The organism is Archangium minus, assembly GCF_044360475.1.
GTDB classification, from domain to species: Bacteria; Myxococcota; Myxococcia; order Myxococcales; family Myxococcaceae; genus Archangium; species Archangium minus.
The window spans coordinates 1,947,636-2,870,381 of record NZ_CP043494.1 but is presented as its reverse complement, the minus strand read 5'-3'; the positions used below and the strand labels follow the sequence as shown (position 1 = coordinate 2,870,381).

Sequence of the window (922,746 nt, the reverse complement as noted above, 5' to 3'; positions counted from 1 at the left end):
TTCTTCATCCGCGCCACCTGGAGGTTGCGGATGCCTGGCTCCAGCAGGAAGAAGAGCGCCGCCAGTCCCGCGCCCAGACGCAGCAGCCACAGGGACCAGCGCCGCAGGCGCGACGGCTCGCGCCGTACGCCCCACGCCGCCAGGCCCACTCCGAGCGCCACGCCCACGCCCAGAAGCACCAGTGCCCACACGGGCAGTGGCGAGAGGCTGACGAGCTTCCAGGCATTGAAGGGGGTGTTGTCCATGAAGTGAGCCAGGGGCCTCGTGTCAGCGGCGCTTGTTGAGGATGAGGGGCAGGTGGACGGCGTCGTCCTTGTAGTCCAGGCAGAGGGCGTACATGCAGAGGTTCACGCCCATCCGCACGGCCAATTCGCGCTGGGGCTCGCCACCCGGGGAGACGTCGAATTCGTAGTCGCCTGACTCGCTGCGGCTCCACGCGCCCGCCAGGTCGTTCTGCGAGTACATCACCGCCGCCCGCTTGCCGAGGTTCGCCGACAGCAACTGTGGCTTGTTGAGCAACCGGCCCGGCGCCGAGTCCAGCAGGAAGAAGCTCTTGAAGACGACGTGGGTGGAGGGCACCGGGGTGAGCGGGCTCTGCGGCAGCACCCGCGCCATCTCCCGGCGGAAGCTCGCGTCGAAGCCGTCCCCATCGCTGCCGTCATTGGCGTCCGCCAGGAGGAAGCCGCCGAAGGTGAGGTAACGTCGGAGGTTCTCCACCTCCGCCACTGTGAAGGGCGGGAAGCCTCCGTCTCCTCCCAGGTAGAGGAAGGGGTACTCGAAGAGGTCTGGGCTGGAGAGGGCGAAGGGGCGAGCATCTGGCACCACGTCCACCGAGGTGCGCCGCTGTAGCTCCCAGGCAATCCGTCGGAGCCCCGACAATCGGGCGTCCCAACGGCCTCCATGGCGGGCCACTGCGGGGATGAAGCGGCTCTTCTCTCCGAAGGCGGACGCGCGTCCAGCGAGCAGCGGAACGAGCGCCGCGCTCCCGAGCAAGAAGTGTCGACGGCTGAGGGGGCGCGGGGACATAGGGGTTCTATATACCGTCGACGCGCCCTTGCATTCCCCGCTATAGAGGGGGCCCATGGCGAAAGGCGGACAGACGCCGAAGGATCCTGCCTCCCCCCGGATGCAGGCGGCGTGGAAGCTCAAGGACTCGGGGGACGTGGTCGCAGCACGACACGAGGCCGAGCGCATCCTTGCGGACAATCCCAGTCCGCAGGACAAAGCCCAGGCCGAAGAGCTGTTGCGCCGCTCAAACACGCCCGTCGCGCTCTATGGCTTCGCGGCCCTGGCCGCCTTCATCCTCGTGCTGCTCGTGGTGCTCGCCGCCACGCGCTACTAGGGGGGACCGTCGTGGACGCGTACCTCGAGGCCCTCAAGGCCTATCAGAGCTTCAACCCCGCGGGTTGGGTGGCCATCTACCGGCTGCTGCCCATGTGGGCCGGCATTGTGAGCTGTGTGGTGGGAATCGTGCTGCTGCTCTTCGGCGGCGGCCGGCTCTTCCGCGTGCTGGCTGGACCCATGGGCGCGCTCATCGGCCTGGCCTGGACGGGCGTGCTGCTCACGAAGTTCGGCGTCTCCGGGGCAGATCCTCGCCTGGCCACCGCCGCCGCCGCGGTGCTCGCAGTGGTCGGCTTCCTCTTCCCACCGGCCATCGTCTACCTGGGTGTGGGCATCCCCGTGGGCCTGCTTGGTGGGGAGATCGCCGGGCCCAATGACTTCCTCATCGGCTTCGGGCCGGGCCTCATCCTCGGCGGCCTGGTGGCCGCGGTGCTGCACCGTCAGGTGGCGGCCATCCTCTCCTCCATGCTGGGGGCGTGGCTGCTCGTCATCGGCGCCATGGCGGCCCTGCACCAGTTCGGCGGGCTCGTCGCCGCCATGGCCAGCCAGCCCTGGGGCCTCCTCATCGCCGCGGGCCTGTTCGCGATCGCCGGCAGCGTCTACCAGATTGCCGTGCGCCCCTCGCCCGAGGAGGCCGAGCGCCAGCAGGCCGAGCGTCAGAGGCTGAAGGTGCGCCAGGCCGAGCAGAAGGCCCTGGAGAAGCGCTGGAGCGCCTCCCGGGGTGGCAAGTAGGCACTCGCGCGCGCCCTTTACCTCCACCGGGGCCGCGCGTAGATTCCGCGGCCCCCTCCACCCCACCCCCCTTGGGGACGAGCGACAGCAATGGGCCAGGCCAGACGCAAGGAGAAGAACCTCGAGTCCCGAGAGCCGCAGGGCCCTCGCGTGGAGGGCTCGCCCTCCGCGGACGCCGAGGCGGGTGCAACGGTCGCCTGGAAGAAGCCCGAGGGACTGTCGCGCCGAGGCTGGGCGGTGCTCGCCGCCGTCATCGTCCTCATCCAGTTCCCCCTCATCCACTACGCCCTCTTCCGGAGTGAGGCCGCCGCCACCGTCAGCGTGCCCTACCAGCAGGACTTCTCGGATCCGGCCGTGGTGCAGCGCGACTTCTTCTCCACCGGTGGCCACTGGCGCGTGGTGAATGGGCAGCTGCTCTCGCCCGGCGTGAAGAACAACCCGCTGTGGCTCCAGGCGAAGCTGCCTCGGGACGTGGCCGTCGAGTTCGATGTGCGCTCCGAGTCCCAGGAAGGCGACATCAAGGCGGAGATCTTCGGCGACGGGACGGATCACGCCTCCGGGTACATCCTCATACACGGCGGGTGGAACAACTCCCTGTCCATCATCGCGCGGCTGGACGAGCACGGCACCTCGCTAGAAGCGCTCCAGCGGCAGGCGCGGCGCGTGGCCGAGAAGAACGGCGGCACGAGCGCGGGCCTGGTGGAGACGGGGGTGTTCCGCAAGGGCACGCACATGCGCGTGGAGGCGCGACCCTACCCGGTGGAGATCGGCCGCACCTATCGCTGGCGTATCGAGCGCAGGGGCTCGCTGCTACGCTGGTTCATCGACGGTAAGCCCTTCATGGAGTTCGATGACCCCATCCCCCTCGAGGGAAAAGGTCATGACCGCTTCGGGTTCTCCAGCTGGGAGTCCCAGCTCTTCTTCGACAACCTGAAGATCGAGCCGCTGTAACCCCGTGCAATGGGGTAAGCACCGGCGGCCGATCAGGAATCAGGGGTAACAACGTGCGCAGAGTCGGAATCTTCGGTTGGGGAGTGGTCGCTCCCCGGTCCCGAAACATCGAGGCCTTCGAGAAGAACCTCGCATCTGCGGAGAGCTGGCTCTCCGCGTTCCAGGGCTTCGGGCCCAACAACTTCCTCGTCGGCAATCCCGAGTTCGACTTCTCGGAATACAAGCCGTGGATTGATGCGCGCTTCCCCGCCACGCGCTTTGCCCAGCTCGAGAAGAAGATGGGCATGCCCACGAAGATGGCGATTGGCTCCTTCATCCAGGCGCTCGGGCAGAACCCGGGGCTGGAGCAGGAGCTCCAGGGACTGGGGCCTCGCGCGCATGTGTACGTGGGCACTGGCCTGGGAGATCTGCCGACCATCCACGACATCACCCTGGGACTGCACCGCGCCCAGCGGCGGTGGGACCGGTTCTGGGCGGCCCCCGAGCGCAACAGCGCCCTGCGCCGCTGGCAGGAGACGCGCGAGCCGCTGACCGGCATGCCCCCCGACCCCGCCACCGTGGACCCAGCCGAGCTGGACGTGGCCGAGGAGGCCTGGTGGCACTTCTGGGCGGGTCAGTCTCCCGAGCTGCGCGAGTACCTCGCCGAGCAGAAGGAGATTGAGGGCCTGGGCGTCGAGGGCGGCAACGTGGAGTCCGCCAAGCTCGCCGTCATCAAGGAGAAGCGGACGCGCAACCAGCGCCTGCAGAAGAAGTGGAACGCGCCCGAGCCGCCGTGGAACGCGGTGCCGGCCGACATCCTCTGGAACATCCACAACACCCCCGCGTCGCAGATCTCCATGATGGGGAAGATCACCGGCATGACGTTCGCGCCGGTGGCGGCGTGCTCCTCGTTTGGCTACGGGCTGAAGCTGGCGCTCGACGCCATCCGCCGGGGCGATGCGAAGGCGGTGGTGATGGGGATGACGGATCCGCCCCCGCACGAGCTGACGGTGGGTGGCTTCTACAACGCGCGCGTGGTGAGCGCGGACGGCGCCGTGTCCAAGCCGCTCACGCAGCTGCGCGGCACGCACGTGGCTGGTGGCTCCGTGGTGTGGATCCTCGGGGACCTGGAGCACTTCACCGCCAAGGGCTTCAAGCCGCTGGGCATGGAGCCCGTCACCGTGGGCGTCACCGCGGACGCGGACCACATCATCACGCCCTCGAAGGAGGGCCCCACCGTGGCCATCCACGAGGCCCTCCAGTCCGCGGGCGTGACGCCAGCGGAGGTGGGTAGCTGGGATCTGCACGCCACCGCCACCCCGGGCGACTACCTGGAGATGGAGACGCTGCGCGCGGTACTTCCCGAGACGGTGCTGGTCACGGCGCGCAAGGGCACCTTCGGTCACGGAATGGGCGCCGGTGGCGGCTGGGAGCTGACGGCCCAGTACCTCGGCTATGCCCGGGGTCAGGTGTTCCCCACCCCACTGACCGAGGCGGAGCTCAACAAGGAGATCGGTCGCGTGCACGGCCGCTACGTCTTCGACAAGGCCGTGGCGGCGCCCCAGGGCTGCGCCGGCAAGCTGTCCATGGGCGTGGGTGGCATCAACGCCTGCGTCATTTCTCGCCCCTGGCGCTGAGCGCGGAGCGACCCTACCCGTATAGGGTCATGGCTCGCGTTCGCGCTCCCGCGGTGGCGGGGTCCTTCTACCCTGCCGCCGCCCCCCTTCTCGCCCAGCAGGTGGACCGTTGGTTGGAGCAGGCCCCCGCCTGTTCGAGCCCACCTCCTTCGGCGCTCATCGTCCCCCATGCCGGCTACATGTACTCAGGCCCGGTGGCCGCGAGCGGCTATGCCTGCCTGCGTAGGTTGAAGGGACAGGTGAGGCATGTCCTGCTGCTCGGGCCCTGCCACTTCGTCCCGATGAACGGGCTGGCCCACCCAGATGCCGAGCTGCTGCGGACGCCGCTCGGGGACGTGCCCGTGGATGAGGCCTTGCGCGAGCGCGCCGAGGCCACGCACCACGTCTGCGCCTCCGCCATGGCCCACCGGAGAGAGCACTCGCTCGAGGTCCAGCTCCCCTTCCTCCAACGCGTGCTGGGAGACTTCGACGTGCTCCCGCTCGTGGTCGGCTCCACCCGGCCCGAGGAGGTGGCCGAGGTGCTCGACGCACTCTGGACGGAGGACGTGCTGCCCATCATCAGCTCCGACCTGTCGCACTATCTGCCCTACGACACCGCCCGGACAGTGGATCGCGAGACGGCCGACCACATCCTCCGGCTCGACGGTCCGCTCGAGGAGGATTTCGCGTGCGGCGCCGCGGCCATCAATGGGCTGCTGCTCGTGGCGCGGCGCCGAGGACTGCGCGCCGAGCTGCTCGACCTGCGCAGCTCGGGCGATACGGCGGGAGGCAAGCAGGAGGTGGTTGGCTACGGCGCGTTCGCCTTCCACCCACGCACCTAGCCAATCCGCACGGCGTTGCCGTCGAGGCGAACCTTCTCGATGGTGAGCCCCATCCACTGCTCCAGCAGCGTCTTGGCCAGCTCGCGCGCCGTCTTCAGCTGCTCCGCGCGCCCCTTGTCGCGCCCTTCGTTGTAGAGCCCGCGGATGATGGAGCCCGAGAGCACCGCCGACTCGTACAGCTCCTGCTTCTCGCGATCCGACAGGCGCCGCTCCTTGAGCCGCATGGCGATGCACGCGTTGATCTGCCCCAGCATGCTCTCCCGCTGCTCCTCACTCAGCTCCTCGCCGTTCTTGAGCACGCCGTAGGAAGACAGGAAGAGGAAGTTGAAGGCCCCGGCGAGGTTGTTCTTCAGCCGCTGCTCGTCGTTTTGATCCAAGAGGTGCTCGTAGCCCTTCAGCAGCTCCAGCAGGGCCGCCTCGAGCTGCTGGCGCTGCTCCCCCACGAGGCCCGGCACGCCTGAGGCGATGCGCCTGGGCACGACGGGGTTGCCCACCGTGCGGAACGACGACACCGAGAGCGGCAACAACACCGGCGAGAGGGTGGGCGACTCCTCCGACGTACCCGAGGCCGCCGAGGGCTCACCCCACTGCCGCGGGAAGCTGAGCTTGAAGTTGCCGGTGATGAAAAGGCTGCTGCTGTAATGCCTGTATGGACTGAGGGGCTGCGCCCCCGCTGGCTCGCTCGAGCCGAGCAGGAGGCACGCCGCCAACATGGCGAGCAGCGCCCTTGAATCGTGGTTCATGTCCCCCTCCGTACGACTAGACGGAGGGAACATCCTCGGAAAGCACGCGAGCGGGCAAGTTCTGGGAGAATGCACTGGCTCCCTCCACGGCGGCCCTGGTAGCAGCACCCCCATGCGGCTCACCCTCCACCGTGGCGTCAGCCTCGCCGTTCTCGCCTCGGCGCGTACCGAGGCGGAGCACCATGAAGATTTGGGTTGCAGCATCCAGGGCCCCACCGCTCGGCCCGTGCGCCAGGCCCACCTGCCCCTGAAGGAGCGGCTCGCGGAGCTGGGCCCGGAGCGCTCCCTGAGCGAGGCCAAGGCCCTGGTGCGCTGGATGGAGGAGACGCCCCGCTACGCCGCGCTCTGTGACACGGGCAGGCGGCGCGGAGGACGGCGCCCTCTGCGACACGAGGTGCTGTTCCCCGACGCGGTGCAACATAAGCCGCGGATCCTCCACCTGCGCCAGGAGGAGCTGGGACTCGACTTCCCGGTGAAGGCTCGCGAGTGGCCGGCCCTCGCCGAGCTCTTCGCCACCCTCGAGCGTGGCGCCACCCGGGCCGAGCTGCGGGCGCTCGCGGCGGTCCCCGCGGTGGGCGAGCTGCTGGGAGACATGTCGGACGCGGGCTGGCTGGTGCGCCACGAGGGGCCAGTGGGGCTCCCTGGCCCCGGCGCCCTCTTCATCGGCCACAACACCGTGCTGGTGGCGAGCACCCAGGCGCGCGTTCTGGTGGATCCCTACTTCCGGCCCGCGAGCAGACTCGACAGGCCGGACTACCAGCCGATGCAGCCGGGCGACATCGGCCCGGTGGACGCGGTGGTCATCACCCACTCGCACGGGGACCACTTCCACCTGGGCTCTCTGCTGCGGCTGCCGCGTGACACGCGCATCTTCGTCCCGGCGGTAGAGCGCGAGAGTCTCTTCTCCACCGACTGCGTGCTGCGGCTGAAGCAGCTCGGCTACACCCGCGTCGAGGCCCTGCGCTGGGGTGAGGAGCGGCGGGTGGGCGACATCACCGTGCGAGCCCTGCCCTTCCATGGCGAGCAGCCCACGGATGGGGAGGGCCTCTACCCCCACCTCTTCAACGAGGGGAACACCTGGCTGGTGCGCACACCGGACTTCTCCGCGGCCTTCTTCGCCGATGCCGGGCATGACGTGCGCGGAGACATGCGCACCGTCTGCCGAGCCCTGCGCAAGGAGGAGCCGGTGGACGTGCTCTTCTGCGGCGTGCGTGGCTTCCGGCTCGAGCCGCTCTTCTTCGGCTACACCACGCTGGATGCCTACCTCGTTGATGTGCCCGTGGACGCGCTCGGCACGCCGCAGCAGCTCATGGCTGGGCCGGAGGAGGCGCTCCAGTATGGCGAGCTGCTCGGTGCACGGTACGTGGTGCCCTGTGCGGATGGCGGCGCGCCCTGGTACTGGCGCGAGGGCATGGGCCCGCGCTACCCGGGCTACCCCGGCGCGCCGGTGAGCGGCGCCAGCACCTTGGATGAGAATCCGGACGCGGATCCCTATCCCGAGCGGCTGAAGCAGGTGCGCCGCCGCGAGGGACAGGGACCCCAGGCCTTGCTGCTCCGCCCCGGCGAGGCCCTGGCGTGGCGAGGACGCCAGGCTCCGAAGCTCATCCAATACCCAGGCTTCCAGTGGCCGTTCGGCGGCATGCCGACTCGACGGGGTGCGTGATGCGAGCCGCGCAGCTTCACTGAGGCTGCCGAGGCTCCATGTCCCGCAGGGGCTCCTCCGGGAAGGACTTCATGTTGAGCAGGCCCGCCAGGACGTGCAGCTTCTCGTGCACGGACTCGTTGGTGAACTCGTGGAGGTCCATCAACGCCTGGGCGTAGTCCGTGAGCGCGCTCAGCCATTCGCGCAGACTCTCCGGGCTCGTCGGTCTGGCGCGAGCGTCTTCGATTCGCGCAAAGGCCTCATGCAGTCTGTCCGCGGCATCATCGACGTGTTTGGGAAGTGCCATCGTTCATCCCTCCGCTTCTCCCCTCCGCTTCACCATGGGACACCCCTGTCCTGGAGTGCCAGGGGAGCCGTCATGCCGGAGGGCCCGGCGGACACGCCTGGAGGCGCTCCCTCCAGTGCCGCATGAGAACCAGGCAGCCATGCTCGCTCCATGCGCCAGGCCGAGGGGCGAGCGTTCGAGCCCGCCCTACCCGGAAGTGGCATGCACCCGCGGCCAAGCAGACAAATTCTGAATCTTCATGACGCAAGCGGCCAAGGCCGCGACGAACAGGGAGGAGGTCGTCATGAAGGGACGTGAGCGCGTGTGCAAGAAGCACATCAAGCAGGCGGGCTGGAGCATCGCGAACGAGGGCCCACGGGAGCAGGGCTACCACCTGGAGCTCCATGGTCCTCGAGGAGAGCAGATGAAGGTCGACGCGCCCTCGAAGGCTCGCGCTTACCGCCATGCGGAGCGACAGGTGAACGGCTCTGAACCGGGGATGGCGCTCTGGGCGAGCCCAACCTGATTCCTTCTTGATTGGTCGGGAAGTAGCCGACCGGGCTGGAGCACTGCTCGCCGAACTGCCCCCGGCATTCCCCGACCCTAACCTACCTGCCAGGACACCGAGGGCGTGCCATGAACGTTCAAGATACCGACAAAACGCAGGCCGGCCAGGACAGCAGCCACTCCTCCGCCGACCTTGCAAAGAAGCCGAGCAAGGCGCCGCCTCCCATGCAGGCGGATCAACGCCCTCCCATTGAGCGGGGAGCGCACCTGCTCGCGCTGAGCACGCTCAAGAACGCGGAGATTCCCTTCGTGGTCGCGGGTGCCTACGCACTCCACCTCTACACGGGCATCTACCGCGACACCAAGGACCTGGACATCTTCCTCAAGCGCGAGCACGTGCAGCGAGCGATGGAAGCCCTGGGCACCATGGGCTTCCAGACGAGAATGCACGACCCGGTGTGGATCGCGAAGGCCTACGCCAACGACGAGTACTTCGCCGACCTCATCTTCAGCTCGGGCAACGGTGTGGCCATCGTGGACGACTATTGGATTGACCGGGCCCATCCGGGCGTCATCCACGGGCTGCCCATCCTGGTGGCGCCACCCGAGGACATCATCTGGTCCAAGGCCTTCGTCTGCGAGCGCGAGCGCTTTGATGGCACGGACATCAACCACCTCATCCTCGCCCGCGGCAAGCAGATGGACTGGAAGCACCTGATGATGCGGTTTGAGCCGCACTGGGAGGTGCTGCTGGCCCACCTCACCTTCTACCGCTTCAGCTATCCGGGACAGCGCGACCACGTGCCCCGCTGGGTTTGGGACGAGCTGCTTGAACGGGCCCGCAACCAGCACAACGAGCCCGAGAAGAAGAAGCTCTGCCGGGGAATGTTGATTGCCAAGGGGCAGTACAACGTGGATGTCGAGCACTGGGGTTACGCCGACGCCCGCATGGAGGAGGTCGCGACGTTCCGCGACTACAAGAAGGACTGAGGCGCACGGCGCGGCCCTTGCTCGGCAGGCCGTCCACCATTAGCAAGGGGGGCCCCTCGCGCCCCGGAGCCCGCGCCTCATGTCTCTGTCCACGCTCTGCCTTCGCTGCGGTCTGTGCTGCGATGGCACCCTCTTCACGCAGGTCCCCCTCCGGCAAACGGAGGTGGGGCCCTTGAAGGCCCTCGGGCTGCCCGTGAAGGAGCGCGAGGACGGCACATCCCTCCTCCCGCAGCGCTGTGCCGCACTGGAGGGGAAGCGGTGTACCGCCTATGCGGAGCGCCCCGAAGGCTGCCGCCGCTATCACTGCAACCTCTTCTCCGCGCTCTCGGAAGGTGAGGTGTCGCTTGAGGAGGCATTTGCAGTAGTGGACGGGGCGCACGCCCTCTTGCTTGCCGCCTCCGGGGACGCCGAGCGAAAGCCCGAGGTGGAGAACTACCTCGACCGTCACTTCCGGGGCCGGCATCGTCGCTAGACGGCGCAATCGCCGCCCGCTTCGTAGCGTGGGCAACGGAAGCGACGGTGGGACAATGGAGCCCCGAAAGGTGTCTGCCTAGCCTGCCCGGTATGCGTCACTGGCTCAGCCCCGTCGCCATGTTGCTGTGGTTATCCGTCTCCGCCTGCACCCAGTCCTCGAGAGGACCCACCGGCGGGGGAACAGACGCGGGATCGAGTCCAGCGCCCGTGGACGCGGGCCAGACCGACGCGGGCTCAGGTGACGCGGGCCAGGGAGGGACGGGCACTCCGCCCCCAGGAGCCAGCAAGCAGGTGCAGGTGAGCGTCCCCGAGGACCTGCGCACCGCCCCCTTTGACTCGCCGCGCACCCTCACGGTTCCACCCGGCTTCACCATCTCTGTCTTCGCGCGAGTGCCGGAGGCGCGCTTCCTGGCCATCGCCCCCAACGGGGACGTGCTGGTGTCACAGCCGGACCAGGGCACGGTGAAGCTGGTGCGGCCCCGTCCCGGACAGACGCCCGAGGTGTTCGACTGGGCCACGGGCCTGCGCCGCCCCCATGACATCGTCTTCCACACCCGCGGAGGCACCACCTGGGTGTACGTGGCCGAGACGAACCAGGTGACGCGCTCGCCCTGGCAGGCGGGAGAGACGCAGCGGCACGACGCCGCGGTGCTCGTGAGCGGCCTGCCCGACACGAGCCTGCCCGAGCTGCAGGGACGCTACGGGCACGAGCTGAAGAACATCGCCGTTGATTCGACGGGGCAGCTCTACGTCTCCATCGCCTCCACCTGCAACGTGTGCCTATCGGACACGCGGAGCAATCCCGAGCGCGGCGCGATCTACCGTTACGGGCCAGAGGGCGGCACGGGTCAGCTCTTCGCGCGGGGTCTGCGCAACGCCGAGGGCCTGGCCTTCGTTCCCGGCACGGACACCCTCTGGGTGACGGTGAACGCGCGCGACAACATCCCCTACCCGCACGACGACGGCACCGGAAGGTACGGGAAGGTGATTCCCGAGTACGTGGACAACCACCCGCCCGAGGCCCTCACCTCGGTGCGAGAGAGAGGCGAGTACGGCTGGCCCTTCTGCAACCCCAACCCGAGCACGTCAAACGGCCTGAAGCAGATGCCCTTCGACCGGGACTACGATTTGAACCGCGAGGGGGACATTGCTTGCGGAGCGATGGACCGCTTCGACCAGGGCATCCAGGCGCACTCAGCACCGCTGGGCCTGGCCTTCCTCAACGGCACGGCCTTCCCCGAGCCCTACGCTTCAGGCGTGGTAGTGGCCTACCACGGCTCGTGGAACAGCACGCGGCCCACCGGCTACAAGGTGACGTACTTCCCCTGGGACGCGGCAGCGGGCCAACCCACCCGGGAGCAGGACTTCGTCTCCGGGTGGGTGACACCAGATGGCACGAGCGTGTGGGGCCGCCCGGTGGACGTGGCCGTCACGGCTGACGGAGCCCTGCTCATCAGCGACGACCAGGCCGGAGCGCTGTACCTGCTGCGCAAGCAGTGAACTTCCCGACTCCTGGCGCATCATGTCCAAACCAGGTCCGAGCCCATCAACTCCAGGAAGGCGCGCTGGCGTAGGTCCGCTCGCCTCGGCCTTGCTCTTATGTCTCTCGGGATGCGCCACGGTGGAGGGGGGTCTTCGACCGGATCACTTTCAGTTCGTCGATGTAGTACCCAAGCGAGGTACGGGGGCGGGAGGCTGGCGAGCAGCATGTGTGCACGTAGGCATCAAGAAGACGGCCACGAGAGATCTGTTCCTCTGCAAGTTCGGTGTCGAGATGCCCATTGAGAATGGGAAACAGGGCTTCATCTCGGTCGAACGTGCACAGCACGCCGCCGCGAAGTGCGCCAACCTGGCCGCCAAGAACATCCTCGCACGAGCCAAGCCTGTCGTCGTCATTCCTCCCTGACTCCATGCCCCCATCGCTCGAGCAGCTGCTTTCGATTGTCCGGAACTATTGGCCCTCGAACGAGGACCACTATCTCCGCGGTGAGGCCAGCCCCGAGAACGAACGGCTCGACGCGCTGTGGAACCAAGAGCTCAAGAAAATGGACCGATGGTGGGCGCTCCTACATGACCTCGAAGGAGCGTTGCCGGAATTCACCATCGGGGACGCCACAGCGACAATCAACGCCAGCTTTCGTTGCGTCGCCTATTCAGGGAAGAAGGCCCCACACCGCTTCGCTGTCGTCGGTTGTGCCAGCATTCTCGCACCTGTGTTCGCCGTCTACGGTCTGGAATTCTCTGAGACCGAGGAGACACGCACCGTCAGCAGGACCTGCTTCGACCCCCTTCCGGCTCACATGCAAGGACCCGCAGGCCTCATCGCCAGGAAGATCGAAGCGAACTTTGGATTCGATGAGCTCCCACGCGAACTGGCTGATACCCCCGTCCCGCTGTTCGTGGAGTGGAAGAAGCCTCCTGACACGACGCTTTTTCATGCGCTCTTCGCGAGCGTCCCCGAAAGCGTGCCTTGATGCAGCCATGGCACCAGGGGTGAGGGCGCCTGCTGCGCCCTCCCCCCTCTGCGTCCCTCAACCCTTGGGCACCGCCACCAGGTCAAAGTCCGGGATGTGCTCGCGCATGTACTCGCGCATCCGGTTGATGAGCGCGGCCTCGATCTGCCTCGCTCGCTCGCGGCTCACCCCGTACTTGTCGCCAATGTCCTGCAGCGTCAGCGGCTCGTCGGAGATCAGCCGGTTCTCGAAGATGTAGCGCTCCTTGCCCTCCAGCGACTTCGCGAACTCCTGGAGCTTCTCCCGGAACACGGCCTTGAGCTCCTCGTTGCCCAGCCGCTCCTCCGCCCCCACTGACGACGACGGCAGGAACCGGTCCATCCGCGTCGCGCTCGAGTCATCGCCTCCCACCGGCGCGTCCAGCGACATCTCGTCGTGACCCAGCCGCTGGTCCATCTCCACCACGTCCTGCTCGGTGACGTTGAGGCGCTCGGCCAGCATCTTCGGCGTCACCTCGAAGCCCTGCGCCATCAACTTGTCCTGCTCCTGGCGCAGCTTGAAGAAGAGCTTCCGCTGGGCCTCCGTCGTCCCCAGCTTCACCATCTTCCAGTTGTCCATGATGTAACGCAGGATGTAGGCGCGTATCCACCACGCGGCGTAGGAGCTGAGCTTCACCCCCCGCTCCGGATCGTACTTCTTCACCGCCTGCATCAGCCCGATGTTGCCCTCCTGGACCAGGTCCAGCAGAGACAAGGGGTTACGGTGGTACTCGTGGGCCAGTTTCACCACCAGTCTCAGGTTGGCCGCCACCAAGCGGTAGGCCGCCTGCACGTCCCCCGTGTCCCGGAAGCGTCTGGCCAGCGACACCTCCTCCTCTCGGGTGAGCAGGGGGTGACGCTGAACCTCGTTCATGTAGGCCTGGAGGGGGTCCGTCCGGGCAAGCCCCGTCTCCCCGGCCTTCACCAGGGCCGCCGTGGGAAGCCCAGGGGACTCCTCCACCTCGGCCTCTACCTCCTCCAGCTCCTCGGGGGCGGGCTCCAGGGACTCCGGTTCCGGCTCGGCGGATTCTGCCTCCACCACCTCGGCATCCTCAGGGGGTGGGGCCGCCGCGGGCTTCTTCGCCCGGGTTCGGGTGCCCGTCCCGCCCGTTTTCTTCCTCCCATTCGCCATGGGCAGTTCCTTATGCAAAGTGAGCCGATTGTTGCCAGAGAGTAATGCAGGGGTTATGCCCCAGGCTTGATGAGCGACATCCAACCTCCGGAGCAGCCGGAAACCACTGCCGAAGCCCCGTCCCGCCCCGCAGAGTACGTCGCGGACGTCAGCTTCGATGACCTGAATCTCTCCGAGCCCCTGCGTCGCGGCATCGCGGAGCGCGGCTATACCCACCCGACCCCCGTCCAAGCGAAGGCCTTCCGGCCTGTCATGGAGGGCAGGGACCTCATCGTGCGCAGCAAGACCGGCACCGGCAAGACGGCCGCCTTCGGCCTGCCCCTGCTGGAAAAGATTCCCGCCGAGGACAAGGGGGTGCGTGCGCTCATCCTCTGCCCCACCCGCGAGCTGGCGCTCCAGGTGTCCGAGGAGCTCTCCGCCCTGGGCAAGCACAAGGGCGTGAAGGTGGCGGCCATCTACGGCGGCGCCTCCATGAAGCAGCAGGAGGACGCCCTCGAGGAGGGCACGCAGATCATCGTGGGCACGCCCGGCCGGGTGTTCGACCACATCAACCGCGGCAACCTCAAGCTCGAGTCCTGCTCGCACGCGGTGCTGGATGAAGCCGACGAGATGCTCAACCAGGGCTTCTACGAGGAGGTGACGCGCATCCTCGACCGCCTGCCCAAGACCCGGCAGGTGCTGCTCTTCAGCGCCACCGTCCCCACGGACATCCAGAACCTCATCGCCCGCTACACCACCAACGCGGAGACGCTGCTGCTCTCCGGCGACGTCTTCACCGTCGAGCACATCCACCACATCCGCTACGACGTGTCGGACGCCTTCCCCAAGCCGCGCAACCTCATCTACGTGCTGGAGGCGGAGGAGCCGCAGAACGCCATCATCTTCTGCAACACGCGGGATGACACGGCGCTGGTGACGGCGGTGCTCAACCGCAATGGCTTCGACGCGGAGCTGCTCAACGGAGACCTGCCGCAGAAGGAGCGCGAGCGGGTGATGGCCAAGGTGAAGCGGGGCGAGGTGGCCTTCATGGTGGCCACGGACATCGCCGCGCGCGGCATCGACATCTCCGGCCTCGAGTACGTCATCAACTACTCGCTGCCCGAGGACCCCGCCGTCTACCTGCACCGGGTGGGCCGCACCGGCCGCATCGGCAACAAGGGCACCGCCATCAACCTCTTCTCCGGCCGCGAGCTGGCCACGTACACCACGCTGGAGAAGAAGTTCGGCATCAAGTTCGAGAAGCGCGAGATGCCCGCCCCCGAAGAGGCCATGCGCCTGTGGGCCGAGCGGCACGTGCGCGAGATCCGCGAGGCCGCCTCTGGCGCCGTCTTCGAGGGCTTCCTGCCCCTGGCCGCCCAGCTCAAGGGCCGGGCAGACGCGGATGACCTCATCGCCTTCCTGCTGAAGTACTTCTTCAGCCACCTGCGCATGGAGAAGGCCAAGGCCGCCGAGGAGAACGAGCGCACCGAGCGCGAGACCCAGGCCAAGCCCGAGGGCCGCCGCCGCGGCGACAAGGAGCGCGAGCGTCCTCGCGACAGGGAGCGCGACCGGGAGAGGCCGCCCCGCCGCGAGGAGCGCCGGGAGGCGCGTGGAGAGTCCGAGTCGCGTGAGCGCGGTGAGCGGGGTGACCGGCGCCGCCGTGAGCGCGGTGACCGGGGTCCCTCGCCGATGGAGGCCGCTCCGGGCGAGGTGAAGCTATGGGTCAACCTGGGCACCGACGACGGCCTGGGCCCCGGCAGCATCGTCACCGCCCTGGAGGAGGCCGGAGCCCCCGCCAATAAGGTGCTCCGCGCCGAGCTCAAGCCCGGCTTCGCCTATGTCTTCATCGCCCAGGACGACCTGGCCGCCTTCGAGGCCCTCAACGGCAAGTCGTACAAGGACAAGTCGCTGAAGGTGGAGAAGAGCCGGCCGCGCGGCGAGCGAGACCCGAACCGGCCGCCGCCCTCGCCCGACGCCGGCCCCGGCGAGGTGAAGCTGAAGTTCAACGTGGGCATGGATGACGGCCTGGACGAGGCGAAGTTCATCGCCGCCCTGGAGGCCGCTGGCGCCCCCGCGGGCAAGGTGAACAAGGCGGTGCTCCGCCCCCACTACGGCTACGCCTATGTGCCCGAGGCCGAGGCGCCCGCCTTCGAGGCGCTCGACGGCAAGCAGCACGGCGAGAAGGCGCTGAAGGTGGAGCGGCACAGGCCTCGCGGCACCCGCGAGCGCCCGCCGCGTCCGCCCCGCCCTGAGCGTACCGAGACCCCCGAGGTACCCGGCCAGGCGCGTCTGTGGGTGGGACTGGGCCGCTCGGATGTCGCCGACGAGGCCGCCCTCACCACTGCCCTGGAGACCCTCGGCGCACCGGCAGGCAAGGTGCAGCGCATAGAGCTCAAGCCTACCTACGCATACGTCTTCGTCGCCGACGAGGATGTGGCCGCCTTCGAGGCCCTCAACGGCAAGCAGCACGGAGAGAAGGCACTCAAGCTGGAGCGGGCCCGGCGCAGCAGGTAACCGGCCGGCGCGGGGGGGCGGGCTCTCGTCCCCGCCCCGCCCTGAGCACCCTCACGCGGGATGGCCTAGAATCCTCCCGCAGTGTCCTACGACCGTTCCACTCCGCTTCCCAACGACGACGCCACCGTGGTGACGCTCCCCGGACGGCCGGAGGCGGGCGGCACCCCGAGCCCGACGCCGTCAGCGGAGCTCTTCGCCGGGCGTTACCGCCTCGAGACGCTCGTGGGGCGCGGAGGCATGGGCCGCGTGTACCGAGCGCGCGACGTGCTCGTCGGCGACATGGTGGCCCTTAAAACGTTGGACCTGGAGAAGGACCCCGGCATGAACGCGCTCGAGCGCTTCCGCCGCGAGGTCCGTCTGGCGCGCCGCATCTCCCATCCTCACGTCGCGCGCATGCACGACCTGGGCGAGCACGAGGGCCAGCATTTCCTCACCATGGAGTACGTGGAGGGGGTGGACCTGCGCTCGCTCATCGCCCGCGAGGGGCCGCTGGCGCCCGCGCGCGCCGCCCGCGTCGCCCTGGCGGTATGCGAAGGACTGGCCGCCGCTCACTCGGCCGGCGTGGTGCACAGGGATCTCAAGCCCGCCAACGTCCTCGTCGAGAAGGGTGGGCGCGTCGTCCTCACCGACTTCGGCATCGCCCGCGCCCTGGTGGATGAATCCGCCCGGAGCACCCAGGGCACCGCCGGCACGCCCATGTACATGGCGCCGGAGCAGCTCTCCAGCGGCGAGGTGGACGCACGCGCCGACCTCTACGCCGTGGGCCTGATGCTCTACGAGATGCTCACCGCGGCGCCGCCCTTCTCCGGCAACACGTCCATGGCGGTGGCCCTGGCACGCCTGAACCAGCCTCCGCCGGATCCACGGGCCAGGACGACGACTGTGCCGGACGCGCTCGCCGAGCTGGTACTGCACTGCCTCGCCCGCGCACCCGAGAACCGTCCCGCGAGTGCCGCGCACTTCGCCCGCTCGCTGCACACGTGGCTGGAAGGGCTCGGCGAGCAACCCCCCACGCTCGTGTCACTGCCAGCGCTGCCCACGCCTCTGCTTCCTCCTCCGAGCGAGCAGTCTACCCTCTCGCTGCTCCTCAACGAGACCCACGAGCCGGGCGTGGCCATCCTCCCGCTGCGCTTCCAGGGGCCCCAGGAGCGCGCGTTCCTCGCAGACGCGCTCACCGATGCGCTCATCGACACGCTGTCACGCACCGTGGGCATGCGCGTGCCCTGCAGCGCGGCCACCACGCGCTTCCGCAACGAGCGCGAGCCCCGCACCGTGGGTCGCGAGCTGGGCGTGGGCTTCCTCGTCGATGGCACGGTGCAGAGCGTGGGCCCCACGGTCCGCGTCTCTGTCCGCCTGGTGGAGACGACCCATGGCACCCAGCTGTGGAGCGGCCGCTTCGAGGACTCCTCCGCGGATGCCTTCGAACAGCAAGACCGGCTGGGCCCGCGCATCGCCGAGGCGCTGCGCGTCGAGCTGTGGGTCGCCTCCGAGCGCGACACCGCCTCACCGGAGGCCCTCGCGCTGTTCCGCCAGGGCTTCGTCCAGGGCTACACCTCGGGCACCTCTCCGGACGTGGCGATCGGCTGGCTGGAGCGGGCCATCGCGCTCGCGCCGGACTTCCTGCCCGCGCAGGCGCTCCATGCCATCCAGTGCATGCGGGCCTGGTTCGTGGGCGGCTCGAGCACCCAGCGCGACTGGGGGGACGAGGCCCGCGCCAGCGTCGAGCGCCTCGAGCAGCGGGCTCCCCAGCTCGCCGAGACGCACCTGGCCCGGGGCATGCTCGCCGCGCAGGAGGGAGACTGGCGCGAGGCCGTGATCTCCGCCCGGGCCTCGCTCGAGGCCGCGCACACCTTCCCTGTGGCCATGCTGTTCCTCGGAAGCCTTCAGTGCGAGGCCGGACGCGCCGATGAGGGGCTCGTGCTCCTGCGCCGGGCCTTCGACCTCGACTCGCGGCTGGGCCTGTGTCTGTTCGAGATCGCCCGCTGCAGCGCCCTGCGAGGGCGGATGGAGGACTACCACCAGGCCAGCAAGCGGCTCGCCGCGTTCACCTCCCATCGCGTCCCGAGCCTGATGCTCCGCCTGCGCGTCGCCGCCTGGGCGGGTGACCTGGAGGGTGTTCGGCGGTGCAAGCTCGCTCTGGAGGACGAGTCGCCCGGCGCGGCGCTCACTGGCCTGCGCTACGCCGCCGCCGTGCTCGGCGAGGTGGACCCCATCGCTTCGCTCGCCCCCCTAGACGCCATGCTGGAGCGCCGGCTCAGTCCGCGGTTCGCCTCGCTCATGCGCCAGCTGGCCACCGAGCAGCTCTGCCTCACCGGACATCCACGGAAGGCGCTGGACTACTTCCTGGGCGCGGCCCACTCGGCGCTGATTGACCTGGAGTGGACCGACCACTGCCCCGCCCTCGAGCCCCTGCGCGCCCTGCCCGGCTTCGCCGAGGGCCGCCGCGAGGTGCGCACCCGGGTGGAAGTCATCTGGGACGGGTAGCGCTCCGAAGGAGGCCCCGTCACTCCGGAGGCTGACCCGCCTTCGCCCTCCGGGCCCGGTGGTAGTGCGCCACGCACAGCTCCCTCGCCAGCACCGGCCGCTCGCAGCCCGGCTCCTTGCAGCGAGGAGCATCCTCGGATGGCACCTCTCCGGTCGTGCGTTCGACTCCGAACATGGCCTCCGCCACCGCCAGCAGCCGGTCCACCTCTGCCCGCGTCAACCGGCGCGCCCGCGCGAACTCCACCAGTCGGCGTGCTCCCGCCGCCTCGTCCTCCTCCACCCGGAAGAGCTCCGCCAGGGACACCCCCAGGGCCGCCGCTACCTGCACGAGCGTCTCGTAGCTGGGGCTGCGCTCCCCCCGCTCCAGCAAGGAGGCGAAGCTCACGGAAATGCCACACCGCTCGGCGAAGTCCTCCTGCCTCAGGCCCCGCCGCTCGCGCAGGGTGCGGATGCGTCGGGCGAGCCCCTGCAGGTGCCCGCTCGCATCCTGGGCTGACGGGGAACTGGAGCGCATCGCCAACCCATGCTAGCGCACATCATCTGTTAAGGTCTCGCGCCGTCGTGGGTCGCCCCCCACGCCGGCCGCCCTAGGAGAGCACCTCGGCCATGCACGCCGTCGAAGGGATCCACCACTACTTCCGCAAGGCCGCGCGCATCATGGACGTGGGCGAGCGCATCGAGACGCTGCTCGCCACGCCCCTTCGTGAGGTCAAGGTCCAGGTCTCCATCGAGCTCGACAGCGGGGAGATCCGCACCTTCCACGGCTACCGCATCCAGCACGACAACAGCCGCGGTCCCATGAAGGGCGGCCTGCGCTACCACCCCACCATCACCCAGGACGAGTGCGTCGCGCTCGCCTCGTTGATGACGTGGAAGACCGCTGTGGTGAACCTCCCCTACGGCGGCGCCAAGGGCGGCATCGCGGTGGACCCCACCCAGCTGTCCTTGAAGGAAATTGAGCGCCTCACCCGCAAGTACGTGGACCAGATTCAGGACGTCATCGGTCCCACTCGCGACATCGCCGCACCCGACGTCAACACCAACCCCCAGGTGATGGCGTGGATCATGGACCAGTACTCGCGCTACCACGGGCACTCGCCGGCCGTTGTCACCGGCAAGCCGCCAGAGCTCTACGGCTCCAAGGGCCGTGACTCGGCCACGGGGCGCGGGCTGCTCTACATCACCCGCGAAATCCTCCGGGACGTGGGCCTGCCCATGAAGGGCACGCGCTTCACCATCCAGGGCTTCGGCAACGTGGGCAGCCACACCGCGCAGCTGCTGTGGCAGGACGGCGGCGTGGTGGTGGCGGTGTCGGACGTGTATGGCGGCGTGTACAACCCGCAGGGCCTGGACATCCCCGGCCTCTTCGAGCACGTGAAGCGCACCGGCACCGTCACCGGTTTCGGCGGCGGCCAGGCCTGCTCCAATGAGGACGTGCTCGCCTCCGACTGCGACGTGCTCATCCCCGCCGCGCTCGGTCATGCTTTGAACCGCAACAACGCCAACGCGGTGCGCGCCCGGCTCATCATCGAGGGAGCCAATGGCCCCACGGACCCGGAGGCAGACGAGATTCTGGAGAAGCGCGGCGTGCTGGTGGTGCCGGACATCCTCGCCAATGCGGGCGGTGTGACGGTCAGCTACTACGAGTGGGTCCAGAATCTCCAACACCTCACCTGGGAGGAAGACCGGGTGAATGCGGAGTTGGAGAAGACGATGAAGGAGGCCTACGACCGGGTGGCCCAGGTGGCGCGCTCGCGCAAGGTGACGTTGCGCACCGCAGCATTCATCCTGGCCATCGGGCGTGTGGGCAAGGCCACGGTACTGCGCGGCATCTGACGAGCGGGCGGACAGCCGTCAGCCCGAAGTCTCCTCCTCTTTCGCGCGGGCGGCGCTTCAGTTATCAGGCGCCACACAAGCCCATGGTCACACTCCAGCAAATCGAAGACGCCCAGCAGCGCATCGGTGACGCCGTCTACCGCTCGGCCTGCGCCAGGTCGGAGCAGTTCAAGGAGGTGACGGAGTGCGCAGCGCTGTACTGCAAGCTGGAGAACCTGCAGCGCACAGGCGCCTTCAAGGAGCGTGGTGCGCTCAACAAGCTGCTCACCCTCACGCCGGACGAGAAGGCCCGAGGTGTCATTGCCGCCTCGGCAGGCAACCACGCGCAGGGGCTCGCCTACCACGCGGGCCGGCGCGGTGTGAACACCACCATCGTCATGCCGGAGCGCACGCCGCTCATCAAGGCCACGCGCACGCGCTCCTACGGCTCGAAGGTGGTGCTGCACGGCAGCAACTTTGACGAGGCCTACGCCGAGGCCCTGCGCATCCAAGACCGGGAGAATCGCGTCTTCATCCACCCGTTCAATGATCCGCTGGTCATCGCGGGCCAGGGCACCATCGGGTTGGAGTTGCTCGAGCAGTGCCCGTACATGGACATGGTGGTGGTGCCCATCGGCGGAGGCGGACTCATCTCCGGCGTGGCGTGCGCGATCAAGGAGACCAACCCGCGCATCAAGATCATCGGCGTGCAGGCCGCGGCCATCGCGAGCATGAAGGCGTCCGTGGACGCGGGGAAGCTGGTGGAGCTTCCCGCGGGGACCACGATTGCGGACGGCATCGCGGTGAAGCGCCCCGGCGAGTACACCTTCGAGATGATCCGCCGCTACGTGGACGACATCGTCACGGTGGACGAGGAGGAGATCGCCAACGCCATCCTCCTGCTCCTGGAGCGGGAGAAGACGGTGGTGGAGGGCGCGGGCGCGGTGGGCATGGCGGCGCTCCTCCACGGGAAGATTCCCTCGGCGCGCGGGCGCAAGGTCGTGATGCTCATCTCCGGCGGCAACATCGACGTCAACCTGGTCAGCCGCATCATCGAGCGCGGCCTGGTGAAGGACGGGCGACTGGTGCGGCTGGTGGTGCGCATGCCGGATCGGCCGGGCATGCTCGCGCGGCTCACGGCGGAGATCGCCCAGCAGGGCGCCAATGTGGTGGAGATCTACCACAACCGTGCCTTCTCGAAGGCGGGCCTGGGCGAGGTGGCGGTGGAGGTGACGCTGGAGACGCGCGGCCGTGGCCACATCGAAGAGCTGATGGGCAGCCTGAGTCAGAATGGCTGGCAGGTCGCGGAAGAGACGTGACGTCTCCGTAGAGCCCGTCTGGACAGCGGAGAGCAGCGCCCCCTTCGCCCGGGCTCACCGGCTCGGCCATACTGCGCGCCATGCGCGCACTGCTCCTCGCCGCCCTGCTCTCCGCCAACCCACCGCCCACGCCCGCTCAGGCCCAGAAGCTCGCCGCCCAGCGCGCGTGGGAGGACCTGTACCTCGCCTGGTCCTCCGTGGACCCCAAGGGCTACACCCCGCCCCAGCGCCGCACCATCGCCGCCTCGCTCATCAAGGGCTGCGAGGCCCTCGCCGGCGACGACGCCGTCATGGCGTTCTCACTCGGCGAGCGCGCGGCACTCTTCGAGGAGACGGCGTCGGGCCTGCGCTGTCTGGCTCGCACCGCGCTCGCCACCGACCAGCGCGGCGCCGCCGAGGACGCCCTGCGCCACGGACTGGAGCGCTTCCCCAAGGAGGGCCACTTCGGTCTGGAGCTCGGGCGGCTCCTCCTGGAGGACAAGGATCCGCGGGGAGCCCTCGAGGTGCTGAACAAGGTGCCCCCTCGCTCGCCCGAGGCCGCGAAGGCTCGCACACTGATACAAAAGGCCCGCAGCGAGTCCGCCGAGGAGAGCGAAGCCCGCGCCCAGGCCCGCGCCATCGAGCGGCGCTTCAACGGAGAGACCGATGACAAGGGCTCCGTCCAACCCGCCTCCGCCTCCTCCGGCCTCTCCTACGAGTCTGGCGTGGGCGCGGACGGCATGCGCACCCGCTCCAACAGCCGCTTCGTGGTGAAGTACTTCAACAACGCACGCGACTTCGGCCAGCGCGCTGAGTACGAGGGCCGCATCGTCGCCGCGCTTGATGAGGCCCATGCCCACACCCGCCAGGTGCTCGGCGAGGCGCGCGAAAACCCCGTGGACGTCATCCTCTACACCCGCGAGGAGTTCCGCACCCACCAGGGCGCCGCCCTCGCACGTGCAGTGGCCGGGCTCTACTCGGAGGGTGCCATCCGCATCAACGACGCCGCCGAGCTCACCCAACAGACCAAGGCCACGCTCGTCCACGAGTACGTGCACGCCGTGGTGGATGATCTGATCCGCGCGGAGCAGGGCGGCCAGCACGTCCCCGTCTGGCTCAACGAAGGACTCGCCGAGTACATCGAATGGCGCTACCTGGGCAGTGACAAACCCCCTTACGCGCTGGCCACCCGCCTGCGCGCTGCCGCCCAGGCCGGTCAGCTCCCGCGCCTCTCCGACATGTCCGGCCAGGCCCTCATCACCCAGAGGGATCCCTCCCTGGCCTATGGGACCTCGGCCATCGCCGTCCGGGAGCTACTGGGCGAGGGAGGGCCCGCCAAGCTGCTCGAGCTGATCCGCGAGGTAGGCCAGGGCACCTCCTTCGAGCAGGCGCTCCGACAGCGCTATGGCCGGAGTGTCTCGGAGTTGGAAAAGGCCGTAAAGGCCGCCCTCTCGCGGAGGTGACAGGCAGGCGGAATCCGCGTTCGCGAAGTTTACCCCTCCTCCTGAGTCCCCTACACTCGCCCACGGAAATTTTTTGCTTTGGCGCTGCGGCTGGAGCCCTGGCCCGGGGTCCGCAGCAAGGTGACGGATGTCGGACACGCGTGCGGCGATGAGGGAGTTTCGCTTCCTGGATGAGAAGCGGACGCGGGGGAATCTTTCCCCCTCGGAGGAGGCTCGTTGGAACGAGCTGCAGGGGCACCTGGTCAACCAGGCCATGCCCATGCAGGAGCCTGCCGCGGCCATGGATCCCGCGCAGCAGCCCCAGGGCTACTACGGCGCCGATGGCCAGTGGTACGCCTACCCTGCCGGTTACGACCCCAACCAGGGTTACGATCCCAACCAGGCCTACGATCCCAACCAGGCCTACGCGCAGCAGCCCCAGGGCTACTACGGCGAGGATGGCCAGTGGTACGCCTACCCTGCCGGTTACGACCCCAACCAGGCCTACGATCCCAACCAGGGCTACGATCCCAACCAGGCCTACGCGCAGCAGCCCCAGGGCTACTACGGCGAGGATGGCCAGTGGTACGCCTACCCTGCCGGTTACGATCCCAACCAGGCCTACGATCCCAATCAGGCCTACGCGGCTGACGCCACCCAGGGTTACGACCCGAACCAGGGCCAGGATCCTTACGCCGCCACGCAGAGCCAGCCCTACGCGGCCGAGTCACAGCCAGCGACCAGCTACGCCTCGCCAGTGCCTGGGTACGTGCCGCAGCAGCCGCATCCGATGCCGGATCCGGTCAAGCTCAGCCTCGAGAGCGAGAACCTCGAGGTCCCCGCGCTGAACGAGCCCGCGCCCTGGGAGGAGCCCACGCCAGAGGCACTCGCCGAGCCCGAGCCCGAGCCCCAAGCGGAGCCACTCGAGGCCGCAGAGCCCAGCGCCGATGATGTCTTCGAGGTGACCGACACCGACGTCTCGCCCGTCAGCGAGATCACGCCGCTCCCCGAGAACGTTCCCGAGTCGGTCGACATGAGCGACTGGAACGACGTCACTGCTCCTTCCGCGACCACGCTCGCGGCGCAGCAGCCCGTGCGCGAGGCCATGCCCGCGGAGCCCGCGGGGCCCATCGAGCTGGGCGAGGACGATTTCTCCGCGCTCAACTCCGACCTGGAGGCGCCTCCCCATGCCTCCGCGCCGCCCGTCGCCGAGCCGCCGCTGACGCCTCAACGGACCATCGAGATCAGCCCCTCCGACATCGAGCTGCTCGAGCCTGAACCCGACATGCCGCTCCAGGCTGAGCCCATGTTCGCCGAGGAGTCCGCCGCCCCCGTGGCGGATGAGTGGGCCGCCGTGCCGCTCGCGGTGGATGCGGAGCCGGACGCAGCAGCTCCGGACGTCGCCCTGCTCGACGAAGAGAACCCGATGGAGATCACCGCGTCGTACGCGTTGCCCGCGTACGCGGTGAAGCAGCCTGCCGCGGAGCCTGTCTCCACCCTGGACGCGAACGACTTCCAGTCCGCGGCCGGCGGGACGCCCACCTTTGATGTCTCGGAGCTCCAGGCCGCGCCTGAGCCGGATGCGACCCCGGCCATGGAGACGCCGTGGGAGACGACTCCTCAGGAGATGGAGTCGTTCGACGCAAGCCCCGCTGGAGCGGAGCAGCCCACTCTGGATGCGGGTGAGCTCGGTGCCGAGATTGAGCCTTCGGCCTCCGATTCGGGCGTGCCATTCGCGGACCACGTGCCCACGCTGGAGCTGAACCCGATGCAGGTCGCGCCCGACCTGCGGGCAGACACCATCGAGGTCGCTGACTCGTTCGATCCCGAGGCCACGCGGCCCGAGGAGTGGGGCAACGCGGGCGATGCCGTCCCGCTCGCCAGCGCTTCGGACTTCCTGGGACACGCGGACCAGGCCGGCACGTCTGTGTCGGACGAGCCCATCCCGCTCGAGACGACGGGAGCTGACGTCAGCTGGAGCGCAACCGAAGACACGAGCACCGGGGAGAGCCTCCCGTTGGAGAGCGCCGCGGAGTTCATGAGCACTCCGCAGTTCACGGAGGCCAGCGCAACCTGGGGCCACCAGCCCGAAGGCGAGCCGTCCGCAACGGAGGCAGCCGGGACCGACGTCGAGAGCACCACGGCGTATGGCAGCCCACTGAGTGCAGACGAAGCCCAATCGGATTGGGCTTATTCGGCCGGGCCCACCACCACCATCGAGGTTCAGCCAGAGTGGGCCGCTGCCGCCGAGGCTCAGCCCGCCGCCGAGACTCAGCCCGAGTGGGCCGCGCCTGTCGAGGAGCAGCCCGCCGCCGAGGCTCAGCCCGAGTGGGGTGCTGCCGAAGAGCAGCCCGTTCTGGAGGCCCAGCCCGAGTGGGGCGCTCCCGCCGAGCCGTCCGCGACCACCGAGGCACAGACTGAATGGGCCGCGCCCGTTGAGGAGCAGCCTGTCCTGGAGGCCCAGCCTGAGTGGGGTGCTCCCGCCGAGGCTCAGCCCGAGTGGGCCGCGCCTGTCGAGGAGCAGCCTGTCCTGGAGGCTCAGCCTGAGTGGGGTGCTCCTGCCGAGCCCCAGCCTGTCATCGAAGCGCAGGCCGAGTGGACGACCTCGGAGCAACAGCCCGCCGAGGCTCAGCCCGAGTGGGCCACTCCTGCTGAGGAGCAGCCCGTCCTGGAGGCCCAGCCTGAGTGGGGTGCTTCCGCCGAGCCCCAGCCTGTCATCGAAGCGCAGGCCGAGTGGACGACCTCGGAGCAGCAGCCCGCCGAGGCGCAGCCCGAGTGGGCCACTCCTGCTGAGGAGCAGCCCGTCCTGGAGGCCCAGCCCGAGTGGGGTGCTCCCGCCGAAGCGCAGGCTGAGTGGACGACCCCGGAGCAGCAACCCTCCGAGGTGCAGCCCGAGTGGGCCACTCCCGCTGAGGAGCAGCCCGTCCTGGAGGCCCAGCCCGAGTGGGGTGCTTCCGCTGAACCCCAGCCTGTCATCGAAGCGCAGGCCGAGTGGACGACCCCGGAGCAGCAACCCTCCGAGGTGCAGCCCGAGTGGGCCACTCCCGCTGAGGAGCAGCCCGTCCTGGAGGCCCAGCCTGAGTGGGGTGCGCCCGCCGAGCCCCAGCCTGTCATCGAGGCGCAAGCCGAGTGGACGACATCGGAGCAGCAGCCCGCCGAGGCTCAGCCCGAGTGGGCTACGCCCGTCGAGGAGCAGCCCGTCCTGGAGGCCCAGCCCGAGTGGGGCGCTCCCGCCGAGCCGTCCGCGACCACCGAGGCACAGACTGAATGGGCCGCGCCCGTTGAGGAGCAGCCTGTCCTGGAGGCCCAGCCTGAGTGGGTGCTCCCGCCGAGGCTCAGCCCGAGTGGGCCGCGCCTGTCGAGGAGCAGCCTGTCCTGGAGGCTCAGCCTGAGTGGGGTGCTCCTGCCGAGCCCCAGCCTGTCATCGAAGCGCAGGCCGAGTGGACGACCTCGGAGCAACAGCCCGCCGAGGCTCAGCCCGAGTGGGCCACTCCTGCTGAGGAGCAGCCCGTCCTGGAGGCCCAGCCCGAGTGGGGTGCTTCCGCTGAACCCCAGCCTGTCATCGAAGCGCAGGCCGAGTGGACGACCCCAGAGCAGCAGCCCTCCGAGGCGCAGCCCGAGTGGGCCACTCCTGCTGAGGAGCAGCCCGTCCTGGAGGCCCAGCCCGAGTGGGGTGCTCCCGCCGAAGCGCAGGCTGAGTGGGCCGCGCCAATGGAGGAGCAGCCCGTCCTGGAGGCCCAGCCCGAGTGGACGACGACGGAGCAGCAACCCTCCTCCGAGACACAGCCCGAGTGGGCCGCCCCTGTTGAGGAGCAGCCCGTCCTGGAGGCCCAGCCCGAGTGGGGTGTCCCCGCCGAGCAGCAGCCCGTCTTGGAAGCTCAGCCTGAGTGGGCCGCGCCTGTCGAGGAGCAGCCCGTCCTGGAGGCCCAGCCCGAGTGGGGTGCGCCCGCCGAGCCCCAGTCCGAGTGGGCCACGGGAGGCGCCGCGCAGGACTGGAACGCCGCGCAGGCCGCTGATCCGCAGGCCAGCTGGGGCGCCCCTGTCGAGGAGGTGCAGCCCGAATGGAGCGCCGCTGGCACGGACTCGCAGCCGCTCGCTGAGGCGGCCCCCGTTGATCAGGGCGCGGCCTGGGGCGGTGAGACTGCGTCCCAAGGCGAGTGGTCCAACGCACCCGCGGAAACAGCCTGGAACGCGCCCGCCACGGACGCAGCGAGCTGGGAGGCGCAGCAGGCCAGCGGCACGCAGACCGACTGGAACGCGGCGGCCTACGACGCCGAGCCCATGAGCCCCGGCCGAGATCCCTCCCTGTTCGGCACGAGTGACACCTGGTCCTCTAGCGAGCCAACGGCCGATGCACAGTCGGACTGGTCCGGCCAGCAGCAGGAGTCGGCGTGGGGCCATGATCCGCTCGCCGAGCACACTCAGGAGCAGTTCAGCCCCGAGCCGGCCGCCGCGTACGCCCCACCCCCAGCACCCGAGCCCGACCTTCCCATCATGGAAGCCGAGCCCGAGGTGGACCTCCCCGTCATGGAGGCCGAGCCCGAGATGCCGGAGATCGACCTCTCGGAGGACATCGTGGAGCCGCCTCCTGCGGCGGCGCCCGCCATCGTTCCGCCTCCGGCCCCCGTGGCCCCCGCCCCTGTGGCTCGAAGCGCGGCGCCCGTGCCCCCCCCGGCCCCCGTAGCGGCCCCGGCCCCTCTGGCGGCGGCGAAAACTCCCATGCCGACTGCCGCCACCATCGCGATGGGTGCGGTGATGGTGCCCGGGGCGCCACCTCCTCGCGCGACGCTCAGCGGCCTTGCGGCCGTGCAGTCCACCGCGTCCGTCGGAGTCCCCCTCACCCCCGTCAATGCCTTCATCGAGGGTGAGCACCGGGTCATCATCCACACGGTGGAGGGCCAGGTGAAGCGCGGCGCCATCCGAGACGTGGACCTGCTCGATGAGGCCATCCCGCTCGAGCAGCAGACCGGCTTCGCCCCTGAGCGCATCCCCATCCAGCGCGTGAAGGCCGTCTTCTTCATGCTCGCCACCGGCAGCCGTCCGCCGCAGCCGGAGGGGCAGAAGGTGCGCGTCACCTTCACGGACGGACGCCAGGTGGCCGGCTTCTCCAACGACTACAAGGGAAGCGGAGAGGGCTTCTTCGTCATCCCCGCGGACACGCGCACCAACACCTCGCGCATCTTCATCTACCGCGCGAGCGTGCAGGCCGTCGCCGAGGGCTGAGCCACCCCGCTCCACCGCTGGCGCGGCTCCTCGCGCTGGCGGTGCCCGCAGAGGGTGCCCGCAAATGAAAGAGGGGCCTCGTCTCCGAGGCCCCTCCGGGCAACAGCCCTGTCCTGCTCAGACGACTACTTCGCGTCCTTCGCCGCCGCAGGGGCCGCCTGCTTCTTGTTCAGCTCGAGGTCGAGGGTGATGGAAACCTCCTCACCCACCGCCACGCCGCCGGTCTCGAGGACGCTGTTCCAGCCCAGGCCGAAGTCCTTGCGGTTGATCTTCGTGGTGGCCGTGCCGCCGCGCTTGATGTTGCCCCAGGGATCCTTCGACTCCGTGGTGAAGCCCTCCACGTTCAGCACCACCGGCTTGGTCACGCCGTGCATGGTCAGGTCGCCGGTCACCTTCAGGTTCGCGCCGGCCTTCTGCACCTTCGTCGACTTGAAGGTGATGGTGGGGTACTTCGCGGTGTCGAAGAAGTCCGCGCTGCGCAGGTGCTCGTCGCGCTTGGGCTCGTTGGTGTTGATGGTGGTGGCGTCGATGGTCGCCTCCACGGTGGACTTGGTGATGTCCTTCTCATCGATGTTGGCCTTGCCGGTCACCTTCGAGAACGCGCCGCGCACGTTCGACACCATCATGTGCTTCACGGAAAACTGCGCGGCCGAGTGGGCCGAGTCGATGTCGAACTCGGCGGCGAACGCGAACGACGGGGCGGCGAGCACGAGGGCGGCGATGGCGGGCTTCAGGGACAGCTTCATGGTGGTTCTCTCCGTTGGGGAACTGCTGAACAGCGTCACGCGGAGACTTCATAGCAACCCCCAGGCCAGGGAAGTCAACCCTCCAACCCATTGGAATCACTTACCCCAGGAACTTCAACTCGCGCCGGGTCTCTCAAAACGATAGATAGAGCCATCATCCTGAGAGGAAGCCCCCATGGCGCCGAGGCTGGAGCTGGACCTGAGAGAGCTGCTGTCCTTCGAGCCCAACGGAGGGCTCATCCACTTCGCGGGCCAGCGGGTGCTGCTGTTGGATCCCGTGGTGTTGGGGCTGCTGCGCAAGGAGCTCATCTCGACCGTGGGGATGACGGCGGCCAGGGGCATGCTCACTCGGCTGGGCTTTGCCCACGGCTGGCGGACGGCGGAGACGATGAAGACCGCCTACCCCTGGGAGGATGAGGCGCAGTGGCGCCGGGCGGGAGGGCGGCTGCACACGCTGCAGGGACAGGTGGTGCTGGAGCGGGTGGAGCGCAAAACGGAGGACGGCCCGGAGCCCTTCGCGGAGGCGCTGTGGCACGACTCATACGAGGCGGAGCAGCACCTGCTGCACATGGGTAAGGCGGAAGAGTCGGTGTGCTGGGCGCTGACGGGCTTCGCCAGTGGCTACATGAGCTACTGCAACGGCAAGTCCGTGTACTGCCTCGAGACGCGCTGCGTGGGCAAGGGGGACCCGGTGTGCCAGATCATCGGCAAGCCGGAGGAGGAGTGGAGCCCCGAGTGCCGTGAAGCGCTGCGCTTCTACGAGACGCAGTGCATGGAGGGAGCGCTGGCGCAGGTGACGGAGGCGCTGAAGCAGGCCGAGCGCAAACTCAGGGCGAAGCGGCAGACGCTGGCGCGGGTGTCTGGCGTGCCGGAGGATCCTGCGGGCATGGTGGCGCGCACCGAGGCCATGCAGCAGGTGCTGCGCCTGGCGCGGCGGGCGGCGAAGGTGGACTCCACGGTGCTCATCACCGGAGAGAGCGGCGTGGGCAAGGAGCGGATCGCCCAGCTCATCCACGAAGAGTCGAGCCGGGCGCACAAGGCCTTCGTGGCGGTGAACTGCGCGGCGGTGACGGAGAGCCTGCTGGAGAGCGAGCTGTTCGGCCATGCAAGGGGCGCCTTCACGGGAGCCACGCACGACCGGCCGGGCTTCTTCGAGGCGGCACACGGAGGCACGCTCTTCCTGGACGAGGTGGGCGAGGTGCCCGCGGCGATGCAGGCGAAGCTCCTGCGCGCGCTGCAGGAGAAGGAGGTGCGGCGCGTCGGAGAGAACCAGAGCCGCAAGGTGGACGTGCGGGTGGTGGCGGCCACCAACCGGAACCTTCCGGCGGAGGTCGTGGCGGGCCGCTTCCGGCAGGATCTCTACTACCGGCTCCGGGTCATCGAACTGAGGGTGCCGCCGCTGCGGGAGCGGCGCGACGACATCCTGCCGCTGGCGAGGATGCTGCTCGCGGAGGCGACGGAACGGCTGGGGCGCCGGGTGATGGGACTGTCACCGGAAGCGGCGGACCAGCTCCTGCGCTACGGGTGGCCGGGCAACGTGCGCGAGCTGGGCAACGCCATCGAGCGCGCGGTGGCGCTGTGCGAGGGCACGCGGGTGGAGAAGGACGACCTGCCGGAGGAGGTGCGCGCGGCGCCGCCGAGCCTGCTGCCGGGAGACTCCCCTCGGACGCTGGAGGAGATGGAGCGCGAGTACATCCTGGCGGTGTTGGCGAGGAACGGAGGAAACCGGGCGCGCACGGCGGAGCAGCTCGCCATCGGAATCGCCACGCTCTACCGGAAGCTGAAGCAGTACGGCGAAGGCGAGCACCCCAACTAAGCCCCCTCCCCTGTCCCTCTGGGAGAGGGACAGGGTGAGGGTATGCCGCTCTCGGGACGTGCCCTTGAGCCCCGGGTGACTAGTTCAGGTACCTGTCATCCGGCCGCTCGCGCGAAATGACGCGCAGGTGCCGCGAGCGCCCACGCAGCTGCCGCTGCAGCCGCCAGTGCTGGAGCCGGAGCCACAGCTGCCGGGGGCTGCCACCGCGCACGGCGACGAAGGTGATGCCGAGCGCGAGCACCTCGGGCACCTGGCTGATCCACCCGGCCGACAGCCCGTTGAACACGACGAAGCCGACACCGATGGCGGCGAAGACATTACCGGTGATGGGGATGCCCCAGAAGTTCGTCTGCCCTCGCCCGATGGACAGGCCATAGGCCACCCAGGCGATGGTGCCCATCACCCAGCCGCCCGTATACAGGGAGGCGCGCAGCAGCGGGAAGAAGAGAGACAGCACCACGGTGAGGATGCCCGCGAGCGCCGTGCCGCCCCACACCACCCACAGCATCCGGCGCGAGCCCCAGCTCATCTCCAGGCCGCCGCCAATGGAGTACAGGGCGAAGGCACCGAAGATGATTCCCATCGGATTCGTCTCGACGAAGCCGTAGGTGAAGGGCTGCCACAGCATCAGCCCGGGGAAGACCGCCTGGGGAGAGAGTAGGAGCAGCAGACCCACCGACTCCCGCAGTAACAAGGCCACGAACGAGCCTGCCACGAGCCCGATCGCCAGCTTGGCCGCCGTGGATTGCACGCTCGGAAAGCCGAATCCGCCGCCGCCAAAGCTGCTCCGCATCGGTCGCATCAAACCTCCTCCACTCGGGACACTTGAGAGTCGTCCAAAGGTGGGGGAACGCGGCCCGCTTCGCAACCGTTTCGTCCACTTCCTGGCGTCTCAAATGGCGAAGGGCGCCCATCCCCGTCCTTGGGGAGAGCGCCCTTGGCTTGCCGTCACCTGCCGGAATGTCCGGCTCAGGACTTGTGGCGGTAGAACAGGGTGATGGTCAGGCAGTGGAACTCCTTGTCGGAGGACTGCGTGACAATCTTGTCCACCACGTCCAGGTTCGGGTTCTCCTTGAGCCACTTCGTGATGTTCTCACCCATGTTCTCGCGGTCGCGCGCGAGCGTGGTGGAGAACACCTTGACTCCCGTGAAGCTGATGACGCCCATTCCGACCCTCGTGTAGCCGAAGAGATTCCGCAGGTTTACCGCGAGTCTTGACGGCCTTCAAGAAAAGGGCCCGAGATTCCAGCCCTTCCACTGCTCTCTACGAGACATCCCCATCCTACCCCCCAGGGTGGGCGGGCGGCTCGGGACGTTCCCGGCCGCCCCAAGGGCGTGAGGCTTAGCGGGAGGCCGCGGCCTGGCGAGCCTGGCAGGTGACCTCGTCCTTGCACGAAGGCCCGATGCCCTCCGGGTGGGGCCCCAGCGGCGTCTTGTCACTCTCCTCTACCCCACACACCACGCACTTGCGCTTGCGGTTACGGCGCTCGGCCCGGCGCTGCTCGGCGATCGCCTTGGCCCGCTCCCGGGCCGCCTTCGCGTCCAGCTCATTGCTCATCGTCATAGGTCCGTTTGATTCGTCGGGAGAGCGAAAGGTTCAGAGCGCCTCGATGAGGAGCGCGATACCCTGGCCCCCACCGATGCAGGCGGAGCCGATGCCGTAGCGGGCCCCCCGGCGCTTGAGCTCGTAGGCGAGCGTCATGGTGATGCGCGCGCCCGAGGCCCCCAGCGGGTGGCCCACCGCGATGGCACCGCCATTCACGTTCGTCTGCTCGCGCGGCAGCCCCAGGTCCTTCTCCACCGCGAGGTACTGCGGCGCGAAGGCCTCGTTCACCTCGAAGAGCTCCACGTCGCTCAGCTTGCACTGGGCGCGCTCGAGCAGCCGGCGGATGGCCGGCGCCGGGCCGATGCCCATCACCTTCGGATCGCACCCGGAGATGCCCCAGTTGACCAGCCGGGCGATGGGCTTCAGGCCGTGCTTCTCCACGTAGCTCCGGGTGGCCATCACCATGGAGCCCGCGCCGTCGCAGATGCCGCTGGCCGCGCCCGCGTGCACCACGCCGTCCTTCTTGAAGACCTTGGGCAGCTTCTTGAGCCCCTCCACCGTGGTGTCCGGCCGGTTGTGCTCGTCCCGGGCGAACTGCGTCTCGCCCTTCTTCGTCTTCAGCGTGACGGGCGAGAGCTCCTGCTCGAAGCGGCCGGACTCCTGCGCGGCGGCGAAGCGCTTCTGCGTGAGCACCGCGTACTCGTCCACCGCGTCCTGGGAGATGTTGTAGTCCACCGCGAGCTGCTCGGCGGTGAGCGCCATGGGCTGGCCCGTGTAGCTGTCCGTGAGCGCGCTCCAGAGCATGTCCTCCATGCCGCCCTTGCCCAGCGGAATGCCCCAGCGCGCGCCGCGGATGACGTGGGGCGCCTGGCTCATGGACTCGGTGCCACCAGCGAGCACGCAGTCGGCCTGCTCGGTGAGCATCATCTCCGCCGCGGTGATGAAGGCCTGGAAGCCCGAGCCACACAGCCGGTTGACGCCCAGCGCCGGCACCGGCACCGGCACGCCCGTGCGCAGGCCCACGTGCCTCGGCAGGTAGATGGCGTCCGCGCTCGTCTGCACCACGTTGCCGTAGATGACGTGCTGGATGGACTCGGGGGACACCTTCGCCTGCGCAAGCGCGGCCCGCGCCGACTCCACGGCCAGATCGGTGGCGCTCAAGTCCTTCAACGAGCCGCCATACGTACCGAACGGGGTACGCTTACCGGACAGGAAGTAGATCTCTTCGCTCTTGGACACGCTCTTCATCGCGGGACGGCTCCAAACGGGCTGAAAAATTGTACTCTTCCTACTCTCAATGGGGGCGCAGCGCACGCCCAAGGTGCATCAAGCCGAGCGCCCGCCACCCAGGAAGAGACTGGCGACGATGGCAAGGGCCACGAAGGTCCACAACACTCCTGGGAGGTTCTGTCGTCGAATCTCCCTTTGACCGGCCCCCCGGTACCATGCTTGCCCCGCTTGTAACCGCGCATCCCAGGTGAAGTGTTCCGCGGGAGTAAGGCCCTGGAGCCGCTCGAGGTGGGCCTGGAGCAGGCGCTCGGGAGACGCATCCGGAAAACCCCCTGAGCGATAACGACCGGGGAGCTCGAAACCCGGCCGCTTGTAACCGGCGGTGAGCACGAACCCCTCGGGAGCGAGCGGGGTGAGCAGATAGAGGCGGGGGAGGCCCTCGGAAGCGAAATGAAGGGTGGCGAAGGTGCGCTCACCAGCGTGTGCGAAATCGTAAGAGCGGGTGCCCCGATGGAAGCGGGGCTTCTCCACATGACGCCCCAAGGGAACGAAGCCGAGGGCGCGAAGCTGGCCCGCCAGGGGAGCGAGCTCCGCGGGCAGGTCCATCTGCTCGGCAGGAGCCTCAGGCCGGACGCGGACGCTCGAGGGAGAGAAGAAGAGGACGGCGCGCCAGAAATTGAGGAGCAGCAACTTCACGGCGAACCCCAGCACGACGAGCACGAGCACAAGCTCGACGAGGGCATTCATGACGAGGCTCCCGGAGACATGGGGCGCGCACCCTAGCCCGCGAGCACCCGCTTCGTCTCGTGGTCGCATGCCTGCTGAGCGGACCTGCGGGAATACCGTCTGTCCAGGCATGCACATCGTCAGTCCCAGCGGGGCACCGACTGCGCCGCGGGAGGACGGGGATGCGTGCGATGAGGCTCTCGAGGCTGGCCGGAGTCCTGGCCGTGACGGCGCTGGCGGCCTGCGGCGCTTCGAAGAAGCAGGAGGAGCCGCCCGCGGACTTCCGCGTCGGGGCGGACTTCCGCGCCCTGAAGGACGCCACGGTGACGCTCTTCCCGGGCCACTGCGCGGGTGTCGTCGTCGCGGATGGACGCCATGCCCTCACCGCCGCGCACTGCATCGACGTGGCCACCGGCGAGCGTCAACCCGTGGTGCTGCGCAACGGGCACATGCTCAGCGGCGTGGTGAAGCTCGTGGACCCCAGGAGGGACGTGGCCGTCATCCGCTTTGACGAGGCGGCCCCGGTGCACCCGCTGGCCGTGGCCACCACCCTGCCCATCCCGGGACAGGAGCTCCTCTTCGCCGGCCGCAATGACCGTCCGAGCGAGCCGCAAGCGGTGGAGCTGCGCAAGCTGGGGCGCTGCCCTTCCCTGCCGGGCGTGCCCCAGGCGCTCTTCACCAGCCTGCACGGAGAGAAGGGGGACTCCGGCGCGCCCGTGGTGGATCGCCACCTCCAGGTGGTGGGCCTGGTGCATGGAGGCGCGGCCTGCAGCGTCGCTGCTCCCACGGCCGAGTTCTCCTCCGTACTGGACACACTCGTCGCCGAGGTGGCCCGGCCCGACGCCGAGCAAGGCATCGGCGGCAGTGGAAGCGCTGGCCAGTAGTCCCCTCTCGCCCAGGCGGGCAGCCGGGCCCCGGCGTGCCGGAGAGGTTGTCCGGTGCGCCACCGTGTCGAAGTTGAGTCGAGCAGCATCAGGCACGCAGACGACGGAGACACCCATGGCCGACACCCCCAAGATTCCCACGGGCAGGACGAAGGAACCCACGGACAAGGGCCGGGACGCCCCCGAGATGACGAACGTCGGCGACGATCAGTACGTCCCGGATCAACGCGGGCAGAACTTCCAGCCACGCAACGCGGGCGCGATGGAGGACTCCATCGACCAGGCGGCGGCACGGGTGGCGCGGGACATCAACGAGCGCGCTCGCGCCGATGTGAATCCCGGCCCCTCGCAGGACACGGCCTGGGAGGCTCGGGTGGAGGAGGGAGAGGAGTGGGAGGAGCAGACGGACAAGGACCCCGTCCGCAACCACGACATCAACGAGGACGTCTACAAGCGCGAGGCTCCGGCGAACGAGACGCGAGAAGACCCCTCGGGCAGACCCGGCCGTCGGTGAGGCCCCCTCCCCGCGCGGCCGGCACCCGTGCCGGTGTCAGCCGCGCGCGAACAACGGGCCTTCGCGCTCGCTCTTCTCTGTGAACCGGAAGAGGAGGAACAGCGCGGCGAGCGTCAGCGCCGTCATTGCGAGCTTGACGCCCTCGTGCCACGGAGCCTCGGGGAGCATCACCCGTCGCAGCACTCCGCCCTGCGCATCGAAGCCGTCATACAACCGGTACACGACGTTGCCGCCCCAGTGCAGACCGATGCTCAGCCAGAGTGAGCCGGTCCGCACCAACGCCAACGAGAACATCACCCCCAGGAGCCCCAGGTACAGCGAGGACTCCAGCGTCAGGTGCACGTACCAGGCGTGGTTGATGACGTAGACGAACGTGGTGAACGCAACGAGCGCGCCGGCAGACAGAACGCCCGAGAGGTGACGGACGAGGTACCCGCGCACGAGCACGTCATCCGTGGCGGACGAGAGGAGCATGGCCAACGCGGCCTGCAACACCAGCCCCGAGATCTCCCCAGCGGGACGCGCGCCCTCGATTTGGAAAGCCCCCAAGGCCCACAGGACAACGTATTTGAGCGCCCACAGCGCCGAGCAGAAGACGAAGCCCAGCCCCAGGTTGCGAGCCCAGCCCCGGTGCGGAGCGAGCCCCAGCGCGCCCAGTCCTCCCGCTCCAGTCCATCGCCCCACCGCATGGGCCAGCGGGAAGAAGGCGGCGTAGAGCCCCAGCCACGCCACGGGTGCGAGCTGCACGAAGTTGGGGACGTTCAGGTACACGTCCATCACGGCAAAGCCCACTCCCATCCACAGCAGGCGCACCCCGAGCGGGCGAGACACGACAGGAGAATCAACCGAAGCGGCGCTCGGAGCGTGGGAGTGCGCGGAATGCATGGACGCGCGCACTCTAGACGACGTTCATTCCGCGTGCAGACCCACCCGGACCCGCACCTTGCTGGCCCGGTACTCCGCCACCTTGCGCCGCACGTCGTCCATGTCCAGCGCGCGCGCCTGACGGATGAGATCTTCCAGCATCGGCGCCAGCAGCGCTCCGACATGGTTGAGCAACAGGAAGCCGTCGCGGAACACCATCAACGCGGGCAGCGCCTGCACTCCGAGCACTTCCACCAACTCGGGCTGTGCGTCCACATCCACCTTCGCGAAAGTCACATCCGGGTGCCGCCGAGCCACCTGCTCGAAGCCGGGACCGAAGGTGCGCGAGGGTGCGCACCACGACGCCCCCCAGTGAATGAGCAGGATGCCAGGCCTCGCCAGCGCCGGTCCGAAGCTCTTGCTGTCCAGGGACACCACCGACATGGGACTCCTCCCGAAGGACCAAACCGCGCCGATCCACCCCTAAGGTAGGAGTACGGAAAACAGGTCCAACCCCCTTCCTTATTCAGGCAAATCGAGCGAAACTGAACAGGTTCGCTGGAAGAAATAGGACAGCGGACACCCCCGGTGAAAATGACCCGGAAGCAGCCCCCTTGACGTGGAGACCGTTGTGAAACCCAGAGTCCTGATCGTGGATGACTCGTGGTCCATGCGCCAGACGCTGAGGCTCCTGCTGTCCCCAGATTTCGACTGCGCAATCGCCGAGGATGGAGCGTCCGCGCTCGAGCTGGCCCGCGAAAATCCGCCCGACATCATCGTGTCGGACGTGAACATGGAAGGCATGGACGGGTACGAGCTGTGCCGTCGGGTGCGGGCCGAGCCCTCGCTCGAGAAGGTCCCCTTCGTCTTCATCAGCGGCCACGCTCCCCGCCCGGGTATCCCCGAGGCAGGCGACGCCTACCTCATCAAGCCGGTGCAGCCCGCGGTCCTCATCTCGCAGCTGCACCAGATGCTCCAGCCGAGGATGCTCGCAGCCGTGGCCCAGGGCCAGGGCTAGAGGACATCCCCTCTCCCTCTGGGAGAGGGTCAGGGTGAGGGTATTGCCGACCTAGGGGTTCCACCACACGGAGCCCTTGCCCTCCATGGCGCGAACCGCGCGTCGGCGCACATCCACCATCTGCTCGGTCGTGAGAGGCCGAAAGGCCGAGGCCGCGAGCAGCGCGGCATCCTGCTCATTGGGAAAGCTCATCCCCAGCAGCGCCACGTCCGGATCCAACGTGAGCGTGTAGCGCACGCACTCCTCCACGCCGAGGTGCGGCAGCGAAGGCGCCGCCGTCTCTTCCCCGCCCGAACTCACCTTGCCACGCGGACGCACCTGAAGCGGCCGCCCATAACCCTCGGTGTCTCCGAGCAACTTGCCGGCCCCGAAGGTCTTGAAGCACACCGTCCCCACGCCCCTCGCCTTCGCCAGCGGGAGAATCTCCTCCACGTAGCGCGGGTGGACGAAGGGCCCCACGGGGAACATCACCACGTCACAGCGGCCGGACTCGAGCGCGGCGCGCAGCACATCCGGGTGGTGGCTGGAGATGCCCCGGAAGCGGGCCTTGCCCTGGCGCACGCAGCGCTCCAGCTCCTCCAGACCCCCGCCTGGCGCGGCGAGCCGCTCCCACGTCTCCAGCTTCGAGAGGTTGTGGAAGACGAAGAGGTCCACCGCCTCCAGCTGAAGCCGACGCAGGCTCTCCTCCACCTGCGGAGTCACCGGCTGATCCAGGAAGTCCACCTTGTCGATGACGAACATGCCCTCGCGCCGACCGCGCAGGGCCTCGCCGACGATCTGCTCGCTGTAGCCGTCCTCGTACCCGGGAGCGGTGTCGATGACGTTGAGCCCCGCGTCCATGGCGCGGTGCAGCGTGGCGACGCACCGCTCCAAAGGCACCGAGCGGTCCGCCAGGTCCCCAATGCCCACCGATGTGGCGAGGAAACCCGTGCGCCCGAGCTGCCGTCGGGGCTGGAAGCGGGGAAGCGGTCGTTCGTCAGCCATGTGAAACCCTCAGTCTGGGTGATGGATGTGATGTTCGGCGGTATGGGTTTTACATACCTCGAAGGTTCAACCGCCGAAACGAAGGGCTATGCTCCGCCGCCCTTCAGCCTTCCCACCGAGGTGCCCCGCGTGATCAACGCCAACGTCCGCGTCCCAACGCCGCAAAACGAGCCCATCCTCTCGCACGCGCCCGGTACCCCCGAGCGCGCCGAGCTCCAGGCCACCCTCAAGCGCATGGCCTCCGAGCAGATCGAGATTCCCATCGTCATCGGCGGCAAGCGCATCAAGTCCAACAAGACGGACACGGTGCGGATGCCGCACAAGCACTCGCACGTGCTGGCCACGCTGCACGAGGCGGACGCCAGCCACGTGGAGCAGGCCATCCAGACCGCGCTGTCCGTGAAGGACGAGTGGGCGCGGATGCCCTTCGCGGAGCGCGCGGCCATCTTCCTGCGCGCCGCGGAGCTGCTGGCCACGAGGTACCGCCCCATCCTCAACGCCTCCACCATGCTGGGCCAGTCGAAGACGGCGCACCAGGCGGAGATCGACGCGGCGTGCGAGGCCATCGACTTCCTGCGCTACAACGTCCACTTCGCGCAGGAGCTGCTGAGCCAGCAGCCGGTGAGCCCGGCGCAGACGTGGAACATGATGGACTACCGTCCGCTGGACGGGTTCGTGTTCGCGGTGGCCCCGTTCAACTTCACGTCCATCGCGATGAACCTGGCGGTGACGCCGGCCCTCATGGGCAACGTGGTGCTCTTCAAGCCCTCGAACACGGCGGCCTACAGCAACTGGTACGTGATGGAGCTGCTACGCGAGGCGGGCCTGCCCGACGGCGTCATCAACATGCTGCCCGGCGACGGCCCCACCGTGGGCAACCCGGTGCTGGCCAGCCCGCACCTGGGCGGCATCCACTTCACCGGCTCCACGCCCACCTTCCAGAGCATGTGGCGCACGGTGGGCGAGAACATCGCCCGCTACAAGCAGTACCCCCGGCTGGTGGGCGAGACGGGCGGCAAGGACTTCATCTTCGCGCACCCCTCGGCGGCGGATGACCTGGACGCGCTCGCCACGGCCATCGTCCGCGGCGGCTACGAGTACCAGGGCCAGAAGTGCTCGGCGGCCTCGCGCATCTACGTCCCCGAGTCGATCTGGCCGAAGCTCAAGCCGCGCCTGCAGGAGATGATCGCCGAGCTGCGCATGGGCGACATCACCGACTTCCGCAACTTCATGGGCGCGGTCATCGACGAGAAGTCCTTCAAGCGGACGTCCTCGTACATCGAGCTGGCGAAGAACGGCGGCTCCGAGGCCACCATCCTCGCCGGCGGTGAGGCGGACCGCAGCGAGGGCTGGTTCATCAAGCCCACGCTGGTGCAGCTCAGCAACCCGCGCCACCGCATCATGCAGGAGGAGATCTTCGCGCCGGTGGTGGGCCTGTACGTCTACCCGGACGCGAAGTTCGAGGAGACGCTGCGCGAGTGCGACGCGTGCGCCACCTACGCGCTGACGGGCGCCGTGTTCGCGCGTGACCGCAAGGCCATCAGCACGATGATGAGCGAGCTGCGCCACACGGCGGGCAACTTCTACATCAACGACAAGCCCACCGGCGCCGTCGTGGGCCAGCAGCCCTTCGGCGGCTCGCGCGCCTCGGGCACCAACGACAAGGCGGGCTCCATGCTGAACCTGGTGCGCTGGACGTCTCCGCGCACCATCAAGGAGAACTTCGTCCCGCCCACCCGCGTGCCCTACCCGTACATGAACCCGTAGCACCCGGAAGCAGGACGCTCCGGACGTGAGCCAGGGCTCGGAACCATGAGGGTTCCGGGCCCTTCGCTTTTCGAGAACGCCACGGCCGAAGTGTGCCACCCCGGCCCTGTCAACCAACCCACAAGCCGGAGCCGTGCGCTTTTGGGGCGAGCGTCTGACCCATGAATAATCCGGAGCACGTCGAGCCGTGCCCCCCCACAAGGGAGGAGCATCATGGCAGTCGTCTTCCGTGGACGCCGCGTCCGCCTCGAAACAGGCGCCCCCGCTCCTGAAATCCCGCGCTGGGAGCCGCCACCGGACCCGTGCGCCCACTGCGGCAAGGACAAGAAGAGCCATCCGAGTATGGAGGGAGGAGGCACCTCCGTGGACTCGAGCATCGCACTGGCTCGCAACATCCTTCGGGACGCCTCGCGAGAACAGCACCCCTGGTACACCGGCGTCTTCTCGCTGGCCGCCCACCACCTCATCTGCGGCGAGGCCATGGACGATGAGTTCTGGCCGGAGGTGTGCTCGCGGTTCTCCTACAGCATCAACCACGCGAACAACGGCGTCATGCTGCCACACGACATGGAACTGGCGTGCCAGCTAGGCGTGCCGGTGCACCGGGGCAGCCACAAGGCGGGCCACGCCAACGAGCCGAGCCTCTCGTATCCCGACGGCGTCAAGTACAAGCTGCGAGAGCTGGAAGAGAGAGTCCGTTCCGGGGAATTCTGCATGAAGCCCGGCAGGGTACGCGCGCTGCTCGACAGGCTGAGCCGGGACATCTTGCGAGAAGTGAGCGCGTTCCGTTGGACGCTGACGTGGGATGGCGAGGACTACGGGCCAGGAGGTGCTGGTTGCGGCGGGGTGAAGTCTCTGCGCGCCAAGAAGGAGGCGAACGAGCAGAACAAGAATCCCTGCTGCCCACACCAGCGGCGTCATGGGCTGCGACATGCGCGAACGAACAAGGAGCTACCGCCTCACGACATGCCCCTGGAGCTCGGAAAGTGAATCACACCTATTACGTCCACGGCCGCGCCTCCAACGACTCGCATCCTCTTCTCGCCTTCGCCGACAATGGCCCCGCTCGTCATTCACTGCACACGAAGCAATTCGTGGAGCCGGAGTCGACTCCCGTGCGCTTGCGGCTGGGCCGCCCCGAACCCCGCAACCCCATCATGGCCGACCACCTCTCACTGCCTCTTCCCGTCCTTACCCGGAAGGTGGCCCAGGTCATCGAGGCGTTGCAGCTGCCAGACGTGCAACTGGTACCCGCCGTGGTGGAAACCCCCACGCGCGAGTACCCCTACTTCATCCTCAACGTCTGGAACTTCATCGCCTGCGTGGACAGGGCCGCCTCGGACATCACGGAGGACGAGGAGGATTCCCGATACCTCCTGAGCATCCGCCGGCTCGTACTGGACATGAAGGCCATTGACGAGGTTCCTCCAGAGCGGCGGCTGCTGTTCCGCCTGGCCGAGTCCTCGTCCACCTATGTCTTCGCCCAGCCCGTGGTGAACGCCATCCTGGCCACCGCCCCCGAGGGCATCCGCTTCTGGCCCGCCAACGGCTGGGGCGAGGGCCACGCCTTCCGCCGGGGTGCCTGAACCCCTGGCTCCCGCGCGGAACTCTGGAGGGGCTATGCTCCGCGCCATGCCTACCCCCCACATCTCCGCCGCACCGGGAGACTTCGCCGACGTGGTCCTCATGCCCGGCGACCCGCTGCGCGCCCGCTACATCGCCCAGCGCTTCCTCCAGGACGCGCGCGAAGTCACCTCGGTCCGCAACATGCTCGGCTTCACGGGCACCAACCGCGGCCGGAAGATCTCCGTCATGGGCCATGGAATGGGGATTCCCTCCATCTCCATCTACGCCACCGAGCTCATCCAGCAGTACGGCGCCCGCGTCCTCATCCGCGTGGGCAGCTGCGGCGCCCTGCGCCCGGACGTGAAGCTGCGCGAGGTCATCGTCGCGCTCGCCGCCGGTACCGACTCCAACGTGAATCGCATGCGCCTGCAGGGCTTCGACTTCCCCGCTGTGGCCGACTTCTCCCTGGCCCGCCTGGCGGTGGAGTCCGCCGAGCGCCGCGGGAAGGTGGTGCGCACCGGCTCCGTCTTCACCTCGGATCTCTTCTACGGCCCGGCCCATCAGACCTACGAGGTCCACGAGCGCATGGGCATGCTCGCCGTGGAGATGGAGGTGGCCGGCCTGTACGGCGTCGCGGCCGAGTTCGGCGCCCGCGCGCTCGCGCTGCTCACCGTCTCCGACCACCTGCGCACCCACGAGGCGCTCAGCCCCGAGGCGCGCCAGACCTCGTTCGACGAGATGATCGAGCTCGCCCTGGACGTGGCCGTCGCTCAGTAAGCGCCGGTGCGCCGCAGCACAGCCGGCAACGTCTTGAGGAGGATCTCCAGGTCCAGCCAGAGCGACCAGCGGTGGATGTACTCGCAGTCGAGCCGGACCACCTCCTCGAAGTCGGTGATGGAGCTGCGGCCACTGACCTGCCACAGGCCGGTGATGCCCGGAAGGGCCCCCAGCCGGCCGAAGTGGTGCTCGTGGTAGTTGGCCAGGTCCGACTCGAAGAAGGGCCGCGGCCCCACCAGCGACATCTCCCCGCGCATCACGTTGAAGAGCTGGGGCAGCTCGTCCAGGCTCCACTTGCGCAACAGGGCGCCCACGCGGGTGACGCGCGGATCATTGGGAATCTTGAACAGGCGCGCATCGCCGCTGGTGTTGAGGTGGGCCAGCTTCGCCTTCTCCGCGTCCGCCCCCACCCGCATGGTGCGGAACTTGAGCATGCGGAACGTGCGGCCGCCCTGCCCCACCCGCTCCTGAGCGAAGAAGACGGGGCCGCGCGAGTCGAGCTTGATGGCGATGGCAATGAGCGTCAGCAGCGGCGAGATGAACAACAACCCCAGCCCCGCGCACACCAAATCCATGCCCCGCTTGACCCACAGTTGCTGCGCGCGCAGCGAGGGCACCGTCAGCTCCATGAAGGACAGCGAGCGGTAGGAGATGGGCGAGGGGCGCACCCAGCCGATTCGATCGTAGCGGGACACGGCCAGCAGCCGGACGCCGGCGGACACCACCGCCTCCATCAGCAGCTTGAGCTGCTCGTCGTCCACCAGGCTGCACATCACCACGGTGTCCACGGAGTTGTGCTGCAGCACGTTCCAGAGGTCATCCACGGAGCCGAGGATCGCCTCGGTCCGATCCGGGCCGGGCACGTCGGGGAGGACGGGCACGTGGGGAGAGACCCACCCCACCACCTCCAGGACGCCGAAGTGCTCCAGGCGCTCGCGCACCCTCTTGCAGGAGGGGTCGTCCGGGTCCCCCACCAACATCACCCGCTCCGCGGGCGAGTGGAAGGCGGGCATGCGGATCAGCCGGGCGATGATCCGATCCAGCAGGGCGCGCGACACCATGACGGAGGCGCTCAGGCCCACCACCGCGGTGACGTAGTGGAAAATCACAGGCGCGATGCCACGCAGCCACAGGTCGCGCCAGAGCACGAGGCCCACGGCGAGCAGGACACCGCTGAAGATGCGCCGCGACGAGCGCCAGTCATCTCCCGAGTGATAGGCGCCCGCGATGAGCAGGCCCACCACGAGGGCGGCGCCCATCTGCCAACCACCGGCCGAGCCAAGTGGGGGCACGGCCCAGCGGGTGGCCGCGTCGAGGGGCTCCAGCTTGTGGCTGGTCTGCACGACACCCAGCGCCAGGCGGGCCATGAGGAAGGCCGCGACATCCGTGGCCAACAACAACAACACACGCGAAGTGGCCCTCAGCGCATGCATCAGCAACGTGCGGGAGGCACGGCGCTGCAAGACGACCCGAGGAGGTACCAACCAAAGGGGTTTAACCGCGAGGAAGCGGCCCGATGCGGTGGTGGTCCCCGGGGGAGGGACAGGCGAAGCAGGGGGGCTCACTCTCTCATAGTGACACCCTGATTCAGGGTGAGTCCAATCCCCGGCCAGACTCGGCTGCCCCACCTGTTCGGTTGGTGGCTGCTGACGCTCGCTCGGCTGCTTCATGGCCAGCGGCAGCTCCCTTCCGTGACCCATCCGCCATAACGGACGTCCTGTATAACGGATGTCTTGACACCATGGCGGATACGGGCCATGTTGCAGCTCGCAATGACCTTCGCGCCCTTCGCCCATTGTCGAATGTGGATGCCGAGTGGTGGGCTTCCGCCCGCCGCCGGTTGACAGACGTCCGTCGACCCGTGGCGAAAGAGCGGAGCCCACCCTACCCGCGAGGGTCGGTGGGCTCTGTCGCATCAGGCCCCCCGGTGCCCTCGTGGCGACTTCAGCCCACCCGAGGAGCACCCCATGAGCACTCCCCCGTCGCAGTCGAAGAACTTCGAGACGCTGGCCCTGCACGCGGGCTACGAGCCGGACCCGACCACCGGCTCGCGCGCCGTGCCCATCTACCAGACGACGAGCTACCGCTTCCGCAACGCGCAGCACGCGGCGGACCTGTTCGCGCTCAAGGAGCCGGGCAACATCTACACGCGCATCATGAACCCCACGACGGACGTCTTCGAGAAGCGCATTGCCGCGCTCGAGGGCGGAGTGGGAGCGCTGGCGGTGGCGTCGGGCCAGGCGGCGGAGACGCTCGCGCTGCTCAACATCCTCAAGGCGGGTGATGAGTTCGTCACGGGCACGAGCCTCTACGGAGGGACGTACAACCTCTTCAAGGTGACGCTGCCGCGGCTGGGCATCCAGGCGCGCTTCGTGGATGCGAACAACCCGGACTCGGTGCGCGCGGCCATCGGGCCGAAGACGAAGGCGCTCTACATCGAGGCCGTCGGCAACCCGCGCCTGGACGTGCCGGACTTCGAGAAGCTGGGGGAGATTGCTCGGGCGGCGGGCATTCCGCTCATCGTGGACAACACGGCGCTGTCGCCGGCGCTCTTCAACCCGCTGCGCCACGGGGCGAACATCGTGGTGCACAGCGCGACGAAGTACATCGGCGGCCACGGCACGTCGATTGGCGGCGTCATCGTGGACGGCGGCACCTTCCCCTGGAACAACGGCCGCTTCCCCGAGTTCACCGAGCCCAACCCGAGCTACCACGGGCTCATCCTCCACGAGGCGCTCGGGCCGGCGGCGTACATTGGCAAGGCGCGGCTGGAGGGCCTACGTGACCTGGGCCCCTCGCTGAGCCCGTTCAACGCGCACGCCTTCATCCTGGGACTGGAGACGCTGAAGCTGCGCGTGCAGCGCCACTCGGAGAACGCGCTGGCGGTGGCGAAGTGGCTGAAGAATCACCCGAAGGTGGAGTGGGTGCGCTACCCGGGCCTGGAGGAAGATCCGTCCTTCGCGAACGCGAAGAAGTACCTGCGCAACGGAGCGGGCGGCCTGGTGACGTTCGGTGTGCGCGGTGGCGTGGACGCGGGGCGGAAGCTCATCGATGGCGTGAAGCTGTGGAGCCTGCTGGCGAACATCGGCGACACGCGCTCGCTCATCATCCACCCGGCGAGCACGACGCACCAGCAGCTGACGACGGAGGAGCGGCAGAGCACGGGAGTGTCAGACGGACTGGTGCGGCTGTCGGTGGGAATCGAGCACATCGACGACATCATCGCGGACCTGGACCAGGCGCTCTCGGCGGCCTGAGTCCCCACTACCCCTCTCCCTCTGGGAGAGGGACGGGGTGAGGGTAAGCGTCCCCGTCCTCACCCCCTGTTTCCCCAAACGAATCCCCAGCAGGAACTCCAGCCATGACCCCCCCACCAGGCGTCTTCGATCTCCCGCTCCCTGACCTGCCGCTCGAAGCAGGAGCCCGTGTCACGTCCCACGTTGCGAGAGGCTGGTGGTGGGGACCCGAGCAGGACCTGCCGTGGCTGCGCTCGCGAGCCCACATCCTTCCCGAGGAGAAGGTGCGCGAGAACACCCTGCGGGTCGTGCGCCGGACGAAGGAAGAGCTCCAAGCGCTCGCGGAAACCCCGCGCCCGAACGGGCCCGCGCGTCCAGACAACTCGGTGCCCACCGTCCTCCTGGTCCACGCGCTCACGGGAGACATGCGAGCGGGAGGCGCGGGAGGCTGGTGGGAGCCGGTCATCGGCCCGGGCAAGGTGTTCGACCCGGAGAGGGTGCGACTTCTGTGCTTCAACAACCTGGGCTCCTGTTACGGGAGCTCGGGCCCGGCGGACGAAGGCTTCCCGCGGCGCGTGGACGACAGCCGGTTCAGCCCTCCTGAGCCGCTGGCCAAGGGAGACCTGCGGCTCAACGAGCACCAGCTCCCGGCCACCATCACCCCGTGGGACCAGGCGCGCGCCATCCTGCAGGCGCTGGACGCGCTGGGCATCGAGCGGGTGTCACTCGTCACGGGCGGCTCGCTGGGAGGGATGATCCTCCTGTGCCTGGCGGTGCTGGACCCGGAGCGCTTTGAGCGCATGGTGCCCATTGCCGCCGCGGCGGAGGCGAGCACGTGGGTGGTGGGATGGAACCACGTCGCCCGACAGGCGCTGCTCCTGGACCCGGAGTTCCCAGAGGCGCCCGCACGAGGCCTGGAGCTGGCGCGGCAGCTCGCCATGCTCACCTACCGGGCGGAGCCGGGCCTGGACTCGCGCCACGGGAAGAACCCGGGCTGGTCCTCGCGCGCGCTCTATCCCATGCAGAGCTACCTCGAGTACCAGGGCCAGAAGCTGCGGGCGCGCTTCGACGCGCAGTCGTACCTCGCGCTGCTGGGAGCCATGGATCACCACGACCTGTCGCGCGCGCCCCAGGGTGAGCCGGACGGGACGTGGGGCATCTCACGCATTCGGGCGAGCACCCTGGCCGTGGGCATCGACAACGACCAGCTCTTCTACCCCGAGCACATGAAGAAGCTCGCGGAGCGCCTGCGTGCCCAGGGACAGCACGCGGAGTACGCGGAGATCTCCAGCATCCACGGACACGACGGCTTCCTCATCGAGTGGGGACGGCTCGACGCGCTGCTGCGGCGTGCACTCGCCCTGCCCCCAGGGGGCGGTGGAGGCTCCCGCGCGCAGGCGGTGGAGCCCCTCACGGAGGTGAACCTGCTCCTGCTGGGGCGGGGCACCGTCGGAGGCAACCTGCTGGAGCAGCTCCGCTCCCAACAGTCCGTGCTGGCGCGCGAGCACGGGGCGCAGCTCCGCGTGACAGGCATTGTCGACACCCGGCACCTGCTCTTCGACACGCGAGGCGTCCCGCTGAACCAGTGGCGCGAGCGGCTCGACCAGACACAGCGAAGCGGCTCGGGGCCTGGGGACGTGCTGGACGTGCTCGAGCGACTGCGCCGGCTCCCCACGCCGGTGCTCGTGGACTGCACCGCGGCAGATGGAATGGGCTTCCTGTACGCAGAGGCCTTCAAGCGGGGCATCCACGTGGTCACGGCGAACAAGAAGCCGCTGGCGCTGCCCTGGGAGTCGCGGGAGCAGCTCTTCAGCACGGCCCGGGCGAACCAACGAGCCTGGCACTACGAGACCACCGTCGGCGCGAGCCTCCCCGTCATCCGCACACTCGCGGACCTGGTGCGCACGGGGGACCGGGTGCGCCTCATCGAGGGCTGTCTGTCCGGGACGCTGGGCTTTCTGTGTGACCAGCTCACGCAAGGCCTGCCACTCTCCAAGGCGGTCCGCCTCGCGCGTGAGCGCGGCTACACCGAGCCCCACCCGCGCGATGACCTGCTGGGGCTGGATGTCGCGCGCAAGGCGCTCATCCTCGCGCGAGAGCTGGGGCTCGTGGTGTCGCAGGAGGACGTCGAGGTGGAGCCCTTCGTCCCGAAACAACTGCTCGCGGAGGACGACGTGGAGCGCTTCCTGACGTCGCTGGAGGCGTGGGACAAGGCGTTCGCCTCTCGCATCGAGGGCCTGCGCGCCGAGCGCCGCGTGCTGCGTTACCTGGCGCGCGTCGAGCCCCCCGCGAAGGAGGGACAGCTTCCGGTGCTGAAGGTCGGCCCCATCGCCGTGCCGCAGGAGCACCCGGCGGCGCGACTGAGGGGCTCGGAGGCCTTCGTGGCCTTCACCACCGAGCGACACACCGAGTGGCCCCTGCTCGTGCAGGGCGCGGGAGCGGGAGGCGCCGTCACCGCCGCGGGCGTGCTCGCCGATGTCCTCGAGGTGGCTCGCGCGTCCACTGGGAGGGCCCTCGCCCGGAGCGCCTGAGCAGAGCCGAGGCCCTCAGGAAGCGGAGTCGAGGCGCTGGGAGTAGACGGGGGCCTCCAGCTCCATCGTGTAGGCCCGGAGCTGCCGGTAGTCCTTGTACTCGGCCTGGAGGGTCAGCGCGTCCCCCACCTGGATGCGCGTCTCGCCGGAGGGGTGCAGCCACTCGTCGCGGCTCCCCTGCCGGCGCATGGACAGCGTCAGCGCTCCGAAGCGATCCCTCACCTCGGAGATGGTCATCCCCGGCAACCCATCGCGCGCCTCGAAGACGGACACCACCATCAGGTGCGTGCCGATGCGGAACGAGTGGATGATGCGGGGATCCAACGCGGCCAGCGCCATGGCGGGCGCCGCGAGCGACGAGCTGCTCAGCGCCTCGGCCTTGAAGGTATCGCGCACCTTGGCCACCAGGTCGTCGTCGAAGAGCCGGATGACCACGCGAATGTTCGGGTTCATCCTGCGCGCATCCAGTGCGATGTTCAGGTTGGCCAGGTCATCGTCCGTGGCGCAGACGATGGCCGCCGCCTTGTTCACATTGGTGCGCGGCAGGCACTGCGGGCTGCGGATGTCGTCGATGAGCAGCGGCACCTGCTCGTCGCGCAGCACCGACACGAAGGCCGCCTCCTCGCGCTTCTCCACCACCACCACGTCCTTGCCCAGCGCGCGCAGCTGCGTCACCACCCGGTACCCCACCCTCCCCGCGCCGCACACCACCACGTGGCCCTTCATCGTCTCGGCGATCACCTCGAACCACTCCTTGTCCTGCCTGTGTCTGGCGAAGAAGAGGTAGGCGAAGCGCACGACGCCGTCGACCAGCACCGCGATGCCCACCGGCGGGATGACCATGTCGAGCAACATCAACAGGCTGTCATCCACGTCGAGCGAGGGCTGTCCGTAGAGCAGGAAGTAGACGTGACGCAGCGCCTTGCCCAGGCTCACCCGGCTCCCGTCCAGCGGGGCATGGCGCCAGCGGTACACCAGCGGCATGCAGCCGAAGAGCAGCACCGCCATGAGGACCGTCGTGCGGAAGCGGCGCAGCAGCGCACCGAGGTAGCGCACGTTCATCGCCAGGCGGTGGCGGGGGTTCACCATCACCCCTCCCCTGCTACCATGCCCGTGACACCTCGGCCATACACGGCAGGAGCATTCCATGGAGGCGCACGACACCGTCCCCCACAAAGACAGACTCCTGACCTACTTCAATGGGCTGGGCTTCGAGCGCTGGTCGGCCATCTACGGAGACTCCGAGCTCTCCCGCGTCCGCCGGAAGATCCGCGAGGGGCACGCGGCGATGATGACCCTGGCCCAGCAATGGCTGGTGGAGACCCTGCGCCCCGATTCCACGCTCCCTGGGCGAGGGAGCGTCCCCCGGGTGCTCGATGCGGGCTGCGGCACTGGACTGTTGGGCGTGGCGTTGGCACAACGGGGCCTGCACGTCACGGCGGTGGATCTCGCGCCCCGGATGGTCGCCGAGGCCGAGCGGGCAGCGAGTGACGCCGGGGTCCGCGAGCGGATGGCGTTCCAGACGGGAGATCTCGAAACCGTGGAGGGCCACTTCGATGCGGTGGTCTCCCTGGACGTGCTGATGCACTACCCACGGCCGGGCTTCGCACGGCTCTGCACCCGGCTGGCCCGGCTGAGCCGCGGCCCGCTCCTGCTGACCTACTCGCCCTGGACGCCTCTGTTCGCGGTGCTGCACTGGCTGGGCGGCCACCTTCCGCACCACCATCGCCGCCCCGACATCCATCTGCTTCCCACCCGATTCGTCGAGCACACCCTGGCGCAAGCCGGGATGCGCATCCAACGCAGCGCGCGGATCAGCCACAGCTTCTACCACGTGGTGCTCCTGCAAGCCGGGCGTGAGGGCTGAGGCTCGTGCTCAGACGCCTGTCGTCGGGGTGATGCCCGTCTCGGTGTCCTGCTTGCCGCGCCTGCGCTCGATCATCCACACCGCCAGCACGCCCATCTCGTAGCAGAGCAGCATGGGGCCAGCCATCAGCGACAGGTTCACCACGTCTCCCGTCGGCGTCAGCACCGCTGCCAGGATGATGCACACCACGAACGCGTGCCGCTGGTACTTCATCAGCCAGCCCGCCTTCACGATCCCCACCAGGCCCAACACCGCCATCACCAGCGGTAGCTCGAAGATGACGCCGAACGACAGGATGAGCAGCAGCACCAGCGACAGCTGCTCGTTCATCGTCAGCATCGGCTTCGTCCACGCATGCGCCACGTAGCGCGCCTTGCCCAGCGCCAGCTCCTTCTCCAACCGCCACAGCCCCGCCAGCTCCTCGGCGCGCGTCGGCGCCACCCCGGCCAGCAGGCTCGCCGCCTCGTCCATGGCCTTCGCCGCAGCCGCGTAGTCTTCCTTCGCGTACGCCTCCACCGCCTCCGCCCGCTTCTCCACCGCCCCGCGCAGCACGATGCGCGCCGGTCCTCCGAAGCCGTCCGCCGCCGCGTCCACCAGCCGCCCCAACCCCGCCAGCCGCGCCTCCAGCTCCACGCTCTCCGACGGTGGCCGCGTGGCCTCCGGCGTCTGCCCTCCGCCCTCCGCCTTCAGCGCCGCGCTCGCCTCCTGGGCCAGCTTCCCCGCCCGCTCCGCCTCGCCAATACTCAAGAAGCGCAGCGCGTCATCCGCTCGCAGCCGTCCCACGTCCAGCCGCTGGGAGATCGCCAGGCTCTCCTCCTCGTTGAGGAGGAACTTGAACATCGACGGCAGCACCGCGAAGTAGCAGAACATCGCGCCCAGCAAGAACGCCAGCGAGCCCATGAACACGAAGGGCCCCGCGTAGCGGCGCTCCTCCGGGAAGAGCCCCGGCGACACGAAGCCCCAGATCTGCCAGAGGATGACGGGCGTCGTGAGGAAGATGCCGCAGTAGACGCCCACCTTCATCAGGACGTTGATTTCCTCGATACCCGAGGTGTAGACGAGCGCGCGCCCGTCCGCCGGCAGCGCGTCCAGCACCGGCTTCACCAGGATGCCGAAGATAGGCCTGGCGAACACCATCGACGCGGCGCCCAGGACGAACACCGCGGCCGTACACTTGAGCAGGCGAGAGCGGAGCTCCGTCAGGTGCTCCGCCAGACTCATCCGAAGTTCGTTATCCACGGTCGCGAATCTCGAGGGCTATCCACCGCTCTTCGGGGTGGGAGCGTTGCGCGCCACCGTGCCCGGGATGGGCTCCAGGCGCGGAAGGGCCTCCGCCTCCGCGGCGAGCGGCTCGGAAGGGGAAGACGCGGTCTCCACGGGCACCGCGGCCGCGGCCATGGCCGGCGCGGCGGACTCCGGGGTGGCCACGATGGCCTGGGCCTCCGGGAGGGCGGCCGGCGTCACGGGGGGAGCCACAGGCGCCACCGAGGGCATTGCCGCCGGGATGGGTCCGGGCACCTTGGGGCGCGGCTCCTCCTGGAACTCCTGATCCATCTTGTAGAACTCACGCTCCACCACGGTGCGGACCTCATCGGTCTGCCGGCGGAAATCCCGCACGAACTTGCCGATGGCCCGCGCGAACTCAGGCAGCCGCTGCGGCCCGAGCACGAGCAGCGCCGCCACCAGGATGAAGATCAGTTCGCCTGCGCCGATGTTGAACATGAGCGAATGGCTCCAGAAAAACCGCCTCGGGGTTATCGCGCCCCCAGCGGCGGGGTGCAACCCGATTGGACCGCCCCTTGTCTGCCTGCCGCCGTGGAGAGCAGGACAAATGGCCCCCTCCTCGCCCGGTATGCACTCACGGAGGGGTCCCTCCGCCCCCCGCCCCCAGGGTCAAGGCCGCCCCCGCCGGCCCGGGAGTAACGAGCGCCCGGTCGCGTGCCTGCACCTGGCGCTCCACCCAGAAGAACAGCCCCGGGAGGGTCAGCGTGAGGCCCATGGACAGCAGCACCACGCGGTCCATCCCCCCCAGCTGCCCACTCGGCAGGTCTGTCAGGAGCTGAGAGGACAAGAAGGCCCCGGCCGCGGCTCCCAGGTGCTGCACGGCGGACTGGAAGGACATGAAGCGCGCGCGGATGGCCAGCTCCGGCACGCGCGAGTTGAGCGTGCTGTAGGCCACGTTGCGCACCCCGTTGGCCAGGAAGAAGCACGAGAAGATGACCACCAGGGGGACGCCGGCCGGCAGGTGGATGAAGGCGAGGTAGAGGACGCCGATGAACATCACCGCCCCCGCCGAGCCCACCCGGAACGAGCCCAGACTGTCCACCGCCTTGCCCGCCAGCCGCAGCGTCACGAAGCTCACCAGGCCGCCAACGAAGTAGATGAGCTCCAGCTCATCGGGCGGATAGCCCAGGTTGTGCTGCACGTAGCTGGCGATGTTGGGGATGATGAGGAAGCCCGCCGCGTTGAGCACCCCCGTCAGCGCATAGGAGGTGAGCACATCCGTGCGGGTGAACAGCGTCCGGACGCTCACGACGTGGGTCTGCTCGCGCTCCAGGTGCCCGCGCATGGAGGGCAGGAAGAAGATGGCGCCGGCCACGACCAGCAGCCCCATGCCCGCCACCACCAGGAACGGCAGACGCCAGTCACCCCACCGGGCCAGCTTCAGGGCCATGGGGACCCCCACCACGGACGCCACGGAGAAGGCCCCCATCACCGAGCCCATGGCCCGCCCGCGCCGCTCCACCGGAATGAGGTCCGCGATGATGGCGAGCGCCAGCGACGTGGCCGGTCCACCGAACAGGCCCGCCGTCGCCCGAGCCACCAGGAGCGACGTCAGCCCCGTGGCGAAACCACCCGCCGCCGTGCTCACCACCAGGCCCAGCATGACCACCGCCAGCGCCTTGCGCCGGTCGAACCGGTCCAAGAAGTAGCTGCCTGCCACTCCCGCCACGCACCCCGCCGCCGTGTACACGGCGCCAATGGTGCCAATGTGGCTGGTGGCGATGCCCAACCCCGCGGCGAAGCTGGGGCCCAGCGGCATCACCATCACAAAGTCGAGGATGTTGACGAACTGGACCGCGCCGATCAGGAAGATGATCGCGCGCTCGGAAATCACACGGGTGGACATGGCATCCCTCCCCTAGTCCACGGGAGCTCCGAGCGCACGCCAATCCTCGTGCGCGCCCTCGCTACACCTTGAAACGCCGGGACTCGGCGCGCAGCACCTCGGACTGACGCTGCAGGCTGTCGATGGCCTCTTCCAGCGCCTTCACCGAGCGCGTCTGGTGCTCGGACACGCCCTTGATGGCCTCCACCGCCTTGAGCACCTGCTCGCTGTTCTTCGTCTGCTCCTTCTGAGCGCGGTTGAGGTGGGTGACCATCTCGTTGATGTTCTCGATGGAGCGGGTGATCTGCTTGCTGCCGTGCGCCTGCTCCTGGCTGCTGCGCTGCACGTGGGCGGTGATGGCCTTCATCCGCTCGGCGCTGTTCATGATCTGCTCGCCGCCCTTGGCCTGCTCGTTGGAGGCCTTGGAGATCATCTGCACCGTCTCGGAGATGCGATGGATGGCCTGCGTCACCTGCTTGCTGCCGCGCGCCTGCTCCACCGTGGCCCGGGCGATGGCCTTCACCATCTGCGTGGACTTCTGCGCGCTGTCGTTGATCTTCCGCAGGGTGCCCTCGGCCTCGCGGCCCAGGTTCACGCCCTCCTCCACGTTGCGCACGCCCTGGTTCATCACCTGCACCGCGTTGCGGCTCTCCTCCTGCACGCGGCTGATGAGGTCGGCGATCTCCTTCGTGGACTTGCCCGTGCGGTCGGCCAGGTCCTTGATTTCATCCGCGACCACCGCGAAGCCCTTGCCGTGCTCGCCTGACTGCGCGGCGATGATGGCGGCGTTGAGCGCCAGCAGGTTGGTCTGCTCGGCCACGTCGTCGATGACGTTGAGGATGTTGCCGATCTCCGAGATGCGCCGGCCCAGGCTGTCGATGACGCCCGAGGCGCCCCGGGTGGACTCCTTGATGCGGTCCATGCCCTGCATCGTCTTGCGCAGGGCCTCCACGCCCGTCTTCGCGTCCTCGGACACCTGCTCGGACAGACGCGCCGTCTCGTTGGCGTTGGCCTCCACCTGGCCGATGGCGTTGTCCATCTGGCCGATGGAGGTGCTCGTCTCCTCGGTGGAGTCACGCAGCTCGTCGATGTTCTTGGCGACCTCCTTGATGGAGAAGGTCATCTCCTCGATGGCGCTGGTGGTCTCCTCCACGCTGGCGGCCATGGCCTGGACGTTCTCGGCCACCTCGTCATTGGTGGCCGCCATCTCCATGATGGAGGAGCTGCTCTCCTCGGCGCTCTGGTAGAGCACCTCCACGTTCTCCGCGATGCCGCGCAAGCTGGCCAGCATCTCCTCCATGGACGAGGACGTCTCCTCCACGCGCCCCTGGATGGTGGTGGCACCCGAGGACACCGTGGTGCCGGCGCGCGAGAGCTGCTCGATGACGTTGGAGACCACCTCGGACACGCCGCGCACCTGGCCGAGCGTCTTGCGCAGCGACTGGCCAATGCCATCGAGCGCCTCGGCCAGCTGGGACAGCTCGCCCGCGCCGTCCACCGAGACACGGCTGGTGACATCTCCCTCCGCCATCTTGCGAGCCACCGCCATCATCCGGTCCAACGGCCGGAGGATGAACTTGTTCGTGACGACGTAGATGAGGAGCACCACCGCGGCCAGCCCCGTGACGAAGGCCACCAGCAGCAGCAGGGAGAGCTCGCTCAGGATGTCGCGCAGGGGAGCGAAGTTCACCACCACCACGACCCGGCACGCCCCGTCTCCACACTGAGGCCCCTTCGCCAGCTCGGACACGACCCTGTCCCCGTTGGCGAGCTCGAAGGACGAGGAGGTCTCATGGGAGAGCTGCCCGAACAACGCGGAGAAACGCTCGGGCTGCCCACTGCTCTCCAGGAGGATGGAACCATTGCTGGTCACAATGGCCACGTACGTGAAGTCCTGGTCCGCGCCCAGCGAGCCCATGGCGCGCATGGCCTGCTTATCCGCGTCCGGCAGCTTCAGGAGGCTGGCGAGCTCCACGGCTTTGGCGCGGCCATGATCCATGAGCCGGGTCTCGAGGTAGTTCGAGACCAGCCAGGAGAGGGAGAATTGCAGGCCCCCGAGGATGACCACCAGGGGCACTGTGAACGAGGCGAACAGGGCGACCCGGAGACCGGGCTTCTTCTTCAGGCGTCGGAGCAAGGCCCGAGGACTGTAGGAAGGTTGACCCTCGAAGGGCAAGAAACCGGCGGTCCTGCCCGGGGGGCCCTGCCTCCCGTCCCTCGCTCGGGGAGAGAGAGGGCGGGCGTCGCGGCTTCGTTCGCGCCATACTGGTTGGGTGGGAACCCACGCCATGACCCAGACGCTGCTGCTCACCGATCCTCTCTTCCTCCGGCACGACCCGGGGCCGGAGCACCCGGAACGAGCCGAGCGCCTGGCCCGCATCCTGGATGTGCTCGAGTGCGAGCCCATCTCGGGAGTCGAGCGTCGGGCCCCTCGCTCGGCCACCGAGGAAGAGCTCGCCGCGGTCCACACCCCGAGGCTGCGCGAGTACCTGCGGGGGCTGCGAGGCCGTACCGAGCTCATCGACCCGGACACGGTGACGTCACCGGACAGCTACGAGGCGGCGCTGCGGGCGGCGGGGGCGTCGGTGCAAGCGGTGGAGGAGGTGCTGGCGGGACGAGCGCGCAACGCCTTCGCGCTGGTCCGGCCCCCGGGACACCACGCCGAGCCGGATCAATCCATGGGCTTCTGCCTCTTCAACAACGCGGCCATCGCCGCGGAGGCCGCGCGCCGCCAGGGCGCCGAGCGGGTGCTGATCTTCGACTGGGATGTGCACCACGGCAACGGCACGCAGGCGGCCTTCTGGGGCCGGCGGGACGTGCTCTACATGTCCGCGCACCAGTTCCCCTTCTACCCGGACACGGGCGCCCCCACCGAGGTGGGCGAGGGCGCGGGCGAGGGCTACACCCTCAACTGTGGCGTGCCGCCAGGCGCGACGGACGCGGACTACGGAGCGTTCTTCCAGGATCTCTTCCTCCCCGTGGCGCAGGCCTACAAGCCGGACCTGGTGCTGGTGTCCGCGGGCTTTGACGCGCACCGCAAGGATCCTCTCGGCGACCTCGAGCTCACCGAGCGGGGCTTCGCGGCCATGGCCACCGAGCTCAAGGCGCTGGCAGAGAGCGCATGCGGGGGACGGCTGGTGCTGCTGCTAGAGGGGGGCTACTCGCTGGAGGGCCTCTCGCAGTCGGTGCACGCCTGCGTGGAGGTGATGGCGGAGGACATCAAGGACCGCTTCCCGGAAGGGGTCTCACGGGGAGCGGCGGAGGCGCTGCGGCGCAGCCGTGAGGCGCACAAGCCCTACTGGTCCGTGCTGGGCCGGTGAGGCACGCCTGAGTCGAGACCTGGACGACATTCACAGGTGGTGGGGTGAGACGTGGATGCTGAAGCCGTGGAGAAGTTGCAGCGCGCGGGCCTGAAGGTGGACCAGCCCGAGATGCTGCGGGTCGCCATCCAGCGCGACGAGAATAAGAAGATAGTGACACCGCGCGGGGAAGTGGCGGTGATGGGCAACGAGGGCCTGGTGCTGACGGCGCTCAAGCCCATCTCGCAGCTGTGGACGGGCTCGACGGTACCGCCGGATCTATCGCGGACGCCGCCGCTGCAGTACCAGCCCTTCTTGCTGCTGCTGGAGTCAACGGCCGCCAACTACTGCGCGGCCATTGGCAAGCCCGAGACAGATGACGAGTTCGAGCGGCTCTACCGCCAGCTGCGCCGCAGGCCGGATGGGAGCGACCCGCACCCGCTCTTCGCGTACCTGCAGGGCGCAGCGCGGCTGTACATGTCGCTACGGGACGTAAGCCAGGCCGAGTTCGAGGCGGTGGTCAACCGGCTGAGCCAGTCGGCGAAGTGGCATTCCTCGCACGTGGGCAGTACCAACTACTACCGCGAGGTGCTCCAGGGGCTGTTTGGGGCCTGAGCGCCCACCAAAAAGGAACCTGCCGATGATCGACCTGTACACGTGGATGACACCCAATGGTTACAAGGTATCCGTCACGTTGGAGGAGCTGGGACTGCCGTACACGGTGCACCCCATCGACATCAGCAAGGGGGTGCAGAAGCAGCCCGCGTTCCTGAAGATCAACCCCAACGGGCGCATCCCGGCCATCGTGGACCGCGAGGAAGGGAACTTCGCGGTGTTCGAGTCGGGCGCCATCATGCTCTACCTGGCGGAGAAGACAGGGAAGCTGATGCCCACGGACCGCAAGGGCCGCTCGCTCGTGACGCAGTGGCTGATGTTCCAGATGGCCGGCGTGGGCCCCATGCAGGGGCAGGCCAACGTCTTCTTCCGCTACTTCCCGGAGAAGATTCAACCGGCGATCGACCGTTACCAGAACGAGACGCGGCGGCTCTACACGGTGCTCGACACGCGGCTCGGGGAGAGCGAGTACCTGGCGGGGGACTACAGCATCGCCGACATCGCGAACTGGGCGTGGGTGCGCATCCACGGGTGGGCGGGCGTGTCCGTGGACGGCCTGCCGAACCTGCAACGGTGGCTGGCGGCCATCGAGCAGCGGCCCGCGGCGCAGAAGGGAATCACCGTGCCGCAACCCTCGAATATCGGCACGTCCCCCGCCGCCCAGGCCCAGGCCATCCAGTCGGTCCAGAGCATCGTCCAGCGGTAGACCTGGAACGTGCCGCACCGCGCCATTTGTGCTCCCCTCCCCCGCCCTTCCGTGGCAGGAAGGGCACCGACATCCGAAGGGAGCACACATGGCGGAGATGAGCTATCGGACGGCGCTAATCACAGGGGCCTCGAGCGGCCTGGGTCGTGGGCTGGCGCTCTGGTTCGCCCGGCGCGGCGTCAAGGTGTACGCCGCGGCCCGGCGCCGTGAAAACCTGGAGGCGCTCGCCAACGAGGCCCGCGCGGCCGGCGCCCACATCGAGCCCGTGGAGTTGGACGTCGCCGACGAGGAGGCCACCCTCACCCGCATCCGCGAGCTGGACGCCGCCTGCGGCGGGTTGGATCTCATCATCGCCAACGCCGGCTTCGGCCAGGAGTCGTCCGGCAAGCGCATCAACTGGGAGACGGTCAAGAAGACCATCGACGTGAACGTCACCGGCGCCGCCGCCACCCTGTGTGCCGTGCTGCCCCAGATGGTGGAGCGCAAGCGGGGCCACATCGTGGGCGTGGCCAGCCTCGCCGCCTGGCGGGGATTGAAGCGTCAGGCGGCCTACTCCGCTTCCAAGGCCTTCCTCTCCACCTTCATGGAGAGTCTGCGCGTGGACCTGAAGACAACTGGCGTGCGCGTCACCTGCATCTACCCCGGCTTCGTGAAGAGCGAGATGACGGCGCAGAACAAGTCCATGCCCTTCCTCCTGGAGACGGAGGAGGCGGTGGAGCTGATGGGCAAGGCCATCCTCCGCGGAGAGGCCGAGTATGCCTTCCCCTGGCAGACGGCCAGCCTCATGAGCCTGATGAAGGTGATGCCCAACGTCCTCTTCGACACCGCCATGCGCAAGCTGCGCTGACGCACGGCGGTGCCCGGGGCGCGTCGCTACGGCGCCCCCATGAGGAATTCCTGCGTGCCCACCGAGCCCTTCTCGGGGGTCACTTCCGCCGGCGCGGTGCCCTTCTTGAACCAGATGTTGACCGCGTCCTTGGTGCCGGACGAGGCGATCTTCCCCGTCTTCTTGTCCACGCGCTTGAGCACCAGGTTCTCGTTCAGCCACTGGGGCGGCCAGAAGTCGGACTGGGGACGCGCGGCCAGCGCCGTCTTCATGTAGTTGAGCCAGATGGGCAGCGACGCGCGGCCACCCGTCTCGTAGCGGCCCAGCGGGTGCTCGTTCTTGTCGTAGCCCACCCACGTCACCGTCACGAGGTCGCGCGTGTAGCCGGCGAACCACGTGTCGAACGAGTCGTTGGTGGTACCCGTCTTACCCGCCGCCGGCTTGCCCAGCTTCTGCGCCGGCGCGCCCGTACCCTCTTGCACCACGCCGCGCAGCATGGAGGTGAGGATGAAGCCCGTCTCGGGGCTCATCACCTGCTCACCCGGCTCGAACAGCCGCGCGTAGCCCGCGGCCACCCGGTCCTGCAGTGGCGCCCAGGCGTCGTCGTAGGCCGTGTGGTCCTCCAGCGTGCGCCCGAAGCGGTCCTCAATCTTGCGCACGAAGTACGTGGGCTTCTTGCGGCCGTAGCGGTTGAAGGTGGCGTACACGTTGGCCAGGTCGTACGGGTACACGCACGAGGAGCCCAGCGCCGCGGAGAAGTCCATGTTCATCGGCGTGGTGAGGCCCAGGCGCGTGGACCACTCGGCCATGTTCTTCACGCCCACCGCCGCGAACGTCTTCACCGCGGGGATGTTCATCGAGTTCACCAGCGCCGTGCGCAGCAGCACGTCACCCAGGAACTCGTCGCTGTAGTTGTCCGGCTTCCAGGCGACGCCGTTCTCCGGGTCGTGCTCGACGATGGGCGAGTCCACGATGATGGTGGCGCCCGTCCACCCGAGCTGCTCCAGCGCCGCCGAGTACACCAGCGGCTTGAAGGAGCTGCCCGGCTGGCGGCACGCCTGGAAGGCGCGGTTGAACTCGTTGGCGTCGAAGTCGTAGCCGCCCACCATCGCCGTCAGGTACTGGCGGTGGGGATCCACGGACACGAGCGCGCTCTGCAGCTCCGGCTCCTGCTCCAGCCGGAAGAGCGGCACGCCCTCGGGGATCTCCTTGTCCATCTTCCGGTCGAACTGGACGTTGTCGTCCGTGAGCTCCTTCTTCACCACGTGGCGCACCACGACGACGTCGCCCACGGTCAGCGCCCGCTTCACGGAGGTGAGCATGAGCCCCGGGTAGAAGCCCTCGGGGTTCACCTTGCGCGCCCAGCGCATGCCCAACAGCGGCAGCAGGCCCTTGTGCGGACCCACCCGCACCTCCGCGCCCTGGCCGTCCGGATTCACGCTCGTCACGAGGGCCACGTACAGCTTGTTCTCCGCGAGCTTCTCGTCGCCCATGACCTTGGTGGCCTTCTCCAGGAAGGCCTTGCGCTCCTGCTCCGTGGCCAGCTGCAGCACCGGCCCGCGGAAGCCCTGGCGCTTGTCGATGGCCAGCAGCCCCTCGAGCACCGCCTCCTGCGCGCCACGCTGCCGCTCGCTGTCCATGGTGGCGAAGATCTTCAGACCCTCGTTGAGCAGCACCTTGTTGGTGTAGCGCTCCACCACGTCACGACGCACCTGCTCGGTGAAGAAGGGCGCGAACTCGTGGAAGACGTCCTCCACCGGGTACACGCGCACCGGCTCCGCGTCGGCCGCCTCGCGCTCCTGCGCGGAGATCATTCCCTCGTCGAACATGCGCCGCAGCACGTACGAGCGGCGCTTCTTCGCCGCCTCCGGCCGCAGGAAGGGCGAGTAGCGGCTGGGCGCCTGGGGCAGACCCGCGATGAGCGTCATCTCGCCCAGCGTCAGGTCCCGCACGTCCTTGCGGTAGTAGTTCTCCGCCGCGCTCTGCACGCCGTAGCTGTGGTGCCCGAGGAAGACGTTGTTGAGGTAGAGGTAGAGGATCTCCTCCTTCGTCAGCGCCTCCTCCAGGCGCCGGGCGAGGATGGCCTCACGAATCTTGCGCGTGAGGTTCTTCGCCGTGGCGCTCTCGTAGCCCTCGGCGGCGATGAGTACGGCCTTGGCCGTCTGCTGCGTCAGGGTGGAGCCACCCTGCATGCTGCCGCCCAGGCCCAGCTTCTTGCGGATCGTCTTGAAGCCGGCGCGCATCGTGCCCAGCACGTCCACGCCCTGGTGGTCGAAGAAGCTGGAGTCCTCGCTCGCGATGAAGGCCTGCACCAGGCGCTTGGGGATGCGCTCGTAGGGCACCACCTTGCGCCGGTGGTGGTAGAACTCGCCGGCCAGCACCGCGTCATCCGTGTACACCTCGGTGACGATGGGCGGCCAGTACTGGTCCACCTTGGGGATCTCCGGCAGCCCCTGCGAGAAGTGGTAGTAGATGCCAAACGCCACGACCACCACGGCGGTGGCCCCCGTCAGCGTGGCCCACGCGGTGAACTTCAGCAGGCCCACCCACCAGGGGCGCTTCGGAGGGACACCGTCGAGCACCAGCTTCGACTGGGAGCGATCGGTCTTCTCGTTGGGATTCGTACTCATGAGGGTTCCAGCGCGGCGCGCTTCAACACGTCCTTCAACTCCGGGGGCAGCTTCGCCTCCACCTCCACCTTGCCCCCGTGAGCCGGGTGGGGAAATTCAATGCGCTCGGCGTGCAGGAACAGCCGTTTGAGACCCCAACGGGCCCGCACGTCCCGATTGAACGCGAAGTCACCGTACTTCTTGTCGCCCGCCACCGGATGCCCAATGGCGGTCAGATGCCTTCTTATCTGATGAGTGCGTCCGGTCTCGATGACGCAGGAGAGGAGGGCTGCCTCGCCCGACTGCTTGATGACCTTCCATCGCGTCACGGCCTCCTGCATGTTCACCCCACGACGGGCCTTGGACTCGGCCGTCTGCTGGTGTTCAGCGAGCGGGAGGTTAATGACCCCTGAGTCGCGCGGCATCTTCCCTTTGACCAGTGTCAGATACCTCTTGCGCGGATGTCCGTTGGTGAAGAGTTCCGTGAAGTGGACCATCGCCGGCCGGCGCTTGGCGACCAGGATGACGCCGCTTGTCTCCCTGTCGAGCCGGTGAGCAGGGCTCGCCGCGAAGTCGTTGCGCACCGCCTTGGGCCCCAGGTAGGCGCGCACGTAGTCCACCAGCGTCCCGCCGGTGATGCCGCTGCCGGTGTGGACCGCCATCCCACTCGGCTTGTCCACCGCCATCATCCAGTCGTCCTCCATGAGGATGATGAGCTCACTGGGGTCCACCGGAGGGGGTGGAGGGGGTTTACGCTCCTCGGGGTTGGCGGGGGCGAGGAGCTGCTCCTCGGTCCCCCGGATGGAGATGGTGTCGCCGGCCGCCAGGGGCTGCTCGGGCTGGGCGCGCTTGCCGTTTACCCGCACCTTCTTCACGCGAATCATCTTGAAGAGGTGAGAGGTGGGCACGTTCGCGAGCTTCTTGCGGAGGAACTTGTCCAACCGCATGCCCGCGCTGTCTTCCTCGATTCGGAACTCGATCATTTGACTGGCGTACGGACCTCACCACACCGATAAATTCGGATCCATGCCGAAAGCCCCCACGATTGAACAGCTCCTACAGAACGGAAGCGCCGAGTGGAACCGCCTGCGCAAGGCTGGCAAGGTCCCCACCGAGCACACGGGCGCGACCTTCTCGCAGCTCTTCTCCGCCAATACCGACTTGTCGGGTCTGGAACTGGTGGGCAGCGAGTGGGAGCGCTGCGACCTGTCCAAGGTGAACTTCCGCGACACGGACCTTTCCAACGCCTACTTCCACGGCGGCCGGCTCCAGGACTGCGACTTCCGAGGCGCGAACCTGGAGGGCGCCACCTTCGAGAAGCTCAAGCTGCTGCGCTGCGACTTCACCGGCGCCAAGGGCTTGGACGAGGCGGACTTTGACGAGGTCGACATGGACCGCGTCACCGGTCTGGATGGCGACGAGCCGCCCCCGCCCCCACCGCCCCCCGTGCAGGGCATCACCGCCTTCACCCGCGAGCAGCGTGACAAGGTGATGGGCCCGGCCGCCGTGCTCTCCATGTCCTCGCCCGAGCAGCAGCCGGCGGAGAACGAGCTGCCGCCCTTCAAGCCCCAGGACAACCCGGGCCAGCTCTTCTTCCGCGCCCTCAAGCGCCTGGGCGCGCCGCCCCTGTGGGTGCTCGATGTGCCGGGCCTGCGCCCGCTGCTGCCCCCTCGCCTGCCGCCCGGCTCCTCGCTGGAGACGCTCTACCGCGAGGCGGTGAAGACGCGGCTGGAGAACAAGAAGCCCGCGGCGGACCCCGGTGCCGTGGAGCGCGCCCAGCGCTCCCTGCGCCTGGGCGGCAAGGACTCCAACCTCGCCGCCATGTACCTGCGCGAGGTGGGCGTAGTGCCCTCCTTCCGCTTCTCCGCGGCCAAGGTGCTCAAGGGCGCCCTGCGCGAGGAGCTCCAGGTGGATGACATCACCGGCTCGGTGGACCCGCGCACCACGGGCGCCCTGCTGGAGCTGCGGCTGCCCCACGAGGTGGTGGAGCACACCCACGAGGTGCGCCGCCGACTTGCCGCCACCCAGCTCTACACCGCGCTGCTCGAGGCCGGCTTCAACCCGGAGAACAACTGGGAAGAGGCGCTCGAGTCGGCCGACGCCGCCATGGAGCTGGCGCAGCTGGCCACCGGCGAGGACCGGCAGGCGCTGCTCGAGGGCTTCCAGGTGTTCGCCGCCCTCCCCGACGAGGCCCGCCTGCGGCGCCTGGCGTACCTGGCCGAGGCCCTCTCCCATATGGAGCTCATCGGCCGGCTGCCCGAGGGTATGGAGCCCGCCTGGCTCACCGGCCCCGAGACGCGCGAGTGCCACGACCGGGAGATGACCTACGTGCAGTCGCTGCGCGCCGAGGACATCCCCCGCAAGGTGCCCGTGCTCGCCAAGGCCGAGCTGGGTGTGCCCGAGGGAGAGGTGCCCGAGGAGAGCGAGGAGGACCTCTTCGTCCACCTGCGCTGCGACGTGTGCGGCAAGGAGAAGCTCATCGTCCAGTCGCCTGGCGAGGAGTGACGGGCGGCCGCCCTGCCCGGGAAAGGGGGAGGTGAACGGTCCGGGACACTCCCCCTGTCCCATCTGGTACACCCGCCGGGCCCCTGGTGCCCTGGCGGGCCTGATTTCAAGGGGTTAGCTCGCGGCATGGGGAGTGCTTTGGGAAGGACACGTGAGCCAACGGGCTCATGAAGCCCTCCTTCGCAACCCCGGAGCACCCCTATGAAACGCCTCCAGCTTCTCGCGTTCAGCCTGTTCGCCATCGCCTTCGGACTCGTCACCTCCGGCTGCGGCGGCAACGACAGCAGCGTCACCATCAAGCTCACCGACGCCCCGGGCGACTTCAAGGCGGCCGTCGTCACCATCTCGGAGGTCTACCTCCAGGGTGAGGGTGGCAAGCTGGTCCTCAGCAGCGAGGCCACCACCACCAACCTGGTGACCCTGGCCAACGACACGAAGGACATCGTCAAGGACGCCGTCGTCCCGGCCGGCACGTACAGCGAGCTGCGCTTCGTCATCTCCGGCGCCTACATCGAGGTCGAGCAGGAGGATGGCAGCACCCTCATCTACGCCACGGATGAGAACTACGAGGGCCTGCCCGAGGGCGCCCAGGTCGCGGGCACCCTGCAGACGCCCAGCTTCAGCTCCTCCGGCCTGAAGGTGAAGTTCGACGGCGACGTCGAGGTGTCCGGCGAGCAGAAGGTCATCCTCGTGGACTTCGACGTGTCCCAGAGCTTCGGCAAGGAGCGCGGCCAGAACGACAAGTGGGTGATGAAGCCGGTCATCAAGGGCGCGGACATCACCTTCAGCGGCAGCGTGAACGTCACCCTGGCCAAGGACGCCGCTGTGGTCCTCCCCGAGCTCGAGGGTCAGGTGCTGACGCTGGCCGACTTCAAGGCCACGCTCAAGCCCACCGAGGCCAGCGCGGATGGCGCCGCCGCCCCGGCCGCCGAGGAGATCGCCCTGACGGACGCCAACGGCGACGGCATCTTCGAGGCCAGCTTCAAGTTCCTCGTCCCCGGCAGCTACGAGATTGGCTTCACCGGTCCCGAGGGCATCAGCTTCACCATCAACCCGGCCGTGCCCTCCCCCATCGTCATCGTCTCCGGCCAGGACCAGACGCAGGCCTTCGTGCTCACCTCCGCGTCCATCAGTGTACGTTAACGGAGTGTAATAAAACGAAGCCTTCTGGGGCTGCTTGTAGTATAAAGGCCTCCCCCTAGTAGTACCCCCCTAGTAGTACCGGACGGGGATACGGCACGGCACCGTATCCCCGTTCGGTCTTTTTTGGGCCCAGGTGGAATTCGAGCCCGGAACCTGGGCTCAGAGAAGCGCGAGCTGCTTGGGCTGACCGAGCGCACGCGCATCCAGGCCCTCCCCGCGCAACACCTCGGCGAGCTCCTCGGCGAAGCCGTGCAGGGTGATGACGTCCCGGGCACCGGTGGCCTTCACGTAACGCACGAGTGACGGACAGTCGGCGTGGTCCGACAGCGGGAAGGCCACGTCCGCGCCGTAGCGCCGCGCAGCCCCGCCTCCGTCGAGCGCCCAGCCCGTGAGGACGGCGGTGGCTCTCGGCCAGAAGGGAGCAAGCGCCCCACCCCGCACCAGGTGCGGAGGGAAGAAGAGCACCTCGCCCGGCTCGACACGGCCCTCGAAGCGGCGCAGCGGCTCGATGGTGACACCAAACTCACCGTAGAGCTTCGTCACCTCGTAGATGGAGGGGTGAGCCACCAGCGGGAAGCCGCGGTTGGACAGGTACTTCATCGCCTCCTGGCTCTTGCCCAGCGGGTACGCCAGCAGCACCGGCACCGCACCGCGCTCCAGGTGACGGCGCACCCAGGACTCCACCGCCCCCAGCACCTCCTCACGCGGCGGGAAGACGTAGCGCGGATGGCCGAAGGTGGACTCGATGACGAGCGTGTCACACTCGGCGACCTGCACGGGCTCGGCGGTGAGCGAGGGCGCGAGGTTGAGGTCCCCCGTGTAGACGATGCGCTTGCCATCCTCGCGGATGACGCGCAGCTGGGCACTGCCGAGGATGTGGCCCGCGGGCAGCAGTTCCAGCATGAGCGAGCCCAGCTCAAAGGGACGGCCATAGGGGACCGGCAACGGGGCGCTCACCTTCCCCAGCCGGTGCGCCATGAAGCGCAGCGTGGCGGCGGTGGCGATGGTGCGCTCGTGCCGGGCGATATGGTCCGAGTGCGCGTGGCTGACAAAGGACAGGGGGGACTTGCGGGTGGCGTCCAGGGACAGGGGCGTCCCGGTCAGGTGCAGTCCGTTCCTTCGCAGCTCGACGCTCATGGGGAACGCCGGGTATAGCGTGTCCCGGTGGGCATGCACGTCTTCTGCTCCCCCGGCCAGCTCGAACGTCTGGCATGCGCGGGAGCGGGCGCTGGGACTAGCCGACGCTGTCCGGCACGGCGGACCTGCCCGCCCGCAGACGCTCGAAGAGGTGCCCACCGAGCTCGGCCACCAGCACGCCCAGCACGATGAGGCCCCCACCCACCCACTCGCGCACGCCGAGCTTCTCGTAGCCGAGCGCCACCGAGAACACGCCCGTGAAGACGGGCTCCGTGGAGCAGATGAGCGCCACGCGCACGGCGGTGGTACGCGCCTGGGCCCACGTCTGCACGCAGATGCCCATCGCGCTGGCGAGCAGCCCGCAGTAGAGCACCGCTCCGAGGAAGGCCGGCGTCCACTCCACCCGGACCTGGGTGAAGGGCAGGCAGAGCGCGGACAGCACGGCCACCACCCACAGCTGCACCGCCACCAGCGCCACCACGCCCGTCTTCGGCGCGTACCGCTCGGTGAGGAGGATGTGGACGGCGTAGGCCACCGCGCAGCCCAGCGTCAGCCAGTCACCCGAGGACAGGCCCCCCACTCCCAGCTCCGCGCCGGTGAGGTAGCGCAGGCCCACCGCCGCCAGCACCACGCCCACCCACGAGGAGACGCGTGGCACCCGCCGGAAGAGCGCCAGCCCCAACACCGGGACGAACACCACGTACAGCCCGGTGATGAAGGCCGAGCGCGAGGGCGTGGTGGACACCAGTCCCACCGTCTGCAGCACGAAGCCGAGGAAGAGGAAGACGCCCAGCACCAACCCGCGGCGCAGCGTGTGCGGGACGAGCATCTGGCGTCGGGCCACGGCCGTGAGCGCCAGCGCGCCCAGGCAGAAACGCAGCGCGACGAAGGAGTAGGGATCTCCATCGCCGAGCGCCCCCTTCACCACCAGGAAGGTGGTGCCCCAGAAGGCGGACATGAGGGCCAGGGCCCCGTCCGCCTGGAGGCGCGCGCGGCCCGCCGGGGAGGGTGGAGTGTTCGTCGTCGGGGGGGAAGAGGAGCTGCTCACGGACTGCGCTTCTGACCTACCCATCGGGCCGATGCAAGGGGACGCACCCCACGCTTCACCGCTCGCCACGCCCCGCGGACACGCTCGTGACGCCACAGCCACCGGAGCAGACGGTGGGAGAAGAGAAGCGGACTCCGGGCGGAACGAGGCACGGGGAGCTGGAGCCGCCCACGTTTCACCGCCGTGACACGGCCGAGCACCCGTTCGACTTCATCTGAAGCCCCGAGGAAGGCCCGGGTCTCCAACGGGCCGGTGCGCGCCACCACATGAGCCGACAGCCGTCCGTCCCGACGAAGCACCAGGGCGATATCCCCCGCCGCCAGCGCGTCCTCACCGCAACGCAGGACACGCACGCCGTCACCCGGCCACAGGAGCGGCACCATGCTGCGTCCCAGGCCCGTCAGCCAGAGGGAGCGGCCCTCGGGAAGGGCCTCCAGCAGCCGGAGGACCTCAGCGGGCCGCATGGTCCTCGCACCAGTGCCGCAGGAACCCACCCGCCTCGGGATGGTTGCGGAAGGAGAAGCGATACGCGGGGAAATGAGAGGCCAGCCCCGCCACCCGCTGGAGCAGCTCGGCCTGGGTGAGCCCGTCCGCGGGCGCACGGAAGGCCTGGGAGAGCAGCAACGACACCCCAGCGGCGGGAGCGAGCGGCTCGAGCGACTCCGAGGAGGCGTGCACCAACGAGAAGAGCCCGCCCAGCAGGGCCTCGCGGGCCGTACCCACCAGGTCCGGATCCGAGCGGAAGGGTGTTCCGAGCACCCGCCCATCCGGTAGCAGCGCCACCACTTCGTCCGACAGCAGCGCTCCGCCCGCGAGGCGCGCGAGGCGCGCGAAGGTGGACTTGCCCGCGCCACTCGGCCCCACAGCCACGAGCGCCCTCCCACTGAATGCCACACTGGAGGCATGGAGGAGCACCCCCCCCTGCCTCACAGTGGCCAGGAGGAAGGCGGCTCGTAGCCCGAGCTCCGCCGCCAGCACACTCTGCGAGCAAGCGAGACGGATGAGGTCTCCCTCCACCTGGTAGCTGCCGAGTGTCGGGTAGCGGGGATTGAGGAGCTGACCGGTGGACAGCGTGGGGACGCGCTCCAGGCGGAGCTCGGGCATGGACCGAGGCTCCTCCGAGGGGCTCTGGAAGCGCTCCACATCACACCGGGGAGCAGCCAGGACGAGGAGCGACGGCTCGACCTGGATGCTCCAATCCCCCAGGCGCAGGCGGACCATTCAGCGGGTTACGCGCCCGACGAGCCCGGCAAGAGGCCATCGCACGGGTCGAGCTCGCCCGGCACGCAGTTGGTCGGGGTGAAGAGGTCAGGGAGCAGGATCTTCACCGAGCGAACCTTGGGACGGCGATAGGGCTTCTTGGGTCGTTCCATGGCGTCCCCTCAATACCAGACTTCCACCTTCGCGGGGGTGCTTTGACTGTCGCCCGCCGCCACGTCAGGCAGGCCGTCGCCGTTGAAGTCGCCAGACGCGATGCTGATGCCCAGGGCCGTGCTCGACGTCAGGCGGGACTGCATGAAGCCGCCCAGGACCGCGGAGTCGAACTCATTGCGCGTTCCGCCCTGGTTGTAGAAGACCCAGGCCGAGTTGTTTGTCGTCTGGTTCTGTCCGATGAGCAGGTCCTGCAACCCGTCGCCATTGAAGTCGGCCACCCGCAGACCCAGGCCAAAACGCACGCCACCGGAGATGCGCAGCGGCGTCGCCGTGAAGCCCGAGGGCCCGCCATCCGGGTAGATGTACACCGACTGCTTGTAGGGGTTGGCCACGACGAAGTCGACACCCGCGCCACGGATGAGGTTCTTCCCGCCCACGGCTTCGGTGCCGAGACCCGCCACGGCCGTACCTGTATCCGGGGTGGCCTGGAGGAACTGGAGGATGTCCGCTGCCCCCGTGGTGAGCGTCGCGCCCGGCGTCAGACGATTCCCGGAGTAGAGCCACACCTTGTTGGTGTCCACACGCGAGGCCACCACGCACATCTCGGGAGCGCCGTCTCCGTTGAGGTCTCCCAACGTGACGTTGCCGCGGTACATGCCGAAGGAGGGAGTCCCCGGCTCACCCACGAACGTCACATCCGCCGCCGAGGCGGGGATGATGCAGGCCCCCGTGGCAGTGGTGCAGGCGAGCCCCGCCGAGTCCTTCCCCAGGGCGTGCCACTGCGCGACCGGACGACCGAAGAACAGATAGGTCTTCACCTCGCCCGAGGAGCTGAAGACGAGTTCCTTCAGCCCATCTCCGTTGAGGTCGTCGATAATGCGGGTGCTGCCACCGAATCGAGCCGCGACGCCCAAGGGGCCCTGGAACTCGAGGTAGCGCGTCTTGTCCACCTGCTGGTCCTTGCGCCCGAAGTAGAGGAAGGCGCGCCCGCGCTCGAGCGTCCCCCCACCCGCCCACCGCCACGCCCCCACCACCAGATCCGCCACGCTCTCACCGGCCTCGTCGCCCACGTTTCCGAGCGAGAAGTCGATGCCGTACGACTGGGTGAAGGTATCCGGCGGGAGGAAGTCCTGCCGGACGGCAGCCGCAGGGTCCGCGGAGCCGTAGTAGACGAAGACCGAGCCCGGCTGGAGATCCGAGGCCCCCACCACGATGTCGTCCTTGCCGTCCCCGTTCAGGTCCCCCCCGGAGGCCATGGACTTGGCGAAGCCGTTGCCCGAGCTGGAGCCCGCGGGGTTGGACAGACTGGCGCGCCGCCAGAAGTTGGGGATGGGTGCCGTCTCCTTCTGGAAGGGGGAGTAGTTCCCCACCTCGTCACTGGCGCGCACCTGGATGGAGTAGCTGGCCAGCGGCGGCAGCTTCAAATCATAGGCGAGCGTGTTGGACGGCAGCAGCTTGCCGGTCTCCTGCTTCACCTTGAGCGTGTCGTGGAACTGGGCGTTGTCCGCGATGACGTCCGGCACCAGGACGTTCGTCGTCCAGCGCAGGTCGTAGCCCTGGACGATGCGCGAGAGACCATCATCACCCACGGGGTCCCACCGCACCTCGACGATGGCCGTGCGCACGAGAGCGGGCGGGAGTGTACGCCGGACGAGGGGCGCCGCGGGGGCAACCACGTCCACGATGGCCTGCGCCGTGTACGAGACCTGATTGCCGGACGCATCACTCACGCGGATCTCCAACGTCCCCGTCGAGTCGTGCGGCAGCGTCACCGTGCGATCAATCGCCGTGACCTCCGTGGTGGGATTCACCACGGGGCTCACCTCGGAGCCGTTGTAGAAGAAGCGCACCTGCCCGCCCTGCGCTCCCGTCACGTCGAAGAGGAGCTGCACCTGTGCCCCCTCCTGGTCCGCCCGCAGGTCCGCCACGTAACCCGGTACCGCCTTGAGGACGTTCACGTTGTCGGAGGCAGCCACCAGGAAGAGTCTCCCGGAGGTGTCCTTCTTGGGCTGGGTGACGGAGAGGGTGGGCGAGGAGATGTCCGCGGAGGCCTCCAGGAGATCCACCGTCGTATTGCCCACGCTGTCCGTCATCTCCACGCGGAAGCGAGCCGTCTCGCCATCCGCGAGCGTTACGGGGAAGGAGAAGCGACCCGCGGCGTCCACGTTCGCGGTGGCCTCGGCGGGGACCGTGTCGTTGCGGAAGAGGGCCACTGCGAGCCCCTTGCAGTCCGGCGCCTCGCCCACGAGGGTGTACTGCAGGCCGGGCAGGCTTGCGTTCCGATCGTCATGCGCCAGCAAGTGCACGGGACTGCCTGCCGGGTCGGTGAAGCGCAGTTGGCACCCGGGGGCGTCCACGGTCACGTTGGCCACCGTCGCCATGCCGAGGTTGCCCGCCGCATCCAGCAACTCCGCGCTGAGCTGGTAGGTGCCCGGTGTCAGCGTCACGGTGGTCCGGGCGGAGAACGTGTCATCCGCCGCACGCGTGACGGTGGCGCGGCCCACCTTCTCCCGAGCTCCCGAGACAGGCTGGGCGTAGAAGTCCACCTCGCGGCCCTCCTCGCCATCCACCGAGAGCTCCACCGTCAGCAGGGAGCCAACATGGTTGCTCCCCGCCACCGGTTGCGTGAAGGCCAGCGTCGGAGGCGCCAGGTCCACGGACACCTCGAACGCCTCAAGCTTGCGATTGCCCAACAAATCGGTGGCGGAGAGCTCGAACCGCGTGACACCCGACTCGACCGTGAACATCTGCGTCACAGTCGTGCCCGTCCGGGTCTGCGGAGCGCTGGAGCCAGGCGTCGGCGTGGCAACGATCGCAATGCCATCCGGTCCCACGTCCACGGAGGTGTCGAACGAGACGAGGAGCTGGAAACCAGGCGCCGCCGGGTCCGCATCATCCGCGGGCCCGAGGCTCAGCTTCGCGGGTGAAAGGATGTTGATGTCCGGAGGCTTGCGATCCAACCGGAGGCTGAAGAAGGCGGCATCGTTGCGTGGATCCAACGGCCGGCCCTCGCCAAGGTTGTTGGTGTTGCCCGTCTGATCCGTCGGGCGCACCGCGAGCTCGAGCGTGACGTCCTCCGCGCTCGCCAGCGCATCCAGGACGACGCGAACCTTCCCGTCCTCGATGTTGGCCGTGCCCAGGACGGACTTGCCCACCTGGTTGATGACCTGCACCACGCTGCCGTTCTCGAGATCCGCCGTGGTGACCTGCACCGCCGGCGCTCCGGAAGGCAGCTCGTCCGAATTCAGGATGTGGTCCCCCAGCGCGTCGCCCTCGAGCTGGACCGACACCACACGTGGGCGCTGGGAATCCACCGACATCACCACCGGAGCGGAGCGGGTGAGCGCACCATCGTCGAGGATGGCGTAGAGCGAGTAGCGCCCCTCGGGATAGGTGAAGAGCGCCGTATTCATGGGCGCATTGGACACCAGGGTGAACCCTTCTCCGTCCCGGCAAGGCGTGGCACCCGTCAGCAGCGGGACGTCAGAGCAGATGTCCACCGTGTACTGCGCGGACGTGGTGGTCACGCTGTAGTTCAACGGACGCTGGATGCCAGGTGCATCCAGTTGGAGATCCTGGCTCACGTTGTAGATGACCGATCCCGACGCGGATTGAGGCGCCGTGAGCACCACCGACACCGGAGGCGTGTTCACGACGAAGAGCCCCGTGACACAGGTGATGGCGCCACCGGAGCCCACCAACTCACCGCGCAGCACGTTGATCCCCTCGGTGAGGAGGATCCCCTCGAACGTGTACTCGGTCTGGTCCGCGGTGACGGAAACATCCCTGAGCACCGTCGTCCCCCGCTGCAGCCGGAGAACTCCCGCCCGGCCCGGCAGGGACACCTTGACCGGAATGGCGAGCCCGCCGCTCGGCTGCACCGCGCCGCTGTCACGGCCGAGCGTCGAACCCGCCACCGGGGAGACGAACTCCAGGGAGCCCGGGTCCAGGTTCAGCACCAACGGCTTCTTCAATGTGACGGTGTTGCCCGCCAGGTCCGTGGCCGTCAACGTCAGCGTGCAGGCGCCAGAGCGAGGCACCGTCACCTCGCGGAGCAGGGCCATGCCCGAGGTATCCGCCTTCGCGGAGACAGCCGCCGCCAGCTCGCACCCCGTCACGCTCACCGTGCTCTCTGGCTCGGTCTGCGCCTCGACAATGAGCTGCGTGCCCGGAAGCACCGAGGTATCAGTCGTGTTGCCGTCCAGGGTTCCAGTGTCATCCGGAGCTCCGCGAACCCGCGCCGCGAGCGCCGGGGCCTGGGTGTCCAGACGAACGTCGAGCGCCTGGCTCACGCCCCCCGGGCACTGCGCGACGAGCTCGAACTCTCCATTTCCCGGAAGGGTGGAGAGGGACACCGTGGTGGTGCCTCCGGAGACCGTCCCTGACACCTCCACCACTGGAGCCAACACCCCAGGCTTGAAGGCCCGAACGGTGACAGGACCCGACTCCGCTTCCACCTGGACGGAGAGCGGGAGGTCCCCCGCGCCACGCACCGCATGGTCGCGCGGGGACATGATGCGGCAGGCCTTGCGACCCGTCGCCACCACCACCGTCTTCAGCAGACACGACTCGAGGCCCGCGACGTTACGGACGCAGGCGCGCAGGGTGTTCTCCCCTTCGGCGAGGTCCGCGGTGAAGTCGGCCACGAGCATTCCGTCCTCGCGCCGGGAGTTCACGCGCACCGGCAAACCGAGCCGGCCATTGACGGACTGCCAGAACTCCACCGGGGTCCCTTCCGAGACACCCTCGACGGTGGCGCGCACCGGGAGCTGCACACCGTTCGCGGGGTTGGCATCTCCATCCTTGTTCACGGACTCCGCCGCCGTCAGCGCCAACAAGGGCGCGGTGTTGGCCACCGCCACGGAGAAGGACTGCTGCTTCACGTTGCCGCCAGAGTCCGCCACGCTCAACGTGAAGTCATGCGTCCCCGCCCCTGGCACCAACACGGACGGGAAGGACACACCACCAGCCTTCACGTCCGCGGTGAGCACCTCCCCGCCCTCGCGAGACAGCGTCGCCGAGGCCCCGTCCTCGCAGCAGCCCACCGCCGCCTCCACCTTGAAGGTGGTGGTGGCCACGGGCGCCACGGGCCCGGACACCTCCACGCGCGGCGCCACCGTGTCCACGGAGAGGGCACGCCGGGGACTCGTCACAAGCCTGTCTCCAAACTTCACCACCGCGTAGCAGTCGGCCACCTGGGCCTCGCACGCAGCCTGGGTGAGCGTCACCGGCACTTCGGTGGTACCCCCCGGCGCGACAACGAAGTCCGTCGGCGGGAGGCCACAGGCCTTCTCACACACCAGCGTGCCCTCGCGGCCCGCCAGCCCCGCGGTGCGCAGCTTGAAGCGCACCTGGTAACCCGGCATGGCGGGGTCCGCGTCATCCGACTCACGCAGCACCTGGCCCTCGGCGGGGCTGGTGAGGTCCACGCTCCACGTCTCCGCGCCCACCGTCACGCTCTGACTGCGCGTGGCCGTGCGCTTGGAGCCCTCCTCCTCCACCGTCACCCGCAGCACGGTGGTGCGCCCCGGCAACGTCACCCGGGGGAAGCGCACGCGCCCGCCGTCGAGCACTCCCGCCGGGCCCTCGTGCCACGACGACTCTCCCGGCAATTGCACCTCGAGCGTCGCCTTCCCCAGCGTCACCGCTCTCCCGGCCGAGTCCGCCGCCGCCGCCACCACGTCGTATTGGAAGCCCTCGGTCGCGGGGTCCGCGTCATCGCCCATGGCCAGGCGCTGTCCATCCACCGGCTGCTCGAATGCCACCGTCAGCTCGGACTCCACCGGCGGCTCGCAGCCTTTACACCCCGCCACCCACAGCGCACACACCGCCAGAAGCCATTGCCATCCCGCTCGATGCATGACTGCCTCTCGATGTACCGGTACAGGCGCCACCGGGCTCATGGCCCGAGCACCAACACCTTCTTGTCCACCAGGAGCTTCACGAAGGTGACCGTGTCCGCACGGCATACCTCGGGCTCCACATCAAACTCGTCGCACAACGCGGCCACGATGCCGCCCACCGTCCGCCGTCCATCCACCAGCTCGAGGATGCGCTCGGCCACCTCGGACACCGCGCCGTCCTCGTCCTCGAACGTGTGCAGCGTGTCGTCGAGCCCCACCGCCAGCATCCGGTCTCCCACGCGCTGAAGGCCTGCGTCCGGGTGGAGGCGCGGCACCGCATCCATCACGTCACCCATGCGCGCGCGTCCTCGTTGGTCACCATGACGGCCCCCTGTCCCTCTGGGCAACCGGGCCTCCCAGCCCTGTGCGAAGCGGCACGATGCTACAAGTCCCCCTCCCCCCGAGCCAGAAACCGCCGCCAGTCTGCTCGCTCCTGTTGTCCACTACTGGGGAACAGTTATGACGAAGGCGCGTCGCCGCCCACGCGCGGACGAGGAGCCAGGAAAATTCCATGAACACGATGACAGAGGGCCAGATGGCGCCCCAGCAGAGCTGGTGGGGCCGCAATTGGAAGTGGGTGGTGCCCACGGGATGTCTGGGATTGCTGCTCTCCTGCGGATGTCTGAGTGCCCTCATCTTTGGCGTCACGTGGCAGGCCCTGCGAGGCACGGGCGTCTTTGTGGAGGCAGTGACCCAGGCGAAGCAGTCGCCCGAGGTTCGTCAGGCGCTCGGCGAGCCCGTCGAGGCGGGCTTGATGCTCCAGGGCTCCATCCAGTCCCACAATGATCAGGGCTCGGCGAACTTCTCCGTGCCGCTCACGGGCCCGAAGGGCGAAGGCACCCTGTACGTCGAGGCCTACAAGAATGGGGAGGACTGGAAGTTCACCACGCTGCGGGTAGACATCCCCGGGCGCCCGGGCATCGATCTGCTCGGCGGAGCTCCCGCGCCGCCTCCCGATACCATCCCGTTCCCCGACTCGCCCCCGGAGCTCCCGGACGTCGAGCCCCTCCCCGACGAGGACGAGCCCTCCGAGCCCGAGGAGCCTCGCGACGAGCGGCCCACGGAGCGGAAGAAGGAAGACATCGAGCTCTGAGCCCCGCAACGCGGAAGGGGCGGCGCCGAGGAGTCCTCCCCGTCACCGCCCCTCCTGGAGGCCAGGGCTCGGAACGCGCCGAGCCCCGCTGTCCGACGGACTAGCCCTTGGCCTTGTGGATGGCCTCGCGCAGCGCAGGCAGCACCTTGAAGAGGTCTTCCACGAGCCCGTAGTCCGCCACCTGGAAGATGGGGGCCTCGGGATCCTTGTTGATGGCGACGATCGTCTTGGAGCTCTTCATACCGGCGAGGTGCTGGATGGCTCCGCTGATGCCCGCGGCGATGTAGAGCTGCGGCGCCACGACCTTGCCCGTCTGACCCACCTGCAAGTCATTGGGCACCCAGCCGGCGTCGCACACCGCGCGCGAGGCGCCCACCGCGGCACCCAGCTCGTCGGCCAGCGCCTCAATCTCCTTGAAGTCGCCCTTGGTGCCACGACCGCCGGAGACGACCACGCGCGCCTCGGTGAGCTCGGGCCGCGCGCTCTTGACCTCCTTGAAGTCCACGAACTTCGTCTTGCTCGCCTCCACCTTGGGCGAGAAGGCCTTCACCTCGGCAGCGCCCTGACCGCCCTGGACGGCAGGGAACTCGGTGGCGCGCAGCGTGAACACCTTCACCGGCGTGGTGAGCTTCACCTCGGCGAAGACGTTGCCCGCCCACATGGGCCGAGTGAAGGTGATGTCCGCGCCACTGCCATTGAAGCCCATGACGTCCGTGGCCATGGCGGCCTGCAGACGGGCGGCCACGCGCGGCATCAGGTCCTTACCCTGAGCGGTGGACGCCATGCCCACGTAGTCGGCGCCAATGGACTTCGCCAGCTCGGCGATGGCCGGGGCATACGTCTCGGCCAGGTAGTGCTCGAACTCGGGAGCCGCGGCGGTGTGCACCACCTTGGCACCCAGGCCCTTGAGCTCCTCGGTCACCTTGGAAGGGTCCTTGGAGAGCAGCACCGTGTGCAGCTCCGCGCCCGCCTTGTCGGCGAGCTGCTTGCCCGCGCCCAGGGCGTTGAGGGTCGCCTTGCGCAGGTTCCCGTCCGGCTGCTGCTCCGCAACGATGAGAATGATCGGCATGTTCAGCTCCAATTCTCGAAGAAGAAGGGAAACAGCGTCCCCGTCAGACGACCTTGGCCTCGTTGCGCAGCTTGTCCACCAGCGTCGCCACGTCCGGCACCTTGATGCCCGCCTTGCGAGGAGGAGGCGCCGCCATCTTCAGCACCTGCACCTTCGGGGTGACGTCCACGCCCAGCTTGGCCGGCGTCAGCTCCTCGATGGGCTTGCTCTTGGCCTTCATGATGCCCGGGAGGCTGGCGTAGCGCGGCAGGTTCAGGCGCAGGTCCGTGGTGACCACCGCCGGCAGCGCGCACTCGAGCGTCGCCAGGCCGTTGTCCACCTCGCGCACCACGCGCACGCTCTTGCCGTCCGCGCCCACCGTCAGCGCCGGCACCTTGTTCTTCTCCTGCTCGCTCTCGAGCGACTCCACCTTGGAGGCGAACGTGGCCTGGCCCCAGCCCAGGAACTCGGCCAGGTACTGGCCCACCTGGTTCTGGTCGTCATCAATGGCCTGCTTACCCAGGATGATGACGTCCGGCTTCTCCTTCTCCGCCACCTTCTGCAGCAGGCCGGCCACGCCCATCTGGTCCAACGAGCCCGTGTGGTTCACCCACACCGCGCGGTTGGCGCCCATGGCCAGCGCATGCCGCAGCTGCTCCTGCACTTCCTTGCCGCCGATGGAGACGACCACCACCTCGCCGCCATGCTTGGCCACGAGACGCAGTCCCTCCTCGACGCCAATTTCGTCGAAGGGATTGATCTTGTACTTGAGCCCCTCCTGAACGATTCCCGAGCCGTCCGGCTTCACCTTGATCTTGGACTCGGGGTCTTCCACGCGCTTGGCGGTGACGAGGATCTTCACGGTCGTCCTTCTCCTTAGAGCGGGTACTCCCAGAACTATCGGAACGGGCGCATTCTCATGACGCAATGCGCCGCGTACGGGGCGTTGATTTACGCATCAACGCCCCGGTCCGGCAACCGGGAAGAGCAAGGAGCGGACAGTTTTTCTTGTTTACTTGAACAGCTCGCGCGCGATCACGAGGCGCTGCACCTGGCTGGTGCCCTCGTAGATTTGGATGAGCTTGGCGTCGCGCATGAGCTTCTCCACCGGGTACTCCTTGATGTAGCCGTAGCCGCCGTAGATTTGAACGGCGTCGGTGGCGACCTTCATGGCCATGTCAGCGGAGAAGCACTTGGCGTAGGACGACTGCAGGGAGGCGCGTTGGCCCTCGTCGAGCAGCCAGGCGCTCTGGTGGCATAGCAGCCGCGCCGCCTGGATGTTCATGGCCATGTCCGCGAGCATGAACTGAATGCCCTGGTGCTCGCGGATGGGCTTGCCGAACGTCTTGCGCTGGGCAGAGTACTCCAGCGAATACTCGAGCGCGGCGCGGGCGATGCCCACGGAGAGGATGGCGGTGATGGGACGGCTGTTGTCCAGCGTCTCCATGGCGATGCGCCAGCCCTCGCCCTCCTCGCCGATGCGGTTGACCACCGGGACGCGCACGTCCTCGAAGGTGAGCGCCACGGTGTCGCTGGCGCGCTGACCCATCTTGTTCTCGTGCTTGCCCACGGTGAGGCCCTTGGGACGGCCCTCCACCACGAAGCACGTAATCCCCTTGTGCTTCTTGGCCTTATCCACGGTGGCGAACACCGTGTACTGGTCCGCGTGGCCACCGTTGGTGATGAAGCACTTGGAGCCGTTGAGCACGTAGTGGTCGCCGTCGCGCACCGCGGTGGTGCTCATGTTGGCCACGTCCGAGCCCGCCTCCGGCTCGGTGAGGCAGAACGAGGCGAGCTTGAACTTCTCGGTGAAGGGCGTGAGCAGGCGCTTCTTCTGCTCGTCGGAAGCGCCCACGATGATGGGCAGGTTGGCCAGGTCATTGGCCGTGATGGAGGTGGCCATGCCCGCGCAGCCCCAAGCCAGCTCCTCGTAGGCCAGGAGCTGATCCACGTGCGACAGCCCCACCCCGCCGTAGGCCTCGGGGATCGCCATGTTCAGCAGGCCGTTCTCCCAGGCGGAGACGATGATGTCCCGGGGGAACTCCGCGGTCTCGTCGTGATGGGCCGCCTTGGGGCGGATGACCTCACGCGCGAACTTGCGAGCCATCTCCTGCAGGGCGCGCTGGGATTCATTGAATTGGAAGTCCATCGGGGTTTCCTCGCGAGCTCGGGGTGGGCACGGACACGTCTTGAGCAGAAGATTCCAACACTCCAATCCACTGAGAACGCGTCATGCTTGTGTTGTTTGACGAATACCCCGCTGGCCAGAATACTGCCAGCCGTCAAGTATCGGGCCGGAACCCTGTTGAGGGGGAATCAACTACATGCATCGACTGTTGAAGTTCGCTGGCGCCCTGGCGCTGGTGTTGGGAATCGCCGCTTGCCCAGGGCCAGACAAGCCGGAGGGCGAGCCCTTTCTGTCGGTGAGCGCCAAGCCGCGCGCCATTGACGATCAGGGCCAGACCGCCACCATCAGTGTGAACGCCACTGACGCCCAGGGTGAAGCGGGAACGGGCACCGTGGAGCTGACCGCCTCGGCCGGCATGTTCGAGGATGACCAGAAGACCACCACGCTGACGCTCTCGGGCGGTAGCGCCACCGTTGAGTTCAAGTGCCCGAAGGCCCAGGACTCGGCCTGCAAGGGCGCGGTGACGATCGACGCGAAGTGGAACCAGACCACCGCCAAGACGACCCTCCAGGTGGGGGGGACGGTCATTGACCCGGGCGATGGGGGCACCGACGGAGGGACCGACGGAGGTTCTGACGCGGGTGACGGTGGAGACGGAAACCCCTCCTCGAAGTTCAAGGTCAGCATCCAGAGCGACAAGCCGGCGCTCGTGGCCAACACCGGCGATCGCGTGATCATCACCGCGACGGTGACGCGCACCGCGGACAACAGCCCGGTGGCGAACGGGACGCCCATCACCTTCGCCACGGACAAGGGCTCCTTCCAGCCGGAGGCAGGATTCCAGAACACCATCGTCAACACGGTGGACGGCAAGGCCACCGTGTCGCTCTACGTGGCCGGCGCCGGGGCCGGCAGCGCGCGCGTCACCATCACCGTGGAGAACGAGACGTCGGCGATGACGTATCCCTTCATGGACGTGTCCTCCATGTCCCACGTGAAGACCACCACCACCAAGGATCAGCTCGGTGTGGAGTCCTCTGGCCGTGAGACCACCACGCCCATCGTCTTCAAGCTGATCAACGCGAGCGGGCAGCCCGTGCCGAACGTCGACGTGAGCTTCTCGGTGTCGGGCGCCGCGGGTGCGAGCGTCACGCCGAGCGCGACGACGGATGCCTCGGGACAGGTGACCACCACGCTGCGCGCGGGCAACTCGGTGGGTGTGGCCATCGTCAGGGCTGTGGTTACCGCCACGCGCGACTCCGTCCGGCCCATTGATGCCAACCACCCGGGTACCCCCATCGTCGGTGGCAAGCCGTCCGACGACGGGTTCCTGGTGGACTGCGCCAAGAAGAACCTGGGCGCGCTCCACGCGAGTCCCGTGAAGCAAGTCACCACCACCTGTACCGCCAAGCTGGTGGATCGCTACGGCATCCCCGTGGGCCTGAAGACGTCAGTGCAGTGGTACCCCGAGGCGGGCTCCATCAACAGCCCCGTGGAGTCCAAGCCCCAGACGACCAGCACTCCCGCTGCCGACACGGGCGTGGCCACCACCATCTTCAGCACTACCGGCTACTTCCCTCCCTACCCGGTCGAGCCCCTGCCGGGAGAGAGGGTGCACAATGGTCGCAACCCTCGCGACATGGCGGTGACGGTCATCGCCGTGGTGGCGGGCGAGGAGGACTTCACCGACGGCTCCGGCCCCGATGGCAAGCTCAACGGTCAGTGGGATCCCGGCGAGTGGTTCGTGGACCTGGGTGAGCCCCTGGTGGACCGCAACGACAACGGCGTCTGGGATCCGGGCGAGTTTTTCATCGACACCGAGCGCATCGACTGCGCCGACCCGAGCAAGCCCGCGACCCGCAACGACAAGTGGGATGGACCCAACGGCTGCTGGGACGGAAACACGCAGATCTGGCGCGCCATCCACATCGTCTACTCCGGCCCCCTGGATCCGACCAACTTCGAGCTCCTCACGCCCCCGGATGCGGCGCCGGCCGTCTACAATGTGCCCCTCAACTCAGTCCGGGATGTGTTCTTCCGTTGGGGCGATGCCTACTCTAATCAGATGTCATCGGATGCCGCGGGATTTACCGTGCAGCGCTCGGGCAATCGCGGCCAGGCCGTGGTCTCGCACACAGCCATGACGGTCGATTACGGTGGGTTCGACATCAACTACACCCGGCGCGTGGCCACGACGCAGCCGGACGGCAGCCTGAAGATCGAAGGGCTGTGCGATGACGGTGCACCGACGCCACCGGGCTCTGACACCTCCCCGGTCAAAACCCGCTGCGTCCACTCGGTGGACTACAGCTTCAACCGCAATGTGGACGGAAACACCGGCTCCGTCCGCCTGACAGGGGCGACCAGCGCGACGGGAGGCCCGGTCCGCAGCGACATCGAGCTCAAGGCCAGCCACTCCTTCTCGCCGACGATCATCCTCAAGGTCTTCGAAGCGATCTTCCAGTAACGAGCGCTCCGAGCCGTAGATAGCACGAGGCCACCGCGCCAGGACGGGCGGTGGCCTCTGTGTTTCTCGGGCAACTGGCCCGGGAGCAAGCTACGGCTTGGTGGCCTTGGGCACCTTCTCCCAGTCGGCCAGGAACTTCTTGATGCCGATGTCGGTGAGCGGGTGGTTGGCCAGCTGGGTGATGACGTTGTAGGGCAGCGTGGCCACGTCCGCGCCCATGCGCGCCGCCTGCAGCACGTGCACCGGGTTGCGCACGCTCGCCACCAGCACCTGCGTGGTGAAGTCGTAGTTCTGGTAGATCTCGATGATGTGGGCGATGAGCTCCATGCCATCCTGGGAGATGTCGTCCAGGCGGCCCACGAACGGCGAGATGTACGTGGCGCCCGCCTTGGCGGCCAGCAGCGCCTGGTTGGCGGAGAAGCACAGCGTCACGTTGGTGCGGATGCCATCGGAGGTGAGCGCCTTGACAGCCTTGAGGCCCTCCACGCCCATGGGAATCTTCACCACCACGTTGTCGTGAATCTTCGCCAGCCCCTGGCCCTCCTTGATGAGCTCGGGAGCTTCCAGCGAGACGCACTCGGCGCTGACGGGGCCATCCACGATGGAGCAGATCTCCCGGATGGTCTCCTCCAGGCCGCGGCCCACCTTGGCCAGCAGCGACGGGTTGGTGGTCACGCCATCCAGCACGCCCATCGCGTGGGCCTTGCGGATTTCCTCGACGTCAGCGGTGTCGATGAAGAACTTCATCTCGTACACTCTCCAGGTTCAGGTGGTAGCGCTAACAAGCCTGTCCTCAATGAAATCCACGCTCGCAGGGCATGCGCTCCAGTCTGCCCGCCAGGCGAGAAGGCGCGTAGCCGATGCCCTCCGGTGCGTCAAGCTGGCAGGCCCGCCCAGGCCGGGGGTACAAGGGCCCCCATGGCCCGAGTCCCCCGTAACACCGCCCGAAAGCCCCGCCTTCGCGCCATCCCAGGCCAAGCCACGCCCGCTCCCACGCCCTCCCAGGACGAGCGCGAGGCCACGCTCGCCTATGCGCGCAGCGTACTCGAGGCCGAGGCCCAGGCGATCCTCGGGCTGACGGGACGGCTGGGGGACTCCTTCCTGCGAGCGCTGGAGCTGGTACGCGACTCGAGCCAGACCGTGGTGACGGGCATGGGCAAGGCGGGCCTCATCGGCCAGAAGCTGTCCTCCACCCTGGCCTCCACCGGCATCCGCTCTGTCTTCCTGCACCCCGCCGAGGCCGTGCACGGAGACCTGGGTCGCGTGGGCCGGGGGGACGTCATCCTCGCGCTCTCCAACAGCGGTGCCAGCGAGGAGCTGGTGCGCCTGCTGCCCTCCTTCAAGCGGCTGGGTGCCCCCGTCATCGCCATCACCGGCGACCCGGAGAGCCCCCTGGCCCGAGGCTCGGACGTGGTGCTGGACATCGGCCGCATCGAAGAGGCCTGCCCCATGGGCATGGTGCCCACCGCCTCCACCGCGGCCCTGCACGCCATCGGGGACGCGCTCGCCATGGCCGTGCTGCGCGCCCGGCCCTTCGGCTCCGCCGAGTACGCCCTGCTCCACCCCGGTGGGAAGATTGGCCGCTCCGTCATGCGCGTCTTCGAGCTGATGCGCTCGGGCAACGCCAACCCCGTCGTCCGAGACAGCGCGAAGCTCTCCGAGGCCGTGGTGGTGATGACCAACACCCCGGGCCGGCCCGGCGCCACCAACGTCGTCGACCGCCAGGGGCGGCTCGTGGGCATCTTCACGGACGGAGACCTGCGCCGGCTCGTCGAGCAGGGGCGCACGGACTTCGACCTGCCCATCCGCGAGGTCATGGGCAAGCGGCCCCGGTGCGTGGGCCCCGAGGTGCTGGTGCTCGAGGCCACCAAGCTCATGCGCGAGTTCCGCGTGGACCAGTTGCCCGTGGTGGACGCCGAAGGCAAGTGCGTGGGGCTGCTCGACGTTCAGGATCTGCTCGCCGCGCGGTACTTCTGAGTGCCCTAGGATGCGCGCCATGCGCTTCCTAACCCCCTGTGTCCTCCTGCTGGCCGTGGCCTGCGCGCACACGCCAGCGCCCTCCTCCACCTCCACCTCCACCCCCGCGACGACCGCTCCGGCCGCCACCACGCTCCCCTCCATGGAGCCCCCGGCCACGCCGAAACCGGGCTGGCTCATGGTCTACCGGGCCGACACGCTGATGCGCCAGGGGAAGCACGCCGAGGCGCTCCCGCTCTACCAGCAGGCCTGGGCCGCGGGGAATCGGAAGGGGGACACCGCCTACTCCGCCGCGTGCGCCGCGGCCCTCGAAGGGCGGAAGGACGAGGCGATGACCTGGCTGGAGCGCTCCGTGGAGAACGGCTTCCGCGACGCGGAGTGGATGAAGCAGGACGAGGATCTCTCCTCCCTGCGCGAGCTGCCGGCCTTCACCGCGCTGCTGGCCAAGCTTCCCACGCTCCCCCCGCACGCGGAGGAGGGCGGCGGCGGCAACCCCGAGCTGCAGCGGCTCATGGCTGAGGACCAGGCGGATCGCCGTCCCCCGGCGGGCCCCATCACCCCCGACCACTGGAAGCAGATCGCCGAGCGCGACCAGCAGCGCCGCCAGCGCGTGAGCGAGCTGCTCGACGCGGGGGCCGCGAAGACGGGAGCGGACTTCTTCGCCGCCGCGCTCGTCTTCCAGCACGGCAACGCGCTGGAGGACTACGCCCGAGCGCGTGAGCTGGCCGCCGAGGCTGCCCGCCGAGGCCACCCGCGCGGCCTCTGGCTCACCGCCGCCGCGTGGGACCGGTGGCTGATGAAGGCCGGCCAGCCCCAGCGCTTCGGCACCCAGTACCAGCTCGACAAGGCCACGGGAAAGATGAGCCTCTACCCGGTGGACCCGGCGGTGACCGACGCCGAGCGTGAGCGCTGGGGCGTGCCGCCTCTCGCGGAGATCCGTCCCCAGATGTAGCGCCCGAGGCCTACCCGCCGAAGACGTCGGCGAGGTAGCGCCCCTGCGTCTCCAGCTCACACACCCAGGCAGTGGCCTGCTCCGCGGTGCACCCGGTGCGCTCCTGGTGGATACGCGCCACGGTCTCACGCACCGCGGGCGCCATGTAACGACCATCCCCGCAGACGTACAGACGCGCGCCCGTGTCGAGTAGCGCCCCGACTCGCTCCCGCTCCTCCCACAGCCGGTGCTGCACGAACTTCACCCCCTCGCGCTCCTGCCGGAAGAAGGCCGGGTACACCTCCACCACACCCTGCCGCTGCCAGGCCTCGAGCTCCTCGCGGTAGAGGAAGTCCACCTCGGGGTGATCGCACCCGAAGAACAGCAGCGCCTTGCCGAGCTGAGTCCCCCGCTCCGCCAGCCGCGCCCGCTCCTGGATGAACCCACGGAAGGGCGCCAGTCCCGTGCCCGCGCCCACCATGATGACGGGAACACTGGGGTCCTCGGGCGGCCGGAAGGGGGAGTGCGGCTCGCGCAGCACGGCGTGGATCCGCGTGCCCGGCTCCACACGCGTGAGGTAGCTGGAACACGCCCCCTTGTAGCGACCACGCCCCGACCAGGCCGGCGCATCCACGACCGCGACCGTGAGCGTGCACCGCTCTGGCGCCTCGAGGGGCGAGGACGAGATGGAGTAGCGGCGCGGCTTCATCGGCGGCATCAGCTCGAGGAACACCCCGAACGGGAGCTCGCACGCGGGGAACTCCTCGAGCAGCTCCAGCACGCTGAGCCGCTTCTCGAGCACCTGCGTGCGGTACACCTCCGGCTCCGCGCCTCCCTCGCCCGCGAGCGCGAGCAGCCGCTTCTTCTCGGGAGGGCACGCGGTGTACTTCGCCAGGAGCTGGAGATCCCTCCGCGTGGCGGGCGTCGACAGCTCGACGTAGCGGCCCAGCAGCGTGCGCACCGTCACGGGCCTGTCGAACGGCAGCGTGCTCGGCTCCTCGCGGGTGCGGCGGATGAGCACCGTCTCGTCCGGGCTCAACTTGAAGCGCCGCGCCACCCGCTCCACCTGCTCGGGCGCGTTCTCCGGGAGCACCGCGAGGTGATCGCCCGTCCGGTACGACACCCCGTCCGGCAGCCGCACCTCGAGGTGGCGCTTCGAGCGCCCGAACGGTGACGACATGTCCACGAGCTCGCGGTTGGCCACCACCTCCACCGGCATCACGCCGTGGGCGGCCTCCAGCGGATCCGCCGCCTGGTCGAGCCGCTCCACCTCGTAGCGCGGCGCCTGGTTCGCCTCCGCGGTCTCTACCCCGAAGGCCTCACCGAGCGTGGGCCACACGCCCTGGTACCAGCCGTCGAAGTCGCCGAAGAAGTCGGCGCGCGCGTCCGCCTCACCCCGGGTGAGCATCCGCTGCGCGCCGGCTGCGGCCAGCCGCTCATCCACGCGCTTCGGCACGGCCTGCCAGGTCGCGGCCCAGTCTCGGTTGCCGCAGCCGAACACGGCGTAGCGCACTCCGGAGAGCGCCCCGGGCTGGAGCCCCTCCAACCACAGGCAGAACGCCCGCGCGTTGTCGGGAGGATTGCCGTTGTACGAGGCGGTCACGATGACCACCGCCCCCTCGGGAGGCAGACGCCCCACATAGGAGTCCATCGTCCCGAGCGTGGGCACGTACCCCTGCAACACCGCATCACTCGCGATGCGCTGGGCGAAGGCCTCCGACGAGCCCGAGTTCGAGCCGTACAGCACGAGCAGCGGCGTGCCGTGCTGCGCCACGGGGCTGGACGTCCACTTCGGCTTCTGGGGAACCACCGCCGCGGCAACCGGCCGCAACTCCACTCCCGTCCGGTCCGCATCCGTCCGCGCACGCACGCGCATCCGGAAGCCCTCCGGCTTGAGCGTCAGCGTCTCCTTGATGTGGAGCTGGTACCGGGTGTGGTCGATGAGCTGGAAGCGCTGCAGGAGCATGCCCAGCACCAGCAAGGCCTCCTGCATGGCGAACGGGCGGCCGATGCACGCGCGCTGTCCGTTGCCAAAGGGCTTCCAGGCATTGAGCGGACGTGCCGCGACGGCCTCGGGGCTGAAGCGCTCTGGCTCGAAGCGCTCCGGATTCACCCACACCTCCGGATCTCGGTGCAGCATCGGCGTGAGGACCATCACCGACTCGCCCTTGCTCACCGGCCACGCACCGCCGAGCACCGTGTCCTCGCGCGCATACAGACCGAAGGCGGGCGCCGTGGGCCACAGGCGCAGCGACTCGCGCAGCACCTGGTCCAGGTAGGTGAGCTTGCCCAGCACCTCGAACGTGGGGCGTCGCGAGAGCTCCCTGCCGAGCACTCGGTCCACCTCGGCGGTGGCACGCGCGAGCACGTCCGGGTGCTGGAGGAGCTGGTAGAGCGTGAAGGACAGCAACCCGCTCGTCGTCTCGTGGCCGGCGATGAGGAAGGTCACCACCTGGTTGCGGATGTTGTGGTCGTCCAGCCGCTGGCCGCTCACCGAATCCACGCCCTGGAGCATGAGGCTGAGCAGATCCTTCCGCGTGGCGGCATCCCCGTTGCGGCGCCGCTCGCGGATGACCTCGTCGACCACCTGGTGCATGTACGCGATGTCGCGCTGGTACTGCTGCTGCGTCATCAGCATCAGCCGCGTCTTCAGGGGCAGGCGCCGCGCGCGATCACCCGCCTCGGCGAGGCTGCGCACCATGGCGTCCACGAAGGGGTGCATCTCCCGCTGGTAGAAGCTGTTGAAGCGGTACCCGAACCCGCAGAGCGCGATGGTGTCGAGCGTCAACCGCGTCATGTTGTCCGTGACGTCGAGGTCCGCGTCGGGCCCGAGCCGCTCCCACTTCGTGAGCAGCTGCTCGGCGATGTCGAGCATGAAGTCGAAGTAGTCACGCATCGCCTGGGGACCGAAGGCCGGCATCAGGATGCGGTGCGCGAGTTCCCAGTTGGGCTCGTCCGTGTACGCGGTGAAGAGCCCGTCCCCAGCGAAGTCTCGGATGTTCTTCAGCGCGCCGCCCACGGACTTGTCGAAGCGCCGCTCGTCACACACCTCGTCCACCAGCGCGTGCGAGCTGACGACGAGCACGGACCTGCCCGGAAACGTCAGCCGGAAGATGGGCCCGTACTCCCGGCTCAGCTGCATCAGCGACTGGATGGGCGTCTCCGACTCCACGTCGGGGATGTTGCCCACCAGCGGGCGGGTACGAGGCTGCGGAATGGGCGCAGAGGTGGAGACGGCGCGCATGGGGATGCTCCTGTCCCAAGGGACTTATAGCTCAATAAGGCTTATTGAGTAATAAGCACCTCCACGCACCGCGTCAACCGCACGCGGAGTGTCAGTCTCGTGTCCGGGGTGTCAGTCTCGTGTCCGACGCGAGGTGGAGCCCTTCCGAGGAGTCGGGCGGTCTGCCGCCTCAGGCGAGGACTCGTCGGGAGGGGAGGACGCCTGAGGAGAGAGGAGCCCGCGCAGCACCATGTCCACCACGAAGTCCGCGTACCGCGCGATGACGCGCTCGTCCCTCATGTCCAGCTCGAAGGAGCGCTGGGCGGCCCGGGGCTCGGCGAAGGGCTGGGTGATGGCGCCGATGAGGGCGAAATAGGCGAATTTCGAGTCGATGGGACGGAGGGTCCCCTCCTCCGTCGCGGCGGAGAGCTCATTGAGGAGGAAGGCCATCGGGCCCTTGCGCCACTTGTCGAAGATGACATCAAAGGCCTCACCCCCGGCGCTGCTCTCCGTGCGCACGAGCCGGGAGAACTCCGGACGGCGGCCACTGAAGAACACGGCGGTGCGCAGCAGGTGAGCCAGCCGGGTCCTCCGGTCCAACCCCTCCACCTCTCGCAGCGTCTCCTGGATGAGCGTGTGGAGCTCCTTGAAGAGCTCCTCGATGACGGCGTCCCAGAGCCCCTGCTTCGAGCCGAAGTGGTGGTGCACCAGGGGCTGGGTGACGCCGGCCAACCGGGCAATGCCCGCGGTCGTTGCTCCCGCGTAGCCGCGGTCCGCGAACTCCTTCGTGGCCGCGGCCAGGATCTCCGCGCGGCCACTCCCTGAGACGTGACGAGTGCTCACAACCCCATCGTGCGGTCTCGCGAGCGCCCTGGCCAGTCCTCAAACCACGCGAGCTGACTATTGGTCCAGCTTGGCCTGGAGGGAAGCCCGGGACGCGTAGTCCGGCGCGGAGGCCGCCAGCTTCGTCCACAGCGCCTTGGCGCCCTTGAGGTCGCCCTTGGCCTTCAGCGTCTCGCCGAGCTGATCCACCGCCGCCGGATCCGTCCCCACCGCCACGCCCCACACCCGATCCGCCGTCGGCTTGCCCAGGCCAATCAGCGTCCACGCCAGGCCCGCCTTCACCCGCCCGTCCGGCCGCAGCGGCATCACCTGCCGATACGCCGCCAGGGCCTCGTCGAAGCGACCCGTCGCCAGCAGCGCCTCGCCCTGCTCCACCGTCTTCGTGAGCTGGGCCTCCATCTCCGGCGTGCGCTCGACGTTCTCCATCGCCTGCATCGTCTCTTGCGAGAGCGTGGGCGCCGCCGTGTTGTCTCCACCGCCCGCCATCGGCCCCGCCTGGCCGCCCGCCATGGGCTGACCGCCACCGCCGGCCATGGGCCCGCGCGCCATCATCGGCCCCGTCGAGAGGTTCAGCGAGGAGGCCCGGATGCGCCGATCCTCGGCACGCGAGGCCAGCCACTTCTGCCTGCCGCCAGCCTTCACCGCCTCGTCCGCCATGCGGCCCAGCTTGCGCGCCAGCGGCGCCCGCGTGGAGTCCGGGTGCGCCGCGAGGAAGGCATCGAAGCCCTCGCGCGCGGACTGCAGCGCCTTCAGGTCCTCGCCCCGCGTCTCGTACAGCACCGCTGAGCGCCCGAAGAGCGCGTCCGCATACGTGGGCGACACCTCCAGCACCCGCTCGTACACCTTCACCGAGCCGTCCGCGTCCCCGGAGAGGAAGAGCGCGGTGGCGCGCATCGACTCCACCTCCAGCACCGGCTCCAGCGCCGCGCGCGCACAGGCCGCCGCACCCGCGGTGTCACCCTTCTTCGCGCGCTCCGCGGCCGTCGCCGCCATCTGCTCCACCGGCGTCTCGGCCGTGAAGCCGCAGTTGGCCTCCGCCGGGCTCTTCACCGCGGCCTTGCCCAGCTTCTTGCGCTGCGCCAGGAACAGCTCGCGCGCTGCCTTCGCCCGCTCCTCGGCCTGGAGGAAGTACGGGATGGCATCCGCCGGCCGGCCGTTCGTGTAGTAGAGCTTGCCGAGCGACGAGGCGATCTCGAACGTCTTCTCCCGCTCGCGCAGGCCCTGCATCCCGTCCAGCTGCTTGAGCAGCTCCTCGGCGGTGGGCGGCGACCGGCCCGTCATCGGCGGGTGCCCCTCCATCACCGCTCCCCCGGACGCAGGGGCCGTTGAGCCCGAACCGATGGTCGGGTGGCCCTCGGGCAGCGCGCCCGTGTTGGGAGAGGAGGCGGCCGGGGCCTGGGTCCCCGCGCCGATAGGCGGGTGACCAGAGGGCAGAGGAGAGGGCTCGGCGGCGAGCAGGGCCGCGGTGGCCAGGGCGAGGGAGAGGGTCATTACTCGGTTACCGGGAGAAGGGTTTCGGGCCACTGGGTGGCCACGCACCGGCGCACATCCTGCGGCGCGAGCTGAGTGAGCAGCTCCGACACCGTCATGCGAAGCACCGGGTGCTCGGCATCGGGCGCGAGCTCGGCCAGGGGCTCCAAGGCGAAGCGTCGCTTGTGCAGCTCCAGGTGGGGAACCTGGAGGTTGGGGTCCGCCACCACCTCACCCTCCCAGAGGAGGATGTCCAGGTCGATGGGGCGTGGTCCCCAACGCTGACCGGCCGGGTGGCGGCCCATGTCGCGCTCTATCTGCTTCAGGATGCAGAGCAGCCGCTGAGGTGGCAGCGAACACTCCAGCTCCACCACGGCGTTGAGGTAATGCGGCTGGGGCGGACCCACGGGCGCGCTTTCGAAGAGCGACGAGCAGCGCAGAACCGCCACTGCATCGATGCGGGACATCGCCTCCAGGGCGGAGACGAGTTGGGCTTCGCGGTCTCCCTCGTTGGAGCCCAGCCCTACGTAGACGGTGGCGCTCAAGGCTCCATCTCAACAGGGTTGGACAGGGTCCCGATTCCCTCCAGCTCCACTTCCACCGTGTCCCCGGCCACCAGCCGGCCCACACCCGAGGGCGTCCCCGTGCTCACCAGGTCGCCTGGCAGCAGGGTCATGATGTGGGAGATGAAGGACACCAGCCGAGCAGGCCCGAAGATCATGTCGGACGTGCGGCTGTCCTGTCGCACCTGTCCATTCACCCGGCAGAGGATGCGCAGGTCCGCCGGGGACAGGCCGGTGACAATCCACGGCCCGGCACAGGCGAAGGTGTCGTAGCTCTTGGCGCGGGTGTGCTGCACCTCGCGGCGCTGGATGTCGCGGGCCGTCACGTCGTTGATGCAGGTGAGGCCCCAGATGGCCCGGGCAGCGGTGGCCTCGTCCACGTTCTTCAGCCGCTCGCCAATAACGAGCCCCAGCTCCGCCTCGTAGTGCACCTCCTGGCTCGCCTTCGGAATCTGGATGGGCGAGCGGTGCGCGTTGAGCGCGGTGGAGGGCTTCATGAAGATGAGGGGCTCGGGAGGAACGGGCTTGCCCATCTCCTCGGCGTGCTTGCGGTAGTTCTGCCCGATGCACACCACCTTCGAGGCCTCCGCCGGCACGAGCAGCGACACGCCACTCAGCGCCACGCGCCGGCCCGTCTCCGTCCCGCCCGCCCAGGGCGCGCCGGAGAGCACCACCACCTCGTCACCTTCGATGCGGCCGTACTGCGCACGCCCCTCGTCCTGGAAACGGCAATAACGCGTCGTCATGACGTCCTCTGGAAGCCAAGCACGTCGGCCATGTCGTAGAGCCCTGGTGAGCGGCCCGTCACCCAGCGCGCGGCTCGCAGCGCCCCGAGTCCAAACTGGTCCCGGTTGGTGGCACGGTGGGTGAGCTCAATGCGCTCGCCCTCGCCGAAGTAATACACAGTGTGCTCGCCCACGACGTCTCCGCCGCGCAGCGTCTGCACGCCGATCTCCTGCTTCGGGCGCGCGCCAATCTGGCCCTGCCGAGCGAAGGTCAGGTCCTCCTGCCCGCGTCCCAGCGCCGAGGCGAGCACCTCGGCCAGCTTCAACGCCGTGCCCGAGGGCGCATCCTTCTTCATTCGGTGGTGCGCCTCGAGCACCTCCACGTCGTAGCCCTCGCCCAGCACGCGAGCAAACTCGGCGGCCATGCGGATGACCACGTTCACGCCCACGGAGGTGTTGGGGGCCAGCACCACGGGGATGGACTTCGCGCTGGCGGCCACCTCGGCGCGGGACTCGGGGGTGAAGCCCGTGGAGCCGATGACCATGGCCACACCGCGCTCGGCGCACAGACGCGCGTGGGCCACACTGGCCTCCGCGCTGGTGAAGTCGATGAGCACCTGGGCTCGCGCTGACTCGAGCACCCGGCCCAGGTCGTCGCCCACGGAGACACCGAGCGTCCCGAGGCGTGTGGCCTGGCCTGCGTCCTGCCCCACGGCAGCGGAGCCCTTGCGCGCGGTGGCGCCAGCGAGCTCCAGGTCCTTGGCGTCATGGACGAGGCGCAGCAAGGTGCCGCCCATGCGGCCGGTGACTCCGGTGATGACGGTGCGGATCATGGTGTCCTCGGTACCCTCACCCCGACCCTCTCCCGGAGGGAGAGGGAGTTGTGTTGCCCCCTCTCCCACCGGGAGAGGGCGGGGGTGAGGGTATAGCGCTTCCCGGGTTCAGCCCTGAACCAGGCCCAGCTTGCGCAACTCCGCCTCAAGCTTCTTCGCATTGGGCTCGGTCATCGGAACCAGCGGCAGACGCACCTCCGGCCCGAACAGCCCCAGCTTGTGCAGGGCCCACTTCACCGGGATGGGGCTGGACTCGATGAACAGCAGCCGGTGCAGCTCGTTCATCCGCACCTGAAGCTCCCGGGCCTTCTCCAGCTGCCCCGCGCGCGCGGCGGCCACCAGGTCCGCCATCATGCGCGGCGCCACGTTGGAGGACACGGAGATGACGCCCTTGCCGCCGCAGGCGATAAAGGGCAGCACGGTGAAGTCATCCCCGGACAGCAGCGTCAACCGCTCGCCGCACTTCTCCACCAGGTCGATCGCGCGGGCCATGCTGCCCGTGGCTTCCTTGATGGCCACCACCTCGGGGATGTCACACAGCCGCAGTGCCGTCTCTGGCAGCAGGTCCACGCCGGTGCGACCCGGCACGTTGTAGGCGATGATGGGGAAGCCCGGGTGCGCCTTGGCCACGGCCCGGAAGTGCTCCACCAGACCCGCCTGCGTGGGCTTGTTGTAGAAGGGCGTGACGATGAGCGAGCCGTCCGCCCCGGCCTCGCGGACGCGCTTCACACCTTCGATGGTCTCCGCGGTGCTGTTGGAGCCCGCGCCACCCACCACAGGAACCCGACCCGCGGCCTCTTCCACAGCCACGCGGGTGGCGCGGAAGCGCTCCTCGGGGGACATCGTCACCGCCTCACCCGTGGTGCCCATGGGGATGAGCACGCTCGTCCCTCCGGCGATCTGCTGCCGAATGAGTGCACGGTAGGCTGCTTCGTCGAACGCCCCCTCCCGGAAGGGAGTGGCGAGCGCGGTCATCGAGCCTTCGAAAGTCCTCATGAGGCGGCTTATATGTTCAGGGCCGCTCACCGCGCCAGAGGTCCTCGACGCTCTCCCGCTCACGGACCACCCGCCAGGCCGCCCCGTCCACCAGTACCTCGGCCGGCCGGGGCCGCGAGTTGTAGGTAGAAGCCATGCTCATGCCATAGGCCCCAGCGGTCATCAGCGCGTACAACTCCCCCTGCTTGGGGAGCACCACCTTGCGCTGGCGGGCCAGCACGTCCGTGGACTCGCACACCGGCCCCACCACGTCCACCTCCACCTCCTGACCGCGCCGTTGGACAACCGGCTGCAGACCATGGTGGGCGTCATAGAGGGCGGGACGCATCAGGTCGTTCATGCCCGCATCCACCACGACGAACTGTCGGGCAGCCGTCTTCTTGCGGAAGAGCACGCGGGTGACGAGCACCCCGGCATTGCCCACAACCAGACGACCCGGCTCGAAGATGATCGTCGCGCCGGTGTCGCCCACGGCGGACAGTGTGGTGCGCGCGTACTCGGCGGGAGTGGGGGGCGTCTCCTCGGTGTAGGTGATGCCCAGACCGCCGCCGACGTCCAGGTACTGGAGCGCGTGGCCCTGGGCCTTCAGCTCCTTGTAGAGCCCGCCCACCTTGCTGAGCGCGGCCTTGAAAGGCGCGGTGCGGGTGATCTGCGAGCCAATGTGACAGTCCAGCCCCACGGCCTGCACGCCCTTCATCCGCTTGGCGCGGGCGTAGAGGGCCACGGTCTCCTCAAAGGGGACGCCGAACTTGGACGTCTTCAGGCCCGTGGAGATGTGGCGGTGGGTGCGCGCATCCACGTTGGGATTCACACGCACGGCGAAGGGAGCGCGCTTGCCCTGGGCCCGGCCCACGGCGTCGAGCAGGTCCAGCTCCTCGGGGCTCTCCACGTTGAAGAAGAGAATGCCGGCGGAGAGGGCCTGAGCCATCTCGTCAGCCGTCTTCCCCACGCCGGCGAACACCGTCTTGCCCGGCTCGCCGCCAGCAGCCTTCACGCGGGCCAGCTCACCGCCGGAGACGATGTCGAAGCCACTGCCCTCCTGGGCCAGCAGCCGCAGCACCGCCAGGGTGGAGTTGGCCTTCACCGCGTAGCACACCAGGTGCGGGTGCGAGCCGAAGGCCTCCGTCACCACTCGGAAATGCCGGCGGAGCGTGGCCGTGGAGTAGACGTAAACGGGAGTGCCCACCGCATCGGCAATGGCCGACAGGGGCACCTCCTCGGCGTGCAGCACACGCTTGCGGTAGGAGAAGTGATTCACGGAGTTCCAGCGTCGGAAGGGGGAGCCGAGGGAGACAGCGGGCCGCGCGACACATCCGTCGGCGGAGGCGACTCCCCTGCGGCGGGACGATTCGACTCGGGCGGACGGGGCGGGCCCTTGATGCCACAGGCCGCCCCCCCCAGCGCGAGTCCGAGCAGCACGACGAAAGCGCGCGGCCGGTTCATGACGTCTTCCTAGAAGCGGATGCCCAGCGTGCCGCGAATGGCGTGGGCCGTGGCCAGCTCGCGCTGGTTGATGACCTCCAGCTCCTGCAGGCCGTTGAGCGGGAAGAGCACGGACCAGTCCACGCGCGCCACGAAGCCATCCTCCGTCTCGTAGCGAGCGCCCACGTTCGTCTCGAAGCCCAGGGGCCGGTTGCTGCCGGAGGGCGTGGACTCGGGGTAGATGGCCTGCGAGTAGATGACGCTGCCGAAGAGATCAAACCCCTGGGTCAGCGTGTAGCGGATGGTGGGCTTGGCGTAGAAGGCATCGGTGACGGTGCCGACGAGCTCGCGCCAGAGGATGTTGTCCACGCGGTAGGCGCGGTTGAAGCGGAAGTTGCGGATGAAGCTGTCGCGGCAGCCGCCCAGGCCGCAGTTGTACTGCGGGCCGTCGAAGTCACCCGGCTGGGTGAAGAAGCCCGCGCGCTGCGGACGCTGCCGGCCCGGATAGGCCCCGAAGCCCGGCGCCCGGTCACCCGAGGCGAAGCCCAGCTCCACCTGGATGTTGAGCTGCCCGTTGAGCAGCCGGTACTCACCCACCGCCGCGCCGCCGAAGGACACGATGTCCAGCCGCTGGTTCTGGTTGACGTCGGTGGACTCGGCCAGCGTCAGCGCCCGGTTGTTGATGAAGCCGACCTGGGCGGCCAGCTCGAACTCCACGCGGAACTTCTTCTCCTCGTAACGCAGCCACACGTCCGGGATGTAGAGCGTGGCGCCGCGCGGGATGAAGCCCTGCGTCGGCCCCACCGTCCCGTCCGGGTTGTACGTGGGCGGGCTGCTGTAGAGGCCCGAGGCCGCGTAGCGCTGGGTGCGCCAGCTCAGGTGCGCACCGTAGTTGAGCACGCCCTGGTTGTTGTCCAGCTTGGCCTTCACCTGCTGCGGGGTGTCGCGGCGCGCGACGGCCAGCACCACACTGTAGCTGTCATCCGCGTTGGAGACGTCCACCGGCTGGCTCTGCAAGCCATTGGGGTAGGCGTACTGGCCCTCGGAGTTGAACTCCAACATGGGCGTCACATAGAAGCCATCGAAGGGCTCCGTGACGAACATGACACGGTCCACCACGTCGCCGTAGTCACACTCCAGGCAGTTGCCGTCGTTGCGCAGCAGGCCCAGACCCCAGTGCGCCGTCATGCGGCCGAAGCGCAGCAGACCCACCGGCGTGGACACCTCGCCGTAGGCCTCGCGCACCATGACGGAGTCCTTGAGCGCGTTGAGGGCCGACTTCGGCGCCACCTGCGAGTCGTTGAAGATGTCGAAGAGGTAGAAGCCGTCGCCGGGGAAGCTCCGCGAGGGCGTGGAGCCCAGCAGCACGTTGTCCAGCACATCAATCTGGGCCTTCACCCGCACCTCTTCCGAGATGTTGAAGGTGGGCTCCAGCCGCAGGCGCATGTCGGCGCCCGACTGGGTCTTCTCCGTGGCGCGCGGCGACGGGAAGAGCCGGCGGTCCTGAACCTTGCCCAGATCGAACTGGTGGTAGAGGTTGGGCCGCAGACGGTAGTAGCCGTCCATGGAGAAGATCTCCAGCTTGCGCTTCTCCTCCACCCACTCCTCCTGCCAGTCCGTGGCGAGGGACTGGGTGGCGAGCTGCGCGCGGATCTCCTCACGCATCTCCTGCTTGGCGGCCTCCACGCGCTTCTCCACCTCCTGGCGGATGCGCTCCTCGGTGGAGTCGGCGGTCTCCGGGGTGGCGGGAGCAGCGGTCTCCGGGGCAGGGGCCGGCGTCCCGGTCTGGGGCTCCGGCGTCTGGGCGGCGGCCGTGGCGGAGGCGACGAGCAGGGCCGCCAGCAGGGCGTTGGACGACATAGGGGATTCTTCTCCGGTGCCGCGCGAGTGCGGCGGGTGCAAAGGGCGGGCGAGTCAAGCGGAGTGCGCCGGGGGTGTCAACGACGGCGAGCACCCCGCTTCCCACGTCCGTCCGGGGGTTTACGGCCAGGGTGCTTCGGTTGGCAGTGGGGGCAGCAATGGGTAGTGCGGCCCCCCTGGGCAAAGGATTCCACCGTCGTCCCGCATTGGGCGCAGGGCGTCCCGGCGCGACCGTAGACAAGGAAACGGTTCTCCGCGCCGTCCTCCAGGTACGCGGGCTCCTCGCCCTGCTGCTCCTCGAGGCCGAAGGTGATGGAGGCGTGGATGGCGTCGGCCAGCCGCTGCCACTCGGCCTCGGTGAGCGTCGCGGGCTTGCGCGCGGGGTGGAGACCGGCGCGGTAGAGCGCCTCGGCGGCATGGATGTTGCCCAACCCCGTCACGCGCCCCTGGTCCATCAGCGCCACCTTGAGCTCCTGGCGGGAGTCCCCCACGGCCTCGCGCAGCTGTTCGGCGGTGAGACCATCGGCGAGCGGATCCCTCCCCAGTTCCTTCACAGCCTCCAGCTCATGCAGGCGAGAAGCGGCACAGGGCTCCATGCGGCCAAAGAGGCGCGAGTCGGCGAAGTGGATGACGTCCCCGGAGTCCAGGTGGAAGCGGGCCCGGCTGTAGGGCACCACGGCCCCCTCGGGGCGACGGACGAAGCGGCCCGTCATGCCCAGGTGGGCCAGCAGACCCCGGCCACCCTCGAAGGTGAAGAGGAGGTACTTGCCGCGTCGCTCCAACGACACCAGGCGGCCCTGGAGTGAGGCGAAGTCCTCCCGGCGGGCGCCGCGGAAGACGCGCGAGTCATCGGCCTCGGCGCGCACGACGCGGCGACCGTCCAGCCAATGGACGAGGTTGCGCCGGGCGATTTCGACTTCGGGAAGCTCGGGCATGGCGGCGTGCGGAATTACACCCTTCGCGGGCGCGGCGCATGTCCAACGTGTTACCGCGCTTACATCCGCGTGAAACAGCCCCCCGGAAGGCGGATTCCCCCCGTACATAGGGACGCCTTCCTTCACCCTCCTCTTCCTCTCACTCGGAGGCCTCACATGGCCGACATGCCGCAGAAGAAGTACACGCCCATGCAGTTCACCCACCTCAAGGGGCTCAAGGGCATCAGCGACGCGGTGCTCGAGTCGCACTTCAAGCTGTACGAGGGGTACGTCAACCGCACCAACAAGCTGACCGAGCTGCTCTCGGGGATGCAGGCCAAGGGAGAGGCCGCGGGTGCCAACCCGGCCTATGCCGAGATGACCCGCCGCATGGGCTTCGAGTACAACGGCATGGTCCTGCACGAGTACTACTTCGGCAACATGAAGCCGGGCGGAGCGACCACGCCGGGCGGCAAGCTGAAGCAGGCCATGGAGCAGAGCTTCGGCTCGTATGAGAACTGGCTGGCGGACTTCAAGGCCGTGGGAACGGCGCCGGGCATCGGCTGGGCCATCACCTTCCAGGATCCGCGCACCGGCTGGCTCTCCAACCACTGGGTGACGCTGCACGAGAACGGCAACATCGCCGGCTACACGCCCATCATCGTCATGGACGCGTGGGAGCACGCCTTCGTGCCGGACTACAAGCCGTTCGAGCGCGCCAAGTACGTGGACGCCTACTTCCAGAACATCGACTTCGAGGCCTGCGAGAGCCGCCTGAAGAAGTAATCCCTCTCAAGTCGTTATCCCCGGCGGCGGATGGGTGCCACGAGGCCCATCCGCCGTCGTCGTTTGGGCGGTTACGCCATCTTCCTTGTGGTCCTCCTAATCGGCCTCTCCAGCCCAGTCCCCCTGTGGGTGATTCCTGGCTGGAGCCGGTCTTTTGTTCCCGTAGCGCCGCTCCGCGCTGGGGCCCAGCCCCTTGCAGAGGTACCCGCTGTGTCCTATCACCCTCAGCCAACCCGGTGGCTTGACGGGCGCGCCTGTATTTCCGTGTAATTCCAGAGCGACAGCTCTTGGCCGCGTCGCTTCCGAAGGTGCGCCGTGTCTACCCGTCTTCCTGGCGCTCGCCCTACTGGCGCACGCTCAGGCCCCTGCTCTCGCGCCTGGGCCCTCATCGTCCTCTTCCAGTTTGCGTGTGCTACGGGCCCCTCCCATGGAGGCATCCTTGCTGGCAACCGCCACAACTCGCTCACGCCCCCGCCAGCTCCTAGGGAACTTCTGGCCGCCACGGGGGAGCCCGGGCTCGAGTCCGCCACTGTGTACGTCGTGGATTTCATGGAGCCCGGTGCCGTTGCCACGCGGCCGGTGCCCCTCCCCAGGGCCGAGTTCCAGCAAGCCTTCCAGCGGCTCGCCCACGACGTGCGGCTGGGCGCGAAGACGCCCCGGCGGGCTGCCCACGAGTTGCTGAGCCTCCTGGCGACGCAGCCAGACGCCCCCACGGTGGCCGTAACGGGTTATTGGAAGTTGGAGCACCACCGCGGCGCGGCCCTTACCTGGATACCGGAGCGTCAGGAGGGTCCGGTTGCTCTCACTCCCCAGGCCGAAGAAACCCTGAAAGAGAAGTACCTCAAGTGGTGTGAGCGGCAGGGTCGCGGCGACTGCCTGGGCCTGTTGGACGACGAGCCCTATCTGCGCGCAGATGACCGGCGGGTGTTCGCCCTGGCGCTGGCCTTCGGCTCGGTGCTCGACGAGACGCGCGACGCCCTCACGCACGAGCTGCTGGACGTGAGAGCGCTCGTCTCCATAGTCGTCTGGACGGTGGCCCTCTACTGCATGATGTGGGTGGTGCCCGAGCCGACCACCAAGGCCCTGGCCGCCGGCATGACCCTCCTCCTCATGGGCTACCTGGGCCTCGAGACGGTGTACGGGCTGATGGACGGGTGGGCCCGCCTGGCCGACACAGCGCACCACGCCACCACCTTCGAGGAACTGCGCGCAGCGGGTGCGGAATTCGGCAAGGTGCTGGGCGAGGACGCCGCCCGGGCCATGATTCTCGCCGTGGCCACCCTCAGCGGGCACACGCTGGGGCAGGTGGTGGCGCGGGTGAAGTCGCTTCCGCGCTTCAATCTCGCGGGGGCGCAGTTCGAGGCACAGGGCGGCGCCGCCGTCCTGGGGCGCCTGGAGGTGACGGAGGCGGCGCTCGCGACGGAGGGGGCCCTGGCCAATGCCTTGGTGGCGGCGGAAACGGTAGCCACCTCTCCGCAGGGCCCTATGGCCGTGGTGATGCTCAAGAAGGGGACGGGCAGTGGGCCGGGACAGGCTCCAGGGGGCCGCTCCGCCGAAACCGTCGTCCGTCACCGGGGCGGCAACCGACAGGTGGAGTTGAGCGACGGCCAGCGCTGGCACTTGCCACGCGGTAAGTCGGCCGTGGACATTCCTGGCGAGGACAAGGTAGGCGACATGCTCCAGGATACCGTCACCGAGGCCGCGAAGAAATGGAGGCCCGACAGGCTCTCGCGCAACGAGCGAGACGCCATCAACGAAGCCCTGAAGAAGGGCGAATACTGGCTGGCGCGACTGCTAGAGCGCGAGGCCCGGGGGCGGTTCGTGCACGAAGAGGTCAAAGCCCAGTTGCGAGGGAGCCTTCGGTACAAACACCAGGGAGTGGACGTGTTTGACCTGAAGACGGGCCGCAAGTACGAGATCCTCTCCGGCACGGAGTCGAATCTCGCGCGTCATGGCAGGCGAATGGCGGGGGAGTTCTTCCGGATGCTCACCTTCTGAAAGGAGCAACCATGGGGTGGCTCGAGAACGTCCTCATTGAGGACAGGGAGATTGCAAACGAGCGGCTGGAGTTGACGGACAAGAATTCGCTCTATTTCCTTGGCCCCAACCTGTCGCTTAGAAACTGCACTGTCACCCTAAAGGTCTCCGCCAGGAACCTGATCATCGTTGGGGCACGGTTCATTGACTGCACCTTCGAGGTGAAGCAGGAGCTAAAAAACCACCAGCAATGGGTGAAGGCATCCCTCAAGGGGTGCCGCTTCAAGGGGCGGCTGACCGGGTGCGACTTCGGGCACTGGCCCGACTACGGCACAGGTTGGGAGCACGGGGCCATCGAGGACTGCGACTTCACAGAGGCCCGTCTGGATGGCTGCCGCATCATGGGCTCTGACCCTGCCACCATTCGGTTTCCCAAGTGGCCCTGCTTCACCCTCCTGGACCCCATCGGGCGAGCCCGCGAGCTCAACAGCGTTCAGTGGCCGGGAGGTTTTCGCCCGATCATCGTGGAGGGGCAGTACAGGGATCCTCCCTGCACAATGGCCGTAACGTTCTACGCTCCGTCCCTCGCCAAGCGACGCGAGACCTCCGAGGAAGCACTCAGAGTGGTCGTTGAGCAGTTCGACTGCATTGTTTACTGACGGGGCGGTGCGGGAAGCCGCCTCCTTCGAGTCGTTCTCCCCGGCGGCGGGTGGGTTCCACGAGGGCCCATCCACCATCGCCTTTTGGGCGGTTACGCCTTCTTCATTTTGGCCCAAGGAGGTCCTACGCCGTGTGCTCCACCCCCTTCCGCAGTGCGGTCGACCTCTCGCTCGCCGCCGGTCCGATCCGCCTCCACACCGCGGGCAGCGAGGACGCGCCCCCCGTGCTGCTCCTGCATGGCGCCATGCTGGACACCGCCGTGCTCACCTGGTGGCATGTGGCACCCATTCTGGCATCGACGCACCGGGTCCTCGCGATCGACCTGCCCCGCCATGGCGGCAGCCGTCCTTGGACGCAGCCGGTCACGCAGGAGGTGTGCGAGCGAATCATCGACGAGTTGCTCGAGCATGTCCGCATCCAGCGCATCGCGCTGGTCGGTCTGTCGATGGGCGCGGGGGTCTCGATTGGTTATGCGTTGAACCATCCGCACCGCGTCTCGAAGCTGGTGCTCTCCGCGCCTGGCGGACTCGATGCGAAACGTCCAGCGCAGTTCCTCACGTGGCTGATGCTGCGCATGCCGTTCGCGCTGCGGTGGACAACCAAATACCTGGCCTCCAGGCCCTCGGCGCTCCGCACGATGATGGCAAAGAACCTGACGGCCGGTGACCGCACGCGTGACTTCGAGCAAATCCTCGCGCTCGTTCAGGAGGAAGCCGAGGCGAAGGCCCGCCACAAGGAGCAGGCCCTCGATGACTGGCAGATCCTCTCCTACGGGCCGTGGGCGATGCGGCTGAACCATCTCCCCCAACTGCACCGCCTCTCGGCCCCCTCCCTGTGGCTGCGCGGCGACAGCGACTCCCTCGTCGGACAAGCGGAGATGGAGCAAGCGGTCGCCGCTGCTCCGATGGCCCGGCTCGAAACCATCGCGAACGCGGGGCATCTCCTGACACTGGATCAGCCGGATCGCTTCAACGAGCTCGTCACCGGGTTCCTTCTCGACGGCCGGAGCTCAGCCCGTCCGGACGCCTCGGCCGCGAGGTGAGCCGCCCAGAAGGGATGCGATGACGACCGCGCTCCTCGACTTCCTCGCTCCGGAGCGAGGCCGGCTCCAGGTGCCCGGACAGCGCCACGGACGGTCATGGTGTCAGAGGTGGAAATGCCCTGACGCCTCGGGTTGGTACGGCACCGCGACAACGCGGAGCCTCTTGGTACGTCCGCCCGGGACTGGCCACTCGATGGACTGGCCCACGGACAACCCGAGGAGGGCGCTTCCAATGGGGGCAATAACGGAGATACGGCCCTCGTCGCTGCGTGCATCCCGCGGGTAGCAGAGCGTGACCCTCCGGAGTACGCCCGACTCCTCGTCCTCGAAGACGACAGTGCTGTTCATCGTCACCACATCGGAGGGAATGTCTTGGGAGCTCTTCACCTCGGCCAGGGCCAGCTCTTGCTCCAGCATCTCGACAAGCTCGGCGGTGCGCCCGTCGCTGCACAGCTCGATGAGGCGCTGGAGACGCTCGAGGTCGGTCTCGGTGACGAGGACGTGTCGCGCTTGGGTCATTGCCATGTTCCTCATGGGGAAGTGGCCGCACCGCGGCCGGAGTGATTCGAGGGAGGTCAGGGAGCGCGGACGAGGGAGGGCACTCGTGGAGCCACTTCCGCGTCGCACGGGCGGTCAGGACAGGGGCCCCCTAGCGCGAGCCAGGAAAACTCCCTGAGGGACAGGACGCCGCGCGCCAGGCTTAAAGCGAGATGCGCGCGGCGTGGGACTCAAGCCAGGCTGTTGCCCGGCCGTGGGCAAGTAGAACCTGGCGCACCACCGCCCAGCGCGTACCGGACTGCATCGGGACTGGGTAGAGGGGCACCATGAGTTCCATCACCGGGGTGTACGCGCGGCCTCGCGCGCATATGGCATACAACTATAGCCCCGCCTTCTCTTCATGCAACCGCCGGTGGGCGCCAGCAAGGCGGGTCTCCCGTGCCTGCGGAGCTCTCGTTGCCCCTGTGTTGCCCTCGAGCTGGAGGAAGAAACCCGGCGTAGCAGCGGTTGTCCAAAAGACGGTGTGGACTGAGCATCGTCATGCACCCAGGAGAGCCGAGATGAGCATGCTGCCGCCCCCAGCCCACAACAAGAGCGAGACGCCTTGGGCTGGGCTGTGCCGGCGCTCGTGCGTGCTCCACAGGGCCGCAGCCTGGCTCCTCGCCCGCACCGCGGCGCCGCTCGTCTAGAGGCGCAGGCGGTCGTTGAACGAGGAAGAGTCCTCATCGGGTACGCCTTCACTCACAATCTCAAACGCCCCGCACAGGTCCGGAGTCCCGGCCTGTCCCGGTAGGCGTCCGCGTTGAGCGCACGAGAGACCGTGAGACCAGGCGCTGCGGGATGAGCCGATACGGAAACCTACTGCGGAAAGGATGATGTCATGTGGGTACGAGACGTGATGCAGCGAGACGTGGCCGTTGTCGGGCCGGAGACCGCCCTCCACGAAGCGGCGAAGAGCATGTGGAAGTCTCGCTATCAGCTCCTGGTCGTGGGTGACGAGCACGGCATCTACGGCCTCGTGACAATGCGAGAGCTGGTGTTGGGCGCCGAGGCCCAGGCTCAGGGCGGCCCCGTTGAGGGAGTGGGGGACATCGCGAGCCTCAACTTCATCTTCACCCATGAGGACGAAGCGCTGGAGCAACTGGCGCGGCGAATGATTCACGCAAGGGCGCGACGGGCAATCGTCCTCGACGGAGGGCTGCACGCGGTGGGCGTGGTCTCTCCCATGGAGCTGGCGAGTCCCGATGTCGTCGAGCGGGCCTCCGAGGAGTCCTTCCCCGCCAGCGATGCCCCTTCCTGGACGGGCACCTCGGCTGGGTGACGGTGTCCCTTCCCCTTCTCTCACCTCATCAATGGGCGCTCGATGATTGGGCGCGGAGACATGTGGACTGAGTTCCTGAACATCCTGCTGCGCGTAGGCATGGCTTTCGTGTTGGCATTGCCCCTGGGCTGGGAGCGCGAGGTGGCGGCCCGGTCCGCGGGGCTGCGGACCTTCCCGCTCGTGGCGCTGGGCGCATGCGCCTATCTCCTGATTGGACAGCACGCCCTGGGGGATAGCGCCGAGGCGCAGGCGCGCATCCTCTCAGGACTCCTGACGGGCATTGGCTTCATCGGCGGCGGGGCCATCCTCAAGGGAGAGAAAGACGTGCGCGGAATCGCCACCGCGGCAAGCCTATGGAATACGGGTGCTATCGGGGCAGCAGCCGCCTATGGCCGTTACGAACTGGGCCTGATGCTCTCGCTGGGCAACCTTCTCACACTCCATCTGCTCAGGAGGGCGCTCCATCGCCGCCAGGCGCCCCCTCCTCGCTAAGCAGAACTTCCGCTTGCTGCATCCTTGTCAGGACCGCCTCTTCCCCGCGCTCGAGTCCCCCTTTTTGCCGCGAGTCCTCGCCGGAGTGCCCACCGGCTTCTGGCGGGGGGTCCGCTCCCGCACCTCGCGAGCCGCCTGCGGGCGCAGCCGCAACGAGCCCCGCGCCGGGATTTCACTCACCTCACCGCGCACCACCTCGGGAGCCCGCACCACTCCCCTGCCCTCCCGGTTGGCGAGCGGTGCCTCTTCCTGCTCGGGCGTGGGAGCCTCGGGAGGCACCTCGCGCAGCCCGTGCTTCCGGGCCCGCCGCTCCAGGAAGGCGAGCAGCCGCTCTCGGTGCATGTCCTGGTAGCGCTGGGGCTCGAAGGCGACGGTGCGCGCCTCGATGGCGCTCAATACGGCCTCCACATCTCGCTCCGCGGGACGGGGGCCGGGCAGGGACACCTCGGAGAAGCTCTCCTGGGAGATGACCTCGTCCGCGTAGTGCAGCGTCGAGAGGACGAGCCCTCGTCCATGCGGCCACACGACGCACAGGTGCCCCTTGAGGTGCATCACCAGCCGCCCGATGCCCGCGCGGCCCGAGGCTCGCAGCGCCATCGCCAGGGTGGCATACGGCTTCCACGCCTTCTCGCCCGGCATCACGTGGTACGTGGTGTCGAAGAAGATGGGGTCAATCTCGGAGAGCTCGATGAAATCCTCCAGGTCCACCGTGCGGCTCGCCTGGGGATCGAACGCCTCGAGCTCGCCGCGTGTCACCTCCACATAGCGGCCCGGGCGAATCTCATAGCCCTTCACCACGTGCTCGAAGGGCACCTCCTCGCCATCGGCCGAGCACACCCGCTTCTGCTGGATGCGCGCACCGTCCGCGTCGTGCAGGAGGTTGAACTGCACCTGCCTGGGTGACACGGCCGCGTAGAGCCGCACCGGGACATGCACGTGCCCGAAACCCAGCGAGCCGGTCCAGACGGGTCGAGACATGAAGGGCCTCCCTGGCACCCGACGGGGCGCCGTCTCCTAATTTCCGGACTGTCCTGGAGAGCGACAAGGCACTGCGCGCACGCGACCGGGGGCCCGCAGGGACGGTCGCCCGGGAGTCCATCCGGAACACCTCTGACACGGAGGGCTTGCCGAGTGCCCGGAACGCTGGGTACGACGCCGGGTCATCCCAGCAGCGCAGCACCAGGACAAGGAAGGCGAAGCATGAAACGGATTCTCTCGGCGGTACTGACTCTCTCAGTGGCCATGGGGCTCACGAGCGGTTGCGCATCCGTCAAGAAGATGAACGTGGGGCGCACGGCGGCGTCCATCCTCATCTCCGACGAGCAGGAGGCGCAGCTCGGCGCGCAGGTGAAGCAGGAGCTCGAGACGAAGGAGAAGATCAAGTACGTCGAGGACTCGGCGGTGGTGGATTACGTGCGCAACCTGTCCACGCCCATCCTCCAGCAGGCGAACAAGGATCGTCAGGGCGTGAAGTGGAAGATCCACGTCATCGATGATCCGAAGACGGTGAACGCGTTCGCCACGCCGGGCGGCTACCTGTACGTGTACACGGGGCTGCTGCTCGCGGCGGACAACGAGGCCGAGGTGGCGGGCGTGATGGGGCACGAGGCCGGCCACGTGACGGGTCGGCACTCGGCGCAGGCGCTGATGCTCCAGTATGGCCAGCAGGCGCTGATCGACGCGGCGCTCGGGAAGAACTCGGGGACGGTGTCGCAGATCGCCGCGAGCCTGGCGGGCAGTGGCACGAGCCTGGCGTTCAGCCGCGGCAACGAGACGGAGGCGGATGAGCTGGGTGCCAAGTACACGTCGGGGGCGCGCTACGATCCGCGCGGGCTGGTGACCTTCTTCCAGAAGCTGGCCGCGCAGGAGGGCAAGACGCCGGGCTTCATGAAGTGGCTGAGCACGCACCCGCCGAGCGCGGATCGCGTGAAGCACCTCAACAGCTATATCTCGTCCAAGGGCCTGTCGGGCTCGGAGCTGGGGGCGGATCGTCTGGCCACCATCAAGGCACGCCTGCGGAAGTAGGCCCGCGCCTCAGTGCAAGGAGGAGTGCTCTTCGCGCTCCTCCCTCCTCGAGCCCTCGTCAGGAGACTCCTGAACCTTGGCGGGCGGCTCGACCTCGGGAGAGGCGCGCTCGGCCATGCGCCGGCGCCAGCGCCAGAAGGCGAGCCGCTCTCTTCCCGAGCCCCGCTCACGAGGGACCCCCGCCACAAGGTGAGGCGCTTCGATGGGCGAAGGCTTGCCGGCCGCCTGGGCTGCCTCGGCCTCGGCGTGCTCGAGGACGGCATTCACCTCGCCACCCAGAATGAAGATGAGGCCGGTGAGGTAGAGCCACAGCAGCAGCACGACGACGCCGCCGATGGAGCCATAGGTGACGTTGTAGCGGCCGAAGTGCTCGACGTACTGCGTGAAGCCCCAGGTGGTGAGGAGCCACAGCACGCTGGCGAGCACCGCTCCGGGCGAGAGGAACTGGTAGCGGTGCCGGACCGCGGGCAGGCGCCAGTAGCACAGGGCCAGCACCAGCATGACGAGACACGCGGTCAGGGGCCAGCGCAGCCACGACCAGACGACGTGGTAGACGTTGAGCACGTGGAGGTGCTCGGCGGCCCACTCGCCCACGCGCCCGCCCAGGAGGAAGAGGGCGAAGGCCAGCGGGATGACCAGCGAGCCCGCCACCGTCATGACAATGGCGAGCCCCTGCGTCTTCCAATAGGGCCGGTACTCGGGGACGTCATAGGCGAGGTTGAGCGCCCGGCGGAACGCGTCCACGCCGCGCGAGGCGGACCAGAGCGCCACCAGGAGGCCCAGGGTGATGAGGCGAGGCTGGCTCTCGGAGACGAGCGACTCCAGGTGTCCCCGCACCAGTTGCAGGGCGTCGGCCGGCATGAGCGGACCGAGCCGCTCCACCATGGCGTCCACGGCCCCCGGGGCGAACGGCAGGTACGCCGCGAGCGTCACCAGGAAGAAGAGGAACGGGAAGAGGGAGAAGAGGAAATAGAAGGCGAGCTGCGCCGCGCACTCGGTGACGGCGTCCTCCTCGATTTCCACCCAGAGACGCCTGAAGAACTCGCGCCACGTCAGGTGCCTGGGCTTGCGGAACGGCATTCCTTCCTCCGCGATATCCCGGGTTGAAGGCCGAAAGGTGGGGATGGAAGGGCCGTCGTGCAGCGAGCAGCCGAACAAGCCCTCCCCCTCCTCTCCCCTCCCCTCGCCCATGCCTGCTAGCCTTTCCCTCCACCATGCATCCGTTACCGCTCGTCGTCTTCCTGACGCTCGCCGCTGGTCCTGACCGAACCATCCCCGTGGGGTGCCGCGAGGACTATGGGACGTGCCGGGAAGACTGCACCATCGACTACGGCGGCAGCACGACGAAGTACCGCCAGCTCACCCAGTGCCTTGAGCGCTGTGCGAATGAGCAGAGCGAGTGCACCAACCGGCACTACACGCTCCGGGACGCGAACATCGACCTGCAGCCCACGCGCGAGGCAGACCCCGCGATGCGGGAGCCCCAGACGTACGACGACGACCTGCGCGAGGATGACACCGCGAAGCCCGCGTCGGGCACCAGGCCCTCCGACGGAGTGCGCCGCGGCGTCTACCGGGCCTCGGAAGAGAGCCCCCCTGCTCGAACGGCACCGCCCGTGATGAAGGAGCCGGAGCCCGAGACTGAAGCCGAGCCGGCGCCGATGCCAGCGGCCCCAGCGAAGCGAGCACCGGAGCCTGCCTCGGTGAAGAGCGAGGACGTCCGCATCGCCGACGCGCCCGAAGAGGAGGAGGCCGAACCGGCCCCTGCCCCGAAGCCCGCGCCGAAGCCGGTGGAGCCGCTGCGCCCGAAGCCTCCGCCGGAGCCCAAGAAGAAGGACATCTCGGAGTGGGACCCGAACGGGGACTGAGCGGCTACGACTCTTCCACCGGAACCGGCCCCGCGAGCGGAGGCGCGCTCTGCGTCAGCCTCACGCCGGCGAGCACCAACCCACCCCCAACGGCCAGCTCCCAGTGAAGCGACTCGCCGAGCACCAGCCACGCGGCGAGCGCGGTCATCGCGGGCTGGAGGTTGGAGAAGATGGCGACGCGCGACGCCGACACCTTGGTGAGGGCGTAGTACCAGATGAGGTACGCCACCACCGAGGTGAGGACGGCGAGGTACGCGATGCTGGCCAGCGCGGGCGAGCTGGCAGACAGGGTGCGCGTCGGCGCGAGCGCGAAGGGCGTCACGGGCACCAGGAGCAGAGCGGCGGCCACCATGCTCCACGAGGTGGAGCGCACCGGGCCATAGGCAGCAGCGAAAGGTTTGCCCTCGGTGGTGTAGACAACCCAGGCGCTCACCGCCGCGAGGATGAGCAGGTCCCCCAGGAGCGAGCCTCGCGCCGAGGCCAGTCCGCGCCCGAGCAGCAGCACCACCACACCGGCCAGCGCGGTGAGGATACCGAGCGTGGAGCGAGAAGAGGCCCGCTCGTGCCCGCGCGCGAGGCTCAACAGGTACACGCCGAGCGGGGTGAGCGCGTAGAGGAGCGCCGCGTGGGCCGCGGTGGAGTGGGACAGCCCGTAGAAGAACAACATCTGGTTGATGGGGCCCGCGAGCAGGCCGAGCATCAACACGCGACGCCACTCGGAGCGAGGCGGAAGCTTGGGGCCGGGTGTGAAGGCGAGCAGCAGGCAGAAGATGGTGGCACTGAGGAGGAAGCGCCAGAGCACCACGGTGACGGGAGGCAGTTCCTCCATGGCCCGCTTGCCGGCCAGGTACGTGCCAGCGCTGATCATCACCTGCAACAACAGCGCGGCGTAGACCCCGCCGAGTGATGCCTGACGAGAAGAAACAGCTTCGGAGGTGGATGCGCCCATGGACCGGCGCCACCTAGCAGACTGGCCGATGGACCGGAACGCCCCTCGACATCCGAGGGAGCGCGTCACACGCAGTTCACACTACGCGTCCAGGTGCCGCAGCGCCCACTGTGCGGCATGACGTACCTGCTCACTCGGATCTTCGCTCAACCGCTCCAACAGGGGCCGCGCCTCGGTCTGCTTCGTGGCGCCCAGCGCGTACACGGCATTGCGGCGCAGACCATCGTACTTGGCCCGAGCGAGCGCAGTGCCTGGGATGAGCTGCGCGTACTGCTCGGGGGTGAGCGCGGCCAGCTCCATCACCCCGAGCTCCGCCACCGCCCGGGGCGCGAAGCGCTCGTTGGGTGTGAACACGGGGCTCCGGTTCAGCGGACAGACGTCCTGGCAGATGTCGCAGCCGAAGATGATGTTGTCCATCTCCACGCGGAAGGACTCGGGCACCTCGGCGTGGCGGTTCTCGATGGTCTGGTAGGAGAGGCAGGCCCGCGCGTCCACGCGTCCCTGGCCCAGCAGCGCACCCGTGGGGCAGGACATGATGCACCTGCGGCAGTGGCCACAGCGGTCCTCGGCGGGACCACCCGCGTACGCGTCCACCTCGGCGTCGAGCACGAGCGCCGACAGCAACACCCACGAGCCATACGGCTCGGTGATGAAGCACCCGTTCTTGCCCACGTAGCCCAGGCCCGCGCGCGCGGCCCACACCTTCTCCATCAGCGGGCCCGAGTCCACGCTGCCGTAGTGATGCACCTCGGGGTAGGCCTCCGAGATCAACCTGCGGAAAGCCTTCAGCTTGTCGCGCAGGGTGGAGTGGTAATCCCGTCCACGCGCGTAGCGGGCAATGGGCGAGCCCGATGAACGAGGCTCATCGCGGTAGTAGTTGGTGGCGAAGGCGATGACGGTGCGAGCGCCTGGGAGGAGCAGCGAGACGTCGAGACGCTCGGCGGCCCGCGTGCCCAGCCAGTCCATGTCCGCGGCGCAGCCGGCCTCGAGCCATCCCAGGAGGAAGTCGGGAGGAATGGGCTCGGCGCGTGCGAAGCCCACGAGGTCGAAGCCGACCTGCTTGGAGAGTTGGCGAAGATGTGCGGTGGGCAGCGGACTCACGGGCTCATACATAACCGCGTCGCCGCCCCAGGGGGGCCCTGACGTGCTACTTCGCGGGCTTCTCCGGTATCCACTTCACATCCTCGATGCCCACCCGGTGGTTGGCGACCCGCGCCATGACGAAGAGCAGATCCGAGAGGCGGTTGAGGTAGGCCACCACCTCCTGCTGGGCCTCTCCCTCGCGCATGGCTGCGACAACCCGACGCTCGGCCCGGCGGCACACCGTCCGGGACAGGTGCAGCGCGGCGGCCGCCTGGCTGCCTCCCGGGAGGATGAAGTGCGTCATGGGCGAGAGCTCGGTCTCGAAGGCGTCAATGGCCTTCTCCATGTCCGTCACCCACTCAGGCTTGAGCCTGGGGATGTGCTCGGAGGCCTTGGTGCCCACGGGCGTCGCCAGCACCGCCCCCACGGTGAAGAGCTGGTCCTGCAGCCGCAGCAGGAGCGCGTCCAGATCCGTGGGCATGGACAAGGAGCGCGCCAGCCCCAGCGAGGCGTTCAGCTCGTCCACCTCTCCGTAGGCATCCACGCGCACACTGTCCTTGCGCACCCGACCTCCGCCGAACAAGCCCGTCTCTCCCGAGTCTCCGGTCTTCGTGTAGATCTTCATGGCGCGCCCCTTCTAATGGTCTCCCCTCCGAGACTTCCACCAGAAGACGGACTCGCGGTGTACGGCGGGCTCGTACCGCGCGCATTCGTCGGAGATCCAGCATCCCCCCTTCCCGATTTGTCGCGCGGCCCACATCACTTGGGTTAGATGCCGCTCCCCGTTTTGCGCCCGCGAAGGGCCGAGTGGATCGATCCGACCATGAAACAGTACCTCGCCCTGCTCGAGCACGTCCTTCACCACGGCACGAAGAAGAGTGACCGGACTGGAACCGGAACACTGAGCATCTTCGGCCACCAGATGCGGTTCGACCTCACGCAGGGGTTCCCGCTGGTGACGACGAAGAAGCTGCACCTCAAGTCCATCATCCACGAGCTGCTGTGGATGCTCGCGGGCGGCACCAACGTGCGCGACCTGCAGAAGCACGGTGTCACCATCTGGGACGAGTGGGCGGACGCGGAGGGCAACCTCGGCCCCATCTACGGGCACCAGTGGCGCTCGTGGCCGAAGCCCGGCGGCGGCTCCATCGACCAGCTGACCCAGCTCGTCGAGCAGCTGCGCAAGAACCCCGACTCGCGCCGGCACATCATCAGCGCGTGGAACGTGGCGGACCTGGAGGCGATGAAGCTGCCGCCCTGCCACATCCTCTTCCAGTTCTACGTGGCGGAGGGCCGGCTCTCCTGCCAGCTCTACCAGCGCAGCGCGGACATCTTCCTCGGGCTGCCCTTCAACATCGCCTCCTACTCGCTGCTGACGATGATGGTGGCGCAGGTGACGGGGCTCCAGGCGCACGAGTTCATCCACACCACGGGTGACACGCACCTGTACCTCAACCACCTGGAGCAGGCCCGCGAGCAGCTCCGGCGCGAGCCGCGTCCGCTGCCGAAGATGACGCTCAACCCCGAGGTCCGCTCGCTCTTCGACTTCAAGTACGAGGACTTCACGCTGAGCGACTACGAGCCCCACCCCGCCATCAAGGCGCCGGTGGCCGTATGACCCTCTCCGCCATCGTGGCGATGGCCTCCAATCGCTGCATCGGCAAGGACAACACCCTGCCCTGGCGGCTGCCCGCGGACCTCAAGCGCTTCAAGCAGCTCACGATGGGGCACACGCTCATCCTGGGCCGCAAGACGTACGAGTCCATCGGCCGGCCGCTGCCCGGCAGGACGATGGTCGTGGTGACACGCCAACGGGACTACGCGCCCGAAGGCGTGCAGGTGGTGCACTCGCTGGAGCAGGCCCTGGAGCAGGCGCGCGGTGATGACGAGCCCTTCATCGCCGGAGGCGCGGACCTCTACCGGCAGTCGCTGGAGCGCGTGCAGCGGCTGTACCTCACGCGCATCGAGCGCGAGTACGAGGGCGACGCCTTCTTCCCCGAGGTGGACCTGTCCGCCTGGAGACTCCTGGCCGAAGAGCACCACCCGGCCACCGCCACCGAGCCGCCCTTCTCCTTCCTCACCTACGAGCGGTAGCGCTCCCTGCCCGCGAACTGATGCCTATTGTCTTCAATCATTTTGATTTTGATTCGCAGAATTGAAACAATAGGAGGGGGCTGGTACATGGTTGGATGTGAAGCGCCCTGCCTTATTGCTCCTGTCCCTGCTGATCGCGGCCCCCGTTGCCTTCGCCGCCGATGACAGTGCGTCCGAGGGGCGCACCTGGCACCGGCTGGTGGGCATCCTCCAGTATCTCCAGGCGGACTACCCGATGGCGGTGGAGTCGAAGTCTGACTTCGAGCTGGCCGAGCAGCGCAGCTTCATCGCAGAAGCCACCGAGGCGGCTGGTGACCTGGGTCCCCGGGGCGAGGCCTTCCTGCCGCGCCTGAAGGAGATCAAGGAGCGTGTGGACAAGGCCGAGGATCCCGAGGGCGTCAGCCGTGACTGCGGGGCGCTCGTGGAGGACCTGGTGCTCGCCGGCGGTCTGGCGCGCAGCCCGCGGACCCCGCCGGACCTGAAGCTCGGCGAGCAGCTCTTCCAGCAGAACTGCGCGGCGTGCCACGGCGCGGACGGGCGCGCGCAGGTCTCCATCGCCGAGACGATGGAGCCCAAGCCCGCCAACTTCCACGACCCGGACATCATGGCCGGGCTCACCCCGTACAAGGCCTTCAACACCGTGGGCTTCGGCGTGCCCGGTACGCCCATGCCTGGCTTCCCCACCCTCTCGGAGGAGGAGCGCTGGGCCGTCGCCTTCTACGTCTTCACCCTCCGCCAGCCCGCGTGTGACGGCAACCCGCCGCGCGCCTCGCTGGAGAAGCTCGCCAACTCCACGGACCCGGAGCTCGTGCAGGCCCACGGGCAGGAACACCTCGCGTGTCTGCGCCGCAAGATGCCCGACGTGGACGAGGAGCGCGGCCTGCTGACGGCGCGCAACCTCGTGGAGCAGGCCCTGAAGCTGGGCGCCGGCGGGGATTCACTCGGGGCTCGCAACGCGCTGCTGGATGCCTACCTCAATGGGCTTGAGCCGGTGGAGGCGACCCTGCGCGCCCGGAATCCGGATCTGGTGCTGAAGCTGGAGAAGGCCTTCCTCGACACGCGGCTCGCCGCCGAGCAGAAGAGCCCGCACCTTCAGGACGAAGGCCGCATCCTGCTGTCCCTGCTGGACGAGGCTCGCCGCAGCAGTGGCACCACCGCGGGCTTCATCTCGGTGATGTGGCTCACCCTGCTCATCCTCCTGCGCGAGGGCTTCGAGGCCACCGTCATCATCGCCGCGCTGCTGGCGATGCTGCGCAAGATGCAGGCCCCCACGTATGCGCGCGTGGTGCACACCGGGTGGGTGTCCGCGCTGGTGGTGGGCGCCCTCCTCTTCATCTTCGGACGGCACCTGCTGGGTGGAGCGAACCGCGAGATGCTCGAGGGTGTGGCTGCGCTCGCTGCAGTGGTCATGCTGCTGTACGCGGCCCTGTGGCTCAACGCGCGCGCCAACATGAGCAAGTTCATGGGCGAGCTGCGCCAGAAGATGCAGGGCGCGCTCGGAAAGGGCAGCGGCGCCGGCCTCTTCGCCATCGCCTTCTCCGCCGCGCTGCGCGAGAGCGTGGAGACGGCCATCTTCCTGCAGGGGCTCGCGCTCGACTCGCTCTCCGGCGTGGCCTGGGGCTGCGCCCTGGGAGCCGTGGCCCTCACCGTGCTCGTCCTCTTCATCAACCGCGTGGGCTACAAGCTGCCCATGAAGACGCTCTTCAAGGCGTCCACGGTGCTGCTGGTCGTCACCGCCATCATCCTGCTCGGCAAGGGGCTGCGCGCTCTGCAGGAGGTGGGTCTGGTGCCGCTGCGGCCTCTGCCCCTCTTCACCTTCGAGCCGCTCGGCATCTTCCCGGATGCCATGACGCTCATCCCGCAGCTGGTGCTCACGGCCATCCCGATCATCGTGTACTTCATCAAGCGCCGCGGGGGCACCACGCGACTGGCGGACGTGTCGTCACAGGGGTAACCCCCTTCAGGGAAGTAACCGAAGCGAATCAATGCCCCCTCTCCCCTCGGGAGAGGGTGGGGGTGAGGGTAGCCGGGCCCGTCCTTCAACCCGTGGTCCGCAATGGGGACAGAGGGTTCAACCCGAGTTCACCCGATACCCTCACCCCGTCCCTCTCCCAAAAGGGGAGAGGGGATATGGCCGCGGTTATCAGCGCAGGTTCCCAGGGGCACTTCTTCACGGGACTTACCTGAAGAGGCTCAGGTCGGCAGGTAACGGCCGGAGTCCTCGCGCATCCGGCCCTCCTCCACAAGCTTCAGCAGCACCGCTAGGGCGCTCCGCTCGGCCACGGGAAACAAGAACGGCGGCGTGTCCGCGTACGCGCGCTCCAGCACCTCCGGGAGCGTCGCGCCCTCTGGGGGCACTGCCGCCACGATGCGCGCCTCTCGCGCGGCCCGGTGAGCCAAGTACTCCTGCAGCTTCCCCGGTCCGTCCGGAATCGCCGTCCCGTGCGCCGGGTGCAGCGTCGTCACCGGCAGGTCCCTCAGCCGCGCGAGCTGCCGCAGGTACTCGCCCATGTCTCCCTCGGGCGGATCGATGACGATGGTGCCCACGCCAGCCACCATGTCACCCACCACCGCCGCGCGCGTCCGCTCGTCCACGAGGCACACGTGACCCCGCGCATGGCCTGGCGTGTACAGCACCCGCCAGCGCTGCGGCGGAGTCCCCGCCAGTTCCAGCACCTCACCGTCCTGCAGCAACCGATCCGTCGGCACGTCCACACGGTCCGCCGTCCGCGCGTGGCACCACAACGGCACCTTCAACCGCTCTTTCACCGCGCGCACCCCGCCCACGTGGTCGCCATGGTGGTGCGTCAGCACGATCGCCTTGACGCGGCCCCCGTCCTCCACCAGCCCCTCCACCAGCGACAGCAGCCGCGCCACCTCGGCCTCGTCGTCCGCGCCCGGGTCCACGATGAGCAGCTCGCCGTTGCCCAGCACGTACGCATTGGTGTGCGTGGCCGGAGGCAGCGTGGCCGTGCGCAGCGGGAACACCCGCACGCCCTGCTGGAACTCGATGCGCTGCGCGATGAAGTCCGGGCAATGCGGCTGCTCGCGCAGGCTCGCCAAGGCCCGCGCCGGGGTGTCGAAGCTCGCCATCACCCGCAGCACGTGCAGCGCGGGCGGGTGCAGCAACGCCGTCCCCTGCTCCCAACGCGCGAGCGCCTCGGCCGGCTTCACCCACGCCGCCTCCGACAGCTCGCCGGGCCACCACTCCGCCTGCGCGTGTGCGGGCGCCTCCACCAGGTAGAAGAAGGTGTCGAAGCGCACCGGCGCGAACTCCGGCGTCACCCACCGCCCCGCGTCCGGGAAGTCCTCCGCCCGCAACATCAGCCCGTACCGCTGGAGCAGCTCCGACCACGAGCTCCGCTTCTCCAGCAGCGCGCGGCGCATCTCCCGCATCTCGTCCGCGGACACCCGCATGGCGCCCTCGGCCACCAGCAGTCCGGTCTCTTCGAAGAGCTCGCGCGCCGCCGCCACCCGCAGCGCGGCCTCCTGCCCCGAGGCGCCTCGCACCGGCACCAGCGCGTCTGTCTTGTCCACCTTGCCGCCGGGGAAGGCGTAGAAGCCCCCAGCGAAGGCGAGCGCCTTCTCCCGCTTCACCCAGAAGACCTCCACGCCCTCGGGTGTCCGGCGGTAGGGCACCGCCACCGACGCAGGCCGCGTCTCCGCGACGGGAGGCGGCGGAGGCATACCGGGAAACGCTTCGCTCATGGCTGCACCGCCTGTCCGAGCAGCCGCGCCATCATGTTGCGCGCGTCCTCGATTTGATCCGGCCGCACATACAGACGAGACAGCCGAACCGCGCCGCTGTAGCGCTGGTAGAGCGGCGTGTAGCGCGCCACCTCCGTCAGCCGTCCGGTGGACACGTCGACGATGAAGAGGCTCGGGCCCGAGCCCTCCGAGAAGTACTTGGAGAGCACGCCCTTCGACTCCACCGTGAAGTGCTCGAAGCCTCCCGTCACCAGCGCGCTGCGCAGCACGTCCAGGTCGTAGCCCACGTCCCGCTCGGTGAACTGCGCCAGCAGCTTGAAGCCATTGCGCGTGTAGATGCGCTGCGCCCACCGGTTCTTCGAGCGCCGCAGCGTGTGCCACAGCGCCACGTCATCGCAGAAGAGGAAGGCCTCGGGGTCGGAGGGAATCTCGAACTCGCCGGGCGCCTCCTCGTAGTAGCGCCGCAGCATGTAATCGAAGTTCACCGAGGTGTGGTGGTAGTAGACGGAAACGAACATGTGGTAGCGGCTGAGGAGGAAGTCCTCGAAGGCGAACGCCGCCGCACGGCTCAGCGCCATATAGGCGCGCCCGTCCTTCACCGCCGGGTTCAGGTTGGAGACGATCCAATCCATGTCATACCGGCCATAGTTCACTCCCGTATAGAAAGAGTCGCGCACCAGGTAGTCCATCCGGTCCGCGTCCAGCTCGCCGGACACGATGGCGCGCAGGAACGGCGTCCAGTCCACCCCTCCGTGCGAGAAGCCCGGATCCTGCGGTGGCCGCGCCCCGGTGATGAGCCCCACGGCCGCCATGGGGGTGATGCCCATCGGCCCGTAGTGCTGCTCGATGATGGGAGTGAGTGAGCTGTCCAACAGGAGCTTCGCGGTGAAGTCCTCATGGGTCGCCTGCTCGCCCTCCGCCACGGCGTCCAACCAGGAGGGCAGCCGCAGGGAAGCTCGCGGGGGCGCGATGCGTTCCGAGGCGTGGGAGAGCGGCATGTGCCCCAGGTCATGACACAACACAGCCAGACGCACCGCGGCACTGAAGCGCTTGCGAACGTCGTCGGGCAGACTGGAGCGGCTCGCCACGGCGTGGAACACCCGCGAGGCCACGTGCATGGCGCCGAGCGAGTGGGCATGCCGGGTATGGGTGGCGCCCGGGAAGGCCAGGTCGCCGAACCCGAGCTGCCGCACGTGTCGCAGCCGCTGGTAGTACCGGCTGTCGATGACGGCCTTCTCCTCACCACTCACATCGATGGTGCCGTGGATGGGGTCGCGAATCCGCATGGTTCTCCTCTCATACTTCCGGGAACTGCTCGGCGGCCAGCCAAACGGCCTATATGTGGACTGTCATCCCCTTGGGGGACGTGCTAACCCTGCCACCGCACTACGCATGCACATCGCCATCCTGTACAACCGAGACCATGAGCTGTTGGAGGACGACCCGGGTCGGGAGGCGCGAGAAGACGTAATGCGCGTGGCCTCGTCCCTGGCCGAGGCCCTCTCCCATGGAGATACCCACGCCGAGCCGCTCGCAGTCGAAGGCTCCCGGCTGGACTTCGTGGACGCGCTCGCTCGGATGCAGCCCGACCTGGTCATCAACCTCTGCGAGTCCGTGGCCGCGGACGCTCGGGGGGAGATCATCATCCCCTGCCTGCTGGACATGCTCGGGCTGCCCTACACCGGCTCGCCGGCGCTCTCCCTGGCGCTGGCGCTGCACAAGGACAAGGCCAAGGAGCTGCTCAAGGCCCGCGGGGTGTCCACACCTGGCTTTGCGCGCGTGGACCGGCTCGAGGACGTGAGCCTGGTGGACCTGCCCTTCCCCCTCATCGTCAAGCCCGCACGCGAGGACGCCAGCGTGGGCATCACCCACGACTCGGTGGTGCACGACCGGACGGCCCTGGGCCGCACGGTGGAGGCGGTGCTGCGCACCTTTCAACAGCCCGCGCTCGTGGAGCAGTTCATTCCTGGACGCGAAATCTACGTGCCGCTGCTGGGCAACAACCCGCGCCGGGCGCTGCCCCTCACGGAGATCCGCTTCGGCAAGCTCTTCGAGGACCGGCCCAACATCGTCACCTACGCGGGCAAGTGGGAAGCCGACTCGCCCGAGTACCAGAACACTCCCTCGGGGCCCTGCCTGCTGGAGGACCCCGCGCTGGAGGCCCGCCTCGTGAAGACGGCGATGGATGCCTTCGCCGCCCTCGAGTGCCAGGACTACGGACGCGTGGACCTCCGGGTCACTCCGGAGGGCGTGCCCTACGTCATCGACATCAACCCCAACTGCGATCTCCACCCCGAGGCGGGATTCGCCAAGGCCGCGCGCGCGGCCGGCATCGACTACTCCGCTCTGGCCAGGCGCCTGGTGGAGATCGCTCTAGAGAGAGCCCATGGACATCCGACCGCTCGAAGGAAAGGACCGGGAGCCCCTCGCCTCCCTGATCCGTCGAATCGAAACGTTCTCGCCGGAAGAGGTGGAGTGCGCAATCGAGCTCGTCGATCTCGCGCTTCAGCCGAATAACCGCGACTACAAGATTCTGGTCGCGGACCGGGACGGCAAGCTCGTGGGCTACGTCTGCTACGGCCCCACGCCGATGACGGAGGGGACGTACGACCTGTATTGGATTGCCTCGGACCCCACGGTGCGTGGCCAGGGCATTGGCGCCTCGCTGGTTGCCGGCATGGAGGCGGACCTGCGCCGTCAGAAGGGTCGGCTCATCCGTGTGGAGACGAGCGCCACGGAGGCCTATGGTCCCACCCGCGGCTTCTACGCCTCCATGAAGTACATGGAGGAGGCGCGCATCCGCGAGTTCTACAAGGCCGGCGACGACCTCATCATCCTCTCCAAGCGACTCTAAGAGTGCGACTCTCCCGAAAAGCCCTTCCCTCTCTGGGCGCCGCGCTGCTGAGCCTGGCGCTCGTGCAGTGCAAGAAGCAGGAGCCCGCGCCCGCGGCGCCCCAGGCCCAGCAGGCCCCGAGCCAGGCGCAACCCGCCCAGGCTCCGGCCACCGTCTCCGACGTGCTCAAGGCGCGCCGTCCGCAGGGCGGCGAGTACCTGGGGCTGTACCTGGTGGACAAGAAGGTGGGCTACGTCTTCAACGACCTGGGACTCGTCCCGGGCCGTAACGACCGGGTGCGCAGCATCAACGAGCTGCACTTCAAGGCGCAGGTGGGTGCCCGGACGTCCGAGCGCATGCACCGGGAGGAGCGCATCTACGAAGCCGGGCCCGGCGGGAGGCTCGTGGCCTTCACCATCCAGCAGCGCGGGGATGGTGGCACTCAAACCTTGGTGGGCACCGTCACGCCCACCGGAATGAGCGTGGTGCGCAAGCGTCCGGGGATGGCGGACGAGACGGTGAACCTGCCGCCCACCACCGAGGTGGTGGAGGACGCCGATCAGGTTCGCGTGGCCCTGCTGCGCCAGGCGAACGTGGCCGGCAGCGCGCTGGATGGGACGGACCTGGGCACCTACAAGCTCGTCACCACGGTGCAGCCCGCCGAGGAGCGACTGGTGAGCGGGGTGAAGGTGAAGGTTGGCAAGGCCGTCAGCGTCTCGGACAAGGAGAAGGTGCCCGTCACCGCCTACGTCGCCGAGGACGGACGGCTGCTGGAGATGGAGTACGGGCAGACGATGAAGGCCCGCGCCGAGCCCGAGGCGATGGCGAAGCGGCTGGACGTGGTGGAGGTGTTTGGCCTCACCCGCGTCGTGCTGCCCAAGCCGCTGCCGGCCGAGGCTCAAGCCATCCCCGGCCAGGTGAAGCTGGTGATGGAGAACCTGCCGGAGAAGTTCCAGCGCGACACCTACCGGCAGAAGTACCAGCCGCAGCCGGACGGCCGCGTGCTGGTGACGCTGTCGGCGCAAGCGCCCGAGCCCAAGAGCCTCAAGCCCCGGCCGCTCGCGGACCCCGACGGTGGCAAGAACCTCGAGTCCTCCATCATCGTCGAGAGCGACAACCCGCAGATCCGCGACCTCTCCAAGCAGCTGGTGGGCGAGGAGAAGGACGCCTACACGGCGGCGAAGGCGATCGTCGGTTGGGTGGCGAAGAACCTGCAGAAGGACTACGGGGCGAGCGCGGACCGGGCCACGGACGTGCTGCGCCAACGCAAGGGTGACTGCACGGAGCACTCGCTGCTGACGGTGTCCCTGCTGCGCGCGGCCGGCATACCCGCACGGCGAGTGGATGGCGTCATCTACATGGTGAACCAGGACGGCGTGCCGGCGCTCTACTGGCACGAGTGGGTGGAGGCCTTCGTGGGCGAGTGGACCCAGATGGACCCCACCTTCAACCAGGTGGTCGCGGACGCCACTCACTTCGGCGTGGGCCAGGAGGGAAACGCGGAAATCACGCCTCTCATCGGGAGCCTGAAGGTCGTCGAGGTGAGATAGAAGGTGCCAGGGGGTACACCCCCCCTTGGCAAGATGTCGTGAAGTCGACTATGCAACCCCCGCCTTTGTGGCATGTGTACCGGGGGTTTCATGCATAAGTTGACTCAGAAGTTTCTGGTGGCCTCGCTGCTCGCCCTCGCGGGCTGTGAGCATGAGGCCAACAGTGGCCGACTCGTGGGCTTCATCGTGGACGGCCAGACCGGACAGCGCCTGAACTTCTTCCAGGCGGACGGCAAGAAGAACAACGTCGACGACGAAAAGAATAGCCAGAGCCAGGTGTACGCGGTCATCGACGGCGAGTTCCGTCGCGCGGTGCCGTGCGGCAGCGGCGACCTGACCGAGGAGAACGCCATCGAGGCGGACGGCTGCTATCAGATCGACGGAATCCCCGAGGGGATGATCGTCCCCATCTTCGCGCAGGCCCCGGGCTACGAGCGGTTCGTGGGCGAGTTCACGTACCCCCTCCTCTCCAGGGACCAGGAGCACGCGCAGTACGTGGGCAACATCCGGCTGTTCCCCAAGGGCTATGCCACGGACTACCGGTTCAACGTGGAGTTCAACGGCCAGCCGGTGGCGAGGGCCCAGGTCATCTGCCAGTACATCCATGACGCCACCAGCTCGCTGGGGGTCACGGGCGATTTCAACGACTTCCTCGTGCCGAAGAACACGGGTACCACCACCCTCAGCGCCACCTCGGGTGATGACGGCGTGGCGGTCATCCCGGGCGCGCAGCTCGTCAACGGCGCCCGCTACAACTGCGAGGGTGTGCTGAACCAGGCCCTGGACGGTCGGACCCTGGCGGGTCAGAGCGTCATCGTGGCCGGCGTGACCCAGAGCGAGCAGCGCATGCAGCTGACGACGGCTGGCTCGACCGACAGCCTGCTCTACGCGGTGCGCTCCAACGTGGATGACGCCTACAAGCTGGTGGGCGCGGACGGCAAGCTCGTCGTCACCTTCAACCGCCCGGTGGAGATCGTCCCCGGCACGGCGGATTGCCAGACGGCTGCTGAGGCCATTGGCAATCCTGATGCCGACACCACTCAGGGCAAGCTCTACGGAAACACCCCCGACAACTCCGTGTCGGAGCAGGTCACGGCGGAAGTCTCCGGTGACGGGCTCACGCTGACGGTGGGCTACAGGGCGGAGATCGCGTTCGATCAGGATGACCGCAACACCACCATCTCCTTCAATGGAATCGTCGTGCGCCCGCGCGGTGTCACGGACTCCCGTCAGGTTCGCGCCATCGGCTCCGCGGCCGGTTGCCGGACGATCGGCGTGGACGATGTGGCGGCCGTGAAGAACCTGCGTATCGGCGGCGACCAGAGCAACACCATCCGGCTCTTCTAGGTCCGTCGGTGCTGTTCCCGGGGCGCGGGAGCTGAACCCCGCGCCCCGAGTGTCTCAAGTGCCCGTAGGCACCAGGGCCAGCTTCCTCGCGAGGTCGCCCGGCTCCTTGATGGGCGGCTCGCAGGCGAAGTGGCGGCACAGGTAGGCGGCGGCGTGGCCACCCACCGGCTCGCGGCCCTCGAAGGTCTCTCGCATCGACGGTGGTACCGGCGCCCCCGGCTCCTTCCATGAGAAGGCGAACGTGGGAGCGTAGGTCGCCCGTGTCACGGACAGCAGGGACTTCACCGCCTCCTGTGCCCCAGAGAAGGTGACGCTCGGCGCTCCTTCCACCAGCGCATCCGCGGCCAGTCCCAGATGCCCGTAGCCCATCGGGTTCTGCCGGAGCTGCTCCTTCATGCGCGACACGTAGCGCTCCGGCAGCTCCAGGTACTGCTTGTTCCCCGTGAGCGCCGCCAGCGCCACCTGCGCCTCCGTCAGCGTCGAGGCCCCCGAGGGGAAGGCGTTGTCGAACGTCGCGTAGGTCGCCACCACCAGGTCCTGCTGCGCCCTCGGCGCCGTCAGATACGCCCGCTTCTCCCCATCCCAGAAGAGCGCCTCCGCCGCCTTCACCAGCGCCTCCGCGGCCTCCACGTACTTCGGCTCGAAAGTCGCCTGGTACAGCGCGGTCAGTCCCGCGGCCAGGTCGCCGTAGTCCTCGAGGAAGCCCGGGATGCGCGCCTGTCCCTCCTGGTACGAGCGCAGCAACCGCTGACCATCCCACAGCTCCGACAGCAGGAAGTCCGCCGCTCCACGGGCCAGGGCCACCCAGTCCGATCGATCGAAGACGCGTCCCGCGAAGGCCAGGCCCCGGATCATCAGCCCGTTCCACCCCGCCAGAATCTTGTCGTCCCGCCCCGGCTTCACCCGCTTCTCCCGCGCCTCGAAGAGCCGCCGCCGGGCCTCGCCCAGCCGGAGCTCCACCTCCTCCACCGTGAGCTTGAAGTCACTGGCCAGCGTCTCCACCGGCACCACCGCCTCCAGCACCGTGGCCCCGTGCTCGAAGTTGCCCGCGGGAGTGATCCCAAAGTGGCGCAGGGCCAGCTCGGCCAGCTCCGGCGGCAGCACCTCCCGCACCTGCTCGGGCTTCCAGACGAAGAACTTCCCTTCCTCGCCCTCGCTGTCCGCGTCCTGTGTGGCGTAGAAGCCGCCGCGCGCGTCCGTCATCTCGCGCCGCACGTACTCCGCTGTCTCCTCCACCACCTTGCGCCACAGCGGCCTCGGCTGCACCTGGTACGCCTCCGTGTACAGGTGCAGCAGCTGCGCGTTGTCGTACAGCATCTTCTCGAAGTGGGGCACCGTCCACCGCTCGTCCACCGAGTACCGATGGAAGCCGCCCCCCAGCTGATCATAGATGCCGCCCAGCGCCATCTTCTCCAAGGTCAGCAGCGCCCACTTCTTCAACGCCTCGTGCGCGTCCTTGCGCCGCCACGCTCGCAGCAGGAGCGCGACGTTCATCGGGTTGGGGAACTTGGGTGCGCCACCAAAGCCACCGTTCACCGGGTCCACCCGGTGCAGCATGGTCTCGCCCATGGCGACGAGGTCCTCCGGCTTCAGCGCCGCCGACGCGGCGTCCAGGCCGTAGCTGGCCAGCTCGCCCAGGCCCTCGCGGAATTCCTCCGACTGGCGCCGCACCTCGTCGCGCTTCGTCTCCCAGGCGTCGTGGAGCGCCTCCAACACCCGCGGGAAGCCCGGCCGCCCGTACTTGTCCTGCGGCGGGAAGTAGGTGCCTCCGAAGAAGGGCAGCAGCTCCGGCGTCAGGAACACCGTCAGCGGCCACCCGCCCCCCTGCCCCATCAGCTGCACCACGCCCTGGTAGATCTGATCCACATCCGGCCGCTCCTCGCGGTCCACCTTCACGTTGATGAACCACTTGTTCATCAACCCGGCGATGGTGGGATCCTCGAAGGACTCGTGCGCCATCACGTGGCACCAGTGGCAGGCCGAGTACCCCACCGACAGCAGGATGGGCTTGTCCTCCGCGCGAGCCCGAGCGAAGGCCTCGTCCCCCCAGGGGTACCAGTCCACTGGATTTGACGCATGCTGCCGCAGGTAGGGCGATGGCTCTCGGGCGAGGCGGTTGTTCGCACCGGAATGCGGAGTCTGGGCCATAGGAGGTTCCTCGAAGTAGGGCGACTTCCAGTGTGATAGGGGACACCCGTAGCGCGAGCAAGCTGCTCGGAAGGTGCGTGTCCTCCGGTATGAGCCGGAGCGTTCAGGGACATGCAGAAAGGTGCTGGGCAAAGGCCCGTATTTGCGCTTAGTCCAGGCCCGTGGCCGAGTCCCTCAGCTCCCGAGCCCCCAACCCCATGACGCTCTGCCTGGTGCTGCTGGCGGTGAGCGTGGGGGTGCGGCTCGCGCTCGCACTGGGCACGGACGTCTACTTCGACGAGGCCTATTACTGGCAGTGGGCCCAACACCTCGACTGGGGCTACTACGACCACCCGCCGCTGGTAGCCTGGCTCATCTCCGGATTCGGCATCCGACCCACGGCCGTGCTGTGCGGCCTGGGCACGGTGGCAGCCGTGTGGGGCTTCGCCCGGGACGTGTACGGCCAGCGCGAGGCGGCCTGGCGAGCAGCCGCGCTGTGGAGCCTGGTGCCCGCGGGCATCCTCGCCGGCGTGTGGTCCACCCCGGACACGCCCCTGCTGCTGTGCTGGGTGCTCGCGCTGTGGGCGCTCTACCGTGAGCGGTGGGTGCTCGCCGGGCTGGCCTGTGGGCTGGCGCTGCTGTCCAAGTACCCGGGCGTGCTGCTCGCCGCGGCCTTCGTCGCCGCCTGCGTGCGCGCGCGCCGCCTGCCGGCTGGAGCGTGGCTCACCGCGCTGCTTGGGGTGCTCCTCTTCCTGCCCGTGGTGGCGTGGAACGCGAATCACGATTGGGTGGGCTTCGCCTTCCAGCTCAAGCACGGCCTCGGCGGCACGGGCGGCTGGCGCACCTTCGGCGAGTTCCTCGCCGGCCAGCTCGCAATGGGAGGCCCGGTGCTGCTCGTGCTGACGGGGGTGTACATCCTCCGCGGCCCGAAGGAGCAGTTCCTGTTGCGCGCCGCCGCTGCCGCGCCCCTCCTGCTGTTCGGCTACGCCTCCATTCGGACCCGGGGCGAGGCCAACTGGCCGGCCGCCGCGTACCTCTCCGCGTGCGTGGGCATCGCCGGCATGCGTCCCGGGTGGTTCCGCGCCGCGGCCCTCACCAACCTCGTGGGGGTGCTCGCGGTGGGCTCGCACCTGCTCTTCCCCCTGTTGCGCTTCGAGCGCGACGTCCCCCTGTCACGCACCCATGGCTGGGCCGAGCTATCCCAGCTCTCGGAGCCCTCGCGGCTCTTCCCCGGCCTCGTACGCAAGGACGTGGCGGTGGTGTTCGCGCCCAGCTATCAGCTCGCCTCCGAGGTGGCGTACTACACCCGGCTGCCCACGGACACCGCTGGCGGGGCCCGCCGCAGTCAATATGACCTCTGGCCGGAGCCCCTGCTGGCACCCGGGAAGGACGCGCTGTGGCTCTCCGAGGGCCGCACTCCACCCGACGAGCTGACCGCGCGCTTCTCCTCCGTGGAGGGGCCGGTGGTACTGCCCGCCGACTTCCGCGGGCGCCTCGTGCACACCTTCTCCGTCTGGCGGCTGCGCGACGCGAAGCCCTGACGGCCGAGCGCACCGGGGGGGTACACGGCCTCCGCGAGCCTCGGAGTATGCTTCGCGGCACTCCCCGTACCTGGGAGACCCCTCTCACATTGGAGAACTCTATGTGGCGCAGTCGCCTCACCCTCCTGTTGTGTCTGCCGTTGGCTCTGGCCGCGGGCTGTGACGAGCCCAAGTGCAAGGGCACGAAGTGTGGTGGTGACAGCCCCGACTCTGGGGTGGTGGTGGAACCCGAGGCGGCCGAGGCAGATTGGGCGGTCACGGGCCCCTACGCCAATTGCCACTTCAAACAGGGCACCACGGGCACGCAGTGCGGAGAGCTCAGCAGCTTCGACCTGTCCGCGTGTCAGCGCACCACGCTGGGCAGCATTGGCAAGGAGGGCGTCTTCACCACCCACGGCCGCATGGAACTGAGCGATGGGGGCGTGCGCTACTTCAAGCAGAGCCACTCGCTCCGGGAGGACGGTGGGACCGAGACCTTCAACGGCTGGAGCACCGACAGCGACAACATGTACCTCACCAAGTACCTCTCGGACGACACCTGGTTCGTCTCGAGGCACACCGAGGGCAGATTCGCGGACGGCGGCGTTGCCAACGTCACGGTGGGCTATGCCGGCTGCTCGGCCCAGGACTCCGAGCACTTCACCGGCTGCTACGCCGTGTGCCTCAATGGCCAGGCCTACGAGAAGGGCACCTTCAAGGCCGCCCGCATCACTCCCGCCCGGGGCGAGAGCGAGGCCAACGGGCTCACGCTCGTCTCGGAGACGCCCATCCTCAACCAGGATGGCTCCGACTACTTCTTCGGCCTGCCGGTGGACGTCTACGTCACGAAGAACCGCGCGTACGTCGTCTCCATCGAAGGTACGTACCAGGGCGTGGGCGGCCTGACGGTCATCGACGTGAGCGACCCCGCGAACCCGCGCGTCACGAAACGAATCTCCAGCGAGAGGGGCTACTGGAACGGCGTCTGGGCCAAGGGTGACGCGCTGTACGTTGCCAGCGGTAACTACGGTGTCGTCACCTTCGACATCACCAACCCCGATGACCCCGTCCTCACCCCCGTGCAGGTGCAGGAGAACGCGGATGCCCACACCGTCTTCGTGGAGGGCAATCACCTCTACGCCATGGGTGACCCGACGCGCATCTACGACATCTCCAACCCCCGCGCCCCGCGCCTCATCGGCCGCTACGAGCCGCCCGGCGCCGCCTCCTACCCCGGCGCCTACGTGCACGACGCCTTCGTCTACCAGGGCCGGATGTACAGCTACTACTGGTCGTACGGCATGCAGATCAGCGACGTCTCCCGGGTGGACGAGCAGGAGCCCACGCATCTGGGCGCCTACCGTTATGGCGTGGACTCCAAGGGCAACCCGACGCTCAACTCCGCCCACAGCCACGCGGGCGCCGTGGGCACCTTCGGCGACAGGCTCATCGCCTTCGAGGGCGGTGAGGACTGGGGCTCGCACCTGCGCGTGCTCGATGTCACGGACCCCGCCCACGTGAAGCTGATCACCCGCTACCGCCTGCGGGAGGAGGTCTCCATCCACAACATGATCCTCGACGAGGCCCGGAAGCGGCTCTACATCGCCTACTACCATGAGGGCGTCCGCGTCCTTGACGTGGCCAACCCCGCCCAGCCTCGGGAGCTCAGCTACTTCAACACCTTCCGCTCCGAGGACCCGATGCGCGGCCTGGGCTTCTACGAAGGCGCCATTGGCATCCGCGTCCCCAAGGTGCCGGATGTCTCCGCCGCCAACGCGGGGCTCATCTACGTGGTCGACACGTCCCGCGGCCTGCTCATCCTCCGCGAGACGAAGTAACGGCACCAAACCGGGGAGGCAGGTAGACTCCCTCCCCGTATGAACCTGATCCTCGTCGCCGTAGGGCTGTCCAAGGTGCTCTTCGGTGGACTGGTGGCCGCGCTTGGCATCTGGCTCGCCTTCCGCGGCCTCAACCGGCTCCTCGACACGGATCCGACCCGGGACCTGCGCGAGGGCAACATCGCGGCCGGTGTTGTCCATGCCGCCAGCCTGCTCGCGCTCGGGCTGCTGGCGCAGAACGCGGTGAACGCCACCTTCGACGCAATGGACCTCACCTTCCGCGGCTCCTTCCCACGGCCTGGAATGCTGGTGCAGCTCATTGTGTTCGCCCTGTTGCACGTGGGCGTGTCCCTCTTCGTAGGCACGGGCGTGCTCGCCCTGGGAGTGCTCCTCTTCGACAAGATGACTCCTGGCGTGGACGAGCTCGCCGAGGTGCGCCGCGGCAACGTGGCACTCGCGCTCGTGCTGGCCGCCGTCCTCCTCGTGATTGCCCTGCTCACCGCGCCGGGCCTGCAAGCCACCCTCAACGGCCTCATCCCCTTCCCCGAGCTCCCGCCCTCGACGTTCCGCGCCCCTGCCTGATTCCGTGGACACCCCACCGCCCAACAAGGGGAAGACGTTCCTCGAGCTCTTCCTCGTCTTCTTCGCCGCCGTGTGCTGCTGCGGCTTCCTCGGGCTTTACTGGCTCGCCTCCCGGGACGTGCACTCGCACACGCCCCTCACGGACACGGAGCATCCCCTCGAGTCCATCGGCGCCCGGGGTCTGCACCTGGGCATGGTCCTCCTCCCTCCCTCCACGCCGCCGAGCGAGGCCCAGCTTTATGAGTGGCGTGCCGAGGCGCTCGAGCCCCCGGAGTACCGGCTGGGCTACGGTCTGGGCAGCGCCCTCGCGAGAGAGCTCGAACGCGAGCACCAGGCGTACGGCCGCAAGATGCATTTCCGCCAGCTCAGCCGGGCCCGCTTCACCTACCAGGCACCACCCGAGTGCCAGACAGACATGCGCTGCATCTACGCCGAGCTGATGCGCAGCAACGCCGACCCCGTGCGCGAGCTCGGCAAGCGCTTCGTCCAGCACATCCGCACGCAGCGGCTGGACCCGGTGGCAGCCGCCGAGCTCATCATCACCTTCGTCCAGCGCATTCACTACGTGGAGCCCGAAGGCCAGCCCTTTGGCATCCTCCCGCCAGCGCTCGTCGCCGCACAGGACCGAGGCGACTGCGACTCCAAGGCCGTGCTCGCGGTGATGCTGCTGCGCCAGGCGGGCATCGACGCGGCCATCCTCTACTCGGACCCGCTCTCGCACGCCGCCGTGGGCGTGGCCCTGCCCGTGCGCGGCCCTCCCATCCGGCTGGGTGACCGCATCTACCGCTACGCGGAGCTCACCACCGAGGGCTGGCCCCTCGGGATGATTCCGCCCCAGCACGACAAGCCGCACCTGTGGAAGGCCCTGCCCCTGCCAGAGCTGCCCGACGAGTCCGACTCAGAGTGGGAGGCCACCGAGTAAGGGGCTCACGTGGCGGGGGCACGCATCCGCTCGAGGACGTAGGCGTCGTACTCCTCCTTCATCGGGAGGGACTCGTCCACGCGCAGCCGCTGACGCCAGGCGCTCACCTTCTGGCCGTTGCGTGGATCCACTCCCTCCTTCTCGTACCGCTCCCAGGAGAGGCCCGTGCCCCGGCGCTGCCAGAGCGGCAGCTCGTTGAAGTTGATGCCCCGCTGGAAGAGGAGCTCGTTCTTGAATCCCACCGACTTGCCGTGCAGCGCCCGAGTGGCCTGCGCCACGCTCTGGCCCTCCTTGCGCAGCGTCCAGTAGCACCAGCCGTTCAGCGCGCAGCGGGTTGCGTCCGCCTGCCGCCAGCGGAAGTAGTCCACCACCGCGCTCTCGCCCACGCCCATCCACACCCGGCTGTCGAACACTGCCGGCACTCCCGCCACGTGCGTGAAGGTCGCGCTCGCCAGGCCCGCGGAGATGGACACCAGCTTCTCCACCTCCCGGTCAAAAAGCGACCAGTCCGGACGGAAGAGGACGGAGATCTCATCGCTCTCGGTGTACGCGTAGACGCCCCGCAGCTCCTCCACCAGCGCCGAGGCCGTGCGCACCATCTGCTGGTGCAGCGTGACATCGAAGGGCTTCTCGTAGCGCGACTCGGTGAAGCGCGAGAAGCCCCGCCCATCCACTCGCAGCACGCACCACGCCCCGCGCAGCAGCCGCAGCGAGTGGAAGAACTCGCCCTCACGCATCCGGGCTTCGAAGTCGTTCGGATTCATCTCCCTCCCTCCATTCCCGCACGTGGAAGCCGCCCCGCGGGTCGACCCGCACGTGAAACAACACATCAAAGCCCTCGGCGTACGAGGGCCACTGCAATTTCCGGCGGGTGATGTAGAGCGCCTTGTCCGGCACCCGCGCCCGCCCCACTCGCCCCGCGTTGCGCGCAAGGCACGTCTCCAGGTCCGACTCAAAGGCGTAGCCCACCACCCGCGCCCCCTTCTCCCGACCGATGGCGATGAGCGGCGCCCGCTCAGCAAGGAGCGGGTGGGTGTTGTCCACCACCACCGAGCGCCCCTGGGCCAACGCCTCGGCAATGAGCCGCCGCTGCCGTGCCTCGCGTTTACGCGCGTTGGGCCACAGGTCCTTGCTCACGTGCACGTGCGTGGCCGCGAAGCGCTCCCGGTAGAAGCTGCTCTTCCCGGAGCCCTGCAGACCGATGAAGAGGACGATTTCCATGGCGCGTCTCTCCTCTGACGGTGTGCACTCCGGAGCCCTGACGTCGAGGGCGGCCGTCCGCTCCCCTCTTCACACCGAGGGGCTCCGGCTCCTCAACCGGGCCGCTTCTTCCACTTCGCCCAAGGACTCCAGGATGGCGGCGGCACGCCCATAGTTCGTGGCCGCCTCCGCCCGTCGTAGGTGAGACTCTTCCACCTGCGCCGCAGCCAGCAGGAAGGGCACAGCACGCCGGGGCTCGCCGCCGTCCAACCAGTGCTGGGCAATGACCCCCGGGGCTGCCCGCCTGAGCTCCAATTGATGAGCCAGGCGCCGATGCAGCAGAGCCCCCAGCGCAGAGGGAAGGGAGCTGCGCACGGCTTCCAATACCAGGTCGTGCGTGAAGCGCTCGCCCCGGAGGATCTGCGCCGCCTCCAGCTCACGCAGCGGCTGGGCGAATGACAGCGGGCTGACCTCCAGCACCTCGCCGGCCAACTCCAGGTTGAACTCCATGAGGGCCAGCGCCGCCACCTGGGCCAGCTGGAGTGCCAGAGGCGACAGCCGCTCCAGGCGCTGCTGAATGAGCTGGCGCACCCGCCCTGGAGGCGGCAATCGCTCCGGCCATCCCCGCTCCAAGCTGCCTGACTCCATCAGGTGCTTGAGCGTCTCCGTGATGAAGAGGGGGTTGCCTCCCGTGTAGCGCGTTAGCTCCTTCGAGAGAGACTCGGCATCCGGCAGGTCGAGGCTGCTCAGCAGCTCGCCCACCGCATCAGGCGAGAGAGGCTCCAGGTTCAGGGTCACCGCCAGGCCCGAGGCCTCCAGCCGTTGATGGATGACCTGCGCCTCGCCATTGAGCTCACCGCGGCGGCAGCAGTCGATGATGACGGGGAAGGTGCCGGCTGTGTGGAAGCGGGCATAGGCATAGGCCCCCATCTCCAAGCTGGCGGAGTCGGCGAACTGCACGTCGTCGGTGATGAAGCACGCCAGCCCCTCGGTGCAGCGGCGGAGCACCTCGCTGTAGGCATCCAGGCAGCGCACGCGCTCCCCCTCGTTGCGCATGGGGGGAACCTCCTCGCCGGGCGCGAGCTCGGGCATCAGGCGCGCCAGCTCCCGGCGAATCCACGGCTCCAAGCCCTGTGGAATCTCAGGCCGCTCGGAGAAGATCTCCCGGATATTCCGAACGAACAGCGAGTAGGGCACGTCCACGTCTCCAGGCCGGGCCGCGAACACCGTGTAGAGCCCCTTGGAGGCCGCGAAGTCATGCGCGAGGCGCGTCTTGCCCACGCCCGGCTCCGCCAGCAGCAGAATGAGCTGCCTCGACTCCCACGCTGCCTCCAACTGCGCCCACTCCCATGCGCGGCCCACCAACACCGGAGGACGGAGGACCGACAAGGGCAGGGTCCGGCTCGGCGGGCTCCCGGGAGCACGAGGCCGCACCTGCCCACGCTCAATGTCTCGCACCAGCGCGAGCGTGTCCGGGTGAGGCGTTGCGCCGTACTCCTCGAACAACATCTTCCGGCAGCGCTCGAAGAGGTTCAGCGCCGCCATCCGGTCTCCCGACAGGTAGAGCAGCCGCATCAGCCGTCGGTAGGCCTCCTCGGAGAGCGGATCCAACACCAGCAGCCGCTCGGCGAAATGCAGCGCCCCCGCCAGGTTCCCCTGCTGCTCGCGGGTGTCCGCCTCGGTACGGGCGGCGCGACACCGCAGGGCCTCGAGCTGCTCGCGGGCGCGCAGCACCCACGCCTCGAAGTCCGGGCAGTCGTCGAAGTCCAAGGTGCCCAGCAGCGAGCCCGCCAACGCCAGGGCCCGAGTGTGGCGGCCTGCGAAGACATGGGACTCCAGCTCCACCGCGTCGGTGGACACCCGCTCGGAGAGGGAGACCACGTCCCCTCCGAGCACCAGGTCCGCACCGGTCGCCACTCGGAGCCGGCGCAGGAGCTGGCGCATGTTGTTGCGCGCCGTGTCCTCACCGGAGCCAGGCCACAGCAGACCCGCCAGCCTGTACTTCGGCGTGGGCCCCTCCAGCGCCAGATATGCCAGGACCGCGGCCACACGCCGCTGCAACTCCAAGGGCTCCGCGAGACCCAAGAGCCGGGCACCTCCGAGAACTTCCAACCGCCAATCCGCCACGTGTTCCCCCCTGCCGCCCGGGAGAACAACCGACGCCCTTGGGTCTCGTCAGCGAGTGCCCTCAGGTCCAGAAGCCCGTCGGCTGTCCAAGGAGGGCGGCCCCGGCCTGGCCAAACCACCCCTCAGCGGCGGACGCATGCTGCCTGAAGGTGTAGATGTCGCGGAAGCGTCTCTGTAGGGATGAGCCATCTTTGAGCGCGTGGGCTCCCCCGGCCCGATAGCAGGTTTCCACTACACTGGCCGCTGTCTCCGTCACCCAGACCAGCGTGGCCGACATGCGCGGCGCCAGGGAGAGAACGGAGGCGGGCTCATTCACACACGCGGACCAGAGCTCCTCCACCGTGTCGCGCAGAAGCGCGCGGGCGGCGCGCACACTCGTCTCGGTGCGGCCGAGCTCGAGCTGGAAGACGGGAGACTCGATGAGCGGGACGCGGGCGTACAGCCGCCGCTTGCCCTTCGTGACGAGCTGCACCACGTCATCCACCGCGCCCTGGGCGATGCCCAGCGCCACCGCCGCCATGTGCAGGACGAAGTGCAGCACCGGCGCGACGAAGCCCGGACTCTGGATGTTGGACGCGCCAAAGAAGATGTCGAAGGAGTTCTCCTCGGGGCAGAAGGCGCCCTCGAGCGCGACGTCATGGCTGCCCGTGCCCTTCAGGCCGAGCACGTTCCACGTGTCGATGATGCGCACCTCATTGGCCTTGAAGAGCATGGCACGTGTCTGGGGTGCACCCGGGATGAGGCCAGGACGCGGCTGGCCGTTCTCCAGGACGACGCAGTTGGCGAACATCCAGTCACAATGCTCGCAGCCGCTAGCGAAGGCCCAACGCCCGGTGACGCGATAGCCGCCCTTCTCGACCAGGGCCTGTCCCTGCGGGCTGAAGGGGCCGCCCATGATGACGTCCGGCCCGGCCGAGTAGATGGCGTCGAAGCGCTCGCGAGGCAGGAGCGCGAAGAGGTGCGGGCTCTCCATGCCGATCATCGTCGTCCAGGCGGCGGCTCCGTCCACGCGGGCCAATGTTTCCAGGAGCTCACAGGAGGTCCACAGGTCCGCCTCGTAGCCGCCGTGGCTGCGGGGTACGAACATTCGGAAGAACCCTGCCCGCTTGAACTGCTCGAGCAGATCCAACGGTAGCCGCCGCCCCGACTCGATGTCGGCGGCCCGGGCGGCAATCACCGGGGCCAGGTCACGCGCGGCTTCCAGCACCTTCGTTGCGTCAGCGTTCTTCATGCTTCACTCCTGGTCGGGGTCGCAGGAGTTCCCCCCCATGCGCCAATTCCGACGGGAGTGAGGTTTACCGCCAGGGGTGTGACCGGCGCGTGACGAGGCTCACGGCACTCCCAAAACCCGAGAAACTGCGGACACATAGCGCCTCCACGTCTGCGTCTCGGCCTTCAGGTGCTCGTGGCCCTCGGGGGTGAGGCGGTAGAACTTCACGCGGCGGTTCTTCTCCGACAGGCCCCACACCGACTCCAGCCAGCCCCGCTTTTCCAGCCGGTGCAGCGCCGGGTAGAGCACGCCCTCCTCCACCGTCAGCTCCTGTCCACTTCGCGTGTGCACGGACTCGGCCACGGCGGCGCCATGCAACGGGCCCCACGACAGGCTCTTGAGGATCAGCATGTCCAGTGTGCCCTGCAACAACTCCAGCGGCTCGTCCGCCATGTGGCCCTCCGTACGGGTTGTCATACCCCACCCCCCATGGAAACCTGACCGTTGGACTCCAGAGAGGGGCGCATGGACATCATCACCATCGACAAGCAGGGCGAGAAGATCAGTCTCGACGCAATCCCCACGGTCCCTCCAAACAAGACGGACAAGAACGAGGCGAAGCGGGAGCTGGACGTGCTCGGGGAGGAGCTCTTCGACCTGCAGGACTTGCTGTGGGGCGCGCGCATGAACTCCGTGCTCATCGTGCTCCAGGGCCGCGACACGGCCGGGAAGGATGGCACCATCAAGCACGTCGCGGGCTACCTCAACCCCCGGGGCGTCAGCGTCGCCTCCTTCGGCGTGCCCTCCGAGGAGGAGCGGGAGCACGACTTCCTCTGGCGCATCCACCAGCGCACCCCTCGCAAGGGCGAACTCGCCATCTTCAACCGCTCGCACTACGAGGACGTACTCGTCGTGCGCGTGAACAAGCTCGCCCCGGAGTCACTCTGGAGGGAGCGCTACGGGCACATCCGCGACTTCGAGGAGATGCTCGCCGAGCACGGCACCATCATCCTGAAGTTCTTCCTCCACATCAGCCGCGAGGAGCAGGAGCAGCGCCTGCTGGACAGGGAGAAGGAGCCGCGCAAGGCCTGGAAGATCAACGCCGGGGACTGGGAGGACCGGGAGCACTGGGACGACTACACCCAGGCCTACGAGGAAGTCCTCGCGCGCACCTCCACCAAGAAGGCCCCGTGGACCATCGTCCCGGCGGACTCGAAGTGGTACCGGAACCTGGTGGTGGCGCGCACGCTCGTCGAGGCCCTCCGGCCCCATCGCAAGCGCTGGCAGGAGCGGCTCGACGAGGTGGGCACGCGCAAGAAGGCGGAGCTCGAGGCCTGGCGCAAGGGCAAGTAGGACCCTGTACAGTGCGGCGGCATGCCCGTCCGAGAGCTGTGGATTGAAGGCTACCGCTCGGTCCAATCGCTGCGCTTCCCGCTCGCGCCGGTGACGGTGGTGGTGGGCCCCAACGGGTGCGGCAAGACGAACGTCTACCGTGCGCTGCAGCTGCTGCACACCGGCGCCGAGGGAACCCTGGCGCGCTCGCTGGCCGAGGAGGGCGGGCTGCCTTCCGTCCTGTGGGCGGGCCCTCGCAAGAAGGGAGCGCCCGCGCGCCTCACCGTGGGCGTGCGGCTGGAGGACCTCGCCTACGAGCTGTCCTGCGGAGTCGTGCCGCCCCCCGAGGGTCCCTTCAGCCTGGACCCTGACGTGAAGGAGGAGACGGTGTGGCTCCACGAGGGCAAGCGCCGGCACGTGGTGGCCGAGCGCCGCTCCCGGAGCGCCTTCGCGCGCGACGCGGAGGGCCACCGCACCACCTTTGGGGCCGAGCTGTGGGGCAGCGAGTCCGTGCTGGCGCAGATCTCCGAACCGCACCGCTTCCCGCTGCTGAGCGCGCTGCGCGGAGAGCTGCTCCGCTGGCGCTTCTACCATCACTTCCGGACCGATCCGGCGTCGCCCCTGCGTCACGCCCAGGTGGGCGTACGCACGCCCGCGCTGGCACACGATGGGAGAGATTTGGCTGCGGCGCTGATGACCATCGACGACATCGGCGATGACCGGGGGCTGCACGCGGCGGTGGAGAGCGCCTTCCCCGGTTCGAGCCTGGAGCTCTCCAGCGAGGAGGGTCGCTTCTCCTTCCGCATGCGCATGCCCGGGCTGCAGCGCCCACTGGAAGCATCGGAGCTGTCCGATGGGACGCTGCGCTACCTCTGCCTGCTCGCCGCCCTGCTCTCCCCCCGGCCGCCCCCCTTCCTCGCGCTCAACGAGCCGGAGAGCAGCCTGCATCCCTCGCTGTTGGAACCGTTGGGACGCCTCATCGCCGCCGCGAGCCGCCGCGGCCAGGTGTTCGTCACCACGCACGCCCACGAGCTCGCCACCGCGCTCGAGGAGCACGCCGGAGCCGCTGTCCTTCCCTTGCACAAGGATGGGGGCGCCACGGAGCTCATGCAGGGTTCAATTCCTGCTCAGGATTGACAATGGGCGCTGATGCTTTAAATATGTCCGCGTCATGAGACCCGTCTCCACCATCTTGGGTGTGCCGTCCGTGCGCGTGCTCGCGCCGATGGCGGACGTTCGTCTCGACTCCCGCAACAAGGTGCTGCTCGACATTTGAGCAGGCGGACCGGGGACTCCTGGTACGCGGGTTGGCTGGTTCCCGTGTGCCGTAGGAGCTCGGTTCCGCCCCTGCTCCGTCTCGGGCCTTCGTGTGTCCTCGCGCCGTCCTGAGCGTCCCTGAGGGGCCGCTCCCGGGCATGCGTGCGCGCGCCGACGCACTGACGCGCCTTATCCCTCTCAACCAGTGTCTGTCTTTCAACCCGCGGGTGACGCCACCCGACGGGAACGGGAAGTCTTTATGTCTCGCACTACTCGAATCGAGCGCTACCGCAACATCGGCATCATGGCCCACATCGACGCGGGCAAGACCACGCTCACCGAGCGCATCCTCTACTTCACCGGCCGCATCCACGCGATGGGCGAGGTGCACACCGGCTCCACTGAAATGGACTGGATGGTGCAGGAGAAGCTGCGCGGCATCACCATCACCTCGGCGGCCACCACCGCCACCTGGAAGCCGATGCGGGGGCCCTTCGCGGGGCTCTCCCACCGCATCAACATCCTGGACACGCCGGGCCACGTGGACTTCACCATCGAGGTGGAGCGGTCCCTGCGCGTCCTGGATGGAGCGGTGGCGGTGTTCGACGCCAGCCAGGGTGTGGAGCCCCAGTCCGAGACGGTGTGGCACCAGGCCGACCGGCATGGAGTGCCGCGCATCGCCTTCCTCAACAAGATGGACAAGGTGGGCGCGGACTTCGCCATGTGCCTGCACTCCATCCGTCAGCGGCTGGACGCCAACCCCGTGCCGGTGCAGCTCCCCATCGGGGCCGGCCCGGAGTTCCGCGGCCTCATCGACCTGCTTCGCATGCGCGCCTTCTTCTTCGACGAGGAGACGGGGGAGAGCAGCGAGCCCCGGGAGATTCCCGAGCCGCTGCGCGCGGAGGCCGAGACCTTGCGCCTGCGCCTCATCGAGGCCTGCGCGGAGGTGGAGAGCACCCTCCTCCAGAAGTACGTGGAGGGACGGCTGGAGGACATCACGGAGGAGGAGCTGGAGCTCGCGCTCCGCACGGGCACCTTGCAGCGACAGCTGGTGCCGGTGCTCTGCGGGGCGGCTTTCAAGAACAAGGGTGTGCGGACGCTGCTGGATGGAATCATCAACTACCTGCCCGCGCCGTCGGATGTCACCCGTGCGTCCAGGGACGAGGAGCCGCTGTGCGCGCTGGTCTTCAAGCTCATGCACGACAAGGCCGTGGGGAGCATCGTGTTCCTACGGGTCTACTCGGGAACGCTGCGCACGGGAATGACCGTGCTCAACACCCGCCAGCAGCGCCGCGAGCGCGTGGGACGACTCATGTTCATGCATGCCAACAAGCGCGAGGAGGTGGACGAGGTGCACGCCGGCGACATCTGCGCGGCGCTGAACCTGCGAGGGGTGCGCACGGGCGACACGCTGTGCGCCCTGGAGGCTCCGGTGGTGTTGGAGACGCTCCACTTCCCCGAGCCGGTCATCCAGCTCGCCGTCGAGGCGCGCTCTCGGACGGACCAGCAGAAGATGGAGGAGGGGCTGACGCGACTGGCCGCGGAGGATCCCTCGTTGCGAGTGGAGGTGGATCCAGAGACTGGACAGCAGCTGCTGTCCGGCATGGGAGAGCTGCACCTGGAGATCGTCGTGGACCGCTTGAGAACCGAGTACGGCGTGGAGGCGAGCGTGGGACAGCCGAAGGTGGCGTGGCGCGAGACGCTGCGTCAGCGCGTGCGCCAGGAGTACAGCCACATCCGGCAGACCGGAGGGCCCGGGCAGTACGCCCAGGTGGTGATGGAGGTCGGACCCGCGCCGAGAGGCTCGGGGCTCGTCTTCGTGGACGAGACACAGGGAGGCGTCATCCCGAAGGAGTTCATCCCCGCCATCGAGAAGGGGGTGGCCGGCGCCATGCAGCGCGGCGTGCTCTCGGGCCATCCCGTGGTGGACGTGGAGGTGCGGCTGGTCGATGGGAAGACGCACGTGCGTGACTCCACACCGCAGGCGTTCACCGTCGCGGGCTCGCTGGCGTTCCAAGAGGCGGCTCGCCGGGCGGGCGTGCAGTTGTTGGAGCCCGTGATGGATGTGGAAGTCACCACGCCGGAGGAGTTCCTGGGCGATGTGCTCGGGGACCTGTCCGCCCGGCGCGGGCGCGTGCGGGGGATGGAGGGCCATGGCACGGTGCGGCGCATCTCCGCGCTGGTGCCCATGGCCAGCCTCTTCGGCTACGTGACCAGCCTCCGAGGCCGCACGCAGGGCCGCGCTTCGGCCACCCTGCGCCTGGCCACCTACGAGCCGGTGCCCGACGCGCTCCAGGCGTCGGTGCTGGCGGCGGCTCATCCGTAGTCAGCAAAGAACAGGGCCCGGGGCAAGGTGAGCCCCGGGCCCGCGGAGGACACTACGCCGCCCGCCGCATCGGCTGCGGGCCCGCCGACGGCGTGTACGCGTCGCCGCCCACGTACTCCGCGTCACCGAAGGCCAGGAGCAGGAAGAAGATGGGCGAGAGGAAGATGAGTCCGAGCGCGAAGCCGATCCCCTTGCCGAAGGCCTTCGCCAACCCCGCGTACACGATGAAGCCCACGATGGCGTTGACGAGCGGGATGAAGAACAGCACCAGCCACCACGTCGGCTTGCCGACGATCTTCAGCAACACGATGATGTTGTAGATGGGAACCAGCGAGGCCCAACCCGGCTGGCCCGCCTTGGTGAAGATCTTCCACATCGCGACGAGGAAGACCGCGGCGAACGCGAACACCACCAGCATCCCAAAAATGCCACCCGACGCCGCAGCAGCGGCCTGCTCCTGCGTCATCTCGTACTGAGCCTGCTCCATGTGAAAACCCCCTCTTTCGGGGCCCGCTCCGTGCGGACCCTTCAGGACGCGGGAAGTTACGTGGGATGTTCACTGGAATGCAATTGACCCTTTACGTTCACCACGCGCCGCGTCAGGTCGTGCCCCCGTGAAAAATCCACGAGGCCGTGTCAGAGCGATGACGTGGCCTGGGTTGAAATGGGGGCATGTTCCTTCATGCCCTCGGACACTTCCACCCGGAGAACCTCATCACCAACGCGTTCCTCCAGGAGATCGGCCTCGAGACGAATGACACCTGGATCATCGAGCGGGTGGGCATCCGCACCCGGCACACGGTGCTACCGCTCGACTACATCCGCGAGACTCGCAACCGCGATGTCCGCGGCGCCCAGGAGGCGGCCCTCTACTCCAACGCGGAGACGGGCAAGCGCGCGGCGTTGATGGCGCTCGAGCGCGCGGGGCGCAGCGTGAAGGACGTGGGCATGGTGGTGGCGGGCGGCTGCTCGCCCGACGAGTGCATCCCCGCGGAGGCCTGCCGCATCGCGGAGGCGCTGAACATCGACGCGCCCGCGGTAGATCTCAACGCGGCCTGCTCCTCCTTCTGTGCCCAGCTGCACTTCCTCGACAGCATGAAGCCCGAGCGCCTGCCGGACTTCATCCTCGTGGTGAATCCGGAGAACTCCACCCGCGTAGTGGACTACTCGGACCGCTCCAGCTGCGTGCTGTGGGGCGATGGCACCAGCGCCGCGGTGCTCAGCCCACGCATCCCCGGCCCCTGGCGCATCACCCAGACGCTGCTTGGTGGGGACCCCTCGGGGGCGGACAAGGTGAAGGTGCCTCGCGCCGGGCACTTCACCCAGCAGGGCGCGGCGGTGCAGACCTTCGCCATCAAGCGCGCGACCGAGACCTTCCTCACGCTGCGTGAGCACTACCTGGCGGCGTCCCCGGAGCGCACCGCGGAGGGCCTGAGCCTCATCGGACATCAGGCCAACCTGCGCATGCTGGAATCAGTGCAGCGGCGCACCGGGGTGGCCGATGCGCGCCACTTCTACAATGTGGATCGTCGCGGCAACTGTGGGGCGTCGGGAGCTCCCACCGTGCTCTCAGAGAACTGGGACGACCCACGACTGGGAGACGCGGTGGCGCTCGCAGTGGTGGGCAGCGGCCTCACCTGGGCCGGAGCCCTGCTCGAGCGGACTCCTGCTGGAGCGTGAACGTGTAGAGAAGGGGGGGTAAGGCCGGGGGATTATCGGGAAACCCGAAAAAGAGTTTCCTAGGCACCGGCCGGCTCACACGCCTCGATGCTGGCGGGCTCGCGGTTCGAGGCGGTAGAACGCGCCCCCATGAAATCCCTCCACGTCGCCATCGTCGGTGCGGGGCCCGCCGGCTCATCCGCGGCCACATTCCTCGCGCAGCAGGGTGCCCGGGTGACGTTGCTCGAGCGCGGACGCTTCCCCCGAGACAAGATCTGCGGAGATGGCTGCACGCCCCGGACGCTGTGGATGATGGAGCGCTTGGGGCTCGGGACGCTGCCCAGCACCGAGGCCGCGCCGGTGGACGCCATCTACGCCATCTCCCCGGGAGGCGTGGTGTTGGACATGGCCATCCCAACCCGGCTCTTCGGCGGCAAGGCGTGCGTCATCCCCCGCCAGGTGCTCGATGAGCGGCTCGTCCAGCGCGCGGTCCAGTCCGGAGCCGAGCTGCGTGAGGGCGTGCGGGTGGAGGGGCTCGAGCGGGAGGCCAACGGCATCGTCCTGCGTTGCCGGGACGGAGAGGACCTGCGCGCCGACATTGTGCTGGGCTGCGATGGCTCGCCCTCGGTGGTGCGGCGCGCGCTCGGGGCGCCCGACTTCCCGGACCATGAGGGCGCCTTCGCGGTCCGCGCCTACTACGAGAACGTCCGCCTGACCCGTCCGCGGAGCATGGCCTTCTATTGGGAGAAGGATCTGCTGCCCGCCTACGGGTGGATCTTCCCCCTGCCAGATGGGCGAGCCAACGTGGGGCTGGGCCTGCGAGCGGACCAGCTCGCCGCGTCCGGAGTGAAGCTGCCCGAGCTGATGGAGCGCTTCTGCGCGAGCCCTCACGTGGCCGCGGAGCTGGCCGGAGCCAGGCGCGTGGGCAAGGTGAAGGGGCACCACCTGCCCTTCGGCTCCTTCGCCCGGCACACCCACTTCGATCGGGCGCTGCTGCTGGGAGACGCGGCCGGCTTCGTCAATCCGCTCACGGGCGAGGGCATCGAGTTCGCCCTGGAGTCAGGTGCCTTCGCCGCCGAAGCGGTGGCCGAGGCCGTGGCGGCGGGGGACTTGTCGGAGCGGGGACTCGGTGGCTACGCGCGGCGCTGGCAGACGCGCTTCCGCACCGCGTTCCAGCTCAACCGCAGGCTGATGTTCGCCTTTGAGCGACCCCGACTGCTGGACCGTACCTTTCGCGCGGCGATTCGTAACGAGCATGTCCGCGACGAGCTCGCGGACGTCATCAGTGGAGAGGCCTCGCGCATCTCGTGGCGCTTCCTCGCGGGCGTGGCACTCGGGCGCTGAGCGCTCCGTCTCCCTCGCGTGACGCACGGATGACGGGTGCATGGCGATGTGCGTGGGAGACAACCATGCACGGCCCTGCACGCACTGGTGAGTGTTCACCAGCAAAGCAGGCGCCAACCCCACGCAGCGCGTTACCACACGCCTCTGACGCGTGGATGACGTCTCCCCACGGAGCCCACAGAACACTGTCCCGCCCCCTTGCACGCCCTTGGCGCGTGGGCACATTCTTCCTCGTGGGACGGCCACACAGGGGAGGTCGGCATGCTTTCCATCCACGAGCACGCAACGCTGGAAGACGCGAGCACTGAGCTGCTCGATTTTGCTCTCGCACCGTCCAACTGGACGACGGCGCTGCCGGCCGATCAAGCGCCGGCCTCGGTGCATGGGGACGTGCAGTATCAGCGGCGCGTGGGCTCGCTGCGCATCTACACCGTCGTCGAGGTGGCCTCCTCGCTCGACGTGTTCCTGCGCGTTGCCTTCCGCGCGCCCGGCCTCACGCCGGTGAAGGCGGCGGACCTCTTGGAGACCTTCCTCAAGCAGCGCCTGCCGCTCACGCCCAACAGTGAGTGGCAGGTGGAGGTGGACGAGCGCCGGTGGATCCACTTCGTGCGGCGCTACGCGGCTCAGCGCCTTCAGGCCTGAGCCCGAGCGGGCTCGCGCGTCCCACCCGGGACGTGCTTCTGCCCGCCCACCACCTGGCCGTCCCTCACCTCGATGAGCCAGTAGCCCTCGCGACCCGCCTGGGTGGATGAACCCGCGCTGAAGATGTGCGGGCGCTCGGCGGTGGCTGGGTGGTGGTAGCGGTGATGAATGTGACCGTGCAGCACTGCGTAGCGCGGCCCGGGCAACAGCCGGAAGAGCGCCTGCGCGTCCTTCAAGCCATGCAGCAGGCTGTCCGCCCGGCCCTTGTGGGTGAGCGGCGCGTGGTGCACCACCACCAGCACGGCTCGGCCCGCCAGCCGCGGATCCTTCACCAGCTCGGCGAGCCCCTCCAACTGCGCCGGGCCGATGTAGCCATGGGCAAAGCCCGGCACGAAGGGCACCCGCGCGGACAGCAGGCCCACCACGGCAGCCCCCTTGCCCACCAGCCGCACGAAGGGGAAGGCCCCCTCGCGGCGGTACTCGGGTAGGTCGCTCTCCAGGAGATGGCCGAAGTGGCGTGCGAAGCGGCCCGCGCGGTGGCTACCTGGGGTGAAGACGTCGTGGTTGCCGGGGACAACGGTGCAGCGGCCCGGGTCCTCGGCCAGCGCGCCGAGCGAGGCGCGCGCCAGCTGGAACTCTGGATCCAACGCGTACGCGGTGAGATCCCCGGAGAGGATGAAGTGGTCCACCCCGTGCTGCTCCGCGTCGCTGGCGATGGTGGCGAGCGTCTCGGGAGCCCGTGCATAGGCCTTGCTGCGCCCGCCCACGGACAGCTCGGCCATGGCGATCCACCGCCGCCAGCCGAGCTTCAGCAAGGGCAGGGAGAGGTAGTTGGCGGTGATGTGGACATCGGAGCAGTGGAGGAAACGCATCGAGGTCATCCAGGGCACACCAGTCAGCACGGGCACGCACCCTCGCCCGGTTTCGGGACGGGACTAACCCGCCGCGAGGTTGGTGGCCATGGAAAGCTGCGCATGGTTAGTCTGCCGCACACCCCATGAGCTTCCGCGGACGCTTCGCGCCCAGCCCGACCGGGCGCATCCACCTCGGCAATGCCCGCAGCGCGCTGCTCGGCTGGCTCCAGGCCCGCGCGGCCGGAGGCCAGTTCCTGCTGCGCATCGAAGATCTCGATCGCGCACGCTGCAAGCCGCAGTTCCTCGAGGACCTGTACCGGGACCTGGAGTGGCTGGGCCTGGACTGGGACGAGCCGCCCCTCATCCAGAGCCAGCGCGATGACGTCTACCGGAACGCCCTGGAGACGCTGGAGCGGACGGGCCGCGTCTACCCGTGCTTCTGCACGCGCGCGGAGATCGCCCGGGCGGCGAGTGCCCCCCATGGCTTGAGTGAGGAGGGACCGCGCTATCCCGGGACGTGCGCCCCGCTCTCTCCCGAGGCCCGCGCCGAACGGGCCCGCGCGCGAGTCCCCGCCCTGCGCTTCCAGGCGGCACCCGGCGAGTGGTGCTTCGAGGACGGGCTGCACGGCCGCTACTGCCAGGACGTGGCCACGGTGGTGGGGGACTTCGTGGTGCGCCGCAACGATGGGGTGGCCAGCTACCAGCTCGCCGTGGTGGTGGACGACGTGGCCAGTGGCATCACCGACGTGCTCCGGGGGGACGACCTTCTGTCCTCGACGCCCCGACAGCTTCAAATCTACGAGGCGCTCGGCCACGTGCCTCCGCGCTTCTGGCACGTGCCCCTGGTCCTCGGGGAGGATGGCAAGCGACTGGCCAAGCGGGAGGGCGCCTTCGCGGTGGCCGAGCTGCGCGAGCGGGGTATTTCAGTCGAGCGGGTGCTCGGGCTGCTGGCGGCATGGAGCGGACTGGGGGACGGCGAGCCCGTGAACCTGGAGGAGCTGGTGCGGAGGTTCCGCCCCGAGCTGCTCCCCCGCTCGCCTGTCGTCGCCCGGGAGGGGCTGTTGAAGACGGCGCTGGGCCTCGACTGAAGGCACGAAAGGGCCCCATGGGGACGCGAGTCGCCAAGGCCCGGGTTGAAGGTGGACATGTCGGGTAGAGCCGTCTTCCTCTGGGTGGTCCTCCCCTTCGTGGCCTTGAGCGCACTGGCGCTCTGGCTCACGAGGGACACGCCGACGCACGTCGAGACCGTGGCCGTGGAGGCCCCCACCCCGCCCGAACCACCCAAGCGGGCACCCCCTCCGGCACCGACCCTCGCGCTCCCGCCGGAACCCACGCCCCAGCCCCCCCTGCCCTCCCCGCCTCCGCCACCGGAAGACGAGCCTCTCGAGGACCCCCCCCCAGGTACCTGGAGCAAGGAGGAGATCCGCGTGGCCCTCCGCGCCGTCCAGCCCTTGGTGCGCTCGTGCCTGGCCGACGCCTCGGTGCGCCACCCGGGCTCACACTCCGTGAAGCTGCGCTTCACCCTCGATGCGCAGGGGGCACACGGCCGGTTCCAGCGCGGCGAGGTGGTGGAGAGCAGCGTGCAGGACCCTTTCGTCACCGCCTGCCTGCTCGATACTCTCGCCGACACGCAATTTTCCGCCCCGCCTGGGAAGCCACCTCTCACCCTGACCCACCCGTTCCACTTCAGACCCCGGTAAGCTCGGAGTCTCTTGAAAGCCCCGGCGGGGCCTGTGGTGTACTCGCGAGCGCGCAACATGCCCCCCGTCACCGTCCAACAACTCGTCGCCAAGGACACCGATGCGCTGAGGGCGCTGCTCGCGAAGGACCCCGCCCACAACCTCTATTTGCTGGGGCTGCTGCAGGAGTACGGCATCGCGACGGCCGACAACCGGTGCAGCTTCAGCTACTGGGGGCGCTTCGATGGGAAGACGCTCACCGCGGCCGTCTTCGTGGGAGGCTCGGGCGGACTGGTGGTGCCCTCGGCGAGTGAGGGCGCCTTTACCGGAGTCATCGCGGACGCACTGGCCGAGCGCGTGAGGCTGAAGGGCTCCGTGGGCGAGAAGCCAGCGGTGGACGCGCTGGTGCGCAGCCTGTGCGTGGGCAAGCCCCGGCTGTCGAAGACGTACCGCCTCTTCTCCGTGTCGGCCGATGACCTGGGCCCCTTCACCAACCCGCTGCTCCGGCTGGCGCGCGAGGAGGACGTCCCGCGGCTGGTACCGTTGGCGGCGGGGGCGATCCGGGAGATCCACGATCGGGACGCGCTCGCGGAGGATCCGCACTTCGAGGCGCGGGTGGCCCAGCGCGTGAGGGCGCGGCGCACCTACGTGCTGGAGGAGAACGGCGAGCTGGTGTTCAAGGTGGACATTGGCAGCCGCTCGCAATTCGGAGCGGAGCTGGAGGCCCTCTACACGGTGCCCTCTCAACGGGGGAAGGGCCACGCCACGCTGTGCCTGGGGCAGATCTCCCGCTTCCTGCTGTCGTCGCTGCCGAGACTCACCCTGCGGATAGAAGAGAAGGACGAGTCCCTGGCGCGAATCGCTCGCAAGGTGGGCTACCTGGCCGGCCGGACGCAGCGCCTGGTACTGACGGAGTAGCATCGGCGAGCGAGACGGTTACACTCCGCGCCCTTCGGAGTGCACCATGTCTCGTCCCACACCTGAACGCCGTCCCCTCTCGGGAGAGGGCCCCGTCATCCTCCGCGTCCCCAGCGATCCGCGCTGGCTGCCCCTCGCGCTCGAGCGCTTCGACGAGGTGCTGGTGGACCATGCCCACTGCGAGAAGAAGGCGGCGGCCAACGCCCTCTCGATGATCCAGGTGTACCCGGAGCTGCCCGGCCTGCCGGCGCAGATGGCACGGCTGGCGCGCGAGGAGAGCGCGCACCTGGCCCGCGTGCTGGAGATCATGGCCATGCGGGGCCTGACGCTGGGGCGCGACACGGGCGACCCCTATGCCCAGGGGCTGCAGAAGGCCATCCGCACCTCGGCGGAGGGTCGCAAGGTGGACCGGCTGCTCGTGGCCGCGGTCATCGAGGCGCGCTCGTGCGAGCGCCTGTCCCTCCTGGCCGAGGGGCTCGAGGACCCCATGCTGCGCCGCTTCTACGCCGAGCTGGCCCAGTCCGAGGACGGCCACCAGTCGCTCTTCTACCGGCTGGCCGTCACCGCGACGAACGGGGATGAGGCCTCGGTGCGCGCCCGGCTGGACGAGCTGCTCGTCCACGAGGCCGCCGTGCTCGAGCAGGTGGGCCTGCGCGCCGCCATCCACTAAAGCGCGGCCCGCGGGTCCTGCCCTACGCGCTCAAGCGCTCATTTCGCTGCTGAGGCGTAACGGGCAGCTCCAATGTGAACGTGGCCCCCTGCCCCGGCCCATCGCTGTGAACGGTCAAGGAGCCTCCCAGCTCCTGGGCCGCCAGGGCACTGGAGTGCAGACCAAAGCCGTGCCCCTCCTTCCGGGTGGTGAAGCCGTACTGGAAGATGCGCGTGAGCATCTCCGGCGCGATGCCCACGCCATTGTCCCGCACCTCGATGAGGATGCGGTCGGCGGAGGGACGCACCAGACTCACGCTCATGCGCCGCTGCTCCTCGGGCACCGCGTCCATGGCGTACTTGGCGTTGCTGATCAGATTGACGAGGATCATCAACACCTTGTGCTTCTCGGTCAGCACGGGCGGCACATCCGACAGGTTCTTCGCTACCGCCACCGCATGACGGCCGAGCGCGGCCTGGTTGATGCGCAGGGCGTCCTCCACCAGCTCACTCAGCTGGACCGGCTCGAAGAGCTGCTGGGGCGTGCGGGCGTAGCGCTGCTGCAGCTTGACGATGGCGCCAATGTGCTCGGTGTGTCGGCTGACATCGCCCAGCAGGGTCTGAAGCTCCTGCCGCTCCATCAGCAGGTGCTTTCCCAACTGGTCCAGGAAGGGCAACACATTGCGCCCGCGCTCGTCCTGGGTGAGGAAGGTGGACAGGTCGGCCTTGTGCTCCTCGAGCAGGTCCGCCACCCGTGCCACGTTCTCGAGCTTCAGCGCGGCCAGTCGCTCCCGGGCCAGCATCGACGAGGTGAGGACACTGGTCAGCACGTTGCCCACGTTGTGCAGGACGTTGGTGGCGATCTCCGCCCGGCCCACCTGCCGCGCGGTCTCCACCAGTTGCCGGTGCACCTCCTGGAGCTCCCGAGTGCGCTCCTCGACCCGATGCTCCAGTCCCTCGTTGGCCAGCCGCAGGGCCTCCTCACGCCGCTGGACCTCGCTGGCCATCCGCTGGAAGGCGAGCGCCAGTTGCCCCAGCTCGTCAGCGCGTGAGGTGTCCAGCCCCACGTTGAACTCACCCGCCGACAACCGGGTGGTCGCCTGGGTGAAGTCCAGCAGCGGATGGGAGATCTGCTGCTTCAGCACCCAGTACATGATGGCCAGCTCCATCAGCAGCGACAGCACGCCGAACAACAGGACATAGCGCGCCGCGCGAATGGCGGCCGACGTCACCACCTGCTTGGGCATGACCGTGACGAAGTTCCAGCCCGCGCCCTCCAGCCGCGCCACGGCGATGTACTCGTCGAACTCCGGCACCTCCAGCACGACCTCGCCAGGTGCGCGGGCCTCCACCCGCTTGAATATGGCGCGCAGGTGGGCTCGCTGCCGCTCGGTGATCGCCTGCGTGAAGACCGCCTCCGGATTCCGGGTGTCATTCAGGATGTTGTAGGCCTCCGCCCCGCTCTTCATCTGCAGCTTGGGGTGGGCGATGAGATGACCATCGTCACGGAAGAGGATGTTGTAGGCCCCGGGCAGGTGGTCGCTGAGGGTCCGGCCCATCAACTCGTTCAAGAGCACGTCGTGGGAGAGGGTCGCGACGTGACGGCCGTCCAGGTCCAGCGGGGTCGCGACCGTGACCATCCAGGTCTTGGTGGGCGCATCCTCGAAGACGCCGGTCCAGGACGACTCCCGCTTCGGGTTGTTCTCGGGGAGGGCGAGCGTGAAGTACTCGAGGTTCAGGACGGAGAAGCTGGGGTCGAGCTCCAGGAAGTAGTTGGGCCCCTCCGGCCAGTACCCCACCACCACGCCCTCCGGCAGCATGACGCCGGTGTTCATGAAGCGGACGTGGAAGGCCGGCCCATACTGGATGACCACCTCGTACGCGGCCAGCAGCCGACGGCGGAAGTCGGCATCCACCGTCACGCCCCGGGGAACGTAGACGCCCGGCATCTGCGTCCCATCGAAGCCCTGGGGGTTGTTGCGGATCGTCCCATCCGGGCGGGACACGAAGAGCCTGTCGAAGAGGGGCTGGGGATCCTGCTCGCGCCAGAACCGGAGCCGCTCCTCCAGCGCCTTCTTGAGGATGGCGTGGTTGTCCTCCGCCAGCACGAAGATGGCCTGCTCCCGCTCGCTGCGATCCACGACACTGCGCTCCATCGTCGCGCGAGTTTCCGCGAGGAGGGAGTTGTAGATGTGGAGGTAGCTGAGAAGGGTGGTCAGGGCGATGATCACCGCGATGCGCACGCCCATCTTGATGAGCGTCGAGCGAGCCAGGGATGACCGGGCCGGGGATGGGAAAGCGTGCTGTGGGGTCATGAAGTGGCTGCTCGAGAGAAGGGCCCGGTCCCGCGAAGGACCGGGCCACACTCAGCTGGGTGACTCAGGGGGTGCTGAGGGGGTCCGCCGGATTGCACCCCGCGGCCCGCTCATCGCCGTCGAGGTGCCCATCGAGGTCGCGATCAATACCCATGCGCTGGCCCGAGCCCGGGGGCGCACAGGTAAAGGTCACCGCACCACCGGTCGTGGCGACGCGCTGACGGAGGGTCGAGTCGGACGTCAACGGATGGGAGAGCCGATCCGCCTTGAACTGCCCGCTCCCCACGTGGAGGAAGCCCACGTCGGTCAGGCCGATCCGGCCCGTCACCACCAGGTCGCACTCGCCGGCGTTCGCGCGTGCCAGCAGGAGCTGGATGCGAGGCAGCACCACGGAGGCGTTGCTGGCCGTGAGCGTCACCTGCTGGCCGACGATCGGCGCCAGGTTGCTGTCGAAGGCCAGGAGGAACTGCTCCATGTTCTTCTTGGCCAGGACACCCTCGGGTCCATCCGGGATGCCCACCGAGTTGAAGATCGGATGGAAGTCGAAGCCGCTGTTGAAGCGGAACAGCGTGTCGATGGAGCCGTCGCTGTTGAAGCCGAAGCCGCGGATCTGATCTCCCATGTGGGCGTCCGCGGGCATGAAGCCAAAGTCGTAGCCCACGCCGAACATGCCGACCTTCTGGTACAGGTTGCGCAGCTGCGGGTTCTTGGGGAAGAGCGCCGTCGCGACGAAGGACGACTTGCCGTCCGAGCCGAAGAGGCCCTTGAACTGGCCCTCGCTGGGGTTCGCGTTGGGATCCAGCCGGTGGCACGACTGGCACGAGCCATGGAAGAAGCTCGTGGTGTTGAAGTAGAAGTCCCGGCCCGCCTGCTGCGCTGGCGTGAGCGAGTTGTCGAGGTTCCGGACCGGGTTCGGCGGGTACATGATCTGGAGGACGAACTCCGAGAACCGCTGCATCTCCGCGGGCGTGAGCTGCGCGTCTCTCCCGAGCAGCTCCATGAACGCCGGGTTGAACTGATTGAACGCCGCGACCTCGTCGAACGCACCGTCGTTCGGCTGGGCGCTCGCCTCGTCGTTGCCGCCCGTGCGGTCTCCGCGCCAGTGCATCGGCCCGTGGTTCGCCATTCCGCGCAGGCTCTGGGTCGCGAAAGGACCCTTCACCGGATGGAAGTTGGGATCCTGTCCGAAGGTGGGATCGTTGCCGAACTCGGGCGGCACCGGGGTGATGGGGTTCTGGTTGACCTTGTACGCCGCATCCGGGTTGCCCAGGTCCCAATCCAGACCGTCGAAGTCGCCGAAGATGTGGCAGCTCGCGCAGGACGAGTCACCGTGGCTCGAGCTCTTGCGCGCGTCATAGAGGTACGGACGTCCCGCCACCACGTTCGCCGGCTCGGGGTTGTACATCTTCAGGTGGGCGATCTCCTGGCGCGTGGAGGTGTTGATGACGGAGACCGCGTTGTCGAAGCGCGTCAGCACGTACATGCGACCGCGGACCTCGTCCAGCACGAGCCCGCTGGGGCCACCGCCGCTCACGAGGATCTGGTTCGCCGTGCTCGGGACGAAGGTGTCGGCCTCGAGCGCCGCGGTGGAGTAGACGCCGATCTTCGAGGAGCCGAACGCGGCCACGTACAGCGTGGCGCCGTCGGAGGTCACCGCCATGCCGAGCGGCTGCGCGAGGCTCTTCTCGTTCTCCGCGTTGGGGATGGCGGCGCAGCAGACGCCGTAGTTGATGTGCTTGTTGAGGTGCCGCGGAGCAACGCCCGAGGAGCCCAGCACGGTGATGCGGCTCTCGTGCAGGTGCCCGCGCAGGCTGCTGCCAGCGAAGGTGCCCGGCCCCTCGAAGCGCAGGTCGTTACGCGCCTCGGTGTTGCTGACGTACACCTTCCCGTTCACCGGGTTGACGGCCATGTTGAACAGGGTGGTGCCCACGCCGGAGTAGAAGCCGGCCGAGCCCGCGAGCTGCGCCGGCGGGTTGGCGGTGGCGTCGATGACGAACACGTCCTTGTCCGGCAGGGAGAACTTCACCTTGTCCGTCCACGAGCGGCCCAGCACGTCCACCCAGTCCTGGCCGTTGAACCGGACGAGGACGCCAACCTCGGGCGCCGGCACTCCGGCCGCGTTGGTATTCGGGCCCGGGACGCCGCCCGCCGCCTGGCCCCCGTTGGGCACGAGGATTTCATGGACGATGGAGCTGCGGTTGCCTGAGTGGAACGCGGCGGCATAGACGCGCGAGCCGTCCGGCGTCGCCGCGAGCGCGCGCGGGGTATCGCTGAAGAGGGTAACGATGGAGAGCGGGTTGCCACCGAGCGAGGTGCCCAGGTTGTTGGCATCGAAGACCCAGACGTCGGCGCGGCCGATGCCCGGCGTGGTGAACTGCGGATCAAAAGGAACGTTCTGACCGCGGTGCGCGGCGGTGATGAAGGCGCGGCTCTTCCCCGTCCCCGCGAAGACAATGTCGCGCGGCTCGTCGCCGACGAGCAGCGTACGGACCACGAGCCCGGTGATTCCACTCAGGGTGGGGGTGAGCTTCACCACGCTCACGCTGTCGGACAGGTGATTGACGACCCAGACCTCCTCGTCGCTCCGCGCCGCGACCGCGACGGGCTCGAGCCCCACGGGGATCGACGTGAGATGGGTGAGGCCACTCGACTCGACCTTGAAGACCTCGAGGCGGCCGTCCGGGGTGTTGACGGCATAGAGGTACTTGCCCGTCGGAGACAGCGCGAGCGGCCGGACCTGCCCGCTCTCAAAAAGCGTAAACGGCGCCGCGGAGACATCCTGGCCCACCGCCAAGATGACGAGCAGCACTGCGGAGAGAATCGCTCTCCATGTGGTACAGCGAACCACCACTCCCTTTGCTTCCATGCACCCTCCTCGCGAGGCGCTCACTCCGTGCTCGCGGCCACAGCGAAGTATCAGGAATGTTCAGAATCGTGCGCTGTGTAGCTTGGACTGTAAAGGCCGAGCGGATTTTTACAAATGAAACGGATCTGCCCCGGGTTGCTCGATTTCCACCCCCCTCGGGGATGGGCGTCCAACAGTGGCGTGGCGCTCGACGTGGACAAGGCCACTCGCGAGGCGCGGTCGCCCACGGTGTGCGGCAAGGCCTACGCGCCCGATTCGAAGATGCTCAACGACGACGACGGGGAGCGCGGCACCACCCAGTACAGCGGCTGAGCCAGGACCCTCGTCAGGCGGAGACGTTCCGCCGCGACGCGGGACGGGGCGCGGACCCGGCCTCTCCGGCCGCCGCACGCGCCTCGTCCAGGGAGACAGGTGTGGCCCCCGGTGCAGCCCTGGGGGTCGGCTCGAGGAGCCCGAGTTGGAGCAGAAGCTTCTGCACCTCGGTGTCGGCCCAGTCGTATGCATAGCCCAGCAGGAAGAGCGCCAGCAGCGTCTGGCCGCGCACGGCGATGGCCCGGGAGAGCCGCTCCGACGGCGACTCGGGCAGCAACCGGCGCAACCACGTGGGGACGCGCTGGAGGAACTTCTCCGGATGGATGAAGTCTTCGCCCGAGAGGTCTGCGCGCTCCTGGTCCCGGAGGAAGGGCAGCTTCCAGAGCTGCGGCACGGGGGCCGCGAGCCGCACAATCGCCTTGAGCGTCGGCACGCGGCGGCCGTGTTCGAGGCGCCAGCGCGCGCGCTCACCGATGCCCGCCTGCAGGCGTCCCTGAAGCTCCCGGACCCGCTCCGGTGACAGCCAGTGCCAGGGCTTCGTCTGGGAGTAGAACATGTGCCGCGAGAGGTACTCGCGCAGCTCCCGCAGCTCGGGCGTCTCGCGGCGCGTGTCGCCATCCGTCTCCACCAGCCAGCGCGCGATGCGCGTGCGGGAGGCTCCCGCGGACCAGAAGATGGCCAGGTCGAGCATGTGCGAGAGCACGAAGAAGCGGCTGTCCGCGATGGCCGGCGTGTACTTCTCGCGGATCATGTTCCGCATGATGTGCCAGTCCTGCCGCGTCGCCCGGTTCACCCGCTCGAGGTACTCCTTGTCCATCCCCCCGCCCCGCAGATCCTGCTCCACGAGGTTGGCGATGTGCCACGAGCTGACCAGCGCCAGCGAGATGCCCTGGCTGTAGTAGGCGTCCACGATGGAGGCCGCATCCCCCATCATGCCGTAGCGCCGGGGACTCACGAAGGTGTCGGTCATGTACTGCACGTCGCGGTACATGCGGAACTCGAGCATCCGCTCCTTCGAGAGCACCTTGGCCAGCGGCGGATGGCGGTTGAAGAGCGCCCACATCTGGGCCTCGGGCGTCTCACCCGGCGGCGGCTTGCGCTGGTCGAACGTCGCCCCGACGCTGATGCGCTGCTTGGACAAGCGGATGACCCAAATCCAATAGCCCTCGCCCCACAGGTGGAGGGTGTGGAGATCTCTCGAGGTCTGATCTCCATCGGCGTACGTGTGCACCCACGGCTCACCGAAGAGGTCGTCGGTGATGCCCTCGAACTGCCCCCAGACGGCCGTCGTCTGGAAGCCGTCGTTCAGCTCGACGGTGTGCTTCTGCTTCTTCGCCAGCAGCCGGTTGCGCCCCGAGCAGTCCAGCACCCACCGGGCCCGCACCGTCCCCTCCTCCCGCGTGGCCTGACAGGCCCAACGCAGCTCGTGAGGCCGGCCCTCCTCCTCTTGAATGACCACGTCGCGGACCTTCACGGTGTCCAGGAAGCGCACGTTCGGGAAGGCCCGGAGGGACTCGCGCATCACGTCCTCCGCCTCCGGCCGGACGATCTGCACGTCCATGAGCGCGGCCCGGAAGTAGCGCTTGTCCGGAGCCTGCTCGTACAGGTAGTGCGGAGGATCCGCGTGGACGCCCCACTCGGACGTCGCCTCGAAACGCTGCGAGTGCTCCAGGCCGTAGGTGAACCACACGCCGTGCTTGGGAAAGCACTCTCCGGCGAACGCATCCAGCCCCCCCACCGTGCGCAGGAAGGGGTTGGTGAAGATGAGGAACGACTCGCCTACCTTGAAGCTGCGTTTCTGTCCCCGCGCGTTGTCGAGCAGGATGACCTGGAACCCCCGCTTCGCGTACTGCAGCGCATTGAAGAGGCCGACGATTCCCGCGCCGATGATGGCGACGTCCGCCTCAGCGGCTCGCACCTGTCCCTGAGCAACCTGCTCCATTGCGTGCACCTTCCGCTCGCGACGACCTGTCTCGCGGGGAAGGGTGACGTTAGCGGAATCTGACAGGCCGCACGAGCGCTCACGCCGCCCCGCTTCGCGCCTCGCGCAGCGACTCGATGAACGCACTCAGTTCGTCGACGTCGATGGGCTTCACGAAGTGCTGACGAAAGCCCGCCGCATGACTGCGTGCGCGATCCGCCGCCTGACCAAAGCCCGTCAGCGCGGCGAAGACAGGGCTCGCCGCCCCCAGTCGCTCCCGGATGCGCTCGGCCACCCCGTACCCATCCACGTCAGGCAAGCCGATGTCGAGGATCGCCACTTCCGGGCGGAACGCCTCGGCCTGCGCCAGCGCCCCTGGGCAATCGTGCGCTACGACCACCTCGTACCCGCTCAGGCCCAGCAACTCGGCCAGGGCCTCAGCGGCATCGACGTTGTCGTCGACGACGAGAACGCGCACGGGGCCTGCGGGCACGGCCTCGACCGGTGGGGAAACAGGCGTCCGCCGCTCCTCCTCGGTGAGCGGCTTCTCGGCCAGTGCGTGTCTCGGCAGCCATACAGTGAAGACGCTGCCACGACCGGGGCCGTCGCTGCGTGCCTCGACATGGCCCCCATGCGCCTCGACGAGGCTGCGCACGAGCGCCAGACCAATGCCGAGTCCCCCCTCGCTCCGGTCGAGTGAGCGCGGCCCCTGGACGAACGGCTCGAAAATCCGAGAGAGGATCTCCTGGGGCACGCCGTGACCATTGTCTTCGACGACGAGCGCAATGCCCCCCTCCTGGTCGTGGGCACGGAGCTGGATGTGTCCACCGGGAGGCGTGTACTTCGCCGCGTTCGTGAGCAGGTTCGCCACCACCTGCGTCAAGCGATCGGGGTCCGCCAACACGAGCAGACCCGAGGGGGGCACGTCGACCTGAAGCGAGTGCCGTCGCTGCTCGATGAGCGGCGAGGCCGCCTCCACGGCCCGGGCGACCACGGACACGAGCTCGAGGGGTTCGCGGTGCAGCGACATCTGCCCGCGGGTGATGCGCGACACATCGAGCAGATCATCCACGAGCCGGACGACGTGCTTGAGCTGCCGCGTGATGACCTCGTGCTCGGGCGTCTGCGCGAGACCCCGCCTGCGCAGCAGCTCCAGCGAGGTCACGATGGGCGCGAGCGGGTTGCGCAGCTCGTGTCCGAGCATCGCGAGGAACGCGTCCTTCGCCCGCGTGGCCGCAACGGCTTCAGCACGTGCCGTCTCGGCGCTGGCGAGGTGCGCATCCCGTTCGCGTTCACGCTCCCGCAGCAACAGTCCGGAACGCTCCAGGGCCTCGCCGAGCTGCGCCAGCTCGCGCACGCTGGAGGGGGCCATGCGGGGAGAGTGGCCCTCGGCGAGGGAGGCCGAGGCGGTTGCTGCCTCCGAGATGGAGCGCTCGAGCCTTCGGGAGAAGATCCATGCGCCGCTCGCGCTCACGAGCAGCAGCGCGAACCCGAGCCCACCGACGGCGAACATCGAGCTGGTCACGGGCGCGTCCAAGACCCACCTGGGAGTGACGATCGCCGCGGTCCACCCCGAGGGTTGCGAGCGGCTGAACGCCACGTAGGTCGACGTACCGTCCATGGACACGCTGGCGAACACGCCTTCGTGCGAGGCCCGGGTCCGCTCCAGGAACAAGGACGTCGCCGACCGTCCGACGAAGCGCTCGGGGTCACGGGTGCGGGCCACTACCCGGCCCTGAGGATCCACCAGCACGCGCGTCCACTCCTCCTCATGGGACGACTGGCTGGAGACCACGCCCGTGAGCGCATCCGGCGTGATGACGGCCGTGAGCACATACCGGAGAGCGCCCTCACGCAGCACCGGAACCCGGACGGGAAAGGCGAGCTGCTTCGCGGCGCCTCGGCCCACCGCGAGGCTCCCAACGGTGGGCCGGTGCGACTCGAGGATGCGCGCGAAGCTCCCCTGCTCGGCGAGAGGCGGAGGAGAGTGGCTCACTGGCAGGGCGGTGTTCACCAACAACTGCCCGTCCGGCGAGAGCAGCAACACGGTCTTCCACGAGGACTGCGTGCGACGCACCCGCTCGCACTCCACGCGGAAGGACTCCAGGTCGCCGCGATCGAGCTCCTCGGACTCGGCCAGCGCATGGAGCGTCTGGATGGAGCCGGACATCTCACGTTCAAAGGCCGCAGCGAGCGCGCGGGCCGAAGTCACCGCGCGCCGCTCAACAGACCTGCGCTCCAGGCGCGCCAGTTGGAAGACCACAATCGCCGCGAAGGCAATGGCGGGCAGCAGCGTCCCGACCACGAGCCGGACGAGGTGCCAACGGAGCGGGAGGGCGTGGGCGATTCGGGAGGGCAAGGGCGGCTCGCGGACACCGTAACGAAGCGCCACGAGCCACGCAAACGTCCATCAGGGCACAAACACCCGCTCGCTCACTGGCTCGCGGGCCCGGGACGGCTCAGCACCCGCCTTATGGAAGGGCCACACCAAGGGCACCATCGCCACGAGGAAGGCGAGCAGCAGCGCCGTCAGAGGCGTACCGAGCCGGAAGAAGTCCGTGAAGCGGTAGTGGCCGGGGCCGTACACCAGCACGCAGCTCGGCTCGAGCGGCGTGATGAAGGAGCAGCTCGCCGCCAGTGTCACCCCGATGGCGAAGGGCCGCGGGTCCACCCCGAGCTTCGCGGCGGCGCCAACGGCCACCGGGAGAATGACCAGCGCCGCGGCCTGGTTGCTCATGGGCGCCGACAACACGATGGTCAACGCCATCATCAAGAGCAGCACCGTGCGCGGACCTCCGTACTCGCCAGCCCTTGCCGCGAGGTTGCCCAGGAACCGCCCCGCCCCGCTCTCCTCCATGGCCACGCCGAGCGCCAACATGGAGCCGATGAGCAGCACCACGCGCCAGTCCACGCGGAAGGCCCGCCGCGCGTCCACACAGCCGGTGGCGATCATCGCCAGCATTCCCGCCAGTCCCGCCACGGACAGCGGCACGACATTGAAGGTGCCCAGCGCGAGCGCGCCGAGGAAGAGCACCACCGCCAGCAGCCACTTGCCGTAGCGCGGTGGCTGGTACTCCACGTCCCCGAGGATGAGCAGGTTGACGCCGTCCGACAGCTCCTGGACCTTCTCCCGGGGGCCGCGCAGCAGCAGCACGTCACCCACGGACAGCGGCAGGGCGGACAGCGACTGCCCGCCGAAGAGCCGCCCCAGCAGCTGCAGCTTCGTCAGCCGTTGGATGGCGGGCTTGCGGTGCAGCGCCAGCGCTACCAGGCCATAGCGCTCCAGGAAGAGCGTCTCCTTCAGGCTCCGGCCGATGAGCGGGCTGCCCGTGGGCACCGTTGCTTCCACCAGCAGCGTGTCCTGGGGCCGCAGGTCCGTGTCCGACAGCCGCACGTCCGGACGGATCTCGATGCCCCGCAGATCCTTCACCCGGAGGATGTCCTCGCGGTTCCCCTCGACGATGATGCGCTCGTCCCCCATCAGCCGGTAGGTCGGCACCGCCGGCATCGACTCGCCCTCTCGGACGAGCCCGATGACGCGCAGCCCCAGGCCCTCCGTGATCTCCGCCAGCTCCTTGCCCACGTAGCGCGAGTCAGGGGGAAGAATGGCCTCGGTGAGGTAGTCGCGCAGGACCCAGTCACCCACCGCGCCCTTGCCCACGCGGGCCGGCAGCAGCAGCGGCCCCAGGAACACCACGACGAGGATGCCAATCACCGCCACCGGAAACCCCACCGGCGACAGCTCCGCCACCCCGATGGGCTCCAGCCCGAAGCGAGGGAAGGCCGCGGATGCCACCAGGTTGGTGGAGGTGCCGTACAGGAACACCATGCCGCCCAGCATGGAGGCGTAGGCCAGCGGCAGCAGCACCTTGCTCTTGGGCACCTTCGCGCGGTTGGCCGCGCCAATCGCCACCGGCAGGAAGGCCGCCGTCGTCACCGTATTGGAGACGATAGAGGAGAACACCGCCACCACCACCATCATCGCCAGCACGAAGGTCTGGTGGCCGAAACGCGCGAAGAAGGCGAGCCGCTGCCCGACCAGCTGCACCACGCCCGTGCTGGCGAGCCCTTCCGTCATCGCCAGCAGGGTGAAGATGAAGATGACGGTGTCGTTGCTGAACCCCTCGAAGGCCTGCTCAGGCGTCAACACTCCGGTGACGGCCAGCAGGCACACCACAACCAGCGAGCTCACCTCGATGGGAACCACGTCGATGGAGAACAGCACCAAGGCAACGAGCACGATGCCGAGGACAATTGCGATGGCCATGAACGCCTCGAACCTGTGCCCAGGTGTGCCAGAAGGTGAGGCCTCCTCTTTCGAAAACGTCTCCTACTGGATACTGGAAGACCAATAAGTGGAATTAAAGGAATGTGAGAGTCCAGGGACGGCCTTCACCTGGGGGCGCTGTTGCTTTTACAGGGGGCAGTCAGGAAGGTTGCGCCCACCAAAAATCAGGAGACTCGCGAATGGCTTCGACCCACACCGCAGGGCTCCAGGGCAACGCTCCCACGAAGAACGCGGAGCTGCTGGCCTGGGTGACGAAGATGGCGCAGATGACCCAGCCGGACAGCATCGTTTGGTGCGACGGCTCGGAGGAGGAGAAGAAGCGCTTCACCGACCTGGCGGTGAAGGAGGGCATCCTCATCCCGCTCAACCAGCAGAAGCGCCCCGGTTGCTACCTGCACCGCTCCAACCCCAACGACGTGGCGCGCGTGGAGCACCTCACGTTCATCTGCACCACCAATAAGGAGGACGCCGGCCCCACCAACAACTGGATGGAGCCCGAGGCCGCCTACACCAAGCTGACCCACCTGTTCACCGGCTGCATGAAGGGCCGCACCATGTATGTGGTGCCCTACGTCATGGGCCCGCTGGGCAGCCCCTTCGCCAAGATTGGCGTGGAGCTGACCGACAGCGTCTATGTCGCGCTCAACATGCGGATCATGACCCGCATGGGCAAGGCGGCGCTGGACATGCTGGGTGACTCCAACGACTTCAACCGTGGCCTGCACAGCACGGGCGATCTCAACCCGGACCGCCGCTACATCTGCCACTTCCCCCAGGACAACACCATCTGGAGCTTCGGCAGCGGATATGGCGGCAACGTGCTGCTCGGCAAGAAATGCCTCGCGCTGCGCATCGGCAGCTACCTCGGCCAGCACGAGGGGTGGCTCGCCGAGCACATGCTCATCCTCGGCGTCACCAGCCCCAAGGGTGAGACCACGTACGTGGCGGCCGCCTTCCCGTCCGCGTGCGGCAAGACGAACTTCGCGATGATGGTCCCGCCCAAGGAGTACGAGGGCTGGAAGATCGAGACGGTGGGCGACGACATCGCCTGGATGCGCGTGGGTCCGGACGGGCGCCTGTGGGCCATCAACCCCGAGGCCGGCTACTTCGGCGTGGCCCCCGGCACCAACTACAAGAGCAACCCCAACGCCATGGCCTCCGTGGCCAAGGACACCCTCTTCACCAACGTGGCCATGACGCCTGACGGCGACGTGTGGTGGGAGGGCATGGACGGCGAGGTGCCCGAGGAGCTCATCGACTGGCAGGGCCGGCCCTGGAAGAAGGGCAGCACGGAGAAGGCCGCGCACCCCAACAGCCGCTTCACCGCGCCCGCGTCCAACAACCCCGTCCTCAGCCCCAAGGTCAACGACCCGATGGGCGTGCCCATCTCCGCCATCATCTTCGGCGGCCGTCGCTCCAGCACCGTCCCGCTGGTCCTCCAGGCCTTCAACTGGACCCACGGCGTGTTCCTGGGCGCCACCATGGGCAGCGAGACCACCGCCGCCGCCACCGGCAAGGTGGGCGTGGTGCGCCGCGACCCCATGGCCATGCTGCCCTTCTGCGGCTACCACATGGGTGACTACCTGCAGCACTGGCTGAACATGCAGAAGAAGATCACCCACCCGCCGAAGATCTTCCAGGTGAACTGGTTCCGGCAGGACAAGAACGGCAAGTTCATCTGGCCGGGCTTCGGCGAGAACATGCGCGTGCTCGAGTGGATCGTGAACCGCGTCCACGGCCGCGTCCCCACCGAGGAGACGCTGCTGGGCTGGGTGCCGCGCGCCGACCAGGGCCTCAACCTCAAGGGCCTGGACATCACCCAGGAGGCCGTCGCCGAGGTCACCTCCATCAAGGAGGACGAGTGGAAGGCCGAGCTCAAGAACCAGGAGCCGTTCTTCGAGTCCCTCGGCCTCAAGGCCCCCGAGGCGCTCACGCTGCAGCGCAAGCTGCTCATCTCGCGCCTGGGTACCTGAGCTGAGCCACGCGTCGGCCCTCCGGGGCCCGCTGTTTTCACGGGGCCGTCCCGCCGTCAGGGGGGCGGCCCCGCCGCTTTGGGGCCCCCTTCGCCGGTAGAAAGTTCAGGAGTAGGCTCCACAACCATGCGATTGGTCTTGGTTTTGTTGGCGGCCCTCCTGCTCGTCCCCGCCCCGGCACAGGCCCAGCGTGGCAGCCCACGCACCGCGAAGGAGCTCATCAAGCAGGCCGAGCGCCTCTACGACCAGAAGAAGTACCTGGAAGCAGCCGCGGTGCTCGAGCAGGCCAATGAGCTCAAGCCCGACATGCGGCTCATCTACAACATCGCTCGCGCGTACGATCAGGCCGGCAAGGAGAAGGAGGCGATCTCCTACTACGAGAAGTACCTGACCGACGGAGAGGACGCGCAGCTGCGCAAGCGCTCCCGGTCGGCCATTGATCGGCTCCGGCTGCAGCAGGAGAAGGAGGCGGCGAACGCGGCGGCGGCGGCGGCCGAGCGCAAGCGGCTCAAAGAGGAGGCCGAGTCGGCCAAGCGGCGTGCAGAGGCGGAGCGAGAGGCGGCCCGGCGCGCCGAGGAGACCAACCAGCTGCGCCTGAAGGCAGCCCACGAGGACGCGCTGGCCTCGCGCAAGCGCATGCAGGTGACGTCCATCGCCCTGGGCGGCGTGGCACTGGCGGGTGCCGGCGTGGGCACCTTCTTCGGGCTGAAGTCCCGGAGTGCACGCTCGGACTTCAACAACGCCCCGGACCTGGAGAGCAAGCTGGCGGCGAGGGACGCCACCCGGGGCAACGCACTGCTGGCGGACATTGGCTTTGGGGTGGGGCTGGCGAGCGCGGTGGCAGCCGTCCTGCTGTATCCCAGGGAACCCGCACCCAAGCCCGGCAAGGCCCGGCTGACGGCAGCGCCCCAGGGCAGCGGGGCCGGTGTGGAGGTGAGCTTCTGATGCGCGCGCTGATGCTGACGGGAGTGCTGTCCGTGCTCGCCACCGGGTGCAGCTTCACCACGGCGGCGGGGCTCGACCAGTGCGAGACGAGCGCGGACTGCGGTGGCGATCAGGTGTGCACGAGGGGCGTCTGCCTGCCGCAGCCCACCGGCTGCGGGACGCTCCACGGCTCCACCGACCCCAACGCCATCCAGATGGGCGCCCTGGTGCCCCTGCACACCAGCACGGAGGAGAACGCGAGCATCGACGAGTCCGATGAGCAGGCGCTCAACGCCGTGCTGCTCGCGTTGGAGGAGGTCAATCAGCGAGGCATCAGCGGCAAGCAGATCGCCCTGCACTTCTGCGACACCGGCAACAACGCGGAGCGCACGAAGAAGCAGGCCGAGTGGCTGGTGGACAACAAGAAGGTGGCGGCGGTGCTGACGGCCGGCAGCAGCCAGACGCTCGCGGCGGCGGCGGTGACCGTGCCCAGGGGCGTGCTCACCATGAGCTACAGCGCCACCTCTCCGGAGCTCACGTCGCTGCCGGACACCAGCGGCGGCCCCGTGGGACTCGTGTGGCGCACCTCGGCCTCGGACGCCATCCAGGGCAGCGTCATCGCCGACCTGCTGCGCTCCGACAGCCGCCTTGGCGCCCCGGCGAAGGTAGGCATCCTCTACGTGGACGACCCATACGGACAGGGCCTCTTCAACATCATCTCCGAGCGGCTGAACACCGGCCCCACGCGGGTGGCCCACCGAGGCTACGCCTATCCAAGGCGCGGGGATGTGAGGTCAGCGCTGGAGCAGCTCGACATGACGTATGACCCGGACCTCACCGTGCTGATGGGCTTCGCGGACGACGCGACGACCATCCTCAAGGAGGCGTCCACCCGGACCAACCTCAAGCGGGAGAGCGGCCACCGGTGGTTCTTCTCCGACAGCGTGAAGGACAAGGCCCTGCTCGAAGACACTGTGGCAGCCGGCCAGGCGCAGGGCTTCTACGGCACGGCCCCAGCGCAGGGCACGGGACAGGCCTTCAACACCTTCAGCTCGCGCTTCAGCGACAAATACAAGAAGAACCCAGCCGAGTACTCCTACACCTCCAACGCCTATGACGCCATGTACCTGATGGCCCTGAGCGCGGCCTATGCGCAGGGCACAGCCAACGCCGTCACCGGGGCGAAGATGGCCGAGGGGCTGACCAAGGTGTCCAGCGGCACGAGCGATACCAACACCCAACTCACCAACTCCAACTTCACCTACTTGTCGGCGGAGCTCGCCGCGGGCCGGAGCGTCAACGTGGACGGCACCAGCGGCCCGCTGGACTTCAATGCCGCCGGCGAAGCGTCCGCCCCCGTGGAGCTATGGCAGGTGCAGGACCAGAGCTTTGTGACCATCACCAACGTTCAGCCGCCGCAGTGAACCGGTTCTTGGACAGAGTCGTGTTGAGCATGCCCCCTCTCCCCCTGGGAGAGGGCGGGGGGTGAGGGTCTTCACCTTCGTGTTCCTCACCCCCATTCGCATCGCAGCACCCCAAGCCGGAGGCCTTCAGGGACCAGGCGCCGGCTGCTCGCTCTCGACGCGGGAACTAAACAAGGCCGTGGCCGGCAGCCCGGGGTGCTTCTCGAAGAAGATGATCGTCTTTCCTTCGGCCCCGTCCTCAATCTCGATGCAGTCGATGTTCCCGGAGTCGTCCACCATCAAGTAGACGCGGGTTGGCTCATTGATGTGGTGCATGAAGTTCTGGTCGGCGTCGCCCACCGTCACCTCGATGTCACCCACCTCCGAGCCCTTCGTCTCCAGGTCGATCCCCACGAGGGGAAGCCTGCGTGCCATCTCTTGATCGCCTATGTCTTGGTTCTCCACTTCGATCCGGACCGGATAGGTCTGCGCTTGCCGGCCGAGTCGCTCGAAATAGAGGGCCCAATTCTCTCGCGGAATCTCAATCGTGTTGGCCATGGCTACCTCCGCAAGGAAGGTAGGTCCGGGGGCGCACGCGCAACGCCCCCAGCCGCTCGCGAGGAAACGAGAGTTCCCCATTCGGCCGGAACCCAACCAAGGTGTCATTCGGTGCGCGCTCCTCCCTGATTGGACCGCAGGGCAACGGGGGCGTCTCGGCTCCGGCTACCTGCTCGCCACGGAGTCCTTCTGGAGATCGCGTGACGAGATGTCCGCGTCGACCCCCTCGCCGCCGGACACCCCGTCACCCCCGTAGGAGGTGACGAGGGGCTTGCCGCCCTCGTACATGTACACGTACTCGTTGCCCCATGGATCCTTGGGCATCTGCTCCAGGGTCTGTGTCTCCACCAGCGCGCGCAGGCCCGTGGACGTATCGGGGTAGCGTCCCTTCTTCGCGTAGTAGAGCTTGAGCGCGTTGTGGATGTTCCCGATGTCCATCTTCGCCGTGTCCCGCTTCGCTTCGTCGAGCCGAGGGATCACGGCCACCCCCACCGCGGCCATGATCAGGCCGAGGATGGTGATCACCACCATGATCTCAATGAGGGTCATGCCGCGCTGACGGCGGCGCTGCGGACTGTGCGTCTTCTTCAGGCTCATGTCGGTGCTTCTCCCCTGGCCCTTCGTCGGGCCACCGAGCCGCCTGTGCAACCCCCGCGCCCACCCTCGAGACACGAGGGGCCCCGAGGGAGAACGGTCCACCGCAGGTACGTCCGGCGGCCTCCCGCGTCAGCGTGTCGCGGGGGTCGCTCGGAGGCGTGACACACCGTCAGCGAAGGGAGGCCACACACCGCTGCTTCATACGGCTACAGGTTGGGTGATCGCCCACCAGGCAGCCGACCAGCATGCTCCCTGGCCAGGCGCTCATGGGGGAATGTCCCCCCTACGCATCCCGCCACCACCTCTTTCACCCCGTGGTAGGATTGGGCTCCTCCGAGGTCCTTGCCTACATCCCCTGGGTTCGACCCGGTCACATAGAGAGAACCTGAATGGATGCCATCGCCGTGGTGGGATTGGGTTGCGTCCTGCCGAATGCCCTCCGCGTTTCCGACTTCTGGGCCAGTGTTTCCACCGGCAGGGTGTCGCTCTCGAAGGTCCCCGCCCGCGCCTGGGACCACTCGCTCTACTACCATCCGGATCGCACCCGGCCCGATCGAGCCCACGCCGAGCTCGGTGGCTTCATCCACGACTTCGTCTTCGACTGGCGCAAGTACAAGGTGACGCCGGCCGATGCCCAGCAGGTCAACCCCTTCCAGTGGATGATCCTCGAGGCGGGCACCCAGGCCCTCTCCGAGGTGCGCGTCATCCCCCGGGACACCACGGGCATCCTGCTCGGGGCCACCAGCCTCGGATGGCAGCGCGACAGCGGGATGCACATCCGCCTGGAGGACATGCTGGACGCGGTGCGCGCCACGGACGAGTTCCGCGCGCTGCCCACCACCCGGCAGCAGGAAGTGCTGGAGGTCACCGCTCAGCGGCTGCGCGCGCGCCTCAAGGAGTGCAGTGACGACAACGTGGTGGGCTCCTCGGCCAGCGTGGCCGTCGGGCGCATCAACATGCACTTCGACCTCAAGGGGCTGCACTACTCGGTGGACGCGGGGTACTCGTCCTCGCTGGCGGCCCTGGATATCGCCGTGCGCGGGCTGCGCGATGGAGAGTTCGACCTCGCAGTGGCCGGCGGCGTGAGTGAGATGCTGACGCCGCTGGAGTTCATCGCCTTCTCCAAGCTGGGCGGGCTCTCCGTGAAGGGCCAGGTCCGTCCCTTCTCGGACGAGTGCGACGGCACCCTGCTGGGCGAGGGCGTGTCGCTGCTCGCCCTCAAGCGGCTGGAGGATGCGGAGCGCGACGGGGAGACCATCTACGCGGTGCTGCGCGGTGTGGGCGGCTCCTCGGATGGTCGCGGCAAGTCGCTGGTGGCACCGCGGCGCGAGGGCCAGGCGTTGGCCATGCGCCGCGCCATCGAGGACGCGGGCGTGGAGCCGGACTCCATCCAGTACGTGGAGTGCCATGCCACGGGCACCCCGGTGGGGGATGTCAGCGAGGTGCAGGCGCTGGCGAGCGTGTACGGCAGCGCACCGAGCGGCGCCATCGCGCTCGGCTCGGTGAAGGCCAACATCGGTCACCTGCGCGCGGGCGCCGGCGCGGCCGGACTCCTCAAGGCCGTGCTCGCGCTGCACCACGGGCAGATTCCCCCGCAGCCGGGCGTGGAGCGCGTCAACCCGAAGCTGGAGCTGGAGCGCACGCCCTTCTACGTCCCACGCAAGGCGCAGCCGTTCCGCCCCGGCACCACGCCCCGCGCGGCCGTCAGCTCCTTCAGCTTCGGCGGCAACAACTTCCACGCGGTGCTCGAGGCCTACCGGCCCGGCGGTGAGCGCATCAAGACCCCCTCACGCCGCCGGCAGGAGGAGCCGCTGGCCATCATCGGCATGGGCGGCATGTTCCCGGGAGCGCCCAACGTCGAGACCCTCTGGAAGAAGCTGCTCGAGGGCCACGACGCCACCCGCGAGGTCCCCAAGGATCGCTGGAAGGTCGAGCGCTACACCCACCCGGACCGCAAGGACCGGACGTACACCAAGCTCGGCTGCTGGTTGGATCAGCTCCCCTCGCCGACGATGGAGATGCGGATTCCTCCCGCGGCCTGGGCCTCGTTGGACCCTTCGCACGTGGTGACGCTGCTCAGCGCGGAGCAGGCCCTGAAGGACGCGGGGTACGTGCCGGACAAGTGGAACCGGGACCGCGTGGCGCTGGCGCTCGGCTTCCTGCCGTACCAGGGCATCAAGTTCCTCGCGGACACGCGCGTGCGCTGGGCCGAGTTCGCCAAGGAGCTGCGCGAGACGCTGGAGAAGTCCGGGCTGCCGGAGAACCTGCGCCTGGCCATCCTCGACAACGCGGAGGAGCGCTACAAGGCGGGCCTGCCCCCCATCAGCGAGGACAGCCTCACCGGCTACCTGGGCAGCCTCAACGCGGGCCGCATCTCCTCGCTCTACGACTTCCACGGGCCGCACATGGTGATGGACTCGGCGTGCGCCAGCTCGCTCGCCGCGCTCCATGCCTCCTGGAAGATGCTGCAGCACCGCGAGGCGGACGTGGTGCTCACCGGCGGCGTGTGGACCGACATGTCCCCCGAGTTCTTCATCGCGGGCTGCCGCTTCAACGCGCTGTCCAGCAAGGGGAGCCGGCCCTTCAACGCGAACGCGGACGGCTTCGTCCCCGGCGAGGGCGCGGGCATCCTGGTGCTCAAGCGGCTCTCCGACGCGGAGAAGGACAAGGACCGCATCCACGCCGTCATCCGCTCCATCGCGGGCTCCAGCGACGGCAAGGGCCGCTCCGTGCTGCCCCCCAGCGAGATGGGCGAGACGCTGGCCATGCGCCGCGCCCTGACGGCCGCCAACGTGCCCCCCGCGAGCGTGGACTATGTGGAGTGTCACGGCACCGGCACCGCCCTGGGTGACGTGGTGGAGACGAAGTCCACCCACAACGCCTACTACGGCGAGGGCCGCCCCCGGCCCATCCTCATCGGCTCGGTGAAGTCGAACATCGGCCACCTCAACGCCGCGGCCGGTGTGGCAGGGATGATCAAGGTCGCCCGCTCGATGCAGGAGGGACTCATCCCCCGCTCGCTCAAGAGCGAGCCGCGCAACCCGAAGATTCCCCAGGGCGTCGAGGTGGTGACGGACAACCGCGAGTGGCCCGCCCCTCCCAGCGGCACCCCGCGCCGCGCCGGAGTGAGCTCCTTCGGCGTCGGTGGCTCCAACTTCCACGCCATCATGGAGGAGTACAGGGCGCCGCCCTCGCGCCCGGAGAAGAAGGAGAGCGAGCCCGCGGACGGGGAGCCCAAGCTCATCGCCGTGGCTGGCGCGGACGCGCGTGCGTGCCTGGAGCAGTTGAGCGCGCTGTGCGAGCAGCAGGGACCGCTGGAGGATACGCGCCGCACGCCCGAAGGCCCCTGGCGCGTGGCGGTCACGGCGCGCAACCGCGAGGAGCTGCGCAAGAAGCGGGACTTCCTGCGCAAGGCAGTGGAGACAGGTGGAGACCTGGAGCCGCTCGGCCAGTCCGGCATCTTCGCGGCGGGCCCGGACTCGCCCCTGCGCGGCGCCAAGGTGGCCATCACCTTCCCCGGCCAGGGCGGCCAGTACGCCAACATGCTGCGCCCGCTCGCCCGGGCCTATCCGGTGGTGGCCCGCACGCTGGAAGAGGCGGACCGCGTCTACCTGCGCCTCACCGGGCGCACGTTGACCGGAAGCTTCTACACGGAGGACGCGAAGAACTACCGGCAGAACGACGAGGACATCCACGCGGCCGTCTTCCTCGTCAACGTGGCGCTCTACCGCCTGCTGGTGGCCCACGGCATCCACGCGGACCTGCTCATCGGCCAGAGCGCGGGCGAGCTGGCGGCGCTGGTGGCCGCGGGCAGCCTCACCCTGGAGGAGGGCCTGCGGGCCATCCACTCGCGCACCGTGGCCGTGCTGGAGATGCCCACCGAAGATCCCGGCCAGATGGCGGCGCTCGCGTGTGCCTCCGAGCTGGTGCCGGAGCTCATCGCGGGCCTGCCCGGCTACGCCACCCTGGCGGCGGACAACGGGCCGCGCGCCTGCATCGTGTCCGCGGATCGCCGTGCCCTGCCCGTGCTGGTGGAACGTTGCACCGCCCGGGGCATCGAGTGCACCGTGCTCGCGGTCTCCCACGGCTACCACTCGGAGCTCATCGGCGCGGCCCGCCCGGCCTACCAGCGCGTACTGGACGAGCTGTCGTTCCGCGCGCCCTCCGTGCGGCTCATCTCCACCATTGACGCGGCGGACTACGGCAACCGGCCGCTTCGCGAGTACCCAGTATTCCTCACCAGTCAGTTCGTCGAGCCTGTACGGCTGCGGCAAGCCATCGGCGAGGCGCACCATCAGGGCGCCCGCATCTTCATCGAGGCCGGTCCCAAGTGGTCCCTCACCCAGTTCACCCGGGAGATCCTCAAGGGACAGCAGCACGGGGCCATCGCATCGATTCATCCCAAGGTAGGTGACATGGAACAGTTCAAGCGCGTGGTGGGATACTCATTCGTGAATGGTGTCGGTCAGCTCTCGGCGGATGCCGGGACTGAGGTGGAGCAGCTGCTGCTCCAGCTCCCCCTCGAGGGACTGCTCGAGCCCGCCACCGCCCTGAAGGTGGCCATCGCCCTGGGCAATGAGTTTGGCGTGGACGCCTCCGTGGCCCAGCCGGAGAACCTGCGGACGTTCGAGGCCATCATCGCCCTGGTGGAGCAGCTGCGCACGGGCCAGGCCGCGACCGGTACCGTCGCTGCCTCCGCCGCGAAGGCACCTCCGGCCGCCCCGAAGGCCCCTCCCGCTCCGGCCGCCCCGGCCGCGCAGCCTGAGACCACGGTGCTGAAGTCCATCGCGTTGGAGAGCGAGGTGCGGCGCGTGCTGATGGACACCGTGGTGGCCAAGACGGGCTACCCGGAGGACATGCTGGAGCTGGACCTCGACCTGGAAGCCGACCTCGGCATCGACACCGTCAAGCAGGTGGACATCTTCGCGCGCACCCGCGAGGCCTTCGGCGTGTCGCGTGACCCCAACCGCGCCCTGCGTGACTTCAACACCCTGCGCAAGGTCATCGATCACATCGTCGAGCGCGTGCTCTCCGCCAGCGGCGCCTCCGCCCCGGCTCCCGCCGCCGCGGCCCCCGCCCCAGCACCCGCGGCCCGGCCCACGCCTCCGCCCGTTGCCGCACAGGCCCCGGTGGCGCCCCCCGCTCCGGTCGTCCCCGCGGCGTCGAACCCGGCGGTGCCCACCGCCATCGCCGCCTCGCTGAACCTCACCGCGCAGGTCCGTGAGGTCCTCATGCGCAACGTGGTGGAGAAGACGGGCTACCCGGAGGACATGCTGGAGCTGGACCTCGACCTGGAGGCCGACCTCGGCATCGACACCGTCAAGCAGGTGGACATCTTCGCGCGCACCCGCGAGGCCTTCGGCGTGTCGCGTGACCCCAACCGCGCCCTGCGCGAGTTCAACACCCTGCGCAAGGTCATCGACCACATCGTCGAGCGCGCGCAGAGCACGGGCGCCGCTCCGTCCGCCACCGCCACCACCACCGCGGCCTCTGCGCTGGCCTCCGCCGTGGCCGCGGCTCCGCCCCCTGCCGAGGAGCCCTCGAAGCGCTCGGGTGGCGGGGGTCCGCGCTCCGTGCGCGACGCGCTCCTGTCCATGGACCTGCGGCAGGCGGGCGTGAAGAACGAGGAGCTGCGCAAGCTGGGCGAGGCAATGTCCTCGCACCTGGGAGTCGCCGCACCTGATACAGGGAAGGTCCGCTCGCTGGGCGAGCTCGTCCAGCACCTCATCAAGGATCGCTAGTCCGTGCAGCCCGACACCTCACAATACCCCCTGCTGGAGGATGTCGCCGAGGTCTTCCGAGGCGAGAGCGCCGTCGCCAAGCGCGACGTGCGCCTGCCCGCGGAGCTCGACGCAGAGACGCGGCCGTTGTCCGCGTCGATGGAGCTGGAGTTCCTCGCCGAGGTCGGCGCGCTGGTGTACCCGGATCGCGTGCTGGTGGGGATGAGGGACGTGCGCTGGTTCCTGCGCGCCTCAGAGCCCTCCTCGTCCGCCGCGCGGCTGGTGGGGCGCGCCCGCCGCGAGGGAGATGGTGAGGTGTCCGTCTTCCTGTCGGTGGAGCCGGTGAGCACCGGCACCAACACGGGGGGCAGCAGCGAGGAAGCCACCGAGGAGCCCATCCCCGTGTGCCGGGCCATCCTCCATTTCGAGCAGAACTACGGGCCCGCCCCGTGGCCGCAGCAGCAGCGGATGCTGGCGCCCAAGTCGGAGAACCTCCAGAACGGTCGGCAGCTCTACGCGTCCGTGGGAGGCCAGGGCGACCGCGTCCCCGAGTCGCTCCAAGTCGTTTCCTGGGCCCGGCTGTGTGAGCTGGGCCGAATTCAAGGCGGGCTCATTCACCCCCGCGCCATGGCCAAGGTCCTGCCCGCCAGCCGCATTCAGGTGGCACCCGCTGCCCTCGAGGGCGCGCTCCACCTGGTGAAGTGGCTCTGGTACTCCTTCTCGGGCGAGGGCTCGCGTGAGATGGCCATCTCCGAGGCCACCTGGTTCCGCATGCCCCGGCGCGACGAGCGGCTGATGTGTGACGCCCGCCTGTCCGGCGCCAGCAGTGGACTGGCCTCCTTCGATGCCCACCTGCTCGGGCAGGACGGCATTCCCGTGCTCGAGCTGCGCGGCATTGCCATGGCCTCTCTGCCTTCCGAGGACCTCGCCCCCACCCTGCCCCGTCTGTCCTGGCAGTCGTTCGTCAAGAGCCTCTCACCTCGATGACCTCTCCCACGCACATCCCTCTCGCCATCGTCGGGCTCGGGTGCCGCCTGCCCGGAGCCGACACGCCGTCGCGCTTCATGAACCAGTCCCTCGAGGGGATGCGCGCCCTGACGCAGGCCCCGGAGGACTGGGGGGCCGGGCTGAACCTGAGCCATCCCCTGTGGGGCGGCTTCGTCCCCGAGGAGGCCAAGGACTGGAAGCAGTTCCGCCTGCCGCCGGCCCACGTGGAGAAGATGCACCGCATGGAGCGGCTGCTCCATTTGACGCTGCTCCAGGCGACGCAGGACGCCGGCTACAGCCCCGACAAAAGCCCGGGTGGCCGGTGTGCCATCTACCTGGGCTCCACCGGCCTGGGCGTGGACCTGAGGACCGATCAGGCCTTGCGCCTGCGGACGCCGGAGCTGCGCGAGCACCTGGCGGCCATCCTCCAGGGACGCGCCGACAGTGCCCAGTTGCTGGAAGCCGTGGACCAGCTCGTGGACCAGCTCGCTCCGCCCATCATCACCGAGTCGGTGCCCATGACGGCCACCATGGTGGCCAACCGCCTCTCGAGCCTGCTGGACACACGCGGTGGGCACCTGGCGATTGACGCGGGCACGGCCTCGTCGATGGCGGCGCTGCGGATGGCCACGCTCTCGCTGCAGCTCGGGCACTGTGACGTGGCGGTGGTGGGCGCGGTGGCGCCGCTGGTCAGCCCCTCCTCGTTCGGAGTGCTGGCGGCACGCGGCTGGCTGGCGTCGCAGGAGCTGCTCGCGCTGGATGGGCGCTCCGCGGGCACGCTGCCCGGCGAGGGTGCTGTGGCGCTCGTGCTGTGCCGGTTGGACGACGCGCTGGCGGACAAGCAGCGCATCTACGCCGTCCTTCATAGTGTCACCGCGGAGGTGAACCTCAAGCAGGGCATCTCGCGGCTGTCGCGCATGGTGGACAGGGCCGCGCGCGCCTGCCTGGACCAGGCGGGCGTGGAGGCCGAGCAGGTGCGGCACGTGGAGCTGCAGGCCTGCGGTGTCCCGGGCCTGGAGGACCAGGAGATCATCGGCCTGAAGTCCGCGCTCACCGCGACGCGCACCGAGCCCCTGACGTTCTCCACCGCGACGCCCCAGGTGGGCTTCCAGCACGCGGCCAGCGGGCTGGTGTCGCTGATGCGCGCGGCGCTGTCGCTCCATGGCGGAGTGCGCGCGCCCGTCGCTGGCCTCACCTCGCCGCGGCACGCGACGGACGGGCTGATGGAGTGCCTCACGCGCCCGGAGAAGCTGCCGCCCCGCAGCTACGTGGGCGTCAGCTCGCTGGGCTGGAACAACATCGCCTACCACGCGCTGCTCGGGCCCGCGCCCGCCCGCGAGGCCTGGGCGGACATCCGGCCCGTCCGCCCGCCCACCCAGAAGTTCGCCATCGTCGGCATGGGCGCCCTCGCGCCGGGAGCGCCGGATGCGCAGGCGCTCTGGACGAACATCACCTCCAAGGCGGACGCCATCGGTGACCTGCCGGCCTCACGCTTCGACGTCAACCGCACCCTGGGCGCGTTGATGAGCAAGAACGAGGTCGTGCCCCGGCTGGCCGGTACCGTGGATCTGCCGGTGGCCGATCCGCGCTGGCTCAAGCTGCCTCCCGCCCAGGCCCAGGCGCTCGACCCGGGCGTCGTCATCTTCGTCAAGGCCGCGGAGGAGGCGCTCGGCCAGGCGGGCTACGAGCCCGGCACGTGGAACGGGCGGCGCGTGCAGGTGGTCGTAGGCCAGCTGCCGGTGCGCGCCAAGGAGTTCGAAGTCGAGCTGCGCTTCGTCTGCGAGCGCTACCTGAAGCTGGCGGCGCAGGCTCTCCAGGCCCGGGGGATGACGGCCGGACAGGTAGCGCCCCTGATCGACGCGGTCCGCCAGCGCGTGGTGGGCACGTTGCCCCCGCTCGACGAGAACACGTTCCAGTACTACTCCGGGCTGTCGTGCGCGTCGCGGCTGGCCGCCCTGCATGACTTCACCGGCGGCGTGATGACGGTGGACGCGGCCTGTGCCAGCTCCATCGCGGCGCTGCATGCCGCCATGCTGTCGCTGGCCAACCGCGATACCGACGTGGCGGTGGTCGGCGGTGTGGCCTTCAACCTGGTGCCCGAGTACGCCGCCGCGCTGGCCGTGCTCGGCATCCTCTCCCCCCGAGGCACCTTCCCCTTCGACGATCGCGCGGACGGCTTCGTCCCGGCCGAGGGCGCAGGTGCCGTCGTCATCAAGCGGCTGGAGGACGCGGAGGCGCAGAAGGATCGCATCATCGCCGTCATCTCCGGCATCGGCTTCTCCAGTGACGGACGGGGCACCTCCCTGTTCGCCCCCAACCCCAAGGGCCAGGCCCGAGCGGTGGAGCGGGCGCTGGAGGACGCGAAGATCCACCCGGATCAGGTGGGCCTGCTCGAGGCGCACGGCACGGGCACGAAGGTGGGCGACAAGGTGGAGGCCGATGCCTACGGCGAGGCCTTCCACACCCGAGGCCGCGACAACCCGGTGCCCATGGGCACCCTCAAGTCGCAGATTGGCCACACCTCGTCGGCCTCCGGCTTGCTGGGACTCATCAAGACGGCCTTCGCGGTGAGCGAAGCCTTCCTCCCCCCGATGAACGGAGGCGAGTTCCCCAAGGCAGACATCCCCTTCGACAAGCTGCCCATCGCCCTGTCGCTGGAGGGCCGCCCGTGGCCGGCGCCTCGAGAGGGACGGCGGCGCGCGGGGTTGAGCTCGTTCGGCGTCGGCGGCACGAACTACCACGTCATCCTGGAGGAGCACGACAACGCCCACCGGAAGCCCCAGCTGGGGGATCCGCTGAGCGCCACCGCCAGCTACCCCATCCCCAGCCGCGGGCTGTCCGCGCAGCGCTGGCGCGTGGACCTGGTGCCGCTGTCGCTCTCCTCGGAGAAGCGCTACCCGCTGCCGGGCAAGAAGCTGCTGCTCGTCGGTGACGAGCCGGGCCTGGTGGCCGCCTTCAGCCGGCTGCTCGTGGGCAAGGGCGTGCGCATCGCCACGGTATCGGTGGCAGGCCTCACGGACGCCATGGAGGTGGAGAAGCGGGTGCGCCGCGCCAGCGACGACCTGGGTGGTGCAGACGGCGTCATCGACCTGGGGGCCTTCGGGCCGCTCGAGTATTTCCTCACCCTGGGCAGCGCCCGCTTCGCGCGCCGGATGGCGGAGACCACCGCGCGTTGGCACGGCACCGGGCGCGCCATGTACGAGCGCCTGCGGGACGCGAAGGGCCGCAGCGCCTGCTATGTGGCCGTCACCTCCATGGGCGGCGACTTCGGCTTCGTGGGTGACGGCGGCAACGTCATGGGCGGCTCGCTCGCCGGCTTCCTCAAGGGGTTGAAGCAGGAGCTACCGGGCGCGGTCATCAAGACGATCGACTTCGAGCCACGCGCCTCGCACTGGGTGGTGGCGGAGACAGTCGCGCGCGAGCTGGAGGAAGGCAGCGACCGGACGGAGATCGGCTACATGGCCAGCCGGCGCTTCGTGGTGGGTCTGCGCCGGGCGGACTTCCCCAAGGAAGGCAGCCAGGTGCTGCGCCGGGTGGACCCGAGTTGGGTGCTGCTCTTCGCCGGCGGTGGGCGCGGCGCCGTCTTCGAGGTGGCCAAGGCCGTGGCGCGGCTGGGCCCGAAGGTGATCGTCACCGGACGCACCCCTGCTCCCACGGGCGACGAGCCCTACCTGGCGCTGGACGACAAGGACTTCGAGACCTACGAGAAGGAGGAGATGATCCGCCGCAAGAAGGCGGACCCCAGCCTCACGATGGTGAAGTTCAAGGCGGCCTTCGAGCCCTTCGTCCGGGCCCGCGAGCTGTGGCGCAACCTCCAGGAGGTCTACGCCCAAGGCCTGTCCATCGAGTACGAGACGTGCGACATCCGCAACGCCACGGACGTGCGGGGCATGGTGGATCGTGTGCGCGAGTACCACGGCCACATCGACGGCATCGTCCACGGTGCCATGGTTGAGGCCTCCAAGAGCCTGCCGGATAAGACGCCGGGCATCGTCGCCTCCACCATGGAGGTGAAGGTGCTCGGCCTCATCAACCTGCTGGAGGCCACGCGGCGCGACGATCTGAAGCTCATGATGTGCTTCGGCTCCGGTGCAGGCCGCTTCGGCAACAAGGGCCAGACGGACTACAGCGCCGCCAATGACCTGATGAGCAAGTGCGCCATGGCGTACGCGCACCGAGCGCGCCCGCACATGCGCTGCGTCACCATCGACTGGACGGCCTGGGAGAGCGTGGGAGCCGCGGCGCGCAACCGAGAGGTGGTGCAGAACACCGGCGTCTCCTTCATCACCCCGGCCGAGGGCTCATACTGGTTCATCAACGAGCTGCTGCTCGGCCGCACCGAGCGCGAGGTGGCCATCTTCGAGGAGCGGCTCTTCCGTGAGTGGCCCTTCCTGGGCGCCTCCGCCGACGGCCCGGACGCCCGCACGGTCTACGACGACCGGGGCTTCCTGCTCGTCCCCTCCGACTACCCCATGCTCGACTGCGTGGAGCGGCACGACGCGGAGGGCCTGGTCGCCACCCGAACGTTCGATCTGACCACGGACCCGTTCGTGCTCCAGCACCAGCTTGACTCGGTGCCGATCATGCCGGGCACCTTCGGCTTCGAGATGCTGGGCGAGGCGGCGGCCCTCTTCCGCCCCGACCTGGCCGTGCTGCGCGCGGAGAACCTGCGCATCGAAACTCCGCTCAAGTTCTTCAAGGCCTCGGAGCGGACCAAGAGCAAGCCCGTCCACGTCACCCTCACGGCCAAGGTGATCAAACAGCAGGGCGATGAGGTGACGCTCTACGTCGAGTCCAGCAGCGACCTGGCACTGGGCGGCCGCTCCGACCAGACGCAGCGCCGCATCCACCAGCAGGGCATCTACGTGCTCGGGCCTCCTCCCCCCGTGGAGCCGGGAACCGGCAAGCTGCCCGAGGCGCTTCCAGGCTCACGCGCGCGCTCCATCTTCCACCTGGCCAAGGAGCCGCTGTACCTCGGCCCCCTCTTCTGCCGCGCGGAATGGGTGTACGTGGGCGAGCGCGAGGTGGAAGGCATCATCCGAGCCCCGCGGCAGCGGGAGATCTTCACCCACGTGGCTCGGCCGCGCTTCCAGTTGGATCCGCTCCTGCTCGACGCCGCCTTCCAGGTGGCGGCCAACTGGGACGGCCACCACAACAACCTGGTCTCCGTGCCCATGGGCGTGGATCAGCTCACCCGCGGACGGCAGCGGCGCCTCGGGGAGTCCGGACACGTGAAGGCGCGGATGACGAAGGTGGAGGGTGACGACGTCATCTACGACTTCGAGGTCCGTGGCGAGGACGGAGCCCTGCTGCTAGGCGGCACCGGGCTGTGGTTCCGTCGGTTGCGCCGGGGTGAGCGTCGGAGTGCGGAGACCTGACCGGTTGCTCCTGCCCAACGGGCGGGAGGTGGTGCTCGGCTGGGGCGCGGTGGGGCAGGAGGAGGACTCCGCCCTCTCGCCCCTGGAGCGGGAGGGCCTTGCCCGGTGCAGGACGGACAAGCGGCGGCGGGAGTTCGTCGCGGGCCGGCTCGCTGCGCACCGCGCCCTCGCACTGCTAGAGCCGGGACTCCGTGCGGAAGTGACGGTGCGCGAGGACGGGTGGCCAGACTCGGGACGTCCCCTCTTCTCGCCCGAGCAGGGGCTCGCGCTCTCCATCTCTCACTCCGCGGGGCTGGCGGTAGCGGGGGTCGCTCGCGGAGGTCCGCTGGGTGTGGACCTGGAAGGGCGAGTGGAGGCCAGTGAGGCCTTCCTGGAGGAGGCCTTCGCTCCGGACGAGCGCGAGGGCTACTTCGCCGTGTGCGAGGGAGGGATGGACCCGACCACCGCCGCCTGGGCCATGAAGGAAGCGGTGCTCAAGGTGTGGGGAGTGGGGCTGCGCGCGCCCTTGCAGAAGGTGGCGGTGCGGCCGGTGCGGCTCCACGTGAGCGAGAACCAGGTGTCCCTGAGATTGACCCTCGAGACGTGGGAGCTGCCACCCGGACTGGGGGAGCCGCCCGAGACACTGGCCGCGCTCCTGGTGGAATGGCCACCCGGAGGAGCGCTAGCGATCGCGGGTTGAGCCCCTTATCCAACTTCCCACGGCCATTTCCCCTCTCCCTTCGGGAGAGGGACGGGGTGAGGGTATCGGAAGAACCTGGGTTGAACCCCCGGTCCACACGGTGGGCCACGGGTTGAAGAACGGGCTCGGCTACCCTCACCCCAACCCTCTCCCGAGGGGAGAGGGAGACAGCGCCAGGACGACTACTGATTCGACGGCGTTTGCGTCTGCCAGTCGTACTCACCCACGAAGACGCTCACGCGCTCGGCCACCATGCGCATCTGATCGGCGGCCTCGTCGCTGGTGCGCAGGCTGGCCATCGTCTGGTCCATGATCTTCGTCAGGTCGTTCACCGCCTGGAAGATCTGCCCGATGCCCTGGTTCTGCTGGGTGACGGCGGCGGAGATCTGCCGCACGGAGCTCACGTTATCGCGCACGATGCCGGAGAGCTGCTTGATGTTGTCACCGAAGGACCGCAGCTGCTGCACGCTGCCCTGCACCTTGTCGGAGCCACTCTCCGTCATCTCAGCCGTGGTGCGGATGGCCTCGCTGAGATCCTGCAGGATGCCCTGCACGCTGTAGGTCGCCTTGATGGACTGATCCGCCAGGCTGCGGATCTCCCGCGCCACCACCGCGAAGCCCTTGCCGTGCTCGCCGGAGCGCACGGCCTCGATGGCGGCGTTGAGCGCCAGCATGGTGGAGCGGTCCGCCAGGCTCTTCACCGTGGTGGTGATGTTGGCGATCTGCCGGGCGCGCTCGTCCAGGGCGCGGATGCTCTGTGCCATCTGGAGCACCTGCTTCTGGATGTCGTGCATGCCCGTGAGGCTCTGCTCCAGCGCGACCTCACCCGCGCGGCCAATCTCATCGGCGCGCTCGGCCTGCTGCAGCACGTCCTCCGCCTTCTGCGCGGCCACTATCGACGTCTGGCGAATCTCCTGCGCGGTGACCTGCGTCTCCTGGAGCGCCGCGGCCTGGACGGAGAGCGACTCCGTCTGATCCTTGTGGGAGCTGCCGAGCCGCTCGGCGGACTGGCCCAGCATCTGCGCCGAGTCCGTCAGCGAGGACGAGAACGTCCGCAGCCGCTCGAAGGCACCCGTGGTGGCGAAGGAGAGATCGCCCACCTCGTCCGTGGACACCCACGCCGGGAGGGAGGGCTTGCCCGAGGCAATCGACTCGATGGACTTCTGCACGGAGCTCGTGCCCGTGCTCTGGTGACGGGCGATCTCCCAGGCGCACCACGCCGCCGAGAAGATCATGAAGCCACCGACGCCAACGATGGGCATCACCAGATCGTCCAGGATGCCGCCGACCCGCTCGCGCACGAGCGCCAGCACCGCCGGGGCCACGTTCATCAACTCGGTGTACAGCGCACCAAAGCCACTGCCGGTCTTCTTGCTGACGATCATCGCCGTCACCGTCAGCGTGGCGAACACGAAGAGGGCGAAGCTGTAGGGCAGGAACCAGCGCTGCTTGGGCCACAGGAACCCGCTCTCGTCCGCGATGCGCAGCTGCGGATACTTGTGGAGTTCCTCCACCGCATGGGGACGCAGGACCCGCTCCATCCGCAGCGCCATCCGAATGCCGACCACCATCGCCAGCAGACCGAAGGCGACCACCGACTGGGGGATGATCCACGGATCCAGGTCGTACTTGACGACGGGCCACACCGCCCAGGTGACGCACGAGCCCTGGTAGGCCAGCATCACGGCGATCTCGATCTTCCGAGGCGCCTTCAGGATGCGTCGGAGGCGATCCCCCGGCAGATCATTGGGCCGCGACGTGACGGCGTCCTTCACGAAGTGGCGGATCAAAAAGAACGTGATGACGTTGCCGAAAATCGGGGTGTTGCAGGTGGCGTTGATGAGGAACACCTGCAGCGCCAGGTCTCCCTCCAGCCCCATCACCAGGGTCAGCAGATAGGCCACGGGAAGCAGCGCGGTCATCATCGCGAACTGCTGTTCCAGGTAGCAACGCAGGACCAGACGCTTCAACTCAGCCTTGTTCATCGCGCGTCCATCCTAGCACTGTTCGTCCGTAGCGCCTTTTTCCAGCCGTCATGAGAAGCCGTACAACCAGCAAAACCGCTTCCTCGGCCGGTCTCCGGGCAGACACCCCATGGCATCTGATTCAGAGCTCCGACCCAGCAGGGTGGGCCGAGGTGCAGCCTGCCGTCCCATTCTCTTAAGAGAAGGGAACTACCTCATGAGGTAGCCGCCGTTGACGCCCAGCGTCTGGCCCGTCACCCACCGGGCGTCATCCGACGCGAGGAAGGCCACGGAGCCGGTGACGTCCTCGGGACGGCCGACCTTGTTCCCGACCAGCGTCTGGGAGGCGATCATCTGCCGGGCCTTCAGCGGCACCTCGGACACCATGTCCGTGGCCACCAGGCCGACGAGGAGGGCGTTGACCGTGATGTTGCGCGGGGCGAGCTCAACCGCCGCGGTGCGGGTGAGTGACTCGACGGCAGCCTTGGTGGCCGCGTACATGCCGCTCCAGGCCTGAGTCTTGTGCACGGTGACGGAGGAGAAGTTGATGATGCGCCCCGAGTCCGCCATGTGCTTGCCCGCCAGACGGCAGCCCACGATGAGCCCCCAGATATTGACGTCCACGAGCTGCTGGAACGTGGCCCGGTCAATGTCCGCCAAGGGGCCCCATTTCAGAGCGGCCGCGTTGTTGACCAGGATGTCCAGGCGCCCGAAGCGCTGGAGCGTCGTGTCGAAGAGCGCCTGCATCTGCGCCTCATCCGCCACGTTCGCGCGGCAGGAAATGGCCTCGCCACCCAGGGCTTGGATGGAGCTGACCACCTCCGCCGCGGCCTGCTCATTCTGCGTGTAGTTCACCACCACCTTCGCGCCCTCCTCGGCCAGCCGCCGCGCGACGGCGGCACCGATACCGCGAGAGCTTCCCGTGACGATGGCCACCTTCTGCTCGAACCTGCGCATGAGCGTTGCGTCCTCGTTCGCTGTTGGGAGCCCCAGGCTACCTCGCCCCTCCCGTGCGAGCAGTTCTTCAATACAACCAGCGAATCATTCTTCACTCGGGCCGGATGGTCCTTCACTCAGGCCGCAGGGTCCTTCACTCGGCGCGGGGGTCATTAACCGCTCAGCTCCCAGCTCGCGTATCGTGTGAGCTCCGGAAGTTTCGCGGAGACAGTTCATCGGGAGGGAATCGGGTGCAATCCACCAAGCGCGGATTCGGACAGGCATTGATCATCGGCGGCAGCATCGCCGGTCTCTTGAGCGCACGCGTGCTCTCAGAGCACTTCGAGAAGGTGATCATCCTGGAGAGGGAGCCGATTCCAGAGGGTCCGGAAGCGCGTAAGAGCACGCCACAGGGTCGCCACATCCACGCCCTGCTGGAAGCCGGGCTGAAGACGCTGGACGGCATGTTCCCCGGGATGGTGCAGGAGATGGTGCGTGAGGGAGCGGACCTCATCGACATGGCCCGGGATGCCGCCTGGCTCCAGTCCGGAAGCTGGAAGGCTCGCTACGAGGGCGGCCCCCAGTCGATCCTCGTCTCCCGCCCCTATCTGGAATGGAAGGTGCGCGGCCGGGTCACCGCGCTGCCCAACGTGGAGGTGCGGCAGGGGTACGGGGTCGAGGAGCTCCTCACGGACGCCTCGCGCACGCGCGTCACCGGGGTGAGGGTGAAGGGGCCACAGGGCGAGCAGACCCTCGAGGGAGAGCTGGTGGTGGACGCCAGCGGCCGCGGCTCGCGGGCCCCGCACTGGCTGGAGCAGCTCGGCTATGGCCGTCCGGAAGAGGAGCAGGTGGGCATCGACCTGGGGTACACGAGCCGGTTCTACGAGCGCCCCGCGGGCTTCGACGACTTCAAGATCATGGTCGTCAATGGCCGCGCGCCCGAGTCCCGGCGCTCGGGCTTCATCTCGAACGTGGAGGGCGGACGGTGGATCGTCAGCCTCAACGGCTACTTCGGAGACCACGCGCCCACCGACGACGAGGGCTTCCTGGAGTTCGCGCGGAAGCTGCCCGCCCCCCACCTCTATGAGTACATCCGGAACGCGAAGCCGCTGACCCAGCCCGTCACGCACAAGATTCCGTCGAGCCGGTGGCTGCACTTCGAGACGATGGCGCGCTTCCCGGAGGGGTTCGTGCTCCTGGGTGACGCGGTCTGCGCCCTCAACCCCGTCTTCGGCCAGGGCATGACGGTCATCAGCATGGGGGCGAAGATCCTCGGGGAGAGCATCGCCCGGGCGCGCACCTCGCCGAGCGGGCTCCATCAGGGGCTGTCGCGGAGCTTCCATCAGGAGCTTGGCAAGCTCATCGGGGCGGCCTGGTTCCTGACCACCACCATGGACCTGGCCCACCCGGAGGCCCGAGGCAAGCGGCCCGCCGGGCTCAAGGCCCTGCTGTGGACCATCCAGAACATGATTGACCTCACCTCGGTGGACGCGAAGTCCTGCCACCAGTTCTACGAGGTGCTGCACATGCGCAAGGGGGCCGAGGGGCTGCTGCAGCCGGGGTTCGCCGCGTCGCTGCTGGGCTACAGCCTCAAGAGCCTGCTCATCCCGAGGGAGCGGCGCGCGAACCTGACCACGCTGCCCCCCACACCAGGGAAGCAGACCCGGACCGGCGACAAGTCCCTGGGCGCCGCCGCATAGCGTCACGCCTGGCCGGGCTCCGGCTCCCGGACGGCCCATTTGGAGGACCGGGGAGGTAGTTGTAGAACACTCCCCGACACGGCCGTCCCCCACCACGGGAGCCCCCAAAAATGCCCGAAACAGCCAAGACCGAGGCAGCTCGGAACGATGTTGTTCCGACTGGCGCCGCCTCGAGCGAAGTCGCCCAGACAGCAGCCGAGTTTCAGCCGTACATCCCCTCCGAGCGCACCGACGTCGCCGAGTTCACCCCGAAGGCCATCGGCATCGGCGTGGTCTTCGGCGTCATCTTCGGCGCCGCGACGGTGTACCTGGCCCTGAAGGCAGGCCTGACCGTCTCGGCCTCCATCCCCATCGCGGTGCTCGCCATCTCGCTGCTCAAGAAGCTGGGCGGCTCGACGATCCTCGAGAACAACGTGGTGCAGACCATCGGCTCCGCGGGCGAGTCCATCGCCGCGGGCGTGGTGTTCACCCTGCCCGGCTTCCTCTTTCTGAGCACCGACAGCAAGGGCTCCAGCTTCTTCGAGTACTGGACCATCTTCACGCTGGCGCTGCTGGGCGGCGTGCTGGGCACGCTGATGATGGTGCCGCTGCGGCGCTCGCTCATCGTGAAGGAGCACGCCAACCTGCCCTACCCCGAGGGCACGGCGTGCGCCTCGGTGCTCATCGCCGGTGAGAAGGGTGGCGACCTGGCGAAGATTGCCTTCCAGGGCGTGGGCTTCGCCTTCGTGTACGCGCTGCTGCAGAAGATCGTGAAGCTCATCGCCGAGACGCCGGCGCTGGTGACGAAGCAGACGAACAAGTTCTTCCCGTCCGCCACGCTCAACGGCGACATCACCCCCGAGTACCTGGGCGTGGGCTACATCGTCGGTCCGAAGATCGCCGGCGTGCTGGTGGCCGGTGGCGTGCTGGCGTGGCTGGGCATCATCCCGCTGCTGGCCTCAGTGGTGCCTCCGGACACCATCGCGATGCAGCTGGTGAAGCTGGGCGAGCTCAAGAGCATCACGAGCCCGGGCAGTTCGGGTGGGTGGGATCCGGTGACCCACACCTTCTCCAATACGGCGGTGGCCATCTACCGCGCCTACGTGCGGCAGATTGGTGCGGGAGCGGTGGCCGCGGGCGGCTTCATCACGCTGCTCAAGACGCTGCCCACCATCGTCGCGGCCTTCAAGGAGAGCCTGTCGTCGTTCAAGGAGGGCGCCGCGGCGGTCGCGCAGAAGCGCACCGAGCGGGATCTGCCCATCACCGTCGTGCTCTTCGGCAGCGTGGGCCTCGTGCTGGTGATGGCCGCCCTGCCCTTCCTGCCGGGCACGGTGTTCGGCCGCCTGCTGCTGGGCATCCTCATCGTGGTGTTCGGCTTCTTCTTCGTGACGGTGGCCTCGCGCATCGTGGGCATCATCGGCTCGTCGTCCAACCCCATCTCCGGCATGACGATCGCCACGCTGATGGCCACGTGCCTCATCTTCGTGGGTATCGGCTGGACGGGTGACGTGTACCAGCCCATGGCGCTGTGCGTGGGTGGCATGGTGTGCATCGCCGCGGCGAACGCGGGCGCCACGTCGCAGGACCTGAAGACGGGCTACCTGGTGGGCGCCACCCCACGGGCGCAGCAGCTCGGCCTGATGATTGGTGCGGTGGCGGCGGCGATCGTCATCGGCCTCACCATGAAGCTGCTGGACACGCCGACGGAGGCGATGCGCGCGCAGGGCGTGGAGCACATGATTGGCACCGCGGCGTTCCCCGCGCCACAGGGCACGCTGATGGCCACGCTCATCAAGGGCCTGCTGTCCTTCAACCTGGACTGGCAGTTCGTGCTGGTGGGCGTCTTCCTGTCGGTGACGATGGAGCTGTGCGGCGTGAAGTCGCTGTCCTTCGCCGTGGGCGCGTACCTGCCGCTGTCCACCACCGCGCCCATCTTCGTGGGCGGCGCCATCAAGGGCCTGTCGGACTACATGGCGGCGCGCAAGGGCGAGCACGTGGAGGAGTCCGAGCTGGGGCCCGGCAACCTCTTCTCCACGGGCCTGGTGGCCGGCGGCGCGCTGGCGGGCGTCGTGGTCGCCATCCTGTCGGTGAACGAGGGCGTCAGCGCGGCCATCTCCAAGCTGTCCGTGGAGCAGGCCCTGCACCACACCGTGGGCGAGAGCGGCTACCACCTCATCGGCGTCCTCGCCTTCGCCTTCATGGGCTTCGTGCTGTACCGCATCTCGCGCAAGCCCTCGCAGGCGTAGCACCCGGACTTCGCAGTCAGTCGTAGCTCGAAGCGCTCGGCGTGAGTCCTTCCGTCGAGCGCTCCTTTTTTGTCTCGTGATGCGGAGAGAAGGGCCCGCCCTCCGGCCGCCTGCCCGCTCCCCCTCCGAGACCCGCTTCCTATCTCCCGGCCCGAGTCAACTCTCTCGTGGGCCCACCAGGGACTCCTGTCCTCCACCGGTCATTTCGGCGTGGAATTTTGTTACCATTCTCTCAATGCACGAGCCGGCCCTGCGCGCCCTCCACCCGGTGGCGGCCTTCGTTCCAACGCCATGACCGCCACGCCCCTCTCGAACGAGCTCTCCGATGAGCTGGCCGAAAGTCTCTTCCAGGCCGAGCACCACCCCCTGCTGCGCACCATCCTCGACAACTCCATCGAGGGTCTGGCGATCGTCGATGCACAGGGCAAGCAGCTCTACATCAACGCGCAGGGCCGCCGGATCCTCGGCCTCGGGTTCACGGACGCGCTCCCCGACACCTGGAGCGAGCGCTACGGCATCTTCTACCCGGACATGAGGACGCGGTGCCCGTCCGAAAAGCTCCCGCTGTACCGCGCCCTCCAGGGAGAGGAGTCCCCCTCGGAGGACCTCTTCGTCCGCAATGCCATGCTCCCGGACGGCCAGCACTGCCACGCGAGCGCCAGACCCGTACGCGACCGCCAGGGCACGCTCCTGGGGGCCACCCTCCACCTGCGCGATACCTCGGGACAGCGTCATGCCGAGGCCGAGAGGCGCCGCATCCAGCAGCGCTTCCAGTTCATCGTGGAGTCCGCCCAAGAGGGCATCTGGACGGTCGATACGGAGAACCGCACCGTCTACGTCAACCGCTACTTCGCCCAGATGCTGGGCTACTCGGTTGAGGAGATGATGCAGAAGACCCTCTTCGACGTCATCCGCAAGGAGGACATGGCGCTCATGGAGCGCTACGTCGAGGATCGGCGCCAGGGCAGGTCCGCCCTCCTCGATGACTTCCAGCTCGTGCGCAAGGACGGGACTCGCATCTGGACCATGGTCTCGACCGGGCCCATCCTCGACGACAACGGCAACTATATCGGTGCGATGGCGATGATCACCGACGTCACCCAGCGCCGCGAGGCCGAGGAGCAGGTGCGCCGGCTCAACGCGGACCTGGAGCGCCGCATCGCCGAGCGCACCGCCCAGCTCGAGTTCTCCAACCGCGAGCTGGAGGCCTTCGCCTACTCCGTGGCCCATGACCTGCGCGCCCCGCTGCGCAGCATCTCCAACTTCACCCTCGCGCTGGCCGAGGACTGCACGGACAAGCTCGATGACATGGGCTTGGACTACCTCAAGCGCATCCGCGCCTCCTCGCAGCGGATGTCCGAGCTCATCGACGGCATCCTCGCGCTCTCGCGCGTCAACCGCACCGAGTTCGTGGAGACGGAGGTCAACCTGTCCGCCCTGGCACGCTCCATCGCCGAGCAGCTCCAGCGCTGGAAGCCCGAGCGCACCGTGCGCTTCCAGCTCCAGGACGGGCTGGTGGACCGCGGGGACTCGCAGCTCTTGCGCCTGGTGCTGGAGAACCTGATGGGCAACGCCTGGAAGTTCACCCGCGAGAAGTCCGAGGCGGAGATCGAGTTCGGGATTCTGCCCCCGGAGGAGGGAAAGGGGCGCGTCTACTTCGTCCGGGACAACGGGGCTGGCTTCGACATGGAGTACCAGAACAAGCTCTTTGGCGTCTTCCAGCGGCTCCACACGCAGCAGGAGTTCGAGGGCAACGGCGTGGGGCTGGCCACCGTGCAGCGCATCGTCCGGCGCCACGGGGGCCGCGTCTGGGGAGAGGGCCGGGTCGGACAGGGCGCCACCTTCTTCTTCACCCTCCACGACTGAGGAGACACCGCTATGTACGACCCGAGTCAACGCGTCATCTTGCTCGTCGAGGACAACGCCGATGACGAGCTGATGACGCTCCGGGCGTTCCGCAAGAGCAACTTCCACAACCCGGTGGTCGTCGTGCGCGACGGAGCCGAGGCTATCGACTACCTCTTCATCCAGGGCCGGCACGCCAACCGCGACCCCGCTATCCGGCCCCAGGTCGTCCTGTTGGATCTCCACCTGCCCCGCATCGACGGCCTGGAGGTACTGCGGCGCATCCGCGCCCACGAGCAGACCCGCACCCTGCCGGTGGTCGTCCTCACCTCCTCCAAGGAGGAGCGCGACCTGGTGGAGAGCTACCAGCTCGGAGTGAACAGCTTCGTCCACAAGCCCGTGGACGTCACCGCCTTCTTCGAGGCGGTGCGTCAGCTCGGCATGTACTGGCTCGTCCTCAACGAGCTTCCCACCCAGAGAAGGGGCGCATGATGGCCTCGCCGCTGCGACTGCTGCTCATCGAGGACTTCGAGGACGATGCCCTGATGGTGCTGCGCGAGCTGCGGCGCGGCGGTTATGACGTCTCGCACACCCGTGTCGAGACAGCCGAGGCCCTGGAGCGTGCGCTCGACGAGGGCCCCTGGGATGCCGTCATCGCCGACTACGCGTTGCCCCGCTTCGACGCGCTGGCGGCGTTCGCCATGGTGCAGCGGCGGGGGCTGGACATCCCCTTCCTCATCGTCTCCGGACAGATTGGTGAGGACACGGCCGTGCGGGCGATGAAGGCCGGCGTCCACGACTTCCTGCTGAAGGACCGGCTGGGCCGGCTGGGACCCGCCGTCGCCCGCGAGCTGCGCGAGGCCGCGCTCCGGGCCGAACGCCGGAAGCTGCAGGAGCAGCTCCTCTTGTCGGATCGGCTCGCCTCGTTGGGGTTGCTCGCCGCCAGCGTGGCGCACGAAATCAACAACCCGCTCGCCTCGCTCATGGCCAACCTGGACTTCATCCTCCACCCCGAGGATGCGGAGGGGCCGGTGCCCGTGTCGACCCTCTCCATCGAGCACGAGCAGGCGCTGCGTGATTGTCTCCTGTGCGCCGATCGCATCCGGGAGATCATCCGCGACATCAAGGTCTTCTCCCGGCCGGACGACAAGCAGCGCGGCCCCCTGGATGTGCACCGGGTGCTCGACTCCTCGCTGCGCATGGCGTGGAACCACATCTTCCACCGCGCCCGCATCGTCAAGGACTACGGCACATGCACGCCGGTGCTCGGCAGCGAGGCGCCGCTCGGGCAGGTCTTCCTCAACCTGCTCGTCAACGCCGCCGACGCCATCCCCGATGGCCAGAGCACCACCCAGGAAATCCGCGTGGTGACGCGCCAGGAGGGGACCAGCCACGTCCGGGTGGAGATCCACGACACCGGTCGGGGCATTCCCCCGGAGCTGCGCGAGCGCATCTTCGAGCCCTTCTTCACCACCAAACCGGTGGGCGTGGGCACGGGACTGGGGCTGGCCATCTGCCGCCGCCTCGTCACCGAGATGGGAGGGGAGCTCTGCGTGGAGAGCGAGCCGGGGCGAGGCAGCGTGTTCCTCCTGCGCCTGCCCACCACGGAGGGTGTGGCCGAGCATTCCCCTCGGGTCACCGACAAGCCGCTCCCCCAACGGCGTGTCCTGGTCCTGGATGACGAGGTCATTGTGGGCCGCGCCGTCCAGCGGCTGCTCGGCGCGCACTGCGAGGTCTCCGTGCTCTCCCGGGGCGCGGAGGCGTTGGCGCTGGTGGCCTCGGGCCGGCGCTTCGACATCATCCTGAGCGACCTGATGATGCCGGAGATGAGCGGTCCCCGGTTCCATGAGGAGCTGTCCCGCCTGGCACCGGAGCAGGCGCAGCGCGTCATCTTCATGACCGGAGGGGCCTTCACAGAGCAGTCACAAGCCTTCCTGGCCAACAACGGCCTGCCCTGCATCGACAAGCCCATCGACGCCCAGCGCCTGCGCGCCTTGATGGCGAAGATGCCGCCGCTGGACGCCCCCGAATGAGTCCAGGGCTCGAGCGTGGACTTTCCACCACTCCCCAGCCCTCGCCGGGAGGGGATTGCGAGGTGGAAGACGCTTGGCCCCCTGCATGCATGCAGTTGGAGCGAGCCGTCCTCATCTCGTCAGGCGCATCACGAAACCGCGTCAGGCATCTCCAAATAATGGAATGAGACGGGCCCACACCGAGCCCCTGGGGAGGAGCCGATGAGCACAGCCCTGGCAAAACGAGCGTTGGAGCGCGCCGAGGAGGCGCGTGTCCTGGAAGCACGGGAAAACCGCAATAAGGTGCGCCAGGAGCTTGCCCGGAACATGTCGGGCCGCTCGCTCGTCGAGCTCTCCCTGGACGTGCCACGGGGAGCCGCGTCGAACGAGGACGCCGAGCGCCTCTTCCTCTCCGGGCTCCAGCAGATGGAGGCGGGGCTGGGTGTACCGCCCACGGAGATGCTCGAGGATGCCGCGGGGTTCTACGGCCTCTTCGTCACGGAGCTGCCCGCGCTGCTGGCACGGCGCAGGGCCAGCCGCATCGAGGAGCAGACGGCGTGGGACAAGCACCTGTGCATCGAGTGCTACGGCCTCGCCGGGAGCTTCGGCACCACGAGCAAGGTCCCCCGCGAGCTGGTGGGGGCCCCGGCCGCACGGTAGTCCCGAAGAGCCCTACCCGCTCGTGGCCAGCACGCGCACGAGCGGCTCCAGCGCCGCGGTGAAGACGTCCGGTGGAGGGAGCAACGACAGCACCAGGAAGGCCCCGCGGGTGAAGTCGTAGAAGTAGCCCGGCTGCACCACCACGCCCTCGTCCAGCAGGGCCAGGCACGTGGCCTCCTCCCCGGGCTCCAGGGGAATGCGCAGCACGGAGCTCCACCCTCCTTGGGCAGGCACCACGTCCCAGTGGGCGTCGCTCGGGCGGGCCTGGCGCAGCAGCCTCCGGTTCTCCGTCACCCGTGTCAGCAGCGCCTCCTGGAAGCGGGGCGCGTGGGACAGCAGCCCAGGCAGGGCGAGCTGCACGGGGGTATTCACCGACAGGTACGTGTCCGCCACCAGCTCCAACCGAGCCAGGGCCTCGTCACGCAACGCGTCAGGCCCGCCCACGTGCGTCCACCCCAGCTTGAAGCCGGGCAGCCCCGCCACCTTCGACAGGCCCGACAGAGAGAAGGTGAGCATGGGCAGCTCGCGCCCAGCCACCGTGGGCACTCGGCCCGGCTCCTCGTCCCAGGCGAAGTCGGAGAACACCTCGTCCGAGATGAGCGCCAGCCCGACCTCCGCGCACAGCCTGCCCAAGGCGTCCAGCTCGCCCTCTCGCAGGTAGTGCCCCGTGGGGTTGCCTGGGTTCACCACGAGCACGGCACGGGTGCGCGCGTCCCTCGCAGCGGCCACCGCCTCCACATCCAGGCCGAAGCCGTGCGCCCGTGGCAGCCGGTAGGTGCGCGTCTCCACGCCCTCCAGCCGCGTGAGGTACTCGAAGAGCGGGTAGCTGGGCGCGGGGACGAGGACGTTGTCCCCGGGCTCGCACAGCAGCTTGAAGAGCCAGCCGTAGGACTCGCTGGTGCTCGCCGAGAGGACGAGGTGCGCAGGTGAGACGTGGGCACCGCGAGAGGCCAGGTACGCGGCCACGGCCTCACGGGCTGACAGCAGCCCCTGGGGCTCGGGTGCGTAGCCGAGGGCCCCCGGGTGCGCCAACAGGGCCAGCTCGGGTGAGGGCAGGCCCACGCGGGTGGGGTTGGTCTCGGTGAGGTCCAGCAGGGGGAGGCCGCGGTCCCGGCGCTCGGCGAGGGCCCGCGCCAGGGGATTCCAGGTGCGAGGGAAGTCAGTGCGCGCGGAGAAGCCGCTCACAGTCCCGTCTGAAGCATGGCCGAGGCGACGAGGCGGATCAGCTCGCGGCGGATCTCCCGCCGGCAGTGCTCGACGGCCTTCGGGTGAGGAGTGGGCAGCTCATCGGCGCGCATGCGGATGGCGGTGCGAACCACGAGCTCGACCTTGGCCGGCTCGATGTGGAAGAGCCGTTGGCCGTCCTTCTGAAGGAAGTAGGAGAGACCACGCGCGTCGAGGAGCTTGGAGAAGTACCGCCTGGCATCGGCGAGGAGCGAGAGGTCGATGATGTCCGCCATTCGTTGGGCGTTCTCGCGCAGATCGAAACATGCGTCCATTTTCACGGCCGAGTGACACGAAAACTTGCACTCGCGCGCATGTACCGGATCGCTCCGGAGGCCGATTTATCGGCCTCGCGCGCGATTGGAGCGCCCTGTAGCGAGCGCGTTCTGCACCAGCGGTGCGAGCGCCTTTCGGAAGGCCGCGTGACGTCGGCGAGGATCCACCAGGTAGGGCACGGGACCGAGAACCTGGACACGGTGGCGCTCGGCGATAAAGGCCGGGTTGTCGCGCTCAGAGGGGTCGCGCGAGGAGGTGCTCCGAGAGAGGAGCACGGCCGCGACAGGGATGTTGCGCGCGGCGAGGGCCTCGAGGGACAGGGCGGTGTGGTTGAGCGTGCCCAGGCCAGCGCGGGCGACGAGCAGGACGGGGAGGCCGAGCGTGGAGATGAGGTCGATGACGTCGTGCGAGGAGTCGAGGGCCACAAAGAGCCCCCCGGCCCCCTCGACGACGACGGAGCCGTGCCGGAGGCGCTCCCAGGCAGCGAGGGTGACGTTCCAGTCGGGCTCGCGACCCAGACGGCGCGCGGCGATGCCGGGAGCCAGGGGAGCGCGGAAGCGGTGCGGACAGACGATGTCGAGGGGCAGGTCGCTCCGGGCGGCCTCGCGCAGGGAGAGCGCGTCCGCGGGTGCGGAGAGGGAGGCACACCCGCTCTCATAGGGCTTGAAGCCCTGGGGAGAGAGCCCTGCATCAGCGAGCAGGGACAACAGGGCACGAGAGGCCTGCGTCTTACCGACGCCCGTATCCGTGCCCGTGACGAAGAACCGCGGCCAACGCATCTCGGAAGCTCGAGTTGCCAAGGAATCTCCCACTCAGCAGTCCGTGAATCAAAGATTCAGCGAGCGCAGCCCCTCGAGTGCCAGGTCCACATGGCCCTCGGTGTGCGCGGCGGAGAGACAGAAGCGGAGCCGGCTGGTGCCCTCGGGGACGGTCGGAGGCCGGATGGCCTTGACGAGCAGCCCGCGGGCGCGCAGCGCACGAGCCGCCGCGACAGCGCGCTCGGGCTCCCCGACGATGACAGGGAAGATGGCGCTCCGGGGCTCCGCGACGAACCCGAGCGAGCGCAGTCCCGCGGAGAAGCGCCGGATGTTGCGCCACAGCCGGGCACGCAGGGCCTCATCGTGCTCGACGATGTCCACGGCGGCCTCGGCGGCGGCGCACAGGGCAGCAGGGAGCGCCGTCGAGTAGACAAGGGGCCGAGCACGATTGAGCACGAGTTCCACGACAGGGCGGGAGGCACAGATGTACGCCCCCAGTCCGCCGAGGGACTTGCTCAAGGTGCCCATGCGCACGTCGACAGCGTCACAGAGCCCGAGTTCCTCGCACAACCCCGCGCCTCGGGCCCCGAGGACACCTGTGGCATGGGCCTCGTCGACGAGGAGCGCGGCACCGTGAGCCCGGCAGACACGAACAATCTCCCGCAGGGGCGCATGGTCTCCATCCATGGAGAACACGGTGTCGGTGACGACAAGCCGACGGCGAGCGGGAGTAGAAGCCAGGGCCCGCTCCAGCGCCTCGACATCGGAGTGCGGATAGACGACGACCCGAGCGCGCGAGAGTCGACAGCCGTCGATAAGCGAGGCGTGGTTGAGGGAGTCGGAGAAGACAGCATCCTCGGGGCCGACAAGGGCCTGGAGGGTGCCGACGTTGGCGGCATAGCCCGAGTTGAAGAGGAGAGCCGCCTCGGAGCGCTCGAAGGAGGCGATCCGAGCCTCCAGCCGCTGATGAACGGTGGAGTCCCCCACAACGAGCCGGCTGGCCCCAGAGCCCACCCCATAGCCCTCCAGAGCGGCGGCAGCGGCAGCGCGCACAGAGGGCGAGGCAGCGAGACCCAGGTAGTCGTTGGAGGAGAAGTTAACGAGCGTCTCGTCCCCCACGCGCACGAGTGGACCCTGAGGAGAATCAAGCGGCTCCAGCACCCGCTTCAACCCGCGGGAGACAAGAGAGTCCAACTCAGCCCGGGCCCACGCCGTGCAAACCCCCTCTCCCTCCGGGAGAGGGCTGGGGTGAGGGTATCGCGTATCCGGAGCCATTTACCGCGACGTATCCGGTTCCAGGGGACGGATACCGGCCTTCTCCAGGAGGGCCATGTCCTGGGTGTACTCAGGGTTACCGGTGGTGAGCAACTTCTCGCCGAAGAAGAGCGAGTTAGCACCCGCGAGCATGCACAGGAGCTGAGCCTCCTCGTTCATCTGCATGCGGCCGGCGGACAAGCGGACCATGGCCATGGGCATGAGGATGCGAGCGGTGGCGATGGTGCGGACCATCTCCACGGACTGCACGGGCTTCTGGTTCTGCAGGGGAGTGCCCTTCACGGGGACGAGCGCGTTGATGGGCACGGACTCGGGGTGGACCTCCTGGTTGGCGAGCGTGAGCAGCAGCTTGCAGCGATCCTCCACGGACTCACCCATGCCGATGATGCCGCCGGAGCACACGGAGATGCCGGCCTTGCGGACGCGCTCGAGGGTGTCGAGCCGGTCCTGGTACGTGCGAGTGGAGATGATGTCGCCGTACTTGTCCTCGGAGGTGTCGAGGTTGTGGTTGTAAGCGGAGAGGCCGGCCTCGCGCAGCCGCCGGGCCTGGCTCTCGGTGAGCATGCCGAGCGTGGCACAGGCCTCCATGCCGAGCGACTTCACGCCGCGGACCATCTCCAGGACACTGTCAAACTGGGGCCCGTCCTTCACCTCGCGCCAGGCAGCGCCCATGCAGAAGCGGGTGGCGCCGGCGGCGCGCGCCTTGGAGGCGGCGTCCAGCACGGACGACACGGACATGAGCTTCTCGGCCTCCAGGCCAGTGTCCTTGTGGTAGCGCGCGGCCTGGGGGCAGTAGCCGCAGTCCTCGGGGCAGCCGCCCGTCTTGATGGACAGCAGCGAGCACAGCTGCACCTTGTTGTCCTGGAAGACAGCCCGGTGGACGCTCTGCGCCTTGTGGATGAGCTCCAGCAGGGGCAGCTCGTAGAGGCCTCGCACCTCGGCGAGCGTCCAGTCGTGGCGAACGACGACACCCGGGGGCGGCGTGGCGAAGTGGGCGTGACCGTGGAAGTCGTGGGCGGCGGAGTCGGACATGGGCTCCTCAGGAAGTGGGAGCGCGCACGGTGCGTGGACGGCCAGCCCTTGTCAACCACGCATCGCGGCCGGGTTGACGACTTCCCGGCCCCGGAACAGCACGGGGGGCCCGGGAGGCGGGAATGCGAGGTTCGCACCCCTCCCCTACCGGGCCCCGGACATCAGGCGTGGATTCGACGGCCTCGGCCCGCCCAGCCCACGAGGAGTAGGACGACGATGGAGCCGACCACGGACATGATCAATCCCGAGGGGTTGAGGTCCAGAACGCTCCGGCCCGGAGAGAAGAGCGCGCCGATGAAGCCACCCACGAACGAGCCCACGATGCCCAACAGCATCGTCGCCACCAGACCCATCGACTGCCGGCCCGGGAGGAGCGCCCGAGCGATCAGACCCGCGACCAGACCCACCACGATGAACCAGATGATGCTCATTACCGTCTCCCTTCGTAGAGCGCCGCGACGTGCGGCCCTAGTTGGGAGCAACGTGGTGAGCCCTCCCCAGAAGCACAACTTGACGGGGACCCGGAGTTTACTCCCCCGCCTGGCCGCTCGCCCCCCGGACGGACGCGGCGTCAGGGCGGGCAGGCGTGCGGGAAAGCAGGGAAACGGAACCGTCCTGAGCTAGACAAGAGGCTCCATGGCGAAGGCGAAGACGCACTACACGTGTCAGGCATGCGGGTACCAGTCAGCGAAGTGGTTGGGGAAGTGCCCCGACTGCGGCGCGTGGAGCTCGCTGGTGGAGGAGACCGAGGCGAAGGTGGACGAGAAGCGCCCGGCATGGGGGGCCTCGGGAGGGGCGTCCAAGCCGGTGCGGCTGCGCGAGGTGAGCGGCGAGCAAGAGGAGCGTCGACGCACGGGCATTGCCGAGTTCGACCGGGTGCTCGGAGGCGGAGTGGTGGACGGCTCGCTGGTGTTGCTGGGAGGAGACCCAGGCATCGGCAAGTCCACGCTGCTGCTGGCGGCGCTGGACAGGCTGGGGCGCTGGGGCCCGGTGCTCTACGTGTCGGGCGAGGAGTCGCTGCGGCAGACGAAGATGCGGGCCGAGCGGCTACGGGTGGAGAGCGAGGCCATCCACCTCTTCGCGGAGACGGACGCGGACCGGGTGCTGGCGGTGGCAGAGGGCCTCAAGCCGCGGGCGCTGGTGGTGGACTCCATCCAGACCATGTACCTGCCGGAGCTGGGCAGCGCGCCGGGGAGCATCTCGCAGGTGCGCGAGGTGGCGGGGCGCTTCATGGCCTTCGCCAAGCGCAGCGGGGTGCCCACGTTCCTGGTGGGGCACGTGACGAAGGAAGGCTCCATCGCGGGCCCGCGCGTGCTGGAGCACATGGTGGACACAGTCCTCTACTTCGAGGGCGAGCGCGGCCACCCCTTCCGGATTCTGCGTGCGCACAAGAACCGCTTTGGCTCGACGAACGAGATTGGCGTCTTCGAGATGAAGGGCGCGGGGCTGGTGGAGGTGCCGGATCCGTCGGCGCTCTTCCTGGCGGAGCGGCCCGCGGGCAAGGCGGGCAGCGTGGTGACGTGCACGCTGAACGGCACACGGCCGCTGCTGGTGGAGGTACAGGCGCTGGTGGCGCCCACGGGCTACGGCACGGCGAGGCGCACGGCCATTGGCGTGGATGGCAACCGTGTGGCGCTGCTGGCGGCGGTGCTGGAGAAGAAGGAGGACATCCCGCTGGTGGGATGCGATCTCTTCGTGAACGTGGCGGGAGGCATGCAGCTGTCCGAGCCGGCCTGCGACCTGGCGGTGTGCGCGGCGCTGGTGAGCAGCCTGCAGAACCGACCGCTGGAGGCGCACACGCTGGTGCTGGGCGAGGTGGGCTTGGCGGGCGAGGTGCGCGCGGTGGGCCAGGTGGAGCCGCGACTCGCCGAGGCGGCGAAGATGGGCTTTCAGCGGGCCATCATTCCGAAGGGGAGCGCGCGGCGACTGGAGGACACGAAGCTGGAGGTCGTGGGCGTGGAGACGCTCTCCGAGGCACTGGGAGCGATGTTCGACTGAGCGGGCTGCCTACTGCAGCCCGAGCTCGCGGTCCCAGTCATGTAGCAGCCCGATGAGCTCCGCCGTGCGAGCGCCAGACGCATGCTCGAAAGCGCGCGGGTCCAGAGTAGCGAGACGCTCGCGCTGGAAGGTGGGGGCGGCCACTTCGTCCCGGTACTTCAGCTTGCCGGCATGCGCGAGGGCGCGTGGCATTTCCCGGAGGATGGCCTCGATGCAGTCCTCCCGGGTCGCTCGTGACATGCGCTCCGCCACCATTTCCAGGCGCGTGCGTACTGGGGCATCTCCAGCCTCCGGGCACCACGCATCCATGGCCCAGTCACAGGAGGCCACCATCAGCTCCTCCAGGGAGAGCGCCGCCCCCAGGGTTTTGAAGAGATAGCGCGCAGACTGGAGCGGCTCCCAGAAGCGCAACACCGCCCGCAGACGCACCGCCGTGCGCTCGGCGCTCACTGGGCCCATCTGAGCAAGAGCGAAGAACAGCGCCCCCCAGGCCGTCTCACGGAAGAACGCCTCGTAGGCATCCCTCACGGCGATTGAATTCTGCCAGTCCAGGGTCTCCCACAATGCGTTCATCACATCCGATACCATGTACAGGCGCCAGACCGGACGCTCGTGCTGGAAGTCAGCTACCCCCTGTGTCAACACCACTTCGCCAGGAGTCACCTCCAGCATCTGGCTGGGAGCGGAGAAGAGTCCGGCTTGCCTGTACTGCTCGCCGCACCGCAATCCTTCTTTTTGTGCCTTCTGCAGAACCGAGCGGTAGGTGCCATGCAGAAAGGACGGCAGTTGCAGCAAAGAAGTCTGTCCAGGCGCCATGGGGCGCGTCCTATCAAAGCGTGTCCTCATTGAGGAAGAGACATGCCCGCTGCAGCGGGAACCTGCGCTGGGGGTGCTGTGGGTGGCGATCGAGCTGGAAAAGGGATGACTTGTGCTCCACCCCCTTGGGTGGGGGGCTGACGAACCCCCGAGCCCATCTGACCGAAGATCGCACCTGAGAAGAAACCCGTCGCGGCGGTGCCAACAACCTCGATGACGATGCCCACGGCCCCGCTGAACGAGGCAAGCCGTTCGCGCCGACTGACCATCCCCTCCACGGCCTGTCCCACCCACCCACCGTACTTCTGCAACTCCTGCACGGTGAGCTCTACCCACTGCCCGGCTTCATACGCCGCCACCTCGGATTCAAAACGCCGCTGGCTGCGGGTCCACTGGTACAGGACCACACCTGGCTCGGTAGTCCGCCACTCCAGGCGCCAAATGTATTGCCCCCGGGCAAACCGAATCAGGACTTCACCCTGAAAATCCGTGCCTCCGGTGAAGCGCTTGCCAAACAAGAGGGTCCGGTTCAATGCAGCCAGATAGGTCCGCGCCTCCTCGCGGCCCTCTTGCAGCCCCTGGTCATTCCAGGGTTTGATTTCAAAAAGGCTCCGAATGAAAACATCGGTGATGTCCGGACGTAGGTTGCTCTCTTCCGGGAGCAGCCGGGACGCATCCCCGAATCCGGTTTTCGTCACGATGGCCTGAATCCTCTCGGTGTTGTAGTAGACAACACTGCGCGGGTGGTTCACTCCGTACATGTATGCAATGAGGCGGTGCGCGGCGTTGCCCAGGAAGAACTCCCAGGGCATCTGCGAATCCGGACTCCTGCCGGGGACGTTGTAGCCCCGGAGCGTCGGGCCGGTAGGTGCCCCACCCGTTGGCGGACCGTCGCTCATGGCCAGGAGGACTCTCGGCGACGAAACGGAGTTCGGCGACGCGCTGAACCGTGGCACCTCCTGGCCCCTGACTGAAGAAACCCCCGTGGTGCAGCCGAAGAACACCAACACGAGCAACAGGGCCGCCCCACACCGCACGGCCTGGGACATGAAGGGACTGCCGACGGCGGTACGCACGGGCACCTCCCGCTCCGCTCACCCACTCAAGCGCGGAGTCAGGACGCAGTAGAGGCCGAGCACCCCGGGAAACCCAGGCCCTCCCCAGTAGGGCAAAGCCGGGCAACAGCCTCTGGGCCATCGCAGTGTCCACCGCCGTCAGGTCAACGACGAAGTGGCCCCCCTCGCTCCGAACGACGAGCTCACGGGGACGCGCACATCGCGCCAGGTGCCTACTGCAACCCGAGCTCGTGGTCCCAATTGACCAACAGCCAGATCAGATCTCCCGTACGTGCGGCGGACACCCGCTCGAAGAACCGTGAGTCGAGCGTGGCGAGACGCTCGCGCTGATAGGCAGGGTCGGCCAATATTTGCCGGTGCTTCAATTTGCCCGCGTGCGCGAGAGCCTGGGGCAATTGCCGGAAGATGGCCTCGATGCATTCATCCCGCGTCGCCCTCGCCATGCGCTCCGCCGCCACCTCCAGGCGAGAGCGCACCGAGGCCTCTCCCACCGGGCACCATGCATCCATCGCCCAGCCACTGGAGGCCTTCATGAGGTCCTCCAGACTGAGCTCTGTCCCCAGGGTTTTGAAGAGGTAGCGCACAGACTGAAGCGGTTCCCAGAAGCGCAGCACTGCCTGGAGGCGCTGCGCCGTTCGCGGCGCGCTCACCGGACCCATCTGCTCGAGCGCAAAATACAGCGCCCCCCAGGCCGTCCCGCGAAAGAACGCCTCGTAGGCATCCCTCACGACGATTGAATTCTGCGAGTCCAGGGCTTCCCACAGTGCGCTCATGACATCTGACACCATGTACAGACGCCAGACCGGACGCTCGTGCTGGAAGTCGGCTACGCCCTGTGTCAACACCACATCGTCAAGACGGACCTCCAGCATCTGCGAGGGGGCGGAGAAGACGCCGTCCTTCTTGTATTGCTCGGCGCACCGAAGGCCCTCCATCCGCGTCTTCTGCTGAATCGAGCGATAGGTGCCATGCAGGAACGACGGCAGTTGCAGCGAAGAAGTCTCTCCTGGGGCCATGAATCGCGTCCTATCAAGGTGGGCGCTCATCGAGGAAGGGACATGCCCGCCGCAGCAGGCACCTGCACCGGGGATACGGCAGGAGGCTGTTGCGTTGGAAAGGGGATGACCTGCCCACCTCCCTGGGTGGGGGGCTGCCTCGCACCGGTCCCCGACCCCATCCGACCGAAAATCTCACCCGAGAAGACAGCCGTCGCGGCGGTACCAACGACCTCGATGACGATCCCCACGACCCCAGTGAAAGTGGCAAGCCGTTCGCGTCGGCGGACCATGTCCTCCACCGCCTGCCCCAACCACCCGCCGTATTGCCGCATCTCCTGCTCGGTGAGTTCCACCCACTGCCCGGCCTCATACGCCGCCGCTTGCGACTCGAAGCGCTGTTGACTGCGGGTCCATTGGTACTGAATCACTCCTGGCTCGGTGGTCCGCCACTCCAGACGCCAGATGTACTGCCCCCGCGCGAAACGAATCAGGGTTTCTCCCTGGAAGTCCGTGCCACCTGTGAAGTGCTTGCCCACCAAGATGGTTCGGTTCAGTGCGGCCAGATAGACCCGGGCCTCCTCTCGTCCCTCCTGGAGACCCTGTTCATTCCAGGGCTTGATTTCAAAGAGACTCAGGACAAGCCGACGAAACGGAGTTCGGCGACGCGCTGAACCGTGGCACCGCCTGGCCCCTGACTGAAGAAACCCGCGTGACTGGAGCCGTGGCGCAGCCAACGAACACCGACACGAGCAACAGGGCCGCCCCACACCGCACGGCCTGGGACATGAAGGGACAGCCGACGGCGGCACGCACGGGCACCTCCCGCTCCGCTCACCCACTCAGGCGCGGAGTCAGGACGCAGTAGAGGCCGAGCACCCCTGGAAACCCAGGCCCTCCTCAGTCGGATCATGCGATGATTCCCTCCCGCTGCCGTCACGTTCGCCGCATGCCCACCCCGCTCCCCCTCACCTCCCGCTTGAAGGACGCGCTGGGCTCGCTCTCGGCGCGTCTGCTCGTGGCCTTCCTACTGCCCACCCTGCTCTTCCTCGCGCTCACGGGCTCGTCGGTCTACGCCCTCGCCCGCTCCATTCTGGAGGACGAGCTGGGCAACAGCCTCTCGGCCATCGCCGCGGCCACGGCCAGTCAGGTCAACGGCGAGCGGATGCTCACCATTGAGCCGGGCGACGACATCTCGGAGACGCGCACGTGGCGCAACCTGGTCCGCCTGCTCACCGAGGTGCGCGACGCGAGCGGCGTGCGACGGGTGTTCGTGGTGGACACGCAGGGTCGGGTGCGCGTGGACGTGGGCGGAGGCCTCCCGGTGGGCACAGAGGCACCCGAGCTCGCGCGCGACAGGCTGGAGCTCTCCCGCGTCTTCTCCGGCCAGCGCGCGGCCAGCCAGGTGCTCTTCCAGGGCACGGATGGGCGCCTCTACAAGACGGGCTACGCCCCGGTGCGCCGCGAGTCCGACGTCGTGGGCGCGGTGGCAGTCGAGGGCAGCGCCGCCTTCTTCGGTCCCCTCGCTCAGCTGTCCCGGAGCCTCGCGGCGGCAAGCGCCATGGCGCTCGGCGTGCTGGGGCTGGTGGCCGTCCTCACGGCGCGAGGGCTCGCACGCCCACTGCGGCGGCTGATGGACTCGGCGCTGCGCATCGGCCGGGGCGACCTGACGACGCCCGTCCCCCCGGAGCCCACGCGCGAGATCGGCGTGCTGGCACGCGAGCTGGAAGTCATGCGCGGGGCGCTCGAGAGCCGGGATCGGCAGCTCAAGCTGATGCTGGCGGGAGTGGCCCACGAGGTGCGCAATCCCCTGGGTGGCATCTCCCTCTTCTCGGGACTTCTCGCGGAGGACCTGAAGGCGGGCGCCCACGCAGAGGCAGCCGGGCACGTGGCGCGCATCCAACACGAGGCGGAGTACCTCCAGCGCATCGTCGAGGACTTCTTGGCCTTTGCCCGCGAGCAACCCCTCTCGCGCGAGCCCGTGGCGGCACCGGATCTCCTCCACGAGGCCAGCGGCCTGCTCGCGGCGGACGCAGCGGCTCGGGAGGTGACGGTGGAGGTGGAAGCCGAGCCAGCGGTGCTGGAGGCGGATGGCAGCCTGCTGACCGCGGCGCTGGTGAACCTGGTGAAGAACGCGGTGCAGGCCTCGCCCCAGGGAGGCCGGGTGCGGGTGACGGGCCGAGGCGAGCGCGAGGGCTACGCCATCCGCGTCCAGGACAGCGGGCCTGGCATCCCAGAGGCTGAGCAAGAACGCATCTTCGAGCCCTTCTTCACCACCCGTGAAAAGGGCACAGGCTTGGGGTTGCCCCTGTCGCGAAAAATCGCCCGGGCGCACGGCGGAGACCTGCGGCTTGTCCCGTCCCCGGGAGCCACCATCTTCGAGCTCACCCTCCCGCTGAACACGGCTGCGATCGTCCGCTAACCAACCTGCCGAGCAGGCCCTTGCCTGACGTTCTCCACCCTGGGAAATGCACCCCCCGGAATGACCTGTTGCGCGGACGACAGCCCGTCTGCCGTGCCGAACAAGAGGACACGGAACGAAGTAAGAGAATTGGGAGTGCCAGACAGGCGGAAGGAAGATAGCTGCCCGGCAGATTTCACCTCCTTGGCCGATGGAGGCTCACTCGACGTGTCCCGCCAGTCCGACGGCGATCTCAACGCGTATGATCCCCTGCACTCCCTCTTCGGAAGCACGGGCTCGGAGCAGCGACTCGATACCGAGCGCGAACAGTTCCGCATGCTCGCCGAGGCCCTGCCGCAGATCGTCTGGACGGCGCGAACGGACGGCATCCAGGACTACCTGAACCGGCGCTGGTACGAGTACACCGGCATGTCCTTCGAGGACTCGAAGGGCGAGGGCTGGAAGCAGGCCTTCCACCCCGAGGACAGGCCCGAGGCGGACAAGCGCTGGAGCCACAGCCTGGCCACCGGTGAGCCCTATGAGGCGGAGTACCGCTGCCGCCGGCTCGACGGCGTGTGGCGCTGGTTCCTCGGCCGCGCCATCCCCGTGCACGACGCCCAGGGCCGCATCGTCCGCTGGTTCGGCACCTGCACGGACATTGATGACCAGAAGCGCACCTCGGACGTGCACGGCTTCCTCGCCGAGGCCAGCTCTCTGCTCGCGCTCACGTTGGACCCTGAGGAGACCGTCCGCAACCTCACCCGCCTGGTCGTGCCCCGGTTGGCGGATTGGTGTGCAGTGGATGTGGTCCGGCCAGACGAGACGGTTGAGCGCGTCTCCGTGACGCATACCGACGCCAACCGGGAGACGTTCGCCTGGCAGTTCGCGCAGCACGAGCCCGTGGACCTCCACAACGCCGCGCACGGGCCCGGCTACGTCATGCGTACCGGCGAGTCAGAGCTGCTGGAGGTCATCTCGGACGCGACGCTCGCCAGCATTCCACGAGACGCCGAGGGCCTGCGACTACTCAGAGAGCTGGGGCTGCGCTCCTCCCTCATCGTGCCGATGGTGGTGCACGGACGCACGCTCGGCGCCATCACCCTGGCGCAGGCCGGGAGCGCCCGGAGCTTCTCCGCGGCGGACCTGCCGCTGGCCGAGGAGCTCGCGCGCCGGGCCGCGCTCGCGCTGGACAACGCGCGCTTGTACCGGGAGAGCCAGGAGGCCGTCCGCCGAGCCCAGCACGAGCGGTACCTCGCCGAGCAGGCGCGCGCCATGCTGGACACGCTCCTGGACGCCGCGCCCGCGGGCATCGCCCTCTTTGATCGAACGCTGTGCTTCGTGCGCGTCAACCGCACCCTGGAGGCCATCAACCGGCGGCCCGCCGAGGACCACCTGGGCCACACCATGCCCGAGGTGCTCGCCGCGCAGCAGACGCCCGGCGTGGACATCGTGGTGAAGTCCCTGCGGCGAGCGCTGGAGACGGGTGAGACGCAGACGGTGGAGTCCTCCACCAGGATGCCCAACGGGGAGGAGCGGGCCTGGCTGGCGCGCTATGCGCCCGTGCGCTCCGCCGAGGGCACCACGCTGGGTGTGGCCACGGTGGTGCTGGACATCACCGAGCGTAAGCGCGCCGAGGCCGAGCGCGAGCGCCTCATCGCCGCGCTGGAGCGCAGCAACCAGGAGTTGGATCAATTCGCCTACGTGGCCAGCCACGATCTGAAGGCCCCGCTGCGCGGCATCGCCAACCTGTCGCAGTGGATTGAAGAGGACCTGAAGGACGTGATGACCGACGAGACGCGCGAGCAGATGAAGCTGCTGCGCGGACGGGTGCAGCGCATGGAGGCGCTCATCAACGGCATCCTCGACTACAGCCGCGCGGGCCGGATGCGCAGCCGGCCGGAGCGGGTGGACGTGGGCCGGCTGTTGAGCGAGTGCGTGGAGCTGCTCGCCCCACCGGCCGAGGCCGTCGTGCAGGTGGAGCCCGGCATGCCCACGCTGCGCACCGAGCGGGTGCCCCTGCAGCAGGTGTTCCTCAACCTGTTGGGCAATGCCTTCAAGCACGCCCGGAGCTCCGACATGCGAGTGCACGTGGGCGTGCGCCAGGTGGACGCATTCTGGGAGTTCTCCGTGGCCGACAACGGCCCGGGCATCGCCCCCGAGTACCACGAGCGCATCTGGGGCATCTTCCAGACGCTCCGAGCCCGCGACGAGCTGGAGAGCACCGGCATTGGCCTGTCGGTGGTGAAGAAGAGCGTGGAGGCGCGCGGGGGACGCGCCTGGTTGGAGTCCGCGCCTGGCCAGGGCGCCACCTTCCGTTTTACCTGGCCCAAGCACATCCCGGACGAGGGGCGCTGAGGGTGTCCGTGAAGATGCTGAACATCCTGCTGGTGGATGACGACTCGGTGGACGTGATGAACGTCCAACGTGCCTTCAAGAAGAACAACGCCCATAACGCGCTCTACGTCGCGCGGGACGGACGCCAGGCACTGGAGATGCTGCGCGATGGCACGGTGCCAATGAACAACCGACTCGTCCTGCTGGACCTCAACATGCCGAGGATGAATGGCATCGAGTTCCTGCGAGCCCTGCGCTCCGACCCGGAGCTGAGCACCACCCCCGTGGTGGTGCTCACCACGTCCAACGATGATAGAGACCGGGTGCAGAGTTATGCCCACCATGTGGCTGGATACCTCGTCAAACCCGTCACCTCCCCGGCTTTCGTGGAGTTGATGGCCGCACTCAACGCATACTGGATGCGGGTGGAGCTGCCTTGAGGGCCGAGGACCAAATGGAGGAGCAACCGCTGCGCCTGTTGGTGGCGGACGATGACGAGGTGGACCGGCTCGCGGTGCGGCGAGCCCTGCTCAAAGCGGGGTTGAACGCCCAGCTCGTCGAGGTCAGCGATGGTGCGTCCGCGCTCTCCGCCCTGATGGAGCAGTCCTTCGACTGCGCGTTCCTCGACTTCCAGATGCCAGGCGAGGACGGACTGTCGGTGCTGCGCCAGGCTCGCGCGGCGCTGGTGGAGACGCCCATCATCATGCTCACCGGCCAGGGCGACGAGCACATCGCCGTGGAGCTGATGAAGGCCGGCGCTACCGATTACCTCGGCAAGTCGGCGCTCACCCCGGAGCGGCTGACCCACCTGCTGCGTCAGGCCCAGCGCCTGCACGAGGCGGAGCAGCAGTACCGCACGCTCGCCGAGGTGCTGCCGCACACCATCTGGACGAGCCGACCAAACGGGGAGCTGGACTACATCAGCCGCCGCGGCTTCGAGGACTCCGGCATGGCCCCGGGGGATCCCTCGCAGTGGCCCAAGGCCGTCCACCCGGAGGACATGCCCCGGCTGATGGAGCGCTGGCATCACAGCCTGCGCACCGGAGAGCCCTATGAGGTCGACGTCCGCATCTGGCGGAAGTCCGATAGCACCTGGCGCTGGCATCTCGTCCGAGCCCTCCCTACGAGGGATGCACGTGGCCGTGTCGTCCGCTGGTTCGGCACCAACGCGGACATCGATGATCAGCGGCGTGCCCAGGAGCGCGCCTCGCGTCTGCAGGCCGTCACCGCCGCGCTCTCCGAGGCCCCCACGCCCCGGCAGGTCATCGAAGTCATCATTACCCAGGGAGTGACAGCGCTGGACGCCCAGTCGGGAGCCGTCTGCCTGATGGCCGAGGACGGCCAGTCGCTCGAGCTCGCGAGCGCCACCGACAATGTACGGACCATGACGCGGGGTCTGGAGCGCATCCCGCTCGATGCCCCCCTGGCGGTGACGGAGGCAGTCCGCACCGACCGGCTCGTCCTCTTCGCCAACCGCGAGGAGCGGGACCGCCGCTATCCCACGGTCGCGCGGTTGGATCTGCCCTACGAAGCCGCGGCGGTGATGCCCCTGAGAGGCAGCCGGGGCGTGATGGGCGCCCTGGTGGTGAACTTCTTCCAGCCGCGCACCCTCTCACCCCACGAGCAGGAGTTCTGTCTCTCCCTGGCACGTCAAGGAGCACAAGCGCTGGAGCGCGCCCGCCTCTACGAGGCCGCGCAGCAGGCGCGCACCGCCGCGGAGGAGAGCGAGGCCCAGCTGCGCAGTGTGCTGGCGGAGCGCGAGCGGATGGAGGCCACACTACAGGAGCGCGACGAGCGGCTGCGCGCGGCCCTGTGGGCGAGCGGCACCGGCACCTTCCGCTGGGACATCCGCACCGGCGCGCTGGAGTGGGACGAGAACCTGGACCAGCTCTACGGTCTGCCCCCGGGGCGGACGGTGCAGACGATCGAGGACTTCTACCCCCTGGTGCACCCGGAGGACCGGGCCGAGGTGGAGCGCCGGAACAGCGCGTGCGCGCGAGAGGGCGCGGACTTCGAGTTGGACTACCGCGTCGTATGGCCGGATGGACGCGTGCACTGGCTCAGCAGCAAGGGCAAGACGTTCGTGGACGCGAACGGACGCCCGCTCTACATGACGGGCGCCTGCGTGGACATCACCGCCCAGAAGCGGCAGGAGGCCGAGGCGCGCCAGCTCGCCGAGTTCGAGCGGCAGATCCTCGGCATCGTCAGCCACGACCTGCGCAACCCGCTGAGCGTCATCCGCATCTCCGCCTCCATGCTGCTCGCGCGCGAGGGGCTGGACGAGCGGGCCAGCAAGAACCTCACCCGCATCATCTCCGCCTCGGACCGAGCCACCCGCCTCATCCGCGACCTGTTGGACTTCAGCCAGGCGCGGCTGGGCGGCGGCATTCCGGTGGAGCGCAAGCGGATGGACCTCTTCGAGCTGGCCCGCGGCGTGGTGGAGGAGCTGGCCGCCAGCCACCCGGAGCGGCAGATGGAGATGGCGCAGGAGGGCGAGGGCGCGGGCGAGTGGGATGGAGATCGGCTCGCGCAGGTGCTCGGTAACCTCGTGGGCAACGCGCTCCAGCACAGCCCGCCGGAGACGCCGGTGCGGGTGAGCTGCCGGGGCGAGTCCGGGCAGGTGCTGCTCGAGGTGCACAACCAGGGCTCGCCCATCGAGGCGTCACTGCTGCCCGACCTCTTCGAGCCCTTCCGAAGAGGCCGGCACGCGGGGAACGGGGCGGGCAGCGTGGGGCTGGGGCTCTACATCACCCGGCAGCTGGTGCTGGCCCATGGCGGCGGCATCACGGTGACCTCGCGCCCGGGAGATGGGACACGCTTCACGGTGCGGCTGCCGCGCCGGGCTCCGACGCCCCCACCCTTCCAGGAGGCCTGAGCGGCACCTCAGCGGTTGACGGACTTCATGCTCGCCTCGGGGTAGCGGGTGCCGGCCGCCACTCCCTTGGGCGCGATGGCGTCGAGCTCCCGCAGCTCCTCGGGAGAGAGCCGGATGTTGGCCGCGGCGATGTTCTCCTTGAGGTACTTCACCTGTTTGGTGCCAGGGATGGGGACGATGTCCTCTCCCCGTGCCATCACCCAGGCGATGGCGAGCTGCGAGGCCTTCACCTTCTTGCGCGCGGACAGCTCGTTGATCTTCTCCACGAGCTGGAGGTTCTTCGTGAAGTTGTCGCCCTGGAAGCGCGGGCTGTTGCGGCGGTAGTCGTTGGGCGCGAAGTCCTCGGGGCGGCGGTAGCGGCCGGTGAGGAAGCCGCGGCCCAGCGGGCTGTAGGCGACGAAGCCGATGCCCAGCTCACGCACAGTGGGGAGGATCTCGTCCTCCGGCTCACGGCTCCAGAGCGAGTACTCGGTCTGGAGCGCGGAGATGGGGTGCACCTTGTGGGCGCGGCGGATGGTGTCGGGAGCGGCCTCGGACAGGCCGAGGTAGCGGACCTTGCCCTGCTTCACCAGTTCGGCCATGGCGCCCACGGTGTCCTCGATGGGGACAGAGGTGTCCACGCGGTGCTGGTAGTAGAGATCGATGTGGTCGACGCCCAACCGCTTCAGCGAGGCGTCGCATGCCTTGCGCACATAGTCAGGCTTGCCGCTGATGCCGAGGAACGAGCCATCCTCGCCGCGCACGTTGCCGAACTTGGTGGCGAGGATGACCTGGTCCCTCCGGTCGGCGATGGCCTTGCCCACCAGCTTCTCGTTGGTGAACGGCCCGTACATGTCCGCCGTGTCGAGGAAGTTCACCCCCAGCTCCAGGGCCCGGTGGATGACGGAGATGGACTCCTTCTCATCACCCGAGCCGTAGAACTCGCTCATCCCCATGCAGCCCAGGCCCTGGGCGGAGACCTTCAGCCCCTGCTTTCCGAGCGCCCTCTGCTCCATGACGTTCCTCCTGTGGGTACGGACGCCGGTGGGCCGGACGCCCGTATGGGCCCCCTTGTTAGCCACCCGGGCCCGCCGGGACCAGGGGAAGAACGGCCGTCGTCCACATTCCGACTCAGCCCGCGCGCACCACCGCTCGGGCCTTCTCCAGCATCCGACGCAGCGGCGCCTCGTCCGCCCAGGCCAGCGCCTCCTCCCACGTCAGCCACCGTGCCCCGGAGGACTCGCCCGGATCATGCGCCAGCGCCTCGGGGTTCTCCGCCACCACCAGGTAGCGCACGTCCAGGTGCAGGTGCTCCGGCTCGTCCTTGCGCGCGGGAATCGTGTGGACGTCTATGTCCAGCGGCCTCGGCGCGCGCGCGTGCAGCCGCACCTGGCACCCCGTCTCCTCCCGCGCCTCCCGCAGCGCCGTGGCCTCCATGCTGCCCGCGTCCAACGCCTCCGCGTGCCCACCGGGCTGCAACCACCGCTTCAGCTTCCCGTGGTGCACCAGCGCCACCCGCTCTCCTGCCGGGTCCACCACCACCGCACTACCCGTGAAGTGCGCCCGCTCCTGCTTTCGGGAGAAGGGCTGTTCCAGCTCGTCGGCGAACGTCCGCATCCGCGCCAGGTCTTCGCGCTCCTTGTCGTCGGTGGGAACGTGGTGGGCCAGCAGCTCATGCAGGGAAGTCGGGGGGGCAATCATGGGCGCGCATTGTGCACTGATATAAGGTCGCGTCCATGGCCCGCATCCTTGTCATCGACGACCACGACACCCTCCGTGAGGGCATGGCAGTCACCCTCACGCGCTCGGGACACACCGTGACCGCCGCCCGCTCTGGGACCGACGGTGTCGCCGCCTACAAGAAGACGCCCTTCGATCTCGTCGTCACCGACCTGAAGATGGATGGCATGGACGGTATCGCCGTCACCCAGGCGCTCAAGTCCCTGGACCCGGCCGCCGTCGTCATGGTCGTCACGGCCTTCGGCACCATCGAGACGGCCGTGCAGGCCATGCAGCAGGGTGCCTACGACTTCATCACCAAGCCCTTCACCCCGGACGTGCTGCGCGCCAAGGTGGAGAAGGGCCTGGAGCTGTCCTCCACCCGCCGCCAGGTGGAGCGCCTGTCCGCCCGCACCGAGGCCCTCGAGTCCGACGCCGCCCTCGCCCACGGCAACCTGCTGGTGGGCGACAGCGAGCCCATGCAGCGACTCGTCACCCTGGTACGCAAGGCCGCCGCCACCGACGCCACCGTCTTCGTGCGCGGCGAGTCCGGAACCGGCAAGGAGCTCGTGGCGCGCATGCTCCACCAGCTCTCTCCTCGCAAGGACGGACCCTTCATCGTCGTCCACTGCGCGGCGCTCGCCGAGACGCTCCTGGAGAGCGAGCTGTTCGGCCACGAGCGCGGGGCCTTCACCGGCGCTGTGAAGCGCAAGCTCGGCCGCTTCGAGCTCGCCGACGGCGGCACCCTCTTCCTCGACGAGATTGGCGAAATCCCCCACTCCGTCCAGACGAAGCTCCTGCGCGTCCTCCAGGAGAAGGAGATTCAGCGCGTGGGCGGAGAGGAGACGCTCAAGGTGGACGTGCGCGTGGTGAGCGCTACCCACCGCGACCTCCAGGCCGAGGTGAAGGCCGGCCGCTTCCGCGAGGACCTCTACTACCGGCTGCACATTGTTCCCCTGCTGATTCCTCCCCTGCGTGAGCGCCCCGAGGACATCACCGCGCTCGCCCGACACTTCGTGGCCAAACACTCGCAGCGGGTGAACAAGCGTGTGAAGGGCTTGGATGACAGCTCCCTGCGCGCGCTCACCCGCTACGCCTGGCCGGGCAACGTGCGCGAGCTGGAGAACGTCATCGAGCAGTCGCTCGTCTTCGCCGAGGGCGAGACGCTGCTGGAGTCGGACCTGCCCACGCACCTCACCGGCACGGCGCCCCGCACCGACTCCGGCCTGCCCGTGCCCATGGGGGACAGGCCCCTGCCGGACATCCTCGAGGACCTCGAGCGTCAGCTCATCGCCCGCGCCTACGAGAAGGCCGGCGGGGTGAAGACGGAGACAGCGCGGCTGCTCGGCATCAAGACGTCCGCGCTGTACTACAAGCTGGAGAAGTACGGCTTCATCTCCAAGGGAGAGCGCCCCGAGGAGTCCTGAGCAGGGCACGCGCCGGATGGCTCTCGCAGAGAGGGGCGGTTTGTCGACCCATCGTGTTGGCACGGCCCTCTTGGCCCTGGTGGCCTGGGTGCTGCTGGGTGGATGCGCCACGGGATATCCGCGTGGGAGCTCGCTGAGCGGCTTTGGCATCCACCGGGGAAGCGCGGGAGGCTTCCCCGGACTGTCTTCCAGTCAGGAGGCGCTCGCCCCATTCCTGGCGTGCACCTCCCCCGCGGAATTCATCGAGCTCCAGCACCGAGTGGACATGCCCCGTCTGCTGGAGGCGTTGGATGACTGGTCCGCCGTCCGACTTGGCGCCCTGGGACCTCTGCGCGCAGGCGCCCACGTCCTCAACCGCAAGCGCGCTGCATTCCTCGTCACCGCCACCCGGGAATATGGCGCCGCACGCGCCGAGCTGTTCGCTCTTTTCCTCGTCCACTCGGCCTTCACCAACGACCTGCACGAAGTGCTGCTGGCGCGAGACAAGCACCTCGAGGAGACGCTGGGGCGAATGGGCGCCGCCCGCGAAGCACTGCGGCAGCGAGGCCTGAACCTCTACGAGGGCGGCAAACTCCAGCCCAAGGACCCCAGGGTGCAGGAGACAGCCATCAACAGGGTCAAAGCGGATGTCGAGGGAGCGGAGGTGCTGTTCCAATGAAATTGCTGACGCTTCAGGATTTGAATGTGGAGGACAGCCTGAGGCTCTTCTTTGACGGAGCTTTCAACCCTCACGCTGAACTCGAGCGCGAGTTGGAGCCATTTCTTCAGGCACTCGAGAAGTATGCGGTCGAGTGGATGCCGAACCTCGTCGAGGGCAAGCGACGACGCAAATACTCCCGCACCGCCGTTTGGAAGGCTCTGGAGGAGACGCGCGACGAATACAGCTCGATCATCGGTATCTACCGCACGACATCGCCTGCCGTGGCGTTGACACTCAATCTCGGGCTCACGCACCGCCGACCCGAACTGGGTACCAGCCTCGAGGTACAGCCACTCTCCTTCTTTGCGGAGGCAGAACGCTGCCGAAAGTTCGTGGAAATGGTCCGAGTCTGGGCCTCACGTTATCCGGTCCCCTACGCCGCAGCCCACAGCATGGCGGATGACCAGTTGTCTGGCGCCCCCTACTTCGGCCGCGACGACGAAACCACGCGGCGAGACGGATTCGACAAGGTCTACGAGGTGTGCTGGCTCAACGTCTTCGGCCCGAAGCTGGTGGAAACCGTCGGCCGCGAGCGCATGCTGTCCACACCAGCCCACCGGGTGGAGGAGCTCCCCAACGGCTCCGTCCTCCTGGTGACCTGGCCCACCGCCGCGGACTTCGCCACCGAGGACGCGCGCCAGGCCCAGGCCCGGGCGCTCGTGCATCTCCGGCCGGACCTCGACTTCACCACCGTGCTGCGCACCCTGCGCGAGCGCAGCGCCACGCTCGCTCCCGTGGAGCCCCACTTCCACCCGGACGTGGCTCCGCTCCTCTCACGCGTCGTGGACGACTTCGCCATCAGCAAGCGCCAGCGAAAGATCGCCGAGCTCAACGACTGGCAACCCCCCGAGCCGGACGAGTGGCTCCCCGCCGAATCCGCCCTGCTCCCGGACGTGAACGACCAGGACCTCGTTCGCAGGTACTACGCGACACTCTCCGAGCACCTCGTGGCGCTCCTGCACTCCAAGGTGCCCTCCGTCTTCAAGGAGACGCCTGAGTCCCTCACCGAGGTCGACGCCCACTTCTGGTTGGAGAACTTCCCGGAGGTCTTCGAGCGGAAGAACATCGACGAACACGCGGTCCCCGCCGTGGGCGCGTACCTGGGACAGGTGCTGGTACGCAACCTGGGAGGGCAGTGGATACCGCGCAAGAAACTTGGGGAAGCCCAGGTCCTCGTCGGCCAGCGCGTCTGGCTGCCCATGGTCCGTGCCCGCAGATACATGCGCTCGCGCCAGTCCTTGCTCGACTACTCCCTCACGCGGCTCTACCGCGAGGCCGAGCGCCACCGCTCCTGAAACGCGACCTCCCTCGTGGTGGCCCGAGGCAGAACCTGGGAACGCGCCGTGCCGGGATGCAGCCAGTGGCGGAACATCCCCTCTGGCTGTAAAAAAGAAGCAGCAGCCCTCGAAAATCTACCGTCCCCCCGCCCCCCCTCGTGGTTTTCCGTCATTGCCCACGCCCCCTCTCCTGGCGCCCCCCTGCCCGAACTCCCCGGAACCGCTTGGGTTTCGTGGGCAACGGAGCGCTCCATCACCCAGTAGCCCTGGCATCCTGCTTGCTGTTAGGTGGGGCTTGATGAAGCGCGTCCTGCTCGCCCTCTTGCTGAGCTTCTCCCTGGGTATGCCCGTGTGGGCTGCCTCGGGACTGGACGCGCTGCGGAGCGAGGCGCAGCTGGGCCGGGCCCAGGTGCGCGAGTTGCGCGAGCGTCAGCAGTCGCTGCGTGCGGAGCTGAACACCCTGGCCGGGCGCATCGAGCAGCTCAAGGCCGAGCAGCGAGGCCGGCTGGTGGCGGGCCCGGAGCTGGAGGCGGCGCTGCAGCGCTCGCAGGAGCTCTCCGGCCAGCTCACCGGTCTGGCCCAATCGCTCGCCGGGGCCGAGTCCGAGGCGGAGCGGCGCAACCTCGCGTTGCACACAGCCCTCTCCGACGAGCTGGCCCGGGTTCGAGCGGCCTGGGATGCCACGAGCGACCGCGAGGCCCGCTCCCGGCTGGTTGCCCGGATGCGGAACCTGCGCGCCGAGCGCGACGCGGTGCGCTCCGCGCTGCCTCCCTCGCGAATGCCAGCGTTGAACCCGGCGGGGGCGAGCGATGACCCCGAGGACTTGCTGGAGCAGGCGGATGCGCTGCGCGACTCCGAGGACAAAGTGCGCCAGCGCCTGCAGGCCCTCCGCTCTCGCATCACGGAGGTGCGCGAGGAGCGCGAGCTGGACCGGCGCATGAACGACTTCCTCGGGGAGGAGTCCATGTTCGACGAGCAGGATCGACACATGCGCCTGCGCTTCGACTCCTCCACCCGGTCCATCTCGGTGGAGCGCTCCGCGCGCACGGGGAGCTTCTTCTCCGCTCCGGGGGGTAGCCTCGGGGCTGACCCACAGGGGACTCCTCCTCCGACGACGGAGTCCCCGACGCCGGGAACCGACAGCCCGGAGCCGTCCATGCCCTCCCCGACCCCCTCCCCATCCCCGGGCGACTACCAGCCCTACAGCCGCCGCGCCACGGACAACCGGCCGCAGGTGGGCACGGTGCGCGCCCAGGCGCTCGCCAGCGGCAACCTGGACGATCTGCGCAGCCTGGAGCAGGAGGCGAAGCAGCTCGAGTCGCTCGCTCGCGAGCTGGACTCCCGCGCGGACTCGCTGGAGCGCCGGGCCCGAGAGCTGCGCTAGTCGTTACAGCCGCACCTCCACGTCCAGCTGCACATCGGCCCGGAGGCGCACGTCCTTCGAGGGCTTGCGACCCCTCCCGCGCACGCTGATGCTCATGGAGGGAGCCGTGATGAACGGCTGGAGCTCCACGTCCTCCAGGTCCATGGTCAGCACCGGGTTGGGCGCCTTGAGGCCCAACGAGGCGATGTTCTTCTTCTGCGCCACCAGCACCTCCCGGTCCCCTGTCTTCGCGTAGAACTCCAGCGTGTCGAGGAAGGAGAAGTCCTGGTCCGCCGGAGCGATCACCTGGAGCTGGAGAGACCGCAGCCTGGCGGAGGACACATGGTCCTTGGTGACGCCCTGGTTCTGGAAGTCCTGGTTCTGGTTGAAGTCCAGGTTGGTGAAGCTCCCGATGGCCGGAAAGGCATCGAGGAGGGTGGAGATACCCGTCGGATCCCCCTGCACCGTGGTCTCGCCCTTCACCTCCGCGACGAAGCCGGGGGGCGCGCAGGCCAGCAGAGAGGACAAGGCATACACGGAAAGCAGGGAAGCGAGTCGCATAACACGCATTCTACCGGCCGTCCGGGCGCGCCGTCACCGACCCGCCGAGCCGGACGCCCTCTCGTGGACAGGGCATGCGGACAGGGCCCGGGGTATGGTGCGCCCGTTGAAACGGCTCTTCTCCGCGCTCGTGGTCGTCCTCTTGGCGCTCGCCGGCGGCGCACATGCTGCCGACGTGGAGGGACAGCTGCGCGTGACGGGCAGGCTGATGCTGGACGGGAACGCGCCGCGCGACTTCACCAAGGGCCTCACGAGCACGAACACCTCGGACCTGGTGCTCAGCCTGCTCGCCGTGGGCGAGGGCCGCTACACCGCGGACCGCTGGCAGGTGGTGGGCCGCTATGACGGAGGCGGCCGGAAGTACCTGAGCTACCCCACCGAGGATGCGCTGGTGCAGGCCGCCTCGCTGGAGGGCTCACTCGCCCTGGGCACGTCACTGGGAGTGGGCCTGGAGGGACGCGCCAAGGACCGGCGGGGCGGCTCCCGCGCGTACACGGACCTGGCGGCGTCCGCCTTCGTTGAGTACGCCCCCGACACCCAGCTCTCCCTGCGCCTGCGCGCGGGCGCGCACCGCTTCCTCTACCACCGGGACACCTCCGCGAACTTCGGCAGCCCCGAGGTGGGCTTCCTCGCGCGCTATCGCCTCTCGCGCCGACATGCCCTCACCGTCTCCGGCGAGTACGGCTCGCGCCGCTACCACACGTCCGTGAGGTACCCGCCAGGAACCACGCCGGAGTGGACCGGACGGCGCGAGGACGGGGCCCTGATGGCGAGCATGGGCTACTCCTACAAGGGCCCGCTGGCCTTGGGGCTGTCGTACTCGTACCAGGAGACCAGCTCCAACAGCTTCGGCGAGTCGGTGCAGCGCCACCGGCTCAGCGGCACCGCGGGGGTGCGCCTGCCCTGGAAGCTGACGTTGTTGGCCCAAGGCGCGCTGGGCATCAACCGCTACCCGGACGGCGTCTACCTCTCGCCGGAGATCATCCTGCTCGAGGATGACGAGGCGCAGAACACGCTCTCGCTGAAGCTGGTCCGGCCGCTGAGCAGCCAAATGGACCTGGAGTTCTCGTACGCGATGTACGGTACCCGACTGCCTCGCAACGATTTGTTCTACTTCCGCCAGGTGGCAGGGCTGGGCCTCACTTGGCGGCCGTAGCGGGCCTCAGTCCAGCCCGGACAGCCGCTCGTCAATCTCCTCGGCGAGGCTGGCGTGGCTCTGGGCGAGCGCCGTGTCGCGGGCGCGGGTAAGCACCTCGCGGGCCTTCTGCGTCTGCCCTGCCCCGGCATAGGCATCCCCCAGGGACACCAGGGCCGCGGCGTACTGGGGATCCAACCGCACCGCCGTCTCCAGGGCCTGGGCCGCCTCGGCGTACTGCCGACGCTCCAGGTAGGCCTTTCCCAGGGAAAAGTGCGCCATGGGCGCATCGGGGAACTCGGCGGCCATCTGTTTGAACTGTTCCAACCGGGCGTCGCTCATGAGGCGGTGATAGAGGAGAGACATGTCCGTTGCCAAGCAAGACGTGCGCTCCCTCGCCGAAGCCGCCCGAGCGGCCTCCCGTGTGCTCGCCACCGCGCCCACCGGGCAGAAGGATGAGGCCCTCCGACTCATGGCCCGCCACCTGCGCGAGGCCATTCCCGCCATCGTCGCCGCCAATGAGGCGGACATGGCCGCCGCGCGGGCCTCGGGCAAGGGCGGGGCCTTCCTGGACCGACTGCTGCTGAACGCCTCGCGGGTGGAGGCCATGGCCCGGGCGGTGGAGGAGGTGGCCGGCCTGAAGGATCCAGTGGGTGAGGTCACGGAAGGGTGGGATCGGCCCAATGGCCTGCACGTGAGCAAGGTGCGGCTGCCGCTGGGGGTGGTGCTGATGATCTACGAAGCCCGCCCCAACGTGACGAGCGACGCGGCGGCGCTGTGCCTCAAGAGCGGCAACGCGGCGCTGCTCCGGGGCGGGAGCGAGGCGGCGCGCTCCAACGCGGCCATCGCGGCGGCGCTGGCGGCGGGCGTCACCGAGGCGGGGCTGCCCGCGGCGTGCATCCAGCCAGTGCCCCCGGGCGAGCGCGAGACGCTGCTCGAGCTGCTGAAGCTGGAGGGGCTGATTGATTTGTGCATCCCCCGGGGCGGAGAGGGCCTCATCCGCTTCGTGGCGGAGAACGCGCGGATTCCGGTGGTGAAGCACTACAAGGGCGTCTGCCACGTGTACGTGCACGCGGCGGCGGACCTGGACATGGCGACGCGCATCACCTTGAACGCCAAGACGAGCCGCCCGGGGGTATGCAATGCCGCCGAGTGCCTGCTGGTGGACCGCGCGGTGGCGGAAGCGTTCCTGCCCCGAGTGGCCCGGGAGCTGGTGGCCAAGGGGGTGGAGCTGCGCGGGGACCCGGCCACGGTGGAGGTGCTGTCACGCGCCGGAGTGGCGGTGACACCGGCGACCGAGGAGGACTGGGGGCGGGAGTTCCTGGACCTCATCCTGGCGGTGCGCGTGGTGGACGGGCTGGATGCGGCGCTGGGACACATCGCGCGGTACGGAAGCGAACACACGGAGGCCATCGTCACGGCGGACGCGGCGGTGGCGGGGCGCTTCACTCGGGAGGCCCAGGCGAGCGCGGTGGTGTGGAACGCCTCCACCCGCTTCAATGACGGGGGCGAGCTGGGCCTGGGCGCGGAGATTGGGATTTCCACCAGTCGATTGCACGCTTTTGGTCCCATGGGGTTGCGAGAACTGACGAGTCAGAAGTACGTCATCCACGGGCAGGGTCAGGTGCGCTAGGGTGCGCCCCAGGACACATATGGCGACGAAGAAGACCACGACGAAGAAGACAGCGGCGAAGAAGAGCGCGGCGAAGACGCCGACCGCGCGCAAGAAGACGGCGGCGAAGAAGGGCGCGGTCCGGAAGCTGCCCGCGCGCAAGAAGTCGGCCGCGAAGAAGAAGGCGCTCACCCCCGCGGCGGCCCCGGCCCCCCGCGCGGAGAACCCACGGGCGCATGCGCTGGCGCGCAAGATTGGCAACCTGCTGTCGGACAAGAAGGCGTTGGACATCGTCATCCTCGATGTGCGCGGGATGACGTCCTACGCGGACTACTTCGTGGTGGCCTCGGGAGAGAGCGACCGGCAGGTGTCCGCCATGGCGGAGCACGTCCTGACGAACCTCAAGCAGACGGAGGACCTGCGTCCCATCGGCCACGAGGGCATGGAGACGGGCCAGTGGGTGCTGCTGGACTTCGGCGAGGTGGTGGCGCACCTCTTCCACACCGAGGCGCGCGCCCACTATGACCTCGAGGGCCTCTGGGCGGACGCGGCGCGGGAGAAGGTGGCCTGAAGGTCCGGCTCCTCTCCATTGGCAAGGACCGCTCGGGCCTCTACGAGCCCGCGGTCCAGGAGTACGCCTCGCGCCTGGCCCACTACACCCGCTTCGAGCTGATTGAGTTGCCCGAGGCGGGTGGGAAGAAGGGCAAGGCCGGGGACGCCAAGAGCGCCGAGGCCGAGGCCATCCTCGCGCGCCGCAAGCCACAAGACTTGCTGGTGGCGCTCGACGAGCGAGGCAAGCTGCTGGACTCCGTGGAGTTCAGTCGCTACGTGGGCCGGGCTCGGGACGGCGCGAAGGACCTGCTGCTCATCATCGGCGGTGACGAGGGACTGGACGAGCGGGTGAGGCAGTCCGCGGACCTGGTCCTCTCGCTGTCGAAGATGACGCTGCCGCACCGGCTGGCGCGGGTGGTGCTGGTGGAGCAGCTCTACCGCGCCTTCACCCTCCTCAAGGGCGAGCCGTACCACAAGTAGACGGCCGGGCGGCTCCGTCAGGCGGCGGAAGCGACGCGCGTCGGAGGGGACATGAACTCGCCCACTCCCCACGTCCGTGTCATCGCCTCGCCCCAGTCGTGGGTAGAGGGAGAAGCCATCCGCCAGCTCGAGGCCGCCTCACGACTTCCCGGCATGCGCTCCGCAGTGGGCCTACCCGACCTGCACCCAGGCAAGGGAGCACCGGTGGGCGCCGCGTTCGCCTCGGAGGGCATCTTCTATCCCTTCCTGGTGGGCAACGACATCGGCTGTGGGATGGGGTTGTGGGAGCTGGATCTGCCCGCGCGCAAGGCAAAGCCGGAGCGCTGGGCGACGAAGTTGGACCTGGATGGACCGTGGGAGGGCAACACGGACGCGGTGCTCGCCGACATGGGCGTGAAGCCCTGCGGCTTCGAGGCAGCGCTCGGCACGGTCGGCGGCGGCAACCACTTCGCCGAGGTGCAACGGGTGGACGCGGTGCACGACGCCCAGACCTTCACCGCGCTGGGGCTGGAAACGGATCGCCTCCTGCTGCTTGTCCACTCCGGCTCACGAGGGCTGGGCGAGGCCATCCTGCGAGCACACGTGGACCGGCACGGCACCGGAGGGCTCGCGGAGGACTCGGACGAGGCGCGGCGCTACCTGGAGCGACATGACCATGCCGTGGCCTGGGCGCGAGCCAATCGCGCCACCATCGCCGGACGGATGATGCAGGGCATCGCGGCGGGGGGACGACGGGTGCTCGATGTCTGCCACAACAGCGTCACCCCGAAGGAGTACGAGGGCCACACGTGCTGGCTGCACCGCAAGGGCGCGGCGCCGTCGGACCAAGGGCCGGTGGTGATTCCCGGCAGCCGTGGCGCGCTGAGCTACCTGGTGCTGCCGGTGGGCGATGGCACAGGCCACGCCCACAGCCTGGCACACGGGGCCGGCCGCAAGTGGACGCGCTCCAGTGCCCGCGAGCGGATGCGCGAGCGCTTCACCCCCGACGCCCTCACCCGCACCTCCTTCAAGAGTCACGTCATCTGCGAGGACCGCGACCTGCTCTTCGAGGAGGCACCTCCCGCGTACAAGGCCATCGACCGCGTGGTGGGAGATCTCGTGGAGGCCGGGCTCGTCCGGGTGGTGGCGACCCTCGCCCCCGTGCTCACCTACAAGACGCGAAGCCGACGCGAGTGAGGTGGGGCGTATTGCCGCACCCGCCCAGAATGCCGCACCCCTGCTGACCGTACCTGGGGCGGAACGCCACACCCGGCGCACCTGGAGTCCCACCAGGCCCGAGGCAAACGCGCTGGCACGCTCATCGCAGTGCTGCCCGTGGGACGGCATGAAGGCAGCCACGGGGCCGTCCCGTACGCGAGGTCAGCGGGATGAACGCGCAAGTTGAGAGAAGGTCGTTCACGGTCATCGACGGCAATGAGAGCTCCGAGCGGGAGATGCGCCGCTACAACGCCCTGCTGGAAGAGACCGTGCGGCAGCGCACGCTCGAGCTGGAGCAGACCAACGCCCGGCTCACCGAGAGCTTGCGGCAGCTCCAGGCCACTCAGGCGCAGCTCCTCTTCGCCGACCGGCTGGCGACCATCGGCCAGCTCGCAGCGGGCCTGGGCCATGAGATCAACAACCCGCTCGCGTTCATCATCGGCAACCTCGACTACGTGCAGCAGCAGCTGGTCCGCACGGCGGGAACCTCCACGCCCGAGGAGCACCAGGAGTTGCTCGAGGCGCTCGCCGATGCGCGCGACGGGGCCGAGCGCGTCCGGCTCATCGTGCGCGACCTCAAGGTGCTCTCCCACCCCAACGACATGGAGCGAGGCCCGGTGGACATCGTGGCCACCCTCCGCGGCGCGGTGAAGGTCGCGGCGCATGAGCTGCGCGACCGAGCCCGGCTGGTGGAGACGCTGGACGCCGTGGCGCCGGTGAACGGACACACAGCCCGTCTGTGCCAGGTGTTCCTCAACCTCCTCATCAACGCGGCCCACGCCATCTCACCGGGACGAGCGGAGCAGAATGAGATCCGCCTCTCCGTCCGAATGTGCGACGCCCACCGTGTTGTCGTGGAGGTGAGTGACACGGGATGCGGCATCCCGCCCGAGCACCTGGACCGCATCTTCAACCCCTTCTTCACCACCAAGCCCGTGGGCGTGGGCACGGGGCTGGGGCTGTCGGTGTGCCACGGCATCGTCACCGCGCTGGGTGGGGAGCTCTCCGTAGAGAGTGAGCAGGGCCGGGGCTCCACCTTCCGCGTGCACCTGCCCGTGTACGAGGCTGACGAGCCACGCGCACGAGCAGAGCCCTCGCGCGCGGCCTGACATCCGCCCGACGAGTGAGCGGGTTGCGCATGCTCCCTCTCCCTCTGGGAGAGGGCGGGGGGTGAGGGTATCGGGTGAACCCGGGTTGAACCCCCCTGTCCACTCTGTGGGCCACGGGTTGAAGAACGGACTTGGTTACCCTCACCCCGACCCTCTCCCAGGGGGAGAGGGAGTATCAATCCCCTTCAGTCACTTCCCTGAAGGGATTAGCGCGCCGGACCACCCGTGGGCTCTCCCGGGTTGACGACGGTCCCGAGCCCCACATCGGCGGCGATCCGCGGCTCGTCCTTCACCAGGTGGAAGAACTGGTTGCGGAAGGTCTCCGGCGTGAGATGCGCAACCGCCGCGAACCGGGCCAGTTCCTCCGGCTTGTCGAAGTCCTGCCGCTTGAGCCGGAGCATGAAGCTCCGGGCAATCTTGTAGCGGTCCGAGTCGATGTCCACCATCCGCACCCGGGGCCGCCCCGTCGCCGGATCCTTCATCTCCTGGAAGGTGATGGGGTGGAACCGCCCATTCACCATGGAGACCACCGCCTCGGTGCCCCCCTCGATGATGTAGCGGGCCGCGCAGTGGCCGAGGTCGCGCGTGTACTCCATGTCGAAGGGGATGGGGTCGGCGCAGCGCACCTCGTAGCCGATGTACTTGGGAATGAGCGTGGCCTTGATACCCAGGGCCGCGAGCCGCTCCTTCACGCCCTTCTCGAGGATTTCGCCCAGGTTGATCTCCGCCACGTGGATGTTGCCCATGTGGTCTCGCGGCAGCTCCGTGTGCCGAGCCAGGTCCTCGGGGTCGATGCAGTCGGCGAGGCCCTCGGCGATGAGGGCGATGCCATCCGGGCGGCCGTAGGACAACCGCTTGATGACCGAGCCGGCCAGGATGTCCACGGCGGTGGAGAACGGAATCCGCTTCCCGCGGAACTCCTCGGGGATGAGGGTGACGGTCGCCCCCACCGCCTTGCCGATCGACAGGGCGAGGTGCCCTGCCTTCCGTCCCTGGGCGATGACGAAGTACCAGCGCGAGGTGGTCTTCGCGTCAACCATGAGGTTCTTCACGATCTCCACGCCGACATGGCGCGCGGTCTGGAAACCGAAGGTGCTCGTGTCATCGGGCAGATCAATGTCGTTGTCGATCGTCTTGGGGACGTGGACCACGCGGATCTTCCCCCGGGTCTTCTCCGAGATGATCTGCGCCAGGGTGGCGGTGCCATCACCCCCAACGGTGATGAGCATGCCCACGCCGAGCCGATCCAGCCCATCGAGCGTGCGCTGGAGGTGCTCGGGAGAACGGGTGGGGTTGGCGCGGGAGATACCGATGTACGAGCCGCCGCGGAAGTGGATGCGGCTGGTGTCCTCGATCGTCAAGGGAACGACATGGGAGCTGTCCCCCTCGGCGAGCCACTTGAACCCGTCCTGGATGCCGATGACCTCCACTCCCGAGAGCCGGGCCCGGATGGTGGCCGCTCCAATCACGCTGTTGATGCCAGGGGCCGGACCCCCGGCGACGACGATGGCGAGCTTCTTCATGTGTCCATCCAATGGTGAAGTGACCTGCGCTTGGCAGGCGGCGTGCACTCTGGTCTCTCCAGAATCTAGCCTCCTGCGTCATCGTCGCCACCACCATTCATCCGAGGGGGGAACCAACCGTGCTCCAGGAGTTGCTTGAGCTGCTTTACCCGCCCGCGTGTATCGCCTGTGCGAAGGTGATGCCCGTGCGCGCACCCTTCTGCGAGACCTGTGATCTCGCCGTGGAGCGGCTCCCGACCTCGCGCTGCCGCACCTGCGCCGAGCCCGGCTCCTTCCCCGGAGACACCTGTCCGCGCTGCCGCACCTCGCCCCCGCCCTTCTCGCGAGCCTGGGCCCCCTTCGCGCACGAGGGCCCCGTTGCTCGCGCCATCCACCGCTTCAAGTACGAGGACCACCCGGAGCTCGCCCCCACCCTCGCGGAGCTCCTCGCCTCCGAATGCAGGCAGTTCCTCGCCCAGGCACCCGGCCTGCTCGTCGCGCTCCCCCTCCACAACAGGCGCTTTCGCGAGCGTAAGTATGACCAGGCCCAGCTCCTGGCGGGCGGACTGGCCCAGGCCACTGGCCGCGAGGCCCCCGTGGGTCTCCTCTCCCGAGCCCGTGAGACCCGCCGACAGGTGGGACTCTCCGAAGCCGAGCGCGCCCACAACGTGGCTGGTGCCTTCACCGCCTCCCCGTCCGTGGCCGGCCAGGACATCCTGCTCGTGGACGACGTGCTCACCACCGGCGCCACCGTCCGTGCCGCCGCCATCGCACTCCGTGAGGCCGGCGCCACCCGCGTCGAGATCCTCACCCTCGCCCGCGCCTTCTCCCTCACCTAGGCGGGGAGGACCTTCCAGTACCGTCGGCCATCCGGCGAGCGATCGATCAAGCGTGCGTCGTAGAGGTCGCGGCGCAGGAGGGCCCAGTCACCGAAGGTGTGCAGGGCCTTCAGCAGCTCATTGAGCTCCCGCTCGCTCCACTCCGTACCGTCCGGAAGGCGGGACGTCAGGTAACGCAGGGCCTCGAGTTGAGCCGTACGCCTGGAGGGCCAGCCCTTCAGCCGTCCCTCGGCATCCAGGTAGCGGGCGAGCTTCTCGGAGACTGGGAGCGTCAGTGGGTTCATGGCGGATGCTCGCATCCTATGCCTGGCCCGAGCCCGCCTGCCTGGATGTGCGCCCCCCTTCCCGTGGATTCCCCTTCTTCCGTCGCCTGCTCGCCGGTGGGGTACCTCCCTCGTCCTGCCTCCGACATTTCAGTTGCTTGTCCGCCCATGACGGCGCATGCAGGGGAAGGCTCTCCGAAGCTCGGCTGTTCACCGGCGCCGGCACTCACCCCCGGCCCCCCTTCTCCGACGGACGAGGAACACGGATGTCCCGTACCCCACGGCTCGCCGCGCTGTCGCGCACCACCTGGCTCGTCGCCCTGCTCGCGTTCGCCTGCCCACTGCTCACCCGGGCCGCCTCCGAGACCAGCGCCACCATCGCCCGGGAGCAGGCCGAGGAAGCCCTGAAGCTCGCCCCGACCCCGCGCGGCACGGCGCAGCTCCTCCGGCTACACGCCCTCGCCAATGATCTCGAGGACCTCACCCCCCTGGTGAAGACCTATGGCGAGGTCATCTCCCGGCGCACCAGCGACTCCGGCGCCCGCGCCACCGCGCACTTCCTGCTGATGGACCTGGAGCGCTCCCGAGGCCGGATGCAGCGCGCCGGCGAGCTGCAGGACGCCCTGGGCTTCATCGGCGACTACTACGTCGTCGGCAGCTTCGACAACGAGGGCAAGTCCGGGTGCGACAAGGACTTCGGCCCCGAGGCGGCCACGCTGAACCTGTCCGCCACCTACCCGGGCGCCAAGGGCCGCGAGGTGTCCTGGCGCCGGCTCGCCGTAGGCCCCACGGAGGGCTACGTCGATCTGGGTACCGCCGTGCGTCCCAACCGCGAGGCCGTGGCCTATGCCCTCACCTGGCTGGAGGCCCCGGCCGAGACGCGCGTGGCGCTCGGCGTGGGTACCTCTGGCGCCTTCCGTCTGTGGGTGAACGGGGAGAAGGTCGCCACCAGCGACAACTACAACGTGCCCCGGCCGGACCAGTCGCGCGTCTCCGTGCGGCTGCGCAAGGGCCTCAACCGCGTCCTCCTCAAGGTGTGCCAGGAGTCGGGCCCGCTCGGCTTCTACCTGCGGCGAGATCCCCCCGCCCGCCTGCGCGTCACCCTGCCCACCGCTGTCCCCGCCCTCACCAAGGGCCCGTCCGCCGCCCCCCAGGTGCTGCCCACCGTCACCTCCGCCATGAAGGACGCGGTGGCCCGGGCGCCCGCGGACGCGCAGCTGCGCGGTGAGTACGCCACCGTGCTCGACTTCTTCCGCGCCTTCGACGAGCGCGAGCACACCGCCACCGTGGAGGCCGACCGCGCCGCCCGCGCCGCGCCCCAGGACGTGCGGCTGCAGTTGCTCGCCGCCGACGCCCACCGCGACGACCTCAACCTGCGCCGCGCCTTCCTCGAGGCCGCCGTCCGCGCGGACCCCACCTCCCTCCAGGCCCGCGTGGCGCTCTCCGAGCACGAGCTGGGGCGCGGCCACCCCGAGCGCGCCATCGAGCTGCTCAAGCCCATGGTGGAGCTGACCCCGGACTCGGCCGCCGCCCGTCTCACGCTCGCCCGGGCCCACGAGGCGCTCGGCGAGTCCGCCCGCGCGCACATGATGGTGGAAGAGGCGCTCCAGCGGCTGCCGCGCATCCCCCGCGTGGTGCGTGCCGCCGCCCACTCCGCCCGAGTCCTGGATCGCCCCCAGGACGCCGTGGCCCGGCTGCGCGTGGCCCTGGCGCTGCGTTATGACGACCGCGCCAGCCGCTCCCTGCTGGCCACGCTGCTGGCGGACATGGGCCAGGTGGAGGCCGCCGCGCGCGAGTACGCGCAGCTGCTCGTCCTGGACCCCTCCGACAACGCCACCCGCCTCAAGCTCGCGGAGCTGCGCGCCGCCAATGGCCAGCTCGACGCGGCCACCACCCTCTTCGCCGAGGCCCGCGCCCTCTCCCCGGATGAGCCCGAGGTGTACGAGCGCGAGGGCCGCGCGCTGCTGTCCTCCGGCCGCCGCGAGGAGGCCCTCGCCGCCTTCGAGCGCTCGCTGGCGCTGCGCCCGCAGAACCCCGCCCTCAAGGAGGCCGTGCGCACCCTCAAGGGCGAGTCCGCCAGCGCGGGCACGGAGTACCTCACGGACATCAAGGGCCTGGTGAAGGAGGCCGACGGCTACACCACCGAGGACGCCGTGTACCTCGTGGACACCTCCTACGTGCGCGTGCAGAAGAGCGGCCTGTCCGGCCGGCTGCACCAGTTCGCCGTGAAGGTGCTCAACGCCCGCGGCGTGGAGGCCTTCCGCTCCTTCCCCATCACCTACTCGCCGGACCGCCAGGAGGTGCGCATCCTGCGCGCCCGCATCACCAAGGAGGATGGCTCCGTGGTGGACAGCTACGGCGAGAGCGACCGCAACATCAACGAGCCCTGGACGGGCATGTACTACGACGCCCGCGCCAAGGTGCTCTCCTTCCCCGGGCTCGCCCCTGGGGACGTGCTGGAGCTGCAGTACCGCCTGGACGACACCGCCCAGGAGAACCTGCTGTCCGACTACTGGGGCGACGTGGAGAGCGTGCAGGGCGTCTACCCCAAGGTGCGCTACCAATACCTCGTGGACATGCCCAAGGAGCGGCCCCTCTACTGGAACGAGAAGAAGCTGCCCGGGGTGACGTATGCCCGCAAGGACGTGGAGGGCGAGCGCGTCCTCCACAGCTGGGGCGCGAAGCACGTGGCCAAGGTGGTACCCGAGCCCGGCATGCCCGGCTGGGCCGAGGTCGCCGCCAACCTCCACGTCTCCACCTACCGCACCTGGGACGAGGTGGGCCGCTACTGGTGGGGCCTCGTCCGCGACCAGCTCACCCCCAATGACGAGCTGCGCCGCACCGTGGACACCGTCCTGAAGGGTGTGGACCGCAAGGATCAGCAGGCGGTGGTGCGCGCCATCTACAACTTCGTGGTGACGAACACGCGCTACGTGGCGCTCGAGTTCGGCATCCACGGCTTCAAGCCCTACCGGGTGGACCGGGTGCTGTCGCGCCGCTTCGGCGACTGCAAGGACAAGGCGAGCCTCATCCACTCCATGCTGAAGGTGGCGGGCGTGGACAGCCGCCTGGTGCTGCTGCGCATGCGCGACCTGGGCTCCATTGGCGAGGAGCCGGCGAGCCTGGCGGCCTTCAACCACGCCATCGTCTACGTGCCCCAGTTCGACCTGTACCTGGACGGCACCGCCGAGTTCCACGGCGCACGCGAGCTCCCCAGCGCGGACCGCGTGGCCAACGTGCTGGTGGTGGAGCCGGGCGGCAAGGCCTCCTTCCTCACCACGCCCGAGGCCCGCCCCGAGGACAACGCCTCCCGCCTCTCCATGAGCATGACGCTACGGCCGGACGGCTCCGCCGAGGTGACGGGCGCCTCCACCGTGGGCGGGCAGATGGCCCCCGAGTACCGCCGCGCCTACCGCGCCGTGGCCTCGCGTAAGTCCACCTTCGAGCGCTCCTGGGCCCAGAGCTTCCCCGGCCTCACCGTGCACGACGTGAAGCTCAACGACACCACCCGCCTGGACGACGACGTGCAGGTGGACTTCCGCATGGCGATTCCCCGCTTCGCCGAGGCCACCCCCGGCCTGCTGCGCTTCCTCCCCTTCGGCACCGGCCGCGCCTACACCCAGTCCTACGCTTCGCTCGCCGAGCGCCGCTTTGACCTGGTGATGAACAGCCCCTGGGTCAACAGCTTCACCTTCCGCTACACCCTGCCCCAGGGCTACAGCGTGGCCGAGCTCCCGCCCAACCACCAGGAGGAGACGCCCTTCGGCCGGGTGCGCCTCTCCTACCGTCAGGAGGGCAACCAGCTCATCTGCGACGGCGAGGTGGCCATGACCGCCGCCCGGGTCAAGGCGGACGACTACGCCGCCTTCCGGGCCTTCCTCGGCCGGGTGGACCAGGGCTTCTCGCGCAAGGTCACCCTGCGCGGGCCCGCTACGCCCACCGCGGGGCGCTGAACCAGGGGGGGGCTTTGACCCTTTCCCTGGAATTCACGGATTATTCCTCGTTAGGAACTTCAGGGCCTGTCCCTGAAGGCCTCCGGGGGAGTCCGTCATGACTTTACGCTCGAAGGTGTGGCTGTTCGTGGTGGTGGCGATCAGCCTCGTCTTCGCGATGGGTGTGGAGCTCTTCAATGGCACCCGGCGGGGCATGCACTCCCGCTACCACTTGAGCCTCATCCAGGATCAGATCGACATCTACGGCCGGATGCACAGCAGCACCTGGCCCTTCGTGGATGCCCTGAGGCACGCGCAGCGGGACGGAGCCAACATCACGCGCATCCTCCATGAGCAGGACAGGCGCATGGACCAGGACTTCGCGCGGCTCGAGGAGCTCGGGCTTCAGGAGGCGTGGCTCTCGCGGGAGAAGGACAAGCCCTTCGACGAGGAGCAGATCCACGAGCGCATCGCCTTGCTCCATGGCGCCCAGCACCGCTGGGTGATGCGCGCGGAGCAGCTCGCGCGCATGATGGGAGAAGGAGGGGAGGTGCCTCCGGATGCGTGGTGGGACCTGTTCCAGGACTTCGAGGCGCACATCGGCGAGCACCTCGAGGCCGCCATCGTGGCGGAGCGCGCCAAGATGGAGGAGCTGCGGCGGATCTGGGACGAGCGCTCGCGGCTGGGCAACAAGCTGGCGCGGCTCATCCCCTCCGTGGCGCTCATCTTGGTGATGGGGATCGCCCTCACCATCCTGGATCCCATCCAACACGCCCTGCGCGAGCTGCACGCAGGCGCGGAGCGCATCGGGCATGGGGACTTCGAGCACTCGCTGCCCGTGAAGGGCGAGGACGAGCTGGCCTCGCTGGCACGCGCCTTGAACCGGATGGCCGCCGAGCTACGCGACCTGATGCTCGACAAGCAGCGCTACAACACCCGCCTGGAGGAGACGGTGCGCTCGCGCACGGCCGAGCTGGCCTCGGCCAACATCCAGTTGGGGGAGAGCCTCCAGCAGCTCCGGGAGACCCAGGATCAATTGCTCTTCGCGGACCGGCTCGCCACCGTCGGCCGGCTCGCGGCGGGCGTGGGTCATGAAATCAACAACCCCCTCGCCTACATCCTCAGCAACCTTCGCTATCTCCAAGAGGAGCTGGAGCGGACAGAGGGAGCCCCCTCGCAGGAGGAGCGGCAGGAGCTGCTCTCGGCCATCTCCGAGGCGCACGCAGGCGCCGAGCACGTCCGGCTCATCGTGCAGGACCTCAAGGTGCTCTCCCGTCAGGATGATGCCACCCTCGGCCCGGTGGAGCTGGCCAGGGTGGTACGCGGCGCCGCCAAGATGGCCGCCCATGAGATCCGCCCCCGCGCGCGCTTCGTCGCGGACTGTGAGGGCGTGCCCCCCGTGCTCGGCAACGGGGCGCGCCTGGGCCAGGTGCTCCTCAACCTGCTCATCAACGCGGCGCATGCCATCGAGCCGGGCCATGTGGAGCGGAACGAAATCCGTGTGGTGGCGCGGGAGAGCGCCCCCGGCCGCGTCACGATGGAGGTGAGCGACACCGGAATGGGCATCCCACCGGAAAACCTCTCGCGCATCTTCGAGCCGTTCTTCACCACCAAGCCGGTCGGCGTAGGCACGGGGCTGGGGCTGTCCGTGTGCCGCAGCATCATCACGGCCCTCTCGGGCGAGCTCACGGTCGAAAGTGAACAAGGCAAAGGGACCACCTTCCGCATCACCCTGCCCATCGCCGAAGAATTCGATTCACCGGGCCAACCGGCCTGAGGCGCGAAACGCGGGGGGCGCTCATGCATCCATGCGCCCATGGGACTGCCACAGGGGGGGCATTCATGGTGAAGCTGGCGCTGTTGGGGGACACCTATCCCACTCAACTCCATGTCAACTCGCGAGCACTTCAAGGGTTGGAGGTCGTCTGGGCGGGTACAACACTGGAGTCCTTCCGAGCCAACGTCCCGGGGCTCCGGCCGCAAGTGCTCGCGCTGGACTTCGTGGACCTGGGCAAGATTCCAGAGAAGCTGGTGCCCGAGCTGCTGGAGCTCACGGGGGCACAACACGCGCTCGTCAGCTACCGGCTGACGAACCACGTCATGCTCCAGGCGCTCACGTCTCCGAGGATCCGCTTCGTCCAAGGGCCGCTCCCGCTCAGCCTGCTCCACGTCCACGTGCACCGGGCGCTCGACGAGCTGCGGCAGGCCAACGACAAGGCGGCCACCGCAAGCCCACCCCGCACGCCCCGGCCCCCGCGCTTCACCCACGAGCAGCTCGGCCAGCTATTGGAAATCGTGACCAAGGTGAAGTGCGAGTGCCCCAACCACCTCGCACGGCTCGTCAGTGGCCTGCTCTCCTTCGAGGAGTACTCGAGGACGTGCGAGAGCCAGGATGAGAAGGACCAGCGCATCCACGCCCTCCTCTACCGGCAGACGACCTCCGCTCGGGAGGCCATGGAAGACGGGCTCGTGGCGCTGCTCGAGCACGAGAACATCCGGCTCTGAGGCCTCAGCCCACCAGCAGGGAAGAGAGCAGCCGGCGCACCTCGGGGGGGCCCTTCACCCGGTAGCGGGCGCGCGTGTCCTTGCCACCCGCGTGGATGGCGAGGCTCCCCTCGGGCAGCGCGGCGAAGAGATCCTCGTCCGTACGGTCGTCACCAATGGCCACCACCCGCGTGCCGGGTGACATGTCCTGGGTGACGAGCGCCACCACGCGGCCCTTGTTCACCCCGCGCGCGCGCACCTCCACCACCTTGTCGCCGGGCAACACCTCCAGCGGGCCATGGGCAAACACCTCGCCGAGGTGCAGGCGCAGCTCGCGGGCTTGCCGGGCGCCGAAGACCGGATCCACCTGCCTGTAGTGCCAGGCGAGCGAGCCCGACTTCTCCTCCACGAAGGCACCCGGCACGCGCGCGGCAAAGGCCTCCAGCACCGGACGCACCAGGTTCTTCCAGTCAGTCGTCACGCCTTCCTGGGACGTCCAGGGCGCACCGGGCGCAGGGCGAGACCAGAGGCCGTGCTCAGCGTGCAGGCCCAACGGCAGCCCGCCGAACCAAGCCTCCAGCGTCTCCCGGGGCCGCCCACTGACGATGTGCACCCGCGTGTCGCGTCGGGAGGCGAGCCGCTGCAACAAGTCCAACAGCTCCGCGTCCGGCGAGGCCAGCTCGGGCTTGGGTGCGAAGGGCACGAGCGTGCCGTCGTAGTCGATGAGCAGCAGCAGACACTGGGCCTCGCGCAGCTGGGCGAGCGCCTCCTCCGCACCTGCCGGCTCCACGCGAGGCGGGGGTGTCGGTGTGGCCTGGAGCTCGTCCAGGAAGGAGCGCACCCACCAGTGCACGTCGTATTCCTTCACCCGGGCGCGCAGGTTGCGCATGCGCGTGCGCCGCTCCTCCTCCGGCATCTCCAGCGCGGCCTCCAGCGCGTCCGCCATGCCCTCCACGTCGTAGGGGTTCACCATCACGGCGTCCCCCATCTCGTCCGCCGCGCCGGCGAACTCGCTGAGCACCAGCACGCCATCCTCGTCCGGACGCGCCGCACAGAACTCCTTGGCCACCAGGTTCATCCCGTCGCGGATGGGCGTGACGAACATCACGTCCGCGGCGCGGTAGAGGGCCGTGAGCTGCCGCTCGTTGAAGGAGCGGTAGAGGTAGTGGACAGGGACGTTGTGGACGCTGCCGTAGAGGCCGTTGATGCGCCCCACCAGCTCGTCCACCTTGTCCCGGTAGGCGGCATAGTCCGCCACCGCGGTGCGGCTGGGGACGGCCACCTGGACGAAGCGCAGCCGGCCGCGCCAGGTGGGCTCGCGCTCCAGCAACCGCTGCACCGCCAACAGCCGCCGGGGAATCCCCTTGGTGTAGTCCAGTCGATCCACGCCCAACAACAGCCGCAGCTCCGAGCTCTTCTCCCGGTGCGTGCGCACTTCCTCGAGCACCGCCGGCTCCTTCGCCAGGTTCTCGAAGGCCTGCGCGTCGATGCCCATGGGGAATGCGCCCAGCCGCACCTCGCGCCCGTCGTAGGCGACGCGATCCACCACCGTCTCCAGCCCCAGCAGTCGCATGAGGGTGCTGGAGAAGTGGCGCACGTACGTGATCGTGTGGAAGCCGATGAGGTCCGCGCCGAGCAGCCCGCGCACCAGGTCCGCGCGGTGCGGCAGCGTGCGGAAGATCTCACTCGAGGGGAAGGGAATGTGGAAGAAGAAGCCGATGCGCGCCTGCGGCAGCCGCGCGCGCAGGAAGGCCGGCACCAGCATGAGCTGGTAGTCGTGCACCCAGATGGTGTCACCGGGCTGGTAGTGGCGCGCCACCAGGTCGGCGAAGCGCTCGTTCACCTTGCGGTAGACGTCCCAATCCCGCTCCTGCTCGGGGATGCGGTCGATGAGGTAGTGGCACAGCGGCCAGAGGGTGCGGTTGGAGTAGCCCTCGTAGAAGCGGCTGACCTCACTGGCGCTGAGGTAGAGGGGCACGCAGCGCAGCTCCGCGAGCTGGGCCTCCACCGAGGCGCGCTGCTGCGGCGTGAGCCGCGACACATCCCCGGGCCACCCTATCCAGAGGCCCCCCGAGCGCTCATGCGGGCCCCGCAGCCCCGTGGCGAGCCCTCCGGCACTGCGAACCACGGAGACCCCGTCCTTGTCCGCCTTGACGGTGACGGGGAGTCGATTGGAAACGAGCAGGAGTCTGGACATACGCCCAGACCGTTAATCAATCACACGCGGTATGGCCACCCCGGAAATGGGGTCCGTGACACCTGGAGAACCTTGGCCCCCCCCGCGTGACCACCCGAGCCGCGCGAGGAGCGCTGGGTCTGTCCCCGGTTTCCAGATGAAGGCGTCCAGCACATAGTGCGTGGCCTGGGGCAGCGCAAGCAGCGGCACCACGAGCGCCAGCACGTCTGGGGGCAACACCGGGCCCCCCTCTCCAAAGAGGCGAGGCCGCTCGTGCCACACAAGCCAGTCCCAGAGGAACTCCTCGCCGAACGCGAGCACGAACAGCACCAACAGGAAGCCGGGTAAGCCCACGCGCACCACGGACCCGAGCCCGCCATAACCACCCTCGGCGAGCCGCCCGCGCGCATACCGGAAAAGGAGCGCGAAGTAGGGCACCCCGTGCAGGACGACATTCATCACCGTGAAGGCGAAGTCGTCCTGGGCCAGCACGATGCCCCCGAACCACGTCACCCAGGTGGCGAGCACGAGCAGCACCTTGCCCACTTGGACTCCCTCACCTTGCACGACGCGCCACACCTGGAAGCCCGCCCACGCGGCGAGCACCAGCCCGTGGACAGCGAGCGCCACCGTGCCCATCCACGGAGGGAGCCCGGAGAGGAAGTCGTTCTCCACGAACCACCAGAAGGCCCGCGGCAGATGGGCGTGCCACCACACGACGGGCCCCAGCGTGGCGGCGTAGACGGCGGCCGCATCAAGGAGGCGCTCAGAGCGAGAGGCGCGGGCCTTGCGACTGTAGAGGGCCACCCAGCCGTACTGCTGGCGGACGAAGTGAAAGAGCGCGGTGTACGCGAAGAGACTCCAGAAGGTACCTGGAGAGAGGAGATACGCGAGCACGCCCAGCAGGTACGCGACGAGGGGCGCGGCGATGTAGAGGGCGGGCCGGCGCTGCACCTCGTCCCCGTCCAGGTACGTGCGGAACAGGGTGGACCACACGTGGGCCACGTCGACACAGACGACGAGCAGCACCCAGGCCCACAGCGGCGTCTCCCCCCCGGCCCCCAACACGGGCGCGGCGAGCACGAGTCCCACCGAGACGAGCGCGCTGCCCGCGAAGACCGCGAGGTCCACGCCCCGGCCGAAGAGCCACGCCTGAGAAGGAGCCAGAAGACGAGACATCACCCTTGGAGCGTATAGCAGCCCCTAACGTCAGATGGATGGCGCTTCTCCCCCACAGAGGCACCCTTCCAAGGCCTCATTTGGAACGATGTTGAACATGGACCCGGATTGCTTCTTTTACCGAACCTGCTCGCCAGGCAGACAGGGAGGCTCGCGACACCCTGCCCTTCCGGAGTGACATGCTCCCTGACTCCACCGTCAGCATCGATGATTCGCGATGGCCCCTCCGACTCGAGCGGTTCGTGGGAACCCCCACACTCCGCCAGTACGAGGACTACCTGGAGGAGTGCTCTGCCGCGCTGCGGCGTGGGGAGAAATACATCGCCATCACCGACCTCAGCCGGGGAGGCATCCCCACCCCCGAGCAACGGCAGCGCCAGGTCCTCTGGCTCCAGGAGTACGAATCCCTCATGCGCGAGCTGCTCCTCGGGGTGGCCTTCGTCATCACCTCGCCCCTGGTACGGCTGTCCGTGAGCACCGTCATGCACCTCAAGCCCATGCCCGTGCCGTACTTCATCACCCACCGGGAGGTGGATGCGGTGGCCTGGGCGGGCGCGCGCCTCGAGGAGTGGGGAATGCGCCTCGCGGCCGAGCGCGTCCGAAGCCAGTACGGGCTCCCCATCCGGGTGTACGCCGCGGAGCGGATCCGCTCCGCCTGAGTAAAGCTGGAAGCAGGCCCCGCGCGGCGCCAACATCGCCCCGCCGATGCCTCTCGACCTGCCTCCGCCTCCCGCGCGCTTCCGCCGCCGGCTCCTCGCCGTGATGCTCGTCACCGGCCTGGTACCCCTCGTGCTGCTCGGCGTCCTCGCCCGGCGAGCGCTCGAGGATCTACTCTCCGTCTCCCTCGCACCCGTGGAGCAGGTGCTCGAGGACATCTCCGCCGGGCTCGAGAGAGAGGGCCGCTCCCAGGCCGCGCTCGACGAAGCCCGACTCAATCTCGCCCAGGCAGAGCTCGCCCGCCGCGCGCTCGCGCGCCGCACGCCCATGCTCATCGGGGCCCTGCTGCTCGTCTCGGCCGTTGGGCTCACCGCCTCCGCCGTGCTGCTGGGCCGCGCCCTCACCCGCCCCGTCTCCACCCTCACCCAGGGCATGTGGGCCTACGCGCGCGGAGACCTCACCGTCCAGCTCCCCGCTCCCGACCCGCCCCGCGACGAGCTCCAGTTCCTCCTCGTCCAGTTCAACCGCATGGGCCGCGAGCTCTCCGCCCAGCGCGAGCGCCTCAAGGCCGCCGAGCAGATTGCAGCCTGGCAGGACGTGGCGCGCGCGCTCGCCCATGAGCTGCGCAACCCGCTCACGGCGATGAAGCTCGCGCTGGCGCGGCTGTCACGCCCCGACGCACCACCGGACGCCACTCGCCTGGGCGAAGCCGTCGCCTTGCTGCAGGAAGAGATAGAGCTGCTCATGCGGATGACGCGGAGCTTCTCTGACTTCGCCCGCCTCCCCTCACCGCGCTTCCAGCCTGTCGCCCTGCGCCCCCTGCTCGCCGAGGTGTGCGCCCTCTACCAGGGCACCGCATCCGTCGCCGTGGAGCTGCACCCCGGCCCCGAGCCCACGCTCTCCGCGGATCCGGACGGCCTGCGCCGCCTCTTCGGCAACCTCGTCAAGAACGCCCTCGAGGCCTCGCCCCTCGGAGCCGCTCCCGTGCGCCTCTCCGTCGAGGCCCTCCCCTCCTCCGTCCGCGTCACCGTCCACGACGGAGGCAGCGGCATTGCCCAGGTGCTCGAGGGCCCGGCCCTCACCCGAGGCCTCTTCAGCACCAAGCCTGGCGGAAGCGGCCTGGGGCTCCCCATCGCCCAGAAGATTGCCCACGAGCACGGCGGTGCGCTGCGCCTGGAGCCCGCGCCTGGGGGCGGCACGCTCGCACGTGTGGAGCTGCCCCTCAGCCCTCCACCCTCCGGGGAAGCTCGACCGTGAAGCAGGAGCCCCGGCCCTGCTCGCTCTCCACGCGGATGTGGCCACCGAGCCAGGTGACGATCTGCTTCGAAATCCACAGCCCGAGCCCCAGTCCGCCGTAGTGGCGCTCGGGCACGGCCCGCTCGAAGCGCTCGAAGATGCGTGACAAGTCCCCCGACGAGATGCCGATGCCCTCATCCCTCACACACACGCGCACGCCCTCGGCGGTGGCCTCGGTGGAGACCTCGATGGGCCTGCCCTGCCCGTACTTCATCGCGTTGGAGACAAGGTTCGTCAGCACCTGATCCAGGCGAGACCGGTCCCAACTCCCGGTGAGCGGCGACTCCAGCTTCAGCACGAGGCCACAGCCCACCTTCTCCAGCTCCGGCCCCATGCGCGCTGCTACCTCCTCCACGAGCGCCGACAGGTCCATCTCCTCGACCACCATGGGCAGACGCCCGGAGGTGATGCGGCCCACGTCCAGCAGATCCCCCACCAACCTGCTCAACCGGGAGCCCTGCCGCTGGCAGGTGGCGACCCACTTCGACAGCTCCGCGGCATCCCCTGCCGTAGCACTCTGCCGGGCGAGACGCTGCAACCCGAGCTGCAAGGCGGTGAGGGGCGTGCGCAGCTCATGGCCGGCGATGCCGAGGAACTCGTCCCGCAGGGCGACGGCTTCGCGAGCCTCGCGGTAGAGCCGCGCGTTCTCCATGGCGTACGTCGCATGGGCGGCGTACTCCTTGGCGAAGGTGAAGTCGTCCTCGGAGTAGGTCCGCGCATGTGTGCCGAGCGCCAGCACCCCCACCACGCCATGAGCGGTGGTGAGCGGGATGAGCATCACGGAGCGGACCGCGAGCCGCTGGCGCAGGCGATGGAGCCCTTCATCCCGGGACTTGAACCAGGAGGGCTCGTCCGCGAGCACCGGGATGAGCCGGGGCCGCCCCGTCATCATGGCCTCGCGGAGAGGGTGCCCCTCGGGAATGGGGAAGTGGCGGCTCACCTCGGCGGCGATCGGCTGGAGGGAGTCATCCTCGTGAGCCACGGACAGCACCCCGAGCGTCCCATCGGACCGGCGGCCATAGAACACCGCCAGGGAGGCAAGCGCGGGCACGCATAGCCGGGCCATGGTGCGCGAGGTCTGCTCCGGGTCGAGCGATGAGGAAAGCACCGCGCTGGACTCGGCCAGGAAGCGCTGCGCCTCCATGGCCCGCTTGCGCGCGGTGACATCCAGGATGGTGGCGATGCAGCCACGCGAATGGTGCCCCTCGTCGAGGAGTGGCACGGCGGAGACAACGATGGTGCCGCGCCGCTGCCCCTGGGCCTCGAGGTCCAGCTCGACGTCGAGCACCGCCTCGCCCGTGGCGGCCGCCCGCTGCATCGGCAGTTCCTCGGGCCGGAGTGCATGGCCGTGGGTATCGAGGTAGCGGATGGGCTGGCGCTCCCCCTCCGGCACGCTGAGCGAGATGTTGGCGTCGAGTGGAACCTCATGCATCCGCGCGAACCAGGGGTTCTGCCGGATGTGCCGGCAGTCGCGATCGTGGGTGATGGCGATGCCCACGGGGATGACGTCCAGCAGCGTCTTGAAATCAGCCGCCTGGCATTGGAGCTCCCGCTCGAGCGTCTCCGCGCGCAGCTCCGCATGGTGGGAGCGCTCCAATGCCTGGCGCAGCCGGTCCGTCTCGAGCGCGAACGCGACACACCCGGACAGATCCTCGGCGAGCGACAACGTGTCCTCATCCAGGCGCAGCGCCGGCTCCCGCGTGGCGAAGGAGAGGACTCCAACGAGCTGCCCTCCTAAGAGCAGGGGCACCGCCAGACAGTCCAACAGGCCGATCCCCTGAAGGCGCGAGAGGTCGCCAGCCTCCGAGGACAGGGCCACGGCCACCTGCTCATCGGGTCCGCGCAGCAGCTCTGCCCTGCCCATCAGCGCCACCCGTTGGGCCAGGCGAGAGGGCGGGCCGCCCGAGGGACCATGAATCGCTCCATGAGGGGCGCGGAAGGCGGCGGCACGCTGGAGCATGCCATCGCGGAGCACGTCGAGGTCACACCAGTCCCCCAGGGCGGGCATCGCCCACTGGCCGAGGCAGCGGAACACGTCGGAGAGCTGGGTGCACGCGGCCAGCTCCCGGCTCATCCGTCCGAGGAGAGCGCCCCGGGAAGGACCTCCGGAGCCGGACGGTGAGTGCGGGAGCACCCGGGGCGCGTCATCTTCGCCCGCCTGCTTCTCCCGAAGAATCCGCCGTGCCCCCATTTCGAACCCCTCTTCTCGAACCTTGAAAGGAAACAGGAGGTGGAAGTCCTCCTACTCCCCTGGCCCTGAGAGGAACGGTGCTCCGGGTTTGCGCTACGCTGGCCGCGTGCACACCCCTGTCGCCGCTCCACGCTCCGAGGCGTCTGGCCCGCGCATCCTCCTGGTGGATGACGACCCGGGCGTCCTCAAGGGACTGAGGGGCCTGCTGTCCGACGAGGGATTCTCCCCCGTGGAAGCCCGCTCCGCCGCCGAGGCTGTCCGCCTGCTCGACGCGCCTGGCCAACCGCCGGCGCTGATGCTGCTGGACCTGCGCATGCCCGGAGAGACAGGCTTGGAGCTGCTCGCGCGGCTGCCTCGGCCCCTTCCCCTCCCGGTGGTGGTGCTCTCTGGAGAGGCCTCGCCTGCCGAGGCCGTGCAGGCGCTGAAGCTAGGCGCCACCGACTTCGTGGAGAAACCGCCCTCGCCCGAGCGGCTGCTCACAGCGCTGCGCAACGCCCTGGCCCTGAGCGAGCTGCGGGAAGAGCAGCAGCGACTCCGGGAGGAGCTGGCCCGCCCCGGACATCTCGTAGGGGACAGCCCAGCCATGGAGTCGCTGCGCGCGCTCATCGCACGCGTGGGCCCGAGCGACACGGCCATCCTCATCACCGGCGAGACAGGCACGGGCAAGGAGCGCGTGGCGAGGGCGCTCCACCTGGCCTCTGGGCGCAAGGGGCGGCTGGTCGCGGTCAACTGCGCCGCCATCCCCGCCACGCTGCTGGAGAGCGAGCTGTTCGGCCACGAGCGGGGTGCCTTCTCGGGCGCCACCACGCGGAGGCTCGGCCGCATCGAGCAGGCGCACGGGGGCACGCTGTTCCTCGACGAGCTCGGGGACATGCCGCTGGAGCTCCAGGCCAAGCTGTTGCGCGTGCTGGAGACGAAGGAGGTGGAGCGACTGGGCGGAGGGCTGCCCATCCCCGTGAACGTGCGCATCCTCGCGGCCACGCACAGGGACCTCGTGCAGGCGGTGCGGGAGGGACGCTTCCGACAGGATTTGTACTTCCGGTTGAACGTGCTCCCCCTCTCGCTGCCACCCTTGCGCGAGCGGCCCGAGGACATCCTCCCGTTGGCGAGGGCCTTCGCCGCGGAGCTGGCCGGGTCGAACGTTCCGCTGGAGCTCGCGCCCGGAGCTGAGGAGGCCCTGCGTACCTGGCCCTGGCCGGGCAACGTGCGCGAGCTGCGCAACTTCATCGAGCGCCAGAACCTGCTGCGGGGAAACGGCCCGCTCACCCTCACGCCCGAGTCCCTCACGGGCCCGCGTCCCTGAAGGCCGCGACACCTTCGCAGCTCGTGCTGGGCCAGAAGAGCTACCGCGAGCACGTGGACGACTTCGAGCGCACGCTCATCAAAGCCGCGCTGGAGGAGGGAGGCAGCATCGCCGGGGCCGCGCGACTCCTGCAGGTGGACCGGGGCAACCTGCACCGCCGCATCAAGGCACTCGGTATCCCCGCGGCGTGACGCACCGGACGTTTCATTCCCCCAGCCAATAGAGGCTGCGCCGGGTGCGCAGCACCTGCTCCAAGAACTCCGAGAAAGAGTTGGCGACTGGCCCGCGGTAGTCCGGGTCAGGCCATGTCTCATGACACCCATCAATGAGCGGATATCGCCCGTCTATCTGTCGGCTTACGTCCAAGACGACATAGTTGCCGTCACGCACATAGCAGAAGGCATACATCGAAGCCGGGCCCCATTCGTCGGTGTCTTCACGCCGGATGGCCACCCGCGCTCGGACAATCTCCGAGAGGGACAGGATGGGCGTCTTGAACAACCGCGCGCCATTGCAATGCAGGGCCCATCCACTGCTCGAACGCTTCGATCTCCTCGGGCGTGGCGGGGGGAAGCGGGGCGTGCTGGCGCGAGACCTCTTCGAGCAGGAGGCTCATGGAAGGGCCATCGTCAGTTGTCCGTGTAGGGCTCCCTGCTCCGCGCCGACGTGTGTTGAAAGCGCTCCAGCGCGGGTCTGCTGTAGCAATGTAGCAAAGCACGTCACAGCGGCCCTGGAGGCACTGGAAGGGGGCAATCCGGCGCGGGCTGCGGCCCTCCTCGGCCTCTTGCTCTCGTAGGCCCCAATCCCCACAAGCAGGCAGGGGCTCCACGGAGGCCCGTGGGAGGCGGACAGGAGCGTGTGCCCTGGCGAGGTGTGGCTGGGGAGGGGCAGGTGGGGGAGCACGGGTGGGCGTACCGGCGGAGGCGGCCGGGTGGAGCGGGACTTCGCCCGGTACCTGGAGTGCGGCGTGCTGGCGCACGGCTTCGCGCGGGTACGCTGCGAGAGTTGCTCATGGCGGCCCACCTCCTCGAAACGCGACGGAGTGCTCATCGAGCGCATGGGAACATCAGCGCGAAGCTCCCGCGCAACCGCCCGGCGAGCGTCCAGGCTTGCCGGGAGGGCACCGGTCGTCCAACTCCGCCCAGGCGAGGCGCTGTGTCAGCGACCGCGCCTGAGTCGCCTGTCGTGCATCTGGCGGAGGGAGGCGGCTTCAGTAGCCCACCGAGGCGCTGTAGTTGAGCAGCCTGGTGCCGTAGTCGCCGCCCCACTGGTAGCCGTAGCGGCGCTCGGCCTCGATGTCCATGATGTTGTAGAACTTGCCGCCGGTGCGGTCGCTGAAGAAGCCCTTGTCCTGATTCAGCTCATAGAAGCGGTACCACATGGTGCTGCCGGACCTGGTCTGGATCGGGTTGTAGGAGTCGTCGGTGTTGCCCGAGGGGCGCTTCACATAGTCGGGAGGTACCTGCACACATTCCCCCATGAGGCTGGTCGAAACAGTTTTGATCACGATACATTTCAGCTTTTGCCGGACGGCATCACGGGCGTAAATCAGTCGTACCACCTGCGTAAGAATTACGTAGTTCATGACTCAGACGACATGGGCTATGCCTCTTGGTTCTATGAGGATGAGCAGGGAACACAGCTGAGCGCATTGCAGTTGTTTCTCGAGAGCATCTCCGCCCACATTGACAGTCAAATTGGCACAAAACTCATGCCGTCTTCCGAATGGATGTCCGAGCATCCAACGGGACGCGGTAAGAACAAGAGACGAACCAGCAGCGTCCACGCAATACCATTATTCTCCGCGTAGTAGTTCGAGGTGAATTAAGAGGAGCGGGAGACACCTTCCCGGGAGCACCGGTCATGCCCGTGGCCGCCATCTTCCGTATCCGTGCCACCACCCACTCGGGCTGCAGTCGCCTCCGGTGGATGAGGAGACGCCCCCGCGGCCCATCCAGCTCTCGCCCGAAGAGGTGACGTACCTTGAGGGACTGGTGCGAGACGGATGTGCGTAGGCCTGTAATATGTCCGGTGCTGCTGCGTTCATCCGGGCATGAACTCCGACTCCTCCCTGTCCACCAAGGCCCGTACCGCCGCGACCTACTCCGCCGCCGCGGATCACTTCGACGACGAGCCCCTCGCCTTCTGGGCGCGCACCGGCCAACGCACCGTTGATCGCATCCCTCTCCAGCCGGGCCACCGCGTCCTCGATGTCTGCTCCGGCAGCGGGGCGTCCGCCCTCCCCGCGGCCCGGGTCGTGGGTGCCACGGGCTCCGTGCTCGCCATCGACCTCGCCGGGGCGCTGCTCGAGCGCGGTCGCGCCAAGGCCCGCGCCCTTGGTCTGTCCAACATCGATTTCCGCTGCGCCGACTTCGAGGCCTTTCCCCTTATGCCCGAGCACTTCGACGCCGTCGTCTGCGTCTTCGGCATCTTCTTCGTGCCAGACATGCCCGCTGCCGTCCGCGGGCTGTGGCGAGCGCTGAAGCCGGGTGGCACCCTGGCCATCACCACCTGGGGCCCCGATGTCCTCGAGCCTGGCAACACCGCCTTCTGGAACGCCATCCGCGCCCACCGCCCCGACCTTTACAAGTCCTTCAACCCGTGGGAGCGGATCAACAACCCCCACGCCCTCCGAGCCATGCTCGCCGAGGCCGACGTCACTGCCCACACAGTCGAGGTCGAGTTCTCCCACCAACCCCTCGCGTCCCCGGACGACTGGTGGCGTATTGCCCTCGGCTCCGGCTACCGAGCCACCATCGACCAACTCGATGCCGCCACCCGCGAGGCCGTCAAGCGCGACACCCTCGCCCCCCTGCGCGAACGCCAGGTCCTCACTGCCGCAACCCACACGGTCCATGCCGTCGCGGTCAGGCCTGTGTCCTGATAAAGGCCCGATTTCGAGGAGCGGACGGAACTTCGTCTGTGGACGGCAGCGGCGACCGGGGCCTCCTTCGCTGCGGAAATGCCCAAGGACCTCGCCACCAGTCTGAGCGACGCGAAAATCGACGAGGACCGCTTTACGGCCCTTTGTGCCGAAGCTCTCCGGGCCGTCGATCCGGAGGCGACAGTGGCAGTCGCCGCTCCGTTCAAGGTTGCCGTTACCAGCCAGGGAGTAAGGCTGGTGGTTGGATTCGAGAACCCCTGGCGAGCTTCGCCGGGTAGCAGGGCACAGGCCGTTTGGAGCCAGGCTCAGCGCCTTCGGGATGCGGTCCAGGCTGCACTCGGCGAGGCCCTGGGGGAGCAGTCGGAGCTCGTTCCCCTGGTGAGGGGCGAGGTCGATGCATCCGTGCAGATGATCAAGGCGGGCAAGTACAACCAGATTGGAGAAAGGCTCGTCGGCGATCTGTGGGTCATCTATGCGTTCAACAAGCCCACCCACTTCATGCCCGTGACCGAAGCAGACCTGAAGCGGCTGAAGCTTGAAAGAGCACAGCTTCGGGCGACCGCTCTGAGGAACCTCAGGCAGCAGATTCCGCCAGTCGAGAAGCAGGGGAGCGCTGGTACCTGGATGTTCATCCTTCCCGAGACGGGCGGGAACTTCGAGGCAAGCTTGTTGCTGCTCGATGAGCTCTGGGATGGGAAGTCAACAGAGAGGGAGGGCGACTTCGTGGTCGCCGTTCCCGCACGAGACCTCCTCTTCGTTACAGGGTCACGGAGCAAGGCTGGGGTCGAGAAGGTTTTCGTGGGTACTCTCCCTTGCTCAGGTCGGCGACGCGACTCTTCTCCTCGTTCACTTCCACACCGAGCTTGGCGAGTTCCTCCCTCAGCCGCCGGACCACCGCTCCCTCCAGCCACGCGTACCCGCGGGTGGGGTCCACGAGGACAACCAGGTCGTCGGCGTAACGCGCGTACTGCACGTGCGTCCTCACCTTCTCCCTCGTCACCTCACGGGCCCGCTCCAGCATCCGGTCCACCTCGTTGAGGTAGAGGTTGCTGAGCACGGCGCCTCCCCATCCGCTACCCGCAAGCCCTCACGCCTCACCAGGGCGCGCACCTGAGAAATGGAGCGGGTGCGCGTGCGCACCAGCGCCTCGCGTACGGCCAGCTGCGCCCTCCTGTGTCGCTGCTCGTCCGAGGTGCGGTGCGCGGGCCGGTACGCCCCCAGCTTGCACGCCTCCGCCAAGGTGCGGGCGTCCCGCTTGTCTGTCTTTACCCGGCGGCTGCGCGTGGCGTACATGGGGGCTTTAGTTGGTGCCTTTCACCACCACCTCGTGGCCCCTCTCCTCCAGGCACCGCGCCACCCACTCCCTCTCGGTGGAAGCCTCCAGCAGCACCCGGGCCTTCGGGCGCTTGCTCAGCAGCTCCCCCAACCGCTCCCGTTGCGTCCTCACCCGCTGCTCCAGCACCACCTCTCCACCCTCGCCCAGAATGCACTCCTGGCTGTCCCGCTTGTGCACGTCGATGCCGATGTTCTCCATCTCCCACTTCCCCCACTTCGGCGCTCACCTCCGCACCGCCGCAAGGTTGGGCTCGGTGGGCCTCCACGCATGTGGCCGGCCTGCCGCTTCATCACCGCTATACGCCGTTGGCGAGATCGACGCCGTGCTGCTCGAGGAGAGCGCGCACACCGAGCACCGTGAAGCCCGGCTTCACATCTCGATGGTCACGCGCTTGACGTCGCGGCTCGCGGGCTTCGCCACGACGCGCACGATGGGCACGTCCTCGATTTTGTCGAAGCCGCGCACGGGGAATTCGAAGTCGTCGTCGCGGAGCGGATCGAACGGGAACTTCGGGCTCTTGGCCGTGTCCTCGAAGTAGCCCGGGTCGCCGATGAAGATCAGAAGTAGTGAGCGCGCATGTCGTCGAGCAGGCCCGGTTGCTCCGGCTTCCAGCCGAGTAGCTCACGCGTCGCCTTGCTCGAGACCCGGTTATCAAGCCCGACGACCATCGACATCCATCCGAAGTGAGCGCCTGCCTCCGCGGCTGGCACGCTCTTCGTCGGCACACCGGTGCCTTTGCTAATCATTTCCGCGATCGCGCGCATCGAGATGCCTTCCTCCGCGGTGCCGTGCAACACGGTTCCCGGCGGTGCGCTCTCGACGGCAAGCCGGTACAACCGCGCCGCATCGTCGCGATGCACCGCGGGCCAGTGATGGTTGCCCTCGTCGATGTAACCAGCGGCTTTCTTCTCGCGAGCGATATTGATCAGCATTGCGATGAAACCCTTGTCACCCGCGCCGTGCACCGTTGGAGCCAGCCGGATGACACTGCCACGCACTCCGCGCTTCGCGGCATCGACCACGAGACGTTCGGCCTGCAACCGGACCGTGAGTGGCGTGTTCTCCGACGACTCGTCCGTCTCGAACGCGACCTTGCCGGGCTTCGAAACCACCAGCGTGCCGTTCGTGCCGACGAACGCCTTGTTCGTGCCCGCCATGGCATCAAGCATCGCGCTGATCGCGTCGCGATCAATCTGGTTGATCTTCGGGAAGTCCGAGAAGTCCATGTGGAACGCCAGGTGGATCGTCGCATCGGTCGCACGGACGCCCTCGACGAGACATTTCGGGTCCCTGATGTCGCCGCGATAAACCTCCACGCCCTGCGCCTTCAACTTGTCGGCGCCTGCATCGCTGTGCGCCATGCCGAGGACACTGTGGCCGGCCCCGCGCAGCTCCTTCAGCACCGCCGTGCCGATCCAGCCAGTCGCGCCGGTGACGAACACTCGCATTGTCTTGGTCATGCGCGGACTGTAGGCTCGGGTTGCGTGTCCGAAAAGACGAGCACCCATACTGGTATGGCGACTACCACCCTCCCCACGTTCCTGCGCGACCGTCGCGAGCGCGTCCATCCCACAACCACCGCGCGCCGACGCACTCCCGGATTGCGCCGCGAGGAAGTCGCCGCCCGAGCCGGCGTGAGCGTCACCTGGTACACGTGGCTCGAACAAGGTCGCGGCGGCGTGCCGTCGGACGACGTGCTCGAACGCCTCGCCCGCGCCCTTGAGCTCGACGAGGCGAATCGCGAGATGCTGTTCCTGCTCGCGCACAACCGTCCGCCGCCGCGCAAGCCCGCGCCGTCCGCGGCGGTCACGCCGTCACTCCAGCTCGTGCTCGACAACCTCTCCATCCCCGCGTTCGTGAAGACGCCGACGTCGCAGATCGTCGCGTGGAATCGCGCGGCGGTCGCGGTGCTCGGCGATTACGCGGCGGTACCGGAGCGCGACCGCAACCTGCTGCGCCGGGTCTTCCAACCGGGTTCAGAAAACAAGGTGCACCACGTCGAAGACGTTCGCCGTACCTGTCTCGCGTCGTTTCGCGTCGACATCGCGCGTGCCGGCCAATCTGACGAGGCGACGGCGCTGATCGACGAATTGATGGAGACGAGCCCCGACTTTCGCCGCCTGTGGGATGAAGGTGAGATCCGGTCGCACGACGGGTTCCAGAAGCGGATCGTCCGTCCCGAGGTCGGTGAGATCGTGCTCAAGTCATCGGTGTTCTACGTCGAAGGCAGCGGCGGCCTTTCGATGTTCGTGTTCTCACCCGCGAACGAGGCAAGCGCGCGCGCCATCGCGCAGCTGGTTCAACGGTCCGGAACCTGAGCGAGAAGCCGCGCGAGCAGGTCTCTCAAGCGCGCTCCCCCAAGCAGGTGCGGAGGAGGCGAGCGAGGCGCCCCAGGCCGCGTTGGTGTTGAGGCTCAAGCTGCCACCTCGCTGGCGAAGGTAGGAAGAGCTCACCCAGAAACCGCGCGTCGCGTGGCGGGGCGTTTCGCATGGCGGAGCATGTACTCGAACAACTTCGGGTACCCCTCGAGCAGCTTCAACGTGTGCGCCAGGTGGAGGATCGACGCCAGGACCACATCGGCGGCGGTGAACGAGTCGCCCGCGATGAACTCACGGCCGTCGAGCCGGACGTCGAGCACCTTGAGCACGTCATCCAGGCGTGCGTGTTGCCGTGAGAGGTCCGCCTTCTTCTCCTCGGGCAGCTGCGTGTTCCAGTAGTGCTCGACGACCAACGGATCGAGCGTCACCTCGGCGAAGACGATCCACTGGAGATAGGGGCCTCGCTCGGCCGAGCCCACGGGCGGCGCCAGCCGCTTCTCGGGAAAGCGGTCGGCCAGATGGAGGCAGATCGCCAACGACTCGAAGAGCACGGTGGCTCCGTCCACCAGCACCGGGACCTCGCCGAGCGGGTGCAACGCCAGGTGGGCTGGGGTCGTGGTCTCTTGTTTCGACATGTCGAGCTTCACCAGCTCGTACGGCACTTCGAGTTCCTCGAGCAGCCAGCGGGCGCGGACCGCTCGGGTTCGCGGGGCGAAGTAGAGCTTCATCGGACTACTCCTGTTTGGGGTGAGCCACGACAACATGCCGTCCCCTCCCGCTTGGCGACAATGACCTCGCCCATGGACTCTTTGTCAGGTTATTCTTGACGATGATGATCTCGCCAGCCGACATGGTCCTCTTCGCGGCGGTCGTTCGTGAGGGCAGCTTCACGCGAGCGGCGCGCCAGCTGGGCATCACCAAGCAGACGGCCAGCGAGCGTATCGGCAAGTTGGAGGAGCAGCTCGGGGTGCGGCTGCTCGAGCGAACGACGCGGCGCCTGCGGATGACCGAGTCGGGAGCCACCTATTACGACCGGTGCGCCGCGATCGCCGCGCAGATCGACGAGGCCAACAACGAGGTGCAGCGACGGCAGGCGGAGCCCGTCGGGCTGCTGCGGGTGGCCTCGCCGATGCTCTACGGCCGCCGCTACCTGGCACCCGTGGTCGCGGACTTCCTCTCCCGCTACCCCAAGGCGAGCGTCGAGCTGGTGCTCGCCGATCGCCGCATCGACCTCATCGAGGAGGGACTGGATCTCGCGATTCGCATTGGGCCGATTGATGACGCGTCGCTGGTGGCGCGAAAGCTTGGAGAGGGTCCCAGATACTTCGTGGCGAGCCCCGGTTATCTCTCGAAGCACGGGATGCCGAGCGCGAAGGAGCTTCGCTCCGCACGCTGCATTGGCTTCAGCCCGTTCGAGACCTGGGAGGCCGAGAACGTGAAGACGCGGATCGATCCGGTGCTGACGGTGAACGACCTCGAGGTGGCGTGCGAGGCGGCGATCGCCGGTGTCGGCATCGCGCGGGTTCCGGACATCCTCTGCCGAGAGGCGGTCCGGGACGGACGGTTGAAGATCCTCTTCGGTCCCAGGCCCGCCATGGTGTGGAGCATGTATGCCGTCTACCCGAGCCGGGTGAATCTCCCGGCGAAGGTCCGCCTTTTCGTGGACGCGCTGGCGGCGCTGACCGGGCCGGTGTCGCCGCCCCACCGCGGCGGATCCAGGCGTCAGCACCGCGCCTGAAAAGCCCAGCAACCCCTTGAGGTTGCCGCGCTTCCCAGGTTGTCCCCGACGGCAATCAAACCCGTGGGCGGGGCGATGGAAAACCCCTGGGGCCGTGACATGTCGCGAATGTCGGCGACATGTGGCCGACGGCCATTCCCTCCCTCCCAGACCCTTCTCCAGGGGGTTGCAGAAGTCCCGAGGTCCTCGAGGTTCGTACGCTGGTCGTCGGCGCTGTGTGTCCTCCTTGGCGCATGCACCGCTCAGGACGCTACCCCCAACAGGGCTCCTGTCCTTCCTTCTGTGAAGCGGCCCTGGCACGGGCATCGAACCGACCTGTTTACGGGGGATCCATGGGGGACGACCTTCCTCCATCGGTCTGTGGAGGCCTCCCGGGTGATGACTGGAGTCACCAGGGGGACCGGGCCTCGGACTCGCCCGGATTCGGCCCTGGTGATGGTTCCGGGATGCCGAGGTTCAAGAACATCCGGCACTTGGGATTTCCTGGGAGCACCCCACGGTCCTGGCATGTCTCCTGCTGTAGACAGGACTCGCGCAACCTGACTCCCGAAGGTGGGCCCATGAAGGCTGGATTCAAGTCCCCGAAGTTCTCCCTGCCTACCAACAACCCCTTGACCAGGAGCCCGACGCCGCCGCCGAAGCCCTCCGTGCCCAGCAAGCTGGCCCCCCCCGCCGAGAACGTCGAACGTGTTCGCCTGCGTGAGGTGTGGAGGCTGGCGCCGGGTGTTGGCGTACGTGAAGGGACCGGCGGGCTTGGGCAGCTGGGGGGCAACGATGGATTGGTGCTTCGAGCGGGACCGGGAGACAGACTCGCACGGCACGCTCACGCGGGGAGAGGCACCCGGGGCGATGCGTATTTCACCAGAAACTGGAGTGTGGACTCCGGGCCATGAGAAACCAAGAACAACCTGGATGCATTGGTCCAGATTGACAAATCATACATTTTCCGGAATAAATTATAAGACTTGAATTCAAAAGAACTCCCGGCATCCAGGACCCCTGGCTGCTGCTCGGGAGCGCCTCGCCTGGCGGGACAGGGAGTCGCAAGGTGGCCGTCTGGCGTCAAGACCAAGAAGAGCTGAACCCGTCGTCGCAACCAGTAGCACACAACCAACAAAAGGAGTTGAACCGTGTTCAAGGCATTGAAGGCTGGATTTTTCGGACTGGCCCTGGGAGCGTTGGGCGCCGTGGCGCTTCCCACACAGGAGGCCGAGGCGCAGGGCCCCATTATGCCGGAGAATCCCTCCAACTGGTGCTGTTCGAGCTGCAACCCCAGATATCAGAACTGCGTGAACAGCGCTGGAAACAACCCGTCGATCATCGCGGGATGTGTGCAGGTCCGCAGCGCATGTGAGAGCGCCTGTCGCCGCACCTGCTGAGCCCCCGCCAGAAGCGGCCACGGTGCGGCTCCGGATGTACCGGGTCACGATGAGCAGCCGCTTCGCCTGAGCGCACGCGCCGGGCGGAAGCCGGTCCGGGGCTTCCAGGCCATGGCCGAGGACCCGGACATGAAGCTGCTCGAGCGTGAGTTTCCCGCCTTGGCCGGGCTGGTCTATACGTACGGAGGCTCGTACCGGAGAGCCGAGCTCCGCATGCTCGGCAACGTCCTGCGGCACTACTTCGACGCCCCGGATTTCGAGAGTGGCTTCGAGGCCTTCGTCCGGTGTGTCCAGACCGAGCCGCTCGACTGGTTTCGCGGATGGAGGGTCCTCTCCTGCACCGTGCGCCCGGAGCGCGCGGGAGCATAAGAAAAATGGGAGGCCGGTTGAAGGTGAGGGCGACCTCGACCGGCTCGCCTCCCTGTGCCTGCAAAAGGCCGCACCAGCACAGCCCCTCGCTGGCGTAGCGGCCACCTGCCGGCGAGCCACCCTCGCTCATCTCCCGGTGGCTCGCCGTCCGGCCCATTCCATCACCCAGTGTGGTGACTCCATCCTCTCCGCGTGACCATCAACAAGCGTGCTCACATCTCCATCAACAAGCCTGCGCGGTAACAGTAGGTGCCTGGAATCACAATGGGTGATCAGTATGAGAACCACACCCCATGGGCAGTTTGTCTCCAGGTCCGACCGGGATGGCGGACCTTCATGGTTGAGGTGAAAGCGCCGTAGGCGCGGTCGAAAGATGTGCTAGCGCTGTAGCGTCAGCAGACCCGGAAGGTATGGCAGACGACCGTAGTCACCACCAGAGTTGGGATTGCGTCCCTGATACAGCAATTGCAGATTGCACGCGTCGACGGTCATGGTCTGGTCGGGGTTGCTGCGGACCAGATCGCCGTGGCTGATGTCATTGGTCCAGGTGGCGCCGCTGTTGGCCTTGCCGGCGAAGGGGTTGCTCTCGGTTGCGGCCTGCGGCGTCCACGATCCGGCAAGACTGGTTGCCGTGAACGAGCGGAAGTATCTGCCGTTGGCGCCGATTGCCTCGACGATCATGAGGTACTGGTTCTGGCCCTGGACCTTGTAGACCTGAACGGCCTCGAACAGGTTGTTCGTAGTGTCGCTCAAGACGATTGTCGACGCCGTACCGAAGCTGGCCGGGAAGTTGCCGATCGGCATACTGGCTCGGTAGATCTTCCCATTGTCCCCGGCGAAGAACAGGTACATGTTCGTGTCGTCGCCGATCAGCGTCGGGTCGATGGGCCCGGTGCTGGAACCGGAGATCGTTCCGGAGAACAGCTCGCGCGGGGACGACCACCCATTCGCGTTGCTGGGGTCGGTCGACGTCCGGTAGACGAAAGCGGTTGCGCCCCACTGGTAGGCCAGTACCCAGATGTTCTTCGGGGCGAAGTAGAAGAGCGTGGGGGCGACGGCGGAAGAGGACATCCCGTTCTGGGGGGCGGTGGCCATGTCAGACCAGTTGGTGAAGAGGCCGAAGTTCATCGAACCCCACGACGTTCCCGTGTCGTGCGTCGTCGCGTAGACGAGATGCTTGCCGTTGTAGACGACGTTGGTGAAGTCCTTGAGCGAGACCCAGCCCGGTTTCGGACTCGCGAGAGGTCCCGTCGAAGTCCAACGGTACGTCGAAGGAAGGGCGCACGTCCCGCCCGACGAATTGTTGACGAACGAAGCGTCGTCGATGAAGAAGCTGTCGGTGCCGGCAAGCGTCTCCACATAGAGCGTCGCGGATGACAACGTCCCGGTCCAGGACACGGTTGTGGTGCCGGTCAGCTGCGTCCAAGCGGATGCGTTCACCGTGCCCTGCGCCAGGGTGATGTAGTTCGTCGTCCCGTTGGCGGTCAAAGCCAGAGTGACCTTGCCGGTGGGGGCTCCGCTCTGCGTTCGCATCCATACGCTCGTCGTGAAACTGGCGCCATTGGCCAGCAGGGATGTCACACTCTGGCTCGGTCCGTTCCACGAAGCCGTGCGGCCCGTGTACGACAGCGACCGCGTGCCGCCATGGACGACACTCGTGTTCGATGCCGGCGTTCCAGCGCCCATGGCAGACCAACCGGTCGTGCCGCTTTCCATGCCGGCGTTCGTCAGAAGATTCCCACTCGCCGCGATGGCGGGGGCAGCATCAACCGGTACTGCCCCGAGCGAGGCCCGCGTCAGTGCAACGGCCGGAGCCGGCCGGAACGTGAACAGAAGAAGGAGGGACAGCCCCAGCGTCGTAAGGAGGGATGACCTCGATCGCCGCTCTTGATGGGACGCTGGCTCGCCGAGACCTGGAAATGTGAGCGCTAACATTTTAGCGGAACCGATTGCCACGTTCCTTCGACTCATGGGGATCCTCCGGTGGGGTAGGGGCGCTCGGGGCGAACATCAGCGCCCGAGTCACGCCAGCGTGGATCTATGAGGGCTTTCTGTCAAGACTGCAAATCATGATTATTCTGGAAGTGTATTATGGCATTCATGTAACCATCCTCGGCTTCGACGTGGAATGGGGGACGCGCGTAGCCCCGACCGCAAACTGCTGTCCGTGCAGCTCTGGCATCCTCAACGGCGTGGTGGTGTCCGAGGTCTTCGAGCCACCAGGGCCATTCCTCACGGTGGAGAGCTTCACCCGGTTGGTGCTCGAGTTCATCGCCCAGCACGGCCTCTCGGTGCCCATGCGCAAGCGCCGGCCTCGTAAGGCGTACCTCGTGGCGCACTTCGCGGCAGCGGAGCTCAGCAAGTTCAAGGACCCGATGGACGAGCTGCTCATGCCTTGCGCGCCCTCCACGGGGGTCGAGTGGAGGTCTTCATCCGTGGACTCTATCCCGCGCCCCTGGTGGAGCGTGACGTGGTGAGCCTCTATCCCAGCGCCGCTCGCCACCAACCACTGCCGCACGAGAAGACGAAGTGGGTACACGTAACGACCGCGGACGAGGTGCATACCCTGGAGTGCTCAGCGACAACTACACCTCCCCATCAACGACAATTACACCTCCCCATCCAGAGTGACGGCAGCCGTCGGTAGAAACCCGGTGACTCCGGAGGTTCGGATGGACGGGTGAGGACGACGGATGCCCAGGTGAGGAAGCTGATGGAAGAGATGGCGAAGCACGGTCGCCTCGGGCTGGCGTCGGCCCGGGCGGGGATGGACCGCAAGACGGCACGCAAGTACGTGAAGGAGGGGAAGTTCCCCTCGGAGCTCAAGCAGGAGCGCACCTGGAGGACACGGGAGGACCCGTTCGAGGAGCAGTGGGACAGCCTGGCCGAGCGGCTGAAGGAGGCGCCGGAGCTGGAGGCCAAGACGCTCTTCGAGGAGCTGTGTGCTCGCGAGCCGGGCCGCTACAAGCCGGGGCAGCTGCGCACGTTGCAGCGGCGAGTGCGCCAGTGGAGAGCGCAGCAGGGACCGGAGAAGCAGGTGTTCTTCGCCCAGGAGCATCGGCCCGGGGAAGCGATGCAGACGGACTTCACCTGGGCCAAGGAGTTGGAGGTGACGGTGGGAGGCGAGCCCTTCGCGCACCTGCTGTGCCACCCGGTGCTGCCCTACTCCAACTGGGAATGGGCGACGGTGTGCCACTCGGAGTCCATGGCGGCCATCAAGCGAGGAGTGCAGGCGGCCGTCTTCCGGCTGGGGAAGGTGCCGCGCTACCACCAGACGGACAACTCCACCAGCGCCACGCACGACCTGCGCAACGGCAAGCGGGGCTTCAACGCCGAGTACCTCGCGCTCATGAAGCACCTGGGCATGGAGCCGCGCACCATTGAAGTGGGGAAGAAGGAGCAGAACGGGGACGTGGAGGCGCTCAACGGCGCGCTCAAACGCCGGCTATTGCAGCACCTGCTGATGCGCGGCAGCCGGGATTTCGAGAGCGCCGCGGCGTACGAGAGCTGGGTGCAGAGCGTGCTGGAGAAGGCCAACCGGCTGCGCGGCGCGAAGGTGGAGGAGGAGCTCGCGGCGATGAGGCCGCTGTCGGTGCAGCGGCTGGTGGAGTACAGCGAGCTGGAGGTAGTCGTCACGGCATGGAGCACCATCCGGGTGCAGCACAACACGTACTCGGTACCCTCGCGGCTGGTGGGCCAGCGCGTGCGGGTGCGCGTGTACGACGACAGGCTGGAGGTGCTGCACGCGGGAAAGCCGCAGCTGGTGGTGGACAGGCTGGTGGGCCGCAACGGACACCGCATCAACTACCGGCACATCATCTGGTCGCTGGTGCAGAAGCCAGGGGCCTTCGCGCAGTACCGCTACCGGGAGGACCTCTTCCCCTCGCTGGTATTCCGCCAGGCGTATGACGAGCTGCAGCGGGTGCACGAGGGGAGAGCCGCGGATGTGGAGTACCTGCGGATTCTTCACCTTTCGGCCTCCACGCTGGAGTCCCAGGTGGAGCAGGTGCTGACGCGACTGCTGGCCGAGGGCGGACTGCGCGGTGCCGAGCAGGTGAAGGCGCTGGTGGCGCCAGCCAGGCCCGAGGTGCCCGAGCTGGCACAGCCCGAGGTGGACCTGAGCAGCTATGACGCGCTGCTGGTGGCGCAGCGGGAGGTGGCCTCATGAGCACCACCTCCACGTCCCTGCGAGCAGCGGCGAGCGCCGCCGACGAGCAGCAGCAGACGCTGGCCATGCTGCTGCGAGCGCTGAAGCTGCCTGCGTTTGCAGCCCACCACGAGGAGCTGGCCAGGCGCGCCGGGCAGGAGGGATGGACGTGCCCGCACTACCTGCGCCAACTGGTGGAGCTGGAGCTGAGCGAGCGCCGGGGCCGGCGGATAGAGCGACTGCTCAAGGCCTCGGGGCTGTCCACGGACAAGACGCTCGCCACGCTCGAGCAGGAGAAGCTGCCGGCCAAGGTGCGCCGCCAGCTACCGGCCCTGTGCGAGGGCGGCTTCGTCGAGCGCGCGGAGAACGTGCTGGCCTTCGGGCTGCCGGGCCGCGGCAAGACGCACGTGGTGAGCGCCATAGGCCACGAGCTGGTGCAGCGCGGTTACGAGGTGCTCTTCATCCCGGCGGTGCTGCTGGTGCAGCGACTGCTCTCGGCCAAGAAGAGCCTCTTGCTGGAGAAGGAGCTGCGGCGGCTGGACGGGTACGACGCGGTCATCATCGACGACATCGGCTACATCCAGCAGGACAGGGAGGAGATGGAGGTGCTGTTTACCTTCCTGGCCCAGCGCTACGAGCGCAGGAGCGTCCTGATTACGAGCAACCTGGTGTTTTCGCAGTGGGACCGAATCTTCAAGGACGCGATGACGACGGCGGCGGCGATTGACCGGGTGGTGCACCACGCGCTGATTCTGGAGCTCACCGGGGAGAGCTACCGCAGCGAGAAGGCCAGGAGCCGGGAGACGGCCGACAAGGCCCCGCGCAAGGCGCCCGGGGACGAGTAACAGCCTGTCCACAGGTTTTGAGTCTCCCCCCGGGCCCCCTCATCCACAGCCCTGCCCACAGCACAGGAGGTGACCGACCCAGAGGCTTCGATGGACGTGACGACGACTACGGCGACGACGAAGTGAACGCAGTCAGGGCATCAACCCGATGGGGAAGTGTAATTGTCGCCAAGGGGAAAAAGTAATTGACGCTGGGCACTGGAGGGCTTGCGCATAGGAAGGACAGGAGCCCTATTGGGCGTAGCTGGAGGGCTTCTCCCTGCACGCCAATACGCACCTGCATGCCAACGACAGGCAGGGCCTGGGTGCGCTATGCATAATTACCCTCTTCCTGGAGATGGGTTTTGGAATGGCTGCGCCCGCCTGGCCCATACCCTCGGGCCTTGGCATCAGTCAGGCGCTTGATTGTCTGGCTATCCTGTTTGAACCACCAGCAGCGCCCCATTCCACCGCCCTCGACGCCCTTGAGCCAGCCCTCTTTTATCCAGTAGTACACTATCCACTTAGTGACCTTGAAGTACTCAGCCACCCCGCGCACTGAGTAGAGGCCATCAGCTCGGCGAGTGGGCTGAGGCCCCGCCTGCGGTGACACGGGCAAGTGATGGAGTCCGTGGCGCCAGCGGACCCAGTTCACTGCCTTCGCGTCCCAAGGGCGCTTGACACCGGAGCGCAATCCGCGCCGATTGAGTTCGGCCGCGATCTCGTAGCGGCGGGTAACTTTTAGTGGAAGCGGCGGGAATCGAACCCGCCGCCGAGGGAAGAGGTCCGCGGGGATCCGAAACGGTCGGAAGTAAAGCACCTCTACTCAGCCACCCTCACCGCGACGTCGGCGGAGTGGTGAGCGCGAACGCGGCGCCCTGCGGATCCATGAGCTGCACGATGCGCTGGCCACCGGGGACCTCCATCGGGCCGTTGAGCACCCGCGCCCCCTTCGCCGTCGCGCGGGCAAGCGCGGCGTCCAGGTCCTCGACCGTGACGTAGTACATCCACGACGGCGGTACGTCGCGACCGTCGGGCGTCTTCATCCCCTTCGGCAGGGTCAGCATGCCGCCGAGTTGCTTGCCATTGCGACCCCACAGCAGGTACTTGCCCATCGCGCCCATGTCGAACTCGCCGAGGCGCTCCCAGCCAACGATGCGCTCATAGAAGGTGAACGCGGCTTCGTGGTCGGTCGTGTACAGCTCGTGCCACGAGAACTCGCCCTGCTTCGCGACGTCGTGCGACTGCACGTCAGCCGCGGGCGTGAAGACCGCGATGACCGCCCCCTGCGGGTCCGCAATCACCGCGAAGCGTCCCACGGAGGGGACATCCTCTTTCACGTAGACCTGGCCGCCGAGGCGCTTCACCTCCGCGAGGGTTTCGTCGACGTTCGCGACCTGCACGTTCGCCTGCCAGTAGGACGACGCGCCCAACTTCTTCGCGGACTCGGGCAGCGCGGTCACGCCGCCGAGTGGCCCCTGGCCGCCGACCCACATCCTGTAGTCCCCGTCCCCGCCGACTTCGAACGACTGCGTCTTCCATCCCACGACCTCGACATAGAAGGCGAGAGCGCCTCGCGGGTCGGTCGAGAGGAGTTCGTACCAGACGAAGCGGCCAGTGTCGTTCTTGCTGCTCGGCTCGGTCATGGCCCGTGAACCTAGCGTACGGCACCAATGCCGAGAAGGGTGGTCGGGTCGAGGAGCGGCGCGGTGGTGTGCAGGTAAACCCTTGGCTGTATCCGCCGTTTCCGGCTTCGTGCCCGTTTAGGGTCCACCATCACTCCGTCTCCGCTCCCCGCCACATCGAACCGGACAGGCGGGACTACCGCATCCGGCTCACCGCGAAGGCGTCATCTCACCGGGGTTATGATTCCGTTGGGTTGGAGTCTGGCTTTCGAGGGGTTGTAGTACCTCACCCGATAGTCTCCGTAGAGGCCCCAGGCTCCGTATACCACCTCTCTACTCCACCGCTTCCAGCCCAGTCCCCTCCGCCCCGCTCGTTTCGCCACGAATCGTCTCACCTTGCGCTCGACGTATTGCTTCACCTTGCCGAACGCCTGCCCCGAGTTTCCCACCCGGAAGTAGTTGACCCAGCCGCGCACGATACCGTTCACCCTCTCCACCGCCGCCCTTATCGGCAGGGATCCTTGCTCATCTCACCCTCCCGGGCCTCTTCCGCGCACGTACCCCTCCAAGTAGTAATGAGAGGCGTGTCCTCCAAAAGTAATGGAGCTGAGAGACCCCGCGCAGTGCGTGGGCCGCCCACAGTGAGGGGGTCAAAAAATTCGTTCTTCGACACCTTCACGCGCCTGTCCGCTGGAGCGCCGTCGCCAGCTCGGCCAACCGGCTCAGCCCCCGCTCGAGCGGTGCGGTCCAACGGTTTCCGCAGTTGAGCCGGATGTAGTTCCGATACCCGCCGCTGGCGGAGAAGAGAACGCCCGGGGAGATGGAGATGCCCTCCTCCAGCGCCCGGCGGTACAGCTCCACGGAATCCACTCGCTTCGGCAACTCGACCCAGAGCACGAAGCCCCCTCGGGGCTGGGTGAGCCGCGTGCCCTCGGGGAAGCTGGACAGGATCAAGCGCGAGAACCGCTCCACCTGCAGCGAACAGTGCAGCCGGAGATCCCCGAGGTGCCGTTCGTATTCCCTCGAGGCCAGGTAGCTCGCCATCACGTGTTGCGCGAGCGAGCCACACCCCATCGTCGAGGAGAGCTGAAGCGCCTTCACCTTCTCGAGGTACCGGCCCGGCGCGAGCCACCCCACCCGGAGTCCCGGCGAGACGGTCTTGGAGAAGGAGGAGCAGGTCAGCACGCACCCCTGCGTGTCGAACGCCTTCAGCGGCTTGGGGCGGCTCCCCTGGAACGACAGCTCCGCATAGATGTCGTCCTCGATGAGCGGGACGTCGTACCGGGAGAAGAGCTCGACGAGCGCGGCCTTTTTCTCGTCGCTCATCAGCGCCCCCATGGGGTTGCTGAAGTTGGGGATGAAGAGGCCCGCCGAGATGTCGAACTTCCGGAGTGCCTCCTCCACTCGCTCCAGGGCGACGCCATCGGTCGAGTGCGCGGGCACTTCGACGACCCGGAGCTGGAGCTGCTGGAGCGCCTGGAGGATACCGAAGTACTGGGGTGACTCGATGAGGACCGTGTCCCCCGGCGAGCAGGTCGACCGCAGCGCCAGCCCGAGGGCCTCCATCGCGCCGTTGGTCGCGACGAGCTCGGAGGGCTCCACGAAGCAGCCAGACCTCTCGAGCCGGCGAGAGCTCTGCCGGCGGTACTCGAAGTGGCCCGGAGGCAACTCGTACGTGCCCACCAGACGCGGCTGTTCCCGGACCACGCGGCGCGTGAACCGGTTGAGGGATTCACAGGGGTAGAGCTCCGCCGCGAGGCACGCGGCGCCCAGCTGGATCCACCCCTGTTCCCTCGCCGACTCGAAGACGCTCGAGACCATCTCCGGAACGGAGACCTCCTTCGGAAGGGACAGACGCAGTCTCGGCGTCGTGACTCCGGACGGCGTGCGCGGGCCCAGCACGTAGAAACCGGACTGCGGCCTGGCGACGATGAGGCCCCTGTCCTCGAGGAGCTCGAACGCGCGGACCACGGTGTTCAGTCCCACCTTCTTGAGGCGGCTCATCTCGCGGACGGAGTCGAGCCGTTCCCCGGGCCTGACCAGGCCACTGGAGATCTGCACTTCGAGCTCGGCGGCCAGACGCTCGTATTTCTTCATGGCGCTCCGAACTGTATCTCACGAAACCCGGATTTCTGCCTCTGTATCCCTCACGAGGGTACCACTACCTTGCCCGCGGATGTGAGCCCCTCGGGAGACAACATGAACCTGGACTTCGATCTGCAACGCTTCCGCCGGCTGCTGGAGCTCTCCAGCGAGCAGGTGCTCTCGCTGTACGGGTCACTTGGCGAGAGAAAGGTCACCCACGCCAGTAGCCCCCAACTGATTGCAGACAGGTTCTCCGGGCCGCTCCCCGCCGAGGGACGCGAGCCCGAGGAGCTCCTCGCGCGAGATATCCCGTTCATCTTCGGGCACTCGACGCTCAACATCAGCCCGAGGTTCTTCGCCTACGTGATGTCCGGAGGCAGCCAGGTCGGAATCCTCGCCGAGCTCCTCGGCGCCGCGCTGAACGTGAACCATGCGAAGTGGCACCTCGCCTCCGCGGCAGCGGAGATCGAACGCGCGGTCATCCGGTGGTTGTCGGAGTTCATCGGCTACCGCGCCGACGCGGGGGGCGCGCTGGTGAGCGGAGGCAGCGAAGCGAACCTGTACTGCCTCCGTGTCGCGAGGGACGAGAAAGCGCCGGGCGTGCGCGAGGACGGGTGCCGCTCCGCTCGTCCCCTGACGCTCTACGCGTCGACCGAGACGCACTCCTGCATCACAAAGTCCGTGGAGATGCTCGGGATTGGCAGCCGGCACCTGCGGAAGGTCCCGGTCGATTCCCGCTTCCGGGTCGATGTGCGAAAGCTGGAGGAACACATCACCCAGGACCTGAAGGCGGGCCTGCAGCCCTTCTGCATCATCGGCAACGCGGGGACCGTCAACTCCGGGGCGGTGGACGACCTCGACACGCTGGCGGACGTGGCCTCGCGGTACGGGCTCTGGTTCCACGTGGATGGTGCCTATGGGGCCGCCGCGGCGGCAGTGGACCCCACGAGCGAGATGTTCCGGGGGCTCGAGAGAGCGGACTCGGTCGCCCTGGATCCCCACAAATGGCTCCAGGTGCCGTTCGAGGCCGGCTGTGCACTGGTCAGGGACTGGGCCAGCATCCGACGCTCATTCAGCTACGCCGCGCCCTACCTGCGAGCGAAGAGCGACAGCGCGGAGAAATGGGATTGGATGGGCCACACGTTCCAACTGTCACGCGGCTTCCGCGCGCTCAAGGTCTGGATGCAGTTCCAGGTCTATGGAAGCCGGAAGCTCAAGGCGGTGATCGAGGAGAACGTGTCGCTCATGCGGCGACTCGGGGCGGAGATCGACCGGGCACACGACTTCGAGCGGATGGCGCCCGTGCCACTGTCCATCGTGTGCTTCCGATACGTCCCCGCCCATGGGCCCTCGTTGACCGACGACGAGCTGGACCGGCTGAATGACCGGCTCCTCGAGGAGTGCGAACGGCGCGGAGAGTTCTTCCTGACCGGAACGAAACTGAACGGTCGCACGGCCCTTCGGGCGTGCCTCATCAACCACCGCACGACCGAGGCCGAGACGCTGGGCCTGCTCGCCCACCTCCGCACCCTGGGGGAAGAACTCACGGGAGCCCCAGGGCCGGAGCGAGGTGCGGTCAGTCGTTCCGGTTCTGCGCGGTGATGTCACCCGGGAGCGGGGTGTCGCGGTTCGAGCCCAACCTCAACCGCGCCATGGCATCCCCCATCCAGTTGGGGTCGTCCGAGTACTGCGTCAGGGCATTGGCGACGTCACCCGGGTTCTTCTTGTCCATCTTCGCCACGTAGTCGCGGGCGCGCTGGGACAGCTGCGTCATCTTACATCTCCTCGACGTCGCCCTCCATGCCCTTCATGAACAGGGAGAAGTCCTCGTGGGCGCGGGCGCCGAGGGCTCGCAGGCCGGCATCCGCACGGCCTTCCGCGTCGGTTAGAAGAACCGCTCGAAGGAGGGCCGCGCGCTCTCCCACTCGCGGTCGAGCATGGAAATGAGGAGCTCGTCCCGCCACTGGCCGTGACGAAAGGCATTCTCTCGCAGGGTGCCCTCGTGCCGCATTCCCAGACGTGCCGTGAGCCGCCGGCTCGCCTCGTTATCCACGTCGCAAAACGCGTAGATCCGATGCAACCCCAACTGCTCGAAGCCATACCGCAGGAGCGCGACGAGCGCCTCCGTCCCCAGCTCCCGCGCCTGGTGTTGCGGCTGGAGCCCGAGGCCCACCTCAGCCTGCTTCGCCGGCACGCTGAAACCCCGCAGCACGCCCTCGCCCACGACCCGTCCCGACTCCTTCAGCTCGCACGCCAGGCCGAGCACGTCCCCGTTCCCCCCGCCGTGCCAGCTCCGCTGACGCTCGGCGATGTGACGGACAACCTCCTCCCTCGTCATGGGAGGGCCGGTGTACCGGCAGACATCCGGATCCGCGCGGTGGGCGAGGACGGACTCGACATCAGAGTCCTCCAGCGTCCTCAGCACGAGCCGTCGGGTCTCGATTCTCACACGCACCATGGGCCGCGCACCGTAGCCGGGAGCCGGGTGCACAGCAAGGCAAGGCAGGTCCCATCCCCTCGGAGGCAGTCATGAGATTCACCAGGTATTGCCGCTCCATCCTGTTCACCCCGGCGCTGGCGGCCGACCGCTTCGCCCGGGGACAGCAGTCCGGTGCAGACATCAGTCTGGTGGACCTGGAGGACTCCGTGTCCCCCGCCCACAAGGACGCGGCCCGGCAGCGCGCCGAGGCGTTCTTCTCCGCGCCCCCCTCCGCGTGCCGCCGGGCCGTGCGCATCAACTCCGTCACCCACCACGAGGGCCTGAAGGATCTGCTCGCCCTCCGGAGCTACCCCGTCAAGCCGGACGTTGTGATGGTCCCCAAGGTCGAGTCCCCAAGGGACCTGGAGATCGTCGAGCAATCGCTCGGCCCCGACTGCGCGCACATGGACCTGATGGCCATCGTCGAGACCGCCCGGGGGCTGGAGAACGTCAACGCCATCTCCTGCTCCATTTCTGCTCCCTCAAGCGGGGACGGAGGCGGGCCCACAGAAGGAGAGCCTCTGCTGGAGCACCTGGAACTTCCCACGCAGGCTCTGAAGCGGGCCCCGGCCCGGGGACCACCCCAGCGGGCGTGGTGCTGAACCTGGCGCAGCCGCTGTCAACACGCCCCAACTCCCCTGCCTCTCTCCTCAAGCGAGGGCGGCCAGGGCAGGGGTGTGCCCCAAGGGGTTGCACCGTCCCGTGTACTGGCGCGGCGCGCGGCCTTGCTAGCCCCGGCAGCGGCCCTTCTCGGCCTCTCCGCTCCAGCCCTCACCCTCAACATGGCTTCTATCCCGCCTATACGCTCCCAGGGTGGTCGGGTCGAGGAGCGGCGCGGTGGTGTGCAGGTAAACCCTTGGCTGTATCCGCCGTTTCCGGCTTCGTGCCCGTTTAGGGTCCACCATCACTCCGTCTCCGCTCCCCGCCACATCGAACCGGACAGGCGGGACTACCGCATCCGGCTCACCGCGAAGGCGTCATCTCACCGGGGTTATGATTCCGTTGGGTTGGAGTCTGGCTTTCGAGGGGTTGTAGTACCTCACCCGATAGTCTCCGTAGAGGCCCCAGGCTCCGTATACCACCTCTCTACTCCACCGCTTCCAGCCCAGTCCCCTCCGCCCCGCTCGTTTCGCCACGAATCGTCTCACCTTGCGCTCGACGTATTGCTTCACCTTGCCGAACGCCTGCCCCGAGTTTCCCACCCGGAAGTAGTTGACCCAGCCGCGCACGATACCGTTCACCCTCTCCACCGCCGCCCTTATCGGCAGGGCCCGGCCAGCTCGTAGGGTGTCACGTACCTTGCCCAGCACCTCGGTCACCTTCTTCTTTCGTGGGCTCCTGTGTGCGTACCACTTCCCGGTCCTCGGGCTGCGTTCCCACCGGAACTCGAAGCCCAGGAAGCCCTTGAGGTCCACGTCCACGACCCGGTGCTTGCGCTGGCGCAGCCCCTGTTTCACGGTTTCTATCGCCTCATGCGCCGAGCGGCCCGGTCTCGCTCCGAAGGAACTGTCCGAGAAGTCGGCCTCGAAGATGGGTTCCAATATCAGTCGGAGTGCTCCCTGCACGGTCCTGTCCCGAATCGAGGGAATGGAGATGACGCGCACTTTGCCTCCTTCCTTTGGAATCTCTCTCCGACGATAGGGTCTGGGTCGGTACGTTCCCGTTCGTAGCTCCTCGGCTATCCGCGCGAGGAATTCCTCCCGGCCCCTCTCCTCAATGCGCTCGAACGTCTCGCCGTCTTCCCCGGGTGCTCCGTCTTTGCGACGGGCCTCCAGGTAGGCGGCTTCGAGCGTCTCGCGCTTGAGGAGGTGGACGTACATTCCCCAGAAACGGTGCGTTGGGGTGGATTTCGCCTGGTGGCCTATCTTCGCTCGAAGCTCCTGCAGACTGATGGTGGGCTTTGTCATCCCGCTCCTGCCTCGCTCCTTGCTCCGAATGCCTCCGGCAGGGCCCCTTCGCTCCACGGGCATTACCCCGCTTCCTCGCTACTACGGGCCCGTCCGCCAGGCTCCCGCCTTCCCCGCGCTTCGCCTCCTCGGCTCGCGCGGCTACCTTGCTTCCGCGGTCTTTCTCCGCGGGGCGGGGAGCCCTTCCCTGTTTCCACCCATGGCCTTGTGCGCGTGCCGCCACCCTCCACCCCGCCGGATGGACCTCCCCATGGTCGTCTTCGGGGGAGTCCTGCTGCCTTCGCCGTGTCTGAGTCGGCTCGGCATCTACCGCTTCGGGACTTTCACCCTATGGGTCCATGGGTAGCCTCCAGGCATCACTCAGACGCTTCGTAGGAGCTTCGCCCAGCTCTTCCGCCGCGAGCTCGCGCGCGGACCTGGGCCGCCCGGGCGGGTTGTACCTGAGCGAGGCCCTGGCGGAACACGTGGACCTGGAGGGCTTCACCGAGCGGAGCGCCACCGTCTCCGGCGTGGCGCTCACCTTCCTCGAGGGCTGAGGCCCGGCGCGCCGTCCTCCCCGCTCACCGGGCGGGGGGCGCTCCCGTGGGAACCTGGGCGGCGTCCATCTCCGCGAGCCCCGCGTAGACGGCATCCCGGATGGCGGCCGGGAACGCCCCGGGCAGGCCCTCGATGGCCGTGTTCGTCATCACGACGACGCTCAGGCGCTGCTTCGGATCGACGAACCAGTAATGCCCGTAGGCGCCTCCCCACTGCCAGGTGCCCACGGATTGGGGCGTGCCCGCCAGGGTAGCATCCACGAGCACCCCGGCGCCGAAGCCGAACGTCCACCCCGGGCTTCCGGGCATCTCCAGCGTGCCGATCTGCCCAGTCGACATCAGGGTGGCCGTCGCGGGCTTCAGCACCGGTGCGCCGCCCGTGCGCACCGCCTCCAGGAACTTCAGGAAGTCCCCCGCCGTGCCCACCATGCCGCCGCCCCCCGAGGGAAACGAGCGGGCGTTGAACACCCGTCCGGGAACGAAGCGCATGCTACTGGCGCCCCAGGGCACGACGTGGAGTTCACCCATGCGCACCGGCTCGGGCTTGCCGTCCGCGTAGGGCGTGGCGAGCCGCTTGCGGTCCTTCACCGTGAAGCCGGTGTCACGCAGGCCCAGCGGACGGGTGACCAGACGCTCGACGACCTTGGGCAGCGGGGCTCCTCCCGCGCGAGCCACCACCGCGCCCAGCACGTCCGTGGCGACGGAGTACCCCCAGCGAGTTCCAGGCTCGTACGACAGGGGCACCGAGGCGATGCGGCGCAGGTTCTCCTCCAGGCCCAGCCCGGGCGCATCCATCCCGTTCGAGACGCCCGCGCGGTGATAGGGGCCGTCCTCCGGCTCGAGGAAGCCGTAGTTGAGTCCCGCGGTATGCGTCAGCAACTGACGCACCGTGATGACGGCCTCGCGTCCATCCGCGAGCCGGGGCCGGAAGTCGGGCAGCCACCGCGTCACGGGATCCTCCAGCCCCAGCTTGCCCTGCTCCACGAGCGCCAGCGCGGCCGCGGACACCAGGGGCTTGCTCATCGAGGCGAACCGGAAGATGGCGTCCTCTCTCATGGGGGTATGCGCCTCGCGATCCGCCTCTCCCGCGGCCCGGTGGTAGATGACCTGCCCATCCCGAGCCACCAGCACCACCGTGCCGACCACCCGCTTGTCGGCCAGCGCCTGATCAATGACCGCGTCCAACCGCGCCGACACCGCGCGCTCCTCGGCGACGGCCAGCCCGCTCAGCAGGAGCCCCAGCGTGACGGCGGTGAGTAGACTTCCAACCTTCGTGCGCATCGACGAACCTCCCTATATTCGTAGTGAACGTTCAGAAAATAGAGGCGAGTCGGGGGAATTTCAAAGTGATCGTTATGAAAAGAGCTAATTCCACGGAGGGCCGGGGCCGGGGTCGGCCTCGGGAGTTCGATCGGAGTGCCGCGTTGGAGCGGGCCATGGAGGTGTTCTGGGAGCGGGGCTACGAGGGCGCGTCCATCACGGATCTCACCGGGGCGATGGGCATCACCGCCCCCAGCCTGTATGGGGCCTTCTCCTCCAAGGCGGAGCTGTACCGGGAGGCCCTGGAGCTCTACCAGCGGACGCATGGGTCGGCGGGCGTGCCCGCCCTGGTGGAGGAGCCGACGGCGCGGGGTGCCATCACCCGCGTGTTGGAGGAGGCCGCGCGTGCGTTCGCCGACCCTCGGCATCCGCACGGGTGCATGGTCTCGACGGCGGTGCTCAACTGCGCGACGGAGAACCAACCGGTGGCCCGGTACGTGGCGGGGCTGCGCGAGGCCTCGCTGGAGCGGCTCCGGGCCCGGTTCCAGCGGGCCATCGCCGAGGGCGAACTGCCTTCCACCACGGATGTCGAGGGCCTCGCCCGGTTCTATGGCGCCATCCTCCAGGGCATGTCCGTGCAGGCCCGGGACGGCGCGAGCGAGGAGGAGCTGCGGAAGATCACCTCGCTCGCGCTGGCGTGCTTCCCCGGCAAGGGGGAATGAATGTCATGGCATCTCTTCGGATAAAGGGGGATGAACTCAGCAAGGACGGTCATCCATTGATGAAGCGAAACACCCGCGTTGAACCCCGCCCCGCCCCCTTCCCCAAGCGCCTGACGGTGGGCTTGCTGGCGCTGTCCTGGGGCTCCCCCTGACGGAGGCAGAGCCGAAAGAAAAAGAGGCGAGCGCACCGCCCGAGGCAGCGGCGAAGGCGGAAGCGAAGAAGGAGCGCATGCCGCGACTTTCTTGCGCCTGGCTGCTGCGCCGGACGTTCGTTTTGGACGTCTTCGCCTCTGCCGGGTGTGGAGGCTGGCGCCGGGTGTTGGCGTACGTGACAGCTCCCAGCGGGGTGCTCTCCATTCTGGAGCACCTGCGACTGCCCACTCGGCCTGCGACGCTGGCCCCGGCTCAGGGGCCTCCCCAAAGCACGTGGTGCTCAGCCACAGCAGGGACTGCTGCTCCCAGCACCCCTGCCGTCCTCATCCGCTGCCCCGCACCGCCAGGGATGGTGCCCTGGGCCAGGCTGGCGTGTGTCCCCTGGAGATGAATCGCTTCTGCGCCGGCCCGGCGTGCGCTTCATGGGCTCCCCGTCTGCGGCCCTCTCCTCCCCCCTCTGCTCCCGCCCTCTACCCACAACAGGTCTCCTGTCCTTCCTATACGTGTACCTCCCGAGCACAAGTTCCTCGTCATCTTCGAGAAGTCCGCGCACCTGCCACCCTTCGAGGAGCCCGAGGCCTTCCTCGAGGCGGTGACCCGGTTCATCGAGAAGTACCGCTGAGCCGCAGAGGGCCCGGCGGGCCCCGGACGGGTGATGCACCCCCGGGTTGGGCCCGTGTGGAGTGGGCGCATTGGATGGACCCATGGCATGGTGGGACGGGTGAACACGAATCCCTCCGTTCCTCCCCAACGCGTCTCCGCGGAAAAGGCGCTGCAGGCCCTCGTGGCCAGCAGTGCCTTCAGCGAAGGGCCTCCGGACTTCGTCGCGCTCGCGCGGCGGGTGGCCGAGACCTTCGAGGTCACGAGCGTCGTGCTGGTGCGGCGCGAGTCGCTGCCCCCGCTCGCCGTGTGGAGCCGGGGACAGGCGCACGAGGGGTTCGTTCCAGCGCCCTTCGGCACCCTGCTCGCGGAGGTGTTCGAACGGGGCCTGCACCACTGCGTCGAGGGCGCGGAGGCGAGCCGGCCCGGGGACGAATGGCCGCGGCGGCTCGGACGGGGCGGCTTCCTGGGGATGACGTTGAAGGGCGTGACGGGCGAGGTGCTCGGCGCGATCGCACTCTACGAGGACGGGCCGCTCGAGGTGGGTCCGTCGGACCTGGCGCTCCTGGACGTCTTCGCGCTGCGCGCGAGCGTGGCGCTCGAGCGGCAGCGGGAGCAACCCCTGGCCGAGCGCCTGGCGAAGCTGACAGCCCTCACCTTCTCGGTGGGGTTCGAAATCAAGAACCCCCTGGCCTACGTGCGCGCCAACCTGAATTACTTGAGTGAAGAGCTCGCGCGGCAGGACGCGAGCGCGCTGGACCTGACCGAACTGCGCGAGGCGGTGGGCCAGGCGCTCGCGGGCGCGGAGCGCATCCGGACCGTCATGAACCACATCACGTCCATCCTCTACCCGCGGGAGGAGCAGGGAGGGAAGTGAGCGCGCGTCGCTTCCCTACGATGGCTGAAATCCAGCGGGCTCGGGCGCGCGAGGAGATCGTCCCGACGCGAGCGCCCCGGCCCTCCTTGAAGGAGGGCCAGGAGGTACCGCGTCAGCGGGACTCGGAGCCGCCGTCAGCGTCCACGCTCGTGCCAGGAGGGCGCGGCACCGCGACGGGCAGAAGGCACTGGCCCTGCCAGGCCACCGTCTGCTGTGGGCATGGGCGCTTCTCAATCGGCAGCCAGCACCTGTTGCTCGGTGACGGCCGCCAGCGTCGTCGGCAGCAGCGCCAGCGCGAGCACGGCGACGGCCGCCAGCACTCCTCCCAGGCGCCGCCGGGGACGCGGCTCGTCCGAGTCGGAGAACGCCAGGGTCATGCGCCTCACCCCCTCGCGCAGTTCCTCGAACAGGAACACCAGCGCCTCCACGGAATGCTTGTCGGGGGTCACGGACCAGGGGGAATGCTCCACCTCCAGGGCCAGGTAGCTGGGGGAGGCCGAGGACATGCAGAGCACCCGCCAGTCCCTCACCGGCACCGCGTCTTCCTCGTCCCCGGTGGGGAGCTCGAGTACCAGGGCCGTCGCCCCACTCATCTCGTTCGTGGCCCGGTAGAGCGTCCCGTGGTCGAGCTCATCCTGAGGCACCTGCTCATGGAGCTGGTACGGCCCCAACTTCTTGGAGTCCTCCCAGCTCGGCTCGGACTTCTTCTCCTCCTCCATGCGTGCTCCTCGCTGGCCTCCCACCTGCTCGAGGCCCGGCGCGTCTGTTTGCACCGGGTCCGAAGCCCGATCCAGGAGGTGCACGGTGGCACGAGGGATTCCTACTACCCAGGGCGTCCGCCACCGGGCGGGTGATTTCCTGGAGGCACCCGCCGAGGACTCCTGCCTCGGCGGGTGTTCGTCGCCCTCGGGGCGCTACGGGCCCACGCGGAAGGAGCGCAGCTGGGCGGGGTACATGGACAGGACGAGCTTGCCGTTGACCAACGGCACCACCGCGTCCCTCACCGACCCCGAGACAGGCAGGGTGATGGCGACATCGTCCACCTGCCGCACGCCCATGTTCACGACCGCCAGGTACGTCCCGTTCGACGGGGTCTTGAGCGCGCGGACCACCACCGCTTCCTTCTCTCCATGGACATTACCTCCCCTGTAGTCGACTCATGGGTATGTCCACTGAACCGGGGCAGGCTCAATGCTCGTCTCACCCTCCCGCGGAGACTCCTCCGTTCACGACCGCATACGCGCGCACCGGAAACGTGCCCATTTCGTGGACCCGTGGTGGCGCGGCGTGAAACCGGAATCCGTCCGTGGGAAGCTGCTCCAGCCCGCACAGGTGCTCGACGATGGGAATGCCTGCTTCGAGCAACCGCGTGTGCGCGGGCCGCGTGGCATCTCCCATGTCATCGATGTTGACCGAGTCGATGCCAACGAGCCCGGCTCCCTGCTCGACCAGCCAGACCGCCGCGTCGCGGGTGAGGAACGGCGCGTCGACACCGTAGCGCTCGGTGCCCCAGTGCCGGTCCCAGCCCGTGTGCACGAGCACCGCGCGACCCCGCACGTCGTAGGGCAGGAACACGTTTCGGTTGATGGTGCGGTCACGACTGTCATTCACACGCACCACGAGGCCCGGCAGGTCAGCCATCTTCCCGAGAGGAAGCGCCGCGAGGTCCTCGCCCCCAGCGAATCGATGGAACGGCGTGTCGAGGTACGTGCCCGTGTTCGCGACCATCGAGATGCGCCCGATGTGGAACTCGGTGCCCTCCGCGTAGCGCGCCCGTGAGGACTCCCGCGTCAGGTGCTCGGTTATTTCCGGACCAGGAAGCCCCGGGTAGGTGACCATTCCATGGCGGATGACGTGGCTCAGCTCCACCAGTCGCCGAGGCTCCGAGCGCGGCTCGGCTCCGCCCATGCCCCGCGAGCCCTTGTGAGGCTCACGAATCAATTCCTTGCGGCGGATACGGACCTCTCCCACCATGAGCAACCCGAGGTGCCGCACGAACGCCACCGCGAGTGCGTCGTCATCTATATCCGTTCCGGGAATGTCGAGGCGGAACCCCTCGACCTCCAACCAGCCTCCGTTCTGGAACTCCACCTTCGCATCGAACTGCACGCGCCATTGCTCGGTCATGGGAGTCTTCTACTTCCAACCCACACAGTCGCGCTCGGGTTTCATATCGAGCGGTTCGCTGAGTCGGAGCACATGGCGTCGGCTGGGGAAGGCGGGGCACGGTGGCTGCCTAGAGGGTGCTCAAGCAACAGATGGGACAACATCCTCACTGTGCAGCCGGGGCCACGTGCGGCTTGTCGATCAACTCCGCCAGCTTCGCCTGGGTCTGCGGCGAGATGTCATATGACTCCTTGCCGATCTTGACCACGGCTCGCCTGGCCTTGCTGAGCCGCCTCAAATCGGCAGGGGTGACGTGCCCGAACAGGGTCTCTTCGATCCCGAGCTTCACGCCTCGGGACTCATAGGTGGAATCTCGCCGCGAGAAGGTCACCGCTACGGGCGCGCTATCCGCCAGGACCTTGAATCGTGTCGACTTCTGCCAGACAAAGTCTGATCCGACCCGCACCAGTGCGAGGCTCACCGTTCGTGGTGGCGTGCTCGGAGATCGTCCTTTGTAGCTGAAGGAGGCTTGCAGCCGGACGTTGCCGTCAGCGGCGTCACTCCAACTCTCTCCGACCGCGGCAACGGTGGTCTCGCCTGTCGACGCATCGAACCACACATGAATCGCGGGCTCGTCCACCACACCGTCGTAGTAATGTGGAACCTGAGCCCATGCGTTCCGGGCCGTGCCCCAAAACGTGACTGCCACGAGCAGACATCCAGCGAGCGCGAAAGAAGCGCGTTTTGGCGACATGCCTTCGCATCCTAGCACATACACCCCAGTCGCTTTGAGAGCTCAGGCCGCGCGGAGCAGGTAGAAGACGTAGCCGTAGGTGTCCCCGGTGACGCGGATGATGGCGGAGCGCCCCCGGCTGGCCTTTCATTCCAACATCCATTAGAGAGCGCCCCATGAACAAATGGGGGATTGTGGTAGCCAGTGGATGGATCGTTGCATTGGCATCTGGCTGTGAGCGGCCCGAAACGCCCACGCAGCCGGAGCGGCTCGTTCGAGTGGAGGACGAACCTCGCGGGGCTCACTGTCCTCTGGGTGGGACGGTCATCCTCACCGGCCACGATGTGAATCAGGATGGCGTTCTGGCGGATGACGAGGTCGCCGAGACCCGTTACGCCTGCCAGCAACCCGGACAGCAGGCACGACTCGTGCCCGAGCCCGAAGGAGTGCACTGCCTCCATGGTGGCATGGCGCTTCTGACGGGCCCGGATGCGGACGGCAATGGCGTGCTGGACCCGGCGGAGGTCACCCATACCGAGTACCTGTGCCACGGGGCCCCTCCGCCGGCGGTGCTGCGCATCGAGGAGGAGGCTCCAGGTCACAACTGCCCGGCGGGCGGACGGCGCATCCTCAGCGGACTGGACCGCGATGGCGACGGCCTCCTCGACGAGGACGAGACCCTGAGCACCCAGTACGTGTGTGAGACGCGAGAGCTCGTGCGGGTGGATGCCGGGCTGGCCGGTGCACACTGCCCCGGAGGCGGTGCTGCGATCAACAGCGGGCCGGACACCAACGGTGACGGCCTCCTTCAAGATTCAGAGGTGACGAAGACGGAGTACGTCTGCGATCGGGTCATCCTCGGAGATGTGGAGGTCAGGTCCCAACTGGACCTGCTGGCGCTCGCGGATGTGGCGGCCATCACCGGCGACCTGGATATTTCGTACACGGACAATGTCGTCAACGTGGATCTTCCTGCATTGAGGCATGTCGGCGGAAGGCTCGAGCTGCACTACCTGCGCGAGCTGCTCAACGTCTCGCTTCCGGCCCTGGAGCGTGTCGGCGGCCCCATCGACATCTCCGATAACCCGAAAATGGACCGGCTGGACCTGAGAGGCCTGCGCGATGTCCGCGGAGGCCTGCGCGTCGTCGGGAATTCCGAGCTGGTGGGAATGGATTGCTCATCGCTCGAGACCGTGCGTGACACCCTGCAGGTGAGAGACAATCCCAAGCTCACGGCGCTCGCTCTCTCCCGCCTGGAAATGGCGGATGAAATCATGCTGTGGAACGTGGCCGCGACCCGGCTCGAGCTGCCCTCGCTGTGGGACGTCCGCTCGCTCTCCATCGCCGATAGCGCTGCCACGGAGCTGCACCTGCCAGCACTCGCCAATGTAGGGGATGACTTCCTCGTCGGCCGGTCGGCTCAGCTCCAGCGGCTGGAGCTGCCCGCGCTGCACAGGGTGGGCAGGAAGTTCATCGTCCGCGACACCCAGGCGCTGGTCTCCTTCACCCTGCCCAGGCTCCAGGAGCTCCCGGGAGAGTTCAACCTCTGGGACAACACGGGCCTGGCCACGTTCGACGTGCCGAACCTGCGAAGCATTGGCGGTTGGCTATACATCTCCGGCAATGACGCGCTCACCACGCTCTCCGGCCTGCGCAACGTGGAGTCCGTGGGCATGATTCTGTTCTACGGCAATGCCAGCCTCACCTCACCGGAGGGACTGGCCTCGCTCAGGAGCGTGGCGTCCTACATCCAGGTCGAGTCCAGCGGCTTCACCGACTTCCACCTGCCTTCGTTGCTCCGTGCGTGGATCATCATCATCGGGCGGGTGGGCAATCAGAACCAGCACCTCGAGTCCGTTCGTCTTCCCGTCCTGGAAACGGCTACCGCCCTGACCCTCGTGGGCAACCCGGTGCTGAGCACGCTTGAGCTGCCGGCCACCCGGCTCATCACCGACGCGCTTCACATCAGCTTCACCCCGGCTCTTCCGAGCTGCCGGGTGGAGGCCCTGCTCGGGCAACTTCGCACCCCGCCGCTCGAGGTGAGCCTGTATGGTCTGGACACCAGCCCCGTCTGTGAATAGCCGCACGGCCCGTCAACCGCGCTTCCCCGTGGGGCACCAGAAGTACGTGGTGCCCACGGCTCCCGCCACGGTGAGCCGCTGGAAGCCCAGACGCTCATAGAAACGCAGCGCCCGGGTATTGTCGTTGCCCGTGCCCAGATGCAGCGCTCCCCCTGACGGAGGCAGAGCCGAAAGAAAAAGAGGCGAGCGCACCGCCCGAGGCAGCGGCGAAGGCGGAAGCGAAGAAGGAGCGCATGCCGCGACTTTCTTGGGCCGGGCTGCTGCGCCCCAGCACGTAGCGAAGCCGGCCTACCATCGCCTCATCGTCCAGCACCGGCTCCGCCGAGTAACGCCTTTCCCAGAAACCGCCGCTCCAGTCCACCAGCCGCCCTACCTTCCTGGACAGATTGGAGCGCAAATGCTGCATGAAGAAGGCGAGCGCGGCACCCCGCGCCCACACCAGCAGGTGGAAGTGATTGGATGCGAAGGTGAAGGCGTGCAGCCGTATGGTGCCGGCACTCTGCTGGACGGCTCGCGCCAGCACGCCTCCCACCACCTCGTTCACCTCCACGCTCGGGCGCAACAACAGCCGTCCCTGGAAGCACCTGGACGTGACGAAATAGAGACCCTCCTCCTGGAACATCCTCAACGGCCAGCCCATCCCCATCCCCTGCGTACGGTCCGCCGGGCCAGGACGCACCCCGTGGGCCAGCTCCAAGTCCTCGGAAAGACTCGAGGAGCGGTCGGTTACCCGTCCACGCCCCGTTCCGTTCTGGCTCAAGACCCCCGTTGCGAGTCCTTTGACACTACCTTCGGAGCACACTTTCGTGACGCCGCTGGAAATTCCATTTAGGCTCGCTATTCACAACTTCGTAGGGAGCAAGCATGCAGAACTGGATGAAGCAGCTGGGTCTGACGTTTGGCCTCGTCTTCGCGGTGGGTGCTCCGTCGACGGCGCTCGCATATCCGCCGCAGTGCATGGACGTCTGCTCGTGTGAGGACCTCTGCACCTCGCCCTGCTACGAGGGGACCTACCGCACCACCTGCTCGGACTACATCTGCAGGGATTACTGCCGGAGCAGCGATACGCAGGCCTCGCTCACCGAGGAGGCTCGGGAGCAGCAGGAGTCCGTGCAGCAGGCCGACGAGGCCGTCTGCTCCGAGCAGGCCGTGTCCGCGAAGAGCTGAGCTCCCCCCGTCAGCACCCTTCAGGGCCCCACGTTCCTCGGTAACGTGGGGCCCTGTTTGTTTGTATCAGCGCGCCTTGTCCCCCGTCCCCACCAGCCTGTCGCGCAGCAGGTGCTCGGCTACCCCGTGGACTTCTGGACCGGGACAGGGCTTGGACTCGGGGGCGTGAAAGGGGGAGGCCGTGTCTCGGTATTCGCCAGCCGCTCGAGAGGGCGGAGGAGCGACATGACGCCATGGCCCAACACGGGCAAGGCCACGGAGGGCTGGAGAACCGCCTCCAGCCCCGCGTGCAGGTGCAGTATCCGGTAGAACTGGCGATGGACGTGTGCGTCGGTCGACGTGCGCTCCATCAGCCGCAGGATGTACCAGTGCAGCAAGCCCAGCCCGAAGGGCCGCTTCCCGACGGCCTGCGGATACAGCAGGTCCATGCCCGTGCCCAACAGCCACGGGAGCCGGATGACTTCAGGCAGCCGCTCGCGGAAGCGCTGCGCCAGGCCCGATAGCTCACCTCGTTCGGCCTGCTCGCGAAGGCAGGTGTCCAGCAGCTCCGCGCCAAGCCCCGCCACCGACATGCCTTGCCCGTAGAGGGGGTTGAAGGCACACGCGGCGTCTCCCAGGATGACCAGCCCCTCGGGAAAGCGGGGCAGCTTCTCGTAGTGCCGCCACCGGCAGTCCTTCACCTTGTGCTGGGAGATGGGCCCTATCGGCGTGGCCTCTTTCAGGTAGTTGTACAGGTCTGGACGCGTCAGTGAGCGCGCGTACTCGAGGAACCCCGCGTACTCGGTGGGCGCGTGCTCCCCGAAGTAGCCATTGAGGGTGACGAGCCACCGGCCTCCCTCCACGTGTGAGATGAAACCCGCGCGCCAGGCCTTGGGAGGACTTGGATAGAGGAAGAGCGCCTTCCATTCCTTCTGGAAGTGGGGCGGCGGCTCGTGCAGGCACGTCGTGTAGGAAAGGTCCACGATGACCTGCTCTTCCTCCGGGCGCGCGTAGCCGATGGCTTCCAACCACTGAGGCATCCGCGAGCCCCGGCCACTGGCATCCACGACGAGGTCCGCCTCCCACGACTCCTCGCCCTGGGGTGTCTTGACCCGGACGCCCGTGATGCGCCCCGTGCCCTTCTCGTCGGAGATGAGCCCTTCGATGGAGCAGCCCTCGCGCACCTCTACGTTGGGCCGCGCCTTCACCCGGCGCAGGACGTTCCACTCGAGCAGGGGCCGGGTGCACAGCAGCCCGGGGATGCCGCTGGTGCGGCGCAGCTTCCACACCCCGAAGTGGTGCCAGGCGAGGTCTCCACTCGAGTCGATGAACTCGGCGCCCTGGACCTGGAGCTGCTCGAACAGGTCCGGGAAGTACTTGTCGAGGATGCGCCGGCCCGTGTCCAACAGCACGTGGATGTGCGGCCCTTGCGGAACACCCTTGCGCGCGGCGGGCCCCTCCACCCGGACATCCCGCTCCACCAGCGTCACCTTGTCGAAGTGGTCCGCGAGCACCCGCGCGCTCAAGAGCCCCGCCATGCTGCTGCCGATGACCACGGCGCTTCCGAATCTGCGTCCAGGGGTTTCCAAGTCCCAAGCCTCCAAGGTTTCATGTCGTGGCGCTGCTGGTCAGAGGGGTCCGCCTTCTCCAGAGCCGCTCGCCCCCGCCGAGGAGATTGCATGTCACCGGTCTGACATGCCCTCTCGGCCCCGGGGCTCGAAAGCTTCACCGCCACCCAGCCGGGCCGGGCCCGGCGCTCCAGGTGGATGAAGATCATCCGGCGCCAGTACACGCTGACTCCCGACAAGGTGGAAGAGTCCAAGGCGAAGATGCTGGAGGGGCTGGACCGGCTGGATCGCGAGATTCGGGGAGACCCGTCGCGCTACCTCGTGGGCGAGTCCCAGTTGCATCTCGACCTGCACGAGCGTGCCGTCCGGCAGGGCGAAGCGGTTACGTTCCTCGGCGCCGAATGCACGCTTGAAGAAGTCCACGGCCCTGTTCGCGCCGCGCACGCTCATTCCGGGTGTGATGGTCCGGTATCCCTCGGGGATCGGTCGCACCGTCATGTCTGCCTCCTCGGTCGTGCAAGTGACTGCGATGCGCGCGAATTTTCCGCCTCTGTCATCCCCGTGCAGGAGTTCCCCCTGACGGAGGCAGAGCCGAAAGAAAAAGAGGCGAGCGCACCGCCCGAGGCAGCGGCGAAGGCGGAAGCGAAGAAGGAGCGCATGCCGCGACTTTCTTGGGCCGGGCTGCTGCGCCGGACGTTCGTTTTGGACGTCTTCGCCTCTGCCGGGTGTGGAGGCTGGCTCCGGGTGTTGGCGTACGTGACAGCTCCCAGCGGGGTGCGCTCCATTCTGGAGCACCTGCGACTGCCCACTCGGCCTGCGACGCTGGCCCCGGCGCAGGGGCCTCCCCAAAGCACGTGGTGCTCAGCCACAGCAGGGGCTGCTGCTCCCAGCACCCCTGCTGTCCTCATCCGCTGCCCCGCACCGCCAGGGATGGTGCCCTGGGCCAGGCTGGCGTGTGTCCCCTGGAGATGAATCGCTTCTGCGCCGGCCCGGCGTGCGCTTCATGGGCTCCCCGTCTGCGGCCCTCTCCTCCCCCTCTGCTCCCGCCCTCTACCCCCAACTGGGCTCCTGTCCTTCCTATACGTAGACGCAGTACGCGGGCGCGGGCATGAATCCCCTCAGATTCTTAATCGCCCATAAAGATGACCTGAAGCGCGCGCTGATGTGAATCCTTCCCAGGCAGACACGAGTACGGCGTCAGGATTTGGCTTCATTCCCTGGAGGCTCTTCCTGGCCTGGCCAGGACATGCGGTAGGCTCACCGGATTGAGCCCCATTTCCTCGAAGCAGCGACTCACGAGCGAGAGGGTCTCGGTGGCGACGTACTTCCTACGTCCCCTCCGCCGGGCCCTTGATGCGCACGGGTGCGAGCCTTCGTCGGTCCTCGCCCCGTTCGGGCTCGCCGATCAGCCAGCGGCGCGCATCCCCTTTGAAACCGCGGCGGCCATCTGGGCTTCGGCGGCGGCGCTCGCCGAGCCGGGCATTGGCCTGCACGCGGCGCGCATGCTGTTCCCTGGCGACTATGGCACTCTGGAGTTCGCGGCGCGCTCGAGCCCCACGCTGCGCGCCGCGATCGAGCGAAATGCGCGCTACCACCGCCTCCTGAACGACCGGAGCGAGGTGCTCGTCCAGGGACGCTGCGTGCGCTATGTGCGCCCGGGCATGGAGGCGTCGATGCCCGCTCCCTACGTGGAGTTCGTCCTCGCCTCCTGGGCGAGAATGGCCCGCGATCTGGCGGAACGCTCCTCGCTGATCGAGCGCGTCTTTCTGCCCCACGGCCCTCCTCCGGACGACACGCTCCATCGCGAAGTCTTCGGGTGCGAGGAGGTCCGGTTCGGGAGGGGCGAAGCGGAGCTGCACTTCGCCGAGGGTGCGCTCGACGCGCCACTCCCTCGCGCCGACGGGGCGCTCGCCTCGGTGCTCGACCGGCACGCCGAAGCCCTCCTCGAGGAGATCGCTCGCGGCGCGCGCTGGACGTCCCGTGCGCTCACCCACATCGAGCGCCGCCTCGCCGATGGGACGCCCCGGCTCGAGGATGTCGCGCAGGACCTCGGGATCTCGCCGCGCATGCTGCGCCGGCGTCTCGAGGAAGAGAACACGACGTTTGCCCGGGTTGTCGACGATATCCGCCGACGGCTCGCGCTGAAGATGACCGCTGACGCCACCCTCTCGCTCGGAGAGATTGCGTTCTTCCTCGGGTTCTCCGAGCCGAGCGCCTTTCACCGCGCATTCCGCAGATGGACGGGCCGCACGCCCCGAAGCGAGGAGCCCTCGCCGCCATAGCGGTGGTCACCCGGGTCAGCCGGGGGGTCAGCCGAGTCACTGCCTGAAACGAAGCCTGGCTGCAGAGTGGGAAGCGAAAGGTGCTTCCCATGAACCCTCCCCTCGCGCCTCTCGCCGCGCCGCCGGGCCTGGGCCTTACGGCGCGCCTCGGTCCTCACGTGCGGCTCGCGCTCGCCGGATTGGCGCTCGCGCTCGGAGGAGCGGCGTGGGTCCTTGTCCCTTACCGTCCGATCGCCATGGCCGGTGCGACACCGGCTCCGCCACCGTATGGACGGCCCGTGGCGGTGCCCGGCCTGCGTCTCCACGTCTTCAACACCGGGGCGAACCGGATGTCCTCGCTGCTCGTGGGCGATGTGCGGCCCTGGCGCCCCGCCCCCGCGTTCGTCATCGAGCATCCGCGGCACGGGCTCATCGTCTTCGATACAGGGCTCTCGCCAGCGGTGGCACGCGACGGTGAGCGCGCGTTGCCCCTGCCGGTGCGCTGGCTCTTCGAGAGCCGCGGGCGGCCCGAGCGCACGCTGCCCGCCCAGATGCGCGAGGCCGGTCTCGAGCCGGCGCGTGTCCGCCAGGTGGTGATCTCGCATCTGCATGACGATCACGTGGGAGGACTCGCCGCCTTCGAGAACGCGCCCATCATCGCTGGCCCGGCAAGCGCGTCCCAGGCCAGCGCGTACGGCCTCGAGGGGCGGTGGCATGAGGTCCACTTCGCGGGTGGCACCGCGCCTCCATTCGACGCCGCGGCCGACCTGCTCGGAGACGGGAGCGTGGTGCTGCTCGGGGGCGGCGGACACTCGAGAGAGGATCTCCTGGTGCTGCTCGCGCTTCCGGGAGGCCCGGTGCTCCTCGCGGGCGACGCCGTGGTCCATTTTGACTGGCTCGAATCCGACGACGTGCAGCGGATCGCCGTCGATGCCGAGCGCGCGGCGGCGGTCCGCAATCAGGTCCGTGCGTTCCGGGCAGCGACTCCGGACCTTGTCCTCCTCCCTGGGCATGACCTCGACGGGCTGCCCACGAATCGCACGGACCTCGTGCTGCACCACCCGGAGTGGTTCGCGGTGGAGGCCTGGCCGATCTCCCTCGAGGGGTGATGCCCACGGGCCTTCGCCACGGCTGAATGGCGGTCATCGTCTGAACCCAAACCCCGAGGCACTGACCATGAACCCGACGCCGAAATATAACGGTTTTGCCCAACTGGAGAAACCATGAAGAGATCCACCATCGTTTTAAAGTCGATCGTCGTCGCCGTCTCCGCCCTGTTTGCCGGCACCGCGCTGGCCGGGGTGCCCAGCGGCGTTTCCGTTAGGACCTCACACCCGCGCCTGTATGCGAGCGCCTTCGACTTCACCCGGCTGGAGATCGAAGCCGCGGTGGGGCCGAAGACGTTCCCCACGCAAAAAGGCGAGTTGAAGTTCACGCTGACGCCGGTGCCCAAAGGAACGGGCGACACCGAGACCACGACCATCTTCGGCGACCAGAATGCGCCGAACTCGCTGTACGTGCGCCATGCGGACAGCGCCACGAGCGCCGGCAGGACCCAGGTGGAGGTGGTCTTACAGCGCACGCGCGTCGGGACGACGGAACCCATCAACGCGTTTGCCGCCACCTTCGAGGTGACGACCGGTATGCCCCATGAATTCGTTGTCACCTGGGATGCCGGCGCGAAGACCGCCGTGCTGAAGGTCGACAACGTGCAGCACCCGGCGAAATGGCAGCCGGCCGGCGACGGCTGGACCGCGTCCGGCCAGAAATTCGTGCTGGGTGGACATAAGGGCGACCAGCTGAAAAACCTCAGCGTGCGCAACCTGGCGACGAACGAGGTGTGGTCGTCGCTGCCGGAGCTGCCGGTCGAGATCGCGCTGCACGAATCGTGGCAAGGTTACCTGCATCGCAGCACGGCGCTGGCCAACTTGATTAATAATACGTGCGACCTGAGCAAACCGCTGGCCGATCAGGTCGACTACTGCAATACGACGAAAGGCGGCCGCGGCAAGATCACCGAACCGGCCAAGTGGCTGGCGCTGGCTTACCGGCTCACCGGCAAGCCGGAGCTCCTGACGGCCGCTAAAAAGCACATCAAGCTGCTCCTGAAGGCCGACCTTGGTGCGGGCGAAGAGGACGGCCCGGAATGGAGCATGAGCGGCCGCGTCGGCGCGATGGGGATCTATTACGACTGGCTGTTCGACGACCTGAAAGGCGACAGCCCGGACGGCGTACTGACCTACCACGAGGCGCTCGCGCAGCGGATCAAAGCGACGATCGCGTTCGACGTCGTGGGTAAGAACACCGACCTGCTCGGCTCCGTGTGCGGTGCGCCGGCGCAAAATGCCAGCGGCCAGTGGGTGACGCCGACCATCACGGCCAACCCGTTCGACTGCGCCGTCAAGCCCGTCTTCACCACCGGTGCCGGTCCGAATATCCGCACCAACTACCTGAGCGGCCACACGGCCAGCGCCAACACGGGTTCCCTGCTGGGTCTCCTCGCGATCGCCGATGCGTACCCCGAGGTGAAGGGCCTGATCGACACGATCTACGACCACTTCAAGTTCGGCTACTTGCGCGCGCGCGACTTCGTTGCCGAGAACGGCGGCAACCAGACGCTGTATTCGTACGCGTCCTCCGCTGGCGAGACGGCCGACCGCCTGCTGCTGTGGAACCGGGCGCTGACGAGCAACTCGGGCCTGCAGATGGTGTCGGCACCGTACATGATCTACCCGTACATCTACGGCGTGCGCGCCGACGGCAGCTTCCCGGCGGGCGGCGACAACTTCACGTTCAGCCTGGGCGAGCGCAGCGTGGGCAGCATGGCGCTCGTGGGCGCGGCGGCCGGCGACGTGCATGCGGCGAATTACTACTGGAACGACATCATGCGCTACCGTAGCGCCTCGCACGTGGGCCTGTTCGAGGAGCGCCTGCTGTATCCGAAGCCGACGACAGCCGCGCCGACGACCGCGCTGCCGCTGTCGCGCCACTTCAAGACGGCCGGCAATGTGCTGATGCGCGACACGTGGACCCACGCGGAGGCGACGCTGCTGGACTTCAAATCGTCGTCGTTCATCAGCGAGAACCATCATCACCTGGACCAGAACGCCTTCTCCCTCAGCTACAAGGCGCCGCTGCTGCTCGATTCCGGCCGCTACGACAACTACGGCAGCGTGCATTGGCTGAACTACTACACGCGCACGATCGCGCACAATACGATCACGGTGTACGACGAGAAGGAGACATTCGGCGGCCGGTCGCTCGACGGCGGCCAGTGGTTCGGCACACGCGCGACCTATCCGACGATCGAACAGATCCAGCCGGGCGGGTCGAACGTGCTCGATGGCGTGGCCAGCTACGAGGAGGGGGGCGACTACGCCTACGTGACGGGTAACGCCAGCAAGGCTTACGTCAACAGCAAGATCGATCCGAACACAGGCTTCCTGCGCAGCATCGTCTACCTGCGTTCGCAGGTGCGCGGCGAGCAGCCGAAGATCCTTGTGTTCGACAGCGTACGCCCGACCAAGCCCAATATGGAGATCACGTCGCTGCTGCACAGCGTGAACAAGCCCACCAGCACGATCGTACCGAGGGACGAGCACAACGGTCGCTACAAGTTCGGCTTTGTCGGCGCCGCCGAGCCGCTGACGATCCGGAACGGCGACGGCATGGTGACGGTGCAACCGCTGCTGCCGGCGCAAAGCGACATCGCGCTGGTGGGCGGCCTGAATGAAGGCAGCTCGTGCGTGCAGGCGGCCGTGCCGGGCACGACGTCGTTCGAGACGCCCCGTGCCGAGTTCACGTCGCAGGATTGCCGCTTCATGGTGCGCACCAAGCTGCAGGACGGCACGATCGGGTGGCGCAACTTCGCGATCATGGATGAACCGCCAGAGCCGTCGCGCGACACCGATATCGGCGCCTGGCGCGTCGAGATCACGCCACGCACCGCGCCGGCCGTCGGGACGGCGCAGTTCTTCCTGAACGTGCTGCACGTGGACGACAGCGATGGTGCGACCAGCGGTGCCGCCGCGATCGCCAAGGCGCGCCTGTTGTCGTCGGATGGCAATGCCGTGGCGGTGGCGATGGCCGACGGCCGCGTGGTGGTGTTCCATGGCGGTGTCGCGCCATCCGCCACCACGGACGAAATCAGCTGGACGGTCGATGCGGGCTCGAAAGCGCCGACGTTGGTGGTAGGGCTGCAGAAGGGCGCGACCTATACGCTGACGCCGGTCAGCACGACGCGCATGAAGCTCACGCGCAGCAGCACCGGTACGCTGACGGCGCCGAACGGCGTTCTGAAGATCAACCGTAGCTGACGACAGATGCCCCGCGCGCGGGGCCATGAAAAAAACCCGCCGCGGCGGGTTTTTTTCTTTTGGCCGGCTACGCTCAGGCGAAGTTCTGGTTCACGAAGTCTCAGTTGACCAGGTTCCACCACGATTCCACGAACTTCGGACGGGCGTTGCGGTAGTCGATGTAGTAAGCGTGTTCCCACACGTCGCAGGTCAAGAGCGGCTTGTCGGCCGTCGTCAGCGGCGTTTGCGCGTTCGACGTGTTGACGATGTCCACCGAGCCGTCGGCCTTCTTCACGAGCCACGTCCAGCCGGAACCGAAGTTGCCGACGGCGGACTTGCTGAACTCTTCCTTGAACTTGTCGAACGAGCCCCACTTTAAGTATAGGCGGAATGGGGGCCCTGTTGCTCGGCGGTGGGCTGGTGCAAGGAGGAGGAGAGGGCAGGGGCCAGCAAGGCCATGCGTGGCGCCGGTGAAGGGGTCCGAGCCCCCTGATGGGGCACACTGCTGCCCTGGCCGCCCTTGCTTGAGGAGAGCGGCAGGCAGTTGTGGGGAGAGGCTGCGCCAGGCTCAACACCACGCGATCTGGGGTGGCCCCTGCGCTGAGGCCAGCTGAGCTGGCCGCGTGGGTAGTTGCAGGTGCTCCAAAATAGCGCGCACCCCGGCGGGTGCCGTCAGGTACGCCAGCACCTGGCGCCTGCCTCCACACCTCGAGCAGGCGAACACGTCCAGCGCGAATGTCCTGCGCAACAGCCCGGCCCAATCCAATCGCGGCGTCCGCTCTTTCTTGGGCTCCACCTTCGCGCCTGCCTCAGGCGGCGCTTTCTCCTCTTGCTGCTTCGGCTCTGCACTCGCTTGACGGAGCAGGAGCGTACCGGCACGCAGGTCTACCGAGTGATGAACCAGCGCAAGTACCCGGTGACGGACCATGATCCCGCACAAGTGAAGCTCGTGCCCAACGAGTCCATCAACCGCGTTCCCAACGGCTAGCCAGAATGGCCTGAATGGTGTCAAAGGAGTCGAAACGCGAGACTGGTGTTTCCAGGGGCGGCTGCTGCTGCGCCCCAGCGCGGAGGTGAACGAGGTGGTGGGAGGCGTGCTGGCGCTGCGCGAGCCCTACTAGGCCTTCGTCGCCTCATTTCGAGAGGCGGCGGCTCGCTGGAGTCAGGGGAATGTCTCGGCGCGTTTCCCACTCTTCTCCTTCCCGCCGCATTTCTCGCCAACTCGTGCTCCTCCAATTCTTTGACACCCTCTCCGGCGCTCTCTGAGTTCCTTCTGGGAAGGCGCCTCGTTCCTCCCTCTGAGGCGCCCAAAATGGCGAAAGTCGAGTCAAACGATTTGTAGGAGCGCCGCAGCATCGGCCTGGGGCTCTTCATCGTGGATCAGATCGTCCGGGCCCACGGAGGCAGCATCGAGGTGAGTTCCACGGCGGAGGAGGGCACGTCCTTCCGTGTCCTCCTTCCCCGAGAGGTGCCTCTCCACTCCACCGCCTCCGCCGCGAGCCGGATGAAAGTCAGACGGCTCGTGGGGAGCGAGTTTCATCTCTGGTCAAGGATTGATGACCTTGTACCGATCCTCCTCCTTCTTGCCCTCCGCTGGCACACACGGGCACTGCCCTATCGAGCCGACGTACTCGTCATTCCACTCCGACATGACCGCGATGTGATTGCCAGTCTTGTAGGGTTTGTCCTTGGCGCAAGGCGAGCAACGCGAGGCCCGTCCGAGTGCAGCGCGTTGTTAGGCGACATGACCCATCTCCGAGTCAGCGCGCGCGCCGGTAGTGGATGGCGACCGCGCCGCTGCGGAGCGGCTTCGCCGAGATCAGCTCGAGCCGTCGCGTGCTGGGCAGCCCGCTCTCGTACAGGGTCGGGCCGTGGCCGGCGATCCTGGGGTGGACGAGTAACTTGTACTCGTCGATCAGATCCAGCCGGTCCAGCTCGGTCGCGAGCTTGCCGCTACCAAGGAGCACGCCGTTCGGGGTCGCGTCCTTGAGCTTCTGTACGCCCGTGCGCAGGTTGCCGGCGATGTGGTGGCTGTTGGTCCAGGGGAAGTCCTTTCGCGTCGAGGACACCACGTACTTCGGCTTGGCCTCCAGCTTGACCGCCCACTCGCGCATCGCCGGCGGTGCCTCCGCGTCGCCGCGGGCGACCGCTGGCCAGTAGCTCTCCATCATCTCGTAGGTGACGCGGCCCCACAGCATCGCCCCGCACTCGTCCATGAGGCGGGTGAAGAAGGCGTGTGTCTCGTCGTCGGCGATTCCTTCCTGGTGGTCGACGCAGCCGTCGAGGGTGACGTTGATACTAAAGGTCAAGAGTCCCATGGTGTCCTCCGTTCGAGATACGCGACGAGCCGCTCGCCGACTGGCTCCAAGGACACGAGTCCAATTCGCGAGGTGCTCACCTTGTGTCGCCTAACTGTGATTTATACGGACAGCTTCGTCCGTTATGCACGGCACTCTGCCGTTATGCAAAGTCGCCTGTTCGCCCGAAAGCCGCACCAAGTCTAGGTTTGCCGTCATACTGTATGTTTGTACATTATTAAACAAACGTGAAACACGTCACACTTTTTTCGAGCTGAGTACGACGGCGGTGTAGGTGGAAAATGTAGTAGTGGCAACAGCCCCGACCTGGATCGGCGCGCCGTAGGAAAGTCCGGTACACCTCTTCTTCACCGGGCTGGAACTCTTACGGCGCGTGGCATCCCTGGTGCCTCCACCTCGGGCGAACCTCACGAGGTTGTAGGGTAGCCCCGGCCAGTTTCCCAGCCGGGGCCCCCGCCAGATCCGGACGAGGAGATTTCCACCATCCGGCTCTTCCGTTGGAAGTGGCTTATGGAGTGACACCCCAGGTGCGCACCCGGATGACGGGTCGCGGAAGCGGAAAACCCTTCAGCAGGTCCGCAAACCGCTTCCAGTTGAGCCGCGAGCGCTGACTTCGGCGGTTCAGCCATTTGTGCCACGCCCGCTCCGTCCTTTTGACGAGCAGTTTCGAAGGTCGCTGGACCCTTGCCCTCCTGTTGCCCCAATTTCGGGCGTCCACCGTGATGCCATCCACGCCCACCGCCGCGTTCTTCCTGAGCCGGTGGAACGCTCGCGTCAGCGCCCCCGCATCCAGCAGGTGCGCCAGCGAAGTGAACGTGGTGTTGAGGCGCTCAAGACAACCCACAAGCCCAGCTCAGGCTCTTGCCGCGCCCTGATGGGAGGGCGGCTGGGCAGCAGTGTGCCCTATGGGGGTGCTCGGCCCCCTACACGGGCCTGGCACACAGCTCGGGCGGCTCCCGTCCGCGGCCCTCCTCGGCCCTTCCGCTCCAGCCCTCACCTTCAACCGGCCTCCCATTTTTCTTATGCGCCGACGGCACCACCGCGAGCTGTTCAAGCAGCGCGCGCTCGAACTGCCCTTGCGTGCCATCTATCCGCGTGCTAGACACTGAACCATATGGCTCAGTATTCAGATGCCGGCCTCGATGCGTCGTTCGCCGCGCTCTCCGACGCCACCCGACGCGGTGTTCTGGAGCAGCTCGGGCGTGCGGAGGCCTCGATCACGGACCTCGCCGAGAAGTTCAACATGACCCTCACGGGCATGAAGAAGCACGTCGGTGTCCTGGAGCGGGCCGGGCTCGTGATCACGGAGAAGGTCGGGCGCGTGCGGACCTGCAAGATCGGCCCGCGCCGACTGGAGGAAGAGATGGCATGGCTTGAGAGGTACCGCCAGCTCTGGGACGCACGCTTCGACGAGTTGGACAAGGTTGTCGAGGAATTGAAACGGAAGGAGCAGGTCGATGGACGCAAGAAGAGAGAGTGAGCCCACACCCATGAAGAACCGCACGACTGTGGAACGGAAGTCCGAGCGCGAGACCGTCGTCACGCGAACTTTCAATGGTCCGGCACGCATCGTGTTCGAGGCGTGGACAAAGCCCGAGCTGTTCAAGAAGTGGTGGGTGCCGAAGTCGATGGGAGTGCCCCTGGTTTCCTGCGAGATGGATGTTCGTACCGGGGGCAAGTACCGTCTGGTGTTCGGCCAAGGGATGGCGTTCTTCGGTAGGTACATCGAAGTGACACCGCACTCGCGCCTCGTCTGGACCAATGAGGAAGGTGGTGACAATGGGTCCGTCACCACGGTGACCTTCGAGGAAAAAGGGGGCAAGACGCTGCTGGTCGTGAGCGAGCTCTACCCCTCGAAGGAAGCTCTCGACGCTGCCGGCACCGGGGCGGCGGATGCGCTGGTCGAGACGTTCCAGCAACTGGACGAGCTTCTCGTCACCCTGGGCGCGAGCGTAGGAGGGGCATGAAGTCCTCGTTCCCGCGGTCGGCCGCCTGGCTCTTCACTCCTCGACGACGAGAGAGTGAAGCCAGGCGAACCAGGGGCTGATCGCGGAGACGAGGGCCAACGCCTGAGCCGTGCGTCCAGGAAGGCAATCTGCTCGTTGAGGTGCAGCAGGAGGCTCAGCAGCGGGGCCACCTCCGCCTTCAACCTGCCCGGCAGCGCCAGAACCTCCACCCGCTTGACGAAGGACTCCACCTCCCCATCCGCTACCCGCAAGCCCTCACGCCTCACCAGGGCGCGCGCCTGAGAAATGGAGCGGGTGCGCGTGCGCACCAGCGCCTCGCGTACGGCCAGTTGCGCCCTCATGTGTCGCTGCTCGTCCGAGGTGCGGTGCGCGGGCCAGTACGCCCCCAACTTGCCAGCCTATTAGCCAATATACCTGGATAACGTCACACATTTACCCGGATGGAGCATGAGCCATTGAATGGCGCCCATGCCTGACCAGACCGCCGCTCGCTCCCTGCTCGTCCCCATCGCCCTGCCAGCGCGGGAGATCTTCCCGCCGAACACCATCAGCCCCGAGGCCCGCGCCGCCCTCGCCGCCAGCGCGGCGACGCCGGCCCAGATCCACCCCGCGCGCCACCCCGCCCCCAACGACCTCGAGGGCTGGCGCCGAGCGGTCGCCGCCACCAACGCCAGGTTCGCCCCGCTGGTGGACCAGATGCTGGGCGAGACCCGCTGCCGGGTCGAGACCTTGCCCATCGCCGGAGTGACCTGCTACGTCGCGACCCCACCCTGCCTGGATGCGGCGGCGGCCCGGCGGCTCTACCTCTATCTGCACGGCGGTGCCCTGGTGTTCGGCGGCGGGGCCTACGCCAAGGCCGAGGCCGCGGTGAACGCCGAGCGGCTCGGCATCACCACCGTGTCGGTCGACTACCGCATGCCGCCGGACCACCCCTTCCCCGCCGCACCCGAGGACTGCTTCGCCGTCTACCGCGAGCTGCTCAAGGACTGGGATCCGGCCCGTGTGGTGATCGGCGGCGCCTCGGCCGGCGGCAACATCGCGGCGGCGGCCACCCTGATGATCCGCGACCGGGGCCTGCCCCCGCCGGCCGCCGTGGCACTGCTGACGCCGGAGGTCGACCTCACGGAGTCTGGCGACACCTTCCAGACCAACGCGCTGCTGGACGTGACGCTGAAGGGCGGGCTGCCGGAGTGCAACGCCCTCTATGCGGGAGGCCACGACCTCGCCCATCCCTATGTCTCGCCGCTGTTCGCCGACTTCGGCCCCGGCTTCCCGCCGACCTTCATCCAATCGGGCACGCGCGACCTGTTCCTCTCCAACTCGGTGCTGCTGCACCGCAAGCTGCGGCGCGCGGGCGTCGAGGCCGAGCTGCACGTCTGGGAGGCCATGCCCCACCGCGGCTTCGGCTTCGGCTTCGGCGACGCGCCCGAGAACCACGAGATCGACGAGGAGCTCAGGCGCTTCATCGTCCGCCACTCCTGACGGCGGCCCAGACTGGACTCAGGCGGACAGCGGTCCGCGCGAGAGAAGGAGCTCTATCGCCCGAGCATCGGCCGGTGTGGCGGGCGTGAAGACGACCATGTCCAACCCGTCCGCGCCATTGACGGCGAAGGCCGAGTACTCGAGCGTGATCGGTCCAGCCACGGAATGGTGGAGGCGCTTCAGGCCTGCCCCATGGTTGCGCACGTCGTTCTCAGCCCAGAGCCGGCGGAAGTCGGCGCTGGTTGACTGGAGCTCGGCCACGAGCGCGGCGGCTTCGGAGCCACCTCCCGCGCGCGTGACATCGATGCGGAAGACCGAGAGCGCGAAGCGCGCATGCTCCTCCCAATCCGGCAGCGAGGCGCGCACGGCCGGGTCGCCGAACAGGCGCCTGAGCACGTTGCGCTCGCGGACCGGCATTGAGGCGTAGTCGGCCAGCACCGCGAGTGCCGCCGCGTTCCAGGCCACGATGTCCCACGTCGGCGTCTTCACATAGGCGGGGCTGGTCGGCAGGGCGTCGAGCACGCGCTGCAAGGAGGGCGTGACCGAAGGCGGCGCGGCTGGATGGAGCGGCGGTGGCCGCTGCCGGGCGAGCAGGAACAGGACCTCGCGGCCCGCCGCGTCGAGCTCCAGTGCGCGGGCGATTCGCTCCAGCGCATCGTCTGAAGGGGGGCCTCCACGCCCCTGCTCGAGCCACGTGTACCAGGTGACGCTGACGCCTGCCCGCGTCGCCACCTCCTCCCGCCTGAGCCCCGGCGTTCGACGCCGGCCCTGAGCGCCTGGTCCTGGTGACACGCGCGCCCGACGATCGCGGAGGAAGTCGCCCAAGGAGAGTTCCGAACCCGGCACGGTGTTAGTGCTCATACCCGTATAAGATATCGACTTTTCCGCCGCGCGGCCGCGCCCCATAACACGCTCACAACATCAGGAGACGGACATGCGTGTTTTCGTGACGGGAGCGACGGGTTTCATTGGGGAAGCGATCGTGCGCGAGCTGATCGCGGCGGGGCACCAGGTGCTCGGACTGGTGCGGAGCGACACCTCCGCCGCGGCCCTGGCGCGGTTGGGCGGCGAGGCGCATCGGGGCGAATTGACGGATCCCGGAAGTCTCACCGCGGGCGCCCGGGCGTGCGACGGCGTGATCCACACGGCCTTCATCCACGACTTCTCCGCCTATGCGGCCGCCTGCGAGACGGACAGGCGTGCGGTGGAGGTGCTGGCCGGCGCGCTGGAGGGCTCGGGCAAGCCGTTCGTGTCCACGTCCGGCACCGCGCTGCTGGCGCCCGGCCGCATCGGCAAGGAGGAGGACACGCCCGCGCCCGGGAGCGTGGCGGGCCTGCGTGCCGCGGCGGAGGCGATCGTCTTGGGGGCCGCCCGTCGCGGGGTGCGCTCCAGCGTCGTGCGGTTGCCGCCCTCCGTCCACGGCCCCGGCGACCACGGCTTCGTGCCCGCGCTGATCGACATCGCACGCCGCACGGGTCTCTCCGCCTTCGTCTCCGACGGAGCGAACCGCTGGCCCGCGGTGCACCGGCTGGACGCGGCGCGTCTCTTCCGGCTCGCGCTCGAGAACGCTCCCCCTGGAACGTGCCTGCATGGCGTGGCCGAAGAAGGCGTGACGCTGCGCGCGCTCGCCGAGGGGATCGGCAAGGGGCTCGGCGTTCCCGTCCGGGCCCTGGGCGCGGACGAAGCACGCACGCACTTCGATTGGCTCGCGAGCTTCGTCACCATCGACAACCCGACCTCCAGCACGCGCACCCGCGATGCACTGGGATGGCGCCCCCAGGGACCCGACCTGCTGACGGACCTGCGGGAAAACGGGTACTTCTCCTGAGGATTTTCCCTAGCCAGGCCGAAGTGGGAGCTCCAGCGTCGCCGTGGCTCCCTTGCCGACTGCCTCACTCTCCGCTGCGCAACGCCCTCGCCTTGAGTGAGCTCCGGGAGGAGCAGCAGCAACTCCGGGAGGAGCTGGCCCGCCCCGGACATCTCGTGGGGGACAGCCCGGCCATGGAGTCGCTGCGCGCGCTCATCGCACGCGTGGGCCCGAGCGACACAGCCATCCTCATCACCGGCGAGACAGGCACGGACAAGGAGTGCGTGGCGAGGGCACTCCACCTGGCCTCAGGGCGCAAGGGGCGACTGGTCGCGGTCAACTGCGCCGCCATCCCCGCCACGCTGCTGGAGAGCGAGCTGTTCGGCCACGAGCGAGGAGCCTTCTCGGGAGCCACCACGCGGCGGCTCGGCCGCATCGAGCAGGCGCATGGGGGCACTCTGTTCCTCGACGAGCTCGGGGACATGCCGCTGGAGCTCCAGGCCAAGTTGCTGCGCGTGCTGGAGACGAAGGAGGTGGAGCGACTGGGCGGAGGGCTGCCCATCCCCGTGAACGTGCGCATTCTCGCGGCCACGCACAGAGACCTCGCGCAAGCGGTGCGGGAGGGCCGCTTCCGGCAGGATTTGTACTTCCGGTTGAACGTGCTCCCCCTCTCGCTGCCGCCCTTGCGCGAGCGGCCCGAGGACATCCTCCCGTTGGCGAGGGCCTTCGCGGCGGAGCTGGCCGGGCCGAACGTCCCGCTGGAGCTCGCGCCCGGAGCCGAGGAGGCCCTGCGTACCTGGCCCTGGCCGGGCAACGTGCGCGAGCTGCGCAACTTCATCGAGCGCCAGAACCTGCTGCGGGGAAACGGCCCGCTCACCCTCACGCCCGAGTCCCTCACGGGCCCCGCGTCCCTGAAGGCCGCGACACCTTCGCAGCTCGTGCTGGGCCAGAAGAGCTACCGCGAGCACGTGGACGACTTCGAGCGCACGCTCATCAAAGCCGCGCTGGAAGAGGGAGGCAGCATCGCCGGGGCCGCGCGACTCCTGCAGGTGGACCGAGGCAACCTCCACCGCCGCATCAAGGCACTCGGTATTCCCGCCACGTGACGCGGTAGGCAGGGAGATGCAATGAAGTTCCGGGGCAGGTGCATGCGCCTGTGTCGACGGTAGCCGGGGCACTCACCGCGAGGCAGCACTCTTCAACCAGAACTGACGCCCCTTGCTCCGCAGTGCCTCCCCCCAAGAACTCCGAGAAGGAACGGGAGATCTGCTTGCAGTAAGCCGGGTCCGGCCAAGCCTCGTGGTCGCCATCGATGAGTGGATAGCGGCCGTTTTCTTGATGGGCCACGTCCACCAGCACGTAGTTGCCATCCTGCACGTCGCAGAGGGCATACATTGACGAGGGGCCGTGCGCGTCATCGTCGTTTCGCTTCCCGAAGATGGCGACCCGCGCCCGGACGATCTTCGACAAAGGAAGGATCCAATAGGGACAGTCCGTGGGTGTCTTGAACAACCGCGCGCCGTTGCAATGCAGGTAGAAAGCCCGGAGATCCGGGTCCAGCATCCAGCCCATCCGCTGCTCGAATGCTTCGATCTCCTCGGGCGCTGCGGGCGGATGCGGGAAGTGCTCGCGGGAGACCTCTTCGAGCAGGCGCATCATGGGCGTGGCCATCATCTCAGTCCGGTATCCGTTCAGCCGATCTCATCCTTCAACCAGAAGGCTTGGCCATCACGCAGTGCCCGCGCCAAGAAGTCCGAGAAGGAGGTGGCGATCTGATCGCAATAGTTCGGATCCGGCCACGCCTCGTGCCAGCCGTCGATGACGGGGTAGCGGCCATTCTCCTGCCGGGCCACATCCACCAGCAGGTAGTTACCATCCTGCACGTCGCAGAAGGCATACACTGACGCCGGACCCCACTTGTCGTCATCCTCACCGTAGATGGCCACCCGAGCCCGGACGATCTGCGAAAGAGGAAGTATCTGGTAGGGGGAATCGGGGAGCCGATCAATCAACTCGGCGCCGTTGCAATGCAGGTAGAAGGCCCGAAGGTCCGGGTCCAACTTCCAGCCCACCCGCCGCTCGAACTCCTCGATGTCCTCGAGCGTGGCGGGCGGATACGGAAAGTGCTCGCGGGAAACTTCTTCGAGCAGGCGCAGCATGGGCGTGGCCATCGTCAGTTGTCCGTGTAGGGCAGCTCGGCTCCCACTGTATTCCAGGGGGCTTTGCCGTCGTAACAGCCGGGGTATTCCCTGGTGTAGACGTCATGAACGAGCGGCTGCGCGGGGAAGATGTTGTGGGGGTCCACCGGATTCCCCCCATGCTTGAGGTCCCGGACGTGGTGTCCTGGCCACGCCTTGCCCGTCTCCTCGGGCCAGTCCCCGAACCTCTTGCTCCACTCCTGCCGGAATGCGTTCCTCCGGCCCTCCCATTTGTCGCGCTCGGTACGTGTCGCCAGCTTTGACAGCTCGGCGTAATCGCAGCAGCAGTGATAGATGCCGTAACGGCTCCCAGCCTCAACATCCACGGGCAAGACAAAGAGACTCCCTTCCCAATCGAGTTTCAGATCGGCCAGCCACATGCAGCCCTTGAGCACGTGCCCCTCACTGGCGCACTGCATCTGACATTGATTCATGAACTCCCGGCGGCACTGCCAGGGACCGTAGAAAAGGGTCGTCTTCATCCGCCCGCCCGGCACCGTCAGCCAGGGCAGTTCCTTCTTCACTGCGGGCTTGGCCCCGGGAGATGGAGTGGGTTTGGTTCCGAGGTTGGCTGAGCCACACCCGGTGAGGAACACCCACAGCACCACCGCTCCGGCCAGCTTCATGGGAATTCCCCCTCTGGTCATCGCCATCCCCTTTTGGCTCCTGCAGGTGGACCGAGGCAACCTCCACCGCCGCATCAAGGCACTCGGCATCCCCGCTGTGTGACCCGATAGGATGGCGTCACCATCCAACGTTGAGGGGGACACGACATGAACGCCAAGCAGGCCCGCGAGTTCTATCTGGAGTACATCACCACCATTTACAACGAGGGCCGGGTTGATCAGCTCGAGCGGTTCTACGCGCCCGACGTCGTCCCCCACCCACCCGTTCCCGGAGCAGAGTCAGGTCTGGAGGGGTTCAGGCAGGGCGTGAAAGGCTTCCTGGAGGCATTCTCTGAGGTCCGGCTCACCCTCGTCGACTTCGTCTTCGAGAAGGACATCATGGCGCCCCGCATAACCATGACCGGCATCCACGTCGGGAACTTCATGGGCATTCCAGCCACCGGGCGGCGCATGGAGATCGCCGACCACCCCCACTACCGGCTCCGGGACGGAAAGATCGTCGAGTACTGGGACATGCCGGACCTGCTCACGCTGATGATCCAGCTCGGGGCAATTCCCGCTCCCGGCCAGGGCACCTAAGCGACACCCTTCAACCAGTCATGGCGCCCCTTGCTCCGCAGGGCCCGCTCCAAGAAGTCCGAGAAGGAGCTGGCGATCTGCGCACTGGCAGCCGAGGCTGGCCAGGCCTTTGGATCGCCGACAATGAGCGGATAGCTGCCGTTCTCTTGACGGGCCACGTCCACCAGCACGTAGTTGCCCCCCTGCAGGTCGCAGAGGGCGTACATCGATGCGGGGCCATGCGCGTCATCGTCGCTTCGCTTCCCGAAGATAGCCACGCGCGCCCGGACGATCCTCGACAGGGGGCGGATCGAGTACGGACAGTCCGTGGACGTCTTGAACAACTTCGCGCCATTGCAATGCAGGTAGAAAGCCCGAAGGTCTGGGTCCAGCTTCCAGCCCATCCACTGCTCGAACGCGTCGAGCTCCTCGGGCGTGGCGGGGGGAAGTGGGGAGTGGTCGCGGGAGACCTCTTCAAGCAGGAGGCTCATGGGCGTGGCCATCGTCAGTTGTCCGTGTAGGGAAGGTCCGGTCCCACTGTATTCCAGGGAGCCCGACCGTCGTAGCAGGCGGGATCGTGCTCGTTCCGATGTCATCAGTACATCACCCCGCGACATCACGATGTGGGAATGACATCCTCGCCACGGCTCGGACCTCGTGTTTTCGCGCAGTTGCAGCACCCGGCGACCTGGAACGCTACGTGCTCATCCCCTCCCGCATGAACCGCACCGCACTCCTCCTCTGCTTCCTCTCGCTCGGGGCCAACGCGCAGGACACCGCTGGCTCCAACACTCCGGCCGTGGACACCAACACCCCGGCCACACCCACTCCCGCCCCTGTGGACACGGCGCCACCGCCCACGGGCGCCACCGAAGCGCCTCCCTCACGCGAGGAAGATCCCTGCCTCGCCGAGGAGGAGGATGAAGCGGACGCCGAGGTGCTCGGCGCGCTGCGGCTGATCATCAACGGGGAGAACCGCGCGCTGGCGAACGTGAAGCTTGAGGGACTCGAGCGCATCCCCGAGCCGGTGGTGCGCGAGCTGGCCCGCGTTCCCGCTCAAGGCCCGATCTCCGCGGAGCAGGCCGCGCTCATCCTCCAGCGACTGGCGCGCACGGGGCTGTTCGCGAAGGTGACGCCCGCGGTGCGGCTCTCGGAGGGCTCGACGCCCGTGCTGGTGGTGACACTGGAAGAGCAGCCCTACGTCGCGAGCGTGGACATTGAAGGACTGCGCTCGGACGAGCTGCGGGACGTACAGGACGAGCTGTTCCGGCTACCTCCCTACTCCTTCGACGAAGGCGAAGACAAAGACGACGACACCACGGTGAGGGTGCGCATCGAGACGCGAGAGGCTCGGGTGCACATCGCAACCACCCGGGAGTGCCCGTCGCCGTACCCGCCGAGGCAGCTGCTGGCCTCGTACAAGCAGGGCCAGTTCCACCCGGGCTTCGTGTGGCGGGGTCTGCCCGGGGCGCTGGAGCGCGCGTTGGACGAGATACGGGATGAGGGCTACCAGCTCGCGAACCTCGAGGCCACGCTGACAACGGACGGGCGGTTGGTGGTGCGGGTGGACGAGGGGACGGTGGAGGCCGTGGAGGTGCAGGGCGTGGAGGAGGACGTGGCAGCGCGAGTGCGCGAAGTGCTGGGCATCAAGCCCGGCGACGTGCTGCTGCGCAGCGACCTGCGCCGTGCGGAGGAGCGGCTGGAGACGGAGCTACCCTTCCTGGCGCTGCGCGACGTGGAGACGAGCGCCGAGCCAGCCACGCGCTTCGTGGAGGAGCGCGGCGAGGACGGCGTGCGGCGCTACCGGCCAGAGGAAGAGAAGGAGAGGAGCAGGCAGAGGAAGCCCAGGAACGAGGAGGTCGAGCTGTCCTGGGAGGGGCTGTCGGGGAGGTGGAAGCACGGGACGGAGGACGCCATCACCACGCAGGGGCGCCGCGTGGTGGTGCACGTGAGCCCGAGGGACCCCTCTTTCGACGTGGACCTGATTCCCATGCACACGCAGGTGACAGGCTTCGCGCCTGGCCTGTCGGGCTCGATGAAGCTGTGGGACGTGCGCAACCGGGTGCACCTGGGGCTGGACGCGGCGCTGACCATTCCGCTGCGCTGGGGAGGCCAGCGGATTCCGGGCGATCCGGAGCGGACGTCATTCCAGCGGCGGCTCAACTGGCTGGCGGGGGCGAAGCTTCAGGTGCCCGTGTTGCGGCTCGCGGAAGCAGGCGTTCAGATCTACGACTTCACGGACACCTTCGACCGGTGGCGCATGGGGGCGATCGACTCGTACATCTACTCCGCCCTGCTCAACCGTCCGGACTCGGAGTACTTCCGTCGCCGCGGCTACACGGGCTTCGCCACCTGGCGCTTCGGACCGAAGTGGCTGCTGGGCGCGGAGTACCGCCGGGACACGTATGACTCGCTGGTGAGCTTCTCGCCGCCGTTCTCCCTCTTCCGGAGAGACTCGGCGCCCTTCCCTAACTCGCCGGTGGACGAGGGGCGGATGGCGTCGGTGGTGGGCCGACTCGAGTACGCGAGCGACGCGGGCCGAGCGGAGAACGTGGGCTCGCTCTTCCGCAACCCCGAGCTGTCGCTGCTGCGCAACGACTGGGAGTGGCCGGAGCGCACGGCGGTGCGCAGCCTGCTGACGGTGGAAGTGGGTAGTCCCGAGCTGGGCGGTGACGAGGAGTTCCGCTTCTGGAAGGTGGTGAGCGACAGCGCGCTGTACGTGAATACCAGCCGTCATGGAGGCCTGCGGCTGCGCTTGCGCGTGGCGGGAGGCGAAGACCTGCCGTTGCAGAAGCAGGAAGCCCTGGGCGGGTGGAGCGCGCTGCGCGGCTATGCCTTCAAGGAGTTCCGAGGAGATGCCTCGTTGCTCGCGAGCGCGGAGTACCGATGGGGCTTCCTGGGGGCCTTCGCGGACGTGGGCTCGGTGCACCAGGGAGAGGCGGGCTGGATGGATCCGCGGTTGGGTGTGGGCGCGCAGCTCTACTTCGGGGACTCGGTGCACCTGAGCGTGGCGTGGCGCACGGACGAGCGGGCGTCCCTCAGCCCCGAAGCGCGGCTGTTCTTCGTCCGGCCCTTCTGAGACACCATGAGGGGGCTCGGAAAGAGCACGAGGAGGAGGCTCGGCGTGGCCCTGGTGGCTGCGATGGGCCTCTTCGCGTCCCGAGCCGGGGCGGAAGAAGCACCGCGGGTGACGTGCTCGGCGACGCGGGTGGGACGGCGTGTGGTGGTGCGGCCCGAGGCACTCGCGCTGGTAGCACCCGAGTTGGAGAGGCTGATCCGGCTTGGGCTCGCGGGGAGGCTGGAGGTGGAGCTGACGCTGCTGCGCCACCGGCCGCTGTGGTTCTCCTCGCGCGTGGACGCGACCAAGCTGACGCAGGTGCTGGCGTACTCAGCAAAGGCGGGCGGCTGGATGTTGGACGGAAGGCCGCTGGCATCGGGGCCGGAGACGCTGGAGCTGGAGCGGGTGGCGTGGACGCTCGACGAGGAACCGGAGGAGACGGCGGCCCTTGTGGTGGAGGTGGGAGTGCGGCTGCAGGTAGTAACGGCGGCGAGCCTGGGAAAGGTGGCGCAATGGCTCACGCAGGGGGAGACGGCAGAGGAGAAGCGCTCGGCACTGACACGGGGCCTACTGCGCACGGTGGCGGAGGACCTCACGCGTGGAGCCGAGGGCCGCTGTACCGTCCAGACTCCGTAGTGAGCGGGTGCCCCACTACTCCCTCTCCCCTTGGGAGAGGGTGGGGGTGAGGGTAACCGAGCCCGTTCTTTTCAACCCGTGGCCCATAGTGTGGACAGGGGATTCAACCCAGTTTCACTCGATACCCTCACCCCCCGCCCTCTCCCAGAGGGAGAGGGAGCACTACCCCACCCGCTTCTTCGGGCTCGCATAAGGAGTGAGGAGGTCGGGCCGATCCACCAGACAGCGCAGCGCCCTGCCGGCGAAGCTCTCCAGCTTGTCGATGAAGGCGAAGTCGTGCTCGTCGCCCGCCTCGTGCGCCAGCTCATGCAGGACAATGCCGAGCGTCTGCGGCGCCAGCGGATCATCCAGCCGCACCTGCCCACGCATGTTCACGCGCAGCACACGGCGCTCACGGTCGTACTCCGCGTCCACATGAGCGCTCGGGTCACGCACCTTGCGCTCGAAGAACTCCACGCGCACTTCCCGCCCGATCAGCTCTCGCGAGAGGCAACGCACCATGCCCACGAAGCGCTCGGCGCGGGGCCCGGGGTTCACCAGGACGTCACGCGGTGGGCCCTCCATCCGTTCCACGTATGCGTCCGCGGACTCCACGATCGTCTCGAGCTGCTCCAGCGCCGTGAGCGGCATGCCCCGCAGATCCACCACCTTCGCCCCGAGCTGGCGCGCCCGGTCATCTGTCCGCGCATCCACCGACAGCACCGCGCGCGGTGGCAGCACCTTCGCCACGTAGGCCTCGAGCGCGTCCTCGCTCAGCGTGAAGTGCGAGAGAACCTCCGTCACCCACGCACCTGACAGCTCCTGGCGGTTCAGCTCGGGCGCCAGCGACTCGAGGAGGATGGCCGCCAGCGTGCGCTTGTAGGCATCTCTCGCGGCATCGCGCTCGGCCGCCAGCGGAATGCGCTGCTGCACGTCGACGTGCCACGGCAGGTGGTGCGGCTCCACCGGCAATCCCAGCTCGAAGAGATGAGGCGTCTCACCAGGGCGCGGGTGGTAGAGGTCCACCCGAGTGGCGCGCTCGACATACCGCTCCACCCCCCGGTGCAGCTCCACCGTCTCCAGCACGCAGTCCTCCAGCGACTCCTTCACCCGAGGCGTCCGCACCGTGCGACCATTGATGATCAGCTCGACCCCAGGCGGAGGGATGGTGAGGCGCAGCAACCCGACAGCCTCCTCGCGCTCGCTGACACTCGTGCGGCGGAAGAGCCGCAGGCACGTGCCCACCAACCGCGTGTTGGGCTTCACGTGGCGCCCGGTGTGATCAAAGACGAGCGTGCGCCCCACCGTCTCCACCTCGGCGTGGTCGCTCGCGGCGATCATCTCTTTCAAGCCACGGCCCTTGCGTCCCCGCCACGTGGGAGGCGTGTCCTTCTCCCCGAGGAAGACGGTGAAGGCGAACTCGTCACGCGCCAGTCCCGCGGGCGCATCGTCCTCGATGCGGACCTCGTCCTCGGCCAGGCGCACCTTCACCCGGCTCGCATTCTGATCGAAGGCGTTCTGCAGCGCTTCACGAACGAGCTGACCGAGTGGCCGGGCGCGATTGGAGCGCCTCCATCCCTCCTCCGACAACTCGAACCACTCCGCACGACCATTCCGGGCCTGGCTCATCCAGCCCTCAACACCTCGGGACGTGCATCTCTTCCCGCGCGAGCTCTCTCGAATGCCCACCTTCCAAGAAGATGACGCGACACTCGCTCCACCAGGGCGGGTGAAAGATGACGCGGCGCTGGCCTATCAGCCCGGGGGAGTGCTAGGCCCCTCCGCAGAAGTCGCTGTCTAGCTCTTCTTCGGGGGAATCCAATGCGATTTGCCGTTGCACGTTCCTGGGGTGTTCTTCTCGCGGCCTCCTTGATCAGCGCATGCTCCTGCTCCGGCGGAGGCGGAGGTGGCAAGGACGGAGGAGGTGGAGGCGGAGGAAGCACCGATGCCACGCACTTCTTCCTGCCCACCAAGACAGGCGACAACACCGCGGCCCCCTCGCTCGCGGTGGATGGCGCGGGGGGAGTGCACACAGTCTACCCCACGTATGCGGGAGGCGGCGCGTATTACGCCTATTGCGCGAACGGCTGCCAGCGCGCGTCGGACATTTCGGTCGTGCGCTTTGAAACCGAGGGAACGGTCGCCAACGTGGCGCTCACGCTCAACGCGCAGGGCAAACCTCGCGTGCTGATGTCCGCGTACGCCAAGGTGTACTACGCCTCGTGTGACAGCAATTGCACCGACCAGAGCGGCTGGAAGGTGACGCCGATCATCGAGCACAGTGGAAAGAAGGAAGTGACGGGGCCGGCGTTCGCGCTCGATCCCCAGGGCCGGCCGCGCTTCCTGCTCCACACCCACATCACATATGCCGGCATCGGCCAGGGCGAGCCGCGGACCGAGTACGTCACCTGCGACACGAACTGCCATGATCCGAGCGCGTGGAAGGCGTACCCCATCGCCGAGCAGATCTGGCATCGGACCCGGCTCCGCTTCAACGCGGAGGGCCAGCCCCGTCTGGGCACCATCGTGCGCCTCCCCGACGCGAGCGTGGGCTTCAGGGACTACGGCACCTACGTCGAGTGCCACGGCGACTGCACCCAGGATGACGCCTGGGAGGGCGTCGCGCTCGTGGAGGCCTACGCGGACGAGAACGAGGCGGTGACGCTCAAGCCGTCGATCTCCCTCGACCTCACCTCCAGCGGAGCGCCTCGGCTCCTCGTCCTCGCCGCGGGCGCGGGCTCGAAGAAGCAGCTCCTCTACATGTCCTGTGATCAGCAGTGCAAGACCGGGGATCAGAACTGGACCCGGCAGCTCGTAAGCGAGAACGCGGAGATCACCGACGGAGTGGATCTCGCGCTCGATGCGCAGGGACACCCCCGCGCCGTCTACTCGCTCGACTACAACATCATGCTCGCGAGCTGCGACGCGACGAACTGCACGGCGACCGATGCGAAGTGGACGCCCCAGGTGGTCGAGGCCGCGAACAACATGAAGGCGGACGAGATCTTCCTCTACGAGAACTGCACCGTCGGCACGTGGTTCCTGCACACGCCCTCGCTCGTGCTCACCCGGGATGGTGGGGCAAGGATCGGCTACCAGTCGCGGGACGTGAGCGGCGGTTGGATCAAGAAGGATCCGAATGGACCGGACTGCGTCGCTGGAACCGACATGACGTGGAGCCGGCTCGCGGTCATCAAGCCCTGACACGCTGAAGGGCGGGGCTTGGCTCCCCTGGGGCGCGCCTGAAGTGGCGCGCCCCAGAGGGACTGCTCAGCGGATCTCGCTCTTGCAGGTCGCGCTGCAGCCGTCGTAGTTGGTGTTGTTCCCGTCGTCGCACTCCTCGCCGTAGTCCGGGTGGTGGACCCTATCGCCGCAGCGGGGAGCGAACACGCAGCTCGGGGCGCACTGCCCGTAGCCGCCATCGTTCACGCCGTCATCGCACTGCTCGCCCTCATCCACCTTGCCATTGCCGCAGGCGGACGTGCACACGGAGCGGCGCGTGGCGAAGTTGTTGAGCGTGAGCTGGTACGAGGAGCCCGAGGTGTGGCGCTCCGCCTGGAACACGACAACCTCGTAGATCTTGCCCACAGAGAGGCCGAGCTCCCCTGCTTTCTGGGAGAGGGTGATGGTCCCCGACTCCGGGTTATGGACGCCGCCGAGGTCGAGCGCCAGGCGGCCATTGATGAACACCCAGACATCATCATCGCCCCGGAAGGAGAGCACCTCGTCGCCCTCGTACTGGAACCAGTAGCGGGCCTCGCTCGTGAAGTTGAAGTTGTGAGCAACTCCGTTGGCGTCGTTGCGCTTGCTCTCCTGGCCCGACGCCACCCAACCCGCGTTGTCGAGCGGGAAGAAGCTCTGGCTATCGAAGAGGTACGAGCCCTTGTCGGCCTGAAGGTCGAGCTTCAACGTACCGACCACCGTCTTGTTGACGTTCGGCGTGTCCCTGTACCACTGGTCGAACGCGGCCTTGCCATGGGTGGTGTTGGAGCTGACGCCCTCCTTCGCATAGACGGGCTTGCCATCCGGACCCAGCGTGGTGGCGACGATGCCCTTCTCCGCGCCGTTGGCGTTCTCGAAGTCGATGTGGCCGGTGGACGGGTAGAAGCCAATGCCCATGAAGTCGCGGTAGACGATGGGAATCTCCACACTCGGCGGGAGGGCGCTCTCGACGAACTCGCAGGAGAAGCCCTCCTCAATCTGACACGTCGGAGAGCAGCCATCATGGGCGCGGGTGTTTCCGTCATCGCACTGCTCGGTCGTGTCGCCGGGGAGCATCACGCCATCCCCGCACACGGCCTGACAGACGCCATTGGAGCACCGGGGCTCTCGCTGGCACAGGGGCGAGCACCCATCGCCCATGTTGTTGTTGCCGTCGTCGCACTGCTCGGCTCCCTCAATCAGCTTGTCGCCGCAGACAATGGGGGTGCAGGGCTGACCGGGCTGCTCACACTTGTACCCGAACTCGAGGCGACACGTGGCACTGCAGCCGTCTCCCGCCGCCGCGTTGCTATCGTCGCACTCCTCGTCACCCGCGAGGATCGAGTCACCACACTCAGCAGCCCAGCAGCGACCGCCGGTCGGCATGCAGGCCCAGCCGGGCTCCGTGAAGCAGAAGGCCGAGCAACCATCGCCATCGGTCTTGTTCCGGTCGTCGCAGGTCTCGCCCGCGACCACGGTACCGTTGCCACAATCGTGACCCTGCGTGCAGGCCTTGCCCGGCTCGACGCATGCCCACCCCTGCTCAACCTCGTTGCAGAGCGCCGTACACCCATCGCCGCTCGTCGTGTTGCCGTCGTCACAGGCCTCCGTGTCCTGTTTCACGCCGTCGCCGCACTGGCTGTCATTTCCTCCGGGCGGGTTTTTGTCGCCACCTCCACATGACACGAACGAAACGAGAAGAGAGGCGAGCACGAAACTCACGAGCCGCGATCGGGAAGGACGGATGGACATGAGAGCGAATGCTGAGAGTGCCAGGCCCGGAGTGTCAATCCGCCCCACTGCGGCTACACGTGGTTACATGGGGAGGGGCCGGCCCGGTTGCCGGCCCGCTTGAAGCGTGCCGCACCGCATCCCGTTGACTCACCGCGAGGAGAGAGCCGCCACCAGACGAGCCGCCTGCTCGCGGACTTGGCGCTCCGTGCTGGCCTGGGCTCGCCGCGCGTGCGTGAGCGCCTTCGATGCATCGCTGTCCGCCAGCGCGAGCGCCAGGTTGAGGTGCACGCCCAGGTCGTCCGGGTGACGGGCCAGGGCCTTCGCCAGCACGGCGCGCGCCGCGGCCGCTCCACCCGGACGCGACAGGTGCAGCACCGCCAGGTCATTGGCCGGCCCCACCTCTTCGGGAGCCAGCTTCACGGCCTCCTCCAGCAGGCGCTGGGCCCCGGCATCATCCCCCTGCCTGCGGCGCAGCTTCGCCAGTGCCAACCGGACGTCCGTGGAGCCCGGAACACGCTCGAGCGCCTGCCGGAGGTTGCGCTCGGCATCCTCGTTCTTTCCCGCCATCAGCAGGGAGATGCCGTGCAGGTAGATGGCGTCCGCGCTCTGGGGCAACAGCAGGCGCAGCTCAATGGCGGACCGGACCGCCTCCTCGGGAGCACCCGCCGCGAGGCAGACCGTGACGAACTCGCGGTGGAGGCTCGGCTCGCGCGGCGCACGCAGGAGCGCCTGACGCAGGTTCATCATCGCCGGGCCCAGCTTTCCCTGCATCACCTGCACCCGCGCCGCCAGCAGCAGCGGCAGGTGCTCCGTGCGGGAGTTCCCCGCGGCGTCCTGGTAGCACTTGAGCGCCTCGTCCAGACGCTTCTGACCCTGGAGCGCCATGCCCAGGTAGGTGAGCACCTGGGTGAGGCCCGGCTGCAACCGCAAGGCGCGCGCCAGCTCGCGCTCCGCGGCGACGTACTGGTGGGCCGTCAGCAGGGCCCGGCCGTGGTTGAGAATCTCGAAGAAGCCCGCCTTGGGTTGGGAGGCCAGGGCACCGAGCAGTTCCAGCGCGCGCGAGTTGCCCGCCTCGGCCTCGAGCCGCGCCAGGTGGCTGAGGGCCTCGGGGTGCGTGGGATGCAGCTTCACCAGCCGCTGGAGAAGGGTACGCGCCGCCGTGTCGTCGTATTGCGCGAGTCGCAGGCGAGCCAGGCCCAGCAGCGCGCCGGCATCGGAGGGGTTCTGTTCGAGCGCCTTCTCGAAGTCGCGAGCCGCCTCCTTGAGGAGGCCCTGCTTCATGAGTCGCACGGCGGAGGCGGCCAGCTTGGAGACGGTCATAGCGTTGGAGGCGTTCATGGAGTGGGAGACGTTCATGGCGTTGGAGAGCAGGAGGGATGTGAGGGGATTCAGAAGGGGTAGATGTCCTCGAGGAAGTCCCCCACGTTCTCCGCCACGTCGCCGATCACCTCGCCCAGATCCTCGGCTGCTTCGATGACACTCTCGGCCACGTCCCCCACGAACTCCACGCCGAGCCCCGCGGCCGTCTCGACGAGGGCCTCGAGGATGTTGCCAGGGTTGATGGAACCCTCCACCTCCACACCCACGCCAACGCCGGCAACGACCTCCACGCCTGCCTCGAACTCGATGGAACCGTTTTCTCCCGTGCCAATGTCGAAGTTCGCGCTGCCCGCCACGCCCGCGGTCGCGCTGGCGGTGATGCTGCCCTCGGCGAGCACATCTCCCTCATGCTTGAGCTCGATGGAGCCCGAGATGCTGGCCTGTACGCCCGCGAACCCCTCCGCCGAGGCGTTGATGGACACCGTTCCATCCGTGCCCACCACCAGGGAGATGTTGATCTCCCCATGGACACCGGCCTCGATCATCGCCGAGAGATCCACCTCCACGGTGTACGTCTCGCCGCCGACCTCGAACTCGTAGGTCTGGTTGGCACTGGCCCCGGCCTCCGCCGCCGTGGCGTCAACCTCGACGGTGACCCCCACTTCGAGTCCTTCCTGAGTGAGCTCCGCGTTCGCGTCGAGGTTCACATCGAACGAGGGACCCTCCACGTACGAGTCCGTCTCGACATCTCCGGCCGCGTACGAGCGGGTCGGGGCCGCCGCAGCGGAGCTCCGCTGACCTGCCACGTTCGAGCGCGCAGCCCCTGCATCAAAGGAGGATCGGCCATTCAGGATGTCGAGCGCGGATTGCGGCTCGTTCAGCCCCCGTCCCTGGAGCGTCCCCGCTCGGGCGATGGACGGCGCAGTGAGGGTGTTCTGCGCCGGGCGAAGCTCCACCTTGAGACCCTGCTTCCTCTCGGAGGGCTGCGAACCGAGGCGAGGCTCCACCCGCGAGGCCTGCACACGAGCCACGTTCGGCTTCGATGCAGGGGACAGGGAAGGCGAAAGGCGGGGAGAGCTGAGGCGAGAGGAGAGGGAGTTCATGGGGGGCTCCGAGCAGCAGCGGGTCGGTCGCTGCGAGGTTGCTCGTGTGTACGGAGCCCTGGACCAGGCGGTTACATGCGGTCTTTTTTTCCTTAAAAAAGGGAGAGCAGCGCCACGCGAATCAGGGGTCCAGCCAGCTCGAGTCCGTGCGACCCAAGCCCTTCAGAGCCCGCTCTGCCGCCTTCACGCCGAACCAATTGGCCTCCTCAAAGAGGGCCATGCCACCCAGGTCCGAGTGCGCGAAGTGCAGCGCGTCGCCCAAGCTCTCCTGGGCCGCGAAGCGCGCCGGGCTCCACATGAAACCTGGAGAAGGACGCACCATGGCGTGCCCCCAGCGCATCACCTCCAGGCGCCGCGCCTGACCGGCGATACCTGGGTGCGCAGCCATCAGGTCTGCCATCACCAGGCCCTCCCACTCGGCGTAGCCGGCGGAGAGAACCTTCTGTCGCTCGGCCTTCACGTCGAGTCCGGCCATGGGCAGGTACCAGGTGAGCACCGTGGGGCCGTGCTCCACCATGCGCAACCGCTGGTGCGTGGCCACCACGTAGCCCAGGCTTCGGCTCTCGTAGAAGACATTGTCCCAGGCCTGCGGGAAGCCAAAGGACATGGGCGACTCGGAGAGCGTCAGGTTCGCCACCACCCACGGCCCGTACTGGAAGGCGCCCAGCCACTCGGGGCGCTTCTGCCGCCACGGCGCCACCACGTACCCCGCAACGAAGCGCGGGCACGCCAGCACCACCTGCCGCGCCCGGTACGCCCGAGGCTTCCCCGTGCCCGCCTCCACCGCGTCCACCCGGCAGCCGCCCTCCACAGGCTCCACCGTGTGCACCAGCACATCCCGCTCCACCTGTCCCGGAGGCAGCGAGGACATCAGTTGATTCACCAGCCGGCCGTTGCCCTCGGGCCAACTCAGGAAGCCTTCGCTGCGCTCGCCCTTCCCGTCCTGCCGCGCGGCGAAGTACCAGATGCCCGCCCACGCGGAGACGCCCTCGGCCGTGGTGCCGTAGTCGTCCCGGCACGCGTAGTCCACCAGCCAGCGCAGCCGAGGCGAGCGGAAGCCCTCTGCCTCCATCCACTGCGCCATCGTCACTCGGTCGAGCGCCGTCCACTCGGCGTCGTCACTGGAGAGCGCCGTGGGCACTGCGAAGGCCTTGCGTCCCTTCGCGTCACGCGCCGCCGCGAAGGCATTCATCCGCGCCTCGAAGCGCTCCAGCTCCGCGAGGTCCGCGGGGCTCGCTCCAGCACGCAGGTACAGCCCCTCGTACCACTCCCCCTTGTAGAAGAGGCGCTCCTCGGGCTCGCGGATGAGCAGCTCCTCCTCGAAAGTAGGGAAGCCCTGCGCGTCCACGCCCGTCACCACGCCCATCTCGCGCAGCAGCCGCATCACCGGCCCGGAGTCCACCAGCGGGGCCGGCAGGTAGTGCGCGCCCCACGGGTACGCGGACACCTCGTTGCGCCCCGAGCGCGCCGTGCCTCCCGCCTCCGCCTCCAGCTCCAGCACCCGCACGTCCTTCACGCCCGCGGCCGCCAGTCGCCACGCAGCGCTCAGGCCCGCTACGCCAGCACCCACCACCAACACATCCACCGTCTGGGTTTCCGCCGCGCGTGGCAGCGGGCCACCTCGCAGCTTGTGGCCCACGTCCACTGCCCGGTCCACGATGGCTCCAGGCACCAGCTCGCGAGCGCCCGTTCTCCGGCATGCGCTGGCCGCCACCGCCGAGCCGAGGAACGCGGCAACGAGCTCCCGCCGCGTCAGTTCCACCGCCGCCACTCCTCCTCGTAGTAGTGGACGAGCACCTGGTTGTTCAGCCGATTCACCTCCGCCGGCAGCGGCCCCATGTCCATGGGGAACAGGGTGAGTGTGGCGTGCGTGTCGTCCGTGAGGAAGCGCAGCCCCTCGGGCAGCGGGCGGCGCGGCAGCGTGCCCTCGTGGGCCACCAGCACGTAGCCCCACTCACCGAAGGAGGGCACCAGCGCGTGGTACGGCAGCGTCCAGAAGCCCGCCGCCTTCAGCGTGGTGTCCACGCACCAGAAGGAGCGCCGGGCGTAGAGAGGCGAGGTGCTCTGAATGACGGCCACTCCGTCCGGGGCCACCCGCCGCTTCAGCAGCTTGTAGAAGCCCGTGGTGTACAGCTTGCCCAGCGCGAAGTTGTTCGGATCCGGGAAGTCCACCACGATGACGTCCCAGGTGTCGCGCTCCTGGCGGAGGAACTCCATCGCGTCCGTATTGACGACGCGCATGCGCGGATCCGCCAGTGAGTGCGCGTTGAGCTCGGCCAGCTCGCCGTAGCCCGAAGCAAGCTCCGTCATCGCGGGATCCAGGTCCACCAAGGTGAGCGTCTTCACCTCGGGGTAGCGGAGGATTTCCCGTGCCGCGAGCCCATCCCCGCCGCCGAGCACCAGCACCCGCTCCACCTTGCCCGCGCGCACCATGGCCGGGTGCACCAGCGCCTCGTGGTAGCGGTACTCGTCGACACTGGAGAACTGCAGGTTGCCGTTGAGGTACAGCGAGAAGCCCCGCTTGCCCCGCGTTACGACGATGCGCTGGTAGGGCGAGCTCGTCGCGTGCACCACCTCGTCCGCGTAGAGGTGCTCCTCGGAGAAATTGGTCAGCCTGTCACCGAGCACCAGGCCCACCACCAGCAGGAGGCTGAGCACCACCGCCTTCACCCGCAGCCGATTGGGGTGGGCCAGCACCGGCGCCAGCAACCACGTGCTCCACAGACCCACGAGCGCGTTGAGCAACCCGAAGAGCAGCGAGGTGCGCACCAGCCCCAGCTTCGGCACGAAGAGCAGCGGGAAGGTGATGCTCGCCGCGAGCGCGCCCAGGTAGTCGAACGTCAGCACCTGGCTGACCAGGTCCTTGAACTTGAGCTGGTCCTTCAGGATGCGCAGCAGCAGGGGAATCTCCAGCCCCACCAGCGTGCCGATGACCAGCACGCACCCGTACAGCACCACCCGGAACATGTCCGTGAGGGCGAAGGTGAGGAAGAGCAGCGGCGCACACGCCCCGCCCACCAGCGCCACGCCCAGCTCTATCTCCACGAAGCGCTGGGGGACGCCGCGCTCGATGAAGCGCGACAGCCAGCTGCCAATCCCCATGGCGAACAGGTAGCAGCCAATCACCGTGGAGAACTGGGTGATGGAGTCGCCGAGGAGGTAGCTGGCGAGCGCGCCGACGATGAGCTCATAGATGAGCCCACACGTGGCGATGACGAGGACGGTGACGAAGAGGAGCGTCTTGTTCAAAGCGGGTACTGCCTGCGGCGGGGCGTCAGCCCGAGATGGCCGCGGCCACGATGATGGCCAGGCCGATGATGAAGGAACCCATGACAATGCCGAGCGCCGTGTTCTGGTCGACCTCGATTTCCTTGTGCACGTCGAAGGGCATGATGAGCCGGAACACGAACAGGCCCGCGACGAACACTGCCAGGCCCACCAGCGAGTACACGACGCTCGCGAGCAGGTTGCCCACGTTCACCACCACTGCCAGCACACCCATCAGCATCACTTCCCTCCCATGAAACCGCCGGTCCTGGTGCGAACTCCGCTGCCACGCACGCCCGCCTGGCCCCGCTCCGAGCGGGTGAAAGGCTCCCAGCCCGAGAACGCCATCAGGGCGTAGAGGATGACGATGACTCCACCGATGTACTTCATGGACACCCTCCCTCAATCATCCGAACCCGAGCCCAAGTTGCTCTCCGCCCAGCGCGCCGACTCGAAGCTGGAGGAGCGGAAGAACGTCACCAGGGGCCCGATGAGCAGCAACACCAGCGCCCAGAAGAACCAGATGAAACGCGGGGTGTCGCTCACGAGCGTCACCCTGTAGTCGTGCCCCCGGGACAGGCCGTCGAAGAACGCCGTGGTGCGCAGCACGTAGCGCCCTGGAGGCACCACGGACAGGTACTCCTCCTCCCGCTGGCCGCCCTCGCTCCACGACTCACCCGAGTCGCTGCCGTGGTAGTAGCTCACCTCTTCGTAGAAGCTGATGACCTCGCCGCTCTCCTCGTTCACCAGGTCCCCCTGCACGCCCAGCCAGTTGTTGCTGACGGACGAGAGCAGCTCCGCACGCACGTTGCCGCGCTTGTGGATTTCGAAGGGCTGGCTGAACTGCATGGCCTCGGGCGTGCCGGAGCGCACGTCCGGCGGCAGGCTCACCTCGTGAACCAGCACCGTCTCCTTGGCGGCCATCATGTGCACCACGAGGAACACGGCGAGCAGCGCCGCCCCCCAAATCCCCGTCCACGCCCAGATGGGCGAGTTTGAGTGCGGGTTGGGCTGGCTGGAGGCAATGCCCTGGGGAGTGGGCAGGGGCTCCTTCAGCTGGAACGCCTCCCGCACCACCTCGGGCGCAAGGTACTCGCCGCGCGTGTACGACACCTCGTTCTCGGTGCGGTCCACGTTCACCGAGTACGGCGGCGCGACGTACTCCTCCGCCTCCGCGTACTCGCCCGCCTGCACCTCCCAGTAGAACTCGCCCAGCACCGTCTCGGTGACGGCCGTCACGTTCTGGAAGGCGCGGTAGCGCTTCCCTTCCAGGTGCGCGGCGACTCCCTCGGCCACCGCCACATCGCCCGCATCCAACGGCTCGAGGAACACCCAGTGCCCATTGGAGTTCATCAGCCAGGTGAAGCCGTGCGACCGGTTGAAGAGGAGGTACTCCTCCCACGGGTAGCGGACGCCCTCCACGTCGCACGAGCGCACCAGGAAGCCGATGCACACCCACTCGGCGTCCTTCAGCTTGCCCCGGGCGCCCAGGGGAATGAGCGGCGCGTGGTCCGGCTTCTCCAGCAGCTGGAGGAAGGCCAGCTTGCCCTGGGTGGCGTCCAGCAGCGCGCCGCAGAAGGGGCACGCCACGCGCTTCGTCCGGTCCGGCGCGCGCAGCTCCAGCGGGCCGTTGCAGTTGGTGCAGCGCGCCTGCTGCAGCGACACCTTCTTCACCTTCGGCCGGAACTGGTCCGGAGGAACACCCAGCTCCTCCAGCTTCAGCTTCTTGCCGACGTACACCTCGGGGTCGCTCGTCCCCGTGCCGAAGTCGAGTGTGAGGAAGACGCCGCGCGGGCCCGTGGCATCCACGTAGTAGCTGTCCGCGCTTGGGTCCACGTCACTGGGGAGCTGGCCCGCGGCGGCCACTACCCGCCCGTGCCCGCGCTCCTCCACCACCAGCCGGTGGTCTCGCAGGCTGAAACGGTGGCCGGGCGCGAAGTCGTCGTACGACAGCCCCGGCTCAGTGCCCGAGGCGATGAGGAGGTGGAAGGCGCCCTCGGACTCGGAGAGCCAGCCGGTGCGCCCGTCGTCAAACTCCACGTACCACTCGTCCCAGGGCCCCGCGCCGTGGTCCTTCTGGAGGTGGCCAACCAGCCGGTAGCCGCTCCGGCCAATGCGCCCCTCCACGTTGAGCTGCAAGGGCGAGTCGGTATCAACGATGGCGCCAATCTTCCCATGCGCCTCGAGGTTGATGCCCTTCTTGGCCACCACCGTCTGGCAGTGGCTGCACACCACCACCAATGCCGTGCCCGCGGTGAACTCGATTGGCGCCCCACACGAGGGGCAATTTCCCTGCGTCACGCCCCCACCCCCCGAGGCAGCTCACGAACGCGGCAGGAGGCCGCGCCCAGGTGCCGAGCCAGCAGCGCCTCGAAGTCCGGGCGCGTGCGTGGACGGCAGCAATAGACATTCAGCGCGGCGAAGCCATGCTCCGGAAAGGTGTGGATGGCCAGGTGACTCTCCGCCAGCAGCGTGAGGCCGGTAATGCCGCCCGGCTCCGGGAAGACGTGCCACTGCGGCTGACCCACCACCTTCAGCTCCAGCAGCACGATGAGCTCCTCGAACAGGGCCGCGAGTACACTCGCGTCCTTCAGGCGCTCCGCAGAGCACCCGCTCGCATCCACCAGCCATTCCTGTCCGGTCGTCAGCGTCCTTCCTCCGCGTGGAACGCCCACCTTCTACCACGGATGCCTCCCTTCTGTGGCCTGGAGAACGGACAGGCCCGGCCCTGGTACGCTTCGGGGCTGTATGTCGCAGAAGGATCTCGCTCCACCCTCCCTCGCTCCCCTCCCGCCCGACGGCGAGCGCTCCGCCCCCAACACCCTCCGGACGCCCGCCACGGGCGCGGTGGCGCGAATGCTGCGCTCGCTGCGTGGACTGCCCGAGGCCCGGAGCAATTCGGGCCCCGGGTGCGCGGGCATGGCCGGGTGGTTCAAGGCCGAGACAGCACCGCCCACGGACATCACCGCCCGCTTCCGCGAGGTGCACCAGCGGGTGCGCGAGGGCGAGCCGGTGCTGCCAGACGAGGCAAAGCGTCACCTGTACCTGCTGGTGAAGGGGATGCTGGGGGACGAGATGCCCGGCTACCTGGAGGACAACCAGCGGCGCCTGGAGAAGCGGGGACTGGAGACGCGCGAGGTGGCGGTGGACACCGAGGGGCGACTCCTGGACAACGTGGAGGTGGTACGCGACGCGCTGCTGGACGCCATCCACTTCCGCCGCACGGTGGTGCTGGTGGGCCACAGCAAGGGAGGCGTGGAGGCCATGAGTACGCTGGCGCTCCACCCTGAGTTGCGCCGCCACGTACGCGCGGTGGTGGCGTTGCAGGCGCCGTTCGGCGGCTCGGTCATCGCCAACGACTTGGTGACGACGCCCGCGCTGAGGCGGTTGCTGGATGTGACCTTCCCCTCGTTGTTCCAGGGGGACGCGGCTTCGGTGGAGGACCTGTCGTACGCGAAGCGGATGGAGTTCGTGCGCCAGCACCCCTACCCCGCGGACATCCCGACGGTGGCACTGGCGACGTCGCGGCTGTCGCGGCGCTCGCTGATGCGGCCATTGTGCGCCTACGTGCACGAGCGCTACGGATGGGCGTGCGATGGGATGGTGAACGCGGTGGACGCGGAGGTACCGGGCTCGCGCGTGGTGCGGTTGGACGACATGGACCACGCCGAGGCGGCACTCACGGGAGTGCCCGGCTTCTCCAACTACTACCCGAGCGACGTTACCGAGACGATGGTGGCCCTGGCGCTCGACGCTCCGGCCCGATGAACCAGACGATGTCTCCAATATCGGGGGCGCGTCCGAGCCGTGCCCACGCCGAGTCGATCCGTACGAGATGCTCGCCCACGGAGCCCTCCCAGAGGCGGTAGGCACCACCCGGAAGAAGCTCGACAGCCCTGAGCAGGCCCTGGTTCAGCAATGGCTGTAGGGCACAAAGGGCTTCGTGACGAATCTCATCCTCCGAAGCACTTGGAATGAGCTGACGGATGTCGTCAGCAATCCACCAGAGGCCGATGTCACTGTCGGCAGCGGCCTTGACCCAGCGCATCCGAGCATCCTCCAGTGCCTTGTCGATGTTCATGGGACGAATTTGATCTCGCGGATTCCAATTCCAGGGACGCGGACGTCAATTGTAGGCGGACCCGAAGTAGAAGCAGGGCGAAGACCAATCGTGCCCCCACCAGGAATCCGGACAAGGGTACCCGGGTAGGTTGTTTCCGTGATGACGGTTCCGCCAATCGAGAGTCGGTCGAACAGCCCTCGGGCCTCACTCAATCCACCCTTCAAAATCCTGATTTGAGCGCTGGTTCCTTCTGAACCAATGAGGCGACCTCCAGGCCTCAGCGAATCATCAATGTTTTGCGTGAGTGAAAGGTCATCGCTTTCGGTTCCCGTATTGGGCTCAGTGCCTTCCCTGCTGGTCCTCCGCGGAGAGTCTCCACCATCACCCTTGTTCTGGGCCGTCATCGCGACCGCGCCCGGGGCCAGCGCGATGGTGAAAGCACCCTCGGCGGAGACCGCTACCGCTTGTACCTCTCCCACCGCCGCCAACCGGAAGCCCCCTTGCGTCTCCGCCAACACCGCGGCCCGCGAGTAGCCGGGCAGCCCTGGCCCCTTCGTCGCCAGCCCCGCCGTACTTCCGATGGCCGCAGTCGCCAGCAGCACGAAGGCCCGCGCCGCGTGCCTGCCCATGACCTTGCCGTACCGCTCTCCCGCCGCACCCAGTTGCTCGAAGGTCGTGGCCTGGTTCACCTCCCCCACCAGCCGTATCCAACCTCCAATCAGTCCCCACACCGTGTCGATTCCCAGATACGCGATGAGCCCGGCCGTCAACGTCGCAGCAAGCCCTTTCGACAACGGCTCGGGCAGCAGCCACAACATCATGTACATCGCCATCGCGGACACGATGTTCGCCCGCACTGCCGCAGGGTCCGCCATCTCCGTTAGCGCCGCTTTCGTCTCATCCCACACCGCATCCACGGCGATGGCCATCGCCAGCGTGTACCGCCCATCCGCATCGAGCGAGGGTGTGTCCTTCAACAGCGAAAGGCAGTCCCGTGGTTGGCGCTCGCGCTCGCACCAACGCTCGTAGCCGCGCGTCAGCCCGTCCTGCTCCGGAATCCGCCGCGGTGCTTCCGGTGAATCGAGCACCAACCGCCGGCCCGTCCACTCCAGATGCACCTCCTCTTGCCAAGACTCGAACATCAACGCTCGAGCAAATCGCAGAGGCCTCGCGACAGGCCGCACGTCCCGGACCAACTCCGCCATCGCCTCCCGGAGTTCGCCCTCGCGCAGCGTCACTGGCTCCTGGCTGCCTCGTGGTGGGTAAACGAGAGGCCTGCCCTGTCCCGTATCCAGACGCACGACCCGGATGGCGGTGCCGCAGCCGACAAGCAGGAGCAGCAGCACGGCCATCCAACCGAGTCGCATGGAGACTCCCACGGAAGCTCCGGGCCACTCACCCATCACCGGAGACAGGTGAGGGCCCGTGTCACAGCACCCGCGCGCAGCGCCTCACGCCGCGGCAGTACGGGCCGCGGAGACCGCCTGGGCGAAGCTCGCCATCACATCCCCCACGAACACATAGGAGAGGTACGTGGGTGACGTCTTCGCCTCGCTCTGACGCAGGCGCCGGAGCGCCTCGCCCACGGTGAGGTGATTCTCCTTCAAGTCCGTCACCAGCTGCTCCACCGCGTTGCGCGCGTGCGCGTCCTGCACGGGCCACAGAGGCGCGATGAAGCCGGAGAACTGCTCGCTCACGAACGTCTCAGCCCAGCCCCCGATGCCACCGAGCATGTCCGTGGCCGTGCCCACCTCGCAGGCGTTGAAGATGACGAGCGGCCGGGACCTCTGCCCCAGCATCGTCATCGAGTTGCGCACCTCGAGCGTCCGCAGCTCGCCGTCCTCCAGGTAGACGCAGGAGGGCGACACCTCGTTGTTCGCGCTGTACTTGCCGTGCCCGGCGAAGTGCACCAACCCCACGGGTCGGCCGTAGCCCCCGCCCAACAGGCTCAGCACGGGCTGGCGCCTGCCGGCGACGCGCACCGCTCGAAACCGCCTGGCGAGCTGCAGGGACTCCGCCTGCGCCTGCGGAAGAGGCGCCAGGTGCGGGTGGAACTGGTAGTCCGGAGCGATGGTGAGGATGTCCCCGTGCGTCAGCCGCGTCGTCAGCGACGTCTGGTAGTCGAGCAGCCACCGCGCCACCGGGTGGTCCATGCACAGCAGCTCCGCGTCCGGCACATCCGTGGGCGCCATCAGCTCCCAAGGCACGTGCGGATCATCGGTGATGAACTGGATGGGGAAGCCCGGCCCGTACTGCTTGCGCAGGGCGCGAAACGTCTCCCGGAACGCGTTCGGCGTCCGCTGGTAGAGCAGCTTCCCCAGCCCGAGGAACCAGTTGTAGTGCTCGCCCGAGCGCAGCTCGCGCGCCGTCGCGGCCACGCTCTGGAAGAAGGCAGCCGGGTCCGAGCCCAGGTCCAGGTCGCCAGAGAGCCGAGCCGGCAGTCCCTCGCACGGCACCGCCACGTGGAGCATCCAGTACAGGCGCCGAGGGTTGCCTCGGTCCAGTCGGTGGATCTGCACCGTCAGGTGGGGCTTCTCAGCACCCGCCTCGAGCACGAACGTCCCCTTGCCCTCATCCTGTGCCCCAGCGGAAGCCGACCCCGTTCCGGGCAAGGGCGGCATCGTGGGGGAACGCGAGGAGGAGGACGGACCCGCGCTCCCCGTGCCAGCGGACTCAATGGGGATGCGCCGGCGAGCCGCGCCGCAGAAGCGCCCTCCGTACTCGAAGGTGGCCACCACGGTGAGCTCCCCCGCTGCGCTCGGGTTGACGGTGCCCGTGAGGGTGGCGGGGATCGACTCGGCGTTGCGCTGCACCAGCACCACGCCCGTGTCCGCCCCCGCCCGGAACGTCATCTCCGAGCAGAGCAGCCGAACCTTGATGGGAAGCTCCGTCCAGTCGGGCGGCAGCCCGGAGACGGTGACTCCCGCGGACTCCGTCGTCGAGCCCACCTCGGTCAGCGCCAGGTCCACCGTCAGGGGAAGTGCTTGTCCCGGGCGCGCGGGCACCACCGGCTCCACCAAGGGGTAGCGGGTGATGCGCTGCCCCTCGTCGCGCACGGCCGGCCCATCGATCGCCTCCGGCGGGGGCTTCACCAGCGTGGAGGAGTGGGGCTCCACCGACCGCATCCGCTCCGGGTCCTGCGGCTGCGAGAAGCTCACCAGCTGGTCGACCACATCCTCCTCGTCCTCCGGCAGCTCGCCCGCGCGGTGGAAGACGGCGAAGACGTCCGTCACGGGCATGACCTCGGGGCCGCCCTTCACGATCACGCGGTACAGACCGGGCGGCAACGGGCGCAGCGTGCCCACGTGGAAGCCGTCGGCATCACGCGCGAGTGCCGTCGAGAAGGGCTGGCCTGTCTTCACGTTGGTGACGTAGGCCTGGAGCGACACGGGCTCGGCCGAGGGACGAACACGAACCGTCACGGGCTCGTCGTGCCCGAACGCATCCTCGAGGTGCAGCGACAGGCTCCGCGGCGACGGCCCGAACAGGCTGTCCCGGTACTTGTTGAGGTTGATGTCCTGCCCGGTGAGCACCCCCTCCACGTGGGCCAGCACCTCGAAGGCGTTCTGCAGTGAGGCGTGGGACGTGGGGCTGTACATGGCGCGCACATGGTGGTGCTCCTCCAGCGGCAGCGCGGAGACGCGAGGCACCGTGCCATCACCCCCGAGGTCTTCGCCATTCGGCTCGCTGTGGAGCATCTCCAGTGACCCGGACGCGGTGAGGCGAACCCCCTGCAGTGTGGGCTGGAAGGTACCCACCACCGGGTAAAGCGTGTAGCCCTGCTGGGGGTTGAAGTACTTAGGGTCCTTCGAATTGGTCGCCGCCGCCCGCTCGATCTCCCGCTGGAAGGCGAGGCCCTGCGCGGCCTTGACGGCATCGAGCTGGCCAAGGCCCTGGGTCTCGCCCGGCCGGACGGTGCGTCCATCCGGCAACTGCACGCACTCGTAGATGGGCAGGAGCTGATACGCCGACGGGAGCGAGCGCACCATCTCGGACAGGTCGAAGAGGTTCACCGGCCCCAGGTTCTTGCGGAAGCCCAGCGCGAGCGCCTGCAACGCCATGAACGAGCCGCGGTGGGGCGTGCCGAAGGTGATGAGCGCGCGCGTGTTCTTCCATCCCTCGAGGCACTCGAGGAAGTAGCGCGAGACGACGCCGCCCATGGAGTGACCCACGAGGATGAGGCGCGGCTCGTCCTTGGGGTCCTTGGAGGAGCCGCCGATGCTCTTTCGCCACGCATGGAGCCACCGCTCGGACTCGCGGGCGAGCCGCTTCGCGGTGAAGCGGATGTCGCGCCGCCAGTCGTAGGGGAACTCGAAGAAGTTCGCGCCGGGGATGAGCCCCAGCCGCCCCACCAGCGTCTCCGCCACGCGGGTGTAGCCATCCACCTTCCACAGCCCAGGGATGAGATGCGTGTCGGGCAGGACGGCGGTGGCCTCCACACCATCGTCGGCGAGCTCGCCCCCGCTGTCGGACTTCAGCGTCAGGGACTTCACACTGCCCGCACCGCTGAAGAGGGCGCGGAAGATGGCACTGCCGGACAGTCCCCAGATCTCCTTGCCGTCCCGCTTGAGCACACTGCCGAGAAGGCCCGGCAGAAGAACGACGACATCCTTGATGACGGTGGCCATGGTTACCTCCAGAGGGGACTCTCTCTCGGGCGCTCCTACGGGCGAGCACCGAGAGAACTGACGATCCCCGGTATTCTACGGTTCCCTCCCGACTCACCGGAAAAGCACAACGGTACGGGACTGAACGCTCTGGGCGGACGTGAGCGGTTCTGAACAGCGGTTCAGAGGGGCTCATTCCTCGGGAGCACGGGTTGCGAGCACTCTTTCGCTCTGTAGGATGCCCGCCCCATGCGAACGAGACTCCTCACGACCGGACTCCTCCTTCTCTCCCTGACTGCCTGCTCGAAGGACAAGGACAAGCAGCCGGAGGGAACTCCCCCCACAGGCACGACGCCCCCGGCGAAGACGCAGAGCGCCCCGGCCAACACGGGGACGCAGGCCCCCGCGAGCCCCGCGCCCCAGGCCGCCCAGACGGACACGGAGCCGAAGGTGCATGGCTCCAGCGCGGTGCCCCGCTCGCGGCCTCCCGGGGAGAAGCCGGGTCCCTGGCAGCAGAAGGCGCTGAGCGGTCAGGAGCTGTACGCCACGCTGGAGACGAACCACGGCAACGTCGTGGTGAAGCTCTTCTCGAAGGACGCGCCGCTCACGGTGGCGAACTTCGTGGGTCTGGCCACCGGTGAGCAGGCGTGGAAGGACCCCAAGACGGGTGAGGAGAAGCAGAACACGCCGATGTACCAGAACATCCTCTTCCACCGGATCATCTCGGGCTTCATGATCCAGGGTGGAGATCCGCTGGGCATGGGCGTGGGCTCGCCGGGCTACACGTTCGAGGATGAGTTCCAGAGCGGCCGGACGTTCGACAAGCCGGGCATCCTGGCGATGGCGAACCGGGGACGGAATACGAACGGGAGCCAGTTCTTCATCACGGTGGCGCCGCAGCCGCGCCTCAACGGCGGGTACACCATCTTCGGCGAGGTGGTGAAGGGCTACGACGTGGTGGACAAAATCTCGAAGGTGCAGACGGGTCCGCAGGACAGGCCCCTGCAGGACGTGGTGATGAAGAAGGTGACGGTCAGCGACACGCAGCCGAAGTAGTGGAGCGAGTAATGCGGAGTGTGAGAACGCGCCTGGGCGAGCTGGACTGCGTGGTAGTCGACGCGATTCCCGAGGGAGCGAGTCCGGAGCTGGCGGTGGTGTTGTGCCATGGCTTCGGAGCGCCGCCCACGGACCTGGTGCCACTGGCACCGGAGTTGGTGGAGCTGAAGCCGGAGCTAGGGCCGAAGGTGCGGTTCGTGTTTCCGGCGGCCCCGCTGAAGCAGGCGATGATGGGGCAGAGCGTCCCCGCGTGGTTCAACCTGCCTCCCGAGGTGCTGATGGGGCAGGAGCGGGACTGGGATCAGTTCGCGGCCTCGACGCCGGAGGGGCTGGCCCAGGCGCGGCGCGGGGTGATGAGCCTGCTGTCGGCGCTGTCCACGGCGACGAAGCTGCCTTATGGGCGAATCGTCCTGGGCGGGTTCAGCCAGGGCGCGATGGTGACCACGGACGTCGCGCTGCGGCTGGAAGAGGCTCCGGCGGGGTTGTGTATCCTGTCGGGGACGCTGATCTGCCAGGACGAGTGGAAGCAGCGCGCGGAGCGGCGCACGAGCATGCCGGTGTTGCAGAGCCACGGACGGTACGACGACATCCTGGCGTTCCACGCGGCGGAGCGGCTTCATTCGCTGCTGACGAACGCAGGGCTGCCGGTGGAGTTCCTCCCCTTCAACGGGCCGCACACGATCATGCCGGACGTGCTGGAGCGGATGGCGGAGTTCCTGCACAACCGTCTCGAGAAGCGTTGAACCCAGACCCCGGCCCCCGAGGAGGCAAGCCATGTATCGCGCGAAGGAACTGACGGTGGCGACGACGCGGGGCCGGGGCTTCTACGACATCACGGATGAGGTGCAGCGGGCGGTGGCGGAGAGCGGTGCACAGGAGGGCCTGTGCACCATCTTCCTGCACCACACGAGCGCCTCGCTGCTGCTGTGCGAGAACGCGGACCCGGACGTACACCGGGACCTGGAGTCCTTCTTCTCGCGGCTGGTGAAGGATGGGGACCCGCTCTTCCGCCACGACGCCGAGGGCCCCGACGACATGCCCGCGCACGTGAGGACGGTGCTGACGCAGAACTCGCTCAACGTGCCGGTGAAGCACGGCGGAGCCCACCTCGGCACGTGGCAGGGCATCTACGTCTGGGAGCACCGGACCTCGCCACACCACCGCCGGGTCACAGTGTCCGTGGTGAGCTGAGCCCCCCCCTACTCCGTGGGCTCCTGGGCCTCGAGCAGCTTGTAGAGCGTCTTTCTATCCACATCCAGCAGGCGCGCGGCCTCGCTCTTGTTGCCACCGACGAACTGGAGCACATGGGCCGCGTAGCGCCGTGACAGCTCGGCCAGACTCGGCATGTCCCCGGCCAGGCCACTGAGCTTCTTGGGCGCATCGCCGATGGGCTCGGGGAAGTCCTGGGGCGCCAGCACGCCCGTCACATTGAGCGCGAGCGCCCGGGCCATCACGTTCTCCAACTGCCGCACGTTGCCCGGCCAGTCATACGCGCTGAGCCGCGTCATGACCTCCGCCGTCACCACGGGCGCCACCCCGCCTCGGGCATGCAACGCCGCGAAGTGCTCCACCAGGGCGGGGATGTCCTCGCGCCGCTCGCGCAGGGGCGGCAGGTGCAGGTGCACCACGTCCAACCGGTAGAGCAGGTCCTCTCGGAACAGCCCCTCGGCCACCCGCTCCTTCAAGTCCTTGTTCGTCGCGGCCACCACGCGCACGTCCACCTTCACGGGAGCGCTCTCGCCCACGCGGCGGATCTCCCCCTCTTGCAGCGCGCGCAGCAGCTGCGCCTGCACCTTGGGCCCCACGTCACCAATCTCGTCGAGGAACAGCGTGCCGCCGTGGGCCTCCTCGAAGAGACCGCGCCGCGCGCCCGAGGCTCCGGTGAACGAGCCACGAGCATGGCCGAACAGCTCGCTCTCCATGAGGGACTCGGCGATGGCACCACAGTCCACGGGGATGAAGGGCCCGCTGGAGCGCGGCGAGCGCCGGTGCAGCGCACGCGCCACCATCTCCTTGCCCGTACCCGTCTCCCCGGTGATGAGCACCGGCACCGCGGTGGCCGCCGCCCGAGCCACCTGCTTGTAGACCTCGAGCAGCGCGGGGCTGCGCCCCACCATGGAGCCGCGCTCCACCCGCTTGCGCAGTGAGCGGTTCTCATCCACCAGCCGCTTCTGCTCCAACGCCCGCTTCGCGACGCGCACGATGGCGTCCACGTCGAAGGGCTTGGAGAGGTAGTCGAAGGCACCCTGCTGGATGCTGTCCAGCGCGCCCTCGATGTTGCCGAAGGCCGTCACCACGATGACAGGCGTGTCCGGCAGCTGCGCGCGCACCTCGTTCAGCACGGTGAGCCCATCCCCTGCGTTGGGCATGGCCATGTCGGTGAGCACCAGGTCGAACGGCCCATCCTCCGCGAGGCGCGCCTGGGCTTCCTTCGGGTGCGCGGCCTGAAACACCTCTCCGAGCATCCCGAGCAGGCGCTTGAGCAAATCCCTCGCGTGGGGATCATCATCGACGACGAGGATACGGGTGGGATTCATCAGGCAGCTCCGCGGACAGGAGGCGCCGCCTCCGCTGCGAGGGGAAAGCGGACCAACACCCGTGTACCCGCGTTCAGCGCCGAGTGCACCTGCAACGTGCCCCCGTGTGCATCCACCAACCTCTTGGTGGTGGCCAGGCCCAGCCCATGCCCGGGAATCTCCCGGGTCTCCGGCGCACGGAAGAAGGGCTGGAAGAGCTTCGCCTGCGTCTCAGGACTCATGCCGACACCGTTGTCGACCACTTCCAGCACCGCCTCGCAGCCCTCCCGAGCCACCCGAACGGAGACGCGCGCGTCAGGCCGGCCTGCCGTGTACTTCACCGCGTTGGACAGCAGGTTCTGCGCGATGATCTGCAGGAGCTGCGAGGGACACGGCACCCGCACCCCGGACTCCAGGGAGCGCTCCAACGCCACGCCCTGCGCGGCGGCCGTCTGGCTCACCTCCAGCAGCAGCGTACTCACCGCGGTGTCCAGCTCACCCACCTGGGGCTCGCCCCGAGTGCCAGCACGGCAGAAGCGCAACAGCGCCTCAATGAGCTCGCCCATGCGCTTCGCGCTGGACTCAGAGAGCGACACCAGCTCCAGCGCCTGCGCGTCCTTCACCGCCCCCGAGCGCCGCAGCAGCGTGAGGTACCCCTTGAGCGGCGACAGCGGCCCCATCAAGTCATGCGCCACGCGCCGGGTGAAGGCGTCCAGCTCCTGGTTGCGCCGGTCCAGCTCCTCCATCTGCTCCTGGATGGTGGCCTCCTGCCGCTTGAGCACCGAGGTGATGCGCAGGCCCACCGCCAGCGACACGAGCACCGCCAGCAGCGTCACCACCCCGCCGTAGGCGAGGTTGCGCACGCGCAGGGCGGCCAGGTGCTCCAACAGCATGCGCGCCTCGTCCGCGTTCTCATGGGCGAGCTGCCCCGCCAGCCCATCAATCTCCTCGGCCAGCGGGCGCACCTGCTCCACCAGGTGGTGCCGGGCCTGCTCGGCCTGCTGACGATGGGAGAAGACCGCCGCGGCGCGCACCTGCTGGGCCAGCCGAGTACAGGCCATGTTGAAGCGCTGCCACACCACGAGCGTGTCGTTGCGGGGGAGCTTGCGCGTGTAGTCGTTGGTGGCCTCGCGGATGTCCGCGAGGATGTCCTCCATCACCTCATTGGCGACTTGACGCTGCTCGTCATCGGTGGCGCGGATGTGCGCCTCGATGGCCGAGTCCAGCGAGAGCGCGTCCACGCGGATGCGGCCGATGAGGCCCGCTCTATCCAGCGCCTCCTGGACGCGCTCGTCCACCTGACGGCTGGTGCGCACCTCCGACCAGAGCGTGAAGGCGGCAACCCCCGACAGCAGCATCACCGCGAACAGGAAGCCCGCGCGGTAGCCACGAATGGATGCAGGTGAGCTCACGGACTACTGTTCGCCTCCTGCGGCGGCTGCTCCTGCGCGGCGGGGGGCTGCGCGGGCTGCGGCTGGCTGCGTCTCCGGGCCCGGGAGAGCGCCGACTTGAACCACACGTCCTCCAGCTCCTGCTGCAGCTCCTGCAGCTCCGTCAGCTCTCGTTGCCGGTTCACCAACTGCGCGTTGTGCTCGACCAGCGAGTGCCGCTCCGCCTGCGCCCGCTCCAGCTCGTCCTCCAACAGATGGGAGAGCTGCTCGGACTCCGCGCGCTCCTGGGCCGCCGCCTCGAGCGCACTCTCCACTTCGGCGAGCCGCATCGCGAGGGCCTCCGCACGTTCGCGCTCTTCCTGATACCGCTGCTGCCACCGCTCCACCTCTACCGACACCTGGGGCGGGGCAGATACCTTTGGGGTCGCGCATCCCACTCCCAACCCACCCGCTACCAACGCGATGAAGAGGTACCGCATACCTTCGCTCCCGTCCTCCGCACGCGCGGCAGGCGCATCCGGCCTAGACCGGGCTCTAGCGTCACCGGCTGACATGGCCAGCATCCCCAAGACAGGCGATGTCGTCAAAGACCTCTGGCGCTTTCTGGGGAGGGTGCCCCCAGGCCGGGCAAGCGCAATGGGGAGTTTCTCCGCAGCCCGGTGAGCCCCTCACTCTAGGGAAATCCTGGCACGACGAATGCTCTGTATCACGAACGCAACGCCGCACTGCCGCGACGTTTCGTTGCTGCACGGAGAATCCACATGAAGAACCTCATCGCCGCCATCGCCCTGACCGCCTCCATGTCCGCGTTTGCCTCGGAGCCGGCCAAGGCCGCTGCCCCTGCCGCTGCTCCCGCCGCCGCCCCGGCCGCCGCCGCCGCCCCGGCCACGGAGCCTGCCCCGGCCGCGGCGCCTGCCCCGGCCGCTGAGGTGAAGGCCGAGGCCAAGCCCGAGGCCAAGCCCGAGGCGAAGAAGGCCACGAAGAAGGCCGCCGCGAAGAAGGCCGAGAAGACGGCCGAAGAGACCAAGTAGTCCTACCGCTTCGCCATGAAGCTCCGGTGAGGGCGCCCCCTGCGAAGGGTGGCGCCCTCGTCGTTTCTCGGGCCTGGAGAATTCTAGCCCGCGGGGGAATGCGCCACGCCGCCCGTGAGCTCCCGTTCGCGCATCCGCATGAAGTGCGCGACGGCATCGGCGATGGCCCTGTTGAAACATTGAAGGAGGATCCACGCCTCCTCCAAGCGGAGCAGTGCGTGCCCCCGCTCCTCCACCAATTCGAAGATGCACTCGTGCAGCTCTCCGTACTCGCGCACGACGCTGGGAAGGTCAAACCCGATGCGGAAGCGTTGCTCGCCATGCTCCCATCCCAGTGGACCCACTCGATGCGTCTTCGGCGCCGAGCCTTCCTCCTCGCGGCGCAGGGCGGCGATGACCTCCCGCAGGAAGTCCGGGATGTGATCCGCCAGCTCCGGCTCGGTGAGCGGACCCGGAGCATGGTGTTGCTGGACTCGCTCCAACCAGCGCGCGAAGAGCTGCTCCCTTCCGGCCTCCATCATATCGGCGAGGGTGTCCATGGCTGCGCTCCCGTCTGTTCTCAGTGGAAAAGGTGGGTACGCGCGGAGCGGAGGCGCAGGGTTGAAACAAGCAAGGGAGCAAGGGCCTCCTCGTATCCTGCTCCCGCGGATGAGCATGCCTGCTTGCTCTCCTGACGGACCCCATGGGTCTGGAGGCCAGGCTCCCGGAGGCCATCCGCGCCCCTAGCTTGAGAAACACGGTCCCCGCCCTTCACCCCGGGGCGCCGCACACCTCATGGACACTCCCGAAGACAGGAACGCGGCAGGAGGGACTTCCAGCAGCCATCGGCCGAGCTGGAAACAACTCATGGCCGAGGCCCGCGCCCGCTTCGGCGTGGAGGAGCTCCGGCCCGGTCAACGGGAAATCATCGAGGCGCTGCTGGAGGGCAAGGACGTGCTCGGGGTGATGCCCACCGGCGCGGGCAAGTCGCTGTGCTTCCAGCTCCCCGCCCTCTTCCTGCCGAAGGCCACCGTCGTCGTCTCCCCGCTGCTGGCGCTGATGCAGGACCAGCACGAGAAGCTCTCGGAGGCGGAGGTGGACGTGGTGAAGCTGGACTCCACGCTCACCCAGCGTGAGGCGGATGAAGTGGCGCGCGAGGTGCGCCGCGGCGAGCACGAGCTCATCTACATGACGCCCGAGCAGCTGGAAAAGCCCGAGCGCATCGATGTGCTGCGCAAGGCCGGCGTCTCCCTCTTCGTCGTGGACGAGGCCCACTGTGTCTCCCAATGGGGGCACGACTTCCGCCCGGCCTTCCTCGCGCTGCGAGATGCTGTGCAGCAGCTCGGCCGGCCCCCCATCCTCGCGCTGACGGCCACCGCCACCCCGCAGGTGCGCGAGGACGTGCTCGAGCAGCTCGGCATGCGGGAGGCCGCGGTGATGAACACCGGCATCCAGCGCGACAACCTCTTCCTGGAGGTGGCACGCACGGTGAACCCCGAGACCAAGCGGGCGCGGCTGATGAAGCTGCTCCAGGAGGAGCCGGGCACGGGCATCATCTACACCGCCACCGTCCGCAAAGCCGAGGAGGTGTGGCAGTGGCTGAAGGACGCCGGGGTCGAGGCGGGCCGCTACCACGGAAAGATGAAGGCCTCCGAGCGAGAGGAGGTGCAGCAGCGCTTCATGGACAATAGCTACCGCGTCATCGTGGCCACCAAGGCCTTCGGCTTGGGCATCGACAAGCCGGACATCCGCTTCGTGGCGCACTGGCAGTTCCCCGACTCGCTGGAGAGCTACTACCAGGAGGCGGGGCGCGCGGGTCGCGACGGAGAGCCAGCGCGCGCGGTGCTCTTCTACCGGCTGGAGGATCGCCGCATCCAGGGCTACTTCCTCGGGGGCAAGTACCCCCGGCGCGAGGAGTCCCAGGCGCTTTACTCGGTGCTGCGCGAGCTGTGGGCCCACCGCCAAGGCAAGCCCGTGCCCCTGAAGGTGCTGACAGAGGCCTCGGGACTGCCCGCCAACCGGGTGAAGGTGCTGGTGGCGCAGCTCGCCGGGGCCGGCATCCTCGATCGCGGCTCGCGCGGACTGAAACAGCTGCGTGACTTCGAGAGCGCCGAGGAGCTCGGCGAGTACCTCACCGCCTACGAGAAGCGCCACCAGAGCGATCGGGAGCGCCTCCAGCAGATGATGCGCTACGGGCAGACCACCGGGTGCCGCTGGCGCTTCCTCAGCGAATACTTCGACGAGCCGGAGCACTCCGAGTGCGGGCACTGCGACAACTGCGAGGAGCGGGCCGCCGGGCACTTCGACGCGGCCAGTCCCACACGCATCGCCACTCCCCCCACCGCAACGGACACCCTGAGTGCGGTGTAGATAGAAAAATATGCAGGAAGGACTGTAGCGGGAGGGATCATCCTGTACGCCCGAGGCCGAAAGGTTCTGCTAGCCTGACGAGCCTCGGCACCCCCCATGTCCTCGCTCGACGCCACCGCCACCGCTATCAGCCGGCCGCACGCGCCGGATCTCATCCCCGGTTACCGACTGGAGAAACTCGTCGGAACCGGAGGCATGGGAGAGGTCCACAAGGCCACCCAGCTGTCCCTGGGCCGCACCGTTGCCGTCAAGCTGCTCAGCCAGCAGCTTGCCCAGGAAGAGAGCTTCGTCGCCCGTTTCCAGAAGGAGGCCGCGGCGCTCGCCACCCTGCACCACCCGAACATCGTCTCCATCGTCGACAAGGGCAGCACGGCGTCGACGTACTACCTGGTGATGGAGTTCGTGGACGGGCCCTCCCTGCGCGAGTGGATGCGCACGCCCCAGGAGGACCCGAACGAAACGCTGCGGGTCATGCTGCAGATCTGCCGGGCCATCGAGTACGCGCACAACCGGGGCGTCATCCACCGGGACCTCAAGCCGGAGAACATCCTCTTCGACGCGCAGGCCGGAGACCTCCCCAAGGTGACGGACTTCGGCCTGGCCTCCTTCCTGGAGGACACCAGCACGCGCTTCGCGCTCACCAGCACGCACGTGGCCATGGGGACGCTGTCCTATATGGCGCCCGAGCAGAAGGTGGACTCGAAGAACGCGGACGAACGCGCGGACATCTTCGCGCTCGGCCTCATCTTCTACGAGATGCTCGTGGGGGAGCTGCCCGCGGGTCACTATGATCCGCCCTCGCGCCGCAAGTCGGGGCTGGACCCGAGGCTGGACGGCATCATCGCCAACTGCATCAAGCAGCTGCCCGCGGATCGCTACTCGAGCGTCACCGAGCTCATCCGGGCGCTGGAGCCACTCGCCCCCAACTACACCACCGTGCGGCCGGCGAAGCTCAGCCGGATGCAGCGCGCGAAGCTGGCGGTGAAGCGCGCGGTGCGTGTCCTGCTGCAGGTGACGGCCACGCTGCTCGTGCTGGCCGCGGTGGGCGTGCTGGGCGTGACGTGGCTGCGCAACACGGAGAGGCGCGTGCCCATGACGCCGGGCGCCGCCCTCACCGCGGAGCTCGGGCCCGCCTCGGCGCAGAAACTGGCGGGGAGGTTGAGCTCGGCCAACGGCGAGCCGCGCAAGGTGAGCCTGGGTGAAGGAGCCGACCAGCCCGCCGTGCTGGTATCCGGCCGGCCGCTCACCTTGGATGACCGCACGCTCGTCTTCCCCGCCGTGGAGGGCCAGTCGCGCGTAGGCGTCATGGTCTTGGATGTGCTCGGCTTGAAGGGAGATACCGCCCGCCTCTCCGCCCGGGTGAACGCCCGGACCCCTGAGTCCGACACCCTGTTGGACCTCCGTCCCCTGATCTACGGCCGTCCGCCGGACCCCGAGACCGCGCTGATGTTGGTGAACAACGGCAGGAACCGGTACATCGCCCTGGTGTACAACGGCGCCGGTGCACCCCTCCGGCTGGAGTGGAACCTGGGAGAGAAGCAAGGGGCCATGCTGGGTGCGGACTCCCCTGACGGCCCTGTGGAGCTCGAGCTGAACATCGACGAAGAGGGTGTCCTCGTCGCCTCGGTGGGAAGCAAGGGTGGCAAGCGCCCCATCGCCGAGCCCATCCACCTGGGGTTGGACTGGCAGGAGAAGCATTTCGGCAATGCGCCCTTCCCCGCCTTCGGCTGCATCGAGGGCATCTGCCAGGCCGAGGGCTTCACCTACCAGGTGAGACACGCGCCCCCGCCCACCGTGACTCAGGCCCCGGAGCCTCCTCGCCAGCAGACCGTGAGGACCTCTGCCCCGGCCCCCGCCAGGCGGCCCGCCACGAAGGCCGCCCCGCCCAAAGGTAAACGCTCGAAGTAGCGAGGGGCCACTCCTTGTAAGTGGAAGTGGCCTCATCCGGGGCTTTGCATTATCCCTGTGCGCTCCATGCGCACGCTCAACCGCGGACTCACCGCGCTCCTGCTCGTCGCCGGCCTCGTGGCCGGCTGTGCCCACTCCCCGTCGCCCACTGAGGTGCTCGAACAAGCCGCCACAGCGGCGAAGAAGGGGAACAGCGAAGCCCGCACGCTCGCGCTCGCCGGCTTCCACGCGTGGTTGATGACGGGAGATGCGGCCGCGGCCCAGGGCCGCTTCGACGAGGCCGTGGCGAAGGACCCGGCCGACCCCTACGCCCTCTACGGCCAGCACCTGCTCGCGCGCCGTGCCGCCCAGCCCCGCCGCGCGCTGGATGCCGCGCTGGCCGTGGCCACCCGTGCTCCTCGTCATCCGCTCGCGGTGCCCTCCGCGCGCTACGTGCTGGACCTGGTGGGCGCCTCCCCCGCGCTGGATGAGGTCATCCTCACGGGCCTCAAGACCGCACTCGACGCCGGCTCCGCGGGCGAGGCCGCCCAGCTGCTGCGCGCCAGCCAGGTGGCCATCCTCGGGCTGAGGGGAGATCGAGCCGGCCAGGCCAAGGCGCTCGAGGACATGGGCGCCACGGGCACGGCCACGGTGCTGGGACCCTTCTCGCCCTGGCACCTGCTCGCCTTTGACGACCTCACCCCGCCGGAGAAGGACGGCTCGCTGGCGGGTCCCTTCACCGGCCCCTTCGGCCCGCTCGTGCCCCGCACCCTGCGCGCGCCGGACAGCCGCCTGGACGTGGCGGGTGAGCCGGGCCCGGGTGACGTCTACCTGCTGGCCGTGGACGTGGAGGTGCCCGAGGCCGGTGTCTACGTGGTGCGCTCCGTTTCCGCCTCCTCCCACAAGGTGATGCTGGATGGCACGCCGCTGATGGAGCGCCGCGCCTTTGCCCGCGCCGCCTCCACTGTCACCGCGCGCCCCGTGCGGCTCGCGGCGGGCCGGCACCGCATCCTCCTCAAGCTGCTGAAGGATCAGCGCGGCGCCAACGTGACCTTCGCGCTGGCACGGGCCGATGGGCGCCCGGCGGCCATCCGCTACAGCCCGGCCACAGGGCCCGCGCCCTCCTCGTGGGGCTCGGCTCCGAAGGAGGCCGAAGCGGAGCTCGTCTACCCTCGCGCGGAGGACCTGGCCGCGGCGCTCACCTCCGAGGCGGGCCCGCTGCTGGCGGACTTCATCGCGGTGCGCGATGGAATGGGGCGGGACTCGGACGGTGCCTGGAAGCTGATGACGCGCCTGCAGAAGGCCACGCAGGTGCCCGCGGTGCTCTCCCTTCGCGCCGAGCTGGCCTCGCAGGACCGGAGCATCCCGAGCAAGGTGTCACGCGGACGCGCGACGCGGGACCTGGAAGCGGCGCTGGCGAAGGATCCAGGCGATGTGACGGCGCTGCTGCTGCGCGCCGAGCTGACCCTCAACGACGGACAAGCGGCCGCGGCGCTGGAGACGCTCAAGACGGCGCGGGCGGCGGCGAAGCCCGCGGGTTGGCCCGTGTACCTGCTGGAGGCACGTGCGGCGCTGACCCTGGAGGTGGACAGCGCGGCCGAGGAGAGCCTGCTGGCGGCGCTCCAGGAGCAGCCAGGCCTGTGTGATGCGCAGGGGATGCGCTACGCGTTGGCGCGGCGCCGTGACGCGGTGACGCGCACAGACGAGCTGATGGCCTCGCTGGAGGGCTGCCCGGGTGCGCTCGCCCGAGCCGCCGAGCACGCGCGGATGCGAGGAGACCAGGCCCGTACCGCGGAGCTCTACCAGCAGCAGCTCGCGCGAAACCCAGGCGACGTGACCACGGCCATGTCGCTGACGAGCGCGTACGTGGCCCAGCGCCGCTTCGACGAGGCCACGGCCACCCTGAGGGCCCTGAACGCGCTCTGGCCACGCAACGCGAGGGTGGTGGAGAAGCTGGCGGACGTGCGTGAGCTTGCCGGAGACGCGAAGGGCGCGCTGGCGCTGCGCGAACAGGCGCTGCTGCTGGACGGGAGCAACCTGGCGCTGCGCCGCGCCGTGGTGCGTGCGAAGACGGGGCAGGAGATTCTCCAGGCGTATGCCATTGACGGTCGGCAGGCCATCAAGGACTACGAGGCCAACCCAGGCCCCGAGGAGAGCGCCGCCGCCTATGTGCTGGACGCGGCGGCCACGCAGGTCTACCCGGACGGCTCCCAGGTCTCCCGCATCCACAGCATCCAGAAGGCGCTGGAGCAGAGCGGCGTGCAGGAGATCGCCGAGGTGAACCTGCCCTCGGGCGCGCAGGTGCTGGCGCTGCGGACAATCAAGGCGGACGGCACGGTGCTGGAGCCGGAGAGCATCGAGGGCAAAGACACCGTCAGTCTGCCGGGCGTGCAGGTGGGTGATTACGTGGAGGTGGAGTACCTGCTGGCGGAGGGCCCACGCGGGCCGGCGCAGCCCGGCTTCAAGGCGTCCGACTTCTACTACCGCATCGCCAACATGCCGGACCATCGGGCCACGTACACAGTGGTGGCACCGAAGGGCACGGGCATGAAGGTGGACGCGCACAACATGAAGGTGCCGCCTCCGGTGGTGAAGGGAGACGAGGAAATCTTCACCTTCGAGGTGAAGAACGTGCCGCCCTTCATCCCCGAGCCGGACAGCCCCCCGTCGAGCAAGGAATACCTGCCCTTCGTGGTGGTGGGAGCGGGCACCACGGGCAACGACAAGCTGGTGGCGGTGTACGCGGACTCCTTCCTGGACCGAGGCACACTCAACTGGGAGGTGGAGGCGTTCGCGCGCGAGGCTGTTGGAGACAAGCGTGGGCTGGAGGCGGTGCAGGCGCTGTACGCGGCGGTGATGAAGCGCTTCAGCGGCCGAGACGCGGGGCTGACGCAGTCGGCGGCATCGTCCATCGCGCAGGACCGAGGCAGCCGGCTGTGGGTGATGAAGACGGGCCTGGAGTCGCTGGGGATTCCCACGCGCATCGCGGCGGTGCGCACCTTCGCGGCGGATCCGGCGGAGTACCTGTTCCCCGAGGAGTCCCTGCTGCCGTCCGTGGTGCTGCGCGTGGACGTACCGGGCGAGGACCCCGTGTGGCTGGACACCAACACGCGGTTCGCCCCCTTCGGCGAGCTGCCCGAGACGGCACTGGGCGAGCGTGACGCCTGGCTGATGCCCGAGCCCGGCCGTCCCCTGGAGAAGGTGAAGACGCCGCCCATGAAGCAGCAGCCCGGCAAGCAGGTGAAGCTGGCGCTGGAAGTGGATGGAAGCGGCCAGCTCATCGGCAAGGGTGAGGAGCGGTACACGGGCATCGAGGCAGCCCAGCTCGCGGAGGCCTTCGAGGCCATCTCCGGGGAGCGCCGGCGACAGGCACTGCAGGGTGCGGTGGGCCGCTACTTCAGCGGGGCGGAGCTGACGGGGCTGAAGCTGGAGCGCTCGGAGGAAGTAGGAGCCCCCTTCACGGTGCGCTACGAGTTCAAGGCCCCGAACTTCGCCCGAGCGGACAAGGACAGGCTCCTGATGCCGACCATCACCATGCCGGCGATGCTGGGGCGGCAGTACGTGCAGCTCAGCACGCGCAGCACGCCGCTGTACCTCGACGACACGGATGCGAGCCAGACGGTGGTGACGCTGACGATGCCGCAGGGCTACCGGCTAACGGATCCCCAGCCGCAGCTGAAGGTAGAGAGCCCGTTCGGGCGGCTGCTGCGCACGGAGAAGCAAGAGGGGCGCACGCTCACCATCGAGGAGACGCTGCGGGTGGAGCGAGGCCGCATCCCGGTGAAGAAGTACGAGGACTTCGCGCACTTCGCGGGAGAGGTGGACCTCATCCAGTCGAGGGACCTGGTGCTAGAAAAGAAGCCGTAGCCCTCCCGAGGGCCGCCCCCTCTCCCTCTGGGAGAGGGCTGGGGTGAGGGTATGTGCCCTAGAACTCGTAAACCACGCTGTCCTGCGCGCCAGAAACGTGCAGGACCGTGCTCCCGTGCTCCCGCCGGTACATCTCCTTCCAGCGCTCCTTCAGGGACGTCAGGTCGAAACGCAACGTCTGGGTGATGAGCGCTCGACAGCCATCGTCATGCGCATCATGGAAGAGGACGAGCCACGCTTGAGTGGGGTTGGATTCAGCGAAGGCGCCCTCCCACGAGAGTCCGAAGTCGTGCTCCGCACAACCGCCTCCGTAGGAGACCTCCAGGAGCAGCAGGTCCCCCGAGAGGGAGAGGCCCGTGATGTCGACGGGATCCTTCGGCCCCCTGGGCGCCTCCCCTATCGTCAAGCGAATGACCTGCTCATCGTTCCCCCAGATGATGTCAGGCGACCGGGGGCCACACCCAGCCAGACACATCAGAACGACCACGGATGAAACCAGACGCAGCATGCGCCCTCCTGTTGAACCGAATCAGGGAGCAGGCCTGAGCAAGTCCGGGACCACCCTGCGTTCTCCGGGATATCCCTCGGAGGAACACCCCACGACGTTCGGCACCACACATCCGAGCCCCTCGAAAATTCGAGGAGCCTCTCGGAAAGCCGCCACCGTGGGGGGCCCGGTCAGAACGTGTAACGTGCGGTGGCCTGAGAGCCGGTGAAGCGCAGCTCGACGGCGCCGTGCTCGCTCTTGTTCTGCTCGCGCCAGCGCTGCTTCAACGGAGCGAGGTCGAAGCTCGCGGTCCGATTCAGCAGGGCCTCGCACATATCCCCGTGCGCGTCGTGGGCCAGGACGAGCTCCGCCTGCGCTCCACCCGCCGCCGACTTCTGGAAGCTGCCCGCCCAGAGAAGCTCGTACGTGTGCTGACCGCAGCCGCCCGAGTGCATCACCCTGGCCACCAGCGTGTCGCCCTGGACCTCGACGCTCTTGATGGCGACGTCGTCCTTGGGCGACGGAGAAGCGGTCACCCGCACGGCACTGGGAGTGGAGTCAGTGGCGACTGGGGACTGCTGCCCACCCGGGGGAGCCTCCACCGGCGTTTCCGCCGGAGTTTGCACAGGCGTTTCCGCGGGGCTCTCCACGGAGGGGGTGGGGGGGGTGTCACCGCCCCCGGTCGAAGACTTCGGCCCCGCACATCCGAGCAGGGCACAGAGAACGAAACCGCTCCAGATTGGCTTGCGCATATGCCTCCTGAGAAGCAGGAGGCTACATCCAACCGAGTTGCAATCGCGCAACATCCGACATGCGGCTCTGGTCCCAGGGCGGATCCCACACGAGCTGAACATCCGCCTCCTTCACCCCGGGCAGGTCCTGCACCTTGCGCCGCACGTCATCCACCAGCACGGGGCCCATGCCGCACCCCGGAGCCGTCACCGTCATCTGGATTTCCACCCGGTAACCGCCCTCGGGCAGCGGCGTGGGTTTGCACTGGTACACCAGCCCCAGCTCCACGATGTTCACCGGAATCTCCGGGTCATACACCGTGCGCAGCTGCTCCCAGACGCGCTCCTCGTCGAACGTGCCCTCGGCCGCCTGCGCCTGGGACGCCTCGGACTTGGGATTCTGCGCGAGGTAGTCAGCGCCCAGCACCTCCGCGTCCTTCTCGTCGATGCGCATGAGCTGCCCGTAGTCGCCCTGGACAGTCACGTTGCCGCCGAGCGTCTGGAGCACGCGCACTTCGGTGCCCGCGGGCACCATCACCCGCTCGCCGCTGGGAATCATCGTCACTTCACAGTCGCGCGCGAGCGGTGTCAGCAAGCCTCTCATCCGAACCTCCTCCCTACTCCGTCGAGACCGAGGAAGCCTGGCCCTCGAGCGCCGCGCGCAGCGCATGCCACGCCAGACTCGCGCACTTCACTCGGGACGGGAACGCATTCACCCCGGACAGCACCGCCAGCTTCCCCAGCGCCTCCATGTCCACACCGTCGGGGCCCTCCGTCACCAGCTTGTGGACCAGCTCGAAGAGCCGCTCGGCGTCCGCCCGGGACAGCTCCTTCACCGCGCCCGTCATCAGCGACGCCGAGGCCCGGGAGATGGCGCACCCCTGCCCTACGAAGCCCACGTCCTTGATGACGTCGCCCTCCATCCGCAGCGTCACCGTGAGCTGGTCGCCACAGAGCGGGTTGTAGCCATCCGCCTTCCGGTTGGCGCCCTCCACCTCGCGGAAGTTGCGCGGGCGCTTCCCATGCTCCAGCACCACCTCTTGGTAGAGGTCCTGCAACTCCGAGCTCATGCGAACACCTCCCGCACCTTGTGCAGCCCGCGAACCAACGCGTCGATGTCCTCGCGCGTGTTGTACATGGCCAGCGACGCACGCACGGTGGCCGCCACCCCGAAGCACGACAGCAGCGGCTGCGCGCAGTGGTGTCCCGCCCGGATGGCCACGCCCTCGCGATCCAGGATGGTGCCCACGTCGTGCGCGTGCACGTCCTCCATGATGAAGGACAACACTCCGGAGCGCTCGCGCCCCCGGCCCAACAGCTTCAAGCCCGGCACGCTCTCCAGCGCACGCGAGCCGTACTCCAGCAGCTCGCGGTCATGCGCCGAGATGGCATCCAGCCCCACCGCGTCGATGTAATCCATCGCCGCCGCCAACCCCACCGCGCCCGAGATGTCCGGCGTGCCCGCCTCCAAGCGGTACGGCAACCGGTTGTAGACCGTCTTCTCCATGGTGACGGTGAGGATCATGTCCCCACCGCCCTGCCAGGGCGGCATCGACTCCAGCACCGAGGCCTTGCCGTACAGCACGCCGATGCCCGTGGGCCCGAACATCTTGTGTCCGGAGAGCGCGTAGAAGTCGCAGTCCAGCTCCTGCACATCCACCCGGAAGTGCGCCAGCGCCTGCGCGCCATCCACCAGCACCGGCACGCCTCGAGCGTGGGCTCGCTTCACGATCTCCCGCACCGGATTGACCGTGCCCAGCGCGTTGGACACGTGCGTCACCGCGAGGATGCGCGTGCGCTCCGTCAGCAACGCGTCGAGCTGATCCATTCGCAGGTCACCCCGCTCGTCCACCGGCACCACCTTCAGCGTGGCGCCCACCTGCTGGCAGAGCATCTGCCAGGGGACGATGTCCGAGTGGTGCTCCATGGCGGTGATGAGCACCTCGTCACCCGGGCCTACCTTGCTGCGCCCGTACGTCTGCGCCACCAGGTTGACGGCCTCGGTGCAGCCGCGCACGAAGATGATCTCCTTCGTCTCGCGCGCGTTGATGAACCGGCGCACCCGCTCACGAGCACCTTCATAGGCCTGCGTGGCCCGCTCGGAGAGCGCATGCACGCCCCGGTGCACGTTGGCGTTGTCGTGCGTGTAGTAGCGCACCAGGGCGTCGATGACGGCCTGGGGCTTCTGCGTCGTCGCCGCGCTGTCCAGGTACACCAGCGGCCGGCCCCGCACCTCCTGGTGGAGGATGGGGAAGTCCGCGCGGATGCGCGCCACGTCGAAAGATGATCCGCTCATGCCCGTCCCTCCTTCGCGCCCGGGAGCTTGCGTGCCAGCAACTCCTCCACCTGGTCGCGCAGCGTCGCCAGTGGGACCGCGCCCACCACCTCGGTCGCGAAGGCGTGCGTCAGCAACGACTCCGCCTGCGCCCGGGGAATGCCTCGGGAGCGGAGATAGAAAAGCGCCTGCTCGTCCAGACGGCCCACTGTCGCGCCGTGCGCGCACTTCACGTCGTCCGCGAGGATCTCCAGCTGCGGCCGGGCATCCGCCATCGCCGCCTCCGAGAGGAGAAGGTTGCGGTTGGCCTGGCGCGCATCCGTCTGCTGCGCGTCCGGACGCACCAGCACCTTGCCGTGGAAGGTGCCACGCGCCTTGTCGTCCAACACGCCCTTGTACAGCTCGCGGCTGCTGCAACGCGGGTGCGCGTGGTCCAGGTTCGTCCAGTTGTCCAGGTGCTGCGTGCCGTGGCCCACGTACAGCCCATTCAGGGTGGCCTCGCCGCCCTCGGCGGAGAAGAGCGCGTGCACCTCATTGCGCGCGAGCGCCCCGCCCAGGGAAATGACATGCGAGGCGAAGCGGCTGTCCCGCCCCTGCTCCACGTGCAGGCTGCCAATGTGGTAGGCCGTCTCGGACTCGGCCTGCAGCTTGAGGTGCGTGAGCCGCGCCCCATCACCGAGCACCACCTCCGTCACCGCGTTGGTGAAGGAGACGCCCGGCGCCGCGCCCACGTAGCTCTCCACCAGCGTGAGCTCGCTGTTCTCCCCGGCCCGCACCACCACCCGGGGGCTCGCCAGCGCCACGTGGTTGTCCCCGCGCGTGAGGAAGAGGAGCTGCACGGGCTCGGGACACACCGTCCCGGGCTCCACCGACACCAGCGCGCCCTCCTCCAGCAGCGCCGCGTTGAGTGCGGTGAAGGCACTCGCCTCCGCGCGAGCTCGGCGGCCCACCAGCGACTCCAACTCCCCACCCTCTCGCAGCGCCTCGCGCAGGCTGCGCACCGTGAGGCCCTTGGGCAGGCCGTCCACCCGCGACAGCTCCCGGACGAACCAGCCGTCCACGAACACCAGCCGCGGCCCGCTGCCCGGCAGCGCAAGCCGAGCCACCGCCGCCTCCACGCCCGCCTCATGCACGGTGCGCACGGGGCTGAAGGCATGGCCGGAGATGGGGGCCACGTTCGTGTACTTCCAGTCCTCGTTCCTCGAGGTGGGGAAGCCCTGACGCGCGAGCTGCGCGATGCCGTCCTGCCGCAAGGCGCGCAGCCACGCGGGAGCGCCCGCGGCCCGCTCCGCCTGGAAGCGCTCGGCCAGGTCGAGGTAGTGCTGCAACCCCGCATCCGTCACGGCCGCGCCTCCTTGCCGCCCGCGCCTTGGCCCAGCCACGCGTAGCCCTTCTGCTCCAGCTCCAGCGCCAGCTCGCGCCCGCCCGTGCGGACGATGAGCCCGCCGGCCAGCACGGACACCTTGTCCGGCACCACGTACTCCAGCAGCCGCTGGTAGTGGGTGATGACGAGCATGCTCCGCTCCGGCGAGCGCAACGCGTTGATGCCCCCGGAGACGATGCGCAGCGCGTCGATGTCCAACCCCGAGTCCGTCTCGTCGAGGATGGCCAGCCGCGGCTCCAGCACCGCCATCTGGAAGATCTCATTGCGCTTCTTCTCGCCGCCGGAGAAGCCCTCGTTCACCGAGCGCTGCATGAAGGCCTGGTCGAGCTGCACCAGCTTGGACTTCTCGCGCGCGAGCTGGAGGAAGTCCATGGCGTCGAGCTCTTCCTTGCCCTCGGTGCGCCGCCGGGCGTTGAGCGCCGTGCGCAGGAAGTGCAGGTTGCCCACGCCCGGAATCTCCACCGGGTACTGGAAGGCCATGAAGACGCCCGCATGGGCGCGATCCTCCGGCTGCATGGCCAGCAGATCCTTGCCATCGAAGAGCACCTCGCCCTTCGTCACCTCGTACGTCTCGCGACCGGAGAGCACCTGCGACAGCGTGCTCTTGCCCGAGCCGTTGGGGCCCATGATGGCGTGCACCTCGCCGGGCATGAGCTCCAGGTTGATTCCCTTGAGGACCTCGCGACCCGCCACGCGCACGTGCAAGTCGTTGATGCTGAGCAGCGGCTTCATCCCACGCTTCCTTCCAGACTCACGCTGAGCAGCTTCTGCGCCTCCACGGCGAACTCCATGGGCAGCTCCTTGAAGACCTGCCGGCAGAAGCCATTCACAATCATCGACACGGCGTCTTCCTTCGAGATGCCTCGCTGCTGGCAGTAGAAGAGCTGGTCCTCGCCAATCTTGGACGTGGACGCCTCGTGCTCCACCTGCGACGAGGAGTTCTTCACCTCAATGTACGGCAGCGTATGGGCGCCGCACTTGCTCCCCAGCAGCAGCGAGTCGCACTGGGTGTAGTTGCGCGCGCCCTCGGCGCTCTTGAGCACCTTCACCAGGCCCCGGTAGGTGTTCTGCCCGTGGCCGGCGGAAATCCCCTTGGAGACGATGGTGCTCTTCGTGTTGCGGCCCAGGTGGATCATCTTCGTCCCCGTGTCCGCCTGCTGCCGGTGGTTGGCGAGCGCCACCGAGTAGAACTCGCCCACCGAGTCGTCGCCCTTGAGGATGACGCTCGGGTACTTCCAGGTGATGGCCGAGCCCGTCTCCACCTGCGTCCAGGAAATCTTGGAGCGGTTGTGGGCGATGCCACGCTTGGTGACGAAGTTGTAGATGCCACCCCGACCCTGCTCGTCACCGGGATACCAGTTCTGCACGGTGGAGTACTTGATGGTGGCCCCATCGAGCGCCACGAGCTCCACCACGGCGGCGTGCAGCTGGTTGGTGTCGCGCATGGGCGCGGTGCAGCCCTCGAGGTAGCTCACGTAGCTGCCCTCGTCGGCGACGATGAGGGTGCGCTCGAACTGGCCGGTGTTCTCCGCGTTGATGCGGAAGTAGGTGGACAGCTCCATGGGGCAGCGCACGCCCTTGGGCACATAGACGAACGAGCCGTCGCTGAACACCGCCGAGTTGAGCGCCGCGAAGAAGTTGTCCGAGTGCGGCACCACCGTACCCAGGTACTTCTTCACCAGCTCGGGGTGCTCGCGCACGGCCTCGGAGAAGGAGCAGAAGATGACGCCGGCCTTGGCCAGCTTGTCCTTGAAGGTGGTGGCCACGGACACCGAGTCGAACACGGCATCCACCGCCACGTTCTGCAGGCGCTTCTGCTCCTCGAGCGGGATGCCGAGCTTGGCGTAGGTCTTGAGGATCTCCGGATCCACCTGATCCAAGCTCTCGAGCTTCGGCTTCTGCTTGGGGGCCGAGTAATAGATGATGTCCTGGTAGTCGATGCGCGAGTACGCCACCTTCTGCCAGTCCGGCTCCTTGAGGGTGAGCCAGTGCCGGTAGGCGCGCAGACGCCACTCGAGCATGAAGTCGGGCTCGCCCTTCTTGGCGGAGATGAGGCGGATGACGTCCTCGTTGAGCCCCTTGGGGATGGACTCGGACTCCACCGCGGTGACGAAGCCGGCCTCGTACTGGCGCTTCGTGAGCTCTTGGATGGTCTGCGTGCTCATGATGGGACTCCTCTCGCGGTGGCCGGAGGGGCGGGGTTCTGGGTGGGAGCGGGCGGGCGAGCGGGAACTCCGAGGCCCACCAGGCGAGGCACCGGGGCACAGAGGTCCGCCAGCGTCAGCCGCCCAAGCGCGTCCTGGATGGTGCGGTTGATGATGCGCCAGTGGCCCCGCACCCGACACACCGTCTCCAGCTCACAGGAGCCAGCCGGCGGATGCGCACCATGCGCACCACACTCGGTGAGGGAAACAGGACCCTCGAGCGCGGCGATGATGTCGGTGAGGGGAATGCGCTCAGCGGGCTGGGCCAGGCCATAACCACCGCTCGCGCCCCGATGGGACACGAGCAGACCAGCGCCCTGGAGTCCCTTGAGCACCTTGCTCACCGAGGGCAAGGGCACACCGGTACCTGCCGCCAACTCCCTCGCGGTGCGCGTCTCATTCCCGGCGCGCGCCAGCTCGGTTAGCAGCACGATGCCGTAGTCGGTCATCTTGCTCATCCGGAGCATTCGGAATCTCTCCAACCTGGGGGCGCCCCCGACTTCCAGGGGCACCTGCGTCCTGGCTCTTTAAACAGGACTAAGTTGGTCCGCATTAAAAATCGTGCCAACACGCACTCGGCGAACGGGAAGCCCCCCGACTGGCCGTGTAGGCCCCCTCTCCCTCTGGGAGAGGGCTGGGGTGAGGGTATGCGGCTCCACCGGTGCACCCCGAGGCCCCACGGAACTGAGCAAGATGCCGAACAAGCCGAAGCCCGAGGGAGAGAAGTCCCTGTTGACGACCGAGCCCCCGCGCTAAGTCCCCGAGCCAGAGGAGAAAGCGCATGACGGAGATGAACTATCGGACGGCGCTGGTGACGGGGGCCTCCAGCGGCCTGGGGCGAGGACTGGCGCTGTGGTTCGGCAAGAAGGGCGTGAAGGTGTACGCCGCCGCGCGACGCCGCCCCCAGCTGGAGGCGCTCGCGAGGGAGGCGAGGGCGTCCGGGGCCAACATCGAGCCCGTGGAGCTAGATGTCTCCGAGGCGGAGACCACGCTCGAGCGCATCCGTGAGCTGGACGACGCCTGCGGCGGACTGGACCTGGTGGTAGCCAACGCGGGCGTGGGCGGAATGACGGACGGCCGGAACTTCCCGTGGGAGCACGCGAAGAAAGTCATCGACGTGAACGTCACCGGGGCCGTGGCCACCCTGTCCGCGGTGCTGCCGCGGATGGTGGAGCGCAACCGGGGGCACCTGGTGGGAGTCTCCAGCCTGGCGAGCTGCCGGGGCCTGCCGCAGAACGCGGCTTACTCAGCCTCCAAGGCCTTCCTCAACACCTTCCTGGAGAGCCTGCGGGTGGACCTGCACGGCACGCAGGTGCGCGTCACCTGCATCAAACCCGGCTTCGTGAAGACGGAGATGACGGCCAACATCCAGCACATGATGCCCTTCCTCCTGGAGGCGGAGCCCGCCGTGGAGTTCATGGCGCGGGCCATCGTGCGCGGGGAGGACGAGTACGGCTTCCCCTGGCCGATGGACCGAGCCGTGGGCCTGGCGAAGTTCGTGCCCAACGTCCTTTTCGACGCCGTCGCGAGCAAGGTGGTGCTCTGAGTCACCCTCCCCCGACGAGTTCGAATCCCGTCGGGGACACAACCTCCGCCCGAAAGGCTCGTGAAGGCCTGCAGTCACTCGCGCTTGAGAATCACTCCTTCGTCGCTGATGGCGTAACTCGCTCCAACATCGACAGGGCTCGGTGCAAGGCCGCAGCGCTCGTCTTCTTTCGGAGTGAAGTGGATGAAGGTTGCTCCTTCGCCTCGCTTAATCCAGGCGTCGTAGTTCTCAAGCCGTTGCAGGCATCGCGCCCATTCATCTGTATTCTTGGATGGCCCCGTGCCTGCCGGTCGGAAGTCGTCCATGGCAATCTGGAGAGCCTTGAGCTGCGGCCCGGAAACCGTTACCGCGTCCTTACCCCACTCCGGGAACTTGATGTGCTCTGCGACCTCTGGTGGAGAAACGGGCGCTTTTCGATGGACATGAATGCATCCGGGAAGAACACTCATCAGGAGGCCCAGGGCAACTCTTCTCTTCCATTCGCCCCCTTGAGCCTTGTGCTGATTCTGCGGGGCGCTCGGTGGGATTGCAATGCAAAACACAGTGGATTTTTTATTCGCCGCAGACATCGTCCGACACCTGCTTGATAGGGGAGAACTTTCCGCCTTGGAGTTGAAAGACTGTTCGAGCCTGAAAACCATACAGATAGACTTCACGCAGGTCAGCGCCGCCCGCGAGCGGGCGCTGGCCTCTGCTCCGTGCGAAACGCCGCGTCCAGGACGAAGGCGCGGACCTGGGTAGCACCTTGCGACAGCTCCCGGGCCTGGGCTTCGAGCAGTTGCCTGGCTCGCTCCACCGGCACAGCACCCTCCGACGGGTGCGGCATGGTCTCATTCCAGGCCGCGCAGGCATACCATCCCACCAAGTAGAGGCCTTGCTGACAGCTGTTCTCGGCCAGGTAGCGCTCCACGAGCTGCTCCCGCATCGCGCTCCACAGGCCCCTATTCCAGCAGCCCTTGACCTCGATGATGACGCTGAGGCGCTCCTCCTGGCCTTGAGGCGAGCGGGACATGGCATCCACCCGGATGTCGACACGCTGCCCGGCACGTGACCGCTCCGTGGCGCGGATCTCCACCTCGCGGTTCACAACCAGCCGTCTGTCCACCAGGTCCCTCTCGAGGTGGCGCTTCACCCAGTCCGACAGGTCGTTCTCTTCCTTGGGTTTGAAGCGGTCCTGCCCGTCCTGCCTCCACTCATTCCACAGGAAGCCGAGCGCCGGGGTCTCACCGTGCAGCTCCTCCTGGAGCCGGGCCAGCGACTCCAGGAGCACCTCGAGGAGCTGAGCGCCACTCTGGACGACGCGCGCCTGCCGTGAGTCCAGCAAGCGCAGGAGTTCCGAGGGCGGAGGCGGCCCCCATGCGCGCTCCCGCATGTTCTCCTGGGCTCGCACGAGCGCCACATGCACCAGGTCATTCCCCGGGAGTTCTCGGTTGAGCCGCTCGAGCGCCTTGCAGACCGCTGGGGAGCCAGAGTCCATCAGTGTGGTCCAAGCGGATGCCTGGAGGGTGTGGCAATCCCGGGAGTCGATCACCTGGAAGATGTCTCTGGGAACCCGGGCTCCCCCATGCCGCTCAATCCAGACATAGAGGTCCACGAGCTGCTCGGGCTCGAACAACCCGGCCATGATCGCGCCATCGCCACCAAGCCGGGCGACCTCATCCAACACGGCCCTCCCGAACTCCACATCCTGCTGGAGCAGGGGCCAGACGGTCCCCCAGGAGCCCGATGGATCCCTCATGAGCATGATGGCGGCCAGCGACACCCGCGGGTCGGGATCAACCGCCGAGGACAGCAGGGAAGCAGCGCGGCTCCTGGCCTCTGGCACTCCGTGGATGAGCAGCGCCCAGAGCAGCTTCTTGAGCTCCGCCATATCGAGCGAACGATCCTGGAGCCCGGCGAGGGCCTCCTGGAGCAGCAACTCGTTCTTCCAGGAGAAGTGCAATCCCCGGAGGAACGCGCTGAGTCCATAACCCCTCCTCCCCCGCGAGAGCAGCATCCGACTACTCCTGAACACCTCGACCGGGGCACTCTGGCTGGCCAGGGTAATCATCCGCCCCCGGAGCCGGCCCTCCTCCAGCTGTTGCCTCGGGTCCATCTGCGGGAGAGGAGCTGCGACAACAAGAGAGGTCCAGTGCCTCCAGACCGACTCGGGCAGGCACTCCAGCCCCCCGGGCTGAACCTGTCCGATGAGCATGAGCGCCCAGTAGGCACATGCGCTGTGCCAGTTGAACCGTGCCCCTTCCAACCAGGGCTCTCCAGACGGGCGACACCTGCTCAGGAAGACTCGCGCCGCGCCCACGATCCGCCCCTGCATCTCGGGGGCGAGCGCACTCCAGCGCCTGGATGTGGTCAGAAAGGCCGTCTCGCACGATTCATCATCGGGGAACAGCACGGTGACAAGGTCTGGCCAACGCAAGACATCGCCCGCCTCGATACGTTGGAGGAGCTGCTCGCACTCCTTCACGAACGGCGGCGCGTCGAGCGGCGCGGACGGCATGGGCGCGGAGGGGGGCCCGTCCTCCTCCTCCTCTTCCAACTCCCAGGAGAAGACCTGGGCAATGACGGCGTGGCGGCTCGAGGCCTGGACGAGGGCTTCGCGATGAGTCGGCTCGTTGGAGAAGACATCCCGGGCCAGACGTGCCCATCGCTCCTGCTCCTCCGGGGCAGCGGCCTGCTGCGCCCGTGTCAGCAAGGGCAGGAAGTCCTGCTCACGCAACAGCGGCGCACTCCTTCGACCCAACAGCAGCAAGTCATCGGGATGCTCCCGGCTGGCGGCGAGTCCATCGAGCACCTGCCAGCGACTGGCGTCCTCGCACTCCTTCCATCGCTCCTCGCTCACGACCTCGCGGGGGTGGCCCTTGAGCTTGACCCAGGCAGCGGCACAGAAAGCCTCCAACACTCCGGGAGCCCCCAGTTGGTCCAAGGCCCTGTCGAGCAGTTCCGTCCCCAGGGACGCGAATCGCGCATCCTCCAGGGTGTCAGCCCATTTCGTCCCCTGGGTCGCCCGCTCCACGAACCACCGGAGCGCCAGGGGGAGCTCGGCGGGCGGGAGCCGGACCATCAAGACCTCGGCCAGTCCAGACAACCTCTGGATGCGCTTCCCGCCCCCGGTGCTCAGGAGAGCGAAGAGTTGCTCGGTGGAGAGGCACTCCGGCCAGAGCATCGCCAGGGCGGCGGTCCGGAGGTGGCCCTCCGGGTCGTCATTCTCTCCGTCCAAGCCCAGTGGCAGGAAGCGCGCCTTCACCGCCGGCTCACCCAGCGTGCGCAAGACCTTCAGCGCCCGGCATCTGGCCTCCAGGGGCCGGGACTCGTCCAGCGCGACATCGGCACAGTCGGAGGCGAGCGACCGCTCCTGGCAGGCCGCGGCGAGATGCAGCACATGGCTCAGCACCCGCTCGGAGGACTGGGGATCGCGGAGAGAGCGGCGGAGCTGGGCTCCGAGCCGGGGGTGGGCGAGCTTGGGGTAGTGCGTCCAATACTCGCTCCCGCCCAATGACTTGCCCTGAGCCAGCGACTCCAACAGGGCTTCGACCAGGCGCTCGCGCAGTTGGGGACGACGGGTGAAGGCCTCGCTGCCCAGCAGCAACCAGGGCTCCATCTCCAGCAGGAGCTCGCAACAGCCGTCATCCTGGTAGGCAAGCCACGTCACCACCCCTTGAAGCTGGGGAAGAATGCTCCGGCTCGAGTCCTCCGGGTGGCTCAGAAGGCTGGTGAGCTGCTCCCGGGGCACCTCGCGCCGCTTCAGGAAAGCGGCGGCCAGGAACTCGGCGTACGTCCGATGGGCCCAGCTCACCCGGTGCGGTCCCGCTGCCCGGAAAAGCCCCGAGTCGAGCGTCTCGCTCAAGGCCTCGACCGTCACCGGGAGCGTCCGCCCATGGCCTACCCACTCCTCGCCCCCCACCAGTTCCTCCGGGGACGTGCTCCCGGGCCAGTCCTCGGTGGGAGGAAGCACCCAGAGCTCCTCCCGATTGGCCAGCAACATCAGCGCGGCAACGCGTGAGGCCACCGCCAGCCGCTCCTCTGGCCCCAGCTTGCCGCGCAGGCCCGAGTCCCGCCGCTCGGGATTGTTCTCCTGCGCCAGGGAGCGACAGCCCTCCCAATAGAGCTGCCACCGGTCCACGGGGAGGGGGCCACGCTTGAAGGCATCCAGCAGGAAGCGCAGGGTCACGGGGCGGGTGGCCAGCGCGGTGGCATCCCGGCGCTCGACTTCCTCGCAGAAGGCCTCTGGCTCGATCTGGCTGGCACGCGCGAGCGCCTGGACGTCACTCCTGCGCAGGGGCGCCAGCTCCACCCCGGCGAACGACTCCTCCGGCCAGAGCTCGTGCAGCCGCTTCTCGAGCGAGGGAGGCCAATGCGCGGGGCGACAGGCGATGAACAGGCGGAGCCGCTCGATGGGCAGCTTCTTCAGCTCGTGGATGAGCAGGTTGCTCAACGTGGTGATGCGCAGGTGGCACTCATCGAAGCTGTCGAGGACGACATAGAGCGCGTGGGAACCCTGCTTCCAGCGCTTGAGCGTCTCGTCTTCGAAGAGCGCCCTGAACAACCGGTCCTCGCTGCCGAAGGACTTGAGATCGAGCCACAGCAGCCCGGCACCGGTCCGCGCACAGTGCTGCTCGATGGCGGGCCGCTCCTGCTCCAGCGTCGTGGTCTTGCCCATCCCGGGTTCCCCGAGCAGGGCGACACAGCGCTTGCGCTCGAGCAGTTCCCCCAGCGTGGCCAATGACAGCTCCCCCTTCGGGAGCTGCTCCCCTGGCTCGGGAAGGTAGCCCTGCTTCAGCAGGATGGGATGGCCACGGGGGAGCCAGAATCGCTGCCACTGGATGATGGGGAGCGCCATACGTTGGACCGGCCTGGACGTCCTCCGCGCTCCAGGCTACACGCGGTGCACGCCCTATCATTGGAGCTGACTCCAAAGTCGACCCCGTCATTGCCCGAAGTGTCGATGCAGTAGGTGTGGAGAAATCCGTCTGGGTATGCATGGGCGTATAGATGCTGGCACATCCATGGTTGGTATTGCCCGCGTACGCATCCATAGGTTAGGAAGGCGACGCTTCCACGCCGGAAGCAAGCAAAAGAGGGCAGCCCATGAAGAACATCCTGAGTGCACTTGTAGCCGCGGCAGTCATTGGCCTTTTGTCCCCGCAAGAGGCGCCTGCCGGCAGCCCCGTAGACGAGCAGCCCGTCAACGCCTCCTTCGAGACCTCCTTGAACGCCTGCGAATACTATGAGCCCCCGCAGCGGGGCGTCTCGTGCTCGGAGGTCGAGCAGTATTGCGCCAATCAATATTTGTACAACTGCTGTTACGACAGCTGTGGCGGCGCGGCCTGCGCAATCCAAACCCAGCAGCAGTACGAGAGCTGCCTGTACTCGTATCGGTGCGGGTCTCGTCCGGGGCCGGAAGAGCCGCTGCCCTGCTAGTCCTAGGCAGTCGTGGCGCTGGAACCGAGGCCTGATTGCGTCAGGTCCGGAATGTTCCAGTGTCTCCCAGCACCTTCGTCTAATCCTAGACGGTATGCCCGGCAGTTTCTAAACAATTCTAAGAAATTGTCGGCGCAGAGAGACCAAGACAGATCCCATCCGCGCCCGGCTCACCAATTTCCGGTCGGGTCGAGTCCCCCAATTGGGCTCCGGCCCGACCGGAGGAGCTGTCATCGTGTCTCCCATGTGCAATGCGTATATTCCGAACAACGTCGACCTGACTTCATCCCCGTCCGTGGCGCGAGCGCTGACGCACTGGCAGTCGCGCTTCAAGGAGTGGTGGATGGAGCGGGGCCCCGCCGACTTCCAGTCGCACGAGGTCTACCTGCGCACGGCCGTCAGCGTGGAGCCCAATGGTTGGGCACACTACGACTATGTCCGGCTCCCGGAGTACCGCTGGGGGATCTTCCTGTCCCAGCCGGAGAGAAACCGGACCATCGGATTCGGAGATATGCGCGGACAACCGGTGTGGCAGGAGCCTCCAGAGGAGCACAGCGCGGCCCTGCGCTGGCTCATCGCGACGCAGGGAGACGCCGAGCCCGCCTCGGTGGAGCAGCAGCGGTTGCTGGGCCGCACGTGTCCCTCTCTGTATGACCTGCGCAACCTCCTCCAGGTGAACGTGGAAGAGGCCCGCCACCTCTGGGGGATGGTGTACCTGCTGATCCGCCACTTCGGCGCGGAGGGCAGGAACAACGCCGAGGAGTTGCTCGCCCGGAGCAGCGGCAGCCAGGAGCAGCCGCGCATCCTCGACGCATTCAATGTCCCTGTGGAGGACTGGCTGCACTTCTTCATGTACACGACCTTCACGGACCGGGTGGGTAAGATGCAGTTGCTCGCCGCCGCCGAGTCCGCGTTCGATCCGCTCTCCCGGACGGCCCACTTCATGGCCATCGAGGAGGCCCACCACCTGTTCGTCGGCGAGACGGGCGTGGCGCGAGTGCTCCGGCGCACGGCCGAGCTGATGAGACACTCACCCAACGGAAGTGCTCGAGAGCTGGGGGGAATCGAGCTCTCCGTCATCCAGAAGTACCTCAACCTCTGGTACTCACTGACGTTGGACTTGTTCGGCTCGGAGCTGTCCCGTAAGGCGGCCTCGGTCTTCAGCAGCGGCGTGAAGGGGCGTCCTCGCGAGGCGACGTTCGAGGACCACGATGGAACCGAGCGTCCCTATCGCATCGAGTCCTGGGATGCGGAGACCCGCACGTTCCGCTACCAGGACGTCCCCATGCGCTCGGCGATGAACGAGGTGCTGCGTGGGCTCTTCATCCAGGATTGCGAGCGCGTGGTGGAGCGCTGGAACCGCGTCCTCTCCGAAGCGGGCCTGAGCGAGCGGGTGCGGCTGCCGTCCCCTCGCTTCAACCGCCGCCAGGGTTTGCTGGCCACCGGCCACTTCTCGCCAGAAGGCACCCCGCTGACGGTGGAGGAGTGGGAGCGCCACGCGGCGGAGTGGTTGCCCACTGCTGAGGATCGCGCGGCCGTGAGCAGCGTGCAGGCTCGGGCTGTGATGGCGCGTGGTGAGATGGCGAACTGGATTGCGCCCCCCACCCGGGGCATCCAAGGCAAGCCGCTGGACTTCGCCTACGTCCGCGTGGAGGCCTGAGCCCGCAATTCAGCCCCATTCTGAAGGCGTACACCCAGGAGCGCGGGCAGCCGCCCTACCACCCGGTGATGATGACGCTGCTGCTCATGTACGCGTACGCGCGAGGCATTACGAGCAGCCGGGAGATAGAGCGGCGGTGCGAGACGGACATCGCCTTCCGTTTTCCACCGCCACCCATGGACACCCCGGTCACATACACCCGCTTCGGATCGACGCGGTATGTTTTCAGCGCATGCTGCAACATGCCGCCACTGTCGTTGATATCCCAGACACCCGTGGTTCGCGGACTCTGGGGTGACACCACGATGAAGCACTCGGTGCTTCCCGACGAGGTTGTGAAGCACATGTCGTTGTTGCCCGCGATCATGGCCGGGATCGGGTATTTGAGAAGCTTGTCGATTTCGGCTCCGTCGCTGGCGCCAGTGCCACTCCCCCCATGCAGGAACATCAAAATCGGGTAGGTCTTGCTACCATTCGTGGCGTAGTCGGCTGGAAGGTATTCCAGATAGGGAACGGTCGTCACCCCGTCGAGCGACATGAACGACTTCACCACCTGGCGCTCTGAAGGTGTGGTCGACGGGTCTGAAGACGATAGCGGCGCCGAGGACGGCGAATCCGGCGCGCGGTCTTCCTTGCCGAAGTCCACTTTCGTGGGCGCGTGCGGGTTGAAGTTGGCGAGCGCCCCATCGAACACGAAGCGGCCCGGCGCGGGCACGTGGTAGCGCTCGTACGCGGCCCGGGACTTCTCCTCGGTGAGCGTGTTGGTGAAGGCGTAGTGGAACTGCTCGTGGGTGAAGGGCACCGCGCGGTGGCGGTTCGCCGGGTTGCTAAGCACGGGGAACGTCGCCTTGATGGTGGTGAAGGGCAGGCGCAGCACGCCCTTCGTCGGCACGGAGTCGATGGCCACGCCCGCCGCGCCCAGCCCGCGGTCCAGCATCATCTGCGTCAGCGCGCCGCCGAACGAGTGGCCCATGATGATGGGCGGGCTCTCCAGGCCACGGATGATCGTCTCATAGTGGTGGGCGACGTGCTCGATGGTGAGCTTCTCGATGGGCGACGGGTCCTTCCGCAGCGCTTCGACTTCGACCTCCAGCCCTGGAGCGGCCCGACAGCAGCGCCGCGTCCAAGAACGCGTGCAGCCGACGCGGATACTCCTCGCTCAGTTGGAAAACGTGCTGCAGCCCAACACGCGCATCAGTCAGCGGTTCCGTTACAGCGCGTTACAGCGCAACTGCGCGGACGTTCCTGTCTTGACAGTGAGAACCTCGCGTGAGACGAGAATGCGAACTACTCGCGTTTTCATCCGGTGCAGACATCCATGTCACCCTCGTCGGACGCTTCACATTTCTCGGCGCGCCTCAGCACGGGCGACCGCCAGCGGACCGAAGCGGGCGCGGTCCGGTCTGGCGGGATTGCGGAGTGGCGAGTCCCTCGCATCTTCCGGGGAAGCCTCGGCCGTCATGCGGGACTGGGGCTCCAATTCCTCGTCCTCATCGCCGTGCTCGGCCTGGGCTTCGGAGCCCACGCGCAGCAGGCCGCGGGGGCCGCCCCCGCCACGGGACTCGAGCCGCCCACGCTCATGGAGTCGGTCGAGCCCGAGTACCCGGAGGAAGCCCGTGCGCAGCGCCTGGAGGGCGAGGTCGTCCTGCGGCTCAGCATCGATGCGGAGGGGCACGTCACCGACGCGGAGGTGACGGGGCCGCTCGGGAATGCCCTGGACGAAGCGGCACGCGAAGCCGCCCTCCGCCTGCGCTTCAACCCGGCGCGCCGAGACGGGCAGCCCATCGCTGCCCGCATCCTCTATCGCATGGAGTTCCGCCTGCCGCCCGTGCCAACCACGGGGAGCGTGTCCACGCAGGTGCTCGATGCGAGCGGCGCTCCGGGCGCGGCCATCGACGTCTCCCTGACGAGCCCGGACCAGGTGACGGCGCGCGCGGTGACGGACGCCGAGGGACGCGTGCGGTTCCAGGACCTCGCGCCGGGGTCCTTCCGGCTGCAGGCGTCCAGCCGCACGGGCACGGTGCAGGGAGACGTGGCCGTGGAGGCGGGGAGCGAGGCCCACCTGGAGCTCCGGCTCCCCGCCGAGCCCGAGCCCGCCGCACCCCAGCCCGTCGAGGTGACGGTGCGCGGCACGCCCTCCGAAGCACGCCAGCGGCAGGAGTCCGCCGAGGCGGTGCACGTGGTAGACCTGCGGCGGGCCCGCGGGCAGAGCTTCGACCTCGGTGAGGTCGTCGCGCGGACGCAGGGCGTGGCCGTGCGCCGCTCGGGCGGCCTGGGCAGCGGGGCGCGGTTCTCGCTCAACGGCCTCTACGACGACCAGATCCGCTTCTTCCTCGACGGTGTGCCGCTGGAGCTCGCGGGGTACACGTTCGGCTTCTCCAACGTGCCGGTGAACCTCATCGACCGCGTCGAGGTCTTCCGCGGCGTCGTGCCCATCCGCTTCGGGGCGGACGCGCTCGGCGGGGCCGTCAACCTCGTCACCGACCAGAGCCACCAGACGCGGCTGGGCGCGAGCTACCAGGTCGGCTCGTTCGGCACGCACCGGGTGACGCTCGACGGGCACTACCGCCATGATGCCAGCGGCTTCGTGGCCGGCGGCGCGGCCTTCTTTGATTCCGCCCGGAACGACTACGACATCAACGTCGAGGTGCCCGACGAGCAGGGGCGGCTGAGCGCCGTCTCCGTCCCGCGCTTCCATGACAGGTACGGCGCGTTCGGCGGCTCGGCGGAGGTGGGGTTCGTCGACAGGCCCTGGGCGCGCCAGCTCCTGCTCCGCGCGTTCGCGTCGACCTACGACAAGGAGCTCCAGCACAACCTCGTGATGACCGTCCCGTACGGCGAACCCACCTATGGCGAGACGGTCATCGGGGCCACCGCGCGGTACGAGCAGCCCCTCGCCTCCAACCTCGAGCTGTCGGTGCTCGGCAACTACGCGCGGCGCACCATCGACTTCGTCGACCGCGGCGAGTGGGTGTACGACTGGTTCGGCAACCGCGTTCGCGAGCGGTCCGAGCCGGGGGAAATCGAGACCGATGCGAGCGACCAGACCCTCTGGCAGGACAGCGGCCTGGGACGCGTGGCGCTGGAGTGGGCACCGCACGGCGAGCACGTGCTGCGCCTCGCGATGTCGCCCACGTACGTGAGCCGGACCGGCGACGAGAGACTCCAGCCCGACCCCGACGCCCGGGACCCGCTCACCGCGCAGCGCAAGCTCTTCACCTTCGTCAGCGGGCTCGAGTACGAGCTCAACGCGCTCCCGGTCTCCGACGCGTCGGACGTGCCCAAGGCGCGGCGGCGCGGCACCGACTACCTCGTCCAGAACAGCTTCTTCCTGAAGGCCTACGTCTACCACGCGTCCAGCGAGGAGGCGCTGCCCGGCGGCATCTTCCGCCCGCTCTCACAGGACACCCAGGCCTTCGGAATCGGCGATGGCCTCCGCGTCCGTCTCGCCGAGTGGCTTTACGTCAAGGCGTCGTACGAATACGCCACGCGCCTGCCGCGCCCCGACGAAGTTTTCGGCAACGGCGTGCTCGTCTCGCCAAGCCTCGAGCTCGAGCCCGAGGTGAGCCACAACGCCAACCTCGGTCCGCGGCTGGAGCTACGCCGCGCCGCGCTGGGTGAATTCACCGCCGACCTCAACGCCTTCTTCCGTGACAGCAGCCGCCTCATCGTCCTGCTCGGCAGCAATGACCGCTACTTCACCTACCAAAACGTCTACCGCGCCCGCGCCGTGGGCCTGGAGAGCGCCCTGGCATGGAGCTCCCCGGGGCGCCTGCTGAGCCTCGACGGCATGGTGACCTTCCAGGATGTCCGCAACGCGTCGAGCGACGGCACCTTCGGCGACTTCGAGGGTGACCGCATCCCGAACCGCCCCTGGCTCTTCGCGAGCTGGGGCGCGCGCGTCCGACTCCCGGGCATGCCCGGACGGAGCGACACGCTGGAGCCCTTCTATTCGGGCCGCTACGTCCACTCGTTCTACCGCGGCTGGGAGAGCCAGGGCCTGCGCGAGTTCAAGCAGGTCGTCGACGCGCAGCTCACGCACAACCTGGGCCTCTCGTGGAGCATGAACCGCGATGCGCGCCTGACCACCACCTTCGAGGTGCAGAACCTCACCGACGCGGCGGTCTACGACTTCTTCGGAGTGCAACGGCCCGGCCGGGCCCTCTTCCTGAAGGTGACGGGAGAGCTCTGACGAACAGCCAGCGAGCGCCACGCGTCCGGCGCTCGGGAAGAGGGACAGGAGAAACACCATGAAGCTGAGCAGGAAGTTCTGGGCCATGGGCGCGCTCGCGCTCGCGCTCACGGCGTGCAGCGACGACAAGCCCGACGAGGGTGGCACCGACACGCCCACGCCGGAGGGCAAGCGCTACGTGCTCGGGTCCGTGAGCATCGACGCGGATGGCAACCGCGTCAGCTACGCCCAGATTGTCACGAAGCTGGAAGGCCACTTCTCCAACGCCAAGGGCATCGAGGTGAACGGCAACGCCGTCTTCCTGGCGCACGGGAGCAACTTCTTCTACGGCCTCGCGGAGTCCCCGGTGTGGGTCCGCTACTCCACCGAGAACGGGTTCAAGGAGACCGGCCGGCTCAGCTTCCTGAACTACGGCATCAGCTACATGGACTTCGCGAACGTCATCGTGGATGACGACACCGCCGTCTCCGTGCTCACGCAGGCGTACGTGGCTGTCATCTGGAGCCCGAAGGAGATGGTCATCAAGGGGACCGTCGACCTGTCGTTCCTGCGGAAGGAGGGCTACTCGCTCGAGTCCTTCACGACGACGACGCACGACGGGCTCGTCTACATCCCCGGTAAGTGGGTGAACTGGACCACGGCCCAGATCGAGCAGACGGTGAGCATCATCATCCTCGACCCCAAGGCGATGAAGGTCGTCGGGGTCGCCGAGGACCACCGCTGCGGCGCCGGCGGGCGGGTGACGTTCGACTCGAAGGGCTACGCGTACGTCATGGGAGACGGCCGCAATCAGTCGATGCAGGTGTTCGCGGCGGCGGCCGGCAAGCCCTCGGTGCCCAACTGCCTGCTGCGCATTGCCCCCGGGACGACCGACTTCGAGGAGAACTGGTTCTACGAAATCCCGTCGCTCACGGGCGGGCTCGACTCGATGACGGAGCTGGAGCACGCCTCCATCACGGGCGGGGTCGGCTTCACGCTGATGACGTACGAGGACCGGATTCCCACCAACCTCGACCGGGTGAACTTCGAGCACTGGAGCGTACCCGCCTACAAGATGTGGCGAATCACCCTCGGTGACACGCCGAAGGCGGAAGAGGTCCAGGGCGCGAACTACTCGGTCGTCGGGTTCTCCGGCAGCGGCGTGGACGGCAAGTTCTACACCAGCGAGAGCGCGGACGGCGCGAAGTCGACGGTGTTCGAGCTCGACCCGGCCACCAACACCGCCGTCCAGAAGTTCACGATGGATGGCTACTTCTCCGGCCTGATGCCCATTGACTGACACACCGGTCCCGGTGACGGGGAGCGAGACATGATTGAAAGACTCACATATCTGATGGTGGGCTCGGGTGCCACGTGGGTGCTCTGGCTGCTCATCGCGCTGAGCCTCGTCTCGGTTGCGATTGCGCTCGAGCGCGCGTGGGTCTTCCGCCGCATCAACGGCCAGATGGACCAGCTCGTCCCCGAGCTCCGCAAGCTCCTCCGCGGCGAGGAGTACGAGCGTGCGCGGCAGCTCCTCGCGGGCGCGAACAGCGTCGAGTCACGCGTCGTGGCCGCGGGGCTCGCCGAGCTGGAGCAGGGCGCCGCGTCCGCCGAGGAGGCCATGGCGGCGGCGATGGGGCTCGAGCGCAAGCGCCTCGAGCGGCGTCTCCTGTTCCTCGGCACCGTCGGCAACAACGCACCGTTCGTGGGGCTCCTCGGCACGGTCATCGGCGTGGTCGGCGCGTTCGAGGCGCTCGGGCAGTCCCAGCCCGCGGCCGGCGCGGTGGCCGCGGCGAGCACCCTGGCGCCCGAGCGCATCATGGGTGCCATCGCCGAGGCGCTGGTGGCGACGGCGGTCGGCCTCGTGGTGGCGATTCCGGCCGTGGCGGCGTTCAACTACTTCCAGGGCCGCGTCACGGCGGCGCTCGCGGACGCCCAGACGCTCGGGCACGTGCTGCTGGCGCACCTTCGCGAGGAGTGAGTCATGGCCGGCTTCTCCTCCAACAAGCCGGACGCGCCGATTACGGGCATCAACGTGACGCCGCTCGTCGACATCACGCTGGTGCTCCTCATCATCTTCATGGTGACGGCGAAGATTGTCGTGTCGCGCGCGATGCCCATGGACCTGCCCAGGGCCGCGACGGGCGGCGAGGTGCAGCAGGTCTTCAGCGTCTCGCTGCGCGCGGACGGCACGACGTACGTGGACAGTCAGCCGGCTCCCCGTGACGAGCAGGTGCTGCAGCTCGCGCGCACCGCGCTCGCGGCCCACCCGGACCTGCGCGCCGTGGTGCAGGCCGAGGGCACCGTCCCGCACAGCCGCGTCATGCACGCGCTGGACATCCTCCGGCAGGCGGGCCTGTCCCGCATCGCCTTCGCGGTGGAACCGGGGCCGCCGGTGGAGGTTGCGCCTTGAAGGGCCGGGGCACGCGAGCGTCGATTCTCGATGGTGCACCGCGCAGCTCGCCAGGTCCGCTCGTCCTGGCGGGCGTCGGCGCGGCGCTCCTCCATGGCGCACTCGCCGTGGGCGCGAGCTTCGTGGGGCCCTCTCAGGGCGAGGCCGGGACGGCGAGGAGCGCGCCCGTGTCCCAGTGGGTGGAGGTCGAGCTCCCGCCCCTGCCCGCCCAGCCGGTGGCCCCTCCGCCACCCGCCGAGGAGCTGAAGGTGGAACCTGCCCACCCGAAGGCAGCGCCCATGGCGCGGGCCCTCGCTCCGCGCACGACGAACGCGCCGCCCCCCGCTGCCGCGCAGGCCGCGCAGGTGGCGACGGCGGCCCCCGAAGTCGTCGACTTTGGCGACACGTTCGTGGTGGGAAAGGGCTCGGCCTACGCCGGGGGAACGACCGAGTCCGGCGGCACTGCGACGCACGCCGTGCGCGACCCGAATGCGCGCGCGGGGGGCGTCGAAGGTGGCACCGGGACGGACCTTGCCGGGGACCGATCCCGGAGGCCGGCGCTCGCGGGTGGGGCCCGCTGGGATTGTCCGTTCCCGGCCGAAGCGGATGACGCGGGCATCGACCACGGCGTCGTCACCCTGCGCGTCGAGGTCGACGCCGAGGGCAGCGTGCTGTCGGCCACCGTGATGGAAGACCCGGGGCATGGCTTCGGGCGCGAAGCGCGGCGCTGTGCGCTGTCCAAGCGGTGGTCCCCCGGGCTCGATAGAGCCGGTCAGCCCACGCGTGAGGTTGCACTCGTGAAGGTGAGATTCGACCGATGAGCGCTCTTGCCCTGGCGGCAGAGCATGATTCGAGGAGGCAGTGATGCGCGCATTCTGGACCGTGGTTCACCGCTGGATGGGGCTCATCACCGCCGCCTTCCTGTTCGTGACGGGGCTCACCGGCGTGGTCATTTCGTGGGACCACGAGCTCGATGAGTGGCTCAATCCCCACCTGAACCGAGCGAGTGCGCAGGGGACTCCCCTCCCGGCGCTCGAGCTGGCCCGTCAGGTCGAGGCCCGCCATCCCGAGGTGCGTGTCACGTACATGCCAATGGCCGCGGAAGAGGGGAAGACGCTCGCGTTCAGCGTCGCTCCGCGCGTCAACCCGGCGACCGGAAGCCTCTACGAGCCGGGCTTCAATCAGGTATTCATCGACCCCGTCTCGGGCGAGGAGCTCGGCCGTCGCGAGTGGGGGGCGGTGTGGCCCATCACCCGGGAGACCGTGGTCTCCTTCCTCTACAAGATGCACTACACCCTGCACCTGCCGGCGATGTTCGGCACGGACCGCTGGGGGGTGTGGCTGCTCGGGGTCATCGCGCTCATCTGGACCTTCGACTGCTTCGTCGGCTTCTACCTCACGCTGCCGCTGCGTAAGCGCAAGCGTGAGCCCGCCGCCGAGCCGGCCGTGGAAGGGGACCGGCCCCAGGCTTCGGGACGCAGCTTCTGGCAGCTCTGGAAGCCCGCGTGGAAGGTGAACTGGAGCGCCGGACGCTACCGGCTGAACTTCGACCTGCACCGGGCCTTCGGCCTCTGGACGTGGGTGCTGCTCTTCATCCTGGCGTTCACCGCGTTCTCGATGAACCTCTACCGCGAGGTCTTCATCCCGGTGATGTCGGTTGTCTCGAAGCTGACGCCCTCGCCGTTCGATACGCGCGCGCTGTCGGCACTGCCGATTGAGCCCAAGACGGGCTACGCGGAGGCAATTGCGATTGCGGAGCGCGAGGCCCGGCGCCGCGGCTGGACGGAGCCCGTCGGGTTCCTGTTCCACTCCGAGTACCAGGGCATCTACGCCGTCGCGTTCTTCCATCCCGAGGACGGGCATGGCGCGGGGGGCGTGGGCCATCGCCAGCTCTACCTCGACACCCAGGATGCCCGCCTCCTCGGCGACCGTCAGCCCTGGAAGGGCACGGCGGCGGACGTCTTCGTGCAGGCCCAGTTCCCGCTGCACTCGGGCCGCATCCTCGGGTTGCCCGGGCGCATCCTCATCTCGCTGATGGGCCTGGTGGTGGCCATGCTCAGCGTCACGGGCGTCATCATCTGGTGGAAGAAGCGCACGGGGCGTGTCCGCTCCGCGCGTCGGAGCCCTGCGCGGGCGGAAGACCTGCCCGCCGCCAGTGCCCCGGTGATGCACTCCATCGAGCCTCGGGGGAGCGCGCAGGAGTCCGCTCAGTGAGCGCCGAGCTTCCGGCGCTTCGCGCTGCAGGATGAGCACCGTCCCGACAGCTCCATGACGTGCTCGTCGAGCTCGAAGCCGTAGCGTTCCGCGATTTCCCGCTGGAGCGCTTCGAGCGCCTCGGACTGGAACTCGACGACCTTGCCGCAGACGGAGCACACGAGGTGGTCATGATGCTCCTGCTCGAATGCCGCCTCGTAGAGCTGGCGCTCTCCCCGGGAGACGAGCGCCGGCTGGATGATTCTGGCCTCGAGCAAGAGGGGCACGGCCCGGTAGATGGTGGCCATGTGCGCGCCGGCCACGCCCCGGCTGTGGAGCACCTGCACGAGGTCTTCCACGGAGAAGTGCCCGTCGTAGGTGAGGGCCGCCCGGACGATGGCCTCCCGCACCGAGCTCATGTTCTGGGACTTGGCGCGCAGGGCGACCCGGAACGCCTCGACCGCCCGCGAGATGACGTCTTCCCCCATTGGCACTTTGCGAGCTACTCGCATCTTCCTACTGTGCCAACGTTGCAGGGCCGTGGCAACCCGAGCAGGCGAGGGGCCTGCCAGACCCATGCGGACGATGTGGCTGCTGGAGCCCATCCAGCTGGCTCGTACCGAAGCATCACTGTGGAGTTGGACGCGACGGAGCCGCCGCTCCCGAGCCGCTGACACAACCTGGCACACCCGCTGGCACAGCTCCGGCACACTTCATCAACGGGCGGTGACACGAACCAGGACGCGTGTCTCTCTAGAGCCAGGGTCATCCACGGCCCTGGCACGTTGCGTGCTCATGCGCTCCCCCAAGGGAGACACGCAATGCCCAACGCACAGGCAGTGACGCTCAGACAGAACCCGGTGTACCCAGCGCCGCAGGGGAGCTGGCGCGGACATTCCCTCAAGTCTTCGCTCCAAGCGATCGCCGGGCGGCTCGCAGAGGGGGAACAGCGCGAAGGTGTCGTCCGGATGCTCGACGACCTGCTCCGGCCGCTCGACCCGGAACGCTCCGAGGATCAGCTCGTCGGAGCCATCGCGGCGGCACTCCGGAAGCGCGCGGTAGGCGCACGGGCCAACGTCGGCAATCTGTACCTGCACGAGGACGAGCTCCAGCACATGCGCCTCTACACCCTCCTCCGGGAGCGTGTGCCCATGATCTCCATGACCCATCCCCTCGCCAACGAGCTCCTGCTGCCCCATGTCTCAGCTCAGGAGCAGGTGATCATCCTCGACATCGGAATCGGAAATGGCGAGCAGCTCGCCGACCTCATCCACCTGTGCGGCACCCGAGACGCCGCGCCCCGACGTCTCGTCGTGGTAGGGCTCGACCTCAGCGCGCCCTCCCTCGCGAATGCACAGCGGAATCTCTCGGCCGCCGCGGAGCGGTGGGGAATTGATTTCAGGTTCATCGCCCTGAACAAACAGGTGGAGGCACTGACGGACGAGGACTGGACCCTGCTCGACAGCCTCGAGGGGACACGCGTCGTCAATGCCACGTTCGCCCTGCACCATCTTCGCCACGACGACGCGGCCCCGGACGTCCGCGATCGGCTCTTTCAACGCCTGCGTCGCTGGCAACCCCGCACCCTCGTCATCAGCGAGACGGACGCCGAGTTCAACACCGTTCCGCTCCCCGAGCGGACCGGGAATGTCTACGACTACTTCCTGGGAATGTTCCAGCACCTCGATGCGCTCGACATCCCAGAGGGAGACAGACTTCTCTTGAAGCTCGGCATGATCGCGCGGGAGATCGAGGACATCCTCGGACCCAACGAGGAGGAGCGCTGTGAACGCTACGAGAGCGGCCGCCACTGGAGTGAGCGCCTCGAACGGGCCGGCTTCGCGCTCACCCCGCCACCGCCCTCGCTGACCCTGGGCTCGAACGAGGCCATCACCATCACCGTCGATCGCGGCTACGTCACCCTGCTCGGCGCGGGCACGTCGCTCGTCGCGCTCCTCTGTGCCAGGCCTGTCGAAGGGTGAGTGCCAACCTTCCCGGACGAGCGCAGGACGCCGAGACGTCCGGGGCCGGGTCGTCGCCGCTTCGATGGCGCGCGCAAGTGCGAGTAGGATGTAGCGGTTCACGGGCACCAGAGGCCGGTTCACGGGCGCCAAAGGCCGGTTCACGGCGCCCATGGAGCGTCTCACGGAAAGGCCACGGCATCCGGCGGGAATATTCCGTACCTTGGCCCCCGTGATGGCGCCACGGCCAGATGACCTGGACGTCTGTCACCAGGGAGTCGCCCGACCCCCTCGTTTCAACAAGCACCTGATGTCTGCTTCAGGAGAAGAGGGGACAGTACGGAATGGCCAAACATCTGTCATGGATGTGGAGAAGCTTTGCGCGAAGGCGCGGAGCCATGGCCCTGGCTTTTGGCCTCCTGGCCGCCGGCTGTGAGCCGAGCGCAAGCCCCCCGGCGCAGGTTCCCTCGGCGCCCCATCCCGCTGGCGAGGTGGTCCGCGAGTGGCATCCCAGACCACTGGAGGACCCGTCTACGACGCCGAGCGCCGTGGGCGAGCCATGCGCGAATCACGGCGCTGCCGAGTGCGCCAGCGGGCTGTGCGTGCGCACGGCGACGGGCACCCGGCTGTGCAGTCGCACGTGCGCGGCGTCGTCCGACTGCCCCGAGGGCTGGGGCTGCGTGGCGGCCGTGCCCGGTGGCGCCGAGCAGTTCTGCCTGCCGCGTCCCGCTCGCCGGTGAAGCCCGCGCCGGCTCGAGCGCAACTCCATTCCTGATTGAGCGACACGACTTCCATGAATCCAAACAAATCCACAGGTCGAGTGCCTCTCCTTCGCTGGGCGCTCACGGTACTCGTGCTCACGACGATGGGCATAGCGGTGGCACAGGTTGCCGAGCCCCCGGAGTCGGACATCGCGGTGCAGTCCGCCATCGAAAAGGCGACGTACGTCCCCATTCCCGAGCTCGGTGGGCCCCGGGCGGCGGGAGTGGAAGGCGAGGTCACGCTGGGCGGCCTGCGGTCCTTCTACAGCCACACCGACTTCACCGCGCAGAGTGTCATGGGGCCGGTGTCCTTCGTGCGCTACTACGGCATGGACACGCAGGGCCACACCACGTCGGGACTGAACCAGGGCTTCAACCAACGTCCCCGCTGGGCTCCCTTTGGCAGCATGAAGGCGGACCCCGAGGCCGACCTTCGCAACGGCATTGTCAGCGAGCACTGCGGGCAGGGCGCGGAGACAAAATACGACTGCCGTGGAGGCCTGCGCTGGTGGCACAACTTCGACAGCTGGGTGGAACCCAAGTCGAAGAAGCGTCCCTGCAATGACACCCCTCAATACTGCCAGAACAATCCCGAGTACGACGTCACGTGGGTCGTGCATGCGCCTGACGGGCGTACCTACGCCTTCGACTCGTGCAGCCTGCTGGGCGAAGACAACGAGATGAAGGCCGAGTGTTACGGCCGGAACCACGAAGATTCCGATGTGAAGCTGGCCCTCAAGTACGGAGGGTCCAGCAGCGGCGACGGCTTCGTGCTCATCACGCCCACGGCGCGCTATGTGTATACCGAGCCGATGGTGAGGTCGCCGGATGGTTCCAACGAGCCGCCCTACCCGGGAATGGTGAGCTTCCGCCTCAGCTACATCCTGGCGCCCGAGCGAGGCTTCCTGTCTTGCGGAGAGCTCGGCGAGGACACGCCCTGCCAGCGGCGACTGGCGACACTCCACTATGGCCAGGTCTGCATGGCCGACAAGGCCACGGTGCTGAATCCCACGGCCTTGTATGTCACCCACATCGAAATCGCGGGCGCCGGTACGCTGGCGTTGTTGTACGACTCCGTCTACCTGCGTGACAGGAAGCAGCTCATCAACGTCCTGGCGGACGGAGGAACGGACGGGAAGTACATTCCTCCGAAGGAGTGCGTCCTCTCGCGCATCGTCCTCACACCGCCCGAGGGCGACGCGACTCCGCCGCGAGAGGTGGTGAAGTACGCCTACCCGCAGGGCCCCTTCGAGGACGACACGGGCACGACCACCCAGAAGCTGGGCGGACTGCTGAGTCAGGTCACGCTCTCCGCCGGAGGGCTCGCTGACGGCAGTGCGAGCCTGGAAACCCGGCTGAGCTATGAATACGGCGAGGCGGTACTCCCGAAGGAGGGCGGCCCTTCACTCCAGCCACTGCGCACCTTCCGTGTCCTCCGCAACGGCGTCTTCGAGCGCGAGTATGTGCTGGACGCGGCGGACGGGGCGTATGTGAAGCAGACGCAGGTGGGGGACACCCAGGTGCACTTGTGGGCGGACAACAACGGCCTCCCCCGAACCAAGCCCGGCGTCCCAGATGCGGGCCTTTCGTATTGCCACCCCGGCAATTTCGGCACCAACAAGCTCGACAGTGAATACGTCGAGATCAACTGCAAGCACGAGCAGACCCAATATCAACAGACGGAAGCGACGCTGGTGGGAGACGGCAGCGGCTCGCTGGTGCCTGGCCCAACGCAGAAGTTTCACATGGATTCGAAGCCCTGGAGCTCTCACGGTCCGCTTCTCACGGACATGGATTGGGAGTGTGCGGGAGCAGCCTGCAGCGCACTGGCTCCGCAGCAACGCAGCCGCAGCTGGGATGTGACCTGGTACAACCTCTGCCCCTACCCCCACTGCCCTCCGCGGACATTCGACTTCGATGCCTACGCACCGAAGACGGTCCGCGACACACGCGGCAACCTGCTCGTCCTCGAGTCCCGGCTCGCCGATGGGGGCGTCATGATGAGCAACTCCCTCCCCGCCAATCTGCCGCCGGTGGAAGTCCACGCCATGCGCGCCGGGGCCACCCAGGAAGACGGCAGTGATGCGCTGCAGACACGCCTCTTCAGCTACACGTATGGGTTCCGCGCCAAGCAGCAGGTCAAGGACGAGTGGGGGGACTCGGCCCTGGTGCCCTCCGGGAGCTACCAGGTGCGCCGTCATTACGAGCCGGGGACCAGCCGTCTCATCGGCGTGGTGCGCAGTGGGTACACCCTCCAGTTCGATGAGGGCGGTCAGGGCTGGACGCCCGTGCTGCGTCACGTGGGCACCTTCTACAAGATGAAATACAGCTGCACCGTGGAGGCGGATGGCGGCCTCGCTCGCGCGGGTGCAGGGGAGGACTGGGGCCGGGTGGTGGAAGTGGTGGGCCCCTGCCAGGTGGACGGCCCGGACGCCACGCAATGCGCATGGAACGCGTCGCAGGTGCCCATCACCCAGTATGAGTACTGGCCGGCAACGGAGGCAGACCCGCTGCACGCGGGCCGCCTGGCGCGGCGCCGCGTCTTCAGCCGCACGTCCGCCCATGGCACCTGCGACACGCCAGGCCTGCCGGTCGACCCGAGCTCGTACGTGGAGACGCGCTACGAGCGTTACGACGTGCAGGGCCGGCTGACACAGTGGCAGGACGCCAATGGGGTGGTGACGAAGTACACGTACTCGGGTGACAAGTTGGTGGAAGCCCGGGTGGCGGACGGCACGCCCATGGTGGCGGTGACGAAGTACGGCTACGACAACGGGCAGGGCACGGGCAACTGGGTGCTGAACCCGGATGGCCGCTATGAAGTGCAGTGCTTCCGCCAGGGCACCACCCTGGGCGCCGGCTGCACCGGTGGCGTGCTCACCGACAAGCTGCAGTGGAAGGCCACGTCGCGCGGCCCCGAAGGCGCCCACTACAGCGAGCGGGTGGACTACACCTACGCCGCCAACGGGCAGCTGGTGGGCGAGACAGTGCGCGATGGCACCGGCGCGGTGCGCCGCCAGCGCTACTTCGAGGGTGACCCGCTGGGCCGCACCACGTACGAGGCGACAGGAAGCTCCGCGCCGAGCCCCGCCAGCGACTCGCGCTACCACCAGGTGTCCCTCTTCGACATGGAGGGCAACCGCGTGGGGCTGGGCACGGCCTATCAGCCGACGTCCTCGCCCTTGGAGCCGCTGTGCGGAGGCTTCGCCCCGCATTCCAGCGAGGCCCATGCGGTACCGGCCTCGCCGCTGTGCAAGGCCTTCGAGTACGACCGCCTCAATCGCCTCTCCCGGCTCATGGAGCCGCTGGACACGCAGGGCGGCCAGAAGGCCGTCACCTGCCTCGGCTACGACACGCAGGGCAACCTCGCGAGCGTGAGCCGCGCGGGGACGAGCCGGCCCTGCGAGCCGTCCGCGCAGCACAGCGTGCGCTACGTGCACGATGACTTCGGGAATCTCGTGCGGGTCGTCGCGCCATGGGCTCGCGGGCCGGGGGGCGGCGCGGGCGAGTACCAATACGGCTACGACTCGGCGGGTAACCTCACCCTCAAGCAAACACCCACCATGGCGCAGACGACGCCCGCTACGTGGGTGCGGTACAGCTACGATGCGATGGGCCGGCTCCTCAAGGCCCAGGCCGCACGGGCCGACGCGCCCCAGGCGCTCCAGACGCTGTACTCCTACGGCTACGACGGTCAGGTGCCTCCGCCTCTCTTCTGCCCGGGAGGAGAGGGAGACTCCGGGGGCTCTCCCCATCTCAAGGGCCGCGCCCAGGTGCTGACGGACTCCTTCGGGGACACCTGGTATGCCTATGACGTCCACGGGCGCCCCACGGCGCACCTGCGCGTCCGGGCGCAGCCAGGGCAGCCGGAGCGCACCGTCGCGTGCAACCCCGCCCACGGCCCCCTCACCCCCAACCGCCGGTTCTACTTCGACCAGGCGGGCCGCATGATCAACGAGGTGCTGCCGGGAGGCCGCGCGCTCACCTATCTCCACCACTCCGCCTGGTCGTCCATGCCGCACCGGGTCTCCGAGGTGCGTGCCTCGACGTGGGATGGCTCGCGATGGACCGGCATCGTGACGCTCCTCAAGGACGTGCAATGGGAGCCCTATGGGGGCCTCAAGTCCTATGCGCTCCAGGCCCATCTCTCCACCAACACCGGCACCACGTCCTGGCGCTATGTGGACTACCTGCGGACCGCGTCGGCGACCACGCCCCTGTCGCGGTGCAGCGACACGGGCATCGTGTCGGGGAGCGACTACACGGGGCGCCTGAAGGCCGTCACCGTCTCCACCGAGGCGGAGCGCGCCGCGGGCCGGTACGGTGACATCTACAAGCGCGTGTACACGTGGAAGGCGGACCAGGTGGTGCGCGAGGACACGTGCGTGCTGGACACGCGCGACGTCGCGCCCGAGACGCTGGCGTACGCGGGGTCCCAGGGCGAGGCTGGCTTCGACACGCGAGGCCAGCTCCGCCACGTCACGGGACGGCCGCACGAGCTGCGGACGTACACGTACGACGACCTGGGCAACCGCCGGAGCGAGCGCCGCGGGAGCTTCGTCTTCCAGCTGGGCTACGCGCCGGAGGCGGGCGGCCTGCGTGAGGATGCGCTGCGCACCCGCAGTACCCACGCGTGCGGCGCGGGCACGGCCTGTGCCACCACCACCCCGCTCACGAGCCCCACCGAGCACTTCACGTATGACGACGACGGCCGGCTCGGCCGCAAGGAGTGGACCGGGCAGAGCGTGGGCATGGGGAACCTGGGACACCTGGAGTTCGGCACCGCGCTGGACGCTCCCAATGCCGCCCTGGGCGCCGTCTATCGGAGCGTGACCGATGACGCCGCTCGCACGTGGGAGTACTTCTACGATGCGCAGGGCCGTCGCCGACTGAAGCTGCATCCGTCCGGTGCGGCCGAGGAGTCCTTCTACGACGACACCCTGCTGCTGGAAGACTGGAGCGTCACCAGCCTCGTGAACGCCGAGGCGGACTCGGTGCGTGACGAGTACATCTGGCTGGATGGGCGTCCCGTTGCCCTCTTCAAGACGCGCGTCAGCCACGCCGGCGCGCGAGTGGCGGACTTCACCGGCACATGCGAGCGGTACAGCGACGACGTGCCCCCTGCCTGCGGCGTCTACTTCCCCATCACCGACGTGCTGGGCAAGCCCGTGGTGATGCTGGATGGAGCCGGGCGCGTGACGGGCGTGGCGGACTACGATGCCTTTGGTCACGTCAACCGCGTCAGCCACCCCGCGGAGAGCCGGCATCCCTCGGTGCTCGATGGCCGGGGCATGGTGCTCGCCACCACCACGGCCATCCCAGCGGCCCGGACAGGCATCAACGTCCACGTGCGCGCCCACTTCAGCGTGCTGCGGGGCGGGGTGGGGAGCAAGGCCTACCTCATCAATGAATTCGGTGCTCGGCTGCCCGCGGCCCTGGGAACGACGACGGACACCGCCGGCGACAAGGGCCTGTTGGTCCCCACGCCGTGGGTCAACGCGGCCAGTGCCACCCAGGTGCGGGTACAGTACGTGGAGGCGAACGACCCCAACACGGAGCCCGAGGGAGCTCCCTGGGGTGCAAGCCTGGAGGGATTCGAGTACAGGCGCTTCCAGGTGGGTGCCACGCCCGTGTGGACTCCGCTGCGGCTGCCCGGCCAGTACCACGACTTCGAGACGGACCTGTTCGAGAACTGGAACCGGTACTACGACCCGAGCATCGGACGGTACTTGGGGCCGGACCGAGCAATGCTTGAGCCCGATGTACTGATGGGCGAGCTTGCCGCCGGACAAAGCGTGCATGCTTATGCATACGCAAGGAACAATCCCATTATCAATACCGACCCGATGGGTCTCCTCACGGAAGAGGAGAAGAAGAAGCAGGCGGAACTGGACGAATTGGCGTTGCAGGCCAAGGCGCAACTTGAAGCTGATCGCAAGGGGGATAAAAAGCTCGACCGAGACAAGGAAGCGCACGTTCCCATCAAGCGGGAGCTAAGCGCAGAAAACAAGCAGGTGCGCACAGTCCAGAAAACGACACAGGACGGCTGTTCCGACAGAGGCTGTCCTGCGGGTGGAGCGCTAGTTGATGCAGATGTGCACGACCACTACCCCAAGGGAGGCCCTGAGGCAGGGCTTCCATCGCGGAAGGACTTATCTGCTGCCGAGGTTCTTAAGATCAACATCTACGTTCTAACCCACAGCAGAGACAACAGTCGCACCTCTGAATTCTACAAAATCACTCCTGATCGGAACATTTACAAGTACGATCCAAAGGACAACAAGTTCAGAACAACGACAATCCAGTGGGATAAGCTCAAATAGAACAACGCCGACGAACTCATCCGGATTTTGCTCATGACCCTTGAAAGCAGCTCATTGCTACTCGCCATGGTGGTATTGACCGGATGCTTTGAGGCTCGTGCAGATGACCCCTGGACAGGGGTGGCAACGCCAAGTGCCCCAAACACCTGTGATGTCACCAAGGGTCTGATTGAAAAATACTTTGGCTCCGAACCACGGATTCAATTCGGACACAAACCAGACACAGAAATAATCGTCGGCTCACATGCACAATATCTATGCAGGGCGGGCGAACCTCCCTTACACATCATAGAGCAGAAACAATTCCTTCGGTGCGTCTGGTATCGCGCCTTCGAAGACCCGATCATCATTTCACTGAGTGAAAGCTGCGTCATCACGAGGCGACGACCGACTGAGATCAACGGCGAATACCGAGTAGACGAACTTACGCAGTCACTCGCCAGGCCAGAGTGCACGAAGATCCTGACGAGCGCCCTGGAATCAATCAAGGATGGGGCAGGAAAAAGCGACCTGACAGAGGATATGTCTGGGCTTGATGGCGAGGCATTGTACTTCGAATATCGCGATAGAGAGCTACGTCGGGCCGGCTATGTGGACACGCCCGTGGTTGACAGTGGCGCTACTGGCGCTGTCAAGGCATGCATCCTGGTCCAGGAGCCACTCCGGAAGATATCAGTGTCTACGCCTCGATGAAGGACGTATCTACGTGTCGAGAGGGTGATCGGGTCGAGGGCCGGCGCGGTGGTGTGCAGGTTGCTCTTGGCCGTTTCCGGCTTCGTGCCCGTTTAGAGCTCACCATCACTCCGTCTCCGGCCCCCGCCACTTCGAACCGGACGGGCGGTTTTCCCGCATCCGGCTCACCGCGGAGGTGTCCTCCGCCGAGGTTATGCTTCCGTCCTTCTGGCCGCCGACTTTCAGAGCCCTCTGCTCCTACTCCGCCGCTGCCAGCCGGGGGCGGATTTCGCCCGGCGTTCTCTCTTCGCTCCTGGCTCCTGCGGACTGACGGTGGGTTTTATCATCCCACTCCCGCCTCGCCTCTTGCTCCGAATGCCTCCGGCAGGGCCCCTTCGCTCCACGGGCATTACCCCGCTTCACCGCTACTACGGACCCATCTGCCAGGCTCTCGCCTTCGCGTCACTTCGCCTCCTCGGCTCGTGCGGCTACCTTGCTTCCGCGGGCTTTCTCCGCGGGGCGAGGAGCCCTTCCCTGTTTCCATCCATGGCCTTGTTCACGTGCCGCCGCCCTCTACCCCGCCGGGTGGCTCTCCCCCCAAGGCCGTCTTCGGGGAGTTCCTGCTGCCTTCGTTCACTCCATGGGCCAGCACGTAGCGCAGCCGGCCCACCATCGCCGCGTCGTCCAGCACCGGCTCCGCTGAATAGCGCCTCTCCCAGAAGCCTCCACTCCAGTCCACCAACTTGCCTACTTTCCTGGAGAGGTTGGCTCGCAGGTACTGCATGAAGCCAGCGAGCGCGCTCCCCGAGCCCACACCAACAGGTGAAAGGGGTTGGAGGCGAAGGTGAAGGCGTACAACCGTACGGTGCCAGCGCTCTGCTGGACGGCTCGGGCCAGCACTCCTCCCACGACTTCGTTCACCTCAGCGCTGGGGCGCAGTAGCAGCCTCCCCTGGAAGCACCTGGGAGGGAGGGTTCGAACGCTACGAGAGCGGCCGCCACTGGCGTGAGCGCCTCGAACGGGCCGGCTTCGCGCTCACCCCGCCACCGCCCTCGCTGACCCTGGGCTCGAACGAGGCCATCACCATCACCGTCGATCGCGGCTACGTCACCCTGCACGGCGCGGGCACGTCGCTCGTCGCGCTCCTCTGTGCCAGACCTGTCGATGGGTGAGTGCCAACCTCCAACGACCGCGGTCACTTCGATTGGCCGGGCCCGCTCACCTCGCAGTTGCTATCCTTTGACACCTTCCCCGCTGGACTTTCGGTGACGGCAGCGGCTCGACCGCGACCAATCCCTCGTTGACCTCTCCGACGCGGCCCACCCGGTGCGGAGCTCAAGGATCCGCGCGTCCACCAAAGCGAGGGTTGGCGATGATGTCCTTCGCCATGCGGTCGGTGAAGGCGGTGCCCTCCCGGGCGTAGGCCGCTGCCTCGTCCGGGGTGAGGCGCACGCGAACCTCGTACATCGCGATGGTGCCCACCACCACCTCGAGGATGAGCGTCCCGTCCTGAGCCCGCAGCAGCCGGTACATCCACGCGCCGCTCCGGAAGAGCTCCTCTTCGCCGCTCATGGCACGTCCGTGACCGTGGTCTGCTCCACCGGCGCGTTGATGACCATGAGCTCCGGGATGTTGCCGGAGGTGTAGCCGCCGAACTTGAAGCAGTCCTTGTCCTCGGGGCTCGTGCACTTCCACACGCCCGGATCCGCCTCCACAGGCAGGCGGGCGCACGTCTTCGAGGTGGCCAGGTTCAGCGTCATCATCTTCAGCGGCCCCTCGAAGTTCTTGGCCGGCAGCCCGAGCGCCCGGCCGATCACCGCCGGGTCATGCCTCCCGTCCACCATGGAGTCGGCCACTGCCTGCTGGATGGTCTTCGTGGGGGCGGCGAACAGGAAGCAGCCCTCGTCGTTGCACCGGCCGAAGTTCTTCGCCCCCGTCTGCACGACGAACTTCTGGTAGGCCCCGTCCGTCATCAGCCACGACACCTGCCGGTCCTGGAAGTTCTTCTCGATGTGCTGATCGATACTGTACGGGCTGGCGAGCTGGTCGGCCTCCCGCGAGATGGCCTTCTGCTGATCGTTGCAGGCTTCGGTGACGGATGGGGCGGCCGGAGGAGGCGTGGGCCGGGTAGTGATCTCGCCGGTCTTGCAGGCGGTCACCGTGAACAGCGAGCACAGCAAGGCAATTCGGAAGATCGAGGGCATGTTCACTCCTGGTGAGGGGCGGACCATAACCAAGGGAGTCTTGGCTGACCATCTCCGTTCCGTAGCCGACCATGGCACGCGCCTAGAAACGGGTGAAGTCGCGCAAGGGGGGTGCACCCGGCGTCGGTGCAGGCGCGGACTCGGCGGACACGGCGCGAGCCAGCATCTCCGTGGCGGGCGCTCCGGGCAGCCGTAGCGCCTGTCTCTGCTGGACCTGCCGCAGCATCAGGCCCTCGTCGCTCATTCCATGGATGCGGAAGAAGGACATGAGCTGCTGGAGTGCCTGCGCCTGCGCGCTCAGCTCCTCCGCCGTGCTCGCCAGCTCCTCCGCCGCGGACGCGTTGCGCTGCGTCACCTGGTCCACCTGCTCCATGGCCTTGTTCATCTGCATCAGGCCCGAGGCCTGCTCCTTGGACGCCGCGCTCACCTCCTGCACCAGCTCCGCCGTCTTCCGGATGGAGGGCACCAGCTCCTTGAGTAGCACCCCCGAGCGCTCGGCGACCTTCACGCTGCTGCTGGCCAGGCTACCAATCTCCTTGGCCGCTTTCTGGCTGCGCTCGGCCAGCTTGCGCACCTCGGTGGCCACCACCGCGAAGCCCCTGCCATGCTCGCCCGCGCGCGCCGCCTCCACCGCCGCGTTCAGCGCCAGCAGGTTCGTCTGGTAGGCGATCTCCTCCACGATGGAGATCTTCTCCGCGATGGCCGTCATCGCCTCCACGGTTTCCGCCACCGCCGCGCCGCTCTCGGCGGCGTCCTGGGCGCCCTTGGTGGCCATCTGGTCCGTCAGCCGGCTGTTCTCCGCGTTCTGGGTGATGGTGCTGCCGATCTGCTCCAGCGTGGCGCTCGTCTCTTCCACCGAGGCGGCCTGGCTGTTCGTGCCTTGCGACAGCGACTGCGACGTGGCCGACACCTGCGAGGCCGCCGAGGACAGCGCCACGGCCCCCGCCCGCACCTCACCGATCATCCCGCCCAGCTTCTGCACCATGGAGCTGAAGGCCCGCCCCAGCGTGTCGTTCTCCGAGCGCGGTATCACCTGCACGGTCATGTCACCGGCCGCCAGGGACTCGGCCACCCGCGTCATGTTCCGCAGCGAGCGGATCATCTCCTGCATCCCCGCCAGCATCTGTCCCGTCTCGTCGCGGCCGCGCGCCTGCACCTCCGCCGTCAGGTCTCCCTGCGCCAGCCGGCCCATCGCCGCCACCGCCTCGTTGATGGGGAGCACGATGCCGCGGCTCAGCAGCAGTGCCAGCACCACCGCCAGCACCCCCCCCATCCCTCCACCCATCATCAGGGTGCGGTACATGGCCTCTTCCAGCGCGTTGGAGGTCCGCGAGCGCTGCTCCAGCAACCGCAACTCCTCGTTGGAGAGCTGCGCCATTCCCTCGCGCATTCCGTCCATGAACTGCTTGCCCCGGGCGGTCCCCACGAAGCCCACCACCTCGTCCACCGGCACCTCGCCACTCGTGGCCTTGCGGCGCAGCTCGACGAGGGGCTCCACCTCATGCGACAGCCAGCGCTGGTAGTCCTCGCGCAGCATCTGCAGGCGCTCTTGTTGCCGGGGGTTGTCCGTCGTCAGCTCCCGGGCCCGGGCGAAGTGCTGGGTGAAGCCCGCCTTGCCGGACTGCAGGGGCTCGAGGAACTTCTCATCCCCCGTGATGGCGAACCCCCGCAGCCCCGTCTCCATGTCGACGAGCGACTTCATGGTGCCGTTGATCTCCTGGAGTACCTCGTAGGAGTGCTTGTCCCAGCGGTTCGCTTCCGAGAGCTTCTCGAAGCTCGAATAGGAGATGCCCACCACCAGCAGCAGGACTGCGATCATCGAGCCGAAGGCGAGGTACAGCTTCTTTCCGATTCCGACGTCTTGGAGCATGGGACCATCCTTGGAGGAGGAGGGAACAGGCTGCGGCGGACAGCACACGCGGCTTGGGTGATGCCCAGCAGGTAGAGCGTGACGGCGTTGGGTTCGAGAGGGGTGCGGTGCCTCGTGCGACAGCATCGCGGCGAAGACGTCCATCAGACAACCGCCCCCCCCCTCTCGGCATGGATGCACGGAGAGGAGGGCGGTGCGGATGAGACGGGTCTTCTGTTGTTTACTGAACGGGATTGGACGGCGCACCGCTGCCGGAGCGAGGGCAACACTCATCGCTCGCCCCGCGTGCAAGACGCATCACCTCGCGCTCGGAGAGCGGTGTCTGGCGCAGGAACCCTACAATCTCCCAGGAGGCAACGGCGCCTCATGCGCCGCCACACAAGGAACGACCATGCCCTTCTCCACCCCCCTGCGCTGGCCCATGCTGGCCTGTGTTGCCGCCCTGCTGTCCGCCTGTGATGACGGCGGCGGCGACAACGGCAACAACGACGACCTGCCCCAGCTCTCCCCCGCCACGGGCGCCACGCTGTCCTCGTGCACCGACCTGGCCAGCAAGTTCTCCTTCAGCAACACCACTCTCAGTTCGGCGGAGGTCGTGGCCGCCGGCACGCGCAAGGTGGCCGGCATGCCGGTCGACGCCCACTGCCTGGTCAAAGGCGAGATGAACCGCCGCACCGGCGCCGCGGGCCAGAGCTATGCCATCGGCTTCGAGATGCGCCTGCCGAATGCCTGGAATGGCCGGTTCTTCTATCAAGCCAATGGCGGAACGGATGGCAGCGTCATCACCGCCATCGGTGAGGTGAACGGAGGTTCGGGTCCGACGAGCGCGCTGCAAATGGGTTTCGCCGTGCTCAGTTCGGACGCCGGCCACAACAGCGCCCAGAACCGCAACGGAGCGTTCGGCGTCGACTTCCAGGCCCGGCTGGACTACGGCTACCAGGCTGCGGCCACGCTCACGCCCATGGCCAAGGCGCTGATCGCCACGGCCTACGGCAAGGGCCCGGACCGCTCCTACTTCGGGGGCTGCTCCAACGGCGGGCGCCACACCTTCGTGGCCATGACCCGCATGCCCGAGCAGTACGACGGCTACCTGGCCGGCGCGCCGGGCTATCGGCTGCCGCTGGCTGCCATCGCCAACATCTTCGGCGCCAAGCAATACGCCAGCGTGGCCACCAACCCGGCCGACATCAGCACCGGTTTCACCAGCGCCGAGCGGGCCACCGTGACCGCGGCGGTGGTCGCCAGGTGCGACGCGCTGGACGGAGCGAGCGACGGGCTGATCCAAGACACCACCGCCTGCCAGGCCACCTTCGACCTCAACCGCGACGTGCCGACCTGCAGCGGCGAGCGCGACGGGAGCTGCCTGTCGGCCGCGCAGAAGATCGCCCTCGCGCCCATCTTCTCCGGCGCGGTGGACAGCAAGGGCACCCGGTTCTATTCGAGCTTTCCCTTCGACAGCGGTCTCGCCCAGGGCGGCACGGCCTTCTGGGAGTTCCTTGCACCGCTGGCGCTCGACTCCGGTGGGGTTGGCGTCATCTGGGGCGTGCCACCCGCCGACCCCGTGACCTTCAACGGCCCGGCCTTCGCGCTGTCGACCTCCATCGACGACATGCTGGCCTCGGTGGCCGCGACCAACGCCACCTACACCGAGTCGGCCCTGTCCTTCATGCTGCCGGTGGAGCCGACCCAGCTGGGGCGGGTGAAGAACCGGGGCGCCAAGATCATGGTCTACCACGGCGTGAGCGACCCGATCTTCTCGTCGGACGACACCACGTCCTGGTACGAGGGCGTGCGTGCGGCCAACGGCGGTGACGCCTCCAACTTCGCGCGCTTCTACCGCGTGCCGGGCATGGGCCACTGCTCGGGCGGTCCTTCGACAGATCAGTTCGACATGCTGACCGCGCTGGTCAACTGGGTGGAGAAGGGCCAGGTGCCCGACACCGTGATCGCCACGGCCCGTGGCGCCGGCAATGCCGCGGGCGTCAATCCTGAGCTGCCCTCGGGCTGGTCCGCCACCCGTAGCCGGCCGCTGTGCCCCTACCCCCAGGTGGCGCGCCTGAAGACCGGCGCCACCGACCTGGAATCGGCCGACAGCTTCGCCTGCCAGTAAGAAGGTCGGCTTGCGACGCGTGGGGGCCTGGCGGCAGGGGGTCCGCGTCAGGTCCCTGCGTGACCACTACAGATGCGGTACTTTATCAGTGCAGTTCTTGGGGAAAGGATAATCGAGTGCGCAATCTCGTCTATTACATCTCTCTCTCGATCGACGGATTCATCGCCGGCCCCAACGACGAGGTCGACTTCTATCCAGGATCCGACGAGTACATGCGCTGGATGAAGACCGACTATCCCGATGCGCTTCCGACCCACATGCGTCGGCACTTCGGCATCGACAACGCACCCAACCGGAACTTCGACACGATCGTCATGGGCAGGCGCACCTACGATCCCGCGCTCAAGCTCGGCATCACGAGTCCGTACGCGCATCTGCGCCAGTATGTGTTCTCCCGCACCCTCGAGCCGCAAGACCCGACCGTCACGATCGTAAAAGGCGACGTGGTGGAGACGGTCCGGGCGCTCAAGCGCGAGGAGTCGGCGCTCGACATCTACCTCGCGGGAGGCGGGGAGCTGGCCGGGCAGCTGCTCGACGAGATCGACCGCCTCGTCGTGAAGCTGTATCCCGTCGTCGCCGGCGCAGGCCGCACCGCCTTCGGCTCCCGGTTCTCACCGACGAACTTCAACCTCGACAACGTGAAGACCTTCTCCGGGGGCAACGCGGTCCTGTACTATTCACGAGTCCGCTAAGCCGCATCAGGGGCGAAGGCGGTGCCGCCTTCACCGCCCCAGGCCTACACAGCGGAGCGCCGGGGCGCCGCTCTCGGTGAGCAAGACCCGGACTCCTCAGTTGCAACCCTGGCTCGACAGCCAGTTCACGCCACGGAGCCGATCGTTCGTGCCATTCGAGCCGCCGTAATCCACGTTCGAGAAGGACATGGACACGTAGCTCCCCGTGGACTGGTTCCGGATCTCCATCGTCATGTTGTTGGGGATGAGCGTGGTGGAGTTCGGGTAGTTCGCACCGATGTAGTAGCGCAGCCGGCCGCTCGGGAGGCTCCCACACGTGGCCATCTTGTTCTCGAGCTGCGCCCAGTTGCCCCGGTTGAAGTTGGCATCCTGAGGCACCAGGTTCGCCCGGCCTCCCCAGCCCCCAAGCTGCGAGCCAATGAGGTGTCCCCCGTCATAGTCGTTGCTGGGGTTTTCCGCGTCACCCCACTGCCCCACGCTCGTCTGACAGGAGTCGATGCGCGGCGCGGCGATGATCGCCGGCAGGTACTTGTACGCCCTGTTCGGCCGGCCCGCACTGTCGATGAAGAAGTACTCGCCGTCGAAGTTGTGCCAGATGTTCCGGTCGCCCGACGGGAAGAACTTCGGACAGTCGCTGATCACTTGCTCGGTGACGTCCCCGCGGATGACGTACCCGACGCCGTAGGGCTTCAGCGCCTCCCGGATCTCCTCCTCCGTGTGGCTCTCGAAGAACTCCACGAGGCCGCTCGGGCCACCGAAGTCCTGCTCGAGCTGACTGGCGACGCCTTCACCGCCCAGGTCCGCGTCCGCGGCTCCGCAACCCCCCAGCAACAGGCCCAACACCGCCATGACCGACAACTTGTTCAGGGTGCGCATTCTTCTTGGTCTTTCTTCACCGGGTTGTTGACTTCCCGGTCTTAAATACCAAGAAAGAGAGAAGTGCTTTGTGACAATTCTGCGGAAGGTGCGCCAAAAAGTCTTAGTGCAAAAAACATGCTCTCCCTGGTTTACGGAGCGTCCTCATACCCTGGAGGTTGAGTGACCCCTACTCGCGGTAAAGCACCCACTCACGCGAACGAAAGGACTCGGAGATGAGCGTGGGTGAGCGAAGAGGCCGGATCCGGCAGGCGCTGAGGCGAAGCGCGAGAGCCAGCGGAATCGTTGCGCTCCTCTTCTCGCTCGGAGCGGGGGCGGCCCAAGCGCCGTCCAACACGCAGCTGGCTGGCGCCGAGCTGAATCGCCGGGTCGAGAAGCTGCTGCGACAGATGACGCTCGAGGAAAAGGCCGGCCAGCTCGCTCAATATTCAATCGGTACGCCCACCGGTCCAGGTACCGGCCGCGACGACTACGAGACGCTGGTGCGCGCCGGAGCCGTGGGCTCGCTGTTCAACGTGGTCGGAGCCCGGGAGACCAATCACTATCAACGCATCGCAATGGAGCAGAGTCGCCTCAAGATTCCCCTGCTCTTCGGCTTCGATGTCATCCACGGCCACCGCACCCTCTTCCCGACCCCCCTGGCCATGGCGTCGAGCTTCAATCCCGCCCTGGTGGAGCAGGCCATGCGCATGGCCGGAGCAGAAGCCTCCTCGGAGGGCATCCGCTGGGTGTTCTCCCCCATGGTCGATATCGCGCGTGATGCCCGTTGGGGCCGTATCATCGAGGGCTCGGGAGAGGACCCCTACCTGGGGGCCGCCATGGCACGGGCCTACGTCCGAGGCTATCAGGGCAAGTCGCTGGCAGAGCCCACCTCGGTGGCGGCCTCGGTGAAGCACTTCGCCGCCTACGGCGCGGCGGAAGCAGGCCGGGACTACAACACAGTCGACATGTCCGAGCTGACCCTTCGGCAGGTGTATCTGCCGCCCTTCCAGGCCGCCGTCGCGGAGGGCGCGGCCACGGTGATGAGCGCCTTCAACTCGCTCAATGGAGTGCCAGCCACGGCCAACCCCCAGCTCCTCACCGGCATCCTGCGAAAGGAGTGGGGCTTCAACGGCTTCGTGGTCAGTGATTGGACCGCGGTCCAGGAGTTGGTGAACCATGGCATCGCGTTGGACGGGGCAACGGCCGTTCGCAAGGCGCTGACGGCCGGCGTCGAGATGGACATGGAGAGCCATCTCTATGGGCCCGGGATTCCACAGTTGGTGCGCTCCGGCAAGCTGAGCCAGGCGGTGGTGGACGAGGCCGTGCGCCGCGTGCTGCGCGTCAAGTTCGCGCTGGGGCTCTTCGAGCATCCCTATGCGGACGAGAAGGCCGGGGCCTATGTGGCGACCGCGGAGAAGCGCGAGCTGGCCCGGCGCGTGGCGGAAGAATCCATCGTCCTGCTGAAGAACGAGGGAGGGGTGCTGCCGCTCTCCACCTCGGGGCGCAAGATCGCGCTCGTCGGTCCGCTGGCGGACTCGGCGGTCGACATGCTGGGCGCATGGAACGGCAAGGGCGACCCCAAGGACGTCGTGACCCTGCGCGCCGCGCTGGAGCGCCGATTGGAGGGCAAGGCCCAACTGCTCTACGCGAAGGGAACCGGCATCCTCTCGCATGAGCCTTCCGGCATCCAGCAGGCCGTGAAGGCAGCGGAGGCCTCCGATGTGGTGATCGCCGCGCTGGGCGAGGACGCGAGCCAGATGAGTGGCGAAGCCGCCTCACGTACCCGACTCGGTCTGCCCGGACACCAGGAGCAGTTGCTCCAGGCCCTGGCCGCCACCGGCAAGCCGGTTGTCCTGGTCCTGTTCAATGGCCATCCGCTGGTCCTCGAAAACGCCCAAGCGCATGCCAGGGCCATCGTGGAGGCCTGGCATCCCGGCATCGAGGCCGGGAACGCGGTGGCCAACCTGCTGTTTGGCGATGTGAACTTCAGCGCCCGGCTGCCGGTCAGCCTGCCCCGCAGCGTCGGGCAGCTGCCGCTCTACTACAGCCAACTCAGCACCGGGCGTCCGGCGGGGACCACCGACTTGACGCGCATGCCCAGGAGCACGGGAGAGAAGTACATCTCCCGCTATATCGACGAGCAGAACAGCCCGCTCTACCCCTTCGGCTACGGCCTCTCCTACACCACCTTCGACTTCTCGCCGCCGGTGCTGAGCGTCCCGGTGCTGAAAGCCGCCGCGGTCAAGAAACGGGGCCAGGGCGTGATGCGCGTGAAGTCCCAGGTTCGCAACACGGGCAAGGTGCGGGGAACGGTGGTAGCGCAGCTCTATCTCGGGCTCCGAGGCGCCAGCACCGCGCAACCCGTGCGTCAGCTCGTGGGCTTCGAGCGCCTCACGTTGGCGCCTGGCGAATCCCGTGATGTGGAGTTCACATTGGGTTTCCAGGAGCTGTCATTCCTCGATGCCAGCGCGGCGCGCGTGGTGGAACCCGGAACCCAGTACGAGCTCTGGGTGGGGGATAGCTCCGAGGCCACCCAGCACGCCCGCTTCGCGATGGAATAGCTACGAGGCGTGAGACAACCCGGAGGCGTGCAGGGGCAGCTCCAAGATGAAGGTGGCCCCGCGCCCTGCTCCCTCGCTGTGGACCGTCAGCGAGCCGCCCAGCTCCGATGAGCCTCATCTACCGCCGGAACCCAACTGCCGTGGATGCCAAACGGGACGCGCTGAGGCAACCGGACTCGCGCTACCGGGGCCGCGCCGAAGTGGCCAGCGTCGAGGACGACGAGCTCGCTGATGTCGCGCTCGCGGTCGCGAACGAAGCTGAGCAGCCAGCCGCTGTCTTCGGGCGACTGGGCACTCTTGGGGACGAAGACGCACTCGCCGGGTATCTGCCCCGGGCCGAGTTCCTGAGCGAGCGAGGTGCCCGTCTCCGCCTCGTAGCGGCGCAAGAGTGACTTCGTCGGGGCACCGTCAACGAAGTCGAGCATCTCGAGGACGTACGTGTAGCGATGGGGCCGCCCAACGCGGCGGTCGTCGATCCGGGGGAATTCGACCAGGCGGTCATCGAGCTGCCGCTCGCGGGTGCGGCCAGACTCGAGGTCGACCTCCCAGCGGTGCAGGTACGGCGGAGCCGCTTCGAAGCGTGCCGAGCGGACCGCCTCGAGAACAATCGTTCCAGCGCGCTCGAACGCGTTGGCGGTGTGGCAGAGCTGACCGGACTCGACGTCGAACCAGCGCACCTTGCCCCCCGCTCGAGGCACCACGCCGATGCGCGTCTGATGGGAGTCGTTCCATTCGAATGGAATCCCCGCGCCCCAGTCGCGGATCATGCGGGCGGGCGAATCGAAAAAGACCGCGTACCGTTCCGTGATGGCGAAGTCGTGCAGGTAGGAAGCACCATCCACCTCAATCTCCCTCTTTGAGATCACCCGCCCCCTCGCGTCGGCGATGTAATACGTCAAATACGGACGCACCACCTGGTAGCCGAAGAAGTGGAGCTCACCCGTCAACGGACACCGCTTGGGGTGCGCTGTCATCGGTGTGTCCACCGCCCCGCCAAAGTCGAAGGCGCCGACGGTCGACAGCTCCCGGTCCAGCTGCATAGGCAGCGACGCCTCGACCATGGAGAGGATGCGGCCCGCGTGCTCGATGACGTGGGTGTTCGACGTGCCGCCCCCACGAAGCCGCCGCTCGCGCTCTGAGCCCGCCTCCGCGCCGGTAAACCTGGCGGTTCGTACATAGCGGTTCCGGTACCAGCGCGCCTTTCCCCCCGCGAGGTGGATACCGTGCACCATCCCGTCGCCGAACCACCAGTGAGGGGAGAAGCCGTCCTTCGGGTTCGGGCCGTTGCGCATATAGGTCCCGGCAAGCTCTCGCGGCAGCTCGCCCTCCACGGGCAGCTCGTGCGCGGTCACCTCGTCGGCGACTGGGGCGAAGTCGCCTCTCAGCCAGAACGGCCTGGCGGGAGAACGGGAATCGGTCTTGCTCTCGGTGGACATGCGCTTCTCTCCTCGCAGTTGATTGAGAACTCAAATAACCTCGCCGCAGAGGCTTCCGCAAGCTGTTTATTTGAGTGCTCAACAAAAAAGAGGAGAGCATGTCCGCGCATCACCTGACTTTCTTTTTCGACTTGAACCGGGCCCACGCGAAGGTGATCCGTCGTTTCGACTCCGCCCTGGGTTCCGTGCATGGCATCGGACTCAACGACCTGCACCTTCTCCAGGTGCTCGACGAGGCGCCCGGGCGCCGGATGCGACGAACGGATCTCGCCCAACAACTCGGGTTGACGGCCTCGGGTGTGACCTGGATGCTGCGCCCGCTGACAAAGCGCCGCCTCATCACCAGCCAGGCGAGCGAGGACGATGGACGTGTCACATTCGCAGTGCTCACCGAGCCTGGGCGCCAGCTGGTTGCGGACGCTGTACCGACAGCGCGACGGATTGCTGCTGAGCTGCTGGACCCACAGGTCAGCAAAGAGGAGCTGACGCGGGCTACGGCGGTCATCGCACGGTTGGCTCAAGATTGAACGTCAGCCGGCCTCCACACCGAGGGCAGGCGCCCTGGACGCGGGAAGGGCAGGCGCCCCACGCGGACTCACTGACATGTCAGTGACGTGTCGGTCTCACGCGCCAACACGTCAGGGGTCGCGGCGAAGGCCGAGCGCAGAGCGACAAGAACCGGGCACCTCCGCGTGGCGTATTGGCACCACGCTTGCTGAAGGGTAAAGGTGGTAGCAAGGGCAAGGGAGGCGAGGAGGAGTAGCGCCACCTTCGATCCAAGCTGAGCGCCCCGACTCAACCAAGGCATGACAGTTGAGTTTTGACCGCCAGGTCCAGCAGATGTCTTGCATTATCAAGCAATAAGAAATCCCCCCGCTCACACAGGAGTAATCGCCATGGCCTCGAACATGAATGACAAGAAGGGTGGAGCCGCCGCCGTCCCTGGAACCGAGGGGACACTGCTGAAGGAGGCGATGAACCCTACGACGGGATCGTTGGTGGCCACCGCGATGCCCACGGACCCGAGTGCTCATGACGGCATCAAGGACCCGCCCGTGATCAACGGAACCGGCTTCGAGCCGGGCCTGGCCTAGAGCGGCGAGCCGAGGCTCCTTCGCAGCTCCAGGAGCCGAGGCTTCCACGAACGCTCGAAGTGGGGGCTGATCGCCAGAGCCTGGGTGAGATCTTCCTGTGCCTGACGCCGCCACGCGAGCGGCTCCACGCCCTGGGACACCTCCGCACGCAGCAGGAGCAGGCTGGCACGGAGGATGCGGGCATCCGGCCAGCCAGGGCGGGCCGCGACCAGCGCTTCCGCCAGTGCGAGCCCCTGCGTCACGGGGACCTCCATGTCCAGGCCTGTCCTGGCCCGCCAGGAGGCCCACTCGTGGCAGAAATGACCGTAGGCGAGCCGGTAGTCATGGGACGTGGGCGCCAGCTCGAGCGCCTTCTGGAAGTGTCTGGCCGCTTGCTCGAAGTCCTCATCGCGGCCCTGGCCCCGCCGGGCCTTCCACCGGGCCCGGAGCGCCTGACTCTCTCCCAGGTACCGTGAGGCCTGCGCGAACTGGGGGTTGAGCTTGTACGCCGTGCGCAGCGCCTCCTCCGCCCGGGCGAGGCTCTGGGTTGGATCCCTCCCCTGCTCCAGCTCGAAAGCGGCTTGCAGGGCGTGGGCTGCTCCCAGGTTGGCCCAGGGCTGGGGAAAGCCCTCGAGCCGCTTCAGTGCCTCGTGCACGGTGCTCATGGCCGCGCGGAGGCTCGCCTCCGACGACTCTCCCCGCGCATGCTCGTACCGGGCCTGCTGGAGCAGCACCTCACTGAGGTTGTGCCGGGAGATCCCCCGCTCGGGGGCAGCGGCGATGGCCTCGCCGAAGCTCGCCCGGGCCTGCTCCAGAAAGGGAGAGGGATCCTCGCCCCGATCCCAGCTCTCGCGCGCCAGCTCCAACAGGGCGAAACCCGCCTGGTCGAGGAACCGGGGCATCGCGCGATTGATGGCGATCCCACGCTGGTATTGCTCGAGGGCCTGGTGCCAATCGGGCCGGGCATCCTCCCCGCGGGCACGGTGCCGCTGGGCCTCCAGCTCGTTCACCTGCGCCGCGAAGTAGTAGGTGTCGATGTGGCGGGGATTGAGCGCCTGCGCTCGGGAGAGAGCGGTCCGGGCCTGCTTCAAGTCCTCCTCCGGATCCTTCCCTGCGCCGTGGGAGTGCTCGGCGCGCGTGAGGTACAGGATGCCCAGGTTGAACCAGGCGCCCAGCATGCGCTCATCGCCACGGCTCGCCTCCTCGTACGCGGCGATCCCTTCGTTCAGATGGGGCACCGGATCCGTGCCCACCCGAGCCTCGTACTGGGCCCAGGTCCCGAAGATCAGGCCACGCTGGAAGTGGAACCCGGCATCCTGCTCGTTCGCCCCGAAGTGTTGAAGGTGCGAGAGGGCCTCCCGGAGTTGCTCCAGGGGATCGCGGCCCTGCCGCTCACGGGCGCGGCCCCACTGCCAGAGACACCGTGCCAGCTCCATCCGGAAGACGGACGACTGGGGTGAGAGGTCAACGGCCTTTCGCGCGGCCACGAGCGCTTGCTGCAGAGGCTCCTCGGCGGGGCTGCCCTGATCCACGCGGTACTCCGCGAGGCGGCGGTACAGGCGGGCCTCCAGAAACCAGGACTCGGGTCGACCCGGTGCGATCTGACGCGCGCGGGCCACGGCCTCGCGTCCCCGCTCGAACGGGGGGAGGACCTGACCCTGACCATAGATTTCCATCATCAGCTCGGAGTACTCGAGCTCCGCCTGGGCCAGGGCAATGGCAAGCACGCTGCGTCCGGTGTCGGCTGCGTCCGCATAGGCCTGGCGGCCAGCAGCGAAAGCAGCCCTGGCGCCCTCCGAGTCCCCCGCGTTCCAGAGCGCACTGGCGCGGGCGCGCAGGATGTCTCCCCTCAGCAAGGCCGCCTCGTAGAACCAGGGGGGTGGCTCCCCCAGCTTGTCGAGGATGGCCAGCGCATCCTGGAGGCGCTCCTCATAGAAGGCGATGAGCGCCTCCACGTACTCGGGGGGCGCTTCCCGGGAATCTTGGCTCTGACGAAGGGAGTCGAGCACCGGGGCCCGGTACTGACGCCGGACGGAGTCCAGGCGGGCCTTGCGCTCCTCGGGGTCGCGGATGCGTCCGGCCTCCAGGAGCTGCTCCTGATACAGGTGACCCAGGGCCAGGGCCAGGGACCAGGCGACACGCGGCTCGCGAAAGCCGAGCTGCCAGGCGGCTTCCAAGTGCGTACGCGCCGTGGCGTCATCCCCGAGCGCCAGGGCACCCCGCCCCAGCGCGTAGTGACCCGGGCCCGCGGCCAGCGCGCCTGCCTGGCCGATCTCCCGCTTCAACGCCTCCATGGACTCCTGAAGCGCCTTGCGGTCGCGCGCGGTGTCGTGCAGCCGGGAGAGCCCTGAGTAGCGGGCCAGTGCCTCGATGCGCTCGACCTTCTCGGTAAAGCGGCGCGCCAGCTGCTCACGCCGCGAGGTCTGCTGGCGCGTGTAGACCGCCCACCCGAGAGACAGCGTGACGGCCAACAGCGCGGCGGCAGCCACTGCCACGAGACGCCGGTGCTTGTGGGCCTTCTTGAGCAGCCAGTACCCCCGGCCGGTGGCGCGTGCCTGGACCGGCTCGCCGGCCAGCCATCGATCCAGGTCCTCGATGAGGGCGCGCGCCGAGTCGTACCGGGCCGAGCGGTCCTTCTCCAGGCACTTGAGGACGATGGCCTCCAGGTCCGCGGGGAAGTCCGGATTGAGCGAGCGCGGAGGGCACGGGTCCACGACGGCGATGTTGCTGAGCACCTCCAGCCCGTTGCTGCCGGGAATGGCATGAGTGCCCATCAGCAGGAAGTAAAGCGTGGCGCCCAGGCTGTAGACGTCAGCGCGGCGGTCCAGGCTCTCCACCTCTCCACGAGCCTGCTCGGGCGCCATGTAATGGGGAGTGCCCAGAGCCGTGCCAGTGGCCGTGGCGCCCCGCGCCCTCCATTCACGGGCCAACCCGAAGTCCATGACATAGGGCTTGAGGCGGCCGTCCTCGGTGCGCTCCACGAGGATGTTGGAGGGCTTCAGGTCGCGGTGAATGAGGCCGGCGCGGTGGGCGGCATGCACCCCCTCGGCGGCGTCCCTCAGCAGCAGCACCTTCTGCTCGAGAGTGAGCTCGCGGGCGAGTTGGTCCAGGAGAACGCCCTGGATGTACTGCATGGCGATGAAGGGGCGGCCTTGGACCTCCCCCACCTCGTACACCTGGCAGACGCGCTCGTGCTCGACACGGGCCTGGGCGCGAGCCTCGGATAGCAGGCGGCGGACAAGCTCTGTGTCATCGCCCCGCACGAACTTGAGGGCCACATTGCGACGCAGGCGGGGATCATAGGCCAGGAAGACCTGGCCCATGCCCCCCTGGCCGAGGAGACGCACCCCCTGGTAGCGATCCCAGCCGGGTACCGGAAACGGCACATCGCCCGGCACGTTGCCGTCACGGGTGGAGTTCGGCGCCAGTGTCAGGCCCTCATCGAGCGAGCGGTCGCCCGTCCCTGACTCGGCACGTACAGCTTGCCGGATGGCGGCCAGCGTCTGCTCGGAGATGAGCCCGTCCTCGTGGAGCAGCTCCAGGGGAGTGCACGCGTGGCCACGGGCTCGCTCGCGCAGGGACTTCACCTCCTCCTCGGAGACGAAGCCCTTGTCCACTGCGATGCGAAGTTCCGCCTCGTGCGCCTCAGTCATGGAACCCACTCCAGGGGATGCCTCAACGGGGGAGAAGCGCAGCGGCATCAGCACAGCCCTTGGTGCCGAGGCGAGCTGCGCCCGAGGCGCTGGGGATGATGCAGGCAACGTGGATTTGATGCAATCGGCCCTTCCGTCTAGAGCAGCGGGCAGAGTTACGGGCCGTTTACACCGTCACTGGCGTCTGACGGCGACGAAGGTGTCGTACTCCTCACCTTCGATCGTCCGCGGCTCGACGTGCGCGTCGAATCCCACCTCATCGAAAAGACGCAGCCAGATCGCCCGCGGAAACAGGCCGAACTGGTGCATGTCGTGCACGGAGCGGACACGTCCATCGCGCTCGCGCAGCAACATCCCATAGTGGACGTCCCCAATGGTCGCGCCCGGCTCCACGGGCAACGTCCACTCCATGTAGCGCAGCGAACGCGAGCGCCCGTCCGCACCTGCCGGCTCGTCTCCACCCTCGAGGGTCGTGCCGGGCTCGAAGGTCTCTCGCGTGGCATCCGGTGCGATCAGCGCGACCCCACCGGGCCGCAGATGCGTGGCGACGGTCTCCAGCGCCGCGCGCAGATCGGCCTCGGTGGTCATGTAGTCGATCGCATCGTGCACGAACACGGCGTCGAACACGCGGCCCAGTCGCACGGTCCGCATGTCGCCGGGAACATGGACGCACTCGGGGTTGAGCGCGCGGCTCACCTCGAGCATTCGCTCGGATGGATCGACCAGGGTAAGCGAGAACTCGCGCTTGAGATGGCTGGCGTTGTTGCCGCCGCCACTGCCCAGCTCAAGCACCTCCTGGAGCGGCCCGGACGCGGCAGACCGGAGGAGCCGGATGTACTCGGCGGCCTCCTCCGCGTAGTCCGACGGGGGAGAGACCAGCGGCCACCAATCGGCCAGCTCTTCGTAGAGCTTCATGACGGGAACCTCCGAGGATTGCTTGCGTGAGAGGGTAACGCCCTTCGCCTGGGTACAGTAGCCGCGCACGATCGAAGGCATGTACCCCACCTGAGCCGTCCATGAACCGACATCCATGGCCTGGCGCTCCAGTTACTCGGGCACGAGCTGCACGTTCACCACGCGTGCCTCGTAGCCACAGTGGCAGCAGCCGGTGCGCTCCACGGCGGCCACCTCCTCCACGAGGTGGACCGGCCGGTAGCCTAGCGCCTGGATATCGAGCTCGTAGCGGCCCGGTCCGTTCTGGGAGAGGTTGCAGCTGGCGACGTTCGCGTCCTGAAAGCACGAGCCCTGCCCGGCCCCCAGCACCACCTCGGGGACGGGTTGTCCGGGTGCACCGCTGACACGCAGCGAGAGCGCGGGAGGACAAGGGCCACACAAGACGGCGGCGCAATCATCCTCCTGTATCCAGGGCAGGCCACAGGCGGAGAGGGAGAGGACGAACAGCGCACTGCGGAAGAGCGTGAGGGAGCGTTTCATGCCACGTACAACCAGCAACGCATGTGCCAGCCCCTACCCTCTCGGGAAGACCCCGAGGCGTGGCTCGCGGGTCCCTCGGAAATCCGAGTCGGTGGGGAAAGTCCGAGGGGGGACACCCTCGGGCGCTGTCAGGCCTATTGTGGAGCCGGCAGGCGCGCCACCCTGTGCAAAGCCCTCGCCGTGTTGAGCGCGAGCTCGGTGAAGAGCTCCCAACGCTCCGCGACCGGATTGCCACCCGTCGGGGGCTCCTCCGGAGGACGGTCTCCAATCTCACTGGAGGGGACGCACGTGTAGTAGGTCCCTGCCGTCATGGGCAGTTGCGGCACCTGTGACGCACCCGACGCGGCCGGTTGAGATTCTTCCTCCAAGAGCACCTCAACGGGTGTGGTGTACACGGTGAGGGGCACGCCGGCGCTGTAGGCAAGGGCCATGAACCGTGAAGTGCTCGTCGGATCGTTTCCCTGGAACCGGAACCTCACCGTCCCCGTCGCGGCGTCCACGCCCACGGCCATGAAGTCATCGAGGCTCTTGCAGTAGCCCACCACCAGGTGGGTGTAGGCCACCACGGGAAGGGGCGCTCCCGCGGGATAGTCCTCAACCGGGGGCAGCGTTGAGGACAGCGCGCGCACCGTGCGCTCCGTTCCCTCGGCCACCACGCCCGGGCTCCCCCCGCAGCTGACACCTGCCCAGATACTCAGACACACTCCTCCCAGTAGCTTCCGCATGGTTGCTCTCCATTCCTCTCGTTGTTGTTCTGTTACTCGAATGCCAACACGGCGCGGACCCAGTCCGCCCCGCCGCGTTCCATCCACACGACCCGCTCGTCACGCAGCGCCACCGCAACGGGCTGACCTGCCTGAATGCGGCTCCTCACCCCTTCGAAGAAGCGCACGGCCTGCGCATCCGGGATGTCCACCGTGGCCGCCAGCACCGCTCGCGCTCCCGCCTCCAGAAAGGCCACGGGAAGGCTGAAGGGCTCATGGGACGTCGGGGAGGTATGGGCCGCCCGGCATGCGGCGAGGATGACCAGGGGAGCGCCTCCGAGGCGTCGCGAGCGGACCTCTCCGGCCGTCAGCGCGTAGCGTCCATCCGGGCCCGGCGTCAGCACCAGCAATGAGGCGTCCGAGACTTCCAGGTTGATGAGGCCGTGGGCGTGGATCTCCACCTCCGTTGCCTTCGTCATCGCCTCCAGCACCCGGCCTGGCGTCGCAGCGGACCCGGAGAGCAGAACCCCTCCAGGAGGGGGTGGTCCCCAGGCGCCAAGTGGCGCGAGCGACAACCCGGGAGGAGGTTCCACGTCGGCCACCACCAGGCGGCGAGGAGGAACCGCGGGGGCCACAACGGGAGCGGGGCGTGGCAGGAAATAGCTCCAGGCCATGTCCGCGGGCAGCAGCCCGGCTCTTCCATGCAGCGGCGGTCTCGCCGCCACCACGATCCGCTCACACGCCCGGAGGGGCATCAACAGCTCGCCCGGAATCAACCCCTCCACGCTCCGCAGCGGCGCGGTACGGCTCGCGTCGTACCAACCCTGGAGCTGCCCATCCGCTCCGCGGACAAGAACCAGTGTGCGCTCATCATCCACCGTGACCCCCAGGATGCAGCGCTCCGGCAACGCTCCGCCCAGCTCTTCCGAAAGAAGGGCGAAGGCCTTGTCGAACTCCCGGGCCTTCCCCGCCGCGAGCAACAGGGAGGTATAGCTGTAGGTCCGCGCCTTCCGCGCATTCACGTTCGAGCGCGGGAATTGCTCGGACTCGGAGATGGCACGCCGGAGCAGGGCCTCTCCCGCGGCGCGGTCCCGCTCCAGGAGGAAGCGCCCTTCACTTTGAGTCAGGAGGGCGGACTGCCCCGCCTCCAGGCGCCCCGAACCACGAAGCGCCGCCAGTCCCTTCTCGAGCCGCTCGGCATCCCCCGGCGAGGGACGCAGACGCGCCAGATCGGCCAGGACCTGCGCGCCGCTGGCGGTCAGGGTGTCAGGGCATTGGAGCGCCATGTCAATGCTCCTACGTGCCTCGTCCACTTCGAGCGCGTTCAAGTGCGCGGAGGCGCTGTTCGCGAAAACGAAGTGCTTCAGCGCGCAGCTCTTCGGCTCGCGGGCCAGCGCTTCGTACAAATAGGAGCGGGCCAGCGCGGGCTGATGCCGGAAGCGGGAGAGCTGTCCCAGCTCCAACAGGACAACGAGCTCCTGCCCCCAGGCGCCGTCCTTGCGGCTCCATTGCCAGGCGGCCTGGGCATGGCGCACCGCCTCCGCGGGCCGGTGGAGCTGCCGGTAGAGCGCGGCCAGCTGCCGCTCGAGCTGGGCACAGCGGTAGGCCACCGGCGTCTCCCCGCACTGCTTCACCGCCCCGAGCAGTCGTTGCTCCGCCTGCAACAGCTCGCCTCGCGACGCCAAGACCTTCGCGTGCTCCTGCTCCGAGAGCAGCAAGAACCAGGGATCGCGCGTGGCCGCGGTGAGGCGCTGGTACTCCTCCAGGTGCTTGTCCACCACCCCAGCGTGCAGCAGCGCCCCCAGGAGCAGCTCCTCTTCCCGAGCTGCCCGGAGCCGCGCCAGGAAGGCTGGCACTCCGCCCTGGAGAGGCTCCCGGCGGGCCAGGCGCGCATAGTCCTCAGCCAGCGGAGTGCGACGGCGGAGATCGCTCGCCTCCGTCCGGCGGACGGCATCGCGCATGACCGTGCCGCCATCGAGCGTGTCCAGCGTCTCGGCCACGGGGAACAACGCGCGCACCTGCTCCACGGTCCTCGCCGTGCGCAGCGCATCGTAGAAGTAGAGCCGGAAGAGGCCCGGGTGGCGCTGGAGCTCCTCAGTGGAGGGCACGGCGGTATGGGCCCGCATGGCGTCCCCGGCCTTCAGTGCACCCTGCCAGCTCTCGCGCTCCTGTGTTGCACGAGCACGCAGTTCCTCCGCGCGCCGACGTGCCTCGTCCGACCAGCCCGGTTCTCCAAGGGCCGCCACCGCCTCGAACTGCTCGGACGCCGTCAGCTCCAGGCTGAGCTGCGCCAAGGCCAGCGCCCGGTTCCACATCGCCTGGGGGTGGCGGGGCACCCGTTCCAGCACGTCCTCCAGCCGCCTCAGCGCCTCGGGCGCATCGCCGCGCAGCAGCTCCACCACCGCGCGCTCCGCCTCCACCTCCGGTGAGTCTCCGGCGCGCGCGAGGTACGCAGCAGCCGACTCCACGTCCTTGCGCAGGAGGTATGCGGCGGCAATCCCTCGGAAGTCGCCCTTCTCTTCGAGCCGAGCCATCTCGGCCAGCGGCACGGGCTGCTGCGTGCTGCTCCCCCCCGCGCGCAGCGTCTCATAAGGATGGTAGACGTCCGCGCCTGGATAGCTGGAGCGCAGCTCGAGCGAGCGCGTGGGCGCGTCCGTCATCCACAGCAGCTCTGCTCGCGGTTCACGCGCCCGGGGCAGCAGGAAGACGAGCGCGGCGGAGGCCATGACCGTCACCAGCAAGCCCAGCCCACCCCTCCGAGCATACCGGCTCCACCGGGGCCGGAAGGCTCGGGAGCGCTGGGGAGGCGCGGCCGGGGCGCGTGTCTCCACGGGAGCCTTGAGCTCCTGCGCCAACGCCTTGAGCTGGAGCAGCCGTCCCAGCTCCTCCTGGCACGTGGCGCAGGTGGCCAGGTGAAGCCGGACGCGCTGCGCTTCCTCCGGCCCGAGCTCACCGTCCACGAGCGCGTGGACTCGCTGGCATGCGTCAGTCACGAGACACCTCCGCTTCACCCCGAATCAGCGGGGCGAGCAGCTCCCTCAGCTTCTGGCGGGCGCGGACCAGCCGCGTGCCTACCGTGGGTCGGGCAATCTGGAGCTGACGGGCGATCTCCTCATAGGTTCGGCCCTCCAGCTCGTGCATCTCGTAAACGCGGCGGAAGTCCTCCTTCAGCCCTCCCAGCGCGGTGCGGAGCTGGTCGGTGGTGATGGTGGACCAGCCAGGCTCGGGGCCGGGCTCGGGCGCCGAGCAGGACTCCACCACCTCCGGCTCCAGCGGCTCCTCGCGCTCGGCTCGCGCCCGAAGCCGGCGGCAGCGATCCAGGAACAGGTTGCGCAGGATGGTGAATAACCAGGCCCGAAGCCGCTCCTCTGTCGGGGGACGCTCCGTGCTGCGCAGCGCTCGCTCGAAGGTGTCCTGGACGAGGTCCTTCGCCTCGGACGGGTCGCCACACAGGTTGCGGGCCACCTCGAGCAGCCCAGGCTCAAAGGAAGGCAAGAGCCTCTCCAGACGGAGCTGCTCATCGGTGCTCCGTGTCTGAACGGGGGCGCTCACGCGAGCGTCAGGCTGCACCTGGATTTCACGGACAGTCAAGGCATGCCATCCGGGGTTTGTCGCGGTCCAGATCATGAGAAAGGAAGGGTCTTCAGTGGCCTCACCCATCCAGACGCACCGCTGGGGAATTGTTCCCGAGATTTTCTTCTCGGTTTTCCACGGGCCAGCCTCCGCGCCCCATCCCCGCCGCGGCTGCTTCTGAAAAAACGGTCTGGGAACAACTTCGGGCGAGTGCGTCTGGCTCATCGAGGCCACTGAAGACCTCTGCTCCATCAGGCCCGTCATCAGGCGGGCGGAGACCTCTCATGAAACGCAAGAAGCTGAACCGGCGCCCAACCTGGGCGTTCCGGACGGGATCGGTGTTGCTCTCTCTCGTCTGGCTCACGGGCACGGCCCAGGCCGGCACGACCCTGCCCTCATCGAGCGCCACGGCCGCTGCCACCAGCGTCGATCCCGACGCCCCGCTACGACCGAAGCTGAGCCCCGCGGAACGCGCACGGATGGAGCTGACGTTGCAGGAGCGAGCCGAGCAGGTGGTCGCGGAGTTGAACGCCGGGCGCACCCGCCTGGGACTTGGCGCGGACGACGAGCTGCGGCTGCTTCAGGCCCAGATCGATCCCTACGGGATGGCCCACTTCCGCTTGCGCCAATATCACCGAGGTCTGCGCGTGCTGGGGGTCGGCATGGTCTCTCATCGCGATGCAACGACCGCGACGGAGAGCCTCTACCTCGCACGAGCCCTCTCCCTGGACACCGAGCCGGCCATCGATGCGGCCCAGGCGACGAGCCTCGCACAGCAAGCCTTTGGAGCGCCCCCGGGCACGCCGCTGGTGACTCAGCTGGAGCTGGCGATCGAGCCAATGGTGCGCGTGCGGTTCGAGCCGGATGCCAGCGGAGGTGTCACCAACAGCGATCAGATGTACCGGGACGTCATCGGCTACCGGCTCGTCTACCTCGCACATGTGGCGCCAGAGGAGCCGGAAGAGCCAGAGGAGATGCCAGATCCAGCCCCGACCGTTGAGGCTCCCGCGCCTTCTCCATCGCGCGCTGGCGCGCAGTACCCGCTGGACAACCTGGAGCCGGAGAGCGCCGCCAGCCGCACGGTCGAACGCGTGGAGCTCACCGATGCGCCCCTGCAGGTCCTCATCGACGCGAAGACAGGCCGTATCCTGTCTCAGCACCGGGACGTGAACCACGCCGGTCAGGCCGTCACGAGCCTTGGCCACTCGCAGTACCACGGAGATGTGGCGCTGAGCACCCGGTACGACACCAGCACGAACCGCTACCAGCTGCAGGATCCCCATCGCGGCGGAAACCAGGTCCGCGACCTGAAGAACGGAACCTGGTCCCGGCTGAACAAGTCCTATTTGTACTGGGGCACGGATAACGAATGGGGTGATGGCCAGGAGTTCGAGGACGGCGACAACACCAGCAGCGCGCGCGGAGAGACGGTGGCCGTAGACGTGGCGTACGGGCTCGAGCGCACCTGGGACCTGCTGCACAAGGTATTCGGCCGCAAGGGCCTGGACGGCAAGAACTCGCCTATCCGGGCTCGCGTCCACTACGGGCATCAGTACAGGGACGCGCACTGGAGCAACCTCTACAAGGCCCCCTACTTCGGGGACGGCACGAACGGCAGCGACCCGATGGTTGGCAACACCTCGCCGAACGCCCGGCTCGATGTCGTGGGTCATGAGCTGGGTCACGGCCTGTGGTTCTACGAGCTGGGGCGGTCCAACGGCGCCATCGCTGGCGGCATCAACGAAGGGCACGGCGACATCCTCGGCTCCCTCGCGGAGTTCTACACCTTCGGTCACGACGGGCTCGGGTACCACGTCCCCGATACCCGCGCCGCGTGGAACTGGCGGTCACGCATGGTCAACCCCGAGGGCTATACCGAGCGGAATGATGAGGGCGAGGTCCGGCGTGGGCTCCGGTATTTCTCGCCGACGCTCGCCGAGGAACCGGTGCACGTCGTCGGCACGCTCTATGGTCATGCCTTCGTCTTCCTGGCGCACGGCGCGGTCAGCGATCCGAGCTCCTCGCGCTACAGCTACCACCTGCCGAATGGGATGGCGGGCATCGGCGCGAATCGGGCCGCCGAGCTGTGGTACCTGGCGACCACGGCCTACCTGCCGGAGGACCCGTACTACAGCGAGCTGCGCTCGGCATACCTGGCAGCCGCGAAGCAGCTCTACGGCGAGGGCAGCCGCGTGCACAACGCGGTGAAGGACGCCTTCGGGGCCGTTGGAGTGGGGCAAGTGGCCTCCGACACCAAGGGGCCGGAGATTGTCGAAACGCACCTGGCCTCCGTGGACGAGGGTGAGGGCACGGTGTTCGCCGTCGCCTCCGTCTCCGACGATACCGGGGTGCTCCGGACGGAGTTCAAGACAGGCCCGAACCAGACCCACTCCGGCTTCTCGCCGTTCGAGGCCTACCTCGACATCAGCACGCTGAGCCTGGGCTCGCATCCGGTCTCCGTGACGGCGGTGGATCGCACGCTCAAGAGCACGCAGAAGACGCTGCCGTTGATCCTGGTCGGCAGCAACCAACTCCTGGTCAATGGAGGCTTCGAGTCGGGCACCACCGGCTGGACGGCCACTTCCGGCGTCATCGGGAAGCTGGCGGGCGGTCGTCCACAGCCGTTCATGGGAGCATGGAACGCGGTCTTCAGCGCCAATGATGCCCTGAGCCAGACCGTGACCATTCCCGCGGACGCCACCTCCGTGCCCTGGAGCTTCCGCGTTCGTGTCGAGAACGACGCCACGGAGTCGGCGACGCTGTCGGTCCTGGTCAAGGATCTGGGAACCGGAGTGCAGACCTCGCTGGCTGTCTACGATCGTCAAGACGTGAAGTACTTCACCGCGGGCCGGCACTATCGGCGCGGCCAGTTCGATCTGGCATCGTTCCGAGGCCGTCAGGTGCAGCTGCGCTTCGTGTCCAGCGGGACGACGGGCAGTGGGGACTTCAGCGTCGACAATGTCAGCCTGACCTACTCCGCGCCCATCAAGGTCGGCGCGCCCAAGCTCACGCTGCATGAGGACGAGGAGACCCTGCGCTTCGACTTCACGGGGATCAGCGGGTACGCCCCCTCCCGGATCAAGAAGGTCGAGTACGTGGTCGGCGGCGTCGTGAAGGCGGCGGCGCTCTACGGACCGTCCTTCTCGCAGCTCGTGTCCATCAAGGGCTGGCCCACGGGGAACACCTCCGTCGTGGCCCGGGTGTACGATCACGCCGGCAACCTCGTCGGACAGTCGCCCGCCGTGGCGCTGACGCTGAAGGGCGCCAAGCAGGCGCTGTTGAATGGCGACTTCGAGGCGGGGACCGCGTCCTGGACGCTCAGCGGGTCTGTCTCGGTGGGAACCGACTCCGAGGGCGTCTACCTGGCCTTCCTCGGGCAGCGCTATGGGCGCCTCGGAGGAAAGGGCGTCCAGCACGACAGCTCACTCTCCCAGCTTGTCGGACTGCCGGACGACATCCTGAGCGCGCGGCTGAGCTACCGCCTCGACATCGACACGCAAGAGGACAACCTCGGAGCGACCGACAAGCTCCAGGTCGAGGCGCAGATCCTGCCGAACGGAGCGTGGCAGGTCCTGGACTCCATTGAGGCCAACGCGAACATCAGCGGCGGTGAGACCTTCGGGGGCTATCAACGACGAGAGGTGAGCCTGACCGCGTTCAAGGGGAAGACGGTGCGGCTGCGCTTCAGGGTCCAGGAGAACGCGGGCCTGGCGACTACCTACCGAATCGACAACGCCAGCGTCACCTACGTCCCGCTGGCTGTGAGCAACTGATCCCTCCCAGTGCTTCGCATCCCGAGGTACGTGGATCCTTGGTATACGAGGTCCCACGTACCTCCCATGATTGATTACAACCCCAAGGATTGGTTCACCTTCGTCTTCCGGCTCCACAAGGCGGACACCGTCCGGAAGCTGCTGCCGATGATTGTCGCCATCTGCCTGTACTCGGGACTGGTGGCCTGGCTGGAAGCCGAGGTCTGGAAGCTGTCCGACGACAGCCGCGTCAAGAACATCTCCATGCTGCACAGCCTGCTGGGGTTCGTCATCTCCCTGCTCCTCGCCTTCCGCTCCAACAGTGCGTACGACCGCTGGTGGGAGGGGCGGAAGCTCTGGGGCTCGCTGGTCAACAACAGCCGGAACCTCGCCCTGAAGATGAACGCCCTGCTGCCCGAGGAGGACCGGGAGAGCCGGCAGCTCTACCGGGCCATGATTCCCAACTACGCCTTCGCGTTGAAGAATCACCTCCGCAGCCAGTTCAAGCCGGAGGAGTTCGTGGCGGCGGGCGGACTGGAAGCCCAGCACCTGGATACGACCCGGCACGTGCCCAACCAGCTCGCCTCGGTCCTCCTGCGGAAGGCCTACTCGCTGCAGAAGCAGGGCGTACTGACCGGGGAGCAGCTGCTGTCGGTGAACGCGGAGCTGCAGTCGTTCACCGACATCTGCGGGGCCTGCGAGCGCATCCTCAAGACCCCCATCCCCTTCTCGTACTCGGTGTTCCTGAAGAAGTTCATCTTCTTCTATGTGATGACGCTGCCCTTCGGCCTGGCCTTCAGCCTGGGCTACTTCGTCATCCCGGCGGTGGCCTTCGTCTTCTTCGTGCTCGCCTCCATGGAGCTCATCGCGGAGGAGATCGAGAACCCCTTTGGCACGGATGCCAACGACCTGCCCATTGATGGCATCAGCCAGAACATCCGAAAGCACGTCGAGGAGATCCTCTGAGCGTTCGGGGGGCACGGTGGCGAGCCCCGGGAGGACGGCGGGTTGACGCCCTCTCCCCACCTGCTTGAGGGAACGACTCCCGATGTCATCCAAGCCTGGCTGTGATTGGGCTCAATTGTGAGAATTCTCTCCGACTGAGCGACATTCCTGCCTTTATGGGTGTCCCGCCTCTTGGCATGATGGATGACAAGGTTTGAGCGGACCCCCTTGAACTTCGACCGCCAACCCGGCGGGAGTGAGTGGCAGCGGTGCGCCATGTGCCGGACATCCGCAGCTGGCCCTTGTATTTTCTTCTGGTCAGCGGCTAGTCTCCGTGCCCTGGCGTAGCCTTTGCATTCAGCGGCGGCGCCAGACGACTGAGTCGCATCCCCATGAGCCGACGACACTCTGCGTCCGGGTGGTTTCACACGGGCCTACCGTTGCTTCTCGCGGTAACGCTCTCTGGCTGCGTGACGACGGTCTACCAACCGCTCGTGTCTCTGCAGCGCCCGGTCATCATCGATCCCCAGGTGGCCAATTTCGAGGGCCAGCGGTTTCTGCTGCGTTGCATCCCCGGTGACTACCTCGGGTTGGACGAGGCGCAACAGCTGTGCCAACACCTGCGTACGCTGTTCACGACACAGGGCGCGCAGGTCGATGTCCAGGTGCAGCAGGGCGGAATGGCCGGGGGTGACGAGGAAGGCGCGGCCAGGCCGGACCTCATCATCGACCTGCGTGCACGACTGCTTCACGTGGACAACAGCCCCCTTCTGTGGATCCTGTCCGGGTTGACGCTGACGCTGGTGCCCGCGATCACCGATTCCAGTTTCTCCCAGGACGTCACCATTCGTGACTCCAGCGGGTTCGTGCTCGCCTCCGATAACCTGCAGGGGCGCTTCGTGCGCTACTCCGGATTCAGCGTGTGGGCGGTGAATGGCGTGCTGGATCTCCTCGTCCGGTCCGAGGCGGAAAAACTGGGCGGAGACAGAGCCAACCGGGACTTTTCACGTGATTTCTACGGACAGCTCAGCCAGCTCGCATTCAATGCGCACATGCGCTCGGAGGTGATGCGCAGCTTCGAGCCCAAACCTCCGTCCAGTACGAAGTGAGCCCCCGGAAGAGAGACCCATGGAGTTCCTGCTGCTCATCCTCCTGATGCCTCTACCGATCTACGGGGTACGCGCGAACGATCCCATCGCCGGGCCCTGGCAGAGCAAGGAAGAGGCCCGCAATCTGGAGTGCACCCGCCTCAGCCAGGCCCAGGCGCACGAACGCTATCCGGACCTGGTGCCGGATCTACCGGCACGTGGCACCTCCGGGGTCACCGACGCGCTCGCCTGCACCAGCCGCTTCATGCGCTACGGGGAGCGACCCGACCGAGACGAGGTCATCCTTTCGTCGCTGGGCCAGACGGTGGGTGAGATCACCCAGATCGCGAGTGCTCTCGGCTCCGGTGAGCTCACCTGGCACGTGGATGCTTTCTATCCAGAGCCAGCGGTGGCGGCGAAGATCTCGGTCGCGGCCAGGACGCAGCTCGCCGAGCGTGGGCACAAGGTGTCGGACCGGGTCCCGGTCCTCGCCGCGGGTGACATCGCGGTGCTTGGGCGCATGCCGGCAAGCAAGGCCTACCCGCTCGCCTGCGCGCGCTACTTCGCGCAGCGGGTGCTCGACGAGCAGGACGCCTTCCTGGGGCTGATGATCATCGATGCGCGCGAGACGCAACTCCATGCCGGGCTGTGCATGCGGGGCGAGTGGAGGTGGTTGCAGTGAGGCCCGTGCTCTTGTGCCTGGCCTTCGCGCTGTGGCCGGTATCCGCCCTGGCGGAGGAGCCGACGGTCACCGAGGCGCGCAGGGCGCAGCTCGAGTCACTGCGAGCGCAGGTGGCGAGGCAGATTCAACTCCAGGCCTATGATCTGCTCGACGAGCTCGTCTACGGCTGGATTGAGCAGCCCGTCTTCGCCCAGGAAACGCCCGTGGTGCTCGCCGATGTCAGCGTGCCGGTGGGCTTCGGCAGCGGGCTCCAGGCGCTGATCGAGAACCACTTCGCCTCCCTGGTGGTGAAGAACCCACGCACCCGGGTGGTTCTCGCGCATTGCCCGCAGTGTACGTCGGTGGTGGTGCACTCGGGGGCCAAGGGCACCATCATCTCCCGTGGCGTGGACGAACCCGAGGCCCTCTCCACGGCGGGAGCCCTCTCCGGCAGCCGTCATGCCCTCTTCCTCGACTTCGAGGTGGAGGGCGCCGCGCTGGTGCTGCGTGCGCGCATCACGGCGCTCGAGCCGGCGCTGCCCATCGTCTATGCGAAGACCCTGTCCACCTCGACCTCGTCTCCGGCGCTGCTGCGCACCGCGGATCGCCTGAAGAGCGCCTCCGAGGCGCGGCAGGAGTACCTCGACACGCTGCAGGGACGAAGCGTCTACCTGGTGCCTGTTCGTTTCGGGGTTCGCAGCTATGCCCCGGGAAGTGGTTCAGTGATGGTGGCCCCCTTCCTCTGGCTGCAGGCCGGTGCCGAAGCGCCGCTCACCCAGGCGCGGGCCTGGACCGGGAGCCTCATGCTGGGCGCCAGCTGGATGCCTCAGCTGCACGTGGGGGTGATGGTCCAGGGGCGCGTCTCGCGTCTTCTCTCGGGGTCGGTGACGTCGCTGACCCGTCCCGACCTCTACGGCTTCGTCGGAGGCTCGGTGACCTCCATCCATGGACTCAGCGCGCTGGTGTTCAAGGACCAGGTCCCCAACCTCGAGGATCTGGCCGCGGAGCTCCTCAAGGGCCAGCCCCATGCCCTCTTCGGCGCGGTACAGCTGGGGCTCGAATTGCGAGTGAAGAACCGCATCGGCGCCTCGGTGTTCGTCGAATCGCTGCCGGCGATGAACACGGCCCCTTCGATCGGCCGCTACGTGGACCTGGGCCCCATCCAAGTGCACTCCCTGGGCGTGGAGGTGTCATTTTGCTTCTAGTGCGCCTCGTCCTGCTCGCCGCATTGCTCCCGATGACGGCCTTCGCCCAGCGCGAGACGACACGGGAGGCGCTCTCGCGCTTCGAGGAGACCCTGGCCATGCGCCTCGAGGACGGCGCCTTCGTGGCCAAGGACCTGGCGCCCGCCATCGTCGTGAGCGTCACTCCCGCGTTCGAGGAGTCGCGGGCCTGGTATCCGACCGAAGCCCTGGCGACGCTGGTGCGCGTCTTCGGTGCGGCCTCGCTGCGCTCGTGTGAGGCGTGTATGGCGCCTCGCCTGTACGTCGAGGAGGGGAAGCTCGAGCAGTTCACGACCAGTCTGAGCACGACCGAAATCACCCGGCTGGACGAGCTGAGCCGCGGAAGTGCCTCGCCCGCGCGCACGGCGATCTGGTTGGACGAGACGGCCGAAGGCGTGTCGTTGCGCATCATCGACCTGAAGAACAGCCGCATCGTGCTCGCCGAGAACTTCGATCCGAGGCTGACCGAGTCGGCACGCACCCGGAAGACCTTCTCCCTGGCGCGGGAGCTTGACCGCCGCGCGCGAAGTGACAGCCTCACGCACACCTTCATCGACGTGACCATGTACCCGGGGCAGCATGTCTCGCTCGACTGGGCAGAGCAGTGGGGCGAGACCAACGCCAACCTCTCCGGGGTATCCTTGTCGCTCTTCGATCCGGTGCTGGGCGTCGGTGCCTCCTACTACCGCGTGGTGCCGAGGGCCTTGAACATCATGGTGGGCGCCAAGGTGCTGCTGAGCGTGCCGACCGCCGTGGTGACCGGCATCTCGGGACAGCCGCAGGACGTCATCGACCCCTTGCTCACGGCCGTCTTCATGGTGCGTGTGCCCATTGGCAGTTCCAATTACGGAGTGACCCTCTCGGCCTCGACCAACGGGCGGATCGGGGTCGGATTCTCCCTCATGAACCTCTCCTGGATGCCCTTCCTGCCATGAACCGGCTCTTGCTCCTCCTCTTTCCACTCCTCGTGTCCTGCGCGGCGCGTAACTACACCTACTACCTGGTCGAGCCGGAGCCCCAGAAGCACCCGGCGCTCAAGGAGGAGGGAACGCTGATGAGGCCCTTCGGCTTCGGGTCGACGACGGTGATGAAGGTCCGGTGGAACGACGGCAACCTCATCACCGAGGTCGACGTGCCGGTCCTCTCGACGGGACAGCGGATCGTCATCGAGCACGGCGCGGGGAGTGGTGATGTCAAGACCATCCCGGCCACCCGGGTGGTGCCTCCACCGCCGACGAGCGCCGACAAGTCGCTCATCGAGGCCTACCGAGCGCGAGGCCTGAGCATCGACGAGAGCTCACCCGAAGTGAGCATTACTCGTGCGCGCACCCTGATGCAGGAGGCGGTCAAGGGGGGCAACTATCACCTGGCGCTCGAGTGGTGTGAGACGGTGTTGCAGCGCTACAAGTCCCACCCGGAGTTTCTGCGGGCCAAGGCCTCGCTGCTGCTGATGATGGGCGAGCGCGACAAGGCGATCGAAATCTACGAGCAGGTAGAAGCGATCGAGAGCGACCCGGACGTCCGCAAGAAGCTCGAAGAGCTGCAGCGGCAACAGAAGTAGGAGACACCTCGTGCAGATTCTTGGCTTCATCATTCTGGGATTCGTCGTCTGGTTCGGCTTCAAGGATCGCGGAAACGCGCAGGTCGTTTCGGCGTTCGATCCCCACGCGTTGGTGATGGTGGTGGTGGGCTCGGCCTCGGCGGTGCTGGTCAGCTCCAGCCACACGACGGCGCTGCGCACCCTGCTCTGCCTGCGAGAGCTCATCCCGGGCCTGCGCCTCTTCGGCCACACCACCGCGCAGATGGAGGCCGAGCGGGAGCAGCTCTACACCCTCTGGCGCGAGGGCAAGCGCAGTGGAGCGCTTTCGCTCGCGGAGAAGAGCCGCTTCGCCGCGGTCAAGCAGATGGTGGAGCTCATCCTCAATCGCTCACCCGAGGTTGCCAGCTCCAAGGCCTTCCTGGAGCTCCGGCACGAGGAGATCAGCCGCTGGCAGCCGGCGATCAGCAACTGGGAGATGCTCTCCAAGCTCGGCCCGGCCTTCGGAATGGTGGGAACCATCACCGGAATGATCCAGCTGTTCCGCAACATGAACTCGGACAACCTCAACATCGGCTCGGCCATGTCCCTGGCGTTGCTCGCCACGCTCTATGGGGTGGCCTTCGGTGCTGGCGTCGCGGGGCCGATCGGTCATTATCTCAATGGACTGCTCGATGAACGGCTGGGGTTCCTCGAGCGCTGCGAGAAGAGCGTCAATGAGCTGGTCGCTCGGGGGGGGTCGTGAGCCATGCGACGGAGAGCCAAGGCGCATGATGAGAGCTGGCTGCTCAGCTACGCGGATCTGATCACCAACCTGCTGCTCTTCTTCGTCGTGCTGCTCACGGCGGCGAATTTGAACAAGGGCCGGATGCAGCAGATCGTCAAGAGCATGTCCGGTGCCGAGAGCCCGGCGAGCCTGGACTCCATTCGCAAGGAGATCGACGCGCAGATCGCGAGCAAGCAACTGCAGGACATGGTGCACACCAGCGTGTCGGCCGAGGGGCTGGAGCTCTCGCTCAACTCCGGGCTGGTGTTCGACTCGGGCAAGGCGAAGCTGCGTCCCGAATTCGAACAGACCGTGGCGTCGATGCTGCAGGTGCTCGCGCCCTATTCAAAGAAGTACGGCTTCGCGGTCGAAGGGCACACCGACTCCACGCCCATCGTGAACGGAGGGCCATTCGCTTCGAATTGGGAGCTCTCCAGCGCACGCGCGATCGTCGTGAGGCAGCGGCTCGAGGATGTCGGAATCCCGCGCGAGCGGATTCGCGTCGAGGGCTACGCCGACACCAAGCCGCTGCCTGAAGAGCAACTCAAGGGGCTGAGCGCCGAGGAGCGTCTGGCCCGGCACCGCCGCGTCATCGTGAGAATCTACTGATGAGAACCCTCATCTCCCTGCTCGCACTCGCGTTGCCTTTGAGTGCCCTTGCCCAGACGAGCGTCACTCCGGTGCCGCAGAAGCACATTCCCTCGCCCGTGCTGATGGAGCTGCGTGCGCTCGAGAGCCAGTTCGACCTGGCACTGGCGCGCGACTGTGCACCTGAGCGCTGTGTCTCCAAGGGATGCGTCTACCGCGACCACGTGGTGGTCGACATGCCACACTCGTCCTCCCTGCCTGGACTTGGCCAGTCCGAAGGCCCCGGCAGCGTGCCGCCGCAGGAGTACCTCACCAGCGCGCGCTGCGACTTCGCCCACGAGAAGTCCGTCTCGTCTCGCGACGTCCAGGCCCTCGTCAGGCGGCTGGAGCAGCGGCTGTCGAAGGGCTGGCTCCAGGTGACGGTGGGACGTCAAATCCTCGAGCCCATTTCCGCGAGCTTGAGCGAGCCGCCCGAGCCGACCCCGCCGCCCCGCGTCGAGCCTCCGCCCGAGCCCGCGCCCGCCCCACAGCCCGAGCCGCCCGCCAAATGGGAAGCAGGGGTGGCGCTGCGCGAGTTGTGGGTCAGCCTGCTTCCGCACTTCTCGTGGATGATCGCGTTGGTGATGGGAACGATAGCCACCCTGGTCATCATCTGGGCGCTTCGTCGCCTCGGGCGGGAGTCGATCGAGGAAAAGGCGATGCTGGCGCAGCTGGCGGCCGGTACGCTCGGCAAGTCAGATGGCGCCCAGGAGGCCGCTGCACCCGCGGCGGAGCCCCCCCCCGCGGCCCTCCAGGGCCCCTCGGAGGAGGAGCGCGAAGAGAGCGCCTTCGTCACCGAGCAGCAGCGGTTGTGGACCGACCGGATCGCCCAGGCCGAGCTGGGCAAGGACGAGGGCGGCGTGGTGGAGTTGATGCGCGAGTGGTTGAAGGCGCGAGAGTTCGAGCTTCTGGCCAAGGCCATCTTCGTCTTTGGTGACCGGCTGTCCCTGGCGTTCTCCTCGGATGGCGAGCTCGCCATCCGCAAGGTGGAGCTCGCGGAGTTCCTGCGAAACGTGGACCCGGAGCACCTGCCCTCGGACGCTGAGTTCTTTCGCAAGCTCAACCAACATTCCATCTCGTCGTCCCTGCTCGCGCAGTCCGACGCGGAAATCTACCGCAGCCTTCGCGAGGAGTTCGGCAGCGTCGGCGTGGTCCAGCTGCTCGAGAAGCTTCCGCCGCGGTACGGGGCGCTGCTCTTCGCCATGGTGCCCACCGACGGCCAGCAGGAGGTGGCGCGCACCCTGTCGTCCGAGCTTCGCCAGCGGGTCGCAAGTCAGCTGTTGTTGTCCAACCGCATGTCCAAGGAGGAGCGGGGATATCTCTTCGAGGTGCTGGATGCCGCGCGGGCAGGGCTGCCTCTGCCGCCCGCCCCCAAGCCGGCTCCACACGACATCCTCGATCGAGGGCGCGAGCTCGACGCAGCGGGAGCGCTCTCGGTGCTGTTCGCGCACATCAGCGCCGAAGATCGCCAGTCCCTGTTCACGAACGCGCTCCAGCGCTCGAATGGTGTGTTTCCGCGCTGGTACGAGGACATCTTCTATCCAGACATGCTCTTCAAGCTGCCCAATGAGCTTCGAGCGGACATGCTGCTCGAGGTGGATCTCAAGGGGCTTGCCGGCTGGTCCTCGGTTCAGAATCCGGAGTGGCAGGAGAGCTTCATCAGCCGACTCGCGCCCACCATGCAAGAAGCCGTACGGGCAAACCAGGCGTTCGTCTCTCGTGCCGATCAGCTCCGGGTAGCGCAGCGGGGTCACAACGAGCTGGTGTCCGCGGTGAAGAAGTTGGTGGCGCGAGGCAAGGTCTCGTTCTCGGAGATCGTGGCTTGAATGGAAACCCTCGGCCGGACATGTCTGCTCCTTGCGCTCTTCGCCTGCGCCTCCTGTGAGAAGGTGCCAATCACCGACATCCAGGCGGGATTCGCGCTCGCGGACGCAGCCTGGTTCGAGGAGGAGAAGACGCTCTTCATCTTCTATCGCGCCAACGCCCAACAGGGCCTCGGGCCCGAGAGTCAGATCGAAGTCTCCTACCGCACCGATGATGTCGAGCTGCCCTGGACGCCCCTCTCCCAGCTCAGCACGGTGCATACGCACGTACCGGTCGACTGTGGCATCACGAGTCTGTGCGGGAGCACCAGCCTGCACGTGGAGCGCGTTCCGCGACAGGTAGGGGTTCGCCTGCGTTACCACCGCGACGGGGTGCTGGCCCTCACTCCCCCGACGAAACTCAACATCGTCGGCTCAGGACCACCTCACAGGAGCCGGAGCCTCGTCGTGTATGGTGTCTTCGACGAGAGCAACACCCACGTGCAGTGGCGCGCCCGCCACCAATTCCCAACCCTCCGCAACCACGAGGTGCAGGAGCTGGGGTTGCGACGCACCTTCCGCGTCGCCGACCCGCGGCACGGCGATATCGCTCGGCCGCCCGACGACAATCCCTATGGATACGCGTCCACCTCCGCGTGCCCGGATGCGCTGACGCCCCTGGGCTGGGCGCCGCTCGAGACCTCGGCGCGCGCGATTTTCGGTGGCGACGAGCTGCCGTTGTCGGCCTCGACCTCCTCTGGCGTCTGCGCCCGAGCGACCGTGACGGACGCCCAGGGCACATTCGACGCGGTGGCGTTGGCGCGCAAGAACCCCGAGGTTCGCCCCGCCTTCCCCGCCTTGCGCAGCCCCATCCGCGCCAACACCGCCATCGGCTTCCTGTTGAGGCCTTGTAAGAGGACGATCTCCGCTCCCCATCAGTCGATGCAGATGCAGCGGCTCCTGCTCGCGGGCGCGCCCGAAATCTGTATCGACGACTGGAGCGACCCCGGCTTCGCCGCCGAGCTCTCGGCCCGCTTTCGTGCGCGGATCGACGAGGTCCGCACCGAGGGACGGGACATGGTGCTCACCCTGGCCCTTCATCACGATGAACCGAGCGGGAAGCTCGCCGACGTCATCGAGCGGGCGCTGGAGCAGACACTCACCTTCGAGCGTGACAAGAGCTCGCCGCGAGTGAGCGGCGCCTTCGTGTTCGACAGCTTCGCCCACACGCTCGGACGCGCGCCGCTCAAGAATCTGGTGCTCTGGTGCCCCGCGAACCTCCCCGTGGATGATCTCGACCAGGTTCCCGACCAGTCGAAGCACTCCTGTGCCTTGCTGCCGGATATCCCCGACATCCAACTGGGGCCGTTTCGCATCAACAGCCTGCCCATCCTCCCCACCCGTGCGCAGTACCTGAGGTTCGTCTCGAAGTATTCCGAGGCGCAGGCGGGCCAGATGCGCGAGTTGCAGTTCCTGGCACCCGAGCGCACGCCGATTTCAGAGAACATCCAGGTCGGCGAATTCGGCGTCATCACCTTCTTCAACAATGAAGTCCTGACGGCAGCGCCGGGTGACGTCTTCTCGCATTGCAACTCGGGCAACCCGCGCGCTGCCTACGTTGTCTTTCGCACCCCGTTAAGCCCCATGCCAGCTCCGTTGGAAGCGTTGCCCGAGCTTCACGAGGCGACCCCCCAGCCGGTCTATGCACTGGGGCTGCGCTGGGACTTTCCCTTTATCACGCGCCTTCAATACGAGGTCTTTCTCGCTGGGGCGGCCAGCGCCTTCTCGCTCACCGTGCCCTTCGGCATTCCGAGCACGAACGATGCGACGTACGGCCCCGAGATGTGGTTGGAGGACGAATTCCCCCTCGACGACACGCTCCTGCAGTGCACACGCTTCTGTGAGCATCCGACCTTCGACTCGGGCGGCGTCTACAACGTCACCAGGCGCTTCCGAGAGAGCTACCGCAACGAGTGCTACCGCCCACGCTACCCGGCTCCGGCCGACGGAGGCTTTCCTCATGATCCGTAGCGTGCTCCTCATCGCCTGTCTGGCGCTGCCGTGGACGACTTGGGCCGCCGAGGAGCCAGCCGCCGATTCCACGCAGCCGGAGCCGGCTCGCGGCGACGACGCGCAGACGGCCGATTCCGAATCCAAGGAGGAGGACACGACGATCGAGCGTCATCGCACGCCGTTCGAGGTGCTCAACGAGCGGATGATCGGTACAGCGTCCCGAGCCGTGCGCTTCGATTGGCGCCAGACACAGGCCAGCGTCGGGTTGGTGGGCAGTCAGCTCCTCGAGCTCAACAACTTCAAGAGCAGTCGGCTGGGCGGGTTCGTTCGCAAGCCCATCGGAGACTTCCTGGGCGAAATCGCCATCACCCGGGTGTTCACGCGGGGGAGCGCGAGCACGGAGAAGCTGGCACTCACGCCCTACCGCCAGTCCGGGCGTCCCAGCCGCTTCGAGCTGGACATCAACCTGGGCTACCCGCTCGCCGAAGGGGTGGCGACGGCACGGCCGGGTTTCTTTCCCGCGACTGAGTTGGTGTTCTCGGCGAACGCGGGTCTGCGCTACCTGTTCTACCCGGGCTCCCTTTCCGGCGCGAGCTTCGGCGAAACCGTTACGTCGCTCTTCGCGCTGAAGCTGTCGGAGCGGGAGATCGAAAACCTCGAGCGCTCGCGGCTGCCCGGAATGCAGCTCGATGGCGCGCGATACAGCCTCCTTACGGGGCTCTCCCTCGACGTCTACTTCCAATCCGGTGGCTTCTTGTCTCCGCGCGTCATGATCGCGCTGCCGCTCATCTCAGGAGTTGACGGTTCCGGACTCGGCTGGTGGTGGGAGCTGAACTTCGGCGCGGGGTGGGCGTTTTGATGTCCTGGGCCGTCCCCCTCCTCGCGCTCACCCTGGCGACCGCCGAGGTGGAGAGCGAGCCTCCGTCGAATCAGACGCTCGTCTTCTACAACGCGCGGCTGGCCCTTCGGGAGGAGCGGCCGGAGGAGGTGCTCAAGCTCTGGTTGCTCCACAACAGCCTGGCCAACCTGGGTGAGCGCGGGAGCCATGACGAGGAGTTCCGCTCCGTCGTATGGGCCGCGCTGGGCAATCGTGGGCTGTGTCAGGACGGTTTTCCCAAGGACGCTCAAGGGGGCGCGGGCTTGTGGCCGCTGGCACTGCACAACTGGGTGACCCAGGCGATGGTCAAGGGTCCGCCGCCTGAGATACCGGCTCCCTTCAAGGCGTTCGAAGTCGGGCGGCAGCAGCGGTTCATCTCACTCCAGGATGTCCTCTCGGCCCCAGAGCTGCGCTCGGTGAGTTTCTTCCGCGGCAGCTGCCTCCTTCCCTACCTCACGATGTTCGAGTCGGGTCAGTTGCCCGAGTTCAAGCCGGGGCACCTCTTACCCCGGTATGACCTCGACGATCGCCTCAGCTCGGGGCTGCTGCTGCGTCGGCTCCTGAAGCTGTCTCTTCAGACCCTGGTGCGCGAGAAGGTGCAGAGCGTCGCCGCGGTGGAGGCGCGCATTTTCGACCTCGATCTCGCACTGGTGCGGCTGCGGGCCCGGCAAGCCCGTCAACAGGGCGCCACGGCGGAGCAGCGGGCCCGAAACGCCGGCATCTCCAGCGAAGGGATTCGCGAGGTGCGTGAAGCGGCCGTGGCGTGGCCGGAGAATTCGGAGCAGGCGGCCTTCTTGCGACGGAGCCTGACCTGGCGGGCGGATGAGTGGCTGACCTTGAACCGCCAGCGGCGCCTCTTTCTGTTCGCGCAGGCACGACCCTTGGCCCGGGACGCTCGAGCCCTGGAGCAGCTCGTGCTCGACATCATCGACGCGCTCATCGAGCGCAAGGCAGGCGATGAGTTGGAGGCGTGGATCGGCCACCTGGACGCGAGCGAGACACCGAGCAGGCGCGGTGCGCTCATCGCGGGTGAACGAGGCAAGCGGCTCCTCGAGCTCGAGCCTGGCACCGGCTTTCGGGAGCGGTCGGTCATCGCGTTGCACCGGGGCGTCACCTTCCTCGAGTCCGGACAGCAGCAGGACGCGCTGCGCTCGTTCGCCTATGCGATGGCGACGGCGGAGGAGTCTCGCGAATCGGCTGCCGTCCGGGCGCTCGCCCGGAGGTGGTTGTCCTATGTGCTGTCGCGCTACGAGACCAGCGAGGAGGTCATCGCCACGTTGAAGGCCTTGGTGCCGCGGCAGGAGTACAACCCGGTCATCGAGGATCTGGTCTGGAGGGCCGCGCTGAGGAGCGATGAGCGCTCGTTCGAGCGGGTGGTGGCGAGCGCGCGGCGCGGCGGGGCGTTCGACGCGCACATCGCACGGCTGCGTCCGCTCGCACAGGGCAAGCCGGGTGAGATGGCGACGCGGCTTCGCGACGCGGCGGCCGAGGAGCCCTACCTCACGCTGCGCTTCGTGCGGCAGCTCCTGGAGCACCTCGAGGCCGAAGACGCGGACGTGCGCGCGGCGAATGTTCCCATGCTGAAGCTCGTCATCCGTGTCCTCGACTCGCTCGCGGCAAAAACGGGAGGGAGCAATGCGCACGTCCGCACGGCGGAAGAGCTCCGCGCCCGTGCGCAGGCCATCCTCGATGGATTGAGCTACCTCGACACTTCGGCCGAGGGGAGGGCCCGTGCCCTATCGCCCCGCCATGAGGCATTCGCTGGCAACATCCGACTGGCTCCAGCGGATCCGCTGCCGTGGCCGTTCCGGACGTCGGAAACCGAGGCGCCCTCGGCCTTCACGCCCCTTTCACTGCAACCGGTGGAGTGGCGGGACGCGAATGGCGCGCTGGTGTTCGGCTGGAGGATCACCGAATGACGCCGCGTGAGCTGCGGCGAGAGATGCGCCAGCGCCGCGAGGAATTGCGCCGCTCGCTGGCGCTCATGCGACAACAGGCACGCGAGCGTGTGCGGCAACTCCCAGCAGTGCGCCGCGAGAGGAACCGCCGACGCGTACGTCGTGCGGTGGGCCTGGCGTTGCTGCTCTTGCTCGCCTGCCTGACGCGCTGCGAGTGCCAGCAGGCGCCACCGCCAGCGAAGGCCGTGGTGCAGGAGAAGCCTGAGGTAAAGCCGAAGACTCCCGCGCCTGCCCCGCCCAGGCGCGAACCGCTCCGGGCCCAGGTCAAGCCCCTGCCGCGCGGTAGCTATCAAGGGGAGACGCAAGCGCCGCCGACCTGGCTTGAAGACTTTCGCCTGCAGGTCGCGGCGCGCAGCCCCCGGCTCGCGCAGTGCTTCACGGGGACGGACAGGCCTGGCGTGTTGCGCTGGACGGCCTCGGTGAACCCGGAGAGCGGCGCGGTGGCGGACCACGAGCTCGAGCCCCTGGGCCCAGGCGCGGAGCTGAAGCGCGAGCAGCGCGACTGTGTCGTGCGCGCTCTCTCCAGCCCTACGTACCGGTTGAGCTCACAGCAGGCCCAGGTGCTGCCCAATCGGATCAGCCTCGTGATTGAGTTCTAACTGCGCACGCCTTTCGGCACGGTGCTCCAGGAGAGGTTCGTGGGAGCCTAACGTTAGCGTGTGCCCTGGCGAGGTGTGGCTGGGGAGGGGCAGGTGGAGGAGCGTGGGTGGACGTACCGGCGGAGGCAGCCGGCGGGGACGAGGATGTACGAGGTGGTGAGGGACACGGGCTTCGAAGCGGGCCCCGGCATGGGGACCACCCCAGCAGGCGTGGTGCTGAGCCTGGCGCAGCCACTGCTAGTACTACTCGGTTACTTCGGGCGCCCTCCGAGGAGGAGTTTCCCTCGGAGTTCCACGGTGGCCCTCGGGAAGTGACCGGGTCGTACTAGGGCCGAACCACTCCGTTCACTTCTCGAAGATGGTGGCGAATCCCGGCGGAACGAACTCCGGAGTCCACCCCTGTGCCCGAATGCGCCCCAACGCCTGTCCCAAGGCACGATGCTCGGGCGTGCCAGGGACATCCCACAAGGCCCAACCCACCTGGACATGGGTATCGAGCCGGCCATCCATGTTCGAGATTCGGAAGGAGATCGGTGCGTCCATCGGGCGATCCTCAAGCGGCCCGGCGACCCAGGCCTCGCCATCGCGGAGCACGATGGGGGCATCCCATGTGTTTCCTCCCGCATCGCGAAGGCGCAGACCTCGGACGGGCTCCTCGTCGAACAGACGCGCGCGGGCGTAGGTACAGACCAGCGTCTCGAAGGTAACGAGGTAGTCGGGGCCGGGAGACTTCTGGGCCAGTGCCGTCATGCACCAGTGGGTGAGCACGTCCTGGGTCAGCTCGGGCACCACCGAGGCTTCGAGTCGGCCGGAGCTGTAGACGGCCTGCGCCGAGACCCTCGGGGGCTGGTGCTCCTCTCGGATGTGGAAGGATGGCACCGCGGGGAACACGTCCTGCTCGAAGAAGGGCAGCTCCCGGGTGCGGCAGGCGAGGACGAGATCCAGCGCGAGGGGACGGGCCACTGGCGCCAGGGCATTGATGACGTCCAGCACGCGCCGCATGAGCACCTCGGCCATAGGAACCTCGGCCTCGGGAAGGAGCGCGAACCGGATGACGTTCCCCGGCGGCTTGTGAAGCAGACAATCGCGAATCATATGTTCTCCCTGACCCACTGACCCGGCGTCACCTGCCCGGGTGTCTGGTTTCGCAATCTGGCGAGGAGTACCCCGCTCATGTCGAAGATGTTGAGGAAGTCCACGTGCTTCCTCCATTTCAACGTCTCGGCAGCCTTCTCTGCGTTGAGCTTCTGCACGAGATCATCGAACAGGTTGCCCGTCTCGTAGACCTTCTGGGTAACGACATCGCGAGTCGTCCAGTTACCGTCTGCATCGAACACTTTCTCTCTGTGGGGGCCCAGGGGCGTGGTATTCAGAGGCCACTCTATCCTCAGCCCGCCCTCGTAGGTGCCCGGGGGCCGCGGCTGAATCCCATTGCGCACGTCATCAGGAATCTTCCTCGCGCCGTGGGTGACGCCCGGAACCAGATCCGTCTCCTTTCTGACCTCCGACGCGGGAGTGAGCATCTCTATCCTGCGAGTGACTTGGGTCTGGCCGCCAGCGGGGCCTTGCTCAACGATGACGTCGAACGATGTGCCCCCGGATTTGCCATCCTGGCCGACCCAGACCACGACCTGCGCCGAGGGAGAGGCCGCCCGCGCCTCCTGAAGAACGTGCCGGGCCGCCAGGAGCTCCGAGACATGGTCCGGGATGCGATCCGCATCGCGCGTGGAGACAGCATGAACCCAGTCCTCCATTCCCTTGATCAGATTCTGCTTCTGCAACTCGGCCATCTCGTTGATGATATGCAGTTCCGCAGGACGGTTGATGCTGAGCAGCTTCTGCTCGATGTCCGTGAGCTCACTGCTCACGTTCCATCCACTCCCCGCGCTTTGGGAGAGGATGGCCCGGGCGGGCGCAAGGCTTGCGCCGATGTTGTTGAGCCCGGCCCCGGGCTGCGGACTCGTTCCCGCCATCGCCACGAATCCGCGGCCCGGGGCCAGGGAATCGGCCTGGGCCTCGTGGGTGCGCAGCTGGGACTCGACGTTGGAAATCTCCCGCTGGAGGGCCTCGCGCTCCGCCACTGTTGCGGGGGAGGCCCGGCCGCTCACGCCTCGGATGCTGTTGTCGATGCGCTGCTGAACTCCTTCCAGCGACGTGAGGATCGCCTGGAGCTTCTTGACCTCCAGCTGTGACTCGAAGCCTTGAGAGCCATAGCCGGGCATGCCGGTCAGCGTCTCCTGAAGACGACTCTTCAGCTCGCGGAGCTTGCCCAACGGGCCGTCGTACTTCTGGAGCTCGCGCGCGATGTCCATGTGCGCCTTGAGCTGGGCCGGCGAGACGTTGGGGCCCACCTCCACGCGGACCCGGCCGTTGTCATAACGCACGTGCGCGGTGCTGCCCGCCAGCTCCTGATTGCGCACCACGGGGATTTCCCGAGGCTGGAATCCCTGAAGCCCCTTGGTGACGGCCGCCGAGGTCAATCCGCCGGTGAACCCGCCGATGACGCCATCCGTGCCGGCCTGCACGGCCACCTGGCTCAGCCCGTCCCAGAAACCGTTCTTCCACGTCTCACTGCGAGTGGCGGCATCCGCGGCGCCACCTGTGGCTCCGCCGACCAGGCCTTCCTTGAAACCTTGTTTCGAGACACTCCAGAGCGTGTTCTCAGCGGTTTCCTTCACCGCCGTGTTGGCCGCCGTCTTCGCGGCGGAGGTGCCCACGACGCTCGCGCCCTTGGTCACGGGCAAGACGACCGTTCCACCCTCGACCGCCCCAATCAAGGCCTGACGTCCGGCATCCTCCCAGCCGGCAGCGCCTCCTTGAATCAGCTCATAGGTGGCGGCTCGAGTGGTCGCGCCCAGGGTGGCATAACCGGCAACGGCCAGCGGAGTGGCAGCGCCTCCCGTCACCACCACGGCTGTCGTGGTCGCCGCCACCACCGCGGCCGTCGAGACGCCTTCCGCGAGCGAAGCCTTGCTGCTCTGGAGCGCCTTCAAGTCATCCGTGGCGAACCCAATATAGAGGTTGGCCGTCTCGGTGTCGCCGGTCTTGATGGCTTGCTCCGCGCCAGCCAGAGCCCGGTTGAGCCTGTCATTGTCTGATTCACCCTTGATGGTGCGCTGGATGCCGTCCAGCAGCCAGGTGCCAAAGCCAGACTCGTTTTGTTGCTGCTCGCGCAGGCGACGCGCGTACTCCTGCTTCGCGTTGGGATCCTTCTCATCCACGGCTCCCAGATCAAAACCTTGCTTGACCAGCTCCAGGTGATCACTACCACTCAGCTCCGAGTCCAGTCCGGAACGCAAGTCCTTCCCATATTTCCGCTGATAGGCGGCGGCGATGTCATTGATATCCGCCTTGGATTTGTCCTTTAGCACGTTCCGGATGACGTCCTCGTCCGTGCCCATTCCCTCCATGGCCAGGTGGAGTTTCTCGGCGGAGGCTTCGGCCTGGGCCTTCTTGTCGCCTTCCTTTGGGGGATTGAGAAGGCGCAGGGTCACGTCCTTGTCCGGGCCGTCCCACTTGCGAATCTGATCCTCCAGGGACTTGCCCGTCAGCTTCTGGTACTCGGCCTTGATGGCGGCCAGCTCCTCGGGCTTCTTGCCCTCGAGCACATTGCGCACGCCCTCTTCATCCACCCCGAAGAAGCCATTCATGGCGCTGGTGAGGCGCGCCGCATCCGCCTTGGCCGGATTGTCCTGAAGCAGCCCCATGGCCCGGTCGTAGTCATCCTGGCCCAACTCGTCCTTCAGGCGGTTCTTGAGCGCCTCATCCTGCGCCAGGAGCTTGCGCTGCGCCGGGGTGGCTTTTTCCAGACGCTCGAAGATGCGGTCCTCGTCCGTGCCCAGCCCGTTCATGTCCTTCTCGAGGCCGTCCTTGAGGGCCTGGGCTTCCAGCTGCTCTCGTTGCTCGGGTGTCTGGGCTTGACCGGCGGCGAGCATGTTGCGCGCCCGGCTCAGCTGCTCCGAGTTGAGCGACCCGCTCAACTTGCTCAGCATGAAGTCTTGCGCCGTCTGGCCCGCCTTGGGCCCGCCATTCATTTCCGCGAACTTCTGGGCGGTGGCCTGGCGTTGCTCGGGAGTCTGCTTCTCCAGCACCTCGAGGAGGTCTTCGTTCGAGCCGAAGACGCCGTCCAGCTCCGCCTGGACCTGCACCGCGGCGCTCTTGGCCGCGTCACCCTGGAGCAGGGCTTGGGCGTGCTTCAGATCCGCGCCGCTCAGGTCATTGCGAATGACCGAGTCCAGATCCTTGCCGTAGTGCTTGTAAGCCTTGCGAATGAGAGCGATCTGCTCGGGAGACTTGCCCTCGAGCGTCTTGAAGACCTTCTCCTCGTCCGTGCCCCAACTGGTGCCGCCCTCCATGGCGTCATAGAGCTGGGCGGCGTCCCGGCCAGCCTGGGCCTGGGTGTAGGAAGGCGTCTGAGGCTGAGTCTGGGGCTGGGTGGCGCCAGCGGTGTTGGGCTGCGCGGAGTCCGCCACCATCATCCGCTGGAGCGCGTCCGGAACCCTGGCCTCCGTCATGGCCTTCTGTCGCTCCGCGGAGCCGGGAGGCGCCGAGAAGATTTTCGCGGCCGCGTTCGCGGACAGGGTGCCCGCGGGCTGGTAGTTGGGCTTGTCCTTCAGGAAGGCCTGGAGGTTGTCGTAGCCCTTGCCAGTGGAGGGGTCCACGATGCGAGTCCCCTGGCGAACCACGACGTGGCCGGATTGGCCCTCTACGCCGGGGCGGGAATCCTTGAGGAACACCAGCTCCGAGCGCGCTCGAAGGGGGGGCGTGGCCTTGTCCACCCAGTCCGCGGCGAGATCCAGGCAGTTGACCTTCCCGTCGCGACTATCCTCCGTGAGGAGCGATGTGGGAGTGCCCGTCAGCGAGGGGCCACCCTTGGGGCCGCCCTGGTCGAAGCTGGAGCGCTCAGTGGGGTTGGGGCGAGTCCCGGCCGCCTTGGGCTCCACCGGTTTGGGAGCGACAGGGCGCTCTTGCTCGGGCGTGCGCCGCACCGGAATCTGATTCAAGGGCCGCTGTCTGTTTCCCGTTCCATCGAGTGCCATGGTGCACCTTTCCGCCCACCGGCTTGTGATGGAGGCCTGGAGCTGCCCCCATGTTGTGTTCACCGCAACTAATAACAACTCACCTGAATTCTCGTGATGAATGGGATTGAAGTTGCGTGGGTTCGCTTCGAATTCGTCGTTCAGTAGGAGCGGGCCGAAGCGCGCAGGAGAGGAGAGGTGAAGGAGAGTTCCCGCAGCTGCATGCGAAGGTGGGTGGTGATCTCCAGGCGTCGGGGAGGACCCTCGTCTTGAGAGTGGATACGGGAGTGGGTGTCCAGCTCCAGCTCGTACTGAAGGGGCCAGAGGCGATCCACGCGCATGAGGCACCCTCCCTGCCCGCGAATTTGCGTGCGGGGGGCGGAGGTTGAGGCGGGGGCGAGCAGCTCCAGCCGCATTCCGAGCTGGTTTTTTTCCAAGCTCTTGAGTTCCACCGTGGTGGTGACATCGGGCGTCTGGGGGCCGCCCTGGGTGTGGTGCTCCCAGCGTGCTCCGAGCCCCACCGGGTCCGGGGGAAGAAAGGTGCCCATTCCCGCGAGTGACTTGAGCATGTGTTGCAGGGACTGGCTGAGGGCGGAGGAGAGGTCCGCTGGGAGTGCCATCTGGAAGTGGTTCGAGCGTCCCTGAGCGCCCACTCGTCCCTCACCGCGCAGGCCAGGAAGGGGGCTGAGCTCGGCGCGGAGGGCCTCGGCGTCTTTTTGGGGAGTGCCACCCTTCACGAGAAGGTCTATCTGCTCCAGGACGAAGCGGTAGTGGATCTCCCCATCCGGGGACACACGCATGACATCCACGGAGAGCGCCATCTGGACACCGGGCGGAGGAGGTAACTCCCGAGTCCTGCCGGCATATCGCACGGAAGTATTGCTTTCCGAACGCACGGCAATTCGCTGGACGCTCCCCGCCAGTGGGCGAAGCTGGAGCAACGTTTGGGGCGCCTGGCCCTGATGAAGAACCTTCACGAGCGCACCCTGGGTAGTGGAGCGCGCATCAGCGCACACCACCGGCCGATGGCGCAGCGGTCACTGAAGGCTCCAGTATCGCTCGCGCTCCACCCGCTCCCTTCACGTACGCCAATACACTCCGCTTTCCTCCACACCTCACTCAGACGAACACGTCGAAGTCGAACGTCCTCCTGAGCAACTCGGCCTGGTCTACTCACGGCGTCATCTCCTTCGTCGGCTCCTTGCTGACCGCTGCCTGGGGCGCCACGCTCGCCCTTTCCGCACCTGATTGGGAAAGCCGTACGAGTAGCGAAAGGGGTCATGGAAATGGACATAGGTGGGCTCATCGCCACTCCGTGCGTGAAGGGCCAGGGGCTGTCCCGGGCTTTCGGAGGTAAAAGAGGGAATGGCCCGGCCGGCGTCCCAAAAAATCTTTCGGTTGCTCGCGTGTGGTCCCATAAAGACCTTCCTTCTGGAAACATCCTCAACGGCCAGCCCCCCAGCGCCTGCGTGCAATCCGCCAGGCGGGGCCGGGTGCACCCTGGGGGCCAGAGCCATGTCCTCAGAAAGACTTGAAGAGCGCTTGGATTACCCGGCTACGCCGAGCCTTGTTCTCGCTCGAGTCCCTCGCTGTCGGGTAGACCGGGGCAGTTGCCCACCCCGGCCCCCCCTGACCCGGATGTGCGGAATTCCCGTAACTGCTCGCCCCGGAGCCGCTGCGCGCGTTCGCGGTGCGCTACCTGGCGTACGCGCTGGAGGAGGGCGACACGGTGAAGGCTGTGGTGAAGAGGCTGGGGGTGTCGGAGCCGACGTTGCAGGCGTGGAGGCGAGGGCAGACGCCCGGCCGCTTCATCTCCTCAAGACTTCACCCTCTGCCCCTCATGACCCCGGCGGGAGGAGTCATCATTCCGTCACGGCTTCACACGCAGGACATCCACCGAGACCTCCAGCGAGCCCATGCGGAAATACGGGCGGCCCGCATAGTCGAGCGTCTCCACGCGCTCCACGGTGATGATGTACTCGAGCGCCCCCACGCGCGTGCGTCGGGAGACTCCGGCCTTCAGCTCCGCGGCCGTGAAGGAAATCTGCCCCTTCTCCTCGTCGCCATGTCCGGAGTCCAGCGTCGACCGGCCGCTCAGCGGGAGGATGACGTCCGGGGCAATCGAGCCCCCCTCGAAGTTGTACGCCTGCCCCTCCCAGAAGAAGAAGTGGGCGTAGCCGAGCGCACCTTCCCCATTGGGCGCCTGGACGATGAGCGTCGTCCCCGTGCAGCAGAACGGCCCCACGGGGGCGTTGTCGTTGGGAACGCCGTCCTGCGGCAGCCGGTAGGAGCCCACCAGCCGCTCCTGCTCCTCGGGCGTGAGCCCATCGCCACCACAACCCGTGCCTAGGACCGACACGACAGCCAACGCCATCCAGCACAGCTTCTTCATTCCACGCATGGGTTTTCCCTCCGCGCTCTCGCGCAATGGACGCGGCCCCGTGCAACACACGCGCCACGCTTGCCTGCTCGGCTGCACGCGAGGAGCGTGGCGCGCGAAAGCGACAGACTGACCGTGAGACGTCCCGGGACGCGGGACAGACTGTCAGGGCAGGTCCACCAGCTCGGCCAGCGTGCCCAACACGGACAAAGAGACCGCGCGGCCGCCGTCCACCTGGAGTGTAGAGGTCCGCGCGACGGAGGGGCGGGTGGAGTTGATGGCCGACCGCCGCCCCGGTGTCTCCCTCTCAGGACGTTGTCCCCATGGACAAGGGATCCCGAACATGCTCCGCCAGGTACTCGATCAACGCGGACACCGGGGGTGGAAGGCCCCGACGGCTGGTGAAGACGAGGTAGATGATTCCCTCCTGGGTGTGCCAGTCCGGAAACACCCGGACGAGCTGGCCGGAGCGCAGGGCGGGGCCGCAGAGTGCTTCGGGCAACAGGGCGACCCCCAGCCCGGAGATCGCCGCTCCTCGGACGGCCTGGCAATCCCCACACGACAGGCGGGGCATGTGGTGGAGGGTGAAGGTCCGCTGCTCGGGTCCAAGGAGCGCCCAGGTGTCCTGCCCTTCCCGTTCGTTGATGCTCAGGGTGGGAACCGATGCCAGTTGTTCCACGTTCCGCTCATCGCCGAGGCGGTCGGCCCATGCCGGAGCCGCGACGAGGATGCAGTTGCTCTGGGTGAGCTTGCGCACGGTGAATGACGCGTCGATGTCGAGCGAGGGGCTCACTCGCAGCGCGAGGTCGATGCGCTCGGCGATGAGATCGACCCGCCGGTTGGTGGCCACCACCTGCAGGTTCACCCGGGGGTGGCGCTCCATGAAGCGGACGAGATGACATCCCAGGGAATCCATCAGGCCCTGGGGACAGTTGAACCGGACCGTTCCATGCGGCTCGCCCTGGGTGGCGGCCACCACGGCCTCGGCCCGGTTCACCTCCGCCATCACGCTCTGGCAGTGGTCGTAGAAGGCCTGCCCGACGTCGGTGACGCGGAAGCGGCGCGAGGAGCGTTCGATCAGCCGGACCCCAAGGCGCTCCTCGAGCCGCGCCACCCGGCGGCTGAGCTTCGATTTGGGCTGCCGCAGCACCCGTCCCGCCGGCGCGAAGCCTCCGTGCGCGACGACCTCGGTGAAGAAGAACATGTCATTCAAGTCCCGCATCGAGCCCTCATCGTTCCGTTTCCAGAACGCAGGTTCCCATGAAATCCACCTTTCGAGCCAATCGTTCCAAATTAGATCCCTCTCGTTGGCGATGAACTTCCTCCGCCGACGACAGGGAGACACGACGATGAGCAACAAGCTGCAGGGCAAGGTGGCCGTGGTGACGGGGGGAAATTCGGGAATTGGCCTCGCCACGGCGAAGCGTTTCGCCGCCGAGGGCGCCAGGGTCTTCATCACCGGCCGTCGTCAAGCGGAGCTGGACGCCGCGGTGAAGGAGATCGGACCCCTGGCCACGGGGATCCAGGGCGACGTGTCCAAACTGGCCGACATCGATCGGCTCTACGAGGTGGTGAAACAGAAGGCAGACGCCGTGGACATCGTCTTCGCCAATGCGGGCACGGCGGGGTTCGCTGCCCTGGGCTCCATCACGGAGGAGCACTTCGACGACATCTTCAACACCAACGTCAAGGGCGTCCTGTTCACGGTCCAGAAGGCCCTGCCCCTGCTGCGCGAGGGGGCTTCCATCATCATCAACGGCTCGACAACAAGCGCCATGGCCACTCCGGCGTTCAGCGTCTACAGCGCGACCAAGGCCGCCTTGCGCAGCTTCGCCCGCAACTGGATCCTCGATCTGAAGGGTCGCCCCATCCGCGTCAACGTCCTCAGCCCGGGCGCTACCCGAACGCCCGGAAGCCACACCCTCCACACCCTCGTCGGGGGCGAGGAGCACGCGCGGACGGTCTACGAGCAGTTCGCCGCCATCGTCCCGATGGGCCGGATAGCGGACCCCGACGAGATGGCCAAGGTGGCGGTGTTCCTCGCCTCGGATGACAGCAGCTACGTCAACGGCATCGAGCTCTTCGTCGACGGCGGCATGGCCCAGGTCTGAGCCATGCCGTGTCTCCCCGGGCGCAGGCCCGCTCGACGCGCACGCGCGCGATCGCTCGCCGGGCGTCCACCTCCTCCCCTGGAACAGGCCCGGGCTGCCCTTCCGCTTCCACGAGCGTCCGGAACCCCACCATGCCCGGGCGCCCGGGCGGCTGCGCTGTCGCGAGTTCCCCTGTCCGGGCACATGATGCGACCCGAGGACTGGGGGAGGCCATCCAGGATGCTGCGGACTGGCTGAGCCGTATCCTGGCCACGCTTCTGGTCCCTCCCGGGTAGGAGCGCGTTTCAGAAGGTGAAGCGCCATGAGCCAGCAGGCCGCGGCACGCACGACGACGGGTCAGTGGGTGGGACGCATCGCCGGTCCAGGGGTGGCCGCGCTCATATACCTCGTGCCCTCCGGGCTGCATGAGATTCCCGACATGGGCCACCGTCCCGCCGCGGCCGCCGCCGTGGCCGCCTGGATGGCGCTCTGGTGGTTCACCGAGGCCGTCCCCATGGCGTGGACAGCCCTGCTGCCGGTGGTGCTCTTCCCGGCGCTGGGCGTGTTCGGCACCGACAGCGTGGTGGCCGCGGTGGGCCGCTCCGCACTGCCCTTCGTGGACCCGTACATCTTCCTCTTCATGGGAGGCATGGCCCTGGGGGCCGGGCTGGAGCAGTGGGGCCTGCATCGGCGCATCGCCCTGCTCATCATGCGCGCCATTGGCACCGAGCCTCGGCGGTTGATGTTCGGCATGCTGGCGGCCACCGCCGCCGTGTCGCTCTGGATTTCCAACACCGCCACCGCGGTGATGATGGTGCCCATTGGCATGGCGCTGCTGGCCCAGCTCCAAGCCGCCGAGGGCCGGACTCTGGAGCACTTCGGCGCGGCGCTGATGCTGGCGGTGGCCTACGGCTCCAACATTGGCGGCATCGGCACCAAAATAGGCAGTCCCACCAACTCGGTCTTCGCGGGTGTGGTGTCGCGGCGGCTGGGGAGCGAGGTGGGCTTCCTGGAGTACATGGCCGCCGCGCTCCCCTTCGTTCTCCTGTTCCTCCCACTGGTGTGGGCGGTGCTGTGGCGCTGGGGGCGACGGGACAGGCCGGGCCCCGGCCAGGGCGGGGACGTCATCGCCCGCGAGCTGGCGGGGCTCGGTCCCCTGTCCGGCGGCGAGCGCACCGTGGGCGCGGTGTTCCTCGTCGCGGCGGTGCTGTGGATTCTCGGAGACCCGCTGCGAGGCCTGCTGGCCCCGCTCGTGGCGAGCGCCTTGGGCGGCTTCAAGCTGGCCGGCAAGCACTACGAGGCGGCGGTGGCGATGCTGGGGGCGCTGACGCTACTGGCCTTGGGCCGGCTGTCGCTATCGGCCCTGCGCCGGGTGCCCTGGAGCACGTTGCTGCTGCTGGGCGGAGGTTTCGCGCTGGCGGCCGGCATCGAGGCCAGCGGCCTGGCCGCCTGGCTCACCTCGCGCCTGTCCGGACTGGAGTCGCTGCCAGGGGTCGTGCAGTACGGCATGGTGGGAGGGGCCACCATCCTGCTGTCAGCCATCGCCTCCAACACCGCCACGGTGAACGTCATGCTCAACGTGCTGCCGTCCTCACGGCCGCTGCTGGCGGTGAGCACCTTCGCGGCCTCGTGCGACTTCGCCCTGCCCGCGGGCACGCCGCCCAACGCCATCGTCTTCGGCAGTGGGTGCGTGCGTCTACCGGTGATGATGAGGGTAGGCCTGCTGCTGGACGTCCTGGCCGCCGCGGTGCTCACCCTGTACGGCCATGTCTGGGTCCGGTGGGTGCTTCCTTGAGCCGCTCCCATCCCCTCCTCGAGGTCTAGGCGAGCCGTTCTGACTTGGGATCTGCATATCGCAGCATGGGGCGTCTTGTGGCTGAAGCAGAGCAGTCATTTCTCAAGGCATGAACTCACGAATACTTCTCACATTTGTATGTCTTCTGGGAGCTTGTCGTCATGGTGGGTCCGCAAGTTCGGCGGAGCCCCAGAGAATCCATTGCCGGTCACGGGAGCAGATTGCCGAGGCTGCGCGAGGTATGAGAGTGATTACAGACAAGAAGATTCTTAGGAAGCTGATCGATCCCGGGTTGAGGAGCCTGTACAACGGCGCCGTCTCCGAAGTGGCTCGGCTCCAGTCGAGGTCTGCACGGATTGAGGAGCCCCAAACATGCATTCCAGAGAGCGTTGCACTCCTCATCACGTTCGCAGGCCCTATCGAGGACTTGGTGGAGGTCGGCCTGGAATCTGCAGACGCTGTCCTCATTGCCGATGGAAGCTTCGTCGGGGAGGGGCTAATTGATCCCATGCGCATGGGTGAGCTAGCGGCCATCCCGCATGTGCGCACCATCCGGTTTCAACCCGAAATAGCATTTGAAGGTGGGTGGGTTCAGCCCGCCACTCCGAATCTCCTTCCGGCTCGCATTCCGCATATCGAGTCCTTTGAAACCTTCCCGGCCTCCACGCACGCCACGTTATGCTTCTGGGAATGGTCCTGAAGCGACACGCGTGGAGGTGGGGCTCCGTGGCCGGGGTGTTGGGCCTGGTGCTGTGGTTCTTCGCCGCGCGGGCCGCGCGGGCCTGTGGCGGGAGCCCAGGTGCTCGCCTCGACGGCGGTCGCGGAGGAGTCGCTCTCGGAGCTGCCCTTTCGCGGGGACTCCACCGGGCCGGACCCTGAGCGGTCCGCGCTCGCGTGTTACGCGTCGGGCCAGTTGGCCAGGCTCGTGCACCGTGGCCGCGCTGCGGCTTCGGTGCGCGGAGGCTTCGACGGCCTCTGGAACCGAAGCAGGAGCGCACGCCGCGATCTGGCATGCAGGGCGGCCGGCTTAGCGTACGAGGCGGGCACCACCCTGGAGTCGTGGGCGGCCAGTGGCGTCTACGTGAACCAGATGGACGGCGACCCCAACAGCCGCAATAGCAACTGCGGCTTCGCCTCGGCGCACATGGCGCTCGGCGCTCTGGGCCTGCCCATCCCCACGCCGACGGGCACCGAGGGCACGGGCATCTACAAGGAGGTGATGGAGCTGCGCCTGTTGGGCGGCGGCGGCACCTCGGACGACAACTTCGGCCTGGCCAACCAGGTCATCGACGCGCTCAACGCGGCGGGCGCCAGCGCGGCCCGGGTGGAGAACACCTGGGGCGCGGACAAGGCCGCGGGCGTGGAAATCATGAAGCAGGCCTTCCTGGACCGCTCCAGCGACGAGGCCTTCGTCGTGGCCGGCAACCCCTCGCTCGGCTGGGACGACAAGACGAACTACAACGACGCGCACTTCGTCGCGGTGGTCGGCTACAACCCGGAGAAGGACGTGTTCATCGTCATGGATCCGTACGTGAACTTCGATCCGCCCGGGCCCATCGAGGTCAAGCCGGAGGACCTCGCCAACTACATGAAGGACGGCAACGCCAATGCGAGCGAGATCATCCAGGTGAAGCGCCCCGAGTAGCTCGTCACCAGCGCGCACAGGCCTGTCACAGCATCCGCCAACGCGCTATCCGCAGGGCTCACAAAGTCGTACGCGTGGTAGCCCTGAACCCCGGAGCGCGACTGCGAAAACTGGACCCCCATGTCGCGCTGACCATTGGGTCACCGCGGAGAAGAACCGAAACTGAGCGAGGCACCTGACCGAAGAACCTGCCCTCTCCCAGCGATGGGAACGGCACGAGTGCGACAGTGGGAGGGGTTATAAGGAGGGCTTTCCCGCTTGCCCGGAAACCCCATGACGCGTGCAGCCTCCGCCCCCTCCCTCCGTTACGCCGAGTCCCCCTCCTGGCACAAAGTCTACCGGGACCTGTCGCGGCCCCACGGCTTCGAACCGATGCGCGTTCGAGGAGTCCGGACGGATTGTGGTGGATTACGTGCGCTATCCGGACTTCGGCATCAACCAGTGGCTGGGCAAGCTGATCCTCGGCCAGGCCAGCACGGACGTCCAGGGCTGGCTGCACCGGGCAACGTTGGACGTGAATGCTGGCACGTTCCACTCCAAGCAGGTCTCGGACCGGCGCTGCGAGTTTCCCAGTGTCACGCCGCTGCGGGCCGGCGCGCGCCATCGCTACACGTACTTGTTGGCGCACTCGGGTCCCGACGCCTGGCGAGGACCCCAGGACGTGCTGGTGAAGATGGACATGGAGACGGGCGCGGAGACGGTGGTGCCGCTGGGCGCCGGGCACTATCCCTCCGAGCCCACATGGCACCTGGGTGAAAGCGCGTTGAGGAGTCCTCTGACACCGTCTCTCGCTCCATAAGCGAGGCCACCAGGGCCCCCTCCTCCCTGAGTCGTTGATGCTGGCCGCGGGAGCCCTACCCCGGGAGCTCTCCCCAACGTTGGCGGGCCAACTCGAGGGTGCGGGCGTTCTCGGGCACCTGACGCAGGAAGCGCTCGCGCAGGGAGGGATCGGGGATGTCGCTGGCCCGGGTGCGCGCGCAGTGAAGGGCCTCGCGCAGGGCGGCCTCTCCTGCATTCACGTCTCCTTGCGCGAAGCAGGCTTCCACCAGCGCCAGACGCATGGCGACCGCGTACACGCCCGAGTTGCCCATCTGCTCCAACTCCTGCACGCCACGCGCGGCCTCCTGCCGGGCCTCCTCGACGCGTCCCTGGGCGAGTAGCGTGGCACTGAGGTACGCGCGGGCGTGGATCAACTCGGTCTGAGACGTGGCCAGCAGCTCACAGGCCTGACGTGCATGCAGCTCGGCTTCGCGCGGCGCTCCCCACTCCGTCATCACCTTGGCCAGAACGGCATGCATCATGCCTTGCCTGAAGAAATGGCCGTTCTCCGCGCCCGCCAGCCCCTCGCGAGCCTGTGTCTGGGCCTCCTGCCGGTGTTGTGGCTCGGGACTATCGGCCAGCACCTGGCACAGGAAATTCTGGGTCGCATCATTCGGGAGGGGCGCGCCCCCTTGCTGAGGAGCAAGCACCTCCCGTATCCGTTCCACACCCCCGGGGACATCCCCCAACGCCGCCAGGGCCATCCCTGAAAGGGTTTGCACCGTGAGTGCATCCCGCTCCATGCCCAGCTCGCGGAAGTCCCGCATCCCCTGCTCGGCCTGCACAAGGGCCAGCCAGGGCCTGGCCTCGAAGTGATGGTGGAAGAAGGCCTGGATGTATCGGGCCCAGCCCGGCCCCATGCCACCCGCGACCAACTCCCACAGCCGGTCGAGCACGGCCCGCACCTCCCAGCGAGAGCCGGACAGCACGTGCGCGAGGCCCAGGCAGGCAACGGCCCAATCGTAGGCAGAGATCGCCTCGGGCTCTGGAGTGGCACTCAGCAGGCGCTGGCTCAGCCAGGCGGAGTGCTCCCGCACGTCGCCAGAATAGAGATGGGTGACCACCAGACCTCCCATCACCCAGCACCACAGCCGGCTCCCCGCCCCCAGCTCTTCCAGCTCTGGGCCGCCGAGCACCAGGAGCTTCGAGAAGTCATACATCCAGAAGGCCACGACGGCCTGGAGCGCGCGCGCTCGGACCAGCGCTCTCCCCTGCGCGCCACAAGCCAGGGCCGAGTCCACGCAGCCCATCGCCCCCTGCAAGTCGTTGTGCCCGAGGAGCCGCTCGGCGGCCTGGAGGTAGAACTGTGCGGCCCGGGCCAGCTGCTCGCCGCGCTGATAGTGCGTGGCGAGCACCACAGGATCGGGTTCACCCATTCGCTCCAGCCAGTCGGCGGCCAGCCAGTGGCCCAGAGTCCGGTGACCGTCAGGAACGAGGCCATAGGCGGCATCCCGCACCAGCGCATGGCGGAAGCGGTACTGGGCTTCAGCGTGGAAGTGGCTGTCGGGCTGCGGCTCGATGACCTCCTGCTCCACCAACCACCGCACGTGCTCTTCCAACAGCTCGCCCGAGTTCTGCCGGACCAACAACTCCCGCACTCCGCCAACCCAGAAGGTACCGCCGAAGATGCTCGCGGCCAGCAACGTCTGGCGCACCCCCGGCTCCATCCGCATCAAGCGCGCCTGGAGCACCGCCAACACCGTCTCCGGAGGGGCCTCCCCGCGCCCCTCGGCCAGCATGCGGATGAGCTCCTCCAGGAAGAGCGCGTTGCCATCCGACTGCTCCACCGCCTTCTGGACAACGCTCTCGGGCACCTGGGACCCGAGCACCTCGCGCACCAGCCGGGCGCTGGCCTTGCGGCTGAGCCCCTTCAGCGGCAGCTCCTGCAGGCACCGTTTCCACAGGCTGGGAAAGGCGCTCTTCACCTCGGGACGCGCGAGCGCCAGCACCATGAAGGGCTGTTCGGCCAGGTCGCACAACGCCTCATCCACCAGCTTGATGGTGAGCGCATCGCTCCAGTGCAGGTCCTCCAACACCAGCAGCACCGGCTGGTGGGCACACTCGGCCCGCAGGAAGGTCACCAGCGCCCGACCCACCTGGGCGCTCATTAGTCGCGGATCACCTCGAGCCGCACGAAGTCGAGGACTGGCCTCTTCCGGAAAGGGGATGGCGCACAGCTCGCCCAGGAACTCGACGGTCTCGCGAGCCTCGGAGGCGGGCAGGTGTCGGGACACGCGCTGGGCGAGGCGGGTGCGGTGGGACGCCAGCTCCTCCCCCTCGACGATGCCACAGAACAAGCGCAAGGCCTGACCCAGCAGCCCGTGGGATGCGCCCGCGCTCATCGGGTCTCCGCGTCCCAGGATCACCTGCACCGGCTGCTCCCGGCGCTCGAGGCGGCGCAGGAACTCGTGACGCAGCCGGGACTTCCCCACCCCTGGCGGAGCCGTCACCAACAAGGCCTGGGCCGCAGGCTCCTCGATACACGAGGAGAGGGTGAACTCGAGCAGGGCCAGCTCCTGCTCTCGGCCTACGCATGGAGTGGGCTTGCCCAACAGCGGACGGGCCGTGTCGACCCTGAGCTGCTCTCCCTGCAACACGAAGGCGTCCGGGCTGGTGCGGGAGAATTGGAAACCGGCCCCGAGCAGACCGGCGGTCACCTCATCCATCAACACGATGGAGGAGGCTGTCACTTCTTCGATCTGACGCAGCAGCCGGCCTGCCTTGTCCATGGCCTCACCCACCGGAAGGTGCTCGTCGAGGACCCCGAGTCCGGTGGCCAGGACCACCGCGGCCTCGGGCCAACGCTCCTTGAGGATGAGGGCACAGCGGGCCGCCAGAGCTGCCTGGTCCGTGGCAGCGCCCCGCTCGGGAACCAGCGTCACCACCAGAGAGCCGTCCGCCAGCAACTCCACCCGTGCGCCGTAGGGCGCGAGTGCCGTCTGCATCGAATCGCGCAGCGCGTGCCCTCGCGCCCGCTCCTCTTCCGGCGCGCGGGTGGCCGGGACAGGGAAGGACACCAACAGGACGCTGACAAACTGTTGCTCGGCTTCAGCGAAGTGGGAGGGACGAACCTCCTCCGCCGAGCGAGGCAGCGGCATGTTGGAAACGGACTCGAGCGTTGAAAGGGAGTCCAGCAGACAGGTGGCATCCACCAGCCTCCGCTGTGGCACCTTGGCCAGCATGCGATCCACCAGCGCCTGAAAGCCAGGTGGCAGGCCCGCGCGCAATTCGTGGAGGGGCTTCGGCTCGGTATACAGGATCTTCGCCAGGACAGCGGTGAAGTGGGGCGCCACGAAGGGCTGTTGGCCGGTGAGGCATTCGTACAGCACGCAGCCGAGGGAGAAGATGTCGGCGCTGGGAGGAATCTCGGATTGGCCGAAGACCTGCTCCGGCGCCATGTAGCCCGGAGTGCCAAGCACCATGTTGCTCCCCGTCACCCTCAAGGTCGGCACGACATGGCGGGCCAGACCGAAATCCAGTAGCACCACGTCCTCGGGGCGGCCCCCGCGCAGGAAGAGGTTGGAGGGCTTGATGTCACGGTGGACGATGCCCTGGCGGTGAGCGGTGGAGAGGGCCTCGGCGGCGCGGCGTACCAGGGCCAGGGACTCAGAGGGCTCGAGGGGCTGATGCTTCAGGCGGCGCGCGAGGTCCTCCCCTTCGAGCCACTCCATGACCAGGAAGGGCTGACCCTCCTCGGAGGTGCCGTGGGCCACGTAGGAGACGATGCCGGGGTGGTGCAGCTCAGCGAGCAGCGTGGCCTCGCGGCTGAAGCGGTAGGAGACCTCCGGAGAGGAAACGGTATGCAGCAGCTTGAGGGCGACCGTGCGGCCGGTGTACAGGTCGGTGGTGCGGAACACGGAGCCCATGCCACCGCGGCCCGCCAGGTCCTTGATGCGGAAGCGGCCGGCGATGACGGTCCCGGAAGGAGGGGGCGGGGGCGGGACGCGAGGGGGGAAGGTAACCGTACAGTCTGCTGCCATAATGGAATCCCGCCGCACCATACCCCAGGAGCCCCTGCCCTCTTCCCGCACCGCCATGAAAACCACCCGTACGAGGCCCGCGAAGCGCAGCGCGTCCGAGACTGAGGACGTCGAGACCTTCCTCGCATCGCTGGAGCACCCGTTCAAGCAAGAGATTCTCGCCCTCAGGCAGCTCATCCTCGGTGCCGATCCGAGCATCGCTGAAGGCATCAAGTGGAACGCGCCGAGCTTCCGAACCTCGGAGTACTTCGCAACCTTTCAGCTCCGAGCGAAGGACGGCGTGCAGCTCATCCTGCACCTGGGTGCGAAGAAGCGGGACACCGCCGTCTCGGGCATCGCCATCGCCGACCCAGAATCCCTGCTCGACTGGCTTGCCAAGGACCGGGCTTCCGTGAAGTTTCGCGATTTGAAAGACATTGAGGCAAAACGCTCAGCCTTCGCGGAGCTCATCCGCCAGTGGCTCAAGCACGTCTAGCTGCCGAGGCACCAAGCGACCTGAGCCGAAACCTGCCTCTTTGACGCCGTTCTCCACACAGGCTCACACCCACTCGGGAACCCGCACGCACTCCGAGTAGCACTTCGGGGCATCCTGGGGTGCTTTTCGCGAAAAAGTGCAGGATGATTGTGGGTCTACTCACTCTCCTCACCACACGGAGCGTTCATGAGAAAACCACTCGCCCTGCTCTCCCTGCTCGCACTGACGGCCACGGCATGTCCCGGGACCGTCGAGCCGCCGGACCCCGGCACTCAGGACCCCTACGCGCTGGATCCCGTTCCTCGGGGGCAGGGGTTCCAACTCGTCACCCGGGAGACCGAGGTGCCCCAGGGCGTCGAGCAGCAGGACTGCTACTTCTTCAAGGCGGGTGACATCGCAGCGGCCAACGGTCTGCCGAACCAGCCCATCAACCTTCACCGCATCCAGATCTCCCAGCGTGAAGGCTCGCACCACATGAACATCTACCGGGTGCGAACCATCGTGGAGTTGGACCCGGCCAATGGCGAGTTCCAGCCAGCCTCCAACGGCTCCGGTCCCTGCTTCAACAGCGCCAACTGGGCTGACTGGCCCTTGCTGGCCAATACCCAGCAGGATGGGACCATCGACTGGACATATCCGGAGGGGGTGGCCAACGTCATCCAACCGGATGAATGGCTGATGTTGCAGTCGCACTTCGTCAACGCCTCCACCCAGAAGACACCGCAGAACTACGGCAAGGTGTGGGTGAACTTCTGGGTCATCCCCGCCGAGCAGGTGAAGTACGAGCTGGGGACCATCTTCGCCACCAAGCAGTCCATCCGGGTCTGCACGAAGAACCCCACGCCGATCTTCGACGGCAGCTGCCATATCAACAGCAAGACCCCCGTGCAGGTCATCGGGGCCAATGGCCACTTCCACAGCCGGGGTAAGGAGTTCCGGATCTACTCCTGGGATGGCACGAGCATCATGCGGCCGCCAGAGAGCCAGCGCTTCTACACCTCGGAGACGTGGGATGATCCGCCCATGACGCGCTCGCCCGAGCTGGACCTCACGCTGCCTCCTGGCAGTGGCATCTGGTACACGTGCACCTACGAGTGGACGCCTCCGCCCGTGGGCTGCCAAGCCCTCGACGAGTTCGATCGCACGAAGTACTCGACTCCCGAAAGACTGCTCGACTGCTGCTACACCTTCGGACCCCAGGTGGATCAGAACGAGCACTGCAATGCCTTCATCTATTATTACCCGAAGCAGGACGACGTGAACTGCTTCTGACAAGGCTGTCATGCAAGTGCATCCCATGAGATACGTTCCCGTCGTGCTGCTGTCGCTCTGTCTGGCCATGGGCTGTGGCTCGGAGGGCGACAACCCCACCCAGGACTCGGGCATCCTCGAGGACTCGGGTACGGGTCAGGAGGACTCGGGCACGACGACTCCGGATTCGGGCACGACGACCCCAGACTCGGGCACGACGACTCCGGATTCGGGCACGACGACCCCAGACTCGGGCACGACGACTCCTGACTCCGGCACAACGACTCCGGATGCGGGTACGACAACACCAGACTCGGGTACGACGACCCCGGATGCGGGCACAACGACTCCGGACGCGGGTACGACGACTCCGGACGCGGGCACAATCCCCACGTCGTGCGGCATCCCCTTCCTCGGAGATCCCAACGGAACGCCCGACTTTACAATCACGGCACTCGGGCCCAACTGGATGACGTCGCCGGCGGTACCGCTTACTCAGGGGAGCATCGTCTCGCTCATCGAACCGCCCCAAGGCGGGCGCGTGTCATTCATCGGGGTGCGCGATGTGATCAACATGGATCCCTGTGGTGTGTTCCTGTTGGGCTCGCTGAAGGATCCCATCTCCAACAAGCGCATGGTCGACTCGCGAACCATCAACCTGGAGCGGAGCCCGGACGGAAAGGGGTCGAGCGCCGACGAGGATTACTTCACGTTCTCCAACGTGCCGCTGTGTCCCAACAACTGGTCCAGCATGAACCTCTTCGACCAGGAGTACGAGCTCACCGTCATCCTCCAGGACAAACGGGGCAAGGGCCTCCAGAAGATCCTCACCATCCGCCCCGCCTGCAATGTGCCAGGGGAGGAGAGGGAATGCCTGTGTATATGCAAGCAGGGCTACAGGTTGGGTGAGCCCTGCCCCTAGCGCGGTGACGAGTGGCCCACCGCGCCTCAGGGCTCTCACCTGAGGCGCGGCCTTTCCTCCGCCCGTCGCCGACCCCGGAGCATCAGGGTCAACAGGAGCAGAGGGGCCAGCCCCGCGCTCCCGGCCGAGGCACCACACCCGTCCGACTTCGGAGGGGCTTCCTCATCAGGCGGAGTCCCAGCGTCCGGCTGCGATGGCGAGAGCGGTGCACCGAGCTGCGCGGCGAGCTGCGGCCAGAGCGACGTGCACTTCTCTCTCACGGGAGTGCCCGCCGGGCACTCGTGGACGCCCTGGACTTCACGAAGGCTGAAGAGCGGCTCCCAGGAGGTGCCCTCGTCAGCGCTGCGCGCCAGGGCCCACTCGTGTAGCCAGGTAGAGCCGCAGGCATAGAGGACCTCGCCCACGCGCGTCACGCACGCATTGCCCGTGGGCAAGGGCAGCTTTTGGAAGGACTCACCCTCACGCCCCCGGTAGAAGTGATTGTAGGTCGCCACCCAGGCGGTCCGGCCATCGGCCGAGACGTCCATGTTGACGAGCGGGTCATCCCCCTCCAGCACGGGCGTGAGCGTGCGTCCGCCATCGTCACTGCGCAGCACGGTGTAGAGGATGCTGCCCACCGTACTCCGTGAGGACACTCGCACCCACAGCACGTCCGGATTGGCCGGGCTCACCGACAGCAGCTTCAAGTCATACGCGTCCTGGAGCGACCCGGTGAAGGCTTGAGGCAGGTCCTCCCACGTCTCGCCCTCATCGTCGCTGCGGAAGAGGTACATCTCATAGCCCTTCCAGCCGCTGAGATAGAGGCGCTTCGGCGCGGAAGGCGCCACGCGCACCGCGGAGAAGACAGCTTCTCGACTGAGCGGAGTGGGCTTCCACGTCTCCCCGCCATCCTCCGAGCGGTACAGGAGATTGGTCACCGCGGGCCTTCCCGTTGCCACATAGAGAAGGGCGTCGTTCGTGGGGTGCTCGGCGAGACTCGTAACCCAGGCGTCCTGGAACGCCGAGGACGGCTCCCAGGAGCACCCCCCATCACGTGAGCGCAACAGGGCTTTACCCGTGGCCGTGAGGATGTCTCCACCCGAGAGCCATGCGTAGCTCTCGGGTTGCCAACTGCCGTACCCCATGGCCTCCGCGCACACCCAGCGCCAGGACTCGCCGCTGTCGCGGGAGATGAGCGCGCCCCGGGTGAAGCTCATCAACTGATCTTCCGGATGTCCCCGGCGCGAGGTGTAGCTCTGGGTTTCCATCAAGCCACCGTGAGCATGCACGGTGGCCGCGGACAGCACACCCAGGCAGGTGAGGAGTCTCCAGGAGGCCATGACGGGGATGAGCCTACTCAAGGACAGCGCCCTGCTGAATCCACCGCTCCAGCAGGTCGATCTCCGCCTGGGGAAGAGGCGTGCTGCGCTGGGGCATGCGCTCACCACAGGCGTTCGGAGCGCACGGCAGGCCCGTGAAGTCACCCGTCACCTTTCGTAGCAGGAAGCTTCCCGAGGGGTTTCCTGGCTCCACCAGCCGCAACGAGGGCTCTCGAACGCTCTTCGCCTTCAACCGCTCCAGCAGCGCGGCGGCATCCCCCGAGCCGACAGTAAGTTGCACATAGCCCGCGGGCTGGGCGGTGCCGTGACACCCCGAACCGAAGCCGCACGAGCCCTGGAAAAGAGGAACCACGTCACGGCTGAAGGTGGGGCGCGCCTCCGGTTCCGGGTCCGGTTCCGGGTCTGGCTCCCCTCCTCCGCCACACCCCCACATCAGCGTCAATCCACCCAGCACGAACACCCAGCGCCGCAGTCGCTTCTTCCCGGGCACGCGTGAGGTCACCGCCTCTCGTTCCATGTCGTCGAGCCGCATGCGCCCCAACCTATCAGTCCCGCCGCCTTGAGTGGCTTCCAGATGGCACTCTCATTGGATGAGGCGTGCGGAGACGGACGAGCATGATAGGTACCACCTCTGGAGGTGTTCCGATATGTCGCTCCAGAAGGTCAATCTCGCCGAGAAGTTCGCTCTCTTTTCTGATCACTGGAACCCGCGCGTCGTTGGAGAGTTGAACGGCCAGCAGGTGAAGCTGGTGAAGCTCAAGGGCCCGTTTGACTGGCACCACCACGACCATGAGGACGAGTTGTTCCTCGTGGTGCGGGGCAGCTTCCGAATGGAGCTCCGCGACGGGGTGGTTGACCTCCGGGAAGGCGAGTTCATCGTGGTACCGCGTGGAGTGGAGCACAGGCCCGTGGCCGAGGAGGAGGTGCAGGTGCTGCTCTTCGAGCCAGCCTCCACCCTCAACACGGGCAATGTGAGAACGGAGCGCACCAGGGACGCCCTGGAGCGACTCTGAACCGGCGAAAAGCACTCAGGAGATCGCCATGAGCCATCAGAACATTCTCGTACTGGGCGCGAGCGGCACGATCGGACGAAGGGTCGCCGCTCGACTTCGTGCGCAAGGTCACTCGGTCAGGGCGGCTTCACGCAGCGGTGACGTGCGATTCGACTGGGCTGCTCCCGATTCATGGAAGGGCGCCGTGGGCAATGCATCACGGATGTACCTCATGGCTCCCGATGGGGTCCCCATCGAGCCCTCCTTCGTCGAGCTCGCTGTGTCCAGCGGTGTCCGCCGCATCGTGCTCCTGTCGAGCAAGGCCATCGAGGTCATGAAGGACGAACGCCTCCTGGCGGCGGAGCGAATCGTTCGCGCTTCGGGCGCGGACTGGACGATCGTGCGCCCGGACTGGTTCAACCAGAACTTCAACGAGGGCTTCTTCCGTGAGGAGATTCTCGCCGGCGAGGTCAGGCTTCCCGTGGGCGCGCTACGCCAGACGTTCAACGACGCGGAGGACATCGCCGCCGTCATCGCGGTGGCGCTGACGGAGAACGGCCATGCCGGGCACACCTATGAGCTGAGTGGACCTCGAGCGCTGAGCTTCGACGAAGCCGTCGACATCATCGGGCGAGCGTCGGGCCGGAGGATCCGATTCGTCGGGACCACCGACGCGTACATCGCCGCCATGGTCGAGCGAGGCCTGCCCGAGAAGGATGCGAAGGCCGCGGCCGACGCCTTTGCCGCCCTCTGTACACTGGGCGACGCGGAGCCGAACGACATCGTACGACGGGTGACCGGGCGCGAGCCGAAGCCGTTTGAAACCTACGCAGCCGAAGCGGCAGCGACAGGTGCCTGGAAGAACTGACGCATCCCACGAAGCTTCGCGGCTGATAGGTTCGGGCGCGTGAAAACTTTTCCTTCAGCTCTGCCCGAACCCGACATCACTCCGCTGCGTGGAGGGCCCGTGCTGCGATGGGGAGTCCTCGCACCCGGACGGATCGCGGGAGAGTTCGTCCAGACACTCCACCGCAACACCGACCAGCGCGTGCACGCCGTGGCTTCTCGAGATCCCGAGCGTGCACAGAGCTTCGCGGCGGCATACGCCATTCCGCGCGCCTACGGCTCCTACACGCAGCTCGTCGAGGATCCCAGCATCGACATCGTCTATGTGGCGTCGCCGCACAGTGAGCACAAGCGGCAGGCCCTTCTCGCCATCGCCGCGGGCAAGCACGTGCTCGTGGAGAAACCCATGGCGCTCAACGCCGCCGAGGCGCGTGAGATCGCCGACGCTGCGCGCGCGGCAGGGGTGTTCGCCATGGAAGCGATGTGGACCCGCTTCCTCCCGCAGACGGCGCTCATCAACCGGCTGCTGCGGGACGGCGTGCTCGGAGACGTCCGTCTCGTCACCGCGGACTTTGGGGTGCGTTTCGACTTCAACCCCGAAGGGCGCATCTTCAACCCCGCGCTCGGAGGCGGTGCCCTGCTCGACCTCGCGGTCTACCCCATCTGGTTCGCGCACTTCGTGCTCGGCACGCCCGCGCGGGTGCTCGCGACGGGCGAGCTCGCCAAGACGGGCGTGGACGGACAGACCGCCCTCGTGCTGACCTCGGCCACGGGCGCGCAGGCGCTCGTGCATACGACGCTCTTCGCCCACACGCCCAACGAGGCGGCCATCAGCGGCGCGCTCGCTCGCATCCAGGTGGAAACCCGGTTCATCGCCCCCGGCAGCTTCACGCTGGTTTCCCACACGTCGGATGCGCGGCTGCGCTGGACCGATCCCTCCCCGTTGCGCGGAGGCGAAGGCCTTGCCTACCAGGCGTCAGCGGTCGCCCAGCACATCTCGGACGGCCTCACCGAGTCGCCGCTGCATCCGCTCGAGCGCACCATCGCCGTGCTCGAGACGATCGACACGGCGCGACGGCAGGTCAGCAACGCGCCGTGAGCCCCCGGCGGGGAATCAGGAGTCCGCCATCTTCAGGCCTTCGATGGTGTGCGCCTGTTCGATCTCCTCCAGGTCGTCGACCACGCGATAGATCAGGTGCTGGAGCACCTGCTCCGGCAACATCTCGAAGTACCGCCGGCTGATCTGCAGGTCGTGCCGCTCCGCGTTGCGGGCATCCGGCGCGTCAACACCGAGGACGAGGGTCGGCCGGGACTTGTCCGAGTGATTGGCCGTCCCCCGGTGGATGGTGAGCGCGGAGCGCGCCGAGATGTCACCCATCTTCGGCATCCGGCGCTGTGCGCGCTCGAGGTACCGGGGAGAGAACGACTTGGGCGGGAACATCCCGTTCTCGAACTCGGGCGAGTCGTCCCACTGCGTACCGGGCGCGATCTCGAAGGGACCCATGTCCTCGGTGACATCCACAGTCGTGAGGTTGAACGCCAGGGAGTTCAGGCGCCGGCCCTTCACCGTCTCCACGGGAGAGGGGAAGTCGCGGTGCCAGGGCTGGTTCTGGGCGCCAGGGAACGGAATGTCGAAGCCAAGCTCCACGATCTTGTAGTCGGGGCCAAGCACCGCCTCGCACACCGCCACCACCCATGGGTGCGTGACGAGGTCGACAAAGCCCCGGAGCCGCTCCGGATGGATCTCCACGTAGTAGCGATTGGGGCCTCGTCCAAGCGCACCGCTTGGCCGCTTGATGGCCTCCTGGAACAGGGTCTCGATGTCCTCGCCCACCCGCTGTACCCAACCGCGCTCAAAGGCACCCTTCAGGGCGATGATGCCATCCCCATAGATGCCGCCCATGATGGACGCGGTGTCGTACCTCGACTGAGGGGCCGCCTGAGAGGGTGTGCGAATGGTGCTCTCCGAAGAAGTCCTCGCCATCCCCATCGACGCCTGAAGATCCTGTCCGTTGTGGCTCATGCGCATTACAACCACGCACGGCGACCCACCCTTCGGAGTCCGCCCGCTCACCAGAAGAGCCCGCGGCGGCCAGCCACGCGGCCTGCCTGACGAGCGACCGTCTCCGCCCCGCGTGGAGTCAGGCCGCTCTGCGGCTGCCCAGCACCGCTACGCCCAGGCCCAGCGCGGCGATGAGGGTGAACGAGCCGCGCAGGCTCGCCACGCCCGCCACCAGGCCAATGAGCGGAGGGCCGATCAGGAAGCCTAGGAAGCCGATGGAGGACACCGCCGCCAGGGCCACGCCCGGGGACATCGTGCGCGACCTGCCCGCCGCCCCATACACGAGCGGCACCACGCTCGACACGCCCAGGCCCACCAGCATGAAGCCCACGATTGCCGTGGACAGACGCGGCAGCATCACCGCCAGCATGAGCCCCAGCGTGATGAGCAGGCCGCTCACCTGGAACACCCGCCGCAAGCCAAACCGGCGCGTGAGCCCGTCCGCCAGGAAGCGCCCGGACGCCATCATCGCCATGAACGCCGCGTAGCCCGAGCCCACCCAGTCCGTCTCCGCGCCCACCACCCGCTGGAAGTACACCCCGCTCCAGTCGAACATGGCGCCCTCGCAAATCATGCTGCAGAAGGCCATGAGGCCCAGGCCCAACAGCTCCCGGTCCGGCATCACGAACACCCGCTTGCCCCCAGTGGGCTCGCCAGGCGAGTCCGAGAGCAGGAAGCGCGAGCACGCGGCGAGCACCGCCAGCATGAACAGCCCCATCCCCAGGAAGTGGGGCAGCGGTGGCACGCCCGCGCCGATCATCCCCGCGCCCACTCCCGCGGCGACGAAGCCCGCGAGGCTCCACAGCCCATGGAAGGACGCCATCACCGAGCGCCCGTAGAGCGCCTCGACGCCCACCGCCTGCGTGTTCACGGAGATGTTCACCACGTTGCCCGTGAAGCCGAACACGAACAGCACCGTGAGCAGCGCCGGGAGCGACCCCGCCAGGCCCAGCCCCACGAGCGCCATCCCATAGAAGACCAGCGCCGTGAGCGCCACCAGCGCGCTGCCCTTGCGGGCCACCCACAAGCCCGAGAACGGCAGGGCAATCATCGACCCCGCGGGCAGCGCCAGCAGCACGAGTCCCAGCGTTGCCTCGCTGAGGCCCAAGCGCTGCTGGATGGTCGGGATGCGCGAGGCCCAGCTCGCGAAACACACACCCTGGAGGAAGAACAACGCGCCAGCGGCCATACGGTGGACGTGGCGCGGGTAACCTGTTTCCGTACCCTGGAGAATCATCTCTGCCCCTGGCGTGACACGATGCGCGCGCGAATGCAATCACCACGCGCCGTCAGCCCCCGTCATCCCAGGAGGGGTGTGGACTAGAGTGCGCGGCGGAAGACGAGCGACACGTTGGTGCCACCGAAGCCGAACGAGTTGGACATGACCGCGTCCACGTGCTTCTCGCGGGCCACGTTGGGCACGCAGTCGAGCGGGATGCGCGGATCCTGGCGCTCCAGGTTGATGGTGGGTGGGAGCACACCGCGGGTCAGGGCGAGGATGCTGATGACGGCCTCCGCGGCGCCGGCCGCGCCGTTCATGTGGCCCGTCATGGACTTGGTGGAGGAGACCGCGAGCGTGCGCGCGGCCTCGCCAAAGACACGGGCCACCCCCTCCATCTCCAGCACGTCACCGAGGTCCGTCGAGGTGCCGTGTGCATTGAGGTAGCCGATGTCCGCGGGCATGAGTCGCGCGTCGGCCAGGGCCGCGCGCATGGCGCGCTGGGCGCCCTCATGCTCGGGAGCGGGGGCCGTGACGTGGTGCGCGTCGGAGCTGGCACCGTAGCCGGCGACCTCCGCGAGGATGCGCGCCCCTCGGGCCCGGGCGTGCGTGTACTCCTCCAGCACCACCATGCCGGCGCCCTCGGCGACGACGAAGCCGTCACGGTCCACGTCGAAGGGGCGGCTGGCGGCCTGGGGGTTGTCGTTGCGCGTGGAGAGGGCCTTCATCGCCGCGAAGCCTCCCACGCCCAGGAGGGTGATGGGGGCCTCGGCGCCACCGGCCACCGCCGCGTCGAACTCTCCACGCTGGATGCCGCGCATCGCCTCGCCAATGGCATGGGCGCTGGTGGCACACGCGGAGTTCGTGGACCACGAGGGACCCTTGATACCGTGGCGCATCGTCACGTACCCGGGCGCCAGGTTGATGATCATCTGGAGGATGAAGAACGGGCTGATGCGGTCCGGGCCCTTCTCCAGCGCGCGGCGGTAGGTTTCCTCCAGGCTGGCAATGCCGCCGATACCCGAGCCGATGACGCAGGCCACGCGCTCGGCGTTGGACTCGGTGATGGACAGGCCCGAGTCCGCCAGGGCCATGTCCGCGGCGGCCACGGCGAACTGCGCGAAGCGGTCCATGCGCCGCGCCTCCCGCTTGTCGATGAAGTCCTCGGGCTGGAAGTCCTTCACCTCGGCGGCGATGCGGCAATCGAGCCTGCTTGCGTCGAACAGTGTGATGGGCCCCACGCCACCGCGCCCGTTCACCAACGCCGCCCAGCTCTTCTCCACGCCGGTGCCACACGGGCTGATGAGCCCGAGCCCGGTCACCACGACACGCCGCTTCTCCATGGTCAGCTCCCCTCGACGGCTTCCTTGAATGAATGATGGTATTATACCCATAATTCAAAGCGGACAATATTCAATGGGCCCGAGCTATAAGCCCGATTGAATGATACCTATCATCTCATCGACACCACCCAGGGAGGGACGATGCGGTACGGACCCGGACACAAGCAGGCCACACATGAGCGCATCCTCGCGGCGGCGGAGTCCCTCTTCCGCCGGGAGGGCTTCGCGGGCGCGAGCGTGGAGCGGGTGATGAAGGCGGCGGGGCTGACGGTGGGCGGCTTCTATGTCCACTTCGCCTCGAAGGACACGCTGCTCGCGGAGTCCGTGCGCGCGTTCATGAGGAAGACGGGGCCGCGGTGGCTCGGAGGGCTGGAGGACCTGAGGGGCCGCGAGTGGCTGGGCCACTTCGTGCGCCGCTACCTGAGCCGCCAGAACCGGGACAACCTGGAGAGCGGCTGCCTCATGCCCTCCGTGCTGTCGGACCTGACGCGGGCGTCGCCGGAGGCCCAGGCGGCGTTGGCGGAAGAGCTGGAGGTGCTGGTCGCGGAGGCGGTCGCGCGCGTGCCGGCGGAGGCCGGGGTGACGGCACGGCAACGAGCGCTGAGCACGCTGGCGCTGTGCTTCGGGACGATGACGCTGGCGAGGGCCACGTCCTCCCATCCCCTGTCGGATGAGTTCCTCGAGGCCGCGCGCGCCCTGCTGCTCGCGGAGGGCGGGACGGAGCCCCAGGTGTCCGCGCCCAAGAAGAAGTCGCGCTGAGCGCGGCTCCCAGGGTTGCAGCTTCCCCGATCCGACTCGTCCAACTGAGCTAGGGTGGACCCAGAAAGGGGCGTGGAATGCCGTACATGCTGTTGATTGTGGAGCCTGGAGAAGAACGGCGGAGCCGGCCGGCGGAAGAAGGGCGTCGCGCCATGGAGCGGATGAGCCGCTTCACCGAGAGCCTCAAGGCCCGAGGCCTGTGCAAGGCCAGCGACTCACTCCGGCCCGATACCGAAGGCGTGCGGCTCTCGGTCCGTGACGGCAAGCGCATCGTCAGCGATGGTCCCTTCACCGAGGCCAAGGAAATCATCGGAGGCTTCTTCCTCCTCGATTGTCGAACCAAGGAGGAAGCGCTCGCGATCGCGAAGGAGTGTCCCGCAGTCGAGTGGGCCACCGTCGAGGTGCGAGAGACCGGCCCCTGCCACGGCGACTGAGGTTCACGTGCAGCTGCTCGCTGCCTGGACTCGCTCGCCAGGCGGCCGAGCAAACAGCGCCCTCCAGGTCGGAGCCGGGTGTTACATACCCTCCGTGATGGACGAGTCGAGGGATGAAGTCGGGGGCAAGCCCCGAGAGCCACGCAAGAAGCAGCCCCGGAAGGTGTCTCCGCGCTACCTGGAGAACGCCGCGCTGCACTACCTGAAGCGCTACTCGGCGACGGTGAGCCAGCTCAAGCGGGTGCTGCTGCGCAAGGTAGATCGCTCCCTGCGTGTCCATGGCGGAGAGCGCACCGAGGCGCTCGGCTGGGTGGACGCGCTCGTGGAGAAGCTGGTGCGCAACGGGCTCATCAATGATCAGGCCTACGCCGAGACGAAGGCACATTCGTTGCGCGCCTCGGGCCGCAGCGCGCGGGTGATCGCCCAGAAGCTCAAGCTCAAGGGCGTCTCCACGGAGGTGGTCGCGCAGAAGGTGGCCCAGGCAACGGCGGAGGTGTCAGAGGATGCCGCGGCGCGCATCTGGGCGCGCAAGAAGCGACTGGGGCCCTTCCGGCGCGACCCGAGCACCCGGCAGGACAACCGACAACGAGACCTGGCCGCCATGGCGCGCGCGGGCTTCCCGTTCGCCATGGCCAAGAAGATCATCGACGGCGCCGCCGAGTAGCTGAAGGCAATCACAATCGAGCGTCACGCATCTAGCAATGCCAGCCGCGGCGCCTGGCCAAAAACATCCATGAAGGGAGAACATAGGTGGGACACAGGCCCTAAGAGAGGAACCCACCATGAATCTCCGTCAGGCCATCGTGGACCACTACGGTCCGGTGACCGCTCAGAACTATGACCAGATGGCCCGGACGCTCTTCTGGGCCTACCCCGAGTCGCTCGAAGCCATGGTCATGGAAGTCCGCTACGGCCGCCGGGAGGACCCCTCCTCTCCACGGCGCATCCGCTCGGTGCTCGACCTGGGTATGGGAACTGGCAACCTCTCGCTCCGGCTCGCCACAGCACTCCTCGAAGACGCACGCTCCTCGGAAGACCCGCCCCTGGAGTGGGTGGGGTTCGACGCCTCTCCGCACATGATGGCGGTGGCCGAGAGCAAGCTGGGTGCGCTCAGGGGCGTGCGGTTCCGCAGCGAGCAGGGGGCGTTCACCGCGCTCGAGGAGCGCCTGGGCTCGCGCCGCTTCGACTGCATCGTGTCAAGCTATGCCATCCACCACCTCGATGGGGCTGGGAAGGCCGCGCTGTTCCGGGTGCTGCACCGCCTGCTGGAGCCGGGCGGGCTGCTGGTGGTGGGGGACAAGATGCCACCTCCAGGGACCGAGCCAGGGCCGGCACGGCTCCGGCGCGACTACCATGCCGTCCTCGCGGCGCGGTGCCTCTCGGCGCTGCGGCGGGGCTCGCCAGGTTTGACGCTCCCTCAGGTCATGGGGGACCTGCAGGCCGGGTTCGACGCGGATGGAGATCAGCCCTCGTCCGTGGAGGAGCATGTGGCCTGGCTGCGCGAGGCGGGCTTCCAGGACGTGCGCAGTCCGTTCTTCTCCTTCGGTTGCGCCGTGGTCTCCGCGACGAAGTGACGCCCCAGAATGCCAGGGGCGCGGGAGTGCGGTAGAAGGCGGGCGCCTGTGTTTCTGGAGGAAGCCCCCCATGCGCCGTCCCCTCATCCCGTTGCTCCTCACCGCGCTCACCGTGCTGGTGGCCGCTTGTGAGAAGAAGGCACCGCCCGCCCCCTCTTCCGCGCCCACCCCGACGCCCGCCGCGGCTTCCACCGGTGAGGCCCCCGTGGGCGCGGACACCATTCTGCTCGGTCAGGTGGGCAGCCTCACCGGCAGCGAGGCCACCTTCGGCGTCTCCGCGCGCAATGGCATTGCCATGGCCGTCCAGGAGACCAACGCCGCGGGCGGCGTGAAGGGCAAGAAGCTGGCCGTGCGCGTCTATGACAGCCAGGGCCGGCCCGAGGAAGCCGCCCAGGCGGCTACGCGCCTCATCACCCAGGACAAGGTAGCGGTCATCCTCGGCGAGGCCGCCTCGTCCAACTCCATGGCCATGGCGGACAAGGCCCAGGCAGCCGGAGTGCCGATGATCTCCCCCTCGTCCACCAACCCCGCCGTCACCCAGAAGGGTGACTACATCTTCCGCGTCTGCTTCATCGACCCCTTCCAGGGCTTCGTGATGGCGAAGTTCGCCCGCGACAACCTGAAGCTGAACCAGGTGGCCGTGCTGCAGGACAACAAGAGCGCGTACTCGGTGGGCCTGACGGACGTGTTCAACCGCAAGTTCTCCGAGATGGGCGGCACCATCGTGTCCACCGAGAGCTACTCGAAGGGCGACACGGACTTCCGCGCCCAGCTCACCGCCATCAAGAAGACCAAGCCGCAGGCCATCTTCGTCCCCGGGTATTACACGGACGTGGGCATCATCGCCCGGCAGGCGCGCGAGCTGGGCCTGACGGTGCCGATGCTCGGCGGTGATGGCTGGGAGTCCGACAAGCTGTTCGAGCTGGGCGGTGCCGCCATCGAGGGCAGCTACTACGTCAATCACTACTCGGTGGATAACCCGGATGCGCGCGTGCAGGAGTTCATCACGAAGTACAAGGCCGCCTATGGCGCCGTGCCAGACAGTGTTGCGGCCCTGGCCTATGACGCCGCGCAGCTCGCTATCGACGCAATGAAGCGCGCGCCCGACGTGTCGGGCAAGGCCATCCGCGACGCGCTGGCCTCCACCAAGAACTTCCCGGGCGTGGCCGGCACCATCAACCTCGACGAGAACCGTGACCCTGTGAAAGAGGCGGTTGTCCTCCAGGTTGAGGGCGGGAAGACGAAGTTCGTCACCACGGTGAAGCCGTAGGGGTCCGAATACCCTCACCCTCGCCCTCTCCCAGAGGGAGAGGGGACATCCAGAGATCCTCGGAGCATGTCCATGAACTTCGCGGAAGTGAGACGCGATGCCATCGCGGGCGCACTCCTGGGAACCGCCGTGGGTGATTCGCTGGGACTCCCTCGCGAGGGGCTCTCCCCGAAGCGGGCCCAGCGGCTTTTTGGAGGAGCTCCACTGCGGCACCGGCTCGTCCTCGGGCGAGGGTTCGGCAGCGATGACACCGAGCATGCCTGCATGGTGGCCCAGGCACTGCTCGCATTCCCCGAGGAGCCAGCGGACTTCGCCCGGAGCCTCGGCTGGCGACTGCGGGGATGGTTGCTCGGACTCCCCGCCGGCGTGGGCTGGGCCACCCTGCGCGCCATCGTGAAGCTCTGGCTCGGCTTTCCACCCGGGCGCAGTGGTGTCGTCTCCGCGGGCAATGGTCCGGCCATGCGCTCGCCCCTGCTCGGTGTGTGTCTGGCGCAGCAGCCGGAGCGGCTGGAGGCCTTCGTCCGAGCGTCGAGCCGGTTGACCCACCGGGACGCTCGGGCCGAGCAGGGCGCGCTGGCCATCGCGTTGGCCGCGGCCCACGGCGCGACGCATGGCGCGGCGGGCGTGGACGCAGAGGCGGTGATGCGCGAGTGGGAGACGCGGCTCAATGAGCCCGCACTGCGTGAGGCCCTGGCCACGGTGAGCGCGTGCTGACGACGGGGAGCCTCCGTCCCGGAGCTCGCGGCGGCCCTCGGGTTGGAGCACGGGGTGAGTGGCTATGTGCTGCACACCGTGCCGGTGGTGCTCTACGCGTGGCTGCGACACCCCTCAGACTTCCGGCGAGCCGTGGAGGAGGTCATCCTGCTCGGAGGAGACACCGACACCACGGGAGCCATCGTCGGGGCCCTGGTGGGTGCAACGGTCGGAGTCAGCGGCATTCCCACTGAGTGGGTCCAGGGCATCGCGGAGTGGCCCCGGACGACAGGGTGGCTCCTACAGCTCGCGGACAGGCTCGCCTCGCGGTTCGCGGAGGCGGGGACCCTCGCGGCTCCAGGTCCCCTGCCCCTCTTCTGGCCAGGGCTCATTCCTCGCAACCTGGCCGTGCTCGGCATCGTGCTGTGGCACGGCTTCCGGCGACTGCTGCCTCCGTATTGAAGCCGGGCCTGGGGCGCTCACCGGGTGGAGGAAGTGCCTCTCCGGAAGCTGGAGCGTGCCGCCTGCTCCAGGGCGGTCCGAAGCGACTGGGTTCGCCCCTCCAACTGCGAATCCTCCGAGCCGGACTCGTCCGGCGTCGCCGTCAGCGTGAACCTGAAGGACAGCACTCCGGACGAGCCATCGGAACACGTGCCATCGATGTGTCCGTTGAATCGGAGCTCGAGCGACGGGTTGCCGTCGTCCTCCGTTTTCGTTCCCTCTCCTCCCCTGAACGTCCAGGTGAACTCGCAATCACCGCTGTTGTACGCGGGGCACGTCTTCCTATCGAGCTTGAAGGAGTTGGAATCCTGGAGCGTTCCGGGCAGGCCACAGTCGAAGTCCAGGTAGAGCCTGTCGGAGTCAAAGGCATCGGCCACGATCGTCAGGGGACCATCGATCGTCTGCGATTCCTCGTACCCATTGTTGGAAAGATAAAGGCGGCCCATCAGATGATAGGTACCGGCAAAGTCCCTTCGCGAATCTCCGCAGGAGCAGAGAGCCAAGAGCAGGAAGAGAGCGGGCGGAAGTGCGAGCTGGCGCAAAGGCGAGACCTCGGTAGGGGTTTCGCCCTTCCCATGAATAAAGCCGCACGAAAGGTTACGCCGAGGGACGTAACGATTTCGTCTCGAGCCCCTTCCCCATACGTGTCCGGTGCCGCCACAGCGCAGGGCCCAGCATCGCCGCCACCCCGAGAAGGAAGGGAACGCCTCCCCACAACGCCAACCGGGTCGCGAGCTTCCGGAGCGGCGCGGAGGCGGCATCGTCCCGTGTCTGCACGAGGGCCACGAACCCCGTGCTTCCCACGGGTGCGAACGCCGCCAGCCAGGGACTCGCGCCGCCGATCAGCGGATCTCGATGGTCCTCGTAGGCCGCGAGTGGACCCGTCCCCGGGAGCCGAAGCTGCTGCTGGCCGTGCCGAGGCGCCTGCCGTAACACCTCCTCGACACGACGCGCGGCGGTGGCATCGAGCGCGCTGATCGCTCCATGGGCGAGCGCCTCGTGGACGATGATGATGGAGGCTTCCGGCCCAGAGAGAGGAGGCTGTCCGTGCTCGTGGTCCCGAGGCGCAACGAGCACGGTGGTGCGCTCCTCCACCTCCGTGTCCGTCAGCCGTAACGCGCCCAGCATGGAGCCCGTGCCGACCATGGCCGCCACGACGCCGAGCCACTGGCCGTTCTCATCATAAACAGGCGAGGAGAGGGCAAAGCGGTGACGGCCATCCACCTCTGACTTGAACACGCGCGAGACATACGACGCGTGCCGGCCCTTGCGCGCCAGTTGCGCTGCGCCCTGGAAGTAGTCCCTCCACCCCAAGTCCCCGCCGAGAAAGCCCTCGGGAGGCGCTGGCCAGTGGGCCCGCACGCGGCCCGCTGAGTCCAAGAGGAGCCAGCTCTCGAAGGGCGGTGGGCCACCCGCGACCCGCAGCCCATTGCGCGGATCCTCGTGGATGTCATACGTCGTCCGGACGAAGAGCTGCAGAGCCTCCGGCGCTCCGCGCTTCAACACCTCGCGCAGCCAGGTATCCGCCGCGACCCGCTCGACGGCCTGGCCATACTCCTGCAATTGGAAGAGCACCGTGCCCGCCACCGTCCGCGCGGCGTAGGCATTGGCCCTCAACACTTCCTGGCGCCGCTCTAGCTCCTGCGTTCGTGCGATGGAGAGTGACACCACCGTCATCACGAGCAGGAACCAGATGCCCGTAGCCAGGCCACCCGCCACCAGGGGATGCCGCCGGCACCACCGCCATGCGCGAGCCGCCCGGCCGCTGCGCCTTGCCTGGATGGGCTCGCCGTTCAACCAGCGCTCCAGCTCCCGTGCCAGCTCCTCCGCCGAGCCGTAGCGGCGACTCGGCTCCTTCTCCAGGCACTTGAGACAGAGGGTCTCCAGCTCCCGGTCCACCTGGATCCCAAGCGCGCTCGGCGCCACGGGCTCGGCCTCTGCCACCATCCGGAGGATGGCCGTCGCCGAGTCCGCCACGAAGGGCGGCCGGCCCGTCAGCAGCTCGTAGAGGATGGCGCCCAGGCTGTACACATCCGCAGCGGTGGTGAGCTCCCGGATGCGTCCCGCAGCCTGCTCCGGCGCCATGTAGGCCGGCGTCCCAATCACCATCCCCGTCTGGGTGAGGCCCCCTTCCTTCTCCAGGTGCCGGGCGACGCCGAAGTCGCCCACGTGCGGCTTTCCCTCCGTGTCCAACAGGATGTTCGCCGGCTTCAAGTCCCGGTGCAGGATGCCGTGCTGGTGGCCGAAGTGCACCGCCCGAGCCACGGCTGCGACGAGCTCCGCCGCGCGCCTCGGTGAGCTCCCCAGCAGCTCCACATGATCGGCCAGGCTCCCGCCGTCCATCAACTTCATCGTGAAGTAGTGACGGCCCTCGTGCTCGCCCACCTCGTAGATGGGAACGATGTGGGGATGCTCGAGCAACGCGGCAGCCTCAGCCTCGGCGCGAAACCGGTAGAGCTCCTGCTCGGTGGCCAGCTCGCCGTCGACGATCATCTTCAGGGCAACCCGGCGGTTGATGCGCACCTGCCGCGCCTTGTAGACGACTCCCATCCCCCCTTGGGCGATGCGCTCGAGGAGCTCGTACTCGCCAAAGCGCACGGGGCCGCGCTCCCCTGGGAGCGGGAGGGGATCTGAAGGAACGGGCTCCGGCTCGTCATCCGCCAGGAGCCCGGAGAGCAGGCACCGGGGGCACAGTCCCTCGGGAGCGCCTGCCGAGAGATCCATTCCGCACTCAGTGCAGGAGGACATGGCGTCAGCCCAGCGCCGCGAGCAGGTGTCGCAGCTCGCCATCAATCTCGTGAGCGTGCTCCACCGTCTGGGCAATCTCGCTGCGCAGCAACTCGCGGAAGCGGGAGCGCAGCCGATGTGCCGCCACCTTCACCGCGCCCTCGCTCATCCCCACGTCGTGAGCGATGCGTTGGTAGGAGCTCTCCGTCTTGTCCATGAGACAGCCCTTCAGTTTCTCGAAGAGCGACTCCTTCCCGGCTTTGACCCACTCGGCGCGCAGCAGGGCCGTCACCTGTTGCAACAGCGCCAGGGCCCAGCGGCGCTCGAAGAGCCTCTCGGGCGTGAGGTCGTGCGAGGGCTCCAGGCCATAGGTGCTCTCGGCCTGCTCGCCATCAATGGAGAGCAACGACTCGCCTCCGCCCCGCTTGACGGCCTGGAGGCGATCCCGCTCGTTGGACAGGAAGTGCTTGAGCGCGGTGAGCAGCCACGCGCGGAAACGGCCTCGCCGCGGATCCAGGGTGGAGAGGTCGTCGCGTTCCAACAGCCGCGCGAAGAACCCCTGCGTCAGGTCTCGCGCCTCCTCGGCCGAGTGACCCCGGCGTCGGACGAAGGCGTAGAGCGGATACCAGTAGAGCCCGCACAACGTCGCCAGTGCTTCCCGGGCCTCGGGCGCGTGGCCCGTGCCGGCGGCGAGGATCAGGCTCCAACGGGTGGTCGCGAACCGCTGCGGAAGGGGCTCCACGCCTCAAAACTACCCGTCACGGCTCCCGCTGATCGGTGACATTCCCGAGGGGAATGTAAAGCCCGGGTCACGGCGCTGACAGGGCAGGCGGATGCAAAAAGGAAGGCCTCGCCTCCTGTTAGGCGGGCGGACAGGCAAGCCCGTGCCGTATCGTCAGAGGTCCGGGCGGGGTCCCGGCTTGTGCCCCCGATGCTCCCCGCCCACTCTGAAAGTATGGGGGCCCCGGCCCCGATTCTTGTCTCAAGGAGGAGCCGACGTGCTCAAACACATCCTCGTCGCCATCGATGGCTCGGAGACCTCGCGCAAGGCCGCGCGCTTCGCCCATGACCTGGCGCAGCAGACGCAGGCGCGCATCACCCTTCTCTTCGTCCTCGAGCCGCCCCGGGTCCTGAACCTCGGCTTCCTGGACTCGGAGCTCATCTCCGGACCCCAGCGCACCCCAGAGGAGCTGGACGCCGTGCGGCGCATGCTGGACGAGGTGGCCGCCGATCTGCCCAAGGCCCAGGTGGAGAAGGTGGTGGAGATCGGCCGCCCGGCGGACACCATTGTCGGCATGGCCGACAAGCTCGGCGCGGACCACATCGTCGTGGGTGCGCGCGGCCTCAACCCTGGCGGCAAGTGGCTGCTCGGCTCCGTCAGCGACCGCGTGGTCCAGCACGCCGGCCGCCCCGTCACCGTGGTGCACTGATTCTGGGTTCAACCCGAGGAGATGAGCGTGGGCCCGGGGTAGGCTGCGCGGCATGGCCCGGCTCCTCGTTCTCCTCCTCTTGGCAGCCTGTGCGACGTCGCCGCTTCCGGTGGTGCCCACCCCACCGCCGACGGCCTCTGTCCCCGAGCCGCCTCGTCCCCTCCTCAAGGTCCATCAGCGAGCTCCGAGTGGTGTGACCTCCGAGTGGGGCGTGTTGCCACCAGCCCCCACTCACACCAAGCCGCTCCCGGAGGGCCCCTGGTACGTCACGCCCCTGGCGCCCATCCGCACCGAGGCAGAGGCACTCGCGCTGGCCGCAGTGCTGCGGGAGTACCAGGTGCCGGGCCTTGCTTTCGGCGAAGTGGGACTCCCCGAGCCGACCCTCCTCGGCCGGCTCGTCGAGGGCACCCGAATCACCACCCTCTACCTCATGGCCCTGCTCCTCCAGGCACCGCGCCACCCACTCGCTCTCAGTGGAGGCCTCCGGCAGCACTTGGGCCTTCGGGCGATTGCTCAGCAGTTCCCCCAACCGATCCCGTTACGTCCTCACCGGCTGCTCCAGCACCCCCTCACCAACTCGGCCAGGATGCACACCTGGCTGTCCCCGCATGTGCACGTCGATGCCGATGCCATCGCTCATTCCCCCACTTCGGCGGTCACGTCCGCTCCGCCGCAATGTAGATAGGGCTCGGTGGGCATCCACGCCCGTGGCCGCTCGGCCGCTTCATCTCCTCTATGCGCTTGGCCGACATCGTCCACTGATGCCCAGCGCATGGGGAGGGGGCACTGCGGGGGGAGGGGGACGGGTGACCTCGTAGTGCTAGAAGTGCTCCTTGCACTGGAGGCATTGCGGTTTGCCCTTGTCCTTACCGCTGGCGATGACTGGTGGCTGCATGAGGGGAAATGGCGGGGTGTTCTTGTCGTTGTGGAGCATGAGGTCCAGTGCCCGGGCGACGTTCTTCCCCTCCACCTTCACATCGAATGAGAAGTTGACGAACTCGGCCTTGCCCTTCGTCTTGCTTGAAACCACCCCGCCGCCAGCGGTGCCCCCCTCGTCACCAGTGCTCGTGCTGAAATTGGAATCCTTCAGGCACAGGGGATTGCCCTCGACAGTCACCTTCTTGCTGCCTTTATCGGTGTCTGCTGAACGAGCGATGTTGGGATATGGGATGGGAATGGGGCCGCCAGGGCTCGGCGTCTTGCACACATCTGGGAAGGCTGCGGTGGTGCCATTGCTGTCTTTGGTCACCACCGACATCTTGTTCACACCGACGGTATTCGCCATGCTACCCCCTCTGGATCGTCCTGCCACCGGGATGATAGCAAAGGAGGGGGGCTTTGCGCGCCTCCGGGGTGGCCCTCCGCCTCGCTCTTCACAGCGGTTTCCAGCCTCTGTTGGAGGAAGGTACGGTACACTTCGTGGTGACATGCCTCCGATGCTCCTGGCTGCGGGTATGGCCTCCTCGCTGGGGGGGCTCATTCAAGGATGTGCCGCATTTCGCGCGGGTCTCTCGCGCGTATCCGCTTCACGTGATGTAACATGTGCGTGTAAGGGAGAGAGCGGTCCCCAACCGGTGATGGTCTGCGAGATCCCTGTTGCGACCTTCGGCTTCTCGGGGGTTGGAAGGCTCGTGGCCCTGACCTGTGAAGTCTTCAAGGATCTGCAGGGCAATGTCCGCCTGACGGATCTGCCGCCGAAGACAGCCTTCTTCGTTGCCCTGCCAGATCCGGTGACACGCGGCATTCCCGTTGAGCCTCCGGCCGACAAGGCCGAGGCCAGGAGGGTCGAGGCGCTGGGCCGATATGTGCTGCAGCAGTCATTGCAGAACCTAGGGCTCTCTATGGCGGGTGGGGAGTGGCGTTTCTTCGGTGGGGGCCATATCGCCATGGCGCGTGCCCTGAGCGCAGCAACCGAGGCGCTGGCACACCGGACGATCCAGACCTGCATCGTCATGGGGATCGACAGCCTGGTGGATCCATTCCTATTGCGCGAGTTGCTGCGCGAGCGTCGAATCAAGACGTCAGAAAACCCCGTGGGCTTCATTCCTGGTGAATTTGGTGCGGCGTTCTTGTTATCCGCCGTTCCATTCATGTTTTCGGAGCCCAAGACGCCTCGGGTGCTCATCCGTGCGGTCAAGTTGGCCGAGCACCCGAGGCCCGCAGCTGTGCCGACCCCTCCGCCAGATGGGCGGGCACTGGCGGAGTGTGTTCTTTCCGTGCTCGACGCCGCGGGTAGAGCCGGGGGGGAACCCCGATTCATCAGCGATCACAATGGAGAACAAAAGCGTGCGCATGAGTGGGGAATGCTACAACTCCACCTCACGTCGAAGGGAGTGGGCAGCCAGGCGCATCGCTCTGTCTGGTTTCCCGCCGTTGGGTTCGGAGAAGTGGGTGCGGCGACCGGGGCCGCCGGCCTGTGCATTGCGCTGAGAAGCCTCCAGCGGGGTTATTCCCAGTCTTCGTCGATCATCCTGACGATGTCCGAGGAAGCGGGCGGACGGGCCGCCATGCTGGTCTCGGTCCAGGACACGTCTTCCAAATGAAGATCGAGGAACGAACATGGCAGCCGAAGGCAAGAAAGACTTCCCTGAGCTGAAGGACGGTTATCCAGAATCCTATATCAAGGAGAAGAATCTGGATAAGAAAGACCACATCGACATCAACGAGGACATCGTCTTTCCCCTCGCGTATGACTCTCATTATGCATTTCGCGGTCCGGCCTACACGTCCAAGCATCAGGGCCGGGAAATCTATAACGTCTATACGAGATACGAGACGATAAAGCCCATCCTCGTGCAGTCATCCAAGTCGAAATCCGCCAGATTGTCCTGGCACGAGCGTGGAGCGGATCTGGCCACCTGGGAGGACAAAGCGTCCTTCCCTGAGAAGCTCAAGATAGACGCGTATTTCGGCTCGAAGCATTATTTCAATCGCATCCAGAAGCATTGGTTTCCCTATCATTGGGAAGCACACCACCTCATCCCGCTCAGTATTTTCGATGAAACCACCAAGGACTCGAAGGGCCAGTCCTACTTCACGTTCGAGGACAAGGCCGTCGTCGAGCGCTCGCATTACGACATCAATAATGGCCATAACGTCATGGCCATGCCCAGCAGCCGCTATTGGGAGCCAGTGCACATGCTGCTGCGACATACCTTGAGCCATGCCAAGTGGACCAGGAAAGTGGCCAGTACGGTCCAGCAGCAGCTCTCCAGCAGCCTCAAACAGGCACGCTCGAAAGAGCAGGAGGGCAAACCACACGAGTTCAATGTGGGAAATGTACTGGGGGCGTTGTATGACATCGAGGAAGAACTTTGGTCCGACCTGGCGCTATACAGCCAGCGGGAAATCACCCGCGTTCTCAAGGAAGTGGCCCAGGGGGGCGTCTCCCTGAACAAAAAGGCCAGGTCCCTCCTCTACAAGCAACTCCGCCTCTCCTGAAAGGAAATCTCGAATGAACTACTGGGTCCTCCTCCCTGCTGGTGGTGACGAAGGAGCCGTGCTGGATGCCCTGCCCCAGGGAAGCCCAGATTCCTGGCACTTTTTCGATGGCGTCCCGCTGGCTTCCAAGTTTCCTCAGGGCGGCACCATGGAGTTCTCGCCCAACTTCCTCGAGCAGAGGACGGTCTTCGATTTCGTACCCCACATCCTGGGGATGCTGGTCGTGTCGATCAAGGTGCGGCAAATCCTGGAGTCACTCGGTGCCGAGGACTGTGAGTTCCTCCCGGTGACGATTCTCGACCACAAGAACAAGGTCGCCTCACGCGAGCACTTCATCCTGAACCTGTTGAACAGCCAGGATGTCATCGACATGGAGAAGTCGAAGTACAAGATCAATCGGTTGGCGAAGACCCAGATCGCCCGTATTCAGCACCTCGTCCTGAAGCAAGATGGAATCGACGCCAAAGCCGTCATCTTCCGCGCCCGGACCAAGATGAACCAATACTTCATCAACCAGGCCGCACACGACGCATTCGCGAAGGAGGGAGTGACGGGCTACATGGCGGTGCCAGCCCCAGGATGGGATGGATTTGATGTCTATTGAAATCGATTTCTCGTCCCTGAGGGAAGATGCCGCGCTGGAGGTGGAGGAATTGCTGGGGCGGGTATCTGCCCAGATGGAACGCTCCGTGCTGGTCAAGCACGTGAGGCAACTCTGCCTCGACTTGCACACCATCGGGGTGGCGACCCTGCTACGCGATGGCGAGCCCCAGTTCTTCTTCCTCAATCTCTGCCGCGCAGGGGAGAACTGGCGTCGATTACTTTTGTTTCACGATTCAAAAAAGTGGATGCCTTTAGCAGCATCTCAGAACACACCACTCCTGGGCGTCATGGCGGCGGGCCAGTGGAATCTGGCGCGGCAGATCGCCGAGCGCTCGTCGACCCAGTGGCAGGAGGGGGAGGAATACGAGGACGATTTCGCCTGGGCCATCGTTCTACAGCACCTGGCTAGCGGGGAACTGGGCAGTAGTACGCAGCTTGAGAAGTCCCTCACGAGGTTGGAAGCAGTGGGCGGTGAGCTCCATGCCAGCCGACTCTTCCTCATCAGAAGTCTGCTCGCGTCAGACGCACACGGATTCTCGGAGTCCTTCCGCGACCTGTTGAGAGCCCATGAGGAGCAGATCGAGAAGCGCACGAGGACTTTCGGAACTCCGGTGGAACGCTTTGCACCGTACCGTTACATCTGGTTCGAAGGACTGGCGCTGCTCAGGCTCGGAGAGCGTGCAGGACTCCCCGTGGATGGCTATTATACCTACTGCCCCCCGTTGGCTCGGTTGCCGATGACAGAGCGTTACGAAGGGGATTGGGCCATTTCGTTGGCGTAATTGTTCTTGAAGCTTGGCTCGGAGACCTCGCGCAAGGCCGCGCGCTTCGCCCATGACCTGGCGCAGCAGACGCAGGCGCGCATCACCCTTCTCTTCGTCCTCGAGCCGCCTCGGGTGCTGAACCTCGGCTTCCTGGACTCGGAGCTCATCGCCGGGCCCCAGCGCACCCCGGAGGAGATGGACGCCGTGCGGCGCATGCTGGACGAGGTGGCCGCCGATCTGCCCAAGGCCCAGGTGGAGAAGGTGGTGGAGATCGGCCGCCCGGCGGACACCATCGTCGGCATGGCCGACAAGCTCGGCGCGGACCACATCGTCGTGGGTGCGCGCGGCCTCAACCCTGGCGGCAAGTGGCTGCTCGGCTCCGTCAGCGACCGCGTGGTCCAGCACGCTGGCCGCCCCGTCACCGTGGTGCACTGACTCCAGATTCTTCCGAGGGGATGAGCGTGGGTCCGGGGTAGGCTGCACGGCATGGCCCGGCTCCTGGTTCTCCTCCTCTTGGCAGCCTGTGCGACGTCGCCCCGTCCCCCGCCCTCCCCTCCTCCGGCGGTCTCCGTCCCCGAGCCGCCTCGCCCCCTCCTCAGGGTCCATCAGCGAGGCCCGAGCGGTGTGACCTCCGAGTGGGGCGTGTTGCCTCCAGACCCCGCTCACACCAGGCCGCTCCCAGAGGGCCCCTGGTACGTCACGCCCCTCGCGCCCGTCCGCACCGAGGCGGAGGCACTCGCGCTGGCCGCGGTGCTGCGGGAGTACCAGGTGCCAGGCCTTGCTTTTGGAGAAGTGGGACTCCCCGAGCCTACCCTCCTCACCCGGCTCGTCGAGGGCACGCGGCTCACCCGCCTCTACCTCACGGACACCGCCTTCACCGATGCGCACCTCGCCGCCCTCCGCGGGCTGGAGACGCTGGAGTCCCTCCACCTCGAGCGCACCCTGGTGACGAACAAGGGGCTCGTCCACCTGGAGGGAAGGACCCGCCTCACCGAGCTGCTGCTGAACGAGACCGCCGTGTCACTCCGCGGCCTTCCGCCTCTCGCCAGTCTCACCGGCCTCCGCCGGCTTGGGCTCGGGAGCACGGCCGTCGGCCCTCCGGGACTCGACTTCCTCGCCGAGCGCGCGCAACTGGAGTGGCTCGACCTCTCCGACACCATGTCCGATGACAGCGTGCTCGCGCTGCTTCCTGGCACGCACCTGCGCACGCTCATCGTCAGTGGAACCGGTGTCACCGATGCGGGGCTCTCCGCGCTCCGCCGGATGCCGGAGCTGGAGGAGCTCGGTCTGGCGAGGACCGCCACCTCTGACGCGGGACTGGTCCATGTCGCCGGGCTGCGTGCGTTGACGGCGCTCCACCTCGGACAGACGCGGGTGTCAGACAAGGGGCTCGAGCACCTCGCCGGACTCTCCTCGCTGCGAGCCCTGGTGCTCAGCAAGACGCGCGTGGGTGGCAACGGGCTCCGCTGGCTCTCCGGGCTTGAGAAGCTCCAGGTGCTCCTGCTGGATGGCACGGCGCTCACGGATGCCGGGCTCCAACGCCTCGCGACCCTCCGAGGTCTGCGCCAGCTGGACCTGTCGCATACGGCCGTCACTGGGGCTGGGCTGCGTGTCGTCGGAAGCTTCGAACTGCTCGAGGAGCTCAGCCTCTCGGGACTGAAGAAGCTTGATGACACCTCGCTGGAAGCACTCGTGCCTCTGCGCGTGCTGGCCCGGCTGGACCTCAGCGACACGCCCCTCAGCGCCCAGGGCCTGCGCCTGCTCGGCTCGCGCGAGGCCCTGCGCCACCTCGACCTGAGCAACACCCGACTCACAGATGAGTGGCTGACCGCGCTCGCGTCCTTCCCGCACCTTCAAGCGCTGCAGCTGGTGAAGACCCAGGTGACGGACGCGGGGCTGGAGCACCTCGCTGTGCTGCGGGAGCTGGAGACGCTCTCCGTGCGCTCCTCGTCCATCCAGGGTCCGGGGCTCTCCGCGCTGGAGCGGCTGCCGCTCCTCACGTCCCTGGACCTGGGCGGCACGCGGGTGGATGACACGAGCGTGCAGGCGCTCACGAGGCTCGGCCGGCTCACCTGGCTGAGCCTGGCAAACACCCGCGTGACGGACGCGAGCCTCCCGCACCTGCCCCGCTCACTGCGGACGCTGTACCTGACGCGTAACCCGGTCACGGACGCGGGGTTGGCCGAGCTCCTTCGGCTTCCACTGCTACGAGAGCTCGACCTGCGCGGCACCCGTGTCTCCGCTGAAGCACAGACCCGGCTGGAGCAGGAGCACGGCGTCCGACTCATGCGTCCCGCGCCCTGACTCCCACTCAGCGCGAGTAGGGAGACAGGGAGTAGGGCCGGCTGCCCGGTTTGGTGGCCCAGCTCTTGTTCGGCTTGGCCTGCATCACGAAGCGGAGCTCGCCGCCTGCCAGGAGCTCCTCGTGGCGCACATAGCTGCGCTCCAGCGGCTTGCCATTGAGCGTCACCTTGCCGATGTACGGATTCGCATCCCCGAGCTTCTCGGCCACCACCGTGAAGCGCTTGCCGTTGGGCAGGTTCAGCGTGGCGCGCTCGACGAAGGGACGGCCAATCACATACTCGTTGCTGCCCGGCGTCACCGGATAGAAGCCGAGCGCGGTGAACACCAGCCAGGCGGACATCTGGCCGCAGTCGTCATTGCCCGCGAGTCCGTCCGTCGTCGCCTTGTACTGGCTGTCGACGATCTGCTTCAGCCGCTCCTGCGTGCGCCAGGGCTGCCCGGCGTAGCTGTACAGATAGGCGACGTGGTGGCTCGGCTCATTGCCATGCGCGTAGTGGCCGATGAGGCCCGAGATGTCCTCGACGTGCGCGAACGACTCGGCTGACACCTTGGCGTTGAAGACGGCGTCCAGCTTCGCGACCAGCTTCGCCTCGCCGCCGAGCAGGGAAATCAGCCCAGCGGTGTCCTGCGGCATGTACCAGGAATACTGCCAGGCGTTGCCTTCGGTGTAGTCACTGCCATAGCCCACGGCGGCCGGATCAAACGGCTCGCGGAAGCTGCCGTCGGACTTGCGCGCGCGCACGAAGCCCGTCTTGGGATCGAACACGTTGCGGTAGTTCAGCGCGCGCTTCTCGAACTGCGCAGCCAGCTCCTCGCGCCCCAGCGCACGCGCCATGCGCGCGATGGTCCAGTCGTCATAGGCATACTCGAGCGTCTTGGAGGCCGCCTCCGGCTCCTTGTCGATCGGCACATAGCCCAGTGACATGTAGTGCTCGAGGCCACCGTAGGGCTTGTACGTGGCGCTGGCCACCATCGCGTCGAGCGCCTGGTCCGCCGGGTAGCCGCGAATGCCCTTCATGTACGCGTCGGCGATCACCGGCACCGCGTGGTAGCCGATCATGCACCACGTCTCCAACCCGTGGAATTGCCAGACCGGCAGGACGCCGTAGGGGCTCACCCGCTGGGACGCAATGAGGGAGCGGATGAAGTCGTTGTTGCGCTGCTCCGGCTGGACCAACGTCAGCAGAGGGTGTTCAGCGCGGTAGGTGTCCCACAGCGAGAACGTCGAGTAGTACGAGAAGCCCTCCGCCTGATGGACCTGGTTATCGGGGCCTCGGTAGCGGCCGTCACTGTCCATGAACAGGCTCGGCGCGATCATCGTGTGGTAGAGGGCCGTGTAGAGCATCTTCCGCATCGGAGCCGGTGCGTCGATGTCGACCACTGAGAGCGCCTTGCTCCACTCCTGGCGCGCCGCGGCTCGAGTGGCGTCGAAGTCCCAGCCCGGCATGTCGCTCTCCAGGTTGCGCAAGGCGTTCTCCTCGCTGACCGGGGAGATCGCCACCTTCACCAGCAGCTCACGGTCCTTCAGCTCGCCGAAGTTGAACACGCCAACCAGCTCTCGGCCCTCGAGCTGCGCGCGCGCGTCGGTGCCCCGACCCGGGGTCGCGAAGCCCTTGTATTCGATCTTCTCCTCGCGGTTGTGCAGCGCATGCCCTGTCATCGGCTGGGAGAAGCGCATGGCGAAGAACAGGGGCCGGCCCGGCGCCCAACCGCGCGTCTCGCGGGAGCCAGTGACCGTGCCGTCCTTGTGCACGCGCAAGCGCGACCACAGCACCTTGCCGGGATAGTTGTAGATGCTCGAGCGCTGGTCGATCAGCAGGTGCGCCGGAGCCCCCTTCGGGAACCGATACCGGTGCAGGCCCACACGCCGGCTCGCGGTCAGCTCGGCGCGGATGCCCGGATCCGCGAGGGTGACCGCGTAGTAGCCCGGTTCGGCCTTCTCATCGTCATGGCTGAAGCGCGAGCGGTAGCCGCTGCCCGGCTTGTCCGGGTCGCCCGGCTCCAACCGGACCTCGCCAGCGAGGGGCATCACCAGCACATCGCCGAGATCGGAGTGCCCGGTACCGGAGAAGTGCGTATGGGAGAAGCCCTGGATGGTGCCGTCATCGTGGCGATAACCCGCCGCCCATTTGTAGCTCTCCCGGAAGTGGCGGATCTGCGTGTCGGGGCTCAGCTGGATCATCCCGAACGGCACGACGGCGCCCGGGAACGTGTGGCCGTCCCCGCCAGTCCCGATGAAGGGATCCACCGAGTCGCAAGCCTTGTCCGGGGCTCCGGCCTTAGCGGGTGCCGCGGTCAGACCGCCCAACACAGCGATGAACACGAGCACGCCACGGCGACATGCGCCGGACAGGCGTGGATGACGACCCTTCCGCATGGTTCTCTCCCTCCGCATGGCGCGGAGGGTACCTCCCCCCACCTCTGGAGGGAGCAGAATCAGCGATTCACCCCACTGGTTACCGAGAACCACGGCTCCCGGGTCCCTGACACGTCCGTGAGCACGGCTGACACGTCCGCGAGTGTCACTAACGTGTCAGCTCACACAACTCCGGCACGCGCCCCACCTCGCCGCGCCGCGTCACTCAGCGCTTCACGCGCTTCATCGTGTCCTGGATGAGGTCCACGTACTGCCGGTTCTTCGGGTTCAGCTTGAAGGCCTTCCGGTAGGCGTCCTCGGCCTGGGCCCACTGCCCCTCGCCGCGTGATACCTCCCCCGTGAAGAACCACGCCTCCTCGCACCCGGGCTCCTGCTTCACCACGTCCAGCAGTTCCTGCAGCGCCAGCTTCCCGTGTGACTCCGGCTTCATCAGGTAGCGCGCCCAGGCCCGGTACGCCCGGTACACCGGCTTCGGATCGATGTCGCACGCGTACTCGAAGTACTCGAACGCGGCCGCGTAGTTCTCCGCCTTCAGCCGCCTCATCGCCTCGTCGTACTGCGTGCGCGCATCCAGCAGGTCCGTCCGGATGCGGAACTGCTCCTCCGTCGACGGCCTCCCCGTCCCCACCTTCTTCTCGCGCGCCGCCGCTCGCCGCTTGCGCCACAGCGCCGCCTGCTCCGCCTCCGACAGCGCCCCGTACGCCCTCGCGTACCCCACCAGCAGCGCCTCCGCCTTCTCCTTCAGGTCCGCCGTCTGGAAGCGCAGCGGAGAGAACTTGTCCGCCAGCCCCAGGAACGCCTTGCGCAGCGCCACCGGCTGCACGTTCTCCGGCACGCCCAGCAAGTCGAACGGATCCTGGCTCCGGTGCGACATGAAGGCGCTCAGCAGCGCGTTCTTCACCGCCTCATCGTCGTCCGAGAACGGCACGCCCGAGGGCCCCGCCGGCACGAGCGTCGCGGGGTCCACCGTCTCAATCGTCCCCGGCAACGGCGTCAGCGCGGGGCCAGGCATCGGAGCCGGAGTCTGGGCCATCGCCGAGGGTGCCGGCTGCGGTCGCTTGTCCACCTCCTCCGCGAAGTCCGCCAGCCCCAGCAGGCAGAAGGCGTAGAGCCGGCGCAGCGCGGAGTCCGTGTCCAGGCCCGAGCGCGTCATCAGCTCCGGGAAGGTGGGCCGGAAGCGCAGCGCCTGAAACAGCCGCGCGTCCTTCGAGGACAGCCTCGGCCCCTCGACGCCCGGCACCTGCGCGAAACGCCGATCGTCCGTGAAGGTGAAGTGCGTGGCCACCTCATCGAAGGGCATCACGCTGGCAATGCCCGTGAGGATGAGCTGCGCCGTGTTCATCCGCACGCTGGTGTCCGGCGGCTCGATGTCGGCGATGAGCCGGAAGCGCGCATCCGTCCAGCGGAAGCAGTCCAGCAGCTTCATCGCCATGTTCGCCTGCATCTGCTTGTACAGGTCGAACGGGCTGATGAGCCCCTTCTGCACCAGCAGGCCGCCGATGGGCACTTCCGTCTGCACGCTCTCGGCGAGCGCCTTCTGGTAGTCCACCTCGGTCAGCTTGCCCTTCTCCACGAGGAACTTGCCCAGCGTCTCGTGCAGCAGGTTGCTGGAGCACGCCACGGGCGCGCCGTCCTCGAAGGTGATGCGCTTCTCGCGCTGGCGGACCTTCAACTCCAGCGTGCACGTGCGCTCCTCAACAGCCAGCGCGTGCAGCAGGAGCGGGAACGGAGTCTCGGCGAGCGCCCCCTCGCGCTGCCTGAGGACCTGGGCGGGGGTGGGAAACATGGAGCCCGCAGCTTAGAGGCCCGCCCCTTGCCGCTCCAAACCCCTTCACTCGGGGAGCGGCCTCACTCGCTGTCAGCCGCCATGCCCGGATCGTCGTAGTACCCATACCCGTCCGGAGAAGGAGCAGGGACCGACAACCGGCTCACAAGCGAGAAGCCGAGCGCCAGGACCACCACCAGCACTGCCCCGTAGGCGATAGGGCGGCTGGGACGCGCACGCCACGCCCACAGTCGCTCGCGCCGACGCTGGAAGCCAGGCGCGACCACGTACTCCTTCCAGGCCTCCTCGCGCATCAACGCCCCCTCTCCGTCACGACCGCTCCGGTCGAGTGCCTGCGCCAGCAACACCCGCCCCTCCACCGTCCCGGGCCGGGCCGCTCGCAGCCGCTCCAGGGCCTCGATGGCGCCCTTCAGGTCCCCACGCGCCAGCCGGAAGCGCCCACGCTCCAGGTCGATGGCTCCCATCTGGTAGCCCGGCTCCTGCTTCGCCGCCTCGTCCAGCAACAGCTCGCCCCGGGCCGCGTCCCCCGCGCCCAGGTACGCAACCCCGAGCAGGAACAGCGTCGCCTGGTCGTCGTCGCCCGCCTCCAGGTTGGGCTTGAGCACCTCCACCGCCGCCGCGTACTTCCCGCGCCGCACCCACAGGTCCGCCAGCTCGTAGCGCGCCCGACGGTCATGCGGGTTGGCCTGTAGCATCCGCTGCAGCTTCGAGGCGCGCTGCCACCGCCCCAGTGCCCGGAAGGGGCTCGGAAGGATGCCCACGGTGTAGCGGTCCGCCACCCAGATGAAGCCCAACACGGCCAAGGCCGACAGCACCGGGCTGCCGGTCAACGCGGAGAGGACCAGCCACAGGAGCCAACTGGTGTTCATGGGGTGGCCTCATATCAGGAGGGGCGAGGGCACCACACGCCACCTGGAGTGTGGCGTGGCGTTTCGCCACAGGGGCGTTCCGCCACAGCGCACATGACTGCCTGCTGAGCAGCCGTCACCCCCCAGAGCCCCCCTGTGATGCCCCAAGCCATCTGCCCAGGCAGGCGCGAGCCGAGAATTCGGAGCCTGGAATGAAACTGGCATAAGCTCAACACTCGGGCGCGCGATGGCTTCGGCATTGCACAGCAGGGAGCGCCCTGGTCATCCACTCCCCTTCCTTCAATTCCGTGGCTCTTATGCGAACTCCTTTCCCGTCAACCCCGGCCGCACGCCGTGGCCTCGCGGCGCTGACGTCTGCGCCAAGGCTGTTGCTGGCCCTCCTGGTGTTGCTGACGGCCGGCCACGCACAGGCTCAGGCCCCGACCAGCGACGCGGAGCCCAAGCTGCGCTACTGGAGCGACCAGTACGGCAACTTCGCGCTCATCGGAAACACACTCGGGCAGGACTGCCGCAGCACGACGCCCCGGCCGCTCGTCGGCACAACGCCGTCGAATGAGCCCGTGTACGGGGAGAGGAGCTGCTCCCAACGCGATACCTCCCCGGACTTCTTCTGGACCCTGGATGACTGGACGGTCGAGAACACGGCAGCCGCCACCCGTCCCTATCTCCCCGCGGTGGATGGCAGCACCCCCATCACGCCCCCGCCAGATCCTCTCAAGGCTCGCTCCCAGGCCGTGCTCACCCTGCCCCCTCGGGCCAAGGTGACGTACGCGCGCCTCTACTGGGCAGCCACCCGTTTCAACGCGGCAGCGGGCGACAAGGTCCAGGCGCCGGACCTCACCGCCATCCTGGCCCGGCCAGGCGTGGCCGGCTTCGAGAAGACCCTGACCGCCGATGACTACGCCTTCCAATACGACGGGGTCACCGAGTACCAGTACCAGTCCACGGCGGACATCACGGACATCGTGAAGGCCTACGGTCCGGGTGCCTACCAGGTCAGTGACGTGCTGGCCCTTCCCCTCGACACCGCGAACGGCGAGTACCTCTTCGACGCCTGGTGGATGGTGGTCTTCTACGAGGAGCCGGGCGCCAACAAGCGGCACCTGAAGCTCTTCGACAGCATGCGGGTCGTGGCGGGTACTCCCGGCACCACCATTGCCCTCTCCGGCTTCCACGTGCCGAGCTATGCCCAGGACGCCAAGCTGGGCGTCGTCGCCTTCGAGGGTGATGACCCCTCGCCGGACATCAACGACACGTTCGAGTTCAACGGCAAGCTGCTCAGCAACGACCTCAACCCGGCGAACAACTTCTTCAACAGCACGCGCTCCTGGACCACCCAGAAGACCAGCGTGCGCACGGACACACCGCTCGGTGGACTCGACGCGGGCACCGACGGGGTGCTCGACACCCTTCCGGTGAGCCACAGGTATGACCGTCCCCAGCTCACCGGCACGCCCGGAAGCATGTCCGGCATGGACCTGGACGTCGTGGACGTCACGGTGGCCGCGGGGACGAAGTCGGCCACGGTGCGAGTCAACACCAGCGGTGACAAGTTCTGGCTGGGCGGCTTCGTCACCTCCATCACCACCCAGGCCCCGGACTTCACCAACACCATCAAGTCGGCTCGCAACATCAGCCGCACCGATGGCACGGTCCGCCCCGGCGACATCATCGAGTACACCATCTCCACCATCAACGTGGGGGATGACCACTCACGCGACACGGTCCTCATCGACGTGCTGCCCGCTCAGCTCGAGTACGTCTCGGGGTCTATCAAGGTCCTCACGGTGGCGGCGAGTGATACCGCCACCCCCGGTCCCCGCACCGACGCCAAGGGAGATGACGTCGCCTCGTACGACACCGCCACCCGGACCCTCACCGTCTATCTGGGAACGGGCGCCACGGCCAGCAAGGGCGGCAGCCTGAAGGGCATCGTGTTTCCCGGGGATGTGGGCGAGAGCACCAGCATCTCCTTCCAAATGAGGGTCAAGTCCGAGGGCAAGGTGGAGAACCAGGCCTTCATCGAGGCCGGGGGCATGCTGGGCATCGACCCGGTGAGAACGCCCTCGCATAGCCCGAGCGGCAGCGGGCCCACGACGATCGAGGTCGCCATCGTCCCGGTGCCCGTCATCAGCACGCCCGCCAATGGCTCCTACACCACGGACAACACGCCCACGTACACCGGGACGGCCCTGCCGGGAACCACGGTCACCGTGAAGGACTCGGATGGCAAGGTCCTCTGCACTGCCGCGGTCTCGGCCTCCGGCGCCTGGTCCTGCACGGGAAGCACGCCGCTGGGCGAGGGCCCCCACACCGTCACCGCGGTGGCCACGAACAGCGCGGGCACCCCGAGTCAGCCGGCGACCACCACCTTCACGGTGGATACGGAGGCTCCCACGCCGCCCGTCATCACCACGCCCGCCTCCGGCGCCAAGCTCCCCATTCAGCGTCCCCTGTTCATCGGTACCGCTGAGCCCAACTCCACGGTCATCGTGAGCGTCGATGGCAAGGTGATCGGCCGGGTGGTGGCGGATGCCTCCGGCAACTGGTCCATCCAGGCGCCGGAACCGCTCGTGGATGGCGCGCACACCGTCAGCGCCAAGGCGCAGGACGCGGCGGGCAACATCAGCTCCTCGAACACCGTCCCGTTCTCCATCGAGACGAAACCGCCCGATACGAGGATCACCGCCCAGCCGCCGCTCAAGACCTCGAGCACCACGGCCACCTTCAATTTCGACGCCCCCGAGCGGTTCGACATCGGAGGCTACGATTGCAGCCTCGACGGCCGTACCTTCGTGCCGTGCACCGGCCCGAAGACCTACACCGAGCTGCCCGAGGGTCGCCACACCTTCGCCGTGCGTGCCAGGACCTATGGCGGCATCGTGGACCCCACTCCGGCCACCTACACCTGGCTCATCGGTGTCGACACCGACAATGACGGCATCGCCGACAGCATCGAGAAGGCCACCGGTACCGACCCGAACGATGACGACTCCGACGACGACGGCATCACGGATGGCAACGAGGACACCAATGGAGACGGCTTCGTGGATCTGGGAGAGACCGACCCGCGCAAGCGCGACACGGATGGTGATGGCATCCAGGACGGCACCGAGAAGGGCCTGCGCTCGCCCCAGGGCCTGAACACCGACGGGTCCATCTTCCAGCGCGATGAGGACCCCACCACCACGACGGACCCGCTCGACAAGGATACCGATGACGGCGGCGTATCCGACGGTGCGGAGGACTTCAACTACAACGGCCGCATCGACTCCGGTGAGTCGGACCCCAACAACAAGGCGGACGACAAGCTCACGGCCGACTCGGATGGTGATGGCATCTCCGACAGCATCGAGACGGCCACCGGCACCAACCCGAACGATGACGACTCCGATGACGACGGCATCCTGGACGGCAACGAGGACACCAATCACAACGGCATCGTGGACTCGGGTGAGCTCGATCCCCGCAAGCGCGACTCGGACCACGACGGCCTCCAGGACGGCACCGAGAAGGGCCTGACCACGCCTCAGGGCTCGGGCACCAGCACGTCCATCTTCGAGCCCGACACGGACCCCTCCACCACGACGAATCCGCTCGACGACGACTCGGATGACGACGGCCTCCTGGACGGCAACGAGGACGCCAACCACGACGGTCACACCGGCACCGGCGAGACCAGCCCGAACAAGGCCGACACGGATGGCGATGGCCTCCAGGACGGCACCGAGAAGGGCCTGACCTCTCCCCAGGGCTCGGGCACCAACGCGACGCTCTTCCAGCGCGATGAGGATCCGAGCACCCAGACGAACCCGCTCGACGCGGACACCGACGATGGCGGCGTGCCCGATGGTTCGGAGGACATCAACCACAACGGCCGCATCGATACCGACCTTGGCGAGACGAATCCGCTCAATCCCAAGGACGACATCGTCCCCGCCGACACGGACAACGACGGCATCCCCGACAGCCTGGAGATGGCCACCGGCACCGATCCGAACGATGACGACTCGGACAACGACGGCATCCTGGATGGCAACGAAGACGCCAACCACGACGGCGATGTGGACCCGGGCGAGACGGATCCGCGCAAGATCGACACGGATGGCGACGGCCTCCAGGACGGCACCGAGAAGGGTCTCTCTTCTCCCGAGGGCCTGGGCACCGACCTGGCCGTCTTCCAGCCCGACGCGGACCCCGCCACGAGAACGGATCCGCTCAAGGCGGACACCGATGGCGGCGGCACGTCCGATGGCAACGAGGACACCAACCACAACGGCGCCATCGACCTGGGCGAGACGAATCCGCTCGACCCCAGGGACGACAAGGACACGGATGATGACGGCATCGCCGACGAGCTCGAGGTGGATGCCGGCCTCGATCCGAATGACGCGGACACCGATAACGACGGCGTCATCGATGGCAAGGACGGCCTCAGCGACACGGACCGGGATGGCATCATGGACGCACTCGACCCGGACAGTGACAACGACGGCATCAACGACGGCACCGAGCTCGGCGTGACGAAGGAAACCGCCCCCGAGGGCACCGACACCGACTCGCCCAACTTCGTGCCGGACGAGGACCCGTCCACCACGACCAACCCGAAGAAGATCGACACCGACGGTGACGGCCTGAAGGACGGTGACGAGGACCAGAACCACAACGGCCGCCTCGACTCGGGCGAGAGCGCCGCGGACGACGCGGACACCGACGACGGCGGAATCCCGGACGGACAAGAGGTGTGGAGCAACTCCAACCCGCAGGACGACACGGACGACTTCCTCATCGCCGGCCGTGGCTGCAGCACCTCGGGTGGCGGCTCCGCGCTGGTGTGGCTGGCGGCGCTGTTGCTCGCCGTGCCGCTGATGCGCTCGCGGCGCTCCTCGCGCCGTGGCACCGCCGTGGCGGGTGGGCTGCTGGGCCTCCTGGGTGTGCTATCCGCTCCGGCGGCGGACGCCCAGGCCCCCACCCCGTCCCCGCTGTCCCAGTCCATCGACGTGCAGCGCTACAAGCCCGGCCCAGGCGCCACGGACATCCTCGGCGTGCACGGCGCCCGGGTGGACAAGCACCTCGGCTGGCACCTGGGGGCCTCGCTCCACTACGCGAGCAACCCCCTGGGCGTCCTCGACCCGCGCCAGGACGACTTCGTCTACGACATCGTCGCCAACCAGGTGACGGTAGACCTGATGGGGTCCATCTCCTTGTGGAACCGGTTCGAGTTGGGTGTGGCGCTGCCCCTCACGTACCAGGCCTCCGAGAACGGCGCCGCCGTCACGCCCGTCTTCCAGAATGGGGTGAGTGGCGGCGGCGTGGGCGACCTGCGGCTGGTGCCCAAGGCGCACCTGCTGACGGCGGGCAAGTTCGACCTGGGTCTGGTCGTCCCTGTCTTGCTGCCCTCCGCGGGGGGTCAAGGCTTCCGCGGTGGCGCGGGCGTGAGCGCGCGACCCCAGCTCGTGGGTGAGTGGGGCAACGGCAACGGCCTGAGGGTGGTGGCCAACCTGGGCGCCAACCTCCAGCCCGAGCAGCAGGTGCGCAACCTGCATACGGGCGCCGAGCTGATGTACGCGGTGGGTGCCCAGGTGCCCCTCGCCGAGAAGCTCGCGCTCCGCGCCAACCTCGCGGGCGCCGTCGGGCTGAACGAGCCGGACATGGAGGGGCGTCCGCTGGAGCTCCTCGCGGCGCTGCAGTACCGCATCAACCCGGGGCTGGCGGCCCACGTGGGCGGTGGCCCGGGCATCACCCGCGGCTATGGCACCCCGGGCTTCCGCATCTTCGCCGGCCTCGACTGGACCCAGCCCGGTGAGCGCGCGCCCACCGCCCCCATCGATACGGACGGGGACGGCATCGGGGCGGGCACCGCGGACATCCAGGACAAGTGCCCCAACGAGGCCGAGGACCCGGACGGCTTCCAGGACGAGGACGGCTGCCCGGACCCGGATAACGACGCGGACGGCATCGTGGACACCCAGGACAAGTGCCCCCTGCAGCCGGAGACGGTGAACGGCTTCGAGGACGCTGACGGCTGCCCGGACAAGGAGCCGGTGGACACGGACAAGGACGGGCTGATGGACCCCCAGGACAAGTGCCCGACCCAACCCGAGGACAACGACGGCTTCCAGGACGAGGACGGCTGCCCGGATCCGGACAACGACAAGGACGGCGTGCCGGACTGGGAGGACCAGTGCCCCATGCAGCCCGAGGTCATCAACGGCGTGAAGGACGAGGACGGCTGCCCGGATGAGGGCAAGTCCAAGGTGCGCCTGGAGTCCAAGCGCATCGTCATCCTGGACAAGGTTTACTTCGCCACCGCCAAGGACGTCATCCTGCCCAGGTCCTTCGATCTGCTGAAGCAGGTGGCGTCGGTGCTGCGCGCCAACCCGCAGATTGAGCTGCTACGCGTGGAGGGCCATACGGATGACCAGGGCAACGCCGTCAGCAACCTGAAGCTGTCGCAGCGCCGCGCGGCCAACGTGCGTGCCTTCCTCATCCGCGAGGGCATCGCCGCGGAGCGCCTCGAGTCGGTGGGCTACGGGCAGGAGAAGCCCGTGGACACCAACAAGACGGCGGCTGGCCGCGAGAACAATCGCCGTGTGGAGTTCAACATCCTGAGGATGGCCGGCGAGTAGACTCCAGAGTCAAAACCCCGGCCCCGAGCCGGGGCCCAGGCGGCGCGAGCAGGGAATCGACCTGCTCGCGCCGTTCCTGTTTGAAATCCCTTGTTACTGTGCGAGACCCCATGTCTTCCACCTTCACCCGCCCGCTCCTCGTGTCCATGCTCGTTCCGCTGCTTCTGGCGGCAGCGCCTCCTCCGACCGCTCCGGCCTCACCCCAATTGGAGGACGTGATTCCCGACACCTTCTCCGGCGTGGCGCGAGTGGTCGCGGTGGGTGACGTGCATGGGGACGTGCAGGCGTTGAAGGAGGTGCTACGGCTGGCCGGTCTCATCAACGAGAAGGGCCGGTGGAGCGGCGGCAAGACCCACCTGGTGCAGACAGGGGACATCCCGGATCGCGGCGACCACACCCGTGAGGCCTTCGAGCTGCTCATGCGTCTGGAGAAGGAGGCACGCGCGGCGGGAGGCCGGGTGCATACGCTGCTGGGCAATCATGAGGTGATGAACATGCTCGGGGACCTGCGCTACGTCACCCCGGGCGAGCTGGCCTCGTTCGCGGACCAGGACCCCACGCCGGATGCACCCGGCACGCAACAGGGGCTCAACGGACACCGTGCAGCGTATGGGCTCCAGGGGCGCTATGGCCGCTGGCTGCGCACCCACCCCGCGGTGGTGCGCATCAACGACACACTGTTCGTGCACGGCGGGGTTGCCCCGGAGGTACCGGCGAAGACGCTGACCGAGCTCAACCGCTGGGTGAAGCAGGACCTGTTCCCCGGCAACCCTCCAGGGGGTGCGACGAACCCGCAGGGGCCCTTGTGGTTCCGCGGCTACGCCCTGGGCGAGGAGGAGAGCGCGGCGCCCGCCCTCGAGGCGGTGCTGCAGCGCTTCGGCGCGAAGCGGATGGTGATGGGGCACACCACCGACCGGGATGGGAAGATCCGGATGCGGTGCGGCGGCAAGGCGGTGTTCATCGACACCGGCCTGAGCACCGGTTACGGCCACCACCTCGCCGCGCTGGAGATTCGCGGCGGGAAGCTCACCGCCCTCTACAAGGATGGCCGCGAGGAGCTGGTGGCTCCCACCCCTGTCTCAGGCGATCAGGTCAGCCCCTGAACCCCGGCACGCGGGTTACAGGAGCCGCGCGCTGATGGCGCTGTGCACGTCCGCGCCCGCATCCGTGAGCACGAGCTTCCGGTCATCGAGCCTCGCGAGGCCGTGCTGAACCAGCCGGGAGATCTCCGCTCGGCGCGGCGCTGGATCCTGCCCGTAGCGCACACACACCGCCTCCCAGTCCACCCCGGAGCGCAGCCGCAGCCCCATGGCCAGGCGCTCCTCGAAGAGCTCCTGAGGCCCAAGCTCCTCGCGACTGGACTCGGGCAGGGTACCCTCCTCCGCCGCCCGCATGTACGCGTCCGAGCCGCGCAGGTTCACATAGCGGTAGCCCGAGGGCCGCTCGCCCGACCCGGACGTGAGCAGCATCCCCGTGGCCCCCACTCCCAGCGCGAGGTACTCGCCCCCCGTCCAGTAGAGCGCGTTGTGCCGTGAGCTGAACCCCGGCCTCGCGTGGTTGGAGATCTCATAGCGGCGCAGCCCGTGAGCCTCGTAGGCCTCGCGGATGGCCTGCGCCATCTCCACGACCTCCTCGTCCGGAGGCAGCGCCAGCTCCCCCTTGTCGAGCTGCCGGGACAGCGGCGTGGCCACCGCCAGCACCTCCCGCTCCACCGTCAGCGCATAGGTGGACAGGTGCTCGGGCTGCAGCGCCGCGGCCTGGCGCGCATCCGCCTCCGCCTGCGCCCGCGTCTGTCCATGCACGCCGTAGATGAAGTCCATGGACACCACGTCGAAGCCCGCCCGCCGCGCCATCTCGTACCCCGCCACGGCCTCCTGGCTGGTGTGCTCGCGCCCCAGTGCCTTCAGCGTCTCCTCATGGAAGGACTGCACGCCCAGCGACAGCCGGTTGACGCCCGCGGCCCGGTAGCCCGCAAAGCGCTCGGCGTCCGCGACGCTCGGGTTGGCCTCCAGGGAGATCTCCGCCCCCGGTGCCACCTTCAGCCGTGCCGCCACGCCCTCCAGTACGTGCGCCACCCAGCGCGGGTGCCAGATGGAGGGTGTGCCACCCCCGAGGAAGATGGACTCCAGAGGCCGTGCGCGCAGTGAGGGCTCCGCCGCCAGCCGCGTGTCCAACTCCGCCAGCACCGCGCGCGCGTAGCGCTCCTCCGGCACCTGACGCACCACCGCCACCGCGAAGTCGCAGTAGGGGCATTTGGCCAGGCAGTACGGGAAGTGCACGTACAGCCCGAAACGCGCCGCCGGAGTCCCCGTGAGAGGGTCGATGGGGCCCGCGAAATCCATCCGGTGCTACTTCCCTCCCCGGAGCTGCGCGAGTTGCGCCTCCAACCGGCTCACCTTCATCTTGTAGCTGGCCGCCGCCTCCAGCGCCGTCTCCGCCGCCATCAGCTTGCGCTTCATCGTCGCCACATCCTCTTTGAGCTGGTCGCGCTCGGCGATCAGCTCGGCGGACGTCCCGGACTCCTCCGGGGCCGACGCTTCCAACTCGGCGCGCCGCTCCCGCTCCTCCGCCAGCTCCGCCTCTAGCTCCGCGACCCGGGCCTCCAGCGTCTCGCGTGCCGCGGCCTCCTCATCCGAGGCCTGGCTCTTGTTGCGCGAGGCATCCAGCGCGCCCTCCAGCATCGTCACCCGCTGCCGCAGCCGCTCCACCTGCTCCTCCGCCTCCTGCGCGCGGCGCTCGGCATCCAACTCCTCGACCTCGAGCTCCTCCTCCGCCTCGCCCTTCGCCTCCTGCTGCGCCACCTGCTCCCGTACCCGTCCCAATTCCGCTTCCACGTCGGCCAGCGCGCGCGAGAGATCCTGCCGGTCCGACTCCACCGTCCGCAGCTCGGCCTGCAGCTCCGCCACCTGCGCCTCGGCCTGCTCCGCCGCCTCGCTCAGCGCTGCGGCGTCCGCTTCCATCCGATCGCGCAGCCGCACCACCTCGGCCTCGCTCACCGCCAGCGACTCCCTCAACGACGCGAGCTCCGCCACCTCGGCCCGTGCCGTCTCGAGCTCGGCCTCCAGCTCGCGGGTGCGCGTCTGCGCCTCCTCCAGCGAGCTGCTTGACCCCTCGGACTCCGCGAGCATCGTCTCCAGCTGCTTTACCCGCGCCGACAACCCCGCCCGCTCCGCCGCCACGAGCTCCCGCTCCCGCTGAGCGGCCCGCAGCTGCTCGCCCGTGTCCTCCAGCTCGGCCAGGTTGGCCTGGTACTGCTCACGGACAGCCTCCAGCGCCCCCTGCATCTCGGCGCGCTCCGCCGCCAGCTCCGCCACCCGGTCCTGCGCCAGCGACAGGGCCTCCTTTGCCCCGACGAGCTCCTCAGCCAGAGCGCCGCGCGAGCTCCGCTCGTGCTTCAGCTCCCCGGTGACGCGCGACAGCTCCGACTCCACCTCCGCCAGCGCGCGCGAGAGGTCCTTGCGGTCCTCCTCGGCCGTGTGCAGCTCGCCCTGCAGCTCCGTCACCTTCGCCTCGGCCGCCGCCGTACGCGCTGCCTCGCGCGACAACGCCAGGGAGGCCTGCTCCAGCTTCGCGGGCAAGTCCTTCAGCGCGCCGAGCTGCTCCTGCGCCTCCGTCAACTGCCTGCGCAGCGTGGCCTCGGAGACGCGCAGCTCTTGGAGCTCGGACTCACGCTCGGAGTACAGCGCCCTCGCGCGCGTCAGCGTCTCCGTCTTCTGCTTCAGCACCGAGCGGAAGTGCTCGAGCTTCTCCTCCGGGGCGCTCCCCAGCGGCATGCGAGGCTCGGGGGGTTCCGCGAAGGGGTCCGCCCACCCCACGGGGCGCACCGGGGCCGTCACCGCCTCCGAAGAAGCCCGGGACGAGGCCTGCACGGAGGGCAGCGACATGGCGGGCCGGAAGGCAGCCGGAGTGACGGATGGCGCCTTGCCCGTGTCGGGAGCAGGCCCCGTCCGGCGTGGCGGTAGCGGCGGGGGCCCGGGCAGGGCCGCGGGACGCGCGTCCTCCTCCAACCCCTCCCGCAGCTCTGTGAGTGAATCCCTCTCCTCTGACGACGACCCCATGCGCGCCCACGTTAACGCCCGAACCTCTTCTTCTCCACAGACGTCCGCATCCACACGCCCTCCGGCCTCCCGTCTGGTCTCCAGGCTCACAACAGGGTCGCGGTGGGCCCACCCAGGCGTTAGGGACTGGGCGGAAAGGCCGCCGGCTTGCCTTGCCTCCCCCCACAGCCGGTGACAGGTTCAGACGTTCCATGGCTCAGCGCTACACACTTCCCAACGGACTCACCGTCGTCTTCGAGGAGCTGCATTCCGCCCGGGTGGCCGCCTTCCAGGTGTGGGTGAAGGCCGGCAGCGCCGATGAGCGTCCTGATCAGGCCGGACTCGCGCACCTGCACGAGCACATGCTCTTCAAGGGCACGGCCCGACGCGGCCCCGGGGAGATCGCCCGCGACGTGGAGGCCCACGGCGGTGAAATCAACGCCTGGACGTCCTTCGACCAGACGGTCTACCACATCGTCATCGCCAGCCAGTTCGCCCGCATGGGGTTGGACATCCTCGGCGACGCCATCCGCTCCTCCGCCTTCGACGCGGACGAGCTGGCGCGCGAAATCGAAGTGGTGTGCGAGGAGATCAAACGCAGCCAAGACACCCCAGCCCGGCGGGCCTCGCGCGATCTCTTCTCCACGGCTTACCAGGTGCACCCCTACCGCGCCCCCGTCATCGGCACCGCGGAGAGCGTGCGCAGCTTCAACCGGGACAAGGTGCTCGAGTTCTACCGGCGGCACTACACGCCGAAAAACCTGGTGCTCTCGGCTGTGGGTGACTTCACCGAGGCAGAGCTGCGCCGGTGGGTGGAGGAAATCTTCGGCGGAGACTGGGGCCGGCCCTACGAGGGCGCCGTGGGTCGCGCGCGCGAGCCCGAGCTCACCCGCCGCCGCGTGTTGCTGCGTCCGGACGAGGTGAAGGAGGCCTACCTCAACCTCGCCTTCCCCATCCCCCAGGCGAGCCACCCGGACGTGCCCGCGCTGGACGCGCTGGCCATGCTCGCCGGCCAGGGCGAGACGTCCCGGCTGGTGCTGGAGGTGAAGCGCAAGCGCAGCCTCGTCAACGACGTCCACGCGTACGCCTACACACCGAGGGACCCTGGCCTCTTCACAGCCAGCCTCACCCTGCCCCCCGCGAAGCTGCCCCAGGCGCTCGAGGAGACGGTGCGGGTGCTGGCCGCGCTGCGCACGGGCCAGGTACCCGCGGACGAGCTGGCCACGGTGAAGGCCCTCATCGAGGCCGAGGCCATCTACCAGCGCGAGACGATGCAGGGACTGGCGCGCAAGCTGGGCCACTACCAGTCCTCCATGGGAGATTTGGCGGCGGAAGCACGCTACTACGAAGCCATTGCGCGCCTCACCCCCGAGCACATCCGCGAGGTCGCCGAGCGTTACCTGCGCTTCGACCACACCGTCATCACCGGGCTGCTGCCTCCGGGCACCCCCTTCAGTGCAGAGCAGGCCGAGGAGATTCTCGACCGGGTGTCCCGCGAGGCTCCTGGCGCCCCCGTCGAGCGCCGTGCTCCCCGAGCCGCGTCCGCCGAGCCCGCGCTGAAGGTGAGCCGCGCCGCACCGGCCTCGCCGAGTCGGGTGGTGGAGGAGCGGCTGCCCTCGGGCGCGCGCATCCTCGTGCGCGAAGAGCCTGCCGTGCCGCTCTTCGCCATGCGTGCCGCGTTCCCCGGTGGCCTGCGCTACGAGACGGCAGAGAACAACGGCCTCACCACGCTGCTCGGCCGCTGCCTCACCCGAGGCACGCCGACGCATGACGCAGAGGAGATCTCCCACCTCATCGACAGCTTCGCCGGCTCGCTCACGGGCCAGGGCGGACGCAACTCGGTGGGCCTGCGCGGCGAGTTCCTCTCACGCCACTTCCAGCCCGCCTTCCGGCTCTTCGCGGACTGCCTCCTCAACCCCCGCTTCCCCGAGGCCGAGGTGGCTCGGGAACGTGCCCTGCTGCTGCAGGACATCCTCACGCGCGAGGACAAGCCCAGCGGCGTGGCCTTTGATCTCTTCGGCCGCACCCTCTTCCGCACGCATCCCTATCGGCTGTCCACGCTGGGCGAGCAGTCCTCCGTGGAGAAGCTGGGGCCAGACGCACTGCGCGCCTACCACGCCGCGCACATGGACCCGTCGCAGCTCGTCCTGAGCGTGGTGGGCGATGTGAAGGTGGATGAGGTGCTCGCCCTCGCGCACGAGGCCTTCGGAGTCTCCCGCGGCCACGCGGCACCTCCGCCCGAGGTACAGCCCGAGCCGCCGCTCGAGGGCCCTCGCTCGGACAAGCGAGTCCTGGCACGCGCACAAGCCCACCTCGTCTTGGGCTTCCCGGGCGTGCGGGTGAGCGACAGCCGGCGGCACGCGCTGGAGGTGCTCTCCACGCTGCTCAGCGGCCAGGGCGGGCGACTCTTCGTGGAGCTGCGCGACAAGCGCTCCATGGCCTACAGCGTCAGCAGCTTCTCCATGGAGGGCGTGGACCCGGGCTACTTCGCCGTCTACATGGGCACCAGCCCCGAGAAGCTGGAGGCCGCGCTCGCCGGCATCCGCACGGAGCTCACCCGCGTGCGCGACGAGCCCATCCCCGAGGCCGAGCTCTCCCGCGCGAAGCAGCATCTCATCGGCACTCATGAGATTGGCCTGCAACGCAACGGCTCGCGTGCCGCGCTGCTCGCGCTGGATGCCTGCTACCACCTGGGCCAGGAGAACTTCTTCCACTACGCGGAGCGCGTGGCGGCGGTCACGGCCGAGGACGTGCGCACGGTGGCCCGCCAGCTCATCGACTTCGAGCGTAGCGCGCTCGCCGTTGTCGGCCCCTGAGCCCCCGCAAAGAAAAATCCCCTCTCCCGAGTGGGGAGAGGGGATGAGGTTCACCGAGCCTCGGTGGAGGCCCGGCTCACCGGAACACCCGGCTCACGGCTGCGCGCAAGCCTCGGCGTTCTCGTGGCGGCACTCGTGCAGGTTGCGCGGCACCTCCAGCCAGTAGATGTCCGGAGCCGCGTTCGTCATGGTCTTCGCCGCCTCCGTGATGGGAGCCGAGCCCGGGCTCGACATCGCCACCTCGTAGCGCTTGGACCCATCCTTCGCCAGCGTGACGACCGGCATTCCCGCGCCCGGAGGACCACCCGTCGGGCGGGCCTTCGACTGGATGTAGCCCGTCAGGATGCGCCTACCGGTGGACGGATCCGTATCGTACACCTGGAAGCTCGCGGCCTGGTCCGGCAGGCCCGTGATGGCGTCCGCCTGCCACGAGTAGGACATGTCACCCAAGCCCGACAACGTGCAGGCCGCGGCCCCCGTCCCCGCGGACGGAGAGAAGGTAGGCCAGAAGACGACGCCCGCGAGCACGGTCGACCCTTCCGCCGTGCGCTCCAACAAGCTGTTGTCGTAGCGCACGAACCAGCCCGGAGTGCCCGGACCCGCGCCCGGCAGCTTCTTCAGGTCGGCAGGGGTGATGTAGCGCTGCGCCACCCCCGACTCATCCGCAGGCAGGGTCTTGTAGTAGGCATTCGGAATGGTCACGTCCACCAGCGAGCACGAGCTGCCGTCCGAGCACTTGAAGCCCGCCGTGTCCGTCAGGCGCATCCCGTCGAACTTCACTGCGCCGGCCGCGTCACTGAAGGTGCGGTTACCGCTGCCGTACGCCTGGAAGCCGAAGTAGCGGTTGAGCGCCACCTCCGCCTTCTCGGCGTCGCTCAACTTCAGGTCGCTGTGCTCGGCCAAGTTGAGGGGGAGGTGGTCACACGACCACGTGGCGCCCGACTGCGCGCAATACGACATGGTCGAGAACTCCCGGGGCTTGCCATCCGCCGGCAGCGTCGGCGGGTACACGGCGGAGCCGTATGCCGCAGTGGGGCAGCTGATGGTGAGCTGGGTCAGCTCCATCCGAGAGCCACCGGAGCACGCCGAGCCCGGAGTGTTGGCCCAGGCGTCCACGTTGCTCTGCAGCACGCCGCCCACGTACTTGATGGTGTTGGTGCGCTTGCGACCGTTGAGCTCTCCGACGAACTTCGCCTCCACGTTGCACTTCAACCGGAGGCACGCCAGCAGGTCGTCCGCGCTGCAGTCCGTGCCCGGCGTGGTGCGCAGGTGCTGCCGATCGCCGGTGCCCACGAAGGCACGCAGCCAGCCCGTGTCCGGCTGCAGAACCGTGGAGGCAATCTGGAAGAAGGGCGCCTTCTTCCAAGCACTGTACGGCCCATTCAGGTGACCGTCCTCACGCGCCATCTCCAGCGAGCGCGCACCGAACCAGTTGGTCACCTCTCCCGTGGTGGCATCCCGCTCGCCCGGCACATGCAGGCGGAACGTCCACATCTGACCGCCCATGTCGCCGACGACCAGCGTGTCGAAGAAGCCGTCCACGTCGATCTGCACGCTATCGCCCTTGCCGATGTCCACCAGCGCCGGCGAAGCCACCACAGGCATCATCTGGTTGAGGACCTGATCATAAGCGGTCGTCTTGATGCCGGGCTGGGCTTCCGCAGACCACAGCTTCGCACCCGACCAGGCGTCCACCAGATACACGCCGCGGCCACGCGTCAGATCCGGGCTGTAGCCACCATTGATCGCAACAACCCAGCGCTCCTCCCAACCGCGCTCAGCGTCCTTGCTCGACGAACTCGCGTTGGCCTTGAGGCGCACCGGCCCGATGGGAGGCGGCCTGGGCGCGAAGTTGGACCAGGACTGCCCCATGCTGACCGACGCATGGTCGCACGCATTGGGGAACATCCAGCGGAAGGGCCGGAGGCTCTTGTTGCCCGGATCCTTGAGCGCCTTGAGCATCAGGTACGGGTCCGTCACGTCCAGCGCCGTGAAACGCTGGCCGCCGCCGCGCTCGGTGATGACGGCGATGGAGCGGAACTCCTCCGACTGCTTGACGCCATCCCGCTTCGGGTCCAGCAAGGTGCCACTGGGAGCACCATCCGCCCAGATGTCACGCACCATGGCCGTACCGTCCACGAAGTACTCGTGGCCGCTCACCATCAAACCCAGCTTGGGCATCAGGTCCGGCGGGATGAAGGCCCACAGCTCCTGGCCCGTGCCAATGTCGTGGATGTCGTCGAACTTGTTCTCCTTGGAACGGCCCGTCACCGAACCCACGTGGACGGCGTGGATCATTCCGCCGTTGGAGCCCACCAGCGCGATGCGATCACGCCCGCCCAGCTCCGACATGTACTCGGAATAGGCGCCGTAGTTTCCGGCCATGTAGTTCGCAGCCGGCTCCATGGGCGTGGGCTGGGGAACCTCGATAAACCCCACTCGATTGTAGAGGGTGGACACGCACTGACCGGCCAGGGCGTTGTCGCAGACGAAGGGCTCGACGGGCGGATCCACCACCACCGGCGTGGAGTGGAAGATGTCCGCGAGCTTGCAGGACTTGGTGTCCTCCGGCTTGGCGTTGTCCGCGCAGGGCAGCTCCTCATCCCGGATGGAATCACCGTCGGCGTCGAAGACGTCCAGGCCGCGCACGTAGCGGACGAGTTGGAGGAGGCAGTCGTCCTGCTGCGCGGCGGTGCCCGCCCACGCCTTCTTCTGCTTGGCGTAGAGCGTGCCGCAGAAGGAGTCACCCGCTGCCAGCATGTAGCTCTTGAGCTGGGCGAGATTGTCCTCGTGGAACTCGACAGGCGGGTTGTCCTCCGCGGTGAACTTGCCGTCGTTGTCCCTATCGACGAGGGTGAAGATGCAGCGACCACCATCCTCCTTGAGCGGGTTGTTGGGGTCGCACTTCAGGGCCGCCTTGCGCTTGCCGATCGTCTCGCCCAGGTCCCAGAAGGGCTTCGCCGCGGAGCCGCCCTCCAGCTTGCCGCCCTCCACGGGGCTCGCCGTGTTCACCTTGACCCAGATGCCCTCGGTGTTCTCCTGGACGATGTTGTCCTTCGTGAAGCTGGAGATGGCCGGCACGGTGCCCGGTGCACCCGAGAAGCCCGCCGGCTTGTCCACGTAGAAGGAGTCGTCGCAGTCGCCGTCCTCGTTGAGGTCTCCCGCGCCACCCGCCGTGCAGCCCTGGGCGAACTCGCTGTAGTAGAAGAAGCGGTAGAGGTGGCCCTCGTACGGACGGTCCCGGCGCGGGATGAAGCGCGGCACGTACACGGACGACTGAATCCCGCCCGCCTGCACGCCGGAGATGTTGGCGGCGGCAAACGAGGTGGAGAGCTCCTTCAGATCGCCGAGCGCATCGATGATGGCCTCACGCAGCTCGGTGGCATTGTTGGCGCGGTAGAAGTTGCCCTTGCCGGCCTTCGCGATGCTCTGGAGCATGGCGCTGTTGTCGCCGTAGCCAATGGTGTACGTGCGCACGGACTGCATACCCGGCATGTCGTCGCGCAGGTCCATGTTGGCCAGGAAGAAGGCCACGTCATCCATGAAGTTCTTGTTGCCCACGCCCAGACCGGTCGGCCAGTTCCAGTCGGTGTAGTCGCAGTCCTCCTTGGTGTACTTGACGCCCGGGGCCTTCTCGAAGTGATCGCAGTAGTTGACACCGCCCACGTCCGGGTTGTGCTCGGGGTCCGCCGGATTGAACTTGACCAACGACGAATCCGGAGCCGGGTGCCGGACACCCTTGGTGACGAGCAGCTCCATCATCTTGGTGATGGGCACCGAGTTGTCGTACTTGGGCGCGCCGTCCGTCAGCACGATGACCGAGCTGACCTGGCAGCCGAAGCAGACAGAGCGCTTGTCGGGAGAAGGCAGCTCGTTCAGCGGATCGATCTCCCACGGCTGGCCCGGCCGTCGGTAGCCCGTGGCGGGATCATTGTAGGGAGCCTTGACCCACTCATCGGCGCCCGCGGCATAGGTCGCGCCAGGCTGACCCGTGTACGGGTTGTCGTAGGTACCGCCGTTGCAGCAGCCCGGCCAGCCGAAGTACCCGGGGCTGAGCGGCTGCTTGAACCAGTTCTCCCACTTCTTGTCCGAGATTTGAGAGGAGAAGTAGCCACCCAGGCCGAACAGGGCCTCACCGATGGAGCGCTCGTTGTTGCGGAACTCCGTCTTGTTGACGGCCTGCATCAGCAGGGGCCGATTGAGCGCCGTCTCGTTGATGGTGGGGAAGGACTTGTCACAGGTCGGACGCAGACCCGCGAGCACCTCCGGCGGATCAAACCAACCGTGGTCCTTGCCGAAGGTGGCCACGCCCATGCGCACGTTGGGCGCCATGTTGATGACGTCCTTGAGCACCTTGCGCGCGACCACGAACTTGGGCGGACGCACGTTGAGCACACGGCCGCTGACGATCCACTTGCGGAACGCCTCAGGAGGCAGCGGCGGCTCGTCGAAATCCCGCGGCGGACCCGCCTGCGTTGGAGAGGTTTTCGCGGTTACGATCGGACCCCGCCACCAGCCCTTGGTCGCCAGGCAGCGCCGGCAGTCCGTCATGATCTGCGCATCGACGGAGCCATAGGGATAGTCCGCGGTATCCCAGCCCACGCTCCCGTAACACGCGGAGAGCGCGTCCCCGTAGGTGGTCATCGTCTCGAAGTCGCTGGAGAGCGTGCCCGGACCTTCCTCCACCCAGAAGGAGATGCGCCGACCGCGCGTGAAATAGAATTTGTTCGGATCGAAGAACTGCGAGGCCAGGTCGGCGTCGTTGTCGTAGATGACGGAGCCGTTCTTCCCCGGATCCGCGCTGTCCTTGTCGAACCAGTTCATCGCGGCGACCAGCGCCGGGTCATCGCAGCCCGTGTTGAGGGCGAGTCCAGCCGTACCCTCGCCTCCGCGGTCACCAGGCTTGGTGGAGGCCGTGGGCGGAGGCTCAAAGCCGGGCGTGAACGCCTCGGGCAGGTACACGGGGAAGTCCTGCATGGACTCGTTGCTGCCCAGCAGGAACATGGCGCTCGGAGGGCTGGCGGGGACCTCGAAGAAGTCCTTGTCGCCACCGACCGCGGGGCTGATCATCGTGTCGCCAACGGCCACGGCGCTCGAGCAGCACGCGGCCTTGTCGGGCAGGGGAACAGCACCCGAGCGGCTCTCCACAGCCAGCAGTCCCACGCCCCCCGCCACCACCACGCCCGCAGCTAAACCCACCCTGCGTATGAACGGCCTCCGCAGAGCGTGTCGCATGGTGTCGAAGTTGATGCGCATCATGAAAGGCTCCTAGACACCGAACCGCACCACGAATTCCACTTCGGTCCCACGACCGTTCTCATCCATACAGTGGACCATCACTTTATACGGCGTCCCGCCGAACGTACCATCGCCGACGATATTGGACAGGTCCCTGAGGTTGCGGCGATCACCACCCGCCTTCTGCTTGACGGGGGTGATACCTTTGGCTGACACCTGAGTGATGTGGCCGCTGCGTGCACATCGGGCGTCCTCGGGGACGACGCCGCTATCGGGGCAGTTGGCAATACCCGCCGCGTTCAGGTCGACGTTCACCGCCTCGGCGCTGTAGGAGACGCCCTGGAAGCGCGAGAGCATGAATTGACGACCTGCGTCAGCGCACGCGAGCAACTCGTCACCACTGCGCTCGTTCCTGGCCGCACCCAGCTCACTGTGGGAGAAGGCCACTGCGGCGGCTGCCAACAGACTGATGACGGCCAATAGCACCACCACCAGCAACAGCACGGAACCGCGTCTGTCGGGGTGTGTTTTCATGGGAAATCCTCCTAGCCACCGGCACAATTGAAGGAATGCTCGTCGTCGGGAAGTTCGCCTTTGCAGGCGTCCGGCGACACCCCGCCCGACTCATAGTAGAGAGGCACGGGCATTTCCGTGGACAGCATGTTCCGCACCTGGATGGACATCTCTGAGACGACGCGCCGGAAGCCGTAGGGCACCGGCTTGCCGGTGCTTGGATCCACACTGAGCGCCGCCTCTGGAGTGCCATCCACCTTCCTGCCAAACGAGGGAATCTGGTTCATCGCCCCAGGCGCAGCGCCCGAATCGCGGGTGGAGCTGCGCGCGACCAATCCCACCACGACAGCGCGAATATTGCCGGGGTGGTTGTTGTCACTCCGTGGATCATTCTGCCCCATTCCGTAGATGGGCGGATCGAGGGTTGGATCCGGGATGAAGCTGGCGCCGTTCGCATTCACGAAGGTGACGCGCAACGCCTCGATGTCCTCGGCCACTGGCTCACCGAACGAGTCCTCCGGGCCATTGCCGAGCCCGTGCCGGCGGAACAGGTAGGGCCGACCAGGCGAAGCGGGATCTCCATCCTCATCGATGAGCTGGATGGAGTAGTCGTAGACGTCGATCTTGAAGAGGTAGGACGACAGCTCGCCCGTGTTGGAGAAGCAGTTGTGGACCTGGTTGAGGTTGGGGAAGGCGCCGGTCTTGTCCTGCAACTGCAACACCTTCGCCCCCTTTATGGCCTCCTCGCGGAGCCGCGCGTAGGTCCAGTCGATCGCACCCGGACACATCAGCTGGATGATCTGCCCGCGCAGCAGCTTCTCGGGCAAGCCATCGGTGAGGGTGACAGAGCTTTCCGTGACGCTATCGACGCGGGCACTGAACGCCGGGTTGCGCATCCGGAAGACGAGCCGATCCGACCTGTTCACGGCCGTGGCGGAGTCACGAGACCAGTTCGCCGGGAAGTCGAAGGCCCGGTACGGCTCGATGCCATAACCCGCCATGCGCAGGTTGCGTACCACCATCAGGTGCGTCTGCCGCAGCGACGCCTGACCACCCCGGATGCCCGCCTGCGTGTAGAAGGACTGGGTATAGCCCAGGAAGGCGGCTGACACCGCGAGCACCGTGATGAAGGTCACCGCGGAACTCACCATCAGCTCGATGAGCGAAAATCCTCGCTGGCGCCGCATCACAGCATACCTCCCACCCTGGTCCGCATTGCCTGCGTGGTCACGACACGGGGCTCGCCCGCATCCAAGTAGAGCACCTTCACCCAAATCTGCAGCATCTGCGCGTCCACACGGCGAACGATGTAGAAGCGCTCGTACCGGGTTTCGTTTTTGGACGGGTCCTTGTCCTCGTTCCTGAAGACAGGCGCCTGCATCCCACCGAACGTGGTGCCCCCGAACGTCAGCATTGTCTCGCCGTGCATGCACGCCTTGTAGGCGTTGTAGTCACCCGTGCCCGGCTTGAGCAGCTTGCCATCCTTGTCCAGTGGATCATCCGCACACAGAGCGGAGGAGGCGATGAGCCGCGGGTCATTGATGTCCCAGAGCTGGATCTGCTCGGCCAGGTCGTTGGCGAGGTCAGTGGCCTGCATGAGCCGACGGGCCTGACCGGTCGCACTGCGCGCCTGCACGAGCGCGCCGAGCAAACCGGCAAGGCCTAGAAGAAAGACGACCGCAGCAATCATCGACTCGATGGTCGTGAAACCGCGGTCCTGGCGAAGAGAGGCTCGTCTCAGCATGAAAATCACCTCTTAGCGATACGCCGAGAAGGTCCGGACGATGCCGGTGTTGGTGATGACGACGGCCTGCACACTCTCCGGACCACCACCCCCCATAGGCCGGAAGGAGATGGAGGCCGACCCATCCCCATTCAGGGGCGGGTTGCCCAGAGCATCGGTGAAGCTCACGGTGCCGTCCGGCTCGAAGAAGATGGCACCCCGATAGGGCACGGTGCCCCCACCGGTGCAGAAGGTGCACCCCTTCTCGTTGGGAACGAAGCAGAAGGGCGGCGGGAAGGTGCTGGTGCCCTCCGTGGGACCTCGGGCGAGCGCAATCTTGCCCTTGAGCTCCGCGGTGCACCCCTTGTGCGCCACCCGGCCCATGGCCTCCACGAAGCCCTTGTCGAACACCCGCACCGAGGGGTTGAAGTGCCCCGAGTCAAACAACGGGTACTCCGAGCCCGCGGGAGCGGGAGGCCCCGGCTTCAAATCGTTCAGGGTCTTCCAGTCGGGATTGGCCTTCAGTGTCGCGGTCATGTTCGACCAGGGATCCACCACCACCCAGTACTCGATGGGGTTACCAATGGCCTCAGTGCCCGCATTGAGCAGCAGCACCACGCGGTGATTGCGGCCATACGCGTGGGAACGAGCGCTGGAGATCGCCGCGGCGAACTCGAGCGCTCCGCCTGTCAGCCGTGTGCGCTGGGGCAGCACGTCCAACGCGGCGAACGAGAGCGCGGCGAGGATCGCGATGATGCCGACGACCGTCGACATCTCGACCAGGGAGAAGCCACTATTGCGGCGGGTTCGCTTCATAGGGAGTCCATCATCGGCGCCCCCCGAGCAGAGCCACTCTCCAACCTGACACGGGCGCACAAAAGAAAGAGCTGAACATCGATACGCTGCACTCTGGTACTGCTCCTGCTTGGGCCAGCTTACCGCAAATTCCGACGGAGGATCATCGCATCCTCAGAACCCACGAGGGCCGGCGGAGGAGCAAGGGTGCTCGCTCGAAAATTTCTTTCCCTGCTGCAGCCATCCCGGCATCTTCCAGAGAGCAACGCGAAACGCGAGAAGGGCGACATGACGGGGACGTATCAGACACTCACAGTGGATCTGCCAGAGGCGGAATCCGAAGCCGCCCAGGACCTGCTGCATGAGGCGGGAGCCATGGGACTGGAAGTGCGAGACCGGGAAACGCCCACCATGCCGGGAGTGCGGGCTCCCCCTCCGGGCGAGGCCATCCTCGTCGCCTACTTCGAGGATGCGGAGACGGCCGAGCAGGCCCGCGAGATGCTGGCCGAGGCCCACCCTTCGGCGCGGCTGCAGGTGGCCGAGGAGCAACAGCAGGACTGGAGCAATGCCTGGAAGGCCCACATCAAGTCGGTGCAGGTCGGTCGGCTGTGGGTGGGTCCTCCCTGGGAAGCGCAGAACGCGCCGGCGGACAAGGTGCGCCTCGTCATCGAGCCGAAGATGGCTTTCGGCACAGGTGACCACCCGACCACCTCCCTGTGTCTGGGTGCGGTGGACGAATACATGAGCACCCATCCGGGTGCGAGCGTGCTGGATGTAGGCACGGGTACGGGCGTGCTGGCCATCGCCGCGAAGAAGCTGGGCGCCGGCCGGGTGGTGGGCACGGACAACGATCCGGTGTCGGTGGAGCTGGCGAGGGAGAACGCCCAGGACAACGGCACTCCGGACGTGGAGCTGTCCGGCAAGGAACTGACGGCGGTGGAGGGGACGTTTGATCTGGTGGTGGCCAACATCCTGGCCAACACGCTCATCGAGCTGGCGCCGCTCATCGCGCCCAAGGTGAAGGACAAGCTGCTGATGGCGGGCGTCCTCGCGCACCAGAAGGCGGAGGTGGAGGCCGCCTACGTGAACCTCGGCCTGGTGCCAGAGCCGGGCGCACAGCAGGGCGAGTGGGTGCGGCTGGACTTCCATCGCGCCAGGTAACGCGCCGCGGCAGTCCACCAGGATGCGTTCGGTAGTCACCCGTTGTGCACCCTGGGTTGACTACCGTTCACTCCCGGGAGGGGTAGAGTCACCGCATGCTCAAGCCCCATACCCAGGCCCTGTTCGACGAGTACATCTCTTCCCACCAACACCCCACCAACCGCCTTACCCATAAGATCGCCATCCCGCTCATCGTCCTGCACATCGTCGCGATGCTGGACTGGGTGCGGCTGGCGTCCGTGCCCTGGCTGCCCGGAGGCTCGCTCACGCTGGCCTTCGTGTCCTGGTTCCTCGCCTCCATCTGGTACCTACGCGCCGACGCGAAGCTGGGACTCATCGTCTCCGTGGCCATGGCCCTCTGCATCCCCCTGGGCCGGCTCCTCCCCGTCTGGACCGTCGTCGGCATCGCCATCTTCGGCTGGCTCGTCCAGCTCGCCGGCCACGCCGTCTGGGAGAAGAAGTCCCCCTCCTTCTTCACCAACCTCATCCACGCCCTCGTTGGCCCCCTCTTCTTCGTCGCCCTCCTCACGGGTGACTACAAGCTCGGCCCCCAGGCCCAGGGCGCCCCCGAGGTCGCCAGGTAGGTGTCCGGAGAAAGAGGAGTGGGAGGCTCAGAGAGAGCTGACGAGCCGCGCCGGGCGCGGGTGGGGCGCGGCCTCCTGCTCCGCCGACGCGCGGCCCTTCAGTGAGTACACCACCACCGCCTCCCGGCGCCCCTTCACCCGCTCCTCGGAGATGCGCTCGCCCTGGAACCGGCCCCCGCCCGCCTTCCAGGTGCTCTCGCTCACCAGGATGTCCACCCCCAGCACCTTCGTCAGTCCCTCCACCCGCGAGGCCAGGTTCACCGCGTCACCGATGACGGTGTACTCGTGCTGCTCCGCCCCGCCCAGCATTCCCGCCGCCACCACCCCCGTGTGCAGCCCGACGCCAATGCGCAGGGGCGGCTCCCCTCGCTGCTCCCGCCACGCGTTGAGCTCCTCCAGCTTCTTGCGCATGTCGAGCGCCGCCTGCATCGCGTGCACCGCGTGATTCGCATCCCCGTCCGGCACGCCCCAGCACGCCAGCATCCCGTCACCCAGGAACTTGTTCACGATGCCCCCATGCCCCATGACGATCTGCCCCATGTGCCCGAAGTAGTCGTCCAGCAGCTCCAGCACCGCTCGGGGCGGCAGTGACTCGCTCAGCGAGGTGAAGTCCCGGATGTCGCTGAAGAGGATGGTCACCTCGCGCTGCACCGGCGCCAGCGCCTCGTCCCCGTGATGCAGCACCCGCTCCACCACCTGCCGCGGCAGGAAGCGCGAGAGGTTGTCGCGCCGCCGCAGTCCCAGGAACATGCTGCTCACCGCCGTGTTCGCCCACCCGATGAGCAGCCCGAGCGTGATGTAGCAGCCGAGCACGAAGCTCACCTGCGCGAAGGAGAACCCGCCTATCCACCAGTTCTCCAGCACGTACGTCGCCGAGGCCATCACTGTGGACATCAACACGTGCAGCCAGCTGTAGCGCGCCACCGAGAAGGCAATCACCACCGCGCAGCCCGCCGCCAGCATCTGCGGCCGGAACTCCCCCGTCACGGAGACGACCCTCCACGCCAGGAAGCCGAAGAAGCCACAGTCCATCACCGTGACGGCCACCGGTCTCCACATCGCCTGACGTCGGTTGGGCTTCTGGGTGTAGAGGCTCAGCGTGATGACGATGGCGAGGCCCGTGTAGAGCAACGAGCCCACCAGCCGGAGTGGATCCTTCGGCAGCAGCTCGCCCGACATCCGCGCGATGACGCCCTGGCTCAGCATGACCAGGACCACCAGCGCCAGTCGCACCAGCGACACCACGCGCTCCCCGCGCTGCGCGCTCTCCGCCAACACCTGCTCCTGGTTCGCCCGGGCTACCTCAAATCGGGCCACCGTGCTGTCACTCGGACGACGCGCCACGACGGGCTCCCTCCCCACTCACGAGACCCGCAGCCGCCCCACCCTGCCCCCACAGCGGAGCCTGGAGGTGCCTGGAGGCCGAGACGCGATGCTCGGACCCGGCGAGGCCGGAGCGGGTCAACTCAAGGAGAAAAGAGGCCATGTCGCGCTGCGCATAGCAGGTGTGCCGCCTCTTTGCCTCGCTCCCGATGGCTCGCCCACCCGCCTCCCCTCCCCCGTGGGAGGCTGGCCGGGTTGGCGAGGGACTCCTGCCGCCCGAGATTGACGGATGTCGAACATCCACCAGGTCAGGAGCCCACCATGGCAGGCAAGTTCAGCAAGACCACGACACCCGGCACGGGCTACACGGATGCCGTCACCCAGTCGCGCGGCCGCACCGACACGTCCGGACGGGGCGTCCCCGACGAGCGGCGCACCTTCTCCGAGCAGCGCGAGGGCCTGTTCCCCGGAAACGCGGACGATGACACCGTCACGGGCCGCAAGGCTGGCTACGGGGCCGACCCCACGAACTCGCCCGAAGGCTCTTCATCCGAGGCGGCGAGCAGCTCACCAGACGCCGGGACAGGGAGCGACGAGGCACCTTGAACTCGCGTGCAGGATGAGTGATGCACAGACAGTAGAGGACTCATGCCAGGACAGGCCCTCTCTCGACTTTTGGATCGCCTCCCCTTTGGGAGGAGTGTCATCGATGGTGTCCCCGCCGCACCGCCCCAGCACCTGCCGCACCGCGAGCCCACCCATGTCTTCCAGGGCTTCGAGTCGCTGCCGGAGGCGGATGGTCCGCGCCGGCTCGGGACGGGCATCACGCTGCTGGTGCATCACCCCCAGCCCCGCCCGCCCCGCGACCACCTGCTCCGCGTGATGACGTACAACATCCTCCTGGGCGGAGAACGCCGAGAGCTGCTCGAGCGCTACTTCGCCACGTTGGAGGAGACCGGCCGGATGCCGGATGTCATCGCGCTCCAGGAGGCGAGCCAGCCCACCGCCGTGGAGCTCGCGCGCGACTACGGCTTCCACCTCACCTACCAGGGCCGGGACATCCGAGGCCCCGTGGTGAATGGCAAGGCCATCCTCAGCCGACACCCCATCCTCGAGGCCGCGCACTTCACCTATGACTTCCCCGAGGACGCGCGCGCGGCGGCCATCGCCCGCCAGGGGTTCGTCGGCGAGCTGGACGAGGACCGGGGCGCGCTCTTCGCGCTCATCGACGTGTACGGCCACCCAGTGGCCCTCTACAACGTGCACCACACGCTGGGCGACAGCGGCATCAACGCCGGCCAGCTCTGGCAGCTCCAGTCGCTCGTGCACGCGCGCGACGGCGTGCCCTCCATCGCCCTGGGCGACTTCAACGCCAACATCAACGTCAAGCACCACTACTCGCTGCTGCCCAACCCCCTGCGCAAACACGAGCCCACGGAGACCGTGAAGGACTACGAGAACCGCTATGGCGACGTGCACCCCAGCGTGGGTGACTGGGGCGTGGGCAACATCGGCGATGTGCGCGTCCGCCGCGCCCTCCATGCCCTCGAGCACGAGCTGCCAGACCCGCTCCGCCGTGCCCGCGAGCTGCGCGTGCGCATGCCGGATGGCTCCCTTCTACGGCCGGACGAGGCCCGCGAGATGCTCGTCGCCGGCAAGTGTCCGAAGAACTCGGAGCAGTGGCTGCGCCTCCAGGATGTGGCGGACATGTCCACCCTCAACTCGCTGCCCGATGGACACGGCGTCGTGCCCGCCACCGGCAAGCGCTTCGACACCTTCTTCGCCTCCCACCAGCTCGAGCCGCTGCTGCTGGAGGTGGACCACTCCACCGAGGCGTCTGACCACCTGCCCTCCTTCGCCGACTTCCGGCTGCGCGACGCGCGGCACTGAGTCGGCCCTGGTGGGGACGGCGGCTTCCTGCTGAAGTCGTCCCTCCCCACCACCCCTGGAGGCCATCCCACCCGTGGTCCGACTCTTCGTCCCCATCCCCGAGCCCGCTCCCCCCGAGGTGACGCTCTCGGGGGACAGGCGCCACTACCTCCTCCATGTCCTGCGGCTCGCCGAGGGCTCCTCGCTCGAGGTCTTCGATGGCTCTGGTCGGGCCTTCGACGCACGCGTGGCCTCGGTGGATGCGGACTCGGTGCGCCTGGTGCTCGGCCCAGCCCGGCACGCCCCTCCCACTCGAGAGGTCCACATCCTCCAGGGACTCCCCAAGGGCGACAAGCTGGAGCTCGTCCTACAAAAGGGCACCGAGCTGGGCGCCACCGCCTTCCACCCCGTGGCCGCCGCGCGCAGCGTGGTGAAGCTCGAGCCCAAACGCGCCGAGGAGCGCACCTCCCGGTGGACGAAGATTGTCGAGGAGGCCGCTCGCCAGTGCCGGCGCAACGACGTGCCCCTCGTCCATCCCCCCCGCCCTCTCGTGGAAGCCGCGCGGACGCTCGCTCCGGGTACCACGCTGCTCGTGCTCGACGAGGAGGAGTCCGCCGTGCCGCTAGGCGAGGCCTTCCGCGCCTGCGCTCCCGGTGCTCCCGTCGCCCTGGTGGTGGGCCCCGAGGGCGGACTGGACCGAGAGGAGGTCTCCGCGCTCCGAGCCCTCGGAGGACGACCCGTCACCCTCGGCCGCCGCATTCTCCGCACCGAGACGGCCGCGCTCGCCGCACTCGCCGTCATGGCCCACCTGGACGGAGAGCTCGGTTAGATACCGGGAGGACAGGCCCCTGTCTCCTGGCGGCTGCCTCCCCCCTGCCGCCATTCCTATGTTTGCCGCGCAACGGCACCTTCATTTCGAAGTGCCAGAAGAGGGAGCGGCACACATGGCCATCTACGCCTACGCGCTCATCGGGCTCATCGTGGGCATCCTCGCGCGAGTCGTCCTGCCATCGACGCGGCTGGTGGGGCTGTGGGGTAGCGCGCTGCTCGGCGCAGTGGGAGGCATCATCGGCGGCCTCATCAGCTCCGCCATCGCCCCGGTCAGCGCGACGTCCGCCGTTCATCCCCTCGGCATCGTGCTGGCCGTCGCCATCTCGGCCCTCGTGTCGGTCGGGTTGATCGTCGTCACCCGCAGCAAACGTTTTGCCTAACACGGTGACCAGGCGGGGAAGCCCTGGCTTCCGGCGGTTTTCTTGCTCCCGGCCCGGAGACGGCGTTTCATGCTGCTACAGCCTTCTCCAGCCTGGAGGAACCGTTGTCCAAGTGCCTGAAGTGCGGAGCTTCGCTGCCGCCCGTAGGGGATTGCCCCACCTGCGCCGCCGCGTCCCAGCTCGCGGACCGGGCCGTCCCGAGTTTGCTGGACAAGGAGATTCAGATTGACCGCCGCCGTCCGGATCGTGACGCGCCGGCAATGGCTCCTGTTCCGCCTCCCGTGGCTCCGGCCACGCCTCCTGGAATGACGGCTCGCGCACCGGTGCCTCCTGGAATGACGCCAGCGGGACAGGCCCCCCGTCCGCAGCAGGCTCCGGGTCTGCCTGTCATGCCTCCGCGAGCCCAGGCTCCCGCTGCCCAGATGGCACCGAAGGCCCCCGCGGCTCCCGCGCCGCGGCCCGTCGCCGCTCCGAGCGCACCGATGGCCCCACCGGCGCACGCCCAGGCCGCCGCGCCCCGCGCTCCGACGCCGCCTCCGCAAGCGCCCTCCTCCGTCCAGCTGCCCGGCGTTGCGGCCCCGGCTCCCCGCGCGAACACTCCGGCCTTTGGCGTTTCCAACGCCTCCGCTCCGGCTCCCGCGCTGAAGCAGGCATCCCCCGAAGAGGAGTCCTTCTCGGTCGATGTCGACGACTCCGAGGCCGAGACCCTGCCCGCGACGCCCATGCCCACCCCTCGGCGCCCCCCTCCGCCTGCCCTCGCTCCCGCGAGCGCTACCGCGAAGGCTCCTGCCGAGTCCGGCGTGACGGAAGTCCATGCGCGCCCGGCCTCGCTCTGGCGCCGGCTGCTGGCCTTCACCATCGACACGGGCGCCATGGCCGGAGTGGCCGCGCTCTATCTCCTGCTCGCCTCCACCGTGGCCGGCGTGCACGCGCCCCAGACGGGCCTGTCCGGACTCGACGCCTTCGTCATCCAGGTCCGCGCGCTTCAGTCCGTGCTGATCCCCGGCGCTGTCCTCCTGATGGTGCTGTCGCTCGTCTATTGTGCCGTGGCCGCCTTCCTCTGGAATGGCCGCACGCTGGGCCGACGGCTGCTCGGCTTGAGGCTCGTGGACACCCACGGCCTTGCCCCGGCTCCCGGTCGAGCCATCGCTCGCGCCGTGCTGGCCAGCCTGTCCTTCGGCCTCTTCCTCGCCGGCTTCTGGATGGCCCTCTTCGACCGGCGCGGCCAGACGCTCCACGACAAGCTCACGTCCACCTACGTCGTCCAGCCGAGCTAGTCCTCCTCCTTCATGCCTGGGGAGTGAGGATCGGGCTCGAAGACGCGCAGCGTCCAGAAGGAGCCTGTGTTGTAGCCAGGCAGGCTCCGGGGGTTGAAGACACTCGCGCTCGTCACAAAGCCCCCCACGTAGCTCGCGGGGAACTGCGTCAGCCTCAGCGCGCAACTGGTGAACACCACGCCGGGACGAGGCACCGCGTTGCTCACCATGGTGCACTTGCCTAGCGCCGTGAAGTGACCCTCGGGCAGCTCGAAGCGCACGTAGAAGTCCGCCGTCGAGCCCTCAGCGAAGGTCCAGTCCGTGATGCGCGCGCACGCCAGAGCGACTCCCTCCTGCCGCTCACGGCCCGTGCCTGTCCTCCCGCCTCCGCCTCGGGCTTCTCGCATGAAGATGATCGCGGGCAGCCGCACGTTCACCTCGAAGGGCGCGGCCTGGCAGCCACTCGGATCCGCCGCGCTGGCGTCCTCCTTGGTCCGAAACTGATACACCCGCTCCCCAGCCATCGCGGTAGCGGACAGACCCAACACGAGCACAGCCGGCAGCATCCGAGCCATAGGGCATCTCTTCAGAGGGGGGGTGGAGGAGGACAACGGGGGCGGCAGCGTGCTTCGGGCACGAGAGGCAGTCGGATCGGTCGACTACTCCCAGGAGAACTCGTACGCGCTGTCCAGCGGTCCGGTGGAGTAGCCCCGAACCCTGGGGGCGCGAGCCCCCGCCGTGAGCAACACCCCTCGCAGGATGCCCTCATGGTAGGCGTACGGCATGAAGTCGTGCTTGATCACGAAATAGCCGCTCTTCTCGTAGTGGGGGCACGTCATGGTCCTCTCCCCGTAGCTCACCGCTGCGCTGTAGCCGGAGGGGACCTGCTTGAGGATGCGCTTCACGTCGTTGCCCGCCAGCAGCAGCAGCGTCCTGCCCGCCGTGGAGGACAAAAAGTCCTTCGCGGACTGCTCGCCAATCCGGTGCAGCGTCACCTCGCAGCCGCCAAACAGGGGGCCCACCTCCCTCACCGCGGTCAGACACAGCTGCAAGAAGGTGGACACCGGGTAGCTGAAGAAGTCGATGTGCTGGCTCTCTCCAGTCGCGGCGCGACACCGCTGGGCCACACCCTCCCCCGCCAGCTTGCGCACCACCTCCAGCACGCCGTTGAAGAACATCCCGCGCGCCGTATCGCGGGGAGCCGCAAGTGCCAGGTTCCGCTCGATGTGGGCTTCCGAGTTGAGGTCCGACTCATACACAGCGGCCACGCTCTGCTGCCTCATGGAGACACCTCTCCTGTCTGACTTGGGGGAAGGGAAAGAAACCGGGCCCGCGCCTACAACCGGATCAGCTGCGCCCCGAAATGGACGTTCGCGCCCACCGCGGCCAACAACACCAGGTCACCGCTGCCCAGACGCACCCGGCCTGCTGCCAAATCCTCGGCCAGCAGAATCAGCTTCCCGGCCGCGGAGGTGTTGCCGTAGCGGTCCACGTTGAGGGCGACGCGCTCCTGGGGCAAACCCGCCGCTCGAATGAAGTGCTGCACCAGCCGCTTGTTGGGCTGGTGGAAGTAGTAGCGCTTCACCTCCGAGCGCAGCTCAGGCCGGTCAACCAGCACCGCCTCGAGGCACTGGCTCATATAGAAGGAGTAGCCCTTCGCCACCCGCGGCCCGTCCACCACGAAGGCCATGTCCGCCGGCCGCGCCCGTCCCTGGTACGGCAGCCGCAGCATCCCCCCGCCCCGACGAATCACCAGCTCCCCGTGGGCGTTGCCGGACATGGTCGCGAGGATGCCCTCTCCCTCCTTGCCGTCCGCGCGCAGCACCACCGCGCCCGCTCCATCCCCGAACACGTAGACGGAGAGATAGGCGTTGAGCGGCTTGCGCCCTGGGGCCGGAACAACCTCGGCGGAGTAGACATCCGGGTTCAGCTGCGGCGAGAGCAACGAGGACGCCACCACAGCCACCGTCTTGAAACGGCCGCCCTGCATCATCTTGTACGCCATGTCGAGGATGTAGGGCGTGCCGCCGCAGCCATCGTCGATGACCAGCGCGAAGGTGTCGGCGCGGCAGCCCAACCGCTGGTGCAGCGCCATGGCGTCGTGGTTGAAGTTCAGCTCGTCCGGCGAGCAGGTGACGACGAAGAGCGCATCCAGCTCCCGGGCCTCCACGCCCGCCTGCTCCAGCGCCCGACGCAGGGCGACCTCGCACATGTCGGTGTTCGAGGCCGGGTAGATGGGAAGATCTCTCTCGGGCGGAGGGATGGCCTGTCCCCGCACGTCGATGTCCCAGAGGTAGCGCCGCTCCCGAATGCCCGTCTTCTCGAGAATGCGGTCAGCGGACCAGCCCGGGAAGGCCGCGGCGAGTCGCTCGTTGCTGATAGCCCGGGAAGGAACAAAAGCGCCAGCGCCTGCAACGCGAACAGAGTTCATGTCCGCCCCTTGCTTGATTGCGGGTCTGTTCCTTGCATGGCGACCGACAAGCGGGACCCCATGCGACCCCCCACACCCCGGAGCCAACCCCTACTTCAGGGCAAGCCAGGGAAAGACACGCGACCATTGTTGGACCATGAGAGGGCAAGAATAAAGGAGGGCTGCGCGAAAAGCCCCGGGAGCTCTCCGCTGGTGAACAAAGCTCCGAGCAACCGACCTGGCCTCCAGTCCAACAGCACCGCCAGCAATCGGCCACTCAAACGCTCCATCCCCTCCTCTAGAGGAGGAACGGCAAGTCCCCTCAAGCCTTGAAGGATTCATTGTGCCCGCCGTCTGGGGCCGTAAGATGCCGCGTCCCCCATGCCTGCCCATCTTGCCCACACCCTGATCGCGCATGGCCTCCTCCCCCAAGACAAGGCCGAGGAAGCCTTACGTCATCAGGCGACGCAGGGTGGCGCCATCGACACCGCGCTGCTCGAGCGCCGGCTCCTGCCTGAATCCCAGGTCCTCCACGCGCTCGGAGAGGCCTCCGCGCTGCGCCCGGTCAACCTCGCCGACTTCGAGCCCAACGCGGACGTCGCGTCCTTCATCCCTCCGAAGATCGCCGACCGCCTGTGCGTGGTGCCGCTGTCGCTCGACGGCAACACCCTTCATGTGGCCTGCGGCTACCCGGTGCCGATGAAGGAGCTGGAAGAGGTGGGCTTCCTGCTCGGCAAGCCGCTCGAGCTGTGGGTGGCCACCGAGGTCCGCGTCCGTGAGTGGATCTCCGTCATCTACCGACAGCCGCTCGCGCCGCGCTACACCGCGCTCCTCGCCGCACTCGACCCCGAGCGGCCCCAGCCCGTCCCTGCCGCGCAGCCCGCGCCCGCCCCGGCTCCGAAGCCCGCCGCCGCCGCACCCGCCCCGGCTCCCGCGCCGAAGCCCGCGGTGGATGAAGCGGCGGCCCTCACCCTGGAGATGGTGGAGCGACTGGCGCGCTCCGTGGCCGCCGAGCCCATCCCGATTGAGAGGACGACGCCCGCCGCGCCGCCCGCGCAGCCTCAGCCTCAGCCTCAGCAGCAGGCTCAGCGGGCCCCGACAGCACCTCCGGCCGCGGCCACCAGCGCCGCACCCGCCCAGCCTCCGCGTCCTGCGGGCCCCACGGCTCCCGCGCCACAGCCTTCAGCCCCCATCCGCGAGCCGCTGCGCCTGAACATGCCCGAGCCCGCGCGCCCCGCGGCTCCGGCTCAGCAGGCCCACGCGCAGCCCGCGCCCGTCGCGCGCCCCGCGGCTCCGCCCCAGGTCCAGCAGCCCGCTCCCGTCGCGCGCCCCGCGCAGCCCACCGCTCCGGCCATCACGCGTCCCCCGGTACAACCCCAGGCGCAGGCCACCGCGGTCCAGGCTCCCGTGCCACAGCCCGTCGCCATGGGTGGGCCGCAAGCGCGCCCGCAGCTCGAGCCTCGCGCTCCAGCGGCCGCCGCGCCGCAGTCCGCTCGCGACGAGGTGCCCGAATGGACGCTCGCACAGGCACGCGCCGCCCTCAAGGAGTCCACGAGGGATCGCGATCGCCTCATCGACACCGCCCTGCGTTTCGGACGCCGCACCTTCGATTACGTGGCCGCCTTCGCCGTGCTGCGCGGCGCGGCCGTGGGCTGGGACGCGCGGGGCGACGGCCTGGGCAGTGACACGCTCTCGCAGGTGTCCATCCCGCTCGACGCCTCCAGCGTCTTCCGCACCGTGGCCATCACCCGCGGCAGCTACGCGGGGCCCATGCCGCCTGACAGCCTGACGAAGCACTACCTGGAGCTGTTCGGTCGGCAGCCGCCTCGCACCCTCTTCCTCTACCCGGTGGAGGTGCGCGGCCGGCTCGTGGCCGTCATCTATGGAGACTGCGGCCAGAAGCCCATCAGCCAGCGCCGCCTCTCCGACTTCATCCTGTTCTGCCAGGACATGCCTGGCGCCTTCCAGGAGCTCATCCTCTTCCGCAAGCAGCGCCTGGGCGAGCTGCGCAACGTCCTGGACTTCGACGTGGACGTGGACGAGCCCGCCGCCAACACCGGCACGGCGCCGAGCGCTCCGGCCCCCGCCAACATGGCCGCGGGTCTGGGGTGGAGCCCCTTCGTCACCCGCTCCGCCAACGCGCTGGGCCGCGCCGCCGCCATGGCCCCGCTGGTCATGTCCCAGGAGGAGCGCCCGCCTCCGGACTTCGGCCCCCTCCTCAAGCGCCTCACCGGCCCGGACGCCAACCAGCGCTCGAGCGCCATGGCCGAGTTGGCGCGCTCGCCCGAGGCCAGCGCCCGGGTGCTCGCCACCCACTTCCCCGGCCCCACCGCGTGGAGCCGTCTGCCCGTGGTGGAACTGCCCGAGGCCGATGAGCTGGGCCCCATCCCCGGAGCCCTCTCGCGGCTCGGTCGGCCCGCGGCCCAGGCCCTGGCGCCCCTGCTGGACTCAAGCGATCCGGACACGCGCTACTTCGCGCTCCTCACCGCTGGCAGCCTCCCCTACGTGGAGCTGGTGGACGGCGTGCTGCGCGGCCTCTTCGACTACGAGCCGGACATCTCCAGCGCCGCGCGCGTGGCCGCTGCGGCCCTCAAGCACCTGCCCCGCCTGGACGCGGCCCGGAAGGACCTGCGTCAGGAGCTCACCAGCCGGGACGCACTGCGCCGCTCGCTGGCTGCCCGTGCGCTGGGGACGTTGCACGACCGCGACGCCATCGAGGGCCTCATCCTCCTCACCGGCGGCGACGACGCCATGTGCGCCCAGGCCGCCGCCGAGGCGCTGCGCGAGGTGACGCGCGCCACGTTCGGCCTGGACACGCGCGCGTGGTCGGTCTGGTGGGCGGAGAACCGGCAGCGCCGCCGCGCGGACTGGCTTGTGTCCGCGCTGCGCCACCCCGAGTTGGACATCCGCCTGGCCGCCATCGAGGAGCTGAGCCGCTCGCTCAACGACGCGCTTGGCTACTACGCCGATGCGCCCGAGCCCGAGCGTGAAGCCGCCGTGCGCCGGTGGGAGGCCGCGGTGGCGGATCCCTCCCGGGCTCGCCGGCTGGCCCTGCTCTGATTCACGGGTGACGGGAGGGGCACGATGACCCAGGCGTGGATCAGCCTCGGGGCCTGCGCAGGGCTGCTGGCGCTGGCAGGCCTGGCCCTGGTGCGTGTGGGACGCAGCCCGATGGCGCTGCCCCTGTCGGTGCTGTGCATCGCGCTGTCCACGTGGAACTTCGCCGACTTCGCCCTGGCGCACTCGGGCGAGGCGGGCTGGCGCCTCATCGCCACGGGCGCGGCGCTGATGAGCGCTCCGTCGGCCATGCACTTCATCCTCTCCTTCGTGGGCGAGCGGCGCCGGCTGTCCGCGGTGATGTTCTCCGCGTACGGCGTCTTCGGAGCGCTGGCGGTCACCACCCTGGTGGGGCTGGGCTCGACGCGAGTGGCCGCGGCGGTGGTCTCGCGGGGCTTCGCCGTGACGGTGCTGGCGCTCAGCGCGCCGCTGTTGCTCGGTGGCTTCGGCCTTCTCACCTGGCACCTGCGCCGCGAGGTCCGCTCCACCGAGCGCACCCGAGCGGGGCTGCTCCTCACGGGACTGGCGCTGCTGGTGACGCTGCTGGGCACGGACATGGTGGCGGTGCTGGGCCCGGACGTGCCGCGCCTGGGCAACCTGGGCACGCTGCTGGGCCTGCCGGCGATCGCGGTGGTGGCGCTGCGCCTGCGCCTCTTCGGCAGAGATCTCTCCAACGCCCACGCGATGTACGCGCTGCTGCTGGCGTTGATGGGCGTGCTGTCCTACCTGGCCGTCTTCCAGGTGTTCGCCGCGCAGTACGGTGCGCTGGTGGTGGGGACGGCGGCCATCACCTTGGCGCTGCTGGCCATCACCCGCCGAGGCGTCATCGCCTTCGTCGCCCAGCGCGAGCGGCTGGAGCAGATGGCCACCCTGGGCCGCTTCTCGGCGCAGATGGCGCACGACCTGAAGAACCCCATCGCCGCACTCAAGGGAGCCGCGCAGTACCTCAAGGTGGAGCACGCGCAAGGGCGGCCCTGGGACGACAAGGGCGAGTTCTTGGATCTCCTGCTGGAGCAGGTGGAGCGGTTGGATCGCGTGGTGAACACCTACCAGCGTCTGGGCCGGGTGGAGCCGTTGATGCAGCCGCTGGACCTGAACCAGCTGGTGGCGAGCGTGCTGTCCCTGCAGACCTTCACCGGCCGCCCTGAGGTGGAGCTCCGGCGCGAGCTGACGGTGGGCCTGCCGCGCTGCGCGGGGGACTGGGATTTGTTGGCCAACGCGCTGGAGAACCTGGTGCGCAACGCCTTCGAGGCCATGCCGCGCGGGGGCATCCTCACCCTGCGAACACGGCTCGAGGGAACAGGGGTGGAGCTCAGCGTCGAGGACACCGGCGAGGGCATGAACGTGCGCACCCTCGAGCGGGCCTTCGACGACTTCTACACCACCAAGGCCACGGGGAGCGGGCTGGGGCTGGCCTTCGTGCGGCGAGTGGTGGAGGCCCACGGGGGACAGGTGACGCTGACGAGCCACGAGGGACAAGGCACCACGGTGACGCTGCGCCTACCGGCCTCCGACGTGCGCGCGGGAGCCCTGCTCGAGAGAGAAGTGGAGCCCTGGCCGGGCTGAGAGTGAAACGAGCTGCCGCTGACGAGCCCGCGAGGGCGCGGTAGCATCGGACGGCCCCGTACCAGGAGACGAAGCACCGTGGCCGAGCTGCTCAAGGGAAGCGTGTTGCTGGTGGATGATGACCCGGCTGTAGCCAAGGTGCTCGGCGCGCTGCTGGGCCAGGCGGGGCTCACCGTGCACACAGCCAGCCATGGGCAGGAGGCGCTTGCCCTGTTGGGCCGCAAGCCCATCGACGTGGTGGTGAGCGACGTGCGCATGCCCGGCATGAGCGGCATGGAGTTGCTCGCTGAGGTGGGGCGCTCCTGGCCGGACGTGCCCGTCATCCTCCTCACCGCACATGGAACCGTGCCGCTGGCCGTGGAGGCCATGAAGGCAGGCGCTGCGGACTTCGCCCTCAAGCCCTTCGACCGGGAGGAGATCCTCTTCAGCATCCGCAAGGCGCTCCTACGGGCGCAGCAACAGCAGGAGGGCACGCGTCCCCTGGTGAAGGAGGCCAGCAGCTTCGTGGGCCACAGCACCGCCATGGCCGAGGTGCAGGCGCTGCTGACGCGGGCGGCCACGGGTACCGCCACGGTGCTGCTGCGCGGCGAGTCCGGCACGGGCAAGGAGCTGGCCGCCAAGGCGGTGCACGACGCCAGCCCCCGTCGCGGCGGTCCCTTCGTGAAGCTGCACTGCGCGGCCCTGCCGGACACCCTGCTGGAGAGCGAGCTGTTCGGCTACGAGAAGGGCGCCTTCACCGGTGCGGCCACGCGCAAGCCGGGCCGTGTGGAGCTAGCCAACGGCGGCACGCTCTTCCTGGATGAGATCGGCGACATCACCCCGCAGGTGCAGGTGAAGCTGCTGCGGCTGTTGCAGGAGCGCGAGTTCGAGCGGCTCGGCGGCACGCAGACGCTGAAAGTGGACGTGCGCTTCGTGGCGGCCACGCACCGCAACCTCGAGGAGATGGTGCGCAAGGGCGAGTTCCGCGAGGACCTCTTCTACCGGCTCAACGTGGTGCCGGTGTGGCTGCCCCCGCTGCGAGCCCGGACCGAGGACATCGAGCCGCTCGTGCGGCACTTCCTCGACGTGCACGCGAAGGCCAATGGCAGGCCGCCCTTCACCCTGACGCCGGACGGACTCGCGGCCCTGCGGTCCCAGCCGTGGCCCGGAAACGTGCGCCAGTTGCAGAACTTCATCGAGCGCCTGGTGGTGCTGTCGGATGGGCCCCTCATCACCGGTGACGAGGTGATGCGCGAGGTCGCGCGGCAGCCGGGCATCGTCCCGGTGGCGCCCGCGCCCGTGCCCGTGAGTCCCTCGCCGAGCACCCCGGCCGTCCCCATGGCGGGAAGCACGAATGGCGAAGGGCGAACGCTGGAGTCACAGCGCAAGGAGATGGAGCGACAGGCGCTGGTCGACGCATTGAAGCGCGCCGGGGACAACCGCACCCTTGCTGCGCGCCTGCTCGGTATCAGCCGACGCACCCTCTACAACAAGCTCGAGGAGCACGGGCTGGTCTAAGGGAGCAGGCAGAGCCCGGCACGCTCGCCCGGATGCTTGGGAGGGAGGAAGTTTCGAAGCGCCTGAACCCGTGCTCCCCGAAATACCGCGTGCCCTCCATCTTCATGGACATGGGCCAGACACTTCGTCGGACGTCTCGTCGGTCTCAGGGTGCACTGCTGATCAGCCTGGGGCTCCTGCTAGGCCTCGCCTCTCCGGCCTGGGCCGTGGAGCTCCTCTACCCAGAGCGGAACGCCACCCGCGAGCTGGCGGTGAGCACGCCCGAAGGCCAGCCGCTCGGCAAGGGCTCGCTCACCCAGTGGACGGAGGGAGAGCGGCTCCACGTCCTGCTGACCTACCGCTACGACGATGGACGAATCATCGAGGAATCCGCCGTCTTCCTCACGCAACCGGAGCTCGTCCAGGAGCGCTGGAACTGGCGCGAGCGCAAGGAGGGGCAGACGACGCGACAGTTCACCTTCGACTTCGGCAGTGGACGAGCCGTGGGCCTCACCCGCGAGGGCGGCAAGACGCGCCGGTACACCGAGCAGTTGAAGGTGGAGCCGGGCCGCACCTTCGCCGGAGTGGGCTTCGCCCTGGTGGCGAAGAACCTGTTGCCACAACTGCGCCAGGGAGAGGAAGTGAAGCTGCAGGCCCTCGCCGCCACGCCCAAGCCGCGCAAGGTGAATGTGAAGCTGTCTCGCGAGGGAACGGAGTCCCTGACCCTCGCCGGACAGACACTCACGGCGGACCGGGTGGTCATCCATCCGGAGATCGGCCTTGCCTCCCTCGTGGTGAAGGCTCCGGACACGAACCTCTACTTCACCGGCTCCGGGCCCCCCGTGATGGTGGGCGGAGAGGGGCCGGTGCTCGAACCAGGAGACCCGGTGGTGCGCACCGAGCTCCTCCCGCAGCGACGAGCCCCCGCGGCGGCCCGGCGGCAGACCTCGCCCAACCGTTAAGCGCCCTACCCCAACCCTCCTGGGATGGGCATAGTCTGTGCGCCGCATGAGCATGGACGAGCACGCCTTGGAGAAACTCGGCTGGGGACCCTCCTTCCAGGAGGCCTGGGCCCCCCGCGCGAGTGAAGGAGAGGAGCCGGCGCGCATCGCCGCTGACTATGGCGTGGAGTACGTCCTGTACTCGGCGCGAGGGGACCTGAGGGCCACCGTCCCGGGGCGGCTGCGCATGGCCATCCGCAAGGGAGAGTCCGTGCGCCCGGTCGTCGGGGACTGGGTCTCCTTCGAGCCTCGCATCCAAGAGGGCACATCCATCATCCAGGCCGTGCTCCCCCGGCGGACGCAGCTCGCCCGCAAGGCCGCTGGCCGGACCGACGAGGAGCAGGTGGTCGCCGCCAACGTGGACGTGGTCTTCCTCGTCTCCGCGCTGACGCGAGACCTGAACCCGCGGCGGCTCGAGCGCTACCTGGCGCTCGCCTGGGACAGCGGGGCCCAGCCCGTGGTGGTGCTCACCAAGACGGACCTGTGCGAGGACGTAGAGGCGGCCCGCGAGAGCATCGCCGCACTGGCTCCGGACGTCCCCCTCCACACCGTGAGCAGCGTCACCGGTGAAGGCCTGGACGCGCTCTGGCAGTACATCGGCGGCAACCGGACGGTGGCGCTCATCGGCTCGTCCGGCGTGGGCAAGTCCACGCTCATCAACCGCCTGGTGGGCACCGCGCGCATGGTGGTGGGCGAGGTGCGCGAGGACGACAAGGGCCGGCACACCACCACGCACCGCGAGCTGTTCGTGCTGCCGCAGGGAGGCCTCGTCATCGACACACCGGGCATGCGCGAGCTCGGGCTGATGGAGAGCGAAGAAGGCCTGCGCACCGCCTTCGTGGACATCGAGGAGCTGGCAGCCGGGTGCCGCTTCAACGACTGCCGCCACGAGAAGGAGCCTGGGTGCGCCGTCCAGCAGGCGATCCGGGACGGGCAGTTGCCCTCGGAGCGCCTGGAGAACTACCACAAGCTCGTCGTGGAAGTGGCCCGCCAGGAGCGCCAGCGCGACGCGCAGGCCCAGGCCCGCGCGAAGCAGGACACGAAGAAGACCACGCGCGCCTTCAATGACTTCCAGAAGAAGCGCGGCCGGTGAACACCGCACCGGCCCTCTGTGGCGCTCTTTCATCCGCTCTCGCTCGGGGAACGGTCCAGGCTCCCGAGTGCTGAGCGCGCAGTGCGTCCGTGGCCAGTGCCAAGGCAGCGCGGGCCTGCACGACCAGGAGTGAGGACAACACCACGAGCACCACGAGAATGAAGGGCCCGCGCTGTCTCTGGGGAAGCTGACGGAGGCCGCAGTGGAAGAACAACCAGGCGAACAGGAGCGAGAACCCGAGTGAGCCGCCGATGACCGCCGTGACGAAGTGCTCGGGCGGTGCGGCGTGGATGACGAGCGCGCCGGCGACGATGAGGGCCACCGCGGTCGTCTGGGTTCTTCGTGAGGCCAGGGCCTTCACGAGCTGAGTGTAGACATGGGGGCACATGGCGCTCTCCTTGCCTCGAGGGAATCGAGACATGTCGTGGAAATCTCCCGAGCCCCGTCCGGGACCTGACCTGCACGCGCACCTGGGCCCAGGCTCGGCTCAATGGGAGAGCGAAGCGGAAGGGTGCACCTCGGGCTGAAAGCCCGCCAGGTTTCGGACGGATGGGAAGGGAGAGGATGGAGAGCTGGCGACCCGACCCCGCTACCAATCGCTCAGCGGTGGCGGCCTGTGGCCCGGACAGGCTCCGAGCTCTCGCTCTCCACCTGTGACATCACCCAGGAAGAAGCGGCAATGAACCCGATGCCGTGCCTCCTTGGGCGGCAGCCAGGTCTAGCGATCTCCTCACACGGCTCGAGCGTCATGGCCCTGGTCCTCTGCGAATAGAGTCTCCCGAAGGAAAGACGTTCCGACTCCGGGTTGTGAGCGCGGCCCGCTTCCGCCCGCCCCTCCTGGTGTGGACCCGCCAGTCGCTCAAGGCTCAGTGCACCGGATGGGAATGGCCAGACGCCCTCACCGCTTCGGCCAGGGCGTCGAGCTCCTCCTCGAAGTCGGCGATGAGCTCTCGCGGCTCCGGCACCAGGCCCGCGTCCGCCGCCACGCCCAGCGTCACGTGCCCCGCATAGCTGAAGATGCTCAGCCCCAGGCCCAGCCGCGCCGCCATGGGCACCCAGAACATCACGCCCGCGAGCCTCGCTCCCGCCAGGTACACCGGCCGCTTCGGCCCCGGCACGTTCGTCAGCACCAGCGAGGCCTTCCGCCTCATCACATCCACCGCCATCCGCTCCACCGGCGCCGGCGCCATCCCCGCCGCGGACAACATGCCGAACACCACCGCCGCCTCCGGCGAGCGCTTCAGATTGTCCATCCGCCGCTTCAGCTCCCACAGCCGCTCCACCGGGTCCGCCAACCCGAGCGGCAGGGGCAGGAACACCACCCCGAACCGGTTGCCCAGCTCTCTGGGAAGGGGCTCCCTCAAGGGCCGTAGGTTCACCGGGACGACCGCCCGCACGTCCTCCGGCGACTGTCCCCGCGCCTCCACGTAGCGGCGCAGCATTCCCGCCACCACCGCCATCACCACGTCGTTCACCGTGCTCCCGGTGCCGTGGCCGATCTCCCTCACCTTTCCCACCGGCACCGGCCGCGACCAGGCCACCCGCTTCTCTCGTCCGAGCTCGCCCGTGAAAGGGGACGGAGGATCCTGCATCAGCGTCAGCAACCTGCTCAGCGCCGAGGCACTTCGCGCCCCTTCCACGGCCAGGTCCATGAGCTGGATGGGCTCGGCCAGCAGCTCCGCGCCCCGCTTCCACGCGGCCCGCGTCGAGCCCAGCACCGTGCGAGCGCCCCGCAGCAGCCGGGCCAACCGCCCCGAAGCATCCTCCGCTTCCTCAAAGTCCTCCCTGCTCCCGCCCCCGGAGGCCCGCTCGTCCGTGAGCGACAGCAGCACCCGCGCCAGCGAGATGCCATCCGCGATGCAGTGGTGCACGCGCAGCAGCAGCGCGCCCCCGGCCGCATGGTCCTCCATGACGTGTAGCGCCCACAGCGGCCGGGAGGAGTCCAGGGGCGTGCTCATGGACTCGGACACCAGCGCCTCCAGCGCGGCGCGGCCCCCAGGTGCGCGCAGCCGTGTGCGCCGCAGGTGGTTCTCCAGACGGAAGGCGGGGTCATCCTCCCAGCGTGCGGTCCCCAGGAGTCCCCCGGGCACCACCCGCTGCCGGAAGCGAGGGTAGCGCTCCACCAACCGCTCACGAACCACGTCCTTCAACCTCTCCAGGTCCACGGGCTCGTCAAACCAGAGCACCGCCGTGATGACCATGAGGCTCGTGGGCTCCTCCATCTGGAGCCACGCGGCGTCTGCGTGGTGCATCCGCTCGGACATGGGTTACTCGGCCTGTTCCTTCTGCTCCTGCGTCTGGCGGCGGAACTGGAACGTCTGCCGGGAGGGCGTCTGCGCCGTCAGGGTGAGCGTATCCCCCTCCACGTCGTACGTGTACACGGGCCGCTGGAACTTCCCCTTGGACAGGCCGATGACGCGGGGCTTGCCACACACCGGCCCCACCGCCTGCCCGGACTTCGTCCACACCTGCACCGTGTCCTTCTTCTCGTCCACCTGGAAGGCCCCCCAGGAGCGGATCTCCAAGGTATTGCCCCGCCCCAGCGTGGCGTCCTCCAGCTTCGTGCGCAGCAGGAAGCAGCCCCCGGACGTCACCACCAGCGCGCTCTCGAAGTCCGGGCGCGGCTTCACATCCACGCCCTCCTCCTGCCCTGCGAGCCGAGGCCGCTCCTCGGGCCGGATGCTCGCCGCCTCCAGCGTCCAGCGGCCCACCACCTCCTCGGGAACCTTGCCCGCCCCCACCGAGGCGTCCGCGCAGGGATCTGTCGTCTCCTTCTCAGGGCTGGGCGGCGCGGGCTCGAAGGTGCGCCCGCATTGCTTGCCGCAGACGCGCGACACACAGGCCGAGTCGTCCGGGCCACAACCGGACTTCTCGGCGCACTGCGCCAGCGCGTCCAGCGCCTGCTCACACCCCTCCGCCAGACACTTGTCCACGCACGTCACATCAATGCACTGGGCCACGCACACCCAGTTGGCCGAGCCGCACCGGCCCGCCAGGGTGCGCGGCTTGCCCGCGGCCGATGCGCCCGCGGGGTTCTGTGCCATGGCAGACGGTGTCAGCAACAGGAGGAGCAGGACGAAGCTGGAAACACGCAGGTGGGTACCCTCACACGAAGCTCCACCGCCATGTGGTGACGTCCGACAGCTCCGGCAACGACAACTCCAGGCGGATCGTCTCGTAGCGGGCAAAGTCCCGGGGATCCACCCGCAGCAGGAGCACCGGAGTACAGGCCCGCGGACGATTGGGGAAGGTGTCGAAGGACAGCTCGGAGTCGAACCCGGCCCGGTAGAAGAGGCACAGGCCGTCCACGCGACCCTCGCGCACCACCGGCCGCTCCAGCCGCAAACGCGTCGGCAGCGAGCCCGCGCGCAGCGTCTCCAGGTCGAGCGCGAAGGCGGGCTCCGCGTCGCACAGCCGCCGCTCCACGTCCTGCGGCCGAATAAACCGGGTGAAGTACGCGGGGTTCATCGTGTCCCGCAGCACCTGCAGGCAGGTGAAGTCCACGTCCGGCAGGCGCTGGTTCCAGATGAAGGGCAGGCGCGCCTCCTCGCGCAGCTGCACCGGCTCGAAGAAGACCTCGAACCGGTTGGGCAGGATGCGGCCCCCGCGTGCCAGGACGCGGTCCCTCAGCCCCAGCAGCTTCGGCACCAGCCCCGTGTCGAAGAGCGCATCCCCCACCTGCTCGTGGAGCAGCACGTCCACCTTCTCCGCCGGCTGGAAGCGCGAGCTGTCCGCGCGGACGAACTCGATGTCCGACAGCCCGTTGCGCCGAGCCACCCAGCGTGCCGTGTCCAGGTTGCGCGAGCGATCCACCGCATACAGCTTGCTCGGGCCACGCCTGGCGGCGAGGAAGGCCCGCAGGCCACTGCCCGTCCCCACGTCGGCCACCACCTGGCCTGGCTTCACGTAACGCTCGATGGCGCGCTGGTACGCGGCCACCCGCTCCGCATCCACCAGCCCCGTGTCTCGAGGGACCGGGCTCGACAGCTCCGGCCCCTCCACGAGCAGGTTGCGCAGCGTGCCCACCAGCGGCAGGTGGAACAGCCTCGATTGCAGGTCTCCCCAGGCCTGACGCGGCAGGTCTCTCAGGTTCGCCATATGTCCCCCCACGGCGCGTGGCGCCATGCTTCCGGCCCTAACCAGGTACGGAAGCCTGAATACCGGGAACGCGGGAAATCGGGAAGGGTCGGCGAACCAGACGTCACTCCCCCAACGGGGAGAGTTTCAGCGAATGAACACTCACGAGCGGCCCAGCACCAGAAGCTTCAGCGCCCCCTCGAAGGGCTGGCCGTAGTCGGCGGCGAGATAGCCCCGCATGCGCATGTGCAGGTCGGCCTCCACGCGGGTGCGGAAGATGGTCCAGGGCTTCTGAGCCATGGTCGCGACCGTGTAGATCATCATCCGCGGAATGGGCGCGGGCACGGCGCACACCACCTCCGTCATGCGGCCCGCCAGCTCGCGGTCCAGCTCCTTGAAGGCATTCGCGTAGCCAATCCGCGCGTTCACCATCCCCGTGCCATCGTGGAAGAAGCAGAAGGTCCCCTGCTGGTTCTTCACGAGCTGACGGATCTGATCGCACAGCGCCTTGCCGTTGAACTCATCGCCGTGCTCAGGATGCTTGAGCAACACCAGGCAGGTCGCCAGCGACGGCGCCTTGAGATTTCCCAGAGCCGCTCGTGTCATGGGCACCCGGTCGGAGGCGTGAGGTTCTGGCTTGGTGGGAACGGGCATGACGCTCACATTCTACGCATGGGAGCGACATTCCCCAGAACGGGTTGATCAGCAGCACCGTTCGTAGTCATCAGGACACGTCTATGACGGAAAGATGTGTCCTGATGGCTGTCTGATTTCCGGCGAGCTCCGGGAGTGCGGGGAGCGGTCCGGCTGTGGCGGGATGTCGGAGAGCGGAACGACGTGCGCGGAGTCCGCGAGGTGCACAAAATGGCCTCCGCGCATCCCTTCGCCCGGAGCCCCCCATGCGCCTCACACACTCGTTCTCAGCTCGTTCAGTCCTCGCCGCTCTGCTGCTGTCACTGATGGCTTGCGGCTCCGATCCAGCCACCCAGGATCTCGGAGGCCCCGATGCAGGTTCCGACACTCCGGCCGGCGGCAATGACGCAGGCACCGGCGGCGGCAGCACGATGACCTCGCGGCCGATCAGCGACTTCAAGAGCGGGGTCATCACCTACTACACGGAGGCGAGCGGCGCCGGGAACTGCAGCTTCGATCCCAGCCCCGAGGACCTGGACATCGCCGCCATCATCAAGACCGAGTACCAAGGCAGCGCGGTGTGCGGCGCGTGCGCGGAGATCCAAGGACCGAAGGGCACGCTGCGGGTGCGCATCGTGGACAGCTGCCCCGACTGCGAGACGGCGGGACACCTGGATCTCAGCCGCTCGGCCTTCTCGAAGCTGGCGGACCCGACCCTGGGCCGCGTGCAGGTGAAGTGGCGATTCGTCACCTGCCCCATGACCGGCCCCGTCCGCTACCGCTTCAAGGAGGGCAGCAGCCAGTGGTGGACCGCCCTCCAGGTGCGCAACCACCACAAGCCCGTGCGCAAGCTGGAGTGGCTCAAGGGCACCACCTGGGTGGAGGTCCCACGCCAGGACTACAACTACTTCGTGGAGCCCGCGGGCATGGGCGTCGGGCCCATCAAGGTCCGCGTGACCTCCTGGGATGGAGAAGTGCTCCAGGACACCCTGCCCAGCGTCCAGGCCGAGCAGATCGTCACCGGGCTCCGCCAGTTCACCCCCCTGCCGTGACGCCTCCCGCATGAGCAGGAAGAAACAGAGGAACGAGGGCACCTGGGCTCCCATCCAAGAGAGCCTCGATGCCTTTCAGCCCGCGCACCTCGCGGTCCGCCTCCGGGAGTACCTCGTCCCGCACCTCCCCTCGGGCACGCGGCGCCTCGACGCACCGACGCGCCGCGCGCTCCTCGAGGGGGTCGACGCACTGCTCTCCGAGCACGCCGGAGCCTGGTACACGAAGGCCGGCGTGCGGCTCGGCAACGAAAGCCTCGGCCAGGGCCAGGCGCCCAACACAGACATAGAGAGCCACATCCAGCACATCCTCTCCGCACTCGGCGCGGCCCACGTGTGGCTGTGCACGCTCGACACGTACTTCCGCTCGCTGGCGCTGCCCCCGGACGAGGCAGACCGCATGGAAGTGTTGTCGGACGCGGTACGGCGAGTCATCGACCTCACCGCCGAGGCGACCCGCGGCACGGGCGCATGGGACCACGCTGCACACCTCGCCCTGGGCTGGTTGTTGGAGTCACAAGGAATCCGCCGCACCGAGCGCGTCGAGCGAGCGCTGCGCGAGGCCCTGGCGGACTTCAAGAGCAGCGCGCCCCCCACCACCGAGCAGGCCCGCCAGGCCGCGAACACCATCGCCCTGGCGGCGGTGAAGGTGGACGTCCGCGTGCGTTACCGGGAAGAAGAGGTCTCCTGAAACCCGGCAGGGACGCTGGACTCAGGCCGGCTGAATGCCGAGCCGCTCGTCCCGGCGCCGAAGCCAGGCCACCAGGGGCAACGACAGCAGCACCATCCACGCCTTGCCCAGCACCTGCCCCAACAGGAAGTCGAGACTGCCAAAGGCGAGCTGGAGGAAGAGGACACTGTCGACGACGAGGCCCACGAGGCTGCTGGCGAGCACGGCCAGCACCAGGCCTCGCCGCTGCAGCGGGGTATAGACGGCAAAGTCAGCCAGCTCCGAGATGGCGAAGGCGCCGCTCGAGGCGACGACCAGCTGCGGCGGAGCGAGCACGCCCGAGAGCAACGCCCCCAGCGCGATGGCCAGCAGCGTCCAGCCCTTGCCGAGCCGGCGCTGCACCAGGTCGCGCAGCACGAAGGCGATGCCGACGATGAGGACGCCGCTCGGAGCCAGAATACCGGGTCCCACGGGAAGCAGGCAGGGGCCATTGTCCGGGCACACCACCCCGACGTGACCGATCATCCAGTTGGAGAGAGGAATCGAGGCCCCGAAGCCCGCCAAATAAAGGAAACCCTCGATTCGACGCTGTTCCATTGCAACCTGCTCCACGACGTAAAACCGAGGGGCCGAGCCACCCGGGGCGCGCGGCATAGCACGTTTCCCCGGAGCTGTCAGAATGGGCCCCAAGATGCCCGCGTTCGATCGCGCCACCTTCGATGACTCACGGTGGCCTCTGCTGCACCTCTGGCTTCCGGGAACACTCTCCGCGCAGGGACTCGAGGAGAGTCTCACCAATGTCAGCGGCTACCTGCACCGCGGCGAGAGGTTCCTGCTCATCCTGGACCTGAGCCGGGCGGGAATCATCCCCCTCGAGCAGCGCTGGCGGATGGTGGAGTGGCTCGATGCGCACAAGCAACTCCTGCGCGAGAGGATGATCGGCATCGCCATCATCATCTCCTCGCCCGTCGTCCAGCTGTCGGTCAGCGCAGTCCTGTTCGCCCGACCCCTCCCCTTCCCGAACATCTCCTGCACGAACCTCACCGCCGCGGAGGCCTGGGCGGCCGAGCGCCTCCGGGAGGAGGCGTGGCACACCCATGCCTGGAAGGGCCGCTGACGGCGGCACCCGCTACATCATCGGCGCCGTCGACTCGAGCTCCTGCGAGTCCAACAACCCCGTCTGCTTGAGCAGTGGCTGGGTGCTGGGAGCGCGGCCACGGAACTCCTGGAAGACCTCCAGCGGGTGGCGGCTGCCACCGAGCGCGAGCACCGTGTCTCGGAAGCGACGTCCGGTGCGGGCCAGCGCCTGCGAGTCAGCCAGCCCCGCCTCCTCGAAGGCGGAGAAGGCATCCGCGGAGAGGACCTCGGCCCACTTGTAGCTGTAGTAGCCCGCGGCGTAGCCACCCGCGAAGATGTGCGTGAAGGAGCAGAGGAAGCGATCCTCCGGGAGCGGCGGGAGTACCGTGTTCTCCGCGGCCACGCGCTTCTGCACCTCGAGGAAGCCGGCCTGCCCGTCGCTTCCGGGCTGGTAGCGGTGGTGCAGCTCCAAGTCCAACGTGGCGAAGTACACCTGCCGCAGCGACATGGAAGCGGCCCGGTAGATGCGCCCGGCGCGAATCTTGTCCTGCAGGTGCTTGGGCAGCGACTCACCGGAGTCCACGTGGCGCGCCAGCTTGGAGAGCGTCTCCTCGTGGAAGCACCAGTTCTCCATGAACTGGCTGGGCAGCTCCACCGCGTCCCACTCCACGTTGTTGATGCCGGCGGCCTCCGGGTAGTCCACACGCGTGAGCATGTGCTGCAGGCCGTGACCGAACTCGTGGAAGAGCGTCTCCACCTCGCGGAAGGTGAGGAGCGCGGGCTTGTTGCCCACGGGCGGCGTGGCGTTGCACACGAGGTAGGCCACCGGCAGCCGCAGCCCTCCGTCGGGCTTGCGCTTGCGGTCGAGCGCGCCATTCATCCACGCCCCGCCGCGCTTGGTGGCCGGACGGCTGTAGGGGTCCAGGTAGAAGGCGGCGATGTCCTTGCCCGACTCATCCGCCACGCGGAAGAAGCGCACGCTCGGATCCCACACGGGCACCTCGCCATCGGCGGCGCGCACGGTGACGCCGAAGAGCCGCTTCGCGGTGTCGAACAAGCCGTCCAGCACACGTGGCAGCGCGAAGTACGGCCGGAGCTCCTCGTCGGTGTACGCGTAGCGCTCCTCGCGCAGCCGCTCGGCCCAGAAGGGCACGTCCCACAGCTTCAGCTCGAGCGAGGCATTGCCCGTCTTGCGGCGCGCGTACTCGGTCAGCTCGGAGTGCTCCTTCCGAGCGCGCGAACGTGCGGCGTTGCGCAGCTCACCGAGCAACTGCTCGACTGCCTGCACGCCGGGCGCCATCTTCGCGGCCAGGCTCACCTCGGCGAAGGACGAGTAGCCGAGCAGGCGAGCCTTCTCCCGGCGCAGGGTGAGGATGCGCTCAATGAGCGTCCCATTGTCCGAGTCCCCGGAGGAAGCGCGGGTGACGAAGGCGCGGTAGAGCTTCTCGCGCAGGTCCGGCCGGCGCGAGTGCTCGAGGAAGGGCACGTAGCTGGGAGCATCCAGGGTGATGCGCCAGGGCCCCTTCTCGGGGGTGGGCTCGGGGGCGCCCTCGGCCAGTCCCTGCTTCGCCATCTGGGCGGCCATGGCGAGCGCGCTGGGCGGCAGGCCCTCCACCTCCTCGGGCTTCGTCAGCGTCATGGACCAGGCCTTGTTGGCGTCGATGACGTTGTTGGTGAAGCGGGTGGACAGCTCGGCCAGCTCGCGCTCGATGTCCTGGAAGCGCTCGCGGGCCTCGCCCTCGAGTCCCACGCCGGACAGCTCGGCGTCACGGATGGAGGCGTCGATGATGCGGTGCTGGGCCGGGTCGAGCGTCTTCCACTCGGGCCCCTCGCGCAGGCCCTTGAGCGCCCGGTAGAGGGGCACGCTCTGGCCAATGCGCATGAAGGTCTCGACGACATCTCCCTCGACAGCGGCGTGGGCCTGGCGCAGCTCCGGGCTGTTCTGCACGCCCATGAGGTGGTTCACCACGCCCCACGCGAGGCCAATGGGCTCGGTGATGGCGGACAGACGCGCCACCGTCGCTTCCCACGTGGGCTTCACATCACGCTCGAGCGCATCGAGGTCGGCGTTCAGGCGCGCCAGCAACTCGCGGATGGCCGGCTCGACGTGCTCCGCGCGGATGCGGTCGAACTTCGGGAGTCCTTCGGTCTGAAGCAGCGGATTGTCAGAAATGGAGGCAGTCATCACCCGCTGACGTTAGGGCAGCCGCTCTCAGTTGGCAGCAATCACGTGGGGGATGCCAGGCGGGCAGTCAGGGAGTGCACGTCCTTGGAGACCGGGAAGCCGCCAGGATGTTGGAGCAGTTGACAGGCAACGGGGCGCACTGCACTCACAGCAAGCCATGATCTCCCTCGCCCTCGCGGCCTCGCTCGCCGCCGCCCCCGCGCCCCGCGCCGCCACCTCGGCGGAGACCGTCGTCCATATTCCGCGGACGGACGCACTCCAGGGAGTCACCGCCTTCCTCGACCGGGCGGGACAGAGCGCCGCCCTGCTGCGGCCCGTCGTCTGGTACGCCGAGCTCCACCCCTTCCTGTCATTCGACCTGAGCCAGCCGGCCACCCTCACCCGCCTGGGCATCGACCCCACCGGCCCCCTCACCGTCTCCCTGCGCGGGGGAGGCCGCATCTCCTGCACGCGCCTGACGGACCCGAAGGTCTTCCAGCAGAAGGCCGCGGAGATGCTGGTCACCGCGAGCGGCAAGGCCGAGGCGACCCCCACCACCTCCGGCGGAGTCACCACCGTGAACGTGCTGCGCGAGTCCGGAGGCCGGGCGGGCTATGCCCTCAAGGGACAGGAGGCGTGCGCCTTCTCCAGCGCCAGCGGGGGCTTCGTGGACGATGGCCAGGGGCAGGTGCTGCTGAAGGAGGCCTCGCGGCTGGTGAGCAAGGCGCCCAAATCCGATGCGCGGCTGGCCCAGCTTCCCGGCTCCGTGTACGTGCTGCTGCCGGGCCGCGGCATGGTGGTGGGCGTGGACGGAAGCGCCACCGAGTTGCGGCTGGAGGGCACCGCCACGCAGCTGCCCCTGCCCCCCTTCCAGGCCTCGGGAACGAGCCCCTACGGCGCGATGAAGCCCGAGGGACTGCTCTTCTCGCGAGCGCGGGTGGCGCCGGCCGGGGTGTCCCAGGCGGTGGGCAGCGTGACCGCGAGCATCCAGCAGGTGTGCCCCTCCTGCCCTCCGGCCCAGGTGGCCTCGGTGGCGCGCGCGGTGGCCGAGCACCTCACCGGCCATGTGTTGATGGTGGTGGACGGCGTGAGGTCGCGCCCCAACCTGCGCACGCTGGAGGGCCGCTTCTTCGCGCCACGCCAGGCCTTCGCCGCCGAGGTGACGGACGCCGCGGCGGTGAAGAGCGCGCTCGCGCCGCTGGCGAAGTTTCCCGGAGCAAAGGCGACGGAGGATGGGTACGCACTGGATGTGAAAGGGGGCACACTCTTCGTTCGGCTGAAGGGCCGTCAGCTCGTGGTGGGCAATGACGAGGCGGTGAGCCGCTCGCTGCTGGCCGCGCTGCCCCAGGCGGGCGCGAAGCTGCCCCACGCGGTGGAATACACCGTGGACCCGAAGCGGCTGGCGAGCGGGTTGAACCAGGTGTCACTGATGGATGTCGTCGCCGACAAGCAGCTCGCCGGGCTCTTCGCCATGGGGCTCGAGCTGGGCCCGCTGCTGAGCCGGAGCGAGCGCATCTCGGGCTGGCTCGACAGCACCACGGGTGGGGCGCACCGCTTCTCCACCACCTGGACGCTGCCCGCCACTCCCTGAGCCCCATGACGCAACAGCGTTACACCAGTTAGCAGTGTTGCAGGCTGGCTTTCTTGTAATGCCAAAAGCCAGGAAACCGACGTGCGCGCAAACCACATGCCCAAGGCCCGCTGCATGCCAAGGGGTGTGACAAGTGCGTGTCATCCTCCTGCTAAAGCAATGCATTGCGTCAACGCTTGACAACCATCGCAATGCGTCATCGAGCACGCGTGCTCGGCCAGGTAAAACCTTCATGTCGCTGCGCTGACAAAACGGAATCATTCCCTCTGAGCGAGCAAGAAACAGAAGGCATAGGCAAACTCACTTATCCGCCCTATGCGTTCTTGTCTCTCGCGCTCCACAGGGGCGTGTGTATATTCAAGAAGACGCTCAGCCAGCGCAAACCTCTCAAGACCCATTTTTGCAAGGTCTGAGAATCCGCCAATACCATCACATTTAATGAGTCCCATTAAGCGGGAAGGGCTGTCAGACCCACCTGCTACTCACGCGGCCGATGTTTGCAATGACTGAGCGCGTGGTGTCGTTGCCGTCATGAATCAAATCACCCTGGAGAGGTATACAACGATGAGAAAGTTGATGAGCAGCGCCGTGTGCGCCATGGCAGTGGCGACCTCGTTCGTGGCCGTGCAGACGGAGGCCCAGGCCGCCGCGCCCGTGTCCGTGAGCTACACCTTCGCGCAGGGCACGCAGGGCTGGACGGCTGGGTTCGCCGATCTTCCGACGGATTACGTCCAGACGGGCATCTACAACACCGCCTTCGGGTGGGGCACCATTCCGGATCAGTCCTCCGGAGTGAGAGGCCTGCTGCTCCAGAGCACCAACCGCAGCGACGATGTCTTCATGTACATCACGAAGAAGATCGACGCCTCCGTGGGCCTGGCTCCCAACAAGCAGTACACCGTCTACCTGAACTTCGACCTCGCGACCGACGCCAGCGAGGGGTCGATCGGCATCGGCGGCTCCCCGGCCAACTCCGTCTACGTCAAGGCCGGGGCGGTGAATTTCGCGCCCGCCCTCTACGTGCAGGATAACGGCGGCACCCCGTACTACTTCATCAACGTCGACAAGGGCTACCAGGCCAACAGTGGCGCCGACATGGAAGTCATTGGCAACCTCGCCAAGCCCAACTCGGACGTGGAGGGCTACCAGCTGAAGCACTTCGAGCACACCTTCACCGTGACGACCAATGCCAAGGGTGAGGCCTACCTCATCATCGGCACCGACTCCGGCTACGAAGGCTTCACCCGGATCTACTACACGAACATCCAGGCCAGCTTCTACTAAGCCTTGCCTCACAACGCAGCACATCCAACACCCAAGAAAGGGAGTTCCATGAAGAAGCTGATGAGCAGCGCCGTGTGCGCCATGGCAGTGGCGGCCTCGTTCGTGACCGGGCAGACGGAGGCCCAGGCCACCACCCCCGTGTCCGTGAGCTACAACTTCGCGCAGGGCGCGCAGGGCTGGACGGGCGGGTTCGCCGATCTTCCGACGAATTACCTCAGCTCGGGCATCTACGAGACCGCCTTCGGGTGGAGCGCCATTCCGGATCAGTCCGGGGTGAACGGCCTGATGATCCAGAGCCATAACCGCAGCGACGATGTCTTCATGTACATCACGAAGAAGATCGACGCCTCCGTGGGGCTGGCTCCCAACAAGCAGTACACCGTCTACCTGAACTTCGACCTCGCGACTGACGCGCCAGGAGGCGGGTTCGGCACTGGCGGAGCACCGGCCGAGTCCGTCTACGTCAAGGCCGGGGCGGTGAACTACGCGCCCGTCCTCAACGTGGAGAACCACGGCAGCACCCCGTACTACGTCCTCAACGTCGACAAGGGAAATCAGGCGACTGATGGCGCCGACCTGCAGCTCGTTGGCAACATCGCCAAGCCTGACTCGGAAGTGCCCGGCTACCAGCTGAAGCACTTCGAGCACACCTTCACCGTGACGACCAATGCCAAGGGTGAGGCCTACCTCATCATCGGCACCGATTCCGGTTACGAGGGCTTCACCCGGCTCTACTACACGAACATCCAGGCCAGCTTCTACTAAGAGGCTGTTTCGCTAGAAGCTTCCGTCATTTCCTCGCCCGAGGAGCAGTCGATTTAGGGCGAGGCCTGGCGTGGAGACATTCTGGAGACGCGCCGGGCCTGAAACCACCGGGGCCGGAAACCGCTGAGCTTCCAGCGGCTTCCGGCCCCGATTGCATTGGGTTCGTCACCCCACCCATCCCCACCGAGGCCTGAATCAGCGACGAGGGAGGAGTGAGACCCAAGGGCTGAGGCATCCCCTCATTTAGCAAGCTGGCGAGGAGGGGGTCGGTAGGCTGTTTAGTTCGAGCAGTAGGGTCATGGACGTTACCGGAGAAGTGGGTACTTCAGCTATCAACGAGCAGCAGGTCCATGAATTCCTCTCCAGCCTCTTCGCCGAGGACGTCCACGCCAAGCGGGTGCTGTCACTGTCGCTGGCGACGCTGGGGGTCATCCACGCCGCGAGTTTGTCGGTGTACGCCATCGGGCAGGCCGTGGCGGTGGCGCGAGGCACCAAGGGCAAGCACGGGGTGAAGCAGGTAGACAGGTTGCTGTCCAATGCGGGCTTGAACGTGTGGCACCTGTTCAGTCTGTGGGTGCCGTACATGCTGGCCCAGCGCACCGAGGCCGTCATCGCCTTGGACTGGACGGACTTCGACGATGATGACCACACCACCCTGGTGGCTTCGCTGCTGACGAAGCACGGCCGCCCTACGCCCCTGGTGTGGCTGACAGTGCACAAGTCCACCCTCAAGGGCCAGCGCAACGACGTGGAGGACACCGTCCTGCTACGCCTGCGCGAACTGATTCCGGGCGAGGTGAAGGTGACGGTACTTGCCGACCGGGGCTTCGCTGACCAGGCACTGTATGCGCTGCTGGCGCAGTTGGGCTTCTCGTACGTGGTGCGCTTCCGCAAATCCATCACGGTGACGAACACAGACGGGGAGCGCAAACCCGCGGGGAGTGGGTGCCGAAGTCGGGCCACCTGCGCACGCTCAAAGGAGCGCGAGTCACGGCGGACGAGACAGAAGTGGCTGCCGTGGTGTGCCTGAAGAAGAAGGGCATGAAGGATGCTTGGTGTCTGGCCACCAACCTGGTGGATGCCTCCGGTGCCGAGGTCGTCGCGCTCTACCGCCGCCGTTTCACCATCGAAGAGGGTTTCAGGGATGTGAAGGACTTGCGCTTCGGTATGGGCCTGTCTTCGGTGCGCATCGCCGAGACGGACAGGCGAGACAGGTTGCTGCTGGTCAGTGCCCTGGCGTGCGCGCTGCTGACGCTGCTGGGGGCCGCGGGCGAGAGTCTCGGCATGGAGCGCTACCTCAAGGCCAACACCTCCAAGAAGCGCACCTACTCCCTCTTCCGTCAGGGATGTATGTACTACAAGGCCCTGCCCATGATGCGAGAAGCCGAGTTGCGTCCTCTCATGGAGCGCTTCGCCCAACTCGTCCGTGAGCAGCTCGTTTTCCGCGAAGCTTTCGGTCTCATCTAAAATGAGGGGATGGCTCAGACCCAAGGGCCCTCACCGGCCCTCGAGCCCCTTCACGCTCGTCCGCGCAGCAGGTTATTAAACGACTTCTAGCCTGCCGAGTGGTACGACGAAAACCGACCCTCAATGCGCGGTCTGCGTAGGAGAATCGTATGAGTCTTCTGGTACTATGTGAGTTCAGAGCACGGACCGACGGGGAGACAGAGTTCCTGCGGGTGGCGCGGGCATTGGCATCCGCCGCTGCGACCGAGCCGGGAACGTTGCGCTACCAGTGGTTCGTCACGCAAAGGCCCGGTCATTATTCGATCATTGAGGAGTACGTCGACGCTGACGCGGCCGAAACGCATAACAACCATGTGGATTCACTGCTCCGCGAACTCTTTGCGGTGGCTGATCTGGTGTCGGTGTCATTCTACGGGGAGCTCAACCAGTACTTGCGCGAGTGGATTTCCGGCCGCGAGGGTGTTGCAGTCAATTTGCCGTTGTGACGTCGCCCGAGCGCCCCCAACCTACGGGCAAGCCCAGCTCCCGCGGAAGCTCGAGGGGGTGTCAAAGAACTTGAGTAGCACCATGTGACGAGACACGCGGCGGGAAGGAGAAGAGCGGGAAACGCGCCGAGAAGTCCGAACGGCCCTGGCCTCGCTCCGTGGCCGGCCTATGGTCCGCCGTCACGCTGCCGTCACTCCTCTTTCGCTAGTTCACCGCGCTCGCCACGAGCGAGGACATCAGCGCCACGTTTTCTTACGGCAATCCCTTCCCGTCCCACGCTCGGTTGACCGCGCACTCACCAACACCGGCCTGCGCTCCGCCACCGAGTCCCTGCGCACCGCCTTCACCCAGGGGGGGGCCGGCGCCGCGGCGGACGAGCTCGAGCACCTGCTCGCGCAGCGGTCCGGTCAGTAGAGGTTGTCCTTGTAGTCCTTCTCCAAGCCCTTCTGGAGGAGGCCGGTGACGCCGGGAACCGACAGGAGCGCGCCCGCCAGTCGGGCCCCGAGGCCCTTGTCGCTGTTGAGCTTGAGGTGCGCGACGAACACCTTCGCCGGATCGACGCTCTCGGTCCGCGTCTGGAGGGGCCAGAGCCGGGCGCGCACGAGGGTGGGGCTCTCGCGCAGTTCGAGGGCCGGCTGGTCGATGCCGATGACCAGCGTCGGTGTCTTGCCCTGGACGGTGAAGCGCGCGCGCACCGCCTCCTCGCCGGTCGTGAGCCGCGCGCTCCCCGAGAGCTGGACGACGTGCGTGGAGCCGGGAATCAGGAGCGTGGCGGCGACGTGCGGCTGGACGACGATGTTGCGGAAGCTGTCCACCCGGCGGTTTCCCGGGCGATCGGCGAACCAGGCCCTGCCATCCTGGAGACTCGCCATCGTGCCCGCCGGATCTCCCCGGGGGCTGAGGTCTGCGCGTCCCTGGGCGTCGATCGTCGCCAGCGCCATGAAGCGGCAGGCGGCCAGGAAGGTCTCGGCATCCCGTGGCGTGGCCACGCCAGGCGAGGCCGCCCAGAACTCCGAGCGGAGCAGTGCCTTGGCGCAATGGCCGTAGCACTCCTCGACCGTGACGCGCAGCACGCCCTCGTCCACCCGGGCCACCCTGCCGTTGACGCGCAGGGTCTCGCCAATGCCGGGCAGCAGGAACAGCGAGCCGAACCCCATGCCCGGCCGGGCCAGCGTCGGGTCATCGAGCAGCGCGGTGGGCACGCGCAGCTCGTGCGCATCGCCCCCGGCGAAACCAGGGGAGCCGCCACCGAGGGTGACGCCGATGCGCGGAGCCTCCCCGAACCCGGCGAACATCACCGGCGACGCGGCGAGCCAGCGCAGCGCCCCTTCGTCCAGATGATCAATGACCTTGAGGTTCACCGGCGCCGGCGTCTTGCCGATGCGGGCTTCCAATTCAGCCACCGTGGTGATCGCGCCATTCATGAGAGGCTCCTGGGTTCGGGCGCGCCTCGAGGCCGTGCGCGCGGTGGGGTGTCTCCGTCCCTTCAACCTGCGCCGGATTCGCGCTTGACCGCAAGCCGCAACCTGGACAACTTGTTTCGAGATTCGGCCACAACCTCTGAACCGAGCCCGCATGCGCCTCTCGGACGGTGTCTCCCAGCACCTGGATGTCGATCCGGACGAGATCTCCCGGCCCGTCTTCGTAGTGGGGATGGAGCTGGTGACCGGAGGGATGGAGCTGGACTTCCACACCCACCGCAAGGCCCAGCTGTTCTTCGTGAGCCGCGGAGAGGTGACCTGCGAGGCCTCCAACGCCCTGTGGCTCGTTCCGCCTCAGTCGGCGTTGTGGCTTCCCGGCGGGACGAACCACCGCCTCAAGGGCCGGGCCCCGCTCGAGGGGCTCGCGCTGTTCGTGGAGCCCGACGCGGTCGCCACCCTGCCGGGGGAGTGCTGCGCGGTGTCCGTCAGCCCGCTGCTCCGCGAGCTGCTGCTCCGTGCCGCGGCGCTGCCCGTCCTGTATCCGCTCGACGGGCCCGAGGCCCGGCTGGTCACCGTGCTGCTCGATGAACTGGCGACGGCCCAGGTGGAGCAGCTGCGCTTACCCATGCCCACCGACGCGCGGCTCCGGCGGCTCGTCGAGCTGCTCACCGCCTATCCGGCGGACGGTGCCACCCTGAAGGATTGGGCGAAGCGGATGGGCATGAGCGAGCGCACCTTGAACCGCCTGCTCGTCCAGGAGACCGGAATGAGCTTTGGCCGGTGGCGCCAGCGGTTGCACATCATCCTCGCCCTGCAATGGCTCACGCGGGGCGCCTCCGTGCAGAGCGTGGCCATGGACCTCGGCTACGAGAGCGCGAGCAGCTTCGTGACCATGTTCCGCAAGGCGCTCGGCACGTCGCCCGCGCGCTACATCACGCGGCGGCTCGACCTCGCCGACGCGGGCGGTGGCGATCTGAGATAGATGGCGGGCATGAGACCCGCGCTCCTGCTCGCCACCTTCCTGGCGCTCCCGGCTCTGGCCGCCGAGCCGCCCGCCCCCAAAGCCCTCGTCCTCAAGGCCGCACACCTCTTCGACGCGAGGAGCGGCCGGCTCGTCTCCCCCGGCCAGCTCGTCGTGGTGGAGGGCCGCATCGCCTCCGTGGGCCCCGGGGCCGCCATGCCCCCGGGCGCCGAGGTCCTCGAGCTGGGGGAGGCCACGCTGCTCCCCGGCTTCATGGACGCCCATACCCACCTCACCGGCGAGCCCGGCGAGGACTGGCGTCAGGACGTGCTCGACTCCTTCCAGCGCACCATCCCCGAGCAGACGCTCGACGCGCTGCCCTACGCGCGCGCCACACTGTGGGCCGGCTTCACCACCGTGCGCAACCTGGGCGCCTCGGACTTCATCGACGTGGGGCTGCGCAACGGCATCCGCCGCGGCAAGGCCGTGGGCCCCCGCATCCTCACCGCCACCGCAGGCCTCGGCTCCACCGGCGGTCACTGCGACGAAGGCAACTCCTTCCGCAAGGGCGTGCTCGCCGACGAGACGGGCCGCGGCGTCGCCGATGGCCCCGAGGCCCTGCGCGCCAAGGTGCGCGAGAACCTCAAGTACGGCGCCGACCTCATCAAGGTGTGCGCCACCGGCGGCGTGCTCAGCCTCAATGCCGACGTGGGCTCACCCCAGCTCACCCAGGCCGAGCTGGACGCCATCGTCGACGAGGCCCATGCCCACCAGCGCAAGGTGGCCGCCCATGCCCACGGTGCCGAGGGTGCCCGCCGCGCCATCCGCGCCGGCGTGGACTCCATCGAGCACGGCTCCTTCCTCGATGACGCAGCGCTCGCCCTCATGAAGCAGAAGGGCACCTATTACGTGCCCACCGCGCTCGCCCTCCAGGGCGTCCAGGAGCGGCTCGACAAGGGACTGCTCGCCCCGGAAACCGCCCTCAAGGCCCGCACCGCCAGCACCGCCCACAAGACAGCCATCCGCAAGGCCATCTCTACCGGCGTGCGCATCGCCTTCGGCACCGATGCCGGCGTCTTCTCCCACGGCCGCAACGCCGAGGAGTTCGCCCTGCTCGTCGCCGCCGGCCTCTCCCCCGCCGACGCCCTGCGCTCCGCCACCTCCGTCAACGCCGAGCTGCTCGGCGTCCAGGACTCGTTGGGCACCCTGGAGACGGGGAAGATCGCCGACGTCGTCGCCGTCCCCGGCAACCCCCTCCAGGACATCCGCCTCACCCAACGCGTCTTCTTCGTCATGAAGGACGGCGTCGTGTTCCGCAATGACAGAGGCAGGGTGTCACTCCCCTGAGAGAACCCAGGCCAGCCTCCACCACCGGCGCGTCCAGCAACGGCTGGAGCATTCACGAGCTCGTGTCCACCAGCTCCAGCAGCGTCGCGCCCCCTGGGAGATGTGCGTCGAAGAGATGCCCTCTGCGCAGAACGCGCCGCGGGACGACACGGAGTCGCCGAGCGGGTGCGCATGCCGAGGCTCAACGTTGGGCCTGGATTGTCTGAACGCTCCTGATACCGCCTCGCGACGAGGGAGCCTCGGTCTCCACCTGCAGCACGCGGCGCGCCTCGCTTTCGATCCACAGGATGATCTTCCGCGGCGCCTTCTCCAATTCCTTCTCTCCGGTGGACTCGAGCAGCTCGACCTTGTAGCTCGCGACGTCCTTCTTCAGCCTCGCGAGACCCGTGACCGGGCCAGCGAAGGGAACGGAGACCCGCCAGGTGGAGAAGGGCTTTCCAGTAGCCATTTCCCCCGGGTCGAGCACCCGAACGCTCCCGGTGAAGCCCGGCGCCAGGGGAAGCGTGGCGAGGGCAAGCTCCAGCGGAGCGCCCGGGAACAAGAGCGGTGTGTCTCCCACGTGCTGGTTGAACTTCACCGCGCCGGCACCCTTGCCCTCCGCGTGCAGGAAACCGTCGATGACTTCCAGTCGCGTCGAGGCACCGGGAGACCGGCTCACCCACCGGTAGGGAAGCAAGGTCTTCGCATCGAGCCAGAAGCGGTGCTCGAACGTCCCCGCCTGGGTGCGGCCCTTCTCGGTGATGATGAGCGCGTCACGCTTCTTGTCGCGCTTGCGCTGGATGATGCGTTTGGCCGTCCCCACGGAGAAGCTCCAGGGCATCCCCTCACCGGGAAGCGTCTCCTGGATGCTCTGGTACTGGAGCACGCCTGGCTTGAGCAGCGAGGCCTGCATCCGCGCGGTGAGGGACGACAGAGAGGGCTCTGGCCGGACCGAAGCGGAGGACGCCTGCGCCGGCAGGGGAGCTGCTGGAGGTTCCGTGGGGCTGGGAGCGGCGGAGGGCTCCGGGATGGGCTGGGACTCCGGAGCCGAGCTCGCTACGGCCTCTGTCTTCCCCGGCTGGCCCTCCACGCGAAAGGTGTTCATGAAGCGTTGGATGGCGTCCTCGGGGGGCAGCGTTTCACCGCCCACCTCGATGGAGACGAGCCGCGTGCCGATGAGCACCAACCGCCCCACTGCCCGATAGACCGACTCGTCGGTGGACTCGAAGCGGTAGTCGAGCGCGGGGAGCTCGCCGACATGTGTGGCCTCCTGGCGGACGATCCGGAAGCTTCCGTTCTCCGCACTCGTGTCCAGATACTTCTGGAGGGACTTGGCAGGCGGCTCCGAGGACTTGACCTTCGAGAGCGACGCGCTCAGGACCCACCCCTCCGAGGGGTACACATAGTGGCAGTCCAGCTCGTCCGCCTTCTCGTTGCATGTTGGCACCGCGGGAAACTCGATGCTGAACAGCCCGCCCACGGACGTCACCCGCTGTGGCGAGCCTCCGGGGGAGGGCTCGGAGGCCGCGGACTCTCCGCACAGCAGCGACAAGCCCACCGACATACACAGGGAAGCGACGACTCGCCGTGAACAGAAGAGCATGAGGGCAAGGTGTACCACGATGGCCCCCGTGCCTCACACTGGCGGGGGCCCTCATTACCACCCGGCCCGTCCCGCGCCGGTCAATCCTTCCATGACAATTCGAACTGCTGTTTGCTTCCAGATTGTCGCGGATGGCCCCGAAGAGCTCCCGACTTTGGAAATGGCCGGGGCCAGAAGGTGCCAAGGAGAGTGATAGGATGCGCCAATTGATAAAGGTGGCCAGGCTGTTCCTGCTCGCTGTGCTCGCCATCGGAGCGGCGAACCGCGCCAGGGCCGCCGAGCCAATGCCTCCGCACCAGACGTTCACCGTCCAGTCCGCGACGCTGAAAGAAACCCGGCGCATCAACGTCTACACGCCGCCGGGCTATGAAGCGGCAGGGTCCACGCGCTACCCGGTGCTGTACATGCCCGACGGCGGTGAGCAGGAGGACTTCCCCCACGTCGCCACCACCGTCGACACCGCGATCCGGGCCGGAGAGATGAAACCGCTCATCCTGGTCGGCATCGAGAACACCGAGCGCCGACGCGACATGACCGGTCCCACCCAGGTCGACGAGGATCGCAAGATCGCCCCACGCGTGGGTGGCTCCGCCGCGTTCCGTGGCTTCATCCGTAACGAGCTGATGCCCCAGGTACGCCACCGGTACCGCGTGACGGACGAGACCGCGATCATCGGCGAGTCGCTCGCCGGTCTGTTCATCGTCGAGACCTTCTTCCTGCAGCCCAAGCTGTTTGGCACCTACATCGCCCTGAGCCCGAGCCTGTGGTGGAACGGCGAGGAGCTGGTGCGCAAGGCTAGCGAGCGCCTCACGGCTCAGCCGGACCTGCGCAACACCCTGTATCTGTCATCCGCCGACGAAGAGAACATCGCCCCCGCCGCCGCGCGCCTGGCGGAGACACTCCGCGCGAAAGCCCCCACGGGGCTGAAGTGGCAGTACGAGCCCAGGCCGGACCTGCGCCACGACAACATCTACCGCACCGTGTCACCGGGAGTGCTGCGCAAGTGGTTCGCGCCCACGCCCAAGTCTCCCCTCCCCCAGTCGAAGGGCACCTCCGAGAAGGGCCAGCCGAGGAAGAGCGCCCCCGCCCGGTAGAACATCCCGCCTTGAGCGGCTGTACAGTTCGGCAATGGAGAGTGGCAAAGCACCCAGGCACCCGTTCCTTCGCGGCCTCGCATGGGCGCCGTGTCTGGGATTCCTCGTGATGTGGGCCACGAGCTACGGGTTCTATACCTCCGTGGGCATCGACACAGACCGGCGCGCGGAACCCACGGCGATAGAGGCCCACGTGCGCGTGCGCTGGCCCGGCAATGGCGCCTTCCTGGTCGGCGCGGATCAATTCAGACTGCCCCCGGACCAGCCACTGGATGTCCTCGACTTGGGAGCCGCCTTCTTCCGGGAGCCCCGGCGGCCAGCACCGCGCTCCGTGTGGAACCGGATGGGCTTCTGGCTCATCCACGAGGAATTCCCGCCCACGCAGCTTCCGGTGCGCAGTCCGGAGAGGGCAGTGGCCACCTGGCTGGGGGTGCCGAGCTGGCTACCCGTGTTGCTGACCGGTATCTGGCCCTTCCTCGCATGGCGGCGCGAGCGCCGGAGGAAGACACCGGGAAGTCACTCGACTGACACGGCACAGTGATTGTGTAACATTCACAGTGAGTATGTGTCTCTATTGACCTCTTAGGGTTTGGCCCCAGAATGCGAGGCATGAATCCACAGACAGAGAATCCCGTGCAGCGGCTTATCGACCTGAGCTATGGCTTCGTCTACTCCGCCGCACTGTGTGCCGCGACGGAGCTGGGCGTGGCTGACCTGCTGGAGAAGGGCCCTCGGAGCGCCGCATCGCTTGCGGAGGAGTTGGGGGCCGATCCCCAATCGCTGTACCGGCTCCTCCGCTTGCTGGCGAGCGCGGGGGTGTTCTCCGAGGATGACTCCGGGCACTTCTCGCTCACGCCCGCCGCTGATTACCTCCGTACGAACGCGCCGGGCTCTCTTCGCAGCGCCGTGCTGATGCTCACGCAGAAGACATTCTGGACGCCCGCCGGGGAGCTCTCGGAGACGGTGCGCAAGGGAAAGGACCCCTTTGACCGCATCTTCGGCGCGCCCTTCTTTGACTACCTCGAGCGTGACCCCAAGGAAGGGGCCCGCTTCCACCGCGGCATGTCCTGCCTCTCCGACCTGGAGAATGCCCCCATCGCCAAGAGTTATGACTTCACGGCGATGAAGCGCGTGGTGGACGTGGGGGGAGGACATGGTGGCCTCATCATCGAAGTGCTCAAGGCCGCTCCCCAGGTGCGCGGCGTGCTGTACGACCATCGCCACGTCCTCGCCGAGGCTCGCATCGCCCAGGCGGGCCTGGCGGACCGCTGCGAGCTCGCGGAGGGGGACTTCTTCGAGTCGGTGCCCGCGGGCGCGGACGCGTACCTCCTCAAGCGCATCCTCCACGACTGGAGCGACGAGGTCTGCGTACGCATCCTCCGCAACTGCCGGAAGGCCATGCCGGAGCATGGGCGCATCCTGGTGGTGGACGCCGTCCTTCCCCCGGGAAACACGCGCCATGAAGGCAAGGTGGTGGACGTCCTGCTGATGATGTCCCTGCCGGGGCGCGAGCGCACGGAAGAGGAGTTCAGGAAGCTCTTCGCCCAGGCCGGGCTGAAGCTCACGCGCGTCATCCACACGCCGGCCCTGCTCAGCATCACCGAGGCTGTGCCAGCCTAATCAAACCCCTCAGGGTTGGACGGACTGGGGCAGACGGCCCCGGTCCTTCGAGACGGGCATGTAGCATTTGCCCTGGTACTCGGCCTGGGTCACGGAGCAAGGAGGACGCCGCTCAAGCGTCACCCAGCAACCGCCATTGATCTCGACCTCGTCCGCTTCGGCTCTGCAGGGAGCCTTCGCCTGATTGCGGAAAGGCTGCTTGGGCAGCGGATAGGCGATCTCCGTGGTTTGTGAGGCATCGGAGCCGACCACATCCGGAGCATCGGTGGTGAAGAGCTCCTGGGAGTCCACGCCAGGCGAGGTGGGCTCCAGGTGTTCGGGACCGCTCGCCACACGAAGCCAGACCCCCAGGCCCAGCGCGAGCACGGAGAGACCCGCGACGGCTCGCGGTCCCCAGCGGGCCCAGGGGCGCTCCCGCCATCCCAAGAGGTAGGCCAGCACTCGCGGGTTGTCCTCCACGCGTTTGACCGCGGCGGTCATCAACACGAGGATGTCCGCCAGCTCCGTCACCCGGCCCGAGGCGGGCGCCTGCTCCACCTCCAGCGACACGGAGGGAGGAGCCGGCTGGCAGGACAACCGCATCCGCCACTCCCCCTCGGGTTGCCATTCCACGCGCTCGCTGGGGAGCAGCGTCAGTGCAGGACTCCCCGTGCCGACATGCCGCGCCTCGTGGAGGCTTCCCAGCTCAGGCCCGACCTCTTCGTACTTCCTACCGAGCTGGAACGGCCCTCCCCCTCCGTCCTTCCCTGTCTTCTCGTTCGCCACCTGCGGTCCCTCCGAGGATACGTGCTTCACCCTCGTACAGGGGAACGGATTTGACTCTTGGAGTCAAGTTGGGTGACGGGTCCTGATGGGTTCTCCACCGTGGCGCCTCAGCGGAGCTCCTCCGCGACCCCAGCAGGAGGTTCAGCCGCGTCAGCGGCCCTTCTTGAGTCCTTCGTCCGCAACAGCGCGCGCCTTCTCGTTCGCCTTCTTGTCCTTCGTGTTCACGGTGCCATCAATCGACTCGTGACCCTTGAGGCCCTTCACCACCAGGTACTCCGCGAGCCGCTTGCCCGGACGGATCCCGTTCTCGTCATCGTCGAGGGCGAGGCAGGTGACGCGCTGAATCACCGCGAAGGGCTTTCCGCCCTTCATCCGCCACTCCAGCTTGTTGCCGTAGCGACGCACCGGGCACTCGACCTTCGAAGGATTCAGGCGGAGGTCGAAGCGCTCGTCGCCCTTCAAGGAGATGCTTCGTTGAACGTCGTAGGCGCTGAAGAACTCCGTGACCGTGTACTCACCACCCGGGCCCGGGCAGATGTTCGGCGCGTCTGAGCCGTGCTCCTCCGCGTCCGCGTCCATCGAAGTGTCGCGGGGGCAGTTCGTCAGGTCGGTGTACGCGGAGGAGACGTCCTGCGCCCCCACCGGGCTCGAGAGCGAGAGGCAGAGGGAGGACAGGACGAGAGCGAAGGGGCGGCGCATGTGTGGAGGCTCCTAAGACAGTGCGCGTGGTTCTACTTCACTCCCGGCGCGGAGCGTAGCTGCCGGTCCCCGTGGGGCCGCAAGTAGCCCAGGATGAGCGTGCTCAGCTCCTCCACGAGCTCGGGGGTTCCAATCAGCTCAGGCCTCTCGACGACCGCGGCCCAGATGGCGCTGCGCAGGGCCCGGATGATGATGAAGACGACCAGCCCCAGGTTGCGCGGACGCTCGAACTCCAGATTCTGAGCGAGCACGATCTGCACGAGTGACTCCACGCGGGCCTCAATCTCCTGGACGGCCTGAAGGGGGCCGATACGAGGCGCCTGCTCCAGGAGGACCCGCTGGAGGCGCGGATTCACGCCGTAGAACTCCACCAGGGCCCGCACCAACTCACGCACCTCCTGCTCCAGGTCGGTAATCGGGTGGGGCGCCAGCTTGTCGGCGAGCACCTCCAGGGCGCGCTGGTGGAACCGCTCGAGCAACATGGCGACCAGCGCCTCCTTGCTCGGAAAGTACTGGTAGAGAGAACCGATACTTACGCCTGCCCTCTTGGCGACCTCCTTCGTGGTGGTCCCTTCGTAGCCGGAGGTGACCAGAACGTGAGCCGCCGCCTCCAGGATGGTGTCCACCGTCGCCTTCGCCCGCTCCTGACGTGGCTTCTTCCGAGGGGCGGACCGGTTGCGCTCACTCATGTCACTGCATCTCCGAAAACTGAGCCAGATGCGAATTTCGCTCTCGCGAGCGGGTCACTATTCATTCGCTCGGACTTCCACTGACATCCTATGAGCAAGCCTGACCTGTCCACGACCATCCCCCAGCCCCGCCCGCGCCCTCTCCTGGGGAACGCGCCTGATGTGGGCTCTGAAACGCCCCTGCAGAACATGATGAAGCTCGCCCGAGAGCTCGGGCCCATCTTCCGGCTGTCGTTCCCGGGGGGAGCGTCCATCCAGGTGATCAGCTCGTACGAGCTGGTGGCCGACGCCTGCGACGAGACGCGCTTCGAGAAGAAGGTGACCCAGGCGCTCATGTACCTGCGCGACCTGGGCGGCGATGGCCTCTTCACCGTGGAGTCGGATGACCCCAAGTGGGGCAAGGCCCACCGCCTGTTGATGCCCGCCTTCAGCCCCGCGGCCATGCGCAACTACCACGACGGCATGCTCGACGTGGCCGACCAGATGCTCACCCGCTGGGCGCGCTTCGGCCCCGAGACGGACATCCCTGTGTCCGACGACATGACGCGGCTCACGCTGGACACCATCGCGTTGTGTGGCTTCTCCTTCCGCTTCAACTCCTTCTACCAGACGCAGCTGCACCCCTTCGTGGATTCCATGGTGCGAGCCCTGGAGGAGGCGGGAAACCGTACCCGGCGCCTGCCGGTGCAGACGCAGCTCATGGTGCGCACCCGGCGCCAGTTCGAGGCCGACACCGGCTATCTGCGCGAGCTGACGAGCCAGCTCATCGAGAAGCGCCGTGCGCTCAGGCCCGACGAGGCCCCCCGCGACATCCTGAGCCTCATGCTGGAGGCGAAGGATCCCCTCACGGGCGAGCGGCTCGATGACAACAACATCCGCGACCAGCTCGTGACCTTCCTCATCGCGGGCCACGAGACAACGAGCGGCCTGTTGTCCTTCGCCCTCTACTACATGCTGCACCACCCCGAGGTGCTCCAGAAGGCCTACGCCGAGGTGGACCGGGTGCTGGGCTCGGAGACGCCGCGCTTCGAGCAGGTCTCCCAGCTGCAGTACATTGATCAGATTCTGCGCGAGACGCTGCGCCTGTGGCCCACCGCGCCCGGGTTCAACCTGCACGCCAGGGCGGACAACACGCTTCTGGGAGGGAAGTACCCCGTGGGCGTCAATGACGCGCTCCTGGTGCTCATCCCCATGCTGCACCGCGACCCTGCCGTGTGGAAGGACCCGGAGCGCTTCGACCCGGAGCGCTTCGCTCCCGAGGTGCGCGACAGCATCCCGCAGCACGCGTGGAAGCCCTTCGGCAACGGGATGCGCGCGTGCATCGGCCGGGCGTTCGCGCTCCAGGAGGCCACGCTCGTGCTCGGCATGATGCTGCAGCGCTTCCATCTCTCCGAGCCCGAGCCGTACAAGCTCCGCATCCGCGAGACGCTCACGCTCAAGCCCGATGGCTTCAAGCTCCGCGTCCGCGAGCGCAAGCCTGCCTCCCGTCCGGTTGTGGCCCGGCCGGCACCCCGCCCCACGGTGCCGCCTGCGTCCCAGCCGTCGGAGAAGGCAGCCGCGCATGGCACGCCCCTGTTGTTGCTCTACGGCTCCAACTCGGGCGCCTCGGAGGCGTTCGCCCGGCGCATCGCGAGTGATGGGCTCGCGCGCGGCTACGCGGCCAAGGTGGCGCCGCTGGACGAGTACGCCGGAAAGCTGCCCACGGAGGGCTCGGTCCTCATCGTGACGGCCTCCTACAACGGCAAGCCGCCGGACAACGCGCGTACGTTCCACGCGTGGGTGTCCAACCTGCCTGAGGGCTCGCTGAAGGGCGTGCGCTACGCCGTGTTCGGCTGCGGCAATAAGGACTGGGGCGAGACCTACCAGGCGGTCCCCCGACACATCGACGAGCGGCTGAGCGCCGCGGGGGCCCAGAGGCTCATCGCGCGCGGCGAGGGTGATGCACGGGCCGACTTCTTCGGGGACTTCGAGCACTGGTACGCGCCCTTCTGGGAGGACGTGGGCACGGCGCTCGGCGTGGCCTCGCGCGAGGTGGCCTCGGGTCCGCTCTTCACGGTGGAGGTGGTGCCGTCAGCGAGCGTGGAGCTGGTGAGGCAGAACAAGCTCGAGCTGGCGACGCTGGTGGAGAACCGCGAGCTCGTCGACATGACGTCGCCGTTCGGGCGCTCCAAGCGGCACCTCGTGTTCAAGCTGCCGGAGGGAGTGACGTATGCGGCGGGTGATTACCTCGCCGTGCTGCCGGAGAACCACCCGGAGCTGGTGGAGCGGGCCGCGCGTCGCTTCGGAGTGCGCACGGATGCCGCCGTCGTCCTGCGCTCGACTCGAGGCGACCAGGCCTCCTCGCTCCCCACGGGCAGGCCCCTGTCGGTGCAGGAGCTGCTGGGCCGGCATGTGGAGCTGTCGGCCCCCACCACGCGCAAGGACCTGGAGCGGCTGGCGGAGAAGAACCCGTGCCCGCCGCACGCCATGCACCTGGCCGCCCTGGCCCAGGACGCCGAGCGGTACAAGAAGGAGATTCTGGACAAGCGCGTGAGCGTGCTGGACCTGCTGGAGCAGTACGACTCGTGCATCCTGTCCTTCGGAGATTTCCTCGAGCTGCTGCCCGCCATGCGCGTGCGGCAGTACTCGGTGTCGTCGACTCCGCTGGCGGACCCCACGCGGTGCACGTTGACGGTGGCGGTAGTGGACGCGGAGGCCTGGTCCGGCCGGGGCCGTTTCCACGGCACGTGCTCGAGCTACCTCGCGCGGCTGCGCCCCGGGGATCAGGCAGCGGTCGCGGTGCGCACGCCAAACGTGCCCTTCCACCCGCCCGCCTCGAACGCGACGCCCATCATCCTGGTGGGCGCGGGCACGGGACTGGCGCCCTTCCGGGGCTTCATCCAGGAGCGCGCCCTGCGGCACGCGCGAGGAGAGGCGGCTGGGCCGGCGTTGCTCTTCTTCGGGTGCGACCACCCGGACGTGGACTTCCTCTACCGGGACGAGCTGACGAAGTGGGAGCAGGAGGGGGTGGTGAAGGTGCTGCCCGCCTTCTTCCGCCAGCCCGACGGTGACGTAACCTTCGTGCAGCACCGGCTGTGGAAGGAGCGTGAGCAGGTGAAGGCGCTGCTCGATCAGGGAGCGCTGTTCTTCATCTGCGGAGATGGCCAGTACATGGCGCCCGCGGTCCGGGAGACGCTCGCGAGGATCCACCAGGAGCGCGTGGGCTGCTCCGCGGAGGAGGCCGCGGCGTGGCTCGCGGAGATGGAGAAGCAGGGCCGACTGGTCTCCGACGTCTTCTCATGACCCAAGACTCTGAGCAGGGCTCCTGATGACAGTGCACGCCACGGAGAAGTCCAGCTCCGTGGCGATGCGCTGTTCGAGGCCATTGCAACATTCCATGACGTTGTTCCTGGTCACCGAGCAGGTGCAGGATAGAGGGCTCTTCGATTCTGGGGGGTCACATGAAGACCTGGCACATCGCTCAACTCAATGTCGCTCGCGCCGTCGCACCGCTCGACAGCCCGCAGCTGGCGGATTTCGTGGCGGCGCTCGACCACATCAACGCGCTCGCCGAGGCCTCTCCCGGCTTCGTCTGGCGCCTCAAGAGTGACGAAGGCAATGCGACCGACATCAAGGTGAGCGACGATCCCAACCTCATCGTCAACATGTCGGTTTGGGAGTCGGTCGAGCAGCTATTCGAGTACGTCTACCGCACGCCGCACACGAAGGTGATGGCGCGCCGGCGCGAGTGGTTCGAGCATCCGGCAGAGGCACATCAGGTGCTGTGGTGGATTCCGGCCGGCCATGCTCCGACGGCGGAAGAGGCGATGGAGCGTCTGCGGCATCTGCGCGAAAACGGCCCCACGCCGCACGCCTTCACCTTCCGGAAGCGCTATCCAGCGCCGGAGCAGGTCGGCGAACCGCTCGATATGAAGCCCGAGCGCTACTGTGTGGGTTGGAAGTAGTCGTCCTCACGCAACGCCAGACGACGGGAACAGGGCTCGGCGGAGCGCGGCCGTGTAGAGCCCTCGGAAGTCGCGCGCCACCCCGGCGCTGCGAGTGATGACGTCGAAGCCGTGGAAGGCGCCGGGCACCACGGCGACGTCGCACGGCACGCCAGCGGCCTCCAGGCGCCTGGCGTACGCGAGATCCTCATCATGGAAGAGGTCGCAGGTGCCCACGCCCAACCAGGCTGGAGGCAATCCCGAGAGGTCCTCGCGCCGCGAAGGCACGGCATGCGCCGGCACCTCGGCCCCCCCGGGCTCGCGTCCCAGGTAGGCCCTCCAGCCGAACACGTTGCTGCCCTGGTTCCAGGCGCGGTGGCTCGTGCCGTCGATGTCCGTGCGCGTCGTCGTGCGATCGTCCAGCATCGGGTAGACGAGCAGCTGGAAGGTGGGCCGGACCTCCTTGCGATCATGCGCCAGCTGAGCCAGCGCTGCCGTGAGCCCGCCGCCGGCGCTCGCTCCGCCGATGGCGATGCGCTCGGGGAGGACGCTGAGCGCCCCCGCCTGAGCGAAGAGCCACCGCAGCGCCGCGTAGCAGTCCTCCAGCGGTGCTGGGAAGGGGTGCTCGGGTGCCAGCCGGTAGTCCACCGAGGCGACGAAGATGCCCAGCTCGCGCGCGAACTCGACGCACAGAACATCGTCCTGCTCCGGCCGGCCCATGATGTATCCGCCCCCGTGAATCCACAGGAGCGCCGGCGTCGGTCCCTGGACCGTCCTCCGGGGCCGATAGGTCCGCACGCGCACCGGCGGCGCCCCCGCGGACCCGGGCACCTGCACATCCTCCACAGCCACGTCCTCGGGGGCGCGAGGGGTCGACTGGAACCGCATCAAGAACCGCATCACTGCGAGCAGCGGCCGGGTCGCCGTGATGTTCGGGATGAGGCGTGCGGCGCGTTGCAGGTCTGGGTGAAATGGGTTCGCGGCTGGCTTCATGTCTCTGCTCCTTTACCCGTGTCAGCGCCTCGCGCTGTTGCGCCGGTGAATCTCAGGCCGAGCCTTCGTCGACGATCGCCTGGGTCGCGGCCTCCAGCCAGCGGCGAGTAGTGGCGAGGTGCGCCTCGCCGAGCGGCTGGATGGGCAACAGCTTCCAACTGGTGAGGAAGCCGGTCCAAAGGATGTTGAGCCGCGCCGCACGCCCCTTGTCGTCCGGTGGTCCTAGCCACCTGGCCAACGGCGCGATCACCTTCGTCTGGAGAAACTCGACGCTCACCGCGTGCGCCGCGGGGTCGGCGGCCGAGAGGATCATCATGGCCAGCGGGCCTGATGCGTCCTCGTTGTCGATGAGGGCCGCCACCATGTCCACTCCGAAGCGGCGCCGATCTCCGCGCAGCAAGGGGGAGATGTCGATCACCCGCTCCATCGTCGCCCGGAACAGCCCCTCCTTCGAACCGAAGTAGCGGCCGACAAGCGCGGAATTCACCCCGGCGAGCTCCGCGACCTCCCGCACGCCGGTGTTGACGAAGCCCCGCGTCGAGAACAGGGTCTGCGCGGCGTCGAGGATCGCGGTGCGCGTGCGCTCAGCATCACGCTGGCGCGTCGCTTTCTTGGGCTCGGTGGGGCCGGGCATGTATACGGCTGTTTACTTATGACAGCGCCTGGGTCATGTCCAGGATGTACACGACCGTGTACATGCCCATCGAATCACAGCCGCACCAGCAGCTCGCGGAGGATGGAGAAGCCCTGGCGGAAGTCCTCCAACCGGGCCTGCTCGTTGGGCGCGTGGTAGTACGCCATCTCCCCGAAGCCGGTGATTTGCACGTCGCAGCCCTGGCGCTGCAGGTCGCGCACGAGCGGCAGCGAGCCGGTGAGGGAGAACGGAGTGGGCGCCACGCCGCGCACCTGCTGAATCGCCTCCTTCAGCGCCTGGAGCCCTGGCGAGTCCAGCCGGCAGGCGATGCCCTCCGTGCCGCCGCCCACGAAGCGGAACGCCAGCGAGCACGTCTTGCCCGACTCGGTGCGCGTGCGCGGGAAGCCGGGAGGGACCTCGTCGCGCTGGATACGCGCCTCCAGCTCGCGTGCAGCTTCGGCGTCAGCGCGATGAGACGCCGGAGCACATCCAGGAATCGGTCCTCACGAAGGGCGAGCGCTTACATGGCGGCGGATTGGAGCGCTGCGCTCCAGCGAAGTCACTGGAAACAGGCACGAAACGTCTGCTTCAGTGTCCAAGGGATTGAACTGGAGCGAATCGTGAAGGTGCTGACCTGGAACGTCCTCCACCGCGTGCACGCCGAGAACTACGGCGAGCCAGCCATTCAACGTTGGAGCGATGAGCCGGAGCGCGTGCGTCGCGTCGTCGACCTCGTGTCGAAGGCCTTGCGCGTCGACGGCTTCGGGGCCGCGCTGCTGCAGGAGGTGAGCGGCGACGTGCTCGAGGCCCTGCGCGACCACCTGCCGACGTGGGCCGTGCTCGACCACCCGTATCCGCGCATGCCGAGGCAGAAGCGGCCGGGTGCGCCGATGCGCGACCTGAGCGAGCACCTGGTGGTCATCGCACCCGAAGGCGCGACGGTGCTCCGTGCGCAGACCTTCGCGAGCGACCCCGGCAAGGGCGTGCTCGCCGTCACCCTTCCCTCGGGGCTGGTCGTCGCCAGCACGCACGTGAGCTGGGGCCCGAAGAGCGAAGCGCAGCTCGCCACGCTCCAGGAGTTGTTCCACGCGTCGAGCGCGCCCATTTGCCTCGGAGGTGACTTCAACGCCGAGCGCGAGGTGCTGGTGCGCGCGTTCGGCGCGGAGGTGGTGATGGGCACGCTGCCTCCCGGCTCACCGCGCACGCGCCCCGCGGAGGACGCGACTGGCGGCGCCGACATCGATCACCTGCTGGTCTGCCGCGCGGAGCTCAGTGACTTGCGCGTGCTCGAGCACAGCGAGCTGTCTGATCACCGCCCTGTCGCCGCGACCGTGACGTGAGGAAGAGGCTCAGGCATCGAGGCGGGACTTCTCCCGGACCATGAGGTCACGCACGTGCTCGCGCAGCGTGACCACGTCGGAGAAGGCGCGCGGGTCCACCGGCTCCAGGACGCGGACCTTGCAGCGGGCCCGGTACTTCAGCAGCAGCCCGTGCTTGGGCAGGGTGTCACCCGTGCCGGTGAGCACGATGGGAATGAGCGGGCAGCCCTTGGAGAGGGCCAGCCGGAAGGCGCCGTCCTTGAAGGGCTTGAGCTGATTGTCCAGTGAGCGCGTGCCCTCGGGGAAGAGGAGCACGGGAACGCCCCGGTCCAACCAGCGCTCGCACTCGGCCATCATCCTCGCGATGCTCTCCTTGTCCCCTCGCACGAGCCCCACGTAGCGGTTGAGGTACATGTTCCACCCGAGGAACGGCACTTTGAAGATGCTGGCCTTGGAGACCCACTTGAAGGGCCTGTAGAGGCCGTAGAGCACGAGGATGTCGCCCAAGGACTGGTGGTTGGACACCAGCACCGCGGGCCCGTGCCAGGGCAGGCGCTCACGGCCTTCCATCTGCACGTGCCAGCCAGGGTTCACCCAGAGGTAGAGCTGTGCCCAGGCACTGGAGAACAGGTGCAGCACCCGGCCGTTCCGGTCGAAAGGCCACGTCACCAGGAAGATGACGAGCCCCACGAAAAAGAGCACGGCGGAAGTCGCCACGAAGAACGACCAGAAGAGCACCGAGTGGATCCAGCGCATGGCACCTCGTCTCCAGAGCGGAGGAACCGCCAGGGCGCACAATTCGCTCCGGCGGCCCCTGCATGACACAAAGCACCAACGGACGCATCAAAGCCCTGGCCCCCGTTGCGGCGTGGTGATGCACGACCGCCGGTAAACCATGTACGGTCGCAGCTACCGCGGTTTCAGCAATACGTGGTCACTCGGGAGGCTGTATGCGACGTCGAGACGTCCTGGCCGGAGCGGCACTACTCGCGACGGGGCTCGTGCCGTCGCTCCTTTATGCGCGTACCGCTTCGGAGCGATTTCAACCGCTCCTCGAACGCTGGGACCAGGACGAGCATCCCGATCTGCACGGTGTCGTCGTTCGCGTCAAAGGGGCCGTGGTGGCCGAACGGCACTATCACGGCGCGGATCCACAGGCGCTGCACGACATCCGGTCGGCCGGGAAGAGCATCACCTCGCTCCTGGTCGGTGCCGCGCTGGATCGCGGACTCCTGGGCGCACGGGATGAGCCGCTCGAACGCTACTGGCCACTGGTGCGTGGCAGCGCGCTCGGTCGAGCTTCGCTCGTAGATCTTCTGACCATGCGCTCCGGCCTGGCTGCAAACGACCAGGATCCAGACTCGCCCGGCAACGAAGACCGGATGGATGAAGCGAAGGATCCAGTCGCCTTCCTGCTCGGCATTCCCGCCGTCGACCGACCCGGCACGCGCTACGTCTACAACTCGCTGACGTCCTATGCGGTCGGACTGCTGCTGGAACACGCGACGGGGAAGAGCCTGCTGGCCTTCGCGCGCGAAGCACTATTCGAGCCGCTGGGAATCCAACGCGTCGACTGGGCCAGTGACGTCGCCGGCCATACCAAAGGCCAGGGCAACCTGTCCTTGACCACCGACGAGCTCGCCCGGATCGGGCAGGCTCTTCTCGATGGAGGCAAATGGCGGGGGAAGCGGATTCTCTCATCGGGCTGGCTCGAGACGAGCATGCGGCCACTCGTCCCAATTGGCTCGGTCGACCCCTATGCCGACGCCTACGGCTATTTCTGGTACACGAAAACACACCCGCTGAAGCGAGGAGCGGTGACAGTGCGGTTTGCGTCGGGCAATGGCGGCAACAAGCTCTATCTCGTCCCATCCCGGCACATGGTCGTGGCGATCACCTCGCGCGCCTACGGGCACGGCTATGGACAACGCCGCTCCGAGGCGATTCTGAAGGCGCTCCTGTCCGCCTGAGCCCGAACGTGCTGACCAGCAGCCCGGGCCCGACGCTGGAGTAGGATGGCGGACCAGGAGCCGACACCGAACGTGCTCCTCTGAGGGGGAATCAACATGAAGCCAGGGAAGATCGGCTGGATGCTCGTCGTGGCGAGTGTGCTGATGGCGGGCTGCCGCGCGAGCGAGATTGACGAGGACACGTGTGCCCAGAACACGGACTGTGCCACGGGACAGCAGTGCAACAAGGCGACGGGCCAGTGCGTGGCCGTGAGCCCACAGGACCGCAACCCGCTGTGTACGACCTCCGAGGACTGTCTGCCCTCGGAGCTCTGCCATCCCACGGCGAAGGTCTGTGTGCAGACTTGCAGGGCGAGCGCGGACTGCCCGGATACCGCGAAGGTCTGTGACGTGGTGAGCGTGACAGACAGCACGAAAGTCTGTCATTGCGCGACGGACACGCTGTGCAACCAGGGCCGTCAGAAGGCCGACCTGGTGTGCTCGAACCTGGACCGGGTGTGCACGCCGAGGTGCGTCTCGAACGCGGATTGTGGCACGGGCCGCACGTGCGACACGGCGTCGGGCCAGTGCGCGCAGGCCCAGGTCGAGCCCAGGAATCTCAGGTGCCAGCAGGACACGGACTGCCTGAAATTGGAGCTCTGCCATCCCACGGCGCAGGTCTGCGTCCAGACCTGCGAGAGCAGTATTGACTGTCCGGATGCCGCGAAGAGGTGTGACTTGCTGAGCGCCACCGACACCCGCCGGGTGTGCAAGTGCTCCACGACCGAGCTGTGCAACATCGACCGTGACACACCGGATCTCCTGTGCTCGAGCGAGTATTCCGTGTGCATGCCGAAGTGCACGGCGGACACGGACTGCCCCACGGGGCAGCGCTGTGATGCGACGACGAGGCAGTGCAAGCCGGAGGCGAGCAACGACACGGGCAAGCCCTGCACGGGCGAGGGCCAGTCGACCTGCGCCTACGGTACGCACTTCTGCAGCTCCGCCCAGTGCACGCCGCTCCCGGCGCCTACGTGCGAGAACTACGCGAAATTCACGGGCAAAGGCGGTCTCGGCACCACGGGCCGCATTCTCTACAACGCCCGGGTGGTGAGCGCCGCGACGGACACGGCCGCCTGCGGGGCGACGACTTTCAAGCGCGTGAAGATCGCCCTCTCCGCGTACTCCAACGTGCCCTTCCCCTCGACCAAGGATGCCTTGAGCGGTCTCTTCCTGGTGAAGGTCGATGGGACGGTCTGGAACGGCTCCATGCAGGTGCTCTCCAGCTCCGACTACGTGGTGTCGGGGACGAGCCGGGAGCGCGCCGAGATCACCGTGAGCCTGTGCGCCGACCCGTCGAGTACCAACCTCTCGACGGGCTTCTACTTCACGAACGGCAACTTCCTCTGCTTCCAGGCCAACTACTAGGCCAGGCCTCAAGAGGAGCCAATACCCTACGGGCGCTCAACGACAGTCTTCAACACGGTCGCGGTGTTGACGGAGACCACTCCTGGAATGGCGGCCAGCCGGTTGCGCAGCTCGCCCAGTTGCTCCGCGTCCCTGGTCTCCACCAGGACCACGGCGTCAATCGGCCCCGCCAGGGACCAACAGGACTTCACCTCGGGCCAGTCCTGGAAGCGCGAGAGCACGATCGCGCAGGGACGCGTCTCGATGACCAGGGAGAGCAATGCCCGGAGTTGGGGCCGGTTCTGTGGGCGCCCTCGCACCAGGGTGTAACCCGCGATGTGCCCGGCGTCCTCCAGCCGTGCCAGCCGGTCCTGGACCGCGCTCCGGGACAACCCCACCGCCCGGGCCAAGGCGACCACGGGGGTCCGCGCGTTCTTCTCCAACAGCGACAGCAGGCGCTCGTCCACCTCATCCAGCGGTCGGTCATTCCCGGCCAAGGCTCCTCCACCGTCATTCCGCCGGTCCCACTGGCGTTCCGCCGGTGGATTTCCGGCCGTACCGCCACCGAGAGTTGGCGCTCCTGACAGGAGCACCGACATGGAAAAGATTCAAGGACGCACCTTCCAGGCTGACCGCGCCTGGAGCGGTCCCAGCATCATGACGCTCCCCGACGCCACCGTGAAGCTGCGGTGGACGGATGCCCCCTTCCGCTGGCACACGAATGAGGGACAGGAGGTGTTCGTCGTGCTCGACGGCACGGTCGACATGCACGTGCGCAGGCCCGGAGCGGTCGAGCAGGTCATCACCCTGGAGCCGGGAGACATCCTCCACATCCGCGAGGGCGAGGAGCACATGGCCCACCCTCGCGGTCAGGCGCGCATCCTGGTCATCGAACGGGCGGCCAGCACCTGAAGCTTGGGGTGGGCTCAGAGGTGGCCAAGCGAAATGACGCTGTCCGTCAGGCCGTCTGCCCTTCATACGTGGGTGCGGCATGCTCATGTCCCGACTGAGGTTGTTGCTCGTCCTCGCGTCCGCTGGCTGTGCGGCGAACGCTCCCTCCACCCATGCTGGCGAGGCGCAAGCCCACCCCAAGCCCGCGGCTTCCCCCGTGCCAGAAGAGGGGCTCACCCCCCGTCAGGCGCTCGCGCGGGAGGTGACGGCCTCCCTGCCGCGCACGCGGGTGGCGTCGCAGGAGGCTCCCTTCCAGGGTGAGGTGCTCGCCGCCGGTACACCGGGGGTGGAAAAGCGCCCCAACGATGTCGTCATCTTCACCGTCCCCATCGGCACCGCCTCGCCCGTCACCTGTCTCTTCTACCCCAACCCCATCGACGCGGGAGCCGCGGCCAGGTCACTCTTTGAGTCGCTCCCGGAGGGCATCACGCTGGAACGCGTGCGAGCCACCGAGGTGAAGGCTTTCAAGGGCAGCCCGGCGCTCTACCTCGAAGGAGACTTCTCCCAGGGTGGGCAGGTGGGCCGCATCAAGGTGATGGTGCATGCCGACCCCGTGCTTCCCAAGTCCTGCTTCCACGAGGAGATGGGCTATGCACAGACCTTCCTCCGTGTCACCGAGTCCGTGGCGACAGGACTGTCCTCCACCGCGAAGGAGCAGCCGGTGGAGCCCTACTTCAGCGACGTGCAGGTGACGCGCGTGGGCAACCAGGTGCTCGGGTTCCAGTCCTCCGCCCTGTTCGGCGCGAAGACGGGAGGGACCATCTTCGAGGGCAGCACCACCCTCGTGCGTCCGGGCTCCCCCACCGAGCTCCAATTCCTGGACACCAACTACTGGGAGCAGACGGACGCCGAGGGGATGCTCGTGGTCAAGAGCTACAGCAAGCGGGTCAATGACGCGGTCACCGCGCAGGTGAAACTGAGCCGCGAACAGGACGGGAGCTACGCCGTCGAGGGCCAGCTGGCCGGCAAGGACGTACAGGCGCGTTTGAATGGCGAGCTCTTGGGAGAGGTGAGTCTCGCCCAGCGGCTGCGCGACGGCCTGCTGAAGGGCGGCGAGGCCGTCGAGGCCGCGATGTGGGTGGCCCCCGCCAACCCCTCCGCGCCAACGCGGGTGGTGTTTCGCCCGCGCGCTGGAGCGGGACCTCGGGCCGCCACGATGGAGGCCGGCTCCATCTCCGTGAGCGTGGTGCTCGACGCCCACGGTTTCGTCGAGCGCATGGAGACCCCCGCGGGGGGCGCCACGCTGATGCAGGAGCGAATCTCCCAGACCGGGGCGCCGTAGGCCTCGGACGAGCAAGGGTGGCGCCGCCCGATGTCCTCGCTTCAGTCGTGAGCGAGGATGTTCACCAACTTGCCGAACGGATCGCGCACGAAGAACCGGCGCACGCCCCAAGGCTCGTCACACGGGCCATATTCCACGGGGATTTTCGCCTTCTTCACTCGACGCAGCACCGCGTCCAGGTCATCCACCTCGATTGACAAGTCTGGCGCCGGCGCACCCGAGCCACCTTCCGAGATGAAGCTGATTTGGACCTGCATCTCCTCTTCGGAGCCGTAGGTCGCGATCCATCCCATGTCCATGAGGATGTCGAGACCGAGGATGTCTTTGTAGAAGCGAGCGGCTGCAGCCGGCGTCGGGCTCACCACGTTGGCGACGATTCTTTTGACTCGCATGGGCACCTCCCGGCCTCTGTTCTAGACGACATCTTGAATGGGCGTGAACGAACTGATTTACAGTACGCGCCGTCGCGCTCCGCGTGCGGCCCCTCCCCGAACAGGACCCTCCGTGTCTCCGCTGCGTTCGTCCCCAGTCCTCGCCCTCATGCTGGCGGTGCTCGCCGGCTGTGAGCCCTCCTCGCCGCCCGCCGGCTCGTCCGCCACCGGTACCATGCGCCTGGCCATCGCCACGCCTGCGGCCGCGCCAGGTGACGTCGCGCGCGTCACCGTCACCGTGTCCGGAGCTGACATGAGCCCGCTGTCCAGCGAGCTGGTACTCACCGACGGAGTGTGGGGCGGCGTGCTCGGCGACATTCCGGCGGGCCCCCACCGCACCTTCCTCGCCCGGGCTTTCAACACCTCCAATGCCTTGCGCTACGAGGGCCGTGCCGAGGACGTCACCGTCACCGCCGGGACGACGGGCCTGTTGAGCCTCTCCCTCACGGACGTCTCTGTCCCGCCCCCCTTCACCAACGAGACGCCCCTCATCGATTCCCTGACGGTCAATCCCACGAGTGTGCTCCCGGGCGGCACGGTCTCTCTCTCGGCCAGCGCGCATGATCCCAACGCGGGCGACAGCGTGAGCTATACCTGGACGGCCCCCTCGGGCAGCTTCTCCACTCCTACCCAGGCGAACACCCGCTGGACCGCGCCGATGACCCAGGGCGTGGTGGGCCTGTCGCTCACGGTGCGCGACTCGCGCGGCGCGGCCGTCTCCATGAGCCTGCCCATCCAGGTGCGGGGCACAGGAGTGTCGAGTTGGAGCTCGACGGGCTCCATGGCCTCGCCCCGCTACGGCCATCAGGCGACCCTGCTCCCCACGGGCAAGGTCCTCGTCTCGGGGGGCCACAACGGCAGTACATACCTGGCGACGGCGGAGGTGTATGACCCGGCCACGGGCACCTGGACTTCCACGGCCCCCATGGCCTCGCCCCGCAACAGGCCCACAGCGACCCTGCTCCCCTCGGGCAAGGTGCTCGTCGCGGGAGGAACCTCCAGCGATACGACCTACCTGGCGACGGCGGAGGTGTATGACCCGGCCACGGGCACCTGGAGCCCCACCGGTGCCATGAAAGCCGCGCGCACCTTGCATACGGCGACGCCGCTGCCCGATGGCAAGGTGCTCGTCCTGGGGGGACTCAACAGCAGTACCTACGTGGCAACGGCGGAAGTGTATGACCCGGCCACGGGCACCTGGAACTCCACCGGCCCCATGGCTTCGCCCCACTTCAGCGCCACGGCGACGCCGCTGCCCGATGGCAAGGTGCTCGTCTCGGGGGGAGTCGATAGCAGCGGTGCCTACCTGGCGACGGCAGAGGTGTACGATCCGGTCACGGGCACCTGGAGCCCTACCCGCCCCATGGACACACCGCGTGGTTTTCACCTGTCGATGCCTCTGTCCAATGGCAAGGTGCTCGTCTCGGCGGGAAGTGGCAAAGGGAGCTACGTGACGACATCAACGCTGTACGACTCGGCCACGGGCACCTGGCAGTTCACCGGTTACACGTACACAGAACGCAGGGCTCCGACGGCGACGCTGCTGCCCGACGGCAAGGTGCTCGCCTTGGGGGGCTACACCACTAGCGCCGTGAACGAAGCGGAGGTGTACGATCCGGCCACGGGCAGCTGGAGCCTCGATAGCTATATGCGCCTGCCGCGCGAATGGCATACAGCGACGCTGCTCCCCTCGGGCATCGTGCTCATCACGGGGGGGACAAATTACAGCGGCGCCTTGAGTTCGGCGGAGCTGTATTTCCCGGCCATGGGCCGTTGAAACGTCAGTCCGCTTCCATCCAGAGAACAGCCCATGTCCCTTGTACGTCCCGTGTTCCTCCTTTCTCTCGTGCTGGCGGTACTCGCCGGTTGTGAGCCCTCCTCGCCGCCCGCCGGCACCTCCACCACCGGCACGATGCGCCTGGCCATCGCCACGCCCGCGGCCGTACCGGGTGACATCGCGCGCGTCACCGTCACCGTGTCCGGCGCCGACATGAGCCCGCTGTCCTCCGAGCTGGTGCTCACCGACGGGGTGTGGGGCGGCGTGCTCGGCGACATTCCGGCGGGCCTCCACCGCACCTTCCTCGCCCAGGCCTTCAACGCCTCCAATGCCTTGCGCTACGAGGGCCGTGCCGAGGACGTCACCGTCACCGCAGGTGCCACGGGGCTCGTGTCCCTCCTCCTCCAGGACAGCTCCGCGCCGTCCCCCTTCACCAACGAGGCTCCCCTTGTCGACTCGCTGGTGGCAACCCCCACCACGGTGGCGCCGGGCGGCACAGTCTCTCTCACAGCCAGCGCGCATGATCCCAACGCGGGCGACAGCGTGAGCTATGCCTGGGCGGCCCCCTCGGGCAGCTTCGCCACCCCTTCCCAGGCGAGCACCGTCTGGACCGCGCCGACGACCCAGGGCCCGGTGAAGCTGACGCTCACGGTGAGCGACTCGCGCGGCGCGAGCCTCACGCTGAACCTCACGCTGAGCGTATCCATGACCACTGGGGCGCAGGAGCTGAAGGTAGACTTCAACAGTGCGCCCAAGGTGGTGACGCTCACCTCCTCCCAATCCTATCTGGACGTGGGAAAGCAGACGGCCTTGTCCGTGTCGGCCACCGACCCTGATGGCGATGGCTTGAGCTACCAGTGGAGCGCGACGTGCTCGGGCAGCTTCACGGGGATGGACTCCGCCAGCGCCACCTTCGCCCCCTCGGCCCTACCCGCGGCGGCCTGCAACAACTGCCAGGTGAAGGTGGTGGTGACAGACGGCCGCGGTGGACAGAACACGGGCAGTCTGGCGTTGTGCATCTCCAAGGACACGGTCTGGACAACCCATGGGAGCTGGAACCCGACGGGCTCCATGTCCGTTCGCCGCACGACGCATCAGGCGACGCTGCTCTCCAATGGCAAGGTGCTCGTCTCGGGAGGAAGACACGAGACCAGCGACCTGGCGACGGCGGAGGTGTACGACCCGGCCACTGGCACCTGGAGCCCCACTGGCTCCATGTCCACCCCGCGCGCCTTGCATACGGCGACGCTGCTCTCCAATGGCAAGGTGCTCGTCTCGGGAGGAAGAAACGAGGATAGCTACTACCTGGCGACGGCGGAGGTGTACGACCCGGCCACTGGCACCTGGAGCCCCACTGGCTCCATGTCCACCCCGCGCTCCTCGCATACAGCGACGCCGCTGCCCAATGGCAAGGTGCTCGTCTCGGGAGGAACCACGACCGGTCATGTCTACCTGGCGACGGCAGAGGTGTATGACCCGGCCACGGGCACCTGGAGCAACACCGGCGCCCTGAGCGCACCGCGCTACTGGCATGAGGCGACGCGGCTCTCCACAGGCAAGGTACTCGTCTCGGGGGGAGTCAAGAGCGGTGCCGGCCTGGTGACGGCGGAGGTGTATGACCCGGCCATGGGCACCTGGAGCAACACCGGCTCCATGACCCAGGCTCGCGCCAACCATGAGCTGACGCTGCTACCCGACGGCAAAGTGCTCGCCACGGGCGGATACGATGGGCCGACAGAATTGTATGACCCGGCCACGGGCACCTGGCGCTCCACCGGAGCCATGACCGAGCCTCGTGATTCGCCCGGGGCGATACTGCTGCGCAATGGCAAGGTGCTCGTCTCGGGAGGGCGGTATGCCAGGGAGCTGCTGACGACGGAGGTGTACGACCCGTCCAAGGGAAGCTGGACTTCCGCCGGTCCCATGGCTGAGGCGCGCCGACTCCATACAACGACGCTGCTGCCCGATGGCAAGGTGCTCGTCTCGGGAGGCTTCAACTACAACAACAGCGTCCTGATGACAGCGGAGGTATACGATCCGGGCCCGTGAAACGCTCCCTCTCTGAGCGTGGTGCTCGATGCCCACGGCTTCGTCGAGCGCATGGAGAGCCCCGCGGGGGGCGCCACACTGGCGCAGCGCTCAGGCGTCGAGCGATTTGCGCAACAGGTGGATGACGTTCTCCCGGGTACGGGTCCGTTGGAGCGTCTGGCCCGTGATGGCGTAGCCCTGCCGCTGCCAGAACCGGAGCGCCCCCGGGTTCTGCTCCTGCACGACGAGCCGGAGCCCGGTCGCTCCCTGGTTTCGTACCCACCCCTCGAGCGCCCAGTGCACGCGCGCCCCGAGCCCTGCGTTGCACGTGTCCGTTCTCGACCAGGAACATCGGTCCCCCCCCAGGATGATGGAGTCCGGGAGTGTACTCCAGGCACGGCAATCATCCTGCCAAGCCGTTCAACGGCATACGTTGGATTCGTCTTCGGTGTGCTGAACCTGGTGAAGGCCTTCGCGGGGAAACCCGGGCGCCACCTCTCGCTCCTCTTCCTCGTGCCCATGTGGAGTCCGCATCATGGAGCCGTGGCCCCGCCGAGCGGGACCGGAGCACGTGAGCGTCAAAGACAAGCAACAGCTCCGACTGCTCGTGGGGAACGCGGGCGATGGCGGCACCTGCGACCACGAGGACTGGGCGGACGCGCGTCTGGAGTAAAGCCGCATAGCAATAGCGAAGTGTCCGATGCATGAGCATCGCGGGAAATCGGGCGACATACGTCGCACGGGGCTGACACTTCATGGGATATGCCCGTCTGAGCAGGAGGACGAGAAGAGGAGCTGCCACCTTGGCCACCGAATTGCCCGAACCTCGGGAGCGTCGCATGAGGGTGCTACCTGGTACCGCGCTTGTCGTCGCGGCGGTGCTCGTGGGGGCGGCACTCAAGGCGACGCACAGCATCTCGGCTCCCTTCACCTTCGCGTTCTTCGTGGCACTCCTGGTCTACCCGGTGCAGCACGCGCTGTGCGCCCGGCTGCCGAAACGCCTGCGCTGGTTGGGGACCGCTGCCGCGCTCTTGGTGATGCTCGTTGCCCTGGCGCTGGTGGGCGGCGCGCTCGCGCTCGCAGTGGGGGCCGCCGTACGTGAGCTGCCAGAGCACATGGACCAGGTGGAGGCCAAGCTCAAGCCGCTCCTGGCCTGGGCCCAAGCGCGGGGAATGCCTGTGAATCCGTCCCCCGAGGCATTGGGTCAGAGGGCCGCGGAGGCGGGTGCCGCCGCCCTCCAGGGCGTGGGGGGAGCACTGGGCTTCCTCGTGCTCGTCACCTTCTTCGTGCTGCTCATGTTGCTCGAGGCCCCGCGATGGCGGACCAAGGCCACTCGCATCCTGCCTGGGGATGGCGGCACGAAGGTTCTCAGCGCGCTGGCCGCGGCGGCAATCGCGGTGCGGCGTTATCTGCTCGTCATCACCGGCGTGGGCCTCGCCACCGCGCTCCTGGAGGGCGTGTTCCTCGGCATCGTGGGCGTCGAGCTCGCCCTCCTCTGGGCGGTGCTCTTCTTCCTCTTCAACTACGTCCCCATTCTCGGCTCCATCCTCGCGGCCATACCGCCCATCCTGTTCACGTTCGCGACACAAGGGCCGAGTCGCGCGCTCCTCGTGGCCCTGGGCATCCTCGCCATCGAGCAGGTGATGGGCAACTTCGTCGCGCCGCTCCTGGAGGGAAAGCAACTGCGGCTCTCGGCGCTGGTCGTCCTCCTGGCTGTCTGCGTGTGGGAATGGATCTGGGGCCCCGTGGGGGCACTGCTCGCGGTCCCCATCACCGCGACGGTCTTGATGGTCTGTGCGCGAATCCCCATGCTGGAGCCCATCGCGGTGGTGCTCGGCGCGCAAGGAGAACCGGCACAGGAGGCCCAACCGTAGTGCAACTCGAATCAATGAGGCCCGCGGCGCGGTGGTGGTACGCACTCAAGCCAGCGAGCTGGCCGAAGGTTTTCGTCCCCGCGCTGTTCGGGCAGGCCGTGGGAGCGGCCTCCGCCGGCCACCTGTCCTGGGGCGCGCTGGTGTTCGGCGTGCTGTGGACGGCCGCCGACATCATCTTCATCGTGCTGCTCAACGACTGGGGCGATCGCCAGGTGGACGTCCTCAAGCGTCGCATGTTTCCCCAAGGCTGCTCGCCGAAGACGATTCCCGACGGCATCCTCCCAGCCAAGGCGGTGCTCGCCGCGGGCCTCGGAGCCGGAGCGCTGGCGCTGCTCCTGGCCTGGGGAGCGGGTCTCGTCCTCGGGCGCCCGCTGCTGCTTCCTCTCGCGGCGCTTGGCCTGTTCATCTTCGTTGCCTATACGCTGCCGCCTCTGCGGCTCAACTACCGGGGCGGCGGCGAATTGCTGGAGATGGTGGGCGTGGGAGGAGTGCTCCCCGCCCTGCATGTTCATGCCCAGTGCGGAGAATGGACACCGACGTGGTTCGTCTCCCTGGTTCCGGGTCTGCTGGCGCTGTCCCTGTCGAGCGCCCTGGCCAGCGGCTTGTCCGACGAGGAGAGCGATCGCGCCGGGGGCAAACGGACCTTCACCACACTGCTGGGCAACCGGAGGGTCCGCGGAGCAACGGAGGCCTTGCTAGGGATGGGCGTGTTCCTCTGGCTCGCCGCATCGGGTCTGGCCAAGAACGCCCCGCCACTCGCCTCGGTCGTGCCCGCCGCGCTGCTCACGGGGGCCTTTGGCGTGCGGTTGAGGAGGAAGAGCCCCCTCGCGGTGACGAATGCCTTCGGTGCGCAGTCGGCGTACAAGGTGGAGTTGCACCGCGCCATCTGGTGGGGAACGTTCACGCTGTCGGCGCTCGTGCTCGCCGTGGGACTGGGAGGACGGAAGTGAGCGATCTTTTTGATGAGATCCTCGCCAGACTCGAGCCGCTGACGCCCCTGCTCGGGCCATGCGCCTCGCTCGATGCCAGCCGGCCCCGAGCGCTCCTTCCCGTGGAGCTGACCGCGCAGTTGCTGGAGGGCTGCTCTGAAGTGGAGCGGGCGAGTGCCTTCGCCCAGGGCTTGGGTGAGGTGGTACGGGCTCTCGTGGACGACTTCCCGGACAACATCTTCTGGGACCTCGACCACCTGGCCTGGCGGATGTGGCACGCTGGCGGGCCGCAGGAGATCTCCCGTTTCGCCCACCGGGTGATGGGTCTGTGCCGGGGCTTCGGCAACAAGTCGGAGCTGCGCTTCCGCTACGCCCACGACTTCCTGTACGGCTATGACTGGGCCCGCTGGGTGGCGAGCGAGCCCGAGACGCGTGCGGGCATCGGGCCCTTCGACGTGGCGTTCTTCGACTATCTCGAAGGACGGCTCCAGACGCTCATCGAGCTCATCTCCAAGAATGACGCCAAGTACGGGCAGCTCGAGGGCAAGGACTTCCGCAATCCCTTCACCTTCCGCCGCGAGCCGCGCGAGGAAGAGCATCTGCACCGGGTGCTCGCTCAGGAGGGCCTCATCCCCGTCAAGGCCTGGCTCTTCGAGGGTGAGCGCCGTTGGGACCTTCCGTTCACCGACCTGCGAGCTGAAACCGCCCAGCGCCTCGGATTCTCGCGGGAGGCCTCGCCGTGAAGGTCGGGAGGGAGACGCTCCGGGCCTGGATTCAGGCCTCGCGGTTGCCCTCGCAGTCGTACATCGCGCTCCCGCTGCTGCTCGGGCAGCTCATCGCCGTGCGCATGCAGGGCCGTGCGCTCGAGCTCGGGACCCTGGTGGGAGTGCAACTCTTCGGGGTGCTCGACCAGCTCTTCATCGTCTACGCCAACGACCATGCGGACCAGGAGACGGACCGCCGCAATCGGACGCCCACCCTCTTCTCTGGCGGCTCCCGCGTGCTGGTCGAGGGACGGCTCTCGCCGCGTGCGCTCGGCACGGCCGCCATCGTTTGCGCGGTCGCGCTGTTGAGCCTGTCGGTAGGATTGGCGGTGGCCCGGGGAGCACCGTTGCTCGTGCCGCTGGCGGTGGCGGCGCTGGCACTGCTGTGGGCCTACAGCCATCCACCGCTCCGGCTCTCCTATCGGGGGGGTGGGGAGCTGCTGCAGATGGTGGGCGTCGCCGGGGTGCTTCCGCTCTATGGATATGTCGCGCAGGGTGGAGAGCTCGGGCGCTTTCCCTGGGCGCTCGTCATGTTCCTGCTGCCGACCCACCTCGGCTGTGCCATCGCCACCGCGCTCCCCGATGAGCCCTCTGATCGCGAGAGCGGCAAGCTCACGCTCCCGGCGCGGGTGGGTGGCGAGCGGGCCGCCTGGGCCATCGTGGCGCTGAACGGGCTCACCTGGGTGCTGGCCCCGTTTGGACTGGGCTCCGTGGGCCTGAGCGCGGGCCTGGGGCTGCTGGTACCGGTGGTGGCGACGCTCGCGGTGCCACTGATACGTCCCGCGCCGCCTGGCTCCCGCCTCATCCAACTCCGGGTCGCGGCCGCCATCACCGCGACCTTGTCGACGATCGCACTCCCCCTCGTGGGACTGGCGCTCGCCTGAGGAGATGCCATGTCCTATGAGTTCCTGGTGCTGGCGCTCCTGTTCCTCGTTCCGGGAGCCCTCATGTGGCTCGCGCGTCCGGACCTGCGCTGGCTGATGGGGAGGGTAGCGTTGGCCTCGCTCCCGTTCGCGGCGACCGAATGGCTGTTCTATCCGGAGTACTGGACCCCGAGGTTCCTGTTCGACCTGGCGGAACGGATCGGCTTCGGCATCGAGGACGTGCTGTTCGTCGTCGGGCTTGGTGCCTTCTCCTCGACCGCCTATGCGGTGGCGTTCCGCCGGACGGTGGTTTCCAAGGGAGGGACGTCGAGGCACGGGTGGCGGGCCATCGGGGCCATCGTGCTCATGCTGGCGGTGGCCGGGCTGTTGAATGCCGTGGGCGTACCCATCCTCTACGCGGCCGTGGCGGCGATGGTGTCGTGTGCCGTGGGAGCCCTGGTGGTGCGTCCGGACCTGGTGCTCCCGAGCCTGTGGGGAGCGGGGCTCTCGGGCGTCATCTACCTCGGACTGTGCCTGGTCTTCGAGCTGCTCGTGCCCGGTGTCTTCGAACGCACGTGGCGACCAAGCATCCTGCTGCGAGGCCGGTTCCTCGGGGTTCCGCTGGATGAACTCTTGTATGGAATTGGCTCGGGCCTCGCGGCGACGGTCTTTCCCGCCTGGGCCTTCAGGCTCGAGTTCACGCCACTCCAGCGTCCGGATTCCAATCGAGTCGCGGCCGGACGCTAGAAGAGTTTTCTCATGGGCCGGTCCGACACCGATGGAAGCTGGTAGGTCATGCCCACGGAGAACCAGTTCCCGATCGCATCGTAAACGCCTACCTCTTCCGCCACGCCCTTGGCGAAGAGCAGCCGGTACTCGAAAGCGAGCCCCCATTTCTCGCTGAGGCGCAGGGTCGCCCCCACTGTTCCTCCGATCGTATAGGCGGCGTTCTCCACCGAGCCCCCTCCATCGAAGTACGAGGCGGCGAACAGGGGTCCCATGAGGACTCCCACTGAGGGAACCAGCCCCTCGGGCCCTATCTCCAGCCGCTTCTGGACGCGCAGGCCCACGAGAGAGCCAAAAGTCATGGCGTTCAGCCCTGGCTGGCCGGTGAGCTGCATTCGCTCGTAGGTGGCGAACAGATCGATTCCCAGCTCCAGCCACTCCATTGGCGAATACGCGAAGGTGGCCGCCAGCAGTGGCCCACCGATCGCCCCCGCTGAGCGCTTCAGTTTCAGGTTCCTCGGATGCGAATAGTACTCATCATAGAACCGGGTGTTGGGGGTGTACCGCCAGCCGGTCTGGAGCGAGAAGCGGCTCGAGCCCTCGAGCATCGGCGGGGCCTCTTCCTCGTCGTACTCCTCGTACTCCTCGTCGTACTCCGCGAAAGCGGTCGATGCGGAGAGGAGCACCAGGAGGAGCAGCAGCGGGTTGCGGCACATGTCGAGCCCTTTCGGCGCGGTGAGCCTTGCCCGATGATGCACCGGGTGGGCCAGCACCGTGCGCACCCACTCCCACTCTCAGCGACGGGGCAGCGAGCAGCGGGCAGCGGACATTTTACGTCACTCCCTGGGCGAAAATTGTCACCGAGGGGACCGTGACCGTGAGGAGGGGTCGTGCAAGTATCCAGACCTGGTTGCTGAGCGCGACGGACCAGTGGGCGTTGAGCCACGCATACCCGGCGCCATCCCCCTGGCGCCTGGAAGGTTGATCAATCCCTCTCATTTCGAGGGCAGGGAGTCTTCGCCTCCAATCACTTCCACCCGTTGGTCTGGGCACGAGGGGCCGCGCTCCCAGCGCAGGCGTCCTTCCTCCCGTCCTGGCGCTCGCTGAGCCCGGTGCGCGCGGAGCCGTGCAGTCTAAGAGCAGCATACGAATTCGCTCGCCGCGGATCCGGCCCGTCCACACCCTATTTCGTACCGAGGCACCATCGCCTCGCTCGGAGGGCCCATGTTCGCGCTGTACGTCACGAGCCTCATCATTGGAGGAGGGCTGCTGATCCTCTCGCTGCTCTCCGGCGGCGAGGCCGGGGAGGTGGACGGGCTCGCCGGGGGAGGGCCGGAAGGCTCGGAGGTGGGAGAGGGAGGCGCCCTGGGCAGAGCGCTCCCGCTGGCCTCCCTGTTCTTCTGGACCTTCTTCCTCGCCTTCTTCGGGTTGACCGGGGTGCTCCTGTCCACCCTGGCAGGGGCGGGGGCGCTGCTCACCGGCGGCCTGTCGGCGGGCATGGGGCTGGGCGCGGGGCTCATCGCGTCACGCGTGCTGCGCGGCCTGGGCCGCGCCGAGGTGGACAGCGTCATGCGGCCCGCGGATGTGGTGGGGCGGCTCGGCCGGGTGGTGGTGCCGGTGGGGAGGGACCAGCCGGGCAAGGTGCGGGTGGAGCTGAAGGGGCGCACGGTGGAGCTCCTCGCATATGGCGACACGGTGGTGCCGCTCGCGCCCGCCCACCGGGTGTTCGTGCATGACGTCCTGGAGGATGGCTCGGTGCGCGTCGTCTCCGCCGAGGAGCCGCGCGGCCTCCAGCCGCCGCCTGTCCCCGTCTCGTGAGGAGGTTCCATGGAGCTGTCCGCGAACAGTGAGTTGTTCATCCCCCTGGTGCTCGGCGCCGTGGTGCTGCTGGCCGTGTTGGTGGCCCTGCTGGTGGCCAAGGCCCTGGTGCACGTGTGCCGTCCCAACGAGGTGCTCGTCTTCGCCGGACGGAGGCACCGCGCGCGGGATGGCGGCTCGGTGGGCTTCCGCGTGGTGTCTGGCGGGCGCTCCTTCCGCATTCCCCTGCTGGAGCGGGTGGAGCGGATGGACGTGAGCCTGCTGTCGGTGCCCATGTCCGTCACCGGGGCCTACTCGCTGGGGGGCATTCCCCTCACCCTGCAGGCTGTGGCCAACGTGAAGGTGTCCTCCGAGCCCCAGGTGCTCGGCAACGCGCTGGAGCGCTTCCTCGGGCACGGCCGCACCACCATCTCCGAGGTGGCCCGGCAGACGCTGGAGGGCCACCTGCGCGGCGTGCTGGCCACCATGACGCCCGAGCAGGTGAACGAGGATCGCCTCACCTTCGCGAATCGGCTCACGGAGGAGGCCGGGGAGGATCTCCGCCAGCTCGGCCTGCAACTGGACACGTTGAAGATCCAGCACGTCTCCGATGAGCGGCGCTACCTGGACAGCATCGGCCGGGTGCGCATCTCCGAGGTGCTGCGCGAGGCGGAGGTGGCCGAGTCCGATGCGGTGCGCCAGGCCGAGGAGGCGGAGGCGGCGGCCCAGGCGCGGGCCCGGGTGGCCGAGGCCCAGGCGGAGGCGCGCATCCAGCAGCACCACCACGCCCTGGCCGAGCAGCGGGCCGGGCTCGAGGCCCAGGCGCGCTCGGAGGAGGAGCGAGCCCTGGCGGCGGCCGAGGAGGCCCGCGCGGAGGCGGAGAAGGCGCTGCAGGAGGTGCGTGCCGAGCTGGAGGAGCTGCGGCTGAGGGCGGACGTCATCGTCCCGGCGGAGGCCCGGCGGCGCGCCCGGGAGCTGGAGGCGGCCGGGGCCGCCGCGCCCGTGGCGGAGAATGGGCGCGCCACCGCCGAGTCCCTGGCGCTCGTGTCGGAGGCCTGGCGGGACACCGGGGGCCATGCGATGGAGATGTTCGTCCTCCAGCATCTGGAGGAGCTGCTCGGGACCGTGGCGGGCGCGGCCTCCCGGGTGCGGGTGGACACGGTGTCCCTGCTGGATTCGGGGGACGGCTCCACCCTGGCGAGCTACCTGCGCGCCTATCCCGCAGCGGTGGCGGAGCTGCTCCGGGAGGTCTCCTCCACGCTCGGTGTGGACATCCCCGCGGTGCTCGCCGGGCCACGCGAGGCGCCACGCCCTCCAGCGGATGGTGGTGGTCCACAACGGGATTTGGGAGAGGAGGCCTGGTCATGACGGTGTTCGCCGTGCTCGTCGTCGTCCTGGTGCTGGCTGCGGCCGCGGTGGCGGCGGTGGCACAGAAGCTGATCCACATCTGCCAGCCCAACGAGGTGCTCATCTTCTCCGGGACGCGGCGGCTCGTGGAGGGGCGGCCCGCGCGCTACCGCCTGGTGCACGGCGGGCGTGGCCTGCGCATCCCCCTGCTGGAGCGCGTGGACGCGTTGGATCTCACCAACATGGTCATCGCCGTGGGGGTGAGGGGCGCCTACTCGAAGGGCGGCATTCCCCTCAACGTGGAGTCGGTGGCCAACGTGAAGGTGGCCAGCGGGGAGCCCATCCTCGGCAACGCCATCGAGCGCTTCCTCGGCAAGCCGCGCGAGGAGGTGGTGCGCGTGGCGAAGGAGACGCTGGAGGGCAACCTGCGCGGGGTGCTGGCCACCCTCACCCCCGAGGAGGTCAACGGCGACCGGGCCCGCTTCGCACAGTGCCTGCTCCAGGAGGCGGATCATGATCTCAACAAGCTGGGGCTGGTGCTGGACACGCTGAAGATCCAGAGCGTCTCGGACGACCGGGGCTTCCTCAACGCGCTGGGCCGCAAGCAATCGGCGGCGCTGCAGATGCGCTCGCGCATCGCCGAGGCGGAGAACCAGACCCTGGCGGCCGAGCGAGCGGCGCACAACCGCGAGGTGCGCGAGGTGGCGCGCCTGGAGGCGGAGTTCTCCGTGGCCCGCGCGGACGCGGAGCGGCGCATCCTGGAGGCCCGGGCGAGGCAGGCGGCCCGGGTGGCGGAGGAGCGGGGCGCGGTGGCCTCCCAACTGGCGCGCGCCCGGGCGGAGGTGGACGTGCAGCGGGTACGCATCGAGCAGGTGCGACTCCTGCTGGAGGCGGACGTCCTCAAGCCGGCCGAGGCGCGGCGCCAGGAGCAGGTGGCGGCGGCTCGCGGGGCGGCCTCCCGCATCGTGGAGGAGGGCCGGGCGACCGCCACCTCTCTCTCGGCGCTGGCACGCACCTGGCAGGACTCGGACGGGTCGGCGCGGCAGATCCTCCTCGCCCAGAAGCTCGCGCCCTTGTTGGAGTCCCTGCTCGGACCGGTGGGGCAGGCCCCCGTCGAGCGGCTCACCGTGCTGGACGCGCGCCTGGGAGGGAATGGGGAGCTGTCCTCCCGCGTGGCCCTTGTCGGCGAGCAGCTCAAGCATGTGCTCGGGGTGGATCCGCGCGAGCTGCTCCGCCGGCTGGCCGGGCCTCCGCCAGCGGCGCAGGACGCCTGAGCCTCGTGGGGGCACGCCTGCTCAAGGCGAGTTAGACCTTCGCGGGCGAGCCCCTCACAGGTCCAACCGACTCAGCTCAAATACGAACATGCGACAGGCAGGGCCTGGAGCGGCTGTGCCGCTACGGGGCGCGCGGAGCGCTGGCGCTGGAACGTTTGTCGCAAGCCCGCTGCCGGACGGCACACCGCACCTCTTCTTCACCGGGATGGAGGTGCCGTTACGAACCTTGTCTACGAACTCCTGGGCGCCCACCAGCCCCCGCTGGGGTTTCCAGCTCTCCACCGTCACACCCATCAGCCGCTTCACCAGCTTGGGGTCAAGCATCTCCGAGGCACGGGCGACGTGCTGGTTGATCACCACGGAATTGCTCAACCAGGGGGAGCTGACGCCCGCGGTGATCCGGATCTGGATCCTGCCCTCCTCCAGAGGCTTGTCATTGGAGTAGACCATCATGAAGCCGCTCTCGCACTCAGACTCGGGGGAGAGGCCGCCGTCCGGCCCGAGGTGGGTGTAGAGGGAGTCCTTGACCCGGCCCAGGCGGTGGATGGCGTCCTCCAGGTTGCTCAAGCCGGCCGCAGCTCGACCCGGGCTTTCGCCGTGCCTCCCCAGGCCACCAGCTCGTGGAACATCGGGTGCAGCTTCTGCAACTCGAGCAGGAAGTGCCGGGTGGCGGCAATGTAGTGACGCAGCGTCAGCCGCCGATTCATCCAATAAGCACCCAGAAATTGACCTACCATGCGCCAACGCCCTCACGGTTTGGGGGTTATGAATGACTTTGATACCCTTGAGATTGTTTTCCTTGAAGCTCGAACGCACCAGCTCGGCACTGCCCTTGTCGGAGACGTGCCACCCGATGGACACTCCCTTGGCGGCCTGGACCTGCTTCCTGGCATCCGAGAGGACGGCTCAGCTCGCCAGCGCGTAACCCAGCAGCCATTCCATTGTGCCCAGGCCCTCGCAGTCCGCACGGTTTGAGGCGAAGTGCGACTGCAGCGTGGGGCTGTAGCAACGGTATACGGGCAGGGTGTTCGGCTGAGCGTCGCGGTACAGCCACCCTGCCGTTCGCAGCCGCGTGTACCCGGCGGACGCGCACATGCCGTCATTGGTGAGCAGGTGGTCCGGGTGGCCGGGCCACGTGCTCACACAGTCCTCCAGTTTGTTGCTGGGCAACGTGGGGTGGGGCTTCGTCATCACGTAGCCCAGCAACTTGTCGTACGCGTAGGTGTTGTAGTTGCCCACTACGGGCGCGGTCGTGGTCCAGCGGTCCTTCGCGGTGGCGCTGAACCAGCGCGACAACGCGAGCCCCACCTGCGGCGTCTGCGGCGACGCGGCCACGCCCATCCACACGTCGCGGAACACGAGGTAGCGCTTGTCGAAGCCCTCCCCGGGCTGGATATAGACATACGTGAGCAGGAAGCCACTGCCGACCTGATTGCTTACGTCGCCGTAGTTCATCACGCTCGGGTACGTGACGAGTTCCGTGGGCGCGGGCCGGCTCCAGTTGTCGTCCTCCAGCGGGATGAGCGGGTCCCCCACCGAAGTGAAGTTCACTTTGTTGCTGGAAAAGGACAGCCGGAGCCCGCCGAACCAGCGGTCCGGCGTCAGCAGGAGGACGTCCCCGTTGGCCGTCCAGCGTCCCGCTGACGTGCCCAGGAAGCCGAGCGCCGTGGCGTCTCCGCCGAGCCCCGGTTGGCTCCACGCACCATTGAAGTATTTCATCCAGTTGCCCGGCCCCGGGTTGGATGCAGGCGCGCGCGCCACGATGGTCCGCCAGTCGCGGGCGCGCAGGCAATAGGCGTAGAGGTAGCCGTCCTTCCCGTCGATGACGGTGCAGTCACCCTCACCCGTAACTACGCCCGGAGTGGGCGCGTCCGTGCCAGTGATGATCTGCCCGCGCACCGACCACGAGAGCCCCTCGTCCGTGGACCATCCGTAGGCCATGGACTTGTGCGTCTGCCCCGCGCCATAGTTGCAGGAGCGCTCCGCGTGGATGAAGCCGTGGACGCCGCCGGACACCTGCTCCGTGTCGTTCATCCACTGGCCGCAATCGTTGTAGGTGCCTGCGGCACCCGGGGCCAGCACGCGCCGCCGCGCTCCGCCCGTGGACCATGGGTCCGAGCCGTCAACCGCGTACGACGACGCGTTCGAGCTGAAGCCCCGCCGCTGGCCATTGGCGAGCTGGATTTCGTTGTACGGGCTGTCCAGCTCATCCGCCGCCGGGCCCCGCGTCACCAGCGGACGCCCCAGGCGGATGGTCAGACATTGCGTGCAGAAGGTCTGCGCGGGCGATTCTCCAGGGACCGCCAGTAGCGACGCCAGCAACAGCAGACCCCAACCCATTTGAGACAAAGACAGACGTGCCATGGGATGCTCCCTTCCGTGATTCGGGGAGAGCCCATACCATAGGCGAGGGCAAAGAGCCGCGATGAGGTACAGCCCCCTACACTGTCGGCATCAAGCGCGAGAGGCGGTGCCCCCGAGGTCGTTGGGGCATGCGTCCACGCGACAGGCGTTGAAAGGGCTGCGCGAACTCCGCCGCGTGTCGTGCCAGGTCGCGCTGCTCCAGTTCTTTGACCCCCCTCAGCGAGCATCGATCCCCGCGAGCTGCTCGCAGCGTTGCCGGACGTGGAGCATCCGTAAACGCAGGGCTCATTCAGGCTCGCCGAGTCCCGAGAACACGGACGCGAGCGGATGAGCCACTTCGGGCGGGAACCACTCCGACAGGAGGGGCACCAGCCTGCGGGCGAAGTCCTCCTGCGCCTTCCGGGCCGCGAGGGCCGCTCTCGCAAGCATCAGGGGGGAGAGGCGCCAGGCACGAAACACCCCGTTCCTGTCCGGCTCTTCTTCACGGAGGAGCAGCCACTGCTCCTCCGTGGAGGCGAACACCTGGGGGTGGCCGATCCAGAATCCGTCGAACCGACCGCGTGCGGCGGCTTCCCATCTGTCCAGGTTCCTCAGGTCGCCGCAGCACCTGGGGGTGAGCACGACGTGCTCGCCTTCGAACAGGACCTGGCCTCCCGCCATCGGGGAGACATGCTCGAAGGGATCCACCATCTTCGCTGGGTCCTTCGACTCCAGCTGGACCCGGAGCAACTGGCGCAGGGCGTGAGGGTCCGTGAGCCGTGAGACCGGGACGAGCCAGGTTCCCGGGAGCAAAGGCTCCAGCCGGATGCCGGCCTTCGCGAGGTTGTGTTCCCAGTAGCATTCCATGGGAACGTCCTCGTCCGGGCCCTCGGGGCGAGGGTCGTCCAGGCGGCCATAGGGTCCCGGCTCGAACTCGACGACGGGCACCAAGCGAAGGTCGCCGGACAGTGTGACGGTCTCGAATGTGGGGGGAGGCGGCATGTTGTCTCAGCGTAACAGGGGTGATGCCTGGGCAGCCCCTCGTACAGGCGCGGAGGGCGTTCGAGTAGACGGGCGTGTGACGGTGCGTGGAAATGGCATCGGCCCGGAGAGGACGTCAAGGGTGAGGGCCATGGATTCCACGATCGACCCGGCCACCTGTCTGCCCTGTGGTGCTCTGGAGCCTCTCCAGCGCTGCACTTGCCTTGACGCCCGCTGCGGCGACAGTGGCCTTTGTGCCGGGGCCGGCTTCGGAGGTCACGTGGGTAGTTGCAGGTGCGCCACCAGCAACACGCTCTCTATCAAACCGACGACATGAACCTACGGTTCCGATAATAAGGGTGGATGGCCGAGTCCAAGAACAACACTCCATCCATTATCGACGTGCTCGATTCTCCGCCGGCAAAGCTCGTTTCGGCGCTTTTTGGCGATGTGTTGTCTCTCGGCGGTGCGCTCAAGGGAGGATACAGCGCGGTTCGCGGATGGATGTCGGAGCGACGAAACCTGCGAGCCAGCTCGGGTAACGCGGAGGCCGCGGTCGGGCTCCTTCTCTCCGCCGAGCAGGTGTCACAAAAGGATGACGTCCCCCTCGCGGCGCGGCGACAGGTGCTCTTCATCGTAAGTGCCTTCGCGGAGGCTTGGGGTCGGTGCCGCGCATACGGCTTCTCCGATCCGGATATCGACCTCAATACCATCCAGGACGAGTTTGCGTCACTGCTGAGCACGCACTGGACCACCGCCAGCGCCGCCGACCATCCCAACGTGACCAAACAGGAGCGCTACCTACGCCGCCTGGTTGGAGACCCGCTTCGCACCTCCTGGTACGAAGCCCTCTGGAAGACCCTCACCGACCCGGCATGGGCTCCACCGCTGCTCGCGCCAGACCGGAGGCGCAGCTTCGAGCAGTTCTTCCGGCTCGCTTACGGCACCGCGCTCGCGAGTCACGACGGCGAGGAGGTGCGCCGCTACATGGAGGGCCTGCAATCGCAGCGAGCCGACGCGATCCGGCAATTGCTCGTACAGGACATCGCTGGGTGGGGCGCTCGCCATGTGTTTGGCAACGTATCGCATCACGAGCAATTGCCGGACATCCCACTCGCCGAGATGTACGTCGAGCCATTGGCAAATCACATCGGCATTACACGCGGCAAAGCGCCTCCTCGTCCAGTCCTCGGCTTGCTGCGTGAGCTACTCCGCAAACGTCGCATCGTCGTGATCCAGGCGGACATCTGAGGCATCCCCTCATTTAGCAAGCTGGCGAGGAGGGGGTCGGTAGGCTGTTTAGTTCGAGCAGTAGGGTCATGGACGTTACCGGAGAAGTGGGTACTTCAGCTATCAACGAGCAGCAGGTCCATGAATTCCTCTCCAGCCTCTTCGCCGAGGACGTCCACGCCAAGCGGGTGCTGTCACTGTCGCTGGCGACGCTGGGGGTCATCCACGCCGCGAGTTTGTCGGTGTACGCCATCGGGCAGGCCGTGGCGGTGGCGCGAGGCACCAAGGGCAAGCACGGGGTGAAGCAGGTAGACAGGTTGCTGTCCAATGCGGGCTTGAACGTGTGGCACCTGTTCAGTCTGTGGGTGCCGTACATGCTGGCCCAGCGCACCGAGGCCGTCATCGCCTTGGACTGGACGGACTTCGACGATGATGACCACACCACCCTGGTGGCTTCGCTGCTGACGAAGCACGGCCGCCCTACGCCCCTGGTGTGGCTGACAGTGCACAAGTCCACCCTCAAGGGCCAGCGCAACGACGTGGAGGACACCGTCCTGCTACGCCTGCGCGAACTGATTCCGGGCGAGGTGAAGGTGACGGTACTTGCCGACCGGGGCTTCGCTGACCAGGCACTGTATGCGCTGCTGGCGCAGTTGGGCTTCTCGTACGTGGTGCGCTTCCGCAAATCCATCACGGTGACGAACACAGACGGGGAGCGCAAACCCGCGGGGGAGTGGGTGCCGAAGTCGGGCCACCTGCGCACGCTCAAAGGAGCGCGAGTCACGGCGGACGAGACAGAAGTGGCTGCCGTGGTGTGCCTGAAGAAGAAGGGCATGAAGGATGCCTGGTGTCTGGCCACCAACCTGGTGGATGCCTCCGGTGCCGAGGTCGTCGCGCTCTACCGCCGCCGTTTCACCATCGAAGAGGGTTTCAGGGATGTGAAGGACTTGCGCTTCGGTATGGGCCTGTCTTCGGTGCGCATCGCCGAGACGGACAGGCGAGACAGGTTGCTGCTGGTCAGTGCCCTGGCGTGCGCGCTGCTGACGCTGCTGGGGGCCGCGGGCGAGAGTCTCGGCATGGAGCGCTACCTCAAGGCCAACACCTCCAAGAAGCGCACCTACTCCCTCTTCCGTCAGGGATGTATGTACTACAAGGCCCTGCCCATGATGCGAGAAGCCGAGTTGCGTCCGCTCATGGAGCGCTTCGCCCAACTCGTCCGTGAGCAGCTCGTTTTCCGCGAAGCTTTCGGTCTCATCTAAAATGAGGGGATGGCTCAGCTTGGTGCCTTCTCCTCGACCGCCTATGCGGTGGCGTTCCGCCGGACGGTGGTGCCCAGGGGCGGGACGTCGAAGCACGGGTGGCGGGCCATCGGGGCCATCATGCTCATGCTGGCGGTGGCCGGGCTGTTGAACGCCGTGGGCGTGCCCATCCTCTACGCGGCCGTGGCGGCGATGGTGTCATGTGCCGTGGGAGCCCTGGTGGTGCGTCCGGACCTGGTGCTCCCGAGCCTGTGGGGAGCGGGGCTCTCGGGCATCATCTACCTCGGACTGTGCCTGCTCTTCGAGCTGCTCGTGCCCGGTGTCTTCGAACGCACGTGGCGACCGAGCATCCTGCTGCGAGGCCGGTTCCTCGGGGTTCCGCTGGATGAACTCTTGTATGGAGTTGGCTCGGGCCTCGCGGCAACGGTCTTTCCTGCCTGGGCCTTCAGGCTCGAGTTCACGCCGCTCCAGCGTCCGGATTCACGCTCTGGGTAGCGCTTGCTGAATTTCGAATCGCTCCTCCCGTGAATTCCGGTCCTCATCTGGGACGGCGAGTGGGTGGAGCGGGTGCAGATCTATACCCAGGACCAGAGCCCATTGACCCAGGGCCGGACGGCGAGCATCAAGGTGACTGTCAGGCGGCCTGGCTTGACGGGCGTGACCGCGCTGGCCTTGGGCATGCGTCACGTCCTCACGCTCGATAGCGACGGCACGGTGTGGGCCTGGGGTCGTTCGGCGGGGCCGTGTGCTCCGGCGGGCGCTCGCACCGCGTGGCCTGGCGCGCTAACATCCCTCTTCTTGGAGGTGTAGCCATGCCCGTCAACACCGGTGTCAACAAGATGTCCGTGGTGACCAAGGAGAGTGGAGGTATCACCACGGCCTTCCCAGACGTGTGCAAGACCCCCAGCCCAGGGGGACCCGTCCCCATTCCCTATCCCAACGTGGCCCAGTCCTCGGATACAGACAAGGGCACGAAGAAGGTGTCCGTGGGCGGCAACCCGGTGTGTGTGAAGGACTCCAATTTCAAGACGAGCACCGGTGACGAAGCAGGCACCGCCGGCGGCGGCGTGGCCTCCAGCAAGACGAAAGGCAAGGCCGAGTTCGTCAACTTTTCCTTCGACGTGAAGTTCGAGGGCAAGAACGTGGCGCGCGCTTTCGACCTGATGCTCCATAACGACAAGAACACGCCTCCGTTCCCCGTCATGCAGGGGCCTGTCGTCGCCATGGCCGACAAGGAAGAGAAGTGCAAATGCCTCGTCTGCGAAGAGGAATTCTAGCGGCGTTCATCCCAGAATTCCTCTCTGGACTCGCGAACCGCCGCCCTACCAAGCCACCCTGCGTGCCACCAGCCACACCCGGCTGCCGTTGGAACCGGCCTACGCCAGCGGCACCAGCCATGAGGGGTGAAGCACCACGGCAGCCTTCCCGAGCGCCAACCGAGGGCAATAGCGCAGATAGGTATTCGGAGGAGGTAGTCCCGCCCGCTCCGCGAGTCGCAACAGCGCCAGTCCTTCCATCCACAGAGCACGGTGGGGCAGGAAGCTCAGTCGAGGCAGGGTGCGCGCTCGCGCCTGGTGCTCAGTGAGCTCTTCGTATGCGGCGTGGGCCGCGTCGAAGGCCAGGTGGAAGCTGCGGCCGTCCTTTTCGACCAGGGCTCGAGCCAGCGCGATTTTGTGGGACTGGGTCTCCGCGCCCACTGCCTCCAGCTTCTCCAGCCGCTCCGACAGCAACGTGCCTGCAGAGTCCCCTGGGAGGACCAGCGCCTGCAACACCGAGGCCCAGGCAAAATCGTCCTCGTACTCCTCGCCCCTCTGCCACTGCCGGGCGGAATGCACGGCCAGCTCCGCAGCCAACGCCCACTGCTCCGCGGCCAGCGCGTTCAACAGCGGCACGTTCCGAGTGGCGGGGGGCGGAGTCCAGCCACGCCGCCCCAGATACGACAGCAGCCGGCGCCAGTTCTCCGCGGACTGGACCAGATTCTGGAGGAAGTAGCGCGTGCTACCCTCAAGCAGCAGCGCGCCCGCCGCCAGCACCTGGAAATGCTGGCAGACGCTCTCCACCCTTCGGACGGACGTGTCGCGGTCCGCAGCTGAATTGAACCGCTCGAGCAGCCCGGGAAGTGTTTCCAGGGAGTCTTCAACGAGGGTCGCAAGCTCGCTCATGGACGGGCACCAGGTGGGTCTTCAGAAAGGAGGGGCTGATGGGGCAGAGACGATGAGTGCGGCACGCTCGGGTCCATCCGCCGCCGAGAGGACAGCAAGGGTCGACGAAGCAGGCGCCTGGTGACGCTGGATGCCACGGACGGCGACACACAGCCCGACCGCACCGGAGGCCGCGCCCGTGTTCCCGAATCCCATGGCGGGGTGCCAGACGCTCAGCCCACCACCGCCGATGCCCCGGCCCCGCAACTGGAGCTGCAGTCCTCCCAGTTCCATGGCACGACGTTGCTCACCGTCGTGGTCGCTGACGAGGAGCAGCCTGTCCGTGGGAACTTCCGCCTCCTCGAGCGCTTCAAGCAGGCACCGCGCCAGGACCTGACCGATCGGAGTCGAATCCGGCTCCTCGCCGCGTGGCTCGTATCCCAACCGCAGGCCGCGGATGAGGGCCAACGGGACCTGGCCATCGCCCCCGCGAGGAGCGCCGAGACAGGCGACCACGGCCGCCTCTCCCGGAACAAACCCCACGGGATTGTCCGCCGTCTTGAGCCAGCCTTCCGCCAGCATGGCCTCCAGCACCTCGGGGATCACCAGGCTGTCGGCCGCGGCCACGAAGCAGGCGGGGAAGTCGCGCTGTCTCAGTCCTCGGTGGGCCGCCTCCAGTGCATGGCCGAAGGCGGCATGACCTCCGCCAAAGAAGTGCCAGGACTGACGCCCCTTCCTCAGTCCAAGGTTTTCGAAGACCTGCTCCAGCACCCGCTGTCCAAGCGCCGAGCGCTTTCCCGGAACGTCCTGCCAGAGCTCAGGTTCCACGGGGATGCCTCGCGCCATTGGATCCGGGAGAGCGAGGAAGACGGGCAGCTCGGACGCTAGCCACGGCAGGGCGGCAGTAGAGGACAGATCCTGGAAGGCATCGCAGAGCAACGCCACCAACCGCCCCACGCCCCTGAAGCCAAAGCTCACCCCGGGCACTTCGAGCACGGGGAGGGGTTGAGGCTCGGCCTCTCCTCGGGCACGGCAGACCACCTCGCGCGAGGGCGCCACGCGGGAGATACCGGCCCGATGGGCCGCACATGCCTGGACGACACCGCCCAACGGCGAGCTCATCCCCAGGGCAATGATACGGGAACTCACGATGGATTCCCGCTTCTCAAGTGAGGTCCGAGCCATTCCAGCCTTCGGCTGGGTAGACATGCAGACCGGTAAGTCCCGCCGCTTTGAAGCCGTCCAGCAACCGCTGGTGCAGCATGAATCGATGGGTCAGGTGCGATGGCCGGAAGAGCAGCGCCTTCGGGTCGATGCGCTCGGCGGCGAGCACCAGTTTCTTCACCGTCTTGATCGTGTCTTCATCCAGGGCTCCCATTCGGTATTGGGAGCGCTCCATATCGATGGCGTCCTGTTTGCCCAAGACATGGAGCACGAAGTGATCGGAGGAAGCCACGTTGCCCTTGTGGTCCTTCAACACAACGGGCAGGAACTCGCAGTTGTCCGCTCTCAATTCCTCCAGCACCTTCTTCACCCGGGAAGACACCACCAGCACCGGCAGTGCGGCCGTGACGAAGTCGAACACCTTGATGAACTGGGGAAAGAGCGATGAGAACTGCATGGCGCCCCCTCGAGGGAACTCCGCCGCCAGGCTGTTACCCGTCTTGAAGAGGAACTCCTCCGGACTTCCGTCCGGAAGCATGTCCAGGATGGCTCCACCATTCATCTTCTTCGAGATGATCCAGTAGCTCATGTGCTCCTACGCGCAGAGAGGGCTTTGAAAGGGTAGAGCTTTCCGGATTCGGACTCACCCATGAGCAGGTCCGTCGAGCGGCGACCCAAAGAGGAGTTGGCCATCTCCTCGAGACCCATGGTGACCGCCTGAATCCCCAGCGAGCAGAGTTCGTCCCACATCTTCTCCTCGACCTCATGCAGTTCGTCGACGATGGCGTCCAGAACCTGGTGGGGCTTCTTCTTCTGGGCGATGCGCTCCTTAATATTCGCCGCGATCTCCTTGATCTCCTCCAACACCAGGAGCGTCCAGGGCGGGTGGTCCGACGGGTGCTGGACCATCGCATGCACCGGGACATGCTGGTTCTTGGCGGGCAGCATGGCGATGTTGTGCCCGTTGTTGATGTCGTAGGGCGTCAGGTTGAGGAAGGCACGAGCCTTGGCATCAATGACGGGCTTCCCGTTCGTCTCGTAATGGAAGGCCTCGTACGGAAGGATGTGGTGCGCCTCGAACTCGTAGGGTCGCCCTCTCGAATCCGCCAACGGGGAGATCTTCTGGATCCACACCAGGGTCGCGCTGACCTCTTTGACGATCTCCATCCGCAGCTTGTAGCAGTAGTGACTCCTGGGGCCCGGCAATCCGCCCCCCTTCTCGGGAAAGCTGGCGTACGTATCCCAGTCGTCCTTGCTCTGGGCCGCTTTCTCCCAGCGAGAGTTGCGGGTCCGAGGGGCGACCCCCTTGGGAACCTGACTCAAACGTGAGCGCCCATGGTTGTTATAGACGTCTCGGCCCCTCTTCTTGTGGAGGTAGCGGGTTCCTCGAAACCGGTACTCCGAATCTTTGATGAGGATGGCGCGAGCAGGCTGGCTGCCATCAATGTGCTGCTCCTCGCCCTCTTTCGGGGGAGGGTCTTTCATGCATTGGGGGTAGTCATCCTTCAGTTCGGGATAGGCCTTCGTGAGCCATTCCGATGACAGTGGCTTGAAGAGCTTCGGGCTCATGCATCCTCCCTCCTGAACTGTCCCGCAGGGCATGAGGAGCATACCAAAGGAGGCAGGTCCGCAGGCGCCCGTCTCTTCCCGACATTGCCCTGCCTCCGAGCCCTCCGACGCGCAGGGCGAACACCGCGCGAAGGAAGAGGGTCAGGACGCTTGTTTCAAAAACCTCCGCATCAAGAAGCGCCCCCGCTGACTTCCGGCCTCACTTTTCGCCAACCTGTCCGACAGTCGGACAAGTTGCGGAAGATCGAGCCCGGAGCCCCCCTCTCTTCATTCGTTCGGGCCCCCCATCCTTCGATAACGCGATGAGTCACGCAATGAACACTCCTCCATTCACAGCGCGTCCGGGTGTCTAGAAGTGATGCTCATCCATCGTCCTCCCGGCTTCTCGCCCTCCCCACGCCCCGGGTCCCCCCTCCCGGGCCCAATCGTGCTAGATGCGCGACCCATGGACGGAACCACGGAAAAGGATCCCCTTCGCGCCCGGCTGCAGCAGATGGAGAAGCAGGCCGAGCTGGGCGGTGGCGCTGACCGCATCGCCAAGCAGCACGAGGCCGGCAAGCTCACCGCCCGCGAGCGCATCGACCTGCTGCTCGACCCCGGCTCCTTCACAGAGCTCGACAAGTTCGTCACCCACCGCAGCAACGACTTCGGCATGGGTGACAAGAAGATCCTCGGCGACGGCGTCGTCACCGGCTACGGCACCGTCGAGGGCCGCCAGGTCTTCGTCTTCGCCCAGGACTTCACCGTCTTCGGCGGCTCGCTCTCCGGCGCCTATGCCCAGAAGATCTGCAAGATCATGGACATGGCCATGCGCGTGGGCGCTCCCGTCATCGGCCTGAATGACTCGGGCGGCGCGCGCATCCAGGAGGGCGTCGAGAGCCTCGCCGGCTACGCCGACATCTTCCTGCGCAACACCCTCGCCTCGGGCGTGGTCCCGCAGATCTCCCTCATCCTCGGCCCGTGCGCCGGCGGCGCCGTGTACTCGCCCGCCATCACGGACTTCATCATGATGGTGAAGGACACCTCCTACATGTTCATCACCGGCCCGGACGTCATCAAGACGGTGACGCACGAGGAGGTGACCAAGGAGGACCTGGGCGGCGCGCTGACGCACAACCAGAAGTCCGGCGTGGCCCACTTCGCCGCGGAGAACGAGCAGAGCGCCATCCTCATGACGCGCGAGCTGCTCTCGTTCATCCCCTCCAACAACCAGGAGGATCCGCCCGTCCAGCCCTGCGACGATGATCCCTTCCGCGCCGAAGAGAGCCTGAAGACGGTTGTCCCCAGCAACCCGAACAAGCCCTACGACATCAAGGAGATCATCCGCGCCGTCGTCGACAACAAGCACTTCTTCGAGGTGCAGGAGCACTTCGCGAAGAACATGGTCGTCGGCTTCGCGCGCATGAACGGCAAGTCGGTGGGCATCGTGGCCAACCAGCCCGCGGTGCTGGCGGGCTGCCTCGACATCGACGCGAGCGTGAAGGCCGCGCGCTTCGTGCGCTTCTGCGACTGCTTCAACATCCCGCTCATCACCCTGGTGGACGTGCCCGGCTTCCTGCCCGGCACCGACCAGGAGTGGGGGGGCATCATCACCCACGGCGCGAAGCTGCTCTACGCCTTCGCCGAGGCCACCGTCCCCAAGATCACCCTCATCACCCGTAAGGCCTACGGCGGTGCCTACGACGTGATGGCGTCCAAGCACATCCGCGCGGACATCAACTACGCCTACCCCACGGCGGAGATCGCCGTCATGGGCCCCGAGGGCGCGGTCAACATCATCTTCCGCAACGAGCTGCAGAAGGCCGCGGACGCCAACTCCGAGCGCACCCGCCTGGTGAACGACTACCGCGAGAAGTTCGCCAACCCCTTCAAGGCGGCCGAGCTGGGCTACATCGACGAGGTCATCCGCCCCGAGGAGACGCGCGCCAAGATCATCCGCGCCCTGGAGATGCTCAAGAACAAGCGCCAGGAGAACCCGCCGCGCAAGCACGGCAACATCCCGCTGTAGTCCCGGAAGCAGGCAGGCGAGCAAGCCATTCCTGCCGAAAGAAGACAGAACGCCTCCCCCAGGAAATTTTGGGGGGGGCGTTCGTGCTTGAAGGAGCGCACCAGATTTAAGGAGCCCCTCTTTTGTCTCAACCCCGCCTCGTCCTCTTCCTCGCCGACATCGAAGGAAACCTCACCGCCCTTCGCCAGACGCTCTCCCGGGCGTGTGAGACCGCCAATGTCCCCATGCCGGAGGTGCGCTGGGTGGAGTCCGCCACCGCCCTGGCCGACGCCGGTTGGCGCGTGGCCGAGCTGAAGCTCACCCCCTCCGGTGGCAAGGCCGTCCCCGAGGACCACCTGGACTCCCTCGTGCGCGCCGTGGCCCGCGACTTCCGCGACCAGGCCGTGGGCCTCTACACCGACAAGGTGGGTAGCTATGGCCGCGCCTCCCTGAGCGAGCCGGGCCGCCCCTCGCGCTCCCTCGAGGGTGAGTACATCGACGTGGTGCGTCAGACCGCGCGCTGGCTGGGCCTGGAGGCCCCCGTGCTTGGCCGCCTGCTCGATGGTGGAGCCACCGCCCGCAACCTGCTCGCCGCGGCCGTGGACTTCGGCGGCGAAGAGCCCCATGCCCCCGCGCCCGGCAAGGGCAAGAAGGGCCAGCACCCGGCGGAGCAGCCCCCCGCGCCCCCCGAGCCGGACGAGGATGACCGCTTCGTCGAGGCCAAGCTGAGCGAGGCCCGCCGGCTGATGGAGCAGTACCTCAGCCACCGCAAGTAGTCGTCAGCAGCTACAGGCTCCGAGTAGTAGAGCGTATTGGCGGACAGGGTGTTGTCCTGGCCGCCAACGTGCTCGCCGGGCACCTGCTCCCCTGTGCTAAAGGGGGCCCATGCCCAAGATCCGCAAAATCCTCGTCGCCAACCGCGGCGAGATCGCCGTCCGGGTGATGCGCACCTGCAAGGAGCTCGGCATCTCCACGGTGGCGGTCTACTCCGAGGCGGACCGCTCCGCCCTGCATGTCCGCACCGCCGACCAGGCTGTCCTGGTGGGTCCCCCGCCCTCGCGCGAGAGCTACCTCGTGCAGGAGCGGATTCTGGAGGCCGCCAAGCAGACCGGCGCGGACGCCATCCACCCCGGCTACGGATTCCTCTCGGAGAACGCGTCCTTCGTGCGCGCGTGCGAGAAGGCCGGCATCACCTTCATTGGCCCGCCCGCCTCGGCCATGGACGCCATGGGAGAGAAGACGCGCGCCCGGCAGAACATGATCAAGGCCGGCGTCCCCGTGGTGCCCGGCACCGCCGAGCCCATTGCCACCGTCGAGGAGGCCCGCGCCTACGCTGAGAAGATCGGCGTGCCGGTGATGCTCAAGGCCGCTGGCGGCGGTGGTGGCAAGGGCATGCGCAAGGTGGAGCGGATGGAGGACTTCGAGTCCTCCTGGCGCGCCGCCAAGAGCGAGGCGATGAACGCGTTCGGCAACGACGCGGTCTACATCGAGAAGTACCTCGAGAAGCCACACCACGTGGAGATCCAGGTGTTCGCCGACCAGTACGGCAACACCATCCACCTCAACGAGCGCGAGTGCTCGGCGCAGCGCCGCCACCAGAAGGTGGTGGAGGAGACGCCCAGCCCCATCCTGTCGCCGGAGCTGCGCGCGAAGATGGGCGAGGTGGCGGTGAAGGCCGCCAAGGCCGTGGGCTACGTGGGTGCGGGCACGGTGGAGTTCCTCGTCGACGTGCACCGCAACTTCTACTTCCTGGAGATGAACACCCGCCTCCAGGTGGAGCACCCGGTGACGGAGTGGGTGACGGGGCTGGACCTGGTGGCCTGGCAGATCAAGGTCGCCGAGGGCGAGAAGCTCCCGTACACCGAGGCGCCCCGGCCGAACGGGCACTCCATCGAGGTGCGCATCTACGCGGAGGACCCCGCGCGCAACTTCATGCCGAGCCCGGGCCGCATCAACTACCTGCGCGTGCCGGGTGGCCCGTACCTCCGGGACGACTCGGGCGTGTTCCCCGGGTACACGGTGCCCAACGTCTATGACCCGATGATCTCCAAGCTGTCCGTGTGGGCTCCCACGCGGCGCGAGGCCATCGAGCGGGCGAAGCGGGCACTGGGCGAGTACGTGGTGAAGGGCATCACCACCAATGTGCGCTACCTGAAGGGAATCCTCTCGCACCCGGAGTTCGTCGAGGGCGACTACGACACGAGCTTCCTGACGCGCGAGCACGAGACGCTGCTGGGCAAGAACGAGGATCCGCAGCTGACCGAGGCCGCGCTGCTGGCGAGCGTGGTGTACGCGTACCAGAGGGATCAGAAGCGGGCGAAGAGCCTCACCCAGACATCGTCCGGGGGCGGCAAGGGTGGCATCTCCGCGTGGCGGCTGTCGGGCCGCCGCTGGCGCTAAACCGTCAACTCCCTCTCCCTCTGGGAGAGGGCCGGGGTGAGGGTCTAGCGCCCTCCCCCGTGCAACCGAGACGAATTCCCATGCGTTACTTCGCAAAGCTGCAGGGACACAAGGAAGCGGTGCCGGTGGACATCGAGCCGGCGGGAGAGAACCGCTTCAAGCTCACGCACAACGGGAAGACCTTCCTCGTGGACGCGCTGACGTTGGATCACGGCGCGGTGTCCATGCTGGTGGATGGCCACTCCTACGGTGTCGAGTTCGACGAGCAAGGCGACGAGGTGCACGTGCTGGTGCGGGGGCAGGTCACCCGCATCGACGTGGCGGACGAGCGCCGGCTGCGCCTGCGCGCGGGCTCGGCGGGCTTCTCGGTGGAGGGCAAGCAGGTCATCGCCGCCCCCATGCCCGGCAAGGTGGTGAAGGTGCTGGTGAAGCTGGGTGACGAGGTGAAGGAAGGCCAGGGCCTGGTGGTTGTCGAGGCGATGAAGATGGAGAACGAGCTGAAGAGCCCCAAGGCCGGCAAGGTGGTGGAGCTGCCCGCCAAGGAAGGCACCGCGGTGGAGATCAACGCGAAGCTCGTGGTCGTCGAGTAGTCCGGACGTAGACCCTCACCCCCTCCCCTCTCCCAGAGGGAGAGGGGGGTGTGCTCTCCCGAAGGGGAGAGGGAGAGAGGACCCTATGGCAGACACGAAGGCAGACAAGGCCCGTTGGCGGCAGAAGACGTACGAGAAGGCCAAGGGCAAGGCCGGCGAGCGCTACCCGGAGTTCCGTACCTCCAGCGGCATCACCATGGAGCCGCTCTACACCCCTGATGATGTCGAGGGGGAGTACGGGGAGAAGCTGGGCTACCCGGGCGAGTACCCCTTCACCCGCGGCGTGCAGCCCACCATGTACCGGGGTCGCTTCTGGACGATGCGCCAGTACGCCGGCTTCGGCACCGCCGAGGACGCCAACAAGCGCTACCACTACCTGCTCCAGTCTGGACAGACGGGACTGTCGGTGGCCTTCGACCTCCCCACGCAGATGGGCCGCGACGCGGACCACGCACGCGCGCACGGCGAGGTCGGCAAGGTGGGCGTCTCCATCTCCTCGCTGCAGGACATGGAGGTGCTGCTCAAGGGGATTCCCCTGGACCAGGTGTCCACGTCGATGACCATCAACGCCACCGCCCCCATCCTCCTGTGCCTGTACGCGGCGGTGGGTGAGAAGAACGGCGTGGCGCTCGAGCAGCTCTCCGGCACCGTCCAGAACGACATCCTCAAGGAGTACATGGCGCGCGGGACGTACATCTACCCGCCGGGGCCCTCGCTGCGCCTCATCACCAACCTCTTCGCCTTCTGCGCGAAGCGGGTGCCCAAGTGGAACCCCATCTCCATCAGCGGCTACCACATCCGCGAGGCCGGCAGCACCGCGGCCCAGGAGATCGCCTTCACGCTCGCGGACGGCATCGCCTACGTGGACGCGGCGCTCAAGGCGGGGCTGGAGGTGGATGAGTTCGCCGGCCGGCTCTCCTTCTTCTTCAACGTCCACAACAACTTCCTCGAGGAGATCGCCAAGTTCCGCGCGGCGCGCCGGCTGTGGGCGCGCATCATGAAGGAGCGCTTCAAGGCGAAGGATCCTCGCTCGATGATGCTGCGCTTCCACTCGCAGACGGCGGGCAGCACGCTCACCGCGCAGCAGGTGGACAACAACGTGGTGCGCGTGGCCCTGCAGGCGCTCGCGGCGGTGATGGGCGGCACCCAGTCGCTGCACACCAACAGCCGGGACGAGGCGCTCGCGCTGCCCTCCGAGGAGTCCGCCCGCCTGGCCCTGCGCACCCAGCAGGTCATCGCCTATGAGTCGGGCGTGGCCGACGTCATCGACCCCATGGGCGGCTCGTTCGTGGTGGAGCGGCTCACGGACGAGCTGGAGGCCAAGGCCGAGGACTACATCCGCCGCATCGACGAGATGGGCGGCATGGTGGAGGCCATCGCCAAGGGCTACCCGCAGGGCGAAATCCAAGACGCGGCTTACGAGGCCCAGCGCGACGTGGAGCAGAAGCGCTCCGTCGTGGTGGGCGTGAACCAGTTCCAGGTGAAGGAGCCGCCGCCCTCGGGGCTGCTGCGCGTGGACGAGACGGTGGAGCGCACGCAGCTCGAGCGCATGAAGAAGCTGCGCGCCGAGCGCGACAACGCCACGGCCCGGCGCACGGTGGACGCGCTGCGCAAGGCCGCGGCCAACCCGGACGAGAACCTCATCCCGCTCATCCTCGATGCGGTGAAGGCCTACGCGACGCTGGGCGAGATCTCCGACGCCATGCGCGACGTCTTCGGCGAGCACCGCGAGCACGTGGTGCTGTGAGGACCCCATGGAGATGCTCTGCACACTGCGCAGCCTGACGGAGAACCAGCGCCAGAAGCTGCTCGAGCACCCCGACAGGCTCGAGGACTTCATCGATGACGAGGAGGACTTCGGGGACGCGGAGGGCGCGCGCTTCCTGGACCTCGACATCGGCGAGACGTGGCACGGGCTGCAGTACCTGCTGACCGGCACGGCCTGGGAGGGCAAGGCGCCGCTGGACTTCCTGGTGCGCGGGGGCGAGGACGTGGGCGACATCCCCTCGGACGAGGGCACCGCGCGCGTCTTCACCGCCGCGCAGGTGAAGGAGCTCGCCAAGGCGCTCGACGCCCTGTCCGAGAGCACGCTGCGCAAGCGCTATGAGCCGGCACGGCTCCAGGAGGAGGACATCTACCCAGGCTTCTGGGAGGAGCCTCCGCCCGACCTGGACCCGGAGGAGGAGCTCTTCTCCTACTTCGCGGAGCTGAAGAAGTTCACGGCGGCCGTGGCGAAGCGCGGCCTCGGCCTGCTCGTGTTCATCGGCTGAGCGGACGCGACGGCACGGGACGAGGGGCCACGCCGCCCCTCACCCGACGAGCACGTCGCGACCCAGCTTGAGGACGAGCGCCACCACCACCAGCAGCACCACCTTGCGCACCAGCTTGTCGCCGCCGCGCACGGCCAGGTGCGCACCAATCCACGCCCCGGTGAACTGGGCCGCCGCCATGGGCAACGCCACGTGCCACAGCACGACGCCGCGGTAGGCGAAGAGCGCCACCGCCGCCACGTTCGTCGCGAAGTTCACCACCTTCGCGTCCGCTGAGGCCCGCGTCAGTCCGTGCCCCAACAGCCCCGAGAAGGCGATGATGAGGAACGTCCCCGTCCCCGGCCCGAAGAAGCCGTCATAGGTGCCGATGAGCAGTGCGATGACCGCGCCTAGCGCGAGCATGCGCTTCAACGGTGGCTCCGGTCGCTCTCCCGGCGGTGGCCCCCGGCGGAACGCCAGGAACGCAGCCACGATGACCAGCAGCACGAGCACCACCGGCTTGAGGACCTCGGGCCGCATCAGCAGCACCAGCGCCGCGCCGATGAACGACCCCACCAGCCCCAGCGGGAAGGTGATGGTCGCGAGCTTCCCGTTCAGCAGTCCCGCCCGCCAGAAGCGCACCAGCGCCGCGAACGCGCCGAACACGGACTGGCCCTTGTTGGTGCCCAACACCACGTGCGGCGGCAGGCCGGTCGCCAGCAAGGCGGGCAGCGTGACGAGCCCTCCTCCTCCTGCAATGGCATCCACCACACCTGCCGTCAGGGCCGCGACACACAACAGGACGAGTTCGAGCGAGGTCACATCCACGAGCGGGCACCTACCACGTCCAAAGCTTGCGCGCGCGTCGACTCTGGGCGTCAATTCGGGGACACGCTCCCCGCCGAGGTCCCATCGTGCTCGCGTCTCTCGTTTCCGTGATGACCCTCGCGCTGCTGTCCGCCGCGCCTTCGGATCCAAAAGGTCCCACCTGCCGCGCCATCGACGGCCAGGTGGCCTGCGGCTACCAATGCAAGTCGGACGGACAGCGTGTGCGGTGTGCTCAGACGCCCCAGGGCTCCTGCCAGGTCATCGACGGCCAGGCCATCTGCTTCGACCCGCCCGCCTACATCGTGCGCATCTACGGCGACGCGCTGCCCACACCCGAGTGCAAGGCCATCGACGGCCAGGTGGCCTGCGGCTACCAGTGCGCCACACAGTTCGGCAAGGTGAAGTGCGCGCGCACCCCAGCGGGCATCTGCGCCGGCCGCAACGACGAGCTCGTCTGCTTCGATCCGCCCCCTGAGGTGTACGCCGTCTATGGCCGCGAGACGCCTCGCTCCGAGTGCCGGGGCTACGGCACGGACGTCGCCTGTGGTTACAAGTGCACCCTCGGCGCCGGAAAGGTGGCCTGCACCAAGACGCCCCAGGGCATCTGTAAGAGCGATGGCATGCGGCTGGCCTGCTACGACCCGCCCGCGCAGGCCTTCTGCGCCTGGGGCAAGACCCTGCCCCCCCTGCAGTGCCAGCTCAGCGACGGCCAGGCCGTGTGCGGCTACGGCTGCACCAAGGCCTATTCCAAGGTGGCCTGCGCCTCCACCCCCAAGGGGATGTGCAAGGTGTTTGACACCGAGGTCCACTGCTTTGACCCACCGAGCACCCAGGATGCGGACCCGGCCTGCCTGAGCGTCCTCGGACTGGCCACCCTGGAGACCCCCTGACGGTGGTGCGCCGGGCAGCTTGCTTTCCCTCCCCCTGAGACGGGGGTAGGGTGAGGACGCATACAAGGAGCGACATCCGAGATGGCGGAGGGAGACGTCCGGCAATACTTCGTGCGCAACGAGCAGGGGGCCATCTGGGGTCCACTGGCCCTGCCGACCATCGAGCTGCTCATCGATAACGGCGCCATCCAAGGTCGGCTCCAGGTGTCCGAGGACGGCATCAACTTCGCCTTCCCCGGCCGCTTCCCGCACATCCGCGATGCCTTCCCGCGCGAGATGTGGGGCGACGTCGTGCCCCCCGGCCCGAGCGCTCCGGCCATGCCGCCCGCGGGAGCGATGCCCCCCGGTCCGCAGCCGGGCAGGCCTCCTGGGGCCCCCGCGCCCGGAGCAGCACCCATCGCGGGCCCTGGTGCCATGCCTCGCGGCCCCGCCGGAGTACCCGTGGCGGGCCCCGGTGCCGTCACCCGACCCCCCGTGCCCGGAGCCGGTGTGCCCGTAGCGCGTCCCGGAGCCCCGGGTGCCGTCACCCGGCCTCCCGTGCCAGGAGCGGGTGTACCCGTGGCCAACCCCGGTGCGGCCGTCACTCGAGCGCCTGTACCGGGAGTGGGTCTGCCCGTCGCCAAACCGGGTGCCGTCACCCGGCCTCCCGTGCCAGGAGCGGGTGTACCCGTGGCCAACCCCGGTGCCCCCGCTGCCACCCAGCCCGGAGCGCCCGCCGCGAGCCCGGGTGCCCGACCCGCCGCACCGCCCCCGGGTGCCGTGTCTCCAGGCGTCCCCGCAGGTGCCGCACCCGCGGGTGCCCGGCCCGCCGCACCGCCCCCGGGAGCCGTGTCTCCTGGCGCCCCCGCCAACGCCGCGCTCGCCGGCGCCGCCCGCCCACCTCCCGCCATGACGCCTGGGCCCGGTATGCCTGGGACACCCGCGCCGGCCACTGCCCAGCGCCCCGCTGCACCTGGTGCCGCGCCTCACCCGGCGCCTCCGGGGACTCCGCCGGGTGCCGCTGCACGCCCCGCCGCGCCGGGAGCTCCCGCGCAACCCGCTCCCACGGCCGCGCCCGCCTCCGCCGCGTCTCCCGCTCCGGGCCTGGAGCAGCCGCCCCCCACCAGCGGGCAGCTCGAGACGCACTCGCCCGTGCGCCTCTACGGGCTCATCGCCGCCGGCAACCACACGGGTCTGCTCACGCTCACCCTGGCCGACTGCACCGTCAGCATCCACTTCCGCAAGGGCAACCCCGAGTTCATCGACTCCTCCCTCCCCGAGGACGCGCTCGGCACCTGGCTCGTCCAGTCCAAGCTCGTCACCCCAGAGCAGCTCCAGCAGGCCGAGGCCGCACGGAGTCGCTTCGGCGGAGAGGTGCTCGCGGCCCTCTTCGGGCTCGGACTCCTGCAGCCCGCCACCGCCTTCACCCAGCTCGCGCAACGCGCCCAGAACATCCTCCTCAAGGGGCTGCGCGCCGAATCCGGCTCCTTCTCCTTCGAGGCGAAGGACTTGCCTGCCGCCAGGGCCATGCCACTCGGGAACAAGTGGGCGGTGCTGAGCGAGCTCGTCCGCCGCATCCCCAGCGCGGACCTCCGGCGACGGCTGCAGCCGGTGTTGAACCTGCCGGTGATGAAGTCCCAGGGTCGCGTGGCCACCGGTGACCTGCGGCTCACGCCTCACGAGGTGCGCGTGCACGCCCTCATCGATGGGGTGCGCTCAACCGGACAGCTCCTCAACGACCTCCCCCAGGACGCCGACCACCTGCTGCGACTCGTGTTCCTCCTCAAGGAGCTCGAAGGGGTGTCGTTCGCTGCCGTGCGCGCCGCGGCCCCCCAGGCCACCGCCGCCGCGAAACCGGCCACGCAGCCGGGTATCGCCCAGGCCGGTGCCACGCCCCAGGCCGCCGCCGCGAAGCCCGCCACTCCACCCGCTGCCGCCCCGCAGGCCCCCGCCGCGAAACCGGCCACGCAGCCAGGTATTGCCCAAGCCGGTGCCACGCCCCAGGCCGCCGCGAAGCCCGCGACCCCACCCGCCGCTGCACCGCAAGCTCCCGCCGCGAAACCGGCTACGCCCCCGAGCGCCGCCGCACCTCAGGCCCCTCGTCCGGCGGCTCCTGCGGCTACCGCTCCGGCAGCGAAACCCGCCGCACCCGCCGCTGCTGCCCCCGCCGCAGCTACTGCCCCCGCTGCCGCTGCCGCCTCGGGCTCCGCACCCGGCGCCAACGACATTGCCGCGCTCCGCGAGCTGGCCGAGAAGCTGAAGGAGCAGAACCACTTCGAGCGCCTGGGGCTGGGGGCGGACACCAACGGCCCGGCGGTGAAGATCGCCTACTTCAAGCTGGCCAAGCTGTACCACCCGGACACGCTGCCTCCCGGTGCGCCTCCGGAGATGGAGAAGCTCAAGGCCGACATCTTCGCCTATATCGGTGACGCCTACCGCACGCTCTCGGACGACAAGAGCCGCGCCGCGTACATCGAGGATCTCAAGAGCGGCGGCAGCGGCCAGGCGCAGGTGGACATCGAGGCCATCCTCAAGAGCGAGGAGCTCTTCCGCAAGGCGGGCATCTACATCAAGGCCCGGAAGTTCGCCGACGCGGCGAAGCTGCTCGACGAGGCCATCCAGCTCAACCCCGAGGAGCCCGAGTTCTTCGCCTGGCGCGGGTACACCCGCTTCTTCACCTTCGAGGACAAGAAGACGGGCTACAACGAGGCCTACCGCGACATCCAACACTGTCTGAAGAAGAACGAGAAGGTCGCCTCCGCGCACTACTTCCTGGGTGTCATTGCCAAGCTGTGCGGTGACAACAGCGGCGCGCTGAAGCACTTCCAGAAGACAGTGGAGGTTCAGCCAAATCACATCGACGCGCAGCGGGAGATCCGCATGGCCCAGCAAAAGAAGTAGGGTGCGCGAGCCGGGAGCGCGCCACGTGCTCCCCTACACACGAGGAGAAGTCCCTTGCCGTTGACCGGAAAACAGCGCCGCCAGCTCCGCGCGCTGGGACACCACCTGGAGCCCGTGGTCATTGTGGGCCAGTCGGGCGTCACCGAGGGCGTCGTCGCTGCTGTCGAGCAGGCGCTCAAGGACCACGAGCTCATCAAGGTGAAGATCAACGAGGGCCCGGAGGATCGCCACGAGGCCGCCGAGAAGCTCTCGCAGGGCACCAGCGCCGAGCTGGTCCAGCTCCTGGGCCGCACCGCCCTGCTCTTCAAGAAGCGGGACGAGGACTCGGAGTTCGACGATCTGTAAGCGGCGCCCTCAGGGCGTGAAACCCGCGGCTCGGGCGGCCAGCTCGGCCCCCGCGCCCAGGCGCTCCAGCAGCACGGGGCCAAAGTACTGGTGACGGGCCTCGCCCTGGTTCGTCTCCACCTTCTCGGCGGTGTCCACGTAGCCCAGGTAGCCGTCCGCTAGCCCCAGCACCCCCGTGGCCCCCGTACGCCGCACCAGCTCGGCCCCCGCGCCCACCGTGGGCTCGCCCGGCACCAGCAGCAGCTCCAGGGGCCCCAACACCAGCGCGCCCATCTCCGCTGTCCGCGAGGACGACGCACACAGGAAGTTGTCCCCCGCTGCCCGCGAATACGACGGCACCAGCCGCGAGGCATCCGGCCTCGGCAGCGCCACGTCCGCTCGCGCGAAGGCCAGCCTCGTGTTCTCCGCCGCCACCGGCACCGCTTTCTCGGCCAGCTCCGACACCGCTCGCGCGAAGGACAGCGCCCGCTCCGCGCCCTCGCCGTCGCCGAAGGACACCGAGACGTTGCCCATCATCCCCTGCAGCACCAACGTCACCCCACCCTGCTCCTCACGCAGCTGGCTCAGACGCCCTGGCCAGTCCGTGTCCACCACGGCTCGGTCTCTCGGGAGAATCGTGGGGTGCGCAGCGAAGATCAGCAGCTCCGCCACGGGCCCCTGCGCCCCCCGCAGCACCGCGCGCGTCAGCGCTCCATCCGGAATCTCACCGCCCGCCCGCGAGCGCACCAGCACGGAGTTCCGCGCCTCACCGACCTCCAGGGAAACCTCGGTGAGCCGCGCCGCAGCCTGACGCAGCGCCTCCGTGGCCCCCACCACCGCCGCCTCCCGCGCTTCCTTCCGGAAACGACCCGTGCCAGCCAGCTGAGACACCATCCGCGTGTCGTATCCCCCAAAGGACGAGTGCGGGTGCGTGGCCGTCACCACCACCCCCTGGAGCCCCAGCCCAGCAGTCCGTTCACGCACCTCGGCCACGAGCTCATCGGGAATCAGCAGCAACTCCAGCGACACCAGCCCCACCTTCACGTCCCCCGAAGACAGCACCACCGCACGCGCCTGGGGCATGGGGTCCGCTCGGCTGGCCTCCGGACGAGGAGGCCCATAACCCGCCACCACCACCGGAAAGGGAGGAACCATGGGCACCCTCGCTGCCCCGGCCCTCAAGGGGCCGTCCACACGGACCTGCCCAAGCACCAGGGGCTCCCTCTCCGTCCACCGCCCACACCAGTTCCAGGACGCAAGTGCGTACGCCGACCCAATGGTCAGCAGTATCAGGGGGAACAGGGAGGGCAGCAGTCGCCGCCGCCGGGAGGACATGCGGGATGGAAGCCTACCTCCAACCGTGGAATTCCGGGGGCCTAGACGTCCGGGTACCTCCTGAAGACATCAGCCGGCGGAATACCCGCGAACGAGGCAACCGTTCTCCAGTTCCGTTCGGACCCCGAAGGGGATAAGGCACGCGCCATGTGTGGGATCTTCGGAATTGTCGGTCACCCAGAGGCCTCCAACCTGACGTACCTCGGCCTGCATGCGCTGCAGCATCGCGGGCAGGAGTCTGCGGGCATCGTCGCCTCGGATGGGCATAGCCTTCAGGCCCACCGAGAGATGGGCCTCGTCGCGGACATCTTCACTGCACCGGTGCTCGAGAAGCTGCCGGGCGGCGCGGCCATCGGCCACGTGCGCTACTCCACGGCGGGCGGCAGCCAGCTCAAGAATGCCCAGCCCCTCTCAGTGGAGTACGTGGGCGGCCACATGGCCGTGGCCCACAACGGCAACCTCGTCAACGCGCAGGAGCTGCGCACCGCGCTCGAGGCCGACGGAGCCATCTTCCAGTCGGACGCGGACACCGAGGTCGTCGTCCACTTCATCGCCCGCTCCAAGCAGCCCACCTTCGAGCAGAAGGCCGTTGAGGCGCTCTCCAAGGTGAAGGGGGCCTACAGCATCCTCTTCCTCACCGAGAACAAGCTGGTGGCGGTGAGGGATCCCTACGGCTTCCGCCCGCTGGTGCTCGGCAAGCTGAAGAACAGCTGGGTGCTGGCCAGCGAGACGACGGCGCTGGATCTCATCGAGGCGGAGTTCATCCGCGAGCTCGAGGCCGGCGAGATGGTGGTCATCGACGAGACGGGCCTGCACTCCAGCCAGCCCTTCCAGCCCACGCGACTGGGCCGGTGCATCTTCGAGCACGTGTACTTCGCCAAGCCGGACTCGGTGCTGTTCGGCACGAGCGTGTACGAGACGCGCAAGGAGCTGGGACGGCAGCTGGCCAAGGAGCAGCCGGCGCCCGGGGCGGACCTGGTCATCGCCGTGCCGGACTCGGGTGTGCCCGCGGCCATCGGCTACGCCCAGGAGAGCGGGATTCCCTACGACGTGGGCCTCATCCGCAGCCACTACGTGGGCCGCACCTTCATCGAGCCCCAGCAGTCCATCCGCCACTTCGGCGTGAAGCTGAAGCTGTCGGCGGTGCGCCAGGTGCTCAAGGGCAAGCGTGTGGTGGTGGTGGATGACTCCATCGTGCGCGGCACCACCAGCCGGAAGATCGTGAAGATGCTCAAGGCCGCCGGCGCGGTGGAGGTGCACCTGCGCATCTCCTCGCCGCCCACGCAGTGGCCCTGCTACTACGGCATCGACACGCCGAGCCGGCAGGAGCTCATCGCCTCCAGCCACAGCGTGGAGGAGATCGCCCGCTACGTGACGGCGGACACGCTGGGCTACATCTCCCTGGATGGCCTGGGCACCGCGGTGGGAGACCGCGAGCGCACCACCTTCTGCACGGCCTGCTTCTCCGGCAAGTACCTGACGGGCGAGCTCAACAACGCGAGCGCCCCGTCAACGGAGTCCGCTCCGAAGCTCGCCATCATCGCCTGAGGCACCGCCCCTCCCGGCGATGGAGAACGCCTCCCAGCCCGAGCAGCTGCGCGCGGAGCGACAGTTCGCTCGCTCCGTGCTCGCGGGCATCCTGCTGCTCGGGCTGGTCGCCATCGCCGGACCGCTGCTCTCCTACCGCAGCGATGTCCACGAGGCGCACAACCAGTTCCAGGACCGTCTCAATCGCGAATCGCGCGTGTACTCCGATGCGATCGGCCTGCACCTGAAGCTGCTCAAGTCCGAGCTCGAGCGGGTCTCCCTGGGGCTCGGCCCCGAGATGCAGGAGGAGCGAGCCACGGAGGACATGCTGGACCTCACCTCTCCGGAGACCGGCATCTTCCGTCAGGGAGTCGCCCTGCTGGATGCCACGGGGAAGCCCCGCTGGAGCGAGCCGCCCCAGTTGCTCGACACCGCCGGGTCCCTGCGCAACCGCCCCTGGTTCCAGCGTGCCCTCAACCAGCAGACCGCCTCCGTGGACGCACTCCATCCCGGCTCCTCCACCTTCGTCGTCGCCATCCCGGTGGTGCGCCATGGCAGGACGGCCGGAGTCCTCGTGGGTCTGCTCGACGCGGAGGTGGAGGTCCCCGGCTCACGCCCCTCGAGCAAGTACCTGACCCTCCTCGTGCTCAACCGAGCGGGAGACCTCTTCATCCCCCGCGCGCCTCCGGCCTGGGCCACCGGGCCAGGCTTCGCCGGCAAGGTGGAGGCGCTGCTGCGCGACGGCGGCCAACAACTCGAGACGGGCGACGACGAGGTGTTCGCCTGGGCCACGTCTATCCCCGGCACGGACCTGAGGCTGGTGCTCGCGGGTGACGAGAGCATCCCCCTCGCCCCCATCCGGAGCCGGTTGCTCGTGCAACTGCTCACCCTCGCCGTGCTGCAGCTAGGCACGCTGCTCCTCTTCAGCCTGCACTGGCGGCGCGTCTACCGGCTCTTCCTGGAGATGGAGCGGCGCGCGGCAGAGAAGGAGACGATGGCGGCGCTCGGCTCGGCGGCGAGCCTCATCGCCCACGAGGTGAAGAACTCCCTCAACGGCATCAAGGTGGCCGTGGGAACCCTCCCGCCCTCTGAGGAGCACCGGCTGGCAGTGCACACGCTGCGTGGACAGGTGGACAGGCTGGCCCACCTGGCCACCTCGCTGTTGCACTTTGGCAAGCCGCCGCGCGTGCAGTACATGCTCGTGAACCTGCCGCACCTGGTCCGCGAGGTGCTCGACGGCCTGCGCGTACTTCCCGAGGCCGAAGAGGTGCGCGTGGAGGCCCACCTGGGCGAGGAGTTGCTCCTGTCAGGAGACCCGCTGCTGCTGGCCACCGCCCTGGACAACCTGGTGCGCAACGCCATGGAAGCGGCCGTGGCCGCCAAGGATCTCGGGCAGCTCTCCTCGCCCGAGGTGCGGGTGAACGTGCGCCAGGAGGACGGCGAGGCCGTGGTGGAGGTGGAGGACAACGCCGGAGGGCCTCCCCCCGGATTCGAGGCGCGGCTCTTCGAGCCCTTTGTCACCACCAAGCCCAAGGGCGTGGGGTTGGGGCTGTCCATGACCCGGCGAGCACTGGAGCAGCAGGGCGGGCGTCTGACATTCACCCGCCTCCCGGGTGGCAGCCGCTTCACCCTGCGCATGACCGTGCGGCCCCCTCCGAAAGACATCCAGGAGCAGACGACATGAGCGTGCCCCTCCTCTTCGTCGATGATGACCGGGCCTTCTCCTCGATGGGCGCGGCGGCCCTGCAGCGCGAGGGCTACTCCGTCACCCTCGCGCGCTCGCTGCACGAGGCCCGCGCCGCGCTCGGCCGGCTCACCCCCGCCCTGGTGGTGTTGGACCGACGGCTGCTGGACGGAGACGGGCTCACCTTCCTCCCCGAGCTGAAGGCCCAGGCGCCTGGCGCGGCGGTGGTGATGGTGACGGCGCACGGGGACATCTCCAGCGCGGTGGACGCAATGCGCGCGGGAGCCGTGGACTACGTGGCCAAGCCGGTGGAGCTGGCCGACCTGGTACTCCGCGTGCGCCGGGCCCTGGACACGGGGCGATTGAAGGAGCGACTGGCCGCGGCCGAAGCGGAGCTCTCCGGACGGCGCCGGCTCGTGCCCCCCGCCTCGGCCGCGATGCAACGGGTGCTGGCCGCGCTGGAGCGCATCGCCGCCTCGCCGCGCAGCGCCGTGCTGCTGCTGGGCGAGACGGGCGTGGGCAAGGAGATGCTCGCCCGCCACCTGCATGATGTCTCCTCGCGAGGAGAGGACGCGCCCTTCGTCCACGTCAACTGCGCGGCCCTGCCCGAGCAGACGGTGGAGAGCGAGCTGTTCGGCCACGAGAAGGGCGCCTTCACCGACGCGCGCACTGCCCGCCGCGGCCTGGTGGAGGTCGCCCATGGGGGGACGCTCTTCCTCGACGAGGTGGGCGAGCTGCCCCTTCCCCTGCAGGCCAAGCTGCTCACCTTCCTCGACTCGGGCCGCTTCCGACGCCTGGGCGGCACCACCGAGCACTCCAGCAGCGCGCGCATCGTCGCCGCCACCAATCGCGACCTGCCAGGCCTCATGGCCCACGGTGGGTTCCGCGAGGACCTGTGGTTCCGCCTGAGCGTCTTCCGCATCGACATCCCCCCGCTGCGCGAGCGGCGCGAGGACATCCTTCCCCTGGCCGAGGGACTCCTCGCCCATCTGCGCCGGGAGCTCGGGCGACGCGAGGCCGTGCTCAGCGCGCAGGCCCGGGCCCGGCTCCAGGCCTACGCCTTCCCGGGCAACGTGCGCGAGCTGCGCAACCTCCTCGAGCGCGCGCTGGTGATGGAGCCCGGACCGGAGCTCCAGCTGGACGTGCTGGCGGGCGTGAAGCCCTCCACGGCCCCGGCACCCACGGAGGACCCGGAGCACTTCGTCCTCCCCGCCCCACCCCGCCCGATGGAGGACGTGGAGCGAGCCTACGCCCGCTGGACGCTCGAGCGTCTGGGGGGCCGGCGCGTGGAGGCCGCCAAGGTGCTCGGCCTCGCCTACGCCACGTTCCTCAAGCGGCTCGGGGAGGAGTGAGCGCCCGATTGCAGAATTTGCAATGGCAGGATTTTGAATTCCGGCCCGCAGTGCGAGCTTCTGGAATGCCGTCGCAGACGTAAGGCCCCGAAACCACTCGGAATGAAGCGGGCACGTGACTTGCCCAAGGGCTCTCCCGAACTCCACTGGGAGCCCCCTTCGTGCGCCGTGTTCCACCGCTTCTCCTCTCCTGCCTGCTCCTCGGGGCCACCACCGCCCCTGCCTCCACTTCCACACACGACTCGCTCGCCCTGGCCTCGCTGCCGGATGAGGACAGCCTGGCCTCGCTGCTGTGGGCGCGCTCGCCCGAGTTCGCCACGGCCCGAGCCCGAGTCGCCTCCGCCCAAGCGGACCTGGTGCGGGCCGGGCAACTTCCCAACCCCGAGCTGGACCTCTCCTGGAACACGCTCCCCGTAGGCCCCACCAACCCACCGGGCCTGGACCGGCTGCGAGACGTGCCCAACTACCAGGTGGGACTCTCGCAGCTCATCGAGCTGGGCAAACGAGGCCCCCGACAGGACTCGGCTCGCGCCGAGCTGGCCGCCACCGCCCTGGACGTGCTGGCCGACCTGCGGACACGCACCTATGAGCTGCTGGAGAGCGCGGCGGAAGTGGCGACCTCGGAGGTGCGCCTGGCGGAGCTGGAGACGCTGGTCACGGACGCAGCACGGCTGACGGAGTTGCAACGCGCGCGTCAGCGACAAGGGGACACCGCGGGCCTGGACGTGGACCGGGCCGTGCTGGAGGAGACGCAGCTCCAGGGCCAGCTCGCCGAGGAACACAGCCGCCTGTCCGGCTCACTGCTGACGTGCTCACGGCTCGCGGGCCTCGCCTGCACGCCCTTCGGAGGCAGGGACGCAGCAGCCACCTTCCTCGCCTCGCGCCTGTCCCGCGCCCCCGGTCCCTCCTCGGTCCAACAACGGCCGGACCTGCGTGCACTCGAAGCGCAGCGGCAGAGCGCCCAGGCCGCCCTCACCCTCGCCCGACGACGCTGGCTGCCGGACCCAACGGTGCGCGCTGGCTATGTCCACGACCGGTTCGTCGAGTCGGGCAACCAGAAGAACGCCTTCTTCGTCGGCCTCTCCTTCCCGCTGCCGCTGTTCGAGCGCGGGCAGGCAGATGCGTTGGCCGCGAGCGCCCAGGCCGAAGCCGCGGAGCAGACACGCTCACAGCTCAGCGCCCAGGCCGAACGCGAGGAGCAGTCCCTCACCACGCAGCTTCAGGCCGTGGCGGCGCGGCGCGACCGCGTGCGCAACCAGACGCTGCCCCTGGCCTCCGCGCTGGTGCAACGGCTGGAGGCCGCGGTGAAGGCAGGCGGCGCCTCGCTCCAGGACCTGCTCTTCGCTCGCCGCACGTACGGCCAACTGCTGATGGATGCAGCCGAGCTCGACCTCACGGCCTTCCACCTCTCGGTGGCGCTGGACCGCGTCCGCGCCGCCGGCCCCAAAGCCCCACCCGAGCTGAGCGAACGCTTCTAACCCCCTCCCCCCTCTGGAGACTCCCATGTCCTCACATTCCCCCCGTTCTCCCTTCTGGCTCGCCACCCTGGGCATCGGCCTGAGCGCGGTCGTCACCATCGGCCTGATGCTCGGGCGCCCCACACCCGCCGAAGCCGAGGAGACCTCCGCCCCTCCTGGCCTCGTCGTGAAGGGCGAGAGCGTGCAGCTGCCGCCCGATGGACCCCAATGGCAGTACATCGAGCTGGGGGTGGCCACGGAGGCGCCCATGCTGGCGCCACTGCCCGCTCCGGGCCGGGTCGACCTGGACGAGCGACGCACCGCTTCCGTCGGCACGCCGCTGGCCGGCCGCGTGGACCAGGTGCGCGTGCGCACGGGTGACCGGGTGTCGGCGGGAGACCGCCTCTTCTCCGTACGCTCGGGGGCCTACGCGGACCTCGAGCGCGAGCTGAAGAGCGCGGAGACGGAGGTCGCCGACAAGCAGCGCATCGCGGAGCGGGTGCGAGAGCTGGTGAGCCTGCAAGCAGCAGCGGAGAAGGACCTACTGGCAGCCGAGGCCGAGCTGCGCCAGGCGAAGCTGACCCTGCAGGCCGCCCAGGCCAAGCGCGCCAGCCTCGCGGTGTCCGCCGACGGCGACAACCTCTTCTGGGTGAAGGCGCCGCGCGCCGGCACCGTGGTGGACCTGGACGTGACGGCCAGCCAGGAGGTGACACCGGACCGGGACAGGCCGCTCCTGCGCATCTCCGATTTGAACGAGGTGCTGGTGCTGGCGGACATGCAGGAGTCGGACGCCTCCGACTTGCAAGCGGGCCAGGAGGTGAGCGTCAGCATCCGGAGCGGAGCGCTGGCACGCAAGGGCGTGGTGGAGCACATCTCCGAGGTGGTGGATCCCCATCGGCGCACGGTCGCGGTGCGCGTGCGCGTGCTCAACGAGGACCGAGCCCTGCGACCCAACGCCTTCGTGGAGGTGACGCCCCTGCCACGCGGCGACATCAAGCGGGTGCAGGTGCCCGCTGGCGCCGTTGTCACCAACGGAGAGCGCTCGGTGGTGTTCGTGGCGCGCGACGCCCATCGGCTGGAGCGTGTGCCGGTGACGGTGGGCCGGCGCCGAGACGGCGCAGTGGAGCTGCGCGGCGGGCTGGAGGTGGGTAGCCGCTTCGTCGCCCGCGGCGCGCTGCTGCTGGAAAACACCATCGAGCTGGCGGACTAGCCCGGAGACCCACGGATGTTCGACAAAATCGTAGACTTCTCACTGAAGAACCGGGCCGCGGTCATCTTCTTCTCCCTGCTGGTGGCTATCTGGGGCGTCGTCTCCTTCCAGGGCCTCACGGTGGAGGCCTTCCCGGATCCAACGGATACCCAGGTCCAGGTCATCACCCTCTTCCCAGGCCAACCCTCCGAGGAGGTCGAGCGGCAGATCGGCCTTCCGCTGGAGCGCGCGCTCAATGGCACGCCTGGGATGAGCCGGCTGCGCAACCTGTCGCTCTTCGGCCTGTCCTTCGTCACCCTCACCTTCCACGACGGAGTGGATGGGCTGGCGGCGCGCGCACAGGTGCTGGAACGGCTGCGAGAAGCGGAGCTGCCCGAGGGCATCACCCCCCAGCTGGGGCCGTACGCCACGCCCATTGGCGAGGTGTACCGCTACACGCTGAGCGGGGCGAAGGGAGACCCGATGAAGCTGCGCACCCTGCAGGACTGGGTGGTGCGCCCGCAGATCATGCGCGTCAACGGCGTGGCGGACGTGGTGTCCATTGGCGGCCTGCTGCGCGAGGTACACGTGGAGCCGGATCCCTCGCGTCTGGCTGCCTTCGGGTTGACGCTCGATGACCTGGAGGACGCCCTGCGCGGCGGCAGCATGAACGCCTCAGGCGGAGTGCTGGAGCGAGGCGCCGAGCAGCTCGTCATCCGCAGCCAGGGCCTCTTCAGCAACCTGGACGACATCCGCGATGTCCGCGTGGCCACGCACGAGGGCACGCCCGTCTTCATCAAGGATGTCGCCGAGGTACGTGATGGCTGGGCGCCACGCCAGGGCGTGGTGAGCCGAGGCACCAGCTACGACACCGTGGAGGGAATCGTCCTGATGCGCCGAGGAGAGAACCCCTCCGTCGTGCTCTCCCGGCTGCGCGAAGCGGTGGAGGAGCTCAACCAGCGCCTGACGCTCGAGGAGGCGAAGGTCGACGCCTTCTACGACCGCACGGACCTCGTGAACACCACGCTCAAGACGGTGGGCCGCAACCTGGTGGAGGGCGGCATCGTGGTGACGCTCGTCCTCTTCATCTTCCTCATGGACCTGCGGGCAGCCTTGGTGGTGGGCACGCTCATCCCGCTGTCACTGCTCACCTCGTTCATCTACCTGAAGACCCGGGGCATGTCGGCCAACCTGCTGTCACTGGGCGCGGTGGACTTCGGCGTCATCGTGGACGGCGGCGTGGTCATCATCGAGAGCATCCTGCTCAAGCTGGCCCTCGATCACGGTCACGGACATGGCTCGGGAGCAGAGCAGGAAGCACTGCCAGTGGAGCAGCGCATTCGCCAGGCCACCTCGCAGGTGGTGCGGCCCACCGTGTTCTCCATGCTCATCATCATCGCGGCCTACCTGCCCATCTTCATGCTGGAGCGGGTGGAGGGGCGCATGTTCAGCCCCATGGCCAACACCGTGGTGGCGGCGCTCCTGGGGGCGCTGGTGTTCTCGGTGACGCTCGTCCCCGTGCTGGCTTCGCTCGTGTACCGCAAGGGGGCACAGCACAAAGAGAGCCCGGTGCTGAAGCTGATGGAGCGGGCCTACGCTCCCACGCTGACATTCGCGCTCAAGCGCCCCGCGCTGGTGCTCTCACTGGCCACCGCGGGACTGTTGACGGCGGGGGTGATGCTGCCTCGCATGGGCAGCGAGTTCCTCCCCGCCCTCAACGAGGGCAGCATCTACATGACCTTCAGCCTGCCGCCGAACGTGGCCCTCACCGAGGGACGCAAGCTGGTGCCGCGAATCACCCGGCTCATCGAGCAGGCGCCCCAGGTGGAGCAGGTGCTGTCCTCGCTGGGCCGTCCCGAGGACGGTACGGACGCCAAGCTGGCCAACAACCTGGAGTTCTTCGTCAAGCTCAAGCCGCCAGACCAGTGGCCCCGTGACACGCCCAACCTCACCGATGTGATGGACCGGCTGCAGGCCTCCATCAGCGAGATTCCCGGGATGGAGGTGAACTTCAGCCAGCCCATCGGAGACAACGTCAACGAGAGCATCTCCGGCCAGCAGGGACAAATCGCAGTGAAGCTCTTTGGTGACGACCTGGGCCAGTTGCAGAACCTGGCGGAGAAGGTGAAGTCCACCATCTCCCGAGTGGACGGCGTGGCGGACCTGGGCCTGGTCAAGAGCGCGCCGGTGATGCAGGTGCAGGTCAATCCGGACCGGGTGGCGCTCGCGCGCTACGGAATGGACATGGGTGAATTCCAGCACGTGTTGCAGACGGCGCTGGGCGGCCAGGCGGTGAACGAGTTCTGGGATGGAGAGCGGCGCTTCGACGTGGTCATGCGCCTGCCAGCCTCCAGCCGCGATGATGTGGAGAAGATCGCCAAGCTGAGAGTGCCGGTGGACGGCGGAGTGACCGTGCCGCTGGAAGCACTGGCCCACGTGGGGAGCGGAGAGGGACGCGCGTCCATCAATCGGGAGAACGGCCGACGCTACATCGGCATCCGGATGAACGTGCGCGGACGCGACATGGGCTCATTCGTGGAAGAGGCACGCGACAGGGTGGCCAAGGAGGTGCAGTTGCCACCGGGCGTGAGCCTCGAATGGGGCGGTGAGTTCGAAAGCAAGGAGCGAGCAATGAACCGGCTGCTGACCGTGGTGCCCGTGGCGCTCGTGCTGACACTGCTGCTGCTGTTCAAGGCGTTCAACTCGTTCAGCCGAGCAGTCATCACCCTGATGAACGTGCCCTTCGCGCTGATGGGGGGCGTGTTCGGCCTGTACCTGGCGGGCATGCCGCTGTCGGTGGCGGCCGCCGTGGGTTTCATCGCCCTCATCGGACAGGCGGCACTCAATGGCGTGTTGGTGATGTCGGCCATTGCGGAGCGACTCGAAACGGGCGAGCCCCTGGAGTCAGCCATCCTCAACGGCGCCAAGGAGAGGCTCAGGCCCGTGCTGATGACGGCGGCACTGGCGGCGCTGGGCCTGGTGCCGGCATGCCTCAGCCGGGGTATCGGCTCGGAGACGCAAAAGCCGCTGGCGGTGGTCATCGTGGCGGGGACGATCTCCGCGTGCGTGCTGACACTGGTGTTGCTGCCGGTGATGTACCGCCTGTTCATGCAGTACATGGAGCGGCTCGCGGGCAAGATGCCCGCGCGGCTGCTGAGGGTCGTGCCGGCGACGGAGAAACTGCGCAAGACCGGCTGACAGAGGCTAGGGCGAAGTCGTAGAGCGCTCCTCGGCGCCAGCGCCCATGTGCGGCAGGGCGCCGATGGAACGCAGCAGCCCTCCGAGTACTTCGTCCAGGGTCGTCCGGCCGCGCACCACGCGGCTGGGGTGCGCGAAGGTGAGCCGACCCCGGTGGATGGCCTCGACGAGCTCCGCCATGAGGTTCGCCACCTCCGTCGAGAAGCCCAGGCCCATGAGCATGGGAACCAGGGCCGCGGGCGAGTGCTCCGCCACGCGTACTGGCCGACCGAGCAATCGGGCCAGCGTGTCCGCCACCTCATCTGGGCTGTAGTCCACCGGGCCCGCCAGCTCCACCACACGCTTGCCGAACGTGGGTTCGCGCAACAACCGGGCAGCCAACTCACCCACGTCCCGAGTGGCCACCATGTGCACCGGACGGTCGGACGGACCGATGAAGCTCGGCATCACGCCGGAGGCCACCACCGGCGACAACCCCTCCCCCCAGTTCTCCATGAAGTACGCCGAGCGGAGGATTGTCATCGGCCTGCCCAGTGAGCCCAGCTCGCGCTCCGCGAGGCTCACCGTCTTCACGAGGCCCGTGCCCTCGGTGTGCTGCGCCCCCACCGAGGAGAGCAGCACGAAGTGCGGAAGCCCACTCTCGTCCACCGCTCGCCGCATCGCGTCCACCACGTTCCAGCACGCCTCCATCACCCCGGTGCTCGTGGACACGGGCGGAGGCACCAGCAGATAGGCTCCCTGGGCGCCCACCATGGCCATGGCCAACGCGGCGACGTCACGCAAATCCGCCAGCACGACCTCGGCGCCCCGCTGCCGCCACGGCTCGGCCTTGGCCTCATCACGCAGGATGACCCGGACCCGCTTCCCCTCCGCCAACAGCGTCCGAGCCACCACCGACCCCGTATGCCCCGATGCTCCAGTCACCACGAACATGACGCCCTCCTCACCTCACCATGAAGGTGATGCCCCTCTTGGCTCCGCGCGGGCATGCCCATGGGTGCAATCCCTCGAGGGCCCACTGGGAAGTCACCGGGCAGGGGACGAGACGAGGCCCCGGATGTCCTTCTCACGATGGCGGTCCAGCCAGGCGCGCGCCCTCTGACTTGACAGGGGTACGAGGCTTCGCGAGCGTCGTGATCGCTGGCGCCAAGACGCTGGGGGCCGCCTTGGCCTCCGCAGCCAGGGGGGAACAAAACAATGAAAGCCGCCATCTTCCGCCAGGGAGACCTCGTCGTCGACACACTGCCGGATCCGGTCCCTGGACAGGGCCAGGTGCTCGTCAAATCACTGGCCTGCGGCATCTGCGGGTCCGACCTCCACGTCTTCAAGCACGCGCACTCCTTCACCGAGACGATGCGGCGCGCGAACGCCCCGGAGGTGATGGACCTCGCGCGCGACGTGGTGTTCGGCCACGAGTTCTGCGCCGAGGTGCTCGACTACGGCCCCGGCACCGAGCGCCGGTTGAAGCCCGGTACGAGGGTCACCTGCATGCCGCTCACGGTCAGCGCGGACGGGGTGCGGACCCTCGGCTATTCCAACGCGTTACCGGGAGGCTTCGCGCAGAAGATGCTCCTCGACGAGGCGCTCCTGCTTGAGGTGCCCAATGGCCTGCCCTCCGAGCACGCGGCCCTCGTCGAGCCCATGGCCGTGGGCGTGCACGCGGTGGAGAAGGCCGCACTGAAGGGGGGTGAGGTGCCGCTCGTCATCGGCTGCGGGCCGGTAGGCCTCGCGGTCATCGCCGCCCTCAAGCTCAAGGGCGTGCACCCCATCGTCGCCGCCGACTACTCGCGCACCCGCCGCGCGCTCGCGGAGAAGATGGGCGCGGATGTCGTCGTCGACCCCTCCGAGCGTTCTCCCTACAAGACATGGACGGAGCACGCGGCCGTCAAGCCCGCGGTGTTCTTCGAGTGCGTGGGGGTGCCGGGCCTCCTTCAGCAACTCATCGAGGGCGCTCCGGCCCAGGCCCGCATCGTCGTGGTGGGCGTGTGCATGCAGAGCGACCGAATCGAGCCGTTCCTGGCCATCTACAAGGAGCTTCAACTCCAGTTCGCCCTGGCCTACACGCCCGAGGAGTTCGCGCGCACCCTGCGCCACGTGGCCGAGGGGGAGCTCGACGTGGCGTCCCTCATCACCGGCCGTGTGGGACTCGAAGGGGTGAAGGAGGCCTTCACGGAGCTGGGCAATCCCGAGCGGCACGCGAAGATCCTGGTGGAGCCCTGGCGCTGAGACCCGACGAGCGCAACTGTCAGTGACCATCACCTCGGGTACACCCTCAGTAACGGTCCTGAAGCCGAGGGGTGACAGACCCGGGAGGCGGACGCATAACAGGGAGCGTGACCCGTCCTTCTCCCTCCACCACGGACAACCCTCCCGGCTCGGAGATCGGCACCCGGCTGGCCTCCATCGCCGTGGCCAGCGCGCTGTTCATGGAGTTCATCGACTCCACGGCACTGTCCACCGCGCTGCCGGCCCTGTCCAAGGCCTTCGGCAGTGACCTGGTCCACCTCAAGCTGGCGCTGACGTCCTACATCCTGGCGCTGGCGGTGGTCACGCCCGCGAGCGGCTGGATCGCCGACAAGTATGGGCCCCGACGCGTGTTCATGACCGCGATGGGGGTGTTCCTGGTGGGCTCGGTGCTGTGCGGCTTCTCGCAGTCGCTGGCCCAGCTCGTCGTCTTCCGCACGATTCAGGGCATCGGTGGAGCGCTGATGACGCCGGTGGGCCGGTTGATCGTGGTGAGCTCGGCACCGCGCGAGCGACTCGTGGCGGCGATGAGCTGGTTCACCATGCCCGCGCTGGTGGGTCCCCTCATTGGGCCGCCCCTGGCCGGCTTCATCCTGCGCATCGCGGATTGGCCGTGGATCTTCTTCATCAACGTGCCGGTGGGGATTCTGGGCATGCTCGCGGTGCTGCGATTCGTGCCGCCCCTACACCAGCCAGACCCGGGCCGGTTCGACGTGAAGGGCTTCATCCTGGCGGCCATCGCCATCACCTCGCTGATGGTGGCGGCCGAGACCGCCGGCATGGGCCTCGTTCCGGCCTCCTTGCAGATAGGGGCCGCGGTGCTCGCCCTGGTGATGGGCGCGGCCTACATCCGGCACGCGCTGCGGACCGAGCGGCCCGTGCTCAACATCCGCCTGGTGCGCTTCGCCACCTACCGAGCGAGCCTCATGGGGGGCACCCTGGTGCGGGTGGGGCTGGGCGCAACACCCTTCCTGCTACCCCTGCTCTTTCAAGTCGGACTGGGATGGGGAGCGTTCGAGGCCGGGCTGGTGATCATCGGCACGAGCATGGGAGCCCTGTCGTACAAGCCCGTGGCGCCCGCGGTGGTCAAGCGGTTCGGCTTCCGCTCCACCCTCATCTTCTCCAACGTCGTCACCGCCGTGCTGACGGCCCTTCCCGCCTTCTTCCGGGAAACGACGCCCGTCGCGCTCATGGTCATCATCCTGGCCATTGGCGGCTTCATGCGCTCCATGCAGTTCACCTCGCTCAACACCGTGGCCTACGCGGACATCCCCCCGTCCACGGTCAGCAACGCTTCCACGTTGGCGGTGGTGACCCAGCAGATGGGCCTGAGCCTCGGCATCAGCTTCGGCGGTTTGATGCTGCACCTGGCGCGAGGAGGAGATGACGCCCCCCTCACACCCCACCAATTCATCCTCCCCTTCATCGCCGTGGGCGTGGTGACGATGCTGGCCGGTCCGCTCTACCGGCGCATGTCCCCCGACGCGGGCGCCAGCATCCGTGGGCGCCGCGCGGACGTGGAGGCGTAAGGCGCGCACGGGACTTCAACGGCCAGCCACCGGGGAGGCGCCGTGCACGCGACCATCGCGCTCTCGCCGCTCCCTCTCCGCGCGCTCACGCCTCTCCCGCTCCTCACGCTCACGCCGCTCCCGAGCCTCGCGCTCTCGCCGCTCCCTCTCCTCACGCGCACGCCGCTCCCTCTCCGCGCGCTCTCGCCGCTCCCTCTCCCGCTCCTCACGCTCACGCCGCTCTCGCTCCGCGCGCTCTCGCCGCTCCCGCTCCTCACGCTCGCGCCGCTCCCGAGCCTCGCGCTCTCGCCGCTCCCGAGCCTCGCGCTCTCGCCGCTCCCGCTCCTCACGCTCTCGCCGCTCCCGAGCCTCGCGCTCCCGAGCCTCGCGTTCTCGCCGCTCCCGAGCCTCGCGCTCTCGCTCCTCGCGCTCACGCCGATCCCGCTCCGCGCGCTCCTGGTTCGCCCGATCCACCGAGCTCGCATTGTGACCCGCGGAGTAGCCGGGCCGTGCATCCGCCAGCGCCGGCATGCTCGCGTACACAGCGAAGGCAACGGACATCCACTTGATCAGGGTCTTCATGACGGGCTCCTCCGGACAGGTGTCCTGGGGCGGAGAAGAGGCCCCTCGAACATCCACCGAGAGGGCCTCTCGCTCCGTGTTGTGACCCTTCTGACGGGGGAGTCCGGGCCCTATTCGGGCCGGGGAGATGTCGAAATATTTCGGTCGCCTCAGCTCAGCCCCGCCAGGAGCTCGGCGAGCCGCGCCGGCTGCGACGCGAAGGGCGAGTGGCTGGCCTCCAGGGTCTTCTGCTCGAACCGGTTGGCGGGCGTGAAGGCGTCCGCCTCGCGGATCATCAGGTCCTGGAGGGCGGGCGCTATGGCGCGATCCTTCGTGCAGCGGATGTAGCTGCGCGGGATGCGGCCCCAGCGCTCGCGCGTCACGATGATCTCGGACGTCCACAAGGCGAGGGGGAGGTCCGGCGTGAGCGTGAGCGCGAAAGGCAGGAACTCACGAGGCTCCACGTCGTTGTAATAGGCCGCGCGCAACGCCTCCATGTACGTGGCATCCCCGCGAGGATTGATGCGGACCGCGCCCAACTCCGCCGGGTTCCCCAGGAAGAGATTCTCTCCGTAGCCGGTCTTCGCCTCGGGCAGCGCCCCGTAGAGGCTCGGCTTCTTCAGCCGCACGGGGCAATAGGCGCTCAGATAGACCAGCCGGCCCATCAGCTCGGGGGCGAGCTCTCCCACCCGGGTGATGACTGTCCCGCCCATGCTGTGGCCGACGAGGATCGGCCGGGTCCCGCCCTGCAGCGTCTTGAGCGCGTCAACCACCGCCGATGCACATGCGTCGAGTTGGATGTCCCGCTGCGGTGACGGCTCCTTGGCGAGCTTCGCCTGCTCTCCCGCAACATACGAGGAAGGGAAGCGGGCGTTGAGACCGTGGCCCGGCAGGTCGATCGAGACCACGCGGTGACCCAGGCCCGAGAGGTGCTGCGCGACGCGTCCCCAGTGCAGGGAGTTGTGCCAGGCGCCATGCACCAGCAGGAAGGTCTTGCTCGGCGTCCGTGGCGCAGCGTCGGCTGCCTGAGCGGCGCTTCCAGTCAGGGGCAGCGTGGCCGCACCGAGTACGGCGCTCTTCAAGAGGTCTCTACGATTCATCTCATCCTCGTTGGGGGGAGGCGTCCTTGAGGGTCTCGAGGAGCCGGACGCGACGTGACTCCAACTCGGCGAGCTGTCGCTCGATGTCGGAGAGCTTCTCCTGGTGCGCCGCGAACGCCTGCGGACAGATGACGTTCGAAGCGCTCGTGAACATGCACGCGGGGAAGGTGGTGATCTCCTCGAGAGAGAAGCCCAGGCGAATCATGCGGACGATGTGTTGGACCCGAAGCACGACCTCGGGACCGAACTCGCGGTAGCCATTGTTCCGGCGGTGCGAGACGAGCAGCCCTGCTTTCTCATAATGACGAATCGAGCGCGCGCTCGCACCCGAGAGTCTGGATAGCTGTCCGATGTTCATCCCGGCCTCTCTTGAAGAACCGTAGCACCTGACATCAGTGTCAAGGTCAAGCTCAACGTGACCGCCGGTAGGCAGGGGCGCCCTCGAAGTCCTGTTTCCCCAGAGCAACTCCCGCCGATCTCAGCAAGGCGTACACCACGGAGATGTGGAAATAGAGATTCGGCAGGACATAGCGGAGCACGAAGTCCTGGGGCTCGAAGATGCGAACATCCCCCCGCCGGGCGACCGTGATGGGCCGGTCTGGCGCGGCGTCGATCTCCGTCTGAGAGATCGTATCCAGATAACCCAGGGCCCCCTGGATCAACGTCTGCAGCTCGGCGAAGGAGGTCAATCGCTCGCCGAATGCCTGCTCATCGCCTCGGTTGAAGACCGCGAACTCCGGCGACTCATCCTCTTGCGCGAGACGACCCGCCAGGCGAGCCGCGCTCCCCTTCGCGGCGGCAACGACAATCTCCACCTGCCTTGAGAGGGGAAACATATCCGGGTAGAGGCGCCGCTCCAGGAGGAGCTCCGGACCCATCCCTTCTCTCTCCGAGAAAGCGGCTGCCTTTTGAAGGATATGGCTGAGATTGCGCAACATGTGAACCAATGCGGGGACGCTGGCCTGATAGATGGAAATGTCCATGAATTGCCGGCGAGTGTAGCCCCGCGGACTGGACGTTCAAGGCGAGCCTGACTGTGGCGTACTCGATGGCGGGCGCAGGCCAGCGTTGACGGATGCCCGCGGGAAGGTTCCTCTGTCCGGAACGAATGAGCCCATCCTCTGCCCCCCTGAGCCCTCCCTCCGATCCCGCGGCACTCGAGCAGGTACGCCGCCTGGCACAGCAGTTGGACACCTCCATCCGGCTGCCCGGGGGCATTCGCATCGGTTGGGACGCCGTGCTTGGCCTGGTGCCGGGTGTGGGCGACTGGGCGGGAGCCCTGCTGTCTACCTATATCGTCCTGCAGGCGGTGCGCCTGGGCGCCTCGCGCGAAGTCCTGGTGCGCATGCTCGGGAACGTGGCGCTGGAGTCACTCGTGGGCGCGGTGCCCTTCCTGGGCGATGTCTTCGACGCGGCCTACAAGGCCAACATGCGCAACGTGCGTCTGCTCGAGGAGCACATGGTGGCCCCCACCGCCACCCGCCGCGCCAGCCGTGCGTGGGTGCTCGGGATCGTCGTGGCGCTGGTGGCGTTGCTCGTGCTGGGTGTGACGCTCACCGTGCTGGCCTTCCGCGCCGTCGCCGCATCCGTGCAGGGCTTACAGTGATTCACCTGCTCCAACAGTGCCATCACCTATCGCCTTGAGCCCCTCTCCGGGCCAGGACTGCTTTGTTGGCATACGCAGGCTTTTCTGCTTTCAATCCGCGCATGAACGAGACGAATCCGACGCGTCGCGACTTCATCCACCTCACGGCGATGGGAACGGCGAGCCTGATCCTGTCCTGCACCAAGGAGGAAGAGTTGCTGCCGACACCCGCGCCACAGACGCCCAAGGAGCTCTTTATCTACGTGGGCACCTACACCTCGGGTGGCAGCGAGGGCATCTATCTCTGCCGGTTGGACATGGCGACGGGTGCCCTGGAGCGAGTGGGTGTCACTCGCGGCGTGGCCGAGCCCTCCTACCTCGCCCTGGAGCCGAAGGGCCGCTACCTCTACGCCGTCAATGAACTGACGGAGTTCGCGGGCAAGCCCAGCGGAGCCGTGAGTGCCTTCGCCATCAACCCCCAGAGCCGGGAGCTGACCTTCATCAACCAGCACCCCTCCGAGGGTGGTGCGCCCTGCTTCCTGGAAGTGGATGCGAAGGGAGCCTTCGTCCTGGTCGCCAACTACGTCGGCGGAAACGTCGCCGTCCTCCCGATTCAAGAGGGCGGAGGATTGGGCGCCGCCGTCGATGTGAAGCAGCACGAGGGCTCGGGGCCCAATGCCCAGAGACAGGAAGCTCCGCACGCCCACCAGGTCCGCCTGGATGCCGCCAATCGGTATGCCTTCGTGGCGGACCTGGGGACGGACAAGGTCATGCTCTACCGGTTCGACGAGAAGCAGGGAAAGCTCACGCCCGGCACGCCGCCCTCGGTCTCCACCAAGCCAGGAGCGGGACCGCGCCACATGGCCTTCCACCCCAACGGGCGCTTCGTCTTCGTCATCAACGAGCTGGACTCCACCATCACGGCCTACGCCTACGACGCGGCGCAGGGGACGCTGACGGCGTTGCAGACGATCACCACCCTGCCCGATGGCTACAGCGGCTCCAATGACTGCGGGGACATCCACGTCAGCCCCGATGGTCACTTCCTGTATGGCTCCAACCGTGGCCACGACAGCATCGTCGTGTATGCCATCGATTCAGCGGGGAAGCTGACCTACGTGGAGCACGTGACCACGCTCGTCAAATGGCCGCGCAACTTCGCCATTGATCCGACGGGCACGTTCCTGCTGGTCGCCAATCAGAAGGGCAACACCCTCGTCTCCTTCCAGCGGAACGCGCAGACCGGAAAGCTGACGCCCGTCGGTCAACCCCTGGCGGTGCCCGCCCCGACGTGCCTGTTGGTGGTGCCTCCTTCAGTCTGAGACAGGCGACTCGACAGGCCGCCCTTCATGCCGCGAGCTTGTTGCTCACGTGCTGGAGCACGGGCCTGTGCGTCGAGGGCAACCAGATCAGCGGGAAGCCGATCTCCGGGTACTGAGAAATCATCGCCCGGAGATACCGGAACATGCTGACGACCAGTGTCAGGACCATCACCAGCAGCAGTCCGCGGTGGAAGGCTGGCTGGAGCGCCAGGGGCAAGCAAGCCAGGGGAAGCACCAGGAGGAACAGCACGCTCTCGGCAGTCAGCCACGCCGGGGGCTTGTTGACGAGCTGGCGCGCATGGACACCCACCGCGAGGCTGCTCATGGCGATGGCTACCAGAGCCCGAGCGGAGAAGACATCGCTCCAGTCGCGAAGCCAGGTCACGTACAGGCCGAGGATGAGCACCGGCGCCGTGAGAATCCGCACGTAGAAGCGAAGCGAGGACAGCGGCGAGCGGTACATGAGCACGAGGTCCTGCAACAGGGACCAGAGGCCGGCGCCAAAGGCCACGGTGCTCAAGCACGTGTAGGTGAGCTGGAAACCGGGCTGCTCGAGGATCGCCATGTCCCCGATGCAGACCGACAGTCCCAGGAAGAGACAGAAGACATAGTTCCAGAGGTGGTTGATGTAGGGGTCCCGCATCACGCCCGTCGCGAAGTAGCGGCACAGCCCGAGGTAGAAGAACAGCTGCCCGGTGGCGGTCAGCAGGATGTAGGGCAGGAAGTAGATGCTCTGCCGAGGACCGAGCTGGGCCACGATCATCACCGCCATCGCCGAGTTCATGACGTCGACCCAGTGGTCCCAGAAGTGCCGAGCGGTCGATTGGGTCCCGTTGCGCCGGGCCTGGGTGCCGTCCATGGTATCCAGGCAGAAGTGGAGCACCCGGCAGACCACCCAGAGCACATACATCCATCGCGCGCGCTCGAAGGTATGGACGGCGGTGAGCAGGAACAGGTGGAGCAGCAGCCCGGGAATGCCGAGGATGACCGGGGAGAGCCTGTAGGGGAGATGGTGGACGGCGAAGTGCCGGCACTCCTCTCGGACCACCCGGATGAGCGCATCTTCCTCCAAGCGCTTGTAGCTCTGCTGCGTATCCAGGACCAACACATGGGGCTCCAACGCCCGTGCCTGATTCTTGCTCATTGCCCGTGTCCGTTCACCCCGGCCGGTGTCGTTGCCTGGGGTGAGACGAACAATGCGAAAGCTCGGGCCTCCGAGCGGTGCGCCACCTCACACGCGGGAGGTGACCTGCGTCACAGGGTGGAGCGGCTTGCTCACGGTTCTGTCATGCCGCTCGCAGCAGGGGACATACCCTCACCCTGACCCTCTCCCAGAGGGAGAGGGGATTTCGCGCTAGGGGGCCCCTGCCTCGCCCATGCGTGATCCTGCGTCCGGTTGGCGGACCAACACGTGTGAGAGCTCTCTCCCCATGTCCTTCGACAAGAGGGCCGCTCCCTCTCGATTCAAGTGGACCCCATCAGACAGCAGGCGGTCCGAGAACCAGCTCGGCGACGCGAGGTCGATGTAGTGGATTCCCCTCCCGGCCAGGAACCGCTTCATCTCCTGACGCAGGGCCGTCCCCTCGGGACTGCGCGTGAGCTCCCGAAGATAGGCCTCGGGCATCGGCAGCTCGACCAGGATGAGGGGAACGCCTTGACGTGACGTCTCCTCCATCAGCGCGACGAAGTACCGGTTGGGCTGAAAGGTGTGGGTGGCCTTCCAGGTGGCAAGTGACTGCTGCCCTCGGGCCGTGAAGGACTCGCCCAGGTTCTTCATGTCCTCCAGCGCACCGAACTCATTGCGTGCAACCGGAGCTCGTTTGACCAGCCGATCCTGCACGGCCTGCACCTTGGACCAGATGATGCTCCGGTAGATGCCGTAGGAGCTCAGCCGCTCCAGCTGGAAGCGCAACCGGCGGTCCAACACCTGGATGGCCTCAGCCGTGACGAAAGGAAAGTGGAGCGGGGCGTCCGCGAACCGCGAGAAGAGGAGGTTTGCGGCGAGGTTCCCCACCCACTGGGAGGAGTCCGCGGCCTTCTCGTCCATGAGCGCCTCCGCCACGACGCCGACCACCACCGCACGAGGGGGCGAGCCCGAGGCGAGGTACTCGCGCACCATGGTGAACTGAGCGTCCATTCCGGCTCCGCCCAGCGACAGGTCCCCAACGCAGGTGTCGAGTCCCCCGCTCGTGAGGCCCTCACGGAGCTGCGGGCCCGAGTAGCCGGCCTCCATTCGGGAGTCACCGGTGAAGACGACACAGTCCTTCCCGCCCTCGCGGGCCGCCGTCAGCTTCTTGGGCGGATGGAAGTGGCCCCAGCCGTACCTGGCGAGCGCCCGCTCACCCACCACGAAGAGGGCGGCGAAGACGGCCAGACTCAGGAGCAGCCCCTTCTTCGGCGTCATCTCTCTAGAAGTCGACATAGATGAACTTCGTCGCGCGTCCGATGAAGGCCAGGGTGGTCAGGAACATCGCGAACCAGAGCACCCCCAGAAAGAGGTGGAACAACGGCTGGGAAGCCAGACGCTCCGGAGGAGGCCTCGCTCCGCCCAGCACTTCCAGGAAGTTCCTCACGCTTTCAAAGCTCATGCGACACCCGCGATTCTCGAGAGCACGTGCCAGGCCTGCCCGAACTCCATGCAGAAGAAGGCCCAGCCGATAATGACGCACGTGAACGTCAAGGCCTGGGCGGCGAACGCCGGAATCCGCAGACCGCGCGGCTCGGAGAACCGCGACCAGGAGCGGTGACCGACCATGAGCAGCCCGTGCCAGAGGCCCCAGACAACGAAGTTATAGGCCGCGCCGTGCCAGAGCCCGGAGACGGCGAACGTCGCGACGAGGTTGAGCGAGGTCCTCCACTCGCCTCGACGGGAGCCCCCGAGCGGCGCGTAGATGTAGTCGAAGATCCACCGGCCGAGCGAGATGTGCCACCGCCGCCAGAACTCGGAGATGTTCCGGCTGAGGTAGGGCCAGTTGAAGTTCTCGGGGATGGCGATTCCGAAGAGATACCCGCTGCCGATGGCGATGTCTGAGTACGCGGAGAAGTCGAAGTAGATCTTCATGCCATAGGCGAGAAGCCAGCCGACCAGCGACAAGCGATCCGCGCTCAGCGCCGCCGCGGTGTTCAACTGGTCCGCCCAGAGCGCGAAGGTATCCGCGAAGACGTGCTTCTTGACGAGCCCGGCCAGGATGCGCGTCACCCCCTGCTGCACCTGCTGCGCATTGAAGCGCGCATGGCCCAGCTCCGAGGCGAACTCCTGGTAACGCTTGAGGGGGCCCGCGACCATGCTCGGAAAGAAGAAGATGAAGGCCGCATAGGACCCGAGCGGCGCATCCCGCGTCTTCCCCCGGTACGAGTCGACCGCGAAGTGGATGAACTCGAAGGTGAAGAACGACAGCCCCAGGGGGAAGACCAGCGGGGGCGGACCATCGAGCAACGGGAGTCCCCCCACCAGCCCCGCCATGTCATTCCACGCGACCGCGAAGAAGCGCGTGTATTTGAAGACGATCAGGATGGCGACCGCCTGGATGATTCCCAGAATGCAAAAAATGGAGCGCTCGCGGTACAGCCGAGAGGTGATCAACTCCCAGACGAAGATGAGGGCGCAGAGCGCACCCCACGCGCCGCCGAAGTGGATGGCACCGTAGAAGACGAAGAAGAGCAGCCCGAACGTGGCGAGCACCCAGGGCCGCAGCCATCCCGGCCCCAGGTGGAAGACAAGGACACACGGGAGCAGGAAGGCGATGAAGTAGGTGACTTCGTTGAAGATCATGGACGCGGGTCCATCTCATGCGGAGAGATGAAGGCCGCGTGCACTCCCAAGCCTGCCTCTCCATGGACGGGGCAGGCGCACTATATAGATGAGGCTCGAACGGAGTCACGAAACCAAGATGGGAACGCTCGGCTGGGCAGTCCCCTGCTATGCGAGCAGGAGTCCGACCCCTGCGGCCCCGATGATGAGCAACGGCACGAGGAACTTCGCGTGCCACCGGAAGAGCACGCCGAGCGCCACGGCGAAGATCGCCACCGGGACCAGGCCCGTGAGGCTGGCGCGCAGCAGCCCCAGCGTGGTCGCGGCGATGAGCCCCACCACACCCGCTGTCACTCCATCCAGGAAGGAGCGGAGGCGGGGGTGATGCAACACCCGCTCGAAGAAGTCATGACCGAGGAGCGTGAAGGCGAAGGCCGGAAAGAAGATGCCCACCGTCATCACCAGCGCCCCAAGGAATCCGCCGCCGAGGTAGCCCACGAAGGTGGAGAAGATGATGAGCGGCGCGGGGATGAGCCCCGAGAGCGCGAGCCCGTCGAGGAACTGGGCGTTGGTCATCCACGCTCCCGTCACCACCGCGTCACGTTGGAGGAAGGGGATGACGGTGTACGCGCCTCCGAAGGTGAGCACCCCGCTGCGCAGGCCCGACCCCAGCAACTCCAGCTGTGAAGGCTGTCCCCGGACAACCCCCTGCCCCACGTCCGCTCCGCCCGCGCCCATGGGCGCGAAACCGTGGAGCACGAGGAACACAGCCACGGCCGCTCCGCAGCCCGCGGCGAGTGCCAGGGCCTGCAGCCGCAGCCCCTTCCTCGCCAGCGTGATGATGAGGCCCGCGGCCACCAACGAGAAGGCGAAGTGGATCCCCGCTCCCTGCGCGAGCGCGGCGAGCACCGCCACGCCCCACAGCCAGCGGTCCACGAGCGCGTGCTGCCCGATGCGTGCCACCGCTCGGACGATGAGCGCCGCCACGGCCGCCTGCACGGCGCCAAACACCGTTCCCACCCAGGGAGAGCCCAGCCCGTAGCGGAGGTAGAGCCACGTCAGGCCGAGCATCAGCACGAAGCCCGGCAACATGAACCCCAGCCCCGCGAGCAGCCCCCCCACCCGGCCACGCGAGCGCATTCCGAAGTAGACGCACAGCTCGTGCGCCTCGGGGCCCGGCAGCACCTGGTACACCGCGAGCACCCGGTTGAAGTGCTCGCGGGTCACCCACTTCTCCTTCTCCACCAGGTCGTGGCGGATCATCGCGATCTGCGCCACCGGCCCACCCCAGGCGAGCAGCCCGAAGTGCAAGAAGCGCAGGAAGAGCCGCCCCAGCGGTTCCCGAGGGACGGTGACCGCACGCTCCACACCCTCTCCCATACACCGCCTCCATCTCGCTTTTCAGAGCGTCTCGGCCCCGAGCGCACGCATCACGATGCGCTCCTGCCGGAAGCGGCGCTCCAGTTCCGCGCGGTAGCCGCTCCACCACTTGCGGTCGAGCGGCTCCACCATCACCTCGAAGAGCACCATTTCGTCCCGTACCGTCTCGCCCTCCTCCTTCCACGCCCCCGTGGCTGGAGACTGCAAGAAGGCGGTGACGCCCCCGTAACGTTCGGTGAGCTCTGTACGGACCTTCTCGAAGTCCGCCCGGGCGAAGGGCCGCTGCTCATTGTCACGCAGCGGCAACAGGAATTGGATGACGTGCATGTCCTAGTAACGGGAGGGCGCGTTGGGATCGATGCTCAGCGAGTCCGGCCCCATGTCCAACCGGTCGGAGGCTTCCAGCACCTCGCCCAGGCTGGCCTTCCGCAACTGCTCCTTGCCCAGGGAGAGGTGGATGTCATCCCCCTCGATCGTCTCCACGGTGCGGAAGGGGACCCGGTAGTCCTTCGCGTAGAACACGCCCTTCTCCACGATGAAGCCACCCTCCACCAGGCCGATGACCTTGCCCAGCCGGTGCCCATCCCTGCTCTTCACCACCATGCCGACCCGAACATCCATCCGCTGCGCCATTGCTCGCTCCTCGCTGCGGTGAGGGAACAGAGGCGGCCGGCGCTTCCCGGGCGCCCCCGGGGAAGATGCGAATCGAACGGGACCCCTCGCAGGGAGCGCTCGCTCGTTCTCCTCCTCTTCAGCCGAGGAGGAGAACGGAGGCTGTCATGAAGCCGCGGAGAGCCTCGGGCGGGTGGCCTCACGCAGGAGGGCGGCGTCATCGAGAATCAGTGCGATCCGCCCGTTGCCCAGGATGCTCGCGCCCGAGATACAGGGAAGCTCCTTGAAGAACGTCCCCAGCGGCTTGATGACCGTCTGGCTCTCACCGAGGAGGGTATCCACGACCAGGCCCACCTTCCCCTGCTGGTACTGGACGATGACCAGGCTCTCGCGCTGCGGCGCCGCCGTGCTGTGGGAGAAGAGGTGGCGCAACCGGAGAAAGGGAACGGGCTCGCCCCGCAGGTTCAGCACGCCATCGCGCTCCTCGGCCCGCTCCCGCGCGCTCTCGGGCAACTCGACACACTCGAGGACGGCATCGAGCGGCACGACGTACGTCTCCGAGCCGACGCCTACCAGGAACCCATCGATGATGGCGAATGTGAGCGGGAGCCGGAGGCTGATCGTGACACCGTGTCCCTCCCTGCTCTGGACGGTGACCTTTCCCCTCAGGGCCTCCACGTTGCGACGCACCACGTCCATCCCCACGCCCCGGCCTGACGTGGCGGTGATCTCCTGCGCGGTGGAGAAGCCCGGCTCGAAGATCAACGCGAAGAGCTCCTCTTCGGGGAGCGCCTCGGGCTCGCGAGAGAGACCCAGTGCGCGGGCCCGCTCGATGATCTTCGCCTTGTCCAGGCCCGCCCCGTCGTCGATGACCTCGATGAGGATGCTGCCGGAGTCATGGGAGGCGCGAAGCTTGAGCTGGGAGAGCTCCGGCTTGCCCCTCGCCCGGCGTACGGTCGGAGTTTCGATGCCGTGATCGATGGCATTGCGGATCATATGCAGCAGGGGATCGCGCACGTTGTCGACCACCGCCGTGTCCATCTCCACGTCCTCGCCTTCGAAGACGAGCTCGACCTGCTTGCCCTGGGATGCGGCCAGATCCCTCACGGTGCGCACGTACTGGCGGAACGTGGGGCCGAGCGGCACCATCCGCACCTTCATCACCAGCTCTTGCAGCTCGCGCAGCAAGCGCTCGCCCACGCGGTTCGCCTCGAGCAGCTCCTCGCGCGAGCGCCACTTCTCCCCCTCGAGCATGGCGGTCACGCCCCCCTGCGCGATGGACAGCTCCCCAATGAGGTCCACCATCCGGTCCAGCTTGTTGATGCCCACCCGGAGGTTCCTGGCCCGCTCCTCCTCGGCCAGGAGCTTGCGCCCGGGCTGCTCGGGGGGAGGGCTCGTGGAGGAATCCCTCGCGTCAACAGCCGCTCCACCGGCGGCGAACTCCTTCCGGGCCCGGCGGGACATGAGCTCCATCAAGCCGCGCTGGTGCGCCGTCAGCGTCACCTGCCCACCGGGCACCCGCGCCCGCAGCTCCCGCATGACATCCACGGCCGAGAGCAGGAGGGACACGATCTCATGCGATACGGCCAGCTCGCCCGAGCGCAGGCGATCGAGCAGATCCTCCACCACGTGGGCGAACTCCACGAAGGACGGAAGCGCCACGCACGTGGCATTGCCCTTGAGGGTATGGGCCGCGCGGAAGATGGTCTTCAGTCGCTCCGGCTCCGGCTGCTGCTCCAGGCCTACGAGCTGCTCTTCCATGAGGACGAGGAGCTCATCGCACTCGACGAGGAAGGCCTGCAGGAGCGCGTCATGATCGATTTCCATCGGGATCCATCTCGGAGGCGGCCAGAACCAGGCCGGCTTGATTCTCCAACAGCGCGAAGAGCTCCCGGTCTTCGTCCTTCAACCTGGGCTTCTGCGGCAGCATTCCGAAGATGGCGATGACGCCCCAGACGCGACTGCCGATGCGAAGCGGGATGCAGGCGGTCAGGTTCGACTCGTTCCCGGTAGCAGCGAGGCCCGAGCCATCGCTCGCCACGAAGCGCTCACCGGTGAGGGCCGTGTGGCCGATGACACCGCTGCCCAGGGGAAGGGACTGGAACCGCTCCGGCTCGATGCCCATCGAGTGCACCAGCGACAGCGTGGAGCGCTCCGCATCGAGCTCGAAGATGCCCAGCTCCTCCGAGCCGACGATGTTGTTGATGATCTCCCGGATGATGTCGAGCAGGGCCCGGCGATCGAAGGTCTCATGCAGACGGTGGCTGGCGACGCAGAGGTTCACCAGGCTCGTCATCTGCATCTCCGCTTCAGAGAGCTTCTCCTTGAGGCGGACCCGCTCCTGACGCAAGGTGTCCACCTGGGTGCGCAGGGATGCGTTCTCCGCCCGCAGCTCTCCCAGGGACTCTTCGGTACTGCGGCTCAGCTCGCGGGCAGGGGCCTCGGGCTTGTGGGGTGGATCCGAGCTCATGAGGAATGCAGGTAAGAGCGCTTGTCTACTCGCCAAGGTGATTGCGGAGCTTCTGCATCAGCTCGCTCTTGTCGAACGGCTTGGTGATGTATTCGGTGCAGCCGCTCGCGTAGCCCGCCTGCACGTTGTGCGGCTCTCCGCGGGTGGTGACCATGATGATGGGGGTGGCTTGCAGCTCCGGGCTCTCGCGGATCCGCTTGCAGGCCTGCAGGCCGTCCATCTGCGGCATGACGACGTCCATGAAGATGAGATCCGGCCGCTCGCGCAGCGCCAGGTCCACCGCCTCCACGCCGTTGCGGGCAATCAGCAGCTCGTAACTCCCACCACTCAGCATCATCCGGTGCATGAGGAGGACGGTGTTGGAGTCATCCACGAGGAGGATCTTCTTTCGTGTCATCGTCAGGGTTCTCCAGACTGCGCAAGCCGCTCATCCCGGCTTGCGCTCGGTGGGATCCACACCGCACAGCTCGCGGAGCAGCGAGAGCCCCTTGGGGCTCATCCCGAGGAATTGCACGCCCATGCCTATCGGATAGGAGAAGGCCTTGCGGTCGGCATACGTGTTGGCCCAGGCCACGACCCCCGAGCCCAGCAGCTCCGTGCGGTGGGTGGTCAGGTGAATCTTCAGCTCCACCGCGGACCCCGGCCGGGCCGGGACGAGCGTGCGCAGGAAGATGCCTCCGGGGCTGAGGTCATAGGAGTAGCAGGAGTTCCAGGTGCCAAAGATGTTGCCCGCCTCGCGGTACTCGACGGGACAGAAGAAGGGCACACGCGACTCGGGCCGAAGGGCATCGCTGGACTTGGAGAACCAGGCATTGGCCTTCTGGACGATGTGCTCCGGAAAGACCTGGGTGATGTCGAAGCCGGCCATCAGCCCGCCGCCGGGGCTGGAGACGAGCTCACCAGGTCCTCCAGCGCAGAGGAGAAACCCCCGCGCGCCCGGACGCAGCCCCGCCGGCTGGCGAAGCCGGAGCGCACGGGCAAGCTCCTCGCGGGACTCGGTGCAGAAGATGTGGAGATCAATGCCGGACTCGTCTCGCGGCACGTGCTCGTCCTCGATGGAGCTGTAGAGCACATGATAGCCGCTGTGCTCGAACAATTCCCCCGTACGCCAGGCGAAGCTCTGCCGCCCATGGACGATGGAGACGACTTTCGGGCCCAAGCGCCCCAGTGAAATGGGATTCACGGGAGGCCTGGGGGTGGAGACAACCGCGAGGCGTGGCTGAAGCTGGTGGGGCCGCAGTGGCTTGAGCAGGCAGTCATCCGCGCCCACCTGACTGAGGCTCTCGATGAACTCAGTGGGCGTCTCGAGGTTGGCCAGGAGGACCAGGGGAGCGCCCACCCTCCGTCGCATCTCCTGGAGCTGGGAGAGGGTGCCCTCATCGGCCGGCATGAAGGACGAGCAGTCCAGCATGAGCATGAGCGGACGTTCCCTCTTCGCCTCCGCCTCGGCCTCCGTGAGGTCATTGACGGCGACGCACTCACAGCGGGCAGCCTGGAGCGCCTGGATGGTCAGCATCCGTAAAGGGCTCGCGCCTTCGATGAGGATGACCCCGCCACTCACACTCATGGCTCGTACCGGCCCCTCTTCATTGCTCGTTGGGAGGAAGTTCCCCTCCACCACTTCCAGGACCGAGCCCCATCTCCCAAGGATCCGCGATACTTCCCACGCTGATGGCAGGCTTTTTCTTCGGTGTCAAACCAACTTCCTCCAGGTCCCGGCCTGGCAGTATGGCTTTGGCACACCCCTCGCGCGACCGCCCAACGGAGCGCTCGCCTGTCAGATGAGAGGGGCCAGCGCCTGCGCGCGCAGGAGGTCGCGCGCCAGCTCGTCCAGCCGTGCCTGACGCTGGGCCTCTGAGTCGAAGGGCACCCGACCTATGTCTTCCTGGGCTGCGCGAGCGACACGGGCCACCCCATCCTGAGCGATGACACCCACCTCGAAGGCCTCCACCGCCGCGCCCACATAGGTGTCGAAGAAGAAGATGCGCTGGTCGCGCCACTTCTGGCGGACGGACTCGGGCGTGTCCACCACGTCGTGGATGAACACGGCCCGCACCGATTCGGGATGCTCCTGAAGCATCCGCTCGCCAAAGGCCACATCCCCCTGGCCACTGTCGCCCGTGAAGACAAAGCCGTACTCGGGATAGAGCTGCACGTAGCGGCTGAAGTTCTCGAACTTCATGGCGGCGATGCGCGCGTTGCCAAGCAGGTGCGTGAACGCGCCGGAGAGCATCACGGCCGGACCCACCCCGTGCTCGCGCAGGGTCGCCAGCGTGCGATCCTCGATGAAGCCGAGCGGATCCCTCGGCCGCGCGCTGATGAAGGTCAGGTCTCCCTCTCGCCCGGGGATGATGCCCGGACCTCGGTCCAGCTCCCGGTAGAACTGGAGCACCCCCGGGTACACCGTCTTCGGCGGGTAGCGCGTGTCCTTCCAGTTGGCCAAGAAGGTGTCGTCGATGTCGCTCAGCACCTTGTTCTCGCCGCTCGGCGCGGACTCGGCCTCCTGGCGGATATGCGCGAGGATGTCCTGCCGGATGTGCTCGTCATCCACGTCATGGAAGAGGAGCTGCTGCAGGTCGTGGGAGTTGCCGCGGCCGTCGAGCAGGTTCTTGAAGTCCGTCAGCTCGCGGCTCCGCAGCCCGAGGAACAGGGCTCGCAGCATGCGCTCGGCGAGCTCGTGGGTGACCCCCTTCTGGAGCGCGAACACGAGCGCGGCGCGCACGGGCAGCCCCAGCTCGGAAGCTCGCTTCACACACAGCAGCTCCAGCAGCTCGGTGCGGTGGTTCGGGCCTACGACGCGGTCGTCCACGTCGGAGAACAACGCGCTCAGGTCCACGTTGAGCAGCAGGTGGTTGAGCTCAACGGCGGTCGCACCTTCGAGAAGATCGAGGATGCGCCGCTCGTCGTTCCGGTCGGTGTGACCGGTCATCAACGAGCGGAGCGTCTGGAGCTTCCGAGCACCAGCAGTTGGGTCCATGCGTCCAGCCTACCGCGAGCCCCCCTCCCCTCCACTAGAGGACCCACCGGGTCCACCCGGTCCGCCCGGGGCTCCCGGTCCGCTCGGAGCAGGTGCCGCGAAACCGCCGGGGCCTCCGGGTCCCATCAGACTCGCGGCCGGCACCCCTCCAGGCGCCCCCCCGGGCCCAATAGCGGTGGCGCTCGGCGCGGGCCCTCCTGGAGCCCCGGGCGCGATGAGTCCCGGCAGAGAGAGGGAGAGAGGAGCCGTCTGCTGCGGGCCACCCATGTAGATGTTGATGACCAGCGACTGGGGAGAAAGCGGTGCGCCCCCTCCCCCTGCCGCGGGCACGGAGCTCGTCACGCCCAAAGGTGCCGTCGTGAGCGTGTTCAGTGGGACCTCGGTCAGGTCTCCCGCTTCACCCAGGCGCTCCAGCTTCACGGCCGCCCCCGTCGCCGAGTCGACCGTCAGCAGGAATCTCGTCTGCTTCGACATCTCCCCTCCCTTTTGAGTGTGTCAGTGGGCCCTCGCGAGCCGCTCCATCCTCAAGCCGTCTGGAAGCATCGCCAGCGTCACCAGGAGCGAGCCCAGGCTGGCGATGATGCCTCGATCAAGCAGCCGGGCCAGTTCCCGCTCCAGCACCTCGGGTGCCGTGGCGCCGGAGGCCTCGGCCGCCGTCCGCAGCGCCTGCTCGCGCGAGGTGGGCGCGTCACACGCCAGCAACAGCGCCACCGTGGCCTCGGCGAGGCGCTCGCTGGCGGGCGTGACGTTGAAGCGGCTGTCGATGAGGACGAAGCCTCCCTGCCAGTGCGGCTTCACGGCCAGCTCGCCGTTGGCACGCCGGCGGTGGCGCTCCTGCCACTGGGAGATGAAGGACTGGAGCGCCGCGCCCCGCTCGAGGACCTCGTCCCAGCGCGGGTGCTCGTAGTCGAAGTAGTAGGCCAGCTCGTGCAGCGTCTCCTCCGGGAAGGGGAAGACGTGCCGATAGGCCGGCATGGGCCGGATGCGGGTGAACCCCTGCTCGCGCCAGCTCGTGTGGTTGGGGCTGAAGCGGTCCATGCGGATGGGCGAGCAGATGTCTGGAGGCCGCAGGTGCGCCAGCTTCTGGAGCAGCGCGAGCGTCCGCGCGTAGTCCTCCGGGTCCTCGCGGGGAAACCCGTAGATGACGTTCCAGAGCGAGTCCACGCCCAGCTCCTGGCACCAGCGCAGCAGCGCCACGTTCTGCGCACCCGACACGCCCTTGCGCATCACCTTGAGCGTCCCGTCCGCGAGCGTCTCCACGCCAGCCTGCACGCAGGTGATGCCCGCCTCGCGAAGCAGGCGCACCTGGCGGCGCTTGAGGTTGGATTTGATCTCGAAGAACTTCTCCGTCCGCTCGGGCTGGGCCGCCCAGTGGGGGAGCAGGTCCTTGAAGTAGTCCATCGCCAGGATGTTGTCGGCGTACTGCACGGGCGCGGCGCCATGACGCCGGCCCACCTCCTCCAGCTCGTTCACCACCCGCCGCCAGCTCTTGCGCCGGAAGGTCATCGCCTCGCCGTTGAGGCCGCAGAAGGTGCAGTGCGAGTGCTCGCCCCACCAGCAGCCCCGTGAAGCCTCCAGGGGCAGCCACATCCCGGCCGCCAGCTCGGGCGCGCTCGTGCGCACCAGGCGGAAGAAGTCCTCGTAGTCCGGCGTGGGCAGCGCATCGAGGGAGGCATAGCCCTGCTCCTTGCGCCGGGGGGATTCGCGCACCGCACCGCCCTCCCGGTAGAGGAAGCCTGGGGGCACCTCGTCACGGCCCTCGCGCAGGTTCTCGCAGAGCTGGGGGAAGGAGACGTCCGCCTCGCCCGTGGCCACGTAGTCGAGGAACTCGAAGCGCTCCATGTACTGCCGGCCCATCCCCGCCTCGAAGTTGGCGCCGCCGGCCACCAGCTTCACCCGGGGGTAGCGCTCGCGAATCATCCGCGCCAGGCACAGCGAGGGCATCGTCTGCTCGAAGGTGCTGGTGAAGCCCACCAGCTCATACTGGCCCCAGTCGCAGGACTCGAAGGCGACGCGCAGGAACGCGGGTGCCAGCTCCTCCAAGGCCCACACGGGCGCGCGCGAGGCGGACGGCAGGCCCCACACCGGATGGTCCAGCACCTCGCGCGCGTAGGCCTCCCGCGCCCCCTCGCGGCGCCCGTGGAAGGCCTGCGCGAAGGCCCACTCCCCCGCCAGCGCCGTCATGGGCGCCTCCTGACAGAAGAAGCGGTAGGCCTCCGCGCCCAACATCTTCCAGAGCGTGACGTTGAAGTACTTCGTGTCGCACTCGAAGCCTCGCGCCTTCACCGAGGCCTGCAGCAGCCCCGCGGCAAGGCTCGGACGATGAACCGCCGCCAGCGGCATCACGACCAGGGCGACCCTCATGGGCCGCGCAGCATAGGGGAGCCCCCCAGGACCGCCAATGCGGGGCCCTACATAGAGCCGAGACGGGGCCCGACCGCGCCCAGCTCGTTCATCTATTGTGGAATTCTACTTACACCGTTCTTGGAATCCCCGGGAGATGTCGCCTCGGGGGACGAAGGTGATCCGGCGGCATCCTCTGGATGGCGTGTGTGGCACAATCCGCGCCGCCCCCCACCTGGTGTCCGGAACGACTCCGATGACCCAATCTGGCAGCGAGCGGCTCTTCGTCGGCCGCTACAAGCTCCTGCGGTCCATAGCCCTGGTGGGGCGAGACGAGACGTTCGAGGCGTTGGATGTGCAGCGTGAGCAGCGCGTCACGTTGAAGATCGTCCGGTCGGGCGCCATGGACGCCCAGGTGCTGGAGCGCGTCGAGCGCGAGCTGCACCGAGCCCGGGAGGTGGTGAATCCCCACGTGCAACGGATCCTCGACGTGGGTCGCCACGCCGAGGACACCTCCGGGGTAGAGCTGCCCTTCCTGACCACGGAGCTGCTCGAGGGCGAGAGCCTGGAGCAGCGACTGAGCCAGCAGGGCCCGCTGACGCCCCAGGAGGCCCTCCCGCTGGCGCGGCAGATGTGCGAGGGGCTGGCCGCGCTGCACGACGCGGGGCTCGTCCATGGAGATCTCCGGAGCGCCCGGGTGATGCTCGTCCCGGCTCGCGAGGGAACGCGCGCCGTGCTCGCCGCGCCCCTGTGCGTGGGCCATGCCGGGACCCCACCGGCCACGGCCTCATACCTGGCGCCCGAACAGCGCAAGGGCGCCGCCCCTTCCACGGCGACGGATCTCTACGCGCTGGGGCTCGTCCTGCTGGAGTTGCTCGCCGGCGCGCTGTCCTCGCCGGACTCCGAGGCCGGGGCCCTGTTCACGCACCTGCGCCGTGGCGCGCTGGCTCCAGCGGTCCCGCTGGGCTTGCCCCACCGCTGGGAAGTGGTCATCCGCCGCTGCCTGGACCCGAACCCACGCAAGCGCTTCACCAGTGCCCGGGAGGTGGTGCGCACGCTGGTGCAGCCCAGCCGGGTCCCCCGCCCGCTCGACGAGCCGAGCGTCGCCCTGCGCACCGTGCTGCTGGTGGACCTCGTTGATAGCACCCGGCTCGTCGAGACCCTGGGGGACGCCCGCGCCGCCGAGCTCTTCTCCCGGCATGATCAGCTCGCCCGCGAGCTGTTGCACCTCCACTCCGGACAGGAGATCGACAAGACCGATGGCTTCCTGCTCCTCTTTGAACGGCCGGTAGACGCCGCCCGCTACACGCTCGCCTACCACGAGCGGCTCGCCCTGCTGTCGCGGGAGCTGGGGGTACGGCTCGAGGCGCGAGCAGGCATCCACCTGGGCGAGGTGGTGCTGCGCGAGAACCCCCCCCACCTGGTGGCCCAGGGCGCCAAGCCCGTGGACGTGGAGGGGCTCACCAAGCTGATCGCCGCACGCATCATGCCGCTCGCCCAGGGCGGACAGACGCTGATGACGCGCGCGGCCTTCGACATCGCCCGCCGCGCCTTCGTGGGAAGCGAGCGGGAAGGAGTCGAGCTGGCCTGGCGCTGCCATGGCTTCTACCTGCTGTCCGGGGTGGAGGAGCCGGTGGAGGTGTGCGAGGTAGGTGTGCCGGGCAAGGCGCCGCTGGTGGCCCCCTCGGACACGGCCAAGGCCCGGCGCGTCACCCATTCGAATCCGTCGCTGCCCCCCCTCCCCACGACGACGCCCAAGCCCGCGCGGAGCCGACGGTTGCGAGCTGTATTGCTGGCGCTGTGCGGGCTCGTGCTCGCGGCGGTGGCGGGCTACTCGCTCCGGGGGGAGAGCCCCTCCCCTCCTTCTGAAGAGGCACGGCAGGTGAAGCCGCGCCGCTCGGTGGCGGTGCTCGGATTCAAGAACCTCTCCGGGAGGCAGGAGGCGGCCTGGCTCACCACGGCCTTCTCCGAGATGCTCACCGCCGAGCTCGCCGCGGGAGAGGACCTGCGCATGGTGGCGGGCGAGACCGTCGTCCGGATGAAGCGCGAGCTGTCCCTGGCCGACAGCGAGAGCCTGGCGCCCGACACGCTCTCGCGCATCCGCACGCACCTGGACGTGGACTTCGTGGTGCTCGGCTCCTACCTGGCGCTGCCGGAGGAGACAGGGGGCCAGCTCAGCCTCCTGCTCCGGCTGCAGGACGTCACCACGGGTGAGGAGATGGCCATCCTCAAGGAGACCGGGACGCAGGCCGGCATCCTCGGGCTCGTCTCGCGCATGGGCGAGCGGCTTCGAGGCAAGCTCGTCACGCAAGGCACGGCGGGAACCGGCGGCGCCGGGGCTCCGACCAACCTACTGCCCGCCAACGCGACCGCGCTCCGGCTCTACGCCGAGGGCCTCGCCCGGCTACGCGCCTATGAGCCGCTCGCCGCCCGGGACTTCTTCACCCAAGCCATCGACGCGGATCCCCGCTTCGCCCTGGCCCACTCCGCGCTGGCGGAGACGTGGGCGGGGCTTGGCTACGACACGCGCGCTCTCGAGCAGGCGCGCAGGGCGCTCACGCTCGCGGAGGGTCTGTCCCGCGAGGAGCGGCTGCTGGTGGAGGGCCGCGTCCACGAGATGGAGAAGAACTGGGCAAAGGCGGTAAACGGCTACCGCACCCTCTCCAGCCTCTTCCCCGACAACCTCGACTACGGCCTGCGGCTCGCGACCGCCCAGTCCGCGGCGGGCCAGGGACGGGACGCACTCGCCACACTCGCCGCGCTCCGCCGCATGCCGCCGCCGGCCGCGGAGGACGAGCGCATTGACCTGGCCGAGGCCCAGGTACGGCACAGCCTCTCGGACTACCAGAGCGTGCTGCCCCTGGCCACCCGCGCCGAGCAGAAGGGCACTGCGCGCGGCTCCCGCCTGGTGGTGGGAAGGGCCCGACTGGCCCGGTGCAATGCGCTCCTGCGCCTGGGCCAGCATCAAGAGGCGAGCGCCGCCTGCGAGGAGGCCCGCCGCATCTTCGTCGAGGTCGGGGACCCGGGCTCCGAAGCCGAGGTGCTCAACCGGCTGGCCAACGTCGCCTACGAGGAGGGCAACTACGAGGAAGCCAAGCGCGTCTTCCACGAGGCGCTGCGCATCTGGAAGGACCTCAACCACCGGGGCGGCGTGGCCGTAGCGATGCAGAACATCGCAGACACCCTGCTCATGCAGGGCGAGCTGGCGGAGGCAGAGCCCCTCTTCAAGGAGGCGCTGGAGCTCGAGATGGAAATCAACGACCGGCGCAACGAGGGGCTGACGAGGACCAACCTCGCCCAGCTCCAGCTGATGCGCGGAGAGCCGGCGCGGGCACGGCCTCAAGGAGAGGAGGGAGTGCGCCTGAGCCAGGAGACGGGCTACCGCTACGCCCTCCTCGTGGGGCTGTGGACGCTGGGCAGCATCTCGCTGGCGGAGGGCAACCCCGTCCGAGCGCGGCAACACTATGCGGAGGGGCTCGCCCTGGCGGAGCAGATGAAGGACCACCGCTTTACCGCCTATCACCTGCTCGGCTCCGGCACGGTGGCGCTGATGGAGGGAGACCTGACGCGCGCGCGCAGCCAGTACGAGGAGGCGCTGGAGCTGCGCCAGAAGCTGGAGGGCCGCAACGAGGTGGCCGAGACGCAGATCGCCCTCGGGCTGCTCGCGGTGGAGGAGGGCCAGCCGGAAGCGGGACTCGAGCCGCTGCTCGCGGCGGTGGAGACGCTGCACGGGCTGGGGCTCCCGGACGGAGAGGCCCAGGCCCACACCGCCCTGGCGCAGGTGTACCTGGCGCGGCGTCAGCTCACGGAGGCCCGTGCGGCGAGTGCCCGGGCGGAAGCGATGGCGGCCCGGAGTCAGAACGCCCAGACGCGGCTCGGCTCTGCGCTGGTGGCGGCCCGAGTGCTCACCTCGGAGGGCAAACCCCGTGAAGCAGCGAAGAGACTCGAGCGGGTGCTCGCCGAGACGCGTGAAAAGGGGCTCGTCCTCCTGGAGTACGACACCCGGCTGGCGCTCGCGGAGGCAGAGCTGGCCCTGGGCCGGCTTCCCCAGGCCTGGCAGCGGATGCAGGTGCTGGGAGAGGAAGCGCGGCGCCGGGGGCTGGCGGGCTTCGTCCGGAAGGCCGAATCCCTCAGTGGGGCGGCTCCTCGCGTGGAAGCCCGACCGTGAAAGCCCTCACGCGGCGTCCTCACCGGGTGGGGTCGCCGTGGAGATGGGCAGCCCGGAGATGAAGTCCTGGAGATCCGCGGGCAGGGGTGAGTCGAAGGTGACGCGCTCCCCGGAGCCCGGGTGGGGAAAGGCGATGCGCGTGGCGTGGAGGGCGTGTCGGGGCAGGCGCAGGCGGACCCAGGCCTCGGGCTCCAGGCAGTGCTTGCTGAAGCGGTCGAAGTAGCCGGGGTCCGGGCCATACATCTTGTCGCCCACCAGGGGGAAACCCACCTCGCGCAGGTGGATGCGTATCTGATGCTGCCGTCCCGTCTCCGGGTAGCAGCGCAGGAGGGCGAAGGGCGCGCCGTCGCGGGTGAAGCGCTGGAGCACCTGGAAGCGGGTGCGGCTCTCCTTGCCCGCCACGGGATCGATACGCACGGCGATCCGGATGAGCTCGGTGCCCTCGGCGATGGGCGCATCCACGAAGAAGGTGTCCTCGGGGGGGTGGCCCTCGCAGACGGCGAGGTACTCCTTGTCCACGTCGCGGGAGACGAAGAGGCGTCCAAGGACGCGGCAGGCCTCGGTGGTGCGCCCACAGACGACGAGGCCGCTCGTCTCGCGGTCCAAGCGGTGGGCAGGCTCAGCGAAGGCCTCGCCAAAGCGCTCGCGCAGCAGGGAGACGAGCGTGCCCTTGTGATAGCGAGCGGTGGGATGGATGGGGAGCCCCGCGGGCTTGTCGAGCACCAGCAGCCAGTCATCCTGGAAGAGGACAGGCAGCTCGGTGGGCGTGTCCGGCTCCGCGCTGGCGGGACGGCGGATGCGGAAGGACAGGCCCGGGTAGACGGGCGTGGAGGGCTTGAGGCGGCGCTCCTCACACAACACGCCTCGTTGGATGATGCCGTGGAGGCGCTCGCGTGTCAGGCGGCGGAGCTTCTCGGAGAGGTAGCGGTCGAGCCGCCAGCCGGCGTAGTTCGGCTCGACGACGAACGGGATGTCGACATAGCCCTCGGGTGCTTCGTCGGAGGGGGTGGGAGTGTCCTGTCGATGCTCTCTCATGCGGCCGTTTCCGCTTAACACAGCCGGCGGCTGTTGGAATTCGTACACGAGCCCCTTGCCGCCCGAGGGGTCTGCATGGAATCCATCCTCCGTGACCGATGACGAGAAGCACATGAAGGGCCCGACCGCCGATCCGGGCGCACCGCCACTCGGCTCCGACGAGGAGCTGAGCCAGCGGCTGTCCCTGGTCGCGGAGACGGATGCGGTGCGCGGGGTGCTCTTCAACGCCGTGCTGGAGGTGGCGAGGAACCAGGGGGGCGATGCCGCGGCGCAGCGGTGTCTGGAAGCGGGTGGGGAGAAGAAGTTCCTGGACTTCTTCAGCTATCCCTCCAGCAAGTACCTCGAGGTGCTCTACACGGCGGCCCGGTTGCGCAGCAGTGGCCAGGAGGATTTCGAGAAGGCGCTGCGGCACCTGGGACAACAGGCGGCGGAGAACTTCCTGCTGTCCGCGGCGGGGAGGACGCTGCTGGTGCTGGTCCAGAAGGATCCGCACCGGTTGATCAACACCCTGCCCTGGGCCATCCAAGTGGGGATCAGCGGCGTGCAGGTCTCCGTGAGGAGGACGGGGCCCTGGAGTGGCATCCTCACCGTCCATCGAGACTTCAGCCCTCGCCCCTTCGTGGAGGGGGGAATCCTGGCGACGTTCGTGGCCGCCAGCGTGAAGGGCGTGAAGATCCGCTCGTGGCCCACGGGACCGAGCACCAACGAGTACGAAATCTCCTGGCAGTAGACGCCCGGCTCACTGCGGGGCGGAGGGCAACGAGACCTCGAACGAGGCCCCCTGACCGGGAGTGCTCCGCACGGAGATGCGCCCGCCCATCGCCTCGACAATCCGCCGGGCGGTGTACAGCCCCAGACCCAATCCCCCGTAGTGACGCTCGGACACGGCGCGCTCGAACTTCCCGAAGATGCGCGAGAGGTGCTCGGGCTGGATGCCGATGCCTTCGTCACGCACCGTCAACGTCGCGCTCCCGTCCTGGGACTCGACATGGAGGTGGACGGGCTTGCCCGCGCCATACTTCAGGGCATTGGACAGGAGGTGGCCCACCACCTGCTCCAACCGCATCCGATCCCACCGCCCCGAGACAGCATGGGGCGCGTGGACGAGGACCGGACAGGCCACCTTGGCGGCTTGCGCCTCGAACCGGCGGATGACGTCGCGGACAAGCGCCACCAGGTCCACGTCCTCCAGCTCGAGCGGGAGCGTCCCGACGCTGATGCGCGAGACGTCCAGGAACTCATGGATGAGGGTCCCCAACCGGCGCACCTGGGCCTCGGCCGACTCCAGGCCGCTGCTCACCCGCTCGGCGGAAAGGGACGCCTGGGGTGCCCGCTGCGCCTCCCGCCGCAGGGACTGGAGCCGCACCAGCAGGGACGTGAGGGGCGTCTTCAGCTCGTGGGAGGCCACCGAGAGGAACTCGTCACGCAGCCGGATGGCCTCCTGCGCGTGTTGATAGAGCAGCGAGTTGTCGAAAGCCAGGGAGGCGCGCCGCGCGAGCTCCTCGGCGAGGCGCAGATCCTCCTCGTCGTAGCGGCGACCCGACTCCGTATAGGAGAACGAGATGGCCCCGATAGTCCTGCCCCGCGCGGCGAGTGGAACCACGAGATAGCTCTCAACGCCCAACGACTGGAAGGCCCGCAACCGCTCGGCATCCCCCTGCGCTTCCCGCACGCGGAGGGACTCCGGAATCTCGGGCATGAGCTCGGCCCTGCCGGTGCGAATCGCCTGTAGCACCCCCTGAGCCGTCTCGGGTCGACGCGGGTAACGGTCGCGCAGCTCGCGCGCCAGCGCCTCCCTGGCGGGGTCCACATGCACCAGCGCAGCCAGGTGAAGGGAGCCATCATCCGCCAGGGTCTCCACCGCGCACAGGTCGGCGAGCATGGGGACGGCCAGCCGGGCCAGGCTGGAGAGCGTCTCCGTCATGTCCAGGGAGTTCACCAGCAGGGTGCTCGCTTCCGCGAGGAACCGCAGGTGCCGCTCGTGCCGTTTGCGGACGGAGATATCCCGCACCACCTTGACGAAGCCGGTCAGCACGCCTCGCTCGTCGCGGATGGGCCGCAGCACCACCTCGGCATGGAAGCGGAGACCGTCCTTGCGCAGACGCACCCCCTCGCCCTCGAAGAACCCCTCGGTCGCGGCCTGCCGCAGCTCCCACGCGGGCACGTCCCGCTGGCGATCCTCGGGAGTGAAGAGGATGGAGAACGGCTGGCCGATGAACTCCTCGGCCGTGTAACCCTTCACGCGCTCGACGCCCGGATTCCAGGTGGTCATGAACCCGTCGGGGCTCAACCCGAAGATGGCGTAGTCCTTGATGCTGTCGAGCAGCAGTCCCTGCTGGTGCTCCACCTCATGGAGGGCAGCGGACACCCGACGGCTCTCGCGCCGAATCTCCGCCTCGCGCAGCTCGCGCTCCACCGCCATGGGGAGCCGCGCGAGGTTGTCCTTGCGGAAGAAATCCTGGGCGCCCGCCTTCATGGCCTGCACGGCCACGTCCTCGCCCACGCTGCCGGAGACGATGATGAAGGGCACGTCCAGTCCCTCGGCCTTCAGGAGCGCCAGGGCCTCGCGGCCCGAGAAGTGGGGCATCGAGAAATCGGAGAGGACGATGTCCCAGGGCTCCTGCCGGAGGGCCTCCCGCATCGCCTCCGGCGTGGCCACGCGCAGGAAGGAGGGCGCGAAGCCTCCCTGGCGCAGCACGAGCCTGATGAGCTCGGCATCATCCGAGGAGTCCTCCACCGACAGCACGCGCAATGGACGCGCGGATGCCATGTCAGCCTCGCAGGGTGAAGAAGAAGGAAGCCCCCTGCCCTGGCGCGCTCTCGGCTCGGATGTGCCCGCCGTGACGGCGGACCACGCGCAGCACGGTGGCCAGACCGATGCCCGTCCCAGGGAACTCCGCCTCGGAATGCAGTCGCTGGAAGGGAGCGAACAGCTTGCCCGCGTACGCCATATCGAAGCCCGCTCCGTTGTCCCGAACACAGTAGATGGGAGGGTCCTCCTGACGGGTCGCGCTCAGCTCAATCCACGGCCGCTCCACCCGGCCGGTGAACTTCCAGGCATTGCCCAGGAGGTTCTCCAGCAGGATGCGCACCAGCCGGGGATCCGCATCGTCCCGGAGACTGGGCTGTATCCGCACCTCCACGGAGCGCTGGGGCTCGCGCGCGGCCAGCTCCGCCACCACCTCGTGCGCCAGCGCCGTGATGTCCACGGGCGCACGCCGCAGCTCCGCGCGTGACAGGCGTGAGAGCTTGAGCAGATCATCGATGAGCTGCGCCATGCGCTCGCTCGCCCGCCGCACGCGCCGCAGATAGTTCCGGGCGGCCGGCGACAAGGTGCTCTCATCATCATCCTCCACCGCCTGGGTGAAGCCGTCGATACCTCGCAGCGGTGTACGCAGATCGTGCGAGACGGAGTAGGCGAACGCCTCCAATTCCTGGTTGGCCTCGTCGAGCTGCCGGGTGCGCTCGCGCACGCGCTGCTCCAACTGTTCCTGGAGCGCCTTGAGCTCGGTGATGTTCTGGCTCATCAACATCCCGGCCATGACCTCCCCCGCCTCGTTTCGCACGGGAAGGTAGTGCGCCCGGTACGTCCGCCCGGCGAAGGGCAGCTCGATGACCTGGCTGTGCCCCGTGAACGCCGCACGCATGGGCCCCTCGATGGCAGCGCACGTCTCGGGCTCCAAGACCTCCCAAATGGTGTGGCCCTCCATCTTCGTACGCGAAAGCCCCATCCCCTGGAGGTCCGTGCCCTCGACCACGATGTAGCGCAGGTCGTGGTCATAGAGTGCCACCAGGCCATCGGGACAGTTGGACGCGAGCAGGTGGTAGCGCCGCTCGCTCTCGCGCAGGGCCTGCTCCGCCGACACGCTCCGGCTGATGTCCGTATTCGCGCCCACCCACTCGCGGAGGCTGCCGTCGGGATTGAGCACCGGGGCGCCCCGCGCCAGCGTGGGGGTGTAAGAACCGTCGGGCCGGCGCAACCGGTACTGCACCTCGAAGACGGTGTGGTACGCGAGCGAGTCCCGCCACGCACGCACCGCCCGTTCCCGGTCCTCCGGGTGCACGGCGTCGAGCCACCTGCCTCCCAGAAACTCCTCGCGCGGCTGCCCGGTGAAGGCGCACCAGGTGGGACTGTCCTCTACGGGCCGCCCCTCGGCGTTCGTCGTCCAGACCACCTGGGACGTGGCGAGCACCAGGGAGCGGAACCGCTCCTCGCTCTGGCGCAACCGCTCCTCGGCACCCCGGCGCTCGGAGATGTCGCGAAAGAAGACGGACAACCCGTCCCGCGAGGGGAACGCTCGGACCTCGAACCACGCATGGAGCGGCGGGTAGAACTCAACGAACTGCACCGGCCGTCCCGTGTCCAGGACCCGCTGGTATTCACGTTGGAACGTGGAGCCGATGGCCTCCGCGAACTCCACCCAAATACACTTTCCTACCAACTCCTGCCGCTTGCGGCCGAGAAGCCGCTCCGCCTCCCCGTTGAGGACGGTGAAGTGGTAGCGACGGTCGAGCGAGAAGAAGGCATCGCTGATGCTCTCCAGGATCGCCACGGCCCACGCGTTGGCGTCTCGCAGCTCCCGGTCCGCCCGCTCCCTCTCTGCAAGCCGCGCCCTCGTCTGCTCCAGTGTCCGGCGCAGAGACGCTCCCACCCAGCACAGCACGGAGGCAACGCCCCAGAAGACGGCGAGCCTCAAGAGGTCGCGACTGTCGCTGACGCGGAAGGAGCGGACGGGAGGGAAGAAGAAGTAGCAGAAGCCGAGTCCCGACAGCAGCGTGACCAGCAGGCCCGAGGCCAGCCCACCGTACAGGGAGCACAGGGCGACGACCGCCAGTGCGAGCAAGAAGTAGGTTCCGCCGAGGAAGGGCACGAGGAGCCCGGTCAGCAGCAGGCCCACCACCGTGGCCCCCACCGCGAGCGTGAACCGGAACAGGCCCGGCGAGGGACGCGGAACACCGGACCTCGATACCCGCTGCGTGTTCCCCATCTTCTTGGGACTCCCGGCCCCTTGGGAAGATGAGAGCGGGGGCCGGGGTGATCAACAAGCGAACAGGCACGAGCATGGCCTTCCGCCCGCTGAATGGATGTGACTACACGGCCGCGAGCCTGGGCGTATTGCCCACCCCGAGGAACTGCTCGTACTCCTGGGCAATGCGCTCGCCGGAGCGCCCGTCCCACCGGTCCGGGATGCGGCCCTTCTTACCGTGGCCGTCGAGGATGCGATCCGCGGTCTGCTGGATGCGAACCGGGTCGGTGCCCACGACAACGTTGGTGCCGATGTCCACGGTGATGGGGCGCTCGGTGTTCTCGCGCACGGTGAGGCAGGGAATCCCGAGCACGGTGGTCTCCTCCTGGAGGCCGCCGGAGTCGGTGAAGGCGAGCCGGGCCTGGGACGTGAGCGCGAGGAACTCCAGGTAGCCCATGGGGTCCACCAGACGCAGGCCCGGGGTGCGCTCCAACGTGGCCGCGAGCCCCAGCTCCGAGATGCGCTTGCGGGTGCGCGGATGCACGGGGAACACCACGGGCAGCCGGCTGGCCACGTGGCTGAGCGCGGACAGCAACCCGGAGAACACCTTGGCGTCATCCACGTTGGAGGCGCGGTGCAGGGTGCATACGGCGTAGCCGCGCGGCTCGAGCCCCAGCTCCGAGAGCGTCGGCAACCGCAGGGCCTTCTCCCGGGCCGCCAGGAGCGAGTCGATCATCACGTTGCCCACCAACCGGATGCGCGCGGGCTCCAGGCCCTCGCGGATGAGGTTGGCGTCCGCGTCGGCCGAGGGCGTGAGCAGCAGGTCCGAGATGCGGTCGGTGAGGACGCGGTTGATCTCCTCGGGCATGGTGCGGTCGAAGCTGCGCAGCCCCGCTTCCACGTGGGAGATGGGGATGCCCATCTTCGCCGCCACGAGCGCGGCGGCGAGGGTGCTGTTGACATCGCCCACGACGGAGACGAGGTCCGGCTTCTCGCTGGTGAACACCTTCTCCAGCTCGATCATCACCTTCGCCGTCTGTTCCGCGTGGCTGCCAGAGCCGATGCCGAGGTGGATGTCCGGAGCGGGCATGCCCAGGTCAGTGAAGAAGACGTCACTCATCTTCACGTCGTAGTGCTGACCCGTGTGGACCAACGTCTGCGTCAGGGAGCCGCGCTCGGAGATGGCCCGATGGATGGGAGCCACCTTCATGAAGTTGGGACGAGCGCCAACGATATGGAGAACCTTCTTCATGGTGGCGGGAAGCTAGGCACGGCCCCCCGGGTGACCAGTGCCCCCGCCCCCAGGTCCCCCCCGGGGTCCCTTGCAGCGTCCTGAATCTGATAGACAGCGCCGCACCATGTCCGCCCCGCGCACCTTCGCCGTCATTCCCGCCCGCTATGCCAGCACGCGTTTTCCCGGCAAGCCGCTGGCCCTCATTGCCGGCCGGCCGATGATTGAGCACGTGTGGCGCCGCTGCCAGGAAGCGCGCGTCTTCGACGAGGTGGTGGTGGCCACCGACGATGTCCGCATCCAGGAGACGGTGACGCGCCTGGGCGGCGTGGCGGTGATGACGTCGCCCGACTGCGCCACGGGGACGGATCGAGTGGCCGAGGTGGCGCGGGCCCGTCCAGAGGTGGACGTCTGGGTGAACGTGCAGGGCGACGAGCCGCTGGTGGACCCGGATTCACTGCGGGTGCTCGCGGGCCTGTTCACGGACACGGCGGTGGAGATGGGCACGCTGGTGCGCCCGCTGGGGGCGGCCGAGGTGGACAGCCCACACGTGGTGAAGGCAGTGCTGGCGCTGAACGGGGACGCGCTCTACTTCAGCCGCAGCACCGTGCCCTTCATCCGCGAGCCGGGTGAGGCGGGGGCGGTGGAGCGCTGGGCGCACCTGGGGCTGTACGGCTACCGGCGCGACACGCTGTTGCGACTTGCGGGCCTGAGTGCCACGCCGCTGGAGCAGGCGGAGAAGCTGGAGCAACTCCGAGCGCTGGAGCACGGCATCCGCATCCGGTGCGGAAAGGTCGCGGGGCGCACGGTGGCGGTGGATGTGCCCGAGGACGTGGCCCGGGTGGAGGCGGCCATGAAGGGAGGCTGAGCCTGTCTCCTCTCCTTCCAGGTAGCCATGCGGCGGGACATGTCCCGCGTTAGTCTGCGCGCGTGTCCGACGCCCCCCAGAAGCCCGACGCCCCCCAGAAGCCGAAGTTCTCCCGCGTGACATTCCGCCGCATCCTGAGCCTCGCTCGGCCCCAGGCGCGCAGGCTCATCGGCGGCACCTTCTTCCTGCTCATCGCCAGTGGCCTGGGTCTGGTGTACCCAAAGGTCATCGGCGACATCATCGACCAGGCGCTCAAGGCGGGGGACCGCACCCGCATCGACAACATCGCCCTGAGCATGGTGGTCGTCTTTCTGGCGCAGGGCCTGGCCATGGCGATGCGCTACTACCTGTTCACCACCGCGGGTGAACGCGTGGTGACACGGCTGCGACAGGATCTCTTCTCCAGCCTCATGTCCCAGGAGGTGGGCTTCTTCGACGAGCGCAAGACGGGCGAGCTCACCAACCGGCTGGCCTCGGACACCACGGTGCTGCAGAACACGGTGAGCGTGAACATTTCCATGGGCCTGCGCAACGCGGCGCAGGCACTGGGTGGCATCGCGCTGCTCCTCTACACCTCGCCGCTGCTCACGGGGTTGATGCTGGCCATAGTGCCCCTGGTGGCGGTGGGGGCCGTGACCTACGGCCGCAAGGTGCGCGGGCTCTCCAAGCAGACGCAGGACGCGCTCGCCGCCGCCAACGAGGTCGCCGAGGAGAGCCTGTCCGGCATCCGCACCGTGCGCTCCTTCGCGGCCGAGCGGCACGAGGTCGATCGCTACCGCTCCGCCACCGAGCGCGCCTATGACATCGCGCGTCACCGGGCGCGGCAGTCCGCCTTCTTCCTGGCCGGGGCCTCCTCGGCGGGCTACGTCTCCTCAGCGGTGGTGCTCTGGTACGGCGGTCGGCTGGTGTTGGACGGCACGCTCACCGTGGGCAACCTCACCTCCTTCCTCATCTATTCGTTGATGGTGGCCATCGCGTTGGGGGCCCTGACGGACCTGTGGGCGGACTTCATGCGAGCCTCCGGCGCCGCCGAGCGCGTCTTCGAGCTCATCGATCGCCAGCCCGCCATCCCCTCCTCGGGCGGCGAGCGCCCGGCATCCGTCCAGGGCCGTGTCGATTTCCAGCAGGTGTCCTTCGCCTACCCCTCGCGTCCGGACGTGCCGGTGCTCCAGGGCGTCGACCTGAAGCTGGCCCCGGGCGAGGTGGTGGCCATTGTCGGCCCCTCGGGCGCGGGCAAGTCGACCATCGCCGCGCTGCTGGCGCGCATGTATGACCCGCAGAACGGGCGCGTGCTGCTGGATGGCCAGGAGCTGCGCTCGCTGGACCCTGAGTGGCTGCGGCAGCGGGTGGGGACGGTGGCGCAGGAGCCGATGCTGTTTGCCTCCTCCATCGCGGACAACATCCGCTACGGCCGCATGGACGCCACGGACGCCGAGGTGGAGGCCGCCGCGCGCGCCGCCAACGCGCACGAGTTCATCTCCCGCTTCCCCGAGGGCTACCGCACCCTGGTGGGTGAGCGCGGCGTGCAGCTCTCTGGAGGACAGAAGCAGCGCATCGCCATCGCCCGCGCCGTGCTCAAGGATCCGCGCCTGCTGGTGCTGGACGAGGCCACCAGCGCGCTGGACGCGGAGAGTGAGCACCTGGTGCAGGAGGCGCTGGAGCGACTGATGAAGGGCCGCACCACGCTCATCATCGCCCACCGCCTGTCCACGGTGATTGGCGCGGACCGGGTGGTGGTGATGGAGGGTGGCAAGGTGGTGCAGAGCGGCGACCACGCCACGCTCATGGGCCAGGAGGGCCTCTACCGTCGGCTGGTGGAGCGCCAGTTCGTAGCCGCCTGAGCCTCGTACGCTCTCTCGCCTGCCCTGCCTCCAGGCTCCTCCTGCCGCTCAAGCGGAGTGGCGCGGAGAAAAACCCGCCATTACGTAAGCGGCCGCAGAAAGGAGGTGATGCCTTGACCGATAGCAAGAGTCAGGCGTCCACCTCCGCTCGTATGGCGCGCTGAAGAAGCCCCATGCGGCGGAAGTGTTGACGCTGAGCAGTTCGGGCCCGCCCGTTTCGTGCACCCCAACATGCTGGGGCCACGGAGCGGGCGGGCCTTTTTTTGCCGGCTCCTCGGGAATGCGCGAGCGACAACCCTGTTGCAGCCGCCGGGGGGAAGGCCCGTTTCAGCCTCTGGAGGCCCTGACCTTGTCCATCACACCCTGTCCGAGCCCTCTGCCCTCCGCACTGCGTGACGAGTCGGCGGTGGAAGGCCAGCGCAATCTGTTCTGCTTCAACTATGACGCCTGCCTGCACCTTGCGGTGAAGCGGGGCTGGGAGGGCTGGAGCTGCCGCCACTGCCCGCTGCGCGACCACCGTGAGAGCGAGCCCCGGGCCCGGGACTACGCCGAATCCCGTCCAAGGACCCAGGGGCACGACTGACTTCCGTCCCTTGCTGGACTTCCGGGACCAGGCGGGCGTTCGCGCCACCTGACAGAATCATTGACGCACCCGGGGTCTCTTGGCAGGAAGGGTCATGCGCTCCAAGAAGACCAAGTTCATCTTCGTGACCGGCGGAGTCGTGAGCTCGCTGGGCAAGGGGCTCGCCTCTGCTTCCATTGGCGCCCTGCTCGAGAATCGCGGGCTCGACATCACGCTGATCAAGCTCGATCCCTACATCAACATCGATCCGGGGACGATGAGCCCGTTCCAACATGGAGAGGTCTTCGTCACCGATGACGGTGGTGAGACCGACATGGACCTGGGCCATTACGAGCGCTTCACCAACGCGCGGATGTCCCGGCTCAACAACTTCACCTCCGGCCGCATCTACCACTCCGTCATCCAGAAGGAGCGGCGGGGCGAGTACCTGGGGAAGACCGTCCAGGTGATTCCGCACATCACCGACGAGATCAAGTCCTGCATCCGCCAGGCGGCGCAGGGCATGGACGCGGTCATCGTCGAGGTGGGCGGCACCGTGGGCGACATCGAGTCGCTGCCCTTCCTCGAGGCCATCCGCCAGATGCGCTACGACGTGGGCAGCGGCAACGCGGTCTACATGCACCTCACGCTGCTGCCCTATATCGGCGCGGCCGGCGAGGTGAAGACCAAGCCCACGCAGCACTCGGTGATGAAGCTGCGGGAGATCGGCATCCAGCCGGACTTCCTCATCTGCCGCACGGACCGGGAGATCAGCCGCGAGCTCAAGGACAAGATCGCCATGTTCTGCAACGTGGACAACGGCAACGTGTTCACCTCGCCGGACGTGAAGAGCATCTACGAGCTGCCGCTGGAGTTGCACCGCCAGGGCATCGACGAGCGGCTGGCCGAGACGCTCAACATCTGGACGCGTGCCGCCCGGCTGGACCGCTGGGAGGACATCATCCGCAAGGTGTACTCGCCGGGCCGTGGCGAGGTGAAGGTGGGCATCGTCGGCAAGTACGTGGACCTCAAGGAGAGCTACAAGAGCCTCAACGAGGCCCTGCTCCACGGTGGCATCGCCAACAACGTGAAGGTGGACCTGCAGTTCGTGGACTCGCAGGACGTGGAGGAGAAGGGTCCCGACGCGCTGCTCTCCGGGGTGGACGCCATCCTGGTACCCGGCGGCTTCGGGGTGCGCGGCACCGAGGGCAAGATTGCCGCGGTGCGCTACGCCCGGGAGAAGCGGGTGCCCTTCTTCGGTATCTGCCTGGGTCTACAGATGGCGGTGGTGGAGTTCAGCCGCAACGTGCTGGGCCTGGCCAACGCCAACTCACTGGAGTTCGACGAGCACACCCCACACCCGGTGGTGACGCTCATGGAGAGCCAGGTGAAGGTGCAGGACAAGGGTGGTACCATGCGCCTGGGCAGCTACGCGTGCGCGCTCAAGCCGGGCACCCAGGCGCACAAGCTGTATGGGGAGGACGTCATCCACGAACGGCACCGCCACCGGTACGAGGTGAACAACGCCTACCGCGGCCGGCTGCAGGAGGCAGGCCTCGTCGTGTCCGGCCACAACCCCGAGCTCAACCTCGTGGAGATGATTGAGCTGCCGGACCACCCCTACTTCGTCGGTTGTCAGTTCCACCCGGAGTTCAAGAGCAAGCCCTTCGCGCCCCACCCGCTCTTCTCCGGCTTCATCGGCGCGGCCCTCGCGCAGCGCGATGCGGGGAGGACGCAGGCATGAGCCAGACCATCGAGCTGTGCGGCCACAAGGTAGGCCCGGGCCAGAAGCTCTTCGTCATCGCGGGCCCGGACAGCATCGAGTCCGAGGAGATGGCGCTGCGGCACGCGAAGCTCCTCAAGGAGATGACGTCGCGGCTGGGCGTGCCGTATGCCTTCAAGTGCTCCTATGACAAGGCCAACCGCACCAGCGGCAAGTCCTTCCGGGGGCCCGGCCTGAAGGAAGGCCTGCGCATCCTCGCCCGCGTCAAGCGCGAGGTGGGCGTTCCCATCCTCACGGACGTCCACGAGACGAGCCACGTGGGCCCCGCCGCCGAGGTGGTGGACATCATCCAGATTCCCGCCTTCCTGTGCCGCCAGACGGACCTGGTGGAGGCGGTGGCGCGCACCGGCAAGGGCGTCAACCTCAAGAAGGGCCAGTTCGTCGCGCCCAAGGACATCGTCCACTCGGCGCGCAAGGCGGTGGAGACGGGCAACCCCAACGTGCTCGTCACCGAGCGTGGCGCCACCTTCGGCTACAACAACCTGGTGGTGGACATGCGCGGCTTCCTGCAGATGCGCGAGGCCGGGCTCGTCGTGTGCTTCGACGCCACCCACTCCGTGCAGCTGCCCTCGGCCGGTAACGGCGAGACGGCGGGTGAGCGCAAATTCGTCTCCCTGCTGGCCCGGTCCGCCGCTGCCGCCGGAATAGACGCGCTTTTCACGGAAGTGCATGAAGACCCGGATCGTGCCCTGTGTGACGGTCCGTGCTCGCTCAATCCCCAGATGTTCGAGGACGTGCTACGTCAGGTACTGGCCATCCGGCGTGCGCTGGGGCACGAGCCGGCGCAGTAGGCTCGGTACGCAGTGAAGAGAAGTCGTGGGGAGGGAGTACAAGGGGACGCGACATGACGGAGCTGCCGCCCAAACCGAGCAAGGACGAGCTGACAGAGCGCGCCGCACGCGTGCGTCTGCTCGTCTTCGACGTGGACGGAGTGCTGACGGACGGCGGCCTGTACTACGGTGACGGCGGAGAGCTGATGAAGCGCTTCGACGTCAAAGACGGCCACGGGCTGGTGATGGCGAGGATGGCGGGGTTGAGCACCTCCATCCTCACCGCGCGCACCTCCTCCATCGTGGAGGTGCGGGGGCTCGAGCTGGGAGTCACCGCCGTCCTCCAGGGTCGCAAGAACAAGGCCGCGGGTTTTCGTGAACTGTTGGCCCAGCTTGAGGTCTCTCCCGAGGAATGCGCGTACATGGGAGACGACGTCAACGACTTGGGTCCCCTGGGCATGGCGGGCCTGTCGGCCTGCCCCGCGGACGCCGCCCCCGAAGTTCGTCAGGAAGTGCATTACGTGGCGCGGAGCCGGGGAGGACACGGCGCCGCACGCGAGCTGGTAGAGCTGTGCTTGAAGGCATCAGGACGGTGGGAGGCCACCGTTCAACACATGAGGGACCCTGATGCCCTACAAGCTGTCAAGTTGTGAAATCGAAGAATTTTCGCTTCCCGCTTAGGTGTCTTATCCTATGAAGGCCGGAAGCCAGCAGTGCAGAGTGAGGGGAGTTCGATGACGGATCAGCTCTACACGACCCACGACATTAGCCGGTTGCTCCAGGTGGACCCGTCCACGGTGAGCAAGTGGATCGACCGCGGCATCCTCATGGCGTTCCGGACGCCGGGTGGCCACCGGCGCGTGCGCTCGGCGGACCTCCGCACGTTCCTCATCACCCACCAGATGCCGGTGCCCGAGGAGCTAGGCAGCAGCACCGTGCGCCTGCTGGTGGTGGATGACGAGCGGCAGGTGCTCGACGCCATCAAGCGTGCCTTCAAGCCCTACGCGAATCAGGTGGAGCTGCAGACGACCACCAGCGGCGTCGAGGCGCTGCTGCTGGTGAGCGAGCAGAAGCCGCACGGCATGCTCATCGACCTGAACATGCCGGACATCGACGGTATCGAGGTGTGCCGCCGCATCCGCGCCCGCAAGCAGATGGAGGGCGTGCGGCTCATCACCATGACGTCCGCCCACTCGCCCGAGGTGGTGGAGAGCTCCAAGCAGGCAGGCGCCGTGGCGTGTCTGCCCAAGCCGCTGGATGTGCAGCAGGTGCTCGACCTCTTCCGCGTGCCGCTGGCCCTCGGGGCCAACACCGCCGTCAAGCGCTAGCGCGCCTGAGCGACGAAGGCGGCCAAGCGTCTCCAGGGAGCCTGGTTCCGGGGCTCCCATGTGATGGCGTATGGCCGCGCGTGTATCCCACGAAGCCCGAAGTGGAAGGGACGAGCCCCTCTGAGGGACCCGTCCCCGCCGGGCACTCCGCGCACCGCACTAGCCGTTGACCTTCACCTCGACCACGCGAGGCCGGGACTCCTCACGCCGCGGCAGCGTCAGGGTGAGCACGCCGTTCTCGTAGCGGGCCTCCACCTTGGACGTGTCCACCGTGCGAGGCAGCACGAAGGAGCGCGTGTACACACCGAAGCTGCGCTCCAGGCGCCGCGCGCCGTCCTTCTCCGAGCGCTCCGCCTTGCGCTCCGACTTGAGGGTGAGGGTGTCGTTCTCCACCTTCACCTCGATGGCCTTCGGATCATGTCCCGGCAGGTCCACCTGCAGGGTGATGCCCTCGGCCGTCTCGTAGATATCCGCCGGCGGGACGAGCTCGCGCGCGCCGCCCTGGCGCACCACGGACAGGTCACGGAAGAGCTGGTCGAACTCCTTGAAGGGCCCCAGCGCCACGGCACCATTGCTCATCTCGATGAACGGATTCCAACGGTTCAGCATGGACGTCTCCTTGTCGCGTCGCACTCCTCGCGGAGCAGCGGCGCGTTGGTTGTCTTGAAAGTGATGGGTTGTCTGTCCACGCCGTGCCCTCTCTCGGAGCCCGGCGTCTCTCACAGCCTCAAGAGAACCATGCTTTGGAACGTGTCAAGGCGACGCGCCACGGGCCCTTTCCGGCCGGCTCAATCGTCCTCGCACCCCAGGTGGACAAAGACGTCCTCCTCCTCGCGGGAGACGTGCACCACCCACGGTCGGCAGCACACCGAGCAGTCTTCCACGTACGTCTCCGAGGAAGGCCCACCGGGGTCCACCGTCACCTCCACCTGCTCACCGCAGTAGGGACACTGGAGCAGGAGCTCATCGGCGAAGGGCTGCATCAGCGCTCTCCTCTCTGGTGGGCCACCTGCCGAGCAAGCAGGGGCCGGGTGTCATCTCCCCCCTCGCGCCAGCGCACCACACAGGGGCGCAGGCCGCCCACGTCCACGCCTTCACAGGAGGGGGGAAGGGACTCGAGCCGCTCAAGCGCGCGGGAGAAGAGCGTCCACGCGCCCCGGATATTGCCCGCGTCCCGCTTCAGCCAACCCGCTGCCACGAGGATGAGGCCCTGCAACAGCAGCCGGCGCGGACCACTCTCGCGCCGCCACGCCTCTTCCCAGACCTCGTGGGCCTCGAAGAACGAGCCAGCGTTGAAGAGCGCCACCCCTTCTTCCAGGCAGGTATCGAATCCGCGCGGCATCGAACGCGACTCCGGGCTCCTTCCTCCGTAGACTGGCGACCATGGCCGCACCTCGCAACCGTATCGGAGAGATTCTCGTCAAGGCCCGCGTCATCGACGAGATGCAGCTGCGCAGCGCGCTCGCTCAGCACGACCAGTGGGGCGGACGCCTGTCACGCATCATCAGCGACATGGGCCTGGCCTCGGAGGACACCATCACCCAGGCCATCGCCCAGGGCTTGGGCATGCAGCGTGTCGAGCTGGGCACCGCGAAGGACGCGGGCGCCCTCGCGAAGCTGGACGTTAGCTTCGCCGAGCAGAAGAGCATCTTCCCCGTGTCCCTGCGTGACAACGGCAAGACGCTCGTGCTCGCCATGGCGGACCCCACGGACCTGCAGACCATCGACCAGGTGGCCGCGCGCAGCCGCACACGGGTCGTCCCCGTGGTGGCCAGTGACCGGGAGATTCAGCACGCCATCCTGCGCCACTACCGCAACCAGGATCCAGTCTCGCACAGCTCCCACACGGCCACGAGCGGGGGGAGCGGCAGCGCGGGTGACGAGGACGAGTTCAAGATCGTCGACATGAGCGGCAAGACGGTGAGGAAGGCCATCGCCGACATCGCCCCGAACATGGCGAGGGAGGACGCCGCGCGGCAGGCGGGCCCCGCCACCACCCCCGCGCCCGTACCGCGCTCCGGCGGTGGAGCGAGCGCCGCGGACCTGCTCGATGAGATCCTCAACGCCGCGCCCTCCCCGTCCGAGGTGTTCTCTCCCGAGGAGATGCAGCGGCTGCAGGCGGTGCAGGTCAACCAGGAGAAGAGCTCCAAGATTCTGCGCGCCCTGCTCGAGCTGCTGCTGGAGAAGCGCACCATCCAGCAGCGGGAGCTGGCGGCGCGCATGCGCCCCTCCTGAGCCTCCCTACCTCAACACCTCCTGGACCTCGCGACCCGTGAGTCCCAGGAGGTAGAGGATGGTATCCAGGCCGCCGGCGGAGATGGAGGTATCGGCCGCCTGACGCAGCTTGGGCTTGGCGCGGAAGGCGATGCCCAGCCCCGCGCGCTCCAGCATCAACAAGTCATTCGCGCCGTCGCCCACGGCGATGACCTGGTCCAGGAGGATGCCTTCCGCCTGCGCGATGCTCTCCAGCAGCTCCGCCTTGCGACGCGCGTTGACGATGGGCCCCAGCGTGCGGCCGGTGAGCTTGCCGTCCACCTCCTCCAGCACGTTGGAGTGGGCGTAGTCGATGCCCAGCCGAGTCTTGAGCGCCTCGGCGGCCACGGAGAAGCCACCGCTGAGGATGGCGGTGCGATAGCCCAGCCGCTTGAGCACGCGGATGAGGGTCTCCGCGCCCTCGGTGAGCGGGAGGTTGGCGGCGATGCCGTGCAGCACCTTCGCGTCCAGCCCCTCGAGCAGGGCCACGCGCTGGCGCAGGGACTCGTCGTAGTCCATCTCCCCGTGCATGGCGCGCTCGGTGATGCGCGACACCTTGTCGCCCACGCCATAGGCCCGCGCCAGCTCGTCGATGACCTCGATGCGGATGAGTGTGGAGTCCATGTCCATCACCACCAGCCGCTTGCTCCGCCGGTAGAGGCTCTCGCGCTGCAGCGCCACGTCGAAGGAGTTGGAGGACATGGCCAGCTCCAGCAGCGAACGCTTGAGCTCCTCCGCGTCCCGCTCCGGCGACAGGGCGATGTGGACCTCGACGGAACCGAGCTCCGCCTCGGATAGGCGGTTGATGCGCTCGATGTTGGCCGAGTGCTGGGCCAGGCGCTCAGCCACGGCGTGCAGCTCGCGTGCGCCCAGGGAGCGGCCCACCACAGTGACGACATGGCGGCTGGGACTCCGAGCAGCCGGAGCCTTCGGCGAGGCCACGGGTTGGAAGTCCAGCGACACGCCCAGCTCTCGGGCCGCGAAGAGCAGCTCCTTGAGCACGCCGCGCGTCTCGGGCAGGCGAACCAGAAGACAGAGGGTGAGCTGCCCCTGCACCACCACCTGCTCGATGTCGAGCAACGCCGCGCCCACCTCGGCCAGGATGCCAGTGAGGCGAGCGGTGATACCGGGCTGGTCCTTTCCGGTGACGGTAACGAGGACGGAGTCCTGAGGATTCGGGCTGTCGCTCACGCTACTGGGGCTCCGAGGAGAGAATGAGGTCACCCTTGGCGAGGAACTGCGCCTCGGTGAAGGACTTGTAGAAGTCCTCCAGCATCGCGTCGATATCCGGGTAGCGCTGCTCCACGCGGTCATGGGTCATCTTGTCGAAGATGGCGTCCAGGCCAGCGGGGGCCTCGGGGTTGACCTCGGAGGGTAGAGGCGAGCGACGGCCCGGAATCTGTCCGGTGAGCATCTCGTAGAGGAGGATGCCCAGCCCATAGACGTCGGAGGCGGGGCCAGCGTCCTTCGCGCGCTGCGGCTGGATGAGCTCGGGAGCCAGGTACACCATGCCGCTGGCACCCACGAAGACCTGGGGCAGTCCCTTGGAGGCATCCTGCTCCACCACGCGGCCGAGGCCGAAGTCCCCCAGCTTCGCGTTGCCGTAGATGTCGAAAAGGATGTTCTCTGGCTTGAGGTTGTGGTGGGTGAGCCCCACGGCGTGCGCGGCGCGCAGCGCATAGGCGACCTGCAGGAAGCAACGCATGGCCACGGGCACGGGTATGCCCTGGCCCCCGCCCTCCTCCAGCTTGCCCTTCAGGCTGCCGTGCAGCAGCTCGAGCACATAGTAGGGCCGAGCCGTCTCCGTGTTCTGGTCCAGCACCTGGATGATGCCCGGATGGCGTACCTGGGCCTGAGCGCACAGCTCCCTCTTCAGCCGCTTGAGCACCTCGCCGCGCTGGAGGAAGGAGAAGTAGCCGAAGATGTCCTTCAGCTCCTTGATGCAGATGTCCAGCCCGAGCGCGTTGAGCCGCCCCTTGTACGCCGTGCCGAGCGGCCCGGCCCCGAGGGCCTCGAGCTTCTGGTAGCGCTGGTCCAACAGCTCCACGGACTTCGAGGAGGAGGTGGTGCTGGGGGTGACCGGCGGCGGCACAGCCACGGAAACGGGAGCCGAGTGCGGAGTGGGAGGTGCCATAGGGGCGACGGGAGGCACAGGCGCGGCAGGGGGAACGGGCGCGGCGGGCGGAAGGGGAATGGCCTCGTTGCGCACGCTCGCTACAGGAGGAGGCGCGGATACCGGCGCGGGCGCGGGGAGCGGAACCTCGAACGGCGCGGACACGCGAGGGCGCGGCAGGGCGGGAGGCTCCGTGTGCCGCACCACCTCCGCCTCATCGAGCAGGATGTCCGGCGGGGGCGGAGGCATCGTGGGGTCGGCGTCCTCCTCACCCCCCTGGATGACAGGCGCGTCCCCGGCGAGCTGCTCGGCGAAGAACTCGTCCACCTCCATGGCGAACTTCTCCTGCAGCTCGCCATCCACCATCCGCTCGCCCAGCTCGGTGAGGCGCAGCTGCGCTTCCCGGTGGTCCAGCGCGATGTAGAGGTACTTGCGAAGGAACAGATAGTAGCTGTCGAACTCCAGCGAGACGGACGGCTCGAGCGCGGCCTTCACATCGGCCAGCTTGTTCGAGCGCCCCAGGCGGCTGTTCTCTCTCAAACTCTGGAGGATGAACAGCGCCTCGCCGCAGACGGTATCGCGGTGGATGGAGGACTTGGACATGAGCGCCGGACTCTACGCGTCCCAGCGCCCTGCCTCAAATCAACCCCGGGCCGTCTGTCAGGAAATGCGAAGCAGCTGCTTCACCGTCTCCAGCACTTCCTGGAAGCGCACCGGCTTGCGCAGGTAGATGTCCACGCCCAGCTGCATGGCCCGCTCGCGCGCCTCGGGACCGCCCGCGGAGATGGCCACCACCGGAATGGACTTGAGCGACTCCTCGGCGCGGATGCGCTCAATCAGCGCGAAGCCATCCATCACCGGCATGTACAGGTCCGTCATCACCAGGCTGAAGCGGCCCCGCTTCTCCTGCAGCTGCTGCAGCGCATGGTGGCCATCTGGGGAGAAGTGCACTTCCAGCGGCACCTTGCCCGCCAGCTCGCCGCTCGCCAGCTTCTTGAGCACGTAGCTGTACATCTCGACGATGTGCGGGTTGTCCTCGACGATGAGGACACGATAGCCGTCGGCGGGGGGAGCCGTCTGATCCGTCGCGCGGGTCTGTCCTGCCGAGCTCAAGATTTCACCCAATCGCTGCCGGTCCTGATCGCGAACCACCCGGATGCCGACACCACCCGGCGCCTCGGCCGACGCTGGCCGTACCCAGGCCACCGTCCCCACGACTTGTACCGGATTCAGGAGCCCCGGGAAAGAAAGTGCCAGGCCCACTTCCTCTCCAGGCGTGAAGGCACGGTCGGTCTGCACGAAGATCCCCCCCTTGGAGAGGTTCTCCGTGACCTCCGTCATCCGGGCCTGATCCGGGAACTGAACCCGCAGCACGAGCGGCACTCGGGGACCGTCTCGCTTGTCGTCTGATCCCCGATTCATAACAAGGGGTTGAAATCGCTCGGCATTTCGCTGATGGAGCGCAGTGTAGCGCCGTGGGTTTATGTTGACAACGTAGCCTTTCGGGCCTTACGAAGCCCCCGCCATGGCGGAGCCCCTGTTCACCCCCGAAGAGCAGAAGAAGTTCGACGCGGAGATCGCGGAGATTCTCTCCCACTACCCCGCGGATCGTAAGAGCGCCGCGATGCTCCCCGCGCTGCGGCTGATGCAGGACTTGAAAGGCTGGCTGCCCCCCGAGGGGCTCAAGCTGGTCGCGAGCCGGTTGGGCGTCACGCCCGAGCGCGCCTATGAGGTGGCGAGCTTCTACGTGATGTACCACCTCAAGAAGCCCGGCAAGTACACCGTCGACGTGTGCACCAACCTCTCCTGTGCCCTCTGGGGCGCGGAGAAGATGCTCGCCTACCTGGAGCAGAAGCTCGGGCTGAAGGCCGGTGAGGCCAACGAGCGCTTCTTCCTGCGCGAGACCGAGTGCCTGGCTTCTTGCGGCACCGCGCCGTGCCTGCAAATCAACGAGGAGCACCACGAGAGCCTGACGAAGGCCAAGGTGGACGCGATCTTCGACAAGCTCCCCTGAACTCCTGCATCAAGGAACCTGATTTCATGGCCACAACGGCATTTGAACCGCTCATCTCGAGCGCCTGGGGAAAGCCCAACTCCTGGACGCTCGATGAGTACCGGAAGCGCGGCGGCTACAAGGGTCTGGAGAAGGCCCTGGAGCTGACGCCTGCGCAGATCATCGACGAGGTGAAGAAGTCCAACCTCCGCGGGCGCGGCGGTGCAGGCTTCCCCACCGGGCTCAAGTGGAGCTTCGTCCCCAAGGACAGCCCCAAGCCGAAGTATCTGGCGGTCAATGGTGACGAGTCCGAGCCGGGCACGTTCAAGGACCGCTACATCCTCGAGAACGACCCGCACATGATGCTGGAGGGCATCGCCATCGCGTCCTACGCGCTCGGCGTGCACACCTGCTACGTGTACCTGCGCGGCGAGTTCAAGTTCCAGGCGGAGCGCACCAACGCGGCCATCCGTGAGGCCTACGCCGCGGGCATCTTCGGCAAGAAGGTGCTGGGCAAGGACTACCAGCTGGACTGCTACGTGGTGCGCGGCGCGGGCGCCTACATCTGCGGCGAGGAGACGGCGCTGCTGGAGAGCCTCGAGGGCAAGAAGGGCTGGCCCCGCCTCAAGCCGCCGTTCCCCGCGGTGGTGGGCCTGTTCGGCAGCCCCACGGTGGTGAACAACGTGGAGACGCTCGCCAGCGTGCCCCACGTCTTCACCCGCGGCGCGGCCTGGTACGCCGGGCTGGGCACCGACAAGTCGGGCGGCACCCGCTTGGTGTGCCTCTCCGGCACGGTGAACCGGCCGGGCGTCTACGAGGTGTCGCTGGAGACGACCTTCAACCAGCTGATCTTCGACGACAAGTATGGCCGGGGCCTGCCGGCGGGTCGCAAGGTGAAGGCCGTGATTCCGGGCGGCTCGTCGGCGCCCATCCTGAGCCCGGACGAGCTGGACATCGCCATGGAGTTCGAGGCCGTCAAGGTGAAGCAGACCATGGCGGGCTCCGGCGGCGTCATCGTGATGGATGACACCACCTGCATGGTGCGCAGCCTGTGGCGTGTGGCGCGCTTCTACGCCGAGGAGTCGTGCGGCCAGTGCACGCCGTGCCGCGAGGGCACGCCGTGGCAGACGCGCCTGCTGCGCAAGATTGAAGAGGGCCGCGGCGAGCCGGGTGACGTGGAGATCCTGAGCAACGTGGCGTCCTCCATCGCGCCCTACCCGCCCATCGGCCTGGGCAACACCATCTGCGCGCTGGGCGATGCCGCGGCGCTGCCGACCCATTCCTTCCTCATGCGCTTCCGTGACGAGTTCGAGGCGCACATCCGCGAGCACCGCTGCCCGTTCGGCGACAAGCCCTGGGGCGCGTTCGGAGACTGGTCGTGAACATCGAGCTGGTTCTCTTCGGAGCCTTCGCGCTCCTGACGCTGCTGTCGGCCGGTCTGGTCATCTTCGCCAAGAGCCCCATCAGCTCCGCCATGTCGCTGGTGGCCACGTTCTTCTTCTTGGCCGGCATCTATGTGCTGCTGTGGGCCCACACCGTGGCGGTGCTGCAGGTGCTGGTCTACGCGGGCGCCATCATGGTGCTCTTCCTCTTCGTCATCATGCTGCTCAATCTGGGCGAGTCGACCTCGTCCGGGCCGCGGATGACGGTCTCGCGCATTGCCGGTGGGGCCGCCGCGGCGGGCCTGCTGGTGGTGCTGGTGATGGCCATCTGGCGGATGCCGACCACCGGGGCGTTCACTGGGGCGCAGGCAGTGCAGTCGGGCTTCGGCACACTGGCGGTCATCGGTCAGACCATCTTCACCAAGTGGCTGCTGCCCTTCGAAGCAGTGAGCTTGCTGCTACTGGTCGGTATGGTGGGCGCGGTCGTGGTGGCCAAGTCGAGGATCTGAGCACATGGTTCCCATCTCCTATTACCTGATCCTCGCCGCCGCCCTGTTCTGCATGGGCATGTTCGGCGTTCTGATCCGCCGCAACGCGCTGGTCGTCTTCATGTGCGTGGAGCTGATGCTCAACGCGGCGAACCTGACGTTCCTGGCCTTTGCCAAGGCGAACGGCGATGTGTCGGGCCACGTGTCCGCCTTCTTCGTGATCGCGGTGGCCGCAGCCGAGGCGTCCATCGGCCTCGCCATCGTCATCGCCGTGTTCCGCAGCCGGGGCACCATCAATATCGAAGAAATCCGGACGATGAAGCACTGACGCTCCGGCCTCCCCTTCCGCCAAGAGAGCCCCCCTTCCCATGGATGCCCTCAAGCAATACTTCATGACCGCGCCGGTGGACCCCGCCATCTTCGCGCAGTCGTTGTGGCTCATCATCGCGCTGCCCCTGTTGGGGGCGTTCGTGTGCGGCGTGTTCGGCAAGATGCTGGGCCGCGGCAACGTCAACCTCATCGCGTGCGCGACGGTGGCCGGCTCGTTCGTGCTGTCGGTGGTGGCCTTCTGGTGCGTCAACCACGCGCCTCCGGGCGCCACCCCCGTGGCGATGGAGAGCTCGTTCTCCACCAGCGCCATCCGCTACGCCATTGGCTACGACTACGGGACGTGGTTCTCCGCCGGAACGTTCCGGGTGAACTTCGGCCTGATGGTGGACCACCTGTCGGGGACGCTGCTGCTGGTCATCACCGGCGTGGGCTTCCTCATCCACCTGTACTCCACCAGCTACATGGAGCACGACGAGAGCTACTGGCGGTACTTCGCGTACCTCAACCTCTTCGTCGCCGCGATGCTCACGCTGGTGATGGCCGACAACCTCGTCCTGCTCTTCGTGGGCTGGGAGGGCGTCGGTATGGCCAGCTACCTGCTCATCGGCTTCTGGTACTCGGACACGGCCAAGGCGTGGGCCGGTCGCAAGGCCTTCGTCACCAACCGCATCGGTGACTTCGCGTTCCTCATCGCCTCCTTCCTCATCGTGCTCCTGGTGGGCGCGTTCAACAGCCAGGCCAACACGGGCAACTTCGCCGCGGCGGCCGGCAACGCGGAGACCGCCCAGGTGCGCTTCCGCGAGGGCCTGCAGATGAAGGGCCCCCTGGCCTTCCAAGGTCTGGAGGTCATGGCCAACGCGCTGCCCTCGGCAGAGGGGACGCAGGCCGCGGTCAACCTGGCGACGCCCATCGCGGAGGGTCCGCTCAAGGGCCGTACCTTCGGTGGCGTGCTGACGGTGGCCCTGCTGCTGTTCCTGCTGGGTGCGGCGGGCAAGAGCGCCCAGTTCCCGCTGTACGTGTGGCTGCCGGACGCCATGGCCGGCCCGACGCCGGTCTCCGCCCTCATCCACGCGGCGACGATGGTGACCGCGGGTGTCTACCTCTTCAGCCGCATGAGCTACCTGCTGGTGATGAGCCCCACGGCGATGATCACCGTGGCCATCATCGGTGCGCTGACCTCGCTGCTGGCGGCGCTCATCGCCTTCGCGCAGGACGACATCAAGAAGGTGCTCGCCTACTCCACGGTGTCCCAGCTGGGCATCATGTTCATGGGCGTGGGCGTGGGCGTGTTCTGGGCGGCGGTGCTGCACCTGGTCACCCATGCCTTCTTCAAGGCCTGCCTCTTCCTCGGCGCCGGTAGCGTGATGCACGGCAACGCGGACGAGACGGACATCAAGAAGCTGGGCGGCCTGCGCCACGAGATGAAGTGGACGTGGGGCACCTTCCTGGTGTCCACGCTGGCCATCACCGGTATCGTCCCGCTCTCCGGCTTCTTCTCCAAGGACGCCATCTTCCACGGCGTGCACGCCAACCACCTGCACGGCTACGAGACGGCCACCCACGTGCTCTACTACGTGGGCCTGCTCATCGCCGGTTGCACGGCCTTCTACATGTCGCGCGTGTACCTGCTGACCTTCGAGGGCAAGCGCTCGCCGGAGGCCAAGATTGCCCACGCGCACGAGAGCGCCTGGCAGATGACGCTGCCGCTGGTTGTCCTGGCGGTGCTCAGCGTCGTGGCCCTGGTGTACGCGCTGCCACTGATGCCGGGCCGCAATGGCATGCAGCCGGTGATGGAGAACTTCCTGGGCCCGGTGTTCGCCAGTGCCGAGCGCATCGCCGCGCGCGGCGACCTGGTGAAGCTGGACCACAGCCTGCCCACGCTCGGCAGCTACCTGGTGGCATGGGTGGTGGCGGTGTCCGGCGGTGCGGCGGCGGCGTTCATGTACATGAAGTTCTTCCCCTCGCGGGTGGGTCAGCCGGTTCCGGCCTTCGCCCGCGCGGCGCGTCGCTTCACGCAGAACAAGTTCTACGTGGATGAGGCCTACGAGTTCCTGGTCATCCGGCCGGTGAAGAACGTGAGCGCCATCCTCTTCAAGCTGGTGGACAGCCTCCTCATCGACACGGTGGCGGTGCGTGGCACGGCGTGGGTCACGACCCGCCTCGGCAGCGCGCTGCGCTACGTGCAGACGGGAGACGCACAGGCCTATGCCGCGGTGATGGCGCTGGCCCTGCTCGGCGGCGCGGTGTACGCGCTCATCCAGGTGCTGCAATGAGCTTCTTCGAAACCCATCTGCTCAACCTCGTCGTCTACCTGCCGCTGCTGTTCGCGGCCCTCATCTGCCTGCTGCCCGCCGGAGAGCGCGGGCAGATCCGCACCATCACGTTCATCGGCATGCTGGTGGACCTGGTGTTCGGTGTGTGGGCCTACCTGCGCTTCGAGCCGGGCGGCGCCGAGTTCCAGCTCGAGTACCGCACACGGTGGCTCGAGCAGCTCGGGGTCAGCTACCACATCGGCGTGGACGGCCTGGCCATCAGCCTCATCCTGCTGACCGTCTTCCTGGGGCCCCTGGTGGTGATGGCCTCGCAGACGTACATCACCGAGCGCGTGAAGGAGTTCCACCTCGCGCTGCTCGTGCTGCAGACGGTGATGCTGGGGGCGCTGGTGTCCCTGGACGTGCTGCTCTTCTACATCTTCTGGGAGGCGATGCTCATCCCCATGTACCTGCTGGTGGGTGTGTGGGGCGCCGAGGATCGCCAGATGGCGGCGGTGAAGTTCTTCCTCTACACGCTGGTGGGCTCGCTGCTGATGCTGGTGGCGATCGTCGCGCTCTACTTCATCAGCAGCACGCCGGGGAACCGCTCCTTCGACTACGCCACCATCTACAACAGCCTGCTGGCCGCCAACCGGGAGATCTCCACCTGCATGGGTAACGGGGACTGCTCGGGGCTGACGGGCATGGCCAGCATGCTGTACCGCTGGGGCCCGTGGATGTTCGCCGCCTTCGCCCTGGCCTTCGCCATCAAGGTGCCGATGTGGCCGGTGCACACGTGGTTGCCGGACGCCCACGTCCAGGCGCCCGTGGCGGGCTCCATGATTCTGGCCGGCGTCATGCTGAAGATGGGTACCTTCGGCTTCTGGCGCTTCGCCATCCCGTTCTTCCCGGCGGCCGCGCAGCAGGCCCGGCCCTTCCTGGCCGTGCTGTCGGTGATTGGCATCGTCTACGGCGCGCTCATGTGCCTGGCGCAGCGGGACATCAAGAAGCTCATCGCCTACTCCTCGGTGAGTCACCTGGGCTACTGCATGCTGGGCATGCTCGCCCTCACCGGCGAGGGCGCCACCGGTAGCGCCTACCAGATGCTCAACCACGGCGTGTCCACGGGCGCGCTGTTCCTCCTGTTCGGCTTCCTCTACGAGCGGCGCCACACCCGCCTGATGTCGGACTACGGCGGCATCGCCAAGGTGGTGCCGGTGTACACGACGGCCTTCCTCATCATCACCTTCTCGTCCGTGGCGGTGCCGGGGACCAACGGCTTCGTTGGCGAGTTCCTGGTGCTGCTGGGTACCTTCAAGAGCAGCCTGGGCCTGGGCTACGGCGTGTTCGCGGCCCTGGGCGTCATCCTCGGCGCGGCCTACATGCTGTGGATGGTGCAGAAGGTGTTCTTCGGTCCGCTCACCCACCGCGAGAACCAGCACCTGACGGACATGAACCTGCGCGAGTTCGCCACGGTGGCGCCCTTCCTCGTGCTGGTGGTGGTGATGGGCCTGATGCCCCAGCCCTTCCTGGACCGAATCAACCCGTCCACCGAGCGTTTCGTCAACCGCGCCAGCCTCGGCACCCCAGGCAGCCGGGTGCAGCCGGGCGACGTGCGGATCACGGTGATGGACCTGCCCCCCTCGGGCATGGCCGCCGCCCCCAACGCCCTGCCGGCGGGTCCCCTCGCCGACCGGCGCTAGTCGAGAGCCTCCAACCATGAACCTGCCCACCCTCACCTCGGCAGACTTCCTCCCGGTCATCCCAGCCCTCATCCTCGTGCTGGGCGCGTGCATCCTGCTGGTCTCGGAGGTGTTCCTCTCCGCCCACGCGTCGCGCGGCTACCAGGCGGTGCTGTCCACCGTCACGTCCGTCATCGCCGGCATCGTGTCGCTGTCGTTGCTCGTCGAGCCGGCGCGCGAGGTGTTCCTCGGCTTCGGCGCGCTGGATCCCTTCTCCAGCTTCCTGACGTTCATCGTCTGCGTGGCGCTGGCGCTGGCGTCGCTCACCGCGGCCGGCTTCCTGCGTACGCGTGGAGCCGAGCGCGGTGAGTTCTACGCGCTGATGCTCTTCGCGGGCGCCGGCATGAGCCTGCTCGGCCTGTCCAACGAGCTCATCACCCTCTTCGTCAACGTCGAGGTGCTCTCCATCGCCACGTACGCGCTGACGTCCTACCTGCGGCGCGGCACGCGGCCGAGCGAGGCCGGCTTCAAGTACTTCATCCTCGGCGCCTTCTCCTCGGCGGTGCTGCTCTACGGCTCGGCGCTGCTGTACGGCGCCACCGGCACCACGCTGCTGTCGGACATGGTGCAGCCGCTGCGCAACGCGATGGGCGACAACCGCGCGGCGCTCGTCTACACGGGCGCGGTGCTGGTGGCCGCTGGCTTCGCCTTCAAGGTGGCCGCGGTGCCCTTCCACATGTGGACGCCGGATGTGTACGAGGGCGCCCCCACCCCTGTCACCGCGCTCATGAGCGCGGGCGTGAAGGCCGCCGCCTTCGTCGCCATGGTGCGCGTGTTCGTCACCGTGGGCAGCGGCATCAACGCGAAGCTGCCCTTCGTCATCTTCTCCACCCTGGCGCTGCTCACCATGGTGGTGGGCAACCTGCTGGCCCTCCCGCAGCGCAATGTGAAGCGCATGCTGGCCTACTCCTCCATCGCCCATGCCGGCTACCTGCTGCTGGGCGTGGCGGCCCTCTTCGTGGTGCAGCCGGGCCAGGAGTTCAAGCTGCTCGGCGCCACCGCGCTGGTCGGCGCCAGCCCCGAGGCCGTGGCCCGCGTCGAGGCCCTGCGCGGCATCCTCTTCTACCTGCTCGCCTACACCGTCACCGCGGTGGGCGCCTTCGGCATCATCTCCATGCTGGAGCGCCGCGAGGACGAGGAGAAGGGCACCGCGTGGGACCTGGAGCGCTTCAGCGGCCTGGCGCAGCGTCGGCCGGGTTGGGCCTTCGCGATGGCGGCCTTCATGCTGTCGCTGGCCGGCATTCCGCCCACCGTTGGCTTCCTCGGTAAGCTCATCCTCTTCCGCGCCGCTGTCGACGTGGGCCTCGTCGGCCTCACCATCGTGGCGGTGCTCTCCAGCGCGGCCGGCGCCTATTACTACCTGCGCGTGGTCGTCTACATGTACATGCGGCCCGTGCCCGAGGGTGCGCACGTCCTGGAGCGCAACTGGATGACCGAGCTCGCGCTGGTGGTCTCCACGGTCGCCGTGGTGGTGCTCGGCATCATCCCCGGCCCCGTGGCCGAGTGGATCGCCCAGGCCGGCACACTGTTCAGCCGCTGAGCGCCAACGCTTCTGGATTCACCAACGCCCGGGCGGCTTCCGCCCGGGCGTTTTCGTTTCGTGGGCTCGAGCATCGCGCAGGCCTGAGGCACCCGCTCGCGCAGCTCCCGCGCGCTGAACTCACGAGCGCGAAGCCCAGGGCCCAAAAAGAAGGCGGCCCGGCATCCTCAGGAAGGACACCGAGCCGCAGGTTCTTCTTAAAAAGCCCACCGGAAGTGCTGAAGAAGGTGGGGGGGAACCTTCTTCAGCCTCACTTCGACGTGCTCCGAGGCTATCCTTTAGCACTCACCATGCCAGCCCACCCTCGCCCTGAAAGTCTCGTGGTTTCAGGCACCTAGCGCGTTGGCCGCACCCGACGGCCCTGGCCGCTTTCAGCCCTGCATTGCAGCCCTGAAATCCCCCTTGCAGATCTGCAAAGCCTTCTGCTCGAGGCCTGGAGGACAGGGGCGCAAAAAGAAGGAGGCCCGGTCACCTCAGAAAGGGACCGGGCCTCGGGTTCTTCTCAGGAAGCTCACCGGAAGTGCTGAAGGCGGTGGGGGGGAACCTCCTTCAGCCTCACTTCGACGTGCTCCGAGTCTATCCTTTAGCACTCGCCATGCCAGCCCGCCCTTACCTCAATTGCCTTGTACTTCCAGGCACTTAGCTCTTCTGCCCCTCCCCGGCCCTCTCCTCCGGTTTCAGCCCTGCATTGCAGCTCTGAAATCCCCTTGCAGATCTGCAGAGACGAGCGCGAAGCCCAGGGCCCCAAAAAGAAGGCGGCCCGGCATCCTCAGGAAGGACACCGAGCCGCAGGTTCTTCTTAAAAAGCCCACCGGAAGTGCTGAAGAAGGTGGGGGGGAACCTTCTTCAGCCTCACTTCGACGTGCTCCGAGGCTATCCTTTAGCACTCGCCATGCCAGCCCACCCTCGCCCTGAAAGTCTCGTGGTTTCAGGCACCTAGCGCTTTGGCCGCACCCGACGGCCCTGGCCGCTTTCAGCCCTGCATTGCAGCCCTGAAATCCCCTTGCAGATCTGCAAAGCCCTCTGCTCGAGGCCTGGAGGACAGGGGCGCAAAAAGAAGGAGGCCCGGTCACCTCAGAAAGGGACCGGGCCTCGGGTTCTTCTTAGGAAGCTCACCGGAAGTGCTGAAGGCGGTGGGGGGGAACCTCCTTCAGCCTCACTTCGACGTGCTCCGAGTCTATCCTTTAGCACTCGCCATGCCAGCCCGCCCTTACCTCAATTGCCTTGTACTTCCAGGCACTTAGCTCTTCTGCCCCTCTCCGGCCCGCTCCTCCGGTTTCAGCCCTGCATTGCAGCTCTGAAATCCCCTTGCAGATCTGCAAACCACCGTTTCTTCCAGTCACGTCGGAACGGAGGTGGTGCAGCGCCCAGGGCCCAAAAAGAAGGCGGCCCGGTCCCCTCAGGAAGGGAACCGGGCCGCGGGTTCTTCTAAATTAAGCTCACCGGAGCGCTGAAGGGGTGGGGGGGAACCACCTTCATCGCCACGTCGATGTGCTCCGGGTGTAGGCTATAGCACTCCGCATGCCAGCGCGTTTGAGTCTCAGGAGCCAGTAAATTCAGGCACTTAGCACTCTAATGCCCCCGGGGGCCCCCATCCCTGCATTGCAGCCCTGCAATTCGATTGCAGAGGTGAAAATCCGCAATCATTTCAAGTGCTTCTGCTTTTCACGACTGAAGCTACATTGCATTCCTGGCGGGGTGTTCCTCAATCGACACCCTCCGTACAGCCTCAGTCTCGGTGCTCTCCCCCGAGCGGACGGAGGTTGAGGCGCTTCATCTTGCGCCATAGCGTGGTCGAGGAGACGGCCAGCTCCTCGGCGACGCGGCCCAGGTCCATGCCGTGCCGCTCCAAGGCCTGGGCAATCGCCCGACGCTCAGCTTCCTCCACTGCCTCGGCCAGCGTGGGCATTTGGACGCTGGTGTCAGTAGCGGTAGGAGCAGGTGGAGTCCCGAGCGGGCCACTGGCCGCCACACGCGCGCTGGGGCGCAGGGGGAAGTCCTCGGGCAGCAGCTCCTCGCTTTCAGCCAGGGCCGCCGCCTGCTCCACCAGGTTCTCCAGCTCGCGCACGTTGCCGGGGAAGCTGTAGCCCATCAGGTGCTCTACCGCCGCCGCGGACAGGCGCTTGGGGTTCGGGCTTCGCGCATTGGCGCGCTCGAGGAAGTGCTTGGCCAGGGCAGGCACATCCTCCAGGCGCTCGCGCAGGGGCGGCACGCGCAGCGTCACCACGTTGAGCCGGTAGTAGAGGTCCTGCCGAAAGCGCTTCTCCTGCACCTCCAGCTCAATGTCGCGGTTGGTCGCGGCGACGATTCGCACATCCACCTTCACGGGAGTGGACTCACCCACGCGCCGCACCTCCCCGTCCTGCAGCGTGCGCAGCAGCTTGGACTGGAAGGCGGGCGTCGTCTCTGTCACCTCGTCGATGAAGAGGGTGCCGCCGTCGGCCTCCTCGACGAGACCGCGGCGAGCCCGCACCGCACCGGTGAAGGCGCCCTTGGCGTGGCCGAACAGCTCGCTCTCCAGCAGCGTCTCGGAGATGGCGGCGCAGTTGACGGGGACGAAGGCCTTGTCCTTGCGCCGGCTGTGCGCGTGCACCGCGCGGGCGACAAGCTCCTTACCCGTGCCGCTCTCGCCCTGCACCAGCACCGTGGCGTCGCTCTGCGCCACACGCACCAGCCGCGACGTCAGCTCGCGCATGGCCGGGCTGCCACCCACCAGTGCGCTCAGGCCGTGGCGCTCGTTGAACTCGCCAGCGAGCATGTCCACCGTCGCCTGCAGCCGAGCCCGCTCCAGCGCGCGCTCCACCCGGTAGCGCAGCTCGCCCTCCTTGAAGGGCTTGGTGACGTAATCGAACGCCCCCTGGCGCATGGCCTCCACCGCGCTCTCGATGGAGCCGAAGGCCGTCATCATGATGACCTGCAGGCGAGGCGCCACCTCCAGTGCCTTCTTGAGGAGGGTGAGCCCGTCCATGGGCTCCATCTTCAGGTCCGTCAACATCAGGTCCACGCCGCCACCGGAGAGGGTCGTGAGCGCCTCATCGCCATTGGCGGACTCGAGCACGGAGTAGCCCTCGGAACGCAGGAGGAGCGCCGTGGTGGCTCGCATGTTTCGCTGGTCGTCCACGACCAGGATGCGACCGCGAGGGAGAGGAGTGGATGCGTCGTTCACGGCAGACTCGTCGGCTGGGTGAGGGGTAGACGGAAGGTGAAGGTGGTGCCACGGCCTGGAGCGCTCTCCAGGGTCATCTCCCCGTGGTGCTCCTCGATGATGCGCTTCACCACGGCGAGCCCCAGGCCAGTGCCCTGGGCCTTGGTGGTAAAGAAGGGCTCGAAGACCCGGTGCACGAGCTCGGTGGGAATGCCGCAGCCCTGGTCCGCCACATCGATGCGCAGCACATCCCGGCTCCCGTGGGCCTCACGGCGAGCGCGCACTTGCACCACCCCACCCTGCGGCATGGCCTGGATGGAGTTGACCAGCACGTTGACCAGCGCCTGGCGAATGAGGCGTCTATCCAACGGCACACGGGGAAGGTCCGGCTCCACCTCGGCGGACAGAGAGATGCGGGAAGAGCCGCCCTGCTGGGCTTGCGCGGCGTCCACCGCGTCCTGGAGCACGCGCGGCACGTCCTCGTGCTGCAGCATGGGCTCGCGCGGACGGGTGTAGTCCAGCAGATCTCCCACCATGCGGTTCAGCCGGTCGCTCTCCTCCGCGAGGATGTCCAGCAGCATGGCCGCGTCGCCGTCGGGCTTGAGCATGCGGCGCAGCGAGGCCACCGCGTTGAAGATGACGCCCAGAGGGTTGCGCACCTCGTGGGCCACGATGGCGGACAGCTCGCCGAGTGCGGCCAGGCGCTCGCGCTTGACCATCTCCGCTCGGGCCGCGGCCAGCTCCGCGTAGGACGCCCAAAGCGACTCGTAGAGGCGAGCGTTGGCAATGGCCAAGGCAATCTGCCCACACGTGGCTTCGGCCAGCTCGACGAAGGCAGGGGTAAAGGCGCGCGGCCGGCGGGTGTCATCCAGCAGCACCACGCCGATGAGCTCCTCGCGCGAGGTGAGGGGCAGGCCCAGCAGGGCCTTCTCCTCGAAGCGGCGGACGAGCTCGCGGGTCTCCAGCTCCGCAACCTTCGACAGGTCCGGGATGGCGACGGGCCGTCGCTCGCGTGCCACGCGCGCAGCGATGCTGACGGGATCGTCCACGGGAATCACCACGCTGCGGAAGAAGTCGCGGTGGGTGACAGAGGCGGCGGCGCCGCGCAGGACGCCCGCGTGCTCGTCGTGCAGCAGGATGAAGCAGTTGGAGACGTCCAGCAGCTTGACGAGGAAGTCGGAGGCCACGTCCAGGATGCTGGCCACCTCCAGCGTGGCCGTGGTGGTACGGGCCAGGTCCAACAACAGGCGCGTGTCGGAGAGCTGCCGGGCAGACTCGGAGCGCAGGCGCCGCTGATCCAACAGCGTCATCAACAGCTCGGACAACGTGCCCAACAACCGCAGGTCCGCTCCGACAAAGGGACGCCCTGGCGGACGCAGCACCTGGAGGAACCCTCGCGGATGGCCCCCATGCGACAGGCGGATCGCCACGCCGCAGCCCAGGCGCCCGCCCGTGGCCTCCAGCAGCGCGCGCTCCTCGGCCTCGTTGGAGAGCACCGCGCCCCGGGCTGCCATGACGGCCGGTGACAGGCCTCCTTGCTGCGCGGCAAGCACGTTCTTCAACGCGCCGTCCAGGCCCACCTGCGCCGTGAGGACCAACTCCCCCTCGGGCGACTCGGGCGCATACAGCAGCACGGCCTCCGCGCCGAGCAAGGAGGCCAGGCGCGAGAGGAAGTCTTCGGCCGAGGGGGGCTCCGGCTGGGCGACGAAGCGTGCCGCCTCGGCCACAGCCACCATCTCCCACCGGCCTCGCTCCACGTCCGCCAACAGCCGCGCATCGGTGAGGGCGGCCCCCACCACCTTGGCGAAGAGCGCCAGCACCGAGCCATACGAGGGAGACAACCCCGGCCCGGACACCCACAGCACCTCCGACAGCGTGGTGCCCAGCGGGAGGTAGACGGGCGTGGACAGGCCTTGGACGGAGCCGAAGACGGGCCGGCCCTCGGACAGCGCCCTCAGCCCCAGCTCCCCTTCTCCCGGGGGCGGCGCTCCGTCCCGGTCGATGAACCGCTCCCCATCTCGCATCAGGAAGCGCGCAGAGAGCCCGGCGGCCGAGAGGCCCGCCAGCGCCACCCGCCGCACCGCATCCTCCGAGCGCGCGGCAACGAGCTCCGCGGACGTCTCCACCAGGCGCTCGGCCACCTCCAGCTCCGCCGGACGCTCGCCCAGCACCAGGAGGTTGATGAGCAGGGCCCGGCCACTCTCCTCCAGCTCCACCTCCTGCACGTGGGTCGCCACCTCGAGCAGCCCACCGCCCACCCTGGGCAACAGGTAGCGCTGGGGGTCCGTCTCCTTCAACGTCCCCTGCTCGCGTTGGCGATAGCGCACCTCGAAGCGCGCTCGGTCCTCCGGACGAACGAAGTCCAGGAAGAAGCGGCCCTCTACCTGCTCACGGCCTAGCCCCAGCATCGCGAGGTAGGCCTCGTTCGCCACACGCACTCGGCCCTCTTGGGCCACGTACATGGGGTTGCCGAAGAACTCGACGAGGGCCCGTAGGGCTGTCTCGCTGTAACGCTTCGTCATCATGCGCGCCGCAGCACCCGCTTCTCTCCGACCCGCAGCGTCACCTTCTCGCGGTCGAAGTACTCCGAGAGGGGAATGACGAACTTCCGGCTCTGCCCGACCATTTCCTTGAAGGCCTGGGTGGAAATCTCCTTCTTCTCACGAAGGTGAGCAACCAGCCGCTCCTTCAGCCCGGCCAGCGCCCCTGTGTCGAAAAAGAGCTCCTCGCTCACCCGTGCCACCCGGCCCTCCGCTACCGCTACCTTGAGCAACTCCTGCACCCGAGCGACTGGCAACCGCAGCCGCTCGGCCAGCTCGTTGAGGGTGGGCGGCGCAAGCCCCGCCGCGGAGAGATCCGCCACCAGCCGCGTGCGCGCAGCGTCCTCGTCCAGCGACAGCGTGCGGCCACGCCCCTTGAGGCGTACCACCTCCTTCTCCACCTCCACCTTCCCCCCGTCCGTCAGCGCCTGCACCACTCGGGTAAAGATGCGCGCGTCCAGCTCGCCGGAGAGGCGCTGGCGCAGCTCCTCCCTCGACAGGCCCTCCCGCAGCGGCTCGCGCTCGTGGAAGGCCGCGAGCAGCGCCAGGGCGCGAGCCCGCAGCCCCTCGAACACCTCACCCGAAAGGTAGAGGCGCCGCTCCCTGTCCACCAGCAGCACCGTGCCCCGCGCACCCAGTAGCTCCAAGGCCCGGGAGAGCACCTTGGGCACCAGCGCCGAGCGGGCAAAGAGCTCCTGTTGGGTGAGGCCGCGATAGCCTGCCTGGCGCAGCAACCACGCCACCTGCCCCTCTGGGCCCGCCTCCAGCAGCGGGGCCACCACCTCGGCACCACCCTTGCGTCGGCGCGGTGGGGTGATGGACAGCACGCGCCCACCGGCCAGCGTGGCGCCACGACCCGGCAGCGCACGCGAGCCCCGAAGAATGAAGCGCTGGCCCGGCAACGCCGCCATCGGCGCGGAGAGACGCAGCTGCGCGAGCGCCGTCTCGCCCGGCTCCAGCTTCTCCAAATCCAACAGCGCCACCGTGCACTCCACCTGCGCAGTGCCCAGGTGCAGCAGCAGCTTGCGGCGCCGGGGAAGCGACTCCTCGGCCGCGGGCAGCAGGCTCAGCTCCACGTCCAGCATGGACGTCTCGGGCACCTCGCCGGCCTTCACCAGCACCATGCCTCGCGCGATGGCCTCGGGCTCCACTCCCGTCAGGTTCACGGCGGTGCGCTGGCCCGCTGCCACCTTCGGCACCGGCTCGCCATGCATCTGCAGCCCGCGCACACGAAAGGGACCCGGCAGGCCCGGCAGCAGGGAGACGGCGTCCTCCACCGCCAGCGTGCCGGACAACAGCGTGCCCGTCACCACCGTGCCGAAGCCCTTGATGGTGAAGGCGCGATCCACGGGAAGGAAGGCGGGGCCCTCGGAGGGACGCGAGGGCAGGCCCTGCGCAGCCCGGGTGAGCGCGGCGCGCAGCTCGGGCAGCCCCGCCCCCGTCTTCGAGGAGACGGGCACCACCGGCGCGCCCTCCAGAAAGGTACCGGCCACCAGCGTGGCCAGGTCCGCTTCCACCAACGCACGCCACTCGGCGCCCAGCTCCTCCAGCAGGTCCGACTTGGTGAGGGCGATGACACCCGCCTTCACGCCGAGCAGCCGGCAGATGTCCAGGTGCTCGCGCGTCTGGGGCATCACGCCCTCGTCCGCGGCCACCACCAGCACCGCCAGGTCCACCCCGCCAGCACCTGCCACCATCGCCTTCACGAAGCGCTCGTGCCCGGGCACATCCACCACGCCGGCCACCGTGCTGTCGTCGAGCGCCAGGTGCGCGAAGCCCAGCTCCAGCGTGATGCCCCGACGCTTCTCTTCCTTCAGCCTGTCGGTGTCGATACCGGTGAGCGCCTTGACCAGTGACGTCTTGCCGTGATCGATGTGCCCAGCGGTACCAATGATCATCTCGCCCCCGGCTCTCTTTCGACTAAGCCCCCGCCTTGTCCGGGTCCACGTCGAAGCGAGTGTCCTCGGTGACGGCCTCGTAGTCCCACGGGAAGACGACAAGAGCGTCGGTGGGCAGCGCGCAGAAGCTCGGGGCGAAGCCCCCCGGACGAGCCACCAGCGCCGCGGTGTTCACCTCCCGGGCCCCCACCTTCCGGGCCAGGGCGGTCGCCAGCTCCAGCGTGTCGCCGCTGGAGACGACGTCGTCCACGATGAGCACGCGCTTGCCCTTGAGCTCGCGCGGCATCTCCCCACTCAGCTTCGGCTTCGTCGCGCCCTTGTCACGGCTGCGGCGGCTGATGCGCACCGGGTAGAAGTCGCAGCCGAGTGCGCTGGACAGCGCCCCGCCCACGAACACGCCCCCGTGCGCCACACCCACCACGGCCTGGGGCTTGTAGGACAGGCTGATGGTGCGCGCGAGCGTCTGCACGGCTCGGTCGAACTCCGCCCAGGACAGCTCCTGGATGCTCGTCTTCGAGCGCGACTGATCACGCCCGGTGAGCTGACGTGGCGCCTCCACCTGAGGCGCGAGCACCACGTCGGAGGGGATGGAGACGAGCTTCTCCACCTGCTGCTTCTGGGAGGGCTTGCCCTTCGTGCCCTTGGGTGGTGCCTTGGTGGGCGGTGCCTTGGGCGTTGCCCGCTTGGTGGCCACTGCGAGGACTCCAGGTCTGGGGTAGCGGTGCCGCGTCATACCCCGGGCGGCGCGGTACCGCCACTCCCGGGGGATCCGCTCGCCCGTCTCCTGTTCAGCTCGAGGCCTGGGCCATGCCCGCCAGGATTTCTCGGATCTCCTCGCCGGTGACCACGTAATGAGTCGTGCAGAAGTGGCAGTCGGCCTCGGCCTGCCCTTCCTTGGCGAGGATGTCCTCCAGCTCCGCGCGGCCCATGGACAACAGCGCCCGCTTCACCCGGTCCTTGCTGCAACTGCACGTGAAGGAAACCGGATAACGGGACATCACCTCCAGGTCCGGTTGGGACACCAACGTCTTGAGCAGCGAGGTCGCCCCCTGCCCGGCATGCGCCCGCACGGCGGGCTCGAAGTCCCGGGTCAGCCTGTCGCCGAGCGCCCGGAAGGCGTCCTGGTCCCCGTTGGGCAGCGGCTGCAACAACATGCCCGCCACGAGGCCCAGCGGCTCCTCGGTACCGTTGGCCTGCGTCGGCAGCACGGTGAGGTAGACGCGCGTAGGCAGCTGGTCGGAGATGGTGAAGTAGCGCTCCAGGTCCCCGGCCAGGTCGAAGCTCTCGAGCTCCACCGCAGAGCGGTAGTACTCGCCCCCGCCCAGGTCGCGCAGCACGGAGAGGAAGCCCTTGTTCCCCAGCGCTGGACGCCAGTGGTACTCGCCCTCGGAGCCCACGTGGGTCACCAGGGGGTTCTTCGCGTAGCCGCGCAGCACGCCCGCGGTGTCCGCATCCACAAAGAGGCCCCGGAGCGGTCCATCACACTCGAGCTGGAGATTCACGCGCGAGTCGCTCTTCTGCAGGGAGGCGAGCAGGGCGCCCGCCGTGAGGCCCTGCGCCATGAGCGAGGCCGAGGCCGTCGCGGAGCGGTGCAGCTCGCGCGCCTTCCGGACGAGCTCACTGGTGGTGACGAGCACCACGCGCAGGTCGGTTTCCTTCAACAATCCACTGACGAGTTCATCAGCCATAAGGTCTGGAACTAGCGTGCCCACCCGCGGGCCGCTCGCCAATGACAATGAGGCCCGGGGCTCCCCTGCCCGGGCCGCAGCCAACGGGGCAGGTCCTACGGGGACGCATCACCCGGGCTGATACTTCCGTGTGCTCCGGCTCTCTTTCCTGATGGCAGAAAGTCCTACCCGCGCCGGGGACCGGCTATAACCCCCTGTCCGTCCGTCCGTCTGTCACTCGACGCGGCCCCCATCCGCGCGATGTCCGGAGTACCGATGAGCACCCAAGCCGCTACCGCTCCTGCTGCCCTTCCCCAGAAGACGCCGCTCCTTCAGTCCCGTCTGGGTTCGTTCCTCGCCGTGGTGCCGCTGAGCATCTGGGTGGTGAACCACCTGTGGGACAACCTCGCCGCCTTCTACGGGGGCGCGGCCTGGCAGACGGCGGTCACCCAGTACAAGCACCCGTACGCCCAGGCCCTCACGTTCCTCATCGTGATGCTGCCCCTGCTCTTCCACACCGGCTGGGGCCTGGTGCGCATGTTCAGCTTCAAGCCGAACAACCTCGCCTACCCGTACTACGGCAACCTCAAGTACATCGTTCAGCGCGTGGCCGGCCTGGGCGTGCTCGCCTTCCTGGGCGCCCACATCTGGCTGGCCTTCCTCCAGCCGCGGCTGATTCACGGCCAGGCGGAGCCCTTCGCGGCCATCGCCTACGAGATGCACTGGCATGCGCCCACCATCATGGTCTACCTGCTGGGCGTGCTGGGCACGGCATACCACCTCGCCAACGGCCTCCAGGGCTTCGCCATGGGCTGGGGCCTGCTGGCCACCGAGCGCTCCATGCGCCGCTTCGAGCCCTGGTCCATCGTCATCTTCCTGGTGCTGCTGGCCATGGGCTGGGGCGCCATCTTCGCGCTGTACCAGGCCGGTGGCACCGAAGAGGTCATCCGCGCCCGCGAGGAGATCGTCCGGCTGCGCGGCGACATGCACTGAGCGCAGCGCCCTCGAGGCCCGCAACGACAACGGCCGCCCCGGTTTCCCGGGAGCGGCCGTTTCGTTTCTACTTCCTGCGCTCGGGTGCGAGCGGCCTGGCCTAGAACGGGATGTCGTCGTCCCCGCCGCCGTTGCCACCGCCACCGCCCTCGTCCATGCCCATGGGGGGAGGGCCGTAGTCGTCGTACCCGCCGCCGCCCTGCTGCTGGCCCCCGCCACGCTGCTGCGAGTAGCCGCGGCCGCCACCACCACCCCCACCACCGCTCGCTCCGGCGCCGTCACGGCCGCCGAGGAAGGTCACCGCGTTGGCCACCACCTCGGTGGTGTAGTTCTTCCGGTTCTCCTTGTCCGTCCACTCGCGCGTCTGCAGGCGGCCCTCGACGTAGCACTGGCGACCCTTCTTCAGGTACTCGCCGCAGAGCTCCGCGAGCTTCCCCCACACGACGATGCGGTGCCACTCCGTGCGCTCCTGCTTCTGGCCGTTCTTGTCGGTCCAGGTATCGCTGGTCGCGATGCGGAAGTTGGCGACCGCCTGGCCGCCCGGGGTAAAGCGCACCTCCGGGTCCGCGCCGAGGTTGCCGATGAGGATGACCTTGTTGACTCCTCCAGCCATGACGACGTCCTTTCTCCACGAGGACCGGCCCACCACGGGCCAGTCACATACGTCCAGGGCAGGCACCAGGCCCACCGCCGGACTCGCCCTATAGCATACCGGGTGAGTCCCCACCTGAACAGGGATTCACCCGGTTATGCGACATGTGTTCGCAGGGAGACCCCTCGAGCGGACAGGCAGGGGCTCACCCGCCCGGACGGGTCTCCGCCGTACGCTCGACAGAGCCGGGGCCGATGGGCGCGGAGGCTGCCGGAGCCACGACCTGCACGGGAACCAGGGGCTTGGGCGCCTTCTCCTCGGCGACCTTGCGTGACAGCGAGCCCTCCAGCGAGCGGGAGAACTCCGCCAGCTTGGTGTCGGTGGAGCCCAGGCTCTTGCGCAGCGCCTTCCAGAAGGGGTGCTCCGCGTCTCCCGCCTGGACGAGCCCCCGCGCCAGCAGCGTGGTGGCCGTCTCGCGGTCCCGAGCCGAGGCCGTCCGCATCGCCTGCACCAGCTCCTCCGGGGCCGTACGAGCCACCGCACCCAGGCCCTCGGCCATCTCGGACTCGGAGGCGGCGTCGCCCGCGGAAGCCCCGGCCAGCTCGATGATGCGCGCGAGCGCCTCGGCGTTGCCGCTGGCGGCCAGCTCCACCATGGCGCCCAGACCGGGCACCTCCACCGACAGCTCACGCGCCACCGCGCGCAGCCGGCCGTACACGTCCGTGCCCGCCGAGTAGCTGTCCAGCAGCGTGCGCACCCCGAGGTAGTCCTGCGGGTTGGACTGGTAGAGGCTCTCGGCCACCACCGCCCGCACCGCTGGGTCACGCTCGCTGCGCCACGCCGTGCGCAGGAAGCCGATGTTGCGCGCGTCACGCTGGCTGCCCAGCGCCAGGTACGTCTTCACCCGGCTCGTCACCTCGGCCATGGGGGTGCTCGACTTCTCCTCGCTGGCCAGCTCCGCCACCGTGCGCCCCGGACCCATCGTGGAGCCCACCGAGGCCACCGCCGCGCCCAGCGAGTCCAGCCCGCGCACCACCGGCCCAGAGCGGCCCGGGTAGTCATTCACCATCATGGAGAAGATGAACTTCTCCCCGCCCGCCGCCTGCACGTAGCCGCTGAGGGCCGACACGTTCTCCAGCGTGCCCGTCTTCGCGCGCAGCCGGCCCACGGCCTCCGTCCCATCGAAGCGGTACTTGAGCGTGCCGTCCTTGCCGGCGATGCCCAGCGAGGACAGGTACTCGGGCGCCAGCGGGAAGCGCTCGTACATGTAGCGCAGAATGCGGTCCATCTGCGTGGCGGAGAAGCGGTTGGCGTCGTTGAGACCGCTGCCGTTCTTCATCACGTACGTGCCGCGAGGAATGCCCACCTCGCGCGACAGGAAGTCCTCCACCACGTCAATGCCCTTGGCGAAGGTGCCCGGCACCCCACGCGACTCGGCGCCCATCACCTTGAGGAGCGTCTCCGCGACGAAGTTGCTCGACAGCTTGTTGAGGCGCTTGAGGATGATGTCGAAGGTGTCCGAGTGGGCCACGTACACCAGCTTCGCCTTCTGCGGCGCGAGGCCCTGCTTCACCTTGCCCTTCACCTTCACGCCCCGCGCGTTCAGCATCTGCTTGAGCGTCTGGCCGAAGTACATGGGCGGGTTGTCGATCTTCTTGTACACGCTCATGTAGGCGCCGCCGTGCGGCACCTGGCCCCGCACGATGATCTTCTGCTGGGCCCCCGCGGCATCCGAGGCCACCGAGAAGCGGCGGGACCGGGCGTTGCCCGTGGTCAACGCGCTCTCCACCACGAAGAAGTCGCTCTGGGGCTCGATCTCCACCACGCCCTTGGAGCCCACGGTGTCACCGGGACGCAGAAACACGCCCACCGCGTTCCAGTTGAGGCTCAGCGCGCCAGTGGGGGCCATGTAGGCCCGGTCCGAGTCCTCCTGGTCGAAGCCGGGCGGGGTGCGCTCAGCGTCAAACCACGAGTCGTCCACGACGATGTCCTGCACCTCACGCAGGCCGGTGTGGAAGAGGTCCGACACGATGCCGTAGAGGCGCTCGGTGGTGATGGACGGGTCGCCCTTGCCACGCACGTAGAGCGTCTTGGCCTTGACGCCGTCGGACTCGGTCTCCAGGAGGAACTCGGTCTCGAAGCGGTACTCAGGCCCAAGCGTGACAAGCGCCGCCGCCGACGTGACGAGCTTCACGTTCGAGGCGGGGTTGAGCAGCTCGTCGGCGTTGTGGCTGAACACCACGCTGCCGTCGTCGAGGCTCATCATGTGGACGCCCACGCGACTGGCGTTGAGGGGCTCGCGTTGCAACACCTGCATCAGCGAAGCCTTGAGCGCCTCGCGCTCGGCGCGCTTCTTGTCGTCCGCGGCGCCGAAGCCGACGCGCGGAAGCATGACGAAAAGGGCAACCGTCACGGCCAAGAGGGGTCTGGCTCGGTGATCCTGCACGTGTTCTCCGGGGAAGATGGCGGCCATTATGTGAGGGGGCTTCCAGGGCGGCAAGGGAGACACTCGACTGGAACCCGCGTCGTGGGTGCCCGGTCTTCCACCAGGCGGCAAAGCGTTACCCAATCTGTAGACCAGTGCGCGCTTTCTGAATGGAGAGACCGGGCAGGCATGCGGAGTCCGATGGGGAGAGTACCCACCCACGCCGACATGACAGCGGGACTGACTACCAGGGGATGGGCTGGCGATCCCGAAAGAAGCAGCCCGTGGGCCCCCCGGGGGGAAGTGTCGCGGCCCACACGAGGGTGTCCGCGCCCTCCTCCACGCTTCGCGGCGCCCCCGGCCCCCCCATTCGCGTCTTCACCCAGCCCGGACAGACGGCATTGACGAGCAGGTGACGCGGCTTCAGCTCCTCGGCCCACAGCCGTGTCAACGCGTTGAGCCCCAACTTGGAGACACGGTAGGCCGAGCCTGGCCAGCCCTTCTGCGCGTACTCGCCGCTGCGCACATCGTCGACGAACGTGCGCAGGAGGGAGATCAACTCCTCCCTGGATGGGGGCGGATCGATGCGCTGGCGGATGGCGGGAGACAGCCCCTCCAGCGCGCCCGCCCCGCTCGACACCATGACGATACGGCCGTGCTCCTCCATCAATGGCAGCAAGCGCTCCGTGACGTGCATGGCACCGAAGAAGTTGACGGCGAGGGTGCCCTCGGCGACGTGCTCGTCAAAACCCTTCATGGAGATGCCCGCGTTGTTGACGAGCGCCGCGAGCCGGAGGTCCTGGCGCCCGAGCCGATCCGCCAACTGCTCGATGCTCTCCTGAGACGTGACGTCGAGGGGCTCGAAGGTCACCTCGATGCCCTCGGAGCGCAGCGCGGCGGTGGCCTTCGCGCCCTCGGCGATGTCCCGGGCCGAGAGCAACACCCGCATGCCGCGCCGGCTGAGCTGCCGGCAGACCTCGAGCCCAAGCCCCCGATTGCCACCCGTCACAAGCGCCGTTCCCGTCACCTTCTCCATGTGCCGTCACCTCCGGCCCAGGATAGTAATGACGCTGCCGGCCTGGCGCTCACCGTGCGAAGAGGCTGTAGCCCACCCCCGCGGAGATGACGAACACGCCCCCGTTGTACCGAGCGGGGGCGTTGACGAGGTACTCGGCGCCGACATCCGCCAACAGGGTGAGCTGTGGCGAGAGCGCCAGCCGTCCTCCCACCGCGCCGCCAAGGCCCACCCACGAGCCCTCGGAGGTTTCCACGTTGCCGCGCGGGAACAGGGTTCCCCGCAGCGCCACCCGCGGTTGGAAGGCCCCCGTCCCAAAGAGATAGCCCGCCTCCAACTCCCACGCCCAACGTTCACCGCCTGGCAGCGCGCGCACGGTACCCTCCACCGGTCCGCTCCCTACGGTGAGGCCCAGGCCCAGACCGAAGGAGACCGTCCCCCCGGAGAGCGCTCCCGCGGCGTCGCTGTAGCCAGTGAGCTCTGGCCGCAACCGGAAGGAGGAGGGGGATTGTGTGAACGCCGTGCCCTGAAGCTCCCCCGCCGGCCCCCCCGTCACCGGCTGTTGAGCCGCCTGCTCACGCCTGCGCCGCTCGGCTTCCTCGGCGGCGGCGAGCCGCTCCCGCTCAGCCTGCGCGGCCTCCTCGCGCAGGCGCTCGGCTTGCAGTCGGCTGCGCACCACCTTCTCTAGCTCCACCAACTCCGGAGGGAAGAGGGCGGGATCCACCCGCTCCTCCGGGTAGAGCAGGGCGAGTTCCTCAAGTTGCTGGCGCGCCTCGTCCGTCATCTCGAGCGCCAGGAGCGAAGCGGCGAGGTAGACGCGCGCGCGGGCCCGATCCTTCTCGGAGCGCCGGGGGTTGTTCACCTCCTCCTTCAGCGCGCGACTTGCCCGAACATATTCGCCCCGCTCATAGAGCCGGATGCCCCGTATTTCCGCCGCCCACGTGGACAGAGGAATGAGCAGAAGCAGAAGGGACAGCGCACGTGGATGCATGGAAATGGCGGCTCCTGGATGGGCGAGCGTCTCTGATTACCCCGTTGGCTTACATGGGGCGGAGTATTCGCTCGTTTCCCCTGCGCGGATGGTGATCCGCACTCGATGGTCCTGAATGTTGGGATTGTTGATCAGCTCGAGGTCGTGCACGCCGGAAGGCAAGGAAATGGGCTTCATCGGCGCACGTCCCCGGAGTGTCCCGTCGATGTACACTTCGCGCCAACACGCCGACACGAGCTGGAAGGATCCCGGCCCACTGGGAGGGGAACGCCGTTTCCCCTCAGGAGTCGAATCCTTCTGCTCCTGAGGGAGCCCCGAGCCGGTCTTCTGCGACGGCGGAGCCTCATCCGGGGTCGAAGCCACCACCTGCGCCGAGGGCGGAGGTGTTTCCGTCCGTGTGGGCGTCTGGGGCTCGGGCGGAGTGGCCGGAGTCGGAGCCGGAACCGGAATTGGTCGCAGGCCGGTTCCCGCCTGGGGCTCCTGCAGGGGAACGGGGGTCGGGCCGCTGTCGCCCTTGTGCACTACCACGCCCACGCCTACACCGAGGAAGACTGCGGCCAGGCCCACGGGCAGCAACAGCTTCATGCCAAGCTTGGAGCGCGGCGCGGGCGCGAGTTCCGAGGTATCAGGAACCTGCGCATCCCGGACCGTTCCCCTCAGCCGATCTGTGTCCGCGGGGGATGGCGGACGAGGGGCAGCGGCCTGGGGACGCGCGGGAGCCGCCGGTCTCGCGGTCTGCGGGCGCGGGGCCTGCGGACGCGCGGAGGCCACCGGTCGCGCGGGGGCCACCGGGGGAGCATCGGTCATCGTCTGGGGAGCGGTCACCGTCTGCGGCGCGGGCGTGGCCGCCGGGCGAGCCGTGGGGGCCCCCCGCTGGGGAACCACCCCGGGGGCCTCCTGCCGAGCCCTGGGGCGCGTGGGGAGTTCGAACTCCGGCACGTGGCGGGCGAACCCAGACAGCTGGGTCATCTCGACGGCCAGCGTCCTGGCGATGCTCTTCAGCTCACGCGCCACTGCGTCGGCCGAGGCGGGCCGCTGCTCCGGCTCCTTGGACAACAGCCGGAGGACGAGGGCCTCGAGCTCGGGCGGCAGGCCGTCCACGAAGGACGACGGCGCGGGCGGCTGGGCCTGCACCTGCTGGATGGCCACGTGCATCGGCGAGTCACCCCGGAAGGGCAACGTCCCGGTGAGCATCTCGAACAGGATGATGCCCACCGCGTACAGGTCGGTGCGCGGGCTGACCGGCTGACCACAGGCCTGCTCCGGCGCCATGTACTCGGGGGTGCCAACAATCATGCTCGCGCGCGTCTGCGGCGTGGCGCTGTGGGGCGCCGCCCCCTGCTTGGCGAGCCCGAAGTCGAGCACCTTCACGTACTCCGAGCCGTTCGACTCCAGCACGACGAAGATGTTGCCCGGCTTGAGGTCGCGGTGGATGACGCCCACGGCGTGCGCAGCCGACAGCGCGCCGAGCACCTCGGTGATGAGCTGGATGACCTCGGCGGGCGGCATCGGCGCCCGGTCCATGATGACTTCATCGAGCGGCCGGCCATTGAGGAACTCCATCACCAGGTACTGGCCGATGCCCGGCAGCGTCCCGAAGCCGAAGATGTCGATGATGCCGCGGTGACGGATGGCGCTCGTCGCGCGGGCCTCGCTCACGAGCTCTCTCGAGCGGATGCCCTCCGAGGAGTCCGGGCGGATGATCTTGATGGCGACCTTGCGGCCGATGACCGGGTGCTCGCCCTCGTAGACGACGCCCATGCCACCGCTGCCGATGCGCCGGCGCACCACGTACTCGCCGAGGCGCTGGCCCACCAGGATGTCCTTGCGAACGGTGGACTCCCACTCGCTCTGCTCCGGGGCGGAAAGCTCTTCCTCCTCCGAAGCCGTGAGCGCGGCACGCACCACCGTCTTGTCCTCTGAATAGGACACCAGCTCGACGGCCGTTCCATCTCGAGGACATTCACTCAACCCCTCGGGAATGGCCCCCCCACAGGTGCGACAAGGTCGCTGAACAATCATTTCAATCGCGCAGTCTAGGCCACCCCCCTCCGGCAGGTCACCTGCCCCCCCTCTGGGGCGTCTGCCCGAGGAGGTAGCGGATTTGCCCGGAAGGGTCTCCCACAGATAGGTTCCAGAGGACCCGGCGACCGCTGCCTCGCTCACAAAAATCGCCTGGCCCCCCTTCTCCATGAGCACGAGCCGCGAAGCCAACATGGAGACAGGAGCGACCCGCGACTGGGCGTGGGAGCTGCGCAAGAACAGCCAGCTCGCCACGCCCCAGGACACCGCGCGTGGGCTGTTCTTCACCAGCATGCTGGATTCAATCCGGGGGCTCGGGAACGAGGTCGCGGTAGCGCGCTGCCAGGAGGTCCTCGGAGGGCACACCTTCGTCCCCTTCTTCAGCTACCCCATCCCCCTGCTGGTGCGCCTGACGGAGGCCGCCATGCGAGAGCTGAGCGGCCAGTACGGCGGTCCGGAGAACGCGGCACGAGCCCTGGGACGCAAGGCCACTGCGGACTTCATGGCTTCCGCGGTGGGCAACGCGGTGCGCCTGATGGCCGGCAAGGACATCAAGCTGCTCACAGGCAGCGTGCAGACCCTCTACCGGATGGCGACCTCCTATGGGGAGCGCAGGCTGGAGTGGCTCGGAGAGAAGAGCGGCCGACTCCTCATGCGGCGCACCTTCCTGCCCGTGCCGTATCACGAGGGCGTGGTGGAGGGGCTCGTCACGCAGTATGGAGCGAGGAACGTGAAGGTGCGCGGTCAGCAGACGGCCCCGCTCGATAGCGAGTACGACTTCTCCTGGGAGTGAGCGCAATGAAGGCAGTGGTGCAGCGGGTGCTCGAGGCCTCCGTCACCGTGCAGGGCGAGCGTGTCAGTCAGATGGGACCCGGGCTGCTGGTGCTGCTGGGCGTCGGCAAGGGCGACACCGAGGCCGATGTGACGTGGATGGTGGAGAAGCTCGCCACCCTGCGCATCTTCGAGGACGCCGCGGGCAAGATGAACCTGTCGCTGGAGGACACCTCCCGGCAGCTCATCGTCGTGAGCCAGTTCACCCTCTATGGAGACGCGCGCAAGGGCCGGCGCCCCAGCTTCATCGACGCCATGGAGCCCGTGGGCGCCAAGGCCCTCTACGAGCGCGTCTGCGACGCCCTGCGCGCCCGCGGCCTCACGGTGGGCACCGGCGTCTTCGCCGCGGACATGAAGGTGGCGCTCGTCAACGACGGCCCCGTCACCCTCCTCCTGGAGAGCCCTGGGGCCGCGACCCCTACCGCTGGGCGCTGACCACCCGAATCACCAGGCCAGCCCCCTCGTGAGCCGCCTGGCGCACATGCGACGTCAGCACTCCGAGCGCCTGTACCCACGAGGACGCCCGTGGACCCAGTCCGGAGAAGGCCGCCGATAGCGCCGGGGGCTGGGACACCTGGCCCAGCCAGTACGCCAGCACCTGCTCCAGCTCCGGCAACTCCACCGGCGCGAGCCGCGCCTTCTCACGCTCCAGCAGCCGCCGCAGCTTGCGCTCCAGGTGGACGTTCCAGTCCGCCACCGTGCGCGCCGGCCGCCAGGCCCAGTCCGCGAAGGCGTATTGCTCGCGTGGGACGTACTCGCCTCGCCCCAGGGTGGAGACGACGCGGTCTGGCGGGAAGGACGGAAAGGGCTCCCACTGGCCGCCCAGCAGCGAGGCCAGGCCCAGGTCCGGCCCCGGGTGCAGCCGGAAGCCCTCGCGCCGCCCGTGCGAGGCCCGTGCATCCCCGTAGGGATAGGTGGGATCCTCCAGCATCAGCGACAGGTGCAGCGCTTCGTCCCAGTCGCCCGCGTAGCCCTGCCGCGGGCTCACCACGGCCCAGCCCTCCGGGCCTGGTGCCCAGGGCAGGAAGAGCAGCCGCTCCACCAGTTCCGCCCAGGGCTCCTGCTCCACCCCACTCAACCCACCGCCCTGGTGAGAGGAGAGCAGCCGCTCGCAGCGCAACCGGGTTTCAGCGTCCGCGAGCTGTTCCCGCAGCGACACCAGCGCATGGACCGAGTCGCTCATCGCGAGCGACAGGAAGGGCATCACCTGTTCATGGAAGAACCGGTCGTCGACCGGCCGAAGGACCAGTTCCATCCCTCGTAGCCTACCATGCGACCGATCAGGGCCGGGCGTCTTCCTGAACGATAAGGGCGTGGATGTCCGCGGCCGTGGGCGCCTCGAGGATGGAGGCGCGGAAACGCGGATTCTTGAAGAGCCGGGAGATGCGCGCCAGCGCCTTGAGGTGGACGCCGGCGCTGTTCTCCGGGGCCACCAGGGCGAAGAAGAGGTGCGTGGGCTTGCCGTCGATGGCCTCGAAGTCCACCCCCTGGCGCGACACGCCGAAGGCGGCCACCAGCTGCGTCAGCCCGGCCAGCTTCCCGTGGGGAATGGCCACGCCCTCGCCAATGCCGGTGGAGCCCAGCTTCTCGCGTTCGCGCAGCACCTCCACCAGGCGCTCCTCCTTCAAGGAGGGATGAGCCCGAGCGAACGCGCCGCTCATCTCGCGCAATATCTCCTGTTTGTCACGGGCTTGGAGGTCCGCGATGACGGCTTCGGGGCTGAGGAACTCGGAGATTCGCAAGCTGGCGCTCCCAACGCAGTGGCGCTCCTCTGCGGGCAATTACTCCTGGCCCTCGTTTCGCGCAAGGGTCGCCTGCCCTCCCTGTCCTCCTTCGGGCTTCATCAACTTCGTTGGCCGGAAGATGGAGGGGTCGGGAGGGCTCGCTTAGGCTGCCCGGTAACGTGTTCCCCCGGCTCCTGCGCGCACTCACTGTCCCGCTCGTCCTCTGCTTCGGGGCTTGCGCCACCACCGAGGGGCAGCCCGAGGCACCCCGGCCGCACACCCAGCCGGCCCCGCTGCTCCCGGCCCCGGGTGAGGCGGACCCCAGCCCGGCCGCTCCCCCAGCCTCTTCGGTGGACCCGGCGCTCCAGGCCCGAGTGGAGGGCCTCATGGCCCGCCTGTCCCTGGAGGACAAGGTGGGCCAGTTGATGATGGTGGGCTTCGCCGGCACGAAAGTGGATGGCTCCGTGGAGGAGCTGGTGCGGGGCCGCCGGGTGGGCGGGGTGTGCCTCTTCAAGCGCAACATCGAGGACAGCGAGCAGGTGGCCCGGCTCAACGACGGCCTGCGCCGGCTGCTGGCCGACGGCATCCCCCCCTTCCTCGCCTTGGATCAAGAGGGCGGCAACGTGGTCCGGGTGAGAGACGGCGTGGTGGTGCTGCCGGGCAACATGGCGCTGGGGGCCACCCGCTCGACGGAGCTGGCCTACGCGGCGGGTCACGCCCAGGGGGAGGACCTGAAGCGGCTGGGCTTCAACATGAACCTGGCCCCGGTGCTGGACGTCAACCTCAACCCGCGCAACCCCGTCATCGGCATCCGCTCCTATGGGGACTCGGTGCCGCTCGTGTCGGAGCTGGGGCGCGCCTTCGTCCGCGGCCAGCAGGACGCGGGGCTCGTCACCGTGGCCAAGCACTTCCCGGGCCATGGGTCCACGGACGCCGACAGCCACAAGTCCCTGCCCGTCATGAGCGAGTCCCGCGAGGAGGTGCTCGCACAAATGGAGCCCTTCCGCGTCGTCATCCAGGACGGGCTGGACGGGCTGATGACGGCCCACGTGGCGGTGCCTGGCCTCACCGGGGACGACCTGCCGGCCACCGTCCACCCCGAGGTGCTCGGCGAGCTGCTGCGCCAGCGGCTCGGCTTCGATGGGCTGGTGCTCACCGACGAGCTGGAGATGGACGCCATCGCCCAGCGCTACGGCGTGGGCCGAGCCGCGGTGATGGCGGTGAACGCCGGGGCGGACATGGTGCTCGTCCCCTGGCGGGCGGAGAAGAAGAAGGAGGTGTACGAAGCGCTGAGGGCCGCCGCCTGGAGCGAGGACATTCCGAGGGCGCGACTGGACGACGCAGTGCGCCGCATCCTCACCGCCAAGGTGCGCCGTGGCCTCTTCGAGCCACTCCCCCCGCTGGAGGAGCGCCTGGCCACCCCACCCTCTCCAGAGCACGAGGAGGTGGCCCACCGCATCGCCCGCGCCGCCGTCACCCTGCTGCGCGCGGACGGCAAGCACTTCCCCCTCTCCCAGGAGACGCGCCTGGGCGTCATCACCGCGGAAGACTCCCTGGGCGAGGCCATCCGCGCCCGCGTGCCCGAGGCCCAGGTGATGAACGTGCCCGCCTACCCCTCCCGTGCTCGCCGCGCCGTGCTGCGGCAACGGGCTCGCCGGCTGGCGCTCGCCTCGGACGTGGTGGTGGTGGGGATGATCAACTCGCGCCAGCTCGAGCTCGTCACCATGGCTGCCGCCACGGGTCGCCCGGTGCTGGTGGTGTCCATGGGCCTGCCCTACCTCGCCGAACAAGCCGACGAGGCTCGGGCCGTGCTGGCCGTCTACTCCTACCAGCCTGCCGCCACCGAGGCCGCCGCAGCCGCCCTCTTCGGGGAGATCGGCACACCGGGCCGGCTCCCCGTGGGGCTCAATGGACTCGCCGTCGGTGACAGCGCGCGCTGAACCTCAGCCCGCGTTGGGCGGGGCGTGCACGCCGATGAGGCCGAACTGCCCATCCTCCTTGCGCCGGTACACCACGCAGACCTCGTGCGTGGTGGTGTGCTGGAAGACGTAGAAGTCCTGGTTCAGCAGGTTCATCTGCATCACCGCCTCGTCCACCGCCATGGGCTTCACGGTGATCTCCGAGGTGCGCACGATGCGGTGCGCGGGCTGCTCGGGCGCCGCGGCCGCCGGAGCGCTCGGTGCGGGCTGCTGTGCGGCGGGAGCCTCGGCGGCCTCCTCCTGGAACTCCTCGGGCAGCTCAAACACCTTGTGGCGCACCTTGAGGTTGTTCACCAGCTCCTGCCGGTGGTGCACCCGCTCGCGTCCGTGGTGGTTCTTGATCTTCTCCTTGTACTTGCGGAGCTGCGCTTCGATCTTGTCCATCGCGAGATCGATGGACGCGTACATGTCCGCGCTCTTCTCCCTGCCGCGCAGCACCCAGGAGCCGGAGTGGATGGTGATCTCCGCGTGGTGCAGGTGCCGCTCGAGCGACAGCACCACGTGGGCCTCCCCGGCTCTATCCAGGTACTTGTTCACCCGCTCGACCTTCTCCTTCGCGTACTCCTTGAGGGAATCGGACGAGCCAAACTGGCGGAAGGTGATGTTGAGCTGCATGCGTGACTGCCTCCCATTGGGGCTGGGGTGAAACGACCTGAGCTCCGTGACAGATCAGAAACGTTCCGAGGACACGAAAGCAACCCACCCACCGCAAAGGACGGCTGATCGCACTCCACTCAACAGGCGGTGTCGTCTTGACTTTCCAGCACGGCTGCACTCCCGACACGGACAGTGCGGGCAACCAGGCGCCCTGGGAATGAGCGCGAGGGCCGCGTTGTCATCCAAAATCACAGCGACAGCTCGACCACGAAGGCCGTGCCCTTGCCTCCGGGCCCCGGCTCCACGTGCACGCGGCCCCGATGGCCCTCGACGATCTGCCGCACGATGAAGAGGCCCAGCCCCAGGCCTCCAGCGCGCGCCCCGCCACGTACCTGCTCGAAGCGCGCGAAGATGCGCTCGCGATCGGCCTCGGGGATGCCTGGCCCCTCATCCTGCACCACCAGCCGCGCCCCCTCGGAGGTCCGCTCCAGCCGCACCTCCACCGGATGGCCTCCTCCGTAGCGCAGCGCATTGGACAGCAGGTTCATCAGCACCTGCTCAAGCCGGAGCCGATCGAAGCGCCCCACCAGCGACGGTTCGATGTGCGAGGAGAGGGACACTCCTGCCAGCCGCGCCTCGTCCCCCGTACGAGCCACCATCTCGGACACCAGCGCCGAGAGGTCCCCGGTGGAGAAGAGGAAATCCAGCTTGCCATGCTGGATGCGGCTGACATCCAACAGGTTGTCCACCAGCAGCCCCAGGCGCCGCAAGGACCGGTCGATGGCCTCCAATCGCGCCTGCACCTTGGGAGACTCCAGCGGCAGGGAGGCCTTCTCCGTCTCCAACCGCCGCAGCAGCTGCGTCTGCAGCGACAGGCCCGTGAGCGGCGTCTTGAGCTCGTGACTGGCGAGCGACAAGAAGTCGTCGCGTACACGCACCGCCTCCTGCAGCGCCAGCTCCGTCTCCTTCAGCTGGGTGATGTCGAGGATGGCGCCCCGCACCACCAGGGGCTGCCCCTCGGCATCACGCAGCACGCGCGCGCGGCTGGTCAGCCAGTGCCAGGTGCCATCCGGCCACCGGGTACGAAAGGTGGAGGTATAGGACTTCACATCACTGGAGAAGATGCCCGAGACCTGCGCCTCCACCTCCGGGCGATCTTCCGGGTGCAGCGCAGCCAGGAACTTCTCGTGCGTCCACTCCAGCAACGGCTCGGGGTAGCCATAGAGCCGGTCATGCCCCTCGGAGCGGAACACCACGCCGGTGACCAGGTTCGTCTCCCAGACAGCCATCTCCGCGGAGTCGAGCGCCACCTGAAAGCGCTCGCCCAACAGCCGGAAGCGCTTCTCCGTCTGCTCCATCAGCGCCGCGGCCTCCTCGCGCTGGGTGATGTCGGTGGCGAGCACCCACAGCTCCTCCTGCACGGGGATGACCGACACCTCCAGCCACACGCGCGGCGGCAACGAGGCCAGGAAGCGCGAGGGTCTGCGCGCCTGGAGTGCCGCCAGCAACCGCTCCTGCAACGTCCTGCCCACCAACGCCGGCACTGCCGTCCAGGGCGACTGGCCTCGCAGCCGCTCGGCGTCCACACCGAGCAGCGACACCGCCCGCTCGTTGCACTCGAGCACCCGCCCCCGCGCATCCAGCGAGAAGAAGGCCTCGTTCATGTGCGCAAACAACAACCGCAAACGCTCATCGGGAGACGCACGCACCCTCTAACGGTCGATGGCTCGGGCCACTCCGTCAAGACCGGGTGAAGAGAGCGCACGGACCCTCCGGGCACTCGCATCCGGACAGGGGCTCGTCTCGGCAAGGGGATGCCCACAAAGCCCGCGCCGCGGCCACGGGAAGCGCACTCGCGGAGCATATGTTCCGAGGGAGCGAACACTGCGAGTCGCGATTGCGGTGATAATGGGGCCGGCCCGCTTCCCCCCTCACCCGAGGCTGGAGGGAGGCGAGCCGTGAGCATCCGATGAGACCTTCTGAAGAGCCCTTCATGCACGCTCTGCCAACTCCGGCACGAGACACGCTTCGCTTACGTGCGCTCCTGGCGGATACCCGATGGCTCGTTTGGGCGGTGGACGAGGTGGGGGGGATGCAGGAGCCTTCTTCCTCGTGGGCTGCCCTCACCGGCCAATCGCCCGAGCAGATGAAGGGCCAGGGATGGTTGGAGCCAATCCATCCCGAGGATCGGGGCAACCTGGAGCCGAGTGGATCCGCCTTCGAGACCGCCAGCACCACCGACGAGGAGCTCGCCTGCCGCGTGCGAGGGGCGGATGAGACGTGGCGCGAGGTGCGCGTGCGCCCGCTGCCCGTGAAGGATGATGCGGGACGACTCGTGGAATGGCTCCTGGTCGCCGAGGACGTCACCCGTCGGGACAGAGACAGACAGGAAAAGGCAGAGCAGGCGCTGCGCGAGAGCGAGGAGCGATTCCGGTCGCTCGTGCAGACCTCGACGGCGGCCGTCTGGACCACCGACGCCCAGGGCATCCCGATGGAGGACTCCCCCTCGTGGCGGGCCTTCACCGGCTACACACTCGACAAGTGGATGGACGGCACGGCTTGGATGGAGAGCATCCACCCCGAGGATCGCGTACGCGTGGAGGAAGTCTGGCGGAACTGCCTCGCCACGAAGACGCCCTACAACGTCGAAAGCCGCGTGTGGCACGCGAACGGGAGCTGGCGCTGGGTCCAGGCCCGTGCCGTGCCCGTGTTCAATCAAGACGGCACCGTGCGCGAGTGGGTGGGCACCACCACGGACATCTCCGAGCACAAGATCGCCGAGGAGGAGCGCAACATCCTGCTGGCGGAGCTCATGTCCAAGGAGCGGCTGCTCTCGGCCGTCCTGGAGCAGATGCCCTCGGGCTTCGTCCTGGCGGGGCCTCGCGGCGAGCTGACGTTCGCCAATGCCCAGGTGCAAACCCTCTCGGGTCATCCCCTCTTCGACCCGGAGAAGAAGCAGGACTCCGCCGCCTACCACTACCACCGCCTGGATGGCACCGAGTACTCGACCGAGGAGCTGCCCCTGGCGCGCAGCCTGCGCCATGGCGAGGTGGTGCGCGGTGAGGTCATCTGGCTGCACGCGAAGGACGGCAAGGACAGCCGCTTCATCAAGGTGAACTGCGCGCCCATCCGTGACGAGCGCAGCCAGACCATCGCCGCGGTGGCCATCCTCGACAACATCACCGAAGCCCGCCGGGCCGAGGAGCGCGCCGCACGCATGCAGTCAGTGACCTCGGCCCTCTCCCAGGCCCTCACTCCGGGCGACGTGGCCCGGACCATCCTCACCGAGGCGCTGGGTGGCATGGACGCCACCGCGGGGGCCGTCTACCGCCGGCGCGCGGATGGCCTGCTCGAGGTCCTCTATGACATGGGGTATCCCGAGAGCTACATCGGCCAGTTCCGCCTCGTCTCCCCCGACATGGATGCCCCTGTCCCCAACGCGATGCGCACAGGAAAGGAGAGCTGGTTGCTCTCCAACGCGGCCTTGTCCGAGCGCTATCCGGACGTCGCGGCAGCGCGCCCGGCGGTGGCTGACCACGCGGCCGTGACACTGCCCATGTGGGTGCACGACCAGCCCATCGGAGCGCTCGTGCTGAGCTTCAACGACGCACGCACCTGCGGCCCGGAGGAGATGCAGTTCCTGCGGATGCTCGCGCAACAGTGTGGTCAGGCCCTGGAGCGCGCGCGCCTGTACGAGGTGGCGGAGACGGAGCGCCAGCGCGCGGAGCAGGCCAGCCGCCTGAAGGACGACTTCCTCGGCGTGCTCTCCCACGAGCTGCGCACGCCGCTGACCGCCATCCTCGGCTGGACGCAGATCCTGCGCACGTGGGAGCTGGCGCCGGAGAAGCGCGAGCGCGCCCTGGAGACCATCGAACGCAACGCGCGGGCGCAGACCCAGCTCGTCGAGGACCTGCTGGACGTCAACCGCATCGTGAGCGGCAAGCTGCGGCTGGACGTGCGCCTCACCCCCCTGACGCGGGTCATCGAGAACGCGCTGGACGTGGTGCGCCCGGCCGCCGAGGCCAAGAGCCTCCATCTCCAGACCCGGCTGGATCCCCAGACAGCGCCCCTCCTGGTGGACCCGGACCGGCTGCAGCAGGTGGTGTGGAACCTCGTGTCCAACGCGGTGAAGTTCACCCCCCAGGGGGGGAACGTGACGGTGTCCCTCTCCCAGAGCGCATCGCACGCGGAGATCCAGGTGAGCGACACCGGTGATGGGCTCGCCGCGAACTTCCTGCCCCACCTCTTCGAGCGATTCCGCCAGGCGGACGCCTCCTCCACGCGCCGCTACGGCGGGCTGGGACTGGGGCTGTCCATCGTGCGCCACCTGGTGGAGCTGCACGGCGGCACGGTCGAGGCCCAGAGCGCTGGCAAGGGCCTGGGCGCCACCTTCATCGTCCGGTTGCCGCGGGTGGCTCCCCGTCCGGACGCGGCCGAGCCGGTGCGTGCGCCCCCCCCACCCGCACCGAGCCTCTCTGTCGACTACCCGCGGGAGCTTCGCGGACGCCACGTCCTGGTGGTCGACGACGATACGGACTCGCGCGAGCTGATCGCCACGATGCTGCAGGAGGGAGGGGCCCGGGTCTCCACCGCGGCCAGCGCGGCCCGGGCCCTCGAGCTCCTGAAGCAGGAGCCACCGGAGCTCCTCATCTCCGACATCGGCATGCCGGAGATGGACGGCTACGCGCTCATGCGGGAGGTCCGCGGCAGACCCTCTGAGCAGGGCGGGCGAGTGCCTTCCGTGGCACTCACCGCGTACGCCCGAGAAGAGGACCAGTATGCGGCCCGGGTCGCGGGCTTCAACTCGCACGTGGCCAAGCCCTTGGAGCCCTCGGAGCTGCTGCGGGTGGCCGCCTCGCTGTTACGCCGGAGTGACTGAGCCAGGACGCCTGCCTGTGCGAGGCCAACCTCGAGAATGCCGACCTGCGCGACGCCAGGCTCGAGGGCGCCAACTTCCGGGACGCCAACCTGGAGCGGGTTCAATTCGAGCGGGCCAACCTGACGAATGCCTGCTTCGACCACGCCAACCTGGAGCGCGCGACCTTCCACGAGGCGAACCTCTACCGGGTGAAGGGCCTCACGATGCCCGCCCCCGAGACGCCCCAGGAGTAAAAAGGCCGGGCGGCCCCCGTCCGTCACGGGACCGCCCGAGCCCTCGAATCATGTGGAGCGATATCTCGTGCGGTGGAGCGCACGAAGTAGCAAGAGCAGGACGCACGCTCCTACAAAGGCCACGATGATGGTGGAGACGATGCCACTTCCGGGCGCACCGACGCCAAGGGCGCGGAAGAGCCAGCCCCCCACAAACGCGCCGACAATACCGATGACGATGTCGCCGACGATACCGTAGCCGCCGCCCACCACCGCCGAGGCGAGCCAACCCGCGATGAGGCCGACGACAAGCCAGATGACGAGTGTTTCAATGGACATGAAGAACCCCCGAATTGGACTGACGAACAGGTAAGCACCCGTGCATCAGGGGCCGAGGGAACAGTCAGGCAGACAAGCGCCACGACGAGCGCCCGCTCAGGTGGGGCGACGGTGCTCCACGCCTCCTGGGCCCGCCACCACCAGCTCGGAGGTCAATCCAATGAACAGGCCATGCGCCACGATGCCGGCCCGCGCTTCCAACCGCGAGGCCAGCTCCTCCGGGCGCTCGATGGGACCAAAGGCACAATCGAGGATGAGATTGCCCTGATCCGTCCGGAAGAGCGCGCCGTCCCGTCCCTCCCGCCGGGTGATGCGCGCGCCCAGTTGCTCCAAGAAGAGCGCCTGCGAGCGCCAGCCGAAGGGCAACACCTCCACGGGCACCGGCCACTTCGTTCCCAGTCGGGGTGACAGCTTGCCCGCGTCCACCACGATGAGCACCCGCCGGCTCGCCTGGGCGACGATCTTCTCCCGCATCAACGCCCCGCCCCCGCCCTTGATGAGGCGCAGCTCCGGATCCACCTCGTCTGCCCCGTCGAGGGTGAGATCCAACACAGGATGCTCTTCCAGCGTGGTGAGGGGCACGCCCAACGCGCGCGCCAGCTGCTCTGTCTCCACCGAGGTAGGGACGCCCACCACGTCCGTCAGCCGTCCTTCACCACGCAGGGCGGCCAGCCGACGCACCACGAGGGCCGAGGTACTGCCCGAGCCAAGCCCCACCACCATGCCCGGCTGGATGGAGTCCACGGCACGCTCGGCGGCCAGTCGCTTGAAACGGACGACGTCACTCTCGGCGGGGTCGGACATGGAGGCCGGACCTCATCACACGCCGGGGTGCGCCGCCCCTACTTCCTCGCTCTTCTCGGCGATGCAGGCCATGAGGCTGTTCCAGGACTTCACGAAGGAGTCCGCGCCCTCACGCTGGAGCTGCGTGGCCAGGCCGTCCACGTCCACACCGGCGGTCTTGAACTCCTCCAGCACCTCGTCGCTCTCCCACTCCTCGCGCGTCAGCAACGGCCCCACCTGCCCGTGGTCCGCGAAGGCCAGCAGCGTGTGCTCCGGCATCGTGTTGATGGTGTCCGCGGCGGCGAGCGACTCCACGTAGAGGGTGTCCCGCGCGGTGGGATCCTTGGTGCCAGTGCTCGCCCACAGCAGCGTCTGCATCGAGGCGCCCTCGGACACCAGTCGACGGACGCGCGCACTCTCGCGCAGCTCACAGTAGGCCCGGTAGGTGCGCTCGCCCACCGCGATGCCCAGCCGGTTGCGCAGCGACTCGGGGACCTGGCCCTCCACGGCCTTGTCCCACCGGCTGATGAAGAGCGAGGCCACCGACGGCACCTCCGGCGACTCCCCTGCTTCCAGCCGCCGCTCGATGCCCTTCATGTACGCGTCCGCGGCCGCCAGGTACTGCTCCGTCGAGAAGAGGAGCGTCACGTTGATGGGCACCCCCGCGAAGGTGGCCTCTTCGATGGCACGCAGCCCCGTGGGCGTCCCGGGAATTTTGATGAAGAGGTTGGGCAGACCGGCCTCCGCGTGCAGCATGGTGGCCTGCTCCACGGTCAGCTCTGGCTGCTCGAAGGCCAGGAGCGGGGACACCTCCAGAGACACCCAGCCGTCCTGGCCCCGGGTACGCTGGTGGACGGGCAGGAAGAGGCCCGCCGCTCGCGAGAGGTCCTCCAAGGCCACCCGGAAGAAGAGCAGCTCGGGGCTCAAGCCGCCCGCCGCCTCCCTGGCAATGGAAGCGTCGTAGTCGCTGCTGCGGCGGATGGCGTGGTCGAAGAGGGTGGGGTTTGAGGTGAGCCCGGTGACGAACAGGTCGGTGATGTAGTGCTCCAACCGACCTGAGTCGAGCAACTCGCGGGTGATGCTATCCAGCCAGAGGCGCTGGCCGGCCTCGTGCAGAGCCTGGGTCGCAATCATGGCCCTGGCCTCCTTTCATGAGGCGCGGGCGAGCCGTGCCCCTGTCCTGGATTCACGCTATGCACTCCCTGCCGCGGGCGCGCGCGTCCGGACGGCCAGCCAGGCCCCCAGCGTACTGGCCGAGGTACCGTCACCCGCGATGAGCCGGCGGCGCTGCGAGGGAAGGACTTCTAGGCGGTGATGACGACCGATCCGGCCGAGCGTTTCGAGGGGCCGTGATGCACGGCCTCGATGTTGTTGCCGTCCGGGTCCAACACGAACGCCGCGAAGTAACCGGGATGGTAGTGCCGCTCACCAGGGCCACCGTTGTCGCGGCCACCCGCCGCGAGCGCCGCGGCGTGGAAGCGGTGCACCGTCTCCCGGTCCGGCGCCTGGAAGGCCAGGTGCACCCGCTGCGTGGGAGCGTCAGCGCGGCTGATGTAGAGCTCGTCGGCCCAGAACCAGTCGGCGCCCTCGCCGCCCAGCGGAATCCCAAAGACCGCCAGGACGCTCCGGTAGAAACGTTTGCTCGCCTCTACATCCCGGACGAGCAGGTGGACGTGATCGAACAGCCGGCCCCTGTGGAACTCCATATGCGCCTCCTTGGAAATGCTCGACGGAGGAAGCGTACTTCTGGCGCACAGGGCGCCGGCCTCCCATCTGTCACAACTGTCATGTGCTCTGCGCTCGAGGGCTACGGCCGCGAGCCTTCACCGCCCTGCTCCGCCGGCACGGCGAACCGGCGGAAGAAGCTGCTCTCGTTCCAACGCGGGCGCTCGGGGGCGTCCGCCACGGTGCGGGCAAGGTCGGCGAGCATCCGGACGAACTTCGCCGCGCCCTCCTTGTTCACCGGCTGGGAGAGGTCATCCGACGGCGCGTGGTAGTGCTCGCGGTACCACTGCTTCTGGAGCTGCTCCTCCTTCGAGCCCGGCTCGAAGCCGAACTTGAAGGCCATGGCCGGCACACCTTCACGAATGAAGGCGTACTGGTCGCTGCGCACGAAGCCCAGGCGATTGGGCTGCGGGTCCGGCTGCACCTGGATCCCATGGGCTCCCGCCACCTGCTTCAGCGTCTCGCCGAGGGTGGACTCCTCCTGGCCATAGGCCACCACGTGGGTGAAGGGCATGAGCGGCAGGAACATGTCCAGGTTGAGGTCCGCCACCAGCCCGCGCGCCGGCACAGTAGGACGGGCCGCGAAGTACTTCGCGCCCAGCAGGCCCTTCTCCTCGCCCGTCACCAGGGCGAAGAGCACCGAGCGCTTCGGCTTCGTCTCCGAGGCCTGGAGCGTCCGCGCCACCTCGAGCACCGCCGCTACGCCCGAGGCGTTGTCCATGGCGCCGTTGTAGATGCGATCCCCCTTCACCGGCGCCCCCACGCCCACATGGTCCAGGTGCGCGGAGAGGACCACGTACTCGCCCGCGAGCTGGGGATCGCTCCCCGGCAGCACGCCCACCACGTTGGAGGACTTCACCGGCGCAGTCTCAAAGGCAACCGTGGCCTTCAAGCGCGCGGGCAGCTCGAACTTCGGCAGCGGCTTGTCCGCGTTGGCCAGGTCAACCAGCGACTCGAAGGAGTGCGGCGAGCCCGCGAACAGCTTCTGGGCACGCGCCGTGTTGACGACGACGCTCACCTTCAATCCCTGGTCATCGTTGAGAGAGGCGTCGGCGAACATCATCGAGGGCAGCTTGCGAGCCCCCGCCACGCGCACCCAGGGGACCTCCACGAGCTTGGGGTTCTGCACGTAAACGAGGCCCACCGCCCCTGCCTTCTTCAGCGCCTTCACCCGCTCACTGGAGGAGCTGTGGTGGGCACGCAGCGTGCCGGAGATCTTCTCGGGCCCCCCATTGAGGACAACCGCGATCTTCCCCTGGAGGTCCACGCCCGCGAGGTCATCGTGCCCCGCCTCGGGGATGGAGAGCCCGTAGCCCACGAACACCATCTGCGCGTCGACCGTGCCCGACTCACCCATGCGGGAGGAGATGATGGCGTCCTCGCCCAGGACAAGCCGCGACTCCTTGCCGCCCCGCACCAGAGCCAGACGCGAGCGAGCCTCCACCAGCCGGCGCGACACCAGGGCCACCTCCTGGAGGTAGCTCTCACCAGCGCCCGGCTTCACCCCAGCGGCGGCGAGCTGCTCGGCCACGTAGGCCGCGGCCTTCTGGTAGCCCTCACTGCCCGTCTCACGCCCCTTCAGCGCATCACTGGCGAGGAACTCCACGTGCTTCCACCAGCTCGCTCCGTCCGGGGAGGGCGCCTCGGCGCGGGCGGCGGGCATGGACAGGAGGGCGAGCGCGGCGAACAGAGAGGCTCGAGAACGACAAGACATGAAGGACTCGCTTTCGACCCGGAGACGGCCGGGCCCTGAGGACAGAAATAGCGGGCCCCCCAACACCCCGCGGCACGGAACATTTCCGGCGCTCGCTCACTTGTCCGCTCCCGTCCTCGCACGGGCAGAGGAGTCCCAACGGACCTGGAGTCAGGGTCCGTCTCCCCAGGCGTCCGAAGGAACCAGATGGAGTGAACTGGGATGACCTCGAATCCCATTCCAACCCCAAACAGTGATTTCGCGAGCGCGGTCTGGGCCGGCAACCTCGGCAATGACATCATGAGTGTCTTTGGTCATGCGACACGCAAGCAGAGAAGCACCTCCCATCGGCTTCTCGGAGACCGCCAGGACAGGCCCTTTCCGCTTGGCATGAACAGCACCTGTTCACTTCTTCACGTCGACCCGGAGTCACCTCCCCCATTCGGGGGATACCTGAATTTCTCTTCTTGACGGTATTCACGGTCTTATGACAAACATCACGCTTTCAAGTTCATCCATCCCACCAGGCCCGACTGCCCCTCTGGGTAGCCGGGCTGTGTCCATTCAAGAGACACGTGACCCGATTGAGTCGTCACGCAGCTCTTGGCTCGAACCGCTTCATCACCAGGAGGCAGGAGTGAGAAACAGGAACACGCTGGTTTGGACCCGAGCACGAAGCGCCGCGCTGCTGGCGCTCCAGATGCTCCTCAGCGCCTGCGGGGCCCAGCCGTCCGCACCGACGGAAAACCCGGGCGTCGTGGCATCCGCGGTGGACCAGAACGTCGCGATTGGCAAGAGCATCACGGCCTCTTCGTATACGCAGGTCTACGTCGCGACGAACGCGAACGACGGCAACAGGAGCACCTACTGGGAAGGAGCGCCCAATGCCTATCCCAACACGCTGACGGTGAACCTCGGCGGCAACTACAACATCAGCTCGGTCGTGGTGCAGCTCAACCCAGACAGCATTTGGGGCACCCGAACCCAGAACTTCACGGTGCTGGGCCACAACGCGAGCACGAGCACCTTCTCCACCCTGGTGCCCGCGGCGACCTACACCTTCAACCCCGCGACCGGCAATCAGGTGACCATTCCCCTGACGGCCACCGTGAGCGAGCTCCGACTCCAGTTCGCCTCGAACAGTGGCGCCACGGGCGCGCAGGTCGCCGAGCTCCAAATCTTCGGGACGCCGAGCAATGGAACGGCGACCTATGCCCTGACGGTCAATGGCGGCACGGGAAGCGGCTCCTACGCGGCCGGCACGGTCGTGAACATCGCGGCCAACCCCCCATCCTCCGGTCAGGTCTTCAACTCCTGGACGGGCGGTGTCGCCTCGAGCTTCGGCAACATCTACGCGCCGTCGACCACGTACACCATGGGCTCGGCGGCGGCGACCATTACCGCCACCTACTCGGCGAGCACGGGTGGCAGCAAGTACGAGGCGGAGTCCGCGACCCTGAGCGGTGGCGCCGCGGTGACCACCAACCACGCCAACTATAGCGGCACGGGCTTCGTGGAGGGTTACTGGACCCAGGGGGCGAGCACCCGCTTCAACGTCTCCGTCGCGAGCGCCGGCTGGTATGACGTGAGCCTGCGCTACGGCAATGGCTTCGCGGATTCCAACATCTCCGTCTATGTGAATGGCACGCGCCTGGTGCAGAGCGCCCTGCCCACGACCGGAAACTGGGACACCTGGGCCAACAAGGCCGAGACCTTCTATCTGAACGCTGGCAGCAATCAGGTGGCCTACCAGTACGACGCCGGGGACGGCGCGAACATCAACCTGGACTTCATCACCGTCGCCCCCTCGACCGTGAAGAAGGCCGACCTGCTCGTGACTGACATCCAGTGGACCGCGGCCCACAATCCTCCGCAGGAGGGCGAGCCCATCACCCTCAAGGCAGTCGTCAAGAACAACGGCACCGCCGCGAGCCCGAGCGGCGTCCACAAGGTCTCCTTCCGCATCAACAACCAGGAGATCGCGGCCTCGACGTCCCCCACCACGACCTCCATCGCGGCTGGTGCGAGCGCGACCCTGACGGCGAATGCCGCCTGGTCCAGCGCCAACGGCACGTATGCCATCACAGCCCTCGTGGACCCGGACAACGCCATCGCCGAGCTCAATGACAGCAACAACAGCTACACCAAGAACATCACCGTGACGCAGCTCCCCGGTCCGGACCTGGTCGTCCGGAGCATCTCCTGGAGCCCGAACACGCCCGCGGCCGGCGCCGCGGTCAACTTCCTGGTCACAATCGCGAACCAGGGCCTCGATGCGACCGGGAGCGCCGCCGCGGTCAGGTTGGTCATTGATAGCACCACGACCCTCACCGGCGTCTCCGCCTCGGCCATCGCCGCGGGCGCAACCTCCGTCGTCTCCCTGAGCGGTACCTGGACGGCCACCAACGGCAACCACACCCTGGTCGCGACCGTTGACCCCGCCAACGCCATCTCCGAGGCCGTGGAGAGCAACAACACCACTGCCTCGAGCTTCTACGTTGGCCGCGGCGCCAACGTGCCGTGGATTGAGTACGAGGCCGAGAACGGGGCGACCAACGCGCAGGTCCAGGGACCCAGCCGCGCGCTCGGCACCATCCCGGGCGAGGCCTCGGGCCGCAAGGCGGTCGTGCTCAGCGCGACCGGTCACTACGTGCAGTGGACTACCACCGCGGCGGCCAACGCCATCGTCGTCCGCAACAGCATCCCCGACGCTCCTGGCGGCGGCGGCATCCAGGCGACGCTGAGCCTCTACGTCAACGGCAGCAAGCTGACCACCCTCACCCTCTCCTCCAAGGAGGCGTGGGTCTACGGGGGTGATGACACCCAGACCAACAACCCCTCGAACGGTGCCCCGCGGCGCATCTACGACGAGGCCAACAAGCTGCTGAGCACCACCATCCCCGCCGGCGCCACCGTCCGCCTGCAGAAGGACGCGGGCGACACCGCCGCGTACTACGCCATCGACTTCATCGACCTCGAGCTGGTCGGCCCTCCGATTGCCAAGCCGGCTGGCTACATCGACATCACCGAGTCCGGGCACAGCTGGGCGCCCGCCGTGCCCAATGATGGCATCTCCGACGACAACGCCATCAATCAGGCCATCTGGGCGGCCATGGCCGGGCAGTACAAGGGCGTCTACTTCCCGCCGGGAGTCTTCGACCAGACCAACAAGTATCAGGTGAAGGGCATCCCCATTCAGGGCGCGGGCATCTGGTACACCAAGCTCTACAATGCCAGCCTCGCGGAGGACCCGGGCTGGGGTCAGACGGGCTTCATCATCACTGGTGACGGCGCGCAGTTCCGGGACTTCGCCATCTTCGGCAACACCGACGGTCTGCGCACTCAGGGCGGCAAGGCCTGGGTGAACTCGGCCTTCAAGAACACCGTCATCGAGAACATGTGGATTGAGCACGTCCAGTGCGGCTACTGGGTCGGCGGTCCTTCCGAGTCCACGAACCTGCGCATCAGCAACGTGCGCTTCCGCAACACCGGCGCGGACGCCGTCAACCTCTGCAACGGCACCAAGGACAGCGTGGTTGAAAACTCTCACGCCCGGAACACGGGTGACGACGCGTTCGCCATCTGGTCCGCGACCGACCTCTATCCCTACCCGGCCACGAACAACGTCATCCGCAACTGCACCGCCCAAATCACCTGGCGCGCCGCGGGCTTCGCTATCTACGGCGGCCGCGGGAACCGGATTGAGAACAGCATTGCCTATGACACCCTGACCTATCCCGGCCTCACCGTCAGCTCCGAGTTCCAGCCCTACCCCATGGAGTCCGCGACGATCGACGGCCTGACGCTCGTGCGGACCGGTGGCACCTACTGGGGCGGACAGCAGTTCGGCTCCATCTGGCTGCGCGCCGACATGAACCCGACCAACGGCATCACCATCAAGAACGTCGACATCATCGACCCGACCTACCAGGGCATCAGCATCCAGAGTAACAACGGGGGCGTCTTCACCAACGTCGCCTTCCAGAACATCACCATCTCCAACCCCACGACCTACGGCATCCAGGTTCTGCCCACCGCCAAGGGAAGCGGCACCTTCACCAACGTGACGGTGAACAACGCCCCCAGCGGAAAGGCCGTCAACCAGAGCAATGGTGGCTTCACCATCGTGAACGGCGGCGGCAACAACTGGTAGGCTGAACCCTCCGGTTCTTCCGCTCGAGGCTGCCCATCCACAAGGTGGGCAGCCTCTTTCTTTTTGGCGTGATGACGCACGGCATCAACCCAGCGGCCACGGACCGGATGCCTGACACCGAATCTGTTGGAATTGACTCCAAAGTCAGGGATGCTGCCGTGCGTTGCACCCTACCCCCTAGGAGGCAAAACCAATGCGTCATGTGCTGATGGCGATGAGCGTCGCCACCACCCTGGTTGTCCCCACCCTGGCTGCCGCGGAGACGGTCGCTATCTCATGTGGCACCGTGGGCAAGGAGTTTGAGCTCTGCAAACAGGGCGCTGAGGCCTGGGCCAAGAAGAACGGCCATGAGATCAAGCTGGTCAGCGGCTCCACGGACGCCAGCGAGCAGCTCACGGTGATGCAGCAGCAGCTCGCCGCGGGGTCGACGGACGTCGACATCTACCGGGTGGACATCGTCTGGCCCGGCATCCTCGGCAACCACTTCATCGACTTGAAGCCATACATCCCCGAGGAGGTGGTGAAGCAACACTTCCCTGCCATCGTGCAGAACAACACGGTGGACGGAAAGCTCGTGGCGATGCCGTGGTTCACCGATGCCGGAGTTCTGTACTACCGCAAGGATCTCCTGGAGAAGCACGGCCAGAAGGTACCCACCACCTGGCAGGAATTGACCACGGTGGCCAAGGCGGTACAGGACGCCGAGCGCAAGGCAGGCAATACGAAGATGGTGGGCTACGTCTTCGAGGCCAAGGCGGCCGAGACCCTGACCTGCAACGCGTTGGAGTGGATTGACTCCTTCGGCGGCGGCAGCATCGTGGGAGAGGATGGCAAGGTCACCATCGACAACCCCAAGGCGGTGGAGGCGCTGAAGACGGCGGCCTCGTGGATCAACACCATCTCGCCGGCGGGAGTGCTCAACTACGAGGAGGAGGGCGCGCGCGGCGTCTTCCAGTCGGGCAACGCGGTGTTCATGCGCAACTGGCCCTATGCGTGGGCGCTGGCCAACGCGCCGGACAGCCCGGTGAAGGGCAAGGTGGCGGTGGTGGCCCTGCCCAAGGGCGGCGCGGACGGCAAGTCCACGGGTACGCTGGGCGGCTGGCAGCTCGCGGTGTCGAAGTACTCCAAGCACCCGGCCATCGCCGCGGACCTGGTGAAGTACCTCACGAGCGCCGAGGAGCAGAAGCGCCGCGCCATCCTCGGCTCCTTCAACCCCACCATCATGAGCCTCTACAAGGACGAGGAGGTGCTCAAGGCCAACCCGTTCTTCGGCACCCTGCTGGACACCTTCACGAACGCGGTGGCGCGGCCGGCGAAGGTGACGGGCAGCAAGTACAGCCGGGTGAGCTCTGAGTTCCGCAACGCCGTGCACGCGGTGCTGTCCGGGACGGGCAAGCCCGAGCAGAAGCTCAAGGAGCTGTCGCAGAAGCTCGGCCGCATGAACAAGCAGGGCAAGTGGTAGCAGGCAAGTAGCACCGCGCCCATTTCCCCTCTCCCTCCGGGAGAGGGACGGGGTGAGGGTAGCGGGTGAACCCGGGTTGAGCCCCCTGTCCACACCGGGGGCCACGGGTTGAAGAACGGGCTCGATTACCCTCACCCTGACCCTCTCCCAAAGGGAGAGGGAATATTATTATGGGATTAGAGTCGGACCTCTACCCGGCTCCACCCCGCCTCCACCTCCAGCAACAGCACGCCGTCCTCGAAGCGGTACTCCCGCGCGCCGAGCACCTCGCGCGGCGCGGACAGGGCGTACACGCACAGCGTCTCCGTCTCGCGAGCCAGGGGCAGCGCGCCCTCCGTGCGCCGCTCGAGCACGAAGCGATCTCCCGCCCACTCACCGTTCAGCTGGGTCACCCGCGACGCGCCGTAGCCGTCCCCTGCGTCCTCGTACAAGCGAGCCTCCACCCGAGGCGCCGCGTGGATGTGCCACGTGAGACGCGCCCAGTTGGCCGAGGTGGTGTGCAACGCGGGCTCGGTGAGGGCCAACGCGCCACCCGCTCGCAGCCACATGGGCACCGTGCCCAGCGGCGCCTCGGCGAGCACGTGCTGCCGTCCCTCGACGACCTCTCCCGACTGTCCGAAGTCAGAGAAAGGCAGCCATCTTCCCTCGGGCAGGTATGCATGCCGCCGCGTGCGGGCCTGGCGCACCACGGGGGCCACGAGCAAATCCTTGCCAAACAGGAACGCGTCGTCCATGCGCAGCGCCTCCGCGTCCCCCGGCGCGTACATGACGAGCGGGCGCAGCGCGGGCAGGCCCTCCTGCGCGGACTCGTGCATGAGGGTGTAGAGCGTGGGCAGCAGCCGGTAGCGCCGCTCGAGCCACTCGCGGGTGAGAGACAGGTAGGGCTCGCCGAAACGCCAGGGTTCCTGAAACCGGGTGCCCTTGGCGGAGTGGTTGCGCAACAGCGGGTAGAAGATGCCGACCTGCGTCCAGCGCACGAGCATCTCCCCGGACGCGTGCCCCATGAAGCCGGGCACGTCCGAGCCCGCGAAGGAGACGCCGGACAGCCCCAGGCCCAGCAGCATGGAGATGGACAGCTCCAGGTGCGACCAGTAGCTGGAGTTGTCGCCCGTCCACACCGCGGAATAGCGCTGGATGCCCGCGAAGCCCGCCCGCGTCAGGATGAAGGGTCGCCGCTCCGGTGCAATCTCACGCAGCCCCTCGTACGCCGCCTGAGCCATGCCGAGCGCGTAGACGTTGTGCACCTCCAGGTGGCGCTTGTCGCCATGCCGCGCGTCGTGCGGCAGCGTGGGCCCTTCCACCTTGCCCATGTCCACCGCGGGCGCCGAGATGATGGAGAAGGTCTCATGGCCGTTGATGAGACGGAAGCAGGCCGGCTCGTTCATGTCGTTCCAGACGCCGGCGATGCCCGCCTCCATGAGGCCCCGGTGCTGCTGGCCCCACCACTTGCGCACCGGCTCGCGCGTGAAGTCCGGGAAGGTGGCGGGCTTCGGCCAGACCTCGCCGAGCAGCACGTTGCCCCGGTCGTTGCGCACCAGGTAGTCCCCCGCGAGCGCCTCGTCGTAGACGGAATAGCCAGGCTCGGCCTTCACCCCGGGGTCGATGATGGTGACCAGCCGCACGCCGTGCGAGGCCGCCTCGCTCGCGAGCCCCGCCGGATTCGGGTAGCGCGTACGATCCCACGTCCAGACCTTGTAGCCCTCCATGTAGTCGATATCGAGGTACACGCAGTCCAGCGGGAGCTTCCGGGTCCGGTAGCCGCGAATGACGGAGCGGATTTCCTCCGCGTTCTCGTAGCCCCAGCGGGACTGCTGCGCACCCAGGCTCCACAGCGGCGGCAGCGGCGGGCGCCCGGTGAGGGCGGTGTAGCGCCGCACCACGTCCGCGGGCATCGGCCCGGCGAAGAGGTAGGTGTCCAGCTCGGGCCCGAAGGACTCCCACCGCACGCGCGAGCGGTCCTCGGACGCCACGTCCACCTCCATCCGCCACGACTCGTCGAGGAAGAAGCCCCAGGCGACCCCGTCCCGCAGACCGAGGCTGAAGGGAATGGACTGGTAGAGCGGATCCGTATCCGGGTGGTGCGGCACCACGTCCGTGTTCCAGAAGACGAAATGCATGCCGCGCTTGTCGAGCGCTCCCACCTTCTCGCCAAAGCCCAGCCAGGCCTCGTCCGGCGGGGAGTGCAGGGAGATCCTCGAGCGATAGCGCGTGACGGGATAGTCCGTCATCGCCTCACCGGAGAAGCCCTCGCACCGGGTGAGCTCCCGGCCGGACGCATCGCGCAGGCGCCAGGTGCCCTGGGCGAGCCGCACCTCGAGGGACACCTCCTCCGTGCTCACCACGGCGACCTGCCCCTCCTCCTCACGGCGGAAGGAGAGCGGCAGTTCCCGGTGCTCCACGACGGCCCAGGACTGCTTGGGCGGCAGCTCGCGAGGACCAAGCTCCCGGTGGCCGAGCGTCGGGAGGTGGCGCAGCCGGAGAACGCCCGGAAGGGGGCTACGGACCTCCAACGCAGTGCGCGTGCCCCAGAAGGTGATGCGGGTGGACTCGATGGAAATGTCGTCGAAGCTCATGGGGGGGTGGAGCCTATGCGCTCTGCCCCGCCAGGCGCGGCAATTCTTCTGCGACCCCCCTCGCCATTCAACCCAGCACGGAGGATTACACCGGCCTGAGAGCAGGAGGGGCGGATGGGGTCCTCCGTTCCTGCACAGGGAGGCCGGCACGAGAGGCCTGACCGGCCACCACGATTGAGTACCCCATCATGGTGGCCGGAAATAGCAGCATGCGCATCACCCACACAGAAGGTAGAGGTAATTCGACCGGCGTGCGTGACTGAGCCCCTCCCCTCCGGGGTTGATGTTCTCAACGAGGGTCAGGAAGTTGGTCTGCCGGGCATATGCAATCAACTCCCGCTCCATGCCCAGGGCGATCTCCGGCGAAAACGCCTCGTACAGAAGCACCATCTTATGCCACCCATCGTTCATGTGCTGTCCGTACCGGATTTCAGGGTGAGCCGTCGCTCCGATGTAGACCCTGCTCCAATGACTCATATAGCCGCAGAGCATATCCTTCAGGCGAGGCATGGCCTTTGCCGGAACGACATTCCTCAGAATCTTTTCCTCGAGCATCTAGCTATCCTCCACATACCTGGGCTTGGGGCCCAGGCATGCTCTTGATGGTTGGTTCATCTACCTACCTACCGCGCAGGTCCGACTCAGCCCCAGCGTGGGCCCCGATGGCGGCGCCGAGCGCCGCGAAGAGGGCAGCACCCGCCGGGCCTCCCAGCGCGGCCCCGATGACGGCTCCCACCATTCCGCCGAAACCACCGCCTCGCGCAGCTCCCTCGTGCTTCTTGGGCACTAGGCCGTAGCTCCCCTGACGACTCAATTGATACTCATTTCTCTTCCGCTGCATCTTGTTTCTCTCCTTTCGCAACATCATTGGGTTTGACATCGACAGACACCTGCTTTTCTTTTCGAGGAGCTCCGCCAGACCGCGTGCGGGCGCCGCTCTCGGCACGGCGCGCGCGAGTCAACTCGTCGCAAAGATCTTGCAGCCCATGCGCGCGAATAACCCTGGCGATGTAGCTCGAAGAGTTGATCTTGAGAAGAGCGCCGGCCGTACGCTTCACGCCCTTCGCGGCGCGCACCGCTCGTTCAACGACGGGACGATTGCGCGGATCCAGCCAATCCCGCGTCCCCTGAAGCTGGGCGAAGGACACGGGCCGTGGAGGTTGTACTGCCATGGCATTGACCGCAACGGGCTTGGGCGTCTCCGTGTTCTGACGTATCGCCTGAACCAGGTGGACGATCATCGGGACGACCTTCTTGAACTTCAGCGCCCACTCGAGCAGCTTGGATCGGTCATCCGGGTCGTCCGAGCCGAGCAACTGCATGAGTACCTGAATGCCCATGCCCACCAGGGGCGGTCCCTTGACGTCTTCCAACTCAACCCGCAGCCTGGCGTCGAGGGTGGAGATGATGTCGCTCGAGAAGTGGCTTGTGGAAAGGTGCTGGCGCAGCTCGGAGAGCAGGCTGACCGTGCGCAACTGGGCAAGCGCACCATCCAAAGCAGCTTGCGTCAACAGCACCGCACTCCCAGGCAACATGAAGGCCAGTTGGACGAACGCTCCCACCAGTTCGTCAACCTCCTCGTTATTGGCGATGGGAGGGGGTGACTTGAGGTGCTCCCCAAGGACGGCATCGAGTGATTCCGGGAAGGTGTCATGGTCTTTCGGGATATCGCTGTTGTTGAGCACCTGCGCTGTGAGGAGGATCTGCGAGGCGGTTCCAGTAGGGGGATAGGCCTCCTGCACCACGGCGTCAGGCAGATGGGAGATGCGAATGGGCGCCCCCCGCGAAGCAACGGCCGCGTAACGCATGGCATCGACCAACTCGGCCACGTTGCCCGGCCAGTCGTATCGAGTCATCAAGGTGCGCACGGGCTCCGTCGTCAGTCCGGAATGGCCCTCGTCCTTCAGGACCCGCTCCGCGATGAGGCAGATGTCGTCTGGCCGGTCACGCAGCGGAGGAAGCTCGATGTGACAGGCACTCAGGCGCTGGAGCAGGTCCGCTCGAAAGAGACCCTGGGTGACGGACTCGAGGAGGTTGGCGTTTGTCGCGGCAATGAACCGAGCATGGGTTCGCCGGACTTCCGTCTCTCCCACACGCCTGTACTCGCGCTCACGCAGCACGCGGAGCAACTTCGGCTGAACCTCGGGGGCGAGGTCTCCCACCTCATCGAGGAAGAGGGTTCCGTTCTCGGCCGCGGCGATCAGCCCCTCCCTGTCCCGAGAGGCCCCCGTAAAGGACCCCTTCAGGTGGCCGAACAGTTCGCTCTCGATGAGGCTTGCGGCAATGGCGGTGCAGTTGATCGGGCAGAGGGTCTTGCGGCCACTCATCGCATGGATGGCCTCCGCGAGCGCTCCCTTCCCCGTTCCCGTCTCACCCGTGATGAGGACGGACTCCTGACTGCGCGCATGGTCCATGGCGATCTGGAGCTGACAGAGCAGCTGGATGTCTTCAGTGATGAAGCGATCGAGGGCGGACTCCTTCTGCTTGTAGCGCAACAGCCACTGACGCAAACCCGCTTCGTCGACAGGAATTTCGACCCCTACGATGCCGCCCGGAAGCATGCTGATGCGGCAACGGTCATCTCCATCCCGGGCCCGGCGTTCCCACTCCGAAGCAAGCTCGCGCAACAGGTCCTCCAAGCCATGTGCCGAGGCTCTTGCCCTTCCAACGGATTCGAGCGGGGTCCCCGTCAGTAGAGCAAAGGAGGACAGCCCCTCATCAGACGGGTGAGGCAGTTGGAAAAGCTCGCGGAGTGCCAGAGCCCAGGCCCGCGACCATGCGCGGTACTGGTAGACGGGAAGGCGCGCCAGGAGCACCTCTTCGGGTAGGACTCGAATGTTCACGGACTTGCGTTTAGCGCGAACCGTGCCAAGAGCCCGAGCCCTGTGAAATCAAGCACTTATAATCTGACACTCCCAAGGGGGAGGCCTGAGCTCCCACCAGAGAGCGCTCCAGAGGCACCTCCAGAGCATGGTGTAAAGGAAGACTACCTCCACCCACATTCACCACACAATAGAGCCTCTTGACAGCAACTGTGGGCACAAGTAGCCTACAGATCATTCGATGCAGGAAGAGTCCCTTGCATCAAGCGGCAGTAAAGCGCGCCGATTTCCTCTTTCGGGGGTCGCGCTCAAACAAGTAACCGCCTAAAGGGACCGACACCGCTCGTAATCGGTGCCCTCCCCTCAAGACGTCTGTCAGTACTCCCGTTGTCTGCCTAAAACAGCAGTGCGGATCAGGAGAGGTGCCTCATGCGCAACGACAACAAGAAGAGCTGCCCACGTTGCAACCATTACGGCCCCATCGAGCAGGACTTCGGCTACCGAATCATGAACCGCCGCCACGTGCGCCCACAGTCGTGGTGCAGAGCATGCCGGAGCCGAGCGAAGCACCTCCTCGTGAGTCTGCCCCCCAAACAAACCATTTCCAGATAGTGATTCATCTCCAAGCCCCGGACATGGTTGTTGTCCATAGGCGGTAGCGAGCAAACACCAGCGGGTTGAGATGGTGCAGGTGTGGAAGTACGTGAACGCAAGCACTGGAGGAGAGATGCCAGGCAAGAACTGGAACTCGAAAACACGCGAATGGAGCGATGTTGTAAGACCCGAGACGAAGGAGAAAGCCGCGCGCGCCCATGAGATGCGCAACGCGGGTAACTCTATTGCCAAGATCGCCAAGACGCTTGGTGTGAGCAACTCGAGAGTCTACGAGCTACTGAGGACGTAGGAGCATTGCGACATCGCCATGCAGCCACGCTTCCCACGGTGGCCCCCGCGCCAGTGCTGCCTCGTCCACCTCTATAGGCCTCGCGGTGGAGGTGGACAATAGCAGTGTGCGGGAGAGCAGGTCTCGGGTAACGACGAGAGGTGGAAGACTCCTCACCTCTCGCACTGGTAGAATCGGGAGTGGGTCCTACATGCCTCGTTCCCCATCCTGGCCAGCCCTGCGCATCCTGGTGCCTTTGCTCCTCGGGGTGTGCACTCCGTCCACCGTGTATGCCGGGGAGACCTTCTGCGGGACGGGCTCCTCTGCTTACGAGGTACGAGAGCATCAGCGGGCGAAGAAGGAAATACGGGAGAAGGCGGAGTTCCTCTGCCGCCATCAGCTCCTTCCTTGGCCGGTGCTCTCGCGTCTCCCGAAGGGCGTTCCCCCCTCCGAGCTCATCCGGCAGGAGGACCTCGACTTCCTCCAACAACACCCATCCCAGGAGCCCCTCACGGAGCTCGACACCCACGGTCTCCATCGGGCGCTGGCCCACTTCGCCGAGTGCCGGGTCGAGGTGTGGCACCTGGGCGGACGGGCCATGGCCTCCATCCGGGAGAGCCGGCCTCGATGGGAAGATCCATCCCTGCTGACGCCCGAGGTGCTCTCCCCACAGACGCCAACGCGGCGCATGGCGGCCCTGGTGCGATGGACCTTGCGTCACCCCGACACCGTCACCCGCCAGCACGAGCTGGCATTCCAGCGCACCCCCGCGGGCTGGCGCGCCGCCTACCTGCTTCCAGAAGAGGAGGAGCGCCGCACGAACCCCATCGACTTGAGCCGCTGCCCCGCTCAGCGCGAGGGGGTGGCTGGCAGAGCCTTCGAGCAGGACATGACTCCACCCAGGCTGATTTCCGGCGCGATGCCTCCCTGGACGCGAGAGGCTGTCGAGGCGCGCATCCAGGGCCTCTTCACCGCCCGGTGCCGCCTCACCCGCGAGGGCGAGCCCCGGGAGTGCTGCGTGGTCAAACCTCTCCCCTTCATGGACGAAGTCATCCTTCGCGCCCTGTCGAAGATGCGCTTCACGCCCGTGGAACAGCAGGGCAAGCCCGTCGAGGTGGAGTATGACTTCAAGTTCCGGATGATGGCGGCTCGCATCCACCCCTGTGAATCGCCCGTACCGCCATACATTGAGCTCGCATTGCCGGCCGCCCCGAATACAAGACCTTGATCAGACATATGGGAATTCCCGTCTTGTCCTGTGATAAAAGGAAAGCCTACGCTGCCATCCGCATTCCACCCCTTGCGGAAGGAAGCCTCCATGCACGCTGTGCGTCATGTGTTGTTGCTGGGTTCCGTTCTCACCCTCGCTGCCTGCGGCGGCAGCGAGCCGGAGGTCGAGTCCGAGCCGCTGGGTCGGACCCAGGCCCCCTTGCACCAGGCCGCGCCGGACCGGCGCATCGAGGGGGCGTACATCATCAAGGTGAGGGATGGCGGGGAGGCCCGCTCCGTCGCGGCGGCGGCGGGTGTGTCGCCGCGGACTGTCTACGCCCTGCTCAATGGCTTCGCGGCAACGCTGGACGCGGACCAACTCCACGCCCTGCGGAGCCATCCCCAGGTGGAGTACGTGGAGGAGGACCAGCTCTTTGAGAAGGCCACCACCCAGACGCAGGCCCCCTGGGGTCTGGACCGTATGGACCAGCGTGGCCTGCCCCTGAACGGCACCTACAGCTACACCAGCACCGGTTCGTGCGCGAACGCGTACATCATCGACACGGGCATCAACGTCACACACACCCAGTTCGGAGGGCGTGCCTCCAACGCCTATGATGTGTTCGGCGGCACCGGCGCCGACTGCCAGGGTCACGGAACCTTCGTGGCGGGCATCGTGGGCGGTAGCACCTACGGCGTGGCCAAGGGCATCAAGCTGCGCGGTGTGCGCGTGCTGGACTGCGCCGGCTCTGGCAGCACCTCGGGGGTCCTCTCAGGCATCGACTGGGTGCGCAGCAACCACGTCAAGCCCGCCGTGGCCACCCTCAGCCTCTGCGGTGCCTACTCCACCGCGTTGAATAGCGCGGTGACCAACCTGGTCAACTCGGGCGTGTTCGTGGCCGTGCCCGCTTGCAACAACACCGCGGATGCCTGCAGCTACTCGCCCTCCAGCGCCACGGCCGCCACCACCGTCGGCTCCACCACCAACACCGACGCCCGTGCCGCGTACTCCAACTACGGAAGCTGCGTGGATATCTACGCGCCCGGCTCCAGCATCACCTCGGCCTGGTACACCACCGGCACCGCCACCACCACCATGAGTGGCACCTCCGTATCCGCTGGCTATGTGGCGGGCCTGGCTGCCCTCTACAAGTGCACCTACGGCGACGCGTCCCAGGCCACCATCGAGGCGTGGCTCAAGAGCCAGGGCACCACCCTCCCGTTCGGTAAGCTCATCTACCAGGGCGGGCTCTGACAGGTCTTCAGCTGGCCTGAGGCGTCCTCAGAGTGCCCAGTGCACGGACAGGTGCACCTGGGCCGAGGGCCGGACATCCGCCGAGCCGTCATGCCGGGGCGAGCGCGTGAGCCCGGCAGTGCCCTCCACCCCCAGCAGGAGCCGCTCCGACAGGGGATACGTCACGGAGGCGAAGGGGCCCACGCCCCAGATGAGGCCCCACCGTGGGGGTTCCTTGATGCCGAAGATACGTCCGGCCTGCTCTTCGTCCACCCGGGTGATGGATTGCCGCACCCAGGTACCCTGTCCCTCCGCCCCGAGGGTGAGCTCCACCGGTCCCGCGTGCAGCAGGAAACCCGCGCCCAGAGACAGCCGCAGCTCCGACTGCGAGAGGGAGAAGGTCTCGCGCTCCATCCGAGCCCGCGTGAAACCCAGCCGTGCGTGCGCCGCGACTTGGGACCCTCGGTGCCGCAGTCCCAGCTCGCCGAAGTGCTCCGGCGCCATGCCACGCACCGACCCCGTGGACAACGCGTAGCCGATGCTCACATCCCACGGACGCAACACCAGCGGCTCGCTTCCTCGAAGGCGGACGCCCTCAAGTGGAACACGAACGAAGTCGGCGCGCGTCACCACCCGCTCCGCCCGCTGGCCGAGCAGCACGTCCGTGGCCTCCGCGAACCGTCCCCGCGGAAGCACCACCCGGTAGCGACCGGGCCTCACCGCCAGGCGCGTGGACTCGCCCTTGTACTTGCGAATCTCCGCCACCAACTCCTGCCGGTGGTCCGCCACCCAGAGACTTCCCTCCACGTCCTCGCCGAGCACCAGGCTGGCCCCAAGACGCGCCGGGCGGGCCATCACCCACTCGCCCCAGCCGCTCAGGCGAATGTCGAAGCTCGGGTGCTGCGTCCCCGCACCGCTCAGCGAGGAACCCGCCAGCGTGTGACGCCAGGCATAGGCGTAGAGCTCGGCGAGGGAGATGGCGCCATCCCCGTCTCCATCCGCCAGGCCGCGCAGGGCCGAGAGCACATGGTGCGTGAAGAGCGAGCCATGCAGGGATGGCCACTCCTGGGCGGGCTCCCCCTCTGCGGCGGACATCAGCAGCACCGTCCCCTCCACCTGCGAGGGAACTTCAAGACGAACCGGCACCTCGTGGGAGACGGGCACGCCGCCCTTCGCCCGAGCGGGCACGGGCGTCCGGCATGCATCCACGATGGCGAGCCTCAGCGAGGCGGGCGTGGCCGCGAGCCACTCCTTCAACTCGGCCAGGGGCAACCGTGTCCCCTCGAGGTGCAGCGCCTCTGCGTCGGCATGAGAGGAGACATAGAACACCAGGGCACGCGGCCCATGAGGCTTTGAGCGAACCAACACCCGTTGTGCCTCGGCGAGCGCGCGACGGACCGCCGCTGCATCTCCCGCAGTCACCAGGAAGGCGTGCTCGGGAGAGACGCCTCCCACCTCCAGCAGCAGTTGGTGAAAGCGCCCGGCATCCGCCTCGGCGTACTCCAGGGGTGCATCCCCGCCGATCCCCACATTGCTGCCCACCACCACTGCCACCCGCAGCTCGTCCGCCGCTCCGGCAGCCCAGGCTCCGGAGCACAGCAGCAGCGCGGCCAGCGCGACCCACCTCACCGCGACCCCTTCCGATGGAAGCGCGCCACCGACTCACCCGGCAACCCAGAATCCTCGAAGCGCAGCCCACCGGCCTGCTCGAAGGCACGGCGCAGCGTCGCTTCGATGTCCCGCTCCTCCAGCGGCTCCGGGCTGAAGAGCAGCGTGATGCGCTCCTCGCCCCGCCAGTCATCCAGCACCACGCCACCCGGCAGCAGGTGCTCTCCCGGCGCGAGCGGCACACTGCGCGAGCCCTCCGTGGGGAAGTAGCGGGTGAAGTGCCCCGCGTCATCCTGGTTGGCGATGAAGACATAGCCCTTCTCCGGGACGACCACGCGGAAGCGCAGCGTGTCTCCGGGCAGCAAGGGCTCCCCTTCCGGCATGGGCATGGCGGGCTGGCCCTCGCGGCTGACGAGCACCTCCATTCGGACCGCGGGCGCTCCCTTGAGGTGGACGGGGAGCGAACCTCCGGGCTGCTCGTCCGGTCGCATCGCGCGGGGCAGCACCACCAGGAGAACCAACGCCAGGGCCACCGCCGCGGGGAGCGCCCCGAATGCCCACACGGGCCTCCTCCACCAGGAGACGCGGCGCTCCCGCTCCACGATGCGCGCCGCGAAGGCACGCGCCGGCCGAACCTGGAGGAAACGGGCCCGCTCCTCACGAAGGGCCGCCACTCGCGCCTGACAGGCGGCACAGACACGCACGTGCTCTCCCACGTCTGGAGCCTGCGCCTGCCCCTCGGGCACGAAGGCCAGCGTCTCGAGCGCCCGCGCCGAAGGATGGCCCGCCTCGCGGGAGGCTCGGAGGAACTCGAAGTCCGTCATCCTGTACCTCTCCTCGCCTTGCTTCCCGTCAGCAGCCGGGTGGCCACGGCTTTGAATTCCGCGAGCCGCTCCTTCACCGTCTTGCGCGAGCACCCGAGGCTCTCGGCCACCTCGTCCTGCGTGCACTCGTCCAGGTAGTAGAGGACCGCGGTGTCGCGCACGCGCTCCTTGCACGCCGCGAGCACCTGACCGAACAGGTGGAGTTGCTCGGACGGGTCCGGAGCGGCGGTCTCCTCGGGGAGCGAGCCCTTCACGTCCTCGGAGGGAACCTGGCGCGCACGCCGGCGCAACAGATCCAGGCAGTGCCGGTCCGCGATGCGGTAGAGCCAGGGCAGCGGCTCCTGACCTTGAAGCGTGTGGGCATAGCGCCAGGCGCGCAGGAACACCTCGTGCAACGCATCATCCGCCTCGGCCTCGGATTGAAGGAGGCGGACGCAGCGGCGGTGCACGGCATACCCGTACAGCGCATACCATTGCTCGAGCGTCGCCGCGTCCATCCCCACTCACGGGCACACGTGCCGCGAGGCCTCCAACGCCAGCGAAGTGGAGGCCGGGAGCGCAACAAATGCCGGAGCCCCGTTCTCAGGCCGCCGCCCCCCGAGGAGGCTGAACCCCCGAGGCAAATCATGCGGCCACTCCGCCCACGTCCCCGAGCGCTCACGTGGCAGGACACCGTCCACAAAGAGCACGGCCAGCCCGGAATCCAGTGAGGTGGCCACCACGCGCTCCGGCTTCATCCCGTCTAAGCCCAAGTCCAAAGCTCCATTGCGGTTGTCATCCTGGAAGAAGACGATCCACCCGAGCGACAAGCGGCCCTGCCCACCAAGAGGCTCCAGCGCGAGCTGGGCGGCCGGCACGGGAGTCGTGGACAGCGGCAATACGAAGCTCGAGGGAAAGTGCGGCTGGAAGGACATCGGCTGCAGGAGCGCGTCCTGCTCCGTCCCGCACGAGGCGCTCTCCGTCAACAACAGGGAGGAGAGGTGCTCCATGGCGGCGAGGTCCGGCGCCCACGCCAGGGTCATCGCCGTGGGGCTCCGTCCGTTGCCGAGCCGCGCGCCGAGCTCTCCCTCGAGAATGGCCACGGGCTCGACCGGATACGTCTCGTCCGCCAGTCCGTACTCTCCGCAGCCGCTCGCTCCCACCAATAGGGAGGCCAGCCACGAGGTGAGGCGCGACACGCGTGCGTGTGGAGGGCTCATCTGCCGTTTCGACTCCGGCGCCGCAGCGCCCACAGTGCCACCATTGAGAACATCAAGGGCCCACCGCCTCCGGTGGCCGCACTGCAACCCCAGGGCTCCTCGGGCTGCGCCTTTAGCTCGGGCTCCGCCGCCACACAGTCTACCGCAGGAGCCCCGGGAGGATAGATGGTGCACATGGCCTGTCGTGAGCCCTCGTCGATGACAGACAGCGAGTCCTCTCTCGAAGGATAGGTGGGGAACATCGTCGAGCGAGTGTCTGGCGAGTGGTCCAAACCCAGCGCGTGCCCAACTTCGTGCGTCACGACGCCCTGGAGGTCGAGGACATCGGCCTGGGAGAAGACAGCCACCGCATTGATCTCTATGTCCGCGTCGAGAATCTGTCCCGTGCGCCCCTTGTAGGTGGTCGTCGTCAGGGCCAGGGTTTCCGCCGAGTGCTGCCAGCAGTCCTCGCTTCCCGCGTCCCCTGGCTGCGAGCAGGTCCGGTCCCGCAGGAGGATGATGTTCTCGTTCGCGCCCTCGATGACGTAGCCCACCTGCCGCGAGGCCGTGGCAGGCCCATCAGAGATACGGAGGCTCGTACACCCCACGAGGATGTCATCCCAAGCCAGGAGCGCGCGGCCCACGGACTGCTGACGCGCCGCGCAGTCCGGCTCGCCGGGCATGCACTGCTGCTGGTGGAAGGTGAGCGAGCTGCCCCCCTGCCACCACAGGCAGTGTCCCTCGGGAGCGTTCTCGGTAGGAAACCCACGGGTGCGGACCGCGGGAGGTGGAGACGTTGGCTCATCGAGCGCGGGGAGCTGCATGGAGCGAGGAGCGGGAGGAGCCGCGTCGCGGCCCACCCCGAGCACCTGGGCTCGGAGTGCCTGGATGTCCATCGTCCGCGCCTCAGTGGGGACGGGCTGGAGCGACAACGGGTCCACCAACCGCAGCGCCTCGGGAAGCTCCGCACGGGCGAGCACCTTGCGGCCCTCTTGCGAGCGCTGGACATGGAACGCCCCTTGAGCCAAGCCCACGACGCGCAGTCCCTCCGTTCCGCGTGCAAGGAAGAGCACCACCTCTTCACCGGACACGAGCTCCGGCGCACCACTGATGTGCTGGCGGAGGTCTCCAACGGTGCCTCCCGGCAAGACGACGTGCACAGAGGAGCGCTCCGCCGAGCCCCGGAGCACCTCGTCCGCCGTGACTTCCACATCGGTAACGATGCGCCCCGTACCTTGGACCTGACGGCTGGTGGCACGCACCACCCGGCCATGGACTACGAGGTCCGAGCCGCGGGTCAAGGCAGGCACATCGAGCGCCATCAAGGTCGAGGCCCGCGCCACGGGTGGGAGCAGGCAGAGGACCAAGGCCCCAAACAGGTGAAGCGTCATGCAACGCAAGGGACCTGCCAGGCCCAAGCCGGTTCCGGGGTGTCTCATCGTGTTCCTCCTGGAGTGATTTCCGTCACATCGACCCCAGGACCGAGGAAGCAGGCAGAATTGGCACCCCCTTTTTTTCCTACCCAGGCGAATGGCCGAGCCCAGCCCCCATGGGAAGGGCGACGAGTTGCTGCGACGCACTGCCCACCCGCATGTGACGCGCCTCACAGCGGCCAGGCAGGTCTCGTGCGAGACTTTGCCGCGGAAAATGGGTCATGACACATTGCCCGACTGTCCAGCGAATGGGCGATAGCTGGTGAAGGAGAAGCAGTGGCACACCGGGCGGGGTACATCCTTCACCAGCAGCTCCATGCCAGCCATCGGTCGACGCTCTTCCGAGCCACCCGGCTCAGCGACCAGTGCCCGGTCATCCTCAAGCTGACCACCAGCGATTATCTCGACCGGCGCAGGACCCTTGAGCTCCGCCGCGAGTACGCCATCGCCCGCCGCGTCGAAGGCGAGGGGATCGTCCGGGTCCTGGGTCTGGAGGAGTTCCCTGACCGCGCGGCGCTCGTCCTGGAAGACTTCGGTGGCATCTCCCTGCGCCAGCTGCTGGACGAGCGCGGACCCCTGGACGTGAGCACCTTCCTCGACTTCGCCGTGCGCATCAGCACAGCGCTGGGGCACATCCACCACCACGGGGTCATCCACAAGGACATCAAACCCCAGAACATCATCGTCAACCCCGCCACCGGGGTGCTGAAGATCACCGACTTCTCCCTCGCGGTGGGACTGTCGCTGGAGGTCGTTCCCCCCGAGCTGCCCACACACCTGACGGGCACGCTGGCCTACATGGCGCCCGAGCAGACCGGACGCATGAACCGGGGCGTGGACTACCGCGCGGACTTCTACGCCTTAGGCGCCACCTTCTTTGAGCTGCTCACCGACCGCCGCGTCTTCACCACGAACGCACCGTTGGAGCTGCTCCACGCGCACGTGGCCCAGGCACCACGCTCACCGCGAGACCTCGTCCCCGACGTGCCGGAATGCCTCGCGGCCATCATCCTCAAGCTGCTGGCCAAGGCTCCGGAGGATCGCTACCAGAGCACCTGGGGGCTTATTGCCGACCTGAGGGAGTGCCAGCGTCAACTCCGCGAAGAGGGCACAGACCGGTCCTTCCCTCTGGGCACCGAGGATCATTCCCACCAGTTCCGCCCGCCACAGGGACTCTACGGACGCGACTCGGACATTGCCCTGCTCACCGGCACATATGCACGCGCCGCGACCGACCGCGGCCAGCTCCTGCTCATCTCCGGCCCGGCGGGTATTGGCAAGTCCTCGCTCGTCAACGAGCTGTACCGGGTGACGGCCATCAGCCGGGGGCTCGTGGCCTTCGGCAAGTGTGACCAGTTCCTGCGCAGCGAGCCCTTAGATGCCGTCCGTCAAGCCTTGCAGAACCTGGTGCGACAGACGCTCGACGAGGGAGATGCGGAGACGGTCCTCCTGCGCGAGCGCATCCGGGAGGAAATCGGGACGAACATCGCAGTCCTAGTTGAGGCCGTCCCCGAAACCCGCGCGCTGCTGGGCGACCAACTGACGCCTGCCCCGCTCCCCGCCTCCGAATCCAGGAACCGCCTCACCCTGGTACTCGCGCGAACCATCCAGACATTCGCGACTCCCGAGCGCCCGCTCGTCCTCTTCCTGGATGACCTGCAGTGGGCCGACAACACCACGCTCACGCTGCTCCAAACACTCGCCCGGGATCCCACCACCCGGCATCTCCTGATTGTCGGTGCCTACCGCGAAGCGGAGGTCTCCACGCTCCATCCACTCTCCCTCGTGCTCGACGAACTGCGCGCCGCCGGCACGCATTGGGAGCAAATCCATCTGGTGCCATTGAGCATCGAGGACGTCGCTCGGATGGTACACGAGGCCACCGCCGCGGATGCTGGACGCGAGCTGGAACTCGCCCGCTTCATCCACTCGAGAACAGGAGGGAACCCCTTCTCCGTCAAGGCGTTCCTCCGCTTCCTGCACGGGCAGGGCCTGCTCCGCTTCGACATGCGGAGCCACCAGTGGGAGTGGGACCTCGCCTGCATCGAAGCCCAAGATATCCCCGACGACATGGCCGCGCTGATGGCTGCCGATAGCCGCCGGCTGCCTCCGCAGACCCGCGCACTGCTCCAGCGCGCGGCGTGCCTGGGCGCGACATTTGGCTTCCGTGATCTCACGGTGGTCCACGGGACCACCGCCGGGGAGACGGCGCGAGCCCTCTGGACCGCCATCGAACGGAGGCTCGTGCTGCCACTCGGCAGGGATTATGTGCTGCTTGACCCCCAGGGCGGCATGACAGAGCCAACGGACCTGAATGTCTCCTTTCGCTTCGTGCACGACCGCGTCCGGCAGGTCGCCTATTCGCTCATTCCCGAGGACGAGCGCGCCGCGAGGCATCTGGAGGTGGGCCTGCGACTGTACGAGGATGCCCGCGCCACGAATACGCTCGACGAGCGGATGTTCGCCATCCTGCCGCACCTAGGCCACGCACCAGAGCGCATCAGTTCAGACACGCTGCGGCTGGAGTTGGCCGATCTCCACCTGGCGGCGGGACGCCGGGCGAAGAGTTCGGGTTCGTACCGCACCGCCTGCGAACTCTTCCGAACGGGCGATGTGCTCATCTCTTCAGCAGTACGGGAACAGGAGCACGAGCGAACCTTCGCGCTCCAGAAGGAGCTCACGGAGTCCCTCTATCTGGCGGGTGACATCGAGGCGGCAACTTCCGGCTTCTCCACCCTACTCGCCCAAGCGCGCACCCCGGCCCAGCAAGCCAGCGTCCTCTGCCTGCAAGCCATCCTGAGCACCCTCGACTATCGGCACAACAAGTCGCTGGAATGCGGCTTCGACGGCCTACGCCTGCTCGGAATCGACATTCCTGCCTCGCCCGACGATGCCACCCTCGCCAAGGAACTGCAAACGGTAGAGGCCGCATTGGCGGGCCGTAACACCACGGAGCTGCTTGAGCTGCCCTCCATGAGCGATCCCACCGCACAGCTCACCTCCGAACTGCTGGGCGCCATCATGATCGCCGCCTACTTCACCTCCCAGAAGCTCCTCATCCTCCTGACGCTCCGGCAGGTCCGGCTAAGCTTGGAGTATGGCAACAGCCGCTTCTCGCCCTATGGCTTCGCCGCCTATGGCTTCGTCGTATCGGCCATCCGCGACGACCCCGCCGCCGGCCGGCGGTTCAGCCTGCTCGCCATCGAGCTCGCCACGCGCGCCCACGACCCTCAGCAGCGTGCGCGCGCCCTCTACATCCATGCAGGCTACATCGAGCATTGGACATCAAGCGCACGCGCCAGCATCTCCCAGCTCGCCGAGGCCTACAAGCTCCTCCTAGAGAATGGGGATTGGCAGCACGTGGGACATTGCTTCACCTTCCTATCCTGGCGGTGCCTCGCCCTGGGAGAGCCGCTCCAGGCAATCCTCGCGGAGAATCAGAAGTTCATCGATCTGCTCGGAGTCGGGAAGGATTCCGTCAACCTCCACCTCCTCCGGTTCTTCCGGCAGACGTTGCAGCTGCTAACCGGGGCTCAGGACGTGCCGCGGCAGACCCCTGAGCTCACCCACTTCGGACCAGCAGCCAGGGCCTACGCCACGCAGGTGCTGCTCGAGCAGCATTATCTGTTCCGCCAACTCGAGCAGGCGATGGCTCAGGCAGAGGAGAATGCCACGCTGATACGCGCCATCCCTGGGGCATTCCTGCTGACCACGCACGCCTTCTATTACGCGCTGAGCGCAGCCGCAGTGTACCCGGGAGCCAGTGAGAGCCGAAAGCAGGAGTTGCTCGCGGTCATGGAGCAGCAGCGTGCATACCTGGAGAAGTGTGCCTGCCGAGCGCCGGAGAACTTCTCGCCTTATCACCTGCTGGTACGCGCGGAGCTCGCCCGTGTGAGGGAGCAACACATCGAGGCGCACATTCGGTACGAGGAAGCCATCGCCGCGGCACGCGCCAGTGGCTTCACCAGCGTGGAGGCCATCGCCTGTGAACAGGCCTGCCGCTTCCAAGCAGACCTGAGCCGTCCACCCCTGGCCGCAGCCTACCTGGTGGAAGCCCTCAACGCGTACGAGCGGTGGGGGGCGACGGGCAAGGTCCATCTCCTCGCCACCGAGCATGCACACCTCCTGCATTCCTACAGCAGCACCCTCGGTGCCTTGGATTACAAGCTCCAGCGTGCCGGCTCCCCGGCGGCTCGATCCATGGGTGGCGAGTATCCACAGCACCACTCCACCCCCGACCTGTCCAGCACCGAGTCGCTCAACGAGGCGCTCGACGTGTCCTCGATGATGAAGGCCTCCCAGGCCATCTCCAGCGAGCTGCACTTCCCACAGCTCGCCGCCAACCTCATCGACATCCTGATGGAGAGCACGGGAGCCCAGCGCGGCGTGCTGGTGCTCCAGCGGGAGGAGGACTTCTTCATCGAGGCCTCCGGCGAGGTAGGCAGTGGCAGCAGTCCCCTCGTTCCCGCGCAGCGCCTGGTCCACAGCGACGCGCTCTGCCAGAGCATCGCCGAGTTCGTGCTGCACACCGGCAGCCCCCTCCTCATCGACGATGCCTCCGCCCAGGAGCCCTACCGCGACGAGCCTTGCATCATCCGGCGCAACGTCCGCTCGGTGCTCTGCGCCCCCATCCTCCACCGCAAGCAGGTCCTCGGCCTTTTCTACCTGGAGAACAACCTCATCGCGGGCGCCTTCAACGCCAACCGCCTCCGGGTCCTCAGCATGCTCTCGGCCCAGGCCGCCATCTCCCTGGAGAACGCCGGGCTCTACCGCAAGCTCGAGGAATCCAACCGCACCCTGGAGCACCGCGTCCAGGAACGCACGGAGCAGCTGCACCACAAGAACGCCGAGCTCCAGCGTGCACTGGAGAGCCTCAGGGCCATGCAGGCGCAGATCATCACCCAGGAGAAGCTCGCCTCCCTGGGCTCGCTCACCGCCGGCATCGCCCACGAGCTGAAGAATCCCCTGAACTTCGTGAAGAACTTCTCCGAGCTCTCGCTCGAGCTCTTGCCTGAGCTGAGCGAGGCGGTGCAGCGCGCCCAGGCCACTTCAAAACGAGAGGAGCTCGACACCCTGCTGAGCGAGCTCAAGCAGAACATCTCCAAGGTGCGCGAACACGAGCAACGTGCCAGCAGCATCATCAATGGAATGCTGCGGCACGCACGCAACAACCGAGGAGAGCCGCAACCCACCTCCATCAATCAGTTGGTGGAAGAGACCCTCCGGCTCGTTCAACAAGGGCTGCGCGCTCGGAGTCCTCCCCGTCACGTGACTGTCGACATTTCCCTCGATGAAGCCATGCCGCACCTCTGCCTGGTGCCCGAGGACTTCCGCCGCGTCGTCCTCAACCTCTTGGACAACGCCTGCTACGCAGCCCATGAGAAGGCTCGGCAGCCCGAGACGGTCGAGCCGCCTCGGCTGAAGGTGTCCACGCGCTGGACTGGGAGCGAGGTGGAGATCCGAGTGCGCGACAATGGCCCTGGCGTCCCCGCCTCGGTGCGCGACAAGCTCTTCACGCCCTTCTTCACCACCAAGCCCACGGGTGAGGGAACCGGGCTGGGCCTGTCGCTCAGCCACGACATCATCGTCGCACTCGGTGGAAAACTGAGGGTGGAGTCCGAGGAGGGACACTACGCGGAATTCACCATCCTGCTCCCAGGAGCGCTGGCGCGTCCTTCCGCGTGACTGTCGTGTTGTTGCAAAAAAAGAGTCGGGGAGGAGCCGCCCCCCAGCAGCTCCCCCCCGACGTGGTTCCCCAGGTACTACCCCCGAGACATCCCCTACGCGTCGTACTACCCCCAGTCACACGTAACCCCAACACTCCAAACCGACCCGCCCTACCCCAACCCCCCGTGCTGCCCCGTCACGTCGACGAGGCGAATACAAAGCATTCCGCATGCCAGCGGGGAGCCAGAGGCAGGCACCTGAGATTTCAAGCGCTTACCGAGCCGCAGTGGGCAGCCCCTGCCGTGGAGACAGTAAGACCTACGGTCCGACGGACAGAGTGTCAGGGCAGCCACGGCCTCCGAACAGGCACACCTGATCCCCTCATGCAACCCAGTTGCATGTATACGGGGATTACACTAGAGGCGTTGCTCGAGGGATTCCGACGATGCCTGGCTTGAATGCGGCGCGATCTCGCGGGCGTAGCGCCCCCGTGTTGGCGGAGTTGTGCTCCCGCGTGGAGCTGCCGGACCATGTCAATGCACTGAGCTGGAGCCCGAATGGCGCGCTGTTGGCAGCCGCCTCTCTCGCGGGTCCGGTGTTCCTCCTGGACGGAGGAAGCGGCGAGGTGCGGCGCGAGCTGCGTGGCCACGACGGAGGAGCCATGTGCGTGGGCTTCTCTCCGGATGGAGCGTGGCTGGCCAGCGGGGGACAGGATGGCACGGTGCGCCTGTACAGCGTGGCGGACGGCGCGCTGAAGGCCGAGCAGCCCTCGGGAGGCGGCTGGGTGGAGCACCTGGCGTGGGCGGCGAGTGGGAAACACCTGGCCACAGCGGCGGGGCGCGTGGTGCGGGTGTGGTCCTCGCGGCTGACGCACCTGGGTGGCTTCGAGTCACACCCGGGCACGGTCTCTGGGCTGTACTGGTTGGAGGAGGAGGGCGAGGTGGTGGCCTCGTGCAACGGAGGGCTGTTCCGCTCGGCGCCGGGGAAGAAAAAAACCACGGGCCACCTGCCCTACAAAGGAGCCATTCAGGCGATGGCGCAGAGTCCGGACGGACGCTTCATCGCCGTTGGCTGCCAGGATGGCACGGCCTTCGTGTGGAAGCTGGGCTCGACCCGGAGCTTCTCCATGCCAGGCCACCAAGGGAAGGTGCGCGTCCTGGCGTGGAGCCCGCAGAGCACGAGGCTGGCAACAGGGGACGCGGAGGCCATCAACCTCTGGCAGCTGTCCGGCCCCGGCGCTGGAAAGGAACAGCCGCACCGGTTGGAGGCCCACCAAGGACGCGTGACGGGCCTCTTCTGGCGGAAGGATGGGCTGCTCGTGTCCACTTCTGAGGATGGCACGTTGCGCGGCTGGCTCCCGCTCCAAGGTGACAAGCCCCTCTTCACGGTGGAGGCGGACGAGCCGCTCTCAGGACTGGTGCTGTCACCGGACCGAGTACACGTCGCCGCAGCGGGAGTTCACGGACGCGCCTTCATCTTCCGCCTGCCAGCGCTATCGCGGTGACAGGGCCTAGAGCAGATCCAAGGAGAGGAACATCCGGAGCTCGGAGCCCGGCGGCGAGCGGTGCACCGCCCCCTGCCCCTGGTTGCCAGGCCAGGCCTCCCCTTTGAGCAGACCCACGGCGAACGGGGCCATCCTCCGCGGCACGGCTCCCGGGCGAGCGTCCAGCGGGGAGTGCTGGACATCCGCCTCATCGAGATACTCGGTGCCAGCGCCCTTATAGGTGCACACCAGCCGTACGCCCACCCGGTCCACATGGAAGCGGGGGCACATGGGGGCATCCAACGTGCCCAGCCGCAGCCCTACCCGCTCCGCATCGAAGAGGTCCGCATACAGCTCCACCAGTCCCGCCAGCTCCTGGCGGAAACGCTCACGACCCGGTGAATCGGGCAACGGGGCCAGCACACCGCCCAGCTCCGCGTCTCCCACGCGCGTCTCCCTCACTTGGAGGAAGCGATACGTGGCGCAGACCTCCTCCAACCAGTGCGCCAGCGCCGCGTCCGCCGGGCGCTCCCAGACACAGACGTTGAGGTGCTTCTCGAAGATGGCGGTCAGGTCGGCAACCTGCTCCACGGTGATGACGGAGGGCGGGGACAGACGGGTGGCGGGCAAGGACATGCCTTCACCACTAACGCAACATCATTGCATCTGCAACGCCGTGACCCACAGCCTCGCTATCGAGCGGCCCAAAGGAATCGGGGAGGAGCCGCCCCCATGCAGCTCCTCCCCGACTCACTTCCCCATCGCTACCCGAAGAGTCCCCCGACTCGTCGACTTCCCCCCAACCCCCCCGTCCCCCCAACAACCCACCCCGACCAACCCGCCGCCCTGAAAGCCGCCCTACCCGTCTTGATGCTCCAACCCCGCCCTGCCCCAACCCACTCGCCCTGCCCCAACCACCGGTCCTGCCCCGTTACCTCTACGCGACGGACATAGAGCATCCCGCGTGCCAGCAAGGCCGTGGGGGCAGATGCCTGTGATTTCAGTGAGTTATCGAGCCGCCTCGGATAGCACCGGCCCTGGAAGCGGTAAAAGCTACCGGGCGCGTGCTTCAGGTTCGGCCTCAGGAAAAAGAATGAGCCGGGTCACGGACATGTCACGCGACCCGGCTCCCCTGCATGCGTCCACTCAGGCGAGCACCTGACCGCCGGTGACGCCAAGGATTTCGCCGTTCACGTAGGTCGACTCGTTCGAGGCGAGGAACACGAACGAGGGCGACAGCTCCACCGGCTGCGCGGCCCGACCCATGGGCGACTGCTGGCCGAACTTCTTCACCTTCTCGGCGTCGAAGGACTGCGGGATGATCGGCGTCCACACAGGGCCCGGGGCCACGGCGTTGACGCGAATGCCACGCTCGATGAGCTCCTGCGCCAGCCCCTTGGTGAAGGTGACGATAGCCCCCTTGGTGGCCGCGTAATCGAGGATGCCTGGCGATGGCTGGTAGGCCTGGATGGAGGCCACGTTGATGATGGAGGAGCCGGGCTTCATGTGCGGCAGCGCGTAGCGCACCAGGTGGAACATCGCGAGGATGTTGGTGCGGAAGGTGCGCTCAAGGCGATCGGCCGTGAGCTCCTCGAACTTCTCCACCTTCTTGCCCTGGAAGGCCGCGTTGTTGACGAGCACGTCGATGCGACCAAAGCGCTTCACCGTGTCCTCGATGATGCGCCGGCAGACGTTCTCATCGGTGAGGTCGCCCTTGAGCGAGAGCACCTGGTGTCCCGAGTCCTCCACGACACGCCGGGTCACCTCGGCATCTGGATCTTCGTTGAGGTAGGCGAAGGCCACGTCGGCGCCCTCTCGGGCGAAGGCCAGGCACACCGCGCGGCCAATGCCGCTGTCGCCACCGGTGACGAGTGCCACCCTGTCCTTCAGCCGGCCGAGCCCCTTGTAGGAAGTGAGGCCGTAGTCCGGCTCGGGTGTCATCTCGGCCTCGAGGCCAGGGTGTGACTGCTCCTGGCCGGGCAGAGGAGGCTTGGGTCCTGCTTCGCGGGGATTCTTCTGAGCCATGGGTGGGTCCTCTCGTGTTGACGACTACCCAGCCCACGGTGGGGAGGGCATCGACCCCTGGCAACCGCCGGGGTAGGGACCCTTGCCGGGAGGGCTGGCGGGCTCAGGGAATGATGGAGACCTCCACGTCCTCGGAGTGGACCAGACCGCCCTCGCAGCCGGCCACGCCCTCGCAGGTGAGCACCTGGGGAGCGGCGGTGCCGCTCAGGCGCAGGTGGTACTTGCTATTGGCGACGGTGTCCTCAGGAACGAAGAAGCGGGCCGCGTTGCCCTCCTGCTCCACCTGGAGGGAGGCCACGACGCCAGAGTCCAGATGGGTGAGGCTCGCCTGCACGGTTCCCTGAACGGTATCGGTCTCGGGCAGCCACACGTAGGTATGGGTCTGTCCGAGCCGCAGCGTACCGGCGGAGCCGCCGCTGCGCAGGAAGCGCCGCTTGGCCTTGGCATCCTGGAGGACGAGCAACACGGAGTGGGTGTCGTCCTGGAGGATGACGCGGATGTCCTCGGTGGGCTCGTTGTTCCACTGCTCGGGATCGAAGTCGAAGGTGGCTTTCGGGGCCTCGCACACATCGCGCCCACCGACGCCGGTGTCGGGAACACCGCCGAGCGAGAGCTTCATGGGCTGACCGTTGAAGGTGGCGGTGACGCCCTCCGTGAGCCGCGCGCAGGAAGAGCCGCTGGAGAACTCGACAGTAAAGCGGTAGGCGCCCACGGACGAGTCCCGCTCCAGCGAGTCCACGTCCATGAGCGTGAACTTGAGGGTACGGTCCTTCAGGTCGGCGAGGGTGACGGGCTCAGCCACGGTGCGGCCACAACCGGCGAGGAGCCCCAGCGCGGCGAGCGCGCCCATGACGAAACGAGGAGACGAAGCGGAAGCCATCGAGCACACCCTAACACCCCACGAGCCCTCCCCAACGGTTCGTGTCATCCGTCACGCCTGCTCCCTCACTTGCCCACCGAATGTGGCAAAAGGGTGCGCCAGGACGAACCAACGAGGAGGCAAACGTGGCGGGCAGAGTGCTCCATCTGGCGGCGGGAAACCTGTACGGAGGCGTGGAGAGCTTCCTCGTCACCCTGGCGCGCTCGCCTCGGAGGCTGGAGCACCGCTTCGCGCTGTTCTTCGAGGGCCGACTGGCCTCTGAGCTGCGGGCCGCGGGCGCTGACGTGGAGGTGCTCGGCCCGGCGCGGCTGGGGCGCCCGTGGACGCTCGTTGGGCCTCAGCTCCGACTGCGCCGGCTGCTGAGCACGTGGCGTCCGGATCTGGTGCTCTCCCACTCCACGTGGCTGAAGCTCGTCGCGGCCCCCGCGCTTCCCGGCTACCGGCAGGCCCTCTTCGTGCACGGGCAGATGGACCCTCGCAACCGGCTGGACAAGCTGACGGCCCGCTTCCCTCCGAGAGCCCTCCTCGCCAACTCGGAGTTCTCGGCCGCCTCCGCCTCCACCCTCATGCCTCGGCTCACGCCGCTCGTCGCCGGCTGCCCCGTCGAGGATCGAACCCCGAAGGAGCCCGGGGTGCGCCAAGCCGTCCGCCAGGAGTTGGGGGTGTCCGAGGAGACAACCGTCATCCTCCAGGTGAGCCGAATGGAGCCGGGCAAGGGGCACGCGCTCCTCGTGGAGGCGCTCGCGCAGCTGGAGCGTCACGGAGCCTGGGAGTGCTGGCTGGTGGGTGGCACCCAGCGCCCAGAGGAGCAGTCCTATGTAGAGCGCCTGCGGGCCCAAGTGGCAGAGCGAGGGCTGACAGAGCGGGTGCGCTTCCTCGGCCAGCGCTCCGACATCCCTCGGCTGCTCACCGGAGCGGATGTGTTCTGCCACCCCAACGTCGTGCCCGAGGGCTTCGGCATCGTCTTCATCGAGGCGATGTACGCGGGCCTCCCCGTGCTGACGACGGACATCGGAGGAGCCCGGGAGATTGTCGACGAGAGCTGTGGGGCCCGGGTGCAGCCCCGAGCGGACGCCGTCACCGAGGTGCTCGCGCACTGGCTGGCGGACCCCGGCCAGAGGCAGGCTCTGGGACGCGCGGGCCGCCAGCGGGCGGAGCGCCTCTGCCTGCCCTCCATTCGGGTGGGGCTGGTGGAAGACGCCCTCGAACGAGCGATGCGCTCCTGAGAACAGAATGCTCGAGGGCTGACGTTGCCGTCAGTGCCATCCTAGAATGATTGCTGTCTTACTTCGCGAGCTCTTCCATGACCGCTGATTCCACTGGCTCCTCGACGCCCCCCATCCCGCTGCGCAACGAACGCTTCGCCAACCAACCGGACCTGGCGGGCGTGCTCGAGGGAAAAGCCACGCTCGGAGCTGGTGCCAAGGGGCCAGGCGTGCGCGCCGTGCAGCAGGCCCTGGCCGACATGGGCTTCAGCCTGCATGGAGGTGCGGACGGCATCTTCGGCGCGCAGTCAGCCAAGGCGGTGCGCAACTTCCAGACCCACGCCCGCACCGCCTTCCCCGGAGTGCAGCCCACCGGCGTGGTGGACGCCGCCACCCTGCGCGCCCTGGATGCGCTCGCTCCGGGACCGGGACAGCGGGGCCAGACCCAGCACCTCCCGACGCCGCGTTACAAGGGCACGCCCGTGCGCGTCGTCGTGGTGAAGGACGAGCACCGGACCTACCTCTTCAACCCGCAGGGCCAGCTCCAGGGCCTCTTCGGCAACGCGGTGGGCGCTCGCTACGCGAAGACGGACTCCGGCTTGAAGAAGGTGACAGGCAAGCTCAACGAGGCGCAGGCCCACGCCCTGGGCAAGAAGTTGTGGGGCGGCCCCGTCTTCGGACCTCGCCTCATCGACCTCTCCTGGGCGGATGGCTCGCGCTCGGGCGAGGAGCTCCACGGCACCAGCGCGCCTGCCCAGCTCGGCGAGGACGTCTCGCACGGGTGCATCCGCCACGATGATGCCGCCATCCTCGCCCTCTACGACGCGCTCCAGGTGGGGGACATGGTGGCCATTGTCGACAGCGTCAATGACCCGAACCTGGGCCCAGCACCCACGACCCCGACGGGAACACCCGATCTCTCGGGCGCGGTGGCTTCGCGCAAGTAAGAGCGGAGGCTCAGAAGAGCGCGGGAATCGAATAGGGTGGCCAACGGTCCTTCCACGGGCGCGCCTCTTCGAGTTGGTACGCGAGGCCAAGAAGCAGCGCGTCATTGCCGGGCGCCGCGGCGAAGTGGGTGCCGATGGGCAGACCGCCCTCCGGAAAGTGAAGGGGCACGGACATGGCGGGGCAACCCGCGATGTTGTGGATCGGCGTGTAACCGATGGCGCGCGCCGTGCGGCGAAGCAGCTCTTCACGCCCGAGAATCGGCGAGAGGTGCCCGATGCGCCACGGCTCGGTGGCGATCGTCGGCGTGAGCACCACGTCGTACCCTCGGGTTGCCTCAAAATAAGCGCGCACCGCCTGCGCAAAGACGGAGCGAGCGTGCAGCAACGCATCGGGACCGCGCTCGAGAAAGGCCTCAACCAGCGCCCAGGAGAACGGCTCGAGCTCGTCGTGCTGCACAGGCATGTCACGCGTCTGATCGACCCTCTCGACAATGCCCGCGACGGCCGCACCCGAGACGAGGAAGAACGCATCGCCCAGCACAGGACTGTCGAAGAGCGGAGGCGCGATCGGCTCCACCGTGTGGCCAAGCTCGGTGAGCAGCGCCACCGCCTCATCGTAGGCGCGGCGCACTGAGGGCTCCGGCTCCGTGCCCATCACCGTACGCGTCCAGGTCGCGATGCGCAGCTTGCGTGCGATCGGAGCGCGCACGAAGCCGACGGGCGAACCACTCGAGCGATCCTCAGTGAGCGAGAGGAACAGCGCGCTGTCACGCACCGAGCGGCTGATGCAGTGCTCGCTCGTCATGTCCCCGAAGTCCGAGCTGACAAAGCTCGCGGGCACCGTGCGACCACGGCTCGGCTTGAAGCCGAAGAGACCGCACGCCGACGCGGGGATGCGGATGGAGCCGCCACCATCGCTGGCGTGCGCGAGCGGGACAAGCCCCGCGGCAACGGCGACCGCACTGCCACCAGACGAGCCCGTGGCCGAGCAGGCGAGGTCCCACGGATTATGCGTCACGCCCTCGAGCAACGTCTCGGTGCTGAAGAGCACTCCGAACTCCGACATCGCGCTCTTGCCAGCGCACACGAGCCCCGATTCCTCGAGCCGTCTGCCGTACGGCGTCTGCTGCTGGGCGACGTTGGAGGCGAACAGCCGCGAGCCCATCGACCAGCGCAGACCTGGCCACGCCGAGGCGTCCTTCACCAGGAACGGCACACCGGAGAACGGGCCCGCGTTCACCCGACGGGGGCGCTCGCGAGCGACTGTGACGACCGGACGCAACAGCGGGTTCAACGCGTCGATGCGTGCCATGCACGCATCGAACAACTCGTCTGCCGAGACCTCTCCCCGAGCACACAACTCCGCCTGCGCCACGCCGTCGAGGCGGGCAAGAAAAGCCAGGTCCGTCAGCTGCATCAGGCGTCCCAATACCTTCCAACGGGCGCCCGAACGACCTTGTCCTTCGGTTTGTGCTTCAGGAACGGACCGAACGAGGGCGGTTCCGACATGACGCCCGTCAGTTCGCCCTTGACGTCCACCTCGTAGCTGGAGTGCGGCGGGGCGAGGGTCTTCGCGGTCACACCGGCCGTGGCGAAGGCGGTGGAGTTCGCGTAGGCCCTGTGGCCGGTCGCGCTCTCGACGAAGATGTTCACTGAGGTCGAGAGCCGGTCGAGCTGCTCGAACCCGAGTTGCCGAAAGCCGACGCCGGGGATGAAGCCCAGCAGAGAGGGGGCGAAGTGAGTGAAGAAGACCCAATCGCCCACGTTCTTCCCCCGAACATGCTCCTTGATCTGGGCGAGCACTTCTTCATACGTCGAGCCAGGGCCCAAAGAACGCAGGTCGACAATGTAGGCGTTCTGGATGGCCGTGACGGTGTGCGCGTGCGACTTCTCCACCACGCCTGCGAGAAGCTCGGACCCCGAAAACACGTCGGCCTCGCTCAAAAACTTCCATGCCGCGTTATTGCAATATTTCATAATGAGCCGCTCTCCCTACCGGAATCACAGTTCACTTCGAATTTGCCAGTACGTGTTCAACAGAGCCGCGTGGCACGGGTGTCACTCACCCTGACAGATCTTTGTTGAACGGGCTGTGAAGGACCTCATTGCGTGAGCTGTGAAGTGCGTCATGGCACTTTGAAGAGAGGTAGACGTGGAGAGTGAGACACGATGACAGCCCCTACTGTTCCCTCCGGGACGCGCTGACACCCGAGCCGCTGGGCGCCTGACATGCCCCAGAGAGAAACCGCCGCGGCGCATATGGGGCATCTGCCCCCCTTCTGACTCCGCCTGGCGCCGTGTCGAGAGTCAGCGCACGCGGCGGAAGAACTCCCGCACGTCGCCGATGAAGAGGTCCGGCTCCTCCAGAGCGGCGAAGGTGCCGCCTCGGTCGAACTCCTTCCAATGAAGGATGTTCGTGTGGTCGCGTTCAGCGAAGCGGCGGATGGGCCGCAGGATGTCACGGGGGAAGACCGCCACGCCGGTGGGGACCGCCGTCGGCTTCACGTCCTCCGCGAGGTCCGCCTGCTCGGGGTTGTCCGGGGTCTCGACGAAGGAGCGGGACGAGGAGTGCGCCGTCTGGGTGAGCCAGTACACCATGACGTTGGTGAGCAGGCGGTCGCGGCTGATGGCGTCCTCGGGTGAGTGGGTGCAGTCGGTCCACTCCTTGAACACCCCGATGATCCACGCCAGCTGGCCCACGGGAGAGTCCGTCAGGCCGTAGGCCAGCGTCTGGGGCCGCGTGGATTGGATCTTCTTGTAGCCGTACAACTCACGTTGGTAGTGGTCCGCGAAGGCCAGGCGGGCCAGATCGGCGTCGCTCAGGCCGTCCATCTCGCCGGGCGCTCCCACCGGGAAGGTGATGAGCCCGTTGGTGTGCACGCCCACGACCCGGTCGGGCACGAGCAGACCGAGCTCGCGGGAGATCCACGTGCCCCAGTCCCCGCCCTGGGCGCCGTAGCGTGCGTAGCCGAGCCGGTGCATCAGCTCGGCCCAGGCCCGGGCAATGCGCCGCGAGCCCCAGCCCGCCTCATGGGTGGGACCGGAGAACCCGTAGCCCGGAAGCGAGGGGATGATCAGGTGGAAGGCGTCAGCAGGGTCGCCACCATGAGCGCGGGGATTCGTGAGCGGACCGATGACGTCGAGGTACTCCACGATCGAGCTGGGCCAGCCGTGCGTGAGGAGCAACGGCAGCGCGTGGGGCTCGGGTGAGCGCACGTGCAGGAAGTGGATGTCCTGCCTGTCAATACGCGTGATGAACTGCGGGTGGCTGTTGAGGGTGGCCTCGTGGGTGCGCCAGTCGTAGGTGGTGCGCCAATACGCGGCCAGCTCCTTCAGGTAGCCCAGGGACGCGCCGTAGCGCCAGCCGGCCCCGGGCAGCTCGTCCGGCCAGCGGGTACGGCTCAGCCGCTCGCGCAGCTCGTCCAGCTCCGCTTGGGGAATGTCGATGCGAAAGGGACGGATCTCACGGCTCTCTTCCCGGCTCAAATGCATGCGGATGCCTCCACTCCGTACAGTGTACGGATTCTCTAACCTAAACGCCGTACGATGTACAATATTTCCGCTTGTGGGAAGAATGACGGGGTGACGACCGAGTACAGCGGCAGTGGGGATCCCCAGCGGAGCATCGAGTTGCTGTGGGGGATCCAGGAGCGTGGGAAGCGGGGGCCCAAGCCTCGGCTGACGGTGGAGCAGATCGTTCAGGAGGCGATCTCGCTAGCGGACGCGGAGGGGCTGGGAGCGCTGTCCATGCGGCGGGTAGCGGACGCTCTGAAGGTAGCCCCCATGTCGCTGTACACCTACGTGCCGAGCAAGGCGGAGCTGATCGACGTCATGCTGGACCGGGCCTACGGCGAGCTGCCCCGGAGCGAGGATGTGTCCGGAGGCTGGCGAGCACAGTTGGAGCGAATCGCCCGGGAGAACTGGGCGCTCTACCACCGGCATCCGTGGATGCTGCACATCGCGAAGAGCCGGCCGGTGATGGGGCCGAACCTCATCGCCCGGTATGAGCACGAGCTGCGTGCGGTAGACGGGATTGGCCTGACCGACGTGGAGATGGACTCGGTGGTGAGCCTGGTGGCGGGGCACGTCGAGGGGGCGGCGCGGCGCTCGGTGGAGGCAGCGCAGGCCGAGCGGCACACCGGCATGAGCGACGAGCAGTGGTGGGCGGCGCATGCCCCGTTGCTGGAGAAGGTCCTGGATCCCCAGCGCTACCCCACCGCGGCCCGGGTGGGGTCGGCGGCGGGGGCGGAGTACGGGGCCGCGACCCATCCCGCGCACGCCTTCGAGTTCGGCTTGCAGCGCGTCCTGGATGGACTCGAGGTGTTCATCCAGGCACGCACCCGGGACAAGCGCTAGACGTGACGCGGCCAACGCCCCGCGCTACGGCCCGCGGAGCACCGTCAATCCCATGTCGGTGAGGACGAGCAACATGCTCGGCGTCACGGTGGGCTCATAGACGAGCTGCAGGACGCGCTGGCCAGACACCTGCTGCACCTGGTTCAGCGTCACGCCGTCTGGCTCCAGCCGCCAGAGGCCCGCGCCATTCGTGCCGATATAGAGCGCGCCATCGTCCGTCGCCTTGAGCGCGAGGATCTCATTCGTCGGCAGCCCAGCGAGCTTCGACCAGTTCCCCGCGGAGCGTGACTTCGGCGTCATCGCCCAGACACCGTACTTCGAGCTCCCCAGGTAGTAGAGGCCCGAGGTGGTCTGCTCGAAGGCCCGCCAGAAGTCATCGGATGGCAGATCGTTGAGCACTCCGTTGAACCCCTTGAACCGCCAGGGCGTGGGACCTTCCCAGGTGTACTCGCGGTCCCACTCCTCGAGCTTCGCACTCGGGATGAGCACTCCCACCATCTGCTCGTTCGCGACGAGGACGTCCCCGTTGGGCGCGAGCCCGAGCCCGTACATCGGCGGGCACTGGAGCGACTCGGCCTGATTTCCCTCTGGATCCGTGGTGATGAGGTACCAGCCCGGGTGACGGTGGCTGTTGTACGTGAGCCCCTGGATGCGAGTCACGCCGTGGTTCGTCGTGATGTAGAGGTCGCCGCGATACGCGCCACGTGTCACGCGAGCACAGTTCAGGACGCTGCGATCCTCCTCGTAGTGGAAGTCGTTCGTGTTGTGGATGCCGATCTGCCTGCCCGCATTCGACGCGCCAGTGGTGCGCCAGATGTGCTCCTCGAGCACGACGCTCCCATCCGGCTGGAGGCGGACCGCATCGAGATCGCCCTTCTGGTACTCGGCGTATCGCTCGGGCGTGTAGTTCGCCTCGCCCGGGGCGGGGATGTACGTGCGCTGCGAAATCCCCTCCGCCCGCTGCATCTCGGCGGCGCGATACCCCACGTACGCGCGCCCGGCCTCACCACCGCAGATGACCGTCGAGTCGATCGCAAGCGAATCCCGACCGAACGGCAGGCGCGCCTGACCAACGCCCGTGGTCCACGTCGGAGCCGAGTCACCCGGGCGCAACACGCCGATGCGGTTGCCGTCGAGGAACCAGAAGTTCAGCCCTTCATCGAGTCCCACGCTCCGTGGTCTGCCAACGCCAAACGACCGCGTGTAATCGAGCACCGCGTCCGTCGGCCACGGGCCCGCATCCGGCGGCTCACCTTCACCGGGCGGCGTCTCCGGATCCTCGTCTGGTGTTCCCGCATCGCCGTCCGGCGTGGAGGTGGGGGGAGTGCCGGCATCATCCGAGGGAACGGGAGGGGAGCCCGGGGGAACTTCATTGCCCTCCGATGGACCCGCCTCCTGATTCCCCTGCGGCTCCTGTGTCTTGTTCCGGTCAGCGCAACCTGCCGTGAACAATGAAATAACCGCGAACCCTACGCCCACCACGCCCTTGCGAATACCCATCCGTCCCTCCTTTGACGGTGGATCGTTCGCAAGTCCTGGGCCGACGAACGGGCGGCAACATGAGCCCGACTAGAAGTAGCGCTTGCGCTTGCTGCTCGGGAGGATGCCCAGCACCTCGCGGTACTTGGCCACCGTGCGCCGGGCGATCTCCGTCCCCTGCGCCTTGAGCAGCTCGACGATCTTCTGGTCCGAGTACGGGTTGCGCGGATCTTCCTGCGACACCAGCTGCTTGATGTGGTGCTTCACCGCCTCGCTCGCCGTGTCCTCACCGGACACGCGGGCGATGGACGAGTTGAAGAAGTACTTCAGCTCGAAGATGCCCTGCGGCGTGTGCACGTACTTGTTCGTCGTCACGCGCGACACCGTGGACTCGTGCATGCCGATGTCCTCAGCCACGTCCCGAAGAATCAGCGGCTTGAGGTGGGCAATGCCCTTGTCCAGGAAGTCCTTCTGGAACTTCACGATGCTCTCGGTGACCTTGTAGATGGTGCGCTGGCGCTGGTGGATGGAGCGGATGAGCCACTGCGCGCTGCGCAGCTTCTCCTGGATGAACTCCTTCGTCTGCCCCGGCCCCACCCCGCCGCTCTTCAGCGCGTTGCGGTACGTGCCAGAAATCCGCAGCTTCGACAGGCCGTCGTCGTTGAGCACCACCGTGTACTCGTCCTCGGCCAGCTTGTAGACGAACACGTCGGGGGTGATGTACTGCGCGTCGTCCCCGCTGAAGTTGCGGCCCGGCTTCGGATCCAGCTTGGGCAGCAGCTTGGAGGCCTCCACCACCTCCTCGAGCGACACCTTCAGGTCCTTCGCGATGGCCGGAAGGTTCTTGCTCTCCAGGTACTTCATGTGCCGCTTGATGATGAGGCCCAGCAGCGGCGCGTGCTTGTCCTTCAGCGCGGCCACCTGGATGAGCAGGCACTCCTGCAGATCGCGCGCGGCGCAGCCCTTGGGCTCCAGGTTCTGGATGCGGCGCAGCGTGCGCTCGGCCACCGACATGGGCACGTCCGCCTCGTTGGCCAGGCGGATAAGGGGGTCACCCTCCACCTCCTCCAGCGTCAGGTACCCGTCGTGGTCCAGGTTGCCCAGGATGAGCATCCCGATGCGCCGCTCGGCCTCGTTGAGCCGCAGCGTGCCGAGCTGCTCCTGGAGGTGATCAACCAGGTCCTCCTTCTCCACGAGGTTGGCCTCGAAGGAAGGCAGATCCTCGGTCGCCACGTTGCCCCGGTTGGAGGCCGTCGTGGGCTCGTTGAACTGGTAGCTGTTGAGGTAGGCCTCCCAGTCAATCTCCGGGGGCCCGTCACCATCCGCCTTGAACTCGGGCGCGGCGTCCGGCGTCCGCGACTCCACCCCCACCGGAAGCTCGGTATTCGCCGCTTCCAGGGAAGCCTCGCCTGGCTCCTTGTCCGCCGTATCCCCGAAGGGGGCCTCGTCCGGCTGCTCCAGGAGGGGGTTCTGGTCCATCTCCTCCCGGACTTGCTCCAGCAGTTCCATCCGCGAGAGTTGCAGCAGCTTGATGGCCTGCTGCAGCTGGGGCGTCATCACCAGCTGCTGCGAAAGCTTCAGGCTCTGCTTGAGTTCCATCGCCATTCTCTGTCTCCCGCCCGGTTCAACACTCGACTCGATGGCGGCCCGCCATCAAGGACCGTGCCAAAGTAGCAAGGCCCCCCGACTTCGTCCAGTGTCCGAGAGTCCGGCCCATGCTTTGCACTTCGTGAAATTCTTCATTTATTCCGCACACTTGCATTGTCTCGAACGCCGACAAAGACGTTCAACAATGGACGTGCGGAGGGGGGACGGCACGCAGGTGCAACCCGCCCCCGAGCGGCTCAGGAAGCCGGTTTTTCGGCGCTCACACCGACTGCAAGCGGAATCGCTCGCCGAGGTACACCGCACGCGCCCGCGCCGAGGAGGCAAGCTGCGCGGGCGTGCCCTCCTCGAGGATTTGACCCTGTGCGATGATGTAGGCGCGATCGCAGATGCCCAGGGTGTCCTGGACGTTGTGGTCGGTGATGAGGACGCCCAGCCCGCGGGACTTCAGGTGGGAGATTTGCCGCTGGAGGTCCCCCACGTTGATGGGGTCCACGCCGGCAAAGGGCTCGTCGAAGAGGATGAAGCGGGGGTTGGGGATGAGGGAGCGGGCGATCTCCGCGCGACGGCGCTCCCCGCCGGAGAGCGTCTCGCCGAGCGACTCGGCCACATGGCCCAGGCCGAACTCCTCCAACAACTCCCGGGCGCGCTTCTCGCGAGCCGACCTGTCCATGTGCTTCTGCAGCTCCAGCACGGACAGGAAGTTCTCGCTCACGGTGAGCTTGCGGAAGATGGAGGACTCCTGGGGGAGGTAGCCCAGACCGCGCAGCGTGCGCCGATGCATGGGCAGGTGGGTGAGGTCCTCGTCGTCCACGCGCACCCGGCCAACGTCGGGCCGCACCAGGCCCACCACCATGTTGAAGCTCGTCGTCTTGCCAGCGCCGTTGGGTCCGAGCAACCCCACCACCTCTCCCTGGGAGACGTAGAAGGACACGCCCTGCACCACCTTGCGCTTACGGAAGGTCTTCTCGAGACCCTCGGCGTACAACCGACTGCTCATGGTTTCGTCCCCCCTGCGCCTGACGCGCTACCTGGATTGCTCCGGCCCCCACCCTTGCGCTGCTCCTTGAGCGGCGCCGTCTCCACGGTGATGACGGCGTCCTTCACCTCGAAATTCGATTGACCGACCGTCATCCGCACCTCGGAGCCCCGGAGGTGCGTGGTGGGATCGCGCGCCTCAGGGTTGCCCGTCACCACGAGCAGGCCGCTGGGCACGTCGAAGTCGGCCCGCTCGCCTCGAGCGGTGCGATCGCCGTCCACCGCTCGTACGTTGCCCACGCACTCCGCCCGTGTCACCTCTCGCGGGCCGTTGTAGTGGGCGATCATCTTGTCGCACCGCAGGTCCATCGTCCGCTGCTTCACCACCACGTCGCCCGTGAAGACGGCCTGGTTGTTGGAGCCAACCACCCGCTTGGAGGAGATCACCGCGGGATCCCGAGCCAAGGAGGACTCCTTGCCTCCGCCCTTGCGCGACGGCTGCTTCAGCGGTGCCGACTGGAGGGTGACGACGGCGTTCTCCACCTGGTACTCGTGGTTCTTGTTGCCCGCGGTCATCCGCACCTCGGAGCCGCGAAGGTGCGTGGTGGGATCCTGCGCCTCGGGATTGCCCGTCACCACGAGCAAGCCGCTGGGCACGTCGAAGTCAGCCCGCTCGCCCTTGGCCGTGCGGTCTCCGTCCACCGCGCGCACGTTGCCCACGCACTCCACGCGCGTCACCTCGCGCGGGCCGTTGTAGTGGGCGATCATCTCGTCGCACTGCAGGTCCATCGTCCCCTGCTTCACCACCACGTTGCCCTTGAAGACGGCCTGGTTGCGCGAGCCGACCACCCGCTGGGAGGTGATCTTCACCGGGCTGCGCAGCTCCGAGGTCTCCGCCTTGCCAGGCGAGCGAGCACTGGCCTCCAGCGCAGTCGGATTCACCGGCTGGGCCACGAAGAAGGCCGTCACGAGGTACTCAATCATGTGCGGCTCCCAAGACGGTCTGCACCGAGCCCTCGAAGGTGAGGCTCTCGTCGGGGATGGACAAAGAGAAGGCGTCCGCCTGGACGTGGTACTCCGGCCCGTCGACCTGCACGCCCTCTGTTCCCCGCGCCGACTGTTGCACCCCGTCATAGGTGGCCTTGGGCGTGCGTGCCACCATCCCCGAAGCGGTGCGCACCTCCACGTCCCCCGTGGCCACCATCTGCCGCGTGCCCAGGTTGCCCTCCATGAGCTTCGCGCGAACCAGCGTGCCGCCCGGAGGGATCTGCGCCTGCTCCTGCTCGCCCTTCTTCTTCGCGCGAGCTTTTGTGCCGGCCGGAGGCGCCTCCGGCTGAGGGCTCTTGTCCAACATGAGGAGCGTGGCCTGAGAGGCGGTGATGTCGCCGTTGCGATCGTAGGTGGCCCGCTCGGCCTGGCCCGTCATGGACAGGGTGCTGCCGTCGTACGAGCGCAGCCGCACCCCCTGCATCACCACGGCGGGCGGCGCGGAGGTGTCTCCAGGCGCCTGCCTCGGGGTGCAGGCCACCAGGAGGCAGAGGAGGCTCGAGAAAAGGACGGTACGTGGCACGAGGCCGTTTTCTATCATCGGGTCGGGGTAGTGGGACGGGTCTTCCAACGCTGATGCATCCACACCCATTGCTCAGGGGCCCGGCGGATGGCTGCCTCTATCCTCTCCGAGAGAGCAGCCGTGAGCGCCACCGCATCGGCCTCTCGGTCCCCGCTCGCTTGCCAAGGTACCTCCTCCATCCACAGTCGGTAGCCCTCGCCCTCGCGCTGGCAGAAGCCCACCACCGCCGCCGCGCCCGTGCGCAGCGCCAGGTCCGCCGCCGCTCGGGGCGTGGCCGCCAGCTCACCGAAGAAGGGCACGAAGACGGACTGCACCTTCGTGTCCTGGTCGATGAGCAGCCCGAGGATCTCCCCCGCCTTGAGAGCGCGCAGCATGGCTCGCGCCGCCCCCTCTTGGCCGCGCCAGATGCTACGCACTCCGCCCTGGGCCCGGAAGCGCTCGACGAGCGCGGTGAGCCTCGGGTCCGAGGTCTCCTTGGCGATGCTCTGGCTCGGGAAGCCCGACCGCGCCACCCGCCGAGCCAACAGCTCCCAGTTGCCCACATGGCCGGAGACAAAGACGACCCCCTTGCCCCGGGCGAGCGCCGTCTCCAGGACTCGCCGGTCCTCCTCCGGCCAGCGCACCAGGCGCTCGAGCTGCCGGTCCATGGAGGCGGTCGCGCCCACCTCGAAGACGGCCATACCCAGGTGGCGGAAGGAGGCGCGGGCGAGGGCATGCCGCTCCGCGTCGGACTTCTCCGGGAAGGCGCGGGCCAGAGACTTCAAGGCCTTGCGACGCTCCCCACCGGCCACGGCGAAGGCGAACCGGCCGAAACCCGCCCCCAACATCCGAGCGAGCCCCAGCGGCAGGCTGCTCACGATGGTGAGTGCCGCACGAACGAGCAGGTAGCGGAGGAAACGCTTCAGGCGCTTTGCTAAGGGAGGGCGCTCCACAAGCGTTTCCATACCCCATGCGCGAATACAACTTCGACGGCATCGTCGGTCCCACCCACAATTACGGCGGCTTGTCGCCCGGCAACCTGGCGTCCGCCCTCCATGGCGGCGAGGTGAGCCACCCCCGAGAAGCGGCCCTCCAGGGTTTGGAGAAGATGCGCTTCGTGGCGGAGTTAGGCGTGGGCCAGGGCGTGTTGCCTCCCCAGCCGAGGCCCTCGCTGCGGGCCCTGCGCGCGCTGGGCTTCTCCGGCACGGACGAGGAGGTCATCACCCGGGCCGGACAGGAGGCCGAGCACCTGCTGCGGCTCACCTCCAGCTCCGCCGCCATGTGGACGGCGAACGCGGCCACGGGGGCGCCCTCGGAGGACACGGCGGACGGGCGAATGCACCTGACGCCGGCCAACCTCCAGCAGATGTTCCACCGGGCACTGGAGGCGGAGACGACGTACGCGGTGCTGCGCTCCATCTTCGCGGACGAGAAGCATTTCGCCATCCACGCCCCGCTGCCCGGCGGCGGTCACTTCGCGGACGAGGGCGCGGCCAACCACACCCGACTCGTCACCCCGGGACACAAGGCGGTGCACCTGCTCGCCTGGGGCCGGAGCGCCTGGCGGGATGACGTGCGCCACCCTACCCGCTTCCCCGCGCGACAGACGTATGAGGCCAGCCAGGCGCTGGCCCGGCTGCACAAGTTGGAGCCAGCGCAGGTGCTGCTGCCGCAGCAGGCTCCCGAGGGCATCGACGCGGGCGCCTTCCACACGGACGTGATGGCGGTGGGCAACCAGAGCTTCCTCATGCTGCACGAGCTGGCCTTCGTGGACCCGCAGGGGTTGCTGAAGACGCTGCGCGAGAAGCTGGGGGACGGTTTCACCTACGTGCTGGCCACCAACGAAGAGCTGCCCGCGCGCGACGCGGTGAAGGCCTACCCGTTCAACTCGCAGGTGCTGACGCTGCCGGATGGCTCCATGGCCATCATCGCACCCGAGGAGAGCCGGGAGACGGAGCCGGCACGGCGCTTCCTGGAGCGCGTCGTCGCCGAGAACAACCCCGTGAAGCGCGTGTATTACCTGGACGTGCGCCAGTCGATGAACAACGGCGGCGGCCCGGCCTGCCTGCGCCAGCGCGTGTGGCTCACCGACACCGAGCGCGCCGCGGTGAAGGCGAACGTCTTCTACACCCCGGAGCTGCACGAGGCGCTCGCGGGCTGGGTGAAGCGCCACTACCGCGAGGACCTGCGCGCCAAGGACCTGGCGGACCCGAAGCTGGCCCGCGAGACAATGACGGCGCTCGACGAGCTCACGCGCATCCTCAACCTGGGCAGCGTCTACGATTTCCAGCAGTGAGACGCGAGGCGCGTGCCCGCCCGCCTGGGAGGCACTCGCCTGACTCACCATGGCCAGAGGGTCGTGGGCAGTCCACCTTCGAGACAACAGAGGTGCCGCCCATGATCCCCGAACCCATCCAGGAGTACCTCCGACAGCAGCACGTCCCCTTCCTCCGTCACTGGCATCCCCGCGCCGTCACCGCGCAGGAGTTGGCCCAGGCGCTCCATATAACGGGCTACCGAGTGGCCAAGTCGGTCATCGTCCTGGCCGACGAGCAGCTGTGGATCTGCCTCACTCCCGCCGTGGAGAGCCTGGACCTGGACAAGGTCCAGGAGGCGCTCGGCGCCCGGGAGGTCCGGCTGGCGACCGAGGACGACTTCGCGAAGCGCTTCCCCGACTGCGAGCTGGGCGCGGAGCCTCCCTTCGGTCACCTCTACGGGCTGCCGGTGCTGATGGACGAGAGCCTGGGCGTGGCCGAGGACCTGCTGCTGCGCGCCGGCTCGCACGAAGAGGCGCTGGAGGTGAGCGTCGAGGACTTCATCGCGCTTGAGTCACCCCAAATGGCCGACGTCATCTACGAGCGCCCGGGGGGCCGGCACATGGCTCATCACGACATGCATCCCTGACAGCGCTGCCCCCCGGCTGTGGCGCACTGGGGGTCTAGCGGCTCAGTGCGCCCCGTCCTCTTCGTCCCCCGTCTCCTCGTCCGCGGCCATCTCCCGCAGCACCCGGTCTAGCGAGCCCCCCCCACCGCTACGCGCACGGCGCCGCTCCTCCACGCGCTTGCGCTCCGCCGCCTCCAGGCGCTCCACCCACGCCTCCCCTTCCGCGCGCTGCTCCGGGGGCTGTAGCCGCACGCCCTCGCGCACGGCCCGCGCCGCCGCGTCGAGCTGGTGCAGCGACTCGTGCAGCCGCGCCACCTTGAACCAGAGGCCCGCGGAGGGCTGGATGCGCACCGCGGACTTCCAGGACTCGAGCGCTCGCGCGCGGTGCCCCTCCTTCTCGAAGCTGGAGCCCTCCAGCATGAAGAGCTGCGCGCGCAACCCCAGGTCAGAGACGAAGGGGCTCACATGCTGAAGTGTCTCCCGCGCTCGCCGCGTCAGCCCCGCCTCCACCTCCAGCCGCGCGAGCGTGAAGGCCAGCTCCACACTGATGGGAAAGCGCGTACGCAGAGGCTCAAGTGACTCGAGCGCCTCGTCCCTGCGTCCCTGGGCATGGAGGACATCCGCGCGCAGCAGGTACGAGGAGAGCTCATCCGGGGCCCGGCGGAAAACCTCCGCGCTGGCGGCTTCCGCTTCCGCCATCTCCTGCCGAGCCAACCGCAACCGCGTCTCGCGCTCCCAGAGCTGGACCGATTCGGGGGCCGCGTCGAAGTGCTCTCGGGCCCAGGCAAGCCAGGCAATGGCCACCTCGTAACGCCGGGTGCGCATCAGCTCGGTCGCGAGCAACACCGCGCTCCGGGCCGAGTCCGGCGTGAGAGCCTGCAGCTCCTCCAGGGTGCGCGCCCGCCCGAGCGCCTCGCGCCACAGCGCCTCCTGGTCCCCGGCCTCGAACGCCAGGCGGTACTCGAGGAAGGCCTGGGTGCGTTGTCCCAGGGTGAGCAGGGCGCGCGCGGCCACGCGGTGAGCCCGCGCATCCACCGGGTTCAGGAAGAGGGCACGGTTGACGAAGCCGAGCGCCTCGACGGCCTCCGCACGTCCCAGGTCCGTATGCGCCAGCCCCATCAGGACCTGGAGGGCATGATCGGCCGGGTGCAGTTCGATGAGGGCGAGCCCACGGGCACGCACCTCCGCCAGCGGGGCCCGCGCGCGGACGAGGTCCCCGAGCTCCTCCTCGGCCTCGTCCAACGTGCTCCGGCCAGGGATGAGCGCGACCAGCGCCAGCGCGACCAGGACTCCGCCCACTGCGAGCACGCGCAAGGGCGCATGACCCCGCGGGGCCCCGCAGCGCTCCCGGTCATCAGGTCGAGCCACGCAGGCCAACGCCACCCACGCCGCCACCGCGCTCGCGGGCAGCTCCAGGCTGAAGTCGAAGAGATCATGCAGCGCGAGCGCCGCCACCCCCGCGAGCACGGCCCACTCCACCGCGCCAAGGCCCTCCCGGCGCGCCAGCCGAATGAACCCCCACAGCCCCACGGCGAGCAGCAGCAGCCCGGGCACACCGAACTCGGTGGCGAGTTGCAGCACCGCGTTCTCCGGGTGCGTGAAGGTGTTGAGGACAGGCCGCTCCTGGTAGCGAGGAAAGACGGACTCGAAGGCGCCGCGGCCCATGCCGAGCGGGTAGGCCTTCGCAACCGAGGCCACCTTCGGCCACAGCTCCAGCTTGCTGTGGCTCAGCTTCTCCATGCTGTCCGCGGTCTCCAGCTCGGCCAGCAGCTGCTCGGAGGCAATCTGTCCGCCCACCGCGAGCACCGCGAGCAAGCACAGCAGCACGGTGCCGCTCCGGCGCCACGTCCGCGCCCGCTCCGTCCCCACCCGGCGCCCCAGCAGCAGGAGCGCGAAGGCGAGCTGCCCGAAGACGAAGAAGGCAATGCCTCCGCGCGAGAGGGACAGCAGCACCCCGGCCCCGCCCAGCAGCGTGGCCACCACGAAGGGCGCCGCGCGCAGCCGCGTCCCACTGGAGAGCGCGAGCCCCAACGACACGGTGGCCGACAGCCCGAGGAAGGCCGCGAGGTGGTTGGGGTTGCCAAAGGGGGTGAGGAGCGGCGGACGCGCGTGGATGAAGGCGATGAAGCCGAGGAGCCGATCGAGGCCGAGCAGCGCGTGCAGCAGGCCCAGCACGGCCACCGCAGCCCCCGTGAAGGCGAGGGTGCTCAGCAGCCGGCGACGTGCGCGCTCGGAGCGGCTCACCTGCACCGCGGCGACGAAGGAGAGCAGGTACGCCAGGTACCTGGCCAACTCGCGCCAGGTGGCTGGCGGCTCCATCGACAGGGGCCTTGAGCCTTCCAGTCCCAGTGGGACGAGGACGAAGTCACGCAGCCCAGCCGCCTCGGGACTGAGGACGGAGAGCAGCTCCGGCGGCAGCGGGACGAGCTGCAGGAGGCACAAGAGCGCGCCAGCCCCGAGTGGAAGCGCGAGCAGCGGCAGGTGAAAGGATCGGTGCTGACTCCACGCGCCCAGGCACGCCAGCACAAAGGCGAGGCCCGCGAGCACCACCAATGGCCAATGCACCCACGTGGGCGCGCCCCCGAGCGACAGGGGCAGCAGCACCAAGAGCACCGCCAGCACCACTTCGGCGCCGAGGGCGTACCGGGACGTGTGCGAACGGGAGTGGGACACGGGAAGCATGAAGGGTCCCAATTATGTCACGGGTCTACGCAGACGCCCGGAAGTGGATGACCCCGGAAAGTGAACGGGTGGACGCGCCCGCCTGCTCAGAAGGCGAGCGAAGCCACGGGGATGAAGCTCTCGCCCCGCCCATCGCGCCAGACCTGCAGGGAGGACTCCGGCCTCACCCGCTTCAACTCCCGCAGCTCGTCCTCGAGCGCGTTGCGCTGACGGAGGAGTTCCTCACGCTCAACCTTGGCCTTCCCCGAGGCCTCGAGGCCCGAGGTGATCCCCAAGATGAGCAGGGCCACTCCGCCGCCCCCGAGTACCGAGAGGACCGCGCCTACAGCCACGAGCGTGGTCGCGTACGACACGGTCGACGTCAGTCCGATGACGAGCATCGGGAGGCCAACAAGCAGCAGCGGCGCCAGCACGTAGCCCGAGTAGGCCATCACGACGGAGCCGATAGGCCAGTTCGAGCTGGTCTGTCGGAGGCGAGCGTTGATGTCCTCCACCTCGCGGGTCAGTTGGCGGATGCGCGCCTCGCGGTCATCGGGAGCCGGCGCGTCCAACCGGGAGCCCCCCTCGGCGGGCGCATCCTGCACGGCGAGCAGCCGCGGCGAAGCACGGAGCTCAGTCTGAACGGAATTCAGCAGAGAGGGCTGGCCGGGCATGGGCGAGACAGCGAGCAGGACGGCGACGAGGGACAGCATGGGAGAATGGCCTCCAGGAAAGTAAGCGGCCAGAGAGGCTAGCACTCCACGTTCCTTCGGCCATTGCTTGCATCCAGGTCCCCATCTGGCATCTTCGCCCACCCCATGCGCCGCTCCGCTGCCATTACCCTGCTCTTCTCCGCCCTGCTCGCCCTCGCTGGTTGCAAGAGTCCATGCCGGGAGTTGTCGGAACGGCTCTGCGACTGCGTCGATTCGTTCCAGCGTGACGACTGCATCCAACTGGTGGCCGAGCGAGAGCGGAATGTCGAGCCCACCGACGAGGAGCTGAACGCCTGCGAGCAGAAGCTGCAGACGTGCACCATCACGCCGGACGACGAGAACTCCTGCCGCATCCTCGAGACGAACGAGGGCAAGGACGCCTGCGGTCTGGCGCGCTGAGGCACGCCCCACCCGGTGGGGTCAGTGCCCTTCCGCGCGCGACGGCTCCGGCACAGCAGGCCGCGGCGTTGGCGCGGGCGCGGTGCGCTGGCGGTTGAGCTCCCAGATGGCGTGCCAGCGCTCCCGGGTGAAGAGGGGCCCGCGCACCACCAGGAGCAGCTTGTCCAGGTACTCCGCCAGGGCGGGATCCTCCATGACGTTCCGGCCGGTGCGCAGCGTCTCCAGGTAGCCGGCGGGCACGTCGCGGTCGAAGTGGCCGATGCGCCAGTAGCGCCGTGGGCGCACCGTGCGCGCGAGCAGTGGATCCGCCAGGGCGTAGATGTCCACGTAGTGGAAGGCGGGTCCGGCGCAGAAGCCCTTCATGCCGATGCTGTACGCCGGCAGCACCGCACCGTCAGGATAGTTGGCGCGGTCCTCGCGTCCTTCCGTGCAGAAGTAGTAAGCGGGCCACTCCCGCCCCGGACGCCAGTGGCGAAGGCCAGCGCCCTCCGCGTAGACGGCGCGCTCGTCGGTGATGCCCTGGGGCTCCAACTGCCGCGTGTTGTACCAACGCAGGGGCTTCACGCCCGCCGCCTCGGCCACGGCGGTTCCCAGCGGACCGGGCACCTGCGACAGCACCAGCACCCCGAGCGCCACCCGCACGCCCCGCGGAGTCAGCACGGGCCGCGCGAGCAGCCCCAGCATCACCGACGCAAAGAGGGGCGCGGTGAAGAAGCGGCCCGCCATGAAGTCTCCGCCTACCCGCACCACATAGGCCAGGTACAGGGCGACACCCACTGCGCCCGCCACCAACACCGGCCGGCGCGAGCGCACCGCCGCCCACAACCCCACGAGCAGCGTCAGCGAGGTGAGCGGATCAAAGCGCGTGGAGATGTCCAGGTAGCGCAGGCCCTGGAGCGCCATCTCTCCCGAGGGCACCCCCGTGTTGAGCTTGGCGTAGGCGGTGTTGGGAAAGGGGAAGCCGTAATAGACGAGCGAGAAGACCTCCCACGCCAGGAAGGGCACCTGGCCCAGCACCAGCAGCCCCACCGTCCGCCAGCTCCGCGCGCGCCACACCTCCCAGAGCAGCGCCGGCGCCACCACCACCCCCATGTCCATGCGGTTGGTGATCAGCAGGGAGGCCAGCAGCGACAGCAGCCCCACCCGGTACGCCCCTCCCGCCTCCGGCCGCGCCAGGACCAGGAAGAAGGCGCCCAACAGCAGGTGCGACAGCGGGTTCTCCAGACCGGAGGTGGCGTAGTCCACGAAGGCCCGCGAGCCCATGAGCGCCAGCACCACGAGCAACGCGTGGGTGCGCGTGGGCGCCGCGCGCAGGCACAGGGCAACGGCCCCCAGTGACACCCCGATGGAGACGGCCAGCGTGGTGAAGAACTCCTCACGCGTCACGGCGTAGACGGCCGTGATGAGCAACGTCCACAGCGGACACGTGAAGGACTGCACCCGCTCGGCCACGTTCCAGCGCAGACCGAACCCGCGCACGGCGTGGTCCACCGAGCGCAGCAGGATGTAGGCGTCGTCGCTGATCCACGCGTGCCACAGCACCACGCCGAGCAGCAGCGCGCAGGTGGCCAGGAGCAGCGAGCGAGGGGTGGGCCGAGACCCCGTCGTGGGGAAGGACTCGGGGGTCATGGCCACACCCTCAACCGGCGCTTAGCGCCGACCCAGACCCATGTACGTGAAGCCCAGCTCCTTCATCCGCGCCGGGTCGTAGATGTTACGACCGTCGAAGATGACCGGGGTCTTCATCAGCGACTTGACGCGCTCGAAGTCCGGGTGACGGAACTCGTTCCACTCGGTGACGACGAAGAGCGCGTCCGCGCCCTCCAGCGCCTCGTAGGGCACGTTCGTGTAGCGGATGCGGTCTCCGAAGACCCGACGCGCGGTGCGCTCAGCCACCGGGTCATGCGCCGCCACCTTCGCGCCCTTGGCCAGCAGGCCCTCAATAACCTCCACGGACGGAGCCTCACGCATGTCGTCCGTCTTCGGCTTGAAGGCCAGGCCCCACACCGCGAAGGAGCGACCCTCCAACGAGCCGAAGTGCTTGATGGCCTTCTGCACCAGCAGCTTCTTCTGCCGCTCGTTGGTGCGCTCCACCGCGCGCAGCAGGTCCAGCTCCAGTCCCTGCTCACGGCCCTTGGCCACCAGTGCCTTCACGTCCTTGGGGAAGCACGAGCCGCCGTAGCCCACGCCAGGGAAGAGGAACGGGTAGCCAATGCGCTTGTCCGCGCCCATGCCCTTGCGCACGAAGTCCACATCCGCGCCCACCTTCTCGCAGAGCGCGGCGATGTCGTTCATGAACGAGATGCGCGTGGCGAGCATCGCGTTGGCCGCGTACTTCGTCAGCTCGGCCGAGCGCGTGTCCATGTACAGGATGGGGTTCTCCGTGCGCACGAACGGCGCGTAGAGCTGGCCCATGACCTTGCGCGCCCGCTCCGACTCCGCGCCAATCACCACCCGGTCCGGCTTGAGGAAGTCGTCCAGCGCGGCGCCCTCCTTGAGGAACTCGGGGTTGGAGACGACGTCGAACTCCACCTCGGTCACCCGGGAGATGGTCTCGCGCACCTTGTCCGCGGTGCCCACCGGCACGGTGCTCTTGTCCACCACCACCGTGTACTGACGCATGGCCCGGCCAATCTGCTCCGCCGCGGCCAGCACGTACTGAAGGTCGGCCTCGCCGCTCTCGCCCTCGGGCGTGCCCACGGCGATGAACACCACCTGCGAGCGCGCCACTGCCGACGCCAGGTCCGTGGTGAACGACAGGCGGCGCTCCCGCGCGTTCTTGCGGATGAGCTCCTCCAGTCCCGGCTCGTAGATGGGGACCTCGCCCTGCTGGAGCATCGCGATCTTCCGCGCGTCGATGTCCACGCAGGTCACGTCGTTTCCAGAGTCAGCGAAGCAGGTGCCCGCGACAAGCCCTACGTAGCCCGTTCCAATGATGGCGATATGCATGATCGTTCCAGTAGCCAGAGGCGGGGATCGCTCATACGCCGGGAACGGCATCGAGGGGAAGAGGGCAATAGCCGCCCAGGCCCTGACTCACTGCCCGGTCAGCAGCCGGCGCAGGCGCTCCGAGCCTCGGACATGGCTCATTTTCCCGGGCTCGCTCGCCGGAATAACGACCAGCCGCTCGAGCAGTTCGCGCGTGGCGCGGCGCAGCGGAGGGAGGGCGGGTTTCAAACTCTCAGCCATTGAGGGGAAGAGCCGCGCCAGAATGGACAGCGACGTGTAGAGGGCGCGCTCCAGCCGCCACGCCTTCGCCCGCTCCAGCAGAACCGCCACATTCACGGGGCGCGAATAGACGCTCCCCATCGACGTCGCACCCGTCATCAGCTCGCGCAGATCCAGGTAGGACAACCAGGGCATCTGGTAGCCCTCGCGCGCCTGCTCCAGACACACGAGCAGCACCGCATCCTCCAGGTCCGGGCGGAAGATGGACGGGCCGTACATCTTCATGGGCTTCGCGCGCTCGAAGATGCCCTGCACCTCCGTGCGTCGCTCGGCGCCGAGCACGTCCGCGTAGAGGAAGATGGGGGTACGTCCATCGGACACCACCTTCACCGCGCCATGGGCCGGCTCGTCGGGCTCCGGGCGGAACTGGTGCTGGGCGAGGTAACCGGCAAAGGCGTCCACGTCCATGCGCCGCAGCAACATGGAAATCTCCAGCACGGGACGGAAGCCCACATGCGGATACAGCGTGTCGGCAAAGGCCGCACCACCCATGATGAGCAGCTGTCGGCCCTCGAGCTCGTCCACGCAGCGCTTGAAGTTGACGAGCTTCATCACGTTGTCGTTGACCGAGCCCGAGTAGATGCTCAGCAGCCTGTCCCGCGCCCACTCCGGCGCGTCGGCTCCGCCAGCCAGGCGGTACTCGAGGTTGTAGGAGGCCAGCGGCGCCAGGCCCTGCGCGATGGCCCAGTCCACGTAGGCCTCCCAGGGAGCCCCGCGCAGCGAACCACGCGGCGGGTCAAACGAGGCAAGGACGCGGAAGGTGTCGATGAGGCTGATGGCCATGGCGCCGCACCTTTAACGATTTCCACGCACAGGGTGCAATGAAAGCCAGCGACACCTGGAGCATGGCGGCCTGGCCGACGGAGTTGTCCGGGGCTGGCACCGCCCTGTCCGGAGCTGGACAGGACGAAGTGGGATAGCGCGTCTTGGGAAGGGACGGGGCCCAGGGGGGGCCTGCTCGCAAGGACCCGGGGCGGGCCGGCATACTCCTGAGGCATGAGCCAACCGCCCACTCCGCTTGCTGACCTGCCGTCCGAAGCCCGCCCGATAGACGCCAGCGAGCGACTCGCCCTGCTCGACGTCCTGCGCGGCTTCGCGCTGTGCGGAGTCTTCGTCTCCAACGTCTACGGGTGGTTCTCCGGCCGGGCCTACCTGCAGCGCGCGCAGATAGAGGCCGCCATGGCCTCGGCCTCGTGGTGGGACACCGCCGCCACGTATGTCTCCGGAACGCTGGTGTCCGGCAAGTTCATCACCCTCTTCTCGTTCCTCTTCGGTCTGGGCTTCTCCGTGCAGATGATCCGCGCCGAGGCGCGCGGCGCCGCCATCGCCCCGCTCTACATGCGGCGGCTGTGCGTGATGTTCCTCATCGGCGCCGCGCACCTGTTCGGGCTCTGGCTCGGTGACATCCTCACCACGTACGCGGTGCTGGGCTTCGCGCTGCTGCTGTTCCGCAAGCGCGCCGACAAGACGCTGCTCATCTGGGCCACTGTCCTCATCTTCGCCATGCCGCTCGTGACGAACGTCCTCATGAAGGTCGTGCCGATGATTCTGAACGGCGGCGGCACGGAGGGCGCGGCCGAAGCAGCCAAGGCGGCCATGGAGCGCTCCAACCAGGCCCGGGCCCAGACGCTGGAGGCCTTCACCCACGGCACCTACTTCGAGGTCGTGCGCGCCAATGCCCGCTACTACTTCGGCCACTTCGTCCAGGGCATGGTGCCCGTGCTGTTCGCCGTGCTCGGCCGGTTCCTGCTCGGGCTCCTCGCCGGACGGCGGCGCCTCTTCCACGACGCGCCCCAGCACCTGGGCTTCTTCCGCAAGCTCCTCAAGTGGAGCTTCGTCTTCGGCGTGATCGGCAGCGTCGTCGGGCTCGTGCTGCAGTACATGATGCGCCAGAAGATGATCGACCCGCAGGCGCAGTGGCTCGTCCTCATGTCGCCGGTGCGGCAGCTCAACGAGCTGGGCGTCGCTGCCGTCTATGTCTCAGGCCTCGTGCTCCTCTTCCAGCGCGAGACGTGGCAGCGATGGTTGATGGTGCTCGCCCCGGTGGGACGCATGGCGCTGACGAACTACCTCTGTGAGACCGTGATCAGCCTCTTCGTGTACTACGGCTTCGGGCTGGGGCTCATGGGGAAGCTGGGACCCGCGGCGACCATCGGGCTCACCCTGGCCATCTTCTGCGTGCAGGTGGCCTTCAGCCACTGGTGGCTGGCGCGCTTCCGCTTCGGTCCGGCTGAGTGGGTGTGGCGCTCGCTGACGTACGGCAAGGCCCAGCCGATGCGACGACCCGAGACCCCTGCTCCCGCGGCCGTCACGGAGGCCTGACGCGGCGCTCACTCCACGGGCGTCGCCGCGGGCAGGGTCCACTCGAAGTCACGCACCTGGGCACTCACCCAGGGGCGTGCCCCCACGATGCCAAGTGAAGCCAGGGGGCTGTCCGTGGGGATGGACCACTCCGCGCCCTGGAGCAACCGGGGCGAGAAATGAATCTTCGCGTCCTTCGGGGCGTGCACCCGTCCGTTGAGCATCTGCAGGTTCGGCAGGCCCATGGGGATGCGGACGCTCGGCGGCAGGGCTGCGAGGGGCTCGAAGTGCACCCGCGCCAGCTCCCGGCCCTGGGTGTCCCAGCTCGCCCCCGCGAAGGCGCCTCCGCTCTGAGGCTGGTGGTCGAGCGCGAAGCGCGCCATCACCTTGGGCATGCCCCACAGCGCACGCCCTCCACGCAGGGAGCGTTCGCTGTCCACCCACATATGGGTGACCGTCATGCCGAGGTGACCCGAGCCCCGCGTCTTCACGCTGATGCCGCCGAAGAGCTCGCCGTACGTCAGCACGCTCCCCTGCTGGTAGTCCACGAAGCACGTGATGACGCACGCGCGGCCTGCCAGGGTGAACAGCTCGAAGGCGGGGTCCAGCTCAAACCGGACGCGCTCGGCGGGCACCATCCAGAGGGAGAGGTACATCTGCCCGCGCAAGGCCCAGGGCGCAGGAGGGTAATCGTTCGACACCGAGGGCTCGACAGAGGATTTGCTCACGCGTGAGTCTCCTTGACGAAGGCGGCACAGCGTAGCGTCCCGGAGCGATGACACAAGCAGTGTCGCAAGACACATCGTCAAAACAGCACGTTGCCTGGCTCAATGGGAATACATCAACACCCGGGTGCTCCAGGTCAGTGACGACTTGTTCTTCATCGAGTTCACCCCCGACCTTCGAAAGTGCGGCCCCGGCCTCATCGTTCCCGACTCGGGCGCGACCTATGCCATTGATGGGAAGGGCCGAATTCTCGCTCGGGACTGGTAAGTCAGCACCCAACAGGCGAACAGGTTCGTTGTCATTGGCCGGGTGACAAGCGACGAGGCACTCACCTCACGCGCAACGCCGTGAGCCCATCTTCCCGCAGCCGGCGCACGGTGTAGCGCGCCATGGGCAGCAACCGGGGCGCGAGCAGCAGCTTGGCCGCCACCCACGTCGGCTTGTGCAGCATCAACTCCGTCCCCAGCAGCCGCTCCGCGCTGAAGAAGTGCGCCGCCATTCGTCGCTGCCACAGGGGCGGCGCCAAGGCGGACAGCACCGCCTCCGGCACGGGCGCTCCCATCAACCGCCGCGCCGCCTCCAGCGCGTACCAGGCCAGGTGAGGGAAGGCCGTTCCCCGCGCCACCTCCACCACCCTCCCCCAGTCCAACCCCGGGTGCGCCAGCACCAGCAGCTTCAGGTCGAACAGCCACGCCAGCCGCTGCAACAGGTGGTTGCTCGCATGAAGTGCCAGGTAGACGAGCTCGTCCTCCGCGCGCAGGTAGCGCACGCGCCGGCCCTCCAGCACCGCCTCCTCCACCTGGGCCAGCAGCACCCGCGCCTCCAGCGCCTGGCCGTACCCCACGAGCGCCCGAAAGTGCAGCTCCACCATCCCCGCCGCACCCGTGAAGGTCAGGTGGTGCTCGTGCTCTCGCGCATGCGCCGCCTCCTTCTCGCCGAGCGGCCTCAGCCCCAACCCCACCAGGGCGCGAGACGCCACCGCCACTTCCGCGTCCCCCACCAGCAGGTCCACATCCGTGGTGACTCGCTGCAGCGGCTCCGGGTAGAGGCGCAGCGCCAGGCCGTACCCCTTCAGCAGCACCGGCACCACGCCCACGGCGGCCAGCGCATCCAGGCTCCGCAGCAGCAACGCCTTCACCCGCATGCCCCGAGCGGCCTGCGTCAGGGCCTCGCGGCGCAGCTGGGTGCGCACCGCCTCACCCAGCGCCCACTCCGAGCGTCCCACCGCGTGCTGCACAAACCCCGCGAGCCCATGCCGGGCCGCCGCGTGCACCAGCGCGTCCACGTCCTGGGGCACCTCGCCCCGCGCGGACTCCGGCCAGGAGCGGAGCACCTCCAGGAGTGCCCGCGCTCCCACGCCGCTCACCGCCGCAGCGAGACGACGCGCTGCGGATCCGCCTCGGCCTGGGCCAGCAGCTTCGCGGCCCGGTCTCCCAACGCGTCCGCCACCAGTTCCAGCGCCAGCTCCTCGTCGCGGTTGATCTCCGAGCGCCCGTCACTCCAGGCCATCGAGAAGCGGCCGAGCTTCTGGTCCCCGCCCTTCACGTCCAGGAACACCTCCAACGGCAGCGCCGAGCCGGCGGGCCGCTGCGTCTCGAAGGTGAGGCCGTCCCGGTGATGGCCCTGCTGACGCTCGAGGCGCAGCTCCAGGCGCGAGGCCTCGAGCGCATCCGCCAGCGGACGCACCGCGGCCCAGAGGTCCTTCACCCCGGTGGCCGAGCGCACTGAGTCGGTCACTTCCTTCACCAGCGAGCGCAGCCGGATGTTCTTGCGCCGCACCTCGCTCACGCCGCTGGCGCGCCGCAGGTCCAGGTAGCCCAGCTTGCGCATCAGCACCGTCACCACCACTCCCATGCCCACCAGCAGCATGGCGCTCTGCGCGCGGTTGGCCCAGTGCAGGCCGAGCGCCGTCAGGGTGAAGAGCGCGCACAGCCCGTACATCACCAGCACCGCCGAGCGGTGGCTGAGCACCAGCCGGCTCATCAGCCGGTGGTGGATGTGCTCCTTGTCCGCGCTGAACATGGGCCGGCCCACGAGCGTGCGCCGAACCATCGCCAGCAGCGTGTCCATGATGGGCAGGCCCAGCGCCATCACCGGCACCAGCATGGCCACCGCGGTCCCGCTCTTGGCGCTCGTCTTGATGGAGACGGCCGCCAGCACGAAGCCCAGGAACATGCTGCCCGTGTCCCCCATGAAGATGGAGGCCGGGTTGAAGTTGAAGACGAGGAAGCCCAGGATGGCGCCCGCCAGCGCCGCCATCATCAGGCACAGCACCACGTCGCCGTTGCTGAGCGCGAGGATGAAGTTGGTGCCCACCCCGAAGAAGGCCACCCCGCCCGCCAGGCCGTCCAGCCCGTCGATGAGGTTGAGCGCGTTGATGACACCCACCACCCACATCACAGTGAACGGCAGGCCGAGCACACCCAGCGGAATCTCCGGCCCGAAGGGGTTGGCGATATGGTCCACGCGGAAGCCGAGCGCGTACAGGCCAAGCGCCAGCACCAGCTGCACGGCGAACTTCAGCTTCGCGCCCGCGCCGCGCAGGTCGTCGTAGAGGCCCAGCGCCGCCACGCCCAGTCCCCCTCCGAACAGGCCCCACACCAGCGCCGTCTGCGCCTGGAAGTGGTTGCCCACCCCGGAGTCCACCAGGAAGAGCGCGCACAGCGGCGCGAAGAACCCGCCCACCATGCCAATGCCGCCCAGACGGGGAATCGGCTGCACGTGAATCTTGCGGCTCGAGTTGGCCTGGTCCAACAGCCCCCACGCCAGCGCCCGGTTGCGCACCACCAACGTCAACACCATCGCAACCATCAGCGCGACGAGAAAGGCGACCAGATAAGTAATCATCTTGGCGTCTCCACCCTTAATCAGGGCCGCGCATGGTGGCGGGGATGGCGCGGAGCGTCAATGTCGCATAAAGCCACATTTGTGTTGCCTGCACGCAGAGGGTCCAAACGGCTAGCGATTCCTTGAGGCCTGGTACTCAAAGGCTGGGAATTCAAGGGGAATTCAAGGCTCGCTGTCATTTGCTACCCCATGGAATGGGAATTCGGTAAGGGGGTCCCCATGCAAAGGGAACGATCCTCGAGCATGGCCCTGGTGACGGGGGCTCCGGCAGGTGCGGGAGGGCTGGGAGGCTTCGCGGCCACCGTGCTGCGCGCGCTCTCCCACGGAGGGGCGCCGCTCCACGTGCTCGGGCCACCTCCCGCCGACGCTCGCCTGGCTTCGCTCCCTGGCGTCGTGTGGCACACCCCTCCGCGGCTTCTGCTCGCATCCGTGCAGCGCTGGACGCCCTACCGGTGGCTCACAGGAGCCCTCCAACTGAAGCAGGACACGCACCTCGGGCAGTGGGCCGCGTCTCGCCTGGAGCACCTGCGGCCCTCGCGGCTGTACACCTTCACCCAGGTGGGGCTCGAGTCCCTCGAGTGGGCCCGACGCGCGGGCGTGCCGTCGGTGGTCGATAACCCCAACGGGCACATCGCCGGCTTCCGAGGCGTCTACGTCCGAGAGACGTGGCGCCAGGCGCACCGCCTCCACCTGGGACACCCCACGCCCGCGTCCGTCCGCCGCATCGAGCGCGAGTACGCGCTCGCCAGTGCCATCCGCGTCTCGTCCCCGTGGTCTCGCGACTCCATGGTCAGCGGCGGCGTGCCTGTGGGGAAGATTGCCGTCATCGATCAGCTCATCGACCTGGAGCGCTTCCGCCCACCGGCCACGCGGCCTCCCGCCGAGGGGCCGCTGCGCGTGTGCTTCGTCGGCTCGCTCGACGTGCGCAAGGGATTCCACTACCTGCTGCGCGCCATCCGCCGAGTGGGCCCCGAGCGCGTCCAGCTTCGAATCATCGGCGCCACGGGAGACCGCGTGTCCCGCCAGCTCTTCCAGCGAGAGAGCCAGGGGCTCGCGGTGGAGGCGGTGCCGGGAGATCCACGCCCGGCCTATGCGAACTCCGAGCTCTTCGTGCTCCCCTCGCTGGAGGATGGCTTCGGGCTGGTGGTAGGGGAGGCGATGGCCAGCGGGTTACCCGTTATCGTGACGGACCAGTGTGGAGCCGCCGCCTGGGTCGAACCCGGTCAAACAGGCTGGCTCGTCCCCGCTGCACAGGAGCAGGCACTCGCCGAGGCGCTGGAGAAGGCACTTCGTCACCGCGCGGAGCTTCCTGGTATGGGAGCGCGAGCTCGGGCCTCCGTCGAAACGCGCGTGGCGGCGGACCCGCTGGCCCGGCTGCGCACGTGGTTCGAATCCGTCGTTCCATGACTTGAGAGAAGGGAAACGAAAATGGAAGCACTCATCACCCGGCTGCGTCCGCTCGCCCGCCTGCTGCCCTCGGGGCTGAATGACACCCTCCGGGGCGTGGTCCGTGACTGGCAGCTGCGTCGCGCTGTGGAGCGCATTGCCGCGCTGCCGCCCGGACAGCTGCCCACGCGCCAGATGCTGGAGGAGCTGCGGGCCGGCTGGGGCAACCTGGGCTATGCCGCGCGCCCCGAGTACCTGCAGGAGCTGATGAACCGCGCCGTGAACACCCCCGGCCCCATCCTCGAGTGCGGCTCGGGCGTGTCCACCCTGCTGCTGGGGTTGCTGGCGGGCCGGCGCGGCGTGGAGACGTGGACGCTGGAGCACATGCCCGAGTGGCACGCGCGCGTCTCTGGCGCCCTGGAGCGCACGGGCATCCCCAACGTGCACAACTGTCTGGCCCCCATCCGGGACCGCGACGGCTACGCCTGGTACACGCCCCCGGTGGAGAGCATGCCCAGGGCCTTCCAGCTCGTCATCTGCGACGGCCCTCCCGGGACGACGCCCGGCGGGCGCTACGGTCTGTGGCCCGTGCTCGGCGAGCGGCTGGCCCCGAACGCGGTCATCCTGCTGGACGACGCGGAGCGGCCCGGCGAGGAGGAAGTCCTCCAGCGCTGGACGAAGGAGGCCTCCATGCGCGTGGACATGCGCCGGGTGTCGGGCGGCGCTTACGCCGTCATCACCCGCGGCTGAGCGCCCGGCCCCGGCTCACTCCCGCCAGCGCAGCGCGAGGTAGCGCCGCAAGGCACCCCGAGCGAGCCGGGTCCGCCACACCGTGAGGAACAGCTGTCCCTCGCGGTACTGCGCCTCGGAGACGAGCCTCCGCTCCCGGCACCGACGCCACACCGCGAAGGACTCCTCCCGGAGTCCCTGCTCGCGCAACTGCTCGCCCACGCTGAGGTGAAGCCGGGCCAGCAGCAGCCGCCGACGCGAGGTGAGGCCACCATTCTCCTCGAGGTAGCGCTGCCCGGAGGCCACGGCCCGCTCCACCCCACGCAGCTGCGCCGGCCCCCGCTTCTTCACGGAGACGGCGACCCGCGCGGACGTCTGCACCCGGTGGAAGAAGCAGGGCCCGTCGGGGAAGCACTGGTAGCGCGCCCCTCGGGCGAGCGCGCGCATGTAGAAGTCCCAGTCCTGCCAGCACGGCAGCGCCTCATCCCACGGCCCCAGCGCCACCAGGGCCTTCCTCCGCCAGATGGCCCCGGCCGTCTGCCACGGAATGTCCACGCGCAGGTAGCGCTCGATGTCGTCGCGATCTGGCTCGGCCGGCCACACGCGCTGCATGTCCCCGGGCCGCTCGAGGAAGTGCTGGTGGGGGAAGACGCCGAAGTCCAGCTCGGGACGGGCCTCCATCCGCCGCACGCGCTCCTGCAGGCAGTTGGGGGAGAAGGCATCGTCATCGTCGAGGAAGACGAGGTACTCGCCCGTGGAGGCGGCGAAGCCGAGGTTGCGGCAGCGGTTTCCGCCCGTGGGTTCGCCCTCTCGCACCACGCAGCGGATGCGCGGGTCGGCGGCTTCCCACTCCCGCAGGCGCGCCAACGTGCCATCCCGGGAGCCGTCGTCCACGACGATCGCTTCCCAGTCCGCGTAACCCTGCCGCTGGAGCGACTCCAGCGCTTCGGTGAGCAGCGGCAGACGATCCTTGGTGGGAATCACCACCGAGACCCGGCCCCGGACACCCATGTTCGATCCGGTGGGCTCTGACATGGCGGCGCATCCTAAACGAAACACCGCTGCTGGCGACGCGAGATTGCATCCGCTTGCTCGCCCCTCGACCAGCGGAGAATGGGCACTTGCCCAGCGAGGTGGGATGGTCGATGGTGCGACGGTGACTCGCTCCAGCCGATTCCTGAGCGGCTTCAGCTTTGGACTCGCCAACCAGGTGCTGACCCTGGTGGTGGGACTCTTTCTTACCCCCTTCCTGCTGCGGTACCTGGGCCAGTCGGACCTGGGCATGTGGCTCGTGGCCAGCTCGCTCATGGGCTACCTGGGTCTGCTGGACCTGGGAGTGGCCGCGCTGCTGCCGCGTGAGACGGCCTACGCCGCGGGGCGCAACCCCGAGCGGCCCCTGCCCGCGGTCTCAGAGGTATTCGGCCAGGCGCTGCAGATCGCGCTGCTCCAGCTGCCCCTGGTGGCCGTGGGAGCGCTGATGCTGCTGCCACTGCTGCCAGAGAGCGGTGAGAAGCTCCTCTACCCCTTCCTGATGGTGCTGGGCACCTTCGTCCTGCTCTTCCCGCTGCGCCTCTTCCAGGCGGTGCTCTCCGGACTGCAGGACCTGCGCTTCCTTGGCATCCTGCAGACGGTGAGCTGGGCTGCGGGCACCATCGCGAGCATCAGCCTGGTGCTGGCGAACGCGGGCCTGTTCGCGGTCGCCGCGGGTTGGATGGTGACCCAGGTGCTGTCGGCGCTCGCCTGCCTGTGGCGTCTGCGCACCGCTTATCCGGACGCACTGCCCCGCAAGCTGCCCAAGCTCTCGATGGAGGGCATCCGCTCCTGGCTGTCACGGTCCTTGTGGATCACCGTGTCCAACGTGGCGCAGCTGCTGCGGCTGGGCACGGACGTGGTCATCATCGGCAAGCTGCTCGGGCCCGAGGCGGTGGTGCCCTTCACCTGTACGGCCAAGTTGGTGAGTGTGCTCTCCAATGCGCCGCAGCTCGTGCTGGCCAGCGCCCAGCCCGCCCTGGCCGAGCTGCGGATGAGCAGCAACAAGGAGCGCATCACCGAGGTGGCCAGCGCGCTGGAGCGGCTCACGCTGTTCGTCAGCGGCGCCGTCTTCTGCGGCGTGCTGTCCATCAACGAGGGCTTCGTCCTGGAGTGGGTGGGCACGGAGCAGTACGGCGGACTGGGCCTGACGCTGCTGTTCCTGGCGAGCATGCTGCTGCGTCACTTCTGCCTCTCGGTGAACACGTGCTTGTTCTGCTTCGGCCATGAGCGGAGGCTCGCGCTGACGGCCGTGACCGACGGAGTGGTGACGCTGGTGGCGATGTGGACGGGCGTGTACCTGGCCGGGTGGCAGGGTGCAGCACTCGCGCCCATCATCGGCATCTGCACGGTGTCGCTGCCGATGAACCTGTCCCTCTTCGCGAAGGACACCGGGCGCACGGTCGGGCAGGTGCTGCGCAACCTCCTGCCTTGGGCCATACGGTGCGCGGCGGTGGCCGCGCTGGCGCTGGGCATCACCATGGGGCTGGCACCGAGGGGCTTCCCCTTGCTGACGCTGGCAGGCGCGGTGGTGGGGGGCGTCTACCTGCTCGTCATGGGTCCGCTGTTGTTCCAGGGAACCCTGGGCACGTATGTCCGTCCCCGCGTGGAGGCGCTGCGCGCCCGGTTTGTATCCGCACGGGGAGGCGGCAGGCTGGGCACGGGCTAGCGGAGTCTCCACCGTGTATGTCCCCTCTCCCTCTGGGAGAGGGTTAGGGTGAGGGTAGCCAGGCCCGTTCTTCAACCCGTGGCCCACAGTGTGGACAGAGGGTTCAACCCGGGTTCACCCTATACCCTCACCCCCCGCCCTCTCCCAGAGGGAGAGGGAGCGAGGTGTTCGCACAGCGCGTCCACGTGGGCTTCGGCGTTGAAGCGCCGGGCCATGCGCCAGGCCCCTTCCCGCAGCCGAGTATGGTGGCCCGCATCGGAGAGCGCCCGGACGATGGCGCCCGCGAGCCCCTCGGGCGTGGGTGGGTTGCCCGGAGCCAGCTCTCCAGACACACCCGGCTGGCACCAGTCGGGGATGCCTCCCACCGCGAAGGCCACCGCGGGCAGGCCCACTCCGCCCGCCTCTACGCCCACCAGTCCAAAGGGCTCGGGCCAGACGCTGGGCACCGCGAGCAGGTCCGCCTGCCGCATCAGCTGCTCCCGCGCGGCCCGGTCCACCCAGCCCGCGAAGCGCACCGTCACCCGCCGCGCCGCTGCCTCCTGCTGGATGCGCGGACGCTCCGGGCCATCTCCCGCCACCACCAGCTCCAGCTCGCGTCCCAGTGCCGCACGGGCCACGGGCAGCGCGCGCACCAGCTCCACGCCACCCTTCAGCTCCGTGAGCCGCCCCACCATGAGCAGCTGTCCCGAGGGAGGCCGAGGCGCGGGCAGCTCCGGATCCGGCGTGCCATCCCCGAAGAGGTTCACGCACACCACCTGGGACTCGGAGAGACCGTGGCGGAGGTACTCCTCGCGCATGGCCCGGCTGCCCACCAGCACCGTGCCATAGCGGCGGATGAGCGCGAGTCGGCGCTGCTGGTAGTGGTACTCGCGCAGGGCGGTGATGGGACTGCGGCCTCCGCAGCGGCGCGGGAGGTAGTGCACCAGGCACGCGGGGCCGAGCACACGCTCACAGGGCACGGGGCGAGGGAAGGCATGGCGCTTCATCCCGCTGATGCACGTGCCGTAGTAGGCGTGGAGAAAGAGCAACGCCGGGTAGCGCTCGAGCAGCGCCTCCTCCAGGTCGAGGTCCTGCACGCCCTGCTGGTAGACGCGCTCGGGCCGCCACGCCGCCACGCCCGCGAGCGCACCCTGTCGTCCCAGCGCAGCGAGGCTCCACACGGGCAGGTCGAGCCCCTCATCGATGCGCGTCTGACCCGGGCCGGCGTCGTGCTCGAAGAGGAGCCCGGGGGCATGGCCGCGGGCCTGGAGGAGTGGCAGCAGCGTGCGCAGGTACGACTCCACTCCACCCACCACAGCGCGGTGCCGCGTGACGAGGAGGATACGAAGGCCGGGGCTCATGAGGGCTTCCCTATACCGTCCCTGCCCCCGGCCCGGGAACGATCCTTGCCTGCTCCCGTCGGGCCAGGCTCCCCCAACCCCGGGCGACCGACCGGGCTCACTGCATCTCTCCTTCGATTGCATCGGCTTCTTGACCTGGCCGGTCGCCTCTGGTGGTTTGCGCCGGGTGCGCTTGCTCTTCTTGAGTCCCGTGGGCGTAGTCGGTGGTGCGGAGCGGACACTCCTGGACCTGCTGGATTGCCTGCGCCGTACACCCCAGGCTCCGTGGCTCGGTCTCATCACCGGCGCGGAAGGGCCCCTGACGGAACAGGCCCGGGCCATGGGCGTGGAGACGCTCGCCCTCCCCCTGCCCACCGAGCTCGCCTCGCTCGGGGACTCGCAGCTGCGTGGCGCCGGAGCGGACCGCTTCCTGCGCTTCGGCACGTCCCTGGCCCGAGCCACCCCGGCCGCGGCATCCCACCTGCGCTCGCTCCAGCGGGCCCTCCGGGACTTCCGCCCCACCCTCGTCCACTCCAACGGCCTCAAGACCCACCTGCTCACCGCTGTCTGTGCGCCGGGGGCTCCCGTGGTGTGGCACCTCCATGACTTCCTCGGCGAGCGGCCCCTGGTGCGGCGGCTGCTGCGGGTGGCCGGGGTACGCGCGGCGGCGGCCATCGCCAACTCGGAGGCGGTGGCGAAGGACGCCCGGCGGGTGCTCGGCCGCGTCCCGGTACACCCGGTGCACAACGGCGTCGACACAGAGCGGTTCTCGCCTGGTCCGGCCGATGGCGGGCAGCTGGATGCGCTCGCGGGCCTGCCCCCAGCCCCTGGGGACACGGTGCGGCTCGGGCTGGTGGCCACCTATGCGCGCTGGAAGGGGCAGGACGTATTCCTCCAGGCAGCGGCACGCCTGCGGGCCCGGTTCCCCACCCAGGCGATGCGCTTCTACGTGGTGGGCAGCCCGGTGTACCGCACGCCCGGCTCTCAATTCTCCGAGACGGAGCTGCGCGACACCGTGCAGACGCTGGGCCTGGAGGGCCACGTGGGCTTCATCCCCTTCCAGACGGAGCCCGCGCCCATCTACCGAGCACTCGACGTCATGGTGCATGCCAGCACGCGGCCGGAGCCCTTTGGGATGACCATCGTCGAGGCCATGTCGTGTGCCCGAGCGGTGGTGGTGTCCGCCGCAGGTGGAGCCGCGGAGCTCGTGCGCACGGAGCACGACGCGCTGACCTTCGTGCCCGGGGATGTGGAGGGGCTCGCCCAGGTGATGGTGCGGCTCGTCCGGGAACCGGAGCTGAGGACACGACTGGGAGCGGAGGCCCGACGTTCGGTGCTCGCGCGCTTCACCCGTGAGCGCTACGCCGCGCAGGTGCGGGACGTCTACACACAGGTGCTGGGAGGGCGGACATGAGCGGGCGACACCAGGACGCACGGAGCGTCTCCTGGCACCTCATCACCGGCGAGTTCCCCCCGCAGCCCGGCGGAGTCAGCGACTACACGTGGCAGGTGGCCGAGGGGCTCGCGCGTGAGGGCTGCGCCGTCCACGTCTGGGCTCCGGGCGAGCCGCAGGACACGCTGTCTCCCAAGGGCGTCACCGTGCACCGGCTCCCCGAAGGCTTCGGAGTGCGAGGCCTGGGACGGCTGGAGCGGGAGCTGGAGCGGCTGCCTGGCCCGAAGCGGCTGGTGGTGCAGTACGTGCCTCACGCCTTCGGCTACCGGGCGATGAACGTCCCCTTCGCGCTGTGGCTCGCGCGGCGCAGGCGGGACGAGGTGTGGATGTTCTTCCACGAGGTCTGCTTCCCCTGGGGCTGGAAGCTGCCGTGGCGCCACAACGTGCTGGGCGCCGTCACGCGAGCGATGGCGGCCATCGTCCTGGCGAGGGCGGAGCGCGTCTTCGTCTCCACCCTGTGGTGGAACAGGCTCCTCCACGCGCCGCCGCGCCGGGTTCCCATCGAGTGGCTGCCCGTGCCGAGCAACCTGCCCACGCAGCCGCCCGCGAGCGCGGTGGCGTCCATCCGTGGCTCGCTGCGCACGGCCCCGGAGACGGTGCTGATCGGCCACCTGGGGACGTACGGCGACCTCATCGCGGGCATGTTGGAGGAGGTGCTGCCCCCGCTGCTGCGCCAGGACTCGCGCCGTGTGGCCGTCCTGGCAGGCCGGGGAGGCCCACGCTTCGCCGAGCAGCTCATCGCCCGCCACTCAGAGCTCGCCGGACGCGTGCGCGCATTGGGTGGGCTCCCTGGAGACGAGCTCTCCGCCACCCTGAAGGCGTGCGACGTGCTCCTCCAGCCCTTCCCCGACGGGCTCAGCACACGCCGAAGCAGCGCCATGGCAGGACTGGCGCTAGGCGTGCCGCTGGTGTCCAACACCGGCCCTGCCACGGAGCCCCCATGGCACGGCTCCGGTGCGCTCGCGCTCGCTCCCGAGCCCACGAGCGCCGCGGTCCGGAAGGCCGCCGAGGACCTGCTGTCCGCGCCAGAGACGTGGCCTGCCTTCGGACAGCGCGCCGCCGATTTCTACACGGAGAACTTCTCGCTCGCGCACACGCTGAACGTGCTGCTGGACCGCACGAGTGCGCGCGTGGTGGAGGACACATGAGCCGCGACGAGAGCCCGCTGCGCCTGGCGTTGCTGATGGACCCACTCGAGGAGGGGTGGCCGAGCATGGACCTGGCGGCCGAGGCGCTGCACCAGCAGTTCCATGGCCCGCTCGCGGACAAGGTGTGGGTGACGTCGGTGCGCCCGAAGATGGTGCCCCTGGCGCGCAAGCTGCCCGTGCTGCGCGAGCGCCGGGCTGCGCTCAACGTGGACCGGGTGCTCACGCGCTTCCTCACCTACCCGGCCCGAGCGGCCCTCCGCAACCGAGGACAGGACGCGTACCACGTGGTGGACCACACGTACGCGCAGCTGGTGCACGCACTCCCGCCCGAGCGCACGGGCGTGTACTGCCACGACATCGATGCCTTCCGCAGCATCGTGGAGCCCCAGAAGGAGCCGCGGCCGGCATGGTTCCGCGCCATGGCGTGGGCCGCGCTGAAGGGGCTCCAGCGGGCGGCGGTGGTGTTCCACTCCACCCAAGCGGTGCGCGAGGAGCTGCTGCTCCACGGCCTGGTCCCCCCGGAGCGGCTGGTGCACGCGCCCCTGGGCGTCTCGGCGGAATACGGGCCCGAGCCGCTGCCGGGAGACACGAGCGACGAGGTGCTGCGTCCGCTCGGGGGCCGACCCTACGTGTTGCACGTGGGCAGTGGGATTCCCCGCAAGCGCGTGGACGTGCTCTTCGAGGTATTCGCGGCGCTGCGTCGCCAGCACCCAGAGCTGAAGCTGGTGCAACAGGGCGCAGCGCTCAACGAGACACAGCGGGCCCAGGTAACGCGGCTCGGCCTGGGCGACGTGCTGCTGCAACCACCGAAGCTCGACAGGGCGACGCTGGCGGGGCTGTACCGGAAGGCCCGTGTGGTGCTCGTCACGAGCGAGTCCGAGGGCTTCGGCCTGCCTGTCATCGAGGCCCTGGCCTGCGGGACGCCCGTGGTGGCGAGCGACCTGCCCGTGCTGCGCGAGGTGGGTGGTGACTGCGTGAGCTACGCTCCTGTGGGAGACATCGGCGCCTGGACGGAGGCGGTGCACCGCGTCCTGGAGTCGACGGAGCCCGACACAGCCCGGAGCCAGCGCGTGACACGCGGGCGCGGCTACTCGTGGACAAACCACGCCTGCCTCATCCTCGACACCTACCGCCGACTCACGGGACGTTGAGCCCGCCGCGGCTCGCTAGGCGCGCAGCACCCGCTCCAGCACCTCGTGCACACGCGCGGCCAGCACCGGGTAGTCGAACCGCTCCCGGGCCACACCCACCAGCGACTCGGCGGCCTTGAGTTGATCGGGTCGGGCCAGCAGCCCCTCCACCCGCTCGGCGAGCCGGGCTGGGTACGCGCGGTCCACCACGCCCTGGTACGGCACGCGCATCGCCTCGGGTAGCACCAGCGAGGCCTCGCCCACGTCCGTGGCGAGGATGTAGCGGCCCGCCGCCATGTAGAGCGGCAGCTTTCCCGTGGTGCGCACCTGGCCAACCACGTCGTTGCTCTGCGTGGAGAGCGTCACGTCCAGGAGGCCGAGGTACTCGGGCAGGGACTCGTAGGGCACGCGATCGATGAACACCATCTGGTCCTCGATGCCGTAGGAGCGGCACCGCTCGCGCAGCCTGGGCACCCCCGTGCCGTCCCCGATGAGCACGCCCTTCACGGGCCGGCCCTTCATCGTGCGAATCAACTCCACCAACTCCCAGCCCACGCACACCCCGAGCCGCTCGCTCCAGATGGACGAGCCCAGGATGCCCACGCTCAGCACGCCCTCGAGCCCCAGACGCCGACGCAGCTCCTCGGCAGGACGAGGCCGGAAGGCGTCCACGTGGACACCATCCTGGATGACGGTGCTGGAGAGGCCCTGCCTGGCGAGCAGCTTCTGGTGGAAGGTGCCCCGCACCACCACGGCATTCGCGGTGCGCAGGCCGAACTGCTCGAGCGCCGCGGTGAGCATCAATCCCGCCACGCCACGCCCTCCCACGGAGCGCGCGAGCGCGAAGATGGCGTCTCCGGTGTCCACGACCCGGGGACAGCGCGTCCCCAGCGAGTGCAGGGCCGAGGCCACCACGCCCGAGTACGCCACGTCGAAGACGTAGACGGCCTCGGGACGCGAGGAGCGCAGCGCCGCCACCATCTCCCCAATGGCCCGCACCTTCCGGGGCTGGCGGTACAGCAGGGAGATGTCGAACGCCCCCTCCAGCTCCCGCGCGAATGACTGGGCACGCGAGCCCATCGGGCTGCCCGGAGTTCCGTTCACGACGAAGGCTACACGCCGCTTTGTTCTCATGCCGCCCTTGCCCTCCTCGCGAGCACTTCCTCGTACACCTCAAGCGTCTGGCGCGCCACCTCGTCCCAGGTGCACGCCTCCGCCCGGACACGGGCCGCGCGGCCCAGTCGTCCGGCGAATTCCACATCCTCGGAGAGCTCGCGCAGGGCCTCGGCGAGCGCTCCCACGTCACCCGCATCCTCCAGCAGCAGCCCGTCCTGACGGTGGGTGATGACCTCGGAGGCACCGGCGGCTCGCGTCGTAATGACGGGCAGCCCGGACGCCATCGCCTCGGTGACGACGAGCCCGAAGGCATCGTAGGGCGTGGGACACACGAAGAGGTCGGCCGCGGCGTAGAAGCGCTCCACGGCATCCGTAGGAGGATGGAAGCGCACGCGCCCGCCCAGTCCCAACCGCTCCGCTCGGGCGCGAGTGGCGCTCGTGTCACTGCGCGTCACCACATCCAGGGACAGCCCCGGCACGCGGGCGAGCGCCTCCAACGTCACCGCCGCGCCCTTGCGCAGGTCCCCCAGGTAGAGCGCGCACCGCGCATCCGGGGCAATGCCGAGCTCCGCGCGCAGCTCACGCCGCCGCTGCTCACGCAGGGACGGCGAGAAGCGCTCGATATCCACACCGTGGTGGATGACGCGGATGGGGCCCCGCCGCCCGTACAGGGTGCGCAGCTCCTCGCCCAGCTTGTGGGAGATGGCGATGACGGTGGCGTCGTCAGAGCCCCGGTAGAGCCGATCCTCCAAGGGAGTCAGCACCCCATCGAAGACGCGCTGCTTCCACGTGTAGTCGTAGCCGAGCAAGCGCTGAGCCTGGAACCAGGCGCGGCCACACATGTGCGCGGTGAGGACGTTGGCCTGCGCGGCGGTGATGCCCTGGCCGTGGATGATGTCGAAGCCGGAGTGGCGGCTCAGCAGCAGGGTCGCGGAGGCGTAGAAAGACAGCACCGTGGACAGTGCGCCGGAGCGCACCGCGGGCACGGAGTGGAAGGTGATGCCCTCGGCCCCGCGCGGGTCGAAACGCTGGGCGAAGACATGCACCTCGTGCCGAGCCCGGAAGCGCTCGGCCAGCTCAACGACGTAGCGGCTGTGGCCGAAGCCACGGTTGTACTCGTGCACCAACAGGGCGATTCTCATGAGCGGGCTGCCTCCGGGAGCCCAGGCGGAGGCCGAGCTCCGGGCGTGGGCCGGCGCGCGGGCACAGGCCGCTTGACCGGCGCGGACACGGGTCGGCGCGTCCCAATGATGGCTCCCATCCAGAGCAACAGCAGCGCGGAGCCAGGCACGGAGGCGAGCAGCCCCGTGCCGATGAAGGCCGTCATCCACAGCACCACCACCGTCGCCCACATCATGCGGTTGGCCACAACGGAGTCCTGGCGGCGACGGGGTGGCAGCTTGAAGAGGAACCAGAGCAGGAAGCACAACCACAGCAGGAGGCCGATGAGGCCCTGCTCCATGGCGACGCGCGCGAACTCGTTCTCGAAGCCGTACTGGGGCTTGGCCAGGTGTGACAGGAAGAAGGGAACGCTCGTCCCGGCGGCGCTGCCCAGCCCATTGCCCAACGGGAAGTTCGTGATGACCTCCAGCAGGCTGCTGTTCACGCTCTGGGTCACCCGCTCCGAGACGTAGCTGGTGTCATCCAGCGTGAGGAAGCGCTGGAAGCGAGGGTTGGAGGAGACGACGAAGCCCACCACCACCGCGACCATCGCCATGCCCCCGAGCAGCTTCAGGGACAGGCGGGTGACGAGCAGCAGCAGCCCCACGATGGCCGCCAGCTGCACCACCGGGCTGCGCGCCGCGCAGATGAAGATGCCCAGCACGCTCGTCCCCAGCGCGGCAAATGTGAGGAGGCGATCAAAGGCCTGGGTACGACCCAAGCGCCGCACCAGCAGGGGCAGCGACATGATCATCGTGCCCGCGTAGGCGTGCGCGCTGTTGAAGGTGGCCGGGATGCGCGGCAGACCTTCCTCTCCCACGTCCCGGGAGATGTAGATGATGTAGGAGGAGGCGTTGCGAGGGAAGAAGGGCTCAACCCCCAGAGCCAGCTCGAGCAACGCGAAGACGAAGGCCACCAGGTTGAGCCACACCAGCCAGGTCGCGAGCCGGTCCAGGTCCTCTGGCATCAGCCGCAGGCCGATGAGCATGAGCGGCAACAGGAGGATGGCCATGCGCAGCCCGACGAACTGGATGAAGAGGTGCTGCGAGTCCAGGAACGGCGACAGCACCAGGGTGCAGATCGGCCACACCATCAACGCCTTGACCCACATCCGCAGCGCCTGACCGTCCTGGCCGAGCCGCATCGGCTTCGAGCGCCGGGTGAAGAAGGCCAGGTAGAGGCCCGCCACTCCCGCGTCGAAGATGAAGTGAGAGAGGCCGTCCGGAAAGCGTGCCCGGAGCATTCCGTAGAAGTAGCCGAACAGGAACAGCACGCCCAGGCCGTGGCCGACTCCCTTGTAGCGCGTCACCCCGTATATGGAGCTCACGGAAAGCAGGGTGAGCAACAACCCCATCATCGTCGTCGTACCTCCATGACCGACCGATAGACGTCGAGCACGCGCTCGCCCATGCGCGCCTGGGAGAACTCGGAGAGCACGCGCGCACGGCCCGCCTCGCCCCAAGCCCGCCGCTGCTCCGGGTGCTCCAGCATCCGCCGCATGGCCGCGGCCAGCGCCGCCTCATCACCTGGCGGCACTGTGAGGCCGCTCTCCTCGTGACGGCTGACGAAGGGCACTCCCGAGTCCAGCGCGGTGTTGATGACAGGCAGCCCGCACGCCAGCGCCTCCAACTGCACCAGCGCGAAGGCCTCGGCGCGGGTGACGGAGGAGAGCACGAAGGCATCACACGCGTAGTAGAGCGACACGAGCGCCTCGTCATCCAAGCGCCCGAGGAAGTGGACGCGCTCGGCCACCCCACAGGTCCGAGCCAGCGACTCCAGCTGGACGCGCAGCGGCCCCTCGCCCACCAGCAGCAGGTGCGCCCCTGGCACTTCGCTCAGCGCGCGGATGGCGTGGTCGAAGCCCTTGTAATAGACGAGCCGCCCCACGCCCATGAGCAGCGGTGCTCCACCGTATCGGGCCTTCACGGCCGCGGCCGCCGCCTCGCGCTCGGGCGTGAGGGCGAAGCGCGTGGCGTCGATGCCGAAGGGCACCACGTGGCACCGGTCCCGGTGCGGGCGCAGCATCTCGGACGTCTCCACGTAGTTGGGCGAGCCCACCAGGATGGCATCCGCGCGCGCCAGCACCCGATGCATGAAGGGCGCGAAGAACTTCAACAGCCGTTTCTGACGAACCACATCGCTGTGGTAGGTGACGACGAGCCCGTGCCGCCGCGGCCGCCAACTGCCCAGGTACCCCATGACCGCCATGGGGTGCGGGAAGTGCATGTGCAGCAGCTCATACCGGCGCCGTGACAGCTCTAGCGCCAGCGTGGGGTTGAGCGAGGTGGAGGCCACCTTCGCCAGCTCGGCGCAACGGGTGACGGACACGCCGTCCACCAGCTCGCGCACGGTGCGGGGAGCCGTATTGGAGACAAGCACCTCCAGCTCCACGCGGTTCTTGAGCTCCGCGCACAGCCCGGACAGGTGCGTCTCCATGCCGCCCCGATAAGGGGCGTAGTACTTACCCAGTTGAAGAACCTTCATCACCGGCGCTCTCTAGCTGGCGGTGCGCTGCTCGTCACGCTCGGCGCCATAGCTGCCGTAATATTTGTAAGTCTGATAGTCGTACCGACTGTTCTTGCCGTCTGCGTCGTTGAGAAGTGCCCCGATGACATGGGCCTTCACGTCGCGCAGCGCGCGGATGGCGCGCTTGGCCTGATCTCGGTGGGTGCCGCCCGCCTTGAGCACCAGGAGGATGCCGTCGGTCTGCTTGGAGAGGACGAGCGCATCCGACACAGGCCCCAGAGGCGGACTGTCCAGAAGGATACAATCGAAGCGCTCCCGCAGCTTGCCGAGCAGCTCGGAGAAGGCGCGCGAGTGGAGCAGCTCCGCGGGGTTGGGCGGAATCGGCCCGCAGGGCAGCACGAAGAGGTTGGGCACGTCCGTGGACTTGATGGCGCGCTCCAGCGAGCCCTCGCCCACCACCAGGGAGCTGACGCCCACGTCGTCGGGGACACCGAAGGCCTTGTGCAGGCGAGGCCGGCGCATGTCCGTGTCCATCAGCAGCACCCGGGTGCCCGTCTGCGCCATCACCATGCCCAGGTTGATGACGACGGTGGACTTGCCCTCGGAGGGCCCCGCCGAGCTCACCACCACCGTGCGGAAGGGCTTGTCCGGCGACATGAAGAGCAGGTTGGTGCGGATGGCCCGGCACATCTCCGCCGCATGCGAGCGCGGGTGGCGGTGAATGAACAGGTCCGTCGGGGAGCCCTCCTCGACCTTCAGCGGGGGCATGGCGCCAATAAAGGGCAACCCCAGGCGGCTCTCCACGTCCGCGCGGGTGGCCACGCTCGCGTCGAGGAACTCCAGCCCCACCACCACCGCCACACCACCCAGCAGGCCCAGCATGAAGAAGAGCATCACCGCGCTGCGAGTGTTGGGCCGCACCGGCACCGGGTTGGGCAGCGCCGCGTCCAGCACGCGCACGTTGCTGGTGCGCAGCAGGCCCGACAGCTCCAGCTCCTTGAAGCGCTTGAGGACCATCTCGTACAGGCGCAGATCATTCTCCGCCTCGCGCCGGAGCTTCTCGTAGGCGATCTCCTTCTCCGTTATCTGGAAGGCCTCGGCCTTGGCCTCCGCCACCCGTGTGAGCAGGTTGCGCTCGGTGGCCTGGATGGCCGCCAGCTCCGTCTCCGCGCCGCGCACCAGGTTATCCAGGCTGCGCCGCAGCTCCTGCTGCATCACGGCCAGCTTCCCCTGGCACTCCTGCATCTTCGGATGATCCGGCAGGTAGCGCTCGGACAGCTCCACGCAGGCGGTGCGCTGCTCCAGCACCTGGGTGCGCAGGTCACGCAGGGCACCCTCGTTGGCCTCCGGGAGACCCTCGGCCCAGTGCTCCGCCTCGGGGTTGGCGGTCTTGCGAAGCTGGCGGATGGCCTCCACCTTCGCCTGGATGTTGGCCATCTTCGTGCGCACGGTGATGAGCTCGGCCATGTAGCTGTCGTAGGCCTGCTTCGCCGAGCTCGGCTGCTGTCCCGCCTTGCCCTCCGTGGCCAGGGACAGCACGTCCGCGCTGCGCTTGAACTTGTAGAGGTCCATCTCGCTGCTGCTGGCGCGAGAGCCCAGCTCGCTCAACCGCTCCTCGAGCCAGGCGCTGGCCCCCTCGGTCGTCTTGAGCTTGAGGGCCAGGTTCTCCGCGATGTAGGCCTCGGCCACCTCGTTGGCCAGCAGCGCCGCACGCTTGGGGTCCACGTCCTCCACGGCGATGCGCACCACGCGCGAGTTCGTCGAGGGGATGACGGAGATGCGCGAGCGCACCAGCGCTACCGCATCGATGGACTCCATGGCCTTCTTGCGCGCCGCCTCGTCCTTGATGCCCTCCACGCCGAGGAAGGCCGGGTCGTTGCGCAGGCCCAACCGGTCCGCCACGCGCGAGGCGACGGCGCGCGAGGTGATGACCTCGCTCTGCGTCTGGTAGTACTCCTTGTTGGCCCAGTAGTTACCGCGCTCATCGCCCATCACCTCCTTCACATCGGTGTCGAGCACGCGGGGCGCGGCGACATCAATGATGAGGGAGGTGCTGGCCGCGTAAATCTTGGGCTGGCGCAGGGTGTAGAGCACACCCACCAGCACCATCACGGCCGTGACGCCGAGGATGAGCCACTTGCGGCGCCAGAGCGCGCGAACGTACTGCATCACGTCCAGTGTGGGCTCTTCTGCCTCGGGGGCCTCGGTCGGGGTCTCCTCTTCCACGTCGTTCTCCATGCCGGGGCGCAGGTGCGACCAATCGGTGGCGAAGGGGGCACACTGCACTGGGGGGGCCGGGGGGGTCAATCTTCCTGGACTTGCCCGGAAGCTCTCCGACCGCGCCACGGGAACGCACACGAGCACCCGCGCCTTCCGTGTGGTAGTCACGGCGACGTGAATCCGTCGCTTTCGTTCGTCATCCCCTACACCGCGGCGTCCGCTCCGGTTGCCTCGCGCTTTGCCCACGAGCTCGCCCCCCGGGGCGCTGAGGTCATCCTCGCCGGGGAGGGTCCAATCCAGGTGCCCCCCATGCCGAACGTGCACGTGCTCCCTGGCCTACCCGGGAGGGGAGCGGCCATCCGGGCGGCGCTCGGACGGGTGACAGGCGAGATTACGGTGCTCCAGGACGCGGACACCGCCTACACCCTGGAGGCCTGCGAGGCGCTGTGCCGTCCCATTCGCGAGGATACCGCGGATGCAGTGTTCGGCAGCCGACAATTTCAGGGACTGGCTCCGGAGCTGCTGGCGGACAAGGCCCTGGGGCGTGTCACCCGGTTCGTCACGGACGTGTCACTGCGGGATCCGCTCTGCGGCCAGCGGGCCTTCCGCACCGAGGCGCTCAAGTCGGTGTCGCTCACCAGCGACGATGACGCGGTGGATGCGGAGATTGTGGTGAAGCTGGCGGCGCAGCTCTTCCGGCTGGCGGAAGTCCCCGTGGAAGTGGACACGGCGCCGCACCGGCCGCTGGCCTCGCAGCTGGCGCGGCTGCGCACGCTGATGCGCTACGCCACGGTGCAGAACGACGCGGACAACCAGCACGAGGGCTACACCACGCTGGAGCGCATGGACGGCGCCAGCAACTACAACGCGTGGCTGGGCCAGCGCTTCCGCGAGTACCTGGGCCGGCGGGTGCTGGAGATCGGCGCGGGCATCGGCACCATCACCGAGAAGATAGAGCCAGGGCTGGAGCTGCTCATCGCGCTCGAGGTGGACCGCTTCTACGTGGACCGGCTGAAGAACAAGTTCCGGGGCAAGCCGCACGTGCGGCCGTACCTGTCGGACGTGGCGCTGGCGGACTGGGAGGCGCTGAAGGCCGAGCGGCTGGACACCATCGTGCTGTCCAACGTGCTGGAGCACATCCCAGACGATGCCTCGGCGGTGCGCCGCTTCCGCCAGATCCTCCCGCCAGGCGGGCGGGTGGTGGTGCTGGTGCCGGCGCTGCCTCCGCTCTTCGGGACCATCGACGAGGCGGTGGGGCACTACCGGCGCTACACGATGGCCAGCCTGCGCCAGGTGCTGGAGGGCAACGGCTTCGAGGTAGAGAAGCTGGAGTGGATGAACCTGGTGGGCATCCCGGGCTGGTTCATGAACAGCCGGGTGATGCGCCGCCGCTCGGTGCCGAAGCTGCAGCTCAAAGTCTATGACCGGCTCGCTCCGCTGTTGGCGAAGGCCGAGAGTCGGGTGAAGCTGCCGGTAGGCATGAGCCTCTTCGCGGTGGCTCGCGTCACGGGAGGTGTCGAGTGAAGAAGATCGAAGCCATCATCAAGCCGTTCAAGCTGGATGAAGTGAAGGACGCGCTGCACGAGGTGGGTGTGCAGGGCCTCACCGCGGTGGAGGTGAAGGGGTTCGGCCGACAGAGGGGCCACACGGAGCTCTACAAGGGCGCCGAGTACGTGGTGGACTTCCTGCCCAAGGTGAAGGTGGAGGTGGTGGTGGACGACGACATGGTGACGCGCGTGGTGGACGCCATCGTGCGCGCGGCCCGCTCCGGCTCCGAAGGGAAGATTGGCGACGGGAAGATCTTCGTCCTGCCAGTGGACGAGGCCGTGCGCATCCGCACGGGGGAACGCGGCAGCGACGCGCTGTGAGCGTTCCGGAGGCCCCAGCAGAGCCAGAGGCGAGGGCCTCGCGAGCGCCGCGCGCGGTCTACGCGGTGCTGGTGGCGCTGTACGTGTTGCTGTTCCCCTACCACCCTGGGTTGCGCTCGCCCAACGAGCTGTGCCGGCTGTGGCAGACGCGCGCGCTGGTGGAGTACGGCACGCTGGACATCAACCGGGCGCTGAAGGACTTCGGCTACGTAGGGGACCTGTCGGTGAAGGACGGGAAGTACTACCCGTCCAAGGCGCCGCTGCTGTCCTTCGCGGCAGTGCCTGTATACGCGGTACTGCGCGCGTGGAGCGGGGGCTTCCTCTACGCGGTGCGCGAGGTGCCGCTCGTCTTCTTCAGCCGGCTCATCCTCACGGTGCTGCCCACACTGCTGCTGCTGTGGCTCGTGCGCCGCTTCCTGGGGTCATACCTGTCGCCGGGTGTAGCGGACGCGGTGACGGTGACGTATGGGCTGGGCTCGCTGGCGTTCAGCTACTCGTTGCTCTTCATGAGCCACCAGACGACGGCGGTGCTGCTGTTCAGTGGCTTCTACGCGCTGTGGAGGATCGCGCGCGACGAGTGGCGTGAGCGGGGCTACCTGGTGGCGGGGGCCTGCGCGGGCGCCACGGTCGCCGCCGAGTACACCGGTGCGCTGGGCGTGCTGGGGTTGGTGCTGTACGCGGTGCTGAGCGTGCTGTGGCGCGAGGAGCCGCCGCGCGCGCGGTGGGTGCGCCTGGGACAAGGCGCCGGGCTGGCCCTGGTGGGGGCGCTGCCCTTCGTGGTGGGGCTGATGCTCTACCACCAGGCCGCCTTCGGACACCCGCTGGAGAGCGGGTACAAGCACCTCAACGACGCGGCCTACCAGCCGTGGCACCTGGGCGGCTTCCTGGGCATCCGCTACCCGGACCCGCGCGCCTTCGCCCTCTCCTTCTTCTCGCCGCTGCGAGGCCTGTTCGCCCTGTCGCCCTTCCTCCTGCTCGCACTGCCCGGCGTGGCGGTGCTGCGCCACGAGGCACGTGCGCGCAGGGAGATGAGGGCGCACCTGTGGCTCGTGGTGGCGCTGCTCGCCGGGTACACGTACTTCACCTCGGCCTTCTCGTATGACTCGTGGGGCTGGACGACGGGCCCGCGCCACCTGACGGGGCTGGTGCCCTTCCTGCTGCTGCCCGCGGGCCTGCTGCTGGAGCGGTTGCGGACCTCGGGCCACCCGGCGTTGCTGGGCGCGGCTGCAGCGCTGTGCACCGCCTCCATCGCATTCACGGGCGTGGCCACCTTCGTCAACTACGTCCCCGATGACGTGTCCAACGTGGTCCTCGGGCTGGCCGTGCCGCTGCTGCGTGCGGGCTACCTGCCCCCGAGCGTGCTGAACCTGCTCGGCATCCCCAACCCGGTGGCCGGGGTGCTGTTGCTGGTGCTGCTGCTCGGCCTGGCCGGCTGGGTCTTCGTCCGGCTGGGACTGCACGGGACGGAGCGGCCCGGCGCCACGCCCCTGATCGCGGGGCTGGCGATGCTGGCGCTGCTGCTCGGGCTCCAGACCGCGACGGTGAAGCACCACTCCGGGGACCAGGGCGCGGTGCGCTTCCTCGAAAAGGTCTGGCTCGTGCCGCCTGGCCGCACCCTGGGCTTCTGATCAGGCCGTTTCACACGGTTTCCCTGGCCATGGCTGTCCCTGTCAGTCGACACTGGACCCCGTTACCGAGTCGTGCCTCACCTGGAGAACCCCCCCATGAAGATCCGGTCCGTCCTGCTGCTCTCCCTCACCCTGGCCACCGCTGCCCAGGCCGCCGACGAGGCCGCCGCCGAGCTATGGACCGCCAAGTGCAAGTCCTGCCACGGACCGGATGGCCGCGCCCAGACCCAGATGGGGAAGAAGGAGTCCATCGTCGACATCTCCCAGCCCGCCTGGCAGCAGGCGCAGACCGACGCGGACATCCGCGAGGTCATCGCCGACGGCTCCCCTCGCAACAAGAAGATGAAGGCCTACAAGGACAAGCTGACCCCGGAGCAGATCGACTCGCTCGTCACCTACATCCGCACGCTCAAGAAGGGCTGATCCCCTTCCGGGCGTGAGGTGAATATCCCTCCCAACGGCCCGTCCCCCCTTGTGACCGGAGGCATTCCCCCATGCGTACCCTCACCCCCATCCTCCTCTCCCTGCTCGTCCTCGCCAGCCTCCCTGGCTCGCTCGGCCGCCTGCTCCCAGCCACGTCCCACGCCAGCTCCCACCTCGCCACCTCCTCCCTCGTGGATGGAGATGGAAAGGGTGGCGGCGATGACAAAGGCGACAAGGGAGGCGACGATGATGACGATGATGAGGACTTCCGGGTAGTTGGGTGAGTAGGTGGTTGTAGGCCAGGGGTCCTGGGTGACTGTCGCCAACCGGGCCCCTCGCTCTTCCGTTGACCCACACGGGTCCGGCTCCTAATTACCGATGGGCCCTTCAAGGCGGCCCACGGATGGAAACTCCTTTCAATCAGAAGTTCGAAGCGGAGGCCCTCCGCGCGCCTCCAGTGACCGGGGACCCTTTTGCCCGAGTGCTGGAGCTGCTGCGCGCCGGTCAGCGTGTCCGCACGCAAGGTCTCCAAGGGGCCGCCCGAGGCCATGCGCTTGCTCGGCTGACGCACACCCTCAAAGCGCCCCTCGTCTGCATCGCCCCCGACGAGGAGTCCGCGGATGCGCTCGCCCATGATCTCGCCTTCTTCCTGGGCGGCAGGGGCACGCCGCGCGAGCCTCACGTCCTGCGGCTGCCCGCCGACGAGGTGCTCCCCTACGATGAGGTCTCCCCGGACGCGGACGTGGTCGCGGACCGGCTCGGGGCGCTCTTCCACCTGTCCCAGGGCACGCGCTTCCCCGCGCTCGTGCTCTCGGTGCGCGGCCTCTTCCGCAAGGTGCTGCAGCCCCGGGTGATGAAGGAACTGTCCGAGCGCGTCGGCGTGGGCCAGGACTTCGACCGCGATGAGCTCGCGCGCAAGCTCGCCAACATGGGCTACCAGTCCAGCCCGCTCGTCGAGGACCTGGGCACCTTCTCCGTACGCGGCGGCCTCATCGACGTCTTCAGCCCGCTCTACGACAAGCCCGTCCGCATCGAGTTCTTTGGTGACACCATCGAGTCCATCCGCGCCTTCGACCCGGAGACGCAGCGCACCGTGGACTCGCTCAAGGAGATCATCCTCCTGCCCGCGCGGGAGGTCATCTTCTCCGAGCAGACGCGCGCACGCGCCGAGGCCGCCGCTCGTGCCGTAGCGGACCGCATCAACCTACCCACCTCGAAGCTGCGCGAGCGCCTGGACGCCATCCGCGAGGGACTGCCCGGCTTCGGCCTGGAGGGCCTGCTGCCCGGCTTCTTCGAGGGAGGACTGGGCACCGTCTTCGACTACCTGCGACTGTGGCACCCGGAGCCGCTCTTCTACCTGGACGACCCCATGGGCCTCGAGCGCGTCGTCGAGGAGCTCTGGAACGATGTGGAGCGCTCTGCACGGGCGTCCGATGAGCGCCAGGATCTCTCCGCCCCGGCCGAGGAGCACTTCCTCACCCGCGAGCAGGTGGACCAGGAGCTCGCGACCTTCCGCGTGATGGAGGGGGGAGGCCTGTCGCTCACCCAGGGCGAGGCGCCGCCCGTGCACTTCCCCTTCGGCACGACCCAGGACGTGCGCGAGGCCATCCTCGCCCACCACGGTGAGGAGGGCGCGCTCACCCCGCTCGTCGAGCGGCTCCAACGTTGGCGAGACACGCGCATTGCCTGCGCCGTGGCCTGCGGCACCCTCAGCCAGGCAGACCGGCTCAAGCGCCTGCTGCTGGACCGCAACGTGATGGTGCGCGTCCACACCGAGCCGCTCGCGGACGTGACGAAGCTCTATGAGCCCTCGGTCTCCGCGCACCTCTTCACGGGCGAGGTGAGCCACGGCTTCGTGGACGGAGCGGGCGGCATCGCCGTGCTCTCGGACGAGGAGATCTTCGGAGCGCGGGCCCGCCGACGCGTGCGGCGCTCGAAGAGCCTGGATGCCTTCGCCGCGGGCTTCAAGGACCTGAAGGAAGGCGACATCATCGTCCACACCGACTTCGGCCTGGGCCGCTATGCGGGCCTGACGAAGATGCAGGTGAACGGCGTGCCCGGGGACTTCCTCGTCCTGGAGTACGCGGGCAAGGACAAGATCTACCTCCCGGTGGGCCGCATGCGGCTCATCCAGAAGTTCACCGGTGGAGACCCCACCAAGGTGACGCTGGACAAGCTGGGGGGCACGTCCTGGGAGAAGACGAAGAAGCGGGTCAAGGAGCAGCTGCTCAAGATGGCGGCGGACCTGCTCAACATCGCGGCGGCGCGCCGGGCGCACCCGGGCCACGCCTTCAGCCCACCGGACCGCTACTACGCCCAGTTCGAGGCGGACTTCGAGTTCGAGGAGACACCGGACCAGGCCAAGGCCATCGAGGACGTGCTCGGGGACATGCAGAAGAGAGAGCCGATGGACCGGCTCGTCTGCGGCGACGTGGGCTATGGCAAGACGGAGGTGGCGATGCGCGCCGCCTTCAAGGCGACGCTGGACCGCAAGCAGGTGGCGGTGCTGGTGCCCACCACGGTGCTGGCGCAGCAGCACTACCTGTCCTTCAAGAAGCGCTTCAAGGACTACCCCGTCACGGTGGAGGTCATCTCCGGGATGAAGAAGCCGCCCGAGGTGCGCGAGATCCTCAAGCGCGCCAAGGAGGGCAAGGTGGACATCATCATCGGCACGCACAAGCTGCTGGGCGGGGACGTGGCCTTCAAGGATCTGGGGCTGCTCGTGGTGGACGAGGAGCAGCGCTTCGGAGTGAAGCACAAGGAGCAGATCAAGAAGCTGCGCTCGCAGGTGGACGTGCTCACGCTGTCGGCGACGCCGATTCCGCGCACGCTGCACATGGCGATGTCGGGTGTGCGGGAGATGAGCATCATCGCCACCCCGCCGCAGGACCGGCGCGCCATCCGCACCTTCGTGATGAAGTTCGATGAGCAGACCATCAAGGAGGCCATCGAGCGCGAGCTCGCCCGCGGCGGCCAGGTCTTCTTCGTGCACAACCGGGTGGAGTCGCTGCCCGCGATGGAGGAGACGCTCAAGCGGCTGCTGCCGAACGTCAGCATCGGCGTGGCACACGGGCAGATGGGCGAGGGGCAGCTCGAGAAGGCGATGCTGGACTTCACCGAGAAGAAGTACCAGGTGCTGTTGTGCACCAGCATCATCGAGAGCGGTATCGACATCTCGAGCGCCAACACAATGATCGTCAACCGGGCGGACACGTTCGGACTGGCGCAGCTCTACCAGCTGAGAGGACGCGTGGGCCGCTCGAAGGAGCGCGCGTACGCGTACCTGCTGGTGCCGGCGCGCACGGCGATCAGCAAGGACGCGCAGCGGCGCCTGGAGGTGCTGCAGCGCTTTACCGAGCTGGGCGCGGGCTTCTCCATCGCCAGCCACGACCTGGAGATCCGCGGCGCGGGTAACCTGCTGGGTGCCGAGCAGTCAGGCTCCATCGCGGCGATCGGCTTCGACCTGTACGCGCAGCTGATGGAGGAAGCGGTGTCCGAGGTGCGGGGCGAGCCGCCAAGGACGCAGATCGAGCCCGAAATCACCATGCCGATTCCCGCGCTCATCCCAGACGACTACGTGCCGGACGTGCACCAGCGGCTGGTGTTCTACAAGCGCTTCAGCCAGGCCAGCAATCCGGACGAGGTCCAGGACCTGCGCTCCGAGCTGGTGGACCGCTACGGCGAGGCACCGGACGAGGTGGACAACCTCTCGGAGCAGACGCTGCTGAAGATCGACATGAGGGACCTGCGGCTGCGCGCGCTGGAGGCAGGTCCGGGCCGGGTGGTGGTGACGCTCGGAGCGGATGCGCTGCTGGACGGAATGAAGGTGGCGACCCTGGTGCAGAAGTCCAAGGGCGTCTACCGACTCACCCCGGACATGAAGCTGGTGGTGAAGCTGGGCGCCGAGGTGCGCGGCCAGTCGCTCATCGCCGAGGCCAAGAAGGTGCTGCGCGACCTCGGTACCTGCGCCCTGCCCCAGGCGTAGCGCGCCCCTTAGGGAGCCAGCGTCTTGAGCCGCTGCTCGGCGTGGGTCCTCACGTCGAACGGCAGCGTCTCACTGGACGCGAGCAGCTTCCGGAACGCGTCCACCGCGCACGCCTTGTCCCCCTTGGCGTCACAGGCCCGCGCGAGCGTGTCCAGGTAGCTCGGCCGCTCGCCCCGCGTCTCGATGGCGGCGCGCGCCAGGGTGACGGGCTCCTCGCCCTTGACGCCCCGCTCCACCAGCAGGAACGCCAGGTTGTTCTGCGCATCCGCGCGCAGCACCTTCTCGCGCTCGTGGAAGCCCGGAATGGCCTTCCGGTACTCCTGCTCGGCTCGCTGCGTGTCCCCCTTCTTCGTCAGCAGCTGGGCGAGGTTGTAACGCGCATCCGCGTAGTCCGGGGCCACCTTCACCGCGGCCTCGAACTCGGCGAGGGCCTCATCCATACGGCCCTCGGTCGCCAGCCTCGCGCCCTGCTCGTTGTGGGCCGCGGCCTCCTGCGGCATCCGTATCGCCGCATGCCACTGGGCCAGGAACATCCCCAGTCCCTCCGTCTGCGCTGCGTTGGGGGCCAGCTCCTTCACCCGCTCGGCCGCCGCGAAGGCCCCGTCGAGCTTGCCCACCATCGCCCGCAGCATCGCCAGGTCGTACCAGTACTGGACCGAGTCCCCGTCCAGCTCCACCGCGCGCTCCAGGTGCTCCACCGCCCGCTGAGGCTGATCCACGCCAGTGAGCACGCCCGCCAGGATGTAGCGGACGACGGCGTTGTCCTTCACCGCCACGCTCTTCTCCAGCTCCGCGATGCCCTCCTCCATCTGGCCCAGCTTGACGCTCGCCATCCCCGCGTGGACCAGCACATCCGCGTTGTCCGGCTCGCGCCGAGCAAGCTCACGGGAGAGCGCCTGGAGGCGCACCCAATCCTTGCTCGCGCGCGCCTTGTCGAGCTCGGCCTTCAACTCATCGGTGGATGCGGGAATCTCCACCTCGGGCTTCGCGGACGCTGCGGGGGCGCCGCTGGAGGTGGAGGTGGAAGAAGGGGTGGTGGCGCAACCCACCACCGTCATGCACAACACGCCAAGAAGGAGCTTTCGCATCCGGCCACCCTAACAGGTGGCCCGGAATGCCCTGCACGCACTTCTTAACGGCTGCTCGCCGTCGTCGTCGTTGTCCCGGGGGCCAGGACGATCTCGATGCGGCGGTTGAGGCTGCGGTTATCCGGCGAGTCGTTGGGCGCGATCGGCTGGTACGGACCGTAGCCCGCGGCAGACAGCACCGTGGGGTCCACGCCCGCGTCCTGCAGCGACCGCACCACCGCCATGGCCCGCGCCAGGCTCAGCTCCCAGTTCGAGGGGAACGGGCCCTTGGGATCCGTGGGCACGTCATCCGTGTGCCCCTCCACCCGGATGATCTTCCCCTTCACACCCTTGAGCGCCTCGGCGATCTTCTTCAGCGCCGCATCCCCCTCCTTGCCCACGCGCGCCGAGCCCGAGGCGAAGAGGATCTTGTCCTTCAGGTTCACCGTCATCCGGCCCCGGAGCTCCGACAGCTCGATCTTCCCTTCGGAGATCTCCGTCTTCAGGCTCTGGGCGAGGCTCTCGTACTCGGCGCTCTTCTTCTCCAGCGCCTCCTTGGCCTCGGTGAGCTTGCGCTTGGAGCTGGCCAGCTCCTCATTGAGCGCGGTGAGCTCGGCAATCTTCTGCTCCAGGCCCCGGCGCTCGGCGGCGCTCGTGGTCAGCCGCGCCTCGGAGGTGTTGAGACGCGTCGCCAGCGCCTCCTTCTCCTGCTCCAGGGTCTTCACCTGCTCCTCCAGCTGGCGCACCTTCTCCTCGGCCGCCGCACGAGCGCCCTGCTCCCCCTTCAGCTGCTCGTCGAGCGTTTGGGCCCTCTGCATGGCCGTGTCGTACTTGCCCTGGGTGACGCACCCCGTGGCGAGCGAGAAGACACAGAGAGAAGTCAGCAGCCGATTGCGCATGTCGCGTTCTCCTTGACGAAGCTGAAATGGTTTGAGCCTCAAATACTATTGTTCGAGGGGTGCGGGCGAGCATGAAGTGCGCGCACCCGCCACTCCTTACAGGGGGAAGGCGCTCGCTTGCTCGCCGCTCGACGCTCCCGGTTGGCTCCGCTCTTCTGCGCGTCATGAGTCACACGCGCCGCCCCACCCTCCACCGCCGTGCCTTCCTGAAAGCGGGTACGGCGCTCGCGCTGCCCTTCCTCCTGGGCCGCTGCGCCCGTCCCGAGAACGATGCCGGGCTGCGGCCGGATCCCGACGGCATCCTCGATCTGCCCGAGGGCTTCCGCTACCGCATTCTCGAACGTCGAGGCGAGCGGATGAGCGATGGGTACCGGGTCCCGGGGCAGCAGGACGGCATGGGCTGCTTCGCGGGACCCGAGGGCAGCAACACCCTCGTGCTGATGCGCAACCACGAGCTGGAGGCGGGCCAGGAGGACATGAGCCCGTACTTCCCGGGACAGGCTGTGCCGGCCCAGGCGTACCGGCCCGAGTCCGGCAGCCCAGGCGGAGTGACGCGCGTGGTGGTGGATGCCACCACCTTCACCCGCGTCTCCAGCAACCTCGTGCTCGCGGGCTCCGCGCGCAACTGCGCCGGAGGGAGCTCTCCGTGGGGCTGGCTCACCTGCGAGGAGACCCTCAAGGACGGCCACGGCTACGTCTTCCTGTGCGACCCGGCGGCCACCGAGGTGCGGGACGAGGTGCGCATCCCCGCGCTCGGCAGGATGAACCACGAGGCCGCCGTGGTGGACCCCACGAGCTTCATCACGTACCTCACGGAAGATCGCGACGACAGCTGCTTCTACCGCTTCGTCCCAGAGAACCCGGGCGAGCGGCTCGGGCCGCAGACGCGAGGCCGGCTGCAGGCGCTGCGCATCGAGGCCGAGCCCCGGCGGGACATGAACGCGGGCGTCCAGCCGGGCGACACCTTCGTGGCGGACTGGGTGGACCTGCCCCAGCCCGAGGCCGAGGACGACTCACTCCGAGCCCAGGGCGCCGAGCGCGGTGCGGCCCTCTTCCGCCGGGGCGAGGGCATCTTCTTCCACGACGGCTCCGTCTTCTTCTGCGCCACCACCGGAGGCCCCGCCTCGGGCGGACAAGTCTGGCGCTACACACCCTCAGGGAGTCAGGGCGGCACGCTGCGACTGCTCGCGCAGTCGGAGGACCGGAGCCTGCTCGACATGCCGGACAACCTCTGCGTGGCCCCCTGGGGCGACGTGGTGATGGCCGAGGACGGAAGTGACCCGCGCTGGCCCGAAGAGTTCCTGCGCATCCTCACCCCGTCCGGGCAGGTGAAGAACCTCGCGCGCAACGCCATGACTCGGGGCGAGTTCGCCGGCGTGTGCCTCTCCCCGGACGGCCGCGCGCTCTTCGTCAACATGCAGAGCGACGGCCTCACCCTCGTCATCACCGGCCCCTTCCAGCAGTACACCGGCACCCAAACCCCATCCCCTCTATTCTGATTGCGGCATGACGTGATCAGCGAATGAGGGGACGCGGCCGAGTGAATACACGCGCCGCGTCCGAACCGACTCACCTCACCACCAGGCTTCAGCCTGGAGGCCCACCGACGTGCCCGCCTTCTGGTCGCCAAAGACCTGACGCAGACGCGACGTCGGGTCAAAGCTCTGACGAGCCGCCTCGTCCCAGATGGCATGCGTGACGAACAGGCGGATGGTCGGACGGGAGCTGGCCTGATCGCCCGCGGACACCGCCGTGGCCAGGGTGAGCTTGGTCATGTTGCGGGTGTGCCCACCGTTATCCGGCTTGACCACGTCATGGCCAGCCTCGGCCAGCAGGCGGAAGGGACCGGCAATATGCGTGTCGGAGCGAACGCCAATGCCAAACCACTTGTTGCCGGCATTGCCAGCGGCCTTGTTGATGCGGTACTCGGCAATTCCCTCAATGCTCGTTCCCGCCACGAAGGCGGACTGCTGAAGCACGACGCGGCTGTTCCGCGTGGGGCCGTTCCAATCCATCTTCACGCCGAGCAGCGTGTTGCCACCCAACAGGAGGCCGTTCAAGGTCTGGTAGACACCAACGGCCAGCCCACTGGCCTCCGCGGCCGGCTTATTAGAAGACACCTGGTCATCACTCCTGAGTTGCACGGACGGAGTGACGTACATGGCAAGTTCGCCACTGGGCAGGTCCTTGATGCCGGTCAGGCGCACGGGCACGCTGATGCGGTTGTTGTTGGCACCCCCGCGCGGGTTCAGCATGGCGGCCACGCTGAGCTTGCCGATGACCACGTTCATGTCTTCGATGCCCGCGCCATCGCCATCGTTGATCTCCAGGAACTGGTCGTTGATGCCAGTCTGAAGACGGTTGTAGAAGCGCCGGCCCACCCAGACCTTGCCATTGCCGAGCGCCGCGATGTTGGTGCCATACGCATAGACCTGACCAAAGCGGGCCACGAGCTCGTCCGTGCCGCTGTCAGGAATGGCCGCGCCACCCGGCGAGCTGTAGGTCTGAAACTCCCGGCCGCCCCACGCGCGGTAGATTCCGGGCATGAAGTGCACATGCCAGGCAGTTTCCCCGGACGAGACGAGCTTGGCATTGAGGCTCGGCTCGATCACGTAGTCACACTCGTTGCCCAGACGCCATTTGGTGTCGGCCCCGGGCAGACCGGCGCACACTTGCGTGCCACCACGAACGTTGATGCCAGTTCCGGCGCGCATGTACCCCGAGAAGATGATGGGGATGGGGAGCGGGTCGGCATGAGCCGTCACAGCGGCGCAGGTGGCGGTGATGGCCGCGAGCAGAGCTTTGTTAGTCATCTGGATTCTCCTCACTGGTTGTAGTGCGACGGCTGCGACAAGGGCTTATGAAGAAAAAGAAGCTCATGGCCGCGAGGGTCGCCCCAAGCGGTACAAAGACATACGCATGCCCGGCTACCTCCAGGACCAGGCGAGGTAGTTGGACATTAAATTAATTTTCTCGACAGAAGTCAGAGACGTCCGTGAAGGCCGCACAGTAAGCAAGAGGCGAGCCTCGTCCGTCAAGTACGTGGTGGCACTATTGCGAGTGCGGGAGGGATTGACTCCACGCGTCACCCCCAGGCCAGGACTTCCCGAATTGGGGGCAACTGAAATTTTCAACCAGTGTGTTCGAAAGCGCGTCAACGGGGCCGCGGGAGCGGGGCGGGACGCGTCAGCGTCGAACGTGACGAGCACGTGACGCGACGAGGAGCCCCCCGCGACGGAGACCGCTTCGTCGCGGGGAGCCACACGTCGCCCGTTCAGTCTGGGATGCGGTAGTTGTGGTGCGTGTACTCGGCCGCGAAGGAGTCGGTGAACTTGCCGCCGGAGTAGGAAATGGAGCGGTTCTCCCCCAGCACTTCGATGGTGCCGCTCGCGGGGAGCTCTGCCGGGAGGGTGAACGTGTAGGTCCCGCTGGTGAACTGCCGCTTCTGCATGGCGAAGACATAGGCTGCGCCATCCCGGTACTTGAGCATCGTGCTCAGGTTCGGATTGAACTGCCACACATAGGACTGTGTATTGAGGACGCGCGCCAGTGCGGTCACCTCGGCGTTGATCTTCTTCACGCGGTCGCGCGTCGCCTGGTACGCCGCTCGCGAGTCATTGAGGACGTCCGTGGACGACGGATTCTCAGTGGAGTCGGAGAAGACGTGCGAGAAGTACCCGAGCACGCGCGCCTCGTGAATGAGTGTTGACCACACCGCGCCCTCCACCTGGTTGGCATTGATGACACTGCCCTGGGCCTGTCCGCCGAGCTCCACGATGACGCCCAGCGGGATGCGCGGATCGCCATTGTTGCCGGCGCCCGACGTAGTCCGCAGGTTGGTCATGAGGATTTCGCCATAGTTCGCGGCCCGGCGGACCTCGTTCGCGGGAATACCGAACCAGATGGGCGCCTCGCCGGCGATGTTGCCATCCGTGTAGAAGTAGATGTCGCCAGTGACCATGCCGAACCGCCACTTCGCCCTCGGGTCCGGCCCGTCCGCGCCATTGATGCCAATCTCGCGCTCCTCGTCCGACCACCACATCAGCGCGCCCTTGCCCACGTTCGCATAGATGAAGGCGCTCGGGTTGTTCAGCTCCTGGTACAGCGCGTTGTAGATGGTGAAGCCACAGCGGCGTGGGTCGTCCGGGATGCACACGTCATAGGTGGCCACTGCGCCAGTCCACGGATCCCACCCGGGTCCCGCCCACATGTCCGTCTCATCGTAGAAGGTCGCCCCCACGGCTTCACCGCCCAGGCCCGAGCCGGCGAGGTTCCAGATGCCGTGCTGTCGCATCCACCCCGCGGATGAGTCATTGACATTATAGATCTCCAGGAAGGTATTGATCCCGTGCGCCCTGTCGGTGACGATGCGCCGCTCTTCATCCGTGTACGCCCCCCAGTACCCAATGGGGAAGAAGTCCTCCGACACCCAAGGCGTGCCCGCCATGGCGGGGAAGCGTGCGTAGAAGGAAGGCCCTCCCTCCCAGGGAACGCGAGGCAGGTTCAGGCCACCGGGCGGCTGTTGCGCGGACGTGGTCGCCGAGGCCGTGTTGGAGGCAGCGCCGGTATTGCCAGCGAAGTCCTGAGCCTTCACCGTATAGCTGTAGCGCGTGGAGGCCGCGAGGCCCTGGTCCTTGTAGCCGCGCGTCGTGCCAGAAACCGAGGCGACCTCATTCCCGTCGCGGTAGATGAGATAGGCCGTCACCCCCACATTGTCCGTAGCCGCCCCCCAGGTGAGCTGGATGCTCCCCGGAGCAGAGGCCGTGGCGACGAGCGAGCTGGGGGCCGAGGGAGCACTCGTGTCGGGCGCGGGGATGAAGAGCACGTCCACGAAGTAGTTGGCGTCCTGGTAGCTCTGGGTGGGGAAGCCGCCGCTCCCGTAAACATAGACGCCGTTGTAACCATCCACCCCGGACGCCAGCGCGGTGAGCGGGCCGTTCGACGTGCCCTGCCCAGCGAAATAGCCAACCGTCGCGGAGTAGCGGCCGAGCGGTGAGAGGTAGGAGGCGACGTAGGTGGTATGGGCCGCGATGCTCACGGGAGAGGCAAAGCGCACCGTCTGCCATCCGGTCGCGGTCTCGTTGGTAAACGTCGCCGAGGCGAGCCGCTGTCCGGTGCGGCTCCAGAGGCTCCCGACATGCGTGCCACCGTTGGCCGAGCTCCCCTTGTAGAAGCGGATGCCCGTGACGGTGCCGGGAACGCTGGAGCGAAACTTCACGCCCAGCTCGACGGAGGCCAGATCCGAATCCTCGAGCGTGGAGGGCGAGACGCTCGCGCCGAAGATACTGACCTCACTCGCGAGGCCTTGAGGGGTGGACTTTGTCTCGCGGGCAGCAGGCGTACTCTCGACGCAGCCTGCGATGAGGCCCAGCGCCAGGAGCAGGCCCAGGCGCGGAGCGGCGGAGTGGAACCGAATCATCTCACTTCCTCTGCAACTCAGTTGCGATGCGGGGTGGGGGTTGAAGCAGCTCAGACATAACTAGAAATAAATGAATTAACAGTAAAATCCGGACAACTTCATTCCCCGGCAGATGAGTCCGACGGAGCGCTGCACCCTCTTCGGCTCTCTTGAATCCTTGGGTTTGAGGACACCTCGGCGAAAAACGGCACCGGCCAGTTTCGGAACTTGACGGTTTCGAAACTGAGGAGTATCGATATGAACCAAGGATGAGGTGACTGCATGACTCAGAACGATGACGAGTCCGTCGAGGTCGAGCCTGCACAGCCAGGACGCAAGCGAGACCACTCGCGCGATGCCAAGATCCTCGACGCCACGCTCGAGGTCCTTGCCGAGGTGGGCGCAGCAGGATTGACGATGGACTTAGTGGCCGCGCGGGCCGGAGCCGGGAAGGCGACCATCTACCGCCGTTGGACGTCGAAGACCGAGCTGGTCATCGACGCTGTCTCGCACATGAAACGCAAGCAGGTCGATCTCGAGAATCTCCCCGACACGGGAACGCTCCGCGGAGACCTGCTTGGCTTGTTCAAGCCGCAGTCGCTCGAAGAAAGCGAACGCAAGCTCAAGATCATGACGGGGCTCGCCTCGCTGCTCTCGCAAGAGCAGGCACTCGCCGAGGCAGCAAACAGCGCGGTAGTCCAACCGTGGGCCGAAGCGCATTTCGCGCTGATGCAGCGAGCTGTCGCGCGCGGTGAGATCTCGGCGTCCGCCGACATCGGCACTCTGTCGCAGCTCATCCCGTCGATGGCCGCCTACCGCACCTTGGTCCAGCGCAAACCGATGGACCTGGCCTTCCTCGTGTCGATGGTTGACGGAGTCGTCCTGCCGGCCCTCCGAAATCAGCCCTCCGATGTCCCACCAGACTCAAAAGGTCGCCCGAGCGTGCGGAAACGCTCAAAACCCTGAACCTGCATAGGAGAAAGTCATGACCGTCAGCGTTACCAACCACCTCAATTTCCGTGGCGATGCCCGAGCGGCGCTGGAGTTCTACCAGTCTGTGTTCGGCGGAGACCTCACCATCGTCACCTACAAGGACGCCCACAACGTCCAGGCTCCGTCGGAGGCCGATCAGGTGATGTGGGGCCAGGTCGCCGCCAAGAACGGCTTCCGCGTGATGGCTTACGACGTGCCCTCCCGGATGCCCTGGGAGCAAGGCAAGAACCCGTTCTTCGTCTCGGTCCGCGGCGACTCAGCCGCCGAGATCTCCGCGCTCTGGGAGAAGCTCTCCGCTGGCGCGACCATCGCGCAACCCCTGGCGCCGTCGGGATGGACCCCGCTGTACGGTATGCTCAAGGATCGCTTCGGCATTACGTGGGTCCTGGATGTCGCGACGGAGTACAAGGCGTCCTGAGCCAGCGGAAGAACACGTGCGGCGTGGGACCCCCACACCCATGAAGGCCAACGTGAGGGATGCGTGTGCCGCGCTTCTCCGCGTCGGTGTGGGGTGGGTCTCAACAAGCAGATAGCTCCTCCGAATCACGGGCGATGCAAGCGTTCCTCTCTAGGAGACAACGATGACCCAGGTGTTTGGGGCGACGTCGACCACAGACGAAGTGCTCGAGGGTCGTGATCTCAGCGGCAAACGCATCTTGGTCACGGGCGTGTCAGCCGGCCTCGGAATCGAGACGGCGCGCGCGCTTGTAGCCCACGGCGCCCACGTCGTGGGCGCCGCGCGTAACCTCGAGAAAGCGGAAGCAGCGACCCGCGGGGTGCAAGCGGCAAGTGCTGGCTCCGGACGGCTTGAATTGGTGGAGTTGGACCTCGCTTCGCTGGCGAGCGTGCGCCGCTGCGCCGACAACTTGCTGAGGCAGGGGAAGCCGTTCGACGTCGTCATCGCCAACGCCGGTGTGATGGCATGTCCGTTCGGCCTCACCGAGGATGGGTTCGAGTTGCAATTCGGCACGAACCATCTCGGGCATTTCGTGCTCGTCAACCGGATCGCGTCCTTGCTGCGGGCGGGCTCAAGGGTGGTGTCGCTATCGTCCTCGGGGCATCGCTACGCGGACGTCGACCTCGACGATCCTCATTTCGAGCGCACGCATTACGAACCGTTCGTCGCCTACGGGCGTTCCAAGACGGCGAACATCCTGTTCGCGGTGGAGCTCGATCGGCGCCTCCGCGAGCGCGGGGTGCGCGCCACCGCCGTGCATCCGGGCGCCATCAAGACCGAACTCGGGCGTCACCTCCCCGACGACTCCCTATCGACCTTCGTCGAGCGAACCAATGCGGACCTCGCTGCTCAAGGCAAACAACCATTCGCACTCAAGACGATTCCTCAAGGCGCGGCGACCTCGGTCTGGGCTGGAGTGGTGGCCGAGGCGGACGAGGTGGGAGGCCGCTACTGCGAAAACTGCCATGTCACCACGAGGGTGACCCTCGACCCGCTCGATCCCAGCAGTGAAGGGGTCCGTCCCTATGCGCTCGATCTGGAGCGGGCCGCGGCGCTCTGGGCGAAGAGCGAAGCACTCGTCCGCGAGCGCTTCTGAGTCGACGGACGAGAGCATGCCTGTGAACAGGCTCCGGGCGAGAGCACCTCGCTACGCCCGCCACCGTGATGCTTGGGCGTGCAACGTTCGCCTGCCGCACCGGACAGCGCCGATAGATTCTCTAATTTCAGTTATTCCCAAGAAAACTTCGATTTGTTACACTCTAGGGAATCAACCGTAACGGAGGACGCATGCGAGCGAGCATTATCGGAGGTCTGTTGGCGACGGCGCTGATGGCGGTGGGCTGTGGCGCGCCCATGGAGCAGGAGGAGGAGGGAGTCCAGCTGTCCACGCAGGAGGCAGCGTTCCCCGATTGTTCCGGCAGCTCGGACTCCCTGATCGTCTACTACAGCGACGCGAGCTACACGACGGAGATAGGTGCCCGGGGTTGCTCGTGTGGCTTGTGGGCGAGCTGGGGCAAGACGTCGACCTACCGCCAGTACAGACTGGACTGCTACTAAGCTGTCCGCGCAGCGGGTCAGAAGGCCGGCTCCCCAGTCTCGGGGAACCGGCCTTCTTCCGTTTGGAAGACTCACGTGCGCGTACAGGCTCGTCTGCAATCAGAAACACAAGATCATCATCCTCCCATCGTTTGAGAGATGTAGAAGATTGCTCAAGTGACAGAGCAATGGCCTGGTCACGAGAATTGCTTGTTTCTCTCGCGCGTCGGTCGGTAAATAGACATGCGTCCCCCCACGCATTCCATCAAGGAGAAGGCAGTGAAGACCCGCCCCCCATCCACCGGGAGAGAGCGTGCTCTCATGCAGACCCACCCGGTTACCGTGCTGCCCGCGTTGTTTGCCGCCATTCTGTCACTCACCGCATGCAGCGGCGGCGCTGATTCGAAGACCAGCGATACCCCGTCGCAAGCCGACCCCGCGCCCGCGACACCCTCCGGAGCCGCGCCCATCTCGGAGCCCGCCCCCGTCCCCCTGGACGCCCCCGGACTCGGTGCGACGGACTATGTGCCGCTCCATGCCGCCGGCACGCAGGTGCTCGAACAGATTCAGTACAGAGAGGCTGACGGAACACTGGTCACCCTCGCTGGCTTCCGTCCGACCAACCGGCATGCCCGCGAGCGAGGCGAGCCTTGGTTCGAGCCGGATATCGGGCCGGGCAACTACTTCACCTTCCCTACCTGGTACTTCCAGAACCGCACCTTCGGCCTCTTGATTCGTGACCAGGTCCCCGCCGGGCGTTCGCGCATTGAAATCTCCCTGCGCGTGAACGACGGGACCTTCATCAACACGGGCCTCAGCGCGTTCCGGCGCGACGATCCCAACATCCGGGATTACGGCTGGAAGATGAACGTCGGCTTCCAGAATCCCAAGGAGGGAGGCAAGAACATCTGTCACGCGACCTCGGCCCGCGAAGACTGCATGGTCGTGATCACCGACAACTGGCGCGCCCCTCAGCCCGGCACCCCGTTCAAGGTGGGCGATGTCATCGAACTGGCCCCCGCGCCGTTCCTCCCGCATACGCCCGACAACAAGGCCCTGATCGATGGCGGTGGCAGCCGTTACTACTCCTTCGAGCAGCTGTACCAGGTGGGCGTGGGCATGCGCGCGTGGTACGGCGTTGCCCCCATCCTCGACTCCGTCCCCCTGCCCGACAGCACGCTGCTGGGTGGCGAGGCCAGCGTCTCCTACAACTACTCCGAGGAGCCGCATCGGGTGTTCCAGCAGATGGCCAACAACATCGGCATCGAGAATACCAAGCGCTTCGTTGAAGGCCGACGGCTGTTCCACACCTCGTTCGTCGACGGGAAGCACTCCGAGAGCCCGGACATCAACCCCGTCTTCACGAAGCACGCCGGTCAGCTGGGGCCTCGTTTCAACAACATCCGGTGCATCGCGTGCCACACGCTCAATGGGCGCAGCGCTGTTCCCACCCTGGGCAGCCGGCTGGATACGATGACCATCGAAACCGCCGCGGCCAGCTCCACCTCGGGAGTGACCCCGGATCCCACCTACGGCTTGAATGTGCAGCAGCAGGCCAAGGCCGTGGGCGCGCCGGACTACTCGGTCTCCGTGCAATCGTATACGAAGACCATGCACACCCTGCCGGATGGCGAGACGGTCGAATTGCAGACGCCCGTCTATGCCTTCAAGGGGCCCGTGCCGGCGCAATACTCCGTCCGGCAGGCGCCCCAGGTCATCGGCCTGGGTCTGCTCGAGGCCGTGGACGAGTCGACGATCCTGAGTCTGGCCGACCCGAATGATGCCAACGGTGACGGCGTGCGGGGTGTGCCGAACTGGACCCTCAACCCGGAGACCGGAAGCCGGCACCTCGGCCGGTTTGGCTGGAAGGCGAGCAAGGCGACCCTGCGCCATCAGGCGGGCATCGCGCTCCTCAAGGACCTGGGGGTTACCTCGCCTGTCTATAAGTCGCTCGACTGCCAGCGGGGCGTGGCCAACTGCAACGCCACGACGGCTGAAACAGCCATCTCCGAGACGGAGCTCGAGCGGCTCGCCTCCTACATCTCGCTGCTCGGCGTACCGGCCCAGCGCAGCCTGCGCAGCGGCTACCCCGACGGCATGCGCGTCTCGCCCGAGCATGACGTGAACCCCACGCAGATCAACCGCGGCAGTGCGTTGTTCGCCCAGGTTCAGTGTGTGGCCTGCCACACCGCCCAGATGAAGACTGGCGCGAACCATCCGCTCGCCGAGCTGCGCAACCAGACCATTCGTCCGTACACCGACCTGCTGCTCCACGACATGGGGCCCTGGCTGGCCGATACGCTGACCGAGGGGCAGGCCGGACCACGTATGTGGCGCACCCCGCCGCTCTGGGGAATGGGTTCGCTCAAGTACGTCCAGGGCGGTGCGCAGAACGTGCGCTACCTGCATGATGGGCGTGCTCGCACACTGATGGAGGCCATCGCCTGGCACGGCGGCGAGGCGGAGAACAGCCGCAACCAGTTCGAGGCGCTGAGCAAGGACGATCGGGCCGCGGTGCTCGCGTTCCTCGAGTCGCTGTAAGCCGGGCCTTCGGAGCCGGCCGAAACGCCGGCTCCGTTCCACAAAGCCGCGCCCTGTCTGGACGTTCCAGAAGCTATGCGGGCTTTCTGGCCCAGGCCCCAAAGACCAGCTCCCAGATACTGGCCACGCCCGCTTTCTGCTGCTCCTCGAGGAGGCGACGTTCGAGCGTGTCGATGTCGATCTCGGCTTCCGTGGCGACACCTTGCTCGATGATGCGGGGAAGCATCGCGCGAACAATCGCTGCAATACCGAAGCTCTGGGTGGGAGTCTGGACGATCGCCTCGACTCGCACCTGTTCGACTGCAAGGCCCGCCCGCGCGAGTACAGATGAGAGATGGAAGCCCATATGGACGTCAGCGCCTTCGCGCTTGACCGTTTGCCACATCCATCCATGAACACGCTCGTGAAGCGGCAGCGGTGCCTGGCCTCCCGGCACTGGCACCCGGGTGGAGTCGTGCTCCTGAAAGACAACCAGCCCGCCAGGACGCACCGCCCGAGCCAGCTGAGCGACGGCGTTGACAGGCTCAGGCTGATACATGAGCACGCGCCTCCCAACAGCGGCGTCGAACAGCTCGTACTCGGACGAGAGTGCACTCATATCACCCTCCGCGAAGGTGATGTGGGCGAGGCCCAGCGCGCGTACTCGCTCTCTTGCTGCCGCGAGCGGGCGGACATCGCGATCCACTCCGACGACCTGCCCGCGCTCACCGACCAACTCCGCGAGCATCAACGTCACGTCTCCGCGGCCACAGCCGACGTCGAGCACACGCATGCCGGCAGAGATGCCTGCATCGGCCAGCAGTCTCCTCGTTATATTGACTACGATGTCACTCATCTCTTTCCCGCCCTTCCTTGAACGTGGGTCCCAGCCGCCTTGCGTGGCGGCCCCACGTTCGTAGCTCACACGGCGGGACCCCCGTAGAGCGCCGGCTTCGACAGAATCGGCGAAGTTTTGGGCTCGAGAAAGCCGGCCCTGACAGCGGAGGCCACGAGACCTCCGCCAGTCAGGGCCGTTGTTCTTCCGCTCCAAGGGGGGAGGCGGGCGCTACTCGGTCTTGCCGCCGCCCATCACGGTCGACAGCCGCAGCTCCTCGGGAGACAAGCCCCACTTCGCGACCGTGAGGCCGTCCACCGTCTGCTTTCCACTGTAGGTCTGCGCCAGATCCTGGGGCTGAACGGTCTGCAGCGACCAATTCCCATTCGGCTGCTTGACGTACATCTCCAGCGGCTTGTTGGGGGAGATCGCGTTGGGGTTCAGCGGGTGGCCAGACAGGTGGTTCTGGACCGCGTTGGTGCCACCAATGATTTCGTTACCCTTGAGGGAACCCGGGGGCAGACCCGCGGACTGTTCAATCTGTGCCAACCGCCCTTGCTTGCTCACGTCGGAGGCCAGGGTGTAGCGCTGCTGAGCGGCCATCTGTCCCTGGACACCGTCCAGCTGCGACTTCAAACTGTCAGCCTGCAGCTTCGTCGGGTTCGTGGCCTCCCACTGCTTCAGCCGCGCGCCCATCTCCTTGCCCGTCACGCCCTCCTGCTTCAGCTGTGCGGTGTAGGCCTTGCGCTCCGCGGCGAGCTGCGCCTGGGCCTGGCCGAGCTGTCCCGAGAGCGCCTGATGCTGTCCGGTCAGCTGCTGCCACTTCTGGGCATTGGCGCCCACGGGCACCCCGTTGGCGCCCGCGAAATTGGAGAAATAGCCCTGCTTGTTCAGGTCATTGAAGGTCTTGTCTCCGAGCTTCGCCTTCCACTGCTGCTCGTTCCACCCATTCTTGTCGCCCTGCTGCAGGATGTTCATCTGCTCGGGCGTGAGCTTCTGCTTGGGCGGCGTCGTATTGATCTTGGGGGGACGCGCGTACGAGTAATCCACCAGGTGGACGAGGCCCTGATTGCGACCCTGGGCATTGAAGTTCCACTGGTCGAGGATCTTCTGCTCCTGCGCCTTCTGGCCGATGTGCTGGGACAGCTGCGGATGCTGACTGTCCTGGAACACCCTCGGCGGCGGCGTCCGGGGCTGGGTGGGCGAGTTGGGCAAGCTCCGGGGCGCGTCGGGCGTGTTACGGGTCGGCGTCCTCAGCTGAGGCAGCGGGTTGGAGCGGAACGGGTTACGGACTTTCATGGTTGGGCTCCTTGGAGACCTGGGTTGTCCGCCTACAGAGCATCAGGCGTGCCACCCCTTCCGAACCCGCGGCCCCCCGGCCCCTCCCCTGATTTCAGCCACTTGCAGCCGCCCCCACCATTCTTCCCGCCACCGTCGACTGGTGACTGTTGTCACCACCCGATGAGCCCAGTCATCACTCGAGGCGCACGGGCCTGAGTGCGAACGCCCTTCGGAGCACAAACGGCCAGGCCTCCTCGTCGGCCGCGTCGCGGCTCGTCGAGGAGGCCCTTTCGCAACAGGCCCGGAGCTTGTCAGGCCTTCGCCATGTGGACCTTGGCCCGGCTCATGACGTGGTCCACCGCCGTGAGGTGCCAGGCCACCTGATCGATACGAGCCAGGTTCTCGGGCTCGGCGCCCAGGGCGGCGACCACCTCTTCCAGCGGCAGACCGGAGGCGTTGGCCTCGTCCAGGAGGATCTTCTCCACCTTCTCGCGGCTCGGGGTCACCCCGTCCCGCTTGCAGATGGCGCCCAGGGCCAGGGCGATGCGCAGCCGCAGCTCCACCTCGGCTCGCGTCGGCGCGTCCTGCAGCCACCCGCGCAGCGACTCCTCCCGGCGAGCCTCGTCGAAGCCCAGCTCGCTCAGGGTGCGGCCCTCGCTGGTGCTCCAACGGCGGCGGATCTCCTCGTCGATGAGCGAGGCGGGGACCTTCACTCGGGTGCGCTCGGCCACCTTGGCCAGCACCTGCCGCTGGACCTGGCACAGCAGCAGCTGCGAGGCCTCCGCCTCCATCTGACGGAGGACGGCACGCGTGGCCTCCGCGAGCGTGGCGCCATAACCGAAGGCCCGGAGGAAGGCAGGGCTGCTCAGCTCGGGGTAGGTCACCTCACGCGCCCCCTTGATCTGCAGGGTGAAGCGCGCGGGCGCCCCCCGCAGGGACTCGACGGGGTAGTCGCCGGGCAGGGTGAGGTCCACGGTGAGGTTCTCCCGGGGCGAGCGACCCACGAGCGACTCGTAGAGCCCGGGCAGCAGGGGCTCGGGTGCCAGGCGAATCCACTCACCCGCGCGCACGCTGAAGGGGATGAGCTTGCCGCGGCTGAAACCCACGATGTCGAGCAGGACCTCGTCTCCCCACGCCAGCTTCTCGCTGGGATAGCGGAAGCGCTCGGTGGCCAGGGGGCGCGCCAGCTCCAGGAAGCGATCCTGGACCTGCTCCGGGGTGAACGCCTCCGGGGGGGAGATGGTGACGGAGAGATCCTCGAGCGAGGGCGCCTCCACACGGGGAAGGGACATCCACACCGACGAATTGTCCTGCGAGTGCGACGCGGCCAGCTGCGGAATCACGATGGAGCTCATGGGGTAACCCTCGGGAACGCGGAGGTGGAACTACCAGCCCTTGAAGAAGTCCTTGATGCCCTCGCCCACCTTCTTGGCGGTGTCCTTGATGCCCTCACCCACCTTCTTGGCGGTGTCCTTGATGCCCTCGCCCACCTTCTCGGCGGTGTCCTTGATGCCCTCGCCCACCTTCTCGGCGGCCTTCTTGACGCCCTCGCCGACCTTCTTGGCGCCATCCTTGATGGCGCCGCCGAAGTTCTTGACCACTTCATGGACGATCGGGGCGCCCGTCGAGATGAGTCCACCGATCTGGGAGACGATGGGGATGTTGGTCGCGGCGAGCACCGAGCCGCCTGCGACGATGCCCGAAGTGACCTTGTCGCCGACGCTCGCGTTGGGGTCCTTGAAGGTCTTGACGGTCTCGGCGATGTCGTAGCCCGCGATGCCGAGGTTGGCGCCCGGGATGAACCTGCCGATGGCCTTGCCTCCCGTCTTGAGCAGGCCCTTGGCCAGGTCACCGCCCTTGTCCGCGATGGAGGAGGGCTTGACGTCCGGGGTGGAGGGCTTCGGGGTGGGCTTGGACTCCGTGGCGGAGGGCTTCTCCGCGGAGGGCTTCGGGGTGGGCTTGGACTCCGTGGCGGAGGGCTTCTCCGCGGAGGGCTTCGTGGTGGGCTTGGACTCCGGGGCCGAAGGCTTGGACGGCTTCCTGAACACATCGCCCAGGTCGGCCACTCCGCCGGCCAGGTCGGCCACGCCACCGGCTACTCCGCCGGCCAGCTCGGCCACGCCGGCGTACTGAGCCATCGGGTCGACGGCCTCACCGTAGCCGCCGTAGTCACCGTAGCTGCCGGCGCCACCATAGCCGTCGGCGCCACCATAGCCGCCGACATCACCGTACTGCCCCAGCTGGTCGGCGCTGTACGCGCCCGCCTCGAGGTTGCCCGGGGCCATGGGGCCCTGGGTATAAGCCATTCCCTGGAGGACATCGACCTGGCGCATGTCCATGCCGCCGTTGATGGCGCCGGCGACCCTGTTGGCGATGTTCATGGGCATCTGGGCAGTCATTCCCGAGAGGGCGCTCGTGGCCTCGGTCCTGAGTCCGGCGAACTGCTGCGACATGAGGCTCGCCGCGAGCTGGAAGCCGGCCTGGGCGTCGGCCAGGGCTTTGGTGGCCACCTCGAGGTTCGTGTCGATGAGGGCCTGCTTCCCCAGGGTCTTCTGGAGGGGGTTGTCCGCGACGCTTCCGAGCAGGGCGGGCATGGCGCGGCCCAAGGACGCCTGGCGAGGAGCCTCGAACGCCGTGGTGTCCTGCGGGAGCGCCAGCGCCAGCTGCTTCTTCGCCTCGACAGGCGCTGCCTGCTCGAAAGGCTGGGGCCGGAGGGCGCTCTGGCCGACGGAGTCCGAAGACGTCGGGCTCAAGGGGAGCATCATGGGACGGTTACCGGAGATGGGGGCGGTCATGGGGGCCTCGAAGAGAAAGAACGGACACGACCCTGAGCAGGTCTCGTGCCAACCCCTCCCGGGAGGCGAAACACCCGATTTCCCTCGGGTGACCCGCGCTCGAAGCCCGGGCCCTCCCCTCCTCCACCTGGTGACTGCCGTTCGAAGTGGTGACAGCTGTCACCACCAGTAGACTCCGCGGGGAGAGGCGGTTGCGATCCAGCGCCGCGAGAGAAGGAGCAGGCATGGAGCGGCTGCGGGAGGCACTCGAGGCGTGGCGTCGGGAGCTGGGCGAGGACCATGTGCTCGCCGACGAGGCGACGCTCGCCCGGGCGCGTACGGCGACGTTCGCCACCACCCAGGAGATCGGTGCGGTGCTGCGTCCCGGAAGCACCGAGGAGGTGCGCGCCTGCCTGCGCATTGCCCACGAGTTGCGCATCCCCGTCACCCCGGTGAGCGCCGGGCGCAACCAGGGCTATGGCTCACGCGTGCCGGCGCGCAGCGGCGTGCTGCTGGACCTGGGCCGGATGAATCGCGTGCTCGAGTTCGACGAGGAGCTGGCGTACCTCACGGTGGAGCCGGGCGTCTCGTTCGAGCAGGCGCATGCCTTCCTGGAGGAGCGGGGCTCGCGGCTACAGTTGGCCACCATCGGAGGGCCACCCCAGTCGAGCCTGATCGGCAACGCGCTCGAGCGGGGGGACGGGACGGGGCCCCACGGGGACATCTTCCAATATGTCTGTGGCCTGGAGGTGGTGCTGCCCACGGGCGAGTGCCTTCGCACCGGGCCCGGGCGCTACCCCCATGCTCAAGCGGCGTCCGTGCTGCGCTGGGGCGCGGGTCCCGGCCTGGATGGGCTCTTCAGCCAGTCGAACCTGGGGGTGGTGACGCGGATGACCTTCTGGCTGGCGCCGCGAGCGGCCTGCCTCCGGCTGGTGTCGGGCGTGCTGGAGGATCCCTCCCAGCTGGGCCCGGTGGTGGAGCGGCTGCGGCTGCTGCGGATGGAGGGCACCCTGCGCGAGGCCTTCTCGCTGTGGAATGACTACAAGGTGATGTCCGTGCTCGGCCAGTACCCGTGGGGGGAGACCCGGGGGCTCACGCCGCTGCCGGAGTCCCACCGCGCGAAGCTGCGCGCCAAGCTGAACGTCTCGCCCTGGCACCTGAACTTCGTGCTCGAGGCCCCGAGCGAGGCGCAGGCCCAGGCGGCGCAAGAGCGGGCGGAGCATGTGCTGAAGGAGGCCGTGCCCGCCCTCTCCTTTACGCGGGAGGAGGAGCTGGGGCCGGGGGCGCTCCGACAGGTGCCATCGGCGCGCAACCTGCGGATGATGTACTGGCGCAAGCGCTCACCCCCGCCCGAGGTCCCGGAGCCGGAGCGCGACGGGTGCGGCTTCATCTGGCTGTCGTGCGCCGTGCCGATGACGGGCACCCATCTGGAGACGGCGCTGGCGATCGCCGAGCCCCTGCCGCTCCGGTTCGGCTTCGAGCCCAACCTGTGCGTGCTGGGCGTCTCGGCGCGCTGTGCCTACCTGGTGGTGGCAATCATCTATGACCGGGAGGTGGAGGGAGAGGACGCCCGCGCACTGGCCTGCCACCATGCGCTGCAGCAGGCCCTGGGTGAAGCGGGCTACTACCCGGCGCGGTTGGGCATCCAGTCGCCCGTGCTCCCCTTCACGCCGGAGGATGACTCTCCGAGGGTGTTGAGGACGCTCAAGGCCGCGTTGGATCCCCACGGCATCCTCGCCCCCGGGCGCTACCTGCCGTGATGCGGACGGGGCCGCGCCAACCCCAGCGGCCCAGGCTCAGTAGATGAACAGGATGGGCTGCTGCTGGTTCGGCCCGAAGAAGCCCGTGTAGAAGGCGGCGAAGTGAGTGCCCTCTCCGAACCGATAGGGTGAGTAGCTGGGATACACGCCGAACAGGTTCCCGTTCCGCGTGCCCGTCACTTCAACGTGGGAAGGGTAGAGGGTGATCTGATCCACCTCCGCCGTCCCCGGCCCTCCGGCGGTTCCAGGGGCCGACGTCCAACCCGCCGCCAGCTCCGCCAGCTTCATGGTCTGCAGCGTGCTCGGGTTCAAACGATGAACATGGGTGACGGCCCATTTTCCAATCCCGAGCCGAACGTACTCGCCTCCGGAATAGGCGGCCACGAGTCCCTGGGCATTGGCCGCGATCGCAATCGTCGGCTCGACCCTCGAGGTCCCCAGTTCGACGGCCGTGGGCACCAGCGAGCACGTATCGGACGAAACGACCGCACTCTGAACGGAGACCCTGTAGAGGGGCCGCAGATCGACATCGACATCCTGCAACACCTTGATCGTGTAGTCGCAGCCCTGCCACGACGCCTGCGCCGTCTTGAAGACGGGCAGCTCCGCATGAGCCGCTGAACCCAGCAGCGTGGCCATTCCAACAGCAATCGTTCCGAAGATGCGCATGAATGAAACCTCGATGGAGGTGAGTCCCTGAGCCCAACAGGGGCGGGAAGGATACACGGCACGGTGACATGAACCCGGCAGAGGGCCGAGAGGATCAGCCGGTGAGCGGGTGTCGAAGAACTCGTGTTCTGAGAGGTTGACAAAGGACCCGGTGTCCCAAGGCGCCTGGTGACAGCAGACACCAGTGGTGACAGCCCTCTCCAGGGGGCGCCGGTGTCGGCAGTCACCATTCGGGCCTTCGCGCGGGTCCGCCTCCGCGTAAACCCTCGTAATCCCGTTCGTCTCCGGATTCCTCCGCCCTGGCACGGGCGCTGCACTAACGCCTTCACGTCAAGGCGTTGCTCCCTTCCCCTCTCGCGGCAGCCCATTTCGTCCTCCCAGGAGATATGTCCATGCGTATCGGCAAAGGCTTCAAGCTCCCCAAGATCGACCTCCCCGACCTCAAGGGTCCCAAGAAGCCCGACATCAAGCCCGACGGCGGGCCCAAGCCCTCGCCCCGCCCGGACATCAACGGCAACTTCCCCGGCGGCAAGAAGCCCGACATCAAGCCCGACGGCGGGCCCAAGCCCTCGCCCCGCCGGACATCAACGGCAACTTCCCTGGTGGCAAGAAGCCCGACATCAAGCCCGACGGCGGGCCCAAGTTCTCGCCCCGCCCGGACATCAACGGCAACTTCCCGGGCCAGAAGCCCGACATCAAGCCCGACGGCGGGCCCAAGTTCTCGCCCCGCCCGGACATCAACGGCAACTTCCCCGGCGGCAAGAAGCCTGACTTCAACCTCGACGGGTTCAAGCCGGGCAACCCGCTGGACAACTTCAAGAAGCCCAATGGCTTCGGCGGCCTCGACAATGGCTTCGGTGGCCTCGGCAACAAGTTTGGCGGCCTGGGCAACGGTATCGGCAACGGCCTCGGGGCTGTGGGTGACGTTGTCGGCGGAGTGGCCAGCGGCGCGGCCGGAATTCTTGGCGCAGGCCTTGAGGCGGCCACCATGCTGCCCAGCGCCCTGGGCATGGACCCCTACGCCATGGCCGGTGGCATGCTTCCCCCTGAGCTCGCCGGTGGCCCGATGATGGACCCCTACGCCATGGCTGGCGCCGACCCCTATGCCATGACCGGTGGCCCAGCGATGGACCCCTACGCCATGACCGGCGGCCCGGCCATGGACCCCTACGCCATGACCGGTGGCCCAGCGATGGACCCCTACGCCATGACCGGCGGCCCGGCCATGGACCCCTACGCCATGACCGGCGGCCCGGCGCTCGCCGCTGGCCCGATGATGGACCCCTACGCCGCTAGCAGCATGCCCCCGGAGCTGGGCTCCCTGGCCTCGTCTCCCGCTCCCCTTCAGTCGGACCTGGGCAACATCCTCAACTCGGTGGCCAACGCCCTCAACACCGCCAACCAGGCCCTTGAGACCGTGAAGGGTCTCGTGGGCGAGGGCACCGCCACCGCGGCCAACACCCTGAAGAAGGCTGTCGCCGAGCCCGTAATGGCGAAGGTGGCCCAGATCGCTGTCGCCGAGCCCGGTATGGCGAAGGTGGCCCAGAAGCTCGTTGAGGCCGAGCCCGTGCTGGCGAAGGCTCGCGCCGAACTCGCGGGCCCCGGCGTCATTCAGGAGCCCAGCGCCACGGAGGCCTGAGTCACTGGACCCAAGCACCGAGCAATAGGGCCACACCAGGCCCCCTCTATCGAGCGGTCGATCTCCAGGTATGAGATCGGCCGCTCATGCTTTCGTGGGCACGGAGGTGCAACGCCATGCCCGGCGAGACGAACCTGGACGTATTACTGAAGTCGATGAAGCCGGTGCTGCGGGAGGGCGAGTTCGTCTTCCTCACCACCCGGCGCTCCTTGCTCGAGGTCGCGCCCCTCGAGCCCCTCGGCCTCTTCCACGAGGAGGAAGGGCTCACCCTCATCCTCCCCCGTGAGAAGGCGGACGCCGCCGGACTGCCGTACACCGCCGTCTTCCGGATGCTGACCCTCTCCGTCCACTCCAGCCTTGAGGCCGTGGGCTTCCTCGCCGCCATCACGACTCGGCTGGCCGCCCGGGGCATCAGCGTGAACCCCGTCTCGGCGTACTTCCACGATCACCTCTTCGTGCCCTCCGCTCGGGCCGAGGAGTCCCTGGCGCTGCTCCTCGAGCTCTCGGGCGGCGACGCGTCCCTGGGCTGACGAGGCATTCTTGCCTGGTGACAGCAGACACCAGTGGTGACAGCCCTCTCCAGGGGGCACCGGTGTCGGCAGTCACCATTCGGGCCCTCGCGCGGGTCCGCCTCCGCGTAAACCCTCGTAATCCCGTTCGTCTCCGGACTCCTCCTCCCTGGCACGGGCGCTGCACTAACGCCTTCACGTCAAGGCGTTGCTCCCTTCCCCTCTCGCGGCAGCCCATTTCGTCCTCCCAGGAGATGTCCATGCGTATCGGCAAAGGCTTCAAGCTCCCCAAGATCGACCTCCCCGACCTCAAGGGTCCCAAGAAGCCCGACATCAAGCCCGACGGCGGGCCCAAGCCCTCGCCCCGCCCGGACATCAACGGCAACTTCCCCGGCGGCAAGAAGCCCGACATCAAGCCCGACGGCGGGCCCAAGCCCTCGCCCCGCCCGGACATCAACGGCAACTTCCCCGGCGGCAAGAAGCCCGACATCAAGCCCGACGGCGGGCCCAAGTTCTCGCCCCGCCCGGACATCAACGGCAACTTCCCGGGCCAGAAGCCCGACATCAAGCCCGACGGCGGGCCCAAGTTCTCGCCCCGCCCGGACATCAACGGCAACTTCCCCGGCGGCAAGAAGCCTGACTTCAACCTCGACGGGTTCAAGCCGGGCAACCCGCTGGACAACTTCAAGAAGCCCAATGGCTTCGGCGGCCTCGACAATGGCTTCGGTGGCCTCGGCAACAAGTTTGGCGGCCTGGGCAACGGTATCGGCAACGGCCTCGGGGCTGTGGGTGACGTTGTCGGCGGAGTGGCCAGCGGCGCGGCCGGAATTCTTGGCGCAGGCCTTGAGGCGGCCACCATGCTGCCCAGCGCCCTGGGCATGGACCCCTACGCCATGGCCGGTGGCATGCTTCCCCCTGAGCTCGCCGGTGGCCCGATGATGGACCCCTACGCCATGGCTGGCGCCGACCCCTACGCCATGACCGGCGGCCCGGCCATGGACCCCTACGCCATGACCGGTGGCCCAGCGATGGACCCCTACGCCATGACCGGCGGCCCGGCCATGGACCCCTACGCCATGACCGGCGGCCCGGCCATGGACCCCTACGCCATGACCGGCGGCCCGGCCATGGACCCCTACGCCATGACCGGCGGCCCGGCGCTCGCCGCTGGCCCGATGATGGACCCCTACGCCGCTAGCAGCATGCCCCCGGAGCTGGGCTCCCTGGCCTCGTCTCCCGCTCCCCTTCAGTCGGACCTGGGCAACATCCTCAACTCGGTGGCCAACGCCCTCAACACCGCCAACCAGGCCCTTGAGACCGTGAAGGGTCTCGTGGGCGAGGGCACCGCCACCGCGGCCAACACCCTGAAGAAGGCTGTCGCCGAGCCCGTAATGGCGAAGGTGGCCCAGAAGACCGCTGAGGCCGAGCCCCTGCTGGCGAAGGCTCGGATTGGACTCGCGGGCGCCGGCGCCATTCAGGAGCCCACGTCCAGCGCCACGGAAGCCTGAGTCACTGACCCAAGCACCGAGCAAGGGGGCCACACCAGGCCCCCCCTCTATCGAGCGGTCGATCTCCAAGTATGAGATCGACCGCTCACGCATTTGTGGGCCACGAGGCTGACCCAGCGTCTGTGCCTGGTGACAGCAGACACCACTGATGACCGTGCTCTCCTGGGGGTTCGGGTAACGGCGGTCACCCCCCGGGCCCTCACGCGGTCCCTCCTCCACGTAAACCCTCGCAATCCCGTTCATCTCCGGGCGCCACCGTCGTGGCACGAGCGCTGCAATGATGCCTTCACGACCCCCAATAACGGTGCTCCCATGACCATCCGCTTCCGCCCGCCTCGGTTGAACCTCCCCCAGACGCCTCACATCCGGCCGGGCCAGACCCCGAGCGGCCCCCAGACTCCGGCGAGCCCCAAGGACTTGAGCGGACTCCAGACCCGCGGCACGCCGAGGAGCACCGACGGCTTCGACAACCCGGTGCGAACCCCGATGCGGCCACCGGTGCTCAACCAGCGCCCGGAGCTGGCGGGAACCCTGGCGGAGATGAGACTCCCCGTGGAGCAGGCCATGGGCCCGGCCCTGTCGTCAGGCAAGCACAGCACCACCGCGGCCCAGGTGCTCGACCTGAACTCGCCCCTCTCGCACCCCGACGCGCCGGAGTTCCAGAAGGCCTTCACCGCGCTCGGCATGAGCGAGGCGAAGACCGCGGAGGTCTGGGGCGACATCCTCCACGGCGTGAAGCGCCAGGAGCAGATCCGGGCCGACGTGAAGGAGAGCCGGACCTCGCCCTACACCTCGGACAAGCCCAAGCCGGACACCTCCAACCCGCACTACGAGAAGGTCGCCCATGAGATGGGACCCTACCTGCGCATCGAGGACGGCCAGGGACCGCTGGCGCTCTGGTCGGGCGGCTACGATGTGAGCAAGCACGCCCAGCTGAACGGGTACACCACGCTGGAGAGCACTCCGGCGGGCCGGGCGCTCTCGGGGCTGGAGATCTACAAGGACCCCAAGGCCGTCACGCCGATGTGGAACCACCTCTCCGAGGAGTTCGTGAGGCAGAACCCGCAGGGGGAGGCGCACGCCTTCATGCGGACCCATGATCCAAAGAGCGTGCTCTATCGCCAGGAGCTCCAGACCATCGAGCAGTACTCGCCCAATCGCCCCGTGGTCTTTCATCCGCTCGTGGGGGACAAGCTGCAGGACCTCCAGGGCGTCCAGCCGAACAAGACGCTCGGCCCCAACTCGGCGTATACGAGCGAGGCAGAGGCGCGCAAGGCGCTCAAGGACTACCTCTCTCAATCGCAGAGCGAGAGCTTCTCGGCCCACTCCATGAAGATCCTCTGAGGGACATGTTCCGGGCGTACGGCTGCGCGGCCTTCAGCCTTTACACCCCTGGCTGGGACACAGCGACGGCGTCTTCTCGCTCGACCCGGGGCTGAGGCCGAGCACCTGGAGGAAGAGGTCGCGCCACCGCGCCGCGAGGGTGTCCCAGTGGAAGCAGGGGGCACTTGCATGGAGGTAGGCACGCCGGGACTGCTCCGCCAGCAGGGCGCGGTCCCAGTACAGCCGCTCCAGACACGCGGCCGCCGCGTGGGTGTCGATGACATTGAAGGTGGCCGCGGAAGCATGCGGATTGTCCGGCGGCTCCAACGTGGGCACCAGCAGGCCGTGCTCCCGCCACAGCTCGCGGCAGGCGCTGTGAGCCGGAACGACCTGGGCTGCGCCCGTGGCCGCGTGCTCGAAAGCAACCAGGCCCCAGCCCTCAGCGGTGGCTGTGTTCAGCCCCACGTCACAGGCATTGTAGACAAGGTTGAGCTGTGCGTCCGGCGCGTCGGGCCGGCTCCCCGTGTGGGGGGTGAGCAGCAGCCGGTGAGCGATTCCCAGCTCATGGGCTCTGGCCAGGATGTCCACCCCCACGTCGCGCAGGCCCATGTGCAGGTAAAGCCAGACGTCTGGTTTGTCACGCGCGAAGTCGGCGAAGGCCCGCAGGGTGAGGTCCACCCGCTTGCGCGGACAATTGCGATTGGCATTGAGCACGAGGAAGGCGTGCTCCAACTCGGGACGCCCCGGAAACAGTGCGCGCCGCGCGAGCACCCGGCTGGCCCGCAGCCCCTCGGGTGACACGTCTCCGCCCAGCGGCTGGAAGCGTGTGGTGTCCACCCCATGGGGAAGCTGGTGCAACCGGGGCCTGGAGCGCGGCGCCCCCGCCTCGAGCTCCAGCCGCTCGAAGGCCTCCTCCAGTACGCGGTGGCCAAAGCCGGTGTAGGCCACCAGCTGGTCCAGCGAGCGCAGGGGCTCGGCCTCGGAGGCCCTGGGAAAGGGCCACTCGATGGGACAGTAGAAGACGGCGCGGGGAGCGCCCGGCGCGCGCCGCACGGCCTCGCGGTGCACAGGCCACAGCCCCGCGTCGTGGCAGAAGAAGACGAGCGCGGGGCGGAAGTCCTCCAGCAGCGCGGGGAGCTGTTCGCGGCCGAGGATGTCCCCCTCGCGCACGTTCGGCACCGTACGCCAGGCCCCCTCCAAGACCGGGCCCCGGTAGTTGATGCCGAAGTGGAGCAGCTCGAAGTCGAGGTGGAGCCGCTCCAGGAGGCTGGTAAGCACCCGGGCATAGCCGGTAGGCCGCACGGCTTGACCCACGAAGAGGATGCGAGGACGCGAGAGCATGGAGGGGCTCCGGGCCACGACGGACTCTGGCTCAGGTACCAACGCTCAGCGTGTACTGACCGGTGATGCTCTCCCGGTAGAACAGCACCTCCAGCCGCGCGGTCGCGGAGTCCTCGTCGAAGATGCCGCCCTGGTGGATTTCAATGCCAGAGTCCGGGCCGATGCCGAAGATGCCCACCAGGATGTAGTTGGCCGGGTAGCTGATCCACGCCGAGGGGTTGCCCACCGTGCTGCCCGGGTCGCAGTTGTTCTCCCAGGAGCTCAGCTGCCTGCCAGCGCCCGCGCTCTGCAACAACCCGACGAACGAGGGAGGCGGCGGCATGTTGTTGTCCAACCCGAAGCTGGAGAGCACGAGCACATTGCCGGCCTTGTTGAGGCCCTTGTCCTCCAGATCGTCCATCATCTGCTGGTACATGTCCTCGTAGTTGAAGTAGCCCTGGCTCACGCAGTAGTAGCGATCATGCAGGACGCCGGATTTCTCCGTGAGATTGGCGCCATCCAGCACCAGGAGCTGGTAGCCGCAGGGGCTTGGCGGAGGGCTCTTGGGCGCGAGCTGGTCGCCGAGGAAGAGGGTGGGCGGCTGCGGGGTGTAGGTGCCGTCGGAGCTCATCATGCGGGAGGACGTCTGCACCAAGAGGCGCGGGTGCATCACCTGGCTGAACAACTCCCAGGCCATCTGCACGGCGCCCCGTTTGTCACCGCACAGCTCCCAGATGCCCTTGAGCGAGAAGTCCACCAGGGCCGGGTTGGTGCTGACGCTCTGCACCCAGTCGGTGTAGCGGGACACCGTCTCGCTGGAGGGAGACATCGGGTTGATGCCCACGAGCGCGGCGATGGATGTGGGATCTCCTCCCGTGGCGCGGATGACCGTCTGACTGCTCTGGGAGTAGCTCTTCCACTGCTCGCTGAACTCCACGCTGGCGTCCAGCGAGCCGGAGACGAACAGGCCGCTGTACTGGGCCTTCAGCATGGCGGAGATGTTCGCAGACGACAGCTGACTGCTCTGCGCCACCGCGACGTAGAACTGCAGGCTGCCTCCAAGCACCACCTTCTGCGTGTAGTAGATGCCGTAGTCGGTGAAGAAAGACTCGAAGGCGGGCAGCGTGTCCTTGGACGCGACGGAGGGCAGGCTCTGCACGCGCGACAGGAACTCCGACGAGAGGTACTCCGTACCCGGGTTGAGCTCGATGAGGGCCAGCGGCGCGTAGAAGTTGTTGTAGGCGTAGGCGTAGAGGCTGCTCTCTTCGTACTCGCTGGTGTAATCGGCCTTCATCTCACCGCTGAATGCGCCGTAGGAGGCATCAACGCCCGCATGCACCGAGATGCTGTTCTGGAACTCCTCGCGCGACTCGGCGGTGTTGCCGCTCCAGTAGGCGGCCGTGTTCTGGACAGCCGTCATGCAGGACGGGATGAGGTAGTCCTTGCCCAGGAAGGTGAAGACCTGGGTCCCCGCCTTGCTGTAGTCGAACAGCGGGCGGATGAGGCCGGACTGGTCCAGCTTCCCATAGATGTCGAACCCCTGCCCCAGAGCATAGACCTGCGACAGGATGGGGGTTTCAGCCAGCGAGAGCGGGGCATTCGACGGCCGGGCCGCGGTGGACGTGGCCGGCACATGCGAGGGCACGCCGGCCGGGAGCGACGCGGGCCTGCGGATTGAACGGGCAAGCCGCCTGAGACGGGCGCCGCGGGTGTTCACCCGGTAGACCTCCTCGGCGAACTCCTGCGCGGCCGTGAGCAGCGCGGCGGCGTTCGCGGTGAGGTACTCCTGCGCCTCCTGCCTCAGGCCGGGGACGAGCTCATTCAGGTTGTTGCCGGTGTACGCCACGGCGAAGGTGTAGTCGTTCCACTCGTAGAAGACGTGAAGGTTCGCGGTGCTGCCGTTCCGGGTGAAGGGCTTGGAGATGTGGAACAGGCGCAGCGGCGTGTTTCCTCCATTGGCCAGGACGGTGAAGTGGATGGCCTCGTCCTGCCGCACTCCGTTGACGTAGAGGTAGTAGACGTACCACTGCGCGCTGTAGGAGGAGTCGGTCACGTAGCGGCCGTTGTACTGACCGGAAGCGCCAAGCAGGACCTCTCCTGGGTAGTGCACGATCAGGCTCGTGTTGGGCGTCGAAGACGAAACGGCGTTCCTGGAGAGGGCCGCATGGGTAGCGGGGTTGGCGACGTTCGAGACGAGGTTGTTCGAGGGCACGGGTGTGACTCCTTTGGGAAGGTACCTCCGCGTTGGCGAGGCACGCAGGGGCCCTTCTCCAAGCCCTGTGCCACTGCGCATCTGCCCGGAATGACTCACATCAAGGCGGCGGAGGTGACGTCCGAGCCCCTCTTCCACGCGTGGAGACCCGGCTTCCACGCGTGGGCGGTATAGAGTGGCGCCTGGCCTGGATGGACAGGGCAGGAGCGCTATGCGCGAGCAATCCTTTGTGGACATCTCCACGGTGAACGTGCGGGAGCACGACGGGGGAGCGCAGGACTCCCAGCTCGTGCCCGCGCTGACGATCGCCTCGCACCCCATGGCTCGCCGCGTAGGCGAGCGGCTGCTGCTCTCCGCATTGGCCGCGGGCCGAGAGGTGGCTGTCTCGCGCAACGAGCCAGTCTTCCTGCGCCCCGGCAACGTGTTGGGGTCGCACCTGGCCGACCCCTTCCTGAGCCGCAAGCCCGTGGTGTTCTCCTCCGCTGCCGAGGGGCGCATCCGGCTGGAGCCAGGCGAGGGCAGCCGGGTGGCCGTGGCGGGGCAGGTGCTCCAGGGGCCATGGGAGCTCTCCCGCGAGGAGATGGCCGCCGGCGTGCCGGTGGAGCTGGGCGGGCGCGTGGTGCTGGTGCTTCACCTGGCCGACCCCTCGGCGAGCGATGCCGTGGACGCGCTGGGCATGGTGGGCACCAGCGTGGGACTCCAGCGCGTGCGCCGCCTCATCGAGCAGGTGGCGGACCTGAACGTGCCGGTGCTCGTGCGGGGAGAGACGGGCTCGGGCAAGGAGCTGATCGCCCGGGCCCTCCACCAGCGCAGCCCTCGGCGCTCGGCCCCCTTCATCAGCGTGAACCTGGGCGCCATCCCCCGGGAGCTGGCCGCCGCGGAGCTGTTTGGGGCACGCAAGGGCTCCTTCACAGGTGCCGTGAGGGATCAGGAGGGCTTCTTCCAAGCCGCCCACGGAGGCACGCTCTTCCTGGACGAGGTGGGGGAGGCACCGCCCGAGGTGCAGGTGATGCTGCTGCGCGTGCTGGAGACAGGGGAGATCTACCGCGTGGGCGAGCGCACTCCCGTCTCCGTGGATGTGCGGCTGGTGGCCGCAACGGACGCGCACCTGGAGCAGTGGATACAAGAGGGACGCTTCAAGGCACCGCTGCTGCACCGGCTGGCGGGGTTCTCCATCCGCGTGCCGCCATTGAGGGAGCGGCGGGAGGATGTGGGGCTGCTGTTCCACCACTTCGCGCGAGGGGAGCTGGAAGCGCTCGGGGAGACGAAACGCCTGGAGCCCGAGGATGCGTTCGCCGAGCCGTGGCTGCCGGCATCGCTGGCGACCCGGCTGGTGGGGCACGACTGGCCCGGCAACATCCGGCAGCTTCGCAACGTGGCGCGGCAGCTCATCATCGGAAACCGGGGGCAGCCGCGGCTCCAACTCGACGCCCAGCTCGAGCAGGAGCTGGCCTCCGCGAAGGCCGTCCCCACGGGCCACCCTGCTCCCGAGCGGGCCGCTCCCGCGACGAAGGTCACGTCCCGCCGGAGGCCCGCGGACATCCAGGAGACGGAGTTGCTCGAGGCGCTGCGCGAATGTGGCTGGGACTTCCAGGCCGCCGCGGACAGGCTCGGCATCCACCGCACCTCCATCTACGATTTAATCGAGCGCAGCCCGAACATCCGCACCGCGGGAGACTTGAGCGTGGAGGAGATCGTCCGCTGCCACCTGGAGTGCGGAGGAGACCTGGATGCGATGGTGCGGCGGCTCGAGGTTTCCAAGCGGGCGCTGGGGCGCCGCCTCAAGGAACTGGGCCTCGTCTCCACGCAGACGTGAGTGGCTGTCTACAACCCGTGGAGGAATCGCGAATGAGGATGAAGAGCCGTTTCCCGGCGATGCTGTGTCTGTTAGCCATGACGTCCTGGGCGGGAATGTCTTGCAAGAGCACAGGTCCACGGGGGGCGCCAGCGGAGGAGCCCTCCCTGGAAGCGGACCCCGGGGGCTTGAAGTATCAAAATTGCGCTAATGGCCACTCTCCCAAAGGCAACCCGACCATCACGCTGGATTGCAAGTCCTTCACGAGCGGCCGTCAGGTTTGCGGAAAACCAGACCACACGGTCACGTTCAAGACGACCTGCGCTCAATCCGTCACGATCACCTTCTCCCCGCAGTCCCCTTTCACCGACAACGCCCTCTCCGTGACGGTGCCGCCAGGCAATGACGGCACGGTGAAGACCCTCAAGAGCAGTGGGGACTACGTCATGACCTTCTCCGGGGATACGGGCCTGCCGGATGAATCCAAGACTGGCTCCCTGGATGTGGCGACGAGTGGCGGCGGCGAGGACGAGGAGAAGCACGCTCCGCGGTGAAGCCCGGAGCCCACGCTAAGGCGGGCCGGAGGAGCGCCGCGAGAACCGGCGCTCCCACCCGTGGGTGAGGTGGGGGTTGGACGCAAGCGCCGCCTCGAGCTCCTTCCGGGCCTGCTGCTGCCCGGAGGCCTCGCCCTCCATGAGCAGACGCGCCCGTAGCAGCAACGCCTCTGGCCACGCGGGGCGGGCCGCGAGCAGTGAGTCCGCCAGCGCGAGCCCCCGTTCGAGCGGGGACGTGGCATCCTGCCCTGTCTTCTTCTTCCAGCGGGCCCATTCGCCGTAGAGGTGACCGAAGGCGACGCGGAAATCCTGGCGCGGGGGTGCGAGCTGGAGCGCCTTCTCGAAGGCCCGCGCCGCCTCCTCGAACTCCGCGCCCGCCTGGTCCGGCTTCCACCGGGCCAGCCACCGGGCGCGCACCGCGTGGACCTCCCCCTGGTAGAGCCAGGCCTCGGGCTCATCCTGGTTGCGCTGGAACGCCTGGGCGAGTGCCTCTTGCGCCCTGGCGAGGCTTGCCCGCGGGTCCCTCCCCTGCTCCAGCTCGAAGAGCGCCAACGTGTGACGCACCTTGGCCAGGTTGGCCCAGGGATTGGCCATGCCCGGCAGCAACGAAATCGCCTGCTGATAGGCCGCCTCGGCTCCACGCACCTCGGCGCTCGGATCTTCCCCGAGGAGCAGCCGGTACGCGGCGCGCGTGGCGAGGACCTCGCCCACGTTGTTCTGTCCCAGTCCCTGCTTCGGGGCCACGGTGACGGCCCGCTCATGCGCGGCCTGAGCCTGGGCCAGCAGCGCGAAGGGTTCCTCTCCTCGGTCCCAGGCCTCCCGCGCCTGCTCCAACAAAGCGATGCCCAAACCATTGTGGAGCGGAGCGACCCTCGCGTTGATGTCGATGCCACGTTGGAAGAACGCAGCCGCGGTCACCAGCTCCGGCCGCGGATCTCCACCACCGCGCCGGCGTCGTGAGGCCAACTCCGTGTGGAGCGTGCCGCCGAGGAACCAGGCCACGAAGTTCTGCGGATTGAGGGTTCGGGATTTCTCGAGGGCGATCCGCGCCTGCTCCAGCTCGCCCTCCGGCTCCGGCACACGCGGGTTCGAGGCCCGCTTGAGGTGGGCCTGACCGAGGTTGATCCACGCATCGGGAATGCGCTCGTCGAGCTGGATGGCCTGACGGTAAGACTCGATGGCCTGGGCGTAATGCAACAAGGGGTCAGCGCCCGTCTGGTCTTCGTAGTCCGCCCAGGTCCTGAAGATGAGCCCCAGGGTGGCGTGGAACTCGTAGTCCCGATCCTTGGGGGCGAGGGCCTCCAGGGTCTCGATGGCCTGGCGCAGCGGTTCGCTCGGATCCAGCCCCCGGGACTGACGGGAGCGCGCCTGACGCCACAAGCTCTGACCCAGCTCTCGCCGGGCCTTGGCATCTCCCGGCTGCACTTCCAGGACACGGCGCACGGCGGCGATCGCCTTCTGGAGAGGCTCCTCCGCATCCCCGCCCTTGTTGATCCGATCCTCCGCCAGGCGGTTGTGGAAGCGCGCCTCCCAGAACCTCGCGTCGGGCGAGTCGGGGTCGGCCACGAGGGTACGAGCCACTGCCTCCAGACCCCGCGTGTAGCAGGGCATGACGTCCCCTCGGCCGTAGAGCTCCGTCACCATCGCGGTGTACTCAAGCTGAGCCAGGGCCAGCTGGACCTCGGGAAGGCTCTCCCCCGTCGCGACAGCGGCGGTCAAGGCCCGGCGACCGGCCTCCAGATCGGCCAGCGCCCTTTCACGCTCACCCTGATTCCTATGCTGCTGGGCGCGGAACCGGAGGATGTCGCCGCGCAGCAAGGGCGCCTCGTAGAACCAGGAAAGCTGGCTGCCCAGCATGTCCAGTTGGGCGAGCGCCTCGTCGAACCGGTTCTCCTGGAAGGCCAGCAGCGCCGCCACGTACTCGGTGGAGGGCACCTCCGCGCCCTCGCTCTGGCGGAGGTATGACAAGGCCGGCTCCCGGTACTGGCGCTCCAGCTCCTCCCTGCGGGCCTGACGCCGCTCCGCGCTCTGGAGGGTCTCCACCTCGAGCAGCTGCTCCCGGTAGAGACGGCCGATGACCAGCGCCAGCGCCCAGGCGACGCGGGGCTCGCGGAAGCCCTGGCTCCATGCGGCCTCGAGGTGCTCACGGGCCTTCCGGTCGTCCCCGAGCGCCAGGTAGCCGCGCCCCAGGGCGTAGTTCCCCGGCCCCTCGGCCACGCGACCCGCCTGGCGGCTCTCCACCTCCAGCTCGCGCATGTGCTCACGGAGCCGCGCGCGATCGGCGCGGATGTCATGCAGCCGGGACAGCCCGGAGTAGCGAGCCAGGGCCTCGATGCGCTCGACCTTCTCGGTGAAGCGGCGAGCGAAGCGCTCACGCTGCACAGCCTGTTGGCGGGTGAAGCCAGCCCAGCCCAGAGCGCCGCACACCAGCAGGAACGCCAGGGCGGCCACGCTCGCCGCGAACCGGTGCTTGCGGACCTTCTTGCGCAGCCTGTACCCCAAACCCGCGGGACGGGCCTGCACGGGCTCGCCAGCAAGGAACCGGTCCAGCTCCTCCACGAGCGCATGCGCCGAGTCGTAGCGGGCCGAGCGATCCTTCTCCAGACACTTGAGGACGATGGCCTCCAAGTCCGGGGGGAGATTCGGGTTGAGCGCGCGGGGCGGGCGTGGCTCCACGGTGGCGATGTTGTTGAGCACCTCGAGCCCGTGCGTCCCCGGAATGGGGAGCTGGCCTGTCAGCAGGTGGTAGAGCGTGGCGCCCAGGCTGTAGACGTCGGCGCGGCGGTCCAGCTGCCCGACCTCGCCGCGGGCCTGTTCCGGAGACATGTAGTGGGGAGTCCCAAGCACCGAGCCCGTGGCCGTGGCCCCTTGGGTGGTCCAGTCATGGGCCAGACCGAAGTCCATCACATAGGGCTTGAGGCGTCCGTCGCCGGTGCGCTCCACCAGGATGTTGGAGGGCTTGAGATCGCGGTGGATGAGACCCGCACGATGCGCGGCGTGGACCCCCTCCGCCGCATCGCGAAGCACCAGCGCCTTCTGCTCCACGGTGAGCTCACTCGCGAGCTGCCCGAGGGGCACGCCGTCAATGAACTGCATGGCGATATAGGCACGGCCCTGAAGCTCGCCCACCTCGTGCACCTGACAGACGCGCTCGTGCTCGACACGGGCCTGGGCGCGGGCCTCGGACAGCAGGCGGCGGACGACTTCGGCATCATCTCCCTTGACGAACTTGAGGGCGACGTGGCGATGCAAGCGCGGGTCGTAGGCGAGGAAGACCTGGCCCATGCCTCCCTGCCCCAGGAAACGAATCCCCTGGTAGCGCTCCCAGCCAGGTACGGGGAAGGATGGAACGGCCGGGTCGTGGGCTCTCGGGGTGGGCGTGGGCCCGAGGGTCGGGGCCCCGACGAGCGGCGATGGCGCCCCCACCGGCTCGTCGCGCCTGGGCCGAAGGGCGGCGAGCGTCTGCTCGGAGAGCCGGCCTCGTGCGCGAAGCAGCTCCAGGGGACTCTGTCCCAGACGATGCGCCTCCTCTCCCAGCGCGGCGGCCTCCTCGCGGGAGATCAGTCCCTCGGCCACCGCGATGCCCAGCTCTTCTTCATGATGCTCGTGCATGACGCTCATCCATCCAGAAATCGAACCCCACCGCCCTCGGAACAGGCTCAACGTTCAGGCAGACGAGGGCCTGCTGTACGGTACTTCCGTGGCCAATAAACTGGAGATTTGGCGCGTCGCCCTCTCGGGTGTTCGCGCGAAGAGGATCTCATGGATCACCCGCCTGCCTCCTCGCCGGGTGCGTCGGGCACCCTGATTCAAGACATGGAGGCGCTTACCGGGACAGCGAACGGCAAGCCAGACGAACGCAGCCAGGTGGAAGCGCGCCTGGCCATGCAGAACCGACTGCTGGAGCTGGTGGCGCGTGGCACACCGCTGCCGGACATGCTGCATTCCATCACCCGCGCCATCGAGCTCTTGAGTCCGGGAATGATGGCCTCGGTGCTGTTCGTGGATGACGCCGGCCGCCTCCGCGTGGGCGCTGGGGCGAGCTTGCCGCCGGACTACAACGCCATTGTCGAGGGGCTAGCGATCGGCCCCTCCGTTGGCTCCTGTGGCGCGGCCGCGTACACCAAGCGGATGGTGGTGGTGACGGACATCAGCACGCACCCCAACTGGGCGCCCTACCGAGAGCTCATGAAGAACTTCCGGCTTCAGGCGTGCTGGTCTGGCCCCATCCTCTCCTCGGAGGGACAGGTGTTGGGAACGCTGGCCATGTATTACAACGAGCCTCGGGCTCCCACGGAGCACGAGCTGCACCTCATCGAGAGCATGGCCCACATCGCCTCCGTGGCGATGGAGAAGGCCAAGGCCGAACAAGAGCGAGAGCACCTGCTGGCCCGTGAGCGTCAGGCCCGCCGCGAGGCCGAGGCCGCCAGCCGGATGAAGGACGAGTTCCTCTCCACGTTGTCCCACGAGCTGCGGACTCCCCTCACGGCCATCCTCGGGTGGGCTCAGTTGCTGCGCACGCGCCAGATGCCGGAGGACAAGCGCCAGAGAGCCCTGGAGGCCATCGAGCGCAACGCACGGGCGCAGACGCAGCTCATCGAGGATCTGCTGGACATCAGTCGCATCGTCGCGGGGAAGCTGCGGCTGAACGTGCATCCGGTGGAGCCGCTGCCCGTACTGGAGGCGGCGCTCGACGCGGTCCGCCCTGCGGCCGAGGCTCGGGGCGTGCGACTGGCGCTGCAGGTGGCCCCTGACGTGGGGCTCCTGCCCGTGGATTCCGAGCGCTTTCTGCAGGTGGTGTGGAACCTGCTCACCAACGCCATCAAGTTCACGCCAGCGGGAGGTCAGGTGGTGGTCCGGCTGGAGCGTCGGGAGGGTGAGGCCCGGCTGGAAGTGGAGGACACAGGCCAGGGCATTGCCCAGGAGTTCCTGCCGCATGTCTTCGAGCGCTTCCGCCAGGCCGACAGCAGCACCACGCGCACCCATGGAGGCCTGGGCCTGGGGCTGGCCATCGTGCGCCACGTTGTGGAGATGCACGGGGGCAGTGTGTCGGCGCACAGCGAGGGGCCCGGCCGGGGCTCCACGTTTCGCGTCACCCTGCCGTTGACTCCGCCGCGCGCATCGGAGCCGCTCCCGGCCAGCCAGGACCGCTCGCAGCAGGAGCTTCCTCCCCCGGCCGCTGAGACGGCTTCCCTGGAAGGGCTTCGCATCCTCGTGGTGGAGGACGCGCCGGATGCACTGGCCCTCATCACCGAGGTGCTCGAGGGCTGTCGCGCCCACGTGATGTGTGCAACGAGTTCCCAGGAAGCACTGGCGCTGCTCGGCTCCATCCGGCCTGACGTGCTCATCTCGGACATCGGCATGTCCGGAGAGGATGGCTACAGCTTGATTCGTCGGATCCGTGCCCAGGAGAACAAGGATCAGCGGCTTCCGGCGGTAGCGCTCACAGCCTTTGCCCGGAGCGAGGATCGGCAGCGTGCCCTGGCCGCGGGCTTCGATGTACACGTTGCCAAGCCGCTGAATGCCTCGAGGCTGCTCTCCGTGGTGGCTTCGCTCGTCCCCACCCGAAGCGCTCACGCGAGGGCGGCAGGAGCCGATTCGAGCGTGACGAAGTAGACCGTCGTCCTACGGCATGCGGACACCGAAGTGCTCGGTGTAGGCTCGGAAGCGCTCAGCGACCCGCTGGCCATCGAGCCCGTAGTACTCCAGCGAGTACTGGTGCACGCCATGCTTGTGGCGCGGGTTCTCCGCGAGCCACGACTGGACCACCCCGGAGGCGGCCTCCTCGCTGCCCAGTCCGGCCCAGCGGTGGATGCGCTGCACCTGCCCCGTGGGGTCCGCCATCAGCTCCTCGTAGTGCACATCAAGGAACTGCTCGGAGGGCGCCTTGGCGCGCACCGCCATGGCCCGATCCATGGCCTCGCCCCAGGTGTCGAGCCACTGTTGCCCCAGCGCCACCGGATCAGGGTCGCGTATCGCGACAACGCGTGCGGCCTCGTACAGGCTACATCCGGAGGCAACCACCGCGCGCGGATCACGGTGGGTCTGGATGATGCGCGCATCCGGAAAGACGGTCAGCAGCGCGTCCAGACAGTAGAGGTGCATGGGGCTCTTGAGCACCAGATGCTGTGCGCGCGCCTTCCACGTGAGGAGCTGGAGCACGTCGCGGTAATGGCGGTAGGCCGGCACCATCCTGTCCTTGCCCATGAGCCAGTTCATGTAACCCGGCACGTGCGCGCGGCCCTCGGCGGAGAAGTCGGAGAAGCTCTGCGCGAGCACGAAGACGCACTCCTCGGGCGCCGTGGCCACCAGGGGGTGAATCGTCTTCAGCGCGGGCATCGCCTTCTGCGCCTGTTCGGTGTAGCGGCGGGTCCTCTCGATGCGTGGGTCCGAGCCCTCTGTCGCGGGGTCTGGCGGAGGTGAGGGCCACAGGAGCTCCCACAGCTTCGGCGCCCTGGCTCCGGGCATCCTCGCGAGCAGGTTGTAGAGCAGCGTCGTGCCCGTCCGCATGAAGCCCAGAATGAACAGGGGCCGCTGGATGGGCACCTCGCGGATCTCCGGATGGCGCCGGAGGTCTTCGGCGATGTGCAGTCGCTGAATCAGATGCCGCAACATTTCCCTCTGGATGGCGAGCCGACCCACGAACGACAGGTCCGCCTCTTCCACGTAGGCGCGGGTCAGCCTGCGCAGGGGCTCGATGAAGCTCTCGTCGCCAAAGTCGTGCAGGCCCGTCTGCTGACGCGCCTCCGCCATGAGCTCGTCCGCGTTCAGCTTGAAGACCCTACGGCCCACACCGCCACCAAGCTGGTTGAGCAGCCGTATGGCCAGGGGGAGCTGTATCGCCGTCACGGTGTTCCTGCCGTTCATGGTCGTCATCCTCAACCCTCTCTTCACCGTGCAGACCCCCACTGCGTCCCTCTGAAACACCTCACAGGAGCCTCACGGCACCGGCAGCAGCTCCAGGGGCAGCACTGCCAGCCCACGCGTGGTCACCGCCACGTTCCACGTCACGGGCCCGGGCTCACGCACCAGCCGGTCACACCGCTCGAGCAACACCTCCACGGCCGTGCGCGCCTCCAACCGCGCCAGGGGGGCACCCACGCAGAAATGAATGCCCTGGCCAAAGGCCAGGTTCGGCGCTCCTGTGCGGTCCAGGTCGAAGTGGTGGGCGTTGGGGAAGACCGACTCGTCCCGGTTGGCCGAAACGAATTGCACCAACAGCACCGCCCCCTTGGGCAGCCGCACCCCGCCCAGCTCCGTCTCCTGGGTGGTGATGCGCATGGTGGACTGCGAGGGCGAGTGGAAGCGCAACACCTCCTCGATGAACCGGGGCACGAGCGTCCGGTCCGCCTTCAGCCGCGCCCAGAGCTCCGGGTGGTCCGCCAGCATCAGTCCGCAGAGCCCCAGCAGGTTGTACGTCGTCTCCAGCCCCGCGATCAGCAGGATGACGAGGAAGCTCATGAGCTCGTCATCCGACACCACCCCGCCCTGCGCCCGAGCCTGCAGCAGATCGTTCACCACGTCGTTGCCGGGCTCGCGTCGGCGCAGCTCCAGGACCTGCGTCAGGTGATGCTTGAGATCATCCAGGTCGGCACACAACTCCGCCCGCCGCTGCGTGGCTTCCGCGGGGGTGATGCCCACGCTCACCACCGCATCCGCCCAACGCTTGAAGCGCGGCACCAACGAGGCATCCAGCCCCAACAGCGCGCTCATGGCTCGCGAGGGCAGCGCCAGGGCCATTGATTCGACGAAGTCCACCCGGCGACGCGCCAGCATGTCGGCAACGATCGACTCGGCCGAGGAGCGAATGAAGGGCTCCAGGCGGGCCACGCCCTGGGCCGAGAAGGTACGGGAGATGAGCGCTCGCAAGCGGGTGTGGGCCGGCGGATCCATCATCAGGAGGGAGTCGCACACCGGGTTGCGCTGTTCGAGCCAGGCCGGCTGCACGGCCGCGCGCAGGCCCTCGGACGAGAAGAGCTGGGGATGCTTGAGGACGTAGAGCACGTCCTCATAGCGTGTCACCGCCCACATGCCTCCTGGCTCCACCTGACTGACCGGCGCGTCACGCCGCAGCGTGGAATAGAACGGATGTGGGTTGTTCCAGATTTCGGGAGCGTAGATATGGGGTCGGTTGTTCATGAGCAGGAATTGGGTGGGACCCGACGATAGACCCAATCGCGCTGTCTTTTCACCTCGCTCCAGACTACGCGCTGTCACTCTGAAATGAAGCGGACAACCTCGATGCTCTTGTCCGTCGCCACGGCGAAGCGACGGCCGGCGGGGTCCAACGCCAACGGCGGCAAGGGCGGCAGGTGGCGGATGATGCTGCTGCCCTGACGACCTGTGTTGAGCTCGGGCCACTGCTCCACGACGCGTCCGGTCGCCAGCTCGAAGAGCTTGGGGTGTTCGTTGAAGCCGACCGCGTATCCGCCCACCACCAGGAGGGTCCCCGGGAACTGCTCCACCGGGGCGATGGACAGGAAGCGGCGCTCGGCGGGCGAGTACACCGCGAGGCAAACCGAGTCCTGCAGCCGTTCATCCGCGAAGGGAGTCCCTTCACCGTCGAGGCCCGAGCACTCGAGGACCAGCGTGTCCCGCTCGCCGAAAGCCGCCGCGTGGACCTCTATGAACGATTCACCCAGCTCGATGTTCCTGGGCTCATCCAATGACTGGGGCTGCTCGAGCGCGAGGGCCACGTCGTAGACATGCGCCACGTCCACGGGATGCCAGAGCCACCCCGCGCTGAGCAGGTAGCGCCCATCTCGGCTGAACTGGAGCCGGGAATGGAAGATGTCAGGCGAGTTGCTGTCCCGCCGGGTGAGCCGCTCCCCGGTCTCGGCGTCCTCGAGCTCCAGACGACAGTATTCGTCGGGGCAGTGGGCCAGGAGCGTGCGGCCACTCGGCAGGGTCACCAGGGCGATGGGGTACTCATAGGCATCGGCATGGTAGAAGCTGCGGTTCAGCTCGCGGAGCACCTCGCCCTCTCGGAGCAGGAGCCCCTTTGTCCCGAGCTTCTCGTAGAGGACGGCGTACCGACCGTCCTGGGACATCACCGCGCTGTCGAAGCGATAGGCATAGCGGATGTGGGGCTCGGTGATACGTCCATCCAGAGCGTAGCAGCGGCCCCCGGAGACCCAGTCGACGAGCGCGTCACCACACCAGAGGAGGGATTTGGGGGCAAAAGAGGTAGGGATGACAATGCGTTCAGTTCTCATGAGCGCCGGGACGCAGGGTACCCGAAAATCCTGACTTCTCGGCCCCTGCTGCGCCTTGATCGCCCGGAGCTCCAGGGTTGATCTCCACCTTCTCGCCCACGACCAGCAGCGTCTTTCCGAAGACGTCTCGCGCTTCTAGCGCTGCGTGCGCCTTCGCAGCCCGCTCTAGTGGGAAGGTCTGTCCAATGACAGGTATCACCTCGAACGCGGCCTGGCCCACCGGCGCCGTCGAAGGCTCGAAGTAGTCGAACACAGCCTCGGCACCCAGTTCCCGGGCTACACCCAGCATCTGCTTGCCGCGCGCGGCACCAATGACCCGCGCACCGGCCGCGCGTGCCAGTTTCAGGCCGCGACACTCGGCCCGTCCAAACTCCCGCGCTTCTCGGTGAGCATCGACGCAGGTGGAAGCAGGCGAGTCGTGCCGCCTGCTGCCCACGCGTCAGCTCCGGGTCGTCCTCTGGGCCAGCACCGCCTGCAGGTGCAGTTCGGCCTGCTGCCGGCACTCCTCCAACGACTGCTCACGCCGGTTTACTTCAGAAGGTGCCTCTCGCACCCGACCCCTGGGGGTGGGGCTGCGTCTTCCCCACCCACCTTTTGGATCACCCGACTTGCCACCTCCGGGATTCATCGAGCGCTCTTCAGTCGGGGAGCGGACGAGGGTTCTGCAGGTATTGATCGAGCTCGCGCAGCAGCCGCTCCGCCAGCTCGTCGGCAGTGGGGAGCCAGGCCACCGTGAAGCGGGCATCCAGGCCCGTGCGCCGGATGCGCTCCAACCACTCGATGGTTACCCGCTCCGGATAGCCCGCGGACAGCGCTGCCTCGTGCAGCAACGAATACTCCCGCAGCAGCCAGGTGCTGAAAGTGATGGGGTCGTCCGAGCCCACGGCGATGGGCACCGGGGGAGGGGCATCCTCCTCCTGCTCCGGGGGGAAGAGGCGCAGGATGGGATGGTTGCGCAGATCCAACAGGTCCCCGATCAGCAGGTTGCTGGAAGGGTTGACCTCCACGACGAGCCCCCGGTAGGCCATGCCGCGCCGCAAGGCGTTCTGCACGGCGTAGAGCGCCGACACCTCGGAGGCATCCAGGGAGATATCCACCGGCTCCTGCCCGCGCAGGAAGACCTGCTCGTCCTCGCGGTAGCAGCGCAGGATGCTGCTCACCACCGGGTGAAAGCGCACGTGCTCGGGGTCCAGCATCCGCACTCCACGGTCGAAGCCATCCAGGCTGCCCTCCGGCCGCACGCGGGCCACCGGAACACAGAAGAGCTGGTGCAGCACGTGGTGAACCTCGGCCAGCACCTGAGGCTCGTAGCTGCGACGGAAAACGACGCCGGACAGTTCCCGGATGCGGTTCTCCACCTGTTCCGGCCGCCCGGGAGGCGCCTCGGCTCTCAGCTCCGGATCGATCCGATAGCTGCTGTACAGCCGCCACTCGAAGATCAAGTCCCACAGCCGGTCCTCGGCCGTCGTCATCACCGAGCCGGCCGACTCCGACCACAGGCGGGGTTCCACACCGAGCGCCGTGGCGTGCCCCAGCCGTCCCCGGGAGCGGCCCAGCAGGTACTGGATGCACTCGAAGATGCGCCGCATGCCTTCCATGAGATGACGAAAGTCCTCTCCCACGTGGGCTGTGAGCTGCAGCGGAGGGGGCTGATAGAGGCGGTGCTGATCGGCGAAGGTCGTCGCGGACAGGTTCGCCTGCCATTGGACGTAGCGGTAGAGCGGCACCAGCACCCAGGTGGGGACCCCCAGCTCGTCGGAGGCCACGTCCAGCCCGCGCAACAACCACAGCACCAGCGGCACTCGCTGCAACAGGTCCGTGATGGAATGGGCCCTCACCACCTGATCCGAGAAGAAGTCCCCATAGCGGCCCCCCAGACGGACGACATCACGAGGGTGGGGCTCAGCGTGCGTCCGCCGTTCTCCGGCCGGAGGGGCCCCAATGGCCCAGAGCTTGTCCGGGTCCCGCTCCTTGGTGAAGTGGATGAGCACCCCGAACTCGGGCTCCCGTCGGCCGTGCCTCGGCGCCTCGGTGTGCTGGAGCACCTGCCGCCACGAGCGGATGAGCACCCGGAGATCCTCGGCCAGCGCGAAGGAATCAGGACCTGGCGCGGTGCGCACCTCCAGGGCTGTGAGGGGCTGACCCCGACCCGCGACGTGGAAGGACACCTCGGCGCGGGCGGCATGCAGCGGAGCGCGCACCCAGAGCAGCCGGTCATAGAACCGGACAAACCATTGCAGCCCCGCCGTCATCGGCCGCTGCACCACCGTGCGGTAGTACAGGCAGCGCACCCGCAGCGCCTGCCAGAAGAGACGGGCGAAGAGTCCGTCCTGCTGTGGGGCGGAGCCGTCCTCCTGCTCGCGCTGCGCGAGGTAGGCCAGGCCATGGCGCATCAGCCAGCGCTCCCCTCCATTGGGGGTCTTCAGACGCAAGCGCACGGCGATGGGATCGCAACGCTGCCATATCTCCACCAGTGTCTGGGGAGGCCATTCGCGAAGGGCATTCCCGGAAGTGTGGAGCTGCCTGTAGAGGTCATGCAACCGGTAGAAGTCGGGGAGCTCCGACTCGTCGCCATGAGAGAGGGCCCGGAGAGTCCTGTAGAACACCTGGAGCTGGTAGGGGCGCCACGCCGGCCTGCGGCTCAGCTCATCCAGGAAGTCACTCAGCCCGAGAAAGGCGGGGCGCGTGTCGCCGATGGACCGGAGGAACTCGGCAAGCACACAGCGGGCCACGGCCGCGGCGAGCAGCCACTTCAGCATCGTCTCTCCCTCGAAAGGCAGAGCGGGGCTCTGCAGCTCATCGTGCGAGAGGGCGGGATCCGCCAGTCTCGCCAGCAGCGAGGCCCAGAGGAGGGAGAAATCCATGCCCGCGCCGATGTGGTGGTGGATCTCCGCCACGCCGATATCCACCAACCGCCGCAGCAGCAGGGGAGGATCCACGTTGACATAGGAGGGAGGAGGCTCCACCGGCAGCGCGGAAAGCAGCAGGTCCTCGGGAAGGGCGAAGATGAGCCAGCGGTAGTGGATGGAAGCGTCGAAGGCGTTGGCGTCGTAGCTCTGAACGACCTCGGTGACACCAGGACGAGACTCGAGGAAGCTGCCGGCCAACTTGCGCAGGTAGCGCAACAGGGAGACGGGCTGGAGGGAGGAGAGCCTCCGGCGGCCCGGGACCGCGCCGAACCAGAAGAAGTCGCGCGCCATGATGAGCCGGTCCAGAGACCAGCCGCTCGCATGTTGTGACAGCGACTCCTCGCACTCCATCCACAGCTCCCGCGTCCGTCCACCTCGGATGGTGTCGAGCTCGGGATTCAGATTCACCATGGCCCTCCGGAATGCTTTCAGGCTGACCAGGGGATGGCTGGCGATCTCTGCCCGGACGTAGGCCTCGGGGACGCGCCGCGGTGCCAGGGAAGCGCCGGTGGAAGCATGGGTCTGGTTCATTTCAAGGGACCCCTCCTCCTCCGCCTCCTCGCCGGGGCTCTCACTTCCCTGTGCACCGCCTCACCGAGGCGGAGCCGTCCCTTCTGAACGACCCTGCCCTGCTCGGGAACCTTCGTCACACGCACCTGCTTCCCGCGACCCTCCTTCCCCTTGGCGGCTCGACTGCTGGTGATCCACTCCTCGCAGGCCCGCGAGAGCCAGCCGTAAAGACTGAGGGCATCGGCGCCAAGGGCCTTGTCGTGGCGCTTTTTGTGGAGTTTATAGGCCCTGGAGTGCTCCACCTCCCCGAGGACCATGGCGTACCGGCGCTGGTTCAGGAGCTCCGACTTCAACCCCTCGTGCCTGCTCCACCAGTGACGGTGGGTGACGCCCGGAGGCGGTGTTTTCAGCACCTTCTCGAAGTGACTCCTGCTCTGGGATGGAATGAACTCCGACCCCAGCAACAACGGCAGGCAATGGTCCAACCAGAAGCAGGCTATCCCCAGCCGGTGGTAGCTGGCCCTGCTCTCCCAAGCTCTGGCGAAGAGCGTCTCGATGTTATTCATGACACTCCACACGTAATCGAAGAAGTCCTTGTCCTTGGTGAGCGTCAGAGCATCCGCATCCTCCTTTCGATGCACCACCTTCGCGAGCCTCGTCCAATCCCACCCACCGCGTCTCTCACCAGACACCGAGCACACATTGTCGATCCACGCCGCCATGACGAAGCTGAACTTCTTGGCATCCATCTCCTTGAGCTGCTCGCGCTTTGAGGAGGCCACTGCGTCGGAAGCCTGAAAGAGATTCTGGATGCGATGGAGGAAGGCCCGCCATTGCATGGTGAAGATGACGAAGTCGATGAAGGTGTTCCAGCTAGGGAGGAGCCACCAGAACTCGAGCTCGGTGTCGAGCTTGCCGGCTCCAGGAGGCTTCAGCAGCACCTCGTGCAGCGTCACCGTCAGCTCGGGAAGCATTTCGCGGGGAGTGGTCGAGAGGTTCATCACCCTCCGTTCCCGGGTGAGTACCAGCAGATCGTGCAACAACATGAACCAACCAGCGACGTTGGACGGCATGAGGACCTTGCGGCCGGGCTTGTCGAGGTCGCGCTGCTCGAGGATGACGTCCTGGAAGTGCCGCAGGTGCAGCTCGGTGCGCAGCACCTCGAAATGGTTGCTCTCGGGCTTTTGCTTGTCCGGGTGCCAATGCAACACTTCGGACAGGGAGGTGCGCTTAAGCCGCTGGATGGGATTGCCGGTGAGATCCAGGACGGTGCTCCCCTGCACGTTGCGACGCATGATCCGGTTGAGGAGTTGCTCACTGGCCCAGCCAGGAAGATCGCTCTCATCAACGGAAGCACGCAGCATCGCCTCAGCGATCTTGATGGGCTGCTCTTCGCAGGACTCGCAGAAAGGCTCCGCACCCGGGTTGTGGCTCGCGCTGCCATCCGGGAGCGGGTGGCCCTGCGCGAGGTGATTCTCCGTCTCCTGAGCCGCGACCCGGACGGACTGCCACAGGTCCAAGGCGGACCGAGCCGACAGGGTGAGGGCCAGTCTGGCCGCATAGCTGAAAATGGGAGGGGTGCTCTCCTGAGCCCAGCTCCAACCGTTCTCCCCCTCTGTCCTTAGTTGGTTGACGAACTCAGCCAGGCAGTCGAGCTCATCCTCCCCGGGGTCCGTGGCCTGGGTCTCTTCCTTGGGAGTCTTCTTCTCCTTCAAGCGCTTCTCGAGGTGCTCGTTCAGACGCTCCACATTCTTTTCCAGCTTCAGGAACTTGATGAAGGCGTCCAACCGATGCACATCCTGCAGCGAGAACACCCCTTGCTCCCTCAGGGTCTGGCTGTACTCCGTCAAGAGCGAGGCGTCCTTCAGCTTCGACGGCTTCTTGTCGTCCCAGACGATGAGCCGATCCCGGAGGTCGAAGAGGTCGGCGAAGCTCTTCAGCCCGTGCGACTCCTCCTTCTGACTGGGGAGTCGGATCTTCCTGAGGAAGTGCGAGAGGCTCCTCGCATCGTACCCACTGCCCGACAGAGGGGGGGGCGCCTCGAAGTTCCAGGCCTCCCTGGGCTTGACCGAGACAATCTGGATGCGGTGGATGGGGGGCAGCACCCGGCGCATGGCGGCAGCGGCCTGGCGGCGTGCGATGGACAACGTCTCCTCCCGGCTCTTCGGCCCCAGAGGGGTCTGGCCGGATGAGGTCAACTCCATCTGGAAGGAGCGCTCCAGGAAGAGCTGGAACTCGGAACGCCCGGAGGCGAGAACGAACCAGAGCTGCCGGCTGGCCACCATCCGCGTCAGTTTGAGAATGAGATGAAGGTGCTGGATGCTGCGATCCACGTTGTCGATGGGCAGCACCAGGAGGACCTTCTGCTGGCTGCCGTGGCCGAACCTGCGCTCCGCCAGGAGCCGGGACACCGAGTCCATGGCCTCGAAGAAGTCACGCCGGAAGGTGGCATAGATCTCCGCTGCCTTGATCTGCTGCTCGGCTCGCTGGCGAGGATCCTTTGCCTGTACCGGGCTGTCCTCCCACATGAAGGTGGCATCCCGGACGAGCTTGTCGATCTTCCCATAGGGATCATTCAAGCCCTCCTCCAGGAGAGAGGGAGGTGCCCATCCGTCCCTCCGCCTGTGCTCGGGGCTGGGATCCAGCGCGTTGCGCACACGCACCAGCAGCGTGGCCAGGAGGTTGACCTGCGTGGGCAGCGGCTCCATGTCCAGGGAGTCCAGCCAGACGATGTGCTCCCCGAGTTTCTTGAGTACATTGAAGAGCTTCTCGCAGCGCTCCTTGTCCCGGAACTCGTCCAAGGGGGAGGACGCGCCGTCGGCACGGGAGCTAAAAAACTCTTGGGGATTGCGGAGTGCATAGGACATCGACAGCAGGATGGTTGTCTTCCCGAAACCCCGGTCACCCGAGACGAGTGCGCTCGTCGCGAGCTGCTCTTCCTTGGAACTCGAGCCGGCCGAGCCCTCGTCCCGGCGTGAGCGGCAGGCCGCATCCAGCCAGTGGATGAGTTCCTCCAGGGCCCTCTGGGTGGCGGGCAGGAGCTCGAGCCACCTGAGCGCCGTGGCCTCGGGCCTGGGGCCGTGCGCGATACCGAAGCCAACGTCGCACGAAGTACCGCTAGTCGAGCGCATGTCATCCCCTTCCCGTCGTGCCTCCAAGAGGAGGTTAAGAGAGAGGTGGGGTTGACGAAGCACGAACAGAACTGGCTGGAAGGCGGGACGACCCTCAGGCCGTCCGTCCGTACACCTACCGGCGCTTGCGCTCACCCGCTGGCGAGTAACCATGATTCCAGAGGAGAGAATCTGTCGCGTCCTAGCAGAAGGAGGAGCACCATGCCCGGACAAGAGATGGCCAAGGAGGGCGTGAAGTCCGTGGGTGGTTTCTTCCGCGCCTTCGACATCGCGTTCTTCATGCCGGGAGCGATCGTGCTATTCGCGATCGGGTGGTTTCACTTCGACAAGCTCGCCCACTCCACGCAGTTCCAGCAGCTCGCCAGGGCTTGGGGAAGCGACTCGGCGAGGAACTGGTTGCTCGCCTTGATGGTAGCCATTGCCCTCATCATCGCGACCTTCGTGGCGGGGCTGTTCTGCCATGCCCTCGTACGGCTCGGGTGCTCACTGGCGGAGCGGCTCGGCAACAAGAAGAAAAAACACCCCTACCGAAGCCTGGTGGACCAGCTGTTCAACCATGACAAGCCACCCAACCCGCCCGCCGCAGGCCCAGGTACGCCCGAGTACGACCGCGAGGCGAGCGAGCTCTCCATCTATCTCTGGAACCTGTCCACACTGGGGTGGAACCTGGCGGTCGCCTTTCTGCTGGTGCCGCTCATCGGATGGTGGAGGTGGGGGGTGGGCGTCCCGTTCTGGCTCCTGGTGGCGGCCGCAATTGCCCTGCTCGGGTCGGACTTCCGCTACCACTCGGTGAAGTTGGGCCAGAAGAAGAAGACCGAACGCCGCGCCACGGGGGCAGCGGAAGCGCTGCCGCACACCCCATGACCTGACAGTGGCGCTCAGAAGAACCGTTCCACCTATGGAACAACGGTTCAGAGCACCAGCAGCGTCTTTCCGACGACGCCTCGAGCCTCTAGCGCGGCGTGGGCCTCGGCAGCCCGCTCCAGGGGGAAGGTGTGCCCAATGACTGGCTTGAGCCGGCCCGCGGCGGCCTCGGCCAGCGCGAGCTCGGCCATCCGCTTCGCCTCCTCGGGCCCGAACTGCACCTGATCGATTCCTCGCACGGTCACCCCACGCCGTTCCGCCTCCTGGGGATCAATCTGCGTGAACCCTCCACCTGGTGCACCATGCGCGGAGAAACGACCGCCTCGCGCCGTCACCTCGAACGCGGCCTGGCCCACTGCCCCACCGGCGCCGTCGAAGACCACGTCAGGCCCCTTCCCTCCCGTCACCTCACGAACCCGCTCGGCCCAGCCCGGCTCGGAGTAGTCGAACACAGCCTCGGCCCCCAGCTCCCGAGCTACACCCAGCTTCTGCTTGCCGCGCGCCGCGCCGATGACCCGAGCACCGGCCGCGCGGGCCAGCTGCACCAACAGCAGGCCGAGACCGCCACCCACCGCGGTGATCAGCACCCACTCCCCCGGACGGAGTCGCGCCCTCTCGGCGAGCCCCAGCGCCGTGGCACCGTCATGGAGGAGCGCCGCCGCCTCGCGCAAGCCCAGCCCCTCTGGCACCAAGCTCAACCCCTCCACCGGGGCCAGGGCCTGCTCGGCATAACCGCCATTCCCCACGGTCCGGGTGACGACACGCCGACCCACCCAGCTCGGGTCCACCCCCGCACCCACGGAGCGTACCCGCCCGGCAACCCCGTTACCCGGCACGTACGGAGGATTCACCGGAAAGTATTCCCGCCCCCACCCTCGCCGGAGCTGCGTGTCCAGGAACAGGACGGATACGGCGGACACGTCCACCACGACTTGCCCGGGCCCCGCGACCGGCTCCGGTACCTCGCGCGTCACCAACACCTCGGGCCCCCCGAAACGCGTCACCTCGACGACTCGCATGCCTGCCTCCTTGCCTTGAAAGGCAATGGGATTTCAGTCGCCTCAATAGCTACGACCTCAAGTGCACTTGAGGTCAAGGCAATCGACATCCCGATGCGAGGGCGCAGACATTCGATTTTCTCGAACGATTCGAACCACCTTTTGCCCGTTTCGTCGTAACGACTGTCGCTGTACATCTTCCTCATCAACCCGACGCGAGGTTCCGGGCGACGGGCTGACGGTTCCTTTTCCCTGTCACACTTTTCATGGAGGAAAGCGCCCAGGTCACGCCAGCAGGAGTCGTGTACACCTTCCCGACGGCGACCTCACTGCGGCTTCGGGAAATCCAGCACGGTGTCGTTGATTCGATTGAAGACGTTGGTGAACGTAATCACCGAGATGGCCAGCCCGACTTCCACCAATTGCTGGGGGGTGTAGCCAGCTTCGAGGATGGCGCTCACCTCCGCATCGGGCAGCGTGCCAGGGTGGGCCAGGAGGTAGCGGACGAAGCGCACCAAGGCGTCGCGTTTGGCGTCTCCGGTGGGCTGGCCGGCGCGCACCTGGCGCATGGCTTCCGGGCTCAGCCCCGCCATCTTGCCGACCAGCGTGTGGGCCGCCACGCAGTAGTCGCAACCGACGGCCTCGCTGACCACCAGCTTCACGGTCTCCTGGTCGGGCTTGCTGAGGCTGCCCCCGGCCAGCGCCTTGTCCGCCGCGAGCATCGCCTTCAGGGCAGCGGGCTGCAGGCTGCCGAGAGTCGCATAGGCATTGGGGATGCGGCCCAAGGACTGCTTGAGCGCAGTGAAGACTTCCGCGGTGGCGCCAGTGGCTTCTTCGAAGGGAATCGCTTGAAAACGTGCCATGAAAGCTCCTCTTGAACGTCGAAGGTTTGAATTGTCGTGGACGTCTCCTTGCATCTCCCATCCCTGTTCGTGGATTGCAACACCAGCATTGATGACTCACGGCCGGTGAGCGTTCGCTCCCTCTTTCGAGTGAAGTGTTTCATCTGCTTTCGGGTGATTTCTCCCAAAGCCTGACGCTCTATCCTGACGTTCTCGGCCCGGGCCCCCTGGAGCGCGATGATGGGGACGCGACGGCTCACTGCTTCGGAGCGATGGACACCTTGAGGCCATCACGCCAGATCTTGTGATCGTCCGCGTAGTAGAGGTACGCGCGGCTCGCCGGACCCGTGTAGGTGCCCGGCACCGCCGCGATCAGCGACAGGGGCACCTCCAGCTTCTTCCGCGGCTCCATGCCCCGCCAGTAGAGGACGACGTCGCGGCCGATCACCTCGTAGGCATCCACCGTGTGCTTCTTCACCAGCTCCTTGAGCTGGTCATGCCGGACCTCGAGTCCGCCCGGCACGCCGAAGATCGCCACGGTGGTGGACAGCTTCTGGTCGCTCCGGTTCGTCACCCAGACACGCGCCTCGGTCGGCTCGCCCTCTGTCAGGGCCGTCTTTGCCAGCGCCACCTCCAGGTCCACCCGGGTGTCTGGCGAGCTGGCCGGCACGAGGGCGTTGTAGGTGACTTCGATCGAGTAGGGCAGCTCCGAGCCGCCTTCCATCCGCAGCTCGATCTTCCGCTCGCCCGCGGTGAGCAGCTCGGACACGTCCGGCAGCTTGAGCGCCTCCTGCGTCTTGCCATCGAACTTCACGGCGCCGCCCACGGGCTGGCCGTCGACGTAGACGCGGACCGAGCCTGGAGCCCGCTTCGCCGAGCGCGCCTGATCGTAGGCGACGATGGCACGCAGCACGAGCACCGTGCTCTGGGTCGAGCCGTAGCGGCCTCCCTCGCACGAGTCCGCCAGGAACCGCATCGAGCGCTCCACGTTCACCAGGTGGGAGGGCTCCCTCAGCCAGGCCAGCACCGCCAGCGCGGTGGTCTCGATCTGGAGCGTCTCGCCCGAGCTGCCGACGATCGACTGCGTGCCCCCCTCCACCACCCCGGTCTTCCCCTGCTTCGCGGCGAGCCGCTCCATGAGCTTGCGGGCCTCGGCCCCCTCCCCCGCGAGCGCCATCACGTTCGCCGCAAGTGCGAGCACGTAGCTGTTCTGGCTCTTGATGGCGGCCGCCTTCAGCGCGCCCACCTCCTTGGACAGCTCACGGGCCTGCTCCGTCGGCTTGTCCGCGCTCTCCAGCAGGGCCCAGAGGATATAGGCATTGGAGGTGTCGGGGTCCTCGATCCAGGTGTGGAGCGCGCGCCGCTTCCGCGCGAAGCCTCCCTTGCCATCGCGCTGCTTGAGCAGCCAGGCCCGCGTGCGCTCGAGCATGGCGGCGTCCACGTCCCGCACCTGCTTCATGTCGCTGAAGTGCATCAACCCGAACGCCGTGAGGGCCTCGTGGCCGGGATTCTCACCGAACCACTCGTAGCCCTTCTCCGAGCACTCGAAGCCCACCAGCCGCTTGTAGCCCGTCTCCAGCTTCTCGCGCGCCGACGCCACCAACTGAGGGCTCACCCCGCTGTGCGTCTGGAAGTACTGCTGCGCCATCGTCATCGGATAGGTGGTCGAGCTCGTCTGCTCGAAGCAGCCGGAGGGCTCCTGGATGAGCCGGGCCAGCGACTCGGTCATGTTGGCCAGGGGCGAGGGGTACACCGCGATGGAGGACTTCACGCTGCCGCGCACATGGTTGGCGGGCAGCGTCACCGAGTGCACCACCGGCTGCCGTGACGACAGCAGCCCGCCGAACGAGGCGCGGAGGGGGAAGCCATTGGGCTTGATGCTCAACGTGCGCCTCACCGTATCCACGTAGTTGCCCGCGGTCGCCGTGAGCGACACCTCCACGGGTCTGGACTGAGAACCGACCTTCAGCTCCAGGATGCGCCGAGCCCGCTCGTTCGCGGCCAGGTTCATCGTCGGGAAGGAGGACGCCTTCACGTCACCGCGCAGGCCGACCTTCACCGCCGCTCCCTGGAGCGTCGTGGACGTGCCATTCACCAGCGCCAGCGGCAGTTGAATCACATCCCCGGACGTCACCTCGAGCGGCAGCTTGGGCTCGACATAGAAGGGCTGCACCGACTCGATCGTGGCCACCGCCGAGCCGAGCGCACCGTCAGCCCCCACGGCCCCCGCGAACGCCTTGAAGCTGGTGACCGAGTCGTTCAGACCAAACGAGACGCGAACCTCCCCCGTCTTCGCATCGGTGCGCACGCCCGCGTTCCAGAAGAGCGTCTCCGTGAAGTCCACGCGGTCCCCCGGCTTGCGCCCAGGCCGCACCGTGTGGGCGTACTCGCGGAAATAGACCGAGGGCTCGGAGTGCAAGCGCTTCCCCGCCATGCGCTCGTCCGCTGGCATCTCCCTGTCCGCGACGATCGCCTGTTGCCGCGAGGCCTCTCTCTTGGCCCTGCGCTCCGCCTCCACCATGCCCCTGGGCGCCACGGGCTTCTTGGCGGAGGGGAGTGGGGGTGCGGCGGGCGGCGCGGCTCGGGGGACCGGCGCGGCCTGAGGAACCGGCGCGGCCTGGGGCACTTGGGCAGGCATGGGAGAAGGCCCCCCGGCCACCAGCACCTCGGGGATGACGCCCCCCTCGAACTCCTCTCTCGAGGGCTCCAGCGGCACCCGGACGGCGAGCACGCGCCGGGCCGGATCGCCATGCTGGGAAACGAACTGCTCGGCATCCGCCAGCGCGAACCGCCGCCAGCCTTGGGTGCCCAGCAGCAGGTCCACCGCCAGCTTCGCCTTGGGGTTCTTCTCGTCGAAGTAGACCTGGGCGTCGGCCAGCTCCTTCACCTCGGGCTCGAGCAGCACCATCACCGGCAACTGGGGCGCCTGCTCACGCTTCTCGATGAGCTCCAGCATCGCGTCGTCCGTGACGGTGAGCATCACCAGCGCCGAAACCGGCTTGCCTCCGCGTGTCGTCCGGGCGGTGAGCTCCACCTGGTCGCCCGGCACGTAGCGCGGCTTGTTCGCCTTCAGCTCGATGGACAAGGCCTTCGCGGGCTGGCGGAACACCAACCGCTCCGCGAGCGGACGGCCCTCGGCGTCCCACACGGTGGCGATGAGCACGCCGTCCGCGTCCTTCGGGTCGAGGATGACCTTCTCGTTCGGGTCCACCCGCGACGAGTCGAGCTCCACCTCACGCTGGCTCAGGGTCAGCTTCGCCTGCTTCACCCCCGACAGCCCCACGGTGAGCACCACGGGCTGTCCGGCGGGGATGACGTCCTCGCGCGCACGGAGGACGGCGCCCCGGGCCTTCACCTCGGGCAGAGGGAAGGGCTTGCGGATGCCCGAGGGCTCGTCGATGCGCAGCGCGTACTTCACGCCGGCCTTCGGGGTCAGCTCGAAGCGGCCCCGGCCCTCGTGCTCCGAGCGCACCGGCGCCACCACCTCGCCCGTGGCCAGGTTGATCACCGCGCCGGACAGGTCCGCGGGCTTCTGCGCGGGCGTCAGCGCCTGGAAATAGACGCGCGAGGGAAGTCCCGCCACCAGGTCGCCGCCCTCCGGATACAGGGCGAGATCGAGGGTCTGCAGCAGGATGGGGATCGTCTTGGCCGCCGTCTCGACCACGCCACCGTCCTCGATGGCGAAGGCGAGAGAGCCCTCGCCCCGCTCGATCCGGGTGGGCAGCTTGAAGCTGACGGTGCACAACCCCTGCGCGTCGACCACGCCCATCACCTGCGCCGCGGTGACGCCATCCACGAGGGCGGTGGCGGTCACCCGGGCGCCCGAGGGAACGCCGCCCTCGGCACGCTTCACGTCGAGCGTGGCGGTGACGGTGTCCCCCGGTCCGTAACCATCGCGGAGGAACTCGATCTGCGACTTGAGTCGGGGAGCGCGGTAGGCACGCACGTCAAACTTGCGCTCGGCGGGGGCCTCGCCCGTCCAGGGGTAGGAGACGCTGAGCGTGTACTCGCCCCCGGCCATGTCCTCCGGGACGGTCCAGGAGTAGCCCCAGACCGAATGCTCGCTCATCACCCTCGCGGAGGTGACGACGTCCCCCTTGGGACCCCGGATCTCCACGGTAGCCTGCACCGGATTCGCGAGGGGGGTATGGCCGTGGGCCTTGAGTATGAGACCTCGGGCCATCACCTGCTCACCGGGCCGGTAGAGGGGCTTGTCGGTGCTGATGAAGGTCAGAGAGCGCTCGGGCCCGCCAAGTGAAGCCGTGTCCGCCCGGGCAGCCAATACCTGCTGCTGCTGGAGGGTCATGGGAATGGCGAGGCCGACGGTGACGAGCACCAGGAGGGCGCGTGGGACGACGTGGTCGAGCATGAAAGTCCCTGGGACTGCGAATAGGAGCCAGTAAACGGATGGGCGCATCAAAAGGTCTGTCCGGCCCAACCCAGGGAGTCTGCTCCGAGCCAGATGCTGGCCCGGCTCGGGTAGAGTGTCCGGGTCATGAAGAGGTGTGGCGACGACCAATGGTGGGTGGACGGCTCCCGGCTGATCATCCAGTATGAGAGCAAGCGGTCGAGGCTCATCCGCGGCGGCTTTCTCCTGTTCACCGCCGCGGCGTCGGGCGCGTGGCTGGTGGCCCGGCCCAGAGAGTTCCTCTCGCCGCTGCTCGTCCTGGTGTTCTCGCTCATCAGCGGCCTTGAGCAGTTGCTGGGTGTCCGGCGAATCGTCCTGGAGCGAGGGGAACATGGCCGGGTCACCTGGGGCAGGGGTCTCGGCATTCCCTTCTACCGGAGCGAGCGGCCGCTCGCGGCGTTCACGCAGGTGCGGCTCCTCACCTCGGAAAGCCAGTCGCAGCGAACTCCTCCAGGCAAGGTGGTGCTCCACGGGCCCGAAGGGGTGGCCCTGCCTCTGTCCAGCACCCATGACGACGACGAGGCACTCGCCCTGGCCGAAGCCGTGGCCCGCCACGCGGGCCTGGGACTGCAGGTGGACGGTGGGCGCGTGCGCTCCTTCGAGGAGACGACCGCTCGCGAGGGCTCCCGGTTCCGCTCGTGGAAGGAGGAGCGCCCCACGAGCTCCAAGCCCAAGGCTCCGACGAGTGTGCGCATCCAGGTCGCCGAGCAGGACGGCCGACTCGTGGCGACGCTGTCTGCTCCCGGGTGGCTCGGGTATAGGTGGCAGCTGGGCACCGAAATGGGCGTGCTGGGGCTGGGTCTGGTCCCGTGCTACCTGGTGAACAACTCCTTCAGGTCGCTCGCCCCGGGCGTTGTGCTCTCCCTGCTGGGGGGCGCGGCGGTCATCCTGGGCATGGGCTTCATGTCGCTGCGGGAGACCCTGAATGCGATGCGCACCACCTGCCGGCTCACCGTGTCGCGGCAGGGACTGGAGGTGACATGGGCCGGGGGCAGGACTCGGGAGCCGATCCGGATCGCCGCGCACCTCATCCGGGACATCGACGTGCGCGCGCACTTGCAGCAAGGCGAGCGGCGAGCCCGGCCCATGCTCGTCATCGAGCGGGAGGGTGGAGAGCTGCTCGCGCTCGGAGCGAAGCTACCTCGCGAGGCGCTGACGGAGTTGGCGGGACGGTTGCGCCAACGATTGGCCGAGGTGCTCGAGGCCCGTCGTCGAGAGCAAGGGGATGAAGTACGGCAGGCACAGGTGCGGCGGTCACCGGTGATGGAGCGGTGACGCGACGCCGCACGTTCGGCAAGAACGCGGGAGCGCATGAGCGGGATTGAGAGCGAAGACGCCGTGGAACCTGCCTGCACTGCGTGCGTCACTCCTGATACGCGGGGCGTCTCGATGTCAGCCTGAGCTCTGGGAGGGGACGATGCCAAGAAGGCTGCTGATGCTGGTTCCGCTGCTCGTGCTGGAGACGGGTTGTCCTCATGCATGGGGGCGAGGGGGAACCATCGACAAGGCCCTGGCCAAGGACATGCGGGAGTACCTATCGAATCGGAACTGCACGCTCGAGGATGAGGAGTGGTGGGAACAATGCGGCGAGGATTTCTGGATCAGACCGCGCATCGAGCAGAACGAATGCCCGCTGGAGTGCTACCCTCCCAGGCCGAAGCCATGAGGGTGGGCGGATGAAATGGCGCACGGTTCTCCCGGGCCTGCTCGGCATCCTCCTGCTGCCGCTGCCCTTGCTGGGGCTTGTCTACCTTGCCATGTCCCACCACGGCGCACGGCCCTCCCCGCCCGCGGGACACCTCCTCGTGCCCATGCTCGCGCCGCAGGTGCGTCAGAGCCTTCATACCTACGAGCAGGACTGCCGCACGGATGCGGATTGCGAGTCGCAGCTCCGCTGCTTCCACAACAAGCGGACGGGACGCCAGTACTGCACGGACAGCACGTGCGAGATCGACCAGGATTGTCCGGAGGACTTCGCCTGCAGAACCCTGAGAGCCAGCAACAAGGAGGACTTCATCCGCGCCTGTTCGCTGCAAGGCAGCCGCAAGGAGAGCGAGCTCTGCGAGGAGCTTCCCGCCCTTCTCGTAGACGGCTGTGAGAAGGGCCTCATCTGCTCGGGCTTCTGTGGCCGGCCCTGCCGTCTGGATGAGCCCTCCAGTTGTCCCGAGGGGTACGTCTGCAAGGAGGGGGATCACGCCCCCTCCTGCGTGCCCACCTGCGAGGGCCGCTCCTGCCCCGCTGGCCAGCGTTGCGTCTCCTTGATGGGAGGGCATGGCTCCGTCTGCATGACGGTCTACGGCCAGGACTGCGAGCTGAATCCTTGTCCCCAGGGGCTGCACTGCACCCGGAATACCTATACGTCAACCCCGGGACGCATCTGGATGCAGTGTCTGCGCCGATGTGGCCGGAGTACGCCTCCCTGCCCCGAAGACTCAGTCTGCTCCTTGTTCCAGTGCCGCAAGGCGTGCTCACCAGAGGGACCTCAGGTCTGTGAGCCGGGCTTCGCTTGTGGGCGTAACCAACCTGGCCAGCCGTGGGTGTGTCTACCCAGCACGCGGTCCGAGTAGCAGGGCGAGGTTGAAAGCGGGCTCAGGGACTTTTACGTATGCCGGGCAATGTGTAGACGCAGCAGATCTGCCCATCCCCGCGGAACAAGGCACCGCCCAGGCTTTCACGCCGCCTTCTCGGCGCCCTGCTGCGCCTTGACCGCCTGGAGCTCCAGGGTGATTTCCACCTTCTCGCCCACGAGGACACCGCCCGTCTCCAGCGCCTGGTTCCACTGCAAACCGAAGTCGCGGCGATCCACTGACGTCTTCGCCTCGAAGGCCGCCTTGACATTGCCCCAGGGGTCCTTGCCGATTCCGAGCTGCTCGGCCTCGAGCACCACCTCGCGGGTGACGTCGCGGATGGTCAGGTTGCCGGTCACCCGGAGGCCGTTGCCCGAGGACTTCTCCACCTTCGTGCTCTGGAAGGTGATGGCGGGGAACTTCTCCACGTCGAAGAAGTCCGCCGAGCGCAGGTGCGTGTCGCGCTGCTCGACACCGGTGTCGATGCTCGCCGTCTCGATGCGCACGGAGACCGACGAGGCAGTGATGTCCTGCTCATCCAGCGCCACCGTCCCGCTGTACGAGCGGAAGCTTCCGCGCACCTTCGCGATGACCATGTGGCGGACGGAGAAGTGGATGCCGGAGTGGGTCGTGTCGATGTTCCAGATTGCGTTAGCCATGTTCGTCTTCCTTTTCGGTGCGGCGTGTTTGACGTTGCTCAAGGTAGAGACAAACGGTGGCCTTGATTAGATGGGACGGGCTGGAAGAACCGTTCCACCCATGGAACAACGGCTCAGAGCACCAGCAGCGTCGCCCCACGACGAATCGTCCACCCCCTGCCCAAGACATTTCGTACGGGACACTTCGTCCGGAGGTCGAGCATGCACCTGGCGAGTAGGACGCCCCCGAGGCACCGAGCACCTCCTGGAAGAAGGGCTTGGCTCCATGCGAACAAGTGCCTCGGGCTTCAAGCAGACGTAGAGGCCAGAGAGGAGCACGCGTGGACGAGAAGAAGACTGAGGCGAGCAGCGAGGAGGAACTGGAGCAGGTGGGGCCGTACCGGCTCGAAGAGCAAGTCCCGCAGTCCGATGACAGTCAGGGAGAGCTCTACCTGGCCACGCACGAGACGAGCGGAGCCACAACCCTGGTGCTCAAGCCCTCCGAGGAGGACAAGGCGCCCCTGAAGGACTGGCGGGTGCTCTTCAGTTCCTCGACCTCGGCACGCTATGTCGCCATGGAGGTGGAGCAGACCCCCTGGGCCGTGTCCCCCGAGAAGCAATCGGTGGAGTCCCTGGTGTTCACCTTCGAGGGGGTGCTTGAGGGCATTCGCCGCATGGCCCGCGCCATTCCCTCTCCCGACGAGCCCCGCCCTCTCTTGCGCCTGGGGCTAAGCCTGGCGAGCGCCGCCGCGGTGTGTGCCCTGGTGTTTGCACTGTTGCATCTGGCCTCCGTGTCCCAACCGCCGAGCGGCCCGGAGCCCCTGGCGAGCACCCCGCCCGCCCTCACGAGCGACGAGGTGTCCACAGCAGCCGGGACTCCGGACCCCTTCTCCAGCGGTACGCTCGTGGACACCACGGACGCTGGAGAATCAGTGCTCGCCCGTCCGCTGCCGCGCGAGCCATTCAAAGGCCAGAAGCGCCCTCCCTGCACCCGCTACGCCGAGGTGGAACTCATCGGTGCTTGCTGGACGCCGCACAAGCTCAAGGCCCCGTGCCCGGACGTCCTCTACGAGTACCAAGGAGAGTGCTACGTGCCCGCCTTCAGCGCGAAACCACCGCCCCAGTCGCTCGGGCAGTGAGTGGCCCGGAGCCCCTCTCGACGGGCAAGACATTCCAATACGACGAGGTCACTTCGGGGGTGCGGTGGAAACCGTTCGTGCAACGGCAACTCGGGCGCGTGTCCAACTACTACGCAGTCCTCTGACACCTCCCCAGCTGCTCCCCGCGCGCTGTGCCGAACCTCAGGGTGCTGTGCGCCCGCCGATCTCCGGGAAGCGCTCGTAGGCCCGTTTGAGCGCGTCGAGGTGGGCGGGGTTGTCCAGGTCGAGCGGCGCATCCGTGAGCGGCACGACCCACCCACCCGATGGCGTGCGCCGCGCCCGCGAGAGCAGTTCCGCGTCGCGGGCCGGGTCCGGAAACCCGATGGCTTCTGCGGCAGCGGGCGACCAATAGTTCAGCCATCCGAGGCGATGCGGAATTTCTGGCGAACGGATTTTCTTGGGGAGATTGAGCGCTGGCAGTCCCCGGGGAGGGCGCGGAGGTCCTTCCAACGTGGGACTCGTCTGCTCTGCGATCTCCACAGCCGCGTTGAACGGCGTCGCGTGCCCCCAGAACGCGCGTGCGCCCTCCGCTACGGCGTCCAGTACATCCACTGCCGCAATGATGCCTGAAGCATCGAGTAGCAGCGTTGCACGGACTTCAAAATGCGGTGGGCTCCCTGCTGCAAGGCCATTCGGGTTTTCCGAGCCGGCAAGAGTCACGAGGTGCTCATCGTCATCGTTGCAGAGAAACGGAAATCCTCCGTCCGTGCTTTTTGCCGCGACCCATTCATCGCGGTAAGGCAATGGAATAAGGTCTTCCTTCCCGGAAGTAGTCCATCCCAGACGCAAGCCCGGAAGTGCACGTTCCATCCCGTGGATGATGGCGAGAGGTCGCTCATTGCCGTGCCAGAGCGCGGGTGCATAGACCGCAATACCAAGGTCGGTCGGAGCGCTCATCATCTCAGCACCAATCCATGACGAAAACCTTAAGGGTGGGATCCGCGCGCTTTAACGCGGTCTTGTGCGCTTCGCTGCGAACGCCGACAGCAAACTCGTAACCGCACTCCTCTGCAAGCCTGCGCTCTCGTTGTATCTCCGGTAGCTTCATTTCGATAAAAAATTGTTGAGAACGACGACTGTGCTTGTCAAATCCATCCGTCTTGACCTCCCACAGCATGCGCGTGGCCAGTTGCAGTGCGTCGAAGTTCTTCCCATTCACGTACACATCCCCACCGGGGAAGGTGTTGCCCGGCATCTTGTCGGCGCATTCGTTGTGCGGGTCATGCCCGCCGAGGTGGCGCGGCAATGGGATGGGCTTGCATCTCGGGTCATCTTCCTCCATGAGGGCGGACGCGGGCTGCTTCTGCGGCGAGGACTCCCGGGCCGGTGCCTTCGCACGAGGCTGGGTCTCCAGTTCCACCATGAGCTGCCGCGAGGCATCCGCCACATCCCGCAGCCGCGCCTCGTACTCCCGTTGAGCGTCCATCCACTCCGGGCGGCGGTCGATCTCCGCTGGGGCGGTGCTGGAGGGGTAGAGCAGGACGAGGGCCGCGAGCAACGGGCCCACCCGGGGGAGCACTTCCGCCAACGTCCTGGCACGGCCCGCTTGAGCAATACCCTCCGCTCCCCTCACCACCTTGGCGGCTTGCCCGCCCGCCTTCGTGGCAGTGGAGAAGCGCTCGAAAGCCCGTTCCGCTGCGGTGAGCTTGCGATCCAACGCCTCCCATTGACGCGGCTCCAAGTCACTACGCGCCCAAGATAGCAGCGCCCGGCCTGAGCCAAGTCCGTCTTTCCAATCTGTGATGGTGGCGGCACTGGGTCCATCGGTGCGGACACAAACCGGATGCTCGGGCCTGGGGAAGGAGTCGGAACGAAGGCGTAGGGCCTTGGCATCGCCGGAGCGGCGGGCGCGCTCGCGCAGGCGGCGAGAAGGAGCAGAAGGGCGCTACACATTCGCAGACGCATGACCGCGTCCTTTTAATCAAGCGTGGGTGCATAGGGTCAAGGCTGGCCCGCCTTGGATTATGCCAGTACGCCGTACCAGCTCGAAAAGCAGGTGCCACAGTCCGATGACAGCCAGGGCCGGTGCTCTTCAGATCCTCGACCTCGGCGCGCTATGTCGCCATGGAGGTGGAGCAGACACCCTGGTCCGTGTCCCCCGAGGGGTGCTTCGAGGGGGTTCGCCGCATGGCCCGCGCCATTCCCTTGGGAGCGCATAAGAGGGATATTCTCCGCTCCATGAATACTCTCGTGAATCGCACCGCCGTGGTGACAGGCGCGGCCAGTGGTATTGGCAAGGCGTTGGCTCACCGTCTCGCCAGGGAAGGCTGCCACCTGGCGCTGGTGGACATCGATGGAGAAGCCCTGGAGCGCGCCCGCGGCGAGTTCGCCAGCACCGGGCGGACGGTCTCCCTCCACGTCGCCAATGTCGCCGATCGCGCGCGAATGCTGGCTCTGCCCGAGGAAGTGCTCGCCGCCCACGGGCATGTGCATTTGCTTGTCAACAACGCGGGCGTGTCGGTGGCGGGCCGGTTCGAGGAGGTGGGACTCGAGGATCTGGATTGGATCTTCGGCGTGAACTTCTGGGGCATGGTCCATGGGTGCAAGGCATTCCTGCCGCATCTGCGGCGCGAGCCCGAGGCGCACATCGTCAACCTGTGCAGCTCCTTCGGGTTGCTGGGCTTCGCCGGCAAGACGGGCTACAGCGCCAGGCCGAGGCGCGCTTCATCACCGGCCGAGCCATTCCCACCGACCGGGTCGCGAGCCGCATCGTCCAAGGCATCCGGCGCAACTCCGCCCGGGTCCTCATCGGACTCGATTATCATCTCATCGATTGGCTGGCACGGTTGTCACCTGACCTGTCCCAGGAGGTGACAGCGCGGCTGTCCCAGCGGATGCCCTTCTGAGCCCAGGGCCACCAGCGTCGCCGCTTCCCAGGGCGTCAGCGCGTCCCGGGCTTCTGTCCTTGGCCAGCCCCAGCGTTGGGTGCCCCATCCGTGGCCCCGGAGCCCCCGGTCCCCTGGGCTTCGCGCTGGGCCTCCAGGGGCTTGAGTGCCTGTGCCATTCCCCTCTGGGACCAGGCGACGTGGTCGAGCATCACCAACATTTGGTCCGCCATGAGCTGCGTCATCTGGATGGCCTGGGCCGCGGTGTCGATAGGTCCGCCCTTCACTTCCGCGAGATCCTGACGGCGCTGACGAAGACGCTTGATCTCGGCCAGCGTCTGGTCCGCCCTGTGGTCAAGCGCCGCGGCGAGCGACTCCTGCCGCGCCGTGAGCTGCCGCGCGAGGTCGTCCGTGCGCTCGAGGGCTTTTGCCATCTGCCCAAGCTCCTCGCCGGGGAAGCGCCCCACGGCTTGCCGTACCTCTGCCAGGGCTCGAAGGGCGAAGAGTCCCGCGACGAGCATCAGCGCAAGGAACACCCCTTGGATGATGACGAGGACCGTCAACCGACGAACGACGGGGTCACTTCTCCGGGTCCCATCCATGTTGGCTCCTCCTCGAAGCTCGGGTTGGGGGTGACAGATGTCTGTGGACGCTCAAGCCATGGAACAAGCTGCTCAGCCGCAGGTCGTGCTCGACCCCTTGCTGGTCATCCCCATCCGGGTGCGTCCCGTCGCGTGTCGAGGCCCAGCATCCGGTTGAGGGGACACACCTGGGTGATGGCTGTCTCGGCGATGAGTGCGCCGCCCATCATCGCGACCAGTCCCGGAAGCCGCCCCTCGCGACCGCGCATCCGGAAGTAGCCCAGGGCCAGAAGCCCTGGACCGGCGATGCTGCGCAGGATGCGGTCCCAGCTGCCGACGTTCTCCTTCATGGCATGCCTCCTCAAGGAGACAGTGGGAGCTCCGGCCGGGAGGCGACAGAAGCATGCCTGCTGACGAGCGTCTCGTTGAGGGCTTCCAAGCCAAGCTCCAAGCAAGCAGGGCACGGCCCGTGTCCCCAAAGCAGGCCTCCCCTCTGCTCGGGCCTCGGGTTCCAACTCCTCCAACAATCCCATACTGGAAGCGGCGGGAGCCTCGACCGGTTGGTGCACAACGCCCATTGGCTCAAGCTCACGGGCGAGTCGGTGCGCAGCCCTGGCGGGAATTTGACCCGGGCCAAGAAGGGGGCGAAGTGAACCCCGGCCAGCGTCGCTGACGCTCCGACTGTTCCACATGGCCGGGACGGGTGTTCCACTTCGCCCGGAACGAGTGTTCCACTTCGCCGGAATACGCATCCCCGCGTGTGACCCTGTATATGCCCACCCCTTTGGGGCCCCCGTCACCTGGGCTTGGTAGTCCCGAGCCTGCCCCGGTTCGAGTGGACCTCCCCCACAAGTCGGCCACCGAGAAGGTGTCCACCGAGAAGGTGTCAGACGATTTGTACGAGACGATTTGTACGACTCGGGCAGGCCAGCTGGCGGACCCTCCCCGGAGAATGGCGTCTCGCCGACGAGACGAAGGGGGGCGAACACGGACGTACACGGCCTTCTGGCACCCAGCACGGTGCAATTGGCCCGCTCCGTGCTGGGGCGCCGTGCGCCATGCCCGGACCTCATGACCTCTTCGCCCGCTATACCTTTGGCCGCCCCGAGCGGGCGGAGGCCGAGCTGCGTGCCGTCCTGCCCGCCCATGTCGTCTCCGAGGTGGACTGGTCGAGTCTGCGCCTGGAGCCCAGCAGTGTGGTGGACCCAGAGCTGCGGGAGACCGAGAGCGATCTGCTTTTCTCTGCCCGCCTGCGTACGGGCCGCTCATTGCTGCTGTATGTGCTGCTGGAGCACCAGTCCACTGTGGACAGGTGGATGGCGCTGAGGATGCTGCGCTACGTGGTTCGCCAGGTGGAGCGCTGGCGCCAGGAGCACCCGGAGCGCTCACTGTTGCCGGTCATCATCCCGCTGGTGATGTACCACGGGCCGGAGGGGGCCTGGACTGCGCCGCGGCGGGTGGAGGACCTGTTCGAACTGCCTGGGGAAATAGAGGAGGAACGGAAGCGCTGGCGAGCGCTGGTGCCAAGCTTCGAATACCTGCTCGATGACCTGACGGCCGAGCGAGAAGAGGCACTGAAAGCACGGCCCGGTCCTCCGCTAGCCCGGCTGGCGTGGTTGGTGCTGCGCTACGGGCGTACCGAGGAACTGGCGCGGAAGCTGCCGGAGTGGGTGAGCCTCTTCGCCCAAGTGCATGCGGCTCCGGAGGGCGCCGAACACCTGGTGGTGGTCATTCGTTACCTGTTGTGGACTGGGGACAAGGCCGTCCACGACGCCGCGGGGCAGGTGCTACATTCAGTCTTGGATGAGCAACGAGCGGAGGAGTTGATGCGGAGCTATGGCGAGGAACTCATCGAGCAGGGACGCCAACAGGGCCTGGAGAAGGGATTGGCACGAGGCAGGGAGGAGGGTCTGGCGCGGGGACTGAGCCGAGGACGTGCCGAGGACATCCTGCGGATTCTCACCCGACGGGGGGTTCACGTGGACGAAGGAGCCCGGCAGCGCATCCTCGACTGCACAGACATGGACACGCTCGACAGCTGGTTCGACCGGGCCCTCCAGGCCACGACCCTCTCCGAGGTGTTGGACGGTGGGGCACACGCGTCTCGACGGAAGGATTCGTGACACGCCCTCCGCTCGCGTGCTTCTGACAGGGAGGCGGCGGAAATCGAACCCGTAGACGAGGCGATGGAAAACCCCAAGCAGGACGCGCAAGAGAGAGGGAGGCTGCGGTCCGGGAGCGGTTTGGACCAACTGGTCCGCTTGTGTCATACCAGTTCGCGCGCACTCCACCGCCAGCGGGGCTGCCCTTCAGCGGGGCTTTGTCGTCCGAGGTGGAAGCCGTCGCCTCCACAGCACCCAGGGCCCCAGGAGCATCGCGAAACCTCCCGTGGCCGCCGAGCACCCGAGGTCCATTGTCCATGGGCCCGCCGCCTCATCGCCATCCGGTGGCTCCCCAGGGCTGCCGGTTCCTTCCACCGTGAGCGTGGCTGGCAGGAAGTCCGGATGGGACGCTCGCAGCGTGGCCAGCCCACCGGCGCCGCTCGGGCGGAAGTACACCCGCCGCTCGGAGGTGCCCGCGGGAAGGCGCACCGCTCCCACCGCAGCATCCTTGCAACCCGCGTTCGCGTGGAAGCTCCCGCTCCCCTGCTGGATGCCGAGTGTCACGGGCACTTCGTACGGTGCGGGCGCGAGCGCACCTTCGGAGGAGGCTCGCAGCGACACCGCCACGGCGATGCAGCCGGACCTCGCCTCCTGCAGCCGCAACTCCAAACGGCTGGCCATGGGCGAGGCGCTCACCCGCACATCATCCACGTCGATGGAGCCGACGAAGCTCCCGGTGTCCGTCCACGGCTCGCCCACCCGGAGTTGCTCCAGCTGATAGGCCTCGTCCTGCCAGTCGAGCCCGGAGAGGGAGCCGACCTCAATGCCATCCAGCCAGAGCCAGGCCTGTCCGGCAGGGCTTCCCAGCCCTCGGGCACCAAACTCGACCAGGTACCAGCGGTCTTCCTGCACCGGTTCCGTCGTCGGCGTCCGCCGGCTGACGTACTGCCGGCCCGAGCCATTCCTCACGGCCAGCTCCCAGACGGGGTCCTGCCGGGCGATCCGCAGCTCCACCAGCGCCGGAAGCGCCTGGACGAGCACCACATCCCCGGAGGTACTGACCGAGCGAAGGCGCAGCCACGTCCGGAAGAAGAACGACGACGTCAGGGCGGGCCTTGCCACATCGGCGCTCGCCTGGAAGGCCGTGGTGCTGGAGCGGTCCGTCAGCAGCAGTCCGAACAGCCCCCGGTGCGCGGCGGCTGCATCGCTGACGAGGGTGTTGGAGCTACTGACAGGGGTTTCGTCCCAGCGGCCCGGGGGAGAATCCGACGAGCGCAGGGTTCCCGTCTCGAAGTCATCCGAGAACCAGTCCTCAGCGGCGCCAGGCACCGGCAGCAGGAGCATGAAGCCCCCCAGCACGGTGCCCAGCATCTTCCGTGTAGCCCTTCCCGCGAGCATGCTGGCGAAGTGTAGCAGCATGGCTCGCGGCAAGGGCGTGCTCGGGGGAGCCTAGCGGAGCGCCGTGAGGTCCACGCGGTCCGCGGTGATGACGTATCCGGACGAGCTGGCGTTCTTGCGGCCGGAGACGGTGACCTTGAGGGTATGGGAGCCCGCGCTCAGCACGGGGCTGGTCCACAGCAGCTTCTGCTCCTGGCGGGTGGCGGAGTAGAAGTCCACGTCCACCGCCGCGCCGTTGTCCACCGACACCGAGGCGATGCCGTGGTGCGAGGCCACCGAGCCGTACAGCTTCGCCTGCGTGCCGGAGAAGCGCACCACATAGGAGGAGCCCGTGGTGTTCGAGAAGTGGTCATCGCTCTGGAACTTGCCAGTGCCCGTGCCCGCCTCCCAGGTGCCGGTGTACTCGAACTGCTCCTGCCCCGTGCCCACCACTCCGTCATTGAGCTGCACCACCACGGTCTGAGCAGAGGCCGTCACCGTGACGGTGGCGCTCGTGCCCACGTTGCCGGCGGCATCCACCGCCTTGGCCACCAGCGCGTGCTGGCCCGCGGTGGCGCTCCAGGTGAAGGAGTAGGGCGAGGAGTCATCCTCGGCCAGCTTCGCCCCGTCCACCCACAACTCCACCTTCGCCACGCCCATGTTGTCGCTGGCGGAGGCCTGCACCGTCACGCTGCCCACGGCCACGGTGCCACCGGTGGGCTGGGTGATGCTCACGCTGGGAGCGGTGGTATCGCCGCCCTGCGTCGCCCGTGTCAGGTCCACGCGGTCCGCGGTGATGACGTATCCGGACGAGCTGGCGTTCTTGCGGCCGGAGACGGTGACCTTGAGGGTATGGGAGCCCGCGCTCAGCACGGGGCTGGTCCACAGCAGCTTCTGCTCCTGGCGGGTGGCGGAGTAGAAGTCCACGTCCACCGCCGCGCCGTTGTCCACCGACACCGAGGCGATGCCGTGGTGCGAGGCCACCGAGCCGTACAGCTTCGCCTGCGTGCCGGAGAAGCGCACCACATAGGAGGAGCCCGTGGTGTTCGAGAAGTGGTCATCGCTCTGGAACTTGCCAGTGCCGGTACCCGCCTCCCAGGTTCCGGTGTACTCGAACTGCTCCTGGCCCGTGCCCACCACTCCGTCATTGAGCTGCACCGAGTCTCCCGTGGGAGGCGGAGGCACCGACGCCAGCGGGTAGTCACGGATCATCGGGAGCATCGGATCGTTCGGCCCGAAGTTGAGCTCGCAGCCGGTGACGTTCGTCGCCTGCCACGTCCACACGAAGACGCCCGCCGCTCCGCCCGCGAGGTACTGCTGGAACTTCTGGCGCATGGCGTCCCGGCGCTGGGTGCGGTTCGTCCGGCAGCCGCTGTCGGCGGCGTTGATACCCGTCTCTCCGACGATGAGCGGCTTGTTCAGCGCGTTCATCGCGTTGATGGCGGGCGCGAAGTGCGGCGAGACGATGGTGTTGCCGTTGTTGTAGTCGTAGTCGTACTCGTGGAGGCTCCCCACGTCCACGTTCGGCACGTCGTGGATGAACTGGAACCCGGACTGGCCTCCGTACGCCCACGGCGCCCACGAGCCCGAGCTGATCAGGTGGTTCGGATCGATCTGCTTGATGATCGTGCTGACGTCGTTGAAGAAGGCCTTCAGGGTGGTGATGTTGCCGGCGTCATCCGGCTCGTTGATCAGCTCCCACATGCCCACGGCGGGCGAGTTCGCGAAGCGGGTGACGACCTGCTTCACCCAGGGCACATAGTGGGTCTTGTACCCGCTGGAGTACCACGAGCTCTGCTTGCCGCTGCCGTCCGAGCCGTTGTAGCCGTCCCACTCGCCGCAGTAGCTGCGCCCATCAGCCAGGGTGAGGATCAGCTTCTGGTTGTACTTCTCGGCCGCGGCCACCACCCGCTCCAGGTTCGCCAGGCCCTGAGGCTTGAACGCCCAGGCGCGGGTGAGCCCGTTGGGTCGCAGCCCGGCGAAGAACGCTTCGAGTTGCGCGTCGTTGGGCGCCGCGCCGCAGCCCGTCAGCGGGAAGGCGTTCACGCCCACCATCTGGTACGGCGCGCCATTGAGGTACAGCTGCTTGCCCTGACGGTAGAGGAAGTTGGCCGGCGCCAGCGCGCTCGTGCCCGTGCTCGTGGGGAGCCCCTCCTCGCGCTCCTCCAGGGGCGCGTTGCACGCGGCCAGGAGGGACAACACGAGGAGTCCAGTCAGTCGATGGCGGATGGAAAGGGTATGCATGCGTTGCTTTCGGATGAGGAAAAGGACCTCGCGGTCTTGCGCGGGCCTAGAGCAACCGCAGTGCCATCTCCGCACTTCAGGAATTTCGAGGACTTGTGGTGTTCCCTGTTCGCTCCCTGTCCTCTCCTCAGGACAGGACCTGTTCACTCGAGTGGACAGGTACGGGCTGCGCGTGCTCTGCCAGGGATTGCCGAACACAAACGTCTTGAAGACGGCCGCCACCGAGTCCGCGCGATGCCACCCGCTCTGAGCTTGGAGGAACGCCAGCGGCGAGCCCGAGGCCAGGTACTCGAACGCGAGGAAGCTCAGCGCCCCGAGCGCCCCGAGCGCTCCCACGATGAGCAAGGCGCGCAGCCTCCGTGCCCCGCCCTCCTCCCGAGAGGCAGCCAGCAGAGCCGTAGCCGCCACCACGAAGGCGCCCTGGTTGCGCGTCAGCACGCACAGCCCCGCGAACACGCCCGCCCACCCGGGCCGACGACTCGCACCGGAGAACAGCGCGAGCCCCGACAATTCGTCACTCGTGACCAGGGCCCAGTCTGGCGCCCACGCCTTCGCCAGCGCGCACATCACGCCCGCGACGACTGCGCGGCAGTCGAATCGTGCTCATGTCGCAGTTGTAGAACCGGCAGGCGTCGAGCCGCGCCTCCGAGAAGTCGCAGTCAGCAATCCCACCGATCCGCCACTTATCGAGATCGTCCTCGCGAAAACCGAAGTCATTGCCGGTAAACCGGCCCTTGAAGCGGCACCCCCTGAAATTCATCCGAGCCCAGCGCCTGTTCTTCAACTCGCCCTTCGCCTCGATGGTGCAGTCGATGAACTGCCCCGACATCAAGGTGAGCCAGCGCGAGGCCACGCTGATGACAAGGGTACAGTTGCGCAGCGTGAGGTTGGGCCCGAGCCAGTAAAGCGCGCCCTTTGGCAGTTCCAATCGCTCGCCTACGATCTCTCGATCCTTGTAGTGAATGTTTGGAGTCACGCGGCCCTCAGAAGAAGATCATGCCGAATCGTCAGTATCCCTGACCAGGACATTTCGTACGGGACACTTCGTCCGGAGGTCGAGCGTGCACCTGGCAAGTAGGACGCCCCCGCGGCACCGAGTACCTCCTGGAAGAAGGGCTCGGCTCCATGCGAACAAGCGCCTCGGGCTTCAAGCAGGCATAGAGGCCAGAGAGGAGCACGCGTGGACGAGAAGAAGACCGAGGCGAGCAGCGAGGAGGAGTTGGAGCAGGTGGGGCCGTACCGGCTCGAAGAGCAAGTCCCGCAGTCCGATGACAGTCAGGGAGAGCTCTACCTGGCCACGCACGAGACGAGCGAAGCCACAACCCTGGTGCTCAAGCCCTCCGAGGAGGACAAGGCGCCCCTGAAGGACTGGCGGGTGCTCTTCAGTTCCTCGACCTCGGCACGCTATGTCGCCATGGAGGTAGAGCAGACACCCTGGGCCGTGTCCCCCGAGAAGCAATCGGTGGAGTCCCTGGTGTTCACCTTCGAGGGGGTGCTCGAGGGCGTTCGCCGCATGGCCCGCGCCATTCCCTCTCCCGACGAGCCCCGCCCTCTCTTGCGCCTGGGGCTGAGCCTGGCGAGCGCCGCCGCGGTGTGTGCCCTGGTGTTCGCGCTGTTGCATCTGGCCTCCGTGTCCCAACCGCCGAGCGACCCGGAGCCCCTGGCGAGCACCCCGCCCGCCCTCACGAGCGACGAGGTGTCCACGGTAGCCGGGACTCCGGACCCCTTCTCCAGCGGGACGCTCGTGGACACCTCGGACGCGGGAGAATCCGTACTCGCCCGTCCGCTGCCGCGCGAGCCATTCAAAGGCCAGAAGCGCCCTCCCTGCACCCGCTACGCCGAGGTGGAAATCATTGGTGCTTGCTGGACGCCTCACGAGTTGAAAGCCCCGTGCCCGGACGTGCTCTACGAATACCAAGGCAAGTGCTACGTGCCCGCCTTTAGCGCGAAGCCACCGCCCCAGTCGCTCGGGCAGTGAGTGGCCCGGAGCCACGAGCCAACGGGCAAGACATTCCAACACGACGAGAGCCCTTCGGTTGAAACACCCTCCAGGTGGAGGCCAAGAAGGTCTTCTGGATCAACGTGATCGGAGGAGCTGGCGCACCTGACAGCCCCCGACGGGGGCGTGCCATTCCGGAGCACCTGGCGCAACCATCCCTTTCCTCTCCGCACCAGCACCCCCCCAACAGGCCCCCCATGCGTCCTACACGTAGAGCAGCGGATGGAGGTCGGGAACCGCCCCTCAGGGTGTTCAGATTGCTTTTTTGGGACGCGGGCCGGGCTGTTCCCTCTTTATCCGGAAAATAGCCCGAGGCAGCCCTCTGCCGCCCCAAGGAGTGATGGAAATGAGACCGCCTGATCCCTTGAAGTCCGCTGTTGCCCCTCGTCCCGCCGTCCAGCCCGCCGCGAAGGACTCCCGCCCTGCTCCCGCTCAGGCCAACCCCGCGCCACCCGCCCCACCGAAGGTGTACCGGGATGGATTCGAGCCCGCGGAGAAGCCGGGCAACTCTTCAAAGGCCAAGACAAAGGACGCGCAGCCCCCAGCCACATCGCTGCTGACGGAGGATGCCGGGGACGGCCAGGAGAACTGCCTGGACCGTGCGGCCGACTGGGCGAAGAAGGCCACTCCGGAGCTCCGGGCCCGCTCGGAGTTCGTATTCCTGAAGGACCAGCGTCCCGGCGCGGAGGGGCAGTCCGGGCACGTGGTGGTCCGTCAGGGAGAGCGCGTGCTCGATCCGGGCACCGGCAAGAGCTACGACTCGCTGGACGCCTACCTGCGCGAGAAGCCGGAGTACCAGGAGGCGGGCCGGCTGTCGGCCACCTCCGCCACGCGTATCTTCGACACGCCCGCCGGCTCCCCCGAGCGCGCCGCGGCGGTGGCGCGCGAGAAGGTCTCTCCGGAGCTCCAGAGGATGATAGTGGCGGACCCGAATACCAGCGGCGCCACTGCCTCCACGAGCCCGCGCAAGCTCAACCCCGCCTCCGTGGAGCAGGCCAACAAGGACTTCGAGGCGGTGGTCAACAGCGGCAACCTGCAGTTCCTGGCCTTCGAGGTGCGCAACAAGCTCCAGGCGCACGCGAACGATCCCGACTACCAGGCGCAGTTCATCGCCCGGCTGAGCAAGACCGATTCCGATCACCGGCTCAGCGTCCTGAACAGCATCATCGGCGGCAAGGCAGAGAACGGGAGCATCCCGGGTCCGTTCACCAAGACACCTGCCGGACAGTACACCGGCGACTGGGAGGAGTCCGACCGGCAGCTCTTCACCAACGCGCTGAAAGCGGCGCGCGACGCGGGGGTCTTCACCGAGGCGGATATGCAGTCGGGCGTGGCCTGGGCGCCCGAGCAGTGGAAGGACATTGCCTCGCGCATGGGGGTCGGGCTGACGAGCCGCTCCTCCGAGGCGGACGCGGCGACGAAGAAGCTCACGGATGCCACCGAGGCGTTCGAGGATGCATCGGCCGATGCCAAGAAGAAGGACGAGGAGCTGGCCAGGCAGTTGGCGGACTTCGGGCCCTCGCTGACGGAGAAGCAGCGCGAGACGTACATCAAGGCCTTCCAGGAGCACCCGAGCAACAAGAAGGCCTACGAGGAGAAGGAGAAGGCGGCGGCGGAGCTGGCGAAGGTCCTCAAGGACAATGCCCCCGCGCTCGAGAACGCGGCCGTCACCGCCCCCACCGACGCGGGGCAGTTGCAGAAGTCCCTGGAGTTGCTCGCGGACAGCGGTCAGGCGGAGACCGCTGTGGACATGGCCGGGCGGCTCGTGCAGGACCCGAACTCAGTCACGGCGCAGGTCTTCGGCGCGCGTAAGGGGTTCCCGAACAAGGTGCTGGAGAACGGGCTGCCGCGCCTGGGCAGCAAGCTGCTCGCCGAGGCGAAGGACTCGAAGGACGCCCTCAAGCAGTTCGAGGAGCGCATGAAGCCCTTCAAGACCGCGCTGGAGGGCAAGGATGGCTACTCCGACCTGATGAACGGCCTGGAGGCCATCAAGATCGCGGAGAGCGGTGACTTCGACCGCACGAAGCAGCTGGTGAGCGACTTCAAATCGGCGGGGCCCCTGGGCCACTCCTTCGCGGCGACGGCCCTCGTGTTCGGAGCCGTGTCCGCGGTGAACGCCGGACGCGAGGGCGAGTACCAGACGATGATCAAGGAGATGTCGAGCACGCTCAAGAACACGCTGAACATCGTGGCGGGCGCCAGCGGAGCCCTGTCGGATACCGCCATGCTGGCCCGTTTCGGCGTCGATTCGGCCCAGACCAATCGGCTCGCGTCGTTCGCCACCCGGCTGGCTCCGGGTTTTGGGCTGTTGGCCACGAGCACCTCACTGGCGCTGCGCGCCAAGGATCTGCAGGAGAAAGCAGATCCCGGGCTCGTGATAGCGATGGTGGGGGATGTCGTGGGCGTGCTGGGCGCGCTCGTCGAGACGATACCGGGGGGGCAGGCTCCGGGCCTGCTGGTCAGCGGTGCGGGGGCGCTCATCACCGCGGCGGGTGAGGGGCTCAGCGCGCTGGGCAACAGCCGCGAGCGGAACCAACAGCAGAACGAATTCCTCAAGAAGGCGGGGCTCTCACCGGAGGCCATCAACGTGTTGACGACGGCTCAGGGGGACATGGTGAGGCAACTCGCCGAGGGACTCGAGATTCCTCCCGAGGACATCCAGAAGCTCGCCACCCTCTGCCCGGAGTTGGTGTCCGCACGGACCGACCTGGGTACCGGCCAGGGGGAGGTTCCGCTGCACAACCTGGTGGAGCTGCTGAAGGCGGGCGGAATCAAAAAGTCCGAAGCGACGAAGCTCCTTCTCTCGCTGGGCAAGGGCGCACCCGATGAAGGCAAGGCCATCGTCAACAATCTGCATGCACTGAACAGGATGATTGACAGGGTCTGCCAGGAGATCATTCCCCGCGAGCAGGGCACCGGGGCGTACTTCATCCCCAAGAGCGCGGAGGACTGGGCGCGTGTGATGGCGCACGTGCGGAAGGAGGCGAATGACGAGATGCGGCCCTTCATCGACACGGTGAAGAAGAGCCTCGCCTCGTAGGTGGATGCGCCCGGGCCGCGCAAGCTGGAGTGGATGTCACGTCTGAATCACTTCCAGGTGACGCATGGGCGCAATCGCGCCCATGTCACGCAAGCAGAGCAACGAGCGGGACGCTGGATCAAAGAGGCGGGCAACCTCTACTGGAAGCGGCGGGAATCGAACCCGCCGCCTGGCACATCCAGAGCGGGCCTGACGGGGTTTCGTGGGAGCCTGGCGGTAGCGTGTGCCCTTGCGGGGTGTGGCCGGGGAGGGGCAGGTGGGGGATCGCGGGTGGGAGTACCGGCGGAGACGGCCGGAGGGGACGGTGCTGTACGAGGCGGTGAGGGACAACCTCGCCACGCTGCTGGCGGATGTCTTCACCTGTCCCTGGTGTGGAGGCAGGCGCCGGGTGTTGGCGTACCTGACGGCACCCAACGCAGTACGCGCCATTCTGGAGCACCTGTCACTGCCCACGCGGCCTGCTCAGCCGGCTGCAGCACAGGGGCCACCCCAGGGCCGACGACGTGCGGAAACACTCCTTCCTCAATCTGGCGTAGCGACTCCTTCCATGCCTCCGCATCCGAGGAGGGGGCGCGGTTAGAGGAAGGGGGTGCTCTCGGGCTTCCAGCCGGGATACTGCGGCAGCATGACGAGGTGCTCCCCGTACCAGGCGAGGCCAGAGAGCTCGGCGTTCTCGCTCCGGTGTGAGCTCAAGGCGTTGCCAGGGGGCTCGATTCCTTTGACACCTTCTCGGGGCCCAATCCCTCCACGCGCCACCCCTGCGGCGACACTACCGCGAAGGTAGCCGCCACTGGCGGGGGCGCGTGCACCTTCGGCGGCTGCACCACCCGGGCATCAGCGGCGCGCCCCTCGGCTCACTGCTCCGCGTCTTTTTGCTGCCGGACGTCTGCCCATGGGCTTGCCCACGGCAGGTGCGAGCCTGGCCCCGGCACGAGGGCCACATCAGGCCACGTGGTGTTGAGGCTCAAGACAGGCTACCGGAGCCCGGAAAAGGTGGCGCGGACTTCCTCCACGAAGGCCGCCGGTTGCTCCAGCGCCGCGAAATGACCACCCCGCTCCAACTCGTTGAAGTGGACGAGGTTGGCGAAGCGGGGTTCCGCCCAGCGTCGGGACAGCCGCACCTGCTCGCCGGGAAACATGCTGATGCCGGCCGGCGTCGGCATGGGCATGGTCGGCATGCCACCTTGCTTCATCGCCTGCGCGCTTTCCCAGTACAAGCGCGCGGAGCTCGGCCCGGCGTTTGGCAACCAGTAGAGCATGATGTCGTCCAGCATCTCATCGAGCGTGAACACGCGCTCCGGATCGCCGCCGCTGTCCGAGACGTCCTGGAATAGCGCATAGATCCACGCGGCCAATCCGACAGGTGAGTCCGCGAGGCTGAACGCGACGGACTGTGGTCGGGTGTTCTGGAGCTTGTAATAGCCGGAGAACTGCTCGTCATAGCGTTGCGCGTCAGCAAGCATCTTCCGCTCGTGAGCGTCAGCATTCGCACGTTCCTCGCCGGTCGGTTGGAACATCACCATATTGAGGTGGATACCGATCAGGCCGGCAGGCGCCATGTAGCCGAGCGTCGTCGTGACACCCGCTCCCCAGTCGCCGCCCTGCGCGGCCCAACGCTCATAGCCCAGCCTCTGCATCAACGAAATCCACGCGCCGGCGATGCGCCCGATGTGCCACCCTGGCCCGGTGGGCTTGTCGGAAAAGCCAAACCCCGGCAGCGACGGGATGACGAGATGGAAGGCGTCAGCCGCCTTGCCGCCATGCGCGACCGGGTTCGTGAGGGGCCCTATCACGTCACGGAACTCCAGCACCGACCCTGGCCAGCCATGCGTCATGAGGAGCGGCAACGCCTCTGGCTCGGGCGAGCGGATGTGCAGGAAATGGATGCCAAGTCCGTCGATCTCGGTGCGATACTGGCCGAAGCCGTTGAGCAACGCTTCGCACCGGCGCCAGTCATAGCCGTCGCACCACCGCTCCGCGAGCGCACGAATCCTGGCGAGCGGCGGACCCTGGCGGGTGTCCTCGACCGTCCCCGGATCGGGCCAGCGGGTGTGCATCAGCCGCGCACGCAGGTCGTCCAGTTCGGACTGCGGCACGGACAGGTGAAACGGCTCGATGCGGCCAGTCATCAGGAACACTCCAGCTCAGGATGGGAAGTTATACGGGGCCGGCGAGGACGTCTTCGACGGACGTCCAATTCGTCTTGCCATAACGTTCATTATCGAGGGGGGAAAGCTTGCCCCGGCCGCTCGACATGTCGCGGAGATATTGCATCCCCTGCCAGGCAGGGAATGGCGCATCCGTCTTGGGTGAGAGTGTGCGGGCAATCTTGATGACAACATCGAACAGACCCATCCCGCCCGCACGGAACAACGTGTAGCGTTGACCGCTCAACCGCGTCATGATGCCAGCCAGGTCACGGGGGCTCGCGGAGGCTCCAGCGACCCGCAGGAAGCGAGGCGCGTCGGCATCCAGGGCGACGTCGGCGGTATAATCGGCCACATCGTCCTTCGTGGTGAAGTCAAGCAGTTGATCGGCATCGCCCCAGTAAAGGATCCGGCGACGGTTGCGCAGGATGATGGGGGCCTCTCCCGTCAGCAGGTCCGTGAACATCCCATTCAACACGGAGTGAGCGCGAATGGGTGCTTGATCCACCCGAGCCATGAAAGAGCGACGAAGGTCCAGGTTGCGGTTGTCGCCAGGTCGCGTCTTGGTGAAGTCGAGCGAGAAATCAGACGGCATGAATCGCGGCACGCCAGCCGCGACTGCGGCGTCGAGCAGTTGGCTTTGCAGGCCAATGATCGTCGGTTCCAGCCCGTTGAGAACGGAAACGACGCAGGCGGCGCCGGCGCAGGCGCGTTCGAGCGCCGCGGCATCGTCGAAGTCGACTTCGACGGGGGTCGCGCCGGTAGCGCGTACCGCGGATTTTCTCGTCTCCGAAGTGCCCGCCCGAACCAGTGCGCGGACCTGCGCGCGTCTCCGGGTCAACGCGCTCGCGAGGCGTCCGCCCAGGTCTCCGGTTGCCCCCGCGAGAGCGATGATCTGACCGGTACCGTCCATCATGGCGCCCACTCCCCTTCGTGCGCGCCACTCCACTCCTCGAGCGTCATCCTGGCCACGTCACACGTCCTCTCGACAAATTAACTGAACGATGCCGTTCAGTTGAAATGAGCGGGGAAGTAGCCTATGCGTTCCGGTCATGCAAGGGAAAAGCACCTCTCCCAAGAAAGCTCCGGCGGCTCGAAGGGGCCGGGGTGGTCGTCCATCGGCGGAGCAGGCCGGCGAAGTCGATCGCCGTATCCTGGAGGCGGCTACACGTTTGTTCTTGCACCTCGGCTTCGAGGCGACGAGTTGTGATGAGGTCGCGGTTCAGGCAGGCGCGGGCAAGGCCAGCATCTATGCGCGATACGCCAATAAGGAGGAGCTGTTCACTGCGGTGGTCCGCCACAGCGTCGGGTGCATGCTTGCACCGTCCAAGGACCTCCCGGTCGGCCTGACGCTGCGGGAGCGGTTGCGTACCGTGGGCAGCGGCATCCTGGCCCATGCACTTCAGCCCGGGGTGGTTGCCTTGATGCGGGTGGTGATTACAACCGCCTATCGCCTGCCGGAACTTGCTCGACTCACGGACAGGATGGGACGGGACCGCGGTATACAACTTGTCGCGGAGGCGATCGCGGGCCCGCAATCAGGGACCACTGCGGCAATCGAGCGAGCATTGCCAGTCGCCGCCAAGTTCATCGACCTGGTGTTCGTACCGCATCAAATGCGCGCGCTTCTGGGTGACGATCTGGACGAGCTGGCAGCCAAGGCAACCCACAGCATCGACGAAGCCATCGACCTTCTTTCTCGCGGAGGATGGCTCAACGGGTGGGAGTAGCACCGGGCAGGTGTCCCAGCGCGCGAGGTGTCCGCCCACGCCCTCCTCATGAGCCGGACTTCTGCCACAGGCCCTCCCGTGCGTGTCCCCACCAGGCCCGCGCTCACCCAGAGCATAGGAAGGATTGAAGGCCTGTTGAGAGGAGGCAGGCCCAGCGTATTGGACGAGCCCGAGAGCGCATCCGGATTCCTCCCTTCGAGTGGCGCAAGCGCCAGTGGACCCATGTGGCCCGCGCCTGACCCAGCGCTTCGTGTGTGTGAAGTGCGGGGGGAACTTCCCCTTGCGCGAGGGCAATGCGCTGCGTGGTGGGCTCGCCTGCCAACGCTGTCCCGGAGCCCCAAGCCGACTCTCACGCGCTACTACCCCATCTCCGCGTTGGATATGGTGGCCTGCACGATGAAGAAGATCGACCTGTCCGCCGTGCCCGTCCAGACCGGAAGCAAGTATCCGCCGCCCTTCGACTCGCCCTGTAATGCTCAAGCCGTCCAGCGGCTGGCGCGCCACGCGGGCCTGACCCAGTTCGGCGTCAACCTGACCGTCATCGAGCCCGGCGCCTGGTCCAGCCAACGGCACTGGCACAGCCACGAGGACGAGTTCATCTGGGTGCTGGAGGGCGAGCTGACGCTGGTCACTGACGCCGGCGAAGAGGTGTTGCGCCCCGGCGACTGCGTCGCCTTCAAGCGAGGGGACCCCGATGGCCACCACCTGATCAACAAGTCCGGTCGCCCGGCCAAGGTGCTCGAGATCGGCAACTCCGACCCACAGGACCGCTGTGTGTATTCGGACATCGACATGGTCGCCGAGCCGGGCATGGCGGGGTACTTCCACCGGGATGGGACGCCGTATCCCGTGAAGGGATAGGGGCGGCGGGTGATCCGCAGGAAGGCGGCGTGAGCTTCGCGCCGTTACCGCCGCCTACGCAATCAGAGGTGGAGCGGGTGCTGAGGGTGGTGCGCCACCGGGTGCTGCGGCTATTGGAGAAAAGAGGAGCCTTGCCCGCCCCAGGGCCTGAGGACGCGCCGCAGGCGTACCAGGCACCTGGTTCATGCTCGGAGCATACCGGCTCACGGGTGGGTAATCACCAGGAGCGAGAGATGTGGCTCTTCTCGCCGTGGGGAGCCGCCACCCTGCCCACCGCGGCGAGCGCGCCTCCAGAGGTGGACAAGGATTCCACTCACAGTAGGACTAGAGGTACATGCCTCCCGAGACCTCGATGCGCTGGGCGGTCACCCACCGGTTCGCATCGGAGAGCAATGCCGCGATCATTGGACCGATATCATCGGGAACGCCGGCCCGGCCGAGCGCGGTGTTCTCGGCCACCGCCCGGTTGAGCTCGGGATTGTCGCGCACCGCTCCGCCCAGGAAGTCCGTCCCGATGGCGCCGGGCGCGACCGCGTTGACGGTGATGCCGCGCGGAGCCAGCTCCTTCGCCATGTAGCGCGTCAGAACCTCGACGGCCCCCTTCATCGAGGCATAGGCCGCGCTGCCCGCGCTGACGAAGCGAGTGAGACCGGTGGAGAGGTTCACGATCCTTCCGCCCTCGGCGATCAGCGGCAGCAGCTTCTGCGTCAGGAAGAGCACGCCCTTGAAGTGGAGGTTGCAGAGCCGATCGAAGTCCGCTTCGGTGATCTGACCGAGCGGGGCAGGGTGGTGTGCCCCCGCGTTGTTGACGAGATGGTCGAAACGGTCTCTTGCCCACACGCTCCGCAGCGCCTCTTGTACCTGCTCGGCGAAGCCACCGAAGGAGGCGATGTCGCTAGCGTCGAGCCGCAGGGCAACGGCCTTTCGTCCGAGCGCTTCGATGGCCCCGACGAGGCTGTCGGCTTCAGCGCGATTGGAGTGGTAGGTCACAATCACATCGGTGCCGCGCCCGGCCAGGCTGACGGCCGTGTTGCGTCCAAGCCCCCGACTGGCACCGGTGACGATCGCCACCTTTCCTGTTGAGTTCACTTGCATCTGCTTCGGCATGGGTCTCTCCCAAGGGTGTCTGGTGAACGCAATCCTGCGCGAGACCGTTCGGGCCCGCCTGCCTGAACCCTCGAATTTCTTGCCTGATCCTCCAAATGAGGTGGGTGGTGCCTGGGGTCCACGGTACAGTTGGCGGAGAAGAAGGTTCGAGAGCCGACCGGCTCGTGCACGGAGGCCCTGGATGCCGTCAGCCTTGAAGACCGCACTGGCGCAATACATTGACGCGAGCGGCGGCGGCGATGGTGTGTTCTCCACGCCGATAGCGGGTCTCGCCCTGATGAGGACGAGCCGGGAAGTCCTGCCTCATCATTTGATCTACAAGCCGGCGCTCTGCATCGCCGTACAAGGCTCGAAGCAGGTATCGCTGGGCGATAGGGTGTTCGACTACGCCGAGATGCAAGCCCTTGTCGTCGGCGTTGAACTCCCAGCGTCCGGAAGGGTGACCCGGGCGAGTGCCTCCGAGCCCTACCTGGGCATGACCGTCGAGTTCGATGTTGGTGTCATGCGGGAGGTCTTGGAGCAGCTCGAGGCCCCACCCCCATCAAGGGGCGAGGTTGGCTCCGCGGTTTTCGTGGAGGAGCTCACCGCCCCCCTCGTGGATTGTCTCACCCGGCTGGTGCGCATTCTCGCAACGCCCATGGCGATTCCCGTGCTGCATCCCTCCGTCATGCGAGAAATCTGCTTCTGGTTGTTGACGGGGCCCCATGGCGGCGAGTTCAGCAAGCTCGCGCTTCCGAACGGTCACATGGAGCGGATTGCCGACGCGATCTACCTCCTGAGGAGGAATTATTCGCGCCCCATTCGCATCAAGGAGCTGGCCGCGGCCGCGCGGATGAGCGAGTCCTCCTTTCATCAACACTTCAGGGGGCTGATGTCCATGACCCCGCTTCAATATCAGAAACAGTTGCGGCTGCTGGAGGCGCGGCGTCTGATGGTCGCGGAGGGGGCGAACGTGATGCAAGCCGCTCTTCAGGTGGGCTATGAAAGCGCATCTCAGTTCAGCCGGGAATACACGCGCATGTTCGGGACTCCGCCCAAGCGCGATACCCTGAAGGCACTCCAGGTGCCTACGAGTGTGCGGGCGGATTGAAGCCGCCCATTTCCTCGCGGACGTCGCACCTCGCCCGGTGAGGAGTCCGACGTCTTGCTTCAGGAGTCGAGGAAGCGGCGCCACCGCCGAGAACTCCCGCGCGAGTTCACGTTCGACCGAGCTCGAGCGGCTCGAGCACGTGGGGAGAGGGATTCATCGGGTCTCTCCGGTAGTGGCGGCGGCCTCGGCCTGGATCTGGGGGAACTCGGCGGCCATCGCCTTCGCCAACGCGTTCGCCGCCGAGAGCGGACGCACCATCACGGTGAGCTCGCTGATGCGTCCGGCCTCGTCGAGCCGGATGAGATCGAGCCCGTGGACGATGACCCCGTCGACGACGGTCTCGAACACCAGGGCCGAGCCGCGGCCGTCCGCGTCGGCCAGCTCGCGGACGTAGCGGAAGTCTTTGAAGACCCGGCCGACCCCGCGCAGGATCGCGGCCACGATGGCGCGACCCTCGTACGGGCGGAACGCGACGGGGCTGCGGAACACGACGTCGTCGGCGAGCAGGTCGCCGAGGGCGGCGAAGTCACCCGCCTCGACGGCGGCACGGAACGCGAGCATGTGGACTCCTGTGATGGGATGGCGGGTGCCCCTCGAAGACGGCGACCCGGGTTGAGTAGAGGAGAGCTTCTTGCCCTGGCCGCACGCTACGGGGACTGTACCTCCTGGGCCGGCGAGGCGGCGCCGAAGTGCCGCCCGAGCAGGACCACGAGCCACGCCATGAACACGCGCACGCGCGGGGGCACCTTGCGTTGGTAGGGGTGCACCAGCGCGAGGGGCAATAGGGGCGGACGGGCGTGGGCGAGCACCTCGCGCAGCCGGCCCTCGGCCAGGTGGTTCGCGATGGCATAGGCCGGCACCTGGATGAGGCCAAAGTGAGCCAGAGCCCCGGCGAGATAGGCCTCCGAATCCGTCACCGTCAGGAGCCCCGCGAGGGAGAGGCGGCGCAGTTCGCCCCCCATCATGTCCACCCGCACCGTGCCCCGCGGCCTGGCACTGCCCGGCGCCAGCTCCGCCTCCGCGCTCTCCAGGTTCCCCCAAGCAGGTGAGGAGGGGGCGAGCGTGGCACCTGAGACAGCGGTCAGGAAGGAACCGAAGAAGCAGCGGACGCCGCGAGTGGACTCTCGCGAAGCTGCTGCGCAGGACGTTCGCGTTGGATGTCTTCACCTGTCCCTGGTGTGGAGGCAGGCGCCGGGTGTTGGCGTACCTGACGGCCCCAGGGAACTGCACCGTGTCTCCACCAGCCCGGCCCACAGCCCTCGTGGCACCCGTCAGCAGCCCTCCTCGCCCCTCGGCTCCAGCCCTCTCCCTCAACACGGCCCCCATTCCGCCTAGACGCTGGAGGATTTGGTCCAAATTTGGTCCGACAAGGACCGATTGGGTCCCCTGATGCGAGCCGTGCCTCCTCTTTAGGAGTGAATTCGACTCAAGGCGGCGGGCAACCTCTATTGGAGGCGGCGGGAATCGAACCCGCCGCCGGAGGCTTCCAACGAGAGCGCTCCTGAACAGTTGAGAGCGGTTTTCGTGGGAGCTCCGGCCGATTACGCTGCCCCCTGCCCTGCTCCAAGCTGTGTTGAGCGTGCTCCAGCGCGGGCCTGCTGTAGCAATGTGGCTAGTACGCCCAGCGTCCCACCGCGTAGCCCCTCGCCGTCGCGAGGTTCAGCGCGAATAGGGCCACGAGCACGGCGCCCTGGAACCAGACCGGGCGCCGGGCACACCGGTCTCCCAGGAAGAAGAACAGCGGGAAGACGACAGTGCCGAAGCGAAACACGTTCGCCACCTCGCCCTGGAGCAGCATCACCCCCAGCGAGAGCCCGGAGTAGAGCCCCAACGCGGGCTGCCGGCGCGCCAGCAGGAACGTTCCTATCAACAAGAGCCAGAACACGGCGTAGCGCAGCAGGTACGGGCTGCGCGTGCTCTGCCAGGGATTGCCAAAGACAAACGTCTTGAAGACGGCCGCCACCGAGTCCGCGCGATGCCACCCGCTCTGAGCTTGGAGGAACGCCAGCGGCGAGCCCGAGGCCAGGTACTCGAACGCGAGGAAGCTCAGTGCCCCGAGCGCCCCGAGCGCTCCCACGATGAGCAAGGCGCGCAGCCTCCGTGCCCCGCCCTCCTCCCGAGAGGCGGCCAGCAGAGCCGTAGCCGCCACCACGAAGGCGCCCTGGTTGCGCGTCAGCACGCACAGCCCCGCGAACACGCCCGCCCACCCGGGCCGCCGGCTCGCTCCGGAGAACAGTGCGAGCGCGGACAGCAGCAGGAAGAGTGACTCTGTATGGTGCGAGTGAAAGACGTAGCTCGCCGGAGCGAGGAGGAAGAAGAGCCACCCGAGCCGCGTCCGGGGCACCAGCCCCTCCGGTAGGTCCTCCCGCTCTCGGGCCCGTGCGACGAGCACGGCGAAGCCGAGAAAGGCGGCACTCGAGAGCACAGCCCCCAGCACCTGCACCCGCTCCACGCCGAGGACGCTCGCAAAGGCCCGCACCGCCATCGGGTAGAGCGGGAAGAACGCCCACAGCGTGCCGCTGTAACCGTCACGAATGATGGTGCTGTAGTGATTCGAGTCCCAGCGGTTGAGCAGGTCCGTGAAGGCCAGGCCCCTGCTCCACGACACCCAGAGCCACAGCGCCAGGTGGGCGGCGAACACCCCGGCGGTGCTCCAGAGCAGGAACGCGCGTGACGCAGGGGCCTCCTCCGCGCGCGGAGCGGCTACTTCCAGCGAGGGTCTCACTTGTGCTCGTTACGAGGAGCTGCGCCCGCTCGACCCGACTCGAGGATGGCCCGGGAGAGGTCATCCATCACCCGCAGCAGCTCCTGCCGGACCTCCTCGGAAGACTGGTGGAGCTGCGAGGTGAGCATGTGCAGCGTGTCGCCCGGCTGCGAGGCCTGGTGCAGCATGCGCGCGGCCGTACGCGTGGCGGTGAGCGGACCTTCCAGGTCCTCCGCCACGAGCCGGCGCAGCCGCTCCAGCACCCCCGAGGTCCCCATGTTGGGAACAGTGGCGGCGACCGGGCTCGCGGGCGCCGGGGCCTCCTGGCTGAGCGACACGGGACACACCCGGTTACGGCCCATGCGCTTGGCGTTGTAGAGCGCTGCGTCGGTGAGCTCGACGAGCTCCGTGATGGAGGTGGAGTGCACGGGGAAGCACCCCACTCCGGCGCTGATGGTCAGCGTGCGACTGCCTCCCCGGGCACCTCTCACCACGGCTCCGTCCACCGCGGCTCGGAAGCGCTCGGCGGCGATCAGCCCGTGCTCCAGGTCCGTCTCGGGGAGGATCATCGCGAACTCCTCCCCTCCGTGACGGGCGACCACGTCCGTCGAGCGCGCCGTCTGGCGCAGCCGCTTGGATACCTCGCGCAGGGCCTCGTCTCCGGCTGTATGGCCCAGGGTGTCATTCACCTGCTTGAAGTGGTCCAGGTCCAGCAGCACCAGGCTCATCGGGTGCTTGTAGCGCTGGGCGCGGCGGAACTCGACGCCGAGCGCCTCGTGGAAGTAGGCGCGGTTGTAGAGCCCGGTGAGCGGGTCCGTCACCGCCACCAGCATGGCGCGGTCGCGCGAGGTGCGCAGCTGACGCTGGCGGCGCTGGCGGCGCAGGGCACTGCCCAGGCGGGCGGCCAGCTCGGCCATGGGCGTCTGCAGTGTGAGGTAGTCGTCGGCCCCCGCATCGAACGCGAGCACGCGCCGCGAGGTGGACTCGACCTCGTCCACCACGAGAACGGCGGGCGCCTCCTCATCGAAGCCGAAGCGCTTGAGCAGCGGCTGATCTCCCTCGAGTGCGATCGGGTAGCTGACGACGAGCAGGTCCGCGTCCGAGGTCAGCATGCGCTGCTCGGGGGAGCGCTGGGTGAGCTGGAACTCGCCGCCCACGGGCGAGCCGCGCAGGGCTCGCGCGAGCCGCTCGCTCACCACCGGCATGTGGTGGATGATCTCCACCCGGGCCAGGGGCGGAGTGGGTGCCTCCGGCTCGCGCATGACGCGGGCCATGGCCTCGTGCTGCGCCTGCAGTTGGGCGCGCATCTTCCCGAGCGAGATGAACGAGCGCACGCGCGCCAGCATCTCCGCGTCGGGCGCTGTCTTCGTGAAGAAGTCGTCAGCTCCCGACACCAGGCCATTCACCCGGTCATCCGTCGAGTCGAGCGAGGTGAGCAGGAGGATGGGCGTGTTGCTCGTCCGAGAGTTGGCACGCAGGCGGCGCGTCAGCTCATGGCCGTTCATCTCTGGCATCATCACGTCGAGGATGAGGAGATCAAACGGCTGAGAGCCATCAGTGGCCAGGCCGAGCGCCTCCCGTGGCGACGTCGTCATCACCACGTCCAATCCGCTCTCCTGCAGCCGGGAGCCAATGGCCTCGAGAGCAATAGGGCTGTCGTCCACGAGGAGGACGCGGCCAGTCGTGCCAATGGAATTGAGCGCTGCCATGGTCGGATCTGACCTCAGGCTATCAGGAGGAAGGGGCGGAAAAGCGAGAGGGGGGACGAACTATTTGCTCCCTCCAGGACACCCGGAGACGGCGCCCCCGGCGGCCGTTCCACTCGGAGCGCGAGCCGCACGGAGAGTCCGTGAGCACTCACAGGAGGGTGTGGGTCCTCACCAGCTGATGAAGTAGCCGCAGCGGTCGCCGCGCAGCTTGCGACACAAGCTGGCGTTGTCATGCGTCACGCGCGCGTTGGACGCGTAGCGCTGCGCCATGGCCGTGAGCAGCCCCTGGTCAAACGCGCACGGGTAAGGGGTATTACACAGACTGAAGATCTTCCGCTGTCCCGGCACGGGCTCGTAGCCATAGTGACCGATGCCCTCCTCCATCCGCCGGGTGGAGGGATCCCACATGACCCGGCCGTTCTTGCGGTGGTTCAAGTGGTACGCCACGTCGAGGGTCCGAATGGCGTCGTGGATGTTCTGGATGCCGTCCGGGAAGTGAGCGTTGCGGGGGATGGCCATGCCAATCTGCATCAGCAGCCCGTCCCCCAGCTGCCTGCCGATCTGCTGGAAGCACAGCAGGCACGAGCGCTGCGAGTACCACCCCTCCGGGTCCAGGCTGACCAACCCATTGGGAGACCGCGTCCCGATGCCCTCGTCCAACAGGTAGGCACTGCCGAGCACCGCGAAGGCGTTGAAGCCGTCCACCACGGACTTCAACGTCTGCCCCTTGATCTCGATGCCCTCTTCGAAGGGGACACATTGCATGTCGCGGCCACTCCCCCTGGCCCTGACGACCCACTCGGGCCACAGCAAGGCCCTCTGCCTAGAATGACTGGACCCTCCAGGTCAAATGCACCACCAGGTTTGACGTGCTCCTGCTCAGCGTCCGGAGTCGGGTACCGCCGCGCCGCAGAAGTGTGCGATGGCACGTGAGAGGTATGCCTCGCATCGCACCAGGTCCTCCATGGGTACGTACTCACCCGTCTGGTGCGCCACCCGGATGTCGCCCGGGCCGAAGACCACCGCCTCCGCACCCAGCTCCGTGAGCTGCGGGGCCTCCGTGCCGAAGGGCACCGTGATGGGCGCGTTGCCGGACAGCTCCGCCAGCACCCGCACCACCTCCGCGTCCGCCCGCGTGTCGACCGCTGGGTCGGCCCGCAGCAGCCGGATGCGCGCCTCGTAGCCAGGCTCGTCGCGCACCAGCTCGTGCCGGATGGACTCCAGCAGCTCCATCACCCGCTCCTGGGGCTGCCGGGGAATGGGGCGCCACTCCACCGTGAAGCGGCACGCCCCGGAGATGACGTTGGGCGCCTTGCCCCCACCAATGAGGCCCACGTTCACCGTGGTGAAGGGCGGCTCGAAGGACTCGTCCCGCTCCTCGCGCAGCCGCGTGCGCGCCAGCGTCTCCAGCTTCTGCAGGAAGCGCCCCGCGCGGAAGATGGCCGAGGCGCCCTCGTCCGGGTACGCGCTGTGCCCCTCCCGGCCCAGCACCTCCACCTCCGCCAGGCAGTAGCCCTTGTGCGCGCGCACCGGCACCAGCCGCGTGGGCTCGCCCACGATGGCGTGCCTGGCGCGCCCCTTGCCCTGTGCCACCAGGTGCTTGGCCCCCTCGCAGCCCAGCTCCTCGTCCGCCGTCAGCAGCACCATCAACGGCGAGCGCAGGGGGCCCGCGTAGTGCGTCGCCGCATGCAGGGCGCAGGCGATGAAGCCCTTCGTGTCGCACGCGCCTCGGCCATACAGCTTCCCGTCCCGCTCCGTCAGCCGCAGCGCGTCCGTCCACGCCGCGTCGTACGGCACGCAGTCCGTGTGCCCCACCAGCACCAGCCCCGCCCGCTCGCCGGCCCCACCGCCCTTCACCGCGATGAGGTTGACCTTCTCTACCCCGGCCGCGTCCCGGTACGGCACCCGCTCCACCTGGAAGCCCGCCGCCTCCAACCTCCCCCTCGCCAGCTCCACCAGCGGCGCGTTGGGACGAGAGGACGTCGTGTCCAGGGCGACCAGCTCCGACAGCGTGGACCGCAGCGCGGGCAGGGTGTCACTCACGGGTTGGGCCTCCAGGGCTCGGGCTACCGCGCTTCGCGCGGGGTGTGTCCCCACCGAATGTAGACCCTCACCCCGGCCCTCTCCCAGGGCTTACGCCCGCGCCTCGGCTTCTTCGGCCACCCATGGACGTTGGCGCACCGCTTCCTTGATCCACGTGATGTGGCGCTCCTCGTCCCGACGGTTCTTCTCGATGAGCGAGCGCACCTCGGGGCTCCACTCGAAGCTCAGCGCCAGCTCGTAGGCCCGGTTCGAGAACTCCTCGTTGCCGAGCATCGCCACCAGCGCGGCCTCCGTCCCCATCATGCTCGTCATCGCCGTCAGGCCCTTCATCGCCGCGCCCTTCAGGTCCGGCCGCAGCTCCACCGGCTCCCCTCCGAACCGCAGGATGAACGCGTTGAGATCCTGAACGTGCCGCACGTGGTCCACCCGGAAATCGTTCAGCCGCTCGCGCACCAGCGGCTCCTTCACCCGGGCAATGGCCGCGTCGTAGGCCCCCACAGCGTCCACGTCCAACTGGGCCAGGCTGCGCAGCTTCTCCACCTCGGACTTACGTGACATCTGAAGTTCCTCCCCCCGCCCTTCCGGCAAAAAAGACCCAGGCAATCTGAGGGGGCCTGCCCGCACGGCCAACCCCACCGCCACCGTGCCCGCCCGGACAGCGGGCAGGGAGGCTCAACCCCCGCGCCCCGCCCCTTCATGCGCACCTTCCATTCACACCTCTCACCAACGGAGGCATCGGAACACATGAAGAACGAAGATGCGGTCACCACCAATGTCGAGCTTCAAACGCGGCGCATTCCCTCCATCAGCTTCCTCGGAGTCGCCGTCGGGTGCATGGCTGTCAGCGCCGTGCTGATGATCACCGGCCGTAAGACGTGGGCGAACTTTGTCGGCCAGTGGGCACCGACCATCCTCATCCTCGGCACCTACAACAAGATCGCCAAGACGTTCTCCCCGCCCATCAGCGAGGAGCAGCGCGTTCAGCACGGCGGCCACGCCTCCATGCTGAAGTCCCCGGAGGAGCTCTCCCGTCAGATGACCCCGCAGACCGTGAGCTGATTCAAACGGAGCGGCGGACCCAGGCCCCTGTGGCTCCCTCGGAGGCATGGGGGCCTTCGTGTTTCTGGAGGCAAGGCAGGCAGGAAAGCAGGCACCCGAGCACAGACGCTGGCACGGAATTTCACGGCAGCGGCGCCAAAGCAGACACACCCTTCCTCCGTAGGAACCACCCGCAAGCCACGAGGCCGTCCCATGAAGATTCGTGACGTGATGACTCCGGACGCCGTCGCCGCCCACCCCGAGACGACGCTGATGGCCGCCGCCGAGATGATGCGCCTGCTCAACGTGGGCTCCCTACCGGTTGTGGAGGGGGAGCGCGTCGTGGGCATCCTCACCGATCGGGACATCGTCGTGCGCGGCCTGGCGATGGGCTTCAACCCCCGCACGGTCTCCGTCGCGGATGTGATGACCCGCAACGTGCAGACGTGCTCCGTGGACGATGACGTGGAGGACGTCGCCCATCAGATGCGCGAGCTGCAGGTGCGCCGACTGCTCGTCGTGGACGAGCAGGAGCGGCTCATCGGCATCGTCTCGCTGGGGGACCTCGCCATGGAGATGGAGGACCAGCGGCTGGCCGGACGCGTGCTCGAAGGCATCTCCGAGCCGTCCACGTCCCTGGCGCACTGAGGCGCGTTAGAAGCCGAGCGGCACCACGAAGGCGGTGCCGTTCTGCGTGCCCGTGCGGTAGCTCAGCGGCGCGCCGATGACGAGGGTCGGCGGGAAGCTCGTGCTCCCCGCGGTCAGCGCCAGGTCGTTGCCGAAACCTGAGCGCTCCGCCACGTCTCCCGTGAGCGTGAGCATCGGCGAGAGCGCTCCGGTCATCCCCGGACCGCCCTTGTAAACGAACACCGCGCCTCCTCCATCCGAGGCCACCGATGCGCCCGGTGCGCTCACCACCAGCTCCGGCACGCCGTCACCCGTCAGATCCACTCCGCCCGCCAGCGCCGTCCCGAAGCCCACCGCCCGCGAGCGGTGCACCAACACCTGGGGCATGAGGGAGCCCTCCAGCGCACTCACCAATGCCTCACCCGAGGCAGGCAGACGCTTCACCAGCTCCGCCGTGTTGAAGAGCAGCACCGCGGGCTGCGTCACGCCGTCATAGGGCACGCTCGTCGCCCCCACCGCCAGGTAGTCCGCGCCACTCTTGCCCAGCACGCGGCCCACGCGAGCCACCGCTACGCCCAGCCCCATGTAGTTGTTGCCCACCTCGCGATCCGCCGCCAGGCGTATCGTCGTCGGCACCTTGCGCCCGCCACACCGCGCCCCGCTCGTGTCGTAGCCGAACAGCACCACGATGCCGGAGCGGGAGTTGTTGTCCGAGTAGCGCCACGCCACCTCGTCACACTTGTCCCCGTTCAGGTCCCCGAGCGCGGTAGGGGCCGAGGTCGTCTGCGAAACGTTGTAAGCCGTCGCATAGTAGGGCGACGAGTAGACGGGGTCGCACACCATGGTCCGCTTCGCCAGCGAGACATCGTCCGGAGCCCGCCCCAGGAACAGCTCGAAGCCGCTGTTGCGCAGCGCCCCGATGTCCTGCTTGCCATCCCCGTTGAAGTCGAAGCCGCCCACCACCCCGCGCCCGATGCCCGCGCGCGGGCAGATGCCATTCGAGGTGATGCAGTCCTCCGTGATGTTACCCAGTGCCCACAACCGGTAGGCGGGCTTGTAGCTCCCGTCCGTCTGAGCCAGCGATACCAGCACGCCCCCTGCGTTCAGATCCTCGCTGGGAAGGCACTCGGGCCGGACCTCCTTATAGGCGTCCGTGAGCTCCGAAGCGGACGCGGTGGACTTCGGAATGATGAGGGTCGGCGCGCCCAGCACCAGGTCCGCCCTCCCGTCCCCGTTGAAGTCCGTGAAGGCCACGTCCGAGCCCACGCTGCGCCCGCTGTACAGCGGCGAGGGAGCGCCCTCGGCCACGAGCGTGGCCGTGCCCCCCTGCGCGCCATACGTCCAGACCCGGCCCACCGACAGGGCGTTGCCGTCGTCGTACGTCCCTGGACCGGACCAGCCCGGCGAGCCTACCAGCACCAGCAGGTTCCCCTTCACGTCCTTGCCCAGCGCCACCGCCTCGCCGAAACGCTCCACGCTCGGCTTCGCCGGCAACAGGTAGCTGGTGCGCGACCACTGCGCGAGCGATTCACCCGCCTTCACGAAGGCATCCACCCGCCCGGTGTAGGCGCGCCCCTGCGTCGAGGTCCGCCCCGCGAAGACCACCAGGCCCGAGCTCCCCGGCAGCGGCCACGGCGCAATCCCCGCGCCAAAGGCATCCGACTTCGCCAACCCTGGCAGGAAGGACGACGACCTGTTGACGGTGGTGCCCTTCTTCAAGTCCTTGAGTGGGTACACCAGCACCTTGCCGCCGAAGCGCAGCGTCGTGGTCCCCGAGGGGATGCCTGCATAGGGCGCGCCCAGCAACAGCTCCGGGCCCGGCGTCCCGTCCACGTCGGCCACGGCCCAGCTCCGTCCCGCGCAGATGTCCCTCGCGTCCCCGTAGAACCGGGCGAAGGCATCCGCGAGCCTCAGCTGCGCCGGCTTGTTCGCGGGCTCGCCCGTGGGCTTGTACGCGCTCAGGTCGAAGAACAGCGCCCCGCCCGCATCCGGCATGCTGCCCTGTCCGCCGCTGGTGCGCAGGTCTGGCGAGTCCGCTCGATCCAACAACACCATCAACAGCGGCAGCCGCGTCCCCTCGGCGGGTATGCTGCCCAGCCGCCAGCTCCCCTCGTTGCCGTCAGCGGTGTTCGTGGGCAGCACGAAGAGATCCGGCGTGGCGCGGAAACGCGGCGCCTCGGCGCGCGCGAAGAACACGGACACCGCGGGCTGAATCACGCCCGCGGAGGCGGTAGGGTCATCGAGCTTGGGGCGAGTGGCCCTGCCCAGTGCCGCCAGGTCCGGCCGCCCATCCCCATTGAAGTCCTCCACCACCACGCCCAGCCCCAGCCCCGTCCTGGCGCGCGACTCGATGGTGCCGCTCAGCCCCAGGTCGATCCCGCCCAGACGGACGGTCGGCAGATCCGGCACGGCCTCCCCCCGGTTGAGCTGGAAGATGTCCAAGATGCCCCGGTTGAAGAGCTCATTGGTGGCAGCCAGGTCACCGTTCGGCGAGCCCACGAGCAGGTCCAGGTCCCCGTCGCCGTCCACGTCTTTGAGGTGCAGGCCCGTACCGAAGGCGCCCCGTCCCAACGCGGAGAGAGGCGCGCGCAGGGGCTCCGGTCCGTTCGCCCCGAAGCGGTACAGGTACACCGCGCCCGAGCCGTCGATGGTGACGTCCGCTCCCGGTGCGGAGACCACCAGCTCTGGCCTCCCATCTCCATCCAGGTCGCCCGCCGCCAGGCTGTCGCCGAACCGGGCCGTGTCCGTCTCGCCGGTGAGCATCCACGTGGGCTCCGAGGGCAACCCCGCCGTGCTTCCCTTGAAGATGAACACCACGCCGCCCTGGGGCCGAGTGAGGTCGCTCTCGGGCCGCCCCACCGCCACGTCCGGCACCCCGTCCCCGTCGAAGTCCGCCGTCACCATCCCCGCCGTGTCCGTAATCTGTCCGTGCGCGATCGTCTCGCGCGACAGCTCCGTCAGCACGCGCACGGACACCGTCGCCGTTTGATTCGTGAAGGGATCCGAGGCCTGCAGCACCGTCGCGCCCGTCACCGTCGCGCCCGGCTCGATCGAGAAACGCCCTCCTTCCACCTTGCCCGGACCGGACACCACCGACCAGGTGATGCGATCACTTCCCCCTACCGTCTCCAGCGCCACCGACGAGCCCGCCGGCAGCGCCAGCCGCTCTGGGTCCCCACGCAGCACCGCGTCCGCGCGCACCTCGTACTGGAGGACAACCTCGTCGCCCGTGCGGTTGTCACGCACCCGCACCAGGTCCGTGCCCTGCACCTTGCCCGCGGTGTACTGGCCCGAGGAGGTCAGCGTGCCGCCCGAGCTATTGCGATCCAGCGTGAAGACGGGCTCGCCCAGCAGCCCCGCCACTTCGATCTGGAAAGACACGCCCGGCTTCAGCATGGCCCGCCCAGGGGCCACGTCGAAGGCCGCCACCACGGAGACCTGCGCCCGCGCGTCTCCTGGGCAGCGCAGATCCTCCGCCACCAGCGTGTCCGTCCCCGGCGTGGATCCCGCGATGAAGCGCGAGCCTCGCATCTCCCCCGAGGAGCCGCCGGGCTCCACGCGGTAGCTGTAGTAGCCACTGCCTCCCGAGGCCGTGAGCGACACAGGGTCCCTCACGCGCACCTTCGTGTGGCTCGTGGTGAGGGTGAGAGGCGGCAGGCCCGCGCAGGCATCCACCGCGGGTGTATCGGGCTCCTCGGGAGTGCAGGCCGCGGACAGGAGCGCGAGCACGAGCGACGCGCGAAAGACTCGAGTCATGGTGAAACGCCTCAGGGATTCGCGCCGGTGGCAGCCCAGCGCTGAATGAGGGAGATGAGCTGCGGATCCAACGGGCCATCCGCCGGCATGCGCTGCTCGCGCACCGCGGCGACGATGAGGGAGGCGCCCTCCTTCCACTGCTCATACGTCGCCAGCGGCCGGCCCGGCCCCTTGACATGGCACTTCGCGCAGCGCGCCTCGTGGATGGGGCGGATGTCCTTGTCCCAGCCGAGCGCCACGGTGGAGAGGGGCTGGTAGTTGAAGACAACCGAGCGCCGAGCCTCCGTACCGTCCGCGTAGAGCGCCACGGCGCTCAGCGTGTGCGGCCCCGGCTCCAGGCCCACGAAGGAGTAGGGCTTGGGCGTCCCATCCGCCTCCGCACCACCGAGGCTGTACACGGGCCCGCGCACGGGCACCTGCACGCCCGCCACCTCGAAGGTGAGGCTCAGCGGCGCCACGCCCGGCGCCACACGCGCGCGCACCACCATCGCGTCATCCACCACCTGCATGCCCTCGAGCATGCCGAGCACCCGCGGCACCGGGCCCCTGCTGAGCGCCACCGTCTCCGCGCCCAGCTGCACCCACGCACAGCCACTCTCGTCGGCCGCCAGGAAGCGGAACTCGCGCGTGTCCACGCCCGAGGCCTCGCCCCACTTGTCCGCGTCCGCGTCATAGGACAGCAGCTTGTCGCCCGCCCTCACCCAGACGAAGCGCCCCGCCGCCAGCACCTGCGTGGGCGTCTGCGCCAACGCGATCTGCCGCCACCCGTCCGCCGCTCGCCGCAGCAGCCGCTCCGACGTCAGCACCCACGCCTCCGCCTTGCCCTTCTCCGACGCCCCCAGCCCCACCACCACCAGGGGGCGCTCCTCGTCCAGGAGCGGAGCCTCGGCCTGCTTCACCTGCCAGGTTCCGGGCGCCGTCCGCACCGCGGTCCACAGCGCCTGCTGACGGAGGAACCACAGGCCCTCGCCCCCGTTCTCGGCCGCCGCCGCCGCCAGGCTGGTGATGCCATCCAGCGGCTTTCCGTCCACCTTGAGCGCGGACACCGCGCCGTCCTGCAGCCGGTAGAGGCCCGTGTCATGTCCGAGCCACACCGCGCCATCCGTCGTCGTCGCCGTGGCCTTGAGCCCCGTGCCCAACAGCTCGCTCCACGGCGGTGCAATGAGCCAGCCCGACTGCGCCAGGAAGAGGCCATTGTCCGCCTCCACCAGCGCCGAGCTCGCCCCCATGCGGAACACCGAGCGGATGCGCCCCGGCGCCACGGCGTTCCCCGGGTGGTTCTCCAACGCGCCCCGCGTCCCGTCCAACCGCAGCCGGAGGGCCTCGCCCGTCGCCGTCGCGAAGATGCCTCCGCCTGTCTGGTCCGCGAACCCCGATGCAGCCGCCAGCGCCTCATCGGTCTTCGTCTGCACCGGCTGGAAGGGCTCGGGGCTTGGGTGGTCCGAAGGGAGTGACGTGGAGTCGCAGGCGGACAACAGGCCCGCGAGCACGAGGGCACATACCCTCACCCCAGCCCTCTCCCGGAGGGAGAGGGGGCTTACACAGTACAGAGCTCGAGTCTTCATTACGCCAGGAGGGCCTTGAGGGGGTCGACTCGCGTGACGCTGTAGTCCAGTCCGGCAGACGCCAGCACCGTCGCGATGATGTGCTCGGGGAGGATGTTCGTTCCGTTGTTCGGATCCGCCATCCCCGTCTTCAGGTCCACCAAGGCCGGCGCCATGGCGATGTCCCCGGTGTAGCCAAACACCTTGTTGTGTTTCAGCCCCGCTCCCATCAGCAGGCAGCTGTTCGCCTGGTGGTGGTCCCGGCCGTTCGTCGAGTTGATGTACGGCGTGCGGGCAAACTCGGAGTACACCAGGATGGTGGTGTGATCCATGAAGTTGCCCCCGGACGGATGCGGGCTGGCACGCAGGTCATCCACCAGCATGCCCAGCGCTTCGAAACCCGAGCGCAGGTTGCTCGCGTGCGTCAGCTGCGAGCCGAAGTGCGTGTCCAGGCCTCCCACCAGGTTGATGGACACGCACTGGCTGATGCCCTCCTTCAGCGCCGTGGCCACCAGCGCCGCCCGTCCCGCCGGGTTATCGAAGTCACCGTTCTTCGTGTAGCCCTGAGGGGACAGCCCGTATTTGCCCAGGACAGCCGTGTTCTTCTCGAACGTGAACTTCTCGTTCAGCTTGCCCGACAGCACCTGCTGCATCTGCCCACGGCTCGTCGCGTACGTCTCACCCACGCCGCCCGCGCCGTACACCGCCTGCTCGCAGGTGATGGGCTGACCACGGAAGTCCACGAGCTGCTTCTCCAGCTCGCTGTCGAGCACGGTGGTGCTCGCCGAAAGCGTGAGCAGCAGATCATTCAGCTTGCTCACCTTCAGCGCGTTGGCGCTCCCCGGGTAGCCCTCGTTGTACGACTCCACGTTGTACGCGATGGACGGGATAGGCTGGGTGGGCACCATCTGCCCCACGATCTCCGTCGCCGTGGATGAGCCACGGGCCGCGGCGCCGATGGGACGCTTGCCCGTGATGAAGTAGCGCATGCCCTCTTCATGCGCGAGCGTGGTCATGTTGACGCCACGCACCACCGTCATGAGATCATAGTGGTTGGCCAGCCGCTCGCTCATCGCCGGACCAAAGGTGATGTTGGAGCGGGCCGCGCCCGGGCGCGTCTTCGGCACGAAAGGCCGCTCGATGAAGCGCGAGTCGTTGATGAGATCGTACCCCGGGAGGATGCGCGTCTCCGCCACCCGCTCAGGGGTGAAGATGGCAGGGTCCCTGGGGTCGAGGGCGAGCAGTTGGTCCCACCCACCGTTGAAGTAGACGAAGACGAAGCAGCGGTCCGCGGGCTTGAGCGCGGCCGTCTGCGCGAAGGCGCGAAAGGGCAGGCCCCCGAACAGGGTGGCGCCCATGAAGCCCGCGGCGGCCTTCAGGAAGGTGCGGCGCCCAGCGGAGGTCTCGTGGTTCTTTTTCATGGCTGCATCTCCCGGGCCGTCAGTAGGTGAGGAAGCGCGAGTCCGTCATCAGGCTGATGCACACGGCGGCCAGCGCCTGGTCCCGCCTCTTGATGACCTCACCGCGTGCCGCCGCCTTCTTGAAGAAGCCCACCCAGCGCGTCAGCTCCTCGCCCTCCAGTGGCACGCCCCAGAAGCGGGTGGACAGGTACACAAGCAGCTCACTCACCTGCGCATCGGTGAGCTTGCTGAGATCTCCCACCGCTCCGGAGGGCAGCGTCCGGCTGAGCACGCGCGCCCGGGGGTCCGTCAACTTCACCTCGGCGCTCGCCTGGGCCATGCACACCTTGCGCGCCCCGTCGTCGAGGAACTTGGCGAAGACGAGGTTGGGCTCGGTGCTCTCCGAGTTGACGAGCGCGTAGTCCGCGCGCCCCAGCGTGGCCGCCACGTTGTCGATATCCGTCCAGGGCCTGCCCACCGCGACCTCGATGGAGCGGGCGAGCTGGTCGACGGTGAGGCGACGTGGAGCGCGCCCCACCCGGCCGTCCTGCAGCTCCGGGTCAGGCAGTGGAGTGGCCGTGTCCCCGTGCGGGTTGCCCACGGGCTCAAGCTGGCCATCCACCGGGGGCGGAGTGCCTTGGGTGTTCTCGCAGCCGGCGGCGCCGAGCGCGAGGAGCGCGAACAGGAGCAGGCGTCGCATCAGTCGATCCTCCGGTAGGCGTCGGACATCAACACGCGCTCGATGAGCGCCTTGAAGCGGTGGCCATCGCGCGCGAACTCCTGGGCGAACGGCTCGAGGTACATGCGCTGCTCCTCCGCCGACATGGGCCGGCCGAGGAACTCCTGCCAGACGCGCCGCACCGTGCAGCGCTCCAGGTCACCCGTCTGCAGCATGCGCTCCACCAGCAACTCGGGGCCGCCGTCGATGTTCGCCTCCTCATCCGCGTTGCGGTAGAGGTACGTCTTGAGCATGCCCAGCGACTGGGCGCCGTCGCCGTCATAGGCCTGCATCACGTACTGGCCGCACTCGTTGTTGCACCCGGTGTTGCCGGAGAGCGCGCAGTCACGGCACTTGGGGTCGTAGCGGGGGAAGTGCTCCGGGTCGAGGAACTGCGCGGAGCGCTCGGCGAAGCGGCCCCAGTGAGCGCCGGTGGGCTCGATGGTGGCGTGGCAGTAGCTGCAGCCACAGCGCTTGGCCAGGTTGTTCTCCCGGTTGCACGCGTCCTCGGCGGCCGGCTGGCGAGCGTTGTCCGGCGGAACGAAGCTCTTGCAGAGGAAGGCCCCGTAGAAGTGGTTGACGCGCGCGCGCAGCGTGGGGAAGCGATAGAGGAAGGAGGGCGTGGTGAGCACACCCGAGTGCTCGGGTCCGCGCACGTACTCCTTCCAGGTGTCCGCCTCCGCGTAGGGGATGTCCGGCAGCACGCTCGGGTCCTTCGGGCGCGCCACGTTGAAGACACCTACGCCCTGCTGTGGATCCCGGTAGAGCGCGGCCAGCGGACCGTTGGCGAAGGAGCGGCGCGTGGTGAGGAAGTTGTAGTAGGGCTCGTCGCGGCGAATCACCGACTCGGCGATGAGCTCGGGCTCGGTGTTGATGGCCTTCACGCGGGCCCTGTGGGTGGAGCCGTTGTTATCGGAGGACTCGCAGCGGGCCATGCCCTCGCCGCAGCCGCACGAGCGGTCATTGTTGAAGCGCGAGGTGGTGCAGGGCTCCAGCGTCCACGGGTTGGCCGCGCGCGTCTGCGCCTCGATGGCGCACACCCGCACCTCCGGGCCTCCGGCGTTCCAGAAGGGCGCGGGCCGTGTCACGTAGCCCTCGCGCTGCACACAGCCGGTCTGCGGCACGTAGGAGCCCTTGACGCCGTTCCTGAGCGAGAGGTTCAGGGTGCACCGGTCGAGCCGCTTGACCGACACATTGGACGGAGCATCGGGATACTCGAAGGCCACCACCTTGCCCGCCCCATCCAGCACCTCGGCGGAGAAGTTGGCCGACGTGGGCTTGCACAGGTACGGCTTCAGCTTGCCCGCATCCTCACCGCTGGTCACCCGCCGCATGTCACAGAAGTAGAGGTACTTCGCGTCAGCGCCCAGGGAAGTCGCGGAGCAGTCCGTCACGCTCAGCGGCGTGCAGGTGTAATAGTTGGTGTTGTAGTCCCAGCTCACCGGGTTGGGCACGCCGCGCTCGTCGTAGCGCTCCTTGGCGCAGGCCGCCGCGGTCGCGGGAAGCGCGGGGTCCGCATGCGGATCCTGCCGGGCGTTACACACGTCCTGGGCCAGGTAGCTGTCACAGCCCGCGTTGTTGACGCCCCGCAGCTGGACGCTGCTGTTGCTGCGCAGCGACAGCGCGTTCGTGGCCGAGCCATCGCCATACAGGCGTGAGTTGTTGTTGTTGTTGACGCTGGAGTTGATGTTGCTCCAGAGGAGCGCGCGGTGGTACGCGCGGATGCGCGCGTAGAACTCCTCCTGCTCCATCATCGCGCGCACATCCTCCACCGTGACCTCGCCCTTGGCGCGAATGGCCTGGTACTCCTCATAGGTGGGCGGACGGCCGAGCAGATCCAGCGAGAGTTGGCGCAGGTGGCGCTCGAGGGGAACCTTCGTCACCGGGGCACACACCGGCCCATCCGCGAGGACGGGGGGCGCCGCGAGAACGGCGACGGTGGCCAGGGGAGCGAGGAAGCGTCGTGCGTAGCGCACGTGAACCTCCGGACATGCAGCGGGGGGGAAACTGCATTTATCCTTATGCCAGGAATTCCCGTTAATAGCTATACGCTTGCTCCTGCAATTATTCAGCAGGGCTTGACGGGTTGCGTGCGGGCCCCGGTCAGGACAGAAAGGGGCGCCATGTCCGACGCCGCACACGCCCCACTCCCCCGTGTAAGTGACCGGGGTTTCTACATTTTCACGGCGGTGGTGTCCGCCGCCGCTCTCTCATTTCTTGCGTATATTCTTCTCATCCGCCGAGGAGGCGCGGTGGGCGGGGTGGATCTGCGCTTCCTGCCGGCGGTGAACGCGAGCCTCAACGCGCTGGCGGCGGCGTTCCTCACCGCGGGCTGGGTGGCCATCCGGCGCAAGGCGCGGCGCGCGCACCAGTACCTGATGGTGTCGGCGTTCGCGTCCTCGGGGCTCTTCCTGGTGTGCTACCTGGCCTACCACTTCGTGCACGGCGACACGCGCTACGCCGGGGGCGGGGTGTTGAAGGCGGTGTACCTCACCATCCTCGCCAGCCACGTGCTGCTGTCCATGTTCGTGGTGCCAGGCGCGCTGCTGTCCTTCTACTTCGCGTGGCGCAACGCCTTCGAGCGGCACCGGAAGGTGACGCGGTGGCTGGCGCCCATCTGGCTCTACGTGTCGGTGACGGGCGTGGTCATCTTCTTCATGCTGCGCGGCAGCTTGCCCTCGTCGCCCTGAGCGGCGACCCCGGGCGGGAGCGCGTCAGGCGGACTGCTCCGAGGAGGCCTCCCGCACGCCCAACCCTCGGGGCAGGCGCACGATGAAGCTCGCGCCCTTGCCTTCCTCGCTCTCCACGGTGAGGGTTCCACCGTGCAGGGCCACCAGGCGGTGCGCGCTGGCGAGCCCCACGCCGCTGCCGGAGATGACGGGCGCCACGTTCCGGCCCCGGCGAAAGCGCTCGAAGATGTGGGGCAGGTCCGCGGCCGGAATGCCCATCCCCTGGTCCTGCACGCACAGGCGGATCCACCCCTCGGGCCCTGGCGACTCCTCGCTCAGCCACACGTCGATGGAGCCGCCTCGGGGGCTGTACTTCACGGCGTTGCCCAGCAGGTTGTCCAGCACCCGCTCCAAGCTCGCCACGTCCCAGAAGCCCTGAAAGTCCGAGCCCTCCACGTGCATGTGCACCGGGTGCGTGGACCCCAGCGGTCCCAAATCGCGCACCTTCGCTCGTATCAACGCGAAGAGATCCATCGGCTCGCGCCGCAAGGGGCGCTCGCCTCCGCGCGTCACCTCCAGGAAGTGGTCGATGAGCTCGCCCATGCGCTGAGCCCCGCGCAGGATCTGCTCCAGCCGTGACTCCACCCCAGGCGTGCGCGATTCCGCGGGCAGATGACGGCGCAGCAGCTGGGTGCTCAGGAGCATGCTCTGCAGCGGCCCCTTCAGATCGTGCGTGGCGATGGCGAAGAACTCGTCACGCACCGCGAGCGCCTCGCGCGCCGCCCGCTCTGCGCGCTCCGTCTGGCGGCGGCCCTCCTCCAGCTCGCGCGCCATGCGCACCGCATCCACCGCGTTGTGCAGGCTGTGGCGCAGGCGCTCCGGCGAGAAGCCATCCTTGAGGAGGTAGTCATGGGCACCGGACTTCATCGCCTCCACCGCCACGCGCTCGCTGCCGCTGCCGGTGAACACCACCACCGCCGGCATCCGCTCACCGCACTGCTCGCGCAGCGTGCGCAGCAGCGTCACCCCATCCATGCCCGGCAGGTGGAAGTCGAGCACGAGCGCATCCGGCAGCGGTGGGTGCCGCAGACGCTCCAGGGCCTCCTCGGCGGAGCTGACCTGCTCCACCTCCCACTCTGCCTCCGGGTCCTTCTCCAGCGCCCGCCGCAGCGCCCGCTGATCCGCGAGGCTGTCGTCGACAAGAAGCACGCGCAGGTTCATCCCGACGCGTCCTCCGGGCCGGGCAACAGCGCGGCGCTGAACCAGAAGCGCTCCAGGGCGCGCGCGGCCTCTTGGAGCTCGACGGGTCCGTCCGGTTTGAAGAGATAGCTGTTGGCACCACCGGCGTAGGCCGCGCTCACGTCCTCTTTCTGCGAGGAGTTGGAGAAGATGATGATGGGCAGGGAGCGCAAGGTCGGGTCGGCCCGGAGCTGGGTGAGGACCTCCTGGCCCCCAATACCTGGCAGGTGCAGATCCAACAGCACGAGCACAGGCCGGGGTACCCCCACGTACTCGCCCCGCTGGAAGAGGTAGTCGAGCGCGGACTCCCCGTCCCGCACTCGCACCACGGGGGCGGAGAGCGGCAGCTTGCGCGCCACCCGCAGCAGCGCCTCCGCGTCCGGGTCACTGTCCTCCACGAGCAGCAGGGGGCGCCCTGAGGTCATCTCATCACCGCGGCCTCTCGCCCAGGGTAAAGAAGAAGGTAGAGCCCTGACCGGGCGCTGACTCCACCCATAGCTCGCCGCCATGGAGTTCGACGAGCCGCCGAGCGATCGCCAGGCCGGCACCACTCCCTCCCCCATAGGCATGAGCGGGGTGCAGCCGACGGAACATCTCGAAGATGTTCTCGTGGAACCGCTCGGGGATTCCGATGCCGTTGTCTCGCACGTAGAAGACGTATTCATCCGACCGCCGTCGCGCTGAAGCGGGGAGGGGCTCTCCCGGAGCGTAGAAACCCACCTCCATCCAACGCGATTCGCCCGCCTGATGATATTTCGCGGCATTGGTGAAGAGGTTGGCCCACACCTGCTGGATGCGGACCCCGTCACACTCCACCTGAGGCAGGCGCCGCGGAATGCGCACCTCCACCCTGTTCTCCTGCAAGCGGGCAGACACGGAGAGCAGCACCTCGTCGACCAGGGACTGCATGTCCACGTGTCCCCAGGCCAGCTCGACGCGCCCTACCCGGCTGTACTCGAAGAGGGCGTCCATCTGGCCCTGAGTGCGCCCGGCGAGCCACCGCACCTCCTCGAGCTGCTGGCGCCCGTCGTCCCCCAGCTCCTTTCCATGGTCCTCCAGGAGGAAGCCCACGTACTGCTGGATGCCGCGCAGCGGCTCCTTGAGGTCGTGCGCCACGGTGCCGCTGAAGGCATCCAGCTCCGCGTTGGAACGGGCGAGCGCGGCGGCATGGCGCAGCAGCACGCTCACCAGCGAGCCGCGGAAGCTCACGGCGGTGGCCAGGTCCTCCGGATTCCAGGGGCTGCTCGCCCCGCGCACCGTCTCCTGCCAGGCGTCGAAGGACGCACGAGGGTGGAGACGGTTGGCACCGGGCCCGGGCACCACCGGCTTCTGGGGATTGCCCGCCCAGGTGACGGTCCGGGCGACCTCCGGGCGGAACCAGAGGACGAAACGCGGGGCGTGCTCGTCCAACCGGACCGCGAGCAGGCCGCTGGCGATGTCCGCGTAGTCGGCGGCGGGCGGGTGGAGCGCGCCGAGCCGCTCCGTGTGGAAGGTGCCGTCGAATCGCTGCCCGGCGAGCCAGTCCGCCAGCGCAGTCACCTCCTCGACCGCGGGCGTGGCGCCCACGAGGATAGGCGTGTCGCCGAGCAGCAGCGCCGCACCGCCCGCGCCGGTGAGACCGAGCAACAGGTCCCCCTGCTTCGAGAGGGCCGAGGACAGCGACCCCGACTCCGAGGAGAGCCGCTCCACCATCTGGAACTGGAGGTGGGCGCGGCGGGCGACCTCCGAGGCCACGCTGGCGCGCTCCTCGGACGCGAGCTGCAGCGACACCAGCCGGGCCAGCACGTCACAAGCGCGACGCGTGGAGGCCGGAACCAACAAGGGCGCGCGGTGGTGACACGCGATGAGACCCCACAAGCGCCCTTCCCGCAGCAGCGAGATGGACATGGAGGCCCCTACCCTCATGTTGGCGAGGTACTCCAGGTGCACCGGGGACACGCTGCGCAGGGCCGCGTCTGACAAATCCAACGGGCGCCCCAGGGACGGGAGGACGGAGGGAACCAGGGGCACGGGCTGGGCGCGCGCATCCGCGATGAGGCGCAGGGTGCTGCGCGTGTAGAGGGCGCGGGCCTGCGCGGGGATGTCGCTTGCGGGGAAGTGCAGGCCCAGGAAGCCGTCCATCTCCGGCTCGCGGCTCTCCGCCACCACCTCGCCATGCCAGTCCGCGTCGAAGCGGTACACCATCACCCGGTCAAAGCGGGTGAGCGCGCGCACTGCCTCCGCCGCCGCCTGGAGCAGCCCCTTTGTGCCCTGGGCTCCCGCCAGCGGCGAGAGGAGCTGGTCCACCCTGGCCAACGCCTCCTCCTCGCTGGTGGACTCCGAGGCGGGCTCCAGCTCCAGTACCGCCAGTCCGTCACGGCGGTGCAGGAGGCCGACGAAGAAGCGGCCCGCCGCCTCGATGCGCAGGCTCCCCAGGGTGGACGAGGACAGGGCCCGGTTGAGGATGACGAGCGATGAGGGGTGGAGCACCTCCTCCAGCGGCCGGCCCAGGAGCGTCTCCGGCGCACGCCCCAACAGCTCCCCGGTGTTAGCGCTCACCACCTTCAAGGAGAGGTCCGGCTCCGAGAAGGCCAGCAATACCCCGTAGGGCTGGATGCCCCCCAGCAGGTGGATGGGCTCGCGCTCGCACTGGGAAAGGTCCGCATCAGAGATGGGAGGGGACATCGACATGAACCTCGCGCAGCCATGCCTCGAAGGCATCGAAGGTGTCCTGGGCCCCCCGCACCACCCGGGGAGCGAGCGCCGGATCCGGGCACAAGCGAAGCAGGGCCTCGCCAAAGGCCTTCCACATGGGCCCTACGGCCTCGCCATACGCCCGGAAGTACACGAACCGGCCCACGGACACACCCTCGAAGTGGCGCGTGAGGTGACGCAAGATGAGCTGGCCGCCCAGGGTCGAACCCTCTAGGACATAGAGGGCACCGAGCGCCTCAGGCCCCCCCGGCAGAGACGGCGGGTCCGCGAGCCGGGGCAGGCGGGCCAACGAAGCCTCGTCGTGACCGAGTGCCCGGAGGTCCTCCGCCAGCCAGGGCAGCTTCCAGCGCTCGGCGAGGCGCAGCTCGGAGGCGAGCCCCTCCAGTCGCTCGGCGAGGACCGCCTCCAGCGGTGCATGGAGACCGTAGAGCGCTTCCAGGTGGCGCCGGTATCCGGAAAGGGTCAGGTCTGGAGACATGAGGCGGACCACGCGCTCGGCACGCTCGTGGTGTGGGCGGGTTTCCGCCTTCAGTGTCTGCAACAAGGTGCGGGGCTCTAAGGAGAACAAGGCTCCTCCCAGCTTGTGCACGAGCCTCGCGCCGGGGAACACTCTCTTGAAGTCCAAGTGTCAACCTTCCGCCAGCCCGGCGGGGAGGGGAGCACGACGCGCGCGATCATGGGAATGGTTACAACCGTGCTGGACCGGACACGAGCCCTCTCCCTACGATGCGCGCCGCAGTCACTCACGGCGTAGCACACATCGAGGGGATACACCGGGTGAGGCATGGCATCGAGTTGGACAGGGTCACTCGCGTCGTCGACGGCGAGCTGCACCTCGCGGACATCAACCTGAAGCTCGAACCCGGAGCCTTCATCGTCCTGCTGGGTCGCACGCGCGCGGGGAAGACGTCGCTGCTGCGACTCTTGGCGGGGCTCGACAAGCCCACTTCGGGAAGGCTCCTCGTGGACGGTGCCGACGTGACGCACGTGGACGTGCGCCGCCGCGACGTGGCCATGGTGTACCAGCAGTTCGTCAACTACCCCTCGCTCACCGTCTACGAGAACATTGCCTCGCCGCTGCGGCTGGCCGGGAAGCTCAGCAAGCAGGACATCGACCGGCGCGTGCGCGAGACGGCCGCCGCGCTCCGCCTGGAGCCCTTCCTGCAACGGCTCCCCGCGGAGCTGAGCGGTGGGCAGCAACAGCGCACGGCCATGGCGCGCGCGCTGGCGAAGGACGCCTCGCTGCTGCTGCTCGACGAGCCCCTGGCGAACCTCGACTACAAGCTGCGCGAGGAGCTCCGCGCGGAGATGCGGCAGCTCTTCCGCAACCGCCCCGCCGTCGTGGTGTACGCCACCACCGAGCCCACCGAGGCGCTGCTGCTCGGCGGGAAGACCGTGGTGCTCCACGAGGGGCGGCTGCTGCAACAGGGCCCGACGCTCGAGGTGTACCAGGCGCCCGCCACCGAGCGCGTGGGCCAGGTCTTCAGCGATCCGCAGATGAACCTGTGGGACGTCGAAATCACCGCGGACGCGGGAGCGCGCCTCTCGCCCGAGGTGACTTTCCCGCTGTCCGGGCACCTGCGCGCTCTGGCACCCGGCCGCTACCGCCTGGGAGTCCGCGCCCACCACGTGCGGCTCGCCCGGGCCGCACCCGACGACGTCCGCATCCCCGCGCACGTGGAGGTGGAGGAAGTGAGCGGCTCCGAGACGCTCGTCCATGCGGCGCACGCGGGGCTCGCGCTCGGCGCGCAGGTGGAGGGCGTGCACCGGCACCCGTACGGCGCGCCGGTGGAGCTGTTCGTCCCTCCGTCGAAGATGTTTGTGTTCGGACCCGAGGGCCGGCTCGTGGCCGCGCCCCCCTTCACCCCCGAGGAGCCCGCGTATGGCCAGAATTGAGCTCCGCGGCATCGCCCACGCCTATGTCCCCTCACCGGCGTCCGAGAAGGACTACGCCCTGCGGCCCCTGGAGCTCGTCTGGGAAGACGGCGGCGCCTACGCGCTGCTGGGGCCCTCCGGGTGCGGGAAGACGACGCTGCTCAACATCATCTCCGGCCTGCTGAGGCCCACGCGCGGGCAGGTGCTCTTCAACGGCGTGGACGTCACCCAGGCCCCGCCGCAGCACCGCAACATCGCCCAGGTGTTCCAGTTCCCCGTCATCTACGACACGATGACCGTCTTCGAGAACCTGGCCTTCCCGCTGCATAACCGGGGCGTGGGGCGGGACGAGTCGCGAAAGCGGGTGGAGGAGGTAGCGGAGCTGTTGGAGCTCACCCCGGACCTGCGCAAGCGGGCGAGCGGGCTCTCCGCGGACATGCGGCAGCGGATTTCGCTGGGGCGCGGGCTGGTGCGCCGGGACGTGGCGGCCATCCTCCTGGACGAGCCCCTGACGGTCATTGACCCGCACGTGAAGTGGCTGCTGCGCCGCAACCTGAAGAAGGTGCACGAGCAGCTCAAGGTGACGCTCGTGTACGTGACGCACGATCAGGTGGAGGCGCTGACGCTCGCGGACCGGGTGGTGGTGATGAACCACGGCCGAGTGGTGCAGGTGGGAACGCCGCAGGAGCTCTTCGAGCGCCCGGAGGACACCTTCGTCGGCTACTTCATCGGCAGCCCGGGAATGAACCTCCTGCCGTGCACCGTGGAGGACGGCGCGGTGGTGGTGGAGGGACAGCGGCTGCCCCTGGATGCGGGCGTCTGTGCGCGGGCGAAGTCGGCCGGAGGCGAGCTGCTGCTCGGCATCCGACCCGAGTTCCCGCGGCGCGTGCGCGAGGGAACTCCCTCCTCGGTGCGCGTGGAGGTGACGCAGGTGGAGGATTTGGGGCGGCACAAGCTGGCCACTGCGCGCTTGGGAGCGCAGACCCTGAAGGTGCGGCTGCCCGAGGAGGAGCGGCTCGCCCCTGGCGAGGTGTGCTGGCTGGAGCTGCCGCCCCGTTGGACGACGCTGTACGCCGGAGGCCGTGCCATCTCATGAGCAAACCCACCAATCAACGCGCCTGGCTGCTGGTGCTGCCCGTGCTGGTGGCCGTCGCGTTCAGCGCCGTCATCCCCCTGATGACGGTGGTGAACTACTCGGTGCAGGACATCCTCGGACCGGACCAGCGTGTCTTCGTGGGCACGGAGTGGTTCCGCAAGGTGCTGAGGGACCCTGAGCTGCACGGCGCCCTGCGGCGGCAGCTCGGCTTCTCGCTGGCGGTGCTCGCGCTGGAGCTTCCCTTGGGCGTGGCGCTGGCGCTCGTGCTGCCGAAGCAGGGGCGCGCCGCGTCCGTGTGCCTGGTGCTCATGGGCCTGCCGCTGCTCATCCCCTTCAACGTGGTGGGCACCATCTGGCAGATCTTCGCCCGAGGTGACATCGGCCTCCTGGGCGTGGCCGTCAACGCGCTCGGCTTCCAGTACAACTACACGGCCAACGCGCTGGACGCCTGGCTCACGGTGCTGCTCATGGACGTGTGGCACTGGACGCCGCTGGTGGCGCTGCTGTGCTACTCGGGCCTGCGCGCCATCCCCGAGGCCTACTACCAGGCCGCGCGCATCGACGGCGCCTCCGCCTGGGCCACGTTCCGCTACATCCAACTGCCCCGACTCAAGGGCGTGCTGACCATCGCGGTGCTGCTGCGCTTCATGGACAGCTTCATGATCTACACCGAGCCCTTCGTCCTCACCGGAGGCGGGCCCGGCAACGCCACCACGTTCCTGAGCCAATACCTGACGCGGCTCGCGGTGGGACAGTTCGACCTGGGACCGGCGGCGGCCTTCTCGCTCGTCTACTTCCTGGTCATCCTGCTGTTCAGCTACGTCTTCTACACCGCCATGACGAGCACCCAGGAGGCGAAATGAAGCGCCTCGCCGTCCCCCTCTACCTGCTGCTGAGCTTCATCCCCATCTACTGGCTGGTGGGCATGTCGTTGAAGACAACCGAGGAGATCCTCGGCGGCTTCTCGCCCTGGCCGCGCGATCCCACGCTGGCCAACTACGTCATCATCTTCACCGACCCGGCCTGGCGCGATGGCTACATCAACTCGCTCACGTACGTGGGCATCAACACGGTGCTCTCCGTGCTGCTGGCGCTGCCCGCGGCCTATGCCTTCTCGCGCTACCGCTTCCTCGGGGACACGCACCTCTTCTTCTGGTTGCTGAGCAACCGCATGTCGCCCCCGGCCGTGTTCCTCCTGCCCTTCTTCCAGCTCTACTCGAGCATCGGCCTGTTCGACACGCCGTGGGCCGTGGCGCTGTCCCACATGCTCTTCACCGTGCCGCTGTCGGTGTGGATTCTGGAAGGTTTCATGTCCGGCGTGCCGCGCGAAATCGACGAGACCGCGTACATCGACGGCTACAGCTTCCCCCGTTTCTTCCTGCGCATCTTCCTGCCCCTCATCCGCGCGGGAGTGGGCGTGACGGCGTTCTTCTGCTTCATGTTCAGCTGGGTGGAGTTGCTGCTGGCGCGCACGCTCACGTCCGTGGACGCCAAACCCATCGTGGCCACCATGACGCGCACCGTGAGCGCCGCTGGCATGGACTGGGGCCTGCTCGCCGCCGCGGGGGTGCTAACGCTCGTGCCAGGCGCCGTCGTCATCTACTTCGTCCGCAACTACATCGCCAAGGGCTTCGCCCTGGGAAGGGTCTGAGCTCCCATGGACATGGAATGGATGGCCTGGACAGCACCGACGGCCAGCTTCTTCGCGGTCATCGTGATGCTGCTCGCGGTCTACACCGTCTGGGGAATTCGCTCCCCTTCCCTTCCCCGCCGGGGCCTGCTGCCCATGGCCACGACCCGTGGAGATCGCCTCTTCGTCGGGCTGATGGGAAGCGCGTTCATCCACCTCGCGTGGGTGGGGCTGACGGACGCGTCTGTCTGGTTCGCCGTAGGTCTGTCGTTGTTGTTCATGCTTGTCATCGCACGCTGGGGGTAACCCTTTGAAGAACACGTTGAGATGGACGCTGGCCCTGGCCCTGGCAGTCCCCGTGGTCGGGTGCAAGAAGGAGTCGAAGTCCGAGGAGGGCAGCAAGCCCGCCGCCACCGCGCAGCCGCAGCAGGTGGACATCGCCGCCCTGGAGAAGGCCGCCGAGAAGTGGGTGGACCAGGAGTTTCAGCCGAGCACCCTGAGCCGTGAGCAACAACTCGCGGAGATGAAGTGGTTCCGCGACGCCGCCGCCCCCTACCGCGGCCAGACCATCAACGTGGTCTCGGAGACGATCGACACCCACGTCTACGAGTCCAAGGTGATGGCCAAGGCCTTCGAGGAAATTACTGGCATCAAGGTCAAGCACGACCTCATCCAGGAAGGCGACGTCATCGAGAAGCTGCAGACCCAGATGCAGTCGGGTCGCAGCATCTATGACATGTACGTGAACGACAGCGATCTGATTGGCACGCACGTGCGCTACGGGCACGTGGTGCCGCTGTCTGACTTCATGGCGGGCGAGGGCAAGGACGTGACGCTGCCCACGCTCGACATCGACGACTTCATGGGCAAGAGCTTCGTCACCGGTCCGGACGGGAAGATGTACCAGTTGCCGGATCAGCAGTTTGCCAACCTGTACTGGTTCCGCCACGACTGGTTCAGCCGGCCGGACCTGCGCGAGCGCTTCAAGAAGAAGTACGGCTACGAGCTGGGCGTGCCGGTGAACTGGTCGGCCTACGAGGACATCGCCGAGTTCTTCACCAACGACGTGAAGGAGATCGACGGCGTCCGGGTGTACGGCCACATGGACTACGGGAAGAAGGACCCGTCGCTGGGCTGGCGCTTCACGGACGCGTGGCTGTCCATGGCGGGCGTGGGTGACAAGGGCTTCCCCAACGGCAAGCCGGTGGACGAGTGGGGCATCCGCGTGGAGGGCTGTAACCCGGCGGGCGCCTCGGTGGCGCGCGGCGGCGAGACGAACGGCCCGGCCGCGGTGTACGCGCTGACCAAGTACATCGACTGGCTGAAGAAGTACGCGCCGCCCCAGGCCGCCGGCATGACGTTCTCCGAGGCGGGACCTGTCCCGGGCCAGGGCAACGTGGCCCAGCAGATCTTCTGGTACACGGGCTTCACCGCGCCGCTGATGAAGCCGGGGCTGCCGGTGGTGAACGCGGACGGCTCGCCGAAGTGGCGCATGGCACCCTCGCCGCACGGCCCGTACTGGCAGGAGGGCACGAAGCTGGGCTACCAGGACACGGGCTCGTGGACGATGCTCAAGAGCACGCCGCTGGAGCGCCGCAAGGCCGCGTGGCTGTACGCGCAGTTCACCGTGGCGAAGACCACGTCGCTCAAGAAGTTCCTGGTGGGGCTCACGCCCATCCGCGACTCGGACGTGCGCTCCGAGCACGTGACGAAGGTGGCGGACAAGTACGGCGGCCTGGTGGAGTTCTACCGGAGCCCGGCGCGCGAGGCGTGGACGCCCACGGGCACCAACGTGCCGGACTATCCGAAGCTGGCGCAGTTGTGGTGGCAGAACATCAGCCTGGCCGTCGAGGGCGAGAAGACGCCGCAGCAGGCCATGGACACGCTGGCCGAGCAGATGGACGACGTGCTGGGCCGCCTGGAGCGCGCGGGCATGCAGAACTGCCCGCCGAAGCTCAACCCGGTGAAGGACGCGAAGACCTGGTTCGACGCGCCGGGCGCCCCCCAGGCGAAGCTGGCCAACGAGAAGCCCAAGGGCGAGACCGTGCCCTATGAGCAGCTCCTCCAGGCCTGGAAGGAAGGCCGGGCGAAGTAGCCGGTCCGTCGTACCGGGGAGGCGTGGAGACGGCCAGCGGAGTTCATCCGGCCGCCCTCGCCTCCCCTTCTTTTTCTCGAACCTCCGAAAGGAGAACCATGAATACCGGCTCCATGCTGCTGACAGGGCTTTTCCTTCTAGCGGTTGGATGCAGTCATGGCGCTCGAGAAGTACGAGTTCAAGCCGGTACTGCATGGGAGTCCAGCAGCGCGTACGCCGCTGAGCCCGAAGAGGGCGTACGCATCAAGGGAAACACGGTCTCTGCCCGTATCTGGGTCCTCATCAACAACGGCCGGTTCGCAGAGGCAGAAGCATTGATCGCGGAGGCAACCGCATCGGGGCTCGTTACCGCTCCAACAGCCACGCGAATGATGGAAAAGATTGCCCTGCTGAACATGAGGGTAGGGCAAATTCCCGCCACCCTCCAGCGTGCTCGTGACTTTCCCTCCCAGCTCAAGGGCTACACCTTGTTCGAGGTCAGGCAGATGCTGGAGCGAAGGGATTTCAGCCTGGCGACGGAAGCGCAGCTCAAGATGGTGAGCAAGATCCTCAAGAATCCAGAGCGCTTGATGGAAAAGCTGTAGAGGAGATCGCATGGCGCATCCCAGCCTTGAAGAACTGCTCCAGAAGTTCGAAGCAGCCAAGAAAGCAGGAGAGCACGACCGGGGGAACCCAGAGCAACTCCAACTGCATCGAGAGCTTGCTGGGGAATGCCCTGCCCTTACCCACAACCTGCTCTATCTCGCCAAGCTACAACTCCTTGTCGATCAGCCCGGCAGAGACGCAGAAGAGGTACTCCCCGAGATTCAACGCCTGCTGGAGTCAGCCGTTCTGGGTTCATACAGAAGTGCACCTGCTCTGTTGGCACTAGGGAACTTCCTGGACACCTTCCAAGATGGAACACCGGAGGCCATGAAGCTCTACGATGAAGGGGAGCAGAAGGCACTCGCCACGCTCGAGGATGCGTGGTTCTTCAAGCTCAGGTATTGGAATCTCGAGCGGACGAAAGAGTCCCTGGAGAAGGCACTTCGGCTCTGTGCCTTGGCGGAGCAGCTCTTTCCCGAGCCAAACAACTTCTTGGAGGACGAGATACAGACCACGAAGCGCTACGCTGCTCAGGAAGGTCTGATTCCGCCGGAAGGTTCGTGACTTCAGGAGCGTGCCCTATTACAACCCGCCCACCTCCTGCGGACGCCCATAGAACTTTGAGAGTGTTTCGAACCGCCCTCGGAATTGGCAGGTCAAGGGACAGCGCCCAGTCGCAATGATTAGTGCATCCTGGTTGCTGGGCAAGCGCTAGAATTCGTGCCAGTTCGGCCTAGTTAAACAATATCTCAGATGCAAGCAGAAGCCGCGGCGTCATTATCACCGGTGGCACTGCGCTCTCTCGCAAGAAACGAACGACATAGCGACTCTCCCTCACTTGATAGAAAGCACGCTCATAAGATTTTCTGGTGTAACCTTCTCCAGCTCAACCTCCAACAAGTAGTAGATCCAGAGCCGCACTGGAGTCTCGGAAGCAGCACCTCGGGCACTCTCCCCCCAAGCAAGCGGCACGTCTCGCCCTGGTCGAATGAATCCGCCGAAAGATGTCAAGACGGGACCAAGCAAATAGTCTCGTCCCGATTCTTCATCATAAGTTGTATAGCTTTGAGTAAATTTGGGCTGCAGATCCTCATCCTGACAGATAAAAACGTCAGCGCCAGGCGCCCCCTGCTTGAGCATAAAAGTAACACTACCGCCTCGAAGGTTTGCCCTGGCAGGATTCCTCGGACGAGCATAACGCACTTCCGCCCGAATCTGCCCCACGTTAGCCAGCTTAAACATCCAAGAAAGAATTCCGAAATTAGCGCGCACCATTGCTGGATACTCGCGCCCAACGTGCCTCATGAGTACATCAACGTATCTCACAAGCTGAGCATCGCTGTAGCCCTCTTCGAAAGAGCGCCTTGCCCATTGAGAATCACGATCCGGGCCTGGTAAATAATGCTTACGAAGCACCCCTCTCCGCTTCTCAATCACATCGAGAGCAGTATCAAGCACTGGAAGACCATCACCAGGCGTAATATTCACAGCAGGGAAGCGCACGCCACGCGCAGCCGCATCTTGTGCTTTCTGCTTAGCATTCTCATGCGCGTCAGCCCCCATCTGGAGCGAAACCAGCTTTGGTTCCTCGCCTCTAGCGCGCGTTTCAGCGACGACACGTGAATACTCCTGTTGGAAATATCTATACCTGAAAAAATATTCACCAAATCGAGCGTGGGCGAGACATCTGATTTCTTTGATCAAAACAGGAAGAAGGTCACGCGGCATCAAGCCGTCTGCATAGCCAACATCGCGGCGCGGCGGCAACCCGAGCGCATCACGCGCCCTACTCAAAACAGAAAAGGTTATCTCTTGCGCCAAGAGGTCGCTATGACGCCAATCCAACCCTCCCCCCTTCACCAGCAAGCGCAATTCGGTAAGCGCAAAGACCACACCGAGCCGGACTGGGTCATCGAGAATCAACGAGAAATTTTTTCCATAACGAATTTTCCGAGCAAAAGGCTCTATCAACACTCCCTGCTCATAGGCAGATCGCCACTCCTTGGTATAATTTTCGTATCGAACGACACGGGACTTATTATCCATTTCATTACGACAGAAAAATCCGACACTCCAGTCCCCCCCTGGGAACAGAGAGTAAACAACCCCAGCACCGCCGTTGCCCCCAGGCTCCATCTGAAGATGCGCCAAGTCACCGAGTTGCTCTCGTATTTGCTCGTATGCATCGAGGAACCGCGCAACTTGCTCATCCGCAAATGCAAATATCATCTCCTTGTGACGAGCAACAGGCGAACGAAAGTATAGCCGAAGAGCTTCCCTACCAAGGGGATGAGCAGCCCATTTCGGCAATCCAGCAGCAAACGTCCTTGGGTCGAGTTCATCGAATCGCAGCACATGCACTGCAACCACGTAATCTCTTATTCGATCATAAAGAAATCGGAGACACTCACGCCCATTATAATCAGCAATTCGGACCAAAAGCCCATGAGTCTCAGCATCGTGCCCAATCACTACCCCTGCAATGGAAAGCACAGCACGAATGCTACGTTCTGGCACCGACTCAAGCGACCTAGCATCATCCATAGCCATCTCATCATGCCGGACGCCTGCATTTCGACTGTGTCTTCGCCTAGCAGGAGGATCCTCGCTCACTGAATCATAAAGCGCACGAGCTACTGCCACCAACTCCTTGATCGCCAGCGCACGACGTTCTCGCTCATCTATTTTTTCAAGCTTGCGTTCAACGTATCGCCGCAGAACATCCAACTCCACCACACCCGAATGCGGCAATTCTCCCCCCGCATACGTTTCTGCAATGATGCGCATCATAAATGGGTCGCGCACAGCAGAATAAATCCCCCCGGGAGAAGCACTCACAACCCCAAAGGCAGCACAATACTTCTCAAACGCCTCGCATCGCTCGCTTTCTGCGAATTGCCGCAACTCAAACGAAGGGCGGATTCCGTGTGCCACAGCAAGAGAACCTTCTTCATCCTCTTTCTCCACCACATCACTACGAACAGGCCGCTGCGCTGTCTCATTTTTCCCCGTTCGCAACTTGAGCGGCGGGACACAACGATCAGCAAGCACTGTCGGCACACCTGCAACACTAGCAAACCGCTCCCACTCTGAACTCTTGAGTGCAACAACCAACTTTACTGCGGATGTCACCGCCTCAAGGTGGTACACCAAATCGCTCAATGCCTGAGGCATGTTTCGAGCAATAGACTCATCAACGGCATCCACAAAAATGAGTATCTGCTCGCCAGTACGAGTCGCCAATTGATGAAGGCGTCGGACAATCTGAGGAAGAGCAAGCGCCTCGCTAAAGTTCCAGTTAAAATCGCTCGCAATTGCTTCATCGATTGTTCCTGGCAACTGCGCCGCATTGAAGAAGAATGCAGGCATGCGCGCCCCCAATCGTTCAGCAAGAGCGCACATTTCATTCGTCTTACCTACACCTGAAGCGCCGGCAAGAACAAAAACTGATCTATCACCAGCAAGGAATTGCTTTATCGCCTGCTCCACACCCGTTCGCTGAACATATGCCTGCGGAAGATACTTACGTTCAAGTTCGTTGGGTCCACCACGAAGTCCTGCGATTCGCGCTCCTCGCTGAGCATCCGCAAACAATCGCAGATTCTCTCCCGAGTAGCCAAGAAAAAGCTCCATCGCCTCTTGACGAAGCAACAAACTATCGCCAGTTACCCAACCACGCGCCTTCGCTCGTGCAGTCGCACGTGGAGGCAATTGCTCGGCAATCAACTGCTCCTTGGTCACTGTATCAAACAATCGGCACTCACGCCCATTTGTGAGTACAACAAAAGGAGCTATCGGATGAACAAGCCGAGCGTAGCTAATTCCCTGGTCGCGATCATCCTCACTAAGTTCAAGCTCCTGCCGCTTGAGCTCCACAATAAAAAGAGGCTCTCCTCTCTCTGTAGTTACAAGGATATCAAACCGCGCATTAACGATTTCGCGACCTGATTTCGCGCCAGAAACAAGGGTATGGTGCCCAATCCTTAGACTGAATGAACGCTCAAATTGACATCGGTCTGGCCCAATGCCGAGCGCCAGCAGATAAGGCACAAGCAAGCGAGACCGAAGGTCCTCTTCCGTTGGATATGACATATCTTGGATGCAATGAAGTAGCGCACGAGTTTAAACCGCAGCAGAGAGAAAGAGCGAACAAGTAGCCGTCTTGCATTGTTCTCGCCACGCAGTTTCTACCATCTGCAAATTTGGTAATATCTCGGTCACATGTTAGACATATAGACGCAGCTCAGTTGGTCTGCGCCGTCTCGCCAGTGGTGTCCTCGCCCTCTCCTTCTTCGTCGTCTCCCTGTGCGTCGAAGCCCTGCGGCACTCCGTCCACGTACGTGACGACGTTGCCCACCGTGGCCGGTACTCGCGGTCCCGGTGTCACCACGCCCGTCAGGTTGAGCGGGTCCACCGCCGAGAGCTGCACGCGCACTCCCGAGGGCGCTTGTCTCCGTACGGCTCGCGCTACGTCCACCGCCTCCGGCAACGCGAACTGCTCTCCCACGAAGCCCGCTACGAAGCGGCCTCCGCGGATTTCGCCTCGCGCTTCCATCCGCCGGTATACGTACAGCAGCTCGCGCCACGACGGTGCCAGCGACTCGCGCATCACCAGATCCCTCCAGACGATGCCGTAGCGCTGGAGGAACAGTCGTGCGAGGGATTCACGTACTTCGTCCTCGGCCTTCGGCTCCGAGGGTACCAGCAGGCTCCAGCGGCCTGGGCCTCCTCGCTGCAACAGCTTCTGGCGCTTGCGCTGCGCCGGGCTCTGCAGCACTCGCAGGTTCTGCACCGCGTCCGCCGTGACGAGGCCTCGTGCCACGAGTTCCCACAGCGCGTCCTCGACTTCCGCGGGCAGCCTCCGTGAGCGCGAGCAGAGATCGTTGAAGAAGCACGCGCCCCGCTGCTCCAGCACCGTCACCACGTCCTTCGCCGGCCCCGACAGGTCCGGCGGCACCCACACGCCTCCGTCTGAAAGCACCGCGTTCGGCCTCGCCGCCGACAGCATCCAGTCCAGGTCCTCCCGGCGCACGAAGGTCAGGCTCGCATTGCGGTTCGGCGTCGCCGCTCGCGCGCGCGGGGCCTCTGGTTCGGGCGGGGTCGCTGGCGCTCCCCGGCGTGGGCCCGGTGTGGGTTTCGCTTCCTTCTGCGTCAGCCGGCCCCACGCCACCTCTCCCGAGTAGCAGGCCCTCTCCAACAGGTCTCCCAGGTATCCCTTCATCCGCGCGGGCAGCAGGTAGCGCTCCCATGCCGATGCCGGTGCTTCGTAGCCTTGCAGCAGGGTGATTGCCTTTGACAGGCCCGTGGAGCCTCGCAGTGCGTCCAGCTCCTCCAGGTGGTGCCACCGGAAGAGGAAGCGCATGAAGTCTTGCGCGCTGAGTGGCTCGATCTCCTTGCGCAGCCGCCCCACCGTCAGGCGGTGGATTCGCTGCAGGAGGCGCCGATCGCACCACTCCACCACAGCAGGAGTGGAACCCTCGGTCTCCGATACCCTCACCCCGTCCCTCTCCCAGGGGGAGAGGGTCGAACTCGAGTGTGGAATCACTGGCCGGAAACGTCCTCTTAGGATTCCTCCCGTCGACTCCAATTGATGCAACGACAGGTTTATCTCGGACTCGTCTAGTGCCGTCCGCTCCGCCAGCTCCGCCGCTGTCGTCGGACCCAGTAGCTCCATCCACCCTCGCACCACCTGTGACACCGCTGCGTCCTTCTCCACTGGTTTGTCTCCAGGGAGGGGCGTCAGTGCTGGTTGCAATGAGGCCTCGGGGAACAGTGCTCGGATCGCGCTCAGGCGCTCGGCCGGGACCAGGAACCGTCTTGTGTTCGTCTCCAGCCACGCCACCCGCCGCTGCGTCATCAGGCTCGCGACGAAGCGCTTGGGCACGTCCTCCTCGGGCATCAGCACCAGTTGCAGTAGCGCGTCGTGCAACTCGTCCTCGTCCCTCATCGGCGGCGCCGCGTCCCTCACCACCTGCGCGATGGCGTCTGCATCCAGTGCGCCAAACGACGCCGCGTCCTCCGCTGGCAGCGTCCGGCGCAGCACCACGTTGCGCACCCGCCGCTCCTCCGCCGGTGCGTCGTCCAGGAACGTGTAGGGCTGGCTGTTCACCATCTGGTGGGCGAACACGCTCGGCTCGGGCACGTCCCTCGCCACCAGCTTGATGCGCCCATCCTTCATCTGCTTCAGCACCTCGCGCAGGCCGTCGATGTCCATGGCCTCGCGCAGGCAGTCCTCCATCGTCTGCTTCACCAATGGATGGTCCGGCAGCTCGACGTCCGCCCCTCCGTGGTTGTCCTGGCACCCCACCTGCGCCGGGAACACCGCTGCCAGCAAGTCCTCGCTCCGAGCCCTCTGGAGATTCGGCGCCACTCGCTTGCCTGCCGCGAAGCGCGACAGCGACAGCGCTCGCGTCGCGTTCCACCGGAAGCGCGTGCCGAACAGCGGCACCTGCAGCACCGCCTGCACCAGCACCTCCTCCACGTTCGTCGGGTTCAGGAACTCGAAGATGTCCTCCAGTGGGAACGAGTGCTGCTCTCCCAGCGACAGCAGCAGTCCATCCTCCGTCGCCGCCGCCTGCAGCTCGAAGTCGAAGGTGCGGCAGAAGCGCTTGCGCAGCGCCAGTCCCCACGCCCGATTCACCCGGCTCCCAAAGGGCGCGTGGAGGATGAGCTGCATCCCTCCCGCCTCATCGAAGAAGCGCTCGGCCACGATGGTGGTGTGGCTCGGCACCACGCCCAGCGCCTGCTGCCCCGCCTTCAAATACGCGAGCAGCGCGTCCACCGCCGGCGGCGGCACCTTCAGCTCCTTCTCCAGGAAGAGCGCCGCGTCCTTGCGCTGGGTGAGCTCCTCGCGCAGCCGGCCCACGTGCAGGCTCAGCTCGTCCGTGCGCCCTGGCGCCTCGCCTCGCCAGAAGGGCACCGTCGGCGGCTGCCCGTGCGCGTTCTCCACCATCACCGACGCCCCCATCACCCGCTGGATTCGCCACGCCGTTGTCCCCAGCAGGAAGATGTCCCCGGGCGTCGACTCCACCGCGAAGTCCTCGTCCAGCGTCCCCACCACCTTGCCCTCGGGCTCGGCCACCACGTTGAAGGTGAAGGTGTCTGGAATCGCTCCCCCGTTGGTGAGCGCTGTAATCCGCACGCCCCGGCGCGCCTTCAGCCGCTGGTTCACCCTGTCTCTGTGCAGGTGCACCCCCGCACGCCCTCGCCGCAGCGACACGCCCTCCGAGAGCGTCTCCAGCACCTTCTCGTACTCCTCGTACGTCAGGTTCCGGTACGGGTACGCCCGGCGGAACAGGCTGTAGAGCGCCCGCTCGTCCCACTCCTCGCACGCGCACGCCGCCACCACCTGCTGCGCCAGCACGTCCAGCGGCTTCTCAGGTATCCGCACCGCGTCGAGGTCTCCCTCGCGCACCGCGTTCAACAGCGCGACGCACTCCATCAGCTCGTCTCGCGTCTGCGCGATGAGGATGCCCTTCGAGATTCCTCCCTTGTAGTGGCCCGCGCGGCCCACCCGCTGCAACAGCACCGCGATGGAGCGCGTGCTGCCCAGCTGCACCACCAGGTCCACGTTGCCCACGTCGATGCCCAGCTCGAGTGACGCCGTCGCCACCATCACCGACAGCTGCCCCGACTTCAGCCGCTCCTCCGCCGACAGCCGCATCTCCCTCGACATGCTGCCGTGGTGCGCCGCCACCTTGTCCGGCCCCAGCCGCTCGCCCAGATCATGCGCCACGCGCTCGGCCATCTTCCGCGTATTCACGAAGACGAGCGTCGTGCGGTGCTCGCCCGCCAGCGCCACCAGCCGGTCATACACCTGGCCCCACATCTCGTTCGTGGCCAGCGAGCCCAGCTCCGCGTCCGGAATCTCCACCCGCAGGTCCCACGGCCGCTGGTGCCCCACCTGCACCAACCGGCACTCCTCTGCCCGCTCTCCCGTGAGGAAGGCGGCAATCGCCTCCAGCGGCTTCTGCGTGGCTGACAGGCCGATGAGCTGCGGCCTCACCTCGGTGAGTGCCTTCAACCGCTCCAGCGACAGCGCGAAGTGGCTGCCCCGCTTGTCGCGCGCCAGGGCGTGGATTTCGTCCACGATGAGCGTGCACACCCCGCGCAGCGTGGCGCGGGCCCGGTCCGCCGTGAGGTAGAGGTAGAAGGACTCGGGCGTGGTGATGAGGATGTGCGGCGGCCGGCGCACCATCTGCGAGCGCTCCGACGCCGAGGTGTCGCCGGTGCGCACCTGCACCCGCAGCTCCTGGGGCGAGTAGCCCGCGGCGCGAGCCCGCTGCATCAGCTCCTCCAACGGCTGGAGGAGGTTCTTCTGCACGTCATTGCCCAGCGCCTTCAGGGGCGACACGTACAGCACTTGCGTCTGGTCCGGCAGCCGCCCCTCCAACGCCAGGCGGAAGAGCCTGTCCAGTGCCGCGAGGAAGGCGGTGAGCGTCTTGCCGCTACCCGTGGGCGCGGCGATGAGGACGTCGTGCTGCGCCTGGATGAGCGGCCAGCCCTCCACCTGGGGACGCGACGGCTCGCCGAGCCGCTCGGTGAACCACCGCTGCACCACCGGATGGAACGGCTCGAGGGCCGGGTGGACGGTCTGCTGGGACGTGACGAAATCGAGGGCAATCTGGGGGGCCATGGCGCTCTCTCCCTCTGACTGAACACCGGTTTAGGGGAGGCGTCAACGCACCCGCCTGGCCGAGGGGTGGGCAGCCGTGAGCTGGGAACTTCTGTACACTGAAGAACACATGCCCATCGACGAAATCCGCGAATCCAATACGCAGCTCCTCGGTGCCTGGCGCTTCTTCGCTCGACACAGCCCGAACGGCGAGGTGCTCGATCTGCCCGAAGTGCATATCGCCTCGGCCAACGGCATCTGGCAGATGCTGAATATCGCCATGCCCCGAGGCCCCCATGAGACAGCGGAGGAGCTGCAGCGCAGTGCCGCCGCCGCCGCCCGCTACTTCGAGGCCAGGGGGCTCCCGTGGATGTTCGCCGTGTGCGAGGACTGGCTGGCGCCGGGGTTCCGATCTCGGGCCGCCGAGCTGCTCGCCCCCTACGGACTCAATCCGGGCATGGACACCACCGGCATGGCCACCGACCGCCTCGTGGAGCCCGTGCGGCCCCTGCCCGCGCTCGAGTTCCGCCAGGCGGTGGATACACAAGGCCGCAATGACGTGGCGGATATCAACGCGCTCTCCTACGACACGCCACGCGAGCTGGTGCGCGGACCGCTCGACGTGTCGGCCTACTTCGCGGGCGACAACCAGGGCGTGGGCTACGTGAGCTACCGCGACGGAAAGCCCGCGAGCTGCGCAACAGTCCTCCCAGTGGACGGCATCGCCTACGTCGCGCTGGTGGCGACCATGAGTGAGCACCGCAAGCTCGGTTGCGCCGAGGCCGTCATCCGCAAGGCGCTCGACGAGACCCGCCGCACCCAGGGGCTGCAACGCACGACGCTGCACGCCACCCCGGCGGGCTACCCCGTCTACCTGCGCATGGGCTACCGGGCCGTGACGCGCATCCACTTCTACATGGCCGCTGCGAAGGGCCACTGAAGCAGGGCCCGTTGAAGCAGGAAACCCCCCGGGCGCACTTCGCGCGGACTTGTCCGACTGTCGGACAGGTCGGAGAAAAGTGCCGCCGGAGGGCGGGCTCAGGGCTCGAGGGTGAGCAGAAAAGTGTCCACCTCTGCGGACGACCCACTGCCGCACGCGCTCGGGGCTGTTCAGCTACTGCCCGGGCGCACTGAGGAAGCCGCTCTCGACGAAGTACTGGAAGTAGGTACGCAAGAGGGACGAGTCCACCGGCACGCATTCGATGCCACTGCCCTCCAGTCCCTCACGCGTGTTCCGGTGATCCACGCGTCCCCAAGACGAGAACAGCTTCAGCGGCCCCCCTCCGCCCGGCGCGTCGAGCAGATGCGCGAGCGCGAAGAGGGCGTTGTGATCCCGACGTTCGGTATCCCGCCGCAGCTCGTCGAGCCACTCGGCTTGGGACACGCTGCGCAGCTGATAGCCCAGGGTCGCCAGCCAGCCACGCAGGTGCCAGGCCGGCACCGGTCGCGGATGGCTCAAGTGGAAGGTCCGCCCCAGTGACCGGGGCTCGCGCGACAGGTGCGTGATCGCCTTCGCCACGAAGTCCACCGGTAGCAGATCCAGCGTACCATCCAGCTCCGGCATGCTCCCGAGCTGGATGAAACTCTTCAGGGTCCGGGAGACGAAGTCGGTGGTGTTCCAGGCCCCCGTCCGGCTGTGGCCAGCCACGTTGCCCAGGCGGTAGATGGCCACCTGCGCACCCCGGTCGCGCGCCTGCGCCACCAACCGCTCCGCCACCCACTTGCTCTGCGCGTAGCCCGTGCGGAAGCCTGTCGCCCCCTCGAGCCCATCCTCCTCCGCGAGCAGCCCCCCTCCCAAGCGCAGGTGAGGAGGGAAGACGGACAGCGTGGACACGTGGTGGAGCGGCTTCAGCCGTCCCCGACACGCGAGCTCCAGAAGCGCCTGCGTCGCATGCACGTTGGCTGCTCTCAGCTCCCGGTATGGGTGGAGGAAGCTCACCATCGCGCCGCAGTGATAGATGGCGTCGATCCGCTCGGCGAGCGCTTCAAACTGCGTGGGCGAGAGCCCCAGCCCGGGCTTCGACAGATCACCAGGGACGGGTTCGATCCGCTCCCGGAAGCGATCCTCCCAGAGGCCGTAGGCGCGGAGCCGCCGTTCCAGCTTGACCCCCGCCTCCTCTCTCCCCGTGGCGCGGATGAGACAGTGGACGCGCGCGGGCTGCCCGTCCAAGAGCTCCTTCAGCAGGAAGGCTCCGACGAAGCCGGTCGCGCCGGTGAGGAGAAGGTGCCGAGGAGGACGCAACCTCATGGGAGCCGCGCCGCGAGGATCAATCTCCGATGGCAGCACCGCCTCGGCCATCAGATCCACCTCCGCCTCGCCTCTCGACACTGGCGACCGCGCGAGCGCCGCGTCGATGACCGCCGCCATCCCACCAACGGTCGGATCCTCGAGCAGCGCCTGGAGCGACAGCGCGACCCCGAAGGTGGCTCGCGCCCGCACGGCGAACCGGACCGCCAGCAGCGAGTGCCCCCCCAGCGCGAAGAAGCTGTCGAAGGCGCCGGGCGTCTCCCCCCCGCCTAGCAGCTCGAGCCAAAGCGCCGCCACGGCGCGCTCGGTGGCGCTCCGAGGCGGGACGTGCCCGCCTGTGCCTCTCGGGGAGGCCCCCCAGACCGGCGCCGGCAGCGCGCGGCGATCGATCTTACCGTTCGGCGTCAGCGGGAAGCTGGCCAAGGGGACGAACATCGAAGGCACCATCGGCCCAGGCAGCCGCGCCGAGACCCATTGGCGCAGCGCCTCCACGCCCTCCACCTGCTGCTCCACCCTCGGGATGAAGTACGCCACCAGCCGCACATCCTCGGCGGCGTGCGTCCGGGCGACGACCACCACCTGCTCCACCGAGGGATGCCCCACGAGCGTCGCTTCGATCTCGGCCAGCTCGATGCGGTGGCCGCGCACCTTCACCTGATGATCGATGCGCCCGAGGAACTCGAGCCCTCCACCCTCCCGCCAGCGCACGAGATCGCCGGTGCGGTACAGGCGCGCGCCTGGCGTGGCGGAGAAGGGATCGGGAACGAAGCGCTCCGCCGTGAGCGCCGGCTGGCCGAGGTACCCCCGAGCCACCCCCGCGCCGCCGATGAACAGCTCACCCGGGACACCTACCGGAACCGGGTGCCCAGCCGCGTCGAGGACGTAGAGCTCGGTGTTGTCGATGGCGTGTCCAAGCGAGGGTTCAGAGTCCCCGCCCCGGAGGAGTTCCACCGTGGACCAGATGGTCGTCTCGGTGGGGCCGTATAGATTCCAGGCGCTCACGGCCCGCTCCTTGAGCGCACGGGCGAGCGAACGGGACATGGCCTCCCCACCACAGAAGGCGCGCAGCCGTTGGCCCACCTCGGGCCCGGACTGCAACAACATCTGCCAGGTGGTCGGCGTGGCCTGCACCACCGTCGCGCCGCACCTGGCCAGCCCCGCGGCCAGGAGCGCTCCGTCACGTTGCCACTCCTGCGGCGCGATCACCACGCAAGCCCCCACCACCAGCGGCAGGAAGAGCTCCAGCCCCGCGATGTCGAAGGAGAGCGAAGTCAGCGCGACCACCACATCCTCCGGCAGCAGCTCCGGCTCACGTCGCATCGACCGAAGGAAGTTGAGCAGGTTCCGGTGCGTCACCATCACGCCCTTCGGGCGCCCGGTGGAGCCGGAGGTGTAGAGGACGTACACCAACCGGGCCGTGAGCGCCGTCCGCGGAGGCGGCGTGGTGGGCAACGCGGCCAGCTCGGCGCGAACCTGCTCGAGGAGGAGCACCCGCGCCTCCCCCGGGGGGAGTTGGTCGTGCACCGCGGTCTGCGTCAACAGCACGGTCACTCCCGAGTCCGCCATCATGTAGGCCGTCCGCTCGGCCGGGTAGTCCGGATCCAGCGGGACATACGCTCCGCCCGCCTTCAGCACGCCCAGCACCGCGACCAGCATCTCCAGCGAGCGCGAGAGACAGAGCCCCACCCGCGCCTCCGGCCCGATGCCATGGCGCCGCAGCAGGTGGGCGAGCTGGTTCGCGCGCGCGTCCAATTCCCGGTACGTCACACGCTCGTCCCGGAAGATCGCCGCCACCGCCTCCGGGGTGCGCGCCACCTGGGCTTCGAAGATCGTGGGGAGATCGGCGTCGTCCGGCGGCGCCACCCTCGGCCCCTGGCCTCGCGCCAGCAACCCTGACTGCTCCTCCCCGGACAGCATCTCCAAAGAGGCCAGCGCCTTGGAGCCTCCCTCCGTCAGCGCGTGGAGTAACTGAGCCAGGTGTCCCAACAAGCGCTGGATCGCCTCGTCGCTGAACCGGGCGCGCTCGTAGGCGGCCCACAGCTCGAGCGACTCGCCCGGACGCGCCGTGATCGTCAGCGGATAGGGAGAGCGCGCCGCTCCGAAGCGCCGCTCCACGACGAGCCCCGTGTCCGGTGGGCTCCAGCATGCCGCCTCCGCGGGGTAGTTCTCGAAGACGAGCAGGCTCTCGAACAGCGCCTCACCGGGCTTGCCGTCGCACCACCGCTGGACCTCGGTGAGCGGCGTCTGCTCGTGCGCGAGGAGTCCGGCGAGTCGAGCCTGGAGCGCTCGGAGCCAGCCCACGACAGAGGCCTGGGAGGGCACCTCCGCCCTCACGGCCAACGTGTTGAGCAGCAACCCGACGATGCCCTCCACGCCATCCAGCTCGATGGAACGCCCGGACACCGCCAGCCCGAACGTCACTTCGCGCTGACCGCTGTAGCGCTCCAGGAGCACCGCCCACGCTCCCGCCAGCAGCGTGTTCAATGTGATCCGGTGGCGCCCCGCGAAGGCCTTGAGCCGAGCAGTTCGCTCTGGAGGGATCCGCAACGACAGCGCCGCGTCCGGCTCCGACACGCGGCTGGTGGGACGGCGATCCACGCTCAAGGGTGTCGGGGTGGCGCCAGGGCCCAGAGCTCCCCGCCAGAACGAGGACTCCGAAGAGAAGTCACGCGAGCGGATCCAGCGCACGAAGTCCCGGTATGGCCGGACCGGGGGCAGCTCATGGCGCATCCCGGCCCGGAGCGCCGCGTACGTGGCGAAGAGCTCACCCAGCACGAGCGCCGCGCTCCAGCCGTCGAAGACGAGGTGATGCAGGCTCCAGACGACCCAGTACCGTGCCTCGGCCAGCCGGACCACCGTCAGCCGCACCGGCGGCGCGTCCGTGAGCATGAACCCGCGCGCCCGATCCTCCGCGAGGAAGCGCTGGCGTTGCTCCTCGAACGGGAGCGGCTCCTGAGCGCTCCAATCCCTCCACTCGACCGGCGGGAGCTCCCGCGCCTCGACCTGGCGCGGAGCGGAGAGCCCCTCCCACTGAAAGCACGTCCGCAAGCCCGGATGACGAGCCCCCACCTCGCGCCAAGAACGCTCGAAAAGCTCCGGCACGAGCGGCCCACGGAGTTCGAACTCCAGCTGCTCGTGGTACACGCGAGACCCGGGCACGAGCAGCGTGTGGAAGAGCATCCCCTCCTGCATGGGCGACAGTGGATAGGGCTCCGTCTCCACCTCGGACGCGGGCTCCCGTGCGTCCTCCAAGGGCCCCTGAGCAGCCGCGCGCAGCACCCTGGCCAGCTCCGCGATGCTGGGATGACTGAAGAGCTGCGCGGGGCGGCACCCGTAGCCGGCCTCGCGAAGGCGCGCGGCGATCCGGATCGCGAGGATGGAGTCCCCTCCCAGCTCCAGGAAGTGCTCGTCACGCCCCGGGAGCGAGATGCGCAGCACCTCGCCCCAGAGTCGGGACAGGCTCGCCTCCAACGCGTCCCGCGGCGCCTCATGGGGGCGGGCCGGCACCAGACGGTTGAGCTCCGATAGCGCTGGCAACGCGCGGCGATCCACCTTCCCTGTCGGGGTGAGCGGAAGCGCGTCCAGCCGGACGAAGAACGCCGGGATCATGTAGTCCGGCAAGGAGCGCTCGAGGAACGCCCGCAACGCCGAGGGCTCGAGCGGCTCGGGCGCATCCCTCGCGGGGACGACATAGGCCACCAGACGGCTCTCGCCCTCCTCTCCGTGGCGCGCCACCACCACCGCCTCGCGGAGCCCGGGGTGGCCAGCCAGAGCGGCCTCGATCTCGCCCAACTCGATGCGGAAGCCGCGGACCTTGACCTGATGATCGCGGCGGCCGAGGAACTGCAACGTCCCATCCGGCATCCTGCGCACGAGATCTCCCGTGCGGTACAGCCGCGCACCCGGCTCCGCACTGAATGGATCCGGGACGAAGGCGGCGGCAGTGAGGTCCGGGCGCCGGAGGTAGCCCCGAGCCAGCCCCACGCCCCCGATGAGGAGCTCCCCTGCCTCCCCCGGCCCGGCGACGTGGCCCCGCTCGTCCAGCACGTAGAGCCGCGTCTCCGCCACGGGCTCTCCCAGCGGCACGTAAGGGCGCGTCTCCCCCGGGAGGCAGTCCCAGCAGGACGCGTCGATGGTCGCCTCGGTGGGCCCGTATTGGTGGTGAAGCCGCGCCGGCACCCGCGCCAGCACCCGCTCGCACAGGGAGACCGGGACCGCCTCGCCGCCGCAGAAGATGTGCCGCAGCGACACGCAGCGCTCCAGGTCCGGCTCCTCCAGCACCCACCGCAGCAGCGTGGGGCCGAAGTGCGCGACGGAGACGCCCTGCCGTGCGATCAGATCGACCAGGTAGCCGCTGTCGCGTTGTCCGCCCGGCCGGGCCAGCACCAGACGCGCTCCAGCGATCAGCGGCGCGAAGATCTCCCAGACCGAGATGTCGAAGCTCAGGGAGGCCTTCTGCAGGAACGCGTCTCCTGCCCCGAGGGGATAGGTCTCCTGGCGCCAGCGCAGGTGGTTGGCCACCGCCCGGTGCGACACCATCACGCCCTTCGGGTTCCCCGTGGAGCCCGACGTGTAGATGACGTAGGCCAGATGATCGGCGGTGAGCTCGCTGGGGGGCGGAGAGTCGGGCTCGGAAGAGAGCCGAGCCGCCTCCTTCCCGAGATCGACGACGCGGTGGCCACCCCACTCCCACCGAGCGGTCTCTGCGCCCGAGGTCACCAGCACATCCGCGCGCGCGTCCAAGAGGAAGCGCGTCAGGCGCTCCGCCGGATACTCTGGATCGAGCGGCAGATAGGCGCCCGCCGCCTTCCAGATCCCGAGCACACCGATGACCATGTCAATGGAGCGAGGGACGTGCAGCCCCACGATGGACTCGGGCCCAACCCCAAGCCGCCGCAGGTGGTGGGCGAGCCGGTTGGCGCGAGCCTCCAGCTCCCCATAGGACACCTCGCCCTCTTCGGACCAGATCGCGATGGCGTCCGGCGTGTGCCGAGCCTGCGCCTCGACCTGCTCGTGCAGCAGGAGGGAGGCGCGTCGATCCTCTGCCCTGTCCAGGGTGGGAGCATCCCCGAGCGGGAGTCCCCCCCACGGTGTCGACTTAGCCATTCATCACCACCTCGAATACCTCCACCCCCGACACTCGCTCCAGCGAGAGCAGGACGAGGGTCGAGACATCCACCGTCGGGAACGCCAGGGATTCTGCCGTACCACGCGCGGGCCGTGCAAACGCCGATCCACTCGCGCCGCGCCCCGGCAACTCCGCTCGCTTCGACGCGGCGCAGCCAGCGCGAGAGCAAGCCGGATCCCGCCGCCCGGCACATGAAGCTAGGATTGCACGGTGGAGGTTGTCCGTGGACTTGCAACAAATCTCAGAGATCCTGACGCGTCTCGAGCAGCACGAGCTGCGCGCCGCGCGCATCCTGAACATGGTGCCGAGCGAGAACAGCATGTCGGCGCTGGCCAAGCTGCCGATGCTGCTCGATCCATACCACCGCTACTTCTTCAACGACGGGGCGGCGGAGGAGCCCTGGGAGTTCCGAGGCGTGGAGGAGCTGGCGTCGCTGGAGACCGAGCTAGCCAGGCCGCTGCTGCGCGAGCTGGCGGGCGCCGAGCTCGTCAACGTGCGCGCGCTGTCCGGGTTGAACCTGATGACCCTGACGCTGTCGGCCCTGGGCGGCCCTCCTGGCTCGGAGGTGATGCTGCTGTCACGCGCCCAGGGCGGGCACTACGCGACCGCGAGCGTCGCCGCCCGGCTGGGATTGAAGGTCTGCTACGCGACCGGCCCTGACGCACATACCCTCGATGAGACACAGCTCGCCGAGACGCTGCGAGCACGCCAGCCGGGGCTCGTCTACATCGACCAGTCCAACGCGCTGTTCCCCCTGGACGTCGAGCGGATCGCCCGCATCGTCCGGCACGAGGCCCCGAGCACCCTCCTCCACATCGACGCGAGCCACTGGATGGGCCTGATTCTCGGCCGCCAGCTCCTCAACCCGCTCGCGGCAGGTGCCGACTCGTTCGGCGGCTCCACCCACAAGACGTTCCCGGGGCCACAGAAGGCCCTCTTCGCCACCAACCGACGGGATCTCTTCGAGCGCTTCCGGGCGACCCAGCAGTACATGGTGAGCAGCCACCACTTCGGCGCGACCATCAGCCTGGCGTTGGCGCTGCTCGAGTTCAAACACTGCCACGGTGAGCAGTACGCCGCCCAGGTGGTGGTGAACACCCGGCGCTTCGGCGCCGCGCTCGATCGCCTCGGGCTGGAGCTCGATGGCAAGGAGCGCGGCTTCTCGGCCGGCCATCAGCTCTGGATCCGGACGCGAACGTCCGGGGTGGACGCATTCACCGCGAGCCAGCGGCTGTTCGACGCGGGCATCCGCACCAATGCCTATCCGTCGCTGCCCGGGATCTCGGAGCCGGTGCTCCGGGCAGGCCTGAATGAGCCCACGTACCACGGGCTCGTCGCCGACGATATGGAGGAGCTCGCCGAGCTCTTCGTGGCGGCGATCCGCCAAACGCAGCCCGCAGAGCAGATCTCCAGCCGCGTGGCGGCGATGCGCGCGCGCTATCGCTTCCCCTACCGCTTCCCGTCAGACGATCCGAAGCTGCTTGAGCAGGCGATGCGCCTGGTGCGTGTGGCGCTGACGCAGCCCAGGGAGTGAGCACCATGGAATTGGTCCCCTTCACGAACGAGCACCTGGACGCGGCCTCCTCGCTGCTCGCCCTGCGGCACCGCGCCCACCGGGCCGCGCACCCCCTGCTACCCGCCGCGCCCGAGGAGCCTGCCGAGGCGCGGCGGCTCCTGGAAGCACTCCGAAAGCGGCCGCGCACGAGCGGCTTCGCCGCGCTCCAGGGTGGGCGACTCATCGGCTTCGCGCTTGGGACGCTGCGGATCGACACCACCTGGGGACGCTCCGCCTGGCTGTTCGCCCCCGGCCACGCGCTCGCGCCCGGAGCGAGCCCCGAGGTGTACCGCGAGCTGTACGCGACCCTCGCCAGGCAGTGGGTCCGGGCCGGCTGCTTCGCCCATGTCGCCCTCCTCCCGGCCAGTGATCGCCCCGCGGTCGAGACCTGGAGCAGCCTCGGCTTCGGGCACGAGCAGGTCCACGCGCTCCGGTCCCTGGACGCAGTGGTGTCCCCATCTGGCGCCCCGGAGCAGGGCGTGCGGCTCCGCCGCGCGGGAATGGAAGATCTGGACCGACTCCTGGAAGTGGCGGGGCTCGTCTCGGAGCACCAGCGCGAGTCACCGGTCTTCGCGCCGTACCTGCCCGAGTTCTCCGAGGACTGGCCGCAGGACTACACGGAGCTGCTCCAGGGGGAGGCCGATCGCATCTGGCTCGCGGAGCAGGCCGGTCGGCTGCTCGGGTTCGCCATCTTCAGCCCGGCTGAACCAACCGCCGACGATCTGCTGACTCCTCCGGAGAGCGTCAGCTTCACCGTGGGCGTCACCCGCGAGGAGTTCCGCCGCCGCGGGATCGGCCGTGCGCTGTTCGCGTGCGGCCTGGAAGAGGCCCGACGCATGGGGTTCCGCTCCTGCATCGCCGACTGGCGTTCGACGAACCTGACCGCCTCCCGAGCGTGGCCGCGCCTGGGCTTCACTCCAGCGCTCTACCGGATGACCCGCCGGATCGACGAGCGCGTGGCCTGGGCGCGCGGCCACTTTGGCGCCACCGATTGAATTGCCCATGAAAGAACGGTACCTCTCGCCTGCCCGCCCCTCCAGGCGGCGCGTCACCATCACGAACCGGACGGGCTGACCGATGACACACAACGCCATCGAAGACATCTACCCGCTCTCGCCCCTGCAACAGGGGATGCTCTTCCACAGCCTGTACGCCCCCGAGGCCGGGCAGCACCTCCTCCAGATCACCTGCACGCTCGAGGGTGCCGTGGAGCTGGCGCATTTCGAGGCGGCGTGGCAGCACGTCCTCGACAGGCAACCCGCGCTGCGCACCTCGTTCACCTGGGAGGAACTGGAGGAGCCGCTGCAGGTCGTCCACCGCTCCGTCTCCGTGCCGCTCACCCGGCGGGACTGGAGCCACCTCACACCGGAGGCACAACGCCGTGAGGTGGCGAGCCTGCTCGAGGAGGATCGCCGGCGCGGGTTCGAGCTCGGCCAGACGCCGCTCATGCGGCTGCTGCTCGCGCGTACTGGCCCTCGGACGCACACGTTCATCTGGAGCTGCCACCACCTGCTGCTGGACGGCTGGTCGCTCGGGCTGCTGCTGAAGGAGTGCCTCGACGCGTATCACGCGCTCGCCCGGGGCAAGCCTCCCGCGCGCACCGTCACGCGCCCCTACCGCGACTACATCGCCTGGCTCAAACAGCAATCGGTCGAGCAGGCAGAGGACTTCTGGCGCAAGCAACTGGCCGGGTTCTCCGCGCCCACGCCCCTGCCGGTCGCACGGGCCACGACGGGCGAGGGGCCCTCGCACGGGCGCTCCTCCCTCGCGCTGTCCGAGGAGACCTCGGAGCGACTCCGCGCGCTTGCCCGCACGCACGCGCTGACGCCCAACACCCTCTTCCAAGGGGCATGGGCGCTCCTCCTCAGCCGCTACAGCGGCCAATCGGACGTCGTCTTCGGCACCACGGTGGCCGGACGTCCCGCCAGCCTGGAGGGCTCGCACTCCATGGTGGGGATGTTCATCAACACCCTGCCGGTGCGGACGCGGGTCGATCCGGATGCCCTCGCGCTGTCGTACCTCCAACAACTCCAGCGAGAACAGGCCGAGGCGCGCCAGTACGAGTACAGCTCGCTCGTGCAGATCCACGGCTGGAGCGAGGTACCGCGCGGCCAGAACCTCTTCGAGACGCTGCTCGTCTTCGAGAGCTTCCCCTTCTCCCGCGCCGAGCCGCCGCCGGACGGAGGCGCCACCGTCACGGACGTCGAGACCCACGACTTCACCAACTACACCCTCGACATCGACGTCGTCCCCGGCCCCGCCTTCACCCTCGTGGCGAGCTATGATCGCCAGAGGCTCGACGACGCGACGCTCAAGCGACTGCTGGAGCACTACGCCCGACTGCTCGAGGAGCTGGCCCGCGCCCCCGAGCGGCGCCTGAGAGAGTTCTCCATGCTCTCGGACGCCGAGCTCCATCAGGTCCTGATCGACTGGAACCGGCAACGGGCGGATCATCCCCTCGACAGCTCCATCCAGGAGCTGATCCAGGAGCAGGTCGCGCGGACCCCGGACGCGATCGCCGTGACCCACCGCGCCAACCAGCTCACCTACCGCGAGCTCAACGCCCGGGCGAACCAGCTGGCGCATCCCCTCATCACCGAGGGCGTGGGCCCGGATACCGTCGTCGCGCTGCTCGGCGACCGAGGCGTGGACTTCCTCGCCGCAATCGTCGGAATCCTCAAGGCGGGCGGTGCGTACCTCCCGCTGGATCCGGGCCACCCCGCCGAGCGACTGGCGCAGATCCTGGGGCAGAGCCGGACTCCGGTGGTGGTGGTGTCCCGAGAGCGTCGCGCGCTGCTCGACGCGGCGCTCGCGCTCCTGCCCGCTGAAGCCCGACCGCGCGCACTGGAGATCCCAGAGCTGCTGGAGCGCCGGGCCCCAACTGACAATCCGCCGCGCCGCAGCCACGGGCGGGATCTGGCGTACGTCATCTATACCTCCGGCTCCACTGGCGCTCCCAAGGGCGCCATGCTGGAGCACGCCGGGAAGATCAACCACCTGCGCGGCATGATCGACTTCCTGCGGATGACCCCGTCGGACGTCATGGCGCAGACGGCCTCGCAGTGCTTCGACATCTCGGTCTGGCAGTTCCTCGCGCCGCTGTTGGTGGGAGCGCGGGTCCAGATCCTCGACACCGAGCTGGCGCGGGATCCCGCGAGCTTCCTCTCGGAGCTGGACCGGACGGGAATCACCGTCCTCGAGGTGGTCCCCTCGCTGTTGACGGCGATGGTCGAGCAGCTCGAGCTGATGGAGCCGGCGCGGCTGCCGATGCCGTCGCTCCGCTGGATCATGCCCACCGGAGAGGTGCTCCCGCCCGCGCTCTGCAGGCGGTGGCTGAAGCTGTACCCACGCGTGCCGCTGCTCAACGCCTACGGCCCCACGGAAACCTCGGACGATACGAACCTCTACACGGTGTCCCAGCCGCCACCGGAGAACGAAGAGCGCGTTCCGGTGGGCTACTCGCTCCCGAACCTGACGATGTACATCCTGGATCCAGGGCTGCGTCCGGTGCCCATCGGGCTCGCGGGGGAGCTGTACATCGGCGGCGTCGGAGTGGGCCGCGGATACCTGAACGATCCCGTGCGCACGGCGGCGGCGTTCCTGCCGGATCCGTTCTCCGACGTCAGCGGCGCGCGCTTCTACAAGACGGGCGACATCTGCCGCTACCGCCCGGATGGGAGCATCGAGTTCCTCGACCGGGCGGACTTCCAGGTGAAGATCCGTGGCTACCGCGTGGAGCCCGGCGAGGTGGAGGCGGTGCTCACACGCCACTCGGCGGTGAAACAGGCCGTGGTGGTGGCGCGAGAGCTTCCCGCCCGCGGCAAGCAGCTCGTCGCCTACGTGGTGCCACGCGAGGGCGCTTGGCCCGGCGCGCCAGGAGGCGACACCCACGCCCACCGCGAGGGCCTCACCTCCCTGCGTGAGTTCCTCCAGGAGCACCTGCCGCATTACATGATGCCGTCCGCCTTCGTCGTGCTGTCCACGTTGCCGCTGAACGCCAACGGGAAGGTGGACCGCAAGGCGCTGCCCATGCCAGACGCCGCCTCCTCCCAGGAGTCTCGCGCGCTCACGCCGCCCCGCAGCAACGTGGAGGAGCAGCTCGTGGCGCTCTGGCAGGAGGTGCTGTCTCGCGAACCGATCGGCGTCGAGGATGACTTCTTCGAGCTCGGAGGGCACTCGCTACTGGCGGTTCGCGCCCACTCCAGGCTGCGCGAGCTCTTCGGCATCGACCTGCCACTCCGGTCCCTGTTCGAGCTGACCACCGTGGCCCGTCTGGCCGAGAAGATCGAGGCCATCCGCTGGGCGAACTCGGCCCCCTCCGGGGATGAGCCGGAAGATGTCGAGCGCGACGAGGTGGAGCTGTGACAGTCCTCGAGCTGGTCACGGGGCTGCGTCAACGCGGTGTGCGGCTGTGGCTGGAGCAGGATCAGCTCCGGTGCAGCGCCCCCAAGGGAGTGCTCACCGAGGAGCTGCGTGCCTCCTTGAGCGCCCGCAAGGCGGAGCTGATCGACTTCCTTCGGGAGGCGCGGATGGCCTCCGCCACCGGCTCCGTCATCCCGAGGGCATCGCGTCCCCCGAGGATTCCCCTCTCATTCGCGCAGCAGCGGCTGTGGTTCCTCGACCAGCTCGAGCCGAACAGCCCCCTGTACAACATGGCGGCGCCGCTCAGGTTGCGCGGCCCGCTCGACGTGGAGGCGTTCCGGCGCGCCTGCACCGAAGTGGTGCGCCGCCACGAGTCGCTGCGCACCACCTTCCAGAAGATCGAGGACCAGCCCTTCCAGGTCATCGCCGCCCCCGCTCCCCACCCTGTCCCGCTGGTGTCGCTCGAGGCGCACCCGCCCGCCGAGCTCGAGACGATCATCTCCAGGATGGTGCGGGAGGAGGCCTCGCAGCCATTCAATCTGGCGCGAGCTCCGCTCGTACGGACCACCCTGCTGCGGCTGGCCCCGGACGATCACGTGCTGCTGCTCACCGTCCATCACATCATCTCCGATGGCTGGTCCGAGACCGTGCTCGTGCGGGAGATGGCCGCGATCTACACGGCAGCGGTAGCCGGCACCGAGCCCTCGCTGCCGGAACTGCCCATCCAGTACGCGGACTTCGCGATCTGGCAGCGGAGCTGGCTCCAGGGCGAGGTGCTCGAAAGCCAGCTCTCGTACTGGCGGCGACAGCTCGCGGGCGCGCCGCAGGTCCTGGAGCTGCCCTCGGACCGGCCGCGCCTGGCAACGCGCACCGGCGAGGGCGCCAGCCTGTGGTCCCTCATCCCAGCGGAGCTGGCGGAGGCTCTCCGGGCGCTGGCCCGACGCGAGGGCGCGACGCTGTTCATGATGCTGATGGCGGCGTTCCAAGCGCTCCTGCACCGGTACACCGGCCAGGACGACATCGTCGTAGGCACGGACGTGGCGAACCGCAGCCGCGCCGAGACCCAGGGGTTGATTGGCTTCTTCATCAACCAGCTCGCGCTGCGCGCCCGCTTCGGGGGGGACCCCTCCTTCCGGGAGCTGCTCGGGCAGGTGCGCGCCACGGCGCTGGACGCATACGCCCACCAGGACCTGCCCTTCGAGGAGCTGGTCAAGGCGATCAACCCCGAGCGGAGCCGCAGCCACTCGGCCATCTTCCAGGTGAAGCTGCTGCTCCAGGACGTGGCGCTCTCGGAGCTGTCGCTGCCTGGGCTCACGATCCAACCGGTAGAGGTGGAGCAGACCTCCGCGAAGCTGGACCTCACCGTCTTCGTGGCGGAGACACCACGGGGCCTGGAGTGCAAGTGGGAGTACAGCACGGAGCTGTTCGAGGAGGGCTCCATCCGCCGGATGATCTCGCACTACGAGCGGCTCCTGGCCGGCGTGGTGACGGCCCCTGGCCGCCGTGTCTCCGCGCTGCCGCTCCTGTCCCCGGACGAGGAGCGCCAGCTCGTCGTCGAGTGGAACGCCACCCGGACCGAGCCCCCGCGCGCCACCTCCGTCCATGCGCTCTTCGAGGAGCAGGTCCGGCGGACGCCCGAGTCCCTGGCGATCCTCCACGAGGGCACCGCGCTCCGCTACCGCGAGCTGAACGAGCGGGCGAACCAGCTCGCAAGGCGCCTGCGGGTGATGGGCGTCGGCCCCGAAACGGTGGTCGGCCTGTGCCTCGAACGCGGCCCGGAACTGGTGGTAGGCCTGCTCGGCATCCTCAAGGCGGGCGGCGCCTACCTCCCGCTCGATTCCACCTACCCCGCAGAGCGGCTCGCCTTCATGCTCCAGGACGCCCGCGTCCCGGTGCTGGTGACCCTCGAGCGGCTCGCCGATGAGCTCCCCTCGCAAGGCGAGCAACTGCTATGCCTGGACACGGAGCAGGAGGCGCTGGAGCACGAGGACACGTCGGATCCGGAGTTCCCCATCACCGCGGGGAACCTGGCGTACGTCCTCTACACCTCGGGCTCCACCGGCAGACCGAAGGGGGTGATGATCGAGCACCGCGGGGTGGTGAACTACCTGGACTGGTGCGCCCGTGCGTACCGCGTGGCGGAGGGTTCGGGAGCGCCGGTGCACTCATCCGTCTCCTTCGACCTGACGGTGACAAGCCTCCTCGCACCGTTGGTGACGGGGCGCGCGGTGACACTGGTGTCGGAGGACGACCGGCTGGAGGGACTGGCGAAGGCGCTCCGCTCGCAGGCGGACTTCAGCCTGGTCAAGCTGACTCCGACGCACCTGAGGCTGCTCGCGCGGCAGCTCGACGCGACCACGCTCGCCGGGCAGACGCGCGCGCTCGTCATTGGCGGGGAGGCGTTGACCGCCGAAATGCTGGAGCCCTGGAGGACACACGCTCCCGGGACGCGCCTCATCAATGAGTACGGCCCGACCGAGACGGTAGTGGGCTGCTGCATCCACGAGGTCGAGCCGGGGAGCACCCACGCGGGCTCGCTCCCTATCGGTCGGCCCATCGCGAACACGCGGCTCTACGTGCTCGACGAGCACCTGCGCCTCGTCCCGGTGGGCGTGCCCGGGGAGCTCTACATCGGGGGGGACGGCGTGGCCCGCGGCTACCTCGATCGGCCGGAGCTGACCTCGGAGCGCTTCGTACCAGATCCGTTCGGCGACCTCCCCGGCGCCCGGCTCTACCGGACCGGGGACCGGGTGCGCCGCCTCCCGGATGGAGTCCTGGACTTCCTCGGCCGCAGGGATGAGCAGGTGAAGGTGCGCGGGTACCGGATCGAGCTGGGAGAGCTCGAGGCCGTGCTCGGCCAGGACCCCAACGTCCGCGAGGTGGTGGCGGTCGCTCGCGAGGACATCGAAGGCAGCAAGCGGCTGGTGGCCTATGTGGTGCCGGAGCAGAACGTGGCCGTGGACCCCGAGGCGCTGCGCCAGCTCGCCCGCGCGAAGCTCCCGGAGCACATGGTCCCCTCGGCGGTGGTGCAACTGGACGCGCTGCCCCTGACACCGAACGGAAAGGTGGATCGCGCGGCGCTCCCCGCGCCGGAGACAGTCACGCGGAAGGAGCGCCACACCTACGTCGCGCCGCGGAGCGGTGCGGAGGCCCTGCTGTGCTCCCTTGGGGCCGAGGTCCTGCGCCTGGAGCGGGTCGGCATCCGCGACAACTTCTTCGAGCTCGGCGGCGACTCGATCCTGGCCGTGCAGCTCATCGGCCGGGCGAACCGGGTCGGCCTGCACCTGACTCCGAAGCAGCTCTTCGAGCACCAGACGTTCGAGGAGCTCGCGGCGGTGGCAGGCACCGGCGGGGCCATCACCGCGGAGCAGGGGCTGGTCACGGGCGACGTCCCGCTCACCCCGATCCAGCGATGGTTCTTCCGTCAGCCCCAACCCGCGCCCCACCACTTCAACCAGGCCGTGCTGCTGGAGACGCGCGAGCCCTTCCGTCCGGCGCTCCTCGAGCCGGCGATCCGGGCGATCCTCGCCCACCATGACGCGCTCCGGCTGCGCTTCGAGTCCACCGAGCACGGCTGGACCCAGCGCTGCGTCGAGCCGGATCCCGCTCAGGTCGTCAGCATGTTCGAGCTCTCGGGACTGCCGCCAGAGCAGCAGCGCCGCGAGCTGGAGGCCACCGCGGCACGGCTGCAGGAGAGCCTCGATCTCCAGCGGGGTCCGTTGCTGCGGGCCGCGTGGTTCGACCTCGGCCACGGGGCGGGACGCCTGCTGCTCCTCGCCCACCACCTGGCCGTGGACGGCGTCTCCTGGCGCGTCCTGCTAGAGGATCTCCAGACGGCGCACCGGGAACTCCTACAGGGCCGCGAGCTCGTCCTCCCCGCGAAGACCACTTCGTACCAGCACTGGGCCAGGCGGCTGCACGAGTACGCGGCCACTCCCGCTCCCGCCTTCGACTACTGGAGCCGGCTGGAGCTCTCCAACGTGACGCGGCTCCCGGAGGAGGTACCCGGGGCGTCGACCACCCGTGACACCGTCGCGGACGCCCGGACCCACTCCGTGGAGCTCGGCGAGGAGGAGACGTCCGCGCTCCTCCGCGAAGTGCTCGAGACGTTCCACTGCGGGATGAACGATGTCCTGCTCACTGCGCTCGCATCCGCGCTGGCGCACTGGACGAACAACCGCAAGTGGCTCGTGGATCTCGAGGGCCATGGTCGGGAGCCGCTGTTCGATGACGTGGACCTCTCGCGGACGGTGGGGTGGTTCACCTCGATCTTCCCCGTCGTGCTCGAAGCGCCCGCGGGCGGTGAGCTGCTGGAGGTGCTGGAGTCCGTGAAGAACCGACTCCAGAGCATCCCGAACCAGGGCATCGACTTCGGCATCCTGCGCTACCTGCGCCAGGAGGACGAGGATGCGGCGCCCACGAGCGAAGCGCAGGTGGTGTTCAACTACCTGGGGCAGCTCGATCAGGTGTTCGCGGGCGACGACCTTTTCCGGCCCGCGGAGGAATCGCCAGGCCCGACCGTCAGCCCGAGGGCTCCGCGCACTCACGCGCTCGAGGTCAGCGGGTTCATCCACGGCGGCCGGCTGAGGGTGGGCTGGACGTACAGCGAAACCCGCCACCGCGCCGAGACGATCGCGCGGCTCGCGGAGCGCTTCCTCCAGACGCTGCGGGAACTCGTCGCGCTCGCACGCGAGGACGGGCTCCGGGGCCGTGCGGCCCGCTTCCCGCTCGCGCGTCTGGCGCCGAGAACTCTCGAACTCCTGCTGAAGGACGCGCCCGATGCGGAGGATGTGTACCCGCTCGTGCTCGGCCAGCGCGAGATGTTCGAGCACACGCGAGCGCACCCCGGAGCGTGGGCCTACTTCACCCAGCTCTCGTGCCGGCTGGTGGGGCGCTTCTCGCCGGATGCCTTCGTCGCGGCCTGTCAGCGGGTGATGGAGCGGCACCCAGCGCTCCGAAGCTCGGTGGCGCTGGAGGGGCTGGCCGAGCCCTTCCAGCTCGTTCACCGTCAGCTCGTGCTCCCCGTCGAGTGGCTCGACTGGACGGGACGGACGGAGGACGAGGCGCGCGCCGCGTTGGAGCAGTTGCTCGAGACGGACCGAGAGACAGGCTTCGTCGCGGGCCGCCCGCCGATGCTACGGCTCACGTTCGTCCAGCTCGCCCCCGAGGTAGTCCACCTCGTGTGGAGCAGCCACCACGGCATGCTCGATGGCTGGAGCATGTCCCTGCTGCTGGAAGAGGTGTTCACGGTGTACGGCGCCCTCTTGCGCGGGGCCCCCGTGGAGTTGCCGCCGCGACCGCCCTTCCGGGAGCTCGTCGCCTGGCTGCAACGCCAGCAGTCCTGGCGCGCCGAGGCTTACTGGAGGCGCGTATTGGCGGACGTGAAAGAACCGGCAGCGCTCTCCCGTCCTCCGAGCAACCGACCGCTCCTGCCGGAGCATGAGCGATATGCCGAGCACACGATCGAGCTGGCGCCAGCCACCACGGAAGCGCTCCAGGAGCTGGCGCGGGCGCACCGGCTCACGGTGAACACCCTGGTCCAGGGTGCGTGGGCGCTGGTGCTGGCCAGTCACCACCGCACCCAGGACGTCGTCTTCGGAGTGACCGCGGCCACGCGCCCCGTGAACATCCCGGGAGTGGAGGAGATGGTCGGGCATCTGATCAACACGCTCCCGACCCGGGTGCGGCTGGCACCGGACGCCTCCGCCCTCGAATGGCTGTCGGAGCTGCAGGCCCAGCAGGTGGAGCAACGTCAGTTCGAGCATGTCCCGCTCTCGGCGGTGCGGCGCTGGGCCGGACTGCCGGACGACAGCCCCGTGTTCGACAGCATCCTGCGCTTCGAGAACTACCCCATCCGCTTCGTCCTCGAGCGCGCGGCGCCGGGCTTCTCGGTCGAGGCGCTGCGCATCATCGATCGCTGGCCCTACCCGCTATCTCTGGTGGCCATCCCGGGCCCCCCGTTGAGGCTCGAGCTCGGCTGGCAGCGCGATCGAATCGACGAGGCCACGGCCACGCGCGCGCTGGAGCAACTTCGGCACGTGCTCGAGCGTCTCCTCGTGGACCCTCGGCAGAAACTTTCCGTGCTGATGGGGCCTCCGAGACGCTCTTGAGAGCGCGTGGCGCTGGTTGAACCAGGGGGCGACGTCTGCAAGAATCCGCCCAAACCGCGCGTCCGTACGTAGCGGCCGAGGTGAGCGTTTCCGTCCCATCCTGGAAGCAGCTTCACCTCACCGTGGCGAGGCGGATCCGGCGGCGGCGAGCCGAACCACAAGGAGCAGTCATGGCGGAGTCGACACGTCGCGATTGCATCATCATCGGATACAACGAGACCCCATTCGACGAGTACGAGGCCGGGCTCAGGCGCTACGGCGAGGACTCCGAGGCGTACCGGGATCTGAAGTTCAGCTTCGTCGAGCTCGAAGGCCGGCGCCTCAACTACGTGGACCTGCTGAACCACGTCTATCGCAGGGCCCTGCCCTCGGGGAGGCATCACCCGGAGTTCCGCTCCGGAGACATCCCGAGCCTCGCGGCCGTCTACCTCTCCAGCTTCCTGCGCCGCCGCGGCCATGACGTGACGTACCTCAACCTCTTCCAGCACGAGAAGGAGCGGCTGGCCGAGTTGCTCGCGCAGAACCCCCGCGCGGTGGCCATCACCACCACCTTCTACGTCCTCAATGATCCCGTCATTGAGATGGTGCAGTTCATTCGCCGGCACAACCCCGAGGTCCGGATCATCGTCGGCGGTCCGCTCATCTCCAACCATCACCGGCGGTACGAGGGGAACGAGCTCGCGGTGGTGCTCGACGATCTCGGCGCGGACATTTACGTCGTCGAGAGCCAGGGCGAGCTCACGCTCTCGCGGGTGCTCGAGCGGCTGAGGGCGGGCCAGGATCTGGAGGATGTTCCCAACATCATCTACCCCGCCAGCGGCGGCCCCGTTCGCGCGGGGCGCTACCGGCTCAACCCACCGCAGGCGGAGAACAACTCGCTCGACGAGAACTTCATCGACTGGCGCGGTGTGGCGGAGGGCTCGCTGGGGCCCACGCTCCAGACCCGCACCGCCCGGAGCTGCGCGTACAGCTGCTCGTTCTGCGCCTACCCCATGCGCGCCGGCAACCTCACCCTCGCGGGCATGGATTCGGTGGAGCGCGAGCTGGAGGCCATGGCCGAGCTGGGCACCCGGAACGTCGTCTTCATCGACGACACGTTCAACGTGCCGCTGAAACGCTTCAAGGAGCTGTGCCGGTTGCTGATCGAGCGCCGGTACGGCTTCAACTGGTTCTCCTACTTCCGCTGCAGCAACTCGGACGACGAGGCCGTGGATCTGGCGGCGCAGAGCGGGTGCCGCGGCGTCTTCCTGGGGATCGAGTCCGGCTCGCCGCGGATCCTGAGCAACATGAACAAGGCCGCCACGGTCGACAAGTACGTGAACGGCATGAAGCGGCTGCATGCCAACGGCATCCTCACCTTCGCCTCGTTCATCCTGGGCTTCCCCGGCGAGACGGCGGAGACCGTCGATGAGACGCTCGCGTTCCTCCAGGAGACCCGGCCGGACTACTACCGCGCGCAGCTCTGGTACTGCGAGCCCGGCACCCCCGTGGACGCGAAGCGACAGCAGTACGGAATCTCCGGCCAGGGCTTCATCTGGCGACACGCCACCATGGAGAGCCTCGAGGCGATGGATCACATCGACCGGCTGTTCCTCACGGTGAAGGACTCCTCGTGGTTGCCGCAGTGGTCGTTCGACTTCTGGATCATCCCCTACCTGCTCGGGCGGGGGCTCCAGATGGATCAATTCAAGGCGCTCATGCGGCTGGCCCACCAGCTCCTGGCCCTGGAGATCGCCTCCGTCCCTCCGGAGGAGAAGCGCGTCCGGCAGCGGGACTACGTGGGGCAGATGGAGGCGCTGGTCCGCCAGTGGAGCGAAACCTCCCCACAGGCGGCGTCCATCGGGCGATGATGGAACAGGCGGGGCCTGTCGCCGGACAGAGGTCGGCGATCCCCGCGTGACGTTCGGGAGATCGCAAGTGAGCATCGAAAGGTATCGGCTCTCGCCCCAGCAGCTTCGCCTGTGGCGGTTGCACGGCAGGAACCAGCCGCTCCGGGTCCAAGCCCTGATGCGCATTGAGGGGGCGCTCCGCCCGGACGCGCTCGAGCGCGCGGTGGCCCGACTCGTCGCGCGCCACGAGGTGCTCCGGACCCGCTTCCCGACGCTACCCGGGCTCGACACCCCGGTGCAGGAGATCGCCGCGAGCGGTGAGGCGGAGTGGGACCGGGTGGATCTCCGCGCCTTTCCCGCCGCCACGCGCGAGGAGCGCGCCCGCGCCCACTTCGAGCAGGTGGCCCAGCGTGCCTTCGCGCTCGATACCGGCCCCGTGCTGCGCGTGGTCCTGATGACGCTGGACACCGGGCAGCACCTGCTCGGACTGGTGGCCCCGGCGCTGTGTGCCGACGCCGCCACCCTGCGGCGGCTCTGCGTGGAGTTGCAGCGGGACCATGCGGGGCAGGCGCAAGGCCCGGCACAGGACGAGGAGCCGACCTCGCACCTCTCCTTCTCCGAGTGGCAGAACGAGCTGCACGAGGAGCTGGCGGACCGCGCCCACCCCGCCGCCATCTTCTGGGAGAAGCACGGGAGAACCACGGGCGCGGCGGTGACGCTGCCCTTCGAGTCCCCCACGAGCATGGCGCGGACGTTCGACCCGGCCTCGCTGGAGCTGACGCTGAGCGGCGGGCAGCTGGAGCGGCTCGACGCGGCGGCGCGCGAGCTGGGGTGCACACTCGACGGGTTGGTGCTCGCCACCTGGAGCGCGGAGCTCTGGAAGCTGACCGGCCAGGCGGACCTGGTGCTGGGACTCCAGAGCGACGGGCGCGAGCACGCGGAGCTGGCGGAGCTGGCCGGCCCCCTCGCGCGATGGGTGCCGCTGCGCGCCCGCCTCGACGCGGCCCAACCTCTGGGCGAGCTGGCCCTGCAGCTCCAGCAGGCGCAGCGCGAGGTGCTGGAGTGGCAGCGCTACTACAGCTGGCCCACCGCGGACGGCGAGCGTGTGCCCGGCCGCGACTTCCCCGCCATCGGCTTCCGCTGGGAGGACCTCTCGGAGGCAGCGCTTGAGGGCACTGGGGAGCTCCGGCTCGAGCAAACGCGCGCCTACGTTGATCAGTTCAAGCTGTGCCTCTGCTGCACGCGGACGCCCTCCACGCTAACGCTCGAACTCCAGTCCGATCGCTCCCTCTTCCCGCCCGCCGCCGCCGAACAGGTGCTCGGGCAACTCGAGGCGCTCCTGGAACAGCTCTCCCACGCGCCCCGCGCACGGCTGGAGGAGCTGGATCCCGTGAGCCCCCGCGAGCGGGCGCGGTTGCTGGTGGACTTCAACGCCACGGCCCGGGAGCACCCCGCGCGCTGCGTCCACACCTGGTTCGAGGAGCAGGCCGCGCGCCATCCGAATCGGGTGGCGCTCGTGTACGAGGAGAGCACGCTCACCTATGCGCAGCTCGACGCGTGGGCCAACAAGGTAGCGCACGGGCTCCGCCGCCGGGGTGTGGGCCCGGAGACACGCGTGGGGCTGTGCCTCAACCGCTCGCTCGAGATCATGGTCGGCATCCTGGCCGTCCTGAAGTCAGGCGGGGCCTACGTCCCGCTCGATCCGGCCCAGCCCCGGCAGCGACTCACCGGGCTGATCGACGACATCCAGGCGAAGGTGCTCCTCACCCAGAAGCGGCTGCGCGAGACGGTGCCAGCGACCGAGGGGCACGAGGTGCTGTGCCTCGATGAGGAGTCCACCTTCGCCGAGGAGCCCTCAGACGCTCCGAGCGGCGGCGCCCTCCCGGAGCACCCCGCGTACGTCCTCTTCACGTCCGGCTCCACCGGCCGCCCCAAGGGCGTCGTCGTCGAGCACCGGCAGCTCCACAACTACGTGGCAAGCGTGATGGAGCGGCTGGAGCTGCCCGAGGGCGCGGCCTACGCCACCGTCTCCACCTTCTCGGCGGACCTCGGTAACACCGTCATCTTCCCCGCGCTATGCAATGGGGGAACCCTGCACGTCATCTCCGCCGAGCGCGCGTCGGATCCGGCAGCCTTCGTGGAGTACGTCCGGCGCAACCCGATCGACGTGCTCAAGATCGTCCCCAGCCACCTGCGCGCGCTCGCGAGCGCTGGCGCAACCGAGGCCCTCCTCCCGCGGCAGCGACTCGTGCTCGGCGGCGAGGTGACGCCCCGCGCGTGGGCCGAGCAGCTGCAAACCCAGGCGCCGGGGTGCCGGATCTACAACCACTACGGGCCCACCGAGACGACGGTGGGTGTCATGACGTTCCGGATGGATCCATCGCGGCCCTTCGTCGCGGCCAGCACCCTCCCGCTCGAGCGCCCCGTCGACAACACCCAGGTCTACGTGCTCGACGCGAGGCTGCGCCCTGTGGCGGTGGGCATGGCCGGCGAGCTCTACATCGGCGGCGCGGCGCTCGCCCGCGGGTACCTCAACCGCCCGGACCTGACCGCGCAGGCGTTCCTCCCCAATCCGTTCAGCACCACGCCCGGGGCGCGGATGTACCGGACGGGGGATCTCGCCCGCCACCTGCCCGATGGCACCCTCGAGCACCTCGGCCGGGCGGACAACCAGGTGAAGTACCACGGCTACCGCATCGAGCTGAGCGAGCTGCGCCACGCCCTCAACCAGCACCCGCAGGTGCGTGACAGCGTGGTGATGCTGAAGCGGGACACGAACGGCAACGAAGTGCTCGTCGCCTACTACGTCTCGCGCCAGGAGCAGGATCGCGATCAGCTCCGGGCCTTCCTCGCGGAGCGGCTCATCGAGGAGGTGCTCCCGAACACCTACGTGCACCTGAAGAAGCTGCCGCTCACGCTGAACGGGAAGATCAACTACGACGCCCTCCCCTCGCTGGAGGAGGCGCGGCAGCGGCAGCGGAGCAACCTCGTCGCCCCCCGCACTCCCATGGAGGCCACGCTGGCGCGCATCTGGTGCCAGGTCCTGAACCTGAAGGAGGTGTCCGTCACCGACAACTTCTTCAGCGTGGGCGGCGATTCGATCCTGGGGATCCTGGTCGTCTCGAAGGCCAACCAAGCGGGGCTGAAGCTGACCCCGCGGCAGCTCTTCCAGCACCAGACCATCGCCGAGCTGGCGAGCGTCGCCACCCAGGCGCCCGCCGCGCCGACCGACGAGGGGCCACTCACCGGGCCGCTCCCGCTCACCCAGATCCAGCGGTGGTTCCTCGAGCAGGAGGTGCCAGAGCTCGACAGCTGGGGCATCGTCGTGCCGCTCGAGGCGCGGCAGCCGCTGGACGCGTCCAGGCTCCAGCAGGCTTTGACCGCGCTGCTGCACCACCATGACGCGCTCCGACTCCGAGTGACGCGGAGCGGGTCCGACTGGGAGGCACTGATCGCCCCGCCCGACGCGCCAATGCCCTTCACGCGGATCGATCTCTCCTCGGTGCCCGACGCCCAGCTCGAGGAGCGCTTCCAGGAGCTCGGACGTGAGCTCCAGGCGGGGCTCAGGCTCGCTGGGGGCCCCCTGGTGGCGACGGCCCTGCTCGAACTGGGGCCCCACCGCCCGAGCCGGCTGCTGATCGCCGCGCACCGGCTCGTGGTGGACGGCGTCTCCTGGCGCGTCCTCTTCGAGCAACTGCAGATCGCCTACGAGCAGCTCGGGGAAGGCCGCGCGTGCCAGCTGCCTCCCAGGACCACCTCGGTGCGCTCCTGGCTCGAGCGCCTCCAGGGCTACGCGGACTCGCCCCGGCTGAGGGAGGAGCTGGCTCACTGGACCGCCCAGGGGCAGGAGCCGCCCCGGCTGCTGCCGGTGGATCACCCAGGGGCCACTCTGCCCACGAGTCTGGAGCGGGCGCTCACGCACTCCCTGTCCCGCGATGAGAGCCGGCAGCTGCTCAAGGAGCTGCCCGAGGCCTACCGGTGTGAGATCGGCGAGCTGCTGATCGCCGCGCTGGCCTGGGCCCTGCGGGAGTGGACCGGCCATCCGGAACTCCTGCTGGACGTCGAGGGCCACGGGCGCGAGGACGTCTTCGAGGACGTGGATCTCTCCCGAACGGTGGGATGGCTCACCTCGTTGTACCCGGTGCGGCTCACGCCGGAGCAGGCGGGGCCCGGCGCCACCGTGCGGACGGTGAAGGAGCAGCTCCGCTCGGTGCCGAACCGAGGCCTGGGCTACGGAGTGCTGCGCTACCTCTCGACGAACGCGGAGCTCCGCGCCCGGCTGGCCGGTGCTCCCCAGGCCGAGGTGCTGTTCCGGTACGTCGGGCAGTACCACCTCTCGGGCCCGTGGTTCACCGTGCTGGACCACCCGGAGCAACGGGCCCCCACGCGTCGGCACAAGCTGGCGGTGATCGTGCGCATGGCGGACGATCAGCTCCACGTCACCTGGTACTTCAGTGCCGCCCTGTACGAGGTCGCCACCGTGGAGCGGCTCTCGGCCCGGTACCTGGAGGCGATCCGGACGCTGCTCGCGGAGCGCGGCGCCCCGGATCGTCAGGTGTTCGCGCCCTCGGACTTCCCGCTGGCCGGGTTGGATCAGGCCAAGCTGGACAAGCTCATGGGCAAGCTCAAGAAGTAGCACCGGACGAGACGTGGACCCGACACGCCCCCCCTCACGCGACAAAGCGCTCCGCCCATGGCTGCCTGGCCTGGGTCTCGTCCTCGCGGTCGTCGCGATCCAGGGCGGTGCGAGCCAGACGCCACGCCCCCTCGCCGCGGACGCGCCCTCCTCCGAGTTCTCCGAGGAGCGCGCTCAGCGCGTCATGCGCCACCTCGCGGAGGACATCGGCCGACGCATCCCCGGCACCCCCGCCCACCGGGAGGCCGCCACCTACTTGCTCGGCGTGCTGCGCGAACTCCCGCGCATCGAGGTGGAGATCCAGGATGTGGAGGGGGTCTACCTCGATGACGACACCCTGATCGCCTACAGCACCCAGAACGTGGTGGCCCGCCTGCCGGGACGCAGACCGGACGCGGTGCTCCTCTCGGCCCACTACGACTCAGCCCCCGAGGGGAGCGGAGCCGCTGATGATGCGCTCGGCATCGCCGCGATGGTCGAGGTGGCTCGGGCGCTCGCGAACGGGCCGGAGCTCGAGAACAGCGTCATCTTCAACTTCAACGGGGCCGAGGAGTATGGCCTGCTCGGCGCGGCTGGATTCATGAAGCACCGGTGGGCGAGCCAGGTCCGTGCCTTCGTGAACCTCGAGGCCACCGGCTTGGGTGGACGGGCGATCCTCTTCCAGGCCGGGCCGGACGCCTCCTGGCTCCTGGATGCCTATGCCCGCGCCGTGCCCGACCCCTTCGGCGATGTGCTCGGACAGGACCTCTTCCAGAACCAGTTGATCCCGGCGAACACCGACGGCCACGTGTACCGGACCGCGCGGATCCCCGGGCTGGATCTCGCCCTGTTCCAGGACGGCTACGCGGTGCACTCCCCATTGGATCGACCCGAGCGGGTGGAGCCCGGCAGCCTCCAGCACATGGGCGACAGCGCGCTGGCGGTCACGCGCGAGCTCACCTCGCGGCCATTCCCGTCCGAGGGCGCCTCGGGCCCGTCCATCTACTATGACGTGCTGGGGCTCTGGATGATCCGTTACGGCCTCCAGGGGGCCTGGGCCTGGGCCGCGGTCGCCGCGCTGCTCGCGGCCGGTGCCACCGTCCTCGCCGTGCGGCGGAGGGTCATCCGGCTGTTCGTGGCCGTCGAGGGCCTCGGGTTCCTCGTGGTCTCGCTCGTGGTGGCGCTGGTGCTCCCGGTGGCCCTCGCCTTCCTGCCCTACTACGCCTTCAACCGCCCGCACGGCTGGTACTCCTCACCGTGGCTGGCCGTCGCGGCCTTCGGCGGGCTCTCCATCACGGGAGCGCTGCTCCCCCGCGCGTTATGGGCCCGAAGGCTGACCTCCCGGGGAGTGCCCTCACAGGAGCGGATGTGCTCGGCGTGGCTTGCCGGGCTCTGGCTGTGGGTGCTGACGCTCGGGGCCATGCAGCTGCTGGAGCTCGGCACCGCCTACCTTCCGCTGTGGTGGACGGTGGGCGGCGCGCTCGGGCTGATCGCCGCCTCCGCCTTCACCTCGCCTCGGGCCCGGTTGGCGGCCCTGTACGCAGGATGGTTGCCAGGCCTGGTGCTGACCGTGCAGTTGGGCCGTTCCCTGTTGGAGCTCTTCATCCCAGTGGCGGGCCACCTCCGGCTGGGGGTGCCGCTCGATCCGTTGGTGGCGCTGCTGGTCGCTCTGCCGGTGGTCTCGGCGTCCGTGCTCGGGCTCGCCCCTCTCCAGGAGAGCACCCGCTTCGGCCCCTCGATCGCCGCGTTCGCCACGGTGGGCGTGGCCTTCCTGGTCGCGCTGATCTTCCACTTCCCGTACACGCCCGAGCGTCCCAAGCGGCTCTGGCTGGAGCACCGTCAGCAGGAGGGCCAGAGCAAGCTGCTGTTCTCGAGCTGGGACTTTCCCGATCCACTCGCGGCGCTCTCCGGGCAGCCCGGACAACTCCATGCGACCGCGCGGATGCCGGGCTTTCGCGGTGGCTACGAGGCTCCGACGCCGCCCGCGGCTCTGCCCGCCCCCGGGCTCAAGGTGCTCGAGTCGCATTACGATGAGAGCACGGCGCTCCGCACCGTGCGGTTGCGCATTGAACCGGGCACAGCGTACCTCGTCCGGCTGAGGATCCCGAAAACAACCCTCGCGGGCTGGTTGCTCCCGGCTCCCCTCCCTCCACTGGATCCGGACGACACGAGCTACGTCCTCGACGTGCTCTCTTCGCCCGGGGGGAGCCGCGAGCTCTCGCTCCTCCTGAAGGATCGGGAGGAGGTGCCGGTGGACGTGCAGGCCTTCTTCGCGGAATGGCCGCCGCCGCTCGAGGAGGCACGCTCGCGGCTGCCGGCGTGGACGACGACGAACCTGCGCGTGTCCACGTACACCACGCTCCGGCTCTGAGCACCGGAGGGCCGTGGTGGCTCGTCGCCCTACGCCTTCACCTGGACGGGCTGCGAGACCGCGTCACCCACCTGCTGGAGCGAATGACGGGGGCCCGGCAACGACGCCCCGGCACCGCGCCGTTGCTGCTCCGCCGCGTGGGCCGCGCGGATGCGCCGCACAGCCATCTCGGGCGTGAAGGCGGGCGCCAGCGAGAGGAACCTCCCTCCCTCCAGGTGCGTCCCCTCCCGGTAGAGCAGGCCCTGCTGGTTCCACGTTTCGATCAGCTCCGCGAGCTGCCCCGCGTCGGCCCGGCCCGGCTCGATGAACTCGCGGCGGAGCTCCTCCCAGCGGCGGATCTCCGCGCAGAACATGTAGACATCGCGGGCGAGGCCCTCGAGGACGACGTTCCGGAGCACCCCGGTCCGCGCGTCGAAGATGCGCATGGAGTGCCCGCTGTCGAGGTACGTCAGCAGGTGCCGGTACTCGGTGGCGCGGGCGGCGGCGTAGGCGGCCCCCCACTGCTTGCAGAGCACGCGGACGCTGCTCCAGTCAGCGGCGGGTGTGTCCTGATCGTACGAGAGATCGAGCAGGCACAGGCGCTCATAGAGCTGCTCGGGCAGCCCGACGCGGTAGAAGTCGGCGTTGCGCAGGTTGCGGATCCCGTACTCGTCGTTCAGCACCTGGACGGTGGCCCCGCGCCCAAGCCAGAAGCGGTTGGCCGAGAGCGGCTCGTAGGCGAGCGCGAACTGCTGGATGGTCGCGAAGGTCTCCTCCACCTCCTCCTGCCGCCCGCCGGGGAAGTCGGTGAGGAGGTTCGCGCCGTTCACGATCCCCAGCTCATGGCAGATCTTCATCACCTGCAGGTTGGTGATCACCGACGTGCCCTTGCCGATCCGCTTCAGGTATGACTCGGAGAGGCTCTCGATCCCGAACTGGACGAAGCGAACACCGGCCTCCCACAGCAGCAGCAGCTCGTGGGGACGGATGTTGGCGCGCATTTCGTAGAAGATGACGAAGTCCTTGCCGGTGTCGATGAGCCGCCGCGCGAAGTCGTCCACCCCCTTGAGGCGGATGATGTTGTCGAGGAAGAAGAGGACGTTGTTGTGGTAGCGCTCGTTGAGGGCCACCACCTCCGAGACGAGCCGCTCGGCCCCCTTCTCGCGGTAGCCGTTCCACTGCACGTTCAGGTTGCAGAAGTGGCACGTCGCCTTGGGGTTGCCGGTCCGCTTGGCCCGATCCCACCAGCACCCCCGAGAGCCCTCCACCGTCATCAGCCAGAAGATGTTGAGCGCCTCCGCCTTGGCGGCGTACTCGCTGTAGTCGGAGATGGGCAGGCTGTTGACGTCGGAGACCTCCCAGAAGGGCGCGCCACGCGGGAGCGCGCCGGCGGTCTCTCGCGAGATGAGCCCCTTCAGGTCGCTGACATCGGAGGATCCCGAGGCCAGCCGGCGCGCCAATGCCAGCAGCGGCTGCTCGCCCTCCCCTTGGATGACGTAGTCGAAGCTGTCGAGCTCCTGGAGCAGCGACGGGCCGACGCGCTCGGAGACCGTTGAGCCCCCGAGTACGATCCGCGTCCCGGGGGAGCGCCGCTTGAGCCGCATGCTGAGCGCCAGGTTCGCGAAGAGCTGGCCGAAGCAGGTCGTCAATCCGACGAGCTCGTAGCGCCCAGCCACCTCCTCGGCGACGCGCTCCAGGTGCGCCTCGAGGCGGGAGTGGATGACGTCGAACGCGCTCGCCCAGGTCGGGCTCTCTCCGTAGATCGCCGGCTCGAGGAAGCTGCCCCGCCCCACGAGCGGCGCACCGGACTCCTCCATCCGCGAGATAAAGAAGTCGCGCACCTGCTCCTTCCGCTCCGGGAAGCACAGCGCCGCGTACAGCATCTCCCCGACGTCGTACGAGGACTGTGAAATCTTGTCGTAGCAGCCGAAGCCAAGCGCCACCGCCGCATCGAGGAAGTCCGAGCGGCAGATCACCTCGAAGCCGGGCTCCTGCTGCTTCAGGTAGGCGCTCAACGCGCCCAAGGCGGCCGACGGGTGGCGATACAGCGACCAGGGAAGCGCGATGAGACAGATTCTCAAGGGGAACCCACGTGGTGACAGGAGGGGGGGTGAGGTTACCGCAGCGCGAAGCGCCCCTCCAGACGCCTCCGGCGGGCCCGCCGCTGTCGCTTGCACCGGGAGGCGACGGGCGCAAAACTGGGCGTAGAATTTCCCAAGCAATCGGGTGACCCGCCAGCGAGCAGAAGCCTGGGAACCCCGCCGCCGAGACCGACCTCATGAGCCATCACAGCGATCCCCACGCCCGCGCGTCCACGCTGGTCGAGCTTCTGCGCGAGCGGGCGCAGCAGGAGCCGGACTTCGGCCTCTATACCTTCCTGGTGGACGGCGAGGAGCAGGAGGAGCGACTGACGTACGCCGCGCTGGATCGTCGCGCCCGAGCCATCGCCGCGCGGCTGGCGGAGCTGCCGCCGGGCACCCGCATCCTGCTGCTCTACGCGCCGGGGCTCGAGTACATCGCCGCGTTCTTCGGCTGTCTCTACGCCGGGATGGTGGCCGTCCCCGTGTACCCGCCGCGGCACGACCGCTCGCTGATGCGGCTCCAGGCGATCGCCGTCGACGCCCAGGCCGCCGCCGGCCTCACGCGGACGGAGCACCTGGAGCTGCTGCGCCAGTTCTATCCGCTCGCGCCCGAGCTGGCACGGCTGAGATGGATCGCCTCGGATGAGATCGACGATGGCGCCTCGGAGGCCTGGACGCCGCCGAGGCTCTCCAGCACCTCGCTGGCCTTCTTCCAGTACACCTCCGGCTCGACGAGCCTGCCCAAGGGCGTGACGCTCACCCACCGCAACCTGCTGCACAACCTGGATGCGATCCGGCGGTGCTTCCAGCAGGACCGGACGAGCCGGGCCATCATCTGGCTGCCGCCGTACCACGACATGGGGCTCATCGGCGGCATCCTCCAGCCGCTCTACACCGGCTACCCGGCCGTGCTCATGTCGCCGATGGACTTCCTCCAGCAGCCGCTGCGCTGGCTGCAGGCGATCTCCCGCCACCGCGGCACGACCAGCGGGGGTCCGGACTTCGCGTACGCGCTGTGCACGCGCAAGATCCGCCCGGAGCAGTGCGAGGGCCTGGATTTGAGCTGCTGGCGCGTGGCCTTCAACGGGGCCGAGCCCATCCGCCCCGACACCCTCGAGCGCTTCACCCAGGCGTTCGGCCCGATCGGGTTCCGCCGGGAAGCGTTCTATCCGTGCTACGGGCTGGCCGAGGCAACGCTGATTGTCTCGGGCTCCGAGGTCGGGCAGGCGCCTCGGGTGGAGGCCTTCGACGGGCAGGCGCTCCAGCGCGGCCAGGCCGTCCCCGCGGAGGCCGGGCACGCCGAGGCGAAGCACTTCGTGAGCTCCGGTCGGAACGTGCTCGAGGGCCGGTTGGTCGTCGTGGATCCGGAGACCTCCGCGCTCCGGCGCGATGGGGAGATCGGGGAGATCTGGGTCTCGAGCGAGAGCGTGGCCGGAGGCTACTGGGGCCAGCCGGAGACCACGGAGCGGACCTTCCGGGCCCGGCTGCGCGACTCGGGCGAGGGCCCCTTCCTGCGCACGGGCGATCTCGGGTTCCTGCGTGACGGCGAGCTCTTCGTCACCGGACGCGCCAAGGATCTCATCATCATCCGCGGGCTCAACCACTACCCGCAGGACATCGAGCGCACCGTCGAGCAGAGCCATCCAGCGGTGCGCCCCGGCTCCGGCGCGGCGTTCTCCGTGGAGGCCGACGGCGCCGAGCAGCTCGTGGTCGTGTACGAGGTCACCGCGCAGCGCGCGGAGAGCGGCCTCGACGAGGTCATCGACGCGATCCGCCGTGCGGTGACCGAGCAGCACGAACTGGCGCTCCACGCGGTGGTACTGATCGAGCCGGGCACCGTGCCCAAGACGTCGAGCGGGAAGATCCAACGGCACGCCTGCCGCGCGGCGTTCCTCTCGGGCGAGTTGCAGGCCCTGGCAAGCGCCACACTGAGCACGGCGAGCACCGGGGCGGCTGCCGCCACGGAGGATGCGCCCACCGGGTCCGGGGCGTCACCGCTGTGGCGCGAGGTGGCGGAGGAGGTCTCCCAGGTCCTGGCTCTGCCCGTCCCTGTCACGGCGGGTCAGGAGGAGCTGGGCCTGGACTCGCTGTCGAGCGTGGAGCTCCAGCATCGGCTCCAACTGCGCCTGGGCGTGAGCGTGCCGCTGGCACGCCTGCTGAGCAGCCGCACGCTCGAGGAGATTGTCGCCGCAGTCGAAGCGGCCCGTGCAGCCGACGCGCGCCAGTGGCAGCCGGAGCGCCCGTCGGGCACGGCGTCGGGCGACTTCCCGCTCTCGTACGGCCAGCGCGCGCTGTGGTTCCTGCACCAGCTCGCGCCCGACAGCGCCGCCTACCACATCGCCGCGGCGCTCCGTGTCCTGGAGCCGCTCGACGAGGCGCTGCTCCGGCGCGCGGTGCACCGGCTCGTCGAGCGTCACCCTGGCCTGCGCACCACCTTCCACGCGCAAGACGGGAAGCCCTTCCAGCGGCTCCACGCTCAGGGCGAGGTCGACCTCCGCGGCGAGGACGCCTCCGGCTGGAGCGAGGACGCCCTGCGCACCCGCCTGCGCGAGGAGGCGTCGCTCCCGTTCGAGCTCCAGCGAGGTCCCCTGCTCCGGCTCCGGCTGTACCGGCGAAGCGGCTCCGAGCAGGTGCTGCTGGTGGTGGTGCACCACCTGATCGCGGACTTCTGGTCGCTCGGGCAGCTCGCCCGGGAGCTCTCAGCGCTCTACCCGGCGGAGCGCGATGGCACCGCCGCGGTGCTCCCCTCCCCCGCGGCCTCCTATGCGGACGCCGTGCGCTGGGAGCAGGAGCAGCTCGAAGGTCCCCACGGTCAACGGCTCTGGGAGTACTGGCAGCGTCGGCTGTCGGGTTCGCCGCCGGTCCTCGAGCACCTGGCGGATCACCCCCGCCCACCCGTGCAGACGTACCGCGGCGGCAGGCGGGAGCGCGTGCTGGATGCCTCGCTCACGGCGCGGTTGAAGGAGCTCTTCCGCCGAGAGGCGACCACCCCCTTCGCGCCCCTGCTGGCGGCGTACGCCACGCTGCTGTATCGGCACAACGGCCAGCGGGAGCTCTGGGTGGGAGCGCCGTCGGCGGGCCGTGCGCGCGCCGAGCTGGCCGAGACGGTCGGATACTTCGTCAACTCCCTGGTGCTGCGGTTGGAGCTGGACGGTGGGCTCCCGTTCCGCGCGTTGATGGCCGAGGTGGGCCGGACCGTCCACGAAGCGCTCGATCACGCGGCCATGCCATTCAGCCTCCTCGTCGAGCGGCTGGCACCGCTGCGCCAGGCGAGCCGCTCGCCCCTGTTCCAGACCATGTTCTCGTTCCAGCAGCCTCCGCCTCGGAGCGAGAAGGGGCTCGCCGCGCTGGCCCAGGGCACTGGCGGCGCGCGGCTCTCGCTCGCGGGTGTGGCCATGGAGTCCCTGGAACTGGAGCTCGGGACGGCCCAGCTCGACCTCGCCCTCTCCATCGCCGAGCTCGACGGGCGTTTCCATGCGGTGCTCGAGTACAACGCGGATCTCTTCAAGCCCGAAACGATCGAGCTGCTGTTGCGGCGGTACGAGTCCCTGCTGCGGAGCGCTGTCGATCAACCCGACGCGCCGCTGGCTGTGCTACAGCTCGACACGGAGGAGGACCAGGCGCGGTGGCTCGCGTTGGGGCGGCCGCTGGAGGCTCCACAGCCCGCCTGCGTCCACACCTGGATCGAGGAGCGCGCGCGGCTCGCCCCGGAGGCGACGGCCCTCGTGTCAGGAGAGGACGCGCTGACCTATGGAGCGCTGGACGCCCGGGCGAACGCGCTGGCCTGGCGGTTGCGCGAGCTGGGCGTCGGCCCCGACACCCTGGTGGTCATCTACCTTGAGCGCTCGATCGAGCAGATCGTCGCGGTGCTCGGGATCCTCAAGGCGGGCGGCGCCTACGTGCCGCTGGATCCCGAGTTCAGCAACGCGCGGCGCGCGGACGTCCTCGCGGACTCAGGAGCTCAGCTCGCAGTGACGCACCCTTCCCACGCGGCCTTCTTCGCGGAACAGGGCGTCACCGTGGTGACGGTGGAGGCCGGGGAGACACGCCGCGAGCCGCCGCCCTCCTCCGTGACGCCGGAGCACCTCGCATACGTCATCTACACGTCCGGCTCCACCGGGCGGCCCAAGGGCGTCATGGTGACCCACCACGCCCTCGCGAGCCTCGTCCAGGCCGAGCGGGTGCAGTTCGGCGTCGTCCCCGAGGATCGCGTCCTCCAGTTCAACTCCCTCAGCTTCGACTCCAGCGTGGAGGAGATCTTCCTCGCGCTCTGCACCGGCGCCACGCTCGTCCTCCGAGATGCGGCCATGCTCGCCACCGTGGAAGGCTTCCTTGCGGGGTGCGAGCGGCTCGCGGTGACGCTGCTGGATCTCCCCACCGCCTTCTTCCACACGGTGGCCGCCGCGCTCGCCGAGCGGGAGCTCTCCCTGCCCACCTCGCTGCGATTCGTGATCGTCGCCGGGGAGCGAGTGCGCGCCGAGCGGGTGACGCAGTGGCACCGCCACGCACCGCCTTCCATCCACCTGATCAACGTGTACGGGCCGACGGAAGCGACGGTGTCCGCCACCTGCCACGACCTGCCGGCGGCGACGACGACGGGGCTCGACGACGTCCCGATCGGCCGACCGCTCCGGACGATGGGAGCCTACGTCCTCGACGGGCGGCTCGCGCCCGTGCCGACTGGCGGCGTGGGGGAACTGTGGCTGACAGGCGAGGGCCTGGCCCGAGGCTACTTCCGTGCCCCCGCGCTGACCGCCGAGCGTTTCCTGGCGGATCCGCACTCCACCACCCCGGGCAGCCGCATGTACCGCACCGGAGATCTGGCCCGCCTGCGCACGGACGGCGTGCTGGAGTACCTGGGCCGCGCCGACGAACAGGTGAAGATCCGCGGCTTCCGCGTGGAGTTGGGCGAGATCGAATCCGCGCTTCGCGCCTGCGAGGGAGTCCGCGACGCGCTCGTGCTGCTCCAGGCAGAGGGCGCGGGCAGGGAGGCGCGGCTCGTCGCGTACGCCGTCGCCGCTCCCGAGGTGGCTCCATCGGCCCTGCGCGCGCAGCTCGCCGCGCGATTGCCGCCCTACATGGTCCCGGCCGCCATCGTCCGGCTCGACGCGTTCCCTTACGGCTCCTCCGGGAAGGTGGATCGGCGCGCCTTACCGCCACCGCCGTCCGCGAGCGAGGGGGAACCGCCGAGCACCCCGACCGAGGCAGCACTCGCCGAGATCTGGGCGGACGTCCTGAAGCTCGAGCGTGTGGGCGTCGACCAGGGCTTCTTCGAGCTGGGTGGCCACTCACTGCTGGCCATGCAGGTCATCTCGCGGATCCGAAGCACGCTCGGCATAGAGCTGCCGCTCCGGGCCCTGTTCGAGGAGGGGACCATCGTGGCGCTGGCGGCACGGATCGACCAGGCCGGCAGTGCTCCCTCGCCCAGCGCTGCCCCGCCGCTCGCCCGCGTCGACCACGGCGCCCCGCTTCCGCTGTCCTTCGCGCAGCAACGGCTGTGGCTGCTGGCCCGGCTCGAGCCCGAAAGCGCCGCCTACAACATGCCTGGGACGCTGCACCTCGTCGGGCGACTCGACGTCGGTGCGCTCGAGTTCTCCCTGAGCGAGCTGATGCGGCGACACGAGATTCTCCGGACCCGCCTGCTCGAACAGGACGGTGAGCCGGTCCAGCTCGTTGAGCCCGCCGTGACGGTGCCCTTTCAAGCGGACGATCTTCGCGCGCTGCCTCCCGAGCAACGCAAGGTTCGCGCGGAGGAGCTCGTCCGAGCAGAGGCAGCCCTCCCCTTCGACCTCTCGCGACCTCCGCTGATGCGCGCGCGCCTGATCCGCCTGGGCGAAGAGGAGCACCGCCTGGTCGTGGTGCTGCATCACATCGTGTGCGACGCGTGGTCGCTGAATATCCTCTTCCAGGATCTGGCGGAGCTCTACAACGCGCGGAGCACCAGCCGCACGGCGGCGCTCCCGGAGCTGGAGGTGCAGTACGCCGACTTCGCGGTGTGGCAGCGCCGGTGGCTCCAGGGCGAGGTGCTGGAGAATCAGCTCGCGCACTGGCGGAAGACGCTGGAGGGCGCACCAGCGGAGCTCGAGCTCCCTCTCGCCCACGCGGCCCGCTCCACCGCCCCCGGCCCGGTGGGCGTCGTCCGGCGCGCCCTGCCCGCGCCACTGATGGCCTCGCTCCAGGCGCTCTGCCACGCCGAAGGCGCCACCCCGTTCATGGCGCTGCTCGCCGCCTTCGAGGCGCTGCTGCACCGGCACACCGGGCAGCGGGATCTCGTGGTCGGGACGCCAGTGGCACACCGGACCCACGGCGCGCTCGAGGGACTCGTCGGGTTCTTCGTGAACACGCTGGTACTCCGGACCCATGTCCCCGAGAGGGCCTCGTTCCGGGAGCTCGTGGCAAGGGTCCGCGAGGTGACCCTGACCGCCCTCGCGCACCAGGACCTGCCCTTCGAAAAGCTCGTGGAGGCTGTCCGTCCGGCGCGCACGTCCAGCCGGCCGCCCTTCCTGCAGCTCATGTTCCTCCTTCAGGACATTCCGGGCGAAGGGCCCACCCTGTCAGGCCTGAGGACCTCCTTCGAGGAGGTGTTGCCCGAGCAGGCCAAGTTCGATCTCCTGCTCGAGGTCGGACAGCGGAGCGACGGCTGGGCGGTGAGCTGGCAGTTCGACACGGCCTTGCTTCCCACCGAGGCGGTGGCCCGCATGGCCGAGCACTTCGAGCGGCTGCTCCAGGGCGCGGTGGAGCACCCCGACGCGCCGCTCGCGCGGCTTCCGCTGCTCACCGAGGCGGAGGTGGCGGTGATCGCCCGGGCCAACGACACCCGGCGCGGATACCCGCGCGATGCGACCCTCCACCAGCGCTTCGCGGAGCAGGCCGCCCGGACTCCTGACGCCATCGCCCTCGAATGGGCGGACCGGAGCCTGACGTACGGGGAGCTGGACCGGCGCAGCAACCAGCTCGCGCATCACCTCCGGCGCCGAGGCGTCACGCCCGACGCTCGGGTGGGGCTGTATGTGCGCCGCTCGTTCGAGCGGGTGATCGGCATGCTGGGCATCCTGAAGGCTGGGGGCGCGTACCTGCCGCTTGAGCCCGGCTACCCGCGGGAGCGCCTGACGCTGATGCTCGCGGACTCGGACGCGAGGCTGCTCCTCACGGAGGCGGCCCTGCTGCCAACGCTTGAGGGCACCACCCCGGACCGGCTCTGCCTGGACGCCGATTGGCCGGCCATTGCTGGCGAGCCCACCGAGGCCCTGCCGGACATGACGCGAGCCGAGAGCCTCGCCTACGTCATGTACACGTCGGGCTCCACCGGCCAGCCGAAGGGAGTCTGCGTCCCCCACCGGGCCGTGATCCGCCTCGTCACCGCGCCCAACTACGCGAAGCTGTCCGCCGAGGACGCCTTCCTCCACCTCGCGCCCTTCTCGTTCGATGCCGCGACGCTGGAGATCTGGGGCCCCCTGTTGAACGGTGGCCGGCTCGTGCTGTTCCCCGGCGACGGGACAGGGCTTGAGCGACTCGAGGACACCCTGGCGCGGCATCGGGTGACGGCCCTGTGGCTGACCGCCGGACTCTTCCACAACCTGGTCGAGCAGCACCCGGAGGCGCTCGCGGGCGTGCGACAGCTCCTCGCGGGAGGAGACGTCCTCTCCCCCACCCACGTGCGCCGCGTGCTCGAGCGCCACCCCGGGCTCCAGCTCATCAACGGCTATGGCCCCACCGAGAACACCACGTTCACCTGCTGCCACCCCATGGCGGCGCCGGGCGAGGTCGAGGCGCCGGTGCCCATAGGCACGCCCATCACAGGCACGCGGGTCTACATCCTCGACGCCGGGCTGGAGCCCGTGCCGCTCGGAGTGCCCGGTGAGCTGTACTGCGCGGGGGACGGGCTGGCGCGCGGGTACCTCGGGCGCGCGGGGCTGACCGCGGAGCGGTTCCTGCCGGATCCGTTCAGCAGCGAGCCGGGCAGCCGCATGTACCGGACGGGGGACCTGGCCTGCTGGAGGGCTGACGGGCGCATCAAGTTCCTCGGCCGGGTAGACAACCAGGTGAAGGTCCGCGGGTTCCGCATCGAGCCGGGCGAGGTGGAGGCCGCGCTGCTCGGGCACCCGGCGGTGCGCGAGGTCGCCGTGGTGGCCGCCGGGGAGCGCGCCGACACCCGGCGACTGGTGGCGCACGTCGTCCTCCGGGAGGCCTCCGCCGTCACGGCCAGCGAGCTGCGCGGCTACCTGGAGCCTCTGCTCCCAGAGCACCTGATTCCAACCTCCGTGGCATTCCACCCCGCCCTGCCCCTGTCCCCGAACGGCAAGGTCGACCGGCGGGTGCTCTCCCGCGAGCCCCTCGACGGCGCACAGGCCGGCAGCTCCCTCAGCGCGCCCCGCACCGCGACCGAGCGAACCCTCGTGTCCATCTGGAGCGAGCTGCTCGGGCTGACCCGCGTGGGGATCAACGACGACTTCTTCGAGCTGGGCGGGCACTCGCTGCTGGCGACGCGGCTCGTGTCGCGGGTGCGCGAGGCCACCGGCGTCGAGCTGCCGTTGAAGGCGCTCTTCGAGGGCGGCACCGTGGCCGCGCTGGCGGAGCTGATCGATGCGGCGCACCGTTCCCGCCGGGCCGCCTCGCGACCGCTCTCTCCGGTGGCGAGGGAGGGCCTCCTCCCGTTGTCCTACTCGCAGCAGCGGCTCTGGTTCCTCGCCCAGCTCGAGCCGAACGCCTCCACGTACAACATCCCGGGCGCGCTGCGGCTCACCGGCGCGCTCGACGTGGCGGTGCTCGAGCGGTGCCTGCGGACGCTGCTGGAGCGCCACGAGGTGCTCCGCACCGCGTTCGAGTCCCAGGAGGGAAGCCCGGTCCAGCGCATCGTCCCAACGCTGAAGCTGGAGGTCCCGGTCGAGGATCTCCGCGCGCTGCCCGCCGGAGAGCGCGAGGCCCGCGCCCGGGAGATCGAGAAGAGAGAGGCGGAGCGGCCCTTCGAACTCGCCCAGCCCCCGCTGCTGCGCGTCCGACTGCTGCGGCTGGACGAGCAGGAGCACGCGTTGCTGGTGACGCTCCACCACATCGTCTCGGACGGCTGGTCGCTGGGAGTGCTCTTCCGAGAGATGACCGCGCTCTACGAGGCCTTCAGCGCGGGCCAGCAGGATCCGCTGCCGCCGCTGCCGATCCAGTACGCCGACTTCGCGTACTGGCAGCGGCACTGGCTCCAGGGCGAGCTGCTAGAGCGCCAGCTCCACTACTGGCGCCAGCGGCTGGCCGGCGCCCCTACGCGGCTCACGCTGCCCTCCGCGCTCCCTCGGCCCGAGGTCCCCAGCCACCGAGGCAAGCTCGTCGTCGGGAGGCTCGGCTCGAAGGACACCGAGGCACTCCAGGCGCTCAGCAAGAAGGAGGGCGCGACGCTCTTCATGACCGCGCTGGCGGCCTTCTATGCGCTGCTCCATCGACTGACGGGCACCGAGGACATCGTGGTCGGCGTGCCCATCGCCAACCGGTCCCACCCGCTCACGGAGGACCTGATCGGGTTCTTCGTCAACACGCTCGCGCTCAGGTGCCAGGTCCAGGGCACCCTCTCCTTCCAGGAGCTCTTGCAGCGCGTCAGGGCGTTGACGCTGGAGGCCTATGAGCACCAGGACGTGCCGTTCGAGCGCGTCGTGGACGAGCTCGGGATCAATCGTTCCCTGGGCTACAACCCACTCTTCCAGGTGCTCTTCGTGTTGCAGAACGCGCCGCTACCGGCGCTCCGGCTCGGGGACCTGAGCATGAGCCAGCTCGCGCCCAACTTCGACGCGGTGAAGTTCGACCTCGTCGTCATCCTCGAGGAGCGCGACGGCGGACTCGAGGCCTCCTGGAGCTACGACGTCGACATCTTCGACGAGGCGACCATCGCGCGGATGCACCGACAGTATGAATTGCTCCTCCAACAGCTCGCCGGTGGGGCCGACAGGAGCCTGGCCCGGCTGGAGCTCCAGACCGAGACCGAGCGCAAGCAGGAGAACGTCCTCAAGGGAGAGCGCCGTGCCTCGGACTTCGAGCGGCTTCGCCGCATCAAGCCAAAGCCTGTCAACTCACAGCGATCCGACGAAGAACGGTAAAGCCCGGACATGGGTGGATTTGACGTGTGTGAACAGCTATATTCCGGGCCCCCCGTGAACAGCCCACCGTCAGTGTGGTGGAGGAAGCTTGCGTAAGCGAATCGTCGAGTACGTCCTCCCAACCCAGGAGGAGCAGGATCTCTTCACGCGGATCGAGCAGGACCTGCGCTGGTACCACAGTACGCCCTACGCGCACCTGACCGCCTTCCTCGTGGCGTCCCGCGACAACGAGCAGGTGCGCGCACAGCTCGAGCGGATCATTGGCGTGTTCCGGGAACGCAAGGACTCTCAGAAGTCCGACCCGAACTTCAAGATTCTGAGCTCGGCCAAACCAGACGCGTCGTTCGTCGATCTCCTCACCCGCCTGGACTGCCGGCTGCCGAGGCTCACGCTGCTGCCGCACCTCACGGACCGGGAGGACTTTTCCACCCTGGCGGACACCCTCCGGTCCACGGCCTCGCTCCTGCGCGGCTACATCATCGACTTCCGCTTCTGCATCACCGCCGAGCGGCTGCCCCAGACGCTCCCGGCGCTGCTGACCGAGCTGAGCAAGCTCTCCGAGCGTCCGGAGGATCGAGCCCTGCTGACGCGCTTCCCCGTGATCGAGGTCCCCTTCACGGAGGGCGGCGACGACCCGGCGCTGCTGGCGAATTCCCTCGCCGAGCTCTGGTCCCGCTGGCCGCAGCTGAACGACTCGGTGAACCTGAGCCGCGGCGGCTACGTGAAGCACTTCTACGCACTCAAGGAGCTGTGGCACCTCGCGCGGATCATGCACCAGGAGCAGTCCGTTGAGGCTGACATCGCGAAGCTGCGCGCGAGCTACGGCGTCGAGGCCGCGGTGGAGGCCCGGATCGCCGCGTTCGATCGGGCCTTCCTCGAGCGGTATGCCTCGCTCGGCCGGTACAACGAGTGGCGGCACAGCAACAACAGTGTGGTCCTGGAGTTCGATCTGGACTCGATCGCCGACACCTACGAGTGTCAGTCCCCTGTCTTCGTGGACAACAGGTGGATCCTCGAGCGCAACTCGTTGGAGCTCGAGAGCGACAAGGAAGAAGACAAGCGCTGAACCTTCAACACCGGGGTGACCCCATGGCAGACAATCCATCCGGAGTCGACGACAACGCCGCCCAGCCCGGGAAGGACACTCCCGGCACCCCGACCGCTCGCGTGCGGGGCACGGACGTGGTCCTCCTCAAAATGCCGAACCACAACATGGACTACCCGCATCTGGCGGTGCCCACGTTGACGGCCGCGCTGAGGAAGAACTTCTTCAAGGTGAAGCAGCAGGACGTCAACGTCCTGCTCCGCGACTTCCTCCTCACCGAGGAGCAGCTCAAGGAGCTCGCCTACCGCTTCCTCCCCGCGCTCGCCAAGGCGCACGTCGACATGCCGGCGGACTTTGATCGTATCCGCAACGCGCTCGTCTACCTGCACTACATCGACAACCAGATCGGCTTCGCGCGGGTTGAGCAGGTGAAGCAGAAGCTCCAGGCCCGCCGCTATGAGGAGGTCTTCTGCGACGAGCAGGAGAGCAGCCTCGCCTCGCTCATCTTCGTGCTGACCGGGATGCTTCACATCGTCATCGATCTGGCGCTGACCTATGACGAGGCGGGCGGAGAGATCGACAACCCGGTGACGAAGTTCCTGCACCAGAAGGTGCTGGAGGTGGCGGCCCTGCAGCCTCGGGTGGTGGGCTTCTCCGTCATCCAGATCCAGCGCAAGGCCACCCTGTGGTTCGCCCGGCGCCTCAAGCCGCTCATCACCGGGAAGATCGTTGTCGGGGGCCCGGACGCCTCCACCTTCAAGGAAGAGTACCTGAAGAACAACGACTGCATCGACTACGCCTTCCTCAAGGAGGCGGAGACGACCTTCCTCGAGTTCCTCCGCGGCAAGCCCGTCGAGAAGCTCGACGGTGTCGTCTACCGGAACGCGGAGGGCGCCATCCAGGTCAACGAGCCGCGCCACGACATCCAGCTGTCGATCTTCCGCCCGGACTTCGACGGCTACGATCTCGACAAGTTCCTGCTGCCGACGCTGCCCCTGTCCACCTCGCGCGGCTGCGCCTTCGCCAAGTGCACGTTCTGCAACCACTACAAGACGTACTCAGGCTACTACAGCAATGACGCCGTGAAGACGGTGGACAACATCGAGCTGCTGGCGAAGCGCTACAACACTCGCTTCTTCCACTTCGTGGACGACATGCTGGAGGTGCATGAGGGCACGGCCATCGCCGAGGAGCTGATCCGGCGCAACCTCGACGTGAACATCCTCACCTACGCCCGCTTCGAGCCCCAGTTCACCGACGAGAAGATCCTGGAGCGCTGGCAGCAGGCCGGCATCCGCGTCATCGAGTGGGGCCTGGAGTCCGCCTCGCAGGAGGTCCTCAAGAAGATGATCAAGGGGGTCTCCATCCGGCAGGTGCAGAACATCCTCGACATCAGCAGCCAGAAGGGGATCGTGAACAAGCTGATGCTGTTCCACAACTACCCCGGCGAGACGGTGGATCAGCTCAAGATGACCGTGGACTTCCTGCGCAAGAACGTGCTCGACAAGAAGGTACGTCCCTTCTTCACGGTCCGCGGGAAGCTCGAGCTGCGCCTGTTCACCCCGCTGGAGATCACCTCCCGCGACTACGCGAAGTCCCCCTTCCGCAAGCGCTACGAGCGCTCCAGCTCGTTCGACTCGCTGCTGGGCTACGCGGACGAGGACGACTACCCGCGCAAGGTCGAGTACATCGAGAGCTTCATCAATGAGATGTCCGAGTACCTCAACAAGAACCGGATCTTCTCGACGAACGACGAGAACATGTCGCTGGATCTGCTGATCCTGGATATGAAGCGGCGCGGCCTCGAGACGGCGGTGGCCGTGCAGTAGCACGGAGGGGGAGGAGCACATCGTGACGTCACAGGCCATTCCCCGGGTCCCGCTCGTCTCCCGCGAGGAGTTCCTCGCGTCGTGGGAGAAGACGGGGCGGCCGGTCATCTTCACCGGCGCCACCCGGGACTGGCCTGCCTCCTCGAAGTGGACGCTCGAGTGGTTCCGAGCCATGCACGGAGGCGCAGAGATCACCGTGCGGTCGGCGCTGTACACCTGGGGCGCCATTCCCGGCACCTCGGCGCCGCTGGGCGGCGCACGGAGGATGAAGTTGGCCGCCTACCTGGACGAGGTGGAGGCCTCCTCAGCGCGGCCGCTCGAAAGCAACCTGGACGCGATCGCGGACGAGATGCTCGGGAAGCGACCCGAGGAGATCAACCACCTGGTGGGGCCCTCGCTGCTCAAGGCGGTGCCCTCGTTGCGAGCGGACGTCCGCTTCCCGGACTATGCGCCCCGGTGGCTGGACCGCCTCACCGAGTCCTCTGTCTGGATCGCTCCGCGCGGCACCTTCGCTCAGCTCCACCGGGATCGCGCCCACAACCTCTACGCCCAGCTCTCCGGCCAGAAGCGCTGGCAGCTCTACGCGCCCACCAAGGCCAGGCTCCTCGAGCCGGCCCGGCTCGACTGGGCCGCCGACCTGAGCGCGGTGGATCTCGACGTGGGGGTGGCCCAGCGGATGAGCGCGCGCGGGCTCCAGCCGGACCATGACTTCATCCTCAATCCGGGCGAGATGCTCTTCCTGCCGGTGAATTGGTGGCATCGCGTCCACACCGTCTCCCCCTCCATCGCGGTCAACCTCTGGTGGTGGGACATCCCGACGACGTTGCGCGTGGGGCCGGTGGCGGCACACATCGCCCTGCGGATGAAGCTGCACGCGGCCTATGCCTCCCTGAACCGCAGTGCCCCCCGAGGCTGAGGCCGCCCGGCCATGAGCACCCCTGAGAACGGAGCGCTGCGCTTCGTCATCATCTGGGGCAGTCAGACGGTGTCGATGCTCGGCAGCGCCCTCACCAGCTTCGCCCTGGGGCTCTGGGTGTATCGCCTCACCGGCTCGGTGATGGACTTCGCGCTGATCTCCGCCCTCACCATCCTGCCCGGGATGCTCGTGGCACCGATCGCTGGCGTGCTGGTGGATCGGTGGGAGCTGCGCAACGCGATCAGGTTGGGCGATCTCGGCGCGGGGCTGGTCAGCCTCGCCTATGCCGTGCTGCTCTCGTTGGATCGGCTCACGCCCTGGCATGTCTACGTGGGCACCGCCATCGCTTCGGTCAGCAGCGCGTTCCAGCGGCCGGCGTACACCGCGCTGACACCGGCGCTCGTCCCCGCGCGGCACCTGGGCCGGGCCAACGGCCTGACACAGGCGAGCGACGCCGCCGTGCCCCTGATCGCCCCCCCGCTGGCGGGGTTCCTGATGAGCGTCACCCACCTGGACATGGTGGTGTTCATCGACTTCATCAGCTTCCTGGTCGCCATCACCACGGTGTCGCTCATCCGGCTCCCGCGCTCGGGGAGCCCGGCCACCCCGAAGGCGAGCACCTCGACGCTGCACCAAGCGCTCGAAGGGTGGAACTACCTGAAGGAGCGCCGGGGCCTGCTCGGCCTGCTCGCATTCGCAGTCGTCACCAACGCGGCGCTCTCCTCCATGCAGGTGCTGCTGCCCCCGCTGGTGCTGGATCTCGCGGGCCCGGCCGTGCTCTCGGCCCTGCTGAGCAAGGGTGGCATGGGGCTCGTGGTGGGGAGCCTCGTGATGGCAGCGTGGGGCGGGCCGCGGAACCGCATACACGGCGTGCTCGCGGTGGGGAGCGGGCTGGGGCTGATCCTGGCCACCGCCGGGCTGTTCCCCAGCCTGACGATGCTTGGCTATTGCACCTTCCTGGCGGGGCTCTGCCTCCCCATCATGGACGGGAGCAGCCAGGCCATCTGGCAAGGAACGGTGGCAGCCCCGCTCCGGGGCCGCGTCTTCGCCATGCGCGGGATGATTGCCTGGTCCGTCCAGCCGCTGGCGTACCTGCTCGCGGGCTTCGTGGCGGACCATATGGACGACGTCTCCCTCTTCGTCCCGGCATTCTCCAAGCCGATGGCCCTGCTCGACTCGCGCGGCCGGGGCATCGCGCTGTGCTTCATCGTCGCCGGCCTCCTGACGCTCGTCGCGGCGGTGCGGGGATACGCCTCCCGCCACGTCCGCAAGGTCGAGGAGTTCCCGCCAGACGGAGTCTCCGCCGGAGCCATGTCCCCGCCGTCGGGGTGACATCCCCAGCCGGGCTCACTCCCCGAGACGCTTCGGACATGGGCCACATGCGCCCAGCGCACACGGCAGCACCGCGATGACACTCGCCTTGCCTGCCTGCATGCCGCCTCCTGGAGGAGGTGCGCGGAAACCAGGCGCCCCCCTCCAGGAAACAACCCCTGTCGCGTCTCTTCAGGGCGACTGGATGATGACGTCGTCGATGTACACGCCGTCGAAGCTCTTGGTGGCGTTGGACTCGAGGCGGAAGCGGATGCGCAGCGTCGACTTGCCGGAGAGCGGCAGGTTCAGCGAACGCACCGCCCACGCCAGGTTGCCCGCGTAGCGTCCCCCCGAAATCTGGCTCCAGGGGCCTCCGTCGATGCTCGCATCGACGTAGACGAAGTCCTTGTTCCTCTCCGTGCGCGCCTTCATCCAGAATTGCACCGTCACCGACGTGAGGCCCGAGACGCTCAACGGTGTCGCCAGCTCGGCGGAGCTCACGACGTTGCTCGCGTACTTCCCGCCCGCGCTGTCGGTGAGGCTGTTGCGCGCGCTGTGGAAGTTGGCGGTGGTGAGGCTCCAGGGCGCCCCCCCGGTGGGCGCCGGCAGGAGCCACGCGCCCGTGCCGCTCTCGAAGTTGTCCGAGAAAAGCGTCCGCCGGGTGGTGAAGCGGGACGTGAAGGGGGCCGCCATGGGGTTCCCCGCCAGGTCCTTCACCCCACTCACGTTCACCTCGTAGGTGGTCAGCGAGCCGAGCAGCACCGTCGGCGTGAAGGTGGCCACCCGCGTGGTGGCGTTGTAGCTGACGTTGCCGGCCACGGACGTCCCGTTGGAGACCTGGAGCAGCCGGATGCCCGTGAGGCTCGCGATGTCCACGTTCTCGCTGAACGTCACCTGGAGCGGGTCCGAGGAGGCCACGGCCGTGGCTCCGTTCACCGGGCTCACAGACGTCACCGAGGGCGGCGTGGTGTCCGCTGCCGTGCCCGTGGTGAAGGTCCAGCTCGCGGGCGTGGTCATCACGTTGCCGGAGAGATCCTGGATGTTCGCGAGCGACACTGTGTAGACGGTGGAGGAGGCCAGCGGGACCCAGGGGGTGAACGTGGCCGTCCAGCTCGCCGCGTCATAGCGCACTGTTCCCGTCACGACTCCGGCGGCGCTGGAGAGCTTGAACTGGGAATCCGTCACCGTCGAGGAGTCCACCGGCTCATCGAAGGTCACCACGACAGAGGCGTTGCTGGCGACATTCAGGGCCCCGCTCGTCGGGCTGCGGAAGGTGATGGCAGGGGGCGTCGTGTCCGCAGCGGCGGCCGTGGTGAAGTCCACCTGCACGTCCGCGGGGAACAGGTTGGGCTGGACGGGGTCATCCGAGGCAATGCCGGACGGCCCGCCCGTGAGCGTGAGGGTGTACTCCGTGTTGGCGGCGTAGTTCGTGTCCGTGGGCACCACTCGGAGCTGCCGGCTGGTCGCGTCGTAGGAGAAGGTCATCGCCACCGGAGTGCCGGTGAGTGCATCGTGGAGTTGCACCGTGGCGGAGGTGAGGGTGGCCGGGGCAATGGGCTGCTCGAACTGCACGAGCAGCGCCGACTTCAGCGGGAAGCCCGTTGCTCCGTCCTCCGGGATGGTGGTCGCCTTCAGGTTGACCCAGACCGTCATGTTGCTTCGGACATCGCAGCCCGCTCCGCTGGAGGACTCGAGCGTATAGGTCGTCGTGCGCGTGGGGCCCGCCACCGGCTGCGCCACGTTGCTGGCCGAGAGCGCGCAATCCGCGCGGTTGCAAGACCACGCGTAGGTGGCGCCGGAGACCGGCGTGGGCCCGATGAGGGTGGATGCTCCGGGGTCGAGCGTCAGGTCCGTGCCGGCACTGCCCGGGTTCGGGAGCACGGTGACCAGGGTGTTCGCCCAGGCGGTCTGCGAGAGGGCGTCGGTGACCGTCTGGGTGAAGGTGGTGGTGACCGAGGGCGTTACGGTGGGCGAGGCCACGGAGGTACTGTCGAAGCACCCCGTGCACACGGGGCTCGCGCTCCACGCATACGCGTAGGGAGGCACGCCTCCAGTCGCTGGCAGACCGATGGACGTGGACCTGCCCGCGCAGAGGACCTTGTCCCCGCCCATGTTCGCGGTCAGCGGTGCAGTCCCCGCGTCGGTACCCGTTCCCGCGTCGGTGCCCGGTTCAACGCCCGCATCGGGGCCGGAGCCTGCATCCAGGTCCGTCCCTGCGTCGGTGCCCGGTTCAACGCCTGCGTCCGGGCCAGAGCCTGCATCCAGATCCGTTCCCGCATCGGTGCCAGGCTCAACACCCGCGTCTGGGCCCGTGCTGGTACCCGCGTCCGTGCCCGGCTCGACGCCCGCATCCGGACCGGAGCCCGCATCCAGGTCCGTCCCTGCGTCGGAGCCCGCCTCAACGCCCGCGTCCGGGTCCGTGCTGGTGCCCGCGTCCGAGCCAGTGTCCGTCCCCGCATCGGTGCCCGGCTCAATGCCCGCATCCGGCTCCGTGCTGGTGCCCGCGTCCGTATCCGTGTCCGTCCCCGCATCGGTACCCGGCTCAACGCCTCCGTCGGGGCCTGTGCTGGTACCCGCGTCAGTATCCGTGCCCGTTCCCGCATCAGAGACAGGCTCGACACCCGCATCCGGGCCGGTGCTGGTCCCTGCATCGGTGCTCGGATCTGTTCCCGCGTCCTCGCCTGGCTCTGTTCCCGCGTCGGTGCTCGTTCCCGCGTCCTCGTCCGAGCAGGTGTCGGAACCAGGGCACGTCCCCGCATCCACAAGGATGCCCGCGTCCGTTTCCGGAAGGGTCGTACCGGAGTCACGAGGCGACTCAACCGAGCCGCCCGAGCCCGAATCCTCTCCCGAGCCCACGTTGACCGACGGAGACCCACCGCAGGCCGCCAGCACACACGACAGCACGGGCGCCAACCACATCGCACGCGACCACAGGACTCGAACGCTCATGTCCGCTCACCCACACGCCACTCGGAGGCGGAATCCACCGAGACGGGCTACAGGGAGCGTAATTGTTTTCAAATAAACTGGAAAATGTTGCAACAGCACGGATTTTACTGGGTGTACCCCTGTGCTGAGCACCCCCGCGAAAAACCCGGGGTCCCGAGCCTCAGCGCCGCGTCAGCGCCACGGCAGCCGGCCGGGTGGCGGCGTGCGTCCAGGTGAGCCGGAAGGTGGCGGCCGTACCGTCAAAGGCCACCGGGTGCACGGAGATGTCACCGGCCCCAGCCGCGCGCAGCGTCTCGGAGAGGAAGCCACACGCGAAGAAGGGGTTGTCGGCGATCACGTCCTTCATCCACAGCGTGGCCGCGTGGGTGCCCAGCTCCTCGACCCGCACCTCGTTGAAGTTGTTGCCCGCGCGCACGTTGTGCGGCACCCGCTCCAGCGTGTGCCGAGGGCCCAGCCGCGTCACGAGCGACATGCTCGCGCGCCCCTGCGCCGTCTGCCGGAAGCCCTGCAGGTAACGCTCGCCCAGGCTGAACCACGCCTCCGGTGGCGAGGACGCCGGGAAGACGTCGCTCGCGGCCACGCGCAGGAAGGCCTTCCACTGCTCGAGCGCGTAGGCGGGCCGCAACGGCTCGCTCAGGTCCAGCCCCACGTCCTTCAGCCGGCGCCGTCCCTCGCGGGTGAGGTGCGGCCCCAGGGCTCGCACGAAGAGGGCGTCCACGGACTGTGCGAAAACGAGCTTTTCGTTGGTCAGCACGGAAGGCATGACGGAAGGGTGACAATCCCCCCTGACATCCGGCCATGCCTTACCTGGGCCCAGTGTGCACTGGTGGAAAGTGAGTGAGCCCCGAAGGCACCGGAATGTCCGCTGCCTCGCAGGCGCTCCGTTCACACCTGCATCTTCAGCCGCGTCTCCTGTACCTCCACAGAGGTCGCCACCTTCTCGCGCTCGGCCTGGCGCAACAGGCGGAGGATGAGCGGGCCGAGCACGTCCACCTCGGTGGACGCGTACGTCTCCGAGCCAAAGCGGCGGATGGTCTCCGTCTGGCGCGCGAGGATGCGTGCGTCCTGCTGGAAGATGTGCAGCGCCACCGGAGTGAGGAACGGCTTCACCAGCCAGTGCGGCAGGGGCATGCGGAAGGTGACAACCGCGTACACCAGCGTGTCCCAGTCATCCACGGGCGTCATCGCCGAGGTGACGAGGAGGTGGCTGTCGTCGCCGATGCGGTACTCCACCTGGGCGATGGACGGCAGCAGGAAGCGGTCGAAGTGCTGCACCACGCCACCGCCCGGAGCCAGCAGCTTACCCACGAGCCCCTCTGGCCGAGGCTCGCCGATGTACTCGGCCTCCACGCGGTCCGCGCCCCGGCGCACCACCACCTCGATTTCGTTGCGCTTCTTCTCGGTGCGGAACAGGCCCCCGTGGAGGAAGGCCGTGTGGGGCACGTCGAGCGTGTTCTCCAGCGTGGAGTGGAGCGAGCCGTTCGCGCGCAGGGTGCGGCGCACGGTGCTGTAGCCATGGGCGTCCAGCAGGGGGAAGCGGTAGGGCTCGTTCGTGGGCTCGACGCCGGGAGTGGAGTACACCCAGACGAAGCCGTCCTGCTCGCGCGTGGCATGCCAGGAGGCACAGCGGGACTTCGCACCGGGCTCTCCGATGAGGCCGGGGATGGCGCGGCACTGGCCCGAGCCGTCGAAGCGCCAGCCGTGGTAGCCGCACTGGAGCTGGCCAGCCACCACGCGCCCCATGGACAGCGGCACGTTGCGGTGGGGGCAGCGGTCCACCAGCGCGGCGGGTTTGCCGGCCTCGTTGCGAAAGAGGACGAGCGGCTGGCCCTGGAGCGTGCGAGCAAGCGGCTTGTTGCTCAGCTCGCGCGAGGAGCAGAGGATGAACCAGCTCTGGGGGAGCCGGACCACCGAGACGAGTCCTGACGGCGCGCCCGACCCGCGGGATTCCTCACGAGAAGAAAGCATGCCCCCAGTCTAATGAGACGCCCGGGGAGTGCACGCTTCCTGGTGCTCAGGGGTGGCCTATCGGCTCATGGGGTGGCTCCCGGCCGGCGCCAGGCGGACGTACACCATGCCGCCCACCGGGGTGCGGCTGCCGTAGAAGGGCTCGAGTCCCTCCGGTACCACGTTCAGCGAGCCCCGTACGCCCACTCCTGGCCTCAGGGGTCCGAAGGGGCCGAAGTTGTAGACGTAGCCCAGCACCAGGTTGCCCACGTCGAACACGGTGTGCTCCAGCGCCTCGGGGAGCACCAGGTCATGCCCCGCCTTCCGGACGTACTCAGTGCGACCGAAGACGACGTGGTGTCCGTCCAGGTCCAGGCTGCTCTCCAGGAGGAAGGAATCCGTGGGCGCCTCCTCGCCCTCCACGTTGCGGCCGTAGACGGCCGTGGTCGCCCAGAAGCCCCTGCTGCCGAAAGGCGCGTGGTACGTGGCCGAGGCGGTGAGCCGGTGCAGCGACACCTCCGGCTCGAGCAACTCGGGGCTCCGCAGGAAGCCGTAGGACACCTGCGCGCTCACCCGAGCCGTGGGGTTGGCTGACAGCCGCACGGAGAACGAGTCCGGCGCGCGCAGGTCCAGGTTGTAGCGGTTCTCATCGGGCTCGCGGCCGTTGAACCAGGAGAACTCCAGCTTCGCCGTCGGCGTGAGCAGGCCCGCGGTCAGCACGCCGAAGGAGATGTGCGTGGCGTCCTGCCAGTGGTGACCCAGCGCCGCCAGCGGGTCGTACCAGGCCGAGGCCCGGTGCGGAAAGGCCACGGGCCCCAACGCCGGCTCGCCCGCGGGCGCTGCGTAGAGCAGCAGCCCCCAGGTGTCCGAGAAGTAGTGCGAGTACGAGACCGCCAGCTCCATGAAGAGATCATGCGGGTGCTGCCGGTCGCGCAGGGGCTCGTCCTGGTAGGTCTCTCCCGTCTGGAGCAGCAACGGATAGCCGCCGTTCGCGCCGGCCGTGAAGGGCTCGGGGCTCATCATGATGCTGCCGACAAGCTGCCCTCGAGGCAGCTCCCGGTCCACCATGAGCATCAGCCAGCCGACTCCGGTGAACGCGCTGTCTCCCCGCGGCCCGCCCTGCACGTCGTAGCCGCCGAAGAGCAGACCCTGGAACATGAGACCCCACCCCGCCACGTCCCAATGCAGCATCGACGGAGGGATGAGATCCGGCTGCCACGAGGTGCCCGAACCCCGCCGCATCAGGGGGATGTCTCGCAGCGAGCGCACCTCCTGGGACTCCCCGCTCGCATGGCCCATGTGACCGGCGCGGTGCTCGCCGTGGGCCTCGTGCTGCCCATGGGCCTCGTGCTCGCCGTGAGCCGAGGGCTCTCCAGGTGCCTCGTGCTCGCCGTGAGCCGAGGGCTCTCCAGGTGCCTCGTGCCCACCGTGGGTCTGATGCTCCTGTCCAGGATCCTGCGTCTGGGCCCGAGCCGAAAGGGCCAGGAGCAGGCCCGCGGACAAGATGAGCGTGCGCATCTTCCACCTCCCGGTGGAAGACTGGTGTCTGTTCCCTCGCGATGGGAGGGACCGGGGTGCTCCGCTGCTCGCGGAGAGAACGGGCGGCCCTCCATACGGTTACAGGTCCAGCTTGCGCAGCCGCAGCGCGTTGCTGATGACCGACACCGACGAGAGACTCATCGCCGCGGCCGCGAGCATCGGGCTCAGCAGCAACCCGAAGAAGGGGTACAGCACCCCCGCGGCGATGGGCACCCCCAGCGTGTTGTAGACGAAGGCGAAGAAGAGGTTCTGCCGGATGTTGCGCAGCGTCCCCCGGCTCAGCCTCCGCGCCCGGGCGATGCCCCGCAGATCTCCCTTCACCAGCGTCACCGCCGCACTCTCCATCGCGATGTCCGTGCCCGTCCCCATCGCGATGCCCACGTCCGCCTGCGCCAGCGCTGGTGCGTCGTTCACGCCGTCCCCCGCCATCGCCACCGTGCGGCCCTCGGCCTGCAACCGCTTCACCACGTCGCCCTTGCCCTCGGGCAGCACCTCCGCCACGACCTCGTCGATGCCCAGCTGACGCGCCACTGCCTCGGCCGTGGTGCGGCTGTCTCCCGTGAGCATCACCACGCGCACGCCCTCGCGGTGCAGCGTGGCCAGGGCCTCGGAAGTGGTCGCCTTCACCGGATCCGCGACCCCGAGCAGCCCCGCCGGCTTCCCATCCACCACCACGTACATCACCGTCTGCCCGTCGCGCCGCAGCGCCTCCGAACGAGGCCGCAGCGCCCCCGCGTCCACCCCCAGCGACTCCAGCAGTGCCACGTTGCCCAGCGCGACCTCCGCGCCATCCACGCGCCCCGTCACGCCCTTGCCCGTCACCGAGCGGAAGCCCTGCACCGCGGTCAGCACCGCTCCTCTCTCCTCGGCGCCCGCCACCACCGCAGCAGCCAGCGGGTGCTCGCTGCCCCGCTCCAGGCTGGCCGCCAGGTGCAGCAGCCGCGCCTCGTCCACGCCCTCCGCGGCCACCACCGACACCAGCTTCGGCTTGCCCTCGGTGAGCGTGCCCGTCTTGTCCACCACCAGCGTGTCCACCTTCTCCAGCAGCTCCAGTGCCGTGGCGTCCCGAATGAGGAGGCCCACCCCGGCGCCCTTGCCCATGCCCGCCACCACGGACATGGGCGTGGCCAGACCCAGCGCGCACGGGCAGGCGATGATGAGAACCGCCACCGCGTTCACCAGCGCGTGCGCCAGTCGGGGCTCGGGGCCGACGAAGGCCCAGACGAGGAACGTCACCACCGACACCGCGATGACCGCGGGCACGAAGATCGCGGCCACCTTGTCCGCCAGCTTCTGGATGGGCGCACGAGAGCGCTGGGCCTCACCCACCCGCTGGACAATGCGCGCGAGCAGCGTGTCCCGCCCCACCCGCTCGGCCTTCATCACCAGGCTGCCCGTACCGTTGACGGTGCCACCGGTGACGCGGGCGCCGGGCACCTTCTCCACCGGGATGGACTCGCCCGTCACCATGGACTCGTCCACCGCGCTCTCGCCTTCCAACACCACGCCATCCACCGGCACCTTCTCGCCAGGGCGCACGCGCAGCGAGTCACCGACCTTCACCTGCTCGAGCGAGACGTCCTCCTCACGGCCATCCTCGCGGATGCGCCGGGCCACGGCTGGAGCGAGGCTGAGCAGCGCGCGCAGGGCCCCCGAGGTGGCACGCCGCGCGCGGAGCTCCAACACCTGCCCCAGCAGCACCAGCGTGACGATGACCGCCGCCGCCTCGTAGTAGACGGGCGCCGCGCCGCCGTGGCCGGTGAAGGCATGCGGCAGCAGCCCCGGCGCCACCGTGGCGAAGACGCTGAAGAGGTACGCCGCGCCCGTGCCCATGGCGATGAGGGTGAACATGTTGAGGTGCCGGTTCTTCACCGAGGCCCAGCCGCGCTCGAAGAAAGGCCAGCCGCCCCAGAGCACCACCGGCGTCGCCAGCACGAGCTGCACCCACGCCAGCAGCCGCGGATCGACAGCGCGCTGCACCGGCTGGCCCGGAATCAGGTCCGACATGCCGAGGAGGAACAGCGGCAGCGAGAGGACGACGCCCACCCAGAACCGCCGCGTCATGCTCAGCAGCTCGGGGTCCGGCTGCTCCTCGGGTAGTACGGTGCGCGGCTCCAGCGCCATGCCACAGATGGGGCACGCCCCCGGCTCGTTCCGCACAATCTCTGGGTGCATGGGGCACACCCACTCGGTGCGGGCCGTCATCATCACCGGCTGCTCGGGCTCCAGCGCCATGCCGCACTTGGGGCAGGCGCCCGGGTGGTCCTGACGGACCTCGGGATCCATCGGGCAGATCCACATCGTGCCCGGAGGGGCCTCGACGGGCTCCGGCTCGGACTTCGCCTCCAGGTACTTCTGGGGCTCGGCGGCGAAGCGCTCGCGGCACTTCGGGTTGCAGAAGAAGTACGTCTTCCCCTCGTGGACGTGGGTGCCGCCCTTGGGCGCGTTCGGGTTCACCGACATCCCGCAGACCGGGTCCTTGGGGAGGTACTTCTCGGGCTCGGCGGCGAAGCGCTCGCGGCACTTCGGGTTGCAGAAATGGTAGGTCGCGCCCTTGTGGACATGGCTGCCGCCCTTGGCGGTCGCCGGGTCGACCGTCATGCCGCAGACCGGATCCAACACCTTGCCCTCCGCGCTGGGAGGAGCGCCGTGCGAGTGGGCGGCATGGGAGTCATGCGAGTGGGTGTGCTCGTGGGCCATGAGGGAACTGCTCCTTTCGCCTGGGCTAACGGAGCGATCGCCAGACCCTTACAGTGGTCACGCCGCACGCCTCGGTTCGGCCCAGGAGGTAACCGGGACCGCCTGCCCGTCAAGCGGGCATCCAGAAAGAACCCATCCGGCTTGCCCGATGAACATGCAGGCGTGGAGCAGCAGCGCGTGTAGAGCCAATAAAACGCCCTCATTCGCGCCTCGGAGCAGGAAGGCACGAGAGGCACCGGTCATGGAGCCAACAGCGGCAAGCGAGTGGGCTATCCATCCGCATCGCCCTACCGTTTAATTCCAAGCTGGTTACTGGTCGTCGCAGGTGGCTCGGGGAGGTGCGCACATGACCACTCATGATCCACGTCCCCTGGACGAACCTCGACAGCCAGTCCGTGAGCCCATGCCACTTTCAGCGGAGCAATTGCTCACCCTCGCGCGGAACTACTTCCGCTCGGACAGGGAGTACGAAAACAAACCCGAGAGCGCCCCCGAGCACATCCGGCTCTGCGAGCTGTGGGAGCAGAAGCTGAAGAAGCTCGACCAGTGGTGGGCGTTCCTGGATGAGCTCGAAAAGGAACTCCCTGACTTCACCATCGGAGATGGTACCGCGACGGCCAACACCAGCTTCCGTTGTTCCGCATATGCACCTGGAAATCGCCAGGTCGTCGTCGGCTGTGTCAGCATCCTGGCGCCCGTCTACACCGTCTATGGCGTGCAGTACGAATACAGCGGCGACAAACGCATCGGCCACAAGGTGTTCCTGGACTCACTTCCGCCTGAAATGCGCCGACCCGCGGAAGTCATTGCCAGGAAGCTCGAAGCCACCTTCGAGGTGCGCGCACTTCCCCATGAGCTAGCCCAGACCCGGATTCCGTTGATCGTGGACTGGAAGGAACCACCAGACACCACGCTCTTCCATGCGCTGTTCACGAGCGAGCCGCAGAGTATCGCCTGAGTTGGACACAGTGCGGCCCTTGCACCAGGCCCCATCAAGCGGGCGTCTTGCAGCCCCCGCCCGGCTTGCCACAAGTGCAGTCCAGGCACCCATGCGACGCACACGTGCCGCAGCTCCGCTCCAGCTGCTTCTTGAGCGCCTGTCGCGCCCGGTGGAGCCGCACCCCAGCATTGTTCGTGGTGATGCCCGCCTCCTGGGCCACCTCGGGGACACTGCGACCCTCCAGGTCCACCTGCCGCACCATCTCGGCGTACTCGGGCTTGAGCGCGGGTAGCAGCTCGTGGATGCACGCGCAGACCGTCTGCGTCAGCTCCGGATCCGGCCCCACCTCGGAGACCTCGCGGGCCTCGCGCTCCAGGGCCCGGCCCTCGGCGCCCTGCCGGCGGTAGTGGTCCACGAGCGCGTTGCGTAGCAGGCGGTAGAACCAGGCGACGGCCCCCTCTCCCTCCTGGAGCTCTCCGCCCTTTTCCAGGGTCCGCACATAGGCGGATTGGAGGAGCTCCTCGGCGAGGGCCCGGTTGCCCACCCGTCGCTCGAGGAAGCTCAAGAAGCGCCGGTGGTTCCCAACCAGCGACTCCACAACCGCCGGGTTCAACTCCCCCACTCCCTCCACGTCCTGCATTTCGTGCCTCGGGCTCACCAGGCACGCCCCACGCGTGCCCACTACTCGTCTACTACCCAAGGCCTGTGGGGATTCAACCCCCTCTCAGAACAGCCGGTTGAGGCCGTTGAGCGCGGCCACGCGGTACGCCTCGGCCATGGTGGGGTAATTGAAGGTGGTGTTGACGAAGTAGTCGATGGAGTTGCCCGGCCCCTCCTGCGCCATGATGGCCTGGCCGATGTGGATGATTTCCGAGGCGTTGTCCCCGAAGCAGTGGATGCCGAGAAGCTCCCGCGTCTCCCGGTGGAAGAGCAGCTTGAGCATCCCCACCGTGCGGCCCGTAATCTGCGCGCGCGCCAGGCTCTTGAAGAAGGCGTGACCCACTTCGTAAGGCACTCCCTCGCGCGTCAGCTCCTGCTCGGTACGGCCCAGGCTGCTGATCTCCGGGCTGGTGTAGATGCCGGTGGGGATGTCCTTCACCAGCTTGTGCTCCAGCCGCCCCTCGACGATGTGCGTGGCGGCGAAGCGGCCCTGGTCATACGAGGCGCTGGCCAGCGAGGGAATGCCCACCACATCTCCCACCGCGTAGATGTGGGGCACCACCGTCTGGTACGCGTCGTTCACCTGCACGTTGCCGCGCGAGTCCAACTGGATGCCCAACGCCTCGAGCCCCATGTCCTGCGTGTTGCCCGTACGCCCGTTGGCCCACAGGAAGATGTCCGCCTTCAACCGCTTGCCGCTCTTGAGGGCCAGCACCACGCAATCCTCACGAGCCTCCACCCGCTCCACCTGCTCGTTGTGGCGGATGAGCATGCCCTGCTCCCGCAGGTGGTAGGAGAGCGCGTCGGAAATCTCATCGTCCAGGAAGGACAGGAGCCGCTCGCGCGTGTTCACCAGGTCCACCTTCACGCCGAGCATGCGGAACATGGACGCGTATTCGCAGCCGATGACGCCCGCGCCGTAGATGATCATCGTCTGCGGCGTCTCGCGCAGCGTGAGGATGGTGTCCGAGTCGAAGATGCGCGGGTGCTGGAAGTCCAGGTTGGGTGGACGGTAGGGGCGCGAGCCCGTGGCCAGCACGATGGCCTTGGCGGACAGCTGCTCGCTGGCGCCTCGCGGCTCGCTGACCTCGAGTGTGTTGGCATCCAGGAAGCGCGCCCGGCCCACCACCAGCTCCACCCGGTTGCGCTCGTAGAAGGTGGTGCGCAGCTGCACCTGGCGCGACACCACGGACGTGGCCGTCCGCATCATGTCCTTGAACTTCCAGCTCTTGGACAGCTCGACACGCAGCTCGGGATGATCACTCTGCACGTCCACCAGGCGCTGCACGGCGTGACGGAGCGCCTTGGAGGGAATGGTGGCGGTATGGGTACAGGCGCCGCCCACCAGCGGGCGCTGCTCCACCATACATACCCGCTTGCCGGACTTGGCGGCCTTCATGGCGGCCCCCTCGCCACCCGGACCCGAGCCAATCACCACGATGTCGAAATGCCGCACGCTCATGGCCGGATATTCAACCCAGCCGGAGGGACTCGCGAAGAAAACAGCCAGGGAAAGAAAATGGGCCGTTCCCCTGGCCGGTGCGGGTGCGAACGGCCTCAGTCCCGCTGCCGGTAGAGGCGCACGGGCGTCCCCGGGCCCCCACTCACCGGGACATAGAGGACGCCGTGGTCCCCCGAGTCCACGGAGGCAGCGTCCCCGAACCGCGTGTGGAGCGAGGGCTGGCCGAAGCCATTGCCCCCGAGGCCCGCGCAGCCCGCCATGGCCGCCGAGCACCCATCCTGGCCCGTGAAGTCCGAGCGGTGAGCAGGCGCCACCGCCGAGCGGTACACGACCACGCCCTCCACCGCGTTGTCGAAGCCCACATACAGGTGGCCGCGGTTGACGGTCAGCAGCGTCAGCCGGGTGTTGTTCGGGTTGTCGAACTGGCTGAGCTGCGTATCCCCCTGGCCGTTAGCGGCGACGAGCACCCAGTCTCCCGCGTCGCAGGCCTCGGCGGTGGCGGGCGCAGGACCGGAGACCCGGGCGGGCTCGCACCGCCACAGCTGCGGGCCCTCAGTGGTGTTGCGGCCCAGGTACACGTGCCCCTTGAAGACGACCATCCGTGACCACGCCCGATCGAACGGCTCCAGGTCCACGGTCTTGTCGGTGGTGACGGACTCCTTGGCGAGGTACTCGGGCGCACTCGGGGTGATGGATACCCAGTGCTCGGGCGCGCTCTCGTAGTCGAGCGGCTGCGTGACGGTGGCACGGACGAGGCCTCCGTTATTGCCCAGATAGAGCCTGCCGTTGAACTCGCCGACGAAGTCGATGCCCACCGTGCGAGCCAGGTTGGCGGGAGAGCCCGCCGCGCCGATGCCCGGCATCCGGTGCGCGGACAGGTTGCACACGTCATGAGCCGACGGCTTGCACGCCCCACCCTTGATGCCGTTGCCCCGGGCCTCCAGGCCCCTGGCATCCACCGCTGGAGCACGCAGGAGCGCAAGGAGCTCGGGGCGGCGCGACCCGTCACGGGAGGGCATGCCCAGGTACGCGCGGCCTTCGAGGAAACCCATGGCGGAGAAGCTCCGGACCGACGTCCCATCCAGCGCCTGGCTCAGGTCCACGTACTTCATGTCCAGCGTCGCATCGTCGTCACGGGACAGGTACACGTAGTCGAGCCCACCTCCGCTCCGGGTGCCGCCAACCATCAACCACTCGGTGCCATCAAGGGAGCCGGAGGCGAAGAGCGCGCGGCCATCCTCGTTGTCCGGACCGCACTGGAATGTGTTGCCCTGGCAGCCCGCGAAGCCGATGGACGGGAAGAGCGAGCCGGCGGAGTTAGAGCTGCTCGAGCCAGCGAGCTTCTGGGTGTCCTTGCGGAAGCGGAAGTCCAGGTCATCAGGCCGAATGCCATCCAGGTCCATGCCCACCGCACGCGTGCCATAGGCGTTGGTGCCCAGGTACAGCCGCCCGCGATACGAGACGACGGAGGTGGAGGCGACTCCATCGGCGAACGGGTCCACCTGCACTGGCCCGTCCTGGAAGCGGCTCACGAGCGAGCCGAACCCAGTGAAGGTCGCACGATCCAGCGGCGACGCGCCCAGGCGCCCGTCCACTCCGATGGAGGCGACGACGGTGTACTGGCCTCCTCGCTGGAAGGCCTCATGGCGGAGGAGCACCTCGTTGTCGCGCGGTGCGGGAAGCACCTCGGCGGAGAGCACGTCCCCCAGCGCGCTGACACCGGAGAGCTGGTAGCGCGAGGCACACGTGGCACGGGAGGCGCAGCCGGCGCTCCCCTCGATATCGGGGCCTGGCAGCAACGGCTGCGAGAAGGTGAGCAGAACGCGGTTCTGCCCCTGGGTGGTGGCACCCAGGAGACGTAAGGGGCCTCCCACCTCGAAGTCCGCGTGGCGCGGCGAGCCCAGCGCGTTGTTCACGCGATCCACCACCTGCGACACATGCACGGTGTACCGGCCGCCTCCCGGAGCGAAGGGAAGCTGGATGTCGACGGTGTTCGGGTCCACGGCGGTGAGGACGCTGCCCAGCCAGAAGGCATCCGAGGGCGAGCACTCGTCGGGCGTCTCGTCCGTCAGCTCCACGCAATAGTTGTCGGGATTGAGCACGCCGGTGGCGGAGTCGTCCTGCTGCATGGGCTCGGAGAAGCGCACGCGCAGCACCGCGCTCCCCGGCAGGAAGGCCATCTGCACCCGGGGCGCGAAGCGGTCCTCCCTGCAGCCGCCCTCACGGCACTCGAAACCACCCGCGCACTGCGCGCTCTCCGTGCACCGTGAGCACACACCCTCGATGCAAGCGGGGGTTGAGGCATCGCAGTCGGCGTCGCTCACGCAGGCCGGCGCGGACTGACAGGTGCCATCGCGGCACACGCCTCCCGGACACTGAGCGTCGCTCTGACAGGTGTCCTCGTGGGAGTCAGTGCCGCACGGCCGGCAACTCCCGCCACAGTCCACGTCCGTCTCGTCTCCGTTGCTCAGCCCGTCGGAGCATGTGCCCACGGAGGTGCCCGGCAGGCTGTACGTGACGGGCAGGTCCCCACACCCGACACACCCCGCCTGGACCAGCGCCACACCCCACACCACCACTACCAGCAAGCGACCGAGCCGCATGGCTTCTCCACCTGTTCCCTTCCCCTTCCCTTGCTGGGAATTTCTTTTCATCCCCGCGCGCCGATGCACGGGTCGGGCCTCTCATCTGCTGAGCATTGGAAAGAATTCGGACAGACGTCCCGTACCCTGTGTGAGTAAACGCGTTCCTACATGCCCCTTGCATCCAGGAGGGGCTACGGAACATGACAGGGCCAGGGCCCACCCTTTCGCCCGGGCCCGAGGGAGAGACTCATGCCGTTGCGCTTCAAAAACCTGGATGGCAGCGGCCCGCAGCCCTTCTCCACTGTCTTCAAGTGGGCCGTGGGGGACAAGCTGGCCGGCAAGCGCCGCAAGAGCCCGGACAACGCCCCCGTGCGCCGCGTGGAGCCGGACCTCGCCGCGCTGGCGACCCCGCCTGCTCCCGGCGAAGGCGCGCGCCTCACTTGGTTGGGCCACGCGAGTTGGCTGGTGCAGCTCGACGGTGTATCGCTGCTCATCGACCCGGTGCTGCGCGACACCATCACCGGCTTCATCCGCCGCAACGTGGAGCCGGGCGTGACGATGGAGAAGCTGCCGCCCATCACCGCGACGCTGGTGTCCCACAACCACTTCGACCACCTGGACATGCCTACCGTGCGCCAGGTGGGCGCGCCCGTCATCACTGGGCTGGGCATGGCGCGCTACTTCCCTCGTGGCGCACTGCCCATTTCCGAGCTGGACTGGTGGGGCTCCACGAAGGTGGGGGCGGTGACGGTGCACTTCGTCCCCGCCCAGCATTGGAGCCGCCGCGGCCTCAAGGACGTCAACGAGACGCTCTGGGGCGGCTTCGTGGTGGAGGGCTCCAGCGCACGCGTCTACCACTCGGGAGACACCGCGTACTTCGAGGGATTCAAGGAGATTGGCCGGCGCTTCCCCGGGATGGACGCGGCCATGCTGCCCATTGGTGCCTATGACCCGGAGTGGTTCATGAAGAAGCAGCACATGAACCCCGAGCAGGCGGTGCAGGCCTACGAGGACCTCGGGGCAAGGCGCTTCCTCGCCATGCACTGGGGCACCTTCAAACTCACCGACGAGCCTCTGGACGAGCCGCCCCTGCGACTGGATGCTGAGTGGAACCGCCGCGCACTCCCCCGCGAGCCGCTCCACGTGCTCGCCGTCGGAGAAAGCCTCACTGTCCGTAACGCGTGAGCATGAACATCGACAAGCTTCTCCATGACGTCCAGGGCCTTCTTGGCCGGACCCTCAACAACACGCAATCTCCCGAGGAGAAGGACCTCTTCAGGATCGCTGCCGCGGCGCTCATGTACATATCGGAGACCGGCAGAATCCATTCGTTTGAAGACTATCTCCAGCTTGGCAAGCAGGACCCACCCTACGCGGTGGCTTCGTTCAAGACCCGCGAGGAAGCGGACGTCTGGCTCAAGAAACACCCCGAGCCACCTCACGGGGCCCACGTGCTGATCGCGGATGAATACCACCTCGTCGCTCATCGCAGGGAGTCGGACATCCGCAGCCTCATCAAGCTCCCTGTCATCGACTACTACCTCGCGGACCTCGCGCGCAGCGGCACCACGACCCCGGTGGATTCGTTCAGCACTCGCGAGGAGGCGGACGCATGGCTCCAGAATCAGCCCGAGCCGCCAAGAAATGCGTCCGTCCTGGTCGCGGGCAAGTACCACGTCGCCATCTACCACCGCCTCATCAACCACCGCGCGCTCTACCCCTTGCCCGTTACCACCCAGGAGCCAGAGCGAAACGCCGGTACGGGAGACCGCGCAGGTACGCCCTGAAAGTGTGTAACGGAGACGTGCTCGCCGTCGGCGAGAGCCTCACCGTCCGTCACGCCGTGCCTCATCGGGGTTGAGCGGGGGCGGGCGGTGTGCTCAGTAGGCAGGTGCCATGCTCCTGCCCGTACTCCTCTCCCTGACACTTCAACAGGCTCCCCTCACCACCGTCTCTGAGCAGAGCGGCTGGGTCCGCACCGGCCGTTACGCGGAGGTGGAGTCCCTGTGCACCGCCTTCCCCAAGCGCTACCCCGGAAAGGTGCGCTGCGAGACCTTCGGCACCACGCCCGAGGGCCGCCCCATGCTCGTGCTCGTGGCCAGCGCGGATGGAACCC

The 922,746-nt window shown here is 67.9% G+C and carries 730 protein-coding genes and 9 pseudogenes (2 of these 739 running past the window's edge); 377 read left to right on the top strand and 362 right to left on the bottom strand.

Translation table 11 applies throughout. The annotated features are described in order from the left end of the window. Together F0U60_RS11830 and F0U60_RS11825 are read right to left on the bottom strand one after the other, a co-directional pair. On the bottom strand, positions 1–245 hold the 5' portion of the coding sequence (locus tag F0U60_RS11830; protein ID WP_395818139.1) for a glutamine amidotransferase. Its footprint begins 2,041 nt before the window's first position; the window shows 245 of its 2,286 coding nt (coding positions 1–245); it begins with the start codon at positions 243–245; its stop codon lies off the left edge, out of view. A 22-nt stretch (positions 246–267) separates the two neighbouring features. Then, positions 268–1,026, bottom strand: coding sequence for a DUF4159 domain-containing protein (locus F0U60_RS11825; protein ID WP_395818136.1), 759 nt, complete (start codon positions 1,024–1,026; stop codon positions 268–270). A gap of 55 nt (positions 1,027–1,081) precedes the next feature. Here F0U60_RS11825 and F0U60_RS11820 point away from each other — a divergent pair, with 55 nt between their 5' ends. From F0U60_RS11820 to amrB, 5 genes are all read left to right on the top strand, one after another. Next, positions 1,082–1,342, top strand: coding sequence for a molecular chaperone DnaJ (locus tag F0U60_RS11820; RefSeq protein ID WP_395818133.1), 261 nt, complete (start codon positions 1,082–1,084; stop codon positions 1,340–1,342). A gap of 11 nt (positions 1,343–1,353) precedes the next feature. Beyond that, complete coding sequence (locus F0U60_RS11815; protein ID WP_395818130.1) at positions 1,354–2,073, top strand: hypothetical protein; 720 nt, start codon at positions 1,354–1,356, stop codon at positions 2,071–2,073. Between the two features lie 90 nt (positions 2,074–2,163). After that, positions 2,164–3,024, top strand: coding sequence for a hypothetical protein (locus F0U60_RS11810; RefSeq protein WP_395818128.1), 861 nt, complete (start codon positions 2,164–2,166; stop codon positions 3,022–3,024). A gap of 53 nt (positions 3,025–3,077) precedes the next feature. Beyond that, a complete protein-coding gene (locus F0U60_RS11805) occupies positions 3,078–4,640 on the top strand; it encodes a beta-ketoacyl synthase N-terminal-like domain-containing protein (RefSeq protein ID WP_395818125.1) in 1,563 nt (520 codons plus the stop codon). Between the two features lie 29 nt (positions 4,641–4,669). Then, positions 4,670–5,461 carry an AmmeMemoRadiSam system protein B gene (gene amrB / locus F0U60_RS11800; protein ID WP_395818122.1) on the top strand — a complete coding sequence of 264 codons (792 nt, stop codon included), beginning with the start codon at positions 4,670–4,672 and terminating at the stop codon, positions 5,459–5,461. Here the strand turns inward: amrB and F0U60_RS11795 are convergent. After that, positions 5,458–6,204: a DUF6683 family protein gene (locus F0U60_RS11795; protein WP_395818120.1), complete on the bottom strand. Its 747-nt coding sequence runs from the start codon at positions 6,202–6,204 to the stop codon at positions 5,458–5,460. The two genes, amrB and F0U60_RS11795, sit on opposite strands and share 4 nt — an antisense overlap. Before the next feature lie 112 nt (positions 6,205–6,316). On the opposite strand from F0U60_RS11795, the gene F0U60_RS11790 reads away from it, so the two are divergent. Next, a complete protein-coding gene (locus tag F0U60_RS11790) occupies positions 6,317–7,867 on the top strand; it encodes an MBL fold metallo-hydrolase (RefSeq protein WP_395818117.1) in 1,551 nt (516 codons plus the stop codon). A gap of 16 nt (positions 7,868–7,883) precedes the next feature. Here the strand turns inward: F0U60_RS11790 and F0U60_RS11785 are convergent, their stop codons facing one another. Continuing rightward, the gene (locus tag F0U60_RS11785; RefSeq protein WP_395818114.1) at positions 7,884–8,153 is read right to left on the bottom strand and encodes a hypothetical protein; all 270 of its coding nucleotides are present in this window, start codon (positions 8,151–8,153) and stop codon (positions 7,884–7,886) included. A 283-nt stretch (positions 8,154–8,436) separates the two neighbouring features. Between F0U60_RS11785 and F0U60_RS11780 the strand changes: the two genes are divergently transcribed. The 6 genes from F0U60_RS11780 to F0U60_RS11755 all read left to right on the top strand — a co-directional run bounded on the left by F0U60_RS11780 (position 8,437) and on the right by F0U60_RS11755 (position 12,577). Continuing rightward, the gene (locus F0U60_RS11780; RefSeq protein WP_395818111.1) at positions 8,437–8,658 is read left to right on the top strand and encodes a hypothetical protein; all 222 of its coding nucleotides are present in this window, start codon (positions 8,437–8,439) and stop codon (positions 8,656–8,658) included. Between the two features lie 110 nt (positions 8,659–8,768). Further along, entirely contained in the window at positions 8,769–9,629 is an 861-nt protein-coding gene (locus F0U60_RS11775) for a nucleotidyltransferase (RefSeq protein WP_395818109.1), read from the top strand. 79 nt (positions 9,630–9,708) lie between these two features. Then, positions 9,709–10,101 carry a YkgJ family cysteine cluster protein gene (locus tag F0U60_RS11770; RefSeq protein WP_395818106.1) on the top strand — a complete coding sequence of 131 codons (393 nt, stop codon included), beginning with the start codon at positions 9,709–9,711 and terminating at the stop codon, positions 10,099–10,101. Between the two features lie 209 nt (positions 10,102–10,310). Next, the gene (locus tag F0U60_RS11765) at positions 10,311–11,603 is read left to right on the top strand and encodes a PQQ-dependent sugar dehydrogenase (RefSeq protein ID WP_395818103.1); all 1,293 of its coding nucleotides are present in this window, start codon (positions 10,311–10,313) and stop codon (positions 11,601–11,603) included. A 211-nt stretch (positions 11,604–11,814) separates the two neighbouring features. Further along, positions 11,815–12,009, top strand: coding sequence for a hypothetical protein (locus F0U60_RS11760; protein ID WP_395818100.1), 195 nt, complete (start codon positions 11,815–11,817; stop codon positions 12,007–12,009). A gap of 4 nt (positions 12,010–12,013) precedes the next feature. Further along, on the top strand, positions 12,014–12,577 hold the full coding sequence (locus F0U60_RS11755) for a hypothetical protein (protein WP_395818097.1): 564 nt from the start codon (positions 12,014–12,016) through the stop codon (positions 12,575–12,577). A gap of 57 nt (positions 12,578–12,634) precedes the next feature. Here F0U60_RS11755 and F0U60_RS11750 read toward each other — a convergent pair whose 3' ends face one another. Beyond that, positions 12,635–13,726 (bottom strand): RNA polymerase sigma factor RpoD/SigA, encoded by a 1,092-nt coding sequence (locus F0U60_RS11750; RefSeq protein ID WP_395818094.1) that lies wholly within the window; start codon positions 13,724–13,726, stop codon positions 12,635–12,637. 69 nt (positions 13,727–13,795) lie between these two features. Between F0U60_RS11750 and F0U60_RS11745 the strand changes: the two genes are divergently transcribed. Together F0U60_RS11745 and F0U60_RS11740 are read left to right on the top strand one after the other, a co-directional pair. Next, positions 13,796–16,219 (top strand): DEAD/DEAH box helicase, encoded by a 2,424-nt coding sequence (locus tag F0U60_RS11745; protein ID WP_395818091.1) that lies wholly within the window; start codon positions 13,796–13,798, stop codon positions 16,217–16,219. Between the two features lie 81 nt (positions 16,220–16,300). After that, positions 16,301–18,703: a protein kinase gene (locus F0U60_RS11740; protein WP_395818088.1), complete on the top strand. Its 2,403-nt coding sequence runs from the start codon at positions 16,301–16,303 to the stop codon at positions 18,701–18,703. 19 nt (positions 18,704–18,722) lie between these two features. Here the strand turns inward: F0U60_RS11740 and F0U60_RS11735 are convergent, their stop codons facing one another. Next, on the bottom strand, positions 18,723–19,217 hold the full coding sequence (locus F0U60_RS11735) for a helix-turn-helix domain-containing protein (RefSeq protein ID WP_395818085.1): 495 nt from the start codon (positions 19,215–19,217) through the stop codon (positions 18,723–18,725). 92 nt (positions 19,218–19,309) lie between these two features. Here F0U60_RS11735 and F0U60_RS11730 point away from each other — a divergent pair, with 92 nt between their 5' ends. The 5 genes from F0U60_RS11730 to F0U60_RS11710 all read left to right on the top strand — a co-directional run bounded on the left by F0U60_RS11730 (position 19,310) and on the right by F0U60_RS11710 (position 28,481). Further along, positions 19,310–20,539 carry a Glu/Leu/Phe/Val dehydrogenase gene (locus F0U60_RS11730; RefSeq protein ID WP_395818082.1) on the top strand — a complete coding sequence of 410 codons (1,230 nt, stop codon included), beginning with the start codon at positions 19,310–19,312 and terminating at the stop codon, positions 20,537–20,539. Positions 20,540–20,622: 83 nt separating this feature from the next. Continuing rightward, a complete protein-coding gene (ilvA, locus tag F0U60_RS11725; RefSeq protein WP_395818079.1) occupies positions 20,623–21,837 on the top strand; it encodes a threonine ammonia-lyase in 1,215 nt (404 codons plus the stop codon). Between the two features lie 80 nt (positions 21,838–21,917). Then, a complete protein-coding gene (locus tag F0U60_RS11720; protein ID WP_395818076.1) occupies positions 21,918–23,279 on the top strand; it encodes a peptidase MA family metallohydrolase in 1,362 nt (453 codons plus the stop codon). 127 nt (positions 23,280–23,406) lie between these two features. Then, on the top strand, positions 23,407–27,543 hold the full coding sequence (locus F0U60_RS11715) for a hypothetical protein (RefSeq protein ID WP_395818074.1): 4,137 nt from the start codon (positions 23,407–23,409) through the stop codon (positions 27,541–27,543). Next, positions 27,540–28,481 (top strand): DUF6982 domain-containing protein, encoded by a 942-nt coding sequence (locus tag F0U60_RS11710; RefSeq protein ID WP_395818072.1) that lies wholly within the window; start codon positions 27,540–27,542, stop codon positions 28,479–28,481. Before F0U60_RS11715 ends, F0U60_RS11710 begins: the two co-directional genes overlap by 4 nt. 125 nt (positions 28,482–28,606) lie before the next feature. On the opposite strand, the gene F0U60_RS11705 is transcribed toward F0U60_RS11710, so the two are convergent. Then, positions 28,607–29,227: a YceI family protein gene (locus tag F0U60_RS11705; protein ID WP_395818069.1), complete on the bottom strand. Its 621-nt coding sequence runs from the start codon at positions 29,225–29,227 to the stop codon at positions 28,607–28,609. A 175-nt stretch (positions 29,228–29,402) separates the two neighbouring features. Here F0U60_RS11705 and F0U60_RS11700 point away from each other — a divergent pair, with 175 nt between their 5' ends. Further along, on the top strand, positions 29,403–31,043 hold the full coding sequence (locus F0U60_RS11700; RefSeq protein WP_395818067.1) for a sigma 54-interacting transcriptional regulator: 1,641 nt from the start codon (positions 29,403–29,405) through the stop codon (positions 31,041–31,043). Positions 31,044–31,122: 79 nt separating this feature from the next. Here the strand turns inward: F0U60_RS11700 and F0U60_RS11695 are convergent, their stop codons facing one another. From F0U60_RS11695 to F0U60_RS11675, 5 genes are all read right to left on the bottom strand, one after another. Then, on the bottom strand, positions 31,123–31,845 hold the full coding sequence (locus tag F0U60_RS11695) for a DUF1751 domain-containing protein (RefSeq protein ID WP_395818064.1): 723 nt from the start codon (positions 31,843–31,845) through the stop codon (positions 31,123–31,125). 167 nt (positions 31,846–32,012) lie between these two features. Then, positions 32,013–32,210 carry a hypothetical protein gene (locus tag F0U60_RS11690; RefSeq protein ID WP_203411594.1) on the bottom strand — a complete coding sequence of 66 codons (198 nt, stop codon included), beginning with the start codon at positions 32,208–32,210 and terminating at the stop codon, positions 32,013–32,015. A 175-nt stretch (positions 32,211–32,385) separates the two neighbouring features. Further along, complete coding sequence (locus F0U60_RS11685) at positions 32,386–32,601, bottom strand: hypothetical protein (protein ID WP_395818062.1); 216 nt, start codon at positions 32,599–32,601, stop codon at positions 32,386–32,388. 39 nt (positions 32,602–32,640) lie between these two features. Beyond that, positions 32,641–33,837 (bottom strand): acetyl-CoA C-acetyltransferase, encoded by a 1,197-nt coding sequence (locus F0U60_RS11680; RefSeq protein WP_395818059.1) that lies wholly within the window; start codon positions 33,835–33,837, stop codon positions 32,641–32,643. 78 nt (positions 33,838–33,915) lie between these two features. Beyond that, on the bottom strand, positions 33,916–34,566 hold the full coding sequence (locus tag F0U60_RS11675) for a hypothetical protein (RefSeq protein WP_395818056.1): 651 nt from the start codon (positions 34,564–34,566) through the stop codon (positions 33,916–33,918). 161 nt (positions 34,567–34,727) lie between these two features. Between F0U60_RS11675 and F0U60_RS11670 the strand changes: the two genes are divergently transcribed. Both F0U60_RS11670 and F0U60_RS11665 read left to right on the top strand, forming a co-directional pair. Further along, a complete protein-coding gene (locus tag F0U60_RS11670; protein ID WP_395818054.1) occupies positions 34,728–35,429 on the top strand; it encodes a serine protease in 702 nt (233 codons plus the stop codon). A 115-nt stretch (positions 35,430–35,544) separates the two neighbouring features. Continuing rightward, the gene (locus F0U60_RS11665; protein WP_395818051.1) at positions 35,545–35,943 is read left to right on the top strand and encodes a hypothetical protein; all 399 of its coding nucleotides are present in this window, start codon (positions 35,545–35,547) and stop codon (positions 35,941–35,943) included. Positions 35,944–35,979: 36 nt separating this feature from the next. Here F0U60_RS11665 and F0U60_RS11660 read toward each other — a convergent pair whose 3' ends face one another. Then, a complete protein-coding gene (locus tag F0U60_RS11660) occupies positions 35,980–36,774 on the bottom strand; it encodes a CPBP family intramembrane glutamic endopeptidase (protein WP_395818048.1) in 795 nt (264 codons plus the stop codon). A 78-nt stretch (positions 36,775–36,852) separates the two neighbouring features. Then, a complete protein-coding gene (locus F0U60_RS11655) occupies positions 36,853–37,251 on the bottom strand; it encodes a thioredoxin family protein (RefSeq protein ID WP_395818046.1) in 399 nt (132 codons plus the stop codon). Between the two features lie 187 nt (positions 37,252–37,438). Here F0U60_RS11655 and F0U60_RS11650 point away from each other — a divergent pair, with 187 nt between their 5' ends. Next, positions 37,439–37,825 carry a PleD family two-component system response regulator gene (locus tag F0U60_RS11650; RefSeq protein WP_395818043.1) on the top strand — a complete coding sequence of 129 codons (387 nt, stop codon included), beginning with the start codon at positions 37,439–37,441 and terminating at the stop codon, positions 37,823–37,825. Positions 37,826–37,876: 51 nt separating this feature from the next. Here F0U60_RS11650 and F0U60_RS11645 read toward each other — a convergent pair whose 3' ends face one another. Then, positions 37,877–38,809, bottom strand: a complete 933-nt coding sequence (locus tag F0U60_RS11645) for an aldo/keto reductase (RefSeq protein WP_395818040.1) — start codon at positions 38,807–38,809, stop codon at positions 37,877–37,879. 129 nt (positions 38,810–38,938) lie between these two features. On the opposite strand from F0U60_RS11645, the gene pruA reads away from it, so the two are divergent. The 4 genes from pruA (at position 38,939) to deoD (ending at position 42,919) form a co-directional block, all read left to right on the top strand. Then, positions 38,939–40,576 carry an L-glutamate gamma-semialdehyde dehydrogenase gene (gene pruA / locus F0U60_RS11640; RefSeq protein ID WP_395825200.1) on the top strand — a complete coding sequence of 546 codons (1,638 nt, stop codon included), beginning with the start codon at positions 38,939–38,941 and terminating at the stop codon, positions 40,574–40,576. Between the two features lie 213 nt (positions 40,577–40,789). Next, the gene (locus F0U60_RS11635; protein WP_395818036.1) at positions 40,790–41,566 is read left to right on the top strand and encodes an AHH domain-containing protein; all 777 of its coding nucleotides are present in this window, start codon (positions 40,790–40,792) and stop codon (positions 41,564–41,566) included. Then, positions 41,563–42,162, top strand: coding sequence for an imm11 family protein (locus tag F0U60_RS11630; protein ID WP_395818033.1), 600 nt, complete (start codon positions 41,563–41,565; stop codon positions 42,160–42,162). Before F0U60_RS11635 ends, F0U60_RS11630 begins: the two co-directional genes overlap by 4 nt. A gap of 46 nt (positions 42,163–42,208) precedes the next feature. Continuing rightward, positions 42,209–42,919: a purine-nucleoside phosphorylase gene (deoD, locus tag F0U60_RS11625; protein ID WP_395818031.1), complete on the top strand. Its 711-nt coding sequence runs from the start codon at positions 42,209–42,211 to the stop codon at positions 42,917–42,919. Here deoD and F0U60_RS11620 read toward each other — a convergent pair. Beyond that, positions 42,913–44,382: a sugar transferase gene (locus F0U60_RS11620; protein ID WP_395818028.1), complete on the bottom strand. Its 1,470-nt coding sequence runs from the start codon at positions 44,380–44,382 to the stop codon at positions 42,913–42,915. The genes deoD and F0U60_RS11620 overlap by 7 nt on opposite strands. Before the next feature lie 504 nt (positions 44,383–44,886). Here F0U60_RS11620 and F0U60_RS11615 point away from each other — a divergent pair. Together F0U60_RS11615 and F0U60_RS11610 are read left to right on the top strand one after the other, a co-directional pair. Then, a complete protein-coding gene (locus tag F0U60_RS11615) occupies positions 44,887–46,176 on the top strand; it encodes an O-acetylhomoserine aminocarboxypropyltransferase/cysteine synthase family protein (RefSeq protein WP_395818025.1) in 1,290 nt (429 codons plus the stop codon). 104 nt (positions 46,177–46,280) lie between these two features. After that, positions 46,281–48,686, top strand: coding sequence for an alpha/beta fold hydrolase (locus F0U60_RS11610; RefSeq protein ID WP_395818021.1), 2,406 nt, complete (start codon positions 46,281–46,283; stop codon positions 48,684–48,686). A 15-nt stretch (positions 48,687–48,701) separates the two neighbouring features. Here F0U60_RS11610 and F0U60_RS11605 read toward each other — a convergent pair whose 3' ends face one another. After that, a complete protein-coding gene (locus F0U60_RS11605; RefSeq protein ID WP_395818018.1) occupies positions 48,702–49,775 on the bottom strand; it encodes a potassium channel family protein in 1,074 nt (357 codons plus the stop codon). Positions 49,776–49,833: 58 nt separating this feature from the next. On the opposite strand from F0U60_RS11605, the gene bchM reads away from it, so the two are divergent. Then, a complete protein-coding gene (gene bchM, locus F0U60_RS11600; protein ID WP_395818014.1) occupies positions 49,834–50,553 on the top strand; it encodes a magnesium protoporphyrin IX methyltransferase in 720 nt (239 codons plus the stop codon). 9 nt (positions 50,554–50,562) lie between these two features. Here bchM and F0U60_RS11595 read toward each other — a convergent pair whose 3' ends face one another. The 4 genes from F0U60_RS11595 to F0U60_RS11580 all read right to left on the bottom strand — a co-directional run bounded on the left by F0U60_RS11595 (position 50,563) and on the right by F0U60_RS11580 (position 55,661). Further along, the gene (locus F0U60_RS11595) at positions 50,563–51,774 is read right to left on the bottom strand and encodes a twin-arginine translocase subunit TatC (protein ID WP_395825197.1); all 1,212 of its coding nucleotides are present in this window, start codon (positions 51,772–51,774) and stop codon (positions 50,563–50,565) included. Positions 51,775–51,810: 36 nt separating this feature from the next. Beyond that, on the bottom strand, positions 51,811–52,275 hold the full coding sequence (locus F0U60_RS11590; protein ID WP_395818011.1) for a twin-arginine translocase TatA/TatE family subunit: 465 nt from the start codon (positions 52,273–52,275) through the stop codon (positions 51,811–51,813). 136 nt (positions 52,276–52,411) lie between these two features. Then, on the bottom strand, positions 52,412–53,683 hold the full coding sequence (locus F0U60_RS11585; protein ID WP_395818008.1) for an MFS transporter: 1,272 nt from the start codon (positions 53,681–53,683) through the stop codon (positions 52,412–52,414). A gap of 61 nt (positions 53,684–53,744) precedes the next feature. Then, the gene (locus F0U60_RS11580; protein WP_395825194.1) at positions 53,745–55,661 is read right to left on the bottom strand and encodes a methyl-accepting chemotaxis protein; all 1,917 of its coding nucleotides are present in this window, start codon (positions 55,659–55,661) and stop codon (positions 53,745–53,747) included. A gap of 289 nt (positions 55,662–55,950) precedes the next feature. On the opposite strand from F0U60_RS11580, the gene F0U60_RS11575 reads away from it, so the two are divergent. From F0U60_RS11575 to F0U60_RS11560, 4 genes are all read left to right on the top strand, one after another. Next, positions 55,951–56,982: a histone deacetylase gene (locus tag F0U60_RS11575; protein ID WP_395818004.1), complete on the top strand. Its 1,032-nt coding sequence runs from the start codon at positions 55,951–55,953 to the stop codon at positions 56,980–56,982. 51 nt (positions 56,983–57,033) lie between these two features. Next, complete coding sequence (locus F0U60_RS11570) at positions 57,034–57,576, top strand: hypothetical protein (RefSeq protein ID WP_395818001.1); 543 nt, start codon at positions 57,034–57,036, stop codon at positions 57,574–57,576. Between the two features lie 25 nt (positions 57,577–57,601). Further along, on the top strand, positions 57,602–58,282 hold the full coding sequence (locus F0U60_RS11565; RefSeq protein ID WP_395817998.1) for a glutathione S-transferase family protein: 681 nt from the start codon (positions 57,602–57,604) through the stop codon (positions 58,280–58,282). 88 nt (positions 58,283–58,370) lie between these two features. Further along, positions 58,371–59,129 carry an SDR family NAD(P)-dependent oxidoreductase gene (locus tag F0U60_RS11560; RefSeq protein WP_395817995.1) on the top strand — a complete coding sequence of 253 codons (759 nt, stop codon included), beginning with the start codon at positions 58,371–58,373 and terminating at the stop codon, positions 59,127–59,129. 26 nt (positions 59,130–59,155) lie between these two features. On the opposite strand, the gene F0U60_RS11555 is transcribed toward F0U60_RS11560, so the two are convergent. Further along, entirely contained in the window at positions 59,156–61,738 is a 2,583-nt protein-coding gene (locus F0U60_RS11555) for a penicillin-binding protein 1A (protein WP_395817992.1), read from the bottom strand. Then, the gene (locus F0U60_RS11550) at positions 61,735–62,700 is read right to left on the bottom strand and encodes an RluA family pseudouridine synthase (protein ID WP_395817990.1); all 966 of its coding nucleotides are present in this window, start codon (positions 62,698–62,700) and stop codon (positions 61,735–61,737) included. Before F0U60_RS11550 ends, F0U60_RS11555 begins: the two co-directional genes overlap by 4 nt. A gap of 43 nt (positions 62,701–62,743) precedes the next feature. Between F0U60_RS11550 and F0U60_RS11545 the strand changes: the two genes are divergently transcribed. Beyond that, positions 62,744–64,222 carry a pentapeptide repeat-containing protein gene (locus F0U60_RS11545; RefSeq protein ID WP_395817987.1) on the top strand — a complete coding sequence of 493 codons (1,479 nt, stop codon included), beginning with the start codon at positions 62,744–62,746 and terminating at the stop codon, positions 64,220–64,222. Positions 64,223–64,423: 201 nt separating this feature from the next. Further along, a complete protein-coding gene (locus F0U60_RS11540) occupies positions 64,424–65,365 on the top strand; it encodes a DUF4382 domain-containing protein (protein WP_395817984.1) in 942 nt (313 codons plus the stop codon). A 159-nt stretch (positions 65,366–65,524) separates the two neighbouring features. Here F0U60_RS11540 and F0U60_RS11535 read toward each other — a convergent pair whose 3' ends face one another. The 7 genes from F0U60_RS11535 to F0U60_RS11505 all read right to left on the bottom strand — a co-directional run bounded on the left by F0U60_RS11535 (position 65,525) and on the right by F0U60_RS11505 (position 75,123). Further along, the gene (locus F0U60_RS11535) at positions 65,525–66,502 is read right to left on the bottom strand and encodes an MBL fold metallo-hydrolase (protein WP_395817978.1); all 978 of its coding nucleotides are present in this window, start codon (positions 66,500–66,502) and stop codon (positions 65,525–65,527) included. 97 nt (positions 66,503–66,599) lie between these two features. Beyond that, positions 66,600–67,550 carry a DMT family transporter gene (locus F0U60_RS11530; protein ID WP_395817976.1) on the bottom strand — a complete coding sequence of 317 codons (951 nt, stop codon included), beginning with the start codon at positions 67,548–67,550 and terminating at the stop codon, positions 66,600–66,602. Next, a complete protein-coding gene (locus F0U60_RS11525; protein WP_395817973.1) occupies positions 67,547–68,014 on the bottom strand; it encodes a hypothetical protein in 468 nt (155 codons plus the stop codon). Before F0U60_RS11525 ends, F0U60_RS11530 begins: the two co-directional genes overlap by 4 nt. Further along, positions 68,001–68,771 carry a potassium transporter TrkH gene (locus F0U60_RS11520; RefSeq protein WP_395817970.1) on the bottom strand — a complete coding sequence of 257 codons (771 nt, stop codon included), beginning with the start codon at positions 68,769–68,771 and terminating at the stop codon, positions 68,001–68,003. The genes F0U60_RS11525 and F0U60_RS11520 overlap by 14 nt, the downstream gene beginning before the upstream one ends. A gap of 8 nt (positions 68,772–68,779) precedes the next feature. Further along, positions 68,780–68,923 carry a hypothetical protein gene (locus F0U60_RS11515; RefSeq protein WP_395817967.1) on the bottom strand — a complete coding sequence of 48 codons (144 nt, stop codon included), beginning with the start codon at positions 68,921–68,923 and terminating at the stop codon, positions 68,780–68,782. A 9-nt stretch (positions 68,924–68,932) separates the two neighbouring features. Continuing rightward, positions 68,933–74,785, bottom strand: a complete 5,853-nt coding sequence (locus tag F0U60_RS11510) for an FG-GAP-like repeat-containing protein (RefSeq protein WP_395817964.1) — start codon at positions 74,783–74,785, stop codon at positions 68,933–68,935. A gap of 38 nt (positions 74,786–74,823) precedes the next feature. Then, positions 74,824–75,123 carry a PqqD family protein gene (locus F0U60_RS11505; protein WP_395817961.1) on the bottom strand — a complete coding sequence of 100 codons (300 nt, stop codon included), beginning with the start codon at positions 75,121–75,123 and terminating at the stop codon, positions 74,824–74,826. Between the two features lie 215 nt (positions 75,124–75,338). Between F0U60_RS11505 and F0U60_RS11500 the strand changes: the two genes are divergently transcribed. Further along, the gene (locus F0U60_RS11500) at positions 75,339–75,920 is read left to right on the top strand and encodes a cytochrome c oxidase assembly factor Coa1 family protein (RefSeq protein ID WP_395817959.1); all 582 of its coding nucleotides are present in this window, start codon (positions 75,339–75,341) and stop codon (positions 75,918–75,920) included. 100 nt (positions 75,921–76,020) lie between these two features. Here F0U60_RS11500 and F0U60_RS11495 read toward each other — a convergent pair whose 3' ends face one another. The 3 genes from F0U60_RS11495 to F0U60_RS11485 all read right to left on the bottom strand — a co-directional run bounded on the left by F0U60_RS11495 (position 76,021) and on the right by F0U60_RS11485 (position 79,117). Continuing rightward, positions 76,021–76,989, bottom strand: coding sequence for an electron transfer flavoprotein subunit alpha/FixB family protein (locus tag F0U60_RS11495; RefSeq protein WP_395817957.1), 969 nt, complete (start codon positions 76,987–76,989; stop codon positions 76,021–76,023). 43 nt (positions 76,990–77,032) lie between these two features. Next, entirely contained in the window at positions 77,033–77,830 is a 798-nt protein-coding gene (locus F0U60_RS11490; RefSeq protein WP_395817954.1) for an electron transfer flavoprotein subunit beta/FixA family protein, read from the bottom strand. Positions 77,831–77,980: 150 nt separating this feature from the next. Next, positions 77,981–79,117, bottom strand: a complete 1,137-nt coding sequence (locus F0U60_RS11485) for an acyl-CoA dehydrogenase family protein (protein ID WP_395817951.1) — start codon at positions 79,115–79,117, stop codon at positions 77,981–77,983. Between the two features lie 175 nt (positions 79,118–79,292). Between F0U60_RS11485 and F0U60_RS11480 the strand changes: the two genes are divergently transcribed. Further along, positions 79,293–81,563 (top strand): hypothetical protein, encoded by a 2,271-nt coding sequence (locus F0U60_RS11480; RefSeq protein WP_395817948.1) that lies wholly within the window; start codon positions 79,293–79,295, stop codon positions 81,561–81,563. A 90-nt stretch (positions 81,564–81,653) separates the two neighbouring features. On the opposite strand, the gene fsa is transcribed toward F0U60_RS11480, so the two are convergent. Next, positions 81,654–82,310: a fructose-6-phosphate aldolase gene (fsa, locus tag F0U60_RS11475; protein WP_395817944.1), complete on the bottom strand. Its 657-nt coding sequence runs from the start codon at positions 82,308–82,310 to the stop codon at positions 81,654–81,656. Between the two features lie 171 nt (positions 82,311–82,481). Between fsa and F0U60_RS11470 the strand changes: the two genes are divergently transcribed. Together F0U60_RS11470 and F0U60_RS11465 are read left to right on the top strand one after the other, a co-directional pair. Continuing rightward, complete coding sequence (locus F0U60_RS11470) at positions 82,482–83,540, top strand: SIS domain-containing protein (RefSeq protein ID WP_395817941.1); 1,059 nt, start codon at positions 82,482–82,484, stop codon at positions 83,538–83,540. A gap of 19 nt (positions 83,541–83,559) precedes the next feature. After that, positions 83,560–84,492, top strand: coding sequence for a TPR end-of-group domain-containing protein (locus tag F0U60_RS11465; RefSeq protein ID WP_395817939.1), 933 nt, complete (start codon positions 83,560–83,562; stop codon positions 84,490–84,492). A gap of 10 nt (positions 84,493–84,502) precedes the next feature. On the opposite strand, the gene F0U60_RS11460 is transcribed toward F0U60_RS11465, so the two are convergent. From F0U60_RS11460 to mutM, 11 genes are all read right to left on the bottom strand, one after another. After that, positions 84,503–87,715, bottom strand: coding sequence for a bifunctional cytochrome P450/NADPH--P450 reductase (locus tag F0U60_RS11460; RefSeq protein WP_395817936.1), 3,213 nt, complete (start codon positions 87,713–87,715; stop codon positions 84,503–84,505). Positions 87,716–87,826: 111 nt separating this feature from the next. Next, entirely contained in the window at positions 87,827–88,537 is a 711-nt protein-coding gene (locus F0U60_RS11455) for a TetR family transcriptional regulator (RefSeq protein WP_395817933.1), read from the bottom strand. A gap of 57 nt (positions 88,538–88,594) precedes the next feature. Further along, positions 88,595–90,028 (bottom strand): tetratricopeptide repeat protein, encoded by a 1,434-nt coding sequence (locus tag F0U60_RS11450; RefSeq protein WP_395817930.1) that lies wholly within the window; start codon positions 90,026–90,028, stop codon positions 88,595–88,597. After that, positions 90,028–90,552: a 2-amino-4-hydroxy-6-hydroxymethyldihydropteridine diphosphokinase gene (gene folK, locus F0U60_RS11445; RefSeq protein WP_395817926.1), complete on the bottom strand. Its 525-nt coding sequence runs from the start codon at positions 90,550–90,552 to the stop codon at positions 90,028–90,030. The genes F0U60_RS11450 and folK overlap by 1 nt, the downstream gene beginning before the upstream one ends. After that, positions 90,549–91,316 carry a fumarylacetoacetate hydrolase family protein gene (locus F0U60_RS11440; RefSeq protein WP_395817923.1) on the bottom strand — a complete coding sequence of 256 codons (768 nt, stop codon included), beginning with the start codon at positions 91,314–91,316 and terminating at the stop codon, positions 90,549–90,551. Before F0U60_RS11440 ends, folK begins: the two co-directional genes overlap by 4 nt. Further along, on the bottom strand, positions 91,313–92,128 hold the full coding sequence (gene dapB / locus F0U60_RS11435) for a 4-hydroxy-tetrahydrodipicolinate reductase (protein ID WP_395817920.1): 816 nt from the start codon (positions 92,126–92,128) through the stop codon (positions 91,313–91,315). The genes F0U60_RS11440 and dapB overlap by 4 nt, the downstream gene beginning before the upstream one ends. A gap of 108 nt (positions 92,129–92,236) precedes the next feature. Then, positions 92,237–93,124 (bottom strand): 4-hydroxy-tetrahydrodipicolinate synthase, encoded by an 888-nt coding sequence (gene dapA, locus F0U60_RS11430; RefSeq protein ID WP_395817918.1) that lies wholly within the window; start codon positions 93,122–93,124, stop codon positions 92,237–92,239. 16 nt (positions 93,125–93,140) lie between these two features. After that, positions 93,141–94,382 carry a diaminopimelate decarboxylase gene (gene lysA, locus F0U60_RS11425; RefSeq protein WP_395817915.1) on the bottom strand — a complete coding sequence of 414 codons (1,242 nt, stop codon included), beginning with the start codon at positions 94,380–94,382 and terminating at the stop codon, positions 93,141–93,143. After that, positions 94,379–94,567, bottom strand: coding sequence for a hypothetical protein (locus F0U60_RS11420; RefSeq protein ID WP_395817912.1), 189 nt, complete (start codon positions 94,565–94,567; stop codon positions 94,379–94,381). The genes lysA and F0U60_RS11420 overlap by 4 nt, the downstream gene beginning before the upstream one ends. Before the next feature lie 9 nt (positions 94,568–94,576). Continuing rightward, positions 94,577–96,406, bottom strand: coding sequence for a TIGR04551 family protein (locus F0U60_RS11415; RefSeq protein WP_395817910.1), 1,830 nt, complete (start codon positions 96,404–96,406; stop codon positions 94,577–94,579). Between the two features lie 77 nt (positions 96,407–96,483). Continuing rightward, positions 96,484–97,341 carry a bifunctional DNA-formamidopyrimidine glycosylase/DNA-(apurinic or apyrimidinic site) lyase gene (gene mutM, locus F0U60_RS11410; RefSeq protein ID WP_395817907.1) on the bottom strand — a complete coding sequence of 286 codons (858 nt, stop codon included), beginning with the start codon at positions 97,339–97,341 and terminating at the stop codon, positions 96,484–96,486. Between the two features lie 156 nt (positions 97,342–97,497). On the opposite strand from mutM, the gene F0U60_RS11405 reads away from it, so the two are divergent. The 4 genes from F0U60_RS11405 (at position 97,498) to F0U60_RS11390 (ending at position 101,785) form a co-directional block, all read left to right on the top strand. Continuing rightward, complete coding sequence (locus tag F0U60_RS11405; protein ID WP_395817904.1) at positions 97,498–98,106, top strand: superoxide dismutase; 609 nt, start codon at positions 97,498–97,500, stop codon at positions 98,104–98,106. Positions 98,107–98,421: 315 nt separating this feature from the next. After that, entirely contained in the window at positions 98,422–100,104 is a 1,683-nt protein-coding gene (locus F0U60_RS11400; RefSeq protein WP_395817901.1) for a hypothetical protein, read from the top strand. A gap of 11 nt (positions 100,105–100,115) precedes the next feature. Continuing rightward, a complete protein-coding gene (locus F0U60_RS11395; protein WP_395817898.1) occupies positions 100,116–100,742 on the top strand; it encodes a hypothetical protein in 627 nt (208 codons plus the stop codon). A 131-nt stretch (positions 100,743–100,873) separates the two neighbouring features. After that, positions 100,874–101,785 carry an alpha/beta fold hydrolase gene (locus F0U60_RS11390; protein WP_395817895.1) on the top strand — a complete coding sequence of 304 codons (912 nt, stop codon included), beginning with the start codon at positions 100,874–100,876 and terminating at the stop codon, positions 101,783–101,785. A 102-nt stretch (positions 101,786–101,887) separates the two neighbouring features. Here the strand turns inward: F0U60_RS11390 and rnk are convergent, their stop codons facing one another. After that, positions 101,888–102,304, bottom strand: a complete 417-nt coding sequence (gene rnk / locus F0U60_RS11385; RefSeq protein ID WP_395817893.1) for a nucleoside diphosphate kinase regulator — start codon at positions 102,302–102,304, stop codon at positions 101,888–101,890. A 539-nt stretch (positions 102,305–102,843) separates the two neighbouring features. On the opposite strand from rnk, the gene F0U60_RS11380 reads away from it, so the two are divergent. From F0U60_RS11380 to F0U60_RS11370, 3 genes are all read left to right on the top strand, one after another. Next, positions 102,844–102,972 (top strand): hypothetical protein, encoded by a 129-nt coding sequence (locus F0U60_RS11380; protein WP_395817890.1) that lies wholly within the window; start codon positions 102,844–102,846, stop codon positions 102,970–102,972. Between the two features lie 191 nt (positions 102,973–103,163). Further along, positions 103,164–103,604 (top strand): CBS domain-containing protein, encoded by a 441-nt coding sequence (locus F0U60_RS11375; RefSeq protein ID WP_395817888.1) that lies wholly within the window; start codon positions 103,164–103,166, stop codon positions 103,602–103,604. Positions 103,605–103,664: 60 nt separating this feature from the next. Then, complete coding sequence (locus F0U60_RS11370; protein WP_395817885.1) at positions 103,665–104,096, top strand: MgtC/SapB family protein; 432 nt, start codon at positions 103,665–103,667, stop codon at positions 104,094–104,096. A gap of 27 nt (positions 104,097–104,123) precedes the next feature. Here the strand turns inward: F0U60_RS11370 and F0U60_RS11365 are convergent, their stop codons facing one another. Then, positions 104,124–105,074 (bottom strand): Ku protein, encoded by a 951-nt coding sequence (locus F0U60_RS11365; protein WP_395817882.1) that lies wholly within the window; start codon positions 105,072–105,074, stop codon positions 104,124–104,126. A 222-nt stretch (positions 105,075–105,296) separates the two neighbouring features. On the opposite strand from F0U60_RS11365, the gene F0U60_RS11360 reads away from it, so the two are divergent. Further along, on the top strand, positions 105,297–106,121 hold the full coding sequence (locus F0U60_RS11360; RefSeq protein WP_395817879.1) for a M48 family metallopeptidase: 825 nt from the start codon (positions 105,297–105,299) through the stop codon (positions 106,119–106,121). Between the two features lie 9 nt (positions 106,122–106,130). Here F0U60_RS11360 and F0U60_RS11355 read toward each other — a convergent pair whose 3' ends face one another. Beyond that, on the bottom strand, positions 106,131–107,201 hold the full coding sequence (locus tag F0U60_RS11355; protein ID WP_395817876.1) for a YihY/virulence factor BrkB family protein: 1,071 nt from the start codon (positions 107,199–107,201) through the stop codon (positions 106,131–106,133). A gap of 134 nt (positions 107,202–107,335) precedes the next feature. Here F0U60_RS11355 and F0U60_RS11350 point away from each other — a divergent pair, with 134 nt between their 5' ends. After that, a complete protein-coding gene (locus F0U60_RS11350) occupies positions 107,336–107,989 on the top strand; it encodes a hypothetical protein (protein WP_395817874.1) in 654 nt (217 codons plus the stop codon). A 4-nt stretch (positions 107,990–107,993) separates the two neighbouring features. Here F0U60_RS11350 and F0U60_RS11345 read toward each other — a convergent pair whose 3' ends face one another. From F0U60_RS11345 to F0U60_RS11335, 3 genes are all read right to left on the bottom strand, one after another. Beyond that, positions 107,994–108,938, bottom strand: a complete 945-nt coding sequence (locus F0U60_RS11345) for a DMT family transporter (protein WP_395817871.1) — start codon at positions 108,936–108,938, stop codon at positions 107,994–107,996. 81 nt (positions 108,939–109,019) lie between these two features. Then, the gene (gene queG / locus F0U60_RS11340) at positions 109,020–110,039 is read right to left on the bottom strand and encodes a tRNA epoxyqueuosine(34) reductase QueG (protein ID WP_395817868.1); all 1,020 of its coding nucleotides are present in this window, start codon (positions 110,037–110,039) and stop codon (positions 109,020–109,022) included. Positions 110,040–110,085: 46 nt separating this feature from the next. Beyond that, the gene (locus tag F0U60_RS11335) at positions 110,086–110,646 is read right to left on the bottom strand and encodes a cob(I)yrinic acid a,c-diamide adenosyltransferase (RefSeq protein ID WP_395817864.1); all 561 of its coding nucleotides are present in this window, start codon (positions 110,644–110,646) and stop codon (positions 110,086–110,088) included. Between the two features lie 198 nt (positions 110,647–110,844). Between F0U60_RS11335 and F0U60_RS11330 the strand changes: the two genes are divergently transcribed. The 3 genes from F0U60_RS11330 (at position 110,845) to F0U60_RS11320 (ending at position 114,069) form a co-directional block, all read left to right on the top strand. Then, positions 110,845–111,639 carry a thymidylate synthase gene (locus tag F0U60_RS11330; protein ID WP_395817862.1) on the top strand — a complete coding sequence of 265 codons (795 nt, stop codon included), beginning with the start codon at positions 110,845–110,847 and terminating at the stop codon, positions 111,637–111,639. Next, complete coding sequence (locus F0U60_RS11325) at positions 111,636–112,115, top strand: dihydrofolate reductase (protein ID WP_395817860.1); 480 nt, start codon at positions 111,636–111,638, stop codon at positions 112,113–112,115. Before F0U60_RS11330 ends, F0U60_RS11325 begins: the two co-directional genes overlap by 4 nt. Before the next feature lie 97 nt (positions 112,116–112,212). After that, positions 112,213–114,069 (top strand): FTR1 family protein, encoded by a 1,857-nt coding sequence (locus F0U60_RS11320; protein WP_395825191.1) that lies wholly within the window; start codon positions 112,213–112,215, stop codon positions 114,067–114,069. Positions 114,070–114,308: 239 nt separating this feature from the next. On the opposite strand, the gene F0U60_RS11315 is transcribed toward F0U60_RS11320, so the two are convergent. Next, a complete protein-coding gene (locus tag F0U60_RS11315) occupies positions 114,309–115,823 on the bottom strand; it encodes an MBL fold metallo-hydrolase (RefSeq protein ID WP_395817857.1) in 1,515 nt (504 codons plus the stop codon). Further along, positions 115,820–117,109, bottom strand: coding sequence for an HD domain-containing protein (locus F0U60_RS11310; protein WP_395817854.1), 1,290 nt, complete (start codon positions 117,107–117,109; stop codon positions 115,820–115,822). Before F0U60_RS11310 ends, F0U60_RS11315 begins: the two co-directional genes overlap by 4 nt. Positions 117,110–117,215: 106 nt before the next feature. Between F0U60_RS11310 and F0U60_RS11305 the strand changes: the two genes are divergently transcribed. The 4 genes from F0U60_RS11305 (at position 117,216) to F0U60_RS11290 (ending at position 121,553) form a co-directional block, all read left to right on the top strand. Then, complete coding sequence (locus F0U60_RS11305) at positions 117,216–118,340, top strand: ATP-grasp domain-containing protein (RefSeq protein ID WP_395817850.1); 1,125 nt, start codon at positions 117,216–117,218, stop codon at positions 118,338–118,340. Next, a complete protein-coding gene (locus tag F0U60_RS11300; RefSeq protein WP_395817847.1) occupies positions 118,294–118,677 on the top strand; it encodes a GNAT family N-acetyltransferase in 384 nt (127 codons plus the stop codon). Before F0U60_RS11305 ends, F0U60_RS11300 begins: the two co-directional genes overlap by 47 nt. Before the next feature lie 2 nt (positions 118,678–118,679). Beyond that, entirely contained in the window at positions 118,680–120,206 is a 1,527-nt protein-coding gene (locus F0U60_RS11295; RefSeq protein ID WP_395817845.1) for a transglutaminase family protein, read from the top strand. A gap of 90 nt (positions 120,207–120,296) precedes the next feature. Next, positions 120,297–121,553, top strand: a complete 1,257-nt coding sequence (locus tag F0U60_RS11290) for a hypothetical protein (protein WP_395817842.1) — start codon at positions 120,297–120,299, stop codon at positions 121,551–121,553. A 54-nt stretch (positions 121,554–121,607) separates the two neighbouring features. Here F0U60_RS11290 and F0U60_RS11285 read toward each other — a convergent pair whose 3' ends face one another. Then, a complete protein-coding gene (locus F0U60_RS11285; RefSeq protein WP_395817840.1) occupies positions 121,608–123,701 on the bottom strand; it encodes a thioredoxin domain-containing protein in 2,094 nt (697 codons plus the stop codon). 197 nt (positions 123,702–123,898) lie between these two features. Between F0U60_RS11285 and F0U60_RS11280 the strand changes: the two genes are divergently transcribed. The 4 genes from F0U60_RS11280 to F0U60_RS11265 all read left to right on the top strand — a co-directional run bounded on the left by F0U60_RS11280 (position 123,899) and on the right by F0U60_RS11265 (position 128,542). After that, positions 123,899–125,221 carry an ArnT family glycosyltransferase gene (locus tag F0U60_RS11280; RefSeq protein WP_395817836.1) on the top strand — a complete coding sequence of 441 codons (1,323 nt, stop codon included), beginning with the start codon at positions 123,899–123,901 and terminating at the stop codon, positions 125,219–125,221. 101 nt (positions 125,222–125,322) lie between these two features. Next, complete coding sequence (locus F0U60_RS11275; protein ID WP_395817833.1) at positions 125,323–127,038, top strand: LVIVD repeat-containing protein; 1,716 nt, start codon at positions 125,323–125,325, stop codon at positions 127,036–127,038. Positions 127,039–127,077: 39 nt separating this feature from the next. Next, on the top strand, positions 127,078–127,620 hold the full coding sequence (locus F0U60_RS11270; RefSeq protein ID WP_395817831.1) for a DUF350 domain-containing protein: 543 nt from the start codon (positions 127,078–127,080) through the stop codon (positions 127,618–127,620). A gap of 4 nt (positions 127,621–127,624) precedes the next feature. Then, positions 127,625–128,542 (top strand): transglutaminase domain-containing protein, encoded by a 918-nt coding sequence (locus tag F0U60_RS11265; RefSeq protein WP_395817828.1) that lies wholly within the window; start codon positions 127,625–127,627, stop codon positions 128,540–128,542. Between the two features lie 5 nt (positions 128,543–128,547). Here the strand turns inward: F0U60_RS11265 and F0U60_RS11260 are convergent, their stop codons facing one another. The 5 genes from F0U60_RS11260 to F0U60_RS11240 form a co-directional block, all read right to left on the bottom strand. Beyond that, a complete protein-coding gene (locus F0U60_RS11260; RefSeq protein WP_395817825.1) occupies positions 128,548–129,306 on the bottom strand; it encodes a tRNA(His) guanylyltransferase Thg1 family protein in 759 nt (252 codons plus the stop codon). Beyond that, on the bottom strand, positions 129,272–129,763 hold the full coding sequence (locus F0U60_RS11255; protein ID WP_395817823.1) for an AAA family ATPase: 492 nt from the start codon (positions 129,761–129,763) through the stop codon (positions 129,272–129,274). Before F0U60_RS11255 ends, F0U60_RS11260 begins: the two co-directional genes overlap by 35 nt. A 69-nt stretch (positions 129,764–129,832) precedes the next feature. Continuing rightward, positions 129,833–131,854, bottom strand: coding sequence for a BTAD domain-containing putative transcriptional regulator (locus F0U60_RS11250; protein WP_395817820.1), 2,022 nt, complete (start codon positions 131,852–131,854; stop codon positions 129,833–129,835). Between the two features lie 76 nt (positions 131,855–131,930). Beyond that, a complete protein-coding gene (locus F0U60_RS11245; protein ID WP_395817817.1) occupies positions 131,931–133,100 on the bottom strand; it encodes an acyl-CoA dehydrogenase family protein in 1,170 nt (389 codons plus the stop codon). A 99-nt stretch (positions 133,101–133,199) separates the two neighbouring features. Beyond that, complete coding sequence (locus tag F0U60_RS11240; protein WP_395817814.1) at positions 133,200–133,556, bottom strand: PadR family transcriptional regulator; 357 nt, start codon at positions 133,554–133,556, stop codon at positions 133,200–133,202. 48 nt (positions 133,557–133,604) lie between these two features. Here F0U60_RS11240 and F0U60_RS11235 point away from each other — a divergent pair, with 48 nt between their 5' ends. From F0U60_RS11235 to fusA, 3 genes are all read left to right on the top strand, one after another. Next, entirely contained in the window at positions 133,605–134,432 is an 828-nt protein-coding gene (locus F0U60_RS11235; RefSeq protein ID WP_395817811.1) for a polyphosphate kinase 2 family protein, read from the top strand. A gap of 21 nt (positions 134,433–134,453) precedes the next feature. After that, positions 134,454–135,548 (top strand): AAA family ATPase, encoded by a 1,095-nt coding sequence (locus tag F0U60_RS11230; RefSeq protein WP_395817808.1) that lies wholly within the window; start codon positions 134,454–134,456, stop codon positions 135,546–135,548. Between the two features lie 379 nt (positions 135,549–135,927). Then, complete coding sequence (gene fusA, locus F0U60_RS11225; RefSeq protein WP_395817806.1) at positions 135,928–137,994, top strand: elongation factor G; 2,067 nt, start codon at positions 135,928–135,930, stop codon at positions 137,992–137,994. Positions 137,995–138,046: 52 nt separating this feature from the next. Here fusA and F0U60_RS11220 read toward each other — a convergent pair whose 3' ends face one another. Continuing rightward, the gene (locus tag F0U60_RS11220; protein ID WP_395817803.1) at positions 138,047–138,481 is read right to left on the bottom strand and encodes a DUF5684 domain-containing protein; all 435 of its coding nucleotides are present in this window, start codon (positions 138,479–138,481) and stop codon (positions 138,047–138,049) included. 185 nt (positions 138,482–138,666) lie between these two features. Here F0U60_RS11220 and F0U60_RS11215 point away from each other — a divergent pair, with 185 nt between their 5' ends. From F0U60_RS11215 to F0U60_RS11205, 3 genes are all read left to right on the top strand, one after another. Further along, complete coding sequence (locus tag F0U60_RS11215) at positions 138,667–139,674, top strand: 3-oxoacyl-ACP synthase III family protein (RefSeq protein WP_395817800.1); 1,008 nt, start codon at positions 138,667–138,669, stop codon at positions 139,672–139,674. A 129-nt stretch (positions 139,675–139,803) separates the two neighbouring features. Further along, positions 139,804–140,997 (top strand): NAD(P)/FAD-dependent oxidoreductase, encoded by a 1,194-nt coding sequence (locus tag F0U60_RS11210; RefSeq protein WP_395817797.1) that lies wholly within the window; start codon positions 139,804–139,806, stop codon positions 140,995–140,997. Positions 140,998–141,258: 261 nt separating this feature from the next. Further along, positions 141,259–141,639: a hypothetical protein gene (locus F0U60_RS11205; protein WP_395817794.1), complete on the top strand. Its 381-nt coding sequence runs from the start codon at positions 141,259–141,261 to the stop codon at positions 141,637–141,639. Here F0U60_RS11205 and F0U60_RS11200 read toward each other — a convergent pair. Further along, the gene (locus F0U60_RS11200) at positions 141,630–142,511 is read right to left on the bottom strand and encodes a metallophosphoesterase family protein (protein WP_395825188.1); all 882 of its coding nucleotides are present in this window, start codon (positions 142,509–142,511) and stop codon (positions 141,630–141,632) included. The genes F0U60_RS11205 and F0U60_RS11200 overlap by 10 nt on opposite strands. Positions 142,512–142,636: 125 nt before the next feature. On the opposite strand from F0U60_RS11200, the gene gluQRS reads away from it, so the two are divergent. From gluQRS to F0U60_RS11180, 4 genes are read left to right on the top strand one after another with little or no spacing between them, the layout of a single operon-like run. Next, positions 142,637–143,581 carry a tRNA glutamyl-Q(34) synthetase GluQRS gene (gluQRS, locus tag F0U60_RS11195; protein WP_395817791.1) on the top strand — a complete coding sequence of 315 codons (945 nt, stop codon included), beginning with the start codon at positions 142,637–142,639 and terminating at the stop codon, positions 143,579–143,581. Positions 143,582–143,638: 57 nt separating this feature from the next. Next, positions 143,639–144,193 carry an AgmX/PglI C-terminal domain-containing protein gene (locus F0U60_RS11190; RefSeq protein WP_395817788.1) on the top strand — a complete coding sequence of 185 codons (555 nt, stop codon included), beginning with the start codon at positions 143,639–143,641 and terminating at the stop codon, positions 144,191–144,193. Between the two features lie 57 nt (positions 144,194–144,250). Next, on the top strand, positions 144,251–145,090 hold the full coding sequence (locus F0U60_RS11185) for a DUF4081 domain-containing protein (RefSeq protein ID WP_395817785.1): 840 nt from the start codon (positions 144,251–144,253) through the stop codon (positions 145,088–145,090). Positions 145,091–145,136: 46 nt separating this feature from the next. After that, the gene (locus F0U60_RS11180) at positions 145,137–145,760 is read left to right on the top strand and encodes a tRNA-(ms[2]io[6]A)-hydroxylase (RefSeq protein WP_395817782.1); all 624 of its coding nucleotides are present in this window, start codon (positions 145,137–145,139) and stop codon (positions 145,758–145,760) included. 22 nt (positions 145,761–145,782) lie between these two features. Here the strand turns inward: F0U60_RS11180 and F0U60_RS11175 are convergent, their stop codons facing one another. Continuing rightward, on the bottom strand, positions 145,783–148,053 hold the full coding sequence (locus F0U60_RS11175) for an ATP-binding protein (protein ID WP_395817780.1): 2,271 nt from the start codon (positions 148,051–148,053) through the stop codon (positions 145,783–145,785). A 64-nt stretch (positions 148,054–148,117) separates the two neighbouring features. Beyond that, positions 148,118–150,919 (bottom strand): hypothetical protein, encoded by a 2,802-nt coding sequence (locus F0U60_RS11170; protein WP_395817777.1) that lies wholly within the window; start codon positions 150,917–150,919, stop codon positions 148,118–148,120. Between the two features lie 114 nt (positions 150,920–151,033). Here F0U60_RS11170 and F0U60_RS11165 point away from each other — a divergent pair, with 114 nt between their 5' ends. After that, on the top strand, positions 151,034–151,231 hold the full coding sequence (locus tag F0U60_RS11165) for a hypothetical protein (protein WP_395817775.1): 198 nt from the start codon (positions 151,034–151,036) through the stop codon (positions 151,229–151,231). Positions 151,232–151,244: 13 nt separating this feature from the next. On the opposite strand, the gene F0U60_RS11160 is transcribed toward F0U60_RS11165, so the two are convergent. The 3 genes from F0U60_RS11160 to F0U60_RS11150 all read right to left on the bottom strand — a co-directional run bounded on the left by F0U60_RS11160 (position 151,245) and on the right by F0U60_RS11150 (position 157,419). Beyond that, entirely contained in the window at positions 151,245–153,173 is a 1,929-nt protein-coding gene (locus F0U60_RS11160; protein ID WP_395817772.1) for an NAD(P)/FAD-dependent oxidoreductase, read from the bottom strand. A gap of 79 nt (positions 153,174–153,252) precedes the next feature. Then, positions 153,253–155,511: an ATP-binding protein gene (locus tag F0U60_RS11155; protein WP_395817769.1), complete on the bottom strand. Its 2,259-nt coding sequence runs from the start codon at positions 155,509–155,511 to the stop codon at positions 153,253–153,255. A gap of 51 nt (positions 155,512–155,562) precedes the next feature. Continuing rightward, positions 155,563–157,419 (bottom strand): SLC13 family permease, encoded by a 1,857-nt coding sequence (locus tag F0U60_RS11150; RefSeq protein WP_395817767.1) that lies wholly within the window; start codon positions 157,417–157,419, stop codon positions 155,563–155,565. 200 nt (positions 157,420–157,619) lie between these two features. Here F0U60_RS11150 and F0U60_RS11145 point away from each other — a divergent pair, with 200 nt between their 5' ends. The 3 genes from F0U60_RS11145 to F0U60_RS11135 all read left to right on the top strand — a co-directional run bounded on the left by F0U60_RS11145 (position 157,620) and on the right by F0U60_RS11135 (position 161,761). Further along, on the top strand, positions 157,620–159,413 hold the full coding sequence (locus F0U60_RS11145; RefSeq protein WP_395817764.1) for a phosphoenolpyruvate carboxykinase (GTP): 1,794 nt from the start codon (positions 157,620–157,622) through the stop codon (positions 159,411–159,413). 126 nt (positions 159,414–159,539) lie between these two features. Further along, positions 159,540–160,358, top strand: coding sequence for a hypothetical protein (locus tag F0U60_RS11140; RefSeq protein WP_395817762.1), 819 nt, complete (start codon positions 159,540–159,542; stop codon positions 160,356–160,358). Continuing rightward, a complete protein-coding gene (locus F0U60_RS11135; protein ID WP_395817759.1) occupies positions 160,358–161,761 on the top strand; it encodes an ABC transporter substrate-binding protein in 1,404 nt (467 codons plus the stop codon). Before F0U60_RS11140 ends, F0U60_RS11135 begins: the two co-directional genes overlap by 1 nt. 126 nt (positions 161,762–161,887) lie before the next feature. Here F0U60_RS11135 and F0U60_RS11130 read toward each other — a convergent pair whose 3' ends face one another. After that, the gene (locus F0U60_RS11130) at positions 161,888–162,298 is read right to left on the bottom strand and encodes a DUF5335 family protein (RefSeq protein ID WP_395817756.1); all 411 of its coding nucleotides are present in this window, start codon (positions 162,296–162,298) and stop codon (positions 161,888–161,890) included. A gap of 165 nt (positions 162,299–162,463) precedes the next feature. Further along, entirely contained in the window at positions 162,464–162,895 is a 432-nt protein-coding gene (gspG, locus tag F0U60_RS11125; RefSeq protein ID WP_395817754.1) for a type II secretion system major pseudopilin GspG, read from the bottom strand. 389 nt (positions 162,896–163,284) lie between these two features. On the opposite strand from gspG, the gene F0U60_RS11120 reads away from it, so the two are divergent. The 4 genes from F0U60_RS11120 to F0U60_RS11105 are packed head-to-tail and all read left to right on the top strand — an operon-like array spanning position 163,285 to position 175,659. Next, a complete protein-coding gene (locus F0U60_RS11120) occupies positions 163,285–168,636 on the top strand; it encodes a beta-ketoacyl synthase N-terminal-like domain-containing protein (protein ID WP_395817751.1) in 5,352 nt (1,783 codons plus the stop codon). Positions 168,637–168,639: 3 nt separating this feature from the next. Then, positions 168,640–169,602 carry a hypothetical protein gene (locus F0U60_RS11115; protein ID WP_395817748.1) on the top strand — a complete coding sequence of 321 codons (963 nt, stop codon included), beginning with the start codon at positions 168,640–168,642 and terminating at the stop codon, positions 169,600–169,602. Next, positions 169,599–174,980, top strand: coding sequence for an SDR family NAD(P)-dependent oxidoreductase (locus F0U60_RS11110; RefSeq protein ID WP_395817745.1), 5,382 nt, complete (start codon positions 169,599–169,601; stop codon positions 174,978–174,980). Before F0U60_RS11115 ends, F0U60_RS11110 begins: the two co-directional genes overlap by 4 nt. Beyond that, on the top strand, positions 174,967–175,659 hold the full coding sequence (locus F0U60_RS11105) for a 4'-phosphopantetheinyl transferase family protein (protein WP_395817742.1): 693 nt from the start codon (positions 174,967–174,969) through the stop codon (positions 175,657–175,659). The genes F0U60_RS11110 and F0U60_RS11105 overlap by 14 nt, the downstream gene beginning before the upstream one ends. Positions 175,660–175,841: 182 nt before the next feature. Here F0U60_RS11105 and F0U60_RS11100 read toward each other — a convergent pair whose 3' ends face one another. Together F0U60_RS11100 and F0U60_RS11095 are read right to left on the bottom strand one after the other, a co-directional pair. Then, a complete protein-coding gene (locus F0U60_RS11100) occupies positions 175,842–177,644 on the bottom strand; it encodes a methyl-accepting chemotaxis protein (RefSeq protein ID WP_395817739.1) in 1,803 nt (600 codons plus the stop codon). A 189-nt stretch (positions 177,645–177,833) separates the two neighbouring features. Further along, complete coding sequence (locus tag F0U60_RS11095) at positions 177,834–178,580, bottom strand: SDR family NAD(P)-dependent oxidoreductase (protein WP_395817736.1); 747 nt, start codon at positions 178,578–178,580, stop codon at positions 177,834–177,836. 230 nt (positions 178,581–178,810) lie between these two features. Here F0U60_RS11095 and F0U60_RS11090 point away from each other — a divergent pair, with 230 nt between their 5' ends. From F0U60_RS11090 to F0U60_RS11065, 6 genes are all read left to right on the top strand, one after another. Then, positions 178,811–180,259, top strand: coding sequence for an FAD-dependent oxidoreductase (locus F0U60_RS11090; protein ID WP_395817734.1), 1,449 nt, complete (start codon positions 178,811–178,813; stop codon positions 180,257–180,259). A gap of 110 nt (positions 180,260–180,369) precedes the next feature. After that, a complete protein-coding gene (locus F0U60_RS11085; RefSeq protein ID WP_395817731.1) occupies positions 180,370–182,484 on the top strand; it encodes an OPT family oligopeptide transporter in 2,115 nt (704 codons plus the stop codon). A gap of 291 nt (positions 182,485–182,775) precedes the next feature. Then, the gene (locus F0U60_RS11080; RefSeq protein WP_395817727.1) at positions 182,776–184,350 is read left to right on the top strand and encodes a PAS domain S-box protein; all 1,575 of its coding nucleotides are present in this window, start codon (positions 182,776–182,778) and stop codon (positions 184,348–184,350) included. Positions 184,351–184,362: 12 nt separating this feature from the next. Next, on the top strand, positions 184,363–184,821 hold the full coding sequence (locus F0U60_RS11075; protein ID WP_395817723.1) for a response regulator: 459 nt from the start codon (positions 184,363–184,365) through the stop codon (positions 184,819–184,821). Further along, entirely contained in the window at positions 184,818–186,362 is a 1,545-nt protein-coding gene (locus F0U60_RS11070) for an ATP-binding protein (RefSeq protein WP_395817721.1), read from the top strand. Before F0U60_RS11075 ends, F0U60_RS11070 begins: the two co-directional genes overlap by 4 nt. A gap of 201 nt (positions 186,363–186,563) precedes the next feature. Further along, complete coding sequence (locus F0U60_RS11065) at positions 186,564–187,001, top strand: citrate lyase holo-[acyl-carrier protein] synthase (protein ID WP_395817719.1); 438 nt, start codon at positions 186,564–186,566, stop codon at positions 186,999–187,001. 12 nt (positions 187,002–187,013) lie between these two features. Here the strand turns inward: F0U60_RS11065 and F0U60_RS11060 are convergent, their stop codons facing one another. The 6 genes from F0U60_RS11060 to F0U60_RS11035 all read right to left on the bottom strand — a co-directional run bounded on the left by F0U60_RS11060 (position 187,014) and on the right by F0U60_RS11035 (position 191,997). Further along, positions 187,014–188,186 carry a pyridoxal phosphate-dependent aminotransferase gene (locus tag F0U60_RS11060; RefSeq protein ID WP_395817717.1) on the bottom strand — a complete coding sequence of 391 codons (1,173 nt, stop codon included), beginning with the start codon at positions 188,184–188,186 and terminating at the stop codon, positions 187,014–187,016. Next, on the bottom strand, positions 188,183–188,500 hold the full coding sequence (locus tag F0U60_RS11055; protein ID WP_395825185.1) for a hypothetical protein: 318 nt from the start codon (positions 188,498–188,500) through the stop codon (positions 188,183–188,185). The genes F0U60_RS11060 and F0U60_RS11055 overlap by 4 nt, the downstream gene beginning before the upstream one ends. A gap of 66 nt (positions 188,501–188,566) precedes the next feature. Further along, entirely contained in the window at positions 188,567–189,280 is a 714-nt protein-coding gene (gene bioD / locus F0U60_RS11050) for a dethiobiotin synthase (protein ID WP_395817714.1), read from the bottom strand. Between the two features lie 48 nt (positions 189,281–189,328). Then, the gene (bioF, locus tag F0U60_RS11045; protein ID WP_395817711.1) at positions 189,329–190,534 is read right to left on the bottom strand and encodes an 8-amino-7-oxononanoate synthase; all 1,206 of its coding nucleotides are present in this window, start codon (positions 190,532–190,534) and stop codon (positions 189,329–189,331) included. Next, positions 190,535–191,566: a biotin synthase BioB gene (gene bioB / locus F0U60_RS11040; RefSeq protein ID WP_395817708.1), complete on the bottom strand. Its 1,032-nt coding sequence runs from the start codon at positions 191,564–191,566 to the stop codon at positions 190,535–190,537. A 161-nt stretch (positions 191,567–191,727) separates the two neighbouring features. Beyond that, positions 191,728–191,997: a GlsB/YeaQ/YmgE family stress response membrane protein gene (locus F0U60_RS11035; protein ID WP_395817706.1), complete on the bottom strand. Its 270-nt coding sequence runs from the start codon at positions 191,995–191,997 to the stop codon at positions 191,728–191,730. A gap of 205 nt (positions 191,998–192,202) precedes the next feature. On the opposite strand from F0U60_RS11035, the gene radA reads away from it, so the two are divergent. Continuing rightward, positions 192,203–193,564, top strand: coding sequence for a DNA repair protein RadA (gene radA, locus F0U60_RS11030; RefSeq protein WP_395817703.1), 1,362 nt, complete (start codon positions 192,203–192,205; stop codon positions 193,562–193,564). 9 nt (positions 193,565–193,573) lie between these two features. Here the strand turns inward: radA and F0U60_RS11025 are convergent, their stop codons facing one another. After that, a complete protein-coding gene (locus F0U60_RS11025) occupies positions 193,574–194,380 on the bottom strand; it encodes a hypothetical protein (protein ID WP_395817700.1) in 807 nt (268 codons plus the stop codon). A gap of 26 nt (positions 194,381–194,406) precedes the next feature. Further along, entirely contained in the window at positions 194,407–195,192 is a 786-nt protein-coding gene (locus F0U60_RS11020; protein WP_395817697.1) for a hypothetical protein, read from the bottom strand. Positions 195,193–195,277: 85 nt separating this feature from the next. On the opposite strand from F0U60_RS11020, the gene F0U60_RS11015 reads away from it, so the two are divergent. Next, on the top strand, positions 195,278–195,508 hold the full coding sequence (locus tag F0U60_RS11015; RefSeq protein WP_395817694.1) for a hypothetical protein: 231 nt from the start codon (positions 195,278–195,280) through the stop codon (positions 195,506–195,508). A 160-nt stretch (positions 195,509–195,668) separates the two neighbouring features. On the opposite strand, the gene F0U60_RS11010 is transcribed toward F0U60_RS11015, so the two are convergent. Then, on the bottom strand, positions 195,669–196,472 hold the full coding sequence (locus F0U60_RS11010) for a hypothetical protein (protein WP_395817691.1): 804 nt from the start codon (positions 196,470–196,472) through the stop codon (positions 195,669–195,671). Positions 196,473–196,498: 26 nt separating this feature from the next. Then, positions 196,499–196,990, bottom strand: a complete 492-nt coding sequence (locus F0U60_RS11005; protein ID WP_395817688.1) for a hypothetical protein — start codon at positions 196,988–196,990, stop codon at positions 196,499–196,501. A gap of 410 nt (positions 196,991–197,400) precedes the next feature. Between F0U60_RS11005 and F0U60_RS11000 the strand changes: the two genes are divergently transcribed. From F0U60_RS11000 to F0U60_RS10985, 4 genes are all read left to right on the top strand, one after another. Next, positions 197,401–198,873, top strand: a complete 1,473-nt coding sequence (locus F0U60_RS11000) for an ATP-binding protein (protein WP_395817685.1) — start codon at positions 197,401–197,403, stop codon at positions 198,871–198,873. Positions 198,874–199,080: 207 nt separating this feature from the next. Then, positions 199,081–201,207, top strand: a complete 2,127-nt coding sequence (locus F0U60_RS10995) for a PAS domain-containing protein (protein WP_395817682.1) — start codon at positions 199,081–199,083, stop codon at positions 201,205–201,207. A 14-nt stretch (positions 201,208–201,221) separates the two neighbouring features. Continuing rightward, the gene (locus tag F0U60_RS10990) at positions 201,222–201,626 is read left to right on the top strand and encodes a response regulator (RefSeq protein ID WP_395825182.1); all 405 of its coding nucleotides are present in this window, start codon (positions 201,222–201,224) and stop codon (positions 201,624–201,626) included. A gap of 14 nt (positions 201,627–201,640) precedes the next feature. Next, positions 201,641–204,061, top strand: coding sequence for a PAS domain-containing protein (locus tag F0U60_RS10985; RefSeq protein ID WP_395817679.1), 2,421 nt, complete (start codon positions 201,641–201,643; stop codon positions 204,059–204,061). Positions 204,062–204,069: 8 nt separating this feature from the next. Here F0U60_RS10985 and F0U60_RS10980 read toward each other — a convergent pair whose 3' ends face one another. Together F0U60_RS10980 and F0U60_RS10975 are read right to left on the bottom strand one after the other, a co-directional pair. After that, complete coding sequence (locus tag F0U60_RS10980; RefSeq protein WP_395817676.1) at positions 204,070–205,056, bottom strand: aldo/keto reductase; 987 nt, start codon at positions 205,054–205,056, stop codon at positions 204,070–204,072. A gap of 115 nt (positions 205,057–205,171) precedes the next feature. Next, on the bottom strand, positions 205,172–205,741 hold the full coding sequence (locus tag F0U60_RS10975; protein WP_395817673.1) for an NUDIX hydrolase: 570 nt from the start codon (positions 205,739–205,741) through the stop codon (positions 205,172–205,174). A gap of 35 nt (positions 205,742–205,776) precedes the next feature. Between F0U60_RS10975 and F0U60_RS10970 the strand changes: the two genes are divergently transcribed. The 4 genes from F0U60_RS10970 (at position 205,777) to F0U60_RS10955 (ending at position 210,547) form a co-directional block, all read left to right on the top strand. Beyond that, positions 205,777–207,186 carry a sigma-54-dependent transcriptional regulator gene (locus tag F0U60_RS10970; RefSeq protein ID WP_395817671.1) on the top strand — a complete coding sequence of 470 codons (1,410 nt, stop codon included), beginning with the start codon at positions 205,777–205,779 and terminating at the stop codon, positions 207,184–207,186. A gap of 40 nt (positions 207,187–207,226) precedes the next feature. Then, positions 207,227–207,844, top strand: coding sequence for a hypothetical protein (locus F0U60_RS10965; protein WP_395817668.1), 618 nt, complete (start codon positions 207,227–207,229; stop codon positions 207,842–207,844). Then, positions 207,841–209,181, top strand: a complete 1,341-nt coding sequence (locus F0U60_RS10960; RefSeq protein WP_395817665.1) for a hypothetical protein — start codon at positions 207,841–207,843, stop codon at positions 209,179–209,181. The genes F0U60_RS10965 and F0U60_RS10960 overlap by 4 nt, the downstream gene beginning before the upstream one ends. Before the next feature lie 280 nt (positions 209,182–209,461). Next, entirely contained in the window at positions 209,462–210,547 is a 1,086-nt protein-coding gene (locus F0U60_RS10955; protein WP_395817663.1) for a TetR family transcriptional regulator, read from the top strand. A gap of 3 nt (positions 210,548–210,550) precedes the next feature. On the opposite strand, the gene F0U60_RS10950 is transcribed toward F0U60_RS10955, so the two are convergent. After that, on the bottom strand, positions 210,551–211,087 hold the full coding sequence (locus F0U60_RS10950; RefSeq protein WP_395817660.1) for a hypothetical protein: 537 nt from the start codon (positions 211,085–211,087) through the stop codon (positions 210,551–210,553). A 97-nt stretch (positions 211,088–211,184) separates the two neighbouring features. Between F0U60_RS10950 and F0U60_RS10945 the strand changes: the two genes are divergently transcribed. Then, complete coding sequence (locus F0U60_RS10945; protein ID WP_395825179.1) at positions 211,185–212,243, top strand: hypothetical protein; 1,059 nt, start codon at positions 211,185–211,187, stop codon at positions 212,241–212,243. Between the two features lie 6 nt (positions 212,244–212,249). Here the strand turns inward: F0U60_RS10945 and F0U60_RS10940 are convergent, their stop codons facing one another. After that, the gene (locus F0U60_RS10940; protein ID WP_203411455.1) at positions 212,250–212,588 is read right to left on the bottom strand and encodes a tetratricopeptide repeat protein; all 339 of its coding nucleotides are present in this window, start codon (positions 212,586–212,588) and stop codon (positions 212,250–212,252) included. On the opposite strand from F0U60_RS10940, the gene F0U60_RS10935 reads away from it, so the two are divergent. The 5 genes from F0U60_RS10935 (at position 212,587) to F0U60_RS10915 (ending at position 217,172) form a co-directional block, all read left to right on the top strand. Beyond that, positions 212,587–213,855: a glutamate-5-semialdehyde dehydrogenase gene (locus F0U60_RS10935; RefSeq protein WP_395817657.1), complete on the top strand. Its 1,269-nt coding sequence runs from the start codon at positions 212,587–212,589 to the stop codon at positions 213,853–213,855. The genes F0U60_RS10940 and F0U60_RS10935 overlap by 2 nt on opposite strands. 19 nt (positions 213,856–213,874) lie before the next feature. Then, positions 213,875–214,405, top strand: a complete 531-nt coding sequence (gene rsfS, locus F0U60_RS10930; RefSeq protein WP_395817653.1) for a ribosome silencing factor — start codon at positions 213,875–213,877, stop codon at positions 214,403–214,405. After that, complete coding sequence (locus F0U60_RS10925; protein ID WP_395825176.1) at positions 214,402–214,866, top strand: 23S rRNA (pseudouridine(1915)-N(3))-methyltransferase RlmH; 465 nt, start codon at positions 214,402–214,404, stop codon at positions 214,864–214,866. Before rsfS ends, F0U60_RS10925 begins: the two co-directional genes overlap by 4 nt. A gap of 51 nt (positions 214,867–214,917) precedes the next feature. Next, positions 214,918–216,042, top strand: a complete 1,125-nt coding sequence (locus F0U60_RS10920) for an RNA ligase RtcB family protein (protein WP_395817650.1) — start codon at positions 214,918–214,920, stop codon at positions 216,040–216,042. Between the two features lie 191 nt (positions 216,043–216,233). Continuing rightward, positions 216,234–217,172, top strand: coding sequence for a sensor histidine kinase (locus F0U60_RS10915; protein WP_395817647.1), 939 nt, complete (start codon positions 216,234–216,236; stop codon positions 217,170–217,172). A gap of 206 nt (positions 217,173–217,378) precedes the next feature. On the opposite strand, the gene pfp is transcribed toward F0U60_RS10915, so the two are convergent. After that, positions 217,379–218,695 (bottom strand): diphosphate--fructose-6-phosphate 1-phosphotransferase, encoded by a 1,317-nt coding sequence (gene pfp, locus F0U60_RS10910; RefSeq protein ID WP_395817644.1) that lies wholly within the window; start codon positions 218,693–218,695, stop codon positions 217,379–217,381. Positions 218,696–218,814: 119 nt separating this feature from the next. Between pfp and F0U60_RS10905 the strand changes: the two genes are divergently transcribed. Next, positions 218,815–219,513, top strand: a complete 699-nt coding sequence (locus tag F0U60_RS10905) for a phosphoribosyltransferase family protein (protein ID WP_395817641.1) — start codon at positions 218,815–218,817, stop codon at positions 219,511–219,513. On the opposite strand, the gene F0U60_RS10900 is transcribed toward F0U60_RS10905, so the two are convergent. Further along, a complete protein-coding gene (locus F0U60_RS10900) occupies positions 219,510–219,797 on the bottom strand; it encodes a DUF2087 domain-containing protein (RefSeq protein WP_395817639.1) in 288 nt (95 codons plus the stop codon). The two genes, F0U60_RS10905 and F0U60_RS10900, sit on opposite strands and share 4 nt — an antisense overlap. Before the next feature lie 245 nt (positions 219,798–220,042). On the opposite strand from F0U60_RS10900, the gene F0U60_RS10895 reads away from it, so the two are divergent. The 3 genes from F0U60_RS10895 (at position 220,043) to F0U60_RS10885 (ending at position 226,213) form a co-directional block, all read left to right on the top strand. Next, a complete protein-coding gene (locus tag F0U60_RS10895) occupies positions 220,043–223,729 on the top strand; it encodes a DUF3857 domain-containing protein (protein WP_395817636.1) in 3,687 nt (1,228 codons plus the stop codon). A 97-nt stretch (positions 223,730–223,826) separates the two neighbouring features. Next, a complete protein-coding gene (locus F0U60_RS10890; RefSeq protein ID WP_395817633.1) occupies positions 223,827–225,485 on the top strand; it encodes an ATP-binding protein in 1,659 nt (552 codons plus the stop codon). A gap of 65 nt (positions 225,486–225,550) precedes the next feature. After that, on the top strand, positions 225,551–226,213 hold the full coding sequence (locus F0U60_RS10885; protein WP_395817630.1) for a hypothetical protein: 663 nt from the start codon (positions 225,551–225,553) through the stop codon (positions 226,211–226,213). A 4-nt stretch (positions 226,214–226,217) separates the two neighbouring features. Here F0U60_RS10885 and F0U60_RS10880 read toward each other — a convergent pair whose 3' ends face one another. Beyond that, on the bottom strand, positions 226,218–228,389 hold the full coding sequence (locus F0U60_RS10880) for a bifunctional alpha,alpha-trehalose-phosphate synthase (UDP-forming)/trehalose-phosphatase (RefSeq protein ID WP_395817627.1): 2,172 nt from the start codon (positions 228,387–228,389) through the stop codon (positions 226,218–226,220). A 12-nt stretch (positions 228,390–228,401) separates the two neighbouring features. Continuing rightward, positions 228,402–229,547 carry a hypothetical protein gene (locus F0U60_RS10875; protein ID WP_395817624.1) on the bottom strand — a complete coding sequence of 382 codons (1,146 nt, stop codon included), beginning with the start codon at positions 229,545–229,547 and terminating at the stop codon, positions 228,402–228,404. 179 nt (positions 229,548–229,726) lie between these two features. Between F0U60_RS10875 and F0U60_RS10870 the strand changes: the two genes are divergently transcribed. Further along, the gene (locus tag F0U60_RS10870) at positions 229,727–230,206 is read left to right on the top strand and encodes an STAS/SEC14 domain-containing protein (RefSeq protein WP_395817621.1); all 480 of its coding nucleotides are present in this window, start codon (positions 229,727–229,729) and stop codon (positions 230,204–230,206) included. Between the two features lie 46 nt (positions 230,207–230,252). Then, positions 230,253–231,461: an ATP-binding protein gene (locus tag F0U60_RS10865; protein ID WP_395817618.1), complete on the top strand. Its 1,209-nt coding sequence runs from the start codon at positions 230,253–230,255 to the stop codon at positions 231,459–231,461. Here F0U60_RS10865 and F0U60_RS10860 read toward each other — a convergent pair. Beyond that, positions 231,427–233,574 (bottom strand): ATP-binding protein, encoded by a 2,148-nt coding sequence (locus F0U60_RS10860; RefSeq protein WP_395817615.1) that lies wholly within the window; start codon positions 233,572–233,574, stop codon positions 231,427–231,429. The two genes, F0U60_RS10865 and F0U60_RS10860, sit on opposite strands and share 35 nt — an antisense overlap. A gap of 205 nt (positions 233,575–233,779) precedes the next feature. Between F0U60_RS10860 and F0U60_RS10855 the strand changes: the two genes are divergently transcribed. Together F0U60_RS10855 and F0U60_RS10850 are read left to right on the top strand one after the other, a co-directional pair. Further along, positions 233,780–234,994, top strand: a complete 1,215-nt coding sequence (locus tag F0U60_RS10855; RefSeq protein WP_395817612.1) for a sigma-54-dependent transcriptional regulator — start codon at positions 233,780–233,782, stop codon at positions 234,992–234,994. A gap of 23 nt (positions 234,995–235,017) precedes the next feature. Next, complete coding sequence (locus F0U60_RS10850; protein WP_395817609.1) at positions 235,018–235,185, top strand: helix-turn-helix domain-containing protein; 168 nt, start codon at positions 235,018–235,020, stop codon at positions 235,183–235,185. A 13-nt stretch (positions 235,186–235,198) separates the two neighbouring features. On the opposite strand, the pseudogene F0U60_RS10845 reads toward F0U60_RS10850, so the two are convergent. Together F0U60_RS10845 and F0U60_RS10840 are read right to left on the bottom strand one after the other, a co-directional pair. Then, positions 235,199–235,610: pseudogene (locus F0U60_RS10845) on the bottom strand (SMI1/KNR4 family protein). Positions 235,611–236,204: 594 nt separating this feature from the next. Further along, positions 236,205–236,462, bottom strand: coding sequence for a pectate lyase (locus F0U60_RS10840; RefSeq protein ID WP_395817607.1), 258 nt, complete (start codon positions 236,460–236,462; stop codon positions 236,205–236,207). 585 nt (positions 236,463–237,047) lie between these two features. Between F0U60_RS10840 and F0U60_RS10835 the strand changes: the two genes are divergently transcribed. Further along, positions 237,048–237,878 carry a class I SAM-dependent methyltransferase gene (locus F0U60_RS10835; protein WP_395817604.1) on the top strand — a complete coding sequence of 277 codons (831 nt, stop codon included), beginning with the start codon at positions 237,048–237,050 and terminating at the stop codon, positions 237,876–237,878. 78 nt (positions 237,879–237,956) lie between these two features. Further along, positions 237,957–238,601, top strand: a pseudogene (locus tag F0U60_RS10830) (hypothetical protein); the annotation flags it as partial. A 34-nt stretch (positions 238,602–238,635) separates the two neighbouring features. Here F0U60_RS10830 and F0U60_RS10825 read toward each other — a convergent pair. The 4 genes from F0U60_RS10825 to F0U60_RS10810 form a co-directional block, all read right to left on the bottom strand. Continuing rightward, entirely contained in the window at positions 238,636–238,935 is a 300-nt protein-coding gene (locus F0U60_RS10825; RefSeq protein WP_395817601.1) for a reverse transcriptase domain-containing protein, read from the bottom strand. After that, positions 238,875–239,171, bottom strand: coding sequence for a hypothetical protein (locus tag F0U60_RS10820; protein WP_395817598.1), 297 nt, complete (start codon positions 239,169–239,171; stop codon positions 238,875–238,877). The genes F0U60_RS10825 and F0U60_RS10820 overlap by 61 nt, the downstream gene beginning before the upstream one ends. Positions 239,172–239,178: 7 nt before the next feature. After that, entirely contained in the window at positions 239,179–239,412 is a 234-nt protein-coding gene (locus F0U60_RS10815; RefSeq protein WP_395817595.1) for a hypothetical protein, read from the bottom strand. Positions 239,413–239,771: 359 nt separating this feature from the next. Next, positions 239,772–240,674: an SDR family oxidoreductase gene (locus F0U60_RS10810; protein WP_395817592.1), complete on the bottom strand. Its 903-nt coding sequence runs from the start codon at positions 240,672–240,674 to the stop codon at positions 239,772–239,774. 54 nt (positions 240,675–240,728) lie between these two features. Here F0U60_RS10810 and F0U60_RS10805 point away from each other — a divergent pair, with 54 nt between their 5' ends. Then, positions 240,729–241,532, top strand: a complete 804-nt coding sequence (locus F0U60_RS10805) for a helix-turn-helix transcriptional regulator (RefSeq protein ID WP_395817590.1) — start codon at positions 240,729–240,731, stop codon at positions 241,530–241,532. Positions 241,533–241,663: 131 nt separating this feature from the next. Here the strand turns inward: F0U60_RS10805 and F0U60_RS10800 are convergent, their stop codons facing one another. Next, on the bottom strand, positions 241,664–242,260 hold the full coding sequence (locus tag F0U60_RS10800; protein ID WP_395817587.1) for a glutathione S-transferase family protein: 597 nt from the start codon (positions 242,258–242,260) through the stop codon (positions 241,664–241,666). Between the two features lie 101 nt (positions 242,261–242,361). Here F0U60_RS10800 and F0U60_RS10795 point away from each other — a divergent pair, with 101 nt between their 5' ends. Both F0U60_RS10795 and F0U60_RS10790 read left to right on the top strand, forming a co-directional pair. After that, complete coding sequence (locus F0U60_RS10795; protein WP_395817584.1) at positions 242,362–243,270, top strand: LysR family transcriptional regulator; 909 nt, start codon at positions 242,362–242,364, stop codon at positions 243,268–243,270. A gap of 1,490 nt (positions 243,271–244,760) precedes the next feature. Then, the gene (locus F0U60_RS10790; protein WP_395817582.1) at positions 244,761–245,018 is read left to right on the top strand and encodes a hypothetical protein; all 258 of its coding nucleotides are present in this window, start codon (positions 244,761–244,763) and stop codon (positions 245,016–245,018) included. A gap of 378 nt (positions 245,019–245,396) precedes the next feature. Here the strand turns inward: F0U60_RS10790 and F0U60_RS10785 are convergent, their stop codons facing one another. Then, entirely contained in the window at positions 245,397–246,953 is a 1,557-nt protein-coding gene (locus tag F0U60_RS10785) for a non-reducing end alpha-L-arabinofuranosidase family hydrolase (protein WP_395825172.1), read from the bottom strand. A gap of 134 nt (positions 246,954–247,087) precedes the next feature. On the opposite strand from F0U60_RS10785, the gene F0U60_RS10780 reads away from it, so the two are divergent. The 4 genes from F0U60_RS10780 to istB are packed head-to-tail and all read left to right on the top strand — an operon-like array spanning position 247,088 to position 250,010. Next, the gene (locus F0U60_RS10780) at positions 247,088–247,495 is read left to right on the top strand and encodes a hypothetical protein (protein WP_395817579.1); all 408 of its coding nucleotides are present in this window, start codon (positions 247,088–247,090) and stop codon (positions 247,493–247,495) included. After that, positions 247,438–247,665, top strand: coding sequence for a hypothetical protein (locus F0U60_RS10775; RefSeq protein ID WP_395817576.1), 228 nt, complete (start codon positions 247,438–247,440; stop codon positions 247,663–247,665). Before F0U60_RS10780 ends, F0U60_RS10775 begins: the two co-directional genes overlap by 58 nt. 33 nt (positions 247,666–247,698) lie before the next feature. Then, a complete protein-coding gene (gene istA, locus F0U60_RS10770) occupies positions 247,699–249,186 on the top strand; it encodes an IS21 family transposase (RefSeq protein WP_395804709.1) in 1,488 nt (495 codons plus the stop codon). Beyond that, on the top strand, positions 249,183–250,010 hold the full coding sequence (istB, locus tag F0U60_RS10765) for an IS21-like element helper ATPase IstB (protein ID WP_395817573.1): 828 nt from the start codon (positions 249,183–249,185) through the stop codon (positions 250,008–250,010). Before istA ends, istB begins: the two co-directional genes overlap by 4 nt. Positions 250,011–250,825: 815 nt before the next feature. Here istB and F0U60_RS10760 read toward each other — a convergent pair. The 3 genes from F0U60_RS10760 to F0U60_RS10750 form a co-directional block, all read right to left on the bottom strand. Continuing rightward, positions 250,826–251,635, bottom strand: a complete 810-nt coding sequence (locus F0U60_RS10760) for a VOC family protein (protein ID WP_395817570.1) — start codon at positions 251,633–251,635, stop codon at positions 250,826–250,828. Positions 251,636–251,838: 203 nt separating this feature from the next. After that, positions 251,839–252,123, bottom strand: a complete 285-nt coding sequence (locus F0U60_RS10755) for a group II intron maturase-specific domain-containing protein (protein ID WP_395825169.1) — start codon at positions 252,121–252,123, stop codon at positions 251,839–251,841. A 166-nt stretch (positions 252,124–252,289) separates the two neighbouring features. Next, entirely contained in the window at positions 252,290–253,711 is a 1,422-nt protein-coding gene (locus F0U60_RS10750; protein WP_395817567.1) for a PLP-dependent aminotransferase family protein, read from the bottom strand. Between the two features lie 102 nt (positions 253,712–253,813). Here F0U60_RS10750 and F0U60_RS10745 point away from each other — a divergent pair, with 102 nt between their 5' ends. Beyond that, positions 253,814–255,301 (top strand): pyridoxal phosphate-dependent decarboxylase family protein, encoded by a 1,488-nt coding sequence (locus tag F0U60_RS10745; protein ID WP_395817564.1) that lies wholly within the window; start codon positions 253,814–253,816, stop codon positions 255,299–255,301. Here the strand turns inward: F0U60_RS10745 and F0U60_RS10740 are convergent. After that, positions 255,276–255,473 carry a hypothetical protein gene (locus tag F0U60_RS10740; RefSeq protein ID WP_395817561.1) on the bottom strand — a complete coding sequence of 66 codons (198 nt, stop codon included), beginning with the start codon at positions 255,471–255,473 and terminating at the stop codon, positions 255,276–255,278. The two genes, F0U60_RS10745 and F0U60_RS10740, sit on opposite strands and share 26 nt — an antisense overlap. A 111-nt stretch (positions 255,474–255,584) precedes the next feature. After that, positions 255,585–256,157: a GNAT family N-acetyltransferase gene (locus F0U60_RS10735; protein ID WP_395817558.1), complete on the bottom strand. Its 573-nt coding sequence runs from the start codon at positions 256,155–256,157 to the stop codon at positions 255,585–255,587. Between the two features lie 71 nt (positions 256,158–256,228). Here F0U60_RS10735 and F0U60_RS10730 point away from each other — a divergent pair, with 71 nt between their 5' ends. Next, positions 256,229–256,780: an aldolase/citrate lyase family protein gene (locus tag F0U60_RS10730; protein WP_395817555.1), complete on the top strand. Its 552-nt coding sequence runs from the start codon at positions 256,229–256,231 to the stop codon at positions 256,778–256,780. 375 nt (positions 256,781–257,155) lie between these two features. On the opposite strand, the gene F0U60_RS10725 is transcribed toward F0U60_RS10730, so the two are convergent. Next, the gene (locus F0U60_RS10725) at positions 257,156–258,085 is read right to left on the bottom strand and encodes a group II intron maturase-specific domain-containing protein (protein ID WP_395817552.1); all 930 of its coding nucleotides are present in this window, start codon (positions 258,083–258,085) and stop codon (positions 257,156–257,158) included. Positions 258,086–258,423: 338 nt separating this feature from the next. Here F0U60_RS10725 and F0U60_RS10720 point away from each other — a divergent pair, with 338 nt between their 5' ends. Then, entirely contained in the window at positions 258,424–258,621 is a 198-nt protein-coding gene (locus F0U60_RS10720) for a hypothetical protein (protein WP_395817549.1), read from the top strand. A gap of 24 nt (positions 258,622–258,645) precedes the next feature. Here the strand turns inward: F0U60_RS10720 and F0U60_RS10715 are convergent, their stop codons facing one another. Beyond that, entirely contained in the window at positions 258,646–259,902 is a 1,257-nt protein-coding gene (locus F0U60_RS10715; protein ID WP_395817547.1) for a serine hydrolase domain-containing protein, read from the bottom strand. Positions 259,903–259,976: 74 nt separating this feature from the next. Between F0U60_RS10715 and F0U60_RS10710 the strand changes: the two genes are divergently transcribed. Next, entirely contained in the window at positions 259,977–260,603 is a 627-nt protein-coding gene (locus F0U60_RS10710; RefSeq protein WP_395817544.1) for a TetR/AcrR family transcriptional regulator, read from the top strand. An 874-nt stretch (positions 260,604–261,477) separates the two neighbouring features. Next, positions 261,478–262,233 carry a GAF domain-containing protein gene (locus tag F0U60_RS10705; protein WP_395817541.1) on the top strand — a complete coding sequence of 252 codons (756 nt, stop codon included), beginning with the start codon at positions 261,478–261,480 and terminating at the stop codon, positions 262,231–262,233. Between the two features lie 230 nt (positions 262,234–262,463). Here the strand turns inward: F0U60_RS10705 and F0U60_RS10700 are convergent, their stop codons facing one another. From F0U60_RS10700 to F0U60_RS10685, 4 genes are all read right to left on the bottom strand, one after another. Beyond that, positions 262,464–263,036, bottom strand: a complete 573-nt coding sequence (locus F0U60_RS10700) for a hypothetical protein (protein ID WP_395817539.1) — start codon at positions 263,034–263,036, stop codon at positions 262,464–262,466. A 111-nt stretch (positions 263,037–263,147) separates the two neighbouring features. Beyond that, positions 263,148–263,345 carry a hypothetical protein gene (locus F0U60_RS10695; RefSeq protein WP_395817536.1) on the bottom strand — a complete coding sequence of 66 codons (198 nt, stop codon included), beginning with the start codon at positions 263,343–263,345 and terminating at the stop codon, positions 263,148–263,150. Between the two features lie 88 nt (positions 263,346–263,433). Then, a complete protein-coding gene (locus tag F0U60_RS10690; RefSeq protein ID WP_395817534.1) occupies positions 263,434–264,360 on the bottom strand; it encodes a cyclase family protein in 927 nt (308 codons plus the stop codon). A gap of 145 nt (positions 264,361–264,505) precedes the next feature. Then, the gene (locus tag F0U60_RS10685; protein ID WP_395817531.1) at positions 264,506–265,093 is read right to left on the bottom strand and encodes a hypothetical protein; all 588 of its coding nucleotides are present in this window, start codon (positions 265,091–265,093) and stop codon (positions 264,506–264,508) included. A gap of 155 nt (positions 265,094–265,248) precedes the next feature. Here F0U60_RS10685 and F0U60_RS10680 point away from each other — a divergent pair, with 155 nt between their 5' ends. Next, positions 265,249–267,153, top strand: a complete 1,905-nt coding sequence (locus F0U60_RS10680; protein WP_395817529.1) for a hypothetical protein — start codon at positions 265,249–265,251, stop codon at positions 267,151–267,153. 94 nt (positions 267,154–267,247) lie between these two features. Here the strand turns inward: F0U60_RS10680 and F0U60_RS10675 are convergent, their stop codons facing one another. Continuing rightward, positions 267,248–267,793: a transposase gene (locus F0U60_RS10675; protein ID WP_395817526.1), complete on the bottom strand. Its 546-nt coding sequence runs from the start codon at positions 267,791–267,793 to the stop codon at positions 267,248–267,250. A gap of 224 nt (positions 267,794–268,017) precedes the next feature. On the opposite strand from F0U60_RS10675, the gene F0U60_RS10670 reads away from it, so the two are divergent. Next, positions 268,018–268,320, top strand: coding sequence for a hypothetical protein (locus tag F0U60_RS10670; protein WP_395817523.1), 303 nt, complete (start codon positions 268,018–268,020; stop codon positions 268,318–268,320). A 119-nt stretch (positions 268,321–268,439) separates the two neighbouring features. Here the strand turns inward: F0U60_RS10670 and F0U60_RS10665 are convergent, their stop codons facing one another. Continuing rightward, the gene (locus F0U60_RS10665) at positions 268,440–269,888 is read right to left on the bottom strand and encodes an NAD(P)/FAD-dependent oxidoreductase (RefSeq protein ID WP_239015143.1); all 1,449 of its coding nucleotides are present in this window, start codon (positions 269,886–269,888) and stop codon (positions 268,440–268,442) included. Between the two features lie 177 nt (positions 269,889–270,065). Between F0U60_RS10665 and F0U60_RS10660 the strand changes: the two genes are divergently transcribed. The 4 genes from F0U60_RS10660 to F0U60_RS10645 all read left to right on the top strand — a co-directional run bounded on the left by F0U60_RS10660 (position 270,066) and on the right by F0U60_RS10645 (position 276,444). Continuing rightward, positions 270,066–270,839 (top strand): hypothetical protein, encoded by a 774-nt coding sequence (locus F0U60_RS10660; RefSeq protein WP_395817520.1) that lies wholly within the window; start codon positions 270,066–270,068, stop codon positions 270,837–270,839. Positions 270,840–271,180: 341 nt separating this feature from the next. Further along, positions 271,181–272,149: an AraC family transcriptional regulator ligand-binding domain-containing protein gene (locus F0U60_RS10655; protein WP_395817517.1), complete on the top strand. Its 969-nt coding sequence runs from the start codon at positions 271,181–271,183 to the stop codon at positions 272,147–272,149. An 89-nt stretch (positions 272,150–272,238) separates the two neighbouring features. Next, entirely contained in the window at positions 272,239–273,237 is a 999-nt protein-coding gene (locus F0U60_RS10650) for an MBL fold metallo-hydrolase (protein ID WP_395817514.1), read from the top strand. A gap of 114 nt (positions 273,238–273,351) precedes the next feature. Further along, positions 273,352–276,444 carry a heparinase II/III family protein gene (locus tag F0U60_RS10645; RefSeq protein WP_395817512.1) on the top strand — a complete coding sequence of 1,031 codons (3,093 nt, stop codon included), beginning with the start codon at positions 273,352–273,354 and terminating at the stop codon, positions 276,442–276,444. 100 nt (positions 276,445–276,544) lie between these two features. Here the strand turns inward: F0U60_RS10645 and F0U60_RS10640 are convergent. Further along, positions 276,545–276,799, bottom strand: a pseudogene (locus F0U60_RS10640) (superoxide dismutase); the annotation flags it as partial. Between the two features lie 477 nt (positions 276,800–277,276). Here F0U60_RS10640 and F0U60_RS10635 point away from each other — a divergent pair. Next, a complete protein-coding gene (locus tag F0U60_RS10635; protein WP_395817509.1) occupies positions 277,277–277,411 on the top strand; it encodes a hypothetical protein in 135 nt (44 codons plus the stop codon). Between the two features lie 360 nt (positions 277,412–277,771). Then, a pseudogene (locus F0U60_RS10630) lies at positions 277,772–277,897 on the top strand (ATP-binding protein); the annotation flags it as partial. 286 nt (positions 277,898–278,183) lie between these two features. Here F0U60_RS10630 and F0U60_RS10625 read toward each other — a convergent pair. Further along, the gene (locus F0U60_RS10625; RefSeq protein WP_395817506.1) at positions 278,184–278,741 is read right to left on the bottom strand and encodes a dihydrofolate reductase family protein; all 558 of its coding nucleotides are present in this window, start codon (positions 278,739–278,741) and stop codon (positions 278,184–278,186) included. A 1,114-nt stretch (positions 278,742–279,855) separates the two neighbouring features. Between F0U60_RS10625 and F0U60_RS10620 the strand changes: the two genes are divergently transcribed. The 3 genes from F0U60_RS10620 to F0U60_RS10610 all read left to right on the top strand — a co-directional run bounded on the left by F0U60_RS10620 (position 279,856) and on the right by F0U60_RS10610 (position 282,190). Continuing rightward, positions 279,856–280,221, top strand: a complete 366-nt coding sequence (locus F0U60_RS10620) for an ArsR/SmtB family transcription factor (RefSeq protein ID WP_395817503.1) — start codon at positions 279,856–279,858, stop codon at positions 280,219–280,221. A 10-nt stretch (positions 280,222–280,231) separates the two neighbouring features. Next, positions 280,232–280,708 carry an SRPBCC domain-containing protein gene (locus F0U60_RS10615; protein WP_395817500.1) on the top strand — a complete coding sequence of 159 codons (477 nt, stop codon included), beginning with the start codon at positions 280,232–280,234 and terminating at the stop codon, positions 280,706–280,708. A 468-nt stretch (positions 280,709–281,176) separates the two neighbouring features. After that, on the top strand, positions 281,177–282,190 hold the full coding sequence (locus F0U60_RS10610) for an alpha/beta hydrolase (RefSeq protein WP_395817496.1): 1,014 nt from the start codon (positions 281,177–281,179) through the stop codon (positions 282,188–282,190). A gap of 18 nt (positions 282,191–282,208) precedes the next feature. Here F0U60_RS10610 and F0U60_RS10605 read toward each other — a convergent pair whose 3' ends face one another. Beyond that, positions 282,209–283,051 carry a helix-turn-helix transcriptional regulator gene (locus tag F0U60_RS10605; RefSeq protein ID WP_395817493.1) on the bottom strand — a complete coding sequence of 281 codons (843 nt, stop codon included), beginning with the start codon at positions 283,049–283,051 and terminating at the stop codon, positions 282,209–282,211. 73 nt (positions 283,052–283,124) lie between these two features. Between F0U60_RS10605 and F0U60_RS10600 the strand changes: the two genes are divergently transcribed. Beyond that, a complete protein-coding gene (locus tag F0U60_RS10600) occupies positions 283,125–284,018 on the top strand; it encodes an SDR family oxidoreductase (RefSeq protein WP_395817490.1) in 894 nt (297 codons plus the stop codon). A gap of 92 nt (positions 284,019–284,110) precedes the next feature. Further along, positions 284,111–285,103: a sigma-54 interaction domain-containing protein gene (locus tag F0U60_RS10595; RefSeq protein WP_395817487.1), complete on the top strand. Its 993-nt coding sequence runs from the start codon at positions 284,111–284,113 to the stop codon at positions 285,101–285,103. A 72-nt stretch (positions 285,104–285,175) separates the two neighbouring features. On the opposite strand, the pseudogene F0U60_RS10590 reads toward F0U60_RS10595, so the two are convergent. From F0U60_RS10590 to F0U60_RS10580, 3 genes and pseudogenes are all read right to left on the bottom strand, one after another. After that, positions 285,176–285,668, bottom strand: a pseudogene (locus tag F0U60_RS10590) (SMI1/KNR4 family protein). Positions 285,669–285,688: 20 nt separating this feature from the next. Beyond that, positions 285,689–286,168 (bottom strand): SMI1/KNR4 family protein, encoded by a 480-nt coding sequence (locus tag F0U60_RS10585; RefSeq protein WP_395817484.1) that lies wholly within the window; start codon positions 286,166–286,168, stop codon positions 285,689–285,691. Between the two features lie 2 nt (positions 286,169–286,170). After that, the gene (locus tag F0U60_RS10580) at positions 286,171–286,821 is read right to left on the bottom strand and encodes a hypothetical protein (protein WP_395817481.1); all 651 of its coding nucleotides are present in this window, start codon (positions 286,819–286,821) and stop codon (positions 286,171–286,173) included. A 147-nt stretch (positions 286,822–286,968) separates the two neighbouring features. Between F0U60_RS10580 and F0U60_RS10575 the strand changes: the two genes are divergently transcribed. Then, complete coding sequence (locus F0U60_RS10575; protein WP_395817478.1) at positions 286,969–287,400, top strand: ester cyclase; 432 nt, start codon at positions 286,969–286,971, stop codon at positions 287,398–287,400. Here the strand turns inward: F0U60_RS10575 and F0U60_RS10570 are convergent. After that, complete coding sequence (locus tag F0U60_RS10570; RefSeq protein ID WP_395817476.1) at positions 287,397–287,882, bottom strand: SMI1/KNR4 family protein; 486 nt, start codon at positions 287,880–287,882, stop codon at positions 287,397–287,399. The genes F0U60_RS10575 and F0U60_RS10570 overlap by 4 nt on opposite strands. 197 nt (positions 287,883–288,079) lie before the next feature. On the opposite strand from F0U60_RS10570, the gene F0U60_RS10565 reads away from it, so the two are divergent. After that, a complete protein-coding gene (locus F0U60_RS10565) occupies positions 288,080–290,458 on the top strand; it encodes a hypothetical protein (protein ID WP_395817473.1) in 2,379 nt (792 codons plus the stop codon). Between the two features lie 45 nt (positions 290,459–290,503). Continuing rightward, positions 290,504–291,073: a hypothetical protein gene (locus tag F0U60_RS10560; protein WP_395817470.1), complete on the top strand. Its 570-nt coding sequence runs from the start codon at positions 290,504–290,506 to the stop codon at positions 291,071–291,073. A gap of 162 nt (positions 291,074–291,235) precedes the next feature. Here the strand turns inward: F0U60_RS10560 and F0U60_RS10555 are convergent, their stop codons facing one another. After that, positions 291,236–292,681: an ATP-binding protein gene (locus F0U60_RS10555; RefSeq protein ID WP_395817468.1), complete on the bottom strand. Its 1,446-nt coding sequence runs from the start codon at positions 292,679–292,681 to the stop codon at positions 291,236–291,238. A 240-nt stretch (positions 292,682–292,921) separates the two neighbouring features. Between F0U60_RS10555 and F0U60_RS10550 the strand changes: the two genes are divergently transcribed. Next, positions 292,922–294,256 (top strand): hypothetical protein, encoded by a 1,335-nt coding sequence (locus F0U60_RS10550; RefSeq protein WP_395817465.1) that lies wholly within the window; start codon positions 292,922–292,924, stop codon positions 294,254–294,256. A 66-nt stretch (positions 294,257–294,322) separates the two neighbouring features. Here the strand turns inward: F0U60_RS10550 and F0U60_RS10545 are convergent, their stop codons facing one another. The 9 genes from F0U60_RS10545 to speD all read right to left on the bottom strand — a co-directional run bounded on the left by F0U60_RS10545 (position 294,323) and on the right by speD (position 304,301). Continuing rightward, the gene (locus F0U60_RS10545; protein WP_395817462.1) at positions 294,323–296,005 is read right to left on the bottom strand and encodes a DUF4215 domain-containing protein; all 1,683 of its coding nucleotides are present in this window, start codon (positions 296,003–296,005) and stop codon (positions 294,323–294,325) included. A 129-nt stretch (positions 296,006–296,134) separates the two neighbouring features. Then, positions 296,135–297,325 (bottom strand): tetratricopeptide repeat protein, encoded by a 1,191-nt coding sequence (locus F0U60_RS10540; RefSeq protein WP_395817459.1) that lies wholly within the window; start codon positions 297,323–297,325, stop codon positions 296,135–296,137. Positions 297,326–297,375: 50 nt separating this feature from the next. After that, positions 297,376–298,338 carry a Circumsporozoite protein gene (locus tag F0U60_RS10535; RefSeq protein ID WP_395817455.1) on the bottom strand — a complete coding sequence of 321 codons (963 nt, stop codon included), beginning with the start codon at positions 298,336–298,338 and terminating at the stop codon, positions 297,376–297,378. A gap of 193 nt (positions 298,339–298,531) precedes the next feature. Continuing rightward, positions 298,532–300,172 carry an FAD-dependent oxidoreductase gene (locus tag F0U60_RS10530; RefSeq protein ID WP_395817452.1) on the bottom strand — a complete coding sequence of 547 codons (1,641 nt, stop codon included), beginning with the start codon at positions 300,170–300,172 and terminating at the stop codon, positions 298,532–298,534. After that, complete coding sequence (locus tag F0U60_RS10525) at positions 300,163–301,659, bottom strand: polyamine aminopropyltransferase (RefSeq protein ID WP_395817449.1); 1,497 nt, start codon at positions 301,657–301,659, stop codon at positions 300,163–300,165. The genes F0U60_RS10530 and F0U60_RS10525 overlap by 10 nt, the downstream gene beginning before the upstream one ends. A 25-nt stretch (positions 301,660–301,684) precedes the next feature. Beyond that, positions 301,685–301,912 (bottom strand): DUF350 domain-containing protein, encoded by a 228-nt coding sequence (locus F0U60_RS10520; protein WP_395825166.1) that lies wholly within the window; start codon positions 301,910–301,912, stop codon positions 301,685–301,687. A 5-nt stretch (positions 301,913–301,917) separates the two neighbouring features. Continuing rightward, complete coding sequence (locus F0U60_RS10515; RefSeq protein ID WP_395817446.1) at positions 301,918–302,067, bottom strand: hypothetical protein; 150 nt, start codon at positions 302,065–302,067, stop codon at positions 301,918–301,920. Positions 302,068–302,079: 12 nt separating this feature from the next. Beyond that, positions 302,080–303,978 (bottom strand): DUF4178 domain-containing protein, encoded by a 1,899-nt coding sequence (locus F0U60_RS10510; RefSeq protein WP_395817443.1) that lies wholly within the window; start codon positions 303,976–303,978, stop codon positions 302,080–302,082. Then, positions 303,975–304,301 (bottom strand): S-adenosylmethionine decarboxylase, encoded by a 327-nt coding sequence (gene speD / locus F0U60_RS10505; RefSeq protein ID WP_395817440.1) that lies wholly within the window; start codon positions 304,299–304,301, stop codon positions 303,975–303,977. The genes F0U60_RS10510 and speD overlap by 4 nt, the downstream gene beginning before the upstream one ends. A gap of 124 nt (positions 304,302–304,425) precedes the next feature. Here speD and F0U60_RS10500 point away from each other — a divergent pair, with 124 nt between their 5' ends. After that, entirely contained in the window at positions 304,426–305,445 is a 1,020-nt protein-coding gene (locus F0U60_RS10500; RefSeq protein ID WP_395817437.1) for a lipase, read from the top strand. Here the strand turns inward: F0U60_RS10500 and F0U60_RS10495 are convergent. The 3 genes from F0U60_RS10495 to F0U60_RS10485 all read right to left on the bottom strand — a co-directional run bounded on the left by F0U60_RS10495 (position 305,399) and on the right by F0U60_RS10485 (position 310,368). After that, positions 305,399–305,758 carry a hypothetical protein gene (locus F0U60_RS10495; protein WP_395817435.1) on the bottom strand — a complete coding sequence of 120 codons (360 nt, stop codon included), beginning with the start codon at positions 305,756–305,758 and terminating at the stop codon, positions 305,399–305,401. The two genes, F0U60_RS10500 and F0U60_RS10495, sit on opposite strands and share 47 nt — an antisense overlap. Further along, the gene (locus F0U60_RS10490) at positions 305,755–307,107 is read right to left on the bottom strand and encodes a hypothetical protein (RefSeq protein ID WP_395817431.1); all 1,353 of its coding nucleotides are present in this window, start codon (positions 307,105–307,107) and stop codon (positions 305,755–305,757) included. Before F0U60_RS10490 ends, F0U60_RS10495 begins: the two co-directional genes overlap by 4 nt. An 84-nt stretch (positions 307,108–307,191) precedes the next feature. Continuing rightward, positions 307,192–310,368, bottom strand: a complete 3,177-nt coding sequence (locus F0U60_RS10485; protein ID WP_395817428.1) for a CHAT domain-containing protein — start codon at positions 310,366–310,368, stop codon at positions 307,192–307,194. Positions 310,369–310,596: 228 nt separating this feature from the next. Here F0U60_RS10485 and F0U60_RS10480 point away from each other — a divergent pair, with 228 nt between their 5' ends. The 3 genes from F0U60_RS10480 to F0U60_RS10470 are packed head-to-tail and all read left to right on the top strand — an operon-like array spanning position 310,597 to position 312,594. After that, entirely contained in the window at positions 310,597–311,403 is an 807-nt protein-coding gene (locus F0U60_RS10480; RefSeq protein ID WP_395817425.1) for a peptidylprolyl isomerase, read from the top strand. An 11-nt stretch (positions 311,404–311,414) separates the two neighbouring features. Beyond that, positions 311,415–312,146 carry an alpha/beta hydrolase gene (locus F0U60_RS10475; RefSeq protein ID WP_395817422.1) on the top strand — a complete coding sequence of 244 codons (732 nt, stop codon included), beginning with the start codon at positions 311,415–311,417 and terminating at the stop codon, positions 312,144–312,146. Positions 312,147–312,177: 31 nt separating this feature from the next. After that, a complete protein-coding gene (locus F0U60_RS10470) occupies positions 312,178–312,594 on the top strand; it encodes a secondary thiamine-phosphate synthase enzyme YjbQ (RefSeq protein ID WP_395817420.1) in 417 nt (138 codons plus the stop codon). Positions 312,595–312,602: 8 nt separating this feature from the next. Here F0U60_RS10470 and F0U60_RS10465 read toward each other — a convergent pair whose 3' ends face one another. The 3 genes from F0U60_RS10465 to F0U60_RS10455 are packed head-to-tail and all read right to left on the bottom strand — an operon-like array spanning position 312,603 to position 315,789. After that, positions 312,603–313,940: a sigma-54-dependent transcriptional regulator gene (locus F0U60_RS10465; protein WP_395817417.1), complete on the bottom strand. Its 1,338-nt coding sequence runs from the start codon at positions 313,938–313,940 to the stop codon at positions 312,603–312,605. After that, a complete protein-coding gene (locus tag F0U60_RS10460) occupies positions 313,940–315,331 on the bottom strand; it encodes an ATP-binding protein (RefSeq protein ID WP_395817414.1) in 1,392 nt (463 codons plus the stop codon). Before F0U60_RS10460 ends, F0U60_RS10465 begins: the two co-directional genes overlap by 1 nt. After that, entirely contained in the window at positions 315,328–315,789 is a 462-nt protein-coding gene (locus F0U60_RS10455; protein ID WP_395817411.1) for a hypothetical protein, read from the bottom strand. Before F0U60_RS10455 ends, F0U60_RS10460 begins: the two co-directional genes overlap by 4 nt. A 282-nt stretch (positions 315,790–316,071) precedes the next feature. Between F0U60_RS10455 and F0U60_RS10450 the strand changes: the two genes are divergently transcribed. Further along, a complete protein-coding gene (locus F0U60_RS10450) occupies positions 316,072–316,341 on the top strand; it encodes a hypothetical protein (protein WP_395817408.1) in 270 nt (89 codons plus the stop codon). Between the two features lie 83 nt (positions 316,342–316,424). Here F0U60_RS10450 and F0U60_RS10445 read toward each other — a convergent pair whose 3' ends face one another. Continuing rightward, the gene (locus F0U60_RS10445; RefSeq protein ID WP_395817406.1) at positions 316,425–316,880 is read right to left on the bottom strand and encodes an RsbRD N-terminal domain-containing protein; all 456 of its coding nucleotides are present in this window, start codon (positions 316,878–316,880) and stop codon (positions 316,425–316,427) included. A gap of 307 nt (positions 316,881–317,187) precedes the next feature. Here F0U60_RS10445 and F0U60_RS10440 point away from each other — a divergent pair, with 307 nt between their 5' ends. The 3 genes from F0U60_RS10440 (at position 317,188) to F0U60_RS10430 (ending at position 324,444) form a co-directional block, all read left to right on the top strand. Continuing rightward, a complete protein-coding gene (locus tag F0U60_RS10440) occupies positions 317,188–318,690 on the top strand; it encodes a RecQ family ATP-dependent DNA helicase (protein WP_395817404.1) in 1,503 nt (500 codons plus the stop codon). Between the two features lie 96 nt (positions 318,691–318,786). After that, positions 318,787–320,598 (top strand): serine/threonine-protein kinase, encoded by a 1,812-nt coding sequence (locus F0U60_RS10435; RefSeq protein ID WP_395817401.1) that lies wholly within the window; start codon positions 318,787–318,789, stop codon positions 320,596–320,598. Between the two features lie 66 nt (positions 320,599–320,664). After that, positions 320,665–324,444: a DUF3857 domain-containing protein gene (locus F0U60_RS10430; protein WP_395817399.1), complete on the top strand. Its 3,780-nt coding sequence runs from the start codon at positions 320,665–320,667 to the stop codon at positions 324,442–324,444. Between the two features lie 58 nt (positions 324,445–324,502). On the opposite strand, the gene F0U60_RS10425 is transcribed toward F0U60_RS10430, so the two are convergent. The 9 genes from F0U60_RS10425 to F0U60_RS10385 form a co-directional block, all read right to left on the bottom strand. Next, complete coding sequence (locus tag F0U60_RS10425) at positions 324,503–324,952, bottom strand: hypothetical protein (protein WP_395817396.1); 450 nt, start codon at positions 324,950–324,952, stop codon at positions 324,503–324,505. 170 nt (positions 324,953–325,122) lie between these two features. Beyond that, complete coding sequence (locus F0U60_RS10420; RefSeq protein ID WP_395817393.1) at positions 325,123–325,557, bottom strand: hypothetical protein; 435 nt, start codon at positions 325,555–325,557, stop codon at positions 325,123–325,125. A 148-nt stretch (positions 325,558–325,705) separates the two neighbouring features. Next, positions 325,706–326,266, bottom strand: coding sequence for a putative Fe-S cluster assembly protein SufT (gene sufT / locus F0U60_RS10415; protein WP_395817391.1), 561 nt, complete (start codon positions 326,264–326,266; stop codon positions 325,706–325,708). 13 nt (positions 326,267–326,279) lie between these two features. Beyond that, on the bottom strand, positions 326,280–326,732 hold the full coding sequence (gene sufU, locus F0U60_RS10410; protein WP_395817388.1) for a Fe-S cluster assembly sulfur transfer protein SufU: 453 nt from the start codon (positions 326,730–326,732) through the stop codon (positions 326,280–326,282). After that, positions 326,729–327,958, bottom strand: a complete 1,230-nt coding sequence (locus F0U60_RS10405; RefSeq protein WP_395817385.1) for a SufS family cysteine desulfurase — start codon at positions 327,956–327,958, stop codon at positions 326,729–326,731. Before F0U60_RS10405 ends, sufU begins: the two co-directional genes overlap by 4 nt. After that, on the bottom strand, positions 327,955–329,280 hold the full coding sequence (gene sufD, locus F0U60_RS10400) for a Fe-S cluster assembly protein SufD (RefSeq protein WP_395817382.1): 1,326 nt from the start codon (positions 329,278–329,280) through the stop codon (positions 327,955–327,957). Before sufD ends, F0U60_RS10405 begins: the two co-directional genes overlap by 4 nt. After that, on the bottom strand, positions 329,277–330,053 hold the full coding sequence (gene sufC / locus F0U60_RS10395) for a Fe-S cluster assembly ATPase SufC (RefSeq protein ID WP_203411362.1): 777 nt from the start codon (positions 330,051–330,053) through the stop codon (positions 329,277–329,279). Before sufC ends, sufD begins: the two co-directional genes overlap by 4 nt. Then, positions 330,050–331,486: a Fe-S cluster assembly protein SufB gene (gene sufB / locus F0U60_RS10390; protein ID WP_395817379.1), complete on the bottom strand. Its 1,437-nt coding sequence runs from the start codon at positions 331,484–331,486 to the stop codon at positions 330,050–330,052. The genes sufC and sufB overlap by 4 nt, the downstream gene beginning before the upstream one ends. Beyond that, positions 331,483–331,992, bottom strand: coding sequence for an SUF system Fe-S cluster assembly regulator (locus tag F0U60_RS10385; protein ID WP_395817377.1), 510 nt, complete (start codon positions 331,990–331,992; stop codon positions 331,483–331,485). The genes sufB and F0U60_RS10385 overlap by 4 nt, the downstream gene beginning before the upstream one ends. Positions 331,993–332,306: 314 nt before the next feature. Here F0U60_RS10385 and F0U60_RS10380 point away from each other — a divergent pair, with 314 nt between their 5' ends. Continuing rightward, a complete protein-coding gene (locus tag F0U60_RS10380; protein WP_395817375.1) occupies positions 332,307–333,071 on the top strand; it encodes an SDR family NAD(P)-dependent oxidoreductase in 765 nt (254 codons plus the stop codon). Between the two features lie 74 nt (positions 333,072–333,145). Here the strand turns inward: F0U60_RS10380 and F0U60_RS10375 are convergent, their stop codons facing one another. Continuing rightward, positions 333,146–333,640 (bottom strand): hypothetical protein, encoded by a 495-nt coding sequence (locus F0U60_RS10375; RefSeq protein WP_395817372.1) that lies wholly within the window; start codon positions 333,638–333,640, stop codon positions 333,146–333,148. Between the two features lie 92 nt (positions 333,641–333,732). Next, complete coding sequence (locus F0U60_RS10370) at positions 333,733–337,908, bottom strand: NACHT domain-containing protein (protein ID WP_395817369.1); 4,176 nt, start codon at positions 337,906–337,908, stop codon at positions 333,733–333,735. 248 nt (positions 337,909–338,156) lie between these two features. On the opposite strand from F0U60_RS10370, the gene F0U60_RS10365 reads away from it, so the two are divergent. The 3 genes and pseudogenes from F0U60_RS10365 to F0U60_RS10355 form a co-directional block, all read left to right on the top strand. Further along, the gene (locus tag F0U60_RS10365) at positions 338,157–338,489 is read left to right on the top strand and encodes a hypothetical protein (RefSeq protein WP_395817366.1); all 333 of its coding nucleotides are present in this window, start codon (positions 338,157–338,159) and stop codon (positions 338,487–338,489) included. A gap of 244 nt (positions 338,490–338,733) precedes the next feature. Then, positions 338,734–340,149, top strand: coding sequence for a benzoyl-CoA 2,3-epoxidase subunit BoxB (boxB, locus tag F0U60_RS10360; RefSeq protein ID WP_395825163.1), 1,416 nt, complete (start codon positions 338,734–338,736; stop codon positions 340,147–340,149). Positions 340,150–340,160: 11 nt separating this feature from the next. Continuing rightward, a pseudogene (locus F0U60_RS10355) lies at positions 340,161–340,292 on the top strand (transposase); the annotation flags it as partial. A 491-nt stretch (positions 340,293–340,783) separates the two neighbouring features. Here F0U60_RS10355 and F0U60_RS10350 read toward each other — a convergent pair. Further along, a pseudogene (locus F0U60_RS10350) lies at positions 340,784–341,185 on the bottom strand (alpha/beta fold hydrolase); the annotation flags it as partial. A 282-nt stretch (positions 341,186–341,467) separates the two neighbouring features. Here F0U60_RS10350 and mxcH point away from each other — a divergent pair. The 6 genes from mxcH to F0U60_RS10320 are packed head-to-tail and all read left to right on the top strand — an operon-like array spanning position 341,468 to position 348,926. After that, on the top strand, positions 341,468–344,341 hold the full coding sequence (gene mxcH, locus F0U60_RS10345; protein WP_395817364.1) for a TonB-dependent siderophore myxochelin receptor MxcH: 2,874 nt from the start codon (positions 341,468–341,470) through the stop codon (positions 344,339–344,341). A gap of 58 nt (positions 344,342–344,399) precedes the next feature. Next, positions 344,400–345,620: a hypothetical protein gene (locus tag F0U60_RS10340; protein ID WP_395817361.1), complete on the top strand. Its 1,221-nt coding sequence runs from the start codon at positions 344,400–344,402 to the stop codon at positions 345,618–345,620. A gap of 30 nt (positions 345,621–345,650) precedes the next feature. Further along, entirely contained in the window at positions 345,651–346,301 is a 651-nt protein-coding gene (locus F0U60_RS10335) for a MotA/TolQ/ExbB proton channel family protein (protein WP_395817359.1), read from the top strand. Between the two features lie 3 nt (positions 346,302–346,304). Then, the gene (locus F0U60_RS10330) at positions 346,305–346,733 is read left to right on the top strand and encodes an ExbD/TolR family protein (protein ID WP_395817355.1); all 429 of its coding nucleotides are present in this window, start codon (positions 346,305–346,307) and stop codon (positions 346,731–346,733) included. Then, the gene (locus F0U60_RS10325) at positions 346,730–347,533 is read left to right on the top strand and encodes an energy transducer TonB (RefSeq protein ID WP_395817352.1); all 804 of its coding nucleotides are present in this window, start codon (positions 346,730–346,732) and stop codon (positions 347,531–347,533) included. The genes F0U60_RS10330 and F0U60_RS10325 overlap by 4 nt, the downstream gene beginning before the upstream one ends. A gap of 43 nt (positions 347,534–347,576) precedes the next feature. Then, a complete protein-coding gene (locus F0U60_RS10320; protein ID WP_395817349.1) occupies positions 347,577–348,926 on the top strand; it encodes a PepSY-associated TM helix domain-containing protein in 1,350 nt (449 codons plus the stop codon). Here F0U60_RS10320 and F0U60_RS10315 read toward each other — a convergent pair. Beyond that, positions 348,920–349,393: a Fur family transcriptional regulator gene (locus F0U60_RS10315; RefSeq protein WP_395825160.1), complete on the bottom strand. Its 474-nt coding sequence runs from the start codon at positions 349,391–349,393 to the stop codon at positions 348,920–348,922. The genes F0U60_RS10320 and F0U60_RS10315 overlap by 7 nt on opposite strands. A 333-nt stretch (positions 349,394–349,726) precedes the next feature. On the opposite strand from F0U60_RS10315, the gene F0U60_RS10310 reads away from it, so the two are divergent. From F0U60_RS10310 to F0U60_RS10295, 4 genes are all read left to right on the top strand, one after another. Then, positions 349,727–350,887: a GRAS family protein gene (locus F0U60_RS10310; protein ID WP_395817346.1), complete on the top strand. Its 1,161-nt coding sequence runs from the start codon at positions 349,727–349,729 to the stop codon at positions 350,885–350,887. Between the two features lie 377 nt (positions 350,888–351,264). Further along, positions 351,265–351,606 carry a hypothetical protein gene (locus F0U60_RS10305; RefSeq protein WP_395817343.1) on the top strand — a complete coding sequence of 114 codons (342 nt, stop codon included), beginning with the start codon at positions 351,265–351,267 and terminating at the stop codon, positions 351,604–351,606. Positions 351,607–351,743: 137 nt separating this feature from the next. Beyond that, positions 351,744–357,950, top strand: a complete 6,207-nt coding sequence (locus F0U60_RS10300; protein ID WP_395817340.1) for an RHS repeat-associated core domain-containing protein — start codon at positions 351,744–351,746, stop codon at positions 357,948–357,950. Between the two features lie 33 nt (positions 357,951–357,983). Next, positions 357,984–358,643 carry a hypothetical protein gene (locus F0U60_RS10295; protein WP_395817338.1) on the top strand — a complete coding sequence of 220 codons (660 nt, stop codon included), beginning with the start codon at positions 357,984–357,986 and terminating at the stop codon, positions 358,641–358,643. Positions 358,644–359,178: 535 nt separating this feature from the next. Here the strand turns inward: F0U60_RS10295 and F0U60_RS10290 are convergent. From F0U60_RS10290 to F0U60_RS10275, 4 genes are all read right to left on the bottom strand, one after another. Beyond that, positions 359,179–359,406: a hypothetical protein gene (locus tag F0U60_RS10290; RefSeq protein WP_395817335.1), complete on the bottom strand. Its 228-nt coding sequence runs from the start codon at positions 359,404–359,406 to the stop codon at positions 359,179–359,181. 551 nt (positions 359,407–359,957) lie between these two features. Further along, a complete protein-coding gene (locus F0U60_RS10285; protein ID WP_395817332.1) occupies positions 359,958–360,194 on the bottom strand; it encodes a hypothetical protein in 237 nt (78 codons plus the stop codon). Further along, complete coding sequence (locus F0U60_RS10280) at positions 360,191–360,826, bottom strand: hypothetical protein (protein WP_395817329.1); 636 nt, start codon at positions 360,824–360,826, stop codon at positions 360,191–360,193. Before F0U60_RS10280 ends, F0U60_RS10285 begins: the two co-directional genes overlap by 4 nt. Positions 360,827–360,908: 82 nt before the next feature. Further along, positions 360,909–362,696 (bottom strand): CHASE3 domain-containing protein, encoded by a 1,788-nt coding sequence (locus F0U60_RS10275; RefSeq protein ID WP_395817326.1) that lies wholly within the window; start codon positions 362,694–362,696, stop codon positions 360,909–360,911. Between the two features lie 391 nt (positions 362,697–363,087). On the opposite strand from F0U60_RS10275, the gene F0U60_RS10270 reads away from it, so the two are divergent. Both F0U60_RS10270 and F0U60_RS10265 read left to right on the top strand, forming a co-directional pair. Then, positions 363,088–364,806: a tannase/feruloyl esterase family alpha/beta hydrolase gene (locus F0U60_RS10270; protein WP_395817322.1), complete on the top strand. Its 1,719-nt coding sequence runs from the start codon at positions 363,088–363,090 to the stop codon at positions 364,804–364,806. Positions 364,807–364,922: 116 nt separating this feature from the next. Beyond that, entirely contained in the window at positions 364,923–365,498 is a 576-nt protein-coding gene (locus tag F0U60_RS10265; RefSeq protein WP_395817320.1) for a dihydrofolate reductase family protein, read from the top strand. 96 nt (positions 365,499–365,594) lie between these two features. Here the strand turns inward: F0U60_RS10265 and F0U60_RS10260 are convergent, their stop codons facing one another. Continuing rightward, the gene (locus F0U60_RS10260) at positions 365,595–366,374 is read right to left on the bottom strand and encodes a DNA/RNA non-specific endonuclease (protein ID WP_395817317.1); all 780 of its coding nucleotides are present in this window, start codon (positions 366,372–366,374) and stop codon (positions 365,595–365,597) included. 221 nt (positions 366,375–366,595) lie between these two features. Between F0U60_RS10260 and bglX the strand changes: the two genes are divergently transcribed. Next, positions 366,596–368,917 (top strand): beta-glucosidase BglX, encoded by a 2,322-nt coding sequence (gene bglX, locus F0U60_RS10255; RefSeq protein ID WP_395817314.1) that lies wholly within the window; start codon positions 366,596–366,598, stop codon positions 368,915–368,917. Between the two features lie 86 nt (positions 368,918–369,003). Here the strand turns inward: bglX and F0U60_RS10250 are convergent, their stop codons facing one another. Then, complete coding sequence (locus F0U60_RS10250) at positions 369,004–370,353, bottom strand: carotenoid oxygenase family protein (RefSeq protein WP_395817312.1); 1,350 nt, start codon at positions 370,351–370,353, stop codon at positions 369,004–369,006. A gap of 98 nt (positions 370,354–370,451) precedes the next feature. On the opposite strand from F0U60_RS10250, the gene F0U60_RS10245 reads away from it, so the two are divergent. Together F0U60_RS10245 and F0U60_RS10240 are read left to right on the top strand one after the other, a co-directional pair. Then, positions 370,452–370,880: a MarR family winged helix-turn-helix transcriptional regulator gene (locus F0U60_RS10245; RefSeq protein WP_395817309.1), complete on the top strand. Its 429-nt coding sequence runs from the start codon at positions 370,452–370,454 to the stop codon at positions 370,878–370,880. Positions 370,881–371,249: 369 nt separating this feature from the next. After that, positions 371,250–371,447 carry a hypothetical protein gene (locus F0U60_RS10240; protein ID WP_395817306.1) on the top strand — a complete coding sequence of 66 codons (198 nt, stop codon included), beginning with the start codon at positions 371,250–371,252 and terminating at the stop codon, positions 371,445–371,447. Here the strand turns inward: F0U60_RS10240 and F0U60_RS10235 are convergent. From F0U60_RS10235 to F0U60_RS10210, 6 genes are all read right to left on the bottom strand, one after another. Then, on the bottom strand, positions 371,444–375,079 hold the full coding sequence (locus tag F0U60_RS10235) for a protein kinase (RefSeq protein ID WP_395817303.1): 3,636 nt from the start codon (positions 375,077–375,079) through the stop codon (positions 371,444–371,446). The genes F0U60_RS10240 and F0U60_RS10235 overlap by 4 nt on opposite strands. A gap of 174 nt (positions 375,080–375,253) precedes the next feature. Then, positions 375,254–376,075, bottom strand: a complete 822-nt coding sequence (locus F0U60_RS10230; RefSeq protein ID WP_395817301.1) for a class I SAM-dependent methyltransferase — start codon at positions 376,073–376,075, stop codon at positions 375,254–375,256. Positions 376,076–376,126: 51 nt separating this feature from the next. Further along, the gene (locus F0U60_RS10225) at positions 376,127–376,513 is read right to left on the bottom strand and encodes a hypothetical protein (protein ID WP_395817298.1); all 387 of its coding nucleotides are present in this window, start codon (positions 376,511–376,513) and stop codon (positions 376,127–376,129) included. A gap of 134 nt (positions 376,514–376,647) precedes the next feature. Further along, positions 376,648–377,238 (bottom strand): hypothetical protein, encoded by a 591-nt coding sequence (locus tag F0U60_RS10220; protein WP_395817294.1) that lies wholly within the window; start codon positions 377,236–377,238, stop codon positions 376,648–376,650. Positions 377,239–377,270: 32 nt separating this feature from the next. After that, on the bottom strand, positions 377,271–380,210 hold the full coding sequence (locus F0U60_RS10215) for a CHAT domain-containing protein (RefSeq protein ID WP_395817291.1): 2,940 nt from the start codon (positions 380,208–380,210) through the stop codon (positions 377,271–377,273). Continuing rightward, positions 380,203–380,712, bottom strand: coding sequence for an RNA polymerase sigma factor (locus tag F0U60_RS10210; RefSeq protein WP_395817287.1), 510 nt, complete (start codon positions 380,710–380,712; stop codon positions 380,203–380,205). Before F0U60_RS10210 ends, F0U60_RS10215 begins: the two co-directional genes overlap by 8 nt. A 362-nt stretch (positions 380,713–381,074) precedes the next feature. On the opposite strand from F0U60_RS10210, the gene F0U60_RS10205 reads away from it, so the two are divergent. The 14 genes from F0U60_RS10205 to F0U60_RS10140 all read left to right on the top strand — a co-directional run bounded on the left by F0U60_RS10205 (position 381,075) and on the right by F0U60_RS10140 (position 398,638). Further along, complete coding sequence (locus F0U60_RS10205; protein WP_395817284.1) at positions 381,075–384,563, top strand: M4 family metallopeptidase; 3,489 nt, start codon at positions 381,075–381,077, stop codon at positions 384,561–384,563. 66 nt (positions 384,564–384,629) lie between these two features. Further along, positions 384,630–385,508, top strand: coding sequence for a bestrophin family protein (locus F0U60_RS10200; RefSeq protein WP_395817281.1), 879 nt, complete (start codon positions 384,630–384,632; stop codon positions 385,506–385,508). A gap of 371 nt (positions 385,509–385,879) precedes the next feature. Beyond that, positions 385,880–386,596 carry a hypothetical protein gene (locus tag F0U60_RS10195; protein ID WP_395817279.1) on the top strand — a complete coding sequence of 239 codons (717 nt, stop codon included), beginning with the start codon at positions 385,880–385,882 and terminating at the stop codon, positions 386,594–386,596. A gap of 19 nt (positions 386,597–386,615) precedes the next feature. Beyond that, positions 386,616–387,257 carry a hypothetical protein gene (locus F0U60_RS10190; protein ID WP_395817276.1) on the top strand — a complete coding sequence of 214 codons (642 nt, stop codon included), beginning with the start codon at positions 386,616–386,618 and terminating at the stop codon, positions 387,255–387,257. Next, the gene (locus tag F0U60_RS10185; RefSeq protein WP_395817273.1) at positions 387,254–388,441 is read left to right on the top strand and encodes a hypothetical protein; all 1,188 of its coding nucleotides are present in this window, start codon (positions 387,254–387,256) and stop codon (positions 388,439–388,441) included. The genes F0U60_RS10190 and F0U60_RS10185 overlap by 4 nt, the downstream gene beginning before the upstream one ends. Then, a complete protein-coding gene (locus tag F0U60_RS10180; protein WP_395817270.1) occupies positions 388,432–389,394 on the top strand; it encodes a hypothetical protein in 963 nt (320 codons plus the stop codon). The genes F0U60_RS10185 and F0U60_RS10180 overlap by 10 nt, the downstream gene beginning before the upstream one ends. Further along, entirely contained in the window at positions 389,391–390,020 is a 630-nt protein-coding gene (locus tag F0U60_RS10175; protein ID WP_395817267.1) for a tetratricopeptide repeat protein, read from the top strand. Before F0U60_RS10180 ends, F0U60_RS10175 begins: the two co-directional genes overlap by 4 nt. Positions 390,021–390,030: 10 nt before the next feature. Then, positions 390,031–390,741 carry a MotA/TolQ/ExbB proton channel family protein gene (locus F0U60_RS10170; protein WP_395817264.1) on the top strand — a complete coding sequence of 237 codons (711 nt, stop codon included), beginning with the start codon at positions 390,031–390,033 and terminating at the stop codon, positions 390,739–390,741. Between the two features lie 3 nt (positions 390,742–390,744). Beyond that, positions 390,745–391,371 (top strand): flagellar motor protein MotB, encoded by a 627-nt coding sequence (locus F0U60_RS10165; protein ID WP_395817262.1) that lies wholly within the window; start codon positions 390,745–390,747, stop codon positions 391,369–391,371. Beyond that, positions 391,371–393,215 (top strand): hypothetical protein, encoded by a 1,845-nt coding sequence (locus tag F0U60_RS10160; protein ID WP_395817259.1) that lies wholly within the window; start codon positions 391,371–391,373, stop codon positions 393,213–393,215. The genes F0U60_RS10165 and F0U60_RS10160 overlap by 1 nt, the downstream gene beginning before the upstream one ends. Next, entirely contained in the window at positions 393,216–395,222 is a 2,007-nt protein-coding gene (locus F0U60_RS10155) for a hypothetical protein (protein ID WP_395817257.1), read from the top strand. It abuts the gene before it with no gap. Next, entirely contained in the window at positions 395,212–396,063 is an 852-nt protein-coding gene (locus F0U60_RS10150) for a hypothetical protein (protein ID WP_395817254.1), read from the top strand. The genes F0U60_RS10155 and F0U60_RS10150 overlap by 11 nt, the downstream gene beginning before the upstream one ends. Continuing rightward, positions 396,063–398,000 carry a hypothetical protein gene (locus tag F0U60_RS10145; protein ID WP_395817251.1) on the top strand — a complete coding sequence of 646 codons (1,938 nt, stop codon included), beginning with the start codon at positions 396,063–396,065 and terminating at the stop codon, positions 397,998–398,000. The genes F0U60_RS10150 and F0U60_RS10145 overlap by 1 nt, the downstream gene beginning before the upstream one ends. Continuing rightward, positions 397,997–398,638 carry a hypothetical protein gene (locus F0U60_RS10140; RefSeq protein WP_395817249.1) on the top strand — a complete coding sequence of 214 codons (642 nt, stop codon included), beginning with the start codon at positions 397,997–397,999 and terminating at the stop codon, positions 398,636–398,638. Before F0U60_RS10145 ends, F0U60_RS10140 begins: the two co-directional genes overlap by 4 nt. Before the next feature lie 345 nt (positions 398,639–398,983). On the opposite strand, the gene F0U60_RS10135 is transcribed toward F0U60_RS10140, so the two are convergent. The 5 genes from F0U60_RS10135 to F0U60_RS10115 form a co-directional block, all read right to left on the bottom strand. Continuing rightward, a complete protein-coding gene (locus tag F0U60_RS10135; protein WP_395817246.1) occupies positions 398,984–399,733 on the bottom strand; it encodes a hypothetical protein in 750 nt (249 codons plus the stop codon). Beyond that, a complete protein-coding gene (locus tag F0U60_RS10130; protein WP_395817243.1) occupies positions 399,730–403,677 on the bottom strand; it encodes a hypothetical protein in 3,948 nt (1,315 codons plus the stop codon). The genes F0U60_RS10135 and F0U60_RS10130 overlap by 4 nt, the downstream gene beginning before the upstream one ends. A 140-nt stretch (positions 403,678–403,817) precedes the next feature. Continuing rightward, entirely contained in the window at positions 403,818–404,456 is a 639-nt protein-coding gene (locus F0U60_RS10125; RefSeq protein ID WP_395817239.1) for a hypothetical protein, read from the bottom strand. 1,070 nt (positions 404,457–405,526) lie between these two features. Next, positions 405,527–406,057, bottom strand: coding sequence for a hypothetical protein (locus F0U60_RS10120; protein ID WP_395817237.1), 531 nt, complete (start codon positions 406,055–406,057; stop codon positions 405,527–405,529). Between the two features lie 286 nt (positions 406,058–406,343). Next, positions 406,344–407,258 carry a LysR substrate-binding domain-containing protein gene (locus F0U60_RS10115; RefSeq protein ID WP_395817234.1) on the bottom strand — a complete coding sequence of 305 codons (915 nt, stop codon included), beginning with the start codon at positions 407,256–407,258 and terminating at the stop codon, positions 406,344–406,346. Between the two features lie 127 nt (positions 407,259–407,385). Here F0U60_RS10115 and F0U60_RS10110 point away from each other — a divergent pair, with 127 nt between their 5' ends. The 5 genes from F0U60_RS10110 (at position 407,386) to F0U60_RS10090 (ending at position 412,365) form a co-directional block, all read left to right on the top strand. Continuing rightward, complete coding sequence (locus F0U60_RS10110; protein ID WP_395817230.1) at positions 407,386–408,147, top strand: SDR family oxidoreductase; 762 nt, start codon at positions 407,386–407,388, stop codon at positions 408,145–408,147. 301 nt (positions 408,148–408,448) lie between these two features. Next, the gene (locus F0U60_RS10105; protein ID WP_395817227.1) at positions 408,449–409,921 is read left to right on the top strand and encodes an SLC13 family permease; all 1,473 of its coding nucleotides are present in this window, start codon (positions 408,449–408,451) and stop codon (positions 409,919–409,921) included. A gap of 247 nt (positions 409,922–410,168) precedes the next feature. Then, entirely contained in the window at positions 410,169–410,621 is a 453-nt protein-coding gene (locus tag F0U60_RS10100) for a hypothetical protein (protein ID WP_395817225.1), read from the top strand. A gap of 99 nt (positions 410,622–410,720) precedes the next feature. Then, a complete protein-coding gene (locus tag F0U60_RS10095) occupies positions 410,721–411,566 on the top strand; it encodes a C39 family peptidase (RefSeq protein ID WP_395817223.1) in 846 nt (281 codons plus the stop codon). Positions 411,567–411,846: 280 nt separating this feature from the next. Beyond that, on the top strand, positions 411,847–412,365 hold the full coding sequence (locus tag F0U60_RS10090; protein ID WP_395817220.1) for a carotenoid oxygenase family protein: 519 nt from the start codon (positions 411,847–411,849) through the stop codon (positions 412,363–412,365). Positions 412,366–412,420: 55 nt separating this feature from the next. On the opposite strand, the gene F0U60_RS10085 is transcribed toward F0U60_RS10090, so the two are convergent. After that, positions 412,421–416,365, bottom strand: a complete 3,945-nt coding sequence (locus F0U60_RS10085; protein ID WP_395817217.1) for a serine/threonine-protein kinase PknK — start codon at positions 416,363–416,365, stop codon at positions 412,421–412,423. Positions 416,366–416,420: 55 nt separating this feature from the next. On the opposite strand from F0U60_RS10085, the gene F0U60_RS10080 reads away from it, so the two are divergent. The 3 genes from F0U60_RS10080 (at position 416,421) to F0U60_RS10070 (ending at position 419,013) form a co-directional block, all read left to right on the top strand. Then, positions 416,421–416,840 (top strand): DUF1801 domain-containing protein, encoded by a 420-nt coding sequence (locus F0U60_RS10080; RefSeq protein WP_395817214.1) that lies wholly within the window; start codon positions 416,421–416,423, stop codon positions 416,838–416,840. A 186-nt stretch (positions 416,841–417,026) separates the two neighbouring features. After that, entirely contained in the window at positions 417,027–418,112 is a 1,086-nt protein-coding gene (locus tag F0U60_RS10075) for a hypothetical protein (protein WP_395817212.1), read from the top strand. Positions 418,113–418,137: 25 nt separating this feature from the next. Beyond that, positions 418,138–419,013, top strand: coding sequence for a hypothetical protein (locus F0U60_RS10070; protein WP_395817209.1), 876 nt, complete (start codon positions 418,138–418,140; stop codon positions 419,011–419,013). 35 nt (positions 419,014–419,048) lie between these two features. Here F0U60_RS10070 and F0U60_RS10065 read toward each other — a convergent pair whose 3' ends face one another. Together F0U60_RS10065 and F0U60_RS10060 are read right to left on the bottom strand one after the other, a co-directional pair. Further along, positions 419,049–420,332 carry a WD40/YVTN/BNR-like repeat-containing protein gene (locus tag F0U60_RS10065; protein WP_395817206.1) on the bottom strand — a complete coding sequence of 428 codons (1,284 nt, stop codon included), beginning with the start codon at positions 420,330–420,332 and terminating at the stop codon, positions 419,049–419,051. Between the two features lie 13 nt (positions 420,333–420,345). Further along, on the bottom strand, positions 420,346–420,864 hold the full coding sequence (locus tag F0U60_RS10060; protein WP_395817203.1) for a hypothetical protein: 519 nt from the start codon (positions 420,862–420,864) through the stop codon (positions 420,346–420,348). A gap of 115 nt (positions 420,865–420,979) precedes the next feature. Here F0U60_RS10060 and F0U60_RS10055 point away from each other — a divergent pair, with 115 nt between their 5' ends. The 3 genes from F0U60_RS10055 to F0U60_RS10045 all read left to right on the top strand — a co-directional run bounded on the left by F0U60_RS10055 (position 420,980) and on the right by F0U60_RS10045 (position 423,269). Further along, a complete protein-coding gene (locus tag F0U60_RS10055) occupies positions 420,980–421,345 on the top strand; it encodes a cupin domain-containing protein (RefSeq protein WP_395817200.1) in 366 nt (121 codons plus the stop codon). A 28-nt stretch (positions 421,346–421,373) separates the two neighbouring features. Then, the gene (locus F0U60_RS10050; protein WP_395817197.1) at positions 421,374–422,192 is read left to right on the top strand and encodes an NAD(P)H-binding protein; all 819 of its coding nucleotides are present in this window, start codon (positions 421,374–421,376) and stop codon (positions 422,190–422,192) included. A gap of 99 nt (positions 422,193–422,291) precedes the next feature. Beyond that, positions 422,292–423,269 (top strand): Gfo/Idh/MocA family protein, encoded by a 978-nt coding sequence (locus tag F0U60_RS10045; RefSeq protein WP_395817194.1) that lies wholly within the window; start codon positions 422,292–422,294, stop codon positions 423,267–423,269. Positions 423,270–423,284: 15 nt separating this feature from the next. Here F0U60_RS10045 and F0U60_RS10040 read toward each other — a convergent pair whose 3' ends face one another. The 3 genes from F0U60_RS10040 to fabF all read right to left on the bottom strand — a co-directional run bounded on the left by F0U60_RS10040 (position 423,285) and on the right by fabF (position 426,794). Then, positions 423,285–424,193, bottom strand: a complete 909-nt coding sequence (locus tag F0U60_RS10040) for a phytanoyl-CoA dioxygenase family protein (protein ID WP_395817192.1) — start codon at positions 424,191–424,193, stop codon at positions 423,285–423,287. 118 nt (positions 424,194–424,311) lie between these two features. After that, positions 424,312–425,469 carry an MFS transporter gene (locus tag F0U60_RS10035; protein ID WP_395817189.1) on the bottom strand — a complete coding sequence of 386 codons (1,158 nt, stop codon included), beginning with the start codon at positions 425,467–425,469 and terminating at the stop codon, positions 424,312–424,314. Positions 425,470–425,552: 83 nt separating this feature from the next. Beyond that, a complete protein-coding gene (gene fabF, locus F0U60_RS10030) occupies positions 425,553–426,794 on the bottom strand; it encodes a beta-ketoacyl-ACP synthase II (protein ID WP_395817187.1) in 1,242 nt (413 codons plus the stop codon). Between the two features lie 96 nt (positions 426,795–426,890). On the opposite strand from fabF, the gene F0U60_RS10025 reads away from it, so the two are divergent. From F0U60_RS10025 to F0U60_RS10000, 6 genes and pseudogenes are all read left to right on the top strand, one after another. After that, positions 426,891–427,553 (top strand): TetR/AcrR family transcriptional regulator, encoded by a 663-nt coding sequence (locus F0U60_RS10025; protein WP_395817184.1) that lies wholly within the window; start codon positions 426,891–426,893, stop codon positions 427,551–427,553. Between the two features lie 86 nt (positions 427,554–427,639). After that, complete coding sequence (locus F0U60_RS10020; RefSeq protein ID WP_395817182.1) at positions 427,640–427,987, top strand: YciI family protein; 348 nt, start codon at positions 427,640–427,642, stop codon at positions 427,985–427,987. A 97-nt stretch (positions 427,988–428,084) separates the two neighbouring features. Then, entirely contained in the window at positions 428,085–428,651 is a 567-nt protein-coding gene (locus tag F0U60_RS10015; protein WP_395825157.1) for a regulatory protein RecX, read from the top strand. Positions 428,652–428,769: 118 nt separating this feature from the next. After that, positions 428,770–429,561, top strand: a complete 792-nt coding sequence (locus F0U60_RS10010; RefSeq protein WP_395817180.1) for a class I SAM-dependent methyltransferase — start codon at positions 428,770–428,772, stop codon at positions 429,559–429,561. Between the two features lie 70 nt (positions 429,562–429,631). Further along, positions 429,632–430,831: an ABC transporter substrate-binding protein gene (locus tag F0U60_RS10005; protein WP_395817178.1), complete on the top strand. Its 1,200-nt coding sequence runs from the start codon at positions 429,632–429,634 to the stop codon at positions 430,829–430,831. Between the two features lie 66 nt (positions 430,832–430,897). Continuing rightward, positions 430,898–431,986 (top strand): annotated as a pseudogene (locus F0U60_RS10000) (ADP-ribosylglycohydrolase family protein). Between the two features lie 17 nt (positions 431,987–432,003). Here F0U60_RS10000 and F0U60_RS09995 read toward each other — a convergent pair. The 3 genes from F0U60_RS09995 to F0U60_RS09985 all read right to left on the bottom strand — a co-directional run bounded on the left by F0U60_RS09995 (position 432,004) and on the right by F0U60_RS09985 (position 435,494). Then, entirely contained in the window at positions 432,004–432,471 is a 468-nt protein-coding gene (locus tag F0U60_RS09995) for a hypothetical protein (protein WP_395817176.1), read from the bottom strand. Between the two features lie 151 nt (positions 432,472–432,622). Continuing rightward, the gene (locus F0U60_RS09990) at positions 432,623–434,749 is read right to left on the bottom strand and encodes a serine/threonine protein kinase (protein WP_395817173.1); all 2,127 of its coding nucleotides are present in this window, start codon (positions 434,747–434,749) and stop codon (positions 432,623–432,625) included. 28 nt (positions 434,750–434,777) lie between these two features. After that, a complete protein-coding gene (locus F0U60_RS09985) occupies positions 434,778–435,494 on the bottom strand; it encodes an RNA polymerase sigma factor (RefSeq protein WP_395817170.1) in 717 nt (238 codons plus the stop codon). A 256-nt stretch (positions 435,495–435,750) separates the two neighbouring features. On the opposite strand from F0U60_RS09985, the gene F0U60_RS09980 reads away from it, so the two are divergent. After that, a complete protein-coding gene (locus F0U60_RS09980; RefSeq protein ID WP_395817168.1) occupies positions 435,751–436,182 on the top strand; it encodes a universal stress protein in 432 nt (143 codons plus the stop codon). A 211-nt stretch (positions 436,183–436,393) separates the two neighbouring features. Next, positions 436,394–436,867 carry a hypothetical protein gene (locus F0U60_RS09975; RefSeq protein WP_395817165.1) on the top strand — a complete coding sequence of 158 codons (474 nt, stop codon included), beginning with the start codon at positions 436,394–436,396 and terminating at the stop codon, positions 436,865–436,867. Positions 436,868–437,002: 135 nt separating this feature from the next. On the opposite strand, the gene F0U60_RS09970 is transcribed toward F0U60_RS09975, so the two are convergent. Then, entirely contained in the window at positions 437,003–437,467 is a 465-nt protein-coding gene (locus tag F0U60_RS09970; RefSeq protein ID WP_395817162.1) for a DUF4150 domain-containing protein, read from the bottom strand. A 346-nt stretch (positions 437,468–437,813) separates the two neighbouring features. Between F0U60_RS09970 and F0U60_RS09965 the strand changes: the two genes are divergently transcribed. From F0U60_RS09965 to F0U60_RS09940, 6 genes are all read left to right on the top strand, one after another. Next, entirely contained in the window at positions 437,814–438,725 is a 912-nt protein-coding gene (locus tag F0U60_RS09965) for a hypothetical protein (protein WP_395817159.1), read from the top strand. A gap of 16 nt (positions 438,726–438,741) precedes the next feature. Further along, the gene (locus F0U60_RS09960) at positions 438,742–439,623 is read left to right on the top strand and encodes an AHH domain-containing protein (protein WP_395817157.1); all 882 of its coding nucleotides are present in this window, start codon (positions 438,742–438,744) and stop codon (positions 439,621–439,623) included. Positions 439,624–439,636: 13 nt separating this feature from the next. Next, on the top strand, positions 439,637–440,227 hold the full coding sequence (locus F0U60_RS09955) for an imm11 family protein (protein WP_395817154.1): 591 nt from the start codon (positions 439,637–439,639) through the stop codon (positions 440,225–440,227). Continuing rightward, entirely contained in the window at positions 440,217–441,008 is a 792-nt protein-coding gene (locus F0U60_RS09950) for a hypothetical protein (protein ID WP_395817152.1), read from the top strand. The genes F0U60_RS09955 and F0U60_RS09950 overlap by 11 nt, the downstream gene beginning before the upstream one ends. A gap of 6 nt (positions 441,009–441,014) precedes the next feature. Continuing rightward, the gene (locus tag F0U60_RS09945) at positions 441,015–441,425 is read left to right on the top strand and encodes a universal stress protein (protein WP_395817149.1); all 411 of its coding nucleotides are present in this window, start codon (positions 441,015–441,017) and stop codon (positions 441,423–441,425) included. Positions 441,426–441,614: 189 nt separating this feature from the next. Beyond that, positions 441,615–443,294 (top strand): leucine-rich repeat domain-containing protein, encoded by a 1,680-nt coding sequence (locus F0U60_RS09940; protein ID WP_395817145.1) that lies wholly within the window; start codon positions 441,615–441,617, stop codon positions 443,292–443,294. Positions 443,295–443,301: 7 nt separating this feature from the next. Here the strand turns inward: F0U60_RS09940 and F0U60_RS09935 are convergent, their stop codons facing one another. The 3 genes from F0U60_RS09935 to F0U60_RS09925 form a co-directional block, all read right to left on the bottom strand. Then, on the bottom strand, positions 443,302–445,671 hold the full coding sequence (locus tag F0U60_RS09935) for a GH92 family glycosyl hydrolase (protein WP_395817142.1): 2,370 nt from the start codon (positions 445,669–445,671) through the stop codon (positions 443,302–443,304). Positions 445,672–445,876: 205 nt separating this feature from the next. After that, positions 445,877–447,457, bottom strand: a complete 1,581-nt coding sequence (locus tag F0U60_RS09930) for a DUF4388 domain-containing protein (RefSeq protein WP_395817139.1) — start codon at positions 447,455–447,457, stop codon at positions 445,877–445,879. 62 nt (positions 447,458–447,519) lie between these two features. Then, entirely contained in the window at positions 447,520–448,326 is an 807-nt protein-coding gene (locus tag F0U60_RS09925) for a tetratricopeptide repeat protein (protein ID WP_395817136.1), read from the bottom strand. Between the two features lie 296 nt (positions 448,327–448,622). On the opposite strand from F0U60_RS09925, the gene F0U60_RS09920 reads away from it, so the two are divergent. Further along, complete coding sequence (locus F0U60_RS09920) at positions 448,623–454,955, top strand: Ig-like domain-containing protein (protein WP_395817132.1); 6,333 nt, start codon at positions 448,623–448,625, stop codon at positions 454,953–454,955. Positions 454,956–455,065: 110 nt separating this feature from the next. After that, positions 455,066–456,058: a shewanella-like protein phosphatase gene (locus tag F0U60_RS09915; RefSeq protein ID WP_395817129.1), complete on the top strand. Its 993-nt coding sequence runs from the start codon at positions 455,066–455,068 to the stop codon at positions 456,056–456,058. Positions 456,059–456,073: 15 nt separating this feature from the next. Here the strand turns inward: F0U60_RS09915 and hemW are convergent, their stop codons facing one another. Next, on the bottom strand, positions 456,074–457,297 hold the full coding sequence (gene hemW, locus F0U60_RS09910) for a radical SAM family heme chaperone HemW (protein WP_395817126.1): 1,224 nt from the start codon (positions 457,295–457,297) through the stop codon (positions 456,074–456,076). A 6-nt stretch (positions 457,298–457,303) separates the two neighbouring features. Continuing rightward, the gene (locus F0U60_RS09905; RefSeq protein WP_395817124.1) at positions 457,304–459,013 is read right to left on the bottom strand and encodes a hypothetical protein; all 1,710 of its coding nucleotides are present in this window, start codon (positions 459,011–459,013) and stop codon (positions 457,304–457,306) included. A 191-nt stretch (positions 459,014–459,204) separates the two neighbouring features. Between F0U60_RS09905 and F0U60_RS09900 the strand changes: the two genes are divergently transcribed. Continuing rightward, on the top strand, positions 459,205–461,808 hold the full coding sequence (locus F0U60_RS09900; protein WP_395817121.1) for a M16 family metallopeptidase: 2,604 nt from the start codon (positions 459,205–459,207) through the stop codon (positions 461,806–461,808). Between the two features lie 93 nt (positions 461,809–461,901). Here F0U60_RS09900 and F0U60_RS09895 read toward each other — a convergent pair whose 3' ends face one another. The 5 genes from F0U60_RS09895 to F0U60_RS09875 are packed head-to-tail and all read right to left on the bottom strand — an operon-like array spanning position 461,902 to position 470,098. Further along, positions 461,902–467,067 (bottom strand): hypothetical protein, encoded by a 5,166-nt coding sequence (locus F0U60_RS09895; RefSeq protein WP_395817117.1) that lies wholly within the window; start codon positions 467,065–467,067, stop codon positions 461,902–461,904. Between the two features lie 9 nt (positions 467,068–467,076). Next, positions 467,077–467,580: a hypothetical protein gene (locus tag F0U60_RS09890; protein WP_395817114.1), complete on the bottom strand. Its 504-nt coding sequence runs from the start codon at positions 467,578–467,580 to the stop codon at positions 467,077–467,079. A gap of 11 nt (positions 467,581–467,591) precedes the next feature. Next, the gene (locus F0U60_RS09885) at positions 467,592–468,746 is read right to left on the bottom strand and encodes a prepilin-type N-terminal cleavage/methylation domain-containing protein (protein WP_395817112.1); all 1,155 of its coding nucleotides are present in this window, start codon (positions 468,744–468,746) and stop codon (positions 467,592–467,594) included. Continuing rightward, the gene (locus tag F0U60_RS09880; RefSeq protein ID WP_395817109.1) at positions 468,746–469,303 is read right to left on the bottom strand and encodes a hypothetical protein; all 558 of its coding nucleotides are present in this window, start codon (positions 469,301–469,303) and stop codon (positions 468,746–468,748) included. Before F0U60_RS09880 ends, F0U60_RS09885 begins: the two co-directional genes overlap by 1 nt. Positions 469,304–469,315: 12 nt before the next feature. Beyond that, the gene (locus tag F0U60_RS09875) at positions 469,316–470,098 is read right to left on the bottom strand and encodes a Tfp pilus assembly protein FimT/FimU (RefSeq protein ID WP_395817106.1); all 783 of its coding nucleotides are present in this window, start codon (positions 470,096–470,098) and stop codon (positions 469,316–469,318) included. 267 nt (positions 470,099–470,365) lie between these two features. Here F0U60_RS09875 and prmA point away from each other — a divergent pair, with 267 nt between their 5' ends. Then, on the top strand, positions 470,366–471,238 hold the full coding sequence (gene prmA / locus F0U60_RS09870; RefSeq protein ID WP_395817103.1) for a 50S ribosomal protein L11 methyltransferase: 873 nt from the start codon (positions 470,366–470,368) through the stop codon (positions 471,236–471,238). Positions 471,239–471,333: 95 nt separating this feature from the next. Continuing rightward, positions 471,334–471,822: a DUF962 domain-containing protein gene (locus tag F0U60_RS09865; protein ID WP_395817099.1), complete on the top strand. Its 489-nt coding sequence runs from the start codon at positions 471,334–471,336 to the stop codon at positions 471,820–471,822. A 27-nt stretch (positions 471,823–471,849) separates the two neighbouring features. On the opposite strand, the gene F0U60_RS09860 is transcribed toward F0U60_RS09865, so the two are convergent. Continuing rightward, complete coding sequence (locus F0U60_RS09860) at positions 471,850–473,166, bottom strand: adenylate/guanylate cyclase domain-containing protein (protein WP_395817096.1); 1,317 nt, start codon at positions 473,164–473,166, stop codon at positions 471,850–471,852. Positions 473,167–473,466: 300 nt separating this feature from the next. On the opposite strand from F0U60_RS09860, the gene F0U60_RS09855 reads away from it, so the two are divergent. The 5 genes from F0U60_RS09855 to F0U60_RS09835 all read left to right on the top strand — a co-directional run bounded on the left by F0U60_RS09855 (position 473,467) and on the right by F0U60_RS09835 (position 477,502). Then, the gene (locus F0U60_RS09855) at positions 473,467–473,751 is read left to right on the top strand and encodes a hypothetical protein (RefSeq protein ID WP_395817094.1); all 285 of its coding nucleotides are present in this window, start codon (positions 473,467–473,469) and stop codon (positions 473,749–473,751) included. Positions 473,752–473,793: 42 nt separating this feature from the next. Beyond that, positions 473,794–475,035 carry an endonuclease/exonuclease/phosphatase family protein gene (locus F0U60_RS09850; protein WP_395817091.1) on the top strand — a complete coding sequence of 414 codons (1,242 nt, stop codon included), beginning with the start codon at positions 473,794–473,796 and terminating at the stop codon, positions 475,033–475,035. 73 nt (positions 475,036–475,108) lie between these two features. After that, the gene (locus F0U60_RS09845) at positions 475,109–475,843 is read left to right on the top strand and encodes a 16S rRNA (uracil(1498)-N(3))-methyltransferase (protein WP_395817089.1); all 735 of its coding nucleotides are present in this window, start codon (positions 475,109–475,111) and stop codon (positions 475,841–475,843) included. A 115-nt stretch (positions 475,844–475,958) separates the two neighbouring features. Next, on the top strand, positions 475,959–476,225 hold the full coding sequence (locus F0U60_RS09840) for a GlsB/YeaQ/YmgE family stress response membrane protein (RefSeq protein ID WP_395817087.1): 267 nt from the start codon (positions 475,959–475,961) through the stop codon (positions 476,223–476,225). A gap of 104 nt (positions 476,226–476,329) precedes the next feature. Then, a complete protein-coding gene (locus F0U60_RS09835) occupies positions 476,330–477,502 on the top strand; it encodes an RDD family protein (RefSeq protein WP_395817084.1) in 1,173 nt (390 codons plus the stop codon). Here the strand turns inward: F0U60_RS09835 and F0U60_RS09830 are convergent. From F0U60_RS09830 to F0U60_RS09820, 3 genes are all read right to left on the bottom strand, one after another. After that, the gene (locus tag F0U60_RS09830; RefSeq protein ID WP_395817082.1) at positions 477,499–478,056 is read right to left on the bottom strand and encodes a hypothetical protein; all 558 of its coding nucleotides are present in this window, start codon (positions 478,054–478,056) and stop codon (positions 477,499–477,501) included. The two genes, F0U60_RS09835 and F0U60_RS09830, sit on opposite strands and share 4 nt — an antisense overlap. 84 nt (positions 478,057–478,140) lie before the next feature. Then, positions 478,141–478,764, bottom strand: a complete 624-nt coding sequence (locus F0U60_RS09825) for a DUF2378 family protein (RefSeq protein ID WP_395817080.1) — start codon at positions 478,762–478,764, stop codon at positions 478,141–478,143. A gap of 53 nt (positions 478,765–478,817) precedes the next feature. After that, the gene (locus tag F0U60_RS09820; RefSeq protein ID WP_395817078.1) at positions 478,818–479,912 is read right to left on the bottom strand and encodes a 3-oxoacyl-ACP synthase III family protein; all 1,095 of its coding nucleotides are present in this window, start codon (positions 479,910–479,912) and stop codon (positions 478,818–478,820) included. Between the two features lie 360 nt (positions 479,913–480,272). On the opposite strand from F0U60_RS09820, the gene F0U60_RS09815 reads away from it, so the two are divergent. The 5 genes from F0U60_RS09815 to rsgA all read left to right on the top strand — a co-directional run bounded on the left by F0U60_RS09815 (position 480,273) and on the right by rsgA (position 488,084). Further along, positions 480,273–482,951: a FrgA protein gene (locus F0U60_RS09815; RefSeq protein ID WP_395817076.1), complete on the top strand. Its 2,679-nt coding sequence runs from the start codon at positions 480,273–480,275 to the stop codon at positions 482,949–482,951. Between the two features lie 24 nt (positions 482,952–482,975). Further along, positions 482,976–484,514, top strand: coding sequence for a nitrogen regulation protein NR(II) (locus F0U60_RS09810; RefSeq protein WP_395817074.1), 1,539 nt, complete (start codon positions 482,976–482,978; stop codon positions 484,512–484,514). Between the two features lie 78 nt (positions 484,515–484,592). Then, positions 484,593–486,011: a sigma-54-dependent transcriptional regulator gene (locus F0U60_RS09805; RefSeq protein WP_395817071.1), complete on the top strand. Its 1,419-nt coding sequence runs from the start codon at positions 484,593–484,595 to the stop codon at positions 486,009–486,011. Positions 486,012–486,100: 89 nt separating this feature from the next. Next, a complete protein-coding gene (locus tag F0U60_RS09800) occupies positions 486,101–486,952 on the top strand; it encodes a hypothetical protein (RefSeq protein WP_395817069.1) in 852 nt (283 codons plus the stop codon). A 46-nt stretch (positions 486,953–486,998) separates the two neighbouring features. Then, positions 486,999–488,084, top strand: a complete 1,086-nt coding sequence (gene rsgA / locus F0U60_RS09795; RefSeq protein WP_395817065.1) for a ribosome small subunit-dependent GTPase A — start codon at positions 486,999–487,001, stop codon at positions 488,082–488,084. Here rsgA and F0U60_RS09790 read toward each other — a convergent pair. The 5 genes from F0U60_RS09790 to F0U60_RS09770 form a co-directional block, all read right to left on the bottom strand. Beyond that, the gene (locus tag F0U60_RS09790) at positions 488,053–488,505 is read right to left on the bottom strand and encodes a hypothetical protein (protein WP_395817062.1); all 453 of its coding nucleotides are present in this window, start codon (positions 488,503–488,505) and stop codon (positions 488,053–488,055) included. The two genes, rsgA and F0U60_RS09790, sit on opposite strands and share 32 nt — an antisense overlap. 445 nt (positions 488,506–488,950) lie before the next feature. Then, positions 488,951–490,348, bottom strand: a complete 1,398-nt coding sequence (locus tag F0U60_RS09785; RefSeq protein ID WP_395817060.1) for a wax ester/triacylglycerol synthase family O-acyltransferase — start codon at positions 490,346–490,348, stop codon at positions 488,951–488,953. Positions 490,349–490,351: 3 nt separating this feature from the next. Continuing rightward, complete coding sequence (locus F0U60_RS09780) at positions 490,352–491,128, bottom strand: hypothetical protein (protein WP_395817057.1); 777 nt, start codon at positions 491,126–491,128, stop codon at positions 490,352–490,354. Positions 491,129–491,189: 61 nt separating this feature from the next. Continuing rightward, on the bottom strand, positions 491,190–492,182 hold the full coding sequence (locus tag F0U60_RS09775; RefSeq protein WP_395817054.1) for a methyltransferase domain-containing protein: 993 nt from the start codon (positions 492,180–492,182) through the stop codon (positions 491,190–491,192). A 141-nt stretch (positions 492,183–492,323) separates the two neighbouring features. After that, positions 492,324–492,767 carry a hypothetical protein gene (locus tag F0U60_RS09770; RefSeq protein WP_395817052.1) on the bottom strand — a complete coding sequence of 148 codons (444 nt, stop codon included), beginning with the start codon at positions 492,765–492,767 and terminating at the stop codon, positions 492,324–492,326. Between the two features lie 293 nt (positions 492,768–493,060). On the opposite strand from F0U60_RS09770, the gene F0U60_RS09765 reads away from it, so the two are divergent. Both F0U60_RS09765 and F0U60_RS09760 read left to right on the top strand, forming a co-directional pair. After that, positions 493,061–493,846, top strand: a complete 786-nt coding sequence (locus tag F0U60_RS09765) for an expansin EXLX1 family cellulose-binding protein (protein ID WP_395817049.1) — start codon at positions 493,061–493,063, stop codon at positions 493,844–493,846. 10 nt (positions 493,847–493,856) lie between these two features. Beyond that, positions 493,857–494,534 carry a hypothetical protein gene (locus tag F0U60_RS09760; RefSeq protein ID WP_395817047.1) on the top strand — a complete coding sequence of 226 codons (678 nt, stop codon included), beginning with the start codon at positions 493,857–493,859 and terminating at the stop codon, positions 494,532–494,534. A gap of 21 nt (positions 494,535–494,555) precedes the next feature. Here F0U60_RS09760 and F0U60_RS09755 read toward each other — a convergent pair whose 3' ends face one another. Further along, entirely contained in the window at positions 494,556–495,110 is a 555-nt protein-coding gene (locus F0U60_RS09755) for a VUT family protein (protein WP_395817044.1), read from the bottom strand. A gap of 82 nt (positions 495,111–495,192) precedes the next feature. On the opposite strand from F0U60_RS09755, the gene F0U60_RS09750 reads away from it, so the two are divergent. Further along, a complete protein-coding gene (locus F0U60_RS09750; RefSeq protein ID WP_395817042.1) occupies positions 495,193–495,630 on the top strand; it encodes a hypothetical protein in 438 nt (145 codons plus the stop codon). 12 nt (positions 495,631–495,642) lie between these two features. Here the strand turns inward: F0U60_RS09750 and F0U60_RS09745 are convergent, their stop codons facing one another. Then, positions 495,643–497,775, bottom strand: coding sequence for a M3 family metallopeptidase (locus F0U60_RS09745; protein WP_395817040.1), 2,133 nt, complete (start codon positions 497,773–497,775; stop codon positions 495,643–495,645). Between the two features lie 157 nt (positions 497,776–497,932). On the opposite strand from F0U60_RS09745, the gene F0U60_RS09740 reads away from it, so the two are divergent. From F0U60_RS09740 to F0U60_RS09720, 5 genes and pseudogenes are all read left to right on the top strand, one after another. Then, entirely contained in the window at positions 497,933–499,345 is a 1,413-nt protein-coding gene (locus F0U60_RS09740) for a hypothetical protein (RefSeq protein WP_395817037.1), read from the top strand. A gap of 564 nt (positions 499,346–499,909) precedes the next feature. After that, the gene (locus tag F0U60_RS09735; protein ID WP_395817034.1) at positions 499,910–500,629 is read left to right on the top strand and encodes a hypothetical protein; all 720 of its coding nucleotides are present in this window, start codon (positions 499,910–499,912) and stop codon (positions 500,627–500,629) included. 48 nt (positions 500,630–500,677) lie between these two features. Continuing rightward, the gene (locus F0U60_RS09730; RefSeq protein ID WP_395817032.1) at positions 500,678–501,394 is read left to right on the top strand and encodes a hypothetical protein; all 717 of its coding nucleotides are present in this window, start codon (positions 500,678–500,680) and stop codon (positions 501,392–501,394) included. Positions 501,395–501,692: 298 nt separating this feature from the next. After that, positions 501,693–502,861 (top strand): annotated as a pseudogene (locus F0U60_RS09725) (IS4 family transposase). Between the two features lie 149 nt (positions 502,862–503,010). Further along, the gene (locus F0U60_RS09720) at positions 503,011–503,346 is read left to right on the top strand and encodes a putative quinol monooxygenase (RefSeq protein WP_395817029.1); all 336 of its coding nucleotides are present in this window, start codon (positions 503,011–503,013) and stop codon (positions 503,344–503,346) included. Positions 503,347–503,754: 408 nt separating this feature from the next. Here F0U60_RS09720 and F0U60_RS09715 read toward each other — a convergent pair whose 3' ends face one another. Continuing rightward, positions 503,755–504,771, bottom strand: coding sequence for a pyridoxamine 5'-phosphate oxidase family protein (locus tag F0U60_RS09715; protein ID WP_395817026.1), 1,017 nt, complete (start codon positions 504,769–504,771; stop codon positions 503,755–503,757). A gap of 151 nt (positions 504,772–504,922) precedes the next feature. Here F0U60_RS09715 and F0U60_RS09710 point away from each other — a divergent pair, with 151 nt between their 5' ends. Then, positions 504,923–505,750, top strand: coding sequence for a helix-turn-helix domain-containing protein (locus F0U60_RS09710; RefSeq protein WP_395817023.1), 828 nt, complete (start codon positions 504,923–504,925; stop codon positions 505,748–505,750). 9 nt (positions 505,751–505,759) lie between these two features. After that, positions 505,760–507,076 (top strand): amidohydrolase family protein, encoded by a 1,317-nt coding sequence (locus F0U60_RS09705; RefSeq protein ID WP_395817020.1) that lies wholly within the window; start codon positions 505,760–505,762, stop codon positions 507,074–507,076. Positions 507,077–507,257: 181 nt separating this feature from the next. Here F0U60_RS09705 and F0U60_RS09700 read toward each other — a convergent pair whose 3' ends face one another. Further along, entirely contained in the window at positions 507,258–508,658 is a 1,401-nt protein-coding gene (locus tag F0U60_RS09700; RefSeq protein WP_395817018.1) for a hypothetical protein, read from the bottom strand. A gap of 197 nt (positions 508,659–508,855) precedes the next feature. Here F0U60_RS09700 and F0U60_RS09695 point away from each other — a divergent pair, with 197 nt between their 5' ends. The 3 genes from F0U60_RS09695 to F0U60_RS09685 all read left to right on the top strand — a co-directional run bounded on the left by F0U60_RS09695 (position 508,856) and on the right by F0U60_RS09685 (position 511,372). Further along, on the top strand, positions 508,856–509,752 hold the full coding sequence (locus F0U60_RS09695) for an alpha/beta hydrolase (protein WP_395817015.1): 897 nt from the start codon (positions 508,856–508,858) through the stop codon (positions 509,750–509,752). 109 nt (positions 509,753–509,861) lie between these two features. Next, on the top strand, positions 509,862–510,293 hold the full coding sequence (locus F0U60_RS09690; RefSeq protein ID WP_395825154.1) for a hypothetical protein: 432 nt from the start codon (positions 509,862–509,864) through the stop codon (positions 510,291–510,293). A 68-nt stretch (positions 510,294–510,361) separates the two neighbouring features. After that, positions 510,362–511,372 (top strand): methyltransferase, encoded by a 1,011-nt coding sequence (locus tag F0U60_RS09685; RefSeq protein ID WP_395817013.1) that lies wholly within the window; start codon positions 510,362–510,364, stop codon positions 511,370–511,372. 9 nt (positions 511,373–511,381) lie between these two features. Here the strand turns inward: F0U60_RS09685 and F0U60_RS09680 are convergent, their stop codons facing one another. The 3 genes from F0U60_RS09680 to F0U60_RS09670 form a co-directional block, all read right to left on the bottom strand. Beyond that, entirely contained in the window at positions 511,382–512,137 is a 756-nt protein-coding gene (locus F0U60_RS09680; RefSeq protein ID WP_395817011.1) for a hypothetical protein, read from the bottom strand. 150 nt (positions 512,138–512,287) lie between these two features. Beyond that, the gene (locus F0U60_RS09675) at positions 512,288–512,836 is read right to left on the bottom strand and encodes a hypothetical protein (protein WP_395817008.1); all 549 of its coding nucleotides are present in this window, start codon (positions 512,834–512,836) and stop codon (positions 512,288–512,290) included. 32 nt (positions 512,837–512,868) lie between these two features. Beyond that, positions 512,869–513,525, bottom strand: a complete 657-nt coding sequence (locus tag F0U60_RS09670; RefSeq protein WP_395817005.1) for a TetR/AcrR family transcriptional regulator — start codon at positions 513,523–513,525, stop codon at positions 512,869–512,871. Positions 513,526–513,615: 90 nt separating this feature from the next. On the opposite strand from F0U60_RS09670, the gene F0U60_RS09665 reads away from it, so the two are divergent. Both F0U60_RS09665 and F0U60_RS09660 read left to right on the top strand, forming a co-directional pair. After that, positions 513,616–516,807 carry a bifunctional cytochrome P450/NADPH--P450 reductase gene (locus F0U60_RS09665; RefSeq protein ID WP_395817001.1) on the top strand — a complete coding sequence of 1,064 codons (3,192 nt, stop codon included), beginning with the start codon at positions 513,616–513,618 and terminating at the stop codon, positions 516,805–516,807. Positions 516,808–516,965: 158 nt separating this feature from the next. Beyond that, a complete protein-coding gene (locus tag F0U60_RS09660; protein WP_395816998.1) occupies positions 516,966–517,469 on the top strand; it encodes a DUF3291 domain-containing protein in 504 nt (167 codons plus the stop codon). 6 nt (positions 517,470–517,475) lie between these two features. On the opposite strand, the gene F0U60_RS09655 is transcribed toward F0U60_RS09660, so the two are convergent. The 3 genes from F0U60_RS09655 to F0U60_RS09645 all read right to left on the bottom strand — a co-directional run bounded on the left by F0U60_RS09655 (position 517,476) and on the right by F0U60_RS09645 (position 519,425). Continuing rightward, on the bottom strand, positions 517,476–518,441 hold the full coding sequence (locus F0U60_RS09655) for an alpha/beta hydrolase (RefSeq protein WP_395816996.1): 966 nt from the start codon (positions 518,439–518,441) through the stop codon (positions 517,476–517,478). A gap of 52 nt (positions 518,442–518,493) precedes the next feature. Next, entirely contained in the window at positions 518,494–519,075 is a 582-nt protein-coding gene (locus tag F0U60_RS09650; protein ID WP_395816993.1) for a TetR family transcriptional regulator, read from the bottom strand. Positions 519,076–519,149: 74 nt separating this feature from the next. Further along, the gene (locus tag F0U60_RS09645; RefSeq protein WP_395816991.1) at positions 519,150–519,425 is read right to left on the bottom strand and encodes a hypothetical protein; all 276 of its coding nucleotides are present in this window, start codon (positions 519,423–519,425) and stop codon (positions 519,150–519,152) included. A gap of 270 nt (positions 519,426–519,695) precedes the next feature. Between F0U60_RS09645 and F0U60_RS09640 the strand changes: the two genes are divergently transcribed. Continuing rightward, on the top strand, positions 519,696–520,415 hold the full coding sequence (locus F0U60_RS09640; RefSeq protein WP_395816988.1) for an endonuclease/exonuclease/phosphatase family protein: 720 nt from the start codon (positions 519,696–519,698) through the stop codon (positions 520,413–520,415). Between the two features lie 9 nt (positions 520,416–520,424). Here F0U60_RS09640 and F0U60_RS09635 read toward each other — a convergent pair whose 3' ends face one another. After that, positions 520,425–521,150: a lysophospholipid acyltransferase family protein gene (locus tag F0U60_RS09635; protein WP_395816986.1), complete on the bottom strand. Its 726-nt coding sequence runs from the start codon at positions 521,148–521,150 to the stop codon at positions 520,425–520,427. A gap of 194 nt (positions 521,151–521,344) precedes the next feature. Here F0U60_RS09635 and F0U60_RS09630 point away from each other — a divergent pair, with 194 nt between their 5' ends. Beyond that, on the top strand, positions 521,345–522,364 hold the full coding sequence (locus F0U60_RS09630) for a serine hydrolase domain-containing protein (protein ID WP_395816984.1): 1,020 nt from the start codon (positions 521,345–521,347) through the stop codon (positions 522,362–522,364). Between the two features lie 96 nt (positions 522,365–522,460). Beyond that, entirely contained in the window at positions 522,461–523,771 is a 1,311-nt protein-coding gene (locus tag F0U60_RS09625; protein WP_395816981.1) for a hypothetical protein, read from the top strand. Between the two features lie 26 nt (positions 523,772–523,797). On the opposite strand, the gene F0U60_RS09620 is transcribed toward F0U60_RS09625, so the two are convergent. After that, positions 523,798–524,247, bottom strand: coding sequence for an Lrp/AsnC family transcriptional regulator (locus F0U60_RS09620; RefSeq protein ID WP_395816979.1), 450 nt, complete (start codon positions 524,245–524,247; stop codon positions 523,798–523,800). Between the two features lie 100 nt (positions 524,248–524,347). Between F0U60_RS09620 and F0U60_RS09615 the strand changes: the two genes are divergently transcribed. Together F0U60_RS09615 and F0U60_RS09610 are read left to right on the top strand one after the other, a co-directional pair. After that, positions 524,348–524,662 (top strand): cupin domain-containing protein, encoded by a 315-nt coding sequence (locus F0U60_RS09615; RefSeq protein ID WP_395816976.1) that lies wholly within the window; start codon positions 524,348–524,350, stop codon positions 524,660–524,662. A gap of 85 nt (positions 524,663–524,747) precedes the next feature. Beyond that, positions 524,748–525,983 (top strand): hypothetical protein, encoded by a 1,236-nt coding sequence (locus F0U60_RS09610; protein WP_395816974.1) that lies wholly within the window; start codon positions 524,748–524,750, stop codon positions 525,981–525,983. A gap of 41 nt (positions 525,984–526,024) precedes the next feature. Here F0U60_RS09610 and F0U60_RS09605 read toward each other — a convergent pair whose 3' ends face one another. Beyond that, positions 526,025–526,375 (bottom strand): VOC family protein, encoded by a 351-nt coding sequence (locus F0U60_RS09605; protein WP_395816971.1) that lies wholly within the window; start codon positions 526,373–526,375, stop codon positions 526,025–526,027. A gap of 112 nt (positions 526,376–526,487) precedes the next feature. Here F0U60_RS09605 and F0U60_RS09600 point away from each other — a divergent pair, with 112 nt between their 5' ends. Beyond that, positions 526,488–528,191: a kelch repeat-containing protein gene (locus F0U60_RS09600; RefSeq protein ID WP_395816968.1), complete on the top strand. Its 1,704-nt coding sequence runs from the start codon at positions 526,488–526,490 to the stop codon at positions 528,189–528,191. Positions 528,192–528,224: 33 nt separating this feature from the next. Further along, entirely contained in the window at positions 528,225–530,240 is a 2,016-nt protein-coding gene (locus F0U60_RS09595) for a kelch repeat-containing protein (protein WP_395816964.1), read from the top strand. A 90-nt stretch (positions 530,241–530,330) separates the two neighbouring features. On the opposite strand, the gene F0U60_RS09590 is transcribed toward F0U60_RS09595, so the two are convergent. Continuing rightward, positions 530,331–530,585 carry a GNAT family N-acetyltransferase gene (locus F0U60_RS09590; protein ID WP_395825151.1) on the bottom strand — a complete coding sequence of 85 codons (255 nt, stop codon included), beginning with the start codon at positions 530,583–530,585 and terminating at the stop codon, positions 530,331–530,333. Between the two features lie 169 nt (positions 530,586–530,754). On the opposite strand from F0U60_RS09590, the gene F0U60_RS09585 reads away from it, so the two are divergent. From F0U60_RS09585 to F0U60_RS09560, 6 genes are all read left to right on the top strand, one after another. After that, positions 530,755–530,892, top strand: a complete 138-nt coding sequence (locus tag F0U60_RS09585) for an NPCBM/NEW2 domain-containing protein (RefSeq protein ID WP_395816962.1) — start codon at positions 530,755–530,757, stop codon at positions 530,890–530,892. Positions 530,893–531,058: 166 nt separating this feature from the next. Beyond that, positions 531,059–532,093 carry an AI-2E family transporter gene (locus F0U60_RS09580; RefSeq protein WP_395816959.1) on the top strand — a complete coding sequence of 345 codons (1,035 nt, stop codon included), beginning with the start codon at positions 531,059–531,061 and terminating at the stop codon, positions 532,091–532,093. Next, positions 532,093–533,043 carry a prenyltransferase gene (locus tag F0U60_RS09575; protein WP_395816956.1) on the top strand — a complete coding sequence of 317 codons (951 nt, stop codon included), beginning with the start codon at positions 532,093–532,095 and terminating at the stop codon, positions 533,041–533,043. Before F0U60_RS09580 ends, F0U60_RS09575 begins: the two co-directional genes overlap by 1 nt. Further along, positions 533,040–533,765 carry a ferrochelatase gene (locus F0U60_RS09570; RefSeq protein WP_395816953.1) on the top strand — a complete coding sequence of 242 codons (726 nt, stop codon included), beginning with the start codon at positions 533,040–533,042 and terminating at the stop codon, positions 533,763–533,765. The genes F0U60_RS09575 and F0U60_RS09570 overlap by 4 nt, the downstream gene beginning before the upstream one ends. After that, the gene (locus tag F0U60_RS09565) at positions 533,762–534,670 is read left to right on the top strand and encodes a prenyltransferase (RefSeq protein ID WP_395816950.1); all 909 of its coding nucleotides are present in this window, start codon (positions 533,762–533,764) and stop codon (positions 534,668–534,670) included. The genes F0U60_RS09570 and F0U60_RS09565 overlap by 4 nt, the downstream gene beginning before the upstream one ends. 9 nt (positions 534,671–534,679) lie before the next feature. Further along, positions 534,680–535,396 (top strand): lycopene cyclase domain-containing protein, encoded by a 717-nt coding sequence (locus F0U60_RS09560; protein WP_395816948.1) that lies wholly within the window; start codon positions 534,680–534,682, stop codon positions 535,394–535,396. Here the strand turns inward: F0U60_RS09560 and F0U60_RS09555 are convergent. Next, complete coding sequence (locus F0U60_RS09555; RefSeq protein ID WP_395816945.1) at positions 535,393–536,157, bottom strand: hypothetical protein; 765 nt, start codon at positions 536,155–536,157, stop codon at positions 535,393–535,395. The two genes, F0U60_RS09560 and F0U60_RS09555, sit on opposite strands and share 4 nt — an antisense overlap. A 442-nt stretch (positions 536,158–536,599) precedes the next feature. Between F0U60_RS09555 and F0U60_RS09550 the strand changes: the two genes are divergently transcribed. From F0U60_RS09550 to F0U60_RS09540, 3 genes are read left to right on the top strand one after another with little or no spacing between them, the layout of a single operon-like run. Further along, the gene (locus F0U60_RS09550) at positions 536,600–537,193 is read left to right on the top strand and encodes a hypothetical protein (protein WP_395816942.1); all 594 of its coding nucleotides are present in this window, start codon (positions 536,600–536,602) and stop codon (positions 537,191–537,193) included. Positions 537,194–537,202: 9 nt separating this feature from the next. Next, positions 537,203–538,540: a flotillin family protein gene (locus tag F0U60_RS09545; protein ID WP_395816939.1), complete on the top strand. Its 1,338-nt coding sequence runs from the start codon at positions 537,203–537,205 to the stop codon at positions 538,538–538,540. Further along, positions 538,537–539,793, top strand: coding sequence for a flotillin family protein (locus tag F0U60_RS09540; protein ID WP_395816936.1), 1,257 nt, complete (start codon positions 538,537–538,539; stop codon positions 539,791–539,793). Before F0U60_RS09545 ends, F0U60_RS09540 begins: the two co-directional genes overlap by 4 nt. Before the next feature lie 54 nt (positions 539,794–539,847). On the opposite strand, the gene F0U60_RS09535 is transcribed toward F0U60_RS09540, so the two are convergent. From F0U60_RS09535 to F0U60_RS09520, 4 genes are all read right to left on the bottom strand, one after another. Continuing rightward, complete coding sequence (locus F0U60_RS09535; protein ID WP_395816933.1) at positions 539,848–540,360, bottom strand: hypothetical protein; 513 nt, start codon at positions 540,358–540,360, stop codon at positions 539,848–539,850. Continuing rightward, on the bottom strand, positions 540,357–540,500 hold the full coding sequence (locus F0U60_RS09530) for a hypothetical protein (protein WP_395816929.1): 144 nt from the start codon (positions 540,498–540,500) through the stop codon (positions 540,357–540,359). The genes F0U60_RS09535 and F0U60_RS09530 overlap by 4 nt, the downstream gene beginning before the upstream one ends. A gap of 199 nt (positions 540,501–540,699) precedes the next feature. Further along, a complete protein-coding gene (locus F0U60_RS09525) occupies positions 540,700–542,157 on the bottom strand; it encodes a hypothetical protein (RefSeq protein WP_395816926.1) in 1,458 nt (485 codons plus the stop codon). A 285-nt stretch (positions 542,158–542,442) separates the two neighbouring features. Further along, positions 542,443–543,138: a hypothetical protein gene (locus F0U60_RS09520; RefSeq protein ID WP_395816923.1), complete on the bottom strand. Its 696-nt coding sequence runs from the start codon at positions 543,136–543,138 to the stop codon at positions 542,443–542,445. A 342-nt stretch (positions 543,139–543,480) separates the two neighbouring features. Between F0U60_RS09520 and F0U60_RS09515 the strand changes: the two genes are divergently transcribed. From F0U60_RS09515 to F0U60_RS09495, 5 genes are all read left to right on the top strand, one after another. Continuing rightward, a complete protein-coding gene (locus F0U60_RS09515) occupies positions 543,481–544,368 on the top strand; it encodes a hypothetical protein (protein WP_395816920.1) in 888 nt (295 codons plus the stop codon). A gap of 86 nt (positions 544,369–544,454) precedes the next feature. Then, on the top strand, positions 544,455–545,606 hold the full coding sequence (locus F0U60_RS09510) for an IS4 family transposase (protein ID WP_395825148.1): 1,152 nt from the start codon (positions 544,455–544,457) through the stop codon (positions 545,604–545,606). Between the two features lie 9 nt (positions 545,607–545,615). Beyond that, a complete protein-coding gene (locus F0U60_RS09505; protein WP_395816918.1) occupies positions 545,616–546,101 on the top strand; it encodes a lycopene cyclase domain-containing protein in 486 nt (161 codons plus the stop codon). A 72-nt stretch (positions 546,102–546,173) separates the two neighbouring features. Next, positions 546,174–546,416, top strand: coding sequence for a hypothetical protein (locus F0U60_RS09500; protein WP_395816915.1), 243 nt, complete (start codon positions 546,174–546,176; stop codon positions 546,414–546,416). Positions 546,417–546,418: 2 nt separating this feature from the next. Further along, positions 546,419–546,883: a DUF4150 domain-containing protein gene (locus F0U60_RS09495; protein WP_395816913.1), complete on the top strand. Its 465-nt coding sequence runs from the start codon at positions 546,419–546,421 to the stop codon at positions 546,881–546,883. 99 nt (positions 546,884–546,982) lie between these two features. On the opposite strand, the gene F0U60_RS09490 is transcribed toward F0U60_RS09495, so the two are convergent. From F0U60_RS09490 to F0U60_RS09475, 4 genes are read right to left on the bottom strand one after another with little or no spacing between them, the layout of a single operon-like run. Further along, positions 546,983–547,768: a hypothetical protein gene (locus F0U60_RS09490; RefSeq protein ID WP_395816910.1), complete on the bottom strand. Its 786-nt coding sequence runs from the start codon at positions 547,766–547,768 to the stop codon at positions 546,983–546,985. Positions 547,769–547,789: 21 nt separating this feature from the next. Further along, entirely contained in the window at positions 547,790–548,896 is a 1,107-nt protein-coding gene (locus F0U60_RS09485; RefSeq protein WP_395816908.1) for a hypothetical protein, read from the bottom strand. A 16-nt stretch (positions 548,897–548,912) separates the two neighbouring features. Then, positions 548,913–549,500, bottom strand: coding sequence for an imm11 family protein (locus tag F0U60_RS09480; RefSeq protein ID WP_395816906.1), 588 nt, complete (start codon positions 549,498–549,500; stop codon positions 548,913–548,915). Continuing rightward, a complete protein-coding gene (locus tag F0U60_RS09475) occupies positions 549,497–550,480 on the bottom strand; it encodes an AHH domain-containing protein (protein WP_395816903.1) in 984 nt (327 codons plus the stop codon). Before F0U60_RS09475 ends, F0U60_RS09480 begins: the two co-directional genes overlap by 4 nt. Positions 550,481–550,925: 445 nt before the next feature. Between F0U60_RS09475 and F0U60_RS09470 the strand changes: the two genes are divergently transcribed. The 6 genes from F0U60_RS09470 to F0U60_RS09445 all read left to right on the top strand — a co-directional run bounded on the left by F0U60_RS09470 (position 550,926) and on the right by F0U60_RS09445 (position 557,727). Continuing rightward, positions 550,926–552,488, top strand: a complete 1,563-nt coding sequence (locus F0U60_RS09470) for an acyl-CoA carboxylase subunit beta (protein ID WP_395816900.1) — start codon at positions 550,926–550,928, stop codon at positions 552,486–552,488. A 122-nt stretch (positions 552,489–552,610) separates the two neighbouring features. Continuing rightward, on the top strand, positions 552,611–553,243 hold the full coding sequence (locus tag F0U60_RS09465; protein WP_395816898.1) for a hypothetical protein: 633 nt from the start codon (positions 552,611–552,613) through the stop codon (positions 553,241–553,243). 109 nt (positions 553,244–553,352) lie between these two features. Beyond that, complete coding sequence (gene accC, locus F0U60_RS09460) at positions 553,353–554,867, top strand: acetyl-CoA carboxylase biotin carboxylase subunit (protein ID WP_395816894.1); 1,515 nt, start codon at positions 553,353–553,355, stop codon at positions 554,865–554,867. Between the two features lie 80 nt (positions 554,868–554,947). Continuing rightward, positions 554,948–555,457 (top strand): biotin/lipoyl-containing protein, encoded by a 510-nt coding sequence (locus F0U60_RS09455; protein WP_395816891.1) that lies wholly within the window; start codon positions 554,948–554,950, stop codon positions 555,455–555,457. Positions 555,458–555,542: 85 nt separating this feature from the next. Beyond that, on the top strand, positions 555,543–557,204 hold the full coding sequence (locus tag F0U60_RS09450) for a methylmalonyl-CoA mutase (protein WP_395816888.1): 1,662 nt from the start codon (positions 555,543–555,545) through the stop codon (positions 557,202–557,204). A 7-nt stretch (positions 557,205–557,211) separates the two neighbouring features. Beyond that, positions 557,212–557,727 carry a YfbM family protein gene (locus tag F0U60_RS09445; protein WP_395816886.1) on the top strand — a complete coding sequence of 172 codons (516 nt, stop codon included), beginning with the start codon at positions 557,212–557,214 and terminating at the stop codon, positions 557,725–557,727. A gap of 39 nt (positions 557,728–557,766) precedes the next feature. On the opposite strand, the gene F0U60_RS09440 is transcribed toward F0U60_RS09445, so the two are convergent. Further along, complete coding sequence (locus F0U60_RS09440; RefSeq protein ID WP_395816883.1) at positions 557,767–558,534, bottom strand: TSUP family transporter; 768 nt, start codon at positions 558,532–558,534, stop codon at positions 557,767–557,769. Positions 558,535–558,620: 86 nt separating this feature from the next. Between F0U60_RS09440 and F0U60_RS09435 the strand changes: the two genes are divergently transcribed. From F0U60_RS09435 to yhbY, 3 genes are all read left to right on the top strand, one after another. Further along, the gene (locus tag F0U60_RS09435; RefSeq protein ID WP_395816880.1) at positions 558,621–559,424 is read left to right on the top strand and encodes a hypothetical protein; all 804 of its coding nucleotides are present in this window, start codon (positions 558,621–558,623) and stop codon (positions 559,422–559,424) included. Positions 559,425–559,505: 81 nt separating this feature from the next. Then, positions 559,506–562,304 carry a DUF4388 domain-containing protein gene (locus F0U60_RS09430; RefSeq protein WP_395816878.1) on the top strand — a complete coding sequence of 933 codons (2,799 nt, stop codon included), beginning with the start codon at positions 559,506–559,508 and terminating at the stop codon, positions 562,302–562,304. 54 nt (positions 562,305–562,358) lie between these two features. Then, positions 562,359–562,649, top strand: a complete 291-nt coding sequence (gene yhbY / locus F0U60_RS09425) for a ribosome assembly RNA-binding protein YhbY (RefSeq protein WP_395816874.1) — start codon at positions 562,359–562,361, stop codon at positions 562,647–562,649. Between the two features lie 9 nt (positions 562,650–562,658). Here the strand turns inward: yhbY and F0U60_RS09420 are convergent, their stop codons facing one another. Continuing rightward, complete coding sequence (locus tag F0U60_RS09420; RefSeq protein WP_395816872.1) at positions 562,659–563,963, bottom strand: neutral/alkaline non-lysosomal ceramidase N-terminal domain-containing protein; 1,305 nt, start codon at positions 563,961–563,963, stop codon at positions 562,659–562,661. A 147-nt stretch (positions 563,964–564,110) separates the two neighbouring features. On the opposite strand from F0U60_RS09420, the gene purF reads away from it, so the two are divergent. The 6 genes from purF (at position 564,111) to F0U60_RS09390 (ending at position 574,370) form a co-directional block, all read left to right on the top strand. Then, on the top strand, positions 564,111–565,511 hold the full coding sequence (purF, locus tag F0U60_RS09415; protein ID WP_395816869.1) for an amidophosphoribosyltransferase: 1,401 nt from the start codon (positions 564,111–564,113) through the stop codon (positions 565,509–565,511). Positions 565,512–565,530: 19 nt separating this feature from the next. After that, positions 565,531–567,174 (top strand): ATP-binding protein, encoded by a 1,644-nt coding sequence (locus F0U60_RS09410; RefSeq protein ID WP_395816867.1) that lies wholly within the window; start codon positions 565,531–565,533, stop codon positions 567,172–567,174. After that, positions 567,171–568,526 (top strand): sigma-54-dependent transcriptional regulator, encoded by a 1,356-nt coding sequence (locus F0U60_RS09405; protein ID WP_395816864.1) that lies wholly within the window; start codon positions 567,171–567,173, stop codon positions 568,524–568,526. The genes F0U60_RS09410 and F0U60_RS09405 overlap by 4 nt, the downstream gene beginning before the upstream one ends. A 161-nt stretch (positions 568,527–568,687) precedes the next feature. Beyond that, positions 568,688–570,004 carry a TolC family protein gene (locus tag F0U60_RS09400; protein WP_395816862.1) on the top strand — a complete coding sequence of 439 codons (1,317 nt, stop codon included), beginning with the start codon at positions 568,688–568,690 and terminating at the stop codon, positions 570,002–570,004. Between the two features lie 25 nt (positions 570,005–570,029). After that, complete coding sequence (locus tag F0U60_RS09395) at positions 570,030–571,193, top strand: efflux RND transporter periplasmic adaptor subunit (protein ID WP_395816860.1); 1,164 nt, start codon at positions 570,030–570,032, stop codon at positions 571,191–571,193. Between the two features lie 15 nt (positions 571,194–571,208). Further along, a complete protein-coding gene (locus F0U60_RS09390) occupies positions 571,209–574,370 on the top strand; it encodes an efflux RND transporter permease subunit (protein WP_395816857.1) in 3,162 nt (1,053 codons plus the stop codon). A gap of 6 nt (positions 574,371–574,376) precedes the next feature. On the opposite strand, the gene F0U60_RS09385 is transcribed toward F0U60_RS09390, so the two are convergent. Next, positions 574,377–575,303 (bottom strand): NmrA family NAD(P)-binding protein, encoded by a 927-nt coding sequence (locus F0U60_RS09385; RefSeq protein ID WP_395816854.1) that lies wholly within the window; start codon positions 575,301–575,303, stop codon positions 574,377–574,379. Between the two features lie 264 nt (positions 575,304–575,567). Between F0U60_RS09385 and F0U60_RS09380 the strand changes: the two genes are divergently transcribed. Continuing rightward, positions 575,568–576,596, top strand: coding sequence for a zinc-binding dehydrogenase (locus tag F0U60_RS09380; protein ID WP_395816851.1), 1,029 nt, complete (start codon positions 575,568–575,570; stop codon positions 576,594–576,596). A 107-nt stretch (positions 576,597–576,703) separates the two neighbouring features. Then, the gene (locus F0U60_RS09375) at positions 576,704–578,143 is read left to right on the top strand and encodes a DHA2 family efflux MFS transporter permease subunit (RefSeq protein WP_395816849.1); all 1,440 of its coding nucleotides are present in this window, start codon (positions 576,704–576,706) and stop codon (positions 578,141–578,143) included. A 15-nt stretch (positions 578,144–578,158) separates the two neighbouring features. Here F0U60_RS09375 and F0U60_RS09370 read toward each other — a convergent pair whose 3' ends face one another. From F0U60_RS09370 to F0U60_RS09355, 4 genes are all read right to left on the bottom strand, one after another. After that, positions 578,159–578,704 (bottom strand): hypothetical protein, encoded by a 546-nt coding sequence (locus F0U60_RS09370; RefSeq protein ID WP_395816846.1) that lies wholly within the window; start codon positions 578,702–578,704, stop codon positions 578,159–578,161. A gap of 149 nt (positions 578,705–578,853) precedes the next feature. Next, on the bottom strand, positions 578,854–579,783 hold the full coding sequence (locus tag F0U60_RS09365; protein WP_395816843.1) for an alpha/beta fold hydrolase: 930 nt from the start codon (positions 579,781–579,783) through the stop codon (positions 578,854–578,856). A gap of 1 nt (position 579,784) precedes the next feature. Next, positions 579,785–580,141, bottom strand: a complete 357-nt coding sequence (locus tag F0U60_RS09360) for a MerR family transcriptional regulator (protein ID WP_395816839.1) — start codon at positions 580,139–580,141, stop codon at positions 579,785–579,787. A 52-nt stretch (positions 580,142–580,193) separates the two neighbouring features. Next, entirely contained in the window at positions 580,194–580,766 is a 573-nt protein-coding gene (locus tag F0U60_RS09355; protein ID WP_395816837.1) for a DUF1993 family protein, read from the bottom strand. A 125-nt stretch (positions 580,767–580,891) separates the two neighbouring features. Here F0U60_RS09355 and F0U60_RS09350 point away from each other — a divergent pair, with 125 nt between their 5' ends. Together F0U60_RS09350 and F0U60_RS09345 are read left to right on the top strand one after the other, a co-directional pair. After that, positions 580,892–581,389: a DUF4112 domain-containing protein gene (locus F0U60_RS09350; RefSeq protein ID WP_395816835.1), complete on the top strand. Its 498-nt coding sequence runs from the start codon at positions 580,892–580,894 to the stop codon at positions 581,387–581,389. Between the two features lie 101 nt (positions 581,390–581,490). Further along, positions 581,491–582,690 carry a lactonase family protein gene (locus F0U60_RS09345; RefSeq protein WP_395816832.1) on the top strand — a complete coding sequence of 400 codons (1,200 nt, stop codon included), beginning with the start codon at positions 581,491–581,493 and terminating at the stop codon, positions 582,688–582,690. Between the two features lie 25 nt (positions 582,691–582,715). On the opposite strand, the gene F0U60_RS09340 is transcribed toward F0U60_RS09345, so the two are convergent. The 14 genes from F0U60_RS09340 to F0U60_RS09275 all read right to left on the bottom strand — a co-directional run bounded on the left by F0U60_RS09340 (position 582,716) and on the right by F0U60_RS09275 (position 596,244). Further along, a complete protein-coding gene (locus F0U60_RS09340; RefSeq protein ID WP_395816829.1) occupies positions 582,716–583,834 on the bottom strand; it encodes a CDP-alcohol phosphatidyltransferase family protein in 1,119 nt (372 codons plus the stop codon). A gap of 210 nt (positions 583,835–584,044) precedes the next feature. Then, on the bottom strand, positions 584,045–585,112 hold the full coding sequence (locus F0U60_RS09335) for a hypothetical protein (protein ID WP_395816826.1): 1,068 nt from the start codon (positions 585,110–585,112) through the stop codon (positions 584,045–584,047). Beyond that, positions 585,099–585,278 (bottom strand): hypothetical protein, encoded by a 180-nt coding sequence (locus tag F0U60_RS09330; RefSeq protein ID WP_395816824.1) that lies wholly within the window; start codon positions 585,276–585,278, stop codon positions 585,099–585,101. The genes F0U60_RS09335 and F0U60_RS09330 overlap by 14 nt, the downstream gene beginning before the upstream one ends. Further along, entirely contained in the window at positions 585,275–586,462 is a 1,188-nt protein-coding gene (locus tag F0U60_RS09325; RefSeq protein WP_395816821.1) for an MBOAT family O-acyltransferase, read from the bottom strand. Before F0U60_RS09325 ends, F0U60_RS09330 begins: the two co-directional genes overlap by 4 nt. Positions 586,463–586,609: 147 nt before the next feature. Then, complete coding sequence (gene chrA, locus F0U60_RS09320; protein ID WP_395816818.1) at positions 586,610–587,821, bottom strand: chromate efflux transporter; 1,212 nt, start codon at positions 587,819–587,821, stop codon at positions 586,610–586,612. A gap of 21 nt (positions 587,822–587,842) precedes the next feature. Further along, on the bottom strand, positions 587,843–588,148 hold the full coding sequence (locus tag F0U60_RS09315) for a hypothetical protein (protein ID WP_395816815.1): 306 nt from the start codon (positions 588,146–588,148) through the stop codon (positions 587,843–587,845). Positions 588,149–588,151: 3 nt separating this feature from the next. Continuing rightward, positions 588,152–588,454 carry a hypothetical protein gene (locus tag F0U60_RS09310; protein ID WP_395816813.1) on the bottom strand — a complete coding sequence of 101 codons (303 nt, stop codon included), beginning with the start codon at positions 588,452–588,454 and terminating at the stop codon, positions 588,152–588,154. Positions 588,455–588,598: 144 nt separating this feature from the next. After that, complete coding sequence (locus F0U60_RS09305) at positions 588,599–590,260, bottom strand: chemotaxis protein CheA (RefSeq protein WP_395816810.1); 1,662 nt, start codon at positions 590,258–590,260, stop codon at positions 588,599–588,601. Next, positions 590,244–590,903: a GAF domain-containing protein gene (locus F0U60_RS09300; protein ID WP_395816807.1), complete on the bottom strand. Its 660-nt coding sequence runs from the start codon at positions 590,901–590,903 to the stop codon at positions 590,244–590,246. The genes F0U60_RS09305 and F0U60_RS09300 overlap by 17 nt, the downstream gene beginning before the upstream one ends. Before the next feature lie 25 nt (positions 590,904–590,928). Then, the gene (locus tag F0U60_RS09295) at positions 590,929–591,300 is read right to left on the bottom strand and encodes a response regulator (protein ID WP_395816805.1); all 372 of its coding nucleotides are present in this window, start codon (positions 591,298–591,300) and stop codon (positions 590,929–590,931) included. A 30-nt stretch (positions 591,301–591,330) separates the two neighbouring features. Next, positions 591,331–592,470 (bottom strand): PilZ domain-containing protein, encoded by a 1,140-nt coding sequence (locus tag F0U60_RS09290; protein ID WP_395816801.1) that lies wholly within the window; start codon positions 592,468–592,470, stop codon positions 591,331–591,333. Between the two features lie 210 nt (positions 592,471–592,680). Next, on the bottom strand, positions 592,681–593,880 hold the full coding sequence (locus F0U60_RS09285; RefSeq protein ID WP_395816798.1) for a phosphatase domain-containing protein: 1,200 nt from the start codon (positions 593,878–593,880) through the stop codon (positions 592,681–592,683). Between the two features lie 9 nt (positions 593,881–593,889). After that, positions 593,890–594,354, bottom strand: coding sequence for a hypothetical protein (locus tag F0U60_RS09280; protein ID WP_395816796.1), 465 nt, complete (start codon positions 594,352–594,354; stop codon positions 593,890–593,892). Between the two features lie 21 nt (positions 594,355–594,375). After that, on the bottom strand, positions 594,376–596,244 hold the full coding sequence (locus F0U60_RS09275) for a RiPP maturation radical SAM C-methyltransferase (RefSeq protein ID WP_395816793.1): 1,869 nt from the start codon (positions 596,242–596,244) through the stop codon (positions 594,376–594,378). Positions 596,245–596,479: 235 nt separating this feature from the next. Between F0U60_RS09275 and F0U60_RS09270 the strand changes: the two genes are divergently transcribed. Next, positions 596,480–600,391 carry a tetratricopeptide repeat protein gene (locus F0U60_RS09270; protein WP_395816790.1) on the top strand — a complete coding sequence of 1,304 codons (3,912 nt, stop codon included), beginning with the start codon at positions 596,480–596,482 and terminating at the stop codon, positions 600,389–600,391. 6 nt (positions 600,392–600,397) lie between these two features. Here F0U60_RS09270 and F0U60_RS09265 read toward each other — a convergent pair whose 3' ends face one another. Beyond that, positions 600,398–601,426, bottom strand: a complete 1,029-nt coding sequence (locus tag F0U60_RS09265; RefSeq protein WP_395816787.1) for an RluA family pseudouridine synthase — start codon at positions 601,424–601,426, stop codon at positions 600,398–600,400. 112 nt (positions 601,427–601,538) lie between these two features. Here F0U60_RS09265 and F0U60_RS09260 point away from each other — a divergent pair, with 112 nt between their 5' ends. After that, positions 601,539–602,156, top strand: a complete 618-nt coding sequence (locus F0U60_RS09260) for a TIGR02265 family protein (protein ID WP_395816784.1) — start codon at positions 601,539–601,541, stop codon at positions 602,154–602,156. Positions 602,157–602,165: 9 nt separating this feature from the next. On the opposite strand, the gene F0U60_RS09255 is transcribed toward F0U60_RS09260, so the two are convergent. The 3 genes from F0U60_RS09255 to wecB all read right to left on the bottom strand — a co-directional run bounded on the left by F0U60_RS09255 (position 602,166) and on the right by wecB (position 607,645). After that, positions 602,166–604,196, bottom strand: a complete 2,031-nt coding sequence (locus F0U60_RS09255; protein WP_395816782.1) for an ATP-binding protein — start codon at positions 604,194–604,196, stop codon at positions 602,166–602,168. A gap of 1 nt (position 604,197) precedes the next feature. Beyond that, complete coding sequence (locus F0U60_RS09250) at positions 604,198–606,414, bottom strand: PAS domain-containing protein (protein WP_395816779.1); 2,217 nt, start codon at positions 606,412–606,414, stop codon at positions 604,198–604,200. A gap of 103 nt (positions 606,415–606,517) precedes the next feature. Beyond that, positions 606,518–607,645: a non-hydrolyzing UDP-N-acetylglucosamine 2-epimerase gene (gene wecB / locus F0U60_RS09245; protein WP_395816776.1), complete on the bottom strand. Its 1,128-nt coding sequence runs from the start codon at positions 607,643–607,645 to the stop codon at positions 606,518–606,520. Between the two features lie 106 nt (positions 607,646–607,751). Between wecB and kdsB the strand changes: the two genes are divergently transcribed. The 7 genes from kdsB to F0U60_RS09210 all read left to right on the top strand — a co-directional run bounded on the left by kdsB (position 607,752) and on the right by F0U60_RS09210 (position 614,776). After that, on the top strand, positions 607,752–608,492 hold the full coding sequence (gene kdsB / locus F0U60_RS09240; RefSeq protein WP_395816774.1) for a 3-deoxy-manno-octulosonate cytidylyltransferase: 741 nt from the start codon (positions 607,752–607,754) through the stop codon (positions 608,490–608,492). A gap of 62 nt (positions 608,493–608,554) precedes the next feature. After that, positions 608,555–610,333 carry an ABC transporter ATP-binding protein gene (locus tag F0U60_RS09235; RefSeq protein WP_395816772.1) on the top strand — a complete coding sequence of 593 codons (1,779 nt, stop codon included), beginning with the start codon at positions 608,555–608,557 and terminating at the stop codon, positions 610,331–610,333. A 349-nt stretch (positions 610,334–610,682) separates the two neighbouring features. After that, positions 610,683–610,916, top strand: coding sequence for a hypothetical protein (locus tag F0U60_RS09230; protein ID WP_203411215.1), 234 nt, complete (start codon positions 610,683–610,685; stop codon positions 610,914–610,916). Positions 610,917–611,010: 94 nt separating this feature from the next. Next, a complete protein-coding gene (locus F0U60_RS09225) occupies positions 611,011–612,639 on the top strand; it encodes a CTP synthase (protein ID WP_395816769.1) in 1,629 nt (542 codons plus the stop codon). Beyond that, a complete protein-coding gene (gene kdsA, locus F0U60_RS09220) occupies positions 612,636–613,469 on the top strand; it encodes a 3-deoxy-8-phosphooctulonate synthase (RefSeq protein ID WP_395816766.1) in 834 nt (277 codons plus the stop codon). Before F0U60_RS09225 ends, kdsA begins: the two co-directional genes overlap by 4 nt. 53 nt (positions 613,470–613,522) lie before the next feature. Beyond that, the gene (locus tag F0U60_RS09215; RefSeq protein ID WP_395816763.1) at positions 613,523–614,101 is read left to right on the top strand and encodes a KdsC family phosphatase; all 579 of its coding nucleotides are present in this window, start codon (positions 613,523–613,525) and stop codon (positions 614,099–614,101) included. Positions 614,102–614,182: 81 nt separating this feature from the next. Continuing rightward, a complete protein-coding gene (locus F0U60_RS09210) occupies positions 614,183–614,776 on the top strand; it encodes a response regulator (RefSeq protein WP_108076405.1) in 594 nt (197 codons plus the stop codon). 159 nt (positions 614,777–614,935) lie between these two features. Here F0U60_RS09210 and F0U60_RS09205 read toward each other — a convergent pair whose 3' ends face one another. The 3 genes from F0U60_RS09205 to F0U60_RS09195 all read right to left on the bottom strand — a co-directional run bounded on the left by F0U60_RS09205 (position 614,936) and on the right by F0U60_RS09195 (position 616,118). Beyond that, positions 614,936–615,385 (bottom strand): Hsp20/alpha crystallin family protein, encoded by a 450-nt coding sequence (locus F0U60_RS09205; RefSeq protein WP_395816758.1) that lies wholly within the window; start codon positions 615,383–615,385, stop codon positions 614,936–614,938. A 179-nt stretch (positions 615,386–615,564) separates the two neighbouring features. Then, positions 615,565–615,759: a CPXCG motif-containing cysteine-rich protein gene (locus F0U60_RS09200; protein ID WP_395816756.1), complete on the bottom strand. Its 195-nt coding sequence runs from the start codon at positions 615,757–615,759 to the stop codon at positions 615,565–615,567. Then, complete coding sequence (locus tag F0U60_RS09195) at positions 615,759–616,118, bottom strand: DUF309 domain-containing protein (protein WP_395816754.1); 360 nt, start codon at positions 616,116–616,118, stop codon at positions 615,759–615,761. Before F0U60_RS09195 ends, F0U60_RS09200 begins: the two co-directional genes overlap by 1 nt. 41 nt (positions 616,119–616,159) lie before the next feature. Between F0U60_RS09195 and F0U60_RS09190 the strand changes: the two genes are divergently transcribed. Continuing rightward, positions 616,160–617,011: a hypothetical protein gene (locus F0U60_RS09190; RefSeq protein WP_395816751.1), complete on the top strand. Its 852-nt coding sequence runs from the start codon at positions 616,160–616,162 to the stop codon at positions 617,009–617,011. 6 nt (positions 617,012–617,017) lie between these two features. Here F0U60_RS09190 and serB read toward each other — a convergent pair whose 3' ends face one another. Genes serB through F0U60_RS09175 form a run of 3 tightly spaced genes read right to left on the bottom strand, consistent with a single transcriptional unit; the run spans position 617,018 to position 620,564 of the window. Then, the gene (serB, locus tag F0U60_RS09185) at positions 617,018–618,220 is read right to left on the bottom strand and encodes a phosphoserine phosphatase SerB (protein ID WP_395816748.1); all 1,203 of its coding nucleotides are present in this window, start codon (positions 618,218–618,220) and stop codon (positions 617,018–617,020) included. Between the two features lies 1 nt (position 618,221). Then, entirely contained in the window at positions 618,222–619,745 is a 1,524-nt protein-coding gene (locus F0U60_RS09180; RefSeq protein ID WP_395816745.1) for a serine/threonine protein kinase, read from the bottom strand. A 57-nt stretch (positions 619,746–619,802) separates the two neighbouring features. Then, complete coding sequence (locus F0U60_RS09175) at positions 619,803–620,564, bottom strand: TIGR02266 family protein (protein WP_395816743.1); 762 nt, start codon at positions 620,562–620,564, stop codon at positions 619,803–619,805. Between the two features lie 103 nt (positions 620,565–620,667). Between F0U60_RS09175 and nuoE the strand changes: the two genes are divergently transcribed. From nuoE to F0U60_RS09140, 7 genes are read left to right on the top strand one after another with little or no spacing between them, the layout of a single operon-like run. After that, positions 620,668–621,156 carry an NAD(P)H-dependent oxidoreductase subunit E gene (nuoE, locus tag F0U60_RS09170; RefSeq protein WP_203411204.1) on the top strand — a complete coding sequence of 163 codons (489 nt, stop codon included), beginning with the start codon at positions 620,668–620,670 and terminating at the stop codon, positions 621,154–621,156. Between the two features lie 26 nt (positions 621,157–621,182). Next, positions 621,183–622,517 carry an NADH-quinone oxidoreductase subunit NuoF gene (nuoF, locus tag F0U60_RS09165; protein ID WP_395816740.1) on the top strand — a complete coding sequence of 445 codons (1,335 nt, stop codon included), beginning with the start codon at positions 621,183–621,185 and terminating at the stop codon, positions 622,515–622,517. Next, entirely contained in the window at positions 622,514–623,026 is a 513-nt protein-coding gene (locus tag F0U60_RS09160) for an NADH-quinone oxidoreductase subunit J (protein WP_395816738.1), read from the top strand. The genes nuoF and F0U60_RS09160 overlap by 4 nt, the downstream gene beginning before the upstream one ends. Positions 623,027–623,030: 4 nt before the next feature. After that, positions 623,031–623,333: an NADH-quinone oxidoreductase subunit NuoK gene (nuoK, locus tag F0U60_RS09155; protein WP_395816735.1), complete on the top strand. Its 303-nt coding sequence runs from the start codon at positions 623,031–623,033 to the stop codon at positions 623,331–623,333. 40 nt (positions 623,334–623,373) lie between these two features. Continuing rightward, a complete protein-coding gene (gene nuoL, locus F0U60_RS09150) occupies positions 623,374–625,608 on the top strand; it encodes an NADH-quinone oxidoreductase subunit L (protein WP_395816733.1) in 2,235 nt (744 codons plus the stop codon). After that, on the top strand, positions 625,605–627,290 hold the full coding sequence (locus tag F0U60_RS09145; RefSeq protein ID WP_395816731.1) for a NuoM family protein: 1,686 nt from the start codon (positions 625,605–625,607) through the stop codon (positions 627,288–627,290). Before nuoL ends, F0U60_RS09145 begins: the two co-directional genes overlap by 4 nt. Before the next feature lie 16 nt (positions 627,291–627,306). Continuing rightward, positions 627,307–628,869: an NADH-quinone oxidoreductase subunit N gene (locus F0U60_RS09140; protein WP_395816728.1), complete on the top strand. Its 1,563-nt coding sequence runs from the start codon at positions 627,307–627,309 to the stop codon at positions 628,867–628,869. A 1,729-nt stretch (positions 628,870–630,598) separates the two neighbouring features. Here F0U60_RS09140 and F0U60_RS09135 read toward each other — a convergent pair. The 5 genes from F0U60_RS09135 to F0U60_RS09115 all read right to left on the bottom strand — a co-directional run bounded on the left by F0U60_RS09135 (position 630,599) and on the right by F0U60_RS09115 (position 638,140). Beyond that, positions 630,599–631,990: a sigma-54-dependent transcriptional regulator gene (locus tag F0U60_RS09135; protein WP_395825145.1), complete on the bottom strand. Its 1,392-nt coding sequence runs from the start codon at positions 631,988–631,990 to the stop codon at positions 630,599–630,601. A 41-nt stretch (positions 631,991–632,031) separates the two neighbouring features. Beyond that, positions 632,032–634,539, bottom strand: a complete 2,508-nt coding sequence (locus tag F0U60_RS09130; protein WP_395816725.1) for an ATP-binding protein — start codon at positions 634,537–634,539, stop codon at positions 632,032–632,034. Beyond that, the gene (selB, locus tag F0U60_RS09125) at positions 634,536–636,452 is read right to left on the bottom strand and encodes a selenocysteine-specific translation elongation factor (RefSeq protein ID WP_395816722.1); all 1,917 of its coding nucleotides are present in this window, start codon (positions 636,450–636,452) and stop codon (positions 634,536–634,538) included. Before selB ends, F0U60_RS09130 begins: the two co-directional genes overlap by 4 nt. A gap of 22 nt (positions 636,453–636,474) precedes the next feature. Continuing rightward, positions 636,475–637,146, bottom strand: a complete 672-nt coding sequence (locus F0U60_RS09120; protein ID WP_395816719.1) for a phosphoribosyltransferase — start codon at positions 637,144–637,146, stop codon at positions 636,475–636,477. Between the two features lie 94 nt (positions 637,147–637,240). Continuing rightward, positions 637,241–638,140, bottom strand: a complete 900-nt coding sequence (locus tag F0U60_RS09115; protein ID WP_395816717.1) for an Hsp33 family molecular chaperone HslO — start codon at positions 638,138–638,140, stop codon at positions 637,241–637,243. A gap of 255 nt (positions 638,141–638,395) precedes the next feature. Between F0U60_RS09115 and F0U60_RS09110 the strand changes: the two genes are divergently transcribed. Beyond that, the gene (locus F0U60_RS09110; RefSeq protein ID WP_395816714.1) at positions 638,396–639,112 is read left to right on the top strand and encodes a succinate dehydrogenase; all 717 of its coding nucleotides are present in this window, start codon (positions 638,396–638,398) and stop codon (positions 639,110–639,112) included. Between the two features lie 100 nt (positions 639,113–639,212). Here the strand turns inward: F0U60_RS09110 and F0U60_RS09105 are convergent, their stop codons facing one another. The 5 genes from F0U60_RS09105 to F0U60_RS09085 form a co-directional block, all read right to left on the bottom strand. Beyond that, positions 639,213–639,725 carry a single-stranded DNA-binding protein gene (locus F0U60_RS09105; protein WP_395816712.1) on the bottom strand — a complete coding sequence of 171 codons (513 nt, stop codon included), beginning with the start codon at positions 639,723–639,725 and terminating at the stop codon, positions 639,213–639,215. Between the two features lie 184 nt (positions 639,726–639,909). Beyond that, positions 639,910–642,150, bottom strand: coding sequence for a D-alanyl-D-alanine carboxypeptidase/D-alanyl-D-alanine-endopeptidase (dacB, locus tag F0U60_RS09100; protein WP_395825142.1), 2,241 nt, complete (start codon positions 642,148–642,150; stop codon positions 639,910–639,912). A 223-nt stretch (positions 642,151–642,373) separates the two neighbouring features. Then, complete coding sequence (locus F0U60_RS09095) at positions 642,374–643,165, bottom strand: SDR family oxidoreductase (protein WP_395816708.1); 792 nt, start codon at positions 643,163–643,165, stop codon at positions 642,374–642,376. A 49-nt stretch (positions 643,166–643,214) separates the two neighbouring features. Continuing rightward, entirely contained in the window at positions 643,215–644,135 is a 921-nt protein-coding gene (locus F0U60_RS09090) for a tol-pal system YbgF family protein (RefSeq protein WP_395816705.1), read from the bottom strand. A gap of 36 nt (positions 644,136–644,171) precedes the next feature. Beyond that, complete coding sequence (locus F0U60_RS09085) at positions 644,172–646,067, bottom strand: protein kinase (protein WP_395816702.1); 1,896 nt, start codon at positions 646,065–646,067, stop codon at positions 644,172–644,174. A gap of 283 nt (positions 646,068–646,350) precedes the next feature. On the opposite strand from F0U60_RS09085, the gene F0U60_RS09080 reads away from it, so the two are divergent. Both F0U60_RS09080 and dtd read left to right on the top strand, forming a co-directional pair. Then, the gene (locus tag F0U60_RS09080) at positions 646,351–646,950 is read left to right on the top strand and encodes a TIGR02265 family protein (RefSeq protein WP_395816699.1); all 600 of its coding nucleotides are present in this window, start codon (positions 646,351–646,353) and stop codon (positions 646,948–646,950) included. A 5-nt stretch (positions 646,951–646,955) separates the two neighbouring features. Then, a complete protein-coding gene (dtd, locus tag F0U60_RS09075) occupies positions 646,956–647,423 on the top strand; it encodes a D-aminoacyl-tRNA deacylase (RefSeq protein WP_395816696.1) in 468 nt (155 codons plus the stop codon). On the opposite strand, the gene F0U60_RS09070 is transcribed toward dtd, so the two are convergent. Together F0U60_RS09070 and F0U60_RS09065 are read right to left on the bottom strand one after the other, a co-directional pair. Then, positions 647,407–648,243 (bottom strand): hypothetical protein, encoded by an 837-nt coding sequence (locus tag F0U60_RS09070; RefSeq protein WP_395816694.1) that lies wholly within the window; start codon positions 648,241–648,243, stop codon positions 647,407–647,409. The two genes, dtd and F0U60_RS09070, sit on opposite strands and share 17 nt — an antisense overlap. Before the next feature lie 25 nt (positions 648,244–648,268). After that, positions 648,269–648,730, bottom strand: coding sequence for a PTS sugar transporter subunit IIA (locus tag F0U60_RS09065; protein ID WP_395816691.1), 462 nt, complete (start codon positions 648,728–648,730; stop codon positions 648,269–648,271). Between the two features lie 161 nt (positions 648,731–648,891). On the opposite strand from F0U60_RS09065, the gene nagZ reads away from it, so the two are divergent. Continuing rightward, positions 648,892–650,652: a beta-N-acetylhexosaminidase gene (nagZ, locus tag F0U60_RS09060; RefSeq protein ID WP_395816689.1), complete on the top strand. Its 1,761-nt coding sequence runs from the start codon at positions 648,892–648,894 to the stop codon at positions 650,650–650,652. Positions 650,653–650,655: 3 nt separating this feature from the next. Here nagZ and hpf read toward each other — a convergent pair whose 3' ends face one another. Together hpf and F0U60_RS09050 are read right to left on the bottom strand one after the other, a co-directional pair. Continuing rightward, positions 650,656–651,306 (bottom strand): ribosome hibernation-promoting factor, HPF/YfiA family, encoded by a 651-nt coding sequence (gene hpf, locus F0U60_RS09055; protein ID WP_395816686.1) that lies wholly within the window; start codon positions 651,304–651,306, stop codon positions 650,656–650,658. Positions 651,307–651,536: 230 nt separating this feature from the next. After that, entirely contained in the window at positions 651,537–652,997 is a 1,461-nt protein-coding gene (locus F0U60_RS09050; RefSeq protein WP_395816683.1) for an ATP-binding protein, read from the bottom strand. Positions 652,998–653,281: 284 nt separating this feature from the next. Here F0U60_RS09050 and F0U60_RS09045 point away from each other — a divergent pair, with 284 nt between their 5' ends. Both F0U60_RS09045 and F0U60_RS09040 read left to right on the top strand, forming a co-directional pair. Further along, a complete protein-coding gene (locus F0U60_RS09045; RefSeq protein ID WP_395816680.1) occupies positions 653,282–656,167 on the top strand; it encodes a PAS domain S-box protein in 2,886 nt (961 codons plus the stop codon). Next, positions 656,164–656,400, top strand: a complete 237-nt coding sequence (locus tag F0U60_RS09040) for a pentapeptide repeat-containing protein (protein ID WP_395825139.1) — start codon at positions 656,164–656,166, stop codon at positions 656,398–656,400. The genes F0U60_RS09045 and F0U60_RS09040 overlap by 4 nt, the downstream gene beginning before the upstream one ends. Before the next feature lie 48 nt (positions 656,401–656,448). Here F0U60_RS09040 and F0U60_RS09035 read toward each other — a convergent pair whose 3' ends face one another. The 5 genes from F0U60_RS09035 to F0U60_RS09015 form a co-directional block, all read right to left on the bottom strand. Beyond that, positions 656,449–656,718 (bottom strand): GlsB/YeaQ/YmgE family stress response membrane protein, encoded by a 270-nt coding sequence (locus F0U60_RS09035; protein ID WP_395816678.1) that lies wholly within the window; start codon positions 656,716–656,718, stop codon positions 656,449–656,451. Positions 656,719–656,814: 96 nt separating this feature from the next. Beyond that, positions 656,815–657,522, bottom strand: coding sequence for a ribose-5-phosphate isomerase RpiA (rpiA, locus tag F0U60_RS09030; RefSeq protein WP_395816676.1), 708 nt, complete (start codon positions 657,520–657,522; stop codon positions 656,815–656,817). Positions 657,523–657,537: 15 nt separating this feature from the next. Continuing rightward, positions 657,538–658,635 carry a transaldolase gene (tal, locus tag F0U60_RS09025; RefSeq protein WP_395816672.1) on the bottom strand — a complete coding sequence of 366 codons (1,098 nt, stop codon included), beginning with the start codon at positions 658,633–658,635 and terminating at the stop codon, positions 657,538–657,540. Between the two features lie 170 nt (positions 658,636–658,805). Continuing rightward, the gene (locus F0U60_RS09020; RefSeq protein ID WP_395816669.1) at positions 658,806–659,207 is read right to left on the bottom strand and encodes a VOC family protein; all 402 of its coding nucleotides are present in this window, start codon (positions 659,205–659,207) and stop codon (positions 658,806–658,808) included. Between the two features lie 101 nt (positions 659,208–659,308). After that, the gene (locus F0U60_RS09015) at positions 659,309–660,940 is read right to left on the bottom strand and encodes a M28 family metallopeptidase (RefSeq protein WP_395816667.1); all 1,632 of its coding nucleotides are present in this window, start codon (positions 660,938–660,940) and stop codon (positions 659,309–659,311) included. 616 nt (positions 660,941–661,556) lie between these two features. Here F0U60_RS09015 and F0U60_RS09010 point away from each other — a divergent pair. Together F0U60_RS09010 and F0U60_RS09005 are read left to right on the top strand one after the other, a co-directional pair. Then, a complete protein-coding gene (locus tag F0U60_RS09010) occupies positions 661,557–665,072 on the top strand; it encodes a CARDB domain-containing protein (RefSeq protein WP_395816664.1) in 3,516 nt (1,171 codons plus the stop codon). A gap of 193 nt (positions 665,073–665,265) precedes the next feature. Next, positions 665,266–666,534, top strand: a complete 1,269-nt coding sequence (locus F0U60_RS09005; RefSeq protein ID WP_395816661.1) for an ABC transporter substrate-binding protein — start codon at positions 665,266–665,268, stop codon at positions 666,532–666,534. 176 nt (positions 666,535–666,710) lie between these two features. Here F0U60_RS09005 and F0U60_RS09000 read toward each other — a convergent pair whose 3' ends face one another. The 4 genes from F0U60_RS09000 to F0U60_RS08985 all read right to left on the bottom strand — a co-directional run bounded on the left by F0U60_RS09000 (position 666,711) and on the right by F0U60_RS08985 (position 671,734). Further along, positions 666,711–669,107 carry a glycoside hydrolase family 31 protein gene (locus F0U60_RS09000; protein ID WP_395816658.1) on the bottom strand — a complete coding sequence of 799 codons (2,397 nt, stop codon included), beginning with the start codon at positions 669,105–669,107 and terminating at the stop codon, positions 666,711–666,713. Positions 669,108–669,323: 216 nt separating this feature from the next. Then, complete coding sequence (locus tag F0U60_RS08995; RefSeq protein WP_395816656.1) at positions 669,324–669,662, bottom strand: hypothetical protein; 339 nt, start codon at positions 669,660–669,662, stop codon at positions 669,324–669,326. A 64-nt stretch (positions 669,663–669,726) separates the two neighbouring features. Then, a complete protein-coding gene (locus F0U60_RS08990; protein WP_395816653.1) occupies positions 669,727–669,948 on the bottom strand; it encodes a hypothetical protein in 222 nt (73 codons plus the stop codon). Then, on the bottom strand, positions 669,929–671,734 hold the full coding sequence (locus tag F0U60_RS08985; protein ID WP_395816650.1) for a sigma 54-interacting transcriptional regulator: 1,806 nt from the start codon (positions 671,732–671,734) through the stop codon (positions 669,929–669,931). The genes F0U60_RS08990 and F0U60_RS08985 overlap by 20 nt, the downstream gene beginning before the upstream one ends. Positions 671,735–673,023: 1,289 nt before the next feature. Here F0U60_RS08985 and F0U60_RS08980 point away from each other — a divergent pair. Together F0U60_RS08980 and F0U60_RS08975 are read left to right on the top strand one after the other, a co-directional pair. Continuing rightward, complete coding sequence (locus F0U60_RS08980) at positions 673,024–674,040, top strand: energy transducer TonB (RefSeq protein WP_395816648.1); 1,017 nt, start codon at positions 673,024–673,026, stop codon at positions 674,038–674,040. 90 nt (positions 674,041–674,130) lie between these two features. Continuing rightward, a complete protein-coding gene (locus F0U60_RS08975; RefSeq protein ID WP_395816646.1) occupies positions 674,131–675,276 on the top strand; it encodes a S8 family peptidase in 1,146 nt (381 codons plus the stop codon). Positions 675,277–675,303: 27 nt separating this feature from the next. Here F0U60_RS08975 and F0U60_RS08970 read toward each other — a convergent pair whose 3' ends face one another. Genes F0U60_RS08970 through F0U60_RS08950 form a run of 5 tightly spaced genes read right to left on the bottom strand, consistent with a single transcriptional unit; the run spans position 675,304 to position 680,304 of the window. Beyond that, complete coding sequence (locus tag F0U60_RS08970; protein WP_395816643.1) at positions 675,304–676,884, bottom strand: caspase family protein; 1,581 nt, start codon at positions 676,882–676,884, stop codon at positions 675,304–675,306. Further along, positions 676,881–677,687, bottom strand: coding sequence for a hypothetical protein (locus F0U60_RS08965; RefSeq protein WP_395816640.1), 807 nt, complete (start codon positions 677,685–677,687; stop codon positions 676,881–676,883). The genes F0U60_RS08970 and F0U60_RS08965 overlap by 4 nt, the downstream gene beginning before the upstream one ends. Then, complete coding sequence (locus F0U60_RS08960) at positions 677,684–678,184, bottom strand: RNA polymerase sigma factor (RefSeq protein ID WP_395816637.1); 501 nt, start codon at positions 678,182–678,184, stop codon at positions 677,684–677,686. The genes F0U60_RS08965 and F0U60_RS08960 overlap by 4 nt, the downstream gene beginning before the upstream one ends. Before the next feature lie 6 nt (positions 678,185–678,190). Further along, a complete protein-coding gene (locus F0U60_RS08955; protein WP_395816634.1) occupies positions 678,191–678,886 on the bottom strand; it encodes a hypothetical protein in 696 nt (231 codons plus the stop codon). Continuing rightward, entirely contained in the window at positions 678,883–680,304 is a 1,422-nt protein-coding gene (locus tag F0U60_RS08950) for a matrixin family metalloprotease (RefSeq protein WP_395816631.1), read from the bottom strand. Before F0U60_RS08950 ends, F0U60_RS08955 begins: the two co-directional genes overlap by 4 nt. Positions 680,305–680,574: 270 nt before the next feature. Here F0U60_RS08950 and F0U60_RS08945 point away from each other — a divergent pair, with 270 nt between their 5' ends. After that, positions 680,575–685,983, top strand: a complete 5,409-nt coding sequence (locus F0U60_RS08945; RefSeq protein WP_395816628.1) for an AAA family ATPase — start codon at positions 680,575–680,577, stop codon at positions 685,981–685,983. A gap of 472 nt (positions 685,984–686,455) precedes the next feature. After that, positions 686,456–687,469: a WD40 repeat domain-containing protein gene (locus tag F0U60_RS08940; RefSeq protein ID WP_395816625.1), complete on the top strand. Its 1,014-nt coding sequence runs from the start codon at positions 686,456–686,458 to the stop codon at positions 687,467–687,469. Positions 687,470–687,475: 6 nt separating this feature from the next. On the opposite strand, the gene F0U60_RS08935 is transcribed toward F0U60_RS08940, so the two are convergent. The 3 genes from F0U60_RS08935 to F0U60_RS08925 all read right to left on the bottom strand — a co-directional run bounded on the left by F0U60_RS08935 (position 687,476) and on the right by F0U60_RS08925 (position 690,353). Beyond that, complete coding sequence (locus tag F0U60_RS08935; RefSeq protein ID WP_395816622.1) at positions 687,476–688,084, bottom strand: DUF1826 domain-containing protein; 609 nt, start codon at positions 688,082–688,084, stop codon at positions 687,476–687,478. A gap of 510 nt (positions 688,085–688,594) precedes the next feature. Further along, entirely contained in the window at positions 688,595–689,473 is an 879-nt protein-coding gene (locus F0U60_RS08930; protein WP_395816619.1) for an SDR family oxidoreductase, read from the bottom strand. 103 nt (positions 689,474–689,576) lie between these two features. Beyond that, positions 689,577–690,353 (bottom strand): hypothetical protein, encoded by a 777-nt coding sequence (locus F0U60_RS08925; protein WP_395816617.1) that lies wholly within the window; start codon positions 690,351–690,353, stop codon positions 689,577–689,579. Positions 690,354–690,478: 125 nt separating this feature from the next. Here F0U60_RS08925 and F0U60_RS08920 point away from each other — a divergent pair, with 125 nt between their 5' ends. Together F0U60_RS08920 and F0U60_RS08915 are read left to right on the top strand one after the other, a co-directional pair. Next, a complete protein-coding gene (locus F0U60_RS08920; RefSeq protein ID WP_395816614.1) occupies positions 690,479–691,579 on the top strand; it encodes a glycosyltransferase in 1,101 nt (366 codons plus the stop codon). Positions 691,580–691,656: 77 nt separating this feature from the next. Then, positions 691,657–692,505, top strand: a complete 849-nt coding sequence (locus F0U60_RS08915) for a L,D-transpeptidase family protein (protein WP_395816612.1) — start codon at positions 691,657–691,659, stop codon at positions 692,503–692,505. A gap of 10 nt (positions 692,506–692,515) precedes the next feature. Here the strand turns inward: F0U60_RS08915 and F0U60_RS08910 are convergent, their stop codons facing one another. The 3 genes from F0U60_RS08910 to F0U60_RS08900 form a co-directional block, all read right to left on the bottom strand. Beyond that, positions 692,516–693,922, bottom strand: coding sequence for an amidase (locus F0U60_RS08910; protein WP_395816609.1), 1,407 nt, complete (start codon positions 693,920–693,922; stop codon positions 692,516–692,518). Then, on the bottom strand, positions 693,922–694,434 hold the full coding sequence (locus tag F0U60_RS08905) for an amidohydrolase family protein (protein WP_395816606.1): 513 nt from the start codon (positions 694,432–694,434) through the stop codon (positions 693,922–693,924). The genes F0U60_RS08910 and F0U60_RS08905 overlap by 1 nt, the downstream gene beginning before the upstream one ends. 378 nt (positions 694,435–694,812) lie before the next feature. Continuing rightward, positions 694,813–695,997 (bottom strand): epoxide hydrolase family protein, encoded by a 1,185-nt coding sequence (locus F0U60_RS08900; RefSeq protein ID WP_395816603.1) that lies wholly within the window; start codon positions 695,995–695,997, stop codon positions 694,813–694,815. A 90-nt stretch (positions 695,998–696,087) separates the two neighbouring features. Between F0U60_RS08900 and F0U60_RS08895 the strand changes: the two genes are divergently transcribed. Further along, complete coding sequence (locus tag F0U60_RS08895) at positions 696,088–696,861, top strand: TetR/AcrR family transcriptional regulator (RefSeq protein WP_395816601.1); 774 nt, start codon at positions 696,088–696,090, stop codon at positions 696,859–696,861. A 24-nt stretch (positions 696,862–696,885) separates the two neighbouring features. On the opposite strand, the gene F0U60_RS08890 is transcribed toward F0U60_RS08895, so the two are convergent. The 6 genes from F0U60_RS08890 to F0U60_RS08865 all read right to left on the bottom strand — a co-directional run bounded on the left by F0U60_RS08890 (position 696,886) and on the right by F0U60_RS08865 (position 703,425). Beyond that, a complete protein-coding gene (locus F0U60_RS08890) occupies positions 696,886–698,361 on the bottom strand; it encodes a hypothetical protein (RefSeq protein ID WP_395816599.1) in 1,476 nt (491 codons plus the stop codon). Between the two features lie 69 nt (positions 698,362–698,430). After that, positions 698,431–699,945 (bottom strand): RNA polymerase factor sigma-54, encoded by a 1,515-nt coding sequence (gene rpoN / locus F0U60_RS08885; RefSeq protein WP_395816596.1) that lies wholly within the window; start codon positions 699,943–699,945, stop codon positions 698,431–698,433. Positions 699,946–700,207: 262 nt separating this feature from the next. After that, positions 700,208–700,945, bottom strand: coding sequence for an LPS export ABC transporter ATP-binding protein (gene lptB, locus F0U60_RS08880; protein WP_395816594.1), 738 nt, complete (start codon positions 700,943–700,945; stop codon positions 700,208–700,210). After that, entirely contained in the window at positions 700,942–701,907 is a 966-nt protein-coding gene (locus F0U60_RS08875; RefSeq protein WP_395816591.1) for an LptA/OstA family protein, read from the bottom strand. Before F0U60_RS08875 ends, lptB begins: the two co-directional genes overlap by 4 nt. Next, positions 701,900–702,493, bottom strand: a complete 594-nt coding sequence (locus tag F0U60_RS08870) for a hypothetical protein (protein ID WP_395816588.1) — start codon at positions 702,491–702,493, stop codon at positions 701,900–701,902. The genes F0U60_RS08875 and F0U60_RS08870 overlap by 8 nt, the downstream gene beginning before the upstream one ends. 14 nt (positions 702,494–702,507) lie before the next feature. Next, entirely contained in the window at positions 702,508–703,425 is a 918-nt protein-coding gene (locus F0U60_RS08865; RefSeq protein ID WP_395816585.1) for a lysophospholipid acyltransferase family protein, read from the bottom strand. 17 nt (positions 703,426–703,442) lie between these two features. On the opposite strand from F0U60_RS08865, the gene astB reads away from it, so the two are divergent. Beyond that, on the top strand, positions 703,443–704,768 hold the full coding sequence (astB, locus tag F0U60_RS08860; RefSeq protein WP_395816582.1) for an N-succinylarginine dihydrolase: 1,326 nt from the start codon (positions 703,443–703,445) through the stop codon (positions 704,766–704,768). Between the two features lie 101 nt (positions 704,769–704,869). Beyond that, positions 704,870–705,376 (top strand): aminoacyl-tRNA deacylase, encoded by a 507-nt coding sequence (locus tag F0U60_RS08855; protein WP_395816579.1) that lies wholly within the window; start codon positions 704,870–704,872, stop codon positions 705,374–705,376. 42 nt (positions 705,377–705,418) lie between these two features. Here the strand turns inward: F0U60_RS08855 and F0U60_RS08850 are convergent, their stop codons facing one another. Next, entirely contained in the window at positions 705,419–708,037 is a 2,619-nt protein-coding gene (locus tag F0U60_RS08850) for an O-antigen ligase family protein (protein ID WP_395816576.1), read from the bottom strand. A gap of 86 nt (positions 708,038–708,123) precedes the next feature. Further along, positions 708,124–708,729, bottom strand: a complete 606-nt coding sequence (locus F0U60_RS08845) for a hypothetical protein (RefSeq protein ID WP_395816574.1) — start codon at positions 708,727–708,729, stop codon at positions 708,124–708,126. Positions 708,730–708,834: 105 nt separating this feature from the next. Here F0U60_RS08845 and F0U60_RS08840 point away from each other — a divergent pair, with 105 nt between their 5' ends. After that, complete coding sequence (locus F0U60_RS08840) at positions 708,835–709,128, top strand: hypothetical protein (protein ID WP_395816571.1); 294 nt, start codon at positions 708,835–708,837, stop codon at positions 709,126–709,128. A 21-nt stretch (positions 709,129–709,149) separates the two neighbouring features. Here the strand turns inward: F0U60_RS08840 and F0U60_RS08835 are convergent, their stop codons facing one another. The 3 genes from F0U60_RS08835 to F0U60_RS08825 form a co-directional block, all read right to left on the bottom strand. Further along, on the bottom strand, positions 709,150–710,757 hold the full coding sequence (locus tag F0U60_RS08835; RefSeq protein WP_395816568.1) for a hypothetical protein: 1,608 nt from the start codon (positions 710,755–710,757) through the stop codon (positions 709,150–709,152). A 21-nt stretch (positions 710,758–710,778) separates the two neighbouring features. Continuing rightward, the gene (locus F0U60_RS08830) at positions 710,779–712,077 is read right to left on the bottom strand and encodes a UDP-glucose dehydrogenase family protein (RefSeq protein ID WP_395816565.1); all 1,299 of its coding nucleotides are present in this window, start codon (positions 712,075–712,077) and stop codon (positions 710,779–710,781) included. A gap of 87 nt (positions 712,078–712,164) precedes the next feature. Next, a complete protein-coding gene (locus F0U60_RS08825) occupies positions 712,165–713,139 on the bottom strand; it encodes a nucleotidyltransferase family protein (protein ID WP_395816562.1) in 975 nt (324 codons plus the stop codon). A 213-nt stretch (positions 713,140–713,352) separates the two neighbouring features. Here F0U60_RS08825 and F0U60_RS08820 point away from each other — a divergent pair, with 213 nt between their 5' ends. Continuing rightward, positions 713,353–714,678, top strand: coding sequence for a DUF418 domain-containing protein (locus F0U60_RS08820; RefSeq protein WP_395816560.1), 1,326 nt, complete (start codon positions 713,353–713,355; stop codon positions 714,676–714,678). Positions 714,679–714,686: 8 nt separating this feature from the next. Here the strand turns inward: F0U60_RS08820 and F0U60_RS08815 are convergent, their stop codons facing one another. The 3 genes from F0U60_RS08815 to F0U60_RS08805 form a co-directional block, all read right to left on the bottom strand. Continuing rightward, positions 714,687–715,385, bottom strand: coding sequence for an acetoacetate decarboxylase family protein (locus F0U60_RS08815; RefSeq protein ID WP_395816557.1), 699 nt, complete (start codon positions 715,383–715,385; stop codon positions 714,687–714,689). Between the two features lie 326 nt (positions 715,386–715,711). Continuing rightward, complete coding sequence (locus F0U60_RS08810) at positions 715,712–716,740, bottom strand: nucleotidyltransferase family protein (RefSeq protein ID WP_395816555.1); 1,029 nt, start codon at positions 716,738–716,740, stop codon at positions 715,712–715,714. A gap of 5 nt (positions 716,741–716,745) precedes the next feature. Then, positions 716,746–718,230 carry an MraY family glycosyltransferase gene (locus F0U60_RS08805; protein WP_395816552.1) on the bottom strand — a complete coding sequence of 495 codons (1,485 nt, stop codon included), beginning with the start codon at positions 718,228–718,230 and terminating at the stop codon, positions 716,746–716,748. Between the two features lie 219 nt (positions 718,231–718,449). On the opposite strand from F0U60_RS08805, the gene F0U60_RS08800 reads away from it, so the two are divergent. Together F0U60_RS08800 and F0U60_RS08795 are read left to right on the top strand one after the other, a co-directional pair. Next, positions 718,450–719,637, top strand: coding sequence for a glycosyltransferase family 4 protein (locus F0U60_RS08800; protein ID WP_395816549.1), 1,188 nt, complete (start codon positions 718,450–718,452; stop codon positions 719,635–719,637). Positions 719,638–719,658: 21 nt separating this feature from the next. Further along, entirely contained in the window at positions 719,659–720,366 is a 708-nt protein-coding gene (locus F0U60_RS08795; RefSeq protein WP_395816546.1) for a hypothetical protein, read from the top strand. Positions 720,367–720,381: 15 nt separating this feature from the next. Here F0U60_RS08795 and F0U60_RS08790 read toward each other — a convergent pair whose 3' ends face one another. Next, positions 720,382–721,380 carry a glycosyltransferase family 2 protein gene (locus F0U60_RS08790; RefSeq protein ID WP_395816544.1) on the bottom strand — a complete coding sequence of 333 codons (999 nt, stop codon included), beginning with the start codon at positions 721,378–721,380 and terminating at the stop codon, positions 720,382–720,384. A gap of 103 nt (positions 721,381–721,483) precedes the next feature. Here F0U60_RS08790 and F0U60_RS08785 point away from each other — a divergent pair, with 103 nt between their 5' ends. Then, positions 721,484–723,043 carry a lipopolysaccharide biosynthesis protein gene (locus F0U60_RS08785; protein ID WP_395816541.1) on the top strand — a complete coding sequence of 520 codons (1,560 nt, stop codon included), beginning with the start codon at positions 721,484–721,486 and terminating at the stop codon, positions 723,041–723,043. A gap of 119 nt (positions 723,044–723,162) precedes the next feature. On the opposite strand, the gene F0U60_RS08780 is transcribed toward F0U60_RS08785, so the two are convergent. Beyond that, positions 723,163–724,383 carry a glycosyltransferase family 4 protein gene (locus F0U60_RS08780; protein ID WP_395816538.1) on the bottom strand — a complete coding sequence of 407 codons (1,221 nt, stop codon included), beginning with the start codon at positions 724,381–724,383 and terminating at the stop codon, positions 723,163–723,165. A 166-nt stretch (positions 724,384–724,549) separates the two neighbouring features. Here F0U60_RS08780 and F0U60_RS08775 point away from each other — a divergent pair, with 166 nt between their 5' ends. The 3 genes from F0U60_RS08775 to F0U60_RS08765 are packed head-to-tail and all read left to right on the top strand — an operon-like array spanning position 724,550 to position 728,114. Further along, positions 724,550–725,776, top strand: coding sequence for a glycosyltransferase family 4 protein (locus tag F0U60_RS08775; RefSeq protein ID WP_395816535.1), 1,227 nt, complete (start codon positions 724,550–724,552; stop codon positions 725,774–725,776). Next, positions 725,773–726,963, top strand: a complete 1,191-nt coding sequence (locus tag F0U60_RS08770) for a glycosyltransferase family 4 protein (protein ID WP_395816532.1) — start codon at positions 725,773–725,775, stop codon at positions 726,961–726,963. Before F0U60_RS08775 ends, F0U60_RS08770 begins: the two co-directional genes overlap by 4 nt. Beyond that, positions 726,960–728,114 (top strand): glycosyltransferase family 4 protein, encoded by a 1,155-nt coding sequence (locus F0U60_RS08765; RefSeq protein WP_395816529.1) that lies wholly within the window; start codon positions 726,960–726,962, stop codon positions 728,112–728,114. The genes F0U60_RS08770 and F0U60_RS08765 overlap by 4 nt, the downstream gene beginning before the upstream one ends. Before the next feature lie 15 nt (positions 728,115–728,129). On the opposite strand, the gene F0U60_RS08760 is transcribed toward F0U60_RS08765, so the two are convergent. From F0U60_RS08760 to F0U60_RS08740, 5 genes are read right to left on the bottom strand one after another with little or no spacing between them, the layout of a single operon-like run. Further along, a complete protein-coding gene (locus tag F0U60_RS08760; RefSeq protein ID WP_395816527.1) occupies positions 728,130–729,227 on the bottom strand; it encodes a glycosyltransferase in 1,098 nt (365 codons plus the stop codon). Continuing rightward, positions 729,224–730,351 carry a glycosyltransferase family 4 protein gene (locus F0U60_RS08755; RefSeq protein ID WP_395816524.1) on the bottom strand — a complete coding sequence of 376 codons (1,128 nt, stop codon included), beginning with the start codon at positions 730,349–730,351 and terminating at the stop codon, positions 729,224–729,226. The genes F0U60_RS08760 and F0U60_RS08755 overlap by 4 nt, the downstream gene beginning before the upstream one ends. Further along, positions 730,348–731,727, bottom strand: coding sequence for a hypothetical protein (locus F0U60_RS08750; protein WP_395816520.1), 1,380 nt, complete (start codon positions 731,725–731,727; stop codon positions 730,348–730,350). The genes F0U60_RS08755 and F0U60_RS08750 overlap by 4 nt, the downstream gene beginning before the upstream one ends. Further along, entirely contained in the window at positions 731,724–732,854 is a 1,131-nt protein-coding gene (locus F0U60_RS08745) for a glycosyltransferase (protein WP_395816517.1), read from the bottom strand. The genes F0U60_RS08750 and F0U60_RS08745 overlap by 4 nt, the downstream gene beginning before the upstream one ends. 12 nt (positions 732,855–732,866) lie before the next feature. After that, on the bottom strand, positions 732,867–735,062 hold the full coding sequence (locus F0U60_RS08740) for a GumC family protein (protein WP_395816515.1): 2,196 nt from the start codon (positions 735,060–735,062) through the stop codon (positions 732,867–732,869). Between the two features lie 168 nt (positions 735,063–735,230). Here F0U60_RS08740 and F0U60_RS08735 point away from each other — a divergent pair, with 168 nt between their 5' ends. The 6 genes from F0U60_RS08735 to mfd all read left to right on the top strand — a co-directional run bounded on the left by F0U60_RS08735 (position 735,231) and on the right by mfd (position 742,960). After that, a complete protein-coding gene (locus tag F0U60_RS08735) occupies positions 735,231–736,580 on the top strand; it encodes a methyltransferase domain-containing protein (RefSeq protein WP_395816512.1) in 1,350 nt (449 codons plus the stop codon). Then, positions 736,577–736,924, top strand: a complete 348-nt coding sequence (locus F0U60_RS08730) for a P-II family nitrogen regulator (protein ID WP_395816509.1) — start codon at positions 736,577–736,579, stop codon at positions 736,922–736,924. The genes F0U60_RS08735 and F0U60_RS08730 overlap by 4 nt, the downstream gene beginning before the upstream one ends. Next, entirely contained in the window at positions 736,921–738,552 is a 1,632-nt protein-coding gene (locus tag F0U60_RS08725) for a hypothetical protein (protein ID WP_395816506.1), read from the top strand. The genes F0U60_RS08730 and F0U60_RS08725 overlap by 4 nt, the downstream gene beginning before the upstream one ends. Positions 738,553–738,648: 96 nt before the next feature. Beyond that, positions 738,649–738,975, top strand: a complete 327-nt coding sequence (locus F0U60_RS08720; protein WP_395816503.1) for a c-type cytochrome — start codon at positions 738,649–738,651, stop codon at positions 738,973–738,975. 71 nt (positions 738,976–739,046) lie between these two features. Continuing rightward, on the top strand, positions 739,047–739,259 hold the full coding sequence (locus F0U60_RS08715; RefSeq protein WP_395816500.1) for a hypothetical protein: 213 nt from the start codon (positions 739,047–739,049) through the stop codon (positions 739,257–739,259). A 119-nt stretch (positions 739,260–739,378) separates the two neighbouring features. Beyond that, complete coding sequence (gene mfd / locus F0U60_RS08710) at positions 739,379–742,960, top strand: transcription-repair coupling factor (protein ID WP_395816497.1); 3,582 nt, start codon at positions 739,379–739,381, stop codon at positions 742,958–742,960. An 8-nt stretch (positions 742,961–742,968) separates the two neighbouring features. On the opposite strand, the gene F0U60_RS08705 is transcribed toward mfd, so the two are convergent. Further along, the gene (locus F0U60_RS08705; protein WP_395816495.1) at positions 742,969–744,048 is read right to left on the bottom strand and encodes a tetratricopeptide repeat protein; all 1,080 of its coding nucleotides are present in this window, start codon (positions 744,046–744,048) and stop codon (positions 742,969–742,971) included. A gap of 44 nt (positions 744,049–744,092) precedes the next feature. After that, positions 744,093–744,926, bottom strand: coding sequence for an OmpA family protein (locus F0U60_RS08700; RefSeq protein WP_395816493.1), 834 nt, complete (start codon positions 744,924–744,926; stop codon positions 744,093–744,095). A 164-nt stretch (positions 744,927–745,090) separates the two neighbouring features. On the opposite strand from F0U60_RS08700, the gene F0U60_RS08695 reads away from it, so the two are divergent. After that, entirely contained in the window at positions 745,091–746,425 is a 1,335-nt protein-coding gene (locus F0U60_RS08695; protein WP_395816490.1) for an alkaline phosphatase PhoX, read from the top strand. Between the two features lie 75 nt (positions 746,426–746,500). Here the strand turns inward: F0U60_RS08695 and F0U60_RS08690 are convergent, their stop codons facing one another. Both F0U60_RS08690 and F0U60_RS08685 read right to left on the bottom strand, forming a co-directional pair. Beyond that, positions 746,501–747,739, bottom strand: a complete 1,239-nt coding sequence (locus tag F0U60_RS08690; RefSeq protein ID WP_395816487.1) for a carbohydrate porin — start codon at positions 747,737–747,739, stop codon at positions 746,501–746,503. Between the two features lie 461 nt (positions 747,740–748,200). Continuing rightward, on the bottom strand, positions 748,201–750,345 hold the full coding sequence (locus F0U60_RS08685) for a DUF4082 domain-containing protein (protein ID WP_395816484.1): 2,145 nt from the start codon (positions 750,343–750,345) through the stop codon (positions 748,201–748,203). A 261-nt stretch (positions 750,346–750,606) separates the two neighbouring features. On the opposite strand from F0U60_RS08685, the gene F0U60_RS08680 reads away from it, so the two are divergent. From F0U60_RS08680 to F0U60_RS08660, 5 genes are all read left to right on the top strand, one after another. Then, entirely contained in the window at positions 750,607–751,290 is a 684-nt protein-coding gene (locus tag F0U60_RS08680; RefSeq protein ID WP_395816481.1) for a TetR/AcrR family transcriptional regulator, read from the top strand. Positions 751,291–751,309: 19 nt separating this feature from the next. Continuing rightward, a complete protein-coding gene (locus F0U60_RS08675; RefSeq protein ID WP_203405777.1) occupies positions 751,310–751,735 on the top strand; it encodes a VOC family protein in 426 nt (141 codons plus the stop codon). Between the two features lie 163 nt (positions 751,736–751,898). Further along, positions 751,899–752,870 carry an SDR family NAD(P)-dependent oxidoreductase gene (locus F0U60_RS08670; RefSeq protein WP_395816477.1) on the top strand — a complete coding sequence of 324 codons (972 nt, stop codon included), beginning with the start codon at positions 751,899–751,901 and terminating at the stop codon, positions 752,868–752,870. A gap of 191 nt (positions 752,871–753,061) precedes the next feature. Then, positions 753,062–753,331, top strand: coding sequence for a hypothetical protein (locus tag F0U60_RS08665; protein ID WP_395816474.1), 270 nt, complete (start codon positions 753,062–753,064; stop codon positions 753,329–753,331). Between the two features lie 300 nt (positions 753,332–753,631). Next, complete coding sequence (locus tag F0U60_RS08660; protein WP_395816471.1) at positions 753,632–755,851, top strand: di-heme oxidoredictase family protein; 2,220 nt, start codon at positions 753,632–753,634, stop codon at positions 755,849–755,851. A gap of 73 nt (positions 755,852–755,924) precedes the next feature. On the opposite strand, the gene F0U60_RS08655 is transcribed toward F0U60_RS08660, so the two are convergent. The 4 genes from F0U60_RS08655 to F0U60_RS08640 form a co-directional block, all read right to left on the bottom strand. Further along, on the bottom strand, positions 755,925–756,686 hold the full coding sequence (locus F0U60_RS08655) for a methyltransferase domain-containing protein (RefSeq protein WP_395816468.1): 762 nt from the start codon (positions 756,684–756,686) through the stop codon (positions 755,925–755,927). Between the two features lie 210 nt (positions 756,687–756,896). After that, positions 756,897–757,964: a hypothetical protein gene (locus tag F0U60_RS08650; protein WP_395816465.1), complete on the bottom strand. Its 1,068-nt coding sequence runs from the start codon at positions 757,962–757,964 to the stop codon at positions 756,897–756,899. Between the two features lie 293 nt (positions 757,965–758,257). Further along, complete coding sequence (locus F0U60_RS08645) at positions 758,258–759,301, bottom strand: peptidylprolyl isomerase (RefSeq protein ID WP_395816461.1); 1,044 nt, start codon at positions 759,299–759,301, stop codon at positions 758,258–758,260. Between the two features lie 30 nt (positions 759,302–759,331). Continuing rightward, positions 759,332–760,741: a hypothetical protein gene (locus tag F0U60_RS08640; protein ID WP_395816458.1), complete on the bottom strand. Its 1,410-nt coding sequence runs from the start codon at positions 760,739–760,741 to the stop codon at positions 759,332–759,334. A 224-nt stretch (positions 760,742–760,965) separates the two neighbouring features. Between F0U60_RS08640 and F0U60_RS08635 the strand changes: the two genes are divergently transcribed. Beyond that, entirely contained in the window at positions 760,966–762,480 is a 1,515-nt protein-coding gene (locus tag F0U60_RS08635; protein WP_395816455.1) for an FAD-binding oxidoreductase, read from the top strand. A gap of 36 nt (positions 762,481–762,516) precedes the next feature. Here F0U60_RS08635 and F0U60_RS08630 read toward each other — a convergent pair whose 3' ends face one another. After that, complete coding sequence (locus F0U60_RS08630) at positions 762,517–763,149, bottom strand: hypothetical protein (protein ID WP_395816452.1); 633 nt, start codon at positions 763,147–763,149, stop codon at positions 762,517–762,519. 988 nt (positions 763,150–764,137) lie between these two features. On the opposite strand from F0U60_RS08630, the gene F0U60_RS08625 reads away from it, so the two are divergent. The 4 genes from F0U60_RS08625 to F0U60_RS08610 all read left to right on the top strand — a co-directional run bounded on the left by F0U60_RS08625 (position 764,138) and on the right by F0U60_RS08610 (position 768,149). Beyond that, positions 764,138–764,788 (top strand): hypothetical protein, encoded by a 651-nt coding sequence (locus F0U60_RS08625; RefSeq protein WP_395816449.1) that lies wholly within the window; start codon positions 764,138–764,140, stop codon positions 764,786–764,788. Positions 764,789–764,904: 116 nt separating this feature from the next. Beyond that, the gene (locus F0U60_RS08620) at positions 764,905–765,318 is read left to right on the top strand and encodes an ACT domain-containing protein (protein ID WP_395816446.1); all 414 of its coding nucleotides are present in this window, start codon (positions 764,905–764,907) and stop codon (positions 765,316–765,318) included. 239 nt (positions 765,319–765,557) lie between these two features. Further along, positions 765,558–766,805 (top strand): hypothetical protein, encoded by a 1,248-nt coding sequence (locus F0U60_RS08615; protein WP_395816443.1) that lies wholly within the window; start codon positions 765,558–765,560, stop codon positions 766,803–766,805. Positions 766,806–767,117: 312 nt separating this feature from the next. Beyond that, on the top strand, positions 767,118–768,149 hold the full coding sequence (locus F0U60_RS08610; protein ID WP_395816440.1) for a hypothetical protein: 1,032 nt from the start codon (positions 767,118–767,120) through the stop codon (positions 768,147–768,149). A gap of 33 nt (positions 768,150–768,182) precedes the next feature. Here the strand turns inward: F0U60_RS08610 and F0U60_RS08605 are convergent, their stop codons facing one another. Together F0U60_RS08605 and F0U60_RS08600 are read right to left on the bottom strand one after the other, a co-directional pair. Next, positions 768,183–769,469 (bottom strand): glycosyltransferase family 4 protein, encoded by a 1,287-nt coding sequence (locus F0U60_RS08605; RefSeq protein WP_395816436.1) that lies wholly within the window; start codon positions 769,467–769,469, stop codon positions 768,183–768,185. A gap of 31 nt (positions 769,470–769,500) precedes the next feature. Then, a complete protein-coding gene (locus F0U60_RS08600; RefSeq protein WP_395816434.1) occupies positions 769,501–771,660 on the bottom strand; it encodes an MAC/perforin domain-containing protein in 2,160 nt (719 codons plus the stop codon). Positions 771,661–771,871: 211 nt separating this feature from the next. Here F0U60_RS08600 and F0U60_RS08595 point away from each other — a divergent pair, with 211 nt between their 5' ends. Beyond that, entirely contained in the window at positions 771,872–773,476 is a 1,605-nt protein-coding gene (locus tag F0U60_RS08595) for a sigma 54-interacting transcriptional regulator (RefSeq protein WP_395816431.1), read from the top strand. A 167-nt stretch (positions 773,477–773,643) separates the two neighbouring features. Beyond that, complete coding sequence (locus tag F0U60_RS08590) at positions 773,644–774,009, top strand: hypothetical protein (protein WP_395816429.1); 366 nt, start codon at positions 773,644–773,646, stop codon at positions 774,007–774,009. Positions 774,010–774,024: 15 nt separating this feature from the next. On the opposite strand, the gene F0U60_RS08585 is transcribed toward F0U60_RS08590, so the two are convergent. Further along, the gene (locus F0U60_RS08585) at positions 774,025–777,621 is read right to left on the bottom strand and encodes a protein kinase (protein WP_395816426.1); all 3,597 of its coding nucleotides are present in this window, start codon (positions 777,619–777,621) and stop codon (positions 774,025–774,027) included. Positions 777,622–777,771: 150 nt separating this feature from the next. Between F0U60_RS08585 and F0U60_RS08580 the strand changes: the two genes are divergently transcribed. Beyond that, complete coding sequence (locus tag F0U60_RS08580) at positions 777,772–779,625, top strand: ATP-binding protein (protein ID WP_395816422.1); 1,854 nt, start codon at positions 777,772–777,774, stop codon at positions 779,623–779,625. A 9-nt stretch (positions 779,626–779,634) separates the two neighbouring features. On the opposite strand, the gene F0U60_RS08575 is transcribed toward F0U60_RS08580, so the two are convergent. From F0U60_RS08575 to F0U60_RS08550, 6 genes are all read right to left on the bottom strand, one after another. Continuing rightward, positions 779,635–780,876, bottom strand: a complete 1,242-nt coding sequence (locus tag F0U60_RS08575; protein ID WP_395816419.1) for a sulfotransferase family protein — start codon at positions 780,874–780,876, stop codon at positions 779,635–779,637. Positions 780,877–780,948: 72 nt separating this feature from the next. Continuing rightward, entirely contained in the window at positions 780,949–782,148 is a 1,200-nt protein-coding gene (locus F0U60_RS08570; RefSeq protein WP_395816416.1) for a cytochrome P450, read from the bottom strand. A gap of 74 nt (positions 782,149–782,222) precedes the next feature. Beyond that, positions 782,223–783,224, bottom strand: coding sequence for a hypothetical protein (locus F0U60_RS08565; RefSeq protein WP_395816414.1), 1,002 nt, complete (start codon positions 783,222–783,224; stop codon positions 782,223–782,225). Then, complete coding sequence (locus F0U60_RS08560) at positions 783,214–783,660, bottom strand: hypothetical protein (RefSeq protein WP_395816412.1); 447 nt, start codon at positions 783,658–783,660, stop codon at positions 783,214–783,216. The genes F0U60_RS08565 and F0U60_RS08560 overlap by 11 nt, the downstream gene beginning before the upstream one ends. A 202-nt stretch (positions 783,661–783,862) precedes the next feature. Continuing rightward, entirely contained in the window at positions 783,863–786,664 is a 2,802-nt protein-coding gene (locus tag F0U60_RS08555) for a hypothetical protein (protein ID WP_395816410.1), read from the bottom strand. Continuing rightward, positions 786,661–789,774, bottom strand: coding sequence for a hypothetical protein (locus tag F0U60_RS08550; RefSeq protein ID WP_395816407.1), 3,114 nt, complete (start codon positions 789,772–789,774; stop codon positions 786,661–786,663). Before F0U60_RS08550 ends, F0U60_RS08555 begins: the two co-directional genes overlap by 4 nt. Before the next feature lie 201 nt (positions 789,775–789,975). Here F0U60_RS08550 and F0U60_RS08545 point away from each other — a divergent pair, with 201 nt between their 5' ends. Then, positions 789,976–790,638: a hypothetical protein gene (locus tag F0U60_RS08545; RefSeq protein WP_395816404.1), complete on the top strand. Its 663-nt coding sequence runs from the start codon at positions 789,976–789,978 to the stop codon at positions 790,636–790,638. Between the two features lie 47 nt (positions 790,639–790,685). Here the strand turns inward: F0U60_RS08545 and F0U60_RS08540 are convergent, their stop codons facing one another. The 3 genes from F0U60_RS08540 to F0U60_RS08530 form a co-directional block, all read right to left on the bottom strand. Continuing rightward, positions 790,686–791,657, bottom strand: coding sequence for a zinc-binding dehydrogenase (locus tag F0U60_RS08540; protein WP_395816401.1), 972 nt, complete (start codon positions 791,655–791,657; stop codon positions 790,686–790,688). A gap of 305 nt (positions 791,658–791,962) precedes the next feature. Continuing rightward, positions 791,963–792,499, bottom strand: coding sequence for a carboxymuconolactone decarboxylase family protein (locus tag F0U60_RS08535; protein WP_395816399.1), 537 nt, complete (start codon positions 792,497–792,499; stop codon positions 791,963–791,965). Between the two features lie 235 nt (positions 792,500–792,734). Continuing rightward, complete coding sequence (locus F0U60_RS08530) at positions 792,735–796,847, bottom strand: MG2 domain-containing protein (RefSeq protein ID WP_395816397.1); 4,113 nt, start codon at positions 796,845–796,847, stop codon at positions 792,735–792,737. A gap of 126 nt (positions 796,848–796,973) precedes the next feature. Between F0U60_RS08530 and F0U60_RS08525 the strand changes: the two genes are divergently transcribed. The 3 genes from F0U60_RS08525 to F0U60_RS08515 all read left to right on the top strand — a co-directional run bounded on the left by F0U60_RS08525 (position 796,974) and on the right by F0U60_RS08515 (position 799,453). Beyond that, positions 796,974–798,161: a hypothetical protein gene (locus tag F0U60_RS08525; RefSeq protein WP_395816394.1), complete on the top strand. Its 1,188-nt coding sequence runs from the start codon at positions 796,974–796,976 to the stop codon at positions 798,159–798,161. 142 nt (positions 798,162–798,303) lie between these two features. Continuing rightward, a complete protein-coding gene (locus F0U60_RS08520; protein WP_395816392.1) occupies positions 798,304–798,552 on the top strand; it encodes a hypothetical protein in 249 nt (82 codons plus the stop codon). Positions 798,553–798,562: 10 nt separating this feature from the next. Further along, positions 798,563–799,453 carry a hypothetical protein gene (locus F0U60_RS08515; protein ID WP_395816389.1) on the top strand — a complete coding sequence of 297 codons (891 nt, stop codon included), beginning with the start codon at positions 798,563–798,565 and terminating at the stop codon, positions 799,451–799,453. A gap of 104 nt (positions 799,454–799,557) precedes the next feature. Here the strand turns inward: F0U60_RS08515 and F0U60_RS08510 are convergent, their stop codons facing one another. Further along, on the bottom strand, positions 799,558–800,112 hold the full coding sequence (locus F0U60_RS08510; protein WP_395816387.1) for a YceI family protein: 555 nt from the start codon (positions 800,110–800,112) through the stop codon (positions 799,558–799,560). Positions 800,113–800,432: 320 nt separating this feature from the next. Between F0U60_RS08510 and F0U60_RS08505 the strand changes: the two genes are divergently transcribed. Then, positions 800,433–801,230: a hypothetical protein gene (locus tag F0U60_RS08505; protein ID WP_395816384.1), complete on the top strand. Its 798-nt coding sequence runs from the start codon at positions 800,433–800,435 to the stop codon at positions 801,228–801,230. 162 nt (positions 801,231–801,392) lie between these two features. On the opposite strand, the gene F0U60_RS08500 is transcribed toward F0U60_RS08505, so the two are convergent. Both F0U60_RS08500 and F0U60_RS08495 read right to left on the bottom strand, forming a co-directional pair. Beyond that, positions 801,393–802,148: a DUF5953 family protein gene (locus tag F0U60_RS08500; protein ID WP_395825136.1), complete on the bottom strand. Its 756-nt coding sequence runs from the start codon at positions 802,146–802,148 to the stop codon at positions 801,393–801,395. Between the two features lie 4 nt (positions 802,149–802,152). Continuing rightward, positions 802,153–802,932 carry a DUF6310 domain-containing protein gene (locus F0U60_RS08495; protein WP_395816380.1) on the bottom strand — a complete coding sequence of 260 codons (780 nt, stop codon included), beginning with the start codon at positions 802,930–802,932 and terminating at the stop codon, positions 802,153–802,155. A 497-nt stretch (positions 802,933–803,429) separates the two neighbouring features. Here F0U60_RS08495 and F0U60_RS08490 point away from each other — a divergent pair, with 497 nt between their 5' ends. Continuing rightward, positions 803,430–804,065 (top strand): SDR family NAD(P)-dependent oxidoreductase, encoded by a 636-nt coding sequence (locus F0U60_RS08490; protein ID WP_395816378.1) that lies wholly within the window; start codon positions 803,430–803,432, stop codon positions 804,063–804,065. 67 nt (positions 804,066–804,132) lie between these two features. Here the strand turns inward: F0U60_RS08490 and F0U60_RS08485 are convergent, their stop codons facing one another. Continuing rightward, positions 804,133–804,678, bottom strand: a complete 546-nt coding sequence (locus F0U60_RS08485; protein ID WP_395816376.1) for a hypothetical protein — start codon at positions 804,676–804,678, stop codon at positions 804,133–804,135. Positions 804,679–804,782: 104 nt separating this feature from the next. Beyond that, the gene (locus F0U60_RS08480; protein WP_395816373.1) at positions 804,783–805,007 is read right to left on the bottom strand and encodes a DUF2892 domain-containing protein; all 225 of its coding nucleotides are present in this window, start codon (positions 805,005–805,007) and stop codon (positions 804,783–804,785) included. 708 nt (positions 805,008–805,715) lie between these two features. On the opposite strand from F0U60_RS08480, the gene F0U60_RS08475 reads away from it, so the two are divergent. Continuing rightward, positions 805,716–806,780: an Rpn family recombination-promoting nuclease/putative transposase gene (locus tag F0U60_RS08475; protein ID WP_395816369.1), complete on the top strand. Its 1,065-nt coding sequence runs from the start codon at positions 805,716–805,718 to the stop codon at positions 806,778–806,780. Positions 806,781–806,966: 186 nt separating this feature from the next. Here F0U60_RS08475 and F0U60_RS08470 read toward each other — a convergent pair whose 3' ends face one another. The 3 genes from F0U60_RS08470 to F0U60_RS08460 are packed head-to-tail and all read right to left on the bottom strand — an operon-like array spanning position 806,967 to position 811,356. After that, entirely contained in the window at positions 806,967–808,178 is a 1,212-nt protein-coding gene (locus F0U60_RS08470) for a hypothetical protein (protein ID WP_395816366.1), read from the bottom strand. A 30-nt stretch (positions 808,179–808,208) separates the two neighbouring features. Continuing rightward, positions 808,209–810,890 (bottom strand): Ig-like domain-containing protein, encoded by a 2,682-nt coding sequence (locus tag F0U60_RS08465; protein ID WP_395816363.1) that lies wholly within the window; start codon positions 810,888–810,890, stop codon positions 808,209–808,211. A 4-nt stretch (positions 810,891–810,894) separates the two neighbouring features. Then, entirely contained in the window at positions 810,895–811,356 is a 462-nt protein-coding gene (locus tag F0U60_RS08460) for a hypothetical protein (RefSeq protein ID WP_395816361.1), read from the bottom strand. A gap of 204 nt (positions 811,357–811,560) precedes the next feature. Here F0U60_RS08460 and F0U60_RS08455 point away from each other — a divergent pair, with 204 nt between their 5' ends. Further along, positions 811,561–812,358, top strand: coding sequence for a hypothetical protein (locus tag F0U60_RS08455; RefSeq protein ID WP_395816358.1), 798 nt, complete (start codon positions 811,561–811,563; stop codon positions 812,356–812,358). Between the two features lie 367 nt (positions 812,359–812,725). Beyond that, positions 812,726–815,419 carry a hypothetical protein gene (locus F0U60_RS08450; RefSeq protein WP_395816355.1) on the top strand — a complete coding sequence of 898 codons (2,694 nt, stop codon included), beginning with the start codon at positions 812,726–812,728 and terminating at the stop codon, positions 815,417–815,419. A gap of 974 nt (positions 815,420–816,393) precedes the next feature. Here F0U60_RS08450 and F0U60_RS08445 read toward each other — a convergent pair. Together F0U60_RS08445 and F0U60_RS08440 are read right to left on the bottom strand one after the other, a co-directional pair. Then, the gene (locus F0U60_RS08445; protein WP_395816352.1) at positions 816,394–817,548 is read right to left on the bottom strand and encodes an epoxide hydrolase family protein; all 1,155 of its coding nucleotides are present in this window, start codon (positions 817,546–817,548) and stop codon (positions 816,394–816,396) included. Between the two features lie 28 nt (positions 817,549–817,576). Next, complete coding sequence (locus F0U60_RS08440) at positions 817,577–818,482, bottom strand: NmrA family NAD(P)-binding protein (RefSeq protein WP_395816350.1); 906 nt, start codon at positions 818,480–818,482, stop codon at positions 817,577–817,579. 136 nt (positions 818,483–818,618) lie between these two features. On the opposite strand from F0U60_RS08440, the gene F0U60_RS08435 reads away from it, so the two are divergent. Further along, positions 818,619–819,296, top strand: a complete 678-nt coding sequence (locus F0U60_RS08435) for a TetR/AcrR family transcriptional regulator (RefSeq protein ID WP_395816348.1) — start codon at positions 818,619–818,621, stop codon at positions 819,294–819,296. A 396-nt stretch (positions 819,297–819,692) separates the two neighbouring features. Beyond that, positions 819,693–820,157 (top strand): cupin domain-containing protein, encoded by a 465-nt coding sequence (locus F0U60_RS08430; protein ID WP_395816345.1) that lies wholly within the window; start codon positions 819,693–819,695, stop codon positions 820,155–820,157. 324 nt (positions 820,158–820,481) lie between these two features. Here the strand turns inward: F0U60_RS08430 and F0U60_RS08425 are convergent, their stop codons facing one another. Continuing rightward, on the bottom strand, positions 820,482–821,264 hold the full coding sequence (locus F0U60_RS08425; protein ID WP_395816343.1) for an SDR family NAD(P)-dependent oxidoreductase: 783 nt from the start codon (positions 821,262–821,264) through the stop codon (positions 820,482–820,484). A 193-nt stretch (positions 821,265–821,457) separates the two neighbouring features. Between F0U60_RS08425 and F0U60_RS08420 the strand changes: the two genes are divergently transcribed. Further along, positions 821,458–822,354 (top strand): AraC family transcriptional regulator N-terminal domain-containing protein, encoded by an 897-nt coding sequence (locus F0U60_RS08420; protein ID WP_395816341.1) that lies wholly within the window; start codon positions 821,458–821,460, stop codon positions 822,352–822,354. Between the two features lie 153 nt (positions 822,355–822,507). On the opposite strand, the gene F0U60_RS08415 is transcribed toward F0U60_RS08420, so the two are convergent. From F0U60_RS08415 to F0U60_RS08385, 7 genes are all read right to left on the bottom strand, one after another. Then, positions 822,508–822,915 carry a nuclear transport factor 2 family protein gene (locus F0U60_RS08415; protein ID WP_395816338.1) on the bottom strand — a complete coding sequence of 136 codons (408 nt, stop codon included), beginning with the start codon at positions 822,913–822,915 and terminating at the stop codon, positions 822,508–822,510. Positions 822,916–823,001: 86 nt separating this feature from the next. Further along, a complete protein-coding gene (locus F0U60_RS08410) occupies positions 823,002–823,319 on the bottom strand; it encodes a LysR substrate-binding domain-containing protein (protein WP_395816335.1) in 318 nt (105 codons plus the stop codon). A 647-nt stretch (positions 823,320–823,966) separates the two neighbouring features. Further along, entirely contained in the window at positions 823,967–825,079 is a 1,113-nt protein-coding gene (locus tag F0U60_RS08405) for a mannosyltransferase family protein (protein ID WP_395816333.1), read from the bottom strand. Next, on the bottom strand, positions 825,076–826,767 hold the full coding sequence (locus tag F0U60_RS08400) for a diguanylate cyclase (protein WP_395816330.1): 1,692 nt from the start codon (positions 826,765–826,767) through the stop codon (positions 825,076–825,078). Before F0U60_RS08400 ends, F0U60_RS08405 begins: the two co-directional genes overlap by 4 nt. Positions 826,768–826,935: 168 nt before the next feature. Next, positions 826,936–827,532, bottom strand: coding sequence for a hypothetical protein (locus tag F0U60_RS08395; RefSeq protein WP_395816327.1), 597 nt, complete (start codon positions 827,530–827,532; stop codon positions 826,936–826,938). Positions 827,533–827,646: 114 nt separating this feature from the next. After that, positions 827,647–828,810, bottom strand: coding sequence for an acetylornithine deacetylase (gene argE / locus F0U60_RS08390; protein ID WP_395816325.1), 1,164 nt, complete (start codon positions 828,808–828,810; stop codon positions 827,647–827,649). A gap of 90 nt (positions 828,811–828,900) precedes the next feature. Next, positions 828,901–829,368 carry a ferritin-like domain-containing protein gene (locus F0U60_RS08385; protein WP_203411069.1) on the bottom strand — a complete coding sequence of 156 codons (468 nt, stop codon included), beginning with the start codon at positions 829,366–829,368 and terminating at the stop codon, positions 828,901–828,903. 186 nt (positions 829,369–829,554) lie between these two features. Here F0U60_RS08385 and F0U60_RS08380 point away from each other — a divergent pair, with 186 nt between their 5' ends. Together F0U60_RS08380 and F0U60_RS08375 are read left to right on the top strand one after the other, a co-directional pair. Continuing rightward, positions 829,555–829,869 (top strand): hypothetical protein, encoded by a 315-nt coding sequence (locus F0U60_RS08380; RefSeq protein ID WP_395816322.1) that lies wholly within the window; start codon positions 829,555–829,557, stop codon positions 829,867–829,869. 192 nt (positions 829,870–830,061) lie between these two features. Further along, positions 830,062–830,496 carry a CBS domain-containing protein gene (locus tag F0U60_RS08375; RefSeq protein ID WP_395816319.1) on the top strand — a complete coding sequence of 145 codons (435 nt, stop codon included), beginning with the start codon at positions 830,062–830,064 and terminating at the stop codon, positions 830,494–830,496. A gap of 6 nt (positions 830,497–830,502) precedes the next feature. Here F0U60_RS08375 and F0U60_RS08370 read toward each other — a convergent pair whose 3' ends face one another. Genes F0U60_RS08370 through F0U60_RS08350 form a run of 5 tightly spaced genes read right to left on the bottom strand, consistent with a single transcriptional unit; the run spans position 830,503 to position 839,869 of the window. Continuing rightward, complete coding sequence (locus F0U60_RS08370; protein WP_395816315.1) at positions 830,503–834,231, bottom strand: FG-GAP-like repeat-containing protein; 3,729 nt, start codon at positions 834,229–834,231, stop codon at positions 830,503–830,505. Positions 834,232–834,242: 11 nt separating this feature from the next. Then, positions 834,243–835,739, bottom strand: a complete 1,497-nt coding sequence (locus F0U60_RS08365; RefSeq protein WP_395816313.1) for a hypothetical protein — start codon at positions 835,737–835,739, stop codon at positions 834,243–834,245. Between the two features lie 56 nt (positions 835,740–835,795). Further along, positions 835,796–837,196, bottom strand: coding sequence for a DUF1501 domain-containing protein (locus F0U60_RS08360; RefSeq protein ID WP_395816310.1), 1,401 nt, complete (start codon positions 837,194–837,196; stop codon positions 835,796–835,798). 19 nt (positions 837,197–837,215) lie between these two features. Next, a complete protein-coding gene (locus F0U60_RS08355; protein ID WP_395816307.1) occupies positions 837,216–837,875 on the bottom strand; it encodes a hypothetical protein in 660 nt (219 codons plus the stop codon). Further along, the gene (locus F0U60_RS08350) at positions 837,875–839,869 is read right to left on the bottom strand and encodes a DUF1585 domain-containing protein (protein WP_395816305.1); all 1,995 of its coding nucleotides are present in this window, start codon (positions 839,867–839,869) and stop codon (positions 837,875–837,877) included. Before F0U60_RS08350 ends, F0U60_RS08355 begins: the two co-directional genes overlap by 1 nt. A 147-nt stretch (positions 839,870–840,016) precedes the next feature. On the opposite strand from F0U60_RS08350, the gene F0U60_RS08345 reads away from it, so the two are divergent. After that, complete coding sequence (locus F0U60_RS08345; RefSeq protein ID WP_395816302.1) at positions 840,017–840,583, top strand: DUF420 domain-containing protein; 567 nt, start codon at positions 840,017–840,019, stop codon at positions 840,581–840,583. A 24-nt stretch (positions 840,584–840,607) separates the two neighbouring features. Here the strand turns inward: F0U60_RS08345 and F0U60_RS08340 are convergent, their stop codons facing one another. Genes F0U60_RS08340 through F0U60_RS08325 form a run of 4 tightly spaced genes read right to left on the bottom strand, consistent with a single transcriptional unit; the run spans position 840,608 to position 845,120 of the window. Next, the gene (locus F0U60_RS08340; RefSeq protein WP_395816298.1) at positions 840,608–841,783 is read right to left on the bottom strand and encodes an ATP-binding protein; all 1,176 of its coding nucleotides are present in this window, start codon (positions 841,781–841,783) and stop codon (positions 840,608–840,610) included. After that, positions 841,780–842,226: a response regulator gene (locus F0U60_RS08335; RefSeq protein ID WP_395816296.1), complete on the bottom strand. Its 447-nt coding sequence runs from the start codon at positions 842,224–842,226 to the stop codon at positions 841,780–841,782. Before F0U60_RS08335 ends, F0U60_RS08340 begins: the two co-directional genes overlap by 4 nt. Before the next feature lie 4 nt (positions 842,227–842,230). After that, a complete protein-coding gene (locus F0U60_RS08330) occupies positions 842,231–844,465 on the bottom strand; it encodes an ATP-binding protein (protein ID WP_395816293.1) in 2,235 nt (744 codons plus the stop codon). After that, on the bottom strand, positions 844,446–845,120 hold the full coding sequence (locus F0U60_RS08325) for a biliverdin-producing heme oxygenase (RefSeq protein WP_395816291.1): 675 nt from the start codon (positions 845,118–845,120) through the stop codon (positions 844,446–844,448). Before F0U60_RS08325 ends, F0U60_RS08330 begins: the two co-directional genes overlap by 20 nt. Positions 845,121–845,272: 152 nt before the next feature. Between F0U60_RS08325 and F0U60_RS08320 the strand changes: the two genes are divergently transcribed. From F0U60_RS08320 to F0U60_RS08285, 8 genes are all read left to right on the top strand, one after another. Then, on the top strand, positions 845,273–846,391 hold the full coding sequence (locus F0U60_RS08320; protein ID WP_395816288.1) for an ABC transporter ATP-binding protein: 1,119 nt from the start codon (positions 845,273–845,275) through the stop codon (positions 846,389–846,391). Beyond that, positions 846,378–847,466 carry an ABC transporter ATP-binding protein gene (locus tag F0U60_RS08315; protein ID WP_395816285.1) on the top strand — a complete coding sequence of 363 codons (1,089 nt, stop codon included), beginning with the start codon at positions 846,378–846,380 and terminating at the stop codon, positions 847,464–847,466. The genes F0U60_RS08320 and F0U60_RS08315 overlap by 14 nt, the downstream gene beginning before the upstream one ends. Further along, positions 847,463–848,329: a carbohydrate ABC transporter permease gene (locus tag F0U60_RS08310; RefSeq protein ID WP_395816282.1), complete on the top strand. Its 867-nt coding sequence runs from the start codon at positions 847,463–847,465 to the stop codon at positions 848,327–848,329. Before F0U60_RS08315 ends, F0U60_RS08310 begins: the two co-directional genes overlap by 4 nt. Then, positions 848,326–849,117 (top strand): carbohydrate ABC transporter permease, encoded by a 792-nt coding sequence (locus tag F0U60_RS08305; RefSeq protein ID WP_395816279.1) that lies wholly within the window; start codon positions 848,326–848,328, stop codon positions 849,115–849,117. Before F0U60_RS08310 ends, F0U60_RS08305 begins: the two co-directional genes overlap by 4 nt. Positions 849,118–849,123: 6 nt before the next feature. Beyond that, complete coding sequence (locus F0U60_RS08300) at positions 849,124–849,402, top strand: DUF2160 domain-containing protein (protein ID WP_395816276.1); 279 nt, start codon at positions 849,124–849,126, stop codon at positions 849,400–849,402. A 4-nt stretch (positions 849,403–849,406) separates the two neighbouring features. Then, on the top strand, positions 849,407–851,191 hold the full coding sequence (locus F0U60_RS08295; protein WP_395816273.1) for an ABC transporter substrate-binding protein: 1,785 nt from the start codon (positions 849,407–849,409) through the stop codon (positions 851,189–851,191). Between the two features lie 98 nt (positions 851,192–851,289). Next, a complete protein-coding gene (locus tag F0U60_RS08290) occupies positions 851,290–851,775 on the top strand; it encodes a hypothetical protein (protein ID WP_395816270.1) in 486 nt (161 codons plus the stop codon). Positions 851,776–851,785: 10 nt separating this feature from the next. Beyond that, positions 851,786–852,340 (top strand): hypothetical protein, encoded by a 555-nt coding sequence (locus tag F0U60_RS08285; RefSeq protein WP_395816267.1) that lies wholly within the window; start codon positions 851,786–851,788, stop codon positions 852,338–852,340. A gap of 270 nt (positions 852,341–852,610) precedes the next feature. Here the strand turns inward: F0U60_RS08285 and F0U60_RS08280 are convergent, their stop codons facing one another. Both F0U60_RS08280 and F0U60_RS08275 read right to left on the bottom strand, forming a co-directional pair. Next, positions 852,611–855,826, bottom strand: coding sequence for a type I restriction enzyme HsdR N-terminal domain-containing protein (locus F0U60_RS08280; RefSeq protein WP_395825133.1), 3,216 nt, complete (start codon positions 855,824–855,826; stop codon positions 852,611–852,613). A 193-nt stretch (positions 855,827–856,019) separates the two neighbouring features. Then, positions 856,020–860,411 carry a DEAD/DEAH box helicase gene (locus F0U60_RS08275; protein WP_395816264.1) on the bottom strand — a complete coding sequence of 1,464 codons (4,392 nt, stop codon included), beginning with the start codon at positions 860,409–860,411 and terminating at the stop codon, positions 856,020–856,022. 109 nt (positions 860,412–860,520) lie between these two features. On the opposite strand from F0U60_RS08275, the gene F0U60_RS08270 reads away from it, so the two are divergent. Beyond that, the gene (locus F0U60_RS08270; protein WP_395816261.1) at positions 860,521–861,330 is read left to right on the top strand and encodes a GNAT family N-acetyltransferase; all 810 of its coding nucleotides are present in this window, start codon (positions 860,521–860,523) and stop codon (positions 861,328–861,330) included. Positions 861,331–861,504: 174 nt separating this feature from the next. Here the strand turns inward: F0U60_RS08270 and F0U60_RS08265 are convergent, their stop codons facing one another. Next, complete coding sequence (locus F0U60_RS08265; protein WP_395816258.1) at positions 861,505–867,744, bottom strand: amino acid adenylation domain-containing protein; 6,240 nt, start codon at positions 867,742–867,744, stop codon at positions 861,505–861,507. A gap of 245 nt (positions 867,745–867,989) precedes the next feature. Here F0U60_RS08265 and F0U60_RS08260 point away from each other — a divergent pair, with 245 nt between their 5' ends. From F0U60_RS08260 to F0U60_RS08230, 7 genes are all read left to right on the top strand, one after another. After that, positions 867,990–869,300 (top strand): hypothetical protein, encoded by a 1,311-nt coding sequence (locus tag F0U60_RS08260; RefSeq protein WP_395816255.1) that lies wholly within the window; start codon positions 867,990–867,992, stop codon positions 869,298–869,300. A 5-nt stretch (positions 869,301–869,305) separates the two neighbouring features. After that, entirely contained in the window at positions 869,306–870,316 is a 1,011-nt protein-coding gene (locus F0U60_RS08255) for a GNAT family N-acetyltransferase (RefSeq protein WP_395816252.1), read from the top strand. An 82-nt stretch (positions 870,317–870,398) separates the two neighbouring features. Next, complete coding sequence (locus tag F0U60_RS08250) at positions 870,399–873,686, top strand: amino acid adenylation domain-containing protein (RefSeq protein WP_395816250.1); 3,288 nt, start codon at positions 870,399–870,401, stop codon at positions 873,684–873,686. Beyond that, positions 873,683–879,793 (top strand): amino acid adenylation domain-containing protein, encoded by a 6,111-nt coding sequence (locus tag F0U60_RS08245; RefSeq protein ID WP_395816247.1) that lies wholly within the window; start codon positions 873,683–873,685, stop codon positions 879,791–879,793. The genes F0U60_RS08250 and F0U60_RS08245 overlap by 4 nt, the downstream gene beginning before the upstream one ends. A 170-nt stretch (positions 879,794–879,963) precedes the next feature. Further along, complete coding sequence (locus F0U60_RS08240) at positions 879,964–881,643, top strand: PhpK family radical SAM P-methyltransferase (protein WP_395816245.1); 1,680 nt, start codon at positions 879,964–879,966, stop codon at positions 881,641–881,643. Between the two features lie 67 nt (positions 881,644–881,710). After that, positions 881,711–886,258 (top strand): amino acid adenylation domain-containing protein, encoded by a 4,548-nt coding sequence (locus F0U60_RS08235; RefSeq protein ID WP_395816242.1) that lies wholly within the window; start codon positions 881,711–881,713, stop codon positions 886,256–886,258. A gap of 13 nt (positions 886,259–886,271) precedes the next feature. Further along, entirely contained in the window at positions 886,272–888,608 is a 2,337-nt protein-coding gene (locus F0U60_RS08230; protein WP_395816239.1) for a M28 family metallopeptidase, read from the top strand. 29 nt (positions 888,609–888,637) lie between these two features. On the opposite strand, the gene F0U60_RS08225 is transcribed toward F0U60_RS08230, so the two are convergent. Then, a complete protein-coding gene (locus F0U60_RS08225; RefSeq protein WP_395816236.1) occupies positions 888,638–890,668 on the bottom strand; it encodes a RiPP maturation radical SAM C-methyltransferase in 2,031 nt (676 codons plus the stop codon). A gap of 197 nt (positions 890,669–890,865) precedes the next feature. Between F0U60_RS08225 and F0U60_RS08220 the strand changes: the two genes are divergently transcribed. From F0U60_RS08220 to F0U60_RS08200, 5 genes are all read left to right on the top strand, one after another. Then, positions 890,866–900,747: an amino acid adenylation domain-containing protein gene (locus F0U60_RS08220; RefSeq protein WP_395816233.1), complete on the top strand. Its 9,882-nt coding sequence runs from the start codon at positions 890,866–890,868 to the stop codon at positions 900,745–900,747. A gap of 88 nt (positions 900,748–900,835) precedes the next feature. Further along, entirely contained in the window at positions 900,836–901,813 is a 978-nt protein-coding gene (locus F0U60_RS08215; protein ID WP_395816231.1) for a hypothetical protein, read from the top strand. 23 nt (positions 901,814–901,836) lie between these two features. Then, positions 901,837–903,621 carry a B12-binding domain-containing radical SAM protein gene (locus tag F0U60_RS08210; protein ID WP_395816228.1) on the top strand — a complete coding sequence of 595 codons (1,785 nt, stop codon included), beginning with the start codon at positions 901,837–901,839 and terminating at the stop codon, positions 903,619–903,621. A gap of 22 nt (positions 903,622–903,643) precedes the next feature. Beyond that, the gene (locus F0U60_RS08205) at positions 903,644–904,537 is read left to right on the top strand and encodes a cupin-like domain-containing protein (RefSeq protein WP_395816225.1); all 894 of its coding nucleotides are present in this window, start codon (positions 903,644–903,646) and stop codon (positions 904,535–904,537) included. Between the two features lie 12 nt (positions 904,538–904,549). Then, entirely contained in the window at positions 904,550–905,869 is a 1,320-nt protein-coding gene (locus F0U60_RS08200; protein WP_395816222.1) for an MFS transporter, read from the top strand. A 171-nt stretch (positions 905,870–906,040) separates the two neighbouring features. Here F0U60_RS08200 and F0U60_RS08195 read toward each other — a convergent pair whose 3' ends face one another. From F0U60_RS08195 to F0U60_RS08175, 5 genes are all read right to left on the bottom strand, one after another. Further along, the gene (locus F0U60_RS08195; RefSeq protein WP_395816219.1) at positions 906,041–908,797 is read right to left on the bottom strand and encodes an Ig-like domain-containing protein; all 2,757 of its coding nucleotides are present in this window, start codon (positions 908,795–908,797) and stop codon (positions 906,041–906,043) included. A gap of 160 nt (positions 908,798–908,957) precedes the next feature. Further along, positions 908,958–909,560 carry a DUF2378 family protein gene (locus F0U60_RS08190; RefSeq protein WP_395816217.1) on the bottom strand — a complete coding sequence of 201 codons (603 nt, stop codon included), beginning with the start codon at positions 909,558–909,560 and terminating at the stop codon, positions 908,958–908,960. A gap of 122 nt (positions 909,561–909,682) precedes the next feature. Beyond that, positions 909,683–910,765, bottom strand: coding sequence for a Rieske 2Fe-2S domain-containing protein (locus F0U60_RS08185; protein WP_395816215.1), 1,083 nt, complete (start codon positions 910,763–910,765; stop codon positions 909,683–909,685). Positions 910,766–910,822: 57 nt separating this feature from the next. Then, positions 910,823–912,262: a hypothetical protein gene (locus F0U60_RS08180; protein WP_395816212.1), complete on the bottom strand. Its 1,440-nt coding sequence runs from the start codon at positions 912,260–912,262 to the stop codon at positions 910,823–910,825. 99 nt (positions 912,263–912,361) lie between these two features. Then, on the bottom strand, positions 912,362–914,983 hold the full coding sequence (locus F0U60_RS08175) for a heavy metal translocating P-type ATPase (RefSeq protein WP_395816209.1): 2,622 nt from the start codon (positions 914,981–914,983) through the stop codon (positions 912,362–912,364). Between the two features lie 403 nt (positions 914,984–915,386). Between F0U60_RS08175 and F0U60_RS08170 the strand changes: the two genes are divergently transcribed. Then, the gene (locus tag F0U60_RS08170) at positions 915,387–915,941 is read left to right on the top strand and encodes a hypothetical protein (protein ID WP_395816207.1); all 555 of its coding nucleotides are present in this window, start codon (positions 915,387–915,389) and stop codon (positions 915,939–915,941) included. 34 nt (positions 915,942–915,975) lie between these two features. Here F0U60_RS08170 and F0U60_RS08165 read toward each other — a convergent pair whose 3' ends face one another. The 3 genes from F0U60_RS08165 to F0U60_RS08155 form a co-directional block, all read right to left on the bottom strand. After that, on the bottom strand, positions 915,976–916,563 hold the full coding sequence (locus F0U60_RS08165; protein WP_395816203.1) for an RNA polymerase sigma factor: 588 nt from the start codon (positions 916,561–916,563) through the stop codon (positions 915,976–915,978). A gap of 84 nt (positions 916,564–916,647) precedes the next feature. Further along, positions 916,648–918,045, bottom strand: a complete 1,398-nt coding sequence (sthA, locus tag F0U60_RS08160; RefSeq protein ID WP_395816201.1) for a Si-specific NAD(P)(+) transhydrogenase — start codon at positions 918,043–918,045, stop codon at positions 916,648–916,650. A 95-nt stretch (positions 918,046–918,140) separates the two neighbouring features. Further along, entirely contained in the window at positions 918,141–920,648 is a 2,508-nt protein-coding gene (locus F0U60_RS08155; RefSeq protein ID WP_395816198.1) for a hypothetical protein, read from the bottom strand. Between the two features lie 231 nt (positions 920,649–920,879). Between F0U60_RS08155 and F0U60_RS08150 the strand changes: the two genes are divergently transcribed. The 3 genes from F0U60_RS08150 to F0U60_RS08140 form a co-directional block, all read left to right on the top strand. After that, positions 920,880–921,815, top strand: coding sequence for an MBL fold metallo-hydrolase (locus tag F0U60_RS08150; RefSeq protein WP_395816196.1), 936 nt, complete (start codon positions 920,880–920,882; stop codon positions 921,813–921,815). A gap of 2 nt (positions 921,816–921,817) precedes the next feature. Further along, positions 921,818–922,417, top strand: a complete 600-nt coding sequence (locus F0U60_RS08145; protein WP_395816193.1) for a head protein — start codon at positions 921,818–921,820, stop codon at positions 922,415–922,417. A gap of 109 nt (positions 922,418–922,526) precedes the next feature. Continuing rightward, on the top strand, positions 922,527–922,746 hold the beginning of the coding sequence (locus F0U60_RS08140) for a M14 family metallopeptidase (RefSeq protein WP_395816191.1). It continues 1,538 nt past the right edge of the window; only the first 220 of its 1,758 coding nucleotides appear in the window; it begins with the start codon at positions 922,527–922,529; the stop codon falls past the right edge of the window.

Coding starts and splice junctions, on each gene's coding strand:
- F0U60_RS09770 (WP_395817052.1), bottom strand. CDS start 492,767: ATGACACGAGCGGCTCTGGGAAATCTCAAGGCGCCGTCGCTGGCGACC.
- F0U60_RS09830 (WP_395817082.1), bottom strand. CDS start 478,056: ATGGCTCGGATGCTGCCGGCTGTGCTCGTGTTGGGTCTGTCCGCTACC.
- F0U60_RS09195 (WP_395816754.1), bottom strand. CDS start 616,118: ATGCCGCGCGGATTCGATACCTGCCTGGAAGAAGGGGTGGCGCTCTTC.
- F0U60_RS10440 (WP_395817404.1), top strand. CDS start 317,188: ATGGCCGAGGCCCGCGCCCGCTTCGGCGTGGAGGAGCTCCGGCCCGGT.
- amrB (WP_395818122.1), top strand. CDS start 4,670: ATGGCTCGCGTTCGCGCTCCCGCGGTGGCGGGGTCCTTCTACCCTGCC.
- F0U60_RS11665 (WP_395818051.1), top strand. CDS start 35,545: ATGGCCGACACCCCCAAGATTCCCACGGGCAGGACGAAGGAACCCACG.
- F0U60_RS09115 (WP_395816717.1), bottom strand. CDS start 638,140: ATGGCTGATGAACTCGTCAGTGGATTGTTGAAGGAAACCGACCTGCGC.
- F0U60_RS10650 (WP_395817514.1), top strand. CDS start 272,239: ATGAACCCTCCCCTCGCGCCTCTCGCCGCGCCGCCGGGCCTGGGCCTT.
- F0U60_RS11720 (WP_395818076.1), top strand. CDS start 21,918: ATGCGCGCACTGCTCCTCGCCGCCCTGCTCTCCGCCAACCCACCGCCC.
- F0U60_RS11305 (WP_395817850.1), top strand. CDS start 117,216: ATGCACATCGCCATCCTGTACAACCGAGACCATGAGCTGTTGGAGGAC.
- F0U60_RS10745 (WP_395817564.1), top strand. CDS start 253,814: ATGAACCTGGACTTCGATCTGCAACGCTTCCGCCGGCTGCTGGAGCTC.
- F0U60_RS11160 (WP_395817772.1), bottom strand. CDS start 153,173: ATGGAGCAGGTTGCTCAGGGACAGGTGCGAGCCGCTGAGGCGGACGTC.
- F0U60_RS11375 (WP_395817888.1), top strand. CDS start 103,164: ATGTGGGTACGAGACGTGATGCAGCGAGACGTGGCCGTTGTCGGGCCG.
- F0U60_RS08575 (WP_395816419.1), bottom strand. CDS start 780,876: ATGAACGGCAGGAACACCGTGACGGCGATACAGCTCCCCCTGGCCATA.
- F0U60_RS11130 (WP_395817756.1), bottom strand. CDS start 162,298: ATGGCCAACACGATTGAGATTCCGCGAGAGAATTGGGCCCTCTATTTC.
- F0U60_RS10245 (WP_395817309.1), top strand. CDS start 370,452: ATGTCCGCGCATCACCTGACTTTCTTTTTCGACTTGAACCGGGCCCAC.
- F0U60_RS09820 (WP_395817078.1), bottom strand. CDS start 479,912: ATGAACTCTGTTCGCGTTGCAGGCGCTGGCGCTTTTGTTCCTTCCCGG.
- F0U60_RS09380 (WP_395816851.1), top strand. CDS start 575,568: ATGAAAGCCGCCATCTTCCGCCAGGGAGACCTCGTCGTCGACACACTG.
- mxcH (WP_395817364.1), top strand. CDS start 341,468: ATGTCACCCTCGTCGGACGCTTCACATTTCTCGGCGCGCCTCAGCACG.
- F0U60_RS08270 (WP_395816261.1), top strand. CDS start 860,521: ATGCCCATCGACGAAATCCGCGAATCCAATACGCAGCTCCTCGGTGCC.
- F0U60_RS11440 (WP_395817923.1), bottom strand. CDS start 91,316: ATGACGACGCGTTATTGCCGTTTCCAGGACGAGGGGCGTGCGCAGTAC.
- sufU (WP_395817388.1), bottom strand. CDS start 326,732: ATGAGCTCGGAGTTGCAGGACCTCTACCAAGAGGTGGTGCTGGAGCAT.
- F0U60_RS08585 (WP_395816426.1), bottom strand. CDS start 777,621: ATGCACGAGCATCATGAAGAAGAGCTGGGCATCGCGGTGGCCGAGGGA.
- F0U60_RS11480 (WP_395817948.1), top strand. CDS start 79,293: ATGCATCGACTGTTGAAGTTCGCTGGCGCCCTGGCGCTGGTGTTGGGA.
- F0U60_RS09710 (WP_395817023.1), top strand. CDS start 504,923: ATGCGCCTCTCGGACGGTGTCTCCCAGCACCTGGATGTCGATCCGGAC.
- F0U60_RS09080 (WP_395816699.1), top strand. CDS start 646,351: ATGGAGACAGGAGCGACCCGCGACTGGGCGTGGGAGCTGCGCAAGAAC.
- F0U60_RS11070 (WP_395817721.1), top strand. CDS start 184,818: ATGATGGCCTCGCCGCTGCGACTGCTGCTCATCGAGGACTTCGAGGAC.
- F0U60_RS09595 (WP_395816964.1), top strand. CDS start 528,225: ATGTCCCTTGTACGTCCCGTGTTCCTCCTTTCTCTCGTGCTGGCGGTA.
- F0U60_RS08485 (WP_395816376.1), bottom strand. CDS start 804,678: ATGGATGGGACCCGGAGAAGTGACCCCGTCGTTCGTCGGTTGACGGTC.
- F0U60_RS10005 (WP_395817178.1), top strand. CDS start 429,632: ATGCGCCGTCCCCTCATCCCGTTGCTCCTCACCGCGCTCACCGTGCTG.
- F0U60_RS08780 (WP_395816538.1), bottom strand. CDS start 724,383: ATGAGCCCCGGCCTTCGTATCCTCCTCGTCACGCGGCACCGCGCTGTG.
- bchM (WP_395818014.1), top strand. CDS start 49,834: ATGGAGGCGCACGACACCGTCCCCCACAAAGACAGACTCCTGACCTAC.
- F0U60_RS10385 (WP_395817377.1), bottom strand. CDS start 331,992: ATGCTCCGGATGAGCAAGATGACCGACTACGGCATCGTGCTGCTAACC.
- bioB (WP_395817708.1), bottom strand. CDS start 191,566: ATGTCCGACTCCGCCGCCCACGACTTCCACGGTCACGCCCACTTCGCC.
- F0U60_RS10960 (WP_395817665.1), top strand. CDS start 207,841: ATGAAATTGCTGACGCTTCAGGATTTGAATGTGGAGGACAGCCTGAGG.
- F0U60_RS08610 (WP_395816440.1), top strand. CDS start 767,118: ATGACCATCCGCTTCCGCCCGCCTCGGTTGAACCTCCCCCAGACGCCT.
- F0U60_RS09715 (WP_395817026.1), bottom strand. CDS start 504,771: ATGAATGGCGCGATCACCACGGTGGCTGAATTGGAAGCCCGCATCGGC.
- F0U60_RS10865 (WP_395817618.1), top strand. CDS start 230,253: ATGCCTCTCGACCTGCCTCCGCCTCCCGCGCGCTTCCGCCGCCGGCTC.
- F0U60_RS09200 (WP_395816756.1), bottom strand. CDS start 615,759: ATGCAGCCCTTCGCCGATGAGCTCCTGCTCCAGTGTCCCTACTGCGGT.
- F0U60_RS08430 (WP_395816345.1), top strand. CDS start 819,693: ATGAAGAAGATCGACCTGTCCGCCGTGCCCGTCCAGACCGGAAGCAAG.
- F0U60_RS10435 (WP_395817401.1), top strand. CDS start 318,787: ATGTCCTCGCTCGACGCCACCGCCACCGCTATCAGCCGGCCGCACGCG.
- kdsA (WP_395816766.1), top strand. CDS start 612,636: ATGAGCCAGACCATCGAGCTGTGCGGCCACAAGGTAGGCCCGGGCCAG.
- istB (WP_395817573.1), top strand. CDS start 249,183: ATGAGCACCACCTCCACGTCCCTGCGAGCAGCGGCGAGCGCCGCCGAC.
- F0U60_RS09205 (WP_395816758.1), bottom strand. CDS start 615,385: ATGCTGAACCGTTGGAATCCGTTCATCGAGATGAGCAATGGTGCCGTG.
- F0U60_RS10130 (WP_395817243.1), bottom strand. CDS start 403,677: ATGGCACTCGATGGAACGGGAAACAGACAGCGGCCCTTGAATCAGATT.
- F0U60_RS08650 (WP_395816465.1), bottom strand. CDS start 757,964: ATGAAAGTCCGTAACCCGTTCCGCTCCAACCCGCTGCCTCAGCTGAGG.
- F0U60_RS09930 (WP_395817139.1), bottom strand. CDS start 447,457: ATGTTTCCCACCCCCGCCCAGGTCCTCAGGCAGCGCGAGGGGGCGCTC.
- F0U60_RS11330 (WP_395817862.1), top strand. CDS start 110,845: ATGAAACAGTACCTCGCCCTGCTCGAGCACGTCCTTCACCACGGCACG.
- F0U60_RS09385 (WP_395816854.1), bottom strand. CDS start 575,303: ATGTTCGTGGTGACTGGAGCATCGGGGCATACGGGGTCGGTGGTGGCT.
- F0U60_RS08370 (WP_395816315.1), bottom strand. CDS start 834,231: ATGACTCGAGTCTTTCGCGCGTCGCTCGTGCTCGCGCTCCTGTCCGCG.
- F0U60_RS09175 (WP_395816743.1), bottom strand. CDS start 620,564: ATGAATCGGGGATCAGACGACAAGCGAGACGGTCCCCGAGTGCCGCTC.
- F0U60_RS08680 (WP_395816481.1), top strand. CDS start 750,607: ATGACTCAGAACGATGACGAGTCCGTCGAGGTCGAGCCTGCACAGCCA.
- fusA (WP_395817806.1), top strand. CDS start 135,928: ATGTCTCGCACTACTCGAATCGAGCGCTACCGCAACATCGGCATCATG.
- F0U60_RS10725 (WP_395817552.1), bottom strand. CDS start 258,085: ATGACAAAGCCCACCATCAGTCTGCAGGAGCTTCGAGCGAAGATAGGC.
- F0U60_RS11535 (WP_395817978.1), bottom strand. CDS start 66,502: ATGAGCGTCGAGCTGCGAAGGAACGGACTGCACCTGACCGGGACGCCC.
- F0U60_RS08395 (WP_395816327.1), bottom strand. CDS start 827,532: ATGCAATGTGTCCCCTTCGAAGAGGGCATCGAGATCAAGGGGCAGACG.
- sufT (WP_395817391.1), bottom strand. CDS start 326,266: ATGAGAGGCTTGCTGACACCGCTCGCGCGCGACTGTGAAGTGACGATG.
- F0U60_RS08300 (WP_395816276.1), top strand. CDS start 849,124: ATGGACATGGAATGGATGGCCTGGACAGCACCGACGGCCAGCTTCTTC.
- F0U60_RS10470 (WP_395817420.1), top strand. CDS start 312,178: ATGTATCGCGCGAAGGAACTGACGGTGGCGACGACGCGGGGCCGGGGC.
- F0U60_RS11675 (WP_395818056.1), bottom strand. CDS start 34,566: ATGAATGCCCTCGTCGAGCTTGTGCTCGTGCTCGTCGTGCTGGGGTTC.
- F0U60_RS11460 (WP_395817936.1), bottom strand. CDS start 87,715: ATGCGCGCCGTCTCCACCTCTGCGCCCATTCCGCAGCCTCGTACCCGC.
- F0U60_RS11555 (WP_395817992.1), bottom strand. CDS start 61,738: ATGAGTACGAATCCCAACGAGAAGACCGATCGCTCCCAGTCGAAGCTG.
- F0U60_RS08220 (WP_395816233.1), top strand. CDS start 890,866: ATGAGCCATCACAGCGATCCCCACGCCCGCGCGTCCACGCTGGTCGAG.
- F0U60_RS09495 (WP_395816913.1), top strand. CDS start 546,419: ATGCCCGTCAACACCGGTGTCAACAAGATGTCCGTGGTGACCAAGGAG.
- F0U60_RS08790 (WP_395816544.1), bottom strand. CDS start 721,380: ATGTCAGAGCCCACCGGATCGAACATGGGTGTCCGGGGCCGGGTCTCG.
- F0U60_RS11150 (WP_395817767.1), bottom strand. CDS start 157,419: ATGGCCATCGCAATTGTCCTCGGCATCGTGCTCGTTGCCTTGGTGCTG.
- fabF (WP_395817187.1), bottom strand. CDS start 426,794: ATGGAGAAGCGGCGTGTCGTGGTGACCGGGCTCGGGCTCATCAGCCCG.
- deoD (WP_395818031.1), top strand. CDS start 42,209: ATGCCTACCCCCCACATCTCCGCCGCACCGGGAGACTTCGCCGACGTG.
- F0U60_RS08190 (WP_395816217.1), bottom strand. CDS start 909,560: ATGCCTTCCGTGCTGACCAACGAAAAGCTCGTTTTCGCACAGTCCGTG.
- F0U60_RS09260 (WP_395816784.1), top strand. CDS start 601,539: ATGAAGGGCCCGACCGCCGATCCGGGCGCACCGCCACTCGGCTCCGAC.
- nuoK (WP_395816735.1), top strand. CDS start 623,031: ATGGTTCCCATCTCCTATTACCTGATCCTCGCCGCCGCCCTGTTCTGC.
- F0U60_RS10680 (WP_395817529.1), top strand. CDS start 265,249: ATGAACAAATGGGGGATTGTGGTAGCCAGTGGATGGATCGTTGCATTG.
- F0U60_RS11170 (WP_395817777.1), bottom strand. CDS start 150,919: ATGGAAGCAAAGGGAGTGGTGGTTCGCTGTACCACATGGAGAGCGATT.
- F0U60_RS09885 (WP_395817112.1), bottom strand. CDS start 468,746: ATGCGGCGCCAGCGAGGATTTTCGCTCATCGAGCTGATGGTGAGTTCC.
- F0U60_RS09655 (WP_395816996.1), bottom strand. CDS start 518,441: ATGAAGCCAGCCGCGAACCCATTTCACCCAGACCTGCAACGCGCCGCA.
- F0U60_RS09880 (WP_395817109.1), bottom strand. CDS start 469,303: ATGCTGAGACGAGCCTCTCTTCGCCAGGACCGCGGTTTCACGACCATC.
- F0U60_RS10295 (WP_395817338.1), top strand. CDS start 357,984: ATGACCCTTGAAAGCAGCTCATTGCTACTCGCCATGGTGGTATTGACC.
- F0U60_RS10240 (WP_395817306.1), top strand. CDS start 371,250: ATGGCCTCGAACATGAATGACAAGAAGGGTGGAGCCGCCGCCGTCCCT.
- F0U60_RS09410 (WP_395816867.1), top strand. CDS start 565,531: ATGGAGAACGCCTCCCAGCCCGAGCAGCTGCGCGCGGAGCGACAGTTC.
- F0U60_RS08360 (WP_395816310.1), bottom strand. CDS start 837,196: ATGAAAAAGAACCACGAGACCTCCGCTGGGCGCCGCACCTTCCTGAAG.
- F0U60_RS08795 (WP_395816546.1), top strand. CDS start 719,659: ATGGAAGCACTCATCACCCGGCTGCGTCCGCTCGCCCGCCTGCTGCCC.
- F0U60_RS09365 (WP_395816843.1), bottom strand. CDS start 579,783: ATGAATCGTAGAGACCTCTTGAAGAGCGCCGTACTCGGTGCGGCCACG.
- F0U60_RS09345 (WP_395816832.1), top strand. CDS start 581,491: ATGAACGAGACGAATCCGACGCGTCGCGACTTCATCCACCTCACGGCG.
- F0U60_RS11145 (WP_395817764.1), top strand. CDS start 157,620: ATGGCTTCGACCCACACCGCAGGGCTCCAGGGCAACGCTCCCACGAAG.
- F0U60_RS10275 (WP_395817326.1), bottom strand. CDS start 362,696: ATGCTCCAAGACGTCGGAATCGGAAAGAAGCTGTACCTCGCCTTCGGC.
- F0U60_RS10465 (WP_395817417.1), bottom strand. CDS start 313,940: ATGAATCCCACCCGTATCCTCGTCGTCGATGATGATCCCCACGCGAGG.
- F0U60_RS09900 (WP_395817121.1), top strand. CDS start 459,205: ATGGCTCAGCGCTACACACTTCCCAACGGACTCACCGTCGTCTTCGAG.
- F0U60_RS08530 (WP_395816397.1), bottom strand. CDS start 796,847: ATGCTCGACCACGTCGTCCCACGCGCCCTCCTGGTGCTCGTCACCGTC.
- F0U60_RS09790 (WP_395817062.1), bottom strand. CDS start 488,505: ATGTCTCGATTCCCTCGAGGCAAGGAGAGCGCCATGTGCCCCCATGTC.
- wecB (WP_395816776.1), bottom strand. CDS start 607,645: ATGAAGAAGGTTCTCCATATCGTTGGCGCTCGTCCCAACTTCATGAAG.
- F0U60_RS08515 (WP_395816389.1), top strand. CDS start 798,563: ATGAAATGGCGCACGGTTCTCCCGGGCCTGCTCGGCATCCTCCTGCTG.
- F0U60_RS08955 (WP_395816634.1), bottom strand. CDS start 678,886: ATGAGCCCTCCACACGCACGCGTGTCGCGCCTCACCTCGTGGCTGGCC.
- F0U60_RS11465 (WP_395817939.1), top strand. CDS start 83,560: ATGCGCTTCCTAACCCCCTGTGTCCTCCTGCTGGCCGTGGCCTGCGCG.
- lptB (WP_395816594.1), bottom strand. CDS start 700,945: ATGAGCAGTCGGTTGTACGCCGAGGGTCTCGAGAAGACCTTCCGTAAG.
- F0U60_RS10600 (WP_395817490.1), top strand. CDS start 283,125: ATGCGTGTTTTCGTGACGGGAGCGACGGGTTTCATTGGGGAAGCGATC.
- F0U60_RS09265 (WP_395816787.1), bottom strand. CDS start 601,426: ATGAGAGAGCATCGACAGGACACTCCCACCCCCTCCGACGAAGCACCC.
- F0U60_RS08875 (WP_395816591.1), bottom strand. CDS start 701,907: ATGATTGAGTACCTCGTGACGGCCTTCTTCGTGGCCCAGCCGGTGAAT.
- F0U60_RS08800 (WP_395816549.1), top strand. CDS start 718,450: ATGCAAAGGGAACGATCCTCGAGCATGGCCCTGGTGACGGGGGCTCCG.
- F0U60_RS11360 (WP_395817879.1), top strand. CDS start 105,297: ATGAAACGGATTCTCTCGGCGGTACTGACTCTCTCAGTGGCCATGGGG.
- F0U60_RS09920 (WP_395817132.1), top strand. CDS start 448,623: ATGCGAACTCCTTTCCCGTCAACCCCGGCCGCACGCCGTGGCCTCGCG.
- F0U60_RS10010 (WP_395817180.1), top strand. CDS start 428,770: ATGAATCTCCGTCAGGCCATCGTGGACCACTACGGTCCGGTGACCGCT.
- F0U60_RS08550 (WP_395816407.1), bottom strand. CDS start 789,774: ATGCGCTCGACTAGCGGTACTTCGTGCGACGTTGGCTTCGGTATCGCG.
- F0U60_RS08180 (WP_395816212.1), bottom strand. CDS start 912,262: ATGCGCACGCTCATCTTGTCCGCGGGCCTGCTCCTGGCCCTTTCGGCT.
- F0U60_RS08200 (WP_395816222.1), top strand. CDS start 904,550: ATGAGCACCCCTGAGAACGGAGCGCTGCGCTTCGTCATCATCTGGGGC.
- F0U60_RS09745 (WP_395817040.1), bottom strand. CDS start 497,775: ATGACTGCCTCCATTTCTGACAATCCGCTGCTTCAGACCGAAGGACTC.
- F0U60_RS11190 (WP_395817788.1), top strand. CDS start 143,639: ATGTCGGGTAGAGCCGTCTTCCTCTGGGTGGTCCTCCCCTTCGTGGCC.
- F0U60_RS10150 (WP_395817254.1), top strand. CDS start 395,212: ATGATCCGTAGCGTGCTCCTCATCGCCTGTCTGGCGCTGCCGTGGACG.
- prmA (WP_395817103.1), top strand. CDS start 470,366: ATGACGGGGACGTATCAGACACTCACAGTGGATCTGCCAGAGGCGGAA.
- F0U60_RS11065 (WP_395817719.1), top strand. CDS start 186,564: ATGAGCACAGCCCTGGCAAAACGAGCGTTGGAGCGCGCCGAGGAGGCG.
- F0U60_RS10610 (WP_395817496.1), top strand. CDS start 281,177: ATGCCTGACCAGACCGCCGCTCGCTCCCTGCTCGTCCCCATCGCCCTG.
- selB (WP_395816722.1), bottom strand. CDS start 636,452: ATGATCATTGGTACCGCTGGGCACATCGATCACGGCAAGACGTCACTG.
- F0U60_RS09700 (WP_395817018.1), bottom strand. CDS start 508,658: ATGCTCTTCTGTTCACGGCGAGTCGTCGCTTCCCTGTGTATGTCGGTG.
- F0U60_RS09650 (WP_395816993.1), bottom strand. CDS start 519,075: ATGCCCGGCCCCACCGAGCCCAAGAAAGCGACGCGCCAGCGTGATGCT.
- F0U60_RS10160 (WP_395817259.1), top strand. CDS start 391,371: ATGAGAACCCTCATCTCCCTGCTCGCACTCGCGTTGCCTTTGAGTGCC.
- F0U60_RS10330 (WP_395817355.1), top strand. CDS start 346,305: ATGGCCGGCTTCTCCTCCAACAAGCCGGACGCGCCGATTACGGGCATC.
- F0U60_RS10375 (WP_395817372.1), bottom strand. CDS start 333,640: ATGTCTGCGGCGAATAAAAAATCCACTGTGTTTTGCATTGCAATCCCA.
- F0U60_RS08330 (WP_395816293.1), bottom strand. CDS start 844,465: ATGTCCCCTCCCATCTCTGATGCGGACCTTTCCCAGTGCGAGCGCGAG.
- F0U60_RS11540 (WP_395817984.1), top strand. CDS start 64,424: ATGAAACGCCTCCAGCTTCTCGCGTTCAGCCTGTTCGCCATCGCCTTC.
- F0U60_RS09300 (WP_395816807.1), bottom strand. CDS start 590,903: ATGAGCTCGGATCCACCCCACAAGCCCGAGGCCCCTGCCCGCGAGCTG.
- F0U60_RS09450 (WP_395816888.1), top strand. CDS start 555,543: ATGGCAGACACGAAGGCAGACAAGGCCCGTTGGCGGCAGAAGACGTAC.
- F0U60_RS08770 (WP_395816532.1), top strand. CDS start 725,773: ATGAGCGGGCGACACCAGGACGCACGGAGCGTCTCCTGGCACCTCATC.
- pfp (WP_395817644.1), bottom strand. CDS start 218,695: ATGAAGAAGCTCGCCATCGTCGTCGCCGGGGGTCCGGCCCCTGGCATC.
- F0U60_RS09685 (WP_395817013.1), top strand. CDS start 510,362: ATGAATCCACAGACAGAGAATCCCGTGCAGCGGCTTATCGACCTGAGC.
- F0U60_RS09355 (WP_395816837.1), bottom strand. CDS start 580,766: ATGGACATTTCCATCTATCAGGCCAGCGTCCCCGCATTGGTTCACATG.
- F0U60_RS10605 (WP_395817493.1), bottom strand. CDS start 283,051: ATGAGCACTAACACCGTGCCGGGTTCGGAACTCTCCTTGGGCGACTTC.
- F0U60_RS09110 (WP_395816714.1), top strand. CDS start 638,396: ATGAGCACCCAAGCCGCTACCGCTCCTGCTGCCCTTCCCCAGAAGACG.
- F0U60_RS09675 (WP_395817008.1), bottom strand. CDS start 512,836: ATGCGCCGCCCCTTCGCTCTCGTCCTGTCCTCCCTCTGCCTCTCGCTC.
- F0U60_RS10430 (WP_395817399.1), top strand. CDS start 320,665: ATGCGCACGCTCAACCGCGGACTCACCGCGCTCCTGCTCGTCGCCGGC.
- F0U60_RS08335 (WP_395816296.1), bottom strand. CDS start 842,226: ATGACCTCAGGGCGCCCCCTGCTGCTCGTGGAGGACAGTGACCCGGAC.
- F0U60_RS09285 (WP_395816798.1), bottom strand. CDS start 593,880: ATGGACCCAACTGCTGGTGCTCGGAAGCTCCAGACGCTCCGCTCGTTG.
- F0U60_RS10885 (WP_395817630.1), top strand. CDS start 225,551: ATGGTGAAGCTGGCGCTGTTGGGGGACACCTATCCCACTCAACTCCAT.
- F0U60_RS09525 (WP_395816926.1), bottom strand. CDS start 542,157: ATGGCACGTCTGTCTTTGTCTCAAATGGGTTGGGGTCTGCTGTTGCTG.
- F0U60_RS08700 (WP_395816493.1), bottom strand. CDS start 744,926: ATGCGCAATCGGCTGCTGACTTCTCTCTGTGTCTTCTCGCTCGCCACG.
- F0U60_RS11310 (WP_395817854.1), bottom strand. CDS start 117,109: ATGCGGATTCGCGACCCCATCCACGGCACCATCGATGTGAGTGGTGAG.
- F0U60_RS09140 (WP_395816728.1), top strand. CDS start 627,307: ATGAACCTGCCCACCCTCACCTCGGCAGACTTCCTCCCGGTCATCCCA.
- F0U60_RS08665 (WP_395816474.1), top strand. CDS start 753,062: ATGCGAGCGAGCATTATCGGAGGTCTGTTGGCGACGGCGCTGATGGCG.
- F0U60_RS09810 (WP_395817074.1), top strand. CDS start 482,976: ATGACCCAGGCGTGGATCAGCCTCGGGGCCTGCGCAGGGCTGCTGGCG.
- F0U60_RS08540 (WP_395816401.1), bottom strand. CDS start 791,657: ATGCGAGTCGTCGAGGTGACGCGTTTCGGGGGGCCCGAGGTGTTGGTG.
- ilvA (WP_395818079.1), top strand. CDS start 20,623: ATGGTCACACTCCAGCAAATCGAAGACGCCCAGCAGCGCATCGGTGAC.
- F0U60_RS08545 (WP_395816404.1), top strand. CDS start 789,976: ATGCCCGGACAAGAGATGGCCAAGGAGGGCGTGAAGTCCGTGGGTGGT.
- F0U60_RS09765 (WP_395817049.1), top strand. CDS start 493,061: ATGCGCCTCACACACTCGTTCTCAGCTCGTTCAGTCCTCGCCGCTCTG.
- F0U60_RS11500 (WP_395817959.1), top strand. CDS start 75,339: ATGAACACGATGACAGAGGGCCAGATGGCGCCCCAGCAGAGCTGGTGG.
- F0U60_RS08705 (WP_395816495.1), bottom strand. CDS start 744,048: ATGCGAAAGCTCCTTCTTGGCGTGTTGTGCATGACGGTGGTGGGTTGC.
- F0U60_RS11585 (WP_395818008.1), bottom strand. CDS start 53,683: ATGTCCACCCGTGTGATTTCCGAGCGCGCGATCATCTTCCTGATCGGC.
- boxB (WP_395825163.1), top strand. CDS start 338,734: ATGTGCAATGCGTATATTCCGAACAACGTCGACCTGACTTCATCCCCG.
- F0U60_RS10790 (WP_395817582.1), top strand. CDS start 244,761: ATGGCCGAGGACCCGGACATGAAGCTGCTCGAGCGTGAGTTTCCCGCC.
- F0U60_RS10685 (WP_395817531.1), bottom strand. CDS start 265,093: ATGTCGCCAAAACGCGCTTCTTTCGCGCTCGCTGGATGTCTGCTCGTG.
- F0U60_RS11820 (WP_395818133.1), top strand. CDS start 1,082: ATGGCGAAAGGCGGACAGACGCCGAAGGATCCTGCCTCCCCCCGGATG.
- F0U60_RS10220 (WP_395817294.1), bottom strand. CDS start 377,238: ATGCGGAAGCTACTGGGAGGAGTGTGTCTGAGTATCTGGGCAGGTGTC.
- F0U60_RS11590 (WP_395818011.1), bottom strand. CDS start 52,275: ATGTTCAACATCGGCGCAGGCGAACTGATCTTCATCCTGGTGGCGGCG.
- F0U60_RS11745 (WP_395818091.1), top strand. CDS start 13,796: ATGAGCGACATCCAACCTCCGGAGCAGCCGGAAACCACTGCCGAAGCC.
- F0U60_RS11280 (WP_395817836.1), top strand. CDS start 123,899: ATGACGCTCTGCCTGGTGCTGCTGGCGGTGAGCGTGGGGGTGCGGCTC.
- mfd (WP_395816497.1), top strand. CDS start 739,379: ATGGAAACTCCTTTCAATCAGAAGTTCGAAGCGGAGGCCCTCCGCGCG.
- F0U60_RS10405 (WP_395817385.1), bottom strand. CDS start 327,958: ATGAGCGGATCATCTTTCGACGTGGCGCGCATCCGCGCGGACTTCCCC.
- F0U60_RS11230 (WP_395817808.1), top strand. CDS start 134,454: ATGCCCGTCCGAGAGCTGTGGATTGAAGGCTACCGCTCGGTCCAATCG.
- F0U60_RS08745 (WP_395816517.1), bottom strand. CDS start 732,854: ATGAAGGTTCTTCAACTGGGTAAGTACTACGCCCCTTATCGGGGCGGC.
- F0U60_RS08615 (WP_395816443.1), top strand. CDS start 765,558: ATGCGTATCGGCAAAGGCTTCAAGCTCCCCAAGATCGACCTCCCCGAC.
- F0U60_RS10140 (WP_395817249.1), top strand. CDS start 397,997: ATGACGCCGCGTGAGCTGCGGCGAGAGATGCGCCAGCGCCGCGAGGAA.
- F0U60_RS10035 (WP_395817189.1), bottom strand. CDS start 425,469: ATGATTCTCCAGGGTACGGAAACAGGTTACCCGCGCCACGTCCACCGT.
- F0U60_RS10735 (WP_395817558.1), bottom strand. CDS start 256,157: ATGGTGCGTGTGAGAATCGAGACCCGACGGCTCGTGCTGAGGACGCTG.
- chrA (WP_395816818.1), bottom strand. CDS start 587,821: ATGGGAGAGGGTGTGGAGCGTGCGGTCACCGTCCCTCGGGAACCGCTG.
- F0U60_RS09455 (WP_395816891.1), top strand. CDS start 554,948: ATGCGTTACTTCGCAAAGCTGCAGGGACACAAGGAAGCGGTGCCGGTG.
- F0U60_RS08345 (WP_395816302.1), top strand. CDS start 840,017: ATGTCCGACGCCGCACACGCCCCACTCCCCCGTGTAAGTGACCGGGGT.
- F0U60_RS08930 (WP_395816619.1), bottom strand. CDS start 689,473: ATGGCTCAGAAGAATCCCCGCGAAGCAGGACCCAAGCCTCCTCTGCCC.
- F0U60_RS08690 (WP_395816487.1), bottom strand. CDS start 747,739: ATGACTAACAAAGCTCTGCTCGCGGCCATCACCGCCACCTGCGCCGCT.
- F0U60_RS08655 (WP_395816468.1), bottom strand. CDS start 756,686: ATGAGTGACATCGTAGTCAATATAACGAGGAGACTGCTGGCCGATGCA.
- F0U60_RS10310 (WP_395817346.1), top strand. CDS start 349,727: ATGCCCAACGCACAGGCAGTGACGCTCAGACAGAACCCGGTGTACCCA.
- F0U60_RS09105 (WP_395816712.1), bottom strand. CDS start 639,725: ATGGCTGGAGGAGTCAACAAGGTCATCCTCATCGGCAACCTCGGCGCG.
- F0U60_RS08380 (WP_395816322.1), top strand. CDS start 829,555: ATGAAGAACGAAGATGCGGTCACCACCAATGTCGAGCTTCAAACGCGG.
- F0U60_RS09045 (WP_395816680.1), top strand. CDS start 653,282: ATGCACGCTCTGCCAACTCCGGCACGAGACACGCTTCGCTTACGTGCG.
- F0U60_RS08195 (WP_395816219.1), bottom strand. CDS start 908,797: ATGAGCGTTCGAGTCCTGTGGTCGCGTGCGATGTGGTTGGCGCCCGTG.
- F0U60_RS10710 (WP_395817544.1), top strand. CDS start 259,977: ATGAAAAGAGCTAATTCCACGGAGGGCCGGGGCCGGGGTCGGCCTCGG.
- F0U60_RS08855 (WP_395816579.1), top strand. CDS start 704,870: ATGATCCCCGAACCCATCCAGGAGTACCTCCGACAGCAGCACGTCCCC.
- F0U60_RS09670 (WP_395817005.1), bottom strand. CDS start 513,525: ATGAGTGAGCGCAACCGGTCCGCCCCTCGGAAGAAGCCACGTCAGGAG.
- F0U60_RS11510 (WP_395817964.1), bottom strand. CDS start 74,785: ATGCATCGAGCGGGATGGCAATGGCTTCTGGCGGTGTGTGCGCTGTGG.
- F0U60_RS08170 (WP_395816207.1), top strand. CDS start 915,387: ATGCCACTTTCAGCGGAGCAATTGCTCACCCTCGCGCGGAACTACTTC.
- F0U60_RS11735 (WP_395818085.1), bottom strand. CDS start 19,217: ATGCGCTCCAGTTCCCCGTCAGCCCAGGATGCGAGCGGGCACCTGCAG.
- F0U60_RS08240 (WP_395816245.1), top strand. CDS start 879,964: ATGGCGGAGTCGACACGTCGCGATTGCATCATCATCGGATACAACGAG.
- F0U60_RS10870 (WP_395817621.1), top strand. CDS start 229,727: ATGCTCCCTGACTCCACCGTCAGCATCGATGATTCGCGATGGCCCCTC.
- F0U60_RS08670 (WP_395816477.1), top strand. CDS start 751,899: ATGACCCAGGTGTTTGGGGCGACGTCGACCACAGACGAAGTGCTCGAG.
- F0U60_RS10950 (WP_395817660.1), bottom strand. CDS start 211,087: ATGCGACTCGCTTCCCTGCTTTCCGTGTATGCCTTGTCCTCTCTGCTG.
- F0U60_RS10080 (WP_395817214.1), top strand. CDS start 416,421: ATGAAAACCACCCGTACGAGGCCCGCGAAGCGCAGCGCGTCCGAGACT.
- F0U60_RS10660 (WP_395817520.1), top strand. CDS start 270,066: ATGAAGATCATCCGGCGCCAGTACACGCTGACTCCCGACAAGGTGGAA.
- F0U60_RS09610 (WP_395816974.1), top strand. CDS start 524,748: ATGTCCCGACTGAGGTTGTTGCTCGTCCTCGCGTCCGCTGGCTGTGCG.
- F0U60_RS09190 (WP_395816751.1), top strand. CDS start 616,160: ATGGCCGCACCTCGCAACCGTATCGGAGAGATTCTCGTCAAGGCCCGC.
- F0U60_RS10820 (WP_395817598.1), bottom strand. CDS start 239,171: ATGTACGCCACGCGCAGCCGCCGGGTAAAGACAGACAAGCGGGACGCC.
- F0U60_RS09895 (WP_395817117.1), bottom strand. CDS start 467,067: ATGATGCGCATCAACTTCGACACCATGCGACACGCTCTGCGGAGGCCG.
- F0U60_RS11200 (WP_395825188.1), bottom strand. CDS start 142,511: ATGCGTTTCCTCCACTGCTCCGATGTCCACATCACCGCCAACTACCTC.
- F0U60_RS09705 (WP_395817020.1), top strand. CDS start 505,760: ATGAGACCCGCGCTCCTGCTCGCCACCTTCCTGGCGCTCCCGGCTCTG.
- bioD (WP_395817714.1), bottom strand. CDS start 189,280: ATGCGTTGGCCGCGGTTCTTCGTCACGGGCACGGATACGGGCGTCGGT.
- F0U60_RS10260 (WP_395817317.1), bottom strand. CDS start 366,374: ATGCGCACCCTGAACAAGTTGTCGGTCATGGCGGTGTTGGGCCTGTTG.
- F0U60_RS08840 (WP_395816571.1), top strand. CDS start 708,835: ATGCGCCGCTCCGCTGCCATTACCCTGCTCTTCTCCGCCCTGCTCGCC.
- F0U60_RS09480 (WP_395816906.1), bottom strand. CDS start 549,500: ATGAGCTACTGGATCATCTCGAAGAAGATGAATGGTGGAGCCATCCTG.
- F0U60_RS11550 (WP_395817990.1), bottom strand. CDS start 62,700: ATGATCGAGTTCCGAATCGAGGAAGACAGCGCGGGCATGCGGTTGGAC.
- F0U60_RS08685 (WP_395816484.1), bottom strand. CDS start 750,345: ATGATTCGGTTCCACTCCGCCGCTCCGCGCCTGGGCCTGCTCCTGGCG.
- F0U60_RS08755 (WP_395816524.1), bottom strand. CDS start 730,351: ATGAGAATCGCCCTGTTGGTGCACGAGTACAACCGTGGCTTCGGCCAC.
- F0U60_RS08675 (WP_203405777.1), top strand. CDS start 751,310: ATGACCGTCAGCGTTACCAACCACCTCAATTTCCGTGGCGATGCCCGA.
- F0U60_RS09430 (WP_395816878.1), top strand. CDS start 559,506: ATGGCGGAGGGAGACGTCCGGCAATACTTCGTGCGCAACGAGCAGGGG.
- F0U60_RS08415 (WP_395816338.1), bottom strand. CDS start 822,915: ATGCTCGCGTTCCGTGCCGCCGTCGAGGCGGGTGACTTCGCCGCCCTC.
- F0U60_RS10800 (WP_395817587.1), bottom strand. CDS start 242,260: ATGAAGCTCTACTTCGCCCCGCGAACCCGAGCGGTCCGCGCCCGCTGG.
- F0U60_RS08660 (WP_395816471.1), top strand. CDS start 753,632: ATGCAGACCCACCCGGTTACCGTGCTGCCCGCGTTGTTTGCCGCCATT.
- F0U60_RS11780 (WP_395818111.1), top strand. CDS start 8,437: ATGAAGGGACGTGAGCGCGTGTGCAAGAAGCACATCAAGCAGGCGGGC.
- F0U60_RS09915 (WP_395817129.1), top strand. CDS start 455,066: ATGTCTTCCACCTTCACCCGCCCGCTCCTCGTGTCCATGCTCGTTCCG.
- F0U60_RS09475 (WP_395816903.1), bottom strand. CDS start 550,480: ATGAGCCCGAAGCTCTTCAAGCCACTGTCATCGGAATGGCTCACGAAG.
- F0U60_RS11315 (WP_395817857.1), bottom strand. CDS start 115,823: ATGAGCGAAGCGTTTCCCGGTATGCCTCCGCCGCCTCCCGTCGCGGAG.
- F0U60_RS11075 (WP_395817723.1), top strand. CDS start 184,363: ATGTACGACCCGAGTCAACGCGTCATCTTGCTCGTCGAGGACAACGCC.
- F0U60_RS10795 (WP_395817584.1), top strand. CDS start 242,362: ATGATGATCTCGCCAGCCGACATGGTCCTCTTCGCGGCGGTCGTTCGT.
- F0U60_RS10750 (WP_395817567.1), bottom strand. CDS start 253,711: ATGAAGAAATACGAGCGTCTGGCCGCCGAGCTCGAAGTGCAGATCTCC.
- F0U60_RS10900 (WP_395817639.1), bottom strand. CDS start 219,797: ATGAACCCACTGACGCTCCCAGTCTCCGAGAAGCTCGCCCGCTACCTG.
- F0U60_RS11185 (WP_395817785.1), top strand. CDS start 144,251: ATGCCCCCCGTCACCGTCCAACAACTCGTCGCCAAGGACACCGATGCG.
- F0U60_RS10620 (WP_395817503.1), top strand. CDS start 279,856: ATGGCTCAGTATTCAGATGCCGGCCTCGATGCGTCGTTCGCCGCGCTC.
- rnk (WP_395817893.1), bottom strand. CDS start 102,304: ATGACCCAAGCGCGACACGTCCTCGTCACCGAGACCGACCTCGAGCGT.
- F0U60_RS09015 (WP_395816667.1), bottom strand. CDS start 660,940: ATGTCTTGTCGTTCTCGAGCCTCTCTGTTCGCCGCGCTCGCCCTCCTG.
- nuoF (WP_395816740.1), top strand. CDS start 621,183: ATGGCCACAACGGCATTTGAACCGCTCATCTCGAGCGCCTGGGGAAAG.
- F0U60_RS09490 (WP_395816910.1), bottom strand. CDS start 547,768: ATGAGCGAGCTTGCGACCCTCGTTGAAGACTCCCTGGAAACACTTCCC.
- F0U60_RS10055 (WP_395817200.1), top strand. CDS start 420,980: ATGTCGCTCCAGAAGGTCAATCTCGCCGAGAAGTTCGCTCTCTTTTCT.
- F0U60_RS11210 (WP_395817797.1), top strand. CDS start 139,804: ATGAAATCCCTCCACGTCGCCATCGTCGGTGCGGGGCCCGCCGGCTCA.
- F0U60_RS09755 (WP_395817044.1), bottom strand. CDS start 495,110: ATGGAACAGCGTCGAATCGAGGGTTTCCTTTATTTGGCGGGCTTCGGG.
- F0U60_RS10205 (WP_395817284.1), top strand. CDS start 381,075: ATGAAACGCAAGAAGCTGAACCGGCGCCCAACCTGGGCGTTCCGGACG.
- F0U60_RS09905 (WP_395817124.1), bottom strand. CDS start 459,013: ATGGGGTCGTCGTCAGAGGAGAGGGATTCACTCACAGAGCTGCGGGAG.
- F0U60_RS08275 (WP_395816264.1), bottom strand. CDS start 860,411: ATGGCCCCCCAGATTGCCCTCGATTTCGTCACGTCCCAGCAGACCGTC.
- F0U60_RS08620 (WP_395816446.1), top strand. CDS start 764,905: ATGCCCGGCGAGACGAACCTGGACGTATTACTGAAGTCGATGAAGCCG.
- F0U60_RS11405 (WP_395817904.1), top strand. CDS start 97,498: ATGGCCGACATGCCGCAGAAGAAGTACACGCCCATGCAGTTCACCCAC.
- F0U60_RS08850 (WP_395816576.1), bottom strand. CDS start 708,037: ATGCTTCCCGTGTCCCACTCCCGTTCGCACACGTCCCGGTACGCCCTC.
- F0U60_RS08400 (WP_395816330.1), bottom strand. CDS start 826,767: ATGGCAGCGCTCAATTCCATTGGCACGACTGGCCGCGTCCTCCTCGTG.
- F0U60_RS08750 (WP_395816520.1), bottom strand. CDS start 731,727: ATGATGGGGTTGTTGCTCACCCTGCTTTCCGTGAGCTCCATATACGGG.
- F0U60_RS09605 (WP_395816971.1), bottom strand. CDS start 526,375: ATGCGAGTCAAAAGAATCGTCGCCAACGTGGTGAGCCCGACGCCGGCT.
- rpiA (WP_395816676.1), bottom strand. CDS start 657,522: ATGTCCGACCCCGCCGAGAGTGACGTCGTCCGTTTCAAGCGACTGGCC.
- F0U60_RS11165 (WP_395817775.1), top strand. CDS start 151,034: ATGAAACGGATCTGCCCCGGGTTGCTCGATTTCCACCCCCCTCGGGGA.
- F0U60_RS10145 (WP_395817251.1), top strand. CDS start 396,063: ATGTCCTGGGCCGTCCCCCTCCTCGCGCTCACCCTGGCGACCGCCGAG.
- F0U60_RS08965 (WP_395816640.1), bottom strand. CDS start 677,687: ATGACGGACTTCGAGTTCCTCCGAGCCTCCCGCGAGGCGGGCCATCCT.
- F0U60_RS09330 (WP_395816824.1), bottom strand. CDS start 585,278: ATGAGCTTTGAAAGCGTGAGGAACTTCCTGGAAGTGCTGGGCGGAGCG.
- F0U60_RS11355 (WP_395817876.1), bottom strand. CDS start 107,201: ATGCCGTTCCGCAAGCCCAGGCACCTGACGTGGCGCGAGTTCTTCAGG.
- F0U60_RS10195 (WP_395817279.1), top strand. CDS start 385,880: ATGAGCCGACGACACTCTGCGTCCGGGTGGTTTCACACGGGCCTACCG.
- F0U60_RS11690 (WP_203411594.1), bottom strand. CDS start 32,210: ATGGGCGTCATCAGCTTCACGGGAGTCAAGGTGTTCTCCACCACGCTC.
- dapB (WP_395817920.1), bottom strand. CDS start 92,128: ATGATCCGCACCGTCATCACCGGAGTCACCGGCCGCATGGGCGGCACC.
- F0U60_RS09840 (WP_395817087.1), top strand. CDS start 475,959: ATGGCCATCTACGCCTACGCGCTCATCGGGCTCATCGTGGGCATCCTC.
- F0U60_RS11140 (WP_395817762.1), top strand. CDS start 159,540: ATGCGATTGGTCTTGGTTTTGTTGGCGGCCCTCCTGCTCGTCCCCGCC.
- F0U60_RS09280 (WP_395816796.1), bottom strand. CDS start 594,354: ATGTCGAAGCAGACGAGATTCCTGCTGACGGTCGACTCGGCGACGGGG.
- F0U60_RS09340 (WP_395816829.1), bottom strand. CDS start 583,834: ATGAGCAAGAATCAGGCACGGGCGTTGGAGCCCCATGTGTTGGTCCTG.
- F0U60_RS10040 (WP_395817192.1), bottom strand. CDS start 424,193: ATGAGCCACAACGGACAGGATCTTCAGGCGTCGATGGGGATGGCGAGG.
- F0U60_RS08995 (WP_395816656.1), bottom strand. CDS start 669,662: ATGCTCGAGGAAAAGATTCTGAGGAATGTCGTTCCGGCAAAGGCCATG.
- F0U60_RS09925 (WP_395817136.1), bottom strand. CDS start 448,326: ATGAACACCAGTTGGCTCCTGTGGCTGGTCCTCTCCGCGTTGACCGGC.
- F0U60_RS11080 (WP_395817727.1), top strand. CDS start 182,776: ATGACCGCCACGCCCCTCTCGAACGAGCTCTCCGATGAGCTGGCCGAA.
- F0U60_RS09505 (WP_395816918.1), top strand. CDS start 545,616: ATGGCTCAGCTTGGTGCCTTCTCCTCGACCGCCTATGCGGTGGCGTTC.
- F0U60_RS10280 (WP_395817329.1), bottom strand. CDS start 360,826: ATGCCCTCGATCTTCCGAATTGCCTTGCTGTGCTCGCTGTTCACGGTG.
- F0U60_RS11380 (WP_395817890.1), top strand. CDS start 102,844: ATGAGCATGCTGCCGCCCCCAGCCCACAACAAGAGCGAGACGCCTTGG.
- F0U60_RS09145 (WP_395816731.1), top strand. CDS start 625,605: ATGAGCTTCTTCGAAACCCATCTGCTCAACCTCGTCGTCTACCTGCCG.
- F0U60_RS11015 (WP_395817694.1), top strand. CDS start 195,278: ATGGCCAGGAGGACTCTCGGCGACGAAACGGAGTTCGGCGACGCGCTG.
- F0U60_RS09935 (WP_395817142.1), bottom strand. CDS start 445,671: ATGCGGAAGGGTCGTCATCCACGCCTGTCCGGCGCATGTCGCCGTGGC.
- F0U60_RS08285 (WP_395816267.1), top strand. CDS start 851,786: ATGGCGCATCCCAGCCTTGAAGAACTGCTCCAGAAGTTCGAAGCAGCC.
- F0U60_RS09580 (WP_395816959.1), top strand. CDS start 531,059: ATGAGGGTGCTACCTGGTACCGCGCTTGTCGTCGCGGCGGTGCTCGTG.
- F0U60_RS09615 (WP_395816976.1), top strand. CDS start 524,348: ATGGAAAAGATTCAAGGACGCACCTTCCAGGCTGACCGCGCCTGGAGC.
- F0U60_RS11515 (WP_395817967.1), bottom strand. CDS start 68,923: ATGGAACGACCCAAGAAGCCCTATCGCCGTCCCAAGGTTCGCTCGGTG.
- F0U60_RS10585 (WP_395817484.1), bottom strand. CDS start 286,168: ATGGCCACGCCCATGCTGCGCCTGCTCGAAGAAGTTTCCCGCGAGCAC.
- F0U60_RS11180 (WP_395817782.1), top strand. CDS start 145,137: ATGTCTCGTCCCACACCTGAACGCCGTCCCCTCTCGGGAGAGGGCCCC.
- F0U60_RS11810 (WP_395818128.1), top strand. CDS start 2,164: ATGGGCCAGGCCAGACGCAAGGAGAAGAACCTCGAGTCCCGAGAGCCG.
- F0U60_RS11135 (WP_395817759.1), top strand. CDS start 160,358: ATGCGCGCGCTGATGCTGACGGGAGTGCTGTCCGTGCTCGCCACCGGG.
- F0U60_RS10625 (WP_395817506.1), bottom strand. CDS start 278,741: ATGGGACTCTTGACCTTTAGTATCAACGTCACCCTCGACGGCTGCGTC.
- F0U60_RS10125 (WP_395817239.1), bottom strand. CDS start 404,456: ATGCGTGTGTCCCCGGATGGGGAGATCCACTACCGCTTCGTCCTGGAG.
- F0U60_RS09550 (WP_395816942.1), top strand. CDS start 536,600: ATGTTCGCGCTGTACGTCACGAGCCTCATCATTGGAGGAGGGCTGCTG.
- rpoN (WP_395816596.1), bottom strand. CDS start 699,945: ATGGCGATGGAACTCAAGCAGAGCCTGAAGCTTTCGCAGCAGCTGGTG.
- F0U60_RS11580 (WP_395825194.1), bottom strand. CDS start 55,661: ATGGATCATGGCCGCGCCAAAGCCGTGGAGCTCGCCAGCCTCCTGAAG.
- F0U60_RS10875 (WP_395817624.1), bottom strand. CDS start 229,547: ATGTCTCGTCTTCTGGCTCCTTCTCAGGCGTGGCTCTTCGGCCGGGGC.
- F0U60_RS09390 (WP_395816857.1), top strand. CDS start 571,209: ATGTTCGACAAAATCGTAGACTTCTCACTGAAGAACCGGGCCGCGGTC.
- F0U60_RS10715 (WP_395817547.1), bottom strand. CDS start 259,902: ATGCGCACGAAGGTTGGAAGTCTACTCACCGCCGTCACGCTGGGGCTC.
- F0U60_RS09760 (WP_395817047.1), top strand. CDS start 493,857: ATGAGCAGGAAGAAACAGAGGAACGAGGGCACCTGGGCTCCCATCCAA.
- F0U60_RS08845 (WP_395816574.1), bottom strand. CDS start 708,729: ATGCTGTCCCTCGTCGCCGTCCTGCTCGCTGTCTCGCCCATGCCCGGC.
- F0U60_RS10520 (WP_395825166.1), bottom strand. CDS start 301,912: ATGGGTGTGCTGGCAGTGGTGGTGAACGTGGGCAACCTGCTCGCGAGC.
- F0U60_RS09730 (WP_395817032.1), top strand. CDS start 500,678: ATGAAGAAGCTGATGAGCAGCGCCGTGTGCGCCATGGCAGTGGCGGCC.
- F0U60_RS10645 (WP_395817512.1), top strand. CDS start 273,352: ATGAAGAGATCCACCATCGTTTTAAAGTCGATCGTCGTCGCCGTCTCC.
- F0U60_RS09325 (WP_395816821.1), bottom strand. CDS start 586,462: ATGATCTTCAACGAAGTCACCTACTTCATCGCCTTCCTGCTCCCGTGT.
- F0U60_RS08915 (WP_395816612.1), top strand. CDS start 691,657: ATGACCGCTGATTCCACTGGCTCCTCGACGCCCCCCATCCCGCTGCGC.
- F0U60_RS08975 (WP_395816646.1), top strand. CDS start 674,131: ATGCACGCTGTGCGTCATGTGTTGTTGCTGGGTTCCGTTCTCACCCTC.
- F0U60_RS11240 (WP_395817814.1), bottom strand. CDS start 133,556: ATGACAACCCGTACGGAGGGCCACATGGCGGACGAGCCGCTGGAGTTG.
- F0U60_RS10320 (WP_395817349.1), top strand. CDS start 347,577: ATGCGCGCATTCTGGACCGTGGTTCACCGCTGGATGGGGCTCATCACC.
- F0U60_RS11785 (WP_395818114.1), bottom strand. CDS start 8,153: ATGGCACTTCCCAAACACGTCGATGATGCCGCGGACAGACTGCATGAG.
- F0U60_RS11655 (WP_395818046.1), bottom strand. CDS start 37,251: ATGTCGGTGGTGTCCCTGGACAGCAAGAGCTTCGGACCGGCGCTGGCG.
- F0U60_RS11695 (WP_395818064.1), bottom strand. CDS start 31,845: ATGCGACCGATGCGGAGCAGCTTTGGCGGCGGCGGATTCGGCTTTCCG.
- radA (WP_395817703.1), top strand. CDS start 192,203: ATGGCGAAGGCGAAGACGCACTACACGTGTCAGGCATGCGGGTACCAG.
- F0U60_RS08535 (WP_395816399.1), bottom strand. CDS start 792,499: ATGGCACGTTTTCAAGCGATTCCCTTCGAAGAAGCCACTGGCGCCACC.
- F0U60_RS11420 (WP_395817912.1), bottom strand. CDS start 94,567: ATGAACCGGCCGCGCGCTTTCGTCGTGCTGCTCGGACTCGCGCTGGGG.
- F0U60_RS11700 (WP_395818067.1), top strand. CDS start 29,403: ATGGCGCCGAGGCTGGAGCTGGACCTGAGAGAGCTGCTGTCCTTCGAG.
- F0U60_RS08520 (WP_395816392.1), top strand. CDS start 798,304: ATGCCAAGAAGGCTGCTGATGCTGGTTCCGCTGCTCGTGCTGGAGACG.
- F0U60_RS11750 (WP_395818094.1), bottom strand. CDS start 13,726: ATGGCGAATGGGAGGAAGAAAACGGGCGGGACGGGCACCCGAACCCGG.
- F0U60_RS10915 (WP_395817647.1), top strand. CDS start 216,234: ATGAACGCGCAAGTTGAGAGAAGGTCGTTCACGGTCATCGACGGCAAT.
- F0U60_RS10970 (WP_395817671.1), top strand. CDS start 205,777: ATGGCCCGCATCCTTGTCATCGACGACCACGACACCCTCCGTGAGGGC.
- F0U60_RS10990 (WP_395825182.1), top strand. CDS start 201,222: ATGCTGAACATCCTGCTGGTGGATGACGACTCGGTGGACGTGATGAAC.
- F0U60_RS10860 (WP_395817615.1), bottom strand. CDS start 233,574: ATGAGCCGGGAGCTGGCCGCGTGCACCCAGCTCTCCGACGTGTTCCGC.
- F0U60_RS11635 (WP_395818036.1), top strand. CDS start 40,790: ATGGCAGTCGTCTTCCGTGGACGCCGCGTCCGCCTCGAAACAGGCGCC.
- F0U60_RS10940 (WP_203411455.1), bottom strand. CDS start 212,588: ATGTCTCTCCTCTATCACCGCCTCATGAGCGACGCCCGGTTGGAACAG.
- F0U60_RS11055 (WP_395825185.1), bottom strand. CDS start 188,500: ATGGACGCATGTTTCGATCTGCGCGAGAACGCCCAACGAATGGCGGAC.
- F0U60_RS11610 (WP_395818021.1), top strand. CDS start 46,281: ATGACCCCCCCACCAGGCGTCTTCGATCTCCCGCTCCCTGACCTGCCG.
- F0U60_RS08825 (WP_395816562.1), bottom strand. CDS start 713,139: ATGGCCATCAGCCTCATCGACACCTTCCGCGTCCTTGCCTCGTTTGAC.
- F0U60_RS11000 (WP_395817685.1), top strand. CDS start 197,401: ATGCCCACCCCGCTCCCCCTCACCTCCCGCTTGAAGGACGCGCTGGGC.
- F0U60_RS10365 (WP_395817366.1), top strand. CDS start 338,157: ATGAAGAACATCCTGAGTGCACTTGTAGCCGCGGCAGTCATTGGCCTT.
- F0U60_RS08835 (WP_395816568.1), bottom strand. CDS start 710,757: ATGACCCCCGAGTCCTTCCCCACGACGGGGTCTCGGCCCACCCCTCGC.
- F0U60_RS10480 (WP_395817425.1), top strand. CDS start 310,597: ATGCGAACGAGACTCCTCACGACCGGACTCCTCCTTCTCTCCCTGACT.
- F0U60_RS11220 (WP_395817803.1), bottom strand. CDS start 138,481: ATGGAGCAGGCTCAGTACGAGATGACGCAGGAGCAGGCCGCTGCTGCG.
- F0U60_RS10570 (WP_395817476.1), bottom strand. CDS start 287,882: ATGGCCACGCCCATGAGCCTCCTGCTTGAAGAGGTCTCCCGCGACCAC.
- F0U60_RS10110 (WP_395817230.1), top strand. CDS start 407,386: ATGAGCAACAAGCTGCAGGGCAAGGTGGCCGTGGTGACGGGGGGAAAT.
- F0U60_RS11285 (WP_395817840.1), bottom strand. CDS start 123,701: ATGGCCCAGACTCCGCATTCCGGTGCGAACAACCGCCTCGCCCGAGAG.
- F0U60_RS10070 (WP_395817209.1), top strand. CDS start 418,138: ATGAGATACGTTCCCGTCGTGCTGCTGTCGCTCTGTCTGGCCATGGGC.
- F0U60_RS11110 (WP_395817745.1), top strand. CDS start 169,599: ATGACCTCTCCCACGCACATCCCTCTCGCCATCGTCGGGCTCGGGTGC.
- F0U60_RS10490 (WP_395817431.1), bottom strand. CDS start 307,107: ATGCGACTCGGTTGGATGGCCGTGCTGCTGCTCCTGCTTGTCGGCTGC.
- F0U60_RS09875 (WP_395817106.1), bottom strand. CDS start 470,098: ATGAAGCGAACCCGCCGCAATAGTGGCTTCTCCCTGGTCGAGATGTCG.
- F0U60_RS08470 (WP_395816366.1), bottom strand. CDS start 808,178: ATGCTGCTACACTTCGCCAGCATGCTCGCGGGAAGGGCTACACGGAAG.
- F0U60_RS08950 (WP_395816631.1), bottom strand. CDS start 680,304: ATGAGACACCCCGGAACCGGCTTGGGCCTGGCAGGTCCCTTGCGTTGC.
- nuoE (WP_203411204.1), top strand. CDS start 620,668: ATGGCGGAGCCCCTGTTCACCCCCGAAGAGCAGAAGAAGTTCGACGCG.
- F0U60_RS08605 (WP_395816436.1), bottom strand. CDS start 769,469: ATGCTCTCGCGTCCTCGCATCCTCTTCGTGGGTCAAGCCGTGCGGCCT.
- F0U60_RS09630 (WP_395816984.1), top strand. CDS start 521,345: ATGCGACGTCGAGACGTCCTGGCCGGAGCGGCACTACTCGCGACGGGG.
- F0U60_RS09635 (WP_395816986.1), bottom strand. CDS start 521,150: ATGCGCTGGATCCACTCGGTGCTCTTCTGGTCGTTCTTCGTGGCGACT.
- F0U60_RS09740 (WP_395817037.1), top strand. CDS start 497,933: ATGATCTCCCTCGCCCTCGCGGCCTCGCTCGCCGCCGCCCCCGCGCCC.
- F0U60_RS09130 (WP_395816725.1), bottom strand. CDS start 634,539: ATGATGACGAAGCGTTACAGCGAGACAGCCCTACGGGCCCTCGTCGAG.
- F0U60_RS08565 (WP_395816414.1), bottom strand. CDS start 783,224: ATGAGAACTGAACGCATTGTCATCCCTACCTCTTTTGCCCCCAAATCC.
- F0U60_RS10730 (WP_395817555.1), top strand. CDS start 256,229: ATGAGATTCACCAGGTATTGCCGCTCCATCCTGTTCACCCCGGCGCTG.
- F0U60_RS09890 (WP_395817114.1), bottom strand. CDS start 467,580: ATGAAAACACACCCCGACAGACGCGGTTCCGTGCTGTTGCTGGTGGTG.
- F0U60_RS10985 (WP_395817679.1), top strand. CDS start 201,641: ATGGAGGAGCAACCGCTGCGCCTGTTGGTGGCGGACGATGACGAGGTG.
- F0U60_RS11470 (WP_395817941.1), top strand. CDS start 82,482: ATGGCCCGAGTCCCCCGTAACACCGCCCGAAAGCCCCGCCTTCGCGCC.
- F0U60_RS10250 (WP_395817312.1), bottom strand. CDS start 370,353: ATGTCCACCGAGAGCAAGACCGATTCCCGTTCTCCCGCCAGGCCGTTC.
- F0U60_RS08510 (WP_395816387.1), bottom strand. CDS start 800,112: ATGGCTAACGCAATCTGGAACATCGACACGACCCACTCCGGCATCCAC.
- F0U60_RS08175 (WP_395816209.1), bottom strand. CDS start 914,983: ATGGCCCACGAGCACACCCACTCGCATGACTCCCATGCCGCCCACTCG.
- F0U60_RS11415 (WP_395817910.1), bottom strand. CDS start 96,406: ATGTCGTCCAACGCCCTGCTGGCGGCCCTGCTCGTCGCCTCCGCCACG.
- F0U60_RS10165 (WP_395817262.1), top strand. CDS start 390,745: ATGCGACGGAGAGCCAAGGCGCATGATGAGAGCTGGCTGCTCAGCTAC.
- F0U60_RS09020 (WP_395816669.1), bottom strand. CDS start 659,207: ATGGAGTTCCACAGGGGCCGGCTGTTCGATCACGTCCACCTGCTCGTC.
- F0U60_RS08580 (WP_395816422.1), top strand. CDS start 777,772: ATGGATCACCCGCCTGCCTCCTCGCCGGGTGCGTCGGGCACCCTGATT.
- F0U60_RS08150 (WP_395816196.1), top strand. CDS start 920,880: ATGCCGTTGCGCTTCAAAAACCTGGATGGCAGCGGCCCGCAGCCCTTC.
- F0U60_RS10270 (WP_395817322.1), top strand. CDS start 363,088: ATGCCCTTCTCCACCCCCCTGCGCTGGCCCATGCTGGCCTGTGTTGCC.
- F0U60_RS11245 (WP_395817817.1), bottom strand. CDS start 133,100: ATGAAGAACGCTGACGCAACGAAGGTGCTGGAAGCCGCGCGTGACCTG.
- F0U60_RS10815 (WP_395817595.1), bottom strand. CDS start 239,412: ATGGAGAACATCGGCATCGACGTGCACAAGCGGGACAGCCAGGAGTGC.
- F0U60_RS08435 (WP_395816348.1), top strand. CDS start 818,619: ATGCAAGGGAAAAGCACCTCTCCCAAGAAAGCTCCGGCGGCTCGAAGG.
- fsa (WP_395817944.1), bottom strand. CDS start 82,310: ATGAAGTTCTTCATCGACACCGCTGACGTCGAGGAAATCCGCAAGGCC.
- F0U60_RS11100 (WP_395817739.1), bottom strand. CDS start 177,644: ATGAACAAGGCTGAGTTGAAGCGTCTGGTCCTGCGTTGCTACCTGGAA.
- nuoL (WP_395816733.1), top strand. CDS start 623,374: ATGGATGCCCTCAAGCAATACTTCATGACCGCGCCGGTGGACCCCGCC.
- F0U60_RS10105 (WP_395817227.1), top strand. CDS start 408,449: ATGAGCCAGCAGGCCGCGGCACGCACGACGACGGGTCAGTGGGTGGGA.
- mutM (WP_395817907.1), bottom strand. CDS start 97,341: ATGCCCGAGCTTCCCGAAGTCGAAATCGCCCGGCGCAACCTCGTCCAT.
- F0U60_RS10235 (WP_395817303.1), bottom strand. CDS start 375,079: ATGACTGAGGCGCACGAGGCGGAACTTCGCATCGCAGTGGACAAGGGC.
- F0U60_RS10015 (WP_395825157.1), top strand. CDS start 428,085: ATGGACGAGTCGAGGGATGAAGTCGGGGGCAAGCCCCGAGAGCCACGC.
- F0U60_RS11565 (WP_395817998.1), top strand. CDS start 57,602: ATGATCGACCTGTACACGTGGATGACACCCAATGGTTACAAGGTATCC.
- F0U60_RS10955 (WP_395817663.1), top strand. CDS start 209,462: ATGAAGCGCGTCCTGCTCGCCCTCTTGCTGAGCTTCTCCCTGGGTATG.
- F0U60_RS10760 (WP_395817570.1), bottom strand. CDS start 251,635: ATGACCGAGCCGAGCAGCAAGAACGACACTGGCCGCTTCGTCTGGTAC.
- F0U60_RS11575 (WP_395818004.1), top strand. CDS start 55,951: ATGACCCAGACGCTGCTGCTCACCGATCCTCTCTTCCTCCGGCACGAC.
- F0U60_RS09210 (WP_108076405.1), top strand. CDS start 614,183: ATGACGGATCAGCTCTACACGACCCACGACATTAGCCGGTTGCTCCAG.
- F0U60_RS08315 (WP_395816285.1), top strand. CDS start 846,378: ATGGCCAGAATTGAGCTCCGCGGCATCGCCCACGCCTATGTCCCCTCA.
- F0U60_RS09225 (WP_395816769.1), top strand. CDS start 611,011: ATGCGCTCCAAGAAGACCAAGTTCATCTTCGTGACCGGCGGAGTCGTG.
- F0U60_RS08570 (WP_395816416.1), bottom strand. CDS start 782,148: ATGAACAACCGACCCCATATCTACGCTCCCGAAATCTGGAACAACCCA.
- F0U60_RS09695 (WP_395817015.1), top strand. CDS start 508,856: ATGCGCCAATTGATAAAGGTGGCCAGGCTGTTCCTGCTCGCTGTGCTC.
- gspG (WP_395817754.1), bottom strand. CDS start 162,895: ATGAGCCTGAAGAAGACGCACAGTCCGCAGCGCCGCCGTCAGCGCGGC.
- F0U60_RS11350 (WP_395817874.1), top strand. CDS start 107,336: ATGCATCCGTTACCGCTCGTCGTCTTCCTGACGCTCGCCGCTGGTCCT.
- F0U60_RS10835 (WP_395817604.1), top strand. CDS start 237,048: ATGAACTCCGACTCCTCCCTGTCCACCAAGGCCCGTACCGCCGCGACC.
- F0U60_RS10540 (WP_395817459.1), bottom strand. CDS start 297,325: ATGAACGCCTCCAACGCTATGACCGTCTCCAAGCTGGCCGCCTCCGCC.
- F0U60_RS11755 (WP_395818097.1), top strand. CDS start 12,014: ATGCCCCCATCGCTCGAGCAGCTGCTTTCGATTGTCCGGAACTATTGG.
- F0U60_RS09370 (WP_395816846.1), bottom strand. CDS start 578,704: ATGAAGACCCTGATCAAGTGGATGTCCGTTGCCTTCGCTGTGTACGCG.
- F0U60_RS08805 (WP_395816552.1), bottom strand. CDS start 718,230: ATGATTACTTATCTGGTCGCCTTTCTCGTCGCGCTGATGGTTGCGATG.
- F0U60_RS09295 (WP_395816805.1), bottom strand. CDS start 591,300: ATGACACGAAAGAAGATCCTCCTCGTGGATGACTCCAACACCGTCCTC.
- F0U60_RS11095 (WP_395817736.1), bottom strand. CDS start 178,580: ATGCGCAGGTTCGAGCAGAAGGTGGCCATCGTCACGGGAAGCTCTCGC.
- F0U60_RS11205 (WP_395817794.1), top strand. CDS start 141,259: ATGCTTTCCATCCACGAGCACGCAACGCTGGAAGACGCGAGCACTGAG.
- F0U60_RS08595 (WP_395816431.1), top strand. CDS start 771,872: ATGCGCGAGCAATCCTTTGTGGACATCTCCACGGTGAACGTGCGGGAG.
- F0U60_RS10670 (WP_395817523.1), top strand. CDS start 268,018: ATGCAGAACTGGATGAAGCAGCTGGGTCTGACGTTTGGCCTCGTCTTC.
- F0U60_RS08290 (WP_395816270.1), top strand. CDS start 851,290: ATGAATACCGGCTCCATGCTGCTGACAGGGCTTTTCCTTCTAGCGGTT.
- F0U60_RS09350 (WP_395816835.1), top strand. CDS start 580,892: ATGAGCCCATCCTCTGCCCCCCTGAGCCCTCCCTCCGATCCCGCGGCA.
- F0U60_RS10890 (WP_395817633.1), top strand. CDS start 223,827: ATGACTTTACGCTCGAAGGTGTGGCTGTTCGTGGTGGTGGCGATCAGC.
- F0U60_RS10935 (WP_395817657.1), top strand. CDS start 212,587: ATGTCCGTTGCCAAGCAAGACGTGCGCTCCCTCGCCGAAGCCGCCCGA.
- F0U60_RS08340 (WP_395816298.1), bottom strand. CDS start 841,783: ATGAACCTGCGCGTGCTTCTTGTCGACGACAGCCTCGCGGATCAGCGG.
- F0U60_RS11790 (WP_395818117.1), top strand. CDS start 6,317: ATGCGGCTCACCCTCCACCGTGGCGTCAGCCTCGCCGTTCTCGCCTCG.
- F0U60_RS08830 (WP_395816565.1), bottom strand. CDS start 712,077: ATGCATATCGCCATCATTGGAACGGGCTACGTAGGGCTTGTCGCGGGC.
- F0U60_RS09360 (WP_395816839.1), bottom strand. CDS start 580,141: ATGAACATCGGACAGCTATCCAGACTCTCGGGTGCGAGCGCGCGCTCG.
- sthA (WP_395816201.1), bottom strand. CDS start 918,045: ATGAGCGTGCGGCATTTCGACATCGTGGTGATTGGCTCGGGTCCGGGT.
- F0U60_RS08625 (WP_395816449.1), top strand. CDS start 764,138: ATGCTGCCCAGCGCCCTGGGCATGGACCCCTACGCCATGGCCGGTGGC.
- F0U60_RS09660 (WP_395816998.1), top strand. CDS start 516,966: ATGAAGACCTGGCACATCGCTCAACTCAATGTCGCTCGCGCCGTCGCA.
- F0U60_RS08490 (WP_395816378.1), top strand. CDS start 803,430: ATGAATACTCTCGTGAATCGCACCGCCGTGGTGACAGGCGCGGCCAGT.
- F0U60_RS08715 (WP_395816500.1), top strand. CDS start 739,047: ATGCGTACCCTCACCCCCATCCTCCTCTCCCTGCTCGTCCTCGCCAGC.
- F0U60_RS11020 (WP_395817697.1), bottom strand. CDS start 195,192: ATGCCCTGGGAGTTCTTCCTGGGCAACGCCGCGCACCGCCTCATTGCA.
- F0U60_RS10495 (WP_395817435.1), bottom strand. CDS start 305,758: ATGAACATCGACAAGGCACTGGAGGATGCTCGGATGCGCTGGGTCAAG.
- F0U60_RS09735 (WP_395817034.1), top strand. CDS start 499,910: ATGAGAAAGTTGATGAGCAGCGCCGTGTGCGCCATGGCAGTGGCGACC.
- F0U60_RS08145 (WP_395816193.1), top strand. CDS start 921,818: ATGAACATCGACAAGCTTCTCCATGACGTCCAGGGCCTTCTTGGCCGG.
- F0U60_RS11560 (WP_395817995.1), top strand. CDS start 58,371: ATGGCGGAGATGAGCTATCGGACGGCGCTAATCACAGGGGCCTCGAGC.
- F0U60_RS08925 (WP_395816617.1), bottom strand. CDS start 690,353: ATGGCTTCCGCTTCGTCTCCTCGTTTCGTCATGGGCGCGCTCGCCGCG.
- F0U60_RS11485 (WP_395817951.1), bottom strand. CDS start 79,117: ATGGACTTCCAATTCAATGAATCCCAGCGCGCCCTGCAGGAGATGGCT.
- F0U60_RS08185 (WP_395816215.1), bottom strand. CDS start 910,765: ATGCTTTCTTCTCGTGAGGAATCCCGCGGGTCGGGCGCGCCGTCAGGA.
- F0U60_RS11035 (WP_395817706.1), bottom strand. CDS start 191,997: ATGAGCATCATCTGGTTCATCGTGGTGGGTCTGGTCGCGGGTCTGATC.
- F0U60_RS10065 (WP_395817206.1), bottom strand. CDS start 420,332: ATGGCCTCCTGGAGACTCCTCACCTGCCTGGGTGTGCTGTCCGCGGCC.
- F0U60_RS08525 (WP_395816394.1), top strand. CDS start 796,974: ATGAAGAGGTGTGGCGACGACCAATGGTGGGTGGACGGCTCCCGGCTG.
- F0U60_RS10780 (WP_395817579.1), top strand. CDS start 247,088: ATGATTATTCTGGAAGTGTATTATGGCATTCATGTAACCATCCTCGGC.
- F0U60_RS08900 (WP_395816603.1), bottom strand. CDS start 695,997: ATGCATTTGAGCCGGGAAGAGAGCCGTGAGATCCGTCCCTTTCGCATC.
- F0U60_RS09775 (WP_395817054.1), bottom strand. CDS start 492,182: ATGGCGAACCTGAGAGACCTGCCGCGTCAGGCCTGGGGAGACCTGCAA.
- F0U60_RS11545 (WP_395817987.1), top strand. CDS start 62,744: ATGCCGAAAGCCCCCACGATTGAACAGCTCCTACAGAACGGAAGCGCC.
- F0U60_RS11175 (WP_395817780.1), bottom strand. CDS start 148,053: ATGACCCCACAGCACGCTTTCCCATCCCCGGCCCGGTCATCCCTGGCT.
- F0U60_RS08765 (WP_395816529.1), top strand. CDS start 726,960: ATGAGCCGCGACGAGAGCCCGCTGCGCCTGGCGTTGCTGATGGACCCA.
- F0U60_RS09215 (WP_395816763.1), top strand. CDS start 613,523: ATGACGGAGCTGCCGCCCAAACCGAGCAAGGACGAGCTGACAGAGCGC.
- F0U60_RS09815 (WP_395817076.1), top strand. CDS start 480,273: ATGCCTGCCCATCTTGCCCACACCCTGATCGCGCATGGCCTCCTCCCC.
- F0U60_RS10315 (WP_395825160.1), bottom strand. CDS start 349,393: ATGGGGGAAGACGTCATCTCGCGGGCGGTCGAGGCGTTCCGGGTCGCC.
- F0U60_RS08375 (WP_395816319.1), top strand. CDS start 830,062: ATGAAGATTCGTGACGTGATGACTCCGGACGCCGTCGCCGCCCACCCC.
- F0U60_RS11335 (WP_395817864.1), bottom strand. CDS start 110,646: ATGAAGATCTACACGAAGACCGGAGACTCGGGAGAGACGGGCTTGTTC.
- F0U60_RS10155 (WP_395817257.1), top strand. CDS start 393,216: ATGGAAACCCTCGGCCGGACATGTCTGCTCCTTGCGCTCTTCGCCTGC.
- F0U60_RS11645 (WP_395818040.1), bottom strand. CDS start 38,809: ATGGCTGACGAACGACCGCTTCCCCGCTTCCAGCCCCGACGGCAGCTC.
- F0U60_RS09825 (WP_395817080.1), bottom strand. CDS start 478,764: ATGAGGCAGCAGAGCGTGGCCGCTGTGTATGAGTCGGACCTCAACTCG.
- F0U60_RS10335 (WP_395817359.1), top strand. CDS start 345,651: ATGATTGAAAGACTCACATATCTGATGGTGGGCTCGGGTGCCACGTGG.
- F0U60_RS10225 (WP_395817298.1), bottom strand. CDS start 376,513: ATGAAACGCTCCCTCACGCTCTTCCGCAGTGCGCTGTTCGTCCTCTCC.
- F0U60_RS11525 (WP_395817973.1), bottom strand. CDS start 68,014: ATGCGGCCCGCTGAGGTCCTCCGGCTGCTGGAGGCCCTTCCCGAGGGC.
- F0U60_RS09255 (WP_395816782.1), bottom strand. CDS start 604,196: ATGGCATCCGCGCGTCCATTGCGCGTGCTGTCGGTGGAGGACTCCTCG.
- F0U60_RS11260 (WP_395817825.1), bottom strand. CDS start 129,306: ATGAATCCGAACGACTTCGAAGCCCGGATGCGTGAGGGCGAGTTCTTC.
- F0U60_RS11085 (WP_395817731.1), top strand. CDS start 180,370: ATGCCCGAAACAGCCAAGACCGAGGCAGCTCGGAACGATGTTGTTCCG.
- F0U60_RS11255 (WP_395817823.1), bottom strand. CDS start 129,763: ATGGAAATCGTCCTCTTCATCGGTCTGCAGGGCTCCGGGAAGAGCAGC.
- F0U60_RS09585 (WP_395816962.1), top strand. CDS start 530,755: ATGGAGCCGTGGCCCCGCCGAGCGGGACCGGAGCACGTGAGCGTCAAA.
- F0U60_RS08890 (WP_395816599.1), bottom strand. CDS start 698,361: ATGGGTATTCGCAAGGGCGTGGTGGGCGTAGGGTTCGCGGTTATTTCA.
- hpf (WP_395816686.1), bottom strand. CDS start 651,306: ATGCAGCTCAACATCACCTTCCGCCAGTTTGGCTCGTCCGATTCCCTC.
- F0U60_RS08695 (WP_395816490.1), top strand. CDS start 745,091: ATGAGTCACACGCGCCGCCCCACCCTCCACCGCCGTGCCTTCCTGAAA.
- F0U60_RS11120 (WP_395817751.1), top strand. CDS start 163,285: ATGGATGCCATCGCCGTGGTGGGATTGGGTTGCGTCCTGCCGAATGCC.
- F0U60_RS08410 (WP_395816335.1), bottom strand. CDS start 823,319: ATGATGGGGGGCGAACTGCGCCGCCTCTCCCTCGCGGGGCTCCTGACG.
- F0U60_RS08640 (WP_395816458.1), bottom strand. CDS start 760,741: ATGACCGCCCCCATCTCCGGTAACCGTCCCATGATGCTCCCCTTGAGC.
- F0U60_RS09275 (WP_395816793.1), bottom strand. CDS start 596,244: ATGAGGGTCGCCCTGGTCGTGATGCCGCTGGCGGCGGTTCATCGTCCG.
- F0U60_RS11235 (WP_395817811.1), top strand. CDS start 133,605: ATGGACATCATCACCATCGACAAGCAGGGCGAGAAGATCAGTCTCGAC.
- F0U60_RS10920 (WP_395817650.1), top strand. CDS start 214,918: ATGAACTCGCCCACTCCCCACGTCCGTGTCATCGCCTCGCCCCAGTCG.
- F0U60_RS08155 (WP_395816198.1), bottom strand. CDS start 920,648: ATGCGGCTCGGTCGCTTGCTGGTAGTGGTGGTGTGGGGTGTGGCGCTG.
- F0U60_RS08450 (WP_395816355.1), top strand. CDS start 812,726: ATGAGACCGCCTGATCCCTTGAAGTCCGCTGTTGCCCCTCGTCCCGCC.
- F0U60_RS10980 (WP_395817676.1), bottom strand. CDS start 205,056: ATGGAGCAGAGGGCGCTCGGAAAGCAGGGGCTGAAGGTCTCCGCCCAG.
- F0U60_RS10370 (WP_395817369.1), bottom strand. CDS start 337,908: ATGGCGCTCCCCATCATCCAGTGGCAGCGATTCTGGCTCCCCCGTGGC.
- F0U60_RS09095 (WP_395816708.1), bottom strand. CDS start 643,165: ATGGAGAAGGTGACGGGAACGGCGCTTGTGACGGGTGGCAATCGGGGG.
- F0U60_RS10285 (WP_395817332.1), bottom strand. CDS start 360,194: ATGAGCGGCGAAGAGGAGCTCTTCCGGAGCGGCGCGTGGATGTACCGG.
- F0U60_RS09515 (WP_395816920.1), top strand. CDS start 543,481: ATGGCCGAGTCCAAGAACAACACTCCATCCATTATCGACGTGCTCGAT.
- F0U60_RS10380 (WP_395817375.1), top strand. CDS start 332,307: ATGACGGAGATGAACTATCGGACGGCGCTGGTGACGGGGGCCTCCAGC.
- F0U60_RS10515 (WP_395817446.1), bottom strand. CDS start 302,067: ATGAAGTACATCGGTGGAGTCATCGTCATCCTCTACGCCCTGATGGCG.
- F0U60_RS11670 (WP_395818054.1), top strand. CDS start 34,728: ATGCGTGCGATGAGGCTCTCGAGGCTGGCCGGAGTCCTGGCCGTGACG.
- F0U60_RS10135 (WP_395817246.1), bottom strand. CDS start 399,733: ATGATTCGCGATTGTCTGCTTCACAAGCCGCCGGGGAACGTCATCCGG.
- F0U60_RS10445 (WP_395817406.1), bottom strand. CDS start 316,880: ATGGACACCCTCGCCGATATGATGGAGGCCGGAAGGGAGCAGCTCTTC.
- F0U60_RS11710 (WP_395818072.1), top strand. CDS start 27,540: ATGAGCCCCGGCCGAGATCCCTCCCTGTTCGGCACGAGTGACACCTGG.
- tal (WP_395816672.1), bottom strand. CDS start 658,635: ATGATTGCGACCCAGGCTCTGCACGAGGCCGGCCAGCGCCTCTGGCTG.
- F0U60_RS08265 (WP_395816258.1), bottom strand. CDS start 867,744: ATGGCTAAGTCGACACCGTGGGGGGGACTCCCGCTCGGGGATGCTCCC.
- F0U60_RS09780 (WP_395817057.1), bottom strand. CDS start 491,128: ATGGCACAGAACCCCGCGGGCGCATCGGCCGCGGGCAAGCCGCGCACC.
- F0U60_RS08960 (WP_395816637.1), bottom strand. CDS start 678,184: ATGGACGCGGCGACGCTCGAGCAATGGTATGCGCTGTACGGGTATGCC.
- F0U60_RS09310 (WP_395816813.1), bottom strand. CDS start 588,454: ATGGCGCAGCGGATGGATGTTCGGGTCGGCATGGTGGTGAAGAGCAGG.
- rsgA (WP_395817065.1), top strand. CDS start 486,999: ATGAGCATGGACGAGCACGCCTTGGAGAAACTCGGCTGGGGACCCTCC.
- F0U60_RS10810 (WP_395817592.1), bottom strand. CDS start 240,674: ATGACCAAGACAATGCGAGTGTTCGTCACCGGCGCGACTGGCTGGATC.
- F0U60_RS11705 (WP_395818069.1), bottom strand. CDS start 29,227: ATGAAGCTGTCCCTGAAGCCCGCCATCGCCGCCCTCGTGCTCGCCGCC.
- F0U60_RS09960 (WP_395817157.1), top strand. CDS start 438,742: ATGGCAGCCGAAGGCAAGAAAGACTTCCCTGAGCTGAAGGACGGTTAT.
- F0U60_RS09270 (WP_395816790.1), top strand. CDS start 596,480: ATGACCCAATCTGGCAGCGAGCGGCTCTTCGTCGGCCGCTACAAGCTC.
- F0U60_RS10085 (WP_395817217.1), bottom strand. CDS start 416,365: ATGGCAGCAGACTGTACGGTTACCTTCCCCCCTCGCGTCCCGCCCCCG.
- F0U60_RS08385 (WP_203411069.1), bottom strand. CDS start 829,368: ATGTCACGTAAGTCCGAGGTGGAGAAGCTGCGCAGCCTGGCCCAGTTG.
- F0U60_RS10720 (WP_395817549.1), top strand. CDS start 258,424: ATGGGTAGCCTCCAGGCATCACTCAGACGCTTCGTAGGAGCTTCGCCC.
- F0U60_RS10450 (WP_395817408.1), top strand. CDS start 316,072: ATGAAGAACCTCATCGCCGCCATCGCCCTGACCGCCTCCATGTCCGCG.
- F0U60_RS09035 (WP_395816678.1), bottom strand. CDS start 656,718: ATGTCCATTGAAACACTCGTCATCTGGCTTGTCGTCGGCCTCATCGCG.
- F0U60_RS08820 (WP_395816560.1), top strand. CDS start 713,353: ATGAGCCAACCGCCCACTCCGCTTGCTGACCTGCCGTCCGAAGCCCGC.
- F0U60_RS11025 (WP_395817700.1), bottom strand. CDS start 194,380: ATGGCGCCTGGACAGACTTCTTTGCTGCAACTGCCGTCCTTTCTGCAT.
- F0U60_RS09665 (WP_395817001.1), top strand. CDS start 513,616: ATGAGCAAGCCTGACCTGTCCACGACCATCCCCCAGCCCCGCCCGCGC.
- F0U60_RS11795 (WP_395818120.1), bottom strand. CDS start 6,204: ATGAACCACGATTCAAGGGCGCTGCTCGCCATGTTGGCGGCGTGCCTC.
- F0U60_RS09720 (WP_395817029.1), top strand. CDS start 503,011: ATGAGTCTTCTGGTACTATGTGAGTTCAGAGCACGGACCGACGGGGAG.
- F0U60_RS08555 (WP_395816410.1), bottom strand. CDS start 786,664: ATGAACCAGACCCATGCTTCCACCGGCGCTTCCCTGGCACCGCGGCGC.
- F0U60_RS09005 (WP_395816661.1), top strand. CDS start 665,266: ATGCGTCATGTGCTGATGGCGATGAGCGTCGCCACCACCCTGGTTGTC.
- F0U60_RS09950 (WP_395817152.1), top strand. CDS start 440,217: ATGTCTATTGAAATCGATTTCTCGTCCCTGAGGGAAGATGCCGCGCTG.
- F0U60_RS10545 (WP_395817462.1), bottom strand. CDS start 296,005: ATGTCCATCCGTCCTTCCCGATCGCGGCTCGTGAGTTTCGTGCTCGCC.
- F0U60_RS08990 (WP_395816653.1), bottom strand. CDS start 669,948: ATGCAGCGGAAGAGAAATGAGTATCAATTGAGTCGTCAGGGGAGCTAC.
- F0U60_RS10575 (WP_395817478.1), top strand. CDS start 286,969: ATGAACGCCAAGCAGGCCCGCGAGTTCTATCTGGAGTACATCACCACC.
- F0U60_RS10190 (WP_395817276.1), top strand. CDS start 386,616: ATGGAGTTCCTGCTGCTCATCCTCCTGATGCCTCTACCGATCTACGGG.
- F0U60_RS09625 (WP_395816981.1), top strand. CDS start 522,461: ATGAAGCCAGGGAAGATCGGCTGGATGCTCGTCGTGGCGAGTGTGCTG.
- F0U60_RS11290 (WP_395817842.1), top strand. CDS start 120,297: ATGCATAAGTTGACTCAGAAGTTTCTGGTGGCCTCGCTGCTCGCCCTC.
- F0U60_RS08935 (WP_395816622.1), bottom strand. CDS start 688,084: ATGTCCTTGCCCGCCACCCGTCTGTCCCCGCCCTCCGTCATCACCGTG.
- F0U60_RS09070 (WP_395816694.1), bottom strand. CDS start 648,243: ATGGAACTGGTCCTTCGGCCGGTCGACGACCGGTTCTTCCATGAACAG.
- F0U60_RS10060 (WP_395817203.1), bottom strand. CDS start 420,864: ATGCGGCTCGACGACATGGAACGAGAGGCGGTGACCTCACGCGTGCCC.
- gluQRS (WP_395817791.1), top strand. CDS start 142,637: ATGAGCTTCCGCGGACGCTTCGCGCCCAGCCCGACCGGGCGCATCCAC.
- F0U60_RS08250 (WP_395816250.1), top strand. CDS start 870,399: ATGACACACAACGCCATCGAAGACATCTACCCGCTCTCGCCCCTGCAA.
- F0U60_RS10290 (WP_395817335.1), bottom strand. CDS start 359,406: ATGCAGTACCTGCGAGCCAACCTCTCCAGGAAAGTAGGCAAGTTGGTG.
- F0U60_RS09290 (WP_395816801.1), bottom strand. CDS start 592,470: ATGAGTGTGAGTGGCGGGGTCATCCTCATCGAAGGCGCGAGCCCTTTA.
- F0U60_RS11345 (WP_395817871.1), bottom strand. CDS start 108,938: ATGGGCGCATCCACCTCCGAAGCTGTTTCTTCTCGTCAGGCATCACTC.
- F0U60_RS09785 (WP_395817060.1), bottom strand. CDS start 490,348: ATGTCCGAGCGGATGCACCACGCAGACGCCGCGTGGCTCCAGATGGAG.
- F0U60_RS08760 (WP_395816527.1), bottom strand. CDS start 729,227: ATGAGAACAAAGCGGCGTGTAGCCTTCGTCGTGAACGGAACTCCGGGC.
- F0U60_RS09520 (WP_395816923.1), bottom strand. CDS start 543,138: ATGCCGCCTCCCCCCACATTCGAGACCGTCACACTGTCCGGCGACCTT.
- F0U60_RS10785 (WP_395825172.1), bottom strand. CDS start 246,953: ATGTTAGCGCTCACATTTCCAGGTCTCGGCGAGCCAGCGTCCCATCAA.
- F0U60_RS10340 (WP_395817361.1), top strand. CDS start 344,400: ATGAAGCTGAGCAGGAAGTTCTGGGCCATGGGCGCGCTCGCGCTCGCG.
- F0U60_RS11505 (WP_395817961.1), bottom strand. CDS start 75,123: ATGGGTGACGTGATGGATGCGGTGCCGCGCCTCCACCCGGACGCAGGC.
- F0U60_RS08425 (WP_395816343.1), bottom strand. CDS start 821,264: ATGCCGAAGCAGATGCAAGTGAACTCAACAGGAAAGGTGGCGATCGTC.
- F0U60_RS08210 (WP_395816228.1), top strand. CDS start 901,837: ATGGCAGACAATCCATCCGGAGTCGACGACAACGCCGCCCAGCCCGGG.
- F0U60_RS10120 (WP_395817237.1), bottom strand. CDS start 406,057: ATGCGTGGAATGAAGAAGCTGTGCTGGATGGCGTTGGCTGTCGTGTCG.
- F0U60_RS10305 (WP_395817343.1), top strand. CDS start 351,265: ATGGCCCTGGCTTTTGGCCTCCTGGCCGCCGGCTGTGAGCCGAGCGCA.
- dtd (WP_395816696.1), top strand. CDS start 646,956: ATGAAGGCAGTGGTGCAGCGGGTGCTCGAGGCCTCCGTCACCGTGCAG.
- F0U60_RS11495 (WP_395817957.1), bottom strand. CDS start 76,989: ATGCCGATCATTCTCATCGTTGCGGAGCAGCAGCCGGACGGGAACCTG.
- F0U60_RS09530 (WP_395816929.1), bottom strand. CDS start 540,500: ATGAATCGGCGGCTGACGCTGCGTCACTACATTGCCGCCACCCGGCAC.
- F0U60_RS10050 (WP_395817197.1), top strand. CDS start 421,374: ATGAGCCATCAGAACATTCTCGTACTGGGCGCGAGCGGCACGATCGGA.
- F0U60_RS08165 (WP_395816203.1), bottom strand. CDS start 916,563: ATGCAGGACGTGGAGGGAGTGGGGGAGTTGAACCCGGCGGTTGTGGAG.
- F0U60_RS10740 (WP_395817561.1), bottom strand. CDS start 255,473: ATGACGCAGCTGTCCCAGCGCGCCCGCGACTACGTGGCGAAGATGGAC.
- F0U60_RS10555 (WP_395817468.1), bottom strand. CDS start 292,681: ATGAGCCAGGCCCGGAATGGTCGTGCGGAGTGGTTCGAGTTGTCGGAG.
- F0U60_RS10230 (WP_395817301.1), bottom strand. CDS start 376,075: ATGCCTTCGATCGTGCGCGGCTACTGTACCCAGGCGAAGGGCGTTACC.
- sufB (WP_395817379.1), bottom strand. CDS start 331,486: ATGAGCACGCAGACCATCCAAGAGCTCACGAAGCGCCAGTACGAGGCC.
- F0U60_RS10175 (WP_395817267.1), top strand. CDS start 389,391: ATGAACCGGCTCTTGCTCCTCCTCTTTCCACTCCTCGTGTCCTGCGCG.
- F0U60_RS09855 (WP_395817094.1), top strand. CDS start 473,467: ATGGCAGGCAAGTTCAGCAAGACCACGACACCCGGCACGGGCTACACG.
- F0U60_RS08475 (WP_395816369.1), top strand. CDS start 805,716: ATGCCCGGACCTCATGACCTCTTCGCCCGCTATACCTTTGGCCGCCCC.
- sufC (WP_203411362.1), bottom strand. CDS start 330,053: ATGAAGCCGCTGCTCAGCATCAACGACTTGCACGTGCGCGTGGCGGGT.
- F0U60_RS10975 (WP_395817673.1), bottom strand. CDS start 205,741: ATGATTGCCCCCCCGACTTCCCTGCATGAGCTGCTGGCCCACCACGTT.
- F0U60_RS11275 (WP_395817833.1), top strand. CDS start 125,323: ATGTGGCGCAGTCGCCTCACCCTCCTGTTGTGTCTGCCGTTGGCTCTG.
- F0U60_RS08355 (WP_395816307.1), bottom strand. CDS start 837,875: ATGCGACGCCTGCTCCTGTTCGCGCTCCTCGCGCTCGGCGCCGCCGGC.
- F0U60_RS11270 (WP_395817831.1), top strand. CDS start 127,078: ATGAACCTGATCCTCGTCGCCGTAGGGCTGTCCAAGGTGCTCTTCGGT.
- F0U60_RS10500 (WP_395817437.1), top strand. CDS start 304,426: ATGTCGCAGAAGGATCTCGCTCCACCCTCCCTCGCTCCCCTCCCGCCC.
- F0U60_RS11615 (WP_395818025.1), top strand. CDS start 44,887: ATGAGCACTCCCCCGTCGCAGTCGAAGAACTTCGAGACGCTGGCCCTG.
- F0U60_RS08645 (WP_395816461.1), bottom strand. CDS start 759,301: ATGAGCTCCATCGTGATTCCGCAGCTGGCCGCGTCGCACTCGCAGGAC.
- F0U60_RS09470 (WP_395816900.1), top strand. CDS start 550,926: ATGGACGGAACCACGGAAAAGGATCCCCTTCGCGCCCGGCTGCAGCAG.
- F0U60_RS11395 (WP_395817898.1), top strand. CDS start 100,116: ATGGGGTGGCTCGAGAACGTCCTCATTGAGGACAGGGAGATTGCAAAC.
- purF (WP_395816869.1), top strand. CDS start 564,111: ATGTGTGGGATCTTCGGAATTGTCGGTCACCCAGAGGCCTCCAACCTG.
- F0U60_RS11685 (WP_395818062.1), bottom strand. CDS start 32,601: ATGAGCAATGAGCTGGACGCGAAGGCGGCCCGGGAGCGGGCCAAGGCG.
- F0U60_RS10020 (WP_395817182.1), top strand. CDS start 427,640: ATGCTGTTGATTGTGGAGCCTGGAGAAGAACGGCGGAGCCGGCCGGCG.
- F0U60_RS10075 (WP_395817212.1), top strand. CDS start 417,027: ATGAGAAAACCACTCGCCCTGCTCTCCCTGCTCGCACTGACGGCCACG.
- F0U60_RS08440 (WP_395816350.1), bottom strand. CDS start 818,482: ATGATGGACGGTACCGGTCAGATCATCGCTCTCGCGGGGGCAACCGGA.
- F0U60_RS11010 (WP_395817691.1), bottom strand. CDS start 196,472: ATGGCCCCAGGAGAGACTTCTTCGCTGCAACTGCCGTCGTTCCTGCAT.
- F0U60_RS08910 (WP_395816609.1), bottom strand. CDS start 693,922: ATGCAGCTGACGGACCTGGCTTTTCTTGCCCGCCTCGACGGCGTGGCG.
- rsfS (WP_395817653.1), top strand. CDS start 213,875: ATGGCGACGAAGAAGACCACGACGAAGAAGACAGCGGCGAAGAAGAGC.
- F0U60_RS09420 (WP_395816872.1), bottom strand. CDS start 563,963: ATGTCCTCCCGGCGGCGGCGACTGCTGCCCTCCCTGTTCCCCCTGATA.
- F0U60_RS10675 (WP_395817526.1), bottom strand. CDS start 267,793: ATGGGCTGGCCGTTGAGGATGTTCCAGGAGGAGGGTCTCTATTTCGTC.
- F0U60_RS11370 (WP_395817885.1), top strand. CDS start 103,665: ATGTGGACTGAGTTCCTGAACATCCTGCTGCGCGTAGGCATGGCTTTC.
- F0U60_RS09540 (WP_395816936.1), top strand. CDS start 538,537: ATGACGGTGTTCGCCGTGCTCGTCGTCGTCCTGGTGCTGGCTGCGGCC.
- bioF (WP_395817711.1), bottom strand. CDS start 190,534: ATGGCTCCGGATACGCGATACCCTCACCCCAGCCCTCTCCCGGAGGGA.
- F0U60_RS10880 (WP_395817627.1), bottom strand. CDS start 228,389: ATGTCCAGACTCCTGCTCGTTTCCAATCGACTCCCCGTCACCGTCAAG.
- F0U60_RS09315 (WP_395816815.1), bottom strand. CDS start 588,148: ATGCACGTCATCCAATTCCTGTTGCCGCTGCGTGACAATGAGCAGCGG.
- F0U60_RS11520 (WP_395817970.1), bottom strand. CDS start 68,771: ATGGTCCGCCTGCGCCTGGGGGATTGGAGCATCCAGGTCGAGCCGTCG.
- F0U60_RS11595 (WP_395825197.1), bottom strand. CDS start 51,774: ATGAGTCTGGCGGAGCACCTGACGGAGCTCCGCTCTCGCCTGCTCAAG.
- dapA (WP_395817918.1), bottom strand. CDS start 93,124: ATGAGGACTTTCGAAGGCTCGATGACCGCGCTCGCCACTCCCTTCCGG.
- F0U60_RS09850 (WP_395817091.1), top strand. CDS start 473,794: ATGCCAGGACAGGCCCTCTCTCGACTTTTGGATCGCCTCCCCTTTGGG.
- F0U60_RS08255 (WP_395816252.1), top strand. CDS start 869,306: ATGGAATTGGTCCCCTTCACGAACGAGCACCTGGACGCGGCCTCCTCG.
- F0U60_RS10805 (WP_395817590.1), top strand. CDS start 240,729: ATGGCGACTACCACCCTCCCCACGTTCCTGCGCGACCGTCGCGAGCGC.
- F0U60_RS10455 (WP_395817411.1), bottom strand. CDS start 315,789: ATGCGGTACCTCTTCATCGCGTTGGTAGCGGGTGGGTTGGGAGTGGGA.
- F0U60_RS09560 (WP_395816948.1), top strand. CDS start 534,680: ATGTCCTATGAGTTCCTGGTGCTGGCGCTCCTGTTCCTCGTTCCGGGA.
- F0U60_RS09335 (WP_395816826.1), bottom strand. CDS start 585,112: ATGTCGACTTCTAGAGAGATGACGCCGAAGAAGGGGCTGCTCCTGAGT.
- F0U60_RS09545 (WP_395816939.1), top strand. CDS start 537,203: ATGGAGCTGTCCGCGAACAGTGAGTTGTTCATCCCCCTGGTGCTCGGC.
- F0U60_RS10485 (WP_395817428.1), bottom strand. CDS start 310,368: ATGGCCACCGTCATCAAGGATGTCGTCGTTCTTCTGCCGGGCCTTCTC.
- F0U60_RS09445 (WP_395816886.1), top strand. CDS start 557,212: ATGGAGATGCTCTGCACACTGCGCAGCCTGACGGAGAACCAGCGCCAG.
- F0U60_RS09990 (WP_395817173.1), bottom strand. CDS start 434,749: ATGGATCTCTCGGCAGGCGCTCCCGAGGGACTGTGCCCCCGGTGCCTG.
- F0U60_RS08630 (WP_395816452.1), bottom strand. CDS start 763,149: ATGCGCATCTTCGGAACGATTGCTGTTGGAATGGCCACGCTGCTGGGT.
- F0U60_RS10895 (WP_395817636.1), top strand. CDS start 220,043: ATGTCCCGTACCCCACGGCTCGCCGCGCTGTCGCGCACCACCTGGCTC.
- F0U60_RS09305 (WP_395816810.1), bottom strand. CDS start 590,260: ATGGAAATCGATCATGACGCGCTCCTGCAGGCCTTCCTCGTCGAGTGC.
- F0U60_RS09000 (WP_395816658.1), bottom strand. CDS start 669,107: ATGAGCTTCGACGACATTTCCATCGAGTCCACCCGCATCACCTTCTGG.
- F0U60_RS09750 (WP_395817042.1), top strand. CDS start 495,193: ATGGGCCCCAAGATGCCCGCGTTCGATCGCGCCACCTTCGATGACTCA.
- F0U60_RS09690 (WP_395825154.1), top strand. CDS start 509,862: ATGTGGGCCACGAGCTACGGGTTCTATACCTCCGTGGGCATCGACACA.
- F0U60_RS11215 (WP_395817800.1), top strand. CDS start 138,667: ATGTTCCTTCATGCCCTCGGACACTTCCACCCGGAGAACCTCATCACC.
- F0U60_RS11770 (WP_395818106.1), top strand. CDS start 9,709: ATGTCTCTGTCCACGCTCTGCCTTCGCTGCGGTCTGTGCTGCGATGGC.
- F0U60_RS10580 (WP_395817481.1), bottom strand. CDS start 286,821: ATGAAGCTGGCCGGAGCGGTGGTGCTGTGGGTGTTCCTCACCGGGTGT.
- F0U60_RS11680 (WP_395818059.1), bottom strand. CDS start 33,837: ATGAAGAGCGTGTCCAAGAGCGAAGAGATCTACTTCCTGTCCGGTAAG.
- F0U60_RS11715 (WP_395818074.1), top strand. CDS start 23,407: ATGTCGGACACGCGTGCGGCGATGAGGGAGTTTCGCTTCCTGGATGAG.
- F0U60_RS08500 (WP_395825136.1), bottom strand. CDS start 802,148: ATGAGCGCTCCGACCGACCTTGGTATTGCGGTCTATGCACCCGCGCTC.
- F0U60_RS10475 (WP_395817422.1), top strand. CDS start 311,415: ATGCGGAGTGTGAGAACGCGCCTGGGCGAGCTGGACTGCGTGGTAGTC.
- F0U60_RS10115 (WP_395817234.1), bottom strand. CDS start 407,258: ATGCGGGACTTGAATGACATGTTCTTCTTCACCGAGGTCGTCGCGCAC.
- F0U60_RS08785 (WP_395816541.1), top strand. CDS start 721,484: ATGGTCGATGGTGCGACGGTGACTCGCTCCAGCCGATTCCTGAGCGGC.
- F0U60_RS09180 (WP_395816745.1), bottom strand. CDS start 619,745: ATGTCCAAGTCCTCCATCCACCGCGATACCGTCTGCGGCGAGGCGCTG.
- F0U60_RS09405 (WP_395816864.1), top strand. CDS start 567,171: ATGAGCGTGCCCCTCCTCTTCGTCGATGATGACCGGGCCTTCTCCTCG.
- F0U60_RS08980 (WP_395816648.1), top strand. CDS start 673,024: ATGCCTCGTTCCCCATCCTGGCCAGCCCTGCGCATCCTGGTGCCTTTG.
- F0U60_RS09865 (WP_395817099.1), top strand. CDS start 471,334: ATGCTCAAGCCCCATACCCAGGCCCTGTTCGACGAGTACATCTCTTCC.
- F0U60_RS10615 (WP_395817500.1), top strand. CDS start 280,232: ATGAAGAACCGCACGACTGTGGAACGGAAGTCCGAGCGCGAGACCGTC.
- F0U60_RS08310 (WP_395816282.1), top strand. CDS start 847,463: ATGAGCAAACCCACCAATCAACGCGCCTGGCTGCTGGTGCTGCCCGTG.
- astB (WP_395816582.1), top strand. CDS start 703,443: ATGCGCGAATACAACTTCGACGGCATCGTCGGTCCCACCCACAATTAC.
- F0U60_RS10690 (WP_395817534.1), bottom strand. CDS start 264,360: ATGACCGAGCAATGGCGCGTGCAGTTCGATGCGAAGGTGGAGTTCCAG.
- F0U60_RS09250 (WP_395816779.1), bottom strand. CDS start 606,414: ATGGGGAACACGCAGCGGGTATCGAGGTCCGGTGTTCCGCGTCCCTCG.
- F0U60_RS09970 (WP_395817162.1), bottom strand. CDS start 437,467: ATGGCGAATACCGTCGGTGTGAACAAGATGTCGGTGGTGACCAAAGAC.
- F0U60_RS08480 (WP_395816373.1), bottom strand. CDS start 805,007: ATGAAGGAGAACGTCGGCAGCTGGGACCGCATCCTGCGCAGCATCGCC.
- accC (WP_395816894.1), top strand. CDS start 553,353: ATGCCCAAGATCCGCAAAATCCTCGTCGCCAACCGCGGCGAGATCGCC.
- F0U60_RS11450 (WP_395817930.1), bottom strand. CDS start 90,028: ATGACCCTCTCCCTCGCCCTGGCCACCGCGGCCCTGCTCGCCGCCGAG.
- kdsB (WP_395816774.1), top strand. CDS start 607,752: ATGTCCGCCCCGCGCACCTTCGCCGTCATTCCCGCCCGCTATGCCAGC.
- F0U60_RS09090 (WP_395816705.1), bottom strand. CDS start 644,135: ATGCATCCACGTGCGCTGTCCCTTCTGCTTCTGCTCATTCCTCTGTCC.
- F0U60_RS09995 (WP_395817176.1), bottom strand. CDS start 432,471: ATGGGCCGCCTTTATCTTTCCAACAATGGGTACGAGGAATCGCAGACG.
- hemW (WP_395817126.1), bottom strand. CDS start 457,297: ATGGATTTCGCGGGCCCCATCGACCCTCTCACGGGGACTCCGGCGGCG.
- F0U60_RS11605 (WP_395818018.1), bottom strand. CDS start 49,775: ATGGTGAACCCCCGCCACCGCCTGGCGATGAACGTGCGCTACCTCGGT.
- F0U60_RS08445 (WP_395816352.1), bottom strand. CDS start 817,548: ATGACTGGCCGCATCGAGCCGTTTCACCTGTCCGTGCCGCAGTCCGAA.
- F0U60_RS08720 (WP_395816503.1), top strand. CDS start 738,649: ATGAAGATCCGGTCCGTCCTGCTGCTCTCCCTCACCCTGGCCACCGCT.
- F0U60_RS09955 (WP_395817154.1), top strand. CDS start 439,637: ATGAACTACTGGGTCCTCCTCCCTGCTGGTGGTGACGAAGGAGCCGTG.
- F0U60_RS11325 (WP_395817860.1), top strand. CDS start 111,636: ATGACCCTCTCCGCCATCGTGGCGATGGCCTCCAATCGCTGCATCGGC.
- F0U60_RS10425 (WP_395817396.1), bottom strand. CDS start 324,952: ATGCTGCGTCTGGTTTCATCCGTGGTCGTTCTGATGTGTCTGGCTGGG.
- F0U60_RS11825 (WP_395818136.1), bottom strand. CDS start 1,026: ATGTCCCCGCGCCCCCTCAGCCGTCGACACTTCTTGCTCGGGAGCGCG.
- F0U60_RS08635 (WP_395816455.1), top strand. CDS start 760,966: ATGGAGCGGCTGCGGGAGGCACTCGAGGCGTGGCGTCGGGAGCTGGGC.
- F0U60_RS11775 (WP_395818109.1), top strand. CDS start 8,769: ATGAACGTTCAAGATACCGACAAAACGCAGGCCGGCCAGGACAGCAGC.
- F0U60_RS09395 (WP_395816860.1), top strand. CDS start 570,030: ATGTCCTCACATTCCCCCCGTTCTCCCTTCTGGCTCGCCACCCTGGGC.
- F0U60_RS10200 (WP_395817281.1), top strand. CDS start 384,630: ATGATTGATTACAACCCCAAGGATTGGTTCACCTTCGTCTTCCGGCTC.
- F0U60_RS08305 (WP_395816279.1), top strand. CDS start 848,326: ATGAAGCGCCTCGCCGTCCCCCTCTACCTGCTGCTGAGCTTCATCCCC.
- F0U60_RS11365 (WP_395817882.1), bottom strand. CDS start 105,074: ATGTCTCGACCCGTCTGGACCGGCTCGCTGGGTTTCGGGCACGTGCAT.
- F0U60_RS11730 (WP_395818082.1), top strand. CDS start 19,310: ATGCACGCCGTCGAAGGGATCCACCACTACTTCCGCAAGGCCGCGCGC.